The organism is Pseudomonas sp. 7-41 (assembly GCF_021233075.1).
Lineage (GTDB): Bacteria > Pseudomonadota > Gammaproteobacteria > Pseudomonadales > Pseudomonadaceae > Aquipseudomonas > Aquipseudomonas veronii.
In genome coordinates this window covers 2,296,691-3,219,436 of record NZ_CP089551.1, presented here as the reverse complement: position 1 = coordinate 3,219,436, position 922,746 = coordinate 2,296,691, and the positions used below count along the sequence as shown (strand labels likewise).

Annotated in this window: 787 protein-coding genes, 11 tRNA genes, 3 rRNA genes and 17 pseudogenes (2 of these 818 only partly in view); 369 read left to right on the top strand and 449 right to left on the bottom strand. The window is 61.8% G+C overall.

Annotated elements, in window-relative coordinates; translation table 11 throughout:
* From LQ249_RS14475 to LQ249_RS14455, 5 genes and pseudogenes are all read left to right on the top strand, one after another.
* Positions 1-1,479: the 3' portion of a hypothetical protein gene (locus LQ249_RS14475; protein ID WP_169881118.1), read on the top strand. Its footprint begins 141 nt before the window's first position; 1,479 of the gene's 1,620 nt are visible here — the last part of the coding sequence; the start codon falls outside the window, past its left edge; the stop codon is at positions 1,477-1,479.
* Positions 1,480-1,578: 99 nt separating this feature from the next.
* On the top strand, positions 1,579-4,512 hold the full coding sequence (locus LQ249_RS14470) for a TIM-barrel domain-containing protein (protein ID WP_232566576.1): 2,934 nt from the start codon (positions 1,579-1,581) through the stop codon (positions 4,510-4,512).
* Positions 4,513-4,737: 225 nt separating this feature from the next.
* Positions 4,738-5,001, top strand: a pseudogene (locus LQ249_RS14465) (transposase); the annotation flags it as partial.
* A 324-nt stretch (positions 5,002-5,325) separates the two neighbouring features.
* Entirely contained in the window at positions 5,326-5,616 is a 291-nt protein-coding gene (locus LQ249_RS14460) for a type II toxin-antitoxin system ParD family antitoxin (protein ID WP_169881120.1), read from the top strand.
* A 2-nt stretch (positions 5,617-5,618) separates the two neighbouring features.
* On the top strand, positions 5,619-5,975 hold the full coding sequence (locus tag LQ249_RS14455; protein WP_092250824.1) for a type II toxin-antitoxin system RelE/ParE family toxin: 357 nt from the start codon (positions 5,619-5,621) through the stop codon (positions 5,973-5,975).
* A gap of 207 nt (positions 5,976-6,182) precedes the next feature.
* Here LQ249_RS14455 and LQ249_RS14450 read toward each other — a convergent pair whose 3' ends face one another.
* The 4 genes from LQ249_RS14450 to LQ249_RS14435 all read right to left on the bottom strand — a co-directional run bounded on the left by LQ249_RS14450 (position 6,183) and on the right by LQ249_RS14435 (position 10,547).
* Positions 6,183-6,347 (bottom strand): integrase arm-type DNA-binding domain-containing protein, encoded by a 165-nt coding sequence (locus LQ249_RS14450; protein ID WP_232566575.1) that lies wholly within the window; start codon positions 6,345-6,347, stop codon positions 6,183-6,185.
* Positions 6,348-6,649: 302 nt separating this feature from the next.
* Positions 6,650-8,017 (bottom strand): glutamine synthetase family protein, encoded by a 1,368-nt coding sequence (locus LQ249_RS14445; RefSeq protein ID WP_169881121.1) that lies wholly within the window; start codon positions 8,015-8,017, stop codon positions 6,650-6,652.
* Positions 8,018-8,086: 69 nt separating this feature from the next.
* On the bottom strand, positions 8,087-9,487 hold the full coding sequence (locus LQ249_RS14440) for an aspartate aminotransferase family protein (protein WP_169864509.1): 1,401 nt from the start codon (positions 9,485-9,487) through the stop codon (positions 8,087-8,089).
* 274 nt (positions 9,488-9,761) lie between these two features.
* Positions 9,762-10,547: an SDR family NAD(P)-dependent oxidoreductase gene (locus LQ249_RS14435; protein ID WP_057004046.1), complete on the bottom strand. Its 786-nt coding sequence runs from the start codon at positions 10,545-10,547 to the stop codon at positions 9,762-9,764.
* A 97-nt stretch (positions 10,548-10,644) separates the two neighbouring features.
* Between LQ249_RS14435 and LQ249_RS14430 the strand changes: the two genes are divergently transcribed.
* The gene (locus tag LQ249_RS14430) at positions 10,645-11,550 is read left to right on the top strand and encodes a LysR family transcriptional regulator (RefSeq protein ID WP_046383313.1); all 906 of its coding nucleotides are present in this window, start codon (positions 10,645-10,647) and stop codon (positions 11,548-11,550) included.
* Positions 11,551-11,742: 192 nt separating this feature from the next.
* Here the strand turns inward: LQ249_RS14430 and hypE are convergent, their stop codons facing one another.
* The 28 genes from hypE to LQ249_RS14290 form a co-directional block, all read right to left on the bottom strand.
* Positions 11,743-12,810, bottom strand: a complete 1,068-nt coding sequence (hypE, locus tag LQ249_RS14425) for a hydrogenase expression/formation protein HypE (RefSeq protein ID WP_232566574.1) — start codon at positions 12,808-12,810, stop codon at positions 11,743-11,745.
* Positions 12,807-13,943 carry a hydrogenase formation protein HypD gene (gene hypD, locus LQ249_RS14420; RefSeq protein WP_232566573.1) on the bottom strand — a complete coding sequence of 379 codons (1,137 nt, stop codon included), beginning with the start codon at positions 13,941-13,943 and terminating at the stop codon, positions 12,807-12,809. The genes hypE and hypD overlap by 4 nt, the downstream gene beginning before the upstream one ends.
* The gene (locus LQ249_RS14415) at positions 13,940-14,173 is read right to left on the bottom strand and encodes a HypC/HybG/HupF family hydrogenase formation chaperone (RefSeq protein ID WP_046383288.1); all 234 of its coding nucleotides are present in this window, start codon (positions 14,171-14,173) and stop codon (positions 13,940-13,942) included. The genes hypD and LQ249_RS14415 overlap by 4 nt, the downstream gene beginning before the upstream one ends.
* The gene (locus LQ249_RS14410; RefSeq protein ID WP_232566572.1) at positions 14,164-15,327 is read right to left on the bottom strand and encodes a Kae1-like domain-containing protein; all 1,164 of its coding nucleotides are present in this window, start codon (positions 15,325-15,327) and stop codon (positions 14,164-14,166) included. The genes LQ249_RS14415 and LQ249_RS14410 overlap by 10 nt, the downstream gene beginning before the upstream one ends.
* The gene (hypB, locus tag LQ249_RS14405) at positions 15,320-16,333 is read right to left on the bottom strand and encodes a hydrogenase nickel incorporation protein HypB (protein ID WP_390896563.1); all 1,014 of its coding nucleotides are present in this window, start codon (positions 16,331-16,333) and stop codon (positions 15,320-15,322) included. The genes LQ249_RS14410 and hypB overlap by 8 nt, the downstream gene beginning before the upstream one ends.
* Before the next feature lie 23 nt (positions 16,334-16,356).
* Positions 16,357-16,704, bottom strand: a complete 348-nt coding sequence (locus LQ249_RS14400; RefSeq protein WP_017845600.1) for a hydrogenase maturation nickel metallochaperone HypA/HybF — start codon at positions 16,702-16,704, stop codon at positions 16,357-16,359.
* Positions 16,697-17,779 (bottom strand): HoxV, encoded by a 1,083-nt coding sequence (locus tag LQ249_RS14395; RefSeq protein ID WP_046383284.1) that lies wholly within the window; start codon positions 17,777-17,779, stop codon positions 16,697-16,699. Before LQ249_RS14395 ends, LQ249_RS14400 begins: the two co-directional genes overlap by 8 nt.
* Complete coding sequence (hybE, locus tag LQ249_RS14390; RefSeq protein ID WP_232566571.1) at positions 17,776-18,279, bottom strand: [NiFe]-hydrogenase assembly chaperone HybE; 504 nt, start codon at positions 18,277-18,279, stop codon at positions 17,776-17,778. Before hybE ends, LQ249_RS14395 begins: the two co-directional genes overlap by 4 nt.
* Positions 18,266-18,496, bottom strand: a complete 231-nt coding sequence (locus LQ249_RS14385) for a rubredoxin (RefSeq protein WP_017845597.1) — start codon at positions 18,494-18,496, stop codon at positions 18,266-18,268. The genes hybE and LQ249_RS14385 overlap by 14 nt, the downstream gene beginning before the upstream one ends.
* A 7-nt stretch (positions 18,497-18,503) precedes the next feature.
* Entirely contained in the window at positions 18,504-19,397 is an 894-nt protein-coding gene (locus LQ249_RS14380) for a hydrogenase expression/formation protein (protein WP_052735784.1), read from the bottom strand.
* Positions 19,394-19,876: a hydrogenase gene (locus LQ249_RS14375; protein WP_046484079.1), complete on the bottom strand. Its 483-nt coding sequence runs from the start codon at positions 19,874-19,876 to the stop codon at positions 19,394-19,396. Before LQ249_RS14375 ends, LQ249_RS14380 begins: the two co-directional genes overlap by 4 nt.
* Positions 19,873-20,247 carry a HypC/HybG/HupF family hydrogenase formation chaperone gene (locus LQ249_RS14370; protein WP_169864497.1) on the bottom strand — a complete coding sequence of 125 codons (375 nt, stop codon included), beginning with the start codon at positions 20,245-20,247 and terminating at the stop codon, positions 19,873-19,875. The genes LQ249_RS14375 and LQ249_RS14370 overlap by 4 nt, the downstream gene beginning before the upstream one ends.
* Position 20,248: 1 nt before the next feature.
* Positions 20,249-20,884, bottom strand: a complete 636-nt coding sequence (locus LQ249_RS14365) for a HyaD/HybD family hydrogenase maturation endopeptidase (protein WP_046484246.1) — start codon at positions 20,882-20,884, stop codon at positions 20,249-20,251.
* A 20-nt stretch (positions 20,885-20,904) separates the two neighbouring features.
* Positions 20,905-21,588, bottom strand: coding sequence for a Ni/Fe-hydrogenase, b-type cytochrome subunit (gene cybH, locus LQ249_RS14360; protein WP_177032668.1), 684 nt, complete (start codon positions 21,586-21,588; stop codon positions 20,905-20,907).
* A 61-nt stretch (positions 21,589-21,649) separates the two neighbouring features.
* Complete coding sequence (locus tag LQ249_RS14355; RefSeq protein ID WP_017845591.1) at positions 21,650-23,506, bottom strand: nickel-dependent hydrogenase large subunit; 1,857 nt, start codon at positions 23,504-23,506, stop codon at positions 21,650-21,652.
* A 6-nt stretch (positions 23,507-23,512) separates the two neighbouring features.
* Positions 23,513-24,613, bottom strand: a complete 1,101-nt coding sequence (locus LQ249_RS14350; protein ID WP_017845590.1) for a hydrogenase small subunit — start codon at positions 24,611-24,613, stop codon at positions 23,513-23,515.
* Between the two features lie 435 nt (positions 24,614-25,048).
* Positions 25,049-26,104 (bottom strand): HoxN/HupN/NixA family nickel/cobalt transporter, encoded by a 1,056-nt coding sequence (locus LQ249_RS14345; protein WP_057004039.1) that lies wholly within the window; start codon positions 26,102-26,104, stop codon positions 25,049-25,051.
* 190 nt (positions 26,105-26,294) lie between these two features.
* A complete protein-coding gene (locus LQ249_RS14340) occupies positions 26,295-27,620 on the bottom strand; it encodes a PAS domain-containing sensor histidine kinase (protein ID WP_017845588.1) in 1,326 nt (441 codons plus the stop codon).
* A 5-nt stretch (positions 27,621-27,625) separates the two neighbouring features.
* Positions 27,626-28,081, bottom strand: a complete 456-nt coding sequence (nikR, locus tag LQ249_RS14335; protein WP_046383278.1) for a nickel-responsive transcriptional regulator NikR — start codon at positions 28,079-28,081, stop codon at positions 27,626-27,628.
* 12 nt (positions 28,082-28,093) lie between these two features.
* Positions 28,094-29,551: a nickel-dependent hydrogenase large subunit gene (locus LQ249_RS14330; RefSeq protein ID WP_128191485.1), complete on the bottom strand. Its 1,458-nt coding sequence runs from the start codon at positions 29,549-29,551 to the stop codon at positions 28,094-28,096.
* Between the two features lie 8 nt (positions 29,552-29,559).
* Positions 29,560-30,564 carry a HupU protein gene (locus LQ249_RS14325; protein WP_046383276.1) on the bottom strand — a complete coding sequence of 335 codons (1,005 nt, stop codon included), beginning with the start codon at positions 30,562-30,564 and terminating at the stop codon, positions 29,560-29,562.
* A complete protein-coding gene (locus LQ249_RS14320; protein WP_017845584.1) occupies positions 30,561-32,021 on the bottom strand; it encodes a sigma-54-dependent transcriptional regulator in 1,461 nt (486 codons plus the stop codon). The genes LQ249_RS14325 and LQ249_RS14320 overlap by 4 nt, the downstream gene beginning before the upstream one ends.
* A gap of 122 nt (positions 32,022-32,143) precedes the next feature.
* Positions 32,144-32,281 carry a hypothetical protein gene (locus tag LQ249_RS14315; protein WP_164886992.1) on the bottom strand — a complete coding sequence of 46 codons (138 nt, stop codon included), beginning with the start codon at positions 32,279-32,281 and terminating at the stop codon, positions 32,144-32,146.
* A 94-nt stretch (positions 32,282-32,375) separates the two neighbouring features.
* Entirely contained in the window at positions 32,376-33,134 is a 759-nt protein-coding gene (locus LQ249_RS14310) for an SDR family NAD(P)-dependent oxidoreductase (protein WP_232566569.1), read from the bottom strand.
* A gap of 58 nt (positions 33,135-33,192) precedes the next feature.
* Positions 33,193-34,590, bottom strand: a complete 1,398-nt coding sequence (gene lpdA / locus LQ249_RS14305) for a dihydrolipoyl dehydrogenase (RefSeq protein ID WP_128191487.1) — start codon at positions 34,588-34,590, stop codon at positions 33,193-33,195.
* 8 nt (positions 34,591-34,598) lie between these two features.
* Complete coding sequence (locus tag LQ249_RS14300) at positions 34,599-36,110, bottom strand: 2-oxo acid dehydrogenase subunit E2 (RefSeq protein ID WP_232566568.1); 1,512 nt, start codon at positions 36,108-36,110, stop codon at positions 34,599-34,601.
* 2 nt (positions 36,111-36,112) lie between these two features.
* Positions 36,113-37,132 (bottom strand): alpha-ketoacid dehydrogenase subunit beta, encoded by a 1,020-nt coding sequence (locus LQ249_RS14295; RefSeq protein ID WP_046383272.1) that lies wholly within the window; start codon positions 37,130-37,132, stop codon positions 36,113-36,115.
* 11 nt (positions 37,133-37,143) lie between these two features.
* Positions 37,144-38,106: a thiamine pyrophosphate-dependent dehydrogenase E1 component subunit alpha gene (locus LQ249_RS14290; protein WP_046383271.1), complete on the bottom strand. Its 963-nt coding sequence runs from the start codon at positions 38,104-38,106 to the stop codon at positions 37,144-37,146.
* 210 nt (positions 38,107-38,316) lie between these two features.
* Between LQ249_RS14290 and LQ249_RS14285 the strand changes: the two genes are divergently transcribed.
* Positions 38,317-41,016 carry a LuxR C-terminal-related transcriptional regulator gene (locus tag LQ249_RS14285; protein WP_232566567.1) on the top strand — a complete coding sequence of 900 codons (2,700 nt, stop codon included), beginning with the start codon at positions 38,317-38,319 and terminating at the stop codon, positions 41,014-41,016.
* 15 nt (positions 41,017-41,031) lie between these two features.
* On the opposite strand, the gene LQ249_RS14280 is transcribed toward LQ249_RS14285, so the two are convergent.
* The 4 genes from LQ249_RS14280 to LQ249_RS14265 all read right to left on the bottom strand — a co-directional run bounded on the left by LQ249_RS14280 (position 41,032) and on the right by LQ249_RS14265 (position 46,082).
* A complete protein-coding gene (locus tag LQ249_RS14280; protein WP_010563061.1) occupies positions 41,032-41,580 on the bottom strand; it encodes a cupin domain-containing protein in 549 nt (182 codons plus the stop codon).
* Between the two features lie 261 nt (positions 41,581-41,841).
* A complete protein-coding gene (locus LQ249_RS14275; RefSeq protein ID WP_232566566.1) occupies positions 41,842-43,122 on the bottom strand; it encodes an NAD(P)/FAD-dependent oxidoreductase in 1,281 nt (426 codons plus the stop codon).
* Between the two features lie 59 nt (positions 43,123-43,181).
* The gene (locus LQ249_RS14270) at positions 43,182-44,672 is read right to left on the bottom strand and encodes an aldehyde dehydrogenase (protein WP_126589433.1); all 1,491 of its coding nucleotides are present in this window, start codon (positions 44,670-44,672) and stop codon (positions 43,182-43,184) included.
* Between the two features lie 33 nt (positions 44,673-44,705).
* Complete coding sequence (locus LQ249_RS14265) at positions 44,706-46,082, bottom strand: glutamine synthetase family protein (protein WP_017845581.1); 1,377 nt, start codon at positions 46,080-46,082, stop codon at positions 44,706-44,708.
* A 265-nt stretch (positions 46,083-46,347) separates the two neighbouring features.
* Between LQ249_RS14265 and LQ249_RS14260 the strand changes: the two genes are divergently transcribed.
* From LQ249_RS14260 to LQ249_RS14240, 5 genes are all read left to right on the top strand, one after another.
* A complete protein-coding gene (locus LQ249_RS14260) occupies positions 46,348-47,109 on the top strand; it encodes a gamma-glutamyl-gamma-aminobutyrate hydrolase family protein (RefSeq protein WP_057004033.1) in 762 nt (253 codons plus the stop codon).
* A 245-nt stretch (positions 47,110-47,354) separates the two neighbouring features.
* Positions 47,355-48,497: an ABC transporter ATP-binding protein gene (locus LQ249_RS14255; protein ID WP_046383267.1), complete on the top strand. Its 1,143-nt coding sequence runs from the start codon at positions 47,355-47,357 to the stop codon at positions 48,495-48,497.
* 44 nt (positions 48,498-48,541) lie between these two features.
* Positions 48,542-49,423 (top strand): ABC transporter permease subunit, encoded by an 882-nt coding sequence (locus LQ249_RS14250; protein ID WP_162231507.1) that lies wholly within the window; start codon positions 48,542-48,544, stop codon positions 49,421-49,423.
* Positions 49,420-50,295: an ABC transporter permease subunit gene (locus LQ249_RS14245; RefSeq protein ID WP_046383265.1), complete on the top strand. Its 876-nt coding sequence runs from the start codon at positions 49,420-49,422 to the stop codon at positions 50,293-50,295. Before LQ249_RS14250 ends, LQ249_RS14245 begins: the two co-directional genes overlap by 4 nt.
* Before the next feature lie 350 nt (positions 50,296-50,645).
* On the top strand, positions 50,646-51,170 hold the full coding sequence (locus LQ249_RS14240) for a DUF2867 domain-containing protein (RefSeq protein WP_057004031.1): 525 nt from the start codon (positions 50,646-50,648) through the stop codon (positions 51,168-51,170).
* A 212-nt stretch (positions 51,171-51,382) separates the two neighbouring features.
* Here LQ249_RS14240 and LQ249_RS14235 read toward each other — a convergent pair whose 3' ends face one another.
* The 14 genes from LQ249_RS14235 to LQ249_RS14170 all read right to left on the bottom strand — a co-directional run bounded on the left by LQ249_RS14235 (position 51,383) and on the right by LQ249_RS14170 (position 64,991).
* Positions 51,383-53,017, bottom strand: coding sequence for a methyl-accepting chemotaxis protein (locus tag LQ249_RS14235; protein WP_126589435.1), 1,635 nt, complete (start codon positions 53,015-53,017; stop codon positions 51,383-51,385).
* A 114-nt stretch (positions 53,018-53,131) separates the two neighbouring features.
* Positions 53,132-54,136 (bottom strand): CDP-6-deoxy-delta-3,4-glucoseen reductase, encoded by a 1,005-nt coding sequence (locus tag LQ249_RS14230; RefSeq protein ID WP_232566565.1) that lies wholly within the window; start codon positions 54,134-54,136, stop codon positions 53,132-53,134.
* A gap of 10 nt (positions 54,137-54,146) precedes the next feature.
* Positions 54,147-55,172, bottom strand: coding sequence for a 4-hydroxy-2-oxovalerate aldolase (gene dmpG / locus LQ249_RS14225; protein ID WP_232566564.1), 1,026 nt, complete (start codon positions 55,170-55,172; stop codon positions 54,147-54,149).
* A gap of 10 nt (positions 55,173-55,182) precedes the next feature.
* Positions 55,183-56,124, bottom strand: a complete 942-nt coding sequence (locus LQ249_RS14220) for an acetaldehyde dehydrogenase (acetylating) (protein WP_046383260.1) — start codon at positions 56,122-56,124, stop codon at positions 55,183-55,185.
* Positions 56,121-57,980 (bottom strand): feruloyl-CoA synthase, encoded by a 1,860-nt coding sequence (locus tag LQ249_RS14215; protein ID WP_232566563.1) that lies wholly within the window; start codon positions 57,978-57,980, stop codon positions 56,121-56,123. Before LQ249_RS14215 ends, LQ249_RS14220 begins: the two co-directional genes overlap by 4 nt.
* 108 nt (positions 57,981-58,088) lie before the next feature.
* Positions 58,089-58,871, bottom strand: coding sequence for a 2-keto-4-pentenoate hydratase (locus LQ249_RS14210; protein ID WP_232566562.1), 783 nt, complete (start codon positions 58,869-58,871; stop codon positions 58,089-58,091).
* Positions 58,872-58,900: 29 nt separating this feature from the next.
* Positions 58,901-59,872, bottom strand: coding sequence for an NAD(P)H-dependent flavin oxidoreductase (locus tag LQ249_RS14205; protein ID WP_126589493.1), 972 nt, complete (start codon positions 59,870-59,872; stop codon positions 58,901-58,903).
* A gap of 42 nt (positions 59,873-59,914) precedes the next feature.
* On the bottom strand, positions 59,915-60,727 hold the full coding sequence (gene hcaB, locus LQ249_RS14200) for a 3-(cis-5,6-dihydroxycyclohexa-1,3-dien-1-yl)propanoate dehydrogenase (RefSeq protein WP_046383256.1): 813 nt from the start codon (positions 60,725-60,727) through the stop codon (positions 59,915-59,917).
* A gap of 10 nt (positions 60,728-60,737) precedes the next feature.
* Positions 60,738-61,268, bottom strand: a complete 531-nt coding sequence (locus tag LQ249_RS14195) for a 3-phenylpropionate/cinnamic acid dioxygenase subunit beta (protein ID WP_017847309.1) — start codon at positions 61,266-61,268, stop codon at positions 60,738-60,740.
* A gap of 10 nt (positions 61,269-61,278) precedes the next feature.
* On the bottom strand, positions 61,279-62,628 hold the full coding sequence (locus tag LQ249_RS14190; RefSeq protein WP_057005521.1) for an SRPBCC family protein: 1,350 nt from the start codon (positions 62,626-62,628) through the stop codon (positions 61,279-61,281).
* 39 nt (positions 62,629-62,667) lie between these two features.
* Positions 62,668-63,021: a non-heme iron oxygenase ferredoxin subunit gene (locus LQ249_RS14185; RefSeq protein WP_017847307.1), complete on the bottom strand. Its 354-nt coding sequence runs from the start codon at positions 63,019-63,021 to the stop codon at positions 62,668-62,670.
* A complete protein-coding gene (locus tag LQ249_RS14180) occupies positions 62,993-63,868 on the bottom strand; it encodes a protocatechuate 4,5-dioxygenase subunit beta (protein WP_017847306.1) in 876 nt (291 codons plus the stop codon). Before LQ249_RS14180 ends, LQ249_RS14185 begins: the two co-directional genes overlap by 29 nt.
* Positions 63,869-63,872: 4 nt before the next feature.
* Positions 63,873-64,169 carry an extradiol ring-cleavage dioxygenase gene (locus tag LQ249_RS14175; protein WP_032804499.1) on the bottom strand — a complete coding sequence of 99 codons (297 nt, stop codon included), beginning with the start codon at positions 64,167-64,169 and terminating at the stop codon, positions 63,873-63,875.
* 6 nt (positions 64,170-64,175) lie between these two features.
* Positions 64,176-64,991 carry an alpha/beta fold hydrolase gene (locus tag LQ249_RS14170; protein ID WP_017847304.1) on the bottom strand — a complete coding sequence of 272 codons (816 nt, stop codon included), beginning with the start codon at positions 64,989-64,991 and terminating at the stop codon, positions 64,176-64,178.
* 295 nt (positions 64,992-65,286) lie between these two features.
* Here LQ249_RS14170 and LQ249_RS14165 point away from each other — a divergent pair, with 295 nt between their 5' ends.
* The 6 genes from LQ249_RS14165 to LQ249_RS14140 all read left to right on the top strand — a co-directional run bounded on the left by LQ249_RS14165 (position 65,287) and on the right by LQ249_RS14140 (position 72,388).
* Positions 65,287-65,868 carry a TetR/AcrR family transcriptional regulator gene (locus LQ249_RS14165; protein WP_017847303.1) on the top strand — a complete coding sequence of 194 codons (582 nt, stop codon included), beginning with the start codon at positions 65,287-65,289 and terminating at the stop codon, positions 65,866-65,868.
* A 456-nt stretch (positions 65,869-66,324) separates the two neighbouring features.
* Positions 66,325-67,362, top strand: coding sequence for a branched-chain amino acid ABC transporter permease (locus LQ249_RS14160; protein ID WP_046486461.1), 1,038 nt, complete (start codon positions 66,325-66,327; stop codon positions 67,360-67,362).
* On the top strand, positions 67,362-69,128 hold the full coding sequence (locus LQ249_RS14155) for a branched-chain amino acid ABC transporter ATP-binding protein/permease (protein ID WP_232566561.1): 1,767 nt from the start codon (positions 67,362-67,364) through the stop codon (positions 69,126-69,128). Before LQ249_RS14160 ends, LQ249_RS14155 begins: the two co-directional genes overlap by 1 nt.
* A 5-nt stretch (positions 69,129-69,133) precedes the next feature.
* Entirely contained in the window at positions 69,134-69,889 is a 756-nt protein-coding gene (locus tag LQ249_RS14150; protein ID WP_232566609.1) for an ABC transporter ATP-binding protein, read from the top strand.
* A gap of 50 nt (positions 69,890-69,939) precedes the next feature.
* A complete protein-coding gene (locus LQ249_RS14145; protein WP_046486463.1) occupies positions 69,940-71,076 on the top strand; it encodes an ABC transporter substrate-binding protein in 1,137 nt (378 codons plus the stop codon).
* 31 nt (positions 71,077-71,107) lie between these two features.
* On the top strand, positions 71,108-72,388 hold the full coding sequence (locus LQ249_RS14140) for an OprD family porin (protein WP_046383250.1): 1,281 nt from the start codon (positions 71,108-71,110) through the stop codon (positions 72,386-72,388).
* 62 nt (positions 72,389-72,450) lie between these two features.
* On the opposite strand, the gene LQ249_RS14135 is transcribed toward LQ249_RS14140, so the two are convergent.
* The 7 genes from LQ249_RS14135 to LQ249_RS14105 all read right to left on the bottom strand — a co-directional run bounded on the left by LQ249_RS14135 (position 72,451) and on the right by LQ249_RS14105 (position 81,025).
* Positions 72,451-73,791 carry an ABC transporter substrate-binding protein gene (locus LQ249_RS14135; protein ID WP_057005524.1) on the bottom strand — a complete coding sequence of 447 codons (1,341 nt, stop codon included), beginning with the start codon at positions 73,789-73,791 and terminating at the stop codon, positions 72,451-72,453.
* A 188-nt stretch (positions 73,792-73,979) separates the two neighbouring features.
* A complete protein-coding gene (locus tag LQ249_RS14130; RefSeq protein WP_169865879.1) occupies positions 73,980-75,104 on the bottom strand; it encodes an NAD(P)/FAD-dependent oxidoreductase in 1,125 nt (374 codons plus the stop codon).
* Positions 75,097-76,719, bottom strand: coding sequence for a methionine--tRNA ligase (locus tag LQ249_RS14125; protein WP_082107752.1), 1,623 nt, complete (start codon positions 76,717-76,719; stop codon positions 75,097-75,099). Before LQ249_RS14125 ends, LQ249_RS14130 begins: the two co-directional genes overlap by 8 nt.
* A 4-nt stretch (positions 76,720-76,723) precedes the next feature.
* Positions 76,724-77,848, bottom strand: a complete 1,125-nt coding sequence (locus LQ249_RS14120; protein ID WP_232566560.1) for an NAD(P)/FAD-dependent oxidoreductase — start codon at positions 77,846-77,848, stop codon at positions 76,724-76,726.
* The gene (locus LQ249_RS14115) at positions 77,845-78,198 is read right to left on the bottom strand and encodes a cupin domain-containing protein (protein ID WP_046383247.1); all 354 of its coding nucleotides are present in this window, start codon (positions 78,196-78,198) and stop codon (positions 77,845-77,847) included. The genes LQ249_RS14120 and LQ249_RS14115 overlap by 4 nt, the downstream gene beginning before the upstream one ends.
* A gap of 16 nt (positions 78,199-78,214) precedes the next feature.
* Positions 78,215-79,555 (bottom strand): lysine N(6)-hydroxylase/L-ornithine N(5)-oxygenase family protein, encoded by a 1,341-nt coding sequence (locus LQ249_RS14110; RefSeq protein ID WP_232566559.1) that lies wholly within the window; start codon positions 79,553-79,555, stop codon positions 78,215-78,217.
* Positions 79,556-79,651: 96 nt separating this feature from the next.
* Entirely contained in the window at positions 79,652-81,025 is a 1,374-nt protein-coding gene (locus tag LQ249_RS14105) for an MFS transporter (protein WP_046383245.1), read from the bottom strand.
* A 137-nt stretch (positions 81,026-81,162) separates the two neighbouring features.
* Here LQ249_RS14105 and LQ249_RS14100 point away from each other — a divergent pair, with 137 nt between their 5' ends.
* A complete protein-coding gene (locus LQ249_RS14100; RefSeq protein ID WP_126589499.1) occupies positions 81,163-81,924 on the top strand; it encodes an ArsR/SmtB family transcription factor in 762 nt (253 codons plus the stop codon).
* Here the strand turns inward: LQ249_RS14100 and LQ249_RS14095 are convergent.
* From LQ249_RS14095 to LQ249_RS14075, 5 genes are all read right to left on the bottom strand, one after another.
* Positions 81,899-82,564 (bottom strand): glutathione S-transferase family protein, encoded by a 666-nt coding sequence (locus LQ249_RS14095; RefSeq protein WP_017847290.1) that lies wholly within the window; start codon positions 82,562-82,564, stop codon positions 81,899-81,901. The genes LQ249_RS14100 and LQ249_RS14095 overlap by 26 nt on opposite strands.
* Positions 82,561-84,030 carry an FAD/NAD(P)-binding protein gene (locus tag LQ249_RS14090; RefSeq protein WP_232566558.1) on the bottom strand — a complete coding sequence of 490 codons (1,470 nt, stop codon included), beginning with the start codon at positions 84,028-84,030 and terminating at the stop codon, positions 82,561-82,563. Before LQ249_RS14090 ends, LQ249_RS14095 begins: the two co-directional genes overlap by 4 nt.
* Entirely contained in the window at positions 84,027-84,461 is a 435-nt protein-coding gene (locus LQ249_RS14085) for a nuclear transport factor 2 family protein (RefSeq protein WP_128191500.1), read from the bottom strand. Before LQ249_RS14085 ends, LQ249_RS14090 begins: the two co-directional genes overlap by 4 nt.
* Before the next feature lie 115 nt (positions 84,462-84,576).
* Positions 84,577-85,119 carry an ester cyclase gene (locus LQ249_RS14080; RefSeq protein ID WP_046383241.1) on the bottom strand — a complete coding sequence of 181 codons (543 nt, stop codon included), beginning with the start codon at positions 85,117-85,119 and terminating at the stop codon, positions 84,577-84,579.
* A gap of 25 nt (positions 85,120-85,144) precedes the next feature.
* Complete coding sequence (locus LQ249_RS14075) at positions 85,145-86,152, bottom strand: polysaccharide deacetylase family protein (RefSeq protein WP_046383240.1); 1,008 nt, start codon at positions 86,150-86,152, stop codon at positions 85,145-85,147.
* 101 nt (positions 86,153-86,253) lie between these two features.
* Between LQ249_RS14075 and LQ249_RS14070 the strand changes: the two genes are divergently transcribed.
* The 4 genes from LQ249_RS14070 (at position 86,254) to LQ249_RS14055 (ending at position 93,203) form a co-directional block, all read left to right on the top strand.
* A complete protein-coding gene (locus LQ249_RS14070) occupies positions 86,254-87,150 on the top strand; it encodes a LysR family transcriptional regulator (RefSeq protein ID WP_232566557.1) in 897 nt (298 codons plus the stop codon).
* A 204-nt stretch (positions 87,151-87,354) separates the two neighbouring features.
* Positions 87,355-88,596 carry a multidrug efflux RND transporter periplasmic adaptor subunit MexE gene (gene mexE, locus LQ249_RS14065; RefSeq protein WP_046383238.1) on the top strand — a complete coding sequence of 414 codons (1,242 nt, stop codon included), beginning with the start codon at positions 87,355-87,357 and terminating at the stop codon, positions 88,594-88,596.
* A gap of 15 nt (positions 88,597-88,611) precedes the next feature.
* Positions 88,612-91,791 (top strand): efflux RND transporter permease subunit, encoded by a 3,180-nt coding sequence (locus LQ249_RS14060; protein WP_057005531.1) that lies wholly within the window; start codon positions 88,612-88,614, stop codon positions 91,789-91,791.
* Complete coding sequence (locus LQ249_RS14055; RefSeq protein ID WP_017847282.1) at positions 91,788-93,203, top strand: efflux transporter outer membrane subunit; 1,416 nt, start codon at positions 91,788-91,790, stop codon at positions 93,201-93,203. The genes LQ249_RS14060 and LQ249_RS14055 overlap by 4 nt, the downstream gene beginning before the upstream one ends.
* Before the next feature lie 87 nt (positions 93,204-93,290).
* Here LQ249_RS14055 and LQ249_RS14050 read toward each other — a convergent pair whose 3' ends face one another.
* The 6 genes from LQ249_RS14050 to LQ249_RS14025 form a co-directional block, all read right to left on the bottom strand.
* The gene (locus LQ249_RS14050; protein ID WP_017847280.1) at positions 93,291-93,680 is read right to left on the bottom strand and encodes a hypothetical protein; all 390 of its coding nucleotides are present in this window, start codon (positions 93,678-93,680) and stop codon (positions 93,291-93,293) included.
* Positions 93,670-94,617: a hypothetical protein gene (locus tag LQ249_RS14045; RefSeq protein WP_232566608.1), complete on the bottom strand. Its 948-nt coding sequence runs from the start codon at positions 94,615-94,617 to the stop codon at positions 93,670-93,672. The genes LQ249_RS14050 and LQ249_RS14045 overlap by 11 nt, the downstream gene beginning before the upstream one ends.
* A 416-nt stretch (positions 94,618-95,033) precedes the next feature.
* Positions 95,034-95,426, bottom strand: a complete 393-nt coding sequence (locus LQ249_RS14040) for a hypothetical protein (protein WP_232566556.1) — start codon at positions 95,424-95,426, stop codon at positions 95,034-95,036.
* Entirely contained in the window at positions 95,411-95,788 is a 378-nt protein-coding gene (locus tag LQ249_RS14035; protein ID WP_057005533.1) for a hypothetical protein, read from the bottom strand. Before LQ249_RS14035 ends, LQ249_RS14040 begins: the two co-directional genes overlap by 16 nt.
* Before the next feature lie 112 nt (positions 95,789-95,900).
* Positions 95,901-96,278 carry a hypothetical protein gene (locus tag LQ249_RS14030; protein WP_017849623.1) on the bottom strand — a complete coding sequence of 126 codons (378 nt, stop codon included), beginning with the start codon at positions 96,276-96,278 and terminating at the stop codon, positions 95,901-95,903.
* Entirely contained in the window at positions 96,268-97,215 is a 948-nt protein-coding gene (locus LQ249_RS14025; RefSeq protein ID WP_057005550.1) for a hypothetical protein, read from the bottom strand. Before LQ249_RS14025 ends, LQ249_RS14030 begins: the two co-directional genes overlap by 11 nt.
* Positions 97,216-97,645: 430 nt before the next feature.
* Between LQ249_RS14025 and LQ249_RS14020 the strand changes: the two genes are divergently transcribed.
* Both LQ249_RS14020 and LQ249_RS31520 read left to right on the top strand, forming a co-directional pair.
* Positions 97,646-97,894: a hypothetical protein gene (locus LQ249_RS14020; protein WP_231589909.1), complete on the top strand. Its 249-nt coding sequence runs from the start codon at positions 97,646-97,648 to the stop codon at positions 97,892-97,894.
* Positions 97,895-97,914: 20 nt separating this feature from the next.
* On the top strand, positions 97,915-98,049 hold the full coding sequence (locus LQ249_RS31520; RefSeq protein ID WP_256381499.1) for a hypothetical protein: 135 nt from the start codon (positions 97,915-97,917) through the stop codon (positions 98,047-98,049).
* A 153-nt stretch (positions 98,050-98,202) separates the two neighbouring features.
* On the opposite strand, the gene LQ249_RS14015 is transcribed toward LQ249_RS31520, so the two are convergent.
* Positions 98,203-99,225 carry an AraC family transcriptional regulator gene (locus tag LQ249_RS14015; RefSeq protein WP_232566555.1) on the bottom strand — a complete coding sequence of 341 codons (1,023 nt, stop codon included), beginning with the start codon at positions 99,223-99,225 and terminating at the stop codon, positions 98,203-98,205.
* 167 nt (positions 99,226-99,392) lie between these two features.
* Between LQ249_RS14015 and efeU the strand changes: the two genes are divergently transcribed.
* Genes efeU through efeO (LQ249_RS13995) form a run of 4 tightly spaced genes read left to right on the top strand, consistent with a single transcriptional unit; the run spans position 99,393 to position 103,604 of the window.
* Complete coding sequence (gene efeU, locus LQ249_RS14010; protein ID WP_017847276.1) at positions 99,393-100,238, top strand: iron uptake transporter permease EfeU; 846 nt, start codon at positions 99,393-99,395, stop codon at positions 100,236-100,238.
* Between the two features lie 10 nt (positions 100,239-100,248).
* Complete coding sequence (gene efeO / locus LQ249_RS14005) at positions 100,249-101,451, top strand: iron uptake system protein EfeO (protein WP_017847275.1); 1,203 nt, start codon at positions 100,249-100,251, stop codon at positions 101,449-101,451.
* A 14-nt stretch (positions 101,452-101,465) separates the two neighbouring features.
* Positions 101,466-102,770 (top strand): iron uptake transporter deferrochelatase/peroxidase subunit, encoded by a 1,305-nt coding sequence (gene efeB / locus LQ249_RS14000; RefSeq protein ID WP_046385265.1) that lies wholly within the window; start codon positions 101,466-101,468, stop codon positions 102,768-102,770.
* 15 nt (positions 102,771-102,785) lie between these two features.
* Positions 102,786-103,604 carry an iron uptake system protein EfeO gene (gene efeO / locus LQ249_RS13995; RefSeq protein ID WP_017847273.1) on the top strand — a complete coding sequence of 273 codons (819 nt, stop codon included), beginning with the start codon at positions 102,786-102,788 and terminating at the stop codon, positions 103,602-103,604.
* A 5-nt stretch (positions 103,605-103,609) separates the two neighbouring features.
* Here the strand turns inward: efeO (LQ249_RS13995) and LQ249_RS13990 are convergent, their stop codons facing one another.
* Both LQ249_RS13990 and pssA read right to left on the bottom strand, forming a co-directional pair.
* The gene (locus LQ249_RS13990) at positions 103,610-107,023 is read right to left on the bottom strand and encodes a hypothetical protein (protein ID WP_232566554.1); all 3,414 of its coding nucleotides are present in this window, start codon (positions 107,021-107,023) and stop codon (positions 103,610-103,612) included.
* A 147-nt stretch (positions 107,024-107,170) separates the two neighbouring features.
* Positions 107,171-108,514: a CDP-diacylglycerol--serine O-phosphatidyltransferase gene (gene pssA / locus LQ249_RS13985; RefSeq protein ID WP_017847271.1), complete on the bottom strand. Its 1,344-nt coding sequence runs from the start codon at positions 108,512-108,514 to the stop codon at positions 107,171-107,173.
* Between the two features lie 124 nt (positions 108,515-108,638).
* On the opposite strand from pssA, the gene LQ249_RS13980 reads away from it, so the two are divergent.
* Both LQ249_RS13980 and LQ249_RS13975 read left to right on the top strand, forming a co-directional pair.
* Positions 108,639-109,190 carry a TetR/AcrR family transcriptional regulator gene (locus tag LQ249_RS13980; protein ID WP_128191506.1) on the top strand — a complete coding sequence of 184 codons (552 nt, stop codon included), beginning with the start codon at positions 108,639-108,641 and terminating at the stop codon, positions 109,188-109,190.
* 54 nt (positions 109,191-109,244) lie between these two features.
* Positions 109,245-109,724: a nuclear transport factor 2 family protein gene (locus LQ249_RS13975; RefSeq protein ID WP_046383231.1), complete on the top strand. Its 480-nt coding sequence runs from the start codon at positions 109,245-109,247 to the stop codon at positions 109,722-109,724.
* Between the two features lie 36 nt (positions 109,725-109,760).
* Here LQ249_RS13975 and LQ249_RS13970 read toward each other — a convergent pair whose 3' ends face one another.
* Positions 109,761-110,918, bottom strand: coding sequence for a PQQ-dependent sugar dehydrogenase (locus LQ249_RS13970; RefSeq protein WP_128191507.1), 1,158 nt, complete (start codon positions 110,916-110,918; stop codon positions 109,761-109,763).
* Between the two features lie 22 nt (positions 110,919-110,940).
* Positions 110,941-111,258 (bottom strand): hypothetical protein, encoded by a 318-nt coding sequence (locus LQ249_RS13965; RefSeq protein WP_126589444.1) that lies wholly within the window; start codon positions 111,256-111,258, stop codon positions 110,941-110,943.
* Between the two features lie 212 nt (positions 111,259-111,470).
* Here LQ249_RS13965 and ligD point away from each other — a divergent pair, with 212 nt between their 5' ends.
* Entirely contained in the window at positions 111,471-112,976 is a 1,506-nt protein-coding gene (gene ligD, locus LQ249_RS13960; RefSeq protein ID WP_232566553.1) for a DNA ligase D, read from the top strand.
* Positions 112,977-112,994: 18 nt separating this feature from the next.
* Here the strand turns inward: ligD and lpxO are convergent, their stop codons facing one another.
* Positions 112,995-113,894, bottom strand: a complete 900-nt coding sequence (lpxO, locus tag LQ249_RS13955) for a lipid A hydroxylase LpxO (protein ID WP_017847265.1) — start codon at positions 113,892-113,894, stop codon at positions 112,995-112,997.
* Positions 113,895-114,154: 260 nt separating this feature from the next.
* Positions 114,155-115,498, bottom strand: coding sequence for an LPS O-antigen chain length determinant protein WzzB (locus tag LQ249_RS13950; RefSeq protein WP_169881145.1), 1,344 nt, complete (start codon positions 115,496-115,498; stop codon positions 114,155-114,157).
* A gap of 385 nt (positions 115,499-115,883) precedes the next feature.
* On the opposite strand from LQ249_RS13950, the gene LQ249_RS13945 reads away from it, so the two are divergent.
* A complete protein-coding gene (locus tag LQ249_RS13945; RefSeq protein WP_126589447.1) occupies positions 115,884-116,270 on the top strand; it encodes a TIGR03067 domain-containing protein in 387 nt (128 codons plus the stop codon).
* Between the two features lie 136 nt (positions 116,271-116,406).
* Here LQ249_RS13945 and LQ249_RS13940 read toward each other — a convergent pair whose 3' ends face one another.
* The gene (locus LQ249_RS13940; RefSeq protein ID WP_046383226.1) at positions 116,407-117,219 is read right to left on the bottom strand and encodes a class I SAM-dependent methyltransferase; all 813 of its coding nucleotides are present in this window, start codon (positions 117,217-117,219) and stop codon (positions 116,407-116,409) included.
* A gap of 135 nt (positions 117,220-117,354) precedes the next feature.
* Entirely contained in the window at positions 117,355-118,254 is a 900-nt protein-coding gene (locus LQ249_RS13935) for a LysR family transcriptional regulator (RefSeq protein WP_232566552.1), read from the bottom strand.
* Positions 118,255-118,393: 139 nt separating this feature from the next.
* On the opposite strand from LQ249_RS13935, the gene LQ249_RS13930 reads away from it, so the two are divergent.
* Positions 118,394-119,008: an FMN-dependent NADH-azoreductase gene (locus LQ249_RS13930; RefSeq protein ID WP_046383224.1), complete on the top strand. Its 615-nt coding sequence runs from the start codon at positions 118,394-118,396 to the stop codon at positions 119,006-119,008.
* Positions 119,009-119,188: 180 nt separating this feature from the next.
* Here the strand turns inward: LQ249_RS13930 and LQ249_RS13925 are convergent, their stop codons facing one another.
* A complete protein-coding gene (locus LQ249_RS13925; RefSeq protein WP_199918374.1) occupies positions 119,189-119,560 on the bottom strand; it encodes a DUF4156 domain-containing protein in 372 nt (123 codons plus the stop codon).
* A 234-nt stretch (positions 119,561-119,794) separates the two neighbouring features.
* Between LQ249_RS13925 and LQ249_RS13920 the strand changes: the two are divergent.
* The 3 genes and pseudogenes from LQ249_RS13920 to LQ249_RS13910 form a co-directional block, all read left to right on the top strand.
* A pseudogene (locus LQ249_RS13920) lies at positions 119,795-120,099 on the top strand (site-specific integrase); the annotation flags it as partial.
* 20 nt (positions 120,100-120,119) lie between these two features.
* Complete coding sequence (locus LQ249_RS13915) at positions 120,120-121,706, top strand: ABC-F family ATPase (protein ID WP_026140064.1); 1,587 nt, start codon at positions 120,120-120,122, stop codon at positions 121,704-121,706.
* A gap of 156 nt (positions 121,707-121,862) precedes the next feature.
* Positions 121,863-123,038 (top strand): MFS transporter, encoded by a 1,176-nt coding sequence (locus tag LQ249_RS13910; protein ID WP_046383223.1) that lies wholly within the window; start codon positions 121,863-121,865, stop codon positions 123,036-123,038.
* Here the strand turns inward: LQ249_RS13910 and LQ249_RS13905 are convergent.
* On the bottom strand, positions 123,032-124,069 hold the full coding sequence (locus LQ249_RS13905) for an alpha/beta hydrolase family protein (protein ID WP_026140063.1): 1,038 nt from the start codon (positions 124,067-124,069) through the stop codon (positions 123,032-123,034). The genes LQ249_RS13910 and LQ249_RS13905 overlap by 7 nt on opposite strands.
* A gap of 229 nt (positions 124,070-124,298) precedes the next feature.
* Positions 124,299-124,910: an FMN-dependent NADH-azoreductase gene (locus tag LQ249_RS13900; RefSeq protein WP_126589448.1), complete on the bottom strand. Its 612-nt coding sequence runs from the start codon at positions 124,908-124,910 to the stop codon at positions 124,299-124,301.
* 124 nt (positions 124,911-125,034) lie between these two features.
* Between LQ249_RS13900 and LQ249_RS13895 the strand changes: the two genes are divergently transcribed.
* On the top strand, positions 125,035-125,943 hold the full coding sequence (locus LQ249_RS13895) for a LysR substrate-binding domain-containing protein (RefSeq protein ID WP_232566551.1): 909 nt from the start codon (positions 125,035-125,037) through the stop codon (positions 125,941-125,943).
* Positions 125,940-126,296, top strand: a complete 357-nt coding sequence (locus LQ249_RS13890; RefSeq protein ID WP_046383220.1) for an MmcQ/YjbR family DNA-binding protein — start codon at positions 125,940-125,942, stop codon at positions 126,294-126,296. Before LQ249_RS13895 ends, LQ249_RS13890 begins: the two co-directional genes overlap by 4 nt.
* On the opposite strand, the gene LQ249_RS13885 is transcribed toward LQ249_RS13890, so the two are convergent.
* Positions 126,285-126,668 carry a DUF1294 domain-containing protein gene (locus LQ249_RS13885; RefSeq protein WP_046383219.1) on the bottom strand — a complete coding sequence of 128 codons (384 nt, stop codon included), beginning with the start codon at positions 126,666-126,668 and terminating at the stop codon, positions 126,285-126,287. The two genes, LQ249_RS13890 and LQ249_RS13885, sit on opposite strands and share 12 nt — an antisense overlap.
* Entirely contained in the window at positions 126,665-127,495 is an 831-nt protein-coding gene (locus tag LQ249_RS13880; RefSeq protein ID WP_046383218.1) for an undecaprenyl-diphosphate phosphatase, read from the bottom strand. Before LQ249_RS13880 ends, LQ249_RS13885 begins: the two co-directional genes overlap by 4 nt.
* A 229-nt stretch (positions 127,496-127,724) precedes the next feature.
* Between LQ249_RS13880 and LQ249_RS13875 the strand changes: the two genes are divergently transcribed.
* The 3 genes from LQ249_RS13875 to LQ249_RS13865 all read left to right on the top strand — a co-directional run bounded on the left by LQ249_RS13875 (position 127,725) and on the right by LQ249_RS13865 (position 130,547).
* Complete coding sequence (locus LQ249_RS13875; protein WP_046383217.1) at positions 127,725-129,359, top strand: methyl-accepting chemotaxis protein; 1,635 nt, start codon at positions 127,725-127,727, stop codon at positions 129,357-129,359.
* A gap of 106 nt (positions 129,360-129,465) precedes the next feature.
* On the top strand, positions 129,466-130,032 hold the full coding sequence (pnuC, locus tag LQ249_RS13870) for a nicotinamide riboside transporter PnuC (RefSeq protein ID WP_046383216.1): 567 nt from the start codon (positions 129,466-129,468) through the stop codon (positions 130,030-130,032).
* Positions 130,029-130,547: an AAA family ATPase gene (locus tag LQ249_RS13865; protein WP_046385264.1), complete on the top strand. Its 519-nt coding sequence runs from the start codon at positions 130,029-130,031 to the stop codon at positions 130,545-130,547. The genes pnuC and LQ249_RS13865 overlap by 4 nt, the downstream gene beginning before the upstream one ends.
* A 109-nt stretch (positions 130,548-130,656) precedes the next feature.
* Here the strand turns inward: LQ249_RS13865 and ggt are convergent, their stop codons facing one another.
* Positions 130,657-132,381 (bottom strand): gamma-glutamyltransferase, encoded by a 1,725-nt coding sequence (ggt, locus tag LQ249_RS13860; RefSeq protein ID WP_017847249.1) that lies wholly within the window; start codon positions 132,379-132,381, stop codon positions 130,657-130,659.
* A 180-nt stretch (positions 132,382-132,561) separates the two neighbouring features.
* On the opposite strand from ggt, the gene LQ249_RS13855 reads away from it, so the two are divergent.
* On the top strand, positions 132,562-133,707 hold the full coding sequence (locus tag LQ249_RS13855; protein WP_046383215.1) for a MalY/PatB family protein: 1,146 nt from the start codon (positions 132,562-132,564) through the stop codon (positions 133,705-133,707).
* A 62-nt stretch (positions 133,708-133,769) separates the two neighbouring features.
* Here the strand turns inward: LQ249_RS13855 and LQ249_RS13850 are convergent, their stop codons facing one another.
* The 4 genes from LQ249_RS13850 to LQ249_RS13835 all read right to left on the bottom strand — a co-directional run bounded on the left by LQ249_RS13850 (position 133,770) and on the right by LQ249_RS13835 (position 140,668).
* Positions 133,770-138,113 carry a hypothetical protein gene (locus tag LQ249_RS13850; RefSeq protein WP_232566550.1) on the bottom strand — a complete coding sequence of 1,448 codons (4,344 nt, stop codon included), beginning with the start codon at positions 138,111-138,113 and terminating at the stop codon, positions 133,770-133,772.
* 602 nt (positions 138,114-138,715) lie between these two features.
* On the bottom strand, positions 138,716-138,931 hold the full coding sequence (locus LQ249_RS13845) for a TOBE domain-containing protein (protein WP_003173733.1): 216 nt from the start codon (positions 138,929-138,931) through the stop codon (positions 138,716-138,718).
* Positions 138,932-139,244: 313 nt separating this feature from the next.
* Positions 139,245-140,153, bottom strand: coding sequence for a FecR domain-containing protein (locus tag LQ249_RS13840; protein ID WP_128191512.1), 909 nt, complete (start codon positions 140,151-140,153; stop codon positions 139,245-139,247).
* On the bottom strand, positions 140,150-140,668 hold the full coding sequence (locus tag LQ249_RS13835) for a sigma-70 family RNA polymerase sigma factor (protein ID WP_057005549.1): 519 nt from the start codon (positions 140,666-140,668) through the stop codon (positions 140,150-140,152). The genes LQ249_RS13840 and LQ249_RS13835 overlap by 4 nt, the downstream gene beginning before the upstream one ends.
* A 359-nt stretch (positions 140,669-141,027) precedes the next feature.
* On the opposite strand from LQ249_RS13835, the gene LQ249_RS13830 reads away from it, so the two are divergent.
* The gene (locus tag LQ249_RS13830; RefSeq protein ID WP_079443666.1) at positions 141,028-142,278 is read left to right on the top strand and encodes a ribonucleotide-diphosphate reductase subunit beta; all 1,251 of its coding nucleotides are present in this window, start codon (positions 141,028-141,030) and stop codon (positions 142,276-142,278) included.
* A 55-nt stretch (positions 142,279-142,333) separates the two neighbouring features.
* A complete protein-coding gene (locus tag LQ249_RS13825; protein ID WP_017848468.1) occupies positions 142,334-142,822 on the top strand; it encodes a DUF1289 domain-containing protein in 489 nt (162 codons plus the stop codon).
* Between the two features lie 91 nt (positions 142,823-142,913).
* On the opposite strand, the gene mdeB is transcribed toward LQ249_RS13825, so the two are convergent.
* Positions 142,914-145,604, bottom strand: coding sequence for an alpha-ketoglutarate dehydrogenase (gene mdeB, locus LQ249_RS13820; protein WP_232566549.1), 2,691 nt, complete (start codon positions 145,602-145,604; stop codon positions 142,914-142,916).
* Positions 145,605-145,795: 191 nt separating this feature from the next.
* On the opposite strand from mdeB, the gene LQ249_RS13815 reads away from it, so the two are divergent.
* From LQ249_RS13815 to LQ249_RS13805, 3 genes are all read left to right on the top strand, one after another.
* Positions 145,796-146,722: a class I SAM-dependent methyltransferase gene (locus LQ249_RS13815; RefSeq protein ID WP_169865675.1), complete on the top strand. Its 927-nt coding sequence runs from the start codon at positions 145,796-145,798 to the stop codon at positions 146,720-146,722.
* Between the two features lie 148 nt (positions 146,723-146,870).
* On the top strand, positions 146,871-147,587 hold the full coding sequence (gene pcsA / locus LQ249_RS13810; RefSeq protein ID WP_017848465.1) for a phosphatidylcholine synthase: 717 nt from the start codon (positions 146,871-146,873) through the stop codon (positions 147,585-147,587).
* A gap of 122 nt (positions 147,588-147,709) precedes the next feature.
* Positions 147,710-148,489: a TSUP family transporter gene (locus LQ249_RS13805; protein WP_046383211.1), complete on the top strand. Its 780-nt coding sequence runs from the start codon at positions 147,710-147,712 to the stop codon at positions 148,487-148,489.
* On the opposite strand, the gene nudC is transcribed toward LQ249_RS13805, so the two are convergent.
* Both nudC and LQ249_RS13795 read right to left on the bottom strand, forming a co-directional pair.
* Positions 148,457-149,290, bottom strand: coding sequence for an NAD(+) diphosphatase (gene nudC / locus LQ249_RS13800; RefSeq protein ID WP_017848463.1), 834 nt, complete (start codon positions 149,288-149,290; stop codon positions 148,457-148,459). The genes LQ249_RS13805 and nudC overlap by 33 nt on opposite strands.
* 5 nt (positions 149,291-149,295) lie before the next feature.
* Positions 149,296-150,108 carry a crotonase/enoyl-CoA hydratase family protein gene (locus LQ249_RS13795; protein WP_017848462.1) on the bottom strand — a complete coding sequence of 271 codons (813 nt, stop codon included), beginning with the start codon at positions 150,106-150,108 and terminating at the stop codon, positions 149,296-149,298.
* 205 nt (positions 150,109-150,313) lie between these two features.
* Between LQ249_RS13795 and LQ249_RS13790 the strand changes: the two genes are divergently transcribed.
* From LQ249_RS13790 to LQ249_RS13780, 3 genes are all read left to right on the top strand, one after another.
* On the top strand, positions 150,314-150,868 hold the full coding sequence (locus tag LQ249_RS13790) for a UPF0149 family protein (RefSeq protein WP_232566548.1): 555 nt from the start codon (positions 150,314-150,316) through the stop codon (positions 150,866-150,868).
* 91 nt (positions 150,869-150,959) lie between these two features.
* Positions 150,960-152,216 carry a 3-phosphoshikimate 1-carboxyvinyltransferase gene (gene aroA / locus LQ249_RS13785; RefSeq protein ID WP_017848460.1) on the top strand — a complete coding sequence of 419 codons (1,257 nt, stop codon included), beginning with the start codon at positions 150,960-150,962 and terminating at the stop codon, positions 152,214-152,216.
* Between the two features lie 32 nt (positions 152,217-152,248).
* Positions 152,249-152,635 (top strand): hypothetical protein, encoded by a 387-nt coding sequence (locus tag LQ249_RS13780; protein ID WP_046383210.1) that lies wholly within the window; start codon positions 152,249-152,251, stop codon positions 152,633-152,635.
* A gap of 67 nt (positions 152,636-152,702) precedes the next feature.
* On the opposite strand, the gene LQ249_RS13775 is transcribed toward LQ249_RS13780, so the two are convergent.
* Both LQ249_RS13775 and LQ249_RS13770 read right to left on the bottom strand, forming a co-directional pair.
* Positions 152,703-153,080 (bottom strand): hypothetical protein, encoded by a 378-nt coding sequence (locus LQ249_RS13775; protein ID WP_126589031.1) that lies wholly within the window; start codon positions 153,078-153,080, stop codon positions 152,703-152,705.
* Positions 153,081-153,153: 73 nt separating this feature from the next.
* Entirely contained in the window at positions 153,154-153,753 is a 600-nt protein-coding gene (locus LQ249_RS13770; RefSeq protein WP_017848457.1) for an NAD(P)H-dependent oxidoreductase, read from the bottom strand.
* Between the two features lie 69 nt (positions 153,754-153,822).
* Here LQ249_RS13770 and LQ249_RS13765 point away from each other — a divergent pair, with 69 nt between their 5' ends.
* Positions 153,823-154,434: a TetR/AcrR family transcriptional regulator gene (locus LQ249_RS13765; protein ID WP_046483623.1), complete on the top strand. Its 612-nt coding sequence runs from the start codon at positions 153,823-153,825 to the stop codon at positions 154,432-154,434.
* Between the two features lie 10 nt (positions 154,435-154,444).
* Here LQ249_RS13765 and LQ249_RS13760 read toward each other — a convergent pair whose 3' ends face one another.
* Together LQ249_RS13760 and LQ249_RS13755 are read right to left on the bottom strand one after the other, a co-directional pair.
* Complete coding sequence (locus LQ249_RS13760) at positions 154,445-155,122, bottom strand: GNAT family N-acetyltransferase (RefSeq protein ID WP_108526614.1); 678 nt, start codon at positions 155,120-155,122, stop codon at positions 154,445-154,447.
* A gap of 136 nt (positions 155,123-155,258) precedes the next feature.
* Entirely contained in the window at positions 155,259-156,140 is an 882-nt protein-coding gene (locus LQ249_RS13755; RefSeq protein WP_017848454.1) for a LysR family transcriptional regulator, read from the bottom strand.
* Between the two features lie 113 nt (positions 156,141-156,253).
* Here LQ249_RS13755 and LQ249_RS13750 point away from each other — a divergent pair, with 113 nt between their 5' ends.
* The 3 genes from LQ249_RS13750 to LQ249_RS13740 all read left to right on the top strand — a co-directional run bounded on the left by LQ249_RS13750 (position 156,254) and on the right by LQ249_RS13740 (position 160,849).
* Positions 156,254-157,456 carry an MFS transporter gene (locus LQ249_RS13750; protein WP_057005259.1) on the top strand — a complete coding sequence of 401 codons (1,203 nt, stop codon included), beginning with the start codon at positions 156,254-156,256 and terminating at the stop codon, positions 157,454-157,456.
* A 193-nt stretch (positions 157,457-157,649) separates the two neighbouring features.
* Positions 157,650-158,504, top strand: a complete 855-nt coding sequence (locus tag LQ249_RS13745) for a CAP domain-containing protein (RefSeq protein ID WP_017848452.1) — start codon at positions 157,650-157,652, stop codon at positions 158,502-158,504.
* A gap of 158 nt (positions 158,505-158,662) precedes the next feature.
* Positions 158,663-160,849, top strand: coding sequence for a GAF domain-containing protein (locus LQ249_RS13740; protein WP_232566547.1), 2,187 nt, complete (start codon positions 158,663-158,665; stop codon positions 160,847-160,849).
* Between the two features lie 3 nt (positions 160,850-160,852).
* Here LQ249_RS13740 and LQ249_RS13735 read toward each other — a convergent pair whose 3' ends face one another.
* The 4 genes from LQ249_RS13735 to LQ249_RS13720 all read right to left on the bottom strand — a co-directional run bounded on the left by LQ249_RS13735 (position 160,853) and on the right by LQ249_RS13720 (position 169,786).
* Positions 160,853-162,019, bottom strand: coding sequence for a GGDEF domain-containing protein (locus LQ249_RS13735; RefSeq protein WP_108526611.1), 1,167 nt, complete (start codon positions 162,017-162,019; stop codon positions 160,853-160,855).
* Positions 162,020-162,070: 51 nt separating this feature from the next.
* Positions 162,071-164,308 (bottom strand): 1,4-alpha-glucan branching protein GlgB, encoded by a 2,238-nt coding sequence (gene glgB / locus LQ249_RS13730; protein WP_046383202.1) that lies wholly within the window; start codon positions 164,306-164,308, stop codon positions 162,071-162,073.
* On the bottom strand, positions 164,305-167,652 hold the full coding sequence (gene treS / locus LQ249_RS13725; RefSeq protein ID WP_046383201.1) for a maltose alpha-D-glucosyltransferase: 3,348 nt from the start codon (positions 167,650-167,652) through the stop codon (positions 164,305-164,307). Before treS ends, glgB begins: the two co-directional genes overlap by 4 nt.
* A gap of 145 nt (positions 167,653-167,797) precedes the next feature.
* On the bottom strand, positions 167,798-169,786 hold the full coding sequence (locus LQ249_RS13720) for an alpha-1,4-glucan--maltose-1-phosphate maltosyltransferase (RefSeq protein ID WP_046383200.1): 1,989 nt from the start codon (positions 169,784-169,786) through the stop codon (positions 167,798-167,800).
* Between the two features lie 205 nt (positions 169,787-169,991).
* Here LQ249_RS13720 and LQ249_RS13715 point away from each other — a divergent pair, with 205 nt between their 5' ends.
* The 5 genes from LQ249_RS13715 (at position 169,992) to LQ249_RS13695 (ending at position 174,050) form a co-directional block, all read left to right on the top strand.
* Entirely contained in the window at positions 169,992-170,159 is a 168-nt protein-coding gene (locus LQ249_RS13715) for a hypothetical protein (RefSeq protein ID WP_017848446.1), read from the top strand.
* A gap of 13 nt (positions 170,160-170,172) precedes the next feature.
* Positions 170,173-170,412, top strand: coding sequence for a DUF3203 family protein (locus tag LQ249_RS13710; RefSeq protein WP_232566546.1), 240 nt, complete (start codon positions 170,173-170,175; stop codon positions 170,410-170,412).
* 184 nt (positions 170,413-170,596) lie between these two features.
* Positions 170,597-172,012 (top strand): cytochrome c oxidase accessory protein CcoG, encoded by a 1,416-nt coding sequence (ccoG, locus tag LQ249_RS13705; RefSeq protein ID WP_057005256.1) that lies wholly within the window; start codon positions 170,597-170,599, stop codon positions 172,010-172,012.
* Positions 172,013-172,106: 94 nt separating this feature from the next.
* Complete coding sequence (mapR, locus tag LQ249_RS13700; protein WP_017848443.1) at positions 172,107-173,516, top strand: GntR family transcriptional regulator MpaR; 1,410 nt, start codon at positions 172,107-172,109, stop codon at positions 173,514-173,516.
* Between the two features lie 69 nt (positions 173,517-173,585).
* The gene (locus tag LQ249_RS13695; RefSeq protein WP_232566545.1) at positions 173,586-174,050 is read left to right on the top strand and encodes a hypothetical protein; all 465 of its coding nucleotides are present in this window, start codon (positions 173,586-173,588) and stop codon (positions 174,048-174,050) included.
* Between the two features lie 12 nt (positions 174,051-174,062).
* Here LQ249_RS13695 and LQ249_RS13690 read toward each other — a convergent pair whose 3' ends face one another.
* The 7 genes from LQ249_RS13690 to tpx all read right to left on the bottom strand — a co-directional run bounded on the left by LQ249_RS13690 (position 174,063) and on the right by tpx (position 186,812).
* Positions 174,063-174,809 carry an SDR family oxidoreductase gene (locus LQ249_RS13690; protein ID WP_017848441.1) on the bottom strand — a complete coding sequence of 249 codons (747 nt, stop codon included), beginning with the start codon at positions 174,807-174,809 and terminating at the stop codon, positions 174,063-174,065.
* Between the two features lie 54 nt (positions 174,810-174,863).
* Positions 174,864-176,960 (bottom strand): putative bifunctional diguanylate cyclase/phosphodiesterase, encoded by a 2,097-nt coding sequence (locus LQ249_RS13685; protein ID WP_126589037.1) that lies wholly within the window; start codon positions 176,958-176,960, stop codon positions 174,864-174,866.
* A 152-nt stretch (positions 176,961-177,112) separates the two neighbouring features.
* Entirely contained in the window at positions 177,113-178,582 is a 1,470-nt protein-coding gene (locus LQ249_RS13680) for an efflux transporter outer membrane subunit (protein ID WP_017848439.1), read from the bottom strand.
* A complete protein-coding gene (locus LQ249_RS13675; RefSeq protein WP_232566544.1) occupies positions 178,579-181,686 on the bottom strand; it encodes an efflux RND transporter permease subunit in 3,108 nt (1,035 codons plus the stop codon). Before LQ249_RS13675 ends, LQ249_RS13680 begins: the two co-directional genes overlap by 4 nt.
* Positions 181,683-184,784 carry an MdtB/MuxB family multidrug efflux RND transporter permease subunit gene (locus LQ249_RS13670; protein ID WP_102618160.1) on the bottom strand — a complete coding sequence of 1,034 codons (3,102 nt, stop codon included), beginning with the start codon at positions 184,782-184,784 and terminating at the stop codon, positions 181,683-181,685. The genes LQ249_RS13675 and LQ249_RS13670 overlap by 4 nt, the downstream gene beginning before the upstream one ends.
* Positions 184,781-186,079, bottom strand: a complete 1,299-nt coding sequence (locus LQ249_RS13665) for an MdtA/MuxA family multidrug efflux RND transporter periplasmic adaptor subunit (protein WP_046383194.1) — start codon at positions 186,077-186,079, stop codon at positions 184,781-184,783. The genes LQ249_RS13670 and LQ249_RS13665 overlap by 4 nt, the downstream gene beginning before the upstream one ends.
* 232 nt (positions 186,080-186,311) lie before the next feature.
* Positions 186,312-186,812, bottom strand: coding sequence for a thiol peroxidase (gene tpx / locus LQ249_RS13660; RefSeq protein ID WP_017848435.1), 501 nt, complete (start codon positions 186,810-186,812; stop codon positions 186,312-186,314).
* A gap of 170 nt (positions 186,813-186,982) precedes the next feature.
* Between tpx and LQ249_RS13655 the strand changes: the two genes are divergently transcribed.
* On the top strand, positions 186,983-188,272 hold the full coding sequence (locus LQ249_RS13655) for a glycosyltransferase (RefSeq protein ID WP_057005252.1): 1,290 nt from the start codon (positions 186,983-186,985) through the stop codon (positions 188,270-188,272).
* Positions 188,273-188,348: 76 nt separating this feature from the next.
* Here the strand turns inward: LQ249_RS13655 and LQ249_RS13650 are convergent, their stop codons facing one another.
* Entirely contained in the window at positions 188,349-188,861 is a 513-nt protein-coding gene (locus LQ249_RS13650; RefSeq protein WP_026140209.1) for a GNAT family N-acetyltransferase, read from the bottom strand.
* 245 nt (positions 188,862-189,106) lie between these two features.
* Between LQ249_RS13650 and LQ249_RS13645 the strand changes: the two genes are divergently transcribed.
* The 8 genes from LQ249_RS13645 to LQ249_RS13610 all read left to right on the top strand — a co-directional run bounded on the left by LQ249_RS13645 (position 189,107) and on the right by LQ249_RS13610 (position 198,598).
* On the top strand, positions 189,107-190,012 hold the full coding sequence (locus tag LQ249_RS13645; RefSeq protein ID WP_017848432.1) for an AraC family transcriptional regulator: 906 nt from the start codon (positions 189,107-189,109) through the stop codon (positions 190,010-190,012).
* A gap of 178 nt (positions 190,013-190,190) precedes the next feature.
* Positions 190,191-191,513 (top strand): ABC transporter substrate-binding protein, encoded by a 1,323-nt coding sequence (locus LQ249_RS13640; protein ID WP_046383192.1) that lies wholly within the window; start codon positions 190,191-190,193, stop codon positions 191,511-191,513.
* A 134-nt stretch (positions 191,514-191,647) separates the two neighbouring features.
* Entirely contained in the window at positions 191,648-192,538 is an 891-nt protein-coding gene (locus LQ249_RS13635; RefSeq protein WP_046385260.1) for a carbohydrate ABC transporter permease, read from the top strand.
* Positions 192,539-192,548: 10 nt separating this feature from the next.
* Positions 192,549-193,379: a carbohydrate ABC transporter permease gene (locus tag LQ249_RS13630; RefSeq protein WP_012723930.1), complete on the top strand. Its 831-nt coding sequence runs from the start codon at positions 192,549-192,551 to the stop codon at positions 193,377-193,379.
* 46 nt (positions 193,380-193,425) lie between these two features.
* Positions 193,426-194,529, top strand: coding sequence for an ABC transporter ATP-binding protein (locus LQ249_RS13625; protein ID WP_046383191.1), 1,104 nt, complete (start codon positions 193,426-193,428; stop codon positions 194,527-194,529).
* A gap of 16 nt (positions 194,530-194,545) precedes the next feature.
* Positions 194,546-196,027: a mannitol dehydrogenase family protein gene (locus LQ249_RS13620; protein ID WP_232566543.1), complete on the top strand. Its 1,482-nt coding sequence runs from the start codon at positions 194,546-194,548 to the stop codon at positions 196,025-196,027.
* Between the two features lie 138 nt (positions 196,028-196,165).
* Positions 196,166-197,647: a xylulokinase gene (gene xylB, locus LQ249_RS13615; RefSeq protein ID WP_046383189.1), complete on the top strand. Its 1,482-nt coding sequence runs from the start codon at positions 196,166-196,168 to the stop codon at positions 197,645-197,647.
* Between the two features lie 12 nt (positions 197,648-197,659).
* A complete protein-coding gene (locus LQ249_RS13610) occupies positions 197,660-198,598 on the top strand; it encodes a carbohydrate kinase family protein (protein ID WP_046383188.1) in 939 nt (312 codons plus the stop codon).
* A 105-nt stretch (positions 198,599-198,703) separates the two neighbouring features.
* Here the strand turns inward: LQ249_RS13610 and LQ249_RS13605 are convergent, their stop codons facing one another.
* Both LQ249_RS13605 and ilvA read right to left on the bottom strand, forming a co-directional pair.
* Complete coding sequence (locus LQ249_RS13605) at positions 198,704-198,973, bottom strand: DUF1652 domain-containing protein (protein WP_017848424.1); 270 nt, start codon at positions 198,971-198,973, stop codon at positions 198,704-198,706.
* 245 nt (positions 198,974-199,218) lie between these two features.
* Entirely contained in the window at positions 199,219-200,241 is a 1,023-nt protein-coding gene (ilvA, locus tag LQ249_RS13600) for a threonine ammonia-lyase, biosynthetic (RefSeq protein WP_079443655.1), read from the bottom strand.
* A 272-nt stretch (positions 200,242-200,513) separates the two neighbouring features.
* On the opposite strand from ilvA, the gene LQ249_RS13595 reads away from it, so the two are divergent.
* Both LQ249_RS13595 and map read left to right on the top strand, forming a co-directional pair.
* Positions 200,514-200,714: a ParD-like family protein gene (locus tag LQ249_RS13595; protein ID WP_003190946.1), complete on the top strand. Its 201-nt coding sequence runs from the start codon at positions 200,514-200,516 to the stop codon at positions 200,712-200,714.
* A complete protein-coding gene (gene map / locus LQ249_RS13590) occupies positions 200,714-201,469 on the top strand; it encodes a type I methionyl aminopeptidase (RefSeq protein ID WP_046383187.1) in 756 nt (251 codons plus the stop codon). The genes LQ249_RS13595 and map overlap by 1 nt, the downstream gene beginning before the upstream one ends.
* 24 nt (positions 201,470-201,493) lie before the next feature.
* Here map and LQ249_RS13585 read toward each other — a convergent pair whose 3' ends face one another.
* Together LQ249_RS13585 and LQ249_RS13580 are read right to left on the bottom strand one after the other, a co-directional pair.
* On the bottom strand, positions 201,494-202,432 hold the full coding sequence (locus LQ249_RS13585; protein WP_046383186.1) for a magnesium transporter CorA family protein: 939 nt from the start codon (positions 202,430-202,432) through the stop codon (positions 201,494-201,496).
* A gap of 6 nt (positions 202,433-202,438) precedes the next feature.
* Positions 202,439-204,025, bottom strand: a complete 1,587-nt coding sequence (locus LQ249_RS13580; protein WP_108526598.1) for a RimK family protein — start codon at positions 204,023-204,025, stop codon at positions 202,439-202,441.
* A gap of 94 nt (positions 204,026-204,119) precedes the next feature.
* Here LQ249_RS13580 and LQ249_RS13575 point away from each other — a divergent pair, with 94 nt between their 5' ends.
* Positions 204,120-205,220: a GNAT family N-acetyltransferase/peptidase C39 family protein gene (locus LQ249_RS13575; RefSeq protein ID WP_232566542.1), complete on the top strand. Its 1,101-nt coding sequence runs from the start codon at positions 204,120-204,122 to the stop codon at positions 205,218-205,220.
* Positions 205,221-205,258: 38 nt separating this feature from the next.
* Here the strand turns inward: LQ249_RS13575 and LQ249_RS13570 are convergent, their stop codons facing one another.
* From LQ249_RS13570 to LQ249_RS13555, 4 genes are all read right to left on the bottom strand, one after another.
* Positions 205,259-206,044 carry a sulfite exporter TauE/SafE family protein gene (locus LQ249_RS13570; RefSeq protein WP_232566541.1) on the bottom strand — a complete coding sequence of 262 codons (786 nt, stop codon included), beginning with the start codon at positions 206,042-206,044 and terminating at the stop codon, positions 205,259-205,261.
* Between the two features lie 91 nt (positions 206,045-206,135).
* Positions 206,136-206,906 carry a class I SAM-dependent methyltransferase gene (locus LQ249_RS13565; protein WP_017848417.1) on the bottom strand — a complete coding sequence of 257 codons (771 nt, stop codon included), beginning with the start codon at positions 206,904-206,906 and terminating at the stop codon, positions 206,136-206,138.
* A 58-nt stretch (positions 206,907-206,964) separates the two neighbouring features.
* The gene (locus tag LQ249_RS13560) at positions 206,965-208,269 is read right to left on the bottom strand and encodes an ATP-binding protein (protein WP_046383182.1); all 1,305 of its coding nucleotides are present in this window, start codon (positions 208,267-208,269) and stop codon (positions 206,965-206,967) included.
* Positions 208,270-208,272: 3 nt separating this feature from the next.
* Positions 208,273-208,974 (bottom strand): response regulator transcription factor, encoded by a 702-nt coding sequence (locus tag LQ249_RS13555; protein WP_017848415.1) that lies wholly within the window; start codon positions 208,972-208,974, stop codon positions 208,273-208,275.
* Positions 208,975-209,199: 225 nt separating this feature from the next.
* Between LQ249_RS13555 and LQ249_RS13550 the strand changes: the two genes are divergently transcribed.
* The 10 genes from LQ249_RS13550 (at position 209,200) to LQ249_RS13505 (ending at position 220,959) form a co-directional block, all read left to right on the top strand.
* Entirely contained in the window at positions 209,200-210,357 is a 1,158-nt protein-coding gene (locus tag LQ249_RS13550; protein WP_046383181.1) for an efflux RND transporter periplasmic adaptor subunit, read from the top strand.
* Positions 210,358-210,369: 12 nt separating this feature from the next.
* Positions 210,370-213,459 carry an efflux RND transporter permease subunit gene (locus LQ249_RS13545; protein ID WP_057005244.1) on the top strand — a complete coding sequence of 1,030 codons (3,090 nt, stop codon included), beginning with the start codon at positions 210,370-210,372 and terminating at the stop codon, positions 213,457-213,459.
* Between the two features lie 52 nt (positions 213,460-213,511).
* A complete protein-coding gene (locus LQ249_RS13540) occupies positions 213,512-214,153 on the top strand; it encodes a DUF1345 domain-containing protein (RefSeq protein WP_057005243.1) in 642 nt (213 codons plus the stop codon).
* A 75-nt stretch (positions 214,154-214,228) separates the two neighbouring features.
* The gene (locus tag LQ249_RS13535; protein WP_108526594.1) at positions 214,229-215,068 is read left to right on the top strand and encodes an AraC family transcriptional regulator; all 840 of its coding nucleotides are present in this window, start codon (positions 214,229-214,231) and stop codon (positions 215,066-215,068) included.
* Positions 215,069-215,122: 54 nt separating this feature from the next.
* Positions 215,123-215,722, top strand: a complete 600-nt coding sequence (locus tag LQ249_RS13530; protein ID WP_169865689.1) for a LysE family translocator — start codon at positions 215,123-215,125, stop codon at positions 215,720-215,722.
* A gap of 109 nt (positions 215,723-215,831) precedes the next feature.
* Positions 215,832-216,848 carry a LacI family DNA-binding transcriptional regulator gene (locus tag LQ249_RS13525; RefSeq protein WP_108526620.1) on the top strand — a complete coding sequence of 339 codons (1,017 nt, stop codon included), beginning with the start codon at positions 215,832-215,834 and terminating at the stop codon, positions 216,846-216,848.
* A gap of 76 nt (positions 216,849-216,924) precedes the next feature.
* Positions 216,925-217,707, top strand: a complete 783-nt coding sequence (locus LQ249_RS13520) for a sugar phosphate isomerase/epimerase family protein (RefSeq protein ID WP_057005239.1) — start codon at positions 216,925-216,927, stop codon at positions 217,705-217,707.
* Positions 217,700-218,641: a sugar kinase gene (locus tag LQ249_RS13515; protein WP_046383172.1), complete on the top strand. Its 942-nt coding sequence runs from the start codon at positions 217,700-217,702 to the stop codon at positions 218,639-218,641. The genes LQ249_RS13520 and LQ249_RS13515 overlap by 8 nt, the downstream gene beginning before the upstream one ends.
* 45 nt (positions 218,642-218,686) lie before the next feature.
* The gene (locus LQ249_RS13510) at positions 218,687-219,982 is read left to right on the top strand and encodes an MFS transporter (protein WP_169865691.1); all 1,296 of its coding nucleotides are present in this window, start codon (positions 218,687-218,689) and stop codon (positions 219,980-219,982) included.
* Entirely contained in the window at positions 219,982-220,959 is a 978-nt protein-coding gene (locus tag LQ249_RS13505) for an NAD(P)-dependent oxidoreductase (protein WP_046383170.1), read from the top strand. The genes LQ249_RS13510 and LQ249_RS13505 overlap by 1 nt, the downstream gene beginning before the upstream one ends.
* Before the next feature lie 136 nt (positions 220,960-221,095).
* On the opposite strand, the gene LQ249_RS13500 is transcribed toward LQ249_RS13505, so the two are convergent.
* Positions 221,096-222,721: a methyl-accepting chemotaxis protein gene (locus tag LQ249_RS13500; protein ID WP_232566540.1), complete on the bottom strand. Its 1,626-nt coding sequence runs from the start codon at positions 222,719-222,721 to the stop codon at positions 221,096-221,098.
* 234 nt (positions 222,722-222,955) lie between these two features.
* Here LQ249_RS13500 and LQ249_RS13495 point away from each other — a divergent pair, with 234 nt between their 5' ends.
* The 3 genes and pseudogenes from LQ249_RS13495 to LQ249_RS13485 form a co-directional block, all read left to right on the top strand.
* Positions 222,956-224,383, top strand: a complete 1,428-nt coding sequence (locus LQ249_RS13495; protein ID WP_046383168.1) for a nucleobase:cation symporter-2 family protein — start codon at positions 222,956-222,958, stop codon at positions 224,381-224,383.
* Between the two features lie 12 nt (positions 224,384-224,395).
* Complete coding sequence (locus LQ249_RS13490) at positions 224,396-224,857, top strand: LEA type 2 family protein (RefSeq protein ID WP_017848402.1); 462 nt, start codon at positions 224,396-224,398, stop codon at positions 224,855-224,857.
* 6 nt (positions 224,858-224,863) lie between these two features.
* Positions 224,864-225,094, top strand: a pseudogene (locus LQ249_RS13485) (GNAT family N-acetyltransferase); the annotation flags it as partial.
* A gap of 138 nt (positions 225,095-225,232) precedes the next feature.
* Here LQ249_RS13485 and LQ249_RS13480 read toward each other — a convergent pair.
* The gene (locus LQ249_RS13480) at positions 225,233-226,159 is read right to left on the bottom strand and encodes a carbon-nitrogen hydrolase family protein (protein WP_026140204.1); all 927 of its coding nucleotides are present in this window, start codon (positions 226,157-226,159) and stop codon (positions 225,233-225,235) included.
* An 83-nt stretch (positions 226,160-226,242) separates the two neighbouring features.
* Between LQ249_RS13480 and LQ249_RS13475 the strand changes: the two genes are divergently transcribed.
* Positions 226,243-227,172 (top strand): LysR family transcriptional regulator, encoded by a 930-nt coding sequence (locus LQ249_RS13475; protein WP_169882012.1) that lies wholly within the window; start codon positions 226,243-226,245, stop codon positions 227,170-227,172.
* Here LQ249_RS13475 and LQ249_RS13470 read toward each other — a convergent pair.
* Positions 227,144-227,398, bottom strand: a complete 255-nt coding sequence (locus LQ249_RS13470) for a hypothetical protein (protein ID WP_017848398.1) — start codon at positions 227,396-227,398, stop codon at positions 227,144-227,146. The genes LQ249_RS13475 and LQ249_RS13470 overlap by 29 nt on opposite strands.
* Before the next feature lie 162 nt (positions 227,399-227,560).
* Here LQ249_RS13470 and LQ249_RS13465 point away from each other — a divergent pair, with 162 nt between their 5' ends.
* On the top strand, positions 227,561-227,881 hold the full coding sequence (locus LQ249_RS13465; protein WP_017848397.1) for a DUF883 family protein: 321 nt from the start codon (positions 227,561-227,563) through the stop codon (positions 227,879-227,881).
* Between the two features lie 59 nt (positions 227,882-227,940).
* Here LQ249_RS13465 and LQ249_RS13460 read toward each other — a convergent pair whose 3' ends face one another.
* Positions 227,941-228,975 carry an Ldh family oxidoreductase gene (locus LQ249_RS13460; protein ID WP_057005237.1) on the bottom strand — a complete coding sequence of 345 codons (1,035 nt, stop codon included), beginning with the start codon at positions 228,973-228,975 and terminating at the stop codon, positions 227,941-227,943.
* Positions 228,976-229,242: 267 nt separating this feature from the next.
* Here LQ249_RS13460 and LQ249_RS13455 point away from each other — a divergent pair, with 267 nt between their 5' ends.
* The 7 genes from LQ249_RS13455 to LQ249_RS13425 all read left to right on the top strand — a co-directional run bounded on the left by LQ249_RS13455 (position 229,243) and on the right by LQ249_RS13425 (position 235,238).
* Positions 229,243-230,232 carry a FecR family protein gene (locus LQ249_RS13455; protein ID WP_232566539.1) on the top strand — a complete coding sequence of 330 codons (990 nt, stop codon included), beginning with the start codon at positions 229,243-229,245 and terminating at the stop codon, positions 230,230-230,232.
* A gap of 341 nt (positions 230,233-230,573) precedes the next feature.
* Entirely contained in the window at positions 230,574-231,023 is a 450-nt protein-coding gene (locus LQ249_RS13450) for a hypothetical protein (protein ID WP_169865693.1), read from the top strand.
* Positions 231,020-231,583: a hypothetical protein gene (locus LQ249_RS13445; protein ID WP_057005235.1), complete on the top strand. Its 564-nt coding sequence runs from the start codon at positions 231,020-231,022 to the stop codon at positions 231,581-231,583. The genes LQ249_RS13450 and LQ249_RS13445 overlap by 4 nt, the downstream gene beginning before the upstream one ends.
* A 67-nt stretch (positions 231,584-231,650) precedes the next feature.
* Positions 231,651-232,346 carry a hypothetical protein gene (locus LQ249_RS13440; protein ID WP_057005234.1) on the top strand — a complete coding sequence of 232 codons (696 nt, stop codon included), beginning with the start codon at positions 231,651-231,653 and terminating at the stop codon, positions 232,344-232,346.
* Between the two features lie 62 nt (positions 232,347-232,408).
* Positions 232,409-233,086 carry a C39 family peptidase gene (locus tag LQ249_RS13435; RefSeq protein ID WP_057005233.1) on the top strand — a complete coding sequence of 226 codons (678 nt, stop codon included), beginning with the start codon at positions 232,409-232,411 and terminating at the stop codon, positions 233,084-233,086.
* Between the two features lie 41 nt (positions 233,087-233,127).
* Entirely contained in the window at positions 233,128-233,877 is a 750-nt protein-coding gene (locus LQ249_RS13430) for a hypothetical protein (protein WP_057005232.1), read from the top strand.
* A 50-nt stretch (positions 233,878-233,927) separates the two neighbouring features.
* Positions 233,928-235,238 (top strand): hypothetical protein, encoded by a 1,311-nt coding sequence (locus tag LQ249_RS13425; RefSeq protein WP_057005231.1) that lies wholly within the window; start codon positions 233,928-233,930, stop codon positions 235,236-235,238.
* A 64-nt stretch (positions 235,239-235,302) separates the two neighbouring features.
* On the opposite strand, the gene LQ249_RS13420 is transcribed toward LQ249_RS13425, so the two are convergent.
* Entirely contained in the window at positions 235,303-236,628 is a 1,326-nt protein-coding gene (locus tag LQ249_RS13420; protein WP_232566538.1) for a sigma-54 dependent transcriptional regulator, read from the bottom strand.
* 345 nt (positions 236,629-236,973) lie between these two features.
* On the opposite strand from LQ249_RS13420, the gene LQ249_RS13415 reads away from it, so the two are divergent.
* A complete protein-coding gene (locus LQ249_RS13415; RefSeq protein WP_017848387.1) occupies positions 236,974-237,234 on the top strand; it encodes a hypothetical protein in 261 nt (86 codons plus the stop codon).
* 73 nt (positions 237,235-237,307) lie between these two features.
* Here LQ249_RS13415 and LQ249_RS13410 read toward each other — a convergent pair whose 3' ends face one another.
* Genes LQ249_RS13410 through gnd form a run of 3 tightly spaced genes read right to left on the bottom strand, consistent with a single transcriptional unit; the run spans position 237,308 to position 240,656 of the window.
* Positions 237,308-238,156, bottom strand: coding sequence for a Cof-type HAD-IIB family hydrolase (locus LQ249_RS13410; RefSeq protein WP_057005230.1), 849 nt, complete (start codon positions 238,154-238,156; stop codon positions 237,308-237,310).
* A complete protein-coding gene (zwf, locus tag LQ249_RS13405; protein ID WP_046483711.1) occupies positions 238,153-239,676 on the bottom strand; it encodes a glucose-6-phosphate dehydrogenase in 1,524 nt (507 codons plus the stop codon). Before zwf ends, LQ249_RS13410 begins: the two co-directional genes overlap by 4 nt.
* Positions 239,673-240,656, bottom strand: a complete 984-nt coding sequence (gene gnd / locus LQ249_RS13400; protein ID WP_017848384.1) for a phosphogluconate dehydrogenase (NAD(+)-dependent, decarboxylating) — start codon at positions 240,654-240,656, stop codon at positions 239,673-239,675. The genes zwf and gnd overlap by 4 nt, the downstream gene beginning before the upstream one ends.
* A gap of 268 nt (positions 240,657-240,924) precedes the next feature.
* On the opposite strand from gnd, the gene LQ249_RS13395 reads away from it, so the two are divergent.
* From LQ249_RS13395 to LQ249_RS13380, 4 genes are all read left to right on the top strand, one after another.
* Positions 240,925-241,101 (top strand): DUF6026 family protein, encoded by a 177-nt coding sequence (locus tag LQ249_RS13395; RefSeq protein ID WP_155678519.1) that lies wholly within the window; start codon positions 240,925-240,927, stop codon positions 241,099-241,101.
* Between the two features lie 151 nt (positions 241,102-241,252).
* Positions 241,253-242,995, top strand: coding sequence for a phosphoethanolamine transferase CptA (locus LQ249_RS13390; RefSeq protein ID WP_046383159.1), 1,743 nt, complete (start codon positions 241,253-241,255; stop codon positions 242,993-242,995).
* Positions 242,996-243,123: 128 nt separating this feature from the next.
* Complete coding sequence (locus LQ249_RS13385) at positions 243,124-245,361, top strand: TonB-dependent siderophore receptor (protein ID WP_232566537.1); 2,238 nt, start codon at positions 243,124-243,126, stop codon at positions 245,359-245,361.
* A gap of 143 nt (positions 245,362-245,504) precedes the next feature.
* Positions 245,505-245,726 (top strand): hypothetical protein, encoded by a 222-nt coding sequence (locus tag LQ249_RS13380; protein ID WP_126589047.1) that lies wholly within the window; start codon positions 245,505-245,507, stop codon positions 245,724-245,726.
* 101 nt (positions 245,727-245,827) lie between these two features.
* On the opposite strand, the gene LQ249_RS13375 is transcribed toward LQ249_RS13380, so the two are convergent.
* The 10 genes from LQ249_RS13375 to LQ249_RS13330 form a co-directional block, all read right to left on the bottom strand.
* Positions 245,828-246,319 (bottom strand): GNAT family N-acetyltransferase, encoded by a 492-nt coding sequence (locus LQ249_RS13375; protein WP_017848379.1) that lies wholly within the window; start codon positions 246,317-246,319, stop codon positions 245,828-245,830.
* Between the two features lie 165 nt (positions 246,320-246,484).
* On the bottom strand, positions 246,485-247,591 hold the full coding sequence (gene zapE / locus LQ249_RS13370; protein WP_057005263.1) for a cell division protein ZapE: 1,107 nt from the start codon (positions 247,589-247,591) through the stop codon (positions 246,485-246,487).
* A 15-nt stretch (positions 247,592-247,606) separates the two neighbouring features.
* A complete protein-coding gene (locus tag LQ249_RS13365; RefSeq protein ID WP_017848377.1) occupies positions 247,607-247,942 on the bottom strand; it encodes a nuclear transport factor 2 family protein in 336 nt (111 codons plus the stop codon).
* Positions 247,943-247,993: 51 nt separating this feature from the next.
* Positions 247,994-248,710, bottom strand: a complete 717-nt coding sequence (locus LQ249_RS13360) for a helix-turn-helix transcriptional regulator (RefSeq protein ID WP_026140198.1) — start codon at positions 248,708-248,710, stop codon at positions 247,994-247,996.
* A 133-nt stretch (positions 248,711-248,843) separates the two neighbouring features.
* Positions 248,844-251,501 (bottom strand): aminopeptidase N, encoded by a 2,658-nt coding sequence (gene pepN, locus LQ249_RS13355; RefSeq protein WP_169866195.1) that lies wholly within the window; start codon positions 251,499-251,501, stop codon positions 248,844-248,846.
* A gap of 13 nt (positions 251,502-251,514) precedes the next feature.
* Entirely contained in the window at positions 251,515-252,345 is an 831-nt protein-coding gene (locus tag LQ249_RS13350; protein WP_017848374.1) for a DUF2797 domain-containing protein, read from the bottom strand.
* On the bottom strand, positions 252,342-252,602 hold the full coding sequence (locus LQ249_RS13345) for a YeaC family protein (RefSeq protein WP_017848373.1): 261 nt from the start codon (positions 252,600-252,602) through the stop codon (positions 252,342-252,344). Before LQ249_RS13345 ends, LQ249_RS13350 begins: the two co-directional genes overlap by 4 nt.
* A gap of 12 nt (positions 252,603-252,614) precedes the next feature.
* The gene (locus tag LQ249_RS13340) at positions 252,615-253,487 is read right to left on the bottom strand and encodes a rhomboid family intramembrane serine protease (protein WP_126589049.1); all 873 of its coding nucleotides are present in this window, start codon (positions 253,485-253,487) and stop codon (positions 252,615-252,617) included.
* Positions 253,484-254,455, bottom strand: coding sequence for a metallophosphoesterase (locus LQ249_RS13335; RefSeq protein WP_046383153.1), 972 nt, complete (start codon positions 254,453-254,455; stop codon positions 253,484-253,486). Before LQ249_RS13335 ends, LQ249_RS13340 begins: the two co-directional genes overlap by 4 nt.
* On the bottom strand, positions 254,455-255,345 hold the full coding sequence (locus LQ249_RS13330) for an NAD(+) kinase (RefSeq protein ID WP_003217892.1): 891 nt from the start codon (positions 255,343-255,345) through the stop codon (positions 254,455-254,457). Before LQ249_RS13330 ends, LQ249_RS13335 begins: the two co-directional genes overlap by 1 nt.
* Before the next feature lie 143 nt (positions 255,346-255,488).
* On the opposite strand from LQ249_RS13330, the gene LQ249_RS13325 reads away from it, so the two are divergent.
* Positions 255,489-256,436, top strand: a complete 948-nt coding sequence (locus LQ249_RS13325; RefSeq protein WP_017848370.1) for a DUF1853 family protein — start codon at positions 255,489-255,491, stop codon at positions 256,434-256,436.
* Positions 256,437-256,468: 32 nt separating this feature from the next.
* On the opposite strand, the gene LQ249_RS13320 is transcribed toward LQ249_RS13325, so the two are convergent.
* From LQ249_RS13320 to pvdP, 18 genes and pseudogenes are all read right to left on the bottom strand, one after another.
* Positions 256,469-259,459, bottom strand: coding sequence for an ImcF-related family protein (locus LQ249_RS13320; RefSeq protein WP_442962252.1), 2,991 nt, complete (start codon positions 259,457-259,459; stop codon positions 256,469-256,471).
* Between the two features lie 299 nt (positions 259,460-259,758).
* The gene (locus LQ249_RS13315) at positions 259,759-260,919 is read right to left on the bottom strand and encodes a hypothetical protein (protein ID WP_232566535.1); all 1,161 of its coding nucleotides are present in this window, start codon (positions 260,917-260,919) and stop codon (positions 259,759-259,761) included.
* A 2-nt stretch (positions 260,920-260,921) separates the two neighbouring features.
* Positions 260,922-261,275 (bottom strand): PAAR domain-containing protein, encoded by a 354-nt coding sequence (locus LQ249_RS13310; RefSeq protein WP_232566534.1) that lies wholly within the window; start codon positions 261,273-261,275, stop codon positions 260,922-260,924.
* Between the two features lie 56 nt (positions 261,276-261,331).
* The gene (locus tag LQ249_RS13305; RefSeq protein ID WP_158243629.1) at positions 261,332-261,697 is read right to left on the bottom strand and encodes a YceK/YidQ family lipoprotein; all 366 of its coding nucleotides are present in this window, start codon (positions 261,695-261,697) and stop codon (positions 261,332-261,334) included.
* A 116-nt stretch (positions 261,698-261,813) separates the two neighbouring features.
* Positions 261,814-262,596 carry a hypothetical protein gene (locus LQ249_RS13300; RefSeq protein ID WP_232566607.1) on the bottom strand — a complete coding sequence of 261 codons (783 nt, stop codon included), beginning with the start codon at positions 262,594-262,596 and terminating at the stop codon, positions 261,814-261,816.
* 32 nt (positions 262,597-262,628) lie between these two features.
* Positions 262,629-263,408, bottom strand: coding sequence for a hypothetical protein (locus LQ249_RS13295; RefSeq protein WP_232566533.1), 780 nt, complete (start codon positions 263,406-263,408; stop codon positions 262,629-262,631).
* A gap of 227 nt (positions 263,409-263,635) precedes the next feature.
* Positions 263,636-265,729, bottom strand: a complete 2,094-nt coding sequence (locus LQ249_RS13290) for a lipase family protein (protein ID WP_232566532.1) — start codon at positions 265,727-265,729, stop codon at positions 263,636-263,638.
* Positions 265,726-266,274 (bottom strand): hypothetical protein, encoded by a 549-nt coding sequence (locus LQ249_RS13285; RefSeq protein WP_126589741.1) that lies wholly within the window; start codon positions 266,272-266,274, stop codon positions 265,726-265,728. The genes LQ249_RS13290 and LQ249_RS13285 overlap by 4 nt, the downstream gene beginning before the upstream one ends.
* Positions 266,275-266,287: 13 nt before the next feature.
* Positions 266,288-267,910, bottom strand: a complete 1,623-nt coding sequence (locus tag LQ249_RS31780) for a DUF2345 domain-containing protein (RefSeq protein ID WP_442962254.1) — start codon at positions 267,908-267,910, stop codon at positions 266,288-266,290.
* Positions 267,905-269,515 (bottom strand): annotated as a pseudogene (locus LQ249_RS13280) (type VI secretion system Vgr family protein); the annotation flags it as partial. The pseudogene LQ249_RS13280 and the gene LQ249_RS31780, both read right to left, overlap by 6 nt.
* A 126-nt stretch (positions 269,516-269,641) precedes the next feature.
* Complete coding sequence (gene tssH, locus LQ249_RS13275; protein ID WP_232566531.1) at positions 269,642-272,296, bottom strand: type VI secretion system ATPase TssH; 2,655 nt, start codon at positions 272,294-272,296, stop codon at positions 269,642-269,644.
* A gap of 155 nt (positions 272,297-272,451) precedes the next feature.
* Positions 272,452-272,943 (bottom strand): Hcp family type VI secretion system effector, encoded by a 492-nt coding sequence (locus tag LQ249_RS13270; protein WP_046383733.1) that lies wholly within the window; start codon positions 272,941-272,943, stop codon positions 272,452-272,454.
* 24 nt (positions 272,944-272,967) lie between these two features.
* Positions 272,968-274,686, bottom strand: coding sequence for an OmpA family protein (locus LQ249_RS13265; protein WP_108526694.1), 1,719 nt, complete (start codon positions 274,684-274,686; stop codon positions 272,968-272,970).
* A gap of 6 nt (positions 274,687-274,692) precedes the next feature.
* Positions 274,693-275,376 carry a type VI secretion system protein TssL, short form gene (gene tssL, locus LQ249_RS13260; RefSeq protein WP_232566530.1) on the bottom strand — a complete coding sequence of 228 codons (684 nt, stop codon included), beginning with the start codon at positions 275,374-275,376 and terminating at the stop codon, positions 274,693-274,695.
* Entirely contained in the window at positions 275,373-276,728 is a 1,356-nt protein-coding gene (tssK, locus tag LQ249_RS13255; protein WP_057004772.1) for a type VI secretion system baseplate subunit TssK, read from the bottom strand. Before tssK ends, tssL begins: the two co-directional genes overlap by 4 nt.
* 23 nt (positions 276,729-276,751) lie before the next feature.
* A complete protein-coding gene (gene tssC / locus LQ249_RS13250; protein ID WP_104903369.1) occupies positions 276,752-278,290 on the bottom strand; it encodes a type VI secretion system contractile sheath large subunit in 1,539 nt (512 codons plus the stop codon).
* Between the two features lie 33 nt (positions 278,291-278,323).
* Positions 278,324-278,827: a type VI secretion system contractile sheath small subunit gene (gene tssB / locus LQ249_RS13245; protein WP_046383738.1), complete on the bottom strand. Its 504-nt coding sequence runs from the start codon at positions 278,825-278,827 to the stop codon at positions 278,324-278,326.
* A gap of 474 nt (positions 278,828-279,301) precedes the next feature.
* Positions 279,302-280,930, bottom strand: a complete 1,629-nt coding sequence (gene pvdP, locus LQ249_RS13240) for a pyoverdine maturation tyrosinase PvdP (RefSeq protein WP_232566529.1) — start codon at positions 280,928-280,930, stop codon at positions 279,302-279,304.
* Between the two features lie 142 nt (positions 280,931-281,072).
* Here pvdP and pvdM point away from each other — a divergent pair, with 142 nt between their 5' ends.
* Both pvdM and pvdO read left to right on the top strand, forming a co-directional pair.
* Positions 281,073-282,437 carry a pyoverdine-tailoring dipeptidase-like protein PvdM gene (pvdM, locus tag LQ249_RS13235; protein WP_046383740.1) on the top strand — a complete coding sequence of 455 codons (1,365 nt, stop codon included), beginning with the start codon at positions 281,073-281,075 and terminating at the stop codon, positions 282,435-282,437.
* 76 nt (positions 282,438-282,513) lie between these two features.
* Positions 282,514-283,380, top strand: coding sequence for a dihydropyoverdine dehydrogenase (pvdO, locus tag LQ249_RS13230; protein WP_232566528.1), 867 nt, complete (start codon positions 282,514-282,516; stop codon positions 283,378-283,380).
* Positions 283,381-283,705: 325 nt separating this feature from the next.
* On the opposite strand, the gene LQ249_RS13225 is transcribed toward pvdO, so the two are convergent.
* Complete coding sequence (locus tag LQ249_RS13225; protein ID WP_046487061.1) at positions 283,706-284,533, bottom strand: N(5)-hydroxyornithine transformylase PvdF; 828 nt, start codon at positions 284,531-284,533, stop codon at positions 283,706-283,708.
* Positions 284,534-284,732: 199 nt separating this feature from the next.
* Here LQ249_RS13225 and LQ249_RS13220 point away from each other — a divergent pair, with 199 nt between their 5' ends.
* Positions 284,733-286,385, top strand: coding sequence for a cyclic peptide export ABC transporter (locus tag LQ249_RS13220; RefSeq protein ID WP_046383743.1), 1,653 nt, complete (start codon positions 284,733-284,735; stop codon positions 286,383-286,385).
* Positions 286,386-286,494: 109 nt separating this feature from the next.
* Positions 286,495-288,927 (top strand): TonB-dependent siderophore receptor, encoded by a 2,433-nt coding sequence (locus tag LQ249_RS13215; RefSeq protein WP_199918507.1) that lies wholly within the window; start codon positions 286,495-286,497, stop codon positions 288,925-288,927.
* 165 nt (positions 288,928-289,092) lie between these two features.
* On the opposite strand, the gene LQ249_RS13210 is transcribed toward LQ249_RS13215, so the two are convergent.
* Both LQ249_RS13210 and LQ249_RS13205 read right to left on the bottom strand, forming a co-directional pair.
* Positions 289,093-299,580 (bottom strand): non-ribosomal peptide synthetase, encoded by a 10,488-nt coding sequence (locus LQ249_RS13210; RefSeq protein ID WP_232566527.1) that lies wholly within the window; start codon positions 299,578-299,580, stop codon positions 289,093-289,095.
* 3 nt (positions 299,581-299,583) lie between these two features.
* Positions 299,584-313,617, bottom strand: coding sequence for a non-ribosomal peptide synthase/polyketide synthase (locus LQ249_RS13205; protein ID WP_232566526.1), 14,034 nt, complete (start codon positions 313,615-313,617; stop codon positions 299,584-299,586).
* Positions 313,618-313,851: 234 nt separating this feature from the next.
* Here LQ249_RS13205 and LQ249_RS13200 point away from each other — a divergent pair, with 234 nt between their 5' ends.
* Complete coding sequence (locus LQ249_RS13200) at positions 313,852-314,052, top strand: hypothetical protein (protein ID WP_108526439.1); 201 nt, start codon at positions 313,852-313,854, stop codon at positions 314,050-314,052.
* Here LQ249_RS13200 and LQ249_RS13195 read toward each other — a convergent pair.
* From LQ249_RS13195 to urtA, 11 genes are all read right to left on the bottom strand, one after another.
* Positions 314,044-315,216, bottom strand: a complete 1,173-nt coding sequence (locus LQ249_RS13195) for an MFS transporter (protein ID WP_169865605.1) — start codon at positions 315,214-315,216, stop codon at positions 314,044-314,046. The two genes, LQ249_RS13200 and LQ249_RS13195, sit on opposite strands and share 9 nt — an antisense overlap.
* A gap of 40 nt (positions 315,217-315,256) precedes the next feature.
* On the bottom strand, positions 315,257-316,612 hold the full coding sequence (locus LQ249_RS13190) for an MATE family efflux transporter (protein ID WP_108526441.1): 1,356 nt from the start codon (positions 316,610-316,612) through the stop codon (positions 315,257-315,259).
* A gap of 25 nt (positions 316,613-316,637) precedes the next feature.
* Positions 316,638-317,210 (bottom strand): DUF2239 family protein, encoded by a 573-nt coding sequence (locus LQ249_RS13185; protein WP_057004783.1) that lies wholly within the window; start codon positions 317,208-317,210, stop codon positions 316,638-316,640.
* A gap of 96 nt (positions 317,211-317,306) precedes the next feature.
* Complete coding sequence (locus tag LQ249_RS13180; RefSeq protein ID WP_057004784.1) at positions 317,307-318,350, bottom strand: aliphatic amidase; 1,044 nt, start codon at positions 318,348-318,350, stop codon at positions 317,307-317,309.
* A gap of 15 nt (positions 318,351-318,365) precedes the next feature.
* Positions 318,366-318,713: an FmdB family zinc ribbon protein gene (locus tag LQ249_RS13175; RefSeq protein WP_046383751.1), complete on the bottom strand. Its 348-nt coding sequence runs from the start codon at positions 318,711-318,713 to the stop codon at positions 318,366-318,368.
* A gap of 2 nt (positions 318,714-318,715) precedes the next feature.
* A complete protein-coding gene (fmdA, locus tag LQ249_RS13170) occupies positions 318,716-319,945 on the bottom strand; it encodes a formamidase (protein WP_046383752.1) in 1,230 nt (409 codons plus the stop codon).
* A gap of 830 nt (positions 319,946-320,775) precedes the next feature.
* Positions 320,776-321,465: an urea ABC transporter ATP-binding subunit UrtE gene (gene urtE, locus LQ249_RS13165; RefSeq protein WP_046383753.1), complete on the bottom strand. Its 690-nt coding sequence runs from the start codon at positions 321,463-321,465 to the stop codon at positions 320,776-320,778.
* A 10-nt stretch (positions 321,466-321,475) separates the two neighbouring features.
* Positions 321,476-322,234, bottom strand: coding sequence for an urea ABC transporter ATP-binding protein UrtD (urtD, locus tag LQ249_RS13160; protein WP_232566525.1), 759 nt, complete (start codon positions 322,232-322,234; stop codon positions 321,476-321,478).
* The gene (gene urtC, locus LQ249_RS13155; RefSeq protein WP_079443616.1) at positions 322,231-323,391 is read right to left on the bottom strand and encodes an urea ABC transporter permease subunit UrtC; all 1,161 of its coding nucleotides are present in this window, start codon (positions 323,389-323,391) and stop codon (positions 322,231-322,233) included. Before urtC ends, urtD begins: the two co-directional genes overlap by 4 nt.
* Positions 323,392-323,401: 10 nt before the next feature.
* Positions 323,402-324,319, bottom strand: coding sequence for an urea ABC transporter permease subunit UrtB (urtB, locus tag LQ249_RS13150; protein ID WP_046488365.1), 918 nt, complete (start codon positions 324,317-324,319; stop codon positions 323,402-323,404).
* 108 nt (positions 324,320-324,427) lie between these two features.
* Positions 324,428-325,636: an urea ABC transporter substrate-binding protein gene (gene urtA / locus LQ249_RS13145; protein WP_024074866.1), complete on the bottom strand. Its 1,209-nt coding sequence runs from the start codon at positions 325,634-325,636 to the stop codon at positions 324,428-324,430.
* Positions 325,637-325,948: 312 nt separating this feature from the next.
* Between urtA and LQ249_RS13140 the strand changes: the two genes are divergently transcribed.
* Both LQ249_RS13140 and LQ249_RS13135 read left to right on the top strand, forming a co-directional pair.
* On the top strand, positions 325,949-329,326 hold the full coding sequence (locus tag LQ249_RS13140) for an ATP-binding protein (RefSeq protein ID WP_108526457.1): 3,378 nt from the start codon (positions 325,949-325,951) through the stop codon (positions 329,324-329,326).
* Positions 329,307-330,005 carry a response regulator gene (locus tag LQ249_RS13135; protein WP_079443614.1) on the top strand — a complete coding sequence of 233 codons (699 nt, stop codon included), beginning with the start codon at positions 329,307-329,309 and terminating at the stop codon, positions 330,003-330,005. The genes LQ249_RS13140 and LQ249_RS13135 overlap by 20 nt, the downstream gene beginning before the upstream one ends.
* Here LQ249_RS13135 and LQ249_RS13130 read toward each other — a convergent pair.
* A complete protein-coding gene (locus tag LQ249_RS13130; RefSeq protein WP_102617898.1) occupies positions 330,002-331,114 on the bottom strand; it encodes an HD domain-containing phosphohydrolase in 1,113 nt (370 codons plus the stop codon). The genes LQ249_RS13135 and LQ249_RS13130 overlap by 4 nt on opposite strands.
* The gene (locus tag LQ249_RS13125; protein WP_332840622.1) at positions 331,104-333,965 is read right to left on the bottom strand and encodes an ATP-binding protein; all 2,862 of its coding nucleotides are present in this window, start codon (positions 333,963-333,965) and stop codon (positions 331,104-331,106) included. The genes LQ249_RS13130 and LQ249_RS13125 overlap by 11 nt, the downstream gene beginning before the upstream one ends.
* A 396-nt stretch (positions 333,966-334,361) precedes the next feature.
* Between LQ249_RS13125 and LQ249_RS13120 the strand changes: the two genes are divergently transcribed.
* Positions 334,362-335,240, top strand: coding sequence for a GGDEF domain-containing protein (locus LQ249_RS13120; RefSeq protein WP_046383760.1), 879 nt, complete (start codon positions 334,362-334,364; stop codon positions 335,238-335,240).
* Between the two features lie 418 nt (positions 335,241-335,658).
* Here the strand turns inward: LQ249_RS13120 and LQ249_RS13115 are convergent, their stop codons facing one another.
* Entirely contained in the window at positions 335,659-336,489 is an 831-nt protein-coding gene (locus LQ249_RS13115; protein ID WP_046383761.1) for an IclR family transcriptional regulator, read from the bottom strand.
* A 242-nt stretch (positions 336,490-336,731) separates the two neighbouring features.
* Here LQ249_RS13115 and LQ249_RS13110 point away from each other — a divergent pair, with 242 nt between their 5' ends.
* The 7 genes from LQ249_RS13110 to LQ249_RS13080 are packed head-to-tail and all read left to right on the top strand — an operon-like array spanning position 336,732 to position 343,171.
* Positions 336,732-337,760: an ABC transporter ATP-binding protein gene (locus LQ249_RS13110; protein ID WP_232566524.1), complete on the top strand. Its 1,029-nt coding sequence runs from the start codon at positions 336,732-336,734 to the stop codon at positions 337,758-337,760.
* Entirely contained in the window at positions 337,757-338,602 is an 846-nt protein-coding gene (locus LQ249_RS13105; RefSeq protein ID WP_046383763.1) for an ABC transporter permease, read from the top strand. Before LQ249_RS13110 ends, LQ249_RS13105 begins: the two co-directional genes overlap by 4 nt.
* Before the next feature lie 4 nt (positions 338,603-338,606).
* A complete protein-coding gene (locus tag LQ249_RS13100) occupies positions 338,607-339,401 on the top strand; it encodes an ABC transporter permease (RefSeq protein ID WP_232566523.1) in 795 nt (264 codons plus the stop codon).
* The gene (locus LQ249_RS13095; protein WP_046383765.1) at positions 339,401-339,691 is read left to right on the top strand and encodes a (2Fe-2S)-binding protein; all 291 of its coding nucleotides are present in this window, start codon (positions 339,401-339,403) and stop codon (positions 339,689-339,691) included. The genes LQ249_RS13100 and LQ249_RS13095 overlap by 1 nt, the downstream gene beginning before the upstream one ends.
* Complete coding sequence (locus LQ249_RS13090) at positions 339,688-341,031, top strand: FAD/NAD(P)-dependent oxidoreductase (RefSeq protein WP_232566522.1); 1,344 nt, start codon at positions 339,688-339,690, stop codon at positions 341,029-341,031. The genes LQ249_RS13095 and LQ249_RS13090 overlap by 4 nt, the downstream gene beginning before the upstream one ends.
* Positions 341,028-342,125 (top strand): NAD(P)/FAD-dependent oxidoreductase, encoded by a 1,098-nt coding sequence (locus LQ249_RS13085; protein WP_232566521.1) that lies wholly within the window; start codon positions 341,028-341,030, stop codon positions 342,123-342,125. Before LQ249_RS13090 ends, LQ249_RS13085 begins: the two co-directional genes overlap by 4 nt.
* A 14-nt stretch (positions 342,126-342,139) precedes the next feature.
* Positions 342,140-343,171, top strand: a complete 1,032-nt coding sequence (locus LQ249_RS13080) for an ABC transporter substrate-binding protein (RefSeq protein WP_079443607.1) — start codon at positions 342,140-342,142, stop codon at positions 343,169-343,171.
* A gap of 23 nt (positions 343,172-343,194) precedes the next feature.
* On the opposite strand, the gene nadE is transcribed toward LQ249_RS13080, so the two are convergent.
* Genes nadE through LQ249_RS13065 form a run of 3 tightly spaced genes read right to left on the bottom strand, consistent with a single transcriptional unit; the run spans position 343,195 to position 345,888 of the window.
* Positions 343,195-344,010: an ammonia-dependent NAD(+) synthetase gene (gene nadE / locus LQ249_RS13075; RefSeq protein ID WP_232566520.1), complete on the bottom strand. Its 816-nt coding sequence runs from the start codon at positions 344,008-344,010 to the stop codon at positions 343,195-343,197.
* A 1-nt stretch (position 344,011) separates the two neighbouring features.
* Complete coding sequence (gene pncB / locus LQ249_RS13070) at positions 344,012-345,229, bottom strand: nicotinate phosphoribosyltransferase (protein WP_057004796.1); 1,218 nt, start codon at positions 345,227-345,229, stop codon at positions 344,012-344,014.
* Positions 345,230-345,240: 11 nt separating this feature from the next.
* A complete protein-coding gene (locus tag LQ249_RS13065) occupies positions 345,241-345,888 on the bottom strand; it encodes a nicotinamidase (protein ID WP_046488398.1) in 648 nt (215 codons plus the stop codon).
* Positions 345,889-346,033: 145 nt separating this feature from the next.
* Between LQ249_RS13065 and LQ249_RS13060 the strand changes: the two genes are divergently transcribed.
* Entirely contained in the window at positions 346,034-346,726 is a 693-nt protein-coding gene (locus tag LQ249_RS13060; RefSeq protein ID WP_057004797.1) for an NUDIX hydrolase, read from the top strand.
* Positions 346,727-346,821: 95 nt separating this feature from the next.
* Here the strand turns inward: LQ249_RS13060 and hemN are convergent, their stop codons facing one another.
* The 6 genes from hemN to LQ249_RS13030 all read right to left on the bottom strand — a co-directional run bounded on the left by hemN (position 346,822) and on the right by LQ249_RS13030 (position 352,675).
* Complete coding sequence (hemN, locus tag LQ249_RS13055; RefSeq protein WP_046383783.1) at positions 346,822-348,207, bottom strand: oxygen-independent coproporphyrinogen III oxidase; 1,386 nt, start codon at positions 348,205-348,207, stop codon at positions 346,822-346,824.
* Positions 348,204-349,514, bottom strand: a complete 1,311-nt coding sequence (locus LQ249_RS13050) for a coproporphyrinogen III oxidase (RefSeq protein WP_232566519.1) — start codon at positions 349,512-349,514, stop codon at positions 348,204-348,206. Before LQ249_RS13050 ends, hemN begins: the two co-directional genes overlap by 4 nt.
* Positions 349,515-349,604: 90 nt before the next feature.
* Positions 349,605-350,048 (bottom strand): CopD family copper resistance protein, encoded by a 444-nt coding sequence (locus LQ249_RS13045; protein WP_046383785.1) that lies wholly within the window; start codon positions 350,046-350,048, stop codon positions 349,605-349,607.
* A gap of 95 nt (positions 350,049-350,143) precedes the next feature.
* Positions 350,144-351,460 (bottom strand): OprD family porin, encoded by a 1,317-nt coding sequence (locus LQ249_RS13040; protein ID WP_057004799.1) that lies wholly within the window; start codon positions 351,458-351,460, stop codon positions 350,144-350,146.
* Positions 351,461-351,683: 223 nt separating this feature from the next.
* Positions 351,684-352,229 (bottom strand): putative natural product biosynthesis protein, encoded by a 546-nt coding sequence (locus tag LQ249_RS13035; protein ID WP_057004800.1) that lies wholly within the window; start codon positions 352,227-352,229, stop codon positions 351,684-351,686.
* A gap of 62 nt (positions 352,230-352,291) precedes the next feature.
* Complete coding sequence (locus tag LQ249_RS13030) at positions 352,292-352,675, bottom strand: DUF2946 domain-containing protein (RefSeq protein ID WP_057004801.1); 384 nt, start codon at positions 352,673-352,675, stop codon at positions 352,292-352,294.
* 181 nt (positions 352,676-352,856) lie between these two features.
* On the opposite strand from LQ249_RS13030, the gene LQ249_RS13025 reads away from it, so the two are divergent.
* Together LQ249_RS13025 and LQ249_RS13020 are read left to right on the top strand one after the other, a co-directional pair.
* Positions 352,857-353,462 (top strand): SCO family protein, encoded by a 606-nt coding sequence (locus tag LQ249_RS13025; RefSeq protein ID WP_046383789.1) that lies wholly within the window; start codon positions 352,857-352,859, stop codon positions 353,460-353,462.
* Entirely contained in the window at positions 353,462-353,929 is a 468-nt protein-coding gene (locus LQ249_RS13020) for a copper chaperone PCu(A)C (protein ID WP_046383790.1), read from the top strand. The genes LQ249_RS13025 and LQ249_RS13020 overlap by 1 nt, the downstream gene beginning before the upstream one ends.
* Before the next feature lie 15 nt (positions 353,930-353,944).
* Here LQ249_RS13020 and LQ249_RS13015 read toward each other — a convergent pair whose 3' ends face one another.
* Both LQ249_RS13015 and LQ249_RS13010 read right to left on the bottom strand, forming a co-directional pair.
* Positions 353,945-354,274: a DHCW motif cupin fold protein gene (locus tag LQ249_RS13015; RefSeq protein ID WP_046383791.1), complete on the bottom strand. Its 330-nt coding sequence runs from the start codon at positions 354,272-354,274 to the stop codon at positions 353,945-353,947.
* An 18-nt stretch (positions 354,275-354,292) separates the two neighbouring features.
* A pseudogene (locus LQ249_RS13010) lies at positions 354,293-354,532 on the bottom strand (GNAT family N-acetyltransferase); the annotation flags it as partial.
* A gap of 88 nt (positions 354,533-354,620) precedes the next feature.
* Here LQ249_RS13010 and LQ249_RS13005 point away from each other — a divergent pair.
* The 5 genes from LQ249_RS13005 (at position 354,621) to LQ249_RS12985 (ending at position 358,738) form a co-directional block, all read left to right on the top strand.
* Positions 354,621-355,952 (top strand): flavin-containing monooxygenase, encoded by a 1,332-nt coding sequence (locus LQ249_RS13005; RefSeq protein WP_411828463.1) that lies wholly within the window; start codon positions 354,621-354,623, stop codon positions 355,950-355,952.
* A 22-nt stretch (positions 355,953-355,974) separates the two neighbouring features.
* The gene (locus LQ249_RS13000) at positions 355,975-356,385 is read left to right on the top strand and encodes a RidA family protein (protein ID WP_046383793.1); all 411 of its coding nucleotides are present in this window, start codon (positions 355,975-355,977) and stop codon (positions 356,383-356,385) included.
* Positions 356,386-356,395: 10 nt separating this feature from the next.
* On the top strand, positions 356,396-357,073 hold the full coding sequence (locus LQ249_RS12995; RefSeq protein ID WP_046488416.1) for a DUF1028 domain-containing protein: 678 nt from the start codon (positions 356,396-356,398) through the stop codon (positions 357,071-357,073).
* Positions 357,070-358,212 carry an acetylornithine deacetylase gene (argE, locus tag LQ249_RS12990; RefSeq protein WP_232566518.1) on the top strand — a complete coding sequence of 381 codons (1,143 nt, stop codon included), beginning with the start codon at positions 357,070-357,072 and terminating at the stop codon, positions 358,210-358,212. Before LQ249_RS12995 ends, argE begins: the two co-directional genes overlap by 4 nt.
* Positions 358,213-358,345: 133 nt before the next feature.
* Positions 358,346-358,738 (top strand): hypothetical protein, encoded by a 393-nt coding sequence (locus tag LQ249_RS12985; RefSeq protein ID WP_126589010.1) that lies wholly within the window; start codon positions 358,346-358,348, stop codon positions 358,736-358,738.
* A gap of 83 nt (positions 358,739-358,821) precedes the next feature.
* Here the strand turns inward: LQ249_RS12985 and LQ249_RS12980 are convergent, their stop codons facing one another.
* A complete protein-coding gene (locus tag LQ249_RS12980; RefSeq protein WP_046383797.1) occupies positions 358,822-359,733 on the bottom strand; it encodes a LysR substrate-binding domain-containing protein in 912 nt (303 codons plus the stop codon).
* Positions 359,734-359,949: 216 nt separating this feature from the next.
* Between LQ249_RS12980 and LQ249_RS12975 the strand changes: the two genes are divergently transcribed.
* The 9 genes from LQ249_RS12975 to LQ249_RS12935 all read left to right on the top strand — a co-directional run bounded on the left by LQ249_RS12975 (position 359,950) and on the right by LQ249_RS12935 (position 368,748).
* Entirely contained in the window at positions 359,950-361,365 is a 1,416-nt protein-coding gene (locus tag LQ249_RS12975; protein ID WP_232566517.1) for a purine-cytosine permease family protein, read from the top strand.
* A gap of 288 nt (positions 361,366-361,653) precedes the next feature.
* Entirely contained in the window at positions 361,654-361,947 is a 294-nt protein-coding gene (locus LQ249_RS12970; protein WP_046383799.1) for a hypothetical protein, read from the top strand.
* A gap of 302 nt (positions 361,948-362,249) precedes the next feature.
* Positions 362,250-362,741, top strand: coding sequence for a GNAT family N-acetyltransferase (locus LQ249_RS12965; RefSeq protein WP_232566516.1), 492 nt, complete (start codon positions 362,250-362,252; stop codon positions 362,739-362,741).
* A 70-nt stretch (positions 362,742-362,811) separates the two neighbouring features.
* On the top strand, positions 362,812-363,051 hold the full coding sequence (locus tag LQ249_RS12960; protein WP_232566515.1) for a hypothetical protein: 240 nt from the start codon (positions 362,812-362,814) through the stop codon (positions 363,049-363,051).
* Between the two features lie 74 nt (positions 363,052-363,125).
* On the top strand, positions 363,126-363,551 hold the full coding sequence (locus LQ249_RS12955) for a GNAT family N-acetyltransferase (protein WP_046383802.1): 426 nt from the start codon (positions 363,126-363,128) through the stop codon (positions 363,549-363,551).
* 209 nt (positions 363,552-363,760) lie between these two features.
* Positions 363,761-364,282 carry a sigma-70 family RNA polymerase sigma factor gene (locus tag LQ249_RS12950; RefSeq protein WP_046488431.1) on the top strand — a complete coding sequence of 174 codons (522 nt, stop codon included), beginning with the start codon at positions 363,761-363,763 and terminating at the stop codon, positions 364,280-364,282.
* Complete coding sequence (locus LQ249_RS12945; protein WP_232566514.1) at positions 364,279-365,229, top strand: FecR domain-containing protein; 951 nt, start codon at positions 364,279-364,281, stop codon at positions 365,227-365,229. The genes LQ249_RS12950 and LQ249_RS12945 overlap by 4 nt, the downstream gene beginning before the upstream one ends.
* Positions 365,230-365,326: 97 nt before the next feature.
* Positions 365,327-367,789, top strand: coding sequence for a TonB-dependent siderophore receptor (locus tag LQ249_RS12940; RefSeq protein WP_057004805.1), 2,463 nt, complete (start codon positions 365,327-365,329; stop codon positions 367,787-367,789).
* A 65-nt stretch (positions 367,790-367,854) separates the two neighbouring features.
* Complete coding sequence (locus LQ249_RS12935; RefSeq protein ID WP_046488436.1) at positions 367,855-368,748, top strand: AraC family transcriptional regulator; 894 nt, start codon at positions 367,855-367,857, stop codon at positions 368,746-368,748.
* Here the strand turns inward: LQ249_RS12935 and LQ249_RS12930 are convergent.
* Both LQ249_RS12930 and LQ249_RS12925 read right to left on the bottom strand, forming a co-directional pair.
* Entirely contained in the window at positions 368,690-369,277 is a 588-nt protein-coding gene (locus tag LQ249_RS12930) for a LysE family translocator (protein WP_046383807.1), read from the bottom strand. The two genes, LQ249_RS12935 and LQ249_RS12930, sit on opposite strands and share 59 nt — an antisense overlap.
* Before the next feature lie 78 nt (positions 369,278-369,355).
* Complete coding sequence (locus LQ249_RS12925) at positions 369,356-370,057, bottom strand: FadR/GntR family transcriptional regulator (protein WP_046383808.1); 702 nt, start codon at positions 370,055-370,057, stop codon at positions 369,356-369,358.
* Positions 370,058-370,374: 317 nt separating this feature from the next.
* On the opposite strand from LQ249_RS12925, the gene LQ249_RS12920 reads away from it, so the two are divergent.
* Complete coding sequence (locus LQ249_RS12920; protein ID WP_046383809.1) at positions 370,375-371,724, top strand: MFS transporter; 1,350 nt, start codon at positions 370,375-370,377, stop codon at positions 371,722-371,724.
* 12 nt (positions 371,725-371,736) lie between these two features.
* Positions 371,737-373,086 (top strand): glucarate dehydratase, encoded by a 1,350-nt coding sequence (gene gudD, locus LQ249_RS12915; protein ID WP_046383810.1) that lies wholly within the window; start codon positions 371,737-371,739, stop codon positions 373,084-373,086.
* 28 nt (positions 373,087-373,114) lie between these two features.
* On the opposite strand, the gene LQ249_RS12910 is transcribed toward gudD, so the two are convergent.
* Positions 373,115-373,999: an NAD(P)/FAD-dependent oxidoreductase gene (locus LQ249_RS12910; protein ID WP_232566513.1), complete on the bottom strand. Its 885-nt coding sequence runs from the start codon at positions 373,997-373,999 to the stop codon at positions 373,115-373,117.
* A gap of 143 nt (positions 374,000-374,142) precedes the next feature.
* On the opposite strand from LQ249_RS12910, the gene LQ249_RS12905 reads away from it, so the two are divergent.
* Positions 374,143-374,580 carry an Rrf2 family transcriptional regulator gene (locus LQ249_RS12905; protein ID WP_046383812.1) on the top strand — a complete coding sequence of 146 codons (438 nt, stop codon included), beginning with the start codon at positions 374,143-374,145 and terminating at the stop codon, positions 374,578-374,580.
* A gap of 5 nt (positions 374,581-374,585) precedes the next feature.
* On the opposite strand, the gene LQ249_RS12900 is transcribed toward LQ249_RS12905, so the two are convergent.
* Positions 374,586-376,031 carry a mechanosensitive ion channel family protein gene (locus LQ249_RS12900; RefSeq protein WP_126589015.1) on the bottom strand — a complete coding sequence of 482 codons (1,446 nt, stop codon included), beginning with the start codon at positions 376,029-376,031 and terminating at the stop codon, positions 374,586-374,588.
* Between the two features lie 224 nt (positions 376,032-376,255).
* Between LQ249_RS12900 and LQ249_RS12895 the strand changes: the two genes are divergently transcribed.
* Positions 376,256-377,506, top strand: a complete 1,251-nt coding sequence (locus LQ249_RS12895; protein ID WP_232566512.1) for an MFS transporter — start codon at positions 376,256-376,258, stop codon at positions 377,504-377,506.
* Positions 377,507-377,682: 176 nt separating this feature from the next.
* Here LQ249_RS12895 and LQ249_RS12890 read toward each other — a convergent pair whose 3' ends face one another.
* The 3 genes from LQ249_RS12890 to LQ249_RS12880 form a co-directional block, all read right to left on the bottom strand.
* Positions 377,683-378,549, bottom strand: a complete 867-nt coding sequence (locus LQ249_RS12890) for a pirin family protein (RefSeq protein ID WP_232566511.1) — start codon at positions 378,547-378,549, stop codon at positions 377,683-377,685.
* 137 nt (positions 378,550-378,686) lie between these two features.
* The gene (locus LQ249_RS12885; RefSeq protein WP_057004812.1) at positions 378,687-379,745 is read right to left on the bottom strand and encodes a diguanylate cyclase; all 1,059 of its coding nucleotides are present in this window, start codon (positions 379,743-379,745) and stop codon (positions 378,687-378,689) included.
* Positions 379,746-379,827: 82 nt separating this feature from the next.
* The gene (locus LQ249_RS12880; protein ID WP_057004813.1) at positions 379,828-380,460 is read right to left on the bottom strand and encodes a LysE family translocator; all 633 of its coding nucleotides are present in this window, start codon (positions 380,458-380,460) and stop codon (positions 379,828-379,830) included.
* Between the two features lie 142 nt (positions 380,461-380,602).
* Between LQ249_RS12880 and LQ249_RS12875 the strand changes: the two genes are divergently transcribed.
* On the top strand, positions 380,603-382,030 hold the full coding sequence (locus LQ249_RS12875; protein ID WP_046383818.1) for an aminotransferase-like domain-containing protein: 1,428 nt from the start codon (positions 380,603-380,605) through the stop codon (positions 382,028-382,030).
* Between the two features lie 4 nt (positions 382,031-382,034).
* Here LQ249_RS12875 and LQ249_RS12870 read toward each other — a convergent pair whose 3' ends face one another.
* From LQ249_RS12870 to LQ249_RS12855, 4 genes are read right to left on the bottom strand one after another with little or no spacing between them, the layout of a single operon-like run.
* Entirely contained in the window at positions 382,035-382,700 is a 666-nt protein-coding gene (locus tag LQ249_RS12870; RefSeq protein ID WP_057004814.1) for a methionine ABC transporter permease, read from the bottom strand.
* Complete coding sequence (locus LQ249_RS12865; RefSeq protein WP_079443584.1) at positions 382,697-383,443, bottom strand: methionine ABC transporter ATP-binding protein; 747 nt, start codon at positions 383,441-383,443, stop codon at positions 382,697-382,699. Before LQ249_RS12865 ends, LQ249_RS12870 begins: the two co-directional genes overlap by 4 nt.
* Positions 383,440-384,234, bottom strand: a complete 795-nt coding sequence (locus tag LQ249_RS12860) for a MetQ/NlpA family ABC transporter substrate-binding protein (protein WP_232566605.1) — start codon at positions 384,232-384,234, stop codon at positions 383,440-383,442. Before LQ249_RS12860 ends, LQ249_RS12865 begins: the two co-directional genes overlap by 4 nt.
* A gap of 13 nt (positions 384,235-384,247) precedes the next feature.
* Positions 384,248-385,279: an isopenicillin N synthase family dioxygenase gene (locus tag LQ249_RS12855; RefSeq protein WP_046383820.1), complete on the bottom strand. Its 1,032-nt coding sequence runs from the start codon at positions 385,277-385,279 to the stop codon at positions 384,248-384,250.
* A gap of 506 nt (positions 385,280-385,785) precedes the next feature.
* On the opposite strand from LQ249_RS12855, the gene LQ249_RS12850 reads away from it, so the two are divergent.
* From LQ249_RS12850 to LQ249_RS12835, 4 genes are all read left to right on the top strand, one after another.
* Positions 385,786-386,502 (top strand): winged helix-turn-helix domain-containing protein, encoded by a 717-nt coding sequence (locus LQ249_RS12850; protein ID WP_057004815.1) that lies wholly within the window; start codon positions 385,786-385,788, stop codon positions 386,500-386,502.
* A 4-nt stretch (positions 386,503-386,506) separates the two neighbouring features.
* The gene (locus LQ249_RS12845; protein WP_169865575.1) at positions 386,507-387,262 is read left to right on the top strand and encodes a hypothetical protein; all 756 of its coding nucleotides are present in this window, start codon (positions 386,507-386,509) and stop codon (positions 387,260-387,262) included.
* 30 nt (positions 387,263-387,292) lie between these two features.
* Positions 387,293-387,964 (top strand): winged helix-turn-helix domain-containing protein, encoded by a 672-nt coding sequence (locus LQ249_RS12840; RefSeq protein ID WP_057004817.1) that lies wholly within the window; start codon positions 387,293-387,295, stop codon positions 387,962-387,964.
* Between the two features lie 256 nt (positions 387,965-388,220).
* Positions 388,221-389,612: an undecaprenyl-phosphate glucose phosphotransferase gene (locus tag LQ249_RS12835; protein WP_108526496.1), complete on the top strand. Its 1,392-nt coding sequence runs from the start codon at positions 388,221-388,223 to the stop codon at positions 389,610-389,612.
* Between the two features lie 38 nt (positions 389,613-389,650).
* Here the strand turns inward: LQ249_RS12835 and LQ249_RS12830 are convergent, their stop codons facing one another.
* The 20 genes from LQ249_RS12830 to LQ249_RS12735 all read right to left on the bottom strand — a co-directional run bounded on the left by LQ249_RS12830 (position 389,651) and on the right by LQ249_RS12735 (position 411,573).
* Entirely contained in the window at positions 389,651-391,726 is a 2,076-nt protein-coding gene (locus tag LQ249_RS12830; RefSeq protein ID WP_232566510.1) for a YjbH domain-containing protein, read from the bottom strand.
* Positions 391,723-392,490 carry a capsule biosynthesis GfcC family protein gene (locus LQ249_RS12825; protein WP_046383826.1) on the bottom strand — a complete coding sequence of 256 codons (768 nt, stop codon included), beginning with the start codon at positions 392,488-392,490 and terminating at the stop codon, positions 391,723-391,725. The genes LQ249_RS12830 and LQ249_RS12825 overlap by 4 nt, the downstream gene beginning before the upstream one ends.
* Entirely contained in the window at positions 392,487-393,146 is a 660-nt protein-coding gene (locus LQ249_RS12820; RefSeq protein ID WP_046383827.1) for a YjbF family lipoprotein, read from the bottom strand. The genes LQ249_RS12825 and LQ249_RS12820 overlap by 4 nt, the downstream gene beginning before the upstream one ends.
* A 13-nt stretch (positions 393,147-393,159) precedes the next feature.
* Complete coding sequence (locus tag LQ249_RS12815; protein WP_128192480.1) at positions 393,160-394,272, bottom strand: polysaccharide biosynthesis/export family protein; 1,113 nt, start codon at positions 394,270-394,272, stop codon at positions 393,160-393,162.
* Between the two features lie 88 nt (positions 394,273-394,360).
* Complete coding sequence (locus LQ249_RS12810; RefSeq protein WP_046383829.1) at positions 394,361-394,600, bottom strand: hypothetical protein; 240 nt, start codon at positions 394,598-394,600, stop codon at positions 394,361-394,363.
* Between the two features lie 240 nt (positions 394,601-394,840).
* Positions 394,841-396,250, bottom strand: a complete 1,410-nt coding sequence (locus tag LQ249_RS12805) for a mannose-1-phosphate guanylyltransferase/mannose-6-phosphate isomerase (protein WP_046383830.1) — start codon at positions 396,248-396,250, stop codon at positions 394,841-394,843.
* 22 nt (positions 396,251-396,272) lie between these two features.
* Entirely contained in the window at positions 396,273-396,731 is a 459-nt protein-coding gene (locus tag LQ249_RS12800) for a GDP-mannose mannosyl hydrolase (RefSeq protein WP_232566509.1), read from the bottom strand.
* Between the two features lie 5 nt (positions 396,732-396,736).
* Complete coding sequence (locus tag LQ249_RS12795; RefSeq protein WP_108526500.1) at positions 396,737-397,945, bottom strand: glycosyltransferase WbuB; 1,209 nt, start codon at positions 397,943-397,945, stop codon at positions 396,737-396,739.
* Positions 397,945-398,922 (bottom strand): GDP-L-fucose synthase, encoded by a 978-nt coding sequence (gene fcl / locus LQ249_RS12790; protein ID WP_046383833.1) that lies wholly within the window; start codon positions 398,920-398,922, stop codon positions 397,945-397,947. The genes LQ249_RS12795 and fcl overlap by 1 nt, the downstream gene beginning before the upstream one ends.
* Positions 398,923-398,924: 2 nt before the next feature.
* Positions 398,925-400,046: a GDP-mannose 4,6-dehydratase gene (gene gmd / locus LQ249_RS12785; protein ID WP_046383834.1), complete on the bottom strand. Its 1,122-nt coding sequence runs from the start codon at positions 400,044-400,046 to the stop codon at positions 398,925-398,927.
* 69 nt (positions 400,047-400,115) lie between these two features.
* A complete protein-coding gene (locus LQ249_RS12780; protein WP_046488486.1) occupies positions 400,116-401,051 on the bottom strand; it encodes a glycosyltransferase family 2 protein in 936 nt (311 codons plus the stop codon).
* 42 nt (positions 401,052-401,093) lie between these two features.
* Positions 401,094-401,681: an acetyltransferase gene (locus tag LQ249_RS12775; protein ID WP_046383836.1), complete on the bottom strand. Its 588-nt coding sequence runs from the start codon at positions 401,679-401,681 to the stop codon at positions 401,094-401,096.
* On the bottom strand, positions 401,678-402,823 hold the full coding sequence (locus LQ249_RS12770) for a glycosyltransferase (protein WP_046385314.1): 1,146 nt from the start codon (positions 402,821-402,823) through the stop codon (positions 401,678-401,680). The genes LQ249_RS12775 and LQ249_RS12770 overlap by 4 nt, the downstream gene beginning before the upstream one ends.
* A 28-nt stretch (positions 402,824-402,851) precedes the next feature.
* Positions 402,852-404,264, bottom strand: coding sequence for an O-antigen ligase family protein (locus LQ249_RS12765; protein WP_178088084.1), 1,413 nt, complete (start codon positions 404,262-404,264; stop codon positions 402,852-402,854).
* On the bottom strand, positions 404,152-405,384 hold the full coding sequence (locus LQ249_RS12760) for a glycosyltransferase family 4 protein (protein WP_057004823.1): 1,233 nt from the start codon (positions 405,382-405,384) through the stop codon (positions 404,152-404,154). The genes LQ249_RS12765 and LQ249_RS12760 overlap by 113 nt, the downstream gene beginning before the upstream one ends.
* 1 nt (position 405,385) lies before the next feature.
* The gene (locus tag LQ249_RS31515; RefSeq protein WP_269783961.1) at positions 405,386-405,979 is read right to left on the bottom strand and encodes an acyltransferase; all 594 of its coding nucleotides are present in this window, start codon (positions 405,977-405,979) and stop codon (positions 405,386-405,388) included.
* Positions 405,969-407,270: a lipopolysaccharide biosynthesis protein gene (locus LQ249_RS12750; protein WP_057004824.1), complete on the bottom strand. Its 1,302-nt coding sequence runs from the start codon at positions 407,268-407,270 to the stop codon at positions 405,969-405,971. The genes LQ249_RS31515 and LQ249_RS12750 overlap by 11 nt, the downstream gene beginning before the upstream one ends.
* An 8-nt stretch (positions 407,271-407,278) precedes the next feature.
* On the bottom strand, positions 407,279-408,616 hold the full coding sequence (locus LQ249_RS12745) for a UDP-glucose dehydrogenase family protein (protein WP_046383840.1): 1,338 nt from the start codon (positions 408,614-408,616) through the stop codon (positions 407,279-407,281).
* Positions 408,617-408,689: 73 nt separating this feature from the next.
* A complete protein-coding gene (locus LQ249_RS12740) occupies positions 408,690-410,912 on the bottom strand; it encodes a polysaccharide biosynthesis tyrosine autokinase (protein WP_232566508.1) in 2,223 nt (740 codons plus the stop codon).
* Positions 410,913-411,132: 220 nt separating this feature from the next.
* Complete coding sequence (locus LQ249_RS12735; RefSeq protein WP_169850583.1) at positions 411,133-411,573, bottom strand: low molecular weight protein-tyrosine-phosphatase; 441 nt, start codon at positions 411,571-411,573, stop codon at positions 411,133-411,135.
* Positions 411,574-411,816: 243 nt separating this feature from the next.
* Here LQ249_RS12735 and LQ249_RS12730 point away from each other — a divergent pair, with 243 nt between their 5' ends.
* Positions 411,817-412,170: a phosphomannomutase gene (locus LQ249_RS12730; protein WP_226926240.1), complete on the top strand. Its 354-nt coding sequence runs from the start codon at positions 411,817-411,819 to the stop codon at positions 412,168-412,170.
* Here the strand turns inward: LQ249_RS12730 and LQ249_RS12725 are convergent.
* Positions 412,157-412,777, bottom strand: a complete 621-nt coding sequence (locus tag LQ249_RS12725; RefSeq protein WP_128192475.1) for a hypothetical protein — start codon at positions 412,775-412,777, stop codon at positions 412,157-412,159. The two genes, LQ249_RS12730 and LQ249_RS12725, sit on opposite strands and share 14 nt — an antisense overlap.
* 122 nt (positions 412,778-412,899) lie before the next feature.
* The gene (locus tag LQ249_RS12720; protein ID WP_046383844.1) at positions 412,900-413,805 is read right to left on the bottom strand and encodes a LysR family transcriptional regulator; all 906 of its coding nucleotides are present in this window, start codon (positions 413,803-413,805) and stop codon (positions 412,900-412,902) included.
* 213 nt (positions 413,806-414,018) lie between these two features.
* Here LQ249_RS12720 and LQ249_RS12715 point away from each other — a divergent pair, with 213 nt between their 5' ends.
* A complete protein-coding gene (locus LQ249_RS12715) occupies positions 414,019-414,630 on the top strand; it encodes a cysteine dioxygenase (RefSeq protein WP_169866106.1) in 612 nt (203 codons plus the stop codon).
* Positions 414,627-416,210, top strand: coding sequence for a rhodanese-related sulfurtransferase (locus LQ249_RS12710; RefSeq protein ID WP_232566507.1), 1,584 nt, complete (start codon positions 414,627-414,629; stop codon positions 416,208-416,210). The genes LQ249_RS12715 and LQ249_RS12710 overlap by 4 nt, the downstream gene beginning before the upstream one ends.
* Before the next feature lie 144 nt (positions 416,211-416,354).
* Here the strand turns inward: LQ249_RS12710 and LQ249_RS12705 are convergent, their stop codons facing one another.
* The 4 genes and pseudogenes from LQ249_RS12705 to LQ249_RS12690 form a co-directional block, all read right to left on the bottom strand.
* A complete protein-coding gene (locus LQ249_RS12705) occupies positions 416,355-416,780 on the bottom strand; it encodes a DcrB-related protein (RefSeq protein ID WP_126589023.1) in 426 nt (141 codons plus the stop codon).
* A gap of 834 nt (positions 416,781-417,614) precedes the next feature.
* Positions 417,615-417,746, bottom strand: a pseudogene (locus tag LQ249_RS31775) (RHS repeat-associated core domain-containing protein); the annotation flags it as partial.
* Positions 417,747-417,783: 37 nt separating this feature from the next.
* Positions 417,784-418,245, bottom strand: a complete 462-nt coding sequence (locus tag LQ249_RS12695) for a hypothetical protein (RefSeq protein WP_108526512.1) — start codon at positions 418,243-418,245, stop codon at positions 417,784-417,786.
* The gene (locus tag LQ249_RS12690; RefSeq protein ID WP_232566506.1) at positions 418,246-422,643 is read right to left on the bottom strand and encodes an RHS repeat-associated core domain-containing protein; all 4,398 of its coding nucleotides are present in this window, start codon (positions 422,641-422,643) and stop codon (positions 418,246-418,248) included.
* 286 nt (positions 422,644-422,929) lie between these two features.
* On the opposite strand from LQ249_RS12690, the gene LQ249_RS12685 reads away from it, so the two are divergent.
* From LQ249_RS12685 to LQ249_RS12675, 3 genes are all read left to right on the top strand, one after another.
* On the top strand, positions 422,930-423,904 hold the full coding sequence (locus LQ249_RS12685) for an ABC transporter substrate-binding protein (protein WP_046488508.1): 975 nt from the start codon (positions 422,930-422,932) through the stop codon (positions 423,902-423,904).
* Positions 423,905-423,916: 12 nt separating this feature from the next.
* On the top strand, positions 423,917-425,266 hold the full coding sequence (locus LQ249_RS12680; protein WP_232566505.1) for an LLM class flavin-dependent oxidoreductase: 1,350 nt from the start codon (positions 423,917-423,919) through the stop codon (positions 425,264-425,266).
* 61 nt (positions 425,267-425,327) lie between these two features.
* The gene (locus LQ249_RS12675; RefSeq protein WP_232566504.1) at positions 425,328-426,506 is read left to right on the top strand and encodes an acyl-CoA dehydrogenase family protein; all 1,179 of its coding nucleotides are present in this window, start codon (positions 425,328-425,330) and stop codon (positions 426,504-426,506) included.
* A gap of 99 nt (positions 426,507-426,605) precedes the next feature.
* Here LQ249_RS12675 and LQ249_RS12670 read toward each other — a convergent pair whose 3' ends face one another.
* The 5 genes from LQ249_RS12670 to LQ249_RS12650 form a co-directional block, all read right to left on the bottom strand.
* Entirely contained in the window at positions 426,606-427,379 is a 774-nt protein-coding gene (locus LQ249_RS12670; RefSeq protein WP_128192627.1) for an energy transducer TonB, read from the bottom strand.
* Complete coding sequence (tolR, locus tag LQ249_RS12665; protein ID WP_046383853.1) at positions 427,376-427,822, bottom strand: protein TolR; 447 nt, start codon at positions 427,820-427,822, stop codon at positions 427,376-427,378. The genes LQ249_RS12670 and tolR overlap by 4 nt, the downstream gene beginning before the upstream one ends.
* A gap of 14 nt (positions 427,823-427,836) precedes the next feature.
* A complete protein-coding gene (tolQ, locus tag LQ249_RS12660) occupies positions 427,837-428,529 on the bottom strand; it encodes a protein TolQ (RefSeq protein ID WP_046383854.1) in 693 nt (230 codons plus the stop codon).
* A gap of 49 nt (positions 428,530-428,578) precedes the next feature.
* Positions 428,579-430,444: a phytase gene (locus LQ249_RS12655; RefSeq protein ID WP_232566503.1), complete on the bottom strand. Its 1,866-nt coding sequence runs from the start codon at positions 430,442-430,444 to the stop codon at positions 428,579-428,581.
* A gap of 145 nt (positions 430,445-430,589) precedes the next feature.
* Positions 430,590-433,103 carry a TonB-dependent receptor gene (locus LQ249_RS12650; RefSeq protein WP_232566502.1) on the bottom strand — a complete coding sequence of 838 codons (2,514 nt, stop codon included), beginning with the start codon at positions 433,101-433,103 and terminating at the stop codon, positions 430,590-430,592.
* Positions 433,104-433,481: 378 nt separating this feature from the next.
* On the opposite strand from LQ249_RS12650, the gene LQ249_RS12645 reads away from it, so the two are divergent.
* Positions 433,482-434,396: a GGDEF domain-containing protein gene (locus LQ249_RS12645; RefSeq protein WP_046383857.1), complete on the top strand. Its 915-nt coding sequence runs from the start codon at positions 433,482-433,484 to the stop codon at positions 434,394-434,396.
* Position 434,397: 1 nt separating this feature from the next.
* Positions 434,398-435,435: an AraC family transcriptional regulator gene (locus LQ249_RS12640; protein ID WP_046383858.1), complete on the top strand. Its 1,038-nt coding sequence runs from the start codon at positions 434,398-434,400 to the stop codon at positions 435,433-435,435.
* Here LQ249_RS12640 and LQ249_RS12635 read toward each other — a convergent pair.
* The 5 genes from LQ249_RS12635 to LQ249_RS12615 all read right to left on the bottom strand — a co-directional run bounded on the left by LQ249_RS12635 (position 435,422) and on the right by LQ249_RS12615 (position 440,597).
* Positions 435,422-436,309, bottom strand: coding sequence for a LysR family transcriptional regulator (locus tag LQ249_RS12635; RefSeq protein ID WP_126589511.1), 888 nt, complete (start codon positions 436,307-436,309; stop codon positions 435,422-435,424). The genes LQ249_RS12640 and LQ249_RS12635 overlap by 14 nt on opposite strands.
* Positions 436,310-436,507: 198 nt before the next feature.
* On the bottom strand, positions 436,508-437,125 hold the full coding sequence (ycaC, locus tag LQ249_RS12630) for an isochorismate family cysteine hydrolase YcaC (protein WP_057004838.1): 618 nt from the start codon (positions 437,123-437,125) through the stop codon (positions 436,508-436,510).
* A gap of 27 nt (positions 437,126-437,152) precedes the next feature.
* Positions 437,153-438,991, bottom strand: a complete 1,839-nt coding sequence (locus LQ249_RS12625) for an amidohydrolase (protein ID WP_046383861.1) — start codon at positions 438,989-438,991, stop codon at positions 437,153-437,155.
* The gene (locus tag LQ249_RS12620; RefSeq protein ID WP_046383862.1) at positions 438,988-439,578 is read right to left on the bottom strand and encodes an antibiotic biosynthesis monooxygenase; all 591 of its coding nucleotides are present in this window, start codon (positions 439,576-439,578) and stop codon (positions 438,988-438,990) included. The genes LQ249_RS12625 and LQ249_RS12620 overlap by 4 nt, the downstream gene beginning before the upstream one ends.
* A 107-nt stretch (positions 439,579-439,685) precedes the next feature.
* A complete protein-coding gene (locus tag LQ249_RS12615) occupies positions 439,686-440,597 on the bottom strand; it encodes a LysR substrate-binding domain-containing protein (protein WP_046383863.1) in 912 nt (303 codons plus the stop codon).
* A 206-nt stretch (positions 440,598-440,803) separates the two neighbouring features.
* On the opposite strand from LQ249_RS12615, the gene LQ249_RS12610 reads away from it, so the two are divergent.
* The gene (locus LQ249_RS12610; RefSeq protein ID WP_046383864.1) at positions 440,804-441,199 is read left to right on the top strand and encodes a helix-turn-helix domain-containing protein; all 396 of its coding nucleotides are present in this window, start codon (positions 440,804-440,806) and stop codon (positions 441,197-441,199) included.
* A gap of 58 nt (positions 441,200-441,257) precedes the next feature.
* Positions 441,258-444,017 (top strand): ATP-binding protein, encoded by a 2,760-nt coding sequence (locus tag LQ249_RS12605; protein ID WP_046383865.1) that lies wholly within the window; start codon positions 441,258-441,260, stop codon positions 444,015-444,017.
* On the opposite strand, the gene LQ249_RS12600 is transcribed toward LQ249_RS12605, so the two are convergent.
* Both LQ249_RS12600 and LQ249_RS12595 read right to left on the bottom strand, forming a co-directional pair.
* The gene (locus tag LQ249_RS12600) at positions 443,964-445,415 is read right to left on the bottom strand and encodes a winged helix-turn-helix domain-containing protein (protein WP_169866094.1); all 1,452 of its coding nucleotides are present in this window, start codon (positions 445,413-445,415) and stop codon (positions 443,964-443,966) included. The two genes, LQ249_RS12605 and LQ249_RS12600, sit on opposite strands and share 54 nt — an antisense overlap.
* 150 nt (positions 445,416-445,565) lie before the next feature.
* The gene (locus LQ249_RS12595) at positions 445,566-446,516 is read right to left on the bottom strand and encodes a GlxA family transcriptional regulator (protein WP_102618580.1); all 951 of its coding nucleotides are present in this window, start codon (positions 446,514-446,516) and stop codon (positions 445,566-445,568) included.
* A 180-nt stretch (positions 446,517-446,696) separates the two neighbouring features.
* Here LQ249_RS12595 and LQ249_RS12590 point away from each other — a divergent pair, with 180 nt between their 5' ends.
* Positions 446,697-447,419, top strand: coding sequence for a pirin family protein (locus LQ249_RS12590; RefSeq protein ID WP_046383868.1), 723 nt, complete (start codon positions 446,697-446,699; stop codon positions 447,417-447,419).
* A gap of 144 nt (positions 447,420-447,563) precedes the next feature.
* Complete coding sequence (locus tag LQ249_RS12585) at positions 447,564-447,950, top strand: hypothetical protein (protein ID WP_232566501.1); 387 nt, start codon at positions 447,564-447,566, stop codon at positions 447,948-447,950.
* 60 nt (positions 447,951-448,010) lie between these two features.
* Here LQ249_RS12585 and LQ249_RS12580 read toward each other — a convergent pair whose 3' ends face one another.
* Positions 448,011-448,970 (bottom strand): GlxA family transcriptional regulator, encoded by a 960-nt coding sequence (locus LQ249_RS12580; protein WP_046488531.1) that lies wholly within the window; start codon positions 448,968-448,970, stop codon positions 448,011-448,013.
* A 107-nt stretch (positions 448,971-449,077) separates the two neighbouring features.
* On the opposite strand from LQ249_RS12580, the gene LQ249_RS12575 reads away from it, so the two are divergent.
* Complete coding sequence (locus LQ249_RS12575) at positions 449,078-449,620, top strand: acyl-CoA thioesterase (protein ID WP_232566500.1); 543 nt, start codon at positions 449,078-449,080, stop codon at positions 449,618-449,620.
* Positions 449,621-450,053: 433 nt separating this feature from the next.
* On the opposite strand, the gene LQ249_RS12570 is transcribed toward LQ249_RS12575, so the two are convergent.
* From LQ249_RS12570 to LQ249_RS12540, 7 genes are all read right to left on the bottom strand, one after another.
* Positions 450,054-450,842 carry an ABC transporter ATP-binding protein gene (locus tag LQ249_RS12570; protein WP_102618582.1) on the bottom strand — a complete coding sequence of 263 codons (789 nt, stop codon included), beginning with the start codon at positions 450,840-450,842 and terminating at the stop codon, positions 450,054-450,056.
* On the bottom strand, positions 450,836-451,825 hold the full coding sequence (locus LQ249_RS12565) for an ABC transporter permease (protein ID WP_126589513.1): 990 nt from the start codon (positions 451,823-451,825) through the stop codon (positions 450,836-450,838). Before LQ249_RS12565 ends, LQ249_RS12570 begins: the two co-directional genes overlap by 7 nt.
* A complete protein-coding gene (locus LQ249_RS12560; protein ID WP_126589514.1) occupies positions 451,812-452,879 on the bottom strand; it encodes an ABC transporter substrate-binding protein in 1,068 nt (355 codons plus the stop codon). Before LQ249_RS12560 ends, LQ249_RS12565 begins: the two co-directional genes overlap by 14 nt.
* Positions 452,880-453,255: 376 nt before the next feature.
* Positions 453,256-453,960, bottom strand: a complete 705-nt coding sequence (gene aqpZ, locus LQ249_RS12555; RefSeq protein ID WP_046383876.1) for an aquaporin Z — start codon at positions 453,958-453,960, stop codon at positions 453,256-453,258.
* Positions 453,961-454,081: 121 nt separating this feature from the next.
* Positions 454,082-455,266 (bottom strand): sugar transporter, encoded by a 1,185-nt coding sequence (locus tag LQ249_RS12550; RefSeq protein ID WP_177034499.1) that lies wholly within the window; start codon positions 455,264-455,266, stop codon positions 454,082-454,084.
* 123 nt (positions 455,267-455,389) lie between these two features.
* Entirely contained in the window at positions 455,390-455,752 is a 363-nt protein-coding gene (locus LQ249_RS12545) for a hypothetical protein (protein WP_046383878.1), read from the bottom strand.
* Between the two features lie 95 nt (positions 455,753-455,847).
* Positions 455,848-456,846 (bottom strand): bile acid:sodium symporter family protein, encoded by a 999-nt coding sequence (locus LQ249_RS12540; protein ID WP_046383879.1) that lies wholly within the window; start codon positions 456,844-456,846, stop codon positions 455,848-455,850.
* Positions 456,847-456,931: 85 nt separating this feature from the next.
* On the opposite strand from LQ249_RS12540, the gene LQ249_RS12535 reads away from it, so the two are divergent.
* Positions 456,932-457,720 (top strand): AraC family transcriptional regulator, encoded by a 789-nt coding sequence (locus tag LQ249_RS12535; RefSeq protein ID WP_108526687.1) that lies wholly within the window; start codon positions 456,932-456,934, stop codon positions 457,718-457,720.
* Positions 457,721-457,735: 15 nt separating this feature from the next.
* Here LQ249_RS12535 and araH read toward each other — a convergent pair whose 3' ends face one another.
* The 7 genes from araH to LQ249_RS12500 all read right to left on the bottom strand — a co-directional run bounded on the left by araH (position 457,736) and on the right by LQ249_RS12500 (position 466,201).
* The gene (gene araH, locus LQ249_RS12530) at positions 457,736-458,704 is read right to left on the bottom strand and encodes an L-arabinose ABC transporter permease AraH (protein WP_017848525.1); all 969 of its coding nucleotides are present in this window, start codon (positions 458,702-458,704) and stop codon (positions 457,736-457,738) included.
* A 9-nt stretch (positions 458,705-458,713) separates the two neighbouring features.
* Positions 458,714-460,216 (bottom strand): L-arabinose ABC transporter ATP-binding protein AraG, encoded by a 1,503-nt coding sequence (araG, locus tag LQ249_RS12525; protein ID WP_090234823.1) that lies wholly within the window; start codon positions 460,214-460,216, stop codon positions 458,714-458,716.
* Positions 460,213-461,217 (bottom strand): substrate-binding domain-containing protein, encoded by a 1,005-nt coding sequence (locus LQ249_RS12520; RefSeq protein WP_090234820.1) that lies wholly within the window; start codon positions 461,215-461,217, stop codon positions 460,213-460,215. Before LQ249_RS12520 ends, araG begins: the two co-directional genes overlap by 4 nt.
* Before the next feature lie 161 nt (positions 461,218-461,378).
* Positions 461,379-462,242: an SMP-30/gluconolactonase/LRE family protein gene (locus LQ249_RS12515; RefSeq protein ID WP_046383883.1), complete on the bottom strand. Its 864-nt coding sequence runs from the start codon at positions 462,240-462,242 to the stop codon at positions 461,379-461,381.
* Positions 462,243-462,278: 36 nt separating this feature from the next.
* Entirely contained in the window at positions 462,279-463,859 is a 1,581-nt protein-coding gene (locus LQ249_RS12510) for an aldehyde dehydrogenase (NADP(+)) (protein ID WP_232566499.1), read from the bottom strand.
* 11 nt (positions 463,860-463,870) lie between these two features.
* Positions 463,871-464,863 (bottom strand): AraD1 family protein, encoded by a 993-nt coding sequence (gene araD1 / locus LQ249_RS12505; protein ID WP_046383885.1) that lies wholly within the window; start codon positions 464,861-464,863, stop codon positions 463,871-463,873.
* A gap of 15 nt (positions 464,864-464,878) precedes the next feature.
* Positions 464,879-466,201, bottom strand: coding sequence for an MFS transporter (locus tag LQ249_RS12500; RefSeq protein WP_017847889.1), 1,323 nt, complete (start codon positions 466,199-466,201; stop codon positions 464,879-464,881).
* A gap of 193 nt (positions 466,202-466,394) precedes the next feature.
* On the opposite strand from LQ249_RS12500, the gene LQ249_RS12495 reads away from it, so the two are divergent.
* A complete protein-coding gene (locus LQ249_RS12495) occupies positions 466,395-468,131 on the top strand; it encodes an IlvD/Edd family dehydratase (RefSeq protein ID WP_017847890.1) in 1,737 nt (578 codons plus the stop codon).
* Between the two features lie 47 nt (positions 468,132-468,178).
* Positions 468,179-468,901: a FadR/GntR family transcriptional regulator gene (locus LQ249_RS12490; RefSeq protein WP_017847891.1), complete on the top strand. Its 723-nt coding sequence runs from the start codon at positions 468,179-468,181 to the stop codon at positions 468,899-468,901.
* A gap of 194 nt (positions 468,902-469,095) precedes the next feature.
* Here LQ249_RS12490 and LQ249_RS12485 read toward each other — a convergent pair whose 3' ends face one another.
* Positions 469,096-470,187, bottom strand: a complete 1,092-nt coding sequence (locus tag LQ249_RS12485) for an NADH:flavin oxidoreductase/NADH oxidase (RefSeq protein WP_169866118.1) — start codon at positions 470,185-470,187, stop codon at positions 469,096-469,098.
* 89 nt (positions 470,188-470,276) lie between these two features.
* On the opposite strand from LQ249_RS12485, the gene LQ249_RS12480 reads away from it, so the two are divergent.
* Positions 470,277-470,576, top strand: a complete 300-nt coding sequence (locus tag LQ249_RS12480; RefSeq protein WP_046385318.1) for an ArsR/SmtB family transcription factor — start codon at positions 470,277-470,279, stop codon at positions 470,574-470,576.
* 44 nt (positions 470,577-470,620) lie between these two features.
* Here the strand turns inward: LQ249_RS12480 and LQ249_RS12475 are convergent, their stop codons facing one another.
* Positions 470,621-471,376, bottom strand: coding sequence for a Fic/DOC family protein (locus tag LQ249_RS12475; protein ID WP_017847894.1), 756 nt, complete (start codon positions 471,374-471,376; stop codon positions 470,621-470,623).
* On the bottom strand, positions 471,373-471,636 hold the full coding sequence (locus LQ249_RS12470; protein WP_017847895.1) for a hypothetical protein: 264 nt from the start codon (positions 471,634-471,636) through the stop codon (positions 471,373-471,375). Before LQ249_RS12470 ends, LQ249_RS12475 begins: the two co-directional genes overlap by 4 nt.
* A gap of 180 nt (positions 471,637-471,816) precedes the next feature.
* Here LQ249_RS12470 and LQ249_RS12465 point away from each other — a divergent pair, with 180 nt between their 5' ends.
* The 10 genes and pseudogenes from LQ249_RS12465 (at position 471,817) to LQ249_RS12425 (ending at position 480,236) form a co-directional block, all read left to right on the top strand.
* Entirely contained in the window at positions 471,817-472,707 is an 891-nt protein-coding gene (locus LQ249_RS12465; RefSeq protein ID WP_017847896.1) for a bestrophin family protein, read from the top strand.
* Positions 472,708-472,839: 132 nt separating this feature from the next.
* Positions 472,840-473,922: pseudogene (locus LQ249_RS31770) on the top strand (HAMP domain-containing protein); the annotation flags it as partial.
* A 318-nt stretch (positions 473,923-474,240) separates the two neighbouring features.
* Positions 474,241-474,783: pseudogene (locus tag LQ249_RS31765) on the top strand (methyl-accepting chemotaxis protein); the annotation flags it as partial.
* A 265-nt stretch (positions 474,784-475,048) separates the two neighbouring features.
* On the top strand, positions 475,049-475,639 hold the full coding sequence (locus tag LQ249_RS12455) for an amino acid synthesis family protein (RefSeq protein ID WP_046383889.1): 591 nt from the start codon (positions 475,049-475,051) through the stop codon (positions 475,637-475,639).
* A 42-nt stretch (positions 475,640-475,681) separates the two neighbouring features.
* Complete coding sequence (locus LQ249_RS12450) at positions 475,682-476,515, top strand: alpha/beta fold hydrolase (protein ID WP_046383890.1); 834 nt, start codon at positions 475,682-475,684, stop codon at positions 476,513-476,515.
* Complete coding sequence (locus LQ249_RS12445) at positions 476,512-477,993, top strand: aldehyde dehydrogenase (RefSeq protein ID WP_046383891.1); 1,482 nt, start codon at positions 476,512-476,514, stop codon at positions 477,991-477,993. Before LQ249_RS12450 ends, LQ249_RS12445 begins: the two co-directional genes overlap by 4 nt.
* Positions 477,994-478,005: 12 nt before the next feature.
* Positions 478,006-478,491 (top strand): flavin reductase family protein, encoded by a 486-nt coding sequence (locus LQ249_RS12440; protein WP_010567340.1) that lies wholly within the window; start codon positions 478,006-478,008, stop codon positions 478,489-478,491.
* Positions 478,492-478,504: 13 nt separating this feature from the next.
* Positions 478,505-478,894 carry a carboxymuconolactone decarboxylase family protein gene (locus LQ249_RS12435; RefSeq protein ID WP_046383892.1) on the top strand — a complete coding sequence of 130 codons (390 nt, stop codon included), beginning with the start codon at positions 478,505-478,507 and terminating at the stop codon, positions 478,892-478,894.
* Between the two features lie 23 nt (positions 478,895-478,917).
* On the top strand, positions 478,918-479,670 hold the full coding sequence (locus tag LQ249_RS12430) for a GntR family transcriptional regulator (protein ID WP_010567342.1): 753 nt from the start codon (positions 478,918-478,920) through the stop codon (positions 479,668-479,670).
* 2 nt (positions 479,671-479,672) lie between these two features.
* Positions 479,673-480,236 (top strand): NUDIX hydrolase, encoded by a 564-nt coding sequence (locus LQ249_RS12425; protein WP_046383893.1) that lies wholly within the window; start codon positions 479,673-479,675, stop codon positions 480,234-480,236.
* A 311-nt stretch (positions 480,237-480,547) separates the two neighbouring features.
* Here the strand turns inward: LQ249_RS12425 and LQ249_RS12420 are convergent, their stop codons facing one another.
* A complete protein-coding gene (locus tag LQ249_RS12420; protein ID WP_046383894.1) occupies positions 480,548-480,841 on the bottom strand; it encodes a DUF1330 domain-containing protein in 294 nt (97 codons plus the stop codon).
* A gap of 69 nt (positions 480,842-480,910) precedes the next feature.
* Between LQ249_RS12420 and ribBA the strand changes: the two genes are divergently transcribed.
* The 5 genes from ribBA to LQ249_RS12395 all read left to right on the top strand — a co-directional run bounded on the left by ribBA (position 480,911) and on the right by LQ249_RS12395 (position 486,174).
* Positions 480,911-482,020, top strand: a complete 1,110-nt coding sequence (gene ribBA, locus LQ249_RS12415; protein WP_057006020.1) for a bifunctional 3,4-dihydroxy-2-butanone-4-phosphate synthase/GTP cyclohydrolase II — start codon at positions 480,911-480,913, stop codon at positions 482,018-482,020.
* Between the two features lie 226 nt (positions 482,021-482,246).
* The gene (locus LQ249_RS12410; RefSeq protein ID WP_126589596.1) at positions 482,247-483,272 is read left to right on the top strand and encodes an ABC transporter substrate-binding protein; all 1,026 of its coding nucleotides are present in this window, start codon (positions 482,247-482,249) and stop codon (positions 483,270-483,272) included.
* A complete protein-coding gene (locus LQ249_RS12405) occupies positions 483,269-484,186 on the top strand; it encodes an ABC transporter permease (RefSeq protein ID WP_046383897.1) in 918 nt (305 codons plus the stop codon). The genes LQ249_RS12410 and LQ249_RS12405 overlap by 4 nt, the downstream gene beginning before the upstream one ends.
* A 6-nt stretch (positions 484,187-484,192) precedes the next feature.
* Entirely contained in the window at positions 484,193-485,002 is an 810-nt protein-coding gene (locus tag LQ249_RS12400; protein WP_079443540.1) for an ABC transporter permease, read from the top strand.
* A gap of 17 nt (positions 485,003-485,019) precedes the next feature.
* Complete coding sequence (locus LQ249_RS12395) at positions 485,020-486,174, top strand: ABC transporter ATP-binding protein (protein ID WP_232566498.1); 1,155 nt, start codon at positions 485,020-485,022, stop codon at positions 486,172-486,174.
* Between the two features lie 810 nt (positions 486,175-486,984).
* Here LQ249_RS12395 and LQ249_RS12390 read toward each other — a convergent pair.
* From LQ249_RS12390 to LQ249_RS12380, 3 genes are read right to left on the bottom strand one after another with little or no spacing between them, the layout of a single operon-like run.
* On the bottom strand, positions 486,985-487,731 hold the full coding sequence (locus LQ249_RS12390) for a PAS domain-containing protein (protein WP_057006014.1): 747 nt from the start codon (positions 487,729-487,731) through the stop codon (positions 486,985-486,987).
* Positions 487,732-488,391, bottom strand: coding sequence for a response regulator (locus tag LQ249_RS12385; protein ID WP_079443533.1), 660 nt, complete (start codon positions 488,389-488,391; stop codon positions 487,732-487,734).
* Complete coding sequence (locus LQ249_RS12380) at positions 488,360-489,472, bottom strand: sensor histidine kinase (RefSeq protein WP_232566497.1); 1,113 nt, start codon at positions 489,470-489,472, stop codon at positions 488,360-488,362. The genes LQ249_RS12385 and LQ249_RS12380 overlap by 32 nt, the downstream gene beginning before the upstream one ends.
* Positions 489,473-489,654: 182 nt before the next feature.
* On the opposite strand from LQ249_RS12380, the gene LQ249_RS12375 reads away from it, so the two are divergent.
* From LQ249_RS12375 to folD (LQ249_RS12335), 9 genes are all read left to right on the top strand, one after another.
* Entirely contained in the window at positions 489,655-490,101 is a 447-nt protein-coding gene (locus tag LQ249_RS12375) for a dimethylamine monooxygenase subunit DmmA family protein (protein ID WP_046383904.1), read from the top strand.
* Positions 490,098-491,027, top strand: a complete 930-nt coding sequence (locus LQ249_RS12370; RefSeq protein WP_046383905.1) for a PDR/VanB family oxidoreductase — start codon at positions 490,098-490,100, stop codon at positions 491,025-491,027. Before LQ249_RS12375 ends, LQ249_RS12370 begins: the two co-directional genes overlap by 4 nt.
* Before the next feature lie 11 nt (positions 491,028-491,038).
* Entirely contained in the window at positions 491,039-492,055 is a 1,017-nt protein-coding gene (locus tag LQ249_RS12365; RefSeq protein WP_232566496.1) for a heme-dependent oxidative N-demethylase family protein, read from the top strand.
* A gap of 40 nt (positions 492,056-492,095) precedes the next feature.
* Positions 492,096-493,226: an aminomethyltransferase family protein gene (locus LQ249_RS12360; protein WP_232566495.1), complete on the top strand. Its 1,131-nt coding sequence runs from the start codon at positions 492,096-492,098 to the stop codon at positions 493,224-493,226.
* A 30-nt stretch (positions 493,227-493,256) separates the two neighbouring features.
* Positions 493,257-494,123 (top strand): formyltetrahydrofolate deformylase, encoded by an 867-nt coding sequence (gene purU / locus LQ249_RS12355; protein ID WP_046383908.1) that lies wholly within the window; start codon positions 493,257-493,259, stop codon positions 494,121-494,123.
* A 21-nt stretch (positions 494,124-494,144) separates the two neighbouring features.
* On the top strand, positions 494,145-495,512 hold the full coding sequence (locus LQ249_RS12350) for an NAD(P)-binding domain-containing protein (protein WP_232566494.1): 1,368 nt from the start codon (positions 494,145-494,147) through the stop codon (positions 495,510-495,512).
* A gap of 13 nt (positions 495,513-495,525) precedes the next feature.
* Positions 495,526-497,835: a DUF1989 domain-containing protein gene (locus LQ249_RS12345; RefSeq protein WP_079445009.1), complete on the top strand. Its 2,310-nt coding sequence runs from the start codon at positions 495,526-495,528 to the stop codon at positions 497,833-497,835.
* An 88-nt stretch (positions 497,836-497,923) separates the two neighbouring features.
* Positions 497,924-499,603, top strand: a complete 1,680-nt coding sequence (locus tag LQ249_RS12340) for an APC family permease (protein ID WP_108526652.1) — start codon at positions 497,924-497,926, stop codon at positions 499,601-499,603.
* A gap of 63 nt (positions 499,604-499,666) precedes the next feature.
* Complete coding sequence (folD, locus tag LQ249_RS12335) at positions 499,667-500,584, top strand: bifunctional methylenetetrahydrofolate dehydrogenase/methenyltetrahydrofolate cyclohydrolase FolD (RefSeq protein ID WP_082107777.1); 918 nt, start codon at positions 499,667-499,669, stop codon at positions 500,582-500,584.
* 1,402 nt (positions 500,585-501,986) lie between these two features.
* Here the strand turns inward: folD (LQ249_RS12335) and LQ249_RS12330 are convergent.
* The 5 genes from LQ249_RS12330 to glnT all read right to left on the bottom strand — a co-directional run bounded on the left by LQ249_RS12330 (position 501,987) and on the right by glnT (position 507,787).
* Entirely contained in the window at positions 501,987-503,312 is a 1,326-nt protein-coding gene (locus LQ249_RS12330) for an ammonium transporter (protein ID WP_046383912.1), read from the bottom strand.
* Positions 503,313-503,500: 188 nt separating this feature from the next.
* Positions 503,501-504,823, bottom strand: coding sequence for an FMN-binding glutamate synthase family protein (locus tag LQ249_RS12325; RefSeq protein WP_046383913.1), 1,323 nt, complete (start codon positions 504,821-504,823; stop codon positions 503,501-503,503).
* 15 nt (positions 504,824-504,838) lie between these two features.
* On the bottom strand, positions 504,839-505,513 hold the full coding sequence (locus LQ249_RS12320) for a protein glxC (protein ID WP_046383914.1): 675 nt from the start codon (positions 505,511-505,513) through the stop codon (positions 504,839-504,841).
* A gap of 11 nt (positions 505,514-505,524) precedes the next feature.
* Positions 505,525-506,430, bottom strand: coding sequence for a class II glutamine amidotransferase (locus LQ249_RS12315; protein ID WP_046383915.1), 906 nt, complete (start codon positions 506,428-506,430; stop codon positions 505,525-505,527).
* Between the two features lie 22 nt (positions 506,431-506,452).
* The gene (gene glnT / locus LQ249_RS12310) at positions 506,453-507,787 is read right to left on the bottom strand and encodes a type III glutamate--ammonia ligase (RefSeq protein WP_057005902.1); all 1,335 of its coding nucleotides are present in this window, start codon (positions 507,785-507,787) and stop codon (positions 506,453-506,455) included.
* 282 nt (positions 507,788-508,069) lie between these two features.
* Here glnT and LQ249_RS12305 point away from each other — a divergent pair, with 282 nt between their 5' ends.
* The 8 genes from LQ249_RS12305 (at position 508,070) to LQ249_RS12270 (ending at position 517,384) form a co-directional block, all read left to right on the top strand.
* Positions 508,070-508,669 carry a helix-turn-helix domain-containing protein gene (locus LQ249_RS12305; protein ID WP_046383917.1) on the top strand — a complete coding sequence of 200 codons (600 nt, stop codon included), beginning with the start codon at positions 508,070-508,072 and terminating at the stop codon, positions 508,667-508,669.
* A 284-nt stretch (positions 508,670-508,953) separates the two neighbouring features.
* Positions 508,954-509,820: a formyltetrahydrofolate deformylase gene (purU, locus tag LQ249_RS12300; RefSeq protein WP_046383918.1), complete on the top strand. Its 867-nt coding sequence runs from the start codon at positions 508,954-508,956 to the stop codon at positions 509,818-509,820.
* Positions 509,817-510,722: a bifunctional methylenetetrahydrofolate dehydrogenase/methenyltetrahydrofolate cyclohydrolase FolD gene (gene folD, locus LQ249_RS12295; protein ID WP_079443521.1), complete on the top strand. Its 906-nt coding sequence runs from the start codon at positions 509,817-509,819 to the stop codon at positions 510,720-510,722. Before purU (LQ249_RS12300) ends, folD (LQ249_RS12295) begins: the two co-directional genes overlap by 4 nt.
* Positions 510,704-511,945, top strand: coding sequence for an FAD-dependent oxidoreductase (locus tag LQ249_RS12290; protein WP_046383920.1), 1,242 nt, complete (start codon positions 510,704-510,706; stop codon positions 511,943-511,945). Before folD (LQ249_RS12295) ends, LQ249_RS12290 begins: the two co-directional genes overlap by 19 nt.
* A 13-nt stretch (positions 511,946-511,958) precedes the next feature.
* Positions 511,959-512,258 (top strand): sarcosine oxidase subunit delta, encoded by a 300-nt coding sequence (locus tag LQ249_RS12285; protein ID WP_046383921.1) that lies wholly within the window; start codon positions 511,959-511,961, stop codon positions 512,256-512,258.
* Positions 512,255-515,152 (top strand): 2Fe-2S iron-sulfur cluster-binding protein, encoded by a 2,898-nt coding sequence (locus LQ249_RS12280; RefSeq protein WP_232566493.1) that lies wholly within the window; start codon positions 512,255-512,257, stop codon positions 515,150-515,152. Before LQ249_RS12285 ends, LQ249_RS12280 begins: the two co-directional genes overlap by 4 nt.
* A 3-nt stretch (positions 515,153-515,155) precedes the next feature.
* The gene (locus LQ249_RS12275; protein WP_057005907.1) at positions 515,156-515,728 is read left to right on the top strand and encodes a sarcosine oxidase subunit gamma; all 573 of its coding nucleotides are present in this window, start codon (positions 515,156-515,158) and stop codon (positions 515,726-515,728) included.
* A gap of 1,170 nt (positions 515,729-516,898) precedes the next feature.
* Positions 516,899-517,384: a flavin reductase family protein gene (locus LQ249_RS12270; protein ID WP_046383924.1), complete on the top strand. Its 486-nt coding sequence runs from the start codon at positions 516,899-516,901 to the stop codon at positions 517,382-517,384.
* 53 nt (positions 517,385-517,437) lie between these two features.
* Here LQ249_RS12270 and LQ249_RS12265 read toward each other — a convergent pair whose 3' ends face one another.
* Positions 517,438-517,656 carry a hypothetical protein gene (locus tag LQ249_RS12265; protein ID WP_046383925.1) on the bottom strand — a complete coding sequence of 73 codons (219 nt, stop codon included), beginning with the start codon at positions 517,654-517,656 and terminating at the stop codon, positions 517,438-517,440.
* A 188-nt stretch (positions 517,657-517,844) separates the two neighbouring features.
* Between LQ249_RS12265 and LQ249_RS12260 the strand changes: the two genes are divergently transcribed.
* Positions 517,845-518,888 (top strand): LLM class flavin-dependent oxidoreductase, encoded by a 1,044-nt coding sequence (locus LQ249_RS12260; protein WP_046383926.1) that lies wholly within the window; start codon positions 517,845-517,847, stop codon positions 518,886-518,888.
* A 50-nt stretch (positions 518,889-518,938) separates the two neighbouring features.
* Here LQ249_RS12260 and LQ249_RS12255 read toward each other — a convergent pair whose 3' ends face one another.
* Complete coding sequence (locus tag LQ249_RS12255; RefSeq protein ID WP_046383927.1) at positions 518,939-520,114, bottom strand: XylR family transcriptional regulator; 1,176 nt, start codon at positions 520,112-520,114, stop codon at positions 518,939-518,941.
* A 139-nt stretch (positions 520,115-520,253) separates the two neighbouring features.
* On the opposite strand from LQ249_RS12255, the gene xylA reads away from it, so the two are divergent.
* The 13 genes from xylA (at position 520,254) to LQ249_RS12190 (ending at position 535,175) form a co-directional block, all read left to right on the top strand.
* On the top strand, positions 520,254-521,570 hold the full coding sequence (xylA, locus tag LQ249_RS12250; protein ID WP_017847899.1) for a xylose isomerase: 1,317 nt from the start codon (positions 520,254-520,256) through the stop codon (positions 521,568-521,570).
* Between the two features lie 232 nt (positions 521,571-521,802).
* On the top strand, positions 521,803-522,801 hold the full coding sequence (gene xylF / locus LQ249_RS12245) for a D-xylose ABC transporter substrate-binding protein (protein WP_017847900.1): 999 nt from the start codon (positions 521,803-521,805) through the stop codon (positions 522,799-522,801).
* A gap of 134 nt (positions 522,802-522,935) precedes the next feature.
* A complete protein-coding gene (gene xylG / locus LQ249_RS12240; RefSeq protein WP_108526648.1) occupies positions 522,936-524,480 on the top strand; it encodes a D-xylose ABC transporter ATP-binding protein in 1,545 nt (514 codons plus the stop codon).
* Entirely contained in the window at positions 524,481-525,617 is a 1,137-nt protein-coding gene (locus tag LQ249_RS12235) for a sugar ABC transporter permease (RefSeq protein WP_232566492.1), read from the top strand.
* A gap of 391 nt (positions 525,618-526,008) precedes the next feature.
* Positions 526,009-526,317: a DUF6124 family protein gene (locus tag LQ249_RS12230; protein ID WP_017847906.1), complete on the top strand. Its 309-nt coding sequence runs from the start codon at positions 526,009-526,011 to the stop codon at positions 526,315-526,317.
* 448 nt (positions 526,318-526,765) lie between these two features.
* A complete protein-coding gene (locus tag LQ249_RS12225; RefSeq protein ID WP_017847906.1) occupies positions 526,766-527,074 on the top strand; it encodes a DUF6124 family protein in 309 nt (102 codons plus the stop codon).
* A gap of 1,095 nt (positions 527,075-528,169) precedes the next feature.
* Entirely contained in the window at positions 528,170-529,186 is a 1,017-nt protein-coding gene (locus LQ249_RS12220; protein ID WP_057005913.1) for an iron ABC transporter substrate-binding protein, read from the top strand.
* An 18-nt stretch (positions 529,187-529,204) separates the two neighbouring features.
* The gene (locus LQ249_RS12215) at positions 529,205-530,779 is read left to right on the top strand and encodes an ABC transporter permease (protein WP_082643911.1); all 1,575 of its coding nucleotides are present in this window, start codon (positions 529,205-529,207) and stop codon (positions 530,777-530,779) included.
* Positions 530,776-531,843, top strand: a complete 1,068-nt coding sequence (locus tag LQ249_RS12210; protein WP_057005915.1) for an ABC transporter ATP-binding protein — start codon at positions 530,776-530,778, stop codon at positions 531,841-531,843. The genes LQ249_RS12215 and LQ249_RS12210 overlap by 4 nt, the downstream gene beginning before the upstream one ends.
* A gap of 57 nt (positions 531,844-531,900) precedes the next feature.
* Positions 531,901-532,665 carry a COG4705 family protein gene (locus LQ249_RS12205; protein WP_057005916.1) on the top strand — a complete coding sequence of 255 codons (765 nt, stop codon included), beginning with the start codon at positions 531,901-531,903 and terminating at the stop codon, positions 532,663-532,665.
* A gap of 23 nt (positions 532,666-532,688) precedes the next feature.
* On the top strand, positions 532,689-533,111 hold the full coding sequence (locus LQ249_RS12200; RefSeq protein WP_057005917.1) for a hypothetical protein: 423 nt from the start codon (positions 532,689-532,691) through the stop codon (positions 533,109-533,111).
* Between the two features lie 79 nt (positions 533,112-533,190).
* Entirely contained in the window at positions 533,191-533,856 is a 666-nt protein-coding gene (locus tag LQ249_RS12195) for a response regulator transcription factor (protein WP_057005918.1), read from the top strand.
* Entirely contained in the window at positions 533,832-535,175 is a 1,344-nt protein-coding gene (locus tag LQ249_RS12190) for an ATP-binding protein (RefSeq protein ID WP_057005919.1), read from the top strand. The genes LQ249_RS12195 and LQ249_RS12190 overlap by 25 nt, the downstream gene beginning before the upstream one ends.
* Before the next feature lie 51 nt (positions 535,176-535,226).
* Here the strand turns inward: LQ249_RS12190 and LQ249_RS12185 are convergent, their stop codons facing one another.
* Positions 535,227-536,726 carry a CoA-acylating methylmalonate-semialdehyde dehydrogenase gene (locus LQ249_RS12185; RefSeq protein ID WP_169881416.1) on the bottom strand — a complete coding sequence of 500 codons (1,500 nt, stop codon included), beginning with the start codon at positions 536,724-536,726 and terminating at the stop codon, positions 535,227-535,229.
* Between the two features lie 109 nt (positions 536,727-536,835).
* Here LQ249_RS12185 and LQ249_RS12180 point away from each other — a divergent pair, with 109 nt between their 5' ends.
* Positions 536,836-537,774 carry a LysR family transcriptional regulator gene (locus LQ249_RS12180; protein WP_017847909.1) on the top strand — a complete coding sequence of 313 codons (939 nt, stop codon included), beginning with the start codon at positions 536,836-536,838 and terminating at the stop codon, positions 537,772-537,774.
* 5 nt (positions 537,775-537,779) lie between these two features.
* On the opposite strand, the gene LQ249_RS12175 is transcribed toward LQ249_RS12180, so the two are convergent.
* Positions 537,780-539,291 (bottom strand): trypsin-like serine peptidase, encoded by a 1,512-nt coding sequence (locus LQ249_RS12175; protein WP_232566491.1) that lies wholly within the window; start codon positions 539,289-539,291, stop codon positions 537,780-537,782.
* A 174-nt stretch (positions 539,292-539,465) separates the two neighbouring features.
* On the opposite strand from LQ249_RS12175, the gene LQ249_RS12170 reads away from it, so the two are divergent.
* The 3 genes from LQ249_RS12170 to LQ249_RS12160 are packed head-to-tail and all read left to right on the top strand — an operon-like array spanning position 539,466 to position 542,194.
* Entirely contained in the window at positions 539,466-540,413 is a 948-nt protein-coding gene (locus LQ249_RS12170) for an ornithine cyclodeaminase family protein (protein WP_232566490.1), read from the top strand.
* Positions 540,414-540,434: 21 nt separating this feature from the next.
* Positions 540,435-541,568 carry an NAD(P)/FAD-dependent oxidoreductase gene (locus tag LQ249_RS12165; protein WP_126589345.1) on the top strand — a complete coding sequence of 378 codons (1,134 nt, stop codon included), beginning with the start codon at positions 540,435-540,437 and terminating at the stop codon, positions 541,566-541,568.
* Positions 541,568-542,194: a helix-turn-helix transcriptional regulator gene (locus LQ249_RS12160; protein WP_017847913.1), complete on the top strand. Its 627-nt coding sequence runs from the start codon at positions 541,568-541,570 to the stop codon at positions 542,192-542,194. The genes LQ249_RS12165 and LQ249_RS12160 overlap by 1 nt, the downstream gene beginning before the upstream one ends.
* A 92-nt stretch (positions 542,195-542,286) precedes the next feature.
* Here the strand turns inward: LQ249_RS12160 and LQ249_RS12155 are convergent, their stop codons facing one another.
* Positions 542,287-543,063, bottom strand: a complete 777-nt coding sequence (locus LQ249_RS12155) for an ABC transporter substrate-binding protein (RefSeq protein ID WP_017847914.1) — start codon at positions 543,061-543,063, stop codon at positions 542,287-542,289.
* A 136-nt stretch (positions 543,064-543,199) separates the two neighbouring features.
* Positions 543,200-543,886 carry a glycosyltransferase gene (locus tag LQ249_RS12150; RefSeq protein ID WP_104903474.1) on the bottom strand — a complete coding sequence of 229 codons (687 nt, stop codon included), beginning with the start codon at positions 543,884-543,886 and terminating at the stop codon, positions 543,200-543,202.
* Between the two features lie 199 nt (positions 543,887-544,085).
* Here LQ249_RS12150 and LQ249_RS12145 point away from each other — a divergent pair, with 199 nt between their 5' ends.
* A complete protein-coding gene (locus tag LQ249_RS12145) occupies positions 544,086-546,485 on the top strand; it encodes a DUF3772 domain-containing protein (protein WP_079443512.1) in 2,400 nt (799 codons plus the stop codon).
* Between the two features lie 19 nt (positions 546,486-546,504).
* Here LQ249_RS12145 and LQ249_RS12140 read toward each other — a convergent pair whose 3' ends face one another.
* A complete protein-coding gene (locus LQ249_RS12140; protein WP_017847917.1) occupies positions 546,505-547,287 on the bottom strand; it encodes a DNA-binding transcriptional regulator in 783 nt (260 codons plus the stop codon).
* Between the two features lie 133 nt (positions 547,288-547,420).
* Here LQ249_RS12140 and LQ249_RS12135 point away from each other — a divergent pair, with 133 nt between their 5' ends.
* The 8 genes from LQ249_RS12135 to LQ249_RS12100 all read left to right on the top strand — a co-directional run bounded on the left by LQ249_RS12135 (position 547,421) and on the right by LQ249_RS12100 (position 556,359).
* Positions 547,421-549,079 (top strand): bifunctional 3-(3-hydroxy-phenyl)propionate/3-hydroxycinnamic acid hydroxylase, encoded by a 1,659-nt coding sequence (locus LQ249_RS12135; RefSeq protein WP_057005927.1) that lies wholly within the window; start codon positions 547,421-547,423, stop codon positions 549,077-549,079.
* A 1-nt stretch (position 549,080) separates the two neighbouring features.
* Positions 549,081-550,034: a 3-carboxyethylcatechol 2,3-dioxygenase gene (gene mhpB, locus LQ249_RS12130; RefSeq protein ID WP_017847919.1), complete on the top strand. Its 954-nt coding sequence runs from the start codon at positions 549,081-549,083 to the stop codon at positions 550,032-550,034.
* A 17-nt stretch (positions 550,035-550,051) separates the two neighbouring features.
* Entirely contained in the window at positions 550,052-550,915 is an 864-nt protein-coding gene (locus LQ249_RS12125; RefSeq protein ID WP_017847920.1) for an alpha/beta fold hydrolase, read from the top strand.
* Positions 550,916-550,929: 14 nt separating this feature from the next.
* Complete coding sequence (mhpD, locus tag LQ249_RS12120) at positions 550,930-551,733, top strand: 2-keto-4-pentenoate hydratase (protein ID WP_017847921.1); 804 nt, start codon at positions 550,930-550,932, stop codon at positions 551,731-551,733.
* Between the two features lie 32 nt (positions 551,734-551,765).
* Positions 551,766-552,701, top strand: a complete 936-nt coding sequence (locus tag LQ249_RS12115) for an acetaldehyde dehydrogenase (acetylating) (protein ID WP_090234805.1) — start codon at positions 551,766-551,768, stop codon at positions 552,699-552,701.
* A gap of 10 nt (positions 552,702-552,711) precedes the next feature.
* Complete coding sequence (gene dmpG, locus LQ249_RS12110) at positions 552,712-553,722, top strand: 4-hydroxy-2-oxovalerate aldolase (RefSeq protein WP_232566489.1); 1,011 nt, start codon at positions 552,712-552,714, stop codon at positions 553,720-553,722.
* Positions 553,723-553,806: 84 nt separating this feature from the next.
* Positions 553,807-555,012 (top strand): 3-(3-hydroxy-phenyl)propionate transporter MhpT, encoded by a 1,206-nt coding sequence (gene mhpT / locus LQ249_RS12105; RefSeq protein ID WP_057005589.1) that lies wholly within the window; start codon positions 553,807-553,809, stop codon positions 555,010-555,012.
* 75 nt (positions 555,013-555,087) lie between these two features.
* The gene (locus tag LQ249_RS12100) at positions 555,088-556,359 is read left to right on the top strand and encodes an OprD family porin (protein ID WP_046383946.1); all 1,272 of its coding nucleotides are present in this window, start codon (positions 555,088-555,090) and stop codon (positions 556,357-556,359) included.
* 148 nt (positions 556,360-556,507) lie between these two features.
* Here LQ249_RS12100 and LQ249_RS12095 read toward each other — a convergent pair whose 3' ends face one another.
* From LQ249_RS12095 to LQ249_RS12060, 8 genes are all read right to left on the bottom strand, one after another.
* On the bottom strand, positions 556,508-557,926 hold the full coding sequence (locus tag LQ249_RS12095; RefSeq protein WP_232566488.1) for an aldehyde dehydrogenase family protein: 1,419 nt from the start codon (positions 557,924-557,926) through the stop codon (positions 556,508-556,510).
* Positions 557,927-557,944: 18 nt separating this feature from the next.
* Positions 557,945-559,276: an aminotransferase class III-fold pyridoxal phosphate-dependent enzyme gene (locus LQ249_RS12090; RefSeq protein ID WP_057005587.1), complete on the bottom strand. Its 1,332-nt coding sequence runs from the start codon at positions 559,274-559,276 to the stop codon at positions 557,945-557,947.
* A 110-nt stretch (positions 559,277-559,386) separates the two neighbouring features.
* On the bottom strand, positions 559,387-560,667 hold the full coding sequence (locus tag LQ249_RS12085; protein ID WP_046383949.1) for an OprD family porin: 1,281 nt from the start codon (positions 560,665-560,667) through the stop codon (positions 559,387-559,389).
* Positions 560,668-560,795: 128 nt separating this feature from the next.
* Positions 560,796-562,421, bottom strand: coding sequence for an ABC transporter ATP-binding protein (locus LQ249_RS12080; protein WP_079443504.1), 1,626 nt, complete (start codon positions 562,419-562,421; stop codon positions 560,796-560,798).
* Positions 562,422-562,423: 2 nt separating this feature from the next.
* Positions 562,424-563,302, bottom strand: coding sequence for an ABC transporter permease (locus tag LQ249_RS12075; RefSeq protein ID WP_169881419.1), 879 nt, complete (start codon positions 563,300-563,302; stop codon positions 562,424-562,426).
* Complete coding sequence (locus tag LQ249_RS12070) at positions 563,299-564,240, bottom strand: ABC transporter permease (RefSeq protein ID WP_046383952.1); 942 nt, start codon at positions 564,238-564,240, stop codon at positions 563,299-563,301. The genes LQ249_RS12075 and LQ249_RS12070 overlap by 4 nt, the downstream gene beginning before the upstream one ends.
* A gap of 9 nt (positions 564,241-564,249) precedes the next feature.
* Positions 564,250-565,833 carry an ABC transporter substrate-binding protein gene (locus LQ249_RS12065; RefSeq protein WP_046383953.1) on the bottom strand — a complete coding sequence of 528 codons (1,584 nt, stop codon included), beginning with the start codon at positions 565,831-565,833 and terminating at the stop codon, positions 564,250-564,252.
* 183 nt (positions 565,834-566,016) lie between these two features.
* Positions 566,017-566,898 (bottom strand): hydrolase, encoded by an 882-nt coding sequence (locus tag LQ249_RS12060; protein ID WP_046383954.1) that lies wholly within the window; start codon positions 566,896-566,898, stop codon positions 566,017-566,019.
* A 130-nt stretch (positions 566,899-567,028) separates the two neighbouring features.
* Between LQ249_RS12060 and LQ249_RS12055 the strand changes: the two genes are divergently transcribed.
* The 3 genes from LQ249_RS12055 (at position 567,029) to LQ249_RS12045 (ending at position 570,196) form a co-directional block, all read left to right on the top strand.
* Positions 567,029-567,907, top strand: coding sequence for a LysR family transcriptional regulator (locus tag LQ249_RS12055; RefSeq protein WP_079443503.1), 879 nt, complete (start codon positions 567,029-567,031; stop codon positions 567,905-567,907).
* A 247-nt stretch (positions 567,908-568,154) separates the two neighbouring features.
* Positions 568,155-569,216 carry an aromatic ring-hydroxylating oxygenase subunit alpha gene (locus tag LQ249_RS12050; protein WP_057005585.1) on the top strand — a complete coding sequence of 354 codons (1,062 nt, stop codon included), beginning with the start codon at positions 568,155-568,157 and terminating at the stop codon, positions 569,214-569,216.
* Positions 569,217-569,245: 29 nt separating this feature from the next.
* A complete protein-coding gene (locus LQ249_RS12045; RefSeq protein ID WP_017847927.1) occupies positions 569,246-570,196 on the top strand; it encodes a PDR/VanB family oxidoreductase in 951 nt (316 codons plus the stop codon).
* Between the two features lie 6 nt (positions 570,197-570,202).
* Here LQ249_RS12045 and LQ249_RS12040 read toward each other — a convergent pair whose 3' ends face one another.
* The 6 genes from LQ249_RS12040 to LQ249_RS12015 form a co-directional block, all read right to left on the bottom strand.
* The gene (locus tag LQ249_RS12040) at positions 570,203-570,916 is read right to left on the bottom strand and encodes a GntR family transcriptional regulator (RefSeq protein WP_046383958.1); all 714 of its coding nucleotides are present in this window, start codon (positions 570,914-570,916) and stop codon (positions 570,203-570,205) included.
* 80 nt (positions 570,917-570,996) lie between these two features.
* Complete coding sequence (locus LQ249_RS12035) at positions 570,997-572,751, bottom strand: acyl-CoA dehydrogenase family protein (RefSeq protein WP_126589351.1); 1,755 nt, start codon at positions 572,749-572,751, stop codon at positions 570,997-570,999.
* Between the two features lie 42 nt (positions 572,752-572,793).
* A complete protein-coding gene (locus tag LQ249_RS12030) occupies positions 572,794-574,035 on the bottom strand; it encodes a thiolase family protein (RefSeq protein ID WP_079443500.1) in 1,242 nt (413 codons plus the stop codon).
* The gene (locus tag LQ249_RS12025) at positions 574,032-575,906 is read right to left on the bottom strand and encodes a feruloyl-CoA synthase (RefSeq protein ID WP_046383961.1); all 1,875 of its coding nucleotides are present in this window, start codon (positions 575,904-575,906) and stop codon (positions 574,032-574,034) included. Before LQ249_RS12025 ends, LQ249_RS12030 begins: the two co-directional genes overlap by 4 nt.
* 62 nt (positions 575,907-575,968) lie before the next feature.
* On the bottom strand, positions 575,969-577,417 hold the full coding sequence (locus LQ249_RS12020; protein ID WP_232566487.1) for an aldehyde dehydrogenase: 1,449 nt from the start codon (positions 577,415-577,417) through the stop codon (positions 575,969-575,971).
* 108 nt (positions 577,418-577,525) lie between these two features.
* Positions 577,526-578,356, bottom strand: a complete 831-nt coding sequence (locus tag LQ249_RS12015) for a p-hydroxycinnamoyl CoA hydratase/lyase (protein ID WP_017847933.1) — start codon at positions 578,354-578,356, stop codon at positions 577,526-577,528.
* A 213-nt stretch (positions 578,357-578,569) separates the two neighbouring features.
* Here LQ249_RS12015 and LQ249_RS12010 point away from each other — a divergent pair, with 213 nt between their 5' ends.
* Positions 578,570-579,058 carry a MarR family winged helix-turn-helix transcriptional regulator gene (locus LQ249_RS12010; RefSeq protein WP_046483785.1) on the top strand — a complete coding sequence of 163 codons (489 nt, stop codon included), beginning with the start codon at positions 578,570-578,572 and terminating at the stop codon, positions 579,056-579,058.
* A 4-nt stretch (positions 579,059-579,062) separates the two neighbouring features.
* Here LQ249_RS12010 and LQ249_RS12005 read toward each other — a convergent pair whose 3' ends face one another.
* A complete protein-coding gene (locus tag LQ249_RS12005) occupies positions 579,063-580,388 on the bottom strand; it encodes an OprD family porin (RefSeq protein WP_057005581.1) in 1,326 nt (441 codons plus the stop codon).
* Between the two features lie 315 nt (positions 580,389-580,703).
* Here LQ249_RS12005 and mhpT (LQ249_RS12000) point away from each other — a divergent pair, with 315 nt between their 5' ends.
* A complete protein-coding gene (mhpT, locus tag LQ249_RS12000) occupies positions 580,704-581,933 on the top strand; it encodes a 3-(3-hydroxy-phenyl)propionate transporter MhpT (RefSeq protein ID WP_017847936.1) in 1,230 nt (409 codons plus the stop codon).
* Here the strand turns inward: mhpT (LQ249_RS12000) and LQ249_RS11995 are convergent.
* From LQ249_RS11995 to LQ249_RS11985, 3 genes are all read right to left on the bottom strand, one after another.
* Positions 581,930-582,877 (bottom strand): SphA family protein, encoded by a 948-nt coding sequence (locus LQ249_RS11995; RefSeq protein ID WP_017847937.1) that lies wholly within the window; start codon positions 582,875-582,877, stop codon positions 581,930-581,932. The genes mhpT (LQ249_RS12000) and LQ249_RS11995 overlap by 4 nt on opposite strands.
* Before the next feature lie 81 nt (positions 582,878-582,958).
* Positions 582,959-583,726: a coniferyl-alcohol dehydrogenase gene (locus LQ249_RS11990; RefSeq protein ID WP_057005578.1), complete on the bottom strand. Its 768-nt coding sequence runs from the start codon at positions 583,724-583,726 to the stop codon at positions 582,959-582,961.
* A gap of 57 nt (positions 583,727-583,783) precedes the next feature.
* Entirely contained in the window at positions 583,784-585,259 is a 1,476-nt protein-coding gene (locus tag LQ249_RS11985) for a benzaldehyde dehydrogenase (protein WP_232566486.1), read from the bottom strand.
* Positions 585,260-585,529: 270 nt separating this feature from the next.
* On the opposite strand from LQ249_RS11985, the gene LQ249_RS11980 reads away from it, so the two are divergent.
* Together LQ249_RS11980 and LQ249_RS11975 are read left to right on the top strand one after the other, a co-directional pair.
* On the top strand, positions 585,530-587,302 hold the full coding sequence (locus LQ249_RS11980; protein ID WP_232566485.1) for a sigma-54-dependent Fis family transcriptional regulator: 1,773 nt from the start codon (positions 585,530-585,532) through the stop codon (positions 587,300-587,302).
* Between the two features lie 98 nt (positions 587,303-587,400).
* A complete protein-coding gene (locus LQ249_RS11975) occupies positions 587,401-588,012 on the top strand; it encodes a TetR/AcrR family transcriptional regulator (protein ID WP_046383969.1) in 612 nt (203 codons plus the stop codon).
* A 26-nt stretch (positions 588,013-588,038) separates the two neighbouring features.
* Here the strand turns inward: LQ249_RS11975 and LQ249_RS11970 are convergent, their stop codons facing one another.
* From LQ249_RS11970 to LQ249_RS11955, 4 genes are all read right to left on the bottom strand, one after another.
* Positions 588,039-589,142: a polyamine ABC transporter substrate-binding protein gene (locus LQ249_RS11970; RefSeq protein WP_232566484.1), complete on the bottom strand. Its 1,104-nt coding sequence runs from the start codon at positions 589,140-589,142 to the stop codon at positions 588,039-588,041.
* A 40-nt stretch (positions 589,143-589,182) separates the two neighbouring features.
* Positions 589,183-590,520 carry a hypothetical protein gene (locus LQ249_RS11965; protein WP_046383971.1) on the bottom strand — a complete coding sequence of 446 codons (1,338 nt, stop codon included), beginning with the start codon at positions 590,518-590,520 and terminating at the stop codon, positions 589,183-589,185.
* A 116-nt stretch (positions 590,521-590,636) separates the two neighbouring features.
* A complete protein-coding gene (locus LQ249_RS11960) occupies positions 590,637-591,899 on the bottom strand; it encodes a serine hydrolase domain-containing protein (protein ID WP_177031796.1) in 1,263 nt (420 codons plus the stop codon).
* A gap of 183 nt (positions 591,900-592,082) precedes the next feature.
* Positions 592,083-594,293 (bottom strand): TonB-dependent receptor, encoded by a 2,211-nt coding sequence (locus tag LQ249_RS11955; protein ID WP_232566483.1) that lies wholly within the window; start codon positions 594,291-594,293, stop codon positions 592,083-592,085.
* A 116-nt stretch (positions 594,294-594,409) separates the two neighbouring features.
* Between LQ249_RS11955 and LQ249_RS11950 the strand changes: the two genes are divergently transcribed.
* The 7 genes from LQ249_RS11950 to LQ249_RS11920 all read left to right on the top strand — a co-directional run bounded on the left by LQ249_RS11950 (position 594,410) and on the right by LQ249_RS11920 (position 602,767).
* Positions 594,410-595,654 (top strand): MFS transporter, encoded by a 1,245-nt coding sequence (locus tag LQ249_RS11950; protein ID WP_057005573.1) that lies wholly within the window; start codon positions 594,410-594,412, stop codon positions 595,652-595,654.
* Positions 595,655-595,789: 135 nt separating this feature from the next.
* Positions 595,790-596,305, top strand: coding sequence for a sigma-70 family RNA polymerase sigma factor (locus LQ249_RS11945; RefSeq protein ID WP_026140148.1), 516 nt, complete (start codon positions 595,790-595,792; stop codon positions 596,303-596,305).
* Positions 596,306-597,283, top strand: a complete 978-nt coding sequence (locus LQ249_RS11940) for a FecR domain-containing protein (protein ID WP_232566482.1) — start codon at positions 596,306-596,308, stop codon at positions 597,281-597,283.
* Positions 597,284-597,394: 111 nt separating this feature from the next.
* The gene (locus LQ249_RS11935; protein WP_232566481.1) at positions 597,395-599,770 is read left to right on the top strand and encodes a TonB-dependent receptor; all 2,376 of its coding nucleotides are present in this window, start codon (positions 597,395-597,397) and stop codon (positions 599,768-599,770) included.
* 20 nt (positions 599,771-599,790) lie between these two features.
* Positions 599,791-600,960, top strand: a complete 1,170-nt coding sequence (locus tag LQ249_RS11930; protein ID WP_232566480.1) for an ABC transporter substrate-binding protein — start codon at positions 599,791-599,793, stop codon at positions 600,958-600,960.
* Entirely contained in the window at positions 600,957-602,018 is a 1,062-nt protein-coding gene (locus LQ249_RS11925; RefSeq protein ID WP_232566479.1) for a FecCD family ABC transporter permease, read from the top strand. Before LQ249_RS11930 ends, LQ249_RS11925 begins: the two co-directional genes overlap by 4 nt.
* Positions 602,012-602,767: an ABC transporter ATP-binding protein gene (locus LQ249_RS11920; RefSeq protein WP_126589360.1), complete on the top strand. Its 756-nt coding sequence runs from the start codon at positions 602,012-602,014 to the stop codon at positions 602,765-602,767. Before LQ249_RS11925 ends, LQ249_RS11920 begins: the two co-directional genes overlap by 7 nt.
* A gap of 123 nt (positions 602,768-602,890) precedes the next feature.
* On the opposite strand, the gene LQ249_RS11915 is transcribed toward LQ249_RS11920, so the two are convergent.
* The 4 genes from LQ249_RS11915 to LQ249_RS11900 all read right to left on the bottom strand — a co-directional run bounded on the left by LQ249_RS11915 (position 602,891) and on the right by LQ249_RS11900 (position 609,391).
* Positions 602,891-603,592 carry an MlaA family lipoprotein gene (locus LQ249_RS11915; RefSeq protein WP_046385321.1) on the bottom strand — a complete coding sequence of 234 codons (702 nt, stop codon included), beginning with the start codon at positions 603,590-603,592 and terminating at the stop codon, positions 602,891-602,893.
* 86 nt (positions 603,593-603,678) lie between these two features.
* Complete coding sequence (locus LQ249_RS11910; protein WP_046383979.1) at positions 603,679-605,073, bottom strand: efflux transporter outer membrane subunit; 1,395 nt, start codon at positions 605,071-605,073, stop codon at positions 603,679-603,681.
* Positions 605,070-608,204, bottom strand: a complete 3,135-nt coding sequence (locus LQ249_RS11905; protein ID WP_057005567.1) for an efflux RND transporter permease subunit — start codon at positions 608,202-608,204, stop codon at positions 605,070-605,072. Before LQ249_RS11905 ends, LQ249_RS11910 begins: the two co-directional genes overlap by 4 nt.
* A 2-nt stretch (positions 608,205-608,206) precedes the next feature.
* Positions 608,207-609,391 carry an efflux RND transporter periplasmic adaptor subunit gene (locus LQ249_RS11900; RefSeq protein ID WP_046383981.1) on the bottom strand — a complete coding sequence of 395 codons (1,185 nt, stop codon included), beginning with the start codon at positions 609,389-609,391 and terminating at the stop codon, positions 608,207-608,209.
* A gap of 144 nt (positions 609,392-609,535) precedes the next feature.
* On the opposite strand from LQ249_RS11900, the gene baeS reads away from it, so the two are divergent.
* Positions 609,536-610,921, top strand: coding sequence for a sensor histidine kinase efflux regulator BaeS (gene baeS / locus LQ249_RS11895; RefSeq protein WP_169865840.1), 1,386 nt, complete (start codon positions 609,536-609,538; stop codon positions 610,919-610,921).
* Between the two features lie 3 nt (positions 610,922-610,924).
* Positions 610,925-611,608: a response regulator gene (locus LQ249_RS11890; protein WP_057005566.1), complete on the top strand. Its 684-nt coding sequence runs from the start codon at positions 610,925-610,927 to the stop codon at positions 611,606-611,608.
* An 86-nt stretch (positions 611,609-611,694) separates the two neighbouring features.
* Here LQ249_RS11890 and LQ249_RS11885 read toward each other — a convergent pair whose 3' ends face one another.
* The 3 genes from LQ249_RS11885 to adhP all read right to left on the bottom strand — a co-directional run bounded on the left by LQ249_RS11885 (position 611,695) and on the right by adhP (position 614,356).
* A complete protein-coding gene (locus tag LQ249_RS11885) occupies positions 611,695-612,456 on the bottom strand; it encodes an SDR family NAD(P)-dependent oxidoreductase (protein WP_079443487.1) in 762 nt (253 codons plus the stop codon).
* Between the two features lie 93 nt (positions 612,457-612,549).
* A complete protein-coding gene (locus tag LQ249_RS11880; protein WP_046383985.1) occupies positions 612,550-613,167 on the bottom strand; it encodes a LysE family transporter in 618 nt (205 codons plus the stop codon).
* Positions 613,168-613,345: 178 nt separating this feature from the next.
* Positions 613,346-614,356 (bottom strand): alcohol dehydrogenase AdhP, encoded by a 1,011-nt coding sequence (gene adhP, locus LQ249_RS11875; protein ID WP_017847956.1) that lies wholly within the window; start codon positions 614,354-614,356, stop codon positions 613,346-613,348.
* 489 nt (positions 614,357-614,845) lie between these two features.
* On the opposite strand from adhP, the gene LQ249_RS11870 reads away from it, so the two are divergent.
* Both LQ249_RS11870 and LQ249_RS11865 read left to right on the top strand, forming a co-directional pair.
* Complete coding sequence (locus LQ249_RS11870) at positions 614,846-616,237, top strand: NAD-dependent succinate-semialdehyde dehydrogenase (protein WP_232566478.1); 1,392 nt, start codon at positions 614,846-614,848, stop codon at positions 616,235-616,237.
* A gap of 52 nt (positions 616,238-616,289) precedes the next feature.
* Positions 616,290-616,742: a VOC family protein gene (locus LQ249_RS11865; protein WP_017847958.1), complete on the top strand. Its 453-nt coding sequence runs from the start codon at positions 616,290-616,292 to the stop codon at positions 616,740-616,742.
* Between the two features lie 70 nt (positions 616,743-616,812).
* On the opposite strand, the pseudogene LQ249_RS11860 reads toward LQ249_RS11865, so the two are convergent.
* Positions 616,813-617,124 (bottom strand): annotated as a pseudogene (locus LQ249_RS11860) (hypothetical protein); the annotation flags it as partial.
* A gap of 56 nt (positions 617,125-617,180) precedes the next feature.
* Positions 617,181-618,077 (bottom strand): universal stress protein, encoded by an 897-nt coding sequence (locus LQ249_RS11855; protein ID WP_057005563.1) that lies wholly within the window; start codon positions 618,075-618,077, stop codon positions 617,181-617,183.
* 86 nt (positions 618,078-618,163) lie between these two features.
* On the opposite strand from LQ249_RS11855, the gene LQ249_RS11850 reads away from it, so the two are divergent.
* Together LQ249_RS11850 and LQ249_RS11845 are read left to right on the top strand one after the other, a co-directional pair.
* Positions 618,164-618,736 (top strand): phosphoribosyltransferase family protein, encoded by a 573-nt coding sequence (locus LQ249_RS11850; RefSeq protein WP_232566477.1) that lies wholly within the window; start codon positions 618,164-618,166, stop codon positions 618,734-618,736.
* Between the two features lie 724 nt (positions 618,737-619,460).
* Entirely contained in the window at positions 619,461-620,735 is a 1,275-nt protein-coding gene (locus tag LQ249_RS11845) for a glycoside hydrolase family 68 protein (protein WP_046383990.1), read from the top strand.
* A gap of 628 nt (positions 620,736-621,363) precedes the next feature.
* On the opposite strand, the gene LQ249_RS11840 is transcribed toward LQ249_RS11845, so the two are convergent.
* The gene (locus LQ249_RS11840; RefSeq protein WP_390896595.1) at positions 621,364-622,290 is read right to left on the bottom strand and encodes an AraC family transcriptional regulator; all 927 of its coding nucleotides are present in this window, start codon (positions 622,288-622,290) and stop codon (positions 621,364-621,366) included.
* Between the two features lie 161 nt (positions 622,291-622,451).
* On the opposite strand from LQ249_RS11840, the gene LQ249_RS11835 reads away from it, so the two are divergent.
* The 4 genes and pseudogenes from LQ249_RS11835 to LQ249_RS11820 form a co-directional block, all read left to right on the top strand.
* Entirely contained in the window at positions 622,452-623,501 is a 1,050-nt protein-coding gene (locus LQ249_RS11835) for an NAD(P)-dependent alcohol dehydrogenase (protein ID WP_108525622.1), read from the top strand.
* Positions 623,502-623,546: 45 nt separating this feature from the next.
* Positions 623,547-624,569, top strand: a complete 1,023-nt coding sequence (locus LQ249_RS11830) for an alpha/beta hydrolase (protein ID WP_232566476.1) — start codon at positions 623,547-623,549, stop codon at positions 624,567-624,569.
* A gap of 88 nt (positions 624,570-624,657) precedes the next feature.
* Entirely contained in the window at positions 624,658-625,866 is a 1,209-nt protein-coding gene (locus LQ249_RS11825) for an MFS transporter (protein WP_057005560.1), read from the top strand.
* A gap of 288 nt (positions 625,867-626,154) precedes the next feature.
* Positions 626,155-626,412: pseudogene (locus tag LQ249_RS11820) on the top strand (winged helix-turn-helix transcriptional regulator); the annotation flags it as partial.
* Between the two features lie 106 nt (positions 626,413-626,518).
* On the opposite strand, the gene LQ249_RS11815 reads toward LQ249_RS11820, so the two are convergent.
* Entirely contained in the window at positions 626,519-627,139 is a 621-nt protein-coding gene (locus LQ249_RS11815; protein WP_232566475.1) for a TetR/AcrR family transcriptional regulator, read from the bottom strand.
* A gap of 135 nt (positions 627,140-627,274) precedes the next feature.
* Between LQ249_RS11815 and LQ249_RS11810 the strand changes: the two genes are divergently transcribed.
* Entirely contained in the window at positions 627,275-627,715 is a 441-nt protein-coding gene (locus LQ249_RS11810) for a hotdog fold domain-containing protein (protein WP_046383996.1), read from the top strand.
* Between the two features lie 171 nt (positions 627,716-627,886).
* Here the strand turns inward: LQ249_RS11810 and LQ249_RS31510 are convergent, their stop codons facing one another.
* Positions 627,887-628,792 carry a LysR family transcriptional regulator gene (locus LQ249_RS31510; RefSeq protein ID WP_079443481.1) on the bottom strand — a complete coding sequence of 302 codons (906 nt, stop codon included), beginning with the start codon at positions 628,790-628,792 and terminating at the stop codon, positions 627,887-627,889.
* Between the two features lie 88 nt (positions 628,793-628,880).
* Between LQ249_RS31510 and LQ249_RS11800 the strand changes: the two genes are divergently transcribed.
* Together LQ249_RS11800 and LQ249_RS11795 are read left to right on the top strand one after the other, a co-directional pair.
* Entirely contained in the window at positions 628,881-629,897 is a 1,017-nt protein-coding gene (locus LQ249_RS11800; RefSeq protein ID WP_057005554.1) for a zinc-dependent alcohol dehydrogenase family protein, read from the top strand.
* Between the two features lie 38 nt (positions 629,898-629,935).
* A complete protein-coding gene (locus LQ249_RS11795) occupies positions 629,936-630,226 on the top strand; it encodes a DUF1330 domain-containing protein (RefSeq protein WP_046383998.1) in 291 nt (96 codons plus the stop codon).
* A 378-nt stretch (positions 630,227-630,604) separates the two neighbouring features.
* Here LQ249_RS11795 and LQ249_RS11790 read toward each other — a convergent pair.
* Positions 630,605-631,588: pseudogene (locus tag LQ249_RS11790) on the bottom strand (tyrosine-type recombinase/integrase); the annotation flags it as partial.
* A gap of 56 nt (positions 631,589-631,644) precedes the next feature.
* Here LQ249_RS11790 and LQ249_RS11785 point away from each other — a divergent pair.
* Both LQ249_RS11785 and LQ249_RS11780 read left to right on the top strand, forming a co-directional pair.
* Positions 631,645-632,655, top strand: coding sequence for a zinc-dependent alcohol dehydrogenase family protein (locus LQ249_RS11785; protein ID WP_232566474.1), 1,011 nt, complete (start codon positions 631,645-631,647; stop codon positions 632,653-632,655).
* A 572-nt stretch (positions 632,656-633,227) separates the two neighbouring features.
* The gene (locus LQ249_RS11780) at positions 633,228-635,120 is read left to right on the top strand and encodes a methyl-accepting chemotaxis protein (protein WP_407691840.1); all 1,893 of its coding nucleotides are present in this window, start codon (positions 633,228-633,230) and stop codon (positions 635,118-635,120) included.
* Positions 635,121-635,161: 41 nt separating this feature from the next.
* On the opposite strand, the gene LQ249_RS11775 is transcribed toward LQ249_RS11780, so the two are convergent.
* The 6 genes from LQ249_RS11775 to LQ249_RS11750 all read right to left on the bottom strand — a co-directional run bounded on the left by LQ249_RS11775 (position 635,162) and on the right by LQ249_RS11750 (position 639,714).
* Positions 635,162-635,758, bottom strand: coding sequence for a tyrosine-type recombinase/integrase (locus LQ249_RS11775; protein ID WP_442962251.1), 597 nt, complete (start codon positions 635,756-635,758; stop codon positions 635,162-635,164).
* A 235-nt stretch (positions 635,759-635,993) separates the two neighbouring features.
* Positions 635,994-636,069 (bottom strand) — tRNA-Gly (locus LQ249_RS11770).
* Positions 636,070-636,132: 63 nt separating this feature from the next.
* Positions 636,133-636,693: a CDP-diacylglycerol--glycerol-3-phosphate 3-phosphatidyltransferase gene (gene pgsA, locus LQ249_RS11765; RefSeq protein WP_017847081.1), complete on the bottom strand. Its 561-nt coding sequence runs from the start codon at positions 636,691-636,693 to the stop codon at positions 636,133-636,135.
* Positions 636,694-636,725: 32 nt separating this feature from the next.
* Entirely contained in the window at positions 636,726-638,549 is a 1,824-nt protein-coding gene (uvrC, locus tag LQ249_RS11760; protein WP_017847080.1) for an excinuclease ABC subunit UvrC, read from the bottom strand.
* A gap of 1 nt (position 638,550) precedes the next feature.
* Positions 638,551-639,192 (bottom strand): response regulator transcription factor GacA, encoded by a 642-nt coding sequence (gene gacA / locus LQ249_RS11755; protein ID WP_026140040.1) that lies wholly within the window; start codon positions 639,190-639,192, stop codon positions 638,551-638,553.
* 165 nt (positions 639,193-639,357) lie between these two features.
* Positions 639,358-639,714, bottom strand: a complete 357-nt coding sequence (locus LQ249_RS11750) for a helix-turn-helix domain-containing protein (protein WP_017847078.1) — start codon at positions 639,712-639,714, stop codon at positions 639,358-639,360.
* A gap of 83 nt (positions 639,715-639,797) precedes the next feature.
* Here LQ249_RS11750 and LQ249_RS11745 point away from each other — a divergent pair, with 83 nt between their 5' ends.
* A complete protein-coding gene (locus tag LQ249_RS11745) occupies positions 639,798-640,037 on the top strand; it encodes a DNA-binding protein (RefSeq protein WP_046384003.1) in 240 nt (79 codons plus the stop codon).
* A gap of 55 nt (positions 640,038-640,092) precedes the next feature.
* On the opposite strand, the gene LQ249_RS11740 is transcribed toward LQ249_RS11745, so the two are convergent.
* On the bottom strand, positions 640,093-640,539 hold the full coding sequence (locus tag LQ249_RS11740) for a GNAT family N-acetyltransferase (RefSeq protein WP_046384004.1): 447 nt from the start codon (positions 640,537-640,539) through the stop codon (positions 640,093-640,095).
* Position 640,540: 1 nt separating this feature from the next.
* Entirely contained in the window at positions 640,541-641,308 is a 768-nt protein-coding gene (locus LQ249_RS11735) for a carbon-nitrogen hydrolase family protein (protein WP_232566473.1), read from the bottom strand.
* Positions 641,309-641,454: 146 nt separating this feature from the next.
* On the opposite strand from LQ249_RS11735, the gene LQ249_RS31505 reads away from it, so the two are divergent.
* Together LQ249_RS31505 and LQ249_RS11730 are read left to right on the top strand one after the other, a co-directional pair.
* A complete protein-coding gene (locus tag LQ249_RS31505; protein ID WP_256350929.1) occupies positions 641,455-641,589 on the top strand; it encodes a hypothetical protein in 135 nt (44 codons plus the stop codon).
* 338 nt (positions 641,590-641,927) lie between these two features.
* Complete coding sequence (locus LQ249_RS11730; RefSeq protein WP_046384006.1) at positions 641,928-643,004, top strand: 3-deoxy-7-phosphoheptulonate synthase; 1,077 nt, start codon at positions 641,928-641,930, stop codon at positions 643,002-643,004.
* Positions 643,005-643,174: 170 nt separating this feature from the next.
* Here LQ249_RS11730 and LQ249_RS11725 read toward each other — a convergent pair whose 3' ends face one another.
* The 8 genes and pseudogenes from LQ249_RS11725 to LQ249_RS11690 form a co-directional block, all read right to left on the bottom strand.
* Positions 643,175-643,597, bottom strand: coding sequence for a chemotaxis protein CheY (locus tag LQ249_RS11725; RefSeq protein WP_232566472.1), 423 nt, complete (start codon positions 643,595-643,597; stop codon positions 643,175-643,177).
* 134 nt (positions 643,598-643,731) lie between these two features.
* Positions 643,732-647,349: a transporter substrate-binding domain-containing protein gene (locus tag LQ249_RS11720; protein WP_169881434.1), complete on the bottom strand. Its 3,618-nt coding sequence runs from the start codon at positions 647,347-647,349 to the stop codon at positions 643,732-643,734.
* Position 647,350: 1 nt separating this feature from the next.
* Positions 647,351-647,977 (bottom strand): response regulator transcription factor, encoded by a 627-nt coding sequence (locus LQ249_RS11715; RefSeq protein ID WP_017847071.1) that lies wholly within the window; start codon positions 647,975-647,977, stop codon positions 647,351-647,353.
* 301 nt (positions 647,978-648,278) lie between these two features.
* Positions 648,279-648,995: an MgtC/SapB family protein gene (locus tag LQ249_RS11710; RefSeq protein ID WP_017847070.1), complete on the bottom strand. Its 717-nt coding sequence runs from the start codon at positions 648,993-648,995 to the stop codon at positions 648,279-648,281.
* An 86-nt stretch (positions 648,996-649,081) separates the two neighbouring features.
* The gene (gene mgtA, locus LQ249_RS11705; RefSeq protein WP_102617814.1) at positions 649,082-651,787 is read right to left on the bottom strand and encodes a magnesium-translocating P-type ATPase; all 2,706 of its coding nucleotides are present in this window, start codon (positions 651,785-651,787) and stop codon (positions 649,082-649,084) included.
* A 567-nt stretch (positions 651,788-652,354) separates the two neighbouring features.
* Positions 652,355-652,609, bottom strand: a pseudogene (locus tag LQ249_RS11700) (GNAT family N-acetyltransferase); the annotation flags it as partial.
* A 3-nt stretch (positions 652,610-652,612) separates the two neighbouring features.
* Positions 652,613-652,957 (bottom strand): FKBP-type peptidyl-prolyl cis-trans isomerase, encoded by a 345-nt coding sequence (locus tag LQ249_RS11695; protein ID WP_017847066.1) that lies wholly within the window; start codon positions 652,955-652,957, stop codon positions 652,613-652,615.
* A gap of 282 nt (positions 652,958-653,239) precedes the next feature.
* Positions 653,240-653,491: a hypothetical protein gene (locus LQ249_RS11690; protein ID WP_046384010.1), complete on the bottom strand. Its 252-nt coding sequence runs from the start codon at positions 653,489-653,491 to the stop codon at positions 653,240-653,242.
* Between the two features lie 314 nt (positions 653,492-653,805).
* Here LQ249_RS11690 and LQ249_RS11685 point away from each other — a divergent pair, with 314 nt between their 5' ends.
* Positions 653,806-654,693 carry a nitrilase family protein gene (locus LQ249_RS11685; RefSeq protein WP_057004913.1) on the top strand — a complete coding sequence of 296 codons (888 nt, stop codon included), beginning with the start codon at positions 653,806-653,808 and terminating at the stop codon, positions 654,691-654,693.
* A 12-nt stretch (positions 654,694-654,705) separates the two neighbouring features.
* Here LQ249_RS11685 and LQ249_RS11680 read toward each other — a convergent pair whose 3' ends face one another.
* Positions 654,706-655,326 carry a transglycosylase SLT domain-containing protein gene (locus tag LQ249_RS11680; RefSeq protein WP_046384012.1) on the bottom strand — a complete coding sequence of 207 codons (621 nt, stop codon included), beginning with the start codon at positions 655,324-655,326 and terminating at the stop codon, positions 654,706-654,708.
* A gap of 185 nt (positions 655,327-655,511) precedes the next feature.
* Between LQ249_RS11680 and LQ249_RS11675 the strand changes: the two genes are divergently transcribed.
* Entirely contained in the window at positions 655,512-657,008 is a 1,497-nt protein-coding gene (locus tag LQ249_RS11675) for a helix-turn-helix transcriptional regulator (RefSeq protein WP_057004911.1), read from the top strand.
* 130 nt (positions 657,009-657,138) lie between these two features.
* Positions 657,139-657,411 (top strand): DUF1652 domain-containing protein, encoded by a 273-nt coding sequence (locus tag LQ249_RS11670; RefSeq protein ID WP_017847058.1) that lies wholly within the window; start codon positions 657,139-657,141, stop codon positions 657,409-657,411.
* On the opposite strand, the gene LQ249_RS11665 is transcribed toward LQ249_RS11670, so the two are convergent.
* Positions 657,374-658,567 (bottom strand): MFS transporter, encoded by a 1,194-nt coding sequence (locus tag LQ249_RS11665; protein WP_169864748.1) that lies wholly within the window; start codon positions 658,565-658,567, stop codon positions 657,374-657,376. The genes LQ249_RS11670 and LQ249_RS11665 overlap by 38 nt on opposite strands.
* Positions 658,568-658,774: 207 nt before the next feature.
* On the opposite strand from LQ249_RS11665, the gene LQ249_RS11660 reads away from it, so the two are divergent.
* Genes LQ249_RS11660 through LQ249_RS11650 form a run of 3 tightly spaced genes read left to right on the top strand, consistent with a single transcriptional unit; the run spans position 658,775 to position 661,806 of the window.
* Positions 658,775-659,332, top strand: coding sequence for a helix-turn-helix domain-containing protein (locus LQ249_RS11660; RefSeq protein ID WP_017847055.1), 558 nt, complete (start codon positions 658,775-658,777; stop codon positions 659,330-659,332).
* Positions 659,333-659,343: 11 nt separating this feature from the next.
* Complete coding sequence (locus LQ249_RS11655) at positions 659,344-660,690, top strand: glutamine synthetase family protein (protein WP_057004910.1); 1,347 nt, start codon at positions 659,344-659,346, stop codon at positions 660,688-660,690.
* Positions 660,691-660,708: 18 nt separating this feature from the next.
* Positions 660,709-661,806, top strand: coding sequence for a DNA alkylation repair protein (locus LQ249_RS11650; RefSeq protein ID WP_169864751.1), 1,098 nt, complete (start codon positions 660,709-660,711; stop codon positions 661,804-661,806).
* Positions 661,807-662,330: 524 nt separating this feature from the next.
* On the opposite strand, the gene LQ249_RS11645 is transcribed toward LQ249_RS11650, so the two are convergent.
* Complete coding sequence (locus LQ249_RS11645) at positions 662,331-663,224, bottom strand: LysR family transcriptional regulator (RefSeq protein ID WP_017847052.1); 894 nt, start codon at positions 663,222-663,224, stop codon at positions 662,331-662,333.
* Between the two features lie 129 nt (positions 663,225-663,353).
* Between LQ249_RS11645 and LQ249_RS11640 the strand changes: the two genes are divergently transcribed.
* From LQ249_RS11640 to LQ249_RS11615, 6 genes are all read left to right on the top strand, one after another.
* A complete protein-coding gene (locus LQ249_RS11640) occupies positions 663,354-665,021 on the top strand; it encodes a GMC family oxidoreductase (RefSeq protein ID WP_169881438.1) in 1,668 nt (555 codons plus the stop codon).
* A 115-nt stretch (positions 665,022-665,136) separates the two neighbouring features.
* Positions 665,137-666,759 carry an MFS transporter gene (locus LQ249_RS11635; RefSeq protein WP_108525649.1) on the top strand — a complete coding sequence of 541 codons (1,623 nt, stop codon included), beginning with the start codon at positions 665,137-665,139 and terminating at the stop codon, positions 666,757-666,759.
* 166 nt (positions 666,760-666,925) lie between these two features.
* Entirely contained in the window at positions 666,926-668,875 is a 1,950-nt protein-coding gene (locus LQ249_RS11630) for a DNA topoisomerase III (protein WP_079444999.1), read from the top strand.
* Between the two features lie 131 nt (positions 668,876-669,006).
* Entirely contained in the window at positions 669,007-669,447 is a 441-nt protein-coding gene (locus LQ249_RS11625) for a CBS domain-containing protein (RefSeq protein WP_017847048.1), read from the top strand.
* A gap of 8 nt (positions 669,448-669,455) precedes the next feature.
* On the top strand, positions 669,456-670,292 hold the full coding sequence (locus tag LQ249_RS11620) for an NAD-dependent protein deacetylase (protein ID WP_126588463.1): 837 nt from the start codon (positions 669,456-669,458) through the stop codon (positions 670,290-670,292).
* A 517-nt stretch (positions 670,293-670,809) separates the two neighbouring features.
* Complete coding sequence (locus LQ249_RS11615) at positions 670,810-671,139, top strand: hypothetical protein (RefSeq protein WP_017847046.1); 330 nt, start codon at positions 670,810-670,812, stop codon at positions 671,137-671,139.
* Positions 671,140-671,195: 56 nt separating this feature from the next.
* On the opposite strand, the gene LQ249_RS11610 is transcribed toward LQ249_RS11615, so the two are convergent.
* Positions 671,196-672,098, bottom strand: a complete 903-nt coding sequence (locus tag LQ249_RS11610) for a LysR family transcriptional regulator (RefSeq protein WP_046384021.1) — start codon at positions 672,096-672,098, stop codon at positions 671,196-671,198.
* Between the two features lie 133 nt (positions 672,099-672,231).
* Here LQ249_RS11610 and LQ249_RS11605 point away from each other — a divergent pair, with 133 nt between their 5' ends.
* Genes LQ249_RS11605 through LQ249_RS11595 form a run of 3 tightly spaced genes read left to right on the top strand, consistent with a single transcriptional unit; the run spans position 672,232 to position 674,819 of the window.
* On the top strand, positions 672,232-672,930 hold the full coding sequence (locus LQ249_RS11605) for a CoA transferase subunit A (RefSeq protein WP_017847044.1): 699 nt from the start codon (positions 672,232-672,234) through the stop codon (positions 672,928-672,930).
* Positions 672,931-672,966: 36 nt separating this feature from the next.
* Positions 672,967-673,626: a CoA transferase subunit B gene (locus LQ249_RS11600; protein WP_010566045.1), complete on the top strand. Its 660-nt coding sequence runs from the start codon at positions 672,967-672,969 to the stop codon at positions 673,624-673,626.
* An 11-nt stretch (positions 673,627-673,637) separates the two neighbouring features.
* On the top strand, positions 673,638-674,819 hold the full coding sequence (locus tag LQ249_RS11595; protein ID WP_046384023.1) for an acetyl-CoA C-acetyltransferase: 1,182 nt from the start codon (positions 673,638-673,640) through the stop codon (positions 674,817-674,819).
* 59 nt (positions 674,820-674,878) lie between these two features.
* Here the strand turns inward: LQ249_RS11595 and LQ249_RS11590 are convergent, their stop codons facing one another.
* Positions 674,879-675,295, bottom strand: a complete 417-nt coding sequence (locus LQ249_RS11590) for a PaaI family thioesterase (RefSeq protein WP_017847042.1) — start codon at positions 675,293-675,295, stop codon at positions 674,879-674,881.
* A 126-nt stretch (positions 675,296-675,421) separates the two neighbouring features.
* On the bottom strand, positions 675,422-676,507 hold the full coding sequence (locus LQ249_RS11585) for a DUF1615 domain-containing protein (RefSeq protein WP_057004905.1): 1,086 nt from the start codon (positions 676,505-676,507) through the stop codon (positions 675,422-675,424).
* A gap of 145 nt (positions 676,508-676,652) precedes the next feature.
* Between LQ249_RS11585 and LQ249_RS11580 the strand changes: the two genes are divergently transcribed.
* Positions 676,653-677,267, top strand: coding sequence for a LysE family translocator (locus LQ249_RS11580; protein ID WP_046384025.1), 615 nt, complete (start codon positions 676,653-676,655; stop codon positions 677,265-677,267).
* Positions 677,268-677,322: 55 nt separating this feature from the next.
* Here the strand turns inward: LQ249_RS11580 and hemB are convergent, their stop codons facing one another.
* The 3 genes from hemB to LQ249_RS11565 all read right to left on the bottom strand — a co-directional run bounded on the left by hemB (position 677,323) and on the right by LQ249_RS11565 (position 679,959).
* Positions 677,323-678,297 carry a porphobilinogen synthase gene (hemB, locus tag LQ249_RS11575; protein WP_017847039.1) on the bottom strand — a complete coding sequence of 325 codons (975 nt, stop codon included), beginning with the start codon at positions 678,295-678,297 and terminating at the stop codon, positions 677,323-677,325.
* Positions 678,298-678,413: 116 nt separating this feature from the next.
* Positions 678,414-679,256, bottom strand: a complete 843-nt coding sequence (locus tag LQ249_RS11570) for a PhzF family phenazine biosynthesis protein (RefSeq protein WP_046384026.1) — start codon at positions 679,254-679,256, stop codon at positions 678,414-678,416.
* 4 nt (positions 679,257-679,260) lie between these two features.
* A complete protein-coding gene (locus tag LQ249_RS11565; protein ID WP_177033120.1) occupies positions 679,261-679,959 on the bottom strand; it encodes a glutathione S-transferase N-terminal domain-containing protein in 699 nt (232 codons plus the stop codon).
* Between the two features lie 248 nt (positions 679,960-680,207).
* Here LQ249_RS11565 and LQ249_RS11560 point away from each other — a divergent pair, with 248 nt between their 5' ends.
* Positions 680,208-680,909 (top strand): hypothetical protein, encoded by a 702-nt coding sequence (locus tag LQ249_RS11560; protein ID WP_046384028.1) that lies wholly within the window; start codon positions 680,208-680,210, stop codon positions 680,907-680,909.
* A 58-nt stretch (positions 680,910-680,967) separates the two neighbouring features.
* Positions 680,968-682,023, top strand: a complete 1,056-nt coding sequence (locus LQ249_RS11555) for a permease (protein WP_026140034.1) — start codon at positions 680,968-680,970, stop codon at positions 682,021-682,023.
* Between the two features lie 38 nt (positions 682,024-682,061).
* On the opposite strand, the gene mnmH is transcribed toward LQ249_RS11555, so the two are convergent.
* From mnmH to LQ249_RS11535, 4 genes are all read right to left on the bottom strand, one after another.
* Positions 682,062-683,165, bottom strand: a complete 1,104-nt coding sequence (gene mnmH / locus LQ249_RS11550) for a tRNA 2-selenouridine(34) synthase MnmH (protein ID WP_232566471.1) — start codon at positions 683,163-683,165, stop codon at positions 682,062-682,064.
* Positions 683,165-684,199: a selenide, water dikinase SelD gene (gene selD / locus LQ249_RS11545; protein ID WP_057004903.1), complete on the bottom strand. Its 1,035-nt coding sequence runs from the start codon at positions 684,197-684,199 to the stop codon at positions 683,165-683,167. The genes mnmH and selD overlap by 1 nt, the downstream gene beginning before the upstream one ends.
* A gap of 96 nt (positions 684,200-684,295) precedes the next feature.
* Positions 684,296-685,045: a TerC family protein gene (locus LQ249_RS11540; protein WP_057004902.1), complete on the bottom strand. Its 750-nt coding sequence runs from the start codon at positions 685,043-685,045 to the stop codon at positions 684,296-684,298.
* A gap of 28 nt (positions 685,046-685,073) precedes the next feature.
* Positions 685,074-685,325 (bottom strand): hypothetical protein, encoded by a 252-nt coding sequence (locus tag LQ249_RS11535; RefSeq protein ID WP_017847031.1) that lies wholly within the window; start codon positions 685,323-685,325, stop codon positions 685,074-685,076.
* Between the two features lie 134 nt (positions 685,326-685,459).
* Between LQ249_RS11535 and nhaR the strand changes: the two genes are divergently transcribed.
* Positions 685,460-686,362: a transcriptional activator NhaR gene (gene nhaR, locus LQ249_RS11530; protein WP_017847030.1), complete on the top strand. Its 903-nt coding sequence runs from the start codon at positions 685,460-685,462 to the stop codon at positions 686,360-686,362.
* Positions 686,363-686,366: 4 nt separating this feature from the next.
* Here nhaR and LQ249_RS11525 read toward each other — a convergent pair whose 3' ends face one another.
* Complete coding sequence (locus tag LQ249_RS11525; protein ID WP_046483161.1) at positions 686,367-687,521, bottom strand: MFS transporter; 1,155 nt, start codon at positions 687,519-687,521, stop codon at positions 686,367-686,369.
* A 230-nt stretch (positions 687,522-687,751) separates the two neighbouring features.
* Here LQ249_RS11525 and sstT point away from each other — a divergent pair, with 230 nt between their 5' ends.
* Positions 687,752-688,972 carry a serine/threonine transporter SstT gene (sstT, locus tag LQ249_RS11520; RefSeq protein WP_232566470.1) on the top strand — a complete coding sequence of 407 codons (1,221 nt, stop codon included), beginning with the start codon at positions 687,752-687,754 and terminating at the stop codon, positions 688,970-688,972.
* Between the two features lie 83 nt (positions 688,973-689,055).
* Here the strand turns inward: sstT and LQ249_RS11515 are convergent, their stop codons facing one another.
* Positions 689,056-689,565 carry a DUF1993 domain-containing protein gene (locus LQ249_RS11515; RefSeq protein WP_017847025.1) on the bottom strand — a complete coding sequence of 170 codons (510 nt, stop codon included), beginning with the start codon at positions 689,563-689,565 and terminating at the stop codon, positions 689,056-689,058.
* A gap of 116 nt (positions 689,566-689,681) precedes the next feature.
* Here LQ249_RS11515 and LQ249_RS11510 point away from each other — a divergent pair, with 116 nt between their 5' ends.
* Complete coding sequence (locus LQ249_RS11510; protein ID WP_046384033.1) at positions 689,682-690,332, top strand: YceH family protein; 651 nt, start codon at positions 689,682-689,684, stop codon at positions 690,330-690,332.
* 60 nt (positions 690,333-690,392) lie between these two features.
* On the opposite strand, the gene LQ249_RS11505 is transcribed toward LQ249_RS11510, so the two are convergent.
* Positions 690,393-691,211 carry a shikimate 5-dehydrogenase gene (locus tag LQ249_RS11505; RefSeq protein WP_232566469.1) on the bottom strand — a complete coding sequence of 273 codons (819 nt, stop codon included), beginning with the start codon at positions 691,209-691,211 and terminating at the stop codon, positions 690,393-690,395.
* Positions 691,212-691,367: 156 nt separating this feature from the next.
* Here LQ249_RS11505 and LQ249_RS11500 point away from each other — a divergent pair, with 156 nt between their 5' ends.
* The 3 genes from LQ249_RS11500 (at position 691,368) to LQ249_RS11490 (ending at position 692,426) form a co-directional block, all read left to right on the top strand.
* A complete protein-coding gene (locus LQ249_RS11500; protein ID WP_046384035.1) occupies positions 691,368-691,721 on the top strand; it encodes a hypothetical protein in 354 nt (117 codons plus the stop codon).
* A gap of 245 nt (positions 691,722-691,966) precedes the next feature.
* The gene (locus LQ249_RS11495) at positions 691,967-692,161 is read left to right on the top strand and encodes a hypothetical protein (RefSeq protein ID WP_017847021.1); all 195 of its coding nucleotides are present in this window, start codon (positions 691,967-691,969) and stop codon (positions 692,159-692,161) included.
* Positions 692,162-692,252: 91 nt separating this feature from the next.
* The gene (locus LQ249_RS11490) at positions 692,253-692,426 is read left to right on the top strand and encodes a hypothetical protein (protein ID WP_017847020.1); all 174 of its coding nucleotides are present in this window, start codon (positions 692,253-692,255) and stop codon (positions 692,424-692,426) included.
* A 3-nt stretch (positions 692,427-692,429) separates the two neighbouring features.
* Here the strand turns inward: LQ249_RS11490 and LQ249_RS11485 are convergent, their stop codons facing one another.
* Positions 692,430-693,497 carry an AI-2E family transporter gene (locus LQ249_RS11485; RefSeq protein ID WP_017847019.1) on the bottom strand — a complete coding sequence of 356 codons (1,068 nt, stop codon included), beginning with the start codon at positions 693,495-693,497 and terminating at the stop codon, positions 692,430-692,432.
* A 160-nt stretch (positions 693,498-693,657) separates the two neighbouring features.
* Here LQ249_RS11485 and trhP point away from each other — a divergent pair, with 160 nt between their 5' ends.
* The gene (gene trhP, locus LQ249_RS11480) at positions 693,658-694,980 is read left to right on the top strand and encodes a prephenate-dependent tRNA uridine(34) hydroxylase TrhP (RefSeq protein WP_079443293.1); all 1,323 of its coding nucleotides are present in this window, start codon (positions 693,658-693,660) and stop codon (positions 694,978-694,980) included.
* A gap of 6 nt (positions 694,981-694,986) precedes the next feature.
* On the opposite strand, the gene LQ249_RS31760 is transcribed toward trhP, so the two are convergent.
* The 3 genes and pseudogenes from LQ249_RS31760 to LQ249_RS11470 all read right to left on the bottom strand — a co-directional run bounded on the left by LQ249_RS31760 (position 694,987) and on the right by LQ249_RS11470 (position 698,058).
* Complete coding sequence (locus LQ249_RS31760; RefSeq protein ID WP_371918425.1) at positions 694,987-695,742, bottom strand: methyl-accepting chemotaxis protein; 756 nt, start codon at positions 695,740-695,742, stop codon at positions 694,987-694,989.
* 102 nt (positions 695,743-695,844) lie between these two features.
* Positions 695,845-696,666 (bottom strand): annotated as a pseudogene (locus tag LQ249_RS31755) (cache domain-containing protein); the annotation flags it as partial.
* Positions 696,667-696,738: 72 nt separating this feature from the next.
* Positions 696,739-698,058 carry a Na+/H+ antiporter family protein gene (locus LQ249_RS11470; protein WP_164887027.1) on the bottom strand — a complete coding sequence of 440 codons (1,320 nt, stop codon included), beginning with the start codon at positions 698,056-698,058 and terminating at the stop codon, positions 696,739-696,741.
* Positions 698,059-698,260: 202 nt separating this feature from the next.
* Here LQ249_RS11470 and LQ249_RS31750 point away from each other — a divergent pair.
* Together LQ249_RS31750 and LQ249_RS31745 are read left to right on the top strand one after the other, a co-directional pair.
* A pseudogene (locus LQ249_RS31750) lies at positions 698,261-699,577 on the top strand (HAMP domain-containing protein); the annotation flags it as partial.
* Positions 699,578-699,679: 102 nt separating this feature from the next.
* A complete protein-coding gene (locus tag LQ249_RS31745) occupies positions 699,680-700,435 on the top strand; it encodes a methyl-accepting chemotaxis protein (protein WP_376740623.1) in 756 nt (251 codons plus the stop codon).
* Between the two features lie 246 nt (positions 700,436-700,681).
* Here LQ249_RS31745 and LQ249_RS11460 read toward each other — a convergent pair whose 3' ends face one another.
* The 4 genes from LQ249_RS11460 to LQ249_RS11445 are packed head-to-tail and all read right to left on the bottom strand — an operon-like array spanning position 700,682 to position 703,273.
* Positions 700,682-701,995, bottom strand: a complete 1,314-nt coding sequence (locus LQ249_RS11460) for a sensor histidine kinase (protein WP_232566468.1) — start codon at positions 701,993-701,995, stop codon at positions 700,682-700,684.
* The gene (locus LQ249_RS11455) at positions 701,992-702,660 is read right to left on the bottom strand and encodes a response regulator transcription factor (protein ID WP_046384042.1); all 669 of its coding nucleotides are present in this window, start codon (positions 702,658-702,660) and stop codon (positions 701,992-701,994) included. Before LQ249_RS11455 ends, LQ249_RS11460 begins: the two co-directional genes overlap by 4 nt.
* Positions 702,660-702,971 (bottom strand): PepSY domain-containing protein, encoded by a 312-nt coding sequence (locus tag LQ249_RS11450; protein ID WP_017847012.1) that lies wholly within the window; start codon positions 702,969-702,971, stop codon positions 702,660-702,662. The genes LQ249_RS11455 and LQ249_RS11450 overlap by 1 nt, the downstream gene beginning before the upstream one ends.
* The gene (locus tag LQ249_RS11445; RefSeq protein WP_057004898.1) at positions 702,971-703,273 is read right to left on the bottom strand and encodes a PepSY domain-containing protein; all 303 of its coding nucleotides are present in this window, start codon (positions 703,271-703,273) and stop codon (positions 702,971-702,973) included. Before LQ249_RS11445 ends, LQ249_RS11450 begins: the two co-directional genes overlap by 1 nt.
* A gap of 159 nt (positions 703,274-703,432) precedes the next feature.
* Between LQ249_RS11445 and LQ249_RS11440 the strand changes: the two genes are divergently transcribed.
* From LQ249_RS11440 to codA, 6 genes are all read left to right on the top strand, one after another.
* Positions 703,433-704,512 carry a patatin-like phospholipase family protein gene (locus LQ249_RS11440; protein ID WP_232566467.1) on the top strand — a complete coding sequence of 360 codons (1,080 nt, stop codon included), beginning with the start codon at positions 703,433-703,435 and terminating at the stop codon, positions 704,510-704,512.
* 77 nt (positions 704,513-704,589) lie between these two features.
* Positions 704,590-704,946, top strand: a complete 357-nt coding sequence (gene queD, locus LQ249_RS11435; RefSeq protein WP_017736453.1) for a 6-carboxytetrahydropterin synthase QueD — start codon at positions 704,590-704,592, stop codon at positions 704,944-704,946.
* Positions 704,947-704,977: 31 nt separating this feature from the next.
* Positions 704,978-705,601, top strand: coding sequence for an NUDIX hydrolase (locus LQ249_RS11430; RefSeq protein WP_232566466.1), 624 nt, complete (start codon positions 704,978-704,980; stop codon positions 705,599-705,601).
* Positions 705,602-705,792: 191 nt separating this feature from the next.
* Entirely contained in the window at positions 705,793-707,061 is a 1,269-nt protein-coding gene (codB, locus tag LQ249_RS11425) for a cytosine permease (protein ID WP_057004895.1), read from the top strand.
* Positions 707,058-708,263, top strand: coding sequence for a PucR family transcriptional regulator (locus LQ249_RS11420; RefSeq protein WP_046384045.1), 1,206 nt, complete (start codon positions 707,058-707,060; stop codon positions 708,261-708,263). Before codB ends, LQ249_RS11420 begins: the two co-directional genes overlap by 4 nt.
* Positions 708,264-708,290: 27 nt before the next feature.
* Positions 708,291-709,526 carry a cytosine deaminase gene (codA, locus tag LQ249_RS11415; protein ID WP_046384046.1) on the top strand — a complete coding sequence of 412 codons (1,236 nt, stop codon included), beginning with the start codon at positions 708,291-708,293 and terminating at the stop codon, positions 709,524-709,526.
* Positions 709,527-709,569: 43 nt separating this feature from the next.
* On the opposite strand, the gene LQ249_RS11410 is transcribed toward codA, so the two are convergent.
* Positions 709,570-710,565 (bottom strand): diaminopimelate epimerase, encoded by a 996-nt coding sequence (locus LQ249_RS11410; RefSeq protein ID WP_232566465.1) that lies wholly within the window; start codon positions 710,563-710,565, stop codon positions 709,570-709,572.
* 352 nt (positions 710,566-710,917) lie between these two features.
* On the opposite strand from LQ249_RS11410, the gene LQ249_RS11405 reads away from it, so the two are divergent.
* The gene (locus LQ249_RS11405; protein ID WP_232566464.1) at positions 710,918-712,069 is read left to right on the top strand and encodes an MFS transporter; all 1,152 of its coding nucleotides are present in this window, start codon (positions 710,918-710,920) and stop codon (positions 712,067-712,069) included.
* A gap of 114 nt (positions 712,070-712,183) precedes the next feature.
* Here LQ249_RS11405 and LQ249_RS11400 read toward each other — a convergent pair whose 3' ends face one another.
* The 15 genes and pseudogenes from LQ249_RS11400 to LQ249_RS11330 form a co-directional block, all read right to left on the bottom strand.
* Entirely contained in the window at positions 712,184-712,354 is a 171-nt protein-coding gene (locus LQ249_RS11400) for a hypothetical protein (RefSeq protein WP_226926067.1), read from the bottom strand.
* Positions 712,355-712,630: 276 nt separating this feature from the next.
* On the bottom strand, positions 712,631-713,383 hold the full coding sequence (locus LQ249_RS11395; RefSeq protein ID WP_017847003.1) for a hypothetical protein: 753 nt from the start codon (positions 713,381-713,383) through the stop codon (positions 712,631-712,633).
* A 371-nt stretch (positions 713,384-713,754) separates the two neighbouring features.
* Positions 713,755-714,825 (bottom strand): protein-glutamate methylesterase/protein-glutamine glutaminase, encoded by a 1,071-nt coding sequence (locus LQ249_RS11390; RefSeq protein WP_017847002.1) that lies wholly within the window; start codon positions 714,823-714,825, stop codon positions 713,755-713,757.
* Entirely contained in the window at positions 714,822-715,343 is a 522-nt protein-coding gene (locus LQ249_RS11385; RefSeq protein WP_046384050.1) for a chemotaxis protein CheD, read from the bottom strand. Before LQ249_RS11385 ends, LQ249_RS11390 begins: the two co-directional genes overlap by 4 nt.
* Positions 715,336-716,139: a CheR family methyltransferase gene (locus LQ249_RS11380; protein ID WP_017847000.1), complete on the bottom strand. Its 804-nt coding sequence runs from the start codon at positions 716,137-716,139 to the stop codon at positions 715,336-715,338. The genes LQ249_RS11385 and LQ249_RS11380 overlap by 8 nt, the downstream gene beginning before the upstream one ends.
* A gap of 21 nt (positions 716,140-716,160) precedes the next feature.
* Positions 716,161-716,685: a chemotaxis protein CheW gene (locus tag LQ249_RS11375; RefSeq protein WP_026140027.1), complete on the bottom strand. Its 525-nt coding sequence runs from the start codon at positions 716,683-716,685 to the stop codon at positions 716,161-716,163.
* A gap of 55 nt (positions 716,686-716,740) precedes the next feature.
* The gene (locus LQ249_RS11370) at positions 716,741-717,253 is read right to left on the bottom strand and encodes a chemotaxis protein CheW (RefSeq protein WP_226926074.1); all 513 of its coding nucleotides are present in this window, start codon (positions 717,251-717,253) and stop codon (positions 716,741-716,743) included.
* Positions 717,254-717,256: 3 nt separating this feature from the next.
* A complete protein-coding gene (locus tag LQ249_RS11365; RefSeq protein ID WP_428839092.1) occupies positions 717,257-718,225 on the bottom strand; it encodes a methyl-accepting chemotaxis protein in 969 nt (322 codons plus the stop codon).
* A 198-nt stretch (positions 718,226-718,423) separates the two neighbouring features.
* A pseudogene (locus LQ249_RS11360) lies at positions 718,424-719,653 on the bottom strand (MCP four helix bundle domain-containing protein); the annotation flags it as partial.
* Between the two features lie 46 nt (positions 719,654-719,699).
* Positions 719,700-721,841, bottom strand: coding sequence for a chemotaxis protein CheA (locus LQ249_RS11355; RefSeq protein WP_126588477.1), 2,142 nt, complete (start codon positions 721,839-721,841; stop codon positions 719,700-719,702).
* Positions 721,842-721,845: 4 nt separating this feature from the next.
* Positions 721,846-722,163 carry an STAS domain-containing protein gene (locus LQ249_RS11350; protein WP_017846995.1) on the bottom strand — a complete coding sequence of 106 codons (318 nt, stop codon included), beginning with the start codon at positions 722,161-722,163 and terminating at the stop codon, positions 721,846-721,848.
* 33 nt (positions 722,164-722,196) lie between these two features.
* Complete coding sequence (locus LQ249_RS11345) at positions 722,197-722,565, bottom strand: response regulator (RefSeq protein ID WP_017846994.1); 369 nt, start codon at positions 722,563-722,565, stop codon at positions 722,197-722,199.
* Positions 722,566-722,578: 13 nt separating this feature from the next.
* Entirely contained in the window at positions 722,579-723,856 is a 1,278-nt protein-coding gene (locus LQ249_RS11340; protein WP_372436606.1) for a methyl-accepting chemotaxis protein, read from the bottom strand.
* 70 nt (positions 723,857-723,926) lie between these two features.
* Positions 723,927-724,556: a response regulator gene (locus LQ249_RS11335; RefSeq protein ID WP_017846992.1), complete on the bottom strand. Its 630-nt coding sequence runs from the start codon at positions 724,554-724,556 to the stop codon at positions 723,927-723,929.
* Positions 724,556-727,453 carry a PAS domain-containing sensor histidine kinase gene (locus LQ249_RS11330; RefSeq protein WP_108525669.1) on the bottom strand — a complete coding sequence of 966 codons (2,898 nt, stop codon included), beginning with the start codon at positions 727,451-727,453 and terminating at the stop codon, positions 724,556-724,558. The genes LQ249_RS11335 and LQ249_RS11330 overlap by 1 nt, the downstream gene beginning before the upstream one ends.
* A 432-nt stretch (positions 727,454-727,885) precedes the next feature.
* On the opposite strand from LQ249_RS11330, the gene LQ249_RS11325 reads away from it, so the two are divergent.
* The 5 genes from LQ249_RS11325 to LQ249_RS11305 all read left to right on the top strand — a co-directional run bounded on the left by LQ249_RS11325 (position 727,886) and on the right by LQ249_RS11305 (position 732,143).
* Entirely contained in the window at positions 727,886-728,509 is a 624-nt protein-coding gene (locus LQ249_RS11325) for a hypothetical protein (RefSeq protein WP_232566462.1), read from the top strand.
* Positions 728,510-728,604: 95 nt separating this feature from the next.
* Positions 728,605-728,823, top strand: coding sequence for a hypothetical protein (locus LQ249_RS11320; RefSeq protein ID WP_152031996.1), 219 nt, complete (start codon positions 728,605-728,607; stop codon positions 728,821-728,823).
* Between the two features lie 260 nt (positions 728,824-729,083).
* Positions 729,084-730,739 (top strand): methyl-accepting chemotaxis protein, encoded by a 1,656-nt coding sequence (locus tag LQ249_RS11315; RefSeq protein ID WP_232566461.1) that lies wholly within the window; start codon positions 729,084-729,086, stop codon positions 730,737-730,739.
* Positions 730,740-730,781: 42 nt separating this feature from the next.
* Positions 730,782-731,315, top strand: coding sequence for a chemotaxis protein CheW (locus LQ249_RS11310; RefSeq protein WP_126588481.1), 534 nt, complete (start codon positions 730,782-730,784; stop codon positions 731,313-731,315).
* Positions 731,316-731,336: 21 nt separating this feature from the next.
* On the top strand, positions 731,337-732,143 hold the full coding sequence (locus tag LQ249_RS11305) for a CheR family methyltransferase (protein WP_017846988.1): 807 nt from the start codon (positions 731,337-731,339) through the stop codon (positions 732,141-732,143).
* A 21-nt stretch (positions 732,144-732,164) separates the two neighbouring features.
* On the opposite strand, the gene LQ249_RS11300 is transcribed toward LQ249_RS11305, so the two are convergent.
* From LQ249_RS11300 to LQ249_RS11260, 9 genes are all read right to left on the bottom strand, one after another.
* Entirely contained in the window at positions 732,165-732,602 is a 438-nt protein-coding gene (locus LQ249_RS11300; protein ID WP_017846987.1) for a response regulator, read from the bottom strand.
* Between the two features lie 2 nt (positions 732,603-732,604).
* Positions 732,605-733,933, bottom strand: a complete 1,329-nt coding sequence (locus LQ249_RS11295) for an ATP-binding protein (RefSeq protein ID WP_017846986.1) — start codon at positions 733,931-733,933, stop codon at positions 732,605-732,607.
* Between the two features lie 12 nt (positions 733,934-733,945).
* Positions 733,946-734,557, bottom strand: a complete 612-nt coding sequence (locus tag LQ249_RS11290; protein WP_046384059.1) for a chemotaxis protein CheC — start codon at positions 734,555-734,557, stop codon at positions 733,946-733,948.
* Complete coding sequence (locus LQ249_RS11285) at positions 734,557-734,916, bottom strand: response regulator (RefSeq protein ID WP_017846984.1); 360 nt, start codon at positions 734,914-734,916, stop codon at positions 734,557-734,559. The genes LQ249_RS11290 and LQ249_RS11285 overlap by 1 nt, the downstream gene beginning before the upstream one ends.
* 251 nt (positions 734,917-735,167) lie before the next feature.
* A complete protein-coding gene (locus tag LQ249_RS11280; RefSeq protein ID WP_169864794.1) occupies positions 735,168-737,303 on the bottom strand; it encodes a TonB-dependent siderophore receptor in 2,136 nt (711 codons plus the stop codon).
* A gap of 221 nt (positions 737,304-737,524) precedes the next feature.
* Positions 737,525-738,373: an alpha/beta fold hydrolase gene (locus LQ249_RS11275; RefSeq protein WP_169881450.1), complete on the bottom strand. Its 849-nt coding sequence runs from the start codon at positions 738,371-738,373 to the stop codon at positions 737,525-737,527.
* A 34-nt stretch (positions 738,374-738,407) separates the two neighbouring features.
* Positions 738,408-739,700: an NAD(P)/FAD-dependent oxidoreductase gene (locus LQ249_RS11270; protein ID WP_232566460.1), complete on the bottom strand. Its 1,293-nt coding sequence runs from the start codon at positions 739,698-739,700 to the stop codon at positions 738,408-738,410.
* A gap of 57 nt (positions 739,701-739,757) precedes the next feature.
* Entirely contained in the window at positions 739,758-740,180 is a 423-nt protein-coding gene (locus tag LQ249_RS11265) for a RidA family protein (protein ID WP_017846980.1), read from the bottom strand.
* A gap of 31 nt (positions 740,181-740,211) precedes the next feature.
* Complete coding sequence (locus LQ249_RS11260) at positions 740,212-741,351, bottom strand: tyramine oxidase subunit B (RefSeq protein WP_026140023.1); 1,140 nt, start codon at positions 741,349-741,351, stop codon at positions 740,212-740,214.
* A 185-nt stretch (positions 741,352-741,536) separates the two neighbouring features.
* Between LQ249_RS11260 and LQ249_RS11255 the strand changes: the two genes are divergently transcribed.
* From LQ249_RS11255 to LQ249_RS11235, 5 genes are all read left to right on the top strand, one after another.
* Positions 741,537-742,364, top strand: coding sequence for an AraC family transcriptional regulator (locus LQ249_RS11255; protein WP_026140022.1), 828 nt, complete (start codon positions 741,537-741,539; stop codon positions 742,362-742,364).
* Between the two features lie 189 nt (positions 742,365-742,553).
* Positions 742,554-743,282 (top strand): response regulator, encoded by a 729-nt coding sequence (locus tag LQ249_RS11250; RefSeq protein ID WP_046384079.1) that lies wholly within the window; start codon positions 742,554-742,556, stop codon positions 743,280-743,282.
* On the top strand, positions 743,279-744,382 hold the full coding sequence (locus LQ249_RS11245) for an ATP-binding protein (protein WP_046384080.1): 1,104 nt from the start codon (positions 743,279-743,281) through the stop codon (positions 744,380-744,382). The genes LQ249_RS11250 and LQ249_RS11245 overlap by 4 nt, the downstream gene beginning before the upstream one ends.
* Positions 744,383-744,675: 293 nt before the next feature.
* Positions 744,676-745,038 carry a hypothetical protein gene (locus LQ249_RS11240; protein ID WP_232566459.1) on the top strand — a complete coding sequence of 121 codons (363 nt, stop codon included), beginning with the start codon at positions 744,676-744,678 and terminating at the stop codon, positions 745,036-745,038.
* The gene (locus tag LQ249_RS11235) at positions 745,026-745,946 is read left to right on the top strand and encodes an ABC transporter six-transmembrane domain-containing protein (RefSeq protein WP_046384082.1); all 921 of its coding nucleotides are present in this window, start codon (positions 745,026-745,028) and stop codon (positions 745,944-745,946) included. Before LQ249_RS11240 ends, LQ249_RS11235 begins: the two co-directional genes overlap by 13 nt.
* A gap of 7 nt (positions 745,947-745,953) precedes the next feature.
* On the opposite strand, the gene LQ249_RS11230 is transcribed toward LQ249_RS11235, so the two are convergent.
* The 9 genes from LQ249_RS11230 to LQ249_RS11190 all read right to left on the bottom strand — a co-directional run bounded on the left by LQ249_RS11230 (position 745,954) and on the right by LQ249_RS11190 (position 755,415).
* Positions 745,954-746,895, bottom strand: a complete 942-nt coding sequence (locus LQ249_RS11230) for a helix-turn-helix domain-containing protein (RefSeq protein WP_046384083.1) — start codon at positions 746,893-746,895, stop codon at positions 745,954-745,956.
* Between the two features lie 76 nt (positions 746,896-746,971).
* Entirely contained in the window at positions 746,972-747,751 is a 780-nt protein-coding gene (locus LQ249_RS11225; RefSeq protein WP_232566458.1) for a 2-keto-4-pentenoate hydratase, read from the bottom strand.
* Positions 747,748-749,355, bottom strand: coding sequence for a bifunctional 3-(3-hydroxy-phenyl)propionate/3-hydroxycinnamic acid hydroxylase (locus tag LQ249_RS11220; protein WP_046384085.1), 1,608 nt, complete (start codon positions 749,353-749,355; stop codon positions 747,748-747,750). The genes LQ249_RS11225 and LQ249_RS11220 overlap by 4 nt, the downstream gene beginning before the upstream one ends.
* 63 nt (positions 749,356-749,418) lie before the next feature.
* Positions 749,419-750,021, bottom strand: a complete 603-nt coding sequence (locus tag LQ249_RS11215; RefSeq protein ID WP_046384086.1) for an amino acid synthesis family protein — start codon at positions 750,019-750,021, stop codon at positions 749,419-749,421.
* A 15-nt stretch (positions 750,022-750,036) separates the two neighbouring features.
* Complete coding sequence (locus tag LQ249_RS11210) at positions 750,037-750,486, bottom strand: VOC family protein (protein ID WP_046384087.1); 450 nt, start codon at positions 750,484-750,486, stop codon at positions 750,037-750,039.
* An 11-nt stretch (positions 750,487-750,497) separates the two neighbouring features.
* A complete protein-coding gene (locus LQ249_RS11205; protein WP_046384088.1) occupies positions 750,498-751,538 on the bottom strand; it encodes a WD40/YVTN/BNR-like repeat-containing protein in 1,041 nt (346 codons plus the stop codon).
* Between the two features lie 12 nt (positions 751,539-751,550).
* Positions 751,551-752,345 carry an SDR family NAD(P)-dependent oxidoreductase gene (locus tag LQ249_RS11200; protein ID WP_017846967.1) on the bottom strand — a complete coding sequence of 265 codons (795 nt, stop codon included), beginning with the start codon at positions 752,343-752,345 and terminating at the stop codon, positions 751,551-751,553.
* A gap of 26 nt (positions 752,346-752,371) precedes the next feature.
* On the bottom strand, positions 752,372-753,862 hold the full coding sequence (locus LQ249_RS11195; RefSeq protein WP_128192041.1) for an aldehyde dehydrogenase family protein: 1,491 nt from the start codon (positions 753,860-753,862) through the stop codon (positions 752,372-752,374).
* 11 nt (positions 753,863-753,873) lie between these two features.
* Complete coding sequence (locus LQ249_RS11190) at positions 753,874-755,415, bottom strand: acetolactate synthase large subunit (protein WP_046384090.1); 1,542 nt, start codon at positions 755,413-755,415, stop codon at positions 753,874-753,876.
* Positions 755,416-755,677: 262 nt separating this feature from the next.
* Here LQ249_RS11190 and LQ249_RS11185 point away from each other — a divergent pair, with 262 nt between their 5' ends.
* Entirely contained in the window at positions 755,678-756,436 is a 759-nt protein-coding gene (locus LQ249_RS11185; protein WP_046384091.1) for an IclR family transcriptional regulator, read from the top strand.
* A 27-nt stretch (positions 756,437-756,463) separates the two neighbouring features.
* On the opposite strand, the gene LQ249_RS11180 is transcribed toward LQ249_RS11185, so the two are convergent.
* The 4 genes from LQ249_RS11180 to LQ249_RS11165 all read right to left on the bottom strand — a co-directional run bounded on the left by LQ249_RS11180 (position 756,464) and on the right by LQ249_RS11165 (position 762,191).
* The gene (locus tag LQ249_RS11180; protein WP_057004877.1) at positions 756,464-757,786 is read right to left on the bottom strand and encodes a hypothetical protein; all 1,323 of its coding nucleotides are present in this window, start codon (positions 757,784-757,786) and stop codon (positions 756,464-756,466) included.
* An 89-nt stretch (positions 757,787-757,875) separates the two neighbouring features.
* Positions 757,876-759,225, bottom strand: a complete 1,350-nt coding sequence (locus tag LQ249_RS11175; RefSeq protein WP_046384092.1) for an aminotransferase class III-fold pyridoxal phosphate-dependent enzyme — start codon at positions 759,223-759,225, stop codon at positions 757,876-757,878.
* 11 nt (positions 759,226-759,236) lie between these two features.
* A complete protein-coding gene (locus LQ249_RS11170; RefSeq protein ID WP_046384093.1) occupies positions 759,237-760,658 on the bottom strand; it encodes an aldehyde dehydrogenase family protein in 1,422 nt (473 codons plus the stop codon).
* A gap of 84 nt (positions 760,659-760,742) precedes the next feature.
* On the bottom strand, positions 760,743-762,191 hold the full coding sequence (locus LQ249_RS11165) for an APC family permease (RefSeq protein ID WP_046384094.1): 1,449 nt from the start codon (positions 762,189-762,191) through the stop codon (positions 760,743-760,745).
* Positions 762,192-762,535: 344 nt separating this feature from the next.
* Between LQ249_RS11165 and LQ249_RS31740 the strand changes: the two are divergent.
* From LQ249_RS31740 to LQ249_RS11155, 3 genes and pseudogenes are all read left to right on the top strand, one after another.
* Positions 762,536-763,729, top strand: a pseudogene (locus LQ249_RS31740) (PDC sensor domain-containing protein); the annotation flags it as partial.
* A 102-nt stretch (positions 763,730-763,831) separates the two neighbouring features.
* Positions 763,832-764,587 carry a methyl-accepting chemotaxis protein gene (locus tag LQ249_RS31735; protein WP_371928148.1) on the top strand — a complete coding sequence of 252 codons (756 nt, stop codon included), beginning with the start codon at positions 763,832-763,834 and terminating at the stop codon, positions 764,585-764,587.
* Between the two features lie 66 nt (positions 764,588-764,653).
* Positions 764,654-766,135 carry an MFS transporter gene (locus tag LQ249_RS11155; RefSeq protein WP_232566456.1) on the top strand — a complete coding sequence of 494 codons (1,482 nt, stop codon included), beginning with the start codon at positions 764,654-764,656 and terminating at the stop codon, positions 766,133-766,135.
* Between the two features lie 28 nt (positions 766,136-766,163).
* Here the strand turns inward: LQ249_RS11155 and LQ249_RS11150 are convergent, their stop codons facing one another.
* The 6 genes from LQ249_RS11150 to LQ249_RS11125 form a co-directional block, all read right to left on the bottom strand.
* On the bottom strand, positions 766,164-767,774 hold the full coding sequence (locus LQ249_RS11150; protein WP_232566455.1) for a gamma-glutamyltransferase family protein: 1,611 nt from the start codon (positions 767,772-767,774) through the stop codon (positions 766,164-766,166).
* 22 nt (positions 767,775-767,796) lie between these two features.
* A complete protein-coding gene (locus LQ249_RS11145) occupies positions 767,797-768,576 on the bottom strand; it encodes an amino acid ABC transporter ATP-binding protein (protein WP_046384098.1) in 780 nt (259 codons plus the stop codon).
* Positions 768,577-768,578: 2 nt separating this feature from the next.
* The gene (locus LQ249_RS11140; protein WP_046384099.1) at positions 768,579-769,355 is read right to left on the bottom strand and encodes an amino acid ABC transporter permease; all 777 of its coding nucleotides are present in this window, start codon (positions 769,353-769,355) and stop codon (positions 768,579-768,581) included.
* A 12-nt stretch (positions 769,356-769,367) separates the two neighbouring features.
* On the bottom strand, positions 769,368-770,174 hold the full coding sequence (locus LQ249_RS11135) for an ABC transporter substrate-binding protein (protein ID WP_046384100.1): 807 nt from the start codon (positions 770,172-770,174) through the stop codon (positions 769,368-769,370).
* A gap of 74 nt (positions 770,175-770,248) precedes the next feature.
* Entirely contained in the window at positions 770,249-770,917 is a 669-nt protein-coding gene (locus tag LQ249_RS11130) for a GntR family transcriptional regulator (RefSeq protein ID WP_046384101.1), read from the bottom strand.
* Positions 770,918-771,135: 218 nt separating this feature from the next.
* Positions 771,136-772,110 (bottom strand): helix-turn-helix domain-containing protein, encoded by a 975-nt coding sequence (locus LQ249_RS11125; RefSeq protein ID WP_046384102.1) that lies wholly within the window; start codon positions 772,108-772,110, stop codon positions 771,136-771,138.
* Between the two features lie 283 nt (positions 772,111-772,393).
* On the opposite strand from LQ249_RS11125, the gene LQ249_RS11120 reads away from it, so the two are divergent.
* From LQ249_RS11120 to LQ249_RS11095, 6 genes are all read left to right on the top strand, one after another.
* Positions 772,394-773,848 (top strand): aldehyde dehydrogenase family protein, encoded by a 1,455-nt coding sequence (locus LQ249_RS11120; protein WP_232566454.1) that lies wholly within the window; start codon positions 772,394-772,396, stop codon positions 773,846-773,848.
* A 62-nt stretch (positions 773,849-773,910) separates the two neighbouring features.
* Positions 773,911-774,474 (top strand): cytochrome b, encoded by a 564-nt coding sequence (locus LQ249_RS11115; protein ID WP_046384104.1) that lies wholly within the window; start codon positions 773,911-773,913, stop codon positions 774,472-774,474.
* A 175-nt stretch (positions 774,475-774,649) separates the two neighbouring features.
* Positions 774,650-775,585, top strand: coding sequence for a LysR family transcriptional regulator (locus tag LQ249_RS11110; protein ID WP_017846943.1), 936 nt, complete (start codon positions 774,650-774,652; stop codon positions 775,583-775,585).
* Positions 775,586-775,756: 171 nt separating this feature from the next.
* Positions 775,757-777,208, top strand: a complete 1,452-nt coding sequence (gene tcuA, locus LQ249_RS11105; RefSeq protein ID WP_017846942.1) for an FAD-dependent tricarballylate dehydrogenase TcuA — start codon at positions 775,757-775,759, stop codon at positions 777,206-777,208.
* Positions 777,195-778,352 (top strand): tricarballylate utilization 4Fe-4S protein TcuB, encoded by a 1,158-nt coding sequence (tcuB, locus tag LQ249_RS11100; protein ID WP_017846941.1) that lies wholly within the window; start codon positions 777,195-777,197, stop codon positions 778,350-778,352. Before tcuA ends, tcuB begins: the two co-directional genes overlap by 14 nt.
* A gap of 50 nt (positions 778,353-778,402) precedes the next feature.
* Positions 778,403-779,698 (top strand): MFS transporter, encoded by a 1,296-nt coding sequence (locus tag LQ249_RS11095; RefSeq protein ID WP_108525711.1) that lies wholly within the window; start codon positions 778,403-778,405, stop codon positions 779,696-779,698.
* Between the two features lie 27 nt (positions 779,699-779,725).
* On the opposite strand, the gene LQ249_RS11090 is transcribed toward LQ249_RS11095, so the two are convergent.
* The 11 genes from LQ249_RS11090 to LQ249_RS11035 all read right to left on the bottom strand — a co-directional run bounded on the left by LQ249_RS11090 (position 779,726) and on the right by LQ249_RS11035 (position 795,404).
* Positions 779,726-779,935, bottom strand: coding sequence for a hypothetical protein (locus tag LQ249_RS11090; RefSeq protein ID WP_232566453.1), 210 nt, complete (start codon positions 779,933-779,935; stop codon positions 779,726-779,728).
* 35 nt (positions 779,936-779,970) lie between these two features.
* The gene (locus tag LQ249_RS11085) at positions 779,971-780,417 is read right to left on the bottom strand and encodes a hypothetical protein (protein ID WP_057004869.1); all 447 of its coding nucleotides are present in this window, start codon (positions 780,415-780,417) and stop codon (positions 779,971-779,973) included.
* 516 nt (positions 780,418-780,933) lie between these two features.
* Positions 780,934-781,743, bottom strand: a complete 810-nt coding sequence (locus LQ249_RS11075; RefSeq protein WP_057004868.1) for an Imm49 family immunity protein — start codon at positions 781,741-781,743, stop codon at positions 780,934-780,936.
* A gap of 150 nt (positions 781,744-781,893) precedes the next feature.
* On the bottom strand, positions 781,894-782,421 hold the full coding sequence (locus LQ249_RS11070; protein ID WP_126585832.1) for a hypothetical protein: 528 nt from the start codon (positions 782,419-782,421) through the stop codon (positions 781,894-781,896).
* A gap of 46 nt (positions 782,422-782,467) precedes the next feature.
* On the bottom strand, positions 782,468-783,040 hold the full coding sequence (locus LQ249_RS11065; protein ID WP_232566452.1) for a hypothetical protein: 573 nt from the start codon (positions 783,038-783,040) through the stop codon (positions 782,468-782,470).
* A complete protein-coding gene (locus tag LQ249_RS11060; protein ID WP_232566604.1) occupies positions 783,037-788,016 on the bottom strand; it encodes a hemagglutinin repeat-containing protein in 4,980 nt (1,659 codons plus the stop codon). The genes LQ249_RS11065 and LQ249_RS11060 overlap by 4 nt, the downstream gene beginning before the upstream one ends.
* A 395-nt stretch (positions 788,017-788,411) precedes the next feature.
* On the bottom strand, positions 788,412-790,085 hold the full coding sequence (locus tag LQ249_RS11055; protein ID WP_232566451.1) for a methyl-accepting chemotaxis protein: 1,674 nt from the start codon (positions 790,083-790,085) through the stop codon (positions 788,412-788,414).
* A gap of 81 nt (positions 790,086-790,166) precedes the next feature.
* The gene (locus LQ249_RS11050) at positions 790,167-791,420 is read right to left on the bottom strand and encodes an OprD family porin (RefSeq protein ID WP_232566450.1); all 1,254 of its coding nucleotides are present in this window, start codon (positions 791,418-791,420) and stop codon (positions 790,167-790,169) included.
* Between the two features lie 91 nt (positions 791,421-791,511).
* Complete coding sequence (locus LQ249_RS11045; protein ID WP_046384113.1) at positions 791,512-792,816, bottom strand: CitMHS family transporter; 1,305 nt, start codon at positions 792,814-792,816, stop codon at positions 791,512-791,514.
* Between the two features lie 129 nt (positions 792,817-792,945).
* Positions 792,946-794,277 (bottom strand): C4-dicarboxylate transporter DctA, encoded by a 1,332-nt coding sequence (gene dctA / locus LQ249_RS11040; RefSeq protein WP_046384114.1) that lies wholly within the window; start codon positions 794,275-794,277, stop codon positions 792,946-792,948.
* 44 nt (positions 794,278-794,321) lie between these two features.
* Positions 794,322-795,404: a 4-oxalomesaconate tautomerase gene (locus LQ249_RS11035; RefSeq protein ID WP_046384115.1), complete on the bottom strand. Its 1,083-nt coding sequence runs from the start codon at positions 795,402-795,404 to the stop codon at positions 794,322-794,324.
* A 167-nt stretch (positions 795,405-795,571) separates the two neighbouring features.
* Between LQ249_RS11035 and LQ249_RS11030 the strand changes: the two genes are divergently transcribed.
* The 3 genes from LQ249_RS11030 to LQ249_RS11020 all read left to right on the top strand — a co-directional run bounded on the left by LQ249_RS11030 (position 795,572) and on the right by LQ249_RS11020 (position 799,516).
* A complete protein-coding gene (locus LQ249_RS11030; protein ID WP_017846929.1) occupies positions 795,572-796,462 on the top strand; it encodes a LysR family transcriptional regulator in 891 nt (296 codons plus the stop codon).
* Positions 796,463-796,637: 175 nt separating this feature from the next.
* On the top strand, positions 796,638-798,461 hold the full coding sequence (locus LQ249_RS11025) for a glycoside hydrolase family 15 protein (protein WP_232566449.1): 1,824 nt from the start codon (positions 796,638-796,640) through the stop codon (positions 798,459-798,461).
* A gap of 155 nt (positions 798,462-798,616) precedes the next feature.
* On the top strand, positions 798,617-799,516 hold the full coding sequence (locus LQ249_RS11020) for an alpha/beta fold hydrolase (RefSeq protein WP_126588502.1): 900 nt from the start codon (positions 798,617-798,619) through the stop codon (positions 799,514-799,516).
* Here the strand turns inward: LQ249_RS11020 and LQ249_RS11015 are convergent.
* Positions 799,513-800,481 (bottom strand): GlxA family transcriptional regulator, encoded by a 969-nt coding sequence (locus LQ249_RS11015; protein ID WP_232566448.1) that lies wholly within the window; start codon positions 800,479-800,481, stop codon positions 799,513-799,515. The genes LQ249_RS11020 and LQ249_RS11015 overlap by 4 nt on opposite strands.
* Before the next feature lie 89 nt (positions 800,482-800,570).
* Here LQ249_RS11015 and inhA point away from each other — a divergent pair, with 89 nt between their 5' ends.
* Both inhA and LQ249_RS11005 read left to right on the top strand, forming a co-directional pair.
* Positions 800,571-801,251 (top strand): isonitrile hydratase, encoded by a 681-nt coding sequence (inhA, locus tag LQ249_RS11010; RefSeq protein ID WP_017846925.1) that lies wholly within the window; start codon positions 800,571-800,573, stop codon positions 801,249-801,251.
* 114 nt (positions 801,252-801,365) lie between these two features.
* Positions 801,366-802,820 (top strand): mannose-1-phosphate guanylyltransferase/mannose-6-phosphate isomerase, encoded by a 1,455-nt coding sequence (locus LQ249_RS11005; RefSeq protein WP_126588505.1) that lies wholly within the window; start codon positions 801,366-801,368, stop codon positions 802,818-802,820.
* A gap of 3 nt (positions 802,821-802,823) precedes the next feature.
* On the opposite strand, the gene LQ249_RS11000 is transcribed toward LQ249_RS11005, so the two are convergent.
* From LQ249_RS11000 to LQ249_RS10980, 5 genes are all read right to left on the bottom strand, one after another.
* The gene (locus LQ249_RS11000; protein WP_046384121.1) at positions 802,824-803,408 is read right to left on the bottom strand and encodes a DUF4174 domain-containing protein; all 585 of its coding nucleotides are present in this window, start codon (positions 803,406-803,408) and stop codon (positions 802,824-802,826) included.
* Between the two features lie 130 nt (positions 803,409-803,538).
* Positions 803,539-804,774: a flavin monoamine oxidase family protein gene (locus LQ249_RS10995; RefSeq protein WP_057004858.1), complete on the bottom strand. Its 1,236-nt coding sequence runs from the start codon at positions 804,772-804,774 to the stop codon at positions 803,539-803,541.
* Positions 804,771-805,394, bottom strand: coding sequence for a glutathione S-transferase family protein (locus LQ249_RS10990; RefSeq protein ID WP_057004857.1), 624 nt, complete (start codon positions 805,392-805,394; stop codon positions 804,771-804,773). The genes LQ249_RS10995 and LQ249_RS10990 overlap by 4 nt, the downstream gene beginning before the upstream one ends.
* Positions 805,395-805,473: 79 nt before the next feature.
* A complete protein-coding gene (locus tag LQ249_RS10985; RefSeq protein WP_017846920.1) occupies positions 805,474-807,831 on the bottom strand; it encodes a DNA polymerase II in 2,358 nt (785 codons plus the stop codon).
* A 91-nt stretch (positions 807,832-807,922) separates the two neighbouring features.
* Positions 807,923-808,396: an SRPBCC family protein gene (locus tag LQ249_RS10980; RefSeq protein ID WP_046384125.1), complete on the bottom strand. Its 474-nt coding sequence runs from the start codon at positions 808,394-808,396 to the stop codon at positions 807,923-807,925.
* Positions 808,397-808,495: 99 nt separating this feature from the next.
* Here LQ249_RS10980 and LQ249_RS10975 point away from each other — a divergent pair, with 99 nt between their 5' ends.
* Positions 808,496-808,897, top strand: coding sequence for a GFA family protein (locus tag LQ249_RS10975; RefSeq protein WP_057004856.1), 402 nt, complete (start codon positions 808,496-808,498; stop codon positions 808,895-808,897).
* 1 nt (position 808,898) lies between these two features.
* Here LQ249_RS10975 and mrdA read toward each other — a convergent pair whose 3' ends face one another.
* From mrdA to LQ249_RS10940, 7 genes are all read right to left on the bottom strand, one after another.
* Positions 808,899-810,791, bottom strand: coding sequence for a penicillin-binding protein 2 (mrdA, locus tag LQ249_RS10970; RefSeq protein ID WP_079443257.1), 1,893 nt, complete (start codon positions 810,789-810,791; stop codon positions 808,899-808,901).
* A 229-nt stretch (positions 810,792-811,020) separates the two neighbouring features.
* Positions 811,021-811,398: a cupin domain-containing protein gene (locus LQ249_RS10965; RefSeq protein ID WP_046384128.1), complete on the bottom strand. Its 378-nt coding sequence runs from the start codon at positions 811,396-811,398 to the stop codon at positions 811,021-811,023.
* A gap of 209 nt (positions 811,399-811,607) precedes the next feature.
* A 5S ribosomal RNA gene (gene rrf / locus LQ249_RS10960) occupies positions 811,608-811,723 on the bottom strand.
* Between the two features lie 156 nt (positions 811,724-811,879).
* Positions 811,880-814,771: ribosomal RNA gene (locus LQ249_RS10955) — 23S ribosomal RNA — on the bottom strand.
* A gap of 247 nt (positions 814,772-815,018) precedes the next feature.
* Positions 815,019-815,094, bottom strand: a tRNA-Ala gene (locus LQ249_RS10950).
* Positions 815,095-815,121: 27 nt separating this feature from the next.
* Positions 815,122-815,198: transfer RNA gene (locus tag LQ249_RS10945), tRNA-Ile, on the bottom strand.
* Positions 815,199-815,280: 82 nt separating this feature from the next.
* Positions 815,281-816,817: ribosomal RNA gene (locus tag LQ249_RS10940) — 16S ribosomal RNA — on the bottom strand.
* Together the 16S, 23S and 5S rRNA genes with 2 tRNA genes alongside form the textbook arrangement of a ribosomal RNA operon.
* Before the next feature lie 696 nt (positions 816,818-817,513).
* On the opposite strand from LQ249_RS10940, the gene rhtA reads away from it, so the two are divergent.
* Positions 817,514-818,401 carry a threonine/homoserine exporter RhtA gene (rhtA, locus tag LQ249_RS10935; protein WP_057005828.1) on the top strand — a complete coding sequence of 296 codons (888 nt, stop codon included), beginning with the start codon at positions 817,514-817,516 and terminating at the stop codon, positions 818,399-818,401.
* A gap of 167 nt (positions 818,402-818,568) precedes the next feature.
* Positions 818,569-818,850 carry a hypothetical protein gene (locus tag LQ249_RS10930; RefSeq protein ID WP_017846914.1) on the top strand — a complete coding sequence of 94 codons (282 nt, stop codon included), beginning with the start codon at positions 818,569-818,571 and terminating at the stop codon, positions 818,848-818,850.
* Between the two features lie 131 nt (positions 818,851-818,981).
* Here LQ249_RS10930 and LQ249_RS10925 read toward each other — a convergent pair whose 3' ends face one another.
* From LQ249_RS10925 to LQ249_RS10915, 3 genes are all read right to left on the bottom strand, one after another.
* Positions 818,982-820,790: an aminopeptidase P family protein gene (locus tag LQ249_RS10925; RefSeq protein ID WP_017846913.1), complete on the bottom strand. Its 1,809-nt coding sequence runs from the start codon at positions 820,788-820,790 to the stop codon at positions 818,982-818,984.
* Positions 820,791-820,839: 49 nt separating this feature from the next.
* Positions 820,840-822,000, bottom strand: coding sequence for a cysteine desulfurase family protein (locus LQ249_RS10920; protein WP_134939368.1), 1,161 nt, complete (start codon positions 821,998-822,000; stop codon positions 820,840-820,842).
* 231 nt (positions 822,001-822,231) lie between these two features.
* Positions 822,232-822,501, bottom strand: coding sequence for a hypothetical protein (locus tag LQ249_RS10915; RefSeq protein WP_046384132.1), 270 nt, complete (start codon positions 822,499-822,501; stop codon positions 822,232-822,234).
* Between the two features lie 398 nt (positions 822,502-822,899).
* On the opposite strand from LQ249_RS10915, the gene msuE reads away from it, so the two are divergent.
* From msuE to LQ249_RS10895, 4 genes are all read left to right on the top strand, one after another.
* Positions 822,900-823,463: an FMN reductase gene (gene msuE, locus LQ249_RS10910; protein ID WP_057005851.1), complete on the top strand. Its 564-nt coding sequence runs from the start codon at positions 822,900-822,902 to the stop codon at positions 823,461-823,463.
* A gap of 9 nt (positions 823,464-823,472) precedes the next feature.
* On the top strand, positions 823,473-824,612 hold the full coding sequence (gene ssuD, locus LQ249_RS10905) for an FMNH2-dependent alkanesulfonate monooxygenase (RefSeq protein ID WP_046384133.1): 1,140 nt from the start codon (positions 823,473-823,475) through the stop codon (positions 824,610-824,612).
* 77 nt (positions 824,613-824,689) lie between these two features.
* Positions 824,690-825,877: an acyl-CoA dehydrogenase family protein gene (locus LQ249_RS10900; protein ID WP_057005830.1), complete on the top strand. Its 1,188-nt coding sequence runs from the start codon at positions 824,690-824,692 to the stop codon at positions 825,875-825,877.
* Between the two features lie 10 nt (positions 825,878-825,887).
* Complete coding sequence (locus tag LQ249_RS10895) at positions 825,888-826,991, top strand: sigma-54 interaction domain-containing protein (RefSeq protein ID WP_232566447.1); 1,104 nt, start codon at positions 825,888-825,890, stop codon at positions 826,989-826,991.
* On the opposite strand, the gene LQ249_RS10890 is transcribed toward LQ249_RS10895, so the two are convergent.
* Positions 826,980-827,345 (bottom strand): antibiotic biosynthesis monooxygenase, encoded by a 366-nt coding sequence (locus tag LQ249_RS10890; protein ID WP_017846906.1) that lies wholly within the window; start codon positions 827,343-827,345, stop codon positions 826,980-826,982. The genes LQ249_RS10895 and LQ249_RS10890 overlap by 12 nt on opposite strands.
* Positions 827,346-827,445: 100 nt before the next feature.
* On the opposite strand from LQ249_RS10890, the gene soxR reads away from it, so the two are divergent.
* The 10 genes from soxR to LQ249_RS10840 all read left to right on the top strand — a co-directional run bounded on the left by soxR (position 827,446) and on the right by LQ249_RS10840 (position 835,019).
* Positions 827,446-827,886 carry a redox-sensitive transcriptional activator SoxR gene (gene soxR / locus LQ249_RS10885; RefSeq protein ID WP_017846905.1) on the top strand — a complete coding sequence of 147 codons (441 nt, stop codon included), beginning with the start codon at positions 827,446-827,448 and terminating at the stop codon, positions 827,884-827,886.
* A 226-nt stretch (positions 827,887-828,112) separates the two neighbouring features.
* Entirely contained in the window at positions 828,113-828,574 is a 462-nt protein-coding gene (locus tag LQ249_RS10880) for a VOC family protein (RefSeq protein ID WP_017846904.1), read from the top strand.
* 294 nt (positions 828,575-828,868) lie between these two features.
* Positions 828,869-830,071 carry a PepSY-associated TM helix domain-containing protein gene (locus LQ249_RS10875; protein ID WP_057005831.1) on the top strand — a complete coding sequence of 401 codons (1,203 nt, stop codon included), beginning with the start codon at positions 828,869-828,871 and terminating at the stop codon, positions 830,069-830,071.
* Positions 830,068-830,604: a hypothetical protein gene (locus tag LQ249_RS10870; protein WP_057005832.1), complete on the top strand. Its 537-nt coding sequence runs from the start codon at positions 830,068-830,070 to the stop codon at positions 830,602-830,604. Before LQ249_RS10875 ends, LQ249_RS10870 begins: the two co-directional genes overlap by 4 nt.
* Positions 830,601-830,930 (top strand): hypothetical protein, encoded by a 330-nt coding sequence (locus tag LQ249_RS10865; RefSeq protein WP_017846901.1) that lies wholly within the window; start codon positions 830,601-830,603, stop codon positions 830,928-830,930. Before LQ249_RS10870 ends, LQ249_RS10865 begins: the two co-directional genes overlap by 4 nt.
* Complete coding sequence (locus LQ249_RS10860; protein WP_057005833.1) at positions 830,927-831,487, top strand: DUF6162 family protein; 561 nt, start codon at positions 830,927-830,929, stop codon at positions 831,485-831,487. The genes LQ249_RS10865 and LQ249_RS10860 overlap by 4 nt, the downstream gene beginning before the upstream one ends.
* 19 nt (positions 831,488-831,506) lie before the next feature.
* A complete protein-coding gene (locus LQ249_RS10855; protein WP_017846899.1) occupies positions 831,507-832,427 on the top strand; it encodes a metal ABC transporter substrate-binding protein in 921 nt (306 codons plus the stop codon).
* On the top strand, positions 832,424-833,170 hold the full coding sequence (locus tag LQ249_RS10850; RefSeq protein WP_057005834.1) for a metal ABC transporter ATP-binding protein: 747 nt from the start codon (positions 832,424-832,426) through the stop codon (positions 833,168-833,170). The genes LQ249_RS10855 and LQ249_RS10850 overlap by 4 nt, the downstream gene beginning before the upstream one ends.
* Entirely contained in the window at positions 833,167-834,066 is a 900-nt protein-coding gene (locus LQ249_RS10845; protein ID WP_017846897.1) for a metal ABC transporter permease, read from the top strand. The genes LQ249_RS10850 and LQ249_RS10845 overlap by 4 nt, the downstream gene beginning before the upstream one ends.
* Positions 834,066-835,019 (top strand): metal ABC transporter solute-binding protein, Zn/Mn family, encoded by a 954-nt coding sequence (locus LQ249_RS10840; protein WP_057005835.1) that lies wholly within the window; start codon positions 834,066-834,068, stop codon positions 835,017-835,019. Before LQ249_RS10845 ends, LQ249_RS10840 begins: the two co-directional genes overlap by 1 nt.
* Here the strand turns inward: LQ249_RS10840 and LQ249_RS10835 are convergent.
* Entirely contained in the window at positions 835,000-835,725 is a 726-nt protein-coding gene (locus LQ249_RS10835) for a UTRA domain-containing protein (RefSeq protein WP_017846895.1), read from the bottom strand. The genes LQ249_RS10840 and LQ249_RS10835 overlap by 20 nt on opposite strands.
* A gap of 351 nt (positions 835,726-836,076) precedes the next feature.
* Here LQ249_RS10835 and LQ249_RS10830 point away from each other — a divergent pair, with 351 nt between their 5' ends.
* From LQ249_RS10830 to LQ249_RS10805, 6 genes are all read left to right on the top strand, one after another.
* Positions 836,077-837,144 carry an ABC transporter substrate-binding protein gene (locus tag LQ249_RS10830; RefSeq protein WP_046491055.1) on the top strand — a complete coding sequence of 356 codons (1,068 nt, stop codon included), beginning with the start codon at positions 836,077-836,079 and terminating at the stop codon, positions 837,142-837,144.
* Between the two features lie 113 nt (positions 837,145-837,257).
* Positions 837,258-838,064, top strand: a complete 807-nt coding sequence (locus LQ249_RS10825; RefSeq protein WP_057005836.1) for an alkaline phosphatase family protein — start codon at positions 837,258-837,260, stop codon at positions 838,062-838,064.
* A gap of 5 nt (positions 838,065-838,069) precedes the next feature.
* Positions 838,070-838,906: an ABC transporter permease gene (locus LQ249_RS10820; protein ID WP_164887057.1), complete on the top strand. Its 837-nt coding sequence runs from the start codon at positions 838,070-838,072 to the stop codon at positions 838,904-838,906.
* Complete coding sequence (locus LQ249_RS10815) at positions 838,893-839,693, top strand: ABC transporter permease (protein WP_017846891.1); 801 nt, start codon at positions 838,893-838,895, stop codon at positions 839,691-839,693. The genes LQ249_RS10820 and LQ249_RS10815 overlap by 14 nt, the downstream gene beginning before the upstream one ends.
* Positions 839,690-840,679: an ABC transporter ATP-binding protein gene (locus LQ249_RS10810; protein ID WP_057005837.1), complete on the top strand. Its 990-nt coding sequence runs from the start codon at positions 839,690-839,692 to the stop codon at positions 840,677-840,679. Before LQ249_RS10815 ends, LQ249_RS10810 begins: the two co-directional genes overlap by 4 nt.
* Before the next feature lie 31 nt (positions 840,680-840,710).
* On the top strand, positions 840,711-841,364 hold the full coding sequence (locus tag LQ249_RS10805) for an HAD family hydrolase (RefSeq protein WP_232566446.1): 654 nt from the start codon (positions 840,711-840,713) through the stop codon (positions 841,362-841,364).
* Between the two features lie 128 nt (positions 841,365-841,492).
* Here LQ249_RS10805 and LQ249_RS10800 read toward each other — a convergent pair whose 3' ends face one another.
* A complete protein-coding gene (locus tag LQ249_RS10800; RefSeq protein ID WP_026140008.1) occupies positions 841,493-842,455 on the bottom strand; it encodes a zinc-binding dehydrogenase in 963 nt (320 codons plus the stop codon).
* A gap of 138 nt (positions 842,456-842,593) precedes the next feature.
* Between LQ249_RS10800 and LQ249_RS10795 the strand changes: the two genes are divergently transcribed.
* Positions 842,594-844,675: a carboxy terminal-processing peptidase gene (locus LQ249_RS10795; RefSeq protein WP_169850794.1), complete on the top strand. Its 2,082-nt coding sequence runs from the start codon at positions 842,594-842,596 to the stop codon at positions 844,673-844,675.
* Positions 844,676-844,793: 118 nt separating this feature from the next.
* Positions 844,794-846,563, top strand: a complete 1,770-nt coding sequence (locus tag LQ249_RS10790) for a bifunctional diguanylate cyclase/phosphodiesterase (RefSeq protein ID WP_057005839.1) — start codon at positions 844,794-844,796, stop codon at positions 846,561-846,563.
* Here the strand turns inward: LQ249_RS10790 and LQ249_RS10785 are convergent.
* The 4 genes from LQ249_RS10785 to LQ249_RS10770 form a co-directional block, all read right to left on the bottom strand.
* A complete protein-coding gene (locus LQ249_RS10785; protein ID WP_017846885.1) occupies positions 846,560-846,931 on the bottom strand; it encodes a hypothetical protein in 372 nt (123 codons plus the stop codon). The genes LQ249_RS10790 and LQ249_RS10785 overlap by 4 nt on opposite strands.
* A complete protein-coding gene (locus LQ249_RS10780; protein ID WP_046385332.1) occupies positions 846,928-847,266 on the bottom strand; it encodes a helix-turn-helix domain-containing protein in 339 nt (112 codons plus the stop codon). Before LQ249_RS10780 ends, LQ249_RS10785 begins: the two co-directional genes overlap by 4 nt.
* 106 nt (positions 847,267-847,372) lie before the next feature.
* Positions 847,373-847,831 carry a YkvA family protein gene (locus tag LQ249_RS10775; RefSeq protein WP_017846883.1) on the bottom strand — a complete coding sequence of 153 codons (459 nt, stop codon included), beginning with the start codon at positions 847,829-847,831 and terminating at the stop codon, positions 847,373-847,375.
* Positions 847,832-848,146: 315 nt separating this feature from the next.
* Positions 848,147-848,878 (bottom strand): FKBP-type peptidyl-prolyl cis-trans isomerase, encoded by a 732-nt coding sequence (locus LQ249_RS10770; RefSeq protein ID WP_017846882.1) that lies wholly within the window; start codon positions 848,876-848,878, stop codon positions 848,147-848,149.
* A 247-nt stretch (positions 848,879-849,125) separates the two neighbouring features.
* Here LQ249_RS10770 and LQ249_RS10765 point away from each other — a divergent pair, with 247 nt between their 5' ends.
* From LQ249_RS10765 to LQ249_RS10725, 8 genes are all read left to right on the top strand, one after another.
* Positions 849,126-850,937: a di-heme-cytochrome C peroxidase gene (locus tag LQ249_RS10765; RefSeq protein ID WP_017846881.1), complete on the top strand. Its 1,812-nt coding sequence runs from the start codon at positions 849,126-849,128 to the stop codon at positions 850,935-850,937.
* A gap of 29 nt (positions 850,938-850,966) precedes the next feature.
* Complete coding sequence (locus tag LQ249_RS10760; protein ID WP_371920074.1) at positions 850,967-852,097, top strand: catalase family protein; 1,131 nt, start codon at positions 850,967-850,969, stop codon at positions 852,095-852,097.
* 522 nt (positions 852,098-852,619) lie between these two features.
* The gene (gene kdpF, locus LQ249_RS31500; RefSeq protein WP_074851717.1) at positions 852,620-852,718 is read left to right on the top strand and encodes a K(+)-transporting ATPase subunit F; all 99 of its coding nucleotides are present in this window, start codon (positions 852,620-852,622) and stop codon (positions 852,716-852,718) included.
* 107 nt (positions 852,719-852,825) lie between these two features.
* Positions 852,826-854,532 carry a potassium-transporting ATPase subunit KdpA gene (gene kdpA, locus LQ249_RS10750; protein WP_232566445.1) on the top strand — a complete coding sequence of 569 codons (1,707 nt, stop codon included), beginning with the start codon at positions 852,826-852,828 and terminating at the stop codon, positions 854,530-854,532.
* A 10-nt stretch (positions 854,533-854,542) separates the two neighbouring features.
* Positions 854,543-855,202, top strand: a complete 660-nt coding sequence (kdpC, locus tag LQ249_RS10745; protein WP_126589465.1) for a K(+)-transporting ATPase subunit C — start codon at positions 854,543-854,545, stop codon at positions 855,200-855,202.
* 12 nt (positions 855,203-855,214) lie between these two features.
* Positions 855,215-857,284 (top strand): potassium-transporting ATPase subunit KdpB, encoded by a 2,070-nt coding sequence (gene kdpB, locus LQ249_RS10740; protein ID WP_057005841.1) that lies wholly within the window; start codon positions 855,215-855,217, stop codon positions 857,282-857,284.
* 130 nt (positions 857,285-857,414) lie between these two features.
* On the top strand, positions 857,415-860,066 hold the full coding sequence (locus LQ249_RS10730) for a sensor histidine kinase (protein ID WP_046384151.1): 2,652 nt from the start codon (positions 857,415-857,417) through the stop codon (positions 860,064-860,066).
* On the top strand, positions 860,063-860,755 hold the full coding sequence (locus LQ249_RS10725; protein ID WP_046384152.1) for a response regulator: 693 nt from the start codon (positions 860,063-860,065) through the stop codon (positions 860,753-860,755). Before LQ249_RS10730 ends, LQ249_RS10725 begins: the two co-directional genes overlap by 4 nt.
* Here LQ249_RS10725 and LQ249_RS10720 read toward each other — a convergent pair.
* Positions 860,715-861,638 carry a LysR family transcriptional regulator gene (locus LQ249_RS10720; protein ID WP_046384153.1) on the bottom strand — a complete coding sequence of 308 codons (924 nt, stop codon included), beginning with the start codon at positions 861,636-861,638 and terminating at the stop codon, positions 860,715-860,717. The two genes, LQ249_RS10725 and LQ249_RS10720, sit on opposite strands and share 41 nt — an antisense overlap.
* A 106-nt stretch (positions 861,639-861,744) precedes the next feature.
* On the opposite strand from LQ249_RS10720, the gene LQ249_RS10715 reads away from it, so the two are divergent.
* The gene (locus LQ249_RS10715; protein ID WP_232566444.1) at positions 861,745-863,265 is read left to right on the top strand and encodes an MFS transporter; all 1,521 of its coding nucleotides are present in this window, start codon (positions 861,745-861,747) and stop codon (positions 863,263-863,265) included.
* Between the two features lie 80 nt (positions 863,266-863,345).
* Here LQ249_RS10715 and LQ249_RS10710 read toward each other — a convergent pair.
* The 6 genes from LQ249_RS10710 to LQ249_RS10685 form a co-directional block, all read right to left on the bottom strand.
* A tRNA-Asp gene (locus LQ249_RS10710) sits at positions 863,346-863,422 on the bottom strand.
* Between the two features lie 19 nt (positions 863,423-863,441).
* Positions 863,442-863,517: transfer RNA gene (locus tag LQ249_RS10705), tRNA-Val, on the bottom strand.
* Positions 863,518-863,760: 243 nt separating this feature from the next.
* A complete protein-coding gene (gene pcaG, locus LQ249_RS10700; protein WP_046384155.1) occupies positions 863,761-864,363 on the bottom strand; it encodes a protocatechuate 3,4-dioxygenase subunit alpha in 603 nt (200 codons plus the stop codon).
* Positions 864,364-864,375: 12 nt separating this feature from the next.
* Positions 864,376-865,095, bottom strand: a complete 720-nt coding sequence (pcaH, locus tag LQ249_RS10695) for a protocatechuate 3,4-dioxygenase subunit beta (RefSeq protein ID WP_017846846.1) — start codon at positions 865,093-865,095, stop codon at positions 864,376-864,378.
* Between the two features lie 129 nt (positions 865,096-865,224).
* Positions 865,225-866,154, bottom strand: coding sequence for a pca operon transcription factor PcaQ (gene pcaQ, locus LQ249_RS10690; protein ID WP_017846845.1), 930 nt, complete (start codon positions 866,152-866,154; stop codon positions 865,225-865,227).
* A gap of 70 nt (positions 866,155-866,224) precedes the next feature.
* Complete coding sequence (locus LQ249_RS10685) at positions 866,225-867,049, bottom strand: sugar phosphate isomerase/epimerase family protein (RefSeq protein WP_232566443.1); 825 nt, start codon at positions 867,047-867,049, stop codon at positions 866,225-866,227.
* Between the two features lie 384 nt (positions 867,050-867,433).
* Here LQ249_RS10685 and LQ249_RS10680 point away from each other — a divergent pair, with 384 nt between their 5' ends.
* Positions 867,434-868,288: an IclR family transcriptional regulator gene (locus LQ249_RS10680; protein WP_079443209.1), complete on the top strand. Its 855-nt coding sequence runs from the start codon at positions 867,434-867,436 to the stop codon at positions 868,286-868,288.
* Positions 868,285-870,042, top strand: a complete 1,758-nt coding sequence (locus tag LQ249_RS10675) for an FAD-dependent oxidoreductase (protein WP_079443208.1) — start codon at positions 868,285-868,287, stop codon at positions 870,040-870,042. Before LQ249_RS10680 ends, LQ249_RS10675 begins: the two co-directional genes overlap by 4 nt.
* A gap of 29 nt (positions 870,043-870,071) precedes the next feature.
* Here LQ249_RS10675 and LQ249_RS10670 read toward each other — a convergent pair whose 3' ends face one another.
* A complete protein-coding gene (locus LQ249_RS10670) occupies positions 870,072-870,845 on the bottom strand; it encodes an IclR family transcriptional regulator domain-containing protein (RefSeq protein ID WP_169864044.1) in 774 nt (257 codons plus the stop codon).
* A 145-nt stretch (positions 870,846-870,990) separates the two neighbouring features.
* Here LQ249_RS10670 and LQ249_RS10665 point away from each other — a divergent pair, with 145 nt between their 5' ends.
* From LQ249_RS10665 to LQ249_RS10645, 5 genes are all read left to right on the top strand, one after another.
* Positions 870,991-871,809 carry a shikimate dehydrogenase family protein gene (locus LQ249_RS10665; RefSeq protein WP_169864041.1) on the top strand — a complete coding sequence of 273 codons (819 nt, stop codon included), beginning with the start codon at positions 870,991-870,993 and terminating at the stop codon, positions 871,807-871,809.
* Positions 871,810-871,844: 35 nt separating this feature from the next.
* Positions 871,845-873,623 (top strand): FAD-dependent oxidoreductase, encoded by a 1,779-nt coding sequence (locus LQ249_RS10660; RefSeq protein ID WP_079443205.1) that lies wholly within the window; start codon positions 871,845-871,847, stop codon positions 873,621-873,623.
* Positions 873,592-873,912, top strand: coding sequence for an NIPSNAP family protein (locus tag LQ249_RS10655; RefSeq protein ID WP_079443204.1), 321 nt, complete (start codon positions 873,592-873,594; stop codon positions 873,910-873,912). Before LQ249_RS10660 ends, LQ249_RS10655 begins: the two co-directional genes overlap by 32 nt.
* 68 nt (positions 873,913-873,980) lie before the next feature.
* Positions 873,981-875,714: an FAD-dependent oxidoreductase gene (locus tag LQ249_RS10650; RefSeq protein ID WP_232566442.1), complete on the top strand. Its 1,734-nt coding sequence runs from the start codon at positions 873,981-873,983 to the stop codon at positions 875,712-875,714.
* 68 nt (positions 875,715-875,782) lie between these two features.
* Entirely contained in the window at positions 875,783-876,175 is a 393-nt protein-coding gene (locus LQ249_RS10645; protein ID WP_169881517.1) for a hypothetical protein, read from the top strand.
* 123 nt (positions 876,176-876,298) lie between these two features.
* On the opposite strand, the gene LQ249_RS10640 is transcribed toward LQ249_RS10645, so the two are convergent.
* Both LQ249_RS10640 and LQ249_RS10635 read right to left on the bottom strand, forming a co-directional pair.
* A tRNA-Asp gene (locus tag LQ249_RS10640) sits at positions 876,299-876,375 on the bottom strand.
* A gap of 19 nt (positions 876,376-876,394) precedes the next feature.
* Positions 876,395-876,470 (bottom strand) — tRNA-Val (locus LQ249_RS10635).
* A gap of 159 nt (positions 876,471-876,629) precedes the next feature.
* Here LQ249_RS10635 and rdgC point away from each other — a divergent pair.
* From rdgC to sugE, 3 genes are all read left to right on the top strand, one after another.
* Complete coding sequence (gene rdgC, locus LQ249_RS10630) at positions 876,630-877,550, top strand: recombination-associated protein RdgC (protein ID WP_126587860.1); 921 nt, start codon at positions 876,630-876,632, stop codon at positions 877,548-877,550.
* 154 nt (positions 877,551-877,704) lie between these two features.
* Positions 877,705-878,670: a bile acid:sodium symporter family protein gene (locus LQ249_RS10625; protein WP_017846843.1), complete on the top strand. Its 966-nt coding sequence runs from the start codon at positions 877,705-877,707 to the stop codon at positions 878,668-878,670.
* Between the two features lie 106 nt (positions 878,671-878,776).
* Positions 878,777-879,091 carry a quaternary ammonium compound efflux SMR transporter SugE gene (gene sugE, locus LQ249_RS10620; protein WP_017846842.1) on the top strand — a complete coding sequence of 105 codons (315 nt, stop codon included), beginning with the start codon at positions 878,777-878,779 and terminating at the stop codon, positions 879,089-879,091.
* Positions 879,092-879,158: 67 nt separating this feature from the next.
* Here the strand turns inward: sugE and LQ249_RS10615 are convergent, their stop codons facing one another.
* The 4 genes from LQ249_RS10615 to LQ249_RS10600 form a co-directional block, all read right to left on the bottom strand.
* Positions 879,159-880,934: a M91 family zinc metallopeptidase gene (locus LQ249_RS10615; RefSeq protein ID WP_232566441.1), complete on the bottom strand. Its 1,776-nt coding sequence runs from the start codon at positions 880,932-880,934 to the stop codon at positions 879,159-879,161.
* A gap of 175 nt (positions 880,935-881,109) precedes the next feature.
* Positions 881,110-882,984: an MFS transporter gene (locus tag LQ249_RS10610; RefSeq protein ID WP_108524442.1), complete on the bottom strand. Its 1,875-nt coding sequence runs from the start codon at positions 882,982-882,984 to the stop codon at positions 881,110-881,112.
* A 58-nt stretch (positions 882,985-883,042) separates the two neighbouring features.
* On the bottom strand, positions 883,043-884,191 hold the full coding sequence (locus LQ249_RS10605; protein ID WP_177030701.1) for a TDT family transporter: 1,149 nt from the start codon (positions 884,189-884,191) through the stop codon (positions 883,043-883,045).
* Between the two features lie 107 nt (positions 884,192-884,298).
* Positions 884,299-885,492, bottom strand: a complete 1,194-nt coding sequence (locus LQ249_RS10600; protein WP_057005848.1) for an MFS transporter — start codon at positions 885,490-885,492, stop codon at positions 884,299-884,301.
* A 91-nt stretch (positions 885,493-885,583) separates the two neighbouring features.
* On the opposite strand from LQ249_RS10600, the gene LQ249_RS10595 reads away from it, so the two are divergent.
* Complete coding sequence (locus LQ249_RS10595; protein ID WP_177030702.1) at positions 885,584-886,129, top strand: TetR/AcrR family transcriptional regulator; 546 nt, start codon at positions 885,584-885,586, stop codon at positions 886,127-886,129.
* Between the two features lie 72 nt (positions 886,130-886,201).
* Here the strand turns inward: LQ249_RS10595 and LQ249_RS10590 are convergent, their stop codons facing one another.
* From LQ249_RS10590 to LQ249_RS10575, 4 genes are all read right to left on the bottom strand, one after another.
* Entirely contained in the window at positions 886,202-886,981 is a 780-nt protein-coding gene (locus tag LQ249_RS10590) for an ABC transporter permease (RefSeq protein ID WP_017846834.1), read from the bottom strand.
* Positions 886,978-887,910, bottom strand: coding sequence for an ABC transporter ATP-binding protein (locus LQ249_RS10585; RefSeq protein WP_017846833.1), 933 nt, complete (start codon positions 887,908-887,910; stop codon positions 886,978-886,980). Before LQ249_RS10585 ends, LQ249_RS10590 begins: the two co-directional genes overlap by 4 nt.
* A 134-nt stretch (positions 887,911-888,044) precedes the next feature.
* Positions 888,045-888,662, bottom strand: a complete 618-nt coding sequence (locus LQ249_RS10580) for a glutathione S-transferase family protein (RefSeq protein WP_017846832.1) — start codon at positions 888,660-888,662, stop codon at positions 888,045-888,047.
* Between the two features lie 56 nt (positions 888,663-888,718).
* Positions 888,719-889,378, bottom strand: a complete 660-nt coding sequence (locus LQ249_RS10575; protein WP_046491106.1) for a transglutaminase-like domain-containing protein — start codon at positions 889,376-889,378, stop codon at positions 888,719-888,721.
* Positions 889,379-889,580: 202 nt separating this feature from the next.
* Here LQ249_RS10575 and LQ249_RS10570 point away from each other — a divergent pair, with 202 nt between their 5' ends.
* Entirely contained in the window at positions 889,581-892,028 is a 2,448-nt protein-coding gene (locus tag LQ249_RS10570; RefSeq protein WP_128192616.1) for an acyl-CoA dehydrogenase, read from the top strand.
* A gap of 74 nt (positions 892,029-892,102) precedes the next feature.
* Entirely contained in the window at positions 892,103-892,510 is a 408-nt protein-coding gene (locus LQ249_RS10565) for a PA2817 family protein (RefSeq protein WP_017846829.1), read from the top strand.
* 97 nt (positions 892,511-892,607) lie between these two features.
* Here the strand turns inward: LQ249_RS10565 and LQ249_RS10560 are convergent, their stop codons facing one another.
* Complete coding sequence (locus tag LQ249_RS10560) at positions 892,608-893,540, bottom strand: LysR family transcriptional regulator (RefSeq protein WP_046384163.1); 933 nt, start codon at positions 893,538-893,540, stop codon at positions 892,608-892,610.
* Between the two features lie 89 nt (positions 893,541-893,629).
* Here LQ249_RS10560 and LQ249_RS10555 point away from each other — a divergent pair, with 89 nt between their 5' ends.
* Positions 893,630-894,256, top strand: a complete 627-nt coding sequence (locus LQ249_RS10555) for a hypothetical protein (protein WP_057005309.1) — start codon at positions 893,630-893,632, stop codon at positions 894,254-894,256.
* Here LQ249_RS10555 and LQ249_RS10550 read toward each other — a convergent pair.
* Together LQ249_RS10550 and LQ249_RS10545 are read right to left on the bottom strand one after the other, a co-directional pair.
* Positions 894,253-895,827: an alkaline phosphatase D family protein gene (locus tag LQ249_RS10550; protein ID WP_232566440.1), complete on the bottom strand. Its 1,575-nt coding sequence runs from the start codon at positions 895,825-895,827 to the stop codon at positions 894,253-894,255. The two genes, LQ249_RS10555 and LQ249_RS10550, sit on opposite strands and share 4 nt — an antisense overlap.
* On the bottom strand, positions 895,824-896,378 hold the full coding sequence (locus LQ249_RS10545) for a GNAT family N-acetyltransferase (RefSeq protein WP_126587875.1): 555 nt from the start codon (positions 896,376-896,378) through the stop codon (positions 895,824-895,826). Before LQ249_RS10545 ends, LQ249_RS10550 begins: the two co-directional genes overlap by 4 nt.
* Before the next feature lie 190 nt (positions 896,379-896,568).
* Here LQ249_RS10545 and LQ249_RS10540 point away from each other — a divergent pair, with 190 nt between their 5' ends.
* The 6 genes from LQ249_RS10540 to LQ249_RS10515 all read left to right on the top strand — a co-directional run bounded on the left by LQ249_RS10540 (position 896,569) and on the right by LQ249_RS10515 (position 903,871).
* Positions 896,569-896,976, top strand: a complete 408-nt coding sequence (locus tag LQ249_RS10540; protein ID WP_005786670.1) for an ExbD/TolR family protein — start codon at positions 896,569-896,571, stop codon at positions 896,974-896,976.
* Positions 896,977-896,978: 2 nt separating this feature from the next.
* A complete protein-coding gene (locus tag LQ249_RS10535) occupies positions 896,979-897,704 on the top strand; it encodes an energy transducer TonB family protein (RefSeq protein ID WP_046384167.1) in 726 nt (241 codons plus the stop codon).
* A gap of 24 nt (positions 897,705-897,728) precedes the next feature.
* Positions 897,729-900,008, top strand: coding sequence for a TonB-dependent receptor (locus LQ249_RS10530; protein WP_079443192.1), 2,280 nt, complete (start codon positions 897,729-897,731; stop codon positions 900,006-900,008).
* 17 nt (positions 900,009-900,025) lie between these two features.
* Positions 900,026-900,673: a MotA/TolQ/ExbB proton channel family protein gene (locus LQ249_RS10525; protein ID WP_046384169.1), complete on the top strand. Its 648-nt coding sequence runs from the start codon at positions 900,026-900,028 to the stop codon at positions 900,671-900,673.
* 56 nt (positions 900,674-900,729) lie between these two features.
* Positions 900,730-901,947, top strand: a complete 1,218-nt coding sequence (locus LQ249_RS10520; RefSeq protein ID WP_232566439.1) for a phospholipase D-like domain-containing protein — start codon at positions 900,730-900,732, stop codon at positions 901,945-901,947.
* Between the two features lie 184 nt (positions 901,948-902,131).
* Positions 902,132-903,871, top strand: coding sequence for a dipeptidase (locus LQ249_RS10515; protein ID WP_057005313.1), 1,740 nt, complete (start codon positions 902,132-902,134; stop codon positions 903,869-903,871).
* A 53-nt stretch (positions 903,872-903,924) separates the two neighbouring features.
* Here the strand turns inward: LQ249_RS10515 and LQ249_RS10510 are convergent, their stop codons facing one another.
* Together LQ249_RS10510 and LQ249_RS10505 are read right to left on the bottom strand one after the other, a co-directional pair.
* A complete protein-coding gene (locus LQ249_RS10510) occupies positions 903,925-905,430 on the bottom strand; it encodes an acetyl-CoA hydrolase/transferase family protein (protein ID WP_232566438.1) in 1,506 nt (501 codons plus the stop codon).
* Positions 905,431-905,473: 43 nt separating this feature from the next.
* Positions 905,474-907,252, bottom strand: a complete 1,779-nt coding sequence (locus tag LQ249_RS10505) for an acyl-CoA dehydrogenase (protein ID WP_046384173.1) — start codon at positions 907,250-907,252, stop codon at positions 905,474-905,476.
* Positions 907,253-907,511: 259 nt separating this feature from the next.
* On the opposite strand from LQ249_RS10505, the gene LQ249_RS10500 reads away from it, so the two are divergent.
* Entirely contained in the window at positions 907,512-908,531 is a 1,020-nt protein-coding gene (locus LQ249_RS10500) for an AraC family transcriptional regulator (protein ID WP_046384174.1), read from the top strand.
* 1 nt (position 908,532) lies between these two features.
* Here LQ249_RS10500 and LQ249_RS10495 read toward each other — a convergent pair whose 3' ends face one another.
* Positions 908,533-909,579 carry an AraC family transcriptional regulator gene (locus LQ249_RS10495; protein ID WP_169881512.1) on the bottom strand — a complete coding sequence of 349 codons (1,047 nt, stop codon included), beginning with the start codon at positions 909,577-909,579 and terminating at the stop codon, positions 908,533-908,535.
* Between the two features lie 161 nt (positions 909,580-909,740).
* Here LQ249_RS10495 and LQ249_RS10490 point away from each other — a divergent pair, with 161 nt between their 5' ends.
* Both LQ249_RS10490 and LQ249_RS10485 read left to right on the top strand, forming a co-directional pair.
* Positions 909,741-910,592 (top strand): 3-hydroxybutyryl-CoA dehydrogenase, encoded by an 852-nt coding sequence (locus LQ249_RS10490; RefSeq protein WP_017846817.1) that lies wholly within the window; start codon positions 909,741-909,743, stop codon positions 910,590-910,592.
* Entirely contained in the window at positions 910,585-911,199 is a 615-nt protein-coding gene (locus tag LQ249_RS10485; RefSeq protein WP_017846816.1) for a TetR/AcrR family transcriptional regulator, read from the top strand. Before LQ249_RS10490 ends, LQ249_RS10485 begins: the two co-directional genes overlap by 8 nt.
* A 6-nt stretch (positions 911,200-911,205) precedes the next feature.
* Here the strand turns inward: LQ249_RS10485 and LQ249_RS10480 are convergent, their stop codons facing one another.
* Positions 911,206-911,841: a response regulator transcription factor gene (locus tag LQ249_RS10480; protein ID WP_017846815.1), complete on the bottom strand. Its 636-nt coding sequence runs from the start codon at positions 911,839-911,841 to the stop codon at positions 911,206-911,208.
* A 16-nt stretch (positions 911,842-911,857) separates the two neighbouring features.
* Positions 911,858-913,357 carry a PAS domain-containing sensor histidine kinase gene (locus LQ249_RS10475; protein WP_108524435.1) on the bottom strand — a complete coding sequence of 500 codons (1,500 nt, stop codon included), beginning with the start codon at positions 913,355-913,357 and terminating at the stop codon, positions 911,858-911,860.
* A gap of 261 nt (positions 913,358-913,618) precedes the next feature.
* Between LQ249_RS10475 and LQ249_RS10470 the strand changes: the two genes are divergently transcribed.
* The gene (locus tag LQ249_RS10470) at positions 913,619-915,241 is read left to right on the top strand and encodes an acyl-CoA synthetase (protein WP_017846813.1); all 1,623 of its coding nucleotides are present in this window, start codon (positions 913,619-913,621) and stop codon (positions 915,239-915,241) included.
* Between the two features lie 283 nt (positions 915,242-915,524).
* Here LQ249_RS10470 and LQ249_RS10465 read toward each other — a convergent pair.
* The 4 genes from LQ249_RS10465 to LQ249_RS10450 all read right to left on the bottom strand — a co-directional run bounded on the left by LQ249_RS10465 (position 915,525) and on the right by LQ249_RS10450 (position 915,937).
* Positions 915,525-915,600 (bottom strand) — tRNA-Gly (locus tag LQ249_RS10465).
* 3 nt (positions 915,601-915,603) lie between these two features.
* A tRNA-Glu gene (locus LQ249_RS10460) sits at positions 915,604-915,679 on the bottom strand.
* A gap of 104 nt (positions 915,680-915,783) precedes the next feature.
* A tRNA-Gly gene (locus tag LQ249_RS10455) sits at positions 915,784-915,859 on the bottom strand.
* 2 nt (positions 915,860-915,861) lie between these two features.
* Positions 915,862-915,937 (bottom strand) — tRNA-Glu (locus LQ249_RS10450).
* Between the two features lie 357 nt (positions 915,938-916,294).
* On the opposite strand from LQ249_RS10450, the gene LQ249_RS10445 reads away from it, so the two are divergent.
* Positions 916,295-917,065: a hypothetical protein gene (locus LQ249_RS10445; RefSeq protein ID WP_046384177.1), complete on the top strand. Its 771-nt coding sequence runs from the start codon at positions 916,295-916,297 to the stop codon at positions 917,063-917,065.
* A 117-nt stretch (positions 917,066-917,182) separates the two neighbouring features.
* On the top strand, positions 917,183-917,995 hold the full coding sequence (locus LQ249_RS10440; protein WP_017846801.1) for an alpha/beta fold hydrolase: 813 nt from the start codon (positions 917,183-917,185) through the stop codon (positions 917,993-917,995).
* Positions 917,996-918,034: 39 nt separating this feature from the next.
* On the opposite strand, the gene LQ249_RS31730 is transcribed toward LQ249_RS10440, so the two are convergent.
* The 4 genes and pseudogenes from LQ249_RS31730 to LQ249_RS10425 all read right to left on the bottom strand — a co-directional run bounded on the left by LQ249_RS31730 (position 918,035) and on the right by LQ249_RS10425 (position 922,494).
* Positions 918,035-918,877 carry a methyl-accepting chemotaxis protein gene (locus LQ249_RS31730; RefSeq protein ID WP_371928132.1) on the bottom strand — a complete coding sequence of 281 codons (843 nt, stop codon included), beginning with the start codon at positions 918,875-918,877 and terminating at the stop codon, positions 918,035-918,037.
* An 18-nt stretch (positions 918,878-918,895) separates the two neighbouring features.
* Positions 918,896-919,057: pseudogene (locus tag LQ249_RS31725) on the bottom strand (HAMP domain-containing protein); the annotation flags it as partial.
* Positions 919,058-920,117: 1,060 nt separating this feature from the next.
* The gene (locus LQ249_RS10430; protein WP_057003696.1) at positions 920,118-921,530 is read right to left on the bottom strand and encodes an aminotransferase-like domain-containing protein; all 1,413 of its coding nucleotides are present in this window, start codon (positions 921,528-921,530) and stop codon (positions 920,118-920,120) included.
* Between the two features lie 202 nt (positions 921,531-921,732).
* Entirely contained in the window at positions 921,733-922,494 is a 762-nt protein-coding gene (locus LQ249_RS10425; protein ID WP_057003697.1) for an SDR family oxidoreductase, read from the bottom strand.
* A gap of 228 nt (positions 922,495-922,722) precedes the next feature.
* On the opposite strand from LQ249_RS10425, the gene LQ249_RS10420 reads away from it, so the two are divergent.
* Positions 922,723-922,746, top strand: the beginning of a protein-coding gene (locus tag LQ249_RS10420; RefSeq protein WP_126587887.1) for an NADP-dependent oxidoreductase. Its footprint extends 984 nt past the window's final position; only the first 24 of its 1,008 coding nucleotides appear in the window; its start codon is at positions 922,723-922,725; the stop codon falls past the right edge of the window.

The following is a 922,746-nucleotide window of genomic DNA, read 5'->3' as shown; positions in this document are numbered from 1 at the left end:
GAACCCGCTTTTTCTCCCAACCTGCCATCTCCCCTCAGCCCGGTTCTACCCTCAGACGTTAATCCCGCAATGATTGGTGCATTGACCAAAAAGGGTGAGTTTGCACAGGTACAACGGGTGTTCGATATTTACTCCTGGCAGCAATTCCTGGCACTCAATTGGCCGACAGGAGAACAAGGCAAGCCAGCTGAGCGAATTACCGACGTGGCATTCGGGCCACCTGCATGGACACGCTGGCACGAGTCATTCGAGATCTTTGGCGAGCATGGTCAGCCGCCCACCTTGGCGCAAACGCTGGCGGCGCGACCGCAGCGCATGGCCGTAACGTCTCGCCATGGCGTTGCCCTGGGACCTTTGACCACTACTGATCGGGCAAAACGCGTACTGTCGATAGTCAGTGCGACCAAGGCGCTGACAGTCCTGAATGAGACGGAGCAGGCCTTTACCCATCCACTATGGGATCAGCACGGTAGTCTCGCCTACTATGAAATCCTGATAAACGACGTCGAAACCCAGTACATCGTAAAAAATGAGCTCTACAATCTGGATGGGCAAATAGCCTTCGCCAGCACGCACAATGCCTTGAATATGCCTGCTGGATTGTTTGATCACCCTGAGCAGCCAGGGGCCGTCGAGCTAAAGCTGGCATGGCGTGTGCTCGATGAGGCCGCCGGCGACATCCCGCAACGCTTTTTCACCGCCGATGCTGCAGTTCTCAACAGCGATGGTAAGGGCTGGCATGATGTGAAGGTCGGTCTGGTTGGAATGCACATCGCTCACAAGACCGGCACGTCCCCGCAATGGACGTGGTCAACGTTCGAACATGTCGACAACCTCCAGGTCAATTCCCTTGAGACTGTCCAGGTAAATGGCGAGCAGCGACATCTCCGAGCGTCGTTCAACAACCCTGACTGTGAAACCTGTCTAGTCAACACCTACCCACCCACCAAGGACACCGCAACCGGCCAATTGCGTACACAAGTGACCCGCGTGATCCCAATCCCCCCCGCCACCCAGCAGCTCAATCGGCAAGCGCAAGCGCTGCTGCACGACATGGGCTCCGTCTGGCAATACTACGAGTTGATCAACACCCAATGGCCGACAGATCCTGGCGCGCCTCCTACCACGCCGGGGCCTGATACGTTGCCGGCGAGTATCGACAACAAATCGGGTGGGAAACCGACGCCGGTCTATCTGGCCAACTCGATCATGGAGACCTATTTCCAGCTGGGCAATCAGCCTGTAGGAACGCAGGAGGAAGGGTCTCCTGCTGTTTCCGACAAGGTCTTTGGTACCGAGAGCTGTATGGGGTGCCATTATTCGGCGGGTATCGCGAGCGCCTATACGATCAGTCCAAGCGGAATCAAAACGGCTAATTTCAGCGGCCCAAATACCTCTGACTTCAGTTGGATGTTTCAACAGCTGGCGCACTTCCGTTCTGTCAGCAAACCCGCCACGGACGCAAAACCGACCCCCTGAGAGGCCTGTGCACGATTGCGAAAGCGTGGCTTTCAAGCCACTTCCCGGGATCGTGCACTTCACTCTCACACTCGGCACCCTTCACGGAGGAACTTCATCATGAGTCGTCCCCTTTCTCAAAACGCATACCTGATTGCCAATGGCGCCACTGACTTTCTTAAAGCGGACCCGGCTGGCTCGTATCAGTTTGTGACGACTGACAACTTCACCCCCAACCTCGGCCACTGGACGCCCTTCGGGAACGTTGCGGCCGTCACACAGACCGGCAACACCTTCCAGCTGACAGCGCAAAACAACAATGTCAGCCTGCAGGTATCCATTTTGTCGCCCAGTTGCTTTCGCGTCCGCTTCAACCCAGCTGCGAACGCAAGCTACGACCAGGACAACTCCTATGCCGTGATTAATCGTGACCTCGGCCCAGTGACACTCAACATCCTACAAAAAACGCACGATCTTTTACTCATCGATACCGGCACGATTCAGTTGCGTATCAACTTGCAACCCTATGCATTGCAAGTGTTCCGCGATACGGGCAATGGGTTGCAGTTGATTCATGGCGATACGATGGATGACAACCAGTACTACAATCTGGTCTTTCTGCCAGGCCATGAAGTCATTGCCAACTTCAAGCAAACACCGGCAAATGCCTACTACTTTGGGTTTGGCGAAAAAGCCGGCGCCCAACTGGCAAAAAACGGGTTCACCCTCACGCAATTCAACTTCGATAATTTCGAGTACATGTCAGGCCCATTACCGGCGGGCGAGCAGTCCGGACCGCTCAACCCAAGCGAAGCTCTTTACTGCTCAGTGCCTTTGCTGATCGAGAACAACCCTGCCCCACAGGGCGTCAATGCTGGCCCGGTTTATAGCTACGGGCTGTTCTTCGACAACCCTTCCCAGTCCTACTTCAACATCGGCGCCAACGACTATTCCAACATGGACGGCATGTACTATTTCGGCGCGCTGTATGGGGAGCTCGACTACTACTTCATGCTCGGGAACCAGGCGTCCGAGGTCGTTGATCAGTACACACAACTGACAGGGCGACCGACGTTTGCTCCCAAGTACGTACTGGGTTACCACCAAGGTTGCTATGGGTATTACGACAAGGCCAAATTGATCGAAGCTGCCGCCGCCTACCGCGAAGCCAACATCCCCATCGATGGTCTGCACATTGATATCGATTTGCAAAATAACTATCGAACATTCACCAACAGCAATATCAAGTTCGCCGATCTCGACGCAATGTTCTCAAGCCTCAAGGCCAACGGTTTTAAGTGCAGTACCAATATTACCGGGATGATCACCAATAACCCCTGCGATGAGACCGGGAATACGGTCCCCTACCCGACGCTTGACGAAGGCATCGCGCGAGGTTTCTTTCTGACCAATACGCGGGTCGGCTTGCCAACCGATGGCTCGCTGTTCCTCGGGGAGGAAAACTACGGCGTGAACTATGGCACCAACCCTTACAAATATCCGCCCTTGGAACCGGACGACCAAGGACACACTCAATTGGGTTCCGGTGGTTACTACCCCGACCTTGGCCGCCCCGAAGTCCAAACGTGGTGGGGACAGCAGTATCAATATCTGCTGTCTGCCGGTTTGGAGATGATTTGGCAGGACATGACCGATCCGGCGATCTATGCCTATTACGACACTCCGCAGATGCAGCAAGCCGCGAACGACATCGTGGATTCCAACCCACCGTATGGAGAAGCCCCTCCTCCCGAGGAAATCAGGGTGCTGTCCCCTTGGAAAACAGCACCACTGGACTTGATGGTGACAAGCTTCGGCAGCCAGGTACCGCACGCTGAAGTCCATAACGCCTACGGTCTTTTGTTGAGTGAAGCCACCTACAACGGGCTTGGCCAGTTGCGCCCCCAGCAACGAAATTTCATCATCGCGCGTGGCGGTTATGCGGGGTTGCAGCGCTACGCGGCGCTGTGGACCGGTGACTCAGCCTCAAGCTGGGACTTCCTAAGGATCAATCTGCCACAGGTACTGAACCTGGGGCTGTCTGGAATCCCCATTTCGGGTTGCGACATTGGCGGGTTTGGCCCTGGCGACGGCAGCGTAGGCGAAGGCCAAATCACTAATTACGAACTGTTCACCCGCTGGATGCAGCTGGGTTCCTTTTTGCCTTGGTACCGCAATCACTACGATGGCTATGCCAAGCAGTTTCAAGAACCGTTCAAATACGCAGAGCCTGTGCCCAGCAATTGCCGGAAATACATAGAGCTGCGCTACAGGATGTTGCAGATTTACTATGACGCACTCTACGAATCAACGCAGACGGGCATGCCGATTGCCCGTGCGTTGTTCCTTGAAGCGCAGGACCCCGGCGTCTATGACCATCTGGACGACCAGTTTTTTGTCGGTAGCAATATCCTCGTGGCCCCGATCATCGAATCGCACGAAACAGCCCGTCCGCCCACCCCGCCAGTCCGCGATATCTACCTGCCCAGCGGCTCCGAGTGGTACGCATTCGTGGATGATGATTTCCCTCTAGGGGCGCCAGTTGAAGGAGGAACACTGGTGACCGCCTATTATGCGGGGCTGGATCAGGTGCCTATCTATATACGCGCCGGAGCGATCCTTCCCATGCGTCAGTTGGAACAGTGGGTAGGGCAACTGGAAAGCAACCCGCTGACTTTCAATATCTACCCGGGCCAGGATTCAACTTACAAACTCTATCTCGATGACGGTTACACCACCCAATACGCCAGCAATAACAGCTACCGGTTGACCGAAATCAGTCATAGCGGCATTTCCAATGGTCAAAACATCCGTATCCAGCGCGTGTTCGACAACTACATCCCTTCAGAAACGTTTTACTACGTATCTTTACTCGGAGCCGAAGCGCCTCAGTCAGTGACGGTTGACGGCGAATCATTAGGCAACGCGGGGAGCCCGGAAACCCTGGCGCAGTCCAACGTCAATGCTTACTACTACAACAGCACGATAAAACAGGTCTACGCCAAGATATTCGATACAGGTCCTGACGTGACTGTGTTGATTCTCTTTCCTTGAGGAAGATGCTGCAGGTGAACGCCCTACAACGGGATAAGTGACTGTACTCATAGTCCATCAGCGATGCCGTGGCAAACCAGCTGGTTTGCCCGGTATCAACGTGCAAGGCACCGGCACACACCGGCAGCAGTACCTGGTTAAAGTAAACATTAGCCACCGACAAGTCGCACAGTCAGGCAATGCCCATCTGCGCAGCAGGCAAACGGTGGTGGTCAGTCGCTCACCCGGACCTCTGGAGCCAAGGCCGACGGGCGTTTCAATAACGATGCCTTCATCTATGACGCGGCAAAAAACGAATACATTTGTCCAACTGGCGAGGCGCTGATCTGGCGCTACTCCTACGTTGAAAAAGGCCTGAAGCTGAATCGTTATTGGAGTTCGAAATGCCAAGGCTGCGCGTTGAAATCGCAGTGTACTCCGCGCACAGAACGACGAGTTCGACGCTGGGAACATGAAACTGTATGGGAGGAAATGCAGCTTCGGCTGAGCGCCAGGGTGCGACGGACACTGGCGACAATGTCCGCGGCGCGCTTCACACGATCGGCGAGAACGCCGGAGACATCAAATAGGGCTTGGCTAAGCTGAGGGCCGAAGGCCCGCACTAATCAAGCGGCCCCTGGCGTCCCGCCTGCGGCAGCCTTTTTTGGACTTTGTGCGCTTGCAGTCCGGAGCCAGAACGCGCTGTTCGGCACGAAGGATGACCCCGTACAACACAGTTCGTCAGATACACATCCCAAACTATATGCCTCTAGGTAAAATGGCATAATATGCCAATGGCCGAAAGAACCTATTTGCCCAGAGCTGGAGCTCATTATGGCGACGCGAAACGTTGTGCTCACCCCTCACCAGGAACAGGTCATCCAGGACCTGGTACAGTCCGGCCGTTATCAGAATGCCAGCGAAGTGATGCGAGAAGGTTTGCGGCTATTGGAACAACGTATCGCCGAAGACACCGCCAAAATTGAGGCCCTGCGTCAGGCGAACTCGATCGGCATCATGGATCTTGAGCACGGGCGCTTTACTCAGGTGAACGAAGGGGATCTGGAGCCCTACCTCGAGGGCTTGAGCCTGGAGGCCACCCTCCCCGCGAGAGAGAAACACTGAGCATGCCGCAGTATCGGATTTCCAACCCGGCGCGCGCCGACATTGTCGACATCCTCAGGCTCTCCCAGACGCAGTTCGGTGATCAAGCACGTCAGCGCTACCAGGCGCTGATCCTCGCGGCGCTGCAAGCGCTTGCCGACACGCCTTATCGCATTGGCAGCCACGACCGCGATGAGCTTGCACCGGGCCTTCGCAGCTATCACCTTATCTATTCACGCCAGCAGGCCAAACAAACCCATGGAACGGTCAAAAGCCCACGCCATATCGTGTTCTATCGTGTGGCAAACGACGACGTGATCGAGGTCGTCAGACTCCTTCATGACGCCATGGAAGTGCAGTTGCACTTGCCTAACGACTGATCAGCGACCTGGCCCAACGGCTTAACTGGCCAGGAATAGCGAAGGTAAGGCGCCACCTCTATATCTCAACCTGAGCACCCTCGTTGTCAGCCGACTTGGCGGCCAATTGAAGCGGGAGGTTCTGGGTCCAACCGGGCTATCGAGACCCACGACCAGAAACACTATGTTCAACTTTGCGTACCACTTTCAATGCAGAACAACCGCTTCTTAGGCGTTTTCCGTGACCAGGCGCCTAGCATTACGCTCCAGCTGTCGATGGACACGCGGATCGATGCCCCTAGCGACCAGAGCCCTCGCAACATCACGCAGAGCACGAGCATCTCGCGAGTCAATTTCAGGATAGGTGCAGAGAGACAGACCCGACAACTCCACTTAAGGATATCGACTCATTACCCATATCCTATTCCGAACGACCACGGATTTGCCACATTTGGGTTGCTCAATCAGTATACGGAGGCGCACTGAATACCAGCGACCGCCACCCAGTTCCGTGTCAGAATTCGCCATTCGCGATCGCTGGCACACACGGTGCGAATGGGGGCAAAACTGGGGGCACAATTCGTTTATTTCAGGCTAAAACCGCCGAGCTAGAGCCCAGTCAAAATGTTTTTTGGCGACCCGGATAGCCGTTGAGATCGACCAGTTCGCATTTCAAGGCAGCCAGCCGCCAACACTCATGCGTGAGTGAGGTACCAGCGCCAGTCCTGCTCCCCGACTTCGGCATTGAATGTACGGAACTCGCGCCACTTGATCGCCAGGAACACCTTCAGGAATTCAGCCCCCAGCACCTCACGTGCCCACGTTGAACGTTGCAGTGCCTGCAACGCTGTAAGCCAGTCGGTGGGTAGAAAATCGGTCGCCTGTTCATAGCCATTGCCCACAATCGCCGCGCCAGGATCGCTTTGATGAGTGATGCCGTGGTGAATGCCCGCCAGTACTGCGGCGGCAGCGAGATAGGGGTTGGCATCGGCACCGCAAATACGGTGTTCGATGTGCCGACTTATCGCGGGGCCGCCGGGTACGCGGAACGACACAGTACGATTGTTGACGCCCCAGCTTTTGGCCAGCGGCGCGTAACTGCCGGTCTGGAAGCGTCGATATGAATTGGCATGCGGGCAAAATATCGCCAGCGAGTCAAACAAGGTCTCCATCATCCCACCGATGGAGTGCCGCAACAGCGGCGTACCCTGTGGGTCTTCGCTCGCATACAGGTTGTGCCCCTGCTCGTCGGCCAGGCTGACGTGCAAATGCATACCGCTACCGGCCTGATCGCTGAATGGCTTGGCCATGAAGCACGCTTGCAGCCCATGTTGGTTGGCCACGCCTTTGACCAGGCGTTTGTAACGTACACCTTCATCAATGGCTTGGAGTGCGTCGAAACGATGCTCCAGCGTCAACTCGAGCTGGCCCGGAGCGTACTCGGAGATCGCCGTGCGTACCGGCAGCCCTTGCAGCGCGCAAGCTGCGTAGAGGTCATCAAGAAAAGGTTGAAGCTGTTCCAGTTCGTATACGCCATACACCTGTGGCGCATGAGGGCGTACGCCATTGGTCTGCAACGCTGGCTGCGGCCGACCGTTGACGTCGCGTTGTTGGTCCAGCAGGTAAAACTCCAACTCAACGGCCATGACCGGATGGAGTCCATCGGCTTTCAACCGCTCGATGGTGTTCACCAGGACATGGCGCGGGTCGGCCGGTGCGGCGGGAATACCTTGGGTCGGGTGCATGCTCACCTGCACTTGGCCTGTTGGGTTGGTACGCCAGGGTTGCAAGGTCAGGCTTCCCGGCAGGGGGTAAGTCCAGCAATCAGCATCAGCGACGTCCCAGACCAGGCCAGTCTCGTCTACGTCTTCACCCTGCACGGTCAAGGCGAGAATCGAGCTTGGCAGCGGCCGACCATTTTCGTAGATCGCCAGCAGTTCGTCGCGATGCAACAGTTTGCCCCGTGGAACACCATTGGCGTCGATAAGAAACAACTCGATGCTCAGCACTTCAGGGTGGGCGGCCAGATAATCCTGAGCCTCTTTTTTATCAGCAAATTGCATGTCAAACCTCTCAGCGCTCATTCAAGCGACTTGGCAGTATGTGAGAAAAGTGGGGCTTCAGACGTCCAGTCATGAAGGGGTGACGCGAGCGCCAGGTAGGGCAAGCAGCGTGGTCAGCGCGCTATCCAACTCACCGATCAGCCTGTCGATATCCGCCTGACTTGTCTGCGGACAGCACAGGGTCATGTTGTGAAAAGGCGTGATCAGGATGCCGCGGTTGATTAGATAAAGGTGCAGAGCCATTTGAAGGCTGTCATGAAAAGCCGCTTCGGCTTGCGCGCCTGTTCTGGGCGACGTGGCACAGAATTGAAACTCACAACGAGCCCCTAACTCTGTGACAGACCAGTTCAGTTGGTGGCGCTTGAACAACGCTCGAAATCCCTGGGCGAGTCTTGAGGCCAGGGGCAGCATGTGCTGGTACGCAGACGCTGTCATGACCTCTTCAAGACTGACTCGCATGCAATGCATCGCCAGGGCGTTGGCGGACAGCGTCGTTCCCATCCCACTGTGGCCATGCCCGCCACTCTCTTCGCTGACGGCCTTCTGCGCGTCGCGCATGGCCAAGGCGACTTGCTCGCTAATGCCAAACACCGCGCATGGCACGCCACCTGCGATGGGTTTACCCACCACGAAAAAGTCGGGTTTCAAATCCCACTGGCGAGTGCATCCACCGATGCCGGTGGAAATAGTGTGGGTCTCATCAATGACCAACAGGCTGCCATATTTAAGGGTCAACTCTCGGCACTTTTGCATGAACCCCGGATCGGGCAGGACCATGCCTATGTTCGTCATCGCCGGCTCGCACATCAGCGCGCACACATCGCCCTGGGCTAACGCCGCCTCAAGCGCGTCGACGTCGTTGAAGGGGATGGATCGACTGTATTGGGTCAAGTCGTAGGCTTGGCCCACAAGGCCGGCACGGTGCACTGTTTTGCCGTCGCGGTAGCGCACCATCACGTCATCTACGGTGCCGTGATAACAGCCGTCGAACACCAGCAAGACATTACGTTTGGTGATCGCGCGCGCCCAGCGCAACACATAACGATTGGCGTCCGTCGCATTGGCGGTCACCTGCCAATAAGGCAGCTCGAATCGCTGAGCCAGCAACTCGCCGCAGACCACCGCGTCTTCGCCAGGCAGCATGGTGGTCAAGCCATTATTTGCCTGCTCGGCGATGGCGCGGGCAATAGGGTCCGGTGAATGGCCAAACATCGTGCCGGTGTCGCCCAGGCAGAAGTCAATGTATTCATGATCGTCAACATCGGTGAAGCGTGCGCCTTTGGCACGCTGGACGAAGAGCGGTGAAGGCATCGACCAATCGCTCATCCAGTGCATGGGAACACCATTGAACAGATGAGCCTTGGCACGCTTGGCGAGCGCCATTGACGTTGGGTTGTTTTGTATAAAACGGGCACGTTCGGAGGCGGTAAAAGCAGCAATCGCTGATTCACTAATTCCACTTTTCGACATGATAAAAACCCTCTTTTAATTATTACATTAATTAAAATTCGTCACCGTCGAGATAAAAAGACAATCCATCGCCACACTCACTCCCCTCTCAGTTCGTGAATGACTGAAAACAACGTGCCAACCTCTTACAACTTGAGTGTTCGCCGTCAGTATTTGCAGCGCGGATTAACCTATGCCTGGGTATATTGCGGTGAGCGCAGAAACTTTATTTGGATCATTAATTTATCCCGCTGAATAATCTGAGGTTCAGGGAATAAACCGACGTAACTTGAAGTCAGGCGTGAGGAGCCTTGTTCTCGACCAGACAGTTCCCGCCGTCCACCACAAGGACTTCACCCGTGATGTAACTGGCGTCAGGCGACGCCAGGAATGCAACCGCCGCCGCCACTTCGCGGGGGTTGCCTGCCCGTCCAATCGGGGTAAAGCGCCCCGCCTCTGCTTCAACGGGCGTGGTTGAGCCGGTGGTGATCCATCCGGGAGCCACGCTGTTTACAGTAATCCCCTGCTTGGCGACTTCAAGTGCAAGCCCCATGTTCATGCCAACCATCGCGGCCTTGGCTGCGCTATAAGCGGCCTCGCCCGGATTGCTCCCCCGGGTGCCTGTGGTGGAACTAATATTGACAATGCGTCCGTAACTTCGCGCCCGCATACCGGGCAAAACGGCCCGAGTTAAAAGAAAAGCCGTGGTTAAGTTTCTTGCCAGTGAAAGATTCCATTCATGCAGTTCCATACTTGCCAATTCCGAAAAAATCTCAGGGCTTCCTTGCATGGCCATACCGGCGTTATTCACCAGGATATCGACCCGCCCCCAGACTGACTCTGCCCACAGGCCGAATTCACGCACTTGGCTTTCATCGGTGAGGTCAGCTGGCCGGCCTTCAACTTCAAACCCTTCGAGGCGTAGCTCTTTAACCCGATCCGCGATGCGGTTGCTGCTGGCAGTGATGATCAACTTCGCCCCGGATGCACCTAGCCTGCGAGCGATCGCCATACCAATGCCAGCTTCACTTCCAGCACCACTGACAAGTGCCACATGCCCCATCAACTCGGTATTTAACATGGTGTTCCCCACGTACTTAATTTGTAATAGGAGTGGAAATTAGGCTAATGAATCTGATAAATAAAGACGATCATTATCAGAAAATCTGACAACCACGATGGCGTTTACCAGCGAGTCACTTAAAATTTTCCTTTCGGTCGTGGACAGCGGCTCCTTTTCCGCCGCAGCCCGAAAGTTAGGCCGGGTTCCCTCCGCTATCAACATGGCGGTGTCGCAGCTTGAAGCAGAGTTGGATCTCTTGCTTTTTGACCGATCGACCCGCAAAGCCATTCCGACCGCAGCCGCCAAAGCACTTGAGCCCCAGGCAAGACAGGTCGCTAGCCAGTTAAACCTGCTGGACGCCCATGCCCTCCAGCTTCATCAGGGGTTGGAGGGGCGCTTGGTCCTTGCGATGGCGCCAGAGCTACAAACAGGCGTGTGGAATCGTCCGCTGTCCATTATCGCCAAAGAGTTTCCCACCCTTGAAATCGAGATTCGCTCCGCGTCCCATCCGGAGGCGATTCGCATGCTCCATGAAGGACGTGTGCAATTGGCACTTGGATTTGAACGACCCGGGCTTGACGAGCGGGAGACGTTTCTTGAAGCGGGGAGCCAGTTGTTAGTCGCAGTTGCCTCTCCAGATCATCCGGCGGCCGCCGGCAAGAAAAGCCCTTTAGGTGAAGAGCAACTGGTGGACGTTCGGCAGATCATCGTTGCGACTGGAGGACCTACAGACTCTGACCCACGTGTTGTGCTGTCGCGGCGGATTTGGCTCAGCGACAGTTATCTGGCAACGCTGGATCTGGTGCAGCAAGGATTGGGCTGGGCTTATCTTCCACAGCCGCTGGTACAACCGCTAATCACTTCGGGCGCATTGACGGAGGTGGTGTTTGACAACATGCCAAGTCAGATGCGGTTATGGGTCGACATCATCTGGGTAAAGAACCGACCTCTGGGGCTGGGCGCGCGTCGTTACCTGAGTCTGATGCGCGAAATTGCCGAGGGCGAGCCTCGTCGTACTTGAGAAGTAAACAATTTGGGGGGGGGTTAGTGGCCACCAACGGCCTCCTCTGGCATGACGCGCCCCATCAACCTCTCACGCATCGCAGGTATTGTCCTCGAGGTCAACCCAAGGTTCTTTAGCCAGGACGCCTTGCAACGCATGGCGGCATCCTCCAGTTGCCGCCATTCGTTGCTGACTCAAGGTCTCAAGGGCTCAGCAGATTCTCGGCAGTTGTTCGCCCGACAACCAGTCCACCACCCTGCGCCCGCCGAATCGGGTCTGCATCTGCACGAAACCGTGGGCGTCTTCAAGGACCGTACCGATACGCACCGCATGTTCGCCCAACGGGTTGAGGCGCATACAGTCGAGCAGCGGCTGGGCGTCTTCTTCGGCGCAGATTGCGATCAGCTTACCCTCGTTGGCGATGTACAGCGGGTCCAGGCCCAACAGTTCGCAGGCGGCCTCAACCTGCGGCTGCACGGGAATCGCCGCTTCGTCCAACAGCATGCCGACTCCGGACTGACCGGCAATTTCGTTCAGCGTGGTCGCCAAACCGCCTCGGGTCGGGTCGCGCAGTACGCGCAGGCCGGGAGCGACCGCGAGCATCTGCGCCACTAAACCATGCAGTGCCGCACTGTCAGAGAGGATTTCGGTTTCGAACGCCAGCCCTTCTCGCTTGGACATGATCGCCACACCATGTTCGCCGATGCTGCCGGACACCAGGATCGCATCGCCGGGACGTGCGCGATGCCCGCCCGTGTCGACCCCGTTGGGGATAATGCCGATGCCGGTGGTGCTGATGAACACGCCGTCGCCACTGCCGCGTTCCACGACTTTGGTGTCGCCGGTGATGATCGGCACCCCGGCATCGCGGGAGGCGCGGCCCATCGACTCAACGATGCGCTTGAGGTCAGCGAGGGCAAAGCCTTCCTCGATGATGAAGCTGGCTGAGAGATAAAGCGGCCGCGCGCCGCCCATGGCGACGTCGTTGAGGGTGCCATGCACAGACAAGCTGCCAATGTCGCCACCGGGGAAAAACAGCGGCGACACCACGTGTGCGTCGGTGGCCATGACCATGCGTTCTCCGGGTTTGAGTTCCGGGCTGAAGGCGGCGCCATCGTTGCCCTGGCGCAACCACGGGTTGTCGAAGGCGGCGACGAATAGCTCTTCGATCAACTGCGCCGATGCGCGCCCGCCGGCACCGTGGCCCATATCGACCACGCCGTCGCGAAAATTGAGGGGGCGTACATAACCGCGTTTTACGGGGGAACGGCCGCTCATACTGCAACAACCTCGATGTCTTTATAGCGCCCGTAGGCGTAATGAGCGGCGCAGGCGCCTTCGTTGGAGACCATGCACGAGCCCATGGGGTTTTCCGGGGTGCATACGCTGCCAAACAGGCGGCAGTCGGTGGGCTTTTTCTGGCCGCGCAGGATCGGCCCGCATTCGCAGGCTTTGTTATCGGCCACGGCGCGGTAATGCAGGTCGAAGCGTTTTTCTGCATCGAAGGCGGCGAATTTCGCGCGAATGCGCAAGGCGCTGAACGGCACCTCGCCAAGCCCGCGCCATTCGAAGCTCTCACGCAGTTCGAAGACCTCGTCCATCAAGGTCTGGGCGGCGCTGTTGCCATTGCGGCCGACGGCGCGGACGAATTCGTTTTCGACCTCGGCGCGCCCGCCGTTGACCTGGCGCACCAGCATCAAAATCGCCTGTATCACGTCCAGCGGTTCGAAACCGGCAATCACCACCGGCTTGCGGTATCGGCGGGCGAACTCGGCGTAGGGTTCGGAGCCAATGATGATGCTCACATGCGCCGGGCCGACGAAGCCGTCCAGTTCCACCGCCGCCGGATCCTGCCCGGGGGCCGCAAGGATATGCTCGATGGCCGCCGGGGTCAGGACATGGCAGCACAGCACGCTGAAGTTTTTCAGGCCGCGAGCGGCGGCGTCGCGGATCACCAGGGCGGTCGGCGGCGTGGTGGTTTCGAAGCCAATGGCCAGGAACACCACTTCACGCTCGGGGTTGGCCTCGGCGATTTTCAGCGCATCGCTGGGCGAGTAGATCATGCGGATATCCGCGCCTTGTGCCTTGGCGCGCAGCAGCGAGAGGCCACCGGACGCCGGCACGCGCAGGGTGTCGCCATAGCTGCAGAGGATCGCTCCGTCCTCCAGCGCCAGCTTCACCGCCAGGTCGATACGCCCAATCGGCAAGACACACACCGGGCAGCCGGGGCCGTGGATCATGCGGACATTGGCGGGCAGCAAATCGCTCACGCCGTAACGCGATATCGCATGGGTGTGGCCGCCACAGAATTCCATGAAGCGGTATTGGCGTTCCGGCCGGACTTCGTCGCGGATGCGCTCGGCAATGCGTTGTGCCAGTTCGCCGTCGCGGTATTCATCGATGTACTTCATAGGGCTTCCGGTTGCAGGCGGTCCAGCTCTTCGAACATGGCCAGGGTCCGCTGGGCTTCTTCGGGGTCGATCAGGCCGAGGGCGTAACCGACGTGGACGATCACGTAGTCGTCGACCTGGGCTTGCGGCACCAGCGCCAGGGAGATTTCCTTGCGGATACCGCCCAAGTCGACGAGTGCGTTATCGCCGTCGCGCAATTCGATCACGCGTGCGGGAATGGCTAGGCACATGCTTGGGATTCCTTCAATGGCAAAGCGGGTTGGCGCTGCGGGTCGCGCCAGTGCGCGGCAACCCAGGCTTGACCCAGGGCCAGCCCGGCATCGCCGCACGACACAGCCTGCGCGCTGAAAACCGCTAAGCCCCTGGCGCTCAATCGTTGCGTGAGCCGGGCACTGAGCAGGCGATTGGCGAAGCATCCGCCCCCGAGCAGCACCGGCAGCGTGGTGGATTGGTGCTCGACCCAGTCAGCGAGAGCGGCGGCCAGCGTCAGGTGAAACAGCGCCGCGCCTTCTGCGCTGCGTGCGCTGTCGGCGAGTTCGAACAGGCGGGTCAGCAGCGGGAGCAGATCGAGCACGCCGTCAGCGCGGAGATGCCACAGGCCGTCGATGACGGGCTCGGCGTGGGTTGCCAGGTATTCAGCGGCCAGACGCTCCAGGGCAATGGCCGCCTCGGCCTCGAATTGTTGACGCACGCTGATGCCGAGAATCCCCGCAGCGGCATCGAACCAACGGCCGGCGCCACTGCTCGGCGGGCAGTTGAGATTGCGCGCGAGCATCTGCGCGACAGTGTTCGCGCTTTGTTCGCCGACCAGCGGCCCGAGCCGCCTGAGGATTTCATCGTCGCGCCCCAGCAGGTGCAGCGCCGCGGCGGCCAGGCGCCAGGGTTCGCGGGCGGCCACATCGCCACCGGGCAGCGGCAGTGGCAATAGATAACCGAGTCGGCGCCAGGCATCGCTGGCCACCCAGAGCAACTCGCCGCCCCAGGCTGCGCCATCGCTGCCAAGGCCCACGCCGTCCAGCGCCAGGCCGAGTACCGGGCCGTCGAGGCCATGTTCGGCCATCAGCGCGGCAATGTGCGCGTGGTGATGCTGCACGGCTACGGCGGGCACGTTGAGTTTTTCCGCCAGCGTCACCGCCAGTTGCGAGCTATAGAAATCCGGGTGCAAGTCATGGGCGATGGCTTGCGGCGTGACTTCAGCGCACGCCAACAGAACGTCCAACGACGCCGCCAGGTCCAGGCAGCTTTGCGGGTCGCCCAAGTCACCGTGGAGTGGCGACCACAGCACCTGATCGCCCTGCAACAGGCAGGCGGTGTTCTTCAGCCACGCGCCACAGGCCAGCACCGGCGGCCAGACCTGCGCGCCAGGCAGTTTTTCGCTACGCATGCGGGGCCTCCACCTGAGCCTTGAGGCGGGCCAGTTCAGCTTCCAGCTCGGCGATGCGCGCGGCGCGGCGGTCAACCTCGGGGGCGCCGGCCAGCAACCAGTCGAGCCAGGCATCCAGCCCGGTGCCGTCGCGGGCGCTGAGCTGGATGATCTGGATCTGCGGGTTGACCTGTCGCGCATAGTCCAGGCAGCGCTGCACGTCGAAATCCAGGTGCGGCAACAGGTCGATCTTGTTGAGGATCATCAGGCGCGCTGCGGCGAACATGTCCGGGTACTTGAGGGGTTTGTCTTCGCCCTCGGTCACCGACAGGATCGCCACTTTGCCCGCCTCGCCCAGATCCCAGAGCGCGGGGCAGACCAGATTGCCGACGTTCTCGATGAACAGCATGCCGGCCGGCTCACCGCCGTCATGGGCGTGATGGCTGTGTTGATGCTGTTGAGTCTGTACGTGGGCGTGCGGCTGCTGGTCAACGTGGCTATGCACAAACGACTGATGCGTGTGACCGGCGGCGTGCAGCGCGTCGTGCAGCGGCAGGCGGCTATAGGCTTCGGTGATCATCCGGGCATCGAGGTGGCAGCCTTTGCCGGTGTTGATCTGGATCGCGGGTACGCCGGTTTCGCGGATGCGCTCGGCGTCGTGACGGGTTTGCTGATCGCCCTCGATCACCGCCAGCGGCAAGTCGGCGCGGCGCTGGCGCAGGGCCATGAGGGTGCTGCACAACAGGGTGGTCTTGCCGGAACCGGGGCTGGACACCAGATTGAGGGCCAGTACGCCGTGGGCGGTGAAGTTTTCCCGGTTACGCGCGGCGTGCCGGTCGTTTTCGCCGAGGATGTCTTGCTCCAGGCGGATGGTGCGGGCCTGGCTCATGCCGGGCACTGAAACCCGCGCCTGACCCGCGCCGTAATGCAGGTCGCCGGTAGCGTCGACCTGCACATCGCTATCGGTGGCCGGAGCTTCGGTCTTGTCGTGTGAATGCCCGGTTCCGCAACCGCAGACGACGCACATGGTGTACCTCCAAAATCAAACGATTAATGATCCTCGACCTGCAGGTCGAGGATGCGCAATTCAGTCCCGCCGGTGGGTTGCAGCCAAAAGCCGCCGCATTGCGGGCAGCCGGCGCCGCGCTCGATCAGCGGCACGCTGATGGCGCAATCCAGGCACCAGGCCTGGCCCGGCGGTTGTTCAATGTCGATTTGCGCGCCGGCCAGCAAGGTGCCGGGCGCCAGTGCTTCAAGGGCGAAACGCAGCGCCTCGATTTCAACGCCGGCCAGCGTGCCAGCCTCCAGGCGCAGGCGGCTGACCCGCACGAACGGATCGCGCCTGGCCGCCGCCTCGACGGCGCTGAGAATGCCGCCCGCCAGACTCACTTCATGCATGAATAATGTCCTCGCTCGGTACGGCTTCAAGCTCAAGGGTGAAGCCGATGCACGGGTCGAAAGCCGCGATCAACAGCTCAGCGCGACGTCGCGTGGCCGGATCGCCGGCTGACATCGTCGCCAAACCCTGGGCCAGCGCGCCGTGGGGATGAAGGTTCCATTCGGTCGGCGCGATGACCTGATAGTCGCGGATCAACACACCGGCATTCATTCGCTCCAGACAGACCCGGTGCAACAACAGGCCGCGCGACGTTTCGCTCCAGGCCAACGCCTCGTCGGGCCCCAGCGCCAATGCGCCGAGTGCCAAGCCAGCGGGCTGTGGCAGCGAGAGCCGCGCCAATTCGGCGAGGCGCGCGCCCAGACGCAGCCAGACGCTGGCGTAGCGTTGGGGGTCGGCCTCACGCGCGCGGGTCCAACTGCCCGTCTCACAGGGTAGCCCGAAGGCCACCGGATGCAACGCAAAATCGCTGGCCTCTCGCAGTTGGGCGGCCACCACCTGCAGCGCTTGGGTGTTGCCGGCCAGTGACAGGGCATGCACCGGCAGTTGCAGGGCGTGGGCATCCTCGCGGCAATCGGCCAGGGCGTGCGCCAGCCAATGATCGCTGCGCTGGCTCCACTCATCGAGCGCGCTGAACGGCTCAGCGTCCCATCGTTCAAGCCATTGCGCCACCGACTCGCCCAACCAGGCGGCCATCGCCTGTTGCGGGGCGTGTTCCCAGGCATGCAGTAGGCTGAGATCGGGGCGCACCGACGGGTTACCCAGCAACCGCGGCCATTCGAGCAGCATACGCCGCACATGCTCGCGGCGGGTTTCGGCCTCCAGCATGCGCTGGGTGTTGGGGTCGATGGGGGTTTCGCCATGCAGTGCGGTGTCGACGGCCAACGCTGCGGTCAAGCGGTGCGCTTGCCCGCACAGGCTATAGAGCAACGGCAAGTGGTGCGCGGCAGTCTGTGGCGGCTGGCCGCGCAACAAGGTGGCGGCCAGCGCCGGACGCCCGCCGACAATCGCGGGCTGCTGACCGGGACGCACCCGCAATGAGCCGCCGAGCCGCGCCAAGCTTGCCATGGCGGTCATTGCGCGCCCCCGGACACGCGTCCGAACAGCAAGCCACGGCGGCTGATGGCCGGGCGTTCGGGTGCGCGTTCGGGCGCGTCCCGCAACAGCGCCAGCACCTGTTCGGCGGTTTGCCGGGCCGCGTCCTGATCGGCAAATTCAAACATCGGTGAAAACAGCGAACAGCTCTCGTAGCCACCGATGTCTTCGCCGTCTGCGCCAATGAAGGTCAGGCACTGCCCGCCAAATTGATGTTCGCCTGACGCCCCCTGAGCCAGGAGTGTGCCGCGGTTCTCCGGCAGCCAGATCAGGTTCATGAACCAAGGGGTGATCAGAACACCCAGCACCCCGGTTGCCGCGTTTTCCCCGGCGATTTGCGCGCTGAAGCCCACCGCCTCGACCGCCAGCTGTTGATTGAGAAACGGCAACCCGCGCATGCGTGTCTCGGCGATGCCCTGGAAGTGCGCGCACAGGGTTTGTGCCTGTTGCGCCGGGCCGTCTTGGCGCTCAGACAGGTTCATCGATCACCATGAACTGCTCGGCATCGCCATCGCAATTCGGGCAACGCCAATGCTCCGGCAATGCGGAGAACGGCGTACCCGGCTCAATCTGCCAGACCGGGTCGCCGTCGCGCGGGTCATACACCCACCAGCAGATTTTGCATTCCAGGCGGGTGGCGTCGCTGATCCGCGCGTTGTCGCCGCCGTAGCTGCCTTCGAAGCCGGTTTTTTCGTTCATCGTGACCTCACTGCCCTTCGAACCACTGGATAACGTCTTCGAAGCGCTCCAGTGAGTCGGCCAGGTCTTCGGGGGCGGCGCAGATCACTTCCGGCAGGTCGGTGATTTCGATGGTGTCGAGGATTTGCGCATCCTGTGAGTTGAAGTACGTGATGCGCCAGCAGTTCTGGATCCGGGTCGCGCTGATCAGGCAATTGCCATAGCCACGGGCCAAGGCGCGCACCGGGCCGGCGGGCAAGTAGGCGTCGAGGAAGGCGATGTCCTGTTCGGACAACGGCAGCAAGGTCAGGTTGATGACATGCACCTGATCGCCGGGTTGCCAGTGTTGGCTGCGGTCTTGTACCTCGGTCAGGATCGCCGGGGCGTTCATGACGCCGAGCGGCAACGTTGACGACAAGTCGAAATCCGCCGGTCGGGCCGCCGCGCGGGCATTGCCGCGCAGTTGCGAAGGCGCGGCGCCCACTTCGACGTGATCGTAGCCCTGGCCGTAGATGCGCCATACGCCGGCGAAGATCGATTCCTGGATACGCAACGACGGCTGCGCGGCAATGATCGCGCTGACCTCGCCTTCGCCCAGCAATTGGTCGAGCAGCTTGCGGTCGCCTGTTTCCAGGCCACTGAGGTCGACGCTTTGCGTGATCAGGCCGTTATTGCAGTCGCGCAGGCATTGCAGCAACGCTTGCAACGCGTGCCGCGCACCGGGCAGCGCCGCAAGCTCTTCAGGTTCGGGCAGCACCGGAATGCTATGGGTATACATGCCCTGAGGCATGCTGATGTATTCGAGCACGTCCTCATCGTCGGGTTGCGAGCCGGGGCCGATATCCACCACGGGGATGTAGTTCAGCGGATCGAACTCCACGGCGTGGCTTTGTGCATCGCGGTGATTGGCATCGTGGTTCATTGGCAACCTCCGGGGGCGCTGACCGGGGCACCGGCAAGCAATGGAATGCGCGCGTTGCTTTGGCTCACGGCAGCTTCCGCCAGGCGCAGGTATTCGTCCCAGTCGAGCATGCCGCTGAAGGTGGTGACGTAACCCGCATCGCGCAGCCACACCAGCGACGGCCAGCGGCGCACGGCAAAGCGCGCGGCGATGGCTTCTTCATCGGCGCGACCGACCACGCCCAGGCGCAGGCTCAATTGGTGGCGGCGCGCGATTTCCACGCGCAGTTCCGGCAACACCACGGCCACGTCCAGGCATTCGGGATGGCGTACCGGGTCACCGCACAGCAGCAACAGGCAGTCGCCCCCTTCGGCAAGCCAGGCATCGAGGTTGTCGGCGTCGATCCAGGTCGCGTCGAATTGCTCCACCAGCCGGCTGATCAAGGCCGGGATGGCGGGTGTCACGGGAATGGGCGCCATGAAAACAGCGGAGTCGCTCATGTGGGGTCCTTGACTGACGGTTGAGGTGGGGTAAGCGCGGCAGGCGCAAGGGGTGGCGACGCGTGGCCCAACAAGGCCGCCAGTTGCTCGGCGTTCATGGCCGAGGGCAGGCTGAAACCCGGCACGCTGTCGGGCTGCGGGGCCGTGCCGAACAGGGCCGCTTCGAGCAGGCGCAGGGTGGAGTCGATTTCGCTGGCACGTTGGGCGTCGAGGCGTTCACGGGCGGCGTCGAGAAAGATCAACAGCCAGTCGCCGACCGCACACGGGCCGACCAGTGACAGGTCGATACGGCGCTCTTCGCCGTGGCGGTCGCGGCAGCGGGCGAAGCCCAACTCGGCCTCGATCACTTGCATGGGCAATCCGATGCACATATCAGGCGCGCCTGGCGAGGATGCGTTCGTCGCCGATCCGGCAGGCTTGCTGTTCGGACGGGCGTTCGTTTTCGTAGCGTTGCAGTTCGAGGTGCGGCAGGGTCACCGCCTCTTCACCCGCGAGTGGCGAAGCGCGTTTGTGCGGTGCCGCGCCCCAACCCTCGAGCACGCGCAGCGCCTCATCCAGCGCGCCTTCCATGGCGGCCCTGACGCTGGGGCGCAGGCTGCCGCCGTAGTCCATCATGTTTTCCGGCTGGCAACCGATCAGCAGCACGCGTGTCGGGTAATGGCCGGTCAGTTGCGCGAGCATCAGCACCTCCTGAAAGCCGGTCTGGTGCAGGCTGAGCTTTTTGATGCCGAGGAATTTGGGGACATCGTCGTCGGCGATGAACTTCAGTTCGCCAGGCGCGAGGTTGTAATCCACGGCGTCGAAAATCAGCAGGTAATCGGCTTGCTGGACATGCTGGATCAAATACAGGCCTTGCGTGCCGCCATCGATCAGCGCCACGTTGTCGGCGAACTCATAACGCTGTTGCAAGGCTTCGACGCAACGAACGCCGAAGCCTTCGTCGGCCCACAGGAGATTGCCGATGCCCAGCACAGTGATCTGCGGCAGTGTCGGTTGGAGAGGACTCATGGCGGTTTCTACCATTCTGGTCATTTTTTAAAGGTCTTGTAGCCGGAAATCATTGCCCCGACCAAGCTCAGGCGCCCGTTGATTTCTTCGCGCACGGCGGCATAGATGTGGAACATGACGAATAGCACAATCACCCACATGCCCAAGTGATGCAGGACATGCACATTGTTGGATTGCCCCAGCAGCGGCAGTACCCAACCGAAGGTGCGTTCCTGCCAGGAGCCCATTTGCGCGCCTTCGCCATACAGCGCGAAGCCGGTCAGGATCATGAACAGCGAGGACAGCAAGAAGATGAAAAACATCGCGAAACGCGACAGCGGGTTGTGGCCGAACATCGGTTTTGGCGTCGGCCCGATGAACAGGTAGTAGCGCACCCAAGCGAGCATGTCGGTCCAGTAGACCTTGCTGGTCAGCGGCACCGAGAACAGTTCGCGGGCGTGGTGATTGCCCACCAGCGCCCAATAGGCGCGCCCGATCATGGCGATGGTGAAAATGTACGCCGCGCTGAAATGCGCAAAGCGGATGTAGCCCATCACGAAATGCTCGCTGGCTTCGCCCGGTTGGGTCGCCAGCGGCGAACCGATCAGGTAGCCGGTGATGGCCAGCACCACAATGCAGGCGGCATTGATCCAGTGCCACAGGCGCACGGGGGCCTCGTACACGTATTCCGACGCGTCGAGGGGGCTTTGAGTAGGTTGGGTCATAGCGTCACCTTTGGATGGGCAGGCGCCGTGGCGCCTGCCGAATGCAGCGTTGAACAATCGATCAACTGACCTTGACTGTGCTCAGCTCCGCGCCATCCTCGCTCATCACGTGGGTGGCGCAGGCCATGCAAGGGTCGAAGGAATGCAGCGTGCGCAGGATTTCCACGGGCTGATCGGGGACGGCCACCGGCGTGTTCATCAGCGCGGCCTCGAAAGCACCGATCTGACCCTTGGCGTCACGCGGGCTGCCGTTCCAGGTGCTGGGCACGACGCACTGGTAGTTCTCGATCTTGCCGTTCTTGATCCGGATCCAGTGGCCGAGTGCGCCGCGTGGCGCGGCAACGATGCCGACCCCTTTGGCTTCGGCAGGCCAGGTGGACGGGTCCCATTTTTCGACGTTGGCGGTGGCACGGTCGCCGTTGCGGATATTGGTCATCAACTCGTTCCAGTCGTCGACCATCATTTCTGCGCAGTACTCGGCTTCCAGGGCGCGGGTCAGCGTTCGGCCGATCGTGCTGGGCAACAGTTGCTTGGCACTGAGGTTGGTTTCCGCCAGGCCCAGGGCTTTTGGCAAGTCGAGGTTGACGGCTCGCAGCGAACCTTCCAGTTGTTCCTTGACCCGCTGGCAATGCGGGTTGCCTTTGAGGGCATGGGCATAGCCCAGGATGTAACGCGCCAACGGCCCGACTTCCATGGCGTGGCCGCGCCAGCGCGGCGATTTGACCCACGAATATTTGGCGCTTTCGTCGACTTCTTCGATGTTGGTGCGGGTGCCCTTGGTCTTGGCGCCCAGCTCGTAGTTCGGCTCGGTGATGCCGTCCCACGGGTGCAGGCCCTTGTCGTTGTCCGGGTAGTTGTACCAGGAGTGGGTCACGAACTCTTGCACTTGCTCGGGATCACGCGCGTCGACAGGCAGGATTTCGTCCCAGTTGCCGTTGAGGATCGCCCCGCCCGGCAATTGGTTGGTGCTGTCGTCGTAATTGACCTTGGCGTAGGTGCCGTAATCCATCACGTTGGTCGCCGACAAACCGCCGCCGTGCAGCCAGCCTTTTTGCTTGTAGATAGTGCCAATGGCCAGCACGTCCGGCACATACACGTTGCGGCAGAAGGTCAGCGCTTCGTCGATGCGCGCCCGCACGAAGTTCAGGCGTTCCATATTCAACGGCGCACCGGCGGCCAGGTCGCCATCGATATTGATCGCGCAGGGCACGCCGCCGACCAGGTAGTTGGGGTGCGGGTTCTTGCCACCGAAGATGGTATGGATCTTCACCCACTCTTTCTGCAGGTCGAGGGCTTCAAGGTAATGGGTCACGGCCATCAGGTTGGCTTCAGGCGGCAGTTGGTAAGCCGGGTTGCCCCAATAGCCATTCATGAACGGCCCGAGCTGACCGCTTTCGACGAACTTCTTCAGACGGTTTTGCACGTCGCGGAAATAACCCGGCGAAGACAACGGGTGAGCCGGCGAAACGGTCTGCTGCAATTCCGAGGTGCGCTTGGGGTCAGCCTTGAGCGCAGACACCACGTCCACCCAGTCCAGTGCGTGCAGGTGATAGAAATGCACGGCGTGGTCATGGACTTGCAGGGTCTTGGCCATCATCTCGCGAATCAAGTGCGCGTTCGGCGGGATGCGAATGCCCAGCGCGTCCTCTACCGAGCGCACCGAGGCCAGCGCGTGGCAACCGGTGCAGACGCCGCAGATGCGCTCCACGAATGCCCAGGCGTCACGTGGGTCGCGGCCCTTGAGGATGACTTCGAGGCCGCGCCACATGGTGCCGGTGGAAACGGCGTTGCGGATAACGTTGTTGGCATCGAGGTTGACCTCGACGCGCATGTGGCCTTCGATACGGGTCACAGGGTCGACAACGATACGTCGGCCTGTGTTGTTGAGGTCGAAACCCTGAGTCGAATAGGTGCTCATTGGTGCTTATTCCTGTCTTGTCGCTGGGGCGTCGGGCGAGGTAGTGGGCGCTTTGCCGTTGCTGGCGCGTTTGAGGGCGGTGACGGCGGCGTGGGCCGTGATCGCTGCGCCGACGGTGACGCCGGCAACCAGGCCGATTTCGTCCGCGTTCGCTTCAACGCCAAACTGGTTGATGCCGCTCAAGTGCTGATAGAACGAGCCCTTGTCCCAGAACCCTTCCTCCGAACAACCGATGCAGCCGTGGCCGGACTGAATCGGGAAGCTGGTGCCGCCATTCCAACGCACGGTCGAGCAGGCGTTGTAGGTAGTCGGGCCTTTGCAGCCGACTTTGTAAAGGCAGTAGCCCTTGCGCGCCGCGTCGTCGTCCCAGGACTCGACGAACTGACCGGCGTCGAAGTTCGGACGGCGGTAGCACTTGTCGTGAATGCGCTGGCTGTAGAACATTTTCGGCCGGCCCTGACGGTCCAGCTCAGGAATGCGGTCGAAGGTCAGCATGTAGGTGATCACCCCGGTCATGACTTCGGCGATCGGCGGGCAGCCCGGCACTTTGATGATCGGTTTGTCGGTGATGACCTTGTGAATCGGCACCGCCTGGGTCGGGTTCGGCTTGGCGGCCTGTACGCAGCCCCAACTGGCGCAGGAGCCCCAGGAAATGATCGCCTTGGCATCGCGTGAAACGCGCTTCAACTGCTCGACGAAGGGCTTGCCGCCAATGATGCAACTCATACCGTCCTGGTTCAGTGGCGGGTTGCCCTCGACGGCCAGGATGTAGTTGCCCTTGTACTTGGTCATGACCTCGTCAAGGATCGCCTCGGCCTGATGCCCGGCGGCGGCCATCAAGGTGTCGTCGTAATCCAGGGAGATCATCGACAGCACCACGTCCTTGGCCAGCGGATGCGCGGAGCGGATGAATGACTCCGAGCAACAGGTGCATTCCAGGCCGTGCAGCCAGAGGACTGGCGTGCGTGGCTTGTTCTCCATGGCCCAGGCGATTTTGGGCATGAATGCCGGGCCCAGCCCCAGCGACGTTGCGGTCAAGGAACAAAATTTGAGAAAGCTGCGGCGCGAGATGCCTTGTCTGCGCATCACCTCGTAAAACGTTTCCATTACTTTATTTCTCCTCCCCGAGAAGGTGCTTCAACGGGGGCTGCACTCGGTGTGTTGGAAATCTGTGCCCGACCAGGTGAGTCAGGCGCCATGCCGTCGGCTACAAAGGCCATCAGTTCTATGGGGTGTTGAGGCTGCAGCCTGGGCATGATTGCGACGGCTGCTGGAAACATGCGGGTAACCCATGACGTTCAGTTATCTGGTAAGTACAAGACCTGTGCCATTTCGCCGCGGCGTAGATAAATTGCTTACTAATTAATTTATCTATCTGTTTTTAAAGGACTTTTACTTTTTTACCGAGCGCATTGAGACACCTTGTAACAAACCCGAACTGGAATGTTTGTTTCCACTATTTATGCAGCCTGGAAACCATGTGTCCGGCTTGGCAAGTGGCTGGCGAGAGAACCTCGCCAGGCGCTGAAAGGAAGAGAAGGCTCAGGCGGGCGTCGCGTCCAGGCGGTCGTAGCCCTTGAAGCGGTAGAACAACACGGAAACGGCCCAGGTCAGGATGAATATCCCGACGATCAGGTAGCCGATCATGCCGAAGTTGTCGGTCAGCGCAGTGATGAAATCCCACACACCGCCGTGCAGATCCCAGCGCGCCGCGATCAGCCCGAGCACTTCCACCCCGCCCACCAGCAATGCCACCAACACCGACATGGACGTGATGGTCAGGTTGTAATAGAGCTTGCGTGCCGGGTTGACCAGTGCCCAGTGGTAAGCACCGGTCATCATCACGCTGTCGGCGGTGTCGACCAGCGCCATGCCGGCCGTGAAGAGCGCCGGGAACACCAGAATCGACCAGATCGGCAGGCTCTGCGAGGCTTGCACCGCAGCGATCCCCAGCAGGCCGATTTCCGTGGCGGTATCAAAACCCAGGCCGAACAGCAGGCCCAGCGGATACAGGTGCCAGGGACGGCTGATCAGGCGGAACAGCGGGCGCAACAGTCGGGCGATGGGGCCACCGCCGGTGAGTATCGCGTTCATTTCTTGCTCGCCGATCCGTTCGCCGCGCCGCACGCGGCCAAACGCCTGGTACACCGAGCGCAGGATGAGCAGGTTGATCAACGCCACCAGCAACAGGAAGGCGGCAGACACCGAGGTGCCAATCAGCCCGCCGAGGCCGTGAAAGGCTTCGATTTCGCTTTTGAACGCCGTGGCCGTCAGTGCGATGCCGAGCGAAGCCAGGATTACCACGGTGCTGTGCCCGAGCGAGAAAAACAGGCCGACACTCGCGGTTTGTCGGCCTTCCTGGATCAGCTTGCGGGTGGCGTTGTCGATGGCGGCGATGTGATCGGCATCCACGGCATGGCGCAGGCCGAAGCTGTAGGCCAGAAAGGCGGTGCCGAGCAACAGCGGATAGTCATGGAAGGCCGTGAAAGCCCAGGCCCAGGCCAGCAGGTTGGCAGCGACCAGGCCGGCAAAAATGGCCAGGACGCGATGTTTGAACGTCAAAGGCGCACGAGTCGGTGAAACAGGATGCAAGGGCATGCGAACTCCAGAAAGATGGGTTCAAGTATGAAGAAACGAAAAAACCTCATACAAACCCTGTGCCAGTTTGCGTGCCGAGTACCATTCAGGCGTGGTCGGGCGCTCGCAGAACATGGCGGCTGGACAGTGACTGTCCAGCCGAGCCGATAACTGGACAATGAGCTTCCAGCGCCGCTGCCGGATTATCGGCTCAGGCGGGCCCGGCTTCGGGCAGCGTCACGGTGAACTGCGCACCGCCCTCGGGGTGATTGGCGGCCACCATCCGACCGCCACAGCGTTCGATGATGCCGTAGCTGATCGACAGGCCCAGGCCCGTGCCTTTGCCCACGGACTTGGTGCTGAAGAACGGGTCGAATACCTGGCTCAGGTGTTTCTCTGCGATGCCCGCACCGTTGTCGCGTAAACGCAGGGTGACCCAGCCCGGCTCCTGGGTCACCTCGATCCAGACTGTCGGCAAGGCCTGGTTGGCCGCTTGCGCGGCATCGTAGGCGTTCTGCATCAGGTTCATCAGCACTTGCAGCAGTTGCCCGGCATTGCCGCGCACCGGCGGTGTGTCAACGGCCTGCCAATGCACCTGCAGATCGGGCGCGACGCCACGGCAGACCCAGTGGATGGCGCGCTCGATGACGTCATTGAGATCGACCTCGCCCAGTGCTTCACGATCCACCGCCGAGAAGCGCTTCAGGGCGCTGACGATGTCGGCGGTGCGTTGCGCGCCTTCCATGCTGCCCTCGATCAACGACGGCAAATCGCTCAGCAGCGGATCGATGCGTAGCTGTTGGCGCAAGGCTTGAAGACTGGCGTGCGACTCGCCGCCGTGGACCGCTTGCAGGTACTGCTGCAGGCGTTTGCCATAGCTGTCGAGCACATGCGCGTTGGCCAGCACGAAGCTGATGGGGTTGTTCAGTTCGTGGGCGACACCAGCCACCAGGCGCCCCAGCGAGGCCATTTTTTCCGCGTGCAACAGTTGCTGTTGAGTGCGCTTGAGCGCCTCGTGGGCCTCGTGCAGTTGGCGATACGCGTGCTGGAGTTCGCCCAGCGGTCGCCCCACCAGCACGTGCCCGATAAAGCGTCCATTGCCCGTGCTACGCACGGTGCAACTGACGTCCACGGGCACCGGCGCGCCGTTGACATCCTTGAAGTTGACCTCCAGCGAGGCGCTGGCGTTGGGATGGCGCAGGCTGGCGAGGGTCTGGCGCAACTGGGTTTCACTGTGGGGGTCAGCCAACAAGACATAGGCCGGGCTGCCGGACAATGACTGTTCATCACGGCCGACCAGCGTGCGCAGCGCGCTGTTGCTCTCCTCGATGCGCCCTTGCGGGTCGCAGGCCAGCAACACGTCGGACATCGACGACAGCAACCCGGCGATGAACTGCTGCGACTGCTCCAGTTCGACGTTCTTCTCTTCCAGGGCGATTTCGTCTTGCACCAGCTTGGAATAGACCTCGTCCATCCTCGCGATGACTTCGATCCAGGCGTCTTCGTCGAGGCTGCCGGGTGGCGGTTTACGGGCCATGGTCGTCAGCTTTTAGGGTGCAGATGCAGGTGACTGTGGGCCTGCTCGTGGCTCGCGCCCTGCTCCACCGGGATCAGGTTCAGCGAGCCATGACGCACACCGCGTTCGGCGCACACGCGATGGGCAAAATCGCGCACTTCATCGGACGAGCCCTTGAGCATCAGGCTTTCCAGGCAGTTGTCGTGATCCAGATGCACATGCTGGCTGGCAATGGTCAGGTGATGATGCGCGTGCTGCAGGTCCATCACCCGTTCGGTGAGGGTGCGCGAATGGTGATCGTAAACGAAGCTCAGGTTGGCCACGCAATGCGGCGCCTGGCCTTGCTCCAGGCGCGCCTGTTCGATATGCCGCCGCAAAATGTCGCGCATGGCCTCGGAACGGTTGTGGTAACCCTGGTCGCGAATCAGCGCGTCCAGTTCCTCAGCGAGGCCACGGTCCAGGGAAATGGTCAGGCGTTCCATGGGATTTCCTTTTCAATGCACCGTGCAAACCATGCACGGGTCAAAAGAACGAACGATATGTTGCACCGCTACCGGGCTTTTTTCGCCGGGTAGCACGGGAGCACCCTGCAAGGCTTGTTCCAATGCCCCGGGCTGGCCCTGGGCATCGCGTGGCGAGAAGTTCCAGGTGGTCGGGGCGATGATCTGGTAGCGGGAGATTTTTCCGTGCTCCACCTCCAGCCAATGCCCCAGTGCGCCACGTGCCGCTTCGGTCAGGCCGACCGCGCGGCCTTTGTCGGGTAATGCCGCGGCGCGGTAATACGGCTCGCCGGGGCGCAGGGCGATCAACCAGCTTTCCATCAGCGGCACCACCTGCGCCAACTCCAGCAAACGCGCGAGCAGGCGGGTATAAACCGTTGCCGAACAGCGTGCCACGGCATCGCGCAGCAGCGCTTGGCCGGCAATCAACTGGCGTGCAATGGCGCCGGTTTCCAGCACCGCGCCGGCCAGGCGCGGGGCTTTGTTCCAGGTATACGCGTCGGTTTTTTCCATCAACGGCTGGGTTTGCCCGTCGGCCGGGTGGCGCGGGCCGCCAGCGTCGTCGAGCCAGGCATGCGCGCTGTCTTCGCGGATATCGTCCAGGTCCAGCGCTTGTGCACACTGGGTGACGCCATTCCACAGGCCGCGCGGGAACACCATCGAGCCATCGGCTCGCGGATACGCCCCGTAGGAAAGATACAGCCCCGGCCCCGGCCCCAGATGCTCAAGCCCGGTGTCCAGGGCGATTTGCAGAAATTGGCGAAAATCGCCCTGCCCCAGCGCTTCGGCGTGCCATGCCCAGAGCTCGCTTTCGCTGCTCAAACCATTGATACGCTCCAGCGGCGCGGCGAACAGCTCGCTTTCCAGAAACTGCCGGAACTCGCGAACGCGGGTCAGCAGGCGCAGGCGCTCGGCGGCATCGATGGCGCGGGTCGAGCCACCCGGCTGGATCGAGCCGGTGTGCGGCCACTTGCCGCCCAGTGTGCCGATCAAATCCAGCCAGCGTTTGCGCGCAGAAATGGCCAGGCGCTGCTGGCTGCCCTGAAGCGGGGTAAAGCGCGCCACCGCGTCTGGATACCAAGGGCGCTCGGCGTACACCGGGCGCACGAAATCCGGCATGAAAAACAGGTAGAAATGGCTCAAGTGATCGGCGAGGTTTTCGGTGGCGGCCATCAGGTTGATTGCCAGCAGGCCGTTGTCCGGCGGCTGTACACCGGCCAGCCCGGCCAGGGCGCGGGCGGCGGCGATCGATTGCGACACCGAGCAGATTCCGCAGATGCGTGGCGCGTAGGTCAGCGCATCGAGCGGTGCGTGTTGCAGCAGGATTTGCTCGAAGCCACGGTACATGGTGGCGTTGACCCGTGCCGAACGCACATGACCATCTTCCACGTCCAGTTGTACTTCCAGATCGCCTTCAACCCGATTGAATGGGCCGACCACCAAACGTGACATGCAAACTCCTAACGGCGGGGGGTGCGTACCGACGGCGCGATCAGCGGGTGATCGGACGTCGCATTCTGTTTGACGCGCTTGGGGGTGGCTGACTTGGACAGCGCCGACAGGGCGACGAACCAGGCCTTGGGCATGTCGATGGGCAAACCGATGGGAATGCCCGCCAGCTTCGGCGTGCGCTGAAACGCGTGCCCCGGTTCTTCGAAGCCCGGGGCGGTGCAGTTGATGCAGGCAAACCCGCCACGGGTACACGAGCCCTCGCCATTCCACAGGCGAGTATTGCAGTCGCCGTGGGCCTGGGTGCCTTTGCAGCCCAGGTTTTCCATCATGCAGCCCAGGTCCGAGGGCTTTTCCGCACTGGCTTTGTATTCGTAGAACTCATTGCGCGTGCAGCCCTGATGCACCAGTTGGTCAGCGTAGAAACGCGGACGCCCGATAACGTCCAGATCGGCCTCGGCGAACAGCCCGGCGGCCAGCGCCATCAAGGTGTCGGTCACCCAGCCGGGGTGCGTCGGGCAACCGGCCACGTTGATCACCGGCAAGCCGCGCAACGACCGATAATCGGCACCCAGCAGGCCGCCGCGATGCTCACCGTCAAATTGCAGGCCGCAGGCGTCGGTCGGGTTGCTGCCCGCAGCGGTGATGCCTCCGTAGGCAGCACAAGTGCCGATGCCCAAGGTGTATTCGGCCACCGCCGCGAGTTTGCGCACCCAGTCGATCATCGGCGCATCGGTGCCCGCCAGCATGTGAAAGCGCCCGGTGCCGTGCGGGCCGCGCAGCAATGAGCCTTCGATGCACAAGGCATCGAGCCGGGTACGACCTTGCAGGCAGTCCTCCAGGATATCCAGCACCTGATCACCGCTTTCAAGGGACAGCGATGGATGCCAGAGCAACTCAATCCCCGCACTGCGCCACATCGCGGAAAAATCCTGGGTATCGGCGCACAGCAAGGACATGTTGCAACCGCCGCAACCGCCCGATTGCAGCCACAGCACTCGGAATGGGGTGTTCATCGGGCTTCCTCCAGGCCAAGACGGCGCAATTTCTGGCGCAGGCCCACGCGCGACAAGCCCAGTTCACGGGCCGCATGGGTTTTGTTCCAGCGGTGACGCAGCAGCGATTCCTTGAGTATGGTCGCTTCGATAGCGTCCAGTTGTTCTTGCAACGTACCCGTGGGGGGCGACAGGCGTATGTCGTTGGTGTTGCGTCCCTGGCCCTGCATGACGCGCCAGGAAAACGAATGAGCACCGATTTGCGAGCCTTCCGACAACGCAGCGGCGCGGTAGATTTCGTTGCGCAACTCGCGAATATTACCGGGCCATGGGTAACCGATCAGGCTCGCCAGGGCGTCGTCGGCGAAGTGCAGGTTTGGCAGGTCCAGTTCCAGGCGGGCATCGTCGAGCAGCTTTTTGGCGATGGGCATCAGGTCGGCGGTGCGCTCGCGCAACGGCGGCAAGCCCAGGCTGACCGTGGACAGCCGGTAATAAAGGTCGCTGCGAAAACGTCCGGTGGCGACATCTTGCTCCAGATCGCGATGGGTCGCCGCGATCACCCGCACATCGACCCGTACCGTGCTTGAGGCGCCGACCGGGCGCAGTTCGCCCTCTTGCAAGACGCGCAACAACTTGACCTGAAAAGCCGGCGAGGTGTCGCCGATTTCATCGAGTAGCAAGGTACCGCCATTGGCACGCTGGAACAGCCCGATGTGATCCTGATGCGCGCCGGTGAAGGCGCCGCGCTTGTGCCCGAACAGCTCGGACTCCAGCAAGGTATCAGGCAGCGCCGCGCAGTTCTCCATGACAAAGGCATTACTCGCACGCGGGCTGGCGTAATGGATGGCGCGGGCCAGCAACTCTTTGCCCGTGCCCGATTCGCCCAGCAGCAGCACCGACAAATCATAGCGGGCGACCCGGGCGGCCAACTCACAGACCGCATCCAGCGGGCCGCCGGGGCTGCGCACGATGCGCGAGAAATCGAAGGTGTCGCGTACCCGCTCCAGGGTTTCGCGGCTGCGGCGACGCAGCGCTGGCGTACCGGCGCGCAGTTCCAGGTCCAGTCGCTGCATATGGTTTTGCAACGATTGGCTCTCGACCGCATTGCGCACGGTGTTGAGCAGGTTTTCAGGCAGCCAGGGCTTGAGCAGGTACTGATAGATACCGGCCTGATTGACGCCCGCGATGATGTCTTCCGAATCGGTGTAGCCCGACAGCACGATGCGGACCACCCCCGGCCAGCGCTCGCGCACTTCCTTGAGAAATTCGATACCGCTGACATGGGGCATGCGCTGGTCGCAGAGGATCACCGCGACCACATGCTGTTCCAGCAGTTCGCGTGCTTGCCCGGCCGACTCGGCCAGCAGCACCTGGAATTCCTGATCGAGTACCCGGCGTAACGATTCGCGCGAACGCAGCTCATCGTCCACTACCAGGATCATGGGCAAGTCGGATTGCGAGTCGAATGGGGAGGTCATGAGTCAGCGAAAGGCCGATTATTGAAGTTCATTGCAACATTATGTTGCTGCAAGTCATGGCGTCGATGGTAGCACGGTGCCAAAAGCAGACGAGGGTTTTCCTTCTGAGGAGGCCGCCCTGTTCAATTGTTTTCTGGTCTGCTTCGTCGTCCTCGCCAGCAAATTCCCAGGAGGCTATGGCGCCGGGCGCGGCGCAGCGACCAGCCGAAATTCATGCCCACAGCCGCCAGCAGGATGGCGCTGTACAGCAGGGTCGACATGAGATCACACCGATAATGGCAGGTAACTCCAGGCACCCTCCCCGGGTGCCTTAGAGCACGTGGTGCTGTGCAGTGGCGCAAATCCTAGCCCGATTCAGGACACCTTCGGCTGCCCATCAGACGCCGTCACGCCCCCATCCACCGGCAAGTTCACCCCATTGACGAAACTCGCATCCGGGCTGGCCAAAAACGCAATCGCTGCCGCCACTTCGCTGGGCAAGGCCTCGCGCTGCATCGGGATGCGCTCGTTGAATTTGTCACGAATAGACTGCTCCCAATCCCAGGTCATCGCCGTACGCGTCAGGCTTGGGCATACCGCGTTGGCACGCACACCCTGGGCGCCGTGATCCAGCGCCAGGGCCCGGGTGAAGTTGACTACCGCGCCCTTGCTCGCGCAGTAGAACGCCGCGCCCCAGTCGCCGCCCAACCCAGAAACAGAGGCGGTGCTGACAATATTGCCCTTGCTTTGAATCAGGTACGGCAACGCCAGCTTCGAGCAGAAAATCACCCCGTCGATGTTCACCGAGGCGATCTTGCGCCAGTCGGCTTCCGTGGTTTCAAGGGTGGTGCCGGGAATATGTACGCCGGCGTTATTGACCAGCACATCCAGCCGACCGAAACGCTCGATGGTTGCGTCGATCATCTGCTGTACCGAAGCCATGCTCGACACGTCGACCTTCACCGCCAGCACCTTGTCGACTGGTAGCTCGCTGGCCACCGCTTGGGCTTTTTCAAGGTTCCAGTCGGCCAACACCACATTCGCACCCTCATCGGCAAAACGCCTCGCGGTGGCTTCGCCGATGCCGGCTGCGGCGCCGGTGACCAATACGACTTTGTTCTGAAAACGTTGCATCGCTGCTTCCTTCTGCGGATGAACAATCGCGGTTCCAACACTCCGGAACCGCTGTCTTTTACTGATGCAGAGCCTTGCCACTGGCGGCCAACACCGCTTCGTGCATAGCTTCGCTCAATGTCGGGTGGGCGAAGATGACCTGGCTCAAGGCCTGGGCAGTCGCCTCCAGGCTATGGGCGATGCCAAAACCCTGGATCTGCTCGGTCACTTCCGGCCCAACCATATGTGCCCCCAGCAACTCGCCGCTGTCCGCATCGAAAATGGTCTTCACAAACCCCTTGGCCTCGCCCAACGCCAGGGCCTTGCCGTTGGCCTGATAGTCGAATCGGCCAATGTTCAGGTGCTTGCCGCTGGCCCTGGCCGCCGCTTCTGTCAGGCCCAGGCTGGCCACTTGCGGACGGGCGTAGGTGCACCCCGGAATAAAGGCTTTGTCCAGCGGGTGAACCCCGTCCACCCCGGCCAGTTTCTCGACACACAACACCCCTTCATGGCTGGCTTTGTGAGCCAGGCACGGCGCGCCAGCGACATCGCCGATGGCGTAGAGCCCGGCGACATTGGTGCGGCACCAGGGGTCTGTCTTGATAAACCCGCGCTCAATCTCCACCCCCAGCGCCTCCAACCCCAGGTCTTCAGTGTTGGCCTGAATCCCGGCGGCCAGCAGCACACGCTCCACCGCCAGCACCTCTTCGCGACCATCGGCCAGGCGCAAGGTGCAGCGCGCCTGATCGGCCTCACTGAATACTTCGGTCACAGTGGCCTGGGTCAGCACCCGGATACCGCGCTGTTCGAACTCGCGCTGCACCAGGCTGGCCACTTCCTGGTCTTCGACCGGCATGATCTGGCGCGCCACTTCCACCAGGGTCACGGCGCAGCCCAGGTCGTGGTAGAGGCTGGCAAACTCCACGCCAATGGCTCCCGAACCCACAATCAGCAAGGACGCCGGTACGGTCTGCGGCACCAGCGCCTCGAAGTAGCTCCAGATGCGTTGCCCGTCCGGCACTATCGCCGGCAGCGAGCGCGGCCGGGCGCCGGTGGCGAGGATGATGTGCTTGGCCCCAAGGGCCCGCTCACCCTCGCCCGAGGTGACACTGACACGCCCCTTGGCAGTCACGCGGGCACGGCCGTCAACCACCGTCACACCGTTTTTCTTGAGCAAATAGGCAATACCACCGGTGAGCGTTTTCGACACGTCCCGGCTGTGGGCCACCAGTTTCTGGATATCGAACTGAATGTTCTCGGCGCTGAAACCAAAGGCCTCCAGGTGCCGCAAGGTATGGGCCACCTCCGCGCCCTTGAGCATGGCCTTGGTGGGAATGCAGCCCCAGTTCAGGCAGATACCGCCCAAGTGCTGTTTTTCCACCAGGGCGGTATTGAGCCCCAGTTGCGCGGCACGAATCGCCGCCACATATCCGCCAGGGCCACCGCCGATAATCAGCACATCAAATTGATCGCTCATGGCAACTCCTAGACCAGCATCAGGGTGGGGTTTTCCACCAGGCGCTTGAGTTCCTTGAGGAAGGTCGCCCCCAACGCACCGTCGATAACCCGGTGGTCGCAAGACAACGACACGCTCATTTGCGTGCGTACCGCAGGTTGTCCTTCATGGGCCACCACGCGCTTTTCTCCGGCGCCGATGGCCAGGATTGCCCCTTGGGGTGGGTTGATAATCGCGTCGAACTGGCGCACACCGAGCATGCCCAGGTTGGAGATGCTGAAGGTGCCACCCTGGAACTCCTCGGATTTCAAGGTACCGGCCTTGGCCCTGGTCGCCAGGCTGAGCATTTCCCCGGAGACTTCGGCCAGGCTCTTGCGGTTGGCCTGGCGGATGATCGGCGTGATCAGGCCACCGGGCAGCGCCACGGCAATGGAAATGTCTGCATCGCGGTAACGCCGTACTTCCTGGCGCTCGTCGTCGTATTGCACATTGACGTCGGGCACCTTGACCAGCGCCTGGGCGCAAGCCTTGATCAGCAGATCGTTGACCGAGATTTTCACCCCCGGCACCGAGGCGTTGATCTCAGCGCGCAATGCAAGCAAGCGCTCCAGATCAAAATCCGCATGCAGGCGAAAGTGCGGCGCATCACGTTTGGAGGCTTGCAGGCGCGCGGCAATGGCCTTGCGCATGCCGTTCATGGGCAGGGTTTCAAACGCCTCGCGACTATCAACCGTCGGCGCAGCCTGGGCCTGTGGCACCGCATCGGCGCCCCGGGCTTGGAGCACATCGGCCTTGCACACCCGACCGCGAGTGCCTGTAACGCGGCAGTCGTGGAGGTTGATGCCCCACTGCTGCGCCAGACGCCGGGCCACCGGTGTGGCGAGAACCTGGCTGTCATCGAGGCGCGAAGGTGCGGCCTGATTGGCTTTTTGCGCAGCCGCTCGGCTGGCGACTTGCCCGCCCTCGGCGCGCACTGCGGCTTCAATATCCGCCACGCTGATGCGCCCTTCACGGCCCGAACCAGGCACCCGGCTCAGGTTGATATTGAGCTGCGCCGCCAGTTTCAATGCATGGGGCGTGGCGAACAACGCTTCGTCACTGGCGCCCAGCAACGCCTGTGGCACCTGCCAGGCACCCGGCGTCTTGACCGACGGTTGCGACGCAGCGGCCGGCGCGCTGGCGGCCAACTTGACCAGCGGTTGTGCCGTGGTTTCAGCGGGTACCGATTCAGAAACTGGCGCCGGCTCAGCGACGCCACGCTGCGCCAGATACGCATCGATCTCGGCATCGCTGACCGAAGCGTCGGCGACAATCCCCAGCACACCGCCCACGGGAATGGTTTGCCCCGGTTGCGCCACTTTGCGCCGCAACACACCGGCAAAAGGCGCCTGCATCACGTTGGAAATCTTGCTGGTTTCAATCTCGCAGACTTCCTGCTGCGCGGCGAAGCTGTCGCCTTCCTCGATCAGCCAGTCAGTCAGCGTGCCCTCTTCCATCGACAGTCCCCATTTGGGCACTTCGATTGCGCGGATATCACTCATGGTCAGCCCTCCATCACTTTGCGAACGGCGGCTTCGATGCGTTGTACGCTAGGGATCCACGCTTGCTCCAGCACCGGTGAGAACGGAACCGGGGTGTGCGGCGGCGTGACCATGATGATCGGCGCCTTGAGGTGGTAAAACGCCTGGGACACGATCAGCGCGGCAATGTCATGGGCAAAGCCGATGCGCGCGGCCGACTCGTCGACAATCACCACGCGCCCGGTAGAGGCCACGGATTCAAGAATGCCCTCTTCGTCCAACGGCGACACGGTGCGCGGGTCCACTACCTCCACAGAGATCCCTTCAGCCGCCAGTTTGTCCGCCACCTCATTGGCTTTGTGCACCATGGCTGCCAGGGCAATGATGGTGACGTCGGTGCCTTCACGGGTGTAGTTGGCGACGCCAAAAGGGATGGTGTAGGCGTGCTCGGGCACTTCGCCCTTGATGTCGTAGAGGATCTTGTGTTCACAGAACACCACCGGGTCGTCATCGCGGATCGCCTGGATCAGCAGGCCTTTGACGTCGTAAGGGCTGGACGGCACCACCACCTTGAGGCCCGGGGTGGTCGCGAAGATGTTGTAGGGCGACTGCGAGTGCTGGGCGGCCGCGGAGAACCCGGCGCCAATCATGCCGCGAATCACCAGCGGGGCCTTGGCCTTGCCGCCGAACATGTAACGGAACTTCGCCGCCTGGTTGTAGAGCATGTCGTGGCACACGCCGAAGAAATCCATGAACATCAACTCGGCCACCGGCCGCAGACCGGTCACCGCTGCGCCTGCGGCCATGCCGACGATCGCCGACTCGGTGATCGGTGTGTCGATCACCCGGGACGAGCCGAACTGGGTCCACAAGCCTTTGGTCACCCCCAGCACGCCACCGAAGGCTTCGCCCTTGCTGCCGACCTCGGCGGTACCGGCCTGGCCGCCGCAAACGTCTTCCCCGATCAACACGACGCGCGGATCGAGTTCCATCTCCTGGGCCAGGGCTTCTTTGACTGCTTCACGAAAAGTACGAATTGCCATATTCCAAATCCTCAGTAAGAGACGTAAACGTCGGTCAGCAGGTTGTCCACCGATGGGTAATCGGCGATGCGAGCCTTGGCCACCGCGTCATCGACCTGGGCCTGGACCTCGTCATCGATGGCTTGCAGTTCCTCTGCGGATATTTGCCCCTCGACTTGCTTACTGAAAATTTGCAGCGGGTCGTTGTCTCGGCGCAGGCGCTCCACTTCGCCGTCGGCGCGATACAGCATCGGGTCGCCTTCGAAATGCCCGTGCCAGCGGTGGGCAACAGCCTCGATGGCACTCGGGCCTTCACCATTGCGTGCCCGCTCCACCGCGACGGCTACGGCTTCGTAGACGGCAAAGAAGTCGGTACCGTCGACCTTCACCGCAGGCATGCCGAAGCTGGCGGCGCGGTTGGCGATATCCCGGCCACCGACCGCGTAATCGTGGCCGGTGGCCTCACCGAAACCGTTGTTCTCGAACACGAATACCGTTGGCAACTTGAGCACCACGGCCATGTTCATGGCTTCAAATACCAGGCCTTGGTTGGAGCCACCGTCGCCGGTGAACGACACCGCCACATTGCGCGTGCCCAGGGTTTTCGCCGTGAGTGCGGCGCCAATGGCCAGAGGCGGTGCGCCGCCGACGATGGCGTTGGCGCCCAGCATGCCCTTGCTCAGGTCGGCAATGTGCATGGAGCCGCCCTTACCCCGGCACAGGCCCGACTCCTTGCCAAAGATCTCCGCCATCATGCCGTGCAGGTCACAGCCCTTGGCGATGCAGTGGCCGTGACCACGGTGAGTCGAGCCGATATAGTCAGCGTCCGTCAGGTTCTCGCAGACGCCAACGGCGATTGCTTCCTCGCCGCTGTACAAGTGGATGAAGCCGGGGATATCCCCAGTGGTGTTTTCCTGGTGCAGCCGCTCCTCGAACACGCGAATCTCGCGCATCTTGCGATAGGCCTGAAGCAGTTTTGACTTGCTAAGCGACATGGGCTCGCCCTCATCTCTGGTTTTTTATAGGGGGGTCGATGACCTGAATCAGGCGACCGACGATGGCGTGGCGGTACGGTAAGAGGCTCTGGCCGATGCCATAACTACCCGGATGGGGGGGCGGTAATTGCCGCTTGAGGGGATTAACCTTGCAAAACGAGGGTCTACAAAAATAATGATCGATACTCGACCACACCAAGACGACCATCCATGGATCACCTGACATTGCCTGCCTACAGCCAGGGCGCGTTCAGCCTCCGTCATGGCTTGCCGCTGATCAGCACCAAGCTCGGCCCGCCCCGCGCGGCCGGCACCCTGCTGAGCCGCTCGCGCCTGCTGGAAAAACTCGACCTATTGCACGAACGCAGTCTGGCACTGGTGTGCGGCGCGGCCGGTTTCGGCAAGACCACCCTGCTCAGCCAATGGCGCCAGTGCCTGCTCGACCAGGGCCACAGCGTGGCGTGGTTGAGCCTGGACGAGCAGGACGATAGTCCCGAATACTTTCGTCGTTATCTGCTGGCCGCCCTGCGCAGCGCCGACCCGGCCTTGGCAGATTTGACCGGCGACCTGCAGCCGTCCGCACAAGGCTTTATGCGCGCCTTGATCAACCAACTCAACCTGCGCCAACAGCCGCTGTATTGGGTGCTAGACGATGTGCATCTGGTCCGCCATCAGTTGATAGAGCAAGACCTGCTCGAACTGGTGCTGCACGCCCCCGCTTGCCTGCACCTGTTGATTGGCAGCCGTAACGCCGCGCAATTGCCCTTGAGCCGCCTGCGCGCACGCAACCAACTGGTGGAAATCGACGCCAACGCGTTGCGCTTCAACCTCGACGAAGCAGCGGGCTATTTTTCCCGCACCACCGATCTCAAGCTGGACACCGCCGACCTGCAACGCCTGCTGAGCCTGACCGAAGGCTGGATCACCGGGATCCAGATGGCATCCTTGGCACCGCCCACCGGCAGTGACCCGGTGCGCCGCTGGGCACATCTGGAACGCGGATCGCGGGTGATCGGTGGTTATCTGCAAGACGTGGTGCTGGAGCCTCTGCCGCCCCGGGTGCAGAGCTTCCTGCTGCACACCTCGATCCTCAATCGCTTCACCGCGTCTTTGTGCAACGCCATTACCGGGCGCGAGGACGGCGAACAGATGCTAGGGTTCATCGAACAGCACAACCTGTTCATTTGCTCCCTCGATCCCCAGGGGCATTGGTTCCGCTACCACGCGCTGTTTGCCGAGACCCTTCACCAGCGCCTGTCCGCCAGCAACACCGATGTTGCCCAACTGCATCAACGCGCCAGCAACTGGCTGGCCGCCCATCAATACTGGGCTGAAGCCATCCGCCATGCCTTGGCCGCCGGACAACTGGCCAACAGCACCACCTGTGCCGACAAGGGTGCCCAGTCCCTCGCCGAAGAAGGCGATATCGACACCCTGGTGCGCTGGCTGCAAAACCTGCCGCTGAGCGCCTTGTCGCCCCTGGACGAGCAACGCATCGACCTGCAACTGAACCTGAGCTGGGCCCTGGCCCACCACTTTCGTTTCGACGAATCACGGCAGTTGCTGCTCGACCTGCACCCGTTGCTGGAACAGCCCGGCGTCAGCCCGCGCCTGCTGATCAAACGCCAGGTGATCTGCGCGATCAACGAGTCCTTCGCCGAACGCATCAGCCAGGGCCTGGAGCATGTGGAACCGCTACTGGCGCAGTTGCCCAGCGGGGATCGCTGGGTCGATGGCCTGGTGTGCAACATCCTCAGTTACGACTATCTGGTGCGCGGGCGTTATCAGGATGCGCAAGCCGTGCAAAGGCACATGCCATGCCCGGCGACGCCTTCGGAGAACCTGTTTGTCAGTGTCTACCGCGCTTTTATTCTGGGCCTGAGCCATGTCCGCCAGGCGGACCTGGAGAGCGGCGAGCACTATTACCGCCAGGCCCTGGTACACGCCGAGCAACTGACAGGGGCGCAATCGAGCGGCAGCGCCACCCTCACCGCGCTGCTCGCCGAACTGTGGTACGAACGCGGTGACTGGCAGGCCTTGCACCGCGAACTGCAGCCACGGCTGCGTCAGGTGGACGCGATTGCGCCGCTCGATGCCCTGTTCAGCGCCTACCGCGCCCTGGCCCGCAGTGCGTTACACGCAGGCGACTACAGCCAGGCGCATCGTTTGCTGGAGCACGCCCAACAACTGGCAACGCTACGGCGCTGGCCACGCCTGCAAGGGTTGCTGCTGGCCGAACAGATTCAGGCGCACCTTCACAGCAACGCCCCGTCCCAGGCCCGCCACTTGCTCCAGCAACTGGCCGACTTGAGCAGCCACCACCGGGCCGAGGCACCTTTGCACCAGGCCCTTGAGCGCAACCATCGAGTCAGCCATGCGTGTGTATTGGCCAATGACGGCAAACATGGCGAAGCCGCCCGCACCTGGGCACTGCAAGTGGATGAGGATGAGCGCGGCGGGCAAGTCCTCGATGGCTTGCGCGCACGTACGCACTGGGCGCTGAGCCTGTGGCTCGATGGCCAGGGCAAACAGGCGATGGAGGTGTTGCTGCCGGTGCTGGATACCGCACGCCGCCAACATATGAAACAGACATTACTCGACAGCGGCGCCGAGCTGACGGACCTGCTCAGCGCCCTCAAGGATCTCAAGGCACCGTTCAAAGACTACATACAACGCCTGCTGGACTCGACGCCCATCACCGAGCCTGACCTGGGCTGTGCCCTGAGCGAGCGCGAAAGCCAGACGCTGTCGCTGGTGGCTCAAGGGCAATCGAACAAGGAGATCGCCCGCAGCCTGGACATCTCCAGCGAGACCGTGAAATGGCATTTGAAGAATCTCTACGCCAAGCTCCAGGTCACCAGTCGCATCCAGGCCATGAGCCGGGCCCGGGAGCTTAGTCTGCTCGATTAGGCGCCGGGCGCTGGCCTAGAAGTTCGCCGGGGTATTCGCGCTGATGATTTCCGCCTCATCCTGCCCGATATTGCGGAACCTGTGGGGCAAGGTGGTGGGGAAGTAATAACCATCCCCCGGGTTCAATATGCTGACCTGGCCATCGACAGTGAGTTCGACGGTGCCACGGGTGACGAGGCCGCACTCCTCGCCTTCGACATGCACGATCGGCTCTTCGCCGGAACTGGCGCCGGGTGCGTACTGCTCGCGCAGAAAGCGCATCTGGCGGCTGGGGATCGGCGCGCCCACCAGCAGCAGGCGCAGGCCGTCGCGACCCAGGTCGGGCTGTTCGTTGGCGCGAAAGACGTATTGGTGTTCGCGTGGCGGCTGGTCGAAGGTGAAAAAGTCCGCCAGGGACATGGGGATGCTTTCCAGCAGCTTTTTCAGGGAACTGACAGAGGGACTGACGCGATTCTGTTCGATCAGGGAAATGGTGGCGTTGGTCACGCCGCTACGACGGGCCAGCTCGCGCTGGGAGAGTTTGTAGCTTTCGCGAACGAGTTTGAGTCGGGTGCCCGTGTCCATAGCTGCCTTATATAAGGGGTGAGTGTCGTGATGTTTATTGGTTGCGATAGCGCTGCAGGAGCTGGGGCGAGCGCGGGCAGGCAATGTTGCGAAATTCGCCGATTACCCGACCCGGAAACCTGAAAGGCGGCTATTAAATCACGTTTGCGGGTGGAGCTGTAGCGCTGCTGAATATGCCTGCATGCGCAAAAAAAGCAAGCCCGCGGCCGCGGCCGAAGGTGGCGTGGGCCGGGGGCTCGCGGCGCGTGTGTGGCTGACCGGTCAAATACCGAGTCGGTCGCGCAGGGCGTAGTAGGCGGCGCCCATGGCCGTCAGCGGGGCCTGGAAGGTGCGGCCGCCGAACATCGGCATGTGCGGCAGCGAGGCGAAGGCGTCGAAGCGTTCGGCGTCACCACGGATCACTTCGCTGATCAGCTTGCCCGCGAGGTGCGAACAGGTGACGCCGTGGCCGCTATACCCTTGCATGTAGTAGGCGTTCTTTTCGATACGGCCGAATTGCGGCATGCGCGACATGGTCAGCAGGAAGTTGCCGGTCCAGCGGTAGTCGATCTTGACGTTTTTCAACTGCGGGAAGGTCTTGAGGATCTTCGGCCGGATCAGTTGTTCGATGTCGTCCGGCTCGCGGGCGCCGTAGACCACGCCGCCGCCGTACAGCAGGCGGTTGTCAGCGGTCAGACGGTAATAGTCGAGCAGGTAGTTGCAGTCTTCGACGCAGTAATTGTGGGTAATCAGGCTGCGTGCCACTTCCTCCGACAGCGGCTCGGTGACCACGATCTGCGAGCCGCAGGGCATGCTTTTGCGCGTCACCCGTGGGTCGAGATTCTGCGGCAGGTAGGCATTGCCGGCGATCAGCAGGTACTTGGCGCGAACCACACCCTTGGCCGTGCGTACCACGTTGGGTTCGCCGTAGGTGATTTCCTCGGCCGCCGATTGTTCGAAGATCTTGCCGCCCAGGCCGATAATCGCGCTGGCTTCGCCCAGGGCCAGGTTCAGCGGATGGACGTGGCCGCCCTGCTTGTCCAGCAGGCCGCCGATGTAATTTTCACAACCCACTTCGCCTGCCATGTCCTTGGCGTCGAGCAGTTGCAGGTTGCGGTTGCCATAGCGCTCCCAACTGCTTTTCTGTTCGACCAGGCCTTTGAGCTGTTTTTTGTTCAACGCGGCGAAGATCCCGCCCGGGCGGTAGTCGCACTGGATGTCGTAGTGCTGGATGCGCTGGCGAATGATCTCGGCGCCTTCGAACATCATGCTGCCGAGGATTTCGGCGCTCTTTTCGCCGTAGCGCTGCTCGATGACATCCACGTCACGGCTGTAGGAATTGACCAGTTGCCCGCCGTTGCGCCCGCTGGCGCCAAAGCCGACCTTGGCCGCTTCGAGCACGGTGACGCTGTAGCCGGCTTCCGCCAGGAACAGCGCCGACGACAGGCCGGTGTAGCCGGCGCCGATGACACAGACATCACACTCGACCAACTCTTCAAGCACAGGGAAGTCGCCGGTGTGGTTGCGGGTCGCGGCGTAATAGCTGTTTACATGGGGTTGCATGGTTAGGACTCCCTGGCGACTGGCCGGCACGCGCCGGCAATCGCCGTTGTTATTTGGGCTTAGAGCTTGATCCAGGTGGCTTTGAGCTCGGTGTACTTGTCAAAGGCGTGCAGCGACTTGTCGCGGCCATTGCCCGACTGTTTAAAGCCGCCGAACGGCGCGGTCATGTCGCCGCCGTCGTACTGGTTGACCCACACGCTGCCGGCACGCAGGCCCCGGGCAAAGCGGTGGGCGCGGCTGAGGTCGGCGGTCCACACTGCGGCGGCCAGGCCGAAGATGCTGTCGTTGGCGATCGACAGCGCTTCTTCTTCGGTGTCGAAGCTGATCAGCGACAACACCGGGCCGAAGATTTCTTCGCGGGCGATGGTCATGGCATTGGTCACGCCGTCGAAAACCGTCGGTTCCACGTACTGGCCACCGGTGTCTTGCAGGGTGCGCTGGCCGCCAACCAAGAGTTGGGCGCCCTGCTCTTTGCCGATCTCGATGTAGCGCAACACGTTGTCCAGTTGCCGCTGATCGACCACTGCACCGACCTTGGTCGCCGGGTCCAGTGGATGCCCCGGCTTCCAGGCCTGGAACGCCTCCACCAGCAGCGCAATGAAGGGCTCGCGGATCGACCGCTGCACCAGCAGGCGCGAACCGGCCACGCAGACTTCGCCCTGGTTGAAGGCAATCGCTGCAGCCGCAGCGGCGGCGGCAGCGCGCAAGTCCGGGGCATCGGCGAACACCACATTGGGGCTCTTGCCACCGGCCTCCAGCCACACCCGTTTCATATTGCTCTGGCCGGAATACACCAGCAGTTGCTTGGCCACCGCGGTGGAGCCGGTAAAGGCCAGCACATCCACATCCCTATGCAAGGCCAGCGCCTTGCCGACGGTGTGACCGTAGCCCGGCAGCACGTTGAACACGCCTGGGGGAATGCCGGCCTCAAGCGCCAGTTGGGCCAGGCGAATGGCGGTCAGCGGCGACTTTTCCGAAGGTTTGAGGATGAATGAGTTACCCGCCGCCAGGGCCGGCGCGAACTTCCAACTGGCCATGATCATCGGGAAGTTCCACGGCACGATGGCCGCGACCACGCCGCAGGGTTCGCGGGTGATCAGGCCCAACTGGTCGTGGGGCGTGGGCGCCACTTCGTCGTAGAGCTTGTCGATGGCCTCGGCGCTCCAGCGGATCGCGTTGGCGGTGGCCGGTACGTCGATGGCCATGGAGTCGCCAATCGGCTTGCCCATGTCGAGGGTTTCCAGGAGCGCCAGTTCTTCCTGGTGTTCGAGGATCAGATCGGCGAAACGGATCAGCACGCGCTTGCGCGCCGCCGGGGCCTGCAAGCGCCAGATCCCGGATTCGAACGCCTGGCGTGCAGCGATTACCGCGGCGTCGGCGTCGGCCTCATCGGTGCTGGCGACCGTGGCCAGAAAACGCCCGTCCACCGGGCTGATGCTGTCAAAGGTTTCGCCGCTGGCGGCCCAACGGTATTCGCCGCCGATAAAGGCCCGGCCTTCAAGGTTCAGGGACTGGAAGTACTGCTCCCAGTCGTTGCGATGCTTGGTCATAGGGTGTGCTCAACGCAAAAAGTGGGAGGGCCGTCAGACCGTGTGCAGGTACCAGTTGTACTCAAGGTCGGAGATCGAGTTTTCGAACTCGGCCAGTTCGCTTTCCTTGCACGCGACAAACACGTCGATGTACAGCGGGTCGATGTACCGGGCCATGACCTCGCTGTCGTCCAGCTCGCGCAGGGCGTCGCGCAGGTTGTTGGGCAGGCTCTGCTCGTTCTGCTCGTAGGAGTTGCCTTCGACCGGCGCCCCCGGCTCGATCTTGTTGGTCAAGCCGTGGTGGATACCGGCCAATACCGAGGCCATCAGCAGATAAGGGTTGGCGTCGGCGCCGGCCACCCGGTGCTCGATACGCACGGCATCCGCCGCGCCGGTCGGCACGCGCACGGCAACGGTGCGGTTGTCGATGCCCCAGCTCGGCGAGTTCGGCACATAGAACTGCGCACCGAAGCGGCGGTAGGAGTTGACGTTCGGGCAGAGAAACGCCATCTGCGCCGGCAGGGTTTCCAGCACGCCGCCGATGGCGTGACGCAGGGCGTCGTTGGTCTCGGGGTCTTCGCTGGCGAAGATGTTGTTGCCCTGCTTGTCGAGGATCGAGATGTGTACATGCAAGCCATTACCGGCCTGGCCCGGGTAGGGCTTGGCCATAAAGGTGGTGTCCATCTCGTGGTCGTAGGCGATGTTTTTCACCAGGCGCTTGAGCAGTACCGCGTAGTCGCAGGCTTTGATCGGGTCGCTGACGTGGTGCAGGTTGACCTCGAACTGCGCCGGGGCGCTTTCCTTGACGATGGCGTCGGCAGGGATGCCCTGCTCTTTCGCGCCTTCGAGGATGTCCTGCAGGCAATCGACGTATTCGTCGAGGTCATCGATCAGGTAGACCTGGGTCGAATGCGGGCGCTTGCCGGAGATTGGCGAGCGCGGCGCTTGCGGACGGCCGTTCACGTTGTCCTGGTCGATCAGGTAGAACTCCAGCTCGAACGCGGCGCAAATGGTCAGGCCCAATTCGTCGAACTTGCTCACCACCTGGCGCAGCACTTCCCGTGGGTCGGCGAAGAACGGCTGGCCCTCGAGTTCATGCATGGTCATCAACAGCTGCGCGGTGGGGCGCTTCTGCCAGGGCTCGATGCTCAGGGTGTCGGGGATCGGGTAGCAGATGCGGTCGGAGTCGCCGATATCCAGGCCCAGGCCAGTGCTTTCCACAGTGGAGCCATTGATGTCCAGGGCAAACAACGACGCGGGGAGGTTGATGCCTTTTTCATACACCTTATGCAAGGCGGTGCGTTCGATACGCTTGCCGCGCACCACGCCATTCATGTCTGCAATCAGCAGATCGACGTACAGGACCTCCGGGTGTTTTTTCAGAAAGGCGTTGGCTTCGTTGAGCTGAACGGTACGCAGTGGGACCGACATGATGCACCTATGTGTTAATTATTATGTTCAAAGCTGTTTCGTGGCAGCAGTCAATCCGAAAGCCAAAGTGAAGTCAATAGCGAGAACGGGCACCACACGTTAATTATATTGGTAGCTATAGCACCAAAATTGGGCGCCAACCCAACCAATCAACACAAACACACTCGCAAGCGTTTAGAATTTTTTACATTGAAGTTGTTAATTAAAATCAACGGAGATAAGCTCTGGAAAAACTCGTTCCAGCGTGAATTTCGAGGTGATAAAAATGGCACTCAAGCCATTGATCGGTGTTACAGCGTGCGTCAAAGAGATTGGCTTGCACCCCTACCATGTCAGCGGCGACAAGTATTTGCGTGCTGTCAGCGTCGCGGCCCTCGGGCTGCCGGTGATCATTCCTTCCCTGGCGGACCTCTGCGAGATCAAGGACCTGCTGCACTACGTCGACGGCCTGCTGTTCACCGGCTCGCCGTCCAATGTCGAACCCTTCCACTATCAAGGCGCTCCCAGCGCGCCGGGCACCGCCCATGACCCGCAACGCGACGCCACCACCCTGCCCCTGTTGCGGGCTGCGGTGGCGGCCGGCGTGCCAGTCCTCGGCATCTGCCGCGGCTTCCAGGAAATGAACGTGGCCTTTGGCGGCAGCCTGCACCAGAAGGTGCATGAACTGCCGGGCTTTATGGACCACCGTGAAGCCGACGACCCGCGCCTCGACGTCCAGTACGCCCCGGCACACCCGGTGGCGATCCAGCCCGGCGGCATGTTCGAGGCCATGGGCCTGGCCGGCGAGATCCAGGTCAACTCGATCCACAGTCAGGGCATCGACCGCCTGGGTGACGGCCTGCGGGTCGAGGCCCTGGCCCCGGATGGCCTGATCGAAGCCGTTTCCGTGGAGCACAGCCAGGCGTTTGCCTTTGGCGTGCAGTGGCACCCGGAATGGCAGGTCCTGTCGAACCCGGCCTACCTGAGTATTTTCCAGGCCTTTGGCGATGCCTGCCGGCAACGTGCCGCGCAGCGTCAGCGCCTTTGACACCAGGCGGCGCGCACCGGGCCGCCAGCACTCGTTTTACCGATTGACACGCCCTGCCCACGCGGCGCGCGCACCTGTGTGCGCCTGCCGTGCGGCGTGAACGGCAATACCCGAACAACAACAAGCAAGGCCAGGCAGCCAGGACGGCGGTGCCGAATAAACCTGCATTGCACTGAGGGTGCAGGTTTGCAATCAACCTTATTACGTCGGGCCGCGTTGGCCCGACGACCTGTTGGGAGTTTCACATGGCAAACGCCTCCAGCATTTATCGCAAGGCACTGGAAGGTCATCAGCAACCGCAAAAGGTGCTGGTGAAGATCGACCGCGTGACCAAGAAGTTCGACGAAACCGTGGCCGTGGACGATGTGTCCCTGGAGATCCACCAGGGCGAGATCTTCGCCCTGCTCGGCGGTTCGGGTTCGGGCAAATCCACCCTGCTGCGCATGCTCGCCGGTTTCGAACGGCCCACCGAAGGCCGCATCCTGCTGGATGGCGTGGACATCACCGAGATGCCGCCCTATGAGCGGCCGATCAACATGATGTTCCAGTCCTATGCCCTGTTCCCGCACATGACCGTGGCCCAGAACATCGCCTTCGGCCTCAAGCAGGACCGCCTTCCAGCCGGCGAGATCGAGGCGCGGGTCGAGGAAATGCTCAAGCTGGTCCACATGACCCAATACGCCCGGCGCAAACCCCACCAGCTCTCCGGCGGCCAGCGCCAGCGTGTGGCCCTCGCCCGCTCCCTGGCCAAACGCCCGAAATTGCTGCTGCTCGACGAACCCATGGGCGCCCTGGATAAAAAGCTGCGCTCGCAGATGCAACTGGAACTGGTGGAGATCATCGAACGCGTCGGCGTGACCTGCGTGATGGTGACCCACGACCAGGAAGAAGCCATGACCATGGCCCAGCGCATCGCCATCATGCACTTGGGCTGGATCGCCCAGATCGGCAGCCCGGTGGACGTTTACGAAGCGCCGGTGAGCCGCCTGGTCTGCGAGTTCGTCGGCAACGTCAACATCTTCGACACCCAGGTGGTCGACGACGCCGAAGGCCACGCGGTGCTCAAGTGCGCGGACCTGGACCGCAACATCTACGTCGGCTACGGTATCGCCACCTCGGTGGAAGACAAGTCGGTGACCTACGCCATCCGCCCGGAAAAGCTGTTGGTCACCACCCAAATGCCGACCTGCGCGCACAACTGGTCCAGCGGCAAGGTCCACGACATCGCCTACCTCGGCGGGCACTCGGTGTTTTACGTCGAGCTGCCCAGCGGCAAGATCGTCCAGTCGTTCATGGCCAACGCCGAACGCCGTGGCTCCCGACCGTCCTGGGGCGACACTGTGTACGTGTGGTGGGAAGACGACAGCGGCGTGGTACTGCGGGCATGAGTACATCGACCATGAGCACTTTCCATCAAGCGTTGATCCGTGTGCTGCCCAGCGGTCGCAAGCTGGTGATCGGCATTCCCTTCCTCTGGCTGTTCCTGTTTTTCATGCTGCCGTTTTTCCTGGTGATGAAGATCAGCTTCTCCGAAGCGACCGTCTCGATTCCGCCGTATTCGCAGATCTACGGCTTCGTCGACCAGAAACTCCAGGTGCTGCTGAACCTGGGTAACTACAGCCTGCTGGGTGCCGACGAGTTGTACATCTCGGCCTACCTGGGCTCGCTGAAGATCGCCCTGCTCAGCACGCTGATGTGCCTGCTGATCGGTTTTCCCATGGCCTATGGGATTTCCAAGACCCGCAAGGAAATGCAAAACGTATTACTGCTGCTGATCATGATGCCGACCTGGACCGCGATCCTGATCCGCGTCTATGCCTGGATGGGCATCCTCAGCAATAACGGCCTGCTCAATGCGTTCCTGATGGGGTGCGGCCTGATATCGAGCCCGATTGAAATCCTCAACACCAACACGGCGGTCTACATCGGCGTGGTCTACGCCTACCTGCCGTTCATGGTGCTGCCGCTCTACGCCAACCTGGTCAAGCACGACCAGAGCCTGCTGGAAGCCGCCTCGGACCTGGGTTCGAGCAACTTCAACAACTTCTGGAAAATCACCGTGCCGCTGGCCAAGAACGGCATCGTCGCCGGCTGCATGCTGGTGTTCATTCCGGTGGTCGGCGAGTTCGTGATCCCGGAACTGCTGGGCGGCCCGGAGACCCTGATGATCGGCCGCGTGCTGTGGCAGGAGTTCTTCAACAACCGCGACTGGCCGGTGGCCTCCGCCCTGGCGGTGGTGATGCTGGCGATCCTGATTATTCCCATCGTGCTGTTCAACCGCAGCCAGGCCAAAGAAATGGAGGCACGGGCATGAAGCGTTTCAGTTTTTCGACCCTGATGCTGGTACTCGGCTTGTTGTTCATCTACCTGCCGATGCTGATTCTGGTGATCTATTCGTTCAACGCCTCCAAGCTGGTGACGGTCTGGGGCGGCTGGTCGCTCAAGTGGTACCTGGGGCTGTTGGACAACACCCAACTGATGGGTTCGGTGGCCCGCTCCCTGGAGATTGCCTGCTACACCGCCGTCGCCGCCGTGGCCCTGGGCACCCTGGCCGCGTTCGTGCTGACCCGGGTCACCCGCTTCAAGGGCCGGACCCTGTTCGGTGGCCTGGTGACCGCGCCCCTGGTGATGCCGGAAGTGATCACCGGGCTGTCGCTGCTGCTGCTGTTCGTGGCGATGGCGCAGATGATCGGCTGGCCCATGGAACGCGGCCTGGTGACGATCTGGATCGCCCACACCACGTTCTGCGCCGCGTATGTCGCGGTGGTCGTCTCGGCACGCCTGCGCGAGCTGGACCTGTCCATCGAAGAAGCCGCCATGGACCTCGGCGCGCGGCCACTCAAGGTGTTTTTCCTGATCACCATCCCGATGATCGCGCCGTCGTTGGCAGCGGGCGGCATGATGTCGTTCGCCTTGTCCCTGGATGACTTGGTGCTCGCCAGTTTCGTCTCCGGGCCTGGCTCCACCACCCTGCCGATGGAGGTGTTCTCTGCCGTGCGCCTGGGGGTCAAGCCGGAGATCAACGCCGTGGCCAGCCTGATCCTGATGGCGGTGTCGCTGATGACGTTCATGGTCTGGTATTTCAGCCGCAAGGCCGAAGCCAACCGCAAGCGGGCGATCCAGGAAGCCATGGACCAGACCGCCAGCGAAACCTGGCAGCCGCAACGCACGCCCGCGACGGCCTAGGCCGTCGTGTGTCACCCCAAATGAACCCCTGCGCACCTTCACTCGGCGCGCCCCGCTTCCGTTCCCGTCGCGCCTTACCACCGCGACCATTGCTGTGAACGGCTTTACCCGGCTCCCTCGGTCAGGGTGAACCCCTTGGCGCCTTCGGGCGCCTTTTTTGCGTTCAGTGGGCCGACAAAGCGCCTGGCCCCCTGGGTTTTTCATTGGTGCGCGGCACTGAGCAATTAAAAAGCTTGAGGATGCCCTGCACTTTCTGGCCCACTTGATCCTGCGCTCGTGCGAACCCGGCACCTCGTGGAACCCAAAATGACAACGCCCTACCCACCCTACATGGCCTTCGGACACCCCTTATGAACGCCAGCGTCAGCCACTGCGCTCTCCCGCTCGACTCAAGTATTGCCCGCCATGCCACGGGTGCCAGTTTCATCGATTGTCAGAGCACCTTCGCCGATGACCGCGAGCGCAGCGCGTTGCGGCATGGGCTGCGGCTGATGGCCCGGACACCGGTCTGGATCGACCGATTGATGGCGCTGCGCAATCGACTGGTGCAGGTGTTTGGCCTCAAAGACCTCGGCAGGCTGACACGCATCGACCTTGAGCGTGCGGACGCCGACTATCGGCCCGGCGACCGAGTGGGGATTTTCACGCTGGTGTCGCAAACCCCCGACGAAGTGCTGCTGGTCGACCAGGATCGGCACCTGGATGTGTACCTGGCCATCAACCTTATGCCACTCGACGCGCAAGGGGCGCGCCGGGTGGTGCTCTCCACCGTGGTCCGGCCGCACAACTGGCTGGGCCGCCTGTATATGCTGCCGGTGGCGCCGTTCCATCGCTTTATCGCGCCACGCATGCTGGCCATGCTCAATCAGCGCTAGCGTGGCGTTCGGCGCGGGGCAGCCTCAACGAGGGAGATCGGTCCAGCCGGGAAATCCCTCTTCGAGAGTGGCGATACTGCCGTCATGCATGTACGCCGACCCAACTCGACTTTGACCATGGAGCCCCCCGCAACGCCTGACGAACCTCGTCAACAGGCACAAGCGGGCTTAGACAAACGCGGTCATGCGCGATCCGCAGCAACCAGCCGCCTTCAGAGCCTGAGCTGCTCGACCTGCCCTTCCAGCACCCGTGCCAACTGCCGCAACGCGTCGCTGGAATCACGCGTGCTGACGCTGGACGCGCCGCTGACCGTCACCAGCGTATGGATGCGCGCCAGGGTGCGGCTGATTTCATCCGCCGTCACCGCCTGCTGCTCGGCCGCACTGGCGATCTGCAAGGTCATGTCGCTGACGGTCGCGGCCGACTGGGTGATCCGCTTCAAGGCGTCGCCCGCCCGCGCCGAGATCTCGACCGGCACACGTGCCGTTTCGACGTTTGCGACGATGCGCTCCAGCGCCCCACGGGCACCTGACTGCACCTGCTCGATGATCTGCTTGATCTCCACCGTGGAGGCCTGCGTGCGCTGAGCCAAGGTCCGCACCTCATCGGCGACCACCGCAAACCCCCGCCCATACTCGCCCGCCCGCGCGGCTTCGATTGCCGCATTGAGCGCCAGCAGGTTGGTCTGCTCGGCAATCGCGCTGATCACATCCAGCACACTGCCGACTCGGCTGGAGTCAGCCTCCAGTTGCTTGACCAGTGCATGGGTGCCGAACAGCGCCTCGACCAATTGCTGGATAGCGTCGATGGTCGACTGAACGATGTGCTGCCCGTCGCTGGCCTGCCCTTCGGCCAGCCGCGTGGCATCTGCCGCCACGGCGGCGTTGCGTGCGACATCCTGCACGGTGGCGACCATTTCATTCATGGCGGTGACCAGGCTGTCGGTTTCCAACAGTTGGTGATCGAGGCTGGTCTGGGTAGCCGCTGTGACCTCACCGAGGTCGTCACTCAGGCGCAACACCTGCCCGCTGGCCACTGCCGTGCCTCGACTGACTTCGTGGGCGGCGTGGATCAAGCAGTTGACACTGCGTGACAGTTGCGTGAGTTCGTCATTGCCAACGGCGGGCAGCCGTATCGTCAGGTCGGTTTGCCCGCTGACCGCTGCCCCCAGCACCTCGACCGTCTCACGCAGCGGCCGGGTAATGCTGCGGATGATCATCCAGGCAAACAGCATCAACCCGAGCAGCACCACGGCGCTGATCCATGCCGGCGCCACCAACACGCGGTTGACGACCCGTTGCACATCGCTGGGGTAGATGCCGCTCGCCACCACCCAGCCCCAGGGCTTGAACAGGCGCGCCTCAGACAGTTTGTATTCGGCCGGCGCGCCATTGGCACGGGGAAAGTAGTAATCCACCAACACCCGCCCCTGCTCGCGCGCGCCCTCCACGAACTGGCGGGAAAACGGCTTGCCGTTCTGGTCCTTGAAGTCGCCCAGCGCCTTGCCCACCAACGCCGGCGCCGTCGGGTGCATGATCATCCGATAGTCCAGGTCGAGGATCAGCAAATAGTTATCGCCCAGGTAGCGCAGGGTTCCGACCACCTCGGCGGCCTGGTGCTGGGCCAACGCCAGGCTCATGTGGCCGCTTTCCACTTGCCCGGCGTAGTACGCAAGGATCGAATTGGCGGTGTTCAGCGCGGTGTCGACGCCCGCCATTTTTTCTTCGAGCAACGAGCGCTGCAGCAACAGACCCAGCCAGATGGCCAGGCAAATGATCAACACGCCCAGGCCAACCACCAACGCGCCAATACGCGTGGTGATGCGCCATTTTCTAAGATTCAGCACGCAAGCCTCTCAGGATTCTTGTTCTTGGGCAGGCAAGCAAACCGGCGGCCTCGGGGAGCCGCCTGATTCACCTGGCCTGGGGGCACGCACGCTAAAAACGCGCACGGTCAGGCTCTAGACGAAGGCGTCGGCATAGAAGTCGGCCGCCTCCAGTTGCCGCAACTCGACGTAGTCGCGCCGCGCTGAATCAACCACGATCGGCGCGCCACAGGCATACACTTCAAACCCCTTGAGGCTCTGGAAGTCGCTCAGCACCTGGCGGTGGACGAAGCCCGTCGCGCCCTGCCAATCACAGGCCGGGATGGGATCGGACAGCACCGGGGTGTAGCGCAGCCAGGGCAACTGGGCCTCCCAGGCCAGCAACTGTTCATGCCGATAGAGATCCTCACGGCGCCGGCCGCCCCAGTACAGGTAAACCGGACGCCGGTTGTGCCCCTGTTCGCGCAGCTGTTCGAGCAAGGCCTGGATCGGCGCAAAACCGGTGCCGCTGGCCAGGAAGATCATCGGCCGCTCGCTGTCGCGCAGGTAGAACGAGCCGAACGGGCCTTCCATGCGCAGGATGGCCTTGGGTTGCAAGGCGTTGAACACATGCCCGCTGAACACCCCGCCGGGCATGTGCCGGATGTGCAGCTCCAACTGGTTGTCCCGTGGGGTGTGGGTGGCCATCGAATAGCTGCGCCGGCTGCCATCCTTGAGCAACACCTGCACGTACTGGCCCGGAAAATAAGTAAACCCGGCGCCCGGGGCGAGTGTCAGCCGCAGCACTGCAACGTCACTGCTGACCTTGTCGAGGCTGGCCACACGCACGCCCATCTGCTGGATGCCGATACCGCGCAACGCCGTCACTTCCGGCGCCTCGATCACCAGGTCGGAGCGCGCCGTGGCGCAGCAAAACAGCGCCAACCCCTGCGCCCGCTCGGCCGCGCTGAGCACCTCCAGCGGGCTGTCGCCGTGCTCCACTTCACCGCTGAGCACCTGGCCCTTGCAACTGCCGCACGTGCCGGTGCGGCAGCTGTGCTTGAGCATCAGGCCGTCAGCCAGCGCCGCGTCCAGCACGGTTTGTTCAGGCAGTAGCGGACAACTCAGGCCGACCGGAAGAATCTGCAGTTGATAGCTCATGCGCGCCTCCTCAGTGTGTGTGCTTGCCAGCGGCCAACAGGTCCAGCGCGACGTCGACGATCATGTCTTCCTGGCCGCCGACCATGCGGCGTTTGCCCAGCTCGACGAGGATGTCCACGGTCTTCAAACCGTACTTGGCCGCAGCGATTTCGGCATGGCGCAGGAAGCTCGAATAGACCCCGGCATACCCCAGCGCCAGGGATTCGCGGTCGACCCGCACCGGCCGATCCTGCAACGGCCGCACGATGTCGTCCGCTGCGTCCATCAAGGTGTAGAGGTCGGTGCCGTGGTTCCAGCCCAGGCGTTCGGCGGCGGTGATGAACACTTCCAGCGGCGCGTTGCCGGCCCCGGCGCCCATGCCGGCGAGGCTGGCGTCGATGCGGTCGCAGCCTTCCTCGACCGCGGTGATCGAGTTGGCCACGCCGAGCGAGAGGTTGTGGTGGGCATGCATGCCGGTTTCGGTTTCCGGCTTGAGCACGGCCTTGAACGCACGGAAGCGATCACGGATGTCCTGCATGTTCATCGCGCCGCCGGAGTCGGCCATGTACACGCAGGTGGCGCCGTAGCTTTCCATCAGCTTGGCCTGGGCGGCGAGCTGCTCGGCCGGGATCATGTGGCTCATCATCAGGAAGCCGACGGTGTCCATGCCCAGTTCGCGGGCGTATTCGATGTGCTGTCTGGAGACGTCGGCCTCGGTGCAATGGGTGGCGATCCGTACCACGCGGGCACCGGCGTTGTAGGCCGCCTTGAGGTCATGCACGGTGCCGATGCCGGGCAGCAACAGCGTGGTGATCTTGGCGTGGCTGATCACATCGGCGGCGGCTTCGATCCATTCCAGGTCGGTGTGCGCGGCGAAGCCGTAGTTGAAGCTTGAGCCTTGCAGGCCGTCGCCGTGGGCGACTTCGATCGAGTCGACCTTGGCCTTGTCCAGGGCACGGGCGATGTCCTGCACGTTCTGCAGCGAATACTGATGACGCACCGCATGGCTGCCGTCGCGCAGGGTCACGTCGGAGATGTAGATTTTCTTACCGTTCATGTCGCTCTCCTCAGGCCTGTTGCATCGACTGCGCCATGCGCTCGGCGGTAGCCAAGGCTGCGGAGGTCATGATGTCGAGGTTGCCGGCGTAGGCCGGCAGGTAATGGGCGGCGCCTTCGACTTCGAGGAACACCGAGGTTTTCAGGCCGGAGAATTTGCCCAGGCCAGGGATGTTCAGCGGCGCGTCTGTCGGGATCACGTCGAACTGCACGTTTTGCTTGAGGCGATAGCCCGGCACATAAGCCTGCACGGCCGCCGCCATTTCGACGATAGAGGCTTCGACCAGCGCCTGATCCGCCGCTTCGGACAGCACGAACACCGTGTCGCGCATGATCAACGGCGGCTCGGCCGGGTTCATCACGATGATCGCCTTGCCCTTGGCCGCGCCGCCGATCACTTCGATGGCCTTGGACGTGGTTTCGGTGAATTCGTCGATGTTGGCGCGGGTGCCGGGCCCGGCGGATTTACTCGCGATCGAGGCGACGATCTCGGCGTAATGCACCTTGGCCACGCGCGACACCGCGGCGACCATCGGAATGGTCGCCTGGCCGCCGCAGGTGACCATGTTGACGTTGAGCTGATCGAGGTTCTGCTCCAGGTTGACCACCGGCACGCAGTACGGGCCGATGGCTGCTGGCGTCAGGTCGATCAGGCGGATGCCGGGCTTGATCGCGCGCAGGAACGCATCGTTCTGCACATGCGCGCCGGCCGAGGTGGCATCGAAGACGAAGTCGATGTGCTGGAACACGTCCATGCGGGTCAGGCCTTCGACGCCTTCATGGGTGGTGGCCACGCCCATGCGCTGGGCGCGGGCGAGGCCGTCGGAGGCCGGGTCGATGCCGACCATGACCGCCATTTCCAGGTGTTTGGCGTTGCGCAGGATCTTGATCATCAGGTCGGTGCCGATGTTGCCGGAACCGATGATGGCGACTTTGAGTTTTGCAGGGTTCATACGGCTTCTCCGTAGACTTCAGCGAGGAGGATCACGCTGGGCTCGAGGCTGTCGGCGTACAGCCGCGTCACGGCCTCGGCGCGCAGGCTCAGCGCCATGCGCTGGTTGATGTAGCCTTTGTCGGTGATTTCGCCGTCGTTGAGGCTGGGCGGCGAGTCGAGAATCACCAGGCGCATGGCATGCTGGGACGACGCCGGGAATTCCTTGGCCAGCGCCAGCAGCCCCGAACACAAGGCCAGGCGCACCTCGGACTGCATCGCCAGTTGCGCGCCGCTCATCTGTTGTCCGGCAGCACCGAGCAGATCGCGCAGGGCCGGGCTCGGGTAGATCAGCGCACCGATCACGTCGCGATCATGCCCACAGATCACGCAATCGCAGACGTAAGGCGCCAAGGCACTGACCAGGCGCGGACGCAGGGTGCCCACCGATACCCAGGTGCCGCTGCTGAGTTTGAAGTCTTCAGTCACCCGACCGTCGAACTGCACCCCCAACTCCGGCCGCTGCGGGTCGACCAAGCGCCCCGCGTCGCCAATGCGGTAGAAGCCCTCCTCATCGAACGCGGCCAGGCTGCTGACCGGGTCCTTCAGGTAGCGCGGGAACACCGACGGCCCGCGCACGCGCATCTCCAGCTTGTCGCCGCAGGGCACGAACTTGAGCTGCGTGCCCGGCACCGGCAGGCCGATGATGCCGGCCTTGTCGGCGGCGAAATGCACGTTGGTGACCACCGGCGACGTCTCGGTCGAGCCCCACTCGGTGGCAAAGAACAGCGGGGTGTCGCGGACCTTGGTGGCACACGCCGCCAGCCGGCCCCAACTGCTCTGGGGCAGCGCGGCAGCGGCGTAGAACAGCATGCGCAGGCGCCCGAACAAGGCGCGCGCCAGTACCTCGTCGCGCTCGAGGTACGGCAGCAAGACCTCGTAGCCGCGCGGCACGTTGAAGTACAGGGTGGGTCGCACCGACTTGAGGTTTTCCACGGTGCGGTCGATTTGCCCCGGTAACGGCAGGCCGTCATCGATGTACAAGGTACCGCCGTTGCGCAGTACCAGGTTGAAGTTGTGGTTGGCGCCGAACACATGGCTCCAGGGCAGCCAGTCGAGCACCACCAGTTCTTCGTGCTCAAGAAAGCGCCAGCACTGGGCAATCGCCTGCTGGTTGGCGCAGAGCATGCCGTGGGTATTGACCACCGCCTTGGGCGCACCGGTCGAACCGGAGGTCATCAGGTAGCGCGCCGGGGTGTCGCCGTCGAGCCGTGCAAACGCTTGCATCACCGCTGGGCTTTCGGCCTTGTACAACAGCGGCAAGGCCAGCGCCCCGCGAATTTCCTGGGCGTTGCGCGCCGCCACCACCGGGCAATCCGGGTTGACCAACTCGATGGCACGGCAATAGGCATCGCCGTCGTTGACGAAAATCAGCGCCGGCTTGAGCACTTCGACAATCGCCTTGAGTTTGCTGCACCCGCTGCCGGTGTTGCGCGAGTACGCCACGGAAATCGTCGACACCGGGATGCCCACGTGCAGCGCCGCCAAGGTCAACAGCGCCTGGTCCAGATCGTTTTCCGAGAGCATCAGCAGCGGGCGCCCGGCCGGCAAGTCCAGCTCAAGCAAGCCCTGGGCCAATGCCCCCACGCGCTGGCGCACTTGGGCATAGTTCAGGCTGAACCAGCCGGCGCCGCGCCGCTCGGCCAGGTAGGCACGCTGCGGTGTCTGCACGGCCCAGTGTTCGAGCCACTGCCCGATACAGCGCGCATAGGGCTGCAGGGGTTCGGGGGAACTCAGCACGAAGCTGCCGTCGGCTCGTGCCTCATACAGCACCTTGGCAGGGGCCAATTGGGTCGGATCATTGAAAAAATCGTACATTGCACGCCCTCGTGAATACGGCAGGCCATCAGCCCGCTGCTCACTCGTTTTATTGTTGTAATCGCCACCGGGTCGTCAGCCCGGTAGCAGGGTTGTTGCCTGCCGGCCTCAGCCGAAACGACAGCTCACTTCACCCAGGCGGGTGAGGCGCAAGCGCAGGCTGTCGCCCGCCACCACCGGCACCATAGGCCCGAGCGCGCCCGACAACAGCACGTCGCCCGCCTGCAACGGGCGCCCGGTCAGGGCCATGGTGCGCGCCAGCCACAGCGCAGCGTCGAGTGGGTTGCCCATGCACGCGGCCCCCACGCCGATGGCCGCCTGGGCCGCGTTCTTCTCCAGCAGCATGCCTTCGAGCGCCAGGTCCAGGCCGCGCAGGCTGACGGGGGTCTTGCCCAGCACGTAGAGGCCCGATGAGGCGTTGTCGGCCACAGTATCGACCAGGGTGATCTTCCAGTCCTCGATCGCCGAGTCGACGATTTCCAGGGCCGGCAGCACATGATCGACGGCACGCAGCAATTCGCCCAGGGTCGTATCGGGGTGAGGGAGATCGCGCCCCAGGACGAAGGCAATTTCGCCCTCGACCTTGGGCTGGATCAGCCGGGTGCTGTCGATGGTCTCGCCATCGCGGTATTCCATGTCGGCGAACAGCATGCCGAAATCGGGCTGATCGACGCCCAACTGCTGCTGTACCGCCAGGGACGTCAGGCCGATCTTGCGCCCGCTCAGGCGCCGACCGGTAGCCAGGGCGGCCTGGGTGTTGATCTCTTGCACGGCGTAGGCGTCGTGCAACGACTGGATGTCGAAACGCTCGGAAATGCGTGGGCAAGGGCTGCGGCTTGACCGCGCCAGGGCCAGCGCAGCGGCGGCGGCCTGAAGGTTTTCGTGGTGCATGGGGTTGCTCCTGAACGGTTCTGGATGGCTCACAACTGACGTGCGCGGCTTTCGCGATAACCCTGGTGCAACTCGTCCACCAGTTGCGCCACGCTGTAGGTGCCGGTGATCTGGCCTACGCCCTGGCCGGCCGACCACACATGTTTCCAGGCCTTGTTGGCAGTGGAGATGTCACCGGAAAAGTCGATGCTGGCGCGGTTTTCGGCGCTGGGGTCGATACCGGCCTTTTCCAGCGACGGCCGCATCCAGTTGGCAAGCACGCCGCTGACCGCCTTGGTGGTGGTCACGTCATCCAGCGAGCAGGCCACCAGCATGTCGCGGTAGGCGGCTTCCACCAGGCTTTCATGGGCGGCAATCAGGCGGGTTCCGACCAGCGAGAAATCGCAGCCCAATACCTGCGCCGCATGGATGTCGCGGCCGTTGGAAATCGCCCCGGCCAAGCCCAGAGGGCCGTCCCAGAACTGGCGCACTTCGGCGACGAAGGCGAACGGGTTGTAGCTGCCGGTATGCCCGCCCGCCCCGTTGCACACCAGGACCAGGCCATCGACGCCAGCGGCCACCGCCTTGCGCGCCAGTGCCGGGCTGATCACGTCGGCGATCACCACGCCGCCATAAGCGTGTACGGTTTCAAGGACGCGCTTGGGGCTACCCAGGGCTGTGGACACGATGGGCGGCTGATAACGGCGCACCAACTCAAGCTCGGCGTCGAAGCGGTCGTAGGTGCTGTGTACGATCATGTTGAGCATCCATGGCGCCCACTGCTCGCCGCGTTGCTGCGCCAGCTCACGCTCGCGGCTGATCTGCTCCAGCCATTCCTGCAATTGTTCGACCGTTCGCGCATTGGGCGCCGGAAGGCTGCCGACGATGCCGGCCTGGCAGCAGGCGGCCACCAGGCCCGGCCCCGACACCAGGAACATCGGCGCCGCGAGGACCGGGAGGTTGAGCCCGGCAAACAGGTTCAGGAGTTGCTGTTGCGGTGCACTCAGGCTTGTTCTTGTCATCACGCATCTCTCTTATTCTAGTTATCAAGGCGTCGGCCTGGCTCAGGCCTTGCGCGGCTTGGCTGCACCGGCACTGCGGATCTCCCAGCCGCCATCGCTGTGGATGATGTTCGCCGTGGTCAGGCCGGAATTTTCCCGCGAGGCCAACAGCACGTAGTGCCCGGTGTGGTCTTCGGGCTCGGCAATCCGTTGCAACGGCACCGCCTGCGCCGCACCGGCTTCGAAGCCCGGGATCTGGTTCAGCGGCACACTGCGGCTGTTCAAGCCTTCCAGGCTTTTCATCGGCGTGTTGGTCGCCCCCGGAGCCACGCCGTTGACGCGGATCTCCGGCGCCAGCTCATAAGCCAGCTGGCGAATCATGCCCACCAACGCATGCTTGGCGGTGACGTAGAGAATGCCACCGCCGCCGGCATAAAAGGCACTGTTGGAGAGGGTAAAGATCATGCTGCCCCGGGTTTCGCGCAGTGCCTCGATCGAGGCTTGCGCGCCCAGCAGATAACCCTGCACGTTGGTGGCGAAGAGTTTCTGGAAGGCGCCCTCGAACTCTTCCGGGGCAATACGGTCCAGGCGCGTGAAATAATCGAACACGGCAGCGTTGCCAACGAAGGTGTCAAGCCTGCCAAACGCCTCAAGGGTCGCCGCCACCGCACGCTGATTGTCCTGATACCGCGACACATCCCCCTCAATCGTGATGACCGCGTCGCCAAGCGTGTCAGCCAACGCGGCCAGTTGCGCCGCATCGCGGCCCATGACCGCGACGCGCGCGCCCTCGGCCACGTAACGACGGACGATGGCGCTGCCAATCCCGCCGGTACCGCCGGTGACCAATGCCACCTGCCCTTTTAACCAAGCCATATGCCAGCCCTCAGAGGAAGGTGTTGATGTTCTTGCACAGCAACATCGCGTTAGGGATCAGGATCTTGCGCTTGAGCAACTTGAGGCCGTCGGCCTCCAGGCGCAGTACATCCTCGCGCCGGCCGGCGATCTGGTGATGCTCGTCCAGGCCGCGGCTGCGCACGTTGATAAAGCACGAGTAGGCCAGGTATTCGCCCGGCGCCGGGCCGGCATACACTTCGATATTGCTGATCAGGTGAACGTTGCGCGTCGGCGGGTTCTCGGCCCAGGCCGACGGCTGCTTGAAGCGTGCCACGCGGCGCTTGAGTTCGCGCATGCCGTCATCGAAGAAGGCCATGTGTTCCAGGCGATAGGGCCCGGATTTGTCCTCGCGGCGCCGGTTCTCGATGCCCGGCATCCAGTAGTGGATGGCTTCACTGAGACCGTGCAGCCACGCGTCCCAGCATTCGCCGTCGAGCAGGCGCGCTTCGCGCAGCAGGAACTGTTCGACGCGGCGGGTTTCCTCGACTGAAACGAGGCTGTCCTGTTGTTCGTGTGTCATCTGGCCCCCCTCAGCGCAGCGTGCCGTTGCGGTCCGGAACATCGGCCCAGGTCGGAGCCTGCAGCAGGTCCTTCCAGCGCTGATAGAACGCCCGCGCATTACATTCGTTGAGCTGGCCCTTGAACACATTGCCGGGCAACTCGCTGTTTTCGAGACGGGTATGCATGCCCAGGCCGACGTACAGGTCCTGATAACGCGTGACCACGCCACGGCTGCTCTTGGTGCAGTACTCCCAGTTCTCGCCGTCGTCCATCTCGAACACCCCGGTGGGCGAGAACGTCATCATCGCGCCGCGCCGCCACTTGTCCTTGATCTCCTGCGGGGCGTTTTTGTTGACGATCACCCAGGTGAACAGCTCGATCTTGTGCGGGCCGCGCGGCTGCCAGATGCGAACGGTGTTTTGCCCCGGCAGAAAGGAAAAGTTGGGGAACACGGTGAACGAGGAAATCGCCCCGATCAGCCGCGAGCGGAATTCGCCGAGGCGGTCCGCCACCTTGGGACGCAGCACGTGCAGGTATTTGTTGATGTCTTTCTCGCCCAGGGTCGCGGCGTTGCCGACCACGTCGGTGGCGAACTCATAGCCGTGGCCATTCCAGTTCACCGAGTACGACTCGGGCAACTCGCCGACATTCGCCACCGGCCCGCCGAGCATGGCCTTGGCCGCCGAATCGTGGGTCCAGCCGCCGTGCAGGATGTCACCGACGAAGTTCTCGGCGGCGATCTTCCAGTTGCACTCAATGGTGGAGCGGATGCAACCACCGAGAAACTCGCTGCCGCCTTCATCCATGTCGAGCATCACGTCCATGTACCAGGTCATCGGCCCGAGGTATTCCTCCAGGGTCGGCGCATCGCTGGCAAACGTGGCGAAAACCAGGCCTTTATAGCTGGCGACACGCGCCTCGCGCAGGCCGTGCCTGGACTTGTCGAACTGGCTTTCTTCGTAGCATTTGGACTCGTGCATGCCCATCAGCCGGCCGCCATCGGCACCGAACGACCAGCCATGGTAGTTGCAGATAAAGCCGCGGGCGTTGCCGGCCTCGGCAAAGCACACCTTGTTGCCACGGTGCGGGCAGGCATTGAGGAAGACCTTGATCGAGGCGTCCTTCTGGCGCACCACCAGCACTTCGTCTTCACCCATCGAGGTGGTCAGGTAGTCGCCGGACTTGGGCAGCTGGGACTCGTGCGCGACGAACAGCCAGCAGCGCGCGAAGATTTTCTCCAGCTCCTGCTCGTAGATCGCCGGGTCCCAGAAGACCTTGCCGGACAGGCGCCCTTCCTCCATGTCGCAGATACGGTCGAGGTTGCCCAGGGCGGGTGTGCTTTCAATGGTTCTGAGCGGTATGTGTTTGTTGTTATCCATGGTTCAGACTCACAGGAATACGGTTGGACAGCGGCCCGGTCACACCGGGCTGTTGGCGGCGGCCAGCGCCTCGTCAGCCTCCAGGGCGATGTCGGCGAACACCTCGCGGTCGGTGACGATGACCTTGTAGGTGCGCAAGTGGCGCTCGCAGGGAAACGTCACCGCCTTGCCGCTGGGTACATGGAACTGGCCCCAGTGGACCGGGCAGGTAATCAGGTCGTCTTCCAGGTCGCCCTCGGCCAGCGAAGCGGTGGCGTGGGTACACATGTCGGTGGTGGCGTAGAACGTGCCCCCCAGGTTGTAGACGCAGATGGCGTCGCCCTCGCGGTGGGCAACCTTCTTCAGCTCCCCTGGCGCCAGCTCATCACGTTGGCAAAGTAATACACGGCTCATGCTCGGCCCTCACACTCAGTTGCACAAAGCCCAGCCCGGTGACCCAGGCGGGTACGGCTTCATAGGCAATCACTTCGCCCTGCGGGCGCTCGATGGCGGCCAGGGCGCAGGCGAAGTTACGGATTTCCATCGCGCCGTTGCCGGCCCGACGCAGGATCTCTTCGTCGCTGTAGGCGCACAGCGCTTGCAAGTCGCCATTGACGCCGAGGGCGAGAATCTCGCGATCGAAGTCTTCAGCCACCCGGCCCATCTCGGCGGTGCCGACCCAGTGACTGATCCCGCCACTGCCGATAATCACCACACGCTCGTCGGCATCGAACGCTTCGACGGCCGCCCGCAGCTGCCGGCCGAGGTCGGCCGACCGCTGGAGCGAGATGTACGGGTCAACGCCGCACGCCAGGTACACCGGGATGCTCGGCAACTCACGCCCGAGCAAGGCCTCGGCCGGCTTGACCACCAGTTGGTGCGGAATGGAAAAGGAATGGTCGACGGTAAAACTGCGCGCCACGGTCCAGTCCACGCCCTGCCCATCGCCGTGCTCGACAATGTGCGTGGCCAACGCTTGATGGTTGCGCACCGCGCCACGTTCCAGGCCCGGCAGGCGATCGATGGGGCCATCCACATCGCCGGTGCCGATCACATAGCGCGGCAGGCAATGGGTGCCGAACAGAATGTAATGGTCGCAACCGACGATGATCACCGAGGTCGGCTGCAAGGCCGCCAGGCGTTCGGCGCAGGCTTCGTATGCAGCCCATACCGCCTCACGTTGCGCCAACGGCGGCGCGTCGGGTGCCACGAACATTACCGGGTCATGCGGCATCCAGAAGCCGCCTACTATCTTGCCCATCGGTTCACCCCTTGAGCGCGGCGGAAAATCCCGCGCTGTGTTCGTCGGTAGCGCCCAGGCGCTGTTTGTAGAGGCTCATGTTGCGGTCAGGGGCAAGCTCCTGCCAGAAGCCCATGGTCAGCATCGGGTTGACCCCGGCCGCCTGCAGCCCGGCAACATCGAACTCCACGATCATGCGGACCTCGGCCTCCTCCAGGGCAAAACGCCCGAGGAACCCGACCGCGTCCTGCCGAAAGCGCTCTTTGGCGACACGCTCGACGCACAGCTGCCAGAGCGCACGCTCCATAACGTTTCTGCTCATACCGGCCTACTCGCTGAGGAAATCGCGGACCAGCGCGGCAAAGCGGCGCGGCTGCTCGCTCTGCACCCAGTGCCCACAGCGCCCGAACAGGTGCAGGTCGGCATCGGGAATGCTGTTGGCGATCAGCAGCCCGCACTCGGGCGGCACCACGCGGTCTTCACGGCCGTGTACCACCAGCGTCGGCGCGACGATCTTGGCCAACGCGGCCGCAGGAAAACCCTTGACCAGGGTCGGACCGTCGGCGGCCGGCTGCGGGATCAGTTTGCGTAGCGCCTGCTGGGCACCAGGGCGCGCACTGGCTTCGTAACGTGCCTGCACCATCGCCTCGGTAATCAGCGATACGTCATAGGGGAACAGCTTCATCAGCTCGCGCATGTTGTCCAGCGATGGCTCGTATTCCCAGGCGCCGCGCAAGCCTGGGGTCTGCACGAACTCACCGGCCGGGGTGCCGAGCAACACCAGCTTGTTGACGCGCTCCGGTGCGAACACCGCCAGGCCGATGGCCAGCGCGCCGCCAAACGAATTGCCGACGAACGAGGCTTTTTCGATGTCCAGGGCATCCATGATGCCGAGCAGATGGTTGACCCACAGCTTGATGTCGTACTTGGCGTCGTCCTTGAACTCGGTGAAGCCGAAGCCGGCGATGTCCGGCACGACCACGCGCCAGCGATCAGCGAACACCGGCACGGTATTGGCCCAGTTGGCCCAGCCCGATACACCGGGGCCCGAACCATGCAACAGGAACAAGGCCTCGCCCTGACCGGCTTCGTGGTAGTGAGTCTGGTGCCCTGCTGCAAGCAGAGTCTTGGGATTTGCGCTCATGTCGGCCTCCGGTTCTTATTCTTAACATACAGATGTGTATCTGTATGCTATTTACCGATTTGACCTGCGTCAATTAAAAAAACGTGGCTTTGTGCAAATAATCTAAAAGCCAACCTACACACATGTACTCTAGAATCCGAGCACACGCAGCCCCCATGCGCGGGCCACAGTCGGTGCGCTGGCAATAGCTTCGTCGTTGCGCCGGGCGTTAGAATGGCGGCTCGCTGCCAAGGCGGGCGTCGAACGCTGCTGTGCCCTGGCGCTTATCCAGCTTGTTGGACAAGGCCCCTAGACAATGTCATCACGCACCAACCTCACGCGGGAAGATTGGATTCATGCGGCACAGGAAGTCCTGGTTACCAGCGGCGTCGACGCTGTGCGGGTCGATACCCTGGCCAAGGAATTGAAGATCACCCGTGGCAGCTTCTACTACCACTTCAAAAGTCGCGGGGAACTGCTCGAAGGCATCCTCGGCAACTGGCGCGCACGCGCCACCGAAGATGTGATTCTGCACCTGCGCAATGCCCACAGCTCGCCGCTGCAACAACTGCATCGCCTGCTCGAACTGCCCTCCCACGGGCAGACCGCCAAGGACGCCGCCTCGATCGAGCTGGGCATTCGCGGCTGGGCCCGCCGCGACAAGCAGGCGCGCCAGGCCATCGACGAAGTCGACAGCCACCGCCTGAGCTACATCGAAGGCCTGCTGATCCAGGCCGGCGTGCCCAGTGGCGATGCCCAGGACCGCGCCTACCTGATCTATGCCTACCAGATCAGCCTGTCATTGCTGCACAGCGAAGACACCCCGCAACAACGCCTGGAACGCAGCCAGCGCATGGCCGGCATCCTGATCCCCGAATCCTGCACCCTCCCCGCCTGAGCCCGGATGCCGACCTGCGTCGGCATTCATAAAAATACATAAATGTATCTTTCAAGATCACGAAGCAGCACGCGCACTGGGTACTGAACTTTTCAGATGAAAAAGATTATTTTATTTTTTTATCTAAAAACAACAACATAGATTAGAAACCCGCCTTTAAACAAACCGTTACAGCGGCGCCTATTGACAAAGCGCCCACCCTCCCGCGTAGTCTATACATACACATTCACATGTGTATTTTAAAGCTGTGTATGGCGCTCCCTCAGGCTTATCCACACGACAATAAGAATAGAAAACGGGTACCTCACTATGCACTTGCATGCACCCCTGCGCACGGCCACACCCTGCGCGCTTGACACCTCGCCCTCCCGACGACAGCACCCCGGCACGGCATTGACCGACGCCCGCTGGCGCACACCTTCGCCTCCCTTTCCTACCGCTCGCTGAGGGCCGCTCATGGATATCTCGATACTGGCGTTTCTCGCCCAGGACGGCCTGACCACGGGCGCGATTTATGCCTTGGTGGCGCTGGCCCTGGTGCTGGTGTTCTCGGTGACGCGCACCATCCTGGTGTGCCAGGGCGACTTCGTCACCTACAGCGCCCTGACCCTGGCCACCCTGCAACTGGGGCTGATGCCCGGCACCCTATGGCTGCTGCTCGGCTGCTCGCTGGCCGCCTGCACACTGGACAGCATCGCCGCGTTGCGCCGTGGTCAATCGCGCCGGGTGCCCGGCCTGCTGGCACGCTACCTGGGCTTGCCGACGGTGCTGTGGGTGGTGCTGGACACCTTCGAGCTGGCCGGTTTGCCGGCCGTGTTGCAGATCCTGCTGACCCTGGCGCTGGTCACGCCGCTGGGGCCGCTGCTGTATCGCCTGGTGTATCAACGGGTGGCCGAGACCTCGGTGCTGTTGCTGCTGATCGTATCGGTGGCCGTACACATCACGCTGGTGGGTATCAGCTTGCTGATGTTCGGCGCAGAAGGGGTTCGCACCGATGCCCTGGCCGAAGCGGTGTTCATGCTCGGTGAGCTGCCGGTGGGCCTGCAAAGCCTGTTGGTGATCGCCAGCGCCCTGCTGCTGATCGGCCTGCTCTACGCGTTCTTCGGCCACAGCCTGTATGGCAAGGCCCTGCGCGCCACGGCACTGAATCGCAAGGGCGCGCAACTGGTGGGCATCCCCACACAGCTGGCCGGCAAGGCAGCGTTCGGCCTGGCGGCGTTGATCGGCGCCATTTCCGGCGTGCTGATCGGCCCGCTGACCACCCTGTACTACGACTCGGGCTTTCTGATCAGCCTCAAGGGGTTTGTCGCTGCGATCTTCGGCGGCCTGGCCAGTTACCCGATTGCCGCCGCCAGTGCGTTTTTCGTCGGTGTTCTGGAGAGCTTCGCCAACTTCGGCGCCTCGGCCTACAAGGAGGTGATCGTGTTCACCCTGGTGATCCCGGTACTGCTGTGGCTCTCGTTGAAGCACCCTCACCTTGAGGAGCAACACTGATGATCCGTCGACTGATCCCCCTGTTCGCCCTGCTGCTTCTGGCGGGCCTGGCACCAGTGCTGCTGCCGACCTTCCATGTCACGCTGCTGAATTACATCGGCCTGTACAGCCTGGTCGCCCTGGGCCTGGTGCTGCTGACCGGCATCGGCGGCATGACCTCGTTCGGCCAGGCCGCGTTCGTCGGTATCGGCGCCTACGCAAGCGCGGTGCTGACCACCCAATATGGCCTGTCGCCCTGGCTCGGTTTGCTTGCGGGCCTGGCGATTACCCTTGTGGTTGCCACCAGCCTGGGCCTGTTGACCCTGCGCCTGGCCGGCCACTACCTGCCCATCGGCACCCTGGCCTGGGGTCTGGCGCTGTTCTACCTGTTCGGCAACCTGCCCGGGCTGGGCGGCTTCGGCGGCCTGCAAAACCTGCCGAATATCAGCCTGTTCGGCTGGCAGGTCCGCGACCCGGCCGACTTCAGCCTGCTGATTGGGCTGCTGTTGGCGATCAGCCTGTGGCTGCTCGACAACCTGCTGCATAGCCGCCAAGGCCGCGCCATCCGCACCCTCAAGGATTCCGCCGGCATGGCTGAGGCGATGGGCATCGACACGGCGCGCAGCCGCTTGCAGGTGTTCATCATCGCGGCCCTGCTCGCGGCGTTGTCGGGCTGGCTGTACGCGCACCTGCAACGGGTGGTCAATCCCACGCCGTTCTCGGTGGTGATGGGTATCGAGTATCTGTTCATGATCGTGCTCGGCGGCGTTGCCAGCCTCTGGGGCGCACTGCTCGGCGCAGCCCTGCTGACCCTGATCAAACAGGTGCTGCAAGACGTACTGCCACAGCTGTTCGGACACGCCGACAACGTCGAGATGATTTTCTTCGGCGTGCTGGTGATCCTGGTCCTGCAATACGCCCGTGGCGGCCTGTTGCCATTGCTGAGCGGCCTGTTCCCGAGGGCACAACCCCGTCCGCTGCCCGAGCACCCGGCCCATGCGCTGCCCCGCCGGACGATGCCCGCCAACGGGCAGCCGTTGATGGTCGCAGAAGGTCTGCTCAAGCAGTTTGGCGGACTGGTGGCCAACAAGGACATGGGTTTGACCGTCAATGGCGCCGAAATCACCGCGCTGATCGGTCCCAACGGCGCGGGCAAGTCGACCCTGTTCAATCTGTTGTCCGGGGTGCTCGCGCCCAATGCCGGCCAGATCGTTTTTCTCGGCCAGCGCATCGACGGCCTGTCGCCGCGTGCCATCGCCCGACTGGGCGTCAGCCGCACCTTCCAGCACGTGCGCTTGTTGCCGGACATGAGCGTCCTGGAAAACGTCGCCCTCGGCGCCCATGCCCGGGGCAAAGCCGGGCTGCTGCGCTCGATGCTGCATCTGGAGCGCGAAGAGGAAGCCGCCCTGCTGGCCGAAGCCCGGCGCCAGATCGAACGCGTGGGCCTGGGCGCCGCCCTGCACACCCCCGCCGGCAGCCTGCCGTTGGGCCAGCAGCGCATCGTCGAAATTGCCCGGGCGCTGTGCAGCGACCCCCTGTTGCTGTTGCTCGACGAACCCGCCGCCGGGCTGCGCCATGGCGAAAAGCTGGCACTCGCCCACCTGCTCGAACAACTGCGCGGCGAAGGCCTGGGCGTGCTGCTGGTGGAGCACGACATGGAATTCGTCATGGGCCTGGCCGACCAGATCGTGGTGATGGAATTCGGCCAGCGCCTGGCCGGTGGCACACCGCTGCAGATACAGCAAAACCCTGCGGTGCTTGCCGCCTACCTTGGAGGTGTCGAATGAGTCGCCTGCTGGATGTACGCAACCTGACGATCAGCCACGGCAAGGTCGAAGCGGTACGCCAACTCAACCTGAGCCTGGAGGAAGGCCAGATCGTCAGCCTGATCGGCCCCAACGGCGCCGGCAAAACCACCTTGATGGCGGCGCTGATCGGCCTGCTGCCAGCACAGGGCCAGGTGAGTTACGCCGGCCAGCCGCTGCTGGCGCACCACGACGTCGCCCAGCGCATCGACAAGGGCATGGCGCTGGTGCCGGAAAGCCGCGAACTGTTCGGCCTGATGAGCGTCGAGGACAACCTGCGCCTGGGTGCCTTCAGCCGTCATCGGCGTGGCTTTCGCGACCACCAGAAGACCCTCGACGAAGTTTTCGGCCTGTTCCCGCGCATGTACGAACGGCGCAGTCAGCCGGCCTGCACCCTGTCGGGCGGCGAGCGCCAGATGCTTGCCATCGGCCGCGCGCTGATGGCCAAGCCGCGCTTGCTGATGCTCGACGAACCCAGCCTGGGCCTGGCCCCGCGGGTGATCGGCGAAATCTTCACGATCTTCGAGACCCTGCGCCAGAGCGGCGTGTCGATCCTGCTGGTCGAGCAAAACGCCCGCGCCGCGCTGAAGATTTCCGACTACGGCTACGTGCTCGAAGTCGGGGAAATCGTGCTTGAAGGCAGCGCCCAAGCCTTGGCCAACAACCCCCAGGTGGCCGAAATCTACCTGGGCCGCCCACCCACCCGAGCCGCCATGGAGGTCACCAGCGCTACCGGCACGTAGCGCCCTGCCACAGCCTTTGCCACACCATAAAAAAAATATCAGGAGCGTGTATGAGATCGATTTTTCCCTTGCTGTTGCTGGCCTCACTGTCTGCCGCCGCACAGGCGGACATGACCGTCGGCGTGATTCTCTCCACCACCGGCCCCGGTGCCTCGCTGGGTATTCCCGAGCGCAATACCGTGGCCCTGTTGCCCAAGGAAATTGCCGGCCAGGCGGTGAAATACGTGGTACTGGACGACGGCAGCGACAGCACGGCCGCCGCCAAGAACGCGCGCAAACTGGTGAGCGAAAACCGTGTCGACCTGTTGATCGGCTCCACCACCGTGCCCACCTCGGCGGCCGTGGCGCAAATCGCCAAGGAGAGCAAGACCGCGCAGATCGCCCTGGCCCCATTCGCCCCGGCAAGCGGCGAACAGACCTGGATTTTCACCGTCGCCCAGACCAACACCTTGATGGCCGAGGCGCTGATCGAGCACATGCAAAAAGCCGGCGTAAAAACCCTGGCGTATATCGGCTACAACGATGTGTGGGGCGAAGACTGGCACAAAGTGCTGAGCGAGATGGCGCCGGCGGCAGGCATCCAATTGGTGCGAGACGAGCGCTTCAACCGCACCGACTCGTCGGTCAGCGGCCAGGCCCTGAAGGTCATGAGCAGCAAGCCCGATGCGGTATTGATCGGCGCCACCGGCACACCCGCGGCCCTGCCCCACACCGAACTGCGGCGCCTGGGTTACAAGGGCACCATTTACCACACCCATGGTGCGGCCAACAGCGCGTTCCTGCGCATCGGCGACAAAGCCTTGAACGGCGCGATCCTGCCCGTGGGGCCCGTGGTGGTGTGGGACAAACTGCCGGCCAGCCACCCGTCCAAAGCCATCGCCAGCCAATACGCGCAGGATTACCAGGCCCAGTACGGCGCCAACAGCCTGTCGCCATTCGGCGCCTACCTGTACGACGCCATGCGCCTGGTGGAGGCCGCCGTGCCGGCCGCGCTCAAAGGCAGCACACCGGGCACGCCAGCGTTTCGCGAGCAACTGCGCGACCAGCTAGAGCAGACCCGCAACGTGGTCGGCACCCACGGCGTGTACAACCTGAGCGCCACCGACCACTTCGGCCACGACCAGCGCGCTCGCGCACTGGTGACGGTGCAGGATCAGCAGTGGGTCCTCTTGCATGCCCCTGAATAACCCCGACAACAATAATAAAAAGGCAACGTCCATGAGTACTCTGAAACGGGTTCACACCACCCTCGCCCTCGGTACGCTGTGCAGCATCAGCCCCGCGCTGCTGGCCCAGGGTTTTATCGAAGACAGCAAGGCCACGCTGACTTCACGCAACTACTACTTCGACCGCGACTACAAAGGCGACTCGGCGCAATCGGCCACCCGTGAATGGGCGCAGGGCTTCATCCTGCGCTTCACTTCCGGTTATACCCCTGGCACCGTGGGGTTTGGCCTGGATGCCCAAGGCCTGCTCGGCTTGAAACTCGACTCCAGCCCCGATCGCACCGGCACCGGCCTGCTGTCGTACAACCCGGTCACTCGCCAGCCGAACGACAGCTATTCAGAACTGGGGCTGACCGGCAAGGTCAAGGTATCGAAAACCGAACTGCAGGGCGGCACGCTCGCGCCGAACCTGCCCATCCTGTTTGCCAGCCCGACGCGCCTGCTGCCACAGACCTTTCGCGGCGCCCAGCTCAAGTCCCAGGACATCGACAACCTGACGCTCAATGCCGGCTGGCTCGACCGCATGAACCAGCGCGATTCGACCAACTACCAGAAGATCACCCTGGCCTCGCCCAACCGGCGCTTCAACGGTGCGGCCGAATCGGACAGCTTCAGCTTTGCCGGCGGCGACTACAAATGGTCCGACGCTCTCACACTCAAGTACTACCACGCGGAACTTGCGGACATTTATCGCCAGGACTTCGTCGGGTTTATCGACAATCGCCCACTGGGCCCGGGGCGGGTGAAAACCGATGTGCGCTACCACATCAGTGGCGAGGACGGCCCCGCCAAAGCGGGCAAGGTCGACAACCGCACCTTCGGCGTGATGAGCACCTACAGCCTGGGCGCCCACAGCCTCGGGCTCGGTTACATGCAACTGAGCGGTGACACGGCAATGCCCTACATCGCCGGTTCAGAACCGATGGTGGTCAGTGAAGGCGCCTTGAGCAGCGAGTTCCTCAACCCCAAGGAACGCACCTGGCAGGTCCGCTACGACTATGACTTCGCCGCCCTGGCGGTTCCCGGGCTCAAGGGCATGCTGCGGTATCTGGACGCCAGCCATATCGAACTACCGAGTGCATTGGGCGGCAGTGATCGCAGCGAGAGCGAAAAAGACATAGAGCTGTCTTATGTGGTGCAGAGCGGCACCTTCAAGAACGTCGCGTTCCGCTTGCGCCATGCCTGGTACCGCAATGACTTCGCCCCTACCGCTTCGTTTCGCGATGACAACGAACTGCGGGTGAACATCGATTACACCTTGGCGCTCTGGTAAAGCCTCAATAGGTTAACCCGTTGCGAAACACCCCGGCTTTCCGGGGTGTTTTGCGTTGAGGCTTACTCGGCCGCGCAGTCGCGCGCCGCGATGCCCTTCTCCTGGGCATACGCGGCAGACTTGGCCTCGATCAACGGGCGCAAGGTGGCGCGGTCGGCCTGGACCCAGTCGGTCACCAGCACCCATTTTTGCCCGTCCCACTGCTGCACCCGGGCTGAACCGCCGCCTTCGTGGTCGGCGCAGGACAGTTTCAACGGCGCGAGCAAGCCTTCGAGACCCAACGCCTTGATGCGAGCGGCGTCGATGTCCAAATGCTCGAACGCCCAGCGCGTTTCCTCACCGTTCAGCCCACGATTGCCGAACTTAGCCTGGCCGGTGCGCAAGGCTTCGACTGCAATGGCCGCGTTGATCAGGCCGATGTTGTAGTAGACCTTGCCGAAGTAACTCGGGTCTTTGAGGTTGCTCTTGCCCGGGTCCAGGATGAACTGCTTGAGTTTGCGGTGGATCTCGAAGCTGTCGCCACCGGGGAACGGCGCCAGCGCCTGGTAGCCTTTGGCGGCGGTGCCCGCGGGGATCACATCGGCTTCGGAGCCGGCCCACACGTCTCCGATCAGGCGGTCCACCGGGATGCCAAAACGCACGGCGGTCTTGATGCCGACCGGGGTGGACACGCCCCAGGTGCGCAGGAACACCCAGTCCGGGTTGATCTGACGGACCTGCCGCCATTGGGTCGACTGCTCGTTGCCGGGGTCCGCCACCGGGATCTGGATATTCTCGAAACCGTACTTTTGCGCGAGCAATTGCATCGCCGCCTGGGTTTCGCGGCCATAGGCGGAGTCGTGGTAGACCGTGACGATCTTCTTGCCCTTGAGTTTGTCCAGGCCGCCTTCGCGCTGGGCGATGTAGTTGATCCCCACCGACGCCTGGCCGTAGTAGTTGAGCAACAGCGGGAAGGCGTAAGGGAACACGCGGCCATCGGTCGATTCGGTACGCCCGCCGGCACCGTCGATCAGCGGGATATGGTCGACGGCGGCGCGGTCCATCAGCGCATAGGACGCCGGCGTGCTGTGGGTGAAGAAGAAGCCGGTCGGCGCGCCGTCGAGGCCGGCCTTGTAGCGTTCGTAGCATTCGATGATACGGTCGGTCTTCCACTCGGTCTCGCACTCTTGCCAGACCAGTTTGACCCCGTTCACGCCGCCTTCGACCTCATTGATATAGCGGAAGTAGTCGATCTCCCCCGCCCACCACGGGATGCCGCTGGAGGCGTAGGCGCCGACCCGGTAGGTCGCCAGCGGGATGAACTGTTGATCATTGGCCGCCTGGGCCGCGGCCGGCAGCAGCCCGCCCAAGGTGCCGATTGCCAGCAGGCCGGCAATAAACGTGCGTTGCAAGGTGTTGTGCATGGGTGTGGTTTCTTTTGAAAAGTGGGGGTTATCCCTCCCGTTGTCGGGTCAGTGCCTATCGACTGACAACACAATTCATGCCAAACCCATAAGCCTTTAAATTCAGCACCTTACGCAGAACCTAAGCCTGCGCGATCGCACAGTTTATTGAACTGCTGTTGCCCCACCAACAGCCTGAGCACGTCCCGTCAGCCGATAAACCGCTGCAGCGCAAACGGCGCCATCGCCGCCGACATCTCCCCCGTCAACACCCACTGCGCGATCGCCTGTCCGAACAACGGCGCGAACTTGAAACCATGCCCGCTCAACCCTGCCGCGACCAACAACCCCGGCACGCGCGGGTCCGGGCCGAGCAGCGGATTACCGTCCGGCGTGTCATCGAAGAACGACACGCGGCGCCCGATCGGCTGTGCGCCCAGTAGACGTTGCACGCGTTGCGCGGCGCGGTCACGGTAGGCCAACACCTGAGTGTCGCTGAAGGTGCCGTCGAAGGCATCCGGGTCGATGGGCGCCCCTTCGGCGCCGCCCAGCGCGCCGATCACGTAGCTGCCGGGGCGATCCGGGCGCAGGTAGAAGCCGACGTCGCGGTCGCAGTAGCCCGGCATCGGCTTATCCGCGCCGCAGACCTCGAGAATGCCCACGCATTGCCGTGTGGCGTGAATCGGCAGCGGCGCGCCGCACTCGGCGGCCAGTGCGGCGGCCCATGGCCCGGCGGCGTTGATCACATGGCTGCTGGCGATAAACCCGCAGTCGGTCTGCACGCCGATGACGCGGCCGGCCTGGCGCACAATCCGCCGCGCCGCCCGGCCCTCTTCGATCACCGCGCCCAGGGCGCTCGCACCGGCGGCAAAGCTGCGCGCGGTAAGACGCGGGTCGCAATAACCGGCGTCCGGTTCGTAGACCGCGCCCGCCAGGCCATCGGTGTACAGGTCCGGCACCCGTTCCCGTATCTGCTCGGGGCAGAGCCATTCAAGCGGCGCGCCCGCTGCCCGCAGACGCGCGACATTGGCCTGAGTGGTCGCTTGCGCGTGCCCGGCAATACCGGTCAGGAACCCCGTGCGCTGGTAGCCGCATGCGCCGGGATAGTGCTGCGGCCACTCGCGATAGGCCCGCACACCTTGCGTCGCCAGGTAGCTGAGGGCGGGGTCGGCATAATACGCCCGCACGATCCCCGGCGATGCGCCCGACGAACCGCTGGCAATCGCGCCTTTATCGAGCAGCCTGACCGACGCCCCGGCCCGCGCCAGGTGCCAGGCTGCGGCGGTGCCGGTGGTGCCGGCGCCGATCACGATAACGTCGGCGTATTCATGCATCGCTGGTGGCCCCGGCAAGCACCACGCTGGCCGGCAGGCACGGCGCCAATGCGGCCGGCGACAGCGGCGCAAAGCGCGGGCGCGCCGAGGTCTGCGGACGTGGCTGCGAGGCAGCGTGCAGCGCCTGGATCAGCGGCAAACCGTCATGCCCCAGGCGCTGCCACAGGTACTCGGCCAGGCGCGGCATGATCGGCGCGGCCAGGTACGCCAGGCCCTTGAGCCACAGGTAGGCGTGGGCGGGCTGCGTGACGTCCAGGTCGGGGCGTTGCATCCATTGATGCAGCACGTCCCAGGCTTCGCGCACCGACACCGCGTCCAACCGGAAGGCCTGCCCCAACCGCGTAACGGCCAGCTCCAGGGCCGGCCACAGCGCCGGGTCGATGGACTGCGGCCGCGTGTGATCGAGGGCGGCCAGCGCCAGGTCGATGCGGCCGTCGAGCGCACCGGCCAGGTCCACATTGACCACCTCGACAAACTCCTCCACGGCGAAGTTGGTTTCGCCCTGTTCGGGGCTTTCGCGGCTCAGGAAGTAACGCACCGCGTCGCTGGTCGCCGGGGTCTTTTCGACGATATCGGCGGCCCACACCACATGCAGGCGGCTGGTGGAAAACTTCGCGCCTTGCAGGTTGTAGAAGTAATTGGTCAACACGTAATCGAATGAGCGGTGATCCTGCAACGCATCCATCACCGCGACACTGCCGGCCAACAGCAGCACCGCGTTGTCGATGCCAAAACTGACCAGCGTCGTCACCTCGCTGCTGCGCAGCATGGCATGGCCGTGCTCGGGCGCCTGTTCCTGGGATCGGTCGGCGCAGGTCAGCGCATACTCCCAGCCCGATTCGAACAGCACGCGCGGGTTGCCGAAGCGGTCCGGGCTCCAGGCAACGCCCCATTCGCCCGGCGCGGTCAGCCGCACCCGGCCGTTTTCCCGTTCCAGGAAGCGCGCAATCACCTCGACGATCGACGCCGGCGCACCGGAGGTCGCCATGCGCTGCAGCAACTGCTCGGGGTGGGCGACGGTCAGAAACAGGCTTTCGACCTCAACCCAATGCAGGGGGCTGTCGCCCATGCGCGGTTGCGGGTCAAGCATGGCTTCCGGGCGAAACAGCGCGCCGCAGGCTTCGCAAAAATAGCCGCCCGCCCCCGCCCGGCAATACGGGCATTGCCCCAGCAGCCAGGCCCCCGCCATGTAGCGCCGGGTGTCCGGGCAATACAGCACGCGTTCGACCACGCTTTGCGTCACCCCGAGCGCCACCAGGCGCTCCACCGTGCGCTGGGCATTGCGCGCATGCTGCTGCGCATAGGGGCCTTGCACCAGGTCGAGGAAGTCATCCACCTCGACATCCAGCGCGCGCAGGTCATGGGCGATTTGCCCGTGATAGTCGCGCACCACGGCTTCGGGCGTGCGCTGCTCTTGCAGGGCCTTCCACAGCACATAGGAGTCGAAGCCGTCGACCGCCGAGACCACGTCGACACGATGGCCCTGGCTGCGCAGGTAGCGCCCCAGCATGTCCATGCGCAAGTACGGCCCGGCGATATGCCCCAGGTGCAGCCTGCCGTTCGGAGTGGGCGGGATGGGCATCAGGAAGAAGGTTTGCGCGGCGATAGCGGTCATCTTTTCAATCCATCGAAACAGTAGAAAGGGTGGGTTTGGCGGTAGCGGGCGCATCGGGCCACTGGGCGACGAGCAGGTCCACGGCTTCGCGGGCAATGCCCGGTGCCAGGCGGAAACCGGCGCCGCTGCCGGCGCCGGCAAACACCAGGTTCTGCCCGGCGTCGAAGCTCACCTGCGACTCTCCGCCGGGGCTGTAGCTGTCGCAGAACACCCGGCCGCCGCGACTGCGGGCCACCAGCTCGGGCAGGTAGTGCGCCAGCGTGCGGGTGGCCACCTGTACATCGTGGCGGTTGATTTCCAGTGCATGTTTGCGCGGCGCAACGTCCCATTCATCGCACCGGAAGCTGAACAACCACTGGTTACGCGCTGCCAATGGCATCAGGTAAGCGTCGGATTGCGGCAGGAACAGCGCCGCGGCGTTGCTCGGCGGTACGCCGTCGATATGCAGGGCCACCACCTTCTTCACCCGCAGCCCATGGCGCGCGGCAAGCGCGTCGAACGGCGGCTCGCTGACCCACGGCCCCGTGGCAACCAGGGTGCGGCGGGCGCGCAGCGTGGCGCCGTCGGCCAGGGTGATGCGCGTGCCGCTGCCCAGCGCATCGATCTGCTGCACGCCCACGCCTTCGATGCAGCGCACATGGGCACTGGCCAGGCTGTGGCCGATCAGCAACCGCGCCACCAGCGGCGGCTCATAACTTTCGGCGGTGCCGCCACGCAACAGGCTTTCGTTCGCGCCAACCTTGAGTGAGGCGCCCAGGCGTGGGCCCAGGTCCGCCACGCACAAGTCGGCGGGCTGAACCGGCGCATCGACCAGGGCCTGCTCGATGTCTGCACTAAAGCTGCGTTCGGCCAGCCAGTACACCGGCGCCTGGGTGGTGCGGATGCCCAGGCGATCACGCAGGGCCCGATACAGCTCGGCGCTCTCCCCGGCCAGGCTCCGTTCGCGCGGCGAGCGGCCGGTGGCCAGCAGCACACCCGCCGAATGGGCGGTGGCCCCGTCGCCGATGCGGTAGCGGTCGATCAGCAGAATCTGCCAGTGGGGATAGCGTTGCGTCGCATGATGCAACGCCCAGGCACCGATAATGCCGCCTCCGACAATCACCAGGTCGAAGTGCTGCTCCATGCTCATGCCCACCACACCGAAAACACCTGGACCTGGGTCGTGCCGTTGTTGCGCGCGAAATGCGGCCGCCAGGGCGCGAAATACAGGCTTTCGCCATTTCTGACCGCGTGCCAGGTGCCGTCGTAGAAGACGTCCAGCTCGCCGCCGCTGATAAACCAGATTTCGTTCACGGCGTGCTTGTCTTCGTCGGTCGCGCTGTGTGGCTCGAGGGTGAAACGCGATGACTGGATCGGCGCATTGGCCAGTTTGCCGGCAAAGTGGTGCAGGTACAGGCGCACGCCTTCCGGCGCCACGGGCTCCTCGGTTTCTCGAATCACCGGGGCATTGCCGTTGGGGGCAAGTGTGATGGGTTCCATGACCGGGCTCCTGGGTCTAGTTGGCGAGAGCGGTCAGGCGATCGAAACGCGCATCGCCGACCTCGTCGAATACTTCGTTGGCGCCCCATTGGACGAACGCCTCGGGCTCATCCAAGTCGTACAGGGCTTGCCCGCTGACGCTGTTGATGATGTTCGCGCAACGCCAGGGGATCAGGCCCAGGTTCGGGTCGGCGATGCCTTTCTGGCTGCGCGCGGCGTTTTGCACATAGATGGCCGAGCCCTGCGGCCCATCCCAGGCGACGGAATAGTCATCGTTGAAGACGTACTCGCCGTTGCATCGGGTAATCCGTGATTCGAGCGCCGCCAGGCACGCCGGCATCTGGTAGGCATAGCCTGTACACAGCACCGCGGTGTCGGCACTCAGTTCCTCCTGCACCTGGCTGTGCCCGTGCGCCATCAACAGGCTCCAGTGATGGGGGCGCTGCTGAATCGAGGTCAACTCGCGCCCGGGCAGCAGGCGAATGTGACAGGGGTGCTGCAAGACGTGCTTGAGCTCGTACAGGCGGCGATAAATCGACTGCAACAACGCTTGGGAAATGCCGTCGCTCGCCAGTTTTTGCTCGACCAGCAATGGCCGGCGAACGGCCTCGGGCTGGGCGAAAAAGTGGTCGCTGTACTGCGGGGTGTAGAGCTCGTTGGTAAACGGCGACTCATCCAGCGGCGAAAAATTCCAGCGCCGCGAGACCCAGGTCACGCTGGCGGGCAAGGCGGCGGTGTCGGACAGCAGGTGCTGGATGATTTCGGCCCCGGTCTGGCCGCCACCGATCACCACCACGCGCTGGTCTTTGAAGCTGCGCTTGCGGGTCATGTACTGCGAGGAGTGAAACAGCGTATCGCCCAGATGCGCCTGCGCGCACGCCGGGATCGACGGTTGCTGCCCGGTGCCCAACACCAGGTGGCGCGCCGGTTGCGCCCAGGTATCGCCCTGGAGCAGGAACAGGCCGTTATCGAACGTCACCGAACGCACTTCGCTGTTGAAATGCAGATTCGGCAGCTGGCTGCACGCCCAGCGGTAGTACTGGTTGAACTCGCGGCGCAGCACCTGCTCGAAATGCGCGTTGATAAAACTGAGCAGCTGTTTTTTCTGCGCCAGGTAAGCGAGGAATGACAGCGGGTTGGACGGGTCCACCAGGCTGACCAGGTCCTTGAGGTAATGCACCTGCAGTTTGGCCTCGGGCACCATCATCCCCGCATGCCATTGAAATTCGCTGCTGCGCTCGAAGAACGCTGCGCTAATGCTCGGTTTGGGCTGGGCCAGCGCCGCCAGGCTAAGGTTGGCCGGACCGATGCCGATCCCCGCCATATCGACAACTGCAGGTGCAGAACGCAGATTCATGATCATTATCCCTATTGATGATGTTTTTCAGGTGCAGCGACGCCTCGCGAATGTCACGAAAACGTGCCGGGCATTGCCTTTACAGGTGCAGGTCCATCAACTTTCCACGGGTTGCGCCGCCGGCGCTTTCAACACCAGGGCGGCCATCAGCATGGCGAGCAACGACAAACCGATGGCGACGCTGACGGCGACGTCGATGGCATCGCCCAGGGGCTGAATCGAGGTGAGCAAGGCGCCGAAGATCGCCACGCCGAAGGCGGAGCCGCTTTGGCGGCTGGCATTGAGTGTGCCCGCCGCCACCCCGGCCTTGGCGCGGTCGACCACACTCATCAGCACGGAGGTGGCGGCCGGGGTGATGATCCCGGCACCGAACCCCACGGCCGGGTAGCACACTGCGATACGCCAGTACGGTGCGTCACTGGCCAGGGCGAACAGGCCGATAAACCCCACGGTGTACAGGCCGAACCCCGCACACAGCACGGCGCGCGCGCCATACGCACGGGTCAGCCGGCCGCAGGTGAAGCTGCCCAGGGTGACCATGGCGGTCAATGGCAGGAAAGCCAGCCCGGTGTCCAGCGGCGACCAGCCACGCTCGCTCTGGAAGTACACGCTGAGCAGGAAAAACAGGCCATAGAACACCAGGGCCGATGCCAGCGACAGCAGCGTCGCCCCCGAGAACACCGGGTTGCGGAAATACTGCAGCGGCAGCATCGGGTCCTTGTGGCGGCTTTCGGTCACAAAGAACACGCACCAGGCGATACAGGCCACGAACACGCAGGCGTACACCCATTCGGAGTTCCACCCCAGCTTCGCCCCTTCAATCAGCACCGCCACCGAGGTCGCCAGCGCGATAATCGCGGCGACTTGCCCAGTGACGTCCAAGTGCCGGTTTGGCGCCAACGGTGCCGAAGACGGGATGCGCGAGGTCAGCCACACGCCCACCAGGGCGATCGGCACGTTGATCAAGAAGATGCTGCGCCAGCCGAACAGCTCGATCAGTACACCGCCCACCAGCGGTCCGGCCGCCATGGCGATGCCGCCGCACCCGGCCCACACGCCAATGGCGCCGGCGCGCTGGTGGGTCTGCGGGTAAGCGCTGTTGATCAACATCAAGGAACACGGCACCAGCAACGCGGCGCCCAGCCCCTGCAGGACCCGCGCACCGACCAACTCCGGCAGGTCGGTGGCCAGGCCACACAACGCCGAGGCCAGGGCAAACAGGCCGAGGCCGACGGCGTAGATTTTCTTCGCGCCGAAACGATCGCCCAGCAGGCCGCCCGTCAGCAGCAGGCTGGCGAAGGTCAGGGTATATGCGTTGATCACCCACTGCAGCCCGGTGATACCCGAGCCAAAGGTGCGGGAAATCGATTCAACTGCCACGTTGACAATCGAAGTGTCGAGGATAACGACCACATAGCTCAGACTCGTCGCAATCAGTACTTGTCGTTGGTAGCGGGTGTTGGAGGTCATGACCGCGAGCGTCCTTTAAGGGGGCGGCTCGACTATATGCAGCTTTCTGGGATAAACGCTTCGAGCTGTGTCGAAGTGTTTATGTTTATGTCATCCTGAAATCCGATTTCACCTGGCACAGCACGGAGTTCGACGGAATGACCCAGCCAAAAATCTCATCCATCGCCTACCTGATCGCCGAACCCGTGCGCGCAGTGATCCTGATCACCCTGGCAGATGGCAGTTCGATGTCTGCCAGCGCCTTGGCCGATGCCGCTGGCGTGACGCCGCAGACGGCCAGTTCGCACCTGGCGAAGCTGCTCGACGGCGGCTTGCTCACCGTGGAGATCAAGGGCCGCAACCGCTTCTATCAATTGGCCGGCCCCGATGTGTCCCATGTGCTGGAAAGCCTGGCGGCGGTCGCACCGCAAACCAGTTCGTGGCGTAGCCTGCCCAACCGTTCGGCCCATGAATTGCGTTTTGCCCGTTGCTGCTACGACCACCTGGCCGGCCAGGTCGGCGTAGCGGTGACCCAAGGCATGCTGGAGCAGGGTTTTCTCCATGAAAGCGACGAGCGCGAATACGTGCTCACCCGGCGTGGTACCGAGTGGCTGCAGTCACTCAACCCGCAGGCCGGCGAGCCATGCTTGCACGACCACCTCCAGGCCCGCCGCTGCCTGGATTGGACCGAACGGCAACACCACATCGCCGGGCCGCTCGGCACCCACCTGCTGGAGACTTTTTGCCAGTTGGGTTGGCTGCGCCGAACCGCCGGCTCGCGCGCGGTACATGTGACCGGCTCGGGCTGGCGGGCATTCAAGCTGCATCTGGGGATTGAGCACCTGCGCCATCTCGAAGCACCGCTGCATGCCGTGACCCCGGCCAGGAAAACCCTTATGCCGGCACCTGTTGCGAGCTGAACAAGCGCTCGATTTCGGCGATGCGGCGCTCCTGGGCCACCCCGCTCTGCTGCCAGGCGAGCAGCGCATTGATCCGTGCGTACCAGGCCGCCACATGGGGATACTCCAGAAACGGCGCCTGGGTCCGCGGGATATGACTCAGCGGGGCCGCCAGGTCGATGTCCGCCAGGCTCAACGCGTCGCCCACCACAAAGCGCCGGGTGCGCAAGTGCCCGTCGAGCACCGCCGTGTAGCGGTGGATCGCCTGCAGCGCTTCGGCCACCAGGGTCGGGTTCTCGGCGCGGCCTTTGAGGCGGTCCATGAACCGCTGCTCGATCAGCACCGTGGGCCCGCGACGAAAATGCTCGGCGGCCCAGAACATCCATTTGAGCGTTTCGTACTTGGCATTGCCCGCGGGCAGCAATGACGAGCCGGCCCGTTCCGCCAGGTAAATCATGATCGCCGAGGCTTCGAACAGCACCACGTCGCCGTCGACCAAGGTCGGGATCGTGCCGTTGGGGTTGAGCGCCAGGTACTCCGGCGTGCGGTTCTCGCCACTGAACAGGTCGAGGAAGACGAATTCGACCTCAAGCCCCAGGTAAGCGGCGGTCGTCAGTACGCGCCGGGTATTGCTCGAACCTCTGTCGCCATACACTTTCATGCCACTGCCTCGGTTGCGTGTTTGTCCATGAATGAAGGGTGCTCGGCGAGCAGCATCACCACCTCGCGGGCCTGGCGCACCGATTGGTACACCGAATTGACCATCGGCGCCGCCAGGTACGAGGCCACGCCCAGCAGCCAGATGTCTTCCGGCGCTTCGGCGCCGGGCAGGCTGACCTGCAACTGCGCTGACACATAAGGCGGCGTACACGGCGTTGCCGGCGGCACCTGCAGCTCAAGGCCGTTGCGCGAGGCATGGAAAAACTGTTTATGAAAACCGCTGGCGCACACCACCGCATCCACCGCCTCGATGCGCCCCTGGGCATCGTGGACCCGCCATTGGCCTTGCCACTCAAGCTGTGTCGGCAAGTGCGCGGCCAGTTGCAGGCGCCCTTCGTCGATCAGGCGCAGCAGCGTGGTTGCGGTCTGCAAAGGCACCGCGAACAGGTAACGCCCGACCGCTTCCCAGCAGTTTTGCAGCGCCGCCACGCGCACCGAGGGCGGCGCCGCGCGCAACTTCCCGTCGGCCAGGTCCATGCACTGCACCAACAGGTTCTGCCAGTCCGTCGCGCCCCGTCGGGCCAAGGCGACCTCGCCGCGCAGGCGCTGGGTGGGCTCCGCGCTGCGATCGACTTGTTCGCGCAGCGAGCGGCCATTGATCGCCTTGGTCGCCCGCGCAACGATGCGCAGCAAGTGCCAGTACAGCTTGGGGTTTTCCAGGTCCAGCCGGGCGAATCGCGCTTCATCCAGGGCCACCGCGCCACGCCGGGGGGTGGCGGTACGCACGCCCGGCAAACGCCCGGAAGGCGACGCCATCAGCACCTGGTGCCCCGCGCCGCAGAGCAGCAACACACTGTCGACCGCCGACAGGCGACTGCCCAGCACCAAGACCCGTGACGGTTTATCCAGGCTGTCCAGCCAGGCCTTGGCCGGGTATGGCGTGGAGAAAATGCCCGGCGCACCGGCATGCGGGCTGACCAGCGGCGGCACGAACGGCGCGGCACTGCCGGTGCAGACCAGCACGGCACAGGCGCGCAGGTCGCCGCCGTCATCCAGCACCAGGCGATAGTCGCCGCGAGCGACCGGCTGGATATGCCGCACCGTCGCCCGCACGATCCGATGCGCAATGCCCCGGGCCTCGGCCACATCGCGGTACTCGGCATAGCGTTGCTTGAGATAGCCCGCCACCCAGGTCCGTGGCACAAACGCGTCTTCGCCGACGTCGATGCCCTGCGCCTGGAGGTAACGCTGAAAGTCGTGCGGTTCATCGTCCAATATCGACAGGGTCTGCACCGAGGTATTGCATAACAGCACGTCCTCGCAGACGCCGAAGGCAATCGAGTCCGCCAGCCCCTCGGGATCGATGATGTCGATACGCTTGGCGTTGCCGGCGCGCACCAGTTGGATAAACGCCGCGACGCCGGTCACCGACCCACCAATGATCGCAACCGCCGCACGCGGGTTCACAGCGCTTGCGCCTTCGCCAGCACTGGCGCCAGCAAGCGCACGCCATACCAGCCCCAATACACGCGGTGGCAGGTGATCAAGCCGTTTTCTATCTCCATCATTTCCATCAGGTCGACCTGCTCCCCCTTCGGCGTCTTGCGCGGGTATTCCCACGTCAGGTTGCGGCCGTTGATGAAGGCTTTATCGCTGCGATACCACTCAGCCAGGTCATTGGGAAAGCGGCGCTTGCTGTCCTCCATGAACCGCTGGATCGTCCCCCGGCCGACCAGCACGCCGCTGCCGTGGTCGGGGTAGATCGCCAGCACCAGCGGCGTTTCGAACACCGCCTGCTCGGCATACAACGCCGCCGTCGCGGCCAGGTCGCCGGCACAGACGCTGGCGTGCCAGGCTTCATAAATAGCCAGCAGGCCGGGATCGATGGACGCAGTCATGAGGTTTCCTCGCGTGGCAGCACCGCTGCTAATAGAAGCCGCAATTGTAAAAAATTGCCACCCCAGCATGCTTCGACCTGGCCCGAAGTGTCAGGCACGCGATGCCTCTCAAGGATTACAGGGCGCCCAACTGTTTCATCAAGGTGAGGTTGTCTTCGATGTGCCAGTTGGCGGCGATCTTGCCGTTGTCGATCTGATAGATATCGGTGGCGATAAAGTCCACGGGCTGCCCACCGCCCTTGATCTGGCCGAAGGTGCCGGTGAAGTGCCCGCGAAAATGCAGGTGAACCACCACGCGGTCGCCGGCGATGAGCATGTGTTCGACCTCGCAACGCAGGTCCGGCACCGCTTCACGAAACGCCCGGGAGGCGAGCAACGGGCCTTCGGGGCCTTGTTTACGTCCGGCCGGTGGGGTTTTGTCGATGAAATCTGCGGCCAGCGCCTCACGGGCCAGGCTTTCGTCGCCGGTATCCCAGAAGGTGTCATAACGGCGGGCGGCGGTTTCCATGAGCGCCAGTTGCGCAGGCGGGAGGCTCTTGTCCACCACCAGCACACCCGGCTTGACCAGTTCAGTGCTGGCCGCGAGGACTGCGCCGGAAAAGGTCGAGGTCAAGAGTGTGGCGATGAGGCAAACGCGCGCTATAGGTGAGGGTTTCATTGAAGAATCTCCTTGGGTGATGGGCTCAGAGGGTCTCGTGTTCGCGCAGGCTAAGCGGGCTTTTAAGGGTGTACTGCGCGATAGCGTCCTTGCGCATGAAGGCCACGCCGGGGTGGCGGTTGGCATAGCGCAAAAACTCATCCCAGACCCGGACCATTTGCGGCGTACCGCTGATGCGGTCGTGGGCGCTGATCGACATCATGCGGCGCCGGCTGCCGGCCTCTTCGTACAGCTGGTCGAAGTCCAGCTTCACCTGTTCCAGGAACTGCGACGGTGAGTAGTTGCGGCCTTCGATCAAGACGATGTCGTTGTTGCGCAAGGTGTACGGAACCACCACGAAATCCTGGCCGTTGACCTGCTCGATAAACGGCTCGTCGCGACTCACATCGTCGATGTGATAGACGTAGCCAAGCTCTTGCAGCAGCGCCAGGGTGTTGGGGCCACGGCGCAGCCAATTGCAGTTGTAGCCGCTGACCGGCTGGCCGGTGACGTCCTGCACCATGCTCGCGGCCTGGCGCAGGAACGTGCGTTCTTCATCGCGGCTCATGGCAAATTGCGAACTCCAGCGCGGGCCATGGCCCGCCGCCTCGTGTCCGCGCGCGACGATTTCCCGGGCCAACTGCGGATGCCGCTTCACCGCATCGCCGATCATGTGGCTGGTGACCTTCACCCCATGCCGGTCCCAGAGGTCGAGCAGCCTGGGAATGCCTTCGCGGTAGCCATAGGCGAACCAGGTATTGGTGGCCGGGTCAGCGGGCACGCTGTCGGGGAAGTCCACTTTGGGAAACGGGCTGTCGGTGCCCTTCAGCGGTTGCCCACCGGCCTCGAACTGCATCGAGATCGAGACCACAAGCCGTGTGTCGCCGGGCCAGAAACCACCCTTGGCCTGGCGCGCAGCCGGTGCCGCCCCACTCTGCCCGGCCTGCGCCGCGCTCGCGTTGGCGCTGCCGAGCAGCGATCCGGCGGTCAACACCGCGGCGCCCGCGCCCGCCTGGGCCAGGAAGGTACGCCGTTGCAGGTTCACAGATGACATGACGGTAACTCCGTTGAATAAACACGGATGCAACGTTAGTCCTTTAGGTTTATTTTGATAATTGAGCTGAAATCAAAAATCACTTTCGGAAAAACCGAATAATGCTACTGAAGAACCTTGAGCTGTTTTTGCTGATCGTCGAGAAAGGCGGGCTGTCTGCCGCCGGCAGGGAACTGGGCTTATCGCCGGCCTCGGTGTCGGAACGGCTGGCGCAGTTGGAGAGTTTCTACGGCGCCAGCCTGCTCAAGCGCACCACCCGCGCGATCAACCTCACGGATGAAGGCCGCCTGCTGGTCGATGGCGCGCATCGCCTGTTGGCAGACGCCGACGAGTTGCACACCAGCATTCGCCTGGGCGCCGACACCCTTTGCGGGCCGATCCGCCTCAGCGCCCCGCAAGACCTCGGTCGCCAATACATCGAGCCGATCCTTGCGCAGTTCATGCAGGAGCACCCGCAGGTCAGCATCGACCTGAACCTCAGCGATGGCTATGTCGACCCCGTCGGCCAGGGGATCGACTTCGCCGTGCGCTTCGGCGCGCTGGCCGACAGCACCCTGCATGCCCGTCTGATTGGCGAAAACCGCCGAGTGGTGTGTGCATCACCGCTGTACCTGGCGCGCCACGGCACCCCGCAACACCCCGAGGACCTCGCCGCGCACGAGTGCCTGGTGATGCGCTTCGGCGTCAATATTTCGCGGGAGTGGGCGTTCACGCAGCACGGGCAGACCCACCGGATCATGGTGCGTGGCCGCCGCGTGGCGAACGACGGCGCGCTGGTCCGCCAATGGTGCCTGGCCGGCCACGGGATTTGCTTGAAATCGGTGTGGGACGTGCGTGCCGATCTCGACGCCGGCCGCTTGGTCGAGGTGCTCGAGGATTACGACCTGGGCCGCACAGCGCTGAACATCGTCTACCCGCCCGCGCGCATTCAGCCCAGACGGGTGAGAATGTTGATAGAACGCATCGTTGCGCAGCTGGCGAGCGACAGTGCCAGGTAGGCATTGCGGCGTTCCTTGCAGCGCGCGCAACATGCCTTTGTCATCAAGCATATTGATAGCTGCCTAATGAAACCCGCAGACTAGAGGGCTCACTCCGCGCTTATATCATTCCGAATGATAGTTATCTTTGCTTCATTCGATTCGTGACCTAGCAGCTCCCCGCGCATGATCCGCCCATCTCAAATACATTGGCGGATACACCTCATGGAACAGACACTCAAACACTTACGCTTGCCCCTGGCGATTCTGGCCGTGGCGGTGATGAGCGCGTGCGGCAAAACCCCGGAACAAGCGGCCGCCATGCCTCCTGCAAAAATCAGCGTGGCCAAGGTGCTTGAGCAACCGGTCAACGAGTGGGACGAATTCACCGGACGCCTGGAAGCACCGGAAACCGTGCAGATCCGTCCACGGGTGTCCGGCCAGATCGATCAGGTGGCCTTCACCGAAGGCGCCCTCGTGAAGAAAGGCGACCTGCTGTTCCAGATCGACCCACGCCCGTTCCAGGCCGAGGTGCGCCGCCTCGAAGCCCAACTGCAACAGACCAAAGCCGCCGCCACCCGCAGCGATAACGAAGCGCAACGGGGCGAACGCCTGCGTCAGAGCAACGCGATCTCCGCCGAACTGGCCGACTCGCGCACCACCGCCGCCCAGGAAGCCCGCGCCGCTGTCGCCGGCATCCAGGCGCAGTTGGACCTGGCCAAGCTGAACCTGAGCTTCACCCGCGTCATCGCGCCGATCAGCGGCCGTGTCAGCCGTGCCGAGATCACCGCTGGCAACCTGGTCACCGCCGACGTCACCGCGCTGACCAGCGTGGTCTCCACCGACAAGGTCTACGCCTACTTCGACGCCGATGAGCGCGTGTACCTCAAGTACACCGAACTCGCCCGCCAGGGTCGCCGTGGCGCGACCACCCCGGTGTACCTGGGCCTGTCGAATGAAACCGGAAACCCGCACCTGGGCCAGATGAACTTCGTCGACAACCAGGTCAACCCGGCCACCGGCACCATCCGTGGCCGCGCGGTATTCGACAACAGCAAAGGCGAATACACCCCTGGCTTGTACGCCCGCCTGAAACTGGTCGGCAGCGGCACTTACTCCGCCGTGCTGATCAACGATGAAGCGGTCGGCACCGACCTGGGCAAGAAGTTCGTGCTGGTGATGGAAGGCGACAAGCCGGCCTACCGCTCGGTGGAACTGGGGCCAAAGATCGAAGGTTTGCGCATCGTGCGCAGCGGCCTGAACAAGGACGACACCATTATCGTCAAGGGCCTGCAGCGTGTGCGCCCGGGTGCGCCGGTCGCCCCGGAAACCATCCCGATGGCCAGCAAGGAAACCCTCGCCGCCTTGGCCCAACAACGACAAGCGCTTGAAGCCAGCAACCTGGAGCAAGTGGCGCCGGAAAAAACCGCGCCCAAGCTCGCAGCCGTCGCGACTCCACGCGGTTAAGGGATACGACTCAAGATGAATTTTTCCAAGTTCTTCATTTCGCGGCCGATCTTCGCAGCGGTGCTCTCGCTGTTGATCCTGATCGCTGGCGCGATCTCGCTGTTCCAACTGCCGATCAGCGAATACCCGGAAGTGGTGCCGCCGACCGTGGTGGTGCGTGCCAACTTCCCTGGCGCCAACCCCAAAGTCATCGGCGAAACCGTCGCCGCGCCGCTGGAACAGGCGATCACCGGCGTCGAGAACATGCTGTACATGTCCTCGCAGTCGACCGCCGACGGCAAACTGACCCTGACCATCACCTTCGCCCTGGGCACCGACCTGGACAACGCGCAGGTGCAGGTGCAAAACCGTGTGACGCGCACGCAACCCAAGCTGCCCGAGGAAGTGACGCGCATCGGTATCACCGTGGACAAGGCCTCCCCCGACCTGACCATGGTGGTGCATTTGACCTCCCCGGATCAGCGTTACGACATGCTTTACCTGTCCAACTACGCCTTGCTCAACATCAAGGACGAGTTGGCGCGCCTGGGCGGCGTGGGTGATGTGCAGCTGTTCGGCATGGGCGACTACTCCCTGCGCGTCTGGCTGGACCCGAACAAGACCGCTTCGCGCAACCTGACCGCCACCGATGTGGTGACCGCGATTCGCGAGCAGAACCGTCAAGTGGCCGCCGGTGCGCTGGGTGCGCCGCCTGCACCGAATGCCACCAGCTTCCAGTTGTCGGTGAACACCCAGGGCCGCCTGGTCACGGAAGAAGAGTTCGAGAACATCATCATTCGCGCCGGCGATAACGGTGAAATCACGCGCCTCAAAGACATCGCGCGGGTCGAGCTGGGTTCGAGCCAATACGCCCTGCGTTCGTTGCTCAACAACCAGCCGGCCGTGGCGATCCCGATCTTCCAGCGCCCAGGCTCGAACGCGATCCAGATCTCCAACGAAGTGCGCGACAAGATGGCGGAGCTGAAGAAGAGCTTCCCCGAAGGCATGGACTTCAGCATCGTCTACGACCCGACCATCTTCGTGCGCGGCTCCATCGAGGCGGTGGTGCATACCCTGTTCGAAGCGCTGATCCTCGTAGTGCTGGTGGTGATCCTGTTCCTGCAGACCTGGCGCGCCTCGATCATTCCGTTGGTGGCGGTGCCGGTCTCGCTGATCGGTACGTTTGCGGTGATGCACCTGTTCGGCTTCTCGCTCAACGCACTGTCCTTGTTCGGCCTGGTACTCGCCATCGGCATCGTGGTGGATGACGCCATCGTGGTGGTGGAGAACGTCGAGCGCAACATCGAGCTGGGCCTGGAACCGTTCCAGGCGACTGAAAAGGCCATGAGCGAAGTGACCGGGCCGATCATCGCCACGGCACTGGTGCTGTGCGCCGTGTTCATTCCCGCGGCCTTCATCAGCGGCTTGACCGGGCAGTTCTACAAGCAGTTCGCCTTGACCATTGCGATTTCGACGGTGATCTCGGCCTTCAACTCGCTGACCTTGTCCCCCGCCCTGGCTGCCGTGTTGCTGCGCAGCCATGACGCGCCGAAGGATCGCTTCTCCAAGGTGCTCGACAAGCTGTTGGGGGGCTGGTTGTTCCGGCCGTTCAACCGCTTCTTCGAAAAAGCCAGCCATGGTTACGTCGGCACCGTGCGCCGGGTGATCCGCGGCAGCGGCATCGCGCTGTTCCTGTACGCCGGCCTGATGGTGCTGACGTGGTTCGGGTTTGCCCACACCCCGACCGGTTTCGTACCGGCCCAGGACAAGCAATACCTGGTGGCTTTCGCCCAATTGCCGGACGCCGCGAGCCTGGATCGCACCGAAGACGTGATCAAGCGCATGTCCGACATCGCCCTGAAACAGCCGGGCGTGGAAAGCGCCGTGGCCTTCCCGGGCCTGTCGATCAACGGGTTCACCAACAGCCCGAACAGCGGCATCGTGTTCGTGACCCTCAAACCGTTCGACGAGCGTAAAGACCCGAGCATGTCCGCCGGTGCGATTGCCGGTGCGCTGAACGGCAAGTACAGCGACATCCAGGAAGCCTACATGGCGATCTTCCCACCGCCGCCGGTACAGGGCCTGGGCACCATCGGCGGGTTCCGCCTGCAGATCGAAGACCGTGGCAACCTGGGTTACGAAGAGCTGTACAAAGAAGTGCAGAACGTCATCACCAAGAGCCGCAGCACGCCGGAGCTGTTCGGCCTGTTCACCAGCTACACGGTCAACGTGCCCCAGGTCGATGCCGCCATCGACCGCGAAAAGGCCAAGACCCACGGCGTGGCGATCAGCGACATCTTCGACACCCTGCAGATCTACCTGGGTTCGTTGTATGCCAACGACTTCAACCGCTTCGGCCGCACCTACCAGGTCAACGTGCAGGCTGAACAGCAGTTCCGCCTGGATGAAGACCAGATCGGCCAGTTGAAAGTGCGCAACAACAAAGGCGAGATGATCCCGCTGGCGACCTTCATCAAGGTCAGCGACACCTCCGGCCCGGACCGCGTAATGCACTACAACGGCTTCATCACCGCGGAAATCAACGGCAACGCTGCACCGGGCTACAGCTCCGGCCAGGCCCAGACCGCGATTGAAAAACTGCTGAAGGATGAACTGCCCAACGGCATGACCTACGAGTGGACCGACCTGACGTATCAGCAAATCCTCTCGGGCAACACCGCGCTGTTCGTGTTCCCGCTCTGTGTGCTGCTGGCGTTCCTGGTACTGGCCGCCCAATACGAAAGCTGGAGCCTGCCGCTGGCGGTGATCCTGATCGTACCGATGACGCTGCTGTCGGCCATCACCGGGGTGATCATCTCGGGCGGCGACAACAACATCTTCACCCAGATCGGCCTGATCGTGCTGGTGGGCCTGGCCTGTAAGAACGCGATTCTGATCGTCGAGTTCGCCAAGGATAAACAGCAGGAAGGCCTCGACCCGCTCGCCGCGGTGCTGGAAGCGTGCCGCCTGCGGCTGCGGCCGATCCTGATGACCTCGTTCGCCTTCATCATGGGTGTGGTGCCCCTGGTGCTGTCCAGCGGTGCCGGTGCCGAGATGCGGCATGCCATGGGCGTGGCGGTGTTCTCCGGGATGATCGGCGTGACCTTCTTCGGGCTGTTGCTGACACCAGTGTTCTACGTACTGATCCGTCGCTATGTGGAGCGCCAGGACGCGCGCAAAGCGGCCAAGGCCTTGAAGCTGGAGACACAGCAATGAGTGTGAAAGTCTTTCTGCCGAGCTTGCTGGTCCTGGCGCTGAGCGCCTGTGCCGTGGGCCCGGACTACACAACCCAGACCCCGGAGGCGGCCAATATCACTGCTGCCGCCGATGCCAAAAAATACGACCACGGGAAATTCGAAGGCATCTGGTGGCAGCAGTTCGACGACCCGACTCTGAACCAGTTGGTGACCCAGTCGCTGAGCGGTAACCGCGACCTGCGTGTGGCGTTTGCCCGCCTGCGGGCCGCACGGGCGATCCGCGATGACGCCAGCAACGACGCGATGCCGACCATCACCAGCCGCGCCAGCAGTGACCTGGCCAAGGGGCAAATCCCTGGTCAGACCACCAAGCGCGTCAACAGCGAGCGTTATGACCTGGGCCTGGACATGGCCTGGGAGCTGGACCTGTTCGGCCGCATCCAGCGCAACCTGGAAGCCACCGACGCCGACCAGCAAGCGGCCGAAGCCGACCTGTACCAGCTGCAAGTCACGCTGATTGCCGAACTGGTGGACGCCTACGGTCAACTGCGCGGCGCGCAACTGCGTGAACGCATCGCCCTGGACAACCTGAAGAACCAGCAGGAGTCGCGCACCATCACCGTCAGCCTGCGCGATGCCGGCGTGGGCGACCAACTCGACGTGGAGCGTGCCGACGCGCGCCTCGCAGCGGTGGAAGCCAGCGTGCCGCAACTGCAGGCCGAACAAGTGCGCGAGCGCAACCGCATCGCCACCCTCCTCGGCCAGCGCCCCGACAAGCTGAGCGTGGACCTGAGCCCGAAAGACTTGCCGGCGATTGCCAAGGCGCTGCCGATCGGCGATCCAGGGCAACTGCTGCAACGGCGCCCGGACATTCTGAGTGCCGAACGCAAACTGGCATCCGCCACCGCGCGCATCGGCGTGGCCAAGGCCGACCTGTTCCCACGGGTCAGCCTCAGCGGCTTCCTCGGCTTCACCGCCGGGCGCGGTTCGCAGATCGGTTCATCCGCGGCGAATGCCTGGGCCCTTGGCCCGAGCATCACCTGGGCCGCGTTTGACCTGGGCAGCGTGCGTGCACGCTTGCGCGGCGCCGATGCCGAGGCCGATGGCGCCCTGGCCAACTACGAGCAGCAAGTGTTGCTGGCGTTGGAAGAATCCGAGAACGCCTTCAGCGACTACGGCAAGCGTCAGCAACGCCTGGTCTCGCTGATCCGCCAAAGCGAATCCAGCCGCGCCGCCGCCGACCTCGCGGCGATCCGCTACCGCGAAGGCACCGTGGACTTCCTCGTGCTGCTCGACGCACAACGCGAACGCCTGGCCGCCGAAGACTCTCAGGCCCAGGCCGAGGTTGATCTGTATCGCGGGATTGTTGCGATCTACAAGGCGCTGGGTGGCGGTTGGCAGCCGGATACGGTGGTCGCTACGGCCAAGTGATGTAAAGAGCTCCTTTGGTTGGTCGCATCCAGCCAATTTTTAGCCCCGTGGTCCGTTTGGTCATGGGGCTTTTTTTTGTGTCGCTGATCAGCGTGTTAGCCATTTATAAAATATGTTGGATATGGCAGACGTCATAAAAAGTACTTCCCCAAGGATCTTTCCCTGAAGCAAGCGCTTGAGACCGCGAGGAAAATCCTGAACTTGCTGCCGATCCACAGTACCGCGCTTTATGTTCCACCACGGCATAACAACCGCTGAGGTGACGGCACACAGCCGAATCATTCTTCCTCGTATCGAATCGCCCCAGAACTGTTTGTTAGAAGTGACAAGGCTGCATTTATTTAAACGATCCTCCATTTCATCCAATCGTCGATACATCAGGAAAATGCCGACTACATTGATGCTAAGGACTACAAACAGAACGCTCACACTAAACCAGAACTTAAGAGGAAGATTGAGCCAGTAGTCAATATTCATAAATTTTCTCCCCTGCGTACTCACCCAACTCGCTTCCAAGACTGCCCCCAACCGCGCCCAAGGTCCCACCTGCGATTAACAGGCAACTCAATGATCCCGGCCCAGTTGTAGGGAGTAGTACGGTGAAACATAAAGCTGCCGCCATAGACCCACCTGCCATCCCCCCCAGACCCCCTCCTCCTAGCTTGCTCACTTCCACATATTTCGCCTGCCTGCACTGCTCCTCCCTCCCCGTGGAACAGGCTTCCTTGATCTCCAGCCCAGTGGACGCAGCGCTCAAAGCAATCCCCAACGGCGTCCCTGCCTTGAGCACTTTCGCCACCCTGGAAATCCGCGCAATCCTCTCGGCATACCGGCTGATCTCTCCAGTATGCAAATAACTCTTGGTGGAAATACCGAGCATTTTCTTGATCGAGCCTTCATTACGCAAACCCGTGCCGTAACGGGCGAACCCGCGCAGTTGTGCCTCCAGTTTGGCGAACAGCGTTTGGCGACGCGCCAAAAACTCATCCCGCGCTGCGCCACCGCCTCGGCGCAATGCCTGTTTATGCAGGGCATCGATTTCTTCCAGGGTTTTGACGATCGCCTTCAAGTGGTGATTCCACGCATCTCCCGCCGTGCCGATACCGAGCGACGTGTAGCCGAGCAGTTTCTGCAACAAATCGTAGTTTTGCAGGGCAAAGGCGTCGCCCCCTTCGGCCATCACGCTATGGCGGATACGCCAGGCGGATTGCATCAGCAGATGCTCTTCCGGCTTGCACAACGCCGTGGAGTCATCACCGATGATGACCAACTGCCCCGGCAGCACCACAACGTTCCGGATATGGGTATTGAGCCTGTCGAACTTGGCTTCGGCGTGCTGGCTCAAGCGCAATCTTGCCTTGAGTTCAACTGAGGTTTGTTGCCAATCATTGATAAACGCGTAGGGCTGAGACATTAAAAACCTCTCAGCAGCAGTGGGCGAAGGGAACCGGTTGATGTGAGCCTGTTGCTTGCCATGCATGCATTCCTGATTGAATGAAGATGGCGTCGTAATCTAATTAACGGCTCAAGCGCTGTCGCGGATTTACCAGATAAATTCGCGCATCGTCGATCAACTTGGGAAATGGACTTCCCCTCGCCTACCAATAGCTGTCAGACACTTCCTAATAGCTATTCCAATGGAATATTTTCGTTAACCAATATGACTGCGGCAACGCAAATGACGCGAAACGTTACTAGTACCAGACAATGTAAAGAGTCTCTTTGGTTGGTCGCATCCAGCCAGTTTTTTACCCCGTACTCCATTCGATCACGGGGCTTTTTTTGGCTCAACAACTTAAGAAAAAACATTCCTACTGAATACTATTTCATTTACGCAGCCAAAAAAACGACGCCGCACATAAAGACAACGACGATGACGAAATAGATACCACGAAACAAGTTTTTCAGGCTGCGAGGAAACTCCTGGACTTGCTGCCAGTCAATGACACCGCGCTTCAGATTCCATGTTGGCAGTAATACGGCTACTGCAACCGCAGATAACCGCATCATTCTTCCTCGCGGCGAGTTGCCCCAAAACTGAGAGTGGAAGGTAACGAGACTGCATTTGTTCAAAAGGCGCTCCATGTAGTCGAGACGTCGGTAGGCCAGAAAAACGCCTATTAGTACAACGATATTGATAGAGAGTATTAACGCCACCAGAAACCAAAACATAACGCGAGAATTTAAGAAATAGTCAATACCTAACACTATTTGCAAAGCCAAAAATAGGTACCAAAGGCAAAGAAAACCACACCAACGAAGAGCATTCCCCTGAACAGGTTTTTAAGGCCACGAGGAAATTCCTGAACTTGCTGCCAGTCAATAACGCCGCGCTTCAAATTCCTCTTTGGCTGTAGTACTGCCACTGTAATTGCAGACAACCGCATCATTCTTCCTCGCGCGGAGTTTCCCCAAAACCGGGAGTGAAATACGACGAGACTGCATTTATTCAAAAGCCGCTCCATGTATTCCAGCCGTCGATAGGCCAGGAAAACACCTATTAGTACGACAACGACGACCGAAACACACAAGGCTAATTCAATCCAAAAAAAGATGAGAGGATTTAGAAAGTTGTCAATACTCATAGAGTTTTTCACCCACCATTTCCCCACCTCTGCTGCCAATCCCCGCCGCCCATTCGATCACGGGGCTTTTTGGCTCGGCAACTTAAGAAAAATATTCCTACTAAACACTATTTCATTTAGGCAGCCAAAAAACGATGCCGTACATAAAGACAACGACGATGACGAAATAGATACCACGGAACAAGTTTTTCAGGCAGCGAGGAAATTCCTGGACTTGCTGCCAGTCAATGACACCACGTTTTAAGTTCCGCTTTGGCAGCAATACTGCTACTGCGACCGCGCCGAATCGCATCATTCTCCCTCGCGGTGAGTTGCCCCAAAACTGGGCGTGAAACACAACGAAACTGCATTTATTCAGAAGGCGCTCCATGTATTCCAAACGCCGATAGGCCAGAAAAACATAGATCAGCAAGGCAACGCCGAGTGAAATACACAACGCTATTTCAAACCAGAAAATGATATGAGAACTTAGGAAATCGTTAATATTCATAGATCTTTTCACCCACTAATTCCCCACCCCTACTGCCAAGCGCGCCTCCTGCGACGCCGCCCACCGCGCCACCGATTAATAGACAAGCCAGCGAACCTGGACCAGTTGTTGGTACCAGTACGGCAAGACACAAACTCGATCCAATCAACCCTCCGGCAGCGCCTAATGAAACGCCTCCTGCCAGCTTCCCCACCTCCACATACTTAGCCTTCGTACACTGCTCTTCCCTCCCCGTGGAACAGGCTTCCTTGATCTCCAGCCCAGTGGACGCAGCGCTCAAAGCAATCCCCAACGGCGTCCCTGCCTTGAGCACTTTCGCCACCCTGGAAATCCGCGCAATCCTCTCGGCATATCGACTGATCTCCCCGGTATGCAAATAACTCTTGGTGGAAATACCGAGCATTTTCTTGATCGAGCCTTCATTACGCAAACCCGTGCCGTAACGGGCGAACCCGCGCAGTTGTGCCTCCAGTTTGGCGAACAGCGTTTGGCGACGCGCCAAAAACTCCTCCCGCGCTGCGCCACCGCCTCGGCGCAACGCCTGTTTATGCAGGGCATCGATTTCTTCCAGGGTTTTGACGATCGCCTTCAAGTGGCGATTCCACGCATCCCCCGCCGTGCCGATACCGAGCGACGTGTAGCCGAGCAGTTTCTGCAACAAATCGTAGTTTTGCAGGGCAAAGGCGTCGCCCCCTTCGGCCATCACGCTATGGCGGATACGCCAGGCGGATTGCATCAGCAGATGCTCTTCCGGCTTGCACAACGCCGTGGAGTCATCACCGATGATGACCAACTGCCCCGGCAGCACCACAACGTTTCGAATATGGGTATTGAGCCTGTCGAACTTGGCTTCGGCGTGCTGGCTCAAGCGCAATCTTGCCTTGAGTTCAACTGAGGTTTGTTGCCAATCATTGATAAACGCGTAGGGCTGAGACATTAAAAAACTCTCAGCCGCAGTGGGCGAAGGGAACCGGTTGATGTGAGCCTGTTGCTTGCCATGCATGCATTCCTGATTGAATGAAGATGGCGTCGTAATCTAATTAACGGCTCAAGCGCTGTCGCGGATTTAGCCGGTGGATTTGCACGCGGTAGATCAATTTGGGAAATAGACTACCCCTCGCAAGCTAATCGCTGTCAGACACTTCCTCGCATCTATTCCAACAGACTGTTTTCGTTAAATAACATGACCACAGTAATGCAACGGGCACGAAGGCCATCAGCGCCTTCTGATGTAAAAATCTCCTTGGATTGGTCGCATCCAGCCAATTCTTTGCCCCACGGCCCATTCGGTCACGGCACTTTTTTAAAGTAGGTACAAGAGTGGCCCGATATAAAAGTGTACGTTTCGACTAATGAAGGATTTCACTATGGCCGTTTTATTGACCGCGGAACAAATGAGGTACACCAAAGCGTCTAACCCGTTCCAGATAAAGAACCCGAAACAGGTTATCAATACATTCACGATAACGGAAGAATCAAAAGCTTCGGACACGTTGAAGCTTCGAAAACAAGAGTTGATTGATGATCTGAAAGCATTTTTGAAAGACTACGACATGACATCGATCACCACCAACGAACTAAAAAAGTCGGCAGACGGTTTTATGAAAACGACGTAATTGATGGCGAGGCGTTTCATATGTTCATATCTGGTCTGGGTGCTTTTGATGCCAACGGCCAGCAAGCTGAAACAGACGTAAAATACAAGGCAATCGCCTTATTTAACGAAAGCTGGACGATTGCCTTTCGTTTCTTGAAAGCCATCCCAACGTGAAGCGGTCACAAGGCATCCCCGAATATGTTCAAGGCATGTTCGCTGCCAATCATGCAATCAATGCACGGGCATTTTTTGTTAATTCTTCCCGCAGTGATCTCTCGATAGAGGAGCGTGCCTGAGTTTGGCTCTTTATCCCGTACACCCATTCCATCACAGGCGATTTGTCTCGTTCAAAATCAAACTACGATAATGCCCCGGATTCGACCCGACCCATTTACGAAACGCCTTGTAGAACGAACTGGCATCGGCAAATCCCAATCGCGTGGCAATTTCGGCAAAGCTGATCTGCGGTTCGGCCAGCCAGACAATCGCCAACTCTTTGCGCACGCTGTCCTTGAGCCCCTGATACGTTTGCCCCTCTTCCGCCAAGCGGCGGCGCAGGGTCGAGGCGGAGATGCACAGGTTGGCGGCCAGGCCGTCGGTTTCCGGCCAGATGTCGGGCGGCATCTGGCGCAGGTCGTGCTTGATGCGCGTGGCCAGGCTGTCGGGGTCGCGGTATTTGACCAGGATATTGGCCGGTGCGTGGCCAAGGAAACGCTTGAGTTCTTCGGCGCTGCGCTTGATCGGTAGGTCGAGGCAATCGGCGGAGAAGATCATGCGCGTGCGCGGTCGGTCGAAACGCAGGTTGTCGGAGAACATCACCCGGTAATCGTCACAAAAATCCGGTTGTGGGCAGCGCAGTTCGATGGCCAGGATCGGTATACGCCGCCCCGCGAGCCAACAGGCGACGCCGTGGACGATCATCCAATAAGTGAAATAGCTGAACGCCCGGCGCGGCTCGGGCTCGGTTTCGAGCAGCACGATTTCCGCCAGGCTTTGCTGGCGCACCAATTGGGCAGGCAGATGCTCGAGCATCAATGACAGGAACGCCAAGCCGGTTTCCAGCCCGGCCGCCACCGTCGGTTGAGCCATGGCCACGCGGCACAGAAACGCCAGGCTGCCGGACTTGAGCGGGCGCGGGTCCATGCCAAAAAACTCATCGTCCAGGCGCCGCGCCAGCAGGCGCCACAACCGAGCGTAGGTCGTGGCCGAGACACGTGCACCAGGCTGCAACAGCAGCTCGGGAGCAATGCCCGCCTTGCTCAAGGCCTCAACGCTCGCTGCCCCCGACGCGCAGCTCTGCAACAGGGCTTCGCGCACAAGATGGATGGAGATGGTGTCTTTTTCCGACATGGGTGTGGGGCAATCCAACGGCACAAAAGGTGGGGTGCATCATAAGGGCGCTTGAGCTTTGCCACCACCGTTCAGCCGCCGTTCAGTAAAGGTCAATGTTTCTTGTTTGGCAATGAGTATCATTATGTTACAACTTAGCTTCCTATCCAGTTTCCCTGCGGTGTCGAATGCTTGTTCCCTTTCTCATCATGTTGCGCGAAGGCATTGAAGCCGCATTGATCGTTGGCATCATCGCCAGTTACTTGCAACAGACCGGCCGTGGCCAGTGGATGCCCGCCGTGTGGGTCGGTGTCTTCCTCGCCGCGGCCCTGGCCTTGCTGGTCGGTGGCGGCCTGGAACTGATGAGTGCCGAATTTCCGCAAAAGCAGCAGGAATTGTTCGAAGGCGTGGTCGGCCTGGTCGCCGTGGGCATACTCAGTTCCATGGTGTTCTGGATGCGCAAGGTCGCACGCTCGATCAAACATTCGCTGCACCAATCCCTCGACCATGCCCTGGCCGGCTCGCGCCACCAAGTCACCGCGCTGATCCTGATGGTGTTTTTCGCCGTGGCCCGTGAAGGCCTGGAAACCGTGTTCTTCCTGTTGGCGGTGTTCCAGCAGAGTGAAGGCCCCGGCGCACCGCTGGGTGCCCTGCTCGGCCTGGTGCTGGCGATCATCGTCGGGTTCCTGATTTACAGCGGCAGCATGCGCCTGAACCTCGGCGCGTTTTTCCGCTGGACCGGCCTGTTCATCCTGGTGGTGGCCGCCGGCATCCTCGCCAACTCCGTGCAGGCCCTGCATGAAGCCGGCGTGTGGAACCACCTGCAAAGCGTGCTGTTCGATGTCAGCGCGACGTTGCCGATGGATGGCCCGGTGGGCTCGGTACTCGCCGGGATGTTCGGCTATCAGGATGCGCCGACCGTCAGCACGCTGGGGGCCTACCTGATCTACCTGGTGGTGGCCCTGGCGATGTTCTTCCTGCCCGCGGCACCCGCCAAGCCGGTCGCCGCGCCCTCTTCCGTTTCTCACCCGTAAGGACCGTCCCTTGTCCAACCCAACTCCTCAACCGGCCTCGCCGCCACGCGCCTTGCGTTGGGCGGTAGCCGGCTCGGCGGTCGTGATGATCGCCGCCGGCGGCCTGTTCTACTATGCCTCGCAGCTGGCAGCGACCAAGCGCCAGACCCACCAAGATGAAACCGTCGTGACCATTCACGGCCACGCCTGCGAACCCAACGCGCTGACTGTTGCGGCCGGGCGCGCGAGTTTTCGCATCATCAACCGCTCCGACCGCGCGGTGGAATGGGAGATCCTCGACGGCGTGCTGGTGGTCGAAGAACGCGAAAATATCGCGCCGGGCCTGAGCCAGGTGATCAATGCCAATCTGTTGCCCGGCGACTATGCAATTACCTGCGGCCTGTTAAGCAACCCGCGCGGCACCTTGCACGTAACGCCGACGGCGGCATCCGACGCCCAAGCCAAGGCCAAGCCGTCGATGGTGGCGTTTATCGGGCCGTTGTCGGAATTCCGTGTGTACCTGAGCAGCCAGGCCAGCGCTCTGATCAAGGCCACGACCGCCTTGCAACAAGCGATCGACGCCGGTGACCTGGCCCAGGCTCAGGCGCTGTATGTGCCGGCCCGCGAGGCTTATCAGCGTCTCGCCGCGGCGTCGCAACGCCTGGCGCAACTGGACAACGCGATCAACGCCCGCGCCGATTATTTCGAAAAACGCGAGCAGGACCCAGCCTTCAGCGGCTTCCACCGCCTCGAATACGGCCTGTTCCAGCAACGCAGCCTCGATGGCCTGGCCCCGCTGGCGCAGCGCCTGGTGAGCGACGTCGGCACCCTCAAACAACAATTGCTGGCGCAGTCGCTGCCACCGGAACAACTGGTGAGCATCGTGGTGCGCAACCTCAATAGCCTGGCCGACGTGCGCGCCGTCAGTGGCGAAGAGGAGCGCTACAGCCATATCGACCTGAACGGTTTCGCCGCCAACCTGGATGCCGCGCGCAAGGTGGTCGACCTGATGCGTCCGCTGCTGAGCAAGTCCGCCGCCGACCTGTTGCCAAACATCGACACGGCCCTCGCCGCGTTCGAGACGGCGCTCGATGGTTTGAAAGTCGACGGCCAATTCAGCCGCTACGACCGTGTTACCGCCGATCAGCGCAAGCAGATCGCCGACAAGGCCAAGGTACTGGCCGCCGCACTCGATGGAATCGACCCCGCCCTTGGCCTCTCCGGCCTACAGTGAAGACGACCGCATACATGAGTGATTTACCACCGTTAGACCTTCAACGCCGTCGCGTCCTGCTGGGCATGGCCGCCACCGGTGCCGCGCTTGCCGGCAGCACCTTGAGCTGCCCGGCCATGGCTGCTGCCGCCGAGCAAGTGACCACCGCCCCGCGCAGCGACAAGACCCAGGACCATCACGATTTTTTCGGCAAGCACCAAAGCGGCATCGTCACCCCGCGCCCGGCCTGCGGCATGCTGGTGGCCTTCGATGTCCTGGCTGCTGATCGCGACGACTTGGAGCGGCTGTTCCGCACCCTCAACGAGCGCATCAGCTTCCTGATGACCGGCGGCAGCGTGCCGCAGGTCGACCCGAAACTGCCGCCCACCGATTCGGGCATCCTCGGCCCGGTGGTTACGCCGGATAACCTGACCATCACCGTATCGGTCGGCGAATCGCTGTTCGATGAGCGTTTCGGCCTCAGCGCAGCCAAACCCAAGCGCCTGATCCGCATGGTCGGTTTCCCCAACGATGCGTTGGAAGCGGCGCAGTGCCACGGCGACCTGAGCCTGCAATTTTGCTCCAACACCCCGGACACCAATATCCACGCCCTGCGCGACATCGTGAAGAACCTGCCCGACCTGCTGCTGGTGCGCTGGAAGCAGGAAGGCAGCGTGCCGCCGCAGGCGCCCGCCCGCCCCGGCGAGCCTGCGCAGAGTGCGCGCAACTTCCTGGGCTTTCGTGACGGTTCGGCCAACCCGAATTCCAACGATGCCAAGACCATGGACCAAGTGGTCTGGGTGCAGCCCGGCAGTGACGAACCGGCCTGGGCGGCCAATGGCAGCTATCAGGCGGTGCGGATCATTCGCAATTTTGTCGAGCGTTGGGACCGCACGCCGCTGCAGGAACAGGAAAGCATCATCGGCCGCATCAAGCCCACCGGCGCGCCCATGGGTGGCCAGCACGAAGCCCAAGTGCCCGATTACAGCAAAGACCCGCAAGGCAAGCTAACCAAGCTCGATGCCCATATCCGCCTGGCCAACCCGCGCACCCCGCAGACCCAGGCCAACCTGATCCTGCGCCGGCCGTTCAACTACTCCAACGGCGTCAACAAAAACGGTCAGCTGGACATGGGGCTGCTGTTCATCTGCTACCAGGCCGACCTGGAAAAAGGTTTTATCAGCGTACAAACCCGGCTCAACGGCGAGCCCCTGGAGGAGTACCTCAAGCCAGTCGGCGGCGGGTATTTCTTCACCTTGCCGGGGGCAACGGGACCGAAGGATTTCATCGGGCGCACGCTACTTGCTGCAACGCACGTTCAACCCCCTGCCAACACTTAAAGCGGAAACTGTCCCATGAACAAGTCGACTCTCGCGCTGTCGCTGTTAATCACCCTCTCGCCCCTGGCGGCCTTCGCCGCCACGGCGCCGCTGGACCTGGTAGGCCCGGTGTCGGACTACAAGATCTACGTCACCGAACAAATCGCTGAGCTGGCGACCCAGACCCAGGCGTTCACCGACGCGGTGAAAAAAGGCGACCTGGCCACCGCCAAGCAGCTGTATGCGCCGACCCGTGTGCACTATGAAGCCATCGAACCGATCGCCGAGCTGTTCAGCGACCTCGACGCGGCCATCGACTCGCGGGTCGACGACCACGAAAAAGGCGTGAAGGCCGACGACTTCACCGGCTTTCACCGTATCGAGTACAGCCTGTTCGCCGAAAACACTACCCACGGCCTCGACGCCTTGGCCGACGGCCTGAACAACAACGTCAAGGACCTGCAGACGCGCGTGGCCGGCCTGACCTTCCCGCCGGAGAAAGTCGTGGGCGGCGCCGCAGCCCTGCTCGAAGAAGTCGCCGCCACCAAGATCTCCGGCGAGGAAGACCGCTACAGCCACACCGACCTGTATGACTTCCAGGGCAACATCGACGGCGCGAAGAAAATCGTCGACCTGTTCCGCGGCCAGATCGAGAAACAGGACACGGCCTTCCTGGCCAAGGTCGACAAGAACTTCGCCAGCGTGGACACGATCCTGGCCAAGTACAAGACGGCGGACGGCGGTTTCCAGACCTACGACAAGGTCAAGGAAAACGACCGCAAAGCCTTGGTCGGCCCGGTCAATACCCTGGCTGAAGACCTGTCGACCCTGCGCGGCAAACTGGGTTTGAACTGAGCCCTCTAGGTCTCGCTCAACGGTCGGTACCCTTCCAACGGCGTACCGACCGGCAAGCCGCTTTCAGGATTGGCCGCATACCAATGCGCGCCCATCTGCACCGCTCGAATGGGCACGCCTTGATGGTGCCCATTGTGCGTTGCCACCGCGCGATCTATTGCCGCGTGTACGCCGAAGAATGTGCGCAACTTTTCCTGCGCCGCGAGCATGTTCGCGAACGCCGACACGTTGGGCGCGCTGTTCAACGCGCGAGGCAAGGCGAGCACGCCTTTGGCACTGTTGACCAACAGATCGGCAGCGCCATCTACCGGATTCAAAAACGCGCTGACCACGCTCACGCCCTTTTCCAGCACGCGGAATGCCTTGGCGCCAAAAGGCGCGACGACCTTGGTGGATTTGACCAACGAGCGCACCGCCGTTCCCGCGCCACCTAGAAACGCACCGGCCGTATCGATCAACAAGCCCCGCGTACCCTCGATGATATTGCCCTTGGCCAGGTCCACGATGGCCCCGACAAACGGAATCATGCTCAGCAAAATACTGTCGTTGCGTTGCGACACTTCTCGTTGTTGCTCAAGGGGTAATTGGCCCTGGGCATACTTGAGCACACTGTCGCGGTGATGAATGAAATTGCCCTGCAGGATCCGGTCGACAATCGCTTGGCTGCGGGGCGATGCAAAGCTGTTGGGCACCGCCGCGCTCACGCGGCCATTCGCAGCCGCGGGAGCGGCCGGCAAGGTATCACCGAGCTTATCGATAATGATGCCGGCGGACGAAACGTCCGATCGCGGCAAGGCATCGGAGGTGTAGGCGGTGAAGTCGAACGGCTCCACTGCGCCGTTCTGCAACAGGACCGTCGAGGGCGCCCAACGTCCGTAGGTGCGCTGCGTCTCTTCGAGGGTGCCGCCCAGCACCAGTTGCTCGGGTAAGTCCGTGCGCTTAACGATCATCATCTTGGCCGGGAACACTTCAAAGTAGCTGATCTGCCCGTTGTAGTCACAGCGGATCAGCGTGCCTTTGCGCCCTCGTCGCGCTTCGACTTGCGCGGATGTCTGGTCCAGTGTGGGCACCCCGTCGATCTGTTCGCGCAGGGTAAACAGCTCGACGGCGCCATACTCCAGGGCCTGGCGATCAGCCAGGGGCAAGTTGGCGATCATGCGCTTGGTGGTAATGCCCAAGCCTTGCTTGAGGCTCGCCAGGTAGCCGTCGACTTCGCTCACCACTTGCCCCGGCAGGCTGGGCAAACGGTTGATCCTGGCATTCAGGGCGCGCACGTTTTTGACGATGGCGGCTTGTTCGGTGCGACTTGGGCGTGTATTTGAAAAGGGCGTTCTTGCAGCGCCAGTGGCGCCGGGAGTGTCAGCCTCCAGCAGCATCCAGCGGTCCCTGACCAGGTCGCCGGTCATATAGGTCTCGATCAGCGAACGGATCTTGGGTTCCGAGACCTTCATGTTGCGGCGCTCGTCCGGGTCCGCAACGTAGACCTGCAACGCTTGCAACTGGGGCCCGCTGAGTTCCGGGAACACCTTCTGCAGGTTCGCGACCGCCTGGTCCCGGCGTGTCGGCAGCGGCGTCTTGAACGCCATCAGGGCCTGCAGGAGTTGCTCGCGCTGGGCCTGAAAGGCTTCACTGGCCTGCTGGTAGTGCTGCGGTGTATAGCGACCGTCGGCGGTCTTGGCGTAAACCCCTTGCATCAAGCCCCAGTCCAGCAACACGTCGACGCCGTGGTTATCCAGCACTGCCGCCTCGTCCGCAGTGCGTGCATCCAGTCGGGCAAGCGCCATGATTTCCGGGTAACTCATCGCCCGCGAGCTGCCCGCGCCGCCTTGACGTTCGGCAAAGGTCACACCCAGGCGCAAATCCGCCCATTCCGCAGACCCCATGCGCAGCGTGGAAGGAACATCCCGAATCAGAAACTCAGGGGCGGCAGCGGCCAGAAACAGGTGGGCCAACAGGGGCGCGACCTTGGGGTCCAGTGAGGTTTTTTTCCACAGGTGCGTTTCGATATCCGTGCGTACCGAGGCCAGCGTCCGCCCATTGTTGGCAGGTTGGTAGATGTCATAGCCGGCAATGGTCCCGGGGCGTCCCGGGGCGTCGGGGTCGATTTGCAGCATGATGGCCGCCAGCACCCACTGCTTGGCTTCGAGCGTCGAGAGTTGATCGCTGCCGGACGCGCCCTGGAACTGGCGATTACGCGCCACGGCCCTGCCCCAGTTCAACGCCACAGGGCTGTTCAGGACCTGCTCGAGGAAGCGATCAGCGTCGGCGCGCAAGGTGCCTGCGCTGTTGAGAGCAAGCACCCCGCGGATATCCAGGACGCGCAGCAGGTTCACCGCAGGCTTGTTGCCAGGAGTATCGTCATCGCTCAACTCCGCCACGAAGCGTTTGTCGGCGTCGGACAAGACGCCAGGGGCCCACTGACGCGCGATCAACTGTGCATAGTCCCCCAGCGCCGGCGCTGGCGGCAGCGCAGCGTCGAGCCAGCGCAGGATATTGCGCACCTCCCGCGCCGTCTTCGGCACCGACAACCCATGGGACGCCAGCACCTCGCTGACCGCTGCCTGCTCGGCGCCGTCAATCGCCAGCGACGAGGTGCGGCTGATCGGCGTTTGCACGCCGGCCAGCAGCACCTCGTCTTCATCGGAGAGGTGCCGCACGCGCTCACTCAAGGTGCCCGCCAGATGCACGCGCTCGTCCATCACGTCGATGACTTTTCTAGCCCTCAGGTTGCGCTGCTCCAGGCGCCCCTTGACCTCCGGCGACAAGGCAGACCAATCCGCCGTCGAAAGTGCCTGGCGCACAGTCTGCAGTTCGTCGGCGGTGTGCGGCGGGGGAATACCATACCCCTGCAACACCGCGTTGCGAGACAAGCCTTCGCTCTCAGGATGCACATACGCAAGCCCGTTGCCGGCCACATCCAGGGCGGCAGCGGCGGCGCGCAGCCTGGCGCTGACCTGCCACCATCCCGAGGTGTCGTTCAAGGTGAAGGTCTTTTGTGTCGCTACCCCACTGTCGACGACCCAACCGCTGACCGAGTCGGGTTTGACCACGACGGTATCCAGGGCCATCCCTTTGCTGGCGACCCAGGCCCGCATCTCGGCGGTATTGAAGGCACTGCGCAGCGCCTCGAAGCCTGGACGAATCGTGGCGCCATGGGGAATCTGGACGCTCGAGTCCGCTAACTGACGCAGGGCCGAGGTGCTCAACGCCGTGTGTAACTGATGATCGGCATCCGCCGACGTGGCCGGGGCTGGCTGCAAGGTCCATGGCGGCGCCGCGCTGGCCGGTAGGTCGGATGGCGCCGCGCGCCGGTTGCGCACAACGGTTTCGGGGATGATGCTGCCAATCGGCGCCGGCGCGGCGCTCAGCGCCAGCGGAATTGGCGAACGGGCATGAAGGATTGGGGAGACGGGCGACATTTCTAGTTCCTCTCTACCAGTGAATGGCAAGAGTTCTTGTCCTTAAGAACTGTCGAGAGAAAACATACCCGCCTGGGCCAGCGCTGCGTGTAGGCGAACTCTCAAGGCTTTGAAGGCAGCAAGAGAGTTCGTTGCGCGATGCCCGTGTTACAGAATGCGATACAACAACCGCTCGATCCGCACGCGACTGACGCGGCGCAGGAACTTGCCGACTGCCTGCGGGTAATCCACCAGGGTCTGCAACTGCTGATAACCTTCGATGCGCGTGGTGTGCTGGAAAATCTGCGCCAGCTCGGTGCGCCGGGGTTCCAGCCACTCGCTCTTGGGGTCATCGATCAGCAAGGCGTTTTCCAGGTCAAGGCGGAACGCGCGTGGGTTGAGGTTGTTGCCGGTCAGCAACGTATAACGCTGGTCGACCCACATGCCTTTGAGGTGGTAGGTGTTGTCGCCGTCGCGCCACAGGTGCAGGTTCAACTGGCCGCTGTCGATCATCGGCTGATGGCGCTTGGCAAAGCGGCGCAGGCTGATTTCGTAGAGGTACGGCAAGGCCGCGATCACCTTGAACGGCTCGCTGGGCGAAATGTAGAAGTCGTTGGCGGTCTTGTCGCCGACAATGATGTCGATCTTCACCCCGCGCGCCAGGGCGCGGTTGATTTCCCGGGTCACCGGCAGCGGCAGGTTGAAGTATGGCGTGCAAATGGTCAGTTGATGCTGGGCGCTGGCGATCAGTTCGAGGATCACCCGGCTCAGGGGGTTGTTCTTACCGACACCGAGCAAGGGGCTGACAGACAGGTGGCCGTTGGGCAACTGGCCGCTGGTGGTGTCGTAGGCCGCGTGCTTGAGGCGGCTGCGCAGGTCGCCGATATCGTTGCGCAAGCTGCGGGTCGTCGGCGGGTTGGGCAAGTCGAGGCGATGCACGGCCTTGGAGGCCATCAGCCCGTGCTCCACCAGGTGTTGCATCGAATCCGCCAGCGGTGCGCTGTGGATCAGGTGGTAACGGTCGAAACGGTACTTGTCGAATTTGTGCAAATACACGTTGTTCAGGCTGGCGCCGCTGTACAGCACGCTGTCGTCGATCACAAAGCCCTTGAGGTGCAACACGCCGAACAGTTCGCGGGTCTGCACCGGCACGCCGTAGACCGGCACCTCGGTGGCATGGCTTTGGGTCATGGCCTGGTACCAGGCGCTGTTGCCCGGCTGTTTACCGGCGCCGATCAGCCCGCGCTGGGCGCGCAGCCAATCGACCAGCACCACGATGTCCAGCTCCGGGCGTGCGGCCTTGGCGGCGTGCAAGGCGTCGTAGATCTCCTGCCCCGCCTCGTCCTGCTGCAAGTACAGCGCGACGATATAGATGCGTTGGGTAGCCTGGGAAATTTTCTCCAGCAGGCAACGACGAAACGCAGCGGCGCCGGACAGCACCTCAATCGCCTCGGTGGAGAGTGGGAAAGCGCGCAGTTTGGGCAACAGGGAACGTTTGAAGAACGACGGCATAAGGCTCGCAATGGGTCGAATCCGAAGAGGCCCAGAGCTTACACCATGGGGGTGCTCAGGTCTCGTTGCCAGTCAGTGAAAAACCTTGTTGCGAAAGAAGAACGATCGTTCTACTGTATGACACATGAACGATATTACCCGCGACATTATCCTCGACGTCACCGAGAAGCTGATCTATCGCCACGGCATCGCCGCCACTGGCATGGACTTCCTGGTGAAAACCGCCGGTGTCTCCCGAAAGAGCATCTACCGCTATTTCGCCAATAAGGACGAACTGGTGATCGCGGCCCTGCAACGTCGCGACGCGCGCTGGATGCACTGGCTGCGGGCCGAGGTGGAACGCCGTGAAGACAGCGGCGAGCGCCTGCTCGCAGTGTTCGACGCGCTCAAGGCCTGGTTCGGTTCGGCGGACTTTCGCGGCTGCGCATTCATCAACACCAGCGGCGAAACCGGCGACCCGCAAGCCCCGGTACGCCTGCTGGCGAAGGCGCATAAACACAAACTCTTCGAGTACCTGCTCGAACTGTGTCAAGCCCATGGCACGCCCGAGCCGCAACGGCAGGCCGCGCAACTGCTGATCCTGATCGATGGCGCCATTACCGTGGCCCTGGTGACGGGCGATGCCATCGCGGCGGATACGGCGCAATCCATGGCACGAACGTTATTGGGGCTTTAACCCCACAGGTATCGCAACTTTCGATCAACCCTTATTGTTTTAAGGAGCCGCCCAATGTCATCCCCTGCAGAAACCCGCCCACCCCTGCCGCCGTTTACCCGCGAGTCGGCCATCGAAAAAGTCCGCCTGGCCGAAGACGGCTGGAACTCCCGCGACCCGCATCGGGTGTCCCTGGCCTACACCCTGGACACCAAGTGGCGTAACCGCGCTGAATTCGCCTACAACCGCGAACAAGCCAAAGACTTCCTCAGCCGCAAATGGGCCAAGGAGTTGGATTACCGGTTGATCAAGGAGTTGTGGGCGTTCAGCGATAACCGTATCGCGGTGCGCTATGCCTATGAGTGGCACGACGACTCGGGTAACTGGTTCCGTTCCTACGGCAACGAAAACTGGGAATTTGACCAGCACGGCCTGATGGCCAACCGTTTTGCCTGCATCAACGACATGCCGATCAAGGACAGCGAGCGCAAGTTCCATTGGCCGCTGGGGCGGCGTCCGGACGATCATCCGGGGCTGTCGGAGTTGGGACTCTAGCCTGTAGCCGCAAGCGTGAAGCTTGCGGCTTATTGCTCAATCCTGGTTCAAACCCACTCGGTACAACACCCCATCATCCTCATCGGTCAACACATACAAAAAGCCATCCGGTCCTTGCCGCACGTCGCGAATTCGCGCATTCAAGCCGCCGAGCAAGCGCTCTTCATGGATCGCCTTGTCGCCGTCGAACTGCAGGCGAATCAGCTCCTGGCTGGCCAGGGCGCCAATGAACAGATTGTGCTGCCATGCCTGGAAGCGGTCGGCATCGTAGAATGCCATGCCGCTGATCGCTGGGGATTTCTCCCACACATGGTGCGGCGCCACAGTACCGTCCACCACCTTGCCCTTGGCCTCGGGGATCGGTGTCAGCGAATAGTTGATGCCATGAGTCGCCATGGGCCAGCCGTAGTTCTTGCCGCGTTCGATGATGTTGATTTCATCTCCGCCACGCGGCCCGTGCTCGTTTTCCCAGAGCGTGCCGTTCCATGGGTTCAACGCCAGGCCCTGCGGATTGCGCTGGCCGTAGGACCAGATTTCGGGGCGCACACCCGGTTGCCCGACAAAGGGGTTGTCATCCGGCACGCGGCCGTCCGGGTAGATCCGCACCACCTTGCCTTGCAGCTTGTCGAGGTCCTGGGCGGTGGGCCGGTCGTTGTTTTCACCCAGGGTGACGAACAGGTAGCCGTCGCGGTCAAAGGCCAGGCGCGAGCCGAAATGATTGCCGGTGGAGAGCTTGGGCTCCTGGCGCAGGATCACCTTGAAGTCGCGCAAACCGCTCAGGTCATCCGCCAACCGCCCGCGACCGACCGCAGTGCCGGCTGTGCCGCCCTTGCCGCCGCCTTCGGCATATGACAAGTACACCAGGCGGTCCTGCTTGAAGTCCGGCGACAGCACCACATCGAGCAAACCACCCTGGCCCTTGGCCCAGACCTCAGGCACGCCGGTCAGCGGCGCCGACAATTTGCCATCCGGGCTGACGACCCGCAGGTGGCCGGGACGCTCGGTGACGAGGTAGCCCTGTTTGTCCGGTAAAAACGCCACGGCCCACGGATGATCCAGGCCTTTGGCGATCGGCGTGGCGCTGATGCTGCCTTGTTCGCTGGGAAACTGCTGGGCTTCGGCGGCATACAGCGTTGTCAGCGGCAATAAGGCGCTTGCGCAACATGCGGCAAGCAGGGTTTTGCGTAGAGACATAAGACGGGGTCCTTACCGGCGCTCAAGGCCGGCGATTGCCGTTGGCGTCAACCGTGGGGGCTTTGGTTTCCGTCGCCGGGCGGCTAGGCGCAGCCTGGCGTTGCGGATAGCGATTGCCGATGCCGCCGTTTTCCAGGGTCGGCGTGCGCGTGGTCGGCCCGGTCTGGATGCCGCGAATCGCCGGCGCACTGGGCTGGGTGCCCTGCATACTGTTGGGATTGGCCCGGTGGATCGGGCTATTGTTGGCGTCATTGCTGCCGGGCAGGTTTTGCGCCTGGGCACTGGCGCAAAGTGCCAGGCCTAGCGCCAACGCTGCAAGATGTCGCACACAGGTGATCATGACAAAGCCTCTTGGGACGAGGAGTACGTGCTTTCGATACCACGCTACGCTTTGGGTTCGCCTTTGGTAACTAAATAGTTTCTCATCAGATGTAACACGTTCTGTCCGAGCATCCGCGCACCGCAACTTCCACGCCAGCGATCGCACGGGTGCAAGGTGTGTAAAAAGCCAGCGAAAAGGCCTCTTGAGCCGACCAAGGTAGGGAGCACGATATGGCAAAGCCCCTGAGCGAATACAACCGCAAACGCGACTTCAAGATCACCACCGAACCTTCCGGCGCCGCGTCGGGCGCGCAACGCAATGCATCGGCGCTGACGTTCGTGATCCAGAAGCACGACGCACGCAATCTGCACTACGACTTGCGCCTTGAGCTCGATGGCGTGCTCAAGAGCTGGGCGGTGCCCAAGGGCCCCAGCCTCGACCCCAGCCAGAAACGCCTGGCGGTGCAAGTCGAAGACCACCCCTTGAGCTACGGCAGTTTCGAAGGCAGCATTCCGGCCGGCCAATACGGCGCCGGCGATGTGATCGTCTGGGACCGTGGCATTTGGCACCCCCACGACGATCCACAAACCGCCTACGCCGCCGGCAAACTGGAATTCACCCTGGCCGGCGAAAAACTCTCAGGCGATTGGGCCTTGGTACGCACCCACCTCAAAGGCAGCGGCGACAAGGAACGGTGGCTGCTGATCAAGGAAAACGACCGGCACGCCCGCCCGGCCAGCGACTACGACATCACCGAAGCCCAGCCGCAAAGCGTGCTCAGCGGTGCCTGCGTGGGGAACGCCAGGCCCACGCCCGCGCCGCAAAAGACCGCCGCGTCGGTCACCCTCGCCGGTGTGCAGATCACCCATGCCGAGCGCGTCATCGATCTCGCCAGCGGCACCCGCAAGCTGGAACTGGCGCAGTTTTACCAGAGCATCAGCGAATGGCTGCTGCCCTTCCTGCGTCACCGCCCCGTTTCCTTGCTGAGGGCGCCGGAGGGCATCGACGGCGAGCAATTTTTCCAGAAGCACTCGGAGCACCTGGCGATTCCCCATATCAAGCAACTGGACCAGCGCCTGGACCCTGACCATGCGCGCCTGATGCAGATCGACAGCCTCGCCGGCCTGATCGGTGCGGTGCAAATGGGTACCGTCGAACTGCACACCTGGGGTGCCACCTCGGACAAGATCGAAACCCCGGACCTGTTCGTCCTCGACCTCGACCCCGATCCGGCCTTGCCGTGGAAAGCCATGCTGGAGGCGGCGCAGTTGACCTTGTCGGTGCTCGACGAGTTGGGCCTGCAAGCCTTCGTCAAGACCAGCGGCGGCAAAGGCCTGCACCTGATGGTCCCGCTGGCGCGCCGCGATGATTGGGCCACCGTGAAAGCCTTCGCCAAAGCGATCGCCCAGTTCATGACTCAACGCCTGCCGGAACGCTTCACCGCCACCTCCGGGCTGAAGAATCGACAGGGCAAGATCTTCATCGATTACCTGCGTAACGCGCGCGGTGCCAGTACGGTGGCGGCCTATTCAGTGCGCGCACGCCCCGGCCTGCCGGTGTCGGTGCCGGTCAGTCGCGAGGAGTTGAAGGGGTTGCGCGGTGCCCAGCAGTGGACGGTCGCCAACCTGCAACAGCGGTTGCAGGGTTTGAAGGGCGACCCGTGGGCCGGTTATGCCAACAGGCAAAGGCTCAGCAAACAGATGTGGGACACGTTGGGCGCGACGCCACCGCAGTGAGTCGCGCCACGTCGAGGTTCAGATCAGGATGAAGATCAGTGCAAGCACCGCGAAGATCGCCCACTTTTCCAGATAGTAGCGCGTGCGGTTACGCTTCTTGAGTTCCTTGCCGCGCAGGCGGATTTTGTACAAGCGGCTAAACGCACGGTTCAGCCCGCCGGTCTTGTCGCCCGCGTCGTTCGGCGCGCCGGCGGCGGCCATCACCGTGCGGCTGAACCAGCGGTTGAACGCGGCCGCCCAGCGGTACTTCATCGGCCGCTCGACGTCACAGAACAGAATGATGCGGTTCTTCTGGGTGGCGTTTTCTGCGTAGTGGATATAGGTCTCGTCGAACATCACCGGTTCGCCGTCGCGCCAGGAGTAGTTCTCGCCGTCCACATTGATGTAGCACCCCGGATCGTTGGGGGTATCCAGGCCCAAGTGGTAGCGATAGGAACCGGCGTAAGGGTCGCGGTGGCGCACCAGCTTGGAGCCCGGCGGCAACTCGGCGAACATCGCGGCCTTGACCGAGCCGATGCTCTGCAGCAACTCGGTGGTGCGCGGGCACAGCTTCATCGCCGAGGGGTGGCTGTCGCCATACCATTTCAGGTAGAAGCGCTTCCAACCCGACTTGAAGAACGAGTTGAAACCAACGTCGTCGTATTGGTCCGAACGCTTGATCGCGCCCGCCTGCATCAGGGTATGGGCTTCCTGGCGGATTTCTTCCCAATGCTCCTGCAGTGGGCTCAGGTCCGGGAAGTCGCTGGGTGAGAGATACGGTCGGCTGGGTAGCTTGGAGAATAAGTAGAGAAAGCAGTTGATCGGCGCCAGGAACGTAGAGTGATCGCTGAGCTGGCGTCTCAGTTTATGCCGCACCCGGCCACGCAGGTGGACATACGCAATAGAGGCAACGTAGAGGAAAACAATAATGAGTTTCAATGGATTTCGTCACAAGTCAGGAGAAAACAGGCTGCTCCTGCGGGCCCACGACGGCCGAGGTTGGATAGCAGCACATGAAATCACAATTCACATATAGGCGGCACGACCGGCGGATAGCCCTTCGGTTCATAACCATCGCCCGATATTTAGCCACAATTTGTAACTAAAGGTTAACTAAGAATTGTGAAAAGCTGTCCACTGATTGTAATTGGAGGGGGGCACGGGGGCTTGTCATGGGACAAGCCCTTTCGCATTAAACGTTACAGCAGCGGCTGATCATCCTTGCGCTCACGCCGGGAAAAGCGCCCGTCGTCCAAGCTCGAATAAGGCACGGTTTCGCGCCGGGTCAGCACAAAATGGCGGACCAGTGCGACGAACAAGCCGAGGATCAACCCCGCGACCAGGCTCAAGGCGATCACCAGGGCTTTTTTCGGTTTGATCGGCGACAGTGGCTCCTGGGCGCGGCGGTCGACGGTGACCAGCTTGAGGTTGCTCATGTCGATGTTGAGGTTACGCAAGCGCGCAACTTCAGCACGAAGCGGTTCAACATCCTGCAGGAAGATGTCTTCATTCCCACGCTTGCGCAGCACTTCAACCTCACGGTTGACCTCCAGCAGTTGCAACTCCTTGCCGATCTCGGCGACGCGAGGGTTGGTAAAGTCGTCGCTGGTCCGCTGTTGTAGCGCAACGCGCTCGGCCTCCAGGGCCTCGGTGCCGAGGAAGTAAAGCGGGATTTTCTGGTTGTTGACCTCGGTACGCATCACCTGGCTCGAACCGCCTCGTGCGGCATCCGCCATGGACGATGGCGTGGTCGGCGTTTTGATACCCATGGACTTGGCGATGGCAATGGCTTCCGACAGCTCTGCCAGGCGGTTGGTACGCTCCATTTTCATCTGCAGGCGCAGGGCACTGAGTTCATCTTGCAACTGGGCGCGCTTGAGTCGGTCATCTTCCAACAGCTTGGCGATCTTCGATTCCTTATCGGTATCGTAGTTGGCGCGCGCAGCGTCGATCTTGCCTTTGAGTTCATTCAGGCGGTTGTTGACGATCACCTTGAGGTCCGCACCGACTTGTTCGCGCTCCGCCGCAATGGCGTAGTCGACAAAGCCGTTCAGAATTGTCACACCGTCCACATCGCTCGGGTACTGCAACTCCAGGCGGATATAACTGCTCAACGAGTCTGACTTTTTCGGGTCTGGCAGAATCAAGTTGACCGAGTTGCGGTTGAAGTCTTCAAAACTCTGCTCCAGGCTTTGCCCAGGCTTCTGGAACGCAGTGAACAATTGCTCATGGGATCTGAAAAAGCCCAGCCTCGCCTCATAAGAGTCCAACTGCGCGCCCACCTTCGACAACGCATCGGCCGGTGGCAACTTGTAGACTTCGGAACGGTTCAATGCATCCAGTTCATTGATCGCCGCCGGGCGCAAGACACTGCTGACCTCATATGTCCGCGGCGCCAGGAAGGCATAACCGACGCCCAGCACGCCCGCCAGAATCGTACACCCCACTACCAGTTTTTTTTGCTGCCAAATCGAGTGAAACAGTTCAAGCAGGTCGATTTCATCTGAAGAGCTAGAAACAGTATGCGGGGAAGTTCGATTCAAAATGAAAGCACCTTAAAAATGATACTAAACGGCCACCACCGTCAAAAACCTGAATACCCCAGTAAAGAATCAGGGACAACGCCCTGAAGCCCACAGAGCAGGCTAACCAATCGCTATCTGACCACTCAGTCAGCCGAAAAATCCCACGCTATTAAAGTTTGTTTCCCTTCATTCAAGCGATCACTGCCACTGGCGTTCATCAAGTAGGAATATTCTTGTCACAAGAGTAGTCAAAAGTTTGTTAAATAGCTGCTCTCACTCGAAAAAATCGCGATAAAAGCCTGATAACACGAAGCTTCCTACGGATAAACCTGTATATACCCGGCTTTTTCTGACCGTTCGGTCGCGCTATTCAGTCTATGAGCTCCAACAAAAAGGAATTTGTATGACATCCATTTCCGACTCGGACTACCAAGCCCTGCAGGGCACATGGCAGCAGGTCTCGCTCGAAGACAGCGGCGTGCTCAACCCGCCCGACGCCCACAGCGCCCCCGGTGCAATCACCACCATTACCGACGATCACTTTGAAGTGCTCACCGTTGATGGCGAACGACTACTGGCCGGCCGATTCTTCCTGGACAGCACCACCCATCCCAAAAGCATCACCTGGATCGATGCCATGGGGGATGACGCGGGCAAGCTGCTGCCGGCCAGCTACCGCCTGGAAGGAGACGAGTTCGTATTCATCGCGGCGGATGAAGGCATGCCGCGACCGTGTGTATTCAGCACCGGCCCCGGGCAGACAATGCGTACATTCGTGCGTCGATCCTGAGCCCCGCGCCCATCTGAACTTGCGACGGGATTTTCACAAGGCATTCACCTTCCGGTCTATAGGGTGAAGCCTACCTACTCCAGTGAATCCCTTAGCCCGCCTCCCCCGGCGGGCTTTTTTTTACGCGCAAAACAGCTCAGGGCAGGCGCTTGGTCGCCGTCAGGGTAAAACACAGCGGCAACTGGGCCGCCTGATCCTCGTATTGGTCGTAGAGTTCTTCGCGATTTGAATGCGGGTATTCTTGCAGATGAGCGATCTGCAACCGCGCCGCAATCGCTGCGCTGACCACACTGCCCAGCGTGTGTACAAACCAGTAGGACGTCGGCCCCGCGACCGCGCTCTGCCCTTCATAGACGATCGACTCTTGCAGCACAAAAGGCTCACGCTGGAAGTACGAACTGGCAGGCAGCAGCGGATTGGCTGCCAGCGGGTCGAACACTTCCAGGAACGGGTGGGTTTCGTACATCACCAGGGTGCCGCCGGGCTTCAGCGTTGTGGCGACCTGGCGCATGAACCGCGCCACATCCGGCATCCAGCCCAATACGCCGATGGTCACCAGGGCGATATCGAAGCGTGCGTGCAAACGCTCGGGCAAATGGTGGATCTCGGTTTCGATGAATTCCGGGCTGTAGGGTGAGAGCGCCGCCAGCTCCCGAGCCTGATCGAGAAAGGCACGGGATTGGTCCACGCCGACGACCGTGCGTGCGCCCAGGCCGAATAACGACAAGCTTTCGCGGCCGTTGTTGCAACACAGCTGCACCACGTCTTTGCCGGCAACACCGACATCTTGCAACAAGGCGGTGAGAGTCGGGTCCAGGCACGAAAAATCCGGTTCGGCGACCGAGGCCAGCAGCGTCCTCCAGGTATCCGTGTCTTTGTGCAGCCGGGCGGATTCGTCCCAGGCGTCCTTGTTACTGGCAATCGCCTGTTGGGCTGAGGGCATGTCCATTGCGTCTCCAGAAAGTCGGTTACAGCGAGCTACGGAAAATAAGCCAATTGCCCGTCAGATGAAACCCTCGCCTGTGGCCGAACTTATCTCTCGGCCCAGGTCACCAAACCGCCGACCTCGGTCATCTTCGTACCCTCACAGGCACAGACGACGGGTCAGGTCATTCAGCAACCATCGGCCTGCTTTACCTAAAGAGCGATTTTGCATGTGCGCGGCATAGATCGTAAGTGTGTCTGGTGTGCGTTGAAGTTCGGCGGTTAACTCAAGCGGCCGGAGGCGCCCTGAAGCCAGATGATCCGCAATCAGATGCTCGGGCATTCGGCACCAACCGAACCCGGCGAGTAAGAAATCCAGGCGCCGTGCCAAATCGACAAACCGCCACTGGTGACTGCCCGTCACCCCATAGCTAGGGCCGTCGGGAGAAACCGGATCGGAAAGCACCAGTTGCACATAGGGCTTGAGGTCTGCCCGTGTTGCCCGGCGGCCTAACATGGCCAAGGGATGCCCGCTGGCGACGACTGGCCTCAAGTCGACGCTGAGCAGCGCCAGCGCGGTGATATCGTCGGGCACCGTCGGGATCAATGTGCAAAGCGCCAGTGCCGCATCGCCGTTGCGCAATCGGCGCTCAGCGCCGCCTAAGCCTTCTGTAGAGAAACTCACGGCCAGATGCGGAAAAGCCTCACGGAGCGCGCCAAGGCTTTCGATGAGCGGGGCGCTGGAGACTAAAGGGTCTATGGCGAGCGCCAACTCCGGCTCAACCCCTGCTGCAGTACTTGCAGCCATTGCTTCAAATTGGGCAGCGCTCGCCAGCACGGCGCGCGCTTGAACCACCAGCACTCTACCGACCTCAGTGAGCCTTGGACGATGACCGCTGCGATCAAACAGCCTCACACCTTGAACTGACTCAAGTGTGGCAATCGATTGGCTAATGGCAGATTGAGCGCGCCGCAGGTGACGTCCCGTGGCCGAAAAACTGCCTGTATCGGCAATGGTTACAAGGATCCGCAATTGATCCAGGCTGAGATTTCCGATCATGCTCCATCACTTAAACAGATGGACTCAATCATATTTACATCACTCCTGCTTATAAATCGCATTGGGTAGAGTGTGTCGCACATCGCCTACCGCGACAACGCAAAACATACCGCCCCCTCACCGCGCAGGAGTTACTTTCATGTCCAGGCTTCTCACCATTGAAACCAGCCCACGTGGGGATGCTTCGATTTCCCGACAGCTCACTCGCCGCTTCGTGGCCGCATGGGAAGCTGCGCACCCTCGGGGCGCCATCAAAATACGGGATCTAACGGACACCCCGCTGACCTTCGTGACAGCCCCCTGGTTACAGGCTTACTTCACCCCCGCCCCCCAACATTCGCCTGAAATGAAAGCGGTGTTGCAACTATCCGATGAACTTGCGGCCGAGTTGCTGGAAACCGATCACTTGGTTATTTCAACACCCGTCTACAACTATAACGTCCCTGCGGCACTCAAGGCCTGGGTCGATCATGTGGTGCGTAAAGGCCTGACCCTGGGCGTTGATGGCAAAGGACTGGTGACCGGTAAAAAAGCAACAGTGCTGCTCGCCTCGGGAGGTGTATATACCGACGACTCGCCGATTAAAGACCGTGACATTGCGACCCACTATTTGAAACTGATCCTGAACGTCCTGGGTATCACTGACGTGACCTTTATCGCGGCCGGCGGCGCTAAAACCGTAGATCTCGGAGAACTCAGCATGCACGACTTTCTAGAGACATTTGATCATCAAATTCAAAAGTCGCTGGTTTAGCCAGCCATACGACTCTGCTCTATCGACTACGCGTGGTTAAACGGGGATTCACTTATGCGGCAGCAACTGAGCGGTACGCATTTCGTCCAGCCAACAAGTTGCGGTTCCGACTGGAGCTTTTATCCGACCGATAATACTGATCTCCCTCGACTTAGGCGTGGCAACCGACCAGGCTCACCGTCAAGGGCAGCGATAAACGTTTCCTGAAAGGGTTACGTTGGTTTGCTCCAATCGCTTGTCCGAACCGGTTTGGCCCGCTCGCTCAGTGAGCAGATAAACCCGATTGCCCCCCATCGCTGCGGCTTTATTTTTCAGATCGTTACGGGCTCCGGTCTCCAGGTTCGCGTTCCCAGTGATGCTGCCAAACAGAAAGTCGCCCTGACTACCCGTAACATCTCCCAAGAACTGGCACTCGGCGCCAGGTTCGTTATGAGTGACGCGCACGGTGTTGGCGGCGGGCCCCACTATCGCCGTCGGTGCGCAACCGATCAGTCCAAGCAACACAGTGGACAAACTGACACTAATGAGGATACGAGGGAGATGCATGGACATGGTTCCTGTCTTACCAAAATGACATTGCCCTTTTGGATAACCTGCCAGGGCTTTAAGCCTGTGCAGTATCAAGTTTTGCTGGAACAGGAACTGTATTAATAAGTAATTTTTGCGTGTGAATCTGTAAACAATCGCTGTACGAACGGAGCCCCAGCCCTACCCTCACGGCGCCCTCCCCCTCAAATACGCGAAGCGCACGGATATCTGCTTGGACGGTGCGTGAAACGCCGTTGGTTTTTCCCGCCATCGACGCACTCGCAGAGCGTGAAGCAGACGACCGAGCTGCACTACAAGGGACTCCAACACCGAAAGCATTGAACATCCGTCGTCGACCGCCATACAACTGTCGTCACACCTATGCGACAATATGCAGTATGTCTGGCATGAACCCCGCCTTCATTTCCCAGCAGCTCGGCCATCGTGCGCAGATGCTGCTCTCGACTTATGCGCGTTGGATCAACCCAAGCTCGGACTGGAGCGAATCGGAAGAGCTCCAGATTGGTCCCAAATTGGTCCCAGCTCAAATAAGCGCACCCTAAGCTATTGATAGGTAAAGTAATTGATCTCCACAGCTAACATCACCATGCAGTTCGGCGCCAAGCCGCTCTTCGAGAATGTCTCGGTCAAATTCGGCGCCGGTAACCGTTATGGTTTGATCGGTGCCAACGGTTGCGGCAAGTCGACCTTCATGAAAATCCTCGGTGGCGACCTGGATCCGTCCGGTGGCCAGGTCATGCTGGAACCGAATGTGCGCCTGGGTAAACTGCGCCAGGACCAGTTCGCCTACGAAGAATTCACCGTGCTCGACACCGTGATCATGGGTCACGAAGAACTGTGGAAGGTCAAGGCCGAGCGCGATCGCATCTACTCGCTGCCGGAAATGAGCGAAGACGACGGCATGGCCGTGGCCGAGCTGGAAACCGAGTTCGCCGAGATGGACGGCTACACCGCCGAATCCCGCGCCGGTGAACTGCTGCTGGGCCTGGGTATTCCCCTGGAACAGCACTTCGGCCCGATGAGCGAAGTGTCCCCCGGCTGGAAACTGCGCGTATTGCTGGCCCAGGCGCTGTTCTCCGACCCTGAAGTGCTGTTGCTCGACGAACCGACCAACCACTTGGACATCAACACCATCCGCTGGCTGGAAAACATCCTGACCCAGCGCTCCAGCCTGATGATCATCATCTCTCACGACCGTCACTTCCTGAACAGCGTATGTACCCACATGGCTGACCTGGACTACGGCGAGTTGCGCCTGTTCCCGGGCAACTACGACGAGTACATGACCGTGGCGACCCAGTCCCGCGAGCAACTGCTGTCGGACAACGCCAAGAAAAAAGCGCAGATCTCCGAACTGCAATCCTTCGTCAGCCGCTTCTCGGCCAACGCCTCGAAAGCCAAGCAGGCCACTTCCCGTGCCAAGGCGATCGACAAGATCCAGCTGGCCGAGGTCAAGCCTTCGAGCCGTGTGAGCCCGTTCATCCGTTTCGAACAAACCAAAAAGCTGCACCGCCAGGCGGTCATCGTCGATCGCATGGCCAAAGGCTTCGACGGCAAGCCGCTGTTCAAGGACTTCAGCTTTCAGGTTGAAGCCGGCGAGCGCGTGGCGATCATCGGCCCGAACGGTATCGGCAAGACCACCCTGCTGCGTACCCTGGTCAACGAACTGACGCCGGATGCCGGCAGCATCAAGTGGACCGACGCCGCCGAACTGGGCTACTACGCCCAGGACCACGCCCACGACTTCGAAGACGACATGAGCCTGTTCGACTGGATGGGCCAGTGGACACAGGGCGAGCAAGTGATCCGCGGCACCCTGGGGCGCATGCTGTTTTCCAACGACGAGATCCTCAAGTCGGTCAAGGTCATCTCCGGTGGCGAACAAGGTCGCATGCTGTTCGGCAAGCTGATCCTGCAAAAGCCGAACGTGCTGATCATGGACGAACCGACCAACCACTTGGACATGGAATCCATCGAAGCGCTGAACCTGGCACTGGAAAACTACCCGGGCACGCTGATCTTCGTCAGCCATGACCGTGAGTTCGTATCGTCCCTGGCCACCCGCATCATCGAGTTGAGCGCCAACGGCGTGATCGACTTCAGCGGCACTTATGACGACTACCTGCGCAGCCAAGGCGTGGTCTTCTAAGCACTGCGATCAGCTGTTAGCGACAAGAAAAAGCCCCGTCCACTGCGACGGGGCTTTTTTGTATCTGTCGGTCAGCCGGGTTGATAGTTAGGGTGCTTTCTTTTCCCCCGAGCCCTTGCGATGATGCCCTCACCGCCCGCCCGCGAACGAGTGCTCATGTCTGCCGCCGCCCCGAGTTCACTGTCGATCACCCTGCAGATCGTCTCCATCGTCTTCTACACCTTTATTGCCTTTATCTGCATCGGCCTGCCGATCGCGGTGATCCCAGGCTACGTACACGAGCAACTGGGTTTCAGCGCGGTGGTGGCCGGGCTGACCATCGGTTCGCAATACCTCGCCACCCTGCTCAGCCGCCCCATGGCCGGGCGCATGTCCGATAACGTGGGCACCAAACGTGCAATCGTGCTCGGCCTGGGCGGCATCCTGGCCAGCGGCGGGCTGACGCTGCTGGCAACACTGCTGCAAAGCCTGCCGCTGTTGAGCCTGGGCATCCTGATCGTCGCTCGTTTGTTGCTCGGCGTGGCCCAGGGCCTGATTGGCGTGGGCACCATCAGTTGGTGCATGGGCCAGGTCGGCGCCGAGCATACGGGGCGCTCGATTTCCTGGAACGGCATTGCGTCCTACGGCGCCATCGCGATTGGCGCGCCGCTGGGCGTGGTAATGGTCGCCGAATACGGCTACAACAGCCTTGGCATCGCCCTGTCGGTGCTGGCGGCGCTCGGCCTGGTGCTGATCCGCAATAAACCGTCCGTGCCGGTGGTCCGCGGCGAGCGCCTGCCGTTCTGGGCGGTGTTCGGGCGTATCGCCCCGTTTGGCGCCAGCCTGTGCCTGGCGTCCATCGGCTACGGCACCCTGACCACCTTTATCACCCTGTATTACCTCAATCGCGGCTGGGCTGGCGCGGCCTATTGCTTGACGGTATTTGGCGTGTGTTTCATCGTTTCGCGCCTGGTGTTTATCTCGGCCATCAGCCGCTTTGGCGGCTTCCGCGCAGCGATTGGGTGCATGATTATCGAGACCCTGGGCCTGACGCTGTTGTGGCTCGCGCCGTCTACCGGCGTGGCATTGATCGGTGCAGGGCTGACTGGCTTCGGTTTGTCGCTGGTGTACCCGGCGCTGGGCGTGGAAGCGATCAAGCAGGTGCCCAACAGCAGCCGTGGCGCGGGGCTGAGTGCCTACGCCGTGTTTTTCGACCTGGCCCTGGCGATTGCCGGGCCCTTGATGGGGGCGGTGGCGTTGAACCTCGGCTACGGCTGGATCTTCTTCTGCGCCGCACTGCTGTCGCTCAGCGCCTTGGGCGTGACCGTGCTGCTCAAACGTCGCGCTTACTGATCCGCCGTCTGCAGGCCGGCACGGGTGGATCGCCCGAGGGTGTGAGCGAAAAAGCGCCCGGCTTCGGAGGTCAGATCGCGGTGAATGCCTTCGCGGTCGACGCCATCGGCATCGGTGCAGATCGCCGGCATCAGCGCCAGTTGATCGCTGTCGCAGGGCGCCATGAACACGAAATGCCCGGCCCCGGCCAGCAATTTGAAATCCGGCGGTTCGGGCAGCTTGCGCGCCAGGGCGGCGGCGTTCTTGTCCACCGCCACCAGCTTGTCGCCATCACCGCTATAGAGCAGCACCGGCACGTGGACGTCGGCCAGGGTGTGGCGCCCGAACATCAAGCTCAACGGCGCCATCAACATCAACGCGTGAATACGTGGGTCGGCTTGTGGCTGCAGGTCATCACGGTCCACCACCAGCTCGCCTTTGGTGGTGCAGGCGTCGCGGTCTTCCGGACGCTCCTGGCAATAGCGGCGCAGGCGGTCGAAATCGGGCTTGGCGCCCGCCAGGATCAACGCGGTTTCGCCACCGGCCGAGTAGCCGATGACACCCACTTGGTCGACGTTGACGAACGGTGACAGCATCGGGTCGCCCAGGGTCGCGGTGATCGCTTCGGAAATCTGGATCGGCCGCCCATACAGGTTGCTCAACGTGCCCAGGCGGCTGTGATCCTTGTAGTTGTCGCCGGGGTGCAGCACCGCCACGACTACAAAGCCCTTGCGCGCCAGGGAGGTCGCCAGGTCATGCAGGGCCAGCGGCGTCCCTGTGTTGCCGTGGGACAGCATCAGCATCGGGAAACGGCCGATAGCGATCTTCGAATCTTCCGTGGCGGCCACGTGATACCCACCCACCCGGGTGGTGTGCTCAACGTCGGTGGACGGATAGAACGCGATGGCATTCATCGGCTGCAGATCCAGCGGGTCGAGAAAACTCATGCGGTGGAAGCCCACACTCCAATGCGGGTGCGGCGCAGGCGCGGCGTGCACTGAAACCAGGCCGCCAAGCAGGGAAAGAACCAAAACAGCACAAAGACGCATCATGAGGATGTCCACCTTTGCTGCGCGATAACCGGCATGTCTATTCAAGATGTCCATGGTTCAAGGTACTCGCACCGAGTGATAAACCCATGCGTGCATAACCTGGGCCAAAGTAAAGACAGCGGGCCAACGAAAAAACTCCGTACTCCGGTCGCGTTCAGGCGAGCAGAATACAGAGTTTAGGCGCCCGGCTTCAGATTGAAACCGAGCAACAGCGAAATTTACACAAGCCTTACGCGGCGGCGAACAATTGTTCGTTGATGACAACGTTCGCGTCGCTCAGGGACTTGCTGCGGAACTCATCGCCATACGCCAGGCCCTGGGCGCGGACGAATTCGATGTCGGTGATGCCGAGGAAGCCCAGCATGACTTTCAAGTATTCCTCGTGGGCCACGCCGGTTGCCTGGCCAACATGCAGGCCGCCGGACGTGGAGACGATGATGACTTTCTTGTTGCCGCACAGGCCTTCCGGGCCGGCTTCGGTGTAGCGGAAGGTCTGGCCGGCCACTGCAATGCGGTCGATCCAGGCCTTGAGCTGGGACGGGATGGTGAAGTTGTACATCGGTGCGCCCAGCACCACGGCGTCGGCGGCGAGGAATTCAGCCAGGGTCGACGCGCTGAGGTCGGCTTCGTGCTGCTGCGCGGCGTCGCGCAGTTCGGCCGGCGTGCCCAGCGCAGCCAGGGTGGCGCCGGAGAAGTGGTTGATGCCTTCGCTGGCCAGGTCACGGTAAGTCACTTTCACACCCGGCTCGGCCGCTTGCCAGGCCTTGACCACGCCGGCACTGAGCTGGCGCGAAGCCGAGTTGTCGCCGAGGATGCTGGAATCGATATGCAACAGTTTCATGGGGAAGCTCCAAATAGGATCAGTGCTGCGGATTAGATGGTGTTAATCCTACGCATGAAACTAATAGCCGATAAGGTAGTTGAAATGCGATAGTTCGTCCTACTGACAGGACAATAGGCCGACCATGCAAGACCTCAATGACCTCTACTATTTCGCCAAAGTCGTGGAAGCCGGCGGCTTCGCTGCGGCCGGTCGCCTGCTGGGGATTCCCAAATCGCGGCTGTCGCGGCGCATTGCCGAGCTGGAAGCACGCCTTGGCGCGCGCCTGCTGCAACGCACCACCCGGCAACTGACCCTGACCGCCGTCGGCGAGCGTTATCTGCGCCATTGCCAGGCGATGCTGCTGGAAGCGGAAATGGCCGATGAGGCCGTCGCCAGCATGTCCAGCGAACCCCGTGGGCGGCTGCGGGTGAGCTGCCCGGTGGGCTTGGCCCAGAACATCCTGCCGGAGCTAGTCGCCGGTTTTCTCGCTGCCCACCCCCTGGTCCAGATGGAAATGACCCTGGTCAACCGTCGGGTCGACTTGGTGGCCGAGGGCATTGACGTGGCGTTGCGTGTGCGCGAACTCGGCGACGAAGACCCTCTGCTGGTCACCAAGCGCCTGCGCCAGGCCCAGACGGTGCTGGTCGCCAGCCCGGACCTCACGCGTGACCGACAGATCGATAGTCTCGACGACCTCAAGCAATTGCCGGTGCTTGGCGCCTTGGAAGCCGACCGCATGGTCCACCTGCGCCTGCTCGACCCCCAAGGCAACGCCGAAGACCTGGTGATGGAAGCCCGCCTGGGCATCGATGATTTCATTGTGCGCAAAGCCAGCGCACTCAAGGGCCTGGGCTTCACCGTGCTGCCGATGATGTATTGCGAAGAAGAACTGGCCAGCGGCCAACTGGTGCAACTGCTGCCGCAATGGTCGCTGCCGGGCGGCTGGTTGCAGGCCGTGTACCCGCATCGCCGTGGCGTGCTGCCGGCGATTCGCGCGTGGATCGATTACCTGGAAGAAGGCTTTAAAAGCTGTGGAGACCGCCTGTTATGAGCATGACCGAAGAACAAGTCGCGCACTTCTGCCTGAGCCTGCCCGGCGCGCGGGAAGACTATAAATGGGGTGGCGTGCGAGTGTTTTCGATTGCCGGCAACAAGATGTTCGCCTTGCAGAACCTGCGGGGTGACTCGTTGGCGTTCAAGGTCGACAAGGAACTGTTCCTCGGCCATGTGGACCGCCCGGGCATCCACCCGGCGCCGTACCTGGCGCGCGCGCAGTGGATCATCATGAACACGCCCTACCCGCTGGGCACCGAGGAGTTGCGTGGCCTGTTGCAGCGCTCTCACCAGTTGGTGGTGAGCAAGTTGCCCAAGCGCACGCAGGTCGGGTTGTTGCTAGAGGACTGACCCCAGCGTGCCGCTGAGGAACAACTGGTCAAGCCAGAACACCTGATGCAACAGCACGATTGCCCAGAACAGCACCTGATACGAGACCTTGCGCGTCTTGTGCCGGAACACCTGCTGGGCAATCAGCGCCCCCGGCCATCCGCCCGCCAGTTCGACGGCGTGCAGGATGTTTTCGGGAATGCGCCGAGCGTCGGTGCGCGCCTTGTGCTTGTCGCTCCAGTACAGCAAAAACGCGATCACGCTGACCACGCCATAGGCCGCCAGCGGCATCACGGTCTCGCCGCGATGCCACACCAATACCGAGCCCAATAATGGCGCCGCGCACAACAGCGCAAAGATCAGCGCCTTCAGGCGTGGGTGCTGAATCATCATGCCTTGGCCGCAGACCAATCGATCCAGCCAAACTGCCAGGTCGCCAGGATCAGCAAGCCGAATGCAATCCGATACCAGGCAAATGCCGCATAGCTATGGCTGGCGATGAACTTGAGCAGGCCCTTGACCGCAATCATCGCGAAGATGAACGAGGTGACAAACCCGATGGCGAACACCGGCAGGTCAGCCGGCTGGAACAGGTCACGGTACTTGTAGCCCGAATACACCGCCGCACCGACCATGGTCGGCATGGCCAGAAAGAACGAAAACTCGGTGGCGGTCTTGCGCGACAGGCCGAACAGCAGGCCGCCGATAATGGTCGAGCCCGAGCGCGAGGTGCCCGGGATCATCGCCAAGCACTGGGCAAAACCGACCTTGAGCGCGTCCTTCCAGCTGATCTCATCGACGCTCTCGGCATGCACTTCATGCTCGCGCCGCTCGGCCCACAACATCACGATGCCGCCCACCACCAACGCCGTGGCGACGGTGATCGGGTTGAACAGGTAATGGTGAATCAGGTCGGCGAAAATCACCCCCAGCACCACGGCCGGCAGGAACGCGATCAGCAGGTTGACGGTAAAGCGCTGTGCATTGCGCTGGGTCGGCAAACCGGTCACCACGTCGAGGATCTTGCGGCGAAACTCCCAGACCACCGCCAGAATCGCGCCGAGCTGAATGATGATGTTGAACGCCATGGCGCGTTCGCCGCCAAAGTCGAGCAAGTCGGCGACGATAATCTGGTGGCCGGTACTGGAGATCGGCAAAAACTCCGTCAGCCCTTCTACCACGCCGAGTATCAACGCCTGTGCGGCGGTCCACAAATCCATACTTCCCCCAAAGGTCTTGCGCTAAGACAAGCCTCGTTAGTCTTTTTAATGGTTCACTGACGTTGAGCGCACTAAAGGCCCGGTGTTGATATTCAACGCCGGTCTGCAAAAATTCCGTGAAAAATCAGGCAGTACTCAGGTTTTTCGATTTCGGGCCGAAAGCCTATCAGACAAGGCGTAAAAGTCGATGCAACGCCGAGAATTATAAAAAGCACGGAGTGACAGGACGATGAACAGTTTACGCAATATGTCGATCAGCCGCCGTCTCTGGTTGATCCTAGTAGTCGCCGTGTTGATGCTGTTGGCCCTGGGTTTGCTGATGCTCAAACAGATCCATGACGACCTCTATCAAGCCAAAAGCCTGCAGACCCGACACGTCGTACAGACCGCCAGTGGAATCCTGACGTTTTATCACGGCCTCGAAACCAGCGGCGTCATGCCCCGTGAAGCGGCACAGAAACAAGCCCTGAGCGCGGTGCGCGGCCTGCGCTATAACAAAGACGAATATTTCTGGATCAACGACCTGACGCCGGTGATGATCATGCACCCGGCCAACCCCAAGCTCGATGGCCAGAACCTCTCGTCGATTCGCGACCCGGACGGCTTTGCAATATTCAACGAGTTCGTGAGCCTGGCCAAGGCCAAGGGTGCCGGTATCGTCAATTACCGCTGGCCGAAGCCGGGTGCCGATACGCCGATAGAAAAAACCTCGTATATCCAGTTGTTCGAACCGTGGGGCTGGATCATCGGCTCCGGCGTGTATGTGGATGACGTGCAAGCCGAATTCAACGCGCAAGTGTGGAAAGCCTCGGGTGTCGGCCTGGGCATCGCCGTGGTCATGGCCCTCCTGGTCTCGTTGATTGTGCGCAGCATCGTGCGCCCGCTGCAGGCCGCCGTGAATGCCATGGCCAATATCGCCAGCGGCGAGAGCGACCTGACGCGCAGCCTCGACACCCATGGCCGTGACGAAGTCACCCAACTGTCCCAGCACTTCAACAGCTTCACCGCCAAGCTGCGCCACGTCGTCGGCCAGTTGCAGATGTGCGCCAATGCGCTGGGCCAGTCCTCCACTGAGCTGGGCAACAACGCCAGCCAGGCCCACGACCGCAGCCAGCAACAGTCGCAACAGATGGAACTGGTGGCCACCGCGGTCAATGAAGTCACCTACGGCGTGCAGGACGTGGCCAAGAATGCCGAGCACGCCGCCAGCGAAATGCGCGATGCCCAGGCCCAGGCCGAGCAAGGCCAAGTGAACATCGACAGCAGCTTGCAGCAGATCGACCAACTGTCCACCACCATCAGCCAGGCCGTGGAAGTGATTCGCACCCTGTCGAGCGAAAGCACGCAGATCGGTGGCGTGCTCGAAGTGATCCGTTCCATCGCTGACCAGACCAACCTGCTCGCCCTCAACGCCGCCATCGAAGCCGCGCGCGCCGGTGAGCAAGGCCGCGGGTTTGCGGTGGTGGCGGACGAAGTGCGGCTGCTGGCCCAACGCACGCAGAAATCCACTGCTGAAATCCAGGTCATGATCGAGCGTCTGCAAGGTCACTCGGAAGCGGCCGTCAAGGTCATCAGCGACAGCCACAGCGCGTCGCAACTGACCATCGAACAGGCCGGCCAGGCCGGGGCCAGCCTCACCGCCATCGGCCAGGCCCTGCGCAACCTCAATGGCCTGAATGCCTCGATCGCCAGCGCCACCCTGCAACAGGCCCACGTGGTCGAGGACATCAACCAGAACGTGACCCAGGCCGCCGGGTTGTCCCACAACACGGCAGTGGCGGCCGAACAGTCCAGCGTGGCCAGCGCACACTTGCGCGGGTTGAGCGAGCAGCTCGACGGCCTGCTGCGTCAATTCAAAGTCTGACGCCACTCAAACTGTGGGAGGGGCTTGCTCCCTCCCACATTTGCCTTCCTGTGTTTTGAAGATTGGTTACAATCCCCGCCCTTTCCCTCTCTCCCAAGGAACCACCATGTCCGGGCTTGAACTGTTCGCCGCCGCGCTGGGGGTGATCGCTGTCTGGCTGACGGTCAAACAAAACCCCTGGTGCTGGCCCATCGGTCTGGTGATGGTGCTGCTCTACACCTGGGTGTTCTACGACGTGAAACTCTATTCCGACATGCTGTTGCAGGTGGTCTACGCCGCCCTGCAAGTCTACGGCTGGTGGCAGTGGACCCGACGCGCCGGGGACATCAAGCCAGGTCGCCAAGTCACCAGCCTGGGCTGGTCCGCGATCCTTACCAGCCTGGCTATCGGCGCGGTCGGCAGCCTGTTGCTCGGCGCCGCCATGGCTCACTGGACCGACGCCGCCCAACCCTGGCTCGACGCCGCCCTCACCGGCTTCAGCCTGGTGGCGCAGATGTGGATGGCGCAAAAGCGCGTGCAGTGCTGGCCATTGTGGATTGCCGTGGATGTAATTTTCGTCGGGTTGTTCCTCTATAAAGGCCTCTACCTCACCGCCGCGCTCTATGCGCTGTTCACCGCGATCGCCGTGCAAGGCTGGCGCGAATGGCGCGCCGACCCGGCGTTGCGCGCATGAAGGTGGTGGTCCTGGCCGGCCCCGAATCCAGCGGTAAAAGCTGGTTGGCCGCGCAGTTGCAAACGCAGTTCGGCGGGCTGATGGTGGGCGAGTACGTGCGGCACTTCATCGACCACCATCAGCGCGACACCACGCTGGCCGACATCCCGGCCATCGCCCGCGGACAACTGGCCTGGGAAGATGCCGCCCGCGCCGAGCGCCCTGCGCTGCTGATCCTCGACACGCACCTGCTGACCAACAGGCTCTGGAGCCAGACCCTGTTCGGCGACTATCCGACATGGCTTGACGACGAACTGCTGGCCCGCCACTACGACCTGCACCTGCTGCTATCCCCCGACGACGTGGAGTGGACCGCCGACGGCCAGCGTTGCCAGCCGGAACTGGCCGACCGCCAGGCGTTTTTCCAGCACAGCCTGGATTGGATGCAGCAACATCGACAGGCCCTGGTGGTGATCAGGGGAAATTGGGAAGAACGCCGCGCCAAAGCCTTCGCAGCCGTCAAACAGATACTGTAGGAGCGAGCTTGCTCGCGAAAAACGCAAGAACACCGCGTTAATCCAGAATGCCCGCGTTATCGTTGACGCTCTTCGCGAGCAAGCTCGCTCCTACAGTGAGTTGCGGCGCTTAGTAGCCCAGGGACAGGCCGGTATTGCGACGCGGGTCGTTGGCCCCATAGAAACGGTTGTTGCCGACCGGCTTGCCGTCCAGGGATGGCGCGCCCACCAGGATCGCCGCCAAGTGGTTGGCATCCTGTGGCCCGGCAAACTTGTGGCCCCAGCTCTCAAGGATCTTCTGCGTATCCGGGCTGACCGCGAAGGTCTCGAGGTTGGTGGTGTCCGGCATCCACTGCTGGTGGAAACGCGGCGCGTCGACGGCCTCCTGGATGTTCATCTTGTAATCGATGACGTTGAGAATCGTCAGCAAGGTCGCGGTAATGATGCGACTGCCGCCCGGCGTACCGACCACCATCACCGCCTTGCCATCCTTGGTCACGATGGTCGGGCTCATCGACGACAGCGGCGCCTTGCCTGGTGCGATGGCGTTGGCTTCACCCTGGACCAGGCCGTACATGTTCGGCACGCCGACCTTGACGGTGAAATCGTCCATTTCATCGTTGAGAATCACCCCGGTCTTGCTCGCCATCACACCGGCACCGAACCAGTCATTGAGGGTGTAGGTCACCGAGACCGCGTTGCCCCACTTGTCGACGATGGAATAGTGGGTGGTGTTGTTGCCTTCATGGGGCGCTACGCCCGGTTTGATCGCCTGGGAGTCGCCGGCCTTGTTCGGTTCGATGGCGTCACGCAGTTTCGTCGCGTAGTTTTTGTCCAGCAGGTGTTCGATCGGGTTCTTTACGAAGTCCGGATCGCCGAGGTAGCTGTTGCGGTCCACATACGCGTGGCGCATGGCTTCGATCTGGTAATGCAGGCCCTGGGCCGAGTGGTAGCCCAGGTCGGCCATCGGGTAGCCTTCGAGGATGTTCATGATCTGGCAGATCACCACGCCACCGGAGCTCGGCGGTGGTGCCGAGACCACGTGGTAGCCCCGGTAGTCGCATTCGATGGGCGCCAGTTCGCGGGTCTTGTATTTGTCGAGGTCGGCCTGGGTGATGATGCCTTTGCCGGCCTGGCTGGAATCCACCAGCGCCTTGGCGACCCATCCTTTATAGAAACCATCGCTGCCCTTGGCCGAGATTTCCTTGAGGGTCTTGGCCAGGTCTTTCTGCACCAGCTTCTGGCCGACCTGCAACGGCTGGCCGTTGTGCAGGAAGATTGCGCGCAGGTCCTTGTCTTTTTCGAACTCGCCGGTGGCGGTGTGCAGCAGGTCGATATCACCCTGCTCCAGCGCGAAGCCGTTTTCCGCCAGCTTGATCGCCGGGGCAATCACCTGGGCGCGCTTGAGAGTGCCGTATTTGCTCAGGGCCAGTTCCATGCCGGACACGGTACCGGGGACGCCGACGGCCAGGTGGCCCTTGGCGCTCAGGCCTTCGACGACGTTGCCGGCCTTGTCCAGATACATATCGGCGGTGGCGGCCAGCGGGGCTTTTTCGCGGAAGTCGAGGAAGGTCTTGCGCCCGTCGGCCAGTTGCACTGTCATGAAGCCGCCGCCGCCCAGGTTACCCGCCGCCGGGTACACCACTGCCAACGCGTAGCCCACGGCCACGGCGGCATCCACCGCGTTGCCGCCGGCCTTGAGCACATCCACGCCGACATGCGTGGCCAGATGCTGGGCCGTTACCACCATGCCATTTTCACCGGCCACCGGGGCCTGGGAGGCGGCTTGCACGCCGCTGACCGTCAACACCAGCGCAGTGGCAATCAAAGTACGGCTGAAGGGTTGGTATTTCATCCTTGGCTACTCGGGTTATTGAGATGCACCAAAATAGCCCGACTTGGATGCAATCCCCAGCGCAGTGGCGTTTTTATGACAGAACCTGTCGGTCACGGAACGATTCAGCGCTGGCCTCGACGGCCAATGGCGCTAGAATCGGCGCCATTCTTCACCTGACTCTCCGACACGAGCCTCCCCATGAGCTTTGATTTCGACACGATCCACCCCCGCCTCGGCACCGGCAGCACCAAGTGGAACCGTTACCCGCCCGACGTGTTGCCGATGTGGATCGCCGACATGGACATCGCCGCGCCACCCGCCGTGCTTCAAGCCCTGCACCAGCGCCTCGACCAGCAGATTCTCGGCTACAGCGTGGCCGGCCCGGACGTGCGCGCGGCCATCGTTGCCGACCTGTGGGCCAAATACGCCTGGCGCGTGCAGCCGGACGAGCTGCTGTTTCTGCCCGGAGTAGAACCCGGTTTCAATATGGCGCTGCATGCCTTCGTGCAGCCCGGCCAAGCGGTGGTGCTGCAAACCCCCAACTATCGGCCGATTCGCCTGGCGCCCGGAAACTGGAACCTGCCGCGCATCGAAGTGCCGTTCAAGCTGGTCAACGCGCAGTACATCACGCCGATGCCGCTGCTGCGCCAGGCGCTGACAGGGGCCGGCGCATTATTGCTGAGCAACCCGCACAACCCGGTGGGCAAAGTCTTCCCCCGCGAAGAACTGCTCGCAGTGGCCAATGCCTGCCTGGAACAGGGCGCGCTGATCATCAGCGATGAAATCCACGCCGAGCTGTGCTTCGACGGCCGTCGCCACATCCCCACTGCCAGCCTCAGCCCGGAAATCGCCCAGCGCACCATCACGCTGATGTCCGCGAGCAAGGCCTACAACGTGGCCGGCCTGAAGACCTGTTTTGCCGTAGTGCAAAACGCCGAGATGCGCGAGCGCTTCAACCAGGCGCGTTGCGGCATGGTCGACAGCGTCAGCCCCCTGGGCCTGGAAGCCACCCGCGCGGCCTACAGCCAATGCAGCGACTGGCTCGAGGCGTTGCTGCAGTACCTGCAGGCCAACCGCGACTACCTGCTCGACGCGGTAAAAACCCGCCTGCCCGGCGTGGTCATGCATGCGCCTCAAGGCACCTTTCTGGCGTGGCTGGATTGCAGCGCCCTGGGCCTGGACGACCCGCAACAGTTCTTCCTGGAACAGGCCAAGGTCGGTTTGAGCGCGGGGATCGAATTCGGCGATGACTGCCAGCAGTTCGTGCGTCTGAACTTCGGCTGCCCGCGGGCGTTGCTGGAAGAGGGTCTGCAGCGGATGGAACGCAGCTTGCTCACCCGTTAAAACTGACTGGCCCCTTCCCGGGGCCAGTCGTTCGATGGTGTTGGCCCACCCTTGGGCGTGCGTCAGGTTTGAGGATTACCAGTTTCAACCTTCACGCTGCTCACCTGCACAGTCCGGATGGATGAGCCCGCTTGGCGTGGCGCATTTATCACCATAGTCACACCGTCGTTGGTGATGAACACTGGTCGTGCCCGATCATCCTCCGTATCGCTGGAAAAGGCATTGTTGAAGACAAGTGCGCGGCTATTCCACGGCGTATCGCCGCTCGTATCAACGGATAAATCACCGGAGGGCGAAACACGCCAGCCAGAGAGTTGCGCAGCTGAATAGTCCAACCTGACGATACTGTTGCCCGGGTCCTCGATAATCACGTTCTCGACCGCTCTGTTCACGATATAGGTATTGTTGCCGCCCTCTCCCGTGATGCGGGCACCACCATTGATGACAATAACGTTCGCGCCGTTGCCGGTGAATAACACATCTTTTTGACCGTTGAGCGTGAACATATGGTTCTCATCATTACCCTGGATAAAACTTTGCCCTCGTTCAACCGTAGTCACATTGGAAAAAGACTGGAAATGCGCGATTTTCTTCACCCCTTCCGTATTTGATTCCTGGGTTTTTATCGAGATCGTATTCGTCTTGAAGTTAACGACGTGCCCCGCGTATCGGGCTACTTTGTCCGCTCCATCTTCTTTATAGGGGGTCGTTAGAGCGCCGGAAAATGACAGCGTATTACGTCCTCCGCCGCCATTGAGTGACGTCTGTCGAGGACTGAAACCATCCTTATCGGTTGTGGAGACTTGTTCAGCCTGTGCCAATGTCTGGCGCGCATCAGCGTTGAGCACTACTGTATCGTCTGCGTTCCCCCCGCTAACGCCTTTTTTGCCTGCGCCCAATAAAAAGTAGTTCGGTTTGGTTTCTATCCCTGTCACCCAATCATCCCCGTCGCCCATATCCCAAAGCGTGGCCTTGGTCTCCCCGGGCAGGCCTTCCACGGCGTTTATAGGCTTACCGTTCCATGATTTATGACCTGAAATATGATCATTACCCCCCGCGATTTCGACATGAGGTACCTGACCATTGACCGGGATCAAGTTCAACAGCCAGGTAATAGGTGAATACCAAAGTGAGGGCGTGAGCGGGACCTTACCCGGTACCAGTTTGGCCTCAACATCGGCAGAACCGTACACCACGCGTTCAAAATACTCTTTACCTGGACCGTCCAAAAACGCTTGATAACGAACCTTGCTCTGCTGTTCGTGCTCGTCGGCATATTTCTTTTCCAGATAGGGTTTTATGACATCGAATCCGGGTTCAAAGCCCAGAAACGACTTAACACCAATCGTGAATTTTTGCCCGTCGGTCAGCGGCGTATATTGATCAATTTCCTCTACAGTACGGACAGCGGAGTAAATCGATTGAGCAGCCATCAAGACCCCCGCAACGATGAGTCCGGCCGGTCCGGCAGCAGCGGCGCCCGCCATAAATGCAACGCCCAAGGTGATCGAAGTAACAGCCCCAGCGACTGAGAACGCACCGTTAACGTAGTGATCCTGAGCTTCTTTACCGGTACTGGCAGCCGCTTTATTGAACGAATCGACGGCATTGTAGATATCAAAAGGAACCGTGATGGTCGCAGCAACCCCACCGCCGACCCTCCCAACCATCTTTCCAATACTGGAGGATTTAAAGTTGACTATTGTCGGTGCCACACGACTGGCGGTCTTCTGCGCCACCTTATTGAGACCCGCCTCCACGCCCATCCCGACATATTCAGCCGCAACACTGCCCAGACCAACGGCCCCTTCCGTTGTATCGCCATTCTGAAGACTCTCTATAGAACTGCGCAGCGTTTGGAATGTGCCGAACGCCTGAAACCCCAGTCCCGCGGCGTTATTTTTTGCCCCCGACTTGCCGGGCGTTTCCGGGGAGAAAAAATCGCTGGGTATAGGCTTTTTACTTTGCTCAAGTTTCTTTATCTGGGCATGTTGTACAGATAAATCCCGCACTGAGTTTTGCAGCGATTCAAGTACAGGTCCGCTGTTTGCCGAACGGAACAGCGGCGCACTGTCGGTACTGCGGTGAGCGCCGATCTCAGCGATTACGTTTGTCACGCGATCGCCGACGTCACTCGAACTCCCTTTCAAATGAGCCTGAAATTTTTCAAGGTCGATCTGTACTTTGTTGATCAGTTGGTGACTATCCGCATCGCCGGGCAGCGGATTTTCAATAGGCTTGCCATCGATACTGGCGCCCATTTTATAAAGTTCGACACGACTTACGTTCAACTCACCAATGCGTACAGGGGGATGACTTACATCAAGTTTTTGCAGGCGCTCGACTTGCGCCGGGTCAATCGGTGCGGCGGGGGTGGACGGTGTAGAAGAAACGCTTTGTGGCGCGTCGCGTGGCGGGGAAAGCAGTTTGTCGAGCGAGGCCTGCGCCTGGCTGTCGAGTTTTCCGTCGTAGAGTCGCGCAGTAAAGCTTTGCTCCATAAAATCCAGGGGAGTTCTGCTCGCACGCGTACTGAGTTGATGGCCGCTTTCGCGAAAAGGCTCTTTGTTGTCTATTGTCGCGAGAAATTCATTGGGGTGGGCTCTGTAGTGGCTAAGCAACCCGAATTTTCCGGCAATGAGTGCGACCTGCTTCTGGGCTATACCGTCCCCGCCATTGGCCTTTGCTTGATGACCCACTCTATCAGCGACAGTGTTGTTACTCGCGGAAGGCGATGCAAAAAAGTCATCACCAATGATCAACGTGGGTTCGCGACCTAAACGTATCTGTGTTTCTGCTTGATCGCCCGGCCTGGCAATGACCACGGATATATCCGTACCTATCAACTTCCAAGTATTCGGGTCGCTCTGGTCAATCGTCTGCAGGGCGGTACTGATACCGTCCGCCACTTGCTTTGACCTGCTCGGGTCACTGTTCGCATCAGTGGTGATATTAATTTTCGCATACGGGCGGTACTCAGTTTTAACCTGTTTTTTTGGTCCGAGCTTATCCTTAGCCAGCCCGATACGGTCGTTTTCCATACGTTCAAAAACGGAGGGAAATTTAACGGGCGCGGCGGCCTCATTAATTGCATTTATCAGTTTTTGCTCAAGCGCCTTCATCGCCGAGACCTGATAAGAGTCTGGATGATTTTCGATAAATTGCTGCACATGGCCCAAAACGGCTTTCGTCTGGTGATACTGGGACATCCCTTTGGAAACGTGCAGTTTTTCCAGCCCCGTTACGACCTGCTCATAGTCCACCTGTACTGCGGGTTCCGGAGTCGACGTCTGGCCCCGAAAATGTTCAGCCAACGGCAGGCGGGAAGTATCAATCACCTTAATTTTTTCAAGATCGCCCAAAGGGGCGTCGTACATAAACCTGACGTCGTTTTGGGCAGGAGAGACATCAGAAATATAATCGGGATCAAACACACTGATTTTGTATTTCGGAGAACTAAAGTAACCCCCCTCCTCCATGGGTTTAAAAGAGCCTTTAAGTTCAGACCCTGCAAATACTTTTTTCAACCCCTCCTCAAAAAGCTCATAAGAAGAAAACTCCACCAACCCGTAATTCGGCTCTGCGAAGTAGTAAGTTCGATTATTATTGGAGTCCACCATCACACCGGCACTGACACGATGATTTTCCCCGCTGATCAGCAGCGTTTGAGTGGTTTTCGATTCCAACAGTCTAGGTGCAATATCAGTATACGGACCCAGTACGGACTTTTTGGGATCAGCTGCAAGTTCAATGTATTTTGTTTGTTCATGGACTTCAGCCAGCTTGTTGAAAAACTCCCGCGATTCAGGATCGTCCGGATTGGCAACCGCCTGGAAAACATTTCCCAAAAAAACATGTTGTTTGCCCTCAGCGACGGCCAACGAAAGAAGATGTGAGATACCTGAACATTGCCCTGGCGACAATCTGTTGATCATCGAAAGATAGTAACTTTGAGACATCGGCGTTACTTTCACGCCTTTGCCCGACATCACTTTCGAAAACAGACTGACATTGGCTTGAGTATCACCGATAACGCGCTGTTCACTCAGGCGTTGTATCGCCCCAAGTTGTTCGGGTGTTGTGGGGTGATCCACCGCCAATCGAAGGAGTTCCAAGTCGCTCATTGGGGCTGAATAACCTGGCAGAGAAACGGACGAGGGTGTGTTATAGCCTTTCAAGTAAGCGCTGGAATCAGGACTGGCCTTGGCCTGTACTACCTTATCATGAACTACTTTTAATACATCCTCATCCTTAACCACAATGGAAACAGGAGACGTCGGTTCCGTATCCTCACGTCGTACACGACTATGCCCGGGTGACTTTTGTAGGGTGTCATGCGGAGCTGAAGGATCTCGAGTAAGTTCATTGTCTAAACGAAACGACACACCCGCAGAAGAAGATATATTCATGAGTAATTCCGGTACGATATTATCGACTTAACCTCCCTGTATAGATGAATGCCCTGATCGGAAAACACTAGCAAAGCAAAAAGCATTCAACTGTCAGACTTATCTGTTTACCGTCATTATCGTTTGAAACAATACATTTCGACTGAACGTCTGAAACTCAAACACTAAAGAATACGCGCGACCAATGCCCTTATCCCCTTCCACCCAAGATCGGTACGCAGCTCCATACGCGGCTCAAAAACAGCGCCAACAGTAAGAAGGTCGAAACCCACAACGACACTCCCAAACTGTTTGACTACCGGCAGCGCCCCCTCACTAAGTTCCAGGCATTTATCTTATTTTATGCCCTGCACCAACGCTCATAAAAACCATGCACCCTTTGAATACTCCGACAGGCTCAACTCAGCCAGGACTTCGAGTCCCTCTGCGGCGTAGTTGCCAGCCAGAACGCCGGCGACCAGAGCCTCGGCGTCAACAGCGCCGCCCCGACAAAACTGGACGATCACACATCCCTCGACCAGCCCTTGGGTGATCCGCTACGGAGACTGATTTGCGGCCGCCATCGCCGGCAAGCGGGCGCCTACAGTGAATTACGCAAGTCTTTAGAGTTTGGCGATGGAAACTTCAGTCGATTTCACAAAGGCAATCACTTCACTGCCCACCTTCAACTCCAGGTCACGCACCGAGCGCGTGGTGATCACTGAAGTAACGATGCCGGACGCGGTCTGCACGTCGATTTCCGACACCACTTCCCCCAGCAGAATCTCCTTGATCACGCCCTTGAACTGATTACGCACGTTGATCGCTTTAATGGTCATGTCGGCTTTCCTTTTGGCTGTTAGGTCGATCTGCACGAATGTGCAGAGCCTCAAAGTGCGCCACCCACAAAAACATTAAAAGGAATATATAACTATTTGTTTATTCCATATTGGTATATCGAAGCTGTTTCACCGCCAACAGTCGATCAACAGCTTGCCCTCCCCACTACAGCCTTCTCCGCTCGAAACCACGTAAACATGCGTGGGCTGGCCTTGCAACCACGCGAAGCCGTCAGCCTGCTGGGCCCCAGTGTCTTAAACCTTCCGTCGAAACGAAACAAAACAACTGCCACATTTTTGATCGCCAGTGTCTTCAAGTGAGTGTGACCCAATACCGCGTCCGCGCCTGCACCTCGAACCCTAGACTCGAGGCCAGCAGGCTGAGGATGCGGTCGGTGTCATCCAGGCGAAAACTGCCCGTCACCCGCAACGTCTCCAGGTTCGGCGCCCAGCGCAACACGCCTGGGCGATAGCGCGCCAGCTCGCGCAGAAAATCCCCCAGCGCCTGGTTCTGTGCAGTCAGCACGCCGTCGCGCCAGCCCAGTTGCAGCACATCGAACGGCACCCACGCACCGAGCCCGCCGGCGCTCAATGGCGCTTGCTGGCCGTCCTGCAACGTCGCCAGTTGCCCGTTCACGTCGCGCACCTGCACGCGGCCCTTGAGCACCGACACCCGGCAGCCGGCGGCCAGTTGGCGCACGCACACCTCGGCCTGACTGACCCGCACTTCGCCGTAGCGCGTGCGTAGCGTCATCGCGTGTGCGCCCGGCACGTTCAGCGCCAGTTCGCCGTCCACCAGCGTGATGCGCCGTTGCGCCGGGTCCACATCCACGGCCGTGGCGGTATTCAGTTGCAGGCTGCCGCCCTCGGCCAACGGCAGGCGCCTGCGCTCGCCGGTGGCGGTGTGCAGGTCGGCGCGCCAACTATCTATAGGCAACTGGCGACTGATCAACCAGGCCGTCGGCACCAGCGCCGCCACGCCCAACGCACGCTTGAGCAACGCCCGCCGCCCCACTTGCGGGCGGTCGAGGCTGGCCATCGCCAACGCCTGGGGCAGCGCGCTGAAGCGCTGGCGCAGGGCCTGGGCTTTCTGCCAGGTGTGTTCGTGCTGCGGATGACTGTCGCGCCAGTGCTGCAACGCGGCATGATCGCGTTCAGTGGCCGACCCCGATTCCAGCAGCGCAAGCCATTGCGCGGCCGCTCGCGCAACCTCACGGTTCACAGGTCCACCAGCAGGCAATGTTCATAGGCTTGCGCCATGTAACGCTTGACCGTGCGCTCCGACACCTCAAGTCGCTCGGCAATCTCCCGATAGCCCAGGCCGTCCAGCTGACTCCAGAGAAACGCCCGGCGCACCAGTGCAGGCAAGCCGTCGAGCAATTCATCCAGGGCTTGCAGGGTTTCCAACACCAGCCAGCGCTGCTCGGGAGATGGCACGCAGGCTGGCGGCAGGTTGCCAAGAGCCGTCAGATAAGCCTGCTCAAGGCTGCGTCGCTGATGAAAATTGACCAGCAGGCGCTTGCCCACCGTCACCAGATAGGCCCGCGGTTCCTGCATCTGCCCGAGCGGCTGGGCACTGGCGAGCACCCGCACGAAAGTGTCCTGGCTCAGGTCAGCCGCATCCCAGGCATTGCCCAGGCGCCGCCGCAGCCAGCTTTCCAGCCAACTGCGATGGTCGCGATACAGGCTCGATAACGTCGGTTCGGCGGCGTGCGAAGGGACAACAGCATCATTCATGGCAAGCAACCTGCGCAGCGCGATTGAGTCTCAAATGAGATTAATTCTAATTAATATCGCGGCGAGACACCACGTTCTTTTCAACGGGGCGTTCATACGGGCATCAAAGGCCAGTGAACCCAGGCTTTGCCACCACAGGTGTGCCTGGCAGCGACCTAAAACCGCACACGTTGTCCGTTGACCATGCTGATCACACCCCATATAGTGTGCCCACGCCAACAAACAACCACTACATAGTGTGCGAACTCGTAAAACGCTGACCACACTATGCGCAGTATTTCAATGCCTTGAAGCCTGCAAATCACTTATTTTTGGACGGGTTCACACACCGTCAGCACAGACCAGGAAGGAGTATTTCAATGCTGAGTTGGGATGAAGTCGACAACGAAGACACCGGTGCAGCGGTGATCAGAGGCGCCAACGCCGGCCACGCCACCGAAGCCAACATGGACCGCCTCGACGGTGCCGGCGCCGCTGCCGCCATCGAAGCCCGCGCCGTCACCGCCAACGACTCCGCCGCGATCATCCGCGCCAAGGCTGCCCTCGACAAACTCGACATCGCCGAAGGCCTCGCCGAACTCGAAGGCGCCTCCGCCCGCGTCGCTGTCGACGAAAAGCGCATGATCAACTGTCGCGCCGACCTCAACCAACTCGTGCCCTTCAAGTACGACTGGGCCTGGCAGAAATACCTCGACGGCTGTGCCAACCACTGGATGCCGCAAGAGGTCAACATGACCGCCGACATCGCGCTGTGGAAAAACCCCGAAGGCCTGACCGACGACGAACGCCGCATCGTCATGCGCAACCTCGGCTTCTTCTCCACCGCCGACTCGCTGGTCGCCAACAACCTGGTCCTGGCCGTGTACCGCCTGATCACCAACCCGGAGTGCCGCCAGTACATCCTGCGCCAGGCCTTCGAAGAGGCGATCCACACCCACGCCTACCAGTACTGCATCGAGTCGCTGGCCATGGATGAAGGCGAGATCTTCAACATGTACCACGAGATCCCATCGGTCGCGAAAAAAGCCGCCTGGGGCCTGAAATACACGCGCTCCATCTCCGACCCGAAATTCGAAACCGGCACCGTCGACACCGACAAAGAACTGCTGCGCAACCTGGTGGCCTACTACTGCGTACTGGAAGGCATCTTCTTCTATTGCGGCTTCACCCAGATCCTCTCCATGGGCCGCCGCAACAAAATGACCGGCGTGGCCGAGCAGTTCCAGTACATCCTGCGCGACGAGTCGATGCACCTGAACTTCGGCATCGACGTGATCAACCAGATCAAAATCGAAAACCCACACCTGTGGGACGCCGAGATGAAGGAAGAAGCAACCCAGATGATCCTGCAAGGGACCCAACTGGAGATCGAATACGCGCGCGACACCATGCCACGCGGTGTACTCGGCATGAACGCGGCGATGATGGAGGACTACCTCAAGTTCATCGCTAACCGTCGTCTGTCGCAGATCGGTTTGAAGGAAGAGTATCCAGGGACGACTAACCCGTTCCCATGGATGAGCGAGATCATGGACTTGAAGAAAGAGAAGAATTTCTTTGAGACCCGTGTGATCGAGTACCAGACTGGCGGTGCGTTGAGCTGGGATTGATTGAAAAAACGGCCCCTTCAGGGGCCGTGTTGTTTCACCTGTCGATGTTTTTTTTATGCCCAATCAAACCATCAAGACCCCCTGCGTCGGCCTGTGCTCCACCGTTTACGGTGATCTGGTCTGCCGCGGGTGCAAGCGTTATCACCATGAAGTCATCCAGTGGAATGGCTACAACGCCGAGGAAAAACAGGCGGTGTGGCTGCGCCTTGAGCAACTGCTGGTGCAGGTGATGGCCTCCAAGCTGGACGTGTTCGACCCACAGCGCCTGCGCCAGCAACTGGAAAGCCGCAAGATTCGCTTTATGCCGCACCAGTCGCCGTACTGCTGGGCCTACCAGTTGATTGCCCGGGGTGCGCGGGTGATTACCAGGCTGGACGCATATGGCCTGGTGTTGCTGCCGGAATTTCGCGAGCACAGCCTGGCGGATTTGCGCGATGGAATTGATCGCGAGTTTTTCCTGCTGTCCGAGGCGCATTACCAGCGGTATATCGCCCCCGTGTTCTTGAAAGAGGCCTTTGGGCCAGCCCTGATCGCCACGCTCTAAATGTGGGAGGGGGCTTGCTCCCGATAGCAGTGTGTCAGTCAGCTTATATGTCACTGACCCGGCGCAATCGGGGGCAAGCCCCCTCCCACATTTAGGTCCAGGACGCTGCACGCTCCGCCTGGAGGCCATAGCGTTCAATCGCCTGCTGGCATACCTGCCGATCCAGACTGCCCTGCTCCGCCAATGCCGTTAGCGCCGCCAACACCAGGTGATGGCGATCCACCTCAAAAAAATCCCGCAACGCCGCCCGCGTATCGCTGCGCCCGAAACCGTCGGTGCCGAGTACGGTGTAGGGGGAATCCAGGTACGAAGCAATCATCTGCGGCACCGCCCGCACGTAGTCCGACACTGCAACCACCGGGGCGCCCTTGGGCAAGCAATCATTCACATGACTGACGCGCTGGATCGCCTGCGGATGCAAGCGATTCCAACGCTCCACCTCCCGCGCCTGCCGTGCCAGTTCGCTGAAGCTGGTCACGCTGTAGACCTCACTCGCCACCTGCCAATCGTCCGCCAATAGCTGCGCAGCCGCCTGGGCTTCACGCACCAGCGTACCCGAACCGAGCAGGCGCACCTGGGCGTCAGGCGCGCCCTGCAAGCGGTACATACCTTTGATGATCGCCGCTTCCACCCCCTCGGGCAGGCTCGGCTGCGGGTAGTTTTCGTTCATCAGGGTCACGTAGTAGAACTCGTCGACATCATGCTCCAGCATCTGGCGCATGCCGTGGTCGAGGATCACCGCAAACTCCCCGGCAAACGCCGGGTCGTAGGCACGGCAGTTGGGGACGCTGGCGGCGCTTAGGTGGCTGCTGCCGTCCTGATGCTGCAGGCCCTCGCCGCCGAGGGTGGTGCGGCCGGCAGTGGCGCCCAGCAGGAAGCCACGGGCGCGCTGGTCGGCGGCGGCCCAGATCAGGTCGCCCACGCGCTGAAAGCCGAACATCGAGTAATAGATGTAGAACGGCAACATGCGCAGGCCATGCACCGAATAGCTGGTGGCCGCCGCGACCCAGGAGCTGATGGCGCTGGCTTCGCTGATGCCCTCTTCGAGGATCTGCCCGTCGGTGGCTTCGCGGTAGCTGAGGATCGAGCCGATATCTTCCGGCTCGTAGCGTTGGCCGACGCTGGAGTAGATGCCGATCTGCTTGAACAGGTTGGCCATGCCGAAGGTACGCGCCTCGTCGGCGACGATTGGCACGATGCGTGGCCCCAGGTGCTTGTCCTTGAGCAGGTTGGTGAGCATACGCACGAAGGCCATGGTGGTGGACATCTCCTTACCCGCGGCGGCCGTAGCGAAGCCGGCGTAACCGGCCAGAGGCGGCACACTGACCGGCACGGCGGCCTGGCAACGACTGGGCACGTAGCCGCCCAGGGCGTTGCGCCGTTGATGCAGATAGCGCAACTCCAGGCTGTCAGCGGCCGGTTTGAAGAAACTCAACGACTCGGTCTGCTCATCCGTCAGCGGCAACTGGAAACGATTGCGGAAGGCGATCAGCGCCTCGCGATCGAGTTTCTTCTGCTGGTGGGTGGTCATCTTGCCCTGCCCGGCTTCGCCCATGCCAAAGCCTTTTTTGGTCTGGGCCAGGATCACCGTGGGCTTGCCCTTGACCCGCCGCGCCGCGTGGTAGGCGGCGTGGATCTTGACCATGTCGTGGCCGCCGCGCTTGAGGCGGTCGATCTGTTCATCGCTCATGCCCTCGACCAGCCTGGCCAGGGACGCGCTCTGGCCGAAGAAGTGCTCGCGGTTGTAGGCGCCGTCCTTGGCGGCGAAGGTCTGGAACTGCCCGTCCACGGTCTGCGACAGCGTATTGACCAGGGCGCCGTCGCTGTCCTTGGCGAGCAAGGCGTCCCAGTCCGAGCCCCACACCAGCTTGATCACGTTCCAGCCGGCGCCGCCGAACAACGCCTCCAGTTCATCGATGATCCGCCCATTGCCACGCACCGGGCCGTCGAGGCGTTGCAGGTTGCAGTTGACCACCCAGGTCAGGTTGTCCAGGCCTTCGCGAGCGGCCAGGGTCAGGGCCGACATGCTTTCCGGCTCGTCCATTTCGCCGTCGCCGAATACGCCCCAGACGTGGCGCTCGGTGGTGTCCTGCAAGCCGCGGTGCTGCAGGTAGCGCATAAAGCGCGCCTGGAAAATCGAACTGATCGGGCCGATGCCCATGGAGCCGGTGGGAAATTGCCAGAAGTCCGGCATCAACCACGGGTGCGGGTAACTCGACAAACCGCGCGCGCCGACCTTGGCCCCGCCGATTTCCTGCCGGTAGTGCGCCAGGTCCTGCTCGCTCAGGCGCCCCTCCAGGAACGCCCGCGCATAAATGCCCGGCGCGGAATGCGGCTGGTAGAACACCAGGTCGCCGCCAAAGCCCTCGTGGCGGGCACGGAAAAAGTGATTGAAGCCCACTTCGAACAAATCCGCCGCGCTGGCGTAGCTGGCGATATGACCGCCGAGCTCGCCATACGCCTGGTTGGCGCGCACCACCATGGCCAGGGCGTTCCAGCGCACCAGCGAGGCCAGGCGCTCTTCGGTGGCCAGGTCGCCGGGAAACGCCGGCTGCCGCTCGACGCTGATGCTATTGATATACGGGGTGCCGTGACGGGGTTTCCAGTCGATGTGCGGGGCGCCGCCTTCACGGGCCAGCACGTCGAGGATCTGCCGCGCCCGCGCGGGGCCGGCGTTGGCCACCAGCGAGGCCAGGGCGTCGCGCCACTCGTCCTGCTCGATTTGATCACCGGCGAGCTGATCCGTTGTGGTGTGATTCACTGCGCTCGCAAAACCGTTCATGGGCACCTCCAGGCTTTTTTTCCAGTTTATGTCGATGACTGAGGATTTTTTGCCTGATGTCAGGCGTGCCAAAGCATATTTTGAGCATGAATCGCTGCCAATCAGACGTTTCCCAGCACGTTGTGCTCTAACCCCCCGAAACCTCGCCATTGTGTTTAAAATGCCGCCCGCTCAACGAACGACGCTCAACGATGAACCCCGACGCCCTCGCCACACTGCACGCCCACCTGCTGACCGCCCTGGCCACGCCACCGACCGAAACCCGGCGCCTGTTCCACGGGCGCGGCCGTTGCTGGCCGGGCCTGGAGCAACTGACCGTGGACTGGCTGCAGGGCGTGGTGCTGGTCGCGCTGTTCAAGGAGCCGGAGGCGGCGCACCTGGACGCGCTGAAACAACTGCTGGTTCAGTTCGAATGGGCGCAGTCCGGCGCCCACACGGTAGCCCTGCAGCACCGCTACCTGCCGCAAAGCACCACCGAATGGCTGGTGGGCGATGCGATCGATGAGCTGACGATTACCGAAGGCGGCCTGCGCTACCTGATCGACCTCGGTAAAAAACAGAACAGCGGGCTGTTTCTCGACATGCGCTACGGCCGCAACTGGGTGCGCGAACAGGCCAAGGGGCTGCGGGTACTCAACCTGTTCGCCTACACCTGCGGGTTTTCCGTGGCGGCCATCGAAGGCGGCGCCGAGCATGTGGTGAACCTGGACATGGCCCGCGGCGCCCTGAGCCGGGGTCGCGACAACCATCGCCTGAATGGGCATGACCTGAGCCGCGTTACCTTTCTTGGCCACGACTTGTTCAAGTCCTGGGCCAAGGTCATCCACAGCGGCCCCTATGATCTGGTGATCATCGACCCGCCGTCCTTCCAGAAAGGCAGTTTCCTGCTGACCAAGGATTACCAGCGCGTGCTGCGCCGCCTGCCGGATTTGCTCACGCCACAAGGCACGGTGCTGGCGTGCATGAATGACCCGGCGTTCGGCGAGGACTTCCTGATCGACGGCGTGACCCGCGAAGCACCGGGCCTGCACTTTGTCGAACGGCTGGAAAACCCACCGGAATTCCCGGATATCGATCGGCAAAGCGGCTTGAAAGCCTTGGTGTTCCGCCAAGGCTGATGCCGAAACGTCCGACGCTTGCTACGCTAAGCAATCACCGGGGTGGTGAACCTTATCCTCCCCTTCCCGGTCGATACCTGCATCCCCTGGCCAGACTCGACGCTGCCACAGCGTCGGCTGCCCCGTTTCACCCTTTGGAGAACCGCCCGTGATATCGACCCTGCATGTAGCCAGACTGAAAGCCTGGGGCGCCCACGGCTTCACTGCCACCGGAGTGGTGTTGGCCTTCCTGGCCACGCTGGCCTTGCTGGAGAACTCACCCAAGGCGTGCCTGCTGTGGCTGGGCCTGGCACTGGTGGTCGATGGCGTCGACGGTTCCCTGGCCCGCCGCGTGAATGTCAGCACGGTACTGCCCAGCTTTGACGGCTCGGTGCTGGACCTGGTGATCGATTACCTGACCTATGTGTTTATCCCGGCACTGTTTATCTACCGCTATATCGACCTGCCGGACTTTACCCACCTGTTCACGGTGTCGGTGATCCTGGTGTCGTCGCTGTTCTGCTTCTGCAACGTGAACATGAAAAGCAAGGACAACTACTTCGTCGGCTTCCCCGCCGCCTGGAACGTGGTGGCCCTCTGCGTGTATATCATCCAGCCCGACGCGTGGGTGACGTTGCTCACGGTGATTGGCCTGGCGCTGCTGACCGTGACGCCGATGAAGTTCCTGCACCCGTTCCGGGTCAAGCGGTTCATGCCGATCAACATCGCGGTGACCACGCTCTGGTTGCTGTGCAGCTTCTTGATGGTGGTGGATTACCCGAACACCAACCCGTGGACGTTTGGGTTGTGGTCGCTGATGTCGGCGTACTTCCTCGGGATCTGCATCTGGCGCACCGCGCTGGAGTGGCTGGGCACCCACAAATAGCCAGGCCGGCACCGTTTGAATGTGGGAGGAGGCTTGCGCCCTCCCACATTTGGATTTGCGTACATCGGGCAGGTAAGATGGCCGCCTTTCGCATAGCGCCCTGCCAACCATAAGCCCTGCCCATGCCCTTCGAACTCAGCGTAGACCTCACTACCCTCGCCATCCTGGCCGTCGTTGCGTTCATCGCCGGCTTCATCGACGCCATCGCCGGCGGTGGCGGCTTGCTCACCACCCCGGCCCTGCTCACCGCCGGCATGCCGCCCCATTTGGTACTGGGCACCAACAAACTCAGCTCCACCTTCGGCTCGGCCACCGCCAGTTTCACCTTTTACCGACGCAAGCTGTTTCACCCGCGCCAGTGGGTACATGCCATCGTCGGTACGTTTATCGGCGCCCTGGCCGGCGCCATCGTCGCCCACTACCTGCCCGCCGAAACCCTGAACAAGATGCTCCCGGTGATCGTCTTCGGTTGTGGCCTGTACCTGTTGTTCGGCGGCACGCCCAAGGCGCCGCTGGAGGGCGACGCACCGATCAAGAAGAAATGGCAGGCCACCCAAGGCTTCGGCCTGGGCTTCTACGACGGCGTGGCCGGCCCCGGCACCGGCGCGTTCTGGACGGTGAGCACGATGCTGCTGCACCCCATCGACCTGGTCAAAGCCAGCGGCGTGGCGCGCAGCATGAACTTCGTCAGCAACGCGGCGGCGCTGTCGGTGTTTATCATCAACGGTTCGGTGGACTGGATCGTCGGGCTGGCCATGGGCGTGTCGGTGATGGTGGGCGCGTTCTTTGGCGCACGCAGCGCAATCAGCGGCGGCGCCAAATTCATTCGCCCGGTGTTTATCACCGTGGTCCTCGGCCTGACGGTGCGCCTAGCCTGGCAGCACTGGTTCAGCGTGGCCTAAGCGGCGGGCCACGTAGAGGTCGATCAGGTAACGCGCAATCGAGCGTGACGCCGGCAACGGCGGCAAGTCGTGGATGTTGAACCACTGCGCGTCCTCGATCTCATCGGCCTGGGGCACGATATCGCCACCGGCGTACTCGGCATGGAAGCCCAGCATCATCGAATGGGGAAACGGCCAGCACTGGCTGCCCACGTACTGGATATTGCGGACTTCCAGCTGCACTTCTTCGTGAACTTCGCGGATCAGGCAGTCTTCGGCCGACTCACCCGGCTCGGCAAACCCCGCCAGCGTGCTGTAGACCCCGGGGACAAAGCGCGGCGACCGCGCCAGCAGGATCTCGTCGCCACGGGTCACCAGCACAATCATGCTCGGCGAGATGCGCGGGTAGCTGCGCAGGTCACAAGCCTCGCAGAACATCGCCCGCTCCCGAGGCACCTGGACCATGGCCTGGCCGCAACTGCCACAAAAACGGTGTTCCCGCGCCCAGGTGCCGATCTGCGCGGCATAGGCCAGCACTTTGTACAGCCGGTGATCGCCTTGCAGCATGAAGCCGCGCAGGCCTTGCCAACTGCATCCAGGCACGTCGCTGGCGGCATTGAGTTCGAGCAGGTACACCGGCTCGCCGTCAAGATGGCCGATACCGTGTTCGGCGAACACCGCCAGGTCCTGGCGCTTGAGCCATTCCCGCGGGAACAGCGCGCCATTGGTGTCGTGTAAAAAACCCTCGCGGCTGCGCGCGACGGCCCAGCCGCCGGGGGTTTGGTTGTCCAGCAGTGTGGTGGTAATCCAGCCTGGGGTCATATCAGTCAATCCACGAATTCGGGTTTCTGCTTGCTCATATGGGCCGCGATGGCCACGCGCAAGTCGTTGGATTGCAACATAGCCGCGTTCCAGGTGGCAACGTATTCCAGACCGTCATTGACTGTATGGTCACGCATGTAGCTGATCATGGCCTTGGTGCCGGTCACGGCAATCGGCGATTTGGCGGCGATTTCCCGGGCGATGTCCAGTACGCCGGCCAACAGGCTTTCCTGATCGGGATACACGCGATTGACCAGGCCGATGCTGCGCGCTTCCTCGGCGCCGAACTGGCGACCGGTGTAGGCCAGCTCGCGCAGCATGCCATCGCCGATGATGCGCGGCAGGCGCTGCAGGGTGCCGACGTCGGCCGCCATGCCGATGTCGATTTCCTTGATGGAAAACTGCGCGTCCTCGGCGGCGTAACGCATGTCGCAGGCGCTGATCAGGTCGATGGCACCGCCGATGCAGTAGCCCTGGATCGCGGCCAACACCGGCTTGCGGCAGGTGTCGACGGCGTTGAACGAGGCTTGCAGTTCGAGGATCTTGCGCCGCAACAGGCGTGCATTACGGCCCACGTCCTTGCCAAAATCATTGGCCACCGAGGCCAGCATCATCAGGTCGATGCCGGACGAGAAATGTTTGCCGGCACCGCTGAGCACCACGGCGCGCACGGCGTCGGTGTCGTCGACCCAGCGGAAGATATCGATGATCTCGGTCCAGAACGCCGCGTTCATGGCGTTGATCTTTTCCGGGCGGTTGATCTGCACATGGGCAACGCTGCCAATGAGCTCGACGACGAAGGCTTGGTATTCGGACATGGCAGTGATCCCTGACTGGCGAGTAATAAGAGCCGAACTATAACAAGGGTGAGCCACGGCGCATCAGCCAAAAACGGGACTGCTAAAATTCATCCGGGACGGGCCGTCGGCCTTGGAAAAGGCTGGATAAAAACCGCCTCAGGCGCCATCCTTCGCGCTTTAAGCCGCTGCCGCAGCGGCGCTCGACGTTTAAAGGATACGCCCCATGCTCACCCAACCTCTGGCCCCCGCCGATTTCGACCTGATCGAAGAAACCCTGCTCAAGTACGGTGACGACCACTCGGTGCTGAACCTCGCCGAACTCGATGGTTACTTCTGCGCACTGGTGTCCAGCCCGGCACCGGTGGATATCGCCGAGTGGTTCCCGGCGATCTGGGGCGGGCAGAACCCGCAGTGGGAAAGTGCCGAAGAAGCCAAGCAGTTCCTCGAACTGTGCGTTCGCCACATGAACGCCCGCGCCGCCCAACTGGCCACCGACGCCAAAGGTTTCCGGGCGCGCTTCGACGACACGGAGCATCAGGGCCAGACCCTGCCCCTCGCCGAAGAATGGTGCTTTGGCTATATCCGTGGCGCCGCTATCGGCAACTGGCCTGAACTGCCCGCCGAACAGGCCGCACTGCTGGAGAAAATCTCCTGGTGCGCCGAACAGGACAACTTCGAACTGCCGGCGGACCTCGATGTACAGGCGCATCAGCAGCGCGTCAGCGAGATCGAACCGGCGGCGCGGGCGCTGCATGATTACTCGCTCGCCCAGCGCTAAGCCTCGACAAGCGTGACGTCTATGCCCGATTATTCGGGTCCGCCCGTCGGCCACTCCGTGCCACCTTGCCTTGAATCAGGAGCCTTGTACCTTGAGTTCGCAGAAAACCGTGACCGTTACACCGCCCACTTTCCCCCTCAATGGCAAGGTCGCGCCCCCCGGCTCCAAATCCATTACCAACCGCGCGCTGTTGCTCGCCGCCCTGGCCAAGGGCACCAGCCGCCTCAGCGGCGCGTTGAAGAGCGATGACACCCGGCACATGTCGGTGGCCCTGCGCCAGATGGGCGTGATCATCGACGAGCCGGACGACACCACCTTCGTGGTCACGGGCCAAGGCCAGCTGCAATTGCCTGCGCAGCCGCTGTTCCTCGGCAATGCCGGTACCGCGATGCGTTTTCTCACCGCCGCCGTCGCCACCGTGCAAGGCACCGTGGTGCTGGACGGCGACGACTACATGCGCAAACGCCCGATCGGCCCGCTGCTCGCCACCCTCGGCCAGAACGGCATCCAGGTCGACAGCCCGACCGGTTGCCCGCCGGTTACCGTGCATGGCGTGGGCAAGGTCCAGGCCAAGCGCTTTGAGATCGACGGTGGTCTGTCCAGCCAATATGTATCGGCCTTGCTGATGCTCGCGGCCTGCGGCGCAGCGCCGATTGAAGTGGCGCTGACCGGCAAGGACATCGGCGCCCGCGGCTATGTGGACCTGACCCTCGACTGCATGCGTGCATTCGGCGCGCAGGTCGAGGTGGTCGACGACACCACCTGGCGCGTCGCTCCCAGCGGCTACACCGCCCATGACTACCTGATCGAACCGGACGCCTCCGCCGCCACCTATCTGTGGGCGGCTGAAGTGCTGACCGGCGGGCACATCGATATCGGTGTCGCCGCACACGACTTCACCCAGCCGGACGCCAAGGCCCAGGCGCTGATCGCGCAGTTCCCGAACATGCAGGCCACAGTGGTGGGTTCGCAAATGCAGGACGCGATCCCGACGCTTGCCGTACTGGCCGCGTTCAACAACAGCCCGGTGCGCTTCACCGAACTGGCCAACCTGCGGGTCAAGGAATGTGATCGCGTGCAGGCGCTGCACGACGGCCTCAACCAGATCCGCCCAGGCCTGGCCCGCATCGAAGGCGATGACCTGCTGGTGGCCAGCGATCCGGCACTGGCAGGCACGGCCTGCACTGCACTGATCGACACCCACGCCGATCACCGCATCGCCATGTGTTTCGCCCTGGCCGGGCTGAAGGTCTCGGGTATTCGTATTCAGGACCCGGACTGCGTGGCCAAGACCTATCCTGACTACTGGAAGGCACTGGGCAGCCTGGGTGTCGCCCTGCGCTACTGAGTCCGCGACGTCGAGATGGGGAGGGCTTGATCATGAACATTCGCCAACCCTGCCCGCCCGGCGCCTGTGTCTGTGACCGCGAACAGCTGCTGCAAACCCCAGGCGCCGACCTGCGCATCCTCAACCTGACGCGCCAGGAAGAAAAACGCCTGATCGAACGCCTGGAAGACCTGCAAAGCCTGCAAGACCTCGAACACATGCAGCAGCGCATGTACGCGCTATTGGGTATCCGCGTGCAGGTCGCGCCGGGGCACACCGAGGTCAAGAGCATGCGCGGGATTCAGATCGTCATCGACGAACTGCCCGGGCTGTGCCGCAAGACCCGGCAATCGATCCCGGCGGCGATTCGCCGAGGCCTGGAGAAACGACCGGAGATTGCCTACCGGCTGCTGGATGCACATGACCTGCTTGGACTCTAGTCGGTCCTTTCAGTGCATCGCCACCAAGCTGCTGCTCCAGGCCTGAGGCGTGCCGCAACTAACGTAGTTACCAGATGAAATTATCGCCGCCTTTCACGCCATGCCCATTAAGCACGTCTTGGTAAGACATAGTGGGATACTTGATAAGCCTGTCCACTTGCTCGGAGTTCAAATCTTGAACTTCTCTAGGCGATATATTTGGAAACTCTTTCCCATGTGCATCCACCACTTGCTGAAAGTTCATATTGGGATATTTATCGAGCGTATTGTGTTGATCAAAGGTCAAGTTTTGCAGGTCGCCATTCGATAGATTTGGATACGGACTGTCTTGGTTCGCATTGTTTTCCTGCTCTTGTCTCACTTGATCTTGTGTGGGTTTTTCCTGGGATGTGTCAATGGGAGGAGCAATCAGTGCGGATCCAGATGCAGCAGAAATTGAAGTCATTATCAAATCTCCAGTGATTGTGAACGCCTTGATTGGTTGTCCAACGGTTTCTGGTTCCCTGCTCGCAACGAAATCATCCGGCGACCGTCTCGGTTTCGAACAGACCCTGGCCCACTGCCTTGGCGTGATCCAGATGCACCTGCACCTGGCCGCTTTCCGACTCCAGCAGCAACGCTGACGTCAGCACCTGCGCGCCACAGTAATCGAAGATCCCGTAATCGATCTGCGTGTGCATGGCCTTGGCATAACCATGGCGCTCAAACGCGCTTTGATCGGCAGCACCGAGGGCCAGCAGGTGAACCTGCAAGTGCCGCAGTTTCTTCACCACCGGAGTGTCGGGGCCGTAGTCGATCGCCCAGCCGTTGACGAACACGCGGTCGATCCACCCCTTGAGCAGGCCTGGCAGCGACCACCAGTAAATGGGGAACACCAAGACCAGGGCGTCGGCGCGGTCGATGCGGGCTTGTTCGGCGGCGACGTCAGCCGGCGGTTCGGCGCGGGTGCGATGTACGCGCTGGTCGGCAGCGTTGTAGCGCGGGTCGAAGCCTTCGGCGGCAAGGTCGGCGATTTCGAACGTATGGCCAGACGCGCTCAGCCCGGCGGCGACTTGCGCGGCGAGGCTGTGGGTGAGGGATTGCGGGTCGTGATGAGCAACAACGATCAGTGCGTGCATGACAGTGACTCCCATTGGGTTTATGCTGGGCTTAAGTTACCTTTGGTAAGTTACTTTTGGTATATAAGCATGTCAAGCAGTGAATCCCCTGCCCCACGTCGTCGGCTGTCGCGTGAAGATCGTCTGCGCCAATTGTTGGACGTGGCCTGGCAACTGGTGCGTGAAGAAGGCACCGAAGCCCTGACCCTCGGCCACCTGGCGGAACGAGCGGGCGTGACCAAGCCGGTGGTCTATGACCATTTCGTTACCCGCGCGGGGTTGCTGGCGGCGTTGTATGAGGATTTCGATGGGCGCCAGAATCAGGTGCTTGCCGACGCCCTCGAAGCCAGCAGCCCGACCCTGGAAGATCGCGCGTGGGTGATCGCCTCATCCTATGTCGACTGCGTGTTGTTGCAGGGCCGGGAAATTCCGGGGGTGATCGCCGCGCTGAGCAGCTCACCGGAGTTGGAAAGCCTCAAGCGCAAGTACGAAGCACTCTTTCTCGATAAGTGCCGCGACGTCATGGCCCCCTTCGCGCCGGGCGGCAGCGTGTCCCAGGCGGGGCTGCGGGCCATGCTCGGGGCGGCGGAGGCCTTGTCTCATGCGGCGGCCAGCGGTGAGCTCAGCCGTGAAGAGGCGCAACAGGAGTTGCTGGCGACCATTCTGGCAATGGTCAATCGCGGGGCGCACAGCGCCCGTTGAGAGGCGTTTTTCAGCCTCGCCCCTGCACAAACAAGCGGACCTTGTGCGCCAGTTGATCCAGGTGCCGGTCGCGTTGCTTCTCGGCATCCACCATGGCGCGCTTGCCATGTTTTTGCAGCAGGTAGGTATGAATCTGCCGCACTTCCAATGAGCTATAGATAGCGGCCACATCCAGCACGCCCATCAAGCCATCGGTGGCGTAGGCGCGGGTGTTCATCAGCACCTGCGTGCCGCGCGCGCCGCGCACCTGAAAGCCCATCGCCGCGAAGGCCGGCACTTTGTCCACGGCGCAGGCCAGTTCGGCGTGAGGGTAACGTACCAGCACCTCTTGCATCATGCCCCGCGCCACGCCCTGGCGCCGGCTGCCTGCCTGTACGGCCATGAACGCCACACCGCAGGCTTCTGGGTCGTCCTTGACCGGCAAGTACAGCAAAAACCCAATGACTTTTTCCGGGTCTTGCGCAGACGTCGCGACGATCAGTTCGACCGCGATCCCCTTCGACCCGTCCAGCGCCTGCAGGTACAAATGCACCTCAAAGCCGATGGCATATTGGTAAATGTTGTAGAGCAGGTTACTCGGCGGCAGCGCGACGCTGCTGATGTCGGTGAGGTTGTCGACCACCATCTGCAGGATCTGGCTGTTGATCGGTTCGGGGCACGGCGTGGTGTAGCGGGTAAGGCTGAACATGCAAATTCCTGGAGTTTCGCGTCAAGGCAGATGGGATTGTACCTGTTGCAGCAGGTTCGGGATCGATAGGCATACCCGCCACGCTCTGCACGCCTGGCGGCTCGCATGCACATCGCCCCGGGGACGGGCCGCACTGTCATCGTCCGCACACCTCGCGCAAACACCCGCGCAACCAACGATGGGCCAGATCGGCGTCCAACCGTGGGTGCCAGAGCATTGCCACGGTAAACGCGGGTAACGCCACCGGCAGCGCAAAACAGAACAGGTCGCGCCGGTCTGGGGTATAGCGCTCGGGCACCGAGGCAATCAGGTCGGTGTTGCGTGCCAGGGCGATGGCGCTGGAAAAGCTGGCGACGATGCTGCCGATCTGCCGCGTCAGGCCCTGGGCTTCGAGGACGTCGTCGATCTGGCCGCGGTCCTGGCCGCGCCGCGATACGTAGAGGTGTCGGCCCTCGGCAAACCGTGCAGCGCTGATCTCGCCTTGGCTCAGGGGATGGCCGCTGCGCACCACGCCGATCAGGCGATCGCGAAACAGCGCCTGGGTCAGCACTTCAGGGCTGGCCGTGGGGTCGACCACGCCGATGTCCAGGTCGACGCGGCCCTCGCGCAGTTGCGCAGTGTCCTTGTCGGTCTTGCTGACGAAGCGCAGGCGCACGCCGGGCGCGTCCTCGGCGAGACGGGCGAGCAACGCCGAACCGAAGCCTTCGACAAACTCCTCGCTGGTTCGCAGGGTGAAGGTGCGGACCACGTGGGCCATCTCCAGCGCCTGTGCCGGGCGCAACACCGCCTGGGCGCCCTGCACCAGTTGGCTGACCTGTTCGCGCAGTGCCAACGCCCGGGGCGTCGGCACCAGGCCACGGCCAGCGCGGACCAGCAACGGGTCGCCGGTGGTCGCACGCAAGCGCGCCAACGCCCGGCTCATGGCCGAAGGGCTCAACCGCAGGCGCTTGGCCGCACGGGCGACACTGCCTTCGGCGAGCAATACATCCAGGGTGATCAGCAAATTGAGATCGGGCATCAGCGCTCCATGGCAGGCGTCATATGCAGGTATTTAGTGCAACTCATGCGTCTTCCGCCATGTTAGGCCACGCCGTAGATTTACGACAGTTTCGTTCATTCAAGGAATCTTCCATGCATACCTCTTCCCGTGGCGGTCTTGTCAGCCTGTGCCTGTCCATGTTGCTGGCCGCCCTTGGCACCAGCATCGCCAATGTCGGCCTGCCCAGCCTCGCGCAGGCCTTCAATGCATCCTTTCACGCGACGCAATGGGTGGTGCTCACCTACCTGCTGGCGATCACGGCAGTCATCGTCAATGCCGGGCGCCTGGGCGATCGGCTGGGGCGACGGCGGCTGTTGATCGCCGGCTTGCTGCTGTTCGCCTTGGCCGGCGGGCTATGCGGTGTCGCGTCTGGCCTGCGGTGGCTGATTGCAGCGCGCAGCCTGCAAGGTTTGGGCGCGGCGATCATGATGGCGATGACGTTAGCGATGGTCGGCGACACCGTCCCCCAAGCGCGCATTGCGCGTGTCATGGGCTTGCTCGGCACGATGTCAGCCGTCGGTACCGCCATGGGCCCCGGCGTGGGCGGCCTGTTGCTCAGTGTGTGGGGCTGGCGCGCGCTGTTTCTGGTGGGGATGCCGCTGGGCTTGCTCGCGGCCGCCCTCGCCTGGCGCTACTTGCCGGTGGATCAGCCACCCGCGCCACTGGTCGGCGGCGGTGGCGTTTGGCGCTTATTGCAGTCGACCTCGTTGCGCGCCGGCCTGGTGATGAGTGCGTTGGTGTCGGCGGTGATCATGGCCACCTTTGTCGTCGGGCCGTTCTACTTGTCCCGAGGGCTTGGGCTCGATCCGGCCGGGATGGGCCTGGCAATGGCCGTCGGCCCTGGTGTCGCGGCGCTCACCGGCATTCCGGCCGGTCGTCTGAGCGAACGCTTTGGCAGCCACGTCATGACACTCGTGGGGCTGGCTGTCTGCGGCAGTGGCGCCCTGTCGCTGTGCCTGGCGTCCGGGCTGGTCACTTATCTTGCCTCACTGATTACGCTGACGGCGGGCTACAGCCTGTTCCAGGCCGCCAACAACACTGCGGTGATGAGCGAAGCCGATGCGGCACGCCGAGGCACGATCTCAGGCCTGCTGAACCTGTCACGCAACCTGGGGCTGATTTTCGGTGCGTCGGCATTGGGCGCGATGTTTGCCTGGACCACTCCCGATGTCACCCACGCCACGCCGCAATCCGTGGCTGACGGTCTGCACGCAACCTTTACCGCGGCATTCGCTTTGATCCTGCTCGCCAGCGCCATGGCATGGCGGCGGCAGCCCGCGCGTCAGCTGGCGTGAGCCGAATATCCTCGCTCATGACGGGTTGATCAGCCTCGCCATGCCGGCGCGGCGGGTGGTGGCGTTTGCCTTGTATGACCAGGGCCGTGAACATCCGGCATTCAAAACCCGAGGAAAAAAGTTCGGACCAACGGGTGCATGGACGCCCCTACATCGCGCATCATGGGCACTTTCAAGTTCAAGGGTAACGTCCATGCGCGTGCTGTCATTGATGATGGGTCTGACGACGCTGGCCGCCAGCCTGGTGTTCTGCGCCAGCGCGATGGCGAATGAAGAAAGTCAGTTGGTGCAACAGATCAACGCTTACCGCAGCCAGGTGCAACGCTGCGGCGACCAAGGTTCCCAGGAACTGCCACCGCTGGCCAGCGATACGCGCCTGGTGCTGCCGGCCAGTAATGTCGGCGACTTGCAGCAGGCTCTGGCCCGCGCGGCGTACCCGATGGTCAACGTGCAGGCAATCAGCCTGTCCGGGCCCAAGGATGCCCAGGCGGCCATGAAAGCCGTGCGCGAGAGTTTCTGCCGCGTGGTGCTGGACCCGCAATTCGTCGACATCGGCGTGAGCAACAGCGGCCAGGACTGGCGCATCGTGCTCGCCCGCCCACTGCTGTCCAGCGGCCTGGGCGATTGGCAGACCGAAGGCAGGCAATTGCTGAACCTGATCAACGCCGCCCGCACACAACCGCGCCAATGCGGTCCCCAGGCGTTCACCGCGACCACGCCACTGTCGTGGAACGACACCTTGGCCAGTGCCGCCAACAGCCACACACGCAACATGGCCAACGGCAATTTCTTCGACCATCTGGACCACGATGGCCGCACCCCGGGCGACCGTGCCGAGCTGGCCGGGTACAGCGCGAAGAACATCGGCGAAAACATCGCGGCCGGCCTCGACACCCCGCGCAAAGTGGTGGACGGCTGGCTCGCCAGCCCCGGCCATTGCGCCAACCTGATGAACCCGCAATTCCGTGAAGTGGGCGCCGCCTACGCCATGGACCCGAAGAGCGATGCAGGCATTTATTGGACAGCGGTGTTCGGAACACAACAGTAAGTGAACACCCGCGATGAGATCTATCCCAGCGGGTGAAGCATCAAAGTGCCATCTCATGGATAATTGCGCTGAACCGGCAGCAATCATTTCTGTCTGTTGCTTATTGGCCTGACGCATCAGGCATCCAAACAGACCGTGGCAAACAAGGTGTTCACCCGATGATGAATTGGCTGCAAAGCAGCAGCGACATGGCCGAGCGGGTACGCCAGCACGACTGGGCCAGTACGCCCCTGGGTCCGCTGGAACACTGGCCGGATGTGCTCAAGACCACCGTGGCGCTGTGCTTTGCTTCAAGTTTCCCCCAAGCCATCGTGTGGGGGCCTCAATTGACGACCCTCTATAACGACGCGTTCATTCCGATACTGGGCAATAAACCCTATGCCCTGGGGCGTCCGTTCAGCGAGATCTGGAGCGAGGTCTGGGACGACATCAGCCCCATCGCCGATGCGGCTTTCCAGGGCCATGCGACCTATATCGAAAACTTCCCGCTGGTGATCGAACGCGGCGCGGCGCCGGAACAAGCGTACTTCACGTTCTGCTATAGCCCGATCCGCGACCCGCGGGGCCACGTCGTCGGCATGCTCGACACCGTGACCGAAACCACCGCAACGGTGTTCCTTTCGCGCCGCCTTGCGGTGCTGGATACCATCGGCAGCACGGTCGCCAATGCCACCGATGCCGAAGCCATCATGACCGCCACCACGCACCTGCTGGCGCAGCACCTGCAAGTGTCCATCTGCGCCTACGCCGATATGGACGCCGATGAAGACGGCTTCACCATCCGTGACAACTGGACGGCTCCCGGCTCGCCCAGCATCGTCGGCCACTACCGCCTGCAGGCCTTCGGGCAAACCGCGGTCAAGTGCCTGCGGGCCGGTGAGCCGCTGGTGATCGGCAACAACCGGCTTGAACTGCCCGCACAGGAAGCCGCGGCGTTCCAGGCCCTGGGCATCACCGCCACGATCTGCATACCACTGATCAAACACGGTCGCCTTACGGCCTTGATGGCGGTTCACAGCACAGCAGAGCGGACCTGGTCGCCGTATGACCTGGCGCTGTTGGCCGAAGTCACCGAACGGTCCTGGGCGCACATCGAACGGGTGCGCGCCGATGCCGCCGTGCGCGAAGGGTTGGCGGCCTTTACCGAATTGAACGCCACCCTCGAGCAGCGCGTGGAAGAACGCACCGCTGCGCTGGCCCAGGCCGAAGCGGCGTTGCGTCAATCGCAGAAACTCGAAGCCATCGGCCAATTGACCGGCGGCGTGGCCCATGACTTCAACAACCTGCTGACCATCATTCGTTCGTCGGTGGACTTTTTGCGTCAGCCCGGGCTGCCCGAAGAACGGCGCCAACGCTACATGCGCGCAGTGTCGGACACCGTCGAGCGCGCCAGCAAGTTGACCAGCCAGTTGCTTGCGTTCGCGCGCCGCCAACCGCTGAACCCGGAAGTCTTCGATGTGGCGCAGCGGGTCAAGGACATTGGCGAGATGCTCGAGAGTGTCACCGGTGCGCGCATTCATGTGCAGGTTCAATTGCCCGAGCGGCCGTGCCATGTCCGGGTCGACTCGAGCCAGTTCGAAACCGCGCTGATCAATATCGCACTCAACGCCCGCGATGCCATGGACGGCCAGGGCACCTTGACCCTGCGCGTGGGCACGGTGGACGCGATGCCGCGCATCCGGGGCGATGCCCAAGCCTGCCAGCCGTTTGTCACGGTGGCCCTGGCCGACACCGGCAGCGGCATTCCGGGGGAAACGTTCGAGCGCATTTTCGAGCCGTTCTTTACCACCAAGGCCGTGGGCAAAGGCACGGGCCTGGGGTTGTCACAGGTGTTCGGCTTCGCCAAGCAGTCCGGTGGCAATGTCGACGTGGCCAGCTGTCTTGGCCAGGGCACGGTGTTTACCCTGTATCTGCCCGAGGTCGAGCCGGAGGACGCCCGCCACGAGCCCTCCCCTAGTGACCCGGCACCGCCCCACGACACGAGCCTGCGCAATATCCTGATCGTGGAAGACAACCTGGACGTAGGCCGTTTCGCCAACCAGATCCTCCAGGACCTCGGTTACCAGACCACCTGGGCGACCAATGCCGAACAGGCGCTGGCGCTGGCCGGTCCGGATGCCGCGGCTTTCGACGCGATTTTCTCCGACGTGGTGATGCCGGGCATGACCGGCGTGGCGATGGCCAAGCTCCTGCGCCAACGTCGCGCCGACCTGCCGGTGGTGCTCACCTCCGGCTACAGCGAAGAACTCGCGGAAAGCGGCTACGAAGGGTTCGAGTTTCTCGCCAAGCCCTACTCCGCCGACCAGGTGGCGCGGGTGCTGGCCAAGGCCATGTTCAAGGACTGAGCCCTACTCCGCCACGACCACTTGATTGCGGCCGAGGGCCTTGGCGCGGTACAGCGCCTTGTCGGCGGTGTTCATCAACGCGTGCAGGTCGCCATCCAAGGTGCAGGTCGACGCCACGCCGAGACTGGCGGTCATGCCCTGCACAGGTTCGGAAGCCATGCAGGAGATGGCCTTGATCAACTGCTCAGCGATACCCCGGGCGGTTTCCAGCGAGGTATTGGGCAGCAACACCGCAAACTCCTCGCCCCCCAGGCGACCGTACACATCGGCCTGGCGAAACGACGCGGTGATCACTCCGCCGATCTGCCGCAATACCTGGTCGCCGGCCTGGTGGCCATAGGTGTCGTTGATTTGCTTGAAGTGGTCCATGTCGATCATCAACGCACACAGCGGCTGCCGGTTGAGGCGGCACTGCGCGTACAGCAATTGTGCATGTTCGAAAAACGCGCGACGGTTCATCAGCCCGGTGAGTTCATCGGTCTGTGCGGCGCGCGCGGAAATAGTGTGGGCGCGTTCCATCTGCCTGGTCAGGCGGAAGGCTTTTTCCAGGGCGCCGGACAACTTGCGCGTGGCACTGACCACAAACGAGGAAAACACCAGCACCGCAATCGCCACGCCGACCTGCATCGACGACGGCTGAAACAGCAGCCACAGCGTACACGGCAGCAACACCAGGCCCATGGACACCATGGTCATGTAGCGATAGGCCGAATAGCACGAGACAGCGCTGACGGACATGCCCACGGTAAACAACATCACCAGTACTTGGGACATCCGGTCGTCGCTGGGCATGACTGCAAAGGCACCGGCGCCCCAGATGCTCGCGGACAGTATCAAGGTGAGCCAGTAACGGCGCTCCCAGCGTTCCGGCGTGCGCTCGCTGTAGGGGCTGCGAAACCATTCGAGGAACATTTTCACCCGCAGCAACGATGACGCCGCCAGCACCGCCAGCCATACCTGCATGACCTGGTGGTCAAAACGGTCCCAACACAGCCAGCAAAGCATCGCCGCCGCGAGATAGCTGCCGAAAATGGCGGCAAATGACTGACGAAACAGCTGATGCAAACGGTCGGTTCGCACCTGCTCCTCAATAACGCAATCCTGGTCTTGCTCATGCCCAAGGCCATTCATGAAAACCGCCTGATTCGACTGCCGCGACAAAGGTGCCATTGTGGCACCCTGCCACTAGCGCGGACAATAGACGCCAGCACCTTAGCGCCGTTAACTGTCTTGCGGACGCAAAATCAGCACGCCCAATGGCGGCAGATTCAACGACAGCGATACCGGTTGACCATGATGCGGTTCATCCTCGGTGAAGACCCCTCCGCCATTGCCATAATTCGAACCGGCATACGTGTCCGCATCACTGTTGATCACCTCGCTCCAACGCCCGGCGAACGGTACGCCGACCTTGTAGGCTTCACGGGGCACCGGGGTGAAGTTGGCCACCACCAGCACCGGTCTGCCGTCCTTGCTCCAGCGCAGCCAGGCGTAGACGCTGTTGATCGCATCGTCGCCGATCAGCCACTGGAAGCCCTGGGGCGCGTCGTCCTGTTCATACAGGGCCGGTTCCTCGCGGTACAGGCGATTCAAGTCACTCACCAGTTTCTGCACCCCACGGTGTTCGGGGTATTGCAGCAGGTACCAGTCCAGTTGCTGGTCGTGGTTCCACTCGCGCCATTGGCCAAACTCGCAGCCCATGAACAGCAGCTTCTTGCCCGGGTGCGTCCACATGAAACTCAGGTAGGCGCGCAGGTTGGCGAATTTCTGCCAGCGGTCGCCGGGCATCTTGTCGATCAGCGAGTGCTTGCCGTGGACCACTTCATCGTGGGAGATCGGCAGGATGAAACGCTCGGACCAGGCATACACCAGGCCAAAACTCAGTTCATTGTGATGGTGGGCGCGGTACACCGGGTCTTGCTGGATGTAATGCAGGGAATCGTTCATCCAGCCCATGTTCCACTTGTAGTTGAAGCCCAGGCCGCCCTGTTGGGTTGGCTGGCTGACGCCCGGCCAGGCCGTGGATTCTTCGGCGATCACCAGCGCGCCGGGGGCTTCGAGGGCGACCACGTCGTTCAAGTGCCGCAGGAAGTCGATGGCTTCGAGGTTCTCGCGGCCGCCATGGCGGTTGGGCACCCATTCGCCGGCCTTGCGCGAATAGTCGCGATACAGCATCGAGGCCACGGCATCGACGCGCAGGCCATCGACGTGGAAGTGTTTGAGCCAATGCAGCGCCGAGGCCAGCATAAAGCCATGTACTTCGGTGCGACCCAGGTTGTAGATCAGCGTGTCCCAATCCTGGTGGAAGCCTTCCAGCGGGTTGGCGTATTCGTACAACGCCGTGCCATCGAATTGCGCGAGGCCGTGGGCATCGGTGGGAAAATGCGCTGGCACCCAGTCGAGGATCACGCCGATGTCGGCCTGGTGACAGGCATTGACGAACTCGGCGAATGCCTGCGGCGAACCGAAGCGCGCAGTCGGCGCGAACTGGGACAACGCTTGATAGCCCCAGGAGCCGCCGAACGGGTGTTCCATGATCGGCATCAGCTCGATATGGGTAAAGCCCAGCTGTTGCACATACGGAATCAGCCGCTCGGCCAGTTCACCCCAGCCGTACTGGCGCGAAACCTCACCGGCCTCGTCCAGTTCGCACTGCCAGGAGCCCAGGTGCAACTCATAAATCGACAGCGGCGCCGTGGGCTTCTGCTTTTGCGCACGCGCCTGCATCCACGTGTGATCCTGCCAGTCGACCTGCAACGGCGACGCGACTTTCGATGCCGTGTCGGGCGGCATCTGGGTGGCCAGGGCCATCGGGTCGGCCTTGAGCGGCAAAATGCCGTGGGCCCCGAGAATCTCGTATTTGTAGGCCGCGCCCGCTTGCAAGCGTGGGATAAAGATCTCCCACACACCGGCCGGATGGCGCAGGCGCATCGGGTGGCGGCGGCCGTCCCAGATATTGAAGTCACCGACCACCGACACGCGCCGGGCGTTCGGTGCCCACACGGCAAACCGCACGCCCTGCACGCCATCGACCGTGGTCAACTGGGCGCCCAGGCAGCTGCTGAGGTCACGGTGATTGCCTTCGGCAAACAGGTACAGGTCCATTTCCCCCAGCAGCAGTTGCTGGAAACTGTAAGGGTCTTCGGTGATCTGTTCGCCACCGGCCCATTGGATCTTCAACAGGTAGGCCTGGCGACTGCTGAAATGCCCGATAAACAGACCCGGCACCTGGGTCGCGTCGAGGCTGCCGATCGGCTCGCCAGTGTCGCGACTCAGCAGCTGGACACTCAAGGCCTCGGGCAGGAACGCACGGACAAACTGGCCACCCTGCTCGTCATCATGGGGCCCGAGAATCGAGAACGGATCATGGTGTTCGGCGCGCACCAGCGCTTCGACGTCGTTGGACGCCGGCATTGCTGTCAGTTTCGGCTGCAGCGGTTCTTTATTCGTAAAACTCATGACGTCTCCCCACCGCGTACAGATTTCGATCCAGGTATGAGCCCGCTGAGCAAACCGTGTAAACCCTGCAAGGGCACCGGCAGCCAGGTCGGGCGGTTTTCCGCTTCATAAGCCACTTCATACGCGGCCTTTTCCAGGCTGAACAAGGTCAGCGCTGCGTCCTGGCCTTTGGCATCCTGCCAGTCATGCGCCAGTGTAGCCGTCGCCGCGTGATAAGCCTTGATAAATGCCAGACGCGCCTCAATCAGGTAGCGCTCGGTCACACGCTGGCGCGCCGCGTCCGCTGCGGGTGAGTGGTCCACACCTTGCACATTCAGGGCCATGGCCGCCGCGTAATCAAACGAACGCAGCACGCCGCTGACGTCTTTATAGGGGCTGTGCTTGCCGCGCCGTTCGTGCAGCGGCCGCGCCGGTTCCCCTTCAAAGTCGATCAGGTAGGCGTCGCCTTTCACTACCAGCACCTGGCCCAGGTGCAAGTCACCGTGGACGCGAATGCGCAAGCCGCCCAACGTGGCCTGCGCCAACGCCCGGACCTGAGCGCCGATGGCTTTTTTCTGCTCCAACAATTCACTGACCCGCGCCTGATCGGCCGGGTTCAATTGGTTTTGATGCAGTTTGAGCAATTGCAGGGCGCGCTCGATCTGCGCCGCGATGTCCTTGGCCCAGGCCTCGGCATCCTTGGCGGTGGTGACTTCGGCTTGGAAGTCTGGGTTGGCCGTCGGCGCCGCCAGCACGCCGTGCATTTCACCCAGGCGCTGCCCGAGCAAAGCGGCAAAGTCGGCCAGCTCGCCCAAGGCGTTGTAATGCTGCTCCTGTTCGGACATCGCTTCGGCCTGTTCGTCGCGGATCGCGCGCTCCAGGTTGTTCTGGGTCCAGCCCCAGGCGTCGCCCTGGTTGCTCAGGTAGCCCTGGGCAATCATCAACAGGTTGTCCTGGCCTTGGCCGTCACGCCGAATCATCGAACCGAGCAACGGCGAAATGTTCGGGTAACCGGCTGCGGTCAGGTAGGCGCTCATCTCCAGCTCCGGATGGACCCCGGCGCTGACCTTGCGGATCAACTTGAGCACCAGGCTCTCGCCCACCACCACCGAGCTGTTGGACTGCTCGGCAGCCAGGTAGCGCACGGGCGACTCATCGGTCAGCGGCAGCCTGGCCAGCTGCGGCGTGGCTTCAAAGCGCAGCTCGCCCTCGCTGCTGTTCAACACGGTGCCGGCCTGCAAGGCCTGGATCACCGCGCGGATAAAGTGTTCCAGGCTGAACGCATCGGTCACCAACCCCACCTGACGCACGCGCCGCACACGGGCCAGGGCCAGTTGTTGCGGCAAGGCGCTGGTGAACTGGTCTTCGCCGAGAAAGCCGAACGGCAACTGGTAACGGCTGACCTGCCCCCCGGCGCTCACCTCGATTTCGCTGAGCAGCACCGGGTGCTGCAGGTCGCCGAACCGCACGCCGTAAGCGATATGCACGCTGTCGATGGCCGTGTCCTTGCCGGCGAACCAGCGGCGCTTGGGCAGCCAGGCCGGCAGCGAGGTGTGCTCCAGGACGGCGCGACACGGTGCGTCGAGCAGCTCCTCCATGCGTTTTTTCAGAACCAGGGTGGTGAAGTCCGGCATGCTTTGCACCGGTTCCACATGCCAGCTGGGCATCTGGTTTTCCGCCGCCAGCACGAACCAATAGAAGCCATACGGCGCCAGGGTCAGCAGGAAATTCAACTGGCCGATGGGCGGGAACGCATTACCGCCGAGCATCTCCACCGGCACCATGCCGGCGAAGGCCGAGAGGTCCAACTCGGCCGCCTGGGCGCTGCGCGAGACGTTGGCCACGCACAGGATGATCTCGGTGCGGCCGTCGTCCCCGGTGAATTCACGGGTATAGGCGAGGATGCGCCGGTTGCTCGGCGAGAGCATCTTCAAGCTGCCGCGGCCGAAAGCCTTGGACTGCTTGCGCACCGCGAGCATGCGGCGGGTCCAGTTCAGCAGCGAATGCGGGTCCTGGGCCTGGGTTTCGACGTTGACCGACTGATAGCCGTATTGCGCGTCCATGATCGGCGGCAGCACCAGGCTGGCCGGGTCGGCGCGGGAAAAGCCGCCGTTGCGGTCGATGGACCACTGCATCGGCGTTCGCACGCCGTCGCGGTCGCCCAGGTAGATGTTGTCGCCCATGCCGATTTCATCGCCGTAATACAGGGTCGGCGTGCCCGGCATCGACAACAGCAGGCTGTTGAGCAGTTCGACGCGACGCCGGTCACGCTCCATCAGCGGCGCCAGGCGCCGGCGAATGCCCAGGTTGATCCGCGCGCGACGGTCGGCGGCGTAGTAGTTCCACAGGTAGTCGCGTTCTTTGTCGGTGACCATTTCCAGGGTCAGTTCATCGTGGTTGCGCAGGAAGATCGCCCATTGGCAATTGGCCGGGATTTCCGGGGTCTGGCGCAGGATGTCGGTGATCGGGAAACGGTCCTCCTGGGCCAACGCCATGTACATGCGCGGCATCAGCGGGAAGTGAAAGGCCATGTGGCATTCATCGCCGTCGTCGCCCTTTTTGTCACCGAAGTACATCTGCGTGTCTTCCGGCCACTGGTTGGCTTCGGCCAGCAGCATGCGGTCGGGGTAATGAGCGTCGATCTCGGCGCGGATCTGCTTGAGGACGTCGTGGGTCTCCGGCAGGTTTTCGTTGTTGGTGCCGTCGCGCTCGATCAGGTACGGGATCGCGTCCAGGCGCAGGCCGTCGATGCCCATGTCGAGCCAGAAGCGCATCACCGACAGCACGGCTTTCATCACTTGCGGATTGTCGAAGTTGAGGTCGGGCTGGTGCGAATAGAAACGGTGCCAGAAGTACTGGCCGGCCACCGGGTCCCAGGTCCAGTTGGACTTCTCGGTATCGAGGAAGATGACGCGCGTGCCGTCGTACTTCTGATCGTCGTCGGACCACACGTAGAAGTCCCGCGCCGCCGAACCGGGCTTGGCCTTGCGTGCGCGCTGAAACCACGGGTGCTGGTCGGAGGTGTGGTTGATCACCAGTTCGGTGATCACCCGCAGCCCGCGTTGGTGGGCTTCGGCGATAAAGCGCCGGGCGTCGGCCATGGTCCCGTAGTCGCTGTGCACGCCGCGGTACTCGGCGATGTCATAACCGTCGTCGCGACGTGGCGAGGGGTAGAACGGCAGGAGCCAGATGGTGTTCACACCGAGGTCGGCGATGTAGTCGAGTTTGGCGATCAGCCCGGGAAAGTCACCGATGCCGTCGTTATTGGAGTCGAAATAGGATTTGACGTGAACCTGATAGATCACCGCGTCCTTGTACCACAGCGGGTCTTTGATAAAGGTGGCAGCCTTGGGTTTCTTCGCCATTGGAAACTCCTGAAAACTCGAGGATTCTTGCGGACTGAAGCGGGTCGATGCGCGGGGGCTTGCGCCCGATAGCGGCAGGACAGTCACTTGATCCATTGGCTGGCATAGCGCTTTCGGGAGCTAGCCCCCGCCCACATGTCGCTCCTTAGTACGTGGTGATGCGCCAGATCCCGAACGGCATCTGCGGCTCCAGCCGCATCCATTGGGTCTTGCCGTACCACGTCCAGCGATGGCCGTTCATCAAATCTTCGCCCTGGGTGTGGGCGTCGTCCGGCAAGCCCAGCTCCCACAGCGGCAATTCGAATTGCGCTTCCTGGGCATTGAATGGGTCGAGGTTGACCGCCACCAGGATGAAATTGCTGCCGTCTTCGCTGCGCTTGCCGAAGTACAGGATGTTCTCGTTCCAGGCGTTGTAGAGCGTCAGCCCCAAATGCGTGTGCAATGCCGGGTTTTGCCGGCGGATGCGGTTGAGTTGGGCGATCTCGGCGATGATGTTGCCGGGTGCGGTGAAGTCCCGCGGGCGGATCTCGTATTTTTCCGAGTCCTGGTACTCTTCCTTGCCCGGCACCGGCGCGGCTTCGCACAGTTCGAAGCCGGAATACATGCCCCACAACCCCGAGCCCATGCTCGCCAGCGCGGCGCGGATCAAGAAACCCGGGCGCCCGGACTCATGCAGGAAAGCGGGGTTGATGTCCGGGGTGTTGACGAAGAAGTTCGGCCGGTAGCACTCGCGCCAGGGCGACTCGTTCAATTGCGCCAGGTACTCGCTCAGCTCGGCCTTGGTGTTGCGCCAGGTGAAATAGGTGTAGCTCTGGGAGTAACCGACCTTGCCCAGGCGCGCCATCATCGCCGGTGTGGTGAATGCTTCGGCGAGGAAGATCACCTCCGGGTACTTGGACCGCACATCGCTGATCAGCCATTGCCAGAATGGCAGCGGCTTGGTGTGAGGGTTATCGACGCGGAATGTCTTCACGCCCTCCTCGACCCAAGCGAGCACGATGTCACGCAGTTCAGTCCATAGGCTGGGGATCGCATCGGCGGCGTAGAAATCGACGTTGACGATGTCCTGGTACTTTTTCGGCGGGTTTTCCGCGTATTTGATCGTGCCGTCCGGGCGCCAGTTGAACCAGCCCGGGTGCTGCTTGAGCCACGGGTGGTCCTGGGAGCACTGAATGGCGAAGTCCAGGGCGACTTCCAGGCCATGGTCGGCGGCGGCCTTGACCAGGCGCCGAAAATCATCGCGGCTGCCCAGTTGCGGATGAATCGCGTCGTGGCCGCCCTCCTCGCTGCCGATCGCGTAGGGGCTGCCCGGATCGTGCTGCTCGGCCCTCAAGGCATTGTTTTTGCCTTTACGGTGGCTGCGGCCGATGGGGTGGATCGGCGGGAAGTACAGCACGTCGAACCCCATGTCATGGATCATCGACAGCCGCGAATGCACGTCGAGGAACGTACCGTGACGCGCTGGATGGTCGGTGATAGAGCGCGGAAACAGCTCATACCAACTGGCAAACTGCGCACGCTCGCGCTCCACGTCGAGCGGGTACGCGGGACTGATGCTCAAATAGGCGCGGTGATCGGCCCGGGTCATCAGGTACGCACTGTCTTCGTGCAGGAACAGCGCAACCTGCTCGGTTTCCAGCAGGCCGGAGAGCTCGTGGTGCAAGCGCATCAGGCGCTCGCGCAGCTCACTGTCACTGCGCTCGGCGGCCAGCAGCACCAGGCTGCGGCCTTCCTGCAACTCAAGGCTGACCGGCACGCCAGCCTCATGTTTCTTGCGCAGTTCGTAGCAGAAGCTGGCAAAGGTATCGATCCAGGCTTCGATGCAATATTCATGGGGCCCTTGGGCGGTGACGGTAAACGCGCCCTCCCAACCGTCGTTGCCGATATCGGCCATGACCTCGCTGTGCCAGCTTTCATCGTGCAAGGCGCGCCAGCGGATCAGCACCGCGAGCGTGTCGTGGCCGTCGGCGAACACCTTGCTGGTGACATTGATGCGTTGGCCCACCACGGCCTTGACCGCAAATTCGCCGCCGTCGATCACCGGCATGGTGCTTTCAATCGCTATGCGAGGCAGCAACAACGCCTGGGACAGCGGCAATACACAATCGTCTGGAGTCAGTGTTTCAGCAGTCATCGAGCATCTTCCCCTTACGCCCTGTGGACGCTCTTTGCTTGATCCGAATTCTGATACGGCACCGCTCTCCCTGAGCAGGGCCACATAAGGTCCGAGCCCGGGGCCGGGTGAAAAGTTCAGGTGGATGTGCCGCCATCGACGGGGGGAATCAATTCCCCCGGGCGGCTGTCCACCGATAGAGCAAAGCACAAAGGAGGCCATACCGATGAATATCCCGATCCCCGCGCAAACGCCCGATCCGAATATCGACAAGCCGACCCTGCCGCCCACCGAACCGGCTGCGCCTCCTGAGGAGGAACCGCCGCAAGACCCGCCCGTGCGGGTTGAGGAACCGTTGGCGCAAGGCTACCCGCTCACCATCACCAGACGATGACAAGGAGTTCACCATGCCTATACGTATCGAAAACCAGATCTGCTACTTCACGGTCGATGACAACGGCCAGGAACAAAGCCTGCCGGCGTCCCAGGTCACCGTCAGTACCGACAGCGAAAAATCCATGTCTTTTGTGGCGCTGAACGACGACCGGATCTACATCACCGAGGTCGAGGCCGACGCGCTGACCGTCGCCGGCGCCCAGGATGGGCGCAAACACCTGAAGGCCAGCGACAGTGATTCGGTGATTTGATTGATCTGTATCAGCACACGCTGAATCGAGCTGCGCCCCAGGCGCCACGGGGTGCAGCACATTGTCGCAGGAGGGCCTTTGCAGCGCATCTGATCCGCTTTTTATCGCCACACCTGAGTCTGTTATGCAAACAGCACGACGAGCATAGTTCACCGGCCTGATGGAGGCTGATGAGCAAAGGACCATGAGCGAAATGATCCCCGTCCGAACCGTGGAAATCCACGAGCCTGCGCCCCCGAAGAAGGTGACGGCCAAATCCAGCGATAACCAGATCCATACCCGTAGCTTCACCGGCCTGTACCGCACCTTGCGCGTGGCCGGTGCAGGCTTTCTGTTCCTGGCGTTTTTCGGCACGGTGTGGCTGAACTGGGGCGGGCGCCAGGCCGTACTGTGGGACCTGGCCGAAAGCAAGTTCCACATATTCGGCGCCACGTTCTGGCCGCAGGACTTCATCCTGCTGTCGGCGCTGTTGATCATCTGCGCCTTCGGCCTGTTTGCGATCACCGTGTTCGCCGGCCGGGTGTGGTGCGGCTACACCTGCCCGCAAAGCTCGTTCACCTGGCTGTTCATGTGGTGCGAAAAAGTCACCGAAGGCGAGCGCAACCAGCGTATCAAGCTGCAAGCGGCACCCTGGAGCCTGAACAAACTGGCGCGGCGCTCGGCCAAACATACGCTGTGGCTGAGTATCAGCGTGCTGACCGGGTTGACCTTTGTCGGTTACTTCACACCCATTCGCCCGCTGGCCAGCGAACTGCTGACCTGGCAGATGGGCGGCGTGAGCCTGTTCTGGGTGGTGTTTTTCACCGCCGCCACTTACCTCAACGCCGGCTGGCTGCGCGAAGCGGTGTGCATGCACATGTGCCCGTATGCGCGGTTCCAGAGCGTGATGTTCGACAAAGATACGCTGACCATCTCCTACGATGCGGCCCGTGGCGAACACCGCGGCCCGCGCAAGCGTGAAGCCAAACCGGCGGACGTCGGCCTCGGCGACTGCATCGATTGCCAATTGTGCGTGCAAGTGTGCCCCACCGGCATCGATATCCGCGACGGCCTGCAAATGGAATGCATCGGCTGCGCGGCGTGCATCGATGCCTGCGATTCGATCATGGACAAAATGGGCTACGCCCGCGGCCTGGTGAGCTACACCAGCGAACATCAACTGCAAGGCGGCAAGACCCACCTGCTCAGGCCACGCCTGATCGGCTACAGTGCGGTGCTGCTGGTGATGATCGCGGCGTTGGTCGTGGCACTGGTGCAGCGGCCGATGGTGTCGCTGGACGTGACCAAGGACCGCGGCATGTTCCGCGAAAACAGCCAGGGCCTGATCGAAAACATCTACAGCCTCAAGGTCATCAACAAGACCCAGCAACCCCAGGACTACCGCCTGGAACTGCTGGATGGCGAAGGCTTCCAGCTGCAAGGCAAGACCCAGATCAGCCTGGCGCCGGGGGAAATCAGCGACGTGCCGGTGTCGGTGGCGTTGCTGGCGGACAAGCCGACGAGCAGTTCGCAGATCCTGCGCTTCAAGGTCACCGACGTCGACGAACCATGGGTCTACAGCGCTGCCGACAGCCGTTTCGTGGCACCGTTGAACCGCTGAGGGTTGGCCGGCATAAGAGATCAAATGTGGCAGCCGCTCAGCCGGCGGCCACATTTCGCCCTGCGTACATCTTGAGAAGATTAATTTGGCTACCATGAAACGCTACGAAAAATTCGCCGACGACATCGCAGAACTGATCCGCTCCGGCGTGCTCGGCCCTGGCCAGCGAGTGCCTTCGGTGCGCTATGCCAGCCAGACCTACGGCGTCAGCCCGTCCACGGTGTTCCAGGCGTACTACCTGCTGGAACGCCGCGGCCTGATCCGGGCACGACCGCGTTCCGGCTACTTCGTCAACACCCATGCGCCCAGCCCGTTCTCCGAACCGGTGGTGAGTGAACACGTGCATGAGTCCACCGAAGTCGATGTGAGCGAATTGGTGTTCTCGGTACTCGAGTCCATCAAAGACCCGAATACCGTGCCGTTCGGCTCGGCCTTCCCCAGCCCGATGCTGTTCCCGCTGCCCCGCCTGGCCCGCTCCCTGGCCAGCGCTGCCCGTGAGATGGACCCGCGCCTGGTGGTTACCGACATGTCGCCGGGCAACCCGCAACTGCGCCGGCAGATTGCCCTGCGTTATATGGTCGGTGGCCTGATGTTGCCGATGGAAGAGCTGCTGATCACCAACGGCGCCCTCGAAGCCCTGAACCTGTGCCTGCAGGCCGTCACCGAGCCGGGCGATCTGGTGGCCATTGAAGCGCCGGCGTTTTATGCCTGCCTGCAAGTGCTCGAACGCCTGAAACTCAAAGCGGTGGAAATCCCCGTGCATCCGCGTGACGGCATCGACCTCAACGCCCTGGCGCAAAGTCTGGAGCGCTACCCGATCAAAGCCTGTTGGACCATGACCAGTTTCCAGAACCCCATGGGCGCCACGCTGCCGGAAGCGAAGAAACAGGAATTGGTGGAGCTGCTGCGCCGCCATCAGGTGCCGTTGATCGAGGACGACGTCTACGCAGAGTTGTACTACGGACAACAGGCACCGAAACCCGCCAAGGCCTTCGACACCGAGGGCCTGGTGATGCACTGCGGCTCCTTCGCCAAGAGCCTCGCACCGGGTTATCGCATTGGCTGGGTGGCGGCCGGGCGCTATGCGCAGAAGGTCGAGCGTTTGAAGCTGATGACCTCGTTGTGCCCGTCGATGCCCGCCCAGGCGGCGATTGCCGACTACCTGCAACATGGCGGCTATGACCGGCACTTGCGCAAATTGCGCTACGCCCTGGAAGAACAGCAAAGCGCCATGCTCGCGGCCATTGCCCGGTATTTTCCGGCGCAGACGCGGGTCAGCCAGCCGGCCGGCGGGTATTTCCTCTGGCTGGAATTGCCGGAGCAGACGGATTCATTGAAGTTATTCCAGATGGCCTTGGCGCAAGGTATCAGTATCGCGCCGGGGCCGATTTTTTCGGCAACCCAGCGTTTCAGGAACTGTATCCGCTTGAACTACGGCAGCCCGTGGTCGGAAGCATCGGAAAAAGCGATGGAGACGTTGGGACGCATTGTGCGCTCGTTTTGACGCGGAACCAGATCGACGCACGTACCACACAGGACACTCACTATTCCTGGTTCGAACCAGAGGTTTCCTATGAGCGTTTCTGTCCCCCCAAGGCCTGCCCCCCTGCCCATCCCGCCCAACTACATGCGTGCCGTCGAACAAAAGCAGGTTCGCGAGATGTACGCTCCGCTGGACCGACCGGCCGGCGACCTGCGCTCGGCACAGCAGATCATCGACCAGAGCCCGGTCATGACGCACTTCCTGCAAGGCCGCGACAGTTACGCGATCGGCGACGACCTCAAGCAGCAGGTCGGTGACTGGGGCCTATCCAATACAGACGCCAATGCACGGGCGGGCGCGGCCTACAACCTGGAACAAGTGCTGCGCTTTGTCGATAACCTCAACGACCACACCTTGCACGGCAGCCAGGCCCGCAACGGGCGTATCGACGGTTTCTTCAACGACGGCTATGGCACCCTGGAAAACTCCGAAGCCAGCCGGCTCAAGGCGTTTTCCTTTAAAGGCTATGAAGTGCTGCGCCATCTGCCGAGCTGAAGGCCGAGGGCCTCAACGACCGCCGCCCAGGTCGACGAACGTCCCGGTGGCATAGGACGCCTTGTCCGACAACAACCAGACAATCGCCTCCGCCACCTCGTCCGGCCGGCCGCCACGGGCCATGGGAATCCCGGACTCCAGCTTGCTGACCCGGTCCGGATCACCGCTCAGGGCATGGAAGTCGGTGTAGATATAGCCGGGGCGCACCGCGTTGACACGAATGCCCTCGCCCGCCACTTCCTTCGCCAACCCGATGGTAAAGCTGTCCAGCGCGCCCTTGGAGGCGGCGTAGTCGACATATTCACCCGGCGAACCGAGGCGCGCCGCCACCGACGACACATTGACGATGCTGCCGCCCTGCCCACCATGCCGGGGCGACATACGCAGCACCGCGTGCTTGGCGCACAGAATAGGGCCGAGCACGTTGGTCTTCATGATCTTCAGGATGCGGAACTCGGACATTTCATCAACACGGGATTTATGCCCCACGGTGCCGGCATTGTTGACCAGTGCCGTCACCCGCCCCAACTCGTTGTCAACACGATGGAACAGCGCGATCACCTCATCCTCGATGCTCACATCGGCGCGCACCGCAATGGCCTGGGCACCCAGCGCGCGGACCTGGTCGAGCACGCGATGAGCGGCCTCTTCGTCCGACTGGAAGTTGATGCAAATGCGATAGCCCTGGCGAGCCGCCAGCAATGCCGTCGCGGCGCCAATCCCACGACCGCCCCCGGTGATGATGAGGACTTTGTCCATGTCTACGCTCTCCTGAATCAACCAAATGTTTAGAGTTGGTCCCAAGAATACCCGTCAAGCACGCTGCTTGTCAGGCGCCAGCGTTGCTTGTGCCCGCAGGATGTCGGCCATGAAGCCATCCGCCGGTAACGGATGCCCGAGCAAATAGCCCTGCAACGCGTTGCACCCCAGGCGGGTGAGGAAGCTCTGCTGGACATCGGTTTCCACCCCTTCGGCGACAATCCGCAGCCCAAGGGCCTGGCCCAGGGCGACGATGGCCGAGACAATGGCGGCGTCGTCGCCGTCGTGTTCCAGGTCTCGCACAAAGCCACGGTCGATCTTCAGTTCGTTGGCCGGCAGGCGCTTGAGGTACATCAGGCTGGAATAGCCGGTGCCGAAGTCATCGATGGACAGATCGACCCCCATTTCCGACAGCTGCTGCAACACCGTCATGCTCGCATCGGCATCGCTCATGGCGGTGGTTTCGGTAATCTCCAGCGTCAGGCTGTTGGCCGGCAACTGGTGGCGATCCAACGCGGTGGCGACACTCTTGACCAGGCCGGCGTGGCAAAACTGCAACGCCGACAGGTTCACCGCGATTCGCCAGTCTTCATAACCCTGGGCGTACCACACGCGCATCTGACGGCAGGCTTCGTCAAGCACCCACTCGCCAATCGGAATGATCAGCCCGGTCTTTTCCGCCAGCTCGATAAAGGCCGCCGGCAGCAACAAGCCCTCTTGCGGATGCTCCCAGCGCAGCAAGGCTTCGGCGCCTATCGGGGCACCGCTGACGGCGTCGAACTTGGGCTGGTAGTACAAGCGGAACTGCTGCTGCTCGACTGCGTTGCGCAAGTCCTGCAACAACTGCAGTTGCTTGCGCGCGTTAGAGTTCATCGACACATCGAAGAAGCTGTAGCCATTCTTGCCCATGCCCTTGGCGTGGTACATCGCGGCGTCGGCGTTCATCAGCAGTTCCTGGGGCGTACTGCCATTGCCCGGGAACATCGCGATACCGACGCTGGCTGAAATTTTCAGCACGTGTTCGGCCACCTGGAACGCGCGATTGATCAGCACCACCTGGCGTTCGGCAAGGCCCAGGGCATCATTGGGCTGCGTCAGTTGCACCAGCAGCACAAACTCATCACCGCCGATACGCGCCAGGGTGTCCTGGCTGCGCAGATCTTCACGCAGGCGCTGGCTGACTTCGCGCAACAACTGGTCGCCCATGTGATGGCCGAAGGCATCGTTGACCGGCTTGAAGCCGTCCAGGTCGATAAACATCAGGGCCAGGCAACCGCCCTGCTCTTTCACCGCCTGCATGGCTTGCTGAATCCGGTCGGCGAGCAGGGTGCGATTGGGCAGGCCGGTCAGGGTGTCGTGCAGGGCCAGGTGGGTCAGTTCCTGATTGGCCAACGTCAGCGAGTCGGCCAGCACCGCGGTACGCGCCTCCAGGCGCGCGTCGAGCAACGACGTGAGCAGCGCGATAACCAGCACGGCCAGGCTGGTGACCAACACCAGGTTATCCAGGCCCTTGCCGCTCAAGCCGGTCAGCGCGGCGCCGCAGAAACTGTCGTCGGCAAAACGCGCCGCCGCCATGCCGGTGTAGTGCATGCCGACGATGGCCACGCCCATCACCACGGCGGCGCCACCGCGCGCCAGACGCACATAAGGCGTGTTGCGCCGCAGATTGAAGGCGATCCACAGTGCCGCGCCAGACGCAGCCACCGCGATCAGCAACGAGGCGCCAAACAACGCGGGGTCGTAATCGATGCCCGGCAGCATCCGCATCGCGGCCATGCCGGTGTAATGCATGCTGCTGATGCCGGCGCCCATGATCAGCGCGCCAAACCCCAGTTGCCACATAGGCAGGCGCTGCTGGCTGACCAGCCACAAGGCAAAGCCGCAGGACAACACCGCGATCAACAGCGACAACGCGGTAATGTCCAGGTCAAAACCCAGGGCGAACGGCAGCCTGAGCGCCAACATGCCGATAAAGTGCATGGACCACACGCCCACGCCCATGGCCAATGCCCCGCCCAGCATCCACAAGTAGATGGCGCGACCCTTGGCCGTGGCGATGCGACCGGAGAGGTCGAGCGCGGTGTAGGAAGCAAGCACCGCGACGAACAGGGAGATCACGACCAGAGAGGGAGAATAACTACCGATGAGCATGGAACTTCTCGAGAGCGACGGGTTGTAAACACCCGCCCCGGGTGGCAAAGCCGCGGATTGTAGCGAGAATAATTATTGAACAGGCGATTAATTATAATAGGACCAGCACCGGCATTTTGAGGTCAATCTGCCCATTCAAAAAGGCCCGGACTTCACTCCTTTTCCGCCACTTGAGTCTGCCCATCCCAACCACCGCCCAACGCGGCGATCAGTTGCACACTGGCCACCAATCGCGTCTGCAGCAAGGTCAGCACGGTGCGTTCGTTACTCAGCGCCGTTGCCTGCACGGTGACCACATCCAGGTAAGCGATCAGCCCCGCTTTGTATTGGTTCTGGGTCAGGCGCAGCGATTCGCGAGCGGCCTCCAGGGCTTCGTTGCTGACCACGGCTTCGTCTTCCAGCACCTTGAGCTGGACCATATAGTTTTCCACTTCGCGGAAACCATCCAGCACGGTCTGGCGGTACTTGGCCACGGTTTCATCGTAACTGGCCACGGTGCGGTCGACTTCCGCCGAGCGCTGGCCGCCGTCGAACAGGGTCATCGCCAGTTTCGGCCCGACCGACCAGAAGCGGTTCGGCAGGCTGATCCAGTCTGAATAGGTGCTGCTGGAATAACCGCCAGCCAGGCTCAGGCTCAGGTCCGGGTAATAGGCGGCCTTGGCCACGCCGATATTGGCGTTGGCGGCGATCACCGAGCGTTCGGCCGAGGCGATGTCCGGGCGCCGTTCAAGCAATTGCGACGGCAGGCTCACCGGAATCTGCGGCAAGGCCGGAATGTCCTTGCTCACGGCCAGGTTGAAGTTGGCCGGCGCCTCGCCGATCAACACGGCGATGGCGTTTTCCAGCTGGGCACGCTGCCAGATCAGGTCGATCAGGCTGGCCTGGGTGGACTTGAGCTGGGTTTGCGCCTGGGCCACGGCTTCCTTGCCGGAGACGCCGGCGCGGTATTGGTTTTCGGTCATCTGCAGGGAGCGCTGGTAGGTGTCCAGCGTGGCTTGCAGCAACCGGGTTTGCTCATCCATGACGCGCAGTTGCAGGTAGCTTTGCACCAACTCCGACTGCTGGCTCAAGCGCATCGCGGCCAGGTCCGCCGAGCTGGCTTCGGCGCTGGCCTCTTTGGCTTCCAGGCCCCGGCGCAACTTGCCCCAGACATCGGCTTCCCAGCTCACGCCCAACTGCGCGTTGAGGGTGTCGCGGATGCCGCTGCTGGAACTGCTGAGGCTGGCGTTGCTGCTGCCGGTGCCCTGGCTGGCGCGGGTTTTCCCGACGCTCAGGTCCACCGTCGGGTAAAACGCCCCACGGGAACTGCGCACCAGCGCCTGGGCCTGGCGGAAGCGCGCTTCGGCCTGGGCGACGGTCTGGTTGGCGTTGTTCAGCCGGACCACGAGGTCATTGAGCTGACGGTCGCCGTACAGCTCCCACCAGGCGCCACGGGCCAGCGCATCGCTCGGCGTAGCCTGGCGCCAGCCCTGGGCTTGCTTGAACTGCGCCGGCTCGATGACCTCCGGGCGCGTGTAGTCGGGGCCGACGGCGCAAGCGCTGAGCAACACCCCGCAGAGCACCAGGCTGGCGACGCGGGAACCACGGGGCATGGCCAATGTGGCGAAAATTGAATCGGTCATAGCGCAGTGTCCAGGGCAGCATCGGTACGCACGCCGCGCCAAGCGTTGAAACGATGGCGCGCGCGGTCGAGATAAAGGTAAACCACCGGGGTGGTGTAAAGGGTCAGGATCTGGCTGAAGACCAGCCCGCCGATAATGGTCAGGCCCAGGGGCTGGCGCATTTCCGCGCCTTCGGCCCTGCCGAGCAACAACGGCAAGGCACCGAGAATCGCCGCCAGCGTGGTCATCAGGATCGGCCGCAGACGCAACAGGCAGGCGCTGCGAATCGAATCCAGCGGGCTCAGGCCATCATTGCGCTCCAGTTGCAGCGCCAGGTCGATCATCAGGATCGCGTTTTTCTTCACCACCCCGATCAACAGGAACAAGCCGAGCAAGGAGATCAGGCTGAACTCGCCGCCCAGCAGGTAGATGGAGAGCAAGGCTCCGACGCCGGCCGACGGCAAGGTCGAGAGGATCGTCAGCGGGTGGATATAACTTTCATACAGAATACCCAACACCAGGTACACCGCCACCAGCGCGCCGAGGATCATGAACGGCTGGCCCTTCTGGGTCGCCGCGAAGGCATCGGCGGTGCCGGCCATCTTGGCGATGACGTCCTCCGGCAAGCCCACCTTGGCAATCGCCCGCTCGATGGCCGCAGTGCCCTGCTCCACCGTCACGCCGGGCGCTATGTCGAAGGCGATGTTTTCCGAGGCGAACTGGCCTTCGTGGCTGACCCGGTCGTCCGCCAGGCTGCTCTCATAATGGGCAATGGTCGACAACGGCACCCGCGCGCCTGTGGAGGTGATCACCTGCATCTGGTTCAGGGTGATCGGGTCCTGGGCGTATTTCGGGTTGACCTCCATCACCACCTGATACTGGTTGAGGCTGTCATAGATCGTGGAGATCTGCCGCTGGCTGTAGGCGTTGTTCAGCACCGCGGTGACCATGTTCATGTCGATACCCAGGCGCTTGGCCTGGTCGCGGTCGACGACCAGCGTCACCTGGGCCGCGCCCCGGCCTTCGCGGGCGTCGATGGCGGTGAGTTCGGGCAACGCACGCAGTGCGGCCACGACCTTCGGGTACCACAGGCGCAGCGCAGACAGATCACCGCTTTGCAGGATGTAGGAATACTGCGCACTGGTCTGGTCACGCCCGCCACCGAATTGCAGGTCCTGGTCAGCCATCAGGAACAGCCGCCCGCCCGGCACCAGTGGCACGTTCTTGCGCAGACGCTCGATCACCGCCTGGGCGGAGACCTTGCGCTCGCTGATGGGCTTGAGTCGAACCAGCATCACCGCGTTGTTGGTGCCGCTGTTGCCGCCGATGAAACCGGCCACGCTGAGCACCGCCGGGTCTTGCAACACGGCCTTGCGGAAAATCTCCATCTTCGGCTGCATCACGCTGAACGACAGCCCATCGTCGCCGCGCACAAAGCCGATCAATTGCCCGGTGTCCTGCTGGGGCATGAAGGTTTTCGGCACCACCACATACAGCGCGATATTCACCCCCACCGTGATCAGCAGGCTGAGCAAGGTCAGGCGCCGATGGCGCAGCACCCAGTCCAGGCTGGTGGCGTAGGCCGAGACCATGCGGTCGTTGACCTTCTGGCTCCAACGCTGCAAACCGGTCAGTTGGCCTTTGATATGAGGCTTGAGCCAACGCGCGCAGAGCATCGGCGTGAGGGTCAGCGAGACCACCAGCGACACGATGATCGCCGCCGACAAGGTGATGGAAAACTCACGGAACAGGCTGGTGACGATCCCGCCCATGAACAGGATGGACAGGAACACCGCCACCAGCGACACGTTCATCGACAGCAAGGTAAAGCCAACTTCCTTGGCGCCCAGGTACGCCGCCTTCATCGGCGGCACGCCCTCGTCGATATGCCGGGAAATGTTCTCCAGCACCACGATGGCATCGTCCACCACCAGGCCGGTGGCGAGGATCAGCGCCATCAGCGAGAAGTTGTTCAGCGAGAAACCGAACAGATACATCACCGCGAAGGTGCCGACCAGCGACACCGGCACCGCCAGGGTTGGAATCAGCGACGCACGGAAGTTACCGAGGAACAGGTAGACCACCAGGATCACCAGCCCTACGGCAATCAGCAAGGTCATCTCGGCCTCGTGCAGGGTGGCGGTGATCACCGGCGAGCGATCCATCGCCAGGCTCAGCTTGACGCTGGACGGCAGCACCGCCTGCAATGCCGGCAACTGCGCCTTGATCTGCCGGACGGTCTCGATGATGTTGGCACCGGACTGGCGGTTGATCACCAGCAGCACGGCCGAGTCGTTGTTGAAGAAGCCGCTGTTGTAGCGGTCTTCCACACCGTCGCTGATCTTCGCCACATCGCCCAGGCGCAGGGCCGCGCCGTTCTGGTAGCGGATCAGCAGCGGTTCATAGTCCTTGGCTTTTTCCAGCTGGTCGTTGGCCTGGATCTGCCAGTTGCGCTCGGCGTCTTCCAGGGAACCCTTGGGCCGACGCTGGTTGGCGTTGGCGATGGTGTTGCGCACATCGTCGAGGGCCACGCCGTACTGGTCGAGGGCCTTGGGTTCGAGTTCGATCCGCACCGCCGGCAGGGAACTGCCGCCGACCTGCACTTCACCCACGCCCGGCACCTGGGACAGGCTTTGCGACAGGATGGTCGACGCCAGGTCGTACAGCTGGCCCTTCTGCAATACGTCCGAGGTCAGCGACAGCACCATGATCGGCGCCTGCGACGGGTTGATCTTCTTGTAGGTCGGCATGCTGCGCATACCGCTGGGCAGCAGGTTGCGCGAAGCGTTGATCGCCGCCTGCACTTCCCGCGCCGCGCCGTTGATATCACGGTCGGAATCGAACGCCAGGATCACCCGGGTCGAACCCTGGCTCGACGAACTGCTCATGGTGGTAATACCGGCAATCGCGCCGAACGAGCGCTCCAGCGGCGTGGCCACGGTGGACGCCATCACCTCGGGGCTGGCGCCGGGCAGGCTGGCCGACACCACGATCACCGGGAAGTCGATCTGCGGCAGCGGCGACACCGGCAGCAGATTGAAGCTGACACCGCCCAGCAACATGATCGCCAGGCTCAACAGCATGGTCGCGACCGGGCGGCGAATGAAAGGTCCGGACAGGTTCATGACTCAACCGGCTCCAGGCGTTGCGGCTCTTTGCGCCAGCGCCGCCCCAGGCGATCGAAGTACAGGTAGATCACCGGCGTGGTGAACAAGGTCAATACCTGGCTCACCAGCAAACCGCCGACCATCACCAGGCCCAGGGGTTGACGCAGCTCCGCACCGGAACCGGTGGCCAGCATCAACGGCACCGCGCCGAACAGCGCGGCCAGGGTGGTCATCAGGATCGGCCGGAAGCGCAACAGCGCCGCCTGATAGATCGCGGTCTGCGGGTCAAGGCCCTGGTTGCGTTCGGCGTCGAGGGCGAAGTCGATCATCATGATCGCGTTCTTCTTGACGATACCGATCAGCAAAATGATGCCGATGATCGCGATCATGCCCAGGTCATTGCCGCTGAGCAGCAACGCCAGCAACGCCCCCACCGCCGCCGAAGGCAGGGTCGAGAGGATGGTGACCGGGTGGATGTAGCTCTCGTAGAGCACGCCGAGCACGATGTACATGGTGACCACCGCCGCCAGGATCAGCAGCAAGGTGCTCGACAGCGAGGCTTCGAACGCCTGGGCCGCGCCCTGGAACTGGGTCTGCACGCCGACCGGCATGCCGATATCTTTCTGGGTCTGGTTGATCAACTCCACGCCCTTGCCCAGTGCGACGCCAGGGGCCAGGTTGAACGACATCATCACCGCCGGGAACTGGCCGATATGGGCAATCGCCAACTGCGCCTGGCGCTGTTCCACATGGGCCAGGCTCGACAGCCGCACCTGGCCGCCGTCGGTGGTCTTGACGTGGATCTGGTTCAGCGCATCCGGCCCCAGGGTCTCGCCCGACTGGGCCTGCAACACCACGCGGTATTGGCTGGCCTGGGTGTAGATGGTGGAAATCTGCCGCTGACCGAAGGCGTCGTACAGCGCATCGGTGATGGTCGACACGTTGACGCCCAGGCGCGAGGCCGCATCGCGGTCGATCACCAGGTACACCTGCAGGCCCTTGTCCTGCAGGTCGCTGGCGACGTCGGTGAGCTGCGGCAACTGGCTCAAGGCATGGACCAGCTTTTCACTCCACAACGCCAGCAGTTCGGCATCGGGTGACGACATGCTGAACTGGTACTGGGTGCGGCTGACGCGGTCTTCGATGGTCAGATCCTGCACCGGCTGCATGTACAGGCGGATGCCCACCAGTTTGTCGATTTGCGGCTGCAGGCGGGTGATCACCTGGGCCGCGCTCAAGTTCCGCTGCCCATGGGCCTTGAGGTTGATCAGCAAGCGACCGCTGTTGAGGGTGGCGTTGTCGCCATCCACACCGATGTAGGACGACAGGCTTTCCACCGCCGGGTCGGCCAGGATGATCTTCGCCAACTCCTGCTGGCGCTGGCTCATGGCTGCGAAAGAAATCGACTGCGGCGCTTCGGAAATGCCCTGGATCACCCCGGTGTCCTGCACCGGGAAAAAGCCCTTGGGCACCACCAGGTACAGCACCACGGTGAGGCCCAGGGTGGCGATGGCCACCAGCAACGTCAGCGGCTGGTGCTTGAGCACCCACTGCAACTTGCGCCCGTAGGCCGCGATCAACCAATCGATCCAGGCGCCGCTGGCCTTGTAGAAACGGCTCTGTTCTGCTTCCTCGGGCTCACGCTTGAGCAGGCGCGCGCACATCATCGGCGTCAGGGTCAGGGACACCACCAGGGAAATCAGGATTGCCACCGCCAGGGTGATGGCGAACTCGCGGAACAGGCGCCCGACCACATCGCCCATGAACAGCAACGGAATCAATACGGCGATCAGCGACAGGGTCAGGGAAATCAGGGTGAAGCCGATCTGTTTGGCGCCCTTGAGCGCGGCGGCCAGCGGGGTTTCACCTTCCTCGATATAACGCGAGATGTTCTCCAGCATCACGATCGCATCGTCGACCACGAAGCCGGTGGCGATGGTCAGGGCCATCAGCGTCAGGTTGTTGATCGAGAAACCCGCCAGGTACATCACGCCAAAGGTGCCCACCAGTGACAGTGGCACAGCGATCGACGGGATGATCGTCGCGCTGACGCGGCGCAGGAACAGGAAGGTCACCATCACCACCAGGGCAATCGCGATCAGCAATTCGTGCTGCACGTCGGTGACCGAGGCGCGGATGGTCTGGGTACGGTCGGTCAGCACCGTCACATCCAGGCCGGCCGGCAGGTTATCGGTGATGCTCGGCAGCAGGGCCTTGATACGGTCGACTACCTCGATCACGTTGGCACCGGGTTGGCGCTGGATATTCAGCAGCACGGCCTGGTTTTCGTTGGCCCAGGCGGCGAGGCGTTCGTTTTCGGCGCCGTCGACGATCTGCGCAACGTCCTTCAGACGCAGCGGCGCGCCATTTTTGTAGGCCAGGATCAATTCGGCGTATTGCTGCGGCGACACCAGTTGGTCGTTGGCGTCGAGCATCGACACGCGGGTCGGCCCGTCGAAGTTGCCCTTGGGCTGGTTGACGTTGGACGCGGTAATCAGCGTGCGTACATCCGACAGGTTCAAGCCGTTGGCCGCCAGGGCCTCGGGGTTGACCTTGATACGCACGGCCTGGCGCTGGCCACCGGCAATGCTGACCATGCCGACACCGCTGATCTGCGCGATCTTTTGCGCCATGCGTGTGTCGACCAGGTCATTGAGCTTGGGCAGCAGCATGGTCTTGGAGGTAATCGCCAGGGTCAGCACCGGGGTATCCGCCGGGTTGACCTTATTGTACACCGGCGGCGCCGGCAAGTCCTTGGGCAGCAGGTTGGTCGCGGCGTTGATCGCGGCCTGCACCTGTTGCTCGGCGACATCCATATTGATGTCGAGGTTGAAGCGCAGGGTCAGCACCGAGGCCCCGCCGGAGCTGGTGGAGGCCATCTGGGTCAAGCCGGGCATTTGCCCGAACTGGCGCTCCAGGGGCGCGGTGACTGCGCTGGTCATCACATCCGGGCTGGCGCCGGGGTACAGGGTCATCACCCGGATGGTCGGGTAGTCCACCTGGGGCAAGGCCGAGACCGGCAACAAGCGGTACGAGATGATCCCTGCCAGGACAATCGCCAGCATGCTCAGCGTGGTAGCGACCGGGCGAAGGATAAACAGCCGCGACAGGTTCATGAACCGACCTTTTGCGCCTTGCCGGCGTCAGCGCCGGTCTCCCCTTTGGCCGCGGGCTTGCCTTGCAGGTGCTCGGTCGGCGTGGTCGGGACTTGGCTGCTGTCGTTGACCACTTCGACTTCACTGCCGTCCTTCAGGCGGTCGGTGCCTTCCAGCACCACGCGATCGCCGGCGACCAGGCCTTGCTTGATCACGGTATTGTCGCCGTCGCTATCGCCGACCACCAGGGGCTGGACCTTGACCTTCTTGTCGCCGTCGAGCTTGTAGACAAAGGTGCCGGCGTTGCCGAACTGGATGGCGGCGGACGGTGCCAGTACGACGTTGTGCAGGGTGTCGGCGAGCAGATGCACGTTGACGAACTGATTGGGGAACAGCGCCTGGTCTTTGTTATCGAAGCGCGCCTTGAACTTCAAGGTGCCGGTGGTGACGTCGATCTGGTTATCCAGGCTCTGCAGCACGCCGGTGGCTTGGCGCTTGGCGTCGCCGCGGTCCCAGGCTTCCACCGGCAGCTTGTTGCCGGCGTGGTAACGGGCGAGCACGGTTTCCAGGCTGTTCTCCGGCAGAGTGAAGGCCACGCTGATCGGCTGGGTCTGAGTGATCACCGCCAGCGCCGTGGTGTCGTTGGCGGCCACCAGGTTACCGACGTCGAGCTGACGCAGGCCGACGCGCCCGGTGATCGGCGCGCGGATCTTGGTGAATTCGAGGTTGAGCTTGGCGTCGTCGACCGCGCCCTGGTTGGTCTTGACCGTGCCCTGGTATTGCAGGACCAGCGCTTCGGCGGTGTCCAGGGTTTGCTTGGCGATACTGTCCTGGGCATACAAGCCGCGATAACGCTCGACATCGACCTGGGCGTTTTTCAATTGGGCCTGGTTCTGCATCAGCGTGCCCTGGGCCTGGAGCAAGGCGTTCTGGTAACTGCGCGGGTCGATTTCCGCCAGCAAGTCGCCGGCCTTGACCATCTGCCCTTCTTCAAAGGCGATCTTCACCAACTCGCCGCCCACCCGACTGCGTACATTAATAGTGTTGAGCGCGGTGACCGTCCCCAGTGCCTTGTAGTACACCGGGAACTCCCCCAGCACCGCCGGCGCCACGCGCACCGGCACCGGGCCGGTGGAGCCGCCGAAACCAGGGCGCGCCATGCCCGTTTTACCGGTGCGGCCGGCTGGCGCTTCTGGATGGGGCGCGCCGGTGGGCCAGAATTTCCAGCACAGGCCGGCGATAACCAGCAGCACGAGCAGGCCGAACAGCCAGCGACGGGAGTTGCGGGGGGAGGATTGCATGGAGTGATCAACCATTGGGCGCGAGGGCTTCTTCTTTGGGAGGCTGAAAGATAAGCACTGGGGCGCGTTAAGAAAAGCGCCTTTACCGGCTATTTACCTTGGGCTTACAACTTTTAACTTTTGAGCTTAGTCCACCGGCTATTTCGCTAAACATCTGACCAGCAAATAAAAACGGCCTGGACTAGGCCAGGCCGCAATTATGTACCGCGCAGTGTTACTGCATAACGACAGTAATGCGCAGAAACAGTTACTTCAAAACAGCCAGGGCTGCTTCGTAGTTTGGCTCTTGGCCGATTTCAGGGACCAGTTCGCTGTGCAGTACATTGTCGTTTTCATCCAGCACAACGACGGCACGGGCGGTCAGAGCCCGGAGCGGGCCGTCAGCAATCGAAACGCCGTAGTCAACGGCGAAATCAGCGTTGCGGAAGTCCGACAGGCTCTGCACGTTGTCCAGGCCTTCGGTGCCGCAAAAACGCTTCTGGGCAAACGGCAGGTCAGAGGAGATGCACAGCACCACGGTGTTGGCCACTTTGTCGGCCTGGGCGTTGAACGTGCGTACCGACGTGGCACAGGTCGGGGTGTCGACGCTTGGGAAGATGTTCAGCACTTTGCGCTTGCCGGCGAAGGTGGCCAGGGTCACGTCCGACAGATCGCCGGCGGTCAGGGTGAAGTCTGGCGCCTTGGAGCCGGTTTGCGGCAGTTCGCCTTCAACTTGGACGGGGTTACCACGAAGGGTGACTTGAGCCATGAACGGAATCCTTATGCTGGGTTTGGTTAAACGAATTCGAGAGGCGGAAGTTAACCACAAAGTGCCGTGGCGACCTACCGCCAGACACAAATTGTCATGTCTCGCCGGGCACGCGGGCGGTTGTGGTTTAATTGCGCGGTTTTCGTCCCCGCTCAAGGAATCTGTTGTTGATGAATCAGCCCGCCACCAAAGTCCTGGTCATTGGTTATGTCTGGCCGGAACCGCGCTCCTCGGCCGCCGGCGGGCATATGATGCAGATTCTCGAAACTTTTCTTACACAAGGTTGGGATATTACCTTCAGCAGCCCAGCGACCATCGGCGAGCACAAAGCCGACCTGCCGGCACTCGGTATCACCGAGTGCGCCATCGAACTCAATAACAGCAGTTTCGACGACTTTATCCGCGAACTGGCCCCGGACATCGTGCTGTTCGACCGCTTCATGATGGAAGAACAGTTCGGCTGGCGCGTCGAGAAGCACTGCCCCGCAGCGTTGCGGGTGCTGGAAACCTCCGACCTGCAAAGCCTGCGCGACGCACGCCAGCAGCGGCTCAAGGACGACCTCAAGGCGCAACCGGGCAACGATGACTTCAGCGCCTTGTTCGCACCGGGCCTGGAAGACGAGTTCCAGCGCATGGCCGACACTGACCTGGCCAAGCGCGAGATCGCGGCCATCTATCGCTGCGACATCAGCCTGATGATCTCCGACGTGGAAATCCGCCTGCTCACCGAACACTTCAAGGTGCCCGCCGCCCTGCTCCACTGGTGCCCATTGATGCTCGAGCCGCCAACCGAAGCATTCGCCCCCTTTGACGAGCGCGCGCACTTCCTCAGCATCGGCAACTTCCGTCACGCGCCGAACTGGGATGCCGTGCTCTGGATGAAGAACAGTCTGTGGCCGTTGATCCGCCAGCAACTGCCAGGCGCCCAGTTGCATATCTATGGTGCCTACACCCCGCCCAAGGCGACGGCCCTACACAACGCGGCCCAGGGGTTTCATGTGATGAACTGGGCCGAGGATGCCCTGCAAGTGATGACAGCGGCGCGCATCTGCCTGGCGCCGTTGCGCTTCGGTGCGGGGATCAAGGGCAAGCTGGTGGATGCCATGCTCTGCGGCACGCCGAATATCACCACACCGGTCGGCGCCGAAGCCATGGGCGACGAGCAACCGTGGCCGGGGGCAATCGCCCACAGCGCCATGGCGTTGGCCGATGCCGCCGTGAGCCTTTACCAAGACCGCGAACGCTGGACCCAGGCCCAGGAGCACGGGCGCCAACTCCTGGCCCGCCGGTATGACCAAAACATCCACGGCCCCGCGTTGGTGGAATGCCTGGAGCAGTGCCGCAACGACCTCGCCGCCCACCGCCGAAATAATTTCACCGGTAGCATGCTGCGCCACCATGCCCACAAAAGTACGCAATACATGTCGCAGTGGATCGAGGCAAAAAACCGTAACCTTTAGCGCATCGGGAAGCGTGAATATCGTAACTTCGACGTGCCGCCGCTGCGCGGCACGTCACTCGGGGCAGCCCTAAACCTTAACGTCCCCAAACATACCTCACCTCATCCAGCGACACGCCACCACGGACCAGCGTGCGACGGCTGCCAGGCTCTTCTCTTCCGCCGAGCCCCTGATAAAAGCGAACAGCTCTTTCGTTTGCAGATAAAACCCATAAGGTAATATTTTTATAACCTTGATCAAACAAACGGTTTAAACCTGACTCCCACAATTTGGCACCGATTCCTTTACCCCAATACGCTGCCAAAATATAGATAGCCATGACCTCTCCCGACTCCGCTGCGGGCTTGTCTTCATCACGGCAACGGCCCACTGAAATCCAACCGACAACGTTTCCATCCACCTCTGAAACTAAAACGTCAGAGTCTTTGCTTTCGATTGCCTGAGCCCAATAAGCCTCCCTTTTTGGCAATGTCGCAGTCAGCGAGGCCAAAAAATCAGCCGGCATCAGATTCGCATAAGCGTGTTGCCAGCTACTGACATGAACATCAGCAATGCTCTTCGCGTCCTTGGGCAGTGCATCACGAATCATAACCAACTCCTTGTTCGTGTTCTGTTTCAGATAAAACGCTTCTTTGCTCCTAGCGACCATGCCCTCTCGATTAGCACGACGCCTGCTCGTAAACGCTTTTGTTAATAGCACAGGCCAGTGAAATATATTAAGTCGCCGATAACCCAAAACGGCCTTCAGGGATGCTCCAACCAACTTGCCGCTGGCAGCGACAGCACACAAGGGGGCATTATTGCGGAGCGCAACCACAATAAAGCGACGGCAGCATGACCCGAGCAACGCGAATCACCGACCCTTCCTACGAGCTGATGGACGATCACAACGGTCTGTCCATCATCTATCGCCAGCACGGTTTCCCTTGCCCGTTGGTGCGCTGGCATTTCCATAAGGAATACGAGCTGCACCTGATCGTCGCCAGTTCCGGCAAGGTGTTCATCGGCGACTACATCGGCAACTTCTACCCGGAAAGCCTGTTCCTTACCGGCCCCAACCTGCCTCACAACTGGATCAGCCAGGTCGAGGAAGACGAAGTAGTGCCCAAGCGCGACATGCTGGTGAATTTCACCGATGAGCTGCTTGAGAACGGCAGTCACATTTTTACTGAGCTCAAGACCCTCGCGCCGCTACTGGAGCGGGCGCAGTCCGGCATCGAGTTTCGCTGCAAGAAGACCATCGCCCAGGCCATGACACTCATGCAACGCATCGAGGACGCCCAGGGCATGGCGCGCCTGGGGCACTTCTTTATCCTGCTGGACGTGTTGAGCGCGTGTGAGGACTACCAACTGCTGTCCGGCGTGACCACGCCGCAACTGGCCGACGAACACAGCATCGACCGCACCAACCGGGCGGTGGACTACATCTTTGCGCATTACGCACGGGAGTTGTCACTGGAGGAAGTGGCCGACTACCTGGGGATGAAACCGACGTATTTCTCGCGGGTGTTCAAGCAGGCCACCGGGCGCACGTTTATCGAATTCGTCAATCGCCTGCGCATCAGCAAATCCTGCGAACTGCTGGCCGATGGCGACAAGGCCGTCACCGATGTGTGCTTCGAGTCGGGGTTCAACAACATTTCCAACTTCAATCGCCGCTTCCAGCAACTTAAAGGCATGACGCCTTCCCACTACCGGCGCCTGGCGGTGCAGCGGCTCACCGAACAGAACCTGGCTTAATCGTTTCGGCTTTTGGTGAGCGAGTACAAAAAAGTATCAGTCCCAGTGCGCCCAAGGATTTGTCACACCCCCCATTTGAGGGCTGTAATCAACGCACACTCTTCCTGGCTCCGCGTGGGAAGACACAACAACAATAACTGTCCTTCTGCAGCCCCTGGGCGCAGAAAAGGAGTGCGCGATGAAGTTCACAGCAAAAACACTGCTTGCCTGTTCTTGCATGACGGCATGCATGACCCTCAGCGCCGTCAGCCTTGGCGCGCAAACCCTGACCATTGCCACCGTCAACAACAGCGACATGATCCGCATGCAAAAGCTCTCGAAGACCTTCGAGGCCGAGCACCCGGACATCAAGTTGAATTGGGTGGTGCTCGAAGAAAACGTCCTGCGCCAACGCTTGACCACCGACATCGCCACCCAGGGCGGGCAGTTCGACGTGTTGACCATCGGCATGTACGAAGCCGCACTCTGGGGCGCCAAGGGCTGGCTGGAACCGATGAAGGACCTGCCGGCGTCCTACGACCTCGACGATGTGTTCCCTTCCGTGCGTGACGGTTTGTCCGTCAAGGGTTCGTTGTACGCCCTACCGTTCTATGCCGAAAGTTCGATCACCTATTACCGCACCGACCTGTTCAAGGACGCCGGGCTGAGCATGCCCGAGCACCCGACCTGGACGCAGATCGGTGAATACGCGGCAAAACTCACCGACAAAACCAAAGAACAATACGGCCTGTGCCTGCGCGGCAAAGCCGGTTGGGGTGAAAACATGGCGCTGATCACCACCCTGGCCAACGGCTATGGCGCGCGCTGGTTCGACGAAAAATGGCAGCCTGAATTCAATGGCCCCGAATGGAAGGACGCGCTGAACTTCTACGTCGACAACATGAAGAAATCCGGCCCGCCGGGCGCTTCGAGCAACGGTTTCAACGAAAACCTCGCCCTGTTCAACAGCGGCAAGTGCGCGATCTGGGTCGACGCCAGCGTGGCCGGCTCGTTCGTCACCGACAAGACCCAAAGCAAGGTGGCGGACCACGTCGGCTTCACCTTCGCCCCCCACGAGAAGACTGACAAAGGCACCTCGTGGCTGTACTCCTGGAGCCTGGCGATCCCGACCAGCTCCAAAGCCAAGGACGCCGCCAAGCTGTTCACCAGTTGGGCGACTTCCAAGGAATACGGCGCCCTGGTTGCCAAGACCGACGGCATCGCCAACGTCCCACCAGGGACGCGCAAGTCGACCTACAGCGACGCGTACATGCAGGCCGCGCCGTTCGCCAAGGTCACCCTGGAATCGCTGAAAGTCGCCGACCCGACCCAACCGACGCTCAAGCCGGTGCCGTATATCGGTATCCAACTGGTGACCATTCCTGAGTTCCAGGCGATCGGTACCCAGGTCGGCAAGTTCTTCTCGGGTGCGCTGACCGGTCAGCAAACCGTGGATCAAGCCTTGAGCGCCGCGCAGACCACCACCGAGCGTGAAATGAAGCGGGCCGGTTATCCCAAGTAACCCCCGATTCTGTAGGAGCGAGCTTGCTCGCGAAAAAGGTACATCCGACGCCGACATGCGCCTGAAATACCTTCGCGAGCAAGCTCGCTCCTACAGGAGTTTTGCGCACCTGCCTCTAATCGGTCTTGATCACCATGAATACAACACGCAAAAGCCGCCTGGCCAACCCCGGCTGGTTTCTCGTCAGCCCCTCGGTAGCCTTGCTGCTACTGTGGATGATCGTGCCGCTGGGCATGACCCTGTACTTTTCGCTGATCCGCTACAACCTGCTCTACCCCGGCGAAAACCAGTTCGTGGGGCTGGAGAACTTCACCTACTTCATCACCGATTCGGGCTTCCTGCCCGGCGCCACCAATACCCTGTTGCTGGTGGGCAGCGTGCTGCTGATCAGCGTGGTGTTCGGCGTATTGATCAGCGCCCTGCTGGAGGCCAGTGAGTTCTTCGGCCGCGGCCTGGTGCGGGTGTTGTTGATCTCGCCGTTCTTCATCATGCCCACCGTCGGTGCGCTGATCTGGAAGAACCTGATTTTCCACCCGGTGTCGGGGATTCTCGCCGCCGTGTGGAAGCTGTTCGGCGCGCAGCCGGTGGATTGGCTGGCGCATTACCCACTGCTGTCGATCATCATCATCGTCTCGTGGCAATGGCTGCCCTTCGCGATCCTGCTGCTGATGACCGCCATGCAGTCCCTCGACCAGGAACAAAAGGAAGCCGCACGCCTGGACGGCGCCGGCGCCATCGCGATCTTCTGGCACCTGACCCTGCCCCACCTGGCGCGCCCGATTGCCGTGGTGGTGATGATCGAAACGATCTTCCTGCTCTCGGTGTTCGCCGAAATCTTCACCACCACCAACGGCGGCCCCGGCTACGCCTCGACCAACCTCGCCTACCTGATCTACAACCAGGCGCTGGTGCAGTTCGATGTGGGCATGGCCTCGGCCGGCGGCTTGATTGCCGTGGTCATCGCCAACATCGCGGCGATCATCCTGGTGCGGATGATCGGCAAAAACCTGACTGACAAGCCTTGAGGGCCGCGCCATGACGCTTCAACAATCCCGCCGCCTGCAAAGCCTGCTGCTCGGCACCCTGGCCTGGGCCATCGCGATCCTGATCTTCTTCCCGATCTTCTGGATGGTGCTGACCAGCTTCAAGACCGAGATCGACGCGTTCGCCACGCCGCCGCAGTTCATCTTCACGCCGACGCTGGAGAACTACCTGCACATCAACGAACGCAGCAACTACTTCAGCTACGCGTGGAACTCGGTGCTGATTTCGTTCAGCGCCACCGCCTTGTGCCTGCTGATCTCGGTGCCGGCGGCCTACTCCATGGCGTTCTACGAGACCCAACGCACCAAGGGCACCCTGCTGTGGATGCTGTCGACCAAGATGCTGCCACCGGTGGGCGTATTGATGCCGATCTACCTGCTGGCCAAGAGCTTTGGCCTGCTGGATACGCGTATCGCGCTGATCATCATCTACACCCTGATCAACCTGCCGATCGTGGTGTGGATGGTTTACACCTACTTCAAGGACATCCCCAAAGACATCCTCGAAGCCGCCCGCCTGGACGGCGCCACCCTGTGGCAGGAGATGGTCCGCGTGCTGCTGCCGATCGCCAAGGGCGGGCTGGCGTCCACGGTGCTGCTGTCGCTGATCCTGTGCTGGAACGAGGCGTTCTGGTCGCTGAACCTGACCTCGTCGACTGCCGCGCCGCTGACCGCGCTGATCGCCTCCTACTCCAGTCCCGAAGGCTTGTTCTGGGCCAAATTGTCGGCCGTGTCGACCCTGGCCTGCGCGCCGATCCTGATTTTTGGCTGGATCAGCCAGAAACAGCTGGTGCGCGGGTTGTCCTTCGGCGCCGTGAAATAACGACTTCTCTCTAACAAAAACGAATTCAGAAGCGGAGGCCCATCCCATGGCCAACCTGAAAATCAAGAATCTGCAAAAAGGCTTCGAAGGCTTTTCCATCATCAAGGGCATCGACCTGGAAGTGAACGACAAGGAGTTCGTGGTCTTCGTCGGCCCGTCGGGTTGCGGTAAATCCACGCTGCTGCGGCTGATCGCCGGCCTGGAAGAAGTCAGCGAAGGCACCATTGAGCTCGATGGCCGCGACATCACCGAAGTCACCCCGGCCAAGCGCGACCTGGCGATGGTGTTCCAGACCTACGCGCTGTACCCGCACATGAGCGTGCGCAAGAACATGTCGTTTGCCCTCGACCTGGCCGGCGTCGACAAAAAGCTGGTAGAGAGCAAAGTCAGCGAAGCGGCGCGCATCCTCGAACTGGGCCCACTGCTGGAGCGCAAGCCCAAGCAGCTGTCCGGCGGCCAACGCCAGCGCGTGGCGATCGGCCGGGCGATTGTGCGCAACCCGAAGATCTTCCTGTTCGACGAACCGCTGTCCAACCTCGACGCTGCGCTGCGCGTGCAGATGCGCCTGGAACTGGCGCGCCTGCATAAAGAGCTGCAAGCAACCATGATCTACGTGACCCACGACCAGGTCGAAGCCATGACCCTGGCCGACAAAGTGGTGGTGCTCAACAGCGGCCGCATCGAGCAGGTCGGCTCGCCACTGGAGCTGTATCACCAGCCGGCCAACCTGTTTGTCGCGGGCTTTCTCGGCACGCCGAAAATGGGCTTCCTCAAGGGCAAGGTCACGCGGGTCGAGGGCCAGGGCTGCGACGTGCAACTGGACGCCGGCAGCTTGATCAGCCTGCCGCTGAGCGGCGCCACCTTGAGCGTGGGCAGCGCGGTGACCCTGGGCATTCGCCCGGAACACCTGGAGATCGCCGCGCCGGGCCAGGCCGGCCTGACCGTCACCGCCGACGTCGGCGAGCGCCTGGGCAGCGACACCTTCTGCCACGTCATCACCGCCAACGGCGAGCCGCTGACCATGCGGATTCGCGGCGACATGGCCAGCCAGTATGGCGAGACGCTGCACCTGCACCTGGACCCGGCGCACTGCCACCTGTTCGACACCGACGGCGTGGCCGTCACCCGCCCACTGCGCGCCGCCGCCTGATTTCGCGAGAGTTATGATGAAACTGAATAAACACAACCTCACCCAATTGGCGCCGGAAGTGAAAATCCCGACCTACGCCATTGCCGATACCCGCCAGGGCATCGCCCATATCGGCGTCGGCGGTTTCCACCGCGCGCACCAGGCGTATTACACCGATGCGCTGATGAATACCGGCGAGGGCCTGGACTGGAGCATTTGCGGCATCGGCCTGCGCAGCGAGGACCGCAAGGCCCGCGACGACCTGGCCGGCCAGGACTACCTGTTCACCCTGTATGAACTGGGCGACAGCGACGACACCGAAGTGCGCGTGATCGGCTCGATCAGCGACATGCTGCTGGCCGAGGACAGCGCCCAGGGGCTGATCGACAAACTGGCCAGCCCGCACATCCGCATCGTCTCGCTGACCATCACCGAAGGCGGCTACTGCATCGACGACAGCAACGGCGAGTTCATGGCCCACCTGCCGCAGATCCAGCACGACCTGGCACACCCGCAGGCGCCGAAAACCGTGTTCGGCTTTATCTGCGCCGCACTGACCCAACGTCGCGCCGCCGGCACGCCGGCATTTACCGTGATGTCCTGCGATAACCTGCCGCACAACGGCGCCGTCACGCGCAAGGCCCTGCTGGCCTTCGCCGCCCTGCACGACGCCGAACTGCATGACTGGATCCAGGCCAACGTGACGTTCCCGAACGCCATGGTCGACCGCATCACGCCGATGACCAGTACCGCGCATCGCCTGCAATTGCACGATGAGCACGGCATCGACGATGCCTGGCCGGTGGTGTGCGAGCCGTTTGTGCAATGGGTGCTGGAAGACCGCTTCGTCAACGGCCGCCCGGCCTGGGAAAAGGTCGGCGTGCAGTTCACCGATGACGTCACGCCCTATGAAGAAATGAAGATCGGCCTGCTCAACGGCAGCCACCTGGCCCTGACTTACCTGGGGTTTCTCAAGGGGTATCGGTTCGTTCACGAGACCATGAATGACCCGTTGTTCGTCGCGTACATGCGCGCCTACATGGACCTGGACGTCACGCCGAACCTGGCGCCGGTGCCGGGCATCGACCTCACGCAGTACAAGCAGACCCTGGTCGATCGCTTCTCCAACCAGGCGATTGCCGACCAGTTGGAGCGCGTGTGTTCCGATGGCTCGTCGAAGTTTCCCAAGTTCACCGTGCCAACGATCAATCGCCTGATTGCCGATGGGCGTGAGACCGAGCGCGCAGCGTTGGTGGTGGCCGCGTGGGCGTTGTACCTCAAGGGTGTCGACGAGACTGGCGCGGCCTACAAAATTCCCGACCCGCGTGCCGAGTTTTGCCAGGGACTGGTGAGTGACGATGCGCGGATCAGTCAGCGCCTGCTCGGCGTGGAGGAGATTTTCGGCACAGCTATTCCCAAGTCGGCTGAGTTTGTGGCAGCGTTCGAGCGGTGCTATGCGAGCCTGCGCGACAACGGCGTCACAAAAACACTGCAGCAACTCCTGAAGAAACCGGTTTAAACCTGTGGGAGGGGGCTTGCCCCCGATAGCGGTGGGTCAGTAAAGAACATTTACACTGAAACACCGCCATCAGGGACAAGCCCCCCTTCCACATTTGAAGCGCATTTACAATCCAACAACAATGCTGAGCAAACCCTCATGACCCAGCAAAACCTGTTCCTCGGCATCGACTGCGGCACCCAAGGCACCAAAGCCATCGTCCTCGACGCCTCCAGCGGCAAGGTGCTGGGCCTGGGCGCCGCGGCACACACACTGATCAGCGGCGCCAACGGCCGGCGCGAGCAGCACACCCAGGAGTGGCTGGACGCCTTTACCGAAGCCACCCACCGCGCCCTGCAACAGGCCGGCGTGGACGGCCAGGATATCCTCGGCATCGGCGTGTCCGGCCAGCAACACGGCCTGGTGTTGCTCGATGACAGCGGCCAGGTGCTGCGCCCGGCCAAGCTGTGGTGCGACACCGAAACCGCCGCCGAAAACGAGCGCCTGTTGCAATACCTGGGGGGCGAAAGCGCTTCGCTGGAGCGTCTCGGCGTCGCGATCGCGCCGGGTTACACCGTGTCCAAACTGCTGTGGACCCGCGAGCAGCACCCCGAGGTGTTCGCGCGCATCGCGCATATCCTGCTGCCCCACGACTACCTCAACTACTGGCTCACCGGCCGCGCCGTCGCGGAATACGGCGATGCCTCGGGCACCGGCTACTTCAACGTGCGCAGCCGTACCTGGGACGTGGCGCTGCTCCAGCACATCGACCCCAGCGGCCGCCTGCAGGCAGCCTTGCCGACGCTGATCGAAGCCGACCAAGCCGTCGGCACGATCCTGCCGGCCATCGCCGAACGCCTGGGCATCAACCCCGACGCCATCGTGTCCAGCGGCGGCGGCGACAACATGATGGGCGCCATCGGCACCGGCAATATCGCCCCCGGCGTGATCACCATGAGCCTGGGTTCATCGGGCACCGTGTATGCCTTCGCCGACCAGCCCAACGTCAGCCCCCAGGCGTCGGTCGCGACCTTCTGTTCCTCCAGCGGCGGCTGGTTGCCGTTGATCTGCACGATGAACCTGACCAACGCGACCGGGGTGATTCGCGAACTGTTCGACCTCGACCTCGACGCCTTCAACGCCCTGGTCGAGCAGGCGCCGATCGGTGCCGACGGCGTGAGCATGCTGCCGTTCCTCAATGGCGAACGCGTGCCCGCCCTGCCCCACGCCACCGGCAGCCTGCATGGCTTGACCATGACCAACCTGACCCGCGCCAACCTGTGTCGCGCGGTGGTCGAGGGCACCACCTTCGGCTTGCGTTACGGCCTTGATCTGTTGCGCCAGACCGGCCTGCACAGCCAGAGCATCCGCCTGATCGGCGGCGGCTCGAAAAGCCCGGTGTGGCGGCAGATGGTTGCCGATATCATGCACACCGAAGTGATCTGCACCGAACAAAGCGAAGCGGCGGCCCTGGGCGCGGCGATCCAGGCGGCGTGGAGCCAGTCCGGCGAGTCCCTGGCCAGCCTGTGCGAAAAATGCGTGAGCGTCGACCCGGCCAGCCGAACCCTGCCGGTGGCCGACAATGTCAGCGCCTATCAACACGCCTACGAGCGCTATCAGCAGCACGTGGCAACCCTTTAAGAGCGAACGACTATGTATCTGGTGTGCGGTGAAGCGCTGTTTGATTTTTTCAGCGAGGACGATCCCAGCGGGCAAGCCTCCAAACTCAATTACAAGGCGATTGCCGGTGGTTCGCCGTTCAACGTCGCCGTCGGTTTACGCCGGCTCGGCATCGAGGCCGCGCTGTTCGGCGGCGTGTCCACCGACTTCCTCGGGCAGCGCTTGTTGCAGGTGCTCAGGGACGAAGGCGTCAACCCGCAGTTCCTGGTGGAATTCGCCGCGCCGACCACCCTGGCGATGGTCGCCGTGGGCGCCGATGGCTCCCCGCAATACAGCTTTCGCGGCGAAGGCTGCGCCGACCGCCAATTGACGCGCGCACACCTGCCAACCCTGGGCGATGAGGTTCGCGGGCTGCATGTGGGTTCGTTCTCCCTGGTGGTGCAACCGATTGGCGACACCCTGCTGGCCCTGGTCCAGCGCGAAAGCGGCAAGCGCTTGATCAGCCTCGACCCCAACGTGCGGCTCAACCCGCAGCCGGATATCCAGCTGTGGCGCGAGCGCGTGGCCGAACTGGTCAAGTACGCCGACCTGATCAAGGTCAGCGATGAAGACCTGCACCTGCTCTACCCCGACCAATCGCCGGAAAGCGTGCTTGAGGGCTGGTTGCAGCACCGCTGCCAGTTGGTCTTCCTCACTCGCGGCGGTAACGGCGCCAGCGTGTTCAGCCGCCAGCACGGGCACTGGTCGCAACCGGCGGTGAAGGTGGTGATGGCCGATACCGTGGGTGCCGGGGACACCTTCCAGGCGGCGTTGATTGCCTGGCTGACCGAGCAGCAACTGGATTCGGTCGAGGGCCTGCAGCAACTGACCCGCGCCCAGATCGACGCGATGCTGGGCTTTGCGATCCGTGCGGCCGCCATGACCTGCGGCAAAACGGGCCCGGACCTGCCCTATCGGCAACAGTTGGGGTGAACAAACGATCACAGGCTGCGGCATTCAGCATGGATTGACGGGTAGCAACAGCATCGGGCCTGGTATTTACCAGGCCCGCAGATCGGTGAAAGCAACGCTCGCTATCTAGTAGTGGCCGCGCCCTGCTGCTCTTTGCAGTGCAGGCCCCTGCGATTGCTTGAGGTCTTCGCGCAACCCGGTGATCAGGTTGCAAATGGCTCGACTGCTGTCGAGTTTGTCAGCATTGATGCCTTTGACTTCCAGATCCACCCGGTCACGGTCACGATCGTCATAGACCTTGATCGTCAACGAGGCATCTTCAGCTTTGGTGCATTCGCACCGTTTAGGCAGGAAACTTCCTTCAATGATACTGCGAAGTTCTAATTCCGAAAGCATGGTCAACCTCTCCTTTCTTGAGACTGCCAATCGATTGTTATAAGTCTTGCAGGCACTCGCCCGCCACGTCCTGCCAACCCTGGAAGACGTTTACAATCAATAAGCCTACTCGGCAAAATCCGTTCTCGTTGTAACCTTTCCTCATAAGCAGTACCCAGTCTTGTATAACTTTGTTCAACTCAAATTCACTCGACGAACATCATCGCCGAACAGCTTCGATTAAACGTTTAACCCTGGGCTTTGCGTTAACCGGCACTGTGTGCTGCGGCTCTTTCAGCAACATGTCGCAAACTATCAAAGTTGATATTGGCCCCTGAGTTGACCGCCACCAGCGTCTGCCCGCGCACGCGGTGTTGCCCCACATAACGGCGAATGCCCGCCACAGCCAAGGCGCCGGACGGCTCGACGATGGAACGCGTATCGTCGTAGATCAGCTTGATGGCGCTGCACAGTTCATCGTTGCTGACCGTGATGACGTCATCCACCCAATCCCGGCAGATCTCAAAGCCATAGGCGCCGATCTGTGCCACCGCCGTGCCATCGGCAAACCCGTCCACACTGGGCAGCACCACGCGTTCACCGGCGCGCAAGGCTGCCAACAGGCAACTCGAGCCTTCGGCTTCGACGCCGACGATGCGTACCTCGGGCCGCAGGTACTTGACGTAGGCGGCGATCCCGCCGATCAGGCCGCCACCGCCCACCGGCACGAAGATCGCGTCCAGCGCGCCCTGCTGCTGGCGCAGGATTTCCATGCCCACCGTGCCTTGGCCGGCGATCACGTCCGGATCGTCGAACGGCGAGACAAACGTACAACCGCAGGCTTCGGCCAGTTGCAACGCATGGGCCAGGGCAAACGGAAAGCTCTCACCGTGCAGCACCGCTTGCGCCCCTCGCGAGCGCACACCCAGCACCTTCAACTCCGGCGTGCTGCACGGCATGACGATCGTGGCCTTGATCCCCAATTCCCGCGCCGCCAGCGCTACGCCTTGCGCATGGTTGCCGGCCGACGCGGTGATCACGCCGCAGGCCTTCTGCTCGGCGCTGAGTTGCATCAGCTTGTTGTAGGCGCCACGGATCTTGAAGGAAAAGGTCGGCTGCAGATCTTCGCGCTTGAGCAACACCTGGTTGTCGAGCAACAGCGACAGCGCCGGGGCGACCTGCAAGGGGGTTCGCACGGCCAAATCGTAGACCGGCGCGGCGAGGATCTTTTTGACGTAGTGCTCAAGCAGTCCCGAGACAGCGGTAGATGGGACGGGGCAAGTGCTCATGGGAGTCTCCTGGCTTGGGTAAGGGCACCTGGAGACGGAAAAACAAAACCCGCCTCTAGGGCGGGTTTGGGTGCAGCCGAGCGCTATCCCGCCAAATGAGGAATGGCGGTAATAATAATTGGCTGGCAACGCAGGGTTTGAAATGTCATGTCACGAAATTACCCGGCGGTGGCCGGTCAAGTCAATGGCAAGGGGCCATTTCGCTGACGGGGCTTTACGATGAATATACGAAACGTATACGATCCGTATATTCATCTGACACAGTGAAGCACATGGGCATCGTCAAGATCACCGACCAACTGCACGAACAACTACGCCTGGCCAGTGCGGCCATGGACCGTTCCATCAACGCCCAGGCCGAGTTCTGGATCAAGATCGGCCTGCTCGCCGAACTCAACCCGCATTTGCCCTACAACGAGCTGATCAACAAGCTGTTGCTGGACAAGCCGGACCTGATCCGGGGGCGCAGCTGATGATCAAAACCGCCGCACAACTCGCCGTGATGCGCGAATCCGGGCGCCTGCTGGCCCAGGTGTTCAGCATGCTCGACGGTTTTGTCGCCGCCGGACGCTCCACCCTGGAGCTGGACAGCGCCGTCGAAGCCTTCATCCGCCACGAGCTCAAAGCCCGCCCGGCGAGCCTCGGGCAATACGACTACCCCTTCTCCATCAACACCTCGGTCAACGAAGTGGTGTGCCACGGCATGCCCAGCGCCACGCAAGTCCTCAAGGACGGCGACATCGTCAACATCGACATCACCCTGGAAAAAGGCGGCTTTATCGCCGACTCCAGCAAGATGTACATGATCGGTACCGTCTCGCCGAAGGCACGCCGCCTGGTGGAGATGACCTTCGAGGCGATGTGGGCCGGTATCCGCCAGGTCAAGCCCGGCGCCCGCCTGGGCGACATCGGCCATGCGATCCAGCACCATGCGCAGGCCAATGGTTACAGCGTGGTACGTGAATACTGCGGCCACGGCATCGGCCGGCAGATGCATGAAGACCCCCAGATCCTGCACTTCGGCCGCCCCGGCACCGGGCTGGAGCTGCGCGAAGGCATGGTGTTTACCATCGAGCCAATGCTGAACCAGGGCAGCGCCAAGGTGCGCAGCCTGAAGGACGGCTGGACGGTGGTGACCAAGGACAACAGCCTGTCGGCCCAGTGGGAACACACCGTGGCGGTGACGGCGGACGGGTTCGAGGTGCTGACCCTGCAAGCCACGTCCTGAGCCGGCTCCCCCAGGGATGGGGGGTCACCTCCCATTCGCGCCGCCTGCAATCCGCTTGAGCCCCAGCACCATCAACCCCGCGCCCAAGCCCATCGCCAACAAAAACAGCGGGTACGACACCCACCACGGCGTACCCGCCGTCATCATGCTGAACTCCGACATGCCGCCAATGCTGGCGATCAGGTTGAGCGGCAGAAACACCACGTTGATCAACGTCAGCTTGCGCAACAGGTTGTTCATGCTGTTGTTCATCAGGTTGCCGCGCGCGTCGATCAGCCCGGAGAACACGTTGGAATAAATCTCCGCCTGTTTGTAGCACTGGTGGTTCTCGATGATCAGGTCGTCGATCAGGCCGAGAATCTCGGCGCTGAAATGCTCCTTCTCGCCGTGGTTGCGCAGCCGCGACAGCACGGCGCCATTGCTGTGCAGCGCGTTGATGTAATAGATCAGGCTTTCGCTGAGGTTGAACATCTGCATCAGATGATGGTTGCTCATGGACGCGTTGAACTGTTGCTGCAACTCCCGCGCGACCAGCTTGATCACCTTGAGGTGGCCGAGGTAGTGGTGGATGTTGTTGAGCAGCAGGTCGAGCAGCACATCCAGCGGCGTGTGCAATGGGCGGCGGGCGCCGAGCCCGGACAGCGGGGTTTCATCGGTGGCGATCACCAACAGCCGGCCGGGTGAAAACAGCAGGCCGCAGGACGACACTTCAAACACCAGGGTGCCACCGCCGGAGTAGTTCTCCGGGCGCTTCCAGATCAGAAACAGGTTGTCGGGGTGAAATTCGATGCGCGAGACTTCGTCGGGGTCGAGCGCCGAGGCCAGGGCATGCTCGTCCAGTTTGTGGTGCTCAAGCAGCCAGTTGCGCTCGGCATGGTCAGGGTTGCTGAACAACATGATCGGGGCCTCGTCACTGTCCCCGCTGCGCAACTTTCCATCGATCAATTCAAAGCGCTGGATCATCGCGACTCACCAGACCTGGCCCTGACGCTTCAACTCCAGGCGTCGGACGAATTCCTCCAGCACCAGGCCATACAAGTCGTCCTGCAAGTAGGCATCTTCGATACCGGCATCCAGGTTGGGGTTGTCGTTGACCTCGATCACCACCACCTTGTCGCCCGATTGCTTGAGGTCCACGCCGTAGAGGCCGTCGCCGATCAGGTTGGCGGTCTTCACCGCCAGCTCCACCACGGCCTTGGGCGCCTCGTGGACCGCCAGGGTGCGGCATTCGCCGTTGATGTCCGCGCCGATGGCCTTGTGGTTGTAGATCTGCCAATGGCCCTTGGACATGAAGTATTGGCAGGCAAAGATCGGCTTGCGGTTGAGTACGCCAATGCGCCAGTCGTACTCGGTGTAGAAAAACTCCTGGGCCAACAGCAGCACCGAATGCTCGAACAGTTCGGCGGTGGCCTTGAGCAACGCTTCCTGGCTTTCGACCTTGATCACCCCGCGGGAGAAACAGCCGTCGGGGATTTTCAGCACCAGGGGGAAGCCGAGGCGTTCGCCGACCCGTTCGAAGTCTTCCGGTCGTTCCTTGTAGAGAATCTCGGTGGCCGGCATGCCCAGTTGATGACTGTTGAGCAGGTCGGTGAGGTAGACCTTGTTGGTACAGCGCAGGATCGACGCGGGGTCGTCCATCACCACCAGGCCTTCGCTTTCGGCTTTCTTGGCGAAACGGTAGGTATGGTTGTCGACGCTGGTGGTCTCGCGGATCAACAAGGCGTCGTATTCGGCCAGGCGCGCGTAGTCCTTGCGCTCGATCAGCTCCACATCGATACCCAAACCCTTGCCGACCCTGATGAAATTTTCCAGGGCCCTGGCGTTGGACGGCGGCAATTGCTCCTGGGGATCATGCAGGATCGCCAGGTCATAGCGGGCCAATCGGCGTGAGCGCGGCTGACGCCAGATCTTGCGGCTGAAGTTGTCGAGGGCGTGGGCGAATTGGTCTTCCTGGTCATCGCGCAACTTGTGCAAGATGCCAGACTTGACCCCTTCGATATGCCAGCCGTTATTCTTTTTGAACTCAACTAACAAGATCGGGCACGGGAACGCTTCAAACAGTTGGCGGGCCAACTCCTGCAACGGTTCTATATTGGTTCGACCAAAATAAAGTGTCAGCGTAAAGCCTTCGGTATTGCTGTAAAGATGATGACTCAAGGCTTTATCGAGGGTTTTATCCAGGTCGTCCAGGGCCAGCCCGTACAGTGATTTCTTGGTCAGTTCACTGATGGTCCGCACCGATGGAATCACCTTGTGCCCGCGAGCCTCGGCCAACAGTGAGCAGTAGTAACCGTGCCCCAGATACTTGTAGCCGCGACACAGGTTGATCACCTGCACACGCTTGCCGGTCTCGCTTTCGCGGGTTTGTTCGAGATATTCCTGGGCCGTGACGATGTCTTCGCTGGGGAAGTAGGAGGCCCAGTCTTCCTTGCGTTCGACAATGATCACCACTTGGCTCGTGCCTCTGGGCGGAGCAGAAAAATAACCTTTGGAAGTTATTGTCGCCGCGACTGTTTGCTCGGATACTTCACGCCAATGACTTTGTACCGCCGACATAATATTTGATCCGCTTTAGAGAACTCGACCTTTTCTATTAAGCACGATCTTTTAGAGAAGTCCCGTTTCATTACGCAACTTTTACGGCGGTCATATGGCTCTTTTCTTTCGCGTTGCAACCCCCAGCGATGTGCCGACATTGGTGGCACTGGAACAGCACTGTTTCACCACCGATCGACTGTCGCCGCGCAGTTTTCACTGGATGATCAGCCGCGCCCATGGCGAGTTGCTGGTGGCTGAACAGGACGGCCAATTGCTCGGGTATGCGCTGGTGTTGTTCCATCGCGGCACGTCCCTGGCGCGGCTGTACTCGATTGCCATCGCCGAACACGCGCGCGGCCTCGGCCTGGGCAAGCAGTTGCTGAGTCGCATCGAGGCCTGCGCGGTGGAGCACGACTGTGCGTACCTGCGCCTCGAAGTGCGCAGCGACAACCCCGGCGCCCTCGCCCTGTATGAACGCAACGGCTACCGGCGCTTTGCGCTGATCAACGATTACTACGAAGACCACGCTCCCGCCCTGCGCCTGGAAAAACGCATCGTCCAGCACCAGGACGCGCGCGTGGAGCGTGTACCGTATTACCCGCAAACCACCGACTTCACCTGTGGCGCCGCCTGCCTGCTGATGGCCATGGGCGCGTTGGTGCCGGAGCGCGTCGCCACACGCCGCGAAGAACTGCAAATCTGGCGTGAAGCGACCACCGTGTTCATGACCGCCGGCCATGGCGGTTGCAGCCCTCAAGGCCTGGCGCTGGCCGCCTGGCGTCGGGGCTTTCGTGTGCGGATGCAGGTGAATGTACGCGGGCCGTTGTTTCTCGACGGCGTGCGCGATCAGCATAAAAAGGATGTCATGCGTTTAGTGCATGACGCCTTCGAGGAAGAGTTGGCCACCAGCACGGTCGAGCAAGTGCTCGGCGGCGCGCTGGATCTGCCCAGGGTACTGCACGACGGCGGGCAGCCGTTGGTGCTGATCAGCAGCTATCGGCTGACCCGCTCCAAGTCGCCGCACTGGGTGATGGTCACCGACTGCGACGACGACTTTGTCTACCTGCACGACCCGGATGTGGACCACAGCCAGCACCGCCAGCCCCTGGACTGCCAGCACCTGCCGGTCAGCCACGCGGAGTTCGAGCGCATGTGCCGGTTCGGCAACAACAAATTGCGCGCGGCGGTGGTGCTGTTCAAGCCACCTGCTTGATCGAGGCGGTGAGCAGCGGCAATACGCGACCGCGTACCTTAGAAAGCCAGCTTATAACCGATGCTCATCAACATGATCGCCAGACACGGGCGCAGCACGCCGTCCGGGACTTTACCGGCCATGTGGCTACCGATGTAGATACCCGGCAGCGACCCCATCAGCAAAAGGCCCAGCAGGTGCCAATCCATATTGCCCATGCCGGCGTGGCCCAGGCCCGCTACCAGCGTCAGGGGTACGGCGTGGGCGATCTCGGTGCCGACCAGGCGCCGCGTGGCGAGGAACGGGTAAAGGATAAACAGCGCCACGGTGCCGAGGGCTCCGGCGCCGATCGAGGTCAGTGCCACCATGGTGCCAAGGACCGCCCCCGTGACCACCGTCAGCGCGTTCAGGTTGCGCGGGTGCATGTGGTAATCGTCGCCAGCATGGCGCTGGGCGAAGGCCAACAGGCGATGCTTGAACAGAATCGCCAGGGCGGTCAGCAGCAACACCACGCCGAGCGCCTGTTTGATCACCGCGTTCATCGCGCTGGGGTCGGTGTGCAGGCTGGCGAGGAACCACAGGGTCAGCAGCACCGCGGGCACGCTGCCCAAGGTGAGCCAGCCGGTGATGGTCCAGTCGATATTCTTGTTTTTGCCATGTACCAGCACCCCACCGGACTTGGTGATGGCGGCGTACAACAAGTCGGTGCCCACGGCGGTGGCCGGGTTAATGCCGAACCACAGCAGGATCGGGGTCATCAAGGAGCCCCCGCCGACACCGGTCATGCCGACGATAAAACCAACGATCAGGCCTGCAACTACGAAACCAACGTTACCCACATCCATCACAGCTACCTGCGGCCTTGTAAAATTCTGGCCGCAGGATAGCGATTTTTCTTATAACCACTTATATCAATATGATCTGACTTTATGCCTTTTACGTCAGTCGTTGGCAAACGTAGGCCTGGGTCTGATAGGGAAAGGCCACGGTATCGCGGCCTTTCAACGCCGGGTGAGTGGCGATCAGGTTGCGTAATTGCGCGGTGACCTCGGCTTTTTCAGCGGCGGGCAGTGCCGCGATAAAGCTGACGGAGAGGAAGCGATCCATGATCACTTCCTGCGGACTGCCGACGTGGTTGTAGGGAAAACAGGTCATCTCGGGGGCGGAAAAATACTCGCCGGTGAACGCCTCGCGCCATTTTCCGCTGTGAAAGCGCGGCGTATCGCCCTCGTAAGGCGTGATGATCGCGGTGATCGCTGCCACCCAGTCCACCGATTCATCCCGCACATTCCACACCAGCCCCAGACGCCCGTCGGGCTTGAGCACGCGGTGAATTTCCGCCAACGCAGCCTGGGTGGAGAACCAGTGGAAGGACTGGGCGCAGACCAGCGCATCGGCGCAGGCGGACGCCAGGGGGATGGATTCAGCGGTGCCGTTGACCAAGCGCACATCCGGCAACAACCTGGCCAATTGCGCAGCCATCGCCTGCACGGGTTCGACGGCAATCAGCGTCGGCGCCAGGGCGTTCAGCAGGCGCGTGAACTTGCCGGTGCCAGCACCCAGGTCGATCACCGTCGACTGCGCGTCGATGCGCAGTACGTCAGCCAGCCATCCCGTGAGTTGCCGCGGATAGTTCGGTCGGCCCTGGGCGTAAGTGACGGCCTGGGTCGAAAAACCCTGTTGCGCAGACGTGTGAACACCGGTCATTGCCAATCTCTCCTCGGGTAAAGCGGGGACACAGTGTGCGCCTTCCCACCCGGTTTTTCTAATCCGTCACACTCGGCAACCACACACGAAACCGCGCACCGCCGAGCGGTGAAGCCTGCGCGGTCAGGGTGCCGCCCTGGGCTTCGAGGGCGCGCCGGCTGATCGCCAGGCCCAGGCCAAACCCGCCGGTGGAGCGGTCGCGGCTGCGGTCCAGGCGATAGAACGGCTCGAAGATGCGTTCGCGCTGGTCCGGCGGAATACCGATGCCATCATCGTCCACGCAGATTTCGCAGCCCGTGGGACATACCTTGACCCCCACCTGGATGCGTTTGTCGCAGTAGCGCGTGGCATTGCGCAGCAGGTTTTGCAGGGCGCGGGCGGTCAGGCGCGGGTCGAGGCTGAAGCGCTCGACGCTGCAGTCGAGCGCCACGTCGATCACAATCTCGGGGTGCTCCAGTTCGTCGTCGACGCTGCCCAGCACGCTGTCGACAAACTCGTCGAGCACCACCTCGACCCGCTCCGGCAGCTGCGCAGGGTTTTGCAGGCGGCTATAGGAGAGCAACTCCAGCACCAGCTCATCCAGCTCACGGATATGCGCCACCAAGCTTTGCAGGCGCTCGCGGCTGGCCTGAGGCAGATCTTCGGACAACGCCAGGGCCAGGCCGAAGTCCAGGCGTGTCAGGGGCGTGCGCAGTTCGTGGGAGACCGCGTTGAGCAAGTCACGCTGCTGGTTCAACAGGTGTTCGATATCGTCGGCCATGGTGTCGAACACCGTCGCCAGGCTGCCGATATTGGAACTTGGCGGAATGCGCGTGCGTTCGCCAAAATTCCCCTTGCCCAACTGCGTGGCAGTGCTTTTCAGGCGCTCCAGGTCGCGCCAGTGCGGGCGCAGCCATACCAGCAGGCAGGCGAGCAGCGCGGCACCGATCAGTACGTTCATCGACCAGTACAGCAGGTTCATGTCCAGCGAGTCCGGCGGGATCGTCAGCTTGACCGCAAACTGCGGGTTGATCGGTGAGCTGACCTCGGCCATCCACCCCCACTCGCCCAGGCGGATCACCGGCTTGCCTTGGGCCAGCAGCTGCTCTTCTTCGGGGGTGTAGCGCGCGTCCTGGTGCAACAGCAGTTCGACCTTGAGCGGCGCGAAGTCACGGCCCAGTTGTTCGGTGACCTGGGACCAGCGCTCCACCGGCGCCCGCTGGTATTGCTTGACGATGAGTTTCTGCAGGCCGCGGGACTGTTCGACGTTGTAGTCCACGTAGCGGTGCTCGAACACCTGGATCACCAGCTTGGGAATCAGGAAGATCGCCGCGCTGTAGGTGACGATCGTGATCAGATAGAGACGCAGCAGCACACGAAACATGACTCAGCATTCCCACTCTGATCGGCTGAACAGATAGCCTTTGCCCCACACCGTCTTGATCTTGCGCGCTTCCCCGGCGTGGTCGTCGAACTTGCGGCGCAGCTTGGAGATGGCCACGTCCACCGAGCGGTCGGTGCCGTTGAACTCGATCCCGCGCAGGCGTTGCAGGATCTGATCGCGGCTGAGCACTTCACCGGCATGCCGCGCCAGCACCACCAGCAGGTTGTATTCGCCGCTGGACAACTCCACCGCCTGTTCGCGCCAGGTCGCGGTGCGTTCCGACAGGTCGATGCACAGGTTGCCGATGACGATCTGGTCGTTGGCCACCTGCGGTTCGGACAAGCTGCTGCGGCGCAACAGCGTGCGGACCCGGGCCAGTAGCACGCGGGGCTCGCAGGGTTTGGTGACGTAGTCGTCGGCGCCCATTTCCAGGCCCAGCACCTGGTCGTGGCTGTCATCGCGGGCGGTCAGCATCAGGATCGGCAGGCCCGCCGAATCGGCGCGCAGCAAACGGCACACCTGCAGGCCGTCGAGGCCGGGCAGCATCAGGTCGAGGATCACCAGGTCTGGCGGGTTGAGCCGCGCGCGTTCGCGAACATGGTCGCCCCGGCTGAGCACGCTGACGTGGTAGCCATTGCGCTCCAGGTAGCTGGCAATCAGCTCGGAGAGCGCGGCGTCGTCTTCGACCAGGAGGATGTTGGGCATGGTGTTTCCAAATAATGCAGTTATGGGTCTTACACAAATCCCATGTGGGAGGGGACTTGCGCCCTGCCACATTTGATCTTCAGTGTTTGCAAGGTTGTGCAAGGATATACGCCCGCGGCCGAACGTGGGCTGCACCTTACATTTCTTCACAGACGACCTACACAGCTTCACAGCAGCGCAGTGCCGGCGACATTAGGATGCACCAGTCAATATTGGGATAAGAGCATGTCGAAGAATCTGTTTGCGCCGTTTTGCTTGCTGGCCCTGACACTCGCCCTGAGTGCGTGTGACGAGTCGTCCGCCGAAGCACCGGAAATGCCCCTGGCCACAGTCCGCATCGAAACCCTCGAGGCCAAACCCCTGTCCATCAGCAGTGAACTGAGCGGGCGCATTGCCGCGCCGCGCATTGCCGAAGTGCGCGCGCGGGTCGCCGGGGTGGTGATGCAGCGGGTGTTCAAGGAAGGCCACGACGTGAAACAGGGCGACGTGCTGTTTCGCATCGACCCAGCCCCGTTCAAGGCCGATCTGGACAGCGCTCAGGCCAACCTGAGCAAGGCCGAGGCCAATGCGTTCCAGGCGCGCCTGCAAGAACAGCGCTACAGCCAGTTGGTCGAAGGCAACGCCATCAGCGGCCAGGACTACGACAACGCCCGCGCCGCCCTGCGCCAGACCAACGCCGAGGTCGCCGCGAACAAGGCCGCCGTCGAACGGGCCAAACTGAACCTGGGCTACGCCACCGTCACCGCGCCGATTTCCGGGCGCATCGGGCGTGCGCTGGTGACCGAAGGCGCGCTGGTCGGCCAGAACGAGGCCACGCCGCTGGCGATCATCCAGCAATTGGACCCGATCCACGCCGACCTGACCCAGTCCACCCGTGAGTTGAACGAGCTGCGCCGCGCCTTCCGCGCCGGCAGCCTGAAACAAGTCGGCCAGGACCAGGCCAAGGCCACGCTGATCCAGGACGACGGCAGCCTGTATCCGCTGCCGGGCAAATTGCTCTTCGCCGAGATCAGCGTCGACCCCGGCACCGGGCAGATCATCCTGCGCAGCGAGTTCCCCAACCCGGACCTCGACCTGCTGCCCGGCAGTTTCGTGCGCGTGCGCCTGGAACAGGCGGTCGACCGCCAAGGCATCAGCGTGCCGCAACGCGCGATCACCCGCGACAGCGCCGGCATCCCGATGGTGCTGTTGTTGGACGCCGAACAAACCGTGAGTTTGCAACCGGTGGAATTGGGCGCGGTGATCGATGACCGCTGGGTCGTCAGCGCCGGGCTCAAGGCCGGTGACCGCATCGTCGTCGAGGGCGTGCAACACGCGCGTCCCGGTGAAAAAGTTCAAGTGGATGACAGCCCGCCACCGCCCGCCCAGGCTTCCGGCCAATAAGGATCTTTGACCATGCCGCAGTTCTTTATTGACCGCCCGATCTTCGCCTGGGTGGTCGCCCTGTTTATCCTGCTGGCCGGCGCGCTCGCCATCCCGCAGTTGCCGGTGGCCCAGTACCCCAACGTCGCGCCGCCGAAAGTCGAAATCCACGCGGTGTATCCCGGCGCTTCGGCGCAGACCCTGGATGAAAGCGTGGTCAGCCTGATCGAGCAAGAGCTCAATGGCGCCGATCACCTGCTGTATTTCGAATCCCAGAGCAGCCTCGGCTCGGCCACCATCACCGCGACTTTCCAGCCGGGCACCAACCCGGAGATGGCCCAGGTCGACGTGCAGAACCGCCTCAAGGCCGTGGAATCGCGCTTGCCCCAGGCGGTGACCCAGCAGGGTTTACAGGTGGAGAAAGTCTCCGCCGGCTTCCTGCTGCTGGTGACCCTGACCTCCAGCGACGGCAAGCTCGATGACGTGGCGCTCAGCGACTACCTGGCGCGCAACGTGATGAACGAACTCAAGCGCCTCGACGGGGTGGGCAAGGCCCAGCTGTATGGCGCCGAGCGGGCCATGCGGGTGTGGATCGACCCGCAGAAGCTGATCGGTTTCAACCTGACCCCGGCCGACGTGAATGCCGCGATCAGCGCGCAGAACGCCCAGGTTTCCGCCGGCAGCATCGGCGACTTGCCGGGCACCAAGACCCAGGAAATCACCGCGGCGATCCTGGTCAAGGGCCAGTTGTCCACGCCGGCCGAATTCGCCGACATCGTGCTCAAGGCCAACCCCGACGGTTCCACCGTGCGTATCGGCGATGTGGCGCGGGTGGAAGTCGGCAGCCAGGAATACCAGTTTTCCACACGCCTGAACGGCAAGCCGTCCACCGCCGTCAGTGTGCAACTGTCGCCGGGCGCCAATGCGCTGAGCACCGCGAACCGGGTGCGGGCGAAGATGGATGAGCTGTCGCGCTACTTCCCGGCCAATGTCGAATACAAGATCCCGTATGACACCTCGCCGTTCGTCAAAGTCTCGATCACCAAGGTGGTCTACACCCTGCTCGAAGCGATGGCGCTGGTGTTCGCGGTGATGTTCCTGTTCCTGCAGAACGTGCGCTACACGCTGATCCCGACCCTGGTGGTGCCGATTGCGTTGATGGGCACCTTCGCCACCATGCTGTTGCTCGGGTTCTCGATCAACGTGCTGACCATGTTCGGCATGGTGCTGGCCATCGGTATCCTGGTGGACGATGCGATCGTGGTGGTGGAGAACGTCGAGCGGATCATGGTCAGCGAGGGCCTGTCGCCCAAAGAGGCCACGCGCAAGGCCATGGGCCAGATCACCGGGGCCATCATCGGCATTACGTTGGTGCTGGTGGCGGTGTTTCTGCCGATGGCATTCATGCCAGGCTCGGTGGGGGTGATCTACCAGCAGTTTTCGCTGTCGATGGCCACCTCGATCCTGTTCTCGGCGTTCCTCGCCCTGACCTTGACCCCGGCACTTTGCGCGACCCTGCTCAAGCCGATCGCCAAGGATGAGCACCACGCCAAGGGCGGGTTCTTCGGCTGGTTCAACCGGCGTTTCGAACGGCTCACCGACCGCTACGAAGGCTGGGTGGCGTATGCCCTCAAGCGCAGCGGCCGTTACCTGTTGATCTACCTGGTGCTGCTGGTAGGCCTGGGGCTGATGTTCAGTCGCCTGCCCTCCTCGTTCCTGCCGGTGGAAGACCAGGGTTACACCATCATCGATATCCAGTTGCCGCCGGGCGCGAGCAAGAACCGCACGGTGCAGGTGGCCGAACAGATCGAAGCGCACAACGCCGAAGAGCCCGGGGTTGGCGACACCACCATGATCATGGGCTTCAGTTTCTCCGGCTCCGGGCAGAACGCGGCGCTGGCGTTCACCACGCTCAAGGATTGGTCGCAACGCAGCAGCGACGATTCGGCCGCCGCGATTGCCGACCGCGCCAACATGGCGTTCACCGAACTGAAGGACGCGATTGCCTATGCGATCCTGCCCCCACCGGTGGACGGCCTCGGCACCAGCAGCGGTTTCGAGTTCCGCCTGCAGGACCGTGGCGGCGTCGGCCACGCGGCGTTGATGGCGGCGCGTACCGAACTGTTGGACGCTGCGGGAAAAAGCCCGATCCTGGCCAACGTGCGTGAAAGCGCCCTGGCCGAAGCGCCGCAAGTGCAGTTGCAGGTCGACCGCAAGCAGGCCAACGCGCTGGGCGTGTCCTTCGCCGATGTGGGCAATGTACTGTCGTCGGCCATCGGTTCGGCCTACATCAATGACTTCCCCAACCAGGGGCGCATGCAGCGCGTGGTGGTGCAGGCCGAAGGCGACCAACGCAGCCAGGTCGCGGATCTGTTGAAGATCAACGTGCGCAACAAGGCCGGCGAGATGGTGCCGCTGTCGGCGTTCGTCGCAGCCAAGTGGACCCAGGGACCGACGCAGTTGACCCGTTACAACGGCTACCCGGCCATCGCCATTTCCGGTGAAGCGGCACCGGGGCACAGCACGGGCGAGGCGATGGAAGAAATCCAGCGCCTGGTCAACCAACTGCCGGCGGGCCTGGGCCAGGAATGGACCGGCCTGTCGTTGCAGGAACGCCTGTCCGGCTCCCAGGCGCCGCTGTTGCTGGGCCTGTCGCTGCTGATTGTGTTCCTGTGCCTGGCCGCCCTGTATGAAAGCTGGTCGATCCCGACGTCGGTGCTGCTGGTGGTGCCGCTGGGCGTGCTCGGCGCGGTGTTGGCCGTGACCTTGCGCGGCATGCCCAACGATGTGTTCTTCAAGGTCGGGCTGATCACCATCATCGGCCTGTCGGCGAAGAACGCGATCCTGATCATCGAGTTCGCCAAGGACCTGTACGAGCAGGGCGAAGACTTGCTCGACGCAACCTTGAAGGCCGCGCGGCTGCGCTTGCGGCCGATCATCATGACCTCGCTGGCGTTCATCCTCGGCGTGGTGCCCCTGGCGATTGCCACCGGCGCCAGTTCGGCGAGCCAGCAAGCAATCGGTACGGGGGTGATCGGCGGGATGATCACCGCGACGCTGGCGGTGGTGTTTGTGCCGGTGTTCTTTGTGGTCGTCATGAAGCTGGTGCGCAAGCGTCCATAACCCGCGCAAAAATGCGCTATGGTGCTCACAACCGCCCTTGTTGTGAGCACCCATGCCCTTCCTCGCCCGCACCCACCCTCGCCTCTCTTGCGCCGCCGTCCTGGGCCTTGCCGTTGGCATCCTGGTACCCGCCGATACACTCGTGAGCAAAATCCTGATCGGCTGGAATGCCGGCGTCTGGATCTACCTGGTGCTGATGCTGTGGCTGACCATCCGCGCCAAGGCCGAAGACGTCAAACGCATCGCCGAGATCGAGGATGAGAACGCCGGCCTGGTGCTGTTCACGGTGTGCATCGCAGCCATCGCCAGCCTGGCCACCATCACCTTCGAACTGGTCGGCAGCAAGGACCTGAGCACCGCCGAGCGGCTGTTGCACTACGGTTTTACCGGCCTGACGGTCATCGGCTCATGGTTGTTGATCGGGGTGATCTTCAGCGTTCACTACGCCCGGCTCTATTACACCTGGGCCGGCAAAGAGCCGGCGCTGCGCTTTGCCGAGGGGTTGTTGACCCCCAACTATTGGGACTTCCTGTACTTTTCCTTCACCATCGGCGTCGCCGTGCAAACAGCAGACGTGGGCGTTGCCACCCGCACCATGCGCAAGGTGGTGCTGGGGCAATCGCTGATCGGGTTTCTGTTCAACACAGCGATCCTTGGGTTCTCGATCAATATTGCCGCGGGACTGTTCAGTTGACGCCGCACAAACCTTCTAGACGCCCACGACTCGATGGACGCTAGATAACATCGTCTATTCCGCCTCGGTGTTGTGATGGCCGCGCACAATTGGATCGATCTGTCCCAGGACGCCGACACCGGCATCGAGACCCTGCGCGCGCATTTCGAAGGCCATGCCTACGATCCCCATTGGCACGACAGCTACCTGATCGGCGTGACCGAACAAGGCGTGCAGCAATTCAACTGCCGCCGCACGCGCCACAACAGCGTGCCCGGCCAGGTGTTCCTGGTGGAACCCGGCGAGTTGCATGACGGCGACGCGCCCACGGCCGACGGTTTTACCTACCACATGCTCTACCTCGACCCGCAGTGGTTGACGCGGGAAGTGAGCGCGGTCTTCGAAGAGGCTCCCGTCAACAGCCAGCTGAGTTTTGCCGCGACCTTGACCAACGACCCGCGCCTGGCCCTCGCCACCAGCCAAGCCTTTCGCACCCTGCACAGCGGCGAGTTGCGCATCGTGCGACAACGGGCCATGGACCAGTTGCTCGAACGCCTCACCGGCCAGCTCCACTGGCGTAGCCGTTACCGTGACGACCCACGCCTACCGCTGGTCGCCCACAAAGCCCGGGAATACCTGCATGCCCACCTGCATCACGATGTAGGCATGGATGCCCTGGCGCTGGCCTGCGGCGTCGACCGCTTCCGCCTGACCCGCGCGTTCAAGAGCGCGTTTGGCCTGCCGCCCCATGCTTATCTGGTGCAACTGCGCCTGGCCCGCGCGCGGCACTTGCTGGCCAAGGGTGAACAACCGGCCGATGTGGCGATCGCCCTGGGTTTTGCCGATCAGAGCCACCTGGGCCGCTGGTTCGTGCGCGCCTATGGCCTGACGCCCGCCGCCTACCGCAAGCGCTGCTCAAATCTTCCAGACAGGTGATACGCGGGCTTGTGAAGATCGACGCCATCAATGGGTCTATCGGAGTCGTCCCCCATGCTGTCCACGCTGTTGCCTTTCATGCTGTTTGCCTTCGTCGCCTCAATTACCCCCGGCCCGACCAATATCCTGGTACTGAGCAACAGCGCCCGTTTCGGTTTCAGGGCCACGCTGCCAATCATCCTGGGCGCCTGCGCCGGCGCGGCGCTGCTCGTGCTGGTGGTGGGCTCGGGGTTTGGCCGGTCCTTGGTGCAGCTACCCAAGGTACAAACCGCCATGCAATGGATCGGCATTGCCTGGCTGAATTACCTGGCCTGGCAGATTTTCAGCGCCCCCACCCGGGCCATCGAAGCGGATACACGCCAAAAACCCCTGAGCCCGATCGGCGCCGCCAGCCTGCAATTGATCAACCCGAAAAGCTGGATGATGGCACTGGCCGTAGTCAGCGTTTTTACCGGCAATGGTGCGGAGCGCCAAAACCAGGTGGTGTACCTCTCCCTGGCGTTTTTCCTGATATCGATCCCCTGCCTGGGCACCTGGGCGCTGTTGGGTGCCGGATCCGCACGGGTGTTGCGTTCGAGCAGCGCCATGCAGCGTTTCAACCGCGGTATGGCCGTGCTGCTGTTGGCGGCGGCTTGGTTAAGTGTGCTGGCCTGAACACACCGGCTATCTGGCTTTGTCCTACAACTTCTTGACGGCTTTCGTACTTTAGTGGTTTCCTGAAACCGGTTTCAGTCATTCCAATAAAAATAGAAGGTCGATGACCGTGAACAGTTTCTCTGCCGCCCAGCGCAGCCGCGTGACCATGCTCGACGTCGCCCAGCGCGCCGGCGTGTCCAAAGCCAGCGTGTCGCGCTTCATCGGCGACGATCGCGCCCTGCTCTCCGATGCCATCGCCCTGCGCATCGAGCACGCCATCGCCGAACTCGGCTACCGCCCCAACCAGATGGCCCGTGGCTTGAAACGCGGGCGCACGCGCCTGATCGGTATGCTGGTGGCCGATATCCGCAACCCCTATTCCATCGCCGTGATGCACGGTGTCGAAACTGCCTGCCGCCAGCACGGCTACAGCCTGGTGGTGTGCAACACCGACCGCGATGACGAGCAGGAACGCCAGCACCTGGCGGCGCTACGCTCGTACAACATCGAAGGGCTGATCGTGAACACCCTCGGCCACCACCTCGAACAACTGCTGGAACTGCAACGGGAAATGCCCCTGGTGCTGGTGGACCGCAAGGTCGCACCGTTGCGCAGCGACCTGGTGGGTTTGGATAACCCGGCCGCGGTACGCATGGCGCTGGAACACCTTGAGCAACAGGGCTACCGCGAGATAGTGCTGGTCAGCGAGGCCACCGATGGCACCAGTTCGCGCCTGGAGCGCCTTGACAGTTTCACCGCCGAGATTGCCCGCCGCCCGGCGTTGAGCGGCACGGTGCTGGAACTGGACGGCGCGCTGGAAAAGCGCCTGCGCGCCTTTCTGGCCAAGCCCGGCGCCAAAGCCGTGTTCTGCGCCAACGGCATCGCCGCCCTCGCTTGCACCCGCGCGCTCAAGGCGCTGGAGTGCGACCTGTTCGCGGACGTCGGCCTGATCGCCCTGGATGACCTGGACTGGTACCCGCTGGTGGGCACCGGCATCACCGCCCTCGCCCAACCGACGCAGGCGATTGGCGCGAGTGCCTTCGACTGCCTGCTCAAGCGCCTGCGCGGCGATACGGCGCCGGCCCGCACCCTGGATTTCCTGCCCGAACTGATCGTTCGCGGTTCCACCCAACCCACCTCGTAGCCGCTGTCGAGCCCTCGCGGGCGTCAATTCAATAGGTTGCGCAGAAAAATGAAACCGGTTTCAGAGGTACACAATCATGCATGAATACCCCGTCTCCATCAGCCTTTCCAGCTACGGCGCCGACCTCGTCCGCCAGCAGGGCCAATTGAGTTTTGTCGCCCTGCTGGCGGCGGCCGGTGCCCGGCGCATCGAGTGGCGCGAAGAGCTGCTGACCATTGAACAACCGGCACAACTGGCCCGGGCGGCGGCCGAACAAGGCCTGGAGTGCGTGTTCTCTTCGCCGCTGGAACTGTGGGTCGCCGGCCGCGCCCAGCCGAATGCCGAGCTCGCCGCCACCCTTGATCGCGCCCAGGCCTTTGGTGCGCGCTGGCTGAAAGTCTCCCTCGGCTACTTCACCGACACCAACGACCTGCACAGCCTGCACGCCCTGCTCAACCGCCACCCGGTCAAGTTGCTGGTGGAAAACGACCAGACCCTGCATGGCGGTCGCATCGAACCGCTGCAACGTTTCTTCAGCGAAGTCGAGCGCCTTGGCCTGCCGGTGAAGATGACGTTCGATATCGGTAACTGGCACTGGCAGGACCAGTCCGCGCTCACCGCCGCGCGCCTGCTCGGCCGGCATGTCGACTACCTGCACTGCAAGGCCGTGGCGCGTCGCGCGGACGGCAAGCTGGTGGCACTGCCGCCCGGCGCCACCGACCTGCATCTGTGGGAACAACTGCTGGGCCACATGACTCAAGGTATTACCCGGGCGGTGGAATTCCCGCTGCAAGGCGACGACCTGGTCGAAGTCACCGCCCAGCAGGTCGCCACCCTCGCCCTGCTTGGCCAACCCCGTGCGGAGTACGCCCATGTCTGAGATCGATATCCTGTCGTTCGGCGAAACCATGGCGATGTTTGTCGCCGAACAGAGCGGCGACCTGGCCCAGGTGGGCCACTTCCACAAACGCATCGCCGGGGCCGACAGCAATGTCGCCATCGGCCTGTCGCGCCTGGGCTTCAACGTCGCCTGGCTGAGCCGGGTGGGCAACGACTCCCTGGGCCGCTTTGTGCTCGACACGCTCAAGCAACAAGGCCTGGATTGCCGGCACGTGGCGGTCGACCCGCTGCACCCCACCGGTTTTCAGCTCAAGTCCCGCGAAGAAGCCGGCGATGATCCCCAGGTCGAGTACTTCCGCAAGGGCTCGGCGGCCAGTCACTTATCCATCGCAGCCATCAGCCCGGCGCTGCTGCAGGCGCGCCACCTGCACGCCACCGGCATCCCGCCGGCCTTGTCCAAGGCCACCGGCGAGTTGTCCCGCGAGCTGATGACGCAAATGCGCAAGGCCGGGCGCAGCGTGTCGTTCGACCCGAACCTGCGCCCGGCGCTGTGGCCCAGCCAGCAGCAGATGATCCGCGAGATCAACGCCCTCGCAGGCTTGGCCGATTGGGTCTTGCCGGGCTTGAGCGAAGGTCGCCTGCTTACCGGTTTCGACGACCCGGCGGACATCGCCGCGTTTTACCTGGACCAGGGCGCCGAAGCCGTGGCCATCAAGCTCGGCCCGGACGGCGCGTATTACCGCACCCAACTGGACCAAGGCTTTGTCGCCGCCGTGAGCGTGGACAAAGTGGTCGACACCGTCGGCGCCGGTGATGGCTTTGCCGTCGGCATGATCAGCGCCCTGCTGGAAAACCTCAGCTTCCCCGAGGCGGTACACCGCGGCAACTGGATCGGCAGCCGTGCCGTGCAGAGCCGCGGCGATATGGAAGGCTTACCCACACGCACGGAGCTGCCGACCCGATCCGTTGCTTGACCCACTCCCTGTTGCCACAACTACAACAAGCTCAGGAGCAACCCCATGGATACCTTGAAACTCGCCACCCGCCGTTGGTGGTACATCATGCCCATCGTCTTTATCACCTACAGCCTGGCGTACCTGGACCGCGCCAACTACGGTTTCGCCGCCGCCAGCGGCATGGCTGAAGACCTGATGATCACACCCGGCATGTCGTCCCTGCTCGGCGCACTGTTCTTCCTCGGTTACTTTTTCTTCCAGGTGCCGGGCGCGATCTACGCGCAAAAGCGCAGCGTGAAGAAGTTGATTTTCGTCAGCCTGATCCTCTGGGGCGGCCTGGCCACCCTGACCGGCGTGGTGTCCAACGCCTACATGCTGGTCGCCATTCGCTTCATGCTCGGCGTGGTCGAAGCGGCGGTGATGCCGGCGATGCTGGTGTACCTGTGCCACTGGTTCACCCGTGCCGAACGCTCGCGGGCCAATACGTTCCTGATCCTCGGCAACCCGGTGACCATGCTGTGGATGTCGGTGGTGTCCGGCTACCTGGTGCAGCATTTCAGCTGGCGTTGGATGTTCATCGTCGAAGGCCTGCCGGCGGTGCTGTGGGCATTTATCTGGTGGCGCCTGGCCGATGAGCGGCCCAAGGATGCCCAGTGGTTGAGCGACAGCGAAAAGCACCAGCTGGAAACCGCCCTCGCCGCCGAACAGGTGGGGATCAAAGCGGTGAAGAACTACGCCGAAGCGTTTCGCTCGCCCAAGGTGATCATCCTTGCGCTGCAGTTCTTCTGCTGGAGCATCGGCGTGTACGGCTTTGTGCTGTGGCTGCCGTCGATCCTCAAGGCCGGTTTGCAGATGGACATGGTCGAGGCCGGCTGGTTGTCGGCGCTGCCGTACCTGGCGGCGGTGATCGGCATGCTGGCGGTGTCGTGGGGTTCGGACAAGCTGCAAAAACGTAAGCGGTTTGTGTGGCCGCCGTTGTTGATCGCCTCTATCGCTTTCTATGCGTCCTACGTGCTCGGCGCCGAACATTTCTGGTGGTCCTACACCCTGCTGGTGATTGCCGGCGCGTGCATGTACGCGCCCTATGGACCGTTTTTCGCGATTGTCCCGGAGATCCTGCCGGCCAACGTCGCCGGCGGCGCCATGGCGTTGATCAACAGCATGGGCGCGCTCGGTTCGTTCGGCGGTTCGTACCTGGTGGGTTACCTCAATAGCAGCACCGGTTCCCCCGGCGCCTCTTACCTGTTGATGAGCGGCGCGTTGATGGTCTCGGTGGTGCTGACGATGTTCCTCAAGCCCGGCGCCAGCGACCGCGAGCGCGCGCCGTTGCAGTCCCTCGAATTAAAGGTGAAGACCTGATGAAAAAGTCTGTCGTTCTGTACAAAAAACTCTCCGCGCCGCTGATGGCCCGGCTGCATGAGCACGCCGAGGTCACGCTGATCGACGCGCTCGACCCGCCCGGCCTGGCCAAACTGCGCGACGCCCTCCCCGGCGCCCATGGGTTGCTGGGCGCGAGCCTGCGCCTGGACGCCGCGTTGCTGGACCTGGCACCGCAACTGGAGGCGGTGGCCAGCGTGTCCGTCGGCGTCGACAACTACGACATCGAGTACCTGACCCGGCGCGGCATCCTGCTCAGCAACACGCCCGATGTGCTGACCGAAACCACCGCCGACACCGGTTTCGCGCTGATCCTCGCCACCGCACGCCGGGTGGTCGAACTGGCCGATATGGTGCGTGCCGGCCAGTGGCACAAGAACATCGGCCCGGCGCATTTCGGCAGCGACGTGCATGGCAAGACCCTGGGCATCATCGGCATGGGCCGCATTGGTGAAGCGCTGGCCCAGCGCGGGCATTTCGGCTTCGGCATGCCGGTGCTCTACCACAGTCACTCGCCCAAGCCACAGGTGGAAGAACGGTTCGGCGCGCAGTACCGTCGCCTGAACGACTTGCTGCAACAAGCAGACTTCGTCTGCCTGACACTGCCGCTCACCGCCGAAACCGAGCGGTTGATCGGCGCGCAAGAATTCGCCCTGATGGGCCCGGAGACGATCTTTATCAATATCTCCCGCGGCAAGGTGGTGGATGAAGCCGCGCTGGTCGAGGCCTTGCAGCAGCGCACGATTCGCGCGGCGGGGCTGGATGTGTTCGAGCGCGAGCCGCTGCCCCACGACTCGCCGTTGCTGCGCTTGAACAATGTGGTGGCCACGCCGCATATCGGCTCGGCGACCCATGAGACGCGGGAAGCGATGGCCGAGTGCGCGGTGGATAATCTGCTCGCGGCGCTCGCCGGTCAGAAGCCGAAAAACCTGGTGAATCCAGGCGCCTGGATGCAATAGCTTCTGACACAACACAGAGCAAATGTGGGAGGGAGCTTGCTCCCGATGGCGCTGGATCAGTCAGTAGATGAGTTGACTGACCCATTGCTATCGGGGGCAAGCCCCCTCCCACATTGGGATTGCATTGCAAAGTGGCTCAGATAACGAACCTGGCCACCATCGCATTCAAATCCACCGCCAGGCGCGACAGCTCATGGCTGGCCGCGCTGGTCTGGTTGGCGCCCGCCGCCGACTGGGTCGCCAGGTCGCGGATGTTGACCAGGTTGCGGTCTACTTCACGGGACACCTGGGCCTGTTCTTCCGAGGCGCTGGCGATCACCAGGTTGCGCTCGTTGATCAGGCTGATCGACTGGGTGATCTGCTCCAATGCCACGCCGGCCGCGCGGGCCATTTCCAGGGTGTTATGGGTGCGCTGGTTGCTCTGTTGCATGGATTGCACGGCTTCACCGGTGCCGTTCTGGATACCGGCGACCATTTTCTCGATTTCCTGGGTCGACTGCGCGGTGCGATGGGCCAGGGCCCGCACCTCGTCGGCCACCACCGCGAAGCCGCGCCCGGCTTCACCGGCGCGGGCGGCTTCGATCGCCGCGTTGAGCGCCAGCAGGTTGGTCTGCTCGGCAATCGCCCGGATCACGTCGAGGACCTTACCGATGTCGCGCCCCTGAGTGGCCAGACCTTCGATCAGCAACGAGGTGTTTTGCACATCCTGGGTCATGGTCTGGATCGCGCCGACGGTCTCAACCACCCGGTCGCGGCCTTCCCGTGCCGCCTGGTTGGACTGCGTGGAGGCTTCGGAGGTGGACACGGCGTTCCGCGCCACCTCTTCCACGGCAGCGGTCATCTCATTGACGGCCGTGGCGGCCTGGTCGATTTCGTTGTTTTGTTGCTGCAAGCCTTTGGAGGCTTCTTCGGTGACGGCGCTCAACTCTTCCGCCGCCGAGGCCAATTGCGTGGCCGAACCGGCGATGTGCTGGATGGTCTGGCGCAAGTTGGTTTGCATGGCCGACAACGCACTGATCAAACGCGCCGGTTCATCCTTGCCATCGTCTTCAATGACTTTGCTCAAGTCGCCGCCGGCAATGGTTTGCGCCACTTCCACGGCTTTGCGCAGCGGCGTGACGATGCTGCGGGTCAGCAACCAAGCCAACAGTACCGTGAGCAAGGCGGCGGCCACGGCCACCACGACGATCCCGCTGATAGCGCTGTCATAGCTGCGTCCGGCCTGCTCGTTGGCCTGCTTGGCGCCAGCGGAGTTGAGGGCGATCAGCTTGTTCAACTGCTCGCCCATCTGATCGGTGCCGTTCTTGATCCGGGTATTGATCAAGTCGCGCATCTCATCGACCTTGTTTTGCTGGGACAGGGCCAGCATCTCGGCCTGGGCCGTCAGGTAGTTGTCCAAGGTGCCGACAAACGTCTTGTACAGGGCCGCTTCCTCAGGCACGGAAGGTAACGCTGAGTAACCGGCCTGGGCGGTTCTTACCTTGTCGATCAGTGCGGCGATGCGCGTTTGCGCCTCTTGCAACGCGGCCGGTTCACGGTTGACCAGCACGCGAAACGACAAGATACGCATGCGCAACACGTTTTCCGTGAGGCTGCCCAAGTAGGCCACGCTGGGCAGTTGGTTGCTGCTCATATCCACCGACGCCTGACGGATCAGCGTCATGCGGTTGACTGCAAACACTCCCAATACAACCACCAACAACGCAATGAATGCGAAACCGAGAGACGCTCGAGGGGCAATATTCAGATGACGAAGAGACATAGAGGTATTCTCAAGAAGGAGTGTCTGCGCGCATCCCTGCAGCGGATTGATCAGCTGGCGTCAACACGCTGCTCTGACCTTGGTCACCACTTGTTGTCATTGTTGGGTGGGCCTATAAAAGATATCGGCAGGCCCAGCGGTTTTCGCAGGGCCTCCATAAATATTTTTTTACACTTCTGACGATCTCCGGTTTCTGGCATCCTGCGCCTCCATTTTCTGTCCAGAGCCCGCATTTTGTCTGACGCTCAAGCCCCGCGCCCGCGCTATAAATCCGACCTGATCTATGGCCTGGAAGACCGTCCGCACTTCTCTGCCGCAATGTTTGCCGCCTTGCAGCATGTGTTGGCGAGCTTTGTCGGCATCATCACCCCTACGCTGATCGTCGGCGGCGTGCTGGGCCTGGAAAGCGAGGTGCCGTACCTGGTGAGCATGGCCTTGTTCGTGTCGGGGCTCGGCACTTTTGTGCAGGCGCGCACGTTCGGCCCGATCGGTTCGGGGTTGTTGTGCCTGCAGGGCACCAGTTTTTCGTTTATCAGCGTGATTCTCAGTGCCGGGTTCATGGTCAAGGCCCGGGGTGGCGGCACCGATGAGATTCTCTCGACGATCTTCGGCATCTGTTTTTTCGCGGCGTTTATCGAAGTCGTGCTCAGCCAGTTCATCGGCAAGTTGCGCAAGCTGATCACCCCGGTGGTGACCGGCACCATCATCACCCTGATGGGCCTGTCGCTGATCAAGGTGGCGGTCACCGACATGGCCGGTGGCTTCGGCGCGGACAACCTCGGCGCCGCGAGCAATATGGGGCTGGCCGCGCTGGTGCTGCTCACCATCGTGGTACTCAACCGCTTCAACAACCCGTTCCTGCGCCTGGGTTCGATCGTGATCGGCCTGACCCTGGGCTTCATCGTGGCCTGGTGGCTGGGCCGTGTGGATATGGCGGCCTTGCCCCAGGTGCCGTTGATCAGCGTGCCGGTGCCGTTCAAGTACGGCTTCTCGTTCGACTGGGTGGCGTTTATCCCGGTGGCGGTGATCTTCCTGATTTCGCCTCTGGAGGCCGCCGGTGATCTGACGGCCAACTCGATGATTTCCCAACAGCCGGTCAAGGGGCCGCTGTACATCAAGCGCATCAAGTCCGGTCTGCTGGCGGACGGCCTCAACTCGGCGATGGCCGCGACCTTCAACAGCCTGCCGATGGTGACGTTCGCCCAGAACAACGGCGTGATCCAACTCACCGGCGTAGCCAGCCGTTATGTGGCGTACTTCATTGCCGGCCTGCTGGTGCTGCTGGGGCTGTTCCCGATGATCGGCGCGGTGCTGCAACTGATGCCCAAGCCGGTATTGGGCGGCGCGACGCTGATCATGTTCGGCACCGTCGCCGTGGCGGGGATCAAGATCCTCGCCGAAGCCGGCCTGCACCGCCGCAATATGCTGATCGTGGCGATCTCCCTGGGCATGGGCCTGGGTGTCGCCGCCGTGCCGGAAGTGTTGCGCGACCTGCCCAAGGCGCTGCACAACATCTTCGAATCGCCGATCACCGTAGGCGCGTTCTGTGCAATCCTGCTGAACATTTTCCTGCCGGAAGAGTTCTTAGAACTGGAAGAAGATGAATTTGATCCGGAGTCCTCAACCCTCAAAGTGATGCAAGACCCGGACGTCACGCACTAGGAGCACCTTCGTATGCGTAAGCTCATGGTTCTATCGATACTGCTGCTGACCTTGAGCGCTTGCGCCCTGTTCCCCAATCGCGACCCGGTCACTATCAACGTGGTGGGCATCGAGCCGCTGCAAAGCCAGGACCTGGAAGTGCGCTTCGCCGTGAAGCTGCGGGTGCAGAACCCCAATGAAACGGCAATCGACTACAACGGCGTGGCCCTGGACCTGGAGGTCAATGGCCGGCCGCTGGCGTCGGGGGTGAGTGATCAGCGCGGAAGCATCCCACGCTTTTCCGAGACGGTTCTGATGGTGCCGGTCAGCGTTTCAGCGTTTTCCGTGTTGCGGCAAACCCTCGGCCTGAGCCAGACCCAGAGTTTGAACAACCTGCCCTACGTATTGCGCGGCAAATTGGCCGGTGGGCTGTTCGGCACCATGCGGTTTGTCGATCGTGGAACACTGGACCTGCCGAATACCGCCACTTGGTAACCCCCCATGCAACCGACCTTGGTCACCCAACGCCTGATTCTGCGCCCGCTGACGCTCGACGATGCCGAGGGCATCCAGCAACAGTTCCCCCATTGGGAAGTGGTGCGTTATCTCAATACCCTGGTGCCGTGGCCCTACCCGGCTGACGGCGCGCGTCACTACCTGGAACACATCGCGTTGCCCGCCATGGCCCGGGGCGAGGAATGGCATTGGGCGATCCGCCTGCAAAGCGCGCCGACGAAGGTGAGTTTGTCGAGGGCATTTTTCCACGGGACATCTGGGAAATGACCCGTGAAGAGTGGCTGGATCGCCGCTCTTTCAAGCGATAGATATCAACCGGTGGGAGTAGGCTGACTCCCACCGGTTTTACCGCGCTCAGTCCGTGATGTAGCGCACGCCCGGCTTGGCCCGCTCATCGACCACCAGCTCGAAAACATCCGGCCGGGCGTAATGCCCCACCACGTCATAGTCATACCGTGCACGCACCAGATCGTCGGTATTGATCTGCGCGCTCAAGAGCCCGGCCTCACCCAGCAGCGGCCCAGCCAGGATGTCGCCCATAGGGCCGACAATCACACTGCCGCCTGCAATCAACGGACGATCTGAAGGCCAGTTGGCAACCTCAACGCCCAGCGCCGCGGGCGATGCCTGCACCTGGCACGCACTGACCACAAAACAGCGGCTCTCGTGGGCAATGTGGCGCATGCTCACCTGCCACATCTCGCGCTCATCCACCGTGGGCGCACACCACACCTGCACGCCCTTGGCGTACATCGCCGTTCGCAGCAGGGGCATCATGTTTTCCCAGCACACCGCGCCGCCGATGCGCCCGACCGCCGCGTCGATCACCGGCAGTGTGGACCCATCGCCCTTGCCCCAGATCAGCCGCTCGGTGCCGGTGGGCATCAGCTTGCGGTGCTTGGCCACCAGGCCGTGCGCCGGCTCGAAGTACAGCATGGTGCAATACAAGGTGCTGGCGCTGCGCTCGATCACGCCCAGGACCAGGCTGGCACCGGTGCGCGCCGACAAACCGGCCAACGCTTCGGTTTCGGCGCCGGGCACGTCGATGGCGTTGGCAAAATATCGCGCAAAGGCTTCGCGACCTTCAGGCAAGCGATAACCGAGTTGCGTGCCGAAGCCTTCGCCTTTGGGATAACCGCCCAGCAGCGCCTCGGGCATCACCACCAATTGCGCGCCACTGCGCAGGATCGGCTCTTCATAGGCCAGGATTTGCGCCAGGGTGTCGGCCTTGCCGCCGGGCAAGGAACCGATTTGCAAGGCGGCCACAATAGAAACAGGCATCAGGATCACTCCGAACAATGAGGGGTTGCCCATTCTCCAGCCAGCCCGGATCATGAATAAAGCCCACCTCAGTGCTGAATGATATGAGCCAGATAAATATCACCCAAGTCGACCTCAACCTGCTGAAAACCTTCGAAGCCCTGCACGACGAATCCAGCGCCAGCCGCGCAGCGTTGCGCCTGGGCGTCACCCAATCGGCGATCAGCGCGGGCCTGCGGCGTTTGCGCGAGGTGTATGGCGACCAACTGTTCGTGCGAACCGGCCGTGGCCTGGCGCCGACCTTGCGGGCCAACCAGTTGAAGCCGGTGATCAGTGACGCGTTGGACCGCTGCCGACAGAGCCTGGCGATGACCCACCCGGATACCCAGCAGTATCAGGGACGCTCCGTGGTGCTGGGTTTATCCGACGACTTCGAGATTGCCTACGGCCGCCGCCTGATGGCGGAAATTGCCCAGCGGTTGCCGAAATTGCGTGTGATTTTCCGTCAGACCCACAGCCAGATCGTCGCCGCCGCCCTGCTCGACCGCAGCCTCGACCTGGCGATTACCGCCGGCGGCTTTGCCGAACGCCGCCTAAGCCGGCAGGTGCTGGGAGAAGGTGATTACCGCTGCCTGGTCGACCCGCACAGTCTGGCGCCAGGCCAGCAATGCATCGACCTGCACGCGTTCGTTAGCCGCGAGCATGTGCTGGTGTCATCCGGCGGGTTTATCGGGATCACCGATGAAGGGCTGGCGGCACAAGGGCTGAGCCGCCAGGTGTGTGCCTCCACCAGCCACTTCGCCGCGTTGCCGTTTCTGCTCAAGGGCAGCCAGGCGGTGGCGACCATTCCCGGGCACGCCGCCGAAGCCATCGCTGGTATGACTGGCTTGCAGGTTCTGCCGTGCCCGCTGGCGCTGCCGCGCTACCCGGTGGAACTGGGCTGGCGCACTCAGGCTCAGCTTGATCCGATGTTGCTGAAAGTGCGCGAGGCGATTGTCGCCAGCTTTACTTCGCCGCCGCCATCAGCTTGTTGACTTCGCTGCGCACCATGTTGGAGAACTCCGGCGGCGACATGCCGTCGAGTTCCGCGCGAACCCATTCGGCCCACTTGCCCTTGCGTTTGGCGCGCTCGCCGAACAGGCGCGCGGCTTCGCCCTTGGCCTTGCCCAGGTTGCTTTGCCACAGGTCGTAGAGACGGGACTTTTCATCTTCCAGCTCGGCGCGTTCGGCGAGGGTCTTGTTGGCGAGATTGAAGCTCATGTTGAATTTCCTGCTGCACAAATAGGTGACATCTTACACTGTAGGTCTAAGTTTCCTGATTCGGATTTCGCATACCCACGCCGGCCGGCAAAAAACTGCAACTTTTGCCGCCGCCCGACACTCCATTGTTCACTGTCACATTTACCTGCAAGGAGTCACACAATGGCCCGTAAATCTGCCGCCCAAGTCGTCGAAGATCAAATCAAGGATCAAGCGTTCAGCGAACTGACTGCACTGATCGAAGAGTCGGACAAACTGCTCAAAAACAGTGCTTCCCTGGTCGGCGAAGAAGGTGAAACGCTGCGCGAGCAGGTCGCTATCAAGCTCAAGCAAGCGCTCGATTCGGTGTCCAATGTGCGCGAGCGCAGCAAGCCGGTGGTGGATGCCACCGAAACCTACATCGGCGGTCACCCGTGGCAGACCGTGGCGATCTCGGCAGGCTTTGGCCTGGTGGTCGGCCTGCTGCTCGGTCGTCGCAACTAATACTGTAGGCCTTGCGTAGCCACTGCCGAACCCTGGCGAGGTAGCGGCTACGCGGGTTATCAGACGGCCCACTCACGTAGTTGATTCAACGCCTGCGCGTCCACTTCAATGCCTGCCGCCAACGACTTCGCCCGCGTGCGATGACGTCGATCCCCCGGCAACCGCCGCAACCCCACCGCGTGCATCTGCCGCACCAGTTCCTGGCTGCGCTCGGCGAAGTTTTGCCCGGCGGTTTTGCTCGGGTCGATCAGGATCAACAACTGGCCGGTCCACGGCGTGCGGGCGCCAGGGTGATCGGCCCAGTTGAACTCAAACGAGAAGTTGCCGCCGGTCAGGGCCGCGGCCAGCAACTCGACCATCATCGACAGCGCCGAGCCCTTGTGCCCGCCGAACGGCAACAACGCACCGCCTTCGAGGATGGCCTTGGGGTCCTGGGTCGGCTGGCCCAGGCTGTCGACGCCCATGCCCGGCGGCAGGCGCTCGCCGTTGCGCGCAGCAATCTGCACGTCACCATGGGCGATGGCGCTGGTGGCCAGGTCGAACACAATCGGCGCGCCGTCCGCCCGTGGCGCGGCAAACGCGATCGGGTTGGTACCGAACAGCGGGCGATCGGCGCCATGGGGCACCACGCAGGTCATGCTGTTGACCACGCTCAGCGCCACCAGGCCTTGCTCGGCGAAGGGTTCGACATCCGGCCACAGCGCGGCGAAGTGATGGGAGTTGTGTATCGCCAGCAACGCGATACCGGCGCTGCGGGCCTTGTCCACCAGCAACGCACGGGCCGCCGCCAACGCCGGTTGGGCGAAGCCATTCGCGGCGTCGACCCGCACGAAGCCGGAAGCGACATCCGTGACCACCGGCGTGGCCTTGCCATCGACCCAGCCGCTCTCCAGCGTGCTGATATATCCGGGCATCCGAAAGATGCCATGGCTGTGGGCGCCGTCGCGCTCGGCGCTGGCGCAATTGTGCGCGAGGATCTGCGCCACTTGCGGCGACGTGCCGTGCTTCACAAACACCGCGTGCAGCAACCCCACCAGGTCGTTGAAACCGATGAACGCTGAAGAATCGTCAACTCTCGGGGACTGGGCAGACATCTGTAGCTCCGATTTTGTAATTGGAAGAGACAACAAGAATCCAGACCGACGATTAAACAACGCCTCCCGTGCCTGCTGTCAACGGGCGCTTGAGTTATCTACTGCCTGACGCGCTTCGCCGTCCATTACGGTGTGTCGCGACTCCGTCACCAGCCTGTTTGGGCGTGCCCCAACGAGAATAAAAGTTCAATTGATGCGCAATTGCCATGAAGGCTGTTCTCGCCCTCGGTCTCGGGAGGTTAGAATGTGGGAAATCAGGATGAATTAATGACCGAAAAGTCTGCTTTAGAAGCCGAATATGACGCCATCACCGACGCCGCCGCGCATTGGTGCATGCGCTTGCATGCAAGTGATTGCACGGCGGACGAACGACAGGCCTTTCAACAATGGCACGATGCTCATCCGCTGCATGCCTTCGAATACGCGGCGATGCTGGAAATCTGGGACGTGGCCGATCACTTGCCACGCCATGCGCCGCTCGTAGCGCCGTTCAGACCGCGTCGCCGGCTGCGCGATTACGCGGTGGCTGCCGCAGTGTGCTTGGCCGCGCTGCCCCTGGCGGCGTTCACCGGCTGGGAAGCGGGCTGGTTGCCGACTGCCTATGAACGGTTCGAGGCCAGCAATGGCCTGCGCCAGGTCACCCTGGCCGATGGCAGCCAGGTTGAGCTCAACCTGGGCACCGAACTGGTCTACGCCGATTACAAGGACCAGCGCCGGGTCACACTGAGCAAGGGCGAGGCGTTTTTCAAGGTCAGCCATGACAGCACCCATCCGTTTGTCGTCAAGGCCGGTGAAGGACAGGTGCACGTGACCGGCACCCAATTCAACGTGTGGAAATACGAAAATCAGGTGCGGGTGATGCTGCTCGAAGGCTCGGTGCAGATTTCCAGCGACCCGGCACACGGCAGCGTGCCGCTGACTCCAGGCATGCAAGCCAGCTATCAACCAGGCGATGCCACCCCGCGCGTGCGCCCGATCAACCCCAACGACAGCGCCCTCGCCTGGCGCCAGGGCAAATTGGTCCTGGACAACCTGGCCCTGGCCGACGCGTTACCGTTGATCAACCGCTACCTGAACAAACCCGTGATGCTGGCCGATATCGGCACCGGAACAATCCGCATCGGCGGCATCTATAACATCAGCGAGGTCAACAACCTCGTCCCCTCCCTGCCCAAGGTTTTGCCGGTCTACCTGACCCAGAACCAGGATGGCAATCCCGTCCTCAACTCCATCCCACGTAAAGCGCCCAAGGGCTGAGACTTCTGCCTGTCCCTGCGGGCCTGATTGCGCCCGCAGTGTCCATTTTTGAAACACCTCCCTGCCCTGAACGGCCCGACCGGCGCGAACTCCCGGTTTTGTTACACGAAGTGTTACAGCGCTGATACAGGCTCCCGAACTCACCGCCTGCGCGCCAGGCGTATCGGAAATTGCCGGCCGGCGTCGGCCGGCTGTATCAACGCTGAAACAGTATGGCCATCACTTAGCCTGCTAAGCTTCATAACTATTTGATTAACAATAATAAATTGAAAGCGGCACGCCTTCTGCTCTATCCCTTACAGCGCTGTTTAGGGTCAGCGCGGTGAATAAGGAATACTGCCGTGGACACGCATAATCCAGGCTCATTGAGCCTCCTGCTGATCAGCTGTGTACTGAGTACCGGCGTGAGCCTTCCAGTGCTCGCGGCAGGCGATGGTGTGATCGTGATTCAACGCCAGGTCCAACCTTATGCAATAGGTCGGACACGCGGCACCGATCCAAACCCCAGCACAGTCAACGCCAACCAGTCCGCAGTTATCTCTCGCGCCGCCAACAGCGAACTCAGCGACAACGACTTCTCCAGTGTGAGCAGTGGCGTCAGCATCACTCGCAACATCATGCCCAATGGCGACCTGGCCGGCTTGACCAACACCAATAGCATCGGCCTGGGCGCTGGCAGCGCAGCCGGCCATGGCGGCAGCGGTATCGCCGGTACGGTCAACGGCGCGGTATCCCGCGGCCTGGCCCCGGTGAGCAATATCGGCGGCATGATCGGGGGGGCAATGAAATGAAGGCTTCCTGGATGCTCCTCGCGGTACTGGGCTGCACGGCGGCAATGGCCGACAGCAGCAACAACGCGACGATTGATAACTCTGCCAAGCAATACAACGGCGTCGTGACGCTCAACCAGGCCGCAGGCGACCAGCAACAACTGAGCAACAACGTCGCGATCGCGGTGGGCCACAACGCCCAGGCTAACATCGCCATCACGCAAAAAATCAGCGGCGCTGCCGCAGACCGCGCCATGGATGCCAAAGCGGCGATCCACGGCACCTCCTTCAGCAATGGCAACGGTGTACTGAGTGTCAACCAGTCGGCCGGGGCCCAGAACCAGATGATCAATGCCGTGCGAATCAGCATCAACGCTGGCCCGCAGAGCATCGACGACAGTGTCATGTCGCAACAGAACGTTGCACTTGCAACAGACTCAGGGTTGAACCCTATCACTGGCAGCCGCCAGGTCGTTACCAGCGACCAGGCCTTCACCGGCAGCCGTGGAGTGGTACAGGTCAACCAGAGCGCCGGGGTGGGGAACCGAGTGGCTAACACCCTGAATGTCCGACTCAACTGATGGAGCTGAGTCGCCAGCTACACCGCACCAACACTTAACCAACTAAATAGAAGCAAGGAGATACACCATGAAACCTACAATGGCTCTTAAACCACTGGCTTTCGCTCTCGCTGCTCTCATGGCTGTTGCTGCTCAAGCGGGTGAGACTTATCATCATCCACAGCCTGCGCCTACCACGCTGGCCGTGACCGCCAACGACGGCCAAAGCAACCACGGTAACGTCGTGCTCAACGACAAAACCAAAAACAACGCTTCGGTCAACGACTCGCTGAATAACTACAGCGGTGTGGTCGGCAACAACACCCTGAGCGGTGACAACAACCAAGGTAAAAACGACGTTGCGATCGGCTCCGGCGATGCAGACTTCGTGTTTGCAACCGTCAACTCCGCTCAATCCAACAGCGGCAACCTGGTGATCAACGGCGGCACCAAAAACAACGCCTCCGTCAACGACAGCGGCAACTACGGTTCGGGCATCATTCAATCCACAGTGGCCTCGGGCACTTCGAACCAAGGTAGCAACAGCACTGCAATCGCCTCGGGCAATGGCAACGCTGGCGGCGCAACCGTCAATGCCGTACAGGACGTGTCGGGCAACCTGAGCGTCAACCTCAGCAGCGGCCACGGCTGGAGCACCAAGCCTGTTACCAACAACGCGAGCGTGAACAGCTCGTTCAACCACGCTTCCGGCATCGTGGGCTCCAACACCCTGTCTGGCAGCAACAACCAAGCTCAGAACAACGTAGCAGTCACTCGCTTCTGATCCAGATCGGGCCTTGGCAACAAGGCCCTTTTTATTTCCAGTGTCCAACAGGTCATACGATCATGCGCCTCGTCGCCTTCTGCCTGCTGTTAGCACTCACCGGCCCAACCTGGGCAGGGCAAATGGCCGTGGTCATGCCCGGCGGTGGGTTGATCTACAAAAAGGTCGAGAGCATCCGTGAGCGCAAGTTCGCCAACCTGGTGGAACAGAAAACCGATTTCAGCTGCGGGGCCGCCGCACTGGCGACCATCCTGCGCCAAGCCTATTGGATGGACGTGGATGAAGATCACGTCATCAAGGGCATGCTGGCCAACGCCGACCAGGATCTGGTGCGTACCCAGGGCTTCTCCATGCTCGACATGAAGCGCTACCTGGAAAGCATCCACATGCGCGCCAGGGGCTACCGGATCACTCCGGAAGTGCTGATCACGGTCAAAGTGCCGGTCGTCGTGCTGCTTGATATTCGCGGCTACAAGCACTTCGTGGTGTTGCAGCGCGCCGACAAAGACTGGGTGTATATCGGCGATCCCGTGCTGGGTCACAAGCGTTATGCCAAGGACGATTTCATCAAGGGCTGGAACGGCATCGTCTTCGCCGTACTGGGTGACGGCTACGACAAGGCCAACGCCTTGCTCGACCCACCCACGCCACTGACTGCCAAGAACAAGCTGAACGAGTTCAGCCCGGTGCGCGACAGCGAATTGATGGACTTCGGTTTTATCCAGAGCGACTTCTTCTAGATAGAAGCGCAATAAGGGGTAGGAAGCTCCAGGAGCAAACGATGAATACTCTCCGTTGGCTGACAGTCATGTGCCTGGCAGCCTCAGCACCTGTTTATGCTTCATCGGCGTTCAAGCCGATTGAACTCAAGGATTCGGAAATGGCCGAGTTGCGCGGCCGCTATGTGATGCCGGGGCGGATTGTCAGCTTTGGCATTGTGATGAGCAGTACCTGGACCAACGCCGCCGGTGCCACCGTGACCGGCACTGCCAACATGCAAGTCAACTCCACCACCATTACGCCGCAATTTTACGTGCAGATTACCGGCAGCGATGGCAACGGCACGACCCAGCAGCCTACCGGCACCGGCACCGTCGTCGGTGGCTCCGGCCTCGGCACCGGCCAGGGCGTGGTTCAAAGCGTCCGCACAGCGGGTGATGGCAACACAGCCACCAACGGCGTTGACATCAACGTCACCAAAGACGGCTTGACTCCGGCCAACTATGTCCAGTCAGGCCAGGCGTTACTGGCCGGCCAGCCGATTACCGGCAGCACTGCCGCTGGCCAGGTCACGGTGAGCGCCAAGAACGGCGGCCTGCAGATGGCGCTGCTGGCCAGCAACAATCAAGGCAACGTCGTGCAGCAAATTGGCGGCGGCAACGTCCTGCAAGGCACGGTCATCCAAGGGAACAGCAACTTCGTGAACAATCTGACCCAACTCAATGTGGTGCTGGGAAACAGTGGTCTGAACAATATCACGCAAAATCTTAACCTAGATCAACTCAAAGGCCTTCGCCCTTCCGGTTATTGAACTACGCTGAGCCACGACACTTACGCATTAGGAATGGGACGGCTTATTTCATGCATCGATCGTTATCGTTACGTGCCGTGATTTGTTTGAGTACGCTCCTGCCGGCGTCCGCGCTATATGCCGCACCGGACACCGATATTGAAACCTTGAAACAGGAACTTCTGGAGCTCAAGCAACGTTATGAAGTGCAGCAAAAAGCACTGGCAGTATTGGAGCAACGCGTTCGACAGGTAGAAGACCAACCCGCAACACCCGCCCCTAGACGCTTGGTCAAGTCGCCTGCCGACTTGAGAAAAGGCGGCACCACCGTGGCAGGCAACACGCCTGGGGTGGGCGCGGCGGCAGCATCGGGCGGCGCCGGCGGTGGCAGTTCCTATGGGCAAAGCCTGAAGGATGACTCGGCGCCGGCACAAAGCGTGAGCAACTTGTACAACGAGGCCAGTGGCTTCTTCGGCAATGGCAAGTTCAGCTTTGAAACCGGCGTCACCTATGCGCGCTATGACGCACGCCAGTTATCCCTTAACGGCTTTCTGGCGCTGGATTCGATCTTCCTCGGCAATATCAACCTGGACCGGATCAAGTCCGACAGCTGGACCGTGGACCTGACCGGGCGCTACAACCTGGACAACCGTTGGCAGTTCGACGTGAACGTGCCAGTGGTGTATCGCGAGTCGACCTACCAGTCCGGCGGTGCGGGCGGCAGCGCCAACACCACCTCGGAAGGCTCGGTTACCCGCGACCCGACCATCGGCGACGTGAACTTCGGCATTGCGTATAAATTCCTCGACGAGAGCGCCAGCCTGCCGGATGCAGTGGTGTCGTTACGGGTCAAGGCCCCTACCGGCAAAGATCCTTATGGCATCAAGCTGATCGAATCGCCGACCAACACCAACCTCGCCGTGCCGGAAACCCTGCCGACCGGTAACGGCGTGTGGTCGGTGACGCCAGGTATCTCCCTGGTCAAGACCTTCGACCCGGCGGTGCTGTTCGGCTCGCTGTCCTACACCCATAACTTCGAAGATTCGTTCAGCGACATCAGCCCCAACGTCAACCAGAAAATCCCCGGCAAGGTCAGTCTGGGCGACAGCTTCCAGTTAGGGGTCGGTGTCGCCTTCGCCCTCAACGAGAAAATGAGTATGTCGTTCTCGGTGTCCGACCTCGTGCAACGCAAGAGCAAGGTCAAGCAAAGCGGCGGGGATTGGCAATCGGTGGTCTCCAGCGATGCCAACGCCGGTTACTTCAACGTGGGCATGACCATCGCGGCGTCGGATAACCTGACGATCGTGCCGAACCTGGCCATTGGCATGACGGATGATGCGCCGGACTTCACCTTCAGCCTGAAATTCCCGTACTACTTCTAAACCGCGCACAGGGAAAAGCCCCGCAACGATAAGGGTCGTTGCGGGGCTTTTCGGTTTACCCGCCCTAGCGGATCTGGTGTTTGTGCAACAACCGGTAGAACGTCGGCCGGGAAATCCCCAGCACACGGGCCGCGACACTCAGGTTGTCGCTGTGCCGGTTGAGCACATCGCACAGCGCCTGGCGTTCGGCGCGGTGTTTATAGTCTTCCAGTGTAGCCATCGGCGACGAAATTGCCTGCTGACTCTGCAAACCCAGATCAACGGCTTCGATTTGCCGCCCTTCGGCCAGCACCAGGCCTCGGCGCACGCGGTTGGCCAGCTCACGCACATTGCCCGGCCAAGGGTGGTGCCCCATGGCCACCAGGGCGTCTTCGCTGAAGCTGCGGGGGCGGCGCCCGGTTTCCTGGCTGTAGAAGCGCGCAAAGTGGTTGGCCAGCATGGCGACGTCACCGTGGCGCTCGCGCAACGGCGCCGTGACCACTTGCAGCACATTCAAACGGTAATACAAGTCTTCACGAAACGTACCCTTCGCCACGGCCGCTTCCAGGTCGACGTGGGTCGCCGCCAGCACTCGCACATCCACCGGGATCGGCTGGCTGCCGCCGACGCGTTCGATCTGTTTCTCCTGCAGGAATCGCAGCAGGTTGGCCTGCAGCTCCATCGGCAAATCGCCGATCTCATCAAGAAACAACGTGCCGCCATTGGCCGCTTCAATCCGCCCGACCTTACGCTGGTGGGCGCCGGTAAACGCGCCCTTTTCGTGGCCAAACAGTTCGGATTGGATCAGGTGTTCCGGGATCGCGCCGCAGTTGATCGCGACAAACGGCTTGGCATGGCGCTGGGATTGGCGGTGCAGGGTTTTGGCCACCAGCTCTTTGCCGGTGCCGCTGTCGCCGCGGATCAGGACCGGGGACTCGGTGGGCGCCAATTTGGACAATAACTTGCGCAGCTCGCGGATCGGTCGGCTGTCGCCCAGCAGTTCATGTTCGGGCTCGTCCACCGCGGTGTAGCCCTTGCCCCGCAGCCGTGCCATGCCAAAGGCGCGGCCGAGGGTGACCTGCACCCTGGACACATCGAACGGCAAGGTATGGAAGTCAAAAAACCATTCGCAGACAAAATCGCCGACGTTCTGCAAGCGCAACACTTCTTGGGTGAGCACCGCGATCCACTCGGTGCCGCTGCGGCTGATCAGTTCCTTGACGGCTTCGGGCCGCTCCAGGTGATACGGCTGCAAGCGCAGCAAGCCGACATCGCAGGATCGCTCACCCACGGCCGTCAACGTACAACTGTCCACCTCCCACCCCGCCGCACGCAAACCCGGTAACAACTCATAGCAGTCATCACAGGGGTCGACCACGAGCAAGCGGCGCTGCACAGGTGTAACAATCATGACTATTCCTTGGCGCCAGAATTGCTAAAGTTATTTATAAACAAAGGTTTGTGACGCCCGGGAGTTACAGTATCAAAATCTTGACAGTTGCCTTGTATCGTTTTGCTATATGTCTTGGCAAAAAGCCACTCGACCGTCACATCCCAGCAAAAAAGTTGTACCTGCCGAATCGCGTATTCAGCTTTCAAAACAGCCGCTTACATGACGCCAATCACGGAAAGTTGAAAATTGTTGCTCTAACATGTGACCCGTACCCCGCCATCGCGCATCAGTACAAGTAACTCGCCGCACGGTCAGCCCAGCCGACGGCACTCACTTGATTGGGCATTTAGAGAGAAGACCCACATGAACGCCCCGCTCCGCATCAACGAAGCTCTTTTGATCGCAGACCGTGCTTTCCAACCCTTCCAGTGCGTGGCCTGGCACGATGGCAACGGTGCCCTCAGCCTGAGCGTCATCGACCGCACCAATACCCGCATCGGCACTAAACAACTGTCGTCGAGCGCGTATACCGACCCGGCACAACTGGAAGATTTGTTGTTGCAGGCGCGCGCCGAGCTCGATAAAGATGGCTACCAGTTGCAGTCCTGGGCCATGCCGAAGTAATCCGAAACTGCAACTTGCGAGCACTGTGTTGTAAAGGACAGGGCTCGCAAGTTCAGTATTAAACGCCGATGGTCTAACTTGGCGTATCGAACACTTTGTGTGGCACCTTGAGAATAAACCGCTCGATCGCTTGTGCCGCACCGTCTTCGAGATTGCTGCCGGTGACCACATCGGCCTGGCGCTTGACGGGCTCTTCAGCCTGGCCCATGGCAATCGACAATCCGGCCACATGAAACATTGCCGGGTCGTTGCCACCATCGCCGATCACTGCGGTCTGTGCCAACGGCACTCCGAGGTGCGCGGCCAAGGCTTTCAAGGCCTCGCCTTTGTTGGCTTTCATGGCGGTCACATCCAGGTAGATCGGTTGCGAACGCGAGACCTGGGCCAAGCCCTGCACCTTGGGCTGCAATTGAGCTTCCAGCTCCATCAATAATTGCGTGTTGCGACTGGCGGCGACGATCTTGTCGACCCGATCCAGGTACGGTTCAAAACTCTCCACCACCAGCGGCCCATAACCCAAGCCCGCGGTTTCAACCGCCACCATGGGCCCAGGCGGATCGCGCCGCAGCCATTCACCATCGGCAAACAGCCAGACTTCCACGTCCGGCTCGCCGGAAAACAGCGCCAATGCCACCAGCGCCGCCTCCGCCGGCAGTCGGTGCGCGACCAGCACGCTGCCGTCAGGGTTGACCAGTGTGCCGCCATTGAAACCCGCCACCGGCACGTCGATGCCAAACGCTTCGACCATGTGCATCATGGCCTTGGGCGGACGCCCGCTGGCCAGGCTGAATAACACGCCGGCTTCACGCAAGGCGCGAACCGTTGAAAGGGTGCGTTGGGTCGGGGTGTGATCCGGGCGCAACAAAGTGCCGTCCATATCACTCAACACAAACCGGATGGGATGCTTCGCAGTATCACTCATCCGAGCGAGTGCCAGGCACGGCCATCGCGGGCCAGCAACGCATCGGCCGCCGCCGGACCATCTTCACCGGCCTTGTAGGCCTGGATCCCGTCGTCTTCCTTCCACGCATCGAGAAACGGCTGCACCGCACGCCAGCCGTTTTCGATGTTGTCGGCGCGCTGGAACAGGGTCTGGTCGCCGGTCATGCAGTCGTAGATCAAGGTTTCGTAACCCGTCGACGGCTGCATTTCGAAGAAGTCTTCGTAGGCAAACCCCAACTCAATGTTGGCCATGTCCAAGGTCGGCCCAGGCCTTTTCGCCAGCAGGTCGAACCACATGCCTTCGTTGGGCTGGATCTGGATCTTGAGGAACGTGGGCCGCAGCTCATTCACTTCGGTGTCGCGGAACTGCGCATAAGGCGCCGGCTTGAAGCAGATCACGATCTCGGTATCGCGAATGCTCATGCGTTTGCCGGTGCGCAGGTAGAACGGCACACCCACCCAGCGCCAGTTGTCGATCATCACTTTCAGGGCGACAAACGTTTCGGTGCTGCTGTCGGGCGCGACGTTGGCTTCGTCGCGATAACCGGGAACCGGCTTGCCACCAATCTCTCCGGCGCTGTACTGGCCACGCACCGAATTGGCCCGCGCATCCTCTGCGGACCAAGGGCGCACGGCACCGATCACCTTGGCCTTTTCACCCCTCACAGCGTCGGCGCCAAACGCCGCCGGCGGTTCCATGGCGACCATTGCCAGCAGCTGGAACAGGTGATTGGGCACCATGTCACGCAGGGTGCCGGTTTTTTCGAAGAAATTGCCTCGGGTTTCCACGCCGACGGTTTCGGCGGCGGTGATCTGTACGTGGTCGATGTAATGGTTGTTCCAGAACGCCTCGAACAGCACGTTGGAGAAACGGCTGATCAGGATGTTCTGTACCGTTTCTTTGCCCAGGTAATGGTCGATGCGATAGATCTGCTTCTCGCTCATCACCTTGAGCAAACAGGCGTTCAAGGCTTCGGCGGTGGCCAGGTCGGAACCGAACGGCTTTTCGATCACCACGCGGCGGAAGTGATCGTCGCTCTCCGTCAACAAACCGGCACTGCCCAGGCGCTGCACCACGTCACTGAAGAAGCGCGGCGCGGTGGCCAGGTAGAACACCGCATTGCCGGTGCCGCTGTCGGCGATTTTTTCGGCGATGTCCGCGTAGGTGCTGTCGTCGAGGAAATCACCCTCGACGTAGCTGATACCTTTGGCCAACTGCGCCCACAGCTGTGGGTCCAGTGCGTTGTCAGCATTGCCCTTGACCTTGCTCGCGGCTTCGGTGCGAATGAAGTCCTCGAGTTTCTTGGCAAAGTCGGCATCGCTGATGGCGTTGTGATCAACGCCGACAATGCGCAGGCCCTCGCCCAGCAGCCCGTCACGACTCAGGTTGTACAGCGCCGGCATAAGCAGGCGCTTGACCAGGTCGCCGTGGGCACCAAACAGAAACAGCGTGGTGGGAGGAGCGGGTTCGGCCTTGGGTTTCTTGCCGTTGGCGGTCATTTTTTGGACGTCTCCACGTGACCACCGAAGCCAAAGCGCATGGCAGACAACATCTTGTCACCGTAGGTGCTCTGCTGGCGCGAGCGGAAACGCGCAAACAACGACGTGGACAGCACCGGCACCGGCACGGCTTGTTCCATGGCGGCTTCGATGGTCCAACGGCCTTCGCCGCTGTCGGCAACCGAGCCGGAGTAGCCCTCGAGTTTCGGGTCGGTGGCCAGGGCGTCGGCGGTCAGGTCCAGCAGCCAGGACGACACCACGCTGCCACGACGCCAGACTTCGGCGATATCGGCAACATTCAGGTCGAAACGTTGGTCTTCTGCGAGGTTTTCCGAGTTTTTGGTCTTGAGGATGTCAAAGCCTTCGGCAAACGCCTGCATCATCCCGTACTCGATACCGTTGTGAATCATCTTCACGAAGTGCCCCGAACCTGCAGGGCCGGCATGAATGTAACCGTGCTCGGCGCGGGGGTCTGCGGCGGCCGAGCGGTCCTTGGTACGCGGGATGGAACCCAGGCCCGGCGCCAGGCTGGCGAAGATCGGATCAAGGCGCTGCACGGTCGCGGCGTCGCCGCCGATCATCATGCAGTAGCCACGCTCCAGGCCCCAGACGCCGCCCGAGGTGCCGACGTCGACGTAGTGCAGGCCTTTTTCCGACAGGGCCTTGGCACGACGCACGTCGTCCTTGTAGTTGGTGTTGCCGCCGTCGATGATCACGTCACCGTGGTCCAGCAGGTCGCTCAGTTCATTGATGGTGTTTTCGGTGGGGTCGCCTGCCGGCAACATCACCCACACAGCGCGGGGCTTCTGCAGCCCGGCGACCAGCGCCTTCAAATCGGCAACGCCGGTGGCGCCCTCTTCGCTCAGGCCTTTGACAAATGCTTCGTTACGGTCGTAAACAACGGTGGTATGCCCATTGAGCATCAGGCGCCGCGCAATGTTACCGCCCATGCGGCCTAGTCCAATAATCCCCAGTTGCATGTGCTGATGCTCCTAACTACTAAAAAATGTGTGACATAGTTTATAGCGCAATGAGGCTAATGAGGGTTAGTTCAGAGCGGATCGGTATAGTTTCATGAGAAAAAGTAGCCAGCATTTCACCATTACCGTCGCAAAAGTCACACGACCGCCAAAAATAAAAAAGTTCCCTTGATACATAAAAGAATCCAGAATTGCTTCCGACTGATGCCCAGAACCTCCAATCATGCGTTCCGGCACCGCGATCTACCGGCTATTTGCGAGGTAAGCAATGAGCACAGCACAGATGACCCGCCCGCCACAGACCCTCTACGTCAGCATCCGTCGCGACGAGTTGCGCCAATTGAAGGCCGAACGCGACCAACTGCAACAGGAAGTCTTGCGCCTGCGCTCGCACCTGCAAGGCCAGCTGGATCAGCCTTCCAGCACACAGCCCGCCCTCTGCTGAGCGGTTTTGTAAGGTAACTCCAACAAAAAACTCACAAAGTTTTCACATCTCCTTCACGATACTCGCGCCCGAAGGGCCGCCTTACACAAGGGCGGCCTCTGCTGCGTGCGTCCCTGCGCGTCAGCTGAAAATTATCGGGTTGGAGCGCTGGATGGCGATGTTCAAACGCAGCACTACGTCTGCGAAAGGTTTTGATTGGGCCGGCCTGGGTTGGCTGTTCCTGTTCTTCTGGTACTTCTCGGGTATTACCCAACTGCTGATTCAACTGACCGGCACTTCCGGTTTCAGTGGCTTTCGCCAAGCCTTCTTCATGAGTGCGCTGTGGTTGGCGCCGATGTTGTTATTCCCGCGCCGTACTCGCCTGCTGGCCGCCTTGATCGGAGTGGTGCTGTGGGCTTGCTCCATGGCCAGCCTGGGTTATTTCTTCATCTATCAGCAGGAATTCTCCCAGAGCGTCATCTTCATCATGTTCGAGTCGAACATTTCTGAAGCGGGCGAATACGCCACCCAATATTTCGCCTGGTGGATCGTGCTGGCATTCATTGCCCACACCGCCTTCGCCATCTTCCTGTGGACGCGCTTGCGCCCGGTTTACCTGCCGCGCGGCCAGTCGATACTGGCAGCGGTAGCCATTGTGCTGGCCGTCGTCGGCTACCCGTTGGTCAAGCAGATCGCCACGAGCGAAACCATGGAACTGGCCATCGACCGCTTTGAAACCCGCATCGAGCCGGCCGTGCCGTGGCAGATGATCGTCGCCTACCGCCGCTACACCGAGCAACTGGACAACATGCAAGGCATGCTGACCAGCGCCAGCCAGATCCCGCCGTTGAAAAACCTCAAGGACAGCATGGCCGGCCAGCCTTCGACCCTGGTGCTGGTGATCGGCGAGTCCACCAACCGCCAACGCATGAGCCTCTATGGCTACCCGCGCAATACCACGCCGGAGCTAGACAAGCTGCGTGACCAGTTGGCCGTGTTCGACAACGTCATCACCCCGCGCCCCTACACCATTGAAGCGCTGCAACAGGTGTTGACCTTCGCCGACGAAGAGAACCCGGACCTGTACCTCAAGACGCCGTCGATTGTCAGCGTGATGAAACAGGCCGGTTACAAGACCTTCTGGATCACCAACCAGCAGACCATGACCAAGCGCAACACCATGCTCACGACCTTTTCCGAACAGGCCGACGAGCAGGTCTACCTGAACAACAACCGCAACCAGAACGCCCGCCAATACGACGGTGACGTGCTGGCGCCATTCGCCAAGGCCCTGAGCGACCCCGCCGAGCGCAAGCTCATCGTGGTCCACCTGCTGGGCACGCACATGAGCTACCAGTACCGCTATCCGCCAACCTTCGAGAAGTTCACCGATCGCCAGGGTGTTCCGGACGCTATCACCGATGCCCAGTTGCCGATCTACAACAGCTACGACAACGCGGTGCTGTACAACGACTTCGTGGTGTCGAGCCTGATCAAGGACTACGCCAAGACCGACCCCAACGGTTTCCTGCTGTACCTGTCGGACCACGGTGAAGACGTATTCGACTCCGCCGGCCACACCACCCTGGGCCGCAACGAAGGCAAGCCGACGGCGCCGATGTACACCATCCCGTTCATGGCCTACGCCTCACCGAAATGGCGCGAAACCCACGACTGGAAATTTGCCGGCGACCTGCAACGGCCCTACAGCAGCTCGCAGCTGATCCACACCTGGGCCGACTTGGCCGGCCTGAATTTCGATGAGCTGGACCACAGCAAAAGCCTGGTCAGCGACAGCTTCAAACCGCGCCCGTTGTTGATCGGCAACCCCTATGAGCGCCAGCAGAAAGCGCTGATCGACTTTAGCCTGATCAAACCGAAGACGGCCGAAAACGCCGACGTGGTGCTCAAGTAAATACCGCCTTGTAACAGAACGATAACAATCATTCTCGTTTACACCTAAAGTTCCACGCCTCCTTTCGTCTTTGAGCCAAGGCCTTTTCATACTGAGAAGGCCGCAAAGACGACAAGGAGTCTTCCGCGATGTTCGCGCCCTTTACCCGTTCCATGACCGTTACCCTCGGCCTGTTCAGCCTGGCGCTGAGCCCGGAACTGCTGGCTGAAACCGACCCCGAACAGACACCCGCCACCGCGCTGGAGCTAGGCAGCACCCACATCAGCGCCGAAGGCCTGGGCGCCAATACCGAGCACACCGGGGCCTATACCACCGGCTCGATGAGTACCGCCACCCGGCTGAACCTGTCGATCAAGGAAACGCCTCAATCCATTTCGGTGGTCACCCGCCAACAGATGGACGATTTCAATCTCAATACCCTGACCGACGCTTTGCGCCAGACCACCGGCGTGACGGTCCAGCATCTGGATTCGGACCGGGCCGGGTATTCCTCCAGGGGTTATTCGATCAATAACTTCCAGGTGGACGGCATGCTCAATACGTTCGGGCGCATGAAGTCCGACTCGGACACCATCATCTACGACCGTATCGAAGTAGTACGCGGCGCCACCGGCCTGACGACCGGTGCCGGCGACCCCTCGGCGACCGTCAACATGATCCGCAAGCGCCCGACCGCGCAATGGCAAGCCAAGACCGGCGTCAGCGGCGCCAGCCATGACAACTACTACAGCTACCTGGATGTGGGCGGCCCGCTGGCGTTTGACGGACGGCTGCGCGGGCGCACGGTGATGGCTCACCGTGACAGCCAATCCTTTCGCGACAACTATGCGCTGCAACGGGAAGTCGGCTACGGCATTCTGGAGGCCGACCTGACGGACGACACCGTGGTAGCCGTCGGCTTCGACTACCAGAACAAGCACGTGCAAGGCAGCTCCTGGGGCACCCTGCCCTACTGGAACAGTGACGGCAGCAAGGCCCGCCTGTCGCGCTCGGCCAACCTCGCGGCCGACTGGAGCTCCTGGCCCCTGAAGGACAAGACCACCTTCGCCTCCATCGATCACACGCTGGCGACGGACTGGCGCCTGAAAGCCGCTTACACCCATCGGCAAAGCGATACCGACGGCAAGGTGTATTACGGCGGCGCCGGTTTTCCGAATGCCGATGGCAGCGGCATGACGGCCTGGACCAACCAGATGGTCGGCACCTCGAAAATGGATGTGGTCGACTTCAACCTGGCCGGCACCTACGCGCTGTTGGGGCGCGAGCATGCGTTGATGCTGGGTTATGGCGAATCCGAGCAGCGCGACACGTCACCCTTCCAACGTTTTTCAACGCCCCAAGGCTACGAGACCATCGAAGACTGGAAACACATGGGCGGCATCGGCAAATTCCCCGACCGCACCACCGGCCTCAAGGGCGAACACAGCAGCAAAAAACAAAAGGCCGGCTACCTCGCCACACGCTTGAGCTTGACCGACACGCTGCATGCGGTACTGGGCAGCCGCTATGGCAGCTGGGAAATCGAAAGCGCCTCGCCCACGTACAACCTCGACAATCAATTGACCGCCTCAAGCAAATCCAGCCAGACCCACACAGACATGTGGACACCTTACGCGGGCCTGCTCTACGACCTGACGCCGGAATACACGGTGTACGCCAGCTACACCGACATCTTCAACCCGCAGGACGAGCGCAACGCCAGCAAGCAATACCTCGAACCAGTGGTCGGCAGTAACTACGAAATCGGCCTCAAGGGCAGCCTGCTCAACGAACGTTTGAACCTGGCCACCGCGTATTTCTGGAGCACCCAGGATAACGTCGCCGAACTCGACAATGCGGCCCCGCCGGACCCGATCACCCGCGAGCAGTTCTACAAATCCGGTGGCAAGGGCAACAAGGTGCAGGGCTTTGAAGTGGAGGTGTCCGGCGAAGTCATGCCGGACTGGAATCTCACGGCGGGCTACACCTACACCCATTCGCTCAACGGCGATAAACAACGCAACAACACTGGCCAGCCGATGAATATGCTGAAGGTGTCGACAGCCTATCGTTTACCGGGCGAGTGGCGCGGGTTGACGGTGGGCGGCGCGGTGAACTGGCAGAGCGACTTCTACGACTTCGCCGAGCGGCCAATCGGCGGCCGGGACCAAGAGGGTTACCTGCTCACCGAATCCACCAAGATCACCCAACAGGCCTATACCGTGGTCAACCTGATGTCGCGCTACCAGTTCGACGAGCATGTTTCGGCTTCGGTTAACGTCAATAATCTATTCGATGAGAAATACTATGAACGCGTCGGTTTTTATAATGGCGTGTACTGGGGCGACCCGCGCTCGATAACCTTGGCACTCGACTGGAAACTCTAACCACCCTCCGCCGAAGTTAACAACATTGTTAACTTCGGGAGTTCCCCACGTTAATACCCACTTAATAAGCTGCCCGCACAATCGCCCCATGAATCTGATCAAGGACCGAGCGGATACCGACCACACTGAATGGGAACACCTTGATGAAACCCTCGATTTTGATGCTTGCCGGCCTGATAACCCTGACTTCCGCGGCGGCTTTTGCAGAAGGCGGCTCGGAGCGTTCGAAGGAGTTCTACAATAACTTCACCTTCACGCAGCAGAAATTCCACGGCAGCAATGAACAAACTGCCTCCGCTGACGGTAAAACTTTAAAACGCGACACAGCGGATCAATCCAGCACCGAGGCACAACCTAAAAGTTAAGTTAACTTTTATTTAACTCGCATCACCCTGTGCCAACCCGCTCTGTTGGCAAAGGTTAACTTGGCGCCATTCAATGGCGCCTTTTTTTTGCCTGTGCCTTATTACAGTGGTTTGTTCCAGAACAACATACGCCCATGGGCCGGATCAAATACCGAGTCGTCAAAACCGAACTTGCGGTACGCCGACTGCGCCACAGCATTGCCCTCGAGCACTTCCAAGGTGATCTTGCAGCAGCCACGCTGACGGGCGATTTCCTCGACCTTCTGCAGCATTTTCTGGCTCAGCCCCAGGCCCCGGAACCGATTCATCACGGCGACATCGTGGACATTGACCAGCGGACGACAGGCGAAGGTGGAAAACCCTTCAAAGCAATTGACCAATCCCGCAGGCTCGCCGCCCACAAATGCCAGGACACTGAACGCATGCGGGCGCTTGGCCAGTTCAGCCGGCAGTTGTTGCAACAGGTCGGCGGGCAGGCTGTGGCCGCCCCCCATTGGGTCTTCAGCGTAATGATTGAGCAGCAGGGCAATGGCCTCGGCATGCACAGGATTGGTGTAGCTGGCTTGCAGCACCAGGATTTCAGGGGTATCCATTTCCGTCCTCGATAACGACAAACAAGGGAATCAGTTCCCTTTGAGGAGGACGATTGTAAGCGTGGAGCAGGCGCTAGATGAAGGAGATTAACTACAAATAGCTGCCAGAAGGCGCGAAGGTTACCCGCATCAAAAGCAGCCATAGGACTTGCACCAGGCTTTTTCCTACCCCCCAAAGCGCTGCAATTGCATTTCCTGCAAGCGACTCAAGGTTCGTCGGAAAGGGAATTCCAGATAGCCTTCGGTGTAGAGGCTTTCCAACGGCACTTTAGCCTCGATGAACAGCGGCACCTTGCGGTCGTAGCATTCATCCACCAGAGCGATAAAGCGCCGCACGCTGTCATCGTGTACTGACAACTCGGGCAATTCGCGATCACCGGCCGCTACTCGCTGGACACCGTCCTCGGTGCCTCGGGCAATCCGTCCCGGTCGCTTTTGTGCACTCAGGTTGGGGACCTCACCCAACAGGATCGCCTTGAAACGATCACACAGCAGCATGAAATCCATCGCTGCCAAAGGTTGCTCGCACAGGTCGGCATACCGGCACCACAACACCGTGTCGCTGGCCTGCACCGCCACGATGCAGCGATGACCGACGCTGATCGGGCCATGGCGCACCGCTTGGCCCTCGCTCAATTGCTCGAACACCGCCGCCAGCGCATCCGGCTGATCGACCCAATAACGTTGCACGCCGACACCCGGGTGCAAGCGATGGTCTTCACCACCGTCCACCGCCACCACGTGCATGTGCTGCTTGATCGCCGCAATGCCCGGCAGGAAACGCTCGCGATTGAAGCCACCGGCGTAAAGCTGTTCGGGCGGTTGATTGGAGGTGCAGACCATCACCACGCCTTCTTCGAACATCACCTGGAACAAACGGCCAAGGATAATTGCATCACCGATGTCACTGACGAACAACTCGTCAAAACACAGCACGCGCACCTCTTGGGCCAGCTCACGGGCCAGCGCTTGCAACGGGTCATGGGTGCCGGTGAGCTGGAACGAACGCTGGTGTACCCAACCCATGAAGTGATGGAAATGCTGGCGCCGCGCCGGCACGCGCAGGCTCAGGTAAAACTGGTCCATCAGCCAGGTTTTACCCCGGCCCACCGGGCCCCAGAGGTAAACCCCGAGAATCGGCGAGCGCCCTTGGTGCAAGGCTTGGTGGCAGGTCTGCAGGGCATCCACCGCACGGCGCTGGGCATCGTCGGCGACGAAGCCCAGTTGGGTGGTGGCGTATTGATAAGCGGCGAGCGGCGAGTCGAAAGTCATGCGCGCCATTATGACTTACAAGGAGATATCCAACCGTGAAATCTTGCCCTGTTCGTTCAAGCGAAAGGTGTAGCGCAGCTCCAGCGGGCTGCCGGGGAAGTTGCCGGAAACCACATTGCTGACCAATACCTTGCCGGTGCGATGCTGCACGTTGAGCACTTCGACCCTGGGCTGATAACGCTGCGCGGTGTCTTCCATCCAACGTGCGATGGCGGCGGTGCCGACCTGATGCGCGCCCTCATCGAACACGTTGGCGTCGTCAGCAAAACAATGGGCGACGGCCGAAGTGTCGCAGGCATTGGTTGCCGCAATGTAGGCGGCGATGGCCGGGGCCAGATCAGCGTGGGACATGGCACAGCTCCTTTGTGATGATTTATGACGCCATGCTAAACCAGGGCTGTGTCAGTTTTTGTCAGGAGTGAACGGCGAGGAATGCTGCTGCTCCATCAACTTGCGCCAGCCCCGCAACCAATCACTGCGGCGCCCCGGATAGCGCTCGCCGCGGGACTCGGCGGCAGCCACGCGATCGGTGCGAAAGGTGCGATACGCGTCTCGCAGTTCGCACCAGGCCACGATCACCCGCACCTCATTGAGAAAGCCCAGCGCCAGGGGCCAGATCAGCCGCTGGCTCTGGGTCTGGCTCGCGTCGGCGTAATCGATGTGCAGCTTGGCCTGGTTGCGAATGGCTTCGCGAAACACATTGAGCGGTACGCGGTTTTCCGGGTAGCCAAACCCTGGCGGGCCAGGTAGCAGCGTCGGGTTGCGTAACGCTTCCTGGGCGGCGGGGTCCAGCACGTCGGCAATTTTTGCCAAGGCGTTGGCCGCGGCATGGCTCAAGACATCGTCGCCACGCTGATCCACATAGCGCAGACCAAGCACGATGGCTTCGGTTTCCTCGGCATTGAGCATCAAGGGCGGTAAAAACAGCCCGCTGCGCAACACATACCCAACTCCGGCCTCGCCAAAAATAGGCGCGCCCAGCGCGGTCAATTCGGCGATGTCGCGATACAGCGTGCGCTCGGACACCTCCAACTGCGCCGCCAGTACGGCAGCGGTCACCGGACGCTTCTTGCCCCGCAGAGCCTGGAGCAAAGTCAGTAGACGAGTGGTACGCGACACGTTGAGCCCATCAAAAAAAGAAAGTGGCACAGCTTATCAGAGCACCCTGTCAGAAAATGTCAGCAGCCGTTCGGCCGCCGATTATCCGGGACGAAAAAAAACGGCCTGTCGGCCGTTTTTTTAATTGCGTGGTTTACGCAAGGCTCTTGCTGACCACCTCGAACACATCGCTCGACAGCTCACCGGAAGCTCGAATACGCTCCAGTTCCGCCTTCATCAGCGCCTGCCGCGCGCTGTCGTATTTGCGCCAGCGGGTCAACGGCGCCAATTGGCGCGAGGCGATCTGCGGGTTGAAACCGTTCAACTGAATCACCAGGTCCGCCAGGAAACGATAGCCCGAGCCGTCCGCGGCGTGGAAGTTGATCAGGTTCTGCCCGGCAAACGCGCCCACCAGTGCACGCACTTTGTTCGGGTTCTTGATGGTGAACGCCGGATGTTCCATCAACGCCTTGACCCGCGCCAGCCCGCCCGGCAACACGCTGCCGGCCTGCACGCTGAACCACTGGTCCATGACCAGCGGGTTGTCCTTGAAGTTCTCGGCAAACACCGCCAAGGCCTTGGCTTTTTCCGCCTCGAACGGCGAATTCACCAACACCGCCAACGCGGTCAGGCGTTCAGTCATGTTGTCGCTGGTGTCGAACTGGTCCAACGTTGCCGCCAGCACTTGCGGCTTGCCGCTGAGCATCAGGTACGACAGCGCAATGTTCTGCAAGGCACGCCGGGCAAAGTGCTCGGCAGCCGCTACATACGGGGTTTGCTTGGAGAGTTCGCGGTTGGCCTGGTAGCGCAGCCACAAACCGTCGAACAACTGGTCGGCCAGTTGCTTGCGGGCGAATTCACGGGCGGCATGAATGGCGTCGACGTCGGCCACTTCGCTGATTTCCGTCAGGTAGGCCTCACCCGGCAACGAGAGCATTTCGGCGACCATCGCCTGGTCCAGGCTTTCGTCGCTCAATACCGTGCGCAGAGCGTCGATCAGGCGCTGATCCAGCTTCAGCGGCTGACCCGCCTGGTACTGGCCAATCAGCTCCTGCAACACCTGCACCGACAGTTGCTGGCCGGCATCCCAGCGATTGAACCCGTCGCTGTCGTGCTGCATCAGGAACATCAACTGATCACGGGTGTACGCAAAGCTCAGTTTCACCGGCGCCGAGAAACCGCGCAGCAGCGAAGGCAGCGGCTGTTCGTTGATATCGACGAAGGTAAAGGTCTGCTCGGCCTCGGTCACCGAAATCACGCGGGACGTGCCGGCAGCACTTGCCTCACCGGCCAGGCGCAACGCGACAGCAGCACCCTTGCCGTCCAGCAGGCCCAATGCCACTGGAATCACGAACGGCAGCTTTTCCACTTTGTCCGGGGTTTCCGGGCAGCTTTGGCGGAAAGTCAGGCTGTAGGTTTTGGCCGCAGCATCGTAGGAATCACTCACCGCCAAGCGCGGCGTACCGGCCTGGCTGTACCAGCGCTTGAACTGGCTGAGGTCGGCACCGTTGGCGTCTTCCATGGCCTTGATGAAGTCGTCGCAGGTCACGGCCTGACCGTCATGACGCTCGAAATAGAGGTCGCTGCCTTTGCGGAAGCCTTCGGCGCCGAGCAAGGTGTGGATCATACCGACCACTTCCGAGCCCTTTTCGTACACGGTCAGGGTATAGAAGTTGGAGATCTCGATAAAACTTTCCGGGCGCACGGCATGGGCCATCGGGCCGGCGTCTTCGGCGAACTGGTGAGTGCGCAGGTACGCCACATCCTGAATGCGCTTGACCGTGGCTGAGTTCATGTCCGCAGAGAAGCCCGAGTCGCGGAACACGGTGAAGCCTTCCTTGAGCGACAGTTGGAACCAGTCGCGGCAGGTCACGCGGTTGCCCGACCAGTTGTGGAAGTATTCATGCGCGACGATAGCCTCAACCCGCTGATGCGCGGCATCGGTGGCGGTTTCGGCGCGGGCCAGCACGGCGCTGGAGTTGAAGATGTTGAGGCCCTTGTTCTCCATGGCACCCATGTTGAAGTCGTTCACCGCGACGATCATGAAGATGTCGAGATCGTACTCGCGGCCGTAGGTTTCTTCATCCCAGCGCATGGATTTTTTCAGGCTGGTCATGGCGTGCTGGCACTTGTCGATATTTTCCGGCTCGACATAGATACGCAGCGCCACGGAACGGTTGGTCATGGTGGTGAAGCAGTCTTCGACACACCACAAATCACCGGCCACCAGCGCGAACAGGTACGCCGGCTTCTTGAACGGGTCCTCCCAGGTCGCCCAGTGGCGGCCGTCTTCGCCAGGACCGCTGGCAATCGGGTTGCCGTTGGACAGCAGCACCGGGTAGCTGTGTTGCTCGGCGATCACGGTGGTGGTGAAGGTACTCATCACATCCGGACGGTCGAGGTAGTAAGTGATCTTGCGGAACCCTTCGGCCTCGCACTGGGTGCAGAACATGCCGCCGGACTTGTACAAGCCTTCGAGGGCCGTGTTGGTTTCGGGGTGGATCTTGACGCTGGTGTCGAGGGTGAAGGTCTCACTCGTGGGATGCACGGTCAGGTGGCTGTCGGTCAACTGGTAGTCAGCGTCCGTCAATTCCCGGTCAGCCAGGTTCACGCTCAACAGTTCGAGCTGCTGACCGTCCAGCACCAGCGGCGGCAAGCCGGCGCCACGTGCGGGGTTACGGCGCATCACCAGTTGCGCGTGGACCAGGCTGTGGTCCTCGAACAACTCGAAGGTCAGGTGCGTCTCGTCGATCAGGTAGTCCGGCGCCTGATAGTCCTTCAGGTAAATCATCTTCGGTTGTTCGGTACGCATGGGTGGCATCCTTTTACTGATGCACGGCGAGCTGGTAGGCCGTGTACTTGCGAATATTGATGACCCCGGTGTCGAAGATCAGGTATTGGCCCTTGATCCCCAGCAGCGTGCCTTCGGCAATCGGGTTCTTGTCCAGGTTGAAGCTGACGATCTTGGTCGGATACTGCTCGATCGGGTAACGGATTTCGATCGGTTCGATGTCGGCAATCGTTTGGATGGCTTGTAGGCCAAAGCGTTCCTGCAAACTCGCCAAGCCCTCGGCGCAAGACGCGAACAACTCATCGCGCACCTGCTTGAGGTCAACCGATTGTGCATCGCCCTTGAGCAAGGCACGCCAGTTGGTCTTGTCGGCGACCTGGCTGCGGAACAGGTCTTCGACGAAACCGGACTGCTGGCGCGTGGACACACGCACGATCGGCAGCGCCTGGCTGGCGCCCTGGTCGAGCCAACGCGTGGGCAATTGGGTGGCGCGGGTGATGCCGACCTTGATCCCCGACGAATTGGCCAGGTAGACCACATGGTCGGTCATGCAGAACTGCTCGCCCCACGCCGGATCACGGCAGGTGCCGGCGGCGTAATGACAACGCTCGGGACTCATGATGCACAGGTCGCACTGAGCCAGCTTGGTCATGCACGGGTAGCAATAACCCTGGCTGAAGCTGGTCTTGGTCTTGCGGCCGCAATGGCTGCAATGGATCGCACCCAGGTATTCCAGGCGCACATGGGTGCCGATCAACGGGTTGACCGGCACCTCGGTATCGCCCAGACGAAACGCATATTGAACGGTCGGCTCACCGAGTTGCGCCGACATTTTGCTGACTGCACCGCGACCGATTTCAATCAATGGATCGCGTCCGACTTGAACAGGATGTTCGGCACCGTGGTCGACTTCGATTCACACTCCTGCGTTCCCATGTAGCCGGTGCGCTGGTCTTCCGGCAGGTTCTGGATCTCCCAGGCGATCATCGCTTGCAGCGACAGCTCCCGCTGCTCGGCGGTGAGCTTGCGGCCATCGGACCATTTGCCGATTTCCACGGCGAGCTTGAGGCTCCGGTAGATGTCCGGGGTGATGTTTTCGATCATTTCAGCAAAAGAGGACATTCAGGCTCTTCCTTAACGAATAGTGGATTTGCGACGACTGTATAAACCGCCCAACAAGCCGGTCAGGCAACCGATGGCCAGGCCGCCGACATGGGCGGCATTGGCGATTTCGCCGAAACCGATCATCGAGACCAGCCCCGACAGGCACAGCACCAACCACACCAGCATCATCACCAGCACCCCACGGGGCAGGCGATAAGCCGGGTTGGGCGAGATGAGTTGATAGATCCAGCAATGCCCCAGCAGCCCATACAAGACGCCGGACAAGCCACCAAACAGGCCGGGGCCGCCATACAGGTATTGAGCGAAATTGGAGGCCAGGCTGAACAACAGCGTCAGCCCCAGCAGGTTGATACTGCCCTGGCGCGCTTCAATACGCCGCCCCAGCTCCCAGTACCACATGCCATTCATGGCCAGGTGCAGGATGCCGAAGTGGATCAGCATCGGCGTGACCAGCCGCCACCACTGGCCCGAGGCCAAGGTGTCGGCCAGCGGCGTGAACTGGATGTACTCACCCATCACCCGGAACGGCAGGAAGGTCAGCCAGCTCATCGCTTGCAGGTTTTCACCGAGCAAGGTCACCGCGCCAACGATCAGGCTCGCCAGCAGCACCAGCGCCGTCACCGGGCTATGGCGCACTTGCTGAACAAACCCCGGGCGCGTGACCGGCGCCTGCTCCGGAATATCCAGTTGCTGGTCCGGATCGCCGGCCGGAAAACGTTGATACAAGACGCGCACGTCGTCGCTGATGGTCTCGGGCACCCACAACACCTGCTCGCCCGCTTCTTCACTGACGCGATGGGGCACCTGCATGCGTTGCAGCAGTTTGACGAAACCGCCCAGGTCGACGCTCAGCGGCAAGCGCAATACGGGCACGGCACTCATGTAATCACCTCGGGGCGCTCAACGTCGACCCATACGAATTTATGCGGATCGAGGCGGGTTTCCTGATCCAGTCGGTACGCCACCAGCTTGCCGTACAGCACCGCGCTGTAGTCCAGGCAGGCCAGGTTCGGACGGATCGGCGCCGGTTTGCCGCTGCGCCAGTAATGCCCGACGAACAGCACAGGCTCGTCGACGCCGTAGCGCAGCAGGGAGTTTTTTTCAGAAGACGACAACGGTGTGCGCGCCACGGGCTCCGGCAACGCGTCGGGTTGGAACACGATGTCGCCGTAGGTTTTCGGGTCTTCTTCCCAGAACTTGGTGCGGAAGAACGAGCGTGTCAGGCCGTCGCCGCCGGTCAGGGTCAAACCGTCCGGCAGACGCATGTCGGTGCCGCGCAACAGGCGGTCAAAGGCATTGCAGGCGAAGCTGCCCGGCACGGCGGCGGCCTGCAGGAAATGCTGATCGATACAGCCATCGGGAAAAGTCGCGCGCAGCGGCTGGATAAACCCGTCATCCCAGCACGCATGCACCACACGGAAACGCCCGGCGTCGACGAACAGCGGCATGTCATAGAACCAGCCGAGGAAGTCGTGCCAATCGGCCGGGTGATCCTCGAATTGGGTCAGGGTCTCGTGGATCAAGCGCTCATGCCGCGGGGTGTGCTCGCGCACGAACTGCTTGCCGCTGCCCGGTGGCGCGGGCGTGGCCCAGCCCAGGGCGTTGAACTCATGGTTGCCCATGATGCACAGCGCCTGCCCGGCCTCGGTCATGTCGTGGACAATGTGCAGCGCCTCGCGAATCCGCGGGCCACGGTCGATGATATCGCCGAGGAACACCGCCATGCGCGACGGGTGGCGCCAGGTGCCAGCGTGCTTGTGGTAGCCCAACTGGTCGAGCAGGTGCTCAAGGGTGTGGGCGCAACCATGCACATCACCAATCAGGTCGTAGCTACGCGCGGGATCGAGCATCAGTCGCCTCCACCCCCCAAGCGGCTGCCCCAGCCCAACTTGGTGCGGCACACTTCATAGTAGTTGTGGTCCAGCGGGTGGATCAGCCGCAGCTTCTGCGCTTTTTTACTCACGGTGATGGTGTCACCGGGGGCGCAGGTGAAATGGTTCTGCCCGTCGCAGGAGACTTGCGGGTAAATCTGCATGTCTTTGGAAACCACGATTTTCAGCTCACTGTTGCCATCGACCACAATCGGCCGGCTGGACAACATATGGGGGTACATCGGCACGATCACAATGGCGTCGAGCTTGGGGTGCATGATCGGGCCGCCCGCCGACAGCGCATAAGCGGTGGAGCCGGTGGGCGTGGCGACGATCAGGCCATCGGCCTTTTGACTGCACACGAACTGGCCGTCGATATACAGCTCGAATTCGATCATCCGCGTGGATTTGCCGGGGTGCAGCACGACATCGTTGAGGGCGTCGCCCTGGCCGATGGCTTCGCCGTGGCGGCGCACTTCAGCTTGCAGCAGGAAGCGGTTCTCCACCAGGTAATGGCCGTCGAGCACCTTGGCCACTTCGACTTCCAGCTCATCGGGACGAATATCGGTCAGGAACCCCAGGCTGCCACGGTTGATCCCCAGCACCGGCACGTTATGCCGCGCGAGCGCCCGTGCGGCGCCCAGCAGGCTGCCGTCGCCGCCGACCACAATCACCATGTCACAGACTTCACCGAGCATCTTGCGCGACGAGGTTTGCAGGCCATGACCCGGGAGGATTTCGGCGATGGTGTCTTCGAGGATCACATGCAGGTGGCGCTCGAGCAGAAACTTTTTCAGCCGGCGGACGGTGTCCAACACCTGGGTACTGCCCAGGCGACCGATAATGCCGATATTGCGAAATTGCTCCATGGGGCTCCTGCGGGATTGGGGTGTGGCAAAAAAGAACGATTATGGGCGAAAGGCCGCGTCAGGCAAAATCCTTTGTCGCCGTGAAGCCTTGATGACAACGCTTCTCAGCCACCCTCCCCTGTGTAAAAGGCTATGCTCGGACCATGACCGTGTTCCCCGACTTGCACAACCTGCCCCGCCAACTGCGCCATCCCGAGGTGCGCGACCTGGCGTGGGTGATGCTCGCCCCGCCGATGCTCGCGCAAACGCCGTGGCCGCAACGCCATCCGCTGGCCGGCAGCGACTGGGTACAGGCGCCCGACCGTCTCGAACACTGGCTGCGGCAATTGGACCAGGACAGCACCCCCCTACAGCATTGGCTGAACCTGGCGCGCACCCGACGCCTGGGCCTCTACTACGAACGCCTGTGGCAGTTCGCCGTGCAGCATGCGCCGGGAGTGGAACTGCTGGCAGCCAACCTGCCGATCCGCCGCGCCGGGCATACCCTGGGCGAACTGGACATGCTGCTGCGCGACCGCGAGGGCGTGCATCACCTGGAACTGGCGATCAAACTCTACCTCGGCCCGCAGGACGGCAATGGCCAGGACACCGCGCAGTGGCTGGGGCCGGGCTGTCATGATCGGCTGGATCGCAAGCTGGCGCACCTGGCCCAGCATCAGTTGCCGATTTCGGCACGACCGGAGAGCCGCGAGGTGTTGGCCGCGCTGGGTATCGCGCAGTTCGATGCACACTTGTGGCTCGGCGGCTATTTGCTTTACCCCTGGCCTGGCCAGGCTGAACCGCCCTATGGCGCTCACCCGCAGCATTTGCGTGGGCGCTGGCTGCATCAGCGTGATTGGCGGGACTTTGTCAGCGCCAGCGCGCCCGGCCGCTGGCAGCCCTTGCCCCGACATGCGTGGCTGGCGCCAGCGCATTACCAGGCAGAAGCGGTGTGGAGCGAAGAACAGATGCTGGAATGGCTGGCGGACCTGGCACCGATGGCACCGGCTCAGTTGCTGGTGCGACTGGTTCAGAACGGCGAGGAGTGGGAGGAAGCCGAGCGGTTGTTTCTGGTGGCGGATCTTTGGCCGAATGTACCGGGCACTCCCTGACCTGCAAGGAGCGGTCTCACCGACTCGAAGGCTCAGCCCTCATTGAGAAATATCTGTTGCGGCAACCTGAAATCACGCAGCTTGAGCAACGCCAGCGGCCCCGCATCCAGTTCGGTGCGCAGGTGCCACGTCAGGTTCAGGCCGTCGGGCGCCTTGAGGGCCAGGCGGTAGCGGCTGTTGCCGTCGTCCAATGGCGTGACCTGGGCGTTTTCCAGCAGGCGGATCAGGCCCCAGGGGCCGGGGTAGTCGCCAAACAGCCGCTCGCCGGCATGTATGCTGGTCCAGCTGAGGCTCACGCCGGGATAGTCGCTGCGCCCCGGCCAGTTGAAACGCTGCCAGTTTTCTTTCTGGTTGAAGTACTGGTGCCGGTCGCCGTTGAGGATGAAGGTGGTTTGCACCACGTCGCGCACGGGTTTGCCTTGCAGTTCAAAGCTCAGCCCCATGCCGCCTTCGGTGTAGAGCACATCGGCCAGTTCGCTCAGTTGATTGATCGCGCTAAGAAACCGTGGGTCGAAACGCAGGCCTTGGCTGTGGCGGGGGTCGGCCACCCAGCGGCTACCTTCCTTGCGCAGCACGCCGCTCAATTGCTGCTGTAAAAACTGTGCGATGCGCCCGGAGTCCGCGCGGATCATCTGCCCCAACATCGGCAACGACGCATCGCTGGTGGTGGCGGCAAACGGGTAACGGCTGGCGAAGGCGGCGTTCCAATGGCTGACGATCGAGCGCTGCCAGTGGCTGTTGAGGCCCGCGGCGGACGGTTGCAACACGCGTTGCCAGGCCTGTTCCAGCGGCTGCACGAACAGCGTCTGCGCCGCCCCGCCCCACTCCGCGCCCAGGCTGGCGGCCAGCAGGGCACCGTAGGATTGGGTGTCGGTGAGGTCGATGCTGCGGCCTTGAAACACGCTTTGTGCCAGGGCCTGGGTCATTTCCAGCGGGTCGGGCGCGGTGCTGATCTGCTGCAGTTTCAAACGCACCCGTGTCACGCGGGTGAGGAAGGCCGGGAGACTGAGGCCGTCTGTGTTGGACTTGTCCAGCAGCGCCAATAACGGGCCGAAGGTCGCCGCCAGCGGCCCCGTGGCGGCCTGGGCCAACGGTTCGATCGCTGGAGCCTTGTCCGGCCCGATCAACTTTTGCGCAGACTGCACCAGCGAGTCGGCCAGGGCCTGGGGTCGGCTGCCCGCCTGCGCCTGGTAGGCCACGCTGTTCAGCAGCGCGATCAAGGGCGATTGGCGCACGTCGCTCATCAGCGTCAATTGGTCGATTGACTCATCGAGACTCGCGGCCTGCTGCCAGCGCAGGCTGTTGAGCAGATCCTGCCAGGCGCTGGCGTAGTCCTGGAAGTAGCGTTCGGTGAGGCGGACGCGCAGTTGCTCAGGACTCAGGCGGGTGTCGACATCGGCGGGTTGGTCGCTGAGCACCCAATCGATTTCCTCGCGGCGCGCCTCGGCGATCGCATCGATGGCGTGGCGCACCGAGCCTTCCCAGGCCCGGCGGGTGAACACGCCGGGCACGCTGGCCTCGGTGGTGAACAGGGCCTGGGCGTCGGTGTCGCCGACCAGTTGCGGCAGGCCCAGGGCCGGGTAGTGATGGGCGGCGTCATCGAGCAATTGTTGGTACAGATTGGCTTCGGCATTGCGTTGACCCAGTTGGCCGAGCAGGACCTGCCGGACTTGCGCGACCAGCCGCGCGTCGGTGTCGATGCGCCAAGCCGGGTTTTCCGCCAGGTGTTCAGCGTAAAACTGCCACAGAGTGGGGCCCAGGGCTTGCCAGAGGCCCGCGCGTGAAGGCTCGACTTCGCCGAGGGTTTTCACCAGCAGACTGGCGTCGGCTTTTGCCGGACGCGCCATCATCAGGTAGGCCTTGAGCTGGTCGTAGGCAGCACGGGCGCGTTCGGCGCGCTCGGGATTGTCCGGGGCCAGCTTGACCAGGGCCGTGAGCTGCTGGCGTAAAGCGGCGACGGCCGGGTCGCGGATCAGGCGGTTGTTGGCTTCGACGTAGCGCGGCCAAACAGTTTCAAGCAGCGCTGGGTTTTGATTCAGGCCGAAGCGCTGATACCACGGAGCGCCGCCTTGAACGCGATCATCCAGGCGCGCCAATTCGCGGACCAGTTCATGAAGGGCCTGGAGCTGTTCGTCGCCTTGTGATGCGCGTTGCAAGGTCGACAACGAGCTGTGTACCTGGGCGATCTGCGTGCGGTTGCTGATGAATGACAGCAGCAGTCCTGCGCTCCACAGCATGGCTAAGCCGAGGGCCAATGCGTAGCCAACTCGCGGCACGCTCCAGCCCAGTCGGCGGCCACGGGGGTTATCGCCGAGTACGCCGTGCCACACCGGGGCCACCGACCACGCCTGTTGTTGATCATGCGGCGAGCGCTGTACCGGCAGGCTGAACCACAACCCCCGCAACGGCACGCCACGGGCAAATTCGCCGGCCAGATGCGCCAAGGTGTGACGCCAACGATCAATGCCCTCGCCCTTTAAATCTCGCGACAAACGCAGCAGAAAATCATCCTTCATCACCGCGTTCATCTGCGCCAAACCCGCGCGACGCAAAGGCTCCAGCAAACGATTCAGCGCGGCGTCCAATGCCGCCGCCGAGAAGCGCGCGGGCAACTGACAGCCCACCGGCTGCGCTTTGCGCGTGTCCTGCGCCCATGCACTGTCGCAGACCTGCCAGAGAGATAACGGCAACTGCCAGCGCAAGTCACGGGCAAGGCGCTGCACCTGGCGTACACCTTTGCCCATCGCGACATCGTCGGCGGCCTGGGTTTCGTTCAGCGCCCAGACGACTCCGTCCAACGCACGCCAGCGGCTCAGCCCACGCCAGCGCTCAGGGAATGATTGATCCAGCGCGGCCTGCGCACTGCCACCCCACAGCAGGACGGTGCCTTGGCCTTCGAGCCATTGGTGAGCGGCCAGGGTGGGGGCGATGGCTTCGATTTCGGCGGGTTCGCCGATGATGAGCAGCAGGCGGGTTTTGTGGCGCCAGAAGAGGCCGTAGTGCTCGCGTAGGTGCTCGCGCACTTCTAAGAGGTGAGTAGTCGGTGAGTGAGGCAAAACTATCTGTGAGTCCGCCGGGGGATAGACCTTACCCACACGTCCCTGCTCGCGGTGGTTTTGACGTTTGAGATGCGCTAACCACCGTGGTGCCAGAACACCGCCCATTGCGATGGCGATGATCAGTAGAAAAACCAACAGTTTGTGGTGATTCTCAGCTAGCCCGATCTGATCGCCAAAACGCCAGATCACCCAGCCCAGAGCGGCTACCAGCATAATGACCCAAACTGCTGCCCCCGCACGGCGCCATGAATTACTCCAAACTTTCATGCCAACTCTCCCGTGACAACAGTGCTCATCCAGTGCTGCGATTCTTCTCGTGCCAATACCAACAAAGGCTCGCGCTGATGCCGGACAATTTCTACACACAGCGCAGCTACTAGCCAGTGACCGAACGGGCCAGATAGCCCGCACAGACTTTCCTGAATCCACCGCTGCTCCACGTTGAGCGAAGCACCATGGGCGCCTGCTACAGCAAGCATTTTTCCGGTCAGTGGCTGCCAGTCGGCGGCGTCGGCCAACATGCCGGTTGCCCGGCAAGCGCTCACTTGGGTTTGCAGAAACAACGGTAATTCGCTGTCCAGTACATCGATATCCAATGGCATTGGCCGCAACAAACCAGCGGTGATCGGTAGCTCCAAGGCGATTGCCAGGCTGTCCGGGCATAGCAGCAAGGCGGCAAGCCCGTCGGAGTAAGAGTCTTCACCGTGAACCTGAAGCACCAGGATCAAGTCGATGACTGCGGTGGCGGCCTTCAACGTTTCATCGATCCACCGGTACGACAATTCGCTAATCAATGTGACCGTTACGGGTAGCGGCAGCCTCATCGTGATGACCAAGCTCTGCTGCCAGGTATCGCGCAAGGCTTCGTATTCGCGGGGATCGGCATCGCTCAGCAGGGTGACCCGGAGTTCCCGCCCCGTCGGCAACGCATGCAGTGCCGGCACCAATGCCTGAATCAACATCTGCAGTCCGGCTTGAGTACGTTCCGGCCCTACAGGCAAAGCCGCAATACGCCGCGCTTGCCCTGTGCGGGGAAGCAAATCAAAGGAACCCTGAGTTAATACACTCGCAGACACCTGATCAGGCAGCAGCACACAACTGGCAGACACTGCCAAGTAGCGCTGCGCCCAAGCCTGCCAGGAACGCTGCACACTTTGCGCCTCCTCCTCCAGAAACTGGCAATGGCTCAACGCAGTCCCATAGGCATAGGCACGCGCAGCGAACGCCAGGATCCAGACCACCAATGGCGAAGCGGACAATGCCCAAATGTTGAGCGTACTCAGTAACGGCATCCGTTCGGAGGTATGCAGCAAAAACAGCAGCACGCAGACCAGTACCGCTATGAGTGCAGCCAATAGCCAACGACCCGGCACAGGCGGTTTTGGAGCTTCCGCTACATGAGGTGCCTGACGATCCCAGCCCATGACTAACCCACCCCGCAATCGAGAGCGCTGGAAATCACCTGGCAATCGCACTCGCAGCGGCAGCCGTTGATCACCATCGCCCGATCCCCCTCAGACCAGTCCGGGCAGCCATCGACAATCCGGTTGACGCCATGCCCCAGCAGCGGGCAACGAACCTCGTCTCCGACCAGTGCTACTCGCTTGCCATTTACGATCATCGTGGATGAGGCTGATATCACTTCTCCACCGTGGGTGGTTTTATCACCCAATAAAACAAATCCCTGGGACATAAATAAAACAATCCAAAACTCGCCCATTGAAAAACAGGCTTCCATAAAAACGATCAGAACATTCGTTAGAGAAATGATCTCGACCAATAAAAACTACTCCCCCCCAAAAACGCACGACCTTTTAGCTGGCCAGCGCCCAAGCGCTACGTAAACTTTCGCGGACAATTCAGCTCACCGCTGTCAGCATCTAATGCATTCCCAAGAGTCAACGTGTCGAGAACAAAAGAAAAAGGTAAGTCGATAATAGCTAACGGAATAATCAGTCCATTACTCCCCTTGATCAGTGTCCAATCAGTCGCCGCATGAAAATCCAGCTGAACGCCTTGATAAGGGCAAGCCGGGCCATTCATAACTGCCGCCCCTATCGCCGCACAGCCCGAATGCAGTCCGGCAAAAAGTCCTAAAACCCCGAACTTTAAGCGCTTCACACAACCACAGCCCAGACTAACCTCGGCAATATTTTTAAAGCGAGACTGGCCAGCACCCGCAATTAAATTCAAATAAATCATCGCAACCACCCAATACAAATACATGACTAGGTTTTATCTAAGACTCACGTCATCCGACATCCGGAATAAAACATTAAGAGTTAACGGTAAGGCCTGAACAGAAGGAAACATGCGATTCATCGAACCTTCTCCGCAGTCAGGCGAATGGATTGCAGCTTCTTGAAGCTTGGGTCACGACCATCAGCCACCACGCTGCCATCGGGGTAGGTGTAGCGGGTATAGTTACCCTCCTTTTTCACCTTCGGCCCCACTGAATAAAGCACGTAGTCGGCATGCAGCACGGGCTCGAACACCACCTGCCGGGCATTTTTGGCGCGGTAATACAAATAAATCTCACCCTCGCCGAATAACCTAGCGAGTTTTTCGTGTCCGCCAAGGAAGTGTTCGCTAACCCTGGGGTAGTAGTCCTTCCTGATCAGCAGATCGCCGCTGACTTCTATCGTCGGCTGAAAAGCAGAACGTCGTTGTGGCAGATGCTGATCGAACATCACGATCACCCCGCCCCCAGGGCCCGCTTTAACATTCTCGCCAAAGTGCGTTGTATTAGCGTAGGTAACGCCAAAAGTCACATTGCTCAGTTGCCACTGGCATCGGCTACCACCATTGATGGGCAACTTGGCCTCATACAGGTCGCTCTGCCCCTGCTGTTGCGGTTGAACCATAGTGGACAAGTAACCATCCTCTTCATAAGTGGTCCAGTCTGGCCCGGAGCGTTTGATCGGGCATTTCTCCGAGCGGTACATCACCTGCATGGGTTCCGCCGCGAGGTTCTGCGGGACCTTCACCACGATGCTGACCTGCTCTCCACCCGGTGGCGGTGCCAAGGTCTGGTTCTGGGCGCAACCGCTGAGGTTGAGCAGCAACAACAAAGCAGCGCTTGTTTGGGTGACGCGCTGCATATGCACGGAGGCATGTCCCATCCATAGCGCTGTCATTGTGATTGCCCCAGACGAATGGATTGCAGCTTCTTGAAGTTTGGGTCACTGCCACCAACCACAACACTGCCGTCAGAATAGGTGAAGATGTTGCGATTACCCTCTTTTTTCACCTTCGGCCCTACCGAATAAACGACGTAGTCAGCATGTAGCAGAGGCTCGAAAACCACCTTTCGCGTTGTTGGAGCTCGATAATACGAATACATTTCACCCTGTCCGACTATCCAAGCGAGCTTTTCATGTCGGCCCAGAAACTGTTCGTTTACCCAAGGGTAGTAATCCTTACGGATCAGCAAGTCGCCACTGACTTCTATCGTCGGCCCAAAAGCAGAACGTTGTTGTGGCAGATGCTGATCGAACATCACGATCACCCCGCCCCCTGGGCCCGCTTTAACATTCTCGCCAAAGTGCGTTGTATTGGCGTAGGTAACGCCAAAAGTCACATTGCTCAGTTGCCACTGGCATCGGCTACCACCATTGATGGGCAACTTGGCCTCATACAGGTCGCTCTGCCCCTGCTGTTGCGGTTGAACCATAGTGGATAAGTAACCATCCTCTTCATAAGTGGTCCAGTCTGGCCCGGAGCGTTTGATCGAGCATTTTTCCGAGCGGTACATCACCTGCATGGGTTCCGCCGCGAGGCTCTGCGGGACCTTCACCACGATGCTGACCTGCTCTCCACCCGGTGGCGGTGCCAAGGTCTGGTTCTGGGCGCAACCGTTTAGGCTGAGCAACAGCAACAAAGCGCCGCTCATGGGGCTTAGGCGAGCATTCATAGGCTGTGTTCCTCCGTGATCGCTGGCAGTGCGTCGGGAAACTCGACGGTTATCGCATCTGGGTAACGGGAGGGAATGGGTTGGCTGTCCCCCCCAATTTCCTCGACTACGTGATAGTTCACGTGTTGCACTGGCCCCTGCGCAGGGTGGATCAGAATGTTCATGGTTTTATGTCTTCCCTTATGGCTAGTGTGTTGGGTGGGCTGTTGCGCCCCGGATGCGTAGATTCAGGCCTGGGTGATCTCGATCATCACGCCAAATTCGCGCTCGCGGCAGAAGCGCTGCAGGGCTTCAGGACCGCCTTCCAGGTCTTGAGTCATGAGCAAGGCCATGGGTAACAACTTCTGCAAGGCAAGGAACTGCTCGTTGCGGTGTTTTTCCGCTTCGGGGACGCCCACCCCATGCATCTGCGTCTCGAACTTCGCCCGTTGCGCCTTGCGCTCCAGTGGCCGGTCGGGATCGCTCAACTCCAGCAACTGGTTGTGCAAGAAGGGTAAGTAGGCAGCGACCATCGAGTGATCCATCGGGTTACTGCGGAGAGTGCTGCGTTCAGGATTGGTGTGTGACGGAAAGAACCGAGTCAGACTTTCCCGGCTCATCGAGCGAATGAGGGTCTTCTGCTCTTCACGGGCGAAGCGGCTGAACTCATCGTTCAGACTGGGCACCAGATAGAGGCGGGTTCGGTGTGGCAAACGCTTAAGAATGGTGGTGTGGTAAGGCGCGCCCAGGCCTTCTCTACTCCGCTCGGCGGGGTTATTTGAGGCCCGTGACTCCACATGCTGGTCGGCACGGTAGAACATGGCGATTTGGCCGTGATGCCAGTAGGGGTCGCCAAAGCGCACCAGTTTGCCGGCCACCAGTTCACCCACGGACCATATATAGCCCAGGTCGTGGCCCAGCGGCCCCAGGGCATCGTAAAGCCAGTTATCCAGTTCCGCCTCGGGTGGCACGCTGGTGATGGTGTCGGCGTCGTTGACATGGCGAAAGTGGGTCACCGTGTCAAGGCGCACCAACGCCTTGGCTGTGAAGGTACGGGGCATGCCGTAGGTGTAGAGCAGAGGATTGCGATCTTTCAGCTCTGCGGAGTGGATCAGTGCCAATGCGCCACCCAAGCTATGGCCGCAAATAAATAACGCCCTCTCCTCCAACGCATCCTTCATGTCATTGAAATCTTTTGGAAATAACTTCTTAGCCACCTCAAATGCGTTCAAAAACCCATAATGCACACTGCCGACATCAGTCAAAGGCGTACACGCAGACTTCAAGTCACAGCCGCTGCCATCGGCCGGCATCGGGCGGTACAGCACATCCGTCAGCCAGTCCTTGGGTTCCTGTGTCCCGCGCCAGGCCACAACCACTTGTGTCTGGTTGATGCAATAGAACAACTGGGTGTTTTCGATGATGAGCCGCGGAATCTCGGAGGCACCCGACGGTCGCTTGGCCTCCAGCGAATCCAGCATAACCGCCGTGGTGTAGCGTTGGTTGAAGGGGACGTCTACCACCAGTGCTGGCAGACGCGTCCCTCCAGAGTCAATCATCACCGGCGTGCGCGACAGGTCCAGGCACTGACGTAAAAAGAACTCCTCCACCGAGCCTGAGACGGTACTGGGATCGGTGCCCGGTCGTTGCTTCAAGATGTTCTGGGCGACAATGCTGTAGGACAGGTTAGCCATCAGCCCAAGGTTATAGGCATTGGCCATGCTGTATTCGGGTTGGTGATGCAGCACCAACGACCAGGCGCGGAAGGGGCAAACTTCCAACACGTGGCGGTGATTCAGCGCTTCGTACTCAACGGTGAAACCGCTGAATGCTGTGTCCGGGAAGTGAAAGGCCGGAGGCCGCTTCGGGTCCTCCAAAGGCGGATCAAGGGTCGGTAATCGGTCGCATAACTGACCGATACGCAGGTAGTGGTAGCGGTGACCTGCCGCGAGTGCCTGCTTCTCGACGGGCGAGAAACCCGAACGCTGCGGGCCATACAATGGGGTGCAGTTGCCGATTACAGGCCGATGCGGTTCGGCACGCAGGGCACGCAAGCGACGGGTTAGCAGCAACTCGGCAAAAGGATCGGCCTGCACCTTCAGGGTGATGGGGATGGGGTGCAGCCCCTCGATACGAATCACGCCCTGAGCATCGCTGAGCCCGGAGCATTCGGGGAAGCACCTCTGTCGGATGGCGTCGTTGATCGCCTGATAAGGCATATTCGCCAGGGGGGCCCCCTGCTCGTCCACCAACTGGAATTCAATCCAATGCTGTTTCTGTTTACCGCCAGTAAACTCCTTGCGCGAATTGAGCGTATCCGTGCGGTGCAAGGAATCATTCATTTATCAACATCTCCTGTGCCATCCTGACTCGATGGATCAGTGTTACGGTTGCCACCGCACGAAGGAATGATCTGGCTTCCATCGGCCAGCCGGATGTACTGAAGATATTCCATGACTCCGGTCGCGGTTTTATTGACACAGAAGACGGCGTCGTAACTATCAGTAGAGCGATATGCATTACGCAGACTGAATATATAAGTTTGATTAACTTCAAGCAGCAGAGGGCGGGCTTTGATTTTGTAGTTGTCGTACTCGTACCCCTCAGGCACGGTGCCTAAAACGATACAGGCACCTGGACTCAGCTCCAATGGTTTAAATCCCGGCAAAAGGGACGCCCCCCAAGTAGGAGGGTTTCGTGTATAGCTTTCTGTTAATGATACGCGGCTCACTGCAAAGACGCCCTTAGCATTGCTAGGCACGCAAATAGCCGGTTTACCATTAACCGAAACCACATCCCCAGCCTCTCTGCGGCCATATGATGCAGCGTAAACACTTTCGACTACTAACCATGGCAAGCTGAGCGTTAAAAACAGTGCAAATTTCATACGACCCTCCTTTTCAACTTGGAAGATGTTTTTTGTCGGCTGGTTTTTTAAGAAACGACTCGAGTGTCGACGCAAGAAGCGCTGGACTTTTGGTGAAGTTGCGCTCATTCCACACACCGTGCGGATTACCCACCACACAAATCAAATAGTAATCCGAGATGATTTCACCTTGCTGCTCCATGTTGTAGTCCGACAAGACGCTCTGTTCTGTCAGAGCATAGCGATAAGCAGGTGCGCCACGACTTGTAACCACCAACCCCATTCGCTTTACCGGATAACCCAACTGGTACTGCCATACATGGGTCATCTCATGTATAAATAGCGCTTTATCTCGATCATCATCAGTAGCGGAAAAATCATTCCTATAGTACCCAGTACTTGAAGGGTAATACATATTACCGTTAGGAGTTGCAGCCGTATTCTGCCGCCCCAGGAACCCCCACCACCCAGCGTGATGCACCTCAACTTTTGTGTAATCAATAGCATCCTTAAAGATTGTTCCTGCCATGGCAATTTCCCCAAGCGTCAAAGAGCGCTTCTTGCCTCTAGGTAGAGAAACCTCCTTTATCGAGCTACCTATTGCTACCTCGTTAGTTGATACATCACTTGACGTAAGATCAATGACCATTGGGGTTTTAATGCTTTCCGCAGCGCAGCAGAAAGCCCCGAAATCCTCCGTAAGAAAAAGTTCTATTTGCGTGATCCGTGTCGGCTCCTGAGTTTCGAAGCGCTGGGTAAAACCCTGCGCACCTGTCACTCCCTCAAATACATGTCCGTCTGCCAGAGTGACCGAATATTTAAAGTTACTTACAAGCTCGCCATCAGGCCCGATCAAGCGAAGCTGTTCGTCATAGCGTGTTACTGATTCTGGTAATTCAATTTTCAGGTCTCCGGGCAATAAGGTATGAACGCTCATCGTCTGCCCATGCTTATCGGTCACTCCATTGAATACCTCACCTTGTTGGGTGGTTATCCGGTAGCGACTAAATGGCAGTGGTGTCTCCGTGTCGTCTTTCAAGGTATAGCCGCCGGAGTAACCCGCCGGCAACAGTGACGCCGGTGTATTGAGGCTGGCGCTGCCAAACTTTTGCACATGGTTAGCTTTTAGATAAATATTGCCTGGCGCCCCTAGCTCTATATCACCGCCCTTTAAACGGATATAGGCACCGCCACAGTTGAGCACCAGTTCTTGCGGGGCGTTGATTTCTATACGACCTTCCAGGCTTTCGATCTTAACGTCGGTCTTTGCCAAAGCATGGAGGTAACTGCCTTGAGCGTGCAGTTCAACTTTGCCTTGGGCCGCCTTGAATTGCAGGTCAGCACTTTGCGCAAGCACGCTGACGCCACCCTCGGCGGCTGCGGTGATATCGTGTCCGGCGCTGATGTCGGCGTTGTGCGCGGCGATGATACCCACGCTCTCTCCTCCGGAAGACAGACACACGGCTTTAGGACTCATTACGCCGATACCCGCCGGGGCATGCAGCAGTAATCCCGATTGCGCCAACCCTATGAGTGACTGAACCAAATCCAGTTGGCTCTCAATATCGCTAGGCTGCACTCCAGCACTACGAGCTGCCTGCGCCAGAGAGCGCGCCAGCGATAGCGCACTTTTCAGTTGCTCAATGGCAGCCACCATGTCGAGTTGTTCACCCCGAGCTTGGCCTTGGTCATCCGCACTGATAAACAAACCTTTCCCCCCACGAATCGCGCCCCAACTATCCGTGCGCAACTCAAACCCTTCCCCACGCTTTTGTTTCGCGGCATCCACCAAATGCCCCAGGTTCAGTTGGCTCTTACCTCCATACTCAGTACTGACCTTGATATGCTCCCGCCCCCGCGTGTCATCCATCCGCAGCTTGTTGTTCGCCGGGGTACGCAGCACGTTGCGTTTGTAGTTACGCAAGGTCACATGATCGACATGCTGGCTATCGTGCAACGCGTGCGCGATGTAGGGCCGGTCTGGGTCGCCTTGTTCAAAGGCGATGGCCACTTCGGTGCCGGGAATCAACGGCAGGTGCAGGCCGTGGGTATCTCCGGCGTAGGGGCGGGCCAGGCGTAGCCATAGGCTTTCTTCGCCGGGTTTCCAGGTGTCGCGGTCGAACAGGAAGTTGACCTTGTAGCGCCCTTCGAGGTCGATGTGGCCGTAGGGGTCGTTGGTCTGTGGGCTGGTGACGCGGGCCGGGACGGTGCCGGCGATTTGGGGTTTGGGCTGCAGTGCGGGGCGAAAGCACACGGTGTCTGAATAGGGTATGGCCTGGAAGGTCGCGACCAAGCTGCTATCGCGGGCGGCGGTGGTGGTCAGGCCGGTGATCACCGCGCCCGGTGTGAAGGCTTGGGGCGCGCCGCCGGTGGTGTGCAGCACCTGCCCCGGCGCTAACGTGGCGCTGCTGGTGATGCCGCTGAGTTGGGTCTGGGCGTTGAGGTAACGCTCGTGGCGCAAGCGTGCGTAGAAGTAGCCGCTTTCACTGAGCAGGTCTTCGTCCTGATCCAGCCGGTCGCCGAGGGTCGTGTAGGGCTCGGCGTAGTGGTAGGCCTCGCCGTAGGTGCCACTGGCGCCGCGGCTCTGGTCGATCTCGCCGCTCAGGTGGGCGCCGGCGTCGCGGGGGTGGTAGGCGCGGATATGCACCTGTTGTTCGACCACCCGGTGGTTCGATTGCAGGTGCCACACCGCGTCCTGCCCGCTGCTGCCCAGCCCGGATTGCGGGCGATACGGCAGCGCGATGTCGAACTGGTAGAGGCGCTGATCGTCGCAGAACTCGACCACATCGATACCCAGGCGTTCGTCGCTGGTGGAAGCGGTACCAGATGCCGACGTCGGCGAGCAGACGGTCGATGAAGGCCAGGTCGCTCTCGCCGTATTGCATGACCTGCTCGCGCCTGGGGTAGTCGCGTTTCAGGCTGAACAGAAAGTCCTGGCCTTCAAGGTCGTGGCGGCTGCGCAGGATGCTTTCGACGATCTGCGGCACGGATTGATGCTGATAGATGCGAAATTGTCTGCCTTGGCCGAGCAGGGCCAGGCGCGGCTGCAGAGTGAGTTCATAACGGGCCTGGTCGTTCGAGCCGGACTGACGCTTGAAGCCGGTGACCACGCCGTGCAAGGTGCGCAGCGGTTTGACCGCGGGCGCGCTGAAGCCTGAGGCCGGTGGTTTTTGCGGGGCGGCGTGCAGGCTGAAACGGGCGTCCTGGCCAAGCAGGGTTTCGGCGGCGAGGTCACGTTCGGTGCTGGTGAATTCCACGCGATAGGTGAAGGGCTGGCTCAGGTGTTCGTGGCCTTCAAAGGCCAACACGTCGAGACGGGCTTCGATGTTGCGCACACTCAGGGTGTGCCGGCTGTGGTCGAAGAAAGCCTGCAATCCGCTCAGCACGTTCACACCTCCAGGGCGACGGCCTGCGCCGTGTCTGGAACATCGCTGAAATGCAGACTGATCCCTTCATCCTCGCTATAGCCCAAGCTCACGCCGTGGGTGCGCAGTTGCGCCGCTCGACGCGCCAACAGGTGTTGACTGAGGACCGGCAGGATCTGCTCGTTAAGCAAGCTGTCGATGTTGCGTGCACCTGAATCCGGTAGCAGGCAGGCAGCAACCAAGGCGTCGTTCAGGGTGTCGTCAATCCGGCAATCCAGGCCGTAATGACGCTGCAGGCGCTTGGCGACCTGGGCCAGCTTGATCGCAACAATGCATTTGAGTGCGTCGGCTCGCAGCGGGCGATAGATCAGGGTTTGAAAGCGCGCCAGCAACGCTGGCTGAAAGTGTTCGCGCAGGATCGGACGCAGTCGTTCATGCAGCACGCTGTCCGGTATCTCCGGGTGTTCCTGCACGCTGGTGTGCAGTAGATCGCTGCCGAGGTTGGAGGTCATCAGAATGACCGTGTTACGGAAGTCGATCTCGCGCCCTTCGCCATCGCGCATAAACCCACGATCGAAGACTTGGTAGAACAGGTTAAGCACATCGCGATGCGCCTTTTCCACCTCGTCGAGCAACACAACGCTGTAGGGCCGCTGGCGCACGGCTTCGGTCAATACACCGCCCCGGCCGTAGCCGACGTAGCCGGGTGGCGAGCCTTTGAGTTGACTGACTGTGTGGGCTTCCTGGTACTCGGAAAAGTTGAGGGTGATCAGTGATTTTTCGCCGCCGAACAGGCTGTCGGCCAAGGCCAGCGCCGTTTCGGTCTTGCCTACGCCGCTGGTGCCGACCAGCAGGAACACGCCCAACGGCGCCTTCTCATCGGTGAGCCCGGTTTTGGCCGCACGCAGGCGCTGAGCCAAGGCACTCAAGGCCGGAGCCTGGCCGATCACGCGCGCTTGCAATTGCTGTTCGAGCAGCAGCAGATTGGCCTGCTCGTCCTTGAGTAAGCTGCCCAGCGGCACGCCGGTCCAGTCGGCGATGACTTGCGCCACGCTACGTGCGTCGACGTCCAAAGACAGCAGTGGCTGGCTGCCTTGAATGTCACTCAACTGCCGTTGCAACTGTGCACAGGTATCCCGCTGCGGTGGCTGCGCCTGGCGCGCAGCAATCAGTTGTTGGGCCAGATCGAGTTCTTGGCGGTATTGCTGTTCCAGATCGGCGTGCTGACGTTGCAGATCGGCGTGTTGCGCGGCAATCGTCGCCAGACGCTCATCCACGCTGTGGCCGCCAAGCCGCTGATCCTGCTCCAGCGCTTGGCCCTCCAGTTCCAGGGCCACTTGCAGGGCACTCAGACGGCGCAACGCCTGCGGTTCGCAGTCCAGGCTCATGCACACCCGGGCGCTGGCGGTGTCCAGCAGGTCGACGGCTTTGTCCGGCAACTGGCGCCCCGTCAGGTAGCGCCTCGACAGGCTGACCGCCGCCTGCACTGCCGCATCCTGGATGTGCACACCGTGATGGCTGGCGTAGCGCGCCTTGAGCCCGCGTAACATCAGGCAAGCGTTCGCGTCGTCCGGTTCCTCGACCTTGACCATTTGAAAGCGTCTTTCCAAAGCGGCATCACGCTCGAAATACTGCTTGTATTCACTCCAGGTGGTCGCGGCGATGGTGCGCAACTCGCCACGGGCCAGAGCGGGCTTGAGCAGGTTGGCCGCATCGGCGCCGCCGGCCTGGTTGCCGGCCCCGACCAGGGTATGGGCCTCATCGATAAACAACAGCACCGGTTGTTCGCACTGCTGTACAGCGTCGATCACGTTTTTCAGGCGTTGTTCGAACTCGCCCTTGACGCCAGCGCCGGCTTGCAACAATCCCAGGTCAAGGGTACGCACACTGACTGTTTTGAGACTGTCCGGCACCTTGCCTTGGGCAATGCTCAACGCCAGGCCTTCGACCAGCGCCGTTTTGCCGACACCAGGCTCGCCCACCAGGATCGGATTGTTTTTGCGCCGCCGGCTGAGGATGTCGATGACCTGACGGATTTCATCATCGCGGCCGAACACCGGGTCGATCTTCCCTTGCGCGGCCTTGGCGGTCAGGTCCTGGGTAAACCTGTCCAGCAGCGCCGCTAACGCATCGTCTTTCGACACGCTGGCCGGGAGTATGGCGAGTTCACTTGAAGGCACCGCGGTCACTGACGTCTGCACCGCGGGGCGCTCTTCGGAGGTTTGGTCCAGCAACACCTGCAGCCGCAGCAACTGCGCCTCACTGAGACTGAGCAAAGGCCATACGGCTTCGCACGCCAGCAGGTTGGGCGTCTCCATCAACGCGCTCAGCAGATGTACGGAACGCAGGCTGTCGTTGTGCTCGTCCAATGAGGCACGCAACCAGGCATTTTTGATCAGTTGCTGCAATGGCGCCGACAGCTGCGGCTTGCTCTGCACGCTACGCGGCAGACGATCGATGTGCTCCAGCAAGCCATACCACAACGTCTCCATATTCCACTCATAGCGACGTGCGATCACGGTCAGGTCGCCTTCACCTTGCCCCAGCAACTTGAGTAGCCAGTGTTCGACGGTGATCTGCGCGTGGGCACGGCTTTGGCACAGCGTGGCCGCTGCACTCAACGCCTGGGCGCAGTAAGGGTTGAGACGACGAAGCAAGCGCGTGGAATTCTGGGCCATACGGCTACATCCTTGTTCGGTGATGGTGGTACGCGATCGTTAACGCCAGTCGCGGGCCGGAAACTCGATGTGTTTGGCTGAACGCCCGCGAACGGACGCTCAACCCAGCACACCGGGAGCCAGCAGGCAAAGACCCACCTGCTGCTCTGGGCGTATCAAGCGCTTTGGCGTTCATTCCACGAATCGGAGTGGATGATGTTGCCGTCCTTGTAGGTCCAGGTGACCTTCTCGTAACGCAACTCCACCTGCTCGAGGTGGTTGTGCTTCTCTTTGCTGGGGTCTTTGACGTCGTGCATTTTCGGCGCGACCTTCACGACCTTGACCTCTTCGAGTTTGGTGATGAAGTACTCGACCTCCTGCCCCGCATCATCGATGCGGTACCACTTGAACTCGGCACTCTTGAGGGTTTGCCCGGTAGTGACCGCCTTGTAGAGATAGGGGCTGGAGGCATCGATCTCCTTGGAAAACAGAAACGGGGTGTGAACCCGCGTACCGGTCAATTTCCCGGTGTTGTTGTCGGTGGGGATGTACAGACTGTGATCCTGGGCAACCACCTCGATGCTGCCCTCGCGTTGTTGCACGTTCACCGAACCCTTGATAGTTGCGCCGCCGTCGTCTTGCAGCCAGAGGTAAACGGGAATTGCCATGTGAAGCTCCTTTTTCTCGTAGATTTAAATGTCGCGGAATGCGACCGGGGGTTGCCTGTCCGGGCTTGCAACGGGAAGCGCGCAGGCCCCCGCCTCAGGTACCAGACGGATATCAACGCGGCGGTTGGCTGCACGCCCCGCCTCGGTGTCGTTACCGGCAATCGGCTGGCTGGCGCCGAAACCCTGCACGGCAAAGCAGCTGTCGGGAATGCCGCCCATGCGTTGCATCCAGTCATGCACGGCAGCGGCGCGGGCGCGGGACAGTCGAAGGTTGTTCTCGGGGTCGCCAGTGGCATCGGTATGCCCCGAGATCACGATCAGCCAGCCGGGCTGGGCCTTGATATCGACCAGCGCATTGATCAGGATCTTGGCTGAATCCGCCTTGAGCTGAGCACTGCCGCTGGCGAACAGCGACAGGCTGTCCAACCGCACCGGGCTGGCAGCCCGCGCAGGCGATGCGGCCGGTGGCGGCTCAACGTGAGCAGCCAGTACCGCCAGCAGCGCAGCGCGCAGGCGTTCGCCGCGATACAGGCCCAGGCCGAATGCCGGGGGCGCACCGTGCCGGTAGTACGCGTCCAGACGCTGGGCGTCCTGGCGCAGCACGCCCACGGCACTTTCACGCCAAAGAAACTCGCGCTGATTACGCTGGGTCGGTTGCGGGATCGCCGAATAACGTCGCAGGTCATCACTGACTTGGCGCAGCAACAGGGCGTTCTGCCACGCCGAACTGGCAAGTGCGACAACACCGGCGACAGCGAACAACCACAGCGCAACAACGCTCGCGCGTTGCACCGGGGAACGCAGCGGGCCGAGCGGCAGCAGGTTGAGCAAAGGGTCCGGGAACGGCAACACAGCATCGGCCACAACCGCCCTGTGATCCGCCAGCGCCACTTTGCTGCGTAACCATTGCTGCCACAGGTTCCCCTTCACGGCATGCGCCAATGCCGGCCCCCACGTAACTGCGCAGATCGCCACCAGGCCAGAAGCGCTACGCATGACAAGGTGCGGCAGTACCGCTTCGTGAAGCCAGGCCACAGCGCTGTTCAGTTGAATGCTGGCGTGCATCCGAGCGGCCTGCCTGAGCGAGTCAGCGGGTTGCTGTTGCCAGTCATCCAGGCTGACGCAAGCACCCGCATCACACACACGGACCTCGGCCTGCCCGCTGCCCCAACAGAACCAGGGTGCCTCGTCCTGCAGGGTTTGCAGGTAGCTCACCAGCAACAGCGGCAGCGCAACCCCGCGTTTGCGGGCCAAGGCCAGTTGATGACTGAAGGCGCGCATCTGACCGGCGAGTACCGCCCCATCACTGTGCGCGCCGGGGCTGACGCTGAACATCACGCCCAGTTGCCCGGCCCAGCCCGGCCGCAAGGCCAGAAGGTGATCGGTGATAGCCGGCAGTTGCTCCAGGCTCGGTACGCGCACGTAGCACCCTCGCTCGGTCACCCGCAGGGCCAACTGCCCGACGGCAACCCCGCCGAACAGCCCATCCAGGCCATCACCGCAGACCAGCACCACCGGCTGACGAAACCCCGCAGCGGGCAGCACCATGCCCTCGGCCAACCTCACCGACCCACGCTGCCGCTCGGCGCGCAGGCGCAGCGATACCCAGGCCCATGTCACACAGCACACCGCGATCAGCACGCCGAGCACACGCGCCCACATCGCCAGCGGAATGATGAGCAGCAACGCGAGGACGAGGACACCGGCCCACAGGTAAAGGATGCGATGCAGATTGAAGGTCATCCGCACTTACCCCTGATCAGGCAAGAGCGAGGCAATCGCATCGCTCAGCAGATGATCCAATCCCCACCACGTCGCAACCAGCAACAGGGCCACTGTCAGCAGATGAATCAAGGGCGAGCGCAGCCAGCCAAAACCCGCGCTGAGTTCGCCACCGACCACCTGCGTCGGCATGTGTTGGCTGACCTTGAACGGCGCCACCTGTGCGTTGAGAGCAGCCAATAGTTGCTCGCGTCCGGGGTCGCTCAAATCACGATAGCGCCCGCGAAAACCCAACATCAATACGCGCTGAAATACCGTCAACACATGTCGGTCCGGCGCGGGTTCGCTCAACACGTCACGCATGGCCTCGTACAGAAACTCACCGGCCTGATGACGATTGAAGAACTTGGCCTGCAGCGGTTCGCTGGCCCAGGCAGCGCGGGCATCTGCGTCGGCGCAGGTCAGCACCGTTTCGTCGAGTAGCGCGCATTGAGCATGACTGATGTGGTCGATGTTGCGCTGACTCAGGCCCGCCCGTTCAAGGTGCTGCCGAGCTTGCTCAACCTGTTCGATACAAAGCTGGCCCAACTCTCGGCCAGGTTGAACCGAGGCGCCCTGGCGCAACTCGACCACCAACAGATAGGTGTCCTGTAACAGCGCATCGATATCCACCGCTGCTGCGGCTTGCTCGTTGGAAGGCTTCGGTTTCATGAGCGCAGCACCGCAAACAGTTCCAGCTTGACGTCGACCAAGCTGCTGGGAACGTAGAAAGCACAGACCCCTTCGTCCAGCACCGCCTGCCCCTTGGAATGCCCGAGGTCCAGGGCGAAGTACTGATTTTCCAGGCGCAATGGAATCGCCGCCGGCACATGGCTGAGGGACTGCAACGGCACCCCGTCGAGCGCCGCGTTGATCAGATAATCGACCTCATCCGGCGTACCGATCTTGCACAGGCGCGGGAACTGGTCCTGCACCTGCGCCGCCGGTAGCCGACTGCGCACCGACAGATAGAAATCGGCCCCCTCACGCTCGCGCAAGCGCGGGTCATTCAGCGTGACTTGCCAACGATTGGCCCCCTGCACCTCCAGGCTCAAAGCAATGACCCGCGACGGCAGACTGGCCTCCAACAACAGCGACAGGGTGTGCATCAGCGGCGGGAATACCGCCTCCAACGAGGTGTGCCGATAAGCGGGGATTTTGTCTACGTCGTGTTCCAGCGAAAACGTGAGCAGGCCACCGGCGAGCTTGATCAGTTGCTGGTAGACCTGCTCGGGGTGGCGCGCGGGAAACTCCCGAAGATCGGCCAATACCGGCTGGTAGGTATTCAAGGCATTGAGCAGCCAGAACAGCGACACGTCGGCGACGGCAAAGTCGGCCATGCGCTGATTGCTTTCCCGCCGCATGCCCATGAGCCGTTGCCGCTTGGCGGACAATTGCGTCAACAGGTTGTCCAGCTGGTTCAGCAACCCCGGGTGCGCGGCGAAGCTCAGCAACGGCGGCACATAGCCCGGGTCGAGGCTCCAGGCGCCCTGCCCGTCGCGCACCAGGCGCGCGAGCGGACACGTCATGTAGTCCGCATTATCGTCGCGCTGCAGGCGCAGGCTCAGTGCATGCTCCAGCACGCCTATCGACTGCACCTCATCGGCATACATATCCTGTACGTCGCGCCAAGACTGGCGATAGCGTGTGGGCCGATCGGCCCTGCCACCGTCGAACAGGCAGTTGTCGCCATTCGCCTGTTCCAGGGGCAAGGCCAAGTGCAATAACGCGTCCTGATCTTCGTCGGCCAGCAACTGCGCCAGCTCCAAGGCCGGAGGCAGGCGGTCGACCTGCTCGGTGTCGATCCAGGTGCCATCGGGCATGCGGACCCGCAACTGAGTCGCCTTGAGCTTACCCAGCCGTAATGCATCCAGGTCGAACCCTACCGCCTGGACACCCCAGGGGTGCGCCAGGGCCAGGTGCGCGAGTTGTTCGTTGGTCCAAGCCTCCCAGCGCGCCTGTTGCTGGAATTGTTGCGGCGACAGCAACGCCCCGGCGGCCCACAGAGGGCGATCGATATTCATGGCATCGTTTCCCTACGACTGAATCAGGCTTTGGCCTTGGGCATCTGCGAAACCAGTGACAAGTTCACGTCCATACCCTCGACCTGGAAGTGCGGCACGGCATACAACTTGACGCGGAAGAAACCGGGGTTGTCCTCGATGTCTTCCACCGTGACCTTCGCCTCCCGCAGCGGGTGTGAGGCCTGCAAGTCATCGCCCGGATCAGTCATCTCGGTGACCAGCCCGCCGATCCACTTGTTCAACTCCAGCTCCAGCAAACGCCGGTCCTTGGTGGTGCCAATGTTTTCGCGCTGGATCAGCTTCAGATAGTGAGCAATGCGTGACAGCAGAAAAATGTAAGGCAGACGTGCGTTGATTCGACTGTTCGCGGTGGCGTCGGCCGTGTCGTACAGCGCCGGCTTTTGCGCGGAGTTGGCCGAGAAGAAACACGCATAGTCGCGGTTCTTGTAGTACGAGAGCGGAATGAAACCGAGGTTGGCGAACTCGAACTCACGGGTTTCCGGAATCATCACTTCGGAAGGAATCTTGACCTGATTGCCGGTGCCCAAGTCATACAAATGGATAGGCAGTTCAGTGACCGCACCACCCGACTGCGGCCCACGTATCTGCACGCACCAACCGTTGCTGATGAAGCTTTTGACCATGTTCGCGGCAAAGGCAAACGATGCGTTGGTCCACAGGTACTTGTGGTGATCCGGCCCTTTGACATTCTCGACGTAATTGAAGCTGCGCACAGGAACGGTGTCGGGCCCGTAGGGCAAGCGCCCCAGGACCCGCGGCATGGTCAGGCCGATGTAACGCGCGTCGTCACTGTCACGGAATGACTTCCACTTGATGTATTCGGCACGATCAAAATAGTTGCCGATGTCCTTGATCGCGGCCACCTCCTCCATGGTTTCCTTGCCGAAGAACGCTGGGCCTACAGCCCCCACAAACGGCATGTGGGCGGCGGCGGCGACTTTGGAAATATTGCGCAGCAGCGCGATGTCCTGAGGCCTGCGATCGAATTCGTAGTTTGAAATAGCCGCCGCAATCGGCTCGCCCCCCGGGGTGTCGTACTCCTGCGTGTAGGTATGCAGGTACAAGCCGCTCTGGGCAATTTCAGGCGCGTCCTCGAAGTCTTGCACCAGGTGGTCCTTGCTGACATCCAATAGTTCTATGCGAACGTTCTGACGGAAATCCGTCTGATCAATCAGCGATTTCACACCGCGCCAGGTTGACTCGACGCGCTGGAAGTCCGGATGGTGCATGACCGCATCGAGTTGACGGCCAATCTGCCGGTCCAACGAAGCAATATGCTCATCCAACAGGACTTTATCCAAACGCTCGATTTTTTGCGGCGATTGCTTAAGCAACTTTAAAAACACACTGACCGCTGCCGTCACCCGCTCATCGGCGGACACCTCGGACAGCGCATCCGAGTTCTGAAAGATATCAATACCGACCAATTCAGCAACAGGACTTAAATTAATCTTGTTAAACAGCGCAGCATAAACACCCGCAGACTCTTCAGACAACACTGTGGCGCCGCGCGCTTGCACGTTGGAATGCTCTAAGGACATGATTTAACTTCCCTTTTAAATTACCGCTATGAATTAACGCTCTTCTTCAGGCGCCAAGGCAGCCAACTCAGCGCGCAGTTCGTCACTGAGCGCGTCATCCTTGAGGATGCGCTCCAACTCATGGCGGAAGGTCACGTTGTCCAGCAGATTCGATTTGAGATCACGCAACAGGTTGCGCATCGCCAATAACGCACGCAGTTGTGGAATCTGCCGTGCGACCTGCTCAGGCTCGAAGTCCTTCATGCACCGGAAACTCAGTTCGACAGCGGTGTCGGACGCATCGTCGTCCAAGGTGTTGTCGACAGCCAGCTTCAGACCCGGCGAGAACTCGCCCAGGACGCTGTCAAAGTTGTTCTTATTGATATCAACCTTGCCGCGCTCGGAGAGCGGGCGCTGTTCTTTACCGTTACTGTAGTCACCCAGCACCATCAGTTTCAAAGGTAACTCAACCTTTTTCTGCGCACCGCCAGTATGCAGGTCGAGCTTGATATTAACCCTGGCCTTGGGCACTTCATTTTGAAAGCTGCTTAGCGTCATCGTTTCATTCCGTGAGTTATCCAACAGCATTGATCTGCGGTCAGATGGAAATTAAAACCGGAATCCAATCAACTTAAATTCCCTTTCCGGAAACCAAAGCGCTACATGGCACATGGCGTCCGCTTGCTCACTAGAATGAAGTATCACTGCCGGAACTTACCAGCCCCCGGATCACGGACGGGAACTTTCCATTGCGCATCAGGGATATTTCCCACAAAGCACAAAGATTATCTTTCTTGCAAAGATTATTGAAGATTTAAACCACAGACAGGGATCCAGATGTCGGATATTTCTTAACTGCGCCGGCGCCCAATAAAAGATCAGTATAAATATACAAACCCATATAAATTTCTTTCAATATCCTCCATTGTTTATAGTACTAAAACCTATAAAAAACACCCACGTGCCGACCAGAAGATAAACCATCTCCGTCTCAGCTTTACATCATAAACATTGAACTCCAGCAAAAAACGCCTACACCTCGCGCGCCTTGACCTTCAAATGCCGCGCATACCATGGCCGCTTCGACACCCGTTTGAACAAACCCTGCAGCGCTTCGTCTTGCGCAGCAAACGTAATTCGCAGGGCGAGCTTCATGATCTCTGGGTCCATCTCCATCGAACGCCCCCTCTGCAAGCCTGGCGTGGTGCTGCAGCCATGGGTATCCGGGCCCAGCCACGGGTCGCCGACTTCAACCCACCGCCCCGGCGCGAACCATGCCACGCCGTTGACCTCCAGGCGGCTGACCTGGTCGGGATGGAAGCGCTCATGGGCGCGGAACCAGTCTTCGATGCGGTCGTCGATCCAGCCATGGAAGTGCCAGAACACCGGGTTGACGTGGGAGGAAAACGGATCGCCAAGAAAGTCGTTTTCGGGTGCATACCAACGCGCGGCAAAGTCTGCCGGGTCGCGGGCGAAGGGCACGGGGGCGCCGTTGGAGGGGTCGCGGGGCACCGAGGCCCAGCGCATGTGCAGCCAGTCATGCAGGCCCAGTTCCATTTCGGAGCCGAGCTGGCCCAGGGTCAATTTGGCCAGGTATCGCGGGTCGCGGTATTGGGATTCCCAGACCTGGAAGTTGCTGTGGTAGGTCTCGGCGGCTTTGATATCGCTGACCCATTGGGTGTAGTCGCCGTCGTCCGGCGCCAGCCAAGTGGGTGGCAGGGCAAAGCCGTCATGGTTGTCGAAGTAGCGCAGGAAGCCCAGGCGATCACGTTCCAGGGCCGGTTGTGGTTCGGGGAAGGCGGACCACGACGGCAAGTCTTGCATCGAACGTGCGGTGCCGAGCATATGCCGATGCATGAAGAAGAAGTCGATGCCCGAGCCGTTGCGATCCTTGAGCTTGCCCCGTGCGTCGCGCTCCTTGCCCCGTGGGCCGGGCTGCCAGCCGATGCCACGCAAGGCGTCGCGTTTTTCCTCGGAGAGCTTGTGCCATTGGTCGCGCGTGGCGTGCCACAGTTGGTGGAACAGGCGGTGCTCGGGGGAAATCAGCCAGGCCAGCAGCGAAGGGTTGAGACCGATGCGTTGGCGGGCTTCGGGAAACGGCTGTTTGTGGGCAACAAAGCGATTATCCGGCGCGGTCAGCGCCAGGGGGCGGTCGAGGTCGAGGATCTGCCCGCTGAGTGTGCCGCTGCCGGCGTTGCCGAAGACGCCCCAGACTTCATCGACGGTCATGCTGAATTCATAGGCCGGCGCGCCATCGGCTGCATCACGGTCGATCAGCCGCCAATAGAGCTCGGTGCCCTCGCCCGCGAGCAAGTCACCCAACACGCGATAACGGGGTTCGCCATCGCCGCGCAGGTGCTCGGCCGTGTCGAGATAACCACGCAGGCCACGCCCACGCGGCGCGACATCGAGCAGCAACGCCAGGCCCTGCGCGGGCAAACCCTTGAGGCCGGCATCGCGGCCTTCAAGCCGCAGGTTCCACACCCCGCGCAACGTGTTCGCCAGGTGCTGGCCGGCGGTATCGGCAAGATCCACCGTGGCTTCGCCGGGGGTGATGGGGAATTCTTCACGCGTCCACTCGCGATGGGCATATAAGGCCGCCGGCACGGCGGCGCCAGTCAGCGCCAGGCCTGCGATGAACCCACGTCGAGAGATCGTCATTGTCTACCTTAGGAAACGGCGTTATCAGAGCTAGAACGTTTACTCGCGCGGGAAATTTACCGCGCCGTCGCCGAGGCCTAAATTTCCGCGCTCATCGCTCGTTCTTCCCAGATAGCAAAGGCCTCAACTGACTGAGACGGCAATGACAAAACCACGTTCGAAAAAGGCGCTGTTTATCGGCCTGCCACTGGCATTGGCCATCGGCGCCGGGGCCGGTTTCCTGGCCTGGGATCATTGGTTCCGAGGCAATGCCGGCTACCCGCTGGCGGTGATCAAGCAGGCCAATGACCTGCAGGAGCGCCTGTTGTCGTTCGACAGCCATATCACCGTGCCGCTGGATTTCGGCACTGCCGGCAATGAGGCCGACCACGACGGCAGCGGCCAGTTCGACCTGGCCAAGGCGCGTCGCGGGCGATTGTCCGGGGCGGCGCTGACGGTTTTCGGCTGGCCGGAAATCTGGAACGGCGCCAATGCTCCCCACAGGCCCAGCGACGGCTTTGTCGAGGAAGCCCGCCACGAGCAGGAAGTGCGCTACAAAATCATCTCCGGCATGCTGCGCGACTTCCCCAACGAAGTGGGCATCGCCTACACCCCGGATGACTTCCGGCGCCTGCATGGCGAAGGCAAATTCGCAATCTTTATCAGCATGCTCAACGCCTACCCGCTGGGCAGCGACCTGAACCAACTGGACCTGTGGACAGCACGCGGCATGCGTATGTTCGGCTTCAGCTATATCGGCAATAACGCCTGGTCCGACTCGTCGCGGCCACTGCCATTTTTCAATGACTCCACCGACGCTCTCGACGGCCTCTCGGACATCGGCCAGCAAGCGGTACACCGCCTCAATGACCTGGGGGTGATCATCGATGTGTCGCAAATGTCGACCAAGGCCCTGGAACAGGTTGCGCAGTTGAGCCGCACGCCACTGGTGGCCTCCCACTCGGCGCCACGCGCGGCGGTGGATATCCCGCGCAACCTCAGCGACAAGGAACTGCAACTGATCAAGCGCAGCGGCGGCGTGGTACAGATCGTGGCCTTCTCCGCCTACCTTCGCCCGCTGAGCCAGCCGACCCAGGACAAGCTCAACAGCCTGCGCGCCCGCTTCGACCTGCCACCCCTGCCCAACCTGGCCGTGGCCCTGATGCCGGGCGACGCAATCATCGCCGCCTGGCCCGAGCACACGTTCGGCGAGTACGCCAGCGCGCTGTACGCGATCCTCGATGACGAACCCAAGGCCACCCTCAAGGACCTGGGCGATGCCATCGACTACACCGTGCGCAAGATCGGCATCGACCATGTCGGCCTGGCGTCGGACTTCAACGACGGCGGCGGTATCGACGGCTGGAACAACGTCGGCGAAATCCGCAACGTCACCGCCGAGCTGATCCAGCGCGGCTACTCCGAAGCCGACATCGCCAAGCTGTGGGGCGGCAACTTTCTGCGGGTGTGGGACCAGGTACAAAAAGCCGCCAAGCCCTTGGCCAACCGCTCATCACCCTCGACGTAAGCCCGTGAGCACAACATGACCGTGCTGAGCCAGCGGTGGCGACGCACGCCCTTTGCCCTTTGAACGAGAGGCCCACATGACGCCATCCGCCCCCCTGACCGCTTTGGCCCTCACCGCCCTGTGCGCAGCGCTGCTGCCCAACCTGGCCGAGGCCGCCACGCCGCAACCCGGCAAAGTATTCAAGGACTGCAAGGACTGCCCGGAAATGGTGGTGCTGCCCGCCGGCACTTTCACCATGGGCACGCCCGACGATGAGGTCGGCCGCGAGCCGGACGAAGGCCCGATGCATGCCGTGACCTTCGCCAAGCCGTTCGCCATGAGCCGCTTCCAGATCACCGCTGGCGAGTGGGACAGCTATATCCGCCAGACCGGGGTCAAGATCGCCGACGGCGACACCCGCCCCGGCCGCGAATGCATCGCCAGCAAGCCGCGCTACCCCCAGAGCCCGCGTCAGCCGGCAGTGTGCATGGACATGGACGACATCAAACACTACGTGGCCTGGCTGTCGAAAAAGACCGGGCAGCCGTACCACATGGTCAGCGAAGCCCAGCGCGAATACGCCGCGCGCGCCGGCTCCAGCGGGCCCTTCCCGTTTCCGTTCGACGAGGGCAAGGGTTACAGCATTGCCGAACATGCCAACACCTACGGTCCGGCGGATGGCTACAGTTTTTCCTCGCCGGCCGGCAGCTACCCGCCGAACGCATTCGGCATGTACGACATGCACGGCAACGTCTACGAGCGCGTGGCCGACTGCGAACACCCCAACTACATCGGCGCACCGACCGACGGCAGCGCCTGGGCGGAACCGAACTGCGAGAGCTTCCAGATCCGTGGCAATGACTGGGGCGAAGCGCCAGTGTTCTCGCGCTCGGGCAATCGCAACAACATCTACCCGCAGACACGCGGGGACTGGATCGGCTTTCGGGTAGTGCGCGACCTGTAACAACAAATCCCCTCACTGCACCCACTGCACCCGCAGCACCCACCGCACCTACTGCACCTACTGCACCTACTGCACCCGCTGCACCCGCTGCACCCACTGCACCTACTGCACCCGCTGCACCCGCTGCACCCGCTGCACCCGCTGCACCCGCTGCACCCGCAGCACCCACCGCACCTACTGCACCCACTGCACCCGCTGCACCCACTGCACCCACTGTAGGAGCGAGCTTGCTCGCGAAGCCCCCGAGTACGCCGCGTTTATCCAGGATAAACGCGTTATCGTTGGCGATTTTCGCGGGCAAGCCCGCTCCTACAGGGGGCGTGCGTCAGCCCTGCTGAGCCAACCGTTCCAAACCTTCATGCAACGCCGGAAACAGGCTGTTGTTGAAGTTGTTCCAGCGCAATTCGAGGATGGTGTCGTCCGGGGAAATCTCGGTCTTGAGCACGTCGTGGAACACTTCTCCGGAGTCGATGCCGTTGTCCACGTAGTGGAACGAGGCACCGGTCAGGTACAGCGGCTCGCACGGCTGCGTCTCCTTGGTCGTCCAATCCACCACCGCCTGGCCACGGGCACCGTACAAGGCGTTCCAGGTGGCGTAGGCGCCCCGGCGCTCGTAGGGCGATTCGATACGGGTAATGCCCGGGTGAATGTTCATGATCCGCCGCGCAAATGGCGCACCCGGGCGCACCAGCTCATCGAGGATCACCAACAGGCCGTCCAGCACCACGATATCGGCCTTCAGCTCCACCAGCGTGTCGTGCAGGCGGCGTTCGAAGTCCTGCTTGCCGGCGATGTGTTGCGCGCTGCCACGCGGCAGGCGGCGGTAGGTGGACGGCACGCTCAGCAGCAAATCGTTGACCAGACACCCCTGCACCCGCAGGTCCGCCGGGTACAGCCACTGGCGGCCCGGCGCATAGGCAAAGCCATAGTCGGCGACCAATTGCCGGTCACGCGGGTTTTGCTCGTCGTCGTCATACACCACGCCCACCAGGTTATAGGCCTCGCCCAGCGACGTATCGTTGAGCGAGCCCACCAGAAACTCCAGCACCGACTTCATGTAGCGCTCGTGGTCCTTATAGGCCACTGGCTGCCCGGCCTTGTCGGCGGCGGCATTTCTCAGGGACCACACATACACCAGGTTCTTTTTCGTCATTGGTTCGCTCTCACTGGATAGATCCGGCACGCGACCCTACGCGTGCGCCTACCCAACAAGAACGAACCAGGCAGCGGGCAATTTATCCGCCACCGCCACCGCCGGGCACGCCGCGCTAAATACTCGCGCCGACGCTTCGTTTGTCATGGGTAAGGGTCTGTGTGCCCAGCCCCCTCCATTCACTTTCCGGGAAGTACCTATGACCGACCCCAAGCGCGGCGCCTTCAGCGGTTTGCTCGCATTGCTCAGGCCCTTTCGCGCCATCGTGAGCGTCTCCGTCGCCCTGGGCATGGCCGGTGGCCTGGCCATCACGCTGCTGCTGGCGACTATCAATAATGCGCTGCACTCCTCCGCGGGGATGACCCAGGGGGTGATTCTGACGTTTGCTGCGCTGTGTGTGCTGGCGCTGGTCAGTTCGATCATTTCCGATATCGGCACCAATTACGTCGGCCAACGGATCATTGCCGCCCTGCGCAAGGACCTCGGCGAAAAGGTGCTGTCGGCGCCGATCGGGCAGATCGAGGGTTATCGCTCCCACCGGCTGATCCCGGTACTGACCCACGACGTCGACACCATCAGCGATTTCTCCTTCGCGTTCACACCGCTGGCCATTGCGGCCACAGTGACCCTGGGTTGCCTGGGCTACCTGGCCTACCTGTCGGTACCGATGTTCCTGATGATGGTGGTCGCCATCGTGATCGGCAGTGCCGTGCAGTTCATCGCCGGCGGCAAAGGCATCCAGGGCTTCGACCTGGCGCGCAGCCACGAGGATGAGCTGCAGCGTTACTACAACGCCATTGCCTCCGGCGCCAAGGAACTGCGCATGCACCGGCCCCGGCGCTTTCGCATGAACACCCAGCGCATTCAGGAAACCGCCGACCGCATCGCCGACATCCAGGTGCGTTCCGTGAACATCTACATCCTTGCCAAGACCTTTGGCTCGATGTTGTTCTTCGTGGTGATCGGCCTGGCCCTGGCGATGCAGGCCTATAACCCCAACCCCGACCCTAGCGTGATCACCGGTTTCGTCCTGGTGCTGCTGTACATGAAAGGCCCGCTGGAACACCTGCTCGGCTACCTGCCGGTGGTGGGCAAGGCGAAGATTGCATTTGGTCGTATCAGTGAGCTGTCACAGCGCTTCTCCTCGCCGGAACCGCACCTGCTGATGGATGACAGCGAAGCCCCGCAACCGGTGGTCAACAGCCTGGAATTACGCGGTGTGCGCTACAGCCCGCCAGCAGTGGCAGGCAGCGAACCGTTCCACCTGGGGCCGATCGACCTGAACATCGCCCAGGGCGATATCGTGTTCATCGTCGGCGAAAACGGCAGCGGCAAGACCACCCTGATCAAGCTGCTGCTGGGGCTGTACCCGCCGCAGGCCGGGGAAATCCTGCTCAATGGCAACGCCGTGAGCGACCCCGAGCGCGACGACTATCGCCAGCTGTTCACCACGGTGTTTGCCGATTACTACCTGTTCGATGACCTGGTCCAGGGCAGCGCCGCCCAGTCACTCGACAGCGCGACAAAATACCTGGAACGCCTGGAGATCGCCCACAAGGTCAGCGTCAAGGATGGCGTGTTCAGCACCACCGATCTGTCCACCGGCCAACGCAAGCGCCTGGCGCTGGTCAACGCCTGGCTGGAAGAACGCCCGGTGCTGGTGTTCGACGAGTGGGCCGCCGACCAGGACCCGGCCTTCCGCCGGATCTTCTATACCGAGTTGCTGCCGGACCTCAAGCGCCTGGGCAAGACCATCATCGTGATCAGTCACGACGACCGCTATTTCGATATCGCCGACCAATTGGTGCGCCTGCGCGCCGGCCAGGTCGTGCACGAACTGACGCCGGCGTGAATTTTCTTTTCCGGTTTCCCGGGATAGGAACGTCTCACTAGTGGTAATGATAACCAGACTCAATAAACACCTATAATTGCCCACTTAAAACATAGAAGAGAAAACACCCATGCCAGCACGACTCGGTCTCAGCCCACTGAGCAAAGCGCTATCCATGCGTCGGGCCCTGAACGTCAACCTCCTGCCGAACGCCCTGGCCCTGGCCATATCACTGCCGGTGGCCGGCTATGTGCAGGCACAAGAGATCGAGTTGGACATTCCCGCGCAGCCGCTGGGGAGCGCGCTGCAGGCCTTCGGTCATCAGGCCAACATGCAGGTGCTCTACAGCCCGACCGACGTGCAAGGCAAGAACAGCACCGCCGTCAAAGGCAAACTGGACCCGCAACAGGCGATCAATACCCTGCTGTCAGGAACGTCGACCACCCACAGCCTCAACGGCAATTCGCTGACCGTCACCGCCGCCGGTACCTCCGCCGGGCTGGAACTGAGCCCGACCCAGGTGACCGCCAACCAACTGGGCAACGTGACCGAAAACACCGGTTCCTATACCCCAGGCTACATCGCCACCTCGACCCGCCTGGTGCTGACGCCCAAGGAGACGCCGCAGTCGGTGACCGTCATCACCCGCCAGCACATGGACGACTTCGGCCTGAACAACGTTGACGACGTGATGCGCCACACGCCGGGCATCACCGTCTCGGCCTTCGATACCGAGCGCAGCAACTACTACGCCCGTGGTTTCTCCATCAACAACTTCCAGTACGACGGCATTCCGTCCACTGCGCGCAACGTGGCCTATTCGGCGGGTAACACCCTGAGCGACATGGCGATCTATGACCGGGTCGAAGTACTCAAGGGCGCCACCGGCCTGCTCACTGGCGCAGGCTCCCTGGGTGCGACCATCAACCTTGTGCGCAAAAAGCCCACCGCAGAGTTCCAGGGCCACGCCAGCGTGGGCGCCGGCTCCTGGGACAACTACCGCAGCGAACTGGATGTGAGCGGCCCGCTGACCGAAACCGGGAATGTCCGGGGTCGGGCGGTGGCGGCTTACCAGGACAAGCATTCCTTCATGGACCGCTATGAGCGCCAAAGCCCGGTCTACTACGGCATCATGGAATTCGACCTGTCCCCGGACACCATGCTGACCGTAGGTGGCGACTACCAGGACAGCCTGCCAAAAGGCTCGTCCTGGTCCGGCAGCTTCCCGCTGATCGACGCCCAGGGTAATCGCAACAACGTGAAGCGCTCGTTCAACAACGCCGCCGACTGGAGCAGCTGGGAGCAGTACACCCGCACCCTATTCGCCATAGTCGAGCACGACCTCGGCGATGGCTGGGTCACCAAGCTGCAACTGGACCACAAGATCAACGGCTACCACGCGAAGATGGGCTCGATCCAGGGCAGCACTCCCAACCTGGACGGCACTTCGCAGCTGACATCGGGCAAGTACACCGGCGAAACCGTCAGCGACTCCGCCGACCTATATGTGAGCGGCCCGTTCAGCCTGGGTGGCCGCGAGCATGAGTTGGTCCTCGGCGGCTCCATCAGTTCTTCCGAGTGGAACGGCAATGGCTACTGGAACCTCGCCCCCAACCTGGTGAACTTCTACAACTGGCACGGCAACGCGACCGAACCGGATTGGGGCACACCGCAGTCGAAGATCGACGACACCGTGCGCCAGACCGGCGCGTACATGACCACCCGCCTGAACCTCGCCGACGACCTCAAGCTGCTGCTCGGCGGCCGCGTGGTCGACTACACCGTCACCGGCAACAACCCGACCTACAAGGAAACCGGACGGTTCGTGCCGTATGCCGGTGTGGTCTACGACCTGAACGACACGTACTCGGTCTACGCCAGCTACACCGATATCTTCATGCCGCAGGAAAGCTACAACCGCGACCGCAACAACAAGCTGGTCGAGCCGGATGAAGGCCAGAACTGGGAACTGGGCGTCAAGGCAGACTTCCTGGACGGTCGTGTAAACGCCAGCGCCGCCTACTTCGAGATCCACGAAACCAACCGTTCCGTGTCCGACGACGAATACAACAACCGCACGCCGACACCGTCGAACTACGCGTTCAAGGGCACCAAGGCCGTGACCAAGGGTTACGAAGTCGAAATGTCGGGCGAACTGGCACCAGGCTGGCAGCTCCAGGGTGGCTATACCCACAAGGTTGTGCGCGACGACAACGACATCAAGATCTCGACCTTCGAGCCGGAAGATCAGGTCAGCGTCTACACCTCGTACAAGTTCAAGGGCAACCTCGACAAGCTGACCGTCGGCGGCGGCGCTCGCTGGCAGAGTGTTGGCTGGCAGGACATCTACAACAGCCCGAAAGGCGGCTACGAGGAGTTTTCCCAGGAATCCTACTGGCTGGTGGACCTGATGACCCGCTACCAGTTCACCAAGAACGTGTCGGCAACGTTGAACGTCAACAACATCTTCGATAAGACCTACTACACCAACATCGGCTTCTATAACTCTGCCGCCTACGGCGAGCCACGCAACTTCATGCTCAGCACCCGCTGGGACTTCTAAGGCCTGCTCGTAGCCGCCCTGGCGGCTACTGAGGGCTCCAACCCTAACGCCCCGTGCATTCATTTGCCCGGGGCGTTTTTGCAGAGGCCGGTCGTTGAACCCCACCCCACGAAAAAGCCCCCGGTCACCATCAGTGGCCGGGGGCTTGTTCGTTCAGGCCCGGTGTTACGCCATCGCGTCGGCGAAGCTGCGCACGAACGCCGCGTTGTCGATCAACCGATCGTGACTGGTCTCGATCAGCACCGAACGTTCAATCCGGGACTGGCCGGCGACCTCCAGCATGCTCGCCTCAATCAACCGATGATGCACACCCGTGCGGCTCAAGGTCGCCCACCAGCAACTGATCGGCGCCTTGATCGCCTTGAAATCGGCATCATGCAGGCGCTGCCCCAGCATGCGGTCGACCTCCCACGAGATTTGCGCCTCATGGCCGCTGAGCAACTCTTCCTTGAGTTCATGGAAGCGCTCACCCAGCACATCCCCGGCCCACTGGTTGAACCCGGCCCATTGCTCATCGTCGCCGTCAACCGTGGCCTGCTGGCCCGACCACTTGGCATGGATCTGCGCCGTGAACTCAGGGAACATCGCGCCTAACAATTCCACGCGCCGGTCATTGGCGGATATTTCGCGCTCATCGACCATCACCGCCGTGTCCCAGAAAGGCTTGACCCACTGGGGTGGCGATGCGTCGATCCAGCCCACGCATTCCACTTCCCGCCCAGCCTGCTCCAGGCCATGGGCAACTTCCATCGCCAGGTTGCCGCCCAGGGACCAGCCCGCCAGACGGAAGACCCCCTCCGGCTGCGCCGTCAACAATTGTGCGGTGTAGTCCTCGACCATCTCGTGCCAGGCCGGCACTTCACTGCCCTCCTCGGCCAACGCCCGGCAGATCACGCCCATTACCGGCCGCTGCTCGCGCAACGCCAGGGCAATGGCCTTGTAGCAATGCACCGAACCATAACTGGGGTGAAACAGGTACAACGGTGTGCCACGGGTCTGGCTGTTCAACCTGACGATCAACGAGTTGCCGGCCTGACCATTGACACAGGCGACCTGCCCCGCAACCGTCGGGTTGAGCATCAGCTGACTCACCGAAAGCTCCACGCCGGTAGCCTTGCGGATACGCTCCTTGAGCATCAACACCAGCAACGAGTGCCCGCCCAGCTCGAAGAAGTTGTCCTCCACCCCCACCTGTTCAAGGCCCAGGACCTCGCGCCAGGCGAGCACAACGGTGTGCTCCAGCGGGTTGCTCGGCGCAACGAAGTGCCGCTGATGCACGCTGGCGTCCGGTGCCGGCAGGGCCTTGCGGTCTAACTTGCCGTTGGGGCTCAAGGGCATGCGGTCCAGCACGACCCATTGCGCAGGCACCATGTAGTCGGGCAAATGCGCCAGCAAGTGATGACTCAGGGCATCACGCCAGGCGGCGGCCGGGTCGTGCAACACCAGGTAGCCCACCAGATGCTTGCCATCCTGCACTTGCACCGATGCTTCACGCACCTGCGGATGCTCCAGCAGGCGCGCCTCGATTTCGCCCAGCTCGATCCGCAAACCACGCAACTTGACCTGATGATCCAGGCGTCCCAGGTATTCAATCACGCCATCCATGCGCTGACGGACCCGGTCCCCGGTACGATACAACCGCGCGCCAGGCTGGAACGGGCACGGCACAAAGCGCTCGGCGGTCAGGCCGGAACGGCGATGGTAACTGCGCGCCAGCCCGACCCCGCCCAGGTACAACTCACCGGCAACACCCGCGGCAACCGGCTGCAACTGCGCATCCAGCACATGGGTGCGCAGGTTGGCGATCGGCTGGCCAATCGGCACGCTGTCGCGGTTTTCATCGACACACGTCCAATGGGTCACATCGATGGCCGCCTCGGTCGGGCCGTACAGGTTGAACAGCCCGGCCTTGGGCAGTTTGGCGAACACCTGTTGCTGGGCGTCCACCGGCAGGGCTTCGCCGCTGCAAATGATGCGTTGCAGGCCCTGGCAACTGCCGGCCTGCGAGTCCTGGAGGAACGCCTGCAACATCGAGGGCACGAAGTGCAAAGTGGTGACCTGGTGTCGATTGATCAACGTCACCAGGCGCGACGGCTCCCGATGATCACCCGGAGCCGCCATGACCAACCGTGCGCCGCTCATCAACGGCCAGAAGAACTCCCAGACCGACACGTCAAAACTGAACGGCGTCTTTTGCAGCACCGTATCACTGGCATCCAGTGCATACGCTTGCTGCATCCACAGCAATCGGTTGGTCAATGCACAGTGGCGGTTACCGGCGCCCTTCGGCTGCCCGGTGGAACCGGAGGTGTAGATGACATAAGCGAGGTTTTCGGCCTCGACGGCGACCTCGGGATTGAAGGTGGCAAACCCTGCCAGCCAGCTGTCACCCTGCTCCACCACCAGGCACTGTACGCAGTCACCGATGGGCAACGACGCTACCAGATGCGCCTGCGTCAACAGCAGTTGCACCCCACTGTCCTGCAGCATGTAGGCCAGGCGCTCGCGCGGGTATTCCGGGTCCAGCGGCACATAGGCGCCGCCAGCCTTGAGCACGGCCAGAAGCGCCACCACCATCTCCACCGAACGCTCCATCGCCACGCCCACCAGCAGGTCTGGCCCGACACCGGCCTGTATCAGGCGGTGCGCCAGGCGGTTGGCACGAGCATTCAGTTGGGCGTAAGTGAGCACTTCGCAATCAAACAGCAATGCCTGGGCATCCGGCGTGCGTTCGGCTTGCGCTTCGATCAACTGCTGCACGCTCTGCTGCAACGGGTAATCCTGCGCCGTGTCGTTCCACTGCTCGACCATCACCTGCTGCTCCAGACGCTCCAGCATCGGCAACTGGGTGACCCGCTGATTCGGATCGCCGAGCATGCCCTGCAACAGGTTCTGCCAATGGCGGGCCATGCGCTTGGGTGTCGCGGCGTCGAACAGATCAGTGGCGTAAGTCAGGGTCGCCCACAGCCCTTCGGCGGTCTCCTGGGTGTCCAGGCTCAAGTCGAACTGCGCGGTCTGCGTGCCCCACTCCAGCCCTTCAACCCTCAGGTCGGCAAGCTGCTGGCCGCTGTTGGCCAGGCGCGCTTCGCTCTGGTGATTGAACAACACCTGGAACAACGGGTTATGGCTCAGGCTGCGCTCGGGTTGCAGCGCCTCGACCAATTGCTCGAAGGGCAGGTCCTGATGGCTCTGGGCATCCAGGGCCCGCCGCTTGGCCTGCTGCAACAATTGGGTGACGGTCAGTTGAGCATCGATATCGGCCTTGAGCACCTGGGTATTGACGAAGAACCCCACCAGCCGCTCGGTTTCGACCCGGCTGCGGTTGGCGATCGGCACACCGACGCGAATATCCTGCTGGCCGCTGTAACGGTGCAACAGGGTCTGGAACGACGCCAGCAGTACCATGAACAACGTGACCCCCTCACGCTGCGCCAGGGCCTTGAGCCCCTTCACCAGCGCCGGGTCCAGGACGACATCCAGGCTCGCCCCGCGATAGCTCTGCACCGAAGGTCGCGGCCGCTCGGCGGGCAGTTCCAGCACTGGCTGTTCACCGCCCAGCAGCGTTTGCCAGTAAGCCAATTGACGCTCGCGCTCCCCGCCCGCCATCCAGTCGCGCTGCCACTGGGCATAGTCGGCGTATTGAATCGGCAGCGCCGGCAATTGCAGCTCCTGGCCTTGACTGTAGGCCGCGTACAGTTGCACCAGCTCGTCGACCATCACCTGCATCGACCAGCCATCGGAGACGATGTGATGCTGCACCAGCACCAGCACGTGTTCGTCGTCAGCCAGGCGCAGCAGGGTCACCCGCAGCAGCGGGCCTTGTTGCAGGTCAAACGGTCGCGCGATCTCGGCTTGCACCAGGCGCTGCACATCCGCTTCGTCGGCGTCGGCATGCAGGATCTCCACGGCACCCGCATCACGGATCATTTGCAGAGCGCGGCCTGCGTCCTGGTACACCTGGGTGCGCAGGCTTTCATGGCGCGCCACCAGCGTTTCGAAACTGCGTTGCAGCGCGGCCTGGTCCAGCCAGCCACGCAGGCGCAGGGTGCTGGGGATGTGGTACGCGGCGCTCTGGGGGTCCAGTTGCCAGAGGAACCACTGGCGCTCCTGGGCATAAGACAATGCCAACGGCTGCTGGCGACTGACGGGCAGAATCGCCGGCGCACTGTCCGTCTCGGCTGCCGAACGCTGCAGCGTCTCGACAAAACCCTGCAACCGCGGGTGTTCAAACAGGGTTCTGAGGGGAACTTCCCGGCCCAGCAACTGGCGCAGACGGGAGATGACCTGCATCGCCAGCAACGAGTGCCCCCCAGATTCAAAGAAGTGGTCGGCCAGGCCAACCCGTTCCAGGCCCAGGATTTCACCCCAGATCGCCGCCACGTCCTGCTCCAGCTCGCTCTGTGGCGCCACATACACCTGCTGCATCTGGCTCACATCAGGACGCGGCAGGCCCTTGCGATCGAGCTTGCCATTGGGGGTGAGCGGCATGCGCTCCAGGAACATCAGGTGCGAGGGCACCATGTAGTCCGGCAGGCGGGTTTTCAGGGCGCGGCGCAGGTTTTCACGGCAGGTGGACTGGGCCACCGCATCGTCCATCAGCACCGGATCCAGTGGCACCACATAGGCCACCAACTGCTTGCCGGTCGGGCCTTCCTGAGCCACCACCACGGTTTCGCCGACGTTGTCCTGCTCGCGCAGCCGCGCTTCGATCTCGCCCAGTTCGATACGGAAACCGCGGATCTTCACCTGGTGGTCGACACGACCGAGGTAATCCACCACGCCATCCGGGCGGCCACGGGTCAGGTCGCCGCTGCGGTACACGCGGCTGCCGGGTTTGCCGAACGGGTCGGGGACGAAGCGTTCGGCGGTGAGTGCCGGGCGTTCCAGATAACCGCGCGCCACGCCCTCGCCGCCCAGGTACAGCTCGCCAGCGACGCCGATGGGTTGCAGGTTGAGTTGGGCGTCGAGGATGTAGCCGCTGCGGTTGCCCAACAGCGTGCCGATCGGTGCATACACGGCGCCGCACGGATCGCCGCGACGTGCCTTCCACAGCAACGGCGTGACCACGGTTTCGGTCGGGCCGTAGCCGTTGAACAGGTAGGTCGGCTTTAGCGCACGCCAGGCCAGGTCATAGCTCGCTTGCGCCACCGCGTCACCGCCAAAGCAATACACGCGCACCTTCGGCGGATTACCGTCGCGCTCGGCATGCTCGGCCAACTGTTGCAGGTACACCGGTGGGAACACGGCCATGGTCACGTTGTGACGGTGCATTTGCGCGTAGGTGTATTCCGGCAGCCACAGGCTGTCATCGCGGATCAGCACGCTGGCGCCGTTGATCAGCGGGTGCATCCAGCCTTCGTGGGAGCCGTCGAAAGCGAAGGACATGAAGTGCAATTCGCAATCGGCCGGGCCGGTTTCGTAGCGTTCGCCGGTGGCGATGATATGCGCCACCAGCGGACCATGGGCCACCGCCACGCCCTTGGGCATGCCGGTGGAGCCGGAGGTGTAGATCACGTAGGCGAGGTTGTCGCCGTCGAGATCAACCGACGGCGCAGTGTCGCTGAAGCCGCTCCAGGTTTCGGTGCGGTCGATGGCGAGCGTATCCAGGCCTTCGGCAATCGGCAGTTGCCGCTGCACGGCGGTATGGGTCAACAGCAGCTTGGCGCGGCTGTCCTGCATCATGTACAGCAGGCGATCACGCGGGTATTCGACGTCCAGCGGCACATACACGCCGCCAGCTTTCAGCACCGCAAGGAACGCCACCATGATCTCGGCACTGCGCGGCATGGCAATCGCCACACGCACTTCCGGGCCGACACCCCGGGCGATCAACGCGTGGGCCAACTGGTTGGCCTGGCGGTCCAGCTCGCCGTAGGTCAGGGTTTGTGCGTCGAACTTGATCGCGATCGCCTGCGGGTTTTCCCGCGCACGCTCGGCGACCAATTCATGTACCAGGCGCTGGGCCGGGAAGCCGGCGTCGGATTGATTCCACAACTGCAGGATGTGCCGCTGTTCATCCTCATCCAACAGGTTCAACTGGCCGAGGGTCTGCTGCGGATCGGCGACCATCGCCTGCAACAGGTTCTGCCAATGCCGCGCCATACGTTGCACGGTCGAGGCTTCGAACAGGTCCTGGGCATACCCCAATGTGGCCCAGATACCTTCGGTGGATTCTTGAATATCCAGGTCCAGATCAAAATGCGCGGTCCGGCTTTCCCACTCCAGTCCTTCTACCCGCAGCGTCGGCAATTGGTGCTGGACCTGGGCCTGGCCGACGTCGGTCTGGTGGTTGAACATCACTTGGAACAACGGGTTGTGGCTCAGGCTGCGCTCGGGCTGCAAGGCCTCCACCAATTGTTCGAACGGCAAGTCCTGGTGGGCCTGCGCCTCCAGCGCCCGTTGCCGGGTCTGCTGCACCACCTGCGCGACGCTCATCTGCCCGTGAATGTCGGCCTTGAGTACCTGGGTGTTGACGAAAAAGCCGATCAGGCGCTCGGTTTCACTGCGGTTGCGGTTGGCGATCGGCACGCCGACGCGGATGTCTTCCTGGCCGCTGTAGCGGTGCAGCAAGGTCTGGAACGAAGCCAGCAACAGCATGAACAGGGTCACGCCCTGTTGCTGGGCCAGGGCCTTGAGGTCGTGGGCGAGCGCGGGCGCCAGTTCGATCGGCAGGCGTGCGCCACGGTGGCTTTGCACCGCCGGGCGCGGGTGGTCGAACGGCAGCTCCAGCACGCTCTGCTCACCGCCGAGCCGGTCGCGCCAGTAGCTCAGTTGGCGATCCTTCTCGCCCGCCTCCGTCCAACGGCGCTGCCACACGGCGTAATCGGCGTACTGGAGCGGCAGCGCCGGCAATACCAGGGTCTGACCCTGGCTGAACGCGGCGTAGTGCTGCACCAGTTCCTCGACCATCAGTTGCATCGACCAGCCATCGGAGACGATGTGATGCTGCACCAGCACCAGCACATGCTCATCGGCGGCCAGGCGCAGCAGGCAGACACGCAGCAACGGCCCTTGTTGCAGGTCGAAGGGCTGGGCGATCTCGGCTTCTACCCGGGCCTTCAGCGCAGCTTCATCGACATCGGCGCACGCGATGGGCAACGACACCTGCGGTTCAATCACTTGAACCGTGCGCTCGCGCTCCTGGCGCAGGGAGGTGCGCAGGCTTTCATGACGGGCCAGCAAGGCGTCGAAACTGCGCTGCAACGCCGCGCGGTCAAGCTGGCCTTTCAGGCGCAGCGCGCTGGGGATGTGGTACGCCGCACTGTGCGGCTCCAACTGCCAGAGAAACCACTGGCGCTCCTGGGCATACGACAGCGGCAACGGCTGGTCGCGCCCGGCCGGCAGCAGGGCCGGGGCTTTCGGGGCGGCGGGATCGGCGGTCGTCAAGGCAGCGACAAAGCCTGCCAGACGCGGCTGCTCGAACAGCGTCTTGAGCGGGACTTCCAGGTCCAGGGCCTGGCGAATGCGCGAGACCACTTGCATGGCCAGCAGGGAATGCCCGCCCAGTTCAAAGAAATGATGGGCCAGGCCGACACGCTCGACGCCAAGGATATCGGCCCAGATCGCCGCGATCTGTTGCTGCAGCGGCGTGACCGGTGCCAACCATGCCTGCTGTGCCGAGCCGCCGACGGGTGTCGGCAGGGCCTGGCGGTCGAGCTTGCCGTTGGGGTTCAAGGGCATGCGCTCGAGGAAGATCAGGTGCGCCGGCACCATGTAATCGGGCAGTTGCTCGCGCAAAGTGGCCTTGAGCTGTTCGGCGGCGCTCACCTGCTCCGGCTCGGACAATGGCTGCGTCGCCACCAGATAGGCCACCAACTGATTGTCGGCGGCCAGCACGAAAGCCTCACGGACGTCATCCTGGGCCAGCAGCAGCGCCTCGATTTCACCCAGCTCGATACGGAACCCACGGATCTTCACCTGGTGATCGACGCGGCCGACGTATTCGATCACCCCGTCGGCGCGATAACGCGCCACGTCGCCGGTGCGATAAAGACGCTCGCCCAGGCGGCCGAACGGGTCGGCGACAAAGCGCTCGGCGGTCAGGCCCGGGCGTTGCAGGTAAGCACGCGCCAAGCCGCTGGCACTGGCGATGTAGAGTTCGCCCACGGCGCCGACCGGCAACAGGTTGAGGTCGCCGTCCAGCACATACAACGCCCGCCCCGGCAACGCGCGGCCAATCGGGCTGGCGCTGCCGCCGACCGCCCCATCGTCGGCGCTGCAATCGAGCACGCTGGACACCACCGTGGCCTCGGTGGGCCCGTAGGTGTTGAGCAGCCGCACATGCCCCAGCCCGGCCCGGCGCCACATCGCCGGGCCGTCCAGGGGCATGGCTTCGCCGCCGATATGCACCTGGCGCAAGGCCCCGTAAGACCGTGGGCCCGCCGCCAGGCAATCGTGCAGGAACAGTTTCCAGTAAGCCGTCGGCAAGTCGGCCAGGGTGATGCCATGATCGATGATCTGCCGGTACAGGTCGGCGCCGTCCCACAACTGCGGGCCGCGCAACACCACGGTGGCGCCCAGGGTCAGCGCCGGGTACAGCTGCTCGACGAAGCCGTCGAAGTTCAAGGTGGCGAACTGCAGCACCCGATCCTGTGGGACCAGGCGCGAGTAGTCGGCCGCGATGTCGGCGAACTCACTCAGCGCCGCGTGGCTGATGGCAACGCCCTTGGGTTTGCCGGTGGAGCCCGAGGTGTAGATCACGTAGGCCAGGCTCTGCGGCTCGACGTCGAGCGCCGGGGCGTGTTCGGCATACGGCGCCAACGTCGCGTGGGCCAGGTCGATATCCAGGCAGGTCAACGACCCGGCCAACGGCAGGCGCTCACGCAGGTGAGACTGAGTCAACACCAGGCGCACGCCACTGTCCTCGAGCATATGCACCAGGCGCTCGCGCGGATACTCAGGGTCAAGCGGCACGTAGGCACCGCCCGCCTTGAGCACCGCCAACAGGCTGACCACCATGGCAAAGGAACGCTCGACGGCGATACCGACCAGGCCGTCCGGGCCGATCCCCTGGTCGATCAGGTAGTGCGCCAGACGATTGGCCTGGCGGTTCAGTTCGCCATAGCTGAGCGTCTGGTCATCCAGGGCCAGCGCCTGGCGTTCAGGATGCTGGCGGGCCTGGGCCTCGAACCGGTGGTGTACGGCTTGTGCGACGGCGACGCTGGCCGGCGCGTTCCAATCCTGGAGCATCGTCTGCTGCTGCGCACGGTCGAGCATCGGCAGCGCGCTAAGACGGCTGCGCGGCGCACTCACCAGCGCCTGGAGCAGGTTTTGCCAATGTTGCGCAAAGCGCTCGATGGTCGCCGCCTCGAACAGGTCGGTGGCGTAGGTCAGCGCGGCCCACAGGCCTTCAGCGGATTCATGGGTGTCCAGGCTCAGGTCGAAATGGGTGGTCTGGTTGTCCCAGTCCAGTTCCGTCACGCGCAGGCCGGGCAGGTGCTGGCCGTCACCGCTGGCCTGGGTGTCGGTCTGGTGGTTGAACATCACCTGGAACAACGGGTTGTGGCTCAGGCTGCGTTCGGGCTGCAACGCCACCACCAACTGTTCGAACGGCAGGTCCTGGTGCGCCTGGGCTTCCAGGGAACGATGCTTGGTCTGCTGCAACAGTTCGGCAAACGTCATCTGCCCGTCGAGATCGGCCTTGAGCACCTGGGTGTTGACGAAAAAGCCAATCAGCCGCTCGGTTTCGACGCGGTTGCGGTTGGCATTCGGTACGCCGATGCGAATATCCGCTTGGCCGCTGTAGCGAAACAGCAGGGTCTGGAACGACGCCAGCAGGAGCATGAACGGCGTCACGCCTTCTTGCTGCGCGAGGCGCTTGAGGCCCGCCACCAGGTCCGCCGGCAGCTGCACCTGCAGGCTCGCGCCGCGATGGCTTTGCTGCGCGGGGCGCGGGTGATCGAGGGGCAATTCCAGCACGGGTTGCTCACCGCCCAGCAGGTCCTGCCAGTACGCCAACTGGCGGGCCCTCTCCCCGGCCTCCATCCAGTTGCGTTGCCACAGCGCGTAGTCGGCGTACTGGATCGGCAGGCCCGGCAGGCTAAGGTCCTGGCCCTGACTGTAGGCGGCATACAACTGCACCAGTTCCTGGACCATCACTTGCATCGACCAGCCATCGGAAACGATGTGGTGCTGCACCATCACCAGCACATGCTCATCTTCCGCCAGTTGCAACAGGGTCACGCGCAACAGCGGCCCTTGTTGCAGATCGAACGGGCGGGCGACCTCGGCTTCGACCCGCGCCATCAGTTGCGCCTCGTGAACAACCTCCTGCCGGATCTCGACACGCGCCTCGGGCTCGATGGTTTGCAACAGTTGCTCACCGTCCTGGATCAGCCGGGTGCGCAGGCTTTCGTGGCGCGCCAGCAGGCTGTCGAAGCTGCGCTGCAACGCCGCCAGGTCCAGGCGCCCCTGCAAGCGCAATGCGCCGGGGATGTGGTAGGTGGCGCTGTCCGGGTCCAACTGCCACAGGAACCACTGGCGCTCCTGGGCATAGGACAGCGGCAGGCGTTGGCCATCCTCGCGGATCGAAGCAATCGGCAGTTGGGCGAAGCTCATGCCACGGCTTTGCAGGCGCTGATAAAACTGCTGGCGCTGTTCCAGCGGCAGGCGAAGAAAGCGCGAAACCAGATCGATATTAGGGTTGGAACGCATGGGTCAAATCGCCTCTAGTTCGCTCAAAAAGTCACGAAGGTCGTCGAAATCTTGCGTGCTGCCGGCGCGGAAGGTGGCAGCGGCCTGCACGTAGGCGCGCAGGGTTTCGGTCTGGAACACTTCCACCAGCGGCACTTCCAGGCCCAGTTCGGCCTGGACCCGCGAGGTGATCTGGATCGCCAGCAACGAGTGGCCGCCGACCTCGAAGAAGTTGTCGTTCAGGCCCACGTGCGGCAGGCGCAGCACCTCGGCCCAGATCGCGGCGATCTGCTGTTCCAGCTCGGTTTCGGGGGCGACGTAGGCCTGTTGCATCAGGCTCGCGTCCGGCTCGGGCAGGCCCTTGCGGTCGAGTTTGCCGTTGGGGGTCAGCGGCATTTGCGCCAGGAACATGAAGTGCGCGGGCACCATGTAATCCGGCAGGCGGGTTTTCAGGGCGCGGCGCAGGGTGTCGCGCCACTCGGTGTGGTTGGCCAGGCTGGCATCTGCCGGCACCACGTAGGCCACCAGTTGCTTGCCGGTCGGGCCTTCCTGAGCCACCACCACGGTTTCGCCAACGCTGTCCTGCTCGCGCAGCCGCGCTTCGATCTCGCCCAGCTCGATACGGAAACCGCGGATCTTCACCTGGTGGTCGACACGGCCGAGGTAATCCACCACGCCATCCGGGCGGCCACGGGTCAGGTCGCCGCTGCGGTACACGCGGCTGCCGGGTTTGCCGAACGGGTCGGGGACGAAGCGTTCGGCGGTGAGTGCCGGACGTTCCAGATAACCGCGCGCCACGCCCTCGCCGCCCAGGTACAGCTCGCCAGCGACGCCGATGGGTTGCAGGTTGAGTTGGGCGTCGAGGATGTAGCCGCTGCGGTTGCCCAACAGCGTGCCGATCGGTGCGTACACGGCGCCGCAGGGATCGCCCTTGCGTGCTTTCCACAGCAACGGCGTGACCACGGTTTCGGTCGGGCCGTAGCCGTTGAACAGATAAGTGGGTTTCAGCGCACGCCAGGCCAGGTCGTAGCTCGCTTGCGCCACCGCGTCACCGCCAAAGCAATACACGCGCACCTTCGGCGGATTACCGTCGCGCTCGGCATGCTCGGCCAACTGTTGCAGGTACACCGGCGGGAACACGGCCATGGTCACGTTGTGACGGTGCATTTGCGCGTAGGTGTATTCCGGCAGCCACAGGCTGTCATCGCGAATCAGCACGCTCGCGCCGTTGATCAGCGGGTGCATCCAGCCTTCGTGGGAGCCGTCGAAAGCGAAGGACATGAAGTGCAATTCGCAATCGGCCGGGCCGGTTTCGTAGCGTTCGCCGGTGGCGATGATATGCGCCACCAGCGGACCGTGGGCCACCGCCACGCCCTTGGGCATGCCGGTGGAGCCGGAGGTGTAGATCACGTAGGCGAGGTTGTCGCCGTCGAGATCAACCGACGGCGCAGTGTCGCTGAAGCCGCTCCAGGTTTCGGTGCGGTCGATGGCGAGCGTATCCAGGCCTTCGGCAATCGGCAGTTGCTGCTGCACGGCGGTATGGGTCAACAGCAGCTTGGCGCGGCTGTCCTGCATCATGTACAGCAGGCGATCACGCGGGTATTCGACGTCCAGCGGCACATACACGCCGCCAGCTTTCAGCACCGCAAGGAACGCCACCATGATCTCCGCACTGCGCGGCATGGCAATCGCCACGCGCACTTCCGGGCCAACACCCCGGGCGATCAACGCGTGGGCCAACTGGTTGGCCTGGCGGTCCAGCTCGCCGTAGGTCAGGGTTTGTGCGTCGAACTTGATCGCGACTGCCTGCGGGTTTTCCCGCGCACGCTCGGCGACCAACTCGTGTACCAGGCGCTGGGCCGGGAAGCCGGCATCGGATTGATTCCACAACTGCAGGATGTGCCGCTGTTCATCCTCATCCAGCAGGTTCAACTGGCCGAGGGTCTGCTGCGGATCGGCGACCATCGCCTGCAACAGGTTCTGCCAGTGGCCGGCCATGCGTGCGATGGTCGCCGGGGCGAACAGGTCAGTGGCGTAGCTCAGGGACGCACGCAACAGCGTCTGGCTTTCCTCGACGTCCAGCGCCAGGTCGAACTGGGCGACGCCTTCATCCCAACTCAGGACCTCGACGTCAAGCTCGGTGAGGCGCTGCCAATGGCTATCGACCGACGTCACGCGGTGGTTGAACAACACCTGGAACAGCGGGCTCAGGCTCAGGCTGCGCTCGGGCTGCAAGGCCTCCACCAACTGCTCGAACGGCAGGTCCTGATGGGCCTGGGCCTCAAGGGAGCGTTGACGCGTCTGGTGCAGCAAGTGCTCGACGCTCATCTGCCCGTGGATATCGGCCTTGAGCACCTGGGTGTTGACGAAGAAGCCGATCAACCCTTCGGTTTCCAGGCGATTGCGGTTGGCAATCGGCACGCCGACGCGCACGTCCTCCTGACCGCTGTAGCGGTGCAGCAAGGCCTGGTACGACGCCAGCAACACCATCGGCAACGTCACCCCGGTGCGCTGTGCCAGGCTGCGCAAACCGGCGAGCAACGGCGCCGCCAGCTCAATACCCAGGCGCGCGCCACGGTGGCTTTGCAGCGCTGGGCGCGGGTAGTCGACCGGCAATTCCAGCACCGGTTGCACACCGCCCAGTTGCTCACGCCAGTAAGCCAGTTGACGCGTGGTCTCACCGGCCTCCATCCATTGACGCTGCCACAGGGCGTAGTCGGCGTACTGGATCGGCAAGGCCGGCAGGTGCGGCGTGGTCCCCTGGCTGAACGCGGCGTAGAGCTGCACCAGTTCTTCGACCATCAGTTGCATCGACCAGCCATCCGAGACGATATGGTGCTGCACCAGCACCAGCACGTGGTCATCCTCAGCCAGACGCAGCAACGTGACCCGCAGCAACGGCCCGCGCAGCAGGTCGAACGGACGCGCGACCTCGGCAGCGACCTGCGCCTTGAGCCCGGCTTCGTCGCTGTCGGCCTGGTCGACGTCGATCAGGCCCGATTCTTCAATCACTTGCCGTGTGCCGCTGGCGTCCTGATGCAGATGGGTGCGCAGGCTTTCGTGGCGCGCCAGCAAGGTGTCGAAACTGCGTTGCAGCGCCGCCAGGTCCAGCGTGCCTTTCAGGCGCAGGGCGCTGGGGATGTGGTACGCGGCGCTGTGCGGGTCGAGTTGCCAGAGGAACCATTGGCGTTCCTGGGCATAGGACAGTGGCAACGGTTGGGTGCGGTCGGCCTTGAGCATCGCCGGCGCAACCACGCCCTCCTCGCCCAGCGCCGCGACGAAGTCACCCAGCGCCGGGTGTTCGAACAGGGTCTTGAGCGCCACTTCCAGCGCCAGCGCCTGGCGGACCCGCGACACCACGCGGGTGGCCAGCAGCGAATGCCCGCCCAGTTCGAAGAAGTGGTCGTCGAGGCCGACCTGAGGTACGCCCAGCACCTCGGCCCAGATCGCCGCCACCTGCTGTTGGCGCAGTGTGACGGGGGCGACATGGCCTTTGCGCAACAGGCTGGCGTCCACGCTGGGCAGAGCCTTGCGGTCGAGCTTGCCGTTGGGGGTCAAGGGCAAGCTGTCGAGGCACATCAGGTACGCCGGCACCATGTAGTCCGGCAAACGCTCGCGCAAGGCAGCTTGGTAGACCTGCGGCGTCTGTGGGGCGGAGGTCACCAGATAGGCGATCAAGCGGTCGTTGTCGGCCAGCACCACGGCTTCGCGCACGCCGGGGTGTTCGCGCAGGCAGGCTTCGATTTCGCCCAGTTCGATACGGAACCCGCGCACCTTGACCTGCTGGTCGACCCGGCCGATGTACTCCACCACGCCGTGGTCGCGGTAGCGCGCCAGGTCACCGGTACGGTACAGGCGTTCGCCCGGCGCGCCATAAGGGTTGGGCACGAAGCGTTCGGCGGTGAGCGCCGGCCGTGCGTGGTAACCCCGCGCCAGGCCGACACCGCCGATCAGCAGCTCACCGGCCGCGCCCAACGGGCATGGGCTGAGCCCGGCGTTGAGGATGAACAACGCGGTATTGGCAATCGGCCGCCCGACAAAAGGCTGCGGCGCCAACAGGCGATGGGCCGCCGACCAGATGGTGGTTTCCGTGGGGCCATACAGGTTCCACACCGGGCCTTGCAGATCGAGCAGACGCTGGGCCAGGTCGGCCGGCAGCGCTTCGCCGCCGCACAGTGCCTTGATGCCACGCAGCCGCTCGGCACGCGGGCTGTCCAGCAGCATGCGCCAGGTTGACGGCGTGGCTTGCAGCACGTTGGCGCGCTGGTGGTGCGCCAGGTCGATAATCGCCTCCGGGTCGAGGGCCAGGGCCTGCTCGCTCAGCAACACCGTGGCGCCAACCGTCAGCGGCACGTACAGCTCCAGGGCGAAGATGTCGAACGAGAACGTGGTCAGCGACAGCACCCGCGCCTCCCGGCCGATGTCCAGGCTGGTGGCCATGCCGCTGGTGAAGCTGCACAGCCCGCGGTGGCGCACCATCACGCCCTTGGGCTGGCCGGTGGAGCCGGAGGTGTAGATCACGTAGGCCAGGTGTTCCGGGCTGACGTCCACTTGCGGGTTGTGTTCGCCAGCGTCGCTGTCATCGACCAGCAGCACGTGCAGGCCTTGCGGTTGCGCCAGTCGGCCGATCAGCGCTGGCTGGGTCAGCAGCACCCGGGCACGGCTGTCTTCGAGCATGAACGCCAGGCGCTCCGCCGGGAACTGCGGGTCGAGCGGCACATAGGCGCCACCGGCCTTGAGGGTCGCCAGCAGGCCGACCGCCATGTCCAGGGAACGCTCCACATGCACCGCCACCAGCACGTCCGGGCCGACACCCGCCGCGATCAGGCGATGGGCCAGGCGATTGGCGCGGCGGTTGAGTTCGGCATAACTCAAGGCGTCGTCGTTGAATTGCACAGCGATGGCGTCGGGCTGGGCCAGGGCCTGCGCTTCGAACAGCTGATGCACACAGCGCTCGCGGGGGTAATCAAAGGCCGTGTGGTTCCACGCTTCGAGCATCTGCCGCCACTGCGCCGCGCTGAGCAGCGCCAGCTCGTCCAGGGGTTGGGAGGCATCGCGCACCACGGCGCGCAGCAGGTTCTGCCAATGCTCGGCCAGGCGCTCGATGGTCGCCGGTTCGAACAGGTCGGTGGCGTAGGTCAACGCAGCCCAGAGGCCATCGGCCGACTCCTCGGTTTCCAGGTTGAGGTCGAACTGGGTGCTGTGGCCGGTCCAATCCACCGGTTGCAGGTCCAGGCCAGGCAACTGCAGCGGGCCGGCGCGCAGGTTGTCCTGATGATTGAACATCACTTGGAACAACGGGTTATGGCTGAGGCTGCGTTCCGGTTGCAGCGCTTCCACCAGTTGTTCGAAGGGCAAGTCCTGATGGGCCTGGGCCTCCACCGCACGTTGCTTGACCTGGGCCAGCAAGCGGTCGAAGCCCATCTGCCCATGCAACTCGGCCTGCAGTACCTGGGTGTTGACGAAGAAGCCGATCAGCCGCTCGGTTTCCAGGCGATTGCGGTTGGCGATCGGCACCCCGACACGGATCGCGGACTGGCCGCTGTAGCGAAACAGCAAGGTCTGGAACGCGGCGAGCAGCAGCATGAACAGGGTCACGTCCTGACGCTGGGCGAGGGCCTTGAGTTCGGCGACCAGCGCGGCGTCCAGATGCAGTTGTCGGCGCGCGCCGCGATGGCTTTGCAGCGCCGGACGCGGGTGGTCCAGGGGCAGCTCCAGCAGCGGATGTTCGCTGCCCAGGCGGGCGCACCAATAATCGAGTTGGCGCTGTTTCTCCCCGGCGGCCATCCACTCGCGTTGCCACTGGGCATAGTCGGCATAGTGCAGCGGCAATGCCGGCAACGGCGCCTGGCCCTGATACAGGGCCAGCAGTTCGTCGACCATCACCTGCATCGACCCACCATCGGAGATGATGTGGTGCTGGGTGATTACCAGCACGTGGTGCTCCGCTTCGACGTGCAGCAACGTGACGCGCATCAGCGGGCCGTTGACCAGGTCGAACGGGCGCTGGATCTCCTGCGCCACCGTCGCTTCGATCGCGGCTGCGGCGATGTGCTGATGCGCCAGTGCAATCGCCAGGTGGGGGTGGATCACCTGCCAGGTCTGCTCGCCCTCCTCCACGAAGGTGGTGCGCAGCGGTTCATGGCGCTGCACCAGGGCGTGGAAAGCGTGTTCCAGCGCAGCGATATCCAACGGGCCGCGCAGGTGCAGTGCGGCGGGGACGTGATAGGCGGCGCTGGTCGGGTCCAGTTGCCAGAGGAACCATTGGCGCTCCTGGGCGAACGACAACGCCAGCGGCCGGTCACGCTCGGCCGCCTGCAGCGTCGGTGCCGTGTCGCCCTGCACGCCGGCGCACGCGGCCGCGAAGGCCTCCAGCGTCGGCTGCTCGAACAGCGCGCGCAACGGCACTTCCAGCTTGAGGTCATGGCGCACGCGGGAGATCACCTGGGTGGCCAGCAACGAATGGCCGCCGCGCTCGAAGAAATGGTCATCGAGCCCCACGCGCTCGACCTGCAACACCGCTTGCCAGATCGCTGCCAACCGGATCGCCAGCGGGCTGTGCGGGGCGCGGTGGGCCTGTCGGGGCTGGTTCAGGTCCGGTGCCGGCAGTGCGCGGCGGTCCAGCTTGCCGTTGTTGTTCAACGGCAAGGCATCGAGCACCACCCACTGCACCGGCACCATGTAGTCGGGCAACACACGGTGCAAGGTCGCCGCCAGCGCCTGGGTGTCCAGGCGCTGGCCCTGGGTCGGCACCACGTAGGCCACCAATTGCGCACCCACAGCGCCCGGCTGCGCGATGACTGCCGCCTCACGCACCTGCGGCAAGCCTTGCAGGCTGGCCTCGATTTCGCCGATTTCGATACGGAAACCGCGAATCTTCACCTGATGATCGATGCGCCCGACGTACTCCAACGCACCGGCCTGGTTGTAACGGGCCAGGTCGCCACTGCGGTAGAGCCGCGCCCCCGGCACGGCGGAAAACGGGTCCGGCAGGAAGCGCTCGGCCGTCAGCGCCGGGCGGTCGAAATAACGCTGGGCCAGGCCGTACTCGGCACCGATGCACAGCTCGCCGACGCCCTCGGTGGCCAGCAGCTCGAACGCACTGTCGAGCACATACAGCGAACGGCCTTCGATGGCCTGGCCGATGGGCACGCCGAACGCGTCACTGGCATCCAGCAACTGGCAGTCATGCACGCTGGACACCACCGTGGCCTCGGTCGGCCCATAGGTGTTGACCAGCCGCACGTGGCCCAGGCCGGCGGCGTGCCAGGCGCGCAGGCCTTCCACCGACATGGCTTCGCCGCCCACATGCACCTGGCGCAGATTGCCCAGGGCGCGGTGTTCGACCGCACATTCCTTGGCCAGCAGGTACCAGTACGCCGCCGGCAAGTCAGCGAGGGTCACGCCCTGCTCGACGATTTCCCGCGCCAGTTGCCCGGCGTCCCACAGTTCATCGCCACGCATGATCAACGCAGCGCCTATACACAGCGGCGGGTAGCACTGCTCGACAAAGCCGTCGAAGCTGAACGTGGCGAACTGCAGTACACGGTCCGCTGCACACAGCCGGCTGTAGACCGCGGCGCTGTCGCAGAACTGGCCGAGGGCGGCGTGATCGATGGCCACGCCCTTGGGTTGGCCGGTGGAGCCGGAGGTGTAGATCACGTAGGCCAGGTCGGCGGCGCCCACGTGGCTGGGCGGATTGGCGCGCGGGTAAGCGGCCAACTCAGCGCCGGATGCGCTGAAGTCCACACGGATCAGACCTTGCGGCAGCGGCAGGTCGGCGAGCAGCCCGGTTTCGCTGAGCAGCAGGTCCACACGACTGTCCGCCAGCATGTAGGCCAGGCGTTCGTTGGGGTATTTCGGGTCCAGCGGCACATAGGCGGCGCCGCTTTTAAGTACCGCCAGCAGACTGACGATCAACTGCGGGCCACGTCGGCAGGCCAGGCCCACGCGCTGCCCAGGCCCCACGCCCAGCGCCAGCAGGCGATGGGCCAGGCGGTTGGCGTGGTCGTTGAGCTGGGCATAGCTCAAGCGCGCTTCGCCGGCCTGCACCGCCAGCGCATCCGGGGTGGCGGCGGCCTGGGCGGCAATGCGTTGATGCACGTGCAGCTCACGTAGGGCCGCGCCGGGTGCCCGGCCCAGGGCGAGCATGTCGCGCTGCGTGGTGGGGTCGAGCAGGCGCAAGTTGCCGAGCGGCGCCTGCGCATCGACGAGCAGTTGCACCAGCAGGTGCTGCAGGTTGGCGCTCAATCGCGCGACCTGATCGGCACTGAAACGCGCGCGGTCGTAGCTCCATTCCAGGCGCAGGCTGGCCCCCAGCTCAATCCCCAGGGTCAGCGGGTAGTGGGTGCGTTCATGGTTGTGCAGGCGGCCAAAGGTCAGGCCTGCGGGCGCGCCCTGTTTCAGGGCTTCGGCCACCGGGAAGTTTTCGAACACCAGCAAGGTGTCGAACAACGCGCCCTGCTGGCCCGCCCAGCCCTGGATGTCGTAGAGCGGCACATGTTCGTGATCGCGCAGGCTCAGGTTCAGCGCTTGCAGCTCGCTGAGCCAGCACGCGGCCGATTGGGCCGGCGCGGCCAGGCTGACGAGCGGCAAGGTGTTGATAAACAGGCCCAGTTGCTGCTCGATCCCCGGCAGCGGCGCCGAACGCCCGGCGACGGTGGCACCGAACGCCACGCAATCCTGGCCGGTGTAGCGCTGCAGCAACAGGCTCCACGCCCCTTGCAGCAAGGTGTTGAGAGTGATTTTCTGGCGGCGGGCAAACTCGCCGAGCGCTTGGGTGAAGTCGCTGTCGAGCACCACCTGATGGTCAGCCATCCCTGTGGCGTGGGCCGGCACGCGCAGCGCCTCCGCCAGCAAGGTGGGCGCTTGCAACGGCGCCAGCGTGGCTTTCCAGAAGGCTTCGCCCGACCCTTGTTGTTGCAGCCAACCCAGGTAGTCGCGGAACTGTCCCAGCGGTGCCGGCACGGTATGGCCGGCATAGTGGGCGATGACTTCGCCCAGCAACTGGGCGTTGCTCCAGCCATCCATCAGGATGTGGTGGCTGGTGAAAATCAACTGCCAGGTCGCGCCGGCACCGCGTACCAGCAACAGGCGAAACAGCGGCGCCGCGTCGAGCGCGAAGCCCTTGTCGCGCTCGGCTGCGGCGAGAGCCTCGACGTCGGCATCGGGGTCTTCGATGACTTGCAACGGCAAGTCGACCTGCCGCTGGATCAACTGATGGGCACTGTCCAGGCCCAGCCAGTGGAAGCTGCTGCGCAGGATATCATGCCGCTCCAGCGCGGCCTGCCAGGCGCGACCGAACGCCAAAAGATCGAGGCCGCCGATGTCCAGGCGCAACTGGTTGATATAGGCCTGGGCCTCGGGCTCGTACAGGCTGTGGAACAGCATGCCCTGCTGCATCGGCGACAGCGGGTAGAGATCGGCAATGGCCGGTCCCGCGACGGGCAGTCCATCCAACTGGCGCTGGGTCAGACGCGCCAACGGGAAGTCCGACGGGGTGACCTGCCCTGCCGGCGTGGCACAACAATGCACGATCAGGGCCTTGAGTTCCGCCGTATAGTCATCCGCCAGGCGCTGGATTGTCGACACCTCGAACATCTCACGGCTGAAGCCCCACTGCAGGGTCAATTCCCCACCGTACACCTGGCCTTCCAGCGTCAACCAGTTGGCCAGCGGCGCTTCGGGGTCCTGGGCCTGACCGCTGCCCCCGGTGGCCGGCACGAACAGCGCCGATTGGTTGAACTGGCGATCGAATTGGCCCAGGTAGTTGAAGGTGATGCGCGGCGCGGCAAGGCTTGATAGGGCTTCGCGGGCGTCCGGTGTGCCGAGGTAACGCAACAGGCCGTAGCCGATGCCTTTATCGGGCACGCCCCGCAGTTGCTCCTTGACCGACTTGATCGCATCCGCCAACCCGCCCTCGGCCTGCAGGCGCAGCGGGAACAGGCTGGTGAACCAACCGACGGTACGGCTCAGGTCGACATTGTCGAACAGGTCTTCACGGCCATGGCCTTCCAGCTGGATCAGCGCAGCCGTCTGGCCGCTCCACCGGCAGATCACCCGCACCAATGCGCTCAGCAGCAGGTCGTTGACCTGGGTGCGATAGGCGGCCGGGGCGTCTTGCAGCAGTTGACGGGTGTGTTCGGCGTCAAGGCGGATTTCCAGCTTGGCGCCCAGGCGATTTTGCAGGCCGCCTTGCGGGTTGTCGCAAGGCAAATCGGCGTCGGCCGTCTGCGCCTGCCAGTACGCCAGTTGCGCGTTGAGGGTCTGTGCATGGGCCTGCAACTGCCGGGCCCACACTTGGTAGGCGCAGGTCTTGGCCGGCAGCGGCGCAGCGCCGTAGGCCTGTTGCAGGTCTTCGAGCAGGATGCGCCAGGACACGCCGTCCACCACCAGGTGATGGACCACCAGCAACAGGCGCTGGGTGCCGTCGGCCATGCTCACCAGAACGGCGCGCAGCAGCGGGCCTTGTTCAAGATCGAGGCTGCGCTGGGCCGCCTCGCAGAGTGCGGCCAGTTCTGTGTCGTCGCTGGCGTGGGATTGCCACAATCCGGGCGCGGCGATCGGCGCGGCATGGGTTTGCTGCCAGCCTTCGGCCTGCTCGACAAAACGCAGGCGCAAAGCGTCGTGATGATTGATCACCTGGGTCAAGGCCGCGTCGAGACGCGCAGGCTCCAGGGCTTCACGCGGGATCAACAGCAACGACTGGTTCCAATGTTCGCGCACCGGGATGGCCTGGGCGAAGAAGCTCTGCTGCACCGGAGTCAGCATCACCTCACCGCTGACCGGGCCCTGGTCGATGCTCGCGGCCTGCTCGAAGGTCGCCACCAACGCCAGGCTGCGCACGCTCTGGTACTGGAACAGGTCGCGCGGGCTGAGGCGAATGCCTGCCTGGCGCGCGCGGCTGACCACTTGGATGGAGATGATCGAATCGCCGCCCAGCTCGAAAAAATTGTCGTCCAGGCCGACCTGCGGGATGCCGAGCACATCGCCCCAGATTGCGGCCAGCGCCTGCTGCACGGGGCTTTGCGGGGCGCTATAGGCCTGCTGCGCGGCGGCGTCCGGCACTGGCAGCGCTTTGCGATCCAGCTTGCCATTGGCGGTCACCGGCAATTGATCCAGGTGCAGCATATGGGTCGGCACCATGTACTCCGGCAGGCTGCCGAGCAGCCACGCCTTGAGGTCGGTGGGCGCTTCGCCTTCCAACACCAGGTAGGCCACCAAGTGCTTGCCGCCCTGCACCAGCACCACCGCCTCACGCACGCCGGGATGCTGCAGCAGGCGCGTCTCGATTTCGCCCAGTTCGATGCGCAGACCGCGCAGTTTGACCTGATGATCGAGACGGCCGAGGTACTCGATCACGCCGTCGGCCCGCTGGCGCACGCGGTCGCCAGTGCGGTACACACGTGCGCCGTCAGCGAACGGGCTGGGCACGAAACGCTCGGCGGTCAGGGCCGCACGCCGGTGGTAACTGCGCGCCAGGCCGCTGCCGCCCAGGTAGAGCTCGCCGGACACGCCGGCCGGCACCGGGTTGAGCTGGGCGTCGAGCACGTAGGTGTAGAGGTTGGCGATCGGACGGCCGATGGGCACGCTGTCGGCGCCTTCATCGACACAGCTCCAGTGGGTTACGTCGATGGCCGCTTCGGTCGGGCCATAGAGGTTGAACAGAGCGGCCTGTGGCAGTTTGGCGAACACTTGGCTCTGCGCATCCAACGGCAAGGCTTCGCCGCTGCAGACGATGCGCTTGAGGCCGGTGCAAGCCTGCACGCCCGGCTCATGGATAAACGCCTGGAGCATCGACGGCACGAAATGCACGGTGGTGATCGCGTGTCGGCCGATGGTCGCAATCAGGCGCGCCGGCTCGCGGTGTTCGCCAGGGGCCGCGACCACCAGGCGCGCGCCAGTCATCAACGGCCAGAAGAACTCCCACACCGACACGTCGAAGCTGAACGGGGTTTTCTGCAGCACCGCATCGCTGGCCTCCAGCGTGTAGGCCTGTTGCATCCAGCACAGGCGGTTGACCAGCGCGCGATGGCTGTTGCCGGCGCCCTTGGGTTGGCCGGTGGAGCCGGAGGTGTAGATCACATACGCGAGGTTCAGCCCGTGAATCGCCACGGCGGGGGCTTCGCAGCTGTAGCCGTCGAGCCACAGCGCGGGCGCGTCCAGGGCAATCACCTGGACAGCCGCGACCGGCAGCGACGGCAGCAGGCTTTGCTGGCTGAGCAGCAGCTGGATGCCGCTGTCTTCGATCATGTAGGCCAGGCGTTCCGGGGGATATTCGGGGTCGAGCGGGACATAGGCAGCGCCGGCTTTGAGAATCCCCAGCAGGCCGACCACCATTTCGATGGAGCGCTCGATGCAAAGACCCACCAAGGCATCGGGGCCAACCCCCTGCTCGCGCAAGGCATGGGCCAACTGGTTGGCGCGGGCGTCGAGCTGGGCGTAGGTCAGCGTGGTCGCACCGAACACCAGCGCCGGCGCATCCGGCGTGGCGCGCACCTGGTCTTCGATCAACTGATGAATGCCGCGCTCGCTCGGATAGGCCTGCGCGGTCTGGTTCCAGGCGCTCACCAGGACCTGCTGCTCATCGGCGGCGAGCATCGGCAACTCACCGACGCGCTGCTCGCCATCGGCGACCATGGCCTGCAACAGGCTGATCCAGTGCCGCGCCATGCGTGCGATGGATGGCGCGTCGAACAGGTCGTTGGCGTAGGTCAGCGCGGCATGCAGGGTGCCGGACTGTTCGTAGGTGTCGAGGGTCAGGTCGAACTGGGTGGTGCGGCCCTGCCACTCCACCGCGGCCAGCTCCAGGCCGGAGGCCGTGCGGATCAAGGCGATGTCGGCCACCACCGGCTGGTGGTTGTACATCACCTGGAACAACGGCGTATGGCTCAGGCTGCGCTCGACGTTCAGCGCTTCCACCAGGCGTTCGAAGGGCAAGTCCTGATGGGCCTGGGCGCCCAGGGCATGCTCCTTGATGGCATGCAGCAGCTCGCTGACGCGGGTTTGCCCGGTCAGTTCGGTGCGCAGCACTTGGGTGTTGACGAAGAAACCGATCAGCCCTTCGACTTCGGTCCGGTTGCGGTTGGCGATCGGCACGCCGACGCGGATGTCGCCCTGGCCGGTGTAGCGATGCAGCAGCACATTGAACGCTCCGAGCAGCAGCATGAACAGCGTGACGTTGTGTGTTTGCGCGCAGCTGCGCAGTTGCGCGGCCAGATCCGGATCGATCGCGAAGGTGTGGCGCGTGCCCCTGTAGCTGGGCATGGCCGGGCGTGGGCGGTCGCTGGGCAATTCCAGAACCGGATGCTCATCACCCAGCCGCGCTTGCCAGTATTCCAGCTGACGCGCCTGCTCCCCTGCTTCCAGCCAGCGGCGTTGCCACAGGGCATAGTCGCTGTACTGGATCGGCAGCGCCGGCAGTTGCGGCGCCTCGTTGCGCTCATGCGCGTCGTAGAAACGGATGAACTCGTCGATCAAGACGTTCATCGACCAGCCATCGGAGACGATGTGGTGCAGGGTCAGCAGCAGCACGTGTTCCTGCTCGTCGAGTTTCAACAGCTGCACGCGCAGCAGCGGACCGTGCTCCAGATCGAACGGCAGCAGCGACTGGCGGGTGGCCGCGGCGTTGACGGCCTGCTCGCGCTCGGCGGGGGCCAGGTCGCTGAGGTCGTGCTGCTCGATCGCCAGCGCCGGCTGTGCCGCCACCTGCGCCAGACGCTCGTCGGCCTGGCGCTGGAACACCGTGCGCAGGGTTTCATGACGCTCGACCAGGCTGGCGAACGCCTGCTGCATCGCGCCAAGGTTCAGCGCGCCCTTGAGCCGCACGGCGCCCGGCAGGTTGTAGGCGCCGCTGGCCGGGTCCAACTGCCAGAGAAACCACATGCGTTGCTGTGCGTAGGACAGCGCATCGCGGTCCTCCACATCCACCCCGGCAGGAATCGGAAACCGCGAAAAATCCACCCCTTCCTTCTGCAACGCCTGGAGGAACAGCTGGCGTTTTTCCAGGGGCAACCCGATAAACCGGCGAGCAAGTTTCAAGGAGTCTTCAGCATTCATTTCTTGGAGTCCGGAGCAATAGGCGGGAAGCACAAAGGCACGTCGTCCCTATAAAACGAACCGGAGAGGGAAAAATTAGCGGGGGGATGGGAGGCTGTTGACTGCGAGGAATACGGGCTGCCGGGAAATGCCCTACACGAAACCCGTATGCAACTGATACTTCTTGAAGCGCTTCGGGCCTAGGTTAAACGGCGCCAGATCCTAAGAACCATTACGCACAGGAGCAGCGGCTCAATGAATCGCCGACTTAAATACAAGGGTCATACCGGCTCAATAGAAACCAGCGTCGAAGACAACTGCCTGTTTGGGAGGCTTTTGAACATCGACTCACTGGTCAGTTATGAAGGGCAAACCGAAGAGGAACTGGAGGCCGCCTTTCGCCAGGCGGTGGATGACCTCCTCAGCGGTGAGTGCATCGCTCATCCGTCACCCTAACCGCCGATACCCCAACACCGCCGAACCCAACACCACCGCCCCCGCCGCCAGCGCCACCCAGAACCCGCTGGCCGCGCCGAAGTGGTCGATCATCCAGCCGGAGCTGGCGGCGCCGATGGCCACGCCGATGCTCAGGCCGGTGATCAGCCAGGTCATGCCTTCGGTCAAGCGGCTCGGTGGCACGATCCGCTCCACCAGGGCCATGGACACGATCAGGGTCGGGGCGAAGAACAGCCCGGAAATGAAGATTGCCACGGCCAGGCCGGGGATGTTGGTGACCAGCAGCAACGGCAAGGTGGTCAGCGCCGTGGCGACACCACAGCACAGGAACTGCCGGGGCAACGGCGCCTTGAGTTTCAACGTACCGAACGCCAACCCCGCCAGGCACGAACCGACGGCATACACCGACAACACAATGCTCGCCGCCGCCGGTTGGCCCTGGTGCTGGGCGAAAGCGACGCTGACCACATCCACTACCCCGACAATCACGCCCATGGCCAGCAGCAGGATCATCAGGATCAACACCGAGGGCGAAGCGATCAGCCAGCGCCCGTGATGATCATGGCGCTCATGCACGGGCGGCTCGGTCTGGCGTTGCATCACGAACACCGTGACACCGACCGCCAACAGCAACGCCGCCAGCAAAGGCCCGGCCTCGGGAAACAGCACCACGCACAACCCCACCGAAATCGGCGGGCCGATGATAAAGCACACCTCATCGAGCACCGACTCCAGGGCAAACGCGGTCTGGAGCTTGGGCTGGCCGCGGTACAGCTCGGTCCAGCGCGCCCGGACCATGGCTGACATGTTGGGCATGCAACCGGCCAGCGCCGCGAACACGAACAACGCCCAGTTCGGCGCCTGCAAACGCGTACACAACAACAGCAACAACAACGCACCGCCGCCGATCAGCGCGGCGATCGGCAGTACCCTGCCCTGGCTGTAGCGGTCAACCAGCCGCGATACCTGCGGCGCGCAAAATGCCGTAGCCAAGGCAAACACCGCCGCCACCGAGCCGGCCAGACCGTAGCCGCCATGCACCTGCGAGAGCATGGTGATCAAGCCGATGCCAGTCATGGAGATGGGCATGCGCGCGAGCATGCCGGCCAGTACGAACGCCCGGGCGCCGGGCGCCTGGAACAACTCGGCGTAGGGGTTTGCCATGATTGAAACGCCTTCTTTCCTTGATTTGCGCAACCTTTTATCACACCAACCGTGTGATCGGCTTGTGCCGCCACACCATCCGGTAGTACGCCGTCTGCAACGCCAGCATCGCCAGGTATGTCACCGGAAATGCCATCCACACCCCTTCCAGGCCGTACCGCGCATTGAGCAGGTAGGCCACCGGCAACTCCACACCGAGCACACAGAAGATCGAAATCGCCACCGGGATCAGCACCACGCCGCTGGCGCGCATGATCCCGCCTATCACGGCCTGGAAGCCGAACACCAGGATGCTCCACAGCATGATATGCAGCAGGTGTTCGGCCTTGATCCGCGCGGCGTCGTCGGTGATGAACAGGCCGAGCAACCAGGGCGACAACAGGTAGCCGAGCAGGATCAGGCCACCAGTCAGGCAGGTATTGATCAGCAACCCGGTGCGCAGGATCGGCCCGATCCGTTCCAGGCGCCCGGCACCGATGGCCTGGGCGCCGAGGATCGACGCGGTGATGGCAATCGACAGTGCCGGAAACTGCACGTAGTTGACGATCTGCGTCACCGCGCCATAGGCCGCCGTTGCCTGGGAACCGTGGTGGTTGACCAAGGCCAGGATGACCAATTCGGATAATGACAGCACCACCATCTGTAGCCCGGTGGGCAGCCCGATGCGCAGGACTTTGCCGAGAATCACCCGGTCCAGCCGCAAGGCCGCGAGCAATGCGCGGTCCGGCGCCATCACGTGGTTTTTATGCCGCAGGCGCAGCACCAGAAACAGCATCGCCGCGGCGTTGCCCACCAGGCCGGCATACACCGCACTCTGGATGCCCATGGGCGGTAGGCCGATCCAGCCGCGGATCAGCGCCGGCGTCAGCAGCAGACCGACGAATGTCGAGACCATCAGCGCCAGCAGCGGCGAAATCGTGTCGCTGACGCCGCGCAGCAGCTGGGTATAGAGGATAAACACCAACAACAGCGGCATGATCAGCATCATCACCTGGGCATAACCTACCGCGTCATCCAGCACATCCAGCGGCGTGCCCAACGCCAGTAACGCCGGACGCGCAAACAGGCTGCCAAGCACCGCCGCCACCAAACCCACCAGCGCGCCAAGGGTCAGGGTGGCGCCGGTGATCGCCTTGACCATCGAGGTTTCCCGGGCTCCCCAGGCCTGGCCGATCAACACCGAGGCCCCCGCCCCCAGGCCGATCACCAGGGCGATAAAGAAAAACACGATGGGGAACATCCCCGATACCGCCGCCAACGCCTGGGTACCGAGCATTTGCCCGACATAGATGCCATTGAGCGTGCCGGAAAAGCTCTGCAGAAAGTTCGACAGCACCATCGGTGCGAGGAAGATCAGGTAGATCTGCCACAGCGGGCGTTGTTGGGTCACTTCCATGGTAGTTCGAGTCCCTGGATGATGATCAGGCAGTGAAAGCGTTGCGCGACAGCCAGGCCAGGTACGTCTGCACGTCCACCGGCCAGAGCGCGATCTTGTTGGAAAAGTCTGCGGCGTTGTGGGCAAACAGTGCCCGCGAAGCCTCTTCGAAACCCGGCAGGTCACCGCCGATGGCGCTCATGAAGCGATAGCTGGCCTCTTTGGCCTGGCGCATTTGATCACGACTGGCATGGGCATTGCGCGCTTCATCCACCAAGCGCCGCAACGCGGCCGACGCACCGCCACGCTGCTGGCTCAACCACTCCCAATGGCGCGGTAGCAAAGTCACTTCGCGGGCGACCACGCCCAGCTTGGGGCGCCCGACCGCAGGGGACGTCGGCGGCTCATCTGGTGCCTCTGCGGGCGCGGGCAGCTCGGGTGCATAACCCGGGGGCCAAGGGTAATCGACCTGGGTGCCGGTGGCATCGTCGAATACCAGGAAGCTGCCGGCCGGCAGATCAAGGTCTGCCAACGCCTGGGCAACGTGGGCATAGGGACCGTCCGCCACACGTCGGTGGTGAACGAAAGCGGTGCAACGAGGGGGATGTTGAGAATCCATGATTTATACCCGGGTAGTATTTGTTTTACCCGGGTTATATTAGAGGGAAATTTTCAGACTGCAAGTCTTATGGCGCAGAACTACCCAGCGTATGCGTTACCTCGCGGTTTTTCCGTGGCCGTCATGGGGCAATTGCCCGACCGGGCAGGCGGCGACGCCCACGGTGCCGCGGGTGATTTTCTCCACGTTCTCCTGGGCTTTTTGCGCATCGAGCACCCAGGTGCGGTAGAACTCGAACGGGCAATCGGCCACGCCTTTGTCGCCATCGCCCGAAGCATGCATACCGGTGTAGCCGCGGTGCAGCAGCTTGAACAGGTGGTTCTGCGACTGATCATTGGCGCGCGCATCGCGGATCTGCGACACCGATAGCTGGGCGTACTGGATGCCCATCTCCTCTTCGCCGCATTCGCCTAGCGTGCGCCCGTCAAAACCGATGATCGCCGAGTGACCAAAGTACGAATACACGCCATCGAACCCGGCGGCGTTGGCCACCGCCACGTAGCAGTTATTGGCCCAGGCCATGCTCTTGGACATCAGCACCTGCTGCTCCTTGGCCGGGTACATATAGCCCTGGCAGCGCACGATCAACTCGGCGCCCTTCATCGCGCAATCGCGCCAGATCTCCGGATAGTTGCCGTCATCGCAGATGATCAGGCTGATCTGCATGCCTTTGGGCCCATCGCAGACGTAGGTGCGGTCGCCCGGGTACCAGCCTTCGATGGGGCACCAGGGAATGCACTTGCGATAACGCTGCACGATCTCGCCGAGGTTATTGATCAGCACCAGGGTGTTATAGGGCGCCTTGTGCGGATGCTCTTCATGGCGCTCGCCGGTCAGCGAAAACACGCCCCAGGTGTTGGCCTGGCCACACGCGGCGGAAAAGATCGCGGTCTCTTCGCCGGGGATGCTTGCGGCGGTGGCCATCATCTCGTCGTGGTCGTACATGATGCCCATGGTGCTGTATTCCGGGAACACCACCAGGTCCATGCCCGGCAGGCCCTGCTTCATGCCGAGGATCATCTCGGCAATCTTCTTCGCATTCTCGATGACCTCGGCCTTGCTGTGCAGGCGCGGCATCTTGTAGTTCACCACCGCGACACCGACGGTGTCCGGGCTGCTGGAAATATCGCCATGACGCATTGCAATGCTCCTGGTCTAGTGACTGATCATCCACGGCCGTGGACCGGTCTTGGTCTTGAGGCCCAGCGGGTTGGCCTTGCTCGGCAGCACCTTTTTGCTGGTGCCGCAGCAACTGCAACCGGCCGGATGGCGACGGTTTTCCTGGTACTCGCCGACCGTTTGCGGTGCGTTGGCGCTGCGCTCGTTGCCGGCGATGGCCTTGCGCTGGTTGGTCGACAGCAACTGCAAGGCCGGGGCCGACACCTGCAACGGCCCTCCCGGCCCGGCGCAGTACGGGCACTGGCTGGGTTCGTTGCGCTGGGCGATCGGCCGCAACATCGTGAACGTGCCGCACGCCTCGCAGGCGTATTCGTAGGTCGGCATGGCTACAGGTCCGGTGCGATGGGCAGGTCGACGCTGCCGTCGAGGAACTTGGTGGGGCCGTTAGCGTTGGGGTTGATGTCGAACTCGAAGATTTCCGTAGGCAGCCACAAGGTCGCGCACGCATTCGGAATATCCACCACACCGCTGATATGCCCTTGTACCGGTGCCGAGCCGAGCAGCGCATAGCCCTGGGCCGGTGAGTAGCCGAACTTGGTCAGGTAGTTGATCGCATTCAGGCACGCCTGGCGGTAGGCGATGTTGACGTCCAGGTAGTGCTGCTGGCCCTGCTCGTCGACCGAGATGCCTTCGAAGATCAGGTAATTCTTGTAGTTCGGCGTGATCGGGCTCGGCTTGAACACCGGGTTCTTGATCCCGTACTTGGCCATGCCGCCCTTGATCAGCTCGACCTTCATATGCACCCAGCCGGCCATTTCGATGGCGCCGCAAAAGGTGATTTCGCCGTCGCCCTGGCTGAAGTGCAAGTCGCCCACCGACAGCCCGGCGCCCTTGACATAGACCGGGAAGAAGATCTTCGAGCCGCGGGACAAATCCTTGATATCGCAGTTACCGCCATGCTCACGCGGCGGCACGGTGCGCGCGCCGGTGGCGGCGGCATCGTCGCGGGCCTGGCCCTTGAGCTTGCCCATGTGCGCGGTGGCGGCCAGCGGCGCGTTGGCCAGCGGCGGGACACGGGTCGGGTTGGTGTCGATCAGTTCCTGTTCGCGACGGTTCCAGTCGGCGAGCATCACCGGGTCCGGCAGGCAGCCGATCAGGCCAGGGTGGATCAGGCCGGCGAAGTTCACCCCTGGAATGTGCCGCGAGCTGGTGAACATGCCCTTGAAATCCCAGATCGCCTTTTGCGCACTGGGGAAGTGATCGGTGAGAAAGCCACCGCCGTTCTGCCGCGAGAAAAAGCCGTTGAAGCCCCACTGGGAATCGGCCTTGGCGCCGATGTCGAGCAGGTCCACCACCAGCAAATCGCCCGGCTCGGCGCCGTGCACACCCACCGGGCCGGACAGGTAATGCACGGTGGACAGGTCCACATCGCGCACGTCGCTGGCGTCATCGTTGTTCTTGATCGCGCCGGCGGTCCAGTCGTAGGTTTCGAGGATGAAGTCATCGCCCGGCTTGACCCAGCAGGCCATCGGGATATCCGGGTGCCAACGGTTGTGGATCTGCTCGTTCTCGGTGACGGGTTGGTTGAGGTCGACTTTGATCAGCGTTTCGGTCATGGACTGGCTCCTGGACGGATGGCTTGTGGCGTTGAAACCAGTCTCGTGGAGCGAGGTAAAACGGGAAATACGTTGGATGACGTATGGCTCTGCCAGAGAGTGAAACCCAAACAAAAATGTAGGAGCTGGCTTGCCCGCGAAGGTCGTTAACGATGACGCGCATCGCCAGCATGAACGCGGCGCCTGGGCGTTTTTCGCCGGCAAGCCGGCTCCTACAGGTGGGTTCGCAGCTGTGCGTTTCTGTAGGAGCTGGCTTGCCAGCGAAGGTCGTTAACGATGACGCGCATCGCCAGGATGAACCCGGCGCCTGGGCGTTTTTCGCCGGCAAGCCGGCTCCTACAGGTGGGTTCGCAGGTGTGCTTTTCTGTAGGAGCTGGCTTGCCAGCGAAGGTCGTTAACGATGACGCACGTCGCCAGGATGAACGCAGCGCCTGGGCGTTTTTCGCCGGCAAGCCGGCTCCTACAGGCAGGTTCGCAGGTGCGCTTTTCTGTAGAAGCTGGCTTGCCAGCGAAGGTCGTTAACGATGACGTGCATCACCAGGATGAACGCGGCGCCTGGACGTTTTTCGCCGGCAAGCCGGCTCCTACAGGTGGGTTCGCAGGTGCGCTTTTCTGTAGGAGCTGGCTTGCCAGCGAAGGTCGTTAACGATGACGCACGTCGCCAGGATGAACGCAGCGCCTGGGCGTTTTTCGCCGGCAGGTTCGCAGGTGCGCTTTTCTGTAGGAGCTGGCTTGCCAGCGAAGGTCGTTAACGATGACGCACGTCGCCAGGATGAACGCAGCGCCTGGGCGTTTTTCGCCGGCAAGCCGGCTCCTACAATCGGTCGCGGCTAGACGGACAAGTAGCGGCTGATGGTTGCCTCGTCCACCCGGTCCCGGGTCTCTTCGATCACGAAGCGGCCCTTTTCGATCACCAAAAAGCGGTCGGCGATTTCCAGGGTGAACGACAGCACCTGCTCCGAGACCACGATGGTCAGGTCCCTTAAGTTGCGAATCTCCTTCAGCGTGCGTGCGATGTCCTTGATGATCGACGGCTGGATGCCCTCCGTCGGTTCATCCAGCAGCAGCACCTTGGGGTTGGTCGCCAGCGCCCGCGCAATCGCCAACTGTTGCTGTTGCCCGCCGGACAGGTTGCCGCCCTTGCGCGACTGCATGTCGTAGAGCACCGGGAACAGCGCGTACAAATCCTCCGGCACCTTGCCCCGCGCCGAGGCAGGCAGGCCGGTCTGGATGTTTTCCAACACCGTCATGCTCGGAAAAATCATGCGGCCCTGGGGGACGTAGGCAATCCCGCGTTCAACCCGTTCATGGGTTTCCAGCGCCGACACATCGTGCCCGTCCACACTGACCTGGCCTTTCCACTGCGGCAGGATGCCCATCAAGCTCTTGAACAACGTGGTCTTGCCCATGCCGTTGCGGCCCATCACCGCGACGATCTCGCGCTTGGCCACGTTCAGGTCCAGGTCGTGGAGGATCTGGCTCTGCCCGTAGCCGCAGGACAACTGGTCGATCTTGAACATGCCGGACTCCTCAGTGGCCCAAATACACTTCGATGACTTTCGGATTACTTTGCACCGACTCCATGCTGCCCTCGGCGAGTACCTTGCCCTGGTGCAGCACCGTGACCTTGTGGGCGATGCTTTTGACAAACTCCATGTCGTGCTCGATCACCAGCACCGAGCGGCCCTGGCTGATGCGGTTGAGCAGCTCGGCGGTTTGCGCGCGTTCGTTGACGCTCATGCCGGCCACCGGTTCGTCGAGCATCAGCAGCTCGGGGTCCTGCATCAACAGCATGCCGATCTCCAGCCACTGCTTTTGCCCGTGGGACAGCAAGTCCGCCTGTTGTTGCAGCAAATCGCCAAGGAAGATCTCCCGCGCCACCTCTTCCACCCGTGCGATCACCTGGGCATTGCGCTTGAAAAACAGCGCACCCCAGACCTTGCGCCCGGCCGGGTAGGACATCTCGAGGTTCTCGAACACCGTGAGGTTTTCGTAGATCGACGGGTTCTGGAACTTGCGCCCGACCCCGGCGCGCACGATGTTGTACTCGCGCATCGTGGTCAGTTCCTGGCCGTCGAACTGGATGCTGCCGCTGGTGGCGCGGGTCTTGCCGCAGATCAGGTCGAGCACCGTGGTCTTGCCGGCACCGTTGGGGCCGATGACCACGCGCACTTCGTTGCGGTCGATATACAGGTTGAGGTTGTCGACCACCTTGAAGCCGTCGAATGACACGGTCAGGCCCTCGATGGCCAGCACCGGTTTGTTCATTTCAAAGCCGACGGCGGTCATGGCTGGGTCTCCAGGATTTTGCTTTCAGTCTTGGGCTTGACCAGCGGCGCCACGGCTTTCACCGGTGGTTGACGGCGCAGCAGCCGGGCCAATGCCTGCCGACCATGGCTGTCCCACAAGCCGGCCAGGCCATTGGGGAAGTACATGACCACGGCGATGAACAGCCCGCCCATCAGGTACAGCCACAGCTCGGGAAAGGACTCGGAAAAGTAGGTCTTGCCATAGTTCACCAGCAGCGCGCCGTACACCGCGCCGAGCAGTGACATGCGCCCGCCCACGGCGGCAAAGATCACCATCTCGATCGACGGCACGATGCCCACGAACGACGGCGACATAAAGCCCACCTGCAACGCGAACATGGCCCCGCCAATCGCCGAGAACGCCGCGGCCACGCAGAACACGAAGATCTTGAAGCTGGCCACGTCATACCCGGAAAAGCGCACGCGCTCTTCCTTGTCGCGCATCGCCATCAACAACCGGCCAAGCTTGGACGCGAGGATGAAGCGGCCGATGAAGATGCAGCCGAACAGCAACCCGGCATTGATGAAGTACAGGATCAGCTTCGCGCTGTCGGTGCGCAGGTCCCAGCCGAGCAGGGTCTTGAGGTCGGTGATGCCATTGACGCCGCCGGTCAGCCCTTGCTGGCCGACGATCAATACCGTGAGGATCAGCGCAATCGCCTGCGTGACGATGGAGAAGTACACATCGCCCACGCGCCGCTTGAACAAGGCCATGCCGATAATGAATGCGAGCAGCACCGGCACCGCAATCACCGCCACCAGGGTAAAGCTGAAACTGTGAAACGGTTGCCACAACCAGGGCAGCTCGGTGATCTGGTTCCAATCCATGAAATCCGGGATGCCCGGCGTGGACTGGATCTTGGTACTTTCCGGGTCGGACGCTTCCAGCTTGAGGAACATCGCCATGCAGTAGCCGCCGACGCCGAAGAACACGCCCTGCCCCAGGCTGAGAATGCCGCCATAGCCCCAGCACAGCACCAGCCCCACCGCGACAAACGCGTAGGTCAGGTACTTGCCGACCATGTTCAGGCGAAACGCATCCAGGGTCAGGGGGAACACCACGAGAATCAGCAGCGCCAGCAGCGCGATGCCGATCAGGTTTTGCTGGCCGCCCAGCAGCTTGTCTAAAGCCTTCATCTGCTCGCCTCTACTTGCGCACTTTGATGGAGAACAACCCTTGCGGGCGCAGCATCAGGATCAGAATCACCGAGGACAAGGTCAGCACCTTGGCCATCGAGCCACTGAGGAAAAACTCCGACAGCGATTGCGTCTGGGCGATCACGAACGCCGAGGCAATGGTGCCGAACAGGCTTTGCGCGCCGCCGAACACCACCACCAGAAAGGTGTCGACGATGTACTGCGAACCCGCCGTCGGCCCGGTGGAACCGATGGTGGTGAACGCCGCACCGGCCACCCCGGCCACGCCGCAACCGAGGGCGAAGGTCATGCGGTCGACCTTGCGCGTATTGATCCCGACCGCGCGGCTCATCAGGCGATTCTGCACCGTCGCACGCACCTGCAGGCCCCAACGCGAGCGGTACAGCATCAGGAAGATCGCCGCCGTCAGCAGCACGGTCAGGGCCATCATGAACAGGCCGTTACGCGGGATTTCAATCGCGTCGGTGAAGTTCACCGAGCCCATCAGCCAGGCCGGCGGCTCGGCGCTGACCTCCCGAGCGCCGAACACCGAGCGGAAGGTTTGCTGCATCACCAGGGACAGGCCCCAGGTTGCCAGCAAGGTATCCAGCGGCCGCTTGTACAAGCGGCTGATCATCGCCCATTCCACCACCCAGCCCACCGCGCCGGCAACGAGGAACGACAGGGCAATGGCGAAGAAGAAGTAATAGGGTTGAAAACTCGGCGCAAAGTGCGCGGTGAGGCTGGAACACACGTAGGTGGTGTAGGCGCCGATGGTCAGGAATTCTCCGTGGGCCATGTTGATCACGCCCATCTGGCCGAAAATGATCGCCAGCCCCAACGCCATCAGCAACAGCACGCAGAACACGGACAAGCCGTTGAACCCCTGCATCGCCGCGATGGCTCCAAATTCCGATAGCCATTCCATGATGATGGTCTCCTGAGAGCGGGAGGTGATAGTTGGAATGCGATGTGCTTTTGCTCTATGTGGGAGGGGGCTTGCCCCCTCCCACATTTGAATCGGTGTGCTTGAAGCTTATTGGTAACCCTTTGGAAACGGATTCGGTTCGATCAGATCCGACTCGTAGATCACCTTGAACTGGCCGTTGGGCTGCACTTCACCGATGCGCGACTTGCTCCACAGGTGGTGGTTCTCGTGAATCTTCACGTAGCCTTCGGGCGCGGTTTTCAGTTCGATGCCCGGGGAGGCGGCGACGACTTTATCCACGTCGAAACTGCCGGCCTTCTCCACCGCCGCTTTCCACAGCCATGGGCCGAGGTAAGCCGCCTGGGTCACGTCGCCGATCACCGCATCCTTGCCGTACTTGGCCTTGAAGGCTTCGACGAAGGCTTTGTTGTTCGGGTTGTCCAGGCTCTGGAAGTACTTCATCGAGGCATAGAAGCCGGCCATGTTTTCGCCGCCGATGCCGAGCAGTTCGTCTTCGGTCACCGACAGGGTCAACAGGGTTTGCTTGGACGCATTCACGCCCGCCGCGTTGAGCTGTTTGTAGAACGCCACGTTGGAACCGCCCACCACGGCGGCGAAGACCACGTCAGGCTTTTTCAGCTTGACCTTGTTGATCAGCGAACCGAACTGGGTGTTGCCCAGCGGGTAGTAGTCTTCGCCGACCACGGTGCCGTGCAGTACGTTTTCAATGTGCTTGCGCGCGATCTTCATCGACGTGCGCGGCCAGATGTAATCGGAGCCGACCAGGTAGAAAGTCTTGGCGCCTTTGGTCTTGGCGATCCAATCCAGGCTGGCGAGGATCTGTTGGGTGGCTTCCTGCCCGGTGTAGATCACGTTTTTCGACTGTTCCAGGCCTTCGTAGAAGGTCGGGTAGTAGAGCAGGCCGTTTTCTTTCTCGAAGATCGGCAGCACGGCTTTACGCGAGGCCGAGGTCCAGCAGCCGAACACGGCGGCGACTTTGTCGTTGACCAACAGCTTCTTGGCCTTTTCGGCGAAGGTCGGCCAGTCGGAGGCGCCGTCCTCCTGGATCACTTTGATCTGGCGTCCCAGAATCCCGCCCGAGGCGTTGATTTGCTCGATGGCCAGGCGTTCGGCCTGGATCGAGCCGGTCTCGGAGATAGCCATGGTGCCGGTGGCCGAGTGCAACTGGCCGACGGTGACTTCGGTCGGCGTCACGGCCAGGCCTTCGTTGTCGGCCAGCACGCCCTGGCTGAACAGCGCGGCCGCCAGCAACGACAGGGCCAACAACGGTTTGGAGCGGATCAATCGTGGTTCCATGGGGCGACTCCTCTGCAATGAGGGCTCCAGCATGGCGGCAGCGGGCCAGCGCGGGTATACGCAGCCTGACGTAACGCAGTACGTCATTTGACGTATGCCGTTGCGCACCAATGCAGGGCAGGATCGCGCTCCCCTGGCCACTGCGATCCCATGTGGGAGGGAGCTTGCTCCCGATGGCGGTGGGTCAGTCAACTGATTAGCGACTGACACAGCGTCATCGGGAGCAAGCTCCCTCCCACATTTGGCTCCCAGCGCAGTCGAGGGCATGGAACTTGCTCACTCCCTTCGTCCACTCTGCGGAGCCTCACCATCGTGCAATCCCCTCCCGGCACCCAGCGCATCGTCAAGATCCGCCGCGACTACAATTCCTGGGTCGCCGACGAGACCATGGAAGACTACGCCCTGCGCTACACCCCCAAATCCTTTCGCAAGTGGTCGGAGCTGCGCATCGCCAACACCGCCCTGGGCGCGGTGTCGTTCCTGGCGCTGGAGGCGATCGGCGGCGTCTTGGTGCTGAGTTACGGCTTCACCAACACCTTCTGGGCGATCCTGGCCATCAGCCTGGTGATCTTCCTCACCGGCCTGCCCATCAGCTATTACGCCGCCCGCTATGGCGTGGACATGGACTTGCTGACCCGTGGCGCCGGCTTCGGCTATATCGGTTCAACCATCACCTCGCTGATCTACGCCAGCTTCACCTTCCTGTTCTTCGCCCTGGAAGCGGCGATCATGGCGCTGGCACTGGAGTTGTATTTCCATATCCCGCTGGCCTTCGCCTACGTGATCTGCTCGCTGCTGGTGATTCCGCTGGTGGCCTACGGCGTCACGCTGATCAGTCGCCTGCAACTGTGGACCCAACCGCTGTGGCTGTTTTTGCTGGTGTTGCCCTATGGTTTCGTGTGGTGGAAAAACCCCGACGCGTTCAGCGACTGGACCAGCTTTGTCGGGCGCAGCGGCGACGGCGGCGGTTTCAACCTGCTGGCGTTCTGCGCCGCCTGTACCGTGGCGCTGTCGCTGGTGACGCAGATCGGCGAGCAAGTGGACTACCTGCGCTTTCTCCCGGAAAAGACCGCCGCCAACCGCAAGCGCTGGTGGGCCGCCCTGCTCTGCTCCGGCCCCGGGTGGATTATCCCCGGCGCGTTGAAGATGTTTGGCGGCGCGTTCCTGGCGTTCCTTGCCCTGCAACATGAAATCCCCATGGAACGCGCCGCCGAGCCGACCCAGATGTACCTGGTCGCCTTCCGTTATGTGTTCAGCTCGCCGGAATGGGCCCTCGGCGCCATGGTGCTGTTCGTGTTCATCTCGCAGATGAAGATCAACCTGACCAACGCCTACGCCGGCTCCCTGGCCTGGTCGAACTTCTTCGCCCGCGTCACCCACAGTCACCCCGGGCGCGTGGTGTGGCTGGTGTTCAACGTGGCCATTGCGTTGATGTTGATGGAGCTGGGCGTGTTCGATGTGATCGATCAGGTGCTGGGGCTGTACGCGAATATTGCGATTGCCTGGATCGGTACATTGGTCGCCGACCTGGTGATCAACAAGCCCCTGGGACTGTCGCCCAAACACATCGAGTTCAAGCGCGCGCACCTCTACGACATCAATCCGGTGGGTGTCGGCTCGATGCTGATTGCCTCGCTGCTGTCGATCCTCGCCCACTTCGGCCTGTTTGGCGCCCTGGCCCAGGCCGCGCCGCCCTTCGTCGCCCTCGGCACGGCGCTGGTGATGGCGCCGCTGTTGGCCTGGATGACCCAGGGCAAGTACTACATCGCACGCACCAGCGACGCCCAATTGATTCACCCGGTGGCACCCGCCACCCATGCGGTCTGCGGGCTGTGCAGCAACCCGTTCGAGACGGCGGACATGGCGTTCTGCCCGGCCTACAGCACGCCCATCTGTTCGTTGTGTTGCTCATTGGATGCGCGCTGCGGCGACCGTTGCAAACCCCATGCGCGGCTGGTCAGCCAGTTTGAAGGCGTGCTGCGCCGGTTGCTGCCCAACAGCCTGATGCCGCGCCTGCATACACGGCTGGCCCATTACCTGGGGCTGTTATCGGTGCTGGTGCTGCTGCTCGCCGGCGCCCTGGCCTTGATCTACGTGCAGGCGGCCCAGGGTTTGCCGCATTCGCAAACCCTGTACCAGGCGTTCTTCAAAGCGTTCCTGACCCTGTCGGTGCTGGCCGCCGTGCTCGCCTGGTGGGTGGTGCTGACCCGCGAAAGCCGCCGCGTCGCCCAGCAGGAATCCGACCGCCAGACCCTGCTGCTGATGCAGGAAATCGACGCCCACAGCCTCACCGACCAGGCCCTGCAACAGGCCAAGGAAGCCTCGGAAGCCGCCAACGCTGCCAAGAGCCGCTACGTCACCGGGCTGTCCCATGAACTGCGCACACCGCTGAACAGCATCCTCGGTTTCACCCAGATTCTGCAGCGCGACAGCGCCATGCCCGAGCAGCATCAGGACGCGCTGGCGACCATCCTGCGCAGCGGCTCGCACTTGCTGTCATTGATCGACGGCCTGCTCGACGTGGCCAAGATCGAGGCCGGCAAGTTACGCCTGGAACTCACCGAAATCCCCTTCCCCGAACTGATCCACGACCTGGAGCAGATGTTCACCCCCCAAGCCCAGGACAAGGGCCTGCGCTTTCGCCTGGACTGCGTCGGCAAGATCCCCGCCGTGGTGCGCGGTGATGAAAAACGCGTGCGCCAGATCCTGATCAACCTGCTCGGCAATGCGGTGAACTTCACCGACAGCGGCGAAGTGTGCCTGCGGGTCAGCTACATGCGCGAGACCGCCAACTTTGAAATCATCGACACCGGCATCGGCATCGACCCCGGGCAGATCGAGCGGATCTTCCAGCCGTTCGAGCGCGGCGACCTGATGCGCCAGGACAAGGGCGTAGGCCTGGGGCTGACCATCACGCGCATGCTCACCGCGCTGATGGGCGGCGAGCTACGCGTTACCAGCGAGCTGGACAAGGGCACCTGTTTCCAGGTGCGCCTGTTCCTGTCCCAGGTGCGCGCGCCGCAGGCGGTGGTGCATGTGGAACACGACATCATCGGCTACCAGGGCGCACGCCGACGCATTCTGGTGGTGGACGACCATGTGGACCACCGCAAGGTACTCAGCGGCATGCTCACGCCTCTGGGCTTTGAGGTGATCCAGGCGAGCAACGGCCAGGATGCGATTCGCCAGGTCGCGCTGCTGGCGCCGGACCTGATCCTGATGGACCTGTCGATGCCGACCCTGGACGGCCTGGAAACCAGCCGGCTGATCCGCCGCAATGCACTGTCCACCGCGCCGATCATCGTGATCTCGGCCAACGCCTTTACCGACGACCGCGAACGCAGCATCGCCGCCGCCTGCAACGACTACCTGGCCAAGCCGGTGCGTACCCCGGAGCTGCTCGGACGCCTGCAACAACACCTCGGCCTGCAATGGCTGCGGCGCACCAAAACCTTCGTCGCGCCGCCACCGCCCAGCGTGCTGCCGAGCGCCGACGACCTCGCCGTGCTCGCCGAACTCAGCGCGATCGGCTACGTGCGGGGCCTGCACGAAAAACTCGACACGATCCTCGAACGCCGCCCGGACGCCGCACCGTTCATCAGCAAAGTGCGCGGGTTGCTCAAGGGTTTCCGCCTGGATGAACTCAACCGAACCCTCAAGGAGGCCGAAGATGAATGTACTCACCCGTAGCACTGAACCCGGCGTGGTACTGATCGTCGACGACACCCCGGACAACCTGGCCATGCTCTCCGACGCCCTCGACGACGCCGGCTACATGGTGCTGGTGGCGCTCGACGGGCTCAGCGCGCTGAACCGCGTGCAACGCCGGCGCCCGGACCTGATCCTGCTGGACGCGATGATGCCGGGCCTGGACGGTTTCGAGACCTGCCGCCGGCTCAAGGCGTTACCTGCCAGCGCGGACATCCCGGTGGTGTTCATGACCGGGCTGACCGACAGCAAGCATGTGGTGCAAGGCTTTGAAGTGGGCGGCAGCGACTACGTGACCAAGCCGATCCAGACCGACGAGGTGCTGGCGCGCGTGGCGGCGCATTTACGCACCTCGCGCATCCTGCTGTCGGCGCGGGCGGCGACGCAACCGAGTGTGTTGACCCTGGAGGATGAGCCGGCGCACAAGCTGTTGTCGGCGCGCTTTCAACTGACCGAGCGCGAGGTCGAGGTGCTGCGCTGGGTGGCGTGCGGCAAGACCAATCGGGACATCGGCGATATCTTGGGGCTGAGCCCGCGGACGGTGAACAAGCACCTGGAACATGTGTATGTGAAGTTGGGGGTGGAGACGCGCACGGCGGCGACGTCGGTGGCCTTGGCCGCGATGAGCCCGAGCCGGGCGCCCATGTTGGCGACGTTTTAATGTGGGAGCTGGCCAGTGCCCGCATCGGCTTGTCGTTGCTTGTGTACGCCAGCCAGTTCGGCGTCATCCTCGATGAGTTGTTCAACCGGGCCGAAACAGCGGCGCATCACCGTCACCAGCTCCGGATCAAAATGCACGCCCGATTGTTCAAGAATATAGGCCTGCGCCCGCTCAGGGCTCCAGGCCCGCTTATAGGGACGTTCCATACGCAACGCATCATAGACATCACACAACGCGACAATCCTTGCCGACAGCGGAATGTCCTTTCCGGCAAGCCCTTGCGGATAGCCGCTGCCGTCCCATTTTTCATGGTGACCGTAGGCAATGTCCGCGGCCATATCGGTCAGGTCCGTGGCGTGTGCATCTTGCAGGATTGCATGGCCGATGCGCGGATGCTCCATCATCTGCTGGCGTTCCGGCACGGTTAATGGGCCTTCCTTGTGCAAGATCCGATCAGGAATGCCGATTTTCCCCAAGTCATGCATCGGCGCCGCCAATCGAATCAGCTCGCACCACCTCTGCGGCATACCGATTGCTTCGGCCATCAAGGCCGCGGTTTCGCCAATGCGCAATACATGGGCGCCCGTTTCATCATCGCGATAGCAGGCCGCACGACTCAATGCGCGGATCATGGCGCAATAACTTTCCTGCAACTGAGCGGTGCGCTCAAACACCCTTTGCTCCAACTCACTGTTCAGGTCTTGCAGTTGGCGGGTGGCATGGGACAAGCGCAGAGCGTTGCGTATGCGCAATAGCAGCTCAGGCAAATCCAACGGTTTGGTCAGATAATCGTTGGCCCCCAGTTCAAGGCCGAGACGCCGGCTTTGCGGCTCGCTCAATGCCGTCAAGATAATCACGGGAGACCTTGAGCGATTGCGATCGCTGAGTTGGCGCAGAATCTCAAACCCATCGGGCGCGGGCATATCCAGATCCAATAGCAGCAGATCCCACGGTTGCTCTTTGAGCCAAACCAGCCCGCTGGCCGAGTCGGCGAAACTCAAGACGTTGCGCAAACCGAAGGCTTTCAGGCTGGACTCCAGCAAGCGCAGGTTCGCAGCCACATCATCGATAATCACAATTCGGGTATCGGCGGGGATATCACTGAACATTCGGTTTCTCCACTTGCATCATCGCGCGTATGAGTTCGCGTAGCTCATTGGGTTCCAGCGGTTGTTTAAGCACTGCTTGAAACTCACACCCCAACGTCGCGAGCAGGTGTGGTGATGTACACAGCAGAATAAGAAGGATTTGATCGCCACCTGGTAAACGTCGTAACCGCGACAGCGCATCGATCAAGTCATTTCCCAGTAAGTCACAGTCAATCAGCATGACGTCCGGCGCCGTGTCGCGCCGTACCTGCTCCAGACACTGCGCAAGCGTTCCGTGGCGCAGGGCCACCATGCCCGTCAACGTGTCTTCAAGACAGCGCAGCGTCTCGTCGTCCTGCCCCACGAAACACAGCGAGAGCAAGCGCTTGTGGACCTTGGGTGCCGCGATGCCTTGGGGCAGATCGACCCAAAAGCGACTGCCGACACCCGTTTCGCTGATGAGCCCCATGCTGCCGTTCATCAACGTGGCGAGTTCTCGGCACAACGCAAGGCCGATACCGGTGCCTTGGATTGCGGTGTTTTCCTGGCCCAAACGCTGGAACGGCTCGAACAGCGCGCCTTGCAGGGCTGCGGAAATACCTGCGCCACCATCTTCGACAAACACCCGCACGCGCCCCTTGCCATGGAGTTCAGCCCCCATGAACAAGCGAGCGTGAGGGCGGTTGTACTTGATGGCGTTGGACAGTAGGTTCAGCAGGATCTGGCGCAGGCGCCTGGCATCGGCCAGCACACTCAGCGCGGGGCTCGTCGACTGCAACTCAAGGTCAAGACCCGCAGCCTTGGCCTGGGAACGGACCATTTCGGCACATTCGCGCATCAGTCCGTCGACCTCCAGGACACGCATCTGCAAGCGCGGCGCCTCCGCCTGCAGGCTCGACCAGTCGAGCAAATCGTCGACCAGGTGAGCCAGGTGCTGGCTGGCGCCCAGGATCTCATCAAGGGATTTGGCCTCCTCCTGCCCATCGGCCACTTGCAGGCGCAATAACTGGGCGAATCCATGAATCGAATTCAGCGGTGTGCGTAATTCGTGGCTCATGCTGGAGATAAAACGCGACTTCGCCTTGCTCGCTCCTTGCGCTTCAAGGGTACGGCGACGCAGATCCTCTTCAACCTGTTTAAGCGTGTCGATATCGACAAACGTACCTGCGGATAAACGCATGCGCGCATCGAGAGACTCGATCAGGCGTCCACGGCACAAAAACCAGATCGGCGAGCCATCGGGCCGCAATAAACGTAACTCCAGGTCGATCACCGATGCGGCGCCGGTGCGCAACGCGTTGAGCGCCCGATCAAGCGCCTGCACATCTTCGGGGTCGACGTGATCGTAAAAACAGAAGCGCTCCAGTTGGCACGCCGGCACCCCGAAACGGGTGCAGAACGCTTCGCTCAACGACAGGCGATCAGTATCCAGGCGGTATTCCCAGAGCCCGGCGGTGATGCTTTCAACGACAAGATTGAGGCGGTTCTGCGCCGCGTTGCGCCGTGCTTCACTGGATGACAGTTGGGCGCCCATTGACAGCACGTTGCCCGCCATTTCATCCAGCTCACGAATGCTCGAACGCGCGCGCTGCGGGAGCCACTGGCCGTTGCCAATTTGCTGCAGCATGTCTCTGATATCGCGGATCGGCCGCCGCAGGCTATGGCTCAATTTACGCGCACGAATCCACATGTAACTGAAGAACGCGAGGTAAAACATCACCAGGCCGGCAATCATCAAATAGCCGATGTTGCGGTAATGGAGCGCCAAGCTGTTCGTGGCCGCCATGACGGCCTCTTCATCGGCGACCGCCAGCAATCGCCAGCCCGCCGGCTTCACTTCGGCCCATGCGACCAGATGGGTGCGCCCGTTGAGCACGACTTCGGCGCTGCCACGACTATTGCGCGCGACAGCGGCCGCCAACTCCCGAGGGTCCACCGCGTCGATCAGATTTGAACCCGCAAGGTTGACCGCGCCTTCATTCGTGGCCTTCGACCCCGAACCACTCCAGTTGCCTTTTTCAAAGTCATGTTCGGCTTCGGGCGGTAACACCATGATCTTCATGTCCGCGCCGACGAGCATCAAGTACCCGCCCCACGGCACCTTAAGCGTGGAAATTTCTTTCAGCAGATCGCCCACGGTGATATCCAGCCCGACCACGCCTTCGAGAAAGTTGCGCTCATAAACAGGCGCGATCGCGGACATCATCAAGCCATGACCCGCCGGGTCGAGGTAGACGTCAGTCCAGCGAACCCCTCGCTGCGGGTTATGTTCGGCATCGGCCAGATAATAAAAGTTATAACCGGGTATCTGCATATCATGCGGATATTGTTCATCGGCACGAATCCACGGATAAATCCGGTTGTAACTGTCCCACGTATTGAAATAGACACTGGCGACCATCGGTTCATGATCTTTGATCGCACGCATCAATGGGTCGAGGCTGGACAACCTCTGCACTTTACCCAGGTTCTGTTGCGCGACAGGTGTGACCGACGAGTAGAACGACGCCGCTCCGCCCAGGTCTTTTCCGCTGTAAAGAGCTCCATCAGCAGAAGTGCTTAATGTTTCACTCAAGGGTGTTGAAGCGGCACGCAGTGAGTTAGCCGTCATATCCGCAAATAGCTGAGTGACATCGGCGATGTGGGTTAATTGATCTTGAATGATTCGGGTGTTCTGGTCGGCAGTTGCGCCAAGGCTTTCAATTGCACTGCGTTCCAAATAATCGAGTTGCGATACACGGATCGCCTGATTGGTCAGCAGGTAACAAGCAATCAGAATCGTCTCCACCAGGACCAACGGGATTAATGCACTCTGCATGAACGCCCGCCAGATCCACTGACGCAAGCCTATTTGAGAAGAGCTTTCATTCACTACCAGCACTCCTGCAAATGGCATCAGCCTGTTATTTGAATAGTGGCAATACGATGTCAAAAAAACGATAGCTCATCCGGTGAAGCGTTTCCATACTTTTTATGAGGGCAATCATTGAAAATGACTGGAGCGCTGTACTGCGCGCCGCAAGCGAAATGGAAGAATCAAACGCGGCGGTCAATCGTCTGCTGACTGAGCTTGGCTCGCATCAAGGCGGATAAATCCAGGGCAAACAGCTTCCGCGTTTAGGCAGACACCATCGCACCAAGCAAGAGTGGCATGAGGTCGTATTCGCCTGGCATACGTGCTCCCATACTTGCCGGTAAGATTACTCGCCGCAGGCCTTATCGATCAGGCTATGATCGCGCTCTATGAATCGGATATGCCCCATGACTTATGGCCGTTGACCTACAAGCGCTCTACCCCAAACTGATCCATCTGATGTTGGATACAGTGTTTGTGGTTGATAGAGACGACCACATTGTTTTTGTGAGTGATGCCTGTGAGGCCCTGCTGGGTTACCGTCCTGACGAGCTGAACGGCACCCCTATCACCCGCTATATGCATCCTGAAGACCTGGCTAGCACACGGGACTCGATTGCCCGCGTCATGAATGGTCAATTCCACTTCGATTTCCGCAACCGTTACATCCGTAAGGATGGAGGCGTCGTGTACATCCTGTGGGCGGCATTCTGGTCGGAAGAGGTTGGTGCAAGGATTGGCGTCGCACGCAACGTGACGGCTTTGACTCAGGCCGAGGAGGAGTTACGTTTCCTCGCGCATCATGATCCGCTGACAAAACTAACCAACCGCTCGATTTTCAGTGATCGACTGAAATCTGCCCTGCACGTCGCGCACCGTCACAATAGTCAGTTGGCTTTGCTGTTTCTGGATATCAATGACTTCAAGAGTATCAATGACGTCCATGGCCACGCCGCGGGGGATCGTATTCTTTGCATGATTGCCCGACGTCTAGAAAGCTGCATACGTGAGACGGATACCGTGGCCCGGATGGGCGGCGATGAATTTACGGTGCTGTTGACCGATATCCAGTCGAGAGACGCCATTTCCAAGAAGTTAGAACAGATTCACAACGTCATGGCTGCGCCACTACCGCCTGAATTCGGCGCACTCAAGATGCCGTCGTGCAGTATCGGCGTTGCCTATTATCCCGAGGACGGCAAGGATGCCGACACACTGCTCACCTACTCGGATAATGAAATGTACCGGATGAAAAGGCATCGTTTTTTAGACAATAAAGAGCCCGGTACATAAGTCAAATTCAAGAAGTGCGTCCGCCCGGCCAAGTCATCCAGCGGACTGCGCAAAACCAAGACACGGTATTCACTTACGTGGTCACCCGCCCATCAGATGAGAAATCGTCGAGGGCAGTTGAGTGGTTGGATCAATCCGAGGCAGGTGCGGGTTCTTGCTTCGGTTGGCTCTTGCTGAGAACGAACCACACCGCTAAACAAATAAGCCCGCCGCCGTAAAAAAGTTGTTGCAGTAGTTAAGGGGAAAAGGCCAGTTATACGGAAGCCATGGTGGACGCCTCTAAGTCTGGAGTCTCACCGTAAGGGTGTTCGAAATGTACCCGCACTCCGATTCTTGCTGCCGAAAACGGATGTGCGTCAAGGGGCTTGGACGCTACGCTCTGGAGCTGGCGCGCTGCAGGTCTCGGTATCTGGATGACCTACCCACCAAAGGTCTGTGAGGGCCGGCGCAGCGTCGGATCAAACGGATTGATCCGGGGCCCGATCGCCGCCGCTTCGCGCTTGAGCAACTCCACCACCATCGGCAGGCGACTCGGCCCCAATCGGTCGCTGATGGTCGCCACGCTCAATGCTGCCACCGCATGGCCGTCCCGGTTCAGGATCGGCACCGCCAATCCCGCCATGCCTTCCAGCACGCCGGTATTGCGCGCCGCATAACCCAGATTGCGCACGTTCTCCACTTCCGAACGCAACAGCACCTCGTCATACAGGTGAAAATCCTTGAGCCTTGGCAAGTTGTAGCGGATCACCGTCTCGCGCTCTTCCTCCGGCAAAAAGGCCAGGATCGCCAGGCTGCCCTGCCCCACGCCCAATGCCACGCGCCCGCCGATATCACCCGTGAAAGTACGAATCGGGTACGGGCCTTCGCTGCGGTCCAGGCAGATCGCATCAAAGCCGCTGCGCGCCAGCAAAAACAATGAATCCCCCAGGGACGCACTGAGGCGCAGCATGCTCGGCCTTACCAGGTCGCGCAGGTTGCCGGTCTTGCCCGCGTTCGCCGCCAGAGCGAAGAACTCCAGGCTCAGGCGATAGCGTTTGCTGCGCGCGTCCTGCTCGACCATACCTTCATCCATCAGGCTGCGCAGCAGGCGGTGGGTGGTGGGTTGGGACAGGCCGACCTGTTGTGCGAGCTGAGTCACGCGTTCGCCGCCGTCGGGCACGCCGCCCAAGGTACGCAGCAATGCGAACAAGCGAGACACGCCGCCCGCCCCCACTTCCTTGGTATTTTCATTCCGCTCAGTAGAATTCATAGCGTGTTATCTCATCAATAATTCTTGTCAGTGAATAAAACTGAAAAAAACACTCCATTCAGTGAAATCCCATCTTTCGCCCATCCTAGTCTTCGTCCTAATCTGCGTCCACAGGGGCGAAATGAACAACAACCGGCAGCCGACTCAAGATCGAGCGCCAACGCACCCGCAACACCCTTTTCGCATCTGCCCAAAACAAAAAAGCGCGTTTCGACGCGACTCAAAAAAGGTGGAACGCAGACATGGCATTTCTCCAACTCAACGCCTTGAGCAAACGCTACGGCGCCGTCGACGCGGTGGTCGCCACTGACCTTGCGGTGGAAAAAGGCGAGTTCGTTTCCCTGCTCGGCCCCTCGGGCTGCGGCAAGACCACCACCCTGCAAATGATCGCCGGCTTCGTCGACGTGAGCGCTGGGCAAATCCTGCTCGACGGTCGCGACATCACCCACGCCAAGCCCGCCAGCCGTGGCCTGGGCGTGGTGTTCCAAAGCTATGCGCTGTTCCCGCACATGACCGTGCGCGACAACATCGCCTTCGGCCTGAAGATGCGCAAAGTGCCGGCCGCCGAGATCGCCGCCAAGGTCAAGACCGTGCTGGAGCTGGTGCGCCTGGCCCCCCACGCCGACCGTTACCCCCGGGAATTGTCCGGCGGCCAGCGCCAACGCGTGGCCCTGGCGCGCGCGCTGGTGATTGAGCCGCCGGTATTGTTGCTGGATGAGCCGCTGTCCAACCTCGACGCGAACCTGCGCGAAGAGATGCAGTTTGAAATCCGCCGCATCCAGCACGCGGTGGGCATCACCACCCTGATGGTCACTCATGACCAGGCCGAGGCGCTGTCCATCAGCGACCGTGTGGTGGTGATGCAGGCCGGGCGCGTGACGCAGATCGACGTGCCCTACAAGCTGTATGAACACCCGCGGACGCGCTTTATCTCGGACTTCGTCGGCAAGGCTAACCTGCTGGCCGGCGATTACGACGCACGCGGCATCCCGCAGGTGCGCCACGCCGCGGGTGACGGCAAACTGGTCTTGAGCCTGCGCCCGGAAAAAATCCAGCTGGTGGGCGCAAGCGAAGGTCGCCTGCAAGGCCAGGTGCTCGACCGCTACTTCTTCGGCAGCCAGTGGCTGTACCGAATCCATACCGCGCTGGGCGAAATCACCGTGGTGCGCAGCAACGACGGCAGCGCGCCGCTGGGTAGCGGCGCGGCAGTCGGCCTGGACTGGCAAGCCGACTTGCTGCGGGTGCTGACGGCGGATGAGGTACACCCATGAGTCGCGGCTATCTACTCTCGCTGCCGGCGTTGCTGCTGTTCGCCGGGCTGCTGATTCTGCCGCTGGGCCTGACCCTGGTGCTGTCGTTCAACGTGTTCGACTACCAAGTGGGGGTGAAGGCCGATGAGTGGACCTTGGCTCATTACCTGGCGTTGTTCAGCGACGCGTACTTCTACGAAATCTTCTGGCGCACCTTCTGGATCAGCGCGCTAGTGACGCTGCTCTGCGTGGTGATTGGCGTGCCCGAAGCCTACATCCTCAGCCGCATGGGTACGCCGTGGCGCTCGATCTTCCTGATCCTGATCCTCACGCCGTTGTTGATTTCGGTGGTGGTGCGAGCGTTCGGCTGGAGCCTGCTGCTCGGCGCCGACGGGCTGGTCAACCAGGTGATCCAGGCACTGGGCGGGCGCCCGGTGAAGCTGTTGTACACGCCGTTCGCGGTGATCATTGCGCTGGTACACGTGATGCTGCCGTTCATGATCATTCCAGTGTGGACCTCCCTGCAAAAGCTCGACCCCTCGGCCGAACAGGCGGCTTTGTCGCTGGGCGCGAGCCAGGCCACGGTGATGCGCAAGATCGTGTTGCCCCAGGTAATGCCGGGCGTGCTGTCCGGCACCCTGATCGTGTTCGGCCTGGCCGCCAGCTCCTTTGCGATCCCCGGCCTGCTCGGTGGGCGGCGCCTGAAAATGGTCGCCACCGTGGTGTACGACCAGTACCTCTCGGAACTCAACTGGCCCATGGGCGCGACCATCGCGGTGGTCCTGCTGTTGGTCAATCTGCTGATCATGCTGAGCTGGAACCGCATGGTCGAAGGCCGCTACAAAAAGTCCCTGGGGGTTTAAGCGCATGTCCAGAAACGGTCCTTTGGCCCTTGGCTTCCACGGCCTGGTAGTGGTGTTCATGATGGCGCCGCTGGTGGTGGTGTGCCTGGTGGCCTTCACCACGGAAAATACCTTGAGCCTGCCCACGTCGGGCTTCTCCCTGCGCTGGTTTCGCGCGGTGTTCGAGCGTGCCGACTTTATCCAGGCGTTCTACAACAGCCTGATCCTGGCATTTACCGCTGCAACCCTGGCGACGCTGATTGCAGTGCCGGCGGCGCTTGCAATCAGCCGGTATCAGTTCCCGGGACGTAACTTCTTCAGTGCGTTGTTCCTGTCGCCGATCATCATCCCGCACCTGGTGTTGGGGGTGGCGATGCTGCGGTTGTTCGCCTTGATGGGCGTCAACGGCAGCTTCACCTGGCTGATGCTGGCGCACGTGGTGATCATCACGCCCTATGTGCTGCGCCTGGTATTGGCGGCGGCAATCGGGATCGATCGCAGTGCCGAGCAGGCGGCCGAATCGCTCGGTGCCGGACGCTTCACGCTGTTTCGCCTGGTGACGTTGCCGATGATCCTGCCCGGCGTGGCCGGCGGCTGGTTGCTGGCCTTCATCAACAGTTTCGACGAAGTGACCTTATCGATCTTCGTCAGCTCGCCGGCCACGCAAACCTTGCCGGTGCGTATGTACGTGTACGCCACCGAATCCATCGACCCGATGATGGCGGCAGTGTCGGCGCTGGTGATTGCCCTCACGGCGGCGGCCATGATTGTGCTCGACCGGGTCTACGGCCTGGATCGCGTGCTGGTGGGAAAACATTGATGGCCTTGTTCAAACGATTGACCGAAACCGCACGCCCTGCCCTGGCGTTTACCCTCGACGGGCAACCGGCCACAGGCTTGCTCGGCGACACCCTGCTGACGGCGGTACTGACCTGCGCCGAGCACCTGCGCGGCAGCGATTTCAGTGCCGAACGCCGCGCCGGGTTTTGCTTGATGGGCGCCTGCCAGGACTGCTGGGTGCGCCTGGCGGACGGACAACGCGTGCGCGCCTGTTCGACCCTGCTGGAAGAAGGCCAGGCGATCAGCCGCGACCCGGGGCGCCAGCTATGAAGCCGGTGGTGATCGTGGGCGCAGGCCCGGCGGGGATCAGTGCCGCGCGCACCCTGTTCGACCACGGCGTAACGCCGTGCCTGGTGGACGAAAGCCTGCGCGGCGGCGGGCAAATCTATCGCCGCCAACCCCCAGGCTTCCAACGCACCGCCAGGCAAATATACGGATTTGAGGCGGGTAAGGCCGAGGCCGTGCATCGCACCCTGGATGAACTGGCGCCGCTGATCGACTACCGGCCCGAAACCCTGGTGTGGAATGCCGAGGATCGGCGCCTGGACCTGTTGAACAACGGTCACGCAGCCAGCGTCGAGTATTCGCGGATCATCGTCGCCACCGGCGCCACCGACCGTATCCTGCCGGTGCCGGGCTGGACCTTGCCCGGTGTCTACAGCCTGGGTGCGGCGCAAATCGCCTTGAAGTACCAAGGTTGCGCCATCGGCGAACGCGTGGCGTTTTGTGGCAGCGGGCCGTTGCTGTATCTGGTGGCGTATCAATACGCCAAGGCCGGCGCCGATGTGGTCGCCGTGCTCGACAGCGCGCCGTTCAGCGCCCAATGCCGCGCCTTGCCGGCGCTGCTCGGACAACCGGCGACCTTGGCCAAGGGCTTGTATTACCGCGCCTGGCTCACGGCCCATGGCGTTCCCGTGCATCAGGGCGTGACGCTGCAGCAGATCGACGGCGAACAACGGGTCAGCGGCATACGTTGGCGCGACCACACCCTGGCCTGCGACGCCGTGGCCTTCGCCCATGCGCTGCGCAGCGAAACGCAGTTGGCAGACCTGCTCGGTTGTGAATTTGCCTGGAATGCCTTGAACCGTGCGTGGTTGCCGCAACGGGACTGTGCCGGGCGCAGCAGCGTCGACGGAGTGTACCTGGCGGGCGACGGTGCCGGGATCATGGGTGCCGATGCCGCGCAGATGGCCGGTGAGCGGGCGGCGTTGGCGGTGCTGGAAGATGCAGGCGTCGCGATCGATCATCAGCGCCCGGCCCTGCTTGAGCGGCAATTGGCGCGCATCCAGCGCTTTCGCCAGGGCCTGGAGACTGCGTTTCCCTTCCCGGCAGACTGGGCCGCGCAGGCGCCGGACGACTTGATGCTGTGTCGCTGTGAAGAAGTCCGGGTTGGCGATATCCGCACCGTGGTGGACGAAGGTCATTGGGAAATCAATCGGGTCAAGGCCCATTGCCGGGTGGGCATGGGCCGCTGCCAGGGGCGCATGTGCGGGCTGGCGGCGGCTGAAATCGTCGCCGAGCGCAGCGGTCGCGGAATAGAAGACGTCGGGCGTTTGCGCGGCCAGGCCCCGATCAAGCCGCTGCCGTTTGGCGTGGAGGTGCAGCCATGATCGACGTCATCGTCCTCGGCGGCGGGATTGTCGGTGCGTCGGCGGCCTTGATGCTGGCGCACAAAGGTCAGCGTGTGGCCTTGGTGGAACGGGACTTCTGCGGCTCGCACTCCAGTGGCGTGAACTATGGCGGCGTGCGGCGCCAGGGACGGCCGTTGCATCAGTTGCCGTTGTCGCAGCGCGCCCATCAATTGTGGGCCGACCTGCCCGGCTTGATCGGTATCGATGGCGAATACGTGCGCTCCGGGCATTTGAAACTGGCGCGCAGTCATGGGGATTTTGCCGCGTTGCAGGCGTATGCCGAACACACGCGGGGCTTTGGCCTGGGCTTGCAGTTGCTCGATTACGCCGAGCTGCGCGCCCGTTTTCCGTGGGTCGGGGATATCGCAGTGGGTGCGTCGTTATGCCCCGAAGATGGCCATGCCAACCCGCGCCTGGTATCCCCCGCCTTCGCCCGTGCCGCGCAACGCCTTGGCGCGTGTGTCTACGAGCAGGCCGAGGTGATCCGCATCGAACATGACAGCCGCCAGTTCCAGGTGGATTGCACCAACGGCCTGCACCTGCAGGCGCCATGGCTGCTCAATTGCGCCGGCGCCTGGGCAGGGACCGTCGCCGCGCAATTCGGCGAGCCGGTCCCCATGACATCTGCGCACCCGGCCATGCTGGTCACCGAGCCGCTGCCCGTGGTGATGAACGTCAGCACCGGCGTCGAAGGCGGCGGGATTTATGCGCGCCAGGTGGCCCGGGGCAATTGCATCCTCGGCGGCGGTCGCGGTTTTGCGCTTGGCCCCCGGCAGGCGCGGCCCGGGCAAGCGGCGGTGCTGGAGATTCTGCGCCATGCCGGCGAGCTGTACCCGTTTCTCAAGGGTGCCCAGGCGATTCGCACCTGGAGCGGCACCGAAGGTTACCTACCCGATCATGAACCGGTGATCGGCCCCAGCAGCACCCAGCCTGGCCTGCTCCACGGTTTCGGCTTTGCCGGCGCCGGGTTCCAGCTGGGCCCGGCGGTCGGTGAAGCCCTGGCAGAGATCGTCTGCACAGGGGCCAGCCGGCAACCCATCGAAGCGTTTTCCATCCGTCGTTTCCAAGCCTGAGAGGAAAAACATCCATGAATACTCGTATTGCGCTGTCCTGCTTGTCCCTCGCTCTGCTCGCCTCCACCGCTCATGCGGCCCCGACGCTGTACCTGGGCATGAACGGCGGCACCATGGAACGGGTGTATGCCGACAAGGTGCTGCCCGCGTTCGAAAAGGCCAATAACGTCAAGGTGGTGATCGTGCCCGGCACGTCGTCGGACATCCTCGCCAAGGTCCAGGCCAACAAAGACAACCCGCAGATGCACGTGATGTTCCTCGACGACGGCATCATGTACCGCGCCATCTCCATGGGCCTGTGCGACAAACTGGCGCCGAGCCCGACCCTGGAGCAGATCCCGGCCAAGGCGAAAATCAAGGACCAAGCCGTGGCCGTGACCCTCGGCGTCACCGGCCTGGGCTACAACGCCAGGCTGTTCAAAGAGAAAGGCTGGGCTGCACCGACCTCATGGATGGACCTGGCCGACCCGCGCTTCAAGGACAAAGTGGTGTTCCAGTCCTTGGCCTCATCGACCTTCGGCCTGCACGGCTTCCTGATGTTCAACCGCCTCCAGGGTGGCTCCGAGACCAACGTGGAACCGGGCTTCAAGGCCTGGCCCAAAACCGTCGGCCCCAACGTGCTGGAGTACATCGCCAGCTCCGCGAAAATCTCCGAGATGGTGCAAACCGACGAAGCGGCGATCTTCCCCCTCACCCCGACCCAGGTCGCCACCCAGAAACTGCTCGGCGTGCCGATGGAATACGCGCAACCCAAGGAAGGCGCCGTGGTGCTGAACGTGGCCGAATGCGTGATCGCACGCAACGACCAACCGGAACTGGCGCAGAAACTCGCGGCCTTCCTGCTGACCGCCGAAGCCCAGGCGCCGGCGCTGGAGGAAGGTGATCAGATCCCGTCAAACCCGACCACGCCCACCAGCGACAAGACCCGCGCCCGAGTGGAGGCGATGCAGGGTTATTTGCAGACGGCGATTTCGATTGATTGGGACCAGGTGAACCAGGCGCGGCCGGAGTGGAATGCGCGGTGGAGTCGGTCGATTGAGCGGTAGCGTTTCATCAGCCTGCTCGGCGCCTACCGAGGTGCGATGGGTAGCGCGCGTTTGTGGGCGGTCTTCAGATAGGCTTGCTCCACAATCGTTCGCACCCGTTCGCCCACCGGCTCACCCATCAGGTAGGCGTCGATCTCTTCATAAGTGCAGCCATATGCCTGCTCATCCAGCTTGCCCGGTGCCAGCTCTTCGAGGTCGGCGGTAGGTTGTTTGTGCACAAGATTCGCCGGGGCACCGAGGGCATCAGCCAGCAGGCGCACCTGGGTCTTGGTCAGGCCCGACAACGGGGCCAGGTCGCACGCGCCGTCACCGAACTTGGTGAAAAACCCCATCAATGCTTCGGCGCCGTGGTCGGTGCCGACCACCAGGCCGTTGTGCAGGTTGGCCATCGCGTACTGCGCGATCATGCGGGTGCGGGCCTTGACGTTGCCTTTGATGAAGTCGACCTGGGCGGCGCTGGCTTCGGTGGCGGTGAGGCAGGCCATCAGGCCGTCGACGCTGGCGGCGATGTTGAGGGTGTCGATGTGGTCGGGGGTGATGAAGGCCAGGGAGGCCTGGGCGGCGCTTTCGTCGGCCTGGGTTTTGTAGGGCAAGCGCAGGGCGATAAAGCCTGCGGCGTAGTCTTCGCTGCGCAGTTGCTCTACCGCCAGTTGGCAGAGGCGCCCGGCCATCAGCGAATCAACGCCGCCGCTGATGCCCAGCACCAGAGCCTTGCAACCGGAATGGCGCAGGGTGGTTTTGATGAAGTCGATACGCCGTTGGATCTCCCGGGGCGCGCCCCCCTTGACCAACGAGCGGTTGATATTCAGTTCCAGGGCAATACGGTCCTGGGTTTGCATGTCACACCTCCACGCTGCCGACGTTGAATACTTGCGTTGCGTACCGCAAAAACGAAGCGTCTTCGCAGACATTCTTGATCGGGTCATCCGAGAATTTCACCACCGGCTCACCGTGTACCCGCACCAGCTTCATCACGATGCTCAGTGGCTCGACGCCTTCCACATCGCAGGCCAGGCTGGTGCCCATGCCGAAGCCGAACTTGGCCTTGCCGCGCACGTGGCGCAGGATCGGCAGGCATTTCTCGAAGTTCAGGCCGTCAGAGAACATCAGGTCCTTGGTCATCGGGTCGATACCCAGTTGCTTGTAGCGGGCCAGGACTTTATCGGCCCAGACGATAGGGTCGCCGGAGTCCTGGCGCAGGCCGTCGTAGAGCTTGGCGAAGTACAGGTCGAAGTCCTTCAGGAAGAAGTCAGTGCTGATGCAGTCGGTCAGGGCGATACCCAGGCGGCCGCGGTATTCACGTACCCAGTTTTCCAGGGCGGCGTTCTGGCTTTCGCGCAGGCGGCCCAGTTGCTGGTGCACCATCAACCATTGGTGGGCCATGGTGCCGATCAGCGGCAGGTCGAACGCGTAGGCCAGGTGCGCGTTGCTGGTGCCGACGAACTGGCCGGGGAAGTCGCGGCGCATGATGTCCACCACTTCGCGCTGGGCCTTGAACGACAGGCGCCGGCGCGTGGAAAAGTCGGAGACGCGCAGGTCGGCAAGTTCGTCGCGGCTGAGGTTTTTCTCCAGCCAGTCGAATTTCTGGTAGAGCTTGCGGGTGACGTCCTCCAGGCTCACATCGGGGTATTTGTCACGGTTGCGCAGCTCGCTGACCAGCGCCAATACCGGCTGTTCGAACATGATGCAGTGCAACATCGGGCCGACGACGCGGATGTTCAGTTGGCCGTCGACTTCGCTGACGTGGATATAGCGCAGGTTGAAGCGGAACAGGCCGAGGAAGCGCTCGTAATCCGGCGTGAGGTATTCGCGAAAGCGTGGGTTGAACAGAAAGCGCAGCTCGCCTTCGCGCATCTGCAGGCCGGCGAGTTTTTCCAGTTCATCGCGCAGTTGCGGGATCAAGTGGCCCAGTTTTTCCTTGGAACGGACGATGAAGTTGTACTCGACGTCGACATTCGGATGCTGGTGCAACACAGCCTGCATCATGGTGAAGGTGTAGTAGTCGGTGTCGAGCAAACCCTGGATCACCGGGGTTTCGTAGTCGTAGGCACTTTCCATGGCGTATCTCCTTAACGCGTGGCCATCGCGGCCAGTTCTTCGCGGGTGCGGCTGATGCCGGCACCGGCCTTGAGCAATTCGTTGACGGCCTGTACGCCGCCCTCCTGCGTAATACCGCGGCACGCCGGCAGGTGCAGCACCACTTCCAGGCCGGCCTTGAGCAGTTGCAACGCGGTGGTCTTGACGCAGTAGTCGAGGGCCAGGCCGCCGACAATCACGCGGCTTACGCCCTGGGCCTTGAGGTACTCGATCACGCCCGTGGACAGCTTGTCGTGCAGGTCGTGGTAGCAGGCGCCGTAAGGGTGCAGGTCGGGTTCGACACCTTTCCAGATGAAGTAATCGTAGTCATACGGGGTGGGCAGTTCGTCGAGCAGGGTGAAGCCCTCGGTGCCCGGCACGCAGTGGCTGACCCAGGTGACATCGGCGTGAGCCAGGCCGGTGGGTTGCAGCATCTCGCTGTGTTGCTTGACCACCCACGGCGCATGCGGAGTGTGGGCGTCCTTGCTGCCGACACGGTAGCCCGCGAGGCTGGCCATGTAGTTGAGTTCGGCACCGATGAGGTCCCCTTCGGCCACTGGCAATTCGTTGGGGCACAGCGGCGTAAAGCTCTTCTGGGCGTCGACGTCGAATGAAGCGATGGCATGTTTCGAGAGGGTCATGGCGGGTCTCCTGTGGCCTGAAAACAAAAGTACACGTCATGTACTTTCATTGCAAGAAAGATTTGTTTATCTAGGCTTTAGTCAGTACATGACATATTTGTTCGATCCGTTAGACTGTGCCCCCCGCTGTTTAGAAGGACTGCACATGCCACTTAGCGCCTACCTCCACACCGTCGACCTGTGCGTGTTGTTCTACTGCCGCGCGGCAGGAGAACTGAAGCTGCTGCTGAACAAGCGCGAGGCCGAACCCTTCGCCGGGCATTGGGCCCTGCCGGGTGTGGTGGTGAATGGCGACGTGCAGGACCTGAGCCTCACGGATGCCGTGGAGCGCCTGCGCGCAAGTGACAAAGTCGGCCTCGACCTGGTGTGGAGCGAGCAAGTGGGTACGGTGGGCGACGCGTTCCGCGACCCGCGTTGCTGGTCGTCGTCCACTTTCTACCTGGCGATCATCGCGGATGAGGTGACGCTGGGCGAGCATCAAGGCTGGTTTTCGCTGGATGCGGTAGCCGACGGCCGCATCAAGTTGCCGTTCGATCACAACACCATCGTGGCCGCCGTGCAGGAGCGGTTACTGTCCAAGTCGCTGTACAGCAGCTTGCCGCTGATGTTCCTGGGCCAGGAATTCAGCGCCCCGGAAGCGACGGCGATCTTCTCACTGGTGCTCGCGCGGCCGGTGTTGAAGACCAGCATTCGCCAGCGTTTGCTGAAGCTGACTGAGCAGGGGTATTTGCGGGAAACGGGGCGCAAGAAACAAGGCGAAGGCGGCAGGCCCCAGGCGACGATGGAGAACTTGAAGCCTGGGAAGATTTATTTCTTCGATCGCAGTTTTGCCGACTAGCCCAGTATTCAAAAACAACCACGATCAAATGTGGGACCGCGCTGCGGGCGGACATGGCGATCAACAGCTCCCACAGCGGATACAGGCCTCTTCGCTTAAACCGTGCGGGAAAACTGGCCTTTGTGCGCGCCGCCCAGGTAGGCGTCAAAGGCCATCGCCACGCTGCGCACCATCAGTTGGCCCTTGGGCAACAGTTGCAGCGCATCGGCCTGGATCAGCAATAACCCGTCCGCCACCTGCTCGTCCAATTGCAGCAGTGCCTCGGCGAAATAGTCGTTGAAGCGCACGCCATGGGTGGCCTCGATCTGTGGGAAGTCGACTCGACCATCACACATCAGGCCATTGATCACCTCGCGGCGCAGTACGTCATCCGGGTTGAGCCGATAGCCGCGCTGCACCGGCAGCATCCCCGCGTCGAGCCGGGCGTAGTACTGGGACAGTTCCTTGACGCTCTGGCTGTAGCTGTCACCGACTTTGCCGATGGCCGACACGCCGAGGCCGATCAGGTCGCAGTCGGCATGGGTCGAATAGCCCTGGAAGTTGCGCTGCAAGGTACCGTTGGCACGGGCCAGCGCCAGCTCGTCGTCGGGCAAGGCGAAGTGGTCCATGCCGATGTAGACGTAACCGGCCTCGGTCAGGCGGCGGATGGTCAGTTCCAGCAGTTCCAGCTTGCGCGCCGGCGGCGGCATGTCTTCGGGGCGGATCATGCGCTGGGCGCGGATCTGGCTCGGCAGGTGTGCGTAGCTGTAAGCCGCCACCCGATCAGGGCGCAGGGCGATCAGCTTGCTCAAGGTCACGTCGAAGCTGTCCACGGTTTGCAGCGGCAGGCCATAGATCAAGTCGACACTCACCGACTTGAAGCGCGCCTCACGCGCCGCGGCCACCAGTTGCAGGATCTGCGCTTCGCTTTGCACGCGATTGACCGCCGCCTGCACGTCGGGGTCGAAGTCCTGCACGCCGAAGCTCAGGCGATTGAAGCCCAGGCCGCGCAACGTGTTGATCCGCTCAACGCTGATGGTGCGCGGGTCGACCTCGATGGAGAACTCATGGGCGTCGCTGTCATCCAGGGTGAAGTGTTCGGCCAGGCAGGCCATCAGCTCGGCCAGTTGCGCGTCGTCCAGATAGGTCGGCGTACCGCCGCCCAGGTGCAACTGGGTCAGGCGTCGGGAACGCTCGAACAGCGCCGCCTGCATCTGGATCTCACGCTTGAGATACGCCAGGTACTCCACGGCCCGATGGGTCTTGCGGGTGATGATCTTGTGGCAACCGCAGTAATAGCAAAGGCTCTGGCAAAACGGGATGTGGATGTACACCGACAACGCCTTGGGCGCGGCCACCTCATGGCTGGCGCGGACCGCCTGGTGATAGTCATCCAGGGCAAAGGCGCTGTTGAACTGCGGCGCGGTCGGGTACGAGGTATAGCGTGGCCCCGGTCGGTCGTATTTGTGGACCAGGGCACGGTCGAATTCAAAAGCACTCATGTGTCGATCACCTCGTCGTTGGCGCTGACCGGGGTGGCGAGCACGGCACGTTCAAACAATGCGCAAATACCGTCCACCTGCGGCAGGCCGGCGGGCAGCAACCAGATGAACGTCGGGGACAGCTCGATCAGACCGTCGCGGTGCAGCGCTTCCAGCAACGGCCAGAGGTAGGCGAAATAGCGTGCGAACACCAGGCCGTAGCGCCGTTCCACCGCCTGCACATCCAGCTCCAGGTCACAAGCCAGGCGTTCGGCCACGTGCAGGCGCACCGGGTCAGAGGTTTCGCGGAACCAGCCCCGGCATGTGGCGAGCTGACCATTGCCCAATTGCTCACGGTACTCGCGGGCATCGGCCGTGTTCTGCGCGCACAACGTGTCGATCTGGCTGATGGCGCCCACGCCGAAACCGATGTGGTCGCAGTAACCGTGCAGGGTGAAGCCTTCGCAGTTACGGCTCAGGCGCCCGCGTTCCTGGGCTTGCTTGAGGTCGTCGTCGGCCCGGGCGAACTGCCCCAGGCCGATGTAGTGATAGCCCGCCGCGGCCAGGAGCTGGAAGCAAATACGGCGCATCGCGCTCTTATCCGCCTCGCTGCTGAACGCCTGGGGTTGTTGGGATTGATAGCGCACAGGCGCATGGGCGTAATCGAATACCTGCAAGCGATCCGGCTCCAGGGCGATCAGGCTGGCCAGTTTCAGCTCGATACTGGCCGGGGTCTGCCAGGCATGGCCGTAGCCGAGGTCGATGTTCACCGAGCGAAACCCGAAGGTGCGGGCCGCATCCACCAGCGATTCGATCGGCGCCGGGTCCTGATACCGCGCCTGGCACAGCGGCCCCTCGCGGTTGGCGTCCGGCACACCGATGCTTGCATGGTTGAAGCCTTGTTCGCGCAGCAGGCCCATGGTGGCCCAGTCCGTGTGCCCGGGGTCGAGGTCGACGCAGTAGTCACCCCGGTCGTGGTCAAGAAAATTGAAGCGCTCGTGCAACTGCGCCATCAACTGCTGCACCTGGGCGAACGCCGGTGTGGTGCCGCGCAGGTGAAAGTGATCGACCGGCTGGCGGCCGCCGAGTTGGCAGCCGATCAGTTGGATTTCCTGGGTGAGGCTGTGCAAATACTCAGCGCCAACGTCGCCCGCCGGCCAGTGCAGGTTCAATGCCAAGGGCCGCTGGCACTGGCGGCTGTTGCGCAAGGCGCGCAACAGGTCAAGGGAGCCGACACCGGCATGGAAGCGACGGGTGTCCGTTTGGCAAGTCAAGTCCAACACGCCTTGATCGTGACGAAAGCGAGCGGGATGAAGAAGGGTACGCATGACGGACTCCGGTTCGGGCGGCGGTGGTGCATTGTCCGGTGCGCTTGGGCCACACGCCTTGATGTGCATCAAGGTCGCAGCCCCGCCCGTCTACCAGTTCAGGTAAAACATGCCCTTGGCCAGCAGCACAATGGCGACCATGTGCGCGAACAGGCTCAGATGCACCCAGCGGACATAACGCGCACTCACCGAGCCCCAGCGCATGCGCGCCATGGTCAGCAGAAAATGCAGGAGCACGCTGGCCGCCAGGATCAGCTTGAGGGTCAGCAAGGTGCCGAAAGCCGAGGCCGACGGCGCAGCCAGCACCGGCAGGTAACGCAGCCAGACCATGCCCAGGCCCGCGCCGAACAGTACCAGCAACACCCACGGCATCAATACCCGGGCACGCTGGCCGACGCCCTGCTCCACCAACACCATCACCCGCGCCGGCAATTGCCGGTGCAGGTGCCCCAGGATCAGCACCTCGAAAAACACCGTGCCGATGAAGATCAGCGCAGCGAACAGGTGAGCCACTAAAAACACGGGGTAAAGCATGGTGGCCTCTCAAGGGGACCGGCCGTTGGGACTTCAGTGTGCGGCCTGGCGCAACGCGTGGCCTTGATACCGATCAAGCGTTGCGAGAGTGCGGCTTACAGCAGTGGGATGCTGTAGCTGACGATCAGTCGCGTCTCGTCCTTGTCGGCCGTGTCGTTACCGCGCCACACCGCACCGCGCCAGGTCAGGCCCAGGCCCTTGAACGTGCCCGAGGGGATCACGTAATCGACACGCAGGTCGCGCTCCCACTCGCTGTTGTCGCGACCTGCCGTCTGGATGTGGCTGCCGCGGATGTAGGTCACGCTCGAGCGCAGGCCCGGAAGGCCAAGGCTGCTGAAGTCGTAGGCGTAGCTGCCTACCGTGGCCTGTTCCCCGGCATTGACGAACTTCAGCGACTGGGAGTTGGTGATCAGGTACAGCGAACGGCCCTGCCCCTGGTTGATATGCGGAAAGTCACTTTCACCGGTGGTCTTCTGATAACCGAGGCTCAGCGAATGCCCGTACAGGCCGTAGGTGAACAGCGCACTCCACAGACGGTTGTCGACCTTGCCGGCGTTGACGCCCGCGCCGTAATACCCCGAGCTGACATAGCCTTCGCCACGCCCGGCGGCGCTGGCGTTCTTGCCGTCGGCGGTGCTGTAGAAATAGCGCAGGTCAGTCTTGAACTGCCCCACCGGCAACTGCCAGTTGTGGATCAGGCCCAAGAAGTGCTGCTGGTAAAAATTCTCCAGGTTGGCGTAGTAGTACTGCAGTTGCAGTTGCTTGCTGACGGCGTAATCCACCCCACCGTAGTAGAACTGGTTGCTGGACTTGCCCTTGACCGGATCATTCGCACCGGCAATGGACATGCCCTGGCCGTTACTGGAGTTACGGTCCAGTACCTGCTCGATTTTACCGGCGATCAGGTTGAAGCCCTGCAGGTCCTTGGAGTCCACTTGATAGCCACGGAACGTCTGCGGCAACAGCCGGCCGTCTTCAGTCGTCAGCACGGGCAGCTTGGGCATCAGCGTGCCGGCTTTGAGCTGGGTCTGGGAGATACGCATCTTGCCGGTGGCGCCGGTCTTGCTGAAGTCGTTGGCGGCCTTGCCATCGGACAACGGGAAAACACTGCCGGGGGTGTTGTCTTCACCAGCCTTGCCCGCGCGCCCCGAGGCGTCCAGGCGCAGGCCGTACATGGCTTGCAGGTCCAGGCCAAAACCAACCAGACCCTCGGTAAAACCGGACTGGTAGTTGAACATGAACGCCTGGCCCCACTCCTTATCCGTAGGGGCTTTGGCGTTACGGGTGTCCTGGTTGTAGTAGAAATTGCGCAGGTCGAGGGTGGCTTTGCTGTCGTCGATAAAACCCGACGCAGCCACCTGCTGCGCGGCGCCCAGTGAGACGGCGAGCGCCATGCAAGTCTTGTGGTTCATGAAGGCTCCTGAAAGTAATTGAGGCGACCCGTCACAGCCCAACCCTGTTCTTTGTCAGTCGGGTGGTGCTGCATCTAACGGGTGCGCGCACGGTATAGCGTTGGGCGGCCGGGAAATAGTCGCTAAAACCGTCATTCAGTTTTTCACTTTTTGTAACAATCGCCGGAGCCCGCGAGCCTCGCCGGGGCGTGCAAGCCTTCACGGGGTGCCGGCGGCGGGCACTTCACGGCACCGGCAACCAAGCGCTGAAACCGCCACGCCGGGTCAGCGGGCACCAGGCGAAGTCCCAGGCGGGAGGCGGCAACGGCGGCTGTTCGTCGAGCGCAAACGCGCTGCCCTTCCAATCGAAGACTTCCGAACCCTGCCAGGCCAGGACCACACCCTGGGCCTGGCTGTCATCGGTGTCGACCCACCGCGCCGCCGCCGCGGCCATGAACGCGTCGATCGGTTCATCGTCGATCTGCGCGCGGTACGGCGAGCCCAGCAGCCAGCGACCGATGTTCAGGTGCCAGGTCCAGTCCTGCGCCAACTGATTGTGGTAGGCCCAGGTCATGAAGCTGCGAAACAGGTTCAAGCCCTCGGGCGGGTCGAGCTTGAGCAGCGCCGGGCAGATGTCGAACAAGGTGTGCCAATAGGGCAATAGGCGTGCATCCAGATGCACGAAGCTACGCGAATTGCTCGGGTATTCCGGCCGCGCCGGCTCCGTGTGCAGGCGGCGCGCCGCCTTGCTGACCAGGCGGCTGGCGCCGGCAGGCAATAGAGGCTTCATAAAACGCACTCACAGTCGTGACGATAAAACGCCTCCTGATCACAGGAAGCCCAAGGCACACGTCAGAATGCGGGGGATGCGCGGGGGTTGGCCGAGGGCCAGGAATAACGCGGCGGCGCCTTGTTGCGCCGTTCATGGGCCGGTCGTGGGGTCTGGCCGAGGCCCAGCAGCCAGGCCAGGCCGATCAGGAACACGATGGCCACGCTCGCGGCAGCGCACAGCGGGCAGGCAAAGTAGTTCGAGATATCGCTGGAAGCCGGGCTACCCAACCCTTTGTCGGAAAGTGGCGCCTGGTTGCTGTCCACCGAACAGAACGCGCCACCGACACCATTGAGCTGCTGGCCGAGCATCTGGCCATGGCCCAAACCGCACACGAACAGGTTCAGCAGGACACAGAAGTACAGGGTCCAGGCGATCAGCGAACGGTCCGAGCGGCGCAGTTTCATGGCGGCGACTCTACCATCGAAGCCCCGCAGGGATGAAGCGCGGCGCGCCCCTGTGGCAGAACGTCGCAGATTACGCGCATCGGCCAGGGTTGGTAGACTTGGCGCCCTCCGCGTTTACTCCTTTTCAACGCCTGGCGTATAGATCCAGAGCAAGGCAGGCGCTTCACAGGATGCACAGTTGATGAGTACGTTATTCACCCGCCGCAAGGTCCTGACCGGCATGGGCCTGTTGGGTCTGGGCCTGCTGGCCGGTTGTGACAACAGCCCCAAGTTGAATTTCAAGTACGGCAAGGACTTGAGCGACAAGATCATGGGCCGCACCTTCAAGCTCAAGAATACCCAGGGTGAAACCGTCACCTTGAGTTCGTACCGTGGCCTGATGCCGGTGGTGTTTTTCGGCTTCACCCAGTGCCCGGCCGTGTGCCCGACCACCCTCGCCCGCGCCGCCCAGGCCAAGAAACTGATGGGCCGCGACGGCGAGATCATGCAGGTGATCTTTATCACCCTCGACCCCGAGCGCGACACGCCAGAGATCCTCGACCGCTACGTCAAGGCCTTCGACCCCAGCTTCGAAGCGCTGTACGGCACCCCGGAAGAGATCGCCGTGGCCGCCAAGGAGTTCGGGATCTTTTATGAAAAGGTCCCCGCCGGCGACACCTACACCCTGTCCCACACCGCCACCAGTTTCGTGTTCGACACCCGCGGCAACCTGCGCCTGGGCCTGTCGGCATCCCTTAACGCTAAAGAGTGTGCAGAAGACCTGCTCACCGTCATGGAGGTCTGCTAATGACTGCCGTTCAACACCTCAAGCGCACCCTGATCGGCCTGTCCCTGCTGGGCCTCGCCGCGCACGCCAGCGCCCAGGTCCAGGTCAGCGACGCGTGGGTGCGCGCCACGGTGCCGGGCCAGCCATCCAGTGGCGCGTTCATGACCGTGACGGCCGACAGCGACAGCAAACTGCTGCGCGTCGCCTCTCCGGTGGCCAAGGACGTGCAGATCCATGAAATGAGCATGAAGGACGATGTGATGCGAATGGGCCCGGTGGACTCGATCACCCTGCCCGCAGGCACCCCGGTCAAGCTCGACCCGGACGGTTATCACGTGATGCTGATGGGCCTGACCGGGCAGATCAAGGAAGGCGACCAGGTGCCGCTGACCTTGACCGTGGAAAACGCCAAGGGCGAGCGGCAGACCGTCGAGGTCAAGGCCGCTGCCCGTGGGTTGGATGGCATGGCCCCTGGCAAGATGCATTGATGGGCTGGCGCCGGTTCAATCCACGATGAACAGCTTGGCGCCAACCCGCGTCGAGGAGCGATGCCCTTCCATGTTGTTTCCCACCTGATAACTCATCCCGGCCGTCAGCGTGAATTGGCGGCCATCTTCCAGTTCCGTGTGCAGCTCGCCTTCGAGGCACAGCAGCACATGCCCACGCCAGCACCAGTGATCGGCCAGGTAGCCGGGGGTGTATTCGACCATGCGTACACGGGTGGTGCCAAAGTGGCCAGTGCGCCACCAGGCACTGCCGGTGATGCCTGGATGAAGCTCGGGTTCGAGGGTGGACCAGTCGGTGATGCCAAACGGGACAGCAGTGAGTTCCATGGTGGGCTCGGTCGTCAGTTAACGTGAACCGACCCTAACCACTTGGAGTGCTGCGCGACAGACACAGATCGCCGGCTTTTTTGGGATACACGCCCACTGCAACCCCGACGGCGAGTGGTGAATCGCCTCATCGTGCCCCACCTACCCGCACCGCCGGTAACGGGTGGCCGCATTCAACCTCGCATCCAGCACCAACTCCTCGATCCTGAGCGTCCTCGCCAGCGCTTCGAGGTGATCCAGCATCGCCTTGCCATCGCCTGCCGAGGCCCTTTGCATCCGATATTTATGCTCACTTCCCAGCTTAATAATATTTTATTAAAAACCGCCCGCCCCCTACCTTGAAGTCATGCCCAAGCTGAATCCAACTGCATTACGCAAGGACAGACACATGACGCAAGCAATCACCCAAACAGACACCCTGGTGGTAGGCGCCGGCCAGGCCGGCGTGGCCATGAGCGAGCATTTGAGCAAGCACGGCGTGCCGCACCTGGTGCTGGAACGCAGCCGGATCGCCGAGCGCTGGCGCAGCAGCCGCTGGGATTCGTTGGTGGCCAACGGGCCGGCCTGGCACGACCGCTTTCCCGGCCTCGCCTTCGAAGGGCTCGCCCCGGATGCCTTCGCGCCGAAAGAGCGCGTGGCGGATTACTTCGAAGCCTATGCACGCCAGTTCAATGCGCCGATCCGCACCGGCGTGGAAGTCACCTCGGTGCTGCGCAATGTCGGCCGCCCCGGTTTTACCGTACACACCAGCGACGGCGTGATCGAAGCCAACCGCGTGGTGGCGGCGACCGGGCCGTTCCAGACGCCGGTGATCCCGGCGATCGCGCCGACAGACACAGCGCTGCATCAGATCCATTCCGCCGACTATCGCAACCCCGGCCAACTGCCCCAAGGCGCGGTGCTGGTGGTGGGTGCCGGCTCGTCGGGGGTGCAGATCGCCGATGAACTGCAGCGCAGCGGCCGTCAGGTTTACTTGTCGGTCGGCGCCCACGACCGCCCGCCGCGCGCCTATCGCCAGCGTGATTTCTGCTGGTGGCTCGGTGTGCTGGGCGAATGGGACCAGGCCGCGATCAAGCCCGGCCGCGAACACGTGACCATTGCCGTGAGCGGCGCCCACGGCGGCAAGACCATCGACTTCCGCGAGTTGGCCCTGCGCGGCATGACCCTGGTCGGGCCCACCGAGTCTTTCCATGGCGGCGTGGCCACCTTCCAACCCACCCTGCTGGAGAACCTCGCACGCGGCGACGAAAACTACCTGGCCCTGCTGGACGCGGCGGATGCGTATATCGAACGCAACGGCCTCGACCTGCCCGTGGAGCCCGAAGCCCGGCGCATCTTCGCCGATGCCGAGTGCGTGAAACAGCCGATCCTGCAACTGGACCTGGCCCGCGCCGGCATCACCTCGATCATCTGGGCCACCGGCTTTGCCGTGGATTACGGCTGGCTGAAGGTCGATGCGTTCGACGCCGCCGGCAAGCCACAGCACCAGCGCGGCGTGTCCAGCGAGGCCGGCATCTACTTCCTCGGTTTGCCCTGGCAGTCGCGCCGTGGCTCGTCGTTTATCTGGGGCGTGTGGCATGACGCCAAATACCTCGCCGACCATATCGCCACCCAGCGTCAGTACCTCGAATATCGCGTCGCGGCCCCGCTCGTGCGCCCGTCCCCTGTCAGCGCCTGATCATCTTTCCCGGAGTTTTTTGATGCCTACCCACACGCGCATCCGCATGTTCAACACTAAACAAACCTACCCCAACCAGAGCCTGGACAATGACCTGTGCCAGGCCGTGCGCGCCGGCAACACCGTGTATGTGCGCGGCCAGGTCGGCAGCGATTTCGACGGCAACCTGGTGGGCCTCGGCGACCCGCGTGCCCAGGCCGAGCAGGCCATGCGCAACGTCAAGCAACTGCTGGAAGAAGCCGGCAGCGACCTCAGCCATATCGTCAAGACCACCACCTACCTGATCGACCCGCGCTACCGCGAGCCGGTGTACCAGGAAGTCGGCAAATGGCTCAAGGGCGTGTTCCCGATTTCCACCGGGCTGGTGGTATCGGCCCTGGGCCAGCCGCAGTGGCTGATGGAAATCGATGTGATCGCCGTGATTCCCGAGTAAGGAGCCGTACATGACCTTTTCAATCGTCGGCCGTTGCGCCGACACCGGCCAACTGGGCATCGCCATCAGCTCTTCGAGCATCGCCGTCGGCGCACGCTGCCCCTGGCTGCGGCCGGGTGTCGGTGCGGTCGCGACCCAGAACATCACGCTGCCGGCCCTCGGCCCGGACGTGCTCGACCTGCTGCAACAAGGCCTGGCCCCCGCCGCCGCAATCGACCAGGCGCTGACCCGCAACGGCTACAGCCAATACCGCCAACTGACCGCGATCGATCACCTGGGCCGCAGCGTGCATTTCAGCGGCAGCCAAACCCTCGGCAAGCACCACGCGGTGTCGGGCGAACAGTGCGTCGCGGCCGGCAATATGCTCGCCGACCGCGCAGTGATCGAGGCGATGGTCCAGGCCTTCGAGCAAGGCGAAGGCCAACTGGCCGAGCGACTCTTGGCGGCGATGCATGCCGCCATCGCCGCCGGTGGCGAAGCCGGTCCGGTGCATTCGGCCGCGTTGCAGGTGGTGGGCGAGCTGACCTGGCCGATCATCGACCTGCGGGTGGATTGGGCCGACGCCAACCCGATCGGCCAACTGCACACGCTGTGGGATGCCTATCGCCCACAAGTGCAGGCCTACATCGACCGCGCCCTGGCCCCCGACCACGCGCCCGGCTATGGCGTCGCCGGGGACGAGCGATGAGCCGCAGCCGCGCATTGCTGCAGACGCTGGTGGGGTTCGATACCACCAGCCGCGAGTCCAACCTGCAGTTGATCGCCTTTGTGCGCGATTACCTGGCGAGTCACGGCGTGGCCAGCGAACTGATCTACAACGAAGCCCGCACCAAGGCCAACCTGTTTGCCAGCATCGGCCCGGTGGAGGTGCCCGGGATTGTGCTGTCCGGGCATACCGATGTCGTGCCGGTGGATGGGCAGCCGTGGAGCATGCCGCCGTTTGAACTGACCGAACGCGACGGCCGGCTGTTCGGCCGGGGCACTGCGGACATGAAGGGCTACATCGCCTGTGTGCTGGCCCTGGTGCCGGCGCTGGTCGCGGCGACGTTGCGCCGGCCGGTGCATATCGCCCTCTCCTACGACGAGGAAGTCGGTTGCCTGGGCGTGCGCTCGTTGCTCAGCGTACTGGCGCAGCGGCCGGTGAAGCCGATGCTGTGCATCATCGGTGAACCGACCGAACTCAAACCGGTGCTCGGCCATAAAGGCAAGCTGGCGATGCGCTGCGATGTGCATGGCGCGGCCTGTCATTCGGCGTATGCGCCCCATGGCGTGAATGCGATCGAGCATGCCGCCGAATTGATCGGCGAACTGGGACGCATCGGCCAACGGCTGCGCGATAAGCAGGATGCGCGCTTTGATCCGCCGTTCAGTACAGTGCAAACCGGGGTGATTGGCGGGGGCAAGGCGCTGAACATCGTGCCCGCCGACTGCCGGTTTGATTTTGAGGTCCGCGCGCTGCCGGGCCAGGCCCCACAAGCGGTGGCGGATGAATTGCGCGCCTACGCCGAGCAGCAGGTATTGCCGCGCATGCAGGCGGTGAGCGCGCAGAGTGCAATTCGCTTTACCGAGCTGTCGGCGTATCCGGGGCTGATGACCGATCAACATAGCGAGGCGGCCGAGTTGATCGCGGCATTTTGCGGCTCGCGGGCGTTCGGCACGGTAGCGTTCGGCACCGAGGGCGGGTTGTTCGACGCGGTGGGCATTCCCACGGTGGTGTGCGGGCCCGGCAGCATGGACCAGGGGCATAAGCCGGACGAGTTTGTGAGTGTGGCGCAGTTGGCACAGTGCGATCAGATGTTGCACAGCATGCTGAACGCGCTGCGTTGACGGCCCTCGGCTGTGCCGGCGACATACCCTGCATCAATCGCTACCCGCAGCTGATGGAACCGTACTTGAAGGCGGCCCACATAGGAAAACGGCTAATAGCCGTTTTCACTTCAACAGCCTTTGAGTATTGACCATGATAGGAATTCCACCGCACTCGCCGTTGAACAACCCGCTCAACGCTGCGCCGCCTGAAGAGTTGCGTCAGCGCCCCGAAGCGGGTGTACCTGACAGGGAAAGCATACGCATGGCCGTAAGAGAAGAGGATGCATACCGCACGCTAGATGCCTTTTTTGACGTGGCAGAAGCTAACGGCATCAAGGATCTGAACCCGAGCCACGGCAGGCCCTACCTCGATAACAACTTGAACCCGCCGGGCAACGTGGTGCCGCTGTCCGTCCACTTCCGCCCGGACCGTCCGGATGACACTTACAGCCCGGGGCACTTGAAGGCGGTCAACAACTTCGGCACACAACTCGACGCACGGTTGAAGCAACTGAACATCCGGAATGTCGGGCCCGAGGAGTAATCCCAGCGCCGATCAGAGTTGACGCCTGCGTGACCCAGGACAGCCGGGCCGATGCGTTGTTGGCCCAGGCTTGAGCGCGCCGATCAGGCGAGCAAACGCGCCAGTTCCTCGCGGCAGTAATCGACGAACAACTGCACCGGCTTGGTCAACGGTGCGCGGCGCAACCACACGGCCGACAAGCCCGAGCCGGTGACGGTTTCTGCCAGCGGCAGGCACACGACTTTCTGGCCGTCATAGGTGTACTCGGTAAACGGCCTGGTCACCAGGATCGAAAAGCCAAACCCGCGCCCCACCATGCCCCGCACCATCTCGATCGACGGCGAGCTGAACACGATGTTCGGCGTCAAGCCGCGCTCTTCAAAGATGCTCACGAAGTACGTGCGGCTCGGCAGTACATCCAGCAGGATCATCGGCTCCAGCACCAGGTCCGCGAGCGACACCTTGGCCTGCTGCGCAAAGCGGTGATCGGCCGGCAACAGCGCATACGGCTGCTGCGGCGGCATCAACGGCGTGGTCTCGATGGTCGCGCCCAGGTCATGCTCGAACAGCATCGCCACGTCGATACTGCCGGCCGTCAGCGCCTGCACCAACTCCTGCTGCTCGCCATCGCGCATGCGGATTTCCACCCCCGGCCAGCGCGCCTTGAAACCGGCGATCAAACGCGGCAGGTACAGCGGCGCGACGGTTTCAAAGCAGCCGATATCGATCTGCCCCGCCACCACGTCATTGTCGGCCAGCGCATTCTGCTCGAACTCGTGGGCCACCCGCAGCAGCTCCAGCGCCTTGCGATAAAAGCGCGCGCCGCTGGGGGTGAGCGACACGCCCTGGGCGTGATGGCGGATAAACAGCTGCACGCCAAAGCTGTCTTCCAGTTGCTTGATCGCGGTGGACACCGACGGTTGCGCGATATACAGCTTGCGCGACGCCTCGGCGACGCTGCCGCACTCGGCCGTGGTGACGAAATATCTGAGCTGGCGCAGGTTATAGGCAGCCATCGGGCCCTCCGCAAATGTGGGACTTCGCCCCAGGACACAAGCGGGCAACATACCGGAGCGCGTGGCCACGCGAGATACTTTTTTTAAGGTCTATAGCAACAAACTTACTAATTTACCTCCCCGCCCCCATTGCAGATGATCGCTCCAACAACAAAGCGCCGCTGAGCGGCGCACAGCGAAGTACGTCAACGTACTCACCTTGCCTTGGAGCTCGTCATGGTTACCACTGCAACATCCAGCGCCCCGCTTATCGAAAAACACACGATTGGATACGTGCCCCCGGAAGATCGCCACGGAAAGGTAAGAGACCTGTTCACCCTGTGGTTCGGCGGCAACATCGCGCCGTTGCCGATCGTCACGGGTGCGCTGGGCGTGCAACTGTTCCACCTCAACCTGATCTGGGGCATCGTCGCCATCCTCCTCGGCCACCTGGTCGGCGGCGTGCTGATGGCATTGCACTCGGCCCAGGGCCCGCAGATGGGCATCCCGCAAATGATCCAGAGCCGCGCACAATTCGGCTCCCTCGGCGCGTTGCTGGTGGTGGTGATCGCCGGGGTGATGTACATCGGCTTCTTCGCCTCCAACATCGTGCTGGCCGGTAAATCCCTGCACGGTGTGGTCGACAGCGTGCCCGTGCCGGTGGGCATCGTGATCGGCGCCATCGGTTCCGGGATCATCGGCATCATCGGCTACCGCTTCATCCACGTACTCAACCGCATCGGCACCTGGGTACTGGGCGCGGGGATCGTGCTGGGTTTCGGCTACATCTTCAGCCATATACAGACCAGCGACTTTCTGACCCGCGGCAGCTTCAACCTCTCCGGCTGGCTGGCCACCGTGTCCCTGGCGGCGCTGTGGCAGATCGCGTTCGCGCCCTACGTCTCCGACTATTCGCGCTACCTGCCGGCCGACGTACCCGTCGCGTCGACCTTCTGGACCACCTACCTGGGCTCGGCGCTGGGTTCGAGCCTGTCGTTCATCTTCGGCGCCGTCGCGGTGCTCGCCACCCCGGTGGGCATGGACACCATGGACGCGGTCAAACTCGCCACCGGCGCCATCGGCCCGTTGATGCTGGTGCTGTTCTTGCTCAGCGTGATCAGCCACAACGCCCTCAATCTGTACGGCGCGGTGCTGTCGATCATCACCCTGGTGCAGACCTTCGCCTACCGCTGGATCCCCACCGCAAAAAGCCGCGCCGTGATCTCGATCATCGTACTCGCGGCCTGTTCGGTGGCCGCGGTATTCGCCTCGAAAGACTTTATCGGCCACTTCGTCGACATGGTCCTGGTGCTGCTGGTGGTACTGGTGCCGTGGACGGCGATCAACCTGATCGACTTCTACGCGATCCATAAAGGCAAGTACGACATTGCATCGATCTTCCGCGTGGACGGCGGGATCTACGGGCGCTACAACCCCCAGGCGCTGCTGGCCTATGCGGTGGGGATCGCGGTGCAGATTCCGTTCATGAACACGCCACTGTACGTGGGGCCGATTTCGCAGCACATCAACGGCGCGGATTTGTCGTGGGTGGTGGGGTTGGTGGTGACGTCGCCGTTGTATTTCTGGTTGGCGAGTCGGGACAGTGCGTATAAGCGGCGGATGGCGGAGGGGACGCTGGTGGGTGGAGTTTGAAACAGCCTGTCGGTTGCGCCTCGATTAACCGCACCTTATAGTTCGCCCCGTCGCTGGCATTGGTCGGCGACAGGGTTTCGCAGCCCTACACAATAGAATCAACCTGCACAGTCATCAGACCCTCAGGCGGTGTCCGTCTGCGCCTCGTTTATGGCGGCTGTGCGTGGGAGACCTTCGGGTCTGCCGGGGGTGATTCTTCCTGGTCTGCGAACCCGCGCACAGTTGCCACCCAATCTGTTTCGCAGCAGCAAGGTGGTGATTCTTTTTACCCAAATAGAATCGAACCTCATGACCAATCAAAATCCGCCCCGCCGCTTCACCCCCATGTCCCAAACCGCAACCGACTACCCGGTCCTGCTGATCGACAGCGACGCCCCGCTCAGCGAGTTGCACGCCTGCGCCAGCGAGCGCCTCAATGCCGCGCTCGCCTACCTGCACCTGATGGCCTGTTCCAAAGTGTCCGACTATGCCGAGCACGACATCAATACCGTCGCCAACACCGCCCGGATCATGGTCCAGGATGTGGCGGATGTGTTTACGGTGATGGAGCGGCGTGGGTTTGATTCGCCTGCGGTGAGTTGACGTGATGTAAGTGCTGAGGAAACCCGCTTTGGCGGGTTTTCTGGTTTCTGGTGAACTGGAAGTTGGCGGGGGAAGTGGATTTGATGGTGTTTGTACCGCCGCCATCGCAGCCTCGCTGGGGCTCGACAGCTCCCACAGTTGACCGAGACCGGCCTCCAGAAGTGGCTCGGTCATCAAGCCCCGTCACTTGGCCCCGTTGAACCACGCTGGCCGAACATCCTGGTCGACCCAGAGGCCACAATGGCGGCGCTATAGACACCCGGCTATCATGTGGCCTTTCACTTCCCCCCCGAGGAAACCGCATGCCCGCCCTCTCCTTTCGCAACGCCCTCCCCAGCGACGCCGCCCATTGCTTCGACATTGAAACCACTGCCTACGAAGGCGACGAAGCCGCGACCCTGGAAAAGATCGCCACGCGCATTGCCCAATACCCGCAAGGCTTTTTGATCCTGGAGGCCGATGGCGAGGTGGTGGGCTTCATCAACAGCGGCTGCGCCCACAAGGTGGTGATGTCGGATGAGGCGTTCAAGGAGTTGGTCGGCCATGCGGCCGAGGCGCCGAATGTGGTGATCATGTCGGTGGTGGTCGCCCCGACGCACCAGGGCAAGGGCTATTCCACCGCGTTGATGCGCGAGTTTGTGCAGCGCATGCGCGCGCTGGGCAAGCAGACGATTCACTTGATGTGCAAGGACCGCCATGTGGCGTTGTACACGCGCCTGGGCTACCGCTATGTGCAGCCGTCGGCGTCGGATCATGGCGGGATGGCGTGGCACGAGATGGTAATGGCCTTTTAATAGCCACCCTGGGAACTTATCCCTGTTGCAGCGCCCAACAAGGCACCACGAATTGACTCGGACTGCTTTGATGTCCAGGGCACGTATCAGCCGCTTGTTGACCTCCTCTTTGATCGCAGCCCCGTTGATGACCATGGTGCCGGTTGCATTCGGTGCCACTGAGCAGGACATCGAGCACCTCCGAAACTTATCCGTCGACCAGTTCCGCCGGGAGGCCAAGCAACGCGCCGAGGAGCAGGCGCGCCAGGAAGCCAGGGAAAAGCAGTTGCAGGAAGAGGAGGTACGCGCTTTATTGGTCGAAAAACCCTGATCACGCCCACACTCAATCGTATAAAGAACTGTCTAGACGCTTGTCGGACAACGGGCCACAAGGAATCCAGCGCGATGCAGCCTCCCCTCATTGAAATCAGCGACCAGCCCAACCCCGACGCCGAACGCATCCTCGGCAACGGCCTGGCGGCGTTCAACGAACAAGCCACCGGCTACCATGACCGGCGCCCGCTGAGCGTGCTGGTCAAAGACCCGCACACCCAGCAGGTGCTCGGCGGCATCACCGGCCGGAGCGCATTCGGCATGGCCTTCCTCGACCTCTTCCACTTGCCCGAGACCCTGCGCGGTTCCGGCATCGGCAGCCGATTGCTGCGCGCCTTCGAAGACGAAGCCCGACGCCGCGGTTGTCGCAATGCCGTGCTCTACACCATCAGCTTCCAGGCGCCGGGGTTCTATGAGAAGAACGGCTGGGTGCGGTTTGGCGAAATCGCCTGTGAACCCGAGGGCAACAGCCGGGTGTTTCTGTCGAAACAGCTGTGAGATTCAGGCGTTCACTCGTTGGAGATCAACGTGCCGGTACCGACGGGTGAATAGATGATGGCCTGGGTATCCAGGTTCTTGATGCTCGAGCTGATTTCTTCAATCCATCGATACAGCCTCCCAAAAGCAAACCAATATCATTTGCGCACAACCCGACGCTTTGGTTTAATCGCGACCAATTCTTATTTACGCCAAAGCCTTTGCGCTGGATGGACAGTGTGTCGACCTCCTTCACCCACCTCTATGGCACCCACCACAGCTGGCTGCTCGGCCTGCTGCGGCGGCGCCTGAACGACCGCTGGGATGCCGCCGACCTGGCCCACGACACGTTTATCCGCATCCTCGGCCGCCCGTTGGCCGAAACCGATCACGTCGGCCAACGCTCCTACCTGGCCACCATCGCCCGTGGCCTGTGCATCGACCACTGGCGCCGCCGCCAACTGGAACGCGCCTGGCTGCAAACCCTGGCCGAGCGCCCGGAAGCGCGGCAGCCGTCGCCGGAGCAACGGGCGATCATCGTCGAAACCCTCTACGAAGTGGACACGATGCTCGCGCGCCTGCCGAAGAAGGTCAGCGAGGCCTTTTTACTCGCGCACTTGCACGGCCTGCCCTACAAGCAGATCGCCGTACAGCTTGGCGTGTGCGAGCGCATGGTCAAGAAGTACATGGCCCAGGCCCTGCTGCACTGCGCGATTCTGGAAGCCGAACTCGACGGGATGCTGGTGCAATGAGCCGCCCCGGCCAGCTCAGCCACGCCAGCCTGGAGCAGGCTGCGCACTGGTACGTGCGCCTGCAGGCCCCAGGCGGTGCGCTCGAACAGTTGCGCTGGCAAACCTGGATCGCGCAAAGCCCCGAGCACCTGGCGGCCTGGCAGTACGTGCAGCGCGTCAGCCAGCGTTTTGCGCCGTTGCTGGAGCAACCCCATGGCGCCAGCCGGGCCTTGCGCAGCTCGCGGCGCCAGACGCTCAAGACCCTGCTGGTGCTGGGTGTCGGCTCGACACTGGCCTGGGGCACCTGGCGCCACAGCCCCCTGCCCCGCCTGGCAAGCGGCTGGAGTGCCGACTATGCGACCGCCAACGGCGAGACCCGCGACGCGCTGCTGACCGATGGCAGCCACGTGTGGCTGAACACACAGAGCGCGCTGGATGTGCGCTTCGATGCCGCGCAACGCTTGCTGCGCCTGCGTTTTGGCGAAGTGTTGATCGACACCGCCAAGGACCCCAACCGTCCGTTCCTGGTGGACACCGAACAAGGCCGGCTGCAGGCGCTGGGCACGCGCTTCAGCGTGGTGCAAGGTGATGAGCATACCCAGCTCACGGTATTCAAGGGCCGGGTGCGGGTGAGTACGCTCAACCCGCACCCACGGATTGTCGACACCGGCCAACAGCTGACGTTTACCCGCAACCACTTCAACACCGCCAGCGTCGCCTCCCCGGCCCGTGAAGCCTGGAGCCGTGGCGTGCTGCTGGCGGACAACCTGCCGCTCGGCGAGTTGATCGCCGAACTCAACCGCTATAGCCCCGGCCACCTGGGCTGCGACCCGGCCGTGGCGCAGTTGCCGGTGATGGGTTCGTTCCCGCTCAAGGACAGCGACCAGGCCCTGCACCTGCTGCAAGCCGCGCTGCCGATTCGGGTCGAGCGGCCGATGCCGTGGTGGGTCAGCGTGGGGCCGCAGTAAAAAATTTCACCCGCCAGTTCCCTTTTTCGACACTCGTTCGGTTAACCCTGCAGACGCTTTCAACTCGCCGATCGACTTGATCCAAAGGGACACCTCCATGCCGCAACCTGCTCGCTTCGCGCTGCGCCCACTGGCGCTGGCCACCTCCCTGCTTTGCCTCGGCGCACCGACGCTGTACGCCGCCGAGCCGACCTCGACCCAGGAAGCCGCGCGCAGTTATCGCATCGCGGGCGGCGCCCTGGTCGCCGTGCTGAACAGCTTCGCCGAACAGTCCGGAATGTTCATCGCCGGCCATAACAGCCTCGCCGCCGGTAAAACCAGCCCCGGCCTGAACGGCAGCTACACTCCGACCAGCGGTTTGCAGCACCTGTTGCAGGGCAGCGGTTTGCAGGCGCTGCCCCAAGGCAACAACGGTTACGTGCTGGAGCTGATCCCCGCCCACAGCGGCGCGCTGGAGCTGGGCGCCACGACGATTTCCGGCCAGGGCCTGGGCGCTATCACCGAAGACACCCATGCCTACACTACCGGTGTCATGGCCTCGGCCACCGGCCTGCCGCTGTCGATGCGCGACACCCCGCAGTCGGTCACGGTGATCACCCGCCAGCAGATGGACGATCAGGGCTCCAACAGCATCGCCGACACCCTGCGCCGCGCCCCCGGCGTGAGCGTGCAGAACTACGACAGCGAACGCTGGGAGTTCTCCAGCCGTGGCCTGCCGATCACCAATTTCCAGTACGACGGCGTCAACGCCACCTATGACGGCGTGTACGACTACGGCACCACCAGCACCGACATGGCAGTGTACGACCACCTGGAAATCATCAAGGGCTCGGCCGGCCTGCTCAGCGGTTCCGGCGACCCGTCGGCCACGGTCAACCTGATCCGCAAAAAGCCCACGCGGGAATTCAAGGCCTCGGTCACCCAGACGTTCGGCTCCTGGGACAACTACCGCACCGAAGGCGATATTTCCGGCCCCTTGACCGAGTCGGGCAATCTGCGCGGACGCTTTGTCGGCGTGTATCAGGACCGCCAGTCGTATCTCGATCACTACCAGCACACCAAGGACATCGGCTACGGCATCCTTGAAGCGGACCTTACGCCCGACACCCTGCTGACCTTCGGTATCGACCAGCAAGACACCCGCTCCCGTGGCGCCAGCTGGACCGGTTTCCCGATGTTCTTCAGCGACGGCTCGCGCACGCACTTCTCGCGCTCGTTCAACCCGGCGGCCGACTGGAGCCGCCGCGACTTCCAGAACCAGACGCTGTTCGCCTCGGTGCAACAGCAGTTGGCGAACGACTGGTCGCTCAAGGTCAGCCTCGACCGCAAGCGCAGTCAGCACGACACCCTGCTCGCCTCCGCCAGCGGCGGCAACCCGGACCCGGTCAGCGGCGACGGCATGTACATGTTCATGGGCAAATACAAGGGCGACCAGTTACAGAACACCCTGGACGTCAATCTCAGCGGGCCGTTCAACCTGTTTGGCCGCGAGCACGAGCTGATCATGGGCTTTATGGCTACCCGCTCGAAGCAGGACGTGCCGGTCTACGGTTCGATTTACCCCGCCGTGGGCGGCAGCATTTTCGACTGGCATGGCGAGTACGCCAAACCGGATATCCCGCGCAGCGGCCAGAACGATATCGTGCAACGCCAGACCGGCGCCTACCTAGCCACGCGCTTGAAACCCACGGACGATTTGTCAGTGATCCTCGGCACGCGCGTCAGCACGTTCAGCGGCACCGACACCACCGATTTCTATGACCCGACCAAGGCCGACAACCGCACCACCTACCGCCAGAGCGGCGTGGTCACGCCGTATGCCGGGATCGTCTACGACCTCAACGACACCTGGTCGGTGTACACCAGCTACACCCAGATCTACCGACCGCAAAGCAGCAAGGACGCCGACCGCAAACTGCTCGACCCGATCGAAGGCGCCACCTATGAAGCCGGGCTCAAGGCAGCGTTCTACGACGGCCGCCTGAATGCCAGTTTTGCCGCGTTCCGCATCGAGCAGGACAATGTCGCCGAGTACGTGTCGGGCTTTGAGACCGATTCGGTGTACCGCCCGATTGCCGGCGCCACCACCAAGGGCTTCGAGGCGCAACTGTCGGGTGAAGTGCTGGACGGCTGGAACATCTCGGCCGGCTACACCTACCAGCACACCCGCGATGCCAACAACGGTTATGTGTACAGCTCGGTGCTGCAAACCACCACGCCGCAGCAGGTGGTGCGCCTGTTCAGTAGCTATCGCCTGCCCGGCGCGCTGGAGCATGTCACCGTGGGCGGCGGCGTGAATTGGCAGAGCGAGTTCTTCGGCAACGTGTTCCAACCCGACCCGAACGACACGGTCAACTTCGGCCAGAACGCACGCATCACCCAGGACAGTTACTACCTGGTCGACCTGATGGCCCGCTACCGCTTCAACGAGCACCTGAGCACCACGCTGAACGTGAAGAACCTGTTCGATAAAAAGTACTACACGGGCCTGGGCAACTTCGGCACCGGGTTCTACGGCGAACCGCGCAGCCTGCAACTGGCGACTAAATGGGACTTCTAGGCTGACGGCCCCGGCAGTCTGTGCAATGATCCTCCCTCGATCTCCCGAGGGATGGAGCCGCCGCCATGTCGCTGAACACCGCCACTCACCCCGCGCAAGCGCCGCGCTTCTGGCGCGACGAGCGCTTGCCGTTCATCGAAGCGCGGACCATCGCCGATGGGCGCAAGGTCACCTACACCCGCCACGCCCACGAGCATTTCTCCATCGGCGCGATCACCACCGGGCGCAGCTATTACCACTACGGCGCGGACACCTTCCAGATCAGCGCCGGCACGGTGGTGCTGATGAACCCCGGCGATGTGCATGCGTGCAACCCGATCCACGACCAACCCTGGTCGTATCACATGCTCTACCTCGACACGCCCTGGCTGACGGACCTGCAATACCAGTTGGGCTTCAGCACCGACCAGGGTTATCGACCGTTCAATACGCCCTATACCCGCGACCCGGTGCTGTACAACGGCCTGATCGAGCTGTACCGGACGCTGTTGGATGAGCACGCCGAACTCCTGCAAAAACAGAGCATGCTGGTGAGTTATTTCAGTGAGGTGCAGCAGCGCCTTAACCCTTCGAACACGCCGGTGCGGGAGGTCAATCACAAGCTGGAACGCGCCGCCGAGTACATCCGCGAACACTGCACCCAGGCCTTGAAACTCGAAGACATCTGCCTGGCGGCCGAGCTGTCGCCGTCTTATCTGATCCGCGCCTTCAAGCAGTATTACGGCTTGACGCCCCATGCGTTTCTGGTGAACCGGCGCATCCAGTTCGCCCGCACCCAATTGCGCAACGGCGAACTGATTGCCGACGTCGCCCTGGCCGCCGGCTTTGCCGACCAGGCGCACTTCCAGCGCACCTTCAAGCTGCACTTCGCCGCCACGCCGGGGCAGTACCGCGACTTGCTCAAGCCATCAGCAAATAACCCACACTGGCCACCAGCAACGCGGCCATCGAACGGTTGAACACCCGCACGCCCTGCGCGTTGCCGAGGTAACGGCGCAAAAACGTGCCGGCGTAGGCCCAGCAGGCTACCGACAGGTAGCAGATCACCAGGTAGAGCGCCGCAAACAGCCACACTTGCCGGGCGTCGCCATCCGCGACAAACAACCCCATCCCCGCCACGCAGGCCAGCCAGGCTTTGGGGTTCAGCCATTGCATGATCGCGCCGTAGAGCATCGACGGCGCCGTTGCGGTGCCTTCGGCGTCCAGCCGGCCATCGTCCACCGCAAGTTTCCAGGCCATGTACAGCAGGAAGGCGACCCCGCCCCACTGGATCAACTGGGTCAGAATGGGCCAGCGCAGCAGCACTTCATGCAGCCCCAGGCCGATCAGCACCAGCAACAGCGTGAAGCCGGTGGCGGCACCGAACACATGTTTCTGGCTGGCGACAAAACCGAAGCGCGCGCCCGAACTGAGGGCGACCACATTCACCGGGCCCGGTGTGATGGAGGTGGCCAACGCGAAGGCGGCCATGGAAAGGATCAAGCTCATTGCGGTTCCCTGTTGTGGTGATGAACAGGGGCCACGGTAAACACCCCGGCGAGCCGGGTATTGAAGAAAATGCCCCTGCTACTCGCCGGTCATGCGTTCCAGGCTGTTGCTCAGGTGCAACAACATGGCGGCGCGGGCGGCGTCGGGGTCCTGGCGACGGATGGCGTTGAGGATCGCCTCGTGTTCCAGGTTGGCCAACTGGCCGAGTTTCATCAGGTCGGTATCGCCGCGCTCTTCGGCGTTGATGCGCGTGCGCGGGATCACCGAGTTGCCCAGGTGCTGGATCACATCGGTGAAGTAGGTGTTGCCGGTGGCCTGGGCAATCAACTGATGGAAGCGCACGTCGGGTTCGACGCTGCTGTCGTTGTTGGCCAGCGAGGCCTGGTAGTCGTCGAGGGCCTCGCGCATGTGCTGCAACTGCACCTCGCTGCGGCGCAGCGCGGCCAGGGCGGCGGCCTGGGTTTCCAGGCCCAGGCGCAACTCGAGGATGCCGCGCACGCTGACGGCAGTGTCGTGGTTCAGGTGCAGGCCCTGGCGCTGGTCCCGCGCCAGCACAAAGGTGCCCACCCCGTGCCGGGTTTCCACCAGCCCTGCCGCCTGCAACTTCGACAGCGCCTCACGCACCACCGTGCGACTGACACCGTACTCGCCGACGATGGCCGACTCGGAGGGCAGCTTCTCGCCCGGCGCCAGTTGGCCGAGGAGAATGCGCTGGGTCAGCGTGGTCACGATGTCATGGGCCAGGCCCTGGGAGCGCTTGCGGGGGGTGTGGTTGTGCATCGGTCATTCCATCGGTTGGGCCCGGTCAATACTAACATCCCCTTGCACCACCTACTTGTATGACAACAAACAAATTCCGCCACAACTGCGCCGCGTTTTCACGGGAGCCGATTTGCCTGCGATTGTATCGGCGCGATTGATTTTATGCGCTATGGCGCCTGCAAACAGGTACGCCAGCCCTGTCGCGTGCTCGTACAGCCAAAATTTACGTTGCGACGCGGAAAAAAGCAGTTGTATGATGTCTATCAAGCTGCCAGGCACCCCCGGCAGCCCTGAACCCATCCCCGCACAACAATAATCCGTGGGAGTTCTACCCCGTGACCTCTTCCAACCCTGCGACAGCTGCGCCTGCCCTCGACCCCGTCCTGGCCCGCGCGATCAAGAAAGTGAAGCAGCATGTGCTGCCACTGTTCGTGATCATGTTCATCGTCAACTACATCGACCGCGTCAACATCGGCTTTGTCCGCACCCACATGGAACACGACCTGGGCATCGGCGCGGCCGCTTACGGTTTCGGCGCCGGCTTGTTCTTCATCGGTTATGCGTTGTTCGAAGTGCCCTCCAACCTGCTGCTGCAAAAAGTCGGCGCGCGTATCTGGCTGACCCGCATCATGTTCACCTGGGGCATCACCGCGACGCTGATGGCCTTTATCCAGAACGAAACCCACTTCTATATCCTGCGTTTTCTGCTGGGCGTGGCCGAGGCCGGGTTCTTTCCGGGGGTGATCTACTACTTCACCCGCTGGCTGCCCGGGGTGGAGCGCGGCAAGGCGATTGCGATCTTCCTCAGCGGCTCGGCCCTGGCCTCGCTGATCTCCGGCCCGCTGTCCGGCGTGCTGCTGCAAATCAGCGGGCTGGGCCTGCACGGCTGGCAATGGATGTACATCATCGAAGGCATGGCCTCGGTGCTGTTGTGCTTTTTCGTGTGGTTCTGGCTCGACTCCAAACCCCATGACGCCAAGTGGCTCAGCCGCGCCGAACAGGACGCGCTGGTGGGCGAGATCGAGCGCGAACAACGCGAGCGTGACGCCGCCACCACGGTCAAGCCGAGCCTGGGCACGCTGCTCAAGGACCGCCAGATCATGCTGTTCTGCGCCCTGTATTTCTGCATCCAACTGACCATCTACGCCGCCACGTTCTGGCTGCCGAGCATCATCAAGAAGATGGGCGACCTGAGTGACATCCAGGTGGGTTTCTACAATTCCATTCCCTGGCTGATTTCGATCATCGCCATGTATTCGTTCGCGGCCCTGGCCGGCAAGTACAAGCACCAACAGGCGTGGGTGGCCACGGCGCTGTTGATTGCCGCGGCGGGAATGTTTTTCTCCACCACCGGCGGGCCGATCTTTGCCTTTGTCGCCATCTGTTTTGCGGCGATCGGGTTCAAGTCGGCATCGTCGCTGTTCTGGCCGATCCCCCAGGGCTACCTCGATGCGCGCATCGCCGCGGCGGTGATCGCGCTGATCAACTCCATCGGCAACCTCGGCGGGTTTGTCGCGCCCACCACCTTCGGCTTTCTGGAGCAGACCACCGGGTCGATCCAGGGTGGTTTGTATGGGCTGGCCGGCACCTCGATCCTCGCGGCGATCCTGGTGTTCTTCGCCAAGACCCGGCCCGGCGCCCAGAGCCCGAGCGTGCTGCACCCCGCCCCCGTCTTGAGCAAATAAGGAAGCGTTTTGATGAATACAGAACACCAGCACCACGCCAGCCATGCCCCCATCGTCACCCACCTGCAAGTGATCCCGGTGGCCGGCCACGACAGCATGCTGCTCAACCTCAGCGGCGCCCACGGGCCGTTTTTCACGCGCAATATCGTGATTCTCAAGGACAGCGCCGGGCACATCGGCGTGGGCGAAGTACCGGGCGGCGAACGCATCCGCGAAACCCTGGAAGACGCGCGCAGCCTGGTGATCGGCAAGCCGATCGGCGCATACCAGAGCATTCTCAATGCCATGCGCCGCACCTTTGCCGCCCGCGACAGCGGTGGCCGCGGCCTGCAGACGTTCGACCTGCGCATCACCATCCACGCCGTCACCGCGATGGAAGCGGCGCTGCTCGATCTGCTCGGCCAGTTCCTTGAAGTGCCGGTGGCCGCCCTGCTCGGCGAAGGCCAGCAGCGCGACGCGGTGAAGATGCTCGGCTACCTGTTCTACATCGGCGACCGCCAGCAGACCGACCTGGCCTACCGCAGCGAAGCCGATGGTGACGATTGGTGCCGCCTGCGCCATGAACCGGCCCTGACCCCGGACGCCATCGTGCGCCTGGCCGAAGCCGCCCAGGCCAAGTACGGCTTCAACGACTTCAAGCTCAAGGGCGGCGTGTTGCGCGGCGCCGAAGAAATCGAAGCGGTCACGGCCCTGGCCGAGCGCTTCCCCGACGCACGCATCACCCTGGACCCGAACGGCGCCTGGTCACTCAAGGAAGCCATCGCCCTGTGCCGCGACCAGCATCACGTATTGGCCTACGCCGAAGACCCGTGCGGCGCGGAAAACGGCTATTCGGGCCGCGAAGTCATGGCTGAATTCCGCCGCGCCACCGGCCTGCCCACCGCCACCAATATGATCGCCACCGACTGGCGCGAAATGGGCCACGCGATCCAGCTGCAATCGGTGGACATTCCCCTCGCCGACCCGCACTTCTGGACGATGCAAGGCTCGGTGCGCGTGGCGCAGATGTGCCATGAATGGGGCCTGACCTGGGGCTCGCATTCCAACAATCACTTCGATATTTCCCTGGCGATGTTCACCCAGGTGGCCGCCGCCGCACCGGGCGACATCACCGCGATCGACACCCACTGGATCTGGCAGGACGGCCAGCGCCTGACCAAGGCGCCGTTGCAGATTGTCGACGGTCACATCCAGGTGCCGACCAAGCCGGGGCTGGGTGTCGAGATCGACATGGACGCGGTGGCCCAGGCCCACGAACGCTACAAAGACATGGGCCTGGGTGCGCGCAATGACAGCGTGGCCATGCAGTTCCTGATCCCCGGTTGGAGTTTCGATAACAAGCGCCCGTGCCTGGTGCGCTGAGCGCCGATCCCGGCCAGCCCGGCCAGCCTCAACCGTGGATCAACGAAACGTGCGCGCCCACCCCGGCGCGCACGCCTTCGGCCACCGCCAGCGCCACGGAACCGGCGGCAAGGGACGCATCGCCACCGGCAAACACGCCAGCCACGGAGGTCTGGCGAGTTTCGTTGGTGTGCAGGTACGGGCCGGTGGGGCCGTCGGCCAGCACACAGCCCAACTGCTCGGCCAAGGGACTGAGGCGAGTGCGGGACATCGTGAATACGCCGTCCAGCTGAATCACGCGGCCATCAGCCAGTTCCAGAGCCACGCGCTCACCGCTGATCCGGGTCACCGCCGTGCGCTCCACGCGGACCCCGCGCCGATCCAACTGCGCCTGTTGCTCGGCATCCGGGGTGAACACGCCGTTGGTGAACAAGGTGGTGGTGCCCCAGTCCGGCAACATCAGCGCATGGTGCATCGCCAGCGGCGAGGTGGCCAACACACCGATGCGGCCTTGATCCAGCTCATAGCCGTGGCAGTAAGGGCAATGAAACACGTGCTTGCCCCAGCGTTCCGCCAAGCCTTCGAGGGCGGGCAATTCGTCCACCACCCCGGTGGCGAGGATCAGGCGTCGCCCCTCGAATCCGCCGTTGTATTGCGTGTGCACCCTGAAACCGCCCGGCGCCGTAGCCGCCTGTAATACGCTGTCCTGCACCCAGGTGACGCTCAGATACTCCATCAGTTGGCTACGACCTTCGGCGGCAATGACGTCCGGCGCCTGGCCGTCCTGGCCGAGAAAGCCATGGGCGGTGGCGGCAAACCGATTGCGCCGCTGCCCCGCGTCGATCACCAGAACCTTGCGTCGCGCCCGCGCCAATTGCAGGCCGGCGGACAAGCCGGCATAGCTGCCGCCCACGATAATGACGTCATGCATCATGAAAGTGCCCCTTGTCAGGTGCGCGCGGTTATCCGCGCGCTTTCACGACACACCATAAGTTACGTAAAAATAGCACGTCAAGTGTCTCGCAACTTTTTGGGTTACGAAGGATACTTTCGACCGAATCGACTTGAGGTTTTTTGATGAGAAACGACACCCGCCTCTCGCGCATGCTGCACGTGCTGATCCATATGGACCGCCATGAAGCGCGCGCCACCTCGGAGACCATCGCGCAGATGCTCGGCACCAACCCGGTGGTGGTGCGGCGCACACTGGGGCTGCTCAAGGAAAAAGGCTATGTCCGCTCGGAAAAAGGTCATCAGGGCGGCTGGACCCTGGGCAAACCCTTGAGTGAAATCACCTTGCTGGATATCCACAATGCCTTGGGCACGCCGTCGATATTCGCCATCGGCCTGTCCACCGACCACCCGCAATGCCTGGTGGAACAGGCAGTGAACGCGGCACTGAGCGACGCGTTCGACCAGGCCCAGGCACTGTTACTGGCGCGGCTGGGGGATGTGACGCTGGCGCAGTTGGCCGAGGATTTCGACGAGCGTTGCCGCCTCGCCCCGGCACCCTGATCGCACTACAGCCGGCGCTTGCGCAACCACTGCAGGAACCCCTTCTTCACCGGCACCACCGGTGCTTCCTGGGTCAGGGTCTGCGCCGCATGTATGCGGAAATCCAGCAGCGCTTTCATCGCTTCGCCGATGTCATGCCGCGCATCCAGGCACGGCTTGAGGTATTCCTTCTCGATGCGATAGAGGGTGCAGAAGGTCTTGGCGCGAAAGTCCGCCAGCGTGGCCTCGTCGGACAAGATCCCAGCCTCGCCGATCACCTCCCCCGGCCCCATGCGCCCGGCTTCGAACATGTGCCCAGCCTTGTCCAGCATCACCGAGACCACGCCGGATTCGACGATAAACAAATGATCGCTGACCTCCCCCGCCGGCAGGATCACCGCGCCGGCACGGTAGCTGTGCAGGGTCATGTTCTGGCTGAAGGTGTCTTTCTCTTCCTGGCGCAAGGTGGAGAAAATCGACGAGCGCTCCAGCAACGCCCGCGCCCCCGACAGCGCCGGCGGCGTGCTGCTTTCGGTGGCAGACAGCAAACCGACGCCCGCCGCCTGCAAGTGCCGGAAAGCCAGGTCGTACAGCTGGTTGCGCACTTCGCGCTTGAGCGGCATCGACGGCACAAAGCCGCTGATTTCATACTCCACGCCGTCGCTGGCCGAGGTTTTGAACGCCACGCTCGGCGCCGGTTTGGCCAGCAGCGGCCGGCACCCTTGCATCGCCCGCTCCAGCGCCTCGATCACCGTCTGCGGGCGGGCGTGGGGGCTGACTTGCAGGCAGACCGACAGGCCGAACATATCCGCCGGGCGCGAAAAGTTGACGATCTTGGCCTTGGCCGCCAACGAATTGGGGATCACCGCCATGCTGCCCTGGGAGGTCTGCAACCGCGTAGCGCGCCAATCGATATCGGTGACGCGCCCCTCGGTGCCGTCGATGGAAATCCAGTCATCGAGCTGGTACGGCTTGGTGGTGTTGAGCACGATCCCGGAAAACACATCGCTGAGGGTGCTTTGCAGCGCCAGGCCGACGATGATCGCCACCGCACCGGAGGTGGCGAGCACGCCCTTGACCGGCAGGTCGAGCACGTAGGCCATGGCGGCGATGATCGCAATCAGGAAAATCACCGCGCCCAGCAGGTCCTGCAACAGCCGACCGGTGTGGCCCACGCGCTGCATCATCACCGCGCCGAGCAACACCGTCAGGGTCCGCGCCGCGAACAGCCACCAACCGATCTGCAACGCGGTGGCGGCCAGGTGCAGCGCGGTGTTGTCGGCATACGGCGCGACGAGCATCGGGTTCATGCCGTCGTTGAACAACACGGCGCTGAACACCGCAAAAATCACCAACCGCGCCGCCAGCTTCCAATTGGCCAGCTCAGCGGAAATCAAGCGCCACACACCGATGTCGATAAAGATCAGCGCCAGGGCGCACAACATGGGGTGATCAGCGATAAATGAGGGCATCCAGGCGACTCCAGGGTGAATGCCGAGAAGATCGCATGAAATGGGGATGTGGGGGTATAGCGCGGAGCAAAATGCGGGTGGGAAATTGCACCGTATCTGAGCACCTGATTGCATCAGCACCGACCAGGCGTTTGCAGCGCGCCGGATTATCTAGACACCTTGTAAACTCATACTGATGTTTCTTCAGACCGCTATGCCACGTCGCTTACACAAAGGAGTTCCCTATGCGTAAGGATTACCTCGCCTTTTTTATCTCGCTCTTTCTATCGAGGCTGGCGGATCAGATCCTGTTGTTTATTGTGCCGCTGGTGGTGTTCCAGACCACCAACAGCGCTTCATGGGCAGGGCTAGCGTTTTTCGTCGAATCGCTGCCGCGATTTCTCGCGTTCCCGCTGTGCGGCTCGCTGTGCGACAAGTACCCGCCTATTAAGATCCTGCATATCAGTCAGGTCTACCGGGCATGGCTCTGTGTGCTGGGGGTGGTGCTCTACGGAATCTTTGGTGGCATCGGTTGGGTAGTGGTGCTGTCGGCACTGTGCGGGGTGCTGACCACGCAAGGCATCATGGCTCGCGAAGTGCTGATGCCGCATATCTTCCAGCACTACAGCTACACCAAGACGTTGTCCTACTCCCAGATCGCCGACCAGGCGGGACTGGTCCTCGGGCCTCTGGTGGCGGCACTGATGCTTGAGGTTTGGGCTTGGCACTGGGTGGTGCTTTGGATCGCCGGATTGTTCCTGCTGGCAGACCTGAGCATGCTGGCGTGGCAACGTCTTAGCCGTATGACGCTAGAGGTGTTCGAGCAGCATCAAGACATCTGGCTGCAGCCCTTGAGGATCGCTTTTGGGCATATCCGTAGCCTGGCGGAATTGAAAAAAATCATCATTCTGGCGGTAGGCGTCAACCTGATCGTTGGTGTCACCTTGGCAACTTCGGCGGCCATGGTGATCGGCCAGTACAGCGCCGGCAAGGATAGCTATGCAGGGCTTCAGGCGGCGAGTGCGGTGACAACAATCGTGATCCTGTTCCTTCTCGCTCGGGTGGTGCTGCCTCTGCGAGTCCTCGGGGGTGTCGGATATTCGATGATCGCAACGGGGGCATTCATCAGCGCCCTGAGTCCGAGTCTGCTCGGCTATGTGCTGGGTTTCCTGTTGATCGCAGGCTTCGACAAAATGTTCAACGTCTACATACGCACTATCCGGCAGCGGGTGATACCGCCTCAGGACTTCGGTAAGACGGTAGGTGTGATCACGCTGCTGAACAACATGTCCCAGCCTCTGGCAGGTTTACTGGTGGCTTTGTTAGCTGCGCCCTTGGGCACCCAGACCGTAATCCTGATTTTGGCCGTGTTAACGACTATTCTTGGGGCATTTGCCCTGTGGTGGTTCGCAAAGGCTCGCGGCCCATCCCCGAGCTTGATTCTCGAAGCTGACCAAGAAACCGGAAAAAAGAAAGTTGCGTCGGCAGGCTTGTAAGCATATTCCAAGGAAGCATACGGATCATGTCCGCAAAGAAGAGTCTGCCGGTTCGAACTCATGATCGCCGCCGAACGTTTACAGCATAACGACCACTCTCGGCCTCACGGGTCAAGTCCATGCAATTACGCATGTGGGGGCTTGCCCGCTCCCACATTAGGCTTGGCGTCAACCTTTCAGCGCTGCATCTGCCCGAAATGACCGGAGTTAAAATCAGCAAACGCCTGATGGATTTCCTGCTCAGTATTCATCACGAACGGACCATGGCCGATGATCGGCTCGTCGATCGGCTCGCCACTGAGCAACAGCACCCTGGCGTCGTCGCTGGATTCCAGCGACAGTTGCGTGCCGTCGCGCTCAAACAGTGCCAATTGCCCCTGGCGCGCGATTTCTTCGCCATTGACCAGCACCGTACCGCGCAAGATCACCAGCGCGGTGTTGCGTCCGGCGTGCAGGTCCAGGGTCAGCGCCTTGCCGGCGTTGAGGCGCAGGTCCCACACGTCGATCGGCGTGAAGGTGCGCGCCGGGCCTTTGGTGCCCGCGAACTCACCGGCAATCAGGCGCAGCTGGCCAGCCTCATTGGCCAGCGGCAGCAGCGGAATATCGCCGTCGACAATCGTCTGGTAACCGGCGTCGGCCATTTTGTCCTTGGCCGGCAGGTTGACCCACAGTTGCACCATCTCCAGCACCCCGCCGCTACGGGCGAAGGCTTCGGAGTGGAACTCTTCGTGGAGGATGCCCTTGGCGGCGGTCATCCATTGCACGTCGCCGGGGCCGATCGTGCCGCCAGCCCCGGTGGAGTCGCGGTGCTCGACTTCGCCGTCGTAGACGATGGTCACGGTTTCAAAGCCGCGATGCGGGTGCTGGCCGACGCCGCGACGTTGTGTGGTCGGGGTGAAATCGGCCGGGCCCGCGTGGTCCAACAACAGGAAGGGGCTGATGTGCTTGCCCAGGGTGTCGTAGGAAAACAGCGTGCGTACCGGAAAACCGTCGCCGACCCAGTGGGCGCGGGGGCTGGTGTAGATGCCGATGAGTTTTTTCATGGTGTACCTCCAAAGTGCCTACACCATAAGTCCCAAGGGCCTTGGGGACTAGCCGGCAACCGCGGCGTTGTTCGTTCTATGCATAGGACAATCAGCACGTCCTCAGTTTGTTTTTGCTGGCTGGGGACGCCGTCCCACTAGACCGACCTCAACCAAGGCCCCTGCACCGCGCTGACCCGATTGCGCCCGCTGCTCTTGGCGTCGTATAACGCCTGGTCGGCATCGTTGAGCCAACTGGTCGAATCGCTATGCCCGACCCGATAAGGCGCCAGGCCGATGCTCAAGCTGACACGCAGGGTCGGGTCCTGGGCATAGGCCAGCGCATTGAAGCGATCGCGCAGGGTATCCATCACTTGCGTGGCGCGGTTGAGCGGCACGTCCGGCAGGATCACGCAGAACTCGTCACCGCCGTAGCGTCCGGCCAGGTCGGTGGCGCGCAGGTTCTGGCGCAGCACTTTGCTGAGCTGGCGCAGGACGAGATCGCCGGTGACATGGCCGTAGGTGTCGTTGATCACTTTGAAATGATCGATGTCGATCAGGGCAATCACCGCGCCCTGCTGCCCGCCGTGGCAGCGCTGGAACTCGATGTCCAGATGGTCCTTCCACGCGCCATGGTTGAGCAAGCCGGACAAGCTGTCGGTGCGACTCAGGGCCAGCAGCTCACGCTTGTGCCCGGCCAGGGACACCGCCTGGCGATAGCAAATCCAGCCCAAGGCCAGCGGATACAGCATCAGGATCGGTAAACAGGCATACAACTGCGCCTGGCTGGTCATGCCGATGAAGGCCGGGGTGAAGATCAGCAGCGACACGCCGACGCCCAACGCCTGCGCCACCCAGCCCGCCAGCATGAAGCGGGGACCACCGATGGCCACATTGTTCATGGTCATCATCGACAACGTGGTGACGCTGGGCAGTGGGTTGAAGTGCATGGCACCGACCCAGAAGCCACCGCAAAACGAATCGAACAGCAGGTTGTGGCGCTCGCAACGCAATGTGTTGGCGGTGCGGCGTGCCCATTGATAAGCCAGGTGCGGCCAGACAAAGCCGTTGATCAGCATCAACGCCCACACCCAAAGCGGTGGGTTCAACGCAGACATGCCAAAGGCCACGCAGGCAAAGCCAAGTGTCAGCCCCAACGTGCGGGTTTTGTACAAGCGGGTAGCGAGCGGAACTCCATTTCCTCCGGCGGCTGGCATGGTGAGGTGCGATCCTGGGTAGGTGCCTGGAGTCTATCAGGGCAACAGCATATCGCCACTACCCCTTGTAAGCTCAGCGCCGTCAGTGGGAAAAGCCCCGCGCCAGCATCGCGGCGACGCCCAGCAACAACAATGCCGTGATCCGTTGCAACCAGACCCGCCGCCGGGGGTTTTCCAGTACCGGCTTGATGCGCTGGCCAAAATAGCCATACAGGCAGCCACTGGCGAACTGCAGCACCAGAAAGGTCAGCCCGAGGATAGCGATGTCCGCCATCGAGTTGTGCTCCCCGGCCCCGGCGAATTGTGGGAACACGGCGCTGAACATAATGATCGCCTTGGGGTTGGAAAACCCGGTCAGCAAGCCCTTGCCGAACAGACTGCGTGCGCCTTCCACGGCAACGACCCCGTCGATGGACACGCCGCTGCCGGTCCACTGTTTGTAGGCCAGGTAGAGAATGTAGGCGACGCCGACCATCTGGATACCCTGGGTGATGGCGAGGTTGCCTTTGATCAACTCCGAGAAACCCACGGCAAAGATCAGGATAGAGACCAGGTACGACACACTGGCGCCGAGCTGCGCCGGGATCGAGCCGCGCAGGCCGTCCTTCAAGCCCAGGCTCAGCAGCAGCAAGGTCATGGGGCCGGGGCTGAACGTCACGGTGGCGCAAAACAGCAGAAAGTAGAGAAACGAAGAGAGCGTCAACGCGCTTGTCATAGCCTTGGACCTTGGGAAGACAGCCGGAAAGTGGCGGGATAGCCGGCAGTCTAGGGCTGCGGCATTGCGCAGGGCAGGTAAAGTAAGGCCTAATCCGGCCCTACTTCACCGGTAAAATAACCAGCAAAGACAAGGAAGCCGTATGTTTGTATCCGCCATCGCTTTTCGGGCTGGCGCACCCAAGGTGCAACAGATCGTCGAGGCGTTCAGCCAGGCCATCGAGAACGGCGAATGGGCGCCCGGCAGCAAGTTGCCGTCGGTGCGTGAACTGACCCAGACCCTGGGCGTGAGCAAGTTCACCCTCAACGAAGCGCTGGACCGCCTGCGCGGGCGCAACCTGTTGACCTCGAGCCAGGGCCTTGGCCACTTTGTGACAACAGACATCATCCGCGCCGCCTCGACGAGCTGGGTCGACCTGTTGCCCCAGGACTTGCTCAGCGTGTTACGCCGGCCGTTGGTCACCGTCAATGGAGATCTGCGCCCCGGTGGCGGGCATTTGCCGGAGGAGTGGCTGAACAGCGAGGCGCTTCGCCAAGCCATGCGTAGCGTGGTGCGCGCGCCGTCGCTGCGCCTTGCCGGGATGGGCACGCCGGCCGGGTTCCTGCCGTTGCGCCAGGCACTGCAACACAAACTGCATGCCGAAGGGTTGTCGGTACCGGTGGAGCAAATCATCACCACGCCCAACACCCTGCAAGGCCTGGACATGCTCATGCGCTTGCTCGCCCGCCCCGGCGACACGGTGCTGCTCGACGCGCCCTGCTACTTCAACTTCCACGCCAACCTGGCCCTGCACGGGGTCAAGGTGGTGACGATCGAGCGGCGCCCGGATGGCTTCGATTTCGACGCCCTCGAACAGTTGCTGGCCGAACATCGCCCCAGCCTGTACCTCACCACCAGTGTGTTGCATAACCCCACCGGGCACTCTTTCAGCCCCAGCCAGGCGTTTCGTCTGCTGCAACTGACCCGCCAGTACCACTGCCATATCGTCGAGGATGACCTCTACGGCGACCTGCATCCCAACCCGCCGCCGCGCCTGGCCACCATCGCCGGCCTGGACCAGGTCACCTACCTGTCGGGCTTCTCGAAAATCCTCAGCGCCAACACCCGCGTCAGCTACGTGGTGGCCGCGCCGCAACTGGCGGCCAACCTGACCCATATGAAGTTGATGAGCGGCGGCGTGACCTCGGAGCTGTTCGAGCAGATCGTCTACCGCATGCTCAGCGAAGGCAGTTACGCCCGGCACCGCAAGCGCATGGTGCAGCGCTTGCTGGAAGCCGGTGCGCGTGTCGAACAATGGCTCAAGCGCTGCGGCTGTCAATTGCCGATGGCGTATGAAGGCGGCATGTTCATCTGGGCCCGCCTGCCGCCGGGGGTGAACGGCGAACAACTGGCCCAGGAGGCGTTGAAGCAGAACATGGTGCTGGCACCGGGGGCATTGTTCGGCTACGACCCGGCGCTGCCTGATTCGATGCGCTTCAATGTGGCCCACAGTGACGGGCCCGGGGTGCAACAAGCCTTCGAAACGCTGTTGCTCAAGGCTGTGCGCGAGCCGCGATCACTATCGACATAAAGGCTCATCGGCGATGCGCCAACGACCTGACGCAGCGATCCCCCAGGCTTTGCACGCCCTGCACGAGTACCACCAACACCACCACCGTCACCACCATGATCTGGTTGTTGAAACGCTGGTAGCCGTAGCGAATCGCCAAGTCGCCCAACCCACCGCCGCCGATCACCCCGGCCATGGAGGAAAAGCCGATCAGCATCACCAGGGTCAACGTGACCCCGGCCACCAGCGCCGGCAAGGCTTCGGGCAGCAGCACCTTGAAAATCACATGGCGGATATCGCCGCCCATGGCCACGATCGCCTCGATGCGGCCCTTGTCCACGTCATCCAGGGCGGTCTCGACGATGCGTGCGAAAAACGGAAAAGCACCGATGGTGATCGGCACCACCGCCGCCGTGCTGCCCAGGGTGGTGCCGACAATCAGGCGGGTCAGCGGAATCAGCGCGATCAGCATCACCACAAACGGTAGCGAACGCCCGAGGTTGATCACCGCACCCAACGCACGGTTGAGCCTTGGCAGCGGGAACAGCCCACCCGCGCGGCTGATAAACAGCAGCACGCCCAATGGCAGGCCGATCAACAAGGTGAACAGCCCCGCCAGCAGCACCATGTACAGGGTTTCGCCGGTGGCGTTGAGCAGCAGTTGGAGAACTTCATCCCAGTCGGTTTTCATCCCGCCCTCACCACCTGCAGGTTGGGCGCCAGCGCACGGCCCAGGCGCGAGGACGGGTCGGCCTGCAGTTGCAGCAGCGTGCCGCTTTCCACCACGCGCCCCGCCGCCAGGGAAACTGCGCTGTCGCAGATCGCCTTGACCACATCCAGCTCATGGGTGATCAACACGATGGTCACCCCCAGTTGCCGGTTGATATCGCGCAACAGCGCCAGGATCGAAGCGGTGGTTTCCGGGTCCAGGGCGCTGGTGGCTTCATCCGACAATAAATACGCCGGGCGCGCGGCCAGTGCGCGAGCGATGCCGACACGCTGCTTCTGCCCACCGGAGAGTTGCGACGGAAACGCCGCCGCCTTGTCGCTCAAGCCAACCAACGCCAGCAACTGCGCCACCCGCGCGACGCGCTCGGCCTTGGGCACCCCGGCAATCTCCAACGGCACCGCGACGTTATCCGCCACGTTGCGCGAGTGCAGCAGGTTAAACCCCTGGAAGATCATGCCGATGCGCTGGCGTTGCTGGCGCAGCGCCTTGCCGGTTAACCGGGTCAGGTCCTGGCCATCCATGAGGATGCGCCCGGACGTCGGCCGCTCCAACAGATTAAGGCAGCGCAGCAACGTGCTTTTACCGGCGCCGCTGCGGCCGACGATGCCAAAGATCGAACCATCGGCGATCTGCAACGACACGTTGTCCAGCGCCGCCGGCTGGCCGTCGGCGTAGGTTTTGCTGACACCCTCGACGACGATCATTCGAGCGCCACCGGGATCACCGAACCGGCATATTTCTCGCTGATGAACTTGGCCACCGCCGGCGAGCGCAGGTCTTTGGCCAGTTGCTGGATGCGCGGGTCCTGCGCCAGTTTGGGCGTGGTCACCAGGATATTTGCGTAAGGGTTGCCCTGAGCCTTCTCCAGCCCCAGCGCATCCTTGGCCGGTTGCAGCCCGGCTTCCAGGGCGAAGTTGCCATTGATCACTGCCAGGTCGACATCCTCCAGCGCCCGGGGAATCTGCGGCGATTCGATTTCCAGGATCTTCAGGTGCTTGGGGTTCTCGGCGATATCCTTGGGGGTGGCCTGGTCCTTGGACGCATCGTTGAAGCCCGGCTTGAGGGTGATCAGGCCATTGGCTTGCAACAGGTACAGGGCGCGGCTGAGGTTGGTGACGTTATTCGGCACGGCGACGGTGCCTTTGTCCGGCACCTGGTCGAAGCGGGTGTGGCGGTGCGAATAGATCCCCAACGGTTCGATATGCACGGTGGCCGCAACCGCGAACGCCTGGCCGAGCGCCTGTTCCTGGGCCTTGAGGTACGGCAGGTGCTGGAAGTAATTGGCGTCGACATCGCCATGGGCCAGCAACTCATTGGAGTTCACGCCGCTGGGGATCTCGATGATGTTCAGCTTCAGGTCCGGGTCGAGCTTCTGCACGTATTCGAGGATTTGCGCATGGGGAATCGGGTCGGCGGCGACGCGCAAGGCATCGGCGGCCGCCACATTGAAAGCGCTCAGCAAGGCCGCCAGGGTTAGTGTGAAGGTCTTCAACAGAGTGATCTCCTGATCAGGCGGACAGTGCATGGGGCAGTGTGGCGTCGGCGTAGAAACGCTGGGCCACATCCGGGTGGGAACGCAGGCGGCCCTTGAGGTAGTTCCAGCCGACGTCGCGCAGCAACGGGTTGCGCGGGTCGCTGGTGGGGCCGTGGGCATCGCGCAGCAGTTCGGGCGCCAGCGGGTACACCGGCACCACCGCATCCAGCTGCGCGCCGAGGAAAAACGCCAGGGACACGCGCTCGCGGCCCACCGGCGGCGACACCACGCGGTGGACCGTGGCGCGCAGATAGCCGTTACTGGCCAGCTCGAGCAATTCGCCGATATTCACCACCAGCGTGTCGGGCCGCGGCGCGGCGTCGATCCAGCGCCCCTCCTCCACTTCCACCTGCAAACCGGCCTGCTGGTCTTGCAGCAGGAAACTCAGGAAGCCGGAGTCCTTGTGCGCGCCAACGCCCTGGCGACTCTGCCCGGCGTGGCGACCGGGGTAGCGGATCAGCTTGATATGTTCGTTGGGCTTGTCGCCGTACAGCGCGTCGAACGCATTTTCGGGCAGGGACAAGGCCTGGGCGAACGCGCGCAGCAGGCGCAACGACATCCGGGTCATCGCGTGCTGCCAGGCCAACACCCGAGGTTTGAGCTCGGGCAGCGCCGCCGGCCATTGATTGGGGCCTTGCAGGCGCGCCCAGGCCGCGGGGTGTTGCGCGACGGCCAAGGGTTCGCGCTCGGCACCGACGTCGAACTGCTCACGCAGGTCCGGCTGGCCCCGGGTGATTTCCGAGGCCGCGCGGTTATAGCCGCGAAAGTGCGGAGAGTTGATCATCCCGACGGCCAGCTTGTCTGCCTCGGGCAAGGCGAAAAAAGCCCGCGCCTGCTGCTGCACCTCGGCCAGCAATGCCGGGGCGATACCGTGACCGGTGAGGTAGAAGAAGCCGACATGCCGCGCCGCAAAACGCAGCTCATCGAGAAACGCGCTGCGCTGCGCCGGGCTGCCATCGAGCAGCGACAGGTCCAGCAGCGGCAAGGCGGTGATTGATTGCAGCATCGGCGGCTCACTCCATGAACGTCTTGGGGGAGCAACCAAGCTAAACGATCTTAAAAATCGGTAATAAATACCTTTTTAGAATTAGCTTAAGCCGTCGTCGGATCCGGGCGGACCGCGCAGGTAAAGCGCAGAATCGACAGCACCGGGCAGGCGTCGGTGGCGCCGAGCTGCAGTGATCCGATGCTGGCTTCGCTGGCAAATTCCTGGCGGTTTAAGGCAATTAGTCGCCCCGTCACCCGGCCTCATTTATAGAAAAATTAAATCGCCATTGGCCTAAAAACCAATTGACCTAAGATACTTATCGCACACTAACAATCTGCACTAGCATATGTGTACACCCATGCAAACGCCCCACCCGCAACACCTCCCTCCCACCCCGCCGCAGCCTTTAGAATAAAGCTACGAATGTTAAAATTTGTCACGTTTTGGCGGAATCAATTCGATTAGTATCTAACGCTAGCGGCGATTGAACTGTCGGCCTTGCATGCCAGAAAAGGGAGTAGGTGATGCATTTTTCCAACGTCCTCGCTATTGCACGGACTGCGTCTAAAACTGAGGATTTCAGAGCACTTATAGTTCGTACTGTACCGAATGATTTAAAAGTCGATACACGCAGCTACGGTCAACTAGTCGGTCATCATGAAGATCACGCCGATTATCGCGCCATCGTCATAGAAATCGACACGCCTTCTGCCAGCAATCAAACCCTGGACATCATAAAAAAAACCAGGCATAAAAACCCGACTGGCCTGATAGTTGTCTTCATCACGTTCGCCTCTACTCAAAGTAAAACCAAATATTATTTGGCCGGCGCGGACTACTGCCTAAAAGTCACCGAAACCTCCCCTGAAGAAAAGTTGAGTTTAGTCGAGGCGTTTCTCAATGAAACGTATCGCTTGGACTGCTGCAAACTTATTCTCGATCAGGACCGGATGTGCATTTACGGCAACGGTCAGAAACTTGAGATTTCCTTCATCGAAATGAAAGTTCTCGAGGCACTGATCTATAACCGACTGCTCAGTCACGATGAAATCGCCAATGTTATGGGGCTCAACACCAAATTCTACGACTCCCGAGCCCTGGAAAAATCCATCAGCCGCCTGCGCAGCAAAATCAAGGCGCGCTATGGCGAAAATATCATTCAGAACATCCGTGGCTACGGTTACAAGTTGAGCCGTGGAATTATTTCGGCCCAGTATTTGCACCCAACCCAGGAGAGATAGCGTCGTGAATAACGAGAAAATATCGCCTGTCACAATAGCCCAACCCAAGCTCTTCAGACAAGCGATAGTTGAGCGCAGTTGCGCACTTTGGGGCAATGAGATTCGCGTAACCAGCGCACATAATCTGCTCAATCTCCCAGAGCATTCGCAGCCTTTGTATCGCGCTCAACTTAAATGCGCCTACCGTGACGCCCTGTCGCGCATCGACCCACGCATGACTGCCGATTTCAGTCACTTACCACTTGCTTCTGCGCAGCCTGCAACTCATAAATTTCTGCGCATCGAGCAATCAGCGCTTATGTCCGACGACACGCTCAAGGAACTTATCCAGGTCGCGCATGTCTTGGAAAGCTATAAGCAGCAACTCGTTATCACTATAGAAAACCCCTTGGACGCACTTCCCGGCCCCGCAGAACGCCGCGCGATGGTGCGCCAACTGTATAACCTCAAAGACCGCAGCAGTATCAAGCTTGCCTACAATAACTACACTCTGGATACAAAGCAGGCCGACCTATTGATCGAACTGAAACTCTATGACTATATAAAAATGCCATTTCCGGATGTGCTCCTGAGACTCAGCCTGAATATACGCTCGGATCTGTTCGACCGGCTCTACGACCGCATGTTAGAGCTGATAAGCACCAGCCGAGCCTCATTCATTGCAGACAAAGTTGAATTCTCTGACAGTGCAACACTCGCTAAGCGTTTGCCTTTCAATTACTTTCAGGGCGGTTATTACTCGCCGGCCGAAAATGTATAAACCTCAACCCATAGGACCATGGTAACCACTATGAGCTCACTCAAAAAACACCTATCCACCACTACGCCCACCTTTATTCCGCTGCCCGACTTTGCGTCGCATGCGGAGTTACTCTATGGCGATATCGCTTGCCCGCTGCGAACCAAGACAGCAGAAACCCAGGCAACCAGCACGCCATTGTTTGGCAACCAGTATTTCAATTCGCACTACACTAACAATTCAACGATCGAAAAACCCGACAGCGCCAATAACGCATCAACGCCGGTCATTTACAAAACATTGCAACCCTACAATAAACTGGAACTAAACGTTCAACTCCACAGCACCGACAGGCCTCAAAAAGCGCTGGCGACCCAGACCGAAAAACCTCCGCTACAGGCACCCGACTACTGGACCTTTACACAACATGATCGAATGTTGGTCAAGGGTGGTTTACGCATTTCCTTGACCACGATCGAGTCAGCACTTATCAAAAAAATGTTACATCATGAAGAACGCGTGGTGAGTAAAGAAGAACTTATTCGCAATATTGGTCGTGAACCTGAGTTGTATCGCGGCCTGGAAATGTGCCTCAGCCGACTTCAGGAAAAATTCAAGCGCGTCAACGATGGCGAGCGTTTGTTCCGTTCGGTGAGAAATCGGGGCTATTGCTTGACCCAGAGGATAAAAAACCCCCTGGAACTCGCCCAGCAGTTTCGCTGAAAAAAAATATAATAATTCTAGAGTCGTTAATCTTGGCGTTGATCACGCTCCACTCTCTGCCTTTTTATAACAATCCGTCTCACCCAACAGCCACTTAACTATCGCTATGTGCCTGTTATAACTCGTCAGCTACTGCCCCCTGCCGTTGATTAATATCAATCTGTGCGCGCCTACGCGTGCCTGTCTATTTGGCTGTTTCAATGCCACGCCTCGCTTAAGCCTGCCACCATGAGTGGTCACCACTGGGAGCAGTAGTATGCTGAATAACCGGAGAATGCATCGTAACCTAACACCCAAAGGTCTGACCTTTTGGGGGCAGTGGACGCTGGCGTCAAGTTTGGTCGTCACACTGTTATTTGCATTGGTTATTTTAAAGACTGGCCAGCTGGAATATCCCTACCGGGTATTGGCTGCCTTTAGCATATTGGCCTCGATCCCGGCCTATATGTTATGTGACGTCTACAGCAAGAAAGATGATTACGCGGTGGGACTGGGCCGACTCTTCATGGGTTGGTTACTTACCCTGCTGATACTGGTTGCGGTGGGTATTGCCTGCAATGCTAACGCGTTGTTCCCCCTCGAAATCCTGCTACTGTGGGCGGCGATTAGTTATGCCGTGCTGGCGCTCTGTTACATCCCGGTCCACAGTCTTTCCCGCTATTACCACGGGCAACTTCACGAGCGACATAAATCGCTGATCGTGGGTACCGGTAAACTTGCTGCCGACCTGGCGAAAACACTTTCCCGGCAAAAACGCTCACCGCTGGTCGGCCTCGTCGGCGCCACGGCGACCGCAGCCCCGGGCGTGCAATCGCAGATACTCGGCGAGCTGCCGGACCTCCCGCAGTTGATCCGGCAGCACGGCATCCGCAGGCTGTACATCACCCATTCGCTGCAGGAAGCCACCCATATCGAGGCGCTGTACATCAACCTGCTGGAGATCAGCGTCGACGTCATCTGGGTCCCCGACCTCAACAACATGCTGCTGCTCAATCACTGCGTGGCCGAGGTGGACGGCCTGCCGGCGATTTTCCTCAATGAAAGCCCGCTGACCAGCCGTCCGACCGCCGCACTGAGCAAGTCGCTGCTGGACAAAAGCGTGGCCTTGCTCGCGCTCATCCTGCTGAGCCCGCTGCTGTTGCTGTTCGCCGTGCTGATCAAACTGACCTCCCCCGGCCCGGTGATCTTCAAGCAGGACCGTCACGGCTGGAACGGTCAGGTGATCAAGGTCTGGAAGTTCCGCTCGATGCGCGTGCATGACGACCACGAAGTACGCCAGGCCAGCCGCCACGATTCACGCATCACCCCCGTGGGGCGTTTCATGCGCCGCACGTCCATCGATGAACTGCCGCAGTTGTTCAACGTGTTGCAAGGGCACATGGCCCTGGTCGGTCCAAGGCCCCATGCAGTTGCGCACAACGACTACTACTCAGGGAAGATTCACGCGTACATGGCGCGCCACCGTATCAAGCCCGGTATCACGGGGCTGGCGCAGATCAATGGGTGCCGGGGCGAGACCGAGACCCTGGAGAAGATGCAAAAGCGCGTCGACATCGACCTGCGCTACATCAACACCTGGTCACTGTGGCTGGACATCAAGATCCTGCTGAAAACGCCGTTCACACTGCTGTCCAAAGACATTTACTGAGGCAAACAAAGGGGGACTTCACGTCCCCCTTTCCTTGTCTATTCAGTGATCTTCTCGAAGTTCCGATAGAACAGATCACTGTCACGGCCATCGGTCATCGTATGCAGCGAATACGCGCGATTGAGGCGCGCGCCGCCATCGCGGGTCAGCGGCGCCCACACCAGATTGGCGCGGCGCATCGTCGACAGGCTCATCAGCTCATCAAAGGGAATTGACAGGTAAAGGCCTTTGTCGAAGCTGCCTTCGCCAAAGGCTTCTTTTGACGCGGTGGTGCGGGTGACCCAGGCGCCAATCCGCACGCCATTGTTGAACTCGCGCGACAAGTCCAGGGTGGCGCCCCAGTCCCGGGCCAGGTAGCGACCGACACTCAGCGCACCCTGTGTGTTGAACGGCAAGTCGGTGTAGCCGGTGATATGCCCCGTGACCGTGCGGTAGTCGCGCAGGCTGAAGTCCTGTTCGAACCCGCGCTGACGCACGTAGTTCAGGTCGGCGCCCAAGGCCCAGCGCTGGCCCATCGGCCGGTACAGCACCTCACTGCCGACACCGGCGTACATCGATTCCAGCAACCCGCCGTAGACCATGCCATACAGGTCCTGATCCAGTCGCACCGCGTGGTTGAGCTGGAACGTCGGCACGGTCACGTCAGAGCTGGTCATGTACTTGCGCAGATCGGTACGCACGCGCGGCAAGCCGCTGGGCGCGTCGTAGGTGAAGCCATCGTAGTTGTTCAGCAGGTTGACGCTGAGCAGGCCGCTCCACCAGGTGTTGCGGGTGAAGCGGTATTCGGCGTCGAGGTCGGCGGAAATCTGATACAGCAGGCCATCCGGCCCGCCGACGTTCTGCTTGTAACCCAGCCCGACGCCGTAGCTCAGGGGCTTGGGCGCTTGGGTGTAAAGCAGCGTTTGCGCCTGGGCGCTGGGCGGGTTGACTTCGGTCTGGCGATGCAGGGTCTGCAGGGGCTCGCGTTGGTTGACCACCTCGCGGAACGTCTCGCGGGGCACGCTGGTTTCTTCGATCGGCATGGCGTACCGCTCGCTCACCAGGGTGAACCAACTGATCTGGTCATTGACGCTGTCGTCCAGGATACGGCTGGCGCGCCCCACGGCCTTGGCGCTGTAGAAATAGCGCTGCTGCTCGCCATACACCAATAACTCAGGGCCGCGCTGGGCAATCCGCTGCACGTTATAGCCGGCATTGTCCTGCAAACGCTTGGACACCGCGGCCCAATCCACCTGATCCATCGCGACGCTCGGCGCCTGGACGGGCAGCTTGGGCGCCGGCGGGTCGTAGGTTTTGACCGGCGCCTTGCGGCTGACGAAATTGGTGTGCAGGGTGATACCGAACATCGCCGTGTTGCCGCGCTCCCACGCGGCACTCAGGTCGACGGAGTCGGCCACCTTGTAAACCAGCCCGAGGTTGACCGGCGAGTCCTGGCGCAGATGGTTGTTTCGAGGCTCGTTTTGGTAGTCGTTGCCCTCGTATTCCAGCTTGAGGCTCAACGGCGCCCAGGGTGTCTGGTAGGCGACGCCGCCAAACAGCGCGGGCCGGCCGCGGAAGTAACCGTTGGAGAAATTGCCGGAACCTTCGGCGGTGGGCCGCTCGTTGAAGCGATCACTCAGCGCGCCCAGCGGGTTGCCGAAATCGCCCCGGCTGCCCAGGTAACCCCAGGCGATGCCCGCACTGAAATCGAATTCGCCATAACGCTTGTTGGCCACCAGGTACTCGCTGGAAAACAGCCCGGTGCCGCCCAGGTCGAGCATCCCCAGCGCGACCTGGGGCAACCAGTGGCTTTCCTCGTAGAGACGCACTTTGGCGTCGACGGCCTTGTCCTTGTAGCTCTGGCTGCCACTGAACGATTCGGGGCCATAGGGGCGGTTGGTGATGGCGGTGTAGCGAAAGGTGCCTTCGAGCCAGTCCAGCGGTTGCGCGGAAAAACTGTAGCGACTGTAAGGTTCGGTGCGGTTGGCATTGACGCTGAGTTCGCCGGCCGGGGCCATGCGTGCGGTCGGGGTTTGCAACAGCCCGACCCCGCCAAAATCACTCTGGGTGTAACGCGGATCGCCGTGCGCGACGCCACAGGGCACCAGCAGCACGGCTGCAATACATAATTTCAAGGCGTGACCTCAGCCAGGGGTTGGGTGGCAAGAAACTCGGCCAGTTGTTGGTTCAGCTCAGGGGTGGGCGGTTCCAGGTCGTCGCTGCGCAGCGGCACCAGCAGCGTGCTGCCCGGTGCAGGCGCGGCCGCCGTCTCGCGGTTCCAGGGGGCAATGCCCAGGCGCGTGACCAGGCCGTCGGGCTGGATCAGCCACAGATAGTCGACGTCGGCCCCCGCCACCGCCGGGCATTCGTCGAGGTAATCGCGTGCCGCCCGCATCGGTTGGAACACCAGGGTGCAAGGCTGCGCGACCGCGCCCAGGACGCGCACACCTGCCGGCCTGGGCGGGTAGATCAGTCGATCGCCGTCGCTGACCCGCAGGTTGGGCGCAAAGCCGACCTCCACCGCCACCGGGTCCAGCATCGCGCGTTGCCGGCCGGTCACCGGCAAGGCCTGCACCTGTCGGTAAACGCGCGCCGCCAAGTCGGCCCGGCTGTCGTACCCGGCGGCCAAGGCAGCCTGGCGCAACGTATCCAGGTCAAACAGCACGCCGGCTTTGAGCCGGGCCTGGGGCTCGATCAATGGCTGGTGCAGCCAGGCCGCCGCCAGCCAATAGCCCTGGGCATCCGGTTGTGACGCGATGATCGCGTCGAGCAAACGCGCCTCGGGCGGCAGGGCGATCGGCCCGGGGTGCAGGACTTGGCCGCTCACCGTCAGGGCGGCGTGGCATGCACTGGCACAACTCCACAACAGCGCCAGCGCCCATCGTTTGCGGGCGGTCATCGGGCCTCCTTGCGGGCGGGTTGCAGTTGGGTGATTTTCAACGTGAGGCGCGGGCTGAGGTGCTGTTCGCTCTGCACAATGAAGCCGTCAGTGGGGTCGACCCAATAACGGTTGCGCGCACGAAACCCCAGCGCCTCGGCTTCGATGTCCTCATCGACGCGCAACAAGGTGTAAGGCTTGTCGAGGATCTCGAGCGTCTCCATGCCCTCGCGGGTCAGACGGCTGGTGACGGTGATGCCGACGCGATAGCCATCCACCAGGTCGATCTGCCGGCTGCTGCGGTAGCCGTCCGGCACGCGGTGCAGCCCCTGCTGGAACGGCGACTGCCCTTGCCAGCGCGTGCCATCCAGATCAGTGCCGAGGCCAACGGTACGCACCACCAGGCCATCGCGCATCAATAGCACCTGTTTGCCGGAGGCGACCCAGAACTGCAGGTCGTCGCGCTGACGAATCAACGCCATCACGCCTTCGCTGGACACCGTGGTCACTTTGATCTGGGGAAACGGCACGGCGTCCACCTGGGCCTGGCTCAGCACCAATGGCGCAGGCCCGACGACGGCCGCCTTGAAGGTATCGAGCGAGGCCTGCATCAGTGGATTGCAGCCGCACAACAGCCACGCAAGGCACACGTAAATACCGGTTTTCACACTGTTCACGCAGGTTCCACCCTTATCGGCTGTTGGCTTCGCTCAGGTTGTTTTGGGTGGAAGCACCGGTGCCGATGATCGAGGCGGAAGGTATCAACTGACTGATGACCCGGTTCCAGCGGGTGATATTGGCGGGGCCGACGAACACCACGTCCTGGGGCTGCACGTCGAAGCGCGTGGCCAGGGCCATGGCTGCCGGGGAGCCGGCTTGCAGATGGAAGACCTTGGCCGGTTGCGTGTCCAGGTTCTGTGCGCCGCGGATCACGTAGATCGCATCGGCGTTCGAGGTGTTCTGGTTGATGCCGCCCACCGAGCCCAACACATCCGTGAGGTTCATGCTGCGTGTCTTGAAACTCAATGCGCGGGGCTGCATGACCTCGCCCATCACATAGATGCGCTTGCGGTCGTTGTAGGGCAGGTACAACTGGTCACCGTCCTTGAGGTAGATATCGTTCAAGCGCGACGGGTTGAGATTGAACGTGTCCAGGTCGAGTGTGTAGCGCTTGCCGCCGCGGGTCAGCGTGAGGTTCGAGAGATCGGCATTGATCGGATCGACGCCGGAAGCACCGATGGCCTCCATGACGCTCATCGGGATGGTGGTGATCGGTACAGGCCCAGCCTTGAGCACTGCCCCGGTGATCACCACTCGCTGGCTGGCAAAACGCAGCACACTGATATCCACCTGGGGGCTGTCGATGTACTGACGGAGCTTATCGGTGATTTCACTGCGCAGCGCCGCGAGGGTGCGGCCCTTGGCAACCACTTCGCCCACGTAGGGGTAGAACAGGTTGCCGTCGGGGTTGACCAGGCGCCCGTTGGCATCGATTTGCTGCTGCGGACCGGAAGGCGCAGTCAATTCCGGATGGTCCCAGACCGTGATGTACAACGCATCATTTGGGCCGATCAAATAGGGCCCAGGTTTATAATCGAGCAGTTCTTTGGGAAGCGCATAAGAGACTTGAGTCGCCGCGTCCATGGCCAGCAACTTTGGAGTAATCGGGATCAACTCCACGCGACTGCTTTCAGCACCGCCCTCCTTGGTCATTGCCTCGGTGTCCATATATTGACCGGGCGCAAACATGCAGCCTTGTAACAATGCGGAGGCCACGACCGCCACAGAAAAAATACGCATCATAGTGCTAAGACACTCGCGATAAACGACAAGAAAAAAAGACTACTTGGGAGGGGTTTCCAAGCAGTCTTATAAAGCGGAAGGCGTTCTGTTAGTTGCCGGTACCGGTGGTACCCGTGGTGCCAGTGGTGCCTGTGGTGGTGCCTCCATTGGCGCTGCCACCGCTGCTGGACGCGGCGGCGACGCCCGCGACCAGGGCCGCGCCGACCAGCAGGGTTTCCCCCACCGTCACAGAGCCGACCACCGCGGTACTCAGGCCAAGCGGCAACTCGGCAGCCATGGCAGAAGTACTCAAGAGACTGAGCACAATAATAGCCAGTTGTTTTCTCATATCAGACTCCTTATCGATAGTGAGCATTTAGCAAACGAGCGGGTGCCGCTGAAATACACCTTGATAGTGCCACTCAAGTAAACAACGCACCAGCCCGGACATTACCCGGAAAGTTGAACGTATTCATTCGAAAATAACATTTCTAGAAGCCAGCCCCCGTGTATCAACACGTTGAGGCCGCGAAACTAACAAGGCTGGCGGTTTAACATCGGAGCAAATGTTATTAATTGTCGGAAAACCTCAGGCCCGGCCGTACTTGTCTTCGAAACGCACAATATCGTCCTCGCCCAGATAAGAACCCGACTGCACTTCGATCAATTCCAGCGCAATCACGCCAGGGTTCTCCAAGGCATGCACCTGGCCAATGGGGATGTAGGTCGATTGGTTCTCCGAGACCAGGTACGTCTGTTCGCCATTGGTGACCTTGGCCGTACCGCTGACCACGATCCAGTGCTCCGCACGGTGATGATGCATCTGCACCGACAGCTTGGCGCCGGGCTTCACGGTGATGCGTTTGACCTGGTAGCGGTGGCCGCTGTCGATGGCGTCATACATGCCCCAGGGCCGGTAGACCTCACGATGGTTGAGGTGCTCATGACGCCCGTCGCGCTTGAGTTGGTCGACAATGCCCTTGACCTGCTGCACCTGGTCCTTGTGCGCCACCAACACCGCGTCCTTGGTTTCGACGATGATCAGGTCCTGCACGCCCACCGTGGCGACCAGGCGGCTGTCGGCGTTCACGTAGGTATCGCGGGTATCCAGTTGCAGCACATCGCCCTGCAGCACGTTGCCGCCGTCGGTTTTCTCGCTGGCTTCCCATAACGCCGACCAGGAACCGATATCACTCCAACCGGCCTGCAACGGCACCATGATCGCGTCGCTGGTTTTTTCCATCACCGCATAATCGATGGAGTCGTCCGGGCAGGCGGCGAATAGCGCCTCATCGACCCGGGTGAACAACTGATCCTGGCTCCCCGCGGCCAACGCCGCGCGGCAGGCCGTGAGAATCGCCGGCTGCAAGCGTGCCAAGGCGTCCAGGTAACGGCTGGCACGGAACATGAACATGCCGCTGTTCCAGTAATGATCGCCCCGCGCCACGTAGTCGGCGGCGGTGGCGGCATCCGGCTTCTCGACGAAACGCTTCACCGCATACCCGCCCTCGCCCACCGCCTCGCCCTGCTCGATATAGCCGTACCCGGTGTGCGCGCTGGTCGGCGTGATGCCGAACGTCACCAGCTTGCCGGCCTCGGCCAGCGGCAGCGCCACCGCAAGGCTGGCATGAAACGCAGGAACATCTTCAATCAGATGATCCGCCGCCAGCACCAGCAGAATCGGGTCGCGGGACTCGTCGAGCGCCTTGCAGGCCGCCAGCGCAATCGCCGGCGCGGTATTGCGCCCCATGGGTTCGAGCAGGATGCTCGCCTGCTCCATGCCCAATTGACGCAATTGTTCGGCCACCAGAAAACGGTGCTGCTCATTGCAGATCACTTGCGGCAAGGCGACATCCGCGCCCTCCAGACGGCCGATGGTCTGCTGCAACATCGACAGGCTTTTATGGGTCAGGCGCAAGAACTGTTTGGGGTTCAGTTGCCGCGAGAGCGGCCACAGGCGCGAACCCGAACCGCCCGCCAAGATCACCGGTAATAACATGAACGCGTCCTTCGATAGAGGGTCAGAAATAGGCACGGGTGTTCTCGTGTACACGTGGGCTGTAGCGCAGCTCATCCAGCGGCCACCAGCGGTAATGCCGATGCTGCTCGGTGGGCGGTTCCAGGACCTGATTCTCGGCAAGGGTCAGGCAATAACCCAGCACCACGTAGTGGGTGTCCGGGCCGTTCCCGGCGTTGGCGAAGACGCTGTCGTCGTAGAAGTGCTCGAACACACCCAGCAGCTGCGCATCGGCGCGTTCGAAGGTGTGGCCGAGTTCTTCGCGGGTCAGGCGGCGGAAGGCGTCATCCAGGGTTTCGTTTTTCTGGATGCGCCCGCCGGGGACGAACCAGAAGCCATAGGCCGGCCGGTTGATCCGCAAGCCCAGCAACGTATCGCCGTTGGGTTTTCTCACGATCAAGTCGATGGCCACCAACGGCGTCGACGTCACGACCGTATTGAAGGTCGGTAAATCAAGCCACATAAGCGTCAGACCTGTGCCATAAAGCGTTGGAGGACACGCTCTTTATCGAGAAAATCCGCGGCGTAGTTCAACGCCACCCTGTTGCGCACAGGCAATGCCAGCACCCGCTCGATCCCTGCATTCAGGGCGCTGACCGATTCGGGTTCGACCCGCACGGCAATGCCCGGATGCTCGTCGCACAGCCGGCCAAGGGTGGTGTCGGGGTCGGCGGTGATGATTGCATTGCCGCCGACGGCCAGAATATTGGTCAACTTAGAGGGCAATACCGAATCCGCCGCGCCGCGTTTCTGGATCACCAGGTGGACGTCCGCCGAGGCCAGCAGCGCAGGCAAGTCTTCATAGGCCTGCAACGGGGCGAAGACCACGTTGTGCAGGCCCTCGCTGTGCGCGCGCTGCAGCAGGCGGGCCTGGCCGGCGCCCTGGCCGACGATCAGAAACACCAGCTCCGGGCGATGGACGTGAGCCTGGGCGGCATCGAGGATCAGTTCGAGCCCCTGCTTCTCGCCGATGTTGCCCGAGTACAACAGCACCCGCTTTCCCGCCGGCACGCCGAGCCGTTCCAGCAGCCCGCTGTTGCGCGGTACGTCGAGGAAACGCTCGGTCTCCGACCAGTTGGGAAAGAACAGCAGGCGCTGCGCCTCGACGCCTTTGCCGGCCGCCTTCTCCAGCATGCCGCTGGATATCGTCGAGACCCGGTCAAAGCGCCGCAGCAAGCCGCGCTCCACGCCCCACGCGAGTCGCCGCAGTAACGGGCTGCCGCCCAGGCCCAGGCCGAACATCGCATCGACTTCATAATCCTGGATATGCAGCACGGACTTGGCGCCACACAGCCTGGCCAACAACAAGGCCTGGGGCGCGCAGAACAAGGTCGGCACCACCAGGATGACCAGGTCCGGTTTCCAGCGCAGTTGCCCCAATACCGCCAGGCACGAGCTGGCGGAAAAGCTGATCAGGTGCAGCAAGCGCTTCAGCGCCGTGGGCTTGCGCGGCACGTACAACGGGCAGCGCACCACCGTCACGCCGTCGACCTGTTCGGTGCGAAAACGCCACGCCGAGTAGCCCTCGCCGACCTGCCATTGCGGGTAATACGGCGGCGCCGTGACCACCCGCACCGCGTGACCCTTGCTGGCGAGCCAGCGCGCCTGTTCACCGCTGTACTTGCCGATGCCGGTCAGCTCGGGGCTGTAGTTGATGCCATACAAAAGGATCTTCATTAATGGCCCCGAGGCTGTTCGAGGGCCGCGAGATACGCGTTGTAGGCATCGCGCAGCCCCTCCTCCAACGGCACGTAGGCTTCCCAGCCGAGGGCGTTGATACGGCTGACATCGAGCAACTTGCGCGGCGCACCGTCGGGTTTGCTGGTATCGAACCGCAAACGGCCCTTGAAGCCCGTGACCCGGGCCAGCGCCTCGGCCAGTTCGCGGATGGTGCAATCCACGCCGGTGCCGACGTTGACGTGGGAACGCATGGGCTCGGTGTGTTCGCCATAGCCCTCCTGGCTGAGTTCCATCACATGCACGCTGGCGGCCGCCATGTCATCCACATGCAGGAACTCGCGCCGTGGCGCGCCGCTGCCCCAGATCAGCACTTCTTCGTCACCGCGCTGTACCGCCTCATGAAAACGGCGCAGCAAGCCGGCGATCACATGGCTGTTGTCCGGGTGGTAGTTGTCGCCCGGGCCGTACAGGTTGGTCGGCATCACACTGCGGTAATCGCGCCCGTGCTGGCGGTTGTAGCTTTCGCACAACTTGATGCCGGCGATCTTGGCCACGGCGTAGGGTTCGTTGGTCGGTTCCAGCGAGCCGGCAAGCAGCGCCTGCTCGGTCATCGGCTGGGCGGCGAGCACCGGGTAGATGCACGACGATCCGAGGAACAACAACTTGAACACCCCATGAGTGTGGGCGGCGTGGATCACATTGGCCTGGATCATCAGGTTCTGGTAGATGAAATCGGCGGGGTACGTGGCGTTGGCGTGAATCCCACCGACCCTGGCCGCCGCCAGGTACACCTGGTCGACCCTTTGTTCGGCGAAATACGCGTGCACGGCCGCGGGGTCCAACAGGTCCAGTCGATCGCGGCCGGCGGTGAGGATCTGGGTATAGCCCAAGGCCCAGAGGCGGCGCACGATGGCCGAGCCGACCATACCGCGATGGCCGGCGACAAAGATCCGTGCGTTCAGATCACGTGCCATGCTCAGTTCTCCACGGCAATCGGCGCATCGTGGCCGTGCAGGCGCAGCAACGCGTGGCGCCGCGCGATTTGCAGGTCTTCGCGGACCATCTCCGCACACATCTGCTGGGCGCTGATTTCCGGCACCCAGCCCAGCTTCTGCTTGGCCTTGGACGGGTCGCCCAACAGCGTCTCGACTTCCGCCGGGCGGAAGTAGCGCGGGTCCACCCGCACAATCACGTCACCCACCAGCATGCCGGGCGCCAGGTCGCCGTCGATGTGCTCGACCACCCCGACTTCCTCCACGCCCTCGCCGACAAAGCGCAAGCGCAGCCCCAGTTCCGCCGCCGACCAGCGAATGAAATCGCGCACCGAATACTGCACCCCGGTGGCAATCACGAAGTCTTCGGGACTGTCCTGCTGCAGCATCATCCACTGCATGCGAACGTAGTCCTTGGCATGGCCCCAGTCGCGCAAGGCGTCCATATTGCCCATGTACAGGCATTGCTCCAGGCCCAGGGCGATGTTGGTCAAGGCGCGGGTGATCTTGCGGGTGACAAAGGTTTCGCCACGACGGGGCGACTCGTGGTTGAACAGGATGCCGTTGCAGGCATACAGCCCGTAGGCTTCGCGGAAATTCACGGTGATCCAGTAGGCATACAGCTTGGCCACGGCATAGGGCGAGCGCGGATAGAACGGCGTGGTTTCCTTTTGCGGGGTTTCCTGCACCAGCCCATACAACTCAGACGTGGAGGCCTGGTAGAAGCGGGTCTTCTTTTCCAGGCCAAGCAGACGGATGGCCTCGAGGATGCGCAAGGTGCCGAGGGCGTCTACGTCGGCGGTGTATTCCGGCGAATCGAAGCTGACGGCCACGTGGGATTGGGCGCCGAGGTTATAGATCTCGTCCGGCTGGATCTGCTGGATGATGCGCGTCAGGTTGGACGAGTCCGCCAGGTCGCCATAGTGCAGGATCAGGTTTTTATGCAGGGCTTGGGGGTCTTGGTAAATGTGATCGATGCGCTGGGTATTGAACGACGAAGAGCGGCGTTTCAAGCCATGCACGACGTAGCCTTTTTCCAGCAACAGTTCCGCCAGGTAAGAACCATCCTGCCCGGTAATCCCGGTAATAAGCGCGACTTTTTTCATGTCTATCTCCCAAATAATAGGCGAGCGAAGGCCGACACCCGAACTTGGGTGTTTGTTAAAAACGGTCAGTTATTTCGGTATGGGCAGCGTCAAGTTATGTCCGGTCAACTTTGAAAGTTCGCGGACGATTGAGTCCTTATCGTCTAAGTGAGCGATCGCGGTTTCCAGTTCAAGCACCTTGGCGCCCACCAGAAAGCGGTACCAGTAACCTTGCAGCAAGTGATAAACCAGGCCGCTGCGGCCATCGAGAAAACCCAGTTGAACGATGTAGCGCCAGAGGAAGTACGCCGTCGAACTCAAGGTAAACGGCACGCGGTTATACACCCGGTTTTTAACCAGGCGCTTGAGCTTGGCCTGGAACGAACTGTGGCCCTCATTCAATTCATGGCGCACCGCAAACAACCCCAGGCGTGAGTTGATGATCTCAATCGCTTCACGGGTCGCGTACTGGTTGTGCTTGTGGGTGAAGAACGTCAAGTCGTGCAGGTTGTGATCGGCAAACCCGCCCTCCAGGGTGATGGTGCGACCCTCGGCCACCGAGATGTGCTCGTCCATCCAGCGATCTTCGATGCGCCCCTGCCCCGTGCGCCACAGCCGCAGCATCTTCAACGGGTAGCGGCCGCCATGGCGCACCCAGCGGCCCATGAAAATATGCTTGCGCTTGAAGTTGATGCCGGTGATGCCCTGGTCCAGCGTCGGCAGCCGCGTGTTGATCTGCGCCGCCAGATCGGCCTCGATGATTTCATCGGCATCCAGGCGCATCGTCCAGTTACCGGTGATCGGCAAATTATCCAGCGCCCACTGGAACTGCTTGGCCTGGTTGACGAACGCGTGCTGCACCACCAGGGCGCCGTGGCGCCGGGCGATCTCGCAGGTGTCGTCGCTGGAGAACGAGTCGACCACCAGCACTTCGTCGCTGAAGGCACGCACCGACTCGATCGCGCGGGCGATATGCAGGCTTTCGTTGTAGGTGAGGATGATCACACTGACGGTTTCGCGTTTCATGTCAGCCACCGTGCAGGTGAGGCAGGTTATGCGGTGCGGTCATCAGGCTTGACTCCCTTGTCGTGGTGCAGGCTCTTGCAGATGCTGGGTACGCTGGCCGATAAGCCGGGTCGGATGCCCGGCATGCACGGTCCACGCTTGCGCGATGTTTTTGATGACGAGCGCGCGGGCGCCCACGACGACGCCATCGGCAATACACACGCCCAGCGTGATAAAGGCATCGGCACACACCCATACGTGCTCTCCGAGCACGATCGGTTTGGCGTAGAGTTGAAAGTTGCGACTGTTGTAGTCATGCGACCCGCCGCACAAATGCGCGCCCTGGGAAATCACGCTGTAACGCCCGATAGAAATCAGCGCCATGTTGTAAATATTGGTGTCATCGGCAATGCCGACATGGTCACCCAGCTCGAGATTCCACGGCGCCCACACTTTGGCCCGCGGATAAACATGCACACCCTTGCCCAGGCGCGCGCCGAACAGCCTCAACAGAAACGCCCTCCACCCATGAAAGGGACGCGGGCTGGTACGGAATAGCAGCACATAGACCGTGTTCCACAGTTGCCGCCGCAACCGATGGGACAATGAAAATGAAGCGGCGCGATACGGATCATTGCCTTGGAGAATCATGCAAGGCACTCCCGCACGATCTCCAGCAAACGCTGCGCGCCGCGTTGGATATGAAAGCGCTCGGTAAAACAGCGGCGGGCGCGCCCGGACATGTCCGCATACTGCTGCGGGTCGAGCCGCAACCAACGGCGCAGGTTATGCACGGCGCCCAGCACCGTGTCGTCGCTCACAAAGCCAACCGCGTCGGCTTCGATTTCGCGCCAGATGTTGACCTTGTTGCTGATCAGCACCGGTTTGCCGCAGGCCAGCGCCTCCGCCACGACCACGCCGAAATTCTCCTGATGGGACGGCAGGCAAAACACCTCGGCGGCGTAAAAGGCGCCCCATTTCGCGGCGCCCTGCAACATGCCCGGCCACGTCACGCGGTCGGCGATCCCCAGTTCCACGGCCTGCGCCTGCAGCGCCTGCACCCAGCCGCCTTGATCGGGCCCGGCCATGACCAGGTGCAAGCGTTCGTCTTCGCCAGCCACTTGGGCAAAGGCTTGCAGCAGGTGGTCGCAGCCCTTTTTTTCGTGGATGCGGCTCAGGAACAACAGCACCCGTTTGCCCTTCAACACCGGATGCTCATCAACAAAGCGCTGCGCCAGCGCTGCACCGCCCGCCGGCGGGCTGGAGGTGCCATAGGCGGTGACCGTCTCTTTGGCGCGGTACAGCCAAAATGACTCGCGCGCACGGATTTTCTCTTCTTCACTGGTAAACACCACGCGCTGGGCATCCCTCAATACGCGGTATTCACCCCATGGCCAGTACAGCCATTTCTTCAAATGCTTGAGCGGATATGCGTGCTTGAACCAGGGGTCGAGCATGCCATGGGTATAAACGATGTAAGGCCGCCCCAACTTGTGCAGGACCTGGCGCGCAATAAACCCGTGGTACTGCCACAAACCGTTGACGATAAAAAAATCGTAGTCACTGGCGTGTTGTTCCAGCCATTGGCGGATCCTGGCGTTTACGCCATACCCAAACAGGCTCGGCCCCATGAAGTGAACGGTTCCCGGGTAGTCGACGGCGAAGTCCGCATCCAGCGTCAAGACATCCACGAGATGCCCGTTCTGCTGGAGAATCTTGTCGATTTCGCGGGCAGCGTTGATGGGGCCGCCCTTTTCCGGTTTAACCGAAGAGATGATTCTTAATAACTTCAAGTGCTGTCCGCTCATCCGTTGAATTGATTCAAGTCTTCTTGCAAGCGGCAAGAATCAGGCAGGCGTAGAACACGCCAAAGGCCAGGAACGTGCCCTGCATGGTCATGACCCCATTGAATAAAATCGGCGCCAGGAAACCGCACAGCAGCAGTGGAACGCCGGTGCCCTGCCTGATCAGCGCTTTATAGGCTTTGAGCAGTAACCAGATCAGCAAGAAGATCCTGAACAGGATAAAGAGCGCCCCGATGGGAAGGCCCAGTTCCAGGATGATCCGCGACCATTCATCTTCGGCCAGCAAAAACCCCGCGCCTTGCTCGCGCCCCGCGCGCAATATCGCCGAGGCGGCATTCGTACCCGAGCCAATGCCGTGTCCCCAGAGCGGTGCATCGTCGATCACGCGAGTGAACGCATACAGACTGGAGAATGCCCGGGTCACCGGCGAACCTTCACTGGCGACGGCACTCCGGTTGCGTTCGACGAGAATCTGGTAACTGTCGGACGACATGAAAATCAGCAGGCTGACAAACAGTGCCGCCACCAGGAAAAACAGCGACAACAGGTTTCTTTGCGATTTCTTGATCAAGGCGACCATCAAGGCCGCCAACAGCACGATGGCGGCATACGCATAGATGGCCCGCGATCCGGTCAAGAAACACATCACCGCCACCGAGATGGCCGACACCGGAAACAACAGGTATCGCCCGGCGAACACTGCGCGGAACAAGGCCCGGTCGAAAATCGCCGCCACCAGGAAAGCAAAGCAGGCAGACACGTAAACAACGTGCCCGGCGGTGAACGTGAACGTCCCATACGGCCGGACAACCCCGTCGGCGATCATGAAAATGAAGTCATCGTCCCCAATGCCTTTATTGACGAAGGCTTGCGGCCCGGACGAATACTGCATGACCACCAGCACGCTGATGGGAATCGCCGCAAACAGCGTGATCCGGGCAAAACGGTAGACATCGGCCAACTGCAGGGTTTTTCCGGCAACGAATATCAGGGGGAAATACAGCAAGTAGTTCCTGACGCCATAGCCGTAGATGATCAGCCCTTCAGGGCTGCTCAACAAAAATGCGGAGACCAGAACAAAGAACACCACCAACAACATGACGAAGTACGCCGACAGCAGGTTCTTGGAAAAAAAGCCGAACCTGAACGCGTACCAATAGATATAGAGAACGATCGGATCCTTGATGAAATAGATGGCCGAGCTCAGGCCCGGCAGCAGCCACTTGCGCAAAACCCCTTCAAACAAAATGAACAGATAGATCAGGACAAACGCACTGACCACGCGCTTTCTGTAACGCTCCTTCAGGCTGGACAGCTCAGGGTTGGCCAAGGATTGCATCCAGCACCTCCTTGGCGTAGGTGTCCCAGGTCGTCCTACCTGCCGAGAACACCGCGTTGTGCTTAAGCGCACTGAGTTTTTCACTGTCATCGGCCAGCTCGACCAGACGGGCAGCAATGGCCTCGGCGGAACGGATCGGCACCACATACCCGTTGAAACCGTCGATGATCAAATCCGCCGCGCCACAATTCTGCGAAACGATGACCGCCGTCCCCGTGGACAGTGCCTCGCCCACCACCAGGCCGAACGCTTCGGCGAGTGAAGGCAAGACCAGCACGTCGGCCGCCAGCAATTGGCGGATGACCTGATCGTGGGGCGCCGAACTGAGCCAGCGATACTTCTTCAGCTCGCTATTGAGCGCCTGGTTACGCCCATTGGCATAGTCGGCACCGATGACGGTGACATCCAGGGCAACGCTGCCCGACGCGATCTTCAGCGCCTCGAAAAAATACGAGATGCCCTTCTGCTGGGTCAGCGCACCGACAAAAATCACTTTGAGCGGCCCCCCGGCCCGGACATTCACCTCTTTGTGGACCATCGGTGCGGGTGCGCCATAGGGGGTCACCGCAACTTTTTGGTGGGCGATGCCGGATTCACCCAGGGTGCGTTTGGCAAACGTGCTGGCCACGATGATCCGATCCGCCAACGCCAGTTCGGCGGTCTGCTTGCGAATGGTGGTTTCGCTGAGGTTGGGAATGCTCGCCCGCCACGCGGGGTTCGCTTCACGCTCATGGTCCAGCATCCCGCACGCGTAGGAAATGGAGCCGAAGGCCGCCTCATAATTGAGCGTGATCCCGCCAACCGCCTTGGCGGCGGTGAACAGGGCCTTGCACTTGCCGTCATAACCGTACACTTGGCTGGGTTTGCGCGCGGTGTTGTACAAGAACTGCGCGCTGGCCCGATCAATGTGTTCGTACACATTTTCCGGGCAGAACATCCCAATGTTGCGCTGCGTAAGGCTGTACCACTTCAACTTGTCACAGAGCACGCGAGGCACATCGTAGCGCGGGTAGCTGTGCAGCAACGCACCGTCGACCATGTCGAACGTGCGCCGCAGGCACTCTTTGCCGACGACCGGAAGACGGCAAAGCCAAGAGTCTTTATGCAACGCCAGCGAGCTATGGAACGAATGCAGCAAGCGCCGTTGATTCAACGCACCCAACAGCGCACGAACGTTTTGATTACCCACCGGATGAGCGACCAGGATCATCTTATTTACCCATCCAGGCTTCAACCACGGCACTCGACCTGACCGGGCTGTAGGTGAACGCGCACTCGGCGCGACGTTTGATCGCGACCGCCGGGTTACCCGCGACGATCGTGAAAGGCGCTACATCGCGGGCAACGACACTGCCCGCACCGACCACGGCGCCTTCACCGATGGTCACCCCCGGCAAGATGATCGCGCCCGTGGCAATCCATGCGTAATCGCCAATCACCACCGGCGCGACCTTCAACTGCCAAGCGGGATCGTCCACGCCGTGCGTGCCCGTCAGGATTCGTACACCGTCATTGATCGCAACATGCCCGCCAACCTTCACGGGGGCGTGCAATTGGATAAACGTGCGCTTGCCGATAAAACTGCCCGCGCCGATGCTGAAACGGCCAACGGCGCCTTCAAACTCCGCATCGTTGATCATCACCAGCGCACCGATAGTCGCGCCCTGTCGGCGCAGCCGGCACTGGCGGTGGTTGGCCTGGAGCAATCGGCTGAGCAGCAGCGCGCGCTTGGCCAGGTATTTCAACCCGACGAGCTTGAACGGGCTCACCTTCAGCCGGTGCTGGAACAGGTAATTAATTAACACGGGCCATCCTCTGTTCAAGACGATAAAACCCGCGTTTGGCAAAGCAGAACAACACCCCTTCCGTGGCCACCAGCACATAACAGACACCCAGCAGTCCGAAGTCTTGAGCCAGGCAAAAAACCGCGAGCACACTGACCATCGACACCAACATGAACACCACTGCAAACGCCGAGTAGGAAGCGGTTGCCATCATGGCCACCCAGTACACCTGCCACGCCACATGCGTCAGTGCGCCGACAATCAGTACCAGCATGACGGTTGCCGAGTAATCCGCCTTTCTGCCCGACCAGACATCGAATATCGACCCGCCGAATACCACGATCAGCGCACCCATCACACAGGCAATGGGCAGTGAAAACCTCAGCGCATAACGAATCATTTTCCTGACCAACTGGTTGTCACCGACGGAGAATGCATAAGAGATTTCCGGCCAGATCGACTGATTCACCACCGTGGAAAACTGCACCAACACCCTTGAGATCGTTCGGTAAAGACCGAATATCGCGGCATGGGCCGGTGACAGCAGTATCGACAACAAAATCGTCAGCCCTTGAACATTCAGCGCCAGCCCGATCGGAAAGGCCAAAGACGCCAGCGAGGGTCTGATCAAGGTGATGAACGCCCGCTTCCCGACCACCGAAGGATCGAAGCGCAAGCTGATGCCCAGCCGATCGGCCAGCAGATTCTTGACCACAATTCCGCTCGAACGGACGATCAACAGCGCCAGGCTGGTGGCAACCAGGCTATGGGTGAGATACGCGCACAGTAAGGCGGCCGACCATTCCAGCATCCTGATCACATTCATGATGAAGGACGACAAAGGCAGCGCCTTGGATGCGCGGTAACGTATCGAAACCATGTTGGTCAGCAGGCACAGCAACGAATACCCAGTCAACGCCGAGAGGATCAATACCCCATCGCCGCTCCGGATGGACTTGAGATTGAGCAGGCTGAACAGGTCGAAAAACGCCAGAGAGCCAACAGCCAGCAATAACACGCTAACCCCCACCAACAGTAAAAACGCAAAGCTGGTGCTGTAGACCGCACTGGCAACCTTCAACCGGCCTCGCTCATGCCATATCACCACCTTGCTCGAGGCGGCGGTGGTAACCCCCAGGTCGGACAACGCCAGGTAGGTGGGGATCGCAGACAGCACGACCCATTCACTGTAGGCGCCAAACCCCCAACTGGCGATCAGGACCGGGACACTCACCAGTTGGATCAGCAGATTGACCACCTGACCAAACGAGTTGGCGCCAATGCCGTTGACGACTCTTTTAAGCACACTCATGGGAGGACCTATACCGTATTGAGAGGTCGCCCAATGGAAATGTACTCAATGCCTTTCTTCAGCACGCTGCCGGGGTCGAACAGGTTGCGTCCGTCAAAAATCAACGGCTGTTTGAGTTGCCGTTTGATCACGTTGAAATCCGGCGCCTTGAATGCCTGCCACTCGGTGACGATCATCAATGCATCCGCACCTTTGAGGGCTGCCTCCTGGGTGCCGCACAAGCGCAAGTCGTCGCGGTCGCCATAAATGCGCTGGGTTTCTTCCATGGCTTCCGGGTCATAGGCCTGCACCTTGGCGCCCGCGCGCCACAAGGCCTCCATCAGCACCCGGCTGGGTGCTTCGCGCATGTCATCGGTGTTGGGTTTGAAACTCAGCCCCCAGAGCGCAAAGGTCTTACCCGCCAGCTCGCCGTTGAAGCGACTGGAAAGCTTGTTGAACAGCGTCTGTTTCTGTTCGGCATTACGCCGTTCCACGGCCTTGAGCAGCGTGGCATCGAAGTCGATGCCGTCGGCGGTCTGGATCAACGCCTGGACATCTTTGGGGAAGCACGAGCCGCCGTAACCGACGCCCGCGTAAAGAAACTGATAGCCGATGCGCGGGTCGGAGCCGATCCCCTGGCGAACCATCTCGATATCGGCGCCCAAGCGCTCGGCCAGGTTGGCCATCTCGTTCATGAAACTGATCTTGGTGGCGAGCAGGCAGTTGGCTGCGTACTTCGTCAGCTCGGCGCTGCGTACATCCATCACGATGATTCGGTCGTGATTGCGATTGAACGGCGCGTACAGCTCGCGCATGACCGCTTCGGCCTGTGGACTGGCCGTGCCGATGACAATGCGGTCCGGCCGTGTGCAATCGGCAACCGCACAGCCTTCCTTGAGAAACTCCGGGTTGGACACCACCTCGAAGCTCAAATCGCTGCGGTCGCGCTGAGCCAGCATGGCCGCAATACGCGCGCTGACCTTATCGGCCGTGCCCACCGGGACGGTGGATTTGTCGATGATCGTCAGCGCCGCGTCCATATGCAGACCGATGGTTTCAGCCACCGCCAGCACGTACTTGAGGTCCGCGGAACCGTCTTCGTCGGGAGGCGTACCCACGGCGATAAACTGCACTTCGCCATGCTTGACCGCGGCCACGCCATCGGCGGTGAAGTTCAGGCGACCAGCAGCACGGTTATCCCTGACCAAGGCCTCCAGGCCAGGTTCATAGATCGGAATATGCCCCTGATTGAGACGTTCGACCTTCGAAACGTCGATGTCGATGCAAAGCACGTCGTGACCGACGTCAGCAAGTACCGCGGCCTGGACCAGGCCGACATAACCGATGCCAAAAACTGTAACTTTCATAGCGTTTCTCTTTGAACCTGCGGCCAGTGGTAAAAAGGCTGCTCGTTGGACGTCGATTGCCGGTAGCGCAAGATCAAACGCTGTCTGACTTGTAGTCGTAGTTGTAATAGCTGTAGGCGCCATAGCCGTATTTGGCGGATGAGCGTTTTTCGATGCCATTGAAAATCGCGCCTTTGAGCTCGATGCCACTTTGCTGATAGCGACGCATCGTCAACTCCACTTCACGCACAGAGTTCACTTCGAAGCGAGCCACGATCAGGTTGGTGCCCGACTGACGCCCCACGATGGTTGCGTCCGTCACCGCGAGAAACGGCGGGGTATCCAGAATCACCAGGTCATACAGCGCGCTGACCTGTTCGAGGAACGCGCTGAAATTGGCGTGCATCAATAGTTCAGAGGGGTTCGGCGGTACTTGCCCGCGCCCGAGGAAGTGGAGGTTGTCCACGGCCGTGTGGTGGATGGCTGCCGTGAGTTCGCAGTTTTTGGCCAGCACGTCAGACAAGCCGTTTTCAACCGATACGCCGAAGACCTTGTGCAAATAGCCTTTGCGCATGTCCACGTCGACCAACAACACCCGCTGCCCTGAATGGGCAACCACCGCCGCCAGGTTCGCCGACACAAATGTCTTGCCGACCTGCGGGCTCGGCCCGGAGATCATCAGGCGATTGTTAGCGGCTTCCAGCATGGCGAAATGCAAGCTGGTACGCAGGCTGCGCAAGCCTTCGATCGCTGGGTCCGAGGGGTGAGTCATGGCCAACAGTCGTGCGCCACCGACCCGGTCTTTACGAAAGGTTTTTTGATCCAGTTCTTTTTGGATCGTGCTGAACGGGATCGCGGCATAGACCGGCAAGCCGAGCTTTTCCAGGTCATTCGGGTTGGTAACACCGCGGTTGAGCGCTTTGCGGAACATCACCAATGCGATCGCGACGAAGGCACCAAGCAGTGTGGCAATCACGATGATCAGCGCTTTCTGCGGCCTGACCGGGCTTCGCAAATCGACATCGGCGGTATCGATGAGCCGCACATTGCCCACGGTGCCGGCGCGCATCACGTCCAACTCTTGATACTTGTTCAGCAGCAGCGTGTAGATCTCGGTGCTGACCTTCAAATCGCGGGTCAGGCTCAGCAGCTCCTGCTGGGTGGTGGGCAGGCTCTCGACCTTCTTGGCCAACTCATTCTGGCGCTCGGTCAGCTCTGCCAATTGAGTCAGTAACGCCCGGTACACGGGATGCTGAGGGGTGAACTTGCGCTCTATTTCCGCCTGCTGCATCTTGAGTTCGGAGATGCTGGCATCCAACGCGACGATCTGATCCAGGATGGCTTTCGCTTCCAGGCTGATATCGATGGTCTTGTTGCGGATCTGAAATTGATTCAACGCCGCTTCCGCCTGCTCGACATCCTTGCGCACTTGCGGCAACTGGCCCTTGAGAAACGCCAGGCTTTGCGCGGCTTCTGCCGAGGTACGGTCAATGTTTTGCCGCACATAGATGCGTGCGACCTCATTGAGCACTTGAATCGCGTCGGCAGGTCGCGGGCTTTCCAGGGCCAGCCCGATAATCCCCGACTCCTTGCCGCGTTCAGCCACATCCAGCAATTTCTGATAGCGCAAAATGGTGCTCAGGCGCGGTGAACGGACCACGCTGAAAGTGGCGCCGGGGTTGGCCCGAAGCTGTTCGACACGCAGCTTGATGCCATTGCTGTCGTAGGCGCGCCCCACTTGGCCCTCAAGCAAAACAGCCTCGTCCTGGTCCGACAGCGTGAAGCTGCCGCCATTGCCGGCGGTCAACGTCAGCTCCTGGCCCAGCAGTTTGGCGGGAAGGCGCAGCTCGGAAAACTTCAGTTCCTCACCACCCCAGGCGAAGCTGCTCAACCCCAACCACGGTGCAGCCACTGCCTCCTGTTCGGTGGGCTTGAAACGACGGGCAACAAAGCCCCCCAGCAATGGAAAACGCTTGGGTTTGACGTCAAGGTCCAGGTTCAGGTTATCGACGGCGGTCCCGATGGTGATCCGCGAGCGGATGAGTTCGATTTCGGTCACCGTCGGCGATTCTTTACCGAGCAGGCTGCCGACATCCGAGAAGCCCAGCATGTCACCCTTCTTCGGTTCGACCTGAACTAACGCGGTCGCTTGATAGATCGGCGGCGTCAATACCGAATAGGCCGCGCCTAGGACCATAAAGGCAATACTGATTCCACCGATCAGCCATTTATGATCCAGTAGAGTACCCACCAGCGCCATAAAGTCTAAATCAGTGTCATCCGAATGGTGTGAAGTTACCGCAGTTGCTGATTGCATAAGTCAGTTCTTTTTCTTACAGATAGTCTAGGAATGGCACAGGGTGCAAGACGCCCGGCTCCATGCACGTACAACGGCTATACTCGACACACAAACGCTCACTAGAGCCTGACAACACAATCTTCTCAACACTTGACGCTCAACTCACGAGTCACTTTCCCAATATTCCAGTAGAGGGTTCAAGCGATCATGCCCGACCTTAAATAACATTCAAACAACCTCAACCCGCCAACAACTGCGCCCACGCATCCGTCGCTTCCTCAATCAAGCCATACGCTTGTAGAAATGCCGGTTTGCCTTGGCGGTAAGGGTCTTTGATTTCTCTATTGCACTGCCACTTGCCCAGCAGGAATACTTTACCCCGAGCCACCGGCGCGAGTTTGAGCACCTCCTCGATCTGCCACTGTTCCATCACAAGAATCAGGTCCGCTTCACTCACCGCCCCGCTCGTCAATTGCCGTGCCTGGTGGGGCTGAAAAGCATGCCCATGTTCTTCCAGTACCCGCGAAGCCGTGGCTTCCAGCGGGTGTTGATGCAGCGCCGCCAACCCCGCCGAACTCACCTGTATATCGCTGGAAGCAAGTGCGGCACGCAGTAAATTTTCCGCCATGGGGCTGCGACAAATATTGCCGACACACACAATCAAAATCTTATTAAACACCGCCATCTCCCACGCGCCGCAAAGTACTCATGAGCCAAAGCAAAGAATAAATAACATCAACGCCAGCCAATAGCACCCTGAAACAAGCCAGGCAATTATGTTCACAGGCAATAAGTTTCGACCATCTCTTCAGCCGGACAATAAATAACATAATTGCCTATTGACCGACTAAAAATAACATTCCCTTACTTTTGCGCCTCTTCATAATAAAGTGCCCACCGAGTACAGCAACGAGGCACGGCCATGAAAAGTTCAAAGTTACTGGTAGAGCGTATTGGCCTGTTCCCGTCTTCGGGAAACATTCATGTCAATGTCGACAACTCGACAACGGTGGTTGAGCGAATGCACATGTTATATGCCAGCAACTCTTTAGACTTCGACGAATCCGGTTCCGGGCTGTCCATGGTCTTCGCCGACTGGCGCTTCAAGTTGCAAGTCAGTAATGCCCTGTCCGTCTGCCTGTGCGTAGAGAGCCGTGGCGACCGCCATTTCATGCAAACCAAGACCGACGAGCTGCTGGCGAACATCTTCAACACCGAGGGACGCCCATCAACCGGTATGCCCGTTCAAGACACGCCTCCACTCATTGCGCCTTGATCGGCCCGGAGCCGACGCGCCACGCGGGCTCCTGATGGGCGCGTGACGCCCCGGAGACGCTGACGGCGACATGGTTAAGCAGGTTCTCGGCGTTGTACTTGGGCACCAGCGCACTCAATAACACGACCACTGCGCCAGCGCCGATCAGCGATGGCGACACATTGACCTGCGCGACATCTATTCGCCACAAGAACGTCAGCGCGGCCACTGCGCCCAATAACCCGCCCGCCAGCGCCTCGTTCAGAGGGTGGATGTACGGCGCGACACAATAAGCACTGAACCAACCGGTGGCGATCAATCCGGCGAGCGCCGCGGGCCAGCGCAAGGCCGGGTTGAACTGGCGCGCCACCAAACTCATTGCCACGGTGACCACCAGGCATGTGTTCATGGCGTGGCCACTGAGCACGGCAATATCAAGGTATTGAAACGAAACGCCCCAGCCCTTGAACAGCAACTTGCTGAACGCCACGATTGAATAAGTGCAAGCGACGGTGATGAGCCATCCCTTGAGCGCCCGCGGCGACGAATAGCGCAGCCACACAGCGATGACCAGCGCGGCCGGAATCATGACGGTAATACCGCCATAGTGTGCGAGTTCTTCGCGCATGAGTGACCCACCTGACCCAGCAATTTTCCGCGCCCATCAGACCTCAGGCCCAGGGAAAACACAACGTTATCTACGGTCAGGTTAAAGCCCTTGCCGCCCGCGCCCCTACACGCCCACAGGGGTCAAGCGGCGTTGCGGATCTTGTGCAAGGCGTCCGCCACCCACTTGCCGAACGCATCCACCGGCCCTTGCAGGTTACCGAGGAAGTGCGGGTAGATCAGCCACAGGTTCATCACCGGCTTGAAGTCCTTGAGCGGCATCACTGCCAGTTGCTCGCGGTGGGCGCTACGCTCCAGCAACGGGCGCGGTACCAGGCCCAGGCCCAGGCCGTCCGCCACCAGGCCCAGTTGCAGCTCGGTGCCGAAGGTTTCCAGGTTCACCCGCAACGCCAGGCCCTGATCGGACAAGGTGCGTTGCAAGCCGGCACGGAAGCCGCAGCCGTCCGGGTTGAGGATCCAGCCGTTCTGGTACACATCGGCCAGCTTGCACGGTTTCTTCGGCAACTGTGCCTTGGCGCAGACCACCACCAACTCCATCTTGCCGATGGATTCACCCACCACGTTGTCCGGGAAAATCTTGCCGGCCGGGAACAACGCCGCCGCCGCATCCAGCTCGCCGCGTTCGATCTTGCCGACCAATTGGCTGCCCCAGCCGGTGGCGACCTGGGCGCGCAGGTCAGGGTATTCGGTGCGCAGGTGCTTGAGCGCATCGAGCAGCACCACGTCGCCGATGGTTTGCGGCACACCGAGGCGCAACAGCCCGGTGGGCGGCGCATCGGTGGCCACCAGTTCGCGCAGGGCATCCATCTCACGCAGGATCAGCCGGCACTGCTCATAGACGCGCGTGCCGATCAGCGTAGGCTTGAGGGGCTTGGTGTTGCGGTCGAACAGCTCCACGCCCAACGCCTGCTCGAAGTTCTGCACACGGCGGGTGATGGCCGGCTGGGTCAGTTGCAAAGACTCGGCGGCATGGCTGATGGACTGGCACCGAATCACTTCGACAAAAGCATCGATATCGTCAATTTTCATTTGGGCCGCACATAGAAAACAGTCATTAAGATGTGTGCGAAGCATAGTTGCAGGCACGTTTTCTGGATAGCCCGGGCTGTGTTCGATAACGTCTAACACTATGCAGAGCGGTTCTAAATCACCTTCAGCTATAAGCTAATCATTAAAAAATAGCATATTAACTACAAACATTATGCTTAGATAAACCGATCAACAGTAGCCGATGGAAGTGTCATGACCCAGGCCAAGCACCCCGAAAGACTCAGGGCCTTCATAGGCGCCCTGGCGGAATTGATCGACGCTAATCCACGCGAAGGCGACCTGTTGCACCGTGGCGGCAAGCTGCTCGCGCAACTGGTCAGCCATGACGACTGGCTCCCCGACGAATACGCCCAACCCGACCCCGAGCGCTACCAGCAATTTTTGCTGCATGCCGATTCGCGCCAGCGCTTCAGCATCGTCAGTTTCGTATGGGGGCCGGGGCAAAGCACGCCGATTCATGACCATCGGGTCTGGGGCCTGATCGGCATGCTGCGCGGTTCGGAATTCTCCCAAGGCTTCGCGCGCGCCACCGACGGGCGCCTGGTCGCCGCGGGCCAGCCGATCCAACTGGTGCCGGGCCAGGTCGAGGCCGTGTCGCCCAAGGTCGGCGATATCCATCAGGTCAGCAATGCTCACCCCGATCAGGCGTCGATCAGCATTCATGTGTACGGCGCCAATATCGGTGCCGTGCGCCGCGCGGTGTACCAGCCTGACGGCAGCGAGAAGCTGTTTATCTCCGGTTATTCCAACGCCTTTCTCCCGAACATCTGGGACTTGTCCAAAGAAAAGAGCCCTGCCCTATGAGCACCGTATCGCACCGCAGCTTTGCCCAGATTCGCCAGGCCCTGTTGGACCGCGAAGAAGTCGCCCTGGTGGACGTGCGCGAAGAAGCGCCGTTTGCCGAATCCCACCCGCTGTTCGCCGCGAACATCCCGCTGTCCAAGCTGGAACTGGAGGTGTACTCGCGCATCCCGCGGCGCGATACCCAGGTGACGGTCTACGACAACGGCGAAGGGCTCGCCAGCCGCGCCGCCGAGCGCCTGGTTGCGCTGGGCTACACCGCGGTCAGCCTGTTGGAGGGCGGCCTGGACGGTTGGCGCAACGCCGGTGGCGAGCTGTTTATCGACGTCAACGTGCCGAGCAAGGCCTTCGGCGAGTTGGTGGAGAGTGAGCGCCACACGCCGTCCCTGGCTGCCGAAGAGGTGCAGGCCCTGCTCGACAGCCAGGCCGATGTGGTGGTGCTCGACGCCCGCCGCTTCGACGAATACCAGACCATGAGCATCCCCACCGGCATCAGCGTGCCCGGCGCCGAGCTGGTGTTGCGCGCCCGTGAGCTGGCGCCGGACCCGGCCACCCGCGTCATCGTCAACTGCGCCGGGCGCACCCGCAGCATTATCGGCACCCAGTCGCTGATCAATGCCGGCGTGGCCAACCCCGTGTCGGCCCTGCGCAATGGCACCATCGGCTGGACGCTGGCCGGGCAGACACTCGCCCACGGCCAGTCGCGCCGCTTTGCGCCGACCGGCGAAGCCCATCGCCAGCTCGCTGCCCAGGATGCACGCCGAGTGGCCGACCGGGCCCGCGTCGGCCGCGCAAGCCTGGCCGACCTGCAACACTGGCAACAGGACACGACGCGCACCACTTACCTGTTCGATGTACGCACCCCGGAAGAATTCGACACCGGCCACCTGCCCGGCGCCCGTTCCACCCCGGGCGGCCAACTGGTCCAGGAAACCGACCATGTCGCCAGCGTGCGCGGTGCGCGATTGGTGCTGGCCGATGACGACGGTGTGCGGGCGAATATGTCTGCGTCCTGGCTGGCCCAACTGGGCTGGGAAGTGCATGTGCTGGATGACCTGCAACCGGCACACTTCAGTGAAACCGGCGCCTGGATCGCCCCGGTGCCCGCCGCGCCCCAGGCCGAACTGATCAGCCCGCAGACCCTGGCCGAGTGGCAGGCCCATGGCGACACCGTGGTGCTGGACTTCACCGCCAGCGCCAACTACGTCAAGCGCCACATCCCCGGCGCCTGGTGGGCCCTGCGCGCGCAACTGCCGCAAGCCCTGGCCAAGGTGCCGAACGCCGAGCGCTACGTCCTGACCTGCGGCAGCAGCCAACTGGCACGCCTGGCCGTGGCCGAAGTCGAAGCCCTCACCGGCAAACACGTGTTCCTGCTGCAAGACGGCACCGCCGGCTGGATCGCCGCCCAACTGCCGCTGGAAACAGGTGAAACCCGCCTGGCCTCGCCGCGCATCGACCGCTACCGCCGGCCGTATGAAGGCACCGACAATCCCAAGGAAGCCATGCAGGCCTATCTGGATTGGGAGTTTGGACTGGTGGAGCAATTGGCTCGGGATGGGACACATGGGTTTTATGTGATCTGAGTCTGCCATCAGCGCGGGCTACGCTGGCTGCGTGTGCATAGGCAGACGCGGCCGCATTCGAAATCGCTGATGACGCGCCGTCGAAGTTGATGCCCAGGCGCGCCGCCAAATGTGCGTCGACATGGAAGAACGGCTTGTAGGTTGTTAGTTAAGCACCAGTGTGTTTTTCAGGCCCGTCCACTGCGCGTTTTCGAGATCGCCCATGGGCTGGGCCTTGATGTAACTCAGGGCAAGCAGTTGGCGAGTGCCAGGTACGATCAGCCCTAACTGATACTGATAAATGCGCTCGCCACCTCTGCCGAACTGGTTGTGGACCTCGAGGGCGTCAACATCTTGCCTGGCACCGACGCGAACATTTTGCAGTGGTTGGTAGCGTAGTTCCTGAACCTGCTGCTCAAGCTTTTTCAGTTGCTCTGTAAAGTTACTGCGCAGGGTTTCTCCATCAGCGAGCACGGCACGGGTGATGATCAATGAAGTGCTCAGGTCGGCGAATTTCAGAATGTTGATGGATGAGTCTTGGACATCATCAGTGGGCAGCGTGAATTGCAGTTCGTTGAGTCGATAGGTCATGGTGGGTTGCTCTGCCTGTCAGTAGTAGATTGGCTTGGGCGATATCGAGTTGGCAGTAATATCAATTCGGATTTTTATGATGTACGTCAAAGCCATCAGGGACTTGGCCTTTTGTCATTCTATCTACCCCTGCCCGGCCATGTTTTTTAAGCAATTTTGGATCTTTTGCCACTTTCTTCAGATACTTTTCCTTAGCTCCGCCTTTTTTCCAAGGTTGGCACGCATCTTCTTGATTTCACTTTTCGTTCTCTTCTGATAGCAGGTTTCAAGACCCCGGGGGTCAATCCACATGAATGGATTAGGTGTGTACTGATGGAAATTGAGTCTAAAAATCATACACCTGATACGCAGCAACAAACCCGTTGTCGATGGTGAACGAATTGGGGCTGTTATGGGTTTTGTACTTATCTGACAGACGTGCTTGTACTTGTGCAATGCTTTCTCCAATGGTTATTCCACCGTTCGAAACTTTTGGTACTATTACGTTAGTAAAATTCATAACCACCTCTATTTCGGAGCATTCACTAATGCCCTGCCTAAAAAAACTGGGCTATCGACAATTTTTTCGTATTTTACAAAATCTGTTGGGGCTACGCGTCCTTGGACTTCCCCATTCCGGTACACCTTCCAATAGCTGGATTAGTGGTTGCTTCCGCCCGGATGGTAGTCCGGGACATCTTTGCTTCCGGATTTTGTGATCCTAGTAAACTGCGTGTGCTGAGTCTTGTTGGTGTTAAAATTTGTGATGCTTTTGGTATAGCCTTTTTTCAATAACGACATTTCAACTTGCTGAGGCGTTTTGCCGAAAAGCTTGCTCGCCCACTTTTTAGAAATGTTTTTCCCTCCATTAAGGGCTTTAATGCAAGTTAACCCGAGAGGGTCTACCCATTCAATCGGGTTAGGCGCGAATTGGTATAGATTTAGCCCCCCCGCCAAGCCAATCGGATCCGGCGTCGTAAACCGCCCCCTAGAAGTCAATAATTTACCTGGCCGATCGTACACACTATTTTACCCATGAGGAAAAATCAGAAATATAGATTTCATCTAATCTTAGATTTGCGGGGATATCTTGAATACTGTCGGCAATTTCATCGAAAGGTGAAGGTATTACGTATGAAATACCGAAGTCTTCCTCTAGGATGAGGGAACCATTGAAAATGCGTTGTCTTTTTGATAACTCAGCTATTTCATAAAAAAACATGCCAGTCCTGAATGTTTTCCGGTACGTACCCTTGTAGTTCTTATTGCAACCCAGCGAACATATAGCACCGTCAGCCTTGGTAGTAATAGTTATTGTATTATCCACCCAATAAGCCGTCCTGATTTCGCTATCAGGCAAAGTATAGTTTTTAACTACGACCTCATGGTACTCATACAGCTCTTTAAGGTAAATAGAAACATTGCTATTGAGTACAATGTTCGCGAGAGACTCCCCGGATTTTATTTCAGCATTGAAGTCAATCATTTATAAACTCCCGTTCATTAGTGCGCCATCGACATAGACTGGAGAATCTTTGATTAAATCGTAATTTTTAAATCCTCCGTGACCGATTCGGCCAAAAACCACATCTTCCCCCGATTTATTTACTTTATAAATCTTCCAGTAGTCGTTGCCGTGAATATTTTTTTGGCTTTTATTTCCGCCCGGGTGATAATCCAGCTTATATATGGATCCGGATTTTGTAGTTCGAGAAAAATGAACGTGCTGAATGGCATCAGGTCTGCCAGCTTGAGGATAACTTTTAGTCCAGCCACGAGTGCTTAGATAGCCGTCAAGGTCAGCAGATTTCTTGCCTGTCAACTTATCAATCCAGCGTTTGGCTATCGTAGATTTCCTGGAAAAACCCTTCGATGAGCCACAGTTTAATCCTATAGGGTCGACATATCCAAAAGGGTTTGGTGCATATACGTATAAGTTAACCCCACCCATCAACCCAATCGGATCCGGCGTCGTAAATCGCCCCACATCCGGATCATAAAACCTGAACGTATTGAAATGCAGCCCCGTCTCCCGATCCAGATACTGTCCCTGAAATCGCAGGTTCTGCTCTTCAATGTAATAAGGCTCACGCACCTCCTCCAGCGTATTGCCCCACACCCGATAAGTCGCGCGCCAGACGTTGTGCCCGTCGCCTTCGGTCAATTGTTCCGGCAAGCCGTTAAGGTCGTTGTGGTAGTAGCGGATTTTTTGCAGCGGGCCGATGCCGTCGACTCGCGCTAAGGGTTCGTAGCCTTCGTCTGCGTAGACGTAAAGGCTGGTCTGGCTGTGTTTATGCTCCTGCAACAAACGCAGGCCATCCCAGGTGAATCGGGTTTCTCCCAGCGCATAACCCCGGCTGTCGTGTTCGGTTTTAGTGATACGTCGACCGAGCGGGTCGTAGGTCATGTTCACCAGCGTTTCGCGCCCGTTCTTCTGGCTGCGTACTTCGATCAAGCGGTGTTCAGCGTCGTAGGCAAAATGTTGCAAACCCCGTGCGGCGCTGCGTTTTTCGATCAGTCGGCCAAAGCCGTCGTAGCGGTAACGCTTGTCCTGGTAGGTCAGCAGTTTGTTATGCACCACCAGCCCGGCGCCGGTTTGCGGGCCGTCGAGCAGGTTGGCGGCCGCGTCGTAGGCGAAGGTTTCGCGCTGGCCGCGCAGGTTGTCCTGGCTGGCGATGATGCGGCCGGTGGCGTCGTAGTGCAGCAGTTGGCGATGTTGCGCGGCGGGTTGCTGGTCGAGTTTGCCGATCAGGTTGTCGGCGGGGTCGTACTCGAAGTGTTTTTGTGTGGCCGCCGGCATCAACGAGGGCTGGCTGGCGTGGCGGCGCTGGCGTGCGCGCAGGCGGCCGCTGCGGTCGTATTCGCTGCGGGTGCTGAGTTGGCCTTGGGTGCGCAGCACTTCGCGGTGCAGGCGGTCGCGTTCGAAGTCGCTGATGACCTGGCCGTCGAGGTTGATCTGGTGCAGGTGGCCGCTGCCGTAGTACAGGCGATTGAGCCAGCGGCCGTCGGGCAGTTGGGTTTGGATCAGGTTGCCGAGTTCGTCGTAGTGGTGGTGCAGATTGCCCGCTGAACTCTGTTCGGCAAGCAACTGGCCAAGGGCGTCGTAAGCGAAACCAAGAGCCTGGGTATTGCCCTGCAAGTCGGTGAAGGTGACGGCGGTTAGCTGGTCCACCGCATCGTAGCTGTAGTCGGTGCGGCCATCGTCGGTGGTCTTGGCAATCAACCGGCCAACCGCATCGCGCTCCAGTCGATGAACGATGGGGGGCGCTGGCATCTCGGGAACCACCGCCAAGCCATTGCCATAAGGCCCCGCAACGGCGGTCACTGCCGTGATGTTATCCAGCCGGTCGTAGGTGTAGCGCTTGGCGCTGCCGTCGAGGTCTTGTTGTTGGGTCAGCCGATCCCCGGCATCCCACGCGAACCGATAGCTTTCGCCGTTCTCGTTGACCAGCGCTTGCAGCCGCCCATAGCTGTCATAGCCGAATTGCACCTGTCGTCCATGGGCGTCGGTGCGCTGGCGTACCTGACCGCGACGGTTGTGCTGGTAGAGCGTGGTGTGCCCGGCCGGGTCGGTGTAGCCCACCAACTGGCCGCTGGCATCACGCCGATATTGCTCGGTGCGCCCGTCCGGCAGTTGGCTGCTGAGCAAGCGTCCTTGAGCGTTGTAGCTGAATTGAGTGCGTTCGCCGAGGGCGTCGGTGATGACCTGCAAATAGCCGCGCTCGTCGTAGCGAAAGCGCGTGGGGTAGCCTGAGCAATCGACATGCTCGACCAGTTGCCCGAACGGGTTCCAGCGCAGCTTTTTACTTTTGCCGGTGGCGTCGATGATTTCCACTGCTTGGCCGAAGCGGTCGTATCGATAGCGCGTTGTCTGACCAAGTGGATCGATTTCGCTGACGCAGTTGCCGCGCGGGTCGTACCGGTATTGCCAGGCCTGTCCGGCGGCATCGGTTTCCACCAACGGCAGCGACCAATGCTCCAGCCACACGGTGGATTCGATCCGCCCCAACGGATCTTGCGTCTCGCACAGGTTGCCGGACTCGTCGTAACCGAACTTCCACTGACCGCCCTGAGGATCGGTGGCACCGAGCAACTGGCGCTCGTCATTCCAGTCGAATTGCCAGGTTTGGCCGAGGTTGTCGGTGTATTCGGTGATCTGGTACTGCGGATTCCATTGGCGTGTGCTGACCCGTTGCAAACCATCGGTAATCTGCGTGATCCCAGCGTGTAGGTCATAGTCGAACTGGTAGTCATCGCCTTCGTCGGTCCAGTGTCGGACCACGCGCCATTCGGCGTCTTCCACACAGGCCCACTGGTAATAGCAACGCAGTCCGGTGGGCCGTTGGTGCTCGACCATGCGCCGGCCGCTGTCGTAGGCAAAGCGGCGCTGCACATGCCCGGCAGCAGCGCGAACTTCGGCCAGATCGCCAGCGGCATCGTAGTGGTAGCTGACTAACACTTCGCGGCTGTGATCGGGGAACAGGCGGTCAATCTGCCCGACCCGGCCGGGCCATTGCAGGCTGTAGTCCAGTTCGAGTCGTACATCATTGAAGGAATCGTGTAACTGGCTCAGGCGACCTTGGGCGTCGTAGTCGAGGAGGATGCGGTTGTCATTGCGGTCCCCCAACTGGCTCAGGCGCAGGTGCGACGGGTTGCCTGGCGCCGGCTCAAACAACCTGTAGAGCCCATCGACGCTCTCGATCAGCACCTGCCCGTGGGCATGGCGCCGCACGCTCAGGCCTTCGCCCGCGCTGAACACCGCGCCGCCCAAGGGGATCACGCCCATATCGATCTGCCGGGCCTGCTCGTCGGTGTAGATCAGGCGCTCGCCGCCCTCAACAAGCCCCTGCATTTCGACGAAAACCTCGTAGATCACACTCCAACCGGCGCCGAACAGGCCATCGCGGCGTTCGTCCCGACTGCTGTAGTAGCGCTGCCACTCGATCGGCAACAGGCCAGGCAGGGTGAAGTCCAAGTCGTCTTCACCGTCGAGAATTTTCGCCCCCGTGGCGCTGTGTACCGGGTTGGGCGAACCTGCGACCGCGGAGGTAATGGCATTGCTCACCTGGCTGCTGCCCCACGACACCAGCCCGCCCACCACCATGCACGGCAGCTTGCTGAAAAACTTCGCGCCACCGCCGCGCAAGGTCAGCAGCGCCGTCACCGCCAAGCCAACCCCCGGCGTCTTGCCGCTGCGGATTTCGCGGACGACGACCGGGGCGCCGCCGATGATCACATTCGGCGAAACCTGCGCCGTCCCAACCTTGGCCTCGCACGTGCTGCGATCCCCACTGCGCACGGCGGGCTGGCCGTTGATAAATACGCGACTGGAACCCTCGGCCATGTACTGCTCTGGCATCGGCGGATGTTTATCGCAGTCGACTTTATCGCCAGGACAAGGCACGGCGCCCAAGGCTGGCGTAGCGACTGTCGGGCGCCATAGCTGAGAGAAAAAGTCTTCAGCGATATCCAGATAAGTAGGCTCACCGTCGGGCGCTGCGATTACATCCGAGATCTTGCCCGCCGCCCGCGCCGCGGGTTTGCCGTTGATGAATACGTTGGGCGAACCGCTGCTGATGAAGGCGTCGATGACGGGAGGAAACAGGGCATTGGCGAAAGACTCACATAATCGTGAGAGGCCTTTGTCCGCGCCGGATTTGCTCATGCCGACGCCGACCACCGCACCCACCACGGCGCCGAGTACAACGCAGCCGAGGCCGCCAGTCGCCACGGTGACACCCGCCGCCGCAACCACCGCCGCTGTCGCCAATGCGGTCACGGCCACATTGGCGGCAATCTCCAGAACTCCGCCTAAAACGTCGGCCAGCATGGAACTGTGCAGAAGCGCATCGCCCTCGCGGGCGGCCCAAGGCGTGTCAGTCATGCGCAACGATCCGTGTTTGAAAAAGACCCGGATCAAATCACGCGGTGGTTGCCTTGCTCAGGTGAGACTTTCCGACGCGTTCGTAGGAATGCTCCGAATCAGCACCCAAACTAAATGCATAAAAGGAATAATCATAAACCAGATAATCAGTTATTTTAATAATTAACATATAACCAAAAAGAACTTCACAGCAGGTTTTTATGGGAATAACGTTAACCCCTCACCGACCCCTTCTCCAGGCGGAGGTAGCCGAACCCTTTCTTGATCTGCCTGGAGCCTGTATCCCATGGTCTTTGCCTCCCCGTTCAAACGCCTGCTCCTGGGCACCGCACTGGCCTTCGGCCTGAGCACCGGCGCCCATGCCGCCGACCTGCAACCGCTGCGGGTGGCCAATCAGAAATCGACGATCAAGGCGCTGCTGGAAGTCTCCGGCGAAGCCAAGAATGTGCCCTATGAAATCCAGTGGGCGGAATTTCCGTCCGCCTCGCCGCTGGGTGAAGCCTTGAATGCTGGCGCCGTGGATATCGGTGCGCTGGGCGATGCACCGTATGTGTTCGCCCTCGGTGCCGGTGCAGCGCTCAAGGTGGTCAGCATCATCCACGCCGACGGGCGTAGCACCACCGCCCTGCTGGTGCCGAAGGACTCGCCCATCAAGACCGTGGCGGACCTCAAAGGCAAGCGCATCGTGACAGGCCGAGGCTCCATCGGGCATTACCTGGCGATCAAGGCCCTGGCCAGCGCCGGCCTGACCACCCAGGACGTGCAGTTCATTTTCCTGCTGCCCAGCGAATCGCGCCTGGTGCTGGACAATGGCAGCGCCGATGCCTGGTCGACCTGGGACCCCTACACCACCGTGGTCACCTCACAAAGCCAGGCGCGGATCGTGGCCAGCGGCAACACGCTGTTGAGCAATCACCTGTACCTCGCGGCAACCAGCCAGGCCATCAGCGAAAAACGCGCGCAGCTCGACGACTTTGTCGCACGCGTCGACCGCGCCTACGCCTGGGCCAATACGCACCCCAACGAGTACGCCGCCGCCCAGAGCAAAATCACCGGGCTGCCGCTGGCCGTGCATGTGGCCGTGGCCAAAGAAACCCACCTGACCCCGGTACTGATTGACGACGCCGTGATCAGCGGCCTGCAAGCGACCGCCGACACCTACCAACAAGAAGGCCTGCTGCCCCGGCACATCGACGTGTCGCAGGGTTTCGACAAGAGCTTTAACGCCAAGCGTGCCCCCCAAAACCAAGCATCGCGTTAACAGGAGCAGAACATGAGCAAGCCACGTCAATTGAAACTCGGTGCCATGGTCCACGGTGTCGGCCACGGCTGGGGCGAATGGCGCCACCCACAGGCGCAACCGAATGCCAGTACGAATTTTGCGTTCTACAAGCAGCAGACTGAACTGGCCGAAACCGCCAAGTTCGACTTCGTGTTCATCGCCGACAGCCTGCACATCCATGCCAAATCCAGCCCGCATTACCTCAACCGGTTCGAACCGCTGACCATCCTCTCGGCCCTGGCCGCGTTGACCACGCATATCGGCCTGGTCGCCACCGTCACCGTCAGCTACACCGAGCCCTACCAGGTCGCACGTCAGTTCGCCTCGCTGGACCACATCAGCGGCGGCCGCGCCGGCTGGAACGTAGTCACCTCGTGGCTGAGCGGCACCGCCGATAACTTCGGCAAGGCCGAGCACCCGCCGCATGCGGTGCGCTATCGCATCGCCAGGGAACACCTGAATGTGGTCAAGGGGTTGTGGGACTCCTGGGAAGACGACGCCTTTGCCTACAACAAGCAAAGCGGTGAGTTCTTCACCCCGCACAAGCTGCACACGCTGAATCACCAGGGCGAGTTTTTCTCGGTGAAAGGCCCACTCAACATCGCCCGTTCGCGCCAGGGCCAGCCGGCGATTTTCCAGGCGGGCACCTCAGAGGACGGGCGCAACTTCGCCGCCGAGCATGCTGATGCGATCTTTGTGCATGTCGACAGCATCGAAGACGGCCTGGCCTACACCCAAGACCTCAAACGCCGCGCCACAGGCTTCGGCCGCGACGCCGACAGCCTGTCGATCCTGCCGGGTATCCGCCCGATTGTCGGCCGCGACGCCGCCGAAGTGGAACGCCGCTATCAGCAGGCAGTGGACCTGGTGACCGTGGAAGATGCGATTGTCGCCCTCGGTCGCCCGTTCAACGACCATGACTTCAGCCAGTACTCGCTGGACGAACCGTTCCCCGAGTTGGGCGAGCTGGGTTCCAACAGCCAGAAAGGCGGCTCCGACCACATCAAGCAACTGGCCCGGGACAAAGGCCTGACCCTGCGCGAAGTGGCCTTGCATTTCTCGCGGCCCAAGCGTGATTTTGTCGGCACCCCGGAGCACGTCGCCGATACGATCCAGACCTGGTTCGAGACCGGCGCCAGCGATGGTTTCATCGTCAATTCGGTGCTGCCCGATGGCTTGCAATACTTCACCGAACGGGTGGTGCCATTGCTGCAACAGCGCGGCCTGTTCCGCAGCGAATACAGCGGCCAGACCCTGCGCGACAACCTCGGCCTGGACGTACCGGCCAACCGCTACAGCGTCGCCGCCGAGGTCGAAGCACAGCAGGAGGCATTGGCATGAGCGAACCCCTCCACATCGGGGAGCCAGCCCGCTGCCCGATTTCTGACCGAGTCCATGCATCATGACGTCATCCTCGCCACCGTCCTTGCGCGCCGTGGAAGTCGCCAACTTCGACGCCCTGCTCGACCGTCTCAGCGCCGAACTGGCCGGCAGCGCTCAGCTTTTCGACGAGAGCGGCGCCTTCCCCCACGCCAACTTCAAACGGCTGCATGAACACGGCCTGCTCGCCCTCACCGTGCCCAAGGCCCTCGGTGGCGGTGGCGCCAGCCTGGCCCAGGCACGCAAAGCCATCAGCGCGATTGCCAAGGGCGAACCCTCTACCGCGCTGATCCTGGTGATGCAGTACCTGCAACACACGCGCCTGCAAGACAGCAAAACCTGGCCCGCGCACCTGCGTGTAAAAGTCGCCGAAGACGCGGTGCGCCACGGTGCGCTGATCAACGCGCTGCGCGTCGAGCCGGACCTCGGCACCCCCGCCCGCGGCGGCCTGCCGGCGACCACCGCGGTGCGCAGCCCTGAAGGCTGGCGCATCAGCGGGCGCAAGCTCTACTCCACCGGCAGCCACGGCCTGAGCTGGTTCAGCGTGTGGGCGCGCAGTGACGATGCCGACCCGCTGGTAGGCGCCTGGCTGGTTCCCAAAAACAGCCCCGGCATAAGCATCATCGACAGCTGGGACCACCTGGGCATGCGCGCTACCTGTAGCCATGACGTGGCGTTCGACAACGTGCTGGTGCCGCTCGACCACGCCGTCAGCGTCAGCCCCTGGAGCGCACCGCAGCCGGAACTGGATGCCGAGGGGTTGCTGTGGATGTCAGTGCTGCTGTCGTCGGTGTATGACGCCGTGGCCCAGGCCGCGCGCGATTGGCTGGTGAACTGGCTGCAAGCGCGCCAGCCGTCCAACCTCGGCGCCGCGCTGGCGACATTGCCGCGTTTCCAGGAAACCGTCGGGCATATCGACACCCTGCTGTTTGCCAACCGCAGCCTGCTCGACGCCGCCGCCGAAGGGCATACCCCGGCCGGCAATGCGGCGCAGTTGAAGTACCTGGTGACCGGCAACGCGATCCGCGCCGTGGAGCTGGCGATCGAAGCCTCGGGCAACCCCGGCCTGTCCCGCCACAGCCCGCTGCAGCGCCACTACCGCGACGTGTTGTGCAGCCGCGTCCACACCCCGCAGAACGATGCCGTGCTGCAAGGCGTCGGCAAGGCGGCCTTCGCCCAACGGCAGAAGGAACGCACATGAGCAAGGGCACCACCCTGAGCATCCTCGTCTGTGGTGCGCTCGGCCAACGCCTGACTCGGTTAAAAAATGTGGCAGGGGCCTTGTGTCGGCTGGCCAATCTCATTTGATGCGGTAGTGAAAGGTATTGCGCACCGCCGGCACCGCTACCGCCTTGCCGTCAACGATCCTCGGCTGGTAGCGGAAGGTATTCGCCGCCGCCAATGAAGGCCGGATAAACAGCGGGTGACAGCCGTCCAGCACCTTGGGGTTTTCCACGCGGCCCAGGGAGTTGACGGTGTACTCCACCGAGCAATCGCCTTCGATGTTTTTGTCCAGGGCGCGTTCGGGGTACTGCGGTGCTTCTTTGCTCAGCGGCAAGTATTGGCGACTGTCGAACGCCGGGGCTGGAGCAGGTGTGGCAACCCGCGCGGTTTCAGCGGCCAGCCGCGCCTGGTTCAGCCGTTGTTGCTCCAGCTCGCGGTTGTGCTGTTCGGTGGCCTGGCGTTCCTGTTGCTGTTCAAGACGCTTTTGCTCGACGCGCTTACGCGCCAGGGCCGCTTTCTCCAGTTTTTGCGCCTGGATCTGTGGGTCGAGGGTGGGTTTCACCGGCGTCGGCACCGCCACGGGCTCCGGCGGTGGCGGCGCCACCGCCAGCGCTTCAGGCAGCGGTTCAGGCACGGGGGCCGGGGCCGGCGGCAGCATCACCAGTTGCGTATGCATCACCTGCGGCGCTTGCACCATCGGCTTCTGCGGTGACCAGCCCAACATCAGCCCGGCCACCACACCCACATGCAGCGCAACGGCCAGGCTCGCCGCCAAGCCTTTGCGCCACCACCCGCTGCAATCCCGAGGCGCCATCACCAGGCTCGGACTGTGCATGATCATCGCCGTCATTGCGGGGCCTCGGTCACCAGCCCCAGGTGGCTGACGCCGCCCTTTTGCAACACCGCCATCGCCGCGACCACGCGCCCATACCCGGCGTCTTCGTCAGCGCGGATATAGACCTGGGTGTCACTGCGCGCCGCCACCACTTGCATGACCTTGGCGCCCATGTCCTCCAGGCTCACGGCGCTGTCGGTCTGGTGCTGCGTGTCCAGCTCGTCGCCGAGGTTCCAGTAGTAACTGCCGTCGGCCTTTACCGACAGCGTGAGGATCTGCTGGCGGGTGTCGGTGGCCAGCGCCTCGGCGGCGACCTTGGGCAGGTCGATCTTCACGCCCTGGGTCAGCATCGGTGCGGTGACCATAAAGATCACCAACAGCACCAGCATCACATCGATATAGGGCACCACGTTCATCTCGGCCTTGGGCCCGTGCTTGCGTTGCGGCCTGGTTAACATGGGCTTGCTCCTGTTCAGGCGGCCGTGGCCAGGTGGGTCGGCATGCCGCTCAGGCTGCGATGCAGGCGCACTTGCAGTTCATTGCCGAAGGCGTAGTAGCGGGTGAGCAGCGTCTGGCTGCGCGCCGAAAAGCGGTTGTAGGCGATCACCGCCGGGATGGCGGCAAACAGGCCGATGGCCGTGGCGATCAAGGCTTCGGCGATGCCCGGCGCCACCGTGGACAGCGTGGCCTGTTGCACCTGGGACAAGCCGAGAAAGGAATTCATGATGCCCCACACCGTGCCGAACAGGCCGATGTACGGGCTGACCGAACCCACGGTGGCGAGAAACTGCAGGCCCTTTTCCAACTCGATTTCCTGCGCGGTGATCGCCACCTGCAAGGCGCGCTCCACCCCTTCGAGTACCGCCGGATCGTGGCTGTGCAGGTGCTGGTATTCCTCGACCCCGGCGATAAAGATCGGCGCCACGCCGCCCTCGCCCGCCTGCACGGTGTCGCGGTACAGCGCCTGCAGGTCCGGAGCCGCGCGAAAGCGCGGCAAAAACCCGTTCAACTGGCGCTCCAGGCGCCGCAGCACACTGCCGCGCTGGAGGATCAAGTACCAACTGAGCAAGGACGCCAACAGCAGCGTGACCATCACCGCCTTGACCAACAGGCTGGCGTCGCTGATCAACCCCCAGATCGTCATATGTTCCATCGTCGCGTGCATGGTGGTGAACTCCTATTCGATTAAAAAGTGATGATCGGGTGATGACGGCTTACGGCAATTTCAGCGCGCGGGTCACATCGCGCCAGGGCACGAACTTGAAGTTCTGGGTTTGCTCCGGCATACGCTTGCGCCCGTCCTGCACCACCAGCATGCCTTGGCTCCACGGCCCGCCGAGGTTGACGGCGGTGACTTCGAGGCCATCGGTTTCCGACGCCCCATCGATCCCGGCCTCAGCGTTCAAACCGACGCGAAAGGCGCCGTGGGCGGCGAACGGCGGTTCGGCATCCACCACCAGGTAGCTGTCATTGCCTTGGCTGGAGATCACCAGGTAATCGCGCGCGCCGCTCTGGTACAGCGCCAGGCCCTCGACATCCGCGTGCAGTTGCGCGCCGACCTTGATCACGCTGGTCAACGTCGCCGGCTGATCGGCTCGGGCGTCCACCGCCCAGACGCCGACATCTTCTTCACCGATGAACAGGCGCTGACGCTGGTCATCGGCGACGCAGCCTTCGGGTTGGCTGTCGACCTTGAACTGGCGCACCAACTCGCCCTGCACGCGGCCAGCCGGCGCGCTCAAACGGTATTGCAGGAAGGTGCCGTCCTTGCCGTTGGCGATCGCGTACAGTTCACCGCTGGCCGGCTGGAACAGACAGATGCCGTAGATTTCCTTGAGCGGCGTCGGCACTTCGCCGGCTTCGCGCAACTCGCCGCTCTGACGGTCGATGCTGAACAGGCTCAGGCTGTTGTGATCGCGATTGCTCGCCACGGCGAGGTCGACGGTCTGTTGGCCGAGCTTGAAGTTGGGGCGGACATCGACGTTGTTCAGGCGCCCCACCGCCAGCTCCTGCAACAGCTTGCCGTCGAGGTCGTAGGCCAGCAGGCCTTGTTTTTTGTTGGTGCCGAGCACGCGGCTCTGCGCCGGTCGTTGCGGGTGAATCCAGATCGCCGGGTCGTCCGCCGCATCGCCTTGGCGCCCGACCGGGTCGGTCTGGCGCTGGGCGGCGACTTCCGGCAGCACCGGCAGCGGCGCGACGGGCGTAGCCTGCCACGTCAACTCGGCCTGATAGAGGTTGCCGCTGTCGTCGTCGCGCAGCAGCAGTTGCCGGCCTTTGATTGCCAGGTTTTCCGCCTCCTTCACACCCGGCAGGTGCAGGCTCGGCTGGGCGACCCAGCGCTCGCCGTCCTGCTGGAACAGCTGCAGTTGCGCGCTCTTCGGATCAAGCGCGACCAGCCCACCCGGCACCAGCGCCATGGCCCCGGCGGCGCGCCCGGGATTGTCGAACAGCGCCACCGGCGTGCGTTTCACCTCGGCTTCCGGGTGCGCCGGGTAGGCCCACCAGCCGACGTTTTCTTCGTTCACCACCAGTTGATGGGTCGCATCGTCCACCTGGCAGAACTGCGCCGACGGCGGCAGCGGCAAGCCGCGCACACGCTGGGGTCGGGCCAGCAACGTCGGGCCATTGCCCACCAGCCATTGCTCGCCCTTGCCCTCTTCGCCCACCAGGAACACAAACAGGTTGGCCGCCGAGTCGCGATACAGGCACACGCCGTTGACCGGATAGTCGCGGGTCGGCAGGTACAGCGGCGCGCCCCAGCGTTTGCCGGCGCTATCCAGGCTGATCAGCATGGCCTGCTGGCGTTGGTTATCCAGGGTCGCCACCAGCACCTGGGCACCGGCGGCACGGCTGTCGAGGCTGCTGAAGTTGCCCTTGAAACGCGCCAGTTCGGCGCCTTTTTCGTCGAGCAGCAACAGGCCGTCGCGGGTGCTGGCGGCCAGGCGTTCGGGGCCGTTGGGCAGGAAGGCCAGCGCCTCGGCGTTCAGGTTCGGCGCCCAACGCGTCAGGGCCAGGTCGGCGGCCAGCGCATGGCCGCAGGTGGCCAGGGCCATCAGCAGGTATAGCTTGGAAAATCTCATGAACAGGCAAATCCTTCGAAAACGATGAACAACCCATGTGCGAGGGGGGGGTGCTCCCGATGGCAGTGGTTCGGCTGATAAATCCGGCAACTGACACACCGCTATCGGGAGCAAGCCCCCTCCCACATTCGGGTCGAGGTGGTGGTTAGAAATGGGTGAAGGTCAGGCCGAGCTTGTAGGTCGGGCCGTACTCTTCGTACTGGCCGTTGTAGCTGCGGTGGCCGGTGTAGACGAAGTACGACTCGTCGGTGAGGTTCTGCGCCTCGAAGCTGACTTGCAGGTTCTTGGTCAGCGAGTAGCGTGCGCTGAAGTCGACAAAAGTCTGTGCGTCGACGTGCAGGTCGTGGGCCTTGTCGTTGATCGAGGCCAACTCATACAGGTAGGCCGATTTGTAGTTGGCCGACACGCGCAGGCTGAGCTTGTCGTTTTCCCAGCCGAGCATCAGGTTGCCGACAGTGTCCGACTGGTTGGGCAAGCTGATGTTGCGTGTGCGGTTGCCGCCGCTGGCCGCGTCGAAGCCTTCGATATCGGCGCTGGAGCGGCTGAACGTGGTGTTTGCACCGACCAACAGGCCGTTCCACGGCGCGGGCAGCCAGTCGAACTTTTGTGAGTAGGCCAGTTCCAGGCCATAGAGCTTGGCGCTGTCGCCGTTGGCGTAGGTGTGGGCCTCGGCGAAGTTGGTCCAGGCGCCGGTGCCGGCCACGTCGGTGTTGTAGACAAAGTGCTTGATGTCTTTGTAGAACACGAACGCCGACACGGTGCCTGCGCGGCCCATGAAGTGCTCGATGCCCAGGTCGAGGTTGCTCGACTCCAGGGGCTTGAGGTCCGGGTTGCCGAAGGTGGCTTCGTCATCGTCGATCACGAACCCCGGCGCCAGTTGGCCAAAGGTCGGGCGCACCACGGACTTGGTCCAGGCCGCGCGCACCTGGGTGTTCTTGTCGATCTGGTAACGCGCATGCAGGCCCGGCAACCAATGGTGATAACGCCGCTTGGTCTCGGTGGCGCTGAACTGGCCGTCGGTGGCGCCGGTGCCTTTGGCTTCGAACTCGGTGCCTTCGTAGCGCATGCCCGCGATGAAACGCCAGTCGTTGATGTCGATGGTGTTCATCAGGTAGCCGGCGTTGATGTCCTCGCGGATGGTGAAGTCGTTGACCCGGGATTCGGTCTCGTCATAGAAGTCATCACGGTTGAGGCTGCCGATCAGCTGCTTGATACTCCCCGCGCTGATACCCGGGCCGTAATTGCCGAGACGGTAGTCGACGCTGCCCTTCTGGAACCGGGTGAGGTTGAGTTGTTCGTCGGTGAAGCCCAGGTCGTCGAAGTTCTTGTAGACCCAGGCTTCCAGGTCGTTGTCCTTGTGCCGGCGGCTGACCTTGCCGCCGAACTTGACCTGGGACGCGTAGCCGCTCAGGTCGTAGTCGCGGGCCAGGTCCAGGCGCAGGTTTTTCTCGGTGTCTTGGGTGTTCTGTTTTTCCCAGTCGACCTTGTCCAGGGTGAAGTTGCTCGCGTCGTAGAAGCCGGCGCCGACGATCGGACGCGGTTTGTCTTTGTCGTAGAAGCCGCTGTCGGCAAAGTCGCCGCCATCGAAGGTGGCGCCGGCGATATGCGCCGGGCTGTCTTCGCTGGATTGGCTGTAGCCGGCCTGGCCGCTGAGGGTCCACAGGCCGAGCATGCGTTCGCCGCCGAACACGTAGGACTGGATTTCCTGGGTTTCCTCACGGTTCTTCAACTTGCGCTTGCCCTCGGCCACACCCAGCTCGCCAGGGGCCTGGGGGTCGGCAAACTCGAGGCTGGCGGCGTTGCGGGTCTCGGTGTCGGTGTAGCGGCTGTAGAGGGTGCGCAGGTAGTAGCTGCTGAGGTCATCGGGCTTGTAGTCGAAGTTCAGGCCACCGCCAGCGCGTTCGCGGCTGATGTCGTAGTCACGCTGTTCGAACTTGTTGAGTTTGGCCCCCTGGCTGAAGTCCCAGGCGCCGCCGGTTTCGACGTTGTCCGAGCCGAAGTCGCGCTTCTGCCAGCTCAGGGCCGCGGCGACGCCGAAGTTGTCGATACCATCGCCGAGGCTGAAGCGGTTGCTCGCCGCGCCGGAGAATTTCGGGCTGGTCTGGCGCGTGTTCTTGTCGTAGCTGGCCTCGGTGCTGCCGGTGTAGAACAGGCCTTTGTGATCGAACGCCGACAGGCTCTTCACATCGACGGTGCCGCCGAGGGAGTTGGCGTCCATGTCCGGGGTCAGGGTCTTGATCACCGACAGCGACTGCACCAGCTCGGAGGGCAGCACATCGAGGGCCACGGCGCGACGTTCGCTTTCGGGCGACGGCACCAGGGTGCCGTTGATGGTCACGCTGTTGAGGTCCGGGCCGAGGCCGCGCACGCTGACGAACCGACCTTCGCCCTGGTCGCGCTCGACGCTGATGCCGGGCAGGCGCTGCGCGGCTTCGGCAACGTTTTCATCCGGCAACTGCGCCACGCCGTCGGCATGCACCACGCTCTTGATGCTGTCGGAGGAGCGCTGTTCCTTAAGCGCCTGGTCGATGGCGGCCGCCTGGCCGACCACGTCGACGTGCTCGGTGTGGGTGGCGTCGGCGGCCTGGAGCCGCTCGCTGGCCATCGCCAGGGCCAAGGCGGTGAGCGTAAAGCTGACGAGCCCGGTGCGCTTGTACATGAAGTCCTCCCCAAGAGTCCGTTGGCGCCAGGCAAGAGGCCCGGCAACTGGGAGGGCACGCTAGGGCCGGGGGATGACGGTTCTGTGACAGGGGTTGGCCGCAAGGCCCGTAAACCGGGAGTTTTGCCTGGTTCTCAACGTGGAATGAGCCGAAATGACCTCTGGAGGTCAACGGTGGGAGGGGGCTCGCCCCCGATAGCGGTGGGTCAGTCAATAGATAAGCCATCTGGCACACCGCAATCGGGGCAAGCCCCCTCCCACCGTTGGTTTTCATCGCGTGTGGGGTGAGCTGATTCGACCCTCCCCCCTCGTCATCCAACCGTCACATCCATCTGCTGTGCTGGCGCCCATCGCTCATTCGCCAGAGGACTCGCGGCCATGTTTTGCGTGCTCAAACCCCACCGCTGGAAACTCGCCCTGCTGCTGCTCGCGGCCAATCTTGGGCTGATCCTGCACCTGGCCTGCGGCGAGCTCAAAAGCGTCAGCGAGTGGGTATGGCTGGATATCATCGGCGAAGGCGGCTCCGCCCTGCTCGCCCTGGTATGGCTGGGCCTGGTGCTGAAAAGCCGCCCCGCAGGGCGCGTCACCAATTACCTGGCACTGGGCCTGTCGTGCATCTTTTTCTCCTGGTGGATCGACAGCCTCGACGAATTCATTCGCCTGCCTGCCAGCATCACCTGGGATCACTGGCTGGAGTCCGGGCCGATGCCGGTGGGCATGATCCTGCTGACCCTGGGTATCTACCACTGGCACCGCGAACAACTGGCGATCAGCGCGCAAATGGAGAAGCGCGAGCGGCTGTTTCGCGAGCACCGGCTGTTCGACACACTCACGCCCCTGGGCGGCGCCGATTACCTCAAGCGCCAACTGGCCGACAGCCTGCAAGACAGCCGCGACCAGCAACAACCGCTGTCGCTGCTGGCCCTGGACCTGGACAATTTCACTGCGATCAACCAGGCCTACGGCCACGCCGAGGGCGATGCGGTATTGCAGGCCCTCAGCCATGTGCTACTGCTCAATCTGCGCCGCCAGGACTTACTCTGCCGCCTGGCCGGCGACCGCTTTGTGGTGGTGTTGCCCAACACCGGCGAGCGCCAGGCCCAGGCGTTGGCGCTGGAGTTGGAGCAAGCGGTGCGCAGCCTGGCGCACAAGACGCGACAACACGGCGAGCGCCTGCAACTGGCGGCGAGCACGGCCGTGGTGATGGCCCTGGACGAGCCGCCCCAGGACTTGCTCAAGCGCCTGAACCTGACGCTCGCCCGCGCCAAACAACCGCTTGCGAAAAGCGCCTGAAATGGCCGTGAAAACCCGTTGGTATGAGGCCGACAGCCGCTTCATCCCAGGGCATTACCAACCCGCCGCGTTGATCGACCTGGCCTTGTCCCGCGACATCGACAGCCATCGCCTGTTGCGCGGCACCGGGCTGTTCCACGAGGACATCCTCGCCGGTACAGCGCAACTGAGCCCGCAGCAGTTTCTCGGATTGATCGGCAACAGCCGGCGCCTGCTCGCTGCCGATGAGAGCAGCTTCCTGTTTGGCCAACGCCTGCTGCCCGGCTATTACGGCGCCGCCAGCCATGCCCTGGGCCACGCGCAGAACCTGGATCAGGCGCTGGAGATCCTGATCCAGCAACAGGTGCTGCTCAGCCCGCTGGTGACGCTGCAATTGGAGCGGGATGAACACCATGCCTACCTGTACTGGCGGGACAGCTGCGGCGCCGGCGAACACTGGCGGTTCCTGCTGGAAGCCAGCATGACCTCGCTGGTCGCCATGAGCCGCTGGCTCAGCGGCCAGCGCCTGCCGTGGCAATGCAGCTTCAGCCATGGCGAGCCGCATTACGTCGAACAATACTGGGTTCACCTGGGCGAACACACGCGCTTCGCGCGCCCGCTGGACATGATGTGCATCCCGCGCGAATACCTGGTCATGGCCTGGCCCGGCGCGTCGGCCACCGCCGGCCAAGTCGCGCGCCAGCAGGCCCGCGAGCAGATCGAACAGCTCGGTTTTGCCGACAGTTTTCTCGATTGCCTCTACGACTACCTGCGCGAACAGGTGCGCCAGCCGCCCAGCCTGGAACAGGCGGCCCAGGCGTTCGCCATGAGCCCGGCGACCCTCAAGCGCAAACTGCACAAGCACGACACCGGCTTTCAGCAGCAGGTGGATCGGGTGCGCAAGCACGTCGCGTTGCACCTGTATCAGGTCAAGGGGTTCAGCAACGATGAAGTGGCCGCGTACCTGAACTTCAACGATGCGGCGAACTTCCGGCGTTCGTTCAAGCGCTGGACAGGCACCACGCCGAACCTGATCCGTCAGCTGTTCAACAGCCGTTAGCCAGGCGCTCGCGCAGGAACTCCACCAGCGCCTGCACCGGCCTCGAACTCTGCCGGTGCTGCGGGTACACCGCCGACAGCGTCAGGGCTTCGGGGGCGAAGTCTTGCAACAGCGTCACCAGGCGCCCGTCCGCCAAGGCATCGGCGACGATAAAGGTCGGCAGGTAGGTGACGCCCAACCCGGTGATGGCGGCGTCGCGCAGCAACTCGCCATTATTGACGCGCATGCGCCCGCTGACGTTCAGCGACTGCGGCTTGCCTTTGCTCTGGAACCGCCATTGCACCTGGCGGCCGTGGCCGTAGGGCAGGCAATCGTGGTCGGTCAGGTCGTCGGGTTTCTGCGGTGTGCCACGCAACGCAAGGTACTCGGGGCTGGCGCAGTACACACGCTGCACGCTGGCGATACGCCGGGCGATCAGGGTGGAGTCTTCGAGGATGCCGATGCGCAACACCAGATCGTAGCCTTCGCCGATCAAGTCCACCGGGCGGTCGCTCAGATCGACTTCCACCGACACCTGCGGATAGCGCTGCAAAAACAGCGGCAACAGGCAACCCAGATGGGCCATGGCAAACGACAACGGCGCACTCAGGCGAATGGTGCCGCGCGGTTCGCTGTTCTGCCCGGCAATGCCCTGCTCCACTTGCTCGACTTCGCTGAGCAGGCGCAAGGCCGATTCGTAGTAACTCTGCCCCAGGGGCGTGACATCCAGGCGGCGGGTCGAGCGATTGAGCAGGCGCACGCCGAGGCGGTCTTCGAGTTGGATCAGGCGGCGGCTGACGAATTGCTTGGACAGCCCCAATTGCTCGGCGGCGGCGGTGAAACTGCCGGATTCCATGACCTGGCAAAACAGGCGCATGTCTTCGAAGGGATTCATTGTCGCGTCTCGGTGGACATTTTGCTGATTTATAGCCTGTCAGGTGCTGCACCACAAACCTAATGTGCCAACACAATCAAAGGTGGGAGGGGGCTTGCCCCCGATAGCAATATGTCAGCCACTACATGCATGACTGATCCACCGCTATCGGGGGCAAGCCCCCTCCCACAGGGGATTACCGAGATTCCCGAGGTCGGGTTACTTGGTGGTGAACGCCGAGTAGCTGTTCATCAGGTTGCGGTAGTTGGGAATGCGCGGCGACAGCAGGTTGGCCAGGCCTTCCATGTCGTTGCGCCAGTCAACCTGCAGCTCGCAGGCCACGGAGAACCAGTTCACCAGTTGCGCGCCGGCCGCGGTCATACGGGCCCAGGCAGCCTGTTGCACGGTTTCGTTGAAGGTACCGGAAGCGTCGGTGACCACGAACACCTCAAAGCCTTCGGAGAGAGCGCACAGGGTCGGGAACGCTACGCACACATCCGTCACCACACCGGCAATGATGATCTGCTTGCGGCCGGTGGCCTTCACCGCCTTGACGAAGTCTTCGTTGTCCCAGGCGTTGATCTGGCCAGGGCGCGGGATGTACGGCGCGTCCGGGAACAGTGCTTTGAGCTCGGGCACCAGCGGGCCGTTGGGGCCGCTTTCAAAGCTGGTGGTGAGGATGGTCGGCAGGTTGAAGAACTTCGCCACGTCGGCCAGGGCCAGCACGTTGTTCTTGAATTCGTTGGGGGAGAAATCCTGCACCAGGGAGATCAGGCCGGTCTGGTGATCCACCAACAGCACCACGGCGTCATCTTTGTTCAAGCGCTTGTAAGTCATGGGTTAACTCCTTTGTGGGTTTAGGTATCAGAACGCAAAGCACGAGCAGCCAAACGCACCCCAGAAGCCCTGGAAGTCGCTGACCGGCACGTTGGAAAGACGCGCTTTCTCATGGCCATGAGCATGCACGCCACACGGGCCACTGCAGTGGTGAGCCTGCGCCTGCAGCGGCGAAGCGGGACGCCAGTGCCCCGGCACCTTGACCACCGGCGACCAGTCCGGCAGCACCGGCACGCGCGGCGGTGCGAAATCTTCGAAGTCGCCGGCGCCATACACCACCTTGCCGCCGACCACGGTCAGCACCGACTCGATCCACTTGATGGCCTCTTCATCGACGCTGAAAAAATCCGCCGACAGCGCGGCGACGTCCGCCAACTGGCCGACCTTGATCTGGCCCTTCTTGCCCTGCTCGGACGAGAACCAGGCGCTGCCATGGGTGAACAGCTCCAGCGCGGTCAGGCGCGGCAGGCCTTCGGCGTGCAGCTCCAGGCCGCCCACGGTGCGGCCGCTGACCATCCAGTACAGCGAGGTCCACGGGTTGTAGCTCGACACCCGCGTGGCGTCGGTGCCCGCGCCGACCGGTACACCTTCGGCGAGCATGCGTTTGATCGGCGGCGTGGCTTCGGCGGCCTTGGCGCCGTAGCGCTCGACAAAGTACTCACCCTGGAACGCCATGCGGTCCTGGATCGCAATCCCGCCGCCGAGGGCGCGCACACGCTCGATGTTGTGCGGGGTGATGGTTTCGGCGTGGTCGAAGAACCACGGCAGGCCATTGAACGGGATGTCGCGGTTGACCTTCTCGAACACATCGAGCATGCGCGAGATCGACTCGTTATAGGTGGCGTGCAGGCGGAACGGCCAGCGCTGCTCGACCAGGTGGCGCACCACCGGCTCCAGTTCCTGCTCCATGCTCAGCGGCAGGTCCGGGCGCGGTTCGAGGAAGTCTTCGAAGTCGGCGGCGGAGAACACCAGCATCTCGCCGGCGCCGTTGTGGCGCAGGTAGTCGTCGCCCTGGTGCAGGGTGACGCTGCCGGTCCAGTGCTTGAAGTCGCTGAGTTCTTCCTTGGGCTTCTGCGTGAACAGGTTGTAGGCGATACGTACCGTCAGCTGTTCATCCTTGGCCAGTTGCTCGATCACCGCGTAATCGTCGGGGTAGTTCTGGAAGCCGCCGCCGGCGTCGATCGCACTGGTCAGGCCGAGGCGATTGAGTTCGCGCATGAACTGGCGGGTCGAGTTGACCTGGTATTCCAACGGCAGTTTCGGGCCCTTGGCCAGGGTCGCATACAGGATCATCGCGTTGGGCCGCGCCACCAGCATGCCGGTGGGGTTGCCGTTGCTGTCACGCACGATCTCGCCGCCCGGCGGGTTCGGGGTGTCCTTGGTGTAGCCGGCCACGCGCAGGGCGGCGCGGTTGAGCAAGGCGCGGTCATACAGGTGCAGCACGAACACCGGCGTGTCCGGCGCCGCTTGGTTGAGCTCGTCCAGGGTCGGCATGCGCTTTTCGGCGAACTGGAATTCGTTCCAGCCGCCGACCACGCGCACCCATTGCGGCGTCGGGGTGCGTTCGGCCTGGTCCTTGAGCATGCGCAGGGCGTCGGCCAGGGACGGCACGCCTTCCCAGCGCAGTTCGAGGTTGTAGTTCAAGCCGCCACGGATCAGGTGCAGGTGCGAGTCGTTGAGGCCGGGGATCACCGTGCGGCCCTTGAGGTCGATGACCTGGGTGCCGCTGCCGCGCAGGGCCATGGCCTCGCCATCGGTGCCCACGGCCACGAAGCGCCCCTGGCGAATGGCGACGGCAGTGGCGCGTGGGTTTTCACGGTCCACGGTGTGGAACTGGCCATTGAACAAAATCAGATCGGCGTTCATAGGGTTTCCTTTACAGAGGCTTCAAGCCAGGGAGCGAACAGGCGGGTAGCCGCCGGCATCAGCAGGTACACCACCAGCAACACGATGGTCAGGGTGATCAGGAAGGTGGCGACCACGTAGTTGGACAGGAACGGGTGCAGGCGCAATATCGGGCCCCACACGATCGGTACCAGCAGGGTCAGCGGCAGGATCACGCACAGGGTGACCACGGCCTGTTTCCAGCGCGGCGGTTTGGCGACGCTGTCGGTTTGGGGGGTGAACCAGAACTCGTTGACCGCACCGATTTCGGTGTGGTCGCCGTCGGCCAGCATCGGCGCGGCTTCTTCGATCAGAGTTTTGCGCTCGGGGGAGTCGAGCCAGCGTTGCAGGTCGTCGGTGGAGCGGTAGCGCAACACGCAGGTGAACAGCGACAGGCCGTCGTGTTTACCGCGCACGACGTCGACGCCGAGGTGGCCCGGGCGTTCGCCGGCGATGCGTACTATGCGGCGTAGCCACGCTTCGTAGTTGGCCTCGCTGCCGGATTTGATCCGGTGTTTGACGATCAGGGTGACGACTTCGTCGGAACCGGTTTCAGGTGTTGGGTCCATGGTGTGTTCTTCCCCCTGGAGAGCTGAGCGATGAGACGAGTTTGGCGGCGACGGGCGATTCGGAATTGGATGTTTGTGCTGTTTGGCGCGGTGACTTGCCGGGCCGCCTACGCGGGGAAGCTGGACATGTGCGCGCTGATCCGGCTCCTCAACCAGCGCTCCGCCGGGTCGTTGTCATGCACCCCGCTCCACACCATCGACAGCTCCGCGGCGTCGATTGCAAACGGTGGGTCCTGCGCGCGCAACGTGGTGCCTTCGGTCAAGGCGCACGCTGCGTAGTCCGGCACGGTCGCGATGATCTGCGTGCCCGCCAGTAACGCCCGCAAGCCACTGAATTGCGGCACCGCCAGCACCACCCGGCGCGCCCGGCCGATGCGCGCCAGGTCGAGGTCGATATTGCCGCTCAAGTCCCCCGAAAACGACACCATGGCATGCGGCCGTTCACAGTATTCGTCCAGGCTCAGCGGTGCGGTGCCGCCATCGCCGCGCAGCACCTTGCACGGAATGTCGCGCAGTTTCTTGCGCTTGGCATTGGCCGGCAGATCCGTGGTGTAGCTGACTCCCACGGTGATCTCGCCACTGGCCAGCAGCGACGACATCAACAGGTAATTGGCGCGGCGCACCACCACCACGATCCCCGGTGCCTCGTCGCGCAGTTGGCTGAGCAACGGCGGGAACAGGCCGAATTCGGCGTCATCGGACAGGCCGATGCGGAACACCGCACAGCTGGTGGAAGGGTCGAAATCCTTGGCGCGGCTGACCGCGCTCGAGATGGTGTCCATGGCCGGTTGCAGCTCCTTGAGTATCGCCATTGCGCGTGGTGTGGGCTCCATGCCGCGCCCATTGCGCAGCAGCAACGGGTCGTCGAACAAATCGCGTAAACGGCCCAAGGCCGCGCTCACCGCCGGTTGGCCCATAAACAGTTTTTCGGCGACCCGGGTCAGGTTCTTCTCGAACATCAGCGCTTCGAAAATCACCAGCAGGTTCATGTCGACGCGGCGCAGGTCGTTGCGGTTCATGGTGGTTCCCAAACAGTTGACAGAGCACCAGCTAAGCACGCGGCGCGGCGAGCGCGATTGCACACCTGTGCTGTCTTTTCCACGCCAACAACTGGCGAAATTAACAACGATTAACTCGTCAGTCGGACGGCACGGCACCAAGAATGAGGCCGTCTACACTGCATCCATTCACCGGGAACGCTCCCATCGACTGCGGATATTTCGTCATGGCCCGACTTGAGCACGGTGCTCCAAGCTTCTGCGCGACCGGCGGCCTCTGCCCCCGGCGCGAGCGTATCGCCAAGCAACTGATCCTCGCCAACCTCGGCGAAAGCCTGGCGATTGCCGACCTGGCCCAGGCCTGCGCACTGTCGCGCAGCCACTTCTCCCGCGCCTTCAAATGCACCACCGGGCTGTCGCCGCAGGAATGGATTCGCCAACAGCGCATCCAGCGCGCCAAGGAGTTGATCACCGGTACGTCCTTGAGCCTGACGCAAATCAGCCTGGAATGTGGTTTCTGCGACCAGGCGCACTTCTGCCATATGTTCACGCGCAGCGAAGGCGTCAACCCGATGACCTGGCGTAATCACCAATTGCGTCGCAAGCAGGCGATTGCCGCCTAGTGGTCAGCGCAAGCGTGGAATATGCTGGGCGAACCCTTTTTTCAGAGCGCGCGCTGGCATGAACGACCTCAGCGAACAGGCCGTACACTTCGGCCCGTATCGGATACACCCGCGCCAACGCCTGGTGCTGGAGGCTGGCCGGCCGTTGCGCCTGGGACGGCGGGCAGTGGACATCCTGCTGATCCTGCTGGAACAGGCCGGCAATGTGGTGAGCAAGCAGGAACTGATCGCGCGGGTCTGGCCCAAAAGCGTGGTCGAAGACGGCAACCTGCGCGTGCATATGGCGGCGTTGCGCAAGGCCCTGGGCGATGGCCAGGCCGGGCAGCGCTATATCGTCACCGTGGCCCAGCGCGGTTACAGTTTTGTTGCGCCACTGAGCATCGAACCGATGACCCTTCCAACCGACGGCAGTGCGCAAAGCCAGGCCCATAACCTGCCGCTGCGCAGCACGCGGATGATCGGCCGCCAGGCGCTGATCGATGCGCTGGTGCAGCAATTGCCGCAACAACGCTTTATCACCCTGACCGGCGCGGGAGGCATCGGTAAGACCACGGTCGCGCTGCGTGTCGCCGAGTTGTTGATCGGGCATTACCGCGACGGCATTCGCCTGCTCGACCTCGCCCCCCTCAGCGCACCGTCGATGATCCTGCCCAACCTCGCCGCCCTGCTCGACCTCACCCCCGACGAACACGCGCCGCTGTTGACCCTCGCGCGCAGTCTCCACACGCGCCAGTTGCTGTTGGTGATCGACAACTGCGAACACCTGCTCGATGACATCGCCCTGATCAGCGAGACCCTGCTGCGCCACGCCCCCAACGTTCACATCCTCGCCACCAGCCGTGAAGCACTGCGCGCCGAGGGTGAATACGTGCAGCGCCTGGAGCCGCTGGCCTGCCCGCCCGCCACCGGCAACCGTGCCCAGGCGCTGGGCTATCCGGCCCTGCAACTGTTGATCGAGCGCGCCATGTCCCATCAGGACAGCTTCGCGCTCAGCGAAGCCGAACTGCCATTAGCGATTGATATCTGCCAGCGCCTCGACGGTATCCCGCTGGCCATTGAACTGGTGGCGGCGCAGATCGAACGTTTCGGCCTGCAAGGCCTGCTGGTGCAGATGGAAGACAACTTTCGCCTGCTGACCCGTGGCCGCCGCAGTGCCCTGCCCCGTCAACAGACGCTGCGCGCCACGCTGGACTGGAGTTTCGACCTGCTCGCGCCCTGCGAACAGATCTGCCTGCGCCGCCTGGCGGTGTTTCGCGGCGGCTTCAGCCTGGCCAGCGCGGCGGCGGTGATCGCTGGGGAACAGATCGCACCGGCCGAGGTGCTGGGTTCGATCACCCAACTGGTGGCCAAGTCCTTGCTCAATGTCGAGCCCGGCGATGACGAGATGGTCTACCGCCTGCTGGACATCACCCGCACCTACGCCCTGGAAAAGCTCAGCGTGGCCGCTGAACTCGACACCACCCGCGAGCGCCACGCCGCACGCTGCCTGGCCTTGATGGAACAGGCCCGGGACGATTGGGAACTGACCGCGACGCAGCCCTGGATCGACCGCTACGCGCCCCTGCGCGAAGACATCCGCGCCGCACTGGATTGGGGCCTGGGCGACCAGGGCACGCACCTGTTGGGTATTCGCCTGACGGTCAGCGCGATGCCGTTGTGGCAGGAGCTGTCATTGCTGGGGGAACACGGGCTGTACGTGGGCAAGGCGCTCGCACGGCTGGCGCAATCGCCCGCGCCGAACCCGCACTTGCACATGGCGTTGCAACTGGCGCTGGGCAGTTTTTCGTATCACACCCAGGGCGGTACGCCGCAGACCATTGACGCCTTTGCCTACGCGCGGCGCCTGGCCGAAGCGAACAACGACTTGAGCGGCCAGTTGCGTGCGGTGTCGGGCCATATGGCGGTCAACCTGTGTTGCGGAAATTATCGCCAGGCACTTGCGCAAAGCCTGCACTTCGATCAACTCGGCCCCCAGGCCGACCCCTTGCTCGACCTCAGCGCCCAGCGCCTGCGGGTACTGGCCCAGCACTTTGCCGGTCACCAGGCATTGGCCCTGCAAAATGCCGAACAGGTGATCCAGCGCATGGCCCACAGCGGCCATCTGAACCGGTTCACCCATGGCTTCGGCGTGCAGTACGACCAGGGCGTGGCCTCGCTGACGATCCTCGCTCGCATCCTGTGGCTGCGGGGGTTCCCGGAGCGTGCCTGGCGCACCGCGAACCAGGCCCTGGAACTGGCGCTGCAGATCAACCACGGCACCTCGATCTGCTACACCCTGGCCCTGGCCGGGGTGGTCATCGCCCGCTACAACGGCGACGCGGCCGCGGCCCATTCGCTGCAGGAACTGTTGTTGCAACAAGCGCAAAAGCACTCGGTGCAGCTGTTTCATACCTGGGCCCGACACTACGCGGGCGCAGCGCCGACGCAAGCCATGCCCGGGCTCGGCCTGATCGCGGATACCCTGGTGACCTTCAACGCGGGCGCGGTGGACGCGGCGATGTTCGAACGCGCCAAAAGCGGCGCGGCCGGCTGGTGTACAGCAGAGATTCTGCGGGTGCGCGCCGAGCACAGTGACGACATCCCGGCAGAAGCGCTGTTGCTCGAGGCACTCGGCCTGGCGCACCAGCAAGGCGCCCTGGCCTGGGAGTTACGCAGTGCCACCGCGCTGGCGCGGCTGTGGCAGCGCCAAGACCGCCGGCAAGCGGCACGCGAGTTGCTGGACTCGGTCTACGGGCGATTCAGCGAAGGGTTCGCCACCCAGGACCTAATCGGCGTGCGCCGCCTGCTCGACGAGTTGCAGGACAAACGGCCGGCCTGAAAACGCCACCAGATAATGCCCATACCCTTGCTGCAGACGCGCCACTTGCAGCGGGTCGCGCAGTTGCGCCAGGGCGTAGCTGCGCACGCTATTGAGCAGGCGGTAACGCTCGGGACCGAGGCCGGGCTCCACGCTCAGCAGCGAGATGTCGACCAGTCGCCGCAGCAGGTATGGCAGGTCGGCGTGAGCCAGCTCGGTGCCGGCGATCAACTGCCCCAGGACGGGCAAGCTCACCGCCATCTTGAACAGGCCCAGTTGCAGGAACAGCCAACGCTCCGGCAGGCTCAGGCGCTCGTATGACCAGTCCAGGGCCGCCGCCAGGGATCGGTGGCGTTCCAGCGCCGTGCGCCGACCGCGCGCCAGCACTTGCAGGCCGCTGCGCAATTGCACCTGCAAGCCCTGCACGCCGAGAGCATCGACCTGGGCCGCCGCCAGTTCGAGGGCCAACGGAATACCGTCGAGCCGGCGGCAGATATCGCGCAGCGCCGGCAAGTCCTGGGGCCGCAGGGCAAACCCTTGCTGACTGGCGCGCACGCGCGCGACGAACACCTGCACCGCCGAGTAGGCCATCGCCTGCTCGACGCTGCCCCAGGCGGATGGCATCGGCAGCGCCAGGCGAGGCACGCGCTGCACCCACTCGCCGGGCACCCGCAAGGCTTCGCGGCTGCTCAACAACAGCGTCACCCCAGGCGCGCTGGCCTGCAGCGCGCGCACCAGATGACGGCAGGCGCCGAGCAACACGTCGGCACCATCGAGCACCAGCAATAACTGGCGCGAGGCCAATTGACGGAAGAGCGCCGCGGCACTGTCAGCCGCGTCGAGCCCGAGGGTCTCGGCCAACTGGCGCAGCATTGCCGTGGGCGTATCGACACCGGCCAGATCCAGCCACCACACGCCGTCGCGATAACGCGGCAACACACGCTCGGCCAACGCCAGCGCCAGGCTGCTCTTGCCGACGCCAGCGCCTCCGGTGAGGGTCATCAGGCGTTGCCCCGACAGGCGTCGGACCAGCGTCCCCACCAGTTCGTCGCGACCGATCAGCGGGCTGAGCCGGGTCGCCAGGTTGTGCCGCGGTGCCGCGTTCCCAGCGGCCTCCTGCAGCGGCGCAACCAGGCAATAGCCGCGTTGGGGTTCATTGAGAATGTAGCGACGACCGTCCAATGCACGGCGCAGGGCGGCGATATGCACCCGCAGGTTGTTCTCTTCCACCACGCTGCACGGCCAGACGCGGGCGATCAGGGTGTCTTTGCTGACAAATTGCCCGGGCGTTTCGAGCAGCACCGCCAGGATGTCCAGCGCGCGCCCGCCCAACGGCACGGGCATGCCCGCCTTGCTGACCAGGCGCTGCTGGCGATGAAAGGTGTAAGGGCCAAAGCGCATCGCATGGTCGTTGTTCATCTGCGTAAAAGCGCTGAAACACCCGAGCTTGGGCGTCCGCGCATCCTTCTTCCATGGGCCTGCCGTTATCTTGCCAGCTCGTTGTAACAGGACAATGCTGGCACGGGGAGCGATACGGACAATCGGGTGCGCGAGACGGACATCCTGTCGTTAACTGAACTGCTGTCGGTATTGGGTGGGGTTGAGGCCGAGTTTTTCACTGAACAGAAAGCGCATATGCCGCACGCTGCCGAAGCCTGCGTGAAAGGCCACGGTCTTGAGCGGCAGGTCGGTGGTTTCCAGCAGATGCCGGGCGCGGTCGATGCGCGCGCCCTGCAGGAAGGCCATCGGCGTCATCTGCACCTCTTTGGCGAACAACCGCGCAAAGTGCCGCGCACTCATGCCGGCGAGTGCCGCCATGGATTCGATGGTGAACGGCTGGTCCAGATGCGCCAGCACATGGCTCTGCACCCGCGTGATCGCGGTTTCCTGGGGCGCCACGGCGGCGGTCATCGGGCTGAACTGGGCCTGCCCGCCCTGGCGCTTCATCACCACCAGCAGCACTTTGGCCACGTCCACCGCGACCTGCTTGCCGTGGTCCTGGGCGACAACCGACAGCGCCAGGTCGATGCCCGCCGTCACCCCGCCGGACGTGATCAGGCGGCCGTCCTGCAGGTAGATGCGGTCGGTTTCGACAACGGCCTGAGGGAAGGCCTTGATCAGCCGCTCGGTGTAATGCCAATGGGTGGTCACGCGGTGGCCGTCGAGCAACCCGGCATACCCCAGCACAAAGGCACCGGTGCAGATCGAGCCGAAGCGCCGCGCGCGTGGAGCAGCGGCCTGGAGCCAGGGCAACAGGTCGGGGTGGCATTCGTTATAGGCACCGGGACCACCGGGCACCAGCAGCAGGTCATAGGCATCGTGCGCCTGGGCCAGCAGCAGGTCGGGCTGCACGACCACACCATTGGACGCACGCAGCGGACCGGGTTCGGTGCCGACGATCAGGATCCGATAGTGCTGCGCCGCTGGCAGGTAGCGGTTGGCAATCGAAAACACTTCAAGCGGCCCAGCCATGTCGAGCAGGAGGAAGTCCGGAAACAGCGCCATGGCCACGGTGTTCATAGAGGGAGACGTCCATCAGGAAGGAAGGCAGCGGGTATTATGCCACGCCCGCAACTGTCAACCTCAATGCGACAGTTATTCAGATATCAGCTTCTTAATGAATATTCCAGTAACCAGTAACCTTCTTCTCAACGCAAGCGCCCTGCATTTCGCAGCCCGCTCTGACTTGAGGACACCACCATGCTGACCCTTCGCAAAGCCTCCGACCGCGGCGCCGCCAATCACGGTTGGTTGAAGTCGTTCCACACCTTCTCGTTCGCCAACTACTGGAACCCCGCCGAACAGGGTTTTTCCGACCTGCTGGTGATCAACGATGACCGCGTCGCCGCAGGCCGTGGCTTCGGCCAGCACCCGCACCGCGACATGGAGATTTTCTCCTATGTGCTCGAAGGCGCCCTGGAACACAAGGACACCCTGGGCACCGGTTCGGTGATCCGCCCCGGCGATGTGCAACTGATGAGCGCCGGCAGCGGCGTGGCCCACAGCGAGTTCAACCATAGCCAGAGCCGTGGCGTGCATTTCCTGCAGATCTGGATCGTGCCGAATGTCTCCGGCGCCGAGCCACGCTATCAGCAGGAGCACTTCAGCGCAGCGCAGAAACGTGGACGCTTGCAGTTGATCATCTCGCCGGATGGCGCCGAAGGCTCCCTTCACGTGCGCCAGGATGCACGGGTCTATGCCGGGCTGTTCAACGCTGACGAAAGCGCAAGCCTGGACCTGGCGCCGGACCGCCACGTGTACATCCATGTGGCCCGCGGCAGCGTCGAGATCAACGGCCAACGCCTACAGGAAGGCGACGGGGCCCGCGTGCGCGATGAGCGCCAGATCCGCCTGAGCCACGGTGACGATGCCGAGGTACTGGTATTTGACCTGCGCCCTCTGGAACTGCCGCAGATGCCATGACGGCTGCACGATAGCCCGCCGACGCGGGCTATCGCTGGCGTCGATAGTCACCATCAGCCCAATGAAGTTCTCTTAAAAATACCAACGCGTAACATCAAACCCACACCAGGCAACACCCTAATCAAACACTCGGAGCACACTCTCATGAAACGCCAACTCTTGCTTAGCCTCGCTTTCTCGGTACTTGCTACAAACGCTTTTGCCCACCCAGTCGTCGCTGAAGGCGGCGCTGATCGCCTCAACGAAAACCGCGTCGCCGAAGGCGGTGCCGAGCGTCTGCAAGGCAACCGTGTCGCCGAAGGCGGTGCTGAACGCCTGCTGGAACGTCGCGTCGCTGAAGGCGGTGCGGATCGCTTGCAAGAACGTGGCCTGGCTGAAGGCGGTGCAGATCGTCTGCAGGAACGTGGCCTGGCCGAAGGCGGTGCAGATCGTCTACAGGAACGTGGCCTGGCTGAAGGCGGTGCTGATCGCCTGCAGGAACGTGGCCTGGCCGAAGGCGGTGCAGATCGCCTGCAGGGCAACAACGCTTGACCCCGCGCTGTGTGCGCGGCACCCCAAACCGGCCTGATCAGCCGGTTTTTTTTCGCCTGCTTATCGGGTACTGGCCTGAAAGCGCTTGCGATACGCTGCCGGCAGCATCCCCACCCGCTGCTGGAACAGGCGCCGGAACGAGTTGCTGTCTTCGTAGCCCACCGCATAGGTGATGCTTTCGAGGGTCATGCGCGTCGACTCCAGCATCTGCTTGGCGCGCTCCAGGCGCAGGGTCTGCACATAAGCGATCGGCGTATAGCCGGTGGCTTCCTTGAAACGTCGCTTGAAATTGCGCACCCCAAAACCAAAGTGCCGGGCCACCTCGTCAATCACCAGCGCCTCGGCGCAGTGCTGCTCCAGCCAATGCTGCACGCGCAGTATCTGCGCGTCGCCGTGGCTCTTGGGCAACGACCACATCGCGTACACCGACTGCACCGTCCGCACCGTGTCGATCAGCAGGTATTTGCCACAGGTGTGAGCCAGTTCCGGCGAGCCGAAGCGGCGGATCAGGTGGAGCATCAAGTCCATCGCCGCACTGGCGCCACCACAGGTGATCACGCGGTTTTCTTCGCAGAGCATCTGCGCGTCATCGAGGCTTACGTCTGCGTAGCGTCGCCGGAAAAGCTCGGCAAACGCCCAGTGGGTGGTGGCGCGCAAGCCTTGCAGTACACCGGTTTCCGCCAACAGAAAGGCGGCGGTACACATCGACGCCAGCACGGCGCCGCGCCCATGCTGTTCGCGCAGCCAGGGGCCGAAGGCGGCAAACGTCGGCAAAGCCTCTTTCAAGGTGAAGAGAAAGCCGGGGATCAACACCAGGTCGGTCTGTGCGATCTGCGCGGTCGAACAGGCCACTTGCAGACGCTGCCCGCCCCAGGCATTCACGGCCTGGCCGTCGAGGGACGCGACCACGATCTCGAAGGGCGGATGGTCGGCAAACAGGTTGGCGGCGCTGAGCATTTCCAGGGCCAGGGTGGCGCTGGCGGCGGAGCAGTGATCGGCCAGGAGCAAGGTAATGTGCATTCACGGACCTTTTTGCGCTTTTCGCATTAAATAAGTCATTTGCGCACCTACCTTAGCCGATTTGGCGCCCTTACAGTGCTGCCACTGTTCAACTCTGTGGCGTCTTTATGAATCTCTGGTTTCGATTGCTCTACATGCTCTGCCGTCGCCCCTGGCGCAAGCCTGCCCAGGGCCTGGCCACCACCGTGGTACGCATGCGGGTGTGGCCGCTGGACCTGGATCTCAACCGGCATGTCACCAATGGCCGCTACTTCACCCTGGCGGACGTTGCCCGGATGGATTTTGTCTTGCGCACCGGCGCTTTTCGCGTGGCCCTGCGCAACAAGGCGCTGCCGATCGTGGGCGATACCTGGGGCAAGTTCCGCCGCGAACTCAAGGTGTTCGAAGTGTTCGAGGTACACACCCGCATACTCGGCTGGGACCACAAGTGGAGCCTGATGGAGCACCGTTTCGTCAGCAAGGGTCGGGTGGTCGGCGTGGTGGTGATGCGCGGGCTGTTCCGCTCAGCCAAGGGCACCCTGCCCCCGGCGGATTTCCTGCGGGAGCTGGGGCTGGCCGAAACATCGCCGCCCCTGCCGCAGTGGCTGAGCGACTGGGCGCAGAGTTGCGAGGCGATGAGCGTGCAATTGCGAGGTGAGGAACAGGATTGAGGATCATCCGCTCATCATCGTCTTGAGGCATGCGCTCCTTGGCCAACATGTCCTTGGCGATTTTACGAGTCGTCGCGGCGCCTTCCAACTGCGCGCTGGATATAGGAGTCCACCAGATACCGAGTGTTATCGCGGTATTGGGGAGAAGACGCCACTGCCCCGCCCAAGCTGGACGTCAACGACTCGACGCCGTGAACAACCGCCTCACAAAAGTCAGTGATGCACAAAAAAAACGCACTGCCGCACTCGCTGCGAAGCTCCAGGGTCTTACTCGCGCAAGCCCGGGACATCTTGATAGCTGCCCATGCGGCCTCTTTCTTGAGACCCGGCGCTGGATATCGACGAAACTCGTCCCAATGCAGATACCGGCCCTTGTCATCGACAGCTTTATAGATTGAGCCGCCAGGCGCTGCTCAGACTGATCAAGTCATACCTACCAGTTCTCCCCCAACCCCAGCAAGCCGAGTATCTGCCGGCGCAGGTCCACCAGATAAGGATCGTCGCGGTGCCGGGGGTATGGCCGCTCGATGGTCAATTGCGCCTGCAGGGTCGCCGGGCGGTCGCTGAACACGATCACGCGGTTGGCCAGGAGCAAGGCTTCTTCCACATCGTGGGTCACCAGCAACGCCGTGTAGCCCTGGCGTTGCCACAGGTCGATCAGTTCCTTTTGCATGGTGATGCGGGTCAGGGAATCGAGTTTGCCCAAGGGCTCGTCGAGGATCAGCAGGCGCGGCTGGTTCACCAACGCACGGGCCAGCGCAACCCGCTGCGCCATGCCGCCGGACAGTTGCCGAGGGAAGGCGCGGGCGAATTGGCTGAGGCCGACTTTTTCCAAGGCTTCATCGACTTTGGCGGCATGGGTCTTGAGCAGGCCCTGGGCTTCGAGGCCGAGGGCGACGTTGTCCCACACGCGGCGCCACGGATACAAGGTCGGGTCCTGGAACACCACCACGCGGCTCGGGTCCGGGCCGCTGATCGGCTCACCATCGGCGAGCAAGCGCCCGGAATCCGCCGGTTCCAGCCCAGCGACCAGACGCAGCAAGGTGGACTTGCCGCACCCCGAAGGCCCGAGCAAGGCAACGAACTCCCCCGCTGCCACGTCCAGCGAAACCCGCTGCAGCACCGGCAGATGCTCACCGTCCAAGGCAAACCCGTGGCTCAGGTTTTCGATGCGCAGCGTCAATCCCGCCGCGGCTTCTACTGCGGTTGCCAGGGCTACCATTTCATCGCTCCTTTCTGCCAGGCCAGCAAGTGGTCGCGCAGCCGGAACAAGCCGCTGATCAACCCCGAGCAGGCCAGCGCCATGATTAACAACGCCGCATACATATTCGCGTAGGCCGCCCACCCCTGGGCCCATTGCAGGTACCAGCCGATGCCGGATTTCACGCCCATCATTTCCGCCACCACCAGGGTCGAAAACGAGGCGCCGAGGCCCATGAACAGGCCGACGAACACATGGGGCAAGGCGGCGGGAATCGCCACCTTGAAAATCAGGAAAGGCTGTTTTGCACCAAGGGTGCGCGCCACGTCGTAATAGGCTTTATCGACACTGGCCACGCCGGACCAGGTCAGCACCGTGACCGGAAACCAAGTGGCCAGGGCGATCAGGAAGACGCTGGCGCTCCAACTGCTGGGGAACAGGAAAAAGCACAACGGCAACAGCGCCGTCGACGGTACCGGGCCGAGGATGCGCAGCACCGGATGCAGCCAATAGCCAATACGCGTCGACCAACCGATGGCCACGCCGGCGATAAACCCGGTCGCCGCGCCCAACGCCACGCCCGCACCGAGCAGCAACGCCGAATGCAGCAGGCTGTCGGCCAGGCGCACGTAGTCTTCGACATACACCGCGAGCAGGGCCTGGGGCGGCGCGAAGAACGGTACCGGCAGCAGCGCGAGTTTCGCCGTGAGCAGCTCCCAAATGCCCAACAGCAGCGGTAAAGCGATCAGCCATGACGCGGCTCCGCGCAGGCGCAGGCCGAGCCTGGCGAACCGGCGCCCGGCCACACTCGACACCCCGAACACCGCCGCCACGCCCACGCAGAGATGGGCCAAACCCTGGGTCATCGGCCAGTCGCGCGTCGCATTGGGCCAGTAGCTGATCAGCAGCGCCACGGCCAACCAGGCGCCGATTACCGCCAGGCCCGGCCACCCGACCTTGAACGCCACGGGTGGGTTGAGGGTGGTCGCGTCAACTGAAGACATCGGCGGTGATCTCCTTGGCGAACGCCAGCGGGTCGGTGCCCTGGCTGATCACTTCCACGGTTTTCAAGTCGGTGACGTAGGTGGTGATTTCCGCGGTCAGCGCGGTGCCGACCGCATGGTGGCCGTGGGTGTGGTCGTGGAGGATCGCCTGGACTTCTTCGGTGGAGGTGTTCAACGCATAGGCCTGGAAACCCTTGGCGACGACCTCGGGGTGTTGCACGGAATAGTCATGAGCTTCGAGGATCGCCTGGGTCAGCGCCGCGACCACCCGCTTGTCTTCGCGCACCAGCTTGCCGGTGACACCGACCACGCAGCAGCTGAGGTTGGCGTAGGCCTCCACCAGGTTGGTGGACAGTTCCCGCGCCACGCCGGATTTGATCAGGCGATACATGAACGGGTCGCTGCCGCTGACCGCCTGCACCTCGCCGCGCTCCAGAGCGGTGCCGAGCAGGTCGGCCGGGTACAGGCGCCATTCGACGTCGCGCACCGGGTCGATGCCGTGCTTCTTGAGCAGGATCGAGAAGAAATTGCGGTCCGGACTGGCCATGTCCGTCACGCCGATCGTCTTGCCCTTGAGGGCTTCGAGTGTGCTTACGCCGCCGTTCGCCGCACTGAGCAAACGCAGGCAGCCGCCATGGGTGCCGGCGGTCAGCTTGACGTCGAAGCCCTGCTCCAGGGCCTTGAGCCAACGCAGCGCCATGCCCACACCGGCATCGGCCTTGCCGGTGGCGATGGCTTCCAGCAGCACCTCGGTGGAATTGCCGAAATTGACCAGTTCCACATCCAGGTTGTGCTGTTTGAAGAAACCTTGACCGTGGGCGATCACCACCGGGGCCAGGCACACGGCATTCAGGTTGACCGCCAGTTTCAGCGCGCGAGGCGCATCCAGGCGGATGAACTCACCGGTGCCGGCGGGCTCCTGGGGCGTGTGGTGCGCGGCGTGCTCGTCGGCGGCGAAGCCCAGGCGGGGCAGCGACAGCAGCAAGGGGCTGGCCAGGGTAATACCGGCCATGCCCAGGAGGCGGCGGCGGGTTAAAGGATCGAAAGCGGCCATGCAAAAACTCCCATGATTGTGTTCGCTAGGTAGATTGCGCGCCTTGCGTCATGCAGGGCACCTGCGACAAAACTACAATTTGATTATATTAATCAGCGACAATTATGAAAGAACCATATAATTCTATGGTTATGCCCGATGCCTCGAAACGCACAAAAAGCGCCCTAAGCTCAGATCGGAACAGTATTTATCGGGGTGTACGCGCAGTGGGTACAGACCGGGAAATGGGAGAAACCGCACCTGTAACCGGGGACGATCGATCAGTTGGCTGAGCAGCAGAAGATCGCAGATGCGTTCTTCAAGCCGGTGGATGCACAGGACGTGCAGACCTGGACGTGATGCAGGGGGAATGCGCTTGATTCCCCCCTTTTTCGATTCAAGCCGGGCTGCGCGCCTCCCACCCGCGCGCCGCCAACGCCCCCAACACCCCGCCGGCAATCGGCGCCAGCCAGAACGCCCAGAGTTGCGCGAGGTACTCGACCCCGGCGAACAACGCCGGCCCGGTGCTGCGCGCCGGGTTGACCGAGGTGTTGGTCACGGGGATCAGGATCAGGTGAATCAAAGTCAGCGCCAGGCCGATGGCAATCGGCGCAAAGCCGGCAACCGCGCCCGGTGCGGTCACGCGCATGATGATCAGGACAAAGAAGAACGTAGCGATCAGTTCGGCCAGCAACGCCGCCTTCATGTCGAACTGGCCCGGGCTCAGCGGGCCATAGCCGTTGGCGGCAAAACCACCCGGCTCAAAACCCGACTGCCCGTTGGCAATCACGTACAGGGCGGCAGAGGCGACAATCGCTCCTGCGACCTGGGCGGCGATGTAAGGCAGCACATCGGCACCGGGAACGCGACGCCCGGCCCATAGGCCGATGGTCACCGCCGGGTTGAAATGCCCGCCTGAGACACCGCCCACCGCGTAGGCCATGGTCAGCACGGTGAGCCCGAACGCCAGGGACACCCCCAGAAACCCGATCCCCAGCGTCGGGAATGCCGCCGCCAGGATGGCACTGCCACACCCGCCGAACGTCAACCAGAAGGTACCTGCAAACTCTGCGGTCAAACGCTTTTGCACAATCGACTCCATTGCTTTTCAAACACCACGGCCCTGATCGAAGGGCGTGGCGATCGCCGTCACCACAGGATGTGGGAGGTCCTGGGAGACGGTAGCAACTGGCATCAAAGTGCCCTGTAAGACTTGTCTGATTTCAGTCGCGTGCGACACCCTGGCCGAACCGTCGGATCGCCAGGCAATAACCGATCAACGCCAGCGCGGCCAGCAACCCGCCCGCCGCGCCGATCCAGGCGAAGCCGAAGTGGCTGCCGACCCAACTGCCCAGCAACGCGCCGCCGCCGATGCCAATGTTGTAGATGCCGGAGAACATGGCCATGGCCACGTCGGTGGCGTCCGGGGCGAGCACCAGGACCTTGGACTGCATGGCCAGGCCGAAGCCCATGATCGCCATGCCCCAGAACACGCTCAGGCCGACGAGGTAGGATTCGGCCCCGCTCAACGGCAGCATCAGTGCCAGGCACGCGCCCAGCAGGAACACCGCACCGACCACGAACAGATGCGGGTTGAAACGGTGTACCAGGCTGAACAACAGCGAGCCGATGATGCCCGCGCCGCCGAACACCAGCAGGAACAGGGTCACGACGTTACCGCTCAGGCCGGCGACACGTTCGACAAACGGTTCGATATAGCTGTAGGCGGTGAATTGCGCGGTGACCACCATGGCGGTGAGCACGTACAGCGCCACCAGCGCCGGGCGCTTGAACAGCAGCGGCAGGCTGCGCAGGGAGCCTGAGTTCTGGCTCGGCAACAGCGGCAAGGTGCGCGCCAGCCAGAACACCAGGCCGGCGGCGAAGGCCGCAATCACCAGGAACGTGGTGCGCCAGCCCATCGCTTCGCCCAGCAGGCGGCCCAGGGGGATGCCCAACACCATCGCCAGCGACGTGCCGGTGGCCAACAGGCCGAGGGCTTGCACCTGTTTGCCGGCCGGCGCCAGGCGTACCGCGAGGGACGCGGTAATCGACCAGAACAGCGCATGGGACAAGGCGATGCCGATCCGGCTGACCATCAGCAGGCCGAAGCTGGTGGCGACGCTGGAGAGGATATGACTGACGATGAACAGGCCGAACAACACGATCAGCAGCTTGCGCCGTTCGATGTTGCGCGTCAGCAGCATCACCGGCAGCGAGGTCAGCGACACGATCCAGGCATAGATGGTGAGCATCAGGCCGACGCTGGCAATGGGCATGTCGAAGCTGGCGCCGATGGCGCTGAGCAGGCCGACGGGCACAAATTCGGTGGTATTGAACACAAAGGCGGCCAGCGCGAGGGCGATGACCGGTTGCCAGTTGGCACGGGGCGTTGCGGTTGAAAGGCTCATTGAAGGGCGCGGCACTCTGACGATGATCAAACGGCCACCCAGGACAAGCGCCGCCGCCGAGCATTCTATAGGTTTCTCGGGCGGCTGTTGACGCTCATCCGGGGCAAATCGCCTGCGGATCGATCAGGGCGAGGTCAGGGTGATCAAGTAGCTACCCGTCTGAATGGGCTTATCGAAGGCGTCCACCAGGACATACTGCTGGTCGTAATAACGTCCGTTGGGGGTGTCGGCCATCAACCGCACATAGGCGTTGGGCGCGCCCACCGCCTTGACGCTGCGGACCGGCTGCACCGCGAGCTGGTTGCCGCGACTGGCCTGCGGGCAGCCTTTCAAGTCCATTATCGAGCCGCTCGCCGCCGCCGTGGTGCAGCCCGGCTCGACGATACTGCCGTAGAATCGGACGACGCCACCCTGCGGCGCCGCCATGCACGTCCCCGTCCATACAGCGAGGAAGCCTGTAACCAGTGACAAACGTATAACGTTCATGTCGACGCTCCTTCTTGGGTTGACAAGAAGTGAGTCGTCCGTTTTGACGCAGGCTTTAGGCCTTTCGTCGCTTTAAGAAATGTCTGATAGACCGATCACGGGTCCACCTGCCCCATCAATTGCGGAATGCTTTCCGGGCGCTGCGCATAACGTTGCGCCAACGCCGCACACACCATCAGCTGGATCTGGTGAAACAGCATCAACGGCAGGATCAACACACCCATGGTCGCCCCGGCGAACAGCACCTGGGCCATCGGCACTCCGGTCGCCAGGCTTTTCTTCGAACCGCAGAACAGGATGGTGATGCGGTCCTCCTGATTAAAGCCAAAAGCCTTGCCCAGCAGCGTGGACGCCAGCAATACCAGGGCGAGCAACACGCAGCAGGCCACCACCAGGCCGCCCAGCTCCCACAGCGGAATCTGCTGCCAGATGCCTTGGATGACCGCTTCGCTGAACGCGCCGTAGACCACCAACAGGATCGAGCCTTGGTCGACGAACTTCAGCCAGGCCTTGTTGCGGCCGACCCACTCGCCGATCCAGCGGCGGGCGATCTGCCCGGCGATGAACGGCAACAGCAGTTGCACGCTGATTTTCAGGATGGCGTCGACGGTCGAACCGCTCTCGCCGTGGACATTCAGCAACAGCGTCACCAGCAACGGCGTGAGGAAGATCCCGAACAGGCTCGACGCCGCCGCGCTGCAGATCGCCGCCGGGATATTGCCGCGCGCCAGGGACGTAAAGGCAATCGCCGACTGCACCGTGGCCGGCAACGCGCACAGATAGAGCATGCCCATGTACAGGTCTTTGCCGATCAGCGGCGACAACAGCGGTTTGAGCGCCAGGCCCAACAAGGGGAACAGCACAAAAGTCAGGCTGAACACCAGCAGGTGCAGGCGCCAGTGCCCGGCCCCGGCGACGATGGCCTGGCGCGACAGCTTGGCGCCGTGCAGGAAAAACAACAGCGCGATGGCCAGGTTGGTCACCCAGCCGAAAGCCACGGCGGTCTGGCCGCTGGCGGGCAGCAAGGACGCAAGGAGCACGGTGGCAATCAGGGTCAGGGTGAAATTGTCGGGCAGAAAACGCGGGCGAGTCATAAGCAGGATCTTCCGGGGTTGCCAAGAACGTCATCGCGACTCTAACGTAACGCTTTATTACCGACTAACGCCAATGAGCCAGTAAATGCCGCCTAAAGGACATGACAAGACCGTCCGCCGCAGCGTGCCCGGGCTTTCCAGCCTGCCACGCCCGGTGTACGGACGCACCGAATCCTTGCCCAACCGCGCCTTGACCCGTCGGCACAGCCATCCGTGGGTGCAGTTGTCCTACGCGATTTCCGGGGTGCTGGAGATCCAGACCAGCGTCGGCCGCTTCGTCGCGCCGCCGCAGCGCGCGGTGTGGATTCCGGCGGGCATGCCGCACCGGGTCTACAGCTCGCCGCACACGGAGATGCGCAGCCTGTACCTGGATTGCAGCGTCACCGCCTGGGCGGACGAACGTTGCCAGGTGTTGGAGGTGAGCAGTTTGTTGCGCGAGTTGATCCGCCGCTTCAGCGAACTGCCGGTGGAATATGCCGAAGAGGGCCCGGACGGCAGGCTGGCCCAGGTGGTGCTGGACCAACTGGCGGCGGCGCCCCAGGTGGATTTGATGCTGCCGTTGCCCCTCGACCCGCGCTTGCGGCAGATCTATCGCAGTTTGGAGCTGCACCCGGAGCAACCCACCACGCTGGAGGATTGGAGCCGCAAGCTGGGGGTCAGCGAGAAGACCCTCAGCCGCCTGTTTTTGCGTGACACCGGGCTGACCTTCCGCGCCTGGCGCCAGCGCTTGCGCCTGCTCGGCGCCCTGCCCGCCCTGGAGCAAGGCGAGCGGGTGACGGATGTGGCGTTGGCGTGCGGGTATGAATCCACGTCGGCGTTTATCAACGCGTTTCGCCAGCAATTCGACGCCACTCCCGGCGAGTTCTTCCGCTAATGCAAAGGAAGGAGCTCAGCGTTGTTTCATGCGATCGATCACCACCGCCAGCAGCAGGATCGAACCGCGGATCACGTACTGGTAGAAGGTGTCGATGTTCTTCAGGTTCATCGCGTTCTCGATGATCGCAAGGATCAGCACCCCGGCGATCACATGGCGGATCATGCCGATGCCACCGCTGAGCGATACCCCGCCCAGCACGCAGGCGGAAATCACCGTCAGCTCGAAGCCCTGGCCGATCATCGGCTGGCCCGAGGTCATGCGTGACGCGAGGATCACCCCGGCCAACGCGCCGATCAGGCCATGCACGGCAAAGATCAGGATCTTCGTGCGGTCCACGTTGACCCCGGCCAACAGCGCGGCTTCCGGGTTGCCGCCGATGGCCATGGTGTTGCGCCCGTAGGTGGTGTAGTTGAGCAGCCAGCCGAAGAACAGGAAGCAGACGATGGTGATCAGGATCGGCACCGGCACGCCCAATAACTGGCCGTTGCCGAACACGAAGAACTGATCCTGGGACACCCCCACCGCCTTGCCGTCGGCAAAGATATAGGCCAGGCCGCGCACGATCTGCATGGTCGCCAAGGTGGTGATCAGCGCATTGACCCGCAGCTTGGCGATGACGATGCCGTTGATCAGCCCGACAATCAGGCCCATCAGCAGCGCCGCGCCGATGCCGAGCATGACGCTGTCGGTGTCGCGCATCACAATCGCGGCCACCACCCCGGCGCAGGCAATCACCGAGCCCACCGACAAGTCGAAGTGCCCCGACGCCAGGCAGAACAGCATGGTGCAGGCGGCGATGCCCACGGTGGAAATCGCCAGGCCCAGCCCGCGCATGTTCAGCGGCGAGAGGAAGTTGTCGATCAGCAAGGCACACAGCAGGAAAATCGCCAGCGCCGCGAGCAGCATCGCCCAGTTGTCGAGCAGCGCGCGCAGGTCCACGGGTTTGCGTGCCGTCGGCAACGCGTTGTGTTGGGTTGTCATAGTCGTCTCTCAGTTCGCCAGGCCACGCGGCAAGGCCAGTTGCAGCAAGTTGGATTCAGTGGCGTGTTCGCGCCGTTGTTCGCCGCGCAAAGCGCCTTCACACAGCACCAGAATGCGATCGGAAACCCCCATCACCTCCATCAAGTCGCTGGACACCACAATCACCGCGATGCCGCTCGCCGCCAGGTCATGGATGATCTGGTAGATCTCCGACTTGGCGCCGATGTCGATGCCCCGCGTCGGCTCATCCAGCAGCAGCACCTTCATCGGCATCGACAGCCAGCGGCCGAGAATGGCCTTCTGCTGATTGCCACCGGACAGGTACATGATTTTCTGCGCGGCGCTCGGCGTCTTGACCTTCATCCCGCGGATTTGCTGCTCGGCGTTGCCCTGCTCCCAGCCCTCGCGCAGCAGCCAGCCGAACCGGGAATGGGCGCCGCGTGCGCTGATGTTGATGTTCTCGGCCACGCTGCCCAGCGGGATGATGCCCTCCTTCTTGCGGTCCTCCGGGCACAGCAGCACGCCGGCGGCGATGGCGTCGCGGGGCGAGCGCAATTGCAGCGCTTGCCCGCACAGTTCCAACTGCCCTGCCGTGGCGCGCTGCAAGCCGCTGAGCAGGCGAAACAGCTCGGTGCGCCCGGCGCCGACCAAGCCGAACAGGCCGAGGATCTCGCCCTTGCGCACCTCAAAGCTGACCGGTTCACGCAAGCCCGGGCCGAGCAAACCGTCGACCTTGAGCGCCACCTCGCCGTGCTCGCGCGGCCGATAGTCGTAAATGTCCTGGATATCGCGACCGACCATGCAGGTGACCAACTGGTCGTGACTCAGCGCACGCATGTCGTCGAAGGTACGCACGTAGCGGCCGTCCTTGAACACCGTGACCGCGTCGCAGATGCGGAACACTTCTTCCATGCGGTGGGACACGTACAGCACCACTTTGCCCTCGTCGCGCAGGCGCGTGATGATCGCCATCAGCCGGTCGATCTCGCGGGCCGACAGGCTGCTGGTCGGTTCATCGAAGGCAATCACATGCGCGCCCCGCGACAGCGCCTTGGCGATTTCCACCAGTTGGCGCTGGCCCAGGGACAGGCGCCCGAGCTTTTCCTGCGGGTCGATTTCATCGGCCAGGCCCTTGAGGCACGCCAGCGCCCGCTGGCGCAGCTGGCTGCGGTTGACCACGCCGAAACGCGCCGGCAAATGCCCGAGGAACAGGTTCTCGGCGACGCTCATTTCCGGCACCAGATGCAGCTCCTGGTGGATCACCGCGACGCCGCTGGCAATGCTGTCGGCCGCGCATTTGAAGGCCATGGTCTGCGCGCCGATCTGCACGCTGCCGCTGCTCGGGATGTAGGCGCCGCCGAGGATCTTCAGCAGCGTCGACTTGCCCGCGCCGTTCTCGCCCATCAACGCGTGGACCTGCCCCGGGTGGGCAGTGAAACTGATATTGTCCAGCGCCTTGACCCCGGGGAAGGTTTTGCCGATGCCGTCAAAGCGCAGTGCCGCTGCGGTCACTTCCACAGCCCGATCTTGGTCAGTTCTTCCTGGAAGTTGGCGCGGGTGATCAGCGTCACTTCGTCCATCGCGGTGTACTTCGGCGGTTCCTTACCGGTGGTGACCCACTCGTACATCATCAGCGCGGTGTTGTAGCCCTCGATGTGCGGGCTGGGCAGCATCGAACCGAAGAAACCGCTGTTGGCTTTCTTCAACTCGCCAATGGCGTCGGTGCCGTTGATGCCGATGCCGATCACGTTGGCGGCTTTGAAGCCGGCGCTTTCGGTGGCGCGCACGCCGCCGAGCACGGTGTTGTCGTTCATGCCGCCGATGATCAGGTTCTTCGCGCCGCTGGGCAGCTTGACCAGGGCCGAGTTGGTGGCGTCCATGCTGCCGGGCACGTCGAGGGTCTTGAGCGCGGCGGTGAGGATATGGTCTTTGGGAATGCCGGCTTCTTCGAGGGATTTGATCGAACCGTCGGTGCGTTTTTTACCGGTGTCGAGTTCGTTGAAGGTGTTGATCACCGCGTAGGTGTCCTTCCAGTCCCAACCGCGTTTCTTCGCCTCGGCGGCCATCGCCGCGCCTTGCTTCTGGCCGACTTCGAACGCGGCCATGCCCAGGTACGGCACGTCTTCCATGAAATTGCCCTTGGCGTCGACGAAGCGATCATCCACGGCCATGACTTTCAAGCCGTTGACCTTGGCCTTGGCGACAATGGCCGGGCCAAGAGACACGTCCGGCGGGCAGATCACAAAGCCCTTGGCGCCGTTGGCGGCCAGGCTGTCGATGGCTGAGAGGGTCTTCTCGCCGTCGGGCACGGCGATCTTGATCACAGTGAAACCATGTTCCTTGCCGGCCTTTTCGGCGAAGGCCCATTCGGTCTGGAACCAGGGTTCTTCGGCTTGTTTGACCAGGAAGCCGATTTTTACTGCTTCAGCGGCCAGCGACAGCCCACTCAAGCTGATGGCCGAGACCGCCACAGCGGCGCAGCACAAGGAACGGATAGCACGACGACGATTCATACGGTTGACTCCTTATTGTTGTTTTCTTTTTTTTGTAGGAGCGAGCTTGCTCGCGAAAAGCCAGAGAGCGCCGCGTGCATTCAGGATGCGCGCGTCATCGTTAACGTTTTTCGCGAGCAAGCTCGCTCCTACAGGGGTAAATCGGTGAAGCGGTATAGCGTTTAGCCGGCAAAGCGGTGACACGGTTTGCCGGGCACATCGACCTCCATGGCCAACACCGCACCGTCCAAGGGGTGATCCAAGGGGCTGGCGGCGCTGGTGATGTACAGGGTGGTGAGGTCGGGCCCGCCGAACACGCAACTGGTGGGGCGGCTGACGGGCAGTTCGACGATGCGATCGACTTCACCGTCCGGCGTCAGGCGCAGCAGGCAACTGCCGTTCCAGCGCGCATTCCAGATGTAGCCCTGACTGTCCATCGCCGACCCGTCCGGCCCGCCGCGCCCATGCGGGCCGAACCAGGGCTGGGCGGGGTCGAGTTGGCCGTTCGCTTGGATCGCATGCCGATACAGCGTGCCGTCGAGGCTGTCGCCGAAATGCACCTGGCGGCCGTCGTCGCTCCACAGCAAGGTGTTGGGAATACCCAGGCCGTGCAGCAGCGGCGTGACCCGCGCATCGGCATCCACGCGAAACAGCCCGCCGGAACGTCGCGTAACGGGCAGGTCTTCGCCGTGCTCGCCGATGTTGTTCTGCATGGTGCCCAGCCACAGGCGGCCCTGGGCGTCGCAGCGCGCTTCATTGCCACGGTTGCCCGCGTGCGGGTCGGCCACGCAGAACAGGCTCAACGCGGCGCTCGCCAGGTCCAGTCGGTAGACGCCGCTGCTCAAGGTCACCAGCGCATCGCCGCGTTCACACGGGATAAACGCGGACACATGCTCCGGCAACCGCCAGGCCTGCAACTGCCCGTCCAGCAGGCGCAGCGCCTGTTTGCCAGCGATGTCGACCCAATACAGGGCCTGGGTGGGCACGTCCCAGAACGGGCCCTCCCCCAGTTGCGCACGGTGTGCGCTGACGGCGTGAAACGACATGTTGCCTCCTGGATTGTTATTGTTCTCAGGTGCGCGTTACAGCGAGTCGCGTGACGGTGTGCCATCCACCAGGCGCTGGATACGCAACGGGTTGGCGTTTTTCAACGCGTCGGGCAGCAGGCTGTCCGGGTAGTTCTGGAAACACACCGGGCGCAGGAAGCGGTCGATGGCCAGGCTGCCGACCGAGGTGCCACGCGCATCCGACGTCGCCGGGTACGGCCCGCCATGCACCATCGCATCGCAGACTTCCACGCCGGTCGGGTAACCGTTGAGCAGGATACGCCCGACTTTCTGCTCCAGCAGCGGCGTGAGTTCGGCGAACTGTTGCAGGTCGGCCGGCTCGCCGATGATCGTCGCCGTGAGCTGGCCGTGCAGGCCATGCAAGGCGGCGCTGAGCTGGGCCTGGTCGGCGACTTCGACGAACACCGTGGTGGGGCCGAACACTTCCTCTTGCAGCACTTCATCGCCGTCGATCAGCAGGCTGACATCGGCCTTGAACAACTGCGGCCGCGCCTGTTGCCCGGCTTGAGCCTGACCGGCCAGGTGTTGGATGCCGGGGTGCGCCAGCAGTTTTTGCAGGCCCTTGTCATAGCTGCTCAAGGTGCCGGCATTGAGCATGGTCTGCGCCGGCTGATCGCCGATCAGTTGCGCCACCTGCTGGGTGAACGCGCTGAAGGCCGGCGACGCGAGGCCGATCACCAGACCGGGGTTGGTACAGAACTGGCCGCAGCCTTGCACCACCGAGGCAGTCAGCTCGCGTGCCACGGTTTCGGCCCGCGCCTGCAGGGCCTGGGGCAACACGATGACCGGGTTGATGCTCGACATCTCGGCGAATACCGGGATCGGCTGCGGACGCGCCGCCGCCATGTCGCACAGGGCGCGCCCGCCCTTGAGCGAGCCGGTAAAGCCGACCGCCTGGATCGCCGGGTGCTTGACCAGCGCTTCACCGACGCCGCCACCAAAGATCATGTTGAACACGCCCGCCGGCATCTCGGTGGTCTCGGCCGCGCGAATGATCGCATCGGCGACGCGCTCGGCCGTGGCCATATGCCCACTGTGGGCCTTGAACACCACCGGGCAGCCGGCCGCCAGCGCGGCGGCGGTATCCCCGTCCGCCGTGGAAAACGCCAGGGGGAAGTTGCTCGCGCCAAACACCGCAACCGGGCCCAGACCGATGCGGTATTGGCGCAGGTCCGGGCGTGGCAGCGGCTGGCGATCCGGCAGTGCCTTGTCGATGCGCGCGCCGTAGAAATCGCCGCGACGCAACACCGTGGCGAACAGCCGCATCTGCCCGCTGGTGCGGCCGCGCTCGCCTTTGATACGCGCAGCGGGCAGCGCGGTTTCCCGGCAGACCAGTTCGACGAAGGCATCGCCCAGCGCGTCCAGCTCATCGGCGATCGCGTCAAGGAACTGCGCGCGGCGCGACGCACTCAAGGCGCGGTACGCCGGGTAAGCCGCTGCCGCGGCCTTGGCGGCGGCGTCGACTTCCTGCGGGGTCGCCTGGTAGAAATCCTGGGGCAAGGCTTCGCCGGTCGCCGCATCGACGCTCTGCAGCTTGAGGCTGCCGTTGGCGCTGCGCTGGCCGCCGATGTAGTTGTGACCAAGGAACTGGGGCATGTGGCTCTCCTTTAAAGGGTGATGACGTCGCCGGGTTCGAAGACGGCGTCGGCACTGCCGACACGATTGACCAGCGGCGCGCCGAACTCGGCCTGGCTGATCTCGAACACATCGCCCGGTTGGGTACGTATACCGTCGGCGAATGACAGGGTGGCGGTGCCGAAGAAATGAATGTGGACATCGCCGGGTTTGAGGAACTGGCTGTACTTGAAGTGGTGGTACTCAAGGTTTTCCAGACTGTGGCACATATTGGCCTCGCCACTGAGGAACTCGTTCTGCCAGATTGCCTCGCCGTTGCGCAGGATGCGGCTGGTGCCCGCAAGATGCCGGGGCAACTCGCCCACGCGCAACTCCGGGCCGTAGCTGCAACTGCGCAGTTTGGAATGGGCCAGGTACAGGTAGTTCTTGCGTTCCATCACATGGTCGGAGAACTCGTTGCCCACCGCGAAACCCAGGCGATAGGGCTTGCGGTCGTGGCCGATCACATACAGCCCGCCGATCTCCGGCTCTTCGCCGGCGTCTTCGGCAAAGGGCGGCACCGGGAACGCCGCGCCGGGGCGCACCACGATGCTGCCATCGCCCTTGTAGAACCACTCCGGCTGCACGCCCGCCTGGCCGGCCGCCGGTTTGCCGCCTTCCACGCCCCACTTGAAGATACGCATGGTGTCGGTCAACGCGCTGTCGTCACCGGCCTGCTGGTGCATCTTGTCCCGCGCCGACGCGCTGCCCAGGTGGGTCAGGCCGGTGCCGCTGATCAGCATATGGGCCGGGTCCGGGTGGTCCAGCGGTGGCAGGATCTTCAGGTCGGCCAGCAGCTCGGCGTAATGATGACTGTCGCCCAGGCCGAGGCTCTGCACCTGCTGCACCAGGCCCACGCCGGCTTCGATCGCGGCCAGCGCCAACTCGCGCACACTGTGGGCGCTGAGCACTTCGCGCACCTGGCTGCCCTCCACCACACCGACCCGGCGCTCGCCGTTGGACACCTCGAACTGAACTAAACGCATGAAACTTCTCCTCGATTAAGTACGTGTGGCGCCACGGGCACTGGCGGCAAATTGCTCGGCAGGCAGCACATGCTTGCGCTCCAGCACGCGGTAGACCACGCCGGTCAAGACCAGCCCGAACACCATCACCAGGGACAAAAAGTACAAGCCCGAAGCCAGGTTGCCGGTGTATTCCTTGAGCGCGCCGATCACGAACGGGCCGATATAGCCGCCGAGGTTGCCCACCGAGTTGATCAACGCAATGCCCGCTGCCGCACTGGCGCCGGCGAAAAACCGCCCCGGCAGGGTCCAGAACACCGCCGTGCAGGAAAACAGCGCGAACGCCGCCAGGCACAGCGCGGCCATTTGCAGCACCGGCACACTCAGCCAGGCACTGCAGAACAGGCCGATGGCACCCAGTACATAGAGCACCGCCAGGTGGCCATAGCGGTCGTTCAAACGGTCGGAACTGCGCGGGATGATCAACAGCCCGACGATGCCGAAGATATACGGCACCGCCGACACAAAGCCGGTAACCAGGTCCGTGCCGCCGAACTGCTTGATCAGGGTCGGCAACCACAGGCCCAGGCCGTAGATGCTCAGGGTCACCGGCAGGTAGAACAGCGCCAGCAGCAACACGCGCTTGTCCTTGAGGGCGTGCAGCGGGTTGCCGTGGCGGGTCTGGCCGTAGGCTTGCAGGTCCTTGGCCAGTTCGCCGGTGAGCCAGGTTTTTTCGTCCTCGCTCATCCAGTTGACCTGCTTGGGGCCGTCCGGCAGGTAGCGCAGCACCGGCCAGGTGAGCAGGAGCGCCGGGGTGCCGATGACGATGAACAGCCATTGCCAGCCGTGCAGGCCGAGGACGCCGTCCATGCCCAGCAGGCCGCCGGACACGGGGCCGGTGATCATCATCGCGATCGGCTGGGAGAGGATGAACAGCCCGAGGATCTTGCCGCGATGGCGCACCGGGAACCACTGGGTGATGTAGTACAGAACGCCAGGAAAGAACCCGGCCTCCGCCGCGCCGAGCAGAAAGCGCATCACATAGAAGCTGTGTGGCCCCTGCACGAACGCCATGCCGATGGTGATGGCGCCCCAGGTGAGCATGATGCGCGCGAACCAGCGCCGCGCGCCGAAGCGATCGAGCATCAGGTTGCTGGGGATCTCGAACAGGAAATAGCCAATGAAGAACAGACCCGCGCCCAAACCGTAGGCCGCATCACCGATGCCGACGTCGGCGCCCATGTGCAGCTTGGCGAAGCCCACGGCGGAGCGGTCCACGTAGGCGATCAGGTACAGCAGGATGAGGAAGGGAATCAGTTTCAGCGTGATGCGCCGTATAAGCCGCAGTTCCTGGCTCATGGGGGTCGATCTCCGATTGTTGTTTTTATAGAAGCTCGGGGGACGCCTCTCGCGAAAATCCGCCAGGGCCATACCTCAGTTAAGTCAGACTATATAGTAGGACTATTTGCAAAACAACTCTTCCAAAGCTTCGATTTTGCGCTTATGTTTAAGCACGCATAGAACATATAGTCATACAATAAGAGAAACCATCATGCCTGATAAAAAGCCCGGCCTACGCTCCGCCCAGTGGTTCGGTACCGCCGACAAGAACGGCTTCATGTACCGCAGCTGGATGAAGAACCAGGGCATCGCCGACCATCAGTTCCATGGCAAACCGATCATCGGTATCTGCAATACCTGGTCGGAATTGACGCCGTGCAACGCGCATTTCCGCCAGATCGCCGAGCATGTCAAACGCGGCGTGATCGAGGCCGGCGGCTTCCCCGTGGAATTCCCGGTGTTCTCCAATGGCGAATCGAACCTGCGCCCTACCGCCATGCTCACGCGCAACCTGGCGAGCATGGACGTGGAAGAAGCGATTCGCGGCAACCCCATCGACGGCGTGGTGTTGCTGACCGGCTGCGACAAAACCACCCCGGCGCTGCTGATGGGCGCGGCCAGTTGCGACGTGCCGGCCATCGTGGTCACCGGCGGGCCGATGCTCAACGGCAAGCACAAGGGCCAGGACATCGGCTCGGGCACGGTGGTGTGGCAGCTCAGCGAACAGGTCAAGGCCGGCACCATCAGCCTGGATGACTTCCTCGCGGCCGAGGGCGGCATGTCGCGTTCGGCGGGCACCTGCAACACCATGGGCACCGCGTCGACCATGGCCTGCATGGCCGAGGCACTCGGCACCTCCCTGCCCCACAACGCGGCGATCCCGGCGGTGGATGCACGGCGTTATGTGCTGGCGCATATGTCCGGCATGCGTGCGGTGGAGATGGTGCGCGAAGACTTGAAGCTGTCGAAGATCCTCACCAAGGAAGCCTTCGAAAACGCGATCCGCGTGAACGCGGCCATCGGCGGTTCGACCAATGCGGTGATCCACCTCAAAGCCATCGCCGGGCGCATCGGCGTGGAACTGGACCTGGACGACTGGACGCGCATCGGGCGCGGCATGCCGACCATCGTCGACCTGCAACCGTCCGGGCGTTTCTTGATGGAAGAGTTCTACTACGCCGGTGGCCTGCCGGCAGTGCTGCGCCGGCTCGGTGAAGCCAACCTGATCCCGCACCCGAACGCCTTGACCGTCAACGGCAAGTCGCTGGGCGAGAACACCAAGGACTCGCCGATCTACGGCCAGGACGAAGTGATCCGCACCCTCGACAACCCGATCCGCGCCGACGGCGGCATCTGTGTGCTGCGCGGCAACCTGGCCCCGCTGGGCGCGGTGCTCAAGCCGTCGGCCGCCAGCGCGGAGCTGATGCAGCACCGTGGCAGGGCCGTGGTGTTCGAGGATTTCGACATGTACAAGGCGCGCATCAACGATCCGGAACTGGAGGTGGACGCCCACTCGATCCTGGTCATGAAAAACTGTGGACCCAAGGGTTATCCGGGCATGGCCGAAGTCGGCAACATGGGCCTGCCCGCCAAGCTGCTGGCCCAGGGCGTGACCGACATGGTGCGGATTTCCGATGCGCGCATGAGCGGCACGGCGTATGGCACGGTGGTCTTGCACGTCGCACCGGAAGCCGCTGCCGGCGGGCCGTTGGCTGCGGTGCGCGAAGGCGACTGGATCGAACTCGACTGCGCCAACGGGCGCTTGCACCTGGACATCCCCGACGCCGAGCTGGCGGCGCGCATGGCTGACCTGAAACCACCGCAGAAGCTGATCGTCGGCGGCTATCGCCAGCTGTACATCGACCATGTGCTGCAAGCGGACCAGGGCTGCGACTTCGATTTCCTGGTGGGTTGCCGCGGGGCCGAAGTCCCACGTCATTCCCACTAATTGGGATGCTATGATGCCGCCTATTTAGCCAGAGCATCCCTGTCGTTATGGATCACCAGCCGTCCAAGCCGCGCAAGAGCATGCATGCCCAGATCGTCCAGGACTTGGGCATGCACATCGTTTCCGGTCGCTTCAAGCCAGAAGAACGACTGCCCATGGAGGCCACGCTGTGTGAGGAGTACAAGGTCAGCCGCTCGGTATTGCGCGAGGCGACCCGGGTGCTCAGCGCCAAGGGCCTGGTGTATTCCAAGCCACGGGTAGGCGCGGTGGTGCGGCCGCGGGTGAAGTGGCACCTGCTCGACCCGGACGTACTGTCCTGGTTGATGCAGTCCACCCCCCATAGCGAGTTCTTCAACACCCTGGCTGGCGTGCGGCGCATCCTCGAACCGGAAATCGCCGCCATGGCCGCGACCACCGCGACCGCTGAAGACATCGCCACCATCGAAAAAGCCTACCTCGGCATGGAAACCGCGCAGACCCACGACGCGCTGCTACAGGCCGACCTGGACTTCCACCGTGCGATTGCCGACGCCACGCGCAACGACCTGCTGGCGTATATGTGCAACATGCTGTCGCTGCCGCTGCGCGAGTCGATCAACATCACCAACCGCCGCCCGGATATCCAGGGCCTGAGCCTGCCCCGGCACAAGGCGATCCTCACCGCGATCCAGAACCGCGACGCCCTCGGCGCCCGGCATGCCTCGCTGGTGCAACTGGACGACACGCGGGTGGCGCTGGATACGGTGATGAATGTGCTGACGCCGTTATAAGCCCCACCCTCGTTCGACAACCGTGAAGATCCAAATGTGGGGCTCAACGGCACCCGCAAGACGGGGCGCAAGAACACTTTCTGTCAGCCCTGGAGATCAAATGTGGGAGATGTCGAGCTTTAGCGAGGCTTCGATGGCGGCGGGCCTGCCGGCATCGGTGTGACATCTCCCACAGGTCGGGCTGAGCGGCCGCCTCAGCGATAGCGTTCCAACCAATGGGCATACGGCGCAGGCAAGGTCCAGGAGGCGTTCTCTACCCCCAGTTCCTTGGCGGCAAAGTACGCCCAATGCGGATCAGCCAGATGCGCGCGCCCCACCGAGACCAAATCCACCTGCCCGGCCTGCAACGCACCTTCCGCCAATTGCGGCGTGCCAAACCCCCAGGCCGAAGTGACCGGGATACCGGCTTCGCGACGCACGCGCTCAGCGATCGGCCCCAGGAACGCCGGGCCCCACGGGATCTGGGTGTCAGCAATGGTGAAGCCGACGCTGACGCTCAGCAGGTCGAGGCCACCGGCCTTGAAGCGACGGGCCAGTTCGATGGATTCGGTCAGCGTCTGCTCGTCACGGCCGTCGTATTCGATCACGCCGAAACGCGCGGTCAACGGCAGGTTTTCCGGCCAGACTTCGCGCACCGCGGCCAGGGTTTCCAGGAGGAAACGGCTGCGATTGTCGAAGCTGCCGCCGTAAGCGTCGGTGCGCTGGTTGGAATGTTCGGAGAAAAAGCTCTGGCCCAGGTAGCCGTGGGCGAAGTGCAGTTCGATCCATTCAAAACCGGCGTCGCGGGCACGGCGGGCGGCGTCGACGAAGTCCTGGCGCACGCGGGCGATGTCGTCCAGGGTCATGGCGCGCGGCACGTTAGGCAGGTTGGCGCCGAACGCAATGGCCGAAGGCGCAATGGTTTCCCAGCTGCGCGCATCGGAAGCGGGGATATGGTCGTCGCCTTCCCATGGGCGGTTGGCACTGGCCTTGCGACCGGCGTGGGCGATCTGAATGCCTGGCACCGCGCCAGCAGCCTTGATGGCCTTGACCATCGGCACGAACGCCTGGGCGTGGGCATCGCTCCAGATACCTGCACAACCGGGAGTGATACGGCCTTCAGGAGACACCGCGGTGGCTTCGACCACCAGCAAACCGGCGCCGCCACGGGCCATGCTGGCCAGGTGAACGTGGTGCCAGTCGTTGACGATGCCATCGTTGGCCATGTACTGGCACATCGGCGGGATCGCGATGCGATTGCGCAAGGTCACGTCTTTGAGTTTGTAGGGTTCAAACAAGGCAGCCATCAGGCACCTCCAGGAGCGAGTGATTGATTCGATAGTTCGATGGTATTCGAACTATGGTATTCAACACCAGCCCTGTTATCATTTGTTTTATGCGAGCCTTCAAACACCCCGCCCTGCAAGACCTGACACTCGAACGCGTGCTCTACGCCTTGAGCGACCCGGTGCGCCTGGAAATCATCCGCTACCTGGCCGACGTGCCCGAGGCCACCTGCGGCGAACTGGACGGCGGACGGCCGAAATCCAGCATGTCCCACCACTTCCGCGTGCTGCGCGATGCCGGGCTGGTCCACACCCGCAGCGTCGGCACCGCGCATCTGAATTCGTTGCGCGCGGATGTGCTTGAGGCGCGTTTTCCCGGGTTGCTGGCGAGTGTTCTGGCTCAGCGGTAAACGATAGGATCAGGACAGCGATCCGAGCGTATTACGTCACTGCTCTATTTTGCGGACGGGGGCGTATCGATCAGTTGTGCTCGATAGGTTTTGTAGATCTGTTGAACCTCAGGATCGTCCAGATTTTCGTAAGTTATCCCTTCTTTATCCAGGCCATCCAATCCCTTGATGCCACCTATCATGCCCGGCCATTCATCACGGTGGGCAATATCGACGACAAAGGGTTTCAAGTAATTATTCAGATGCCCCTTGAACGGTGCCCTGAGCTCTTCGCTAAGTGCCCGAAGATAATCGTCCTTGTTCGTTTTCGACCACTCAATGGCGAACTTGGCGCGATAACAAAGCTCCATGAAAACAAGCAGAATCGTGCGCCCATTACCATCAAGAAAAGGGTGCGCAAATGCTAGTTGCCCCATCACATCGCCAGGACGCTCTCTGAAGCGCTTCTTGTTCGACGCCAGTTCAAGCGCATAGTCAATGGAGCGCTTGATTGAGCCAGGATGTTCAAAGACAGTATGCCAAGGATCGTCGTGGGAACCCTTGAATACGGCAAGATGCGGCACCAGATCATTTCGATCTTTACCCGCCCAGTGATAGAAATCAGAAAACAAGATTTCGTGTACTTTGAGGACCGACTTGTAATCAATCGGTTTTTTCTTGGCCAAATAACCCAGTGCATCTTCCATGCTCAACTCAAAGGACAGATGCTCGGACTCCTTGACTTCCATAGGATCTTTAAGCTGTAACGCGTTTTGAAGATATCCAGCGGTATCAAAATCTCCGAAAGGATCAAAACTCATGCGCTGAGTTTCTTCTTGGCGCGGCGCTTCTCCTGAAGATAACTGCCTTGAAGTGCAAGGGTTTCCGACTTGCTCAAAATACCCTTGCGCTTAAGGTTGACCAATAACTGTTCCACACCATCCAATTCGACCGCATCACCAGCCAGTCCGGTGATGGCAACCGCCATTCGGCTGATGCTGTCACGTTCAGCGGTGACATGATGCGCTTTAGCCAGCCTGCGCACTTTGCTGGCAATACTGACATCGGTTGTACTCGTCATTTGGAATCCCTCTGTTAGCTTTTCGAGCATAGCATGGTGGTGGTCCTTGCTCTCTACCCAGCTCGACGGGCGCAATCATTGATTTGATCCGGTGTACCGCCCTCCTTCACCGAACCTTTCACGGCAAACCAACGTCCGAGCTTAGGCACTGTTGCTTACCGCTCGCCGCGAGGTCTCCGTTTGAAAGCCGCCATCGTCAAAAAATACCGCCTAATCATCAAAACCATGGGTTATGTCGGTTGGGCCCTGTTCTGGCTGTTGCTGTGGGACGTCGCCGTCACCGTGGACTTCATGCTGTTTCTCACCACCAAGATCAACCTGCCGCTGATGCCCCTGACCTTGCTCGGCTCAGCGCTGGTGGTGCTGATCAGTTTTCGTAACAGCAGCGCCTACAACCGCTGGTGGGAAGCGCGCACCTTATGGGGCGCGATGGTCAACAATTCGCGCAGTTTCGCACGGCAGGTGCTGACGCTATTGGATGACCTCGGCAACGACGTGAACCCGGTAAAGGCCACCCTGTTGCGCCGCCATGTGGCCTATGTGAACTGCCTGGCCGCCCATCTCAAGGGCCGGCCGTGCCCGGACGAGGTGCGGGCATTTATCCCGGCCGAGGAATTTGCGCGCAACGGCGCCACCAACAATTTCGCCAATGACATCCTCACCGGCTCGGCGGCGCTGTTGGCCAGGGAATACAAGGCCGGGCACCTGGACAGCATCCGCCTGGCGCGGCTGGAGTCGACGCTGGTGGATTTGTCCAACGCCCAGGGCGGCATGGAACGCATCGCCAATACCCCGCTGCCCTACCCTTACGTGTACTTCCCGCGCCTGTTCATTTCGTTGTTCTGCCTGATCGTGCCGGTGGGCCTGGTCGAATCCCTGGGCTGGTTCACCCCGCTGGCCTCCACGGTGGTGGGCTTCATGCTGCTGGCCATCGAGCGCATCGGCACCGACCTGCAAAGCCCGTTTCACTCCAGCGAACATCAGATCCAGATGGAAACCATCTGCGAAACCATCGAGAACAACCTGCAGTCGATGCAGCGCGATGCGCTGGGCGGCAACCGTATCGGCTGAACGCCTCCACGGCCTCAAGTGCGTGCCCCGACGGTCGATATAAGGGGTACGCATGGGCGCACCCCTCATAACAATACATGCGACGCTACTGTTTTCCCCTTGCCAAAACTATAAATACCCGCGGGAGAAGTCATGAATATCAAGCAAAAGCTGACCTGGGCGTTTGCGGCCATCGCGTGCGTGCCGGTTATCCTGGTGGCGGTGCTGGTGGTGCTGAACCTGCGCGAGGCGGCTGTGGCCAATTTCCTCGACAGCAGCGGCCGCGAGATCCGTCAGATCGATAACGGCATGAAGCAGTTCTTCGACGGCATCAGCCAGAACGTCGAGTACGTGGCCAAAGACCCTCGCGTTGTCGCGGCCAAGGAGCTGAAGAACTACGCCGGTGCCGACGCCGCACAAATCCCGCTGACGCCAACGAATAAAGAGCTACTGGCGATATTCGAGCAGTTCGCCAAAAGCCATCCAAGCACCGCCTACCTGTCCCTGGGCCTGAGCGACGGCGGTTATGCGAGCTGGCCTGACGACACCAAACTGAACAACTACGACCCGCGTGTACGCCCCTGGTACAAAGCCGCCGTGGCCGCTCCGGGCACCACCGTGCGGACCGGGGCCTATTACTGGGCGCCGGACGATGTGGTGCTGATCGGCACGGTCCACACCGTGGTCGACGCCAGCGGCACCCTGCTCGGCGTGGTCGGCCTGGACGTCTCGCTCAAGCAGCTCACCGAACTGGTGCGCAACATCAAGCTGGGCGACAGCGGCTACCTGATGCTGGTGGAAGCCAACGGCAACGTGCTGGTGGACCCCAGCGATGCCAAGCACAACTTCAAGCCGATGACCGAACTCGGCGCCAACTACGCCGAACTGGCCAAGCGCGGTGACGGCGTGACCCGAGTGGATATTGATGGTGTGGCTTACATGGCCAACGTGGTCAGCTCCAAAGACCTGGGCTGGCGCTTTATCGGCTTGATCAAGCGCGACGAAGTCATGGCCGACGCCACCCGCCTGACCTGGCTGATCGCAGCCATCGCAGCGGTACTCGCCGTGGTCTTCGCAATTGTCGGCGCGAGCTTCGCCAGCATGATCGTGCGCCCGATTCGCGGGGTCGCCGACGGCCTGCAAGAAATCGCCGAAGGTGAAGGCGACCTCACCCGCCAACTCAAGGTGCAAGGCAAGGACGAAACCGCCAGCCTGGCCGGCTGGTTCAACCAGTTCCTGGGCATGATCGCCCAGTTGGTACAGCGCATCGGCAGCGCATCCTCCGACCTGCAAAGCGCCGCCGCCGACACCCGCGAAGTGGCCAACAACCTGAACCAGGCCGCCGGTCGCCAACGTGAAGCCGTGGAGCTGGTGAGTACCGCATTCAACGAAATGGTGGCCACCGCCAACGAAGTCGCCCGCTCCTGCAGCGCCGCCGCGTCCAGCGCCGACGCAGGCTACCGCGATGTACACGACGGCCAGCAGCATATCGGCGAAGCCACCGGCAGCGTGCTCAAACTGAGCGAAGACCTGCAGAAGTCGACCCAGACCATGCAGCAGTTGGAGCAGGACAGCAAAAACATCAACACCATCCTCGACACGATCCGCTCGATTGCCGAGCAGACCAACCTGCTGGCGCTCAACGCGGCGATTGAAGCCGCGCGCGCCGGTGACCAGGGCCGCGGCTTCGCGGTGGTCGCCGACGAAGTGCGCGCCCTGGCCCGCCGCACCGCCGACTCCACCGGCGAGATCGACAGCCTGCTCGGCAACCTCGCGCGCCGCACCCAGGAAGTCACCCTGCAGATGCAAGGCAGCCTGCAGGTGTCGCAAACCAGTGTGGAACGCATCCAGCAGGCCCGCGACAGCTTCGACAAGATCCAAGGCTCGGTGGACTCGATCCGCGACCAGAACACCCAGATCGCCACCGCCGCCGAGGAACAGCACCAGGTCGCCGAACAGATCAACCAGCACATCGCGCAAATCCACGCCGATGCCCAACTGGTGGAAGACTTTGCCCACTCGGCGCAGACCGGCTCTGGCCGTTTGACGGATATCTCCGGGCAGCTCAAAGGCCTGGTAGGCCGCTTCAAGTTCTAACCCCCGCCAATGCAAGGCGGTGAGCCACTCACCGCCTCTGCTGCTTACCCCACGCCAGCCTCTACCTTGAGCCCGACCGCGCAACCGGTCGCCTTGAGGTGCATCAACACGCCAATACCTCCCGCCGACCTCGGCGTCACTGTCCGCATCCGCGGATAAGGCTGGCGTGCAACCGCCGATCATTCGAACGTGCTGACGTCTATTGCGATTCTCGTATTATGGTATACCATCATACGCAGACCTCTCACATCAGACGGAGCAGCCCATGAGTTTCGAAATCCGCAAGATCGTCAGCTACGTAGAAGAAACCTTTATCGAAGGCGGTAAAGCCGCGGACACTCCCGTGACCATGGTCGGCCTGGCCGTGGTGCTGAAAAACCCTTGGCTGGGTCGCGGTTTCGTCGAAGACCTCAAGCCTGAGATCCGTGCCAATTGCTCCGACCTCGGCGCGCTGATGGTCGAGCGCCTGGTGGGCATCATCGGCGGCGCGGAAAAAATCGAGGCCTACGGCAAGGCGGCAGTGGTCGGTGCCGACGGCGAGATCGAACATGCCAGCGCGATCATCCACACCCTGCGCTTCGGCAACCACTACCGTGAGGCGGTCAAGGCCAAGAGCTACCTGAGTTTTACCAACAAGCGCGGCGGCCCGGGCACGTCGATCCAGATCCCGATGATGCACAAGGACGACGAAGGCCTGCGTTCGCACTACATCACCCTGGAGATGCAGATCGAAGATGCGCCGCGTGCCGACGAAATCGTCGTGGTCCTGGGTTGCGCCGATGGCGGCCGCCTGCATCCGCGCATCGGCAACCGTTATATCGACCTGGAAGAGCTGGCGGCTGAAAAAGCCCAGTAAGCAAGACCGGCCACCCCAACAAAAAGCATGCAGGAGCGCTCCATGATTCGGCTCACCGCTGAACGCACCCCGGCTGGCACCAGTTATCTGGCGACCGGCCAAGGCCAGCCTGTGGTTTTGATCCACGGCGTGGGCCTGAATAAAGAAATGTGGGGCGGGCAAGTCGTTGGCCTGGCCACGAACTACCGCGTGATCACCTATGACATGCTCGGCCATGGCGCCAGCCCGCGCCCGGCCGCCGACACCCCGCTGCTCGGCTATGCCGACCAGTTGCTGGAACTGCTCGACCACCTGCAACTGCCCCAGGCCACGGTGATCGGGTTTTCCATGGGCGGCCTGGTCGCGCGGGCGTTTGCCTTGCATTACCCCGAGCGCCTGAAGGGCCTGGTGGTGCTCAACAGTGTGTTCAACCGCAGCCCTGAACAGCGTGCCGGGGTCATCGCACGTACCGCCCAGGCCGCCGAACACGGCCCCGACGCGAATGCCGAAGCCGCACTGTCGCGCTGGTTCAGCCGTGAATACCAGGCGGCCAACCCGGCGCAGATCGCCGCGCTGCGTGAAACCCTGGCGGGCAACGACCCCCAGGGTTACCTGACCACCTATGAACTGTTTGCGACCCAGGACATGTACCGTGCCGACGACCTCCCGGGGTTGCGCGCACCGACCCTGGTCGCCACCGGCGAACTCGACCCTGGCTCGACCCCGGAAATGGCCCGGCAACTGGCAGATCGCATTCCCGGCGCCAGCGTTGCGGTGCTGGCCGAGCAACGGCATATGATGCCGGTAGAATCGCCGCGCCTGGTCAACCAGTTGCTGCTGGGGTTCCTCGACACGGTGTACGCCCAAAACACTCCAATCAAGGGGATCGTTGCATGACACTCGCACGCTTCCAGATGTGCATCGGCGGTGAATGGGTCGATGCCCTCTCCGGCAAGACCTTCGACAGCCTCAACCCGGCCCTGGCCGAACCCTGGGCGCAATTGCCCGACGCCGACGAAGCCGACGTGGAGCGCGCCGTGCAGGCCGCGCAAAGCGCCTTCGACAGCCCGGCCTGGCGCGGCCTCACCGCCACCGCGCGGGGCAAACTGCTGCGCCGCCTGGGTGACCTGATCGCCGCGAACAAGGAACACCTGGCCCAGCTGGAAAGCCGCGACAACGGCAAGCTGATCCGCGAAACCCGTGGCCAGGTCAGCTACCTGCCGGAGTTTTTCCACTATACCGCCGGCCTGGCCGACAAGCTCGAAGGCGGCACCCTGCCGTTGGACAAGCCCGACCTGTTCGCCTACACCGTGCATGAAGCCATGGGCGTAGTCGCTGCGATCATTCCGTGGAACAGCCCGCTGTACCTGACCGCGATCAAACTCGCGCCGGCCCTGGCGGCGGGCAATACCATCGTGATCAAGCCGTCGGAACATGCCTCGGCGACCGTCCTGGAACTGGCGCGCCTGGCCCTCGAAGCCGGCATTCCAGCGGGCGTGGTCAACGTGGTCACAGGCTTTGGCCCCAGCACCGGCGCCGCCCTCACCCGCCACCCGCTGGTGCGCAAGATCGCCTTCACCGGCGGCGCGGCCACGGCAAGGCATGTGGTGCGCAGCAGCGCGGAGAACTTCGCCAAACTCTCCCTGGAACTGGGCGGCAAGTCGCCGAATATCATTTTTGCCGACGCCGACCTCGACAGCGCCATCAATGGTGCAATCGCCGGCATCTACGCGGCGTCCGGGCAGAGTTGCGTCTCCGGTTCGCGCCTGCTGGTGCAGGACGCTATCTACGACGAATTCGTCGAGCGCCTGGTAGCGCGCGCCCAACGCATCCGCATCGGCAACCCGCAAGACGACGCCAGCGAAATGGGCCCCATGGCCACCGCGCAGCAACTGGCCGTGGTCGAAGGCCTGGTGGCGGACGCCATCGCCGAAGGGGCACGCCTGCGCACCGGCGGCAAGCGCCCGCAGAACCTCGGCGAAGGCTGGTTCTATGAGCCGACGCTGTTCGAGTGCGACCGCAACTCGATGAAGATCATGCAAGAGGAAGTATTCGGGCCGGTGGCCTCGGTCATCCGTTTCAAGGACGAAGCTGAAGCACTGGCCATCGCCAACGACTCGCAGTTCGGCCTCGCTGCCGGTATCTGGACCCGCGACCTCGGGCGCGCCCACCGCCTGGCGCGCGATGTGCGCTCGGGGATCATCTGGGTCAACACCTACCGCGCGGTGTCGGCCATGGCGCCCATCGGCGGCTTCAAGAACAGCGGCTACGGACGCGAAAGCGGCATCGATTCGGTGCTGGCCTACACCGAGCTGAAGACGGTGTGGATCAACCTCTCCCAGGCGCCCATGCCTGATCCTTTTGTGATGCGTTAAGAGTCCACAACCATGATCGAACCCGGCATTTACAAAGACGTCATGAGCTCGTTCCCGTCCGGGGTCACGGTGGTCACCACCCTCGACCCGGACGGCGGCATCGTCGGCATCACCGCCAGCGCGTTCAGCGCGCTGTCGATCGACCCGGCCCTGGTGCTGTTCTGCCCCAACTATGCGTCGGACACCTACCCGATCCTGCGTGACAGCAAGCGCTTTGCGATTCACTTGCTGTCCGCCGACCAGACCGCCGAAGCCTATGCCTTCGCCAGCAAAGGCAAGGAAAAAGCCAAGGGCATCGAGTGGCACCTGAGCGAATTGGGCAACCCGCTGCTGGCCAAGGCCACGGCGATCATCGAGTGCGAGCTGTGGCGCGAATACGACGGCGGCGATCACGCGATCATCGTCGGCGCCGTGAAGAACCTGATCCTGCCCGAGCAACCGGTCACGCCGATGATCTATCACAAAGGCAAGCTGGGCCCGCTGCCCACCCTGGCTTGAGGAGCTGTGTGCAATGAGCAACGAAAAGTATGAGCAGGGGCTGAAGATCCGCACCCAGGTGCTGGGCGAAGCCTATGTGCAGCGCTCGATCGAGAACGCCGACGACTTCACCCGCCCCTTGCAAGAGATGGTCACCGAATACTGCTGGGGCCATGTGTGGGGCCGGGAGGGTTTGTCGCTTAAAGAACGCAGCATGATAAACTTGGCAATGATTTCGGCCCTCAATCGGCCTCACGAGCTCAAGCTGCATGTGCGCGGCGCCTTGCGTAACGGCCTGAGTCGTGAACAAATACGCGAAATTCTGCTTCAGGTCGGCATCTATTGCGGGGTTCCCGCCGCCGTGGACAGCTTCCGGCTGGCCCGGGAAGCCTTCGCCGAAGCCGATGCCGAGGCCTCCCGTTAACCGCCCCATTCAGAGCAGCCCCCATGAAACGCCTGCCCCTCGACGACAGCTTCAAGGTCAATCACAACCCGGTCACCCTGCGCGAAATCGTGCTGGAGAAACTGCGCAGCGCCATCATGAACTTCCAGCTGCTGCCGGGTGATCGCCTGGTGGAACGCGACCTGTGCGACCGCCTCGGCGTCAGCCGTACCTCGGTGCGCGAAGCCTTGCGTCACTTGGAGTCCGAAGGCCTGGTGGAATTCGCCGATGCCAAGGGGCCCCAAGTGGCGATCATCACCCTGGCCGATGCCGTCGACATCTATGAACTGCGCTGCGTGCTCGAAGGTTTGATCGTGCAGTTGTTCACCCTGCGCGCCAAGGCCAAGGACATCAAGGCCCTGGAAAAAGCCCTGGAGGAAAACCGCAAGGCCCTCAAGGACGGCGAACTGCAACAGGTCATCGATTCGGTACAGGGGTTCTACGACGTGTTGCTCGAAGGCTCCGGTAACCACGTGGCCGCCACCCAGTTGCGTCAGTTGCAGGCGCGTATCAGCTACCTGCGCGCCACGTCGGTGTCCCAGGAAAACCGTCGCGGCACCAGCAATCAGGAAATGGAACGCATGGTCCAGGCGATCAAGAGCGGCGACCCGCTCGCCGCCCACCAGGCCTGCGTCGACCACGTGCGCGCGGCGGCGGCCGTGGCCCTGGATTACCTCAAGCGCAAACAGGAAGAGACCGGCAAGATCCCCGAGATCACCCTGCCCATCGCCCTCAAAGAACCGCGTATAGGTCACTGACCGTGTTCAGGCCAAGCTTTTGCCCCAAATGCGGCGGCAGTGACCTCGGTCACCAGCTGCCTCCGGGTGATACGCATGAGCGCCTGATGTGCCGCGGTTGCGGCTATATCCACTACATCAATCCCAAGATCATCGCCGGCTGCATCATTGAGCAGGACGGCAAGTACCTGCTGTGCCAACGGGCGATCCCACCGCGCCCCGGCACCTGGACCCTGCCGGCCGGTTTCATGGAAGGTGGCGAGACCACCGAACAGGCCGCGTTGCGCGAAGTCTGGGAAGAAAGCGGCGTGCGCGCCGAGATCGTCTCGCCCTACTCGATCTTCAGCGTGCCGAAGATCAGCGAGGTGTACATCATCTTCCGCGCCATCGCGCTGGAGATCACCGGCCAGTTCGGGCCGGAGACCCTCGACTATCAATTCTTCGCGCCCGAGGACATTCCCTGGGACAGCATCTACTACCCGGCGATCCGGCAGATCCTCGAACGCTACATCGAGGAACGCCAGGCCGGGGTGTATGGCATCTACATCGGGAATGACGACAGCGGCAAGATCCACTTCATCCGCTGATCCTCAAGCTGAACTCGGTTCAAATGTGGGAGGGGGCTTGCTCCCGACGGCAGTGGTTCAGTCACCTCATTCAGTGGCTGACACACCGCTATCGGGGGCAAGCCCCCTCCCACATTGGGTTCGGTGGTGTGGAATAGGATGCGTTGCAGCGCCCTGGTTTCGACGATGAGCAGGGCTGATTCACGCGCTTCAAACTGTGGGAGGGGGCTTGCCCCCGATAGCGGTGTGTCAGCCAACGGCGATGTTGAATGTGCCACTGCCATCGGGAGCAAGCCCCCTCCCACATTTGGACAATACTTGGACTGATATACCTAAGGCGCCAGGCCTTCCACGATGATGATCTGCGCCTGCCCTACCCCCTCGCGGTGGGCCTTCGCCGCCTGATACTCGGCAGATTCGTAACACGCCACCGCCTGCTCATAGCTATCGAACTCAATCACCACATTACGCTGCCGCGCCGGCCCGCCTTCCATCGCTTCGCTGCGCCCGCCCCTGGCCAGAAACCGCCCGCCAAACTGCGCAAACGCCGCCGGCGCGCGTTGGGTGTACTGCGTGTACTGCTCTGCATCGGACACATCTACATGGGCAATCCAGTAGGCCTTCATCGCGACATCCTCTTGTTTGGTTTTTGTGGTATACCATAATACATACAACCAACAAATCGAGCACCCAACATGTCCTTCAACAGCATCGCAGACATCATCGAAGACTACCGCCAAGGCAAGATGGTGCTCCTGGTAGACGACGAAGACCGGGAAAACGAAGGCGACCTGCTGCTGCCTGCGGCGTGCTGCAGCGCCGAGGCTATCAGTTTCATGGCCCGTGAAGCCCGTGGTCTGATCTGCCTGACCCTCACCGACGAACACTGCCAGCGCCTGGGCCTTGAGCAGATGGTACCGAGCAATGGCAGCGCGTTCAGCACCGCGTTTACCGTGTCCATCGAAGCGGCCAGCGGTGTGACCACCGGTATCTCTGCCGCCGACCGCGCACGCACGGTGGCGGCAGCCGTGGACGTGAATGCCGGGCCGGCCGATATCGTGCAGCCCGGGCACATCTTTCCGTTGCGCGCCAAAGACGGCGGCGTGCTGACCCGCGCCGGCCACACCGAAGCCGGCTGTGACCTGGCACGCCTGGCCGGGCATACGCCAGCCTCGGTGATCGTCGAAGTGATGAACGACGATGGCACCATGGCCCGCCGACCTGAGCTGGAGATCTTCGCGCGCAAGCACGGGATCAAGATCGGCACTATCGCCGACTTGATTCACTACCGCCTCAGCACCGAACGCACCGTGGCGCGCATTGGCGAACGCGACCTGCCCACGGTGCATGGCACGTTCCGCCTGATCACCTTTGAAGACCGCATCGACGGTGGTGTACACATGGCCATGGTGATGGGCCCGTTGCGCCGCGATGAACCTACGCTGGTGCGCGTGCACGTGATCGACCCGCTGCGCGACCTGGTCGGCGCCGACTACAGCGGTCCGTCCAACTGGACGCTGTGGGCCGCCCTGCAACGCGTCGCGGCCGAAGGTTGTGGCGTGGTGGTGGTGCTGGCCAATCATGAATCGTCCCAGGCGCTGCTGGAGCGCGTACCGCAACTGACCCAGGCGCCGCGCCAGTTCAACCGTTCGCAATCGCGGATTTATTCGGAAGTCGGCACCGGGGCGCAGATATTGCAGGACCTGGGCGTCGGCAAGCTGCGTCACCTCGGCCCGCCCCTGAAATACGCCGGGCTGACTGGCTACGACCTGGAGGTGGTCGAGAGCATTCCCTTCACCGAGTGACGGATAACCGGTAAGGCAAAATGCTTGCACAAAGTTTGGAATACCATAATATGATATTCCATAGACCGAACGCTTTCGCCAAGTGCGCCCGCCAGGGACAGCACCAATAACAGCCCTTGGCACGGTCGCCTTTTGGGCCTCGATTAGAGGCTCCGATGGACCTACTGCTCCCGATAGGCGGGCATTACCAAGCCCGCTCAAAAACACAACAAATGAGGGCGTGAAAATGGTGTTGAACAAACGTGCAACCGCAGTGCTGTTCGCGGGTTTATTGGCTACGGTCACTCACGCGGCCCTGGCGGCCGAAAGCGTGAATTTCGTGAGCTGGGGCGGTAGCACCCAGGATGCGCAGAAGCAGGCGTGGGCCGACCCTTTCAGCAAGGCCAGCGGCATCACCGTGGTGCAGGACGGCCCGACCGACTACGGCAAGCTCAAGGCCATGGTCGAAAGCGGCAACGTGCAGTGGGACGTGGTAGACGTCGAGGCCGACTTCGCCTTGCGTGCCGCCGCCGAAGGCCTGCTCGAACCGCTGGACTTCTCGGTGATCCAGCGCGACAAGATCGACCCGCGCTTCGTCTCCGACCATGGCGTCGGTTCGTTCTTCTTCTCCTTCGTGCTCGGCTACAACGAAGGCAAGCTCGGCGCCGCCAAGCCCCAGGATTGGACCGCGCTGTTCGACACCAAGACCTACCCCGGCAAACGCGCCCTCTACAAATGGCCCAGCCCTGGCGTGCTCGAACTGGCCCTGCTCGCCGACGGCGTGCCCGCCGACAAGCTCTACCCCCTGGACCTGGACCGCGCCTTCAAGAAACTCGACACCATCAAAAAAGACATCGTCTGGTGGGGCGGCGGCGCGCAATCGCAGCAACTGCTGGCCTCCGGCGAAGTCAGCATGGGCCAGTTCTGGAACGGTCGCATCCACGCCCTGCAGGAAGATGGCGCACCGGTGGGCGTCAGCTGGAAGCAGAACCTGGTCATGGCCGACATCCTCGTCGTGCCTAAGGGCACCAAAAACAAAGCCGCCGCGATGAAGTTCCTGGCCAGTGCCAGCAGCGCCAAGGGCCAGGCCGATTTCTCCAACCTGACCGCCTATGCACCGGTGAACATCGACAGCGTGCAGCGCCTGGATTCAGTCCTGGCGCCCAACCTGCCGACGGCGTATGCCAAGGACCAGATCACCCTCGATTTCGCCTACTGGGCCAAGAACGGTCCGGCCATTGCGACACGGTGGAATGAATGGCTAGTCAAATGAAAATGACGGCAACCACACCGACCGGGAGCGCCCTCGGCGCTGCCGGCGCGGTTTGCAGCAAAGCCGTATCGCCGCCCCTGGCCCAGCGCTGGCGCGGGGCGGGCAACCTGATCCCGGCCCTGCTGTTCCTCGGCCTGTTCTTCCTCGCACCGCTGATCGGGCTGTTGCTGCGCGGCGTGCTGGAGCCCGTGCCGGGCCTGGGCAACTATGAACAGCTGTTCGCCAACTCGGCCTACGCCCGCGTGCTGCTCAACACCTTTTCGGTGGCGGGCCTGGTGACCCTGTTCAGCCTGTTGCTGGGCTTCCCGCTGGCCTGGGCGATTACCCTGGTGCCACGCGGCTGGGGCCGCTGGATGCTGAATATCGTGCTGCTGTCGATGTGGACCAGCCTGCTGGCCCGCACCTATTCCTGGCTGGTGCTGCTGCAAGCCTCGGGGGTGATCAACAAGGCGCTGCTGGCCATGGGCATCATCGATGTGCCCCTGGAGATGGTGCACAACCTGACGGGCGTGGTGATCGGCATGAGCTACATCATGATCCCGTTCATCGTGCTGCCGTTGCAGGCGACCATGCAGGCCATCGACCCGATGATCCTGCAGGCCGGCTCCATCTGTGGCGCGAGCCCGTGGACCAACTTCTTCCGGGTGTTCCTGCCGCTGTGCCGGCCGGGGTTGTTTTCCGGCGGGTTGATGGTGTTCGTGATGTCCCTCGGTTACTACGTCACCCCGGCGCTGCTCGGCGGTGCGCAGAACATGATGCTGCCCGAGTTCATCATCCAGCAGGTGCAGTCGTTCCTCAATTGGGGCCTGGCCAGTGCCGGTGCCGCGTTGCTGATCTTCATCACGCTGGTGCTGTTCTACTTCTACCTGAAGCTTCAGCCGGAATCCCCGGTTGGCGCCAGCCATGCGAGGTAAGCCGTCATGCTGCTGACTCCGAATGCCATGAGCCGCAGGATGCGTCTGGGCCTCTACGCCACCACCGGTTTGATTGGGCTGTTCCTGCTGCTGCCGATCGTGTTTATCGTGCTGCTGTCGTTCGGCTCGTCGCAATGGCTGGTGTTCCCGCCACCGGGCTGGACGCTGAAATGGTACGGCCAGTTCTTCTCCAACGCCGACTGGATGAACGCGGCGCTGGCCAGCCTCAAGGTCGCCGTGCTGACCACCGTGTTCGCCGTGGCGCTGGGCCTGCCCACCGCATTTGCCCTGGTGCGCGGGCGCTTCCCCGGCCGCGAACTGCTCTATGGCCTGTTCACCCTGCCGATGATCGTGCCACTAGTGATCATCGCCGTGGCGGTGTACGCGCTGTTCCTCAAGCTCGGCTACACCGGCACGATGTTCGCCTTTGTGGTCAGCCACGTGATTGTCGCGTTGCCGTTCACCATCATCTCGATCATCAACTCGCTGAAACTGTTCGATCAGTCGATTGAAGACGCCGCGGTGATCTGCGGCGCGTCGCGCCTGCAGGCGGTGTTCAAGGTGACCTTCCCGGCGATTCGCCCGGGGATGGTGGCCGGTGCGCTGTTCGCCTTTCTCGTGTCATGGGACGAAGTGGTGCTCAGCGTGATGATGGCCAGCCCGACCCTGCAAACCCTTCCCGTGAAAATGTGGACCACCCTGCGTCAGGACCTGACACCCGTGATCGCCGTCGCCTCGACGCTGCTGATCGGCCTCTCGGTGCTGGTCATGGTCATCGCCGCCGCCGTTCGCCGGCGCACAGAAACCCGCGCTTGAGCGCCCAGGAGCAGAACATGAGTGCAGTGATCCAAGATGCCGCGCAGAACCCTGGCCAACCCCTGGTCAGCCTGCGCAACCTGAACAAGTTCTATGGCGAATTCGCCGCCGTGGACAACATCTCGCTGGACATCAAGGACGGCGAGTTCCTCACCTTCCTCGGCTCCAGCGGCTCGGGCAAAAGCACCACCCTGTCGATGCTCGCCGGTTTTGAAACGCCGAGCAGCGGCGAGATCTTGGTGAGCGGCCAATCGCTGGTCAACGTACCGCCGCACAAGCGCGACATCGGCATGGTGTTCCAACGCTACTCGCTGTTCCCGCACCTGTCGGTACGCGACAACATCGCCTTCCCCCTGGCGATCCGCAAACTGGCCAGTGCCGAGCGCGAGAAGCGCGTCGACGCCATGCTCAAGCTGGTGCAACTGGAACAGTTCGCCCATCGCCGCCCGTCGCAACTGTCTGGCGGCCAGCAACAGCGCGTCGCCATCGCCCGGGCGCTGGTGTATGAGCCGCGTATCCTGCTGATGGACGAACCGCTCGGCGCCCTCGACAAGAAGCTGCGTGAAGACTTGCAGGACGAGCTGCGCCAGTTGCATCGGCGCCTGGGCATCACCATCGTCTACGTGACCCACGACCAGGAAGAAGCCATGCGCCTGTCCCAGCGCATCGCGATTTTCAGCCACGGCAAGATCGTCGGCCTGGGCAGCGGTTTCGACCTGTACCAGAACCCGCCGAATGCGTTTGTCGCCTCATTCCTGGGCAACTCCAACTTCCTCAAGCTCAAGGCCCAGGGCAACGCGGCGGCGTCGTTCGAAGGCCAATCCCTGTCGATCCGCCTGACCGGCGGCCTGCGCAGCGAGCAGGACGTGCTGCTGATGGTGCGCCCGGAAAAAGCCCTCGCGCTGAGCGTCGAACAGGCCGCCGGGCAACCATTGACCGCAGGCTGGAACGAAGTGTCGGCCATCGTCGGCGAAGTGCTGTTCCTCGGTGAAAGCCAGACCTGCAGCGTGAAAACCCTGGGCGGCACCTCGATGACGGTCAAGGCATTGTCCGCCGCCGGCATGCCGCTCAAGGCCGGCGACCCGGTGCGCGTGCGCTGGGCCACGGCGGATGCCTGTGTGTATACCGAATGGGCCGAAAACGATCTGAACAAGGCCGCCGGCGCCCATTAATCCAAACAAAAAGCTGAACCATCCCCTGTAGGAGCTGGCTTGCCAGCGAAAAACCCACAACCACCGCGTGCATCCAGGCTTCCCGCGTCATCGTTGACGACCATCGCCGGCAAGCCGGCTCCTACAGGGTTATGCCCCCACTGTAGGAGCTGGCTTGCCAGCGAAAAACCCACAACCACCGCGGGCATCCAGGCTTCCCCCGTCATCGTTAACGACCATCGCCGGCAAGCCGGCTCCTACAGGGTTATGCCCCCACGGTAGGAGCTGGCTTGCCAGCGAAAAAACCACAGCCACCGCGGGCATCCAGGCTTCCCCCGTCATCGTTAACGACCATCGCCGGCAAGCCGGCTCCTACAGGGTTATGCCCCATGGTAGGAGCTGGCTTGCCAGCGAAAAACCCACAGCCACCGCGGGCATCCAGGCGTCCCGCGTCATCGTTAACGACCATCGCCGGCAAGCCGGCTCCTACAGGGTTATACCCCCACTGTAGGAGCTGGCTTGCCAGCGAAAAACCCACAACCACCGCGGGCATCCAGGCTTCCCGCGTCATCGTTAACAACCATCGCCGGCAAGCCGGCTCCTACAGGGTTATGCCCCCATGGTAGGAGCTGGCTTGCCAGCGAAAAACCCACAGCCACCGCGGGCATCCAGGCGTCCCGAGTCATCGTTAACGACCATCGCCGGCAAGCCGGCTCCTACAGGGTTATGCCCCCACTGTAGGAGCTGGCTTGCCAGCGAAAAACCCACAGCCACCGCGGGCATCCAGGCTTCCCGCGTCATCGTTGACGACCATCGCCGGCAAGCCGGCTCCTACAGAACTCTGCGCTCGAAAATCGCGCCCTCGATGCCCAGCACCTCGCAGGTATCGGCATAGATCCCCACGCCCTTCTCCCATACGTGTTTGATCGACTGGTCGGCGCAACGAATCTGGTAATTGAGTTCGAACGGTTCCTGGCGCGACAACGCATATTGCACCTCGCGCCACACGTAGTCGGCATCCTCGGCGAGGATCAGGCTGTTGTAGGTGAACTCATGGTTGTCCACCAACCGCTCGGCGGGGTAGCCGGTCAATTGCAGGCAGCCGGCACTGACGAATTCCATGGTCCAGTCGCGGTTGTTACGGCCGCGATAGATCAGCCCAGGCATGCTGTCGAGCAAGCTCATGCTGCTGCGTTGGCTGGCCTGCAGGGCGATTTCGCGGCGCTTGTGCGCGGTGATATCTCCGGCTACCAAGTAGAAGCCCTGCGGGCCGCGCTTTAGGCTGACCTCGAACCAGCGCAGCTCGCCGCACGGATGCACGAAGCGCAGGCGTTGGTTGAACGAGGTCTCGGGACGCCGGCGTAGCTCATGCAAGGCCTGGCGCCACAGCGGGCGGTCTTCCTGGTGGACGTAGTCGACGACGTTGCGTTCCGCGCCCGGCGCGCCCATCAACTCGGCCCAGGCCAGGTTGAAGTGAGCGATCTGGCCGTTGTCGCGCAGGTGCAGCAAGGCGGCGGGAAAACAATCCATCAGGTGCGCGGGCGATGTCTGCACCCAAGCGTCAGAGCTTTCCCTCATCTAGTGACGCTCCTCGTGTTTGAGCAAGGCGCCGCTGTGCACCCGGGCCGCCAGCTCCAGGCGCGAATGCAGGTTGAGTTTCTGCAACAGGCTGCGCACATAGATTTTCACCGTGCCGTCGCTGATCCCCAGCTCCCTGCCGATCTGTTTATTGCTCATGCCGGCGGCGATCAGCGCCAGGGTCTGGCCTTCGCGTTCGGTGAGGTTTTCACCGCCCGGCGTCTCACCGTGTGACCTGGGCTCGGCCGGGTCGGCGAGCAAGGCGATCAGGGTTGAGTCGAGCATGATCGCGCCCTTGTGGCAGTTGCGCATATACGCCAGCAACGCCTCGGGCTCGGTTTCCTTGAGCACATAACCGCTGGCGCCCAGGCGCAGGGCGCTGAGCAGTTCGGCGCGGTCCATCGAAGCGGTGAGCACCACCACCTGGCAGTCCAGGCGCAATTGGCGCAGTTCGTCCAGCACCTGCAGGCCGCTGAGGCCAGGCATGTGCAGATCCAGCAACACCTGCTGCGGCGTCAGGCTCACGGCCAGGTTGATGCCCTCCCGGCCACTGGCCGCCTGCCCCACCACTTCAAAGTCGTCGCTGGCATCGAACAGTTGCGCCAGGCCTTTGCGAAACAGTGGGTGATCATCGATCAGTAATAAGGTCGTGCAGTCCATCGAGACTCCCGAGTGGCAGGTCGTGGTGGCGGCGCAGGCCAAGATGCACGCGCACGCCGTGCGGGCGGATCGCTTCAATGCTCAGCCGCGCGCCGATGCTGGCGGCGCGCTCGCGGATAATCGCCAGGCCGAAATGGTTATGCTCATCGCAAGCCGGGCTCAAGCCGATGCCATCGTCCTCCACCGACACCGAGGCATCGCCGTCCTGGGTCTGGCGCAGTTCAATACGCACATGCCGCGCGTGGGAATGGCGCACCGCATTGGCCAGGGCCTCGCGAACGATCTGCAGGATCTGCAATTCGGTTTCCGGGCTCAGGGCATCGTCGGCCAGGCGGTTATCCAACTCGAACACGATGATGCAACGCCGCGAAAACTCCGCGACGGAGTCGGCCAGGGCCTGGCGCAGTGAGCGTCCGTCCATGGTCAGGCGTGCGCTGGTGATCAGCTCGCGCACCTGGCGTTGCAACTGGCTGAGGCCTGCGCACAGGTCCTGCAGGGCAGGCGCGCCCAGCTGTGACTGCAAGCCGTGGGCCTGGAACGCCAGGTAACCCAACTGTTGCGCCACCGAATCGTGCAGCTCACGGGCCAGCGCGCCGTGGCGCGACGTTGCCTGTCTGCGCTGCTGCTCACGGTTGTCACTGCGCAGACGCACGCTGACCGCCACGGCTTGCGCTGCTTCCTCCAGCAACTGGCGCCAACTGGCACCGGCCCGTCTGGGGGTGTCGAGCAGTAACGCGCCTTTTTCACCCTCGGGCAAGGCGCACACCAATCGGTGTACCCCGCGCTGCCGGCAAGGGCCGCAGGCCTGGGGCGTGTCCATCGCACTCGCGTCGCGCCAGGGGCAGCGCGCCACGTTCTGGCAGCCCTCGATCAAGCCACGTCGCGTCGGGCCCAGGTCTTCGCCGCCCAGGATCAGGTTGAGCCTGGCGGCGGGCAGCAGTGCGTCGAAACGGTCCAGAAAACCCGACAAGGCACCGTCAGCGTGCAGGGGCAACCCGGCCAACAGCCTGCGCACGCTGCGCGCCTGTTCGGGGCGCACAGGCCCCAACCAGAGCGGCCAGCTCTTCGGTCGCGTTCGCACTCTTCGATAACTCCCCGTCCGGTTGCTGAGCATTAGTGCAAGACCAGCAACTTCCATGCCCCGAACGCCAGTGCGGCAAGGCTTATCTCCAAAGGCATAGCCCTTTTTCCAGATTGAGAAGATTTTCCTCATAGGAAAGTATCTCTCTCAACAGGAAACAAAACGCACCTTGGAGAGCCCGCATGACGCACACCCACAACCGCCCCATCGTGGTGATGCAATCGGCAACCGCCGGCATGGCGGTTGCCGCCGACCTGCACAAGCCTTTGCTGCTGAGCGGCGAACAACCCGACTTCAGCCGGCGTTTACAACAGGCATTGGCCAGCGCAACCGTGGGTTGTCGGCTCTACCTGTTGGGCGATGAGGCCTTTGTCTGGCGCATTCACGCCGAGGCCCGCGCCGCCGGCCTGGAAGACGACGAGATCAGCGTGACCTGCACGATGCCCGGCCTGCGCCAGGTGTATTGCGCCCATTGCGGGCTGACCCAGACCGCAGGCCCAGAGCCGGTGTTGAACTGCATCGGCTGCAACGTCGGGCTGGAAGTGCGCGCACACTTTTCCCGGCGCCTGGGGGCTTACCTCGGCGTGTGCATCAACCCCGACCAGCCCTACGCGGGGTTCCAGCCATGAGCGCCGCCCTCAAGGTTCAGGTCAGTGCGGCCAGAATGCTCACCCCCGTGGTGCGCGAGTTCACCCTGACTGCCTGCGACGGTGCCCTGCCCGCTTTCTCGCCCGGCAGCCACGTCCAGGTACATCTGCCGCTGGCCGAGGGCACGGTGCGTAATGCCTACTCGTTGACCAGCGACCCGGCGCACACGCGCCACTACCGCATCGCCGTGCGCCTGCAGGACGCGTCTCGCGGCGGTTCGCAGTACTTGCATCGCCAGGTGCAGGTCGGCGACACCTTGCGGATTTCGCCGCCGGCCAATCTGTTCGCGCCCCATGGCACCGCACGCCGGCACATCCTGATCGCCGCCGGCATCGGTATCACGCCGTTCATGGCCTATATCGCCACGATGGAACAACAGCAGGCCGACTTCGAACTGCATTACCTGTTCCGGCCAGGCCTCAGCGATGCCTACCTCGATGAATTGCAACAGCGCCTCGGCCCGCGCCTGCACGCCTACGACCGCCGCCCGGACCTGAGCCGCATCCTCGCCAACCGGCCGCTGGGCAGCCACGTCTACACCTGTGGCCCGCAACCCTTGATCGAGGCGGTCGAGCAACACGCCGATCGCCTCGGTTGGCCGCGCAATCGGCTGCATGCCGAGGCGTTCAAAGGCGCGCAACCGGGCCAGCCGTTCGACCTGCAACTGCTGCGCAGTGGCCGCACCCTGCGCGTGGAGGCCGAGCAGAGCCTGCTCGAAGCCTTGGAGCACGCGGGGTTGCAGGTGCCCAACCTGTGCCGTGGCGGGGTCTGCGGCCAGTGCATCACGCGCCATCAAGGCGGTGCCATCGAACACCGCGACAGTTTCCTCAGCCCGGCCGAGCAGGCCGAATTTCTGATGCCCTGCGTCTCACGCGGCAGCGGCCCCTGCGTTTCGCTGGACCTATAGGAGTGAGTGCCATGCCCCTGCAATCGAGCCCTGTGCTGAGCTATCGCGACGATTTCAGCTTTCGCAACAGCCCGGCGGCGATCCGTCGCTTCCCGTTTCCGTTTATCGAGGACAGCTACCTGTACTCGGTGAACATCGAACCGGCCACCTCCCGCGACCCGGGTTCCGTCTACGAGCACGCCTTCGACATCGACGAGCACTACCGCTCGGAAATGGCCGAACGTGCCCTGATCCTGGACAACGACCCGCGCCGCTACCTGGTGATGCCGCACATGCAAGCGGCGGCCTGGGATGCGCTGCAAATGCTCATGGAAAACCTCGCCGTCGACTACCCGCAGTGGTTCAGCCTGGCGCGTGACGGCGACCGCTGGCACTGGCGCAACCACCTGCTGCAGATCGATCAACCGTTCATCTTCGGCGATGCCGCCAGCCTGCCCTGCGCACCGCTGGAATACATCGGCCGCCAGGTGCAAGGGGATTTCGCCCTGCTCGACCAGCGCGACGGCGACCTGTACATGGACGCCGGCCTGGTCACCAGCCCGGCCGACTGGTCACTGGCGTTCGATGCCGGGATGAGTTTCAAGCAGTGGCATGCACCGGTGCCCATGGCCCACCAGATGGGCGTGTTCGAGCGCGCGCTGAAGTACCTGCTCAACCTGCAGGCCGGCCAGCCGGTCCGGCGCCTGAACTGGACCCTGACCATCAACCCGCGCCTGGATTCGTCGCCGGAAACCTTCCATCAATGGGGCGCCGACCGCGGCCAGATCACCGCGCAGAACGTCGGGCAACAGGTGCATCTGCGGGTAGAACTGCAAGTGATGGCGCGCCTGCCGCGCAGCAACGCAGTGATGTTCAGCATTCGCACCTACCTGATCAACCTGGACGAACTGGTCAGCCACCCCGGCTGGGGCTGCCGCCTGCACCGCGTGCTGCGCGACCTGCCCGATGCCATCGCCGACTACAAGGGCATGACCCGCTATCGACAGACCCTGGTCGAGTGGCTGAGCCAGTTCGATCCACTCGCCTGAACCATTTCCCGGTGCTCTTTTTCACAGCAAGGAATCTCACATGACCCACTCCTGGCGTATTTCTGCATTGGCCGAGCGGCACCGCGCGCTCGGCTCGAACCTCGAAGACTGGAACGGCATGGGCACCGCCTGGACCTACAGCAGCGCGCTGGCCGACCACCACGAAGCGATCCGCACCCGCGCCGGCCTGATGGACGTATCGGGCCTGAAAAAAGTCCACTACGTCGGCCCGCACGCCGAAAGCCTGTTGCAGTGGACCACCACCCGCGACATCGCCAAGCTCTATCCCGGCAAATCGGTGTATGCGTCGATGCTCGACGAGGACGGCAAATTCGTCGATGACTGCATCGTCTACCGCACCGGGCCCAATGCGTTCATGGTCGTGCATGGCGCCGGCACCGGGCATGAAATGCTGGTGCGCTCGGCCCAGGGCCGGCAAGTGGCGGTGCTGTTCGACGACGATCTGCACGACCTGTCGCTACAAGGCCCGCTGGCGGTGGATTTTCTCGCCGAGCACGTGCCTGGCATCCGCCAGCTGCCGTACTTCCATCACCTGCAAACGCGCCTGTTCGAGCGCCCGGTGATGATCTCCCGCACCGGCTACACCGGCGAGCGCGGCTACGAGATTTTCTGCAAGGCCGCGGACGCCCCGTTCCTGTGGGACAGCATCCTCGAACAGGGCGCGAGCCTGGGAATCATTCCCTGCGCCTTCACCGCCCTGGACTGGCTGCGAGTGGAAAGCTCGCTGATGTTTTTCCCCTACGACAACTCGCAGATGTACCCCTTCGCCGACCAGAAGGCCGGCGACACCCTGTGGGAAATGGGCCTGGACTTCACGGTTTCGCCCGGCAAACAAGCGTTCCGAGGCGCCGAGGAACACCTGCGCCTGCGCGGCCAGGAGCGCTTCAAGATCACCGGCGTGCTGCTCGACGGCGTGCGCCCGGCCGAGGCTGGCGACACCTTGTGGCAGGGCAACCAGCAAGTCGGCGTGATCACCTGCGGCATGTATTCGCGCCTGAGCAAACGCTCGATGGCCATCGCGCGCATGAGCGTCGCCTGCGCCGCACCCGGCATCGCGCTGCAGGTGCGCGGCAGCTTCGAAGGTACCGCCACCACCCACGCCCTGCCCTTCGACGACCCGCAAAAAACCAAGCGCACGGCCAAGGGCTGAGCCTTCCTTCACCGCATTCAGGAGCCTTCGATGGACGCCTCAAGCGAACATTACATTCTCAAGATCACCTGCCCGGCGGCGTCCGGGATCGTCGCCGCGATCAGCGCCTGCCTGGCCCGGCAGCAGTGCTACATCAGCGAGTTGGCGCAATTCGACGACGAGTTCACCGGGCAGTTTTTCATGCGCGCGGTGTTCCGTTTCAACAAGGGCGTCAGCGGTGATATCGGCGACCTGCGCAAAGGCCTGGGCGAGCTCGCCGGCGGCTTCGACATGCAGTGGCAGTTGTTCAGCTCACGCCAGCCGACCCGCGTGCTGCTGATGGTCAGCAAGTTCGACCATTGCCTCACCGACCTGCTCTACCGCCACCGCAAAGGCGAAATGGACATGACCATCACCGCCGTGGTCTCCAACCACCTGGACCTGCGGGCGATGGCCGAGCGTGAGGGCATCCGCTTCATCTACCTGCCCATCACCAAGGACACCAAGGCCGGCCAGGAAGCCGAACTGATGCGTATCGTCGAAGACACCCAGACCGATCTGGTAGTGCTCGCGCGCTACATGCAGATCCTGTCCGACGGCCTGTGCCAGCAACTGTCGGGGCGGGCGATCAACATCCACCACTCGTTCCTGCCCGGTTTCAAGGGCGCCAAGCCGTATCACCAGGCCTATGACCGGGGGGTGAAGCTGATCGGCGCCACCGCCCACTACGTCACCAGCGACCTCGACGAGGGCCCGATCATCGAGCAGGAAATCCAGCGCGTCGACCATACGCACTTGCCCGATTCACTGGTCGCCATCGGCCGCGACACCGAAACCGTCGCCCTTTCCAAAGCCCTGAAATACCACCTGGAACACCGGGTGTTCATCAACCACGACAAGACAGTGATCTTTCGCTGAAACCCTTCAGGAGGCACGCTCATGACTCTACGTGTAGCAATCATCGGCGCCGGCCCATGCGGCCTGGCACAACTTCGCGCCTTCCAGTCGGCCCGCGACAAGGGCGCCGCCATTCCCGAACTGGTGTGCTTCGAGAAACAGCAGGACTGGGGCGGCATGTGGAACTACACCTGGCGCACCGGCCTGGACGAAAACGGCGAGCCGGTGCATGGCAGCATGTACCGCTACCTGTGGTCCAACGGCCCCAAGGAATGCCTGGAGTTCGCCGATTACACCTTCGAAGAACATTTCGGCCGGCCCATCGCCTCCTATCCGCCCCGCGAAGTGTTGTGGGACTACATCAAGGGCCGCGTGGAAAAGGCCGGCGTGCGCGATTACATCCGCTTCAACAATGTGGTGCGCCAGGTCACCTTCGACGAACAGACCCAGCGCTTCACCGTGTATGCCCACGACTACACCCACGACACCTTGACCTGTGAAGAATTCGACTACGTGATCAACGCCTGCGGCCACTTCTCCACGCCCAAGGTGCCGTACTTCGAAGGCTTCGAGCAGTTCGCCGGGCGCATCCTGCATGCCCATGACTTTCGCGAGGCGCTGGAATTCAAGGACAAGGACCTGCTGATCATCGGCAGCAGCTATTCGGCCGAGGACATCGGCTCGCAATGCTACAAATATGGCGCGCGCAGCATCACCAGCTGTTACCGCACCACGCCCATGGGCTATGCGTGGCCGGACAACTGGGAAGAAAAGCCGCTGCTGCAACGCCTGGAAAACAACCGTGCGTTCTTTGCCGATGGCAGCAGCAAGCACATCGACGCGGTGATCCTGTGTACCGGCTACAAGCACCACTTCCCGTTCCTGCCGGATGAGCTGAGCCTCAGGACCGACAACCGCCTGTGGCCGATGAACCTCTACAAGGGCGTGTTCTGGGAACCCAACCCGCGGCTGATCTACCTCGGCATGCAGGACCAGTGGTACTCGTTCAACATGTTCGACGCCCAGGCCTGGTATGCCCGCGATGTGATCCTGGGGCGTATCCCATTGCCCAGCCAGGCCGCGATGATCGCCGACAGCCAGCAATGGCAGGCACAGGAACTGACCCTGGAAACCAACCAGCAGATGTTCGAGTTCCAGGGCGCCTACATCCAGCACCTGGTGGACGCCACCGACTACCCGGATTTCGACATCGCCGCCGTCAACGAGACCTTTCTGCACTGGAAGCACGACAAGGCCGAAAACATCATGGGCTATCGCGACAAGTCCTACCGCTCGCTGATGACCGGCACCCAGTCGCCGCCGCACCACACCCCGTGGCTGCTGGCCCTGGACGACTCGATGGCGGCGTACCTGGGCGAGCCCGTGACGCCCATCAAATCAGTCGGCTGAGCGGGTGCCCATGATGAATGCTCCGCGTGTTTCCCACCCGCGAGAACCCGGGCTGTTTGCCCGGGCGCCGAACCTCGAACGCTACCGCGTGGCCGCCGGCGGTGTGACGCTGGTCGACCTGCAGCCCGGCGACGGCCTGCAGGTGATCGACCTCGAAGGCCGGCAAATCTGCGAACTGCTGGCCCTCGACGCCAGCGGCCGCAGCGCCCTGGCGAGCTGGGGGCTGAGCGGCTCGAGCGCCTGCCGCGTGCCACCGCGTGTCGGCCAGGCGCTCAAGCGGCGCGGCATCGACGCGCAGGCATTGCCCCTCGCCGCCGCGCTGTGGGACGACGCCAGCCCACCCGGTCACACTCGGCAGTTTGTCGCCCATGACCGCCTGCTGGTGATCGTCGCCGCTCCCGCCGGGCCCACCGCCGTCGACCGGCAATACCGGCCCAGCGAACTGCGCCTGCTGGTGACACGGGCCAACCCGTCGCCCCTGCTGGTGCCTGCCCTGCCCGAGCCATTGGGCGAGGTGCTGGACGAGTTCACCGTGCGTGCGGGCACGGCCCACGGCTACAGCGTCGCCAAGGGCCAGTACGTGCAGGTGCTGGACGTCGCCGGCCGCCAGTGTTCGGACTTCGTCGCCCTCGACCGCCGCGCCCTGGATCGCGGCGTGGAGCTGGACCTCGACCAGACCGTGACACGCACGCTGAACGGCAGCGCCTACCCGGCGCCGGGGCTGTTCTCGAAGTTTTTCGACCGCCGGATGCAGCCGATGCTGGAGGTGGTGCAGGACACCGTCGGGCGCCACGACGCCTTCGCCCTGGCCTGCGCGGCGCGCTACTACGAATCCCATGGCTATTTCGGGCACGACAACTGCAGCGACAACCTCAGCCGCGTACTCGCGCCCTACGGCGTGCAAGCGCGCAACGGCTGGCCGGCGATCAATTTCTTCTTCAACACCGGCATTGATGCACACCAGCAGATGACCCTGGATGAGCCGTGGTCGCGGCCCGGCGACTACGTACTGCTGCGGGCCATGACCGAGCTGGTGTGCGGCAGTACCTCGTGCCCGGATGACATCGACCCGGCCAATGGCTGGAACCCGACCGATATCCATGTCCGTATCTACCGCGAGAAGGAGCGTTTTTCCATCGCCATGAGCACTCGAACCACGGCCGATGCCGACCCGATACTGACCCGTGAGACCGCGTTCCACTCACGCACCAGCGCCCTCACCGGCAGCTTCATCGACTACCGCAACTGGTGGCTGCCGTTGCGCTACGACGGTTATGGCGCCACCGAGGAATACCTCGGCTGCCGCGAACGCGTGGCCGTAATGGACCTGACCGCCCTGCGCAAATTCGAGATCATCGGCCCCGACGCCGAAGCCCTGTTGCAATACTGCCTGACCCGCGACGTGCGGCGTCTGGCGGTGGGCCAAGTGGTCTATTCGGCGATGTGCCACGAACACGGCGGCATGCTCGACGACGGCACCCTGCTGCGCCTGGGCCCGGACAACTTCCGCTGGATCTGCGGCGAAGACTACGCCGGTGTGTGGCTGCGCGAGCAGGCCCACAAACTGGGGATGAAGGTGTGGGTCAAGTCCGCCAGCGAGCAGATTCACAACCTGGCGGTGCAAGGGCCGCTCAGCCGCGAGCTGCTCAAGCAGATGGTCTGGACGCCGCCCACCCAACCGAGCGTGGACAGCCTCGGCTGGTTCCGCTTCCTGGTCGGCCGGCTGGACGGTTTCGAGGGCTGCCCGTTGATGATTTCGCGCACCGGCTACACCGGCGAACTGGGCTTTGAGGTGTGGTGCCAGCCCGAAGACGCCGAACGGGTGTGGGACCGCATCTGGCAACTCGGCCAACCCTTGGGCCTGGTGCCCCTCGGCCTGGAAGCGCTGGACCTGTTGCGCATCGAAGCCGGGCTGATTTTTGCCGGCTACGAGTTCAGCGACCAGACCGACCCGTTCGAGGCCGGCATCGGCTTCAGCGTGCCACTCAAGAGCAAGACCGATGACTTTATCGGCCGCGACGCCCTGTTGCGGCGCAGCGCCCATCCCAGCCACAAGCTGGTCGGTCTGCACCTCGGCGGCAACGAGGCGGCCCACCACGGCGACCCGGTGTACCACGGCCGCGCCCAGGTCGGCGTCATCACCAGCGCCTGCCGCTCACCGTTGCTGGCCAGCAATATCGCGCTGTGCCGGGTCGACGTGAGCTGCGCCGAGCCCGGCACCCTGCTTGAGATTGGCAAAGTCGATGGCCTACAGAAGCGCATCAGCGCCACGGTCAGCGCAGCGATTTTCTATGACCCGGACAAGAGCCGCGTGCGTAGCTGATCGTCCCGATACCGATGTGTGCCACCCCACTTTGACTGCCCACTTTGATTGCCCTTCTTAACCGCTACTCAGACATGGGAATACGAAGATGGAAGCGACGACGTTCGAGGCTGTACCGCAGGCTGCCAGCTCAGTGGGCAGCCTGCACCGCAAGATCGATTGGCGCGGTGCATTCTGGGTCGCCAGTGGCGTGCCCGCGCTGGTGCTGTTCTCCATCGGCGCGATTGCCGCCACGGTGGGCAAACCGGCCTGGATCGTGTGGATCGTGTCGATCCTGTTCGGGTTTATCCAGGCCTTCACCTATGCCGAGATCGCCGGGCTGTTCCCGCACAAGTCCGGCGGCGCGTCCGTGTACGGCGCGGTGGCCTGGGTGCGCTACAGCAAGTTGATCGCGCCGGTGTCGGTGTGGTGCAACTGGCTGGCCTGGTCGCCGGTGCTGTCCATCGGTTCGGGGCTGGCGGCGGGGTATATCCTCACCGCGCTGTTTCCCGCCGATGCGCTGATCAACACCTGGCAACTGACCCTGCTTGACCTGGGTTGGGTCAAGAGCGGCCTGTCGTTGCGCATCAACGCGACGTTCGCCATTGGCCTGTTGATTCTGCTCACGGTGTTTGCCGTGCAGCATGGCGGCATCCTGCGCTCGGCGCGCCTGACGCTGGTGCTCGGGGTCACCTCGCTGATCCCGCTGTTGCTGGTGGGCGTGGTGCCGTTGTTCACCGGGGACGCGACCCAGGCCAACTTCCTGCCGCTGTTCCCGCTGGCCCATGACGCGGCCGGGCAAGTCATCGACGGCCCGTGGGATATGTCCGGCTGGTCGCTGATGGCCGGCGGGCTGTTCATGGCCGCGTGGTCCACCTACGGGTTCGAAACGGCGGTGTGCTACACCCGCGAGTTCAAGGACCCCAAGCGTGACACCTTCAAGGCGATCTTCTACGCCGGCCTGCTGTGCATCCTGGTGTTCACCCTGGTGCCGCTGGCGTTTCAAGGCAGCCTGGGGCTGGGCCAACTGGTGACCCCGGCGGTGCTCGACGCCAGCGGCGCGGTAGTGACTCCGGCGGTGTACAGCGGCCTGCTGTCGCCGGCGATCTACAGCGGCATGGGCGTTGGTCAGGTGATGGCCGACAGCATCGGCGGCGGCAAGGTGGTCGCCAATATCGTGCTGATCATGCTGGTGCTCGCCACGTTGCTGGCGATCATGACCTCGATGTCCGGCTCGTCGCGCACCCTGTATCAGGCGTCGGTGGACGGCTGGCTGCCCAAATACCTGGGGCGCACCAACGAACACGGTGCGCCCACGGCGGCGATGTGGACCGACCTGTCGTTCAACCTGCTGTTGTTGCTGATGTCGGACTATGTGTTCGTGCTGGCGGCGTCCAACGTCAGCTACATCATTTTCAACTTCCTCAACCTCAACGCCGGCTGGATCCACCGCCTCGACCGCCCCGACTGGGTGCGCCCGTACAAAGCCCCCACCGTGCTGCTGGCGGCCGGCGGCGTGCTGAGCTTCGTCAACCTGGCGTGCATGGGCCTGGGTGCGGATATCTGGGGCGCAGGCACGCTGGTCACCGGCTTGCTGCTGGCGCTGTTGATCCTGCCGGTGTTCTGCTACCGCCACTATGTGCAGGACAAAGGTCGCTTCCCCGCGGCCATGCTCAGTGACTTGTATATCCAGGCCGATGACGGCCAACGCCGCGCCGGCTGGCTGCCCTACGCCACACTGATCGCCGGTGTGCTGGTGGTGTATGCCTGCCATCAACTGGTAGCCTGAATGCCCTGGGCTGCCTATTGCTGAGGGATTTATCCCTCAGCGCCCCTATTTCTCCAGACAACGGTGACGCTTTTGACCAGCACTCTCCCTTCCCTTGCCCGCGATATCGACGGCAAGGCCATTTCTGCCCAGGTTCTCGACGAGGTTCGCGAAGAGGTCCTGCTGCTTGCCGCGCAAAAAATCTTCCCGGCCCTGGCTGTCGTGCTGGTGGGCGACGATCCGGCCAGCGAAGTGTATGTGCGCAACAAACTGCTGCGGGCCAAGGAAGTCGGGATTCGCTCCCTTGAATACCGGCTGCCGGATGACGCCAGCCAGGCGCAAGTGCTCGATCTGCTGGCCCAGTTGAACGCCGACGTTTCGGTCAATGGCGTGCTGGTGCAGTTGCCGTTGCCGGCGCATATCGACGAGGCGGCCGTGATCCATGCGATTGACCCGATCAAGGACGTGGACGGTTTCCACCGTGAGAACGTCGGCGGCCTGGTGCAAGGCATCGAGGTGCTCACGCCTTGCACGCCCAGCGGCTGCATGCGCCTGCTGCATGAAACCTGCGGCGATTTGAGTGGCTTGCACGCGGTGGTGATTGGCCGCTCGAACATCGTCGGCAAACCGATGGCGACCCTGCTGTTGCAGGCCAACTGCTCGGTCACCGTGGTGCATTCGCGCAGCGTCGATGCTCAGGCATTGTGCCGCTTGGCCGATATCGTCGTCGCTGCGGTCGGTCGGCCGCAGTTGATCGATGCCAGCTGGCTCAAGCCTGGCGCGGTGGTGATCGATGTGGGGATCAACCGCATCAGCACCGAGACCGGTACGCGGTTGGTGGGCGATGTGGACTACGCCAGCGCACGCACCGTGGCCAGCGCGATTACGCCGGTGCCGGGTGGTGTGGGGCCGATGACGATTGCCTACCTACTGAAAAACACCCTGGTGGCGAGCCAGTTGCAGCGCAAAGCCCTGCCCCGAGCGCTGGCGCCGCACCTGTAGGAGCGAGCTTGCTCGCGAAAAACGCCCAGGCAACGCGGTCATCCAGGATGCCCGCGTTATCGTTAACGACCTTCGCGAGCAAGCTCGCTCCTACAGGGTTCTCAGGGGTTGTAGGCGGCCAGGTCCCGACTCATGGGCTCGCAGGCTGAAGAACACCCTAGTGGCGAGCCAGTTGCAACGCAAAGCCCTGCCCCAGGCGCTGGCGCCGCACCTGTAGGAGCGAGCTTGCTCGCGAAAAACGCCCAGGCAACGCGGTCATCCAGGATGCCCGCGCTATCGTTAACGACCTTCGCGAGCAAGCTCGCTCCTACAGGGTTCTCAGGGGTTGTAGGCGGCCAGGTCCCGACTCATGGGCTCGCAGGCTGAAGAACACCCTGGTGGCGAGCCAGTTACAACGCAAAGCCCTACCCCGAGCGCTGGCGCCGCACCTGTAGGAGCGAGCTTGCTCGCGAAAAACGCCCAGGCAACGCGGTCATCCAGGATGCCCGCGTTATCGTTAACGACCTTCGCGAGCAAGCTCGCTCCTACAGGGTTTTCAGGGGTTGTAGGCGGCCAGGTCCCGACTCATGGTCACGCAGGCTGAAAAACACCCTGGTGGCGAGCCAGTTGCAACGCAAAGCCCTGCCCCGAGCGCTGGCGCCGCACCTGTAGGAGCGAGCTTGCTCGCAAAAAACCTCCAGGCAACGCGGTCATCCAGGATGCCCGCGTTATCGTTAATGACCTTCGCGAGCAAGCTCGCTCCTACAGGGTTCTCAGGGGTTGTAGGCGGCCAGGTCCCGACTCATGGGCTCGCAGGCTGAAAAACACCCTGGTGGCGAGCCAGTTGCAGCGCAAAGCCCTGCCCCGAGCGCAGGCGCTGTACCTGTAGGAGCGAGCTTGCTCGCGAAAAACGCCCAGGCAACGCGGCCATCCAGGATGCCCGCGTTATCGTTAACGACCTTCGCGAGCAAGCTCGCTCCTACAGGGTTCTCAGGGGTTGTAGGCGACCAGGTCCCGACTCATGGGCACGCAGGCTGAAAAACACCCTAGTGGCGAGCCAGTTGCAACGCAAAGCCCTGCCCCAGGCGCTGGCGCCGCACCTGTAGGAGCGAGCTTGCTCGCGAAAAACGCCCAGGCAACGCGGTCATCCAGGATGCCCGCGCTATCGTTAACGACCTTCGCGAGCAAGCTCGCTCCTACAGGGTTTTCAGGGGTTGTAGGCGGCCAGGTCCCGACTCATGGGCACGCAGGCTGAAAAACACCCTGGTGGCAAGCCAGTTACAACGCAAAGCCCTGCCCCGAGCGCTGGCGCCGCACCTGTAGGAGCGAGCTTGCTCGCGAAAAACGCCCAGGCAACGCGGTCATCCAGGATGCCCTTATCGTTAACGACCTTCGCGAGCAAGCTCGCTCCTACAGTGGGCCGTTAGTGGTTGTAGGCGCGCTCGTTGTGCTCGGCCAGGTCCAGGCCCATCTCTTCCACCGACTCATGGGCACGCAGGCCGACCAGGGCATTGACCACCTTGAGGATGATCCAGCTGACCACGAAGCAGTACACCGTGGTCAGCAACACCCCCTTGATCTGGGCGACGACTTGGCCGCCCATGGTCACGCCTTCCACCAGGCCGCCCATGGACGGCACGCAGAACACCCCGGTGAGCACCGCGCCGATCATGCCGCCGATGCCGTGCAAGCCGAATACGTCGAGGCTGTCGTCGTAGCCGAAGCGACGCTTCAACACGGTCACGCTCAAGTAGCAGAACACCCCGCACAGCAAGCCGATGGCCAACGCGCCGCCGACGCCGACATAGGCGCACGCCGGGGTGATCCCCACCAGACCGGCCAATGCACCGCTGGCCAGGCCCAGGGCGCTGGGTTTGCCGACCTTGAACCACTCGGTGAACATCCAGCCAAGAATCCCCGCACACGCGCCCAGTTGGGTGTTGAGCATGACGATCCCCGAGGTGCCGTTGAGGCCGCCGCCGGAGCCGATATTGAAGCCGAACCAGCCGACCCAGAGCATCGCCGCACCGGCCATGGTCAGGCTCAGGTTATGCGCGGGCATCGGCGTGTTCTGGTAGCCCTTGCGCTTGCCGAGGATCAGGCATGCGGCGAGCGCGGCCACACCTGCGTTGATGTGTACGGCGGTGCCGCCGGCAAAGTCGAGCACGCCCCAGTTATGCATCAAGGCCCCCGAACCGCCCCAGACCATATGCGCCACCGGTGCATACACCAGGGTGAACCAGATGGCCATGAACAGCAGCGCCGCCGAGAACTTCATGCGTTCGGCGAAGGCGCCAGCGATCAGCGCCGGGGTGATGATTGCGAAGGTCATCTGGAAGGTCACGAACACGCCTTCCGGAATATCCCCCACCAAGCTCTCGGGGGTCATCCCCGCCAGGAACGCGCGGCTCAGGCCGCCGACAAAACTGTTGAAGGTCACCTGCCCTTCGACCATGCCCGTGGTGTCCACCACCATGCTGTAGCCGTAGATCACCCACAGCACGCCCACCAGCCCGGCGACGCCAAAACACTGGGTGAACAGCGAGAGCATGTTTTTCGCCCGGACCAGCCCGCCGTAGAACAGCGCGAGCCCCGGCAGGCACATGAACAGCACCAGCACCGCGGCGGTGACCATCCAGGCGGTGCTGCCGGTGTTCAAGGTGGGCGCATCGGCGGCCTGGGCCAAGGGGGCGAAGGCACAGGCGGCCAATAAGCCGAAGAGGGATTTGCCGAGAAGACGATTGATCATGTTCAAAGCTCCTGCAAAAGATAGGGGAGATGCATGTAGGAGCGAGGGGGACGCCTAGTTCTTGCTCGCGAAAAACGTCCAGGCAACGCGGTCATCCAGGATGCCCGCGTTATCGTTAACGACCTTCGCGAGCAGGCTCGCTCCTACAGGGGTGGAACGCCGTAGCAGCCGGCAAGCCGGCTCGTCACTCAGTAACCGGAACCCGGTATCCAACGGGTCCCCGCCAACGGCACCCGGGCCATGGCGGCCGACTCCACCGTCAGCGCCACCAGGTCCTCGGGGTCGAGGTTGTGCAGGTGCGACTTGCCGCACGCACGGGCCATGGTCTGGGCCTCCAACACCATCACCCGCAGGTAGTTGGCCAAACGACGCCCGCCTTCCACCGGGTCCAGGCGTTTCGACAGCTCCGGGTCTTGGGTGGTGATGCCGGCCGGGTCGCGGCCGTTCTGCCAGTCGTCGTAGAAGCCGGCGGCCGAGCCGATCTTTTTCAGTTCAGCGTCCAGCCGTGGGTGGTTGTCGCCCAGGGCAATCAGCGCCGCCGTGCCGATGGCCACCGCATCCGCGCCCATCGCCATGGCCTTGGCCACATCGGCGCCGTTGCGAATCCCGCCCGACACAATCAACTGGACCTTGCGGTGCATGCCCATCTCTTGCAAAGCCTGTACCGCTTGCGGGATCGCCGACAAAATCGGGATGCCGACGTGTTCGATAAACACTTCCTGGGTCGCCGCGGTGCCACCCTGCATGCCGTCGAGTACGATCACATCGGCACCGGCCTTGACCGCCAGCTTCACGTCGTAATACGGCCGGCTGGCGCCGATTTTCACGTAGATCGGTTTTTCCCAATCGGTGATTTCGCGCAACTCGGCAATCTTGATAGCCAGGTCGTCCGGACCGGTCCAGTCCGGGTGGCGGCAGGCGCTGCGCTGGTCCACGCCGATCGGCAAGGTACGCATGCCGGCCACGCGTTCGGTGACCTTCATGCCCAGCAACATGCCGCCACCGCCGGGCTTGGCGCCCTGGCCGAGGACGATCTCGATGGCGTCGGCCTTGCGCAGGTCATCGGGGTTCATGCCGTAGCGCGACGGCAGGTACTGGTACACCAGGTGCCGCGACTGGCCGCGCTCTTCCGGGGTCATGCCGCCGTCACCGGTGGTGGTGCTGGTGCCGGCGATGCTCGCGCCACGGCCCAGGGCTTCCTTGGCGTTGGCCGACAACGCACCGAAACTCATGCCGGCGATGGTCACCGGGATCTTCAGGTGGATCGGCTTCTTGGCGAAGCGGTTGCCGAGGATCACATCGGTGCCGCACTTCTCGCGATAGCCTTCCAGCGGGTAACGCGACACGCTGGCGCCCAGCAGCAGCAAGTCATCGAAGTGCGGCAACTTGCGCTTGGTACCGCCGCCGCGAATGTCGTAGATGCCGGTTTCGGCGGCACGCTGGATTTCCTGGATGGTCAGGCGGTCGAAGGTGGCCGACTCGCGCAACACTGGAGGGGTTTTTTCACTCATGGTGTAGCTCCTGGTTCAGTACGCGGAGGCGTTGTCGACTTTGAAGTTGTACAGCTGGCGGGCCGAGCCGTAGCGCTTGAAATCCGCCGCGCGGTGGGCGAAACCGGCGCGATCGAGCAGCTCCTGCAGCTCTTGCAGGTGCTCGCTGCGCATCTCTTTTTCGACGCAATCGGAGCCCAGCGACTCGACCGTGCCCTTCACGTAGATGTGGGTCTCGTACAGCGAATCGCCCAGCGCATCGCCGGCATCGCCGCAGACGACCAGACGCCCGGCCTGGCCCATGAAGCAGCTCATGTGGCCGATGCTGCCGCCGACCACGATGTCGATGCCTTTCATGGAAATCCCGCAACGCGCCCCCGCGTCGCCTTCGATCACCAGCAAGCCGCCATGGGCCGTGGCCCCGGCCGCCTGGGACGCGCTGCCTTTGACGCGCACCGAACCGGACATCATGTTCTCGGCGCAGCCCACGCCGACGTTGCCGTGTACGGTGATCGACGCCTGTTGGTTCATGCCCGCGCAGTAGTAGCCGGCGTGGCCTTCGATATCGATGGACACCGCCTGATTCACCCCCACCGCAAGGTTGTGCTTGCCGTTGGAGTGGGTGACGCGCCACTCGTTGTCGATGGCCTGGGCGTGCAGCGCCTGGTTGAGGTCACGCACGGTGGCGGTGGAAAGGTCGATGGTTTTCATGTGTGCGCTCCTTAAGCTGACTGGCGTTCCCAGATGTACAAAGTGGCCGGTGCGGGCTCCCAGATGCGGGCATTCTCGATGCCTGGCAGGCTCGACAGCGCCTGGTACTCGGAGGCCATGGCGACGTAGTCGTCGGTCTCGGCGAGGATCGCCGGCTTGCACGCGATCGGATCGCGGATCACCGCAAAACCGTTGCGCGTGCCGATGGCGAAGGTGAAGAAGCCGTCGAGGTCTTCCAGGGCGTGGTCCAGCGCGTCTTTGAGCGAGTCGCCCTGTTGCAGGCGCCAGGTCAGGTAGCCGGCGGCGACTTCGGTGTCGTTGTCGGTTTCGAAATGGATGCCTTCGCGCTTGAGTTCCTGGCGCAGGCGGAAGTGGTTCGACAGCGAACCGTTATGCACCAGGCACAGGTCGGCACCGGTGGAAAACGGGTGGCTGCCTTCCATGGTCACCGCGCTTTCGGTGGCCATGCGGGTGTGGCCGATGATGTGGCTGCCCTGCATGCTCGCCAGGCCGAAGCGCTGGGAAATCTCCTGGGGCAGGCCCATGCCCTTGAGGATCTCGATGCTCTGCCCGGCGCTCATGACCCGCACGCTCGGCGCCAGTTCGGCCAGGGCCAGGCGTACCGGGGCTTCGTCGGCGTGGACCTTCAACACGGCGGCGCTGGCGTTCTGAAACCAGTCCAGCGAACAGCCCAGGCGCCCTTCCAGCTCGCCCATCAGGGCTTTCCAGTCGAAGGCCTCGGTGGTCGCTTGCAGGGTCAGCTTGACCCAGCCATCGGCGACTTCATCACCGTAGATGGCAAAGCCCGCACTGTCCGGGCCACGGTCGGTCATGGCCTGCAACATCGGTTCAAACAGCTGGCCGAGTTGGGGTTCCAGCCGGGGGTTTTTCAGGTACAGACCTACGATTCCACACATATCAAGTCTCCGTCACACGGTGTCAGAAAAATTCGGTATAGCGCTGGACTTCCCAGTCGCTCACATGGCGGCTGTATTCCACCCACTCCATGCGCTTGAGTTTGATGAACTCACCCACGATCTGCGGGCCGAGCACCTCGGCGAACAGCGGGTCGGCTTCCAGCGCGTCGCAGGCTTCCTTGAGGGATTGCGGCAAGGTCTTGATGCCGCGCTCGGCGATCTGTTCCAGGCTCAGGCTGTAGAGGTTTTCATTGCAGACGTGGTCGATTTCCAGCTGGCGATCGATACCGTCCAGGCCCGCCGCGATGATTGCGGCGCTGACCAGGTAAGGGTTGCAGCCGGCATCCGGCAGGCGGAACTCCAGGCGGCCGTAAGGCACGCGCACCATGGCCGAACGGTTGTTGGCGCCAAACGCGATAAAGGCCGGGGCCCAGGTGGCGCCGGACAGCGAGTGGCCCACCACCAGGCGCTTGTAGGAGTTGACGGTGGGCGCGGCGAACGCACACAGCGCCGGGCCATGGGCGAGCAGGCCGGCGGCGAAGTGATAGGCCAGCTTCGACAGGCCCATGCCGCTCGGGTCGCTGGCGTCGTGGAACAGGTTCTTGTTCTCGGCGCTGCTGATCGACAGATGAAAGTGCATGCCGTTGCCGGCGCGTTTCGGGTCGGGCTTGGGCATGAAGGAACAGATCATGCCCAGGTCATTGGCGATCTCGCCGGCAGCCATGCGGAAGAAGGTGAAACGGTCGGCCGAGGTCAGGGCGTCGCTGTAGGTGTAGTTGATCTCGAACTGGCCGTTGGCGTCTTCGTGGTCGATCTGATAGACCTCGAAATCCACCGCCTGCAAGGCTTCGGTCAGGCGTTCCAGGAATACCCGCGAGCGCGACAGGCCCTTGTAGTCGTAGCAGGGCTTGTCGAGGTTGTCGCTGGGGTCGACCAGTTGCAGCTTGCCCTGCTCGTCGCGGCGCATCAGGTTGAATTCGGGTTCCAGGCCGGTGTTCAGCGTCCAGCCCTTGTCCTGCAGGCGCTGCACCTGCTGCTGCAGCACGTAGCGGCTATCAAAGGGATGGGGCTTGCCGTCGACATGCCCGACGCACACCACGCGCCCGTAACCCGGCTGCCAGGGCACCGGGGTCAGCGTGGACAGGTCACCCCGCGCCATGAAGTCCGGGCCGTGGGGTTCCATGCCCATGCCGCTGATGGCAAACCCGGCAAACCCGGCGCCCTCTTCGGCCACCGTCTTGAGCCCGCAAATCGGCACCGACTTGGTCTTGGCCGCACCGTGTATATCCACAAACTGCGCAAGCACGTACTTGATGCCGTACTTGTCGATGATGCGCTGGGTTTCTGCTGGCAACATTGCGTGTCACTCCTCGCGAAAGGCAAAACCGTGTGGGTGGGCCTGGACTGTCTTTTTATTCCTAAAAAGAAAGTTAGTTTCTCCACAGGAATGCAATACCCTTGCCAGATTCGCGAGCGGCCGATTGAAGTGCCGGTGAAAGCGCTTTTGTGCTGTATATATGGGAAAATTGTTTTCCCCGTGGGAATACGTGCCTGGGCACGGCCGCCAAGCGCCGCTGCTTGCACTTTCCTAGTGCGAAACTAATATTACTGAACGGAAAGCGTGCAGGATCTGATGACTATGTCCACCGAAACCGCCCCCCGCCTCAAACTCGAGCAATACCTGGGTTTGCAGATCAAACGCCAGCGCCAGGCCCAGGACCTGAAGCTGTCCGACGTGGCGAAGATTGCCGATATCAGCCAGGGCATGTTGAGCAAGATCGAAAACGCCCAGGTCTCCACCAGCCTCGACACCCTCAGCCGCCTGTGCGATGTGCTCGGGCTGCCGTTGTCGAAATTGTTCGCCGAATACGATCAACAGGACGGCAGTGCCTTGCTGGTCAAGGCCGACCAAGGCATGGAAGTGGTGCGCCGCGGGACGGAAAAGGGGCATACCTACCATCTGCTCAACCATACCCGGGGGCCGAAGAAGAGCTTCGAGGCGTACATGGTCAGCATGGATGACGCCAGCGAGGAGTTCCCGACCTTTGCCCACCCTGGGACCGAGTTTCTGCACTTGTTGGAAGGGGAGCTGATTTATCGGCATGGGAATCAGCTGTATCGGATGGAAGCCGGCGACAGCCTGACGTTCGAGGGCGAGATTCCCCATGGGCCGGAGGAATTGGTGCGGGTGCCGATTCGCCTGCTGTCGATCATGAATTACGGCAACGACAAAGAATAATCCGGACTCGCGATACACCTGAAGCACAGAGATCCAATTGTGGGAGGGGGGCAAGCCCCCTCCCACATTTTCAACAGCGTTCGATGCCACTGGGCCTGTGGAAAATTTCCTCTCAGTTAAAAAACTTTCCCAAAACCCCTAGACGCCCTGCGTCCATTCCCCTATAAAGCCACTTCAGGAATATTTTATTCCTAACAAGAAAATGCGCTCACGGAATGAGCCTGCTGTCCTCTGACGTTTTTTCGCTATGCGATGAGCTGCCGCCATCATCCCGAGGACGTGTCATGCAACACGAAAAAAACCATTTCATCATCAAGGTCACTTGTCCCGCGGTGTCCGGCATTGTCGCTGCCGTCACCACGTACCTGGCGGACAACGCGTGCTACATCGGGGAGATGGCGCAGTTCGATGATGACTTCAGCGGTCGCTTCTTCATGCGTGCCGTGTTCCGTTTCAACGATGGGCACGCCGGCGACCTGGAACAGATCCGTGCCGGTTTCGCCGACGTCGCCCAGGCCTTCGACATGCAGTGGGCGCTGTACGACACCCGCGAGCCGATGCGCGTGCTGCTGATGGTGAGCAAGTTCGACCACTGCCTCACCGACCTGCTCTACCGCTACCACAAGGGCGAGATGGACATGACCATCACCGCCATCGTCTCCAACCACCTCGACCTGCGGCCCATGGCCGAGCGCGAGGGCATCCGCTTTATCTACCTGCCCGTGACCAAGGACACCAAGGCCGCGCAGGAAGCCGAGCTGATGAAGATCGTCGACGACACCCGCACCGAACTGGTGGTGTTGGCGCGCTACATGCAGATCCTCTCCGACGACCTGTGCCGGCAACTGTCGGGGCGCGCGATCAATATCCACCATTCGTTCCTGCCCGGTTTCAAAGGCGCCAAGCCCTATCACCAGGCCTATCAGCGTGGCGTGAAGTTGATCGGCGCCACCGCGCATTATGTGACCAGCGACCTGGATGAGGGCCCGATCATCGAGCAGGAAGTGCAGCGCGTGGACCACGTGTACAAGCCCGACGACCTCGTCGCCATCGGCCGCGACACCGAAACCGTGGCCCTGTCCAAGGCGGTCAAGTACCACCTGGAGCATCGGGTGTTCCTCAACCAGGACAGAACGGTGGTGTTCCGGTGAGCGCGCCCAAACTGATCGACGGCAAAGCCGCCGCCGCACGGGTACTGCTGCAAGTGCGCGAAGACGTGGCGCGCCTGCACGAGCAAGCCATTCAACCGGCCCTGGCGGTGATCCTGGTGGGCAACGACGCCGCCAGCCAGGTGTATGTGCGCAACAAGATCCTGCGCGCCGAAGAAGTGGGCATCCGCTCCGTGGAGCATCGGCTGCCCAGCGACACCAGCACCGAACAACTGTTGATCCTGATCGCCCAGTTGAATGCCGACCCGGCGATCCACGGCATTCTCCTGCAATTGCCGCTGCCCAAGCAGATGGACGAACTGCGCGCCCTGGAAGCCATCGCGCCGCAGAAAGACGTCGACGGTTTCCACAGCCAGAACGTCGGCGGCCTCAGCCAGGGGCGCGCCGTGCTCACGCCCTGCACGCCCAGCGGTTGCCTGTACCTGCTGGAGCAAACCTGTGGCGACCTGCGCGGTAAACACGCGGTGGTGGTCGGCCGCTCGAACATCGTCGGCAAGCCCATGGCGGCGCTGCTGCTCAAGGCCGATTGCTCGGTGACGGTGCTGCATTCGCGCAGCCACAACGCCCAGGCCCTGTGCCGCCAGGCCGACATCGTGATCGCCGCCGTGGGCCGCCCACGCTTGATCGATGCCAGCTGGCTCAAACCCGGCGCGGTGGTGATCGACGTCGGCATCAACCGTATCGATGACGACGGCCGCAGCCGCCTGGTGGGCGATGTCGACTTCGACGCTGCCCTGCCCCACGTCGCCGCCATCACCCCGGTCCCCGGCGGTGTCGGCCCGATGACCATTGCCTTCCTGATGAAAAACACCGTGACCGCCGCCCTTGCGCAACATCACGCCCTACGCAGCCAATCGGAGGCCGTATGCCATTCAATCTATTGAAATACGGGCTGAGTTCGGAGTACCCGGTGGAGGTGGATCTGCCGCCGCCCAAAGAACTCAAGTCGAGTTACGACGTGGTGATCATCGGCGCCGGCGGCCACGGCCTGGCGACCGCCTACTACCTGGCCAAGTACCACGGCATCAGCAACATTGCCGTGCTGGAAAAGTCCTATCTGGGCGGCGGCAACACCGCGCGTAACACAGCGGTGATCCGCTCCAACTACCTGACCAGCGAAGGGGTGCGCTTCTACGCCGAGTCAGTGAAGATGTTCCAGGCGCTGTCCAACGAATTCGATTTCAACATCATGTACTCCGAGCGCGGCCAACTGACCCTGGCCCACACCGACGCCACCGTGCGTTCGTTTCGCCAGCGCGCCGAGGTCAACAAGCACTTCGGCGGGCGCACCGAGATGATCGACCGCCAGCAGATCCGCGAACTGGTGCCCAGCCTCAACCTCGACCCCGGCCACCTGCCGGTGCTCGCTGGGCTCTGGCACATCGACGGCGCCACCGCGCGCCACGATGCCGTGGCCTGGGGCTACGCCAAGCAGGCGGCCAAGCGCGGCGTGGAAATCCATCAGCTCACCGAAGTGCAAGACCTGATCATTGAAAACGGCGCCATCACCGCGGTGAAAACCAATCGCGGCACCATCCGGTGCGGCTGCGCGGTGCAGGCGATTGCCGGGCACAGCTCACTGTTGATGGCCAAGGCCGGCATCCGCTCGCCGATCCAGACCTTCCCGCTGCAGGCCATGGTCACCCAGCCGTTCAAGCCGTTCCTCGACCCGCTGGTGAGTTCCTCGGCCCTGCACTGCTACGTGCAGCAAACCAGTCGCGGCGAAGTGGTGTTCGGCGGCGGTTCCGACCCCTACCCGCTGTTCAACACACGCTCGACCCTGGACCTCAAGGAAAGCCTGCTGGCCCATGCCATCGAGATGTTCCCGTTCCTGGCCAACGCCAAGTTGATGCGCCAGTGGGCCGGGATCACCGACATGACCCCGGACTACAGCCCGATCATGGGCCTGTCGCCGGTGAAGAATTACTACCTCGACGCCGGTTGGGGCACCTGGGGTTTCAAGGCCACGCCGATCTGCGGCAAGACCATGGCCGAGTTGGTCGCCAGCGGCGGCAAGGTACCGGAGCTGATCAAACCCTTTGGCCTCGAACGTTTCTCGACCTTCCAGCAAGTCAATGAGATGGGCGCCACGGCGGCCAGTCACTGATGGAGAGCGGACTATGAAAATCATGATGTGCCCGCTCAACGGGCCGCGCAATATCAGCGAGTTCACCTACGGCGGTGAGTTCAAGCCCATGCCCGATCCGGTCAACTGCAGCGACGCCGAATGGGCCGACTACGTGTTCAACACCGACAACCTCGCCGGTGTAGTGCGTGAATGGTGGATGCACACGCCGTCCAGCTACTGGTTCCTCGCCGAGCGCCACACCGTCACCGACGAGATCCTGCGCACCTTCGACCCCAGGGAATTGTTCAACACGCGCGTCGACTTCAACACCGCCAAGGAGATCGCCGGATGAACCGCCTCCCCGCCCCCATGGGCCTGCTGATCCAGCGTGACCAGCCACTCGATTTCAGTTTCGACGGCCACCCCTACCAGGGCCTGCAGGGCGACAGCATCGCCAGCGCCCTGCTCGCCAACGGGCGCTTTCTGATGTCGCGCTCGTTCAAATACCACCGCCCACGCGGGCCGCTGAGCATGGCCGGCCAGGACGCCAACAGCCTGGTGCAATTGCCCCAGGAACCCAACGTGCTGGCCGATGCCCACGCACTGAGCAACGGCCTGGCGGTGACCGCGCAGAACGTCAACGGCACGCTGGACCACGACCGCGATGCCTATATGGGCAAGTTCTCCAAATTCATGCCGGTGGGTTTCTACTACCGCTCGTTCTACAAGCCCAAGGGCATGTGGAAAGTGTGGGAGCCGATCATCCGTAAAAAAGCCGGCCTGGGCGTGCTCGACCTGAACTTCCAGCCCGAGTACTACGACAAGGCCTACCTGTTCACCGACCTCGCCGTCATCGGCGCCGGCCCCGCCGGCTTGCAGGCGGCGCTGACCGCCGCGAATGCCGGGGCGAAGGTGCTGCTGATCGAGCAGCAGCCGATCCTCGGCGGTTCGCTCACTTATGCGCGTTTCGATATCGCCGGCACCCGCGCCGACAACCTGCGCCGCGAATTGCTCAGCGCGGTGCAGCAACACGCGAATATCCAGGTGCTCACCGAGGCCACCTGCAACGCCTGGTTCACCGACAACTACCTGCCGGTGATCCAGGGCAAGCGCCTGTACAAGGTGCGCGCGCAGCAGTGCCTGGTGTGCAGCGGCTCGTTCGACCAGCCGGTGATCTTTCGCAACAACGACCTGCCGGGGGTGATGCTGACCAGCGCCGCGCAACGCCTGATCAAGCTCTACGCCGTCAAGCCCGGCAAACGCGCGGTGGTGCTCACCGGCAACGATGACGGTTACCTCGCCGCCCTCGACCTGCATGACCAGGGCGTGGACGTCGCCGCCCTGATCGACCTGCGCCACGCCCCCGCCGACCAGGCCCTGGCCGGCGCGCTGGCGCAGCGCAAGATCCGTTGCCTGACTAACAGCACGGTGTTCGAGGCCTTGCATGAAAAAGGCCTGCGCCATGTGAAGGGTGTCGATGTGCGCCAGATCACCGCTCAGGGCCAGGTCAGTGACAAGGGGCAGGTGATCGACTGCGACCTGCTGTGCATGTCGGCCGGCTATATGCCGGTGTACCAACTGCTGTGCCAGGCCGGCGGCAAATTGGCCTATGAGGACTCGCGTGCAGAGTTCAGCCTCAGCGGCCTGCCGCAGAACCTGAATGTGGCCGGTTCGGTCCACGGTCGGCACCAACTGGACAATGTACTGGCGGACGCGAGCAACGCCGCCCACGACATCGCCTTCGCCCTCGGCTTGAGCCCTGCCGCAGCGCGTACCCCGCTGCGCAGCGAAGCCCAGGTCAACTTCAACTGGCCGATCTTCCCGCACCCCAAGGGCAAGGATTTCGTCGACTTCGACGAAGACCTGCAAGTGGCGGATATCGTCAACGCCACCCGCATCGGCTACCGCGATGTGCAGTTGGTGAAACGCTACTCCACCGTCGGCATGGGCCCGTCCCAGGGCCGCCACTCGGCGTTGCCGACCGCGCGCCTGGTGGCCTGGGCGACCCAGCGCAATATCAGCGAAACCGGGGTCACCACCGCACGGCCGCCGTTCGTGGCGGAGAAACTCGCCCACGTCGCCGGGCGCGCCTTCGACCCCTACCGGCAAACGCCGATGCATGCGCGGCACCTGCAGGCCGGGGCGAAGATGATGCCCGCCGGCATCTGGCAGCGCCCGGCCTATTACGGCAAGGCCGAGGACCGCGACGCGTGCATGCAGGCCGAAGCCCTGCATGTGCGCAACAAGGTCGGGCTGATCGATGTGTCCACCCTCGGCGGCCTGGACGTGCGCGGCCCGGATGCCGCCGAACTGCTCAACCGGATGTACACCTTCGCGTTTCTCAAGCAGCCGGTGGGCCGTTCGCGTTATGCGCTGATGACCAATGAACACGGGGTAGTGATCGACGACGGCGTGTGCGCGCGGCTGGCCGACAAGCACTTCTACGTCACCGCCACCACCAGCGGCGTCGACCGCATCTACCAGCAGATGCTCAAGTGGAACGCGCAATGGCGCCTGGACGTGGATGTGGCCAACGTCACCGCCGCGATCTGTGCGGTGAACGTGGCCGGGCCGGATTCGCGCAAAGTGCTGGAACAGTTGTGCAGCGACCTCGACCTGAGCGCCGAGGGTTTCCCTTACCTCGGCGTGCGCCAGGGCACGGTGGCCGGGATCAAGGCGCGGCTGCTGCGGGTCGGTTTCGTCGGCGAACTGGGTTATGAAATCCACGTTGCCGCACGTCATGGCCTGGCATTGTGGGATGCGTTGATGGCCGCCGGCAAAGCCTTCGACATTCGTCCCTTCGGCGTCGAAACCCAGCGCCTGCTGCGCCTGGAAAAAGGCCACGTGATCATCAGCCAGGACACCGACGGCATGACCCACCCGGCGGAAATCGACATGGGCTGGGCGGTCAGCCGCAACAAACCGTTCTTCGTCGGCCGCCGCTCGGTGGACATCCTTGAAGCCCAGCCGCTGAAACGCAAACTGGTCGGCTTCAGCTTGCCCAAGGGCAGCGTGCAGCCGCTGGAAGGCCACCTGGTGCTCAACGGCCCGGACATCAGCGGCAACGTCACCTCGTGTGAATACTCCGCCAGCCTGGGCCGGATCATCGGCCTGGCCTACGCCGGGATCGACCAGAGCACACCGGGGCAATGCATTCCGATTCGCGTCGAAGGCGGCATCGTCGTCCAGGCCGAAGTGGTGCAGCTACCGTTCTTCGACCCCACCAACCAACGCCAGGAGGGTTAAGCCATGACCAGTCTGAAAGCCCACGAATTGCTCACGCCGCCCTGCCGCCTGATCGACCAGACCGACCTGCCCCGGGTCGGCTTTCGCGGCGCACACAGCGCCGAGTACCTCACGGCCCGCGGCTTCACCCTGCCCGACGCGCCCAACCGAGCGACCGCACAGGCGGACGGCAGCTGGGTGGCGCGCCTGTCACAGAACGAATACCTGCTGCTGGGCAGCCCGGCGGATCAAGGCCAGCGCATCGCCGATGAAGAAGCGCGCTGGGAACTCGACCACCGCGCCCACTACCTGCTGCCGCGCCAGGACAGTCATGCTTGCGTGCTGCTCAGCGGCACGGTGATTGCCCAGGTGATGGCCAAGCTGTGCGGCGTCGATCTCAGTTTTCCGGCCTTCAAGCCGGGAGCGGTGGCGCAGACGGCGGCGGCGCGGATCAATGTGATCGTCATCCACTCGGGAAGCGTGGAAGCGCCAGCGTTCCACATCCTCTGGGACCGCGCCTCGAAGGACTACTTCGACGGCGCGTTGCGGGATGCGTTGGAGGAGTTTGGCGGGGTGGGGCTTGCCGATCGCGCGTAAAACCAGGGTCAACGCGGCGCTCTCGGGGTTTTCGCGAGCAAGCTCGCTCCTACAGATGACCCCGTCACCGTAGGAGCGGTGCTTGCCCGCGAGGATCGTTAACGATGACGCGGTAAGCCAGGGTCAACGTGGCGCTCTCGGGTTTTTCGCGAGCAAGCTCGCTCCTACAGATGACCCCGTCACCGTAGGAGCGGAGCTTGCCCGCGAGGATCGTTAACGATGACGCGGTAAGCCAGGATTAACGCAGCGGCCTCAGGTTTTTCGCGAGCAAGCTCGCTCCTACAGATGACCCCGTCGCCGTAGGAGCGGAGCTTGCCCGCGAGGATCGTTAACGATGACGCGGTAAGCCAGGGTCAACGTGGCGCTCTCGGGTTTTTCGCGAGCAAGCTCGCTCCTACAGATGACCCCGTCACCGTAGGAGCGGAGCTTGCCCGCGAGGATCGTTAACGATGACGCGGTAAGCCAGGATTAACGCAGCGGCCTCAGGTTTTTCGCGAGCAAGCTCGCTCCTACAGATGACCCCGTCGCCGTAGGAGCGGAGCTTGCCCGCGAGGATCGTTAACGATGACGCGGTAAGCCAGGGTCAACGTGGCGCTCTCGGGTTTTTCGCGAGCAAGCTCGCTCCTACAGATGACCCCGTCACCGTAGGAGCGGAGCTTGCCCGCGAGGATCGTTAACGATGACGCGGTAAGCCAGGATTAACGCAGCGGCCTCAGGTTTTTCGCGAGCAAGCTCGCTCCTACAGATGACCCCGTCGCCGTAGGAGCGGAGCTTGCCCGCGAGGATCGTTAACGATGACGCGGTAAGCCAGGATTAACGCAGCGCTCTCGCCAGAAAAACCTGTTCAGTCGGTATACCCCAACCGCCCCGACCTGACCGACTGCGTGTGCTGACGCGTCGCCAGGCAGCAATCGATGAGGATCACGCCCGACAGCGCCACACGCCCCCCAGTTTTTTACACGACTGATCCGTAGCTCTGGCGCTAATCTGATCGGCTAATGTGCCACATGGCCAATAGCCATTTCTCGCCTTTACCCCAGTATTTATTGGTTACAAGACCAATAATTGACGTTCATCGGGCGCTTGAAAAAGCAGTTGCATGCTTTGTATTACGGTATACCATCATACCTACAAGCCTATAAAAACCGCTCCACCGCCGAGGACCGTCCCATGATCGATGCCGCTATCTACAAACAAGTGATGGGTTCGTTTCCGTCCGGGGTCACCGTGATCACCACGCTCGATGACGACGGGCAAATCGTCGGGCTGACCGCCAGTGCTTTCAGCTCGTTGTCGATGGACCCGGCGCTGGTGCTGTTCTGCCCCAACTACAGCTCCGACTCGTACCCGGTGTTGATCAAGAACAAACGCTTTGCCATCCATGTGCTCTCCGGCGGGCAGCAAACCGAAGCGTATGCCTTTGCGCGCAAGGGCAAAGACAAGGCCCAAGGCCTCGAATGGACGCTCAGCGAGCGGGGCAATCCGATCCTGGCGAATGCCACGGCGGTGATCGAATGCGAGCTGTGGCGCGAGTACGAAGGCGGCGACCACGCGATCATGGTCGGCTCGGTGAAGAACCTCATCGTGCCCCAGCAGAACGCCGGACCACTGGTGTATTGCCACGGCAAAATGGGCGCATTGCCCATGCCGGCTTAAGCCACACACAAAACTTTGTGGGAGGGGGCTTGCCCCCGATAGCGGTGGGTCAGCTACAGATAAGCTGGCTGTTCCTCCGCCATCGGGGGCAAGCCCCCTCCCACAGTTTGATTGCGGGGTGTCAGCCCCTCCCAGTGGCGTGAGACCACGCGATCATGGTCGGCTCGGTGAAGAACCTCATGCACGTTGAGGATGATCAGCACAGCCACCAGAATCACCGGTAGGCTGGCAATCACCGCAAAGGCCAGGATCAGTTTTTGTTTTATGTTCATCGGGCTCGCCTTCCTTGTGAGGTGGGGGTGTAACCGTTGGAGAGAAAAGTTTTGTGGATATTCCATATTATGGTATACCAACAATCAATCCGCCGAACAGCCGTTATCCCCGGCAAGCGTTACAACGGCGAGAGCACTTAAGGGCCCGCGGTCGACAGGCCGATCACAATAGATCCGAGGTACGCGTCATGAAGTTTTCCCTGTTCGTACACATGGAACGTTGGGACGAGAGCATCAGCCACCGCCAGTTGTTCGAAGACTTGACCGAATTGACCCTGATGGCCGAAGCCGGTGGCTTCAGCACCGTCTGGATTGGCGAACACCACGCCATGGAATACACCATCTCGCCAAGCCCGATGCCGTTGCTGGCTTACCTCGCGGCCAAGACCACCACCATTCACCTGGGCGCCGGCACCATCATCGCGCCGTTCTGGCACCCGCTGCGGGTGGCGGGTGAATGCGCCTTGCTTGACGTGATCAGCAACGGCCGCATGGAAGTCGGCCTGGCCCGTGGCGCCTACCAGGTCGAGTTCGACCGCATGGCCGGCGGCATGCCCGCTTCCAGCGGCGGCCAGGCGCTGCGCGAAATGGTCCCGGTGGTGCGCGCGTTGTGGCAAGGCGACTACGCCCACGACGGCGACATCTGGAAATTCCCCACCTCCACCAGCGTGCCCAAGCCCGTACAGAAGCCCAACCCGCCGATGTGGATCGCCGCCCGCGACCCGGACTCCCACAACTTCGCAGTGGCCAACGGCTGCAACGTGATGGTCACGCCGCTGATGAAGGGCGATGAAGAAGTCCTGGACCTGAAAAACAAATTCCAGACCGCCCTCGACAACAACCCCGGCGTGCCGCGCCCGCAATTGATGGTGCTGCGCCACACCCACGTACACGCCGCCGACGACCCGGAAGGCTGGAAAGTCGGGGCCAAGGCGATCTCCAAGTTCTATCGCACCTTCGATGCCTGGTTCGGCAACAAGGAAGTGCCGGTCAATGGCTTCCTGGCGCCAAGCCCGGAAGAAAAATTCGCCGGCCGCCCGGAGTTCGAGCTGGACAGCCTGCACAAGACCGCGATGATCGGCACCGCCGCAGAAATCATCCCGCGCATCAAGTACTACCAGGAACTGGGCGTGGATGAGTTCAGCTTCTGGTGCGACAACAGCCTGCCCCATGCCGAGAAGAAAAAGTCCCTGGCGCTGTTTATCGAGCAGGTCGTGCCAGCGTTTCGTTGATCGGTGAATGACCAAGCCGCTTGCCTCTTCACGGAGCAAGCGGCTTTTTTCTAGGCCGCGCCTTGCTGGTATTCCCGCGGCGTACAGCCAAACTCACGGCGAAACACCGTATGCAGGTACTGCGCCGACTTGAAGCCACACTGCTGCGCCACATCGGCAATCGCCAGGGCGTGGTTTTCCAGGCCCTTGGCGGCGGCGGCGAGTTTGAAGCGCAGGATCTCGTCATGCACGCTGCACCCGCGTGTCTTGCGAAAGTGCGATTCCAGGGATGAACGCGATACACCGACATACGCCGCGACCTGGGCGGTCTTGATGCCCTGGCAGGCGTACTGGCGGATGAACAGCAGCGCCTGCATCACATACGGATTGCCCAACGGCTGATGCAAGCTGGAAGCCTGCACATTGATTGCATCCGGTGGCACCAGGATCTGCGTGCCGGTGCAGGGTTTGCCGTGCAGCATCTGATGCAGCAGCGCGGCGGCCGTGCGGCCCATGGTTTCCGTGCCCTGGATCACCGAACTCAGCGGCACCCGCGTGAGGGTGCGGGTCAGCGGGTCGTTGTCGATGCCGATCAACGCCACCTCCTCCGGCACGGCGATACCGGCAGTGAGGCAGGCCTGCAGCAATTGCCGGGCGCGGGCGTCGGTGACGGCGATGATGCCGATGGGCTTGGGCAGGCTTTGCAGCCAGGCGATCTGCTGCTCCACCGCGCTGTCCCACAACGGCGCGCTGGTGCCCAGGCCGCGGTACACCTCCACCGGCAAACCATCACGTTGCAGCAGGCGCTTGAAGGCCTTTTCGCGCTCCTGGGCCCAGCGATTGGCCTGGGCTGGCGGCAGGCTGAAACAGGCAAACCGGGTCAGTCCGGCCTCGATCAAATGCTCATACGCCAGCTTCATCAGCGCATGGTTGTCGGTGGCCACGTAGGGGATGCCCCTGGGGTAGGCACGCGCATCCTCATAGGAACCGCCCACCGCCACCACCGGCAGCTTGATATCGGCCAGTGCCTCGCCGATCAGCGGGTCGTCGAAGTCGGCAATGATGCCGTCGCCCTGCCAGCGCTCGATGCCTTTGAGGCGGCACAAAAAATCTTCCTCCAGGAACAAATCCCAGGACGCGCGGGTGCTGCTCAGGTAATTGCCGATGCCGGTGATGATGCCGCGGTCATAGATTTTGCTGCCGTTGAACAGCAAGGCGATGCGGTGGACGGGCGGTAGGGTTTTCATTGTTTTTGTCCTGAGGCCGGTCGCCACAGGTTAGACCCCGCCACTCAAAATCGCACTACACCTTGACGATTTTCATAATCGCCGGGCCCAGTGCCGTTGCTAGTATCCAGACACCGCCAAGAACAATAAGGAACACGCCATGACGTACTTCCCCGGTGTCGAGAAGGTTCGCTTCGAAGGCCCCGCCAGCGACGCCCCCCTCGCCTTTCGCCACTACGACGCCAACAAACTGATCCTCGGCAAACCGATGCGCGAACACCTGCGCATGGCGGCCTGTTATTGGCACACCTTCGTCTGGCCGGGCGCGGATATGTTTGGCATGGGCACCTTCAAGCGCCCGTGGCAGCGCAGCGGCGAGCCGATGGAAGTGGCGATCGGCAAGGCCGAGGCGGCCTTTGAGTTTTTCTCCAAGCTGGGCATCGACTACTACAGTTTTCACGACACCGACGTGGCGCCGGAAGGCAGCTCGCTCAAGGAGTACCGCAACCACTTCGCGCAGATGGTCGATCACCTCGAACGCCACCAGGAACAGACCGGCGTCAAACTGCTGTGGGGCACCGCCAATTGCTTCAGCAACCCGCGCTTTGCCGCCGGCGCCGCGAGTAACCCGGACCCGGAGGTGTTCGCCTACGCCGCCGCCCAGGTGTGCAGCGCGATGAACGCCACGCTGCGGCTCAAGGGCGCCAATTATGTGCTGTGGGGCGGCCGCGAAGGTTACGAAACCCTGCTCAATACCGACCTCAAGCGCGAGCGCGAACAGCTCGGGCGCTTTATGCACATGGTGGTGGAGCACAAGCACAAGATCGGCTTCAAGGGCGACCTGCTGATCGAACCCAAGCCCCAGGAGCCGACCAAGCACCAATACGATTACGACAGCGCCACGGTGTTCGGCTTCCTGCATGAGTACGGCCTGGAACACGAGATCAAGGTGAATATCGAGGCCAACCACGCGACCCTGGCCGGGCACAGCTTTCATCATGAGATCGCCACCGCGGTGTCCCTCGGGATCTTCGGCAGCATCGACGCCAACCGCGGCGACCCGCAGAACGGCTGGGACACCGACCAGTTCCCCAACAGCGTCGAGGAGATGACCCTCGCGACGTATGAAATCCTCAAGGCCGGCGGCTTCAAGAATGGCGGCTACAACTTCGATTCCAAGGTGCGCCGCCAGAGCCTGGACGAGATCGACCTGTTCCACGGCCACGTCGCCGCCATGGATGTGCTCGCCCTGGCGCTGGAACGCGCGGCGGCGATGGTGCAGAACGATCGGTTGCAGCAGTTCAAGGACCAGCGCTATGCCGGCTGGCAGCAACCGTTGGGCCAGGCGGTACTGGCCGGCGAATTCAGCCTGGAATCCCTGGCCGAACATGCGTTTGCCCACGAACTCAACCCGCAGGCCGTGAGTGGTCGGCAGGAGATGCTGGAGGGCATCGTGAATCGATTTATCTACACCTGATCACGCAGCCCTCTGCGTAGGAGCGAGCTTGCTCGCGAAAAACGTCAACGATGACGCGTGATGCCTGGATAAACGTGTCGAGTTCGCGATTTTCGCGAGCAAGCTCGCTCCTACACAGGGGGCGGCGGTGACATTTGCGCGACAAATCTACGCACAGAGCGTCGAGGGACGCTCTACAGTTCTACCCGCATCACGCTGTGTCTTTCCAACAACAATAAAAGGACGCACCACCATGAAGTCATTTAAACGCACCCTGCTCGCCTCTGCCCTGGCCCTGCTCGCCCTGCCGGTCATGGCCGATCCGGCCCATCCGAAAATCGGTTTTTCCATCGACGACCTGCGCCTGGAACGCTGGTCCCGCGATCGTGACTACTTCGTCGCGGCGGCGGAAAAACTCGATGCCAAGGTGTTTGTGCAGTCGGCCGATGCCAACGAGCAGAAGCAGATTTCCCAGATCGAAAACCTGATCTCCCGCGGCGTCGACGTGATCGTGATCGTGCCGTTCAACGCCACCGTGCTGACCAACGCCATCGCCGAAGCCAAGAAGGCCGGGATCAAGGTGGTGTCGTATGACCGCCTGATCCTCAACGCGGATATCGACGCCTACATCTCCTTCGATAACGAAAAGGTCGGCGAGATGCAGGCCAATGGCGTGCTGCAGGCGGCGCCCAAGGGCAACTATTTCCTGCTCGGCGGCGCGCCCACCGACAACAATGCCAAGGTCCTGCGCGAAGGCCAGATGAAGGTGCTGCAACCGGCCATCGACAAGGGCGACATCAAGATTGTCGGCCAGCAGTGGGTCAAGGAATGGAACCCGACCGAAGCCCTGAGCATCGTCGAAAATGCCCTGACCCGGAACAACAATAAGATCGACGCCATCGTCGCCTCCAACGACGCCACCGCCGGCGGTGCGATCCAGGCCCTGGCCGCGCAGAAACTGGCGGGCAAGGTGCCGATCTCCGGGCAAGACGCCGACCTCGCCGCCGTCAAGCGCGTGATCGACGGCACCCAGACCATGACCGTGTACAAGCCGCTCAAACTGATCGCCACCGAAGCCGCCAAGCTCTCGGTGCAACTGGCGCGCAACGAAAAGCCCACCTACAGCTCGCAATACGACAACGGCAGCAAGAAAGTCGACACCATCCTGCTCACCCCGACCCCGCTGACCAAGGCCAATATCGACCTGTTGGAGAAGGACGGCTTCTACACCAAAGAGCAGATCGGCCTGTAGGAGCGGGCTTGCCCGCGAAAAACGTCAACGATGACGCGGGCATCCTGGATGTGCGCGTTGCCTGGGGGTTCTTCGCGAGCAAGCTCGCTCCTACGGGAACCGCGTTTCTTCGGCCTTTTGTGTGAGCCATCGCCATGTCGCACTACCTGCTGCAAATGAACGGCATCGTCAAACGCTTTGGCGGTGTCAACGCGCTCAACGGCATCGATATCAAGGTACGGCCGGGGGAATGTGTCGGCCTGTGCGGCGAGAACGGTGCCGGTAAATCCACCTTGATGAAGGTGCTGTCGGCGGTCTATCCCCATGGCACCTGGGACGGCGAAATCCTCTGGGACGGGCAGCCGCTCAGGGCCCAGTCGATCAGCGAAACCGAGGCGGCCGGCATCGTCATCATTCACCAGGAACTGACCCTGGTGCCGGACCTGTCGGTGGCCGAGAACATCTTCATGGGTCACGAGCTGACCCTGCCCGGCGGGCGCATGAACTACCCGGCGATGCTGCACCGCGCCGAAGCGTTGATGCGCGAGCTGAAGGTGCCGGACATGAACGTCGCGCTGCCGGTGTCGCAGTATGGCGGTGGCTACCAGCAACTGGTGGAAATCGCCAAGGCCCTGAATAAACAGGCGCGCCTGCTGATCCTCGACGAGCCCTCCTCGGCCCTGACCCGCTCGGAAATCGAGGTGCTGCTGGAGATCATCAAGGGCCTCAAGGCCAAGGGCGTGGCCTGCGTGTACATCTCCCACAAGCTCGATGAAGTGGCGGCGGTGTGCGACACCATCACGGTGATCCGCGACGGCCAGCACATCGCGACCAGCGCCATGGCCGACATGGATATCCCCCGGATCATCACGCAGATGGTCGGGCGCGAAATGAGCAACCTCTACCCCACCGAGCCGCATGAGATCGGTGAGGTGATGTTCGAAGCGCGCCATGTCACCTGCTACGACGTCGACAACCCCAAGCGCAAACGCGTGGACGACATCTCCTTCGTACTCAGGCGCGGGGAAATCCTCGGCATTGCCGGGCTGGTCGGCGCCGGGCGCACGGAGCTGGTCTCGGCCTTGTTCGGCGCCTACCCCGGCCGCTACAGCGCCGAAGTCTGGCTCGATGGCCAACTGATCGACACGCGCACGCCGCTCAAATCGATCCGCGCCGGGCTGTGCATGGTGCCCGAGGACCGCAAGCGCCAGGGCATCATTCCCGACCTGGGCGTGGGCCAGAACATCACCCTGGCGGTACTCGACACCTACGCGCACCTGACGCGCATCGACGCCGAGGCCGAACTGGGCAGCATCGACCGGCAGATCGCGCGCATGCACCTCAAGACCGCCAGCCCGTTCTTGCCGATCACCAGCCTGTCCGGCGGCAATCAGCAAAAGGCCGTGCTGGCGAAAATGCTCATGGCCAAGCCCAAGGTGCTGATCCTCGACGAGCCCACGCGCGGGGTGGATGTGGGCGCCAAGTATGAGATCTACAAACTGATGGGCGCGCTGGCGGCCGAAGGCGTGGCGATCATCATGGTCTCCTCGGAACTGGCCGAGGTGCTCGGCGTGTCCAACCGCGTGCTGGTAATCGGCGACGGCCAGTTGCGTGGGGATTTCATCAACGAAGGCCTCACCCAGGAACAGGTCCTCGCCGCTGCGCTCAGCCAAAATAATAATGATCGGAAGACCGCTTAGATGAATCAGCTCAAACAGCTGTTTACCCGCTACAAAATGCTCGCGTTGGTGATCGCCGTGGCGTTCATCTGGCTGTTTTTCAGTTGGCAGACCGAGGGCGGCTTCCTCACCCCGCGCAACCTGTCCAACTTGCTGCGGCAGATGTCGATCACCGGGATTCTGGCCTGCGGCATGGTGCTGGTGATCATCAGCGGCGAGATCGATTTGTCGGTGGGCTCGATGCTCGGCTTGTTGGGCGGGCTCGCGGCGATTCTGGACGTGGTCTATCACCTGCCGCTGCTGGCCAACCTGAGCCTGGTGGCGCTGTGCGGGTTGATGATCGGTTTGGCCAACGGCTACATGACCGCGTACCTGCGCATCCCGTCGTTTATCGTCGGTTTGGGCGGCATGCTGGCGTTTCGCGGGATTCTGCTGGGCATCACCGGCGGCACCACCATCGCGCCGGTGTCGCCGTCGCTGGTGTACGTGGGCCAGGGCTATCTGCCGCATGCGGTGGGCATCGGCCTCGGGGTTTTGCTGTTTGCCCTGACCCTGTTTTTGACCTGGAAACAACGGCGCAACCGCGCGCTGCATGGCTTGGCCGCACACTCATTGATGCGCGACGTGCTGCGCGTGACGGTGATCGGCGCGGTGCTGGCCGGGTTCGTCACCACCCTCAACAGCTACGACGGCATCCCGGTGCCGGTGCTGCTGTTGCTGGCGCTGCTCGGCGTGTTCAGCTACGTCACCAGCCAGACCGTATTCGGCCGCCGCGTGTATGCGGTGGGCAGCAACATGGAAGCCACGCGCCTGTCGGGCATCAACGTGCAGGCCGTCAAACTGTGGATCTTCGGCATCATGGGCGTGATGTGCGCCCTCGCCGGCCTGGTCAACACCGCACGCCTCGCCGCCGGTTCACCGTCGGCAGGCAACATGGGCGAACTCGACGCCATCGCCGCCTGCTTTATCGGCGGCACCTCCATGCGCGGCGGCTCGGGCACGGTGTATGGCGCGCTGCTCGGGGCGCTGGTGATTACCAGCCTGGATAACGGCATGTCGATGCTGGATGTGGACAGTTACTGGCAGATGATTGTGAAGGGCAGCATTTTGGTGCTGGCGGTGTGGGTGGATGTGAGTACGCGGGCGGGTCGGCGATAAACCCCATTCTTCCATGTGGGAGGGAGCAAGCTCCCTCCCACATGGACCGCATTTCATTGGAGTTAGTGGCATTTGGTCATGGTTTTTAAAGGGCCAGCAAGCCGGGTCGCTTTAAATTGCAGGACGTTTCCTAGACAATCTGCGCCGCCTTGTGCCTGTTGGAATCGATGGCTAGTCTGCGGTCCGTCACTGCCAAATCAGTGATCGGGTTTAGTCGCCCGACCTCTCATCACGTGCACGGTCTTCCATCAGTTTTTATGGTGGCTGTGCGCAGGGCGCCTTCGGGTGCGCCGGATTTTCGTGATGACCGGTCGACTAACCTGCGTACAGCCGCCACCCTACGTTTAGTCGCGGCGGGGTGGCGAATCTCAATCCATCACGGAATTACACCATGACCAAAGCCCTACCCGACCCACCCATCGATCCCACCAAAGACCGCGCTGCCTTCAACCGCGCCATCGACCATTACCTGCCCACCCAAGGTTTCCACGCCGTCAACGAAGACCTGAGCTTCGAAGACGCCCTGCTCTACACCGCCAGTCTGCTGGACAGCGCTTCGGCGACGGCGCTGGATTGCGGGGAGCTGCTGGAGAAACCGGAGCGGGCGAAGATCCTCGCGGTGTGGCATTTGCTGGAAATCGCCAAAACCACGGTTGACCGCTCCATCGAATGCCTCAGGCCCACGAAGACCACTGCCTGACCACGCACAAAAAATGTGGGAGGGAGCTTGCTCCCGATAGCGGTGGTTCAGGCACTCATGCAGTGACTGCCACTCCGTCATCGGGGGCAAGCCCCCTCCCACATGGACCGTATTTCATTGGAGTTAGTGGCATCTGGTCATGGTTTTTAAAGGGCCAGCAAGTCGGGTCGCTTTAAATTGCAGGACGTTTCCTAGACAATCTGCGCCGCCTTGTGCCTGTTGGAATCGATGGCTAGTCTGCGGTCCGTCACTGCCAAATCAGTGATCGGGTTTAGTCGCCCGGATTCAGAACAGGCGCATGGTCCCATGAAGCTCAATGGTGGCTGTGCGCAGGGCGCCTTCGGGCGCGCCGGGTTCCTGTTCTGACCGGTCGACTAACCTGCGTACAGCCGCCACCTTCGTTTAGTCGCGAAGAGTGCCGTCTCCTTGATCAGACAGGAGTTTCACCATGACCAAAGCCCTACCCGACCCACCCATCGATCCCACCAAAGACCGCGCTGCCTTCAACCGCGCCATCGACCATTACCTGCCCACCCAAGGTTTCCACGCCGTCAACGAAGACCTGAGCTTCGAAGACGCCCTGCTCTACACCGCCAGTCTGCTGGACAGCGCTTCGGCGACGGCGCTGGATTGCGGGGAGCTGCTGGAGAAACCGGAGCGGGCGAAGATCCTCGCGGTGTGGCATTTGCTGGAAATCGCCAAAACCACGGTTGACCGCTCCATCGAATGCCTCAGGCCCACGAAGACCACTGCCTGACCACGGACAAAAAAAGTGGGAGGGAGCTTGCCCCGATGGCGGTGGTTCAGGCACTCATGCAGTGACTGCCACTGCGCCATCGGAGGCAAGCCTCCTCCCACATTGACCGTATTCCACCGATTGATCGGCGGGGTAAGTGGTATTTGGTCGTGTATCGACAGTTCCTGGCAGATGATCGTGAAGGGCTGCATGTTGGTGCTGGCGGTGTGGGTAGATGTGAGTACCCGGGCAGGTCGGCAGTGAGCCCCATTCTCACCGACACCGCATAACCCCTGTGAGAGGGGGCTTGCCCCCGATGGCGGCGGGCCAGCCAAGTCGTTGTCGACTGCCACTGCGCCATCGGAGGCAAGCCTCCTCCCACATTGACCGTATTCCACCGATTGATCGGCGGGGTAAGTGGCATTTGGTCGTGTATCCACAGTTACAGGCAGATGATCGTGAAGGGCTGCATGTTGGTGCTGGCGGTGTGGGTAGATGTGAGTACCCGGGCAGGTCGCCGATAAGCCCCATTCTCACCGACACCGCATAAACCCTGTGAGAGGGGGCTTGCCCCCGATGGCGGCGGGCCAGCCAAGTCGTTGTCGACTGACACTCCGCCATCGGAGGCAAGCCTCCTCCCACATTGACCGCATTTCATTGTTTGAGCGGCGGTGTGGGTAGATGTGAGTACCCGGGCAGGTCGGCAGTGAGCCCCATTCTCACCGACACCGCATAACCCCTGTGAGAGGGGGCTTGCCCCCGATGGCGGCGGGTCAGCCAAGTCGTTGTCGACTGACACTCCGCCATCGGAGGCAAGCCTCCTCCCACATTGAGCGCATTTCATTGTTTGAGCGGCGGTGTGGGTAGATGTGAGTATCCGGGCAGGTCGGCGGTGAGCCCCACTCTCATGAACACCGCCCAAGCCCCCCTCAGTTGATAGGCGTTACGTTAAAGGCCATCGACCCACGACATTTATCACGTTTATTTGACGTTTTTTTCTCATGCCCACCTCTACATTCGCCGCGCCCCAATATGCAAATGATTCCTATTGATCTAATCTAAATCGACCTCAAACAGATTTCCCGTGCAGCCATAAAAACCCGGAGCGCTCACCGCATGACCACCCGCCGTCCTTCGTTCGTCAAAAAAGCCCTGCTGGTCACCGCTCTGGTCAGCGTCGGGCATGTTTATGCCGCCAGCGAGCCGGTCGGCATCGTGGTCTACAACGCCCAGCACGAAAGCCTCACCAAGGCGTGGGTCGAAGGGTTCACCCAGGAAACCGGGATCCCGGTGACCATCCGCAACGGCGACGACACCGAGATGGGGAACCAGCTCGTGCAGGAAGGCGCCGCCTCTCCGGCGGACGTGTTCCTCACCGAGAACTCCCCGGCCATGGTGCTGGTGGACAACGCCGGCTTGTTCGCGCCAGTCGCGCCAAGCACCCTGGAACAGGTGGATGCCGCCTACCGTCCGGCCCACGGCAAATGGGTGGGTATCGCCGCGCGCTCCACGGTGTTTGTGTACAACCCGAGCACATTGAAAGAAGGCGATCTGCCCAAATCCCTGCTGGACCTGGCTTCACCAAGCTGGAAAGGCCGTTGGGCAGCCTCGCCGGCCGGTGCCGACTTCCAGGCCATCGTCGCCGCCGTGCTGGAGCTCAAGGGCGAGGCCGCGACCCTCGACTGGCTCAAGGCAATGAAAGCCAACGCGAGCATCTACCGTGGCAACAGCGCCGTGCTCAAAGCCGTCAACGCCGGCCAGGTCGACAGCGGCGTGATTTATCACTATTACAGCTTCGTCGACCAATCCAAGACCGGCGAAAACAGCAAAAACACTCAACTGCACTACTTCAAGCACCAGGATCCGGGCGCGTTTGTGAGCATTTCCGGTGGTGGTGTATTGGCTTCCAGCAAGCACAAGGAACAGGCCCAGGCCTTCCTGAAGTGGATCACCGGCAAAGACGGCCAGGCGGTCCTCAAGGACGGTAATTCGTTCGAATACGCGGTCGGCCAGAACGCCACATCCAACCCCAAGCTGACCCCACTGGCGCAATTGGACGCACCTAAGGTCGACGCGTCGAAGCTCAACAGCAAAAAGGCTGTCGAGCTGATGACCCAAGCCGGACTGCTCTGATTGCTGCCTGAATCGTCGATCCCCGGCATCGCCCACGCGCAGCCACGCAAACGCCCCCACGGACTGTTCAAAAGCCGTGGGGGCACGTGGATCACCAGTTTGTCGGTCCTGGTTTCGTTGTTGGCGTTGCTGCCGATTGCGTTTGTGATCGGCGTGTCCTGGCAAATCGGCTGGGCACAGATCGAAGCGTTGGTGTGGCGCCCACGCGTCGGTGAACTGCTGGTCAACACCGTGTTGCTGGTCCTGTTCACCCTGCCGTTGTGCGTGGCGCTGGGCATTGCACTGGCGTGGTTGACCGAGCGCAGCAATCTGCCGGGGCGCCGCGCCTGGTCGTTGTTGGCGGTCGCGCCGCTGGCGGTGCCGGCGTTTGTACACAGTTACGCGTGGGTCAGCCTGGTGCCGTCGATCCACGGCTTACCGGCCGGTGTGCTGGTGTCAGTGATTGCCTATTTCCCCTTTCTGTACCTGCCGGTGGCGGCGACCCTGCGCCGGCTTGATCCTGCGATTGAAGACGTGGCCGAATCCCTGGGCCTCAAGCCCTGGGCGGTGTTCTGGCGGGTGGTGTTGCCCCAGTTGCGCCTGGCGATCTGCGGCGGCGCGCTGCTGGTCGGCCTGCATCTGCTGGCCGAATACGGCCTGTACGCGATGATCCGCTTCGACACCTTCACCACGGCGATTTTCGATCAGTTCAAATCCACCTTTAATGGCCCGGCGGCGAATATGCTGGCGGCCGTGTTAGCCCTGTGTTGCCTGGCGATGCTCACCGCTGAGGCCTCGGCACGTGGCCATGCACGCTATGCGCGGGTCGGTTCCGGCAGCGCCCGTGAGCAGCGCATCGTCAGGCTGAGCCCCCTCCTCACCGTGCTCGCCCTCGGTTTGCAAGCCGTGACCTGTGTGTTGGCCCTGGGCGTGCCGCTGTTCACCCTGGGCAAATGGTTGATCGCCGGGGGCCGCGAGGTCTGGCAATTCAGCGAGTTGCTGCCGGCGCTGGAACAAACCGTACTGTTGGGTATTGCCGGCGCCGTGCTGACCACCTGCGCGGCGGTGCCGATCGCCTGGCTGTCGATTCGCGCACCGGGCCGCTTGCAGCGCATCCTGGAAAGCTGCAACTACATCACCAGTTCGTTACCCGGCATTGTCGTGGCACTGGCGCTGGTCACGGTGACCATCCACTTTGCCCGGCCGATCTACCAGACCACGATCACCGTGCTGCTCGCCTATCTGCTGATGTTCCTGCCACGGGCGCTGGTCAGCCTGCGGGCGGGTATCGCCCAGGCCCCGGTGGAGCTGGAAAACATGGCGCGCAGCCTGGGCCGCTCGCCGGGCCGGGCACTGTGGCTGATCACAATGCGCCTGGCGGCGCCAGCTGCCGCAGCGGGCGCGGCGCTGGTGTTCCTCGCGATCACCAACGAACTGACCGCCACCCTGTTGCTGGCGCCGAACGGTACGCGCACCCTGGCCACCGGGTTCTGGGCGATGACCAGCGAAATCGACTACGCCGCAGCGGCGCCCTACGCGTTGATCATGATTCTGCTCTCACTGCCGTTGACCGGCCTCCTCTACCACCAATCCAAACGCACGGCCGGCCGATGAACGCCCTCGAACTCACCGCACTCTGCAAAACCTTCGGCACCCAACAGGCCTTGGCCGACGTCAGCCTGGCGGTGCCCAACGGCAGCCGCATGGTGATCGTCGGGCCTTCCGGCTCCGGCAAGACCACCTTGCTGCGGATGATTGCTGGCTTCGAGTTTCCCGACAGCGGCAGCCTGACCCTGAACGGCCAGGTGCTGGTTGACGCCACCCACGCCGTACCAGCGCACCAACGCCAGATCGGCTATGTGCCGCAGGACGGCGCGCTGTTCCCGCACATGACCGTGGCCGACAACATCGGTTTCGGGCTGGCGGCCAAACATACCTCGCGACACGCACGCATCGCCGAACTGATGGACAGCGTGGCCCTCGACGCCAACATGGCCCGGCGTTGGCCCCACGAGCTGTCGGGCGGCCAGCAGCAACGGGTGGCGCTGGCGCGGGCGTTGGCTCAACAGCCCCGGTTGATGCTGCTGGATGAGCCGTTTTCCGCGCTGGACACCGGCCTGCGCTCGGCCATGCGCAAGATGGTCGCGCGGTTGTTGAGCGACGCGGGCATCACCACGATCCTGGTCACCCATGATCAAAGCGAGGCGCTGTCGTTCGCCGACCAGTTGGCGGTGATGCGCCAGGGGCGCCTGGTGCAGTCGGGCCGTCCAATGGACTTGTACCAGTACCCCGCCGATGAGCAGACCGCGTTGTTTCTCGGTGAAGCCGTGGTCATGCCCGCCAGGATCGAAGCCGGTTGGGCCCACTGCGCACTGGGTCGCGTGCCGGTCGACAGCCAGGCCAACCAAGGTACGACACGGATCATGCTGCGTCCGGAGCAACTGCTGCTGAGTAGCACCGAGGGTTCCGGCTGCCGCGGCGTGGTCACCGAACGCGAATTCGGCGGCAATACCTGCACCCTGACCGTGGCGTTGCAAGCGGATGAGGACGTGCCCGGCCAAGCCATCCCGGTGCGCAGCTCGGGCCTGCAAGCGCCAAACGTGGGGAGCGTGGTACACCTCACCACGGTGGGCCTGGCCCATGTGCTGAAAAAAACCGCGGCCCTCAGTCTCAGCTAAGTGTCGGGGCCTACCTTCTCTCCTGCGCCCACCGCGCAGTCGAGAAGAGGTAACCCGATGAATGCCACAGCAGCCCGTTGGCTGAACAAAGTACCCGAGGTGACGCTGTCATTCTGGGTGATCAAAATCCTGTCCACCACCGTGGGCGAAACCGGCGCGGATTACCTCGCCGTCGATGCCGGCTTCGGCGCTGGCTGGACCAGCTTCGGCATGGCCGTGCTGCTGGGGTGCGCGTTGTTCTGGCAGTTGCGCACCAAGGCCTACACCCCGTGGATCTACTGGTTGACCGTGGTGCTGGTGAGCATCGTGGGCACGCAGATCACCGACATCCTCACCGACAAACTCGACGTGAGCCTGTACACCAGCACGGCGATTTTCTCGGTGCTGCTGGGTCTCAACTTCATAGCCTGGTTCCGTACCGAGCGCAGCCTGTCGATCCGCGCCATCGTCACCCCGCGCCGTGAATGGTTCTACTGGACCACGGTGCTCTGCACCTTTGCCCTCGGCACCGCCGCCGGCGACCTGGCCACCGAAGCGCTGGGCCTGGGCTTTACCCTCGGAGCCGTGATCTTCGCCGGCCTGATCGCCGCCGCCCTGCTGGCCTGGCGCCTGGGCGTCAACAGCGTGCTGACCTTCTGGATCGCCTACATCCTCACCCGGCCGTTCGGCGCCTCCCTCGGCGACCTGCTGACCCAAGCCAAGACCTATGGTGGCCTGGGCATGGGCGCCAGTTGGACCAGCGCACTGTTCCTCTGCGTCATTGTCCTGCTGGTCGCCGTGGCGCAATTAAGCGTCGGCAACCGCAAAACCATCGCCCAATAAAGACTCAACTCAAGGAACCCCTCATGCGCCCCGTGCAAAACCTGATCCGCCGCGTCGCCATCGTTTCAGCGATCTTCATGCTGAGCATCGCCACCGGCTGCTCCAAACCCGCCGATAAGCCCAAGGACAGCACCGGCCCAGCGACCAGCCAACACCAGGCATCGAAACTGGGCGATCTGTCCGAATTCCAAAACATCGCGGTGGACGTATCGGCCCTCGTCGCCAAGAACGACCTGCCTGCCGCCAAAGCCCGGATCAAAGACCTGGAAACCAGCTGGGACGCAGCCGAAGCCGGGATCAAGCCCCGCGCCGCCAGTGACTGGCATGTGCTGGATAAAGCCATCGACCGCGCGCTGGATGCCTTGCGCGCAGGCAGCCCGAACCAGGCCGACTGCAAAGCCTCGATGGACGACATGCTCAAGGCCTTTGACTCGATGAAAGGCTAAGACCAGACAAACATCGGCCCAGGTGCTTCAATACACACGCGACGACACTCTCGTCGCGTCGGTTTTTTAGGGAAGCGACATGCGGATACTGCTGGTCGAAGACGACCCCATGATTGGCGATGCGATCCAGCGTGCGCTCAGCGACGCAAGCTACGCCGCCGACTGGGTCAAGAACGGCCTCACGGCCCTGGCTGCCCTCGACACCCACTCCTACGACCTGGTGCTGTTGGACCTCGGCCTGCCCGGCAAGGACGGCCTGCAAGTGCTGGACATCATCCGCGCCGGCAACAACCCGGTGCCGCTGCTGATCATCACCGCCCGTGACAGCCTCGATGACCGCCTGCGCGGCCTCGATGGCGGTGCCGACGACTACGTACTCAAGCCTTTCGACATGCCCGAACTGCTCGCCCGCATGCGCGCCGTGCTGCGCCGCAAAGGCGGCAGCGCCTCGTCGTTGCTCGGCAACGGCGTGGTATCGCTGGACCTGCTCTCCAAAGAAGCCAGCACCGAAGCGCTGCATGGCGTGGCCCTTTCCAGCCGTGAATTTGCGCTGTTGCAGGCGTTGCTGATCCGACCGGGAGCCATCCTGTCGCGCAGCGAATTGGAAGACCGTCTGTACGGCTGGGGCAATGAGGTCGAAAGCAACGCCATCGAGTTCTTGATTCACGCCTTGCGGCGCAAGTTGGGAAGTCACGTGATCAAGAACGTCAGGGGCATGGGATGGATGGTTTCAAAAAACGTTTGAGTGAGTCGGTGCAACTGCGCCTGTCGGTGACGCTGTCCCTGGCGATTCTGTTGGTGGCGCTGCTGGCCAGTGTATTTGCCTTCGTCTCGGCGTTCGAGGAAGCCCACGAACAACAGGACGCCACCTTGCGCCAGGTGGCCATGCTGTTCGACCGCCAGCAGATGACGCTGCACTACCCCCAGGGCCAGGCCATTGACGACGATGAAGAATCGCGGGTGATCATCCAGCACCTGGGTGATGGCCGCCACGCCACGGGCAACAACGACGAGGCGTTGCCACTGCCGTTTCCCACCACGCTCGCCGATGGCCTCGCCACGGTTGAAGTGGCCGGCGAAGCCTTTCGTGTGCTGGTGCACACCACCTCCCACGGCGAGCGCATTGCCGTGGCCCAGGAACAGGACGTCCGCGACAAGGACGCCCGCGAAAGCGCCTGGCGCAGCCTGTTGCCGTTCCTGATCCTGTTCCCCGTGCTGTTACTGGTGGTGGGCGACTTGGTGCGCAAACTGTTTCGTCCCATCGGCATGCTGGCCGCCGAAATCGACCAGCGCGCCGAACAAGAACTGCACCCGATTGATGAGCAGCACCTGCCGACGGAAGTGCGTCCGTTCGTGGTCGCCATCAATCGACTGTTGGCCCGCGTTGGCCAGTCCATGGACAGCCAGCGCCGCTTTGTAGCCGATGCCGCCCATGAGCTGCGCTCGCCGATGACCGCCTTGTCCCTGCAAGCGGAACGCCTTGCGGACACTGACTTGTCACCCGCCAGCCGCGAGCGTTTTTTGCCGTTATCCCGGGGCATCGAGCGCGGCCGCAAACTCATCGACCAACTGTTGGCGCTGGCGGCGGCACAGTCGCCGTCAGTGCGGGTACAGGGCCCTCTCTCGGTGCATGGCATCTATCGACAGGTACTCGAAGACTTATTGCCCCTGGCCGAGCGCAAGCAGATCGATATCGGTGTCGACAGCACCGAGGACGTACAGGTGGTGTTCAACGCGCTGGACCTGTTCACCCTGGTCAAGAACCTGGTGGACAACGCGATTCGCTACACCCCGCAGGGCGGGCGGATCGATCTGTCAGTGGGGTGGGTAGAAGGCGCCGTACTGCTGCAAGTCAAAGACACCGGCCCCGGCATTGCCGTGAAGGAACAGGCACGGGTGTTCGACGCGTTTTATCGCAGCCTGGGTTCGGAAGAAGCCGGTTCCGGATTGGGGTTGTCGATCGTCAAGGCGATCAGCGAGCGCACCGGTTGCCGTGTGCAGTTGGCATTCAGCGATACGCTGGCGCAACGGGGGTTGTGCGTCAGCGTCTGGATCGCTCAATGAGTTGTCCATTGCCCCGACAACCACTCGGGCGAATGGTTGTCGGGGCAGTGCTTACTTCGACACCGGCATCGCAAACTCCGCACCCTGCTCAATGCTCTCCGACCAACGCTGCATGATCGACTTCTGCTTGGTGTAGAAGCGCACCCCCTCAGTGCCGTAGGCATGCATATCGCCGAACAGGCTCTTCTTCCAGCCGCCAAAGCCGTGCCAGGCCATCGGCACCGGGATCGGTACGTTGATGCCGACCATGCCCACTTCGATACGCCGTGCGAATTCGCGGGCGATGTTGCCGTCGCGGGTGAAGCAGCTGACGCCGTTGCCGAATTCGTGGTCGTTGACCAGTTTCACCGCTTCGGCAAAATCATTCACGCGCACGCAGGCCAGCACCGGGCCGAAGATTTCTTCGCGGTAGATGCTCATCTCTTGAGTCACATGGTCGAACAAGGTCGCGCCGAGCCAGAAGCCGTTTTCCAGGCCGGGTTCGGTCGGCACGTAATCGCGGCCGTCGAGCAGCAGCTGCGCGCCGGCCTGGACGCCTTGTTCGATATAGCCGCTGATGCGTTCCAGTGCGGCGCGCGAGACGATCGGGCCCATTTCGGCCTTGAGGTCGCGGCCGTCGGTGATGCGCAGTTGCTTGGCCCGCTCGGTCAGGGCGGCGATGACTTTGTCACCCACATCGCCCACCAGCACCGCCACCGAGATGGCCATGCAGCGTTCGCCGGCACTGCCATAGGCGGCGCCCATCAGCGCGTCGACGGTGCGTTCGATGTCGGCGTCGGGCATCACCACCATGTGGTTTTTCGCGCCGCCCAGGCCTTGCACGCGCTTGCCGTGGCGCGCGCCGGTTTCGTAGATGTATTGGGCGATCGGCGTGGAGCCGACAAAGCTCACGGCCTTGACGTCCGGGTGTTCGATCAGCGCGTCCACCGCTTCCTTGTCGCCCTGCACCACGTTGAACACGCCTTTGGGCAAACCGGCTTCACGCAAAAGCTCAGCCATGAACAGCGCGGCGCTCGGGTCGGTCGGGCTGGGCTTGAGGATGAAGGTGTTGCCCGCCGCGATGGCGATCGGGTACATCCACATCGGCACCATCACCGGGAAGTTGAACGGCGTGACGCCAGCGACCACGCCCAGGGGCTGGCGCATCGTCCAGTTATCCATGCCACGCGAGACCTGGTCGGAGTGTTCGCCCTTGAGCAGGTTGGGAATGCCGCAGGCGAATTCGAGGATGTCGATGCCACGGTCGACTTCGCCCTGGGCATCGGTAAACACCTTGCCGTGTTCGGCGACGATGATGCGCGCCAGGTCGTCCTTGCGTTCGCGCAGCAGGTGCAGGTATTCGAACAATACGCGGGCGCGGCGGATCGGCGGGGTATCGGCCCAACTGGCGAAGGCGGCTTGGGCAGCGGCGACGGCTTCGCCGACGGTCTGGCGGCTGGCCAGGGCGACGCGCCCGGTCACGGCGCCGGTGGCCGGGTTGTAGACGTCCTGATAGCGATCATCGCGGCTCACGCGCTGGTCGTTGATGTAGTGCTCGATGGTGCTGGTCATGGCAGTAGGTCCCAGGTGGGTAGCGGTGGGACACACGATAGGCTTTCGATTTGTTCCGAACCAGAGCAGAATCCAGAACTTATTGTCCTTATAGGCGAACAATAATCTCATGGAAAAGTCTGAGATCGAAGGGCTGTGGAGCCACATTCACTGGCTCTCGGTGCTGGAAGAACACGGCACCTACACCGCCGCCGCGGCGCGCCTGGGGGTGAGCAAGTCGGCGGTCAGCCAGCGCATCAGCGACCTGGAAAAAGCCACCGGCACGCGCCTGGTCACCCGCACCACCCGCAGCGTGCGCCTGACCGACGCCGGGCAGTCACTGACGCGGGACGTGCGCAGCGCCTACGAACAGATCGCCCGCAGTTTTTCTTCGGTGCGCGACGCCGCCGGGGAAATCCGCGGCCTGGTGCGCTTGACCGCGCCGGTCGCGTTCGCCCGGCAGCAACTGGTGCCGCACCTGTCGGCCTTCCTGCAACTGTACCCGCAGGTGCGGGTCCAGCTGGAGGTGTCGGATGCCTTGAGTTCACTGGCCGCCGAAGGCTACGACCTGGCGGTGCGCCACGGTTTTCAGGTGCCGGAAACCCACGTCGCATGGAAGCTGTGCGACACCACCTCGGTGCTGGTCGCCACCCGCGACTACCTGCAACGCCACGGCGAACCGCGCAGCCCCGGCGAACTCAGCGCGCATAACTGCCTCTACTACCCGCGCGGCACCGAGCAGCCCGCCTGGACCTTCGAGCGCGGCGGCAAAACCCTCGAACGGGTCACCGTGCCGATCGCCGGGAGCTTCTCGACCAACAACAGCGAAGCCTTGCGCGACTCGGCACTCAATCACCTGGGCATCGCCCTGCTCCCGGATTTCAGCGCCCATGCGGCGCTGGCCGGCGGCACACTGGTGCAGGTGCTCAAGGGCTGGACGCTCAAGGGCGCGTTTGCCGATGAGATTTACTTGATACGGCCCTACTCGCCCCATGTACCCAAGTCCGTAAGTGCATTGGTGGGTTATCTGAAGGAAAAACTCTCCGGAGGCTTTCGTGTCACGGGTTGACCGCTTCATCGCTGAGCCGCTGCCGGCTGGCGCGTTTGGGTGGGCGGCAGGTAGGCGGATCGCTCGATCACATCCGTGCGTACCGCCGAAGGTTGCCCCGCCGGGTTACGCGCAAAGCTGCACAGGGTGACGGGCAGTTGCGAGAGCGGGTAACTCGTTCCGCCCGTGGCGAGGATGTAGCGGACGTCGTCATTGTCACGGCAGGCAGCTTCCGCCGAGGTGTCCACATAGAAGTAATGGTGGCTGAAGGCGGTTTGCGGGTCGTCCCAGTTGACGCTGTAGTTCAGGCCGATGCGCGGGACCGGCGCCGGGTCGGTCAAGAACACCGAGTGGGTGAACGCATTGTGCAGCAAGGCCGGTGTCAACGGCTCGCCGGCGGTTTGGACGCCGATGATGCACAGCACATACGCCCCCAGCGCCGGGCCGATGGCCTGATTGATGTAGCCCTGGGTTGACGCAATGGCACGTTGATAACCATTGGGCAGCCTGCATTCATTGACGTTGCGCACAGCCTTGAAGCGATAGAACGGGTCCTGGATCGAGAACCTGATGTTCCAGGTGGGCTGCACACTCTGCCCGAATTCGCCCAGTTGCATATGCACATAGGGGTTGAGCTTCCAGGGTTCCTCAAGGTGGATATCGACGGCTTTGAGCTGGCAAGCAGGCGTATCGTTCGAGAATTGGCCCTCGACAAAACAACGGTGCAGGTCGTTGGCGGGATAGCTGTAGTTGAACTTGGCCGCTTCACACGCCGAGACGTTCTGGCAGTTGTTGAGGATGTCTTTTTTAATGACCGCCGCGACTTTGCTGACAATGCCGGTGACTTCATTGGTATGCCGGTCCAGCATCGGGCTGCCGGAACTGCCGTACTGCAGGTCATTGCAGCGGTTTTTCAGGGCACCGGGAAACACCCCGGGATGCTCGACAAAGCTGTTGGTCGCGGTTTCCTTGCAGGCACTCATACGCAAGCCCTTCTGGCGAAACCCGCTCGGCGAACCGACATTTACGACCTCACGTTCCCCGGTACTTTGATGGGTGGCGAGCTTGAGCGGCATGATGCCGTCGGTGATCAGCCCGGCAAGTGAGGTATCCAGTTCGAGCACTGCCAGATCAGTGCCGACCATGCTGGTCCAATGTGCCGTTTTAATGCGAAACGTGCGCTGTTGCGCCGGCGTGTCGTGGAAATAATTGAACGTGATGCTCGCCTCGATGGCTTGGTTGACATGGGCCGTGCCGAAGCTGAAGTACACGCAATGCCCACTGGTCAAGACATACGCCGAGCCGACGGCCTTGCTCTGGCGGTTGCGGGTGTCCAGCAGCACCGCGTTGCAGGTTTGGCCGATCGCATTTTTCAACAAACCGATACCGGACCACAGCGCGTAACGCTGGTCGTGGTTCTGCAGCGCCAGGGAGGCGCTGTCATCGTTCAGTCCCTCGGCCAGGTCTCTGGCGTGGGTGAGGCCGGTAAGGCAAGGCAACAGCAGTAACACGAGGGGGAAGATGCAGCGGGTCAGCATGGTCGAACGTCCGGGTGGCAACAGGAGTGGTGCCGAAACGTACTTGAGGCGTGGCGAACAGGTGACCTACATAGATGTGGGGGCTGCTAGCTTGAACGTATTTTTTTCGCCGGGATATTGCTCGCAACGACTAAAAGTCCATAATGGACAAATTAGTTTACAGCGGAGTTCCCCATGTCCAGCACGCCCCATGTCATCCAGCAGGCCCAAGCGCGCGAGTTACTCGCTCAGATCGACGTGCCCCAGATCCTGCACAAGCTGTTCCGCGACCTCGCCGCCGGGCTGGCGGTGCAACCGCCGCAACAGTTAGTGGCGTTTCCGAAGGGCGCCGGCGACTTCATCAACTACCTGGGCGTGCTGGCCGAGGACGGCGTGTACGGGGTCAAGACTTCGCCGTACATCGTAGGGGAGCAAGGGCCATTGGTGACGGCCTGGACGCTGTTGATGTCGATGCACAGCGGCCAACCGTTGCTGCTGTGCGATGCCCATGAACTGACCACCGCACGCACCGCCGCCACCACGGCCCTCGCGGTGGACGCCCTGGCGCCATTGGCCGCCCGGCGCCTGGCGATCATCGGCGGCGGCAAGGTCGCCCAGGCGCACTTGCGCTACGTGCAAAACCTGCGGGACTGGCAGCACATCAGCCTGTTTTCACCGAGCCTGGCCAGCGCCAGCCCCGCCACCCTCGCGCAGCTCACCGGCCTCGACCCACGCCTGAGCATCGCCGACAGCTGCGCGGCGGCCGTGGCGGATGCCGACGTGATCATGCTGTGTACCTCGTCGGCCGGCCCGGTGCTCGACCCGGCGCACCTGAGCAAACCGGCGCTGATCACTTCGATCAGCACCAATGCGCCCCGCGCCCATGAAGTGCCGCCCCACAGCCTTAACGCGATGCAGGTATTCTGCGACTATCGCCAGACCACTCCGGACGCGGCCGGCGAAATGCTGATCGCCAGCGAACAGCACGGCTGGGACAAACGCGCGGTGATGGGCGACCTGCCCGAGCTACTCAGTGACATGGCGCAGCGCCCGGACTACCAGTGCCCGGTGTTTTTCCGGTCCATCGGGCTGGGTCTGGAAGACATTGCACTGGCTAACGCGCTGTACCAGCTGCAGCGCTAACCCCACCTTCAGGAGATGTTCATGAGCCACGCAGACTTCATCATCATCGGCGGCGGGATTGCCGGCGCGTCCACGGGTTTCTGGCTGTCGCCCCACGGCAAGGTACTGGTACTGGAGCGTGAGGCCCACCCCGGCTATCACTCGACCGGGCGTTCGGCCGCGCTCTACAGCGCCGCCTACGGCACCCCGCAAGTGCGCGCACTGACCCTGGCCAGCCGGGCGTTTTTCGACAACCCGCCCGCCGGTTTCTGCGAACACCCGCTGCTCACGCCCCGGGGCGAGATGACTGTGGACTTCAGCGGCGACCCGGCCGAGCTGGACAAGCAATACCTCAGCGCCAAGGCCACCGTGTCGCAGGTCGAACGACTGAGTGCCGACGAAGCCTGTGCACGCTTGCCGATCCTGCGGCGCGACAAAGTCTACGGGGCGATCTACGACCCGACCGCCAGCGACATCGACACCGACGCCCTGCACCAAGGCTACCTGCGCGGCATCCGCCGCAACCACGGCGAAGTGCGGACCGACAGCCACGTGCTGGGCCTGAGCCGCACTGCCGACGGCCTGTGGCACGTACAAACCCAGCATGAAACCTGCACCGCGCCGATCATCATCAACGCTGCCGGCGCGTGGGCCGACCATATCGGCGGGCTGGCCGGCGCCGCGTCCGTCGGCCTGCAACCCAAGCGTCGTTCGGCGTTCATCTTCGCCGGCCCCGAAGGCGTGGACAGCCACGCCTGGCCGATGCTGGTGGCCCTCGACGAAGCGTTCTACATGAAACCCGATGCCGGCATGTTCCTCGGTTCGCCGGCCAACGCCGACCCGGTGGAACCCCAGGACATCCAGCCCGAAGAACTGGACATCGCCATGGGGATCCACCAGATCGAAGAAGCCACCACCCTGACCATCCGCCGCCCGACCCGCACCTGGGCAGGCCTGCGCAGTTTTGTCCACGACGGTGATTTGCTGTCCGGCTTCGATCCGCGGGTGGCCGGGCTGTTCTGGGTGGCGGCACAGGGCGGGTACGGCATCCAGACCTCGCCCGCGATGGGCCAGGCCAGCGCGGCCTTGGTGCGCGGCGCGGCGCTACCGGAGCCACTGACGCGGTTCGGCCTGGACGCTGGTATGCTCTCCCCCGAACGCCTGGAGCCGCATTGATGAACACCGCTGAACAAGACAAGGTCCTGCAGAACTTCCGTGCGATCGCCGATGCGATCGCCACGTTGTTCTTCCCCCACGCCGAAGTGGTGCTGCACGACCTGCGCACGCAAAAGGTCGACTACATCGCCAACAACCTGTCGAAACGGGCCATCGGTGACGATTCGGCGCTGGAAGACATGCTGAGCGACGACATCCGCGAAGTGAATATCGGCCCCTACGAAAAGCTCAACTGGGACGGCCAGAAAATCCGCAGCCTGAGCACCGTGCTGCGCGACCACAAGGGTCGCCCGCTGGCCGTGCTGTGCATCAACCTGAATATCTCGCTATTCGAAAACGCCAAGGCGGCGCTGGACCTGTTTCTGTCACCCAGCAAACTGATCCCGCAACCGGACTCACTGTTTCGCGATGACTGGCAGGAACGGATCAACACTTTCTTGCACGCCTGGCTGCGCGAACGCCAGTTGAGCCTGAACCTGCTGACCCGCGACCACAAGCGCGAGCTGGTGCTGGCGCTGCACGCCGAAGGCGCGTTCAAGGGCAAGAGCGCCTCGAACTACGTGGCCAATGTGTTGGGCATGGGGCGGGCAACGGTCTACAAGCACTTGAAGGAACTGAAGGGCTGAAGCCGGCAGCCGCGATCGAATGTGAGAGCGGGCTTGCCAGGGCTCGACAGCTCTCACACTGACCTACAGCGTTTTCAAGTGCGTATTCAGCATCAGTCGCCGTAGATATCGGACTTGAAGTACTGCGCGGAAATCTTCTGGTACTCGCCATTGGCGCGGATGCCGTCGATGGCCGCATTCAACTCACTGACCAACGCGCTATTGCCCTTGCGCACCGCAATGCCGGCGCCCTCGCCCACGTATTTCGGGTCTTTGAGTTCCGGCCCGACAAACGCATAACCCTGGCCTCGCGGCAGCGACAGGAAGTCACTCAGGGGGATGGTGTCGGCAAAGATCGCATCCAGGCGCCCCGCCGCCAGGTCCATGTAGATTTCTTCGTTATTGCTGTAGCGCTTGACGTTGATGCCCTTGGGTTCGAACACCTCGGTGGCATACCGGTCGGTAGTCGTGGCCCGCTGCACGCCGACGGTCTTGCCTTTGAGGCTGGCGTACTGGTCGTCCACCACCGCGCCGTCCTTCATCACCAGACGCGATGAGGTGAAGTAATACTTGTGGGTGAAATCCACCGACTTCTTGCGGTCTTCGTTGATGGTCATGGACGACAAGGCCATGTCGATTTTCTTCACTTTCAGCGAAGGAATCAGCCCATCGAACTCGCCTTCGACCCACACACACTTGACTTTCATCTGCGCGCACAAAGCGTTGCCGATGTCATAGTCGAACCCGACGATTGTGCCTTCCTGGGTCTTCGATGCGAACGGCGGGTAAGCCGCCTCGATGCCGATGCGCAGGGTTTTCTCGGCGGCCAGGGCGTGGCCGCAAGCGAACAGGCTCAGGGCCAGGGCGGTGATGAGGGAGCGTTTCTTCATGGTCGTGGTCTCGCAAGTTATTGTCGATTTGGCAAGATTGAAGAAAAAGTCAGGCAGGTTTTTTTGTACTTATAAATCCATAATGGACTTTAGCGTATTTTCCGTCAATCGCTTCCAGGCAATCCACGCACGGGGCTCAGGTGCAGGGGGAATCGGCTTCGGTGTGAGCGGACGGCGGGATCAGCGAAGCCAGGTATTCGCCAAACCCGCCCTGGCACTTGTAGTCCCGACGCGCGCTGGTAATCACCGGAATGGTGGCCGTCCAGGCGATCCGCGCGCCGGTCCGTTCAAGGTCGGCCACCAGGCGGACGTCTTCATCGGCGGCCAGGTGCTGAAACCCACCGGCGGTGCGATAGGCCTCGGCACTCAACCCAAGGTTTGCCCCATGGATGTGGCGGTGGTTTTCGATGAATCGGTAGCGCTCCAGGTATTGCGCACGCACCCGTTCGCCGTGCTCGTTCCAGCTGTCGACCTCGACGGTGCCGCACACCGCGTCAGCGCCAAACCCGAGCTGGCGCACCAGCCAATCCTGGGGAACCCGCGTGTCTGCATCCGTGAAGGCAAGCCACTGCACGCCGCGCTTGAGCAACGTCTCGGCGCCGACGGCTCTGGCCTTGCCCACATTCTGAAAACGCACGTCGAGTGTCGCCGCACCGTGGGCCGCCGCCAACGCGTCGGTGCGGTCGGAGCAGTCATCCAGAACCACGAGTATCTCAACCGGGCGGCCGTCAAGCGCGGGATGTTCACTGGCGAGCCGCACAGAAGCGAGGCACTCGCTGATCTGCCGCTCTTCATTATGGGCGGGTATCACGACTCCTATCATTGGCGTTGCCTCAGTTGGCGAAGTATGTCCAGCTATCGACATAGCGCTGAGGCAGAAGGTTTAAACAATCTTGTGCCGCCGCCTGACGACGCGCATCGTTGCCGCCGTGCCTCCCCAAAAAATTCGCACGAATGGCTTGCCTTCGCCTCATAGAGTGGTGACGCTTAGGCATTTGGGTAACCGTCAAAGGGCAAGGCGCATGCATCGAGTCACCACGAGCCGTTTTTTCACCGGGCTGTTCGCCCTGCTGATGCTGTGCGCTACGTTGCCCAGCCTCGCGCAGGCTGCGCCTTCGCCGATCAGCGACCCGCGCAGTGTGCCGCTGCTGGCTGAAGACGCCAGTGTGCAAGACCTCAACGACCAACTCGACCTGATCCGCCAGAAAGTCACGGGCAGCGCCAACGACGACCTGCTCTCGACCTTGCGCCAGGCCGCCTTGCAGGTGCAAAAACAGGCCGACACCCTGGCCGCCAAACAAATCCTCGATCTTGAACACCTGGATGACCAGCTCAACGTGCTTGGCCCGGTACAGGTCAATGAGCCTCCCAGCCTGACCCAACAACGCAGCGCATTGACCCGGCAGAAGAACACCCTGCTCAACGAGCAGCGCCAGGCCAGCAGCCTGAGCCAATCCGCCAGCGACATGGCCGCGCAGATCTTCAGCCTGCGCCGCAGCCTCTTCGACTCACAGATCAGCACCCGCTCGGCGAGCCCGATCAGTGTGGTGTTCTGGTCCAACATCATCCGCCCGACCGACGACGATCTCAGCCGTTTACGCGGCCTGTACGCCGATGTACGCAGCGTGACGGACACCGCCGTGGCGCCGGGAAACCGCTGGTTTTTCGTGAGCATGCTGTTCAGTGCGCTGCTGGTCTGGGTGACGGGACGACGGGTGTTGGAGCACACGCTGGTCCGGCTGACGGTGCGCTGGATCCCCGAAGGCCGCCTGCGTCGCAGTGCGCTGGCGCTGGCGGTGGGGCTGGCCACCGTGCTGACCATCAGCCTGGCCGCCACGCTGCTGCGCTGGGGCGTGCTACGCGACACCGTGCCCAGCGCCGACATGCTCACGCTGCTCGATCAATTGCAGACCCTGGTGGTGTTCTGCGCCTTCATTGTCGGCCTCGGTCGCGCCCTGTTGATGCGCGCGCATCCGTCCTGGCGCCTGCCCCAGATCCCCGACCAGATCGCCGTCGCCCTGGCCCCCTTCCCCGTGCTGATGGGCCTGGCCTTGATGCTGATCGGCACCCAGGAACGCATCAACAGCGTCATCGCCAGCAGCCTGGCACTGACCGCGGCGGTGAACGGCCTGACCGCGCTGGCCATCGCGCTGGTGTTCTTCTTCGGCCTGCTGCGTTACCGCCGCACCCGCCGCCGATACGCGCTTGAACGCATGAGCGGCATCGCCGGGCTGATTCCGTTTGTCGCCGGGACCTGGATCGGGATCGCCCTGCTGGCGCTGTTGAGCGGCTACCTGACCCTGGCTTACTTCCTCACCGTCAAACTGCTGTGGATGAGCGTGGTCGCGGCGACGGCTTATCTGCTGATCGCCTGCTTCGGCGACCTCTGCGAGACCCTGCTCTCGCCGAAACAGCCTGGCGGCCTGGCGCTCGGCTCGGCCCTGGGCCTGTCCGAACGCCACCAGGCTCAGGCCAGCACGATACTCGCGGGCGTGGGCCGCACCCTGCTGATGTTCACCGCAGTGCTGTTGGCGTTCCTGCCCTCCGGCTCCAGCCCGGGCGAGCTGCTGGCGGGGCTGACGCAACTCGACCTGGGCAGCAAGCCGCTGGGCAACCTGAACATCGCGCCCGGCGATATTCTGCTGGCCCTTGTCCTGCTCGCGATCGGCCTGTTCGGCGTGCGCGTGCTCAAGAACTGGCTCGGCGAACGGCTGCTGCCGGAAACCAACATGGACGCCGGCATGCGCGCCTCGCTGGTGACCCTGGTGGGTTACATCGGCTTCGTGCTGGTCGCGGTGGTGGTGATGTCCACGCTGAATATCAGCCTGACCAACTTGACCTGGGTGGTCAGTGCGCTGTCGGTGGGCATCGGTTTCGGCCTGCAGGCGATCGTGCAGAACTTCATCTCCGGCCTGATCCTGCTCACCGAACGCCCGGTCAAAGTCGGCGATTGGGTCAGCCTCGCGGGCGTCGAAGGCGATATCCGCCGCATCAACGTGCGCGCCACGGAAATCCAGATGTCCGATCGCTCAACGGTGATCGTGCCCAACTCGCAGTTCATCACCCAGAACGTGCGCAACGTGACCATGGGCAATGCGCTGGGCGTGGTCGGCATCACCCTGACCCTGCCGCTGGAAACCGATGTGCTGCAGATCCGCGAACTGCTGTTGACGGCATTCACCGAACACGAAGACGTACTGGACACGCCGGCGCCGTCGGTGACGTTCAAGGACCTGACCGCCAACGGATTGGTCATCGGCGTCAGCGGTTACGTCAACAGCCCGCGCTCGGTGGGAACAGCCCGCAGCGACCTGCTGTTCACCGTCCTCGGGCGCCTGCGCGAACTCGGCGTGGCGCTGTCTTCGCCGCAGAGTATGGTGCTGATCAATGAGGCGGCGGAAAAAGCCTCGCCGGCCGATTAGAGCGCCACACAACCAAGCATCAGCACTCCGCCAATTGCGTTCTGATTTTTTCCACCACGCCCTGCATGGCCGGCAGATAGCGGCGGGCGGCTTCCTCAACTGACATCGCCTTGGCGATGTAGACCAGATTCAGGCAGCCCATCACCCGCTCCTCGTGCCTGATCGGAATCGCAATCGCAGCGATTTTACGCTCAAGGCCCCAGTGGGAATTGTTTTCGCCGTAGCCCTTGCCGAGGGTGTGCTCGACCAACCGATCGACAAAGCCGCGATCCGCCGCCAGCGCCGACTGTTCATCGTCGCGGCTGATCAACAACTCGATCAGCTCTTCGCGCTCGGCCGGCGGGCAGAACGCGAAGTACGCGCGCCCGATGGCGGTCATGAGCAAGGGTAAACGCCGGCCGACCATGGAGCGGTGAAACGACAGGCGACTGAAGCGATGCGTGGTCTCGCGTATCACCATGGCGTCGCCGTCCAGCGTACACAGGTCGGTGGGCCAGACCACTTGTTGCAGCAGCTCGCCGAGCAGCGGTGCGGCAATCGACGAAATCCATTGCTCGTCGCGAAATCCCTCGCTCAGTTCACGGACTTTCAGCGTCAGGCGATAGCTGTCATCCGACTCGCTGCGGCGCACATAACCCTCGGCCTGCAAGGTCTCCAGCAGCCGGCGAACCGTGGTCCGGTGCAGCCCGCTTTGCTCGGCCAACTGCGCCGTGCTGGCCCCGCCGTCGAAACGATTCAAGCCATTGATCAGGGCCAAACCCCGCATCAACCCACGAACGGTTTTGTATTCTGTTTCGCTCATGGCCGCTCCATTATCGTTTCAAATCAACGCTGTGCACCTAGTGCACACTAGCAGGGGTTTTCGTTGTCCACCAGCCTCGTGATTTCCATACTGCGCCCCACAAGAAATCCAAAAACGCTGTACGGAGATACCCATGAGTCTTGCACCCGCTCCTTCCACATTGGAGCTGACCGCCGACGTTGCCATCGTCGGCGCCGGCCCTGTCGGCTTGATGATCGCCAATTACCTGGGGCAACGTGGCGTAAACGTCACCTTGGTGGAAAAGCTCGACACCCTGATCGACTACCCCCGCGCCATCGGCCTGGACGATGAAAGCCTGCGCACATTCCAGGCCGTCGGTCTGGCGGACAAGGTGCTGCCGCATACCACGCCCTGGCACGCCATGCGTTTCCTGACCCCCAAGGGTCGCTGCTTTGCCGATATCCAACCGAAAACCGACGAGTTCGGCTGGTCCCGCCGCAACGCGTTCATTCAACCTTTGGCCGACCGCGTGCTGTTCGACGGCCTGCAGCGCTTCAGCAACGTCAAGGTGCTGTTCAGTCGCGAGCTAGACAGCTTTGAACAAAGCGACAGCGCGGTGGTGCTCAACCTCAAGGATCAGCATGGCCGCAGCGAACGCCTGAATGCCCGTTACCTGATCGGTTGCGACGGTGGCAACAGCCTGGTGCGGCGCAGCCTGGACATCAGTTTCGAAGGCAAGACCGCGCCCAATCAGTGGATCGTGGTCGACATCGCCAACGACCCGCTGGCCACGCCCCATGTCTATCTGTGCTGCGACCCGGTGCGTCCTTACGTGTCCGCCGCCCTGCCCCACGGCGTGCGTCGTTTCGAGTTCATGGTGATGCCCGGCGAAACCGAGACCGAGCTGAGCAAGCCCGAGAACCTGCGCAAGCTGCTGAGCAAAGTCTTGCCCAACCCCGACCGCATCGAGCTGATCCGCAGCCGCGTCTATACCCATAACGCGCGTCTGGCCGGGCGGTTCCGCCAGGGCCGGGTGCTGCTGGCCGGCGATGCCGCGCACATCATGCCGGTATGGCAAGGCCAGGGTTACAACAGCGGCATGCGCGATGCCTTGAACCTGGCGTGGAAACTCGCGCTGGTGATCAAGGGCCTGGCCGCCGACAGCCTGCTCGACAGCTACGAACAGGAACGCCGCGACCACGCCAAGGCGATGATCAACCTCTCCGTACTCGCCGGCCACGTATTGGCGCCGCCGAAACGCTGGCAAGGCACCCTGCGCGATGGGGTGTCGTGGTTGCTCAACTACCTGCCGCCGGTCAAGCGTTACTTCGTGGAAATGCGCTTCAAACCGATGCCGCAATACACCCGGGGCGCGTTGATCGTGCCGACTGCAAAAGGCTCGCCGGTGGGCAAGATGTTCATTCAGCCAAAGGTCTTGACCGACGCCGGCACCACCGTGCTGCTGGACGAAGTGATTGGCGACAACTTTGCGATCATCGCCTGGGGCTGCGATCCGACCTGGGGCCTGTCGGCCACGCAAATCGCCCATTGGAAAGCCCTGGGCACGCGCTTCATCCAAGTGTTGCCGGACGTCCAGCTGCGAGTACCGAGCGATGCCGGCCAAGACGTGATCCGCGTGGGTGACAGCAGCGGGCGCTTGAAAGAATGGTTCGCGCTCGGCACCTCGTCCATCGCCCTGGTGCGTCCGGACCGCTTCCTCGCCGGCCTGGCCATCCCGCAAACCGTCGGCCAGGCCTGCGATGACCTGGCCCGGGCGCTCAAAGCCGTGCCACCGACCTCGGCGAACGCTGTTGTCAGCAAGGTCGCGTGACATGAGCGCCTTTGTGCATTGTTTGTCTCATACGCCGTTGGTGGGCTACGTCGATCCGGCGCCGCATGTGTTGGCTGAAGTCGACGGCGTGATCGACGCCGCGCGCGAGCGCATCGCCCGCTTCGACCCGCAGCTGGTGGTGCTGTTCGCTCCCGACCATTACAACGGCTTTTTCTACGACGTGATGCCGGCCTTTTGCATCGGCATGGCGGCCCACGCGATTGGCGATTTCGACACCGCCGCCGGCCCGCTCGACGTGCCCAAAGCGCTGGCCGAATCCTGCGCCCAGGCGGTGCTGGATGCCGGTGTCGATGCCGCGGTGTCGTATCGCATGCAGGTCGACCATGGGTTCGCGCAACCGTTGGAACTGTTGCTCGGCGGCTTGCAGCGCTGCCCGGTGATTCCGGTGTTTATCAACTCGGTGGCCGTACCGCTGCCGAGTTTCAAACGCGCCCGACTGCTGGGTGAAGCGATCGGCCAATGGGCCAAAGCGCTGGATAAACGTGTGCTGTTCCTCGCTTCCGGTGGCTTGTCCCATCAGCCACCGGTACCGGAACTGGCCAAGGTCGACGCACGCATGGCAGACCGTCTGATGGGCAGCGGGCGTCAGCTCCCCGCCGATGAACGACAGGCCCGCCAGAACCGGGTGATTCAAGCCGCCCGCGCTTTCGTCGAAGACCCGAACAGCCTGCACCCGCTGAACCCGGCCTGGGATCAGCAGTTTCTCGACAGCCTCGAACAGGGCCGCATGCGCGACCTCGACAGCTTGGGCAATGACGCGTTGTCGGCGCTGGCCGGCAAGTCGACCCATGAAGTCAAAACCTGGGTCGCCGCCTTCGCGGCCCTGAGTGCCTTCGGCCCGTATCAGACCGAAGGCCGCTACTACCGCCCGATTCCCGAGTGGATCGCAGGTTTCGGTGCGCTTGGCGCACAGCCGCTGCCCCCTCACCCATGAATTCAAGGAACACTGCCATGACTGCCACTGCTTTCAGTGAAGCCTCCACCAGCCGCTTTGCCCGTATCAAGGAAGGCGACCTGGACCTGCAACTGCACTACAACGACCTTGGCGAAGGCGCCGACACCGTGGTCATGCTGCACGGCTCCGGGCCGGGCGCGAGCGGCTGGGCCAACTTCAATCGCAATATCGAGCCGCTGGTGAATGCCGGTTTTCGCGTGATCCTGATGGATTGCCCCGGCTGGAGCAAAAGCGACACGATCGTCAGCGAAGGCTCGCGCTCGAACCTCAATGCCCAAGCGCTCAAGGGCCTGCTCGATGTGCTGGGGCTGGAGCGCGTGCACATCATCGGCAATTCGATGGGGGCCCACAGCACCGTCGCCTTCGCCCTGGAATACCCTGAGCGGATCGGCAAGCTGATCCTGATGGGCGGCGGCACCGGCGGCCCGAGTGCCTTCGTGCCGCAGCCCACCGAAGGCATCAAACTGATCGGCGCGCTGTACCGCGACCCGACCATCGAGAACCTGAAGAAGATGATGAATGTCTTCGTTTTCGACGCCAGCGGCCTCACCGACGAGCTGTTCCAGACCCGCCTGGACAACATCCTGTCGCGCCGCGATCACCTGGACAACTTCGTCAAGAGCAGCACGCTCAACCCCAAGCAATTTCCGGATTTCAGCCACCGCCTGCACGAAATCAGCGCCGACACCCTGCTCGTCTGGGGCCGCGAGGACCGCTTCGTGCCGATGGACACCGGCTTGCGCCTGCTGGCCGGCCTGCCCCGGGCACAGTTGCACGTGTTCAACCGTTGCGGCCACTGGGCGCAGTGGGAACACGCCGAGAAGTTCAACCGCATGGTCCTGGACTTCCTGACCCACTGATCATCGAGGCTGACATGACGCTGACTCAAGACACCCTGCAACAACTCGCCGCCGACCTGCGCCAGGCCGAAGACCACGGCGAAGCCATCGGGCCGCTGCGCGAGCGGATCGGTGCAGACAACGCCGCCGCGTATGCCATCCAGCGCCTCAACGTCGACCACGGCGTGGCCAACGGGCGCCGCGTGGTCGGGCGCAAGATCGGCCTGACCAACCCCAAGGTCCAGGCCCAGCTGGGCGTGGACCAGCCGGACTTCGGCACCCTGTTTGCCGACATGTGCTACGGCGACAACGCCACCGTGCCGAGCGGCCGCGTACTGCAACCGAAGATCGAGGCTGAAATCGCGCTGATCCTCGAACGCGACCTGCCCCGCGCCGACACCACATTCGCCGACGTGATGGCGGCCACCGGCTGGGTCGTGCCGGCCCTGGAAATCGTCGGCAGTCGCATCCAGGGCTGGAACATCCGCTTCGTCGATACCGTGGCTGACAACGCGTCCAGCGGCTGCTTCGTACTCGGCGGCCCGGCTCGACGTCTCGATGGGCTCGACCTGCGCCAGGCCAGCATGCGGATGACCCGCAACGCTGAAGAAGTGTCCAGCGGCAGTGGCGCCGAATGCCTTGGTCACCCGCTCAATGCGGCGGTCTGGCTGGCCTGCGCCATGGCGCGCCTGGGCGATCCGCTGCGGGCCGGCGACATCATTCTCACCGGCGCGCTGGGGCCGATGGTGGCGGTCGCTGCCGGTGATCGGTTCGAGGCCGAGATCGACGGCATCGGCCGGGTCGGCGTGAACTTCTCGGTAGACAGTCGCGCCGAGTAATCGGCGACTTGCGTGCATATGAGGCAATAACAATGAATAAACTCAAAGTCGCCATCATCGGTTCCGGCAACATCGGCACCGACCTGATGATCAAGATCCTGCGCAACGCCAAACACCTGGAAATGGCGGTCATGGTCGGCATCGACCCGGCCTCCGACGGCCTCGCCCGCGCCCAGCGCATGGGCGTGGCTACCACCCACGAAGGCGTCGAAGGCCTGACCCGCATGGACGTGTTCCAGCACATCGACTTCGTCTTCGATGCCACCTCGGCCGGCGCGCATGTGCAGAACGATGCGTTCCTGCGCGCGATCAAGCCCGGCATCCGCCTGATCGACCTGACACCGGCAGCCATCGGCCCGTACTGCGTGCCGGTGGTGAACCTGGAGCAGAACCTCGATCAGCTCAACGTCAACATGGTCACCTGCGGCGGCCAGGCGACTATCCCGATGGTCGCCGCGGTGTCGCGCGTGGCCAAGGTGCATTACGCCGAGATCGTCGCCTCGATCGCGAGTAAATCCGCCGGGCCCGGCACCCGCGCCAACATCGACGAATTCACCGAAACCACGTCCAAGGCCATCGAAGTCATCGGCGGCGCGGCCAAGGGCAAGGCGATCATCGTGATGAACCCGGCCGAGCCGCCGTTGATCATGCGCGACACGGTGTTTGTGCTGTCCGAAGCGGCGGATCAGGCGCTGGTCGAAGCCTCTATCGTCGAAATGGCGGCGGCCGTGCAGGCTTATGTGCCGGGCTATCGCCTCAAGCAAAACGTGCAGTTCGACGTGATCCCGGCAGATGCGCCGCTGAACATCCCCGGCCTGGGCAAATTCTCCGGCCTGAAAACCTCGGTGTTCCTCGAAGTCGAAGGCGCCGCCCATTACCTGCCGGCCTACGCTGGCAACCTCGACATCATGACCTCCGCAGCCTTGGCTACCGCCGAGCGCATGGCGCAGTCGATGCAACAGGCCTGAGGAGAGCGACATGAACGGTAAGAAAATCTACATCTCCGACGTGACCCTGCGCGACGGCAGCCATGCGGTGCGTCATCAGTATTCCCTGCAAAACGTGCAGGACATCGCCCGTGCCCTGGACAAGGCCAAGGTCGACTCGATCGAAGTCGCCCACGGCGACGGCCTGCAAGGCTCGAGCTTCAACTACGGCTTCGCCGCGCACACCGACCTGGAATGGATCGAAGCCGCCGCCGACGTGATCAGCCACGCCAAGATCACCACGCTGTTGCTGCCCGGCATCGGCACCGTGCATGACCTCAAGGCGGCCTACAACGCCGGTGCCCGCGTGGTGCGGATCGCCACCCATTGCACCGAGGCCGACGTCTCCAGACAGCACATCGAATACGCCCGTGAACTGGGCATGGACACCGTCGGTTTCCTGATGATGAGCCACATGATCCCGGCCGAGCAGCTCGCCGCCCAGGCCAAGCTGATGGAAAACTACGGCGCCACCTGCGTGTACATGGCCGACTCCGGTGGCGCGATGAACATGCAGGACATCCGTGATCGCTTCCGTGCGTTCAAGGCCGTGCTCAAGCCGGAAACCGAAACCGGCATGCACGCCCACCACAACCTCTCGCTCGGCGTGGCCAACTCGATCACCGCGGTCGAGGAAGGCTGCGACCGCATCGACGCCAGCCTCGCCGGCATGGGCGCCGGGGCCGGCAACGCGCCGCTGGAAGTGTTCATCGCCGCCGCCGAACGCCTGGGCTGGAACCACGGCACCGACCTCTACACCTTGATGGACGCAGCGGACGACATCGTGCGGCCGTTGCAGGACCGGCCGGTGCGGGTCGACCGCGAATCCCTGGCGCTGGGGTATGCCGGGGTCTATTCGAGCTTCCTGCGCCATGCCGAAATCGCTGCGGCCAAGTACGGTTTGAAGACCGTGGACATCCTCGTCGAGCTGGGCAAACGCCGCATGGTCGGTGGTCAGGAAGACATGATCGTCGACGTCGCGCTGGACCTGCTCAAACGCTGAACCGTGCATCCCCCCGTCCGGTCGCCCACGCAGCGGCCGGACGGTTTTGCTGTGCCCATTACAACAATAAAACGGGTATTTCCCATGACATCGCTAAACGTGCTGACACCGTTGTACATGGCGCGGACCATTGGTCTGTGCTTCCTCGTCGCCCTGATGGAAGGCCTCGACCTGCAAGCCTCGGGCATCGCCGCCCAAGGCATGGCGGCAGCGTTCCAACTGGACAAACTACACATGGGCTGGGTCTTCAGCGCCGGCATTTTCGGCCTGCTGCCCGGAGCGTTTCTCGGCGGTTTGCTGGCTGATCGCATTGGCCGCAAACGGGTGTTGATGGCCTCGGTGGCCCTATTCGGATTGTTCTCGCTGGTCACGACCATGGCCTGGGACTTCAACAGCCTGCTGGTTGCGCGCTGCCTCACAGGCGTCGGCCTGGGCGCGGCACTGCCTAACCTGATCGCGCTGACCAGTGAAGTGGCTGGCCCGCGCCTGCGTGGCAGCGCCGTGAGCCTGATGTATTGCGGCGTGCCCCTGGGCGCGGCGCTGGCGGCCAGCATTGGCATTGCGCAACTGGCCGGCGGCTGGCAAGTGGTGTTCTACGTCGGCGGTATCGTGCCGTTGCTGATCGTGCCGCTGCTGGGGGTTTATCTGCCGGAATCCGCGGCGTTTCGCAGCGTGCGCGACGCCGCGCCGATCAGTGTGGCCAGCGGGCTGTTCCGCGGGGGCGCGGCATGGCCGACCGTGATGATCTGGGTCAGCTACTTCTTTACGCTCATGGTGGTTTACATCCTGATCAACTGGCTGCCGAGCCTGTTGGTCGGCCAGGGCTTCAGCGGTTCTCAGGCCAGTTGGGTGATGCTCGCGCTGCAATTTGGCGCGGCGGCCGGCACGTTGTTGCTGGGCTGGGTCATGGATCGCCTGCCGGCCTGGGCGTTGTCGGCGCTGATTTACCTCGGCATCCTCGCGTCACTGACTGCGCTGGGCATGGCCACCCAATGGCACAGCATGCTGGCGGCCGGCTTCGTCGCCGGGTTCTTCGCCACGGGCGGGCAATGTGTGCTGTATGCCTTGGCCCCGCATTTCTATCGTCCGTCGATTCGCGCCACGGGCGTCGGCAGCGCCGTCGCCATTGGCCGGCTGGGTGCGATGAGCGGCCCGTTGGTGGCCGGCAAGATGCTCGCACTGGGCACGGGCACCACGGGCGTGATGATGGCCTCGGCACCCGGCATTGTCATCGCCGCGCTGGCGATGTTTTACCTGTCGCTGCGCCGCAACCGCTGCCCGGCTGACTGAGCGCCAATCCGTACTCGCCTTCCGCGCCACGATGGCGCGGGGCATCCCCCTACAACAATAAAAGTGAACACTGCCATGCTCAGGAACTTCTTTCGGGGCGTCAGCGCCTGCACCTGTGTTTTTTTCGTAGACCAGGCCTGCGCCGCCGGTTTTGTCGACGACAGCCAGGCCGATCTGGTGATACGCAACTATTACTTCGATCGCAATTACGTGAACGCCACGCCGCAGGCGGCTGCCCGCGAATGGGCGCAGGGCTTCATTCTCAACATGCGCTCGGGCTATACCGAAGGGCCTGTCGGCTTCGGCCTGGACGCCCAGGGTTTGCTGGGCGCACGTCTGGACTCCTCGCCCGCACGCACGGGCACCGGCCTGCTACCGTACAACCACCAGACCCGTGAACCGGCCAGCGAATATTCGGAGCTGGGCCTGACCGCCAAGGCCCGGGCCTCGAAGAGCGAGTTGCAACTGGGGACCATCAGCACGTTTCTGCCAATCGCCTTCGCCAGCCCTACCCGCCTGCTGCCGCAGACCTTCCGCGGCACGTACCTCAAGTCCCAGGAGATCGACAACCTGACCCTGCACGTCGGCTGGCTCGACCGCATCAACCTGCGCGACTCCACCCACTACCAGAAAATGTCGGTAGCCTCGCCCAACGGCCGCTTCAATGGCGCCGCCGAATCCGACCGTTTTACCTTCCTCGGCGGCGACTATGCCTGGTCGCCGCAACTGACGCTCAAGTACTACCACGCCGAACTGGCTGACCTTTATCGCAAGGATTTCTACGGTTTCGTCGACAATCGCCCGATGGGCCCCGGCCGCCTGAAAAGCGACGTGCGCCTGTTCGTCACCGGTGAAAACGGTGCCGCCAAGGCCGGCCCCGTGGACAATCGCAACGCCGCCCTGATGCTGACGTACAGCCTGGGCGCGCACAAATTCGGCGCCGGCTACATGCAACTGACCGGCAAGACCGCCATGCCTTACCTGTTCGGCACCGAGCCGTTGGTCATCACCGAAGGCACGCTGAGCTCGGAGTTCCTCAACCCCAAGGAGCGCAGTTGGCAGGTGCGCTATGACTACAACTTTGCCGCGCTGGGCTTGCCCGGGCTCAATGGCATGCTGCGTTACGTCAGCGGCGACAACATTGAGTTACCCAAACTGGGCGGCAGCAACCTGAAGGAAAGCGAAAAAGATATCGAACTGAACTATGTGCTTCAGAGCACACCCCTTAAAGGCCTGAATCTGCGCGTGCGCAACGCATGGTACCGTAATGATTTCGCCGCCCAGGCCAGCCATCGGGACGACAATGAGCTACGGGTGAATGTCGATTACACCTGGAAGCTATGGTGAATGACCGCCCAGTGATTCACCTGGGCTGGGCGGATCGTTCAAATGTGGCCGTCGCATAGGCCTTCTGGAGCAACACAAACCCGGCCTCGGGCCGGGTTACCCCGCGTCGCGGCCAGGTGCTCATCGGGGCGCCCCAACCTGTTCCTTTCTAATAGCCAAACACTGACTTTGTTTCCAGGTACTCCTCAAACCCGAACACCCCCCATTCCCGCCCGTTTCCGGACTGTTTGTAGCCGCCAAAAGGCGCGTCCTGGTCGGCCTTGCAACCATTGAGATGGACCATGCCGGTACGCAACTGTCGAGCGATAGCCCTGGCGCGTTCGCGGTCCGACGAGGTGACGTACCCCGACAGCCCGTACACGCTGTCGTTGGCGATCCGCACCGCCTGCTCCTCGCTGTCATACGGAATGATCGCCAGGACCGGGCCGAACACTTCTTCGCGAGCGATGCTCATGTGCGGCTCGACATCGGCAAAAACCGTCGGTTTGACGTAGAACCCTGTCGTCACGCCGTCTGGGCGCCCTGTTCCACCGGCCACCAGCAACGCGCCTTCGCACAGCGCCTGCTCGATCAACTGCTGGACCCGATTGAACTGCATGGCGTTGGCCACCGGCCCGATGGCCGTGGCGGGCCGGCTATCATCGAAACACACCTGGGCCGCCACCTCGCAGGCGATTGCGACCGCCTGGGCATGCAACGCCCGCGGCACCAACATGCGGGTCGGTGCATTGCACGACTGGCCGCTGTTGCGCATGCAACCCAACACCCCATGGCGCACCGCGCTGGGCAGATCGGCATCGTCGAGCAGGATATTGGCCGACTTGCCGCCCAGTTCCTGGGCGACTCGCTTGACCGTATCCGCCGCCGCCTTGGCCACCGCGATACCCGCCCGCGTCGAGCCGGTGAACGAGATCATGTCGATATCGGCATGCTGCGACAGCGCCGTGCCGACACCCGGACCGTCGCCATTGACCACGTTGAACACCCCCTGGGGCACGCCGGCCTCGTGCAGAATCTCGGCAAAAATCAGCGCCGACAGCGGCGCGCGCTCACTGGGCTTGAGCACCACCGTGCAGCCGACGGCCAGCGCCGGGGCGACTTTGCAGGTGAGCTGGTTGAGCGGCCAATTCCAGGGGGTGATCAGGCCACACACGCCAATCGGCTCACGCATCACCCGCGAGCTTCCCAGCATTGTTTCGAACGGGTAGCGCTTCAACACCTCCAGGGCCCGCACCAGATGGCCCAGCCCCGCCGGCACATGGGCCGTTCTGGCGAGTGACAGCGGCGCGCCCATTTCCTGATGCACCGCAAGAGCCAACGCCTCACTGCGCCGCTGATAGCCGTCGATGATCCTCTCGAGCAGTTCGATACGCTGCTCGGGCGTGGTCGCGGAGAAACTCGCGAATGCCGCTTTGGCCGCCGCCACCGCACGGTTCACGTCGCGTTCGTTGCCCAGGATGATCCGCGCAACCACCTGCTCGCTGGACGGATCGATCACGGCTTCGATCACCTGGCTATCGGGCCTGACCCAGGCCCCGTCGATGTAAAAATCCAATAGATCCGTCATAACCGCTCCTCGACTCAATCACGCAACCTGGCATAACGCCTCGCGCAAGGTTTCGAATACCTGCGCGATGTGCTCCGGGGAAATAATCAGCGGCGGCGAGATCACGATGGTGTCACCCGAGCCCCGTACCAGCACGCCGTGATCGAAACACCACTGCGCCACTTGCGCGCCCCTGACACCCGGCGCGGCTGGCAACGCTTGCAGCTCGACAGCACACAGCAAGCCAATCGCGCGGACATCCACCACCGGCCCGACGCCTTTGAGCGACAACGCGGCCGCTTGCCAGAGATCGCTGACCGCCAGCACGTGCTGGTTGATCCCCAATTCCTCATGCACCCGCAGCGTCGCCAGGCCGGCCGCACAGGCCAGCGGATGGGCGGAATAGGTGTAGCCGTGCATCAATTCGATAGCGTTCTCCGGGCCGGCCATAAAGGCTTCATAGACCCGCCCGCTGACGAGCACGCCGCCCATCGGCACCGCGCCGTTGGTGAGGCCCTTGGCGGTGGTGATCAGGTCCGGAGTGACGCCGAACGCCTGCGCGGCGAAGCTTGCGCCGACACGACCGAACCCGGTGATCACTTCGTCGAAGATCAGCAGCACGCCGTGCCGAGTACAGATGTCGCGCAGCCGCTGCAAATACCCCTGTGGCGGCGGATAGACACCGCCGGAACCGGTGACCGGCTCGACGATCACCGCCGCCACCGTGCTCGGGTCTTGCACTTCCAACAGCTGCGTCAGCGCATCGGCGTATTCGACGCCAGTGGCCGGTTGGCCCGCGGTAAAGCGCATGCTCGCGTCATACGGCAAGGGCAGGTGCGAGACCTCCCCCAGCAATGGCCCGAAATCGCGCTTCTGACGCCCCAGCCCAGACACCGAAAGGCCGCCGAACCCCATGCCGTGGTAGCCCTTGGCACGCCCGATGAACTTGGTCCTGCGGCAATCGCCACGCGCCTGATGGTAGGCCCGGGCAATCTTCAGCGCGGTGTCGACCGCTTCGGAACCGGAGTTGGTGAAGAACACCTGCTCGATGCCGGCCGGGGCAATGGCGATCAAGCGCTCAGCCATTTCCAGCGCGTGGGGATGGCTCATTTTGAATGAGGATACGAAGTCCAGGCGCCCGGCCGATTCGCGAATCGCCTCGACAATTCGGGCCTGGCCGTGGCCGGCATTCACACACCACAGACCGGCCATGGCATCCAGAATGCGGCGGCCATCGGTGGTGGTGTAATGCATGCCCTCGGCGCTGGCGAACATCATCGGCTGCTTTTGAAACTGGCGCATCGGTGTGAACGGCGCCCAAAACGCCGAGGCGGCCTGGGACGTAGGGGTGTTGCCGGAAAGATCGCTCATGGGCGCTCCTTGATGATCGGTGATGAAAAAACCTCAATCCGCACAGCACAACGCAGATCGGTTGTAGGCACCGGCAAGCCGGCGCCTACGGCAGTGCATGGCATCGACGCCTACCAGAGCGCCAGGGTGTAGCCCAGGATCAGGCGGTTTTCGTTGGTGTCACGGGTGTAGTTGCTTTTCGCACTCGCGTTCTGCCAACGCAGCGAGACGTTTTTCAGGCGCCCGCTCTGCACCACATAGCCGAGGCTGAAGTCGCGTTCCCACTCGCGGCCCTCGCCCTGGAAGCCTTTGACTTTGGCGTTGTCACCATTGGCATAGCGCGTCGAAAACAGAAGCCCGGGCACCCCCAGCGCGGCGAAGTCGTAGTCATAGCGGGCATGCCAGGTGCGCTCCCCGGTCTGGGAGAAGTTACTCAATTGGTATTCGGTGAACAGGTAGGTGTTAGTGCCGTCGACGTAAGTGAACGGCGTCGTGCCGTATTGCGCCTGATAGCCGCCACTGAGGCTGTGGCCCTCCAGGCTGTAGCCGATGCGCGTGCTCAGCGCCTGGTTATCCACCTTGCCCGCCAACCCCGCGCCATCCTGGCTGGCATCAAAGTAACGGATGTCGGTTTTCACCGTCCCGGGCCCGAGGCCGAAGCTGTTTTTCAGGCCCAGGTATTGCTGTTTGTACAGGCCATCAAGTTGCGCCCACTGGTAGCTGGCCAAAGTGCTCGCGCCGAGCTTGTAATCCGCGCCGGCGTAACGAAACCGGTCACTTTTGGCCGAACTCTTATAGGCCCCGGACTGGCTGGTCAGGCCCATGTCCTCGTAGTCGGTCGAGTCACGCTGCTTGACCTTGTCCAACTGGCCGAGACTGATCGTCAGCCCGCTGAGGTCTTTGGAGGTCAACGCGGTACCGCTGAAGCTTTGCGGGAACAAGCGACTGAGGTTGGGTTGCAATGTCGGCAGGTCCGGGACCATATAGCCGACCCGCAACTCGCTCTGGGCAAAGCGCGCCTTGCCGGTCACGCCAAACTTGGAGTACTCGTCGTGCGCGCGCCGGGCGTAGCTGGGTTTGCCCGGTTCTGGCTCACTGTTGCGCGACAGCAGGCCTGAACCGGAACGGTCGGGGCTCGAGTCGAGTTTCAAGCCGAGCATGCCGACGGCGTCGAGGCCAAAACCGACGGTGCCTTCGGTGAAACCCGACTGCAGGTTAAGCAGAAAGCCCTGCGCCCATTCCGCGCGCTGGGACTGGCCCGTGCCTTCGCGGTAGTCGCGGTTGAAGTAGTAGTTTTTCAGTTCCAGTGACGCACGACTGTCCTTGATGAAATCCGCCTGAGCGAACGCAGGCAGTAAACCGGCGCCGATCAGACCTGCTCCGGTGACGACATGGGTGATGGTGTTTTTCATGGTGCTGGCTCCTGGCAGTACGGGGGTTGGGTGATGTTTTTGTTTTCTTCGGGCATGGCGTTGCCCGTCACGTCAATCGGCGATTGACGCGAGGCGGGACAGCGTTCAGGTCCTGGGTGAAGCAATGCCTAGCGCGTGCGGATGCGATAGCCTCCGCCAGCCAGTCGTTCCAGCGGGCTGGCGGCAGCCAACAACTGCTGGGTGTAAGGGTGTTGCGGCGTGTCGAAAATCGCGTCGCGGTCGCCGATCTCGACCACTTCGCCCTGGTTCATCACGGCAACGCGATGGGCGATACGCTCTACCGCCGCCAGGTCATGGGAAATGAACAGGCAGGCAAAGCCGTACTGTTTCTGCAAGCGTTCGAACAGCTCCAGAATCTGTTTCTGAATGGTCATGTCCAGTGCCGAAATCGGCTCGTCGGCAATCACCAACTGCGGACGTCGCACCAGTGCCCGCCCGATTGCCACGCGCTGACGCTGCCCACCGGATAATTGGTGGGCAAAGCGTTCGACGAAATGTTCGGCAAGCCCGACATCCACCAGCGTTTCGGCGACACGCTGCCGACGTTGCGCGGGGCTCATGCCCGGCTCGTGGCGCAGGGGTTCAGCCAGAATCTGGCCAATTTTCATGCGCGGATCGAGAGAGGAATACGGGTCCTGGAAAATCATCTGGCACTGCAACCGGTGTACGCGGTTCGCGGCCTTGAGGATGTCCACGCCCTTGAAGCGGATAGCCCCGGCGCAGGGGTTGACCAACCCCACCACCGCCCGCCCCAAGGTAGTCTTGCCTGACCCGCTGCCGCCAACCAGGGCCAGGGTTTCGCCAGGCGCGATGCTCAGGTCCACCCCATGCACCACGCGTTTTGGAAGGCTTTTGCCCCAGAACGAACGCGGCCCCGGGTGCTCGATGCACACGCCTCGGACTTCGAGCAACGGCCCGTTGGCGGGCGGCAATGGCGCCAGCACGCCGCGACTGGGCAAGGCCTCCAGCAACTGACGGGTGTAGTCGGCGCGCGGTGCCAGCAGAATCTCCTGGATGCCGCCCTGCTCGACCGCTTTGCCGTTGCGCATGACCACTACCTTGTGGGCATAACGCGCAACCAGCGACAAGTCATGGCTGATGAACAGAATCGCCGTGCCCTGCTCGCGGGTCAGCTCCAGCATCAGCTCGATGACGTCCAACTGCGCCAGACAGTCCAGGGCCGTGGTTGGCTCATCGGCGATCAACAACGCAGGACGCAGCAGCATCACCGAGGCCAGCATGATGCGCTGGCGCATACCGCCGGAAAACTGGTGCGGGTATGACGCCAGGCAGCGCTCGGCGTCCTTGATGCCGATGCGTTGCAGCATCTGCAGGCAACGCCGACGGATTTCGGCCGCGTCCAGGTCGGTGTGCAGCTTGAGGGCCTCACTCATTTGCCGGCCGATGGTCAACGACGGGTTGAGCGAGACCATCGGCTCCTGGAAGACCATGCCGATCTGCGCGCCACGCACCCGCCGCATCGCGGGAGCGTCGCGGCTGTCGAGCGCTACGCCTTTGAACTCGATACGTCCGCCACACACCTGCATCGGCGCCGGCAGCAAGCCAATCGCTGCGCGTGCGGCCATGGTTTTGCCGCTGCCCGACTCGCCCACCAGGGCGACGATTTCGCCCGGGGCCATTGTGAAGCTCAGGTCGTCGACGGCCAGTTGGCCTTGCACGCCCGCACGGATTTTCAGGTGCTGCACAGACAGCAAGGCAGTAGGAACAGTCATGATCATTTCCTCATGCGCGGGTCGAGACGATCGCGCAGGGCATCGCCGAACAGGTTGATGGCAAGCAGTGCCAGGCTGATGAAGAGGCCGGGGAAGATCCCGAGCCAGGCAGCCGATGCGATATAAGGCCGGCTGGCCGCCAACATGCTGCCCCAAGTGGCCGCCGGTGGCGGTACACCCAGCCCGAGGAAGCTCAAGGCGCTTTCCGAGAGCAAGGCCCAACCGAACATACTGGTGGCCAACACACACAACGGTGCCAGGCAGTTGGGCGCAATGTGCCGCAGCATGGTGTAGAACTCGGAGTTGCCGATCACCCGCGAGGCTTCGACAAACTCCAGTTCGCGCAGCGACAACACACTGCCGCGCACCACCCGCACCACCGACGGCGTATAGGCGATCCCCAAGGCCAGAACGATGCCGTACTGGCTGGCGCCGATGATCGCCATGATCCCCAGGGCCATGAGGATCCCGGGGAATGCCAGCAAGGCGTCGTTGAGCATCATCAGCACCCGGTCGGTCCAGCCGCGCAGGTAACCGGCCAGCATGCCGATCAGCGTTCCGGCCACCACTGCGAAACTCACCGACAGCAGGCTGATCCACAGGCTGGTGCGCGCCCCCATCATCATCCGGCTCAAGGCATCGCGACCGAACTCATCGGTGCCCAGCCAGTGCGCCGCACTCGGCGCCTGGAACCGCGCGAGCAAATCCAGGCGCAACGGTTCGTAGGGCGTCCAGACCAGGCCGAGCAAGGCCATGCCGATCAGGATCAGTAACAAGCCCCCGCCGATCAGGGCGTTGAGTGGCGGGTAACGCCAGGCGCGTCGGGCCGGCGCCTCGACACTCCGCGCCGGCTCAGCTGGCAGCGTTCGCTTGGCACTCATAACTTCACCCTCGGGTCGAAGAGCGGATACAGCAGGTCGACACACAGGTTGACGAGCACGTAGATACAGGTAATCAGCAGCAAGCAGCCCTGCAACACCGGATAGTCCCGGGCGAAGATCGAGTCCACCATCAGGCGCCCGACGCCCGGCAATGTGAACACCGTTTCCAGCACCGCAATGCCGCCGAGCAGGTTGCCCAGGATCAAGCCCACCAACGTCCAGGTCGGCGCAAAGGCGTTGCGCAAGGCATGGCGCCACAGCACCGCACCTTCGGACAAGCCTTTGGCGCGGGCATGGGCGATATAGTCCAGGCGCAGCACTTCAATCGTGCTGGCCCTGGCCATGCGGGCGATGGCGCCAAACTCCACCAGGGTCAGGGTGACAATCGGCAGCACCAGATAGGTGATCGCCTTGAGCGGATCATCCGCAAACGTCACGTAACCCACCACCGGCAGCCAGCCCAGCTTGATCCCGAAGGCATACAGCAGCAGCAGGCCGAGCCAGAAACTGGGAATCGACAACAACAACGTCGCGCCGGCCACCAGCCCCAGGTCCATCGCGCTGTTCTGCTTCCAGGCGGCAAACAGGCCTACCGGCACGGCAATCAGCGTGGCCAGCGCAACCGCTACCAGTACAATCGTCGCGCTGACACTGAAGCGCTCGAGCAACAGCGGCAATACGGCTTGTCGCGTGCTGATGGAGAACCCCAAGTCACCGCTGAGCACTGACTTTATCCAGATCAGGTATTGGGTCACCACCGAGTGATCCAGCCCCAGCGAACTGCGCATTTGTGCCAGGCTCTGGGCATCCGCCATGTCGCCCAGCATCAACAATGCAGGGTCACCGGGGATGAAGCGGATCAGTGCAAACACCATCACCGATATCAGCAACAGGGTGGGCACAGCCATCCCCAGCCGATGCAATATGAATCGAAACATGGGAACGCCCTACTTTGATGTTGCCGCCAGCGACACGCCCCACAGGCGCGGTTTAGAGATCGGCCAGGAGCGATAGCCCTCGATGCCGGCTTTTACGACACCGATACTGGTGCCGTTGTAAATCATCACCATTGGCACATCGGCCAGCATCAGCGTGTGCAATTGATCGAACAGCGCTTGACGTTTTGGCGCGACGGACTCGCTCTGGGCTTCACGCAACAACACCAGCGCCTTGGGGTTGTCCCAGACTTTGCGCGGTTCCTTGTCTTTGTTCCCCGTCACCGACTCATAGCTCAGCGCCGCGTCAAAGCGTGGCGAATACGAGAACGCCATCATCTGGAAGTTGCCGCTCTGATAACGCTCCAGTTGGGCGCCCCACTCCAGGGTTTCGAGCACGATATTCACCCCGACAGCCTGGAGCATTGCCTGGCTCAAGACGCCCATGTCGAACATCTGCGGGTAGCGCTTGTTGACGATCAGCTTGATCGGCTGGCCGTGGTAACCCGCCGCTTTGAGCAGGCGCCGGGCCTCGTCGAGGTCGTAGGGGTAACCCGTATGCGCCGTCGCGTCGTAATACGCGCTGGTGGTCGGAATGATCGAGTTGTTGACGGTGGACAGGCCATTGGAAAGCGTTGCGACCATCTGCGAATAGTCCAGCGACAGCGCCACGGCGCGGCGAATACGCACGTCGCCGAGCAACGGGTCACGGGTCTGGAACAGCAGCCCGCCGAGCGTCATCACCGGGCTGGTGCGTACCTGCATGCCGGGGACATTTTTCAACTCCGCCTCATCCATTGCGGTCACGTCCGGCAGTACGTCGACACCGCCGGAAAGCAGTGCGGCCTTGGCCGAGGCGGCGTCCGGGATGACCACAAACCGCACGCGGTCAACGAACGCTTGCTTGTTCCCGGTAAAGCCGTCCGGCTTCGCTTCGGCGCGCGGGGTGTAGTCCTTGAAGCGGTTCAACTCGACGTACTGGCCTTGCTTCCACTGACCGAGGGTGAACGGACCGGTGCCAATCGGCGCGATCCAGGTGCCATCGGCCGCGACCGAATCGGGATGCACAATGCCGCTGCCGCCACAGTCGGGCCGGGACATGGTTGCCAGCAGCACGCCGTTGGGCTTATCGATGCGGAACACCACCTTGAGCGGTTCCGGAACCGAGATGTCGAGGATTTTCGAGACCCCGCGCCCATCAAACTCCGGCAGGCAGCGCCATTGGGTTTTCGGGTCGAGGTAGTGCTGCCAGGTCCACTTCACGTCCTCGGCGGTCAGGGGCTTGCCGTTCTGGAACTTGACCCCTTCACGCAGGGTGAAGGTATAGGTGAGCCCGTCGTCCGAGATCGTGACGTCTTTAGCCAGCATCGGCCCGACTGACGCATCTTCGCGGTAGGCCACCAAACCTTCGACGATGTGCATGATGAACGCATCGGAGTTTTCATCGCGATTGACCCCAGGTTCAGTGCTGCGGATATCACCGTTGAAGCCAACCTTGATCAGGCTCGGTTCGCCGGCTTGCAGAGTAAGGGCGGCAAGGCACAGACTGAGGGTCGGCACGCCGAAATACAGGGCTTTTTTGACGTAGTGATGCATGGGAGAAAGACTCCTTGAACAAAATTTTCCGGTCGATGGACTAAGCCATGGGCAGGGCCGGGAGCGGAATGGGTAGGTCGTGATTATTTTTATAGCAACCGATCGCGCGTACTTTTGTCAGATACCAACGCAATCATCAGGGACGTCAATTGCGCCCCTTGCACCTCTTTACAGCGGTATCGATCAACGCCGGCCGCGACGAACTCGCAGCACCTCGGCGAAAAAGTCCTGGGCGGCCGGCATCGCCTTGATCCCCTGATGAGCCACATTGGGCAGCACATCGAAACGCACCTTGACCCCCTGAGCCTCGAAACTCGCCTTGAGTGCCGCCAGCCGTTCAGGCCGCGTGCAACCGGCGCTATTGGCGCCGGGCATGTAATGTTTGCCGCCTTCGCGGTGAGTGATTTCCCAGGTTTCGAGGTCGGCCTCGCCCACCACCATATGAATCGGCACCTGGCGCAGGGCGTCGAGGTCCAGTGGCTTGGCAAACCGGGTCTCGAAGTCGCGCACACCGACCCACCAATTCTGCTTGGGGTCCAGCAAGGTCACCGAGCCTGGCGCACCGATCGAGGCGGCCCACAGCTTCTCGGGGTGCAGGTAACAAAACCGGTGGCTGAACTGTCCGCCACCGGAGTAACCAAACAGGGCGAACGTATCGAAGCGGCGGTTGTACTTCTGGCCGACGCTGGCGACCATGTCCAGCAGGACTTGGTCGTAACGGATATCGCCTTCCACCAATTGCTTGTAACCGTCGCCGTTGCCATCTCCCAGCACCCCCACCGGAAACAGTGGCGACAGAATCACACAATCGTTCCAACGACCAAATTCGGCGAAGCCATTGCGGTAGATTTCCATGGCCCGGGTTGAGCCGTGCAACGACACCACGAGGTCGACCGGGCGCTCAGGGTCCTCAATCGAGGCGGGTACATACAGCGTGTAGGCAAAACGGCTATCGGCAGTGTGCGAGTACACCGTCGTGGCGCCGAGGTGATAAACACTCTTGGCGGCTTGGCTCGCCACTGCATCGGCGGCGGGATTGATTGCTTCATTCGACTGGCTTTTCATAGGGTCATCGCTGCTTCCAGAACAGCGTCCAGTATTCTGCCGCGCCAGACGAAAGAAAATCTAAATTACCTTTATCCAACATAAACAAACCCTTTACCATCCCTGGCACTGAACCCGTCGGAAACACCCAATGAGTACCATCCGTTTTCTGAAAACCTTCATTGCCGTCGCGCAATACGGCAGTTTTGCTGCCGCAGCAGATCGAGTGTCCCTGACCAATGCCGCCGTCGGGCAACAAATGCGTGCGCTCGAGGATGAGATCCGGCGCCCTCTGTTCGATCGCAGCCAGCGTCAGGTCAAGCTCAACCGTGAAGGCCTGCTGTTGCTGCCCAAAGCCAAGAAGCTGGTCGACGATTACGCGGCCATGGTCGCCGGCGACGATACTGACCTCACGATGGAAGGCGATGTGACGATCGGCGGGATCACCTCGGCAATGGGCTTGCTCGCCAACTGCCTGGTCAGGCTCAAGGAGGTTTATCCCAAGGTGTCCGTCACCCTGGTGACCGCGCGCTCGGACGAACTGGCGCACCGGGTTCTCACCGGAGAACTGGATGCCGCGCTCTTGATCGAGGCCACACGCCAGGACTTCAAAGGCTTGAGCTGGACAAGGTTGTACGAAGAACCGTTGGTGTTGTTGGTCAGCGCAACCCACTCGCAGGGCACCGACGATGCCATTGAACTGCTCAGGACACAGCCGTTCATTCGCTATGACAGAACCACCGCCGTGGGCCGAAAAGTGGAGCGCTTTTTCCGACGGGAAGCGATCGAGCCCAAGCAGATCCTTGAACTGAACTCAATCATCGGCATCGCGGAACTAGTCCGACAACGCGTCGGCATCGCGATTATTCCGCTGCTCAGAAACTTCGACTGGCAACACGACCCACAGCTGCGTGTCCTGGCGTTACCGGGTGCGGTGGAGCAGCGAACGGTCGGCATCCTCGAACAAGGCAGCAAAAGCCATATCACCGGTGAAGTGCGCAACTTTCTGATGGCGACAAACACCGAGTGAGCCTGCGCCCAGGGCCCTGCAAAAGCTCCGCGCCGTCACGCCGGCGTTGCCCAGCGTGAGCGGCGAGGTGCTCGGGCCGCACGGCGTGGCAGCCAGGCAAGCGCGCATTATGGATCCAGTAAATAAAAACTGATCGATAATCGCCCAAATAAATCTCGGCATTGCCGAACCACAGGTTGACTCCAAGTGACGCACTTCATTTAATGGATCCATTAAATAAGAACAATCACTCGCCTGGAGAGTCACCATGTACCCCAAGAACACGTGGTATGTCGCCTGCACCCCCGATGAAATCGCGCAAAAGCCGCTGGGTCGGCAGATATGCGGGGAAAAAATGGTGTTTTATCGCGGGCTGGAAGGCGCCGTCGTGGCTGTCGAGGACTTCTGTCCGCACCGCGGCGCGCCGCTCTCGTTGGGCTATGTGGAGAACGGCAAGCTGGTCTGCGGCTACCATGGCCTGGTCATGGGGGACGATGGCAAGACCGTCGAAATGCCCGGGCAGCGGGTGCGCGGGTTTCCCTGTAACAAGACCTTCGCCGCGGTGGAACGCTACGGTTTCATCTGGGTGTGGCCCGGCGATCAGGCCCTGGCCGACCCGGCGTTGATCCACCACTTGGAATGGGCCGTGAGCGACCAGTGGGCCTATGGCGGCGGTCTGTTTGACATCCAGTGCGACTACCGCCTGATGATCGACAACCTGATGGACCTGACCCACGAAACCTACGTCCACGCCTCCAGCATCGGCCAGAAGGAAATCGACGAAGCGCCGCCTGTGACCACGGTCGAAGGCGATGAAGTCGTCACCGCCCGCCACATGGAAAACATCATGGCCCCGCCGTTCTGGCGCATGGCCCTGCGTGGCAATAACCTCGCCGATGACGTGCCGGTGGACCGCTGGCAGATCTGCCGCTTCACCCCGCCCAGCCATGTACTGATCGAAGTCGGCGTGGCCCACGCCGGCAAGGGCGGCTACCACGCCGCGCCCGAGCACAAGGCCGCGAGCATCGTGGTGGACTTCATCACCCCGCAAACCGAGACATCGATCTGGTACTTCTGGGGCATGGCGCGCAACTTCAACCCTCAGGACCAGGCACTGACCGCCAGCATTCGCGAAGGCCAGGGCAAGATTTTCAGCGAAGACCTGGAGATGCTTGAACGCCAGCAACAGAACCTGCTGGCCCACCCGACGCGCAATCTGCTCAAGCTCAATATCGATGCCGGTGGCGTGCAGTCACGCAAGGTCCTCGAACGGCTGATCGCCAAGGAGCGCGCCCCCGCGCCGCAACTGATCACCACGACCCGCGCCTGAACCGCGCGCTAACGCTACGAGGACTGAACATGATCGATGTGGTGGTGGTATCCCGCAACAACGAAGCCCAGGACATTTGCAGCTTTGAATTGGCCCGCGTCGATGGCCAGGCGCTGCCGGCCTTCAGCGCTGGCGCGCATATCGACGTGTACCTGCCCGACGGCGTGGTCCGTCAATATTCCCTGTGCAATCACCCGGAAGAACGGCATCGCTACCTGATCGGCGTGCTCAACGACCCGGCCTCCCGTGGCGGCTCCCGTTGCCTGCACGAACACATACAGAAGGGCGCCCGCCTGCAGATCAGCGAACCGCGCAACCTGTTCCCGCTGGCGCACGAAGCCCGACGCAGTCTGCTGTTCGCCGGCGGCATCGGCATCACCCCGATCCTGTGCATGGCCGAGCGCCTGGCCCATGTCGGAGCTGACTTCGAACTGCATTATTGCGCCCGCGCCAGTGAACGCGCCGCCTTTGTGCAACGCCTCAAGGACTCATCGTTCGCCGAACGCGTGTTCCTGCATTTCGACGAGCAGCCCCATACGGCCATGAACACCGCCCAGGTGCTGGCGGCGCCCGACGCCAACGTCCACCTGTATGTGTGCGGCCCCGGCGGTTTCATGCAGCATGTGCTCGACAGCGCTCGGGCCCAGGGCTGGCAGGAGGAATGCCTGCACCGCGAATACTTCGCTGCGGCGCCGCTGGACAGCAGCCTCGACGCAGGGTTTTCGGTGAAGCTCGCCAGCAGCGGCCAGGTCTTCGACGTACCCGCCGACCGGAGCGTGGTCCAGGTCCTGGAAAGCCACGGTATCGAGATTGCCGTGTCGTGCGAACAAGGGATTTGCGGAACCTGCCTGACCCGCGTGCTCGAAGGCATACCGGAGCACCGCGACCTGTTCCTCACCGAGCAGGAACAAGCGCTGAACGACCAGTTCACCCCCTGCTGCTCGCGCGCGAAAACCCCGCTGCTGGTGCTCGATCTCTGAAAGGCGTCACGCCGTGGGCAAAATGACCTTCATCCGCGCGTTGGCGGTCGCGGAACCGAAGATCTCGGCATAGCGCAAGGTCGCGTTGGCGTGCTCGCGCATGATCGCTTCGGCCCGCGCGCCCTGGCGATTGACCAGGGCATCGAAGACCGAGTGATGTTGCATGTGGGCATAGTTGAAACGCCGGTATTCGCGGACCATGTCGTCGCGATCCACCGCCAGCGCGGTGACCGATGCGAACGGCAGGTGATCATTGCGTGCCAGTGCGTCGGCGATCGCCGGGTTGTGGCTGCCTTCCACAATGACGCGGTGAAAGCGCATGTTCAGGTCGTGATAGACCTCAAGGTCGTCCTCGGTCACGTACCCTTTGTCGAACAGTTGATCGCCTTCCACCAGGCAGCGCTCGAGCGTGGCACGCGCCGCGGCGGACAACCCGCGCTCGGCGGTTTGACGCGCAGCCAGGCCCTCGAGCACGCCACGCACTTCGACGGCGCCGGCAATGTCGTCCGGGCTGACCGAACGCACCTGATACCCACGCCCGCCAAACGGCACCAGCAGCCCTTCCTGCTCAAGGGTACGGAACGCCATACGCACGGGCATGCGTGACACACCGAACAGTTGCGCCGTGGGAATCTCCATCAGCCGCTCGCCCGCCGCCAACTCGCCGCTGGCGATCATCTTGCGCAGTGCAACCAGCACCAATTGACCGGGTTTACTCATCCAGGCAACTTCCAGAAAACGTGGGTCGCCATAGTACCGCTAGTAGTACCGCAAGTAGTACCGTAAGCATCCGCCCTCCGTCAGACGAACGCCAACGCCGCGCGTGCCGCGTCTATCGCGCCCAGGTGCTGCGCCAACCGGGACGGCAGGTAATCGAAAAAGAACCCGGCGCTTTGCAGCTTGGCGGCGCGCAACGGATCGTCCTCGGGCAATGCCCGGGAAACCCGAGCGGCCCGCGCCCATGCCAGGGCCAGCAGGGCCACGCCGCATAACTGGAGAAAGTCCGGCGCGGCCCGATAGGGGTACTCGCTGTCTTCCAGCGCCCGTTCACGTATGGCCTCGACCACACGGGCCAGCGCGTCACACAGGCTGCCCAGCGCGTCGGCGAAACCTGCACACGCGGCGCATTGGCCGCCCTGCCCGGCCTCGGTGCGCAGCACTGCCAGCAGCAAGTCGAAGGCTCGCCCCTCATCGCCCAGCACCTTGCGCAGCAGCAGGTCATTGGCCTGGATCTCGTTGCTGCCCTCATAGATCATCGCGATGCGACTGTCGCGCAGCGTTTGCTCGATGGCGAACTCGGCGACGTAGCCGTAACCGCCGAAGACCTGCAAGGCATTGCTCGCCTGACGGAAACCCTGCTCGGTGAAAAACGCCTTGATGATCGGCGTCAGCAACTGCGCCAGTTGACCGGCGCACGCTCGCGCTTGCGGGTCCGGGTCGTGCTCGGCCTGATCGAGTAAATGCGCGGCCCAATAACCGATGGCCCGCATCCCCTCGCTGGCCGTGCGCAACTCCAGCAACACGCGGCGCATCGCCGGGTGATAACGGATAGGGTCAGCCGCTTGGGCCGATGCCCCTTGCGGCCTCGACGGCGCACGCATTTGCACGCGCTCGGCGGCGTATTGCGCAGCGTTCTGCCAAGCCGCCTCGACATGCCCCAGGCCTTGCAGGCCGACATGCAGGCGCGCCGAGTTCATCATCACGAACATCGCCGCCAGGCCGCGGTTGGCGTCGCCGATCAGCCAGCCTAGGGCGCCGTCGAACACCAGCGAGCACGTGGCGCTGCCCTTGATGCCCATCTTGTGTTCAATGCCGTCGCAATGCACAGCGTTGGCCTGGCCGTCGTCCAGTCGCTTGGGCACCAGGAACAGTGAAAGGCCGCGACTGCCCGGCGGCGCATCGGGCAGGCGCGCCAGTACCAGGTGCAGGATATTGGGCGTGAGGTCGTGCTCGCCGCCGGAGATAAACAACTTGTTGCCCTGCAGGCGATAACGGCCATCGCCCTCGGGGGTCGCGCGACAGCGCAGCAACCCAACATCGCTGCCGGCCTGGGGCTCGGTCAGGCACATGGTGGGCAAGGCATGCCCACTGATGATCTCGGGCAAGTAACGCGCCTGCAACCAGGGCGCGGCGTGGGTCTTGAGGCAGAGGTAGGCACCGTGGGCGATCCCGGTGTACATGGCCCACGCGTGGTTGCTGGCGTAGAGCATCTCTTGCAGCGCCGCGTCGAGCAGTTGCGGCAACCCCTGGCCGCCCTGCCCTTCAGCGCACGCCAAGGCCGGCCAGCCACCGTCGACATAGGCGCGATAGGCCTCGGCGAAACCGTCCGGCGTGCTGACCTGGCCGGCGTTCCAGCGACAGCCTTGACGATCGCCGCTACTGTTCAGGGGCGCCAGCACCCCCTGGCTGAAGCGCGCCGCTTCCTCCAACACTTGAACGGCGAGAGACATGTCCAACGCTTCGAACGCCGGAACATGGCTCCACGCCTGGGGGGCTTGCAGCCAATGTTCAAGCACAAATTGCATATCGCGCAGCGGCGCCTGATAGCTCCACATGGCAAACCTCATCGAATAAAAAGGAGTTACACCGTTGAACGCTCAACCGCGATAGGCCGGGTTCTCGATCAACAACGCCATGCCCTGCCCACCGCCGACGCAGGCAGCGGCAATCCCGTAGCGCAGGTTGTGCCGGCGTAATTGCCCGGCCAGCGTCATGACCAAGCGCAGGCCGGTGGCGGCCAATGGATGCCCCACCGCCAGCGAACCGCCCTGGACGTTGAGCCGGGTGCTGTCCAGCTCCAGTTCCTGGGCCACCGCCAATACCTGGGCCGCCTGCGCTTCGTTGATCTCAAAACGGCCGATGTCATCCAGGCTCAACCCGCTGCGATGCAGCAGCAAGCGGATCGCCGGCGCCGGACCGATGCCCATGAACTCCGGGGCCACACCGACCACGGCGCTGGCCAGCAGCCGGGCCAGGGGCACACGCGGGCAGGCCGAGGCGCGCCCGACCAGGGCTGCCGCCGCACCATCGACCACCGCGCAGCTGTTGCCAGCGGTTTGCACGCCATTGGCATGCACGGCGCGCAAGCGTGCCAGGGCCGCAAGGTCGGTGGGCCGTGGGTGGCTGTCCTGGGTGACGGCAGCGGCGCGGCGCGCCAGGCTGATGCCACGCGGCTGATACCCCTCCAACTCGAACACTTGGTTATCGACCGTCACGATCTCTTCAGCCCACGCACCGTCACGCTGCGCCTGCAACGCACGCTGATGGCTCGCGCAGGCGTAACGGTCCACAGCCTCGCGGCTCAGGCCATGGCGGCGCGCCAGGTGGTCGGCGGTGGCGATCATGTCCAGCCCCGGAGCCGGGTCGTATAGGGCTTCCCAGAGAAAATCCTTGAATTGCACTTCGCCACCGAGACGAAACCCATCCCGGTGGGTGTAGGCCGCAATCGGGTTGCGGGACATCGACTCACTGGCCACGCACAAGGCCAGTTGCACCTCGTCGCGCAGTTGCTCAGCGGCCTGGCGCAACAGCTCGAAACCCGTGGCGCAGATGCGCTGCACCCCCAGCGCCGGAACCGATTGCGCCACGCCGCTGTACAACCCGACATGCCGCGGCAGCAAATAGGCATCGAAGCTGGCCTGGGCCATGGAGCCGGCCAGCACGCTGTCCACCGCCAGCGGGTCGATACCGGCACGGGCCAGGACTTCACGGCCGACCTTGATCCCCAGGTCGATGGGCGAGACCAGGGACAAGGCGCCACCGAGGTCGACCCACGGCGTGCGTAGCGCCTCGTAAATCGCCACGTCGGCAAACGCCGAATATTGCCCCACGCCGCTCAAGGCTTGGGCTCGGCACGCAGGATCGCAGCATCTTCACCGCGATACAGCGCCTCGACCTTGGCCGCGCGCCATTGCAGTACCGCACGCTGGTTGATCGACCCCTTGTCGGTAATTTCCCCACGGTCGATAGACGCCGGCTCGTCGAGCAAGGCAATCCATTCCAAACGGCTGGCATTGCCGGTGGCGTCGCGATTGAGGCGCTGCAACCAGTCGCCGAACCATTGGCGCACCGGCGCGCTGGCGAGTACGTCGGCGTCGCTCGCGTCGGCGTTCAAGCCCGCCAGCCGGCGGCATTCGTAGAGCCTGGGGAAGACCAGGGCGCCCAGGCATTCGCGGTCCGGCGCGGCAATCACCAGGTCCTGCACATACGGCGAGCCTTCCAGCACCGCGCGATTGCGCAACGGCCCGACGCTGACAAACACCCCGGAGGACAGTTTGAAATCCTCGGCGATGCGCCCGTCGAACATCAGCCCCAGTTGCGGCCGATTCGGGTCGGCGAGCTTGATCGCGTCCCCCGAACAATAGAAGCCGTGCGGGTCGAACACCTCGGCGGTTTGTTCCGGCGCCCGCCAGTACCCCGGCATGATGTGCGGCCCGCGAAAGCGCCCTTCGAACTTGCCGTCCACCGGCACCAGGCGCACCTCGCAGCCCGGCGCGGGCAAACCGATATAGCCGGCCATGGACAACGGCCCGGTGGTGAAGGTGCAGGATGGCGCGGCTTCGGTCATGCCCAGCCCGGCCATCATGCGGATGCGTTCTCCGCAGTGCTGTTCGGCCACCCGGTCGAGGCGGTCCCAGACACTTTGCGACAGGCCCGCGGCGGCGAAGAAAAACAATTTCATTCGCGCAAAAAAGCACTCGCGCAACTCGGCATCCTGCTCCAGGGCGCTGACCAACTCTTCCCAACCCTTGGGCACCGTCAGATAGGCCGTGGGCGACACCTCCTTGAGGTTGCGCAGGGTCTCGGCAAACCCCTGGGCCGTGGGCTTGCCAGCGTCGAGGTAAAAGGTGCCGCCGTTGTAGAGCACGATGCCGACGTTGTGGCTGCCGCCGAAGGTGTGATTCCACGGCAACCAGTCCACCAGCACCGGCGGCTCTTCGCCGAACACCGGAAACGTCTGCAACAACATCTGCTGGTTGGCGCAGAGCATGCGTTGCGTGGTGATCACCGCCTTGGGCAATTTGGTCGAGCCCGAGGTGAAAAGAAACTTGGCGATGCTGTCCGGGCCGGTGGCATTGAACGCCTGATCGGCCGCACTGCCGCCCGGGGTTTGCAGCAGGCTCGCGAAGCTGACCTGGGTGCGTCCCGGCACATGGCCGCGCACGCAGATCAGCGGCGTCTCGGCCGGCAATACCGCGTCGATCGCGCGCTGGTAGGCCGCCGCATCGCTGACGAACACCAGCCCCGGTTGCAGCAGGTCGCATACATGCCGCAGCTTGGCGAAGTCCTGGGACAACAACGAATACGCCGGCGACACCGGGCAGTAAGGGATACCGGCGTACATCGCGCCGAGGGCCAGTTGCAGATGCTCGATGTCGTTGCCCGACAGCAACGCCAGCGGCTTGTCTGCCGACAGGCCGTAACTCAGCAAGGCCTGGGCAATCGCCCGCACGCTCTCAAGCATCTGCGCGTAGCTGACGCGACGCCAGTCACCATCGGCCTGGCGTGCGGCAATGAAGGTCTGCTCGGGACGCACCCGGGCCCAATGCACCAGACGATCGAGCAAGCGCGCCGGCAACTCGGCCAATGGCTCCAGGGAACGCATATGCAGCACGCCCTGCTCTTCAGTGACCGCCACCGGGGCGTGGCCGATGGAGACCTCGCGGTAGCGCGGTGCGGGCTGGGGTTGCGGTCTGAATTCGGAACTCACAAGGGTGTCCTCCAGCAAGGCGGATCACAGCCGCCTTGTTATTGTTATGTCGCGACGCCTGCTCAGATCGGGTAATGCCGCGGCCCGTTCTGCAAGGTCACCCAGCGCAATTGCGTGAAGTGTTCAATCGACGCCTTGCCGCCAAAGCTGCCGTAACCGCTGGACTTGACCCCGCCAAAGGGCATCTGCGCCTCGTCATGCACGGTCGGCCCGTTGATGTGGCAAATGCCCGACTCCACCCGCTGCGCCAGCGCCAGCGCACGCCCGGTGTCGCGGCTGAAGATCGCCGCCGACAGGCCGAACTCGGAGTCGTTGGCCAGGCGCAGCAGTGCTTCATCACCGTCACCGCGCAGCAACACCGCCACCGGGCCGAAGGATTCTTCGCGGTACAAGCGCATGTTCTCGGTGACGCCATCGATCAGGGTCGGCTGCAGGATGCTGCCCTCCAACTGGCCGCCCACGACCAGCCGTGCGCCCTTGTCCAGCGCATCGTCGATCAGGGCCTTGATGCGTGTGCCGGCGCTGGCATCCACCAGGGAACCCAAGACCGAATCCGCCGCCGCGGGGTCACCGGCGCGCAGGCTGGCGACCTTGGCGGTCAGCTTGGCGATAAACGCATCGGCGACCTTGGCATCGACAATCAGGCGCTCGGTGGACATGCAAATCTGCCCCTGGTTGAAGTAGGCACCAAACGCTGCCGCGGCAACCGCCGCATCCAGGTCGGCGTCGTCGAGGACCAGGAGCGGCGCCTTGCCGCCCAGTTCCAGCAAGGCCGGCTTGAGGTGACGCGCCGAGAGCTCGCCGACAATCCGCCCGACATGGGTCGAGCCGGTGAAGTTGACCCGGCGCACCGCCGGGTTGGCGATCAGCCGTTCGACAATCGCGGCGGCATCGGCCGGTGCGTTGCTGATGACGTTGACCACGCCATCGCCCAGCCCGGCATCCTGCAAGACCTGGCCAATCAGGCGATGCACTGCCGGGCTTAACTCCGAAGCCTTGAGCACCACGGTATTGCCGCAGGCCAGCGGCATGGCGATAGCGCGCGTGGCGAGGATGACCGGGGCATTCCACGGCGCAATCCCCAGCACCACGCCGCACGGCTGACGCAGGGCCATGGCGAAACTGCCGGGGACATCGGAGGGAATCACTTCACCGGTGATCTGGGTGGTCATCGACGCCGCTTCACGCAGCATGTTGGCCGCCAGGCGCACGTTGAAGCCATACCAGTTGGCCATGGCGCCGGTTTCGCCAGCGGCGGCAATGAATTCGGCGCTGCGCGCCTGCAAGTGTTCGGCCGCCTTGAGCAACCGGGTGCGGCGTTCGTTCGGCGCCAGCGCGGCCCAGCCGGGGAACGCCGCCTGGGCTGCGGCCACGGCGGCGTCGGCATCGTCCAGGGTCGCGGCGGCAACCCGCGAAACCACTTCACCGGTCACCGGGTTGCGACGCTCGAAGGTTCGACCGTCACGGGCGGGGCACGACCGGCCGCCGATCAACAGGGGCACGTCCAGCATGGTGATTCCTCTTTATTGTCTTTATGGGGAATGCATTCAAGCGATGTCACAGTAGCGCCAGGGTGAGGCGGCGAACAGCGGGATGCGCCCGCCATTCGCCGACTAGCCTCAGCGTTTGTACGTCTGCAGGCCGGGCTTGATGCTCTTGTCGTCGAGGAACTGCTTCATGCCCTGCTCGCGGCCGCCTTCGGTGTCGAGCAGGCGCGACTGATCGAGCTTGGCGTAGAGGTAATCCTCGTTCTGCTCCCAGGTCAGTTCGCGGCAACGCTTGAAGCCATGCTTGGCCGCCCGCAGCACCACCGGGTTTTTCTCCAGCAGGTTGCGCGCCAGTTCGATGGTCACTTCGCGCAGTTGCGCCAGCGGTACGCTTTCGTTGACCAGGCCCATCTCGGCGGCCTTCTGCCCGCCGAAGGTCTTGCCGGTCATGATGTAGTACAGCGATTGACGATGGCCCACGGTGTCGGCCATGGCCTTGCTCACCAGGTTGCCCGGTGGGATGCCCCAGTTGATTTCCGAGAGGCCGAAGGTGGCTTCGTCGGCGCAGATCGCCAGGTCGCACGCCACCAATGGGCTGAAGCCGCCGCCGAAGCACCAGCCATTGACCATGGCGATGGTGGGCTTGGCGTACATGCGCAGCAGTTTCCATTGCCATTGCGAGGCTTCGCGGCGGATTTTCTCCTGGAGGATTTCCGGGCCGGCATCCACTTCGCGAAAGTATTCCTTGAGGTCCATGCCGGCGGTCCAGGCTTCACCGGCACCGGTCAGTACCAGCACGCCGGCGTCGGGGTCCTGCTCCAGGGTTTCCAGGACGTCGATCATTTCGCGGTTCAGGGTCGGGCTCATGGCGTTGCGTTTTTCCGGGCGATTGAGAATGACCCAGGCAATGCCTTCCTCGATTTCAACCTTGACGGTGGTCCAACGGCCTTCGTAATTGCTCATGACGGTACGCTCTTGTTCTTGGTTGGAAGATGATTCGAAATTAAACCGCAAATATAGTTATGTCAATTAACTATTAACCTTGATAACCAATATTTTCCCCTTGTAAAACCTAAGCCGCTCGGGCGTTATGAAAAGCCGGCATAGCCATGGCTCGCGAACCTCGGCAAACTAGATAGCTTTCTTAACCTCCACCTTCTGAGGATTGCACTGTCAATGGCCAAGCCTTCCAACATCGCCGACGCCAACCTGGCCCTGCCCGACACCACCGAGGGGCGTGCGCCGCTGGATTCGGCCCTGGACGACCTGATCGGCTACGCCATACGGCGTGCGCAGCTCAAGCTGTTCCAGAACCTGATCGGTCGGCTTGCCGAGCACGACCTGCGCCCCGCTCAGTTCTCGGCCCTGGCGATCATCGAGCAGAATCCCGGCCTGATGCAGACCGACCTGGCTCGCGCGCTGGCGATTGAGCCGCCCCAGGTGGTGCCGTTGCTGAACAAGCTGGAAAGCCGCGCCCTCGCCGTGCGTGTGCGCTGCAAACCAGACAAGCGCTCCTATGGGATCTTCCTCAGCAAGACCGGCGAAACCCTGCTCAAGGCGCTCAAAGAGATCGCCGTCCAGAGTGACCTGGACTCCACCGCAGCCCTGGACGGTGAGGAACGTGCAGAGCTGCTGCGCTTGCTGAAGAAGGTGTATCAGGACTGACGGCTTACCAGAGCGCCACGGTGTAGAGCACCAGGAAACGGGTCTGGTTTTCATCGCGAAATGCCGCGCCAGCCGGGAAGTCATTGCGATAGATCGACTTGCGCGCCAGCAGCCCGACGTTCTTCAGCGGGCCGCTCTGGATCACGTAGCCCAGCTCCATCTGGAACTCGCGCTCCTTGCGATCCTCGGCGTTGAATGCCGCCAGCTCGATGTTATCGCCGCGCACGTAACGCAGCCGGCCCTTCAGGCCCGGTAAACCGGAAGCCGCGAAGTCATAGTCGTAGATCGCCTGCCAGGTGCGCTCCTTGGCGTTGAGAAAGTCCGAACTCATGGTCAGTTCGCTCATGCCCATCAGCTCCGTCCCGGAGATATAGGGCGTGGCCGTCTCCCCACTGGAATGCATGTAGCCCAGGCTGAATTTGTGACCGCCCAGGCGGTAGCCAAACAACGCCGAGAGGTTGCGGTTATCCACGTTCCCCGCCTTGGCGCTGCCGTCCTCACGACTGAAGAAACTGCGCAAGTCGCTGGTGAGCACGCCATCGCCCACGGGCAGATTGTGCAGCAACGCCAGGGTGTCCTGCTGGTAGAGGTCGGCTATCTGCGAGTGATAGGCGCGCAGGCTGAGGTCTTTGTTGACCTGGTAGTCACCGCCGACGTAAGCCAGGTGCGAAGTGGTGGCGGTGGCGTTGAAACGCCGGTTGGGCGAGGCGATGGTCATGGCCTGGTAGCTGGTGGAGTCGCGTTTGTTGATGCGGTCGATATAGCCGGTATTGAAGGTCAGGCCGTCGATATCCTTGGAGCTCAAGGTGGTGCCGCGAAAGGTTTGCGGCAGCAGGCGCGACGGGCTGGCAAAGGCGAACGGCAGGAAGATCGACACGTCACCGGTCTTCACGGTGGTTTGGGCAAACCGCATCTTGGCGGTCGGCGCCAGGCGCGAGTACTCATCGGCGGCACGCTTGTCGCTGGCCGACACCGGCAACAACTCGGTGCCGCTGCGGTCCGGCGAAGAATCGAGCTTGACCCCCATCAACCCGCGCACATCCAGGCCAAAGCCCAGCGGGCCTGGGGTGTACCCCGATTCCAGGTTGAGGATGAACGCCTGGGCCCATTCTCGCGCAGCGGTCTTTGCACCGTCGTCCTTGTAGTCGCGATCCAGATAGTAATTGCGCAGGGTCAAGGTGCCGTGGCTGTCGTCGATAAAGCCGGCCGCCCACAGCTGGGAGGGCAACACGCTCAAGGCCAGCAACGCCATAACCAGGCCTGGCTTGCGGTTCGACACACAGGAGACGGACGCCACTGCAACGGCGTCCTCCATCGGGAGTTTTGGCATGTTCGTTGTCCATTTTTTGTTGTTGTTTTTGGGGGTGGCACACGCTCGGCCCGCTCGGCTTCGCCAATAGAGAATGGAAACAGCCGACGGCACTCGTCAACAGCGACTGACCGATAATCGAACATTAATAAAGCTATCTATTTTTATGATGAACACTGACACGCATCACAACACCATGAATTTAAACAACTTATTTACTGTTTTTTGCATTTTTAATACGTCATTCATTTTTTAGTTATCTTTGTTATCTTAATCAGCAGCAGCCACTTGCGCTCGCCACCACAACAAAAACAACAACAACAATGAGGTTTGCCCATGGACAGTCCATCGCGTCGTTCGACGCTGACTATCGCGTTGTGCTTTATCGTTGCGCTGATCGAAGGGTTCGATCTGCAAGCCGCCGGAACCGCCGCCGCGGGGTTGCGCCAGAGTTTTGCCCTGGACCCGAAGATGCTCGGTTGGGTGTTCAGCGTCGGGATCATTGGCCTGCTGCCGGGGGCGTTCTTCGGCGGCTGGGTCGCCGACCGAATCGGGCGCAAGAAAATCCTGGTGATCGCCGTGCTGCTGTTCGGGCTGTTCTCGCTTTGCACCGCGTTTGTCGAAAGCTACTCGAGCCTGCTGTTGGTGCGCTTTCTGACCGGCCTCGGGCTGGGTGCCGCGCTGCCCAACCTGATCGCGCTGTGCGCCGAAGCGGTCAGCGAACGCAGCCGGGGTACCGCCATCAGTGTGATGTACTGCGGCGTGCCGTTGGGCGGCGCATTGGCGGCGGTGGTGGCGATGTTTTCCAGTGAGCACTGGCAGACCACCTTTATCATCGGCGGCCTGGCGCCCTTGCTGGCCGTGCCGTTGATGATCCTGCTGCTGCCCGAGTCCAATGCCTTTCGCCAACAGCTCGACAATACCCTCAGTGCCCGCCCCTCCACCCGCCAGGCGCTGTTCGGCGAAGGGCGCGCAGGCACCACGCTGGCCTTGTGGCTCAGCTACTTCTTCACCCTGACTGTGATGTACATGCTGCTCAACTGGCTGCCGTCGTTGTTGCTCGAACAAGGCTTCAGCAAACCCCAGGCGGGCATGGTGCAGATGCTGTTCAACATCGGCGGCGCCCTTGGCTCGCTGCTCGGCGGTGTCCTGCTGGACCGCTGCAATGCCCTCAGAGTGGTGCTGTTCGTGTATGCCGGGCTGCTCGCGGCCCTGGCCGGGGTCGGGCTGTCGGTGGGCATCGTGCCCATGGCCATCGCCGGTTTCGCCGCGGGCTTGTTCGTCATGGCCGCGCAGTTGGTGCTCTATGCGTCGGCACCGCCCTCCTATCCAACGGCGGTGCGCGCCACCGGCGTCGGTGCGGCCGTGGCCATCGGCCGGCTGGGCTCGGTGGCCGGACCGCTGGCGGCGGGACAACTGCTCGCCGCAGGTGCGGGCACCACAGGCGTCCTGCTGGCGACCTCCCCCGGGTTGGCGATCGCGGCGCTGGCTATCATCACCGTCATGGTGCGTAAGGCGCCACTGAACCTGTCCACCCCGGAAGCGGCCGGGCACACCAAAGCCTAGAACTTGTGCAGCCAATTGAGCACCAGTTTATTGCCCTCGGTGCGGTTCTCAGCCTGCTGTTCAAAGTAGGCGTTCACCGATAGCACGTTCTCCTTGTTGAAGGCGTATAACAGGCCTGGGCCCATGGCCCAGACCTTCTCCCGGCGCCCGCTCACGGCGTGCCCGTCCACCTGGGTGTCGGTGATCTGCTTCAACCAGTAGCCGTTCACCCCCACGCTCAGTTGCTGGCTCAAGGCATATTGCACGGTCAGGTTGGCATGCAACGCCTGGCCGGCCTGGGTATCGGAAACATCCCCAAAGCCGGCCTGCGGCTCATCATTCTTGCCATTCCACAGGTACATGAAACGCCCGCTCGCCGACCACTTCGGGCTGAACCAGTACGTTGCCGCGTAATACGGGTTGAATGACCAGAAGTTGCTGCCTGGGTTGATCGAGCGCTTGCGGTCATAGGCCCCCACCGGCACCGAGATATCGGCTTCGACACGTTGGGTCAACAACGGGCTGCCATCCGCGCGGCTCAGGGTCGGCAGTTGCAGGAAGGGCCCCACAGTCACATCACCAAACCCGGCGCGAGAACTCAGCGCCGCATTGTTCAAGCCATCGTCGACATCTGCGTGGACCAGGGAGGTGTTGATCAGGGTGAGTCCCGGCATCGCACCATTGGCCAGGGGTTGCCCGAGGTAGATGATCTGCGTGGTGGGCGCCACCACGTCCAGGTCCTGCCTGGGCAACGCCAGCTTGTGACCGTTGGCGTCATTGAAGCGGCTGGCTCGGGAGTACGTCAGGTATTCCTCCAGGTACCAGCCAGGGCCGGCCGGGGCCGGTGAGCCGTCGTAGAAACTGGTGCTACCGAGGTTGAGCCCGGGCAGGTCGTAAGCGTGTGCAATCGATGACAGTGCGACAAAAGGCATGGCCGCAACCGTCCGCAAGATAGGCTTGAGCATCTTGGATGTCCTGTATTTTTGTTGTTGTTCAAGACCCCCGGCGCGGAGGCGCCGCGCCGGGGTTTAGCGCCGTTGCAAGCGCTACACGTAGGTCGCGGCCAAGCCACCGTCCACCGGCAGATTGACCCCGTTGACCCAGCGCGCGGCGTCCGAGCAGAGGAAGGCAATCACCGCCGCCACCTCATCGGCCAGGGCTGGCCGGGTCATGCGCTGGCTGTCTGCGGCCACCCGTTCCGGCCCGAGCATGCTGACGAAATCACCGAGAATCGGGGTAAACACCGGCCCCGGCGCGACGCAGTTGATGCGTACCGAGTGATCGCGAAACCAGCCCTGGGATTGCTGGAAGCTCCACACGATCAGCGCTTCCTTGAAGTACTGATAACAGTTGTCCTGCTCCACCGGGTTGGCCGCCAGCCACTGCTGCCCTGCCTCGAAGCTTGGCGTCGCGGCCAGGGCCTTGTGCCGCTCCAGCCGTTGCGGCCATTGCGCACCGAGGACCGAGGCGACATTGACGATGCTGCCGCCCGCCGGCATGCGTGGCAGCAGCGATTGGGTCAGGTGCCGCAGCCCCAGGTAATTGACCGTGGCCACCGCTTGCAAGGGCGCCGTACCGGGCACGCCGGCAATGTTGCACAGCCCATCGATGCGCGCCGGCAGGCGTGCCACCAGCGCATCGATGCTGGCAGGGTCGCCCAGGTCAGCCTGGACGAAGCTATCCAGGGTCAGTTGCGGTGCATGGCGATCAACGCCGATCACCGTAGCCCCCTGGAAGCGCGCAAGCCGCGCCAGCTCGGCGCCAATGCCGGAAGCGACGCCAGTGACGATCAAGGTTTTGTTCTGCAGGTTCATGTTCAAGCCCTCTTGTTTTTGTATAGGCATGGGTGGATCAAACCGATGAGCCAGGGCTCAGAACGGATAGGCAGGCGGTGTATTTTTCAGCGTGACCCACTGCCACTGGCTGTACTCATCCCAGTCGGCCGGCCCGCCCACGCTGCCGCCATTACCGGAGGCTCCGCGCCCGCCGAACGGGTTGACGCATTCGTCGGCCACGGTCTGGTCGTTGATGTGCAACAGGCCGCAGTCAAGCCGCTCGCCGATGGCCATGGCGCGCCCGACCGACGGCGAGATGATGGCGGCCGACAGGCCGTACTCGGTGCGGTTGGCCAGTTCGATGGCCTCCTCGTCCGTGGCGAAGCTGACCACCGTGGCCACCGGGCCGAAGATTTCATCCTCAAACGCGCGCATCCCCGGACGCACGCCACTGAGCACGGTGGGCTGGTAGAACAACCGGTCATATTCGCCGCCCGCCTCCAACCGCGCGCCCGCTTGCAGGCTGTCGCTGACGATTGCGTGTACGCGCTGCAATTGCCGTTGGTTGATCAATGGGCCGAGCGCGGCCTCACCCCGGGCGGCATTGCCCACCGTCAACGCCCGGGCCTTGTCCACCAACTTGCGAGTGAGGCGTTCGGCGATGGATTCGTGGGCGAGAATCAAGCCGGTCGCCATGCAGATCTGCCCCTGGTGCATCCAGGCGCCCCAGGCGGCATTGCTCGCGGCCAGGTCGAGGTCGGCGTCTTCGAGAATGATCAGCGGGTTTTTGCCGCCCAGTTCCAGCGCGACTTTTTTCAGGTGTCGCCCCGCCACTTCGGCGACTTTGCGCCCCGCCGCCGTGGATCCGGTGAACGCAATCATCCGCACATTCGGATCGCGGCACAGCGCCTCCCCCTCCGGCGCAGCGCCGGGCAACACCTGCAGCAGGCCCTTGGGCAAGCCCGCCTCCTCGAACAGCCGAGCGATGAGAAAACCACCGCTGACCGGCGTCTGCGGGTCGGGCTTGAGCACCACCGCATTGCCCGCCGCCAGCGCCGGCGCCACCGAGCGCAGCGACAGGATCAGCGGAAAATTGAACGGCGAAATCACCCCGACCACGCCATGGGGCTGACGCCGCGCATAGGACAGGCGCCCGGCTTCACTGGGCAGCACCACCCCGTGCGGTTGGGACAACAGCCCCGCCGCCTGATGCAGCAGCACTATCGCTTCGCGCACTTCGTGTTCACCCTTGAACAATGCGCCGCCGGTTTCCCGCGCGACATACAGCGCCAGTTCCGCGAAGGACTGCTGAGCCAGGTCCGCCGCCTTGCGAAACACCTCGGCACGCTCCCGAGGGCCGAATGCAGCCCATGCCGGCTGCGCCAGGGCCGCGTTGCGGCAGGCGATGGCGATGTCGGCCGGGGTGGCCATGGCGCAGCGCATCAGGGGTTCGCCGGTGGCGGGTTCGATCACTGGGATCACGGACCCCGAGGCGGGTATCCAATCGCCGTTGAACAGGCATTCGGACGCAATGGCCCGCTGTAGAAAGTGAGTGGTTTCAGACACTGACATGGCAACTCCGAGTTCTTGTAATTGTCATCGCCTGCACAGGGTGCAAACGCCGCATCAAGCCTTGAGCAAAGGCTGTGCCGCTTGCGCGCAAAGCTGCTGACGTAACGCGTCGAGGGCTCTGGGTCGCGGCCCGCCGCGCCGCGCTCACACCCCACCGAGCGGTTGCCTGCAAGAACCGGGGCCCTGCCACTTGTTCAATTGATAAGGTTATGTTTAATAACTATCTGAGCAGTTACTCATATCGTTCACTCGCTTTGCAGGGGCATAACAATGACTAATCCCCCCAGTGCGCTGCCCGACGACCGGGTGGCCAATGCGGCCTTCCATCCGCGCGGCGACAGCCGCCAACTCAGTGCCGGCAGCTCGCCCACGCCGGCGGAACTGACCGACTGCCTGTTTTTTTCTCCCGAAGACGGGCGTATCTGGCTCAACGATCAACGCATGTTGTTGCTGCACAGTTCGTCGTTCGGCGCCCTGCGCGGGGAGGTCATCGAACGCCTGGGCCTGGAGCAGGCGCGCGGCCTGTTCACCCGCACCGGTTATGCCTCCGGCGCGCGGGATGCGCGGTTGATACGCGAGCGCTGGCCACAGGCCGATGCCGCCGCGGTGTTTCGCGCCGGGACACACCTGCACACCCTGGAGGGCATGACCAAGGTCGAGCCGCTGCACTTCAAGTTCGATGCCGATTCGGGGTTCTATGAAGGTGAGTTCCTCTGGCACCACTCCTGCGAGGCCGATGAGCATGTGGGCGCCTACGGCATCGGCCAGGACCCGGTGTGCTGGACTGAAACCGGCTATGCCATCGGTTTCGTCAGTGGCCTGTTCGGGCAAATGGTGATTTTCCGCGAAGTGGAATGCCGTGGCATGGGCCACCGCAGCTGTCGGGTGATCGGCAAGACGGCCGAGCAATGGGGTGACGTCGAGCAAGACCTGCGCTACCTGAATGTGTCCCAAGCCGTCACCAGCACCACGCTCGCGCCCACGCCCGAGCACCCGGTGAGCCACAGCGCCAGGGCCAACCCGCCGCAAACGCTGGTGGGCGCCAGCGCGGCGTTCAACGCCGCGACACAAGCCCTGCAACGCGTCGCGCTGACCCCGGCAACGGTGTTGATCAGCGGTGAGTCCGGGGTGGGCAAGGAGATGTTTGCGCGCCAGTTGCACCAGCTCAGTCACCGCCATGACGGCCCGTTCGTGGCGCTCAATTGCGCCGCCATTCCGGATAACCTGATCGAGGCCGAACTCTTCGGCGTCGAACGCGGTGCCTATACCGGCGCGACGCACTCGCGCCCTGGACGTTTCGAACGGGCCCAGGGCGGCACGCTGTTCCTGGATGAAATCACCAGCCTCAGCCTGGGCGGGCAGAGCAAGTTGCTGCGGGCCCTGCAGGAGCGGGAAGTCGAACGGGTCGGCGGCGTGCGCGGTATCAAGGTGGATGTGCGCGTGGTCGCCGCCACCAATATCGACCTGCGTAAAGCCGTGGCTGACGGTACGTTTCGTGAAGACCTGTTCTACCGGCTGAATGTCTACCCCATCGCCCTGCCACCGCTACGCGAACGCAGGGACGACATCCCGCTGCTGATCAACGCATTCCTCACGCGCTTCTGCCAGGAATACGCGCGAACGCCGGCGGGCCTGACCATGCGCGCCCTGAAGGTTTTGCTGCGCTATGACTTCGCGGGCAATGTGCGCGAGCTGCAAAACCTGATCGAACGCGGCCTGATCGCCAGTGACGAAGGCCAAGCGATTGACCTGGTGCACCTGTTTCGCAACGAGCCGATGCCCGCGGATCCCTATGGCCTGGACGACCACGGCAGCCTGTCAAATAGCGGGCCGCAGCTAACCACCACAGCGCCCCGCCCTGCACTGCTGGACACCCTTGGCCAGCTGGACCAGGGGTTTTCCATCGACGGCCTTGAATCGCGCCTGATCAATGAAGCGCTGCAACAAAACGCCGGCAACCTGGCCGCCGCCGCCAGGCTCGTGGGGCTCAGCCGCGCTCAATTTGCCTACAGGCTGAAGAAGCATCAGCGGCAAACCCCTTGAATGGCAATTAGTGCTTTAAAAGCTTTACCCAATTAAGTATTTTGCAGGGATACCGGGGCGACAAGCGCCCCTCTTTTTACTCGTGACAAGGATCTCCTGTGAGCGGACTGCGTGAACGTCAGAAAGCCGAACGCCGGCAAGCTATCAGCAAGGCCGCGATCGAACTGTTTGAGCGCCAGGGTTTCCAGAACACCACCATCGAACAGATCGCCAGCCAGGCCGGGGTGTCGCCGCCGACGGTGTTCAAGTACTTCGGCAACAAGCAGGAAATCATCCTGGAAATCCTGCACCACGCCGATCAACGCGCGATCACCGACACCCGCAGCCGGATCCACGAAATAGACGACCCGGTCGAAGCGCTCTGCCACCTGGAACGCCTGCTTACCGGCTATGCGTTGGAAGTCATGCACCCCAGCCTGTGGCGTGAACTGCTGCCGCTGATTCTCTTCGGTGGCAACAATGAACTGCCGGCAGGCTATCGGGCCATGAACGATGCGCTCAGGGCCGAAATCAGCGAATTGCTGCGGGAATTGCAACGGGCCGGCAAGCTGCGCCCGCAGCTCGATGTGGAATTGGCCGCGTTCCTGTTGAACGACTATTCGCACCTGCAACTGTTCCGACTGGTGAACCAGGAACACCCGGATATCGACGCGCACTCTACCCAGGTCAGGCGTATCACCGAGTTGCTGTTTTACGGCATGCAGGCCTGACCCATGGCGGGGTCAGGCCATCCTGATCAGCGGTTGCTCTTGATGGCGGTCCAAGTGCGGGTACGGATGCGCTCCACGGCGGCCGGGATCGGCTCCAGGGCGAACAGGGTCTTGCGCGCTTCCTCCGGCACATACATGTTGGGGTCGTTGCGGATGCTGGCGTCCACCAGCGCAGTGGCGTCCTTGTTCGGGTTGGGGTAGCCGATCTTGTTGCTGATGCGCGCAATCACGTCCGGGCGCAGGATGTAATTGATGAACGCATGGGCCTCTGCAGTATCGGGCGCATTGGCCGGGATCATCATCACGTCCGCCCACATCGGCGCGCCTTCCTTGGGCAGTGCCATCTCGACCTTGACGCCCTTGCCGGCGGCATCTGCCAGTCGCGTGGCCAATGCGACACCGCCGGACCAGCCCACGCCCACACAGATATCACCGTTGGCCAGGTCCATGCCGTAGCGCGACGAGTTGAAGTAAGTGACGTAAGGGCGAATCTTCATCATCACGGCCTGGGCTTGCACATAGTCCTCACGCTTCTGGCTATTGGGGTCGAGGCCCTTGTAGTGCAAGGCAATCGGCAGGATCTCGTTGCCGGCGTCGAGGAAACCCACGCCACAACTGGCGAGCTTGGCGAGGTTTTCTTCCTTGAAGATGATGTCCCAGCTGTTCATCTGCACGTCGGGGCCCAGGGCTTTGCGCACCTTGTCGACGTTGTAACCGATCAATGTGGTGCCCCATAGGTAAGGCACGGCGTAGCGGTTGCCGGTGTCCCCCACCGCTTCCAGGGATTTCATGAACTCGGGGTCCAGGTGCTGCCAGTTCGGCAACTGCGCGCGGTCCAACGGTTGGACGGCACCGGCGGTGATCAGGTGCCCCAGGTTGGCGGTGCCCGGGAATACCACGTCATACCCGGAGTTTCCCGTCAGCAGCTTGGACTCCATGGTTTCGGCGCTGTCGAATACATCGTAGATCGGGCGGATTCCGGTCTCTTCCTGGAAGCTCTTGAGCACTTCCGGCGGCAGGTATTCGATCCAGTTGTAGATCCTTACGGTTCGTTCTTCGGCCAGGCAAAAACCGCTGATCAACAACGAAGCGACTGTGCCCAGCAGGGTATTACGCAAAAAACTGTTCATGATAAAAACACTCCAGCGCGGCCGCAAAGGCTCGCGGCACTTAATAGCGATAGGTGAAATACAGTTCCAACGCACTGAAGGTCTGGTCGTCACCGAACACCTGCTTGGCGGCGGCCAGTGGTTTGACCCAGTTATAGGACAGCGACGTATAGAACGACGGCGTGGGCGTCCAGTCGAGGAATATCACGCTCTCATCGGCAAAGCGCCGATCGCGGACCGCCGCGCCCATGTAGTTTTTCTCATCGAGCCAGAACTGGTAGTGAATGGCGCCGAGGGTCAGGGTCTCGTTGAGGTGGGTCTTGAGCGAGAACTGTTGGACATTTTCGTTGCTGTTGAACAGCAGGTAGTTGCCGACCACGTCGCCGACGAGCCACGTACTCCAGTCGACGAAGCCCTTGCTCAACGGGTCCCAGGCTTTCTGGCGGTTATCGCTGAGGTTGTCATCACCGGAAAAGCTCGCGTAGCGATAACCGATGACAGGCGTCAACGGCAACGTGCTGAAGGCATAGTCGGCCTGGCCGTACCAGGCGTTGGCATCGTAATCGACCCCCTCGCCGCTACCGCGCTCCAACGCGTACTCCGCATTCAGAGTCAGCGCCGGTACGCCGGGCACCTTGGCATTGAGCGCCCGCAGGTTGTACACCTGCATGCCGTCGCGACGACGAGGCAGCGTGCTGCCTTTGGGCCCCAGGGCGTTGACCCGCATGGCCATGGCGCCCAGGGTCACTTGGTCGTCGAGGTTGTAATCGAGGTTGACGCCGGTCATGCGGAAATCACCCAGGTCATCGTCGGTGCGCAGGGTGAATGCCTGAGACTTCAAGGCGCCATGTTCCCAGGCCAGGATCGCCGAATCCTTGAAGGCGGTTCGAGGGCCCAGCCAGTAGGCGCCGTCCTTGAGCTGGTCCAGGTTGCCGTCCATGACGATGAAGCCCGTACCGACCATGTAGTTCTGGCGGCCAGCCGTGAACTTCCACTCACCGGCGCGGAACCCGCCGTACAGTTCTTCAGCGGCAACCTTGCCGTCGGAACTGCGGGTAAAGCCGCCCGCATCGCCGTCGCCGAACGTGCTTGCCGCGACCAGGGAACCGCCGGCCAGCAAGCTGAAATCGGGTTGCAACGCATACTCGAGTTTGACCCCGGGCTTTACGTAGAACTCTTGCCAGTCGATCTTGGTGCCGCCATTTTTACCGTTGCGCGCATCGACCCGGCCGCTGCCGAAGTTGACGCCGCGGGTTGATAGCGTCGCGCCCCCCGCGGTGAGGTTGACTTCGCCCTTGAGATCGCCGTCCTCAAAGGTGTAGCCCGCCAACGCGACGTGGGTGGTCAAGGGTAAGCCGACCGCGATGAGCGCTCGAGAGAAACGCTTGATGAAAACCATAAGAAGCTCCTGTGTGATTATTGTTGTTACAGGGCAGTCAATGGCGACGCAAAGCGCCGCCAACACATGGCAAAGCCAGGTGAATAGAACGCAAGACTCTTATTTTTCGGGGTGTGTCAGTGACTCAGGTGAGCGCTGATAGCGCGCAGCATTCGCACGCTATCGGCATCGAACGGGCCGACCGCATCGGTCAGCGACGATTGCTTGACGATCACCACGCCGGAGGGCTTGTCGATGAACAGGTACTGGCCGTGGATGCCACCGGCCATCAGGGCCTGGCTGTGATCGTTGAACACGTACCACTGGCTTCGATAGGACGCACCCGGTGTCCAGCCGGAGAACTCGGCATTTTGCGCGTAGATCGCCGGATCCCCACCGGCGGCGATACGTGCCACGGTCTCGGGCGACAGCAGCTCAACCCCCTCGTGACAGCCATCGTTGGCCAGCAGACGACCGAAGCGCGCCATGTCTCTTAACGTCGCACTGAAACCCGCCCCGGCGACGTTACGTCCCCAGGGATCAGCCATGAAATAGCCGTCGCGATCACAGCCCAGCCGGCTCCAGATTTCTGCCAACAACTGACTGCAGGCCTTGCCCGAGGCGCGCTCCATGACCCAAGCCAAGGCTTCGGTGGTCGCGGTCACATAATGGAAAAAGCCACCGTGGCTGGCGCGCTTTTTGAGGGATGGCAGGTACTGGTACAACGACTCGAATTGAGCGTATTGCGCCGGTGCCGGTTGAAACCCGCAGGCGTAACCGTACTGCGAGCTCTCCGAGTTGGGATCGTCGTACACCTCGCTGTAGTCGATGCCCACCGCCATATCGAACAACTGGCGCACCGTCGCATCGCCAAACGCGCTGCCCACCAGTTCGGGCACGTAGTACGCGACGGGTAACCCGGGCTCGAGCACGCCACTGGAAACCAGCTGTTCGCCAAGGGTGCCGATCAGCGACTTGGTCACCGAAAACATGATATGCCGGTCGCACGCCTGCTGACCGTTGAAGTAGCGCTCGAACAATACCGTGTCGCCCTGCATCACCAAAAAGGCGTCGGTCTGGCTGGCCTCGAGGTGGTCGATAACGCTGATGCTCAGCCCACACTCACTGTCGAAACACAGCTGGTCCAGCGCATTGGGAGCCTGCTTGAGCATACCGACCGGCCCTGGGCCCGCCGGTACGTCAATAGTGGGGCGCAAGCGCGCCAGGTTGCGGAACCCCCACTGGCTGAAGGGCGGACGCATCCAGTTGTGCCACGTGACTCGGTGTTCCGGCTCGGCGGGAAAGCCATGCATCAGCAAAGGGGCCGCGCAAGTGGCCGACGACGATTCAGTGGCCTCGACGTAAAGCGTCGCAAGAAAAGACGGGTTTTTATGACTCATCGGGAGATGACCCTGGAGATGACTCTGCATGAGAGCAGATGCGCAGAAATCATTACCCGATATTTATCTTTAGTCAATAAAACTTTTTACTCGATAACACTCACTCCGCTATCGCTGCATCGAGCCGGTCGCCGGCGGTGCGCGGCACATTCGCCGTCATGAAAAGCACACTCCACACCGACCTCAGAAATCAACCGTGGCCGACAACTGCAAGGTGCGCGGAGATCCCGGGGAAAAGGCGCCGTAGGAGGCGACGCCCGACCAGTACTCACGGTCGAATACGTTCTGCACGGTGGCGCGGAACGTCGTAGGTCGCCCTTCTATCTTCGTGGCATAACGCGCGCCCGCATCGATGCGAGTCCAGGCGTCCAGTTCCTGGGTGTTGGCCTGGTTGACGTATTGGCTGTCGGTGTAGATCGCGCCGCCGGTCAAGGTAAAGCCTTCCAGCCATGGGGTATCCCATTCGGCCCAGAGGTTGGCCTGGATGTCGGGCACGCCGACCGGTTTGTTGCCCCGGTTGGCTGCGGTGGCGGACTTCGTCAACTCGCCGTCGAGGAACGTCACGCCCCCCATCAAGCGCGTGCCCCGCGCGACTTCCCCGTACAGGCTCACCTCCACGCCACGGTTGCGTTGCTCCGATTGCACGGAATACACATTGTTGGCACCCAGCTCGCCGCTGGGTTTTTCGATCTGGAACAACGCCACGGTCGTGATGAACGTGTGGTGTTCATACTTCACGCCGAGCTCGTGCTGTTTGGACACATAAGGGGCGAATGTCTGGCCGCCGTTGTTCGCGGTGCCTGGGGCGGTATCGCCCTTGCTCAAGCCTTCGACATAGTTGTAATACAAAGACACGTCATCCCAGGGCTTGACCACGACGCCCAGCAACGGCGTCGTGGCAGTGTCTTTGTTGCGGGAGCTGACAGCCCCGGCGGCATTGTAGTTACGCGACTCGATCGCTTGCCGGCGCAGGCCGAGGGTCAGTTGGAGGCGGTCGTCCAGCATGCCCAGGGTGTCCGTCAGTGCGACACCGGACAGTTCCGTCTCCGAAATGCGCAGCACCTTGGGGGCGTCGAGGTATTGCTTGGGCGTATCCACCGGGTGATAGATGTTGGAGCGGATCTCCTTACCATTGGTGATGCCTCGGGACAGTTCGTCCCGGTAACGGGTCGCCATCAGCGTGGTCATGTGCGTCACCGGCCCGGTGGCGAACAGCCCGCGAAGGCCCACATCGGCGGTCGAACGGTCGACGTTGAACTTGTAATAACCCGGGATATTGCTGGTATCGCCGGCGTCGTTGAGGATCCTGGGCACCTGGTCGGACAGGCGCTTCACATCCGACTTGCCCCCGCCGGCATGGGCGAACACGGTCAGCGCATCGCTCAAATCATACTCGCCGCCGAGCAGTGCCGACTGTTCCTTGGTGTCCGACCAACCCCATTTTTGCGGCAGGCTGGTGCGGCCATTGGCGGCAGATGGCACGTCGACGCCCGTTGCGACGGTGAAGGGGCGCGAGGCGCCGTCAAAGTTTTCTTTCTGGCTGATGTAGTCAAGGTTCAGGCGCAACCGCTCGCCGCGATAATCCAAGGCAATGGCCCCGATATCCACCTCGCGCTTCTGATTATCGACGGCGGTGTCGCCGCCCTGGAGGCTGCCGTTGAAGCGCAGGCCAAACTGGTTTTCTTCACCAAAGCGCCGGCTGATGTCCAAGTGGCCGCCCACTTGAGAGTCCGATGCGTAACTGCCGGTAAAGCGCGTCAGGTCTTCATCCAGCGCCCGCTTCGGCACGATGTTGATGACGCCGCCAACGCCACTGTTCGGCGAGACACCGTACATCAGCGCACCGGGCCCCTTGAGCACCTCGATGCGTTCGGCGTAGTCGGTGAACGTCCGGTAGTTCGGCGCCACACCGTACACGCCGTCATAGGCCAACTCGCCAAGGTTGCCTTCGCCGATGGCAAACCCACGGATGAAAAACGAATCGACGATACCGCCCGTCTGCCCCGTGGACCGCACCGAAGGATCGCGCTCCAGGGCGTCGGCCGCCGTCACTGTCTGCAGGTCGGCCAGGGTTTTGGCGGTGTAGCTGGTCACACTGAACGGGGCGTCCATCACATCCTTGTTGCCCATCATCCCCAGGCGCGCGCCACGGGCGACCTGCCCGCCGGCCAGTACCGGCGGCAATGCCGTGGGGCCAGCCTCGCGGGCGTCGATGGTGGTGGTGTCGAGGATCAGGCTCTGCGCGCTGTCAGGCGTTGACGCGTCGCCCGCTGCGGGCTGTGGCGTAGCCGCCGAGGCATTGGCGCTGCATGCGACCAAGACGACATTCAGCATGGCGCTCCGAATCGCGAGGGTTAACACGCGTTCACCATAGGGACGACAGATAACGGGCATGACGAGAGGATCCTTTCAACGTAGGAAAATGGGAATCACTCCTAATGCCAGCCGACTTGCGAAAAAGTATCATCCCTCCCTGTTTTTTTACCGGGTTCATCCGCCGAGGCCGTCCCATGTCCCATGCAGGTGTCATTCAGGGTTCAAGTGTCAGGACCCTTGTTTATCTTTTGTTCGCGATCCAACTGGTCTCCATGGGCGCGATGGAAATGAGCGGGCCATTCTGGCCCGTACACCTGCGCGAGCTGGCTTCTTCGGAGGCGCTTTTCAGTTTCGCCAGCATCGCTGTGTACGTGGGACCGATGCTGGGCATCATGCTGACCAGTGCGTTCTGGGGCCGTATCGGCGATCGATACGGGCACAAGTTGATGATGATCCGCGCGCTCGCCGGGTTGTCCTTGACCCAGCTCGGCCTGGCGTTTTTCAGCGACATCTGGGCGATCCTGGCCCTGCGTTTCCTGCAGGGTGCCTTCGCGGGCTACATTGCCCCGGCGCAGGCCTACGGCGTGAGTATCGAAAGCCCGTCGCGCCGGGCCCGGCTGTTCGCGATTCTGCAGATATCGACCAACGTCGGCTCGTTGCTGGGCGCCGTGCTCGGCGGCCTGATTCTCGATTACGCGACGTTTTTCTGGATCAATATCGTGGCCTCGGTGTTATGCGCCGCCTGCACGGTGATCGCCGCCATGACACTGCCGGACGTCCCCCCCGTGAAAAAAACCGCGCCGGTAAACACCTGCGCCCCCGCCCAGGCCAGCGCTGCCGGCTGGCGTGGCTCGCCCCTGCTGTCGCTGTTGGGCATCATGGGGATTCTGCTGTTGGCGCGAATGCTGCCCCAGACTTCGTTCTCGCTTTACGTCAGTTCCACATTCGATGTCAGCCACTCAGTGGTCGGCCTGTGCTACGGGCTATTGGCCCTGGGCTTCATTCTTTCGGCGACGGCATGGTCGCGCTACTTCGAGCAGCGCTCTCTACGCCAGACGCTGCAGCGCATCACTTACGTGGTGATCGGTTGCATCGCGCTGACCGCCGTGGCGGGCATTACCCGCAACCCCGTGGTGTTTATCCTGGCCTACTTCGTCTGGGGAGTACTGCTGGGTGCCACGACGCCAGTGCTGATGGCCCTGATCTCGACCACCGCCGACAGCGCCCGACAGGGCTATGTACTGGGTATCGCGCAAAGCACCGCGCAGTTTGCCTCGATTGCCGGTATCTGCATCGGCGGCTTGCTCAGCCAAGCGTATGGCCTGCCCTACACGTATCTGTTCGTGTGCCTGGCGTATGCGCTGGCGCTGGTGCTGATCGTCGCTCTGCGTTACTGGCCCGCGGGCAAGCAACCCCACCAAGTCGCGGATCGGGATTGAACCAGGTGCCTGGCGATGAAGGACACGCCAGCACAGGGGATCGCACCGATCGCGGGGCACTGATCCCCCCTTGCTTTTCAAGCATCTTGTCAACTAGCATTGGGAATACTTCTCAATTAGATGCACGCCCGCGCCATGAGCCAAACCCACTCCGCGAACCACCCGAGTCACCTGCGCGCGATTGAGGCCCTGTACAGCGGGCATCACAGCTGGCTGTACGCGACGCTGAAAAGAAAACTGGGCAACGCCATGGATGCGGCGGATCTGGCGCAGGACACCTTCACCCGCATCCTGGCTTCACAGGTCACGGTAATCGAGCAGCCTCGCGCCTACTTGAGCTGCGTGGCCAAGGGCATCCTGATCAACTGGTACCAGCGCAAGGCGCTGGAGCGTGCCTACCTGGAGGCACTCGCCAACGCGCCCGCACAGGATGTGCCGTCGCCTGAATCGCACTTCATGGTGCTGGAAACCCTGCACGAAATCGACGCCATGCTCGATGCCCTGCCGCCGCTGGTGAAGCGGGCGTTCCTGCTGTCGCAGATCAACGGGCTGAAATACGACGACATCGCCAAGCAACTGGACGTCTCGCTGATCACCGTCAAACGCTACATGAAACAAGCGTTCCTGCACTGCATGATGATGGTCGAATAGATGCGCGCGCTGCGCAGAGAGCCACCGCTGAATCCCGACGTGCTTGAAGAAGCCGCCGAATGGCTGATGCGTTTGAGCGACAACGGGTTGAGCGACAACGAACGTGCCGAGTGGGAGCGCTGGAAGGTCAGCAGCCCCGAGCGCGATCGCGCGTGGTCGCGGGCGCAATTGCTGCAAAGCAAGCTGGGCGGCTTGCCGTCTTCCCTGGCGATGTCGGCGCTGGATCGGCCAAGCAATCCGGAGCGGCGTGCCGCCCTGGGTAAATTGGCCCTGCTGCTGGCGGTGATACCGGCGGGTTGGGGCAGTTGGAAGCTGGTGGAGTCAGGCCGATGGTCGTCCGACTACCGCACGGCCGTGGGCCAACAACGCGAATTGACCCTGGCCGATGGCTCACGCATCACGTTGAATACCGACACCGCCATGGATGTGCTGTTTGATGGCCAACAGCGGCTGATCCATCTGCGCGAAGGCGAAATACTGGTGCAGACCGCACCGGATACCGCTTCCGTCCCCCGCCCCTTCCTCGTCGTCACCCGACAGGGCCGCATGCAGGCCCTGGGCACGCGCTTTACCGTGCGTGAACTGGGCCCGCGTACCCAGCTCGCCGTACTGGAAGGCGCAGTGAAAGTGGAACTGGCCGAAAACCGCCAAACCGCGCCGCTGATCGTCAACGCCGGGCAGCGCACCGACTTTTCCTCACAGACCTTTGGAGCGCTGACTGCCGCCGGTCGCTACGTCGGTGCCTGGGCCCAGGGCATGCTGATGGCGGACAAGATGCGCCTGGCGGATTTCGTTGCCGAGCTGGCGCGTTATCGTCGTGGTTTTGTGCGCTGTGATCCGGCCATTGCCGACCTGCGCGTCTCCGGTGCCTTCCCGATCAGCGATACCCAACGCACCTTGAACATGCTGGTGCAAACCTACCCGGTGCTCGCCACCGGTCATTTGAACGGGTATTGGGTCACGCTGTCGCCCGCCTGACGCCGCGAAGGCAAACCTCGCAAAAAAAAGCATTGCCAGGCTGATACTTTTTTTGATCTCAACTGGCAATGAAGGAACAGCCACTTCCTCTCGCCACAGGGCCCCCCATTGATGCCGGTCATTCGCAGCGCGTTGCTCAGCCTGACCCTGATCGGTGCGGCCTGCCCTTTGGCCCGGGCGGACGCGCCGGTGCAGCTGGATTCAGTGACCGTGCGCGCGTACAACCTTGCCCCCGGACCGCTCGGCGCAACCTTGTCGAGCTTTGCCGTGGAGGCCGGCATTGCCTTGTCCTTCGAGCCGTCGATCACTGAAGGGTTGATCAGCCCAAGGCTTTCTGGAAATTACTCGACCCAGGCAGCAGTCGCGCATTTGCTGGCCGGCAGTGGCCTGGACATGCTGCTGCGCAACGACGGCAGCTACACCTTGGCACTCCGCAGGGTCACCCTGGCGCAGACCACGATCAGTGGCCACGACCAGCCGGCCGAGACCTTGCCCCCGGTGTACCCGGGGGGCCAGGTGGCCGCGGGAGGACGCCTGGGCATGCTGGGTAATACCGATGTAATGGACGCCCCCTTCAGCGTCAGCACTTACACCTCATCGCTGATCAAGGACCAACAGGCAACGACCGTGGGCGACGTGCTGGAGCGCGATTCGTCGGTCCGCGCCACCGGGCAGACCGGCGGGATTGTCGATTCTTTTTTTATCCGTGGGTTTCCGGTCGGCGAAGGCAACCTCGGTGAGCTGGCCTTCGACGGTGTCTATGGCGTGGCCTCCAACTATCGGGTGTTCACCGAATACGCCGAACGCATCGAGGTCGTCAAAGGCCCGAGCGCACTGCTCTACGGCATGTCGCCCAACAGTGCCGTCGGCGGGGTGATCAATGTGGTGCCCAAGCGCTCCCTGGATGAAGACTTGACGCGGTTCACCGCCAGTTACGCCCAGGATGCGCAACTGGGGAATCATATCGACATCAGCCGGCGCTTTGGCGAGGAACGCCGATGGGGGGTGCGGGTCAACGCCAGTGTCCAGCAAGGCAACACCGTGATCGACGACCAATCGCGCGCCGTCGGGCTCGGCGCCGTGTCCCTGGACTACCGGTCCGATCGCCTGCGAGGCAGCCTGGACCTGATCTCCCAGCAAGAAAAGTTCGACGCGGCATCTCGACCGTTCCTGATCGACACGGGCGTGGAGATACCTTCCGCCGCCAATGGGCGGACCAATGTGAGCCAAGACTGGGGCTGGTCCGAAACCCGTGATAAATCCGCGTTGCTCAGCGGTGAATACGACCTCACCGACGCCTTGACCGTCTTCGCCCATGCCGGTGGCGGCAGGTCGGCTGTCGCGCGCATGTCCGACCAGACCCCAACCCTCCTCAACGCCGCCGGCGACACCGCCTCGACACCCGGCTATTACAAGTTCAACGTGCAGCGCTACACCGTCGATGCGGGCACGCGCCTACGCTTCGACACCGGGCCGGTCGGCCACGTCACGGCCCTGCAAGTCTCGCGTTATCGCGACGAGTTGTCCCGTGGCATCACATCCGGCGCGGTCATCCTGTCGAACATCTACCACCCGATCGATCAGCCCAAGCCTTCGATTGCCGAGCCGGATACGCCAAAGGTCTCCGCGACGCAATTATCCGGCATCGCCATCGCCGACACCCTGTCGGTGCTCGAGCAACGCCTGCAGGTCACCTTCGGCCTGCGCAGACAGCATATTGAGTCGAGCAACTACAACGCCTCCGGTACGGTGAGCACGGCGTATGACGGAGGCAAGACCACGCCGCTGTTCGGGGTGGTGGTCAAACCCTGGGACCATGTGTCGCTCTACTACAACTACCTTGAGGGCCTGAGCAAGGGCGACGTCGCCCCGGCCAAAGCCGCCAATGCAGGCCAGATCTTCGCCCCTTACGTTTCCCGGCAGCAGGAGATCGGGGTCAAGCTCGACTACGGCACGTTCATGGCGACCCTGGCGCTGTTCCAGATCAAGAAGCCCAGCGGCGAGTTGTCGGGCGGGACGTTTTCGGTGCAAGGCGAACAGCGCAATCGGGGCATCGAGCTGAACCTGTTTGGCGAGGTCGCCCCAGGCGCGCGCCTGCTCGGGGGAGTGACGCTGCTGGATGCACAGTTGACCAAAACCGGCATTGCCGCCAACCGGGGCAACACTCCGGTCGGCGTGCCGGATGTACAAGCCAACCTCTGGGCCGAATGGGACATCCCCTGGGTCGAGGGGCTGACGTTCACCAGTGGCGCGATCTATACCGCCCGCCAGTACGTCAACCAGGCCAACAGCCAACAACTGGATCCCTGGACCCGCATCGACCTCGGCGCACGTTACACCACGCGTATCGCACAGCGGCCGACAACGTTCCGCGCCACGGTGCAAAACCTGTTCGATCGCGAGTACTGGTCGGGTGTCGCCTCTTATGGAGCGTTTTCCCAGGGCTCGCCACGCACGCTTTTACTCTCGGCCACGGTCGACTTCTGACACCTGCAAAGGCTTTAACCATGGTTACCATCGTTCGACGCAGCCACGCCTTCGCGGCGCTGTTAGTGGCTGGCTTGCTCGGGGCTTCACTGCCCGCCCCCGCCGCCGAGGCGGATGCCGCGCGCAGTACCGTCACCGACCTGCTCGGCCGCGAGGTCAAGGTCCATCTGCCGGTCAGGCGGATGATTCTCGGGGAGGGTCGCCAGTTGTACCTGGTCGCCGCCCTGGATACGCAAAACCCCATCGAACGCATCGTCGGCTGGCGCAAGGATCTGATCCAGTCGGACCCGGACACCTACGGAGCCTACCTGCGCAAATTTCCCGCCATTGCCAGGATTCCCACCTTTGGCGGTTTTGAAGACGGGACCTTCGACATCGAACAAGCGATCGCCCAGCACCCCGACGTGATCATCCTCAACATCGAGGCGCAGCATGCCACCGAGGATGCGCGCTATATCGAGAAGCTCGATGCCCTGGGCATACCGGTGGTGTACGTCGACTTTCGCAATCAACCGATGCAGAACACCGAGCCGACCATGCGCCTGTTCGGCCGACTGTTGGGCAAAGAAGCGCGTGCCGAGGCTTTCATTGATTTTCGCAACCGGCAGATCCGCCGGGTAACCGACGTGATCGCAGCGCAGCAGCCTGTGCGCCCCGCGGTGTTTATCGAACGCATCGGCGGTTACACGGACGATTGCTGCCTGAGCTTCGGCAACGAAAACTTCGGGCTTTTTGTCGACATGGCCGGTGGCAACAATATCGCCAGAGGCATTATCCCCAGCACCTTCGGCCAGTTGAATCCCGAACAGGTCATCGTCGCCAACCCGGCGCACGTGGTAGTCACCAGCGCCAACTGGGAGGCGTTCGCCCCTGGCGGCCATTGGGTCGGCGTCGGCCCGGGCGCCGACATGACGCAAGCCCGGCACAAACTGGCCTGGTACACCCAACGGCCAGCCTACACAGGGATCAAGGCGCAGGACAACCAGGCCTTTCATGCGATCTGGCATCAGTTCTACAACAGCCCTTACCAGTTCGTGGCCATCCAGCAACTGGCCAAATGGTTTCATCCCACGCTGTTTGCCGACCTGGACCCCGAGGCCTCCTTTCGCGAGCTGCACGAGCGGTTTCTGCCGGTACCTTACGAGCCGGGCTATTTCGTCAGCTTGCGCACCCCCGAGGTCAAGCCATGAGCGCACCGAGCGACACCCTGGTGGTGCAGCGCGAGACCTACCGTCGCCTGCTGCTGCGCAAGCGGCTGATCCTCGCCGGGCTGATGACGCTGCTGCTCTGCAGCGTCCTGCTTGACCTGGCCCTGGGCCCGGCGAGTTACAGCCTGCGCGAAGTACTCGGCGCACTGTTTTCGCCGGACGACGCTTCGGCGCAGGTGCGCGTGGTGATGTGGGATATCCGCCTGCCTGTCGCCCTGATGGCGGTTGCCGTGGGCGCGGCATTATCACTGGCGGGCGCGCAGATGCAGACCATCCTCAACAACCCGCTGGCCAGCCCCTTCACCCTGGGCATTTCTGCCGCCGCCAGCTTCGGCGCGGCCATGGGCCTGGCGTTTGGCGTGGCCCTGTTCCCATTGGCGGCACAGTACATGGTGCCGGTGAACGCGTTCGTCATGGCCATGCTCTCTGCCTTGCTGATCCACTTCCTGAGCATGCGCCGCGGCGTCACCGCTGAAACCATCGTGCTGCTGGGCATTGCCCTGGTGTTCACGTTCAACGCGTTGTTGGCCCTGGTGCAGTTTTTTGCCACCGAGCAAGCCGTGGCGGCCGTGGTGTTCTGGACCATGGGCAGCCTGACCAAAGCCACCTGGCCCAAACTCGGTGTGATCTGCCTGGTGATCGTGGTCACCCTGCCGATTTTCGCCAGGCGCGCCTGGGCCCTCACAGCCCTGAGGCTGGGCGATGACAAGGCCGCCAGTTTTGGTATCAACGTGCGCAGCCTGCGCTTTCAGACGTTGATCATGGTCAGCCTGCTCGCCGCGTTTCCCGTGGCCTTCGTCGGCACCATCGGCTTTATCGGGCTGGTCGGCCCGCACATTGCGCGGATGTTGATTGGTGAAGACCAGCGGTTCTTCCTGCCGACGTCGCTGCTGACCGGCGCACTGATTCTGTCCGTCAGTTCGGTGGTCAGTAAGACCCTGATTCCGGGCGCGATCTTTCCGATCGGCGTGGTCACATCGTTGATCGGCGTGCCGTTCTTCATATCTCTGATTCTCAGCGGGAAGAAAAACTCATGGTGACGATCCAGCTGGAGAACCTTGGTGCCCGCTACGGTCAGCGCACGATCATCAGCGGTGTCACGACCGGCGCATTTATGGGTGGCCAAGTGGTCGCGGTGGTCGGCCCCAATGCCGCCGGCAAGTCCACCCTGTTCAAGCGCATGGCAGGCTTGATCGACGGCCCCGGCCGGGTGATTCTGCAGGGCTCGAAAAAGGGCGCGCGGGGCATCAGCTACATGCCGCAGGGCTTGAACGGCAGCGCTCGATTGACGGTGTACGAATCGGTGCTTCTGGCACGTAAACAACTGTCGCCCGGCTGGGTCGTCCACGATGATGAGCTGACGCTGGTCGACGAGATATTGCAGGCGCTGGGGATCACCGGCCTGTCCTTTCGCAACCTCGGCGAACTCAGCGGCGGGCAGCAACAGCTCGTGTCCATCGCGCAGACCTTGGTGCGCGAACCGGAGATCCTGTTGATGGACGAACCCACCAGCGCCCTCGACATGCACCGCCAGGTCCAGGTGTTGGACTTCATGCAGGCATTGGCCCGCCGGCGTCGGGTCATTGTGTTCATCGCCATCCATGACCTGAACCAGGCGTTACGTTTTGCCGATCAGGTGCTGGTGATTGCCGACGGTACCGCACAAGGCAGTGGCGCGAGCCGTGAGGTCATTACAGAACAGATGCTGCGCACTGTGTACAAGGTCCAGGCGCGCATTGAACAGTGCAGTCGCGGGCAGCCTCATATCCTGATCGACGATATTGTTTGAGGGCCGCGAGCACTCCAGCCTGCTATTCCACGGCCGCGCCGGCCATCAGTGCCTGGGCTTCGATGGGCGGCGCATCCGGATAGTGTCAACGGGTAACTTGATCCCGAGGTCGAACCGCGCTGATCAAAAGTCGTCCTTTACGTTGCCATCGTTGATCTTGAACTCCCGGTGTTGCAGATAAACGCTTCGAATGAAGTTGTATTTATCCCCGGTGATGAGCTTTTCAGATTTTATATATTGAGCGCGTCCGTCGATCATGCCCAGGCCGTACAGGCTATTACGCGTCGGAACGTCGCCGATGTAACGAACCGGGTTGGCGTAGATATCGGGAAAGATGGCCGGCGCATCGCGAAGTGTGCTGGGCCCCAAGAGTGGCAGCACAAGATAAGGACCACTACCTACCCCCCAGTAACCGAGGGTTTGACCGAAATCTTCGTCATTGCGCTGCAGTCCCATGGGCGTCGCGACATCGACCAATCCTGCCAGGCCAATGGTGCTGTTGAGTAAGAAGCGGCTCGTATCAACCCCGGCGCTATAGAACTTGGCTTGAAGTAAGTTGTTCGCCAGGTTCTTGACCTCCCCCAGATTGTTGAAAAAATTATGCACGCCGTCTTGCGCAATGCGCGGGGTGACAAATTGATAACCCTGGGCAAGGGGTTTCAGTGCGTAGGTATCCAGCGTGTCATTGAATGAGAAAATGGGTCGGTTGATACGCTCCCACGGGTCCTTGTCGGAATCCGCCTGGCAAAGGGCTGAAAGCGTTATGAAACTGGCGCAGGTCAGTACCTGAGCGCAACGGCTTAAAGTGGAACGAGATGCACGCATGTTGATTTCCCATTGAATGAAGTCAGCCGATTTGACGCGCGCCAGCCGTTCCATCGCGGCGATTGTGTGTGCAAGAGACAGGGCCATTAATTCCAACCGCCTCCCAACACTTTGTACAACGTGATGCGGTTACTCTGCTCGGTCAGACGCAGGGTGATCAGGTCCTGCTGGGCGCTGTAGAGCGAGCGTTGTGCATCCAGGGCTTCCAGGTAGCTTTGCGACCCGCCCCGGTACAAGGCGTCCGAGAGTTCGAAGCTCTTGCGGCTGGCGTCGGTCAGCGCCTGTTGCGCGGCGATCCGGCGATCCAGGGTGCTGCGCACGGCCAGCGCGTCGGCCACTTCGCGGAACGCGGTCTGCAGGGTCTGCTGATAAGTCTGTATCTGGATGTCGCGCTCGACCTTGGCCGAATCCAGGGTCGCGCGGTTACTCCCGGCGTCGAAAATCGGCACGCTGATGCTCGGGGCAAAGGTCCAGGCACCGCTGCCGGATTTGAACAGGCCGGCCAATGCCGAGCTGGACGAGCCGGCGTTGGCGGTCAGGCTGATGCTGGGGTAAAACGCCGCACGGGCCGCGCCGATGTCGATGTTCGCCGACTTGAGCGTGTGTTCCGCCGACAGCACATCCGGGCGTTGTTGCAAGAGGCTCGACGGCAGGCCCGCCGGTATGTCCACCAGCACCGCCGCCGACGCCAGGTGCGTGCCCGGCAAGAGTGCCTCGGGAAGGTCGCTGCCGACCAACAGGCGCAAGGCATTGCGGTCCTGCAGAATCTGGCTCTCGTAGGACGCCACATCGCCGCGCGCCGACTCGACCGTGGTCTGGGCTTGCGCCACGGACAGCGCGGAGGAGCCGCCCAGGGCATAGCTGCGCTGGGTCAGGTCGTAGGTGGCCAACTGGCTGGTCAGGGTTTGCTGGGCCAGCAGCAGCCGTTCGTTGTCGGCCGCCAGGGTCAGCCAGGCGGTGGCCACTTCGGCCACCAGGCTGATCTGCGTACTGCGTCGGGTTTCCGTCAGCGCCAGGTAGTCTTCCAGCGCCTCATCCCGCAGGTTGCGTAGCCGGCCAAACACGTCCAGTTCATAACTGCTCAAGCCCAATTGCGCACTGTAATCGTGAGTGGTGGCCGCCGTGCCGGTGCTGGACAACGACCCTGGCGTGCGGCTGTGGGTGCCGCTGACGCTGGCATCGATGGTGGGAAACAGGTCCGCGCGCTTGATGCGGTACTGCGCCTGGGCCTTTTCGACATTCAGGCTGGCCAGGCGCAAGTCGCGGTTATTGGCCAGCGCCAACGCCTGCAACTGTGCCAGGCGGCTGTCGGTAAAGAACTGCTGCCATTTGACATCGGCCCCCGCCTGCCCTTTCGGCAGGCTGGCGGTCGGCAGCCATTGCGCGGAAACCGGCGCTTCCGGCCGCTCATACTGGGGCGCCAGGTTGACGCAGCCACCCAGGACCATGGCGGCCAGCAAAGGCCAATGTGACTTGATCATGCATCACCTGTCGGGGCAGATTGACGAGTACTGCGCTCGCTGCCGAAACGGCGGCGGATCAGCACAAAAAACAGCGGTACAAAGAAGATCCCCAGCACCGTGGCGCTGAACATACCGCCCAGCACGCCCGTACCGATGGCCTGACGCCCGGCGGAGCCTGCGCCGCTACTCAAGGCCAGCGGCAACACGCCGAACATGAAGGCCAGGGACGTCATCAGGATCGGCCGCAAGCGTTGGCGCACCGCGATCAGCGTCGCATCGATCAGGCTGTTGCCCTGCTCTTGCAGGTGCTTGGCGAACTCCACGATCAGGATCGCGTTTTTCGCGGCCAGGCCCACGGTGGTCAACAGCCCCACCTGGAAATACACGTCGTTGCTCAACCCGGCGACACGGGTCGCCAGCACTGCACCGATCACCCCCAGGGGGACCACCAGAATCACCGAAAACGGCACCGACCAACTCTCGTAGAGCGCGGCCAGGCACAGGAACACAAACAATACGGAGAGTGCATAGAGCAACGGAGCCTGGGAGCCGGATAGCCGCAACTGATAGGACTGCCCGGTCCATTCGTAGCCGATGCCCTGGGGCAATTGCCGGACGATGGCTTCCACCGCGTCCATCGCGTCGCCGGAGCTCACGCCTGGCGCGGGGTCGCCCACGATTTCCAGGGAGGCGTTCCCGTTATAGCGTTCCAGCAAGGGCGAGCCGTAACTCCAGGTGCTGCTGGCAAACGATGAGAACGGCACCATTTCATTGCTGCTGTTGCGCACGAACCAATGATCAAGGTCCGCGGCCTGCATACGCGCGGATGCCTGGCCCTGCACGTAGACTTTTTTCACCCGGCCCTGGTTGAGAAAGTCATTCACATACGTACCGCCCAACGCCGTCGACAAGGTGGTGTTGATGTCGCTGGTACTCAGGCTCAGCGCTCCGGCCTTGCGGTCGTCGATGCTGACCTTGAGCTGCGGCGCATCGTCCAGACCGTTGCTGCGAACGCCCAGCAAGCGCGGGTCTTTTCTGGCCAGCTCAAGGAACTGTTCGCGGGCCGCCACCAGCGCATCATGGCCCAGGCCGGCGAGGTCCTTGAGTTGCAGGTCGAACCCCGAGCTCTGGCCCAGGCCGCGCACCGTCGGTGGTTGCATGACGAAAGCGTCGGCATCGCCGATGCTGGAGAGCGCCATGGTCGCCCGTTGGGCAATCGCCGCCGCCCCCTGGCCGGGCCCACCGCGTTCGTCCCAGTCCTTGAGGCGGATAAACGCGCGCGCGGTGTTCTGGCTGTTACCCCCCATGCCCAGCCCGCTGATGCTGATCATCGCTTCGACTTCGGGCTGTTTCAGGATGTAGTCCTCGAACTGCTTGATCACAGCTTGCGTGCGGCTGTCCGTCGCCCCGACTGGCAACTGGATCTGTGCCATGAGGATCCCCTGATCTTCGTCCGGCAGAAACGACGTGGGCAGGCTCATGTACCCCACCGCCATGACCACCAGCACCGCGCCATAGAGCAACAGGCTGCGCCCCCAACGCCGCAACACCACACCCACCCAGCGCTCGTAACCGGCGCTGGCACGTTCAAAGGTGCGGTTGAACCAGCCGAAGAACCCGTGCTGAGCACCATGGCCGCGGCCATCACGCGTTTTGAGCAACGAAGCGCAGAGCGCCGGGGTCAGGGTCATCGCCACCAGCACCGACAGGACCATCGCCGAAACAATGGTCACCGAGAACTGCCGATAGATAATCCCGGTGGAACCGCCGAAAAACGCCATGGGGATAAACACCGCGCTCAGCACCAGCGTGATGCCGACCAGTGCGCTGCTGATTTCACGCATCGATTGACGCGTGGCCGCCACGGGCGATAGCCCCTCGCCCATCAGCCGCTCAACGTTCTCCACCACCACGATGGCATCGTCCACCAGCAAGCCGATCGCCAGGACCATGGCAAACATCGTCAAGGTGTTGATCGAATAGCCAAACATCGCCAACACGCCGAACGTGCCCAGCAGCACCACCGGTACGGTAATCGCCGGGATCAGCGTCGCCCGCAGGTTTTGCAGGAACAGGAACATGATCAACACCACCAGCACGATGGCCTCGCCCAAGGCCTTGACCACTTCCTCGATGGACAGGCTGACAAACGGCGTGGTGTCGTAGGCAATCACGTTTTTAAGCTGCATTTCAGTCGGGTAGAACGGCTCCATCTCTTTGAGCTTGGCCTTGACCGCCTTGCCGACGCTCAGCGCATTCGCACCTGCCGCCAGTTGCACGCCCATGGCCGCGGCGGGCTTGCCGTTGAGGGCGCTGCTGATGTCGTAGCTTTCGCTGCCCAGCTCCAAGGTCGCGATGTCGCCCAGCAACACCACGGCACCGTCGCTGCTGGACTTGACCACCACGTTGCGAAACTCTTCGACGGTCTGCAGTTTGCTGCGGGCGCTGATCGTGGCGTTCAACTGCTGCCCCTTGATCGCCGGCAAAGCCCCCAGCTGCCCGGCGGAGACTTCGGTGTTCTGCGCCTCCAGGGCACTGCTGACGTCCGAAGGCATCAGCGCGTATTTTTCCAACAGGGCCGGGTCCAGCCAGATACGCATGGCATAGCCTGATCCCAGAGTCTGCACATCGCCGACGCCGTCTATGCGGCTGATGGAGTCGAGCAAGGTGGTGGAAATGTAGTCGCCGATCTGAGTCCCGGTAACGCTGGGGTCATCCGATGCCAGGGCGACAATCATCAGGAAGTCCGAGCCGCCCTTGGTCACGGTCAGGCCTTCGCTTTGTACCGATTGCGGCAGTCTCGACTCGGCTTGTTGCAGCTTGTTCTGCACCTGCATCTGGGCCACATCCGGGTCGGTGCCGGCGGTAAAGGTCAAGCTGATGCTGGCGCTGCCCGCCGAACTGCTGTTGGCCGACATGTAGGTCAGGTTATCCAGGCCTTTCATCTGCTGTTCGATGACCTGGGTCACCGAGTCTTCCACGGTCTTGGCCGAGGCCCCGGTGTAGGTCGCGGAAATCTTCACCGTGGGCGGCGCGATGTCGGGGTATTGCTCCAACGGCAACTGGCTGATGGACAGGCTGCCGCCGAGCATGATCACGATGGCGATGACCCAGGCGAAAATCGGTCGATCAATAAAAAACTGCGCCACGCTTAACCCTCCTTCACAGGGGTGGACGGCGTGGCCGCCTGAGCATTGGCGTCCTGCACCTGGACGGCGGCGCCGGCACGGACTTTTTGTCCGCCTTCGACGACCAACTGATCACCCGCCTTCAGGCCCGCGGTGATCCACCACTGATTGCCCACCGCGCGATCGATGGTCAGCTCACGCTGTTCAACCTTGCCGTCGACCACCAGCAACGCAGTGGTCACCCCGCTGGCGCTGCGGTTCACCGCTTTTTGCGGGATCAGAATGGCCTGGTCATCGCGCGCCTGTTCCAGCACCGCGCGGACATACATGCCCGGCAGCAGCAGGTGGTCCGGGTTGGCGAATTCGGCACGCAGGGTGACGGTGCCCGTGCCCTCGTTGACACTCACCCCGCTGACCTTGAGCCGCCCTTGCTGGTTGTAGGTGGTGCCGTCGTCCAGCTTCAGGCTGATGCGCGCCTCGCCGTTGCCATTGGACTGCAACACGCCGCTGGCCAGGTCACGCTTGAGGCGCAGCAGTTCGGTGGTCGATTGGGTAACGTCCACGTAGATCGGATCGAGTTGCTGCACGGTGGTCAATGCGCTGTCCTGATTGGCCACCACCAGCGCGCCCGGGGTCACCGTGGATGTTTCAATGCGCCCGCTGACCGGCGAGGTGATGCGCGTGTAAGCCAGGTTGATGCGGGCGGTTTGGACTTCAGCCTCGGCGACTTGCACGTCGGCGGCGGCCGTCAGCAAGGTGGCCTGAGCGTCTTCGTTAGTTTGCTGACTGATGGCATTGATCTTCACCAATTCGGCGTCGCGCCTGGCGGTGGCCTGCGCCGATTTAAGGGTGGCGCGGTACTTGGCCAGGCTCGCCTCGGACTGCGCCAGGGCGGCGGTATAGGACGCCGCATCCAATTGGTAGAGCGCTTGGCCGGCCTTGACATCCGCCCCCTCGACAAACAGCCGCCGCTGGACGATACCGCCGACTTGCGGGCGAATCTGCGCCACCATGAAGGCTTGGGTACGCCCCGCCAACTCGGTGGTCAGCACTTGGCTCTGGGGTTTTATGCTGATCACCGAGACTTTCGGAGTGATCGCTTGAGGTGCCGGCTCGCCGCCGGAGCAACCGCCCAGCAGGACCAGAATGAACAAGGACAGGCAAACCGCGGCGGTTACCAGGTATTTGGCGAAGATTTTCGTCGACATAGCGGCCTCTACAAGACGGGATGGCTTGAGTCAGCGCCATCGTGCAAGGCAAATGTGCAGGAAAATTGAAGATTGCCCGGCCGGGTTGAATCTTTTCTTCGCCAGGGCCTAAATGGCCCAATCCATTCTTAACGGCCCACCTCCATGAAGTTGAGTATCTCCACCAAACTGTTTATTGCGGTACTGGCCGGCGTGCTGCTGGTCATCCTGAGCATGGGGGTGGCGACGAGCTGGAGTTTCGGGCGGGGCTTTCTCGGCTATCTCAATGAGCAGGCGCTGGAGCGCATGGCCCCCGTGCTGCCGCGCCTGGCCAGCGCCTATGCGCGCGAAGGCAATTGGGAGTTCCTGCGCAACCGGTCGGATCGCTGGTTCGACATCATGCGGCCCGAGGTCGGCGAAGATCCGGCGAAGAACGATTTACGCACGCCCATGGCGTCGGACCTGACAGGCGCGCTGTTTCGCATCGCCTTGCTGGATGAACACAAAAAACGCGTGAACGGCTACCCGGATATCGGCAACGATGCGTTGTTGCGCGCGATTGTGGTGGCCGATAAAACCGTTGGCTGGCTGGCCGTGACCCCGTTCCAGAGCGTGACCGAAGCCGGCGGCGAACGGTTCCAGCAATACCAGTTACGCACCAGCCTGGTGATGGGCGCCTTTTCGCTGTTGCTGGCGATGCTGATTGCCTGGTGGATCGCCCGCACGCTGTTGGAGCCGGTGAAAAAGGTGGCGGCGGCGACCCACCGCCTGGCAAGCGGCGACTACGGCAGCCGGGTGGCCGTGGCCTCCAATGACGAAGTGGGCCAATTGGCGCGGGACTTCAACCAACTCGCCTACACCCTGGAGCGCAATGAACAGATGCGGCGCGAGTTCATGGCCGATGTCTCCCACGAGTTGCGCACCCCGCTGTCGGTGTTGCGCGGTGAGCTGGAGGCCATCGAGGATGGCGTTCGCACCCTGAACCAAGGGTCGATGAAGTCCTTGCAAGGTGAGGTCAGCATGCTTAGCAAACTGGTGGATGACCTGTATGAACTGTCCCTGGCGGATGTGGGCGCACTGACCTACCGCAAGAGCGCGTGCAGACTCGATCAACTGCTGCAAGCCAGCGTGTCGATGTTCCAGGAGCGTTTGAACGACCGGCACCTGCGCGTCGAACTGGAGCTGCCGTCGCAGTCCCTGGAATTGTTGGCCGATGCCAGCCGCCTGCAGCAATTGTTTTCCAACCTGCTGGAAAATGCCGTGCGCTACACCGACCCGAACGGGCTCATCCGCATCCGCGCCGTCGTCGATCGCGCCAATGTGTGCATCGACTTCATCGACTCCGGCCCGGGGGTCTCGGCCGAGCAACTGCCGCGCCTGTTCGAGCGCTTCTATCGCGGCGAATCATCGCGCAACCGTGCCAGTGGCGGTGCCGGTCTGGGCTTGGCGATTTGTCACAACATCGCCCTCGCCCACGGCGGCAGCCTCAGCGCCGCTCACTCGCCCCTCGGCGGCCTTTGGCTGACCCTGCGCTTGCCACGGGATATCTGAACCATGACCGACAAAAGCCCGATCCTGATTGTCGAAGATGAACCGAAGCTGGCCGCCTTGATGCAGGATTATCTGGTCGCGGCAGGCTACTCGACCGTGTGCCTGGACAACGGCTTGCAGGTGGTGCCGACCGTGCGTGCGCAAACACCGCGCCTGATCCTGCTCGACCTGATGCTGCCCGGGCGCGACGGCATGCAAATCTGCCAGGACCTGCGCGGTTTCAGCGCCGTGCCGATCATCATGATCACCGCCCGCGTCGAAGAGGTGGACCGCCTGCTGGGCCTGGACCTGGGAGCCGACGACTACATCTGCAAGCCTTTCAGCCCCCGGGAGGTGGTGGCCCGGGTCAAGGCCATCCTGCGCCGCGGGCCCCAACTGCTGGTCAGCTCGGCGCAGCGCCTGCTGATCGACGAAGCGCAGTATCGCGCCTCGATAGACGGCATCGCCCTGGACCTCACCCCCCTGGAGCTACGGCTGCTCAGCACCTTCGCCCGCTCTGCCGGCCGCGTGTTTTCCCGTGACCAACTGCTCGACAAGATCTACTCCGACCACCGCGTGGTCACCGACCGCACGGTGGACAGCCATATCCGCAACCTGCGGCGCAAGCTGGAGCAGGCGTGCCCAGGGGAAACGCCCATCGAATCGTTGTATGGGGTCGGTTATCGGTTTCAGCTTTCCGAGGCCTGATACCTCGAAATAACACACATCGGCACCGTCAACGAGGCGCAAGCGGAACGCCTGCAACCATCTCCAGATACCGGAGCACGCTAAACCTAGGTCAGATTCAACCCGCCGTCTGAGAGGAGTATCTCGCCGGTCAAGTAGTCCGACTCGACCAGCATTACAACAGCGTTTGCGATGTCATCTGGGCTAGCGGCCCTGCGCATAGGGGCACGAGTTCGCCACAACTCTTGGGCCTCTGTCCACTCTGCGGTCAGCGGCGTGTCGACCAAGCCAGGCGCCACAGCGTTTACGCGAATTTCTGGCCCCAGCGATACCGCGAGCAAGCGGGTCATGTGATTAAGCGCAGCTTTGCTTACCGCATAGGGAATAGATGCGCCCTTAGGACGGATACCGGCATGCGAACTGATGTTTACGACGCAACCTGCTCGACGGTAACAGGCGGCATCGCGCAATGCCGACTCGGCCAATGCGACTAGGTGGAACGGCGCCACGACATTAACCTCGTTAAGTTCGTGCCACACCGTCGAGTTGGCCGAGGCAAGGTCGCCGTGCGGAATGACTCTGCTAATACCGGCGTTATTGACCAATACGTCGAGCTGCCCCCACGCGGCGATCGCCTCATTAACAAGCCTGACCCTGTCAGCTTCAAAAGCAAGATCAGCTTGCACGTAAATAGCCTGCTTCATTTCGGCAACCATAGCGCGTCCCGTATCCGCAGAGTTTCGCGAATGGAGCACCACTGCATAGCCTGCCCGGCTTAGTGCACGTGCAATGGCTGCGCCGATACCGGAAGTGGACCCTGTAACCAACGCGACGCGTAATACGTTATCGATTGTCGGATTGGGTTTCATAGGGACATCTCGAATGGGTTGCTAAAAAGCCATCACCGTAGCACCCAGCGGGCAACGTCGGCATCACTGCCAGGGTAAACCAACGGCTCGTATTCAGCGCATGGCGACCAGCTTGACGCCGAACCCCAGCAGGCAAACGCCGGCCAAGCGCTCCAGCAGATTGGCGATGCGCGGGTTGGCCCGCATGCGCTGAGCGAGCTTGTGGGTCAATAGGACGGCTATCAAACCATAGAGGAACGTCACCACCGCTACGGTCGCGGCCATGAACGCGAATGTCACTATGCCCTGATGCTTCACCGGATCGACAAACAACGGGAAAAAGGCCATGTAGAAGATGATCGCCTTGGGGTTGAGCAACGTGATCATCATGGTCTGACGCAGGAAATGGCCGTTATCCATCCGGCTCTTGCGCGGCGCGGCCCCAGCCTGACTAAACAACATTCGCAGGCCCAGCCACGCCAAGTACGACGCACCCAACCATTGAATGAGATGGAACGCTGCCGGATACGCGGCCAGCAGGGTTGCGACGCCAGCGACCGCCAGCCATAAGAGCACCTGGTCACCGAGTATCACTCCGCACGTCGCGGCCAAACCCGCTTTTATCCCGCCTTTGCCGGTCGCCGTGATGAGGGCAAAATTGCCGGGGCCAGGAATGGCCAGGACGATGATGAAGGCGATGATGAAAGCGCCATAGTCGGTCACGCCAAACATCGGTTATCTCCCGCGCAGGATGGTTTTGGACGCAAAACCTATCATCAACCTCGCCTCAATATCTAGCGACGCAGGTGAGAAAACCATCCAGAAACTATCGGCAAAAGCGATCGGCTGCGCTTCTCGTCGCGAGGAGCCAACGGTATTGGCAGCCGCCCGAGCGACTGCCAATGGCCCGTCAATGACTCAAATCAATCACCATGCGGCCTTTGATTTTCCCTTGCTGCATTTCATCGAAGATCTCATTGATATCTTCGATCGGACGCAATGTTACCTTCGGCACCACCTTGCCTTGCGCGGCAAACTCGAAGGCTTCTACGAGGTCTTGTCGAGTACCGACCAGTGAGCCGACCACCTCGATCCCGTCAAGCACCAACCGAGGAATATCGAGGCTCATGGCTTCAGGCGGAAGCCCAACTGCGACCAGGCGTCCACCGGCACGCAGGGCATCCACCGCAGAGTTGAACGCGACCTTGGCGACGGCCGTCACGACAGCCGCGTGAGCTCCGCCGACCTTCTCCTGGATAACTTTTGCGGCATCCTCGTTGCGGGAGTTGATGACCAGGTCAGCGCCCATTTCCCTGGCGAACTGCAGTTGATCATCGTTGATGTCCACGGCGATCACTCGGGCGTTGAATACATTTTTTGCGTACTGCAACGCCAGATTCCCCAGGCCGCCCAGCCCGTAGATCGCAATCCATTGCCCAGGGCGGATATTGGAAACCTTCACGGCTTTATAGGTCGTTACGCCAGCACAGGTCACGCTGCTCGCCGCCGCAGAATCAAGCCCATCAGGCACTTTCACCGAGTAGTCGGCGACGACAATGCACTCTTCGGCCATTGCGCCATCCACGGTGTAACCGGAGTTTTTTACGTTGCGGCAGAGTGTCTCGTTGCCGCTGTTGCAGTATTCACAGTGCCCACAGCCCTGGAAGAACCAGGCTACGCTGGCCCGGTCACCGGGCTTCAGAGAGGTGACGCCTGGTCCTACCTGCTGCACGATACCGATGCCTTCATGGCCTAGGATCACTCCGGTTTTATCACCGAAATCGCCGTTCTTGACGTGCAGGTCGGTATGGCAGACCCCGCAGCACTGCATTTTAAGGAGAGCCTCACCATGTTTCAGAGGCCGTAATGTTTTTTCGATCACATTCACGCGTTGCCCTTGGGCAACAACAGCAGCTTTCATGCTTATCTCCTTGTATCCGTGAGTGAGCTTGCGTTACAGCGGGCCCAACAAATGCCAAAGCAGTACAGCACCACCCTTCCAGCGCTCCGAAGTCTGGCGCAATGCCCGCCACCCGGCCCCAGGGTCGGGGAGTCAATGGATGCTATTGCTGCGCCGTCGGGTCGCCAACGCTACCGGTCTTATGGCACAAGTCGCGCAAAAGGGGGATGCCTATTAGTCAGGCAAGCCGCGCAAGGACGCCTCTTCTTTGCCTTTCTATGACAAAGATCAACAGGAGACGCTGATCGGCAGATCATCGTGGCCGCTTTCAGTGACCGTCGCCGCCGCCCTGAACGTCAAGTGAGCTCCCCGATCTCTCGGGTCTGGGTGGGCCTGCGACCTTTGGCTCCATGTTTGAAACCTGTTCCTCGTGTACCTTCGGCAGGCCCGGCATATGCACTCAGCGGCGGGTTGGCCATTTAGTCGAAACGGTTCTGGAGTAGCTTTTACATGGCATACGCAACAATCAATCCCTATACGAGCGAGACACTGCAAACCTTTCCCGATGCGACCGATGCAGAAGTCACCGCGGCCATCGGCAAGGCCCATGAGGCTTTCCTGGCGTGGAAGGACACATCTTTCGCCGAACGTGCGCGCATCCTGCAGAATGCGGCCGATATCCTGCGCAAGGACAGCGACGCCTTTGCCAGGGTACTGACGCTGGAGATGGGCAAGTTGTTTGCCGAGGCGAAAGCCGAGGTCGAGCTGTCGGCAAAAATCTTCGAATACTATGTGCGCAATGCCGAAACCTTGCTCAAGCCGGAGAAACTCCCGGTCCTCGACCCTGCCGAGGGCGAGGCGGTTCTCGTCTGCGAACCGCTCGGCGTGCTGCTGGCGATCGAGCCGTGGAACTTCCCTTATTACCAGATCGCCCGCATTCTGGCGCCGCAGCTTTCTGCCGGTAATACCGTGCTTCTCAAACACGCAGCGAATGTGCCGCAAAGCGCCGCTGGCTTTCAAAAGCTGATGAAGGATGCCGGCCTGCCTGACGGCGCCTTCCGTAATCTGTACGCCACGCGTTCGCAGATCGAGCTGATCATCAACGATGCCCGCGTGCAGGGCGTTGCCTTGACCGGCTCGGAAGGCGCCGGTGCAGTGGTTGCGTCGCAAGCGGGCAAAGCGCTGAAAAAATCCACCCTGGAACTCGGCGGCGCCGACGCCTTCGTCGTGCTGGCCGACGCGGACCTGGCGAAAACGAGCAAATGGGCGGTGTTCGGCCGGCATTGGAATGCCGGGCAGGTCTGCGTGTCCTCCAAGCGCATGATCGTGGTCGATGCGGTCTATGACGACTTCCTCGCGCTCTATCGCAAGGGCGTCGCGGAGTTGGTAGCCGGCGATCCCTTCGATGCGAAGACGACCCTGGCACCGCTCTCCTCGCAAAGCGCGGCCAATGAGGTCAAGCAAAAGATCCTCGAAGCCGTGAAGCTTGGCGCCAAGGCCGAAGAAGTCGGGCCGCCCGTGCCTGTCGATGGGGCATTCGTGCAGCCGACGATCCTGACCGATGTCGCCGAAGACAACCCCGCTCGCTACTGGGAGTTCTTTGGCCCGGTGTCCATGGTGTTCCGCGCCAAGGATGAAGACGATGCAGTGCGTATCGCCAACGACTCGCCGTTCGGCCTCGGCGGTTCGGTGTTCACCTCGGACACGGCGCATGGCGCAGAAGTCGCGAAGAAAATCTCCACCGGCATGGTGTTCGTCAACCATCCGACCAAGGTCGAAGCCGACCTGCCTTTCGGTGGCGTGCGCCGCTCGGGGTACGGCCGCGAGCTGATCGGTCTCGGGCTCAAGGAGTTCGTCAACCACAAGCTCATTGTCGTGGTCGATATCGACGCCCCGTTCTGAGTTCAACAGCGCTCTTTGTCCCAAGAAACCGAAATCGAGGAGACCTGACAGGATGAACGTCATCGGGATAGACCACTTGGCTATTCGTGTCAGTGATCTGGACCGCTCCAGGGCGTTCTACGATCAGGTACTCGGTTTCTTGGGATTCACCATAGAGTGGGAGTTCGACCGGGTTATTGGTTGGACCAATGGCGAAACCCTGTTCTGGATCACCGAAGCCGATGCCCAGGGGCGCAAACACAAGCACCGGACCGGCGATGTGGGCTATCACCACTATGCGTTCGAGGTTGCCGCGCGCGAGGACGTCGATGCGCTCTACGCGTTCCTGCTGGATCAGGCGGTTACGATTGTCGACGCACCCGCTGACTATCCGGATTATGGCGAGGGCTACTATGCGGTTTATTTCCTCGACCCCGATAATCTGAAGCTCGAGGTGATGTTCTTCCTGGAAAAACAAAAGCGGCGCTTGCTTGGAAAATCGCGAGGAAGTGATCGCCGGGAATAAGATCTCTTCATCGGCATACACGCTTGAAGAGATTGATAAAACGAGCGTGCGTCAGAATCCTGATACGCCTCAAGTTATCCAGGCGCTGCTCCGTTTCCGTGAGCAGGTCAAACAACAGCGAACCCAAGCCCCGATGGGCCAGTACATCAGCCACGTATTGATTACGCGGGCTCAAACGGCCACTACCGCTGCCGTGTACGAAAACGAGCAAGGCGCGGGTGTTGGTCGGCAAACGCAAATCGGCGTTCCGTTCAACGCCTCGGGGCAACGCGAGAATGATGACGTCAGACCCGTTGGCGTATTTGAGCAAGGGTTCCACCAGTCGTCGACCGGCCTCGACGCGGTTTGGCAAGAGGGTTTGCAATGAGGGACTAAGGATCACGAGGACCTCCTCCGACGATCACGCCTGTGATTTCGGAATAGGCGGCCCTCGCCGCGCTAGATAGCCAGAATGCTGCAGGACACCTGATACAGGAGATGTTCGGTGGTGCTGCCCAGCAGCTTGTCCAGTCCGTGGGACTGGACCTTGCCCATCACAATCACATCCATATGCTGCTCATCGGTGAACGCATGGAGCACCGCGACAGGCTGTCCTTCAATGAAATGCCGCCGGTCGGCAGGCACGCCATAACGGTCGGCCAGTTCGAGGAATGACTTTTCATGACCTTTGCGCAACTGCCTGCCAAGGTCCGAAATTGTCAGGCCCCCGCCGCCCATATCGCCCAGGTACACCATGGAAATGTCGCAGGCGTACAGCAAGTGCAACTCGGCCTGACACTGGATGGCGAGACTGGAAGCCTGCTGGATGATCCGTTCATTGAGCTCGTTGTCCTGGGCAAGGGTATTGGAGGCATCGACCGCCGCCACGATCTTGCGCGGCAAGGGCAGGTCGTCTTCGCTGAGCAGATAGACCGGTATCGGACAGTGACGCAGTAAACGCCAATCCAGCGGGGTGATGAATGCACGCTTGAGTGCCGGTTCGCGCTGCACCTGCTTGATCAGCAGGTCTGGCTGCATTTCTGCGACGTAATCGAGAATTTCTTGCTGAAGGTCGTCGGCCCACTTCGCTTCAGCCGTCACTTCGATACCTTTATTACTATCACGCAGATGAGCTGCCTGGTATTTGAGCCAATCGCGATGATCTTGCAGATAATTTTCGCGAGCTTTTCCCCGGTCACCCTCTTCGAGCAGCGACAACAGGTTCCAGGTAGGGATCAAGGCAGCAATGTGCAGGCTCGCACCGCTGACCTTGGCCAGAGCGGCAGCATGGTTCATGGCTTGAGACCCGCGCAACGCCGGGTTGATGATCAGCAATAACCGTTGATACTGGCTCATGATCGGACTCCATGGGCTTGCACGTTTGTCATTGCCCGCAATGGCGGACAACTGTCGTGTTCACCGCCGAACCGAGCACCTTATTTATGAACTCAGAATCCTCCGTCGATGCGGCCTTGGAGTTGATTTATATCAAGTGCCCGGGCACGCAATACATTCACTCGCGGCAGCTTGTGCCCACACCTCTGGCGCCACCGATGCATGCGGCACTGATAGGCATCGAACGCAGGGGCCAGCCCCTGGCTCAAAGGTTGCGCGAGTACATTGCGCGTCAGACCGGCCGGCCGGAACTCCCTGTTTACCCGCTGCAGGTCAAGCGCTACGCCGACGACCTGCAAGTGCTGCATACCTACACGCAATTGACCGAAAACCCGGCCCTGGGCAGGTTGGATCTGGCCAATACCACGTTTCTGGTGGTCGATGATGTGCTCTTCGAAGGCCATTCCCTCCTGCGCACTTGTGCATATCTGGCACAACTGGGGGCTCGTCGGGTCCATACGGCGGTACTGGTCGACCGGCATGTCCGTCAGCAGCCGATCCGGGCCGACATTGTCGGTATACACCTGCAAGTCGCCGCCACTGATATTGTCGAATGCAACGTACCGCCCTACGAACAGACCTTTTGTATAGAAGTGGTACGACACGGCGCAGCCCGCTGACGGTGGAAGCGTTCAGGGCTTCGCCGAGTCACCGGGCTTGAGCGGTGGAGAACGCTCGGCGCCACGGACCGGCCGACCAGCTCCGCTTTGGTAGCTTTCACAGACCTAGGCCTGGGATGAGATCGCCATCAGTTCATCCAAGCTTTCGTCCGTACCTCCGGTGAGTCGACTTTGTATCGGTACTAACCCCTTGGGGTGATGTACCCGATCCCAGGCAACCTGATCAGCTTGATTGGCTCGGTAGCATCGTTGCTGTCGGCTTTCGAAACAGCTGCGAAATTAATTCGACTGACTTAACCCACAATCCGCAGCCCCTAACTTGCAAGTATTAATGCCGGTTGAGCCTCTCGGTGACGTGCCCGCGCATCGATTGCACCGTTCATTGCCTGACTCCTACTGATAGTGATGCAGGCGTTGAAGACGCAGGGCTACGTGCATGCCATCGCACCAAAACTCTTTGCAAGGTTCGACAGCGTTGATCGATTTGACCACCTGCGTCTACCCAGCATCATGCAGGTAAGGTCGCTGATCGGTCCGAGAACAAACCTCTAGAAACATCACAAGCTGAAACGTATCAGCCTCAACAAAAAACTCAATTATGCATAAATGCATTTTTTCCCTTGACCCGAAGGGAGGAGTCTTTTACAGTTAAATGACTGTATATAAATACAGTATTTTTTGATCGGTATTTATTTGAATCCATTCATGGACGAGGTTTTTCCCTATGAAAAGCAACACTGAGAAATTTGGCAAAACACCCCATCAACCCAGCCTGTGGACCCGAGCCGATGCGCTGAAAGTCCGCGCGGACGACCCCACTACCACCCAGCCACTGGTCAGTGCGAACTTCCCGGTACTGAGCGACGAGGTGTTTATCTGGGACACCATGCCGCTGCGTGATATCGACGGCAACATCACCTCTGTCGATGGCTGGTCAGTGATCTTCACCCTGACTGCGGATCGTCACCCGAACGACCCGCAATACCTCGACCAGAACGGTAACTACGACATCACCCGCGACTGGAACGATCGCCATGGTCGGGCAAAGATGTACTACTGGTTCTCCCGCACCGGCAAGAACTGGGAACTCGGCGGCCGAGTGATGGCTGAAGGGGTTTCGCCGACCGTTCGCGAATGGGCCGGCACGCCGATTCTGTTGAACGAGCAAGGCGAAGTGGACCTGTACTACACCGCGGTCACGCCGGGCGCGACCATCGTCAAGGTGCGTGGCCGTGTGGTGACCACCGAGCATGGCGTCAGCCTGGTCGGCTTCGAGAAGGTCAAGCCGCTGTTCGAGGCCGACGGCAAGATGTACCAGACCGAAGCGCAAAACGCCTTCTGGGGTTTCCGTGATCCATGGCCGTTCCGCGACCCGAAGGATGGCAAGCTGTACATGCTGTTCGAGGGCAACGTGGCCGGCGAGCGCGGCTCGCACAAGGTCGGTGAAGCAGAAGTCGGTGATGTGCCGCCGGGTTATGAAGACGTCGGCAACTCGCGCTTCCAGACCGCCTGTGTCGGCATCGCAGTGGCCCGTGACGAAGACGGCGACGACTGGGAAATGCTGCCGCCGCTGCTGACCGCGGTAGGCGTCAACGATCAGACCGAACGCCCGCACTTCGTGTTCCAGGACGGCAAGTACTACCTGTTCACCATCAGCCACACCTTTACCTATGCCGATGGGGTGACCGGGCCAGACGGTGTGTACGGCTTTGTCGCAGATTCGCTGTTCGGTCCTTACGTACCCTTGAACGGTTCCGGCCTGGTACTGGGAAATCCGTCTTCCCAGCCGTTCCAGACCTACTCGCACTGCGTGATGCCCAACGGCCTGGTGACCTCATTTATCGACAGCGTACCGACCGACGAAACCGGCACGCAGATTCGTATCGGCGGCACCGAAGCACCGACGGTGGGGATCAAGATCAAAGGGCAGCAGACGTTCGTGGTTGCCGAGTACGACTACGGTTACATCCCGCCGATGCTCGACGTTACGCTCAAGTAATCGCTACCCAGGGCTTTGAGGCAGCGGGTTTGAGCTCGATGAAAAACTCGTTGCGGATAGGATCGAGATATCCCACCTAACTTACTGCGACTTTGCTCGGGAACCCTCTTGAACAATACGTAGTAACAACCCTTTGTTACTGGCTGCAAGGAGGCAGCCAGTAACGGGTATACACCCAATTGGTTCTGCTGGCCCGGCCCGCCGCCCTCTACCGCCGGCCGGAACATCCACTACTCCAGCAGACTCCCCCCGTTCACCGACGCAGGTGCCGGGCTATGCCTGGTCCTTCGTGATGCTCGACAAGTCTCTCGCCCCGCGCCTGCGCGCGATGTTCATCATGAAACAGAATCAGGCGATACTGGTGGGAACTGACCTTTGACAACCCGTCGTTGCTACGCGACCTGACGTTGTGTGGCGACAACCTCCTGTTCACCTGAAACTCTTGGCTGGAGCATGACGCCCGTAATGGCGGCCTAGTAAACTTGCGCGCCTGTTACATCCCGAACTTTCGCCATCGGACATGTGTATCGAGTGCGCCATCGTGCAACTGGCGGGACGTATCCTATCGCCACCCGAGCAGCGGCTGGTGAATCGGACCCTTGCTCCGATCTGATTCGCCAAGAAGACCTCACAATGTCGCTAGCCTGCCCTTTCGTAACACTGCGATATCTCGTTTAGGCGCAACACCAAAGAATCGACTGTATTCGCGGCTGAACTGGGAGGGGCTTTCATATCCAACCTTGAAAGCCGCACTGGATACGTCTTGGTGTTCATTGAGCATCAATCGCCTTGCCTCGTTCAGCCTCAGCCATTTTTGATACTGCAAGGGGCTCATTGCGGTGAGTTGGCGGAAGTGGTGGTGGAAGGTTGGCGTGCTCATCTGTACACGGGCCGCTAGCTCATCGACTCTAAGCGCCGAAGTGTAATTCAACTTCAACCAATCGATGGCTTTCGCGATCCGATAACCTTGGCCATCGACAGAAGTTATCTGTCGAAGCCGGCCAGCCTGATCACTTTTCAAGAGGCGGTAGTGAATTTCACGCTGGATCAAGGGGGCGAGAACAGGAATGGCTTCCGGTTCATCAAGCAACGCCAATAAGCGTTCGAACGACGCCAGCATGTCTGCGGTTACCGAACCGATACCTACGCCTTTCGCGATTGAGCGTTCACGGGTGCGCGGCAAGTCAGTCTGCGCTATCAGTTCGGCCAGCATGCGCAAATCGAGTTTAAACGTCAGCCCCAGGCACGGATGTTCCGGGCTCGCCGCGAGGACTTCCGAGTTGGCAGGTAAATTCAGTGATGTAACCAGAAAGCGCGATGTGTCATACGGATAACCCTCACCGCCTAGCCACAACTGTTTTTTGCCCTGAGCGACAAGAATGATGCTTGGCTCGACCATGCAGACGATGGGAGCGGAGGGATGCTCACGCCGAAAGAAACCGAGGCCCTCAATGAGGGTTCCATAGTCACCGGGCTTCGAGACCTGCGAGCCAATGACCTGAGCAAGCGCTTGCTGCCGCGATGTGGCGATGTCGTATTGAGCTGTCATGTTCATCTCGTACCTCTTGGTTGAACTCTAACCCGCTCGCACTTAACCGTCTTGCCAAAAAACGCAAACCCATAGAATCAGGCAAGTAATCCAGCGAAATGCACTATAGAGAGTCTGCTCAACGGGGGAAAATGCTTACTCGACACACCCTCGAGGAAGACTCTCCCATGCTTATACATGCCTATGGTGCTTATGCGGGCGACAAACCCCTTGAGCCTTTGCAGATCAGTCGCCGCTCCCCCACCGCCCATGACGTTCAGATTGATATCGCCTTCTGCGGAATCTGCCATTCGGACTTGCATCAGGTGCGTGCCGAATGGGCAGGCACTCAATTTCCTTGCGTACCGGGGCACGAAATTGTCGGGCGGGTATCAGCGGTCGGCGCGCATGTTGCAGACTTCAAAGTCGGCGATCTTGTTGGTGTCGGTTGTATTGTCGACAGTTGCAAACAGTGTGACGACTGCGAAACCGGCCTGGAAAACTATTGCGACGGCATGATCGGAACCTACAACTTTCCTACCCCAGACGCTCCTGGCTGGACGCTCGGCGGCTACTCACAAAACGTTGTGGTGCATGAGCGTTACGTCCTGCGCATCCGCCATCCCGAGCAACAACTGGCCGCCGTCGCACCGCTGCTGTGCGCGGGCATCACCACGTATTCGCCGCTGCGCCACTGGAACGTCGGGCCGGGTAAGAAAGTCGGCGTGGTCGGTATTGGTGGGCTAGGCCACATGGGCATCAAACTGGCCCATGCGATGGGCGCCCATGTCGTGGCATTCACCACATCGGAATCCAAGCGCGAAGCGGCAAAGGAATTGGGCGCGGACGAAGTGGTGGTATCGCGCAACGCTGAGGAGATGGCCGCGCATACCAAGAGCTTCGACTTCATCCTCAATACCGTCGCAGCGCCCCACGATCTGGATGCGTTTCTGGTGTTGCTCAAGCGCGACGGAGCGCTGACGCTGGTCGGTGCCCCCGCCTCCCCGCATCCATCACCCAACGTGTTCAACCTGATCATGAAGCGCCGAACCATTGCCGGCTCGATGATCGGCGGCATCCCTGAAACACAGGAGATGCTGGATTTCTGTGCCGAGCACAACATCGTCGCCGACATCGAACTGGTTCGAGCCGATCAGATCAACAACGCCTACGAACGGATGCTCAAGGGTGACGTCAAGTATCGCTTTGTGATCGACAACGCCACATTGGTTGGCTAGTCGAAAGACTCCAGCCGGTAACGACTCAACCGAAAGGATGATCCAGTGAAAGGTATTTTTCTCGCCCTCGGGCTACTTGTTACCTCTTTTTCTTCGATGGGAGCCGATATGTCAAACGGTGCAGACAACTTCTACAAAAGCGACAAAGTGACGGTGGAAAAGGTCACCTTCAACAATCAATACGGAATGAAAGTCGCGGGCAACTTGTTCACCCCGAAAGATCTCGACCCGAAAACGAAAAACGCCGCCATCATCGTTGGCCACCCCATGGGCGCGGTAAAGGAGCAAAGCGCAAACCTCTACGCCACCAAAATGGCCGAGCATGGATTTGTCACGCTGTCGCTGGACTTGTCCTTCTGGGGCGAAAGTGCGGGCACACCTCGCCAAGCGGTCTCGCCTGATATCTATGCCGAAGACTTCAGTGCCGCCGTGGACTTTCTCGGCACTCAACCCCTTGTTGATCACGAGCGTATTGGTGTCATTGGCATCTGTGGCAGCGGCAGCTTCGCCATCAGCGCGGCCAAGATTGATCCGCGCCTCAAGGCGATCGCCACCGTCAGCATGTACGACATGGGCGCAGCCAATCGTAATGGCCTCAAGCATGGCGTAACGGCGGAACAACGTCAGCAGATCATTCGCGAGGCGGCGCAGCAGCGTGATATAGAGTTTCAGGGTGGTCAAATTCGTTATACCAGCGGCACGCCGCTGAAGCTGACCGGTAACGCCGTGGGTGACGAGTTCTACGATTTCTACCGCACCCCGCGTGGCGAGGTTACGCCTGCCGGCGCATCGGCGCAGACCACCACCATGCCTACACTGACCAGCAACGTGAAGTTCATGAACTTCTATCCGTTTAACGACATAGATTCGATCTCCCCTCGCCCACTGCTGTTCATTGCTGGCGCCAAGGCACACTCGCTCGAGTTCAGTGAAGACGCCTACAAACGCGCTGCCGAACCCAAAGAACTGCTGATCATTCCAGATGCCGGACATGTGGATCTTTACGACCGGGTCAACCTCATTCCATTCGCTAAGTTGACTTCGTTCTTCAAAAGCAACCTGAAGTAAATGGCCGGTGCCCCTGGCCGGGCACCGGTTCTCTCTCGCGGCCTCATTTACGGGGCCGCAACGCTTCGCGCATGACAGGATTCAATCAATGAGCAACCACTCCCTCCACGCCCCCCGGAAAGCTGAACAATCGTGGGGCGCCGTATTCGCCATGTCGCTTGCAGCCTTCGTGCTGGTGGCATCGGAATTCATGCCCGTCAGCCTGCTGACGCCGATTGCCGCCGACTTGCATATCACCGAGGGGCAAGCAGGTCAGGGTATTTCTGTCTCTGGACTGTTTGCACTGTTCGCCAGCCTTCTGATCGCTTCGGTGGCGGCGCGGGTCGACCGCAAACCTCTGCTGTTGTCACTGACTGTGCTGATGATCATTTCGGGAACAGTGGTCGCTTTCGCGCCGAATTACTGGGTGTTCATGATCGGTCGCGCGTTGATCGGGGTAGCGATAGGCGGCTTCTGGTCGCTGTCGGCCGCAACCGCCATGCGCCTGGTGCCTGAAGACCAGATCACTCGCGCCATGGCAATCGTCAACGGCGGCAACGCTCTGGCAACAGTGATTGCAGCGCCGCTGGGCAGTTTCCTTGGCGCGTTGATCGGCTGGCGCGGTGCATTTTTGTGCGTTATTCCGGTCGCGGTGATCGCCTCTGCCTGGCTTCTATTTAGCCTTCCGGCGATGAAGTCACAAAGTGGTTCGGGCACTGGGAATGTCTTCAAGTTGATGAAAAGCCTACCGGTCGCGTTAGGCATGGTGGCGGTCAGTGTCTTTTTCATGGGGCAGTTTATGCTGTTTACCTACCTGCGCCCGTTCCTTGAAACGGTCACGCACGTCAGTGTTTCCACGCTATCGCTGATGTTGCTCGTCTTGGGTCTGGCTGGGCTCGCGGGAACCTTCCTGATTGAAGCCTTCTTGAAAAATGGCCTGCATCGCACCCTCATCGTCATTCCGATATTGATGGCGGTGATCGCACTGGCGCTCGTTTCATTCGGCAGTTCGGCGGCCACCACCACTGTCTTGTTGGGTCTCTGGGGACTGGTTGCAACGGCAGCTCCAGTGGGATGGTGGACATGGCTGGCCAGAACATTGCCAGAGGCTGCTGAAGCGGGAGGCGGCTTAATGGTGGCGATCATTCAACTGGCCATTGCCTCGGGTGCAACCGTTGGCGGGCTGGTGTTTGACTTGAGCGGCTATCGCGCAACCTTCGAGTTGAGCGCCGCATTGCTGGGCGTGGCGGCTGTGCTTGCCTTCCTGGCTGCACGCTCTGCCACGCGGGAGCCGGTTGCATCGGTGAACATCGCATAAAAAACACAAGACACGCCAAGGCGTCTTTTATCGCGAACAGCGTTTTGTGTCATGAAGGAGGCGGCCAAGAGGATGAGTGCTACGACTGCCGGGAGAAAACCTTTGGGTTTGCGAACACCCAGGTGTGCTAGGGCGGAGAGCAGCAGATGATAAAACATGCCGACATAAGCCAGATCACTGAGCGCCACGTTAAAGCACCAGAGAATCGTGGCAGGACCCAGTACTTTGACCACGATCATCAAAGGCACAAGGTGGGAGGCTGAATAGCCCAACTCCGCTTGTGCGTTTGCGATTAGCGGTATCACACAACACATGCTGACGGCGCAACTCCGAGAGCTTGAAAACGATGGCCTGATCTCGCGAACAGTCTTCGCGGAAGTACCACCGCGCGTCGAATATGAGATGACCGCAAAAGCACGCGCACTCGGGCCGACGATGGCGGCACTCGCCACCTGGTGGAGCGAGTACGGGAAAAGCGTCCCCGTGAAACCAAATCCACGTGGCCGAAAAGCTAACAGCACCCGCAAAGGTGATGGGGCGGTTTAAACCTGAGCGATTCACTGCAGCCGAGGTGATGTGCGACGTGCCTCCTGCGCCTTGAAAGCCAGCTGATTCAGAACCTCCGACACTTACTCCAAGGTCAGTTAGCTATCTAGTCTATTTGCTTAATCGAATTCCAAGCAGCCTTCGCGAGAAAGTCCTGATACTGCTTCGGGCTTTTTTTGACCCTCCCGGAAAGCCAAGCACGCGAATAGCTTTCTGTCGCTCCGATGATAAGTGACGGTAAGAGTTCTACAGGAAGATGACTGAACTGTTCCTTGCGGCCCTCGACACTCATCCAGTCCAGCAACTGCCTGTTGCGTTGTTTATTGCGTTCAAGCAATTCACCGTTGAAAGGCCCACTTGAGACGGCGTAGCGACTTTGGAAAACAAAGCGAGCCCAATCCGGTTGTTCATCGACCCATTCAGCGTAGCTATAGATCAGAGCTGCTACACCCGCTTGAGCCGTCTGTGCTTTTTGCAAATAGCTATCTCGGAGCGCTGCCTGATCTTCTAGCGCAGCGAAAAAAAGAGCGGCCACCAGTCCCTCTTTACTGCCGAAGTGATGATAGATAGCGCCTACGCTCGTTTCGCATTGAGCCCGAATGGTTTCGATGTTTGTGGCTTCGATGCCTACCTCGTTAAAGCAGGCAAGTGCTCGGCGCAGGATCGTGCGCTTGAGCTCGCTACGCCTTCCCGGATAGATACGCTCGATCAGATCAGTTGAATGCATGAGGGGAAACGCCAAATGAAGCGGAGTCTATAGGGTGAACGCACCGTAAAGAAAGCTTGGCTTGACAGCCTCCAGAAATACAGAACATTATTCCGTTACAGAATATTATTCTGTAACCAACCAAGAGGGTATCTCATGAGTCAAGCTCTAAGTATGTTCAATAGCGTAGGCCCCGCCGCGTTCAGCAATATGGCCTGCCAAATGGCACCTTACTTCAGCACGATCGCCCCTGAGATTTCAGAGCTCAGCCCAGGCCATGCAGTCGTTAACGTGCCGTTTCGCAAGGAAATCACCAACCATCTGGCATCTGTGCACGCGATAGCCCTGTGCAACACAGCCGAGCTCGCGGGCGGAATGATGACTGACGCTTCGATTCCTTCAGGCGCCAAATGGATTCCGAAAGGCATGACCGTTGAATATCTCGCGAAAGCAAAATCGAGCATTCGAGCTGTAGCTGATGGCAGCGGTATTGACTGGAAAACCGGCGGCGACAAGTTCGTTCCGGTTGATATCTTCGACGAGGGTGGCGTGAAAGTTTTCACTGCCAGAATCACGATGAATGTGAAAATCGCTTAGGCCTTTTCTATAGGCTCGGCGTTATGCCGAGCCAAATCGCTCCCGCTGCGAGCATGAAAAATGCGTCATGGTTTCAACAATTAACTGTCCCGGTAGAGTTTGAAAAGCGCTGCACGGCGAGCTTGGGGAGTGTCTAGAAAACCCGGAGCGATTCAAACTGCAATGCCCTTATCAAGGTCTGCTGACTAAAACATAGTCGATGAATGCACGAAGTTTGGGCAGCACATTTCGCCGACTGGGATAATAAAGCGCCAATCCGGGAAAGGTCACCGAGAAGCTTTCGAGTAAGACTTCAAGTGTTCCAGCGTGGATATGGCGCGCAACGAGAGATCGCGGAAGCATGAACAATCCGACCCCTCGCTCCGCGGCGTGAATACAAGCGGCCACATCATCCAGTATCAACGGACCACGGACGCGCACTACGTGTCTTTCGCCCGAGACGCTGAATGTCCAGCTGTCCAGCACAATACCCGCCTGCCGATAGGTGATGCACGGCAGGCCCAAGATATCATCAGGTAGCAGAGGCCGCGCATAGCGCGCGATCAGGGACGGTGAGCCGACAACAATGCTGGGTTCCTCAGCGGTCAGAGGTACCGCAACCATATCAGCGTGTACATATGAACGCGGTCGTACTCCGGCATCGCAACCTTCATCAATGATGTCCACCAGGTGATCATCACCGACAAATTCAAGCTGTATTCCCGGGTTCGCGCTAAGGAACCCAGGCACGAAGCGTTCTGTCAGCATAGGAACACTTGGCCTGGGAACACTGATTCGAAGCAGCCCGGTTACAGACTCACCGAAGTTACGCGCGGACTCAATTCCCAGAAGTACCTGCTGAGCAGCAGGCCGCACTTGAAGCAGCAGTCTTGCTCCAGCCTCAGTCAGTCCGACGCTTCTGGTAGTTCGTGCCAGCAGTGGCACTCCCACTCGCTGTTCGAATGTGCGTATCGCCTGACTAACAGCTGATGGCGTAATGCCAAGGCGGCGCGCAGCCGCCCGGAAGCCGCGCGCCTCGGCGACCGCCAAGAACACGAGAACCCCATCTAACTCACCGCGTCCGATTGTGTAGTTCATCTAAACAGTATGAGTAGGTGGCAGTGGATTATCAACCACGGCATTCAAGGGGAAAATAATGTATCAACCCCCTAGAAAGGACTGCTTCATGAATGCTGAAACCAAACAAAACCGCGCCTATCACCTCGAAAAATTTGGCGGGCTCGATGGCCTTGTCAACGGTGCCATAGCGATTCCGACTCCGGCCTCAGGCGAAGTCGTCGTCCGCGTACGCGCCTCCTCGTTGAATTTCCGAGACATCCTCATTCTGCAAGGACACTACACAGCGCCCGTACCATCGGGCACCATCCCTCTTTCCGATGGTGCAGGTGAGGTGATCGCCGTTGGCGAGGGAGTGACTCGCTTCGTCACTGGGGATCGAGTCGTGAACTCATTCTTCCCTGAATGGATTGACGGGCCGTTCACCGGAAAGTATTCCCAGTATTCATATGATGTCGACGGCTGGCTGGCAGATTACCGCGTCACATCAGAAAACGCTCTGGCACACATTCCTGGCAGTCTGAGCTTTGAAGAGGCCGCTACCCTACCTTGTGCTGCGGTCACTGCGTGGTCTGCGGTCAAAGGAGTAAGCGCAGGCGACACGGTACTGACACAGGGAACGGGAGGCGTCTCGTTGTTCGCCATCCAGTTTGCAAAAGCGCTGGGCGCGCGCGTCATTGCCACGACATCCAGCGATGAGAAGTCCGAACAGCTCAAGCTGTTGGGCGTAGCCGACATCATCAACTACAAAACCCATCCCGCATGGTCGCAGCAGGTCCGGGCGCTTACCAACGGCAATGGCGTCAATCGCATCGTTGAGGTGGGTGGCTCAGGCACTTTCCAGGAGTCGGTCAAAGCCATTGCGGTGGGTGGCCAGGTTTCGATGGTTGGGGTACTCGCGGGCTTGGAAGGCAGCGTCGACTTCATGTCCATGTTCATGAGCCAGGCGCGATACCAGCCTATCGCCCTGGGCAGTCGACAAGATCTGGAAGATTTGATCGCAGGCATCGCCGCACATGGAATCAGCCCTGTAATCGACAGTCGTTTTGAGTTTGGGGACGCCAAGCGGGCGTATGAAAAACTCATGACACGTGACGTCTTTGGCAAGGTCGTTATCAGCCACTGATGTGATGACCCAGTCAACGATAGCTAACGGGACAGATCATGACTGCTTATGTAATCTTCATCCGAGAGAAAACGCTCGATCAGCATGAGCTTGATATCTATGCACAAAAAGCCACCATTGCTCTTGCCGGCCTGCAGTCCACGATGCTTTCAGCCTATCAACGGATTGAGGCGTTTGAAGGGGAATTACCAGAAGGCGTTGTACTTTTCTCCTTCCCGACATTCGACGAAGCCAAGGCCTGGTATCACGGCGATGCGTATCAGTCCATCGTTGGACACAGGCTCAAGGGTGCAGTCTATCGAGGGTTTGTCGTAGACGGAGTAAGTTAGAACGCCTACCGAGGATATCCAGAACCCTGTGTCGGCCGTCGAAGGACACTTACCTAGGCTTACTAATCAGGAAATGAAGCGCGCAGGGGAACCTGCGAGCTTTTTCGCTAGGTCACGTGGCAGTCCCGGTCACCTGATCGCCCATCACCACACGTCGGGACACTCGGCAAAATGGTGATGGGTTATGCGTCAGACAGACTCAGACGACGACGCAATTGGGGAGCAGTAAGGTGCGCTCGCCAACACGGCCCACCCTGCTGAAAAGGCAGGACCGAGGCCAAATTGCCCGTCTCGACCGGATCGCAACCCGCGTCGCTGACCAGTCCAACAGCGATCGGCATGCCGATCCGAGTACCCGACGTCTCCAGCACATTCGCATCGACACAGTAGCGCCATTCAGAGTGTTCTCACTGATGCGCTTGCTCAGGTCGCTTCGATGCGCAAATAAGTAGCGCTGCGCGGGGACAACCTGGTCCAACAAATGGCGCACTATCTCCAGCGCCTGCACCGACAGTGGCACGATATAAGGCGGTACGTTTTGGATCTGCTTACCTGGCTTGCACATCGCTAGCTGGAGTTGTTTCACCACTTCCGCCGGTATGATCCACAAGCGCTTCTCCAAATCGAACTGGTCGGGTGTCGCCAGCCGCAACTCGCCCGTGCGGACACCGGTCAGCAGCAACAACCGAAGGCCAAGCCGAGTTTGGTTGGCGCCACCATAGTTTCGAAGAGCAGCCATCAAGGCCGGGAACTCCTCCATACGGAGAAATGGATTGTGAGTAACAGGAGGTTTGCGAAGTGCAACCACATCCAGGCCTGAAGCCGGATTGTGTTCTAGCCCCTCGATTTTTACCAACGCATAGCGGAACAATTGATTAAACCAGGTCCGACACTTTTCAGCTGTCGATAAGGCCTTGCGCTGTTCGATCCTGCTCAGCAAATCCAGCAGATCGCGACGATTGATGTCGTAGATAGACCATCCACCCGGTATGGGCAGGACGTTTTTATTGAAGATTCTCAAGATTTGCGAGAGCGTGCTCTGGCGCCCTTCCTTCAGGCTTAGCCTGCGGAACTCCACCCATTGATTGAACACGGCCTCGAAGGCCTGCTCTGCCGCAAAACGAACAGCACGACGCTGCTGTTTACGGTGCTCATAGGGATTGATGCCGTGGGCGACCAAGGCGCGCGCCTCATCACGTCGCGCACGGGCTTCTTTGAGGCTGATTTGCGGATAACTACCGAGAGACATACGCTTCTGCACGCCCGCCCAGCAGTATTGAAACGCCAGATTTTCCCGCCGCGGGCCGTCACGTTGAGCGCAAGCCCATCCGTGTCGCCTATCGTGTAGTCATTGCCGGTGATTCAGGCTTGCCGAACGGTCGTAATTTCGCGTAATTAGAAAACACAAGGAATCCCCTATGAGCAGTAAAACTATCTTCGTCCAACCCGGTGGCGGTTATGAAAAGGTTGTGGTTGGCAGTAGCGAAGTACGGGCCGCAGCGCGCGGCGAAATCACAGTGCGCCTTCACGCCAACTCGCTCAACTACCACGACTTCGCGGTGGTCAGCGGTATGTGGGGGCCTAGTGAAAAACGCATCCCCATGGCCGACGGCGCAGGTGAAGTCATTGCTGTCGGCGAAGATGTCACTGAATTCAAGGTGGGTGACTCGGTCGTTAGTACATTCTTCCCTGAGTGGATCAATGGTGCGCCACTGGTTGAGGGTTTTGTTAGCGTGCCAGGTGATGGCATTGACGGCTACGCTCGTGAGCAAGTGACGGCCAAAGCCACATCGTTCACTCTCGCGCCTATCGGATACAGCCATGCTGAAGCGTCCACGCTCACCACTGCCGGCCTTACTGCATGGCGCGCCCTGATGGCCGATGACTCACTCAAGCCGGGCGACACCGTGCTAGTCCAAGGCACTGGCGGCGTTTCAATTTTCGCTCTGCAGTTCGCTAAATTGGCCGGCGCTACCGTCATTGCTACCTCTTCAAGCGACGAAAAACTTGAACGTCTGAAAGGACTAGGCGCTGATCATGTGATCAATTACCGCAAAGACCTTAACTGGGGCGAAACTGCACGCGCTCTAACGGGTGGCCGTGGTGTTGATCACATCATAGAAGTCGGCGGCCCCGCGACTCTCGAGCAATCGATAGTTGCAACTCGGGTTGCTGGTCACATCTCCATCATCGGGATACTGAGTGGCGTAAGCGGTGCAATGAATTTTGTACCCGCACTGATCAAGCAAGTACGTCTGCAGGGTGTATTGGTGGGCAGCCGCAGCCAGCAGCAAGACATGATCCGAGCCATCAATGCTAATGGTATGCGTCCGATTATTGATCGTCATTTCCCTTTGAACGAGATTGTCGAAGCGTTCAAGTATCAGGAAACCAACAAGCATTTCGGCAAAATTTGTCTGGATATCTAAGCGCGCATAACTGTGCATGAGAAGACCTTAAGGTTCGCCATGTGATTAGCTCTTCACGGCTTGCAAGGTTCGTCATTCAGACCTCAATGTTGGAAAAACCCACCCACAATAGTTGCCTCTCACTGTTCATGACGGCGTATGCGACCTCTGCAACCGTCCTGTCTTGAAAGCAATGCGCTAACCGGACTTTCTCCTGAGTGCGGCAGATGTCAAAACCACCTAGAGAGGCTTCAGGGTGGAGCGTAGTGATTGATCGGTAGGATTGCATGCCGACTTGCATAGGCCGGCCACCACCCTTTTACGAAATCGAGCACCTTGTATAACTTTTTGCAAGGTGTCTAGAGAATCCTGGGCGATTCATTTTTCTAGCTGTCGCCATTCTGACACGTATCGTCGAAATCATTAAAAGCTCGTGATGGCACCGCGCCATCACTGTGCTATATTCATCCAATCATCCATATCAATATTGATTATACCTACCCCCCCTTCTCAGATGACCGCGCCAGTTTTCATCGGTCACGGCTGATTACCAAAGGAACGCTATGAACTCTTGGCTCGCGAATATCAGCGTCATGCTCAAGCTGGCCTTGGGCTTTGCTGTTGTACTCCTTCTAACCGCCATCCTTGCCGCGACCAGCTGGTTCAGCTTGGGAAAAATGATTGACCGTAGTAATCGAATGGCCGGCATCACCGAACTCGGCAACCGTCTTGATCATCTACGGAGGGCCCGTTTTCAGTATCAGGTGGACAAGGGTGACGAGCAACAAGGTGCATTGATCCAGGATGCGCTGGAACTGTTTGTCGCCAAGCAAAAAAGCCTCGCAAAAGAACTGCAGCTACCTGAAAACTTGCAAAGTCTTGCGCTGATCAACCAAGCCACCACTCAGTATCAAATGGCAATTAATACGATGCGCGAGGCCTATCGCAATAGTGCGGCCACCCGTAAGGAAATGGCCACCAATGCGGTCAAAGGCGCCGCGCTGATTGCCAAGCTCATCAATGACGTAGAAGCAATGCCAGTCTCTGATCAGCGCCGTTATGAGTTATACAAAGTCATCCTCAAGGCCAAAGAGGATGTCGCGCTGGTGCGTTATGAAGTTCGTGGCTACACCGGCAATCCCAACAGCACTACGGAACAAGCCGCCGCCCGCCAGCTTGATAGTGCGCTCAAGGGCATTGAAACCCTCAACAACACCTTTGGTGCCGCCTATGCCGATCCTATCAGGCAACTGGAAACCGCTCTGATGGCTTACCGCCGCTCAGTGCAGGACTTTACAGCCAGTAATGGGGCTATCGACCACTCCGTGCAGGACACTGTCAATTTCGGAGAGGCCATCACCCGTCTGACTGATGAAATGTATGCCAGACAGCTGGCCGCCCTTGAAACAGATAGTGCTCAGGCCCGCACGCTGCAGTTGAGTTGCACTGCTTTGGCAATGTTATTGGGGCTTCTTGCAGCTCTGATAATCACCCGCCAGATTACCCGCCCATTGCAGGAGACTCTGGCTGTGGTCGATTGCATTGCAGCGGGCGATCTCACGCAAAACATGGTCGTGACCCGTAGAGACGAACTGGGTGTGCTGCAACAAGGTATTCAGCGCATGGGTCGTACCTTGCGCGATCTGATCGGTGGTATCCGCGATGGAGTCACCCAGATCGCCAGTGCAGCGGAAGAGCTTTCAGCTGTCACTGAGCAGACCAGCGCTGGGGTCAATAGCCAGAAAACCGAGACCGACCAAGTGGCTACTGCGATGCACGAAATGTCGGCCACTGTGCATGAAGTTGCGCGGAATGCGGAACAAGCTTCCGTTGCCGCATCAGAGGCCGATGCTCAGGCGCGCGCTGGTGACAAAGTAGTCGCGGAAGCCATCGCCCAGATTGAGCGTTTGTCCAGCGAAGTCGGGCGTTCAGCGGAAGCTATGAATAAGCTTGAACAAGAAAGTGGGCGCATCGTCAAGATCATGGACGTGATCAAGGCGGTGGCTGAGCAAACTAATTTATTGGCCCTTAACGCGGCCATTGAGGCTGCTCGCGCAGGTGAGGCAGGGCGCGGTTTTGCAGTGGTCGCTGACGAAGTACGAGGACTGGCTCAGCGTACTCAGCAGTCCACTGAGGAAATAGAAAGCTTGGTGGCAGGCTTGCAAGGTGGAACACGTCAGGTGTCCAGTATTATGCAGAGCAGCCGCGAACTAACCGATAGCACTGTGGCGTTGGCAGGTAAAGCAGGCGCATCTTTAGCTAGCATCACTCAGACGGTTTCTGGGATTCAAGCCATGAACCAACAGATTGCTGCCGCCGCAGTACAACAAAGTTCGGTGGCGGAGGAAATAAGCCGCAGCATTTTGAGTGTACGCGACGTGTCTGAACAGACCGCCTCAGCTAGTGAGGAGACAGCGGCCTCCAGTATCGAACTCGCGCGCCTGGGGGTACAGTTACAGCAACTTGTCAGTCACTTCAAGGTTTGACCGATGTGAATCGCCACGGACTCTCTAGACACTTTGCAAGCTCATTGGACTGCCCCCAGCATCGTAGACATCTCCAGCCTATGCTCGATTTTTACCAACGCATAGCGGAACAATTGATTTAACCAGGCCCGACACTTTTCAGCTGTCGTTAAGGCCTTGCGCTGTTCGATCCTGCTCAGCAAATCCAGCAGATCGTGACGATTGATATCGTAGATAGACCGCCCGCCCAGTGTGGGCAGCACGTCTTTATTGAAGATTCTCAAGATTTGCGAGAGCGTGCTCTGGCGCCCCTCCTTCAGGCTCAGCCTGCGGAACTCCACCCATTGATTGAACACCGCCTCGAAGGCCTGCTCTGCCGCAAAACGAACAGCACGACGCTGCTGTTTACGGTGCTCATAGGGATTGATGCCTTGGGCGACCAAGGCGCGCCTCATCACGTCGCGCACGGGCTTCTTTGAGGCTGATTTGCGGATAACTACCGAGAGACATACGCTTCTGTACGCCCGCCCAGCAGTATTGAAACGCCAGATTTTCCCGCCGCGGGCCGTCACGTTGAGCGCAAGCCCATCCGTGTCGCCTAGCGTGTAGTCATTGCCGGTGATTCGGGCTTGCCGAACGGTCGTATCCGAGAGTGCCATAGCGAGCTCCTGAACAGAGTCAGGAGCGGATGCTCGTCTCGCTATCCAAGCTGCTCCAGCAAAAAACCGATTCAGTGCATATCCAAATCCAAGCCCCTCATTCGGGAGTTAAATCGGGACTTAAAAGCACTGGACGGTGCTGGATGTCAGTGGTTCCCGCCGGAACGAAAAAAGGACCCGAAGGTCCTTGTTTCGATCACTTACAGAATTCAGTGGAACTCTGCAGCGCAATATTTGGAGCGGGAAACGAGACTCGAACTCGCGACCCCGACCTTGGCAAGGTCGTGCTCTACCAACTGAGCTATTCCCGCGTCTTGGTGAGGCGCATTCTATAGAATCCTCAGCACCCGTCAACCCCTTGATTCAAAAAAGTTTTATTTTTTTTCAACAGTGGTGCGCAGATGAGGCCAGGCAGCGCGTAAATACTGGAGCATGGACCACAGCGTCAGGCCGGCAGCGATGAGCAGCAAGGCGTAGCCCAGCAAGACCCAGAAGGAAAAGTCCGACGGGTTGGCCAGCAGGATCACCAACGCGAGCATTTGCGCGGCGGTTTTCCATTTGCCCATGTTCGACACGGCGACGTGGGCGCGGGCGCCGATTTCGGCCATCCATTCGCGCAGGGCCGAAACGACGATCTCGCGGCCGATGATCACCGCAGCCGGTAAGGTCAGCCACAGGTTGCCGTGTTCCTGCACCAGCAGCACCAGGGCCACGGCCACCATCAGTTTGTCGGCCACCGGGTCGAGGAACGCGCCGAACGGCGTGCTCTGTTCCAGGCGCCGGGCCAGGTAGCCGTCGAGCCAATCGGTGGCGGCCGCAACGGCGAACACCGAACTGGAGGCCATGTAGCTCCATTCGTAAGGCAAATAGAACAACAAAATGAAAATCGGAATAAGCAGGACGCGTAGAACGGTGATCAGATTAGGGATATTCATCGGCACAACTGGCTGCGAGGTGAGAAGGCATTCTACTCGCTGTGCAGATTTGCATAAATCAACTCAGCGAGCTTTTTACTGATACCGGGTGCTTTAGCTATTTCGTCAATGCTGGCACGGGAGAGCTCTTGCAAGCCACCAAAATGTTTAAGCAGGTCGCGTCGGCGTGTCGGGCCTACTCCGGCCACGCCTTCCAGGGTTGAGGTTCGCCGGGTTTTGCCGCGACGGGCGCGATGGCCGGTAATGGCGAAACGGTGGGCTTCGTCGCGGATCTGTTGGATCAGGTGCAGCGCAGGCGAGTCGCCCTTCAACGTGAACTCATGGGCGGCATCATTCAAGTACAACGTCTCGAAGCCGGCCTTGCGCGTGGCGCCCTTGGCCACGCCGAGCAGGATCAGGTCGGGCACCGCCAGTTCGTTGAGCACGTCACGAGCCATGGACAGCTGGCCCTTGCCGCCGTCCACCAGCAGAATATCGGGGAGCTTGCCCTCCCCCTCCTTCAATTTGCTGAAGCGGCGCGTCAAGGCCTGGTGCATGGCGGCGTAGTCGTCGCCGGCGGTGACGCCTTCGATGTTGTAGCGCCGGTAATCGGACTTGATCGGCCCCTCCGGCCCGAACACCACGCAGGACGCCACCGTGGCTTCGCCGCTGGAGTGACTGATGTCGTAACACTCCAGGCGCTGGGGCGGTTCGTCCAGGTTGAGGACTTCGGCCAGGGCCTCAAAGCGCGCGGCCACGTGCTGTCGATTCGCCAGGCGTGCGCTCAGGGCCTGCTCGGCGTTGGTCACGGCCAGTTGCTGCCAGCGCGCCCGCGTGCCGCGCACGCGGTGGCTGATGTCCAGTTCACGGCCACGCAACGCGTGGATGGCCTCGATCAACGTCGGGAAGTCTTCATGCACCACGTTGACGATCAGTTCCGACGGCAAGTCGCGCTCGGGGCTGCTGACGTAATACTGGCCCAGGAACGCGGCCATGACTTCAGCGACCTCCTCGTCGATCCCGGTCTGCGGGAAGAAGTTCTTGCTGCCCAACACCCGACCGCCACGCACACTGATCAGGTGGACACAGGCGCCACCCGGGTTGACGAACGCAGCGATCACATCGACGTCGCCGGTTCCGCCTTCCATGCTTTGCTGGTCCTGCACACGCCGCAGCAGGGAGATCTGGTCGCGCAACTCGGCGGCTCGCTCGAAATCCAGGGTGCTCGCGGCTTGTTCCATGGCGCCGGAGAGTTCGTCGGTAAGGGCGTTGCTGCGCCCTTCGAGGAACATCACCGAATGGCGCACATCCTCGGCGTACTCCGCCGGTTCAACCAGGCCGACACAGGGTGCCTTGCAACGCTTGATCTGATATTGCAGGCACGGCCGGGTGCGGTTCTTGTAGAAGCTGTCTTCGCACTGCCGCACGAAAAAGGTCTTTTGCAGCAGGCTCAGGCTTTCGCGGATCGCACCGGCGCTGGGGTAAGGTCCGAAGTATTTGCCCTTCTGCTTCTTCGCGCCCCGATGAATACTCAGGCGTGGGAAGTCGCCGTCAGATAAAAACACGTAGGGGTAGGATTTATCGTCACGCAGCAGGATGTTGTAAGGCGGCCGCCATTCCTTGATCAGCGTCTGCTCAAGCAGCAGCGCCTCGGTTTCGTTGGCGGTGATGGTGGTTTCGACCTGGGCGATACGCGCCACCAGGGCCGCGGTTTTCGGCGCGAGGCCGGTCTTGCGGAAGTAGCTCGCCAGGCGGTTTTTCAGGTTCTTGGCTTTGCCCACATACAGCAGGCGCGCCTCGCTGTCGAACATGCGGTACACGCCGGGGCGGCCGCTGCAGGTCGAGAGAAAGGCACTCGGATCAAACGGTGTGGTCATGTCAGGCGCTGGCGTCCACCATGCCGTGGCGCACCGCGAGCAGGGTCAATTCAACATCACTGCTGATGGCGAGCTTCTCGAAAATGCGATAGCGGTAGGTGTTGACGGTCTTGGGGGACAGGCACAGCTTGTCGGAGATGGCCTGCACCTTCTGGCAGCCGACAATCATCAAGGCGATCTGGATTTCACGCTCCGACAGCACGTCAAACGGCGAATCGCTGGTGGGCTGGAAGGACTTGATCGCCAACTGCTGCGCGATCTGCGGGCTGATGTAGCGCTGGCCGGCAAATACCAGGCGAATGGCTTGTACCATCTCCGCCAGGCCTGCGCCCTTGGTCAGGTATCCCGCCGCCCCCGCCTGCAGCAGACGTGTAGGAAACGGGTCTTCTTCGCACACGGTGACCACCACGACTTTGATGTCCGGGTGGCTGCGCAACAATTTGGTAGTGGCGCCAAGGCCGCCGATCCCAGGCATCTTGACGTCCATCAACACCACATCGGGTTTCAACTCCCGGGCCTTGATCAGGGACTCTTCACCCGATTCAGCCTGGCCGACTACTTGCAGGCCATCGATGTCAGCCAGCATTCGTGTAATGCCTGTACGAACGAGATCATGGTCATCGACTACTAGCACCCTAATCAAGCAGACACCTCGCGATATGGTCTTATAGGTTGCTGAACACCTTAGCAAAAAACCAAGGCGCAGACCTAGTTGCAAGTGTCATATATATAGCGCTTGACGCCGGGAAGCGCGCCCGTCGAACGACGCGCAACGCTATTTCCTGGGGGAAAGGTCAGGAATCCCGGGCTACAGCTTGGATTTACCATTCATTATCAACATTGACGAATGTTCAGCCAAGGTTGAGGTCAATCGGTGGATCGCATCCTGGTCCTCTTTGAACATCGCCCGATAGTTGCCCAGCACCTTTTCTTCGATCTGACTCAAGTTATCCATTTGCGCCGGCGTGGGAGCGCCTGTTAATACGTACAGAAGATCCACGCCTCTTTCGGCCACACGCGATAAATAATCGGCCTTCGGCGCCCGCCCGCCGTTTTCGTATTTGCCTTGTGCGTTCGCTTCAACGCCTCCAATTTCACCAAACACTTTTTGCGACAACCCAAGCCGCTCTCTTTCCTGCCTTAGACGCAAACCGATTCCACTCATTTGGATGTATGATCCTAAATTGGCACACCCCAAGAGGTGATACGCTGATCCCTTGGTTACACAAACTTGAACGGTTTTGAACTATGCCCGGAATTCGTACTGCTGCACAAGCCAAGGCTTGGCTTGAACACCAAGGTAAGTCGGTTCAAGCGTTCGCCCGGGAACACGGTGTCGACCCGGCAACCACGTATCAGGTGCTCGCTGGGCGCAAGAAAGGACGGCGGGGAGAGGCCCATAAGGTAGCGGTCCTTCTGGGCATGAAAGAAGGCATCATCCTTGCCGAGAATGAGCCTCTGAGGCAGGAACAAGAAATATTGCCCTAGGTTCAGTATGCGCTTATTAAGCCGTTGTGCCTGTTTTGCGCAAATGAGTCACTTATTAGTCTGCGGACATGGGCCGACAATCGCGCTCCATGCACCAGAAGCACGCTTCCTCACCCGCAACTTGCAAGCCCTTGCGCTGATAAAGCCTTTTTGCCGGATTGGTTTTAAACACGGTCAACCGTAAAAGACCGCGACCTTGACCGCACGCTTTGAGTGCCATTTGCTCCAGTACCCAGCTGCCTGCTCCACGGCCACGGAACGGTTCGAGAATATGCAACTCGCGAATGTACAGCGCCTGGCTGTCGCGACTCAGGCTGATGAAGCCCACCACAGTATCGTCGCTGCAGATCAGCCAATTCTCGCGCCCCGCCCAGGCCACGTCGAAACCATCGTTGGACCACAGCAAACGGTATTGCGCGTAGTAGCCGCGCATGGCTTCGTAGGTCAGCGTCCGGGCAAATGAGCGGTCCTGGTCAGTCGCCGCGCGCAGGTGAAACGTCATGTCATCGCGCCCCTTCAGCCCACAGTGCTACCGCTTGACCGGTCCAGCGCCCGCCATCGCGACGGGCAATGACCAGCGCGTCGCCCGCCCCCGGCGCGGCGGCAAGCACCTGCCCATCGGCGCCCCAGATAGCACTGCGCCCCGCGCACGCCCAGCCGCCCGAGGGGCCACCGTGATTGGCCATCAATACCACCAGGCCATGCTCGGCGGCGTAGCTCTGGAGCAACGCACTGTCCGTTGCGTAGCCGCCTTCACTGATCAGCACACCGGCGGCGTATACAGTGGCGCCCGCTTGCGCAGCCTGACGTGCATGGCTGGCGTGGGAAAAGTCGGCGCAGACCGCCATCGCGATCCGATCATCCCGCCACTCAAGCATGTCACCGCCCTGCCCCGCGACAAACGCCACCTCTTCGCCGGGATGCAGATGCTGCTTGGTGTAAACCGCAAGCGAACCGTCTGCTCCCAGCACCAACGCGGCGATCGACACGCCCGCCCCTGGCGCCAAGCGGATCGGCATGCCCACCACCGCCGTCAAGCGCAGCTCCCGCGCCATCTCGCGCAGCGGCGTCAACAGCGCGTCCTCGGGGGCGATTGCCAGCTCAGCCGCCAAGGACGGTTCATACCCGCTCAACGACAGCTCCGGAAACACCAGCACTTGCACGCCCTGCTCAGCCGCGGCGCGCATGAACGCCAGGTGCCGCAGGATATTGGCCGGTACGTCGCCGGCGATGGAAACGGATTGAGCAGCGGCAAGGGTCAAGGCAGTCATGGTTGCGTCCCGGCAAGCATTATTGAGTGGCCACCAGCATATCGGCACTCCCCCCATAGTCGTAAGTACCTCCACACAATAGAAATTACCGATTGAATCCACCCGTGCGCCTCTAGTAAGCTGCCACCATCATTTGGAGAGCCACCATGTTGCAACTCACCCACACCCAGGTTTGCCCTGCTGCCAGCGCCTCGCGCTCGGTATCGGCTACCCGTGTGAACGGTTTGAGCGCACTGGTCAGCTTTTATTTTGGGTATTGGTTTAGCCACTGGCGCGCCTGATACCTGAAATCGGCGCCCACTGCTCAAGGGGTCGCCTACCAGAGAAATCTAACCCCCGGTCGGCTCCCCGATCGGGGGTTTTGTTTTTTCAGCCCTGAACACTTTGTTTGATCAAGACCATTTAAAGGAATCACGACATGAACTACGCCACCTATTACCGCTACGACACCAGCACTGCATGGCGATTTAGCAAGCTCCGCTCGGGACAGCCTGCCGCCTCCGATCGGTCACCTATCGGTGGCAAGCCAACACACGTAGCCACTACGGCCAATTGTCGAACACCCCAGTAGGGCAGAGCGTGCGGGAATCGCCCGCCGCTTGCCCAGGAAGCCTTGAAGATGAACTCCTCCGTCGCCGCTCTGCCCGTTTCTACCCTGACCAGCGCCAATGAAGCGCTGACCCTGCGCTTGCCCAGTTCCCTTGAACTCAAGCACCAGTTACCTCTCAGCCCATTCCTCAATGAGCAAATCCACGCCCATCGCCAAGCCGTGCGCGCCATTCTCAATGGCGAAGATTCACGTTTGCTGGTGATCGTCGGTCCGTGTTCGATCCACGACCCGGAATCGGCCATGGAATACGCACGCAACCTGAAGAAACTGGCGTTGGACGTCAGCGACCAGATGCTGCTGGTAATCCGCGCCTACGTCGAAAAACCGCGCACCACCATTGGCTGGAAAGGCCTGGCCTACGACCCGCACCTGGATGGCAGCGATGACATGGCCGCCGGCCTCAGCCTGTCCCGCGAACTGATGCGTGAGATGCTGCGCCTGGGCCTGCCGGTCGCCACCGAGTTGCTGCAACCGATGGCCGCCGGCTACTTCGACGACCTGCTCAGTTGGGTCGCCATCGGCGCACGCACCACCGAGTCGCAGATCCACCGCGAAATGGCCAGCGGCCTGGGCATGCCCGTCGGCTTCAAGAACGGCACCGACGGCGGCGTCGCCATTGCCTGCGATGCGATGCGCTCGGCGTCCCACCCGCACCGGCACTTCGGCGTCGACAGCCAGGGCCACCCGGCGATCATCCAGACCCCGGGCAACCCCGACACCCACCTGGTGTTGCGCGGCGGTCACCGTGGGCCGAACTACGATGCGCAGAGCGTGGCCCAGGTGAAACAGGACCTGGCCAAGTCCAAGGTGACCGCGCGGATCATGGTCGATTGCAGCCATGCCAACAGTGGCAAAGACCCGCTGCGTCAGCCGGCAGTGTTCAATGAAGTGCTGGAGCAACGCCTGCAGGGCGACACTTCGCTGATCGGCATGATGCTCGAAAGCCACGTGTTCGAAGGCTGCCAACCATTGGGCCCGGCGATGAAATACGGCGTGTCGGTGACCGACGGTTGCCTGGGTTGGGACAGCACCGAGCAGCTGTTGCGCAGCGCAGCTCAACGCTTGCGCGAACACGCCATCGGCTGAGCAATGGACACCGGCTTGCCTGCAAAGCGCGGGCAAGCCGGACGGCCGCCAACCTGGAGAGCAACCTCAAGCCCCTGCAACTGACCTTGAGCGCTGCCGACAAGCTGCAGGTTGCGGGCCGTGACGGGGCCAGCGCCTGACAGCCCCAAAGGCATCGCGCCGACGCGGAACTAAACCCCGGCCACCGGCGTGCGCGATAATTCCCGCAGCCAGGGCAATACCCGCAAGCCCGCGGCGGCCTCGGGTGGGTCGATGATGTCCATGAAGTGCTCGAGATTGATGTTATCCGGTACGCCGGGCAAGCGAACCAGTACCTGCGGTGTCGAGCCGACGGGTACGCCCAGGTCCAAGTGATCGTAGACCAGCACGTGGCGTACCTGGGCCTGCGGCCCACCGGCGTGGGCCGCCAAGCCTGCATTGACGATCAGCACATCAAAGGGTTCGGCCGGGATCGCCGTGAGGATCTGGACCTCTTCAAAGGTTTGCACCGGCACAATCCGGTGATACCCCAATCGGTTGAGCATTTTTTCGATATACAACCGTTGCAGGTGCTGTTCATCGGCAATCAGGATGGTCAGTGCTTTGTTCGGCATGGCAAACCCCTGGCAGGCTGTGCTCGTTGAATGAGAGCAGCCCATTTTCCAGACATATCCCGCAGACAAAATCAGGCATGTTCCCCCTTCATGTAGGAGTTGTCCCAAATCCACCGAATAACCACCCAACCGCGTCAAGGTTGATTGCAATAAACGCTCAAGCTGTGATGCAAATCATCGATCGCCTGCTCGACGTCCTCAACCGCTGCCCCCAACGCCTGGAGGTCCTGCCGTTCGCACACGGCCTCCAAGGTTTCGCAACAAGCGATCAGCGCGTGCGCCTTGACCATCCGCGCGCCGCCTTTGGCGCGGTGTGCCAGGTCATGCAACTGGGCAAAGTCGGCCTGACGTCGCAATGACGGCAATAGCCGTTGATCGGCTTCCAGACTGTCGAGCAGCGGCATCAACAATTCGTTGAGCGCGGCATGATCGTCCCCCGTCAGCATGATCAGCGCTCCCAGATCGAACGCCGGTTCGGCTTGCGGCTCGCATAGGCTCGCCATGCGCGGCGCCAGGGCCGATCGCAAGTCTTCGAGCCCGGTGGGCTTGAACAGGCACCCGTCCATGCCCGCCTGGCGACAGCGCTCGGCTTCTTCGGGTTGGGCATTGGCGGTAAACCCCAGCAGCAGGCACGGCACCAGGCCTCGCTCGTGCTCTTGAGTACGAATATCCCGCGCCAATGTGTAACCGTCCTTCAGAGGCATATTGCAATCGGTGATCACGCCATCAAAGTGCCCGGCCTGCCACAGCGCGAGCCCCTGCACACCGTCCTCGGCCGTGGTAATGCGATGCCCCAGGAAGCTCAACTGCCGGGCCAGCAGCAAACGGTTGGCCGGGTAGTCATCCACCACCAGGATACTCAACGCGCGTGTCGGTGGGCTGTGCGGAGCAGGCGCCGAAGCAGGCGCCGGCAGCGCGGCCGCCAGGCTCAGCGCCACACTCACGTCCACCCGGGTGCCCTGCCCCAACACGCTGCTCAGGTGCAACTGACCGCCCATCATTTCGCACAGACTGCGACTGATCACCAACCCCAGGCCGGAACCGCTGCGCGCCGATTGTTCAGCGTTGCTGCCCTGGCTGAACGGGTTGAACAGCCGCTGCTGGTCCTGAGCACTGATGCCCATACCGGTGTCTTGCACCCACAACCTGAGCCATAGTTGATCCTCGGCGACATCGCCCTGGGCGCCCAGTTGCACCTGGCCTTTGCTGGTGAACTTGATGGCATTGCTGAGCAGGTTCGAAACCACCTGCTTGAAGCGCAGCGGGTCGATCAGCACCGGGCGATCGAGCGCCGGATCGAGCGTCACGCGCAGCGCCAGCCCTTTGGCCCGCGCGAGGCCTTCGAAAACCCGCACCACCGAGGCCAGCAGCTCACGCAGGTTGGCGGGCTCCTGGGCCAGGGACAGGTGGCCGGATTCGATCCGGGCGATGTCCAGGATGTCGCCGATCAATTCCAGCATGCCGCGCGAGGCCACCGACGCCACTTCCAGCGCATCGCGATCCGCCCGACCTTGCTCGGCGCTTTTGAGCGCCAGCTCGATCATGCCGATCACCGCGTTCATCGGCGTCCGGATCTCGTGGCTCATGGTGGCCAGGAACGTCGTCTTGGCGCGGTTGGCGGCATCGGCATCGTCCTTGGCTTCCTGCAACTGGCCCAGCAAGCGGTGGCGCTCACTCACATCCACCCAGCCGGCAATCATACCCACGACCTTCTCGTCGCCGTCGCGGTACGGCAGCATCCAATGGTAAATCGTGAGGACTTCGCCGCCCGGCACCCTGAGGATCCGGTCATGAATCTGCGGCTCGCCCCGCGCCATCAACTTCAGGTAGTCGTCATGGTACGACTGGGCTTGCGGCGGGTTACCGGTGTCGGTTTCCACCACGGTCTTGCCGATCACGTCTTCGAGCTTGAAACCGAACACGTCGAGGTAGGCATTGTTGCAGGCCATCAACCGCCCCTGGCGATCGCGCACGTAAATCGGGTGAGGCGTGCCGTCGATCAACACGCTCATAAAGCGCATCTGATCGCTCAACGCCCGCTCGGCCTGGGCGCGCTTGCGAATCAGGCTGCGCAGGTAAAAGGCCCAGCACAGGGTGATCAACAACAGCACCGCGGCGAGACTGAAACCCTGGATGATTGCGTTGCGATGGCGCAGCCAGTAGCTGTCTTCAATGATGATCTCGCTGCGCCAGTGATTGGTCAGCTCATCCAGCTCCTCAGGTGTGATGCTCAACAATGCCTTGTCGAGGATCGAATACAACTCAAGTTGGCTGCGGTTGACGCCAAACGTGATCCGCGCCGGCTCCGTGCCGACGGTGCTGGTCATACGCAAGCGGTCGCGGTAATGACGCGCGATCATGTAGCGCGCACTGATGAGCGAAATAACAGTCGCATCGGCCCCGCCATTGGCCACCAACTCCATGGCGGCTTCGGGGTTTGCGCTGTCGATAAACTCAATACCGGGGTAATCCCGCGCGATTTGCTCACCCAGGCTGTTGCTGCGAATGAACGCCAGGCGCTTTCCGGGCAAGTCCTCCAGGGTAACCAGCCGCTCGTCTTCGGCGCGCACCACCAGCACATACGGGTTGGACAGGTAAGGCCGGGTGAAGCGCAACTTCTCGGTCCGCTCGACGCTGGGGGTAATCACCGCCAGCATGTCTGCCTGGCCAGCATTGACCTCATCGATTTGTCGAGGCAACGAACTGCCCTTCACCACATCGAACTTCAGGCCCGTGCGCAAGCTGATCCGCGCCAGCACTTCCGCGCTCAGCCCTTCGAATTGCCCTTGCTCATTGAAAAACGACAATGGCACGAACTTGTCGAGCACCGCCACTTTCACCCGCGGGTGTTTCTCCAGCCAGCGCTGCTCGCTGTCACTCAGGCGCAGCCGTTCGGCTTCCATGAAACCGCTGCCGCCAGCACTCCAGCGGCGCAGAATATCCATCTGCTGGTTGACCGGCACGATGGCCAACGCGGCGTTGATGATACTGCGCAGGCGAATATTGTCCTTGGTGAACGCAAACCCGAAAGGGTTGACCTCCAGGCCGGAAAAATCCGCCACGCGCACGTTATTGAGGTGGTTCTTGTTGATCAGGTACCGGGTGCTGATGGCATCGCCCAGGTACACATCAGCCCGGCCGAACGCCACCGCACCGATGGCTTCGAAGGTCGAGGCAAACAGTTGCAACTGCGCGTGGGGGTAGAACTGCTGCACGGCATCGGGCTGCATGTAGTGATACAGCATGGCCACGCGTTTGCCGGCCAAGTCTGCGCTCAGGGCCTGGGTGTCTCCGATGCGGGTGACCAGGGTGGGTTGATCGTTGGCGTAAGAGCGTGACAGCTCCAACTCAGGGTCTGCGGCTTCATAGCCGTTGGCCGAGCCAACGAAATCCACCGCGCCCTGCTTGAGCGCTTCAATCACTTCATCGCGGGTGTCGTAGCGTCGCACCTCGATGATGATATTCAACGCCTGCGCCACCAGCGCCGCATAATCGGCGGTAATGCCCTCAAGCTCGTCGTTGTTGTTGCTCAGGTCGAATGGCGCGTAATCCGGCGCCGACACCCCCATCACCAACGTGCGCCGCTCACGTAGCCAGCGCCAGTCGGTTTCATCCAGCGTCAGGCGGGGGTTTTCGAGCTGAGAGTGCCCCAACAGGCGCAGCGCGTGTGGCTGATCGACGGCCACTGCGAGCATGGGCAACAGGCCCATCAACAAGATAGCGGCGAGCCGCCTGAACGCAGTGGCAGTCATTTCAGATCAAGTGATTGCGCTGGGCGAACTTGGATAAATGCACGACGGAGGACATGCGCAACTTCTCCTTCAGGCGGGTTTTGTACGTGCTGATGGTCTTGTGGCTCAGCAGCATGTCCTCGGCGATTTCCTTGTTGCCCAGGCCCAGGGCCAGCTTCTGCAGCACCGTCAACTCGCGGTCCGAAAGAGCTTCCACCAACTCGTGCTCGGAGGTCTGCAAATCATCGCGGCGCACCGAACTGGTGGGCAGGCTGGGAAAGCAGCTGTAGTTGCACATCACAGCCTTGATTGCTTTTTGCAGCTCGTCCAACTCGCCGGTCTTGGCGACAAACCCCATGGCACCGGCCCGCATGCACCGGGTCGAAAAAAACACCGCCAAGTAGGACGTGAGCACCAGGATCTTGCACGGCAGGCCCAAGGCCTTGATCCGACTGATGACCTCCAGGCCACCCAACTTGGGCATCGCCAGGTCGAGAATCACCAGGTCCGGGCGCCCTTCTCTGGCCTTCTGCACGGCATCCGCGCCATTACCCGCTTCATCAATTTCAGTAAAACCTTCCTGTTTCAACAGAAATTTGACAGTGGCACGAATAAACGGGTGGTCATCCACTACTAACGCTTTGCTCATAAAACACCCCTGAGAGGACAAAGTACGCTGACACATCACACGGGACCCAGCCACCTGTGAGAATTGACAGTCCCGACGAACGGTACAGTCCCTCAGAGCGCCAACAGACGGGTGCCTGGTCCCTTCCCTTGAAAATCACCACGAACATATGAAGCCGTATCATTGCTGCCGGCCAGCCGCAGCGATCAACCTTAGCAATGGGGTGATGTTTCTTACGAAGGGATAATCCTGACTGCGTGTAGGACTTTTCCTTACAAAAGCATAGCCAATCCTGGGTATGCCTAGGCTTGACCAGGGTGGATCAGTCGGTGGTACTTGGGCTCCAGAAAGCCTGCACCACCAGGCTCGACATGGAAATGCGCGTCACCAGGGCGTCCAGTTCATCACCGTCCACGGAAGTGGCCGCCAGGGTCGCCTCGATCTCCACTTCTTCGCTGCCAAACGGGCGCACATCGACATCGCTGGCGGGGTAGTTGCAACGTGCCAGCTCGGCTTCCAGCAACACCATGACCGCCTGTTGCTGGCTACGCCGTGCAATCACATAGAGGATGTTGGTCACCTCCGCCGACACCACATCCAGCGGCTGGCGGTTGATGTTATTGACGATCGGCCGCAGCAGCGTATTGGCCGCCAGTACGAACAGCGTGCCCAGCAGCGCTTCGAGGATCAGGTCGGCACCGGCACAGGCGCCCACCGCGGCCGAGGCCCAGAGGGTGGCGGCGGTGTTGAGCCCGCGCACGTTGCCTTCTTCGCGCATGATCACGCCGGCCCCCAGAAAGCCGATGCCCGACACCACATAGGCGACCACCCGCACAGCACCGTCTGCACCGCCCAGGCGGTTGGCCATGTCGACGAAAATCGCCGCGCCCACTGCGACCAGCACGTTGGTGCGCAAGCCCGCCGTGCGCTGGCGGTACTGGCGCTCGAAGCCGATCAAGCCGCCGAGGATAAACGCGGCGGTCAGGCTGACCACGGTATCGATCAGGGAATCGAGGTTGATGTTGTTGATTGCCTGCATAAAAACTCCATGAATGCGGCGGCAGCCCCACTGCCATCGCGGGCAGGCCCGGCTCCCACCGGGCCCAGGGGCGTTCGATACAACTGTTATTGCCAGCCAAACTTACGGATGTAGTAGCCCTTCACCGCTTGGGTCAACGCCATGTACCCCAACAGAATCACGGGCAGGAACACAAAGTACAGCGACGGCAACGCCTGCAGTTTGAAGTAGTGCGCCAGCGGCCCCATCGGCAGGAAAATCCCCACGGCCATGATCACCCCCGTCATCACCATCAGCGGCATTGCCGCACGGCTTTGCAGGAACGGGATTTTCGGGGTGCGGATCATATGTACGATCAGCGTCTGGGTCAGCAACCCCACCACGAACCAGCCCGACTGGAACAGGGTCTGGTGGTCCGGGGTGTTGGCATCGAACACATACCACATGAGTGCGAACGTGGTGATGTCAAAGATCGAACTGATCGGCCCGAAAAACAGCATGAAACGGCCCACATCCCCCGGTTGCCAGCGTTGCGGCTTGGCGAGCATGTCTTCATCGACGTTATCGAATGGAATCGCGATCTGCGAAATGTCGTACAGCAGGTTCTGCACCAGCAAATGCATGGGCAGCATCGGCAGGAACGGAATGAACGCACTGGCGACCAGCACCGAAAACACGTTGCCGAAGTTGGAGCTGGCGGTCATCTTGATGTACTTGAGCATGTTGGCGAAGGTGCGCCGGCCTTCGAGCACGCCCTCCTCCAGGATCATCAGGCTCTTTTCCAGCAGGATGATGTCAGCCGCTTCCTTGGCGATGTCCACCGCGCTGTCCACCGAAATACCGATATCGGCCGTGCGCAGCGCCGGTGCGTCGTTGATCCCATCGCCCATGAAGCCCACCACATGGCCGTTGGCCTTGAGCAGGCGCACGATGCGTTCCTTGTGCGACGGCGTCAGCCTGGCGAATACGTTGGTGGTTTCCACGGCCTTGGCCAGTTCGGCGTCGGTCATGTCCTCGATGTCGTTGCCCATCAGCAGGCCTTGCTGCTCCAGGCCCACTTCGCGGCAGATCTTGGCGGTGACCAGTTCGTTATCGCCCGTCAGCACTTTGACGGCCACGCCGTGGGCTTTGAGGGCCTTGAGGGCAGGCGCGGTGCTTTCCTTGGGCGGATCGAGGAAGGCCACATAACCGATCAACGTCAGGTTTTTTTCATCCGCCAGGTTGTAGGTATCGCGCCCCGCTGACATCGGCTGCGCGGCGACCGCGACCACCCGCAAGCCTTCTTCGTTGAATGCCGCGGTCACTTGGCGGATGCGCGCCAGCAACTCATCGGTCAGCGCTTCGTTGGAGTCGCCGTGGCGCACCCGGTTGCACACCGACAGAATCTCTTCCACCGCGCCTTTGCAGATCAACAGGTGCGGCTGGCCTTGCTCGGCCACCACCACCGACATCCGGCGCCGGTTGAAGTCGAACGGGATCTCATCGACCTTCTGGAACGCGGTGGCGACTTTCAGCTCGCGATGCACCTCCACGTGTTCCAGCACCGCCACGTCCAGCAGGTTTTTCAGACCGGTCTGGTAGTAACTGTTGAGGTAGGCCATTTCCAGCACGTCGTCGGACTCTTCGCCCCACACGTCCACATGGCGCGCCAGGAAAATCTTGTCCTGGGTCAGCGTGCCGGTTTTGTCCGTACACAGTACGTCCATGGCGCCGAAGTTCTGGATCGCGTCCAGGCGCTTGACGATGACCTTTTTGCGCGACAGAAACACCGCGCCCTTGGCCAACGTCGAGGTGACGATCATCGGCAGCATTTCCGGGGTCAGGCCCACGGCAATCGACAGCGCGAACAGCAGCGCTTCGGTCCAGTCGCCCTTGGTGAAACCGTTGATGAACAACACCAGCGGCGCCATCACGAACATGAAGCGAATCAGCAGCCAACTGACTTTGTTGACGCCCTGCTGGAACGAGGTGGTCGCGCGATCCGTGGCGGTGACGCGCTGGGCCAACGCGCCGAAATAGGTGCTGTTGCCGGTGGTCAGAATCACTGCCGTCGCTGCGCCGGACACCACGTTGGTGCCCATGAACAGGATGTTTTCCAGGTCCAGGGGGTTGCGCGTCTTGGCATCCTTCTGCTGGGCGAACTTCTCCACCGGCATCGATTCGCCGGTCATCGCCGCCTGGCTGACGAACAGGTCCTTGGCATTGAGCACGCGGCAGTCGGCGGGGATCATGTCGCCGGCCGACAGCACGATCAGGTCGCCCGGCACCAGTTGCTTGATCGGCAGCTCGATGGGTTTGGCCGCCTCGCGGCGCAACACCGTCGCGGTATTGCTCACCATGTCCTTGAGTGCGTCGGCAGCCTTGTTCGACTTGGCCTCCTGCCAGAAACGCAGCAGGGTCGACAGCACCACCATGGAAAAAATCACCGTGGCGGCCTTCATGTCTTCGGTCAGCCAGGAGATCACCGCCAGCAAGGTCAGCAGCAGGTTGAAGGGGTTCTTGTAGCAATGCCACAGGTGGACCCACCAGGGCAGCGGCTGTTCGTGTTCGACTTCATTGAGGCCGTATTGCTCCCGCAACGCGTCGGCTTCCTGGGCGTCCAAGCCTTCGGCGTGACTGCCCAGGGTGCCCAGCAACTGTTCCGCGCCGCTGTTGGCCGCAGCCACCAGGGTTTGCGCCAGGCTCGGCGGGACTTCGCGGCTGACGCTGGCGTCGGTGACGCTGTCGAGCAGTGCCAGGCGACGGAAATGCCGAGCGATATGCCGGGTCCGCAGGAAGCCGGCAAAGAACTCTTTCAACAGAGTGAAGTTCATGGTGTTACTCCTGCGCGAGGAAACCGTCGTGCAGGTACGGCCAACTGCGCCGCGCCCGATCAAAAAGGCACAGCCAGCCTGGCCCGCCCGCCGCAAAAAGGCAGGCGCGTCCGTAGCAACCTGAGGTGAATCAGGTGCTGGTCAGCGTCGATGAGAGTGGATCGAGGCAGGCGCCAGAACTGGTCGCTGCCGGGATGCCGCTTCTCGCTGTTTGGCGAGACAACGGCATCTGAAGAATGCGCGTTACCTTGCCAAGTCTGTGCCGGTTACCGAAACCGGCCGACGACTGTCACTTGAACAAGTACCCACTGAGGGTCTCCGCTATTGATGAAAACGCGCGAAGCTTACGCCCCGATTACAGGAGAGTAAACCGTAGGAAAGTACCTGCATGATGAATAAGAGGATTCTTCAGGATGGGTTCAGGAACCCCTATCTTGAAGCCCTCCGAGGCATAAATGTGGGAGGGAGCTTGCTCCCGATGGCGATGGTGCAGCTAGAGATAAGCTAACTGCCCCACCGCCATCGGGAGCAAGCTCCCTCCCACAGGTTGAATGTGTCTATCCGCAGCTAAGGTGCAACAGGTCGATCTAGCGGCACCCGTATCAGGTAATCATCCACCTGCCCACCCACCAGCGCCTTGACCTGAATCGACACCGTATTCAGCTGTCGCCCCATCCTGATCCCCTCGCGAATACGCACCGGCACATACCCCAGTTTCGGCCAGAAACGCTCGGCCTTGCGATTACCGACCACCACCGTCAGGCGCAGCCACTCGGCACCCTGCGTGACGGCCCATGCTTCGAGGTCGGCGTGCAACCGCCGCCCTCAATCATCACGCGTCAGTACTTCCAGCAATTCAATTTCAAAGCGCAAAGGGCTGTTCGGCTTGATATGCGCGCCCATCGAACGTTCGCCATACGCCAGGTGCGCCGGTACGAACAATGTGCGTACACCGCCGACTTGCATGCCCATCAACCCCTGGTCCCAGCCCTTGATCACCCGGCCCGTTCCAATCACACACTGAAACGGCTTGCCCCGTTCCCACGACGAATCGAACACCGTGCCATCTTCCAGGGTGCCGGTGTATTGAGTGGTGATCAACGCGCCCTTGACCACGGCCTTGCCGGTGCCGGGGCGGATGTCGGTGATCTGGAGTTGTTCGTCGCTCATGGGGGGCTCTCGTTGACTGCGCAAAGGCTGGGGTTTTCCCAGAATTGGGTGGGTTTGGCAAGTGTAGGAAGCGTCGGCTCAATGACATTTCTCTTTAACCTGCGGGGCGTTTCCGCCGGCTGGGCAGCACCTCGCGCACAGGCGCTATTTCGAGATCGCACTCGGTGAACATAATCGAGGGGGCGGTGAATTGATCGCTGGAGTGCATGCTGCCGAGCTGAACCGGCGGCACGCGTTGTGAGGAGGGACGATTGCCTCACCACAACAAAAGCAATCACCGCCTCAAAGCTCAAGGCCGGATAGTAAGGTTTTGTCGCGAGAGAGCAGACCTAGTGTCTGCAACACGTCATTGACTGCGCCGACAACGCCCACATTTTTAGGCTGGGGCTTCCCATCGACAACATCCTTCAACGCTGTCAAAAACTCCACCCGGCCCGAATCGACCTTATCGGACTTGCTGTCCTTGGATGAGATACGGCCCTGGGCAGTATTAATCTCTTTATCAAGGTAAGCGCTAAATTCAGACTTTTTCATTGTCAGTTTCCTTCTTCAACAATGCGTGAGGGCACACGCAACAGCTTAAGAAGCTCACTGCATCCTGCCTACTGTCAGAGTTCACAGGTCTGTACCAGTCGCCGGGTGTCGTTCTCACAACCAATGCTAGTGCATGTCGATCCAATTTCGCTGGGACCGAAAGACCTGACCTCTCTCCACGAATAGGGGCAGCGAACTATCAAGAGCCCACTGACACCTCAACCGGAAGCGCCCGATTTTCTCCCGCCCGTCAGATCACCTCTTATGGAGCGCCAGCCACTTTGGCTGTAGCCATCCAAAGAGATCACCCCGCAATGAACCAAGCCACAAGCCCTGTACGTGTTTCTGTTGTGCAATTCGATCCCCAGGTCGGTGTGGACCACCGTACCGCAAACCTGCGACGTAGCCTGGAGCTGGCAGCCGCGGCAGCGAACGGCGGCGCCAATCTGATCGTGCTGCCGGAGCTTTCCAACTGCGGTTACTTCTTTTCCAGCCGCAAAGATGCGTTCGATCACGCCGAAGCGGTGCCAGACGGTCCGAGTCTGCGGGCATGGATCGACTTTGCCGGCCGGTACCAGGTCTATCTGGCGGCGGGCCTGAACGAAATCGACGGAGCGCAATTATTCAATACAGCGGTGCTGCTCGGCCCGGACGGTTTTATCGGCAAGTACCGCAAGGCCCATCTATGGAACCTGGAGAAGCTGTGGTTCACCCCGGGAAACACGGGATTTCCAGTCTTCGAGACACCGATCGGGCGGATCGGCATGCTGATCTGTTGGGACATCTGGTTTCCCGAAGTCCCGCGCATTCTCAGCCAGCAGGGTGCCGATATCATTTGCAGCCTGAACAACTGGGTCTGGACGCCGCCCCCGCTGTTCGACGACGCCGGGCGGTGCATGGCGTCCTACCTGACGATGACGGCAGCACACGTCAATAACGTGTTTATTGCCGCCGCCAGTCGAATCGGCGAAGAGCGCGATGCCCGTTACCTGGGGTGTTCGCTGATTGCCGGGACCAATGGGTGGCCTATCGGCAAGGTGGCGTCGGCCAATCGCCAGGAAATCCTGTTCGCCGATATAGACCTGAGCAGCGCGCGCAGTGCGCCCATCTGGAACAGCCTCAATGATCTGCAAAGGGATCGGCGGGTTGACCTGTACGATCAGATGCTGGGCTATATGCAGCATCGAGCATTGCCGCGTTGAGCACGAGCGGCCTCACAACCAATGCCAAAACCGGCTCCAGAACCCACGCCCCAAATCATTCTTGCAACCCGCATATTGCTGCGCATACAGCTGCGAGCGAGCCTGCACTTTGCTGGCCACGGGGGGTAGCCAGGCTTTGCTGGCGTAGGTGCGCTGGCGATAGCCGCCCCAGCCTTCGTGGTAATTCAGGTATTGGCCGTAGGCGTCGTACTTGTAAACGCCGTTGATGGTGTAGGTCTTGTCCATGTACCAACCGACGAAGTCGATGGCGTCGTCGAAGTCCTGACGGCTGGCGCCGCTGCGGCCGGTGCTTTTGCGGTAGTCGTTCCACACTTCATCCTTGGCCTGGGCATAGCCGGCGGCGGTGGAGACGCGGCCCCAGGGGATGATCCACAACAGGTAGTTACGCGGAGCCTTGGCGTCCTGCCGGAAGGCCGATTCCTGGTACATGATGGCGAACGGCAACTGGATCGGCACGCCCCAGCGCTTTTGGGTGACTTGGGCGGCGTCGTACCAGTCGGCCTTTTCGCGAAAGATGCCGCAGAGGTCGTTGGGCGTGCGGGGTGGCGAGGTGCCGCAGGCCGCCAGCAGCGAAGTGAGTAATAACAAGCCGACAGCTTTGCCTGCGTTCAAGATGCACCTTTGCGGGATACGCGTAAAAAGCCGGCATTTTACCCATTCAACGCGGCAGGTGAAGAAAGGAAACGCTCAGCGCCGTGCGCAACAGCAGCGTGCGCCAGATCGCACGGGGCAGTTGCGCTGCACTATCGCGCAGCCTGGGTGTCGTAACTCGCATGCGCCCATTCCCAGGAGAAACCATGAGCCAGGACGTCCTCGCCAAAGAAACCAACCGCCGCCAATTGCAGCAGATCATCTCCGGGTTGTCCGACGGGGTGATTTTGGCCGAGCTAGACCAGACCATCCTCTGGGCCAACGAGGCCGCGCTGACCATGCACGGGGTCAGCGCGGTCGAACACCTGGGCGCCAACAATCAGGCCTATGCCGAGCGGTTCGCCTTGCGCTATCGCAATAACCACCCGCTGTTGCCGGACAACTACCCGCTCAGCCGGGTGGCGGCCGGCGAAGCGTTCAGCGACGTGATCGTGGAAGTCAGCCCCACCGGCGACGACGAGCGCAGTTGGGTCCATCGCCTGCGCAGCCTGGTGCTGACCGATTCACGCGGCGAACCGGAGCTTTTGGTGTTGATCCTCAGCGACGCCACCGAATGGGCGAGTGCCGAGCAGCGCTTCGAAAAAACCTTCAACGCCAACCCCGCGCCCGCCGTGATCTGTCGCCTCAGCGACCTGCGCTATATCAAGGTCAACCAGGGCTTTCTGGAGATGACCGGCTATAACCGCGACCAAGTGATCGGCCGCTCGGTGTATGAACTGGACGTGCTGGAACACGCCGAGCGCAAGGACCTGGCCATCCAGCGCCTGGCCGAAGGCGCGACCATCCCGCAGATGCAGGCCGAATTGCGATTGCCCGAGGGCAGCAGCAAGTTGGTGATCGTGGCCGGCCAGCCGTTGGACATGAACGAGGAAGACTGCATGTTGTTTTCCTTCACCGACCTGGAACCGCGGCGCAAGGCAGAAATCGCCCTGCGCCAGAGTGAGGAGCGCTTCGCCAAGTCGTTCCGACTGACGCCGGTGCCAACCCTGGTGTGCAACGCCGACAACCGTCAGGTGGTGGATATCAACGAAGCCTTCATGAGCATTACCGGCTACACCAGTGAAGAACTGATCGGCAAAGCCATCGAAGACATCGACTTCATCGACAGCGCCCAAGCCTGTGCGCAGTTGTTCGCCACTCTGGAAAAAGCCGGCAACCTCGACGGGCTGGATCTGAAGGTGCGCAAGAAAGGCGCTGAGGTGATCGACTGCGTGGTGTCCGCCGATACCGTGAGCATCCAGGACGTGCCCTGCTACCTGCTGGTGCTGATGAACATCACCGAACGCAAGCGCTCGGAGCTGGAGCTGGTGGCGGCCATCGAAGAAGTGATGCAGGACGCCTCCTGGTTCAGCCAGACCCTGATCGAAAAGCTGGCCAACGCCAAAGGCGCCAACCGACCCAATGTGCCAGGCATTGCCTTCACCGATCTCACCACCCGCGAGCGCGATGTGCTGGGTTTGATTTGCGAAGGCCTGGCCGACAAAGAGATCGCCTCGCGCCTGAAGCTGGCGCCCAACACGGTGCGTAACCATGTGGCCACGGTGTATTCCAAACTGGGGGTGCATAGCCGTAGTGCAGCGATCGTCTGGGCCCGTGAGCGCGGACTGTTCGCCGGTGAACTGCGTCTGAAAAACAAGCGCTGAAAGTACAAATGCACTAGTGCGGCTAGTGCGAATTCGCCTTATTGCGCCTAGGTGTAATGCTTAACCTTCCTGGGGTGGGCACAGGCTTTCGATCCTGTGTCGTCGTATTCCACACCCGGAAGGAATTAGCATGTTTACCCTGTCTCAATTGCGAAATTGCATCGAAGAAGGCCTGTCGCCGCTGACGTGCGAATTCACCCTGTGCCGGGACGCGTCGCTGACCCTCAAAGTCTTCGACGCCGAAACCGGCCGGGTCGACCTGGTGGTCACCGGGATCAGCACCAATCGGCTGCAGACCCCGCAAGAAGTGGACAAGATGGTCGAAGAATTACGCTACGAGCTGCACAGCAACCACCTGGGCAAACTCACTCTGGATGACTTGCCTTCAGCCTCGCACCCATGAAATAGAACACCCCGCCACCGACGATAAACGCCCCCAGCATGTAGAACATGTAATGCGCCGGCAGGCTGGCCAACACCAACCCGCACAGCACCGGCCCCAGCGCGGCGCCGAGGTTGGACAGGTTTTGCGCGCCGTAATACATGCCGCGCAGGTGGTCCGGGGCAATGCGGTCGATAAACATGTACTCGGCCGGGAACACGACGATTTCCCCCACGGTAAACACCGCCATCGCCAGCACCCACCACAGTACGCTGGTGGACAGCGCAAAGCCGATCAACCCCAGCATGAACATGCTCAAGCCGAAGATCAGCCATTGGCTCAGGTAACGGTGCGAGATGCGCCGACCGATCACGTATTGCAAGGCAATCACCAACACGGCGTTCGTCGTAAGCACCGCGCTGATGACCTTGTAGGTGTATTCAGCAGTGGTGGTGGTCACCAGGTATTGCGACAGGTAAGCCGTGAACTGGCCGAACACCACCGCACTGAGCACGCCGCCAACGGTGAAGCACACCAGGCGCCGATCCTTCAACAGCACGCGGCCGACAGCCAGGAACGACACCGGCTTTTGCGTGGCATCGACAGTGGCCAGCGCACGATCACCCCAGCGCCAGTACAGCAGGAAAAACCCCACCCCCAACAGCGCCGACAGCATAAACGGCAAGCTGATATCCAGCCTGGCCACCATCGCACCAAAGAGCGGCCCCACCGCATAGCCGATATTGGTCAGGGTGTACTTGATGGAAAACACCTCACTGCGCGCGTCTTCCGGCAACAGGCTGGCAAAGCCGGCTTTGATCGCAATATCGATGACCGCGTAAGCCAGGTTGATCAGGATCAGGCAGCCATAGAACGCCCAGATAGTCTGCGCGAGCACCGTACCGATAAAGCCCACGACAAACAGCGCACTCAAGCCCAGCAGTAACCGATAGCTGCTGATGCGATCGACGAGAAACCCGCCATACACGCTGAGCAACGAACCGACGATCAGCGAACTGCCGATCACCAGGCCGACCTGGGTGATGTCCAGGGCAAAGTGCCGGGTGAGGTAGATAACCAGGTACGGAAAGGTGATCGCCTTGGCCAGCGTCAACATCAACGTGGCGGACAGCAACAGCTTCACTGTGCGGGGGTAGTGTCTTAGGGTGGCAAGCATCCTGCTCTCATTCCATGAAGGTAACGCGGCCATTGCAGCCGGTCACCTTACCTCAGGAACCCGAAAAAAGCAGGCGTTGCCAGCGGATTATCGCTTGACCGGGGTGATCTCGAGGATGGTGCCGTTAGTGGTTTTGAGCAGCACAAACCCATTGCTCTCGTGAAATTTATCCTGTAATTTTTCATGAAATTTAACGAAATAAATTTCATGAACCAACAAGAAGAACTCGAAGCCCTGGCGATCCTGATCCACGACCTGCGCAAGTACAAGAAACTCACCCTCGCGCAATTGGCGCAAAAGATCGAGCGTTCGGTGGGTTTCCTGTCTCAGGTCGAACGAGGCCTGTCACGCCCGACCGTGGCGGACCTGACCGCGATCAGCCACGCCCTTGACGTGCCCACCACCTATTTCTACAGCCTGAGCAAACCCAAGGCCATCAACTGGGTGACGCGCCCCAACGAGCGGCGCACGGTGTATTACGCCAATGGCATCACCGACATCCTGGTCTCCCCCAACATGAACGGTGCGTTTTCGATGCTCGACAGCCTGCTGGCCCCCGGAGCCAATAGCGGTGAGCAGACCATGAGCGACCGCGCCGAGCAGGCCGGGTTTGTGCTGGAGGGTGAGTTGACGCTGTGGGTGGAAGGGGAAGCCGACTCGGTCACCCTGCACCAAGGCGACAGCTTCCACCTGGCCAGTTTCGCCCGTTGCCGCTACGCCAACCTGACCGAACTGCCCGCCCGCGTGCTGTGGGTTTACAACTAGGAGCTACACCCGTGAAAAGCCATTCCTCCACGCTGCTGGCCGAAGTACGGAGCTTTCGCCAGAACCACCCCGACGTGCGTTATGTCGACCTGATCGCCCTGGACATCCCCGGGCATTTCTACGGCAAGCGCTACCCGGTGGAGATGCTGGAAAAAGTCGCCGCCGGCGGCCCCTTGAAGCTGCCGCAGAACGCCGTGCTGCTGGGGGTTCAGGGCGGGTTGTTCAAGATCGGTGATTACTGCTTCAACGACGGCGACCCCGACGCCAACCGCCGCCTGGTGCCGGGCACGCTCAAGCCGGTGAGCTGGGAGTCGCAGCCGCTGGGCCAGATGCTGATCACCTCGGACGGTACGCAAGCGCCGATCGAATTCGAACCGCGGGAAGTATTGGCCAAGGTTCTGGAACGCCTGCACCACAAAGGCATTCACCCGGTGGTGGCCTTTGAACTGGAGTTTTACCTGTTCGACAAGCAGCTCGACAACGGCCTGCCGCAATTCGCCCGCGACCCGCTGAGTAACGACGCCGACGACCAGCCCAACCTGCATATCGAGCGACTGTCGCGCTTCAGCGAGGTGCTCGACGATATGGCGCAAACCGCCAAGGACCAAGGCATCGACATCACGGTGATCACCGCAGAACTCGGCCCCGGCCAGTTCGAGATCAACTTCGGCCACTTGGACGATGGCCTGCGCGCTGCCGACTGGGCCGCCCTGTTCTGCCGCAGCACCCGCGGCGTGGCGCTCAAGCACGGCTACCGCGCCAGCTTCATGGCCAAGCCCTACCTGCAATTCCCCGGCAGCGGCATGCACGTGCATGTCAGCCTGTACGACGGCGCCGGCAACAACATACTCGCGGCCCATCAACAGCAACCCCTGCGCCACGCCGTGGCCGGCTGCCTGGAGTTGCTGCCGCACTGCATGCCGATCTTCTCGCCGAACCACAACGCCTTCCGCCGCCTGGGCGGTACGGTCAACGCCGCCACCCGTGCCAGCTGGGGCTTCGAAGACCGCGATGCGTGCGTACGCATCCCCGAGTCCGACCCGCGCAACCTGCGTATCGAACACCGCCTGGCCAGCGCCGATGCCAACCCGTACCTGGTGTTGGCGGCGATTCTGGTGGGGTTGGAGCATGGGCTTGACGCCAAGCGCGAACCCATCGCCCCACTGAACGACGACCGCAACAGCGGCACCGACTTCCCCCTGGAAATGCTCGAGGCCGTGCGCGCCATGCAACATCAAGCGGTATTGCGCGATAAGCTGGGCGCGGAATTTGTCGACGTGTACTGCGAGAACAAACGCCAGGACCACTTGGCGTTTCAGCAGGAGATCAACGCACGGGAATACCGCTGGTTTCTCTAACCCCCCATGGAATCACCGATGACCGACCAAAGCGCCCCGGCCCTCAAGGAAATCTTCAACGCCGAACGCCTGCAACACATCACCACCGAGATGACGGCGGTGTACCCGGCGTTCGACGCCCAGGGCTTTCTCCAGCACGCCAAGGCCGGGCTGGCCGAGTTGTCGGTGATGCAGCGCGTGGCGCGGGTCAGCGACAGCCTGCATGCGGTGATCCCGCTGGATTACCCACAGACTCTCACGCTGCTCTATGCCCTCGCGCCGCGCTTGAACAGCGGCTTTGTCAGCCTGTTCCTGCCGCACTACGTGGCGAGTCATGGCCGGGATGACTTCGAGCGCTCCATGGCCGCGCTCAAATATTTCACCACCTTTGGCTCCGCCGAATTCGCGATCCGGCACTTCTTGCTGCACGACTTCCAACGCACCCTGGCGGTGATGCAACAGTGGTCGCTGGATGACAACGAACACGTGCGCCGCCTCGCCAGCGAAGGCTCGCGACCGCGCCTGCCGTGGTCATTCCGCCTGGCCGACGTGCAGGCCACCCCCGCGCTGTGCGCGTCGATCCTCGACAACCTCAAGGCCGACAGCAGCCTCTACGTGCGCAAGTCCGTGGCCAACCACCTCAACGACATCACCAAGGACCACCCCGATTGGGTCCTCAGCCTGATCGAAGGCTGGTCGCTGGATAACCCGCACACCGCCTGGATCGCCCGCCATGCACTGCGCAGCCTGATCAAGCAGGGCAACACCCGCGCGCTGACGATCATCGGCGCGGGAGCCAAGGCCGAGGTCAAGATTCATCACCTGCGCGTCACGCCGGCGGTGATCACACTGGGGGAGCGGATCAACCTGACCTTCAGCCTCGAATCCACCGCCGCCGCACCACAAAAACTGGTGGTGGACTACGCCATCGACTACGTAAAAAGCGCCGGCCACCGTGCGGCCAAAGTGTTCAAGCTCAAGGCCTTTACCCTTGGCGCAGGCGAGCAGCAGCACATCAGCCGCGAACAACATATCCGTGAACTGACCACGCGCAAGCACTACCCGGGCAAGCACGCGGTGCATGTGCTGGTGAATGGAGAACGGCTGGGCAGCGCGGAATTCGTCTTGCGCGATTGACTCAGTTCAAGCAACACCACAGATCCAATGTGGGAGGGGGCTTGCCCCCGATAGCGCTGCTTCAGTCATGCATGTTTTGGCTGACACACTGCTATCGGGGGCAAGCCCCCTCCCACATTTGGATCTCCATAGATCAGATAGACCCTGAGCTGCTTTTGCTCTGCTCTTGCTCTTGCTTGGCCTTATAGCCGACCCGATCTTGGAAGCTGAATCCGGTCAAAAGTGTGGGAGGGGGCTTGCCCCCGATAGCGGTGAATCAGTCATGCATGTTTGGGCTGACACTCTGCTATCGGGGGCAAGCCCCCTCCCACATTTGGATCTCCATAGATCAGATTGACCCTGATCTGCTTTTGCTCTGCTCTTGCTCTTGCTTGGCCTTATAGCCAACCTGATCTTGGAAGCTGAATCCGGTCAAAAATGTGGGAGGGGGCTTGCCCCCGATAGCGCTGCTTCAGTCATGCATGTTTTGGCTGACACACTGCTATCGGGGGCAAGCCCCCTCCCACATTTTTGATCCAGGTTCTTCAGGTGGACCCGCCGAGCAACAGTGCCTGCTCCCGCGCGCACAACTCCACCACGTAATCCCACAACACCCGCAGCCGCACCGACTTGTGCAGTTCCCGGCGCGAGCTGATCCAATAGCTGCGCTGAATCCCCTCCCCCGGCAACAACGCCACCAGGTCCGGATCACCGGCCGCCATGAAGCACGGCAACACCGCAATCCCCAGCCCGGAACGCGCCGCCTGGTGCTGGGCGATCACGCTGGTGCTGTGAAACACCACTTTGGGGTTGCGGCAGAAGCTGCTGAGCAGTTTCAGTTCCTGGCTGAACAGCAGATCGTCGACGTAATCGATCCAGGCATGGGCGGCGAGGTCTTCGCGTTTTTCAATCGGCGGAGTGCGCGCCAGATACGCGCGGCTGGCATAGAGCGCCAGGCGGTAATCGGTGAGTTTGCGCGTGACCAGTTGATCGACGCTGGGGCGTTCGAGGTGGATGCTGATTTCAGCTTCGCGGTTGAGGATGCTGACGAAACGCGGCACGGCCACCAGCTCCACTTCCAACCCCGGATAGCGCTCGAACAGCCCGCCCATGCGGCTGGCGAGGAACATCACCCCCAGCCCTTCGGCCACGCCCAGGCGGATCTTGCCCAGGGGCGCGGCGGTGTGGGTCAGTTCGTCTTCGGCCAGCAGCGCGACGTTTTCCATGGCTTCGGCGTGTTTGAGCAGGGCCTCGCCGGACGGCGTCAACTCATAGCCGTGGGCGTGCTGCACGAACAACGCGGTGCCGAGGCTTTTCTCGATCGCCTCGATATGCCGCGCCACGGTGGCGTGGGTGGTTTTCAGGCGTTGCGCGGCGGTGAGCAGGCGGCCGCTGCGCTGCAACTCAAGAAAAAACCGTAGGTCATTCCAGTCGAACATAGCGCCTCCAATCCGTGAGCCTGGGCCGCACTGTTTAAAAACGCACAGCCACTGGGTAAAAACTAACATTTTTAAGACGAAAACTAACAACTAGGATGGAGCCAATAAGAAAAACAAGCGAGACCTCAGATGCCCACTGCAACTGCTGAATACGATTACATCGTCGTAGGCGCCGGCCCCGCAGGCTGCCTGCTGGCCAATCGACTGTCCGCCAACCCCGCCCACCGTGTGCTGTTGCTTGAAGCCGGTGGTCGCGACAATTACCCCTGGATTCACATCCCCGTCGGCTACCTGTTCTGCATCGGCAACCCACGCACCGACTGGTGCTTCAAGACCGAAGCCCAGGCCGGCCTGCAAGGCCGCGCCCTGAGTTACCCGCGGGGCAAGGTGCTCGGCGGTTGTTCGTCGATCAACGGCATGATCTACATGCGCGGCCAGGCTCAGGACTACGACGGCTGGGCGGCGGCAGGCAACCCGGGCTGGGCGTGGGAAGACGTGCTGCCGCTGTTCAAGCACAGCGAGAACCATTTTGCTGGCGGTTCGGCATTTCACGGCGACGGCGGCGAGTGGCGCGTCGAGCAACAGCGATTGCATTGGCCGATCCTGGATGCGTTTCGCGAGGCCGCGGCGCAAAGCGGCATCGCCAATGTCAGCGACTTCAACCAGGGCGATAACGAAGGCTGCGGTTACTTCCAGGTCAACCAGAAGGCCGGCGTCCGCTGGAATGCGGCCAAGGCGTTCCTCAAACCGATCCGCCAACGGCCGAACCTGACGGTCTTGACCGAAGTCGAAGTCGACCGCGTGTTGCTGGAAAACGGCCGCGCATCGGCAGTGGTCGGGCGTCAGCACGGCCAGTCGCTCCGTTGGAAGGCCCGTAAGGAAATCGTGTTGTGTGCTGGCGCCGTGGGTTCGCCCGGCATTTTGCAGCGTTCGGGGATTGGCCCCGCCAACGTGCTCAAGCCGCTCGGCATCAATGTGTTGCATGAACTGCCGGGGGTTGGCGGCAACCTGCAGGACCACCTGCAACTGCGGCTGATCTACAAGCTGGAAAACGCGCGCACCCTGAACCAGATCGCGGGCAGCGTGTGGGGCAAAATGGGCATGGGCCTGCGTTACCTGTATGACCGCAGCGGCCCGCTGTCGATGGCGCCCAGCCAGCTCGGTGCGTTTGCCCGCTCGGGCCCGGAACAAACCTCGGCCAACCTTGAATACCATGTGCAACCGCTGTCCCTGGAGCGCTTCGGCGAGCCATTGCACGCGTTCCCGGCGTTTACCGCGTCGGTCTGTGACCTGCGCCCGCAAAGCCGCGGGCGTATCGATATTCGCTCGGCCAACCCGGCGGATGCGCCGTTGATCCAGCCCAATTACCTCAGCCATCCGCAAGACCTGCGGGTGGCCGCCGACGCGATTCGCCTGACTCGACGGATCGTCGCCGCGCCGGCCCTGAGCCCGTTCAAACCGGTGGAATACTTGCCCGGCGATGCGCTACAAACCGAAGAGCAACTGCACGAAGCCGCGGCGCGCATCGGCACAACGATCTTCCATCCGGTGGGCACCTGCCGCATGGGCAGTGACCAGGACGCGGTGGTCGACGCGCAGTTGCGGGTGCATGGCGTGCCGGGGCTGCGCATCGCCGATGCCTCGATCATGCCCCGCATCACATCCGGCAATACCTGCTCACCGACGCTGATGATCGCGGAGAAAGCCGCGCAACTGATCCTTTCACCGAACACTGTAGGAGCGAGCTTGCCCGCGAAAAACACAAAGGCGCCGCGTTCATCCAGATTTCCCGCGTAATCGTTGGCGATTTTCGCGAGCAAGCGCGCGCCTACAGAGGAACGGAAAACAGACCGGCGCTGAGGTTGGCGTCGACAGTGGAACAACAATAAATAATCACTGTGAGGGATACCCGATGTCAGAACATGCTCAAACCCTGGGCTCGGCGGTCAGCACGAGCACCGTCAGCGAATCGAGAAAAGTCATCTTCGCCTCGTCCCTGGGGACGGTATTCGAGTGGTATGACTTCTTCCTCTATGGCGCCCTCGCGGCGGTGATCAGTAAACAGTTCTTTGCCGGGGTCAACGACACCACGGCGTTTATCTTTGCCTTGATGGCCTTCGCGGCCGGCTTTGTGGTGCGCCCGTTCGGCGCGCTGGTGTTTGGCCGCCTGGGCGACATGATCGGGCGCAAGTACACCTTCCTCGTGACCATTATCCTGATGGGTGTGGCGACGTTCTGTGTCGGCCTGCTGCCGACGTATGCCAGCATCGGCATTGCCGCGCCGGTCATCCTGATCGCCCTGCGCATGCTGCAAGGCCTGGCGTTGGGCGGCGAGTACGGCGGCGCGGCGACCTATGTCGCCGAACACGCCCCCGCCGGCAAGCGCGGCCTGCACACCAGCTGGATTCAATCCACCGCCACCCTGGGGCTGCTGTTGTCATTGCTGGTGGTGCTGGCCTGCCGCTACTTCACTGGCGATCAGTTCGAAGTGTGGGGCTGGCGCATTCCGTTCCTGTTTTCCATCGTGCTGCTGGGCATTTCCACCTGGATCCGCATGAGCCTGCATGAATCGCCGGCGTTCCTGAAAATGAAGGAGGAAGGCAAGGCCAGCAAGGCGCCGATCCGCGAGTCCTTCGGCAAGTGGGAAAACCTCAAGGTGGTGCTGATTGCGCTGTTCAGCATCAACGGCGGGCAAGCGGTGACCTTTTACGCGGCGCAGTTCTATGTGCTGTTCTTCCTCACGCAGTTCCTGAAGATGGACCCGGCCCTGGCCAATATGCTGCTGATCATCAGCGTGGTGATTGGCGCACCGTTCTTTATCTTCTTCGGCTGGCTGTCGGACAAGATCGGGCGCAAACCGGTGCTGATGCTCGGCCTGCTGCTGGCGACCGCGCTGTACTTCCCGATCTTCAAGGGCCTGGCGCACTACACCAACCCGGCGATGGACCAGGCCAGTCGCCAGGCGCCGATCACCGTGCTGGCCGACCCGGCCACCTGCACCTTCCAGTTCGACCCGGTGGGCAAGGCGCGTTTTGACAGCCCGTGCGACAAGGTCAAGACCTTCCTGGTCAAGCAAGGCCTGCCCTACAGCAGCGCCGCCGCCCCCGCAGGCAGCCCGGTGCAGGTGAGTGTGGGCGACGTGCACATCGATGGCTTTGACGAGTCGGCCCTGCGCGCCGCCGTGACCCTGGCCGGCTACCCGACATCGGCGGATGTGGCGCAGGTCAACAAGGTGATGGTGGTGGTGCTGATCGTGGTGCTGATCCTGATCGCGGCCATGTGCTACGGCCCGCTGGCGGCGTTGATGGTGGAACTGTTCCCGACACGCATCCGCTACACCTCGATGTCCCTGCCCTATCACATCGGCAACGGCTGGTTTGGCGGCTTCCTGCCGACCGTGTCGTTTGCCCTGGTGGTGTACACCGGCGATATCTTCTATGGCTTGTGGTATCCGGTGGTCGTGACCGGGGTGAGCCTGGTTGTCGGGATGTTCTGCCTCAAGGAAACGCGGCATGTGGATATCGACAACAACTGACCCGACCACCTGAACACCGCAGGTCCCCTGTGGGAGGGAGCAAGCCCCCTCCCACATCTGCTCTGCGGCGCCACACAAATTGCTGTACATCCATACAGATAATGGTTGCTCAAATCCCTCGGACTACGCATCCTGCAAGGCATCAACCCGATCTGATGTGATGACCATGCGGCTGTTCCTCTGTGAAAAACCCTCCCAGGCCAAGGATATTGCGGCCGTGCTCGGCGCCACGCGCCGTGGCGACGGTTGCTGGCTGGGCAACGGGGTGACCGTCACCTGGTGCATCGGCCACCTGCTGGAAACCGCCCCGCCCGACGCCTACGACGCCAAGTACAAGCGCTGGGTGCTCGCCGACCTGCCGATCGTCCCGGACAAATGGAAGATGCGGGTCAAGCCCAAGACCGCCGCCCAGTTCAAGGCGGTCAAGCGCCTGCTGGGGGAAGCCTTGGAACTGGTGATCGCCACCGACGCCGACCGCGAGGGCGAAATGATCGCCCGCGAGCTGGTGGAACATTGCCGCTATCGCGGGCCGATCCAACGCCTGTGGCTGTCGGCGCTGGACGACGCCTCCATCCGCAAGGCCCTGGCCGCGCTCAAACCCGGCGCCGAGACCTTCAGCCTGTACCACTCGGCCCTCGGCCGTTCCCGCGCCGACTGGCTGATCGGCATGAACATGAGCCGCCTGTTTACCTTGCTCGGCCGCCAATCCGGTTACCAAGGCGTGCTGCCGGTGGGCCGGGTGCAAACCCCGACCCTGCGCCTGGTGGTCGACCGCGACCGCAGCATCGCCGATTTCGTACCGGTGGCCTACTGGGCCATCGACGTCGACCTGCGCCACGCGCACATGACCTTCACCGCCCAATGGCGCGCCGTCGACGATGCCTGTGACGACCAAGGCCGCTGCCTCAACCCGCAACTCGCCCGGGACGCCGCCGACGCCATGACCCACGCCGCCAGTGCGCGGCTGGTGAAGTTGCGCACCGAACGCATGCGCGAGGTCGCGCCCCTGCCCTTCGACCTGGGGACGTTGCAGGAAATCTGCTCGAAGAAGCTCGGTCTCGGCGCCCAGGAAACCCTGGACATCGCCCAATCGCTGTACGAAACCCACAAGGCCATCACCTACCCGCGCAGCGATTGCGGCTACCTGCCATTGAGTCAGCATGGCGACGCGGCGAAGATCCTTGCCGCCCTGGGCCGGGCCGACGCGGCCGTCAACGAACTGATGCCGCATCTCGATCCCCAGCGCCGCTCGCGGGCGTGGAACGACGCCAAGGTCAGCGCCCACCACGGCATCATTCCCACCGGCGCCGGCAAGGATGCCGGGCAACTCACCGGCAAGCATCGGGCGGTCTACACACTGATTCGCGCGCGCTACCTGGCGCAGTTTCTGCCCAACCATGAATACGACCGCACCCAGGCGGATTTCGACTGCGCCGGCCAAGCGCTGCGCGCGGTAGGCAAAGTCGTCATCGAGCCAGGCTGGAAACGCGCGCTGCCCGAAGCCCTTGCACCCGCCAAAGGCCGTGAGGCGCCAGTGCCGCAAGCCCTGCCGGCGCTGGTGCAGGGCCAGGATTACGCCGTTGCCAAGGTCAACCTCAAGGACCTGTGGACCCAGCCGCCCAAACCCTTCACCGAGGGCGACCTGATCAAGGCGATGAAAAACGTCGCCAAGCTGGTGGAAGACCCGTTGCTCAAGCAAAAGCTCAAGGACACCACCGGCATCGGCACCGAAGCCACCCGCGCCGGGATCATCCAGGGCCTGCTGGACCGAGGCTACCTGGTGAAGAACGGCAAGGCCCTCTCGGCCACCCCGGCGGCGTTCAGCCTGATCGATGCGGTGCCGCGCGCCATCGCCGACCCGGGCACCACGGCGATCTGGGAACAGGCGCTGGACATGGTGCAAAGCGGCGAAATGAGCCTGGAAGAATTCGTCGCCAAGCAAGCGGCCTGGATGAGCAAGCAAGTGGCCCGCTGCAACGGTATGCGTATGACCATCACCGGCCCCGCCAGCCCGGCAGGCCGCGGCGCCACCCCGTGGAAGAAGAAACGCACGGCCGCGCCCCGCAAGACGGCGGCCAGCCCAAAGCGGGCGAAAAAGCCGACAAGTACCGGGTAAACCATGAATAAATCCGGCGGATGACGTTTTTCGACAGTTTTAACGCCGCTTTGGTCCTTGCTCCGGCGCCGGCCGTCTAGGATTCTGTAGGGGATTGCTGACTTCCTAACAACAACACCGGAGTGGCCACCATGAAAACCGTCTCAGAAGTACTCAAAGCCAAAGACAAGCAAAACCAGGAAGTCCACACCATTGAATGGGACCACACCGTATTCGAAGCGTTGGTGGTGATGTCATCGAAAAATGTCGGGGCCTTGCCGGTCGTCAAGCAGGGTGAGGTGGTTGGCATCATCAGCGAGCGCGATTACGCACGGAAGCTGATACTCAAAGGCCTTTCTTCCGTCACCACCAAAGTCCACGAGGTCATGAGCTCTCCAGTCATCACGGTCGATGCCCACAAGACGGTCGAAGCCTGCATGAACATCATGACCGACAGTCACCTGCGCCACTTACCGGTGGTCGTCGACGGAAAACTGCTGGGCCTGCTCTCCATCGGTGACCTGGTCAAGGAAGCCATTGCCGAACAAGCCAACCTGATCAAGCAACTGGAGCAATACATTCGCGGCGAATAGGAGAGCCCATGCTCGAACATCAAGAAGACCACCTCGACACTCTGCACCGGGCCATGGCCGCACGGCGTTTTCTGGTGCTGACCGGGGCGGGGATCAGCACGTCATCAGGTATCCCGGATTATCGGGACAGCGAAGGCGTGCGCCGAGGCAAGGCGCCGATGATGTACCAGGAGTTCCTGGCCACCCCGCAAGCGCGGCGCCGTTATTGGGCACGGGCGATGCTGGGCTGGCCACGGGTACGGATTGCGCAGCCGAACCAGGCCCACCTGGCGCTGGCCGCCTTGCAACATCGCCAGCGTATCAGCGGGTTGATCACACAAAACGTCGACACGCTGCATGACCAGGCCGGTAGTGAGGATGTGATCGAGCTGCATGGCAGCTTGCATCGCGTGCTATGCCTGGATTGCCATCGGCCCAGCGCACGCGATGTGATCCAACGGTTGATGGAGGCCGAGAACCCGTACCTGGCAGGCGTCGACGCCGTGCAGGCACCCGACGGCGATACCCTGCTCGACGCAGCGTTTGAACAACGTTTTCGCGTGCCCCGCTGCCCCCATTGCGACGGTGAACGGCTCAAACCGGACGTCGTGTTCTTCGGCGAAAACGTTGCCCAGGCCACCGCCGCCAGGGCGATGGCGGCGGTGGAACACGCCGAGGGGCTGTTAGTGGTGGGGTCGTCGCTGATGGCCTATTCGGCGTTTCGCCTGTGCAAGGCGATGGTCGAGCAAGGCAAACCGGTGATTGCCATCAATCTGGGCAAGACCCGTGGGGATGAGTTGTTGCAACTGAAGATCGCGGCATCCTGCGAGCGGTTGTTGCCGCTATTGGCAGAGCGCCTGGGATAGCCAGGGCACGCCCCTCAAAAATCAGCGGGAGACCCGGGCAAGCCAACGAACTGCAGCGACCCACCGCACAAAAAATGACGCCTAAGTCACACCTCCTCGCATGCCCCCGTCCCCACGGCGATTTATGTAGTGATCAAAAATAATCACTACATAACCGTTGACGTAACCTTTTTGTCCTTGCATGATCTAGACGTCTCCCGGATCGGGAGCGTTGGTAACAAGCGTTTTGAACAAGCTCGTCTGACCGCCGAGCTGTTTCTTCCGGATGTGCACTGCCCACAAGGCAGATTGATGAAGCTGACCGACCCGAAGGGTTCGGTACAAGGAGCTCAAACGCTGCTTGTCTTCGTTATGAAACCATTGCGTAGCAGTTCATCAGCAAGACTACATGCATCAGGTTCAAGACCCTGCCCGTATTCGGCAGACCGTCACTGACGCCCGGTTTTCGGAACCGGAGACAACTAAGCAGTTTTAACGAATCAATTGATAGATCGCCAACTGGTCAAGGGGCTTACACATGAATCTGAACAACCAACCAACTATCGAAGAATTGGCTGAGATGTTCGCAGCGCAGAAAGACACACTCGACGACCATATCCTGTGGATTGGCAAATCGGGCAAAGTCCAAATTGACTGCCTGGCGCCCCACACCGAAGAAGCCGAGTTCGACAAAAACAACCGTGAACTGGCGGCGCGCCTGAAGATGTACCGCCGTGGCCAGGGTTATGTCGGCAAGAAAGCGGCGGCCGATCGCAATTTCATCGAGCAAGTGTTCGACACACTTAACCACGCGTGGGAGTCTTTCAAAGACAACTCGCAAGTTAAAGTAATCGACCGCTACTACTAAGTACTTCTCAACTAATGTGGGAACTGGCTTGCCAGTTCCCACATTTTTATGCAACTTCAAAAGTTGGGGTAACGCCCTTTCCCCGCTTCATCGCGGAAAATATCAAACAACACCTGTGCCGCCGCCGACAGTTCATGCCCCGGTTTGGTCAACACACCAATCGGCCGCTCGATCACCGGATCGGTCAAGGTGATGCAATGGGCGCCCGCCTCCTGCATCTGCTGCGCACATAATGCCGGTACGGCGCTGACCCCCAGGCCACTGGCAACCATCTTGCCCACCGTCGCCAATTGATGACTCTCCAGCGCCACCGGCAATTTCATCTGCAAGGCGCCCAGATGCTCCTCCAGCATCACCCGTACCGTCGAGGGTCGTTGCAGGGCAATGAACGGTTGTTCCAACAGGCTTTTCCAGTCGATTTCAGCGCGCAGTGCCAAGGGTGAATCCATGGGCACCACGGCAATGAAGCGGTCCAGGTATAACGGCGTAAACGCCAGCGACGACCCCTCGGACGGTTCGAACGCCACGCCCAACTCGACCTGGCGATCACGGACCATTTCCAGCACCTGTTCGTTGATCAGGTCATGCACCGTCACGTTCACATGGGGGTAACGCGCGCGGAATATCTTCAGGATCGGCGGCAGCAGGTTGCCCGCAAACGACGGCATCGCCGCCACCGTTACGCGCCCGCGCTGCAGGGTGAAGCGCTGGCGCAGTTCATCCTCGGCGTTGTCCCAATCGGCAATCAGCCGACGCGCCAGCGGCAATAAGGATTCCCCTTCAGGGGTCAGCGCGACATTCCGTGTATTGCGGCTGAACAAGCGCCCGCCCAGCCCTTCTTCCAGACCTTTGATGGTCAGGCTCAGCGCCGACTGAGAGAGGTGCAGGCGCTCGCAGGCGGCGGCAAAACTCAGGCTTTGCGCCACAGCCAAAAAGGCACGCATCTGTTTGACGGTCATAACATTACTCCGGACGACGGCTCGACTATGCAGTTTTTTAAATCAATCAACCTTAAAAAACAACTTAACAAATCAATCCGTCGGCGCAACACTCGAGGCATTGGCTGGCCCACTAACAATAAAAGAGGTGCATATGGCAGGTTTCGATAAACGCGTGGCGTCCTATGAAGAAGCCCTCGCAGGCCTGGAAGATGGCATGACCGTACTCGCTGGCGGCTTTGGCCTGTGCGGCATTCCGGAAAACCTCATCGCCGAGATCAAGCGCAAAGGCACCCGCGACCTGACCGTGGTTTCCAATAACTGCGGCGTCGACGGCTTTGGCCTGGGCGTGCTGCTGGAACAAAAGCAGATCCGCAAAGTGATCGCGTCTTATGTGGGCGAAAACGCCCTGTTCGAGAAGCAACTGCTCAGCGGCGAAATCGAAGTGGTGCTCACCCCCCAAGGCACCCTGGCGGAAAAAATGCGCGCCGGCGGTGCTGGCATTCCGGCCTTCTTCACCGCCACCGGCGTCGGCACCCCGGTGGCCGAAGGCAAGGAAACCCGCGAATTCAACGGTCGCCCGTACCTGATGGAAGAATCCATCACCGGTGACTTCGCCATCGTCAAAGGCTGGAAAGCCGACCACTTCGGCAACGTCATCTACCGCCACACCGCCCAGAACTTCAACCCGCTGGCCGCCACCGCCGGCAAGATCACCGTGGTCGAAGTCGAGGAAATCGTCGAACCGGGCGAGCTGGAACCGTCGCAGATCCACACCCCTGGCATCTACGTCGACCGGATCATCTGCGGCACCTTCGAGAAGCGCATCGAACAGCGCACCGTCCGCAAATAATCCCTCCAGCCCGAAGAGAACAAGAGGAACAGCACAATGGCTCTCACCCGCGAACAAATGGCTCAACGCGTCGCCCGCGAAATGCAGGACGGTTTCTACGTCAACCTGGGCATCGGCATTCCGACCCTGGTGGCCAACTACATCCCGGAAGGCATGGAAGTGATGCTGCAATCGGAAAACGGCCTGCTCGGCATGGGCCCGTTTCCCACCGAAGACACCATCGATGCCGACATGATCAACGCCGGCAAACAAACCGTGACCGCGCGCATCGGCGCCTCGATCTTCTCCTCCGCCGAGTCCTTCGCAATGATTCGCGGCGGCCATGTCGACCTCACCGTGCTCGGCGCGTTTGAAGTGGACGTACAGGGCAACATCGCCTCGTGGATGATCCCGGGCAAGCTGGTCAAGGGCATGGGCGGCGCCATGGACCTGGTGGCCGGCGCGGAAAACATCATCGTGATCATGACCCACGCCTCCAAGGACGGTGAGTCCAAATTGCTCAGCCAATGCACCCTGCCGCTGACCGGTGCCCACTGCATCAAGCGTGTGCTGACGGACCTTGCATACCTGGAAATCGACAACGGCGCCTTTATCCTAAAGGAGCGTGCCCCAGGGGTCAGTATTGAAGAGATTGTCAGCAAGACAGCCGGTAAACTAATCGTCCCCGACCACGTTCCAGAAATGCAATTCCAGTGAGGACACATTCCATGCAAGACGTTGTGATTGTTGCTGCCACACGTACCGCCGTAGGCAGTTTTCAAGGATCGCTCGCGAGCATCCCGGCACCGGAGTTGGGCGCTGCCGTAATCCGTCGCCTGCTGGAGCAGACCGGCCTCGACCCGGCCCAGGTGGATGAAGTGATCCTCGGCCACGTACTCACCGCAGGCTCAGGCCAGAACCCGGCGCGCCAGGCGTCGATCCTCGCCGGCTTGCCCCATGCCGTACCCGCGATGACCTTGAACAAGGTCTGCGGTTCGGGCCTCAAGGCCCTGCACCTGGGCGCCCAGGCCATCCGTTGTGGCGATGCCGACGTGATCATCGCCGGCGGCATGGAGAACATGAGCCTGGCCCCCTACGTATTACCTGGTGCGCGCACCGGTTTGCGCATGGGCCACGCCAAGATGATCGACAGCATGATCACCGACGGCCTGTGGGATGCATTCAACGACTACCACATGGGCATCACCGCCGAGAACCTGGTGGACAAGTACGGCATCAGCCGTGAAGCCCAGGACGCCTTCGCCGCCGCGTCCCAGCAAAAAGCCGCCGCCGCCATCGAAGCCGGCCGCTTTGCCGATGAGATCACGCCGATTCTGATCCCGCAGCGCAAGGGCGACCCGGTGGCCTTCGCCGTGGATGAACAACCGCGCGCCGGCACCACCGCCGAGTCGTTGGCCAAACTCAAACCCGCGTTCAAGAAAGACGGCAGCGTCACTGCGGGCAACGCGTCCAGCCTCAACGACGGCGCCGCCGCGGTGCTGCTGATGAGCGCCGACAAGGCCAAGGCCCTTGGCCTGCCCGTTCTGGCGCGTATCGCCAGCTACGCCAATGCCGGCGTCGACCCGGCCATCATGGGCATCGGCCCGGTCGCGGCCACCCGCCGCTGCCTGGACAAAGCCGGCTGGAGCGTCGGCGACCTGGACCTGGTCGAAGCCAACGAAGCCTTTGCCGCGCAATCCCTGGCGGTGGCCAAAGAGCTGGAATGGGACGCCGACAAAGTCAACGTCAACGGCGGCGCGATTGCCATTGGCCACCCGATCGGCGCATCAGGCTGCCGCATACTGGTGACCCTGCTGCACGAAATGATCAAGCGCGACGCCAAAAAAGGCCTGGCGACACTGTGCATCGGTGGCGGCCAAGGCGTAGCCCTGGCCCTTGAGCGCAGCTGATTCAAGAGCAACACACGAAAAGGCCCGGTTCCACGAAAAACCGGGCTTTTTTTCGTCTGTCAGTCCGCACGCGGCACCGCAAACACCGCGTTCGCCCGCGCCACGACTTTCTCCCCCACCTGCAGACTCACCGTGGCAAACGCCATTTGCCGGCCACGCTTGTGATGCTCCAGTCGTACCACGATCCACTCCCCCACTTGCACCGCGCCCAGGTAATCGACAGTCATGCTCGCGGTAATCAACGGCAATGGCGGCTCACTGGAAAACGCCATCGCGTAGCCCATGCCGATATCCGCCAGGGTCGCCAACACCCCGCCATGCACCGTGCCGCGGCCATTGGCATGACGGTTGTCGGCGCGCAGGCCGATTTCCAGTTGCAGACCTTCACCCCGGCAATACGCCGGGCCCAACAAGTCGAGCAGCGGGCTGCTGCGCGGCAGTGAGACAAAACCTTCGGGCACGGCGTGAGCGATCATCGCGGAGTCTTCCTTGGAGTCAGGCATGAGGTGTACCCCAGGCCCCACACGGCGACCATTACCATCAGCCGCACATATCCTCTGCAATGCCTGGGGCTGATTCGCCAACCCCGCTCAGGACCGGCCTCAGCGCTTCATACAGCGCTGATAACGCTCATCCACCCGCTGGGCGAACCAGGCAGTGGTCAGGTTGCGGGTGATCTTCGGACTCTTGAGCACGATGCCCGGCAGGATCGCCCGCGGCAGCGGTTTGCCGGCCGCCGTGTCGGCCAGGGCAAACACGCGTGTGTAGAGCGTGGTCTGCTCAAAATCCAACTGTTCGCCCTGCTCCAGCTGACTGCGGATGCTGGGGTTGCGCATGTCCAGCCGGGCGCCGAGGGAACGCACTGCCAATTCGGTGCTGCCGGGCAGCAGCGAGCCGTAGCGGATCAAATCCCCGTCCAGCGCCAACTCGGTGCCTGAGACGCGGCTGACGGCGGCCTGGAACGCGGCGTTGCGGCTGGCGTACCAACCGGCGTTGAAGTCGGCAAACCGGTACAGCGGCCGGTCATAACTCACTGGGTAACCAAGCAAATGGGCGATGCCAAAGTACATGCCGCCACGTCGCGTGAACACTTCCCGACGGATCGTGCCGTCTACCGTGTAGGGATAACCCCGCGCCTGCTTCTGCGCAAAGTCGATGCTGACTTGCATCGGGCCGGCGGTGTGTACCGGGTTGAAGCCGCCAAACAGCGTATTGCCCAAGGGCACCATGCTGATGAAGTCATCGAAGATCCCGCTCAAGTCTTTCTCCGTGCGGGCGGCATTCAAGCGATCGGCGTAGGACTTACCAGTGGGCGAACGCAGTTGCAGTGCCGTGCGGACCAACACCGCCGGCACATGCACCTTACCGGCACGGCGCAGGATTTCATCCTGGGCGATCTTGCCCATGTTCGGCACAGGTGGGTCGACCTGGTAAGTGGACTCTTGCTCAGTCACCGCCAGCACGGCGCAGATGTTTTCGGTACTCGGGTAGATGTGCTGGGTGTCGAAAGCGGTGTAGATATCCTGGGCCCAACCGTTGCGATCGGCGACCTTGGCGGGCAGCAAACGCACGATCTGCGCCTTGACCTCAGCTTCACTGCGCTCCGGCTGTTGCGGGCCGCGTGCGGTCGAGCAACCGGCCAGCACCAGCAAGGGCGTGAGACACAGGATCAGGCGGCGTAGGTGCATGGGGCTTCCTTGAGGGGCGATGGGCCGGGCGATGCAGATATCGACCGATAAGTCTAACGCGGGTTCGCCCTGTGGCCCCCTCGCCAACACAATGCGAATATGACAGGATCTTTCACCGACCATTCGTACAAGGAGTTTGAATGCCATGCTCAGCATGAACTTTCTCATCACCTGCCTGATCGTTGTGCTGATTCCCGGCACCGGCGTGATCTTTACCGTGTCCACGGGGCTCATGGCCGGCAAGCGCGCCAGCGTGTTCGCCGCGCTGGGCTGTACCGCTGGGATCATCCCGCACTTATTGGCATCCATACTCGGCCTTTCCGCCCTGCTGCACACCAGCGCATTGGCATTCGAAGCGCTGAAATTCGCCGGAGCCGCCTACTTGCTGTACCTGGCCTACGCCACTTGGCGCGATCGTTCGGCCTTCGCGGTGAATGACACACCAACGGCAACCACGGCCCGTGGCCTGATGCTGCGCGGGTTTTTGCTGAATATTCTCAACCCCAAGCTGACGATTTTCTTCCTGGCCTTCCTGCCTCAGTTCGTCACACCGGCCAGCACGGCGCCGGCCTTGCAAATGCTGGTGCTGAGCGGCGTGTTCATGGCCATGACGTTTGCGGTGTTTGTGGTGTATGGCCTGCTGGCCAATGTGTTTCGCCGCGCAGTGATCGAGTCACCACGGGTACAGAACTGGCTGCGGCGCAGTTTTGCGGCGGCCTTTGCGGGGTTGGGCTTGAACCTGGCGCTCGCACAGCGCTGAAAAACGCTGCAACCCACTGTGGGGACGGGCTTACCCGCCCCACAGGTTGGGCGCTTTAGATCCCTGCCAGCGCCAGGTCCATGGCGAAGTAAGTGAAGATCAGGTCCGCACCGGCGCGCTTGATCGAACCCAGGGTTTCCCGCACCACGCGGTCCTCATCGATCGCGCCTGCCTGGGCACCGAATTTGATCATCGCGTACTCGCCGCTGACCTGATACGCCGCCACCGGCAGGCGCGAGGCTTCGCGGATGTCACGGATGATGTCGAGGTAGGCACCGGCCGGTTTGACCATCAGCGCATCCGCGCCTTCCTGCTCGTCCAGCAGCGATTCACGCACGGCTTCGCGGCGGTTCATCGGGTTCATCTGATAGCTTTTGCGGTCTCCCTTGAGCGCGCTGCCACCCGCTTCACGGAACGGGCCGTAGAGGGCCGAAGCGAATTTGGTGGAGTAGGCCATGATCGGAATATGGGTAAAACCGGCGTCATCCAACGCCCGGCGAATCGCCTGAACCTGGCCGTCCATCGCCGCCGACGGCGCGATCACATCGGCACCGGCACGAGCCGCCGCCACGGCTTGCTTGCCGAGGTTGACCAAGGTCGCGTCGTTGTCGACATGGGCGCCATGCATCACACCGCAATGGCCATGATCGGTGTATTCGCAGAAACAGGTGTCGGACATCACGATCATTTCCGGCACGGCGTCCTTGATGATCGAGGACATGCGCGAGACCAGGCCGCGCTCCTTCCAGGTGTCGCTGCCACTGGCGTCCAGGTGGTGGGACACGCCAAAGGTCATCACCGATTTGATCCCGGCGCGGGCATAGCGCTCGATTTCCCCAGCCAGCTTTTTCTCAGGGATGCGCAACACACCCGGCATGCTGGTGATCGGTACGAAGTCGTCGATTTCTTCTTCGACGAAAATCGGCAGCACCAGATCGTTGAGGGTGAACTCGGTTTCCTGGAACAAGCTACGCAACTCCGGGGAGCGGCGCAGACGGCGTGGGCGGGCTTGAGGGAACTGGCTGGTCATGGCTGTCCTGAATAAGGCTAAAAACGTTGGGGCGAAAGCGTATGCCCCCCGACCCCGGCAGCGCAAATGCCAGGCAGGCAATAGTTTATGGCAAGGCCCACAACAATTGCATTGATCTAGAGCTGTAGACGCCCTTCGATGCACACCGCCACAGCACCGCCGACCCAGATCTCATCACCCTGGCGCTCGATGCGGATACGCCCCGCGCGCCCCATGGCCGTGCCCTGGCTGACCACGTAACAGTTCGGTGCCAGGCCTTCGTCCAACAACCATTGGGCCACCCCGGCATTCAAGCTGCCGGTGGCCGGGTCTTCCGGGGACCCGTCGCCGGCGATGAACGCGCGCACTTCAAAGTGCGTGTCTACAGCGTCGCGTTCGGGATCGCAGGGGGCAATCACGCCCACCGCCAGACCGAGCAACTGCGAGTAATCGGGCTGCAGATCGAGCACCGCCTGGCGGTCGGCCAGCATCACCGCCAGCCAACCTGCGCCGTTGTCCACCCACTGACTGCGCACAATAGCCTCCGGCGCCAGGCCCAACCCCAGCCGCACGCGCTCCAGCAACGCCGCCTCCAGCGGGCCCGAGCGCAACAACGGCGGCGCGATGAACGCCAGCTCATCGCCTTGGCGACGGATACGCACCAGGCCGATTTCGCACTCCTGGATAATTTCCTCCCCTCGCGCAATGCCCCCCGCCTGCAACCATGCATGGCAACTGCCCAGCGTCGGGTGCCCGGCGAACGGTAGCTCCTGCAAGGTGGTGAAGATTCTTACCCGGTAGTCAGCCCGTGGATCGCGGGGCGTGAGTAAAAACGTGGTTTCGCTGAGGTTGGTCCATTTGGCGAAGTCGGCCATCTGTTGCTCGCTGAGGCTGTCGGCCCCCAGCACTACTGCCAGCGGGTTGCCTTTGAGCGACACACTGCTGAAGACATCCAGTTGTTTGAAATCGAAAGTCGGCATGGGCTCAGCTCGGAATGTTCAGGCCACGGATCACTGCCGGACGTGCGACAAAGCCGTCCAGCGCGCGCAGCACATTGGGGAAATCGGCGATGCCGACCAGGTCACCGGATTCGTAGAAACCGATCAGGTTACGGATCCACGGAAACGTCGCGATGTCCGCGATGCTGTAGTCGTCGCCCATGATCCAGGTGCGGCCCAGCAGGCGTTTTTCCAAGACTTCCAGCAAGCGCCGCGACTCGGCGACGTAGCGGTCACGCGGGCGCTTGTCTTCGTAGGCCTTGCCGGCGAACTTGTTGAAGAACCCCACCTGGCCAAACATCGGGCCGATGCCGGACATCTGGAACATCAGCCACTGAATGGTTTCATAACGTGTCGCCGGGTCTTCGGAAAGCAACTGGCTGGTTTTTTCCGCCAGGTACAGCAAGATCGCACCGGACTCGAACAGCGCCAACGGCTGACCGCCGGGGCCGTTGGGGTCGATGATCGCGGGAATCTTGTTGTTGGGGTTCAGCGACAGGAACTCGGGCGACATCTGGTCCTGGGTCTCGAAGCTGACTTTGTGCGCCTCGTAGGGCAGGCCCAGCTCTTCGAGCATGATCGAGACTTTTACCCCGTTGGGCGTGGGCAGCGAATACAGTTGCAGGCGTTCCGGATGCTGGGCGGGCCATTTGCGGTTGATCGGGAAAGCGGCGAGTGAATTCATCGGGATATCCCTCGGCGGAAACCCCCATGATAATCATCTGTCCGGCATCCTGCATGGGTCATCATTGCGCAACATGCCCTCGCTACTCTCCCCCACGAGCGAACCAAAGTGGCCGAGTGGACTCTTAAGTGCGCTGAACGGTGAATGGAGGCACCCTGTTAATAAGACACGGAACCCGCAGGACGCCGCGTGTGTCACTGGGGCCGGGCTTGTCCGCCTTAATCCGATGCACTGAAGACTCGAGCCCAATGACAATAAAGCCTCTGTGCCTTGCGCAACGCCTCAAACGATATTCATACATCATATTACCGCTGTTGCTGGTCGGCGGCGCCCTCGACCTGACCTTGCAATCGCGCATCAGCCGCGCCGAATCGGTGGACGGCGTGCAAACCCTGGTGTTCCTGCGCCACGGCGAAAAACCCGTCGGCGGCCTGGGCCAACTCAATTGCCAGGGCCTGAACCGTGCGATGAACCTGGCCACCGTGCTGCCGGAAAAGTTCGGCAAGGCCAACTTCGTCTTCGCCGCCAACCCGACGCGCAATGTCGAGGAAGGCGAAAAAGATAATTCCTACAGCTACATTCGCCCACTGATGACCATCAGCCCCAGCGCGATCAAGCTCGGCTTGCCGGTGAACATCAAGTTTTCGGCGAATGACACCAGCGCCCTCGCCGACGAACTGGTGGAAAACAAGTACCACAACGCCATCATCTACACCGCCTGGTCCCACGGCTATCTGCCGGAATTGATCAACAAGGTGGCCAGCGAAGCGGTGGGCGAAAAGCACACCATCACCCAAGACTGGTCCGGCAATGACTACGACACGTTGTATGTGTTGACGCTCACCTGGCATAACGGCAAGGCCTCGCTGCTGAGCCGCAACTACAAGCAGGGCCTGAACAACGGCGAACAAACCTGCCCACCGGCGACGCAGGTCAGCGCAGACCTCTGAAGCCTGAGCAATAGAGGCGTATGATGCGCGGCTATTGACTCATCTGCGGATCAACACCATGTCCAACCTCGTCTCCACCCAGCCCAACCGGGGCTGGTCGTTCTGGTGGAAACCAGCGCTGTTCCTGCTGGTCGCCTGCATCGGCCTCTACTACGTGAAGTGGTCGCCCTACTACTTCAAGGCGTTCGTCGCCGCCGACAACCACAGCATCGGCGCGTCGATTCTCAATGACCAGCAAACCTCGCCACTGGCCGCGGCGCTGGCCTACGCCCAGGTGTATTTCCTGGCGATCTGGAAAGCCGCCGTTTTGGCGGTGATCTTGGGCTCGTTGCTGCAAGTGTTGATCCCCCGCGACTGGCTGCTGCGCCTGTTCGGGCGTGCCGGGCTGGGTTCGACCCTGCGCGGCGGGCTGTTCGCGCTGCCCGGAATGATGTGCAGTTGCTGCGCGGCACCGGTGGCGGCAGGCATGCGCCGGCAGCAAGTGTCGGTGGGCGCGGCGCTAGCGTTCTGGATCGCCAACCCGGTGCTGAACCCGGCCACCCTGGTATTCATGGGGTTTGTGCTGGGCTGGGGCTTCACGGCGTTAAGGCTGGTGGCGGGGATTGTGCTGGTGGTGGGCGTGTCCCTGGTGGCCCAGCGCATCGCGCGCCCGGAACAAGTGCCGGAAGCGGCGCTGGGCGCGGTGGCCGAGGCCAGCGTGATCGAGTCGCAACCGTTTTTCAGCCGCTGGTTGCGCACCCTGTGGCAACTGTTCTGGAGCACGATCCCGGTGTATATCCTGGCAGTGCTGGTATTGGGCGCGGCGCGGGTCTGGCTGTTTCCTCATGTGGATGGGGCGATGGCCGACAGCCTGCTGTGGCTGGTGCCGCTGGCGATTGTCGGCACGCTGTTCGTGATTCCGACCGCCGCGGAGATTCCTATCGTACAAACCATGATGACGCTGGGCATGGGCAGCGGCCCGGCCGTGGCCCTGTTGATGACCCTGCCGAGCGTGAGCCTGCCGTCGCTGCTGATGTTGCGCAAGGATTTCGACGCGCGGGTGCTGGTCACCGTGGCCGGCTTGACCATGCTGGTAGGCGTGGTCTGCGGCTTGATTGGAGCGGCGATTCTGTAAGTGGCAGGCGGGGTTGAGGGCCTTATTGCAGGCAGGCATCAACCTCGCAATGCACCACGCTCGCGCAAATACTCCACCACCGCTGCCTGCTCCCCGACAAACTCGATGCGCGCGCCTTTGCTTTCACGCTGGAAGGCGTACATCGGGTCGTAGTACTCGCGCAGCAACCCTTCGATCCACACCCGGTGCAGGTCCACAGCGCCGCTGTGGGTCTGTTCCGCCAGGGCGTCCTGCAGAATCGCCTGCAACCGCTGGAAACGCTCGCCGCCCAGGCGCTTGTGGATATTGGCCAGGCTCTGGGTCAGGCGCTCGCCAAACAGGACGTAGCCGGTTTCGCCAAATACCGCGATGAATTCAGCGCAAAGGTCGACCACGTAATCGCGCAGGATACGTTCGACCCGGCCTTCGACAGTGTCTTCCAGCCACACCATCGCAAAGGTCTGCATGCCCTTGTGCAACGGCAACGGCAGCGCACAACTGCCGATCATGCGGCTCTCATCCTCGACCACAAACTGCTCGACGCCGCCCGCGCGTTTTTTCAGCAGGTCCACCGCCAGGCGGTTCTCGAAGTCGATGTTGGACGGTTGCACTGTGGCCCGCTTGCCGAAGCTGGAACCGCGATGGTTGGCGTGGCCCTCCAGGTCCAGGGCGTTGCGCAGTTGGCCGAGTACTTCGGTCTTGCCAGTGCCGGTCATGCCGCCCAGCAACACGAAATCACACTCGGCGACCGCCTGTTCGACGGTCTCCAGCAAAAAACCACGCATGGCTTTGTAGCCGCCGCCGACGCGGGGGTACTCGATACCGGCTTCGGTTTTCAGCCATTGCTGCACGATCTGCGAGCGCAGCCCGCCACGAAAGCAGTACAGGTAGCCGTCGGGATTGGCCTGGGCGAACCGCGCCCATTGCTCGATACGCCCGGCCTTGATCGCCCCGGACACCAGTTCGTGTCCGAGCACGATAGCCGCTTGCTGGCCCTGCTGTTTGTAGCAAGTGCCGACCCGCTGACGCTCGTCATCGGTCATCAGTGGCAGGTTGACCACGCCCGGGAACGCGCCCTTGGCGAACTCGACCGGCGCGCGGGTATCCATCATCGGCCGGTCGTTGAGGAAGATGTCGCGGTAGTCGGTGATGTCAGTCGCCATCAAAACACCTCTACCGCGTGGGTCTGTCGCTCAACCAATTCACCGATGGGCTCAAGGGTCAGGCCCAGTTCGCTGGCGACCGCATGAAACTCGGCGTCGCCCGCGGGCGTAACGGCGATCAGCAGGCCGCCGCTGGTCTGCGGGTCACACAGCACGCGCTTGTGCAGCTCCTGCAGGCGCCCGAGCTTGCTCGCGTAGCTGTCGAAGTTGCGCAAGGTGCCGCCCGGCATGCAGCCCTGGTCCAGGTAGTCCTCGATCCCGGGCAGGCGTGGGACTTTGTCGTATTCGATGCGTGCCGTCACGCCGCTGCCGTCAGCCATTTCCACCAAGTGGCCCAAAAGCCCGAAGCCGGTGACGTCGGTCATTGCCGTGACGCCGGCCAGTTTGCCGAAGCGGCTGCCAGGCTTGTTGAGGGTACACATCCAGTCACGAGCCAGGCCGATATCCGCCTCGCGCAATTTGCCCTTCTTTTCGGCAGTGGTCAGGATGCCGATGCCCAGGGGCTTGGTCAGGTACAAACGGCAGCCGACGGTGGCGGTGTCGTTGCGCTTCATATGGCGCTTTTGCACGATGCCGGTCACGGCCAGGCCGAAGATGGGCTCCGGCGCATCGATGGAGTGGCCACCGGCCAGGGGAATGCCAGCCTCGTCGCACACGGAGCGGCCGCCACGGATCACTTCGCGGGCAACCTCAGGCGCCAGGACATTCACCGGCCAGCCCAGAATGGCGATGGCCATCAACGGGTCGCCGCCCATGGCGTAGATGTCGCTGATCGCGTTGGTGGCGGCGATCCGGCCGAAGTCGAACGGGTCATCGACAATCGGCATGAAAAAATCAGTGGTGGAGACCACGCCGCGCTCGTCGTCGATGGCGTACACCGCCGCATCATCCCGCGAGGCGTTGCCCACCCACAGGTTGGGGTCAAGGTTCTGTGCGCCGCTGCCGGCGAGGATCACTTCCAATACCTGGGGCGAAATCTTGCAGCCACACCCCGCGCCATGGCTGTACTGGGTAAGGCGAATCGGCTCGTTCATGGTGGACCTCAAGCTATCAAGTGCGCGGATTCTAACAGACGGCAAAAAGCCGGCGGGGCTCTTACGAGCACAGCCGGCCTTTTTGGGTTGCTGCGATTACTGGCGGGCGGCCAGCAACCGCTTGTGGCGGTTGCGCCGGGCGATGTTCAAGCACTCGATCGCCGCCGAGAACGCCATGGCCGCATACACGTAGCCTTTTGGCACATGGGCACCGAAGCCTTCGGCGATCAGGGTCATGCCGATCATGATCAGGAAGCCCAGGGCCAGCATCACCACGGTCGGGTTGTCGTGGATGAACTTGGCCAGCGGTTCAGCCGCCACCAGCATCACGATGACCGAGGTCACCACGGCAACGATCATGATCGGCAAATGCTCGGTCATGCCCACGGCGGTGATGATGCTGTCGATGGAGAACACCAGGTCGAGCATCAGGATCTGGCCGATGGCCGCAGCAAAGCCGATGGACACGACATTGCCGCTGCTGGCCTTCTCTTCAGGCTCCGGGTCCATGCTTTGATGGATCTCGGTGGTTGCCTTCCAGACCAGGAACAGGCCGCCGGCGATGAGGATCATGTCCTTCCACGAAAACGCCTGGCCGAGGATCTCAAACACCGGCGTGGTCAACTGCACGATGAACGCAATGGTGCTCAACAGGCCCAGGCGCAACACCAACGCCATGCTGATGCCGATGCGCCGCGCCTTGGCCCGGTGCTGCTCGGGCAATTTGTTGGTGAGGATCGAGATAAAGATCAGGTTATCGATGCCCAGCACGATTTCCATCACGATCAAGGTCGCCAGTGCGACCCAGGCGGTGGGGCTGGCGGCCAGTTGTACAAGGTAGTCCATAGATCAATCCTGACGTTGTGCTGGGAAATTAGGCTTCTTTACGCGTCGATTCAGACTCGTTTTGCGGCTGATCGTCTTTTTTCTGCGGACTGATCAGGCCTTGGGTCGCTTCACTCAATGCCTGCTCGGCGGCCTTGTGGGTGTCATCGATCACTTGCTTGGCCGATTCGCTGGCCTTGCCCATCACCTGCTGTGCGCTTTTTTCGACCTGATCACAACCGCTGACCACTACTAATGAAAGCGCAAGCAACGATGCCGCGCCCAGAGAATTGAGTTTCATGATGTTTTCCTCATTAGAACCATTGGGTCCAAATAGTGGCCCCTCGATAGCGATGCATTCTATGCAGGGGAACACTTCAGGAAAATTCGTATTTTTCTCGCGTATACTTCGGCTTTAACGAAGTGTAGGCCGGCATGCTCAATTACCGACAATTGCATTACTTCTGGGTGGTGGCCAAGACCGGCAGCATCGTGCGCGCCTGTGAGCAACTGAACCTCACCCCTCAGACCATCAGCGGGCAGATCAGTCTGCTCGAGCAAACCTTCGGTATCGCCCTGTTTCAGCGGGTTGGCCGTCAGCTCGAGCTGACCGAAGCCGGGCGCCAGGCGTTGCCCTATGCCGAGCAGATGTTCCAGACCGGCAACGAGTTGGAGGCGATGTTGCGCGCCCAGCCGAATGAGCAGCAGATTCTGTTTCGCGTCGGGGTGGCGGATGTGGTGCCCAAATCCATCGTCTACCGGCTGATCGCGCCGACCATGGAGCTCAGCGAGCCGATCCGCATCACCTGCCGCGAAGACAAACTCGAACGCCTGCTCGCCGACCTGGCGATCCAGCGCCTCGACCTGGTGATTTCCGACAGCCCCATGCCCACGCATCTGGACATCAAAGGCTACAGCCAGAAGTTGGGCGAATGCGGCATCAGTTTTTTCGCTACCCAAGCACTGGCTGACCGACACCGCGGCGTTTTCCCACAGTGTTTACAGGGCGCGCCGCTATTGATTCCGGGGGCGGAGACCGTGGTGCGCAGCCGCTTGCTGCGCTGGTTTGCCGAGCAACAGATCCAACCGAAGATCATCGGCGAGTTCGACGACAGTGCCTTGATGCAGGCATTCGGCCAATCCGGCAGCGGGATCTTTATCGCCCCCAGCGTGATCGCCGATGAGGTGGTGCGCCAGTACGGCGTCGCGCTGATTGGCCAGACCGAGGCAGTGACCGAATCGTTCTATGCGATTTCGGTGGAACGCAAGGTCAAGCACCCCGGCATCGTGGCGATTACCGAAGGCGCCAGGCGAGAACTGTTCACCGCCCTGCCCTGAGGGTTCAAGCGCCAGTCGGCAGCGGTTTGGCGCTCATCAGCCACAGCGCCAGCAGCATCGACACCAGGATGAACCCGGACGCAGCCAGGCCCAGGCTGGCCAGGCCGAGGGTGTCGATCACATGCCCACCGACCAAGGCGCCGAGACCGATACCGAGGTTTCCACCGGCAATATTCAGCGACGCGGCAAACGCCGGCGCATGCGGCGCAGCCTTCATCAGCCGCACATGGCTGACCAGGAACATCGCCGCCTGGGTCACGCCCCACACGGCCATCGCCGCCGCCAGGCCGATGGTGGAGTGAATCGCCGGCACCAACGCGACCATGCCGCCGATCATGAACCCGCAGAACACCATCGACGCAATCAAGGGGTGGCGATCCACCGCACGGCCGCCCAGGGAGTTGCCGATCAACCCGACCGCGCCAAAGCCCATCAGGCACCAGCCGACCAGCGTGCCGTCGAAGCCGGCCAGGCGCTCAAGGATGTCGGCCAGGTAGGTGTAGGCGGTGAACATGCCGCTGAAGACCAGGATCGACAGCAGGATATGCCCCTGCATCAACGGGCTGCGCAGCAGCTTGAATTGCGAGCGCAACGTCACCTGCGCGTTCTTCGCCTGTGTCACCGGCAGGTAGACAAACAGCAGCAGCGCCTTGGCCAAGGCAATCACCGCGAGGACCGCAAACGCGCTGCGCCAGCCGAACATATCGGAAATCAACGTGCCCACCGGAATGCCGAAGACGGTGGCGCAGACGATCCCGAAGCCGATCTTCTCGATGGCGCGACCGGCGTATGCCGGGCCGACGATGTCCACCGCCGTTTCACTGGCCAGCGCCCAGAACACCGGCAAACCCAACGCCGGAATCAAGCGCGCGAGGGACATCACCCAGATATTCGGCGCCAGCGCCGCCACGCCATTGGCCACGGCGAACATGATCAAAATCGTGATGAACAGGCGCTTGCGCTGGAACCGCGCGCAGTAGGCCGTGAGAAACGGGCCGAACGCCGCCACGGTGAACGCAAACAGCGTCACCAGCAGGCCGGCCTGGGACACGCTGACATTCAGGTCCCGGGCAATCGACGGCAACAGGCCGACGATAATGAATTCTGTGGTCAGCACGGTAAAACCGGCGGCCGACAGCAGCAGGATGGGAAACAGCATGAAAACTCCAGAAACGACAACATCAACGAAAGCCCGGAGGCCCGCTGACGAAGAGGAAAGATGAGAGACGGCGATATTAACAGGATCTGTGCGAATTGGCCGCAAATGGGTGACGGAATGCCGCATCAACAGGGACATTTCCTACAGCATGATAGACTCCGCGCCCGCTTCCTACAGCGCGCTCCACCTGCAATGCTGCGTCCTACTAAAAAAACCAGAGACAACCGTTTATGACTGCTGCCCCTTCCCTTTTCCAACGACTCACGCGCGTCAGCCTGGTCACGCAAATCGTCATCGGCCTGATCGCCGGTATTCTGCTGGCCTTCGTGTCGCCCGACGCCGCCAGGGCCACCGGTTTCATTGGCAAAGTGTTTGTCACCGCGCTGAAGGCCGTGGCGCCGATCCTGGTGTTCGTGCTGGTGATGGCGTCGATCGCCAACCACAAACACGGCCAGGAAACCCACATCAAGCCGATCCTGTTCCTCTACCTGCTGGGCACCTTCGCGGCCGCCGTGGTTGCAGTGATCGCCAGCACGCTGTTTCCCTCGCCGCTGGTGCTCGCCACCCACGACGCCACCGTGAGCGCCCCCGGCGGCATCGTCGAGGTGTTGCAGAGCCTGTTGCTGAGCGTGGTGGACAACCCAGTGAGCGCGCTGATGAACGCCAACTTTATCGGCATTCTGGCCTGGGCCATCGGCATGGGCATCGCGATTCGCCATGCCGGCGAAACCACCCGCACGGTGCTCGATGACCTGTCCAACGGCGTGACCTTGATCGTGCGCGTGGTGATCCGCTTCGCGCCCCTGGGGATTTTCGGCCTGGTGGCCTCGACCCTGGCCACCTCCGGCTTCGGCGCCCTGCTCGGCTACGCCCACCTGTTGGTGGTGCTGATCGGCTGCATGCTGTTCGTGGCGCTGGTGGTCAACCCGGCCATCGTATTCTGGAAACTGCGCCGCAACCCCTACCCGCTGGTATTGATGTGCCTGCGCGAAAGCGGCATCACGGCATTCTTCACCCGCAGTTCGGCAGCGAACATTCCGGTGAACCTGGCGTTGAGCAAACGCCTGGGCCTGCATGAAGACACCTACTCGGTGTCGATCCCGCTGGGCGCCACCATCAACATGGCGGGTGCGGCGATCACCATCACCGTGTTGACCCTGGCCGCCGTACACACCCTGGGCATCATCGTAGACCTGCCCACCGCCGTGCTGCTCAGCGTGGTCGCCGCCATTTGCGCGTGCGGTGCGTCGGGCGTGGCCGGCGGTTCGCTACTGCTGATCCCGCTGGCGTGCAGCCTGTTCGGCATCTCCAGCGATATCGCCATGCAGGTGGTGGCCGTAGGTTTCATCATCGGTGTGTTGCAGGACTCGGCGGAAACCGCGCTCAACTCGTCCACCGATGTGCTGTTTACTGCGGCGGCGTGCCTGGGCAAGGAAGAGCAGCCGGTTTAAACAGCGCTCGCAAAAAAGCCCGGGGCCGTTCACAGCGGAACGACCCCGGGCTTTGTTATTTTATGCGCTCAGCACACGGTTATTCAGAAAGCGCCCATGTAATCACGCTTGCCCACTTCCACACCGTTGTGACGCAGCAGTGCGTAAGCGGTGGTGACGTGGAAGAAGAACTGCGGCAGGCCGTAGGTCAGCAGGTAGGACTGGCCGCTGAAGCGCTTCTCTTTCGGCGTGCCTGGGCGAGTGATGATCTCGATGCCTTCTTTGCCGTCGATTTGCTCGGGCTTGATGCTGTCCATAAACGCCAGGACCTTGGCGATCAGCGCTTGCAGGTCGGCGAAGGTCACTTCGTTGTCTTCGTATTTCGGCACTTCGATCTCGGCCAGGCGCGCGGAAACGCCCTTGGCGAAGTCGACGGCGATCTGCACCTGGCGCACCAGTTGGAACATGTCCGGGAACAGGCGCGCTTGCAGCAAGGCGTTGGGTTCGATGTTCTTCGCGGTGGCGTGGGCTTCGGCTTTGTCCAGCACACCGCTCAGGGCGGTGAGCATTTGCTTGAAGACTGGGACGGAAGCGGCGTACAGGGAAATAGTCATGACAGTCTCATCGGTAAGGGCTGGGTTGGAACCAGCTGCGATTATAGCCATGCCGGCCGCTTGTCTTTTATTTTTTCGGGATTAGGCTAGTGCGTTCACTGCATAGGGAAAGCGCGATGACCGCTGAACACGATATCGACACCCCTGAGCCGCGCCTGAACAGCACGGAAATCCGCATCCTGGGCTGCCTGATCGAAAAACAGGCGACCAACCCGGAAACCTACCCCCTGACCCTCAACGCGCTGGTGCTGGCGTGCAACCAGAAGACCAGCCGCGAGCCGGTGATGAACCTCAGTCAAGGCCAGGTCGGCCAAAGCCTGCGCGTGCTGGAAGGCCAGGGTTTCACCCGCCTGGTCATGGGCAGCCGCGCCGACCGCTGGGAACACCGGGTCGACAAGGCCCTGGAATTGGTGCCGGCCCAGGTGATCCTGACCGGGCTGCTGTTTCTGCGTGGGCCGCAGACGGTCAACGAACTGCTGACCCGCAGCGGGCGCATGCATGACTTCGAAGACGCCGACCAGGTCGTACACCAGTTGGAACGCCTGATTGCGCGGGGACTGGCCGTGCTGGTGCCGCGCCAGGCGGGGCAACGCGAGGATCGCTATACCCACGCGCTGGGCGACCCGGCGGATATCGAGGCGATTATCGCGGCGCGCGGCAACCCGGTGGAACGCGGGGCCGGCGGGGTCTCAGTCGAGCGCATCGAAGAGCTGGAAGCGCGGATTGCCGCGCTCGAAGAACGGCTGGCACAGCTGGAACAGGCCTGACACGCTCAACCCCCTGTAGGAGCCGGCTTGCCTGCTCCTACAGGTGATTGGCCGCGCTGTTCAGCCTCGCGCAAACGCGACGGCGCTTTCGAACTGCTCCTGGGTCGGCCGCACCCCGGTGTACAACACAAACTGCTCCAGCGCCTGGATCGCGATCACTTCCAGCCCGGTGATCACGCGCTTGCCTTGGGCACGTGCGCGCACGATCAACGGTGTTTCCGCCGGGATCGCCACCACATCGAACACAGTCTGCGCCTGGTCCACCGCGTCAGCCTCGAAAGCCAACTGATCGGCCTCGTCCCCGCCGGTCATGCCGATCGGCGTGACGTTGATCAACATCTGCGGGCGCAGATCGCCCAGTTGCGCCTGCCATTGATAACCCAGGCTCTGCGCCAGCGCCCTGCCCGCCGCTTCGTTACGCGCCACGATCACGCCATTGGCATACCCGCCGTCGCGCAGGGCGCTGGCCACGGCTTTGGCCATGCCGCCGCTGCCGCGCAGGGCAAAGGTCGAATCTGTCGGCACTGCATGCTTTTTCAACAGTTGCGCGATGGCGATGTAGTCGGTGTTGTAGGCCTTGAGATGGCCGGCCGTGTTGACGATGGTGTTCAGGGACGCGATGGCTTTGACCGAACTGTCCAGTTCGTCCACCAGGGCAATACTGGCCTCCTTGAACGGCATCGACACCCCGCAACCGCGAATCCCCAACGCCCGGATACCGCCGATCGCGCCGGCTAAATCCTGGCTGCTGAAGGCTTTATAGTAGAAATTCAGACCCAGTTGTTCATACAAATGGTTATGAAATCGCAGGCCGAAATTCCCGGGACGCGCCGACAGTGACATGCACAGTTGGGTATCCTTGTTGGGGTGCATCTGCATGGGTAACTCCTTGAAGTAAGCAAATCGGTACAGACCTTACACAATCTTTACCAATCGGCCGTGCTGTTTTTCAGAAATACGTTGTCTTAAAAGTATCCCCGCGACATTACTTGAGCCAATTGATTGCAGGCCACAAGCGCAGGGGCTAACCGAGGAATGACCATGATTCGTAAAATCCCCAAGATCGCCTTGCTTATCGGTGCACTCGCTATGGCAGGCCAAGCCTCCGCCCACGGTGGTGGATGGGGTGGTCCGGCCGTCTTGGGTGCGTTAGTCGGCGCCGCCGTCGTAGGCTCCGTGGTTGCCAGCCAACCCCGTGAAGTCTATGTGCAGCAGCCGGTGTATGTGCAACCGCAACCGGTTTACGCCGCACCGCCGCCTGTGTACTACGCACCACCGCCGCCGGTGTATGTGCAACAAGAAGTCTATTACCGCCCGGCGCCGGTGTATTACGGGCCACCGCGTGGCTATTACGGCCACCCCCACGGCTACTATGGTCGCGGTTGGTAAGCTTGAACCGATCTGCCTGAACCGGCCTCGCCCACCCGCGGGGCCTTTTTTTGCATGGCGTTTTATCGCACCTCGCGCGGATTGATCGTACCAAGGTCGTTATAAGGACAATGGCCGAGTCGTAATCCCACATCATCGAAGCCGAAAGTCTACTTGCCCGACCGGGTCTCGCGCTGTCATGTTTGTGTCACGACTCACTTTCACTATCCCACCTCTGAACCCGATAACAACAAGGACGGCTGACCATGCCCACGCAAAATCCACACCACGTAGCCGGACTCTGTACGTCCAGCAAGGTCTACAGCGCACTGACCGAACTCAAGCACCTGGAAGGCCACCGCAGCGCAAAATTCCTCGCACTGCTGACCGAAAGCCTGGTGCGCAAAGGCCTGCTCAATGAGCAAGAAGTGGTACACATGCTCGATCAAGTGGTGGAGTGACGCCTGGCGTTGATGTCGACTATCAAGCCGGGTGATTTTTCCTCGACGCTGGCACCCCGTAAGGTGACCCTCATAGCGATTGGAGGTCCATATGCCCACTATTCAGATCATGTCCGTCATCGGCAGCGCCGTTCCTGCCCCCCTGCGCAAGCTGGGTGTACTCGCCTGCTGGTACCTGATGCACGATGGCGAACCCGTCAGCGGCCCGCTCACGTCGTTATCGGCTGCCGAGCAACAAGCGGCAACCTTCAGGCTGCGCGCCTGAGGCCTAGGGCAACGGCAACTTGAGCCGCGGCTTGCTTTCGACAAACAACGCCCAGCTGGACATGAACAACGCCGCCACCAGCGGCCCGATCACGAAGCCGTTGAGGCCGAACACCGACAAGCCGCCCAGGGTCGAGATCAGAATCAGGTAGTCCGGCATCTTGGTGTCCTTGCCCACCAGGATCGGGCGCAGCACGTTATCCACCAGGCCGATGACGAACACACCAAACAGGCTCAGCACCACGCCTTGCCAGATCGCCCCACTCAGCAGGAAGTACGCCGCCACCGGCCCCCACACGATCCCCGCGCCCACCGCCGGCAGCAGCGACAAAAACGCCATCAGCACCGCCCAGAGCAACGCGCTGGGAATGTCCAGAAACCAGAAGATCAAACCGCCCAACGCCCCTTGGGTCACGGCAACCAACACGTTGCCCTTGACCGTGGCGCGCACCACGCGGTTGAACTTGAGCTGCAGGCGGCGCTTTTGCGGCTCGGCCAGCGGCACCGCCGTGCGGACTTTTCGCACCAGCTCCGGGCCGTCACGCAGCAGGAAAAACAGCAGATACAGCATGATGAAAAAACTCACCAGGAAATCGAACGTGCCCTGGCCAAAGCTGAACGCCTGACTGGCGAAGAACTGGCTGCCCTGCATCGCACTCTTGACGATTTTCTCGCGCAGGCTTTCCAGGTTGCCCATGCCGAAGCGGTCCAGAAGGTGCTGGAAATAAGGTGGCAGGAAGTTCTTGAACTGTTCGATATACCCGGCCACGTCCAGCTTGCCGCTTTCGACATTTTTGTACAGCGTGGCCCCCTCCTGCACCAGCAAGGCGCTGGTGATGATCACCGGCAGAATCGCAATCACCAGGCACACCGTCAGGGTGGCCAGGGAGGTCAGGTTGCGGTTCCAGCCTGATTTCACCTGCAGGCGCCGCTGCATCGGGGCAAAGATGATGCCCAGGATGACCGCCCAGAACACCGCGCCGTAAAACGGCAGCAATATCCAGATAAAGGCAACGGTCACCAGGGCCAGCAGTAACAGCAGAGTCTTGAATTGCAGATTGGTTTGATTCATGTCCGATCCAGGTCAAAAAGCCGGGCGCGCGCTTGCGTCCACGTGCTTAGTCCGTCGCAAATCCCGGGAGTGCCTTTTTTGTTGCAGCAAGCGTAGACCTGGATCAATAAATCCCTATACGCGTTCGGCTACGCTCGCGGCCTTTTGGGCCCCACTCCCCATGTCTCTCGTCCTTGCACCCGAACTGCTCGCCCCCGCCGGCACCCTGAAAAACATGCGCTACGCCTTCGCCTACGGCGCCGATGCGGTATACGCCGGCCAGCCGCGCTACAGCCTGCGCGTGCGCAACAACGAATTCGACCACGCCAACCTGGCCCTGGGCATCGAGGAAGCCCATGCACTGGGCAAGCGTTTCTACGTGGTGGTCAACATCGCGCCGCACAACGCCAAGCTGAAGACCTTCCTCAAGGACCTGGCCCCGGTGATCGCCATGGGCCCGGATGCGTTGATCATGTCCGACCCCGGGCTGATCATGCTGGTGCGTCGCCACTTCCCGATGATGCCCATCCACTTGTCGGTGCAGGCCAATACCGTGAACTGGGCCAGTGTGGAATTCTGGCAACAGCAGGGCATCTGCCGGGTGATCCTGTCGCGGGAATTGTCCTTGGAAGAGATCGGCGAAATCCGCGAGCAAGTGCCGGCCATGGAGCTGGAAGTGTTTGTCCATGGCGCGTTGTGCATGGCCTATTCCGGGCGCTGCCTGCTCTCCGGCTATATGAACAAGCGCGACGCCAACCAAGGCACCTGCACCAATGCCTGCCGCTGGAAATACCAGGCCACGCCGGCGGTGGAAAACGTCACCGGCGATATCGTCCAAGAATATCAGCCGGAACCCACACTGGGCATTGGCGCGCCGACCGATCAGGTGTTCCTGTTGCAGGAGGCCAACCGCCCGGATGAACAGATGCCCGCCTTCGAAGACGAGCACGGCACCTACATCATGAACGCCAAGGACCTGCGCGCGGTGCAGCATGTGGAGCGCCTGACCCGCATGGGCGTGCATTCGTTGAAGATCGAAGGCCGCACCAAGTCCCACTTCTACTGCGCGCGCACCACCCAGGTGTATCGCCAGGCCATCGATGACGCCGTGGCCGGTCGCGAATTTGACCGCAACCTGATGACCAACCTGGAGTCACTGGCCCAACGCGGCTACACCGAAGGTTTCCTGCGTCGCCATGTACACGACGAGTACCAGAACTACCAGAACGGCAGTTCGGTGTCGGAACGTCAGCAGTTCGTCGGCGAATTGACCGGCGAGCGCCGGGGCGAGCTGGCGGAGGTCAAGGTGAAGAACCGCTTTGCAGTGGGCAATCACCTGGAACTGATGACCCCCGCCGGCAACTTTCACTTCGACCTGGCCACCCTGCACAACGCCAAGGGCGAAGCCATCGAGGTGGCGCCGGGGGATGGGCACACGGTGTATGTGCCCTTGCCGGCGCAGATGGATCTGCGTTTCGGCCTGTTGATGCGCGACGTCGAGTAACCCCCCTCAGATCCTGAACTGGGCCACCAGTTGGCCCAAGCGCTGGCCGAGGTCGGCCAGGCTGCGCGACGTCTGGGCGCCCAACTGGGTTTCATCGGCCACGCTGTCCACCGCCACGGCAATCTGATGCACGCTGCGGTTGATCTCTTCGGCGACCGCGGTCTGTTCTTCGGCGGCGCTGGCAATTTGCGCGTTCATCGAGTTGATGGTGCCGATCAACTGCGCCATGGTGTCCAGCGACGCCCCGGCTTCGTTGGCTTGGGCCGAGGTGCCGTCCCCGGCATCGCTGGAGCGGCGCATGGCCTCCACGGCGGCGACGGTGCCTTTTTGCAGGCGATCGATCATGCCCTGGATTTCCTGGGTGCTGGTCTGGGTACGACTGGCCAGGGCACGCACTTCGTCGGCGACCACGGCAAAGCCGCGACCGGCCTCCCCCGCCCGCGCCGCTTCGATCGCGGCGTTAAGGGCCAACAGGTTGGTCTGCTCGGCAATCGAGCGGATAACGCCGAGCACGCTGACAATCGACGACACATCCTGCTGCAAGCTGTCGAGGGACACGCCGCTGCTGCGGATATCGTTCACCAACGCATGGATCTGCGCGATGCTGCCGTCCACCACGCGCTTGGCAGCCTGGCCCTCGGCGTCGGTCTGTTGCGCAGCCACGGAAGCGCCTTGGGCACTGCGCGCAACCTCCTGGGCGGCGGAAGACATTTGATTGATCGCGGTGGCCACCTGGTCGGTCTCGTGACGCTGACGCTCCATGGCCTGCTCCGAACGCTGCGCCTGGTCGGACACCTGGCCCACCAGCCCGGTGAGTTGCGCGGTCATTTCGGTGATCTGGCGCACCAAACCGTGGATCTTTTCGACAAACCGGTTGAAGGCCCCGGCCAGATCGCCCAGTTCGTCCTGGCTGGTGATAGCCAGGCGCCGCGTCAGGTCGCCCTCACCGGCAGCGATATCGTCGAGGTTGGCTTTCATCAGGTGCAGCGGACGCAGGATGGTATTGGCCAGGACCATGCCCGCCGCCGCAATCACCAGCAGCACCAGCACGGCCACACCGAAGATACTCAGCAATACGCCCTCCATGCGCTTCTTGACCTTGGCCTCGACCACCGCCACCTGGGCATCGATGCCATCCAGGTTGACCGAGGTGCCGAATACCATGTCCCACTTGGGCAGGTATTCGGTGTAGCCGAGCTTGGGCACCAGTTCGGTCTGGCCGGGCTGGGTCGAGCTGTATTGCAGGTAGTGGGTGCCGTCCTTGCCGACCTTGACCAGGTCGCGGTTGACGTAGACGCCATTCGGGTCGCGGTTGTCCTTGAAGCTCTTGCCCACGCCGTCCGGGCTGTTGCCCTTGAACAGGCGGATGGTTTCGGAGTCGTAGCCGAAGAAGTAGCCATCCTTGCCGTAGCTGGTATTGGACAGCAGCTTGACCACCTCGGCACGCGCCGCCGTATCGCCCGGGGCGGCGGCGTCGTAGAGCGGTTTGATGGTCGTCATGGCCACTTCCACATAGCTCTGCAGAGTGGCCTTGGCGGCGTCGAGCAAGTGCTGGCGGGTCTCATCCACCTCGTTGCGCGCTTGCCCCTTGAGGATCCACACCGTGGTCAGGCTGATCACCAACGCAAACAACAGCACCGGCACGATGGCCAGGCACAGGACTTTGACCTTCAGGCTCAGACGCATGGCTTTTCTCTCTTATTAGTGGCGGCTTGAGAGGTTAACGGCCAGTTGCGCAGATTCTGTAGGACGACCCCGTCAGAGCGTCATCGCCGCCACCCAGCCGAACACCAGCAGCGGGATGTTGTAATGCAGGAACGTCGGCACCACGGTGTCCCAGATATGGTGGTGCTGGCCGTCGATATTCAGGCCGGAGGTCGGGCCCAGGGTCGAGTCCGACGCTGGCGAACCGGCATCGCCCAAGGCGCCGGCCGTGCCGACGATGCACACAATGGCCAGCGGGCTGAAGCCCAGTTGCACACACAGCGGCACGAAAATCGCGGCCAGGATCGGCACCGTGGAAAACGACGAACCGATGCCCATGGTCACCAGCAGCCCCACCAGTAACATCAGCAACGCCCCGATCCCACGGCTATGGCCGATGAACGCCGCCGACGTTTCCACCAGCGAGCGCACGTCACCGGTGGCCTTGAGCACTTCGGCGAAGCCTGAAGCGGCAATCATGATGAAGCCGATCATCGCCATCATCTTCATGCCTTCGGTGAACAGGTCGTCGGTCTCGCGCCAGCGCACAATGCCCGATACCGAGAAAATCAAAAACCCGGCCAGGGCGCCGATGATCATCGAGTCCAACCACAACTGAATGATGAACGCCGAGGCGATCGCCAGGCCGGCCACCAGCAGGGTCAGTGGGTTGTATTGCACCGCGACCTGTTCGACCCGCTCGATTTTCTCCAGGTCGTACACGCGCTTTTTACGGTAGCTGACAAACACCGCCACCAGCAGGCCGACCACCATGCCCAGCGCCGGCAGGCCCATGGCGTGGGTCACGTTGACCTGGCTGATGTCCACGCCGCTCTTGGCCACGTTGGCCAGCAGGATCTGGTTGAGAAAGATGTTGCCGAAGCCCACCGGCAGGAACATGTAGGGCGTGATCAAACCGAAGGTCATCACGCAGGCGATCAGGCGACGGTCCAGTTGCAGTTTGGTCAGCACGTACAGCAACGGCGGCACCAGCAGCGGGATAAACGCGATATGAATCGGCAGGATGTTTTGCGAGGCGATCGCCACCACCCACAGCAGGCCGATCAGTAGCCATTTGACATGGCTGCCGCCGCTGGCTTCCTGGCGATCGACCAGCAGCAACGCCTTGTCCGCCAGGGCATGGGCCAGGCCGGACTTGGCAATCGCCACCGCGAAAGCGCCGAGCAATGCGTAGGACAAAGCCACTGTCGCGCCACCACCCAGCCCACCGTTGAAGGCCTGGAGCGTGGCGTCGATGCCCAGGCCACCGGTCAGCCCGCCCACCAGGGCGCCGACGATGATGGCGATGACCACATGCACGCGGGACAAGCTGAGCACCAGCATGGTGCCGACCGCGGCGATGACTGCGTTAATCATGGTTACCTCAAGCAAAAAACAAAATACAGGCATGCCCGCACCGGCATGACTGCCGGTGTGCAGGCTGGAAGGAGGTCTTATTAGAGGGCGCGCACTTTGCAGCAGGCGCGGTCGCATGTCAAAAAACGACGTCGCTTTCAAATTTAAATTGAACGTTTGAATAAAGAAAAAAATACAGCCGCCGATATAAAGGCTCTCTATGTTTTCAGGTAAAGGATGCTCCGCGATGTCCCTCAGACAGCTGTCCATTCAATGGAAAATCACCCTGCTCGCCGGCCTCTGCCTGCTGGGGATCGTGACCCTGCTGGTGGGTCTGTCGCTGTATCGCATGGAACAGAGTTCGCAGCAGGTCAAAGCCTCCAGCATGCACATGCTCGACGAAGCGGCCCAGGCGCGTATCGAAGCCCAGGGCGAAGCGCAGGCGCTGGGCATCCGCCAGCAGTTCATGGATGCCTATCAATACGGTCACGGGTTTTCCCGCCAGGTGCTGTTCCTGCGCGAACAGGCAGAAAAGCGCTTCCTTGACGCCTTCGACACCCGTGAAGACTTGACCCGCCAGGTCAAGGCCGCCTTGCAGGCCAACCCCGACCTGCTCGGTTTGTCCCTGGTGTTCGAAGCCAATGCCCTGGACGGCAAGGATGAGCTGTTCGTCAACCAGCCAGAGCTGGGCAGCAACGACAAAGGCCGATTCGCCCTCTACTGGTCACAGCCGACGCCCGGCAAACTCACCGCCATGTCGCTGCCCGAAAGCGACATGTCCGACACCAGCGTCGGCCCGAGTGGAGAAAAGGCCAACGCCTGGTTCACCTGCCCGCGCACCACCCTCAAACCGTGTGTGATCGAACCGTACTTCTATGTCATCGACGGCCAAAACGTACTGATGACCAGCCTCGTGTTCCCGCTGATAGTGAATGGCAAAGTCATCGCCTCGCTGTCGGTGGACATCAACCTCAACAGCCTGCAGGCGGTGAGCCAGCAGGCGAGCCACACGCTGTATGACGGCCAGACCCAGGTCAGCATTCTCAGCGCCACCGGCTTGCTGGCCGGCTACAGCCCGGATGCGAGCAAGCTCAGCCAGCGCCTGGACCAGGTCGACACCGCCAGCGGCGCGCAATTGCTCAGCGCCCTGGCCGGCAGTACGCGGATCAGCAGCCTGCGTGCCGACCATCGACTCAAGGTCCTGGCGCCGTTCACGCCGATCCCCGGCGGCAAGCCGTGGGGCGTGTTGCTGGATGTGCCGGAAAAAGTCCTGGTGGGCCCGGCCGAAGCGCTCAAGGCGCAACTGGACGCCGACAACGCCCGTGGCACCCTGCTCGAGTTGAGCCTGGGCCTGCTCGCCGCCGTGATCGGCCTGGGACTGGTGTGGCTGATGGCGCGCAGCGTGACCCGGCCGATCCTGAGCGTGGCGCACATGCTCGAAGACATCGCCAGCGGCGAAGGCGACCTGACCCGCCGCCTGGACTACGCCAAACAGGACGAACTGGGGCAACTGGCCGGCTGGTTCAACCGCTTCCTCGACAAACTGCAGCCGATCATCGCCGAGGTCAAACGCTCGGTGCAGGACGCCCGCGGCACCGCCGACCAATCCGCCGCGATCGCCAGCGAAACCAGCGCCGGCATGGAGCAGCAATACCGCCAGGTCGACCAGGTGGCCACCGCCTCCCATGAAATGAGCGCCACCGCCCAGGACGTCGCCCGCAGTGCGGCCCAGGCCGCCCAAGCCGCGCGCGATGCCGACCAGGCCACCCGTGACGGCCTGCAGGTGATCGACCGCACCACCACCAACATCGGCCATCTGGCGGCGGACATGAGCACCGCCATGACCCAGGTTGAAGGCCTCGCGACCAACAGTGCGCAGATCGGCTCGGTGCTCGAAGTGATTCGCGGCATCGCCGAGCAGACCAACCTGCTGGCCCTCAACGCCGCCATCGAAGCGGCCCGGGCCGGTGAGGCCGGCCGTGGGTTTGCCGTGGTCGCCGACGAAGTGCGCAACCTGGCGCGTCGTACCCAGGAGTCGGTGGAAGAAACCCGCCTGGTGATCGAGCAACTGCAAAGTGGCACCACCGATGTGGTCGGCGCCATGGGCAACAGCTATCGCCAGGCCCAGAGCAGCGTCGAACAAGTCGGCGAGGCGGTCACCGCCCTACGCCAGATCGGCGCCGCGGTCACAGTGATCAGCGACATGAACCTGCAAATCGCCAGCGCCGCCGAAGAGCAAAGCGCAGTGGCCGAGGAGATCAACAGCAACGTGGCGACAATCCGCGATGTCACCGAGTCACTGTCGGAACAGGCCAACGAATCGGCGCGCGTCAGCCAGGCGTTGAACCACCTGGCCAATCAGCAACAGGGGTTGATGGATCATTTCCAGGTGTGAGTGACCGACACCAACTCTGAAGGAAATCCAATGTGGGAGGGGGCTTGCCCCCGATTGCAGTGGGTCAGTCAAAGGCTACATAGACTGATTCACCGCTATCGGGGGCAAGCCCCCTCCCACACTTTTGATCGGCTGGTCATCGCCAGGCCATGATTAATACATGTAAACGATGTCTCCGGTTTCAAACGTAAAGGATGTCTCCGGTCTGCACCGGGGGTAAGCCCCTCCCCCCATTTTTGATCGACCTCAGCGTTTGGGCAGTTCGATCAGCACCTTGAGCCCGCCCAGTTGGCTTTCCTGCAACTGCAACACCCCGCCCCACACCTCGACGATATCGCGCACGATTCCCAGGCCCAGGCCATGGCCGTCGGTCTGCTCGTCCAGGCGCGTACCACGGCTGAACACCCGGTCGTGTTGGGCTTCGGGAATGCCGGGGCCGTCGTCTTCCACTGCCAGCAGGTAACTGTGCGGCGTCTCGCCGATGCTCAGGCACACCTGCGCATCCGCCCATTTGCAGGCGTTGTCCAGCAGGTTGCCGAGCAGCTCCAGCAGGTCTTCGCGGTCCCAGGGCAATTGCAGGCCAGGGACGGCGTGGTGGCTCAAGTCCAGGTGGTCGCCGTGGACCATGTTCAGGGTCGCCAGCAAGCCCGGCAGTTCGTTCGCGCAATCAAACAAGGCGCCCGGCAGGGTGTCGCCGGCCAGGCGTGCGCGGTTGAGTTCGCGGTCGAGGCGCTGTTGCACCTGTTCAAGCTGTTCGCGCAGCAGCGTGCGCAAGCGCGGCTGATCCTTGAGCGCTTCGCTCGACGCCGCGCTCAACAGCACCGACAGCGGGGTTTTCAGCGCGTGGCCGAGGTTGCCCAGGGCATTGCGTGAACGCTTGAGGCTGTCTTCAGTGTGGGCCAGCAGGTGGTTGATCTGCGCCACCAGCGGTTCCAGCTCCTGCGGCACCTGGGTGTCGAGTTGCGAGCGCTGGCCCTGTTGCAGCTGGGCGATCTGGTTGCGCGCAACTTCCAGCGGGCGCAAGGCGCGACGGACCGTGACCCGTTGCAGGATCAACACCAGCAACAGGGCCGCCACCCCCAGCACCAGGCCGATCTGACGCATCAGCCGAAAGCTTTCGCGCACGGGCGTGTAGTCCTGGGCCACGCTGATGGAAATCAATTGGCCGAAGCGCTTGTAGTCCGAACGCAGTACCAACAGTTGCTGGCCTTCCGGCCCCAGTTGCAGATTGCCCTTGAGCCCGGCCGCGGGCAGGCGTGGCAGCTCCTGGTCCCACAACGAGCGGGAGCGCCAGTGGATGTCGGCGAAATCGATACGGAAATAATGCCCCGAGAACGGCCGCTGATAGGCCGGCGCCAGGCGTTGCTCGTCGAGTTGCACGCCATTCGGCCCGCGCACCAGCGCCACCAGCAGGTTCTCGCTGTCGTTGCGCAGGCCGGCCTCCAAATAGCGCTGCAAACCGGCTTCGAACAACCACAGGCTGGTTTGCGCCAGCACCACGCCGACCACCACCATCACGCTGATCAGCCCCAGGCTCAGGTGCCGCTGGATCGACTTCATGCAGGACTGGCGCCGAACCGGTAACCCTGGCCGCGCCGGGTTTCGATCACGCTGCGGCCCAATTTGCGGCGCAGGTGGTTGACGTGGACTTCGAGCACATTCGAATCGCGCTCGGTCTCACCGTCATACAAATGCTCGGCCAGATGGCTTTTCGACAGGATCTGTTGCGGGTGCAACATGAAATAGCGCAGCAAGCGAAACTCGGCGGCGGTCAGCTGGATTTCGTCGCCGTCGCGCAGCACGCATTGGCGCCCTTCATCCAGGTGCAGGCCGGCCGCTTGCAAGGTCGGCTGGTTGGCCTGGCCATGGGAACGGCGCAACAGCGCCTGGACACGCAGGTGCAGTTCTTCGGGGTGAAACGGTTTGCTCAGGTAATCGTCGGCGCCGGCCTTGAGCCCTTCGATGCGCTCGGCCCAGGAATCGCGCGCGGTGAGGATCAGCACCGGGGTGGCCAGTGCGGCCGCGCGCCATTGCGCCAACACCTCAAGCCCGGGCAAGCCGGGCAGGCCGAGGTCGAGGATGATCAAGTCATAGGGTTCGCTGCGGCCCTGGTACGCGGCATCGCGCCCATCGGCCAGCCAATCGACGGCATAGCCCTGGCGCTGCAGGCCGGCCAGCAGTTCATCGGCCAGCGGTACGTTATCTTCCACCAACAGCAGGCGCATCAGTCTTCCTCGTCTTTGATCAGCGCACCGCTGGTGGCGTCGAGTTTGATCTCGCGCACCACACCGTCGGTCGTCACCAGTTCCACCTCATAGGCATATTGCTCGTCCTTTTTCTCAAGCTCGGCCTCCAGCAGCCGCGAGCCGGGGTGGCGCGCCATGGCCTGCTGCAACAGTTGCTCGAGCGGCAGGATCACCCCCTGCTGGCGCAGTGCCAAGGCTTCGTCCTGGTTGAGGTCGCGGGCTGACAGGCTTGAGCAAAACGCCAGGAGCACCAGCCCCGCCCAGCCAGCGGCGCGTCGATATACCTTCATTACGTATCCTGATGATTCTTGAGCACATGCCCGGTGAGCGCGTCCAATTCAACCTCCCATTCGATGCCGTCGACATCCTCCAGTTCGACCTCGTAGAGGTACTTGCCGTAGACCTCGTCCAGGTCGGTGTCCAGCAGGGTCGAACCGGGATGCAAGGCCAGGGCCGTGGCGTCCAGCTGATCGAAGGCGACAATAGTAACAGTGCCGGGCCCGCGGAGTGACTTGTCGGGGTCGGCTGCCAGGGCCTGTGCCGCCAAAGAGGCCGCGCACCCGGCGGCGACCAGCATTGTGAGACGCTTCATGCTGAGTCTCCGTTTCACGATATTTGTCCTACACCCGCCAGCGTATCCGCGGCAACTTAACTGAAACTGAATTGCCACCATGGCAATTCGCGTCACCCGCGTTTTCCTTCACCCGACGAGATTTTCTATACTGCCCCGCTCGCTTCAACAGAGACCGGTATGACAGCCATCCACATCAAGTTTCCCGCCCTGACCCTCAAGGCCGGCAAACGCGCCTTTGCGCGCATTCGCGAGCAAGGCCTCAAGCCTGCCGATGTCGGTATCCTTCCCGGTGCGGCAGGCGGGCCCAAGGCCTTGGGCATCCAGGGCCTGGACCTGGCGCTGTTCGGCGAGTGGCTGCCCCGCGCGCCACGCGAACGTGCGCTGATCGGTGCCTCCATCGGTTCCTGGCGGTTTGCCAGCGCCTGCCTGCCCGACCCGGTGCAAGGCCTGCTCGACCTCGGCCGCCTGTACAACGAACAACGCTTCGCCAAAGGCGTGACCATGGCCGAGGTCAGCCAGAGCTGCCGGCGCATGCTCGATGACCTGCTGGCAGGGCGCGATGCGCGGGTGCTGGACAACCCCGACTATCGGCTGAACATCATGGTGGTCAAGAGCCACGGCCTGCTCGCCGATGACCACCGCGGGCGGCTGGGCCTGGGCCTGTCGTCGGTGATTGCCGACAACCTGCGCGGCCGCGCGCGGCTGGCGCGGCATTTCGAACGGCTGATCATCCATGACCCGCGCCAGGCGCCGCCGGTGCATGCGCTGCGGGATTTTCCGTCGCGCTTCCTCGACCTGAACCTGGGCAACCTGCGCCAAGCGCTGCTGGCGTCCGGCTCGATCCCCATGGTGATGCAAGGCGTGCGCGACCTGCCTGGCGCCGGTGCCGGCACCTACCGCGACGGCGGCCTGCTGGATTACCACCTCGACCTGCCCTACCACGGCGATGACATCGTGCTGTACCCGCACTTCACCGACCGCGTCATCCCCGGCTGGTTCGACAAGGGCCTGCCGTGGCGACGCAGCAATCAACAAGGCTTGCAGGACGTGTTGCTGCTGGCGCCGTCGAAGGACTACCTGGCCCGCCTGCCCCACGGCAAACTGCCGGACCGCAGCGACTTCAAGCGCTTTCTGGGCGATGACGCGACTCGCAACAAATACTGGCAAACCGCAATGAGCGAGAGCCGGCGCCTGGGCGATGAGTTTCTGCATCTGGCCGACCAGGGTGGCCTGGGCGAGCGCTTGCAGGCGCTTTGACCCAGCGGTATGCGCGAGGCGCGATGTAGCTGTTAAACTCGCCGCCTGCCAGAAACCTGACCGAGCTGAAAAATACTGTGGAAATCTTCAAGGAATTTACATTCGAATCCGCCCACCGCCTGCCCCACGTGCCAGACGGCCACAAATGCGGGCGCCTGCATGGGCATTCGTTCAAGGTGGCGATCCACCTGAGCGGCGACCTGGACCCCCATACCGGCTGGATTCGCGACTTCTCGGAGATCAAGGCGATTTTCAAGCCGCTCTATGAACGCCTCGACCACAACTACCTGAACGACATCCCCGGCCTGGAAAACCCCACCAGCGAAGTACTGGCCAAGTGGATCTGGACCGAATTGAAACCCCTGCTGCCCGAACTCAGCGCGATTCGCATCCATGAAACCTGCACCAGCGGCTGCATCTATCGCGGCGAGTAACCCTCACGTCAACGCCCTGCGGGAGCGCCCCATGGAAAACACCTGGCTGGCCCAGGCCAAACGCTTGCAGGCATTGGCTTCCACGGGGCTGCACTTTTGCACCGACGACTTCGAACGCGAGCGCCTGGAAGAAATTGCCGAGATCGCCCACAGCATGCTCGCGCAATTGGGCAATGTGCCGCTGGAGCGCATCAGCGGGCTGGTCCCGGATTTCGCCCAGCGCTATTCGACGCCGATGATCGATGTCCGCGGCGCAGTGATCGACGGCGAGCGCATTCTGCTGGTGCGCGAGGCGACCGATGGTTGCTGGGCGCTGCCGGGGGGCTATGCCGATATCGGTCTGTCGGCCGCAGAAAACATCGTCAAGGAGATCCGCGAGGAAGCCGGGCTGACCGTGACGGCGCAGGCGCTCTACAGCGTCACGCACAAGGCCAAGGGCTTGTATCGCCCGGATGTGCGGGACTTCTACAAGCTGTATTTCCTGTGTGAACGGGTCGACCAACTGGCGCCGACGGCCGGGTTCGAAACCACCGAGGTGGGCTTTTTCGCCCTCGACGACCTGCCGCCGCTGTCCCGTGGGCGCACCATCGAAAGCGATCTCGAGGCGGCCTTTGCGTTTCATCGCGGCGAAACCACGCTGACGCTGTTCGACTGATCCAATTTGTATCACCGCTGCACCGCTTTCGTGCCCGATTGGGCACCGCGACCACTCCCGCCCGCGTTCCGCGCCTGTCTGGCGATAAATCCTGTGCATACTGCACAACACCCACCGTGCGCCCGTCACTGCTGCTCAATTGGCACGCGCGGTGCAATAGGCCTGCGTCACTCATTCAGGGAGCAAGGCACATGACGCAGCAAGAACCGGGCAACGATTACCCCCTCAGCGAAGTCCCGATGCACGCACGCAAGGGCCTGGCGTCCACCGCCATGGTGCTGCTGGGCTTCACCTTTTTCACCGCGACCATGTTTGCCGGCGGCAAGCTGGGCGTGGCGTTCAGTTTCGTCGACATGCTCGGCGTCGTGGCCTTGGGTAACCTGCTGTTGGGCATTTATGCCGCAGGCTTGGGTTACATCGCGTTCAAGAGCGGCCTGAACTCGGTGCTGATGGGGCGCTTCTGTTTTGGCGAAGTCGGCAGCAAGCTCAGTGATTTGATCCTCGGTTTCACCCAGATCGGCTGGTACGCCTGGGGCACCGCCACCGCCGCCGTGGTGCTGGGCAAATATTTCGAGCTGAGCCAGGGCAACGTGCTGGTGCTGATGGTGCTGTTTGGCCTGCTGTTCTGCGCCACGGCCTACGTGGGCTATCGCGGGTTGGAGATTCTGTCCTACATCGCGGTGCCGGCCATGGGCATTCTGTTGTGCCTGTCGATGTGGGTCGCCACGGTGAAAGTCGGCGGGCTGCAAGGCTTGCTGGCGGTGGTGCCGACGTCGGAACTGGACTTGTCGACGGCGATCACCCTGGTGTTCGGCACCTTTGTCAGCGGCGCGACCCAGGCCACCAACTGGACGCGCTTTTCGCGCTCGGCCAAGGTCGCGGTGCTCGCCAGCCTGATCGGTTTCTTTGTCGGCAATGGCTTGATGGTGCTGATCGGGGCTTATGGCGCCATCGTCTATCAACAGCCCGACGTGGTGGAGGTGTTGCTGCTGCAAGGCTTTGCCACGGCCGCGATGGCGATGTTGCTGCTCAATATCTGGAGCACGCAGGACAACACCATCTACAACTTCGCCGTGGCCGGTTGCAACCTGCTGCGCACCCGCCGCCGCAAGACGGTGACCCTGGCAGGTGCGGTGATCGGCACGCTGCTGGCGCTGCTCGGCATGTACGACATGCTGGTGCCGTACCTGATCCTGCTGGGCACGGTGATTCCACCGATTGGCGGGGTGATCATGGCGGACTTTTTCTATCGCTACCGCGGCCGCTATCCGCGCCTGGCCGATGCGCGCCTGCCGGCGTTCAACTGGCCGGGGCTGACCGCCTACGCCGTGGGCACCGTACTGGCGTTCAATTCGCCCTGGGTGGCGCCGTTGGTGGGGATCGTGGCCGCGTCGCTGACCTACATGCTACTCAGCGCCGTACTGCGCGTGCGGGCACCGTTGGCTGACGCACAGGCATGAGCCTGACCATTGCCGATGTGCTCGCCCTGCCGGGGCTGGATTCCCTGTGCCTGCGCGCCGGGGCGGCGGGCCTGGAGAATGCCGTGCGCTGGCCGTATGTCGCAGAGAACAGCGGCATCGCCGAGTGGGTGCTGGGTGGCGAACTGGTGTTCGTCACCGGTATCAATCACCCACGGGACGAAGCGAATTTGCTGCAACTGCTGGAGGAAGCCTGCCTGCGTCAGGTGGCCGGGTTGGTGATTCTCACCGGGCCGGCCTATATCCAGGCGATTCCCCAGCGCTTACTGGACGCCGCCGAAGCCGCCGACATGCCGCTGATCGAACAGCCTTACTCACTGAAAATGGTGCTGGTGACCCAGGCGATCGGTTCGGCGTTGATCCAGTCGGAGCAATTGGGCCGCTCGCGGCACGATGTGCTGGAGCGGTTGCTGGCCGGTGACTATCAATCGTTGGATCTGCTGCTGCACCGCGCCGCCCAGTTGGGCATGCCCCTGGCCGGCCATTGGCAAATCGTGCAGTTGCAGTTGGAGGGCAGCGACGCGTTATTTGCCCAGGGCGAGGCCGCGCAGATGGAAGCGCAGTTGGCGCGGCAACACGACAGCATTACCCGGCGCTTGCGGCAGTTGTCGGCCGCGGTGCCGGTACTCGGGCGCGCCGGCCAATGGACGTTGCTGCTGCCGGCCGCCGATGCCGTCGCGGCGCTGGCTAACCGGGAGCAACTGGCCAATTGGTTGAAGCCGCTGAACCTGCGCCTGGCGCCGCTGAAACTGTTCATCGGCCTGAGCGCCGCCGCCCACCCGCCGGCGCGCCTGGCCCAGGCGCAGGATGAAGCGCGCCAGGCGTTGGCCGCCGCGCGGCGCTTCAGCGAACGCGCCGGGCTCTGCGTGTATGACGAACTCGGCGTATTGAAGCTGCTCAGCGGCGTGCGCGATCGTGCGCTGCTCGACCAGTTTCTCAATGACCGCCTGGGCCCGTTGCTGCGCCACGACCTGCACCATGGCCCAAGCCTGCTGCCGACCCTCGAAGCCTGGTTCCACGAGAATGGTAACCTGGTGGCCGCCGCGCAGCGCCTGGCCGTCCACCGCAATACCCTGACGCACCGCGTCCAGCGCATCGAAGCCCTGTGCGGGCTGAGGCTGGATAATTCGTATGACCGCCTGGACATCGGCATCGCGCTGATGATCTGGCGGCTGTCTGCCTGATTGTTTTTAGCCAAGAGGAACTTGCCCATGCACATCATCAACGCCCGCCTGCGCAACCGTGAAGGCCTGCATGATCTGCACCTGGAACACGGCCGGATCGCCAGCATCACGCCGCAAACCACAGCCCCCACGGCGGGGCCCGACGACCTCGACGCGGCCGGCAACCTGGTGATACCGCCCTTCGTCGAACCGCACATCCACCTCGACGCCACCCTCACCGCCGGCGAGCCGCGCTGGAACATGAGCGGCACCCTGTTCGAAGGGATCGAGTGCTGGGGCGAACGCAAAGCCACCATCACCCACGAAGACACCAAGGCCCGCGCCAGGAAAACCATCCAGGCCCTCGCCGCCCACGGTATCCAGCATGTGCGTACCCACGTCGACGTCACCGACCCGGACCTCACCGCGCTCAAAGCCATGCTCGAAGTGCGCGAGGACACTGCGCACCTGATCGACCTGCAAATCGTCGCCTTTCCCCAGGAGGGCATCGAGTCGTACCGCAACGGCCGCGAGCTGATGGAAGAAGCCGTCCGCCTGGGCGCCGACGTGATCGGCGGCATCCCCCACTTTGAATACACCCGCGACCAGGGCGTGAGTTCGGTGAAGTTCCTGATGGACCTGGCCGAACGCAGCGGCTGCCTGGTCGACGTGCATTGCGACGAAACCGACGACCCGCACTCGCGTTTCCTCGAAGTGCTCGCCGAAGAAGCGCGCAGCCGCGACATGGGCGCCCGCGTCACCGCCAGCCACACCACGGCCATGGGTTCCTACGACAACGCCTACTGCGCCAAACTGTTCCGCCTGCTCGGGCATTCCGGTATCAGCTTCGTCTCCTGCCCCACCGAAAGCATTCACCTGCAAGGGCGCTTCGACAGTTTCCCGAAACGGCGCGGCGTCACCCGCGTCAACGAACTGCTGGAAGCCGGCATGAACGTGTGCTTCGGTCAGGACTCCATCGTCGATCCCTGGTACCCCCTGGGCAACGGCAACATCCTGCGGGTGCTCGAAGCCGGGTTGCACATCTGCCACATGCTCGGCTACCGCAACCTGCAAAACGCCCTGGACCTGGTCACGGACAACAGCGCCAAGGCCATGGCCCTCGGCGATCGCTATGGGCTGGAACCCGGCCGGCCGGCCAACCTGTTGATCCTCTCGGCCGACAGCGACTACGAGGTGATTCGCAGCCAGGGCCTGGCGCTGTACTCGATCCGCAACGGCAAGGTGTTGATGAAGCGCCAGCCGGCGCAGGTGACGTTTTTGTAGCACGCGGGGTTCGATGGACAGCCGCTGATACGACTCGACGCGATCAGCCGCGCGGCCCTGCATCGAGCTGCGGCCGCGCAGCCCCGAACAGGCTGACGCTCAGCACTGTCGCATCCTGAATCTGCAACCGAACCGGCACCGTACCGCCCGGCATCACCACCGCGACCTCCCCGCCCGCGACCCAACCGGCGCGCCACGCGGCGCACGCCACGGCACAGGCGCTGGTCCCGGAGGACGCCGTCGGCCCCTCTCCCCGCTCGAACACCCGCGCAAGCACTCGATTGCCGGACGCCTGGGCAGCCCATTGCAAGTTGACCCCGGCCACACAGGGCTGGCCACGCCCGGCAGGTGGCGCAAATGCAATCGCCTGCAAGGGCTCGAACAGTGCGCTCTGGTGCATCGACAGATTGTCCGGCAGCGCAGCGGCCTGGTGCACCAACGTCACGCAATGGGGGTTGCCCACCCGCACAAACTGGCTGCGCGTCCATGCCGGGTTGATCGCCGCCAGCGCGGGCAGATGGCTGAACGCCCCTTCTTCGGCGCCAGGCAGGTCCGCGCCGACCGCCAGCGGGCCGAACGCCGGCTGCCCCAACGCCAGCCAGAACCCACGCACCTGCTCGTGCAGTGCCGGTTCGACATAGGTGGCCAGCGGCGACTTCGCATCCTGTTTATCGTGATGCACCCGCAGCTCGCAGCCCTGCGTCATCAAGCCCTGATCGCTCAGCGCCTGGGCGAAGATGGTCAGGCCATTGCCACTGCGCTCCGCAAGGGAGCCGTCAGTGTTGACGATCAACAGGTCGAACGGCGGCGCCGCCTGGAACGGCCCGACCAACAACCCATCACAACGGTGCGCCTTGGCGCCGGCCGGACGCGGCGAAGGCCCCCAGCCACATTCGGCGGCAATGGCCGGCAGTGCCCAAGCGTCCCGCCGGCTCGCCGCGAGGGCCGCAGTGTCGGGCACCTCGACCCCGTGGCGACGCAAACAGGCCGGGCTGACCACCCCATAGATATTGCCGCGGGCATCGTAGAACCGGGTCATGGGGTCGCCTGGCTGAAAGTCCTTCATCGCTTCGTCCGTCCAATCGTCTGCACACAGAAGCAGCAGCGTATTACAGAACGGTCGGCGCGTGGGAAGTGGTCTGGAAGGTGCGTCATCCGCCGCAGGAAGCCTGGGGTTCAGCAATTCTCACGGGGATTACGCACCTTCCAGACCACCTCCTACACGTCGATGTCCTCTAGGTGGCAGCCAGTGTCCAGAGCGTTCCGTGCTGGCGAAAATAAAACCCGCCGCCAGCGCGAACGCCGCGTGAACCTGGCTCGCTCGATCAGGCTTGATGTGTAAGGATGTCGCGCCGGACATCGTTCGTTGAACGCAAAACCAAGGATTCTCCATGACTGCCATCCCCACCCCAGCGCCCGTGGTTCCCGGGCGGCTGGAGCAAATGTCGACGCGCATCGCCTTCTTCATCGCCGGCTTCGGCATCGCAGCCTGGGCGCCGTTGGTGCCGTATGCCAAGGCCCGCGTCGAACTCAACGAGGGCACCCTGGGCCTGTTGCTGCTGTGCCTGGGGGTCGGTTCGATCATCGCCATGCCAGTGGCCGGCGCACTGGCCTCGCGCTATGGTTGCCGGCGCGTACTGAGCGCCGGGACGGTCCTGATCTGCCTGGCGTTGCCCATGCTCGCCACGGTCAGTTCGATCCCGTTGCTGATGGCTGGTCTGTTCCTGTTCGGCGCGGGCCTGGGTACGGTCGACTCCACGGTCAACCTGCAAGCGGTGATCGTCGAGCGCGCCAGCGGCAAAACCATGATGTCGGGCTTCCATGGGTTGTTCAGCCTGGGCGGCATCGTCGGCGCAGCGGGGGTCTCCGGGTTGCTGGGGCTGGGGTTTTCGCCGCTGCAGGCGACCCTGGTGGTGATCGTCATCATGGCGCTGGCGCTGTTCAAGGCCGCCCCCCACTGGTTGCCCTACGGCAGTGAAAGCGCCGGGCCGCCGTTTGCCATTCCCCACGGCGTGGTGCTGTTTATCGGCGGCTTGTGTTTCATCGTGTTTTTGGCCGAAGGCGCCGTGCTCGACTGGAGCGCGGTGTTCCTCAGCGCCGAACGCGGCCTGGATGAAGCCTACGCCGGCCTGGGTTATGCGGCCTTTGCCCTGACCATGACCGCCGGGCGCCTGACCGGCGACCGGATTGTCCGTCGACTGGGGGCTGCCCGGGTGATCGTCACCGGCGGGGCGCTGGCGGCGGCCGGGATCTTCCTCGCGACCCTGTCACCGGCCTGGGCCATGTCCCTGCTGGGCTATGCGCTGGTCGGCGCCGGATGCTCAAATATCGTCCCGGTGCTCTACACCGCTGTCGGCAAGCAGACCGTCATGCCGGAACACATCGCCGTGCCGGCCATCACCACCCTCGGCTATGCCGGTATTCTCGCGGGGCCCGCGGTGATCGGTTTCATTGCCCATGGCAGCAGCCTGGCGACTGCCTTCCTGTTGATCGGGGGATTGCTCGCAGCGGTGGCGGTCAGCGGCAAAATACTGCGGGTATGAGCAAAGGACATGAGCGGCCTGAATCCTTCAAGTAGCTCATGTACGCCTGATCGTTTCTTCCCTGCCTTATCGTTTCCCGTCCGCAGCGCTGTGCCTGGCAGAACGGTTCAGTGGTTAGCCCAGATGCCGCTCGGTGTCATTGGCCAGACGGCAAGACAACTTGTGCCATAACCCGGCGAGCGTGGAAAACACAGGGCTGGACAACGGTTCCTCCGTGAATGTTCGAGAACCTTTATCGAAGTCTTCGGCGGTGGGCGCCCTGAAGCTGAACTTCGGCGAAGACATGAGGTTGAGTGCCTGCGAACGGGATGTGCTTGGGAGGCCTGCTTCCCGTGCCGGCATCGCCAGGCTCGCAACCGTGTACTGGGAGGGCTGAGATTCAAAGGATGTCGAATTCATAGTCCAGACCTGATTCGGTAGGTGAAGACACCGGCAGCCATTCAACGGCCGATGGCAATCTCTTCGTGGTAAAACCCTTCCTCCCTGGCTGAAGTGGTGCTTCCTGCTCACTACGCTTACCAACCTATGCCGCGAGTGACGCGGCATTCGGCTGTGCCCGAGTTAACGCAGCAGTTTCAGCAGTTCGCGTCGCGAAATCTTGCCGTCGCGCTGCCACTCGTCAACATTGTCCATCCGCCCCTGCAGAATCGAACGGGCCATGACTTCCTTGGCCAATTGGATGAGATGGTCAGTGAAGGGGTTGCCCGTCAACGCTTGCGCCGCAAACTCTTTGAGCTTGTCGAGCTTGATGCTGTCGCCCCGACCGTTGCCCTTCAACTGTTGGAAATGGCCGAGCATTTCCTTGATCAGCTGTTTGTCGTCTTTGAGTTTAAAGGGGTTATCGGAACCGATGACGCTCATAATGTCGTCCCTGGACAAGCGGCCATCCGAAGCACCGGTGCTCATGTTTCGATCGAGCGCGCGTACCAGCTCGGGACGCCGCAGCAGTTCCTTCGCCAGGCGGATATTGGCGTCCATCTGCGGGTTGCCGGTCAACGGTCGCTCGGCCATTTTTTTCAGGCTTTCGAGGGTGACTTGCCGCGAAAAATGCCCTTCCCTGAACGCGCCGTAATTGCTCAGCAGCGCCTGGGCCAGTTGCTGATTGCTTTGCTTGGAGTAATGCGGGTCCGGCCGCTCGGGGGTTGGGCGCGGTGGTGGGCCGGGGTTCGGGCGCACATTATCGGGCAGCGGACGTTGCGGCGGCCCCGAGTGATAATGACCGTGGCCGAAGTACGGGCGCGACGACGTGCTGCCGAATGCTGAGCCGAAGTGATACGAATCCCAGAACAGGCTCTGGCTGGCCGATGAGCTCATAGACCGCTCGGCAGTGGACATGGGGTCTCTGAAAGACTTGTCATCAGAGGAGTGAGCGACAGACTGCATGAATACTGATGCCGACATTTAGTTCTCCAGTTCGGTTTGATCAGACGCCTTGCCTCAGCGCTCCAGGCGCCCCGACGATCGACAAATCGTCAAGCAAACCAGCGGAAGCAGGCTTATCCTGTGTGGCAGAACTGTGGGAGTCGGTTCCTGATCGCGCTGAAAGTTTCCAGCGCTCAGGTAGGAAGAGCATCTGCTGAGATACGGAACTCATCACCTTCCCAAGCCGTTTCGGCGCAGCCAGCCCCCTCGCCGCCCAACCCGACCCAGGCGCGCAAAAAACCTCGGTTCACCAGCATCAACCGTCAGCGGCGCAGGTGCATGGACTGCAGAATCGCGGCTGGAATTTGTTCGAGCGGCAACTCGCGCTCCACCGCACCGAGCTTGAAGGCCTCCTTAGGCATGCCGTACACCACGCACGACTCTTCATTCTGGCCCAGCGTCAGCGCGCCGTTGTCGTGCATCTCCTTCAACCCGCGAGCGCCATCGTCCCCCATGCCCGTCATGATGATGCCCAGCGCGTTGCCGCCGGCGCTGCGGGCGACCGAACGAAACAGCACGTCCACCGAAGGGCGGTGCCGGCTGACAGGGGGCCCATCAACGATTTCAACCAGGTATTGGGCGCCGCTGCGCTTGAGCAACATGTGCCTGCCGCCGGGAGCAATCAACGCACAACCGGGAATGACCCGGTCGCCATTTTTCGCCTCCCTGACTTCGATCTCGCACAGGCGGTTGAGCCGCTCGGCAAATGCCGCGGTGAAGTGTTCCGGCATGTGCTGCACGATCACGATTCCCGGGCACACCCTGGGCAAGGCAGTCAGCACCAGCTCCAGGGCTTGCGTGCCGCCGGTGGACGTACCAATGGCGACGATGTTTTCGGTGGTGCGCGCCATGGCCTGCGTGCTCGCCGGCAGTATGACGTCGGCAGTCAGCTTGACCGGGGCTCGCTCGCTGGACGGCACCATGCGTTTCATGTTGGCACGGGCTGCGGCCTTGACGGCACCGGCCAATTCATCGGAACTGTCGGTCAGGAACTGACGCAAATTGAGTTGCGGCTTGGTCACGATACTCACCGCACCGGCCGCCAGCGCTTGCATGGTGGTGGCCGCGCCCTTCTCGGTCAGCGTGGAACAGATGACCACTGGCGTCGGATGTTCGGCCATCAGTTTCTTGAGGAACGTAATGCCATCCATCCGCGGCATCTCGACGTCCAGCACGATGACGTCCGGCCATTGCTTGTTCATCTTGTCCATGGCGAACACCGGGTCCGCCGCCGCGCCGATCACTTCAATGGCCGGGTCTTGCCCAAGGGTCGCCGTCAGCACCTGGCGAACCACCGCGGAGTCGTCAATGATCAGTACTTTGATAAGGCTCATATCGCACGCTCTCCATGAGGGCTGCTGAGTGGCCAATGCAGGGCCAGGTAGTTGAGTTCGATGTTGCCATTGGCCAGATCGAACACCACGGTTCGATAACCCACGCCTTCCACATGAAAGTTGTGACACCGCAACTGATGCGAATCGAGCAGGTGCCTGGCTTGCTCGACATTGCGCTGGCCAACGTAGTGATTGTCCGAACGCGCCAGCCCCGGAAACATATCCCCGCCGCCATACACGCTGATTCTGAACTCCGTCGGCGGCACCTTGATCGCGTGCATTCGGCCGAGCAGCAATTGGAGCGCCTCATCGCCGTAGCGACCATCCAGTGCAGCCGATCTCTTCACTGCGCGCCGGGGCAACAGGTAGTGGCACATGCCGCCCAACAAGCGCCGCGGATGCCAGACCACCAATGCAACGCATGAGCCCAGCACGGTGCGCAGCCGAATGGCGCCTGAACCGAAAAACCACTCGCCGGGATTCAGGTACACCTCGCGGGACGGTGGGGTGTCAGGCATGTGGCCTCCGATAGATCGAAGGCTTGACCAGTCGCAGTTCATCGGTCACGCCATTGAGACTTTCCGAATGGCTGACCAGGAAATAGCCGCCGGGCTTGAGGTGGCTGACCAGGCGCTTGACCACTTGCACTTTGGTCTCGCTGTCAAAATAGATCATCACGTTGCGCAGGAAGATCACGTCAAACATTCCCAGTTTCGGCAGCGGATTGTTCAAGTTGATGGCCTGGAAATCGATCCTCGACGCCAGCGCCGGTTCGACCATGAAGCAACCGTGGTTGGCGCCGACGCCCTTGAGGCAATATTTGTTGAGCAACGCTTGGGGAATGCCGCGCGTGCCTTCGAGGGGGTAGCGCCCCTGGCGGGCCGTTTCCAGTACCCGGCTGCTGATATCCGATGCGACGATTTCCCAGGGCCGGCCGCCGAGGCTGTCCGCCAGGACCATGGCCAGGGTGTAGGGCTCTTCACCGCTCGAGCAGGCGCCGCTCCATACACGCAAAGGCCCGCTGCCACGCAGTTCGGGCAGTGCGACATCGCGCAGGAAATCAAAATGCTTGGGCTCGCGGAAGAAATAGGTTTCGTTGGTGGTCAGCATATCGACCGCCACTTGTAGTTCCGTCGCGTCCTTCATCAACACTTTGTAGTACGCGCCGTAGGTATTGAGCTTGAACACTTGCAGGCGCTTGGCGAGCCGAGCGCTCACCAACTGTTTTTTGGCATCCGACAGGCTGATGCCGGCGATTTGATGAATGAGAGTGCGAAACTGCAGGAACTCCGCATCGGAGAGAATCACGTTCATGAGGACACTCCCAAAAAACAATCAGGCAGTTGAAGGCAGCAAGGGATCAAGGGTTGCCAGCACATCGACCTGTTCCAGGGACAACACGCGACCGATATCCAGCAACAACACAAAACCGCTCTCCAATTTGCCGATGCCCAACAGGAAGTCCGCTCTGACATCGGTCCCGAAATTCAAGGACGGTTCGATATCCTGATCGGCGATTTCAAGGACCTCGCTGACCGCATCCACAATGATGCCCACCGGCTTGCCCCCGGCATTGGCCTGTACCTCAAGGATCACAAAGCAGGTCCTCGAGGTCTGCACCGTGCGCTCGCCGCGAAAGCGCACACCCAGGTCCAGCACAGGAACCGCCGCGCCGCGCAGATTGATCACGCCGCGGATGCTGGGCGGCAACAACGGCACGCTGGTGATCGGTCCGTATTCGATGATCTCTCGCACGTTGAGCGTGCCGACGGCGAACATCTCATCCCCCAACTCGAAGGTGAGGTATTGGCTAGGGCTCGAGACCGTGGCTTTCCCTGGACTTGCGATGGATAACGCCATGACTCACCTCGCATCGATTACTTTGCGGCCGCGCCGGGAGGCGCGGTCGTACACGTCAAGCTCGCATCAAGCCGGCCATCTCATCGACACACAACACCTGCTCGATTTGCAGCAGCGTGACAAACGCACCTCGCACCTTGGTCATCCCCCGGATGAAGTCGGTACGGATAGGGTTACCAAAGGCCGGCGCGGGCTTGATATCGATATCGAGGATCTCGATCACTTCGCTGACCGAGTCCACCACCACCCCCAGCACCTGGGACTCGCCCTCCTTCGCCGCTTCAAGAATGACGATGCACGTTCGGCTGCCCAGCACCGTCACACCCTTGCCAAACCGTGCCTTGAGGTCCACTAACGGCACCACTGAACCGCGCAGGTTGATCACCCCGCGCAGGAATGTCGGCATCATCGGCACCGTGGTCACCTGGTTGTATTCGATGATTTCGCGAACGTTCAGTGTATTGACCGCATACATCTGCTGGTCAGCCAAGAAGGTCAGGTACTGCAAGGGCTCATCGACCTGCGGCGCTGACTCCAAAGTGTTCGGCATAACGGCTGTGGCGCTCATGGGTCAGCTCCCGAAGCGGACGAAACCGCTCTCCACCGCACGGCTATCCTGGTCGAACGTGGATGCCGCGCGATTGATCACGGGCATCGAGGCGGTCCGCCCGGCGCGCTTGCTCTGTACGCTGAAAAAGCCCATGAGTTCCTGCAACTGCTCGGCCTGGCCGCTCATTTCCTCGGCCGTCGCCGCCAGCTCTTCGGAGGCCGAAGCGTTTTGCTGGGTCAGTTGGCTCATCTGCGACATCGCGCTGTTGATTTGCTCGGAACCGATGGATTGTTCTTCCGAGGCGGCCGCGATTTCCTGCACCAGGTCAGAGGTCTTGGCGATCGAGGGCACAATCTCGTCAAGCAGGTTGCCCGCCCGTTCCGCCAAGGCCACGCTGTTCTTGGCCACTTCACTGATTTCCTGCGCCGCGATCTGGCTGCGCTCGGCCAGTTTGCGCACTTCGGCCGCCACCACCGCGAAGCCTTTGCCGTGCTCGCCGGCACGCGCCGCTTCGATCGCCGCGTTGAGCGCCAACAGGTTGGTCTGGTAAGCGATGGAGTCGACGATGCCGATTTTCTCAGCGATGGTCTTCATCGCCGCCACCGTGTCCTTCACGGCGCGACCGCCTTCCGAGGCTTCCTTGTTGGCTTTACCCGCCATGCCGTCGGTCACCTTGGCATTTTCGGTATTTTGAGCAATGGACGCCGACATCTGCTCCATCGATGCCGAGGTCTGCTCCACCGACGCGGCCTGTTCGGACGCCGACTGCGCCATGCTTTGCGCAGTGGCGGAGATCTCCTCGGAAGCACTGGACAGCGAATCGGCCGAGCCGCGCACTTCGCCGATGATTTCCGAGAGTTTTTCCACGGTGCCGTTGACCGAGTTTTTCAGTTCCAGGAACTTGCCTTGATAGTCGCCGTTGATGGTCCGGGTCAGGTCGCCATTGGACATCGCCGACAAGACATCCATGGCTTCAGTAATCGGCACGATGATCGCATCCAGCGAACCGTTGATCCCCAGGATGATGCGGCGGAAATCACCTTGATGCCGAGCGGCGTCAGGCCGGGTATCGAGTTTGCCAATCAGCGCGCTGTCGCTGATCTGGCTGGTGTCTTCGACGAGCGCCAGGATATTGGCCCGCAGTTGCTCGATGTTCTCGTTGATAAAGGCTTTTTTGCCGGGGAATTGTTCAAGCGGTGCCGACAGATTGCCTTCGCCGAACGCGCGGATACAGGCCATGGCTTTTTTCTTCACGCTGATATGGCCACTGACCATCTGATTGATGCCCTGACCGATATCGCGGTACGAACCCGAGAAGCGATCGACGTCGATCATGACGTCAATGTCGCCTTTTTCATGCTCGCTGGACATGTGCTGCATCTCATGGATCAACGCCAGCACATTGCTGCGCAGCAGCTCGATGTTTTCATTGATAAAGGCTTTTTTGCCCGGGAATTTTTCCAGCGACGCCGACAGATCACCTTCACCAAAGGCGCGGATGCAGGCCATGGCTTTTTTCTTCACGCTGATATGGCCGTTGACCATCTCGTTGATGCCCTGGGCCATGGAGCGGTAACTGCCATGAAAGCGGCCAGCATCGATCTGTGCATCGATGTCGCCCTTGTCGTGTTCACTGGACATGCGGTTTATCTCCGCGACCAGCCCATGCAGGCTCGCGCCCAGTTGTTGCATGGACGCCATCAAGCTCGTGGTGTCACCGGGCTTGAGCGTGGCTTTGGCATCCAGCTCCCCCGCTGACAAGCGAGCGGCGAAAGCGCGCACGGCCACCGGTTCGCCGCCGAGTTGGCGCATCAGGTTGCGCCCCAGAAGTGCGCCCACCAACGCGGTGGCTAAAAATGTCAGCGCGCTGACCAGCAGGACGAGGGAGCGGGCATTCTTCTCAGTGGCGGTGGCAACCAATTGGCCCTTGCGCCCCAGTTCCAGGTTGTATTCGCGCAGGTCACCGATCGTCGTCAGCACCGCGCTCTGCAATGGCTGGCTGGCCTCGATCAATGCGCGGGCCGAGGCTTGATCACCGTCGTCGATGAACTTGTCGAAATGCGCCTGCAGGGTCGCGAATTCACCCAAGCGGCCACGTAACTGCTTCAACAGTGCTGCGTCATGGTCGTCGGAGACCAATGCGGCCTCATAGTGATCCAGGGCTTTGCCAATCGCGCTGAAGTTCTGTGCCACGTTCTGCGCATAGCTGGACACGAAGTTTTTTTCGGAATCGTTCAGACGTTGCCATTCCAAGGCGTGAAGGTCGGTGAACGCAGCCGCCGCACGGTCGATTTCCAGCAAGCTGGGCACGGTATTGACGTTGGCATAACTGGCGCTCGTATTGATTTCACCGGCCAGGTAAAGGCTGGTACCACCCAACACGACAACGCCGAGCACTGCGGTGAAAACCAACAGCATGATATTTCTGATAACGGTCATGGCGAGGAACTCCTGATGACGCTCATTAAGTCGATAACGGACTTGGGATCGAACGGTGGGTGGCGTCCTTGGCAACGTGTCCTAACAAATTGGGTATATCCAGAATCAGGGCGACGGCTCCACTGCCAAGGATGGTGAATCCGCCGAGCCCATGGGCCTCACCAAACACTTTGCCCAATGGCTTGATCACGGTTTGAAACTCCCCCTGCAAGCGATCGACCACCAAGCCAGCACGCAGGCCGGCGTATTGCACGACGACCACGTTTTCTCGACTGCCTCGAGGTTCTTGCACATCGAACATGTCCCGCAAGCGCAGGATCGGCAGCACATCCCCACGCAGGTCCAGGTAACCGGTGTCTGCGCCCTGTCCAGGCGCCAGCTCGATGCACTCCTCCACCATGTTCAGCGGGATGACATAAGAAGCCTTGCCCACCCCGATCAGAAAGCCGTCGATGATGGCCAGGGTCAGCGGCAGACGAATCCGTACCGTTGTGCCCTGCCCTTCTTCGCTCTCGAGGCTTACGCTGCCGCGCAACGCGGTGATATTGCGCTTGACCACATCCATGCCCACCCCGCGGCCGGACAGGTTGCTGACCTGGTCGGCGGTGGAGAAGCCCGGCTCGAAAATCAAGTTCAGGATGTCTTTATCCGCCGGTAGCTGGCCGTCCCCCACCAGGCCACGCTCGCGGGCCTTGGCCAGGATTTTGTCCTTGGCCAGGCCACCGCCGTCGTCCGACACTTCGATCACGATACTGCCAGACTCGTGGTAGGCATTCAGGCGTACCGTGCCCTGGGCCGGCTTGCCCCGTTGAAGGCGCGTCGACACAGCCTCGATGCCATGGTCCATGGCGTTGCGCACCAAGTGCGTCAACGGGTCGCCGATACGTTCGACGACGGTCTTGTCCAACTCGGTCTCGCCACCGCCGATCTGCAGCACGATGTCCTTGCCCAGTTCCTTGGAGACGTCGCGCACCACCCGCTGGAAGCGCGTGAATGTCGCGCCGATCTGCACCATGCGCAGGGTCAGTGCCGAGTCACGCACCTCTTCCACCAAGCGCGATAACAGGCTGGTGGCTTCGATCATCTCGCCAATCCCGCTACGCACTGCCACCAGGTTGGCTCCGGCTCCGGCGATGATCAGCTCGCCAACCAGGTTGATCAGTTGGTCCAGCTTGGCGGCATCGACGCGGATCAGGTTGCCTTCGTTGCTCGCCGCGCCCTTGCCGGCCTTGATCAACGGCGCGACTGAATCGGGGGCTGCGTCCAGCTCGCCGCGCATCTCGACCGGAGCTTGCTCACCCTCCTGGGTGACGAGCAGGGCCTGGGACTCCGTCAATGTGCCGCAACGCACCAGCAGCTCAAGCAGCACGGCATTGTCTTCCGGCAATCCGTCGAGATGCGCGCGACAGGCTTGGACAGAGGCTTGCGGTGCAAGGATCTGGACGAGCGCGTCATCGCGCACAAAATCAAAGGCCCCGTCGATGACCTCCCGCGAGGCATCGCTGAGCAGCGCGAGTTCAAAGCCCAGGTAGTTGGTTTCCGGGTCCATCGACGCAAACGGCGGCAACCCCTCGCACAGTGTGACGGTATGCAGCAACTGCCCCAACGTGCTCAGGTAACGCAGGAACGCCAGCGGGTCCATGCCGTTGCGCAATACATCCGGGCCAAAGCGCAGGGACAAGTGCCAGTGGCCGGGACTTGCGCCCGGCTCGTCCGCCGGCAACGTGGCTGGAGCGGGCGAAGCACTCGGCACCGAGCCTTCCAGGTACTGCGCGAGCCGCTCGCCCAGGCATTGGCCCTGGACCCGCAGCGGTTCGTCCAATCGGTCAAGGTTGCCATCCTCGGCCAGCAGGTCGATCAACTGGCCGATATGGTCACGGGCATCGAGAAACAACGCACTCAATGCCTCGTCGACGCGCACTTCCAGGCTGCGGACCCGGTCCAGGACGCTTTCGGCGACATGGGTGAACTCAACGATGGGCATCAAGCCAAACAAGCCGGCCGAGCCTTTGATGGTGTGGGCCACGCGGAACAAGCCGTTGATGGTGTCGAGGTCCTGCGGCGACCTCTCGATCTGCAGCAGTGCGTCTTCCATTTGCAGCAGGAGCTCGCGACTCTCGGCAATGAAAGTCTGCAGCACGTCATCCATGTTCATGGGCTGGGCCATACGATCATGCTCCAAGCGACTGGGCGAAAAGCGGATTGGCGAAGTAGTCGTCAAGACCGCTGAGCCGTATTGCTTCGATTACGGTCGCGCTCGGGTTGCTCAGCAACAGCTGCGTTCCGTCCTTGAGCGACTCGCGTTTGATGAGGATCAACAATTGCAGACCGGCGCTGTCCAGTTCGTCGACATTGGACAAGTCCAACTCAACCTCATGCGCCAGCGGAAACAACGACAACAACAGGTCTTTTTGTTCAGTGGCGGTGTAGATCGTCAGGGGGCCTTCCATGACCTGGATTCGACGTAGCATCGGTACGGTGCTTTTCATGGAAACCTCCTGGCCAGCGGTCGCTGGTCATTGCTATGGCAGGATCAACTTGGAGACGGCAGTGAGCATTTGCGCCGGCTGAAAGGGCTTGACCATCCACGCCTTGGCACCGGAGGCCTGGCCTTGCTGCTTCATCGCATCACTGGCCTCGGTGGTCAGCATGATGACCGGCGTGAACTTGTAGGCCGGCAATAGCTTGGCCGCCTTGACGAAGCTGAAGCCGTCCATGTTGGGCATGTTCACGTCACTGACAATCAGGTGGATTTTGCGTCCGTCCAGTTTGCTCAGCGCATCTTTGCCATCACAGCCTTCGATCACGTCATAACCCGCGCCTTTGAGAGTGATGCTGACCACCTGCCGGATGGAGGCGGAGTCGTCGACGATCAGAATGGTTTTGCTCATCGGAAAAGCTCCTCTAGAAAAAGGTGATTTCGCTGTCATCGGACTTGGCGTGCGTGTTACCGCCATGGATAGCGTGTTGCTCCGGCATGGTGTAGGCCGTTGAAAGCTCTTGCAGCCAACGATCACTGACCATCGGGCTGAGGGAATGCCCGCTCAGGCTCGATGCCTGGCGCTCGTCCAATTGCTGCTGGAGCTTGTCCAGGTCGCGGGTAATCAGCGTCAACATCTGGCTGACGCGGTCCTGGAACTGCAAGGCAACCAGCACCTGGGCAATCTCGTCGGCGACGTTGGCGCTCTGCTGTTGCAGGTCATGGCTGTTGCGCACGAGGGTCTGGGCGGTACCGCGAAAATGTTCGATGACCTGCGAGACCACACGCTCCGAATCCGCGAGGGTCAAAGTGTCTTGTTCAGCGTGGTGGCGGGACATTTGCACCGTGCGGGCAATGGCCGCATTGACGGTATTCACGGTTTCACTGATCTTGCGACCGGTCTCGCCGGACATACTCGACAGCTTGCGCACTTCATCGGCGACCACCGCAAAACCTCGCCCCGCCTCACCGGCGCGCGCGGCCTCGATGGCGGCGTTGAGGGCAAGCAGGTTGGTTTGACTGGCGATGTCACCGACAAACTTGGCCATCTGCTGAAGTTGTTCGGTGAAGCCGGAGAGCTGCAGGACTTCTTTGAGTTCGCTCTCTTTATTGGAGAGCGCGGAGCGCAGGGCCAGCACGATGGAATTGAGGTCGCGCTGGCCGACTTCCAGCAAGTCGACCAATTGCTGGGAAGCATCTTGCCCGCCGTTGCTGGCCACGCTGTGGCTGATGTTCGATGACAGCGTGCCAAAGCGTTCGCTGAGCTTGAGGATGGACGTTTCGCTGATCAGGCGTGCGGCTTCGATCTGCCTGGACCAAACGGGAAGCACGCTGAGGCACACGTCTGCCAGGCCGTTATCGACGGCCAATGTCGCCGAGACCTCGGGCGGCTGATCGAGCTGGCGTTGCAGGCTGTTGCAATGCGCCTGGAAGCATCTGTTTGCCCAAAGGCCCAAGCCAACGCACAGCACCAACAACGCGCCCCCTGCCGCCACAGCCCATGCGCTGAAGTCATTGCTGTAGGCAACCGCAAGGCCTCCGAGCAGACCGGCCAAGGCGACCGGAAACACTATCAAAGCAGCCGAGGGGGGTGTGGTCTGTTCGCTCACGGTCTGTCTCCCAATCGAAGCATCTCGTCGCCGGTTGATCGGCAGTTCGATTGCTTGAGAAGGATACTGGCCCAATAATGGCACCACGACCATCGGACCATCCCTATTCCAGGGTAGGGATACCGGCAACCAAGGTAGGAAAATCCCTACACAAGGGGCTTGCTCACGAAATACCCAAGGTCATGGCGAAGCGCACAATGTCCGCCGTAGAGCCGAACCCCATCTTTTCCATGAGCCGGGTCTTGTGGGTGCTGACCGTCTTGTTGCTGATGACCAACTGTTCGGCGATCTGGTTGACGCTCATGCCATGAGCCAGCAAGCGCAGAATCTGAAACTCGCGATCGGACAGGCTTTCAACGTAGGTCTGTTGCTTCAGGCCACTGCTTTGCAGGGCAATCTGCTCTGCCAGCGCCGGGTCCAGGTAACGTTGGCCGCTGGCCACTCGTCGCATGGCAACCAACAGGGTCTCGGGGTCGCGGTCCTTGGTGAGGTAGCCGAGCGCACCGGCGCGCAGTGCGCGTTGCGCAATGTGGATTTCGTTATGCATGCTCAACACCAGGATCGGCAGCTCCGGGTACTGGGTATGCAGGCGGGCGATCAGGATTTCGCCGCTGATACCCGGCATGTTCATATCGAGCAGCAGCAGGTCGATCTCGACCTGGCGCAACAGCTCGATCACTTGCGTGCCACTCTCGGCTTCGGCCACCACCTGGACATCGGCGACCAGCATGAACAACTGCTTGAGCCCTTCGCGCATGATGGTGTGGTCATCGGCGATCAGCATGCGAATCATTAATACGTATCCTTGTGCATCGGAATGAATGCCTGGACTGTTGTGCCCTGTCCGGGATGGCTGAAAACAATCACTTTGCCGCCCAACATCAGGCCACGCTCACGCATCCCGGCCAACCCCAGGGTCTGCCGGGTGACGGCGTCGGGGTCAAACCCCTTGCCGTTATCCTGGACCTCCAGCAGCCAGTTGGTTTCCTGCGGGCTCAGGGTGACGCTGACCTGTGTCGCTTCGGCGTAACGCGCGATATTGGTCAACGACTCCTGCACGATGCGAAACGCGGCGGTGACGTGGGTATCGGGGAGCGTCAGGGGAATCGACGGCAGGTGTAACACACAGGGAACCCGGGTCAAGGTGACGAACTCGGTGGTCAGCCACTCAAGACCGGAAACCAGCCCCAGGTTTAACGCGGACGGTCGCAGGCTGGTGGAGACATCACGCACGACCTGGATCGTCTTGTCGGTCAGCACCATCAGCCGCTCGACCTGCGGGGTCAGCTCGGGTGTCGAGGCGCCGAATTGAAACCTCAACAGTGATATCCCCATGCGCAGTGCCGTCAAGTGCTGGCCCAGCTCATCATGGATCTCCCTGGCGATCAGTTTGCGCTCCTCTTCCCGCGCCGTTTCGCGACGGGTCGACAGATCGCGCAATTGTGCATTGGAGTTGGCCAGGCGCCGCTCGGCAGCCCGCAGCCTGGAAATATCGCGCCCCACCGCCAACACGCTCACGACCCGCTGGCCGTCGACCTCTGGAACAAAGTGGATCAGTACCACTTTGGGTGCGCTCTTCAACCCCGAGAGCAGAAACTCCTGCTCCGTCGCTTTATTTTCCTGAATCACTTGGGCCACCAATTCGCGAAACAGCTGAGACTGGTGGTTCAGCGGCGCCACCGCGTCCATGGGCATGCCCATCAGTTCCGGCCAGGCCCCGCCCACCCATCTTCGCAACTGCGCATTGACGTAGAGCACTTCGCCATGAGCACTCAACCGAGCGATAGCGTCCGGGCTGTTTTCGACCAGTGCGCTGATGTCGTGCTGGCGTCCGAGTTCTTTCTGCCGGGCCCTGATCAACAGGGTAATGTCGCGGCTGATCACCAATATCCGCGCCGCCACACGCCCTGAATCCGCCACCGGCACCAGCGTAAAGTGCAGTTGACGGACTTCGTTGCGAAGCACCATGCCCTCATCCGACTCAACCACCCGCCCGGCGCTTGTGCATTGCTCACAAAGCGCCTGGATCTTTTGCGCGCCCAATCGACCAAAGATCAACTCCAGCGGCTCACCGATAACGTCGGCATGCGGTTTGCCCAGCGCGCGCAACAACGCCGGGTTGACCTCGACACAACGCAGGCAACCGACCGCCGTCATTTCCAGCAGGCAAAGCATGTCCAGGGTATGGTCGAAAATGTCACGGTAACGACGCTCGCGCTCGCGGAGCAACGACTCTGACTGCCAGCGTTCGATCGCGATCGCCGCAATATGACAGGTCTGGCGCACGCGCAGGATGTCGCTCTCATCCGGCCCGGTGCCGGAGGCCTGGGACAACTCGAAAGTGCCGAGCACGTGGCCTTGTTTGTCCACGATCGGCTCGGACCAGCCTACGGCAGACGCCGTATTCATCACCGCGCCGGTGCCGAGCGGCGCTACCAACTGCACCCGGCAGGACCGATGGGGCAAGGCCAATTGCAGATAGTCCACCAGGAGCCCGAGTGTTTCTTCCAGGGGCGCGCCCGTCGCCATTTTTTCGAAAATCCCCAAGCGCGCGTCTTCCAGGACCTGTTGTTTGCACAACTCGGTAATGTCGTGGGCCAGCGCCAACACGCCGATCACCTCGCCTGTCGGGCTGCGCTCGGCCGTCAGGCTGACCGCACAACTGACCAACTCGGTACTGTCCGCGAAGGTCCAACTGTCGAGGAATTGCGCGGTTTCGCCCGTCGCAACGACATGGCGCAGCTGGTTGATATAGTCACCCGCGTCCTCGTCGGGGCTCACGCCTATCGACTCGTCATAAGACATGCCGGTCAAGCGCAAAAAGGCCGGGTTGACGTAAGTGCGCAACAGGTTGCGGTTGTAGCGCACGATGATGTTGGGTGAACTTTCCGCGAGGGTGAGAAATTTGAGTTCGCTGCCCACCAGCGTTTCGCGCAGCTGCCAGTTCTCGGTGATGTCCTCCAGTTGGGACACAAAGCAGAGCGGCTGCCCCTGATCGTCCCGCACCATTCCCACGGTCAACCGCGCCCACACCACCCGCCCGTCGCGATGGATATAGCGTTTATGCAACGTCGCGCCCGACCTTGCACCGCGCTTGAGTTCGTCGATCAACTGCTTGCCGACCTCGCGGTCCTCGGGGTGGGTCAGTGCCATGAATGTGGTGGTTTGCAACTGCGCTTCGCTATACCCAAGCAACCTGCAGATGACGCCATTGGCCCGTAGCCAATGACCGTCCAGCGACACCAGCGCCAGGCCGGTACCGGAGGAATCGAAAATCGACCTGAGCGGGATCTGCGCGTAGCTTTCGGTTTCGGATGACGGGGCCGACGCGCCCTGGCGGGCAACGACCTCGACAATAAAATACGCATCGCGCCACAGCGTCAGGGAGACGTCCAACCCGCACGCCCCTCTGCTCAATGCCGCGAAACCAGCCCGCGTGTTCCCTGCGGCCGTTTCCAGCGCGGCATAAAACAGCCCATGGTCTTCGGGCCGCAGGAGGGCTATGAACTCGCCGCCCGCTGCCGGAGAAACGCCATTTTGAACTTGCAGTTGGGCGAACGCGGGATTGCCGGCGACAACCCGAGCGGCGCGGTCCAGCGCCACAACCGCAATGGACAGACAGCCGAGCACACTCTCGAGGGTTCGCAACGTATCGTCGTCAGCCACTGCCTGTGCGTCGCGAGCCATCATCCCTGTGCCCTCGGTCGTTGAACGGACTTAACGATATTTGCAAGGCGGGTAAAACGCCTAGCAACCTTCTACGCAGCGCTGGAAATCGGAAACGCCTGAACATTGACCTTTTTACGAGAGCACGGCCCCTCACCGCCAACTTGTCTATCTCGCGTTAAAGCGCCTTCAGACCCACGACTCAATCCTTTGCTCGAACTGTAGCCCAATATCAGACTTCAAAGAGCTGCAGCACGATAGAAGAGAAGGCGCTACAGGAGCTGATCCAAGTCAATACTCGTGGGCCGTCGCGGGTTTTGCATCACCTCTTGTCTGTGCTCACCCGCAACGCCGAGGCGCAGACCGTTGAGCGTTGCCGCGAACGAAAAAATGATATCATAATGACATCATCACCTGATACCTTGTAGGTAGAACCAAGCAATTGCGAGGGTCATCATGGGCGAAGGCGCTCCTATTCCGTCGAATGAAGCTGAAAGGCTAAAAGAGGTCGCCAAATTTTGCCCCGCGGGCAGCGACTCCGACGAAGCCTTCGACAAAATCGCCGCAATGACCTCGGCGTACTTCAACGCGCCGGTCACGCGGGCCTCAATCGTCGATGAGCTCTGCATTATTGACACTGTCACGCGCGCGCCCATGAGCGAGTTGGACAGAGGCATGCTCAATGGCTTCGCTGAACGGGTCATGATGCGTATCCGCAACATGCGCGCTCGTAACTTCGTAGACCAACCCACCGGGTTGTTTAATCGATTGAGGTTTGAGGAAGATATACATCAAACGGTCCGGGTAAACAGCGCATGCGAGATTGACGCAGTCGACGTCATTACGCCGAAAGTCCTCAACGATATAGTCAAGGCACCGGGTTATATCTGTGCACAAGACTTGATCCTGGCGATAACGTCGCGCCTACAAAAGTGCTACCCAATAATTGCTTGCTTTATAAAATCAGTCCGACGCGATTCGGCTTCATTCTCAATGAATGAGCCGGGCCCTGAGCAAATTTGCGAAACTATTCTGCATAACTTCAAAATATCGGCTACCGAGCCGTTGCAGAAGGTGTAGAAAACCAAGAAGTTCTGCCGCGTTACTTGATAGAAAAACCTATGAGTTCCAAGGCCTTAGAAACCTGGATAGGACAAAGAAACTAGGAGGCAATCATGACGTTGAAGGACTCGCACGCGGCGATTGCGCGCTATTTATATAACGCCACGCCTGCGTCAGTCGTCTACCGATTATATAAATCACCGCTGCCGGGCCGTTTTTTATTACAGCCCTTACTTACCGCCCCGGTAAAACCGAATTATTTTACCGCTGACCGACGACTGACCTGTTCTGCGCTCAAGTTGATCTTGGCCCGAGCCGATAGGCTGATGTGAGAAGGATCGCTATTTACTGATTCAGGGAGGAACCTATGTCGTCATACGGCAACTTGCAGCCGCTTCCTCAGGCTCGCACTTTTTTCCGCTTATCGCTCGTACCCGCTGCCTGTGGCGCATGCGCCCTGCTATTGAGCGGCTGGCGCACCGACAACCAGACAACGCGCCCAGCAAACGCCTGGGCAAACCGCTGTTTATTCCTCGAACGATAGCAAACCCGGCAATTCAGCCAACCGCACCGCACATGGAGAGGCCTTTCAATGAAATGGTTCTACGATTTAAGGATAGCTACCAAGCTCATCACTTCGTTCTTGCTGGTGTTGGTGCTGACGGCCATGACGGGCGTGTTCGCCATCATCCAGTTGGGCCTGGTTAACGAAACTGCCGCTGAGATGCGCGACAACTGGTTGCCTTCGGTGCGGGTTGTCTCCGGCATTCGTTTTTTTGTCGCCAACTATCGGGTCAAGGAACTGCGCTATCTGATGGCCGAGAGCCCGACGGAACAGGCGCAATATGAACAGGAGATCGTCGATGCCCGCAAGGAAGTCGAGACCCGCATGGCGCGCTATGAAAAAGAGCTGATCTCAAGCCCGGCGGAACAGGCGTTGTTCGATACGCTCAAGACCAACTGGAACAGCTACCTCAACACCAGCAAGAACCTGTTGGCCGAGTCGCGGCAGGGTTTGAAGGAACAGACCAGTGTCATTCTCAAAGGGGATTCGAAACGGGACTTCGAACAGATCTCCAGCGACCTGGTAAAACTCATCGACCTCAACGACGCCGGAGCCACGGCAGCCAATCAACGCGGTAACGAAATCTACGCCAATGCGCGACTGTCCATCATCGCCGCGGTACTCGTGGCTTTGCTGGTGGGTATCGCGCTGGCGTTGTTTATTTCACGCATCATTTCCACCCCGCTGAAAAGGGCAGTGGATGTGGCCAGCCAACTGGCCGAAGGTAACCTGGCCGTGAAGATCGAAGGTGGTTCCAAGGACGAAACCGGGCGTGTGCTCACGGCGATGCAGGCAATGATTGGCAAGCTTTCGCAGATTATCGGTGAGGTGCGCAATGCCGCCGACGGTCTGGCCAGCGCGTCGGAGGAAGTCAGCGCTACCGCCCAGGCCATCAGCCAGACCACCAGCCAACAAGCCGCAAGCGTCGAAGAAACCAGTGCGTCCATCGAACAAATGAGTGCCAGCATTAACCAGAACACCGAGAACGCCAAGATAACCGACGGCATGGCCAGCAAAGCGGCCAAGGAAGCAGGAGACGGCGGCGACTCTGTTCAGCAGACGGTGCAGGCGATGAAAAAAATCGCGCAACGCATCAGCATCATCGATGACATTGCTTACCAGACCAACTTGCTGGCCTTGAACGCCGCCATTGAAGCGGCGCGAGCCGGCGAACATGGCAAGGGCTTCGCGGTGGTGGCGGCCGAAGTGCGCAAACTGGCGGAGCGCAGCCAGGTGGCGGCTCTGGAAATAGGCGAGCTGTCCACCAGCAGTGTCGAAATGGCCGAACGGGCCGGCCATCTGCTTGGCGAGATGCTGCCGTCGATCAACAAGACCTCCGATCTGGTCCAGGAAATCACGGCCGCCTCCGAAGAACAGGCAGCCGGCGTGGCGCAGATCAATTCGGCGATGAACCAACTCAACCAGGTCACTCAGCAAAATGCCTCCAGCAGCGAAGAGCTCGCTTCCACCGCCGAAGAAATGAGTACCCAGGCCGAACAGTTGCAGCAGGCCATGAGTTTTTTCAGGCTGGACGCAAGCGATCAGGCATCGAACGTCACACTGGGCAAATCCAGCCAGGCAAGCAGCGTATCGCGTGCGGTGGCGCGGGCACCGCGAGCGGTCCCGCAGAAAACCTTCCTCAAGAGCGCAGGCCCCGACGAAAGCGAGTTCACGCGGTTCTGAGCGCAAACCGGACGCGGTGCTTTTTTCATGCAGGAGAGCGACATGGGCGCGTTAACCGATACCCGACAGACGACGGCGATTCAAAAGCAGGAGGCGCAGTACCTGACGCTCCTGCTGGGCGGCGAAATGTTCGCCATCGATATCCAGGGCATCAAGGAAATCATCGAGTACGGACACGTGACTCCGGTGCCGATGATGCCCGACTTCGTGCGCGGCGTGCTTAACCTGCGAGGTGCCGTGGTGCCGGTGCTGGACCTCAAGGCACGGTTCGGGCAGCCCTGCACGAAGGTCTCTCGACGCAGCTGTGTGGTGATCCTCGAAGCCAGCAGCGAGGACCACCAGGCCCAGGATATCGGGCTTCTGGTGGACAGTGTGTCAGAGGTACTGGAAATTCCGGCGGACGAGATCAAGCCAGCCCCCAGCTTTGGCGCGCGCATTCGCCCGGACTTCATCAGCGGCATGGCCAAGGTCGCCGGCACGTTCGTCATCGTCTTGCAGGTGAACAAGGTGTTGTCGATGGATGAAATGTCTCAACTGGCGGACGCCGGTGACAGCCCCAGCCTCCAGGAGCTGTAAGTCACGAACAAGGAGTTCGGATTGAAACAGATCAATCTTGAAGATCGTGAATTCACCCAGTTCCAGTCCTGGCTCTATGGTGCAGCGGGCATCCACTTGTCACCCATGAAAAAAGCCCTGGTTGCCGGGCGTCTGTTCAAGCGCCTGCAGTTCCATGAACTGGAGAGCTACGGCGCGTATTTCAAAATGATAATGGGCAAGGAGAACCCCGACGAACTGCAGTTCGCCCTGGACCTGTTGACCACCAACGAAACGTATTTCTTTCGTGAACCCAAGCACTTCGAGTTCCTGCGCGAACGGGTATTGCCCTTCGCGTCGCCAGGCAAGACCTTCAGGGTGTGGAGCGCGGCCAGCTCCTCGGGCGAAGAACCTTACAGCCTGGCCATGACCCTTGCCGAAACCCTGCGCAGCACGCCCTGGGAGGTCATCGGATCGGACATCAGCACCCAGGTACTGGCCAAGGCCCGGAACGGGCATTACCCGATGGAACGCGCCAACAGACTGCCGCAGTCCTTGCTCAGTCGATACTGCCTCAAGGGCATCGGCCAGCAGGAAGGCACCTTCCTGATCGATAAATCCCTGCGCCAGCGGGTCAGTTTCGTGCAAGTCAACCTGATCGAAACCCTGCCCCAACTGGGCGAATTCGATGTGATTTTCCTGCGCAACGTGATGATTTACTTTGATCAGGAGACCAAGCGAAAAGTGGTCAGTCGCCTGCTCCCATTCCTGCGACGTGGCGGCTATTTCATGATCAGTCATTCGGAAAGCCTGAACGGCGTCAGCGATGCGTTCAAGCTGGTGGCGCCTTCGATTTATCAAAAACCGTGAGGCGCCGAAGCTGTCGAGCCACTATTCGCTGATGAGCTTCTTCGGGTTGTCACGTTCACGCAGCACACATTGCATTTCCAAAGCCTCATCGAGGGTGAGCTGAAGCTCTTCATCCTTCCAGGGTTTGCTGATGTAGCGGAAAATGTACCCATCGCTGAGTGCCTGCGTGATCATGCTCATGTCGGCATAACCGGTCAGCAGGATATTCATGCAGTGCGGATCGCGCTTATGCACCTCACGGAGCAGGGTCGGGCCGTCCATGAACGGCATGCGCGCGTCGCAGACGATCAGGTCTATGGGGTGCAGTTCGAAAAGGCTCAGCGCCTGCGCGCCACTGGTGGCCAGCAGCAAATCGTAAGGCTTGCCACGCAGCAAGCGGCGCAGGCTGTTGAGGATACTTTCTTCGTCGTCCACCAGCATGACGGTGTAGCGTTTTTCGCTCAACTCGGTGGTGTTCATGCTCAGCATCCTTCAACGGCAGAGGTAGCGTGGGCCTGTACCTGGGGCTGACGTAACGGGAGCCACGCACGGAAGCAACTGCCCCGGCCCGGTTCACTTTCGACGGTGAGCCTTCCATGGTGCTTGACGATGATGCTGTACGACAGCGACAGGCCCAGGCCCGAGCCCATGCCTACCGGCTTGGTGGTGAAGAACGGTTCGAATATCCGGTTCTGGATGTCCAGCGGGATGCCGTGACCGTTGTCGACGACCTCGACGAACACACCGCCGTCTTCCCTGCCACTGTTGATGATGATTTCGCCATCAACGCCCACGGCATGGCTCGCATTGATGAGCAGATTCAAGAACACCTGATTGATCTGCGAGCCCATGCACTCGATAGGCTCGATATCGCCGTAGCGCTTGATCACCTGAGCCTTGAACTTGATCTCGTTCCAGATAACGTTGAGGGTGCTATCCAGCCCCTTGTGCAGATCGGCCAACTGCCATTCGTAGCTGTCGACATGGGAGAACTCGCGCAGGTCCTTGACGATACGAGTGACCCGGTCCAGCCCCTCGACCGACTCGACGATCAGCTCGTCGATGTCCTGCCGCATGAAGTCGTAATCCGCCTTGTCCCGCATGGCCGCAAGCTCGGGATGAGCCTGCGCATGTTTTTCGTCACTGGCCTGTTCGTAGGCGTCGAGCAATGCGAAAAGATCCACCAGGTAACGCCGCAGGCTGTTGACGTTGGAGCACACAAAGCCGATCGGGTTATTGATCTCGTGGGCCACGCCCGCCGCAAGCTGGCCAATCGCAGCCATTTTCTCGGACTGCAGCAACTGCGCCTGAGCCTCCTCAAGCCGTGCGATCAGCAGCGCCTGGGCGCTCTTTTCCTCTTCCAGCAACTCGTTGAGGTGCGTCAGTTCGAGTTGGCGGGCAGCGGTATCGGTCGTATCGCTTATCGCCAGGCCCACCCCCAGACTGCCGCCATCGGCGTCCTGCACCGGGAAGAACGTGCAGTTCTGATACATGTGCCCGACCAAGCCACTGATCGGCCGGGTGCTTTCGAAGTTGAACAGGTGCGGCCGTTGCTGCCAGGAGGTGAACGCAAAGTTTTGCAGCGTGACGACGCTGTTGATCTTCTGCCGGGTCCAGACCTCGGGCAGTTCCGGAAACACTTCGAACAGCGTGCGACCGACGAGCTCTTCGGCGCTGCGGCCGCTGTTGATGGACATGAAGTGGTTGGAGAACAGCACTTTGCAGTCATGGTCGACCAGCAGCACGCCCATGTTGATGGCCTTGAGCATCGACTCAAGGGTTTCCCGGGAAATTGCCTTGTTGTCTGTCATGAAGACGCCCCTTCAAAGCTCATAGAGCAAGCGATCGATGGCCCGGACCACAACGCCTGCTGTACGTTCGGTAATACAGATCAGCAGGTCGCAGGAGAATTGATGAGCCTGCACCTCGAAACGGATTTCCAACACCATCGCCAGGTGTTCGTTCAGGTTCAATTCATTCAGTGCGTTCGCGGACTCTTCTCTGTGGACCAGAATCGACGGCGCGTCATAACTCACTTGTATCGCCACCTGCTTGGCCAGGCCACTGATGCAGGCGCCGGACAGGATGTTGGTGACATCCAGCATCAGTTCTTCCTGCTGCGCAGGGCCGCCGTCGCTATAGCCGAGCAATTCGGCGAGCTTGTCGGCCCCCATGGAACCAAAGCAAACGAACACCTCTCCGCGCAACTCCCCCAGGAACGACTGGCGGGTGACGATCATGGAGCTTCGACGAAGATGGTCCGGAATCAACAGGTTGTCCTGCTCCCGGATCAGTGGGTGAATGAAAGGAACCGAAAGCGTAACCATGGTGTTGGTCAGCCGGGCCAGTCGTTCGGCGGCCTGCCCCATGGCAATGTTCATCAATTCCTGCAAGGCGTCACGTTGGTCTTCGGTTAGCGCGGCCAAGGTTTCCATCAAAGTACCCCTATGACGTGCAAGGCATTGAGTACAGCTTGCGCCGTAACCGGCTTGGCGACGAATGCAGCAGCGCCCAGATCGGATACGCGCTGCCTGGCCAGCGGCTGGATGTCGGCGCTGATCACCACGACAACCACATTCGCGTCCTCGCGCTTGAGCGCCTCAAGGGTCTGGAAGCCATCCATGACCGGCATGGTCAGATCGAGAAAAAGCAGGTCCACCAAACCGGCGTGATACGCCTCCATCACCTCGGCACCGTTACAGGCCTGGCGAACATCTTCGGTCAGTGATTCTGGCAGGGAACGCAAGACCAGCTTGCGGGACATGGATGAGTCATCAGCGATTAGGACTTTCATGATGCACTCCACATTATGAAGTGTCCTGCAGCCTCGGGAGGGGTCGCAGAAACGAAGATTCGCAAGAACCTTTTAATCACTCTAACCCGACATCTAGCAAAGAGCCATCATCCAATCCTGATATTGCGCGAGGGATTTTCGGAGCCTGTAGGGGTTTCCCTACAGGCCGCCAAAAAGTGTGGCTGCGTGACCTTCGCCCGGCATACCACCGGATCAACCGACGAGGCACATCGCGCCGGGCGCTGACCGCGCTACAGAGTGTAGGAAATACCCACTTGCACCGTGCGCGGCTCGCCAGGGTAGGCGTAGAAGTTCAAGAACGAGCCCTCTTCGTACTCGCGATTGAACAGGTTCTTCACGTCCAGGTTGAGCCTGACCTTTTCGTTGACCTTGTAGTAACCGAGCAGGTCTACGACCGTGTAGGCGTCCATCGCGAACGTGTTGTTGGCCGTCTGCCCGGCACGCTCGGCCACGTATTTGCCACCGGCGCCGAGGCCCAAGCCTTTGAGCGCGCCGTCCTGGAACTCATACACGTTGAGCAGGCTGAAGCTATTGCGCGGAATGTTGGCCAAACGCGTTCCGGTACGGACAGTGGTGTCCTTGGTGACGGCGGCATCCACATAGGCATAGCCGCCGATCATCCGCCACTCGGGCGTCAGGTTGCCGGCCACGTTCAGATCAAAGCCGCGGCTGCGGACCTGGCCCGTCGCAACATTGAAGGCGGAGTCAACGGGGTCGACACCCTGGACATTTTTCTTCTCGATCTGGTAGATCGCCGCATCGACGCTCAGCTGTCGGTCAAGCGCTTCCCACTTCACGCCCATCTCGTAGGACTTGCCCTTCTCCGGATCGAACCCGCCGCCCTGACGACTGGCGCCAGTGTTGGGCTTGAACGAGCGCGCGGCATCCGCGTAGAGCGCGACGGTGTCGGTGAGGTCATACATCACGCCGACGCGCGGGGTGACGGCGTTGTCGGCGGCGTTCCAGCTTCTGACACCGGGTACGTAGGACTCGTAATCGTGCTCGAAGCGCTCGAAGCGCGCACCGGCGAGGACTTTCAAGCGCTCGGTCAGTGCCACCTGGTCCTGAACGAAGGCCGCGTAGGTCTTGAGGTTTTCTTTATCGTGTGTCGGCGTGCGGGTCAGCGCCGGACGAGGCTGGCCGTAGACCGGGTTGTAGATATCGATCGGAAAGGTCCCCGCCACGGCGCTGGAACGCTGGATGATCGACTTGTAGTCGTAGTCTTCGTATTCGATGCCAGTGAGCAAGGTGTGATCAAAGCCGCCGGTGGAAAAGTGCCCGGTCAGGTTGAGTTGGTAGTCCTTGTCGGTCCATTCCAGCTTGCGGTAGTTGAAGTTGCGCTGAAGTGTGCGGCCATCGGCATCCAGGCTGGTCGCGCCGTTGGCCTCGACACCATTGCCCTTCATCGTCCCGTCCAGCCACTGGAAACCACCGCCCAGGGTCCAGTTGTCGTTGAGCAGATGTTCGAAGCGCAACTGGGCCATGTTGTTATCGTTGTGCAGGTCACCGGCGTACTTCTCACCCCAGAAGGTGTCACGGGACGGCGTCCCGCGCTGGTTGGCGAAGCGTGTCAGGCCGCGATCCAGCGGGCGATTGTTACGCATGAAGTCGCCTTCGAAGATCACCTTGGTGGCGTCATTGGCCTGCCAGGTCAACACCGGGGTCACGCCGTAGCGTTCGCTCGAGACATGGTCGCGGAAGGTGTCGCCGCCCTCGCCCACCACGTTCAGACGATAGGCCAGCGCGCCTTGCTCATCCAGCGGGCCGGACGCATCGAGGGTGCCGCGCTTCATGCCCTGATCATTCAATTGGCTACCCAGCGTGACCGTGGGCTCGGCCAGCGGCTGCTTGGATACCACGTTGAAGGTGCCACCGGGATCGCCACGGCCATACAGCATGGTCGCCGGCCCGCGCAGCACTTCAAGGCGCTCGATGCTGTTGGCGTCGGGCATGCTCGGGTAGCCGCGGTTGATCGGGAAACCGTTGCGGTAGAACTCGGCAGTGGTAAAGCCTCGCACGGTGAAGCTGGTAAGCCCTTGCCCGCCGAAGTTGTTCGCCCGGCCGACGCCGCCCGCGTAGTCCAGGGCCTCCTGCAGGCGAGTCGCACCAATGTCCTCGACCACGTCCTTGGGCACTACGCTGATGGACTGCGGCGTTTCATGAATCGAAGTGTCGGTACGGGTCGCACTGGCTGAACGTGTCGCGCGGTAGCCCTTGACCGGCCCTTGAGCCGTCTCGTAGTCCATTTCGCCGGTGACCGTGGTCGCCTGCAACTCGAGGCTGGGTTGTTCAGAGGCGGCAACCTGCGCCCAGGCAAAAGGAGTAAACGCCTGAAGCACGCAGAGGGAAATCAGGGTGTGACGCATGGATGTTGGACCTCATGAATGAGCCGACGCGCAGGCAAACCTGCCAAGAATTCGCGGCGCATGATATACCAAACCATTCGCGTATGACATGTATTCTCATTAACTGCTTTTCGCGTATCAGCTTTGTATCAACCGCGTAAAAATCCAGGCAAAAAAAACCACTCGTTAGAGTGGTTCGCTTTTGCCATGGCCGCCTGCCACGGCAGTGCTGGCGCTTGCCTTCATGGGCCGGGAGTCGTGAGGCTGGCGAGAAAGTCAGCGACCAGCCGGTTGAACGTCTCGCCCTGATCGTCGTGGACATAGTGACTGGCGTGCGCGACTTCCACCGTCTGCACCTGCCGATTGCTGTCACGCATCGCCTGCAGCGTCGCGGTGGGCAGGAAGTCCGAACGCCCGCCACGAATGAACAGCGTCGGGCAGTCCAAGGCCCGCACCGCCGGCCACAGGTCGGTCGGCTCGATGCTCAGGCGCGCCTCGGCGATGCCTTGCTGATCGTGCCGCCAGCTGATCAGCCCTTCGTGCGCTTTCATCGAATGCGCCAGCCTGGAAGCGAGGCCCTGCTCTGACAAACCCGGGCGCGACGCCTGCCAGAAAGCGCGGGCGCTCGCCCAGCTGTCGAAGTGCAACGGCGTCTGGCTCATTTCACGGCGAATACGCGCCGCGCCGTCGCCCTGGCTCGAAGAGCCGGGACCGATGTCTTCGATGATCAGCCCGTGCAAACGCCCTGGGTTTTGCCGTGCATATTCAAGGGCATTGGCGCCACCCAGCGAATGCCCCAGCAACACGAAGCGTTGCAAACCGAGGTGGGCGACAAAGTCCTCCACATCCTCCACATAAGATTGCGTGTGGTAGCTGCTCGGCGTGGCCCAATCGCTCAACCCGCGACCGCGCTGGTCCAGGGCGTAAACGCAGTAACCAGGGCCCAACGCCTGCACCAGCGACTCCCAGGTCTGCGCATAGGCCCGCAAGCCGTGCAGCAGAACCAGAGGCACGCCGCTCGGCGCGCCCCATTGCAGAAAATGCAGGCGCAAGCCTGTGCGATTAGTAAAAAAACAGCTGGCAGGCGACATCGTTGTGCTCCATGAAGGCTGGGCTTGGGCCGGCTTAGAAACGATCGAAACGATACGGGCTCGGATCGATGATCGGGGTATGCCCGCTGACGATATCCGCCGCCAGATGGCCGGCCGCCGGCGAGGTACCGAAACCGTGCCCCGAGAAACCGGTGGCGACGGTCAACCCGGGAATTTGCGCGACCGGCCCAATCACCGGGTTCGAGTCCGGCGTCACGTCGATGGTGCCCGCCCAGGCCTGGGCAATCCGCGCCTGCTCGAATACCGGCCAGGCGGCCTTGAGGTTGTTCATCGCATCGTTGTTGAGCCGCGGGTTGGCGGCCGGGTCCTGCACCCGTACCCGTTCGAACGGGCTGACACTGTCGGCCGACCAACGCCGGGCCAGCGCCAGGTCGTTAAAGAAATACTTGCCCAGCGACACGTTCAACACGCTGCGCTGCGCGCGAAACTGCGGCATGTATTGCTTGGCGAGCAACAGGTGATCGAGGGTCAGGTAGGCGTCCAATTTGCCGCGTTGGGTAATGATGAAACCGCCGTCCTTATGCTTGCGAAAGGAAAAGTCCGGCGCGCCTACGGCGATTTCCGTAGGCCCATCCATCGGATGCGTGCGCAGCACCGAACAGGTCAAGGCCAAGGTCGGCAACGCCACGCCGAGGTTGCCCAAAAAGCGCCGCGACCACATCCCCCCGGCCAGCAATACCTGATCGCAGCGAATCTCACCCTTTTCAGTGACCACCCCACTGACCTTACCGGCGGACATCTGCAGTGTACGCACCGCACACTGCTCGATGATCACCACGCCCTTGGCCATGGCCGCCTTGGCGATCGCACTGCTGGCCAGGGTCGGCTCGGCCCGCGCATCGGATGGCGTAAAGATACCGCCGGCCCAGTCAGCCACGCCGCCCGGCACCCGTTGCGCGATCTCGCGCTGGCTCAGCAACCGCGAGTCGAGGGACAGATGTTCGACCGATTTCAGCCAGCTTTCATGCATCGCCATCTGCGCCTCGTTGCCGCCCAGGAACATGATGCCCTCTTGCCGATACCCGACGTCGGCGCCGACCCGCTCAGGCATCTGCGCCCACAAGCGATCTGCGGCGAGGGCCAAGGGGATATCGGCGGCGTGCCGGCTGGTCTTGCGTACCCAGCCGAGGTTGCGTGAGGACTGCTCGCCGGCGATACGGCCTTTTTCCAGCACCACCACCGCGATATTGCGTTCGGCCAATGTCAGCGCAGCCGTCAAGCCGATAATCCCGCCGCCAATGATGACGACGGACGTCGCGAAGGGGAACGTGGTTGACGTGTTCACGGGCGCTATAGTCGGGGCCATGATCAAGACTCTGTGAGCGATTGAGGTCGGCCGCGCAAGCGCACGGCCGCGTAGCGGTCATTGCGACAGGCGGATGACTTCGACCTGCGCCTTGGAGGCGTTGCGATAGGCCGTCACTTCCAGTTCCACCTTGTAGACCGTCGAGCCCAACGGCGGGCAGGTCACGGTACTTGCCGGATCGACACCACGAAACTTCTCGCCGATCAGGCCCATGACCGCCGGAACGTCCTTGGGGTCCTGGATGAACACCCGCGAGCACACCACATCGGCCAGGCTGGCGTCGACGGCGGCGAGGGCCGTTTCGATGTTGGCGAATACCTGATGCGTCTGTTCGAGGATGTCCTCGGGGATCAACTTGGTTTGCGGGTTGCGGCCTGCGGTATTGGAGACATAGATCCAGTTGTCCACCACCACCAGGCGTGAATAGCTGGCTTGGTCTTCAAACGGGGAACCGGTCTTGAGCTTGATGATTTTGGTCATGTCGTTGCCTCTTCAGATGGATAAGGGTGGCTTAGCGCAACGCGGGGGTTTCCCACAGATTCAGTTTCACGCCGATGCCTTTTGCGATGGCATTGCGGTACACCACCGTGCCCCAGGCCACGTCTTCCACGGGCATGCCGCCCACCGACATGATGATGATCTCTTCATCGTTCCGGCGGCCCTGGGCATCGCCGGCAACGATCTTGCCGATGTCTTCGAGCTCGTCGCGCTGCATCTTGCCTTCGGCGATCATGTCCATGAACCGCACACCGATCACCGGCACGCAGTGGTGCGCGGGCTTGGGCAATTCTTCGAACCAGGCTTCATAGAGGCCGGTGTTATCCAGCACCTTGCGCACCTCGGAGCTCTCCATGCCTTCATCCAGGGAGCAGGACGCCGGCATCGCCATGAAGGCGCCCGGTTTGACCCACTCACGCTTAACGATTGGGTAGTTCGAGGGGTCGCCGACCTCACCGGAGCTACAATAAGTAACAAGGTCGGCGTCGCGGACCACATCTTCGAGGGTGTCGACGACTTTTATCGTGGTCACCTGTGGGTAGGTTTGCTTTACCCAGGCAATAAAATCGTTGAGGCTTTTCTCGCCGCGCCCCTTGATCTTCAAGGTATCGATCTGCGGGCACACCGCGATGAAAGCGGCCAGCGTGGTCTTGCCCATCACCCCCGGGCCCAGCAGGCCGACGACTTTGGCATCCTTGCGGGCCAGGTGGCGCGCGCCCACGCCGGGAATCGCGCCGGTGCGATACGCCGACAGCAGGTTGGCCGACATGTGCGCCAGCGGTGCGCCCGTGTCGGGGTCGTTGAGCGTGAACATCAGGATCGAGCGCGGCAGGCCTTTGTCGCGGTTGGCGATATTGGAGCCGTACCACTTCACGCCGGCGGTGCAGAAGTTGCCGCCCAGGTAGGCCGGCATCGCCATCATGCGTCGGTCAGCGGTGGGTTTGGGCATGTTCGGGAATGGTGATTCCTTGGGGAAAATCACCATCGCGCCGTGGGAATCGTTGTTCGGGCCCGCCATGCGGTAGTCGCCGATATACAGCAGGCCGAACATCTCTTCCATGGTGTCGACACAGGCAAGCATGTCGGTGACGCCAGCGCGGATCATGTCCTGCTCGGACAGGTAGATGAAGTCTATTTTTGTAGTCGTGGACATAATTATTCTCGGGCTGAAGGTGATATCGCTGCGGTAGGCGCGGCTCCCACGCTGTCGAGTCCGAGTATCGGGCTGGGCTTATCGGCGGTATTGTAAATTTCGGACATCGGCGCTTGCCGCGGGCACCTGAGTTGGCGCGATAAATGCCTGAATATTCGCGCATATTGCCAATCGAAGGTTCCGTCATGGTCAACCTGTGTGCGCCGAGGCCGCGGCACCCAACCGCCTACGAACAGCCCTGGTTCGTACTCAACTCATCGCGGTATTCGGTGATGCCTTCCGAACACCCGGCGATCTCGCATTTCTATGCCTTCGATGTCGCCCAATCGACCGACGTGCTGGCGGTGCCGGATGGCTGCGTGGACATCGTTTTCGACTGCGATGCCACACGTCCCACCGTGCGAATCTGCGGCACGCCGCTGGAGGCGCAGCGCGTCGAACTGCACCAGCATCATCACTACTTTGGCGTGCGCTTTTCACCGGGGGTCATTCCAGGCTTCATCAATGTGCTGGCCGCGGACCTGACCGAACAGGAGCTGGATCTGCTCAAGGTCTCGGGGTTTGCCCAGCGCATGTTCGAGAACATCGTGCAAACCCCACGGCTGGAAGAGCAGATGAGGCTGTTCAATGACTACCTGGCCCCGCGCCTGATGGGCAGGACCTCGAAACTGACGGCGATGGTGATTCAACAGGCCCTGGTGCATCGCGGTGACCTGCGCATTCAGCAGCTTGAAGACCTCAGCGGCTACACCAGCCGCACCATCCATCGCCAGTTCAGCCAGGACACCGGCATGTCGCCGAAGATCTTTTGCCGCATCATTCGCTGCCAGGCGGCCCTGGAAACATTGAACACCCAGCACGATGTATCCTTCTCGGAACTGGCGCTGGACCTGGGCTTCTCCGATCAGTCACACTTCCTGCGCGACTTCAAGAAGCTGGTCAGTACGACACCCTGTGACTACCAGCGCAAGATTGTGCAGAACGCCTACAGCGACCGCATCAGCTTCGCCTGAACGCGCCGCATCAGGCAGCGTTCACCCCCCTCCCCCGCGCGACGAAAAATAAACCTGCGTCTCCATCATTTCTCCATAAAACCTACGCTGAAAGTGCATGCTTGCCGTGCATCATCCAACCCGTTGCCAGAAAACCGCGCGCCGTTGCAGCATGGCCCGGTAGCACAGGGCACATCGACCGAGCAGAACATGACCGAATCACTCGTTGCATCAACCGCTAATCAGGCACTGATCCTGATCGCCGAAGACGAACCGGAAATCGCCGATATCCTCACGGCCTATCTCAAACGCGCCGGCTTTCAAACCGCGCATGCGCAGGATGGCCGTCGCGCACTCGAACTGCATCAAACGCTCAAGCCCGACCTGGTGCTGCTCGATGTACTGATGCCGAAACTGGATGGCTGGATGGTACTGGCGGAGGTTCGTCACCGCGGCAACACGCCGGTCATCATGCTGACCGCACAGGACCAGGACGTGGACAAACTCATGGGGCTGCGTATTGGCGCCGACGATTACATCGTCAAGCCGTTCAACCCGGCCGAGGTCGTCGCCAGAACCCAGGCGGTGCTGCGCCGCTGCATCGACAATGGCTATTTGACGGGGCGCAGCGTGCTGCGCGTGGACGCCTTCGAAATCGACATCGACAACCATGACGTGAGCGTCAGCATCGATGGGCAGAAACACCCATTGAACCTGACCGTGACCGAATTCAAGTTACTCGCGCAATTGGCAAAGGCGCCCCGGCGCGTGTTCAGCCGCGCCGAGTTGCTGGCCCTCTGTTCGCCCGAGAGCGACAGCCTGGAGCGCACGGTCGACAGCCATATCAGCAAATTGCGCAGGAAAATCGAGGACCTCGGACTGCAAGGCGTACCGGCCAGTATCCGCGGGGTCGGCTACCGGTTCGGGAGCCTGCCATGAAAGGCGCCAACAGCTTGAGTCGGCAGATTATCCTGTCGATGTCGGCCGTGGTCCTGTGTGTGATAACCCTGGCGATTGTCGGGACCTATGTCTTTTATGGGTTGCTGTGGTCGTTTGCTCCGCTGAGCGACGCGGAAATGGATGAGTGGCTGCCCAGCGGCATGGAGTGGGCCTGGATGAGCCTGATCACCTGCGTCAGCCTGGGCGTCGGCGTCGCAGCGGCGATCAAGTTGTCCCGGCGCATTCTGATGCCCTTGAACTCGGTGGCGGCCAGCCTGCGCAGGCTGGCCGATGGCGACCTGGATGCCCGCGCAGTGGCGCCGGATCAATCCTTGGGCGAAGCCGCCTTATTAGTGGATGACTTCAACAGCATGGCCAACCGATTGAAACGCATGGCCGAAGAACAGGCGTTCTGGAACGCAGCGATCGCCCATGAGTTGCGCACGCCGCTGACCATCTTGCGCGGCCGCCTGCAGGGGCTGGCCGAAGGTGTGTTCGAACCGGACACCGCGCAGTTCTATAGCCTGCTGACGCAAGTGGAAGGGTTGACGCGCCTGGTTGAAGACTTGCGCGTGGTCGGCCTGGGAGACAGCGGCTACCTCAAGCTCGAACCCGACTACGCCGACCTGGCCGCCGACCTGGAAGCCGAAGCACGGTTGTTCGAATCGAGCTTGCGCAGCGCCGGCTTCGTGCTGCACCTGGACCTGCTCAAAGGCCCGATACGCTGTGACCGCGCGCGGATTCGCCAGGCGTTGCTGGCGCTGCTGGACAACATCCGCCGGCATGCGACGCCGGGCAACGTCTGGGTGCAACTCGGCAGCCAACGCTCGCGCAACTTCCTGAGAGTCACGGATGAGGGGCCGGGGGTGGATGATGCGTTCGCGACGCATATTTTCGATGCGTTCCAGCGCGGCGAAAGTTCTCGCTCCCGTGCCCAGGGAGGCAGTGGGCTGGGCCTGGCCGTGGTGCGCGCGATTGCCATCGCCCATGGCGGCACGGTGAGCTGTCGGACATCGATTAATGGCGGCACCGTGTTTGAACTCAGTTGGCCAACAACAACGCAAAGCCTGGATACCTACACGGAGTCTACTGAGGTGTAACTGCATATAACGCCAAACCCGCTTGAATATTCAAACCGACAAAGGTGATGGCATGCGCCTCTCTATTTTTATAGTTAATAGAGCCACGAAATATCGCCACTTTGCCTTATTGAACTCACAAGGACGTTGTATCGCGTTCAAGAGCTGCGAAAGGATGCCAACTCAGGGCGAATGGGTCGAAGTCACAGCAATCAATCTTGCCTGGTTCAATCAAACCCTTCCAGGCCACGGGCGCCGGGACAATGAAGCAACACCTGGCAAATGACGTTCAATGTTTTACGCGGACAACTGTTATGCCGACTCTGCATTCCGCTCGCCCCCTTGTTGACTCCAAACAGCTGGAAGCGTCACTGACGCTCTACACACTCAAACTGCGAAAGTTGCAGCGCTTCTGGATTCCCCTGCAGAAGTACGCGCCGCATTGCGTATTGGCGTTGTGGTTGATGGGTGTGTGCGCGTCGTTGATCACACAGTCTTATTGTCACTGGCTGATTGCAGCGCCGGCCATTTGCATATTGATCGCCCTGGAAATCGTTATCGAAGAAGTGCAGATCAATTTGTTATTGATGACCGAGGAGGCGCGCTATCTGCTCGGCGTCGCCCGCGGTATCTATCCTCCCATGATGCGCTCGACAGGTGGCCCATGCCGTCCGTAACCCCTAGGATTGTGCTCGAAGAAAGCAAAAAGCTCGGTCAGCAATCCGCCAGCCAGACCCTCAAGGCCATTGCCAGGGCCTACCCCGGCAAGCTGTTCGCGACCTTGTCGCTGGTGGCGCTGGAAAATGCACTGCTGCTCGCCTACCCGCTGTTTGCCGGGTTTGCCGTGGACTCAATCATCCGTGGCGATGCCGCCAGCGCATTGCTCTATGCCGGCGTGGTGCTGGGGTTCTGGGTGGTGGGGGCGGCGCGGCGCGCGCTGGATACGCGCACCTTTACGCGCATCTACGCCGATCTTGCGGTGCCGGTGATCCTCAATCAGCGCCTGGAACGCCAGAGCACGTCCAAGGCGGCGGCGCGGGTGGTGCTGGCGCGGGACTTTGTCGACTTTTTCGAGAAGCACGTGCCGATCATCGCCACCGCGCTGGTCTCGATCATTGGCGCGGCCGGCATGTTGCTGGTGATCGAGCCATGGGTTGGCGTGGCATGCCTGCTCGCGCTGCTGCTGTGCGTCACCGTGATGCCCGGCTTCGCCCGGCGTAACCAGCGCTTGCATGAGCGCTTGAACAATCGCCTGGAAAAGGAAATCGGCATGGTGGAAGCCGTCGGCGCGCATACCCTGCACCGTCATTATCACCTGCTGTCGCGACTGCGCATCCGCTTGTCGGACCGTGAGGCCATCGCCTTCCTGTTCATTGGCATCCTGGCGGCGCTGCTGTTTGTGGTTGCCATCACGCAACTGGCATTGTCGCCGGCCGTAAAAGCCGGGCATATCTATGCGGTGATGACTTACCTGTGGACTTTCGTCAGTTGCCTGGATGAAGCCCCCTCGATGATCGACCAACTGGCGCGGCTCAAGGACATCGGCAAGCGCGTGAACCCCGGGCTTGGCGAAGCGGCGGACTGATCACGCATCAGCGCTCGGCCCTGCGCGTTTCCGAGGGCGACTCGCCAAACAATTCGCGGTAATGCGCCGCGAAGTGACTCAGGTGAAAAAAGCCCATGGCCACGGCGACCTCACCGACGTTTTTCTCGCTGGCCGCGGTCGCGATCAACCGCCGCCGGACCGCGTTGAGGCGCAGATTGCGCAGGTACTCGACCGGGCGCAGGCCGGTCACCGCCTGAAAACTGTTCTGCAGGGTCCTGCGGCTGACGCGCAATTGCTCGCACAGATCGAGGATGCTCAATGGAGTATCGCCGCTGGCAACGATCAACTCCTGGCAACGCCGGACCAGGTAGGCACTGACGGCGAAATTGCCGCGCCGGCAACGCACCTCGTCGCTGGCATGGGTGAACAGGTCCAGGAAGGTGCCGAGCAGCTCATCTTCCAGGATCTTTTCCGAAACGGCGCTGATCGCGTCGGTATGTTCCAAAAGGTGACGAAACAACGGGTGAATACGCTGGTGTATACGCAGCAGTAACGCCTCATCCACACGCAGCTGAGACACGGTGGTCAGGCGTTTAAGCTGCTCGCCGGATAATTCGAAAGCCGCCAGTTTGGCAAAGCGTACCGCGTCGACGTTGATCGCGAAAAAATGCGTACCTTCCGGAGCATGCAATACGAACTCCTCCGAATCGCGCAGCAGCACCACGCTCTGCGCGTCCACTTGCTGCCCTTGCACCACCGGCGAGCTGCCCAATGACATGGCGGCGCACAACCGGCCTTTGGGCGAGGAACCATGCTGCACCACTCGCTTGTCCAGCACCTCCTGGAAAATCTGGAAGCGATCGCAGGACAACTGGCGCAGTTCACTGGTGAGGCAGCCACGGCCCAGTTGGTCGTAGATCTGCTGCCAGCCCTGGATCGAGCCGGCGTGCTGTTGAGGATCATTGAAGGTTCGGACTTCAGCGAGCATATTCGTCGTTCCTCGGCGGCCTGTGTCTGGTCATTGGCCTGAAGGGGGCTCAGTCATCCCTGACGGCAGCTGGCATTCACACGGGCACAGTGTCCGCCTGGAAAACCAAAGCCAGTTCCGTGCCAAGCATCTGCAGACGATAGGTTCCCGGCTGTATATCGATCGGTGCCAGCAACGCGCCCGACAGCACCACCTGCCCAGCCTCGATACGGTGACCGTCCGCCAGGAGCCGGCGCACCAACCAGCACAGATTGAACAGGGGGTTGTCTTCCCGAGCCTGCGTATCGCCGCTGCCCAGGTGAACCCCTTCGTGCTCCAGACGATAGGGCACGCAGGTATGCTGTTGCGGCTCGAACGGCGACCTCGGCCCCACACAGTAAAGCCCCGCCGCCGCGTTATCGGCGAGGAAGGCGCCAAGCCCGAAACGCCAGCCTTGCCACCGGCAGTCGGCGATTTCGAACGCGGGCGACACCTCGGCGATGGCCGTCAGAATGTCCTGGTCGCGGTAGTCCCCCGGCGCCAACGCGTGCCCGAAGACGAACGCCAGTTCGACCTCCAGCTTGGGCTGGATCAGCCGCGCCAACGGCACCGCACTCCCCGGCTCAACCTGCATCGCCTCCGTGAGGCCGCCGTACACCGGTTCGTCGAGAGCAAAGCGTGCTTGCGCGGCTCGGCCAGCGAAGGCGACCTTCCAGCCGCTCGGTTTCTCCCCGGCGGCCACGCGTCGCTCCAGGGTCTGGCGCAACAGCGCGTAGCCTTGCTGCCGGTCCAGCGCCTGCGGTGCCAAAGGCGCTATGGCATGAGCGCTGAGCCTCGCTTGGCGCAGTTGGCCGAGTACATCGTCGGGCGTGCTCATGACAGTTGCTCCGCCAGCTTGCGCAATACACCGTCCAGCCGCTCTGGGGTGGTAATGGCCGCGACAAAGCGGTCCGGACGCACCACGACGATGCAGTCGCGCACCTTGGAGAACCACTCGCCCAGCCGGTTATCCACGTCCTCCACACTGATCGCGTCCATCGCCGTCAGCGGCTGGTTGCGCCCCACGCCGCTGCGCGAACGGTTGACCTGGATAAAGCGCGTGTTCCAACGCGCCCAATACGCGGCCATGTCCTCGCTCAGTGGCGCCCGGGGATTGGTACGGTAACCCAGCACGGCATACGAGTTGCCCAGCATGTCGTCGAGGCGCCGACGTTGGCCCTGGGCATCTTCGATATAAGGCTGCACGAACAGTTGCCCGACCAGATCGTCTTCGCGCAGCTCGGCACGCTCGTGATAGACCAGGCCTTGGGTGATGGTGGCCTTGGGTTTGAACTTGAATTCCAAGAGGTGCGAGCGCAGGTTGTCGACACTGTTGACCGCCTGGAACAGCCAGTCGCGCACGCCGGCCATCAGCGGGTTGGTCAACCCCAGCACGGCGCCCATGTTGTCGGCCAGCGCCACCAGCTCGGTGGCGTGGCCGCGGCGTTCCTGGTCGTAGCTGGCGAGGATCGACGGCGCCGCGCGGCCCTGAATGATCGCCGCCAGTTTCCAGGCCACGTTGGCCACGTCGCGCAGGCCGGAATTGAGCCCCTGCCCGGCCCAGGGCGGCGAAATATGCGCCGCATCGCCGACCAGCGCGACCCGCCCCTGGACGAACCGCGCCGCAACGCGGGAGTGGTGGGTGTAAGCGCGGATCCGGATGACGTTCAACTGATCCACGGCCGCGCCGATATGGCCGCGGATCAGTTCACGAATCGTCGCCTCGTCGCACATCTTCGCTTCGTCTTCGCCCTCCAGCAGCATGAACTCCCAGCGCCGCTGCTGATAAGGCAGGTAGATGCACACGAAGGGCCGTTGCGGATCGGCATGCAGGGCGGTGTACGGCGCATCCAGGGTGTCGTTGGCCGTATCGACCACCACCCATTTGCGCGGATGCGTGAGCCCGAGCAGTTCGACGCCCAACTGTTTGCGCACGGTGGAACGCCCGCCGTCGGCGCCAATCACATAGTCGGCCTGCAATTGGTAGAGCTCGCCGTGGGCATCGCGCACCTGCAAGGTCACGCCCTGCTCGTCCTGCTCCAGTTCGAGCAGTTCATGGCCCTGGCGCAATTGGACGCTGGCGTGCTGCACGAGATGTTCGCGCAGGGTGCCTTCGAGCAATTGCTGCATGAAGATGTTCCGCATCGGCCAACCATACTGCGCGACGCTCGGCTTGACCTCGGCGAAACACACGCCACGCGCGTTGTAATAGCGCAGCGGTACATCGCAGATCATGTCACGTGCGGCCAGCTCGGCAATGCCGATCCCCTGCAGCACGCGCAGCGCTTCATCGTCCATGCCGACTGCGCGGGGATAAGGCAGGATGCCGTCGGCCAGTTCAAGGACGACGCAGTCGATACCGTACATCCCCATATAGTGTGCGGCGGTGATCCCGTTCGGGCCGCCGCCGACAATGACCACCTGGGTTTTGTCCTGCTTCATCGCTAGTCACCGCTTTCTTGTTGTGGTTTTGATCGGATGCCACGCAAGGCCTTGCGCCCGGGCTCAGTGCAGCCCGTCGAGACCTTGCACATCCGCCGCCTGCAAACCGCCGAGCCGTGCATGCAGGCGTCCGCGCGTGGCGAAGGCCCAGATCACAACGATCTCGTCCGGCGAAGGACCGTCACCGAACATCAGCGACATGCTGTCGTAATGGGAGCGCACATACAGCGCGTCCTTGTGAGCCAATGGCACGTCAATGGTCGAACCCGGACCGCCACGTTTGCCAGTGGACGGCACCCACGACTTGCCACCACCCAGCGCGACACGGATCGGATCGGCGGCAGGGTTGGTCAGGAACGCGTTGCCGTGCTCGTACTCGCCCTCGGTGCCCACCAGGATAGCCTTGCCGTAGCTGACAATCTCGTGCTCGCCGGCCAGTGCGTTGATGCGCCGGCCGAACTCTTCGCCCAGCAACGGCGAGTCGTCCACCAATGCATCCAGCGTCTGGCTGAAGCGGCCGGCATAGGGGTTGGCAATCACTGCGGCGATGGCGTACTTGTACACAGGTTCGCCATCGGCCAACTGGCCGGTTTCGTTGGCCAGGGTTTCTTCAATGAAGCTGTACCATTTACGGATGTGATAGCTGGCGAAATTCGCGGTTTTCATCAGAGCTGCCTCTATTCAAAGTGGGTCGAGTTTAAAATTCCGGCTCGGCGCGCCGGCGGCCTTGAAGCGGGCCTTGCCAAGTGCGTCGTCGTGCTCGGTCTCGAGAAAGAATTCCATGCGATTACAATCCGGATCGTGGAAATACACGCCATGGCCGATTTCGTGATCGGTGATTTTTACCACCTCGACGCCTTTGCTCAGCAACATGCCGTAGAGCTGGCGCAGGGTGGTCATGTCGCCGGCGATTTCCAATCCGTAGTGCTGCAACCCCAACCCGCCCTGATGGGCGCCGGGTTCGGCACGAATCAACGCAATGTCGTGGTGCTTGGTGCCAAACGCCATCATCACCCAGCTCTCGCCACGGGCACTTTCGTGCATACCCAGGATGTCGGCGTACCAAAGTGCTGACACATCTGGATCACTCACCCATAGCGATAAGTGAGTACGAAGGACTTCGACTTTCATCACGCACTACCTCAGTTTTTCTTGACGATGGATTGATGCCCCGCCTTGATCTGCGCCACGGCGGGGGTCCACAGCACGTCAGCGATCTCACTGAATTCGCGCCACTGCTTCTGCCAGCCGTCACCGCCGTTCTCGGAGGTGAACAAATGGCCGTACTTGGTGCCCGCCACGATTTGCCGAGGGTTCGCCGGGTTGAAGGCGATAGCCCACACACAGGAATTGGGCTGTTGCGGCAGCGGCAACACCTGCCAACTGAGCGCGGCATCATGGGAGACCAGGATCTTGCTGGTGGTGCCCGGCGTGCCGTCGGAGATGCTCAGGTACAGCGTATCCTGCGTGCCCAATGGCGCACTCATGGCGCGCGCGTAGTACAGGCCAAACGCTTCGCGGGCGACGATGCCGGTCCAGGTCAGCCCTTCATCGAGGCTGCGGTAAACCGCATTGACGCAAACCACCACGATGACTTTCTCACCGTGATTGGGCAGGACCAGGATGTTGTGGATGTCCGAGTTGAAGTCCCACAGCAGCCGATCATCGACGCGCATCCAGCTTTCGCCGCCGTTACGCGAATGGAACAGCCCGCCCTCCTCGAGGCCGAACCACACCTGGTTGCGGTCGGTGGGGTCGTAGGCGAAGGCCAGCAACCGTGGACGACTGACGCCATCACAGAACTCCGGGATTTCCACCGGCGCGCGATCCCAGCTCAGGCCGCCGTCCAGGGTGCGCCATAGCTCGGCGCGCGAAGGCGCACCGGTGCCGACGAATATCCGCAGAGCATCCTGCGGGTCGACCGCCACCTTCCACACGGTCTGCCCGTTGAACGGCGTGTCGACCTGCTGCCAATGGCCGCCCGTGTCGTGGCTGACGCACAAACCAATGTCGGTGCCGGCATAAATCACGTCCGGCGTGCCAGGGTGAAAGCTCAGCGAACGGGTGATCGCATCGAACTCCAGATCCTGCCCGAGGCCGAGACGATGCCAACTGCGGCCATCGTCGGCGCTACGGATCACGGCCTGGCCGACGGTGGCGACTAATAGGGTTCCGTTACTCATCGCAGTTACTCCTCAGATGAAGATGCCACGGGTCAGGCCGCCGTCGATGCCGATGGATTCACCGGTCACCGCGCCAGCCTTGGGGGACGCCAGGAAGCCGATCAGCCAGCCCATTTCAATGGGCGCCAGCGTGCGGCGAATCGGCGTTGCGTCGATGTAGCCCTGCTCGACCTGCTCCGGGGTCTTGCCCTGCTTGATCCCTTCGCGCTCGTACAGCTCGCGGATGTGCGGGGTGTCGACCACGCCCGGGTGGATCAGGTTGACCGTGATGCCAAACGCGCCCAACTGGTCGGAGAGGGTTTTGGTCATGTGCGCGATCGCCAGGTTGCGCATCCCCGAGAGGACTTTGCTGCTGCGCCCGGTGAGGCCGCCGATGTTGATGATGCGACCGAAGCCACCCGCCTTCATGTGCGGGGTCACGGCCTTGGCACAGCGGAAGTAGCCGATCACTTTGGTGTTGAGGTCCGACAGCAACTCGTCGTCGCCGGCATGCTCGATGTCATTGCGCACCACGCCCGACGGCGCCGCGGCACCGTTGACCAGGATGTCGATGCGGCCGAAGTGCTTGTGCGCGGCGGCGACCATTTCCGACACGGCCGACATATCGTTGGTGTCGCAGAACAGCGGCAGTACTTCGTTGCCGGTCTGCGCGCTGATCTCTTCGGCGGCCAGCTGGAGAAACGCCATGCGCCGCGCACAGATCACCACCTTGCAGCCTTCTTCGGACAGAAAGCGCGCAACTTCCTTGCCGATGCCCATGCCACCTCCGGTGACGATTGCCACGCGGCCTTTCAATTCCAGATCCATAGCAGTTCCTCTTGTGATTATTCTGTTCAGCCGAGATCGACAAACACACTTTTGGTCTCGGTGTAGGCGTCGATAACGTTCTTGCCCATTTCCCGGCCCCAGCCGGATTGCTTGTAGCCGCCGAACGGCGAAGCCGCATCGACCACGTTCCAACAGTTGATCCACACCGAACCGGCCTGGAGCTGCGCCGCCAGGCGGTGCGCCGAGCGCAAGTCGCGGGTCCACAGGCCGGCGGCCAGGCCATAGGGCGAGTCGTTGGCGCGCAACACCAGGTCATCGACGTCGGTCCAGCTCATGACGGTGAGCACCGGGCCGAAGATCTCTTCGCGGGCCACGCAGGCACGCTCGGCACGATCGAGGAACACGCTCGGCTGGATGAAGTGCCCGCGTTCCAGGTGCTCGGGGCGGCCGCCGCCGCAAATCAGTTCGGCGCCCTCCTCCTGGCCGCGCTGCAGGTAGCCCTTGACCGTATCCAGCTGCCGCGCGGACACCAGCGGGCCCATGCTGTTGGTCGGGTCCAGGCCGTTGCCGAGGACATGGGCGGCAGCGTGGCGCTGCAGTTCTTCAAGCACCTGATCCAGCACGCTGGCGTGTACGTACAGACGCGATGCCGCCGTACACACCTGGCCCTGGTTGTAGAAAATCCCATCGGCGGCGCCCTTGGCGGCGCGCACGATGTCGGCGTCGGGCAAGATGATGTTCGGTGATTTGCCGCCCAGCTCCAGCGAGACCTTCTTCATGTTGCCGGTGGCCGCCTGGGCGATCAGCCGCCCGACCTGGGTCGAGCCGGTGAAGGCGATCTTGTCCACGTCAGGATGCTGCGCCAGCGGTGCGCCGGTCTCGGCGCCCAGGCCGGTGATCAGGTTGACCACACCCGGCGGGAAGCCCGCCGCCTCGATCAACTGCACCAGCCGGATCGCCACCAGCGGCGTCTGCTCGGCGGGCTTGAGCACCGCCACACAGCCGGTGGCCAGCGCCGGGCCGAGCTTCCACACGCACATGTTCAACGGGAAGTTCCACGGCACGATCAAGGCGCAGACGCCCACCGGCTCGCGCAACGTGTAGTTGAGCATCGGTGCGCCGCTGGCCGGCGATACCGGCAGCGTGCTGCCTTCGATCTTGGTCGGCCAACCGGCGAAGTAACGAAGGATGCTGGCCGCGCTGGCCGCCTCGGCGCGTGCGTTGGCAATCGGCTTGCCGTTTTCCAGGGTGATCAGTTGCGCCAGCTCTTCGCGGTGCTGGTCGAGCAAGTCCGCCAGGCGAAACAGCAACACGCCGCGCTGGGCCGGTGACTGCTGCGCCCAAGCCCCCGTGAATGCGGCGCGGGCGGCGGCTACGGCGGCATCCACATCGCGCTCGTCGCTGCGCGCGACTTCCGTGAGTGTTTCTTCCGTGGCGGGGTTCTCCACGGCAAACCGGCGACCGCTGGCCGCGTCTTGCCAGGTACCGCCGATGAACAGACGGCCGGGTTGAGACAGGAACGCCTGGACGGCGGGTAACACGTCAAGCTGATTCATCATCGACTCCTTCACAGTGCCATTTCGATCAGGCAAGGGCCCGCATCGGCGGCGGCATTGGCCAGCGCCCGTTGCAGTTCGGCATTGGTGTGTACGGTACGGGCCGGCACGCCGTAGCCGGTGGCCAGGGCTTTCCAGTCGATCCGCGGACGGTCCAGCACGGTCAGGCTGAGGGCTTGCGGGTCGAGTTCGGTCATGCCGAAACGGCGCAGTTCGTTCTGCAGGATCGCGTAACGGTGGTTGGCGGCGATCAGGATCACCACCGGCAATTGCTCGCGGGCGATGCTCCACAGGGTTTGAATGGTGTACTGCGCGCTGCCGTCCGATTGCAGGCAAAACACCCGGGTACCGGGCTCCGCCAGCGCGGCGCCGAACCCGACCGGAATGCCCTGGCCAATCGCGCCGCCGGTGTTGGTCAACACACGGTGCCGCGCCGCACTGGCGGAGGCGGTGAAAAACGGATAGCCGCAAGTGCCCCCTTCGACCGAGACAATGCAGTCGTCCGGCAGCGCTGCGGCCAACACTTGGCCGACCGACTGCGGCGTCAACGCGGCCTCGCCTGGCGGCAGCTCGATCCCCCGCGGGGTCGGCACATAAGCCGGTGCATTCAGCGCGTCGGCCAGCGCGGTCAACGCCCCGGCCACGTCGTCGCCGACGTCGGCCAGCGACAGCAAGCGCTCACGTTCGGCCAGCCGCGACGGAATGCCTTCGTAGCCGAAGTAACTGATGGGTTCCGGGACACCGGCACAGACCACCTTGTCGTACTGCTCGAGGATCTCGATGGCCACTTCCGGGAAGTACGGCAGGCGGTCCAGGTCCGGCAAGCCGCCGCCCCGGTAGCTGAGCCGGGGAAAGGTTTCGGCGAACAGCCGCACGCCGGGCAATTGCGCCAGACGCCCTGCCGCTTCCAGGCCGGCAACCGACAAGCCTTGATCACCGACGATGAAGACCAGCCGCTGACCATCACGCAAGGCCTGCGCGACCGCTTCGATACGGTCGCCGGCAAAGCGGCGGATCGGCGCCTGCATCCGCGTGAACACACCGTTGTGCGTCACCGCGGCGGCTTGCAGGTCCATCGGCAGGATCAGGCTGGCGATCTGGCCCTTGGCTTGCCAGGCGGCACGCACGGCTTCCTGCAGGTCCTCACCGATCGCCGAGGCGGTGCGCGACGTGCGAACCCAACCGGACACGGTGCCGGCCAGGGCCTGGATATCGCTGGCCAGGGGCGGGTCGTAGTTGACGTGCCATGAGGCGTGGTCACCGATCACATTGACGATAGGCGTGTTGGCGCGCCGCGCGTTGTGCAGGTTGGCGATGCCATTGGCAAACCCCGGGCCCAGGTGAGTCAGCGTCATCGCGGGCTTGCCGGCGACGCGGCCGTAACCGTCCGCCGCTCCGGTACAGACGCCTTCGAACAACGACAACACCGGCTTGAGGGCGGGCGCGCTGGCCATGGCCGCCACCAGCGGGATCTCCGTGGTTCCCGGGTTGGCGAAGCAGTACTCGATACCGCTTGCCGCTGCCGCATTCACTATCAGTTGCGCACCATTCATTATCAGCCCTCTCGCTTGAGCATCTTCTTTGATGAGATTTATCACACATAAAAACACATCAAACAAGCTGTTTTTTACCATTTGTCTCTACTTATGAGATAAATGCCAATTAATCGGTTATGAAAAGTGCTGCGACGATTGCTTTTTCGCTTAACTGCGATAGGGTGGCGTGACGGCCCCCCATCGGGCCGGCCGTCTTTTCAGCGCGGGCGGGCGTGCCTATAGTGCTCACCCGCGTGCCATCCCCTTTTCTAGGAACGAAATGAGCAGTCTGAGCAAGTTGTTGAGTGTCCTGGACCTGTTCGGTCCGCAGACGTTGAAGATCGATCCGGACACCATCGCCGAGCGCATGGGCCTGTCGCGCGCCACCGTGTATCGCTACGTCAAGGACCTGTGTGACGCCGGCCTGCTGACCCGCGTGGATGCCGGCAGCTACGGCCTGGGGCCGCGCGTGATCGAACTGGACTGGATGATGCGCCAGTACGACCCCATCCTCCTCGCCGGGCGCGAGCTGATGCACGAACTGTCCGCCCAGACCGGCCTGGCCGTGTTCGCCAGCGTTTTTTATGACGGGCGCATCATCAACACCTACATCGCCGAACCCAGCGACACCTACCACTTCTCCTTTGGCCGCGGACACCCGCTGCCGTTTTTTCGCGGCGCGCAATCCAAGGTGCTGATCGCCTTTCAGAAAGGTCGACGCTTGCAACGCCTGTTCGAAGAACACATGGCCAACGACCCGGACAGCCCATACGACTGGGCCAGCTTCTCCAAGGCCGCGAAAAAGATCCGCAAGGACGGCTACTGCCTGACCCACGACGAACTCAACCTGGGCCTGACCGGCATCGCCGCGCCCATCATCCGGCCGGATATGGACGAGGTGGTTGGCAGTCTGTCCGCCGTCGGCAGCAGCCAGAGCTTCAAGCTGCTACGTCAGGAAACCGTGATCGAAATGGTGATGGACACCACACGGCGAATTGCCGAAAACATGCGCAACCCACCGAGCGCCCCCGCGTCCTGAGGGTCAGGAACGCGACGGCCGTCAACCTCAGAACGGCACCGCGACCGTGAATTGGCTGTACAGGTTGGTGCCATTGCCGACCGTCTGGTTGCCGCCGCTGGTGGAGTCCTGCTTCGGCTTGTAGAGGCCGATCAGCGGCGTGACGATCAGGTGCGGGTTGACGGCCCACTCGACGTAGACGTCCAGCTCCCGCGCATCGAGGTTCAGCGCATTGCTTTTGCGCAACGTGTCGAAGTCGAAGTACAGCGCGCCGACCGTCAGGTTCTCCAATGGCGTTGCCTTGAGACCGACGTGATGGATACCGGTGTTGCTGTTGAACGGGCCGGCATAGTTGGAGGCCACCTCGCCCTGGAACCAGGTGCCGTAACCCGTGCTGAGCCCGGTGAACAGCGGGTCCCATTTTTGCGAATAGCGCGTGTAGCGGTAGGTCAGCTTCGGCGCCCAGGCGATGTCGGCAAAGGTGTAGCCGGCTTCGCCGTACCAGGCTTTTTCAGGCCCGGCGTCTTTGTCCTGCCAGGCATACTCGAATGCCAGGCTGACGTTCGGCAGCCCGGCATCGCCTTCGCCGCGCACGCTGTAGACGTTCATACCCTTGCGCTGGCGCTGAAAATCGCTGGCCCAGCGCTCGTTCACATCGATGCCATGCACCCAGGTCAACCCCAGAGTGCCGGGCTTGGCGGTGTAATCCAGGGTGCCGGCGGCCAGTTCGGTTTCCGCCTGGGCGCGGTTGTCGGACTTGAGCCACAACACGCTGCCATGCACGCCCTCCTGCCCGCCCAGGCGCAGGACCGCGGTTTGATCGAAGGCATGCCGCGCCGCCAGGTAAAAGGCCCCGCCACGGTTCAGCGCGCCATCCGCCGGGCCCTTGCCCAGGTTCGGCCCGTCGTCGTTGATCAGGAAACCACGACCGATCTTGACCACCTGGCGCCCACCGGAAATATCCACACCGTCCTTGCCCAGTGCCGGAAACAGGTCGCCGGAACGCCAACCGAGGTAAGCGTCTTCAATTTTCGTGGTGTGTTCGGTGCCGAGGGTATTGCCGGCCGGATCACCGTCGCCCCAGGTCGCGGAACTGACCAGCGCGAACGCGCCATAGGCCGTGCCTTTGCCTGCCAGGGCCTGGTCGCCGCTCAAGCCGTATTTGATGAAGCCTTCGCGCCAGGTCGAACCGCCCGGGGCGCCGTCATAGTTTTTGCGACTGTTGAACTGACCGAATACGGCGGTCATATCGGCGTTCAGATGCCGGCTCTCGTCGCTGTAAACCTCATAGGCATGGGCCTGGCCGACGGCGCAAAGCGCCAATGTGGCAGCCAGGGTGCTGCGGCGAAAGGGAGGGGATGGATACCGCATGGTTGAAACTCCTTGAGGTGCACCTTCAAAGGCTGTCTTAGGTATTCGCATAACACTGGCGCAGCCGCGCTGCGCCAGGCTCGCAAGGGCTAGCCGCAAGCGGCGAGCGCGGTGTCCAGCGCCGCGACGATCAATTCGGCCTCCCCGCCCGTGAGGGTCAGCGGTGGCGAAAGAACGATTTTGTTGCCGATCGGCCGCACCAGCACCCCGGCGCGGCGTGCCGCGTCAGCGATCCGCAAAGGCTGCCCGGCCGCCGGGTTCAGCGGTTCGCGGGTGGTTTTGTCCGCCACCAGGTCGAGGGCAATCATCAGGCCCTTGCCGCGCACTTCACCGACCACGGCGTAACGCTCGGTCAGTGCTTGCAGCTGTTCGAGCAATTGCCCGCCGACCTTGGCGGCGTTGCCCGGCAGGTCCTCGGCTTCGACGATATCCAGCACCGCCAGGGCGGCCGCGCAGGCGGTCGGATGCCCGCTGTAGGTGTAGCCGTGCATGATCACGTTGCTGAAGCCTTCGCCGTGCTCAATCGCGTCGACGATGCGCTGATTGAACATCGTTGCGCCCAGCGGGATATAACCGGCGGTGATGCCTTTGGCCAGGCACAGCATGTCCGGCGCGACACCCCAGCCGCGGCTGCCGAGCATGCAGCCCGAGCGACCGAAACCGGTGACCACTTCGTCGGCGATCAACAGAATGCCGTGGCGGTCGCACACCTCACGCAGGCGCTTCCAGTAGTCGTCCGGCGGCACGATCACGCCACCGGCGCCTTGCACCGGTTCCGCGATCAACGCGGCGATGGTCTGCGCGCCCAGCAAGGCGATCTGATCTTCAAGCTGGCGAATGCAGTGTGCGGTCAGCGCTTGCGGGTCCCGGCAGTCCCAAGGGTTGCGATACAACCATGGGGTGTCGAGCAAATGGCATCCGGCCAACAACGGCCCGTGGTTGTAGTGATAAACCCCATTGCCGCCCACTGACGTGCCGCCCATGTGTACGCCGTGATAACCGTTGCGCAGGGACAAAAAGCGCGTGCGCCCCGGCTCGCCGCTGGCGATCCAGTACTGGCGGGCCATTTTCAGTGCGGTCTCCACCGCATCGGAGCCACCGGAACTGAACAGCACACGCGTCATCTGCTCCTGGGCGAACATCGACGTCAGCCGCTCGGCCAGGTCGAACACCCGCGGATGGGCAATGCCGTCGAAGGTCTGGTAATACGCCAGTTCGTCGAGTTGCGCGGCAATCGCGGCCTTGACCGACGCACGGTTGTGCCCGATGTTGACGTTCCACAGGCCGCCCACGCCGTCGAGCATGCGCTGGCCGTCGATGTCGGTGATGTAGTTGCCGTCGCCACGGGCAATGATCAAGGTCTTGGCACGCTGCGCCGGGGCGCTGGAACTCATCGGATGCCAGAATTTCTTCTGCGCAGTTTTGTATTTTTCGTACATGGCTCAGGCCCTTACTCAGCGTCACGGTTGTGGACAAACAACAGCTGTTGCCCGGTGAATTCCAGCAGCCCTTCAAGGCCGAACTCGACACCGAACCCGGACATCTTGCTGCCGCCGAACGGCGTGTTCGGCTGGATGCGGGCATGGCAGTTGACCCATGCCACGCCGCTTTCCAGACGGCTGGCCAACGCCGTCGCCTGTTCGACGTCCGGCCCCCAGACCGAGCCGCCCAAGCCCATGTCGCCCGCATTCGCGCGACGCAGCACGTCTTCCACATCCTGATAGGCGATCAACGGCAACACCGGGCCAAACTGCTCCTCGTCGACCAGCCGCTGGCCGTCCGTGACATCGGCGACCAGCGTGGGTGGATAAAAGAACCCCGGACGCTCCAGGCGCGCGCCGCCGCACAAAACCCGCGCGCCGTGTTCGCGCGCATCGGCGACCAGTGCCTCGACCAGTTGCAGTTGCTCCAGGTTCTGCACCGGACCAAACGTGACCCCCGGCGCCAGGCCGTCACCGACGACCTGGCGTGCGGCGATGCGCGTCAGTGCATCGGCAAACGCCGAGTACTGGGACTCATGAACGTACAAACGCTTGAGGGCCGCACAGGTCTGGCCCATGTTGAGGAACGCTGCCTGGAAAATCGCTTCGGCGACCTCTTCCACCGGCGTGCCCGGCAGTACGATGGCGGCATCGTTGCCGCCCAGTTCGAGGGTCAATCGCTTGAGGTTGCCGGCAGCGCCGCGCATCACGCTTTGCCCGGTGGCGGTCGAGCCGGTGAAGACGATCTTCTGGATACCGGGGTGGGAGGTGATCGCGCTGCCGAAACCTTGCTCACCGGTCACGCAATTGATCACCCCGTGGGGCAGATGCCGAGCGATGATGTCCACCAGGCGCAAGGTGCTCAATGGCGTCAGGCTCGAGGGTTTGCTGATCACGCAATTGCCGGCACGCAACGCCGGCATGATGTGCCACACGGCAATCATCACCGGCCAGTTCCACGGTGTGATGGAAGCCACCACGCCCAGCGGCTTGCGGTGCAACTCGACACGCTGGGTGGGGGTTTCTTCCACCAGTTCCACGGGGATCTGTTGCGCGGCGGCATAGCGGGTCCACGCGGCGGCGCCCATGACTTCGGACAACGCCAGCTCCAGCGGTTTGCCCTGTTCGAGAACGATCAACCGGGCCAGGGCGTCGGCATCCTGTTCGATCGCCTCGGCAATCGCCAGCAGGCGCTCGCAACGCAGCGCGTGAGTGCTGTGCCGCCACGTTTTGAAGGCCGCCTGGGCAGCCGCCACCGCCTGGTCCAGTTGCGCCAGGGAACCGGCCGGGCACTGTGCGAATGCGGTGCCGGTGGCTGGGTTGATCACGTCAAACTGCCCGTTTTCACCGGCAACCTGAACCCCGTTGATCAGCATCGTGTAATGGTGCATGTGCAATTTTCCTTTAACGCAGGCACGCCTTGTCGGACACCGACAAGCGCACAGTTCGCAGTAGAGTTGTACCGGGTTGATGCCTTAGAGCTTGTGGCTGCCCAACGCCAGGAACCGCTGGGGCGATACCTTGCGCAAGCGCGCGGCGAGAAAGATGCCGCCGAGCAGGGCCAGGGGGATGACGGCGCACAGGCTGTACGACAACAGCTTGCTGGCGCCCGTGAGCACATCGAAATGCGCCACCGCCAGTACCAGCACCATCAGTAATGCCAGGCAGGAGATCCCCGGCAGAATGCGCCCGCGCAAAACGCTGACGTTGAGCTCGGGATGCCGGTGAAAATACACACACACCGCGACCGAGGTCATCGCCATCAACAAAATCACGCACAGGGTGGCGAGGTTGGAGAACCAGGCGAACAGTTGCAGGATCGGGTCCGCATCCAAGGCGGCGAAGATCAGCACTACCACCGCCGCGATCAGGCTCTGCAAGGCCGAGCCCATATGCGGGCTCTGATGCACGCGGTGCGTGGTGCCCAGCAGACTGTGCAGCAGGCCGTCGCGGCCGATCGCGTAGAAGTAGCGCGCGGCGGCGTTATGGAATGCCAACAGCCCGGCGTAGATACTGACCATGAACAGCACGCGGATGATCTGGGTCAGGTATGGCCCGACGAAGTGATCGGACATGCCGTAGATAAAGGTCGTGGGGTCCTGCAATGCCTGCAGCATCGGCACGATCTTGTCCGCGCCCACGCCCACCACCATCGCCCAGACCGACAGCGCATAGAACCCACCGATCAACAGCACCGAACAGTAGGTGGCAATCGGAATGGTGCGCTGCGGGTTTTTCGCTTCCTCGCCGTAGATCGTCGTGGCCTCGAAGCCGATGAAGGCGGCGAAGCAGAACAGCAGGCCGATCGACGGCGTACCGCTGAACACATGCTGGCTGCTGAATGCGTCGAGATTGACCCCGCTGTCACCGCCGCTCTTGAGAATGGCGAAGTCGAGGGTGAGGATCGCCAGGTACTCCGCGATCACCACGACCGACAATACCCGGGCCGACAGATCAATCTTGCGATAACCGAGGACCGCAATACTGGCCATCGCCATCAGCGAATACGACCACCACGGCAACACCAAGCCAACCACGCTCTCCATGGTGCCGCTGACCACGCCGCCGAACATGCCATACAGGGCGATCTGGAGAATGTTATAGGCAAACATCGCCAACACCGCCGCCGAGCCCCCGGCCAAACCGCCCAGGCCACGCGAGGTGAAGGCATAGAAACCGCCAGCGTTGGTGAGGTGCCGGGACATGGTGGTGTAACCCACCGAGAACGCCAATAGCACCAGCAAGGCGAGAAGCAGCAACGCCGGGGTGCCGGCACCGTTACCCAGCATGATGCCAATCGGAAAACCGCCGGCGATGACACTGAGCGGACTCGCCGCCGAAACCACGAAAAAGATGATGAAGCCGACACCCAGGGCGCCTCGCTTCAACTCCGTGGAGCTGTTGACCTGAATAGATACACTCATGTTATTGACCTTATTGTATGAGGCAGTCGCTGTGGGGTGGCTCCGATCAAGGCTCTATCGGCACCGGGTAGCGCTTTTATTTTTTGGCTTGCACGCTGTATTCGATCCTATGCCCCCCTACAAACCCCTCGCTATCCCAAATCGGTAGCATCGCCTGCACCGCCCCAAAACAGTTCAGCGTCCAGCACCGTTCCCCGCCGATTTGGGATAACCCTCCGGATGTTCATCCCTGCACTCTAGGGTCGCCGTGCTATGCCCGGATGTCGGCTAGCAACAATAAGAAACGACGGCGCCCACCAGGCTATTACAGCCCATAGAGCCCTCACGCGCAGGAACCCCCAGCCATGCCTTTTGCTCACCTGACTATTCAATGGCGCATCACACTCCTGAGCGGGCTGTGCCTGCTGGCCGTTGTCGCCGCATTGACCGGCGCCTCGCTGTACCAGAATCAACAAAGTGCAGAACTGCTCAAGGCACGCAGCACTCAGTTGCTGGCGCAAGCGGCCACGGAGCACTTGCAGGCCCAGGCGGTTGCCCACGGTCAGCAGGTTGCGCGGTTTTTCAATGAGACGGCGCTGTATGGCGAAGGCTTCGCGCAACAGGTCCTGCAACTGCGCGAACAAACCCTCAATGGCCGCCTCTCGGCGACACAACTGCGCGAGACACTGGTGAACATTACTCGCCAGACACTGCTCAAGCGCGACAAAGTGCTCGGCCTGTACGTGGTGTTGCTGCCCGATGCGCTGGCGGGTGCCGACGCGCAGTTCACCGCGCAACGTGCGTTGGCAGGCAACGAAACAGGCCGGTTCGCGCTGTATTGGTCGCAGAGCCAACCGGGGCAGTTGGTCCAGGAAGTACTCACCGAGCCGCAAATCACCGCCAATCATGCGCCGGCGGGCAGTGAGCCGGAAAACGCCTGGTACGTCTGCCCGCAGGCCCAGGGCCGCACCTGTGTGGTGGCGCCCTATGAAAGCGAGGTGGAGGGCCGCAAAGTCCTGATGAGCAGCATTTCGATTCCACTGATCGCCAACGGCACGACGATCGGCGTGGTCGGCATGGACATCGGCCTCGACACCCTGCAGAAACTCGCGGCCAACCTGCGCCAGGATCTGTACCAGGGCGCCAGCGCAGTCAGCATAGTCGCAAACTCGGGCCAGGTGGCCGGGCGCAGTGGCGAGGTCTCGGGCGCCAGCATCGACATCAGTCAGGCCGTCCAGACCGTGGCGGGCAGCCCACCGTGGACGTTGCAGTTGAAGGTGCCGCAAGCCGTGGCGCAGGCCCCCGTTCGGCAGATGCAGAGCGAACTGGATGCCCAACGCCGCCAGGCCAATTGGCTCAACCTGGGCCTCGGTTTGCTCGCCAGTTGCCTGGGCATGCTGCTGATCTGGCTGGCGGCCTACGGCGTGACGCGCCCGCTGCTGAAGGTGGCCAGCCTGCTCGATGCGATTGTCGACGGCGACGGTGATCTCACCCAGCGCCTGCCGGTGGCTCGCCACGATGAGCTGGGCGCACTGAGCAACGGTTTCAACCGTTTCCTGGACAAATTGCAGCCGATCATCCGCGACATCCAATCCGCCTCGCGGGACACGCGCACCAGTGCCGACACGTCCTCGGGCATTGCCCGGGAGGTCAGCGCAGGCATGCAGCGCCAGTACCGTGAAGTGGAACTGGCGGCGACCGCGCTGCATGAAATGAGCGCCAGTGCCCAGGAAGTGGCGCGCCACTCGCACTCTGCCGCCGACGCCGCGAGCGCCGCGGAAAGCGCGAGCCGCTCCGGTCAGGCCGTCTTCGCCAGCGCCGTACACAACATCGAACACCTCGACCAGCGCCTGGACGCCACACTCAAGCAGGTACACGCCCTCGCCGACAGCAGCAGCCAGATCAGCCAGGTGCTGGACGTGATCTGCACCCTCGCTCAACAGACCAACCTGCTGGCCTTGAATGCGGCCATCGAAGCGGCCAGAGCGGGCGAACAAGGGCGCGGTTTTGCGGTGGTGGCCGATGAAGTCAGGCACCTGGCCAGCAACACCCAGAGTTCGGTCGAACAGGTGCGCAACGTGATCGAGAGGTTGCAACAGCTGAGCCAGGAGGTGGTACACAGCACTCAACTGAGTCGCGAACAAGCCGGCAGCAGCGTGATCCAGGTGCAACAGACGCGTGCGGCGCTGCAGAACATCTCCCAGGCCGTGGACGTGATCGAGCAGATGAACCAGCAGATCGCCAGCGCCGCCCTGGAACAAAGCACCGTCGTGGACGATATCAGCCAGCGTGTCAGTGACATCCGTGGCATCAGCGAAACACTCAGCACGCGCATGAACGAGGCCTCCAGGGCCAGTGACTCACTGCATGAAATGGCCAACCATCAGCAGAACCTGGTGGGCCATTTCCGTGTGTGAGGGGCAATGCAGCGCAACTGAGCTACAGTGGCCGGCCTTCGACACCTTACCCATCGAGCCCTGCCCATGACCGCTTCGCGACGCTGGTTGATCCTGGCCATTATTTCCAGCGCATTGCTGCTCATCGTGATTGACATGACCGTGCTGTACACCGCGTTGCCGACACTGACGCGCGAGCTTGGTGCGACGGCGTCGCAGAAACTGTGGATCATCAATATCTATGCGCTGATCGCCGCCGGGCTGTTGCTGGGTATGGGCACGCTCGGCGACCGCCTTGGGCATAAACGGCTATTTATCGGGGGGTTGAGTGTATTTGGGCTGTGCTCGCTGATCGCAGCCTTCTCGCCTTCGGCCAGCGTATTGATCGGCGCGCGGGGGTTCCTGGCGGTCGGCGCAGCGATGATGATGCCCGCCACATTGGCCCTGGTCCGGTTGACGTTCACCGACGAGCGCGAACAGGCCATGGCGTTCGGGATCTGGGCCTCGGTGGCCTCGGGGGGCGCGGCGTTCGGGCCGGTGGTGGGTGGCTTGTTGCTGGAGCATTTCTGGTGGGGCTCGGTGTTTCTGATCAACGTGCCGATTGTGCTGCTGGCGTTGCTCGTCGGCGTGCTGTTGATCCCCGACCACCCGGGAAACCCCGAACGACGTTGGGACTGGCTGGGTTCGCTGCAGGTGATGATCGGCTTGATCAGCATGGCGTATGCCGTCAAGGAACTCGGCAAACGCCTGCCCTCCTTCGACGCCATGCTGGTGGCGGTCGTACTCGGTGCGCTCTGCCTCACGCTGTTCATTCGGCGCCAACGCCGAGCGACGCAACCGATGCTCGATCTGTCGTTGTTCAGCACGCCCGGATTCAGAAATGCCGTGATTGCAGCGCTCGTGTCCGCCGCCGCCTTGATTGGCATGGAACTGGTGTTCAGCCAGCGCCTGCAGCTGGTGCTGGGCCTGTCGCCGCTGGACGCGGCGCTGTTCATCCTGCCGCTGCCACTGGGCTCCTTTGTCGCCGGCCCGCTTGCCGGCTACTACCTGCCGCGCCTGGGCAACCAACGCATGCTGTTCTGGACATTGCTGCTGTCAGCCGCCGCGATGCTGGCCTATGTGTCGCTGTACAACGCCGCAGTGCCGCTGCAAATCGTCAGCCTGGCGCTGCTGGGCCTGACCATGGGGGCGGCACTGACCGCAGCTTCGAGCACCATCATGCTCAGCGTGCCCGCCGACAAGGCCGGCATGGCCGCCTCCCTTGAGGAAGTCTCGTTCGAACTGGGCGGTGCGGTGGGCGTGACACTGGCAGGCAGCCTCTTGTCAGCGATCTACGCGTACTCGACAGGCCTGATGATCCCGTCATGGCTGAGCCGAAACCCCATGACATTCGAGAGCCTCGACGACGCGCTGAAAGTCGCCGAGACCTTGTCACCCGAGGGCGCCACCATGCTGACGGCGTTCGCCCGTTCGGCGTTTGATGCAGGCTTCGTGGTCGTGCTGGTGACGATGGCGATACTGTTGTTGATGGCCGCACTGCTGGTCAAGCTGAGCCGGCAGGCGCAGTGAAACCGCGCCCTTGGGCTCGATCAGCGGCTCACCACACGGCGATATGCGAATCCGTCCGCGGCTCGGTCCCCCCGCACAGCACGCCGCTGACCGGGTCGCGCAGAATGATCTGCCCGCGCCCGTAGTCGGTCAGGTCGCTGTCGGTCTGCACCTTATGCCCGCGCCGCGCCAGTGCATTGACCAAGTCCCGCGAAGCGCCGTGTTCGATGCCGACCTTCATGTCGCCCAGCCATTGCCAGCGCGGTGCGTCCAGGGCCGCCTGGGGGTTGAGGCCGAAGTCCACCAGGTTCATCACCATCTGCACATGGCCCTGGGGCTGCATGTAGCCGCCCATCACGCCGAACGGTCCGAGAGCCTGGCCGTCCTTGGTGAGAAAGCCCGGGATGATGGTGTGGAAGGTTTTCTTGCCCGCGGCCAGGCAGTTGGCGTGGGCCGGATCGAGGCTGAATTCCTGCCCGCGATTCTGCAGGGCGATGCCGCTGTCGGGCAGCACCACGCCGGAGCCGAAGCCGTGGTAGTTACTCTGGATGAACGAAACCATATTGCCTTCGGCGTCCGCCGTGGCCAGGTACACCGTGCCGCTGGCGTGGGGGTCGCCGGGCTTGGGCGGCTGCGCCTGTTCACCGATCTGGCTGCGGCGGCGCGTGCTGTAGGCGTCGCTCAGCAGATCGGCCACCGCCACACGCATATGCTGGGGGTCGGTGATGTAGTGCAGGCCGTCGCTGTAGGCGAGCTTCATCGCTTCCAACTGACGGTGCCAGGTCTGTTGGCTGTCGCGGTGATCGAAGCTGAAGCCTTCAAGGATCTTCAGCGTCATCAACGCCACCAGCCCCTGCCCGCTCGGCGGAATTTCCCAGACGTCCACGCCGCGATAATTGATATGGATCGGCGCCACCCACTGCGCGCGGTAATCCTTGAGGTCGCTGGCGCGCAGGTAACCGCCGCTGGCGCGGGAGTGCGCGTCAAGGCGCTCGGCCAAGGCGCCGCGATAGAGACTTTCGCAGCGGGTCGCGGCGAGTTCTTCCAGCGTGTGGGCCTGGGCCGGGTTGCGGAAGATCTGCCCGGCCTGTGGTGCGCGCCCGTCGATCAGGAACGTGTCGAACCAGGCGTCCAGCACCGCGTCGCGATGGGGGCTGAATTCATTCAGGGCGATCTGCCATTGATGGGCGACCACCGGCGACACGGGGAAACCGTCGCGCGCCAGGCTGATCGCCGGTTGCAGCAGTTCGGCAAAGGGCAACTTGCCGAAGCGTTGCGACAGCTCCGCCCAGGCCGATGGACAACCGGGCACGGTGACCGGTGTCCAGCCGTACAGCGGCATCCGCTCATGGCCCGCCGCCTTGACCGCCTCGATGTTCAAGGCGGCCGGCGCGTGGCCGTTGCCGTTCAGGCCGTGCAACTGGCCCTTGCACCACACCAGGGCAAAGGCATCGCCGCCCAGGCCGCAGCCGGTGGGTTCCACCACGGTGAGCGCCGCCGCCGTGGCGATGGCGGCATCGATGGCATTACCGCCCTTTTGCATGATCTCGATCCCGGCCTGGGCGGCCAGCGGTTGGGACGCCGCGACCATGCCGCGACGGGCGAAGACGCTTTGGCGTTGCGACGGATAAGGGTACTCGTGAGCAGAAAATTTCAACATGGCAAAGGCTCTTCAAAAAAAGTCATAACACGCGGCTGAGAAAGGCTCGGGTACGCGGATGGCTGGGGTGGCTGAAGATCTGTTCCGGCGGGCCCTGCTCGATCAGTTCGCCCTGATCGAGCACCACCACGCGGTCGGCCACTTCACGGGCGAAGCCCATCTCATGGGTGACCACCACCATGGTCATGCCCTCCTCGGCCAGTTCTTTCATCACCTGCAGCACTTCGCCGACGGTTTCCGGGTCGAGGGCGCTGGTGGGTTCGTCGAACAGCATCGCCTGGGGCTTCATCGCCAGCGCGCGGGCGATCGCCACCCGTTGCTGCTGGCCGCCGGAGAGCATCGATGGGTAATGGCTGGCCTTGTCCGCCAGGCCGACCCGCGCCAGCAGGCCACGGGCCTGTTCCAGCGCTTGCGCACGCGGCGTGCCGAGCACCTGGATCGGCGCTTCGATGATGTTTTCCAGCGCGGTCATGTGCGGGAACAGGTTGAAACGCTGGAACACCATGCCGATGTCGCGGCGCTGACGGGCGATGTTGCGCTCTGAATCGCGCACCAGGCTGCCGTCGCTGCGCTCGCGATAACCCATGGCGCGACCGTTGACGCGGATGCGTCCGCCCTGGATGTCTTCCAGCAGGTTGATGCAGCGGATAAAGGTGGTCTTGCCGGAGCCGGAGGCGCCGATCAGCACCACTACCTCACCACGGCGTACTTGCAGCGAGATGCCCTTGAGAATCGGCAATGTACCGAACGACTTGTGGATATCCAGCGCTTCGATGATCAGTTCTTCACTTTGGTGCGCCATGGTTAACGTCCCCTCAGCAGTTTCAGGGTGCTGCGCCCGAACAGGCGGCTGGACGCCGTCGGCGGCGCGGTGGGCCGGTCGGACTGGCTGAAGCGCGTCTCCAGCCAGCGTTGGAAAAAGCCCCACAGTGTCGTCAGCGTCAAGAAGTAGAGGGCGACCACCAGGTACAGCTCAAATACGCGGAAGGTCGCCGAGGTGATCATCTGCGTACTGAGCAGCAGCTCCTGCACACCGATCACGCTGACCAGGGTGGTGTTCTTGAGCATCACGTTGAACTCGTTGCCCAGCGGCGGCACGATCACCCGGAAGGCCTGGGGCAGCACGATGCGCCGCATCAGCTTGGCGAAGCCCATGCCCAGGGAACGCCCGGCTTCGTATTGGCCCTTGTCCACCGCGCCGATACCGGCGCGGATGATCTCGGCCATGTACGCGCCTTCGTTGAGGCCCAGGGCGATGATGGCCGCCTGGATATTGCCGGGCACGATCAGGCCGAACAGCTCGATGTCCTCGAAGCGGAAAATCCCGCCCGCCGCCAATGCGGTGTACAGAAACACGATCTGCACCAGCAACGGCGTGCCGCGCATCAACCACACATAAAAGCGCACCGGCAGGTGCAACAGCGGGTTCTTCGACAAGCGCAGCAGCGCCGCCGCCAGCCCCAACACGCAGCCGAGCAGCATCGCCAGCACGCTGATCAGGCAGGTCAACCAGAGCCCGGTGAGGTACACCCCGCTGGGCTGTAGCAGGTACTGCCAGAACACATCCCAATTGAAATTCATCGCAGGTTTGCCTCAGTCGAGTGTGTCGCTGCTGACATGCCATTTGTCCAGCAACCGCACATAGCTGCCATCGCTGCGCATGTCGCTGATGATCTGCTGCACGGCGGCGGTCAGTTGCGGGTCGTCCTTGCGCATGCCCAGGCCAGTGAGGATGCGACTGAACGCCGGCACGCCTTCCTGGAACAGGTCCGGGGCCATGGCCGCGTAGTAACCGGCGGTTTCCACGGTGGTGCCGTAGGCGTCGACCTGGCTGATGCGCAGGGCCTGGAACGCGTCGGTGTCGGTGTTGTAGACCACCAGCTTCATCGGTGGCTTGCCTGCCTTGGTCAGGCTGTCGTTCTGGGTGTCCAACAGGGTCTTGATGGTGGAACCGTTGAGCACCGCCACTTTGTGCGCGGACAGGTCATCCAGGGTCTTGATGCCCTTGGGGTTGCCCTTGGGCACCACCACCGACTGGCTGGAATACATGTAGTTGACGATGTCGATCACCTGTCGCCGTTCGGGCTTGTCGAACAGTTGATCGACAATCATGTCGCACTGCTGGGCGAGCAACGCCGGCACCAGCCCGGAGAACGGAATCACCCGCCATTGCACCTGTTTGTCGCCCAGGCGCTTGGCGATTTCCACGCCGAGGTCGACGGTGAGCCCGCGCGGTTTCTGGGTTTCGTCGAAGGACACCAGGGGCGGTGAATCCATCCCCGAGCAGTAGATGAGCTTATCGACTTTCTGCAGACGCTCCGGTACCTGGGGCGCAGCGAAGGCCCATGGGGTACAGAGGCCGAGAGAGAGAGCCACCAGCAAGGCGCGGCGTTTATGCATGACCAGACACTCCAGTTCGTTGAATAACGGGGGCAGGACTCAACGTCAACACACAGGCGGGCTTGGGCCCGCTTCTATTGTTCCGATTGCAGGAATTGAATCAGCGCCGGCACGGTGCCTTCGATGTGCTCGCGCACCACAGCTTCGGCGCGCGCCGCGTCACCGGCACGGATGGCGTCGAGGATCACCGCGTGTTCCTGGCGCGCGCTGAGGGGTTTCTCACCGTGTTGCAACCACAAGCGCATGGGCGCCTCGACCAGTGAGTACAACGCCGAAATCTGCTTCATCAGCCGCGGCCGGCCGCTGAGGCTGCACAGGTATTCATGGAACGCGCGGTGCCGGCTGACCCACACGGCGCTTTCGTCGCGGTAGTCGTCCATTTCGTCCAGCAAGCGCTCCAGGGCCGCCAGTTGGCGCTCGCCGATACGACCGACCGCAACACGCACCGCCAGGCCTTCGAGGGCGCTGCGCATCTCGAAGACTTCGTGCAGCTCATCGATATCCAGGCCGCCGACGATGGCGCCGCGGTTGGGGCGCAAGGTCACCAGGCCCTGGGCATCCAGGCGGCGGAACGCTTCGCGCACCGGCATGCGGCTCATACCGATTTCACTGGCGATGTCTTCGGCAATCAGGCGGTCGCCCTTGCGGTAGCGGCCGCCGCAAATGGCATTGAGCAGGAAGTTGTAGGCCTCTTCCTCGGCAGTCAGGGGCTGACGGTCAACGTAAGCGGGGGCAAATTGCATTCGGCGGTACCTTTGCATTTTTGTATCCAATTATCCATAAATTCAAAAATGCACGAGGCGTGCCAGGTTCTGGCCTGTCGACTTAAGTGATTGATTTAGATGTAGTCGTCGGATACTTCGCAGTCGCCCATCCGATTCTGTCCAGACGATGTGCTACTAAAGAGGACAGTCCATGCACTATCCGTGAGCAGATCGGCAGCACCGTAACAACTGGATCGTCAGGCCCGCGCGCAGACGGCGATGGCGGCACGTGCGGTGTGCGACGGTAACTCGGCGAACAGCGCGTGGTACTCCGCGGCGAAATGGCTGAGGTGATAGAAGCCCCATTGGGCAGCGATATCGCCGATCGAGAGCTCCGACGCGCGGGTGGACATCAAGGTCCGGCGCACACCGTTGAGCCTCACGGAGCGCAGGTAGTTCAGGGGCGTGGTCTCGGCGACCGCGCGAAAGCTGTTCTGCACGGTGCGCCGACTGACTTGCAGGCGCTGGCACAAGTCGTTCACGCTGGGCACGCTGTTCAACTGCGCCGTCGCCAGACGGTGGCATTTCTCGACGATGAAACTGCCCGTGGAACTTGGGCTGCGTTGCTGCTTGTCACAGGCCGGGTCGGTCAAGAGTTGCAGCAGCTCGCCAAGCATGGCCTGTTCCAACGCCTGCTCCCGCTCGCGATCTCGCGTGCTGTCGAGCGCTTCGTGCATCAGGGCCTGGGAGAACATCGCCAGCAAGCGCCGACGAGCGCCGGCAACGCGCTGCGTGGACACCCTGATCACCGGCTGACGCAGCAACTGGCCGACCTCCTTCGCCGACGCCGTTTGCGCCAGTGCCTGCTCGAACAATTCACGCTCGAACGTGATGGACAACAACTCCATGCCCATCGGCATATGGAACATGAACTCCTCGCCACCGTGAAGGAAGAACAGGCTGCTGTCGTCCACCTCCCGCCCTTGCATCCGAACCGAACCCGGCACGGTGATCGGCACCGCAAAACACATCTTGCCTCGCGGCGCCGCGCCGTGTTGCACGACGCGCTGGTTGATCTGCTCGCGAAACACATGGCAACCGGCAGTCGACAGTTGCATGAGCGAACTCTCAGCCGAACCCGCGGTTAATTGACTGTAGTCCTGGCTCCATTCCTCGATGGTGGCCGCATGCACATGGATATCTTGAAAGTGGCTGATGAGCGGGTTTTTCATGGTGCCGAAAGCCTCTGCCAATATTCTTTTTTTTTGAGCATTCTTCCCGGCGATATTCGCACATAGCGCAAAACCTGCACATTCCTTTGTGCACGCCTCAATTCGCGGGGCGGCGCGCTCACGGCAGCCGTCTCAAGTGCCAATTCGGGCTAACGGCAAGCGGCGCGCCATAGGGATGATCGGCATACCTGAATCCTTGCACTGCGCGGATGCCCCGCGAGGCACTGGCCTCCTTCAAGGCTTGAGCGGTTCACACCGGTCCTCCATCACTTAGGCCTCAAACATGACTGAACATTTGAATCACTTCATCGCCGGCACTGGCGTCGAAGCCTCCGACGGCCGGCGCATTGCCCTGGTCAACCCCGTGACAGAACAGGTGTACGGCAGTTGCGCACGCGGCACGGCCGAAGACGTGGATCGCGCCGTAGCCGCCGCGCAGCGCCAACTCGAACATGGCGCCTGGCGCCAGCTCGATGGCGCCCAGCGTGGGCGGCTGCTGGTGAAACTGGCAGACCTGGTAGAGCGTGACACCGACGTGCTGGCCGACCTGGACGCCGACGCCATCGGCCGTTCGCCGCTCGAACCGCGCCGGCTGGACGTCCCCAACGCGGTCGCCAACCTGCGTGCCGCCGCCGGCTGGGCCAACCAGTTGGAGGGGCGCACCATTCCCACTGGCGGCTACTTCGGCACCAAGACGCTCTCGTACACAGTCCGCGAGCCGGTGGGCGTAGTCGGTGCGATCGTGCCCTGGAACTCGCCGCTGATGATCACCGTCTGGAAACTCGCGGCGTTGCTCGCCGCCGGCTGCACCGTGGTCATCAAGCCTTCGGAAGAAACGCCGCAGTCCGCCCTGCACCTGGCCGCGCTGGCTCAGGAAGCGGGTTTCCCCGATGGCGTGATCAACGTGGTCACCGGCTACGGCGCCGAGGTGGGCCGTGCGCTGTGCGAACACCCGCACGTCGCCAAGATCAGCTTCACCGGCAGCCCCGAAGCGGGACGCGAGATCCAGCGCACCGCCGGTGTGCTGTTCAAGCACGTGGCCTTGGAACTGGGCGGCAAGAGCCCGCAGATCGTCTTCGACGACGCGCCCTTTGACGACGCGCTGCGCGGTTGTGCCCTCGGGTTGTTCGCCAACCAGGGCCAGGTCTGTGCCGCCGGCTCGCGCATTTTGGTGCAGCGCGGCATTGCCGAGCGTTTCGCCGCAGCGCTGGCCGAGGCTGCGCGAGCGGTCAAGGTCGGCGATCCGCGCGAACCCGGCGTACAGATGGGCCCGGTGGCCAAGAAAGCACAATTCGATCGCGTTAACCGTTACATCCAACTGGGCATCGACCAAGGCGCTACTCTGCTCGCCGGCGGTGTATCGACGCCTGAGCGCGGCTGGTTTGTGCGGCCGACGATCTTCGCCAACGCCAACAACGAGATGGCGATCGCCCGCGACGAAATCTTCGGCCCCGTCGGCACCGTGATCACGTTCGACAGCGAAGAAGAGGCTGTCGCACTGGCCAACGATTCCACCTACGGCCTGGCCGCCACGGTGTGGACCACCGACCTGGCGCGCGCGCATCGCGTGGCCGCGGCGGTGAAGGTCGGCGCCGTGGGTGTCAACTGCTGGAGCCCGCTGGATGCCAACCTGCCCTGGGGCGGTGTCAAGACCAGTGGCATCGGACGCGAGGGCGGTTTCGGCGGCGCGATGGCCTACACCGAGGAGAAGGTCATCACCGTGCTGCTGCCCACCTGAAAAAAACCGGGCCTGACCGCCCCGCCGCCGTTGAGGCCTTTGATACCCATGGAGAGACCACGATGAACCCGACTGACGAACAGAGCACCGATCGGTATCCGACGTCCCTGCGCATGTTGCACTGGCTACGCGCCGCACTCGTCGCCGGCCTGCTCTGGGCCGGCTGGCATATGACCGGCATGCCTGACGAAGTGGCAAGCAAGTTCGAGCTCTATTACCCCTGGCACAAGTCCTTCGGGGTGCTGACGTTCCTGGTGGTGCTGGTTCAGATCGCCCTGCGGTTGCACAGCCCCAGGCTGCCACAGCCGCCGGGAACGCTGGCGAAGCATGAGCGGTTTGTGTCGAGACTGGCGCAACGCGTGATGTATGCGCTGCTCGTGATCGTGCCGCTGATGGGTTACTCGATGTCGAGCACCTACACGATGAGCGACGGGGTGTTCTTTTTCGGGATCAACCTGCCGGAGCTGCTGGCGAAAAATGACGACTGGTTCGTCGTCTTCCAGTGGCTGCACAAGGTACTTGCGTATACCTTGCTCGGGCTGATCCTGTTGCACATCGCCGGTGCGCTCAAGCACCGCTTCTACGACAAAGACCCTCGTAGCGACGTGCTGCGCCGCATGTTATGAATTGGCGCACGCCAACAACGCCGGCCAGCAGCGAACCCAACGCTGGAAGTTGACGGCCGACGCGTTACCTCTCAGGCTGACCACGCGCCGCCTCGCCCGCTCGGTGCGTGGTGGCTGACGTTCCCCGACCCACCGTTACACAGGCAGGTACTCATTTGAAGTGGAGCAGTAACGCTTGGAATTAAGACAACTGCGCTATTTCGTCAACATTGTCGAACACGGCAGCCTGGGCCGCGCAGCCCTTGAGCTGGACGTGGGCGTGTCGGCGCTGAGCCAGCAGATCGCCAAACTCGAAAGCGAACTCTCGACCCGCCTGCTGAACCGCACGACCACCGGCGTCACACCGACCCCGGCCGGCATGGCGTTCCTGCACCATGCGCAGTTGTGCTTGAGGCAAGCCGAGAATGCGATCCTGGCGGCACACCGTGGGCGGATGAGCGGGTATGTCACCGTGGGCTTGCCGCCCACCACGGCCACGGTGCTTGCCCTGCCCTTGATCAATGCGATGCGCGCGCGGTATCCGGATATTCAGTTGCACCTGATCGAGATGCTGTCCGGGCATCTGGCCACGCAACTCAATGCCCGCCAGATCGATCTGGCCATTTTGTTTCAACTTGAAGGGGGCAAGCGCTGGAGCGTGACGCCGCTGCTTGACGAGAAACTGTTTGTCATCTGCTCGCCGCACTTGCCGGATGCCCCGCAAGGAAGCTCTGTGCAAATGGCGGACCTGGGGCAACTGCCGCTGGTGATGCCGAGTGCGCAACACGGTTTGCGCTCAACGCTGATGGCGGCGTTCGAGCGGTCGGGGTTGACGCCCAACATCATCATGGAGGTGGATGGCCTGGCCGTGTTGATGAACGCTGTACGCGCCGGCCACGCGGCCACCATCCAGCCCGGCGCGGCGGTGGCGCTTAAAGGCGAGTCGGGGCTTTCGGTGGTGGAAATCGCCGATGCTCATGTCGGCCGGCGAAACCTGTTGGCGACACTGCCGGATGATGAGCTGGCGCCCGCGGCACTCGCGGCGCGGCTGGTCATCACCGATGTGGCGCGGCAGCTGGTGATCGATCATCAATGGCCGGGCGCCTCGTGGATCGAAGACATCACGCCCTGATCTCCAGCCGCCCTCGCCCGCGCTTCAGGGCCAGCGGCAACCCGCAAAGCCTTTACGAAAACTAAACACCCCAACCGCTAACGCGCCTTTCGACCCAACGCTCGCTGCCCTAAGGTCTCGCCACTCGCGAGGAGCCCTTCGTTCACGCCTCCTCGCGATCGAGGAGTGATGATGATCGACGTATTAGTCATTGGCGGCGGCAATGCCGCCTTGTGCGCGGCGTTAATGGCCCGAGAGGCCGGCGCCAGCGTGATGTTGCTTGAAGGCGCGCCCAAAGCCTGGCGCGGCGGCAACTCGCAACACACCCGCAACCTGCGCTGCATGCACGACGCGCCCCAGGATGTATTGGTCGAGGCCTACCCCGAAGAGGAGTATTGGCAGGATCTGCTGAAAGTCACCGGCGGGATGACCAACGAGAAGCTCGCTCGTCTGGTCATCCGCGCCTCATCGAACTGCCGTGACTGGATGCGCGCCCATGGCGTGCATTTTCAGCCGTCGTTGTCCGGCGCGCTGCATGTCGCGCGCACCAATGCGTTTTTCATGGGCGGCGGCAAGGCGTTGGTGAACGCGTATTACCGCAGCGCCGAGCGGTTGGGCGTGAACATCCGCTACAACGCGCAAGTGACCGACATCGAATTGAACGGGGGAACATTTGTCGCGGCCCACCTGAGCGCGCGCGATGCCGAAGGGCAACGTCTGCCCGCCGAACGGATCCAGGCCAGGACGTGCGTGCTGGCGGCGGGCGGGTTCGAATCCAACCGCGAATGGCTGCGTGAAGCGTGGGGGCAAAACGAGCGCGGCGAGTGGCCTTCGGACAACTTTCTGATTCGCGGCACGCGCTTCAATACCGGCGTACTGCTGCGGCGCATGCAGCAACTGGGCGCCGATTTTATCGGCGACCCGACCCAGGCGCACATGGTGGCCATCGACGCCCGCGCACCGCTGTATGACGGCGGCATCTGCACGCGTATCGATTGTGTATCGCTGGGCGTGGTGGTCAATCGCGACGGCGAGCGCTTCTATGACGAGGGCGAGGATTTCTGGCCCAAGCGCTATGCGATCTGGGGGCGCCTGGTCGCGGGGCAGCCCGGTCAACAGGCCTATTCGATCATCGACCAACAAGCCATCGGTCGGTTCATGCCGCCGGTGTTTCCGGGCACCAAAGCCAACTCACTGGAAGACCTGGCGCGCCAGCTGAAGCTCCCGGTGGCGCCATTTGTCAGCACCATCCAGGCCTACAACGCGGCCTGCCGCGTCGGTACGTTCGACCACACCGCCCTGGACGATTGCCGCACCGAAGGTTTGACGCCCGCCAAAACCCATTGGGCCCGCCCATTGGTCAAGCCCCCCTTCTGCGCCTACCCGCTCAAGCCGGGCGTGACCTTCACCTATTTAGGCCTCGCCACCGACGCTACCGCCGCCGTTCGCTTCAATGGCCAGGCGAGCCCGAACCTGTTCGTCGCCGGAGAAATGATGGCTGGCAACGTATTGGGCAAGGGCTACACCGCCGGCATCGGCATGGCCATCGGCACCGCATTCGGTCGCATTGCCGGCGTGCAAGCCGCCGCCGCGGCCGGCTTCATCACCCGTTCATCCCAGGAGCCGCAACATGCAGCTGTTTGATCCCAAGGCGCCGGGCACGCTGATTCCCGTCCTCAACCTTGATGAAAGCGAAGTCCAGCGACAAATGACGGTCTGCAATGCCTGCCGTTATTGCGAGGGCTTCTGCGCGGTATTCCCGGCCATGACCCGACGCCTGGAATTTTCTCAGGCGGACATCCATTACCTGGCGAACCTTTGCCATAACTGCGGCGCGTGCCTGCATGCCTGCCAGTACGCCGCACCGCATGAATTTGCGATCAATGTGCCCAAGGCCATGGCCAAAGTCCGCCTCGACACGTATGCCGAGTACGCCTGGCCGCAGGCGATGGGCACGTTATACCGGCGCAACGGGCTGACCCTGGCGCTGGCATCCGGCGCGGGGCTGGCGCTGTTCCTCTGCCTGACGTTGATGATGATGGGCAATCTGTTCACGGCAATGCCCGGGGGGAATTTCTACGGGATCTTCCCGCATAACACCCTGGCGCTGATGTTCGGCGCAGTGTTTGGTTTCGCGGTGCTTGCATTGGCGATCGGCGTGCGGCGCTTTTGGCGCAATGTCTCGCCGGTCGAGGCCTCCCGCGAGCAAACAACATCGGCGGCCCTGGAAGCGAGCGCCAATGTGGCCACGCTCAAGTACCTGGATGGTGGCCACGGCGAGGGCTGCAATAACGCCGATGATCGATTCACCTTGTGGCGGCGGCGCTTCCATCACTTCACCTTCTACGGCTTCATGCTGTGCTTCGCCGCCACCGGCGTGGCCACGCTCTACCATTTCCTGCTGGGCTGGTCGGCGCCCTACCCCGTCTTGAGCGTGCCGGTGATGCTCGGCATCGTCGGCGGGTTCGGGTTGCTGGTCGGCCCGGCGGGGCTCTTGTGGTTGAACCTGCGGCGCAACGCCGAACACGGCGATGAACAGCAGAAGCCCATGGATCGCGGCTTCATCGCACTGTTGTTTCTCGTCAGCGCCAGCGGCCTGGCACTCCTGGCGTTTCGCGAAAGCATGGCCCTGGGCCTGTTGCTGGCGATCCATCTCGGCCTGGTCATGGCTTTTTTCCTGACCATGCCCTACAGCAAATTCGCCCACGGCATCTTCCGCAGCGCCGCGCTGCTCAAATACTCCATCGAAAAACGTCAACCCAACCCCATCAACGCCGCAAGCGACTGATCGTCAAGACCGTCATTCCAAAAACAAGATTGATCACCACGGTAGCCATAATGAAAACAACAACACAAAACACCCCGTCCAAGGGTTCGAAACTGGGCGCCATCCTGCGGGTCACCAGCGGCAACTTTCTCGAACAGTTCGACTTCTTTCTGTTCGGGTTCTACGCGACCTACATCTCCCAGACGTTCTTTCCTGCCACCAGCGACTTCGCTTCGCTGATGATGACCTTCGCCGTATTCGGCTCCGGGTTCCTGATGCGTCCGCTGGGCGCTATCGTGCTGGGGGCGTACATCGACAAGGTGGGACGGCGCAAGGGCCTGATCGTAACGCTGTCGATCATGGCGGCCGGGACGGTATTGATTGCACTCGTGCCCGGCTACGCCAGCATCGGAGTGGCAGCACCGGTATTGGTGTTGATGGGACGACTGTTGCAGGGCTTCTCCGCCGGGGCGGAGATGGGGGGCGTTTCGGTGTACCTGGCTGAAATCGCCACGCCGGGCCGCTGCGGGTTCTACACCAGTTGGCAATCGGCCAGCCAACAAGTGGCGATCATTCTTGCGGCAGCGCTGGGTTACACGATCAACGCGTCCATGGCAGCCGCCGAGGTAGCCGCCTGGGGCTGGCGCATCCCGTTCTTTATCGGCTGCGTGATCATCCCGTTCATCTTCATCATTCGCCGTTCGTTGCAGGAAACCGAGGCGTTCAAAGCACGCAAGCATCACCCAACGGCCAATGAAGTGTTCCGCTCAATGCGCGACAACTGGCGCACGGTACTGGCTGGCGGTCTGTTGGCGTCGATGACCACCACCACGTTCTACCTGATCACCGTCTACACCCCGACTTTCGGCCGTTCGGTACTGAACCTGAGCACCACCGACAGCCTGGTGGTCACGCTCTTCGTCGGCCTGAGCAACTTCATTTGGTTGCCCATCGGCGGCACACTCTCCGACCGTATCGGCCGGCGCCCGTTATTGCTGGCGATCTCTTTGTTGTGCCTATGCACCGCTTACCCCGCCATGCATTGGCTGGCCGCCGCGGCCAGCTTCGAACGACTCCTCAGCGTGCTGCTGTACTTCTCGTTCTTCTTTGGCATTTACAACGGCGCAATGGTTGCCGCGCTGACTGAGGTGATGCCGCAGAACGTCAGGGTCGTCGGGTTCTCCCTGGCGTTCAGCTTGGCGACTGCAGTGTTTGGCGGCTTTACACCCGCCGTATCCACCCTTTTGGTGCAAGTAACCGGCGATAAGGCATCACCGGCCTACTGGCTGATGTTTGCGGCGTTGTGCGGGTTCACGGCGACGACGATCTTGTATCGCAAGCAAAACGCGGTGACGGTCAACGCCTGATAAGCGCGGTATCCCTGCAGGGCAGCCTCAGATTTTGAATTGCCCCAGCAAGCCTTGCAGGCGGCTGCCGATCGTATACAACTCATCGACGGTCTGGACGCCCTGCTGCGTCTGGTTGGTAACCGCGTCGATGGCGCGTGCGATCAGTTCACTATAAATAAATCTGTCCCCTTCTCCATGGGTACAACAAGGGGGCATATAGGGCTCAACAATCACTGAAAGTGCCGGCGCAAGCATGCGCCGGGTATCAGCTGAAGCAAAAAATCTACCGTTTAAGACTCTGACAAGATTGAAAGTACGGCTTTAAAAATACAACTTCCATCATCAACGGCTGATAATGCCTCGTATATTGCTTCGGTCGTTGCCATAAGCGAATCTTCTCCACCAGCTAAGGACAGCGCCGATACAGCCCGCGCTTGACTAAACAGCTGAAGGGCCTCCATACCTAATTCCTGCCCCTCATTCAGACTGTCTTGCAAATCAAAATATTGCTCATCTAACTTTTCAGCCAAAGCATCTAGCTCAGATAGTTGCTCAGTCGTAAGCTTATTACCAAATCGTAGTTGCGCAAGGGACTCAGCAACAACAGGCACGCCTACTGAGCTTGTCTGAAAAGCAAGTTCACAAGCAACTTTAACCGCACTTCGCCGTTGCTCTTTACTAGCCACTTTCAGCTTTTTTACAAGGCTTTTTCCAACCATTTCTAAACGCATAATCATTGTTTAGCCTTTAATGAAAAAAGGGGACGACTAACCGGTTGAGATTTGAACGTCCCCTGGCCCGAAAGGGTGCTCGCGCAAGGCGGGCCGAAGCCTGAAAAGGCGAAGTGGTGACCGGATCTGCTTTACCTATATACGCGAAGGGCGCATTTTTTCGTTTCTACCATCAGCGTTTCATGGCCATCGGCTTGCGCACATAGGACCTGGCGCCGTGTCGTAGGACATTCGTCACGCGAGCACCTATTTTTATTGAGGTCTCCATGTATGGATAACCTCTGCTCGAACGACAGGTCGGTCACGTCACTTCCAGAGCAACAGCATCAGGCATAAACTGGTGCTCTCACTCTGGCGTCTCGGCCTCGAATACTTGAGATGCTCCACCACCGGATTGTCCTGCTCGAAATTGGCGGATATGGAGCTATTGCTGCGCGATGAAGTGCGCCGGCAATCTCAGAGACTGGAGTAGGTTTGTGGGGATTCCTCAGACTCTGTCCCCTTTTATCCATTCATATCCCATCAAACTTCTCTCTTTAAAAACTCATAATGAGCATCATAATGAGCTAGGGGTTTCACAGGTAACCACTCTGATGGGATGTATGGTGTATCGACGACGACTTCATAACCATGTCTCCAGGCAATTTTTGCGTAGATGACACCAAAAGTTGAAATCAGACCTTCAGAATAACCGTTCTCACTATCAAACCTTCTCTTTATTGAGGCTGGTGTTGTCAGCTCGCGCAAAACAGATTCCATTTTTGATTTATCGCCCTCTGCCAGCGCAATGAAGAACTCATTGTCCAGCATAAATCTTTTCTTCGGTCCTGAAGGTGGGTGCGCAATCATCCTGGCACAACGGTCGCGCAACTGAGTAAAGTCTCCTTTAACAGCCAATCTAATTTGATAGGCTACAAAATCTGCGGTAGTAGTGGCCTGAATTCTTTTAGTATCAACGATGTCGTCGTTATTACAGAACCAACTAATCAGGGATTCATTATCAGAAACCAAGCTAGCCAAAAAATCAAATGTCTTCAACATGAAGTTCATTTTGTCGGTTTTCAGTGAATACCGATACTGGCGAAGACTGTCTGCTATAAAAAACCAAGCTTTCATTTTTTCCAATGATGAATTGCCAAACCACTCCTCTATAGCTTGAGCATACGCATGAGAAGACAAGCGATCCAAACAAGCGACAGGATCACCTTGCCCAGTTTTTATATTGGCAATGTAGCCAGCCAAGTTAAATCCGCCATCTAGGTGGCTTTTTACGTGTTCAATTCTAGATGTCGCGTTAATTTCGAGCTTGCCGTATCGACTCCAAGAAATCACTTGATCACTCTCACTTCAACTTAGCAATTATTAGTTGACCTGAACTGCGATCAACACCCGCCACACCCTTTACCAAACTACCATTTTCACGCGCCTTGTCTACCGCTTTATAAGCCTCGGAGCTTTTATCCAGACGTCCGAGCACCTTCTCTACCCACGAGTCAGACATTTGAACAACTTCGTTAGCATCACGAGAAAACGCCCCCCCCCAGTTATTTGTTTCGAATCCAAGACAATTACCGATTTACCATCAGCACTCATATACACATGATCAAATCCGTTATTACTTCCGTACTTGCCACCCTCTAAAGATTTAAGACCTTGCCGTTGTGATACGGATTCCACCAGTTCTTCGGTCAGAGCACCTGACTTGTCGAGCCCATCTGTAACCTGCTGCGCCAGCGCTTTTTCTGCTGGAGTGAGATCGGTAATAGCATACCCTCCCGCATTCAGTTTGGCTGAACTGACAAAACCTCCTGCGGTTGGCTCGACACCAGATAGCTCACCAATGGCAGGGATACCCGAAACGATCGGATCACGCTTCGGAATTACCGGCCGATCTGGAAGCTGCGTCGTTTCCCAATCACCCTGACCGCCGTCCGTACTCCAGTTCTTCGCCGTCTTCGCATCCAGCTCTGCGATCTGCTCACCGAGCTCGACACCGTCCTTCAGCGCCATTTTACCCAGGGGAAATAGGGGTCAGACCCTGAGGGATCCCTTAGACTTAAGCAATCGCTCCTGATATCACACATAAAGCAGTAACAACTTGATCAGGATGATCTTCTAGAGGAACCCCCCAGCCGGTAACTTCAAGTCCACCATAGCTTTGATCGGTATAGAACCACTCTTCAGCACTATCAAACTCTAAAGATGTAAATGGCAATAGATCCGAAACCAAACTACCCAAGCCAATACCAGCCGGCAAAAACCCCTTATAAACAAACTCCCGTGCAAACTCCCCAGAAAAGCTAAAATCGTAAACCTTAACAGCATAAACCTTTCCCGCTCTAACCATTATTGATAGAGCTGGAGTTCCTTTTAGCAGACCATTAATAATTGCATCATTAAATAGCGAAAAAGAGTAGCCTCCATTTCCAAGCTCATCCAGACCATGCGTTCTCAATAGAAGGTCCGGCGAATTTTCAAACTTGTACAATAGACTGGACGCATCAACCAAATACTTAAGCAGCACACGTTCCAGCACTTCCGCGCTCACATCCAGCGGTATACCTGCAAGAGAGACGGATGGCACGATTGGTGCCACCCAAGATATTGAAAAATCGTTAGATGACGTCATTCTGGCACCCACGTGTTGGTGGAGGAGTTAAATACCACTTTCTGCCCCTGAGGGTTTAAATACTTTGTATTAGCATCATAAATAGGGCTCCCGCTACTAAAAGTCGGTCTGTAAGCCACAGGATCAACAACCTTAACTTTGCTCCCATCAGCATAAGTAAGCTTGTAGTACTCACCTTTGTGAGTTGACAAAACATCATCCCCAATAGTAGATGGACTATACTGAATTTCTTTAATCCCTGTAGTGCTACCTTCGACCGTATAGACCTGGGCATTACCAGATGAACTGGCTCTCACTTTAGGTGTAAGTGTTGCGCCATCCATGGTGAGCGACTGTTTAATATCATCTATTGATTTCCCCCAAACACTGGAAGGATTTCCAGCAATATCTCGAGGAATACCGGCTTGTGCCGCTAAGTCTTCGCGCAAACCATCCCGAGCAAGTGGAGATGTTGCCGGAATATCGTCTACTACCTTCCCAGCCGCACCTGCCTCTTTTGCACCCTTAACTGGCGCTAAATCAATACTAGCAGCTGCACCATCATAAACTGCCCCAAACAATCCCGCACTGTTCAGGACAGCTTGGAGCCCGAACCCGAACCTTTCGGTTGTCGTCGCTACTTCACCGGTGATGGGATTTTTCCCACCTGAAGCCATGTAGGTCTGGCACGCAATCCCCGCGAGCCCCATACCACCGCATCCGGCAGCAAACGTTTCCTTCGAAAACTCGTCCAGATACGCTTTCTGTGCAGCTACCGTTGTTGCAACCTCTGCTTTATGAGTAATCGACTGTGCGTCGCTGGCGGGTTCCAGGGCCCACTCATCTCCCAAATCGGTTTTGACCGTTCTGTCAGATACGACACATACACCGTTACCCGAGAGCGCACAGCTGACCAGTTGCCCTGGCTGAGGTCTGGAGCCCGGATCGGTTCCTATGTCCCCTTCTACGGCTGGCATATCTTTGAGTACGGAGCTGTCTCTTGCCAACAGTTCCTTTATATTTTTCGATAGTTCGTCACAACGGGATGAGGACGTTCCCCCGCAGTTCCTTTTCTTATACTCGGCCTGCTCTTGCGCAAGTGTTATGCCCTCACTGCCCCTGAGCTGGTTATTTTCGACCGCATTTTTTGCTGCGATGCCTCCCGCCACTGCATCTGACGAGTTCCCTGCCACAATGCCTGCAGCGAGGCCTCCAGCAAGTGTCGATAGTGCGGAGACCTTTTGTTTTTCAGCTTCGCTCAGTTGATCGATGGGCTTGTTCGGGTACAGCTCGTAAGCGACCAGTTCACCGATACTCGCCCCCGTGGCTCCAGCAAGCGCAGAGTTTTGCTGGGATTTTGCAAGCACCGCGCCCAATACAGCATGAGCCATTATTCTGGCTTCAAGGTTATCGCCTGTGTTGTCCTTGATGATACCCGCCAGATACGGCGCCGAAGCCCCCACGACCGCCTGGGCAAGGTTGCCTCCAGCCAGCCCTTGAACCGCTGCCGTTACGGCTTGCGCAGCACGCTGAAGGTCACTTCCCGTACCGTAGGCAGCCATGGTGCTTTTATAGGCATCGGTGCCCTGCAACATGTCCACGTAGGCCTTGCGATCTTTGTAAGAGGCGTCTGGATTAGCCCCCGGCATGTTCTTCTGTTCATCTGTCAGGTGTGCTTGCGCGGCCTTCGCAGCTTCAATCGTTCCCTGGGTACGAATAATGTCCATGGACTGGTTAGCGATATCACCAATCAACTGCGCCTGGCGAAGCCGTTGCTGCTCCTTCTCCTTGTCGAAGATAGGGCTCAGTGCGTTATTGGCATGCTCAACGTCATGACTCAGCGTGTTGACGTCTTGTTGCTGCTTATCCTTGTCGCGAATAGTCAGCTGGCCATCAGATATGGCTGCGTAAGTCGTACTGCTTTCATGCCCGTCGTGGTTCGCACCCACCAGCAACATACTGCCCATATTGCCGAGGAACTGAGTACTGGCATCCCCGCCCGTCCCTCCACTCACGCTCTGGTGCTGGCTGCTGAAATCGGCTTTGTTGTCCAGTCCGGTCCAGCCCAGGCTCCCGGTCGTGAGTTTGTTTTTGTCGGCGCTCGCGGTGCTGCCGATTACGCTGGCATCCAGTTGGGTATGTTCGCCAACGCTTATTTGGTAGCCGTCCTTCCCAGCGAACAACCCGGTCTGCTCTTTCACGCTGTCAAAGTTAGACTTGAGCTTGTCTTGGCTGACGCTAAGCGACGCACTCCCGCTCATAGAGCCAAATGTGAAGCTGGCGCCTCCGCTGACGTTGGTTTGCTTGGAGTCGTAACGATCAGTGTCTTGCTGACTGCTCAGCGTCAGGTTGCGCCCTATGTCCGCGACGATCTGCTGGGCATTCGCCTGCGCTCCCACCAAGGTTGCATCCCGACCACTGTCGAGCGTGAGCTTGTTACCGGCATTGACGGTGGTTTCAGTCCATGTGGTGCCATTACCCTTTTCCTTGCCCGCCCCGGCGTTGCCGTTGGCGAAGATACTAAGACCCGCACCGCTGTCACTGACTCCCAGGCTTACGCCGATTGCACCGCCTGCACTCTTGTTAGAGCCGTCGAGGCTTTGCGTATTGGTGCCGGAGCGCAGATTGATGTCCTGTGCGGCAGACAACAGCAAGTCGGTGCCGGCCTGAAGTTTGCTGCCCTGTACCGTGATGTCGCCACCCGTAGCACCCGGCTGTCCATTCCCGGTAGCAACCAGGCTAAGGTTACCGCCTGCCGTCAGATTGCTGCCTTGGCTGACGCTTTGTTCCTGTATTTGCTTGGAGCTGGACTTCTGTCCTCCCAGCGAAATCGAGATACCGACGAACTCGCCTGCCTGCGCACCGGACTCAAGTGCCTGGGCGCCCTGATAAGCCTGATAGCCGGAAAGCCCGGCCTTGACCCCCTGTAATGCCGACAAACGCGTGTCGTTTTCATGAATGGCATCTTGAGCGGTTTGCACTGCCGTGTTGACCGCTTCCCCCACCACACCGGACAACGCCAACGTCAGACCGCTCTTCTTGCTCTCCTGAGAGGTACGCGTCGTACTGTCGTTGGCCGCGTCGAGAATATTGACGTTTTGTCCAACCAGCTTGATGTCCTTCCCTGCAACCACGTCCGACGCCTTGACGGTCAGGTCTTTACCGGCGGTGATATTCACATCGCCCATGACGCTGCCGACGGTGCTGCCTTTCTGGCTGGCGCTCTCCGTGCCCTGCTTGTAGGTATTCTGGGAGGAGCCCAAGGTGACGCCGATCCCCCCTGTGCTTAACAAGCCAGACTTTTTAGTCGACTGGCTGTGTTGTGCACTGAACGACTCCGCATCACTCTCTATGCGAACGCTGTTGCGAGCCTGAATGTTCGTTTCTTCAGTCGAGACTACGTTGCTGGCGGAAACCGCAATATCATGACCGGCCTGTACCAACGTCGTATCCCCACTCAGTGTCGAACCGGTCAACGACGTGCTGCTTTGTGAATCACTGCTCATCTTGCTGGTACTGGAAAGTCCAAACCCGCCGGATTTTGATTTGGCGGAAGCACTGGATTCACGGTTCTCTGCGCCAGTCAGATTGACGTCGTGACCCGCCAAAACCGCCAATGCGCCTTTGTCGCTGTTGATGGTTGATCCAGTGAGGTTGATGTCGTTGGCGGCGACAACCGTTGTTTTACCCTGCGCCTGAATTGAAGAGCCAACAGCCACATCATTTTCGCTCTCGCTCATCTTCGAGCTTTTCTTACCCCACGACCCCTTCTTCGTTTTCGAGTAATACGAGTAATCGCTGTCTTCAGCCGCCGCCAGGTTCAGGTCTTTACCGGCATACAAATACGCCTCATCCCCCGCCGTCACCCGGCTCGCCGTCAACGCCAGGTCCTGTCCGGCGCTCAGCGCCACGTCACCACCGGCTTTAACCGTGGTGGAGACCTGGCTCACATGGTCCTCTTTGCTCTTGACCTTCTTCGACGTAAACGAGGCATGGGACTCGTCTGCTGCCGACGACAGTGACAAATCGCCCACCGCCGACATCGTCACATCACGCTTGGCATCGATCTCACTCGCCACCGCGCTGATGTCCCGGCCCGCCTGTACCTTTAAATCACCGCCGGCATCCACGCGGCTGCCGTACTGGGTCACGCTACTGTTCTTGAACAGCCCGCTCACCGTATTGCTGTTGGTCCCTTCGGCAGAGATCAGGTTGACGTCGCGCCCGGCCTTGAGCGTGGTGTCGGCGCCGCTGCTCATCACGCCGCCCACGCTGTTTACGTCGCGGCCGGCTTGCAGGCTCAGGTTGTTCGCAGCTTCGATGCGCGCTGCACTGTCCACGGAGTCGGTGTGCTCGGTGCGGTAGCCGCTGCTGCTGTCGTGGCTGGTGACGCTGCGCTCGTTGAGGATGTCGCCTTGGGTGACGGTCAGGTTCACGTCGCGACCGGCGATGATGCCGCCGGCGGTGTTGACGATGGTGTTACCGGCCAGCAGATTGAGGCGGTTACCGGCCTGGATCAGGCCGCTGTTGGTCAGGTCGTTGCCGGCCTGGGCCGACAGGTTATTGCTAGCCCGCAAGGTGCCGACGTTGTCCAGGTTCTGGCCGGCGATCAGGTTGACGTCGTTACCGGCGATCAACGCGCCGTCCGGGGCCAGGCGGTTATTCGCCTGGGCCAGGTACACCACGGGTACCAGGACGTTTTCGCCGTTTACTTGCTCTTCTTCAAGCCAGACGATGTCGTGGGTCAGCGCCGCGACTTGGGCTGAGGTGAGGCTCACACCCACGCTCAGGCCGAGTTGCTGTTTGCTCCTGATGGCGTTGTCCATCAGGTACTTGAGCATGCCCGAGTCGGTGTTCTGGCCGTCGATGAAGCGTTGGCCGGTGCGGGCCACCACGGCTTGTTCGACCAGACGTTGCTCATAGAGGCCGTCGCCGAGGCGCTTGGCGCTGTCGTCAGGGTTGTAGCCGAGGCCGGAGAGTAGATAGTCCGAGCTCATGAACTGCTTGAGGTCGGTGAGCACCGGGTTGGTTTCGATCAGGTATTTCTGCGGCTGCGACACGGGCTGCGTGCCCGGCAGGCCCTGCACACGGGCAATGCTCTGGCTGGCCACCGGGGACGGTTTGTCGCCGGTGGTTGCGGCCGGGGCCACTGGGGTCACACCGGGAATCGACGGAGCGTTCACGACCACGGTGCTGCCGTGGTCAGTGGCTTGCGCCGGCAGGTCCAGGTTCGGGTGGGATGCAACGACCGCAGACGATGCCGCGCCACCGCCGGCGTTCTGTGTGCCGATTGCGACTACTTGTGATGTGGAAAGAGCGGGTGAGTCTCGCGCTGCCCCTCAACCTGCATGATGTCGATGCAGGCCACCCTATCGCCCCCTGCAGGGCAGCCTCATATTTTGAATTGCCCCAGCAAGCCTTGCAGGCGGCTGCCGATCGCATACAACTCATCGACGGTCTGGACGCCCTGCTGCGTCTGGTTGGCAACCGCGTCGATGGCGCGTGCGATCTGATGCACTCCGCGGTTGATCTCTTCAGCCACCGCGGTTTGCTCTTCCGCGGCACTTGCGATTTGCGCGTTCATTGCATTGATCGTGGCGATCAGCTCGACCGTGTTGCCCAGAAACTCACCCGCCTGGTCGGCCTCGGCGTTAGCGCCCTGGGCGGCTTCGGTGGATTGGTGCATGGCCGTGACCACCCCGCCGGTAGCGCTCTCCAGACGCTCGACCATCGCTTGGATTTCCTGGGTACTGCGCTGAGTGCGACTGGCTAACGCCCTCACTTCATCGGCAACCACGGCAAACCCGCGCCCGGCCGCACCGGCACGCGCGGCTTCGATGGCTGCATTGAGGGCTAAAAGGTTGGTCTGTTCGGCAATCGAGCGAATGACGTCCAGCACGGTGACGATAGACGTCACGTCGTTTTGCAGATTCTGCATCGACAGGCCACTCTCATCCAGCTCGACCGTCAGTGCCTGAATGCGCGCAATACTGCCGTTGACGATCTGCCTGGCGTGACGGGACTGCCTGTCGGTCTCGACCGCTGCGTTTGCCGCATTGTGCGCGCTGGCCGAGACTTCCTGCGCCGCCGATGACATCTGGTTTATCGCCGCGGCCACTTGGTCGGTTTCCAGGCGCTGCCGCTCCATGGCCCGGTCAATCTGCCGGCTCTGCTCGGCCACATGGCTGACAGACCCGGTCAACTGTTCGCTCATCGCGACGATCTGGCTGACCAGGCTGTGAATCTTTTCGATAAAGGCATTGAACGAACCGGCCAGTTGCCCCAGTTCGTCGCGACTCACAAGCGGCAGCCGCCGCGTCAGATCCCCCTCGCCCGCGGCGATTTCATCGAGGTGAGTGCGGATCAAGGTCAAGGGCCGTAAGCTGCGCTTGACCAGCAGAAGCGCGAGTGCCCCGATGATGCCGATCAGCGCGGCAGCGATAAGCGCAATGCTGAGCATCAAGTGGTGTATGCGCAGCTCGACATCGGCCCGCACGTTGGCGACCTGGGTTTCAATGCTGTCCAGATTGACCGCGGTGACGACAACCATGTCCCACTTGGGCAAATAGAAACTGTAAGCGAGCTTGGGCACCACCTTATCGGTGTTGACGACCCCACCCGAATAGGTAACGAAGTGCGTTTGGTTTTTGGCCGCTTCGACCATCTCGCGGTTCAGGTACTTCCCGTTGATGTCTTTGCGATCACTCATGTTGGTGCCGACGCCTTCGCTGCTGTCACCGCGAAACAGGCGCACGACCTGACTGTCATAGCCGATGAAATACCCGTCATCGCCATACTTCACGTTGGACAGTCGGCTGATTGCCAAGGCTCGGCCGGAAAGGTCCCCGGCAGCCGCCCGCTCATACAGTTCGGTGATGGACGTCTGAGCGATGCTCGCGTAATCCTTGAGTCGGGTGCGGCTTTCCTCGAGCAGCCGCTCGCGGGTCTGTGCGACTTCCTGCTCGGCCTGGGCCTGCAACGTGCTGCGCGCGCTCAACCCTAAAACCAGCGCAAACAACAGCACCGGCAATAAGGTCAGCAACAGTATTTTGGTTTTGAACGACATTATTTGATTCCTTCACCCCGATCCTATGAAGCCGCCGATGCAAAAGCGGCCCGCGAATGTCGCGTGGCCGCGAGCAGTGGATCACCAGAGCGCGATGTCGTAGGTGAAGTAGATCCGATTACTGTCACGACCACGGGAGAAATCCGAGCGGTAGACGTAATTGCGCAGCTTCACTCCCAGGCCTTTGAAGGTGCCTTGCTGCACCACATAGGCCAGTTCGGCATCGCGTTCCCATTCCTTGACCGTGGTGTTGGACTTACCGTCGTTACCGCTCAGGTAGCGCGTGAAAAAGGTCAGGCCGGGGACACCCAGGGCGGCGAAGTTGAAGCCGTAGTTGAGCATCCAGGTCTTCTCGTCCTCTTCGATGAACTTACCGATACCGGCGTTACTGAACGAATAGACGGTCGCGCCACTGATGTATGGCAACCCGGCATCCCCGCTGAGGGTCTGATACCCGCCACCGAAGGTATGCCCGGAAATGGCGTAGGACAGTTGCCCACTGAGCATGTTGTTATCGATCTTGCCGCCGTAGGCAGAGCCGCTATCGACACTGTTGAAGTAGCGCAAATCACTGGTCAGCACGCCGCCGCCCAAGGGTAGATCGTGCTGGATGCCGGCAAAATGCTGCCGGTAGAAGTTCTCCAGTTCGCCGTAGAAGTAACTCAGGCGAAGGTTTTTCCCCAGCTTGTATTCTCCGCCGGCATAACTGAAGTCCCCGGATTCAGCGCCGCTATAGCCGTCGGGCACAATCGGCATGCTGTCGGTGGAGTCACGCAGCTTGAATCGATCGAGGTGGCCCCCAGTGAGGCTGAGGTTCTCGATGTCGAGGCTGTTGATCTGTGCGCCTTGGTAGGTTTGCGGCATCAGACGCGCATCGTTGTAGATCAGTACCGGTGTCTTGGGCAGCAAGGTCCCGTATTTGAGCGTGGTCTTGGCCAGTCGGGCCTTGGCGGTCATGCCCAGGCTGGCGAACTCGTCGGCCGCACGCCCGTCAGCGTGAACCGGCAACAAGCCTGTACCGCTGCGGCCACGTCCGGAGTCGAGCTTGACCCCGAGCAGGCCCAGGGCATCCACCCCAAACCCAACGGTGCCTGGGGTGAATCCCGACTGGTAATCCAGCAGGAATCCCTGGGCCCATTCGGTGCGTTCGCTCTTGGCGGTCCTGGCCGATCGGGCACTCAAGCCATGCTCGTCGCGAAAGTTTTCATTGAAATAGACATTGCGCAATTGCAGCTTGAGCTTGCTGTCATCGATAAATCCTTCGGCGCTGGCACTGGCCAGCGGCAACAAACCAAGCAGTGAAAACAGCACCCGTTGGGTATGTACAGTGTTCATAGCAAACTACTCATTGTTGTTATTTGGCGTGCAGGAAATCGCGCGCCTCGCGGGTGAGGCGCGTCGGTGAAAAACAGGAGGTTGGGTTGAATCAGGTGAAGAGACTGATCGCCCCGGTCAACAAAGCCAGCACCGTGATGACCAATGAGGTGAGCACGGCCCACTTGACGGTGGCTTTCTGGAAATCGCCGATGTCGCGATCAACCATCCCGACCAACAACAGGGTCGAGGCGACCAACGGGCTCATCAGATGCACCGGTTGCCCCAGAATCGATGCGCGGGCGATCTCCAGCGGATCAATGCCGTAGGCCGCGGCGGCGTTGGCCAGGATAGGCACCACGCCGAAGTAGTAGGCATCGTTGGACAGGACGAACGTCAGCGGCATGCTGGTAACGGCCACGACCAGCGGGAACAGGTGCCCCCAGGACGGCGGAATCCAGTCAACCAGTGTCTGCGCGAGAGAATCGACCATCTTCGTGCCAGAGAAAATCCCGGCAAAGATGCCCGCGGCAAACACCAACAATACGACCGTCATGGCGTTGCCCGAATGGGCAAGGATGCGTTCCTTCTGAATGTCCAGTTGCGGATAGTTGATCATCAGCGCCAGGACGAACCCGATCAGGAACAGGATCGCGGAATGCATGATCCCCATCACCAGCGCGACCATCACCGCGATGACCAGCAGCAGGTTGACGTAGGCCAGTTTCGGGCGCTTGTGCGGCGTGTCCTCGAGTATTGCGTTGATGTAGCAGTTACCGCCGCCGCTCTCCAGTTGAATGTTACCGATGCGCTTGCGCTCGGCGCGGCCCAGCAGGAACGCGGTGAACACCACCCACATCGCGCCGCCGATCATGGTCGGCAGCAAGGGTACGAAGTAGGCCCCGGCATCCAGGCCCAGTGCCGCGATCGCGCGGGTCGCGGGCCCTCCCCAGGGGGTCATGCCGCTCATGATGCTCAGCGAAAGCATGGAAATGGTCGCCAGAATCATCGGGTTCATGCCGATGCGCTTATACAGCGGAAGCATGGCTGCGCAGGTGATCATGTAGGTGGTGGTGCCGTCACCGTCCAATGCCACCACCAGCGAAAGCAACGCGGTGCCGACAGCGATTTTCATCGGGTCGCCGTTGACGCGCTTGAGGATCTTGCGAATCAGCGGGTCAAACAGGCCGGCGTCGATCATCAAGCCGAAAAACAGGATCGCAAACAGCAGGAGCGCGGCCGACGGTGCGACCATTTTCAAGCCGTCGAGCATCATCTTGCCGGTAGTGCCGCCGAAGCCGCCAATCACGGCAAACACTATCGGAACCAGCGTCAGGGCGACAATCGGCGACAGCCGTTTAGTCATTATCAGGAAGGTGAAAACCACCACCATGGCCAAGCCAAGCAATGCGAGCATAAGTCAGTTCTCTTGTTCTTATAAGTAACGGGGCCGACGCACAGGCGCACGACTCCGCGCCCGCCAGTTGTGCCTGGCGGGGAGTGTTTATTTGAGGTGTTTAAGGTGTCTGGGCGCAGCCGCGACCGGTCAGACGCGGTCCGTGACCGTCACACCATCCCAGTCCGGGTTCTGGGCCTGGGCCGAGATGGCAATGGGGGAAGGTTTGCCGTCCAGCGTCCGCATCAGTACTTCGCGATCGCAGGCATTTTCCGAGAGGGACATCACCACGGTCGCCACCGCATTACTGGCCAGGCTGGTCAAGGCCCGGGCTTCCGACATGAAGCGGTCGATACCGATCAGCAGGGCAAGGCCGGCCAAGGGAATGTCGTGAATGACCGTCAACGTTGACGCCAGTGCGACAAAACCGGAGCCGGTGACACCGGCGGCGCCTTTCGAGGACAGCAGCATGATTGCCAGCATGGTCACGGTCTGGGTCAGGCTCAGGTCGATGTTGCAGGCCTGGGCAATGAACACCGCCGCCAGCGAGAGGTAGATCGCCGTACCGTCGAGGTTGAACGAGTAACCCGTGGGCAGCACCAGCCCGACCACGCCTTTGTTGCAACCCAGGGCCTGGAGTTTTTCCAACATCCGCGGCATTACCGGCTCGGTGGACGACGTGCCGAGGACCACCAGGAACTCTTCGCGCAAGTAGCGCAGCAACTTCCACAGACTGAAGCCATGCGCGCGGCAAATACTCCCCAGCACCACAAACACGAAGAATGCGCAGGCGATGTACAGCGTCATGATCAGCTTGGCCAACGAGCCCAACGAGGTAATACCGTACTGCCCGACCGTGAACGCCAACGCACCAAAGGCACCGATCGGCGCGAAGCGCATCAGGTAGGAGAAGATCTTGAAGACCATGTGCGAAGCGGACTCCAGTACATCCAGTAGCGGCTTGCCGCGCTCGCCAATGGCCGAAAGCGCAAACCCGCACAGCACCGCAATGAATAGAACCGGCAGCACCTCACCTTTATTGAAAGCACCGATGAACGTGTCGGGGATGATGTGCATGAAAAACTCGACCACGCCCAGCTTCGCCGCAGAATCGGTGTAGTGCGACAGCCCCTTGGTGCTCAATTGGGTAGGGTCGATGTTCATGCCCACACCGGGCTTGAACAGATAGACCGCCACCAGGCCGATGATCAGGCTGATCACGGTCAGGCCCAGGAACAGCAACAGGGTCTTGCTCAACAAACGCCCGAGGGAGCGCTTGTCGCTCATGCCGGCGATACCGGTGACGATGGTGCAGAACACCACGGGAGCGATCATCATCTTGATCAGCTTGATGAAGGCATCACCCAGCGGCTTCAAGGCTATGGCCTGTTGTGACCAGAAATGCCCGACCAGCACGCCCAACAGCACGGCGAAGAGAATCTGGACGTAGAGCGATTTTACAAACTTCATGGCATCACCCATTTTTAGAATTGTGCTGATGCAGAAACGACAATGACTAAAGGACGTTATCCGGCAAGTCGTTGGGAAGCCGCGGCGTAGACATAACCGGAGAACAACCTGCGCGATGTACGCACTACCGAAGCGCGAATTGTCTCACCCTGAGCACCGGTGTAGGACAGTACAACGTCTATTGCGCCACTTGGATGTTCAATTCGAACGTGTTTCAAGCGCGGCTCACTCACCCCGCCAAGCAATTGAGCAATCACGCTGCCTTCGCTGACGCACGCGGTGGCCAAGCCGATAGAGCCGGTAATCGCCAGTGCCCGGTGGCAGTTATGCGGCATGAAATAGCGCACCTGAAGGGTGCCGCCCGCCTTGGCCGGCGACACCAGTACGGGCTTGGGGATCACTTTATCACTGACGTCGCCCAACCCCATGGCCAGGCCGGCTTGCAGCCGCAGAGACTCCAGGCGCCCCAGGAAGGCTTTGTCGGCATCCAGTTCAGCAGGGCTTTCATCCCCACGTTTACCCAATTGGCCAGCCTCGATGATCATCATCGGCATCGCCATGTCGATGCAGGTCATCGGGACACCGTCGATCAGGTCCTGAGTCTGTCCCGTCGGGAACAGCTTACCGGTTTTGCTGCCCGCGGCATCCAGGAAGGTCAGCTGCACGGGAGCGGCAGTCCCCGGCACGCCATCAATGGCGGTGTCGCCTTCGTAGCTGACAGTCCCTTCGGGAGTGTGTACGTCTGCGTTCACAAACGTCCCCGTGTTGAGGTTGCGAATACGCACACGCGTCAGGCCTTTAGACGCCTTGACCAGCCCCTGCTCGACCGCAAACGGGCCAACGGCGCAAAGCATATTGCCGCAATTGGGTGCGGTATCGACTCGACGCTGGGAAACCATGACCTGCACGAACAAATAGTCGACATCCGCGTCCGGGTGCAGCGATGGGCTGACGATGGCGACCTTGCTGGTTTGCGGGCTCCCACCGCCAATACCGTCAATTTCCAGCTCATGGCCGGAGCCCATCAGGTTGAGCAGCAGCTCATCACGCTGTTCGATCGCATCAGGCAGGTCCCAGGCGAGAAATACTGGCCCCTTGGACGTACCGCCGCGCATAAGCACACAAGGAATTCGTTGCATGACCACTGACTCTTATTGATCAATCGGGTTGATTAATGCTCTTGAGGCAAGAGTCGCAGGCTTTAAAAAATGTTTCCAATGCAAATATCAGCCTGATTATTGCGTTTAACGAATGACAAATCTAGGATGATTGAACGCCGCCGCCCTCTTCCATCGAGTTATAAAAAATGCAATATGAGCTAAATGACATACGATCGTTCGTGAAAATCGCCGAACTCGGGAGCTTCCACGAGGCTGCCGATGCATTGCACCTGTCCCAGCCGGCGCTGAGCCGGAGGATGAAAAAACTGGAGGAAGGCTTGGGGACCGCCCTTCTCGATCGCACCACCAGAAGGGTGAGTCTCACGAGCGTTGGTCGGGACTTTCTACCCAAGGCACGCCGCCTGCTGGACGACTTCGACGACTCGATACTCAACATCCGAGAGCTGGCAGAGCGACAGAGCGGACGGGTCACCCTTGCCTGCATCCCGACCGCAGCCTTTTACTTCCTGCCTTCGGTCATCCGCCTCTACAACGAGCGCTATCCGCAAATCCGTATCCGCCTGCTCGACCTCAGTGCCAACGAAGGCCTGGAGGCCGTGCTACGCGGAGAAGCCGACTTCGGCATCAACATGATGAGCGGCCAGCACCCCGACATAGAATTTGTGCCATTGGTCGACGAGCCTTTTGTATTGGCATGTCGACGCGATCATGAACTGGCGGAACGTAGCGCGGTGACCTGGTCTGAACTCAGCAACTACCGCTTGATCGGCGTCGGACGCCTGAGCGGCAACCGGATGTTGCTCGATCATGCGTTATCGGGCTTGAGCTGGCGCCCGCAGTGGTTCTATGAGGTGCAACACCTTTCGACGTCGCTGGGCCTGGTGGAAGCCGGCCTCGGCGTCTCGGCCGTGCCGAGCCTGGCGATGCCTGCCGTGGATCATCCGACGTTGGTCAGCATCCCGTTGATAGAGCCCATTGTGAACCGTTCATTGGGACTGGTTTACCGCCGTGGAGCCTCGTTATCTCCAGCGGCGGAGAAATTTGTTTCGATTCTGCTTGAGCAATGGGAGAAGTGAATGGGTTCTGCTGGCGAGCGGTGTGTCATTTACCGCGAGCGCCAGCCAAGTTGTGGTGTTTTTCGGTGAACTTGTGCCCTGCCCCGCCAGTCAGCTAACTGAACGCAACTCAACGGTGGGTAACGGATGCATCTCTCGCGGCAGCAACAAGTAGCCCTGGTGACCGGCGGCGGCAATGGTTGATTTCAAGCACGAGCCACAGAGCGCCATCGACGCCCACGGCATCATCGGCGACATGCGCAGCGCCGCCCTGGTGAACGACAAGGGCAGCGTCGACTTTTTCTGCTGGCCGGAATTCGACAGCCCGTCGATCTTCTGCGCGCTGCTCGACACGCCCGACGCCGGCATTTTCCAGCTCACGCCAGACCTGCCCAACGCCCGCCGCGAACAGATCTACCTGCCCGACACCAACGTGCTGCAGACCCGCTGGCTCAGCGATGACGCCGTGGTGGAAATCACTGACCTGTTGACCATCGGTGAGGAGGACGACCTGCCCCTGTTGATTCGCCGCGTGCGTGCGGTCAGCGGCCAGGTGACGATCCACCTGCGCTGCGCCGTGCGTCATGACTATGCGCGCGCCCCCACCCACGCCAGCCTCGACAACGGCACGGTGTGTTTCGCCGCCCACGGCCAGCCCGCTCTGCGCTTGTCGAGCAGCCACGCACTGCAGGTCGAAGATAACGCCGCAGTGGCCCGCTTCGTCCTGGCCCAGGAGGAAGGCGCCGAATTCGTCCTCGGCGGGCAGGACGACCCGCGCGTCGACAGCAGCTGCACCGACCTGGCGTTGACGCACACCGTGGCGTTCTGGCGCGGCTGGATTGCGCAATCGAACTACCGCGGGCGCTGGCGCGAAATGGTCAACCGCTCGGCCCTGGCCTTGAAGCTTTTGACCTCGCGCAAACATGGCGCAATCATCGCCGCCGCCACCTTCGGCCTGCCCGAATCGCCCGGCGGCGAGCGCAACTGGGACTACCGTTACACCTGGATCCGTGACGCCTCGTTCACGGTCTACGCGTTCATGCGCCTGGGTTTTGTCGACGAAGCCAACCACTACATGCGTTGGCTCAGAGGGCGGGTCAGCGACTGCAGCGACCAGCCCGTCAAGATCAACATCCTGTATGGCATCGACGGCCGCCAGCAACTGCCCGAAACTCAGCTGACGCACTTGCGCGGGCATGGCGGCGCGACGCCGGTGCGTATCGGCAATGAGGCGTTCGACCAGGTCCAACTGGACATCTACGGCGAGTTGATGGATGCGATTTATCTGGTCAACAAATACGGCGAAGCCATTTCCCACGACGGCTGGAAACACACGGTCGAACTCGCGGATCAGGTCTGTGATATCTGGAACCGCAAAGACGTGGGTATCTGGGAAATGCGCGGCGAGCAGCACCACTTCCTGCACTCGCGGCTGATGTGCTGGGTGGCGCTGGACCGTGCGATCCGCCTGGCGTCCAAACGCTCGCTGCCGGCGCCGTTCGCGCGCTGGGACCAGACACGCCAGGCGATCTACGCGGATATCTGGGGCAATTTCTGGAACGAAGAACGCGGGCACTTTGTGCAGCATACCGGCAGCACCGCGCTGGACGGTTCGATGCTGCTCATGCCGCTGGTGCGCTTCGTCGCCGCCACCGACCCGCGCTGGCTCTCGACGCTGGCAGCGATCCAGAAAAGCCTGGTGCGCGACGGCATGGTCTATCGCTATCGCAACGACGACAGCCGGATCGACGGCCTGCCAGGCACCGAAGGCGCGTTTGCCGCCTGCTCGTTCTGGTACGTCGAATGCCTGGCCCGCGCCGGGCAGGTCGAAAAGGCGCATCTGGAGTTTGAGCAGTTGCTGCGCTACGCCAACCCGCTGGGGTTGTACGCCGAAGAGTTCGACAACCAGGCGCGCCACCTGGGCAATACGCCGCAGGCGTTGAGCCATTTGGCACTGATCAGCGCGGCAACGTTTCTGGACCGCAAGTTGAGCGGCGCGAAGACGGTGTGGCAGCCTTGAACGCTACTCGTCGAGGGTCAGCGAGGCCGCGATGACGGTGGGTCGGGCAACCTGAACGCCGGACACTCTTGGCCCTCGACGCTCTCAGCCTTGTGGCGTTAACGGATCGGCGGTAGTGTCATCGGCAGTCATCGCCCAACCGATAGGAGCCCATCATGCCCATCGCCCCTGCGCTGTTTTATGTACGCACCTCGATGCTCGATGTGGCGTATGAAGCCCACGGCCCCGTCGACGGTGAACCGGTGATCCTGCTGCACGGTTTCCCCTACGACCCTCGCAGCTATGACGATATCGCCCCGGCCCTGGCCGAGCGCGGTTGTCGGGTGTGGGTGCCGTACCTGCGTGGTTATGGCCCGACGCGGTTTATCAACGCGCAGGTGATGCGCTCCGGGCAACAGGCAGCGTTGGCCAAGGACCTGCTGGAGTTCATGGATGCGCTGTGTATCCCGCGGGCCACCCTGGCGGGCTACGACTGGGGTGGGCGTGCCGCCTGTATTGTCGCGGCACTGTGGCCGGAGCGCGTGCGCGGGTTGGTGAGCGGGGACGGCTACAACATCCAGGACATTGCCAAGTCGCTCGAGCCCAGGCCGCCAGAGACGGAGCATCGGTTGTGGTACCAGTACTACTTCCACACCCAGCGTGGCGTGGATGGGTTGACCGCCAATCGCCGGGCGTTTTGCCAATTGCTGTGGTCACTGTGGTCGCCCTCCTGGGCGGCAGGCCCCAGCCTCTATGGCCAGAGCGCGCCATCGTTCGATAACCCGGACTTTGTCGACGTGGTGATTCATTCCTACCGTCACCGCTTCATGTACGCACCGGGCGATCCCGCACTGGCGCCCATCGAACAGGCGCTGGCGCTGCAACCGCCGATCACGGTGCCGACGATTTCGCTGTGCGGCGCCGATGATGGCGTGGGCCCGCCGCCGCTGGAGGATGACGACGCGCAGCACTTCAGCGGCTTCTATCGGCGGCAGGTGTTGCCCGGCGTCGGCCACAATATCCCTCAGGAAGCGCCGCAAGCGACCCTTGAGGCACTCCTGGAATTGCTCGCCTAGGCCGCTGGCGAAAAGCGCTCGCGATAAGCCTGCGGCGTGACTGACAAGACCCGCAGGAAGCTGCGCCGCAAGGTCTCTTCACAACCGAACCCGCACTGCACGGCGATGCGTTTGATCGGTGTGCTGCTGTCCGCCAGTTGCCGGCGGGCGGTTTCGACGCGGATCAGTTCGACCGCGCGCGCGGGGGTCTGGCCGGTTTCGGCGCGGTAGTGACGCACGAAGCTGCGCTCGCTCATGCCGGCCTGGGCGGCCAGGGTGGCGAGGGTCAGGTCGAGGGTCAGGTGCTCCGCGATCCACGCGTGCAACTCGGCAAAGCGGCTGTCGCCTTTTTGCAATGACAAGGTCACGCTGAACTGCGATTGGCCACCGGGGCGTTTGAGGAAAACCACCAGGTGCCGCGCGACTTCCAGGGCCACGGCGCGGCCCAGGTCTTGTTCCACCAAGGCCAGGCACAGGTCGATCCCGGCGGTTACACCGGCCGACGTCCACACGGTGCCCTGCTGGATGAAAATCGGGTTGGCCTCCACCGTCAGCGCCGGGAACTTGCGCGCCAGCTCTTCACAGCGTGTCCAGTGCGTCGCCACGCGACAGCCGTCGAGCAAGCCACTGGCCGCCAGCAGAAAAGCCCCGGTACACACCGAGGCCATGCGCCGGGTGTACCGGGCTTTTTCGCGCACCCAGTCCACCAGCGCCAGGTCTTCGGCGGCGCCGTAGACACCCCAGCCGCCGGCGATGAGCAGGGTGTCGCAAGGCGTGTCGACGGCGGGCAACGGCTCGGCCACCAGCGCCAGGCCGGCGGAGGTCATCACCGGCGCCGCCTGGGCGGCGATCACCGAAACCGCGTAGGGCAACGGCGCACCGCGCTGGCGCGCAAGGTCGTTGGCCGAGGCGAACACCTGCAAGGGCCCGGTCACGTCGAGCACTTGGGCATTATCAAAAGCGAGTACATGAATGATGCGCGGCATGTTTGGCGTGATTCGTGGGTTCAATGGCGTATTCGCCAAAGCCTAGGCCTCTAGAGTGAAACCGTCCACCCCTTATCGGAGCTTCATTCATGACCTTGCAGATCGGCTTTCTGTTGTTCCCCGGCATCCAGCAACTGGACCTCACCGGCCCCTATGACGTCTTGGGCTCACTACCGGATGTGAAGTTGCACCTGGTGTGGAAAGACCTTTCGCCGGTTACCTCCAGCACCGGGCTGGTGTTCACGCCGACCATGACCTACGCCGATTGCCCACACCTGGATGTGCTCTGCGTCCCTGGCGGAAGCGGCGTCGGCCCGTTGATGGAAGACCCGCAGACCCTCGACTTCCTCAGGGCCCAGGCGCTCACCGCGCGTTATGTCACCTCGGTATGCACCGGTTCGCTGGTGCTCGGTGCGGCCGGTTTGCTGCGCGGGCGCAAGGCCACCACCCATTGGGCCTACCACGACCTGCTCGCCCCGCTCGGCGCCATTCCGGTTCAGGCGCGCGTGGTGCGGGACGGCAACCTGCTCACCGGCGGCGGGATCACTGCGGGGATCGACTTCGCCCTGACCCTGGCCGCTGAGCTGTACGACGAAGCGACAGCGCAATTGGTGCAGTTGCAGATCGAATACGCCCCGGCGCCACCGTTCAATGCCGGCCGGCCGGATACCGCGCCGAAGGCCGTGCTGGAAGAGGCCAACAAACGCACGGCAGAGTCGCGCAAGGTCCGCGCAGAAATCACTGCGCGGGCGGCAGCGCGCCTGGGTTGATACGCGTCGCAGTTGCCGCTGCGCGGCGGGTCGCCGATGATACGGGGCAGCGCGATTGCGACGAAGCTCGATTCCGAAGCGCGGGCTGCCCTTTCCTCCCCAAGAAGTTTATTGATGAATACCCACGACGGATTAATTCCCTGCATCATTTCCGGCGGTTCGGGTACCCGACTGTGGCCAGTCTCCCGGCAGAACATGCCCAAGCCGTTCATGCGTATGCGCGATGGCCAGAGCCTGCTGCAGAAAACCTTCCTGCGCGCCAGCCGCCTGCCCGGGGTGGAAAACGTGCTGACGGTCACCAACCGTGACCTGCTGTTTCGCACGCTGGATGACTATCGCCTGGTGAACACAGCCCGCCTGCCCCTGGACTTGTTGCTGGAGCCCTTCGGCCGCAACACGGCAGCGGCGATGGCGGTGGCGGCGCTGCATGTGCTGGAGCACTTCGGCGACGACGCACCGTTGCTGGTGATGCCCGCCGACCACTTGATCCTCAATGAAAGCGCGTTCGCCGCGGCCGTAAGCCAGGCCCGCGAGCTGGCCGCAGCCGGCTACCTGGTGACCTTCGGTATTGAGCCTGATCGCCCGGAAACCGGCTTCGGCTACATCGAACAAGGCGCCGCGTTGAGTGCGGGAAACCGGGTCAAACGCTTTGTCGAAAAACCCGACCTGGCCACCGCGCAAGGCTACCTCGACGGCGGCCAGCACCTGTGGAACGCCGGCATATTCTGCTTCAAGGCCAGCACTCTGGTGAACGAGCTGACCACCCACGCCCCGCAGGTGCTGGCGGCCGCCAAGGCCGCGCTGGCGCACAGCCAGAGCCTGCAGAATACAACCTCGCGCCAGCGCGAACTGGATGCCGATGGCTTCGGCGGCGCGCCGGACCTGTCCATCGACGTGGCGCTGATGGAGAAGTCCACGCAGGTGGCCGTGGTGCCCTGCGATATCGGCTGGAGCGATATCGGCTCCTGGGAAACCCTGCGCCAGCTCACCCCCAGCGATGCCCAGGGCAATCAGGTCAATGGCGAAGCGATTCTGCATGACGTCCACAACTGCTACATCGACTCGCCCAGGCGGGTATTGGGCGTGGTGGGCGTGCGCGACCTGATCATCGTCGACACCGCCGACGCCCTGCTGATCGCCGATGCCCACCGCAGCCAGGATGTGCGCCACATCGTGGCCGAGCTCAAGCGCCAGAACCATCCGGCGTACAACCTGCACCGCACGGTGACGCGGCCATGGGGCACCTACACGGTGCTGGAGGAAAGTGCGCGCTTCAAGATCAAGCGCATTGTGGTCAAGCCGCTGGCGTCACTGTCGCTGCAGATGCATCACCACCGCAGCGAACACTGGGTGGTGGTCAGCGGTACCGCGCAGATCACCAATGGCGAGCGGGAATTGCTGATCAACGCCAACGAGTCCACCTACATTCCGGCCGGGCACAAACACCGCCTGACCAACCCCGGCAGCATCGAGCTGGTGATGATCGAGGTGCAGAGCGGCGAGTACCTGGGCGAAGACGACATTGTGCGCTTCGACGATATCTATGGGCGCGCGCCCGCCGAAGGATAAGCCTCAGTCATCCAATGGCTGAGGGGCCGGTTTGCTGCCGGGTTTCGCCGGTTTGGCGGGCTTGGCGTTCTTGCCTGGCGCGGGGGCGACAGGTTCGGGTTCCGCAACGGCAGCCGCTTCTTTCTCGGCCATCGGCATCTGGTCGATGGCGCTGAAAAACTCGCTCAAGTTGAGGGTATCCGGCGGCACGGTCTTCTCGACTTTCTTCTCGCCGTCCTTGCCGACCAGGATCACTTTGGTGCCGCTGCCGGCGCCTAATTTGAGGGCGCGGATCAGCGCGTTGGTTTCAGGCGGAGCAAGCTTCTTGTTGTCCTTGGGGTCCTTGGCGAACTTCTCCCCTTCGGCACCGATGCTGCCGAACTTCACGGTGTACAACACCATGCCGCGCTCTTCAAAGGACTGCTTGGTGGCAGGCTCGTCCAGCTGTTTCTTGAGCTTGGCCAATGTGTCATTGCCGGAATCAAGCTCCACCACCACCAGCGGCCGGGCCTTGCCCAAATCCTGCTTGAGCGGGTTGATATCATCAGCAGCCAACAACGGCCCCGTAAAAGCCATCAAGGTAGCCAGGGTCAGCGACCGGATGAGCATGCGTACCTCCTTTGAATTCCATGCAGGGTTCTTGAGTTTCATGTCTGCGACAGCCAAATTCAAGGATGATTCCTACACCGCCTTGAGAAAGCGTAGGTCAGGACGCCGGCTACGCAAGGGGTGACGAGTGCTAGCAGTCATTGTTTCCTTTGATTGCGCAGGCCCAGGCCGCAAGTTTTTCGCAGGCTTGCAGTGCGATCTGCTCGTCAAGCTTGCCTCGATAGTGCCGGTCCACCGCATCACCGGCGATCAACCCGGCAATCAGCGGCGCACCCACGGCATCGGTCAAATCCAGCCACTCCCCCCAATTGGCGGGGTGATCGTACCAACGCAGATAACCATCGCGGGAAACCGGCCACCAGCGCTGGTCGAATTGCAGCACGACCTTTTCCAGGCGGCCCATGGTGAAAAACGCCAGGGCCTCTCGGTAAGCCGTCGGCAAGCCTGGCGTAAAGTGCAGGTGTTTGAGTACCGGTATCGGCACCGTGCAGATGCAGGCATCTGCATTGAGGGCATCGACCCACACGCCGTGCTCGTCCCAGGCAACGTGCTGCACGGGGTGATTGAGGTGGATATTCAGGCCGCTGGCGGCGTCTTCCAGTAATTGCCGATAGCCTTGAGGCAGAAACTGGTCGCCGTGGCCAACGCCCTCCTCGTCGAGCGTATGCGTCGACAACTGGTCCAGGGGCAACCCGGCTTCGAGGATCAGGTTAGCGTCGATGGCATAGCGGGCAGCGCGGCGTTCGGGGGCATTGAGGGTCGCAAGGTATTGATCGATGCCCTGCGCCAAGGGTTGATGACGATCAATGGCCTGTTTCAAGCGTTCATACGCGCCATTGATGTCCGGTACGGGGCCGTCCCACGCGGCAGCCAATGGTTGCGAGAAATCGGTAGGCCGTCGCTCCAGGCCCAACTGCTCGGCACGTCGGGCCAGCGGGTTGAGGGCATAGTGCTGCAACCAGGCGGCCCCCGCATCCACCGTATGGTCACCCAGGGCCACACTGTTCACGCGCCCGCCGATGCGGTTGCGCGCCTCAAGTACGCGCACCTCCAAACCCTGCGCCTGCAACGCACGTGCGGCACTCAGGCCGGCAAACCCGGCACCGATAACGATGACCTTGCGGGCGCGGGTGCCGGCCACCGCATCCGCCGCGCGGATGCCACTGTCCCAAGCGCTGTGGGTCATGGCGCAATGATCGTGGTTGAAGGCTTCCCCAGCGAGGAACAGACGATTATCAATCGGCGTCGAGAGCAGGCGCCGCAGGCTCACATCGCCTCCCGGCAACATTGCGCTGTAGGCACCTTGGCTATAGGGGTCGTCGCACCAGCGCGTGACGTGCCAGGCGATAGGACGCGGCACTGTCATTGCTGCGGCCAATGCCGAGCGAACACCGGCGCGACGAGCGGGTCGGCGTCCACCCGGGCCAGGGTCTGGGCGAACGCCGGCCGCGAGTCTTGCAACGCCTCTCGCGCCGCATCCCAGCGCGACACCGCCGCCGCCATGATGCCCAGGGCATTCGGCTGTTGGTCGGGGGCGAACAATTGGTCGGCAAACTGATCGGCGAACACCCTCCAGGCCTGGTGCAGGTAGTGGCGCGTGCCGCTGATCAATTGCGCTTGCGCCGCCTCATCGGCGTTGCCCAGCCAGCGTTGCGGGTAGTCGATGATGCCGATCGCCGAGTAGCAATTGGCGGCGATATACACCAGGCCGCGGAGGATCTGGCCGCGGTTGCCGGCAAGTAGGTTGGCGGCCGGGAATTCCAGGCCCAGGTGGATCAGGATCGCCGCGCTTTCCGTCAGCACCTGACCATCGGGCGTGACCAACGTGGGGATCTGTTTGAGCGGGTTGATCCGTGCGAGCGCTGCACTGCCTTCGCCGTCCTGCCAGGAGCTGGCGTCCACCCGATGCCACGGCACCGCGCAACGCGGCAGGGCAATTTCAATCATGCATGAGCCGGAGTCGTCGGTGCCGTAGAGCGTGTACATGGGGGTTCCTCCTGAATGTCATGTAGCAGTTGCCGAGCACGCCAACAGCGTAGACGCTTAGCCACGCGAGGCAAGTACTTCAGAACAGGCCCATTTGCCCGCCGACCAGGGTGCCGAAGTCGTCATTCACAAACGGCAGAATCGCATCGGCCACCGGCTGCAATTGCCGCGTGACGTAGTGGTCGTAGTCAATCGGGGCCTGGCGCACCTCCAGCGGCTCCGGGCCGTTGACGGTGATCACGTAGCTGATCCAACCGCCGCGCTGGTACTGACGCGGGCGGTTCATGCGGTCGTTGTAGTCGTCGGCCAGGCGCGCGGCGCGCACGTGGGGCGGGACGTTGCGCTCGTAGTCGTCCAACCGGCGGCGCAGGCGCTTGCGGTAGATCAGCAACTCGTCGAATTCGCCGCTCAAGGTGCGCCGCACGTAGTCGCGCACGTAATCCTGATGGGGCTGGCGGTGGAAGATGCGCTGGTAGAGTTCCTGCTGGAATTGCCGGGCCAGGGGCGACCAGTCGCTGCGCACGGTTTCCAGGCCCTTGTAGACCATCTCTTCGCTGCCATCGCCGCGCACCACCAACCCGGCGTACCGCTTCTTGCTGCCCTCCTCGGCGCCGCGAATGGTCGGCATGAGGAAGCGCGTGAAGTGGGTTTCGTATTGCAACTCCAGCGCGCTGTGCAGGCCGAATGCGTTGTGCAAATGCGCGCGCCACCAATCGTTGACGTGCCGTACCAGCGCCTGGCCGATGCGGCTGGCGTCCTCCTGGGAATGCGCGCTGCCGAGCCAGACGAAGGTCGAGTCGGTGTCGCCGTAGATCACTTCATACCCCTGGGCTTCGACCAGTTCGCGGGTCTGGCGCATGATCTGATGGCCGCGCAGGGTGATCGAGGACGCCAGGCGCGTATCGAAGAAGCGGCAACCGCTGGAGCCGAGCACGCCGTAGAAGGCGTTCATGATGATTTTCAGCGCTTGGGACAACGGTGCGTTGTGTTCGCGCTTGGCCTCTTCGCGGCCTTCGGAGATGCGCGCGACGATGGCGGGCAGGCAGTGCCGGGTGCGGGAAAACCGTGCGCCGCGAAAGCCTTCCACCGACGCACTGTCATCGGGGTGCTTGAGGCCTTCGACCAGGCCTACAGGGTCGATCAGGAAGCTGCGGATGATCGACGGGTAGAGGCTTTTGTAGTCCAGCACCAACACCGATTCGTAGAGGCCGGGGCGTGAATCCATGACAAACCCGCCGGGGCTGGCCTGGGGCGGTTTGTCGCCCAGGTTCGGCGCGACGAAGCCCTGGCGGTGCATCAGCGGCATGTACAGGTGGGTAAATGCGGCCACGGAGCCACCGTTGCGGTCGGCTGGCAAGCCAGTGACGCTGGCGCGTTCGAGCAGGAACTTGAGCAGCTCGGTCTTGGCGAAAATCCGCGTGACCAGTTCGCAGTCCTTGAGGTTGTAACGCGCCAGGGCCGGCTTGTCCTCGGCGAACATGCGGTTGATCTCGTCCATGCGCTGGTACGGCGTGGAGATGTCCTTGCCTTCGCCGAGCAGGGTTTGCGCGACGTTTTCCAGGCTGAAGGACTCAAAACTCCAGGTGGCCGAGCGCAGCGCTTCGATACCGTCGATGATCAACCGCCCCGCCGCGGCCGCGAAGTAATGATTGCGGCTGCCGTGTTCGCGCCAGGTCATGGGCTCTTCGCCGCGGCCGAGCAGGAGCGGCACGTTGAGGCGCTGGGCATGTTCGTGGAGCACGCGCAGGTCGAACTGCACCACATTCCAGCCGATGATCGCATCGGGGTCATGGGTGGCCAGCCACTGGTTGAGGCGTTCGAGCAATTGGCCGCGGGTGTCGCAGTAGTCGAGCTTGAAGTCCACCGCGTCGCTCTTGTTCGGCGGGCCGAGCATGTACACCTGGCGCTCGCCGCAGCCTTCGAGGGCGATGGAATACAGATCGCCCTGAGCGGTGGTCTCGATGTCCAGGGACACCAGTTTGAGCGGCGGACGGTAGTCGGGTGCGGGTTTCATCTGCGCTTCGAGCAGCGCGCCGCTGGCATCGGGCGTGCCGTCGAACCACACGGGGGCGGTGATGAAACGCTCCATCATGTAGCGCTCGGGCGGGCGCACGTCACCTTCGTAGACATCGACACCGGCGGCGCGCAGGCGCTTTTCCAGGTCCATCAGTTGCCGATGCTGGCGGGTGTAGAGGCCTAATACCTTGCGGTGATGGAAATCGCACAGCTCCAGCGGGCGCAATTCGATATCGCGCTCGTCTTTGAGCAGCCAATCCAGCGGCTTGCGATGGGCTTCGGGGATGAATATCACCGAGCTTTGCACGGGGAGGCGAATAAGCCGCGGCCCCTGGTCGGTGGCCAGCCAGAAGCTGACCTGCGTCCCCGCCGGGGTGTCACGCCAATGCCGGGTCAGGACAAAACCCTGCTGTAAATCCACCGTGCCGCACCTCAGGAATCACGTTCAGGGCGTGATTCTACCCGGCATCCGGCCAAACGCGGCACGTTAACGCACACAGAGCGCAATCGCCTCAGGCGATGCCTTGGTGGAAGTGGCTCAGGTAGCCTTCGATATTGCGCATTTGCTCGTCCCAGCCGCGGGAATTCATTTTGAAGGCTTTCAGGCGGCGGGCTTCGGGCACTGCGTCGAAGCCGGATTCAACGACCCGCAGCAGAATGCCCGGGGCGCGGTCTTCAACGGTGAACTCCACCAGCGTCGGTGTTTCCTTGTCGTAGTCGAAGCCCTTTTCGACGGCGAAGGGGTGCCACGAGAAAGAAAACCGCGTCTGCGGCAGGATGCGTTCGATCTTGGCTTTCCAGATCACGTGTTCGTAACCTGGGTAAGTGATCGGCGCTTCGATCGTTTCCCCGGCGACAAAGGTCTTGCCCTTGAGGGCGATGCCAAACCAGCGGCCGAATTGCTCGGCATCGGTGAGTGCCTCCCACACTTTTTTGCGTGGAGCGTTCAGTAGGACTTTCCGTTCTATACGATCTGATACGTGCATACGTCACCTCCTCCATTGACAGTAGGCGACATCGACTAATGCGCAACCTTGGGTTCTGCGCGATGATGATGCCCCCATTGTTGTCCAGGCCCTTAGGTTATGACTGACCCGTTGAATGGAAGTTGCTTCTGTAAAGCCGTGCGCTACCAGGTGGACAGCCTGGACATGCCCATCAGCCACTGCCACTGCGACAGCTGTCGCAAGGTGCATGCGGCAGCGTTTGTGAGCACTGCCGGCGTAATGCGTGAGCACTTTCGCTGGACCCAGGGCGAAGAACTGTTGGCGGCCTTCGAATCCTCGCCAGGCAAATTCAGGCGCTTCTGCTCGCGCTGTGGCTCACACCTGATGGCCGAGCGCGGGCATCAGCCCCATGTGATTGTGCGGGTGGCGACGCTGGACGATGATCCGGGCATCAGGCCCACCGCGCATATCTGGACGGCCCACGATGTGCCGTGGCTGGCGCATGAGGGCGTGCAGCAGTGGGACGAATGGCAGCTGTGAGTCAGACGTGGGGGTCGCCGGGGGCTTTGCTCGGCGTCGCATATTGCGGCTTCAAGTGGCCTTCGTGGTCGAGCAGCCAGGCGTCCATGATCTGGCGCACCACCGGGCCTGCGACGCGGCCACCGGCCTCGCCGTTTTCGATCATCACCGAAATCACGATCTGGGGGTGCTCCGCTGGCGCAAACCCGACAAACAGCGCGTTGTCACGGTGGCGCTCCTGGGTTTTGTCGCGGTTGTAGCGCTCACCCTGTTTGATCGCCACCACCTGCGCGGTACCACTCTTGCCGGCGATGCGGTATTGAGCGCCTTGCGCGGCCGCCCGGGCGATCCCGCGCGGGTCGTGCATCACCAGTTGCATCCCGTGGTTGACCTGCTCCCAGTCACGCGGGTTCTTGAGGACCACGTTGGGCATCGGGTGCTCGTCCACCGGTGCCACGCCGTTGATGGTCTTGGCCAGGTGCGGCCGATTCCACACGCCTTTGTTGGCAATCAACGCAGTGGCCTGGGCCAGTTGCAGCGGCGTGACTTGCATATAACCCTGGCCGATGCCAAGGATCACCGTTTCGCCCGGGAACCAGGGCTGACGCCGGGTTGCGCGCTTCCAGGCCTGGGACGGCATCAGGCCGGCCGACTCTTCGAACATGTCCAGGGAGACTTTCTGGCCGAGGCCGAACTCGGCCAGGTAGTCGTGCAGGCGGTCGATGCCGAGCTTGTGGGCCAAGTCGTAAAAATAGGTGTCGTTGGAGCGCATGATGGCGGCGTCCATATCCACCCAACCGTCGCCGCTGTGGTTCCAGTTGCGGTATTTGTGGTCAAAGTCGGGCAATTGGTAGTAACCGGGGTCGAACACGCGGGTCTGGGCCGTCACTACCCCGCTGTCGAGACCCGCGATGGCCACTTCCGGCTTGATCGTCGAACCCGGCGCATAGAGACCGCGCAGGACGCGGTTGAACAGCGGCCGGTCGATGGAATCATGCAGGGCGGCGTATTCCTTGAAGCTGATGCCAGTGACGAACAGGTTGGGGTCGAAGCTGGGTTTGCTGACCATCGCCAGTACTTCGCCAGTTTGCGGGTCGAGGGCTACCACGGAGCCACGACGATCGCCCAGCGCTTCTTCCGCCGCTTCCTGGAGTTTGACATCGAGGCTCAGCACGATGTTTTTGCCGGGGATCGGATCGGTATGCTTGAGCACACGCAGTACGCGCCCCTGTGCATTGGTCTCGACTTCTTCATAGCCGACATGACCATGCAGTTCTGACTCGTAGAAACGCTCGATGCCAGTCTTGCCGATGGACTGCGTGCCGCGGTATTCCACCGAGTCGAGGGCCTTGGATTCTTTTTCGTTGATGCGGCCAACGTAACCGATGGAGTGAGCGAAATGCGCGCCCAGGGGGTAGTGGCGGACGAATTGCGGTTCGACGTCTACACCGGGCAGGCGGAATTCGTTGACGGCGAGTTCGGCGATCTGTTCTTCGGTCAGCTCATAAAACAACGTAACCGGAACAAAAGGATGCCGCGCCTGCTTCAGCGCCTTGTCGAATACGGCACGGTCTTCTGCCGGCAGGTGCAGCAGGCTGACGATCGCGTCCAGTTCGCCCTTGAGGTCGGTGGTGCGCTCGCGGGTGATGGTCAGGTTGTAGCTTGGACGGTTGTCGGCCAGCACGACGCCATTGCGGTCATAGATCAAGCCGCGAGTCGGTGTGATGGGCAGTACGTGGACACGGTTGTTTTCAGAAATCGTCGAGTGATACTCGAATTGCACGACCTGCAGGAAATACAGGCGGCCCACCAGGGCGCAGGTGATGCCGATCACCAACAAGGCGCAGGCGAGCAGGCGCTTGTTGACCAGGCGGTTTTCGTTTTCGTGGTCTTTGATCGGGATTGGTTGAGGCATTTCTACAGCATCTCGTTGAAAAAGGTCGACGCCGCGTCCTGCGGATAAAAGCTCAATCCTTGTGAAAATGTGCTGCACCATAACAAAAATGCAGAAACACTTTGCATCGACTTCCCCAACGGTACCTGGGAAGAGCCCTGTGGTGCCGTTGAGTCAGACGGCACCGAGCATCAGGGGATGAGGCTACTGTTACCAGATGGCAACGGAGGCCTCGAACAGCAGGGGGATTTCAGATCCACAGGTCGTTCATGGCGGTGCGGTCTCCCCCTTCATGGCCGGTGTTCAAGATGCCGCGTGGTTCGATCATCATCAATTTGGCTTCGCCTTCGGCGGCGGTCCGATGTTCTATTCCGCGAGGAACGACATACAGCTCACCCGGTGCCACATACACGGGACCGTCCGGAAGGTCGATGCGCAGTGTCCCTTCAAGCACGAAAAACGCCTCGTCGGTTTCTGGATGTGAGTGCCAGATGAACTCGCCTTCGATGCGTACAACCTTGAACTGGTAGTCGTTCATCTCGGCGACGACTCTCGGGCTCCACTGTTCACTGATGAGCGAAGCCTTTTGCGCGAGATTGACAGGTTGTGCTGGGTGCTGCTGAGTCATGACAGATCCTCTGGTAGGTGAGAGTTGTCAGACTATCGAAGGAAGGGTCGAGCGCTCTTGTACGATCTTGCAGCTTGAGGAGAGCGATACAAAAGCCTTTAGTAGACACTGCCAAGGAAGCACTGAAGACCACCGCAATGAGGCGCCCTTTCCGACCGCCCAAAACAAAACCCCTGTCTGCGTGAGCAAACAGGGGTTCTGGAATTTAATCTTGACGATGACCTACTCTCACATGGGGAAACCCCACACTACCATCGGCGATGCATCGTTTCACTGCTGAGTTCGGGATGGGATCAGGTGGTTCCAATGCTCTATGGTCGTCAAGAAATTCGGGTACTGAGTCGTGGCCTGATGGCCTCGCTTCAGCAAATTGGGTATGTGATAGTTTTCGGTGTTTTGTAAGAGTCGAACTTTCGGTTCGTTTCGTCTTCACACACCGCAATCTGGTCTCTTTCGAGTTCGCAAATTGCTTGGGTGTTATATGGTCAAGCCTCACGGGCAATTAGTATTGGTTAGCTCAACGCCTCACAGCGCTTACACACCCAACCTATCAACGTCGTAGTCTTCGACGGCCCTTCAGGGGACTCAAGGTCCCAGTGAGATCTCATCTTGAGGCTAGTTTCCCGCTTAGATGCTTTCAGCGGTTATCTATTCCGAACATAGCTACCCGGCAATGCCACTGGCGTGACAACCGGAACACCAGAGGTTCGTCCACTCCGGTCCTCTCGTACTAGGAGCAGCCCCTCTCAAATCTCAAACGTCCACGGCAGATAGGGACCGAACTGTCTCACGACGTTCTAAACCCAGCTCGCGTACCACTTTAAATGGCGAACAGCCATACCCTTGGGACCGGCTTCAGCCCCAGGATGTGATGAGCCGACATCGAGGTGCCAAACACCGCCGTCGATATGAACTCTTGGGCGGTATCAGCCTGTTATCCCCGGAGTACCTTTTATCCGTTGAGCGATGGCCCTTCCATACAGAACCACCGGATCACTAAGACCTACTTTCGTACCTGCTCGACGTGTCTGTCTCGCAGTCAAGCGCGCTTTTGCCTTTATACTCTACGACCGATTTCCGACCGGTCTGAGCGCACCTTCGTACTCCTCCGTTACTCTTTAGGAGGAGACCGCCCCAGTCAAACTACCCACCATACACTGTCCTCGATCCGGATAACGGACCTGAGTTAGAACCTCAAAGTTGCCAGGGTGGTATTTCAAGGTTGGCTCCACGCGAACTGGCGTCCACGCTTCAAAGCCTCCCACCTATCCTACACAAGCAAATTCAAAGTCCAGTGCAAAGCTATAGTAAAGGTTCACGGGGTCTTTCCGTCTAGCCGCGGATACACTGCATCTTCACAGCGATTTCAATTTCACTGAGTCTCGGGTGGAGACAGCGCCGCCATCGTTACGCCATTCGTGCAGGTCGGAACTTACCCGACAAGGAATTTCGCTACCTTAGGACCGTTATAGTTACGGCCGCCGTTTACCGGGGCTTCGATCAAGAGCTTCGCGTTAGCTAACCCCATCAATTAACCTTCCGGCACCGGGCAGGCGTCACACCCTATACGTCCACTTTCGTGTTTGCAGAGTGCTGTGTTTTTAATAAACAGTCGCAGCGGCCTGGTATCTTCGACCGGCATGAGCTTACGGAGCAAGTCCTTCACCCTCACCGGCGCACCTTCTCCCGAAGTTACGGTGCCATTTTGCCTAGTTCCTTCACCCGAGTTCTCTCAAGCGCCTTGGTATTCTCTACCCAACCACCTGTGTCGGTTTGGGGTACGGTTCCTGGTTACCTGAAGCTTAGAAGCTTTTCTTGGAAGCATGGCATCAACCACTTCGTCATCTAAAAGATGACTCGTCATCAGCTCTCGGCCTTAGAATCCCGGATTTACCTAAGATTCCAGCCTACCACCTTAAACTTGGACAACCAACGCCAAGCTGGCCTAGCCTTCTCCGTCCCTCCATCGCAATAACCAGAAGTACAGGAATATTAACCTGTTTTCCATCGACTACGCTTTTCAGCCTCGCCTTAGGGACCGACTAACCCTGCGTCGATTAACGTTGCGCAGGAAACCTTGGTCTTTCGGCGTGGGTGTTTTTCACACCCATTATCGTTACTCATGTCAGCATTCGCACTTCTGATACCTCCAGCAAGCTTCTCAACTCACCTTCACAGGCTTACAGAACGCTCCTCTACCGCATCACTTACGTGATACCCGTAGCTTCGGTGTATGGTTTGAGCCCCGTTACATCTTCCGCGCAGGCCGACTCGACTAGTGAGCTATTACGCTTTCTTTAAAGGGTGGCTGCTTCTAAGCCAACCTCCTAGCTGTCTAAGCCTTCCCACATCGTTTCCCACTTAACCATAACTTTGGGACCTTAGCTGACGGTCTGGGTTGTTTCCCTTTTCACGACGGACGTTAGCACCCGCCGTGTGTCTCCCATGCTCGGCACTTGTAGGTATTCGGAGTTTGCATCGGTTTGGTAAGTCGGGATGACCCCCTAGCCGAAACAGTGCTCTACCCCCTACAGTGATACATGAGGCGCTACCTAAATAGCTTTCGAGGAGAACCAGCTATCTCCGAGCTTGATTAGCCTTTCACTCCGATCCACAGGTCATCCGCTAACTTTTCAACGGTAGTCGGTTCGGTCCTCCAGTTAGTGTTACCCAACCTTCAACCTGCCCATGGATAGATCGCCCGGTTTCGGGTCTATTCCCAGCGACTAGACGCCCTATTAAGACTCGCTTTCGCTACGCCTCCCCTATTCGGTTAAGCTCGCCACTGAAAATAAGTCGCTGACCCATTATACAAAAGGTACGCAGTCACCTAACAAAGTAGGCTCCCACTGCTTGTACGCATACGGTTTCAGGATCTATTTCACTCCCCTCTCCGGGGTTCTTTTCGCCTTTCCCTCACGGTACTAGTTCACTATCGGTCAGTCAGTAGTATTTAGCCTTGGAGGATGGTCCCCCCATATTCAGACAAAGTTTCTCGTGCTCCGTCCTACTCGATTTCATGACTAAGAGATTTTCGCGTACAGGGCTATCACCCACTATGGCCGCACTTTCCAGAGCGTTCCGCTAATCTCAAAGCCACTTAAGGGCTAGTCCCCGTTCGCTCGCCACTACTAAGGGAATCTCGGTTGATTTCTTTTCCTCAGGGTACTTAGATGTTTCAGTTCCCCTGGTTCGCCCCTTACACCTATGTATTCAGTGTAAGGTAACCATCTTATGATGGCTGGGTTCCCCCATTCAGACATCTCCGGATCAAAGTCTGTTTGCCGACTCCCCGAAGCTTTTCGCAGGCTACCACGTCTTTCATCGCCTCTGACTGCCAAGGCATCCACCGTATGCGCTTCTTCACTTGACCATATAACCCCAAGCAATCTGGTTATACTGTGAAGACGACATTCGCCGAAAATTCGAATTTCTCAATTAAGAGAACTCACAAATTTTACCTTAGCCTGATCCGTTACCAGTGAAAGTAACGTTCAGTCTATCTTTCTATCACATACCCAAATTTTTAAAGAACGATCTAATCAAAGACTAGAAATCAACATTCACCATCATCACGATGGAATGCTCATTTCTAAGCTTTCAAACTTCAGAAGCAGTAGTGGTGGAGCCAAACGGGATCGAACCGTTGACCTCCTGCGTGCAAGGCAGGCGCTCTCCCAGCTGAGCTATGGCCCCGTATTTCTACAGGTTCCCACACAAAATTGGTGGGTCTGGGCAGATTCGAACTGCCGACCTCACCCTTATCAGGGGTGCGCTCTAACCAACTGAGCTACAGACCCAATTTCGGGCTGCTTCTTATCGTCTTCTTCAATGAATCAAGCAATTCGTGTGGGAACTTATGGAGCAGCTGATGTCGTCGATTAAGGAGGTGATCCAGCCGCAGGTTCCCCTACGGCTACCTTGTTACGACTTCACCCCAGTCATGAATCACACCGTGGTAACCGTCCCCCCGAAGGTTAGACTAGCTACTTCTGGTGCAACCCACTCCCATGGTGTGACGGGCGGTGTGTACAAGGCCCGGGAACGTATTCACCGCGACATTCTGATTCGCGATTACTAGCGATTCCGACTTCACGCAGTCGAGTTGCAGACTGCGATCCGGACTACGATCGGTTTTCTGGGATTAGCTCCACCTCGCGGCTTGGCAACCCTCTGTACCGACCATTGTAGCACGTGTGTAGCCCAGGCCGTAAGGGCCATGATGACTTGACGTCATCCCCACCTTCCTCCGGTTTGTCACCGGCAGTCTCCTTAGAGTGCCCACCATTACGTGCTGGTAACTAAGGACAAGGGTTGCGCTCGTTACGGGACTTAACCCAACATCTCACGACACGAGCTGACGACAGCCATGCAGCACCTGTCTCAATGTTCCCGAAGGCACCAATCTATCTCTAGAAAGTTCATTGGATGTCAAGGCCTGGTAAGGTTCTTCGCGTTGCTTCGAATTAAACCACATGCTCCACCGCTTGTGCGGGCCCCCGTCAATTCATTTGAGTTTTAACCTTGCGGCCGTACTCCCCAGGCGGTCAACTTAATGCGTTAGCTGCGCCACTAAGAGCTCAAGGCTCCCAACGGCTAGTTGACATCGTTTACGGCGTGGACTACCAGGGTATCTAATCCTGTTTGCTCCCCACGCTTTCGCACCTCAGTGTCAGTATCAGTCCAGGTGGTCGCCTTCGCCACTGGTGTTCCTTCCTATATCTACGCATTTCACCGCTACACAGGAAATTCCACCACCCTCTACCATACTCTAGTCAGTCAGTTTTGAATGCAGTTCCCAGGTTGAGCCCGGGGATTTCACATCCAACTTAACTAACCACCTACGCGCGCTTTACGCCCAGTAATTCCGATTAACGCTTGCACCCTCTGTATTACCGCGGCTGCTGGCACAGAGTTAGCCGGTGCTTATTCTGTCGGTAACGTCAAAACAATCACGTATTAGGTAACTGCCCTTCCTCCCAACTTAAAGTGCTTTACAATCCGAAGACCTTCTTCACACACGCGGCATGGCTGGATCAGGCTTTCGCCCATTGTCCAATATTCCCCACTGCTGCCTCCCGTAGGAGTCTGGACCGTGTCTCAGTTCCAGTGTGACTGATCATCCTCTCAGACCAGTTACGGATCGTCGCCTTGGTGAGCCATTACCTCACCAACTAGCTAATCCGACCTAGGCTCATCTGATAGCGCAAGGCCCGAAGGTCCCCTGCTTTCTCCCGTAGGACGTATGCGGTATTAGCGTCCGTTTCCGAACGTTATCCCCCACTACCAGGCAGATTCCTAGGCATTACTCACCCGTCCGCCGCTCTCAAGAGAAGCAAGCTTCTCTCTACCGCTCGACTTGCATGTGTTAGGCCTGCCGCCAGCGTTCAATCTGAGCCATGATCAAACTCTTCAGTTCAAACATCTTTGGGTTTTTAAGAAACCCTAAACTTGGCTCAGCAATCGTTGGTTACATCTTTGATTTCTCGCGGAGTAACTTGTGATGCTGATAATCTTGTTGACTATCAGTCTGACTCCACAAGCACCCACACGAATTGCTTGATTCAGTTGTTAAAGAGCGGTTGGTTAAGATCTTTCGTCTCAACCGAGGCGCGCATTCTACAGCAGCCTCATTTGCTGTCAAGTGATTATTTTCAGAAGTTTTCAAAGTTTCCTTTGTAACTTCAACCACTTGCGCTTCCGATCTCTCGTTAGCGGGAGGCGAATTCTACAGCGTTACACGCTGCTGTCAACACCTCTTTTTCTCCGCTTTCGACCGAGAAGATCGAAACGTCAATAGAGCCAAACAACCCTGCCCTGCCAACTCCTTCCAGGCTTCGATGAGCTGAAGCTGGTCGCTGTCGAATCTTGCGTAACTCTTTGTTTACCAAGGAGTTTTCCGTTTCGACTGCGCCGGAAGTGGGGCGAATTATAGACGTCCAGGATTTGCCGTCAACCTTTAATTTGGTTTTTCTATCAAACAGCGGAAAACCTCCAAATCCACTCTATATAGAAGGTAGAAAACTGATAATTGAGCAATATATTGCTCAGCGACACACACTTAAGCATCATAGGGCTCTTTGCTACTCAAATATGACCTCGGACGAACACCCCAATGACCACCTCCCCTCGCAGCCTGGCCTCGGCACTGTTTCCTGTCGGCCTGCTGTTGATCGCCATGGCTTCCATCCAGTCCGGCGCTTCGCTGGCCAAGACCATGTTCCCTATCGTCGGCGCTCAAGGCACCACCACGCTGCGCCTGATTTTCGCCAGCATCATCATGTTGCTGATATTGCGCCCATGGCGGGCCACGCTGACGGCCAAATCCCTGCGCACCGTGATTGTTTACGGAATGGCGTTAGGCGGCATGAACTTCCTCTTCTATATGTCGCTGCGCACAGTCCCTCTTGGTATTGCGGTAGCCCTGGAGTTCACCGGGCCGCTCGCCGTCGCCCTCTATGCATCGCGCCGCGCGGTGGACTTTCTGTGGATCGCCCTCGCGGTTGTCGGTCTTCTGCTGTTGATCCCCACGGGAGAAGCCAGCACGGGGATCGACCTGGTCGGTGCGGCTTATGCACTAGGCGCAGGTGTTTGCTGGGCGCTCTACATTCTGTTCGGCCAAAAGGCAGGGAATGACAACGGCGTGCAAACTGCTGCCCTCGGCGTCATGATCGCCGCCTTGTTCGTCGCACCGATCGGCATCGTTCATGCGGGCGCGGCATTGCTGACGCCTGCGCTGATTCCAGTTGCCATCGGCGTCGCCATCCTGTCCACGGCGCTCCCCTACACCCTGGAGATGGTCGCGCTGACTCGCCTGCCCGCCCGTACTTTCGGCACCTTGATGAGCATTGAGCCCGCATTCGGCGCGCTCTCGGGCCTGTTCTTCCTGCAGGAGCATTTGTCGCTCGCACAGTGGCTGGCCATCTCCTGCATTATCCTGGCCTCCGTTGGCGCCACGCTGACCATGCGAAACGAGGCCAAACCTCTAGTACCAGCCGATTAATCATCTTTGACGGTAACTCTGGTATTTGCCGCTCATTTGGGCCATGTTTAGGCCGCAAACAAATGTCATTCATGGAGAGTTTCGACAAGGACAGCGCGAACGCTACAATCGAGAGCGAGTAAAGCCAGCTTCAGGCAATTTTTTCGAAGCGGCTATTAAGGATGGGAATGAAGCGAATTTTGATACTGTTAATGGTCGTGGCCATTGCTGGCTGTGCCGCGACCACCAAGACAGAAGTGAAACGGGGCAAAAAAGGGCTGCATATCAACTGTTCCGGGCTGTCCTCCTCCTGGGACCAGTGCTACACCAGTGCAGTCAACTCATGCGGCGCCAAGGGCTACCGGGTTATCGCCAAGTCCGGTGACAACTCCGAAGAGCCTGGGGACTACCCCTTCGGCCTCAACCCTGCCGGCTACACCAGCCGGAGCATGATCGTCATCTGTAAATAGCGGCCCGAGCAGTCCACTTCCGACTGCTCCGCAGCGCCCACCGAACGCCTCGACCCCGCGCAGCCCTTCGCGACGCTGCGACCGGCCGCCTGCGCGTAAATCACAAGCGGCACTTGCCGAGCAGCGACCGATCAAATAGCCGCGGTGCGTACCTGCAACCACTCCAGCGCTGCGCCACTGAGCAATGGGCTCAAACGCTGACACACCTCGGCATGGTACGCATTGAGCCACTGGCGCTCCTCCGCCGTCAGCAACGACGGCTCCAGACAACGGGTATCGATCGGGCACAAGGTCAGGGTTTCGAACTCGAGGAACTCACCGAACTCGGTCTTGCCCGCTTCGCGATTCAACACCAGGTTCTCGATACGCACGCCCCAACGCCCCGGACGGTAAGTACCCGGTTCAATGGAGGTGATCATGCCCGGCTGCATCGCGGTTTGCGGCGCAGTAGCGGCCTGGTAGGCGATGACCTGCGGACCTTCATGCACATTGAGGAAATAACCTACACCGTGCCCCGTGCCATGGCCGTAGTCCACACCTTCGGCCCAGATCGGCGCGCGCGCGATGGCATCGAGCAGTGGCGACATAATGCCCTTGGGAAAATGAGCACGGGACAGGGCGATCACCCCCTTGAGCACGCGGGTACAATCACGCTTCTGTTCATCACTCGGCGCTCCGATAGGCACCATCCGCGTGATATCGGTAGTACCGCCCAAGTACTGGCCACCCGAGTCGATCAGCAGCAGGCCATCGCCTTCGATCAGCGCATGCTCTTCTTCGGTGGCGTGGTAATGCGGCATCGCGCCATTGGCATTGAACGCAGCGATGGTGTTGAAACTCAGCGACACATAACCGGGACGGCGGGTACGTGCGGCCGTCAGGTGTTCGTCGATGGTCAGTTCAGTGATGCGTTCACGGCCCAGCGCACTCTCCAGCCAGGCGAAGAATTCGCACAAGGCCGCGCCATCCTGCTCCATGGCCAGGCGGATATGTTCCGCGTCGGCCAGGCTCTTGCGGGATTTGGCAAGCGTCGTCGGGTTCAGCCCTTCCACCAGCTTGACGCTGGCGTCCAGGTGTTCCAGCAAACCGGCGGTCACGCGTGCCGGATCAACCTGCACACTCGCGCCCGATGGCACCGCGCGCAGGGCATCGGCGACTTCGCTGTAATCGCGCAAGGTCACGCCATCCTGCTCAAGCACCGCCCGCAGCGCGGCATCGACTTTGCTCAGCGCCACAAACAGCGTGGCCTGTTGCGCATTGATCAGGGCGAAGGATACAAACACCGGGTTGAACGATACATCGGCACCGCGCAGGTTAAACAACCAGGCGATGTCATCCAGGGTGGCGATGAAGTGCCAGTCGGCGCCCTTTTCTTTCAAGCTGGCGCGCAGTGCAGCGAGTTTTTCGCCACGGCTGACGGTGGCCTGCGGTGGCAGGTGCTGATAGATCGGCTGATTCGGCAACGCCGGGCGGTCGCTCCAGACTTCATTCAACAGGTCGATATCGGTACGCAGGCGAGCACCGCGCTCCGCCAGTTTACCGCCCAAGGTACGCGCCGACGCCACGGCCATTACCGCACCGTCGACCGCCACCACGGCGCCCTGCGGCGTCTGTTCGGCCAGCCACTCCAGCGGGCCAGGTTGCCCCGGCTGCAGCTTCACCAACTCGATACCGCTGCCCTTGAGTTCCTTGGTCGCTTGTTCCCAGTAGCGGCTGTCGGCCCAGACACCGGCGAAATCCGCGGTGACGATCAGCGTCCCCACCGAGCCGTGGAAGCCCGACAACCATTGACGCCCCTGCCAGTAGCCCGGCAAGTATTCGGACAGGTGCGGGTCAGCGGACGGCACCAGCAAGGCATGAATGCCTTCGCGGCGCATCAATTCACGGGTATGCGCCAGGCGCTGGGGAACCGTTCCATGGGTCAAAGGCTGCGTACTCATTGTGTCTCCTGCTAACCACGAATAATTGTTATGGATTACGAATGAAGAATCAGACCGCCCAGAACGCCGGCGCACTGGCAAGGGCGGCCTTGATCAACTGCACGGCCTGGTCGATATCCTGCTCGGTGGTGAACCGCCCCAGGCTCAAGCGAATGGTTCGACCGGCGCTGCGGGCATCATGCCCCAGCGCCAGCAGCACATGGGAGGGCGCATTGCTCGCCGAATTGCAGGCCGAGGTGGCGGAAAAAGCAATGCCCGCACTCAAGGCCGCGGCGTTGAACTCGCCTTCACCGAAGGTGAGGCTGAGGGTGTGGGGAATGCGCTGGGTGGCGCTGCCATTGAGACGCACACCGGCGACCGACGCCAGTTGATCGAGCAGGCGCTGGCGCAAGGCCACGATCGCCGCCTGCTCTTCACTGAACGCCTGCGCCGCCAAGGCGAACGCCGCGCCCATGCCCGCAATCTGGTGGGTTGCCAGTGTACCGGAGCGCAAGCCGCCCTCGTGGCCACCGCCGTGAATCTGCGCCAACACCTTCCGCTGCGCCCGCGGCCCGACATACAGCGCGCCGATCCCCTTGGGGCCATACACCTTGTGCGCGGAAAACGACATCAAATCCACCGGCCATTGCGCCAGGTCGATCGCCACCTTGCCCGCGCCCTGTGCCGCGTCCACATGCAACAACGCGCCGTGTTCACGCACCCGCGCGCCAATGGAGGGGATGTCGTTGAGGGTGCCCAACTCGTTGTTCACCAACATCAGCGATACCAGGAAGGTGTCCTCACGCAGTGCTTCACTCACCGCCTCGGCACTGATCAACCCATCGGCGTCCGGCGCCAGGTAGGTCACCGCCACTCCGGCCTCCTGCATCTGCCGCGCGGTGTCCAGCGTAGCCTTGTGCTCGATCTGGCTGGTGATGATATGCCCACCCGCCAAGCCCCGCGCTTGAGTCACCCCCTTGATCGCGAGGTTGTTGGACTCCGTCGCGCCGGACGTCCAGACGATCTGCTCCGGCTCGGCACCGACCAACTCGGCCACCTGGCGACGCGCCTGTTCAACCGTTTGCCGGGCCGCTTGGCCGAAGGCGTGGGAACTGGACGCAGGGTTACCGAAATTGGCGTGCAAGCCCAGACACTCGACCATCACCTGGATGACCCGCTCGTCCACCGGGGTGGTGGCGGCGTAGTCGAAATACAACGGACGTTTATTCATAACCTTAGGGACTCGCAGAGCAGGTTCCCGAGAGCAACGTCTCAGGGGCATCGACCGGAACAGAGGTCGTCAGGTTTACCCGATCGAATGCCATTAAAAAAGGACCACTTGACGTAAATGTGCGTAGGAACGCTCCTGAAATTCAGCTTAACAGGCTGACATAGCGCCATGGCAAACAAAAAGCCCGAGGCTTCTTGAGAAACCTCGGGCTTTTTGCCACTGAGCACCGGCTCAACTGGGGCGGCCATGCAGGGTCACATTACGTTCGGCGTTCATTTCGCCCTGGTGAGCAAAACTGAAAGGTTGTTGTGCCTGACCGGTCAGGGCAGCCCGCTGGCGTTGATATTCGTCAAACGACAAGCCGCGACGGCTCAACGCCTCCAGCGCCAGTTCCCGGGTTTCTTGCGCCGTGTAAGGGCGTAATTCAGGCGAAGGATGGGTCGCACAACCGGCAACGACAGAAGTGACGAGTAATAAGGAAACAGCAAAAAATCGGTTCATGGCGACGGCTCTGCGAAGAAGGTCTCAAGTCAATGAACACAGGCTACTCCCGACCCTGGACAGTGAAAAATCACCATCCGTGATAGTCGCTATCACCCGTCGCCACACCCTCATCAGCGCCACCTTTATATTCCTTTAAGATCTATAAATATAGAAATACGTTCATTTACGGAATAACCATAACCCTCTATAAATGGCTCCACGCGAATTCGACACTGTTCGCCAGGCAACTGTTGCGCAGGCAACAGCCATTCAACAAAACACCAGGCAGACAACAGCAACGTTTTTCAGCAGTGAGCCCGCAGCCCAGGCGGATCAAGGCCTGCAGCCGTTGGTACAGCTCTTGCTCAGACCGGCTCACTTCCCCTGCTATGCCACTGTTGAAAAAGGAACTGTTCATGACCCGTCCCCTGAATGTCGTTGCCCTCTCCGGCGGAACCTGGCGCCCGTCCCGTACCCTGGTGTTGACCCAGGCCGTGCTGGCCGAACTGGCGACGTTGTTGCCGATCCAGACGACCCTGATCGAACTCGGTGATATCGCCCGGCCACTGGGCGGCGCACTGTCGCGCGATGAGTTGCCGGCCGAGGTCGAATCCCAACTGTTGGCCATCGAACAGGCCGACTTGCTGATCGTCGCCGCACCGGTCTATCGCGGTTCTTATCCAGGCCTGCTCAAGCATCTGTTCGACCTGGTTGGCCTCAACTCGCTGATCGACACCCCTGTGCTGCTGGCCGCCACCGGCGGCAGCGAACGTCACGCGCTGGTACTCGATCACCAGTTGCGCCCGCTGTTCAGCTTCTTCCAGGCCCTGACCTTGCCGATCGGCGTATACGCCACCGAAGCCGATTTCACCGATTACCAAATCACCAACGAAGCCTTGAAAGGCCGTATTCGCCTTGCGGCAGAACGCGCAGCCCCTTTGTTCGCCGCGCACGCCCCCTCACTGTTGAAAATCGCTTAAGGATTCGTCATGGATGTTTTCTGGTTTCTGCCCACTCATGGCGACGGTCATTACCTGGGCACCACCCAAGGTGCCCGTCCGGTCACCCTCAATTATCTGAAGCAAGTCGCCCAGGCCGCTGACAGCCTTGGCTACTACGGCGTGTTGATTCCTACCGGGCGTTCGTGCGAAGACTCCTGGGTAATCGCCTCGGCGCTGGTGCCGCTGACAGAACGCTTGCGCTACCTGGTGGCAATTCGCCCTGGCATCATCTCGCCCACAGTGTCGGCGCGCATGGCGGCGACCCTGGATCGCCTGTCCAACGGCCGCCTGCTGATCAACGTCGTGACCGGCGGCGACCCCGACGAAAACCGCGGCGACGGCAGCTTCCTCGACCACCGCGAACGCTATGAAGTCTCCGACGAATTCCTCAAGATCTGGCGCCGCGTATTGCAGGGCGAATCGGTGGACTTCGAAGGCAAACACCTGCGTGTGCAGAATGCCAAGGCACTTTACCCACCGGTGCAGAAGCCTTACCCGCCGCTGTACTTCGGCGGTTCCTCCGACGCCGCCCACGACCTCGCCGCCGAACAGGTGGACGTGTACCTGACCTGGGGCGAACCACCCGCCGCCGTCGCCGAAAAGCTCGCGGATGTACGTGAACGGGCCGCGCGCCACGGGCGGACCGTGAAGTTCGGCATCCGCCTGCATGTGATCGTGCGCGAGACCGAAGAGGACGCCTGGAAAGCCGCCGACAAACTGATCGAACACATCAGCGACGAGACCATCGCCGCCGCGCAAAAATCCTTCTCGCGCTTTGATTCCGAAGGCCAGCGCCGCATGGCCGCCTTGCACGACGGGCGCCGCGACAACCTGGAAATCGCCCCCAACCTGTGGGCCGGTGTCGGCCTGGTCCGTGGCGGTGCCGGCACGGCGCTGGTAGGCAACCCGCGGCAAGTGGCCGAGCGGATCAAGGAATACGCGGATTTGGGCATCGAGAGTTTCATCTTTTCCGGCTACCCGCACCTCGAAGAAGCCTATCGCTTCGCCGAGTTGGTGTTCCCGCTATTGCCGGAACCCTACGCCAGCCTGGCCGGGCGCGGTGTCACCAATCTCACCGGACCGTTTGGCGAGATGATTGCCAATGATGTGCTGCCGGCCAAGGCCTGAGAATGCTGAGATCGCACCGTTGATCTGCATTGCCCAATAGACAGCACACGGCATTAGAGCCCTATGAGGAACACCGCGTGACAGCCAACCCCCACAGCGTCCTGCCCTCACCTTTGCAGACCGCCAGACAGCTCGCCGCCGAATTCGCCCTCACCGCCGTCGAACGCGACGAGCGCGGCGGCACGCCAAAAACCGAACGGGATGCCCTGCGCCAAAGCGGTCTGCTGGCCCTGAGCATTCCCACTCAATACGGCGGCCTTGGTGCGCGCTGGAGCGACACCCTGGCCATCGTGCGTGAATTCGCCAAGGTCGACAGCTCCATCGCTCATGTCTTCGGTTTTCACCACCTGATGCTCGCTACGGTGCGCCTGTTTTCGCGGCCGGACCAATGGCAGCCGTGGTTCGAACAGACCGCACGCAAAAACTGGTTCTGGGGCAACGCCCTCAACCCGCTGGACACGCGCACGCAGGTCAAGGATTTCGGCGGTTGGCGTGAGTTCTCCGGCAAGAAGAGCTTCTGCTCCGGCGCCAGCGACTCGGAAATGCTGATCGCCTCGGCGGTGGATGAGAGCGCCGGCGGCAAGTTGCTGATCGCCGCCATCCCCAGCGGGCGCAGCGGCATCACCTTGCACAACGACTGGAACAATATCGGCCAGCGCCAGACCGACAGCGGCAGCGCCAGTTTCGAACGGGTGCGCGTCGAGGAGTCGGAATTGCTGCTCGACCCGGGCCCTCTGAGCACACCGTTCGCCTGCCTGCGCCCACTGATCGCGCAGTTGACCTTCACGCACATGTTCCTCGGCATAGCCGAAGGTGCCTTTGATGAAGCGCGCAACTACACCCTCACCGAAACCCGTGCGTGGCATAAATCCACCGCCGAGGATGTGCGCCAAGACCCTTACGTGCTGCACCACTACGGCGAATTCTGGGTGGCCCTGCAAGGTGTGCGCCTGTTGGTGGAACGCGCCGCCGCGCTGCTCGATCAAGCCTGGGCCCAGGGGCCGAACCTCAGCGAAAACGAACGCGGCCAACTAGCCATCGCCATCGCCACCGCCAAGGTCGCCGCCAGCCGCCAGGGCCTGGAGTTGTGCAGCCGCCTGTTTGAAGTCACCGGCGCGCGCTCCACCCATGCGTCACTGCGCCTGGACCGGCACTGGCGCAACCTGCGCACGCAAAGCCTGCACGACCCGGTGGACTACAAACTCCACGAACTGGGGGACTGGGCGTTGAACCAGTCCCTGCCGACTCCTACGTTCTATTCATAAAGAGGTGCCCATGCAGCTTTTAACCTTACCGCCCTCGCCCGCCCTCGCCACCTCGATCCGCGCCACGGCCCAGGTCTTCGAAGACCCGAAATCCCAGGCACTGCTCGACCATATCCAGCAAGTGGCGCCCAGCGAAGCCAGCGTGTTGATCATCGGCGAAACCGGGACCGGTAAAGAGCTGGTGGCGCGCCACATTCATAACCTCAGCGCACGACGCAACCGGCCCTTCGTGGCGGTGAACTGCGGGGCGTTTTCCGAATCGCTGGTGGAAGCCGAGCTGTTCGGCCATGAAAAAGGCGCCTTCACCGGCGCCCTCAGCGCCAAGGCCGGCTGGTTCGAAGAGGCCGACGGCGGCACCTTGTTCCTCGATGAGATCGGTGATTTGCCGATGGCGATCCAGGTCAAATTATTGCGCGTACTGCAAGAGCGGGAGGTAGTGCGCCTGGGCTCGCGCAAGAGCATTCCCATCGATGTGCGCGTGCTTGCGGCGACCAACGTGCAGCTGGAAAAAGCCATCAACGCCGGGCACTTCCGTGAAGACCTCTACTACCGTCTCGACGTGGTCAGCCTGGAACTCAGCCCGTTGCGCGAGCGTCCCGGCGATATCCTGCCGCTGACCCGACACTTCATCGAAGCCTACAGCCAGCGCCTGGGCTACGGCCCGGTCACCATCAGCCGCGAGGCCGAACACAAGCTGAAAAACTACAGCTGGCCAGGCAATATCCGCGAGCTGGAAAACGTGATTCACCACACCTTGCTGATCTGCCGCAATGGCGTGATCGAACGCGACGATTTACGCCTGTCGAACCTGCGCATCGAGCGTCAGGACGACAGCCAACACGGCACCGACAACAGTGCCGAAGCCTTGCTGGAACGGGCCTTTCAAAAGCTGTTCGAGGAACAGGCCGGTGCCCTGCATGAAAAAGTCGAGGACGCGTTGCTGCGTGCCGCCTACCGCTTCAGCCACTACAACCAGGTCCACACCGCCAACCTGCTGGGCCTGAGCCGCAACGTCACACGCACGCGCCTGATCAAGATCGGCGAACTGGCGGTGAACAAGCGCCGCCCGGGGGAAAACGTTCAGGGTGAGCGCATGCTGCACCTATCCATTTAAACGGCAGTGCAACGCATTGTCATGGCTGCGCTCGAAACTGTGCAGCACCTGGAACGAACCGAAGGTCACGGCCGTGGCCTGGTGGGCGCGTATCAGTGTCCAGAAATCTTCCTCGCCGTGCTCAACGCACTGGAAGGCCGCCTCGCCGTCCTCGCGTGAGCGCCATTGCAGGTAATTGAGTACCCGCCGCCCGTCATCGCTGACCTGCACACTCGCATTGAGAAAGCCGCCGTGCCCTTGGGCCAGGCGCTCGCTCTGGATGGACAACGCCGCGACCAGGGCGAGCTGTTGCTGGGGCTCGACCTGAAACTCGATCAATTGAGTGAAACTGCGATTCTTCTCTGATACCTGCATGAACACTCCCCTTTCTCTGTAGGCAGAATCTTGTGATTCGATACCACGCAGGGTAAAACCTCTAGTTAAGTCAAGGTCAAGGGTTAATCCGGAGTTTTTCATGGTTACCAAGGAGCTTACTGTTGGCCAACTGTCGGCCCGCAGCGGCGTGGCGGTCACGGCCCTGCATTTCTACGAAACCAAGGGGCTGATCAAAAGCAATCGCAATGCCGGCAACCAGCGGCGCTACCCGCGCGATGTACTGCGCCGGGTGGTGGTGATCAAGATCGCCCAGCGCCTGGGGATTCCGCTGGCGACGATTGGTGAAGCGTTGCAGGCCCTGCCGGATGGACGCACGCCGACGGCTAAAGATTGGCAGCGTTTGTCGGCATCGTGGCGGGCAGATCTGGACGAGCGCATCAACAAGCTGATGCTCCTGCGCGACAAGCTCAATGGCTGTATTGGCTGTGGATGCCTGTCGCTGGAAGCCTGCCCGTTGCGCAATCAGGGCGACCTGCTCGGTGAGCGGGGGCCGGGGGCTCAGTTGTTGGAGCCCAGTTGAAAAACCGCTCCCTGTGGGAAATGTTCACCTTAACCCCCTGGGACAGCGCCGCGCCCTGAAACCCGTGGTGTCGCTGCGGCTGGCGCCCGCCGCAGCACTGATGGCGGAACGATCTGCCGGTTCACTGTTGCCTGGGCAACACCTCGTCGGTTGCCCGCAAGCCACGGCTGGCGTGGCCTATAGTGAAAGGGCCGTCCCTTCATAAACACAATTCAGGGAGAATGATATGAGCGTAAAACCAATCCCCGAGGGCTATCACAGCATCACGCCCTACCTGGGCGTCGAAAAAGCCGCCGAAGCCATCGAGTTCTACAAAAAAGCCTTCAACGCCACGCAAGTCATGCGCCTGGACATGCCCGATGGCAAGGTCGGCCACGCTGAACTGCGTATCGGAGACTCGGCGATCATGCTCGCCTCGCCCTGCGGTGAAATGGCCTTCGGCAGCCCGCGCGATGGCCACACCAGTGTCGGCCTGCATTTATATGTGGACGATGTCGACGCGCAGTATCGACAAGCGGTCGCAGCCGGCGGCCTGTCCATTTCCGAACCCAAGGACCAGTTCTACGGCGACCGCTCCGCCACGCTGAGAGATCCGTTCGGTCATGTGTGGTTCCTCGCCTCCCGCAAGGAGAATCTGAACGAAGCACAAATCCGCCAGCGCGCCGAAGCGCTGTTCAAGCAAGGCTGAGCCTGGGAGCGGGCTTGCTCGCGATGGCGGGGTGTCAGGCGGTGCCTGACGGAGCGCCATCGCGGGCAGGCCCGCTGCCACTGTTTGATCGAGGGTCGGCTTGAGACAGGGGCTGCCCAGCACCGAGGCCTCAGCGCCCCGAATGTGAATCTGAAACATTTGCTTTCATATCTGGGTTAGGGATTTCTCATTCTCATCCGTCTTAACTTAGATACAGCCTGTCGCGTCAGCAAAAGCTACGACTGGCCTTTTCCGGGCCCTCATTGCCCCCCTCCGATCAAGACTCCCATTCACATGTCGAAGAAGTCGCGCTCAAAACTCTGGTTTCTCGTACACAGCTGGCTGGCATTACCCATCTGGTTTTTTGTACTGATCGTCTGCGTCACCGGCACCCTGGCGGTGGTCAGCCAGGAAATCGTCTGGCTGGCCAACCCGGAAATCCGCGCCAGCAAGCCGTCGGACGACGCCGAACCGCTGAGCTATGACCAGGTGATCAACGCCATCAAACGCGCCGAGCCCCTGGTGATCGTGCAATCCATCATCCGCCCGGACGAGTCGCACTTCGCCCTGAGCGTCACCCTCAGCTACCCCGACGGGCGCTCGGTGGAGGTCTATGTCAACCCTTACACAGGGGCGATCCAGGGCATCAGCCCGGCGTTCGACTTCAAACAATTCACCCGCGCCCTGCACGGCTGGTGGCTGGTGCCATTCACCAATGGGTTCAGTTGGGGCTGGTACCTGGTCTCCGCGCTCGGCCTGCCGTTGCTGGCGTCGTTGATCACCGGGCTGGTGGTGTACAAGCGCTTCTGGAAGGGCTTTTTGCGCCCGACCCTGCGCATCCGCCATGGCGCGCGGATCTTCTGGGGCGACTTCCATCGCCTGAGCGGTATCTGGTCGATCTGGTTCATCGCGGTCATTTCCATCACCGGCACCTGGTTCCTGATTCAGGCGATCCTGGGGGATAACCAGATTTCCATCTCCAGCGAACCCATCGTGCCGGTCATCGCCCGGGAGAACGTGCCGACGTCCGCCCCCGGCGTGCCGGCGCCGATGATTGCCCTGGACGACGCGATCGAAATCGCCAGCCAACGGATTCCGGGGCTGGAGACCAGCTTCGTGTTCCTGCCACTCAATGCCTACAGCCATCTGCAGATCGGCGGGCGGGGCTGGTACCCGTTGATGTTCCAGACCGCGCAGATCAACCCCTACACCGGCGAAGTGGCGGTTTCGCACCTGCTGTCCAACCGCTCGACGCTGGAGTTCGTCACCGAGTCCATGCGCCCGCTGCACACCGGCGACTTTGGCGGGCTGTGGATCAAGCTGATCTGGGCATTCTTCGGCCTGGTGTTGAGCATGATGGTGTTGAGCGGCCTGCTGATCTGGACCAAACGCACGGCCCTGGCCACCCTCCATGCCCTCAAGCGCAGCCACAAGGCGCCGCGCCAGGCGGCAGCGGTCGCGGCCCTGCAGGCTGAAATGACGGAGGGCAACCAATGAGCAAGGTCGCTGCCGCAACGCCTTCGCCACTGCGCGCCGTGTGGCTGAAATGGCGGTTCCACCTTAACGTCCTGCTGTTGCTGGTGCCCCTGGGCTTCATGCCCAAGTACTTAGCCGACGCCGCGCTGTTTCGCGGTGACAGCGGCATCGGCGAGCGGGTGGCCGGCGAGGTGCAGGTCGGGCCCTGGAGCCTGACCCTCGCCGAGTTCCGCAACGAAGGCCCGCGCCCGGACCCGGCCGGCCCGATGAAATTTTTCAATGCCGCCCTGTGCGCCAACTGCGCCGAGCAGGTCAAGGCAACCTACCTGCGTATCGGCAAACCGCGCAGCCTGCGCGCCGCCGGGGTGATCTTCTTCGGCACGCCGTACCGCATGGGCGCGCTGCTGCCGGTGCCCGAGCGCACGCCGGCCGACGCCGAACTGTGGGTCACCATGGAAGGCTGGGACGGCACGATGCACCAGGGTTCCATTGCGCTGAGCCAGGCCTCGCCTGCCACCATTGCCTGGCTGAACAAGCAAGGAGTCAAACCATGACATTGATACGCCTGAGCCGCGCCTGCGCCACGTTGTTGCTGTGCGCCGGTTTCTGTCCCACAGCCGTGGCCCACAACCCGATGTGCGAATGCAAGGAAATCCCCGGCGAACAGATCCAATGCACCGGCGGTTTTTCCGACGGCAGCGGCGCCCCCGGCGTGACCCTGGATGTGATCGGCTACGACGAAACCATCCTCGTGCCCGGCAAGCTCGGCGCGGACTCGACCCTGACCTTCAAGAAGCCCTCAGCCGAGTTCTACGTGCTGTTCGATGCCGGCCCCGGTCACGTCGTTGAAATCGACCAAGCGGATATCCCGTCCCAATGAGTACGACACAGGTGGTACGCCCAGCCGGGGCCGGGCACGAAACCCTCTATGTCCTGCTGCTGTGCCTGATCATCCTGGCGGTGGCCGGTACGGTGGTGGCCCTGCACGGTGAAACCCAGGCCGTGGTTGCCGTGCCCAGCCACCAGTTGGACGCGCGCCGCGACCTCAGCGCCGCCGAGCAAGGCATCTACGCCGACCTGCGCGTGACCCTGGATGAAATCCACTGGCTGCAGCAGGCACACAGCGTGCTGCCGACGCCCGCGCAACTGGCCGAAGAAGGCTTTGCGCCCTTTGCCCAGGACGCCAGCTCGGTCAGCCGTGGCGATCATCGCTGGCAGTTGCTGGCGCCGTCGGCCTACCTCGGCGTGAGCCAGGCGCCGGCCACCAGCGGCTCGCTGCTGATGCGGGTAACGGGCGCCGAGCCGGACATCTGGCTCAACCGCCGCCCAGACCTGGCCGCCCCCGCCGACCTCACCGACCAGGCGCTGATCGCGGCCGGCTGGCAGCAAGTGGTCGCGCAATTCGACGCCGGCGTGACCCGCCAGCACCGTCACTGACCGAGAAGACCGATTGCCCATGTCTATTTCATCGCCCCTTGTACGCCTGCTGCTGGTCAGCCTGATCAGCCTGCTGCTCGCTCCGCTGGCCAACGCCGAGGCAGCCAAGCGCCTGCGGATCGGCATCACCCTGCATCCTTACTACAGCTACGTCGCCAACATCGTCGGCGACAAGGCCGAGGTGGTGCCGCTGATTCCGGCCGGTTTCAACCCACATGCCTACGAACCGCGCGCCGACGACATCAAGCGCATCGGCACCCTGGATGTGATCGTGCTCAACGGGGTCGGCCACGACGATTTCGCCGACCGCATGATCGCCACCAGCGAGCGGCCGGACATCCCGGTGATCGAAGCCAACGCCAACGTGCCGCTGCTGGCCGCCACCGGCAACGCCGCGCGCGGCGCCGGCAAGGTGGTCAACCCGCACACCTTCCTGTCGATCAGTGCCTCGATTGCCCAGGTCAACAACATCGCCCGCGAACTGGGCAAGCTCGACCCGGACAACGCCAAAACCTACACCCAGAACGCCCGCGCCTACGGCAAGCGCCTGCGGCAGATGCGCGCCGAGGCCCTGGCCAAGCTGACCCGCGCGCCCAACCCGGACCTGCGCGTGGCCACAGTCCACGCAGCCTACGACTACCTGCTGCGCGAGTTCGGCCTGGAAGTCACCGCCGTGGTCGAGCCGGCCCACGGCATCGAACCCAGCCCGAGCCAGTTGAAGAAAACCATCGATGAATTGCGCGCCCTGGATGTGAAAGTGATCTTCTCGGAGATGGATTTCCCGTCCACCTACGTCGAGACCATCCAGCGTGAATCCGGGGTCCGGCTGTACCCGCTGTCGCATATCTCCTACGGCGAATACAGCGCTGAAAAGTACGAAGTGGAAATGACCGGCAACCTCAACACGGTGGTGCGGGCGATTCAGGAGTCGGGGGCATGACGGCGGCGCAACGCTTGAGCATGGTCAGCGTCGGCCCGACGATCGACTTCGACAAGGTGTCGCTGACCCTGGGCCGCACCGTGATCCTCGATGACGTGAGCTTCCAGGTGCAGCCAGGCAGCATCCATGCACTGGTGGGCCCGAACGGCGGTGGGAAAAGCTCGCTGATCAAAACGCTGCTGGGGCAAACGCCGCACCAGGGGCAACTGCGCCTGACGTGGCCGGACACGCCCGGCACCATTGGTTATGTGCCCCAGGCGCTGGAGTTCGACCGCGGCCTGCCGATGACCGTGGATGACTTCATGGCGGCGATGTGTCAGCGGCGCCCGGCGTTTCTCGGGCTGTCCAGGCATTACGCCGGCGCCATCGGCGAGGCCCTGGAACGGGTCGGCCTGCAGGACAAACGCAAACGGCGCATGGGCGCGTTGTCGGGCGGTGAACGTCAGCGCGTGCTGCTCGCCCAGGGGCTGATCCCGGCCCCGCAATTGCTGGTGTTGGATGAGCCGATGTCGGCCCTCGATGAAGCCGGTATCCAGGTGTTCGAACGTCTGCTCGATGACTGGCGCCGCGCCGGGATCACCGTGCTGTGGATCGAGCACGACCTGGACGCCGTGGGCCGCCTCGCCGACCGCGTCACCGGCCTGAACCGCCGCGTGCTGTTCGACGCCACACCCAAAGCCGCACTGACCCCGGATCGCCTGCTGACCCTGTTCTCCACCCATCCTCGGAGCCTGGCGCCATGAGTTATGAAGCGTTTCGCCTGATGGTCCAGGGCTGGGCCTCTTCCGGTTACCTGCCGGAGGCGCTGGCCTATGGTTTTGTGGTCAACGCCCTGCTCGCCGGCCTGCTGATCGGCCCGGTGCTGGGCGGCCTGGGGACGCTGGTGGTGGTCAAACGCTTTGCATTTTTCTCCGAAGCGGTCGGCCATGCCGCGCTGACCGGCGTGGCCGTGGGCATTCTGCTCGGCGAACCCTACACCGGGCCCTATGGCGCGCTGTTCGGCTACTGCCTGCTGTTCGGCATCCTGCTCAATTACCTGCGCAACCGCACCGGCCTGGCGCCGGATACCTTGATCGGCGTGTTCCTCTCGGTGTCCCTGGCGTTGGGCGCAAGCCTGCTGTTGATACTGGCGGGCAAGATCAACGTTCACATCCTGGAAAACGTGCTGTTCGGCTCGGTGTTGACGGTCAATGGCAACGACCTGCTGGTGCTGGCGATTGTCGGTTCGCTGGTGATGGCCCTCGCCCTGCCGCTGTACAACCGCATCATGCTCGCCAGCTTCAACCCGCAATTGGCGGCGGTACGCGGGGTGGCGGTGAAGACCCTGGATTACCTGTTCGTGATCCTGGTGACATTGATCACCGTCGCAGCGGTCAAGGTCATCGGGGCGATCCTGGTGGGCGCGCTGCTGGTGATTCCGGCAGCGGCGGCACGCTTGCTGAGCCAGTCGCTCAAAGGCTTCTTCTGGGTCTCCGTGGCGATTGCCACCGTCAGCACGTTGTGCGGCATCCTGCTGCCGATCATCTTCGACCTGCCCATCCCCTCCGGCGCCGCGATCATCCTGGTCGCCGGTATCGCCTTCGCCCTCGCCGCCATCGCGCGCGGCACCGTGCCCAGCCTCAAAGGGAATCTTGGATAATGCACCCTGTCTTTCGCTCACTGGCCTTGGCCATCGCTTGCCTGACCAGCGCGTCGGCGCTGGCCGTCGACGGTTTTGATCCGAAGAGTTTCAAAGTCAACCAAGGCCTGGGCCACGCCGCGCTGACCAAAGCGAAAAAACCTGTGAAGGTCCTCGCCTCGTTGCCCATTACCTATGGCCTGGCGGAGCTGCTGCTTAAAGGCAGCGACGTACAGCTCGAACGCGCCGCGCCGGCCAACCTGCCCGGTTCGCGGCAGGTGTCCTACTTCACCGGTCGTGGCGCGCCGGCCTTGAGCACGTTGGCGATGGATGCCGATGCCGTCATCGGCTTGCGTTCGCTGTGGGCCGACGACCCGCTGTACCCGGTGGCGCGACGCAGCAATATCCGCATCGTCGAAGTGGACGCCGCGCGCCCGGTGGACGGTGGCCTGCCGGGGATCGCGGTGCAACCGGGTGTCAGCGATGGCTTGAACAGCCAGCCGTGGCAATCGAGCAACAATATGGGGCGCATGGCCGATGTGATGGCCGCCGACCTGAGCCGCCTGGCACCGGGCGCGAAGGCGCAAATCGACGCGAACCTGGCCGCCCTCAAGCTGCGCCTGCTCAAGCTCACCGCCGACAGCGAAGCACGGCTGGCCCAGGCGGATAACCTGAGCGTGGTCAGCCTGAGTGATCACTTTGCGTATCTGCTCGGCAGCTTGAACCTGGAAGTGCTCGACACCGACGCACGCCCAGATGCCGACTGGACGCCCGAGGCCTTACAGCAACTGAGCAGCCGCCTGAAGGACCACGAGGTGGCCGTGGTGCTGCACCATCGCCCGCCAAGCGCGGCGGTGCAAACCGCGGTGACGGCCGGGGGCGCGCAACTGCTGGTCTTGAACGTCGACGGCGCCGACCCGGTGACGGCGTTGGAAAGCAATGTGGATCAACTGATCAAGACGCTGAGCCCATGACATCCACGCCCACGTGGATGGCATCATGCCGCCAGAACTCCAGGTCACAGTCGATCAAACGCTGATGCTGGTCATAGTTGACCCGGGCGATACGCAAGCCCGGGCTGCCCACCGACACGCGCAACGCGGCGGCGGCTTCCACCGGCAGTGAGGTCGGCACAATCTCGAAGCGTACCCGCCCGTAGTGCAAATCGTACTTGCGCGCATACAGCTCGGTCATCGACTGGTTCAGGTCGCAGGCCAGAATCCCGGGGAAATACTGCGGGTTCAGGTAGTGCTCCACATACAACACCAGGCGCTCATCGATCCTGCGCCGGCGGCAGATCTGGATCACGCTGGACAGCGCCGGCAATTGCAGCCACGCACACACCGCCGCCGATGCCGGTTGCAGCCGCGCGCTGATCACCTCGGTCGACGCCACGCGGCCCTGATCGTTGACCATTGCGTGAAAGTGGCTGCGCTGCATCAGGTTGTAGGCCAGGCGCGGCGGCGAGACAAACCAGCCACGGCGCTCCTCGCGATAGATCTGGCCTTGGGCCTCCAGTTGTAACAAGGCTTCCCGCACCGTAATCCGGGTGGTACCAAACAACTCGCTGAGCTTGCGCTCGGCGGGCAGTTTGCTGGCTGGCGGCAAAAGGCCATGGTCGATCTGCTCTTGCAGCGCCAGGCCGATGGATGTCACCGCCTTGATTGCCTCATCACGCATCAACGTTACCTATCTGGACTAGACCAGCACCGTTCAGGTGCATAAACCGCTCATTAAATGGGCTTGTATTACTGCATGCCAGCCTAGGCATTGCAGATGACCGACAGATGACAACCCCGGTCGAGCCTCGTGACAAACCTTGCAATCCGTCGGCCAAGTCCAAGGCCTGCGGGCGCTTGGGCATGGTCTACGCTAAACCTGCGCCGAGCGACATCGGCGCTTCAAAAACGACATCGACATGAAACTGTCATCCATCCCGCCTAGATTGGCTCAGGTATTGCTGACCTAGACCAACACCACCGCTAACGTTCATATAAAACGCCGCGTTGAAAACGCCCAAAGGAGCTTCGGATGAAACAGCTTTTCCTGGCATCACTGTTAGGCTCGACCATTGCCATGTGCACCGCCGCCATGGCCGCTGATACCGATCTAAAAACGCTCGAAGCCGCCGCAAAAGCGGAAGGCGCCGTCAACAGCGTCGGCATGCCCGATGACTGGGCCAACTGGAAAGGCACCTGGGATGACCTGGCCAAGACCTACGGCCTCAAGCACATCGACACCGACATGAGCTCGGCCCAGGAAATCGCCAAGTTCGCCGCCGAGAAAGACAACGCCAGTGCCGATATCGGCGACGTCGGCGCGGCCTTCGGCCCGATCGCGGTGAAACAGGGCGTGGTCCAGCCTTACAAACCAAGCACCTGGGCCCAGGTCCCGGATTGGGCGAAAGATAAAGACGGCAACTGGGCGCTGGCCTACACCGGCACCATCGCCTTTATCGTCAACAAAAAGCTGCTGCACGGCTCGGACGTACCAACCAGCTGGGCTGACTTGAAGAGCGGCAAATACAAGGTCTCCATCGGTGACGTGAGCACCGCCGCCCAAGCCGCCAACGGTGTGCTGGCCGCCGCCATCGCCAACAAGGGCGACGAGAAAAACCTGCAGCCGGCCCTGCTGATGTTCGCCGACATCGCCAAGCAAGGTCGCCTGTCCCTCGCCAACCCGACCATCGCCACCATGGAAAAGGGCGAAGTGGAAGTCGGCGTAGTCTGGGATTTCAACGGTTTGAGCTACAGAGCCAAGATGGCCAACCCGGATGACTACGTGGTGCTGATCCCATCGGACGGTTCGGTGATTTCCGGCTACACCACCATCATCAATAAATACGCCAAGCACCCGAACGCCGCCAAACTGGCCCGCGAATACATCTTCAGCGACGCCGGCCAGATCAACCTGGCCAAGGGCAATGCGCGGCCGATTCGCGCCGAACACCTGACGTTGCCGAAGGAAGTGCAGGACAAGCTGCTGCCGAACGAGCAATACAAGCACGTCACCCCGATCAAGGATGCCGACGCCTGGGAGAAGAGCTCCAAGGCACTGCCGCAGAAGTGGCAGGAAGAAGTCATCATCAATATGCAGTAATGCCTGAGCTGTAGATGCGGTCAGTGTGGGAGCAGGCTTGCCTGCTCCCACATTTGTTCCGGTCCCAACCGCAAACCCGATCCAAACCCATCTGTTGCGGAGCGTCTCCCCCTATGAAGCACAACGTCATCCTTGTGGTGCTCGACGGCCTGAACTTCGAGGTTGCCCGTCATGCCATGGGGCATCTGCAAGCCTACGTCGGCGCAGGACGCGCAGCCCTCTACAAACTCGAATGTGAACTGCCGTCACTCTCCCGGCCGCTCTACGAATGCATCTTCACTGGCGTGCCGCCGATCGACAGCGGCATCACCCACAACCATGTGTCGCGCCTGTCCAACCAGCGCAGCCTGTTCCATTACGCCCGCGACGCCGGTCTCACCACCGCCGCGGCGGCCTATCACTGGGTCAGCGAGTTGTATAACCGCACGCCCTTTATCGCCGCCCGTGACCGGCATACCGACGACAAGACCCTGGCGATCCAGCACGGGCACTTCTACTGGCAGGACCACTACCCGGATTCGCACCTGTTCGCCGACGCCGAAAGCCTGCGCTGCAGACACGCGCCGAACCTGCTGGTCGTCCACCCGATGAACATCGACGACGCCGGCCACAAGCACGGCCTCGACAGCGCGCAATACCGCAACAGCGCACGCTCGGCCGACATCCTCCTGGCCGACTACCTGCAAGGCTGGCTCGACGCCGGCTATCAGGTGCTGGTGACCGCCGACCACGGCATGAACAACGACCGCTCCCACAACGGCCTGCTGCCGGAAGAACGCGAAGTGCCGCTGTTCGTGATCGGCTCGGCCTTCACCTTCGATCCCGACGCCACGCCCAGGCAAACCGAGCTGTGCGGCACCGTCTGCGCGTTGCTGGGCGTGCCCCACGACAAACCTGTCTGCCGGGAGCTGTTGAAGTGAGCGCCATGACCCGCAGCAAATGGCTGGCGATCCTCTGCCTGATGCCCTTCGCGCTGTTCTTCATCGTGTTTGAAATTGCCCCGCTGGCGTGGGTGATGATCAACAGCCTGCAATCGGAAGAGTTCGGCTGGGGCCTGGCCAACTTCAGCAAAATCTTCAGTTCGAAGTTCTACCTGCAGGCGATCCAGTACAGCCTGGAGATCAGCTTCTACTCCAGCGTGTTCGGCATCATCATTTCGGTGCTCGGCAGCTACTCGTTGCGCCGCGTGGACTCGCCGCTGCGCAACTTCGTCACCGCCTTCGCCAACATGACCAGCAACTTCGCCGGCGTGCCCCTGGCCTTTGCCTTCATCATCCTGCTCGGTTTCAACGGCAGCATCACCATCATGCTCAAGCAGGCCGGGATCATTCAGGACTTCAACCTGTACTCCAAGACCGGCCTGATCATTCTCTACACCTACTTCCAGATCCCGCTGGGCGTGCTGCTGCTCTACCCGGCCTTCGATGCGTTGCGCGAAGACTGGCGCGAGTCCGCCGCCCTGCTGGGTGCCAACGGCTGGCAGTTCTGGCGCCACATCGGCCTGCCGGTGCTGACCCCCGCGCTGCTCGGCACCTTCGTGATCCTGCTGGCCAACGCCCTCGGCGCCTACGCCACGGTCTACGCGCTGACCACCGGCAATTTCAACGTATTGCCGATCCGGATCGCGGCGATGGTGTCCGGCGACATCTCCCTGGACCCGAACATGGCCAGCGCCCTGGCCGTGGTGCTGGTGGCGCTGATGACCGTGGTCACCGTGGTCCATCAATTGCTGCTCAAGAGGAGCTACCATGTCTCGCGCTGAAGCCGGCCCGGCCTCTCTCTACCACCGGGTGGTGGTGTACCTGTTGTTCGCGATCCTGGTGCTGCCGCTGATCGGCACCTTTGTCTACTCCATTGCCAGCAGCTGGTCGGCGACGATCTTGCCGGCCGGCTTTACCGTGAAGTGGTACGTGCAACTGTGGAGCGACCCGCGCTTTCTGATGGCTTTCGGCCAGTCCCTGCTGGTGTGCGTGGGCGCGTTGATTTTGTCGGTGGTGCTGATCCTGCCGCTGCTGTTCGTGGTGCATTACCACTTCCCCAGGCTCGACGCGTTGATGAACATCCTGATCCTGCTGCCGTTCGCGGTGCCGCCGGTGGTGTCGTCGGTGGGCCTGCTGCAACTCTATGGCTCCGGGCCGCTGGCGATGGTGGGGACGCCGTGGATTCTGATCGGCTGCTACTTCACCGTGGCGCTGCCGTTCATGTACCGCGCGATCACCAACAACCTGCAAGCCATCAACCTGCGCGACCTGATGGACGCCGCGCAACTGCTCGGCGCCAGCACCTGGCAGGCAGCGATCCTGGTGGTGCTGCCCAACCTGCGCAAGGGCCTGATGGTGGCGTTGCTGCTGTCGTTTTCGTTCCTGTTCGGTGAGTTCGTGTTCGCCAATATCCTCGTGGGCACGCGCTACGAAACCCTGCAGGTGTACCTGAACAACATGCGCAACAGCAGCGGCCACTTCACCAGTGCCGTGGTCATTTCCTATTTCTTCTTTGTGCTGGTGCTGACCTGGGCCGCCAACATCTTGAACAAGGACAAAAGCCAATGAGCTTCGTCAGCGTCCAACACCTGCAAAAAGGCTACGCCGGCACCCCGGTGTTCAGTGACATCAACTGCGAGATCGCCAAGGGCGAATTCGTCACCCTGCTCGGCCCGTCCGGCTGCGGCAAGTCCACCTTGCTGCGCTGCATCGCCGGCCTGACCTCGGTCGACAGTGGCCAGATCCTCCTCGACGGCCACGACATCGTGCCCTTGAGCCCGCAGAAACGGCAGATCGGCATGGTGTTCCAGAGCTATGCGCTGTTCCCCAACATGACCGTGGAACAAAACGTCGCCTTCGGCCTGCGCATGCAAAAGGTCAACGCCGACGACAGCCACAAACGCGTGCAGGACGTGCTGCAACTGGTGGAGCTCAAGGAGCTGGCCGGGCGCTACCCGCACCAGATGTCCGGCGGCCAGTGCCAGCGCGTGGCCCTCGCCCGCTCCCTGGTGACCCGCCCGCGCCTGTTGCTGCTGGATGAACCGCTGTCGGCGCTGGATGCGCGCATCCGCAAGCACCTGCGCGAGCAGATCCGCCAGATCCAGCGCGAGTTGGGCCTGACCACGATTTTCGTGACCCATGACCAGGAAGAAGCGCTGACCATGTCCGACCGGATCTTCCTGATGAACCAGGGCAAGATCGTGCAAAGCGGCGATGCCGAAACCCTCTACACCGCGCCGGTGGATGTGTTTGCCGCCGGGTTTATCGGCAACTACAACCTGCTCGACGCGGACAAGGCCAGCCAACTGCTGCAACGGCCGATCAGCGGGCGCATCGCGATTCGCCCGGAAGCCATCGAACTGAGCCGCAGCGGCGAACTCGACGCCCTGGTGCGCAGCCACAGCCTGCTGGGCAACGTGATTCGCTACCGTATCGAAGCGCGCGGCGTGGAATTGGTGGTGGACGTGCTCAACCGCTCGGCGGACGATCTGCACCCCGACGGCCAGCGCCTGGCACTTTCCATCGACCCGAGCGCACTGTGTGAAGTAGCCTGAGCAGCAGTGATTTTTTAAGAGAGTGTGACGGATGGCATTGGTAATTTTTGATTTGGACGACACCCTGATCCACGGCGACTGCGCCACCCTGTGGAGCGAGCAGATGGGCCGCCTGGCCTGGGTCGACCCCGAGTCGTTCATGCGCAAGAACAACGAACTGATGGACGCCTACAGCCAGGGCAAGCTGGCCATGGAAGAGTTCATGGACTTCAGCCTGGAGCCGATGATCGGCCGCACGCCGGAGGAGATCGAGCACTTGGTGCAGCCCTGGGTCGAGGACGTGATCGAACCGCTGATCTACAGCGACGCCACCCGCACCATCGCCCGCCACCGCGCGAACGGCGACCGGGTGCTGGTGATTTCCGCGTCGGGCACCCACCTGGTCACGCCGATTGCGGCGCGTATCGGCATCGACGAAGTGTTGGGGATCGAGCTGGATGTCAGCCACGGCGTGTACAGCGGCCGTACTGTCGGCGTCCTGACCTACCGCGAAGGCAAGATCACCCGTTTGCTCGAATGGCTGGAGCAGGAAGGAGAAACCCTGGAAGGCGCGTACTTCTATTCGGATTCGCGCAATGATCTGCCGCTGCTGCTGAAGGTGGATAACCCGCAGGTGGTGAACCCCGACCCGGTATTGCGCGAGCACGCCGAAAAAGCCGGCTGGCCGGTCCACCGCTGGGCCTGACTCGACCAAAATCCAAATGTGGGAGGGGGCTTGCCCCCGATGACGGTGTATCAGATGAAATATTCTTCACTGACACACCGTCATCGGGGGCAAGCCCCCTCCCACATTGACCACATTCCAATTCGGGGTCAGGTCAGGCTGTCGTCGATCACCAACACCAACTTGCCGGAAATCTGGTTGGTCGCCAGCTCAGCAAACGCCGCCTCGGCATCGTTGATCGGGAAGGTCTTGGCCAGTTGCGGGCTCAAGCGGCCTTCGGCAAACAACGGCCAGACATGCTGGCTCAGGTCACTGAACAGGTCGGCCTTGAACTGATCGTCACGGCTGCGCAGGGTCGAGCCCAGCAGTTGCACTCGCTTGCCCAGCACCTGCGCCAGGTCCAGTTGCGCCTCGCGCCCGCCCATCAGGCCGATCAGCACCCAACGACCGTCCAGGGCCAGCAACTTGAGGTCCAGCGCCGCGTAGCTGGCGCCGACCGGGTCGAGGATGACGTCGAACGGCCCGAAATCCCGCAGCCCTTCGATACCGTCCGTGCGGACCACGCCGCCCTGGGCGCCGAGGGCTTCACAGTAGGCCAACCGATCCGCCGAGCCGACACTGACCCAGCACGGGCTGCCGAATGCCTTGCACAACTGGATCGCCGCCGAACCCACGCCACTGGCGCCGGCATGCAGCAACACCTTCTCGCCGGGCTTGACGCCCGCCAGTTGGAACAGGTTCAACCACGCGGTGCTATACACCTCGGGCAATGCCGCCGCTTCGATCAACGACAGGCCTTCCGGCACCGGCAGCACGTGACGGGCGTCCACCACCACTTCCTCGGCCATGCCGCCGCCGGCCAGCAGCGCGCAGACGCGGTCGCCGACCTGCCAGGACGAACCCGCGCCGACCTCGCTGATCACCCCGGAACACTCCAGGCCCAACACCTTGCTGACGCCCGGCGGCGGCGGATACAGCCCCGCACGCTGCAATAAATCGGCACGATTGAGGCCCGCAGCCGCCACCCGAATGCGAACCTGACCTACATCGCATGTAGGACTTGGCTCTTCCAACCACTCCACATGACCTTCAACGCCTTGCAATGCTTTCACAGTGCCTCCATAGTGAGTCTGGACTGAGCCCGTAGCTGTATCGCCGGGCTTTTTGCATTATGCGACCGGCCCAAATGGAACCGGCGACTTCAAAGACGGCCTAATATGCGTTATCAATTGCCCCCGCGTCGAATCAGCATGAAGCATTTGTTCCCAAGCACCGCCCTAGCTCTTTTCATTGGTCTCGGCTTGTCGTCGATGTCGACCAATACGTTCGCAGCCAACAGCTGGGACAATCTTCAGCCTGATCGCGATGAGGTGATTGCCAGCCTTAACGTCGTCGAGTTGCTCAAGCGTCATCACTACAGCAAGCCGCCGCTGGACGACGCTCGCTCGGTGATCATCTATGACAGCTACCTCAAGCTGCTGGACCCGTCGCGCAGCTACTTCCTGGCCAGCGACATCGCTGAGTTCGACAAGTGGAAGACCCAGTTCGACGACTTCCTCAAGAGCGGCGACCTGCAGCCCGGGTTCACCATCTACAAGCGTTACCTGGACCGCGTCAAAGCGCGTCTGGACTTCGCCCTGGGTGAATTGGACAAAGGCATCGACAAGTTCGACTTCACCGAGAAGGAAAGCCTTCTGGTGGATCGCAAGGACGCCCCTTGGCTGACCAGCACCGCCGCCCTGGATGACCTGTGGCGCAAACGCGTCAAGGACGAAGTGCTGCGCCTGAAGATCGCCGGCAAAGAGCCAAAGGCCATTCAAGAGCTGTTGACCAAGCGCTACAAGAATCAGCTGGCACGTCTGGACCAGACCCGTGCCGAAGATATCTTCCAGGCCTACATCAACACCTTCGCGATGTCCTACGATCCGCACACCAATTATCTGTCGCCGGATAACGCGGAAAATTTCGATATCAACATGAGTCTGTCGCTGGAAGGCATCGGTGCCGTCCTGCAAAGCGACAATGACCAGGTGAAAATCGTGCGTCTGGTACCGGCCGGTCCGGCAGACAAGACCAAGCAGGTCGCCCCTGCCGACAAGATCATCGGCGTGGCCCAGGCCGACAAAGAGATGGTCGATGTGGTCGGCTGGCGCCTGGACGAAGTGGTCAAGCTGATCCGTGGGCCGAAAGGCAGCGTGGTGCGCCTGGAAGTGATTCCGCACACCAATGCGCCGAACGACCAGACCAGCAAGATCGTGTCCATCACCCGTGAAGCGGTGAAGCTCGAAGACCAGGCCGTGCAGAAAAAAGTCCTCAACCTCAAGCAGGATGGCAAGGACTACAAGCTGGGCGTAATTGAAATCCCGGCCTTCTACCTGGACTTCAAGGCCTTCCGGGCCGGCGATCCGGACTACAAGAGCACCACGCGCGACGTTAAGAAGATCCTGACCGAGCTGCAGAAAGAAAAAGTCGACGGCGTGGTCATCGACCTGCGCAACAACGGCGGCGGCTCCCTGCAGGAAGCCACCGAGCTGACCAGCCTGTTTATCGACAAGGGTCCGACCGTGTTGGTGCGCAACGCTGACGGCCGTGTCGACGTGCTCGAAGACGAGAACCCGGGCGCCTTCTACAAAGGCCCGATGGCGTTGCTGGTCAACCGCCTGTCGGCCTCGGCCTCGGAGATTTTCGCCGGCGCCATGCAGGACTATCACCGCGCCTTGATCATCGGCGGCCAGACCTTCGGCAAAGGCACCGTGCAGACCATCCAGCCGCTGAACCATGGCGAGCTGAAACTGACCCTGGCCAAGTTCTACCGGGTTTCCGGGCAGAGCACCCAGCATCAGGGCGTGCTGCCGGACATCGACTTCCCGTCGATCATCGACACCAAGGAAATCGGCGAGAGCGCCCTGCCCGAGGCCATGCCGTGGGACACCATCCGTCCTGCGATCAAGCCCGCGTCGGACCCGTTCAAGCCATTCCTGGCGCAGTTGAAGGCTGACCACGACACCCGCTCCGCCAAGGATGCCGAGTTCGTGTTCATCCGCGACAAGCTGGCCCTGGCCAAGAAGCTGATGGAAGAAAAATCCGTCAGCCTCAATGAAGTGGATCGTCGCAAGCAGCACGCCGACATCGAGAATCAGCAACTGGTGCTGGAAAACGTCCGCCGCAAGGCCAAGGGCGAAGACCCACTCAAGGAACTGAAGAAAGAAGATGAAGACGCGCTGCCGGCCGAGGCGGATAAAACCAAGCCGGAAGACGACGCCTACCTGGCCGAGACAGGCCGGATTCTGCTGGACTACCTGAAAGTGACCAAACAGGTGGCCAAGCAGTAAATGATGGCTATTTAATGTGATCGCTCCGCAGAGTGTCATCATATAGACATCATTCTGTCGTGAAATAAAGGACCGTCGGCTCACCGCCTGCGGTCCTTTTTTTTCGATCGAGATCGCCATGACCATGACCGAACAGCTGAATGCATTGGGCTCTATCCTGGCTCAAGGCAGTTTGCACAGCCTGTTCCAACCGATCATCTGTCTGTCCGAGCGGCGTATCCTCGGCTACGAAGCCCTCAGCCGTGGCCCGTCCAACAGCCCGCTGCACTCCCCGGTCGCCCTGTTTGCCGTGGCCGGCCATGCCGGGCGCCTCAGCGAACTGGAAATAGCCTGCCGCGAAAGCGCATGCCGACGCTTCAGCGAGCAGAAGTTGCCGGGCAAGCTGTTTCTCAATATCTCGCCGGAATCCCTGATGGAAACCGCGCACCAACCGGGCCGCACCCTGCAACTGCTGCGGGACTTCGGCATCCCCCCCAGCCAAGTGGTGATCGAACTCACCGAGCAGTCGCCCACCGACGATTTCGACCTGCTGCAAACCGCCCTGCATCACTACCGCGACATGGGTTTCGCCATCGCACTCGACGACTTGGGCGCAGGGTATTCCAGCTTGCGCTTGTGGTCGGAACTGCGTCCGGATTACGTGAAGATCGATCGGCACTTTATCGACGGCATCCACCAGGACGCGCTCAAGCGCGAATTTGTCGGTTCTATCCTGCAGATCGCCCGGGCGTCGCGCGCCCAGGTGATTGCCGAAGGCATCGAGCTGCCGGAAGAGCTGGCGGTGCTGACCGAGATGGGGGTCGACCTGGTCCAGGGTTATTTGCTCTGTCGTCCCCAAGAACACCCGCCGCAGGAAGCGCGCCTGATGCTACCCAAACCCGATAACGCCAACATTGCCCTCAGCGAAGAAGGCAGTGACCTCAGCGCCCTGCTCAACGAGCAGCCGGCAGTGAATCAGGACACCGCCACCGCCCAGGTGCTGGAGTCCTTCCGCCGCCAGGCCAACCTCAACTCCCTGGCGGTGCTGGATGGGCGCGACCGGCCGGTCGGGATTGTGCATCGCCATTCGTTGTCCGACGCCCTGCTCAAACCGTTCGCCACCGACCTGTTCGCGCGCAAGCCGATCAGCCGCCTGATGAGCGATGATTTTCTCGCGGTGGAGTTGAGCCAGTCCCTGCAACAGGTCAGCCGGCTGCTGACCAGCCGCGCCCGCCAACGCATCGAGGAAGACTTCATCATCACGCTGAACGGCGACTACCTCGGCCTGGGCCGGGTGATCGATGTGCTCAAGCTGATCACCGAGCTGAAGATCCAGCAGGCGCGCTACGCCAACCCGTTGACCCTGCTACCGGGCAACGTGCCGATCCAGCAGTGCCTGACGCGACTGTTGCAGCAGCAACGCGAGTCGGTGATTTGCTACGTGGATATCGACAGCTTCAAGCCGTTCAATGACATCTATGGCTACGGGCGTGGCGATGAAGTGCTGCTGTGCCTGGCGCAATGCCTGAATGACCGGGTCGACCCCAGCCGCGACTTTGTCGGGCATATCGGCGGCGATGACTTTTTGCTGGTGCTCGGGCCGCAGGATTGGCGCAAACGGCTCAATCAACTGCTGGACGATTTCCACACCCAATGCCGACGCTTCTATCGCGCAGAACATCTGGACGCCGGCTGCTTTGTCGCCTTGAACCGCCAGGGTGTGCGCCAGGAATATGCTCTGTTGTCGCTGTCCATCGGCGTGGTGCATTTGTATCCACAGGCCTGTGGACAACTCGATGCCAGCCAGTTGGCGGAGCTGGCGTCCCAGGCTAAACACCATGCCAAGGACATCGCCGGTTACAGCATCCACGTGATCGACAGCCTGGACATGCTGCCCCTGCCGGTTTAAGCCTCGGCGGATTCCGGGTACTCGTATTCGAACACGCGCACCACCTCCGAAGCGTGCCAGGACGCGGCGGCCACGCCATCGGAAGGCCCGCAAAAACGCCCCAGGCGCTCCACGCATTCAAAAAAACCGGTACGCGGCAGGCGGCTGGCACCCTGGCTGATCACCAGGGAACTGCGCAATGGCTGCTCGGCCTTGGCATCCAGCGCCGCCAGATGTTCCAGGGCGGCGGTGAGGGTCTGCATCGCCGGCGTGGGAAATTGCAGGCGCTCCAGCAGCGCACGGTAAGTCAGCAAGTGGCGCTGGCGGCGCGCCTGGTCCAGTTCGTGGAGTAACCCATCCCAGTGTTGACGGCTGATACGTAGGCTCAAGATTCATCCCTCCAACCTGCCACGCCCAATTCCCAGGCCAGACTGCGGCGGATCGCGGCATCCGGCTGGCGTTCACCACTTTCGATCAATCCGAGGTACGAGGGGCTGATCCCCACGGTACGGGCCAGGGCTTCAATAGCCAGGCCCTTGGCTTCGCGCAAGCCGCGCAGGTCTGCAAGCGGGTGCAGGTCCTGGGCTGGCGCGGCGTGGGCAGTAGAAGAAGGTGCTGGTGCGGGTTGCTGCTGACCGGCGGCTTTTAGCAGCGCCTGGTACTGATCCCATGGCAACACCGCATATTCGGGTTCGCCATCCCGTGAAATTATCTGAATATCCATGACAGCCCCGTAGGATAACAACACTTACTAAGTAAGCACTTTCCTTAAGCGCTTTCCTAAGGAGTGTAATCCTAACAGCCACAAAGGTCGCAGGGGGATCGCCGTATCATGGGGTTTTTTGCCGGTTTTCCTGGGCCAGCAGCGCGGGCGTCGCAGGCAGGCGCTCAACCACGGCGAGCTTTTCCGGACGCTGCGCCTCACGCCAGGCGCGAAAGGCGCTCAGTTCGGCGCTCAGGCTCTTCATGACCCAGGCCAGCACGGCGATGTCGTCGAGCATGCCGAACATGGGAATAAAGTCCGGTATCGCATCGATCGGACTGAGGAAATACATCAGTCCTGCGACGACCGACACCAGCGCCTTCGGGCTGATCGCGCGGTACTCGCCCCGCCAGTAGGCCAGGCACAGGGCCTGGAGCAACTTGAGGTCATCCTTGAGCTTACCGAGGCGGTTGCCCTGGCTTGCGCCCTTGGCCGCCACGGCGAACAACAGCGTCGGCAAACGCCCACGCCCCAGCAAGCGCGCGGCCATGGGCAGAAAACGGGCGAAATTGAAGGGTGGTTTCATTCGGCACTCCAGTTCCATGGGACAGAGAAGGTTATCCACACAAATTGTGGATAACCTTGTGAACAGAGCCGGTTTTCACCGCTGAGAGCCACGGTTTACAAGGCCTTCAGTCAGATCGGGCGTTTTTTGCGCACATCAAAAAAACCCAAGAATTCATTGACTTGGCGCTTGCGTCCGGCTACCTGCACTCGAGTCTTGATCAGACTGCCGCACCTTGCGGACGTTCGTTTGGGTTTGCACAGGCTTGAGTGTGCAAGCGTGCGGCAAAAACAACAACGCCCCGTCGAGACGGGGCGTTGGGTGTTCAGGCGCCGATTACTTCTTGGCGGCTGGTGCGTCAGGAGCTTCAGCCTTGGCCGGGTCCTTGATACCCAGCAGTTCCAGGTCGAATACCAGCACGGAGTTGGCCGGAATCGCCGGGCTCGGGCTCTGGGCACCGTAAGCCAGGTCGGACGGGATGTACAACTCGACCTTCTCGCCGACGTGCATCAGTTGCAGGCCTTCGACCCAACCCGGAATCACGCCGCTGACCGGCAGGTCAATCGGGCTGCCGCGATCCACGGAGCTGTCAAAGGTGGTGCCGTTGGTGAGCTTGCCGGTGTAGTGAACAGTCACTACGTCGGTCGGCTTAGGCTGAGGGCCGTCGGCTTTCTTGGTGATCTTGTACTGCAGGCCGGAAGCCGTGGTGACTACACCGTCTTTCTTGGCGTTGTCTTCGAGGAATTTCTTGCCGGCGGCTGCCGACTCTTCGCTCATTTTGGCCATGCGTTCTTCAGCACGCTTTTGCAGTGCGGCAAACGCTTCAACCAGTTCGTCGTCTTTCAGCTTCTGCTCTTTCTTGCCGACGGCATCTTCAATGCCCTGGGCTACCGCTTTGGAATCCAGGTCATCCATGCCTTCTTGGGCAAGGCTTTTGCCCATGTTCAGGCCGATACCGTAGGAAGCTTTCTGCGCCGGGGTTTTCAGCTCTACGCTGGTCTGCGAATCACAACCCGCAAGTACCAGGCTAACCAGGGCCACCGCCGCCGCCAACCGATGCTGTTTCATGCTATTTCCTTGTTCATGCGCCAAAAGGGCAATCGAATAAAGTCGCGAGCTTATCAGGCGGCCACGACCAATGGCTACCGGCATCTGAGCAGGAAACTTCTGATAAGTTCACGTGTTTAAACGCATTTTCATTCATGATGGGCGCCCGCGACGGATCGCGGGACTGCCTGTCAGCAGGACCATGGCCACTTGCCGCACCTGTGGCGTAGTGGCATAACAACGCAATCACTCGACAAGGATAGTTATCTTGCGCATTTTTTCCCGTGTTTTATTGCTGATTCTCGCCCTGCTGGGCCTGATCCTGGCGGTGGTGCTCTATTACACCGTCAACCCCAGGCTGCCGGACTACGTGCCCGTGGAACAGGTACGCTACCAGGACCAATGGAGTGCCGCCGACCGCCAGACCTATTACTTCACGCCCCAGGGCACCCAGGTAAAAGGCCTGCATTACGACTGGTTCACCGCGCTGGAACTGCCGTTTTCCGAACAGCGCTTTGCCGCCCCGGAGTACCTGGCACGCTTCGGCTTCCTGGTCGACCCCAAGCAAGTGCCCAGCACACAAAACCCCGGCAACCTGCCGGTCGGCTTCGCTCGACACAAGAATGCCGGCAACAATACCGAATACCTGGACATCACCTGCGCCGCCTGCCACACCGGCGAACTGCATTTCAACGGCCAGGCCCTGCGCATCGACGGCGGTTCGGCCCAGCACGTGCTGCCGTCCAGCGTGCCGACCTTGCGCGGCGGCAGTTTCGGCCAGGCCCTGGTGGCCAGCCTCGCCGCGACGTATTACAACCCCTGGAAATTCGAGCGCTTCGCCCGCAAGGTGCTCGGCCACGATTACGACACTCACAATGAACAACTGCTGCGCCAGGACTTCAAACAGTCGCTGAACCAGTTCCTCAAAGTCGCCTGGAACGACACCCATCGCGGCCTCTACCCCACCGAAGAAGGCCCGGGGCGCACCGATGCCTTCGGCCGCATCGCCAACGCCAGCTTCGGCGACGCGATTTCGCCGGACAATTACCGCGTTGCCAACGCGCCTGTGGACTACCCGCAACTGTGGGATATCTGGACGTTCGACTGGGTGCAATGGAACGGTTCAGCGCAACAACCGATGGCGCGCAATATCGGCGAAGCCCTCGGCGTGGGAGCCACCCTGGGCTTCTTCGACAACGCCGGCCAACCGCTTCAGGGCGACGCGCGCTACCCGTCGAGCGTGCGGGTGCGCGACCTGAACCTGATCGAAGAAACCCTGCAGCGCCTCAAGCCGCCGACCTGGCCGGAAGACCTGTTCGGCGCCATCGACAAGCCCCTCGCCGCCCAGGGCCGCGCACTGTTCGCCGAAAACTGCGCCGGCTGCCATGTGCCGGCCGTCACCCAGCAAAATGGCCGCCCGGTACAGCAACTGAAGATGCTCCCGGTGGACGCCATCGGCACCGACCCTGGCGCCGCCAACAACATTGCCGACCAGCGCTATGACCTCAGCGCCTTGAAATGGGACCCGGCGGAGCTGGCCCAACTGAATGTCGAGTTGCACCCCACGCCTACCGAACCGCTGGACCTGAAAAAAATCTCCGTGGCCAAGGGCCTGGCCTACGTCACCGCCTTCGTTGAGGACCACGCCTACCGCGCCGCCGGCGTTACCCCGGCCGAGCGCCCACGCCTGGACGGTTACGGCCTGCCCATCGGCGTGCGCGAATTGCGCGCCTACAAAGCGCGGCCACTGGCCGGCGTGTGGGCCACCCCGCCGTTCTTGCACAACGGCTCGGTGCCGACGATCTACCAGTTGCTCTCGCCCCAGGACGAGCGCGCCACCACCTTCTATAAAGGCACCTTCGACTACGACCCGCGCCACCTGGGCTTTCAGACCGACGCGTTCAAAAATGCCTTCCTGTTCGATACGCGCATCACCGGCAACCACAACAGCGGCCATGAATTCCGTGCCGGCCAGCGTGGCAACGGGGTCATCGGCCGCGGCCTGCTGCCCCAGGAACGCTGGGCGCTGCTCGAATACCTCAAAGTCCTCGGCGGCCCGCTGGAGCAACAACTGCCATGATTATCCACTCGCACAACCAGCAACCGTCCATGCTCGCGCGCCTGTGGCTGCGCCTCGGCGCCGTGCTCGGCAAAACCCTGGCATGGCTGCTGGCCCTTGGCCTGCTCGGCTGGCTGGCCGCCACCGCCTGGTACGCCTGGCAGTACAGCGGTCCGGTGTCGCCGGATGAGCAGATCCCGTCCGGTGAAGCGGCAATGACCCAAGGCATTATCCAGACGGCAGTGCGTATCGTTGACCAACACCGCGAAGGCACGCGCTACCTGCGCGACGCCCACGCCAAGGCCCACGGTTGCGTGAAGGCCGAAGTCAGTGTGCTGGCCGACCTCGATCCGGCGTTACGCCAAGGTGTGTTCGCCGAACCGGGCAAGACCTGGCACGCCATGATGCGACTGTCCAACGGCAACGCCTACCCGCAATTCGACAGCATCCGCGATGCGCGCGGCATGGCCATCAAGCTGCTCGACGTGCCGGGCAAACAGCTGCTCGCCGACCAGCAAGCGCGGGCCGAGCAGGACTTCGTGATGTTCAGCCACCCGAACTTCTTTGTCAGCGACGTGGCCGAATACGCGCAGAACATCGGGGCCCAAGCAGACGGCAAGAAGGTCCTGGCATTTTTTCCCAAGCTCGACCCGCGCAGTTGGCAGGTACGCCACCTGTTCATCGCCCTGGCGACCCTGGCCCCCGCGCCAGCCAGCCCGACCCAGACCACGTACTTTTCCGTCTCGCCCTACAAGTTCGGCGCGGCCAACGCCAAGTTCCGCGTCGCACCCGACCCGCAAAGCTGCCCGGATTACGTGCCGCCCAAACAGAACCAGGACCTGCCGAACTTCCTGCGCAGTGCGCTGAACCAGCAACTGTCCACCGACCGCGTGCCGGCGTGTTTCGTGTTGCAGATCCAGCGGCAGAACCCGCAGAAGTTCATGCCGATCGAAGACACCAGCATCGAATGGAAGGAAAGCGATGCGCCCTATGAAACCGTGGCCAAGGTGACGATCCCCGCCCAGGATTTCGACACGCCGGCGCTGAACCTGGCGTGCGACAACCAGTCGTTCAACCCGTGGTTCGGGCTGGAGGCGCATCGCCCCATCGGCGGGATCAACCGGTTGCGTAAAGCGGTGTACGAAGCCGTCAGCGACTATCGGCATAGCCGCAATTTGTAAGGTTGGGGCTGTGTGGGAGGGGGCTTGCTGCCTCCCACATTTAGATCTCATTACAATAAGCAGATGTTGTGTCGTTCTACTTTTCGTAAAGAATGCGTATAGATTGCCAATTCGCCATAACGATTACGTCGCCTCTATTGAGTCACTAAGCGCGAACGTTCTACCGTCACTTCCTACCCCCAAACATCCGTAGGAAGTCATCGTGGAAAGTTCAACTTTAGGCATGGTCGTCCTCTCAATGATTGCACTCTTCGGCACCGCCGCGTTTTGCTTCGAGCACCTCGCCACGCGCAGCGAGAAGAAAAAGAAAGCCAAATAAACAGCGCGTCAACATCAGCAGAACCCCAGTTTTTCAAGGGATACCCGGGCGGCGGGCTATCCCTTTTTTTCGTTCGCCTCGCATAACTTCGTCTCTATACCGTCTTAATACCGCCGCCGCTAATCAGTGCCTGGGCTTGATACCCCAGCGATTAACCTCCCCGCGTCCGCCATTGCGGCTTATTCATTCAGGGGAGTTACACCGTGCTCACACTCACGTTCATTTATATCGCCAGCGGCTTATGCGCCGTGGGGCTGTTCGCTTACTTGGGCTACGCACTTATTCGCGCAGAAAAATTCTAGGGAGTTCGCCATGTACGACCTGATGTTTATTGGCCTTTCCCTGGTGTTTTTTGTTGCGACTGCCATGGCCATTGTCGCCATGGGCAAGATTTGAACGGAGCCACGACATGTTAAGCACGCTGCTGGAATTTGCGCTGGTCCTGGGGTTGATGACGGGACTCGCGGTACTGATGGGCAAATGGCTGACCCGGGTGTTCACCGGGACTTACCATGCCTGGCCGGAACGTTGTACCTATCGCCTGCTGGGCATCGACCCGCAGGAAAACATGGGCTGGGCCCGTTACGGTTCGGCGCTGTTGCTGTCGAACGCGGCGATGATGCTGCTGGGCTATCTGGTCCTGCGCCTGCAGGCGGTGATGCCGATCAACCCGCTGGGGCTGGCCGCGCAAACGCCGGACCTGGCGTTCAACACCACGGTGTCCTTTATTACCAACACCAACTGGCAGGCGTACTCGGGCGAGACCAGCCTGTCGAACTTCAGCCAGATGGCGGTCATCACCTTTCTGATGTGCGTCGGCGCCACCTCCGGCGTGGTCGCGGCGGCCGGTTTCATTCGCGGCTTGAGCCGCTCCAACTCGGGCGACCTCGGCAACTTCTGGGTCGACTTCACCCGCACGCTCTACCGCGTAATGCTGCCGCTGTGCCTGGGCATGGCGCTGGTGTATGTCTGGCAGGGCATGCCGCAGACCTTCGCTTCCCAGGCGCTGGTCACCACGCTGGAAGGCGCGCAGCAGCAGTTGATTGTCGGCGCGGTGGCCAGCTTTGAGTCGATCAAGCACATCGGCACCAACGGCGGCGGTTTCTTCAGCATGAACGCGGCGCACCCGTTCGAAAACCCGACGCCGCTGACCAACATCCTACACATCCTCAGCATGTTGCTGATCCCGTCGGCATTGACCTACACCTTTGGCAGCATGCTGGTGCAGCGTCGTCAGGGTTGGGTGTTTTTCGGCACCTTCCTGGTGATGTTCATCGGCTTCCTCGCCCTGGTCTACGGCGCCGAGCAAAACGGCAACCCGCTGCTGACCCAGGCCGGCGCCAACCAGAGCCTGTCGCTGGAACAAAGCGGCGGCAACATGGAAGGCAAGGAACTGCGCTTCGGCATCGCCGACAGCAGCCTGTTCATCGCCACCACCACCGCCGCGACCACCGGCTCGGTCAACACCATGCACGACTCGCTGACCCCCATGGGCGGTTTCGTGCCCTTGGCGCAGATGATGCTCAACTGCGTGTTCGGCGGCGACGGCGTGGGCTTTATCAACCTGATCCAGTACGCCCTGCTGACGGTGTTCCTGGTGGGCATGATGATCGGCCGCAGCCCCGAGTTCCTCGGCAAGAAAATCGAGGCGCGGGAGATGAAACTGGTGATGCTCTCGGTGCTCGCGCACCCCATCAGCATCCTCGGTTTCACCGCCCTCGCCGCCCTGTGGCCCGACACCCTGGCCAGCCTGAACAACCTCGGCCCCCACGGTTTCAGCGAGGTGCTCTACGCCTATACCTCCGGCACCGCCAACAACGGCTCGGCCTTCGCCGGCTTGAACGCGAACACACCGTTTTTCAACACCACCATCGGCCTGGCGATTTTGATCGGGCGCTTCTTCACCATGCTGCCGATGCTCGCCGTGGCGGGTTCCCTGGCGATGAAGAAAACCGTGCCTGCCGGTGCCGGCACCATTCCCACCGCGACCCCGCTGTTCATGTTGCTGGTGGTGTTCGTGGTGCTGGTGGTCGGTGGCCTGACCTTTTTGCCGGCGCTCGCGCTCGGCCCGCTGGTGGAGCAACTGCAGTTGCTGTCCGGCCAGACGTACAACTGAGGACACGTGGATGACGACTCAATCGATATTCAAAGGGCTGTTGCGCCCGGTGCTGGTTTCGGCGGTGTTTTTCATGCTGTTGACGGGGTTCGCCTACCCGGCGCTCACCACCGTGACCGCCCAACTGGTGTTCCCGTTCCAGGCCCGCGGCTCGCTGATTGAACGCGACGGCCTGGTCATGGGCTCGGCCCTGATCGGCCAGCACTTCACCCGGCCGGAGTACTTTCACGGCCGCCCGAGCATGACCCTCGGCGCCGACCCGCAAGACCCGAGCAAAAGCGTGTCGCAGCCATACAACGCCGGCTCCAGCGGCGCCAGCAACCTGGGGCCGACCAGCCAGAAGCTGCTGGACCAGGTGGCCGCACGCGCCCACGCCTATCGCCAGGACAACGGCCTGGCCGCCGATGCCCTGGTTCCGGTGGACGCAGTCACCGCTTCCGCTTCAGGCCTCGATCCGCATATCTCGCTGGCCAATGCGCGGCTGCAACTGCCACGGGTGGCGCGCCTGCGGCAGATCCCCGAAGCCGAGCTGCTGCAACTGGTCAACCAATACACCAGCGCGCGCACCCTCGGCCTGCTCGGCGAACCACGGGTCAATGTGCTGCAACTCAACCTTGCGCTGGACGCCCGCCTGCCATCGCGTCAGCCCCCTATTGCGGCCAGTGAGTAAGAGATTTCCCTCATGAAGAATGCTCGTTTACCTCTGTTTGATCGCGCCATCGTCCTCACCGCGTGTGGGGATGCGCTGAAGAAACTGCAGCCCCAGGCGCAATGGAAAAACCCGGTGATGTTCGTGGTCTACCTGGGCAGCATCCTCACCACCTTGCTGTGGTTCCAGTCCCTGGGCGGCCAGGGTGAAGCGCCCAGCGGCTTTATCCTCAGCATCACCTTGTGGCTGTGGTTCACCGTGCTGTTCGCCAACTTCGCCGAGGCCCTGGCCGAAGGACGCAGCCGCGCCCAGGCCGCGAGCCTGCGCGGCATGAAACGCCAGACCCTGGCCAAGTTGCTGCAACAGCCCAAGCACGGCGCGGCGTGGCTGCCAACGGAAGCGACGCTGCTGCGCAAAGATCAGGTGGTGCTGATCGAAGCCGGCGACCTGGTGCCGCTGGACGGCATCGTGATTGAAGGCGTGGCGTCGGTGGACGAAAGCGCGATCACTGGCGAATCGGCACCGGTGATTCGCGAGGCCGGCGGCGACTTTTCCTCGGTCACCGGCGGCACCCGTGTGCTGTCGGACTGGCTGGTGGTGCGTATCAGCGTCAACCCCGGCGAGTCGTTTCTGGACCGCATGATCTCGATGGTCGAATCGGCCAAGCGCCAGAAGACCCCGAACGAAGTGGCGCTGACCATCCTGCTGGTGGGCCTGACCCTGTTGTTTCTGCTGGTGATCGCCACGCTGAGCCCTTACTCGATCTTCGCCGTGGTCATGAGCGGCAGCGGCAGCGTGGTCAGCGCCACGGTGCTGGTGGCCTTGCTGGTGTGCCTGATCCCCACCACCATCGGCGGCCTGCTCTCGGCCATCGGCGTGGCGGGCATGAGCCGGATGATGTCGGCCAATGTCATCGCCACTTCCGGGCGGGCAGTCGAAGCGGCGGGCGACATCGACGTGTTGCTGCTGGACAAAACCGGCACCATCACCCTGGGCAACCGTCAGGCCAGCAGCTTTTTGCCGGCGCCGGGGATAAAAGAGGCCGAGTTGGCGGACGCCGCGCAACTGGCGTCCCTGGCCGATGAAACCCCGGAAGGCCGCAGCATCGTGGTACTGGCCAAACAGAAGTTCGACATTCGCGCGCGGGACGTTCACCAGTTGGGCGCCAGCTTTGTCCACTTCACCGCGCAAACCCGCATGAGCGGGGTCGACCTGCCCGAAGGCCGGGCGATTCGCAAAGGTGCGGCGGACGCGATTCGCAGCCATATCGAGGCGTTGGGCGGCAGTTTTCCGACAAGCTTGCAGGCCAAGGTCGATGAAGTCGCGCGGCGTGGCAGCACGCCGCTGGTGGTCAGCGACGGTGCCAAGGCGCTGGGCGTGGTCGAACTCAAGGACGTGGTCAAGGGCGGCATCAAGGAACGCTTCGCCGAGTTGCGGCGCATGGGCATCAAGACCGTGATGATCACCGGCGACAACCGCCTGACCGCTGCCGCCATTGCGGTGGAGGCCGGCGTGGATGACTTCCTCGCCGAAGCCCGCCCGGAAGACAAGCTGCAATTGATCCGCGACTACCAGGCCCAGGGCAAGCTCGTGGCGATGACCGGCGACGGCACCAACGATGCGCCGGCGCTGGCCCAGGCCGACGTGGCGGTGGCGATGAACAGCGGCACCCAGGCCGCCAAAGAGGCCGGCAACATGGTCGACCTCGACAGCAACCCGACCAAGCTGATCGAAGTGGTCGAGGTCGGCAAACAGATGCTGATGACCCGCGGCGCCCTCACCACCTTCAGCGTGGCGAATGACGTGGCGAAGTACTTTGCAATCATCCCGGCGGCGTTTGTCGCGACCTATCCACAGCTCGGCGCATTGAATGTGATGCACCTGGCCAGCCCCAACTCGGCGATTCTCAGCGCGGTGATTTTCAACGCGCTGATCATTGTCGCGCTGATTCCCCTGGCCCTGCGCGGTGTGACCTACCGCTCGATCGGCGCGGCGGCGTTGCTCAACCGCAACCTGCTGATCTACGGCCTGGGCGGGGTGCTGGTGCCGTTTGCCGGGATCAAGCTGATCGACCTGCTGCTGACGGGGTTGGGCCTCGTATAGCGCCCCATCCACTGTAGGAGCGAGCTTGCTCGCGAAGGGCGTTAACGATAACGCGGGAAACCTGACACCCAACGGCACCCTCAGGTTTTTCGCGAGCAAGCTCGCTCCTACAGACAACTAGAGGAAGAATATGCCCGCCTTAAACGATGCACGCCCCGACCCCGACGCCCTGCTGGCGCGGGTACAACAAGAAGAACAGGCCGCCTTGCGCGGCAAATTGCGTATCTACTTCGGCTCCAACGCCGGGGTGGGCAAGACCTGCGCCATGCTCGCCGCGGCGCAACGCGAAGTCGCCCTGGGCCGCGACGTACTGGCCGGGGTGGTGGAAACCCATGGCCGCGCGGAAACCGCCGAGTGGCTCCATGGCCTGGAACAACTGCCCCGCGCCGCGCTGCAGCATGGCGAGTTCGCGCTCAGCGAATTCGACCTCGACGCCGCCCTGCGCCGCCATCCCGCCGTGGTGTTGGTGGATGAACTGGCCCATAGCAACGTGCCCGGCTCGCGCCACCCCAAACGCTGGCAAGACGTGGAAGAGCTGCTCAGCGCCGGCATCGATGTCTGGACCACCCTCAACGTGCAGCACCTGGAAAGCCTGAATGACCTGGTCAGCGGGATCATCGGCATCCGCGTGCGCGAAACCGTGCCCGACCATGTGTTCGATAACGCCCACGACGTGGTGGTGATCGACCTGCCGCCGGACGATCTGTTGCAACGCCTCAAGGACGGCAAAGTGTACCTGGGCCCGGCGGCGTCGCGTGCGTCGCAACATTTTTTCCGCAAGGGCAACCTGCTGGCGCTGCGCGAACTGGCACTGCGGCGCACGGCCGACCGGGTCGACACGCAAATGCGCGTGTACCGCCGCGAACAGTCGATCAAGGCCCTGTGGCCGGCCCGCGAACGGCTGCTGGTCGGCGTGGCCGGTGACGCTGGCGATGAACGCCTGGTGCGTGAAGCGGCGCGCCTGGCGCAGAAGCTGGAAGCGGACTGGATTGTGGTCCACGTCGCGTCGGCCCAGGGACGCGGCGCCCAGCGCTACCTGAGCGCGATGAAGACCCTGGCCCTGGCCGGCGAATTCGGCGCCGACACGGCCACACTGCCGGGCATGGACGTCGCCGAAGCCCTGGTCGCCTGCGCCCGCGAGCACAATGCCAATCGCCTGGTGCTCGGCCATCATCCGCGCCGCCGGTGGCGGTTCTGGCATCAGTCGGTCAGCGACCGGATCAGCCGCCATCACCCGCAAATCGATCAGATCGTGATTGCCCACGGCCTGCTGCCGGGCAAGCCCGTCGTGCACGAAAAACCCGCGGCGCTGCCCGGCACTCGACTGGCCTACCTCTGGGCCAGCCTCGCCTGTTTCGCCGCCAGCGCCGGCGCCGCCCTGCTCTTGCAGGTGTTCGACCTGGCCAACGTGGTCATGCTGTTTTTGCTCACCGTCGTGTTGGTGGCGCTGCGCTATGGACGCGGCCCCGGCGTGTGGGCCGCGATGCTCGCGGTGCTGTGTTTCGACTTCTTTTTCGTACAGCCGCGCTATTCATTCACCGTCAACGACACCCAATATTTCTTCACCTTTGCGTTGATGCTCGGCATCGCCCTGATCACCGGCCAACTCACCGCGCGCCTGCGCCACGAAGCGCGCACCGCTGCCGCGCGCGAACGCCGCGCAACCTCCCTGGCGCGCCTGGCCCGCGACCTGTCGGCCGCGCTGACCGTGGAGCACATCAGCGAAGTCGCGCTGCGCACCTTCAGCGGCGTCTTCGAAGCCCGGGTCGGCCTGGCCCTCCCGGATGCCGCCGATGGCGTACACAGCGTCAGCGCGGGCGGGCTGCCGATCGACGACAGCATCGCCCAATGGGCTTACGACCACGGCCACCCCGCCGGCCACGGCACCGACACCCTGTCGGCGGCCAAGGGCTGCTACTTGCCGCTCAAAGCGCCGATGCGCGTGCGCGGCGTGCTGGTGCTGGAACTGGCGCAGAGCGAGCGCCTGAACGACCCACAGGAACGCCGCCTGCTCGAAGCCTGCATGAGCCAGCTGGCGATTGCCCTGGAGCGCGTGCATTTCGTCGAGGTGGCGCAAAGCACCCTGGTGCAGATGGAAGGCGAGAAAATGCGCAACACCCTGCTCGCGGCGATTTCCCACGACCTGCGCACGCCCTTGACCACGCTGATCGGCGCCGCCGACACCGCCCTGCCCCACGCCCCGCCGGGGCCGCTGACCGATCTGCTGCACGGCATCCACGAACAAGCCACGTCCATGCAGCGCCTGATCGAAAACCTGCTGGACATGGCACGCATGCAAGAACGCGGCGTGCGCCTGAACCGCCAATGGCACTCGCTGGAAGAAATCGTCGGCAGCGCCCTGCGCCAATTGCGCGAACCGTTGGCGCGGCACCCTGTCCACACCACGCTCGACGCGCACTTGCCGCTGGTTGAAGTCGACGCGCTGCTGATCGAGCGGGTGCTGGTCAACCTGCTGGACAACGCCGCCAAGTACACCCCGCCGGGCACCGCTATCCGCGTGGCCGCGAGCCAGGTCGGCGAGGGCATTGTGCTGGAGGTCAGCGACACCGGCCCCGGCCATGCGCCGGCGAATCTGTTCGAACCCTTCACCCGCGGCCAACAGGAATCGTCCGTCGCCGGCATCGGCCTGGGCCTGGCGCTGGCCAAACGCATCGTCGAGGCCCACGGCGGGCGCATCGACGCCAACCCCGGCCGCGCGTGCGGCATGCATTTCATCATCACGCTACCGGCGGGCACCCCGCCCGTCATGGACCCCTTATGAGCACTGCACGCATTCTGATTGTTGAAGACGAGGCCAACATCCGCCGCTTTGTCGGCATTGCCCTGCAAGATGAAGGTTTTCAGGTGTTCGAGGCCGACAGCGTCAAACGCGCGCTGATCCATGCCGCCAGCCGTCAGCCGGACCTGGTGATCGTCGACCTCGGCCTGCCGGACGGCGATGGCAAACAACTGATCAGCGAACTGCGCGGCTGGCTGGCGGTGCCGATCCTGGTGTTGTCGGCGCGTGACCGCGAAGAGGAAAAAGTCGCCGCCCTGGACGCTGGCGCCGATGACTACCTGACCAAGCCGTTCGGCGTGCCCGAACTGCTCGCACGCATTCGCGCCCAACTGCGCCGGCATGGGCAGACCGGCAGCGTGGTGGCGACCAGCAAGGTGGCGTTCGGCGAGATCGAGGTCGACCTGGCCACCCATGAAGTGTCGCGCTCGGGCCAGCCGGTCCACCTGACGCCCATCGAGTACCGCTTGCTCTGCGCGATGATTCGCGGCCAGAGCCGGGTGCTGACTCACCGGCAACTGCTGCTGGACGTGTGGGGCCTGGACTACGTCGACCGCGCCCACTACCTACGTGTACACATGGCGCATTTGCGGCAAAAACTCGAGGCCGACCCGGCGCAGCCGCAGTACTTCATTACCGAGTTGCAGGTGGGCTACCGGTTGGTCGGGTTGTGAACAGGCGCGCGGCGGCGAAGTCCACGAACACGCGGATTTTCGGCGAGAGATGGCGACTGGACGGCCACAGCGCCCAGAACTGGCCCTCGTCCTCGCAGTGGCCCTCCAACACGGTGTCCAACTGCCCTTGGGCGAGCGCTTCGCGGGCGAGAAAGTCCGGCACGTAGGCAATGCCGTGGCCGTCGACGGCGGCGCTGAGCATGGCTTCCATATTGTTCAACGTCAGCGCCGTGGGCAGGCGCAACGCCGTGATCGCGGGGTTGGCGGACAACGTCCAGTCCATGATCTTGCCGGTGGTGGCAAACCGATAACGCAGGCATGGGTGGCGCTCAAGATCGGCGAGGGTTGCCGGCCGCCCGTGCTCGCGCAGATACGCGGGCGATGCACACAGCACAAACCTGAACGGCCCCAGCTTGCGGGCCATCAAGCTCGAATCGGCCAGGCCGCCGCTGCGGATCACCACGTCGAAGCCCTCCTCGATCACATCCACCAGGTGGTCGTTGAAATCCAGTTCCAGCTCGATCTCCGGGTAGGTCTGCCTGAACGCGAGCATATGCGGAAAGAGAAAGCGGTAGCCGATGGTCGGCAGGCTGACGCGCAATTTGCCACGGGGCGCTTGTATGGCATGGGAAAGCATGGCGCGGGCGTCGTGCAGGTCGTCGAGAATTTTCCGACAGCGCTCGTAGAACAATTGACCTTCGGCGGTCAGGCCGACTTTGCGCGTGCTGCGGTGCAGCAGGCGCACATTCAGCGAGGCTTCGAGTTTGGCGACATTCTTGCCCACCGCCGAGGCGGAAACCCCCAGTGCCCGCGCTGCCCCCACGAAGCTGAGGGCTTCTGCCGTTTTGACGAAGGCGATCACGCCGCTGAGATTATCCGTCACGCCATTACATCCATTCAGTCCGTTATGAGTGGAATGTAAGGCTGTTTATCGATGATTGCATCCTATCTAGAGTCTTTGTCTTCATAAAACAGCCGGAATGCCCCCCATGCACACCACCACCGAGACCCTGCCCGCCCCGGGCCGCCATGCCATCCTGGCCGCGATTTGCCTGGCGGCGTTGGTGTTGCCCATGAGCTTTACCGGCGGCGCTGTCGCCACGCCATTTATCGGCCAGACATTCGCCGCCCACCCCACGCAACTGGCGTGGATCACCAACGCGTTCATGCTCAGCTTCGGCAGCTTGTTGATGGCCGCCGGCACCCTCGCCGACCGCTATGGGCGCAAGCGCCTGTTTTTATGGGGCATGGCACTGTTTACTGGCGCCTCCCTGTGGCTGACGGTGGCACCGGGCATGCTCTGGCTGGATGCCTTGCGCGCACTGCAGGGCGTCGCGGCGGCCATCGCGCTGGCCAGCGGTTGTGCGGCGCTGGCCCAGGAATTTGACGGGCATGCGCGCACGCGCGCCTTCAGCCTGCTGGGCACCACCTTCGGCGCGGGGCTGGCGTTTGGCCCGCTGTTGTCGGGGCTGCTGATCGAACAGTGGGGCTGGCGCGCGATTTTCCTCGGCACGGCCGTGCTGGCAGGCCTCTCGCTCATGCTCGCCGCGCCGACCCTGCGGGAAAGCCGCGATCCCCGGGCACTGCGCCTGGACACGGCCGGCGTGCTGACGTTTTCGGCCATGCTGGTGAGCTTGACCACAGCGGTCATCCTCGCGCCGGAACAGGGTTGGGGCGCGGCGAGCACGCGGTACCTGCTGGCGGTGGCCGCCGTGTTGCTGCTGGTGTTTATCCTCGTTGAACATCGCGTCCGCCACCCGATGCTCGACCTGCAGCTGTTTCGCTTTGCGCGCTTCCTTGGCGTGCAACTGCTGCCGATCGGCACCTGTTACTGCTACATCGTCCTGATCGTGTTGCTGCCGCTGCGCTTTATCGGCGTCGAAGGCCACGGCGCGTCCGAGGCAGGCTTGATGATGCTCGCACTGTCGGCGCCCATGCTGGGGGTGCCGATGCTCGCGGCGACGCTCACGCGCTGGCTGTCGGCGGGCGTGCTGTGCGCCATTGGCCTGCTGATCGCGGCGGCGGGCTTGTATGCGCTGAGCCTGGTTCAGGTCGGCCAGCCGTGGCAGACAGTGGTCGCGATGCTGATCATCGGCATCGGCACCGGGTTGCCATGGGGCTTGATGGACGGGCTGGCGATCAGCGTGGTTCCCAAAGAACGTGCGGGCATGGCGGCGGGGATTTTCAATACCACACGCGTGGCCAGTGAGGGCGTGGCGCTGGCGGTTACCCTGGCGGTGTTGAGCGCCCTGGTTGCGCGTCATCTGCCGCAGCACACGGCGCTGGACGTTTCCGTCATTGCGCAGAGCCTGGTCATGGGCAATGTGCAGCACGCCAGTGCGAGCCTGCCCGTGGCGGTGTTGCGCACGGCCTATATCGCCGGCTTCAACAACTTGTTGCAACTGCTGGCGGGCTTCACCCTGCTGACGGCGGCGGCGGTGTTGATTTTCCTCGGTCGACGCCCCATCGCGCCCCTCCACGCCGAGGCCGCACAGGGAGCGCCGAGCTGAATGGCAGGCACAAAAAAAGCCCGCTCGATGAGCGGGCTTTCTGTGGTGACCTGGCGTTCAGCGTTCCAGGTTACCGAATATGGCGCAGCGGACGGGACTCGAACCCGCGACCCCCGGCGTGACAGGCCGGTATTCTAACCGACTGAACTACCGCTGCGCGTAACACTTGAAGCGAATGGTGGGTGATGACGGGATCGAACCGCCGACCCTCTGCTTGTAAGGCAGATGCTCTCCCAGCTGAGCTAATCACCCTTCACTTTCGGTGTGGGCCGCATCATATACGAAAAATCCGCAATGTGTTGATTTAAATGCAATTTATTTTAAATATTTTTCAATGAGCGGCGCGCCCCGGTAAAAACGGGCCTCTTCTGGGCCAAACGCGGCGCTATAGCGTTTAACCGATGGCCCGTTAACAGGTCACCCCGCACCGGGTTTTCCAAAGCCCAGACCGCAAAAAGCCCGCTCAATGAGCGGGCTTGCCGTGCCCCACCTCCGTCAGAAGTCGAAGAACACTGTTTCTTCTTCGCCCTGTATGCGGATATCGAAACGATAAGCCAACTTGCCATCAACCGTGCAACGCTTGGCGACCAGCGTCTCCCGACGTTGAGGCTGCTCGATCAGATTCAGCACCGGATCGATCGCATTGGCCTGGGCTTCGTCGTCGAAGTACACCCGGGTCTGCAAGTGAATATTGATGCCCCGCGCGAACAGCGAAACATTGACGTGCGGCGCCATCGGCACACCCGCAGCGTTCTTCACGGTGCCCGGCTTGACGGTATGGATCTGCCACTCGCCAGTATCCGTGGTCGCCGTGCGGCCAAAACCGTTGAAGGGCTTTTCCAGGTTGTAGTCGCTGTCGTAAACGCCTTCGTGGTCAGCCTGCCAACATTCCAGGAACGCATCGCGGATCAGGTGACCGTTGCCGTCATAGACATGGCCCAGTAACAGGATGTGCTCCCCCGGCGCACCAGGCTTGGCCATTTCGTTCCAGATTTCCTGCTCGCGGGGCGGGTTGCCTGCCGCCTCCAGCGCCAGGCCGATATGCACGTAAGGACCGGCGGTTTGCGACGGGGTTTCAGGCAGAAGTTCAACGGGCATGGACGTGCCTCCTCAACGGTTTTCGAAGTGGGTCTTGCGCTGACCGCGCAGAACGATATCAAAGCGATAAGCCAGGCAATCCATGGGATTGGCCATGCTCATATCAAGCCTTGCGATCAGGCTCTGCACCGCATCCGGATTGGCGATCGACTTGACGATCGGGCACATCGGGATGAGCGGGTCACCTTCGAAATACAGCTGGGTGATCAATCGCGTGGCAATCGACGGGCCACTGATGGAGAAGTGAATATGCGCCGGACGCCAGTCGTTGGGACCATTGCGCCACGGATACGGACCGGGCTTGACCGTGCGGAAACTGTAGTTGCCGTCGCGGTCGGTCAAGGCACGGCCGACGCCGCCGAAGTTAGGGTCGATGGGGGCCAGATAGCTGTCTTTCTTGTGTCGATAGCGACCACCGGCATTGGCTTGCCACATCTCCACCAGGGTATGGGGAATCGGCTTGCCATACTGGTCACAGACCCGACCGGCGACGATGATGCGCTCACCGATGGGCAAGCCCCCGTGGTTGAAGTTCAGCAGCAGATCGTTATCGTGCTGCCCCATCTTCAGGTGGGAAAAGTCCGGGCCGCTGGTTTCCGAGCGGGATAGGGGGATGCTCACCAAGGCTTGACGCGGGGAACGCAGGATCGAGGTTTTGTAGTCAGGCGTCAGGGCTTTGGGGTGCCAATTACGATCACGAATGACGAAACGGCTATTGTCCGCATCAGACATGTCGGTTTCCTTTTTGTTATGGATGAAAATCAGGGGTGAACGCTGGGTAACCGGCAATCACCGCCCCAGTCTCGCCTGATCAGGCGCCCTCCAACACTGAAAAAACCGACCCTATCCATATCCAGATGGTTATGGATAGCAGCCTTCGCGATATTCCTCGCCCACCTCGCGCAACACCTCCACGCACCATTGAGCCGCCATGGACATCGTCAGCGCGGGATTGCTGCACAGCCCCACAGAACCACCGGGTTCACGAATACCCAGTTCCAACTCAAACAGATCACCTCGATTCAGGTCCTGCCTGACCGCATCAAAAGGCGCGACCCAGATCGCCTGACTGCCCTGCACATAACGCCGACTCAAGATCAACGACAGGGTTTCCAGACGCTGGCGCGGCGGGCTGATGCCGTGCTGCACAAACAGGCTGTCGGCGTATTTGCGGATCGTCGTCCCCGCCAGCGGCAACACCAGCGGATAATTTTCGATATGTTCATGCGCCTGCGGGTCAGCCAATAGCGGATGGCCGTTACGCACCACCAGGGTCATGGATTCGCTGTACAGATGCTCGAACATCAGCCCCAGGATCTGCGGACTATCGGTCATGCGTCCGACCACCAGGTCCAACTCCCCTACACGCAATTGCGACAACAGGTACGCGCTCGGCCCGGTCACCACGCTCACGACCAACGCGGGATGTCGGGCATGCAAACGACAGACGACCTCGGGCACCAGCAAACTTTCCACGGTGGACAGCACGCCGAGCCTGGCGGTGAAGGGTTCGTGCTCGCCGGCACGCAGGCTATTCACCCCTTCTCGCAGCGCTTGTACGCTCGGCCCGGCATAACGCAAAAAAGCCACTCCGGCTTCAGTCAACGCCGCGCCACTTTTGCTGCGCACGAATAAAGTGGCGGTCAGCAGGGTTTCGAGTTCTTTGAGGGTCTTGGACAGCGCCGGCTGGCTGATCGCCAATTTTTCCGAGGCGCGCGCCAGACTGCCCTGGCGCGCCACTTCGAGAAAGCACACCAGATGGCGGAATTTGATGCGGGTATCGATATTCAACGTATTTAGCCGCCTTCGAGGTGTCCGGTGCCGCGAAAGTGTACGCCCGATGTCCGGGCGACGCTGCCGATCAGCGCCGTTGCAATACGTTATGAGCCTTGTCGAGCGCCCTCTTCGCCCGGTCGAAAGCGCTAACGCCTTGCTCCAACAACTGTCGAGAGGGGGTCTCCAGGCTCAGCGGGATACCGGCGGGCAGCGCGCTCAACAGACCGTCCAGGTCACAATCGCCGTCACCCGGGAAACGTCGTTCATTGCGCGCCTGACGCAGGATTTCATCCATATCGTCGGGGCGCGGTCCCGCTACGTCGCACAGCTGTGCGTAGCGGAAACGATGCGGCGCCTTGGCCGTGGCGGCGGCCAGTTCCGTGAGCGATGAGCCAGACCGATCGAAGTGGAACGCGTCAATCAGAACCCCACCGTTGGGACGGGCAGCGCTCTCGACAATGCGCCATGCCTGCGAAAGATCGCGTGCGTCTGTCCAAGGCATGAATTCCAGGTGCGGGTGGATGCCGAGCGGGGCCGCCATGTCGCACAGCGCCGCGAAGTTATCGCCCAGGCGGGCTTCGTCCGGGTCGTTGCCGGCGATCAACAATTCAGTCGCGCCAAACTCGGCACCGACGTCCAGAAGGCCGAGGAAATCCTGCACGCGGGTTTCCGGCTTCAATCGCAGGATCTCAATGTCCAGCACCTTGATCCCGGTGTCGCGCAGACGCTGGTGCGTTCGATGCCGCAACTCGGCATCTGCCATCAAGGGGAAGTGATGTTCTTGCGGCGTTGCCGGTTCCAGCCGCAAGCCGACATGGCTATATCCGGCGCGGGCAGCGACCTCGACCATGTCCGGAGGCGACAGCTCCAGCACGGTCAGGGCAGCCAGGGAAAATATCTGTTCGCTCATGGTCGACTCTCGTTCTCGAATTCCAAAAAAAGCGACGTGCTTCGGTCACGAAAAGTGACGACCTGAGCCGCTGTCTTTTTTAGTTAGAACTGAGTTCCAGTTTTAAATCAAGTGGAAAAAACACGCGTGGAGGAAAGCAGTTTTCGCGGTTGGTTTGTGTTCGATAACCGCACAAAAGCCTGATTTTCCGATTGATCATTCTTCCTTAAAAACCGAACACTAAATAAGACTCCCCCCCGAAGCCCCCGTAATCCGGGACTTGCGCCCTGTCGGCGCAACCGGGCGAATTGACACTGCCGATGGAACTGGAATAGTTTTCCAGAATCATCGAAAGCCAATTCCAGCGAAACGACGAGCGTCACAAAACCAATGAGGAGCCAGGTTATGCCAAGCGCAGCGAGTCACACCGAAAGCAGTTATGTAGGGCGCTTTGACCGTGGTCTGGCCATTCTGGAAATGCTGGCCAACAGCGGTGAAGGGATTCCCCTGACCGCGATTGCGGAACAGCTGCGCATCCCTCGAAGCGCAACCCATCGTCTGCTGAACACCTTGTGTGAAACCGGCTATGCACGCCAGGAGCAGGAACGTGGCACGTATGTGCTGACCTCCAAGTTGCAGGTCCTCGCCTTCACCCACCTGAGCGCCGACGGCACGGTTGATGCGGTGCAGCCGGTGCTCAATCGTCTGGCGGCAGACGTCGGTGAGCTGGTGCGGTTGTCCGTGGTGGACGAGGATCGGCTGACATGGGTTGCGCGTGCGCAAGGCGCACGCTCCGGGCTGCGTTATGACCCGGACATGGGCATGGCGGCCAAGCTCTCATGCTCCGCGAGCGGCTATGCGTGGTTGGCAAGCATGGATAACGAGCAGGCGTTGGCGCTGGTCGGTCGACAGGGCTTCGGTCTGGTCCAGGACTATGGTCCCTCTGCCCCGCAAACCGTTGAGGCATTGCTGCCAAGAATCGAATCGGCACGGACCCTCGGCTATGCGATGGCCATTCAGACATTTGCCGACTGGATGTCAGCCATCGCTGTCCCCCTGTTTCACCCAATCAGCCGCAAGGTGATTGGGGTGGTCAGTGTTGCGGGCCCGGTTTTCCGGCTTTCCGAAGCGCGGCTGCATCAAATCGCCCCGTCACTCATCGCTGCCGTAGCAGAAATCCAGCAGTTGATTCCGGGGTCTCCCGCCCTGATGAGTCCAGGGCTCACCGCAATTAATATCAGTCAAGGTGACTCAGTGTGAACACCCAGAACAACCCCAGGCCAAAACGTCTCGATTGTGATCTGTTAGTGATCGGCTCCGGCGCTTCCGGCCTTGCCGCCGCCGTGACCGCCGCGTCCCAGGGCCTTAAGGTCATCGTGGTGGAAAAGCATGCAACATTCGGCGGCGCGACAGCATGGTCGGGTGGATGGCTGTGGGTTCCCGGCAATCCATTGGCCAAGCGCGCGGGTATTGATGAAGATCCACAGCAACCGCGCACCTATTTGAAGAATGAACTGGGTTCACGCTACAACGCCGAACGGGTCGATGCTTTTCTGGACAATGCGCCACGGATGGTGGCGTTTTTTGAAGAAAACACCGCGTTAAAATGGGTCGATGGCAACGGCATCCCCGACATTCATGGGCATGTTCCCGGCGCCGCCGTTCAAGGCCATCAGGTGATCGCGGCGCCCTACGATGCGAGAAACATGGGGCGGTTGATCCGACGCATGCGCAAACCCATGAGAGAGACGTCTTTCCTCGGCATGCCGATCATGGCCGGGCCTGATCTGGCGGCCTTTTTGAGCATGACCCAATCGCTCAAATCCTTTATCCATGTCAGCAAGCGTTTTCTACGCCACCTGCGAGATCTGGCCCTCCACGGTCGGGCCATGCACTTGGTCAACGGCCAGGCGTTGGTCGCACGCCTGGCCAAATCGGCGGTCGATCGAGGTGTGACGCTGATCGAGTCTGCCCCCGCTCGCCAATTGATCCTGGATCAAGGCACGGTCTTGGGAGCTATTGTCGACACGCCAGACGGCACCACGCACATCTATGCCACCCGAGGCGTCGTGTTGGCAGCCGGTGGTTTCCCCAACGACATGCGTCGGCGCAAGGCGCTTTTCCCGCGCACGCCGACAGACAATGACCACCTGGCCTTGCCCCCTGTCGATTGTTCGGGCGATGGCATTTCACTGGGCGAATCTGCCGGTGGCGTGCTGGAGGTAGACGTTGCATCACCCGCCGCATGGGCCCCGGTTTCGTTGGTCCCGCACGCGGACGGCAGCACGGGGCATTTCCCCCACATCATCGACCGCGCCAAACCCGGCCTGATTGGCGTGCTGTCCACCGGCAAGCGCTTCGTCAACGAAGCCGACGGCTACTACGATTACACCGCTGCCATGATGACCGCGGCGCCTGAAGGCGAAGAAGTTGCGTCCTGGCTGATCTGCGATCACCGCTTCCAGCGCCGCTTCGGGCTGGGTCATTCGCGGCCGTTCCCGCTACCGGTGGGGCCGTCGGTACGCAGTGGGTATTTACACCGCGCCGCATCCATCCATGCGCTGGCCGAAGCCTGCGGTATCGATCCGGCGGGGTTGTCTGAAACGGTACGCAACTTCAACGAGCACGCCCGCAACGGTCAGGACCCTGCGTTCGGTCGTGGCTCCACGCCTTACAACCGCAAACAAGGCGATCCCCTCATTACCGAAGGCAACCCCTGCGTGGCCCCGATCGAACACGGCCCGTTCTATGCCGTGAAGGTCCGCCCTGGCAGCTTCGGCACATTCGCGGGCCTCAAGACCAATGGCCATGCCCAGGTAGTGGACCGCAGTGGAGCCGCCATCACCGGGCTCTACGCAGTCGGCACCGACATGGCGAGCGTCATGGGCGGTTACTACCCTTCCGGTGGGATCAACCTCGGGCCGGCCATGACGTTCGGCTATATTGCGGGGCTTCATGCGGCCGCTGCGCAGCATTCAACCGATGCGAGTTCGAATGCCCAGGACGTCGCGTAACACCGTTCAACTGAAGCCTGTTCTGACATTCAAAGTGTCATGATCGGCCGCAGCAGCGCCTGCCCTTCGTACAGCGGCGACAGGTACCGCTCGCGCATGTCCTCAACCGTCATGCGCGACGCGTGAGTCGTCAGCGTCAGCGTTGCCTGCAATTGCCCTTCCCGATCCAGCAGCGGCACGCTCAGCACCCGCATGCCCACTTCATATTCCTGATCCACCATCACGTAACCACGCTCGCCCGCCAGGGCGATTTCGCGGCGGATCAGGGCTTCGTCGGTGAGCGTATAAGGCGTGATGGCTCGAGGAGGGTTGCGTTGGAAGTAAGCACACAGCGCCTCTGGCGAAAAACTCGCCAACCACAGCCGTCCGCTGCCGGTGCAATACATCGGCACCCGTGAACCGGGACGAATCGACATCGAGGTGATGTGGCTATAGCGACTGCGCACCACATGCACAATGTCATCACCGTCGCGAACACCCACCGACACATGCTCCTGGGTGGTCCGCGCCACCTGCTCGACGATGGGCCGCAGCATGCGCGGCAGTATCGCGGAATCGACGTAAGCCTGGCCAATACGCAAGGCCTTCGCGGTCAGCCAGTAATGGCGGCCATCGGTCTGCGCAAAGTCGTCATGCACCAAGGTCAGCAAAAAACGCCGCGCGGCGCTTTGGGTCATATCGGCCATGCGCGCCACTTGCGGCACGCTCAGGCGCGGATGCTCCTGGGAAAACAACTGCAACAGCGCCAGGCCTTTTTGCAGGCCGACGATCAAATCCCGCGGGTGGATGGTGGGTTTCTTCATCACTCGGATTCTTTATCGTGCATAGACTGCGATTATCGCACTGACACTGCGATTATCAACCTAATCCCTCACAAGCTCGATTGTTCGCTGCCTTCACCGCTTGCAGTATCAGCGGCACAACACAGCTAATAAGCGGGTACCTCCCATGATTCAGGGTTCGACTGAACTGGTCGCCATCGTCGGCTCACCTGTAGCCCAGGTGAAATCGCCGGAAAACTTCAATCGCTGGTTCGCCGACCACCAGCAGAACGTCGCCATGCTCGCCATCGACCTTGCACAGAGCGCCCTGGATGATTTCGTCCAGACCCTGCGCGGCTGGCAAAACCTGCGCGGATGCGTGGTCACCGTTCCTTACAAGCAACTGCTGGCCAGCCGCCTGGACGGCGTCAGTGAACGCTCGGCGGCGCTGTGCTCGGTCAATGTGATCCGCCGCGAGACCGACGGTCGACTGGTGGGCGATATCGTCGACGGCGAAGGTTTTCTCAACGCTGCGCGCAAACACGGTTTCAACCCCAAGGACCAACAGGTTCTGGTAATCGGTACCGGCGGCGTCGGCAGCGCGATTGCGTATTCGTTGTGCCAGGCCGGGGTCAGCCATTTGGTCATCAGCGACATCAACGACGCGCGCGTCGAGGTGCTCGGCGACCTTCTACGCAGTGCCTTCCCGCAGATTGTGATCAGCGCCAGCCCGGCGTCGCTTGAGCACTTCGACCTGGTCGTCAACGCCTCGCCCGTCGGCATGAGTGCAACCAATGACAACGGCCCGATGCCGTTGCCGACTACGCTGATGGAAACCCTGAACGGCAAAACCCTGGTGGCGGATGTCGTGACATCGCCGGCGGTGACCCCGTTTCTCGCCATGGCCCGACGCCTCGGCTGCCCGATCCAGACCGGGCCGGAAATGGCGTTGGCGCAGTTGGGCAACCTCGGTCACTTCATGGGCGTGACGCCGCTGGAGATCTGACTCTCCGGGGGCGTCCTTAACAGGCGATAACAATAATGAACACGAAGACTTCCCTGCCCTCCGCCCATGCCGAGCTGACCTATGACGTGATTGTCCTGGGCAGCGGCGCGGCCGGATTCGCCGCAGCGGTGACTGCCAGTTGCCGCGGCCTCAAGGTGTTGTTGGTGGAAAAGACCGAGGCCTTCGGCGGTACGTCGGCGATTTCCGGTGGTGCGGTGTGGCTGCACGACACCGACCAGGCCCGAGCCGCCGGGCATTGCCTGCCTGCCGAACAGATGCGCCGTTATCTGAAAGAGGTGATCGGCAGCGGCTACAACCCGCCATTGATCGATGCCTTCATCGAACACGGCCGTGAAGCCCTGCGTTACCTGGAAACCCACAGCGAACTCAAGTACAGCCTGCGACCGTTGTCGCCCGACTATTACCCGGACTTGCCGGGTGGCACGCAAACAGGTCGCGCGCTGGAAATCGACGAGTACGACGGCCGCCACCTCGGTGAGCATTTCAAAGACCTCAAACGCCCGCCGGACGGCATGCTTCTTTTCGGCGGCATGATGGTCAATCGTGTCGATATCCAGCACTTCCTCAGCTTCAAGCGTTCGCCCAAATCCCTCTGGCACTGCCTTAAACTGATAGGACGTTACGCCGTCGACCGCCTCAACCATCCACGCGGCACCCGCCTGACCGTGGGCAATGCCTTGATCGCACGCCTGGCCACCACTGCGCTGGCCAAGGGTGTCGACCTGTGGCTGCAAGCAACCCCCGAGGCCTTGATCGTTGAACAGGGTTCGGTCAAGGGCGTGCAGATTTCCAGGCGCGGAACAACTCATTCCGTGTTCGCGCGTGGCGGTGTGGTGCTGGCCATGGGGGGTTTTGCCGCAAGCGCACACGCCGCCGAACAGCGGCCATCGACTGATTCGGAGCACTGGAGCATGTCGCCGCCGGCCAACGTCGGTGACGGGCAACGCCTGGCGGCCTCGGTCAACGCGGCAATCGGCGACAACCTGGCGGCGAATTTCTTCTGGGCCCCGGTTTCGGTGCTGCACAAGAGCGACGGCAGCGTGGAGCGCTTTCCGCATCTGGTCACCGACCGCGCCAAACCCGGCGTTATTGCGGTCAACCGTGCCGGGCGGCGCTTCGTTAATGAATCCAACTCCTATCACTGTTTCGTCGAAGCCATGTTCGCCAATGGCGGCGCCAATGCGCCCTGCTGGCTGATCTGTGACAGCGAAGCGATGAACAGCTACGGCATGGGCCTGGCGCGTCCGCGCCCCGTCGACAACAGCGCACTGATCGACGCCGGTTATCTGCTGCGTGCCGACAGCCTCGGCGAATTGGCACTCATCGCCGGCCTGGAGGCGAACACACTGGAGCAGACCGTGGCGCAGTACAACGCGGATGCCGATCAAGGCGTCGACCGCCAATTCGGCAAGGGCAGTACGGCCTACAACCGCTACATGGGTGACCCGCTGCATCAGCCCAATCCCTGCCTGAAAGCCCTGCGCAAGGCGCCCTTCTACGCCGTGTGTTTATTTACCGGCGACCTCGGTTCGGCACGCGGCCTGGTCACCAACGCCCAGGCCAACGTGCTGGATCGCAGCGGCGCACCGATCCCCGGCCTCTACGCGGCGGGCAACGAAATGAATTCAATCATGGACGGCACTTACCCCGGCCCCGGTATCACCCTCGGCCCAGGCATCACGTTCGGTTACCTCGCCGCCAGCGATATCGCTCAGCGGCTCGACCACAGCCGCGCACACCCATCCCACACTGGAGAACAGCATGTATTACGAACTGCGCACCTACACGATTAAACCCACCAAGCTCGGCGACTGGCTGGCCCTGTACAAAAGCGCCGCCTTAGCCGTGCAGCAAGAGCACTTGGGCAATCTGGTCGGCTTTTTCACCACCGAAATCGGTGAAGTCAATCAAGTGGTGCACATCTGGGGCTACGCCAGCCTTGACGAGCGCATGACCCGCCGCAATGCCATGGCGGCCGATCCCCGCTGGCAGGACTTCGCACGGCAGAACAAGGAACTGGACGCCGTGGTGACGCTGGAATCACGGCTGCTGCGTCCGACCGATTTTTCGCCGCTCAAATAACCCCATCACAGCGTTGCGCCGCTTCTGATCGGGAGCGGCCAACCTCATTTCTTTTCGCGGTAATGCCTATGCCCATCAACGCCCCCCTACTGTGTGATGTTCTGGTCGTCGGCTCCGGCGCCTCCGGCCTGGCAACGGCGGTGACCGCCGCGCACCTGAACCTCGACGTCATCGTGGTGGAGAAGGAGCCGCAGCTAGGCGGCACCAGCGCCTGGTCGGGCGGTTGGCTGTGGATTCCGCGCAACCCATTGGCCGTCGCCGACGGTATCGTTGAAGACCTGGAACAATCGCGGATTTACCTGCGCCATGAACTGCGCAGCGAAGTGCTCGACCCGCGCGTGGAGATGTTCCTCGCACAAGGCCCGCAGATGGTCGATTTTTTTCAACGCCACACCGAGGTGCAGTTTTTCTCCGGCAGCAAAATGCCTGATTTTCACGCCAGCGAAGGTTATGCAAAAGGCGGCCGTTCGGTCTGTGCGCAACCGTTCGACGGTCGTCGCCTCGGCCCTTGGATCAATAAACTCCGACGCCCGCTCGACGTGATCAGCCTGGCAGGAATGGGCATCGCCGGCGGTGCCGACCTCAATCATTTTCTCAACGCGCGCCAGTCGCCGTCCTCATTGCTCTACGCCGGCAAGCGCCTGTTACGCCAGGCCCGCGACCTGCTGCTTCATGGCCGCGGCCTGCACCTGGTGAACGGCAACGCACTGGTTGCCCGGCTGCTCAAAAGCGCGCTGGATCGCAAGGTGCGCCTACTGACTGACACGCCCGTGCGCGAACTGCTGCGTGACGGCGAGCGCGTGCTCGGGGCTCGCGTCGAATCTGCCGGGCGCCTGATCGAGATCCGCGCTCGACGTGGCGTGGTGCTCGCTTGCGGTGGGTTCCCCCACGACCAGCAGCGCATCGCCCATCTGTTCAAGCAGGCTCCCAACGGCACCGAACATTTGAGCGCAGCGCCCAAGGGCAATACCGGCGATGGCCTGCGACTGGGCGAGCGCGTCGGGGCCTGCGTGGCGTCCGACTTCGCCCATGCGGCCGCGTGGGCACCCGTGTCCCGGGTGCCGCGCGAAGACGGTGGTTTCAGCGGTTTTCCGCACCTGATGGAACGCGCCAAACCCGGCTTCATTGCCGTGCGCCAGGATGGCCGACGCTTCGTCAACGAAGCTGACTCCTACCACGACTACATGTGCGCACTGTTTAACGCCACGGGGCCAGCAGAAACGCCGATGTCCTGGCTGATCTGCGATCACCGCGCCCAACGTCGCTATGGCCTGGGCTGGTCCAAACCCTTTCCGTTTCCGACGGCAAAGTACGTGCGCGCGGGCTACCTGTTCAAGGCGCCGACGTTGATCGAACTGGCACACAAATGCGGCATCGATGCGCAACAGTTGGAAGTGACCGTCAGCGCCTTCAATCTGGGTGCGGAACAAGGTCACGACCCGCTCTTCCAGCGCGGTGAATCGCTGTACAACAGAGCACAGGGCGACGCTCTACACGGGCCGAACCCGTCCCTCGGCAGCCTGCACAAAGGCCCCTTCTATGCGGTGAAGCTGGTGCCCGGCAGCCTCGGCACCTTCGCCGGCCTGAACACCGACGCTTATGCCCGCGCATTAGACGAACACGGCACGCCGATTCCGGGGCTGTTCGCTGTGGGCAATGATATGAACAGCATCATGAACGGCCATTACCCCAGCGGCGGCATCACACTCGGTCCCGGCATGACCTTCGGTTATATCGCCGCACGCGTTCTTGCCGGCCAGGCCGTCGACGGAAAGCCAGCCGGTCAACCGGACCCTGTCTAAAGGCAAACAGATCGCCGGGGTAGATGAACGCACGCGAAGTCATCGAGAAAAGTCATCGGGAGTCAGTCATGAGCGCCACGAGAAAAAAGACCATTGCTTCGCGCCTGGCCTCCAGCTATCCCGATGTCCAACACGCTTTGAACGCTGGCACCCCAAGCGAAAAAATGGAGGTGGCAACGCGTATCGTCTTGTGGGCGGCCAGTGAAGCCGGCCTGGACAGGGCCGATATCCTCGTCGCGCTGTCAAAAAGAGACCCCACGCTATTCGACGAGCTTTGCGCCGACATGGAGGAGCAACAATTCAAACTGTTTGAGCGTGGAGACGAGACGCACCTAGTGTTTTTCAACAAGGCGCGGGTCTACAACGCAAGCGCTTGGTTAGCGCGTGAAGTTCCACATGAAGCGATATATGAGTCACTTTTCGCCACGGAAGAAATCTTGGTGATTGCTGATTTCTTCTAGATCCAATAAACGGCGATAAGCTGACCTTGAGATCGCCGAGCTGAATCCCAGGCAAAAAAAAGCCCGCTCAATGAGCGGGCTTTCTGTGGTGACCTGGCGTTCAGCGTTCCAGGTTACCGAATATGGCGCAGCGGACGGGACTCGAACCCGCGACCCCCGGCGTGACAGGCCGGTATTCTAACCGACTGAACTACCGCTGCGCGTAACACTTGAAGCGAATGGTGGGTGATGACGGGATCGAACCGCCGACCCTCTGCTTGTAAGGCAGATGCTCTCCCAGCTGAGCTAATCACCCTTCGTTTCGGTGTGGCGCGCATTCTACGGAGCGACCCAAGGTCTGGCAAGCACTTTCTTAAATCTTTTTTTTCAGCCCTTCCAATGGCTTAGGCAGGGTTGGCCTCAGCCGCTATCAAGACAATAATGCCCCCCTTTGTATAAAGGAGAGACTCACCCCATGTGGTTCAAGAACCTGCTTATCTATCGCCTGACCCAAGATCTGCCTGTTGATGCCGAGGCGTTGGAAACTGCAATGGCCACCAAACTGGCGCGCCCTTGTGCAAGCCAGGAGTTGACCACTTACGGTTTCGTCGCGCCTTTCGGTAAAGGTGAAGACGCTCCCCTGGTCCACGTCAGCGGTGACTTCCTGCTGATCGCTGCGCGCAAGGAAGAACGCATCCTGCCGGGTAGCGTGGTGCGTGATGCACTGAAAGAGAAAGTCGAAGAGATCGAAGCCGAGCAAATGCGCAAGGTCTATAAAAAGGAGCGGGACCAGATCAAGGATGAAATCATCCAGGCCTTCCTGCCGCGCGCGTTTATCCGTCGCTCGTCGACCTTCGCCGCGATCGCGCCGAAACAGGGCCTGATCCTGGTCAACTCGGCCAGCCCGAAACGCGCCGAAGACCTGCTGTCGACCCTGCGTGAAGTGATCGGCACCCTGCCGGTGCGCCCACTCACCGTGAAAACCGCGCCAACCGCGGTCATGACCGACTGGGTCACCACCCAGAAACCGGCCGATGACTTCTTCGTCCTCGACGAATGCGAACTGCGCGACACCCACGAAGACGGCGGCATCGTGCGCTGCAAGCGCCAGGACCTGACCAGCGAAGAAATCCAGCTGCACCTGAGCACCGGCAAAGTGGTGACCCAACTGTCGCTGGCCTGGCAGGACAAGCTGTCCTTCATGCTCGACGACAAGATGACCGTCAAGCGCCTGAAGTTCGAAGACCTGCTGCAGGACCAGGCCGAACAGGACGGTGGCGACGAAGCCCTGGGCCAACTGGATGCCAGCTTTACCCTGATGATGCTGACCTTCGGCGAATTCCTGCCGGCGCTGATCGAAGCACTGGGCGGCGAAGAGACCCCACAGGGTATCTAAGCGCACTATCGCCTTACTGTAGGAGCGAGCTTGCTCGCGAAAAACCTGAGCGCGCCGCGTGCATTCAAAATGCCCGCGTCATCGTTGACGATTTTCGCGAGCAAGCTCGCTCCTACAATGGTTTTTCCGTACACCTAATAATAAGGACTTCCCCATGCGCGCACTCGCCGCCTTGAGTCGCTTCGTCGGCAATACCTTCGCCTACTGGGTGTTGATCTTTGCCGTGCTGGCCTTCGTCGAACCCGGCTGGTTCATCGGCTTGAAAAGCGCCATCGTCCCGCTGCTGGGCCTGGTGATGTTCGGCATGGGGCTGACCCTCAAACTCGAAGACTTCGCCGAAGTCGCCCGCCATCCGTGGCGTGTGGCCCTGGGCGTGGTCGCGCACTTTGTGATCATGCCGGGCGTGGCCTGGTTGCTGTGCCGGGCCTTCAACCTGCCGCCCGAAATCGCCGTCGGCGTGATCCTCGTCGGCTGCTGCCCAAGCGGCACCTCGTCCAACGTGATGACCTGGCTGGCCCGTGGCGACCTGGCGTTGTCGGTGGCGATCGCCGCCGTCACCACCCTCCTCGCGCCACTGCTGACCCCGGCGCTGATCTGGCTGCTGGCTTCGGCCTGGCTGCCGGTGTCGTTCATGGAATTATTCTGGTCGATCCTGCAAGTGGTGCTGTTGCCGATCGTGCTTGGCGTGGTGGCGCAACGTGTGCTCGGCGAGCGGGTCCGCCATGCGGTGGAGGTGCTGCCGCTGGTATCGGTGGTGAGCATCGTGATCATCGTCGCCGCCGTGGTGGCCGCCAGCCAGGCCAAGATCGCCGAGTCGGGCCTGCTGATCATGGCCGTGGTGATGCTGCACAACAGCTTCGGTTACGTGCTGGGCTATTTCACCGGCCGCCTGTTCAAGCTGCCGTTGGCGCAACGCAAGTCGCTGGCATTGGAAGTGGGCATGCAGAACTCCGGGCTGGGTGCCGCGCTGGCCAGCGCGCATTTTTCGCCGCTGGCCGCGGTGCCGAGTGCGCTGTTCAGTGTCTGGCACAATATTTCCGGGGCGCTGCTGTCGACGTACTTCCGCCGCATGAGCGAAAAGGAAGACCGCCGCACCCTGGAAGCCACTGCGAAAACTTGATCGTTTGATCAATCTTCGGCACTCTACCGAACGCCGCGGGGACGACCCCGCGACGCTATCGCGTACACATCAGGGGACGACCCCGCTTTTATAGAGGGAGGTCATCATGTCCTGGATCATTCTGGTTTTCGCCGGGCTGTTCGAAGTCGGCTGGGCCGTCGGCTTGAAATACACCGACGGCTTCAGCAAGCCGCTGCCCACCGCCCTGACGATTGCCGCCATGGCCATCAGCCTCGGCCTGCTGGGGCTGGCCATGAAGGAATTGCCGCTGGGCACCGCCTACGCCATCTGGACCGGTGTGGGTGCAGTGGGCACGGTGATCGCCGGGATTATCCTGTTCGGGGAATCCATGGCGCTGTTCCGACTGGCCAGTGTGGCGTTGATCATCGCCGGGTTGGTGGGGCTCAAGATCAGCGCGTAGCCTCTGCCGGCACGCAGTCTCGCCCCCCACCTACATAATTCCCCCCGCAGCAACGATCGACGCATGGTTACGTATAGCGTTGGCGTAATGGCAAACCAAGCTCGTAGAGCAGCGCGTTTTCGGTGAAGGGCCAGACGTTGTAGGTGGAGGCCGGCAGATTCGGGTCGAATTTATAGGGGGCGTGGCTGGTGAAGAGTCCGACCGCCTGGCGCTCAAAATTATCCTCGTACACCGGCATAAACCGGGGTCGGCCATTTGAGTCGTAGCCCACCATTTTGGTGCCTGAAAAAGTCGTACCTGTCAGCGCAGAGCCTTCACCAAAATTGATCGCATGGGCGAGCTCATGTTGCAGAACAACGATCGGAGGCCGTTGGTCCCCCGGCACAATGAAGTTAGGTTGATACGTCAGGACCGGATCTGTTGCAGGTATGCCCGCAACGCCGTCTTTGACAAAACCGTCGCCATAATCAGCACGGCGGCCTTCATCGCTGCGCGTAACTCCGAGACCTGGATCACTGTAGTCATAGAAACTACCATCGGCCCCTTGTCGGATCTTGACAGGTGCTTCAAGCGAATCGATTTTTGCAAGCACCCTCTGCCCCACCGGCGAGCCTCTGAGAAACTCAAGGTCATCATTTACACGCTGGCGGAACTCCGGGCTTCCTTCGACTTTGATCCCTCGATGACCGACGTCAAGGGGGGCGACTTCCCGAAAGCCTGACTGGGAACGGAGCTGGCTCAGATCGTCGACCCCTCGCCGTCCGAAGACACGATCATTTTCATTGGTTGTCTGGACAGTATCCCGCCCCCTCCCGGTATAAATAGTATTGCTGTCTCCCCCGACGATATGGTCATCGCCCGGTCCGCCATGCAGAATGTTGTGCCCCCTTCCGCCATAAATCAGATCGTTATCCTCCCCGCCATCCACGTAGTTGGTTTTGGTATCTGGCCCTCCGCCTGCACGCAATTCATCGCTGCCTTTGCCACCGTAAATCACAGCATTGCCACTGCCCCCGGTGATAAAGTCATTTCCATCATTACCTTCGGCGTAGCTTTCACCGCTGCCCAGGTTAATCACGTCAGAACCCTCCCCGCCGAACACATTCGTCTTGCCCGACCCGGCGTAAACCGTATCGTTACCCGCGCCGGCATAGATAAACGTTTCCCGACTCCCCCCGTAACCGATGCTGACGCCATCATTCCCCCCGCCGGTTTCGACCACAACGCCCTGTTTGATTGCGGGATTTTCATGATGTTGAATGTCGTAGGATTTCCCATTGATCTGCGCGAGGAGCCCACCGTCCCGGCTTTCTTCGATATGGATAGAATCATCACCATTGCCGGTTTTGATGCGAAGGGTCTCATGGTTCCGTTGTGCACGAGACGAGGTGCCACGTTCGCGAGTAATGCTGACATTGCCATCATGGTATCCCCGACTCGGGTCGACCTTGGTCGGCGCAGAGGGTGATGAAGGGCCGCCAAAATCAATACTGCCTTGCCGGCCCTCAGCCTTGGCGCGAACCTGTTCACGACTGGGCGCGCTCTGGAAGTATGAATCGGCCGGCGCAGCATCAGATTGCCTTGCACGCCGCTGGAGATCGGAGTCACTGCCATAAGTCACCGGGCCAGCCTCGACTGAACCAATCTCCACCCTGGATGGCCCATGAGTATTGTTGTACATAAACGGCACATTGGCAGTGATCGGAGCCGCATGGGCGGCCTGTCTGACGGGATCACTCGCCGCGCGATAGGCCGAGTTGGCTTTTTGATCTTCGCCGGAGTAAGCCAGCTGCGGCTGCGGTGAAGCAGCAGAAGCAGAAGCAGAAGCAGAAGTAGAGTCCATCGTTAGCTCCCGTCATACGCAGAGGAAGACGATAACTCTGTGGCGTGCTGACCGAAAACGTTCCTCCAATAGAGTGAAAAATTACCGGACTGGGCATGAAGGAGCCGCGTCACGCCGGAACATCCTGGCGCCACACCGCTCGCCAGCAGCACGCATGCCGAGTAAACCCGGCTCGCTACTTCACCGCCCCCCGCAGTTCCCCGACCAAACCCTGCAAGTGCGACGGTGTCGCTGCCTGCGCCGTTACCGGCTGGCCGACCACCAGTGTCACGCGCGACCAAATGCGATGAAAGAAGCCCTTGTTAGGGTCGCGGCTGAAAAAACTCCCCCACAAGCCCTGCAACGCCAATGGAATCACCGGCACCGGCGTCTCTTCCAGAATGCGCGTCACACCACCGCGGAACTCGTTCATCTCGCCATCACTGGTCAACTTGCCTTCCGGGAAGATGCACACCAACTCGCCGTCCTTCAGGTACTGCGCAATTCGTGTGAAGGCTTTTTCGTAGATCTGGATGTCTTCATTACGCCCGGCAATCGGAATCGTCCCGGCGGTGCGAAAGATGAAGTTGAGCACCGGCAAGCGGTAGATCTTGTAGTACATGACAAAGCGAATCGGCCGACGCACCGCGCCACCAATCAACAGCGCATCGACGAACGAGACGTGGTTGCACACCAGCAAGGCCGCGCCTTCGTCCGGGATCAGTTCCAGGTTGCGATGCTCGACGCGGTACATGGAATGGCTGAGCAGCCAGATCATGAAACGCATGGTGAACTCGGGGACGATCTTGAAGATGTAGGCGTTGACCGCCACGTTGAGCAGCGACACCACCAGGAACAGCTCGGGAATCGACAGCTTGGCCACGCTCAGCAGCAGGATCGACACAATCGCCGAGACCACCATGAACAGCGCGTTGAGGATGTTGTTGGCGGCGATCACCCGCGCCCGTTCGTTCTCGGCGGTGCGCGACTGGATCAGTGCGTACAACGGCACGATATAGAAGCCGCCGAACACACCCAGGCCGAGGATATCGAACAACACCCACCAGGCCTGGCCGTACCCGAGCACCGCCAGCCAGTCGTTAGCCTGCACGTTCTGCGGCATGCCGCCGGAATGCCACCACAGCAGCAGGCCGAACACCGTCAGGCCGAAGGAGCCAAACGGCACCAGGCCGATTTCCACTTTACGCCCGGAGAGTTTTTCGCAGAGCATCGAGCCCAGCGCGATGCCCACCGAGAACACCGTGAGGATCAGGGTCACCACGGTTTCGTCGCCGTACAACCATTCCTTGGCGTAGGCCGGGATCTGCGTCAGGTAGATCGCGCCGACAAACCAGAACCACGAGTTGCCGACGATCGAGCGCGACACCGCCGGGGTCTGCCCCAGGCCCAGGCGCAAGGTGGCCCAGGACTGGCTGAAGATGTTCCAGTCCAGCCGCAGTTGCGGCGAAGACGCCGCCGCCCGCGGAATGCCGCGGCTGGCCAGGTAACCCAGCAGCGCTACGCCGACAATCGCCACCGCCACCACCGGCGCGTAATGGGCGGACGACATCATGATCCCGGCGCCGATGGTGCCAGCGAGGATCGCCAGGAACGTGCCCATTTCCACCAGGCCGTTGCCACCCACCAGCTCATCCTCGCGCAGGGCCTGAGGCATGATCGAGTACTTCACCGGGCCGAACAGCGCGGAATGGGTACCCATGGCAAACAACGCCAGCAGCATCAGTTCCAGATGATTGAACAAAAAGCCGGTGGCGCCGACGGCCATGATCACGATCTCGCCGACCTTGATCGCGCGGATCAACGCGTCCTTGTTGAATTTCTCGCCAAACTGCCCGGCCAGCGCCGAGAACAGGAAGAACGGCAGGATAAACAACAAGGCGCACAGGTTGACCCAGATGGCGCGGTCACCGTCGATGCTCAACTTGTAGAGAATCGCCAGGATCAGCGATTGCTTGAAGATGTTGTCGTTGAAGGCACCCAGTAATTGGGTAATGAAGAACGGCAGAAAGCGCCGTGTGCGCAGCAAGGTGAATTGTGAGGGGTGGCTCATCGTCCGTGTTCCTGCGTGGCCTGGTTTTTTTTCAGGCCACGACTTTACCTAATCCCGCTTACTTATTCCCTAATCCTGCAATACACGGCGAAACAAAAAGCTCACCTTTATAGGCCCCCTGCACGGTGCGCTTGGCGACGACCAGCCACATCAGCGCCAACGCCAGCACCAGCATGCCGCCCACTACGCTGAAGAACCCCAGGTGCAACACATTCGCCAGCTTCAACGTGGCCAGGGCGTAGACCCCCAACGGAAAGGTGAAGCCCCACCAGCCCAGGTTGAACGGGATACCGGCGCGCAGGTAACGCAGGGTGATCAGCACTGCGATCAGCATCCACCACAAACCGAAGCCCCACAGGGTAATCCCGGCGATCAGGCCCAGGCCGTAGGCGATTTCACCGACAGTGGGCAAGCCATTGGCGGCGAAGATCGCCGGTGCATCGCCGCCCAGCAGCAGCATACCGAGGGCGCCGGTGCCGATCGGGCCAAGTGCCAGCCAGCTCGACGCGGCCATGTTGGCGTGGGGCAGCTTATGCAGGGCCATGCGCAGCATCAGGATGGTCAGAATGCTGAACGCCACCGGCAGGGAAAATGCCCACAGCACGTAGCTGGTCACCAGCATCACCAGTTGCCCGTGGGCATCCGCCAGGTGCGTCGCCAACAAGCCACCGCTGGCAGCGGCGACTTCAGCGGCGACCACCGGCAACAGCCAGACGGCGGTCATCTGGTCGATGCTGTGTTCCTGGCGCGTGAACATCATGAACGGAATCAGCACACCGCAGGCCACTGCCATCGCCACGTCCAGCCACCACAGCGCTTCGGCCAGCGGCACCACGCCAGCACCCCAGCGCGGCAGGCCGAACAGCAGCAAACCGTTGAGCAGCGTAGCCAGGCCCATGGGAATGGTGCCGAAGAACATCGATACCGTGGAGTGCCCGAAGATCCGTCGCGCTTCGTCGAAAAACATCACCCAGCGCGCCGCATACAAGGCGCTGAACAGGATGAACAGGCCGATGGTGAACAGCCACAACCCTTCGGCGATGGCGTACATGCCGGGCAGATTGACCGGCAGTTGCGCCAGCGCCAGCGCCAACACCCCGGTGCCCATGGTGGCGGCGAACCAGTTCGGGGTGAACTGGCGGATCACTTCCCGCGGACGGGCCAGGTGGCTGAAGGGTTTGTAGTTCAGGGCGGTCGAGCAGGTCATGATGGCAATCCTCTTCCTCGTAGGAGGTTGGGGCCATGGTAGAACCTGAGCGAATATCTATATAACGGGTAATATCTCTAACTGTTATCTATTTTACCAATATAGCGTCAGGCGCTGCCCTTGCACCCGACCCGCAATGCATCCTGGCGCAGCAACCCGGCCAGGGCGCCGAGGGTCAGCATGATCAGCACGACACCATAGCCGTCCGTGGTGGCGATGAGGCCAAAACTGCGGATCAGATTGCCCGCCAGCAAAGACGGCAGGCAGAACGCCAGGTAGCTCAGCACGTAAAACGCCGACATCAACCCCGCCCGCTCATGGGGCAAGGCCAGCGGCACCACACTGCGCAAGGCCCCGAGAAAGCCCGCGCCAAAACCACTGCCGGCGATCAACGTGGCGATGAAAAACAGCGGCAGGCTGGCGCTGTGGACCGCCGCGAGGATCAGTGCCACGCCAACGGCCAGCAGGCTGGCGCCCAACCGCAGGACCTTGTGGGCCGGGCGATTGCGCAGGCTGAAAATCATCAGCGCGCCGCTCAAGGTCAACACCGCGACTAGGCCGCCACCGATCAGGTTGGAGGTCGAGCCGGTCGCCGCCCGTACCAGCGACGGCGCCAGGGACAAATAGAAGCCGCCCATGGCCCACACCGCCACGTCCACCGGCAACGACAGCCACAACGCCCGGCGCGCTTGCGGCGGCACGTGCAAAGTCGGGCGCAATGACGCCAGCGCGCCGGGGATGCGACTGACGGTTTCCGGCAAACGCCACACATACATGGCCTGCCCGAGCATCAACGCGAGCAGTGTCCAGTAGATCAACTGGGTGGGCAGCGGCGCGAATTCCACCAGCAGGCTGCTGCCCATCGCGCCACAAGCCATGCCCAGCAAGGGCGCGACGCTATTGACCAGCGGCCCCTGTTGGCGGTCGGTGTCGAGCAGGGCCGCGCCCAATACCGCGGTGGCCATGCCGGTGGCGAAACCCTGCAGCGTCCGTGCGGCGATCAGCCAGGCCACGCTGCTCTCATTGATAAACAGCAGCATCGCCAGCATATTCAGGGCCAGTGCGGCAAAAATCACCGGCTTGCGCCCCAGGTGATCCGACAGCGAGCCCACGGTCAACAGCGCCGCCAGCAAGCTCAAGGCGTAGACCCCGAAGATCAGTGTGAGCATGCCCGAGGAAAAATGCAGGCCCTCCTGGTACAGGTGATACAACGGCGTCGGCGCGCTGGAGGCCGCCAGGAACGTCAGCAAGGTGATCGCCAGGAACACCAGGCTGGAACGATGAGAAGTGAGGCTGGACATGGGCACGCTCCGCTAAAGCTAATATTTTGCTTTTGTCGAGTGTGCTACTGCTCGCCGCTTAAAGCAAATTCTTTGTGTTAAGGTCACAGGCATGGCGATAAAAGAAGGCCTTCGCCCGGGGGGCCGTAGTGCCCGGGTACAAGAATCCGTCCATTCGGCGGTGCGCGAACTGCTGGAAACCCATGAGCGGTCCAGCGTCACCGTACCGATGATCGCGGCGCGCGCGGGCGTCACGCCGTCGACCATCTACCGCCGCTGGGGCGACCTCTCGGTGTTGCTCGCCGATGTGGCCCTGGCGCGCATGCGCCCGGACAGCGAGCCGGCCAACACCGGCAGCCTGCGCGGCGACCTGCGGGCGTGGGCCGAGCAATACCTGGATGAGATGAGTTCGGAGCCGGGGCGCAACATGATGCGCGATGTGCAATCCAGCCAGACGCCGGGGTATTGCGTGAGCATCCTGAGCGGGCAGCTTCAAACGATCGTCGAGCGCTACCCGAACGCCACGCCGCCACCGCCGAGCGCGGACCGCCTGATCAACCTGCTCGCGGCGCCGACGGTGTTTCGCATTCTGTTCTCCCCCGCGCCACTGGCGGTGGATGAGCTGCACGCGCTGATCGAGTTGGCGCTGCAAGGGTAAAGACGTTATTCAGAAACCAATGTGGGAACGGGCTTGCCCGCTCCCACATTTTTTACGGCGTGTAATCCGGCGTTACGTCCGCATCCCGCGCCCGCTCACCAGCAACCGCGCGCAACCGATGTACAACACCGCCGTGGCCACGACCATGAAGGTGATCGCCACGCTGATCCGGATATCCGACACGCCCAGGATGCCGTAGCGGAAGGCGTTGACCATGTGCAGCACCGGGTTGGCCAGCGACACGGTCTGCCAGAACGGCGGCAGCAAGGTAATGGAGTAGAACACCCCGCCCAGGTAGGTCAGCGGCGTCAGCACGAAGGTCGGGATGATCGAAATGTCATCGAAGTTGCGTGCAAACACCGCGTTGATGAAGCCCAGCAGCGAGAAGATCGTCGCCGTCAGCACCACCACCACCAGGGTGATGCCGAGGTGATGCACTTGCAGTTGGGTGAAGAACAACGACAACAAGGTCACGATCACGCCGACCATCAAGCCACGCAGCACGCCGCCCAAGGTGTAGCCGATCAGAATGGTGTGCGGCGACACCGGCGAAACCATCAGTTCTTCGATGGAGCGCTGGAACTTGCTGCCGAAGAAACTCGACACCACGTTGCCGTAGGAGTTGGTGATCACCGACATCATGATCAGGCCCGGCACGATGTACTCCATGTAGGTGAAACCGCCCATGCCGCCGATCTGCCGGCCGATCAGGTTACCGAAGATCACGAAGTACAGGACCATGGTGATCGCCGGCGGCAGCAGGGTCTGCGGCCAGATCCGGGTAAAGCGTTTCACTTCGCGGTAGACGATGGTTTGCAGGGCGATGAGGTTGGGTTGCAGTTCAGAATTCATACCGCCACCTTCGCCAGGTTTTTTTCCACCAGGGACACGAACAACTCCTCAAGGCGATTGGTTTTGTTACGCAGGCTCAGCACTTCGATGTGCTGGGTCGCCAATTGGCCGAACAGCGCGGTGATGCCCATGGCTTTATCCACCTGGACTTCCAGGGTGCGGCTGTCCACCAGGCGGCATGGGTAGCCGAGCAATTGCGGCGGCGCCGACCGTTCGGTCTTCAGGTCGAGCAGGAAGGTTTCCACATGCAACTGGCCCAGCAGGTTGCGCATGCTGGTGTTCTCGACAATGGTGCCGTGGTCGATGATGCCGATGTTGCGGCACAGTTGCTCAGCCTCTTCCAGGTAATGGGTGGTGAGGATGATGGTGATGCCTTTCTGGTTCAGCTCGGTGAGGAAGGTCCACATCGAGCGACGCAGTTCAATGTCCACCCCCGCGGTGGGCTCATCGAGGATCAGCAGGCGCGGTTCGTGGACCAGCGCGCGGGCGATCATCAAGCGTCGCTTCATGCCGCCGGAGAGCGAACGCGAAGGCACGTCGCGCTTGTCCCACAGGCCCAGTTGGGTCAGGTACTGCTCGGCGCGTTCCTTGGCGACTTTCGACGGGATGCCGTAGTAGCCGGCCTGGGTCACGACGATGTCGAAGGTCTTTTCGAACTGGTTGAAGTTGAATTCCTGGGGCACCACGCCGATGCAACGCTTGAGCGCCGCCGGGGATTTGTCCAGGTCATGGCCGAAGATATTCACCGTGCCGCTGGTCTTGTTGACCAGGGTCGAGAGAATGCCAATGGTGGTGGATTTGCCGGCGCCATTGGGGCCGAGCAAGGCGAAGAAATCACCTTCGGCAACGTCCAGATCGATACCACTCAGGGCCTGGAAACCGTTGCCGTAGGTTTTGGTTAGCTGCCGGATGGACAGAGCGGAACTCATAGCGGAATACGCACCAAAGAAGGGAATAGGGACAATAGATGAGGGCACACCGTGCATCGTTCAACGGCGGCGCATGACAAACATGGTGCTTGCCCGCGCCGCACAAGTACAGTCACCTGTATTAATAGTCAGTATCAGGTCAACGCGGTCATCACCGCTTTGCGGTACGCCGGGCGCTGTTGCAGGCGTTGGTACCAAGCCTCCAGGTGGGGCATGGCCGGGCGTTCGATGGGCATTTCAAACCAGGCGTAAACAAAGCAGCCCAAGGGGATATCGCCCATGCCGATGGCGTCGCCTGACAGGTAGGGCTGTTCGGCGAGCGCCTTCTCCACGGTGCCGAGTGCATCGATGCAGGCCTGGCGCCCGGCGTTGATGCTGTCCCAGTTCTGTTTTTCCGCCGGGGTGCGTACCACGCCCCAGAACACCGCCTTGAACGGCTCGGCGAGGGTCGAGGTGGTCCAGTCCATCCATTTTTCGGCACTGGCCCGCGCCTTCACGTCGCTCGGGTACCAGTTCGACGCCTGCTTGGCGCAGAGGTAACGCACGATGGTGTTGGATTCCCACAGCACAAAGTCGCCGTCTTCGATCATCGGCACCCGGCCATTCGGGTTCAATGCGCGGTATTGCGGCGTGTCCACCACGCCAAACGCCCCGCCCGCATCGATGGCCTCATAGTCCAGGCCGAGTTCCTCGGCGCACCACAGGACTTTCCTGACGTTCGATGAATTTTTACGCCCCCAGATCTTCAGCATGACCGCGCCTTATTGTTGATGAACATGGCTTGATGAACGCAGCAGCATACGCCGGTTCACGGGCGGCTTAAATCGTCCTGCATGTCACCCAGCACGCTCGGCATCTGCTCGCCAAACAGGTGCGGGTAACATTTCTCCAGGTGGGCAAAGAAGAAATCTTCGGGCACATCCGCAAATTGCCCATGGTCCACCACGTACTCCATCGAGCGCTTGCCCTGGCGATTGAAGGCGTGGAACACACTGTCGTTGATCCCATCGAACGCCAGCGGCGGCACATCGAACAGCTCGCACAATTGCTGGTTGAACGCCGGCGTGGCTTTGACCCAGCGCCCGTTCAGGTACAGCTCGGTATAACCGTGCATGGCGAATACATCGCTTTTGAGCAGCGCGATCAGGCGTGGCGTCGACAGGTGATTGCGCACATCCGCCAGGCCGATGCGCGCCGCAATCCCGCAGTGCCGTGCGCAGGCGGCGAGCAAGGTGGCCTTGGGCACGCAGTAGCTCTGGCCGGCAGCCAGGGCGAAGCTGGCGTTCAGGGTGTTGGGGTCGCGGCTGAAGGTATAGGGGTTGTAGCGCACCGCCTCACGCACGGCGTAATAAAGACTGACTGCCTGGTCACCTGAATCCGCGCTGGAACCGCGATGTTTTTCGGCGAACTCCACCACCGCAGGGTGGTCACTATCGATGAAGCGGCTGGGATTCAGGTACGTTTCCATGGGTTTGATCTCCGGGGGAAGCCTGGAGTCTAACGACAGGTCCGCCACAGCGATAACGACGATTCGGCCAAATGTCGGCGCCTGGTGATCGGTGATCCCAAGGTGCTTCCAGTACAACTCGCCACACCCTGATCACCGCGCTTTCTCGGATGCCGACTAAGCTCAACGGTGGTTTCGCCCCTGGTTTCACGGAGGATTGAATATGTTGTTGTTGTGGATACTGGTTCTGGTGGTCGGCATTGCCTACCTGGCACACCGCCGCACCGCGCCCCTGCCCGCCCTCGGCGTGGTCGCCGTATACCTGCTGGCGATGGGCGCCTGGAGCCACGCACCGGGTTGGCTGCTGCTGATCTGCTGGGTGTTGATTGCCATCGTGGCCGCGCCGCTGCTGCTGCCCGACCTGCGCCGCGAATACTTCACCAAGCCGCTGTTCAGTTGGTTTCAGAAGGTCTTGCCGCCAATGTCCGAGACCGAGCGCGATGCCATCGACGCCGGCACCGTCTGGTGGGACGGCGAGCTGTTCAGCGGCCGCCCCGACTGGAACACGTTGCTGGCCTACCCCAAGGCACGCCTGACCGAAGAAGAGCAGGCGTTCATCGATGGGCCGACCGAAGAACTGTGCGCGATGGTCAGCGACTGGCAAATCGGCCAGGCCATGGACCTGCCGCCCGCCGCCTGGGAACACATCAAGACCCATGGTTTCTTCGCTCTGATCATTCCCAAGGAGTACGGCGGCAAAGGCTTCTCCGCCTATGCCCACTCCCAGGTGGCGATGAAACTCGCGACCCGCAGCGGCGACCTGGCGTCCACCGTGATGGTCCCCAACTCCCTCGGCCCGGCCGAGTTGCTGCTGCATTACGGCACCGATGAACAGCGCAACCACTACCTGCCGCGCCTGGCCCGTGGCGACGATATTCCCTGCTTCGCCCTGACCGGCCCGCTGGCCGGCTCCGACGCCGGCGCCATGCCCGACACCGGGGTGATCTGCAAAGGTCAATGGCAAGGCGAGGAAACCCTCGGCCTGCGCCTGAACTGGGAAAAACGCTACATCACCCTGGGCCCGGTCGCGACCCTGCTCGGCCTGGCGTTCAAGGCACATGACCCGGACCACTTGCTGGGCGAAGAAGAAGACCTGGGCATCAGCCTCGCGCTGATTCCCACCGATACGCCAGGCGTTGACATCGGTCGTCGTCACCTGCCGCTGGGCGCCGCGTTCATGAACGGGCCCAACTCCGGCAAGGACGTGTTCATCCCCCTGGACTACCTGATCGGTGGCCAGGACATGCTCGGCAAAGGCTGGATGATGCTGATGAACTGCCTGTCGGTGGGCCGCTCGATTTCCCTGCCGGCGGTCGGCACCGGCGCAGCCAAGTTCACCAGCCTGGTGACCGGCCAATACGCCCAGGTACGCGAGCAGTTCAACGTGCCACTGGCGGCCTTCGAAGGTATCCAGGAAGCCCTCGCCCGCATCGGCGGCAACGCCTGGCTGATGGACAGCGCGCGCATGCTCACCGCCAACGCGGTGGACCTCGGTGAAAAACCCTCGGTGCTGTCGGCGATCCTCAAGTACCACCTGACCGAGCGCGGCCGCGAATGCATCAGCCACGCCATGGATGTCCACGGCGGCAAGGGCATCATCATGGGCCCGAACAACTACCTGGGCCGCAGTTGGCAAGGCGCGCCGATCTTCATCACGGTGGAAGGCGCAAATATCCTGTCGCGCAACCTGATGATCTTTGGCCAGGGCGCGATCCGTTGCCACCCCTTCGTACTCAAGGAAATGGCCCTGGCCGGCCGCGAAGACCACGACCAGGCGCTCAAGGAATTCGATAGCCTGCTGATGCAGCACATCGGCTTTGCCGTGAGCAACGCCGCCAGCACCCTGGTGCTCAACCTGGGTCTCGGCCACTTCGAAAAAGCCCCCGGCAACCGCTTGAGCCAGGCTTACTTCCGCGCGCTGAACCGCCAAGCTGCGGCGTTCGCCCTGCTCGCCGACCTGAGCATGATGCTGCTGGGCGGCGAGTTGAAACGCCGCGAACGCCTGTCGGCACGCCTGGGCGATGTGCTGAGCCATATGTACCTGGCTTCGGCGGCGCTCAAGCGTTATCACGACCTGGATTCGCCGGACCACCTGGAACCGCTGTTCACCTGGGCCATGGAAGAAAGCCTGGGCGAAGCCGAACGCGCGCTGGATGAACTGCTGAGCAACTTCCCGAACAAGCTGCTCGGTTGCCTGCTGCGGGTCATCGTGTTCCCGTTCGGCCGTCGCCATACCGGCCCGTCCGATGCGCTGGATGCCGAAGTGGCCGCGGTGATCGGTCGCGCCAAGGGCGATCCGACCCTCGAAGAACTGCTGGCTGGCTGCTACCGCCCGCAATCGGCGCAAGACCCGGTGGGCGCCCTGCAACATGCCTGCGACCTGCTCGCCGCCAGCCATCCGCTGCAGAAAAAACTGCATGCGGCCCTCAAAAGCGGCCAGGTCAAACCGGCTGCCGGCGAACCGGCCATCGACGCCGCACTGCACGCCGGGGTGCTGCAACCGGCCGAGGCGCAAACCCTGCGTGAAGCCGAAGCGGCACGGCGCAAGGTGATCGACGTGGATGATTTCAGCAAGGAAGAACTGGCCCAGGCCGCGGGTAAAGTCCGCTGATCCCCCAGGCCATATAATTACGGGCGCTTGAGCTATATACTCTCGCGCCCGTTTTTGCTTTGAGGACTTATCTCGTGTCCAACGTCGTTGCCGATCATCTCGTCTTGCTCGACCACCTGCGCAGCATCCTGGTTGCCGTCGGCGAAGCCGAACAGGTGCCCGAGGAAAGCCACCTGCTGTTCCTGGAGCGTTTCGATGAACTGCGCGCCCTGCTGCCGATCGATCCGATCGAGAGCCAGTACCTGGGCCAGGACATGATGAGCCAGGTCATCCTGCGTTACCCGCAAATCGCCCATCTGGTGCCACGCGACCTGCTGTGGTTCTTCGGCGGCGATTGCCTGCACTTCATGCCCGATGAAGAACTGGACCTGTACCAGGCCCTGGAAGAGCGTCGCTTTGAAGCCGAACAGAACGACGAACCGTTCGACTGGAACCAGGAAAAACAGCTGCTGGCGATGCCGCAGGACCAGAGCAAGCACTGATCATTCAATGTGGGAGGGGGCTTGCCCCCGATGGCGGTGTGTCAGCCAATACATGCATGACTGATCCACCGCTATCGGGGGCAAGCCCCCTCCCACACTACCGTCGGCGAAGCGTCGGCTCGGTGGCCATGCACGCCACCAGGTAATCAATGAACACCCGCACCTTCGGCGGCAGGTACCGCGTCGGCGAGTGCAGCAGCCAGGCCTCGCCGTGGTAGGACGCAATAAAGTCCCACTCAGGCAACACCTGCACCAGGCGCCCCTCATCCAACGCATGCCGCGCCGTGAAATACGGCAAGCTGCCAATCCCCACATGCTGCAACACCGCATCCAGGCGCACGCCGGTGTGGTTCGCCGCATACCGCCCCCGCACGCCCACCGTGACCGCCTTACCCGCCCGGCGAAACTTCCAGCGCGAGTCCCCCGGGGTTTCGCCCAGGTAGATGCAGCTGTGCGCCAGCAGATCATGGGGATGACTCGGCGTGCCATGCTCGGCCAGGTACTGCGGCGTCGCGCACAACACGTGTTCGATGGGCAGTAATTGCCGCCCCACCAGGCCCGGCGGCGGGCTGTCGGTGATACGGATACTCAGGTCGACGTTGTCATCGATCAGGTCCACCTGCCGGTCCTCGAGGATCAGTTGCACATCGACCTTGGGATAGCGCCGCAGAAATTCCGGCATATACGGATGCACCACGAACCGCCCCACCGCCTTGGGCACGCTGACCCGCACCAGGCCCTCGGCCTCGTGGGTGAACTGGCCGCTGATTTCCATCACCGAGCGCGCCGCGTTGACCATCTCCTGGCAACGCTTGAACACCTCTTCGCCGCCCTCGCTCAAACGCAGTTTGCGCGTGGTGCGTTGCAGCAGGCGCGTGGCCAACGCCTGTTCGAGACGCGAGATGCTGCGGCTCACCGCCGAAGGCGACACGCTCAGTTGTCGCGCTGCCGCAGAAAAACTGCCGGCTTCCACCACTTTGACGAAAATCGCCATTTCACCCAGCAGCGGCAAAGGAAGATTGATGCTCATGACGCACAAGTCCATTGATAATTGAACGGATTATCACCCATCTGCGCACTATTTATACTGCCCGCAGAACCTTGATGCGGATGTAGACGATGACCGAGCGCCTGTTTTTCACCCACGACCACCTGACCGCCGAGCTTGAAGTGCTGAGCTGCACCGCCCACGAAGAGCAGTTTGCGGTCACGCTGCAGTCGACGATTTTCCACCCCCAGGGCGGCGGCCAGCCATTCGACACCGGCTGGCTGGGCGACAGCCGGGTGCTGCGGGTGACCCAGGAGGCGGAGCGCGTGGTGCATTACCTCGACCAGCCCGTAGAACCGGGCCCGATCAACGCACGGGTCGATGCACCACGCCGTGCCTTGCACACCCGCCTGCATTCCGCCGGACACCTGATCGGCAACGCCGGCGAGGCGTTGGGCTGGATGCCGATCAAGGCCCACCACTGGCCGGGCGAAGGCAAGATCACCTTTATCCGCGGCGAAAGCGCACAAGCCATGGAGGCCGACACGCTTCAACAACAACTCGACCACTGGATCGCCGCCGACTACCCGCGCCAGATGCGCCTGGAAGACGGCATCCGCGAAGTCGGCTTCGGCGAGTTGCCCGCGTATGCCTGTGGTGGCACGCATGTGCAGGCGTTGGGCGAATTGGGCCAGGTGACGATCCTGGCCGTGGCGGAGAAAAAGGGCACGCTGTCGGTGCGCTACAGCCTGGATTAAACCGCGATCGCCCCGGCCCGTCCCGGTTCCACCACGAACGACTTGAGCGTCGACACCGTGGCGGCCGGGTCACGCGGATCGGTAATCACACGAAAGTCCGTGAGCATGCGCTGGCTATCCAACGCCACCGATACATACCCGCGCTGGCGGCTGTCGAAAAACTTCACATGGGGATTCTGCGGCAGCATCTGGGTGAAGGCGTCGTAAGGCGGCCCATCGGAGGTCACCGAGGTGCCGACGAACTCGGTGGCGAGCACGGGCGAGTCCGGGTTGTTGGCATCGGCATGCAAATCGGTGGCCCAGAATGAATGTATATCGCCGCCCCAGAACACCGGGTTGTTGACCTGGTGGCGCGCGATGGACGCGAGCATCCGTGAACGGTTCGCCATGTAGCCATCCCAACCATCGGTCCAATAGCCCAGCGTGTGCTGGGTCAGGTCGCGCTGCAGCAGCGGCGCCACCAGCAAGTCCTGGGCGATCACGTTCCATTGCGCTTTCGACTGGGCAAACCCCTGGTCCAGCCAGGCCTCCTGCTGCCAACCGAGCATGGTGCGAGCGGGGTCGCGCAAGTCGCTGCAGGTGTTGGCGGCGATGTGGCCCTGATGACTGCCGTTGGCCTGAATGCACGGTTGCTCGGAGCGATACTGTCGACCGTCGAGCACATGGAAACGTGCCAGGCGGCCGTAGTCCAGGCGCCGATAAACGCGCATATCCGACCCGTTGGGCAGGCTGCTCACGCGCAGCGGCATATGCTCGTAATAGGCCTGATACGCCGCCGCCCGCTGCTTGAGAAACTGCGCCACGGCAACCTTCGGGTCCTGGGACCAGCGGTTGGCATAGTCGTTCTGCACCTCGTGATCGTCCCAGGTCGCCACGCTGGGCGCCGCCGCGTGCAAGGCCTGGAGATCCGGATCGGTCTTGTACAGCGCATAGCGGTTGCGATAGTCGCTCAGGGTCAGCGCGTTGCCGCTGCCGTGGGAACGAATGACTTTTCCCGAATCTGCCGCGTAGGAATTGTCGTAGATATAGTCACCGAGGAAAAACACCAGGTCCGGCTGCTCCGCCGCCAGGTGACGATAGGCACTGAAGTACCCGCGTTCCCAGTGGGAGCACGACACGAACCCCAAGCGCGCCGTCGCCAGGGCATGCAAAGCCGGCGCGGTACGCGACTGCCCGACCGCGCTCTGCGCCCCCAGCCCTTCGAACTGATACCAATACGGCCTGCCGGCTTCCAGCCCCGCGACTTCCACATGCACGGAGTGGGCAAAGCGCTCGCTCGCCATCACCTCACCCTGCCTCACAATGCGCGTCATCCCCGCATCGCTGGCGACCCGCCAACGCACCGGCACCGCACGCGCCAACCCGCCGCGACCGTCCGCCGCATTGAACAACGGCGCCAGGCGCGTCCAGATCACGAAACCATCCGGCAACGGATCACCCGAGGCCACGCCCAACGTGAACGGATAATCGATCCCCGCACTGCGGGCAAACGGGCTGAGGATCGAAAAGGTGGTGGCCAGCGCCAGCCCGGCCAGCACCCGGCGCCGATCATGGTCAACCGCGCGACTCACGCCAGGCGCTCCCAGTCATTGCGCACGGTCGCAAACCCGAGCAAGTCCTCATACACCCCATTCTTGAGAAACGCGGCGCGCATACAGCCTTCGTACAGCAGGCCGATTTTCTCCATGACCCGCGCCGACTCCTTGTTGCGGGCAAAGCATTGGCTGCCCACTCGGTACAGGCCCAGTTCGGCGAACCCGAAGTCCATCACCGCACGCGCTGCCTCGGCGGCATAGCCCTGGTTGCGACAGTGCGCCGCCACCCATCCGCCCAGGTGCCCGTAGTGGTGACGCGCATTGAGACGCAGGCTGACGATGCCGATCAATTCGCCGGTTTCGCGCAGGTGCATGCCCAGGCTCAACAGGTTGCCGGCGCGGTATTTGTCTTGCATCCCGTCAATAAACGTCCGGGCCGTTTCCAGGGTATAGGGCGATGGAATGTTGGCCGTGTTGTCAGCAATCTTCGGCCCGTTGGCGAGGCTGGAAAGTACCGCGGCCTGCTCGCTTTCCAGCGCCCGCAACAGCAAACGCGAAGTCAACAAATGCGGCAATGACTGACTCATACAAGACGGCTCTCGGTGTAAATTTTTCGAGAATGTACCCCCGGCGTTTCAGTTTCATTACGTCGTGAAATTGACCGGAAACCGATCTGTAAGACACGTCCTAGACACGTCAAAACGTAAATTAAAGTTAACCGTTCGGTCATTTTTCGTTGTTAGCGTGTCGCCCCTAATTCAATAACGGGGTAGCGGAATGAGAACCTGGGACGAACCGAAAAAACGCAAGGCACACATCGAACTGATCCCGATGATCGACGTGATGATGTTCCTCCTGGTGTTTTTCGTACTCGTGAGTCTGAACGTGATTCCGGCACTCGGCATGAAGACTCAACTGCCCAGCGCCAGCAGTTCGCAGCAGCTCAAGCCGCAGAACAAATTCATCCTCACCCTGGGCCTGGAAGGCCAGTTGCAACTGGATGGCAAGGACCTCACGGTCGACGCTCTGGTACCGGCGCTGAAGGCTGCTGAAAAGCCGGATACCAAGTCGACGATCATCGTCAACAGCGACAAGGGCGTGGAGGTTTCGCGCCTGGTGGAGGTGATGGACACCCTGCGTCTGGGTGGCTTTACCTCCGTGTCCATCGCCACGCGTAAGTCCTGATCATGTATGTCCTGTTTCGTGCGCGTCGGCTGCTGGGCAGTGTCCCGGCCCTGATCGCCCTGGTGCTGATTGCACTGGGTATCCAGTCCCAGACGTTGAAGGTCGAACCGGTGTACGACGAGTCGGCGGTCGAGTTGGCATTGGTCGAGCCGGAGCCCGAGGTGGTGCCGCCACCCGTGGCGGAGCAAGCACCGCCACCGCCGGTGATCGAGGATGAAGAGGCCGAGCCGGCCCCTCCACCACCGCCCCCGCCACCGCCCAAGCCGGTGCCGAAACCTGAACCCAAGCCCAAGCCGGTGCCCAAGCCCGTGGTCGCCAAACCCACGCCGACGCCGCCCCCGGTGGCGGCCAAACCCGCGCCGGCGGCGGTCGCCCAGGCTGCGCCGACTCCGGCCCCGCCCGCACCACCCAAGGTCGACGGCCAGGCCCTGGAGGGCGGTTACCTCAAGGGTTTGCGTAACGAGCTGGACACTTACAAGCAATACCCCACAGGACGCCAGGCCTCCCTCGAACGCCCAAGTGGCGACGTGGTGGTCTGGCTGCTGGTGGACCGCCAGGGTCGGGTACTCGACTCCGGCGTGCAGACCCCGGCCTCGAGCATGTTGCTCAACCGGGCCGCCGCCAACAGCCTGCGGCGTATCAAGCAGGTCAAGCCGTTCCCCGAGCAAGCCTTCGGGGGGCGCAACGAGCAGCGCTTCACCGCCACCTTCAACTACAGCGTGCAATAAGCACCCGACACTAGGACGACACTGATGAGGTTCACACGGATTCATCTGGCACTCGTTGCCGCGAGCATGGGGCATGGCATGGTCATGGCCGACACCGGCGACAGCGACGTCGGCACCATCGGCGTACAGGGCAAGGCCACTGCCGGTGGCGGTTACATGGTGCAGGAAGAAAGCATCAAGGGGCGCTCCACGATAACCAAGGAAGCGCTGGATAAACAAACCGCCACCGGCAACGCCATCGACAAGCTCAAGTACACCCCGGGCCTGAACATCTCCAGCGAAGATGCCACCGGCCTGTCGGGTTTTCGCTTCACCATGCGCGGGCTTAACTCCGACCAGGTGGGGATGTCGGTGGACGGCATGCCGATCAACGACTCCGGCAACTACGCGCTGTACTCCAACCTGTTGGGCGACCCGGAAAACATCGACCAGATTTTCGTCACCCAAGGCTCGTCGGAGGCCGACGGCCCGCACATCGGTTCCAGCGGCGGCAACATCGGTATCGTGACCATTCGCCCCACCAAGGAAACCGGGGCCTTCGTCAAACAGACCATCGGCAGCAACGCCACCCGCAAGACCTTTGCCCGGCTCAACACCGGCGAGGTCAACGGCCTGAGCAACTGGCTGTCGGCGTCCCATACCGAAGGGCAGATGTGGCGCGGCTCGGGCGCCGTGCGTGCGGACAAGGTCGAGTGGAACAGCTTCTTCGACGCCGGCAACGGCAACACCGCCAACCTGATCCTCAAGTACCACGAGCAGGACAACAACAGTTACAGCCAACTGACCAAATCGCAGTTCCAGCAGAACGGCCGCAAGTTCGACCCCTACCCCGCCACACCGACGGTCGGCAGCAACGGCAAGCTCAACAGCTACTACGCCCTCGCGCAGAACCCGTTCCAGACCTTTACCGGCGTACTCAATACCCAGTTCAAACTGGCCGACAACCTGGCCCTGTCGGTGATCCCGTATTACTACTGGGGTAACGGCAGCGGCGTCGGTTCGTCGAGCTACGCGCTGAACCGCGGCTCGAACGCAGGCGGCGTCTTCGACCTGGGCAACTTGCCCACCGCCGCGCAATACAATGCCGACGGTTCCTCGACCACCGGCGTGTACTACCGCCCCTCCCGCACCCAGACCTGGCGCCCCGGCATTACCACCAAACTGAACTGGGACCTGGGCGATCACAGCCTGCAATTCGGCTACTGGTACGAGCGCGCGCGCCAAAGCCAGACCCAACCGTTCATCGCGCTCAAGAGCAACGGCAAGCCTACCGATACCTGGCCGGACGGCACTTCCGTGGTCGATGCCAACGGCAACACCGTGCAAGGCCGCGATCGTTTCACCGTCACGCCGGCGCAGAAAGTCTGGGCCCAGGACACCTGGTACATCAACCCGGACTGGACCCTGGTGGCCGGCCTGGCCTACATGAACGTCAAGCGCGACGGCACCAACAACGGCAGCCTCACCGAGCAGCCGGAAAAACGTCACCAGACCTACAACAAGCTGCTGCCCAACGCCGGCCTCAAGTACCAGCTCGACGAACGCGACCAGTTGTTCTACAGCCTGTCGCGCAACATGCGTATCCCGCAGAACTACGTGCTGTACGACAAGGGCGTGGACTCGATCAACTCCAAGCCGGAAACCAGCTGGAACCATGAGCTGGGCTGGCGCTTCACCGGCGACGACATGACCGTGGCCGCCACCTTGTTCTACATGCAGTTCAAGGATCGCCAGGTTTCGTCCAAGGACGTCAACGGCGACTTCGCCGACATCAACGCCGGATCGGTCAACAACAGCGGCCTGGAGCTGGAATGGAGCGGCCTGCTGCCCCACCACTTCAACTACTACACCTCCTACACCTATACCAAGGCCGAGCAACAGGACGACTTGACCGTGTACAACGCGGGCAAAGCCATCCTGTTGCCCACCAGCGGCAAGCAGTTCGCCAACGTGCCGAAAAACATGCTGGCCGCCAACATCGGGTATGACGACGGACGCTTCTACGGCACCTTCGGCGGCAAATACACCAGCAAGCTCTACGGTGACCTGACCAACGACGAAGCCATCTCCGGCCGCACCGTGTTCAACGCCGGCGCCGGTATCTACCTGCCGGTGGACAAGAAAGTGGTGAAGGACGCAACCCTGCGCCTGAACGTCGACAACCTGTTCGACAAGAAGTACCTGGACGGCGTGTACACCACCAAGACCAACGCGGCCAGCTACAGCGGTTTCCGCGACGGCGACCCGGCCTACATCGTTGGCCTGGAACGCACCGTGACGGTGTCCCTGGAAGCCAATTTCTAACGGCGAGGTAATCGAACATGAACATGAACCTGCTCCACGACATCACCTTCTATGTGATGTACGCCGCGATGGCCATCGCCATCTTTATCACCATCGAGCGCGGTATTTACTTCGCCTATGTGCGCCGCCAGGCCCGTGCCTTGACCGAGGTGCTGGGCGCCCACGTACACAGCGAACGTGACCTGCCGGAAAGCCTGAGCCGCCGCGACAGCCTGCCGCTGAACATGGTGATGCCGGTGCTGGCACAGAAAGCCTCGCAGGGTTCGCGCAAGGACCTGGATGATGTGATCGAAACCCAGTACCTGACCACCCGCGCCCCACTGGCCCGCAGCCTGTGGATCATCGAAACCATCACCACCGCCGCGCCGTTGCTGGGCTTGCTCGGCACCATCCTCGGCATCATCGACACCTTCAAGGCGTTGGCCAGCGCGGGGGTGTCCGACCCTGGGCAGATTTCCGGCGGTATCGGCACCGCGTTGTTCGCGACGGGCCTGGGGATCGCCATCGCGCTGTTCTGCGTGGTGTTCCACAACTTCTTCCAGGACAGCCTGGAACGCATCAACGATCAGTTGAAGATCCTGCTGATCCGCGCTGCCACCGGGGCCCGCGTGCAAGGCGAAGTGCCGCACCTGGTGCCGACCTCGTTGCACAGCCGCACGGCATGACTGTCAGGGCGGGCGCGTGAGGCGCCCGCCCTGTCTTTTTCCCTGACGAGATGCCTATGTCCCTATCGATGAAATGCCGTATCGCCGGTCTCGCCGGCTTGCTGCTCAGTCCGCTGGCCCAGGCGGACTTTTCAATTCCGGGGTTCGAACTGGTACACACCGTGCCGCTGGACACCGACCTGGCGAGCGCCGACCTACGCCAGCCGGGCCCGGTATGGATCGAGCTGTTCGACGGCGCCAAAAGCACGATCGACATCGGCCAGTTTTATGCCGCCGACCATCCAGGCTCGGTGCTGGAGCGGGTGATCGAGCGCCTGGAAGCCGCCGGTAAACGCGGCGTGAAAATTCGTTTCCTGCTGGAGGAAAAAGGCATTCGCCTATCAGAAGCCTCCACCCTGGAACGCCTGCGCGCGATTCCCAACCTGACCTTGCGCGTGCTGCCCTACGCGCAACTGAGTGGCGGCATCATCCACGCCAAATACATGGTGGTGGATGGGCAGCAGGCGTTTGTCGGCAGCCAGAATTTCGACTGGCGGTCCCTGGAACATATCCACGAAACCGGGCTGCGCATCACCGACGCCACGGTGGTCGGCCAGGTCCAGGCGATTTTCGATCAGGACTGGCAAGCCCAGGCGGCGCTGAGCGCACACAGCCCGGTACCGCTGCCGATGGCCGGCCAGGCGCCTGCGCGCAGCGGCAATTACCTGGTGGCCAGCCCGCAACGCTACAACCCGCCCGGGGTGGGCGACTCCCAACTCGAACTGCCGCGCCTGCTCGGCGAAGCCAAGCACGAAGTGCGCGTGCAACTGCTGGACTACGCGCCGCTGTCCTACGGCCCGGATAAAACCCGGCCCTACTATGCGGTGATCGACAACGCGGTGCGTGCCGCCGCCGCACGCGGGGTGTCGATCAAGCTGATGGTGTCCAACTGGAACACCGATGCGCTGGAACTGCCCTATTTGAAAAGCCTCGCAGTGCTGCCCAACGTGCAGATCAAGATCGTCACCCTGCCCCAGGCCAAGCAAGGGTTTATCCCCTACGCACGGGTGATCCACAGCAAGACCTTGGAGATCGACGGGCGAGTGGCCTGGGTCGGCACCAGCAATTGGCTGGGCGGTTATCTGGATAATTCGCGCAACCTGGAGGTGGTCATGCACAGCGAAGCGATGGCCAAGCGTATAGGCCAATTGCATGAGCAGTTGTGGGATGGGCCCTACGCCAAAGCACTGGACGTAACGGCCGATTACCCTGCGCCGCACCCTGGCCAACCTTGACCTGAACACGATTCAACGCCCGCGCGCACAGGGATGTACCCTTCGACGCGGGGGCGTTTGACTGAGAAATTTCCTACGCCAAGGTCTGCCATTCTCAGTCCCTGTGGTGGTAGTGTGTGGAAATATTTCTGACTTAATGATCAGAAATCCCCCACTCACTACCAGCAAAGGAATGCGTCCCGCCATGTACTTTCCACTCAAGCAATTGGCTGCCGCCAGCGTGTTCGCCGCGAGCCTTTCGACCCTCGTCAGCCCGGCTTTCGCCAATATCACCCCACAGCAGAGCACGGCGATTCTGAAGGACTTCAGCCAAACCTCGGTCACTGACTTCAACGGTTTCCTCGGCACCCTGGCCCAGGGCGAGCTGGGCAAAACCAGCGATACGGGGCCGGCGATCAGCGCCTTTCTCGAGCACAAACCCCTGAGCGCCGAGCAACAGAACGAAATCAATCGCCTGCTGGGCATTTATGCGCGGCTGAAATACGCCAAGGCCGCCACCGAGACCCTGCGCGAGCTGGTGGAAATTCCGACGTTCAACGTCGACGGCGTGCCGCAGTACAAAAACCCGCAATTCCTCAAGATCGCCGACAAGCTGCAGGGCCTGGCGAAAGCCTTCAACCTGAACTTCCGTAACATCGATAACCGCGTGTACGAAATCTCCCTGGAAGGCAGCGGCGATGAAGTGGTGGGCATCCACGCGCATGCGGATGTGGTGCCGGTGACGCCGGAAAATTGGGTGTTGAAAGACGGCACCCGGCTCGATCCGTTCAAGGTCACGCTGATTGGCGACCGCATGTACGGCCGCGGGACTGAAGACGACAAAAATGGCATCGTGGTGGCGATGTACGCCATGAAGGTGATCAAGGAAGAGAAGCTGCCGCTGGCGCGCACGTTCAAGCTGCTGGTGGACACCACCGAGGAAACCTCCGGCGACGCGATCCCCTATTACTTCGAACGCAACCCGACGCCGCCGTACAACCTGGCGCTGGATGGCGGCTACCCGGTGGTCATTGCCGAAAAAGGTTACGGCACGATCATGGCCACCTTCCCACGCCGCAAAGGCGAAGGCAAAGGCGCAGAGATCATCGCCATGACCGGCGGCAAGGCCACCAACCAGATTCCCTCGGCGTCGGTCGCCACGTTGCTCAGCGACAAACCCGCCGAGTTGGCGGCCAGCCTGCAAGAGGCCGGTACGCAATACGCCGAGCGCAATGGCGGTGACTTCCAGGTGAGCGCCAAGGTGGTCGGCAAACAGGTGCAGTTGACGGTCACCGGGGTCTCGGCGCATTCGTCCGAACCGGAATCCGGGGTGAACCCGGTTGCGCGCATGCTGGAGCTGATCCACAGCGTCGATGGCAAGATCGCCCTCAAGCACAACCACATCACCGACGCGGCGCGTTATGCCGCCGACAATTGGGGCCTGGATTACCTGGGCGGCAAATTGGGCGTGGGCTTCGCCGATGACTTCATGGGCCCACTGACCACCTCGCTGACGTTCGTCGACCTCGACGACAAGAGCTTCAAGCTGGCGGTGAACCTGCGCGTGCCCAAGGGTCAGTCGCCGGAGAAACTCAAAGCGCAAATTGCCGACAAGCTCAGCGCCTGGGACAAGAAAACCAAGGTCAACGTGAACTTCACCTACTCGATCGCCGAACCGATGTACCGCAACCCGGAAGGTGAGTGGGTCAAGGCCTTGTTGGCGGTGGCCACGGAAAACCTGGGCATGAAACACGCGTTCGGCACCTCGGCCGGCGCCACCTCCGTGCATGAACTGCCCAACGGCGTGCAGTTCGGCCTGGCACGCCCGGAAGAGAAGTACACCGGGCACACCGACAATGAGTTCAAGACGGTCGAGCAGTTCCTCCTCGACCTGCAAATCGTCACCGAAATGATGGCGCGGGTCGGTCAGTTACCGCAGCTCTGAATGCGGCGGGAGCCCGCCGCAACGGCGGGCTTGTTTCAGTTGGCGCAGACACCCTAGACGCCGACGGCGGCCGCCTGCATCGAACCGGTTTCCTGCAGATTGATGTGCCAGCTCAAGGCCTTGCTCAACACATGCGGCGTATGCCCACCTTTGGCGCACGCGGCCTTGAAGTAGCTGCGCAACGCCTCGCGATAATCCGGATGCACGCAGTGGTTGATGATCAACTCGGCCCGTTCTTTCGGCGCCAGGCCGCGCAGGTCGGCCAGCCCTTGCTCAGTCACCAGGATATCGACGTCATGCTCGGTGTGGTCGACATGGCTGACCATCGGCACCACGCGGGAAATCGCACCCTCCTTGGCGATCGACTTGGTCACGAAAATCGACAGCAGCGCGTTGCGGGCGAAATCTCCCGAACCGCCGATGCCATTCATGATCTGCGTGCCACAGACGTGGGTGGAATTGACGTTTCCGTACAGGTCGAACTCCAGCGCGGTGTTGATGGCAATCACGCCTAAGCGTCGAATCACTTCCGGGTTATTGGAAATTTCCTGGGGCCGCAACACCAGGCGGTCGGCGTATTTTCCCAGGTTGCCGAACACCCGCTGGCCGCAGGGGCCGGACAAGGTAATCGAACAGCCGGAGGCAAACTTCAGCTTGCCCGCGTCGAGCAATTCGAAGGTCGAATCCTGCAACACCTCCGAGTACTGCACCAGGTCGGTGAACGGCGCATCGATCAGCCCGCACATGACGGCGTTGGCAATGGAGCCGACGCCGACCTGCAACGGCGCCAGGCTTCTGCCCAAGCGTTTGTGCTCCACTTCCTGCTCGAAAAAAGCCACCAGATGGTCGGCAATCGCCTGGGTCTCATGATCGGGCGGCAGCATCGGAATCGCAGATTCCGGCGTGTCGCAGAGCACGATGGCGACGATCTTGGCAGGGTCAATTTCGATGGCCTGGGTGCCGATGCGATCATCCGCGCGGATGACCGGAATCGGCCCGCGGCCAGGGCGCCCGTGGGGCAGGAAAATATCATGCATCCCTTCGAAATAGGGGCTGCTGGCCAGGTTCAGCTCAACGATGATCTGCCGTGCCGTCTGGGCGAAACTGGCCGAATTGCCGACCGAAGACGTCGGCACGATATGGCCCTGCTCGGTGATCGCCACCGCTTCAATCACCGCAATATCCGGATTGGGCAGGCTGCCGTCACGCAGTTGTTCGACCACTTCGCTCAGGTGCTGGTCGATAAACACCACGCGGCCTTCGTTGATCGCCTTGCGCAGCACCGGGTCGCCTTGAAACGGCATGCGCCGCGCCAGCAGCCCGGCCTCGGCCATCTGCCCGTCCAGGCCACGACCGAGGCTCGCGCCGGTGATCAGGTTGATCTTGAGCGGATCCTGCCGCGCTCGTTCGATGAGCGCCAGCGGCACGGCCTTGGCGTCCCCTGCGCCACCGAAACCACTCATGCCCACGGTCATGCCGTCTTGAATGAACGCGGCGGCCTGCGCCGCGCTCATGATTTTTTCGTGCAAGGAATCCAGGCGGATGCGCTGGTGATGCATGGGGTGAACCTCAAAAAAGTTAGGCACAAAAACCAACGCGCTGTCAGAACTGTTCTTCATCCAACGCCATGATGCTCGCGCTCCCAGCGCTGACCGCCGCCAACAATGCGTGTACCCGCGGCAACAATTGCTCCGCGTAGAAGCGTGCGCTGACGCCCTTGGCCTTGAGGAAGGCCGCATCGCCCGTGCCGGCTTCCAACTGCGCATGCGCCTGCACAGCAGAACGCGCCATGAGCCAGCCGCCCGACAGGTAGCCGAAGAGCATCAGGAAGTTGACGCTGACACTGCCGGCCCAATCCGCATCGTGCTTGGCGTTGTCGAGTAACCGCGACAAGGCCTCGCGCCCGGCGCCGAGCGCAGCGGCCAGTGCCACGGCCTGATAGTCGAGGGCATCGATGTGACGCAGTTGCTCGACGGTTTCATCCATTTCCTCGAGCAGGCTGTTCAGTAACGCGCCTTGGTTCAGCAGGGTCTTGCGCCCCACCAGGTCGAGCGCCTGAATGCCGGTGGTGCCTTCATAAATGGTCAGGATGCGCGCATCGCGATAATGCTGCGCCGCGCCGGTCTCTTCGATGAAGCCCATGCCGCCGTGGATTTGCACGCCGAGGGAGGTGACCTCCTGGGCCAGTTCGGTCAGCCAGCCTTTGACGATCGGGGTGAACACATCGACCCGCCCCTGGTGATGGCGCGCCAGCTCCGGCGTGGGCGCATGCGCGGCACGGTCGACTTCGGCGGCGGCCACCAGCGACAACGCGCGCATCGCTTCGATGGATGCTTTCATCTGCAACAGCATCCGGCGCACATCGGGAAAGTGGATGATCGAGAAACGGCTGCCATCCTTGCGCGTGCCCTGCAGACGGTCCTTGGCGTATTGACGGGCCTGCTGGTAAGCGCGTTCGGCAATCGACAGCCCCTGCAGGCCGACACTCTGGCGGGCGTGGTTCATCATGGTGAACATGCAGGCCAGGCCCATGTGCGGCTCGCCAAGCAGATAACCGACGGCCCCTTCGGGATCGCCGAAATTCATCACGCAGGTCGGGCTGCCATGAATGCCCAGTTTGTGTTCCAGGGAGATGCACTGCACGCGGTTGCGCACACCCGGCTGGCCCTGGGCATCGAGCAGGAACTTGGGCACCACGAACAGCGAAATGCCTTTGACGCCCGCCGGCGCATCCGGCAAGCGTGCCAGGACCAAATGCACGACGTTGTCGGTCATCTGGTGATCGCCCCAGGTGATGAAAATCTTCTGCCCGGTGATCAGGTAGTGGTCGCCCTGGGGCACGGCGCGGCTCTTGATGGCCGCCAGATCGGAGCCGGCATCCGGCTCGGTCAGGTTCATCGTCCCGGTCCACTCGCCGCTCACCAGTTTTTCCAGGTAGGCGCCTTGCAGTTCGGCCGAGCCGTGATGGGCGATGGCTTCGATGGCGCCTTGGGTCAACATGGGGCACAAGGCGAACGCCATATTGGCTGAGTGCCAGATCTCATTGACGGCCGTGCCGATCACGTTCGGCAGGTTCTGCCCGCCGTGTTGCTCCGCAGCGGTCAACGAGGGCCAGCCGCCTTCCTGGAATTGCCGATATGCCTCGGCAAAACCCGGTGCCTCTTGCACACCCTGTTCCCCCAGGTGCGTACCTTGGGTATCACCGACCCGGTTGAGCGGCGCCAGCACGCCGGAGCCCAAGCGGCCTGCCTCGCTCAAGATGGCGCTGACCAACTCGCTGTTGACATCCTGAAGCTGGGCGCTCGCGCACAACTGCTCAAATCCGACCAGTTCCTCCAGCACGAATTCGGTGTCGCGGTACGGATGGGCATAACCACTCATTGTTACTTTCCTCATTCACTCGTTAGACAGGCCGCTACACCCTTCGCCCGCTACCCCATGCCGGGTAATTGACCAAAACGGCCATTACCTTAAACACCCGGGTCGGTAGCACGCAGGGACGAAGCCAGCAGCGCAAAGCTCTATTCAGCTTCCTCCGATCCAGCCCCGCGTGGCAATTACCAAATCAGTCGAAAAACAGACATAAACGGACAGTCACTTTTGGCTAAACTAACCTCCCCTGCTGCCGGACTCCTGAACGATGGGCATCGAGCGTTATTCCATCTCCATGTACTTCGCCCACATCCTGATGACGGCTGCGCGCCGCCTCGCGCTGGACGAAGAGGTACTGCTCAAGGAAGCCGGCATCAGCCGCAAGCGCCTGGACAACCTGCACCTGCGCATCACCCCCGACCAGTTCAGTCGCTTGATGCAGGCCGTGTGGCGCTTGAGTGATGATGAGTTTTTCGGCGCAGGTTCACAGCGCTGCCCGAAGGGCTGCTTCGCGATAATGGCCAAGCAAGTGATCCATTCGCACAACCTGCATTCGGTGTATTACAAGCTCAGCCATTTCTACAACGTGATGAACGACTCCCTGCACCTGGAACTGAAAGTCGTCGGTGATGAGGCCATGTTTTCCATGGCCTTGAGCGACCCGAGCCTGGACCCCGGTTACCTGTTGAGGGGGTTTTTACTCTTGCTCTGGCATCGTTTCCCCAGTTGGCTGATCGGCCAGCGGATCACGCTCAAGCGGGTGACGTTCGACCATCCCGAGCCTGCCCATTCAGCGGAATACCGCTTGATGTTTCCGTGCCCCACGCATTTTGACCAACCCGAGACCTGCCTGGTGTTCGACGCCCGGATGCTCACCGCGCCGCTGGTACAAACCGCGGAAACCCTGGCCTACCACCTGCAGCGCGCACCGGTGGACTGGTTCACCCGCCCCGCCTATTACCCGGTTTACACGCGACGGGTGCTGGACCACCTGGAGAACGTCAGCGATCTCGCCAAGGCCACCATCCAGAGCACCGCCAGTGAGCTGCACCTGACGGAAAGAACGCTGCGGCGCAAGCTGCTGGCCGAAGGCAGCAAGTTCCAGAAACTCAAGGACGGGGTACGCCGCGACATGGCCATTCACTACTTGAGCCAGACGTCGATGTCGATCAACCAGACCTCGCAACAGCTGGGGTTCTCGGACCCTTCGGCGTTCACCCGGGCCTTTCGCCAATGGACCGGCGAGTTACCCAGGACTTACCGCGACGCGGCGCTCAACCGAAAATGACTCAGGCGTCCAGGCGCGCAGGCCGCGACACTTTGCCCTGGACCCGCTCGCGGTAACGCCCCGGGCTTTCGCCGGTCCACTTCTTGAACGCGCGATGGAATGCGCTGGGTTCCTGAAAACCGCATTGCGCGGCGATTTCACCGATGCTGGCGCGCGTCTGGCAGAGCAGTTCCAGCGCCAGGCTGCGGCGCACTTCGTCCTTGATCTCCTGAAACGAGCAACCTTCGCGCTCCAATCGCCGGCGCAAGGTGCTGGGGCTCATGTGCAAATCCACGGCCAGATCCTCCAGCGCCGGCCACTGGCTGTAGTGGCTGCCACGCAGGCGTTGGTAGACCTGGGTCGCCATGCCGTCCTGGTTGCGAAAGCGGATCACCAGCCATTGCGGCGCGCTGCGCAGAAACACCTTGAGCGACGCCAGGTCCTGCACCACGGCCAGACGCAGGTAGCTGCTGGCGAACTCGATTTCGGTGCGGGCCGCGCCAAACGTCAGGTTGTAGCCCCACAGCAATTGATCGTCGCTGAGCGGCGCACGCACATGGCGAAAGTCGGCGCGATCGATGGGCACGCGGCGTCCGCCCAGCCAGCACAGCAGGCTGATCATCAGCACCAGGAAGGTTTCCTCACCGTAACGCCGGGTGTCCTCATCGCCGCCGCCAACTTCCAGGCTGAGTACCGCGCGCTTGCCATGCACGCTGAGGCTGCCGCGAAAGTCGCGCAGGAACAGGGCGAAACTGGCCAGGCACTGGGTGAGCGCCTTGCCCAGGTTCGGCTCCTGGATCAGGCCACGGCAGATCAGGGCGAAACTGCCCGGCGGCATGCCGTGGGAGTCCAGGCGGAAGAACTCGTCGTTCAACTCACGGATCTGAATCAGCCATAACGCCGCAAACGCGCTGGCCGGCACCCGGGCCTCGGGCTGGGTCAGCAACGCCGGCGCGATGCCCGCTTCGGACAGCACCGCGGCGAGCCGCTCGGGCTGATCGCGTAGCGCATGGATCATGACCTGCACGAAGTAGACGGCAACCGAATCCTTTTCCCGGGTGGGCATCATTCTGAGTTCCTGTAGCGGACACATGGTAAGAAACGCCAATACAACTGACAGGTTTCGGCATAGGCCGCCACATTGTCGGGCCCTAGACTCTCGCCCAATGGACCGTATTGCAAGGCATGTCTGCCGTGCGACGGCAGCGCACAATTGAAGAGAGACTGACGATGAATCTGCAGAATATCGGCGTGATCGGCGCGGGCACCATGGGTAACGGCATCGCCCAGATCTGCGCCGTGGCCGGCATCAACGTGACCTTGCTGGACATCTCCGCCGGCGCCCTGGAAAAAGCCCTGGCCACCGTGGGCAAGAACCTCGATCGCCAAGTCAGCAAGGGCATCCTCAGCGAACCCCAGAAGCATACGGCGCTGGGCAAGATCCGCACCAGCACCGACTACGCCAGCCTGGCGAATGCCCAATGGGTCATCGAGGCCGCCACGGAAAACCTCGAACTGAAGCGGCGCGTGCTGCAACAGATCGCCGCTCATGTCGATGAGCAATGCGTGATTGCCTCCAATACGTCTTCGCTGTCCATCACCGAACTGGCGGCCGGCGTTAACGCCCCGGAGCGCTTTATCGGCCTGCATTTTTTCAACCCGGTGCCGGTGATGGGCCTGATCGAAGTGATCCGTGGCCTGCAGACCAGCGACACGACCCACGCCCAGGCCATCGAGCTGGCGCAGCACCTGGGCAAGACTGCGATCACCGCCGGCAACCGCCCAGGTTTCGTGGTCAACCGGATTCTGGTGCCGATGATCAACGAAGCGATCCTGGTGTTCCAGGAAGGCCTGGCCAGCGCCGAAGACATCGACGCCGGCATGTGCCTGGGCTGCAACCAGCCGATCGGCCCGCTGGCCCTGGCCGACCTGATCGGCCTGGACACCTTGCTGGCGATCCTCGAAGCGTTCTACGAGGGCTTCCAGGACAGCAAATACCGCAGCGCGCCGCTGCTCAAGGAAATGGTGGCCGCCGGTTACCTGGGGCGCAAGACCGGGCGCGGCTTCCATACCTATGGCTGAGTATCGCTCGCGCTTGTGCGAACACCGCAACAAGGCCCTGGAGTTGCTCGCCAGTAAAGGCTTCGGTCAAGTCGGCATGCGCGAGCTGGCCAGCAGCCTGGGGTTGACCCCAGGCTCGCTGTACCACCACTACCCCAGCAAGCAGCACCTGCTGCTGGATTGGATCGAAGAGTTCTACGAAGAACTGCTGACCACCCTGGGGCGCGTCGAGCAACGGCCGCGCTCACGCCAGGACAACCTGCAACGGCTGATCCACGCCCACCTGAATTTGCATCGAGAGATGCCATGGCACTTCCGCCTGGTGGAGCGTGATTGCGGCTGCCTCACGGAAGACCAGCAGCTACGGGTCCGGCAGTTGCGCGAACAATACGAGCGCCGACTGCTGCAAATGCTCGGGCGACCGCGGCGGCTGAGTGTCCACGCCCTGCAAGCGGCCGGCCACGCGATCGCCACGCTGCTGAACAATGCGCCGAGCTGGCTGGCTGGGCAGGCGCTGGATGATGCCGAACGCACCGAGTTACTGGAAAACCTGCTGACCGGCGCCATCGAGCGCGTGCTGGCAACAAGGGCCAGCGACCGGCCGAGCCTGCAGATTGCCGTGGCCTGAGGCCTATCAGCGCAATTGCAGGGGGTCCACCAGGCCGGCGGCAATCGCCATCCCCACCAGCTCCGGCAAATGGCTGGCCGCCATGCGCTTCATGACCCGCGCGCGATACAGATCGATGGTCTTGACGCTGACGCCCAACTGCTCGGCGATTTCGCGGTTGGTATAACCCTGCACCAACGGCAGCAATACATCGCGCTCGCGTGGCGTGAGTTGCTGCAGCCGCGCCTGTACCCGCGCCGGTCCTTCACCGAGGCTCTGGCGATGATCGGCCTTGCTCAGGGCCTGCAGGACACTGTCCAGCAGTAACTGTTCGTTGTAGGGCTTCTCGATAAAGTCATGCGCCCCGGCCTTGAACGCGCGGACCACAATCGGCACATCGGCGTGGCCGCTGACGAAAATCACCGGCAGGTGCAAATCACGGCTGCGCATGTGCTCCTGAACATTCAGGCCGCCCATGCCCGGCATGCGTACATCCAGCAGCACACAGGCGTTGAGGCGGCTGTCGCAGGCGTCGAGAAACTCGCGGCCACTGGTAAACGGCAGCGCCTTGAGGCCCACCGACTCCAGCAACCAGACGGTCGAGTCGAGCATCCCCTGGTCGTCATCCACCACATACACCACCTGTTCCGTCACGCTCACCATCGCTTGATTCCTCTTCTTATTGTGGAGCGCCGCTCTGCGCGAGCGTGGGCAAGCGGCAGCACATTTGCAGCCCGACCGGCATCGGTTCGGCCTGCAACTCGCCACCGAAGCCTTCGATAATGCTGCGGCTCATGGACAAGCCCAGGCCCAGGCCATTGGCCTTGCTGGTATAGAACGGCGTGAATATCTGTTCCAACTGCGCCGGCGAGACACCGGGGCCCTGATCGCTCACGTCGATCTGCACCCACCCGTCACGCTGCGCCAAGGCACTCATGACGATGAGCGAGGGCTGGCCGGGATGGGCTTCGCGATTCGCCTCGATGGCATTGCGCAGCAGGTTCAGCAGCACCTGTTCCAGCAACACCCGGTCGGCGTAAATCAGCGGCAGATTATCCGGCAGGCGATCCTCGATCGTCACCTGACAATCGCTGGCCTCCCAGGCACACAGGCGCACCGCTTCGCGGGCGACCTCGCCGGGGTTCAGCGCCTCCATGCGGCGGCGCCCCTTGCGCAGAAACGCACGCAAGCGCTTGATCACTTGCGCGGCGTGATTGGCATGCACCGAGATCCGTTCCAGGCCTTGAGCCACCCGTTCGGCCGCCGGCGAATCGCTGCCCATCGCGGCCAGATAACGCTGGCTGGCGTTGGCGTAATTGACCACCGCCGCCAGCGGCTGATTCATTTCATGGGCGATACCCGATGCCAGTTCACCCAGGGTCACCACGCGCGCGGTGTGCGCCAGTTCGTCCTGATGATGGCGTTGCTGGGCCTCGCGCAGCTCGCGTTCGGTCAGGGTGGTTTCCTCGGCCTGGACCCTGGCAGTGATGTCGCGGGACACGCTGACCACCTCCACCACCGCGCCGGTGTAGGTCTCGCGGATCGCCCGGCAGGCGGTTTCGAACCACAGGTAATGGCCCTGGCGATGGCGGATGCGATAGGTCATGGTGTAATAACCGTCCTGCTCGAGGCCCTCCCGGGCGCGCCGCACCAACCCCGCCAAGCCCTGCCGATGGAACAGGCGCTGTGCCCGAGTCCCGCGCAATTCCCCCGGCCAATAGCCCAGCAAGGCCCAGGAAGCCGGTGAAGCGTCGAGAAAAGCGCCATCCGGGGTGTGCCGGGAAATCAGGTCGGTGGTGTTTTCGATGATCAGCCGATACAGGCGCCGCGCCTTGGTGGATTCGCGCTCGGCGACAATCTGCGCGCTGGCTTCCCGGCAGCGCGCCAGCACGCGGTTTTCACCCGGGTCGGGAATGAACGTCCACACCAGAATGCGCTCGGCGAACTGTGCCTCGACGTTTTCGATCGCCCGCTGCTGCCCCAGGCACGCCTGCACCAGCGGCAAGCAATTGATCGGCAACAGGTTCATACAATCGACCAAGGACAACTGCTCAAGCAACGCCAGCAGCGCGGCGTTGAACTCCAGCGGCCGAGCCTGGGCATCGAGCAGCAGACTCGGCTGCGGGTCATGCCTGAGCAGCGGCGAACCGCCTGTCAAGCGCACGGAGTTGCCGATCATCATGGAACCTATACAGGGAGGGGAACGTCGAGGTCAGCGGAAGCGTTTCATCAAGATATAGTACATATACTATACAACACAGGTAGTACTTCCATATATCTGCGCGGACAGTATATAAAAGCCGCCGGAGAAGTCATTGAGCTTTTCCCGCAGGGACCGGCGTGCCAACGATAAAGCCTCAAGGCCGGCACCGTCAGCTTAACTGCCGTTACCAGCGTCTCGAACAATAGAGCTAATAATCAGCCACCGGGTATCCGCACCATGTCCATTTTCGACCAAGGCCTCGAGCCGACCAGCGTTAATCACATTGCTCTTTCGCCTTTAAGCTTCATTGAACGCACTGCCAGCGTTTATCCCGATTACCCTGCCGTGATCCACGGATCGATACGCGCCACCTGGGCGCAAACCTACAGCCGTTGCCGGCGCCTGGCCTCGGCCCTGGCCGGTCGCGGGATCGGCAAAAACGACACCGTGGCCGTCATGCTGCCCAACATCCCGGCCATGCTCGAAGCGCATTTTGGCGTGCCGATGATTGGCGCGGTACTCAATGCCCTCAACGTGCGCCTGGATGCCGAGGCCATCGCCTTTATGCTCGCGCATGGCGAAGCCAAGGTACTGATCGCCGACCGTGAGTTCCACGATGTGGTGCACGCGGCCATCGGCATGCTTGACCATCCGCCGCTGGTCATCGACGTCGACGACCCGGAATACGGCGAAGGCCAGCCGGTCAGCGACCTGGACTACGAGGCGTTTCTCGCCGAAGGCGATCCGGATTTCGCCTGGCAGTGGCCTGCAGACGAATGGCAAGCCATCTCGCTGAACTACACCTCGGGCACGACCGGCAACCCCAAGGGTGTGGTCTACCACCACCGCGGGGCCTATCTGAACTCCCTGGGCAACCAAATGATCTGGGCGATCGGCAACCACCCGGTGTACCTGTGGACGCTGCCGATGTTCCACTGCAACGGTTGGTGCTACCCGTGGATCATCACGGCCTTGGCCGGGGTCCATGTGTTTCTGCGCCGCGTCGACCCACAGAGAATCCTCAACCTGATCCGCGAGCATCAGGTCACCCACTTGTGTGGCGCGCCAATCGTGCTCAACGCCCTGGTGAACATGCCCGACTCGGCCAAGGCTGCCATCGACCACCCGGTGAACGCGATGGTCGCCGGCGCGGCGCCACCCGCCAAGGTCATCGGCGCCGTGGAAGAAATGGGCATCAAGGTGATCCACGTCTACGGCCTGACCGAAGTGTACGGCCCAGTGACCCTGTGCGCCTGGCACTCGGAATGGGATGAGTTGCCCCTGGAAGAACGCGCCCAGATCAAGGCGCGCCAGGGTGTGCGCTACCCGACCCTGGAAGGCGTGATGGTTGCCGACCCGAAAACCCTCGAACCCACCCCCCATGATGGCCACACCATCGGTGAGATTTTCATGCGGGGCAACACGGTGATGAAAGGCTATCTGAAGAATCCGACGGCAACCGCCGAAGCGTTCGAAGGCGGCTGGTTCCACACCGGCGACCTGGCGGTGACCCATCCTGACGGCTATGTCGAAATCCGCGACCGGCTCAAGGACATCATCATCTCCGGCGGCGAGAACATCTCCACCATCGAACTCGAAGGTGTGCTGTACCGCCACCCGGCAATCCTCGAAGCCGCGGTCGTCGCCCGCCCCGATGAAAAATGGGGTGAAACGCCGTGCGCCTTCGTCACCCTCAAGGCCGACCACCAGAACGTCCGCGAAGCCGACATCATCAGCTTCTGTCGCGAACACCTGGCGGGCTTCAAGGTGCCACGCACGGTGGTGTTCACACAGTTGCCGAAGACGTCGACAGGCAAAATCCAGAAGTTCATGCTGCGTGACATGGCGAAAAAGCTCTAGGCCGTTTCCATCAAGCCCGAACGCTGCGCGCACACGCTCGTGTCCGATTGAACGGCATGGACGCTAGCTGACGGGATTGATGCAGCCAACCTCAAACCGATGCCCTCCTCTATGGAGGGCATTGTTTTTTGTGCAGGCGCGGTTGAGGTGTGTCGGATAGCCCGAAGCGCTCAAGCCACCCACAGCAGATGCAATATTTGATTTATCGCAGAAACGAAAAAAGACGCCGAAGCGTCTTTTTTTCGCTGACTCCCAGGCCCGATGGACACTGCAAATCAAAAATTGGAGCGGGAAACGAGACTCGAACTCGCGACCCCGACCTTGGCAAGGTCGTGCTCTACCAACTGAGCTATTCCCGCAAATGGCGTCCCCTAGGGGACTCGAACCCCTGTTACCGCCGTGAAAGGGCGGTGTCCTAGGCCACTAGACGAAGGGGACACGCTACTGAAACACATGGTGTGTATTTCAGTGCCCAGAGGCCTCGTCCGAAGACTTGGTCCTGGTTTCACTCAATGCCGCCCGAAGGCCACACTGCTTAAAAATGGAGCGGGAAACGAGACTCGAACTCGCGACCCCGACCTTGGCAAGGTCGTGCTCTACCAACTGAGCTATTCCCGCATTGGCGTCCCCTAGGGGACTCGAACCCCTGTTACCGCCGTGAAAGGGCGGTGTCCTAGGCCACTAGACGAAGGGGACACACGTACAACATTCACTCCCTGCCGCGTTTCGCTGTGTGCTTTACGCTGCAAGTGGCGCGCATTCTATGGATGGATTGAAAGGTCGTCAACCCCCCAGGATAAATTTATTTAAATCAATGACTTCGCCCCCCTTTCCAGGCCCGTGCGGGCATTCTGCGCGTCCGCGCCTTGACGCCTATATTCTGGCGCCCGACAAGACGCTATAGTTCGCTCAGCAACTGATGGCATTGTGCATCTACGCAGGGAATGCTTACGTATATAGAAGAAACTACCTGGGCAACTGGTCGAACAGTCCTATCCGGCAGATGTCTCAGTCACTACACTCAACAGCAAACCCTATAAAGAGGTCGCACCGGTGACACCACTCATGATCACCCTGCTGGTAATAGCCGGGATCGCAATACTGATCGCCATTGGCTATATGAACCATGTGGTGGAAAACAACAAACTGGAAAAGCAACGCACCGTGATCGAGCTTAATGACCGGCTGCGTCGCTGTGGTGAAATCACCGAGACCTTCCCCGGCCAGTTGATGACTCCGGCACTCAAGCTGCTGCTGACCCGCCTGGAACTCAACGTCAACCAGCGCTTGTTGCACCTCAACAAGTCCAGCGCACCGCTCAAGGCGCGGATCGCCGAACTGAATGCGCTGGTGGCCCAGGGCGAATCGATCCCGGTCAACAACCCGCCCGGCCCGATCCAGACCGAAGCCAAGGCCAAGGACGTGCGCTTCCTGCTCGAAGCCCTGCACGGCCAGGTCACCCGCGCCGCCCAGGACGGTTTCCTGCCGGCCAATGAAGCCAAGCACTGGATCAGGGAGATTCGCCACATCCTGGTCCTGCTGCACATCGAGTTCTTCAACAACCTCGGCCAGCATGCCCTGCAACAGAACCAGCCGGGCCAGGCGCGCCTGGCCTTCGAGCGCGGCGTGCAGTACCTGCGCAAACAGCCTGAGCCGGCGATCTACAGAGAGCAACTGCAATTGCTGGAGAGTCAATTGGCGCGCGCCAACTCCACGGTGCTGACCAACAGCAAACCGGCGGAAGATGAAGTCAACGAACTGACCGAAGGCCTGAAAGTCGCCGACACCGACGCCGAGTGGAAGAAAAAAGTCATCTACGACTGACCTCCCCCACCCCATGTGGCGAGCGCTCCTCGCCACATGCCATCATTTAGCATCTATCCCCTCGCCGCCGACTCGCGTACAAAAGTCCCCCTCACTCCGTGAAGTTAGAGGCCCGCTATGCCTGTCGCCGTGATTGATGGACAACCGCTGCACTATGTTGACCAGGGCCGCGGCCCGGTCGTCCTGCTGGGTTCGAGTTACCTGTGGGACCGCGACATGTGGGCACCGCAGATCGAAGCGCTGTCGCAGCAATACCGCGTGATCGTCCCCGAACTGTGGGGCCACGGCGAGTCCGGGCCGCTGCCGGCGCACACGCGCTCCCTGGACGACCTGGCGCGCCAGGCCCTGGCACTGCTCGACCAGTTGCAGATTGCCCAGGTCAATCTGGTGGGTTTGTCGGTCGGCGGCATGTGGGGCGCACGCCTGGCCCTGCTGGCTCCCGAGCGGGTCAACAGCCTGGTGCTGATGGACACCTACCTCGGCGCCGAACCCGAGGCCACGCGCCAGCACTACTTTTCGCTGTTCAAGATGATCGAAGACGCCGGCGCCATCCCCGAGCCGCTGCTGGATGTGGTCGCGCCGATCTTTTTCCGCCCGGGTATCGACCGCGCATCGGCGCTGTACCAGGATTTCCGCAAAGTCTTGCAGGGCTACCCCACGGCGCGCCTGCTGGACAGCATCGTGCCCCTGGGTCGGCTGATCTTCAGCCGCGCAGATGTGCTGGAGCAGTTGTCACGCCTGGACGCCGACACCACCCTGGTGCTGTGCGGCGAACAGGACACGCCTCGCCCACCCGCCGAGTCCGAGCAGATGGCCAGCCTGATCGGCTGCGGCCTGAGCCTGATTCCCGACGCCGGGCATATCTCCAGCCGCGAGAACCCGGACTTCGTCAATGAAGCGCTGCTGACCTTCCTCGCCAACCACGCCTGATCGCGCCCCGGCCCTTTGATCGCGGCCCGGCGGCGGCGATCAAAGGCGGAAGTGCCCCACCATGCCCTTGAGTTCCGCGCCCAACCGCGCCAGCGCAATACTCGACGCGGCATTGCCTTGCATGCTCAACGCCGATTGATCGGCACTCGCGCGAATGCTGGTGACGCTGCGGTTGATCTCTTCGGCCACCGAGCTCTGTTGCTCGGCCGCCGCCGCAATCTGCTGATTCATTTGTTGGATCAATGACACCGCGACCGCAATGCTGCCCAGCGCGCTTTCGGTTTCCAGCGCATCGCTGACGGCCAGCTTCACCAACTCGCCGCTCTGCTGGATCTGCTGCACCGACGCTTGCGCCGCGCTGCGCAAGGTGCCGACCAGGCGCTCGATCTCCTCGGTCGATTGCTGGGTGCGCTTGGCCAGCGCCCGCACTTCATCGGCCACCACCGCAAAACCACGGCCTTGCTCACCGGCGCGCGCGGCCTCGATGGCTGCGTTGAGCGCCAGCAGGTTGGTCTGTTCGGCCACGCTTTTGATCACGCTCAACACGCTGCCGATGTTCTGGATTTCGCTGCTGAGGCTGTCGATGCTGGCGCTCGCGCTGGTGCTGGACGTGGCCAGCTGTTCGATGCGCTGCAAACTCTGGCGCACCACCTGCTGGCCGCTGTCGACTTTGTCATCGGCGGTCTGCGCAGCCTGTGCGGCCTCTTCGGCGTTGCGCGCCACATCGTGGACCGTGGCGGTCATCTGGTTCATCGCCGTGGCGACCTGCTCGGTTTCTTCCTTCTGGCTGCTGACCTCGATGTTGGTCTGCTCGGTGACGCTGGACAGCGAATGCGCCGAACTGGCCAATTGCTCGATGCCCGCTTGCAGCCTGCTGACCATATCGCTCAAGCCGCTGCCCATCTGTTGCATCGCCTGCATCAACTGGCCGATTTCATCGCGGCGGCTGACGTCCATGCGCCCACTCAAATCGCCGGCTGCGATCTGCTGGGCCACCGCGATCACCCGGCGCAGCGGCGCGACGATCAACCGGGTAATCACCCAGGCCGCAATCAAGCCCATCAACAGCGCCAGGGCCGAGGAGCCGATAATCAGCAGCGCGCTTTTCTTCAACTGCGCCTGCATCGACTGATCTTCGGCGGCATACGCCTGGTCGACGCGGCCGACCACTTGGTCGGCGCGATCATGCAATTGTTTGTAGACCACTTTTTCCTGGGCCAGCAGGCCGGTGTATTCGCCGAGCTTTTCATTGAACGCAGCGATATGCCCGCCGACCTCATTGAGCACCGTCTGGTAACCGGCGTCCTTGACCGAGGTCTTCAGTAATTCGACCTGGGCCAGCGCCTGCTCGGCCTGTTCGATCTTGCCTTGTTCGGCGTTGTCTTCCTGCCCTTTGCGGCTCTGATCGAGGCGCACATGGGCCTCGTTCATGGCTTGCAGCATCAACCGCGAAACCTGGCTGACCTGCCCCGCCTGCTCGATAAACTCGGCGCCCTCCTTGCCCTGGCTTTCCTTGAGGCCATAGGCGCCATCGTCGGCCAGGCCGGCCTGCAACACATCGAGGTTATTGGCCACGCTGGACACCGACCAACTGGCCATTTCCAGTGCCAGGTCCTTGGTCTGGGTCAGTTCGACGAACTCATCGAACGCCTTGCGGTAAGCCGCCAGGGCCTGTTCGACCTCGGTCATCAACGGCACGTTGGTCGCAGACTCGGCCTTGAGGCTGGCGGCCAGGGCGGCCAAGGCGTCGACTTGCTCATGCAGGGCGTCGACGGACTTGGGGTCGGCGTGCAGCGCGTAGTCCTGCTCGATCAAACGCACCTTGAGCAGCCCGCTGTTGAGCGAAGACATGCTCTTGAGGCCCTCGAAACGCAGGCCAACGGTTTGCAGGGACCACACGCCAATCGCTGCGACCAACGCAGTCAACAGCAGCACCAGGCTGAAGCCCAAACCCAGTTTTTTCGCCATACCGAGGTTGGCGAAACGTCGTTGCACGGCCGAAATCATTGCACTTGAATCCTCTTGCAATGGCGGATGCCATCAAGTCCGGTTTCCCAGCAGCGAGATTCGCAACCCCAAGGCCCTGAACACAAGTCGTTGGCGCCACAATAATGGCAAAAAGCTACACACTCGTCGTTTTCAGAATGGTCGAGGTCGATCTGGCAGGCCCCGCGGCGCGGAACAACGCCAGGGCCCGCTGATCAGCAGCATAGGCCACATTGATGCGCTGCCACTCGCTGTGTTCACCCGTGGGGCTGAACAGCGCCCCCGGCGACATCAACACGCCGAGTTGCCGCGCACACGCCTGCAAGCGTGAACGGTCGGCCATGCGAGGCCGCGCCCAGACAAACATGCCGCCGGCGGGCACGGCGAACACCTGCCATTCCTCATCCTCCAGCACCTGCAAGGTCGCGGCCATTTGCGCGTTCAGGCGTTTGCGCAGGCGCTGCACCCATTTGCGATAGGTGCCGTTGGCCAGCAACGTGGCCATCACCGCTTCGGCAAAACGCGAGGTGCCGATGCCGGTGAGTGTCTTGAGGTGTACCAATTGCGCAATGATCGGCGAACTGGCGCTGAGGTAGCCGACGCGCAGGGCACTGCTGAGGGTCTTGGAAAAACTCGAGACATAGATCACCCGGTCATCATGGGGCAGCGCCGAGAGCCGCGTGCAACTGGCGTGTTGCAGGTCGGCGTAGACATCTTCTTCGATGATCAGAAAGTCTTCGCTGTGCGCCAGCGCCAGCAAACGCTCGGCCACCTTGCGGCACAGGCTGGTGCCGGTGGGGTTGTGATACAGGCTGTTGATAAACAGGCACTTGGGACGATGGCGACGCAGCAGGGCTTCCAGCGCCGGGACGTCCGGGCCGCCCTGGGTACGCGGCACTTCCAGCAGCGTGACGCCGTGGAAGGCCAACTGACGAAAGAGGTTGCCATAACCGGGGGTTTCCACGACCACCGTGTCGCCGGCCTTGAGCAAGGTGCGGATCAGCAGGTCCTGGGCATGGCTGGCGCCATGGGTGGTGAGAATGCGGTCGAGGCTGGTGGCCACGTGAATCTGGGTCAGGCGCTTGAGCAGTTGCTCGCGCAGCGCCGGCAGCCCCAGTGGCGTGCTGTAGTTGAACAGGCCGCCGGTATCGATGCGGCTGACTTCGCGGATCGCGTAGCTGATGTCATCGCTTTCGCGCCAGGCGTCCGGCAGCCAACCGCAGCCGAGTTTCAACTCGCCCAACGGGCTGTCGGTGAAAGCGCCCCACTCTCGCTCCGCGCCTTCATACCAGTGGCGTTCCTGAGCCACTGGCGGCTGCGCCACCACAAACCCGGAGCCCTGCTTCGAGGTCAGCAGGCCCTGGGCCTCCATGCGCTCGAATGCCTCGATCACGCTGGACTGGCTGAGCAGGTTGTCGAGGGCCAGTTGGCGGATGGACGGCAAGCGTGTACCGGGGCTGACCCCGCTCTTGCGAATCCATTCCGCCACCGCGCTGACGATTTGCTGCACCACCGGTACAAGGGCTTGTCGATCGATCCCTAAATCCATGAGCCACTCACTTAACTATCTGTTATTCAACCCAAAACAGTTAAGCACAGAAGCCCGCTCCAACCGGTCGCCAACAGTAACTAAAGTATTGATTTTATTGACTTATTTACCTCCTGATACACATTGGATCACGGCGTTTTGCCAGCTATGGAAATGCCCCACAGCACCTCAAACTTTTTCGAATGAGGTGCGGCTTGGAGTCCTAGATCGCGGTGGCGCCGCCGTCCACCGCCAGGGCGTGGCCGGTGGTGAACGCCGCACCGTCACTGCACAGGTACAACACCGCACTGGCAATTTCCTCGACCTTGCCGATGCGCCCGACCGGGTGCATGGCCGCGGCGAATTCGGCTTTGCGCGGGTCAGCTTCATAGGCACGGCGGAACATGTCGGTGTCGATCACGGCCGGGCATACCGCGTTGACGCGGATGTTCTTTTTCGCGTACTCGATGGCCGCCGATTTGGTCAGGCCGATCACCGCGTGCTTGGACGCGGCATAGATGCTCATCTTCGGCGCGGCGCCCAGCCCCGCCACCGACGCGGTGTTGACGATCGCACCAGCGCCCTGGGCCAGCAGCAACGGCAATTGGTACTTCATGCACAACCACACGCCCTTGACGTTGACGCCCATGATCGCGTCGAACTCATCGAGGGTGCCGTCCGCCAACTTGCCTTTCTCGATCTCGATCCCGGCGTTGTTAAAGGCGTAGTCCAGGCGGCCATACGCGGCGACGGTCTGCGCCATCAATTGCTGCACATCGGCTTCCAGGGTGACGTTGCAGCGCACGAACTGCGCCTCGCCACCGGCCTCGCGGATCAGCGCGACAGTGCCTTCGCCGCCCGCTACGTCGAGGTCGGCAACCACTACCTTCAAACCTTCGGCGGCAAACGCCAGCGCGGTGGCGCGGCCAATACCGGCGGCGGCGCCGGTGACCAGGGCGACCTGGCCGGAAAACGTCATGCTCATGGGGGATGTCCTATGGGAGAGATAGCCGTGGGCCGAGTCTAGCCAAGCCCGACACGGGCGCGTCAGCACTATCAGAAGGCCGGTTAGCGCTGCATGAATCACAATGATAAGACCGCCCGGCTGACTATCATCGAAGCCTATCGCCAAGCATTCGCAGTCCTCGGCCGACCTTGCTCGCAGGCCATTATGGGTCTATCAATCAGGCTTCATTTCTCAAGAGTCCTTGCCATGACTGCCCAGACCAACCGCCAG

Bases quoted from the DNA above. Each gene is read 5' to 3' on its own strand.
- LQ249_RS12675 (WP_232566504.1), top strand. From the start codon at position 425,328: ATGACGTCATCCTCGCCACCGTCCTTGCGCGCCGTGGAAGTCGCCAAC.
- urtA (WP_024074866.1), bottom strand. From the start codon at position 325,636: ATGGAACCACGATTGATCCGCTCCAAACCGTTGTTGGCCCTGTCGTTG.
- LQ249_RS11310 (WP_126588481.1), top strand. From the start codon at position 730,782: ATGGGCGCGTTAACCGATACCCGACAGACGACGGCGATTCAAAAGCAG.
- LQ249_RS11665 (WP_169864748.1), bottom strand. From the start codon at position 658,567: ATGCTTGCCACCCTAAGACACTACCCCCGCACAGTGAAGCTGTTGCTG.
- hemB (WP_017847039.1), bottom strand. From the start codon at position 678,297: ATGACCAGCCAGTTCCCTCAAGCCCGCCCACGCCGTCTGCGCCGCTCC.
- LQ249_RS11275 (WP_169881450.1), bottom strand. From the start codon at position 738,373: ATGTCGCCTGCCAGCTGTTTTTTTACTAATCGCACAGGCTTGCGCCTG.
- LQ249_RS12145 (WP_079443512.1), top strand. From the start codon at position 544,086: ATGCATCGAGTCACCACGAGCCGTTTTTTCACCGGGCTGTTCGCCCTG.
- LQ249_RS11000 (WP_046384121.1), bottom strand. From the start codon at position 803,408: ATGCTCATCCGGTCGCTGACCCTGGCTACCTTGATGGCTTTTACGGGG.
- LQ249_RS13380 (WP_126589047.1), top strand. From the start codon at position 245,505: ATGAAACCCTCGATTTTGATGCTTGCCGGCCTGATAACCCTGACTTCC.
- LQ249_RS31745 (WP_376740623.1), top strand. From the start codon at position 699,680: ATGGAGCAGCAATACCGCCAGGTCGACCAGGTGGCCACCGCCTCCCAT.
- LQ249_RS12925 (WP_046383808.1), bottom strand. From the start codon at position 370,057: ATGCACAACCACACCCCCCGCAAGCGCTCCCAGGGCCTGGCCCATGAC.
- nhaR (WP_017847030.1), top strand. From the start codon at position 685,460: ATGCTCAATTACCGACAATTGCATTACTTCTGGGTGGTGGCCAAGACC.
- LQ249_RS11410 (WP_232566465.1), bottom strand. From the start codon at position 710,565: ATGACCCGGTTCTACGATGCCCGCGGCAATATCTATGGGGTGGTCAGC.
- LQ249_RS12750 (WP_057004824.1), bottom strand. From the start codon at position 407,270: ATGAGTGTGCTTAAAAGAGTCGTCAACGGCATTGGCGCCAACTCGTTT.
- LQ249_RS11250 (WP_046384079.1), top strand. From the start codon at position 742,554: ATGACCGAATCACTCGTTGCATCAACCGCTAATCAGGCACTGATCCTG.
- LQ249_RS13865 (WP_046385264.1), top strand. From the start codon at position 130,029: ATGAAGGTGGTGGTCCTGGCCGGCCCCGAATCCAGCGGTAAAAGCTGG.
- LQ249_RS13440 (WP_057005234.1), top strand. From the start codon at position 231,651: ATGAAACCTACAATGGCTCTTAAACCACTGGCTTTCGCTCTCGCTGCT.
- glgB (WP_046383202.1), bottom strand. From the start codon at position 164,308: ATGAGTTTTACGAATAAAGAACCGCTGCAGCCGAAACTGACAGCAATG.
- LQ249_RS11095 (WP_108525711.1), top strand. From the start codon at position 778,403: ATGAAAACAACAACACAAAACACCCCGTCCAAGGGTTCGAAACTGGGC.
- LQ249_RS14195 (WP_017847309.1), bottom strand. From the start codon at position 61,268: ATGACACACGAACAACAGGACAGCCTCGTTTCAGTCGAGGAAACCCGC.
- mdeB (WP_232566549.1), bottom strand. From the start codon at position 145,604: ATGAACGGTTTTGCGAGCGCAGTGAATCACACCACAACGGATCAGCTC.
- LQ249_RS13770 (WP_017848457.1), bottom strand. From the start codon at position 153,753: ATGCACGCACTGATCGTTGTTGCTCATCACGACCCGCAATCCCTCACC.
- LQ249_RS11590 (WP_017847042.1), bottom strand. From the start codon at position 675,295: ATGATCGCTCACGCCGTGCCCGAAGGTTTTGTCTCACTGCCGCGCAGC.
- LQ249_RS12035 (WP_126589351.1), bottom strand. From the start codon at position 572,751: ATGTGGAGCTATCAGGCGCCGCTGCGCGATATGCAATTTGTGCTTGAA.
- LQ249_RS11615 (WP_017847046.1), top strand. From the start codon at position 670,810: ATGAATCTGAACAACCAACCAACTATCGAAGAATTGGCTGAGATGTTC.
- tolR (WP_046383853.1), bottom strand. From the start codon at position 427,822: ATGTTAACCAGGCCGCAACGCAAGCACGGGCCCAAGGCCGAGATGAAC.
- xylB (WP_046383189.1), top strand. From the start codon at position 196,166: ATGACCCAGCAAAACCTGTTCCTCGGCATCGACTGCGGCACCCAAGGC.
- LQ249_RS10495 (WP_169881512.1), bottom strand. From the start codon at position 909,579: ATGATGCCCACCCGGGAAAAGGATTCGGTTGCCGTCTACTTCGTGCAG.
- LQ249_RS13180 (WP_057004784.1), bottom strand. From the start codon at position 318,350: ATGCGTCATGGCGATATTTCCAGCAGCCCGGACACCGTCGGTGTCGCG.
- LQ249_RS11495 (WP_017847021.1), top strand. From the start codon at position 691,967: ATGCCCACGCAAAATCCACACCACGTAGCCGGACTCTGTACGTCCAGC.
- LQ249_RS12440 (WP_010567340.1), top strand. From the start codon at position 478,006: ATGATCGAACCCGGCATTTACAAAGACGTCATGAGCTCGTTCCCGTCC.
- LQ249_RS11945 (WP_026140148.1), top strand. From the start codon at position 595,790: ATGAGCCAAACCCACTCCGCGAACCACCCGAGTCACCTGCGCGCGATT.
- LQ249_RS10820 (WP_164887057.1), top strand. From the start codon at position 838,070: ATGACCCGCAGCAAATGGCTGGCGATCCTCTGCCTGATGCCCTTCGCG.
- LQ249_RS13680 (WP_017848439.1), bottom strand. From the start codon at position 178,582: ATGACCGATTCAATTTTCGCCACATTGGCCATGCCCCGTGGTTCCCGC.
- LQ249_RS11070 (WP_126585832.1), bottom strand. From the start codon at position 782,421: ATGGCGCTGAAGGACGGTGTCGAGCTCGGTGAGCAGATCGCAGAGCTG.
- LQ249_RS11920 (WP_126589360.1), top strand. From the start codon at position 602,012: ATGGTGACGATCCAGCTGGAGAACCTTGGTGCCCGCTACGGTCAGCGC.
- LQ249_RS12760 (WP_057004823.1), bottom strand. From the start codon at position 405,384: ATGATCCTGGTCGCTCATCCGGTGGGTAATCAAAACGTTCGTGCGCTG.
- sstT (WP_232566470.1), top strand. From the start codon at position 687,752: ATGACTGCTGCCCCTTCCCTTTTCCAACGACTCACGCGCGTCAGCCTG.
- LQ249_RS13085 (WP_232566521.1), top strand. From the start codon at position 341,028: ATGATCGACGTCATCGTCCTCGGCGGCGGGATTGTCGGTGCGTCGGCG.
- LQ249_RS13535 (WP_108526594.1), top strand. From the start codon at position 214,229: ATGGCCGCGCACAATTGGATCGATCTGTCCCAGGACGCCGACACCGGC.
- LQ249_RS11385 (WP_046384050.1), bottom strand. From the start codon at position 715,343: ATGCCTGACACCCCACCGTCCCGCGAGGTGTACCTGAATCCCGGCGAG.
- LQ249_RS11865 (WP_017847958.1), top strand. From the start codon at position 616,290: ATGAACGTCATCGGGATAGACCACTTGGCTATTCGTGTCAGTGATCTG.
- LQ249_RS11710 (WP_017847070.1), bottom strand. From the start codon at position 648,995: ATGCAGGCAATCAACAACATCAACCTCGATTCCCTGATCGATACCGTG.
- LQ249_RS12175 (WP_232566491.1), bottom strand. From the start codon at position 539,291: ATGCTGACCCGCTGCATCTTCCCCCTCGTGTTACTGCTGTTGCCTTGC.
- LQ249_RS14345 (WP_057004039.1), bottom strand. From the start codon at position 26,104: ATGCCCTTGCATCCTGTTTCACCGACTCGTGCGCCTTTGACGTTCAAA.
- LQ249_RS13845 (WP_003173733.1), bottom strand. From the start codon at position 138,931: ATGACCATTAAAGCGATCAACGTGCGTAATCAGTTCAAGGGCGTGATC.
- LQ249_RS13790 (WP_232566548.1), top strand. From the start codon at position 150,314: ATGCTCACCCAACCTCTGGCCCCCGCCGATTTCGACCTGATCGAAGAA.
- LQ249_RS13200 (WP_108526439.1), top strand. From the start codon at position 313,852: ATGAATCGCCGACTTAAATACAAGGGTCATACCGGCTCAATAGAAACC.
- LQ249_RS13625 (WP_046383191.1), top strand. From the start codon at position 193,426: ATGGCCAACCTGAAAATCAAGAATCTGCAAAAAGGCTTCGAAGGCTTT.
- LQ249_RS12045 (WP_017847927.1), top strand. From the start codon at position 569,246: ATGATCGATGTGGTGGTGGTATCCCGCAACAACGAAGCCCAGGACATT.
- LQ249_RS13015 (WP_046383791.1), bottom strand. From the start codon at position 354,274: ATGGAACTCACTGCTGTCCCGTTTGGCATCACCGACTGGTCCACCCTC.
- LQ249_RS12515 (WP_046383883.1), bottom strand. From the start codon at position 462,242: ATGTCGTTTCACGCCGTCAGCGCACACCGTGCGCAACTGGGGGAGGGC.
- LQ249_RS12160 (WP_017847913.1), top strand. From the start codon at position 541,568: ATGAACACCGCTGAACAAGACAAGGTCCTGCAGAACTTCCGTGCGATC.
- LQ249_RS10980 (WP_046384125.1), bottom strand. From the start codon at position 808,396: ATGCACGTATCAGATCGTATAGAACGGAAAGTCCTACTGAACGCTCCA.
- LQ249_RS11210 (WP_046384087.1), bottom strand. From the start codon at position 750,486: ATGAAAGTCGAAGTCCTTCGTACTCACTTATCGCTATGGGTGAGTGAT.
- LQ249_RS11265 (WP_017846980.1), bottom strand. From the start codon at position 740,180: ATGACCAAAATCATCAAGCTCAAGACCGGTTCCCCGTTTGAAGACCAA.
- purU (WP_046383908.1), top strand. From the start codon at position 493,257: ATGGACGCCTCAAGCGAACATTACATTCTCAAGATCACCTGCCCGGCG.
- hybE (WP_232566571.1), bottom strand. From the start codon at position 18,279: ATGAACCTGTCTGAGCGCCAAGACGGCCCGGCGCAACAGGCACAAACC.
- LQ249_RS14315 (WP_164886992.1), bottom strand. From the start codon at position 32,281: ATGTCGACCCTGCTGTACAGCGCCATCCTGCTGGCGGCTGTGGGCATG.
- LQ249_RS10665 (WP_169864041.1), top strand. From the start codon at position 870,991: ATGATTCAGGGTTCGACTGAACTGGTCGCCATCGTCGGCTCACCTGTA.
- LQ249_RS10760 (WP_371920074.1), top strand. From the start codon at position 850,967: ATGCTCGCGCGCCTGTGGCTGCGCCTCGGCGCCGTGCTCGGCAAAACC.
- LQ249_RS13855 (WP_046383215.1), top strand. From the start codon at position 132,562: ATGAGCTTTGATTTCGACACGATCCACCCCCGCCTCGGCACCGGCAGC.
- LQ249_RS11855 (WP_057005563.1), bottom strand. From the start codon at position 618,077: ATGAGCCAGTATCAACGGTTATTGCTGATCATCAACCCGGCGTTGCGC.
- LQ249_RS11345 (WP_017846994.1), bottom strand. From the start codon at position 722,565: ATGAGCAAAACCATTCTGATCGTCGACGACTCCGCCTCCATCCGGCAG.
- LQ249_RS12350 (WP_232566494.1), top strand. From the start codon at position 494,145: ATGACTCTACGTGTAGCAATCATCGGCGCCGGCCCATGCGGCCTGGCA.
- LQ249_RS11300 (WP_017846987.1), bottom strand. From the start codon at position 732,602: ATGAACACCACCGAGTTGAGCGAAAAACGCTACACCGTCATGCTGGTG.
- LQ249_RS10770 (WP_017846882.1), bottom strand. From the start codon at position 848,878: ATGAAACAGCATCGGTTGGCGGCGGCGGTGGCCCTGGTTAGCCTGGTA.
- LQ249_RS14285 (WP_232566567.1), top strand. From the start codon at position 38,317: ATGGATCACCTGACATTGCCTGCCTACAGCCAGGGCGCGTTCAGCCTC.
- LQ249_RS13515 (WP_046383172.1), top strand. From the start codon at position 217,700: ATGTCTGAGATCGATATCCTGTCGTTCGGCGAAACCATGGCGATGTTT.
- LQ249_RS12490 (WP_017847891.1), top strand. From the start codon at position 468,179: ATGGATCACCAGCCGTCCAAGCCGCGCAAGAGCATGCATGCCCAGATC.
- treS (WP_046383201.1), bottom strand. From the start codon at position 167,652: ATGGCGAAGAAACCCAAGGCTGCCACCTTTATCAAAGACCCGCTGTGG.
- LQ249_RS10570 (WP_128192616.1), top strand. From the start codon at position 889,581: ATGTTGTTGTTGTGGATACTGGTTCTGGTGGTCGGCATTGCCTACCTG.
- LQ249_RS13595 (WP_003190946.1), top strand. From the start codon at position 200,514: ATGGGCATCGTCAAGATCACCGACCAACTGCACGAACAACTACGCCTG.
- LQ249_RS13105 (WP_046383763.1), top strand. From the start codon at position 337,757: ATGAGTCGCGGCTATCTACTCTCGCTGCCGGCGTTGCTGCTGTTCGCC.
- fmdA (WP_046383752.1), bottom strand. From the start codon at position 319,945: ATGACCGAAACGCTGATCAAAGTCGACCTCAACCAACCCGTCACCGAG.
- LQ249_RS13300 (WP_232566607.1), bottom strand. From the start codon at position 262,596: ATGCAGCGCGTCACCCAAACAAGCGCTGCTTTGTTGTTGCTGCTCAAC.
- LQ249_RS11925 (WP_232566479.1), top strand. From the start codon at position 600,957: ATGAGCGCACCGAGCGACACCCTGGTGGTGCAGCGCGAGACCTACCGT.
- LQ249_RS31780 (WP_442962254.1), bottom strand. From the start codon at position 267,910: ATGGTGGCTGCCATTGAGCAACTGAAAAGTGCGCTATCGCTGGCGCGC.
- urtE (WP_046383753.1), bottom strand. From the start codon at position 321,465: ATGTTCAAGATCGACCAGTTGTCCTGCGGCTACGGGCAGAGCCAGATC.
- LQ249_RS10795 (WP_169850794.1), top strand. From the start codon at position 842,594: ATGAAGCATTTGTTCCCAAGCACCGCCCTAGCTCTTTTCATTGGTCTC.
- LQ249_RS13690 (WP_017848441.1), bottom strand. From the start codon at position 174,809: ATGGACAAAGTCCTCATCATCACCGGGGGCGGTCGTGGGATTGGCGCC.
- LQ249_RS11220 (WP_046384085.1), bottom strand. From the start codon at position 749,355: ATGAAGCAGGACAAAACCCAGGTGGTCATTGTCGGCGGCGGCCCGAAC.
- LQ249_RS13420 (WP_232566538.1), bottom strand. From the start codon at position 236,628: ATGATTGTTACACCTGTGCAGCGCCGCTTGCTCGTGGTCGACCCCTGT.
- LQ249_RS12210 (WP_057005915.1), top strand. From the start codon at position 530,776: ATGAACGCCCTCGAACTCACCGCACTCTGCAAAACCTTCGGCACCCAA.
- urtB (WP_046488365.1), bottom strand. From the start codon at position 324,319: ATGGAATGGCTATCGGAATTTGGAGCCATCGCGGCGATGCAGGGGTTC.
- LQ249_RS14230 (WP_232566565.1), bottom strand. From the start codon at position 54,136: ATGAGCTATCAACTGCAGATTCTTCCGGTCGGCCTGAGTTGTCCGCTA.
- LQ249_RS11870 (WP_232566478.1), top strand. From the start codon at position 614,846: ATGGCATACGCAACAATCAATCCCTATACGAGCGAGACACTGCAAACC.
- LQ249_RS12730 (WP_226926240.1), top strand. From the start codon at position 411,817: ATGAAAAGTTCAAAGTTACTGGTAGAGCGTATTGGCCTGTTCCCGTCT.
- LQ249_RS10650 (WP_232566442.1), top strand. From the start codon at position 873,981: ATGCCCATCAACGCCCCCCTACTGTGTGATGTTCTGGTCGTCGGCTCC.
- LQ249_RS13090 (WP_232566522.1), top strand. From the start codon at position 339,688: ATGAAGCCGGTGGTGATCGTGGGCGCAGGCCCGGCGGGGATCAGTGCC.
- LQ249_RS12205 (WP_057005916.1), top strand. From the start codon at position 531,901: ATGAATGCCACAGCAGCCCGTTGGCTGAACAAAGTACCCGAGGTGACG.
- LQ249_RS11245 (WP_046384080.1), top strand. From the start codon at position 743,279: ATGAAAGGCGCCAACAGCTTGAGTCGGCAGATTATCCTGTCGATGTCG.
- LQ249_RS10875 (WP_057005831.1), top strand. From the start codon at position 828,869: ATGTCGAAGAAGTCGCGCTCAAAACTCTGGTTTCTCGTACACAGCTGG.
- LQ249_RS13740 (WP_232566547.1), top strand. From the start codon at position 158,663: ATGATGAATTGGCTGCAAAGCAGCAGCGACATGGCCGAGCGGGTACGC.
- LQ249_RS12725 (WP_128192475.1), bottom strand. From the start codon at position 412,777: ATGCGCGAAGAACTCGCACACTATGGCGGTATTACCGTCATGATTCCG.
- LQ249_RS11170 (WP_046384093.1), bottom strand. From the start codon at position 760,658: ATGCACCATTACACGATGCTGATCAACGGGGTTCAGGTTGCCGGTGAA.
- LQ249_RS12280 (WP_232566493.1), top strand. From the start codon at position 512,255: ATGAACCGCCTCCCCGCCCCCATGGGCCTGCTGATCCAGCGTGACCAG.
- LQ249_RS12620 (WP_046383862.1), bottom strand. From the start codon at position 439,578: ATGGACCCAACACCTGAAACCGGTTCCGACGAAGTCGTCACCCTGATC.
- LQ249_RS12970 (WP_046383799.1), top strand. From the start codon at position 361,654: ATGACCAATCAAAATCCGCCCCGCCGCTTCACCCCCATGTCCCAAACC.
- LQ249_RS12740 (WP_232566508.1), bottom strand. From the start codon at position 410,912: ATGCAATCAGCAACTGCGGTAACTTCACACCATTCGGATGACACTGAT.
- LQ249_RS11600 (WP_010566045.1), top strand. From the start codon at position 672,967: ATGGCTCTCACCCGCGAACAAATGGCTCAACGCGTCGCCCGCGAAATG.
- LQ249_RS12815 (WP_128192480.1), bottom strand. From the start codon at position 394,272: ATGATGCGTATTTTTTCTGTGGCGGTCGTGGCCTCCGCATTGTTACAA.
- LQ249_RS12075 (WP_169881419.1), bottom strand. From the start codon at position 563,302: ATGAGTGCCAAGCGAACGCTGCCAGCTGAGCCGGCGCGGAGTGTCGAG.
- LQ249_RS11295 (WP_017846986.1), bottom strand. From the start codon at position 733,933: ATGACAGACAACAAGGCAATTTCCCGGGAAACCCTTGAGTCGATGCTC.
- LQ249_RS10890 (WP_017846906.1), bottom strand. From the start codon at position 827,345: ATGCAGGTATCAGAGAAGAATCGCAGTTTCACTCAATTGATCGAGTTT.
- LQ249_RS13895 (WP_232566551.1), top strand. From the start codon at position 125,035: ATGCAAGACCTCAATGACCTCTACTATTTCGCCAAAGTCGTGGAAGCC.
- LQ249_RS12890 (WP_232566511.1), bottom strand. From the start codon at position 378,549: ATGAAAAAACTCATCGGCATCTACACCAGCCCCCGCGCCCACTGGGTC.
- LQ249_RS11640 (WP_169881438.1), top strand. From the start codon at position 663,354: ATGCCCACTGCAACTGCTGAATACGATTACATCGTCGTAGGCGCCGGC.
- LQ249_RS10850 (WP_057005834.1), top strand. From the start codon at position 832,424: ATGACGGCGGCGCAACGCTTGAGCATGGTCAGCGTCGGCCCGACGATC.
- LQ249_RS11965 (WP_046383971.1), bottom strand. From the start codon at position 590,520: ATGGTTTTCATCAAGCGTTTCTCTCGAGCGCTCATCGCGGTCGGCTTA.
- LQ249_RS11255 (WP_026140022.1), top strand. From the start codon at position 741,537: ATGGTCAACCTGTGTGCGCCGAGGCCGCGGCACCCAACCGCCTACGAA.
- LQ249_RS13580 (WP_108526598.1), bottom strand. From the start codon at position 204,025: ATGTCGGCGGTACAAAGTCATTGGCGTGAAGTATCCGAGCAAACAGTC.
- LQ249_RS11730 (WP_046384006.1), top strand. From the start codon at position 641,928: ATGAACTCCTCCGTCGCCGCTCTGCCCGTTTCTACCCTGACCAGCGCC.
- mrdA (WP_079443257.1), bottom strand. From the start codon at position 810,791: ATGCCTCAACCAATCCCGATCAAAGACCACGAAAACGAAAACCGCCTG.
- LQ249_RS14415 (WP_046383288.1), bottom strand. From the start codon at position 14,173: ATGTGCCTAGCCATTCCCGCACGCGTGATCGAATTGCGCGACGGCGAT.
- LQ249_RS12590 (WP_046383868.1), top strand. From the start codon at position 446,697: ATGCTGACCCTTCGCAAAGCCTCCGACCGCGGCGCCGCCAATCACGGT.
- araD1 (WP_046383885.1), bottom strand. From the start codon at position 464,863: ATGCGTTTAGTTCAGTTCGAGGTGTCCAACGGCGAGCGCCGGGTCGGT.
- LQ249_RS12710 (WP_232566507.1), top strand. From the start codon at position 414,627: ATGAGCACCGTATCGCACCGCAGCTTTGCCCAGATTCGCCAGGCCCTG.
- LQ249_RS13295 (WP_232566533.1), bottom strand. From the start codon at position 263,408: ATGAATGCTCGCCTAAGCCCCATGAGCGGCGCTTTGTTGCTGTTGCTC.
- LQ249_RS12835 (WP_108526496.1), top strand. From the start codon at position 388,221: ATGCTGAATAACCGGAGAATGCATCGTAACCTAACACCCAAAGGTCTG.
- glnT (WP_057005902.1), bottom strand. From the start codon at position 507,787: ATGTTGCCAGCAGAAACCCAGCGCATCATCGACAAGTACGGCATCAAG.
- LQ249_RS11195 (WP_128192041.1), bottom strand. From the start codon at position 753,862: ATGAATCAGCTTGACGTGTTACCCGCCGTCCAGGCGTTCCTGTCTCAA.
- ligD (WP_232566553.1), top strand. From the start codon at position 111,471: ATGGCAAAGCCCCTGAGCGAATACAACCGCAAACGCGACTTCAAGATC.
- LQ249_RS12435 (WP_046383892.1), top strand. From the start codon at position 478,505: ATGAGCAACGAAAAGTATGAGCAGGGGCTGAAGATCCGCACCCAGGTG.
- tssH (WP_232566531.1), bottom strand. From the start codon at position 272,296: ATGGCCCAGAATTCCACGCGCTTGCTTCGTCGTCTCAACCCTTACTGC.
- baeS (WP_169865840.1), top strand. From the start codon at position 609,536: ATGAAGTTGAGTATCTCCACCAAACTGTTTATTGCGGTACTGGCCGGC.
- LQ249_RS11395 (WP_017847003.1), bottom strand. From the start codon at position 713,383: ATGAGCTCATCGGCCAGCCAGAGCCTGTTCTGGGATTCGTATCACTTC.
- LQ249_RS13905 (WP_026140063.1), bottom strand. From the start codon at position 124,069: ATGATGCGTCTTTGTGCTGTTTTGGTTCTTTCCCTGCTTGGCGGCCTG.
- zwf (WP_046483711.1), bottom strand. From the start codon at position 239,676: ATGACCGCCAACGGCAAGAAACCCAAGGCCGAACCCGCTCCTCCCACC.
- LQ249_RS10790 (WP_057005839.1), top strand. From the start codon at position 844,794: ATGACCATGACCGAACAGCTGAATGCATTGGGCTCTATCCTGGCTCAA.
- LQ249_RS14310 (WP_232566569.1), bottom strand. From the start codon at position 33,134: ATGCAACGTTTTCAGAACAAAGTCGTATTGGTCACCGGCGCCGCAGCC.
- LQ249_RS11325 (WP_232566462.1), top strand. From the start codon at position 727,886: ATGGGCGAAGGCGCTCCTATTCCGTCGAATGAAGCTGAAAGGCTAAAA.
- LQ249_RS12510 (WP_232566499.1), bottom strand. From the start codon at position 463,859: ATGCCCCAGTTCCTTGGTCACAACTACATCGGCGGCCAGCGCAGCGCC.
- LQ249_RS13910 (WP_046383223.1), top strand. From the start codon at position 121,863: ATGTCTGCCGCCGCCCCGAGTTCACTGTCGATCACCCTGCAGATCGTC.
- LQ249_RS13265 (WP_108526694.1), bottom strand. From the start codon at position 274,686: ATGACCTTCAATCTGCATCGCATCCTTTACCTGTGGGCCGGTGTCCTC.
- LQ249_RS10425 (WP_057003697.1), bottom strand. From the start codon at position 922,494: ATGAGCATGACGTTTTCCGGCCAGGTCGCCCTGGTCACCGGCGCCGCC.
- LQ249_RS13935 (WP_232566552.1), bottom strand. From the start codon at position 118,254: ATGATCGGAAATCTCAGCCTGGATCAATTGCGGATCCTTGTAACCATT.
- LQ249_RS13270 (WP_046383733.1), bottom strand. From the start codon at position 272,943: ATGGCAATTCCCGTTTACCTCTGGCTGCAAGACGACGGCGGCGCAACT.
- mapR (WP_017848443.1), top strand. From the start codon at position 172,107: ATGAAACGCTACGAAAAATTCGCCGACGACATCGCAGAACTGATCCGC.
- LQ249_RS12720 (WP_046383844.1), bottom strand. From the start codon at position 413,805: ATGAAAATTGACGATATCGATGCTTTTGTCGAAGTGATTCGGTGCCAG.
- LQ249_RS11030 (WP_017846929.1), top strand. From the start codon at position 795,572: ATGCAATATGAGCTAAATGACATACGATCGTTCGTGAAAATCGCCGAA.
- LQ249_RS11810 (WP_046383996.1), top strand. From the start codon at position 627,275: ATGAGTCAAGCTCTAAGTATGTTCAATAGCGTAGGCCCCGCCGCGTTC.
- LQ249_RS11205 (WP_046384088.1), bottom strand. From the start codon at position 751,538: ATGAGTAACGGAACCCTATTAGTCGCCACCGTCGGCCAGGCCGTGATC.
- LQ249_RS31760 (WP_371918425.1), bottom strand. From the start codon at position 695,742: ATGGAGCGTCAGCGTCACGAGACCGACCAGGTGGCCACCGCGATCAAT.
- LQ249_RS11140 (WP_046384099.1), bottom strand. From the start codon at position 769,355: ATGAATTTCAATTGGGATGTGTTCTGGCAGTACCTGCTACAGCCCAGC.
- LQ249_RS12390 (WP_057006014.1), bottom strand. From the start codon at position 487,731: ATGAGGGAAAGCTCTGACGCTTGGGTGCAGACATCGCCCGCGCACCTG.
- LQ249_RS13095 (WP_046383765.1), top strand. From the start codon at position 339,401: ATGGCCTTGTTCAAACGATTGACCGAAACCGCACGCCCTGCCCTGGCG.
- LQ249_RS11455 (WP_046384042.1), bottom strand. From the start codon at position 702,660: ATGCGCCTGCTGTTGGTGGAAGATAACGTACCGCTGGCCGATGAACTG.
- LQ249_RS11750 (WP_017847078.1), bottom strand. From the start codon at position 639,714: ATGAGTGGAATCGGTTTGCGTCTAAGGCAGGAAAGAGAGCGGCTTGGG.
- LQ249_RS11510 (WP_046384033.1), top strand. From the start codon at position 689,682: ATGACCGCTGAACACGATATCGACACCCCTGAGCCGCGCCTGAACAGC.
- codB (WP_057004895.1), top strand. From the start codon at position 705,793: ATGACGCAGCAAGAACCGGGCAACGATTACCCCCTCAGCGAAGTCCCG.
- LQ249_RS14375 (WP_046484079.1), bottom strand. From the start codon at position 19,876: ATGAGCGACTCCGCTGTTTTCATGGCGCCCATTCCCGTGACACCCGCC.
- LQ249_RS14070 (WP_232566557.1), top strand. From the start codon at position 86,254: ATGCTACTGAAGAACCTTGAGCTGTTTTTGCTGATCGTCGAGAAAGGC.
- dmpG (WP_232566564.1), bottom strand. From the start codon at position 55,172: ATGAACGGTAAGAAAATCTACATCTCCGACGTGACCCTGCGCGACGGC.
- LQ249_RS12995 (WP_046488416.1), top strand. From the start codon at position 356,396: ATGACCTTTTCAATCGTCGGCCGTTGCGCCGACACCGGCCAACTGGGC.
- LQ249_RS10485 (WP_017846816.1), top strand. From the start codon at position 910,585: ATGGCTGAGTATCGCTCGCGCTTGTGCGAACACCGCAACAAGGCCCTG.
- LQ249_RS14455 (WP_092250824.1), top strand. From the start codon at position 5,619: ATGCCGCAGTATCGGATTTCCAACCCGGCGCGCGCCGACATTGTCGAC.
- LQ249_RS12840 (WP_057004817.1), top strand. From the start codon at position 387,293: ATGAGCTCACTCAAAAAACACCTATCCACCACTACGCCCACCTTTATT.
- LQ249_RS14280 (WP_010563061.1), bottom strand. From the start codon at position 41,580: ATGGACACGGGCACCCGACTCAAACTCGTTCGCGAAAGCTACAAACTC.
- LQ249_RS13375 (WP_017848379.1), bottom strand. From the start codon at position 246,319: ATGGATACCCCTGAAATCCTGGTGCTGCAAGCCAGCTACACCAATCCT.
- efeB (WP_046385265.1), top strand. From the start codon at position 101,466: ATGAGTGATTTACCACCGTTAGACCTTCAACGCCGTCGCGTCCTGCTG.
- LQ249_RS10645 (WP_169881517.1), top strand. From the start codon at position 875,783: ATGAGCGCCACGAGAAAAAAGACCATTGCTTCGCGCCTGGCCTCCAGC.
- kdpC (WP_126589465.1), top strand. From the start codon at position 854,543: ATGACGACTCAATCGATATTCAAAGGGCTGTTGCGCCCGGTGCTGGTT.
- LQ249_RS13665 (WP_046383194.1), bottom strand. From the start codon at position 186,079: ATGGTTGATCACTCCATGCAATCCTCCCCCCGCAACTCCCGTCGCTGG.
- LQ249_RS12445 (WP_046383891.1), top strand. From the start codon at position 476,512: ATGACACTCGCACGCTTCCAGATGTGCATCGGCGGTGAATGGGTCGAT.
- cybH (WP_177032668.1), bottom strand. From the start codon at position 21,588: ATGACCCAACCTACTCAAAGCCCCCTCGACGCGTCGGAATACGTGTAC.
- LQ249_RS13205 (WP_232566526.1), bottom strand. From the start codon at position 313,617: ATGAATGCTGAAGACTCCTTGAAACTTGCTCGCCGGTTTATCGGGTTG.
- LQ249_RS12565 (WP_126589513.1), bottom strand. From the start codon at position 451,825: ATGTCTTCAGTTGACGCGACCACCCTCAACCCACCCGTGGCGTTCAAG.
- rhtA (WP_057005828.1), top strand. From the start codon at position 817,514: ATGACCACCTCCCCTCGCAGCCTGGCCTCGGCACTGTTTCCTGTCGGC.
- LQ249_RS13645 (WP_017848432.1), top strand. From the start codon at position 189,107: ATGACCCGAGCAACGCGAATCACCGACCCTTCCTACGAGCTGATGGAC.
- LQ249_RS11670 (WP_017847058.1), top strand. From the start codon at position 657,139: ATGTTTACCCTGTCTCAATTGCGAAATTGCATCGAAGAAGGCCTGTCG.
- LQ249_RS13025 (WP_046383789.1), top strand. From the start codon at position 352,857: ATGAGTACGTTATTCACCCGCCGCAAGGTCCTGACCGGCATGGGCCTG.
- LQ249_RS14175 (WP_032804499.1), bottom strand. From the start codon at position 64,169: ATGAGCAGAAACGTTATGGAGCGTGCGCTCTGGCAGCTGTGCGTCGAG.
- LQ249_RS12190 (WP_057005919.1), top strand. From the start codon at position 533,832: ATGGATGGTTTCAAAAAACGTTTGAGTGAGTCGGTGCAACTGCGCCTG.
- LQ249_RS13120 (WP_046383760.1), top strand. From the start codon at position 334,362: ATGGCCGTTGACCTACAAGCGCTCTACCCCAAACTGATCCATCTGATG.
- LQ249_RS13225 (WP_046487061.1), bottom strand. From the start codon at position 284,533: ATGACGAAAAAGAACCTGGTGTATGTGTGGTCCCTGAGAAATGCCGCC.
- LQ249_RS12810 (WP_046383829.1), bottom strand. From the start codon at position 394,600: ATGAGAAAACAACTGGCTATTATTGTGCTCAGTCTCTTGAGTACTTCT.
- LQ249_RS13565 (WP_017848417.1), bottom strand. From the start codon at position 206,906: ATGACCGGTGTTCACACGTCTGCGCAACAGGGTTTTTCGACCCAGGCC.
- LQ249_RS12265 (WP_046383925.1), bottom strand. From the start codon at position 517,656: ATGAACATAAAACAAAAACTGATCCTGGCCTTTGCGGTGATTGCCAGC.
- adhP (WP_017847956.1), bottom strand. From the start codon at position 614,356: ATGAAAGCTGCTGTTGTTGCCCAAGGGCAACGCGTGAATGTGATCGAA.
- mnmH (WP_232566471.1), bottom strand. From the start codon at position 683,165: ATGGCGACTGACATCACCGACTACCGCGACATCTTCCTCAACGACCGG.
- LQ249_RS12535 (WP_108526687.1), top strand. From the start codon at position 456,932: ATGCCGCCTAAAGGACATGACAAGACCGTCCGCCGCAGCGTGCCCGGG.
- LQ249_RS10930 (WP_017846914.1), top strand. From the start codon at position 818,569: ATGAAGCGAATTTTGATACTGTTAATGGTCGTGGCCATTGCTGGCTGT.
- LQ249_RS11330 (WP_108525669.1), bottom strand. From the start codon at position 727,453: ATGATGGCTCGCGACGCACAGGCAGTGGCTGACGACGATACGTTGCGA.
- hypE (WP_232566574.1), bottom strand. From the start codon at position 12,810: ATGAGCGGCCGTTCCCCCGTAAAACGCGGTTATGTACGCCCCCTCAAT.
- LQ249_RS11955 (WP_232566483.1), bottom strand. From the start codon at position 594,293: ATGCCCGTTATCTGTCGTCCCTATGGTGAACGCGTGTTAACCCTCGCG.
- LQ249_RS13215 (WP_199918507.1), top strand. From the start codon at position 286,495: ATGCCAGCACGACTCGGTCTCAGCCCACTGAGCAAAGCGCTATCCATG.
- LQ249_RS12070 (WP_046383952.1), bottom strand. From the start codon at position 564,240: ATGTTTCGATTCATATTGCATCGGCTGGGGATGGCTGTGCCCACCCTG.
- LQ249_RS12405 (WP_046383897.1), top strand. From the start codon at position 483,269: ATGAAAATGACGGCAACCACACCGACCGGGAGCGCCCTCGGCGCTGCC.
- LQ249_RS12115 (WP_090234805.1), top strand. From the start codon at position 551,766: ATGAATAAACTCAAAGTCGCCATCATCGGTTCCGGCAACATCGGCACC.
- LQ249_RS12010 (WP_046483785.1), top strand. From the start codon at position 578,570: ATGGCCAAGCCTTCCAACATCGCCGACGCCAACCTGGCCCTGCCCGAC.
- LQ249_RS12550 (WP_177034499.1), bottom strand. From the start codon at position 455,266: ATGAGCCTTTCAACCGCAACGCCCCGTGCCAACTGGCAACCGGTCATC.
- LQ249_RS11485 (WP_017847019.1), bottom strand. From the start codon at position 693,497: ATGAATCAAACCAATCTGCAATTCAAGACTCTGCTGTTACTGCTGGCC.
- mhpT (WP_057005589.1), top strand. From the start codon at position 553,807: ATGACATCGCTAAACGTGCTGACACCGTTGTACATGGCGCGGACCATT.
- urtC (WP_079443616.1), bottom strand. From the start codon at position 323,391: ATGAAGGCTTTAGACAAGCTGCTGGGCGGCCAGCAAAACCTGATCGGC.
- LQ249_RS11910 (WP_046383979.1), bottom strand. From the start codon at position 605,073: ATGATCAAGTCACATTGGCCTTTGCTGGCCGCCATGGTCCTGGGTGGC.
- LQ249_RS12230 (WP_017847906.1), top strand. From the start codon at position 526,009: ATGACCAAAGCCCTACCCGACCCACCCATCGATCCCACCAAAGACCGC.
- LQ249_RS14115 (WP_046383247.1), bottom strand. From the start codon at position 78,198: ATGGAACCCATCACACTTGCCCCCAACGGCAATGCCCCGGTGATTCGA.
- LQ249_RS11065 (WP_232566452.1), bottom strand. From the start codon at position 783,040: ATGACGTCATCTAACGATTTTTCAATATCTTGGGTGGCACCAATCGTG.
- LQ249_RS11745 (WP_046384003.1), top strand. From the start codon at position 639,798: ATGCCCGGAATTCGTACTGCTGCACAAGCCAAGGCTTGGCTTGAACAC.
- LQ249_RS11005 (WP_126588505.1), top strand. From the start codon at position 801,366: ATGAATACCCACGACGGATTAATTCCCTGCATCATTTCCGGCGGTTCG.
- tcuB (WP_017846941.1), top strand. From the start codon at position 777,195: ATGCAGCTGTTTGATCCCAAGGCGCCGGGCACGCTGATTCCCGTCCTC.
- LQ249_RS12600 (WP_169866094.1), bottom strand. From the start codon at position 445,415: ATGAACAACGACCATGCGATGCGCTTTGGCCCTTACACCTTTCATCGC.
- LQ249_RS13475 (WP_169882012.1), top strand. From the start codon at position 226,243: ATGAGCCAGATAAATATCACCCAAGTCGACCTCAACCTGCTGAAAACC.
- LQ249_RS13715 (WP_017848446.1), top strand. From the start codon at position 169,992: ATGAATATCCCGATCCCCGCGCAAACGCCCGATCCGAATATCGACAAG.
- LQ249_RS14325 (WP_046383276.1), bottom strand. From the start codon at position 30,564: ATGAACACCCCATTCCGAGTGCTGTGGCTGCAATCGGGCGGTTGCGGC.
- LQ249_RS14130 (WP_169865879.1), bottom strand. From the start codon at position 75,104: ATGCATGAATACGCCGACGTTATCGTGATCGGCGCCGGCACCACCGGC.
- LQ249_RS13190 (WP_108526441.1), bottom strand. From the start codon at position 316,612: ATGGAAGTGACCCAACAACGCCCGCTGTGGCAGATCTACCTGATCTTC.
- LQ249_RS11815 (WP_232566475.1), bottom strand. From the start codon at position 627,139: ATGCATTCAACTGATCTGATCGAGCGTATCTATCCGGGAAGGCGTAGC.
- LQ249_RS11115 (WP_046384104.1), top strand. From the start codon at position 773,911: ATGAACCCGACTGACGAACAGAGCACCGATCGGTATCCGACGTCCCTG.
- LQ249_RS14260 (WP_057004033.1), top strand. From the start codon at position 46,348: ATGGCACTCAAGCCATTGATCGGTGTTACAGCGTGCGTCAAAGAGATT.
- LQ249_RS10500 (WP_046384174.1), top strand. From the start codon at position 907,512: ATGGGCATCGAGCGTTATTCCATCTCCATGTACTTCGCCCACATCCTG.
- LQ249_RS11970 (WP_232566484.1), bottom strand. From the start codon at position 589,142: ATGAACAGTTTTTTGCGTAATACCCTGCTGGGCACAGTCGCTTCGTTG.
- LQ249_RS13850 (WP_232566550.1), bottom strand. From the start codon at position 138,113: ATGAATATATCTTCTTCTGCGGGTGTGTCGTTTCGTTTAGACAATGAA.
- LQ249_RS13555 (WP_017848415.1), bottom strand. From the start codon at position 208,974: ATGCCCAACATCCTCCTGGTCGAAGACGACGCCGCGCTCTCCGAGCTG.
- LQ249_RS13885 (WP_046383219.1), bottom strand. From the start codon at position 126,668: ATGATGATTCAGCACCCACGCCTGAAGGCGCTGATCTTTGCGCTGTTG.
- selD (WP_057004903.1), bottom strand. From the start codon at position 684,199: ATGAACGAGCCGATTCGCCTTACCCAGTACAGCCATGGCGCGGGGTGT.
- LQ249_RS10895 (WP_232566447.1), top strand. From the start codon at position 825,888: ATGCAGCTTTTAACCTTACCGCCCTCGCCCGCCCTCGCCACCTCGATC.
- LQ249_RS10965 (WP_046384128.1), bottom strand. From the start codon at position 811,398: ATGACTCAGCAGCACCCAGCACAACCTGTCAATCTCGCGCAAAAGGCT.
- LQ249_RS12085 (WP_046383949.1), bottom strand. From the start codon at position 560,667: ATGAAAAACACCATCACCCATGTCGTCACCGGAGCAGGTCTGATCGGC.
- LQ249_RS10600 (WP_057005848.1), bottom strand. From the start codon at position 885,492: ATGTCCAGCCTCACTTCTCATCGTTCCAGCCTGGTGTTCCTGGCGATC.
- LQ249_RS13465 (WP_017848397.1), top strand. From the start codon at position 227,561: ATGGCCCGTAAATCTGCCGCCCAAGTCGTCGAAGATCAAATCAAGGAT.
- LQ249_RS31505 (WP_256350929.1), top strand. From the start codon at position 641,455: ATGTTGCAACTCACCCACACCCAGGTTTGCCCTGCTGCCAGCGCCTCG.
- LQ249_RS12420 (WP_046383894.1), bottom strand. From the start codon at position 480,841: ATGAAGGCCTACTGGATTGCCCATGTAGATGTGTCCGATGCAGAGCAG.
- LQ249_RS13570 (WP_232566541.1), bottom strand. From the start codon at position 206,044: ATGGATGTGGGTAACGTTGGTTTCGTAGTTGCAGGCCTGATCGTTGGT.
- LQ249_RS12875 (WP_046383818.1), top strand. From the start codon at position 380,603: ATGTTTGTATCCGCCATCGCTTTTCGGGCTGGCGCACCCAAGGTGCAA.
- LQ249_RS10520 (WP_232566439.1), top strand. From the start codon at position 900,730: ATGTCCCTATCGATGAAATGCCGTATCGCCGGTCTCGCCGGCTTGCTG.
- LQ249_RS14255 (WP_046383267.1), top strand. From the start codon at position 47,355: ATGGCAAACGCCTCCAGCATTTATCGCAAGGCACTGGAAGGTCATCAG.
- LQ249_RS14125 (WP_082107752.1), bottom strand. From the start codon at position 76,719: ATGACCGCTATCGCCGCGCAAACCTTCTTCCTGATGCCCATCCCGCCC.
- LQ249_RS13330 (WP_003217892.1), bottom strand. From the start codon at position 255,345: ATGGAGCAATTTCGCAATATCGGCATTATCGGTCGCCTGGGCAGTACC.
- LQ249_RS13940 (WP_046383226.1), bottom strand. From the start codon at position 117,219: ATGGACATGCCCTCAGCCCAACAGGCGATTGCCAGTAACAAGGACGCC.
- zapE (WP_057005263.1), bottom strand. From the start codon at position 247,591: ATGACTTTCGACTCGCCGCTCGCCGCTTATCAATACGCCACCACCCAA.
- tssL (WP_232566530.1), bottom strand. From the start codon at position 275,376: ATGAAACCGAAGCCTTCCAACGAGCAAGCCGCAGCAGCGGTGGATATC.
- LQ249_RS11985 (WP_232566486.1), bottom strand. From the start codon at position 585,259: ATGTCAGTGTCTGAAACCACTCACTTTCTACAGCGGGCCATTGCGTCC.
- LQ249_RS10670 (WP_169864044.1), bottom strand. From the start codon at position 870,845: ATGAAGAAACCCACCATCCACCCGCGGGATTTGATCGTCGGCCTGCAA.
- LQ249_RS13510 (WP_169865691.1), top strand. From the start codon at position 218,687: ATGGATACCTTGAAACTCGCCACCCGCCGTTGGTGGTACATCATGCCC.
- LQ249_RS13455 (WP_232566539.1), top strand. From the start codon at position 229,243: ATGACCGAAAAGTCTGCTTTAGAAGCCGAATATGACGCCATCACCGAC.
- LQ249_RS14340 (WP_017845588.1), bottom strand. From the start codon at position 27,620: ATGGCCCGTAAACCGCCACCCGGCAGCCTCGACGAAGACGCCTGGATC.
- LQ249_RS14330 (WP_128191485.1), bottom strand. From the start codon at position 29,551: ATGTCACGTTTGGTGGTCGGCCCATTCAATCGGGTTGAAGGCGATCTG.
- LQ249_RS12625 (WP_046383861.1), bottom strand. From the start codon at position 438,991: ATGAACGCCGATCTGATTTTGTTCAATGGCCAGTTCCACACCGTGGAC.
- LQ249_RS12260 (WP_046383926.1), top strand. From the start codon at position 517,845: ATGAAGTTTTCCCTGTTCGTACACATGGAACGTTGGGACGAGAGCATC.
- LQ249_RS13760 (WP_108526614.1), bottom strand. From the start codon at position 155,122: ATGTTCAGCCTTACCCGCTACACCACGCCGTGCCCCGAACCGATCAAC.
- mhpT (WP_017847936.1), top strand. From the start codon at position 580,704: ATGGACAGTCCATCGCGTCGTTCGACGCTGACTATCGCGTTGTGCTTT.
- inhA (WP_017846925.1), top strand. From the start codon at position 800,571: ATGACCTTGCAGATCGGCTTTCTGTTGTTCCCCGGCATCCAGCAACTG.
- LQ249_RS11505 (WP_232566469.1), bottom strand. From the start codon at position 691,211: ATGCAGATGCACCCCAACAAGGATACCCAACTGTGCATGTCACTGTCG.
- LQ249_RS13470 (WP_017848398.1), bottom strand. From the start codon at position 227,398: ATGAGCTTCAATCTCGCCAACAAGACCCTCGCCGAACGCGCCGAGCTG.
- LQ249_RS12955 (WP_046383802.1), top strand. From the start codon at position 363,126: ATGCAGCCTCCCCTCATTGAAATCAGCGACCAGCCCAACCCCGACGCC.
- LQ249_RS12640 (WP_046383858.1), top strand. From the start codon at position 434,398: ATGGCCGTGAAAACCCGTTGGTATGAGGCCGACAGCCGCTTCATCCCA.
- LQ249_RS10925 (WP_017846913.1), bottom strand. From the start codon at position 820,790: ATGAGTACGCAGCCTTTGACCCATGGAACGGTTCCCCAGCGCCTGGCG.
- LQ249_RS10555 (WP_057005309.1), top strand. From the start codon at position 893,630: ATGACCGAGCGCCTGTTTTTCACCCACGACCACCTGACCGCCGAGCTT.
- LQ249_RS13460 (WP_057005237.1), bottom strand. From the start codon at position 228,975: ATGTCTGCCCAGTCCCCGAGAGTTGACGATTCTTCAGCGTTCATCGGT.
- LQ249_RS12270 (WP_046383924.1), top strand. From the start codon at position 516,899: ATGATCGATGCCGCTATCTACAAACAAGTGATGGGTTCGTTTCCGTCC.
- LQ249_RS12430 (WP_010567342.1), top strand. From the start codon at position 478,918: ATGAAACGCCTGCCCCTCGACGACAGCTTCAAGGTCAATCACAACCCG.
- LQ249_RS14030 (WP_017849623.1), bottom strand. From the start codon at position 96,278: ATGAATATTAACGATTTCCTAAGTTCTCATATCATTTTCTGGTTTGAA.
- LQ249_RS12125 (WP_017847920.1), top strand. From the start codon at position 550,052: ATGACTGCCACTGCTTTCAGTGAAGCCTCCACCAGCCGCTTTGCCCGT.
- LQ249_RS13745 (WP_017848452.1), top strand. From the start codon at position 157,650: ATGCGCGTGCTGTCATTGATGATGGGTCTGACGACGCTGGCCGCCAGC.
- LQ249_RS10810 (WP_057005837.1), top strand. From the start codon at position 839,690: ATGAGCTTCGTCAGCGTCCAACACCTGCAAAAAGGCTACGCCGGCACC.
- pvdM (WP_046383740.1), top strand. From the start codon at position 281,073: ATGACAAAACCACGTTCGAAAAAGGCGCTGTTTATCGGCCTGCCACTG.
- LQ249_RS10440 (WP_017846801.1), top strand. From the start codon at position 917,183: ATGCCTGTCGCCGTGATTGATGGACAACCGCTGCACTATGTTGACCAG.
- LQ249_RS13315 (WP_232566535.1), bottom strand. From the start codon at position 260,919: ATGGGCTGGGATCGTCAGGCACCTCATGTAGCGGAAGCTCCAAAACCG.
- LQ249_RS11375 (WP_026140027.1), bottom strand. From the start codon at position 716,685: ATGGCGTTATCCATCGCAAGTCCAGGGAAAGCCACGGTCTCGAGCCCT.
- LQ249_RS13045 (WP_046383785.1), bottom strand. From the start codon at position 350,048: ATGCTTTACCCCGTGTTTTTAGTGGCTCACCTGTTCGCTGCGCTGATC.
- LQ249_RS13545 (WP_057005244.1), top strand. From the start codon at position 210,370: ATGCCGCAGTTCTTTATTGACCGCCCGATCTTCGCCTGGGTGGTCGCC.
- LQ249_RS12610 (WP_046383864.1), top strand. From the start codon at position 440,804: ATGGCCCGACTTGAGCACGGTGCTCCAAGCTTCTGCGCGACCGGCGGC.
- LQ249_RS12795 (WP_108526500.1), bottom strand. From the start codon at position 397,945: ATGAAGATCCTTTTGTATGGCATCAACTACAGCCCCGAGCTGACCGGC.
- LQ249_RS10845 (WP_017846897.1), top strand. From the start codon at position 833,167: ATGAGTTATGAAGCGTTTCGCCTGATGGTCCAGGGCTGGGCCTCTTCC.
- LQ249_RS11135 (WP_046384100.1), bottom strand. From the start codon at position 770,174: ATGCATAAACGCCGCGCCTTGCTGGTGGCTCTCTCTCTCGGCCTCTGT.
- LQ249_RS11635 (WP_108525649.1), top strand. From the start codon at position 665,137: ATGTCAGAACATGCTCAAACCCTGGGCTCGGCGGTCAGCACGAGCACC.
- LQ249_RS11555 (WP_026140034.1), top strand. From the start codon at position 680,968: ATGTCCAACCTCGTCTCCACCCAGCCCAACCGGGGCTGGTCGTTCTGG.
- LQ249_RS12500 (WP_017847889.1), bottom strand. From the start codon at position 466,201: ATGAGCCAGGAACTGCGGCTTATACGGCGCATCACGCTGAAACTGATT.
- LQ249_RS14060 (WP_057005531.1), top strand. From the start codon at position 88,612: ATGAATTTTTCCAAGTTCTTCATTTCGCGGCCGATCTTCGCAGCGGTG.
- LQ249_RS12225 (WP_017847906.1), top strand. From the start codon at position 526,766: ATGACCAAAGCCCTACCCGACCCACCCATCGATCCCACCAAAGACCGC.
- LQ249_RS14365 (WP_046484246.1), bottom strand. From the start codon at position 20,884: ATGAGTCCTCTCCAACCGACACTGCCGCAGATCACTGTGCTGGGCATC.
- LQ249_RS12580 (WP_046488531.1), bottom strand. From the start codon at position 448,970: ATGCACATTACCTTGCTCCTGGCCGATCACTGCTCCGCCGCCAGCGCC.
- LQ249_RS11650 (WP_169864751.1), top strand. From the start codon at position 660,709: ATGACCGACCAAAGCGCCCCGGCCCTCAAGGAAATCTTCAACGCCGAA.
- ssuD (WP_046384133.1), top strand. From the start codon at position 823,473: ATGGATGTTTTCTGGTTTCTGCCCACTCATGGCGACGGTCATTACCTG.
- msuE (WP_057005851.1), top strand. From the start codon at position 822,900: ATGACCCGTCCCCTGAATGTCGTTGCCCTCTCCGGCGGAACCTGGCGC.
- nadE (WP_232566520.1), bottom strand. From the start codon at position 344,010: ATGCAAACCCAGGACCGTATTGCCCTGGAACTGAATATCAACCGCTCG.
- LQ249_RS12865 (WP_079443584.1), bottom strand. From the start codon at position 383,443: ATGATCGTCGTCGAGGGTGTCAGCAAAACCTACGCCGACGGCCAGCCG.
- LQ249_RS11845 (WP_046383990.1), top strand. From the start codon at position 619,461: ATGAAAAGCAACACTGAGAAATTTGGCAAAACACCCCATCAACCCAGC.
- LQ249_RS12985 (WP_126589010.1), top strand. From the start codon at position 358,346: ATGATAGGAATTCCACCGCACTCGCCGTTGAACAACCCGCTCAACGCT.
- LQ249_RS12410 (WP_126589596.1), top strand. From the start codon at position 482,247: ATGGTGTTGAACAAACGTGCAACCGCAGTGCTGTTCGCGGGTTTATTG.
- LQ249_RS12060 (WP_046383954.1), bottom strand. From the start codon at position 566,898: ATGAAAAGCCAGTCGAATGAAGCAATCAATCCCGCCGCCGATGCAGTG.
- LQ249_RS14275 (WP_232566566.1), bottom strand. From the start codon at position 43,122: ATGCAACCCCATGTAAACAGCTATTACGCCGCGACCCGCAACCACACC.
- LQ249_RS10685 (WP_232566443.1), bottom strand. From the start codon at position 867,049: ATGAGCGAACAGATATTTTCCCTGGCTGCCCTGACCGTGCTGGAGCTG.
- LQ249_RS11180 (WP_057004877.1), bottom strand. From the start codon at position 757,786: ATGCGGTATCCATCCCCTCCCTTTCGCCGCAGCACCCTGGCTGCCACA.
- LQ249_RS13575 (WP_232566542.1), top strand. From the start codon at position 204,120: ATGGCTCTTTTCTTTCGCGTTGCAACCCCCAGCGATGTGCCGACATTG.
- LQ249_RS14035 (WP_057005533.1), bottom strand. From the start codon at position 95,788: ATGAGTATTGACAACTTTCTAAATCCTCTCATCTTTTTTTGGATTGAA.
- LQ249_RS10990 (WP_057004857.1), bottom strand. From the start codon at position 805,394: ATGTACACGCTCTACGGCACCGACGACTCCGGCTCATGCATGATTGAA.
- LQ249_RS12475 (WP_017847894.1), bottom strand. From the start codon at position 471,376: ATGAGTTTTGATCCTTTCGGAGATTTTGATACCGCTGGATATCTTCAA.
- LQ249_RS11085 (WP_057004869.1), bottom strand. From the start codon at position 780,417: ATGATTATGCGTTTAGAAATGGTTGGAAAAAGCCTTGTAAAAAAGCTG.
- LQ249_RS14290 (WP_046383271.1), bottom strand. From the start codon at position 38,106: ATGTCGCTTAGCAAGTCAAAACTGCTTCAGGCCTATCGCAAGATGCGC.
- LQ249_RS12015 (WP_017847933.1), bottom strand. From the start codon at position 578,356: ATGAGCAATTACGAAGGCCGTTGGACCACCGTCAAGGTTGAAATCGAG.
- LQ249_RS14190 (WP_057005521.1), bottom strand. From the start codon at position 62,628: ATGGATAACAACAAACACATACCGCTCAGAACCATTGAAAGCACACCC.
- LQ249_RS13385 (WP_232566537.1), top strand. From the start codon at position 243,124: ATGTTCGCGCCCTTTACCCGTTCCATGACCGTTACCCTCGGCCTGTTC.
- LQ249_RS12615 (WP_046383863.1), bottom strand. From the start codon at position 440,597: ATGAACCGCAACGACCTGCGCCGCGTCGACATGAACCTGCTGGTGATT.
- ribBA (WP_057006020.1), top strand. From the start codon at position 480,911: ATGTCCTTCAACAGCATCGCAGACATCATCGAAGACTACCGCCAAGGC.
- LQ249_RS12195 (WP_057005918.1), top strand. From the start codon at position 533,191: ATGCGGATACTGCTGGTCGAAGACGACCCCATGATTGGCGATGCGATC.
- LQ249_RS13670 (WP_102618160.1), bottom strand. From the start codon at position 184,784: ATGAACCTGTCGCGGCTGTTTATCCTTCGCCCGGTCGCTACCACGCTG.
- LQ249_RS11610 (WP_046384021.1), bottom strand. From the start codon at position 672,098: ATGACCGTCAAACAGATGCGTGCCTTTTTGGCTGTGGCGCAAAGCCTG.
- LQ249_RS13890 (WP_046383220.1), top strand. From the start codon at position 125,940: ATGAGCATGACCGAAGAACAAGTCGCGCACTTCTGCCTGAGCCTGCCC.
- LQ249_RS11535 (WP_017847031.1), bottom strand. From the start codon at position 685,325: ATGAAACTCAATTCTCTGGGCGCGGCATCGTTGCTTGCGCTTTCATTA.
- LQ249_RS12325 (WP_046383913.1), bottom strand. From the start codon at position 504,823: ATGAGTGAAAAAACCCCTCCAGTGTTGCGCGAGTCGGCCACCTTCGAC.
- LQ249_RS11320 (WP_152031996.1), top strand. From the start codon at position 728,605: ATGACGTTGAAGGACTCGCACGCGGCGATTGCGCGCTATTTATATAAC.
- LQ249_RS13050 (WP_232566519.1), bottom strand. From the start codon at position 349,514: ATGCGTACCCTTCTTCATCCCGCTCGCTTTCGTCACGATCAAGGCGTG.
- LQ249_RS12345 (WP_079445009.1), top strand. From the start codon at position 495,526: ATGAATGCTCCGCGTGTTTCCCACCCGCGAGAACCCGGGCTGTTTGCC.
- LQ249_RS12855 (WP_046383820.1), bottom strand. From the start codon at position 385,279: ATGCTGCAATCAATCACCGCCTTGCCGCTGCTGGACCTGTCGCTGCTC.
- LQ249_RS13035 (WP_057004800.1), bottom strand. From the start codon at position 352,229: ATGAAGCCTCTATTGCCTGCCGGCGCCAGCCGCCTGGTCAGCAAGGCG.
- LQ249_RS13185 (WP_057004783.1), bottom strand. From the start codon at position 317,210: ATGGATTCTCAACATCCCCCTCGTTGCACCGCTTTCGTTCACCACCGA.
- LQ249_RS13640 (WP_046383192.1), top strand. From the start codon at position 190,191: ATGAAGTTCACAGCAAAAACACTGCTTGCCTGTTCTTGCATGACGGCA.
- lpdA (WP_128191487.1), bottom strand. From the start codon at position 34,590: ATGAGCGATCAATTTGATGTGCTGATTATCGGCGGTGGCCCTGGCGGA.
- LQ249_RS12140 (WP_017847917.1), bottom strand. From the start codon at position 547,287: ATGAGCGAAACAGAATACAAAACCGTTCGTGGGTTGATGCGGGGTTTG.
- soxR (WP_017846905.1), top strand. From the start codon at position 827,446: ATGGTTACCAAGGAGCTTACTGTTGGCCAACTGTCGGCCCGCAGCGGC.
- pcaH (WP_017846846.1), bottom strand. From the start codon at position 865,095: ATGTCTGATGCGGACAATAGCCGTTTCGTCATTCGTGATCGTAATTGG.
- LQ249_RS13965 (WP_126589444.1), bottom strand. From the start codon at position 111,258: ATGATCACCTGTGTGCGACATCTTGCAGCGTTGGCGCTAGGCCTGGCA.
- LQ249_RS13290 (WP_232566532.1), bottom strand. From the start codon at position 265,729: ATGAATGATTCCTTGCACCGCACGGATACGCTCAATTCGCGCAAGGAG.
- LQ249_RS14470 (WP_232566576.1), top strand. From the start codon at position 1,579: ATGAGTCGTCCCCTTTCTCAAAACGCATACCTGATTGCCAATGGCGCC.
- tssC (WP_104903369.1), bottom strand. From the start codon at position 278,290: ATGTCCTTAGAGCATTCCAACGTGCAAGCGCGCGGCGCCACAGTGTTG.
- LQ249_RS10430 (WP_057003696.1), bottom strand. From the start codon at position 921,530: ATGGATTTAGGGATCGATCGACAAGCCCTTGTACCGGTGGTGCAGCAA.
- LQ249_RS13285 (WP_126589741.1), bottom strand. From the start codon at position 266,274: ATGAAATTTGCACTGTTTTTAACGCTCAGCTTGCCATGGTTAGTAGTC.
- LQ249_RS12065 (WP_046383953.1), bottom strand. From the start codon at position 565,833: ATGCATCACTACGTCAAAAAAGCCCTGTATTTCGGCGTGCCGACCCTC.
- LQ249_RS14100 (WP_126589499.1), top strand. From the start codon at position 81,163: ATGACCCAGCCAAAAATCTCATCCATCGCCTACCTGATCGCCGAACCC.
- LQ249_RS12705 (WP_126589023.1), bottom strand. From the start codon at position 416,780: ATGACCTATCGACTCAACGAACTGCAATTCACGCTGCCCACTGATGAT.
- tpx (WP_017848435.1), bottom strand. From the start codon at position 186,812: ATGGCTCAAGTCACCCTTCGTGGTAACCCCGTCCAAGTTGAAGGCGAA.
- LQ249_RS14270 (WP_126589433.1), bottom strand. From the start codon at position 44,672: ATGACCAAGCATCGCAACGACTGGGAGCAGTACTTCCAGTCCCTGAAC.
- LQ249_RS13080 (WP_079443607.1), top strand. From the start codon at position 342,140: ATGAATACTCGTATTGCGCTGTCCTGCTTGTCCCTCGCTCTGCTCGCC.
- LQ249_RS13750 (WP_057005259.1), top strand. From the start codon at position 156,254: ATGCATACCTCTTCCCGTGGCGGTCTTGTCAGCCTGTGCCTGTCCATG.
- LQ249_RS14370 (WP_169864497.1), bottom strand. From the start codon at position 20,247: ATGTGCATCGGATTGCCCATGCAAGTGATCGAGGCCGAGTTGGGCTTC.
- LQ249_RS12470 (WP_017847895.1), bottom strand. From the start codon at position 471,636: ATGACGAGTACAACCGATGTCAGTATTGCCAGCAAAGTGCGCAGGCTG.
- LQ249_RS12095 (WP_232566488.1), bottom strand. From the start codon at position 557,926: ATGACGGATCTATTGGATTTTTACATCGACGGGGCCTGGGTCAGGCCC.
- LQ249_RS11565 (WP_177033120.1), bottom strand. From the start codon at position 679,959: ATGAATTCACTCGCCGCTTTCCCGATCAACCGCAAATGGCCCGCCCAG.
- LQ249_RS13020 (WP_046383790.1), top strand. From the start codon at position 353,462: ATGACTGCCGTTCAACACCTCAAGCGCACCCTGATCGGCCTGTCCCTG.
- LQ249_RS14025 (WP_057005550.1), bottom strand. From the start codon at position 97,215: ATGTCTCAGCCCTACGCGTTTATCAATGATTGGCAACAAACCTCAGTT.
- LQ249_RS10880 (WP_017846904.1), top strand. From the start codon at position 828,113: ATGAGCGTAAAACCAATCCCCGAGGGCTATCACAGCATCACGCCCTAC.
- LQ249_RS11215 (WP_046384086.1), bottom strand. From the start codon at position 750,021: ATGAAAACCGCGAATTTCGCCAGCTATCACATCCGTAAATGGTACAGC.
- LQ249_RS12905 (WP_046383812.1), top strand. From the start codon at position 374,143: ATGAGAAACGACACCCGCCTCTCGCGCATGCTGCACGTGCTGATCCAT.
- LQ249_RS10835 (WP_017846895.1), bottom strand. From the start codon at position 835,725: ATGCGTGATGAGGCAATCAAGGCGGTGACATCCATCGGCCTGGCGCTG.
- LQ249_RS11090 (WP_232566453.1), bottom strand. From the start codon at position 779,935: ATGCTTGCGCCGGCACTTTCAGTGATTGTTGAGCCCTATATGCCCCCT.
- LQ249_RS11370 (WP_226926074.1), bottom strand. From the start codon at position 717,253: ATGAGCGCCACAGCCGTTATGCCGAACACTTTGGAGTCAGCGCCGCAG.
- LQ249_RS12680 (WP_232566505.1), top strand. From the start codon at position 423,917: ATGAGCAAGCCACGTCAATTGAAACTCGGTGCCATGGTCCACGGTGTC.
- LQ249_RS12910 (WP_232566513.1), bottom strand. From the start codon at position 373,999: ATGATGCATGACGTCATTATCGTGGGCGGCAGCTATGCCGGCTTGTCC.
- nudC (WP_017848463.1), bottom strand. From the start codon at position 149,290: ATGACCCCAGGCTGGATTACCACCACACTGCTGGACAACCAAACCCCC.
- LQ249_RS12575 (WP_232566500.1), top strand. From the start codon at position 449,078: ATGAATCTCTGGTTTCGATTGCTCTACATGCTCTGCCGTCGCCCCTGG.
- LQ249_RS11445 (WP_057004898.1), bottom strand. From the start codon at position 703,273: ATGAAGCGTCTCACAATGCTGGTCGCCGCCGGGTGCGCGGCCTCTTTG.
- LQ249_RS11420 (WP_046384045.1), top strand. From the start codon at position 707,058: ATGAGCCTGACCATTGCCGATGTGCTCGCCCTGCCGGGGCTGGATTCC.
- LQ249_RS12080 (WP_079443504.1), bottom strand. From the start codon at position 562,421: ATGACTGTTCCTACTGCCTTGCTGTCTGTGCAGCACCTGAAAATCCGT.
- LQ249_RS11235 (WP_046384082.1), top strand. From the start codon at position 745,026: ATGCCGTCCGTAACCCCTAGGATTGTGCTCGAAGAAAGCAAAAAGCTC.
- LQ249_RS14295 (WP_046383272.1), bottom strand. From the start codon at position 37,132: ATGGCAATTCGTACTTTTCGTGAAGCAGTCAAAGAAGCCCTGGCCCAG.
- LQ249_RS11785 (WP_232566474.1), top strand. From the start codon at position 631,645: ATGAGCAGTAAAACTATCTTCGTCCAACCCGGTGGCGGTTATGAAAAG.
- LQ249_RS12745 (WP_046383840.1), bottom strand. From the start codon at position 408,616: ATGAAAGTTACAGTTTTTGGCATCGGTTATGTCGGCCTGGTCCAGGCC.
- gmd (WP_046383834.1), bottom strand. From the start codon at position 400,046: ATGAAAAAAGTCGCGCTTATTACCGGGATTACCGGGCAGGATGGTTCT.
- LQ249_RS10715 (WP_232566444.1), top strand. From the start codon at position 861,745: ATGCACACCACCACCGAGACCCTGCCCGCCCCGGGCCGCCATGCCATC.
- LQ249_RS14085 (WP_128191500.1), bottom strand. From the start codon at position 84,461: ATGACTGCGTCCATCGATCCCGGCCTGCTGGCTATTTATGAAGCCTGG.
- pgsA (WP_017847081.1), bottom strand. From the start codon at position 636,693: ATGAATATCCCTAATCTGATCACCGTTCTACGCGTCCTGCTTATTCCG.
- LQ249_RS14140 (WP_046383250.1), top strand. From the start codon at position 71,108: ATGAGTACTCTGAAACGGGTTCACACCACCCTCGCCCTCGGTACGCTG.
- LQ249_RS14355 (WP_017845591.1), bottom strand. From the start codon at position 23,506: ATGAGCACCTATTCGACTCAGGGTTTCGACCTCAACAACACAGGCCGA.
- LQ249_RS11900 (WP_046383981.1), bottom strand. From the start codon at position 609,391: ATGTCGACGAAAATCTTCGCCAAATACCTGGTAACCGCCGCGGTTTGC.
- LQ249_RS12370 (WP_046383905.1), top strand. From the start codon at position 490,098: ATGAGCGCCGCCCTCAAGGTTCAGGTCAGTGCGGCCAGAATGCTCACC.
- LQ249_RS11580 (WP_046384025.1), top strand. From the start codon at position 676,653: ATGCTCAGCATGAACTTTCTCATCACCTGCCTGATCGTTGTGCTGATT.
- LQ249_RS11045 (WP_046384113.1), bottom strand. From the start codon at position 792,816: ATGCTCGCATTGCTTGGCTTGGCCATGGTGGTGGTTTTCACCTTCCTG.
- LQ249_RS12895 (WP_232566512.1), top strand. From the start codon at position 376,256: ATGCGTAAGGATTACCTCGCCTTTTTTATCTCGCTCTTTCTATCGAGG.
- LQ249_RS12965 (WP_232566516.1), top strand. From the start codon at position 362,250: ATGCCCGCCCTCTCCTTTCGCAACGCCCTCCCCAGCGACGCCGCCCAT.
- LQ249_RS11060 (WP_232566604.1), bottom strand. From the start codon at position 788,016: ATGAGCTCGGACTATCTACTCTCCGGCCTCGGCTACAACCCTGACGAC.
- LQ249_RS10865 (WP_017846901.1), top strand. From the start codon at position 830,601: ATGACATTGATACGCCTGAGCCGCGCCTGCGCCACGTTGTTGCTGTGC.
- LQ249_RS12960 (WP_232566515.1), top strand. From the start codon at position 362,812: ATGTCCAGGGCACGTATCAGCCGCTTGTTGACCTCCTCTTTGATCGCA.
- LQ249_RS12275 (WP_057005907.1), top strand. From the start codon at position 515,156: ATGACCAGTCTGAAAGCCCACGAATTGCTCACGCCGCCCTGCCGCCTG.
- LQ249_RS11725 (WP_232566472.1), bottom strand. From the start codon at position 643,597: ATGCCGAACAAAGCACTGACCATCCTGATTGCCGATGAACAGCACCTG.
- LQ249_RS10610 (WP_108524442.1), bottom strand. From the start codon at position 882,984: ATGAGCCACCCCTCACAATTCACCTTGCTGCGCACACGGCGCTTTCTG.
- LQ249_RS13550 (WP_046383181.1), top strand. From the start codon at position 209,200: ATGTCGAAGAATCTGTTTGCGCCGTTTTGCTTGCTGGCCCTGACACTC.
- LQ249_RS14180 (WP_017847306.1), bottom strand. From the start codon at position 63,868: ATGGGCAAGATAGTAGGCGGCTTCTGGATGCCGCATGACCCGGTAATG.
- pvdO (WP_232566528.1), top strand. From the start codon at position 282,514: ATGACGCCATCCGCCCCCCTGACCGCTTTGGCCCTCACCGCCCTGTGC.
- gudD (WP_046383810.1), top strand. From the start codon at position 371,737: ATGAATACAGAACACCAGCACCACGCCAGCCATGCCCCCATCGTCACC.
- LQ249_RS14075 (WP_046383240.1), bottom strand. From the start codon at position 86,152: ATGTCATCTGTGAACCTGCAACGGCGTACCTTCCTGGCCCAGGCGGGC.
- LQ249_RS13415 (WP_017848387.1), top strand. From the start codon at position 236,974: ATGAACGCCCCGCTCCGCATCAACGAAGCTCTTTTGATCGCAGACCGT.
- tolQ (WP_046383854.1), bottom strand. From the start codon at position 428,529: ATGCACGCGACGATGGAACATATGACGATCTGGGGGTTGATCAGCGAC.
- LQ249_RS12320 (WP_046383914.1), bottom strand. From the start codon at position 505,513: ATGAAAACCATCGACCTTTCCACCGCCACCGTGCGTGACCTCAACCAG.
- LQ249_RS11130 (WP_046384101.1), bottom strand. From the start codon at position 770,917: ATGCAATTTGCCCCCGCTTACGTTGACCGTCAGCCCCTGACTGCCGAG.
- LQ249_RS14135 (WP_057005524.1), bottom strand. From the start codon at position 73,791: ATGCACAACACCTTGCAACGCACGTTTATTGCCGGCCTGCTGGCAATC.
- LQ249_RS14240 (WP_057004031.1), top strand. From the start codon at position 50,646: ATGAACGCCAGCGTCAGCCACTGCGCTCTCCCGCTCGACTCAAGTATT.
- xylF (WP_017847900.1), top strand. From the start codon at position 521,803: ATGAAGTCATTTAAACGCACCCTGCTCGCCTCTGCCCTGGCCCTGCTC.
- LQ249_RS10515 (WP_057005313.1), top strand. From the start codon at position 902,132: ATGTACTTTCCACTCAAGCAATTGGCTGCCGCCAGCGTGTTCGCCGCG.
- mgtA (WP_102617814.1), bottom strand. From the start codon at position 651,787: ATGAACTTCACTCTGTTGAAAGAGTTCTTTGCCGGCTTCCTGCGGACC.
- LQ249_RS12520 (WP_090234820.1), bottom strand. From the start codon at position 461,217: ATGAATCGTCGTCGTGCTATCCGTTCCTTGTGCTGCGCCGCTGTGGCG.
- LQ249_RS14410 (WP_232566572.1), bottom strand. From the start codon at position 15,327: ATGCGTAGCGAAAAACTGCCTGGCGCGCAGGTCTGGCCGCCGGTGCTG.
- LQ249_RS12775 (WP_046383836.1), bottom strand. From the start codon at position 401,681: ATGATTCTCCAAGGCAATGATCCGTATCGCGCCGCTTCATTTTCATTG.
- LQ249_RS13410 (WP_057005230.1), bottom strand. From the start codon at position 238,156: ATGAGTGATACTGCGAAGCATCCCATCCGGTTTGTGTTGAGTGATATG.
- pcaG (WP_046384155.1), bottom strand. From the start codon at position 864,363: ATGCCCGTTGAACTTCTGCCTGAAACCCCGTCGCAAACCGCCGGTCCT.
- LQ249_RS12330 (WP_046383912.1), bottom strand. From the start codon at position 503,312: ATGATCAATCGTCTTCTCGGCAAATCCCTCTTCGGCTTATTGGCCGCC.
- LQ249_RS11340 (WP_372436606.1), bottom strand. From the start codon at position 723,856: ATGGTCGTGGTGCCATTATTGGGCCAGTATCCTTCTCAAGCAATCGAA.
- LQ249_RS10535 (WP_046384167.1), top strand. From the start codon at position 896,979: ATGTATGTCCTGTTTCGTGCGCGTCGGCTGCTGGGCAGTGTCCCGGCC.
- mhpD (WP_017847921.1), top strand. From the start codon at position 550,930: ATGACGCTGACTCAAGACACCCTGCAACAACTCGCCGCCGACCTGCGC.
- LQ249_RS13650 (WP_026140209.1), bottom strand. From the start codon at position 188,861: ATGATTCGTGATGCACTGCCCAAGGACGCGAAGAGCATTGCTGATGTT.
- LQ249_RS13065 (WP_046488398.1), bottom strand. From the start codon at position 345,888: ATGACCCTCTCGAAACATGCCATCGCTTCATTCGACGTCGACGCCCAG.
- LQ249_RS13980 (WP_128191506.1), top strand. From the start codon at position 108,639: ATGAACGATATTACCCGCGACATTATCCTCGACGTCACCGAGAAGCTG.
- LQ249_RS12375 (WP_046383904.1), top strand. From the start codon at position 489,655: ATGACGCACACCCACAACCGCCCCATCGTGGTGATGCAATCGGCAACC.
- LQ249_RS13500 (WP_232566540.1), bottom strand. From the start codon at position 222,721: ATGTCTCTTCGTCATCTGAATATTGCCCCTCGAGCGTCTCTCGGTTTC.
- LQ249_RS13325 (WP_017848370.1), top strand. From the start codon at position 255,489: ATGACCGTGTTCCCCGACTTGCACAACCTGCCCCGCCAACTGCGCCAT.
- nikR (WP_046383278.1), bottom strand. From the start codon at position 28,081: ATGGAACGCCTGACCATTTCCCTGGACCGTGGCCTCGCTGAGGAACTG.
- gnd (WP_017848384.1), bottom strand. From the start codon at position 240,656: ATGCAACTGGGGATTATTGGACTAGGCCGCATGGGCGGTAACATTGCG.
- pvdP (WP_232566529.1), bottom strand. From the start codon at position 280,930: ATGACGATCTCTCGACGTGGGTTCATCGCAGGCCTGGCGCTGACTGGC.
- LQ249_RS10860 (WP_057005833.1), top strand. From the start codon at position 830,927: ATGAGTACGACACAGGTGGTACGCCCAGCCGGGGCCGGGCACGAAACC.
- LQ249_RS12135 (WP_057005927.1), top strand. From the start codon at position 547,421: ATGAGTCTTGCACCCGCTCCTTCCACATTGGAGCTGACCGCCGACGTT.
- LQ249_RS12340 (WP_108526652.1), top strand. From the start codon at position 497,924: ATGGAAGCGACGACGTTCGAGGCTGTACCGCAGGCTGCCAGCTCAGTG.
- LQ249_RS11200 (WP_017846967.1), bottom strand. From the start codon at position 752,345: ATGGATCTGGAATTGAAAGGCCGCGTGGCAATCGTCACCGGAGGTGGC.
- LQ249_RS12480 (WP_046385318.1), top strand. From the start codon at position 470,277: ATGCGAGCCTTCAAACACCCCGCCCTGCAAGACCTGACACTCGAACGC.
- LQ249_RS14400 (WP_017845600.1), bottom strand. From the start codon at position 16,704: ATGCATGAAGTGAGTCTGGCGGGCGGCATTCTCAGCGCCGTCGAGGCG.
- LQ249_RS11460 (WP_232566468.1), bottom strand. From the start codon at position 701,995: ATGAAGTCGATCCAGCGGCACCTGAGCCTGGGGCTGATCAGCGTGATG.
- LQ249_RS12180 (WP_017847909.1), top strand. From the start codon at position 536,836: ATGGAAAAGTCTGAGATCGAAGGGCTGTGGAGCCACATTCACTGGCTC.
- LQ249_RS13480 (WP_026140204.1), bottom strand. From the start codon at position 226,159: ATGCCTGTTTCTATTGTGGCCGCCTTGCAAATCGGTTCCTTGCCCGGC.
- LQ249_RS10870 (WP_057005832.1), top strand. From the start codon at position 830,068: ATGAGCAAGGTCGCTGCCGCAACGCCTTCGCCACTGCGCGCCGTGTGG.
- LQ249_RS13305 (WP_158243629.1), bottom strand. From the start codon at position 261,697: ATGATTTATTTGAATTTAATTGCGGGTGCTGGCCAGTCTCGCTTTAAA.
- LQ249_RS14440 (WP_169864509.1), bottom strand. From the start codon at position 9,487: ATGTCGAAAAGTGGAATTAGTGAATCAGCGATTGCTGCTTTTACCGCC.
- LQ249_RS10475 (WP_108524435.1), bottom strand. From the start codon at position 913,357: ATGATCGGCAACTCCGTGCGCTTGACAGGCGGTTCGCCGCTGCTCAGG.
- LQ249_RS14145 (WP_046486463.1), top strand. From the start codon at position 69,940: ATGAGATCGATTTTTCCCTTGCTGTTGCTGGCCTCACTGTCTGCCGCC.
- ggt (WP_017847249.1), bottom strand. From the start codon at position 132,381: ATGAAATACCAACCCTTCAGCCGTACTTTGATTGCCACTGCGCTGGTG.
- LQ249_RS10580 (WP_017846832.1), bottom strand. From the start codon at position 888,662: ATGCTGAAGATCTGGGGGCGTAAAAATTCATCGAACGTCAGGAAAGTC.
- LQ249_RS12870 (WP_057004814.1), bottom strand. From the start codon at position 382,700: ATGAAAACCGACTGGGATGAAGTTCTCCAACTGCTGCTCAACGCCACC.
- xylA (WP_017847899.1), top strand. From the start codon at position 520,254: ATGACGTACTTCCCCGGTGTCGAGAAGGTTCGCTTCGAAGGCCCCGCC.
- LQ249_RS14185 (WP_017847307.1), bottom strand. From the start codon at position 63,021: ATGAGCCGTGTATTACTTTGCCAACGTGATGAGCTGGCGCCAGGGGAG.
- LQ249_RS13430 (WP_057005232.1), top strand. From the start codon at position 233,128: ATGAATACTCTCCGTTGGCTGACAGTCATGTGCCTGGCAGCCTCAGCA.
- LQ249_RS13620 (WP_232566543.1), top strand. From the start codon at position 194,546: ATGAAACTGAATAAACACAACCTCACCCAATTGGCGCCGGAAGTGAAA.
- LQ249_RS13005 (WP_411828463.1), top strand. From the start codon at position 354,621: ATGCCCAAGCTGAATCCAACTGCATTACGCAAGGACAGACACATGACG.
- LQ249_RS11630 (WP_079444999.1), top strand. From the start codon at position 666,926: ATGCGGCTGTTCCTCTGTGAAAAACCCTCCCAGGCCAAGGATATTGCG.
- LQ249_RS11685 (WP_057004913.1), top strand. From the start codon at position 653,806: ATGAACCAAGCCACAAGCCCTGTACGTGTTTCTGTTGTGCAATTCGAT.
- LQ249_RS13390 (WP_046383159.1), top strand. From the start codon at position 241,253: ATGGCGATGTTCAAACGCAGCACTACGTCTGCGAAAGGTTTTGATTGG.
- LQ249_RS11500 (WP_046384035.1), top strand. From the start codon at position 691,368: ATGACCATGATTCGTAAAATCCCCAAGATCGCCTTGCTTATCGGTGCA.
- LQ249_RS12560 (WP_126589514.1), bottom strand. From the start codon at position 452,879: ATGGCCGCTTTCGATCCTTTAACCCGCCGCCGCCTCCTGGGCATGGCC.
- LQ249_RS11335 (WP_017846992.1), bottom strand. From the start codon at position 724,556: ATGATTCGCATGCTGATCGCCGATGACCACACCATCATGCGCGAAGGG.
- LQ249_RS13875 (WP_046383217.1), top strand. From the start codon at position 127,725: ATGAACAGTTTACGCAATATGTCGATCAGCCGCCGTCTCTGGTTGATC.
- LQ249_RS11230 (WP_046384083.1), bottom strand. From the start codon at position 746,895: ATGCTCGCTGAAGTCCGAACCTTCAATGATCCTCAACAGCACGCCGGC.
- LQ249_RS12685 (WP_046488508.1), top strand. From the start codon at position 422,930: ATGGTCTTTGCCTCCCCGTTCAAACGCCTGCTCCTGGGCACCGCACTG.
- LQ249_RS11660 (WP_017847055.1), top strand. From the start codon at position 658,775: ATGAACCAACAAGAAGAACTCGAAGCCCTGGCGATCCTGATCCACGAC.
- LQ249_RS11355 (WP_126588477.1), bottom strand. From the start codon at position 721,841: ATGGCCCAGCCCATGAACATGGATGACGTGCTGCAGACTTTCATTGCC.
- LQ249_RS14435 (WP_057004046.1), bottom strand. From the start codon at position 10,547: ATGTTAAATACCGAGTTGATGGGGCATGTGGCACTTGTCAGTGGTGCT.
- kdpA (WP_232566445.1), top strand. From the start codon at position 852,826: ATGTTAAGCACGCTGCTGGAATTTGCGCTGGTCCTGGGGTTGATGACG.
- codA (WP_046384046.1), top strand. From the start codon at position 708,291: ATGCACATCATCAACGCCCGCCTGCGCAACCGTGAAGGCCTGCATGAT.
- LQ249_RS12715 (WP_169866106.1), top strand. From the start codon at position 414,019: ATGACCCAGGCCAAGCACCCCGAAAGACTCAGGGCCTTCATAGGCGCC.
- LQ249_RS10995 (WP_057004858.1), bottom strand. From the start codon at position 804,774: ATGACAGTGCCGCGTCCTATCGCCTGGCACGTCACGCGCTGGTGCGAC.
- araH (WP_017848525.1), bottom strand. From the start codon at position 458,704: ATGACAACCCAACACAACGCGTTGCCGACGGCACGCAAACCCGTGGAC.
- LQ249_RS10855 (WP_017846899.1), top strand. From the start codon at position 831,507: ATGTCTATTTCATCGCCCCTTGTACGCCTGCTGCTGGTCAGCCTGATC.
- LQ249_RS14460 (WP_169881120.1), top strand. From the start codon at position 5,326: ATGGCGACGCGAAACGTTGTGCTCACCCCTCACCAGGAACAGGTCATC.
- LQ249_RS11840 (WP_390896595.1), bottom strand. From the start codon at position 622,290: ATGAACATGACAGCTCAATACGACATCGCCACATCGCGGCAGCAAGCG.
- LQ249_RS14015 (WP_232566555.1), bottom strand. From the start codon at position 99,225: ATGTCGGAAAAAGACACCATCTCCATCCATCTTGTGCGCGAAGCCCTG.
- LQ249_RS14120 (WP_232566560.1), bottom strand. From the start codon at position 77,848: ATGAGCATGGAGCAGCACTTCGACCTGGTGATTGTCGGAGGCGGCATT.
- LQ249_RS12945 (WP_232566514.1), top strand. From the start codon at position 364,279: ATGAGCCGCCCCGGCCAGCTCAGCCACGCCAGCCTGGAGCAGGCTGCG.
- pepN (WP_169866195.1), bottom strand. From the start codon at position 251,501: ATGCGTACCGAACAACCGAAGATGATTTACCTGAAGGACTATCAGGCG.
- map (WP_046383187.1), top strand. From the start codon at position 200,714: ATGATCAAAACCGCCGCACAACTCGCCGTGATGCGCGAATCCGGGCGC.
- LQ249_RS13610 (WP_046383188.1), top strand. From the start codon at position 197,660: ATGTATCTGGTGTGCGGTGAAGCGCTGTTTGATTTTTTCAGCGAGGAC.
- LQ249_RS14245 (WP_046383265.1), top strand. From the start codon at position 49,420: ATGAAGCGTTTCAGTTTTTCGACCCTGATGCTGGTACTCGGCTTGTTG.
- LQ249_RS10505 (WP_046384173.1), bottom strand. From the start codon at position 907,252: ATGAGTGGTTATGCCCATCCGTACCGCGACACCGAATTCGTGCTGGAG.
- LQ249_RS10525 (WP_046384169.1), top strand. From the start codon at position 900,026: ATGAACATGAACCTGCTCCACGACATCACCTTCTATGTGATGTACGCC.
- LQ249_RS12155 (WP_017847914.1), bottom strand. From the start codon at position 543,063: ATGAAGAAACGCTCCCTCATCACCGCCCTGGCCCTGAGCCTGTTCGCT.
- LQ249_RS12450 (WP_046383890.1), top strand. From the start codon at position 475,682: ATGATTCGGCTCACCGCTGAACGCACCCCGGCTGGCACCAGTTATCTG.
- LQ249_RS10775 (WP_017846883.1), bottom strand. From the start codon at position 847,831: ATGAAACCACCCTTCAATTTCGCCCGTTTTCTGCCCATGGCCGCGCGC.
- LQ249_RS12305 (WP_046383917.1), top strand. From the start codon at position 508,070: ATGTCCACCGAAACCGCCCCCCGCCTCAAACTCGAGCAATACCTGGGT.
- LQ249_RS12670 (WP_128192627.1), bottom strand. From the start codon at position 427,379: ATGACGGCGATGATCATGCACAGTCCGAGCCTGGTGATGGCGCCTCGG.
- LQ249_RS13000 (WP_046383793.1), top strand. From the start codon at position 355,975: ATGCCTACCCACACGCGCATCCGCATGTTCAACACTAAACAAACCTAC.
- LQ249_RS11835 (WP_108525622.1), top strand. From the start codon at position 622,452: ATGCTTATACATGCCTATGGTGCTTATGCGGGCGACAAACCCCTTGAG.
- LQ249_RS11035 (WP_046384115.1), bottom strand. From the start codon at position 795,404: ATGCAACGAATTCCTTGTGTGCTTATGCGCGGCGGTACGTCCAAGGGG.
- rdgC (WP_126587860.1), top strand. From the start codon at position 876,630: ATGTGGTTCAAGAACCTGCTTATCTATCGCCTGACCCAAGATCTGCCT.
- LQ249_RS11570 (WP_046384026.1), bottom strand. From the start codon at position 679,256: ATGCCGACTTTCGATTTCAAACAACTGGATGTCTTCAGCAGTGTGTCG.
- LQ249_RS11525 (WP_046483161.1), bottom strand. From the start codon at position 687,521: ATGCTGTTTCCCATCCTGCTGCTGTCGGCCGCCGGTTTTACCGTGCTG.
- LQ249_RS11515 (WP_017847025.1), bottom strand. From the start codon at position 689,565: ATGACTATTTCCCTGTACGCCGCTTCCGTCCCAGTCTTCAAGCAAATG.
- LQ249_RS11540 (WP_057004902.1), bottom strand. From the start codon at position 685,045: ATGGACTACCTTGTACAACTGGCCGCCAGCCCCACCGCCTGGGTCGCA.
- LQ249_RS11625 (WP_017847048.1), top strand. From the start codon at position 669,007: ATGAAAACCGTCTCAGAAGTACTCAAAGCCAAAGACAAGCAAAACCAG.
- LQ249_RS10830 (WP_046491055.1), top strand. From the start codon at position 836,077: ATGAAACAGCTTTTCCTGGCATCACTGTTAGGCTCGACCATTGCCATG.
- LQ249_RS31510 (WP_079443481.1), bottom strand. From the start codon at position 628,792: ATGAACTACACAATCGGACGCGGTGAGTTAGATGGGGTTCTCGTGTTC.
- LQ249_RS13195 (WP_169865605.1), bottom strand. From the start codon at position 315,216: ATGGCAAACCCCTACGCCGAGTTGTTCCAGGCGCCCGGCGCCCGGGCG.
- pssA (WP_017847271.1), bottom strand. From the start codon at position 108,514: ATGCCGTCGTTCTTCAAACGTTCCCTGTTGCCCAAACTGCGCGCTTTC.
- LQ249_RS31520 (WP_256381499.1), top strand. From the start codon at position 97,915: ATGTTCATATCTGGTCTGGGTGCTTTTGATGCCAACGGCCAGCAAGCT.
- LQ249_RS11240 (WP_232566459.1), top strand. From the start codon at position 744,676: ATGCCGACTCTGCATTCCGCTCGCCCCCTTGTTGACTCCAAACAGCTG.
- LQ249_RS11780 (WP_407691840.1), top strand. From the start codon at position 633,228: ATGCTCAAGCTGGCCTTGGGCTTTGCTGTTGTACTCCTTCTAACCGCC.
- LQ249_RS10660 (WP_079443205.1), top strand. From the start codon at position 871,845: ATGAACACGAAGACTTCCCTGCCCTCCGCCCATGCCGAGCTGACCTAT.
- LQ249_RS12930 (WP_046383807.1), bottom strand. From the start codon at position 369,277: ATGAGCTTGATCCTTTCCATGGCCGCCTTCGCGTTGGCCACCTCCATC.
- LQ249_RS12365 (WP_232566496.1), top strand. From the start codon at position 491,039: ATGCCCCTGCAATCGAGCCCTGTGCTGAGCTATCGCGACGATTTCAGC.
- LQ249_RS11605 (WP_017847044.1), top strand. From the start codon at position 672,232: ATGGCAGGTTTCGATAAACGCGTGGCGTCCTATGAAGAAGCCCTCGCA.
- LQ249_RS13340 (WP_126589049.1), bottom strand. From the start codon at position 253,487: ATGAGTGCCGTGCCCGTATTGCGCTTGCCGCTGAGCGTCGACCTGGGC.
- LQ249_RS13110 (WP_232566524.1), top strand. From the start codon at position 336,732: ATGGCATTTCTCCAACTCAACGCCTTGAGCAAACGCTACGGCGCCGTC.
- LQ249_RS13720 (WP_046383200.1), bottom strand. From the start codon at position 169,786: ATGACTGCTGAAACACTGACTCCAGACGATTGTGTATTGCCGCTGTCC.
- LQ249_RS13530 (WP_169865689.1), top strand. From the start codon at position 215,123: ATGCTGTCCACGCTGTTGCCTTTCATGCTGTTTGCCTTCGTCGCCTCA.
- LQ249_RS12765 (WP_178088084.1), bottom strand. From the start codon at position 404,264: ATGACAGTGAAAAACTCAGTGCGCTTAAGCACAACGCGGTGTTCTCGG.
- LQ249_RS13990 (WP_232566554.1), bottom strand. From the start codon at position 107,023: ATGTCGCCCGTCTCCCCAATCCTTCATGCCCGTTCGCCAATTCCGCTG.
- LQ249_RS13210 (WP_232566527.1), bottom strand. From the start codon at position 299,580: ATGCGTTCCAACCCTAATATCGATCTGGTTTCGCGCTTTCTTCGCCTG.
- LQ249_RS14300 (WP_232566568.1), bottom strand. From the start codon at position 36,110: ATGAGTGATATCCGCGCAATCGAAGTGCCCAAATGGGGACTGTCGATG.
- LQ249_RS13115 (WP_046383761.1), bottom strand. From the start codon at position 336,489: ATGAATTCTACTGAGCGGAATGAAAATACCAAGGAAGTGGGGGCGGGC.
- LQ249_RS11880 (WP_046383985.1), bottom strand. From the start codon at position 613,167: ATGTTTGGCGTGACCGACTATGGCGCTTTCATCATCGCCTTCATCATC.
- LQ249_RS14095 (WP_017847290.1), bottom strand. From the start codon at position 82,564: ATGAAAGTGTATGGCGACAGAGGTTCGAGCAATACCCGGCGCGTACTG.
- LQ249_RS12540 (WP_046383879.1), bottom strand. From the start codon at position 456,846: ATGACTCGCCCGCGTTTTCTGCCCGACAATTTCACCCTGACCCTGATT.
- LQ249_RS11145 (WP_046384098.1), bottom strand. From the start codon at position 768,576: ATGGCGCACCAAAGTGAAGAACTGATCATCGAAGCGCTGGATATCCAC.
- LQ249_RS10595 (WP_177030702.1), top strand. From the start codon at position 885,584: ATGGCGATAAAAGAAGGCCTTCGCCCGGGGGGCCGTAGTGCCCGGGTA.
- uvrC (WP_017847080.1), bottom strand. From the start codon at position 638,549: ATGACCACACCGTTTGATCCGAGTGCCTTTCTCTCGACCTGCAGCGGC.
- LQ249_RS13695 (WP_232566545.1), top strand. From the start codon at position 173,586: ATGAGCGTTTCTGTCCCCCCAAGGCCTGCCCCCCTGCCCATCCCGCCC.
- urtD (WP_232566525.1), bottom strand. From the start codon at position 322,234: ATGACCGCCGTCGGCTTTGAAATGAACAAACCGGTGCTGGCCATCGAG.
- LQ249_RS10840 (WP_057005835.1), top strand. From the start codon at position 834,066: ATGCACCCTGTCTTTCGCTCACTGGCCTTGGCCATCGCTTGCCTGACC.
- LQ249_RS11990 (WP_057005578.1), bottom strand. From the start codon at position 583,726: ATGAACCTGCAGAACAAAACCTTGATCGTCACTGGCGTCGCTTCCGGC.
- LQ249_RS13445 (WP_057005235.1), top strand. From the start codon at position 231,020: ATGAAGGCTTCCTGGATGCTCCTCGCGGTACTGGGCTGCACGGCGGCA.
- LQ249_RS11440 (WP_232566467.1), top strand. From the start codon at position 703,433: ATGACAGCCATCCACATCAAGTTTCCCGCCCTGACCCTCAAGGCCGGC.
- LQ249_RS11935 (WP_232566481.1), top strand. From the start codon at position 597,395: ATGCCGGTCATTCGCAGCGCGTTGCTCAGCCTGACCCTGATCGGTGCG.
- LQ249_RS12315 (WP_046383915.1), bottom strand. From the start codon at position 506,430: ATGTGTGGAATCGTAGGTCTGTACCTGAAAAACCCCCGGCTGGAACCC.
- LQ249_RS12150 (WP_104903474.1), bottom strand. From the start codon at position 543,886: ATGATAGGAGTCGTGATACCCGCCCATAATGAAGAGCGGCAGATCAGC.
- LQ249_RS11185 (WP_046384091.1), top strand. From the start codon at position 755,678: ATGAGCAGTCTGAGCAAGTTGTTGAGTGTCCTGGACCTGTTCGGTCCG.
- LQ249_RS10480 (WP_017846815.1), bottom strand. From the start codon at position 911,841: ATGGTGAGCGTGACGGAACAGGTGGTGTATGTGGTGGATGACGACCAG.
- LQ249_RS11150 (WP_232566455.1), bottom strand. From the start codon at position 767,774: ATGTTGAAATTTTCTGCTCACGAGTACCCTTATCCGTCGCAACGCCAA.
- LQ249_RS12900 (WP_126589015.1), bottom strand. From the start codon at position 376,031: ATGCCCTCATTTATCGCTGATCACCCCATGTTGTGCGCCCTGGCGCTG.
- LQ249_RS12400 (WP_079443540.1), top strand. From the start codon at position 484,193: ATGCTGCTGACTCCGAATGCCATGAGCCGCAGGATGCGTCTGGGCCTC.
- LQ249_RS14445 (WP_169881121.1), bottom strand. From the start codon at position 8,017: ATGCAATTTGCTGATAAAAAAGAGGCTCAGGATTATCTGGCCGCCCAC.
- LQ249_RS11260 (WP_026140023.1), bottom strand. From the start codon at position 741,351: ATGTCCACGACTACAAAAATAGACTTCATCTACCTGTCCGAGCAGGAC.
- ccoG (WP_057005256.1), top strand. From the start codon at position 170,597: ATGAGCGAAATGATCCCCGTCCGAACCGTGGAAATCCACGAGCCTGCG.
- LQ249_RS13345 (WP_017848373.1), bottom strand. From the start codon at position 252,602: ATGTCCTCTTTTGCTGAAATGATCGAAAACATCACCCCGGACATCTAC.
- LQ249_RS10625 (WP_017846843.1), top strand. From the start codon at position 877,705: ATGCGCGCACTCGCCGCCTTGAGTCGCTTCGTCGGCAATACCTTCGCC.
- LQ249_RS11225 (WP_232566458.1), bottom strand. From the start codon at position 747,751: ATGAGCACGCCCGACGATGTACTCGGCCAACTGCGCCAAGCGAGGCTC.
- LQ249_RS12570 (WP_102618582.1), bottom strand. From the start codon at position 450,842: ATGGTAGCCCTGGCAACCGCAGTAGAAGCCGCGGCGGGATTGACGCTG.
- LQ249_RS10510 (WP_232566438.1), bottom strand. From the start codon at position 905,430: ATGCATCACCAGCGCATCCGCCTGGATTCCTTGCACGAAAAAATCATG.
- LQ249_RS13655 (WP_057005252.1), top strand. From the start codon at position 186,983: ATGAATCAGCCCGCCACCAAAGTCCTGGTCATTGGTTATGTCTGGCCG.
- LQ249_RS11155 (WP_232566456.1), top strand. From the start codon at position 764,654: ATGACCGCTTCGCGACGCTGGTTGATCCTGGCCATTATTTCCAGCGCA.
- LQ249_RS10530 (WP_079443192.1), top strand. From the start codon at position 897,729: ATGAGGTTCACACGGATTCATCTGGCACTCGTTGCCGCGAGCATGGGG.
- LQ249_RS12645 (WP_046383857.1), top strand. From the start codon at position 433,482: ATGTTTTGCGTGCTCAAACCCCACCGCTGGAAACTCGCCCTGCTGCTG.
- LQ249_RS13100 (WP_232566523.1), top strand. From the start codon at position 338,607: ATGTCCAGAAACGGTCCTTTGGCCCTTGGCTTCCACGGCCTGGTAGTG.
- LQ249_RS14055 (WP_017847282.1), top strand. From the start codon at position 91,788: ATGAGTGTGAAAGTCTTTCTGCCGAGCTTGCTGGTCCTGGCGCTGAGC.
- LQ249_RS13925 (WP_199918374.1), bottom strand. From the start codon at position 119,560: ATGTCCATGCATCTCCCTCGTATCCTCATTAGTGTCAGTTTGTCCACT.
- kdpB (WP_057005841.1), top strand. From the start codon at position 855,215: ATGAAGAATGCTCGTTTACCTCTGTTTGATCGCGCCATCGTCCTCACC.
- LQ249_RS14050 (WP_017847280.1), bottom strand. From the start codon at position 93,680: ATGAATATTGACTACTGGCTCAATCTTCCTCTTAAGTTCTGGTTTAGT.
- LQ249_RS12800 (WP_232566509.1), bottom strand. From the start codon at position 396,731: ATGTGGCTTGATTTACCGACCTTCAATACGGTCGTGACGTCGACGCCG.
- LQ249_RS11885 (WP_079443487.1), bottom strand. From the start codon at position 612,456: ATGAAACCCAATCCGACAATCGATAACGTATTACGCGTCGCGTTGGTT.
- LQ249_RS12805 (WP_046383830.1), bottom strand. From the start codon at position 396,250: ATGTTATTACCGGTGATCTTGGCGGGCGGTTCGGGTTCGCGCCTGTGG.
- LQ249_RS11015 (WP_232566448.1), bottom strand. From the start codon at position 800,481: ATGCCGCGCATCATTCATGTACTCGCTTTTGATAATGCCCAAGTGCTC.
- trhP (WP_079443293.1), top strand. From the start codon at position 693,658: ATGTCTCTCGTCCTTGCACCCGAACTGCTCGCCCCCGCCGGCACCCTG.
- LQ249_RS10915 (WP_046384132.1), bottom strand. From the start codon at position 822,501: ATGAACCGATTTTTTGCTGTTTCCTTATTACTCGTCACTTCTGTCGTT.
- LQ249_RS11055 (WP_232566451.1), bottom strand. From the start codon at position 790,085: ATGTCGTTCAAAACCAAAATACTGTTGCTGACCTTATTGCCGGTGCTG.
- LQ249_RS10470 (WP_017846813.1), top strand. From the start codon at position 913,619: ATGTCCATTTTCGACCAAGGCCTCGAGCCGACCAGCGTTAATCACATT.
- LQ249_RS10545 (WP_126587875.1), bottom strand. From the start codon at position 896,378: ATGAGTCAGTCATTGCCGCATTTGTTGACTTCGCGTTTGCTGTTGCGG.
- LQ249_RS14430 (WP_046383313.1), top strand. From the start codon at position 10,645: ATGGCGTTTACCAGCGAGTCACTTAAAATTTTCCTTTCGGTCGTGGAC.
- LQ249_RS12385 (WP_079443533.1), bottom strand. From the start codon at position 488,391: ATGGACTGCACGACCTTATTACTGATCGATGATCACCCACTGTTTCGC.
- LQ249_RS13130 (WP_102617898.1), bottom strand. From the start codon at position 331,114: ATGTTCAGTGATATCCCCGCCGATACCCGAATTGTGATTATCGATGAT.
- aqpZ (WP_046383876.1), bottom strand. From the start codon at position 453,960: ATGGAGTCGATTGTGCAAAAGCGTTTGACCGCAGAGTTTGCAGGTACC.
- LQ249_RS12020 (WP_232566487.1), bottom strand. From the start codon at position 577,417: ATGCTGGACGTGCCCCTGTTGATCGGCGGCCGGTCGTGCCCCGCCCGT.
- LQ249_RS13630 (WP_012723930.1), top strand. From the start codon at position 192,549: ATGACGCTTCAACAATCCCGCCGCCTGCAAAGCCTGCTGCTCGGCACC.
- LQ249_RS14110 (WP_232566559.1), bottom strand. From the start codon at position 79,555: ATGAATCTGCGTTCTGCACCTGCAGTTGTCGATATGGCGGGGATCGGC.
- LQ249_RS13520 (WP_057005239.1), top strand. From the start codon at position 216,925: ATGCATGAATACCCCGTCTCCATCAGCCTTTCCAGCTACGGCGCCGAC.
- LQ249_RS14350 (WP_017845590.1), bottom strand. From the start codon at position 24,613: ATGGAAACGTTTTACGAGGTGATGCGCAGACAAGGCATCTCGCGCCGC.
- LQ249_RS12005 (WP_057005581.1), bottom strand. From the start codon at position 580,388: ATGCCAAAACTCCCGATGGAGGACGCCGTTGCAGTGGCGTCCGTCTCC.
- LQ249_RS13755 (WP_017848454.1), bottom strand. From the start codon at position 156,140: ATGCCCGATCTCAATTTGCTGATCACCCTGGATGTATTGCTCGCCGAA.
- LQ249_RS10975 (WP_057004856.1), top strand. From the start codon at position 808,496: ATGACTGACCCGTTGAATGGAAGTTGCTTCTGTAAAGCCGTGCGCTAC.
- LQ249_RS12975 (WP_232566517.1), top strand. From the start codon at position 359,950: ATGGTTACCACTGCAACATCCAGCGCCCCGCTTATCGAAAAACACACG.
- LQ249_RS13635 (WP_046385260.1), top strand. From the start codon at position 191,648: ATGAATACAACACGCAAAAGCCGCCTGGCCAACCCCGGCTGGTTTCTC.
- LQ249_RS13775 (WP_126589031.1), bottom strand. From the start codon at position 153,080: ATGACTTCAATTTCTGCTGCATCTGGATCCGCACTGATTGCTCCTCCC.
- LQ249_RS10655 (WP_079443204.1), top strand. From the start codon at position 873,592: ATGTATTACGAACTGCGCACCTACACGATTAAACCCACCAAGCTCGGC.
- tssK (WP_057004772.1), bottom strand. From the start codon at position 276,728: ATGAATATCGATCGCCCTCTGTGGGCCGCCGGGGCGTTGCTGTCGCCG.
- LQ249_RS11405 (WP_232566464.1), top strand. From the start codon at position 710,918: ATGACTGCCATCCCCACCCCAGCGCCCGTGGTTCCCGGGCGGCTGGAG.
- LQ249_RS11315 (WP_232566461.1), top strand. From the start codon at position 729,084: ATGAAATGGTTCTACGATTTAAGGATAGCTACCAAGCTCATCACTTCG.
- LQ249_RS12655 (WP_232566503.1), bottom strand. From the start codon at position 430,444: ATGAGATTTTCCAAGCTATACCTGCTGATGGCCCTGGCCACCTGCGGC.
- LQ249_RS13040 (WP_057004799.1), bottom strand. From the start codon at position 351,460: ATGAACCACAAGACTTGCATGGCGCTCGCCGTCTCACTGGGCGCCGCG.
- sugE (WP_017846842.1), top strand. From the start codon at position 878,777: ATGTCCTGGATCATTCTGGTTTTCGCCGGGCTGTTCGAAGTCGGCTGG.
- LQ249_RS10490 (WP_017846817.1), top strand. From the start codon at position 909,741: ATGAATCTGCAGAATATCGGCGTGATCGGCGCGGGCACCATGGGTAAC.
- LQ249_RS13710 (WP_232566546.1), top strand. From the start codon at position 170,173: ATGCCTATACGTATCGAAAACCAGATCTGCTACTTCACGGTCGATGAC.
- LQ249_RS11025 (WP_232566449.1), top strand. From the start codon at position 796,638: ATGGTTGATTTCAAGCACGAGCCACAGAGCGCCATCGACGCCCACGGC.
- LQ249_RS11980 (WP_232566485.1), top strand. From the start codon at position 585,530: ATGACTAATCCCCCCAGTGCGCTGCCCGACGACCGGGTGGCCAATGCG.
- hypB (WP_390896563.1), bottom strand. From the start codon at position 16,333: ATGTGCGTCGTCTGCGGTTGCGGAACCGGGCATTCACACGACAAGACC.
- LQ249_RS10605 (WP_177030701.1), bottom strand. From the start codon at position 884,191: ATGACCTGCTCGACCGCCCTGAACTACAAACCCTTCAGCCACCTGGCC.
- LQ249_RS14380 (WP_052735784.1), bottom strand. From the start codon at position 19,397: ATGAACCACGATGCCAATCACCGCGATGCACAAAGCCACGCCGTGGAG.
- LQ249_RS11595 (WP_046384023.1), top strand. From the start codon at position 673,638: ATGCAAGACGTTGTGATTGTTGCTGCCACACGTACCGCCGTAGGCAGT.
- LQ249_RS11960 (WP_177031796.1), bottom strand. From the start codon at position 591,899: ATGAGTCATAAAAACCCGTCTTTTCTTGCGACGCTTTACGTCGAGGCC.
- tcuA (WP_017846942.1), top strand. From the start codon at position 775,757: ATGATCGACGTATTAGTCATTGGCGGCGGCAATGCCGCCTTGTGCGCG.
- LQ249_RS13825 (WP_017848468.1), top strand. From the start codon at position 142,334: ATGCCCAATCAAACCATCAAGACCCCCTGCGTCGGCCTGTGCTCCACC.
- LQ249_RS11950 (WP_057005573.1), top strand. From the start codon at position 594,410: ATGTCCCATGCAGGTGTCATTCAGGGTTCAAGTGTCAGGACCCTTGTT.
- LQ249_RS13560 (WP_046383182.1), bottom strand. From the start codon at position 208,269: ATGTTTCGTGTGCTGCTGCGTCTCTATCTGATCACGATCGTCACCTAC.
- LQ249_RS11050 (WP_232566450.1), bottom strand. From the start codon at position 791,420: ATGAACACTGTACATACCCAACGGGTGCTGTTTTCACTGCTTGGTTTG.
- LQ249_RS11560 (WP_046384028.1), top strand. From the start codon at position 680,208: ATGACAATAAAGCCTCTGTGCCTTGCGCAACGCCTCAAACGATATTCA.
- LQ249_RS10680 (WP_079443209.1), top strand. From the start codon at position 867,434: ATGCCAAGCGCAGCGAGTCACACCGAAAGCAGTTATGTAGGGCGCTTT.
- ycaC (WP_057004838.1), bottom strand. From the start codon at position 437,125: ATGACTTACAAGCGCTTGAACAAAGATGACGCCGTGGTGCTGTTGGTG.
- LQ249_RS10780 (WP_046385332.1), bottom strand. From the start codon at position 847,266: ATGGATATTCAGATAATTTCACGGGATGGCGAACCCGAATATGCGGTG.
- LQ249_RS12290 (WP_046383920.1), top strand. From the start codon at position 510,704: ATGCCATTCAATCTATTGAAATACGGGCTGAGTTCGGAGTACCCGGTG.
- LQ249_RS11290 (WP_046384059.1), bottom strand. From the start codon at position 734,557: ATGGAAACCTTGGCCGCGCTAACCGAAGACCAACGTGACGCCTTGCAG.
- LQ249_RS14210 (WP_232566562.1), bottom strand. From the start codon at position 58,871: ATGCACCACGAAAACCTTCAGGCCGCCGCCGCTGCGCTGGCCCTGGCG.
- LQ249_RS12495 (WP_017847890.1), top strand. From the start codon at position 466,395: ATGCCTGATAAAAAGCCCGGCCTACGCTCCGCCCAGTGGTTCGGTACC.
- LQ249_RS12940 (WP_057004805.1), top strand. From the start codon at position 365,327: ATGCCGCAACCTGCTCGCTTCGCGCTGCGCCCACTGGCGCTGGCCACC.
- LQ249_RS12395 (WP_232566498.1), top strand. From the start codon at position 485,020: ATGAGTGCAGTGATCCAAGATGCCGCGCAGAACCCTGGCCAACCCCTG.
- LQ249_RS11890 (WP_057005566.1), top strand. From the start codon at position 610,925: ATGACCGACAAAAGCCCGATCCTGATTGTCGAAGATGAACCGAAGCTG.
- LQ249_RS11800 (WP_057005554.1), top strand. From the start codon at position 628,881: ATGAATGCTGAAACCAAACAAAACCGCGCCTATCACCTCGAAAAATTT.
- LQ249_RS10725 (WP_046384152.1), top strand. From the start codon at position 860,063: ATGAGCACTGCACGCATTCTGATTGTTGAAGACGAGGCCAACATCCGC.
- LQ249_RS11775 (WP_442962251.1), bottom strand. From the start codon at position 635,758: ATGGCACTCTCGGATACGACCGTTCGGCAAGCCCGAATCACCGGCAAT.
- LQ249_RS14170 (WP_017847304.1), bottom strand. From the start codon at position 64,991: ATGAGCGCAAATCCCAAGACTCTGCTTGCAGCAGGGCACCAGACTCAC.
- LQ249_RS12635 (WP_126589511.1), bottom strand. From the start codon at position 436,309: ATGAATCCCTTCGAAGACATGCGCCTGTTTTGCCAGGTCATGGAATCC.
- LQ249_RS12235 (WP_232566492.1), top strand. From the start codon at position 524,481: ATGAATCAGCTCAAACAGCTGTTTACCCGCTACAAAATGCTCGCGTTG.
- LQ249_RS12200 (WP_057005917.1), top strand. From the start codon at position 532,689: ATGCGCCCCGTGCAAAACCTGATCCGCCGCGTCGCCATCGTTTCAGCG.
- LQ249_RS13805 (WP_046383211.1), top strand. From the start codon at position 147,710: ATGCCCTTCGAACTCAGCGTAGACCTCACTACCCTCGCCATCCTGGCC.
- dctA (WP_046384114.1), bottom strand. From the start codon at position 794,277: ATGGGTGATGCCATGAAGTTTGTAAAATCGCTCTACGTCCAGATTCTC.
- LQ249_RS11715 (WP_017847071.1), bottom strand. From the start codon at position 647,977: ATGAGCAAAGCGTTAGTAGTGGATGACCACCCGTTTATTCGTGCCACT.
- LQ249_RS13835 (WP_057005549.1), bottom strand. From the start codon at position 140,668: ATGAATGATGCTGTTGTCCCTTCGCACGCCGCCGAACCGACGTTATCG.
- LQ249_RS11915 (WP_046385321.1), bottom strand. From the start codon at position 603,592: ATGCGTGCATCTCGTTCCACTTTAAGCCGTTGCGCTCAGGTACTGACC.
- LQ249_RS11720 (WP_169881434.1), bottom strand. From the start codon at position 647,349: ATGACTGCCACTGCGTTCAGGCGGCTCGCCGCTATCTTGTTGATGGGC.
- LQ249_RS10730 (WP_046384151.1), top strand. From the start codon at position 857,415: ATGCCCGCCTTAAACGATGCACGCCCCGACCCCGACGCCCTGCTGGCG.
- LQ249_RS12825 (WP_046383826.1), bottom strand. From the start codon at position 392,490: ATGACCGCCCGCAAACGATGGGCGCTGGCGCTGTTGTGGAGTTGTGCC.
- LQ249_RS11740 (WP_046384004.1), bottom strand. From the start codon at position 640,539: ATGACGTTTCACCTGCGCGCGGCGACTGACCAGGACCGCTCATTTGCC.
- LQ249_RS11695 (WP_017847066.1), bottom strand. From the start codon at position 652,957: ATGAGCGACGAACAACTCCAGATCACCGACATCCGCCCCGGCACCGGC.
- LQ249_RS14045 (WP_232566608.1), bottom strand. From the start codon at position 94,617: ATGTCTCAGCCCTACGCGTTTATCAATGATTGGCAACAAACCTCAGTT.
- LQ249_RS13815 (WP_169865675.1), top strand. From the start codon at position 145,796: ATGAACCCCGACGCCCTCGCCACACTGCACGCCCACCTGCTGACCGCC.
- LQ249_RS13795 (WP_017848462.1), bottom strand. From the start codon at position 150,108: ATGTCCGAATACCAAGCCTTCGTCGTCGAGCTCATTGGCAGCGTTGCC.
- LQ249_RS12090 (WP_057005587.1), bottom strand. From the start codon at position 559,276: ATGAGCGATCTTTCCGGCAACACCCCTACGTCCCAGGCCGCCTCGGCG.
- LQ249_RS13830 (WP_079443666.1), top strand. From the start codon at position 141,028: ATGCTGAGTTGGGATGAAGTCGACAACGAAGACACCGGTGCAGCGGTG.
- LQ249_RS11350 (WP_017846995.1), bottom strand. From the start codon at position 722,163: ATGAAAAGCACCGTACCGATGCTACGTCGAATCCAGGTCATGGAAGGC.
- LQ249_RS11675 (WP_057004911.1), top strand. From the start codon at position 655,512: ATGAGCCAGGACGTCCTCGCCAAAGAAACCAACCGCCGCCAATTGCAG.
- LQ249_RS11645 (WP_017847052.1), bottom strand. From the start codon at position 663,224: ATGTTCGACTGGAATGACCTACGGTTTTTTCTTGAGTTGCAGCGCAGC.
- LQ249_RS11020 (WP_126588502.1), top strand. From the start codon at position 798,617: ATGCCCATCGCCCCTGCGCTGTTTTATGTACGCACCTCGATGCTCGAT.
- LQ249_RS13735 (WP_108526611.1), bottom strand. From the start codon at position 162,019: ATGGCACCTTTGTCGCGGCAGTCGAATCAGGCGGTTTTCATGAATGGC.
- LQ249_RS14205 (WP_126589493.1), bottom strand. From the start codon at position 59,872: ATGACAAGAACAAGCCTGAGTGCACCGCAACAGCAACTCCTGAACCTG.
- LQ249_RS11620 (WP_126588463.1), top strand. From the start codon at position 669,456: ATGCTCGAACATCAAGAAGACCACCTCGACACTCTGCACCGGGCCATG.
- LQ249_RS12885 (WP_057004812.1), bottom strand. From the start codon at position 379,745: ATGCCAGCCGCCGGAGGAAATGGAGTTCCGCTCGCTACCCGCTTGTAC.
- LQ249_RS12165 (WP_126589345.1), top strand. From the start codon at position 540,435: ATGAGCCACGCAGACTTCATCATCATCGGCGGCGGGATTGCCGGCGCG.
- LQ249_RS12595 (WP_102618580.1), bottom strand. From the start codon at position 446,516: ATGAACACCGTGGCCATGGCGCTGTTTCCGGACTTCCTCCTGCTCGAC.
- LQ249_RS11585 (WP_057004905.1), bottom strand. From the start codon at position 676,507: ATGCACCTACGCCGCCTGATCCTGTGTCTCACGCCCTTGCTGGTGCTG.
- LQ249_RS12220 (WP_057005913.1), top strand. From the start codon at position 528,170: ATGACCACCCGCCGTCCTTCGTTCGTCAAAAAAGCCCTGCTGGTCACC.
- LQ249_RS10560 (WP_046384163.1), bottom strand. From the start codon at position 893,540: ATGAGCATCAATCTTCCTTTGCCGCTGCTGGGTGAAATGGCGATTTTC.
- LQ249_RS13585 (WP_046383186.1), bottom strand. From the start codon at position 202,432: ATGATCCAGCGCTTTGAATTGATCGATGGAAAGTTGCGCAGCGGGGAC.
- LQ249_RS11930 (WP_232566480.1), top strand. From the start codon at position 599,791: ATGGTTACCATCGTTCGACGCAGCCACGCCTTCGCGGCGCTGTTAGTG.
- LQ249_RS12055 (WP_079443503.1), top strand. From the start codon at position 567,029: ATGAGTACCATCCGTTTTCTGAAAACCTTCATTGCCGTCGCGCAATAC.
- LQ249_RS12850 (WP_057004815.1), top strand. From the start codon at position 385,786: ATGCATTTTTCCAACGTCCTCGCTATTGCACGGACTGCGTCTAAAACT.
- efeO (WP_017847273.1), top strand. From the start codon at position 102,786: ATGAACAAGTCGACTCTCGCGCTGTCGCTGTTAATCACCCTCTCGCCC.
- LQ249_RS11795 (WP_046383998.1), top strand. From the start codon at position 629,936: ATGACTGCTTATGTAATCTTCATCCGAGAGAAAACGCTCGATCAGCAT.
- LQ249_RS10615 (WP_232566441.1), bottom strand. From the start codon at position 880,934: ATGGACTCTACTTCTGCTTCTGCTTCTGCTTCTGCTGCTTCACCGCAG.
- LQ249_RS12485 (WP_169866118.1), bottom strand. From the start codon at position 470,187: ATGGCTGCCTTGTTTGAACCCTACAAACTCAAAGACGTGACCTTGCGC.
- LQ249_RS11490 (WP_017847020.1), top strand. From the start codon at position 692,253: ATGCCCACTATTCAGATCATGTCCGTCATCGGCAGCGCCGTTCCTGCC.
- LQ249_RS12455 (WP_046383889.1), top strand. From the start codon at position 475,049: ATGAGTTTCGAAATCCGCAAGATCGTCAGCTACGTAGAAGAAACCTTT.
- hcaB (WP_046383256.1), bottom strand. From the start codon at position 60,727: ATGGCTTGGTTAAAAGGGCAGGTGGCATTGGTCACCGGCGGTACCGGC.
- LQ249_RS12040 (WP_046383958.1), bottom strand. From the start codon at position 570,916: ATGAGTAAACCCGGTCAATTGGTGCTGGTTGCACTGCGCAAGATGATC.
- LQ249_RS10920 (WP_134939368.1), bottom strand. From the start codon at position 822,000: ATGAATAAACGTCCGTTGTATTTCGACTACGCCGCCACCACCCCGGTG.
- mhpB (WP_017847919.1), top strand. From the start codon at position 549,081: ATGAGCGCCTTTGTGCATTGTTTGTCTCATACGCCGTTGGTGGGCTAC.
- LQ249_RS13765 (WP_046483623.1), top strand. From the start codon at position 153,823: ATGTCAAGCAGTGAATCCCCTGCCCCACGTCGTCGGCTGTCGCGTGAA.
- LQ249_RS13490 (WP_017848402.1), top strand. From the start codon at position 224,396: ATGCGTAAGCTCATGGTTCTATCGATACTGCTGCTGACCTTGAGCGCT.
- LQ249_RS12545 (WP_046383878.1), bottom strand. From the start codon at position 455,752: ATGAACGTTATACGTTTGTCACTGGTTACAGGCTTCCTCGCTGTATGG.
- LQ249_RS14105 (WP_046383245.1), bottom strand. From the start codon at position 81,025: ATGACCTCCAACACCCGCTACCAACGACAAGTACTGATTGCGACGAGT.
- LQ249_RS13945 (WP_126589447.1), top strand. From the start codon at position 115,884: ATGACATCCATTTCCGACTCGGACTACCAAGCCCTGCAGGGCACATGG.
- LQ249_RS10585 (WP_017846833.1), bottom strand. From the start codon at position 887,910: ATGAGTTCCGCTCTGTCCATCCGGCAGCTAACCAAAACCTACGGCAAC.
- LQ249_RS11995 (WP_017847937.1), bottom strand. From the start codon at position 582,877: ATGCTCAAGCCTATCTTGCGGACGGTTGCGGCCATGCCTTTTGTCGCA.
- LQ249_RS11175 (WP_046384092.1), bottom strand. From the start codon at position 759,225: ATGTACGAAAAATACAAAACTGCGCAGAAGAAATTCTGGCATCCGATG.
- tssB (WP_046383738.1), bottom strand. From the start codon at position 278,827: ATGACGCTAAGCAGCTTTCAAAATGAAGTGCCCAAGGCCAGGGTTAAT.
- LQ249_RS10590 (WP_017846834.1), bottom strand. From the start codon at position 886,981: ATGAATTCTGAACTGCAACCCAACCTCATCGCCCTGCAAACCATCGTC.
- LQ249_RS14215 (WP_232566563.1), bottom strand. From the start codon at position 57,980: ATGTACGATTTTTTCAATGATCCGACCCAATTGGCCCCTGCCAAGGTG.
- LQ249_RS13175 (WP_046383751.1), bottom strand. From the start codon at position 318,713: ATGCCGACCTACGAATACGCCTGCGAGGCGTGCGGCACGTTCACGATG.
- LQ249_RS12650 (WP_232566502.1), bottom strand. From the start codon at position 433,103: ATGTACAAGCGCACCGGGCTCGTCAGCTTTACGCTCACCGCCTTGGCC.
- LQ249_RS12880 (WP_057004813.1), bottom strand. From the start codon at position 380,460: ATGACAAGCGCGTTGACGCTCTCTTCGTTTCTCTACTTTCTGCTGTTT.
- LQ249_RS11285 (WP_017846984.1), bottom strand. From the start codon at position 734,916: ATGAAAGTCCTAATCGCTGATGACTCATCCATGTCCCGCAAGCTGGTC.
- LQ249_RS10805 (WP_232566446.1), top strand. From the start codon at position 840,711: ATGGCATTGGTAATTTTTGATTTGGACGACACCCTGATCCACGGCGAC.
- fcl (WP_046383833.1), bottom strand. From the start codon at position 398,922: ATGGCACGTGATCTGAACGCACGGATCTTTGTCGCCGGCCATCGCGGT.
- LQ249_RS11735 (WP_232566473.1), bottom strand. From the start codon at position 641,308: ATGACTGCCTTGACCCTTGCCGCTGCTCAATCCGTTTCCATCGCCGGC.
- LQ249_RS11690 (WP_046384010.1), bottom strand. From the start codon at position 653,491: ATGAAAAAGTCTGAATTTAGCGCTTACCTTGATAAAGAGATTAATACT.
- LQ249_RS14165 (WP_017847303.1), top strand. From the start codon at position 65,287: ATGTCATCACGCACCAACCTCACGCGGGAAGATTGGATTCATGCGGCA.
- efeU (WP_017847276.1), top strand. From the start codon at position 99,393: ATGCTTGTTCCCTTTCTCATCATGTTGCGCGAAGGCATTGAAGCCGCA.
- LQ249_RS12585 (WP_232566501.1), top strand. From the start codon at position 447,564: ATGAAACGCCAACTCTTGCTTAGCCTCGCTTTCTCGGTACTTGCTACA.
- LQ249_RS11270 (WP_232566460.1), bottom strand. From the start codon at position 739,700: ATGGCCCCGACTATAGCGCCCGTGAACACGTCAACCACGTTCCCCTTC.
- LQ249_RS10815 (WP_017846891.1), top strand. From the start codon at position 838,893: ATGTCTCGCGCTGAAGCCGGCCCGGCCTCTCTCTACCACCGGGTGGTG.
- LQ249_RS11380 (WP_017847000.1), bottom strand. From the start codon at position 716,139: ATGAACGTGATTCTCTCCGATGCGGAGTTCCTGCAGTTTCGCACTCTC.
- LQ249_RS31735 (WP_371928148.1), top strand. From the start codon at position 763,832: ATGCAGCGCCAGTACCGTGAAGTGGAACTGGCGGCGACCGCGCTGCAT.
- xylG (WP_108526648.1), top strand. From the start codon at position 522,936: ATGTCGCACTACCTGCTGCAAATGAACGGCATCGTCAAACGCTTTGGC.
- LQ249_RS12185 (WP_169881416.1), bottom strand. From the start codon at position 536,726: ATGACCAGCACCATCGAGCACTACATCAACGACCAGCGCGTGAGCCGC.
- hemN (WP_046383783.1), bottom strand. From the start codon at position 348,207: ATGAGTGCTTTTGAATTCGACCGTGCCCTGGTCCACAAATACGACCGA.
- LQ249_RS14160 (WP_046486461.1), top strand. From the start codon at position 66,325: ATGGATATCTCGATACTGGCGTTTCTCGCCCAGGACGGCCTGACCACG.
- LQ249_RS11430 (WP_232566466.1), top strand. From the start codon at position 704,978: ATGGAAAACACCTGGCTGGCCCAGGCCAAACGCTTGCAGGCATTGGCT.
- LQ249_RS14220 (WP_046383260.1), bottom strand. From the start codon at position 56,124: ATGAACCCTGCAAAACTCAAAGTCGCCATCATCGGTTCCGGCAACATC.
- LQ249_RS12935 (WP_046488436.1), top strand. From the start codon at position 367,855: ATGTCGCTGAACACCGCCACTCACCCCGCGCAAGCGCCGCGCTTCTGG.
- LQ249_RS13425 (WP_057005231.1), top strand. From the start codon at position 233,928: ATGCATCGATCGTTATCGTTACGTGCCGTGATTTGTTTGAGTACGCTC.
- LQ249_RS12170 (WP_232566490.1), top strand. From the start codon at position 539,466: ATGTCCAGCACGCCCCATGTCATCCAGCAGGCCCAAGCGCGCGAGTTA.
- hypD (WP_232566573.1), bottom strand. From the start codon at position 13,943: ATGAAGTACATCGATGAATACCGCGACGGCGAACTGGCACAACGCATT.
- LQ249_RS13335 (WP_046383153.1), bottom strand. From the start codon at position 254,455: ATGCTCGATCCCGCGCGTAGCTACGACCTGATTGGTGATGTGCATGGT.
- LQ249_RS11850 (WP_232566477.1), top strand. From the start codon at position 618,164: ATGAACTCAGAATCCTCCGTCGATGCGGCCTTGGAGTTGATTTATATC.
- LQ249_RS13220 (WP_046383743.1), top strand. From the start codon at position 284,733: ATGACCGACCCCAAGCGCGGCGCCTTCAGCGGTTTGCTCGCATTGCTC.
- LQ249_RS14385 (WP_017845597.1), bottom strand. From the start codon at position 18,496: ATGAACGAAAAAACCGGCTTCGAAGGCAGCTACGGCGGCGACAACGCG.
- LQ249_RS13970 (WP_128191507.1), bottom strand. From the start codon at position 110,918: ATGTCTCTACGCAAAACCCTGCTTGCCGCATGTTGCGCAAGCGCCTTA.
- LQ249_RS12780 (WP_046488486.1), bottom strand. From the start codon at position 401,051: ATGAAACGCGAAACCGTCAGTGTGATCATCCTCACCTACAACGAAAGC.
- LQ249_RS14265 (WP_017845581.1), bottom strand. From the start codon at position 46,082: ATGTCGGTCCCACTGCGTACCGTTCAGCTCAACGAAGCCAACGCCTTT.
- LQ249_RS13605 (WP_017848424.1), bottom strand. From the start codon at position 198,973: ATGCTTTCGGAATTAGAACTTCGCAGTATCATTGAAGGAAGTTTCCTG.
- LQ249_RS12980 (WP_046383797.1), bottom strand. From the start codon at position 359,733: ATGGCTGCCTATAACCTGCGCCAGCTCAGATATTTCGTCACCACGGCC.
- LQ249_RS11280 (WP_169864794.1), bottom strand. From the start codon at position 737,303: ATGCGTCACACCCTGATTTCCCTCTGCGTGCTTCAGGCGTTTACTCCT.
- LQ249_RS14155 (WP_232566561.1), top strand. From the start codon at position 67,362: ATGATCCGTCGACTGATCCCCCTGTTCGCCCTGCTGCTTCTGGCGGGC.
- LQ249_RS13880 (WP_046383218.1), bottom strand. From the start codon at position 127,495: ATGGATTTGTGGACCGCCGCACAGGCGTTGATACTCGGCGTGGTAGAA.
- LQ249_RS11125 (WP_046384102.1), bottom strand. From the start codon at position 772,110: ATGAAAAACCCGCTCATCAGCCACTTTCAAGATATCCATGTGCATGCG.
- LQ249_RS11825 (WP_057005560.1), top strand. From the start codon at position 624,658: ATGAGCAACCACTCCCTCCACGCCCCCCGGAAAGCTGAACAATCGTGG.
- LQ249_RS13505 (WP_046383170.1), top strand. From the start codon at position 219,982: ATGAAAAAGTCTGTCGTTCTGTACAAAAAACTCTCCGCGCCGCTGATG.
- LQ249_RS11400 (WP_226926067.1), bottom strand. From the start codon at position 712,354: ATGTCTTCGCCGAAGTTCAGCTTCAGGGCGCCCACCGCCGAAGACTTC.
- LQ249_RS10575 (WP_046491106.1), bottom strand. From the start codon at position 889,378: ATGGAAACGTACCTGAATCCCAGCCGCTTCATCGATAGTGACCACCCT.
- LQ249_RS12695 (WP_108526512.1), bottom strand. From the start codon at position 418,245: ATGATTGACTTCAATGCTGAAATAAAATCCGGGGAGTCTCTCGCGAAC.
- LQ249_RS10540 (WP_005786670.1), top strand. From the start codon at position 896,569: ATGAGAACCTGGGACGAACCGAAAAAACGCAAGGCACACATCGAACTG.
- LQ249_RS12950 (WP_046488431.1), top strand. From the start codon at position 363,761: ATGGACAGTGTGTCGACCTCCTTCACCCACCTCTATGGCACCCACCAC.
- LQ249_RS13135 (WP_079443614.1), top strand. From the start codon at position 329,307: ATGAATGTACTCACCCGTAGCACTGAACCCGGCGTGGTACTGATCGTC.
- LQ249_RS12255 (WP_046383927.1), bottom strand. From the start codon at position 520,114: ATGAAAACCCTACCGCCCGTCCACCGCATCGCCTTGCTGTTCAACGGC.
- LQ249_RS11190 (WP_046384090.1), bottom strand. From the start codon at position 755,415: ATGAATGGTGCGCAACTGATAGTGAATGCGGCAGCGGCAAGCGGTATC.
- LQ249_RS13780 (WP_046383210.1), top strand. From the start codon at position 152,249: ATGAACATTCGCCAACCCTGCCCGCCCGGCGCCTGTGTCTGTGACCGC.
- pncB (WP_057004796.1), bottom strand. From the start codon at position 345,229: ATGGAAAGTGCCTACGACTACGAAACCCCGGTGATCCAGGGTTTGCTC.
- LQ249_RS12360 (WP_232566495.1), top strand. From the start codon at position 492,096: ATGACCCACTCCTGGCGTATTTCTGCATTGGCCGAGCGGCACCGCGCG.
- LQ249_RS13685 (WP_126589037.1), bottom strand. From the start codon at position 176,960: ATGCTCATCGGTAGTTATTCTCCCTCTCTGGTCGTGATCTCCCTGTTC.
- LQ249_RS13060 (WP_057004797.1), top strand. From the start codon at position 346,034: ATGCCACTTAGCGCCTACCTCCACACCGTCGACCTGTGCGTGTTGTTC.
- LQ249_RS13030 (WP_057004801.1), bottom strand. From the start codon at position 352,675: ATGAAACTGCGCCGCTCGGACCGTTCGCTGATCGCCTGGACCCTGTAC.
- LQ249_RS13395 (WP_155678519.1), top strand. From the start codon at position 240,925: ATGAGCACAGCACAGATGACCCGCCCGCCACAGACCCTCTACGTCAGC.
- LQ249_RS11940 (WP_232566482.1), top strand. From the start codon at position 596,306: ATGCGCGCGCTGCGCAGAGAGCCACCGCTGAATCCCGACGTGCTTGAA.
- ilvA (WP_079443655.1), bottom strand. From the start codon at position 200,241: ATGAGCACTTGCCCCGTCCCATCTACCGCTGTCTCGGGACTGCTTGAG.
- LQ249_RS12100 (WP_046383946.1), top strand. From the start codon at position 555,088: ATGCTCAGGAACTTCTTTCGGGGCGTCAGCGCCTGCACCTGTGTTTTT.
- LQ249_RS12605 (WP_046383865.1), top strand. From the start codon at position 441,258: ATGAACGACCTCAGCGAACAGGCCGTACACTTCGGCCCGTATCGGATA.
- mexE (WP_046383238.1), top strand. From the start codon at position 87,355: ATGGAACAGACACTCAAACACTTACGCTTGCCCCTGGCGATTCTGGCC.
- dmpG (WP_232566489.1), top strand. From the start codon at position 552,712: ATGAACGGTAAGAAAATCTACATCTCCGACGTGACCCTGCGCGACGGC.
- LQ249_RS12690 (WP_232566506.1), bottom strand. From the start codon at position 422,643: ATGACTGACACGCCTTGGGCCGCCCGCGAGGGCGATGCGCTTCTGCAC.
- LQ249_RS14320 (WP_017845584.1), bottom strand. From the start codon at position 32,021: ATGACCTCCCCATTCGACTCGCAATCCGACTTGCCCATGATCCTGGTA.
- LQ249_RS13975 (WP_046383231.1), top strand. From the start codon at position 109,245: ATGTCATCCCCTGCAGAAACCCGCCCACCCCTGCCGCCGTTTACCCGC.
- purU (WP_046383918.1), top strand. From the start codon at position 508,954: ATGCAACACGAAAAAAACCATTTCATCATCAAGGTCACTTGTCCCGCG.
- LQ249_RS12285 (WP_046383921.1), top strand. From the start codon at position 511,959: ATGAAAATCATGATGTGCCCGCTCAACGGGCCGCGCAATATCAGCGAG.
- LQ249_RS11120 (WP_232566454.1), top strand. From the start codon at position 772,394: ATGACTGAACATTTGAATCACTTCATCGCCGGCACTGGCGTCGAAGCC.
- LQ249_RS10825 (WP_057005836.1), top strand. From the start codon at position 837,258: ATGAAGCACAACGTCATCCTTGTGGTGCTCGACGGCCTGAACTTCGAG.
- LQ249_RS13540 (WP_057005243.1), top strand. From the start codon at position 213,512: ATGCCCTTCCTCGCCCGCACCCACCCTCGCCTCTCTTGCGCCGCCGTC.
- argE (WP_232566518.1), top strand. From the start codon at position 357,070: ATGAGCCGCAGCCGCGCATTGCTGCAGACGCTGGTGGGGTTCGATACC.
- LQ249_RS14020 (WP_231589909.1), top strand. From the start codon at position 97,646: ATGGCCGTTTTATTGACCGCGGAACAAATGAGGTACACCAAAGCGTCT.
- LQ249_RS11390 (WP_017847002.1), bottom strand. From the start codon at position 714,825: ATGAGCCTTATCAAAGTACTGATCATTGACGACTCCGCGGTGGTTCGC.
- LQ249_RS11450 (WP_017847012.1), bottom strand. From the start codon at position 702,971: ATGAAGGTATATCGACGCGCCGCTGGCTGGGCGGGGCTGGTGCTCCTG.
- LQ249_RS11165 (WP_046384094.1), bottom strand. From the start codon at position 762,191: ATGAGTGTATCTATTCAGGTCAACAGCTCCACGGAGTTGAAGCGAGGC.
- LQ249_RS13675 (WP_232566544.1), bottom strand. From the start codon at position 181,686: ATGAACCTGTCCGGACCTTTCATTCGCCGCCCGGTCGCGACCATGCTG.
- LQ249_RS12050 (WP_057005585.1), top strand. From the start codon at position 568,155: ATGTACCCCAAGAACACGTGGTATGTCGCCTGCACCCCCGATGAAATC.
- pnuC (WP_046383216.1), top strand. From the start codon at position 129,466: ATGTCCGGGCTTGAACTGTTCGCCGCCGCGCTGGGGGTGATCGCTGTC.
- LQ249_RS13900 (WP_126589448.1), bottom strand. From the start codon at position 124,910: ATGAAACTGTTGCATATCGATTCCAGCATCCTCGGCGACAACTCGGCT.
- LQ249_RS14080 (WP_046383241.1), bottom strand. From the start codon at position 85,119: ATGAAACCCTCACCTATAGCGCGCGTTTGCCTCATCGCCACACTCTTG.
- LQ249_RS31730 (WP_371928132.1), bottom strand. From the start codon at position 918,877: ATGGTCAGCAGGCTGCAAGCGGGCATCGAGCAATTGGCCAGTTCGGCG.
- LQ249_RS14395 (WP_046383284.1), bottom strand. From the start codon at position 17,779: ATGACCGCCATGGCAAGCTTGGCGCGGCTCGGCGGCTCATTGCGGGTG.
- LQ249_RS13365 (WP_017848377.1), bottom strand. From the start codon at position 247,942: ATGTCCCACGCTGATCTGGCCCCGGCCATCGCCGCCTACATTGCGGCA.
- LQ249_RS13930 (WP_046383224.1), top strand. From the start codon at position 118,394: ATGTCCAGGCTTCTCACCATTGAAACCAGCCCACGTGGGGATGCTTCG.
- LQ249_RS13435 (WP_057005233.1), top strand. From the start codon at position 232,409: ATGCGCCTCGTCGCCTTCTGCCTGCTGTTAGCACTCACCGGCCCAACC.